This is a genomic window from Streptomyces sp. cg40, from assembly GCF_050320165.1.
GTDB lineage: Bacteria > Actinomycetota > Actinomycetes > Streptomycetales > Streptomycetaceae > Streptomyces > Streptomyces hokutonensis.
Map to the genome: position 1 here is coordinate 1 of NZ_CP190128.1, position 922,746 is coordinate 922,746.

794 protein-coding genes, 10 pseudogenes and 2 riboswitches (1 of these 806 only partly in view) are annotated in these 922,746 nt (G+C 70.7%); of the genes and pseudogenes, 422 read left to right on the forward strand and 382 right to left on the reverse strand.

Features of this window, described 5'->3' with window-relative positions:
* Positions 1-475: 475 nt before the first annotated feature.
* Together ACQHII_RS00005 and ACQHII_RS00010 are read left to right on the forward strand one after the other, a co-directional pair.
* Entirely contained in the window at positions 476-2,983 is a 2,508-nt protein-coding gene (locus tag ACQHII_RS00005) for a Helicase associated domain protein (RefSeq protein WP_427925184.1), read from the forward strand.
* A gap of 172 nt (positions 2,984-3,155) precedes the next feature.
* Positions 3,156-3,302: a hypothetical protein gene (locus ACQHII_RS00010; protein WP_427917158.1), complete on the forward strand. Its 147-nt coding sequence runs from the start codon at positions 3,156-3,158 to the stop codon at positions 3,300-3,302.
* Here ACQHII_RS00010 and ACQHII_RS00015 read toward each other — a convergent pair.
* From ACQHII_RS00015 to ACQHII_RS00025, 3 genes are all read right to left on the reverse strand, one after another.
* On the reverse strand, positions 3,295-4,257 hold the full coding sequence (locus tag ACQHII_RS00015) for a hypothetical protein (RefSeq protein ID WP_427917159.1): 963 nt from the start codon (positions 4,255-4,257) through the stop codon (positions 3,295-3,297). The two genes, ACQHII_RS00010 and ACQHII_RS00015, sit on opposite strands and share 8 nt — an antisense overlap.
* Positions 4,258-4,580: 323 nt before the next feature.
* Entirely contained in the window at positions 4,581-4,709 is a 129-nt protein-coding gene (locus ACQHII_RS00020; protein ID WP_427917160.1) for a hypothetical protein, read from the reverse strand.
* A gap of 384 nt (positions 4,710-5,093) precedes the next feature.
* Complete coding sequence (locus ACQHII_RS00025; protein WP_427917161.1) at positions 5,094-5,669, reverse strand: nucleoside 2-deoxyribosyltransferase domain-containing protein; 576 nt, start codon at positions 5,667-5,669, stop codon at positions 5,094-5,096.
* A gap of 737 nt (positions 5,670-6,406) precedes the next feature.
* Between ACQHII_RS00025 and ACQHII_RS00030 the strand changes: the two genes are divergently transcribed.
* Together ACQHII_RS00030 and ACQHII_RS00035 are read left to right on the forward strand one after the other, a co-directional pair.
* A complete protein-coding gene (locus ACQHII_RS00030) occupies positions 6,407-6,703 on the forward strand; it encodes a hypothetical protein (protein WP_427917162.1) in 297 nt (98 codons plus the stop codon).
* A gap of 10 nt (positions 6,704-6,713) precedes the next feature.
* A complete protein-coding gene (locus tag ACQHII_RS00035; RefSeq protein WP_427917163.1) occupies positions 6,714-7,430 on the forward strand; it encodes a hypothetical protein in 717 nt (238 codons plus the stop codon).
* Between the two features lie 117 nt (positions 7,431-7,547).
* Here ACQHII_RS00035 and ACQHII_RS00040 read toward each other — a convergent pair whose 3' ends face one another.
* The 4 genes from ACQHII_RS00040 to ACQHII_RS00055 all read right to left on the reverse strand — a co-directional run bounded on the left by ACQHII_RS00040 (position 7,548) and on the right by ACQHII_RS00055 (position 11,287).
* Positions 7,548-8,111 (reverse strand): transcriptional regulator, encoded by a 564-nt coding sequence (locus ACQHII_RS00040; protein ID WP_427917164.1) that lies wholly within the window; start codon positions 8,109-8,111, stop codon positions 7,548-7,550.
* Position 8,112: 1 nt separating this feature from the next.
* Entirely contained in the window at positions 8,113-9,792 is a 1,680-nt protein-coding gene (locus tag ACQHII_RS00045) for a helix-turn-helix domain-containing protein (RefSeq protein WP_427917165.1), read from the reverse strand.
* Positions 9,792-10,115 carry an XRE family transcriptional regulator gene (locus tag ACQHII_RS00050; protein WP_427925185.1) on the reverse strand — a complete coding sequence of 108 codons (324 nt, stop codon included), beginning with the start codon at positions 10,113-10,115 and terminating at the stop codon, positions 9,792-9,794. Before ACQHII_RS00050 ends, ACQHII_RS00045 begins: the two co-directional genes overlap by 1 nt.
* A 245-nt stretch (positions 10,116-10,360) precedes the next feature.
* A complete protein-coding gene (locus ACQHII_RS00055; RefSeq protein WP_427925186.1) occupies positions 10,361-11,287 on the reverse strand; it encodes an NADP-dependent oxidoreductase in 927 nt (308 codons plus the stop codon).
* Between the two features lie 116 nt (positions 11,288-11,403).
* Here ACQHII_RS00055 and ACQHII_RS00060 point away from each other — a divergent pair, with 116 nt between their 5' ends.
* Positions 11,404-11,784 (forward strand): winged helix-turn-helix transcriptional regulator, encoded by a 381-nt coding sequence (locus ACQHII_RS00060; protein ID WP_427917166.1) that lies wholly within the window; start codon positions 11,404-11,406, stop codon positions 11,782-11,784.
* A 343-nt stretch (positions 11,785-12,127) separates the two neighbouring features.
* Here the strand turns inward: ACQHII_RS00060 and ACQHII_RS00065 are convergent, their stop codons facing one another.
* Entirely contained in the window at positions 12,128-13,009 is an 882-nt protein-coding gene (locus ACQHII_RS00065; protein WP_427917167.1) for an SDR family oxidoreductase, read from the reverse strand.
* A gap of 88 nt (positions 13,010-13,097) precedes the next feature.
* Between ACQHII_RS00065 and ACQHII_RS00070 the strand changes: the two genes are divergently transcribed.
* Positions 13,098-13,676 carry a TetR/AcrR family transcriptional regulator gene (locus ACQHII_RS00070; RefSeq protein ID WP_427917168.1) on the forward strand — a complete coding sequence of 193 codons (579 nt, stop codon included), beginning with the start codon at positions 13,098-13,100 and terminating at the stop codon, positions 13,674-13,676.
* Positions 13,677-13,917: 241 nt separating this feature from the next.
* On the opposite strand, the gene ACQHII_RS00075 is transcribed toward ACQHII_RS00070, so the two are convergent.
* The 6 genes from ACQHII_RS00075 to ACQHII_RS00100 form a co-directional block, all read right to left on the reverse strand.
* Positions 13,918-15,291: a GntP family permease gene (locus ACQHII_RS00075; protein ID WP_427917169.1), complete on the reverse strand. Its 1,374-nt coding sequence runs from the start codon at positions 15,289-15,291 to the stop codon at positions 13,918-13,920.
* Between the two features lie 802 nt (positions 15,292-16,093).
* Entirely contained in the window at positions 16,094-17,104 is a 1,011-nt protein-coding gene (locus ACQHII_RS00080; protein WP_427917170.1) for a sugar kinase, read from the reverse strand.
* A gap of 52 nt (positions 17,105-17,156) precedes the next feature.
* Positions 17,157-17,927, reverse strand: coding sequence for an amino acid ABC transporter ATP-binding protein (locus tag ACQHII_RS00085; protein WP_234467597.1), 771 nt, complete (start codon positions 17,925-17,927; stop codon positions 17,157-17,159).
* The gene (locus tag ACQHII_RS00090) at positions 17,927-18,577 is read right to left on the reverse strand and encodes an amino acid ABC transporter permease (protein ID WP_427917171.1); all 651 of its coding nucleotides are present in this window, start codon (positions 18,575-18,577) and stop codon (positions 17,927-17,929) included. Before ACQHII_RS00090 ends, ACQHII_RS00085 begins: the two co-directional genes overlap by 1 nt.
* Positions 18,577-19,320 (reverse strand): amino acid ABC transporter permease, encoded by a 744-nt coding sequence (locus ACQHII_RS00095; protein ID WP_427917172.1) that lies wholly within the window; start codon positions 19,318-19,320, stop codon positions 18,577-18,579. Before ACQHII_RS00095 ends, ACQHII_RS00090 begins: the two co-directional genes overlap by 1 nt.
* A 48-nt stretch (positions 19,321-19,368) precedes the next feature.
* Positions 19,369-20,154 (reverse strand): transporter substrate-binding domain-containing protein, encoded by a 786-nt coding sequence (locus ACQHII_RS00100; protein ID WP_427917173.1) that lies wholly within the window; start codon positions 20,152-20,154, stop codon positions 19,369-19,371.
* 267 nt (positions 20,155-20,421) lie between these two features.
* Between ACQHII_RS00100 and ACQHII_RS00105 the strand changes: the two genes are divergently transcribed.
* Together ACQHII_RS00105 and ACQHII_RS00110 are read left to right on the forward strand one after the other, a co-directional pair.
* Positions 20,422-21,234 carry an IclR family transcriptional regulator gene (locus tag ACQHII_RS00105; RefSeq protein WP_427917174.1) on the forward strand — a complete coding sequence of 271 codons (813 nt, stop codon included), beginning with the start codon at positions 20,422-20,424 and terminating at the stop codon, positions 21,232-21,234.
* Positions 21,235-21,328: 94 nt separating this feature from the next.
* Positions 21,329-21,637: a hypothetical protein gene (locus ACQHII_RS00110; RefSeq protein WP_427917175.1), complete on the forward strand. Its 309-nt coding sequence runs from the start codon at positions 21,329-21,331 to the stop codon at positions 21,635-21,637.
* A 50-nt stretch (positions 21,638-21,687) separates the two neighbouring features.
* On the opposite strand, the gene ACQHII_RS00115 is transcribed toward ACQHII_RS00110, so the two are convergent.
* Entirely contained in the window at positions 21,688-22,932 is a 1,245-nt protein-coding gene (locus ACQHII_RS00115) for an ROK family transcriptional regulator (protein WP_427917176.1), read from the reverse strand.
* 273 nt (positions 22,933-23,205) lie between these two features.
* Between ACQHII_RS00115 and ACQHII_RS00120 the strand changes: the two genes are divergently transcribed.
* From ACQHII_RS00120 to ACQHII_RS00140, 5 genes are all read left to right on the forward strand, one after another.
* A complete protein-coding gene (locus ACQHII_RS00120; protein WP_427917177.1) occupies positions 23,206-24,588 on the forward strand; it encodes an extracellular solute-binding protein in 1,383 nt (460 codons plus the stop codon).
* Positions 24,585-25,514 (forward strand): carbohydrate ABC transporter permease, encoded by a 930-nt coding sequence (locus tag ACQHII_RS00125; protein WP_427917178.1) that lies wholly within the window; start codon positions 24,585-24,587, stop codon positions 25,512-25,514. The genes ACQHII_RS00120 and ACQHII_RS00125 overlap by 4 nt, the downstream gene beginning before the upstream one ends.
* A complete protein-coding gene (locus ACQHII_RS00130; protein ID WP_427917179.1) occupies positions 25,514-26,410 on the forward strand; it encodes a carbohydrate ABC transporter permease in 897 nt (298 codons plus the stop codon). Before ACQHII_RS00125 ends, ACQHII_RS00130 begins: the two co-directional genes overlap by 1 nt.
* 30 nt (positions 26,411-26,440) lie before the next feature.
* A complete protein-coding gene (locus ACQHII_RS00135; RefSeq protein WP_427917180.1) occupies positions 26,441-29,503 on the forward strand; it encodes an alpha-mannosidase in 3,063 nt (1,020 codons plus the stop codon).
* 421 nt (positions 29,504-29,924) lie between these two features.
* On the forward strand, positions 29,925-30,737 hold the full coding sequence (locus ACQHII_RS00140; RefSeq protein WP_427917181.1) for an AraC family transcriptional regulator: 813 nt from the start codon (positions 29,925-29,927) through the stop codon (positions 30,735-30,737).
* A gap of 162 nt (positions 30,738-30,899) precedes the next feature.
* On the opposite strand, the gene ACQHII_RS00145 is transcribed toward ACQHII_RS00140, so the two are convergent.
* The gene (locus tag ACQHII_RS00145) at positions 30,900-31,958 is read right to left on the reverse strand and encodes a LacI family DNA-binding transcriptional regulator (protein WP_427917182.1); all 1,059 of its coding nucleotides are present in this window, start codon (positions 31,956-31,958) and stop codon (positions 30,900-30,902) included.
* 148 nt (positions 31,959-32,106) lie between these two features.
* Here ACQHII_RS00145 and ACQHII_RS00150 point away from each other — a divergent pair, with 148 nt between their 5' ends.
* The 11 genes from ACQHII_RS00150 (at position 32,107) to ACQHII_RS00200 (ending at position 45,335) form a co-directional block, all read left to right on the forward strand.
* On the forward strand, positions 32,107-33,225 hold the full coding sequence (locus tag ACQHII_RS00150) for a substrate-binding domain-containing protein (RefSeq protein ID WP_427917183.1): 1,119 nt from the start codon (positions 32,107-32,109) through the stop codon (positions 33,223-33,225).
* A gap of 100 nt (positions 33,226-33,325) precedes the next feature.
* Positions 33,326-34,360 carry an ABC transporter permease gene (locus tag ACQHII_RS00155; RefSeq protein WP_427917184.1) on the forward strand — a complete coding sequence of 345 codons (1,035 nt, stop codon included), beginning with the start codon at positions 33,326-33,328 and terminating at the stop codon, positions 34,358-34,360.
* On the forward strand, positions 34,357-35,139 hold the full coding sequence (locus ACQHII_RS00160; RefSeq protein WP_427917185.1) for an ATP-binding cassette domain-containing protein: 783 nt from the start codon (positions 34,357-34,359) through the stop codon (positions 35,137-35,139). Before ACQHII_RS00155 ends, ACQHII_RS00160 begins: the two co-directional genes overlap by 4 nt.
* Positions 35,136-36,173 (forward strand): aldose 1-epimerase, encoded by a 1,038-nt coding sequence (locus tag ACQHII_RS00165; RefSeq protein WP_427917186.1) that lies wholly within the window; start codon positions 35,136-35,138, stop codon positions 36,171-36,173. Before ACQHII_RS00160 ends, ACQHII_RS00165 begins: the two co-directional genes overlap by 4 nt.
* Before the next feature lie 385 nt (positions 36,174-36,558).
* Positions 36,559-38,355 carry a RecQ family ATP-dependent DNA helicase gene (locus ACQHII_RS00170; RefSeq protein ID WP_427917187.1) on the forward strand — a complete coding sequence of 599 codons (1,797 nt, stop codon included), beginning with the start codon at positions 36,559-36,561 and terminating at the stop codon, positions 38,353-38,355.
* A 921-nt stretch (positions 38,356-39,276) separates the two neighbouring features.
* The gene (locus ACQHII_RS00175) at positions 39,277-39,909 is read left to right on the forward strand and encodes a GntR family transcriptional regulator (RefSeq protein WP_427917188.1); all 633 of its coding nucleotides are present in this window, start codon (positions 39,277-39,279) and stop codon (positions 39,907-39,909) included.
* A gap of 121 nt (positions 39,910-40,030) precedes the next feature.
* Positions 40,031-41,602: an aldehyde dehydrogenase (NADP(+)) gene (locus ACQHII_RS00180; RefSeq protein WP_427917189.1), complete on the forward strand. Its 1,572-nt coding sequence runs from the start codon at positions 40,031-40,033 to the stop codon at positions 41,600-41,602.
* Entirely contained in the window at positions 41,599-42,465 is an 867-nt protein-coding gene (locus ACQHII_RS00185; protein ID WP_427917190.1) for a halocarboxylic acid dehydrogenase DehI family protein, read from the forward strand. Before ACQHII_RS00180 ends, ACQHII_RS00185 begins: the two co-directional genes overlap by 4 nt.
* A gap of 31 nt (positions 42,466-42,496) precedes the next feature.
* The gene (locus ACQHII_RS00190; RefSeq protein WP_427917191.1) at positions 42,497-42,700 is read left to right on the forward strand and encodes a tautomerase family protein; all 204 of its coding nucleotides are present in this window, start codon (positions 42,497-42,499) and stop codon (positions 42,698-42,700) included.
* 62 nt (positions 42,701-42,762) lie between these two features.
* Positions 42,763-44,484: an L-lactate permease gene (locus ACQHII_RS00195; RefSeq protein ID WP_427917192.1), complete on the forward strand. Its 1,722-nt coding sequence runs from the start codon at positions 42,763-42,765 to the stop codon at positions 44,482-44,484.
* Between the two features lie 53 nt (positions 44,485-44,537).
* Positions 44,538-45,335, forward strand: a complete 798-nt coding sequence (locus tag ACQHII_RS00200) for an SDR family NAD(P)-dependent oxidoreductase (RefSeq protein ID WP_427917193.1) — start codon at positions 44,538-44,540, stop codon at positions 45,333-45,335.
* A gap of 569 nt (positions 45,336-45,904) precedes the next feature.
* On the opposite strand, the gene ACQHII_RS00205 is transcribed toward ACQHII_RS00200, so the two are convergent.
* Positions 45,905-46,618: a FadR/GntR family transcriptional regulator gene (locus ACQHII_RS00205; RefSeq protein ID WP_427917194.1), complete on the reverse strand. Its 714-nt coding sequence runs from the start codon at positions 46,616-46,618 to the stop codon at positions 45,905-45,907.
* Positions 46,619-47,022: 404 nt separating this feature from the next.
* Here ACQHII_RS00205 and ACQHII_RS00210 point away from each other — a divergent pair, with 404 nt between their 5' ends.
* The 4 genes from ACQHII_RS00210 to ACQHII_RS00225 are packed head-to-tail and all read left to right on the forward strand — an operon-like array spanning position 47,023 to position 51,464.
* Positions 47,023-48,276, forward strand: coding sequence for an aminotransferase class V-fold PLP-dependent enzyme (locus ACQHII_RS00210; protein ID WP_427917195.1), 1,254 nt, complete (start codon positions 47,023-47,025; stop codon positions 48,274-48,276).
* 37 nt (positions 48,277-48,313) lie between these two features.
* Positions 48,314-49,618 (forward strand): ABC transporter substrate-binding protein, encoded by a 1,305-nt coding sequence (locus ACQHII_RS00215; protein ID WP_427917196.1) that lies wholly within the window; start codon positions 48,314-48,316, stop codon positions 49,616-49,618.
* A 20-nt stretch (positions 49,619-49,638) separates the two neighbouring features.
* Complete coding sequence (locus ACQHII_RS00220; protein WP_427917197.1) at positions 49,639-50,631, forward strand: carbohydrate ABC transporter permease; 993 nt, start codon at positions 49,639-49,641, stop codon at positions 50,629-50,631.
* Positions 50,628-51,464 (forward strand): carbohydrate ABC transporter permease, encoded by an 837-nt coding sequence (locus ACQHII_RS00225; protein WP_427917198.1) that lies wholly within the window; start codon positions 50,628-50,630, stop codon positions 51,462-51,464. Before ACQHII_RS00220 ends, ACQHII_RS00225 begins: the two co-directional genes overlap by 4 nt.
* Before the next feature lie 499 nt (positions 51,465-51,963).
* Here the strand turns inward: ACQHII_RS00225 and ACQHII_RS00230 are convergent, their stop codons facing one another.
* Positions 51,964-53,148 carry a serine hydrolase domain-containing protein gene (locus ACQHII_RS00230; RefSeq protein ID WP_427917199.1) on the reverse strand — a complete coding sequence of 395 codons (1,185 nt, stop codon included), beginning with the start codon at positions 53,146-53,148 and terminating at the stop codon, positions 51,964-51,966.
* 375 nt (positions 53,149-53,523) lie between these two features.
* On the opposite strand from ACQHII_RS00230, the gene ACQHII_RS00235 reads away from it, so the two are divergent.
* The 3 genes from ACQHII_RS00235 (at position 53,524) to ACQHII_RS00245 (ending at position 55,165) form a co-directional block, all read left to right on the forward strand.
* Positions 53,524-54,180 carry a lysophospholipid acyltransferase family protein gene (locus tag ACQHII_RS00235; RefSeq protein ID WP_427917200.1) on the forward strand — a complete coding sequence of 219 codons (657 nt, stop codon included), beginning with the start codon at positions 53,524-53,526 and terminating at the stop codon, positions 54,178-54,180.
* 425 nt (positions 54,181-54,605) lie between these two features.
* Positions 54,606-54,995, forward strand: coding sequence for a hypothetical protein (locus ACQHII_RS00240; protein ID WP_427917201.1), 390 nt, complete (start codon positions 54,606-54,608; stop codon positions 54,993-54,995).
* Complete coding sequence (locus ACQHII_RS00245; protein WP_427917202.1) at positions 54,980-55,165, forward strand: hypothetical protein; 186 nt, start codon at positions 54,980-54,982, stop codon at positions 55,163-55,165. Before ACQHII_RS00240 ends, ACQHII_RS00245 begins: the two co-directional genes overlap by 16 nt.
* A 39-nt stretch (positions 55,166-55,204) precedes the next feature.
* Here ACQHII_RS00245 and ACQHII_RS00250 read toward each other — a convergent pair whose 3' ends face one another.
* A complete protein-coding gene (locus tag ACQHII_RS00250) occupies positions 55,205-57,298 on the reverse strand; it encodes a CASTOR/POLLUX-related putative ion channel (protein ID WP_427917203.1) in 2,094 nt (697 codons plus the stop codon).
* Between the two features lie 429 nt (positions 57,299-57,727).
* On the opposite strand from ACQHII_RS00250, the gene ACQHII_RS00255 reads away from it, so the two are divergent.
* From ACQHII_RS00255 to ACQHII_RS00290, 8 genes are read left to right on the forward strand one after another with little or no spacing between them, the layout of a single operon-like run.
* Positions 57,728-58,798 (forward strand): ABC transporter substrate-binding protein, encoded by a 1,071-nt coding sequence (locus ACQHII_RS00255; RefSeq protein WP_427917204.1) that lies wholly within the window; start codon positions 57,728-57,730, stop codon positions 58,796-58,798.
* Between the two features lie 13 nt (positions 58,799-58,811).
* Positions 58,812-60,353: a sugar ABC transporter ATP-binding protein gene (locus ACQHII_RS00260; protein ID WP_427917205.1), complete on the forward strand. Its 1,542-nt coding sequence runs from the start codon at positions 58,812-58,814 to the stop codon at positions 60,351-60,353.
* Complete coding sequence (locus ACQHII_RS00265) at positions 60,346-61,299, forward strand: ABC transporter permease (RefSeq protein ID WP_427917206.1); 954 nt, start codon at positions 60,346-60,348, stop codon at positions 61,297-61,299. Before ACQHII_RS00260 ends, ACQHII_RS00265 begins: the two co-directional genes overlap by 8 nt.
* The gene (locus ACQHII_RS00270) at positions 61,296-62,285 is read left to right on the forward strand and encodes an ABC transporter permease (protein ID WP_427917207.1); all 990 of its coding nucleotides are present in this window, start codon (positions 61,296-61,298) and stop codon (positions 62,283-62,285) included. Before ACQHII_RS00265 ends, ACQHII_RS00270 begins: the two co-directional genes overlap by 4 nt.
* A complete protein-coding gene (locus ACQHII_RS00275; RefSeq protein ID WP_427917208.1) occupies positions 62,282-63,430 on the forward strand; it encodes a M20/M25/M40 family metallo-hydrolase in 1,149 nt (382 codons plus the stop codon). The genes ACQHII_RS00270 and ACQHII_RS00275 overlap by 4 nt, the downstream gene beginning before the upstream one ends.
* The gene (locus ACQHII_RS00280; RefSeq protein ID WP_427917209.1) at positions 63,421-64,134 is read left to right on the forward strand and encodes an MBL fold metallo-hydrolase; all 714 of its coding nucleotides are present in this window, start codon (positions 63,421-63,423) and stop codon (positions 64,132-64,134) included. Before ACQHII_RS00275 ends, ACQHII_RS00280 begins: the two co-directional genes overlap by 10 nt.
* On the forward strand, positions 64,131-64,946 hold the full coding sequence (locus ACQHII_RS00285) for an IclR family transcriptional regulator (RefSeq protein ID WP_427917210.1): 816 nt from the start codon (positions 64,131-64,133) through the stop codon (positions 64,944-64,946). Before ACQHII_RS00280 ends, ACQHII_RS00285 begins: the two co-directional genes overlap by 4 nt.
* Positions 64,947-64,964: 18 nt before the next feature.
* Positions 64,965-66,188 (forward strand): hypothetical protein, encoded by a 1,224-nt coding sequence (locus ACQHII_RS00290; RefSeq protein ID WP_427917211.1) that lies wholly within the window; start codon positions 64,965-64,967, stop codon positions 66,186-66,188.
* 118 nt (positions 66,189-66,306) lie between these two features.
* Here ACQHII_RS00290 and ACQHII_RS00295 read toward each other — a convergent pair whose 3' ends face one another.
* Both ACQHII_RS00295 and ACQHII_RS00300 read right to left on the reverse strand, forming a co-directional pair.
* Positions 66,307-66,660: a hypothetical protein gene (locus tag ACQHII_RS00295; protein WP_427917212.1), complete on the reverse strand. Its 354-nt coding sequence runs from the start codon at positions 66,658-66,660 to the stop codon at positions 66,307-66,309.
* A 61-nt stretch (positions 66,661-66,721) separates the two neighbouring features.
* A complete protein-coding gene (locus ACQHII_RS00300; RefSeq protein WP_427917213.1) occupies positions 66,722-69,061 on the reverse strand; it encodes a glycosyl hydrolase family 95 catalytic domain-containing protein in 2,340 nt (779 codons plus the stop codon).
* A 266-nt stretch (positions 69,062-69,327) separates the two neighbouring features.
* On the opposite strand from ACQHII_RS00300, the gene ACQHII_RS00305 reads away from it, so the two are divergent.
* Positions 69,328-70,008, forward strand: coding sequence for a polysaccharide lyase family 7 protein (locus ACQHII_RS00305; RefSeq protein WP_427917214.1), 681 nt, complete (start codon positions 69,328-69,330; stop codon positions 70,006-70,008).
* 18 nt (positions 70,009-70,026) lie between these two features.
* On the opposite strand, the gene ACQHII_RS00310 is transcribed toward ACQHII_RS00305, so the two are convergent.
* From ACQHII_RS00310 to ACQHII_RS00355, 10 genes are all read right to left on the reverse strand, one after another.
* Positions 70,027-72,255: an NEW3 domain-containing protein gene (locus tag ACQHII_RS00310; RefSeq protein WP_427917215.1), complete on the reverse strand. Its 2,229-nt coding sequence runs from the start codon at positions 72,253-72,255 to the stop codon at positions 70,027-70,029.
* A 410-nt stretch (positions 72,256-72,665) separates the two neighbouring features.
* Positions 72,666-73,673: an N-acetylglucosamine kinase gene (locus tag ACQHII_RS00315; protein ID WP_427917216.1), complete on the reverse strand. Its 1,008-nt coding sequence runs from the start codon at positions 73,671-73,673 to the stop codon at positions 72,666-72,668.
* Positions 73,666-74,949 carry a 6-phospho-beta-glucosidase gene (locus tag ACQHII_RS00320; protein WP_427917217.1) on the reverse strand — a complete coding sequence of 428 codons (1,284 nt, stop codon included), beginning with the start codon at positions 74,947-74,949 and terminating at the stop codon, positions 73,666-73,668. Before ACQHII_RS00320 ends, ACQHII_RS00315 begins: the two co-directional genes overlap by 8 nt.
* Positions 74,950-74,989: 40 nt before the next feature.
* Entirely contained in the window at positions 74,990-75,853 is an 864-nt protein-coding gene (locus ACQHII_RS00325) for a carbohydrate ABC transporter permease (protein ID WP_427917218.1), read from the reverse strand.
* Positions 75,850-76,848: a carbohydrate ABC transporter permease gene (locus tag ACQHII_RS00330; protein WP_427917219.1), complete on the reverse strand. Its 999-nt coding sequence runs from the start codon at positions 76,846-76,848 to the stop codon at positions 75,850-75,852. Before ACQHII_RS00330 ends, ACQHII_RS00325 begins: the two co-directional genes overlap by 4 nt.
* 2 nt (positions 76,849-76,850) lie before the next feature.
* Positions 76,851-78,200, reverse strand: coding sequence for an ABC transporter substrate-binding protein (locus ACQHII_RS00335; protein ID WP_427917220.1), 1,350 nt, complete (start codon positions 78,198-78,200; stop codon positions 76,851-76,853).
* Between the two features lie 132 nt (positions 78,201-78,332).
* Positions 78,333-79,544 carry an ROK family transcriptional regulator gene (locus ACQHII_RS00340; protein ID WP_427917221.1) on the reverse strand — a complete coding sequence of 404 codons (1,212 nt, stop codon included), beginning with the start codon at positions 79,542-79,544 and terminating at the stop codon, positions 78,333-78,335.
* 182 nt (positions 79,545-79,726) lie between these two features.
* On the reverse strand, positions 79,727-81,085 hold the full coding sequence (locus ACQHII_RS00345) for a cation:proton antiporter (protein ID WP_427917222.1): 1,359 nt from the start codon (positions 81,083-81,085) through the stop codon (positions 79,727-79,729).
* A 78-nt stretch (positions 81,086-81,163) separates the two neighbouring features.
* Positions 81,164-83,092 carry an NAD(P)/FAD-dependent oxidoreductase gene (locus tag ACQHII_RS00350; RefSeq protein ID WP_427917223.1) on the reverse strand — a complete coding sequence of 643 codons (1,929 nt, stop codon included), beginning with the start codon at positions 83,090-83,092 and terminating at the stop codon, positions 81,164-81,166.
* A complete protein-coding gene (locus tag ACQHII_RS00355) occupies positions 83,089-83,952 on the reverse strand; it encodes a DUF1932 domain-containing protein (protein WP_427917224.1) in 864 nt (287 codons plus the stop codon). Before ACQHII_RS00355 ends, ACQHII_RS00350 begins: the two co-directional genes overlap by 4 nt.
* 225 nt (positions 83,953-84,177) lie before the next feature.
* Between ACQHII_RS00355 and ACQHII_RS00360 the strand changes: the two genes are divergently transcribed.
* Positions 84,178-85,134 carry a hypothetical protein gene (locus ACQHII_RS00360; RefSeq protein WP_427917225.1) on the forward strand — a complete coding sequence of 319 codons (957 nt, stop codon included), beginning with the start codon at positions 84,178-84,180 and terminating at the stop codon, positions 85,132-85,134.
* The gene (locus ACQHII_RS00365; protein ID WP_427917226.1) at positions 85,131-85,979 is read left to right on the forward strand and encodes an amidohydrolase family protein; all 849 of its coding nucleotides are present in this window, start codon (positions 85,131-85,133) and stop codon (positions 85,977-85,979) included. Before ACQHII_RS00360 ends, ACQHII_RS00365 begins: the two co-directional genes overlap by 4 nt.
* Before the next feature lie 39 nt (positions 85,980-86,018).
* On the opposite strand, the gene ACQHII_RS00370 is transcribed toward ACQHII_RS00365, so the two are convergent.
* From ACQHII_RS00370 to ACQHII_RS00385, 4 genes are all read right to left on the reverse strand, one after another.
* On the reverse strand, positions 86,019-86,834 hold the full coding sequence (locus tag ACQHII_RS00370; RefSeq protein ID WP_427917227.1) for a LuxR C-terminal-related transcriptional regulator: 816 nt from the start codon (positions 86,832-86,834) through the stop codon (positions 86,019-86,021).
* 294 nt (positions 86,835-87,128) lie between these two features.
* Positions 87,129-88,337 carry a cytochrome P450 gene (locus tag ACQHII_RS00375; protein ID WP_427917228.1) on the reverse strand — a complete coding sequence of 403 codons (1,209 nt, stop codon included), beginning with the start codon at positions 88,335-88,337 and terminating at the stop codon, positions 87,129-87,131.
* On the reverse strand, positions 88,334-91,804 hold the full coding sequence (locus ACQHII_RS00380) for an alpha/beta fold hydrolase (protein WP_427917229.1): 3,471 nt from the start codon (positions 91,802-91,804) through the stop codon (positions 88,334-88,336). Before ACQHII_RS00380 ends, ACQHII_RS00375 begins: the two co-directional genes overlap by 4 nt.
* Positions 91,801-93,693 carry a fatty acyl-AMP ligase gene (locus ACQHII_RS00385; protein ID WP_427917230.1) on the reverse strand — a complete coding sequence of 631 codons (1,893 nt, stop codon included), beginning with the start codon at positions 93,691-93,693 and terminating at the stop codon, positions 91,801-91,803. Before ACQHII_RS00385 ends, ACQHII_RS00380 begins: the two co-directional genes overlap by 4 nt.
* 501 nt (positions 93,694-94,194) lie before the next feature.
* Between ACQHII_RS00385 and ACQHII_RS00390 the strand changes: the two genes are divergently transcribed.
* The gene (locus tag ACQHII_RS00390) at positions 94,195-95,523 is read left to right on the forward strand and encodes a glycosyltransferase (protein ID WP_427917231.1); all 1,329 of its coding nucleotides are present in this window, start codon (positions 94,195-94,197) and stop codon (positions 95,521-95,523) included.
* An 868-nt stretch (positions 95,524-96,391) separates the two neighbouring features.
* On the opposite strand, the gene ACQHII_RS00395 is transcribed toward ACQHII_RS00390, so the two are convergent.
* From ACQHII_RS00395 to ACQHII_RS00410, 4 genes are all read right to left on the reverse strand, one after another.
* Positions 96,392-97,102, reverse strand: a complete 711-nt coding sequence (locus ACQHII_RS00395; RefSeq protein ID WP_427917232.1) for a zf-HC2 domain-containing protein — start codon at positions 97,100-97,102, stop codon at positions 96,392-96,394.
* Positions 97,099-97,671 (reverse strand): sigma-70 family RNA polymerase sigma factor, encoded by a 573-nt coding sequence (locus tag ACQHII_RS00400; protein ID WP_427917234.1) that lies wholly within the window; start codon positions 97,669-97,671, stop codon positions 97,099-97,101. Before ACQHII_RS00400 ends, ACQHII_RS00395 begins: the two co-directional genes overlap by 4 nt.
* A gap of 103 nt (positions 97,672-97,774) precedes the next feature.
* Positions 97,775-98,656, reverse strand: a complete 882-nt coding sequence (locus tag ACQHII_RS00405) for a DUF1996 domain-containing protein (RefSeq protein WP_427917235.1) — start codon at positions 98,654-98,656, stop codon at positions 97,775-97,777.
* A gap of 875 nt (positions 98,657-99,531) precedes the next feature.
* Positions 99,532-100,683: an ROK family protein gene (locus ACQHII_RS00410; RefSeq protein ID WP_427917236.1), complete on the reverse strand. Its 1,152-nt coding sequence runs from the start codon at positions 100,681-100,683 to the stop codon at positions 99,532-99,534.
* Positions 100,684-100,868: 185 nt separating this feature from the next.
* Here ACQHII_RS00410 and ACQHII_RS00415 point away from each other — a divergent pair, with 185 nt between their 5' ends.
* A complete protein-coding gene (locus ACQHII_RS00415; protein ID WP_427917237.1) occupies positions 100,869-103,316 on the forward strand; it encodes a glycoside hydrolase family 3 C-terminal domain-containing protein in 2,448 nt (815 codons plus the stop codon).
* Positions 103,317-103,386: 70 nt separating this feature from the next.
* A complete protein-coding gene (locus tag ACQHII_RS00420; RefSeq protein WP_427917238.1) occupies positions 103,387-105,003 on the forward strand; it encodes a carboxylesterase/lipase family protein in 1,617 nt (538 codons plus the stop codon).
* 161 nt (positions 105,004-105,164) lie between these two features.
* Here ACQHII_RS00420 and ACQHII_RS00425 read toward each other — a convergent pair whose 3' ends face one another.
* Positions 105,165-106,613 carry an amidohydrolase family protein gene (locus ACQHII_RS00425; RefSeq protein WP_427917239.1) on the reverse strand — a complete coding sequence of 483 codons (1,449 nt, stop codon included), beginning with the start codon at positions 106,611-106,613 and terminating at the stop codon, positions 105,165-105,167.
* A gap of 271 nt (positions 106,614-106,884) precedes the next feature.
* Between ACQHII_RS00425 and ACQHII_RS00430 the strand changes: the two genes are divergently transcribed.
* From ACQHII_RS00430 to ACQHII_RS00450, 5 genes are all read left to right on the forward strand, one after another.
* Positions 106,885-107,706, forward strand: a complete 822-nt coding sequence (locus tag ACQHII_RS00430; RefSeq protein ID WP_427917240.1) for an IclR family transcriptional regulator domain-containing protein — start codon at positions 106,885-106,887, stop codon at positions 107,704-107,706.
* Positions 107,707-107,786: 80 nt separating this feature from the next.
* Complete coding sequence (locus tag ACQHII_RS00435; RefSeq protein ID WP_427917241.1) at positions 107,787-108,977, forward strand: CaiB/BaiF CoA transferase family protein; 1,191 nt, start codon at positions 107,787-107,789, stop codon at positions 108,975-108,977.
* Complete coding sequence (locus ACQHII_RS00440; RefSeq protein ID WP_427917242.1) at positions 108,970-109,812, forward strand: citryl-CoA lyase; 843 nt, start codon at positions 108,970-108,972, stop codon at positions 109,810-109,812. Before ACQHII_RS00435 ends, ACQHII_RS00440 begins: the two co-directional genes overlap by 8 nt.
* A gap of 60 nt (positions 109,813-109,872) precedes the next feature.
* Positions 109,873-110,730: a dioxygenase gene (locus ACQHII_RS00445; protein ID WP_427917243.1), complete on the forward strand. Its 858-nt coding sequence runs from the start codon at positions 109,873-109,875 to the stop codon at positions 110,728-110,730.
* Positions 110,731-110,783: 53 nt separating this feature from the next.
* Positions 110,784-111,005 (forward strand): hypothetical protein, encoded by a 222-nt coding sequence (locus ACQHII_RS00450; RefSeq protein ID WP_427917244.1) that lies wholly within the window; start codon positions 110,784-110,786, stop codon positions 111,003-111,005.
* A gap of 95 nt (positions 111,006-111,100) precedes the next feature.
* On the opposite strand, the gene ACQHII_RS00455 is transcribed toward ACQHII_RS00450, so the two are convergent.
* From ACQHII_RS00455 to ACQHII_RS00475, 5 genes are all read right to left on the reverse strand, one after another.
* A complete protein-coding gene (locus ACQHII_RS00455) occupies positions 111,101-122,794 on the reverse strand; it encodes a hypothetical protein (protein WP_427917245.1) in 11,694 nt (3,897 codons plus the stop codon).
* Between the two features lies 1 nt (position 122,795).
* Positions 122,796-123,131 (reverse strand): hypothetical protein, encoded by a 336-nt coding sequence (locus tag ACQHII_RS00460; protein ID WP_019071969.1) that lies wholly within the window; start codon positions 123,129-123,131, stop codon positions 122,796-122,798.
* On the reverse strand, positions 123,128-123,619 hold the full coding sequence (locus ACQHII_RS00465) for a YbaB/EbfC family nucleoid-associated protein (protein ID WP_427917246.1): 492 nt from the start codon (positions 123,617-123,619) through the stop codon (positions 123,128-123,130). The genes ACQHII_RS00460 and ACQHII_RS00465 overlap by 4 nt, the downstream gene beginning before the upstream one ends.
* Before the next feature lie 412 nt (positions 123,620-124,031).
* Positions 124,032-124,988 carry an ornithine cyclodeaminase family protein gene (locus ACQHII_RS00470; RefSeq protein WP_427917247.1) on the reverse strand — a complete coding sequence of 319 codons (957 nt, stop codon included), beginning with the start codon at positions 124,986-124,988 and terminating at the stop codon, positions 124,032-124,034.
* Positions 124,985-125,746: an IclR family transcriptional regulator gene (locus tag ACQHII_RS00475; protein WP_427917248.1), complete on the reverse strand. Its 762-nt coding sequence runs from the start codon at positions 125,744-125,746 to the stop codon at positions 124,985-124,987. Before ACQHII_RS00475 ends, ACQHII_RS00470 begins: the two co-directional genes overlap by 4 nt.
* 130 nt (positions 125,747-125,876) lie before the next feature.
* Between ACQHII_RS00475 and ACQHII_RS00480 the strand changes: the two genes are divergently transcribed.
* The 3 genes from ACQHII_RS00480 (at position 125,877) to ACQHII_RS00490 (ending at position 129,953) form a co-directional block, all read left to right on the forward strand.
* Positions 125,877-127,190: an amidohydrolase family protein gene (locus ACQHII_RS00480; RefSeq protein ID WP_427917249.1), complete on the forward strand. Its 1,314-nt coding sequence runs from the start codon at positions 125,877-125,879 to the stop codon at positions 127,188-127,190.
* On the forward strand, positions 127,187-128,272 hold the full coding sequence (locus tag ACQHII_RS00485) for a dipeptidase (RefSeq protein ID WP_427917250.1): 1,086 nt from the start codon (positions 127,187-127,189) through the stop codon (positions 128,270-128,272). The genes ACQHII_RS00480 and ACQHII_RS00485 overlap by 4 nt, the downstream gene beginning before the upstream one ends.
* Positions 128,273-128,474: 202 nt before the next feature.
* Positions 128,475-129,953, forward strand: a complete 1,479-nt coding sequence (locus tag ACQHII_RS00490; RefSeq protein WP_427917251.1) for a hypothetical protein — start codon at positions 128,475-128,477, stop codon at positions 129,951-129,953.
* A gap of 52 nt (positions 129,954-130,005) precedes the next feature.
* Here the strand turns inward: ACQHII_RS00490 and ACQHII_RS00495 are convergent, their stop codons facing one another.
* Positions 130,006-131,535 (reverse strand): glycosyltransferase family 39 protein, encoded by a 1,530-nt coding sequence (locus ACQHII_RS00495; RefSeq protein ID WP_427917252.1) that lies wholly within the window; start codon positions 131,533-131,535, stop codon positions 130,006-130,008.
* A 128-nt stretch (positions 131,536-131,663) separates the two neighbouring features.
* Between ACQHII_RS00495 and ACQHII_RS00500 the strand changes: the two genes are divergently transcribed.
* Together ACQHII_RS00500 and ACQHII_RS00505 are read left to right on the forward strand one after the other, a co-directional pair.
* Complete coding sequence (locus ACQHII_RS00500) at positions 131,664-132,344, forward strand: response regulator transcription factor (RefSeq protein WP_427917253.1); 681 nt, start codon at positions 131,664-131,666, stop codon at positions 132,342-132,344.
* Complete coding sequence (locus tag ACQHII_RS00505; RefSeq protein ID WP_427917254.1) at positions 132,331-133,806, forward strand: sensor histidine kinase; 1,476 nt, start codon at positions 132,331-132,333, stop codon at positions 133,804-133,806. The genes ACQHII_RS00500 and ACQHII_RS00505 overlap by 14 nt, the downstream gene beginning before the upstream one ends.
* A gap of 17 nt (positions 133,807-133,823) precedes the next feature.
* Here the strand turns inward: ACQHII_RS00505 and ACQHII_RS00510 are convergent, their stop codons facing one another.
* Positions 133,824-135,059, reverse strand: a complete 1,236-nt coding sequence (locus tag ACQHII_RS00510; RefSeq protein ID WP_427917255.1) for an MFS transporter — start codon at positions 135,057-135,059, stop codon at positions 133,824-133,826.
* Between the two features lie 187 nt (positions 135,060-135,246).
* Complete coding sequence (locus tag ACQHII_RS00515; RefSeq protein WP_427917256.1) at positions 135,247-136,110, reverse strand: AraC family transcriptional regulator; 864 nt, start codon at positions 136,108-136,110, stop codon at positions 135,247-135,249.
* A 134-nt stretch (positions 136,111-136,244) separates the two neighbouring features.
* On the opposite strand from ACQHII_RS00515, the gene ACQHII_RS00520 reads away from it, so the two are divergent.
* Positions 136,245-137,360 (forward strand): serine hydrolase domain-containing protein, encoded by a 1,116-nt coding sequence (locus ACQHII_RS00520; protein ID WP_427917257.1) that lies wholly within the window; start codon positions 136,245-136,247, stop codon positions 137,358-137,360.
* A 300-nt stretch (positions 137,361-137,660) separates the two neighbouring features.
* Complete coding sequence (locus ACQHII_RS00525; RefSeq protein ID WP_427917258.1) at positions 137,661-139,283, forward strand: cellulose binding domain-containing protein; 1,623 nt, start codon at positions 137,661-137,663, stop codon at positions 139,281-139,283.
* A gap of 63 nt (positions 139,284-139,346) precedes the next feature.
* On the opposite strand, the gene ACQHII_RS00530 is transcribed toward ACQHII_RS00525, so the two are convergent.
* Both ACQHII_RS00530 and ACQHII_RS00535 read right to left on the reverse strand, forming a co-directional pair.
* Positions 139,347-140,351: a chitinase gene (locus ACQHII_RS00530; RefSeq protein ID WP_427917259.1), complete on the reverse strand. Its 1,005-nt coding sequence runs from the start codon at positions 140,349-140,351 to the stop codon at positions 139,347-139,349.
* A 477-nt stretch (positions 140,352-140,828) separates the two neighbouring features.
* A complete protein-coding gene (locus tag ACQHII_RS00535; RefSeq protein WP_427917260.1) occupies positions 140,829-141,383 on the reverse strand; it encodes a GNAT family N-acetyltransferase in 555 nt (184 codons plus the stop codon).
* Between the two features lie 173 nt (positions 141,384-141,556).
* Between ACQHII_RS00535 and ACQHII_RS00540 the strand changes: the two genes are divergently transcribed.
* Positions 141,557-141,934 (forward strand): hypothetical protein, encoded by a 378-nt coding sequence (locus ACQHII_RS00540; RefSeq protein WP_427917261.1) that lies wholly within the window; start codon positions 141,557-141,559, stop codon positions 141,932-141,934.
* 62 nt (positions 141,935-141,996) lie between these two features.
* Here ACQHII_RS00540 and ACQHII_RS00545 read toward each other — a convergent pair whose 3' ends face one another.
* The 4 genes from ACQHII_RS00545 to ACQHII_RS00560 form a co-directional block, all read right to left on the reverse strand.
* Complete coding sequence (locus ACQHII_RS00545) at positions 141,997-142,617, reverse strand: phosphatase PAP2 family protein (protein ID WP_427917262.1); 621 nt, start codon at positions 142,615-142,617, stop codon at positions 141,997-141,999.
* The gene (locus ACQHII_RS00550; protein ID WP_427925187.1) at positions 142,610-144,019 is read right to left on the reverse strand and encodes a diacylglycerol/lipid kinase family protein; all 1,410 of its coding nucleotides are present in this window, start codon (positions 144,017-144,019) and stop codon (positions 142,610-142,612) included. Before ACQHII_RS00550 ends, ACQHII_RS00545 begins: the two co-directional genes overlap by 8 nt.
* A 635-nt stretch (positions 144,020-144,654) precedes the next feature.
* A complete protein-coding gene (locus tag ACQHII_RS00555) occupies positions 144,655-144,882 on the reverse strand; it encodes a hypothetical protein (protein WP_427917263.1) in 228 nt (75 codons plus the stop codon).
* Between the two features lie 198 nt (positions 144,883-145,080).
* Positions 145,081-146,118 (reverse strand): saccharopine dehydrogenase family protein, encoded by a 1,038-nt coding sequence (locus tag ACQHII_RS00560; protein ID WP_427917264.1) that lies wholly within the window; start codon positions 146,116-146,118, stop codon positions 145,081-145,083.
* A 128-nt stretch (positions 146,119-146,246) separates the two neighbouring features.
* On the opposite strand from ACQHII_RS00560, the gene ACQHII_RS00565 reads away from it, so the two are divergent.
* From ACQHII_RS00565 to ACQHII_RS00575, 3 genes are all read left to right on the forward strand, one after another.
* Positions 146,247-147,215, forward strand: coding sequence for a helix-turn-helix domain-containing protein (locus ACQHII_RS00565; RefSeq protein ID WP_427917265.1), 969 nt, complete (start codon positions 146,247-146,249; stop codon positions 147,213-147,215).
* 231 nt (positions 147,216-147,446) lie between these two features.
* A complete protein-coding gene (locus ACQHII_RS00570) occupies positions 147,447-148,007 on the forward strand; it encodes a SigE family RNA polymerase sigma factor (protein WP_427917266.1) in 561 nt (186 codons plus the stop codon).
* 19 nt (positions 148,008-148,026) lie between these two features.
* On the forward strand, positions 148,027-148,764 hold the full coding sequence (locus ACQHII_RS00575) for a hypothetical protein (RefSeq protein WP_427917267.1): 738 nt from the start codon (positions 148,027-148,029) through the stop codon (positions 148,762-148,764).
* Between the two features lie 244 nt (positions 148,765-149,008).
* Here ACQHII_RS00575 and ACQHII_RS00580 read toward each other — a convergent pair whose 3' ends face one another.
* Together ACQHII_RS00580 and ACQHII_RS00585 are read right to left on the reverse strand one after the other, a co-directional pair.
* Positions 149,009-149,713 (reverse strand): TetR/AcrR family transcriptional regulator, encoded by a 705-nt coding sequence (locus tag ACQHII_RS00580; RefSeq protein ID WP_427917268.1) that lies wholly within the window; start codon positions 149,711-149,713, stop codon positions 149,009-149,011.
* Positions 149,714-149,837: 124 nt separating this feature from the next.
* Positions 149,838-150,977, reverse strand: a complete 1,140-nt coding sequence (locus ACQHII_RS00585) for a PucR family transcriptional regulator (RefSeq protein WP_427917269.1) — start codon at positions 150,975-150,977, stop codon at positions 149,838-149,840.
* Between the two features lie 132 nt (positions 150,978-151,109).
* On the opposite strand from ACQHII_RS00585, the gene ACQHII_RS00590 reads away from it, so the two are divergent.
* Positions 151,110-152,120: a ferredoxin reductase gene (locus tag ACQHII_RS00590; RefSeq protein WP_427925188.1), complete on the forward strand. Its 1,011-nt coding sequence runs from the start codon at positions 151,110-151,112 to the stop codon at positions 152,118-152,120.
* 7 nt (positions 152,121-152,127) lie between these two features.
* Complete coding sequence (locus tag ACQHII_RS00595) at positions 152,128-153,246, forward strand: fatty acid desaturase family protein (RefSeq protein ID WP_427917270.1); 1,119 nt, start codon at positions 152,128-152,130, stop codon at positions 153,244-153,246.
* 120 nt (positions 153,247-153,366) lie between these two features.
* On the opposite strand, the gene ACQHII_RS00600 is transcribed toward ACQHII_RS00595, so the two are convergent.
* Complete coding sequence (locus tag ACQHII_RS00600; protein ID WP_427917271.1) at positions 153,367-154,401, reverse strand: SDR family oxidoreductase; 1,035 nt, start codon at positions 154,399-154,401, stop codon at positions 153,367-153,369.
* Positions 154,402-154,474: 73 nt separating this feature from the next.
* Entirely contained in the window at positions 154,475-155,524 is a 1,050-nt protein-coding gene (locus tag ACQHII_RS00605) for an aldo/keto reductase (RefSeq protein WP_427917272.1), read from the reverse strand.
* 75 nt (positions 155,525-155,599) lie between these two features.
* Between ACQHII_RS00605 and ACQHII_RS00610 the strand changes: the two genes are divergently transcribed.
* Positions 155,600-156,136: a TetR/AcrR family transcriptional regulator gene (locus ACQHII_RS00610; RefSeq protein WP_427917273.1), complete on the forward strand. Its 537-nt coding sequence runs from the start codon at positions 155,600-155,602 to the stop codon at positions 156,134-156,136.
* On the opposite strand, the gene ACQHII_RS00615 is transcribed toward ACQHII_RS00610, so the two are convergent.
* The 4 genes from ACQHII_RS00615 to ACQHII_RS00630 all read right to left on the reverse strand — a co-directional run bounded on the left by ACQHII_RS00615 (position 156,105) and on the right by ACQHII_RS00630 (position 158,710).
* The gene (locus ACQHII_RS00615) at positions 156,105-156,695 is read right to left on the reverse strand and encodes an SDR family oxidoreductase (protein WP_427925189.1); all 591 of its coding nucleotides are present in this window, start codon (positions 156,693-156,695) and stop codon (positions 156,105-156,107) included. The two genes, ACQHII_RS00610 and ACQHII_RS00615, sit on opposite strands and share 32 nt — an antisense overlap.
* Positions 156,599-156,856, reverse strand: coding sequence for an SDR family NAD(P)-dependent oxidoreductase (locus ACQHII_RS00620; protein WP_427925190.1), 258 nt, complete (start codon positions 156,854-156,856; stop codon positions 156,599-156,601). Before ACQHII_RS00620 ends, ACQHII_RS00615 begins: the two co-directional genes overlap by 97 nt.
* Before the next feature lie 163 nt (positions 156,857-157,019).
* Positions 157,020-157,916, reverse strand: a complete 897-nt coding sequence (locus ACQHII_RS00625) for a DUF2690 domain-containing protein (RefSeq protein ID WP_427917274.1) — start codon at positions 157,914-157,916, stop codon at positions 157,020-157,022.
* On the reverse strand, positions 157,913-158,710 hold the full coding sequence (locus ACQHII_RS00630; protein WP_427917275.1) for a peptidoglycan-binding protein: 798 nt from the start codon (positions 158,708-158,710) through the stop codon (positions 157,913-157,915). The genes ACQHII_RS00625 and ACQHII_RS00630 overlap by 4 nt, the downstream gene beginning before the upstream one ends.
* 517 nt (positions 158,711-159,227) lie before the next feature.
* On the opposite strand from ACQHII_RS00630, the gene ACQHII_RS00635 reads away from it, so the two are divergent.
* The 3 genes from ACQHII_RS00635 (at position 159,228) to ACQHII_RS00645 (ending at position 163,432) form a co-directional block, all read left to right on the forward strand.
* Complete coding sequence (locus ACQHII_RS00635) at positions 159,228-160,802, forward strand: peptidoglycan-binding protein (protein ID WP_427917276.1); 1,575 nt, start codon at positions 159,228-159,230, stop codon at positions 160,800-160,802.
* A gap of 432 nt (positions 160,803-161,234) precedes the next feature.
* Complete coding sequence (locus ACQHII_RS00640; protein ID WP_427917277.1) at positions 161,235-162,020, forward strand: serine/threonine protein kinase; 786 nt, start codon at positions 161,235-161,237, stop codon at positions 162,018-162,020.
* Positions 162,017-163,432: a serine/threonine-protein kinase gene (locus ACQHII_RS00645; RefSeq protein WP_427917278.1), complete on the forward strand. Its 1,416-nt coding sequence runs from the start codon at positions 162,017-162,019 to the stop codon at positions 163,430-163,432. The genes ACQHII_RS00640 and ACQHII_RS00645 overlap by 4 nt, the downstream gene beginning before the upstream one ends.
* Positions 163,433-163,458: 26 nt before the next feature.
* Here the strand turns inward: ACQHII_RS00645 and ACQHII_RS00650 are convergent, their stop codons facing one another.
* Both ACQHII_RS00650 and ACQHII_RS00655 read right to left on the reverse strand, forming a co-directional pair.
* Positions 163,459-164,355: a M23 family metallopeptidase gene (locus ACQHII_RS00650; protein WP_427917279.1), complete on the reverse strand. Its 897-nt coding sequence runs from the start codon at positions 164,353-164,355 to the stop codon at positions 163,459-163,461.
* Between the two features lie 104 nt (positions 164,356-164,459).
* A complete protein-coding gene (locus ACQHII_RS00655; RefSeq protein WP_427917280.1) occupies positions 164,460-165,737 on the reverse strand; it encodes an SH3 domain-containing protein in 1,278 nt (425 codons plus the stop codon).
* Between the two features lie 163 nt (positions 165,738-165,900).
* On the opposite strand from ACQHII_RS00655, the gene ACQHII_RS00660 reads away from it, so the two are divergent.
* Together ACQHII_RS00660 and ACQHII_RS00665 are read left to right on the forward strand one after the other, a co-directional pair.
* Positions 165,901-166,668: a peptidoglycan DD-metalloendopeptidase family protein gene (locus ACQHII_RS00660; protein ID WP_427917281.1), complete on the forward strand. Its 768-nt coding sequence runs from the start codon at positions 165,901-165,903 to the stop codon at positions 166,666-166,668.
* An 83-nt stretch (positions 166,669-166,751) separates the two neighbouring features.
* Positions 166,752-167,198, forward strand: coding sequence for an RICIN domain-containing protein (locus ACQHII_RS00665; protein WP_427917282.1), 447 nt, complete (start codon positions 166,752-166,754; stop codon positions 167,196-167,198).
* Between the two features lie 67 nt (positions 167,199-167,265).
* Here ACQHII_RS00665 and ACQHII_RS00670 read toward each other — a convergent pair whose 3' ends face one another.
* From ACQHII_RS00670 to ACQHII_RS00690, 5 genes are all read right to left on the reverse strand, one after another.
* A complete protein-coding gene (locus ACQHII_RS00670) occupies positions 167,266-169,005 on the reverse strand; it encodes an MGH1-like glycoside hydrolase domain-containing protein (protein WP_427917283.1) in 1,740 nt (579 codons plus the stop codon).
* Between the two features lie 52 nt (positions 169,006-169,057).
* Positions 169,058-169,888, reverse strand: coding sequence for a carbohydrate ABC transporter permease (locus ACQHII_RS00675; protein WP_427917284.1), 831 nt, complete (start codon positions 169,886-169,888; stop codon positions 169,058-169,060).
* On the reverse strand, positions 169,885-170,865 hold the full coding sequence (locus tag ACQHII_RS00680) for a carbohydrate ABC transporter permease (RefSeq protein WP_427917285.1): 981 nt from the start codon (positions 170,863-170,865) through the stop codon (positions 169,885-169,887). Before ACQHII_RS00680 ends, ACQHII_RS00675 begins: the two co-directional genes overlap by 4 nt.
* A 20-nt stretch (positions 170,866-170,885) precedes the next feature.
* Entirely contained in the window at positions 170,886-172,127 is a 1,242-nt protein-coding gene (locus ACQHII_RS00685) for a sugar ABC transporter substrate-binding protein (RefSeq protein ID WP_427917286.1), read from the reverse strand.
* Positions 172,128-172,261: 134 nt separating this feature from the next.
* Entirely contained in the window at positions 172,262-173,302 is a 1,041-nt protein-coding gene (locus tag ACQHII_RS00690; protein WP_427917287.1) for a LacI family DNA-binding transcriptional regulator, read from the reverse strand.
* Positions 173,303-173,618: 316 nt separating this feature from the next.
* On the opposite strand from ACQHII_RS00690, the gene ACQHII_RS00695 reads away from it, so the two are divergent.
* Both ACQHII_RS00695 and ACQHII_RS00700 read left to right on the forward strand, forming a co-directional pair.
* Complete coding sequence (locus ACQHII_RS00695) at positions 173,619-175,442, forward strand: RICIN domain-containing protein (RefSeq protein WP_427917288.1); 1,824 nt, start codon at positions 173,619-173,621, stop codon at positions 175,440-175,442.
* Between the two features lie 368 nt (positions 175,443-175,810).
* Positions 175,811-176,338, forward strand: a complete 528-nt coding sequence (locus ACQHII_RS00700) for an STM3941 family protein (RefSeq protein WP_427917289.1) — start codon at positions 175,811-175,813, stop codon at positions 176,336-176,338.
* A gap of 129 nt (positions 176,339-176,467) precedes the next feature.
* On the opposite strand, the gene ACQHII_RS00705 is transcribed toward ACQHII_RS00700, so the two are convergent.
* The gene (locus ACQHII_RS00705; RefSeq protein WP_427925191.1) at positions 176,468-176,764 is read right to left on the reverse strand and encodes a PfkB family carbohydrate kinase; all 297 of its coding nucleotides are present in this window, start codon (positions 176,762-176,764) and stop codon (positions 176,468-176,470) included.
* 8 nt (positions 176,765-176,772) lie between these two features.
* Between ACQHII_RS00705 and ACQHII_RS00710 the strand changes: the two are divergent.
* The 5 genes and pseudogenes from ACQHII_RS00710 to ACQHII_RS00730 form a co-directional block, all read left to right on the forward strand.
* Positions 176,773-177,273, forward strand: a pseudogene (locus ACQHII_RS00710) (ABC transporter substrate-binding protein); the annotation flags it as partial.
* Between the two features lie 82 nt (positions 177,274-177,355).
* Positions 177,356-177,850: a MarR family winged helix-turn-helix transcriptional regulator gene (locus ACQHII_RS00715; protein WP_427917290.1), complete on the forward strand. Its 495-nt coding sequence runs from the start codon at positions 177,356-177,358 to the stop codon at positions 177,848-177,850.
* 155 nt (positions 177,851-178,005) lie between these two features.
* Complete coding sequence (locus tag ACQHII_RS00720) at positions 178,006-178,623, forward strand: DsbA family protein (RefSeq protein ID WP_427917291.1); 618 nt, start codon at positions 178,006-178,008, stop codon at positions 178,621-178,623.
* Between the two features lie 40 nt (positions 178,624-178,663).
* On the forward strand, positions 178,664-179,470 hold the full coding sequence (locus ACQHII_RS00725; protein WP_427917292.1) for an MBL fold metallo-hydrolase: 807 nt from the start codon (positions 178,664-178,666) through the stop codon (positions 179,468-179,470).
* A 2-nt stretch (positions 179,471-179,472) separates the two neighbouring features.
* Positions 179,473-179,901 carry a nuclear transport factor 2 family protein gene (locus tag ACQHII_RS00730; protein WP_427917293.1) on the forward strand — a complete coding sequence of 143 codons (429 nt, stop codon included), beginning with the start codon at positions 179,473-179,475 and terminating at the stop codon, positions 179,899-179,901.
* Positions 179,902-180,004: 103 nt separating this feature from the next.
* On the opposite strand, the gene ACQHII_RS00735 is transcribed toward ACQHII_RS00730, so the two are convergent.
* Entirely contained in the window at positions 180,005-182,767 is a 2,763-nt protein-coding gene (locus ACQHII_RS00735; protein WP_427917294.1) for a helix-turn-helix transcriptional regulator, read from the reverse strand.
* A 170-nt stretch (positions 182,768-182,937) separates the two neighbouring features.
* The gene (locus ACQHII_RS00740; RefSeq protein ID WP_427917295.1) at positions 182,938-183,603 is read right to left on the reverse strand and encodes a sigma-70 family RNA polymerase sigma factor; all 666 of its coding nucleotides are present in this window, start codon (positions 183,601-183,603) and stop codon (positions 182,938-182,940) included.
* An 806-nt stretch (positions 183,604-184,409) separates the two neighbouring features.
* Between ACQHII_RS00740 and ACQHII_RS00745 the strand changes: the two genes are divergently transcribed.
* Positions 184,410-186,374 carry an FtsX-like permease family protein gene (locus ACQHII_RS00745; protein ID WP_427917296.1) on the forward strand — a complete coding sequence of 655 codons (1,965 nt, stop codon included), beginning with the start codon at positions 184,410-184,412 and terminating at the stop codon, positions 186,372-186,374.
* A gap of 34 nt (positions 186,375-186,408) precedes the next feature.
* Here ACQHII_RS00745 and ACQHII_RS00750 read toward each other — a convergent pair whose 3' ends face one another.
* The 4 genes from ACQHII_RS00750 to ACQHII_RS00765 form a co-directional block, all read right to left on the reverse strand.
* A complete protein-coding gene (locus ACQHII_RS00750; protein ID WP_427917297.1) occupies positions 186,409-189,153 on the reverse strand; it encodes an ATP-binding protein in 2,745 nt (914 codons plus the stop codon).
* A gap of 257 nt (positions 189,154-189,410) precedes the next feature.
* On the reverse strand, positions 189,411-189,749 hold the full coding sequence (locus ACQHII_RS00755; protein WP_427917298.1) for a WhiB family transcriptional regulator: 339 nt from the start codon (positions 189,747-189,749) through the stop codon (positions 189,411-189,413).
* Positions 189,746-191,179, reverse strand: coding sequence for a sugar porter family MFS transporter (locus ACQHII_RS00760; protein WP_427917299.1), 1,434 nt, complete (start codon positions 191,177-191,179; stop codon positions 189,746-189,748). Before ACQHII_RS00760 ends, ACQHII_RS00755 begins: the two co-directional genes overlap by 4 nt.
* Before the next feature lie 106 nt (positions 191,180-191,285).
* The gene (locus tag ACQHII_RS00765) at positions 191,286-192,275 is read right to left on the reverse strand and encodes an ROK family glucokinase (RefSeq protein ID WP_427917300.1); all 990 of its coding nucleotides are present in this window, start codon (positions 192,273-192,275) and stop codon (positions 191,286-191,288) included.
* A gap of 312 nt (positions 192,276-192,587) precedes the next feature.
* Here ACQHII_RS00765 and ACQHII_RS00770 point away from each other — a divergent pair, with 312 nt between their 5' ends.
* Positions 192,588-192,920, forward strand: a complete 333-nt coding sequence (locus ACQHII_RS00770) for a cupin domain-containing protein (RefSeq protein ID WP_427917301.1) — start codon at positions 192,588-192,590, stop codon at positions 192,918-192,920.
* A 53-nt stretch (positions 192,921-192,973) separates the two neighbouring features.
* A complete protein-coding gene (locus ACQHII_RS00775) occupies positions 192,974-195,802 on the forward strand; it encodes an AAA family ATPase (protein WP_427917302.1) in 2,829 nt (942 codons plus the stop codon).
* On the opposite strand, the gene ACQHII_RS00780 is transcribed toward ACQHII_RS00775, so the two are convergent.
* Positions 195,799-198,492 (reverse strand): AAA family ATPase, encoded by a 2,694-nt coding sequence (locus tag ACQHII_RS00780; RefSeq protein ID WP_427917303.1) that lies wholly within the window; start codon positions 198,490-198,492, stop codon positions 195,799-195,801. The genes ACQHII_RS00775 and ACQHII_RS00780 overlap by 4 nt on opposite strands.
* A gap of 467 nt (positions 198,493-198,959) precedes the next feature.
* On the opposite strand from ACQHII_RS00780, the gene ACQHII_RS00785 reads away from it, so the two are divergent.
* From ACQHII_RS00785 to ACQHII_RS00795, 3 genes are all read left to right on the forward strand, one after another.
* On the forward strand, positions 198,960-199,328 hold the full coding sequence (locus ACQHII_RS00785; RefSeq protein ID WP_427917304.1) for an SsgA family sporulation/cell division regulator: 369 nt from the start codon (positions 198,960-198,962) through the stop codon (positions 199,326-199,328).
* 75 nt (positions 199,329-199,403) lie between these two features.
* Positions 199,404-200,759 carry an NAD(P)/FAD-dependent oxidoreductase gene (locus ACQHII_RS00790; RefSeq protein WP_427917305.1) on the forward strand — a complete coding sequence of 452 codons (1,356 nt, stop codon included), beginning with the start codon at positions 199,404-199,406 and terminating at the stop codon, positions 200,757-200,759.
* Between the two features lie 35 nt (positions 200,760-200,794).
* Complete coding sequence (locus ACQHII_RS00795; protein WP_427917306.1) at positions 200,795-201,136, forward strand: hypothetical protein; 342 nt, start codon at positions 200,795-200,797, stop codon at positions 201,134-201,136.
* 18 nt (positions 201,137-201,154) lie between these two features.
* Here the strand turns inward: ACQHII_RS00795 and ACQHII_RS00800 are convergent, their stop codons facing one another.
* Positions 201,155-201,634 (reverse strand): hypothetical protein, encoded by a 480-nt coding sequence (locus ACQHII_RS00800; protein ID WP_427917307.1) that lies wholly within the window; start codon positions 201,632-201,634, stop codon positions 201,155-201,157.
* A 187-nt stretch (positions 201,635-201,821) separates the two neighbouring features.
* Here ACQHII_RS00800 and ACQHII_RS00805 point away from each other — a divergent pair, with 187 nt between their 5' ends.
* Positions 201,822-202,757 carry a sigma-70 family RNA polymerase sigma factor gene (locus tag ACQHII_RS00805; protein ID WP_427917308.1) on the forward strand — a complete coding sequence of 312 codons (936 nt, stop codon included), beginning with the start codon at positions 201,822-201,824 and terminating at the stop codon, positions 202,755-202,757.
* 28 nt (positions 202,758-202,785) lie between these two features.
* Here the strand turns inward: ACQHII_RS00805 and ACQHII_RS00810 are convergent, their stop codons facing one another.
* Positions 202,786-203,697: an RNA polymerase subunit sigma gene (locus ACQHII_RS00810; protein WP_427917309.1), complete on the reverse strand. Its 912-nt coding sequence runs from the start codon at positions 203,695-203,697 to the stop codon at positions 202,786-202,788.
* Between the two features lie 143 nt (positions 203,698-203,840).
* Here ACQHII_RS00810 and ACQHII_RS00815 point away from each other — a divergent pair, with 143 nt between their 5' ends.
* From ACQHII_RS00815 to ACQHII_RS00825, 3 genes are read left to right on the forward strand one after another with little or no spacing between them, the layout of a single operon-like run.
* Complete coding sequence (locus tag ACQHII_RS00815) at positions 203,841-204,101, forward strand: WhiB family transcriptional regulator (protein ID WP_427925192.1); 261 nt, start codon at positions 203,841-203,843, stop codon at positions 204,099-204,101.
* Between the two features lie 14 nt (positions 204,102-204,115).
* Positions 204,116-205,714, forward strand: coding sequence for a cytochrome b (locus ACQHII_RS00820; protein WP_427917310.1), 1,599 nt, complete (start codon positions 204,116-204,118; stop codon positions 205,712-205,714).
* Between the two features lie 21 nt (positions 205,715-205,735).
* Complete coding sequence (locus tag ACQHII_RS00825; RefSeq protein WP_427917311.1) at positions 205,736-206,401, forward strand: nitroreductase; 666 nt, start codon at positions 205,736-205,738, stop codon at positions 206,399-206,401.
* Positions 206,402-206,441: 40 nt separating this feature from the next.
* On the opposite strand, the gene ACQHII_RS00830 is transcribed toward ACQHII_RS00825, so the two are convergent.
* On the reverse strand, positions 206,442-209,225 hold the full coding sequence (locus ACQHII_RS00830; RefSeq protein ID WP_427917312.1) for a helix-turn-helix transcriptional regulator: 2,784 nt from the start codon (positions 209,223-209,225) through the stop codon (positions 206,442-206,444).
* 324 nt (positions 209,226-209,549) lie between these two features.
* Here ACQHII_RS00830 and ACQHII_RS00835 point away from each other — a divergent pair, with 324 nt between their 5' ends.
* Entirely contained in the window at positions 209,550-210,224 is a 675-nt protein-coding gene (locus tag ACQHII_RS00835; protein ID WP_427917313.1) for a sigma-70 family RNA polymerase sigma factor, read from the forward strand.
* Between the two features lie 16 nt (positions 210,225-210,240).
* Here the strand turns inward: ACQHII_RS00835 and ACQHII_RS00840 are convergent, their stop codons facing one another.
* The 6 genes from ACQHII_RS00840 to ACQHII_RS00865 all read right to left on the reverse strand — a co-directional run bounded on the left by ACQHII_RS00840 (position 210,241) and on the right by ACQHII_RS00865 (position 216,227).
* Positions 210,241-210,444, reverse strand: a complete 204-nt coding sequence (locus ACQHII_RS00840; RefSeq protein WP_427917314.1) for a hypothetical protein — start codon at positions 210,442-210,444, stop codon at positions 210,241-210,243.
* Between the two features lie 98 nt (positions 210,445-210,542).
* Positions 210,543-211,289: an SDR family oxidoreductase gene (locus ACQHII_RS00845; RefSeq protein ID WP_427917315.1), complete on the reverse strand. Its 747-nt coding sequence runs from the start codon at positions 211,287-211,289 to the stop codon at positions 210,543-210,545.
* An 84-nt stretch (positions 211,290-211,373) separates the two neighbouring features.
* Entirely contained in the window at positions 211,374-211,871 is a 498-nt protein-coding gene (locus ACQHII_RS00850; RefSeq protein ID WP_427917316.1) for an Ohr family peroxiredoxin, read from the reverse strand.
* 157 nt (positions 211,872-212,028) lie between these two features.
* Positions 212,029-212,787, reverse strand: coding sequence for a class I SAM-dependent methyltransferase (locus ACQHII_RS00855; protein ID WP_427917317.1), 759 nt, complete (start codon positions 212,785-212,787; stop codon positions 212,029-212,031).
* A gap of 5 nt (positions 212,788-212,792) precedes the next feature.
* Positions 212,793-215,447: a pyruvate dehydrogenase (acetyl-transferring), homodimeric type gene (gene aceE, locus ACQHII_RS00860; protein WP_427917318.1), complete on the reverse strand. Its 2,655-nt coding sequence runs from the start codon at positions 215,445-215,447 to the stop codon at positions 212,793-212,795.
* Positions 215,448-215,486: 39 nt separating this feature from the next.
* Positions 215,487-216,227: an SDR family oxidoreductase gene (locus ACQHII_RS00865; protein WP_427917319.1), complete on the reverse strand. Its 741-nt coding sequence runs from the start codon at positions 216,225-216,227 to the stop codon at positions 215,487-215,489.
* Between the two features lie 211 nt (positions 216,228-216,438).
* Here ACQHII_RS00865 and ACQHII_RS00870 point away from each other — a divergent pair, with 211 nt between their 5' ends.
* From ACQHII_RS00870 to ACQHII_RS00905, 8 genes are all read left to right on the forward strand, one after another.
* Positions 216,439-216,882: a cupin domain-containing protein gene (locus tag ACQHII_RS00870; RefSeq protein ID WP_427917320.1), complete on the forward strand. Its 444-nt coding sequence runs from the start codon at positions 216,439-216,441 to the stop codon at positions 216,880-216,882.
* A gap of 73 nt (positions 216,883-216,955) precedes the next feature.
* Positions 216,956-217,513 (forward strand): DUF5134 domain-containing protein, encoded by a 558-nt coding sequence (locus ACQHII_RS00875; RefSeq protein ID WP_427917321.1) that lies wholly within the window; start codon positions 216,956-216,958, stop codon positions 217,511-217,513.
* 251 nt (positions 217,514-217,764) lie between these two features.
* Positions 217,765-218,664, forward strand: coding sequence for a patatin-like phospholipase family protein (locus ACQHII_RS00880; RefSeq protein ID WP_427917322.1), 900 nt, complete (start codon positions 217,765-217,767; stop codon positions 218,662-218,664).
* 26 nt (positions 218,665-218,690) lie between these two features.
* The gene (locus ACQHII_RS00885) at positions 218,691-219,887 is read left to right on the forward strand and encodes a macrolide family glycosyltransferase (RefSeq protein WP_427925193.1); all 1,197 of its coding nucleotides are present in this window, start codon (positions 218,691-218,693) and stop codon (positions 219,885-219,887) included.
* Entirely contained in the window at positions 219,887-220,375 is a 489-nt protein-coding gene (locus ACQHII_RS00890; protein WP_427917323.1) for a hypothetical protein, read from the forward strand. Before ACQHII_RS00885 ends, ACQHII_RS00890 begins: the two co-directional genes overlap by 1 nt.
* Positions 220,372-221,310, forward strand: a complete 939-nt coding sequence (locus tag ACQHII_RS00895; protein WP_427917324.1) for a hypothetical protein — start codon at positions 220,372-220,374, stop codon at positions 221,308-221,310. The genes ACQHII_RS00890 and ACQHII_RS00895 overlap by 4 nt, the downstream gene beginning before the upstream one ends.
* Before the next feature lie 833 nt (positions 221,311-222,143).
* On the forward strand, positions 222,144-224,177 hold the full coding sequence (locus ACQHII_RS00900; RefSeq protein WP_427917325.1) for a fibronectin type III domain-containing protein: 2,034 nt from the start codon (positions 222,144-222,146) through the stop codon (positions 224,175-224,177).
* Between the two features lie 265 nt (positions 224,178-224,442).
* Positions 224,443-227,466, forward strand: coding sequence for a glycosyl hydrolase (locus tag ACQHII_RS00905; protein WP_427917326.1), 3,024 nt, complete (start codon positions 224,443-224,445; stop codon positions 227,464-227,466).
* An 80-nt stretch (positions 227,467-227,546) separates the two neighbouring features.
* Here the strand turns inward: ACQHII_RS00905 and ACQHII_RS00910 are convergent, their stop codons facing one another.
* Positions 227,547-227,795: a hypothetical protein gene (locus ACQHII_RS00910; RefSeq protein WP_427917327.1), complete on the reverse strand. Its 249-nt coding sequence runs from the start codon at positions 227,793-227,795 to the stop codon at positions 227,547-227,549.
* A 198-nt stretch (positions 227,796-227,993) separates the two neighbouring features.
* Positions 227,994-230,021: a hypothetical protein gene (locus ACQHII_RS00915; RefSeq protein WP_427917328.1), complete on the reverse strand. Its 2,028-nt coding sequence runs from the start codon at positions 230,019-230,021 to the stop codon at positions 227,994-227,996.
* A gap of 345 nt (positions 230,022-230,366) precedes the next feature.
* Here ACQHII_RS00915 and ACQHII_RS00920 point away from each other — a divergent pair, with 345 nt between their 5' ends.
* The 4 genes from ACQHII_RS00920 to ACQHII_RS00935 all read left to right on the forward strand — a co-directional run bounded on the left by ACQHII_RS00920 (position 230,367) and on the right by ACQHII_RS00935 (position 232,990).
* On the forward strand, positions 230,367-231,185 hold the full coding sequence (locus ACQHII_RS00920; protein ID WP_427917329.1) for a lectin: 819 nt from the start codon (positions 230,367-230,369) through the stop codon (positions 231,183-231,185).
* Between the two features lie 136 nt (positions 231,186-231,321).
* Positions 231,322-232,395, forward strand: coding sequence for a glycoside hydrolase family 19 protein (locus tag ACQHII_RS00925; protein ID WP_427925194.1), 1,074 nt, complete (start codon positions 231,322-231,324; stop codon positions 232,393-232,395).
* Positions 232,396-232,496: 101 nt separating this feature from the next.
* A complete protein-coding gene (locus tag ACQHII_RS00930) occupies positions 232,497-232,682 on the forward strand; it encodes a hypothetical protein (RefSeq protein WP_427917330.1) in 186 nt (61 codons plus the stop codon).
* Positions 232,679-232,990: a type II toxin-antitoxin system PemK/MazF family toxin gene (locus ACQHII_RS00935; RefSeq protein WP_427917331.1), complete on the forward strand. Its 312-nt coding sequence runs from the start codon at positions 232,679-232,681 to the stop codon at positions 232,988-232,990. The genes ACQHII_RS00930 and ACQHII_RS00935 overlap by 4 nt, the downstream gene beginning before the upstream one ends.
* Positions 232,991-233,045: 55 nt before the next feature.
* On the opposite strand, the gene ACQHII_RS00940 is transcribed toward ACQHII_RS00935, so the two are convergent.
* The 3 genes from ACQHII_RS00940 to ACQHII_RS00950 all read right to left on the reverse strand — a co-directional run bounded on the left by ACQHII_RS00940 (position 233,046) and on the right by ACQHII_RS00950 (position 236,427).
* The gene (locus tag ACQHII_RS00940) at positions 233,046-233,726 is read right to left on the reverse strand and encodes a class I SAM-dependent methyltransferase (RefSeq protein ID WP_427917332.1); all 681 of its coding nucleotides are present in this window, start codon (positions 233,724-233,726) and stop codon (positions 233,046-233,048) included.
* 72 nt (positions 233,727-233,798) lie between these two features.
* Positions 233,799-235,085: a cytochrome P450 gene (locus ACQHII_RS00945; protein WP_427917333.1), complete on the reverse strand. Its 1,287-nt coding sequence runs from the start codon at positions 235,083-235,085 to the stop codon at positions 233,799-233,801.
* Between the two features lie 28 nt (positions 235,086-235,113).
* Positions 235,114-236,427: a glutamine synthetase family protein gene (locus ACQHII_RS00950; RefSeq protein ID WP_427925195.1), complete on the reverse strand. Its 1,314-nt coding sequence runs from the start codon at positions 236,425-236,427 to the stop codon at positions 235,114-235,116.
* A 365-nt stretch (positions 236,428-236,792) separates the two neighbouring features.
* Here ACQHII_RS00950 and ACQHII_RS00955 point away from each other — a divergent pair, with 365 nt between their 5' ends.
* The 10 genes from ACQHII_RS00955 (at position 236,793) to ACQHII_RS01000 (ending at position 246,870) form a co-directional block, all read left to right on the forward strand.
* The gene (locus tag ACQHII_RS00955; RefSeq protein WP_362983495.1) at positions 236,793-236,981 is read left to right on the forward strand and encodes a ferredoxin; all 189 of its coding nucleotides are present in this window, start codon (positions 236,793-236,795) and stop codon (positions 236,979-236,981) included.
* A complete protein-coding gene (locus ACQHII_RS00960) occupies positions 236,981-238,192 on the forward strand; it encodes an NAD(P)/FAD-dependent oxidoreductase (protein WP_427917334.1) in 1,212 nt (403 codons plus the stop codon). Before ACQHII_RS00955 ends, ACQHII_RS00960 begins: the two co-directional genes overlap by 1 nt.
* Positions 238,193-238,204: 12 nt before the next feature.
* Complete coding sequence (locus ACQHII_RS00965) at positions 238,205-239,017, forward strand: acetoacetate decarboxylase family protein (RefSeq protein ID WP_427917335.1); 813 nt, start codon at positions 238,205-238,207, stop codon at positions 239,015-239,017.
* A gap of 45 nt (positions 239,018-239,062) precedes the next feature.
* Positions 239,063-240,523 carry an aldehyde dehydrogenase gene (locus tag ACQHII_RS00970; RefSeq protein ID WP_427917336.1) on the forward strand — a complete coding sequence of 487 codons (1,461 nt, stop codon included), beginning with the start codon at positions 239,063-239,065 and terminating at the stop codon, positions 240,521-240,523.
* Positions 240,516-241,454 carry a 3,4-dihydroxyphenylacetate 2,3-dioxygenase gene (locus tag ACQHII_RS00975; protein ID WP_427917337.1) on the forward strand — a complete coding sequence of 313 codons (939 nt, stop codon included), beginning with the start codon at positions 240,516-240,518 and terminating at the stop codon, positions 241,452-241,454. The genes ACQHII_RS00970 and ACQHII_RS00975 overlap by 8 nt, the downstream gene beginning before the upstream one ends.
* Positions 241,455-241,463: 9 nt before the next feature.
* A complete protein-coding gene (locus ACQHII_RS00980) occupies positions 241,464-242,309 on the forward strand; it encodes a fumarylacetoacetate hydrolase family protein (RefSeq protein ID WP_427917338.1) in 846 nt (281 codons plus the stop codon).
* 28 nt (positions 242,310-242,337) lie between these two features.
* Positions 242,338-242,934, forward strand: a complete 597-nt coding sequence (locus ACQHII_RS00985; RefSeq protein ID WP_427917339.1) for a TetR/AcrR family transcriptional regulator — start codon at positions 242,338-242,340, stop codon at positions 242,932-242,934.
* Positions 242,935-243,094: 160 nt separating this feature from the next.
* Entirely contained in the window at positions 243,095-244,555 is a 1,461-nt protein-coding gene (locus ACQHII_RS00990; RefSeq protein ID WP_427917340.1) for an APC family permease, read from the forward strand.
* Positions 244,556-244,651: 96 nt separating this feature from the next.
* Positions 244,652-246,142, forward strand: a complete 1,491-nt coding sequence (locus ACQHII_RS00995; protein WP_427917341.1) for an aldehyde dehydrogenase — start codon at positions 244,652-244,654, stop codon at positions 246,140-246,142.
* Positions 246,139-246,870 carry a gamma-glutamyl-gamma-aminobutyrate hydrolase family protein gene (locus ACQHII_RS01000; RefSeq protein WP_427917342.1) on the forward strand — a complete coding sequence of 244 codons (732 nt, stop codon included), beginning with the start codon at positions 246,139-246,141 and terminating at the stop codon, positions 246,868-246,870. The genes ACQHII_RS00995 and ACQHII_RS01000 overlap by 4 nt, the downstream gene beginning before the upstream one ends.
* A gap of 7 nt (positions 246,871-246,877) precedes the next feature.
* Here the strand turns inward: ACQHII_RS01000 and ACQHII_RS01005 are convergent, their stop codons facing one another.
* Both ACQHII_RS01005 and ACQHII_RS01010 read right to left on the reverse strand, forming a co-directional pair.
* Entirely contained in the window at positions 246,878-247,450 is a 573-nt protein-coding gene (locus tag ACQHII_RS01005; protein WP_427917343.1) for a MarR family winged helix-turn-helix transcriptional regulator, read from the reverse strand.
* An 80-nt stretch (positions 247,451-247,530) separates the two neighbouring features.
* Positions 247,531-248,454, reverse strand: coding sequence for a LysR family transcriptional regulator (locus ACQHII_RS01010; RefSeq protein ID WP_427917344.1), 924 nt, complete (start codon positions 248,452-248,454; stop codon positions 247,531-247,533).
* Positions 248,455-248,589: 135 nt separating this feature from the next.
* Here ACQHII_RS01010 and ACQHII_RS01015 point away from each other — a divergent pair, with 135 nt between their 5' ends.
* Positions 248,590-249,393, forward strand: a complete 804-nt coding sequence (locus ACQHII_RS01015; protein ID WP_427917345.1) for an inositol monophosphatase family protein — start codon at positions 248,590-248,592, stop codon at positions 249,391-249,393.
* 40 nt (positions 249,394-249,433) lie between these two features.
* Positions 249,434-250,030, forward strand: coding sequence for an NADPH-dependent F420 reductase (locus ACQHII_RS01020; protein ID WP_427917346.1), 597 nt, complete (start codon positions 249,434-249,436; stop codon positions 250,028-250,030).
* Here the strand turns inward: ACQHII_RS01020 and ACQHII_RS01025 are convergent, their stop codons facing one another.
* Positions 250,031-250,528, reverse strand: coding sequence for a pyridoxamine 5'-phosphate oxidase family protein (locus ACQHII_RS01025; RefSeq protein ID WP_427917347.1), 498 nt, complete (start codon positions 250,526-250,528; stop codon positions 250,031-250,033). It abuts the gene before it with no gap.
* Positions 250,529-250,666: 138 nt separating this feature from the next.
* A complete protein-coding gene (locus ACQHII_RS01030) occupies positions 250,667-252,028 on the reverse strand; it encodes a glycine cleavage T C-terminal barrel domain-containing protein (protein WP_427917348.1) in 1,362 nt (453 codons plus the stop codon).
* A gap of 344 nt (positions 252,029-252,372) precedes the next feature.
* Between ACQHII_RS01030 and ACQHII_RS01035 the strand changes: the two genes are divergently transcribed.
* Positions 252,373-253,314, forward strand: coding sequence for a serine protein kinase RIO (locus ACQHII_RS01035; protein ID WP_427917349.1), 942 nt, complete (start codon positions 252,373-252,375; stop codon positions 253,312-253,314).
* Between the two features lie 51 nt (positions 253,315-253,365).
* Here ACQHII_RS01035 and ACQHII_RS01040 read toward each other — a convergent pair whose 3' ends face one another.
* From ACQHII_RS01040 to ACQHII_RS01065, 6 genes are all read right to left on the reverse strand, one after another.
* Positions 253,366-254,829, reverse strand: a complete 1,464-nt coding sequence (locus ACQHII_RS01040; RefSeq protein ID WP_427917350.1) for a hypothetical protein — start codon at positions 254,827-254,829, stop codon at positions 253,366-253,368.
* 157 nt (positions 254,830-254,986) lie between these two features.
* Positions 254,987-256,036 carry a hypothetical protein gene (locus tag ACQHII_RS01045; protein ID WP_427917351.1) on the reverse strand — a complete coding sequence of 350 codons (1,050 nt, stop codon included), beginning with the start codon at positions 256,034-256,036 and terminating at the stop codon, positions 254,987-254,989.
* 134 nt (positions 256,037-256,170) lie between these two features.
* On the reverse strand, positions 256,171-258,900 hold the full coding sequence (locus tag ACQHII_RS01050; RefSeq protein WP_427917352.1) for an AAA family ATPase: 2,730 nt from the start codon (positions 258,898-258,900) through the stop codon (positions 256,171-256,173).
* Between the two features lie 159 nt (positions 258,901-259,059).
* Positions 259,060-259,419 (reverse strand): ArsR/SmtB family transcription factor, encoded by a 360-nt coding sequence (locus tag ACQHII_RS01055; protein WP_427917353.1) that lies wholly within the window; start codon positions 259,417-259,419, stop codon positions 259,060-259,062.
* 207 nt (positions 259,420-259,626) lie between these two features.
* Positions 259,627-260,001, reverse strand: coding sequence for a hypothetical protein (locus ACQHII_RS01060; RefSeq protein ID WP_427917354.1), 375 nt, complete (start codon positions 259,999-260,001; stop codon positions 259,627-259,629).
* A gap of 406 nt (positions 260,002-260,407) precedes the next feature.
* Positions 260,408-261,310: a serine hydrolase gene (locus ACQHII_RS01065; RefSeq protein WP_427917355.1), complete on the reverse strand. Its 903-nt coding sequence runs from the start codon at positions 261,308-261,310 to the stop codon at positions 260,408-260,410.
* Between the two features lie 215 nt (positions 261,311-261,525).
* Here ACQHII_RS01065 and ACQHII_RS01070 point away from each other — a divergent pair, with 215 nt between their 5' ends.
* The 3 genes from ACQHII_RS01070 (at position 261,526) to ACQHII_RS01080 (ending at position 263,695) form a co-directional block, all read left to right on the forward strand.
* Positions 261,526-262,077, forward strand: a complete 552-nt coding sequence (locus ACQHII_RS01070) for a SigE family RNA polymerase sigma factor (protein WP_427917356.1) — start codon at positions 261,526-261,528, stop codon at positions 262,075-262,077.
* Positions 262,074-262,757 (forward strand): SecDF P1 head subdomain-containing protein, encoded by a 684-nt coding sequence (locus tag ACQHII_RS01075; RefSeq protein ID WP_427917357.1) that lies wholly within the window; start codon positions 262,074-262,076, stop codon positions 262,755-262,757. The genes ACQHII_RS01070 and ACQHII_RS01075 overlap by 4 nt, the downstream gene beginning before the upstream one ends.
* A gap of 122 nt (positions 262,758-262,879) precedes the next feature.
* Entirely contained in the window at positions 262,880-263,695 is an 816-nt protein-coding gene (locus tag ACQHII_RS01080) for an SAM-dependent methyltransferase (RefSeq protein WP_427917358.1), read from the forward strand.
* Positions 263,696-263,801: 106 nt separating this feature from the next.
* On the opposite strand, the gene ACQHII_RS01085 is transcribed toward ACQHII_RS01080, so the two are convergent.
* Together ACQHII_RS01085 and ACQHII_RS01090 are read right to left on the reverse strand one after the other, a co-directional pair.
* A complete protein-coding gene (locus tag ACQHII_RS01085; protein ID WP_427917359.1) occupies positions 263,802-264,668 on the reverse strand; it encodes a TetR family transcriptional regulator C-terminal domain-containing protein in 867 nt (288 codons plus the stop codon).
* Between the two features lie 55 nt (positions 264,669-264,723).
* Positions 264,724-266,118 (reverse strand): flavin monoamine oxidase family protein, encoded by a 1,395-nt coding sequence (locus ACQHII_RS01090; RefSeq protein WP_427917360.1) that lies wholly within the window; start codon positions 266,116-266,118, stop codon positions 264,724-264,726.
* Between the two features lie 158 nt (positions 266,119-266,276).
* On the opposite strand from ACQHII_RS01090, the gene ACQHII_RS01095 reads away from it, so the two are divergent.
* From ACQHII_RS01095 to ACQHII_RS01165, 15 genes and pseudogenes are all read left to right on the forward strand, one after another.
* A complete protein-coding gene (locus ACQHII_RS01095) occupies positions 266,277-267,815 on the forward strand; it encodes an APC family permease (RefSeq protein WP_427917361.1) in 1,539 nt (512 codons plus the stop codon).
* Between the two features lie 42 nt (positions 267,816-267,857).
* On the forward strand, positions 267,858-268,559 hold the full coding sequence (locus ACQHII_RS01100; protein WP_427917362.1) for an aldehyde dehydrogenase family protein: 702 nt from the start codon (positions 267,858-267,860) through the stop codon (positions 268,557-268,559).
* A gap of 64 nt (positions 268,560-268,623) precedes the next feature.
* Complete coding sequence (locus ACQHII_RS01105) at positions 268,624-270,729, forward strand: acetate--CoA ligase family protein (RefSeq protein WP_427917363.1); 2,106 nt, start codon at positions 268,624-268,626, stop codon at positions 270,727-270,729.
* The gene (locus tag ACQHII_RS01110) at positions 270,713-271,867 is read left to right on the forward strand and encodes an acyl-CoA dehydrogenase family protein (protein WP_427917364.1); all 1,155 of its coding nucleotides are present in this window, start codon (positions 270,713-270,715) and stop codon (positions 271,865-271,867) included. The genes ACQHII_RS01105 and ACQHII_RS01110 overlap by 17 nt, the downstream gene beginning before the upstream one ends.
* A gap of 28 nt (positions 271,868-271,895) precedes the next feature.
* On the forward strand, positions 271,896-272,921 hold the full coding sequence (locus ACQHII_RS01115) for an NAD(P)H-dependent flavin oxidoreductase (protein ID WP_427917365.1): 1,026 nt from the start codon (positions 271,896-271,898) through the stop codon (positions 272,919-272,921).
* Positions 272,922-272,966: 45 nt separating this feature from the next.
* Positions 272,967-273,425 (forward strand): hypothetical protein, encoded by a 459-nt coding sequence (locus ACQHII_RS01120; protein WP_427917366.1) that lies wholly within the window; start codon positions 272,967-272,969, stop codon positions 273,423-273,425.
* Between the two features lie 227 nt (positions 273,426-273,652).
* Positions 273,653-273,967: pseudogene (locus tag ACQHII_RS01125) on the forward strand (low temperature requirement protein A); the annotation flags it as partial.
* A gap of 43 nt (positions 273,968-274,010) precedes the next feature.
* The gene (locus ACQHII_RS01130; RefSeq protein WP_427917367.1) at positions 274,011-274,349 is read left to right on the forward strand and encodes a hypothetical protein; all 339 of its coding nucleotides are present in this window, start codon (positions 274,011-274,013) and stop codon (positions 274,347-274,349) included.
* Between the two features lie 191 nt (positions 274,350-274,540).
* On the forward strand, positions 274,541-274,966 hold the full coding sequence (locus tag ACQHII_RS01135) for a hypothetical protein (protein WP_427917368.1): 426 nt from the start codon (positions 274,541-274,543) through the stop codon (positions 274,964-274,966).
* A 197-nt stretch (positions 274,967-275,163) separates the two neighbouring features.
* Positions 275,164-276,399 (forward strand): PP2C family protein-serine/threonine phosphatase, encoded by a 1,236-nt coding sequence (locus ACQHII_RS01140; protein WP_427917369.1) that lies wholly within the window; start codon positions 275,164-275,166, stop codon positions 276,397-276,399.
* 271 nt (positions 276,400-276,670) lie between these two features.
* Positions 276,671-277,537: a DUF4132 domain-containing protein gene (locus ACQHII_RS01145; protein WP_427917370.1), complete on the forward strand. Its 867-nt coding sequence runs from the start codon at positions 276,671-276,673 to the stop codon at positions 277,535-277,537.
* Positions 277,534-282,426 (forward strand): DNA-binding protein, encoded by a 4,893-nt coding sequence (locus ACQHII_RS01150; protein ID WP_427917371.1) that lies wholly within the window; start codon positions 277,534-277,536, stop codon positions 282,424-282,426. Before ACQHII_RS01145 ends, ACQHII_RS01150 begins: the two co-directional genes overlap by 4 nt.
* 80 nt (positions 282,427-282,506) lie before the next feature.
* Positions 282,507-283,667: an ATP-binding protein gene (locus ACQHII_RS01155; RefSeq protein WP_427917372.1), complete on the forward strand. Its 1,161-nt coding sequence runs from the start codon at positions 282,507-282,509 to the stop codon at positions 283,665-283,667.
* Entirely contained in the window at positions 283,664-287,173 is a 3,510-nt protein-coding gene (locus ACQHII_RS01160) for a vWA domain-containing protein (RefSeq protein ID WP_427917373.1), read from the forward strand. Before ACQHII_RS01155 ends, ACQHII_RS01160 begins: the two co-directional genes overlap by 4 nt.
* Positions 287,170-289,026 (forward strand): hypothetical protein, encoded by a 1,857-nt coding sequence (locus tag ACQHII_RS01165; protein WP_427917374.1) that lies wholly within the window; start codon positions 287,170-287,172, stop codon positions 289,024-289,026. The genes ACQHII_RS01160 and ACQHII_RS01165 overlap by 4 nt, the downstream gene beginning before the upstream one ends.
* Before the next feature lie 418 nt (positions 289,027-289,444).
* On the opposite strand, the gene ACQHII_RS01170 is transcribed toward ACQHII_RS01165, so the two are convergent.
* A complete protein-coding gene (locus tag ACQHII_RS01170) occupies positions 289,445-290,230 on the reverse strand; it encodes a hypothetical protein (RefSeq protein ID WP_427917375.1) in 786 nt (261 codons plus the stop codon).
* Positions 290,231-290,434: 204 nt separating this feature from the next.
* Between ACQHII_RS01170 and ACQHII_RS01175 the strand changes: the two genes are divergently transcribed.
* Positions 290,435-291,064, forward strand: coding sequence for a GNAT family N-acetyltransferase (locus ACQHII_RS01175; RefSeq protein ID WP_427917376.1), 630 nt, complete (start codon positions 290,435-290,437; stop codon positions 291,062-291,064).
* A gap of 40 nt (positions 291,065-291,104) precedes the next feature.
* On the opposite strand, the gene ACQHII_RS01180 is transcribed toward ACQHII_RS01175, so the two are convergent.
* The 6 genes from ACQHII_RS01180 to ACQHII_RS01205 all read right to left on the reverse strand — a co-directional run bounded on the left by ACQHII_RS01180 (position 291,105) and on the right by ACQHII_RS01205 (position 303,313).
* Positions 291,105-295,193, reverse strand: a complete 4,089-nt coding sequence (locus ACQHII_RS01180; RefSeq protein ID WP_427925196.1) for a beta-galactosidase — start codon at positions 295,191-295,193, stop codon at positions 291,105-291,107.
* A gap of 311 nt (positions 295,194-295,504) precedes the next feature.
* On the reverse strand, positions 295,505-298,798 hold the full coding sequence (locus ACQHII_RS01185) for a lectin (RefSeq protein ID WP_427917377.1): 3,294 nt from the start codon (positions 298,796-298,798) through the stop codon (positions 295,505-295,507).
* A 682-nt stretch (positions 298,799-299,480) separates the two neighbouring features.
* Positions 299,481-299,657, reverse strand: a complete 177-nt coding sequence (locus tag ACQHII_RS01190) for a hypothetical protein (protein WP_427917378.1) — start codon at positions 299,655-299,657, stop codon at positions 299,481-299,483.
* Between the two features lie 142 nt (positions 299,658-299,799).
* Positions 299,800-301,050 (reverse strand): MFS transporter, encoded by a 1,251-nt coding sequence (locus ACQHII_RS01195; RefSeq protein ID WP_427917379.1) that lies wholly within the window; start codon positions 301,048-301,050, stop codon positions 299,800-299,802.
* Positions 301,051-301,061: 11 nt separating this feature from the next.
* Positions 301,062-301,955 (reverse strand): dihydrodipicolinate synthase family protein, encoded by an 894-nt coding sequence (locus tag ACQHII_RS01200; protein WP_427917380.1) that lies wholly within the window; start codon positions 301,953-301,955, stop codon positions 301,062-301,064.
* Between the two features lie 35 nt (positions 301,956-301,990).
* Positions 301,991-303,313 carry an aminotransferase class I/II-fold pyridoxal phosphate-dependent enzyme gene (locus ACQHII_RS01205; RefSeq protein ID WP_427917381.1) on the reverse strand — a complete coding sequence of 441 codons (1,323 nt, stop codon included), beginning with the start codon at positions 303,311-303,313 and terminating at the stop codon, positions 301,991-301,993.
* Between the two features lie 199 nt (positions 303,314-303,512).
* Here ACQHII_RS01205 and ACQHII_RS01210 point away from each other — a divergent pair, with 199 nt between their 5' ends.
* The 4 genes from ACQHII_RS01210 (at position 303,513) to ACQHII_RS01225 (ending at position 308,227) form a co-directional block, all read left to right on the forward strand.
* Positions 303,513-305,000 (forward strand): M4 family metallopeptidase, encoded by a 1,488-nt coding sequence (locus ACQHII_RS01210; RefSeq protein ID WP_427917382.1) that lies wholly within the window; start codon positions 303,513-303,515, stop codon positions 304,998-305,000.
* An 87-nt stretch (positions 305,001-305,087) separates the two neighbouring features.
* Entirely contained in the window at positions 305,088-305,882 is a 795-nt protein-coding gene (locus tag ACQHII_RS01215; RefSeq protein ID WP_427917383.1) for a methyltransferase domain-containing protein, read from the forward strand.
* 309 nt (positions 305,883-306,191) lie between these two features.
* Complete coding sequence (locus ACQHII_RS01220) at positions 306,192-306,629, forward strand: DUF485 domain-containing protein (RefSeq protein ID WP_427917384.1); 438 nt, start codon at positions 306,192-306,194, stop codon at positions 306,627-306,629.
* Positions 306,626-308,227 (forward strand): cation acetate symporter, encoded by a 1,602-nt coding sequence (locus ACQHII_RS01225; protein WP_427917385.1) that lies wholly within the window; start codon positions 306,626-306,628, stop codon positions 308,225-308,227. Before ACQHII_RS01220 ends, ACQHII_RS01225 begins: the two co-directional genes overlap by 4 nt.
* 52 nt (positions 308,228-308,279) lie before the next feature.
* Here ACQHII_RS01225 and ACQHII_RS01230 read toward each other — a convergent pair whose 3' ends face one another.
* Positions 308,280-309,119 (reverse strand): lysozyme, encoded by an 840-nt coding sequence (locus ACQHII_RS01230; protein WP_427917386.1) that lies wholly within the window; start codon positions 309,117-309,119, stop codon positions 308,280-308,282.
* Positions 309,120-309,262: 143 nt separating this feature from the next.
* On the opposite strand from ACQHII_RS01230, the gene ACQHII_RS01235 reads away from it, so the two are divergent.
* Complete coding sequence (locus ACQHII_RS01235) at positions 309,263-310,072, forward strand: inositol monophosphatase family protein (RefSeq protein WP_427917387.1); 810 nt, start codon at positions 309,263-309,265, stop codon at positions 310,070-310,072.
* Here ACQHII_RS01235 and ACQHII_RS01240 read toward each other — a convergent pair.
* From ACQHII_RS01240 to ACQHII_RS01255, 4 genes are all read right to left on the reverse strand, one after another.
* Entirely contained in the window at positions 310,059-311,060 is a 1,002-nt protein-coding gene (locus ACQHII_RS01240; protein ID WP_427917388.1) for an NAD(P)-dependent alcohol dehydrogenase, read from the reverse strand. The genes ACQHII_RS01235 and ACQHII_RS01240 overlap by 14 nt on opposite strands.
* A 52-nt stretch (positions 311,061-311,112) precedes the next feature.
* Positions 311,113-312,480, reverse strand: coding sequence for an MFS transporter (locus ACQHII_RS01245; protein ID WP_427925197.1), 1,368 nt, complete (start codon positions 312,478-312,480; stop codon positions 311,113-311,115).
* Between the two features lie 175 nt (positions 312,481-312,655).
* A complete protein-coding gene (locus ACQHII_RS01250) occupies positions 312,656-314,950 on the reverse strand; it encodes an FUSC family protein (RefSeq protein ID WP_427917389.1) in 2,295 nt (764 codons plus the stop codon).
* A gap of 94 nt (positions 314,951-315,044) precedes the next feature.
* Positions 315,045-315,452: an ankyrin repeat domain-containing protein gene (locus tag ACQHII_RS01255; protein WP_427917390.1), complete on the reverse strand. Its 408-nt coding sequence runs from the start codon at positions 315,450-315,452 to the stop codon at positions 315,045-315,047.
* A gap of 76 nt (positions 315,453-315,528) precedes the next feature.
* On the opposite strand from ACQHII_RS01255, the gene ACQHII_RS01260 reads away from it, so the two are divergent.
* Positions 315,529-316,494, forward strand: a complete 966-nt coding sequence (locus ACQHII_RS01260) for an NAD(P)H-dependent flavin oxidoreductase (RefSeq protein ID WP_427917391.1) — start codon at positions 315,529-315,531, stop codon at positions 316,492-316,494.
* 12 nt (positions 316,495-316,506) lie between these two features.
* Here ACQHII_RS01260 and ACQHII_RS01265 read toward each other — a convergent pair whose 3' ends face one another.
* Positions 316,507-317,178, reverse strand: coding sequence for a class I SAM-dependent methyltransferase (locus ACQHII_RS01265; protein ID WP_427917392.1), 672 nt, complete (start codon positions 317,176-317,178; stop codon positions 316,507-316,509).
* Positions 317,179-317,498: 320 nt separating this feature from the next.
* On the opposite strand from ACQHII_RS01265, the gene ACQHII_RS01270 reads away from it, so the two are divergent.
* Genes ACQHII_RS01270 through ACQHII_RS01280 form a run of 3 tightly spaced genes read left to right on the forward strand, consistent with a single transcriptional unit; the run spans position 317,499 to position 318,858 of the window.
* Positions 317,499-317,855, forward strand: a complete 357-nt coding sequence (locus ACQHII_RS01270) for a LysR family transcriptional regulator substrate-binding protein (protein ID WP_427925198.1) — start codon at positions 317,499-317,501, stop codon at positions 317,853-317,855.
* A gap of 53 nt (positions 317,856-317,908) precedes the next feature.
* Complete coding sequence (locus tag ACQHII_RS01275; RefSeq protein ID WP_427917393.1) at positions 317,909-318,196, forward strand: cupin domain-containing protein; 288 nt, start codon at positions 317,909-317,911, stop codon at positions 318,194-318,196.
* A gap of 56 nt (positions 318,197-318,252) precedes the next feature.
* Positions 318,253-318,858: a YdcF family protein gene (locus ACQHII_RS01280; RefSeq protein WP_427917394.1), complete on the forward strand. Its 606-nt coding sequence runs from the start codon at positions 318,253-318,255 to the stop codon at positions 318,856-318,858.
* A gap of 3 nt (positions 318,859-318,861) precedes the next feature.
* Here the strand turns inward: ACQHII_RS01280 and ACQHII_RS01285 are convergent, their stop codons facing one another.
* Complete coding sequence (locus ACQHII_RS01285) at positions 318,862-319,365, reverse strand: cupin domain-containing protein (RefSeq protein WP_427917395.1); 504 nt, start codon at positions 319,363-319,365, stop codon at positions 318,862-318,864.
* Between the two features lie 163 nt (positions 319,366-319,528).
* Here ACQHII_RS01285 and ACQHII_RS01290 point away from each other — a divergent pair, with 163 nt between their 5' ends.
* From ACQHII_RS01290 to metX, 13 genes are all read left to right on the forward strand, one after another.
* Positions 319,529-319,981 carry an RrF2 family transcriptional regulator gene (locus ACQHII_RS01290; RefSeq protein WP_427917396.1) on the forward strand — a complete coding sequence of 151 codons (453 nt, stop codon included), beginning with the start codon at positions 319,529-319,531 and terminating at the stop codon, positions 319,979-319,981.
* The gene (locus tag ACQHII_RS01295) at positions 319,978-320,889 is read left to right on the forward strand and encodes a DsbA family oxidoreductase (RefSeq protein ID WP_427917397.1); all 912 of its coding nucleotides are present in this window, start codon (positions 319,978-319,980) and stop codon (positions 320,887-320,889) included. The genes ACQHII_RS01290 and ACQHII_RS01295 overlap by 4 nt, the downstream gene beginning before the upstream one ends.
* A 490-nt stretch (positions 320,890-321,379) precedes the next feature.
* A complete protein-coding gene (locus ACQHII_RS01300) occupies positions 321,380-322,942 on the forward strand; it encodes an ABC transporter substrate-binding protein (RefSeq protein WP_427917398.1) in 1,563 nt (520 codons plus the stop codon).
* 45 nt (positions 322,943-322,987) lie between these two features.
* Positions 322,988-324,019 (forward strand): ABC transporter permease, encoded by a 1,032-nt coding sequence (locus tag ACQHII_RS01305; protein WP_427917399.1) that lies wholly within the window; start codon positions 322,988-322,990, stop codon positions 324,017-324,019.
* Between the two features lie 2 nt (positions 324,020-324,021).
* Positions 324,022-324,921, forward strand: a complete 900-nt coding sequence (locus ACQHII_RS01310; protein WP_427917400.1) for an ABC transporter permease — start codon at positions 324,022-324,024, stop codon at positions 324,919-324,921.
* Positions 324,921-325,835 (forward strand): ABC transporter ATP-binding protein, encoded by a 915-nt coding sequence (locus ACQHII_RS01315; protein WP_427917401.1) that lies wholly within the window; start codon positions 324,921-324,923, stop codon positions 325,833-325,835. Before ACQHII_RS01310 ends, ACQHII_RS01315 begins: the two co-directional genes overlap by 1 nt.
* On the forward strand, positions 325,832-326,668 hold the full coding sequence (locus ACQHII_RS01320) for an ABC transporter ATP-binding protein (RefSeq protein ID WP_427917402.1): 837 nt from the start codon (positions 325,832-325,834) through the stop codon (positions 326,666-326,668). Before ACQHII_RS01315 ends, ACQHII_RS01320 begins: the two co-directional genes overlap by 4 nt.
* A 52-nt stretch (positions 326,669-326,720) precedes the next feature.
* Positions 326,721-328,061: an LLM class flavin-dependent oxidoreductase gene (locus ACQHII_RS01325; protein WP_427917403.1), complete on the forward strand. Its 1,341-nt coding sequence runs from the start codon at positions 326,721-326,723 to the stop codon at positions 328,059-328,061.
* A 15-nt stretch (positions 328,062-328,076) separates the two neighbouring features.
* Positions 328,077-329,111, forward strand: coding sequence for an LLM class flavin-dependent oxidoreductase (locus ACQHII_RS01330; protein WP_427917404.1), 1,035 nt, complete (start codon positions 328,077-328,079; stop codon positions 329,109-329,111).
* A gap of 1 nt (position 329,112) precedes the next feature.
* Entirely contained in the window at positions 329,113-329,868 is a 756-nt protein-coding gene (locus tag ACQHII_RS01335; RefSeq protein ID WP_427917405.1) for an alpha/beta hydrolase, read from the forward strand.
* A gap of 56 nt (positions 329,869-329,924) precedes the next feature.
* Positions 329,925-330,482 carry an NADPH-dependent FMN reductase gene (ssuE, locus tag ACQHII_RS01340; protein WP_427917406.1) on the forward strand — a complete coding sequence of 186 codons (558 nt, stop codon included), beginning with the start codon at positions 329,925-329,927 and terminating at the stop codon, positions 330,480-330,482.
* A 297-nt stretch (positions 330,483-330,779) separates the two neighbouring features.
* Entirely contained in the window at positions 330,780-332,141 is a 1,362-nt protein-coding gene (locus ACQHII_RS01345; protein ID WP_427917407.1) for a bifunctional o-acetylhomoserine/o-acetylserine sulfhydrylase, read from the forward strand.
* Complete coding sequence (gene metX, locus ACQHII_RS01350) at positions 332,138-333,283, forward strand: homoserine O-acetyltransferase MetX (protein ID WP_427925199.1); 1,146 nt, start codon at positions 332,138-332,140, stop codon at positions 333,281-333,283. The genes ACQHII_RS01345 and metX overlap by 4 nt, the downstream gene beginning before the upstream one ends.
* Positions 333,284-333,298: 15 nt before the next feature.
* Here metX and ACQHII_RS01355 read toward each other — a convergent pair.
* A protein-coding gene (locus tag ACQHII_RS01355; protein WP_427925200.1) for an IS5 family transposase occupies positions 333,299-334,158 on the reverse strand; the annotation gives its coding sequence in 2 pieces (ribosomal slippage) (positions 333,299-333,813 and positions 333,813-334,158; 861 coding nt in all).
* Positions 334,159-334,228: 70 nt separating this feature from the next.
* A pseudogene (locus ACQHII_RS01360) lies at positions 334,229-334,423 on the reverse strand (signal peptidase II); the annotation flags it as partial.
* Between the two features lie 236 nt (positions 334,424-334,659).
* Positions 334,660-334,774, forward strand: a riboswitch (SAM riboswitch).
* Here ACQHII_RS01360 and ACQHII_RS01365 point away from each other — a divergent pair.
* From ACQHII_RS01365 to ACQHII_RS01395, 7 genes are all read left to right on the forward strand, one after another.
* Complete coding sequence (locus tag ACQHII_RS01365) at positions 334,752-334,922, forward strand: putative leader peptide (protein WP_427917408.1); 171 nt, start codon at positions 334,752-334,754, stop codon at positions 334,920-334,922. (Overlaps the previous riboswitch by 23 nt.)
* Before the next feature lie 247 nt (positions 334,923-335,169).
* Positions 335,170-336,789, forward strand: a complete 1,620-nt coding sequence (locus tag ACQHII_RS01370; RefSeq protein WP_427917409.1) for an ABC transporter substrate-binding protein — start codon at positions 335,170-335,172, stop codon at positions 336,787-336,789.
* A gap of 3 nt (positions 336,790-336,792) precedes the next feature.
* On the forward strand, positions 336,793-337,752 hold the full coding sequence (locus ACQHII_RS01375) for an ABC transporter permease (RefSeq protein WP_427917410.1): 960 nt from the start codon (positions 336,793-336,795) through the stop codon (positions 337,750-337,752).
* Entirely contained in the window at positions 337,749-338,675 is a 927-nt protein-coding gene (locus tag ACQHII_RS01380; protein ID WP_427917411.1) for an ABC transporter permease, read from the forward strand. Before ACQHII_RS01375 ends, ACQHII_RS01380 begins: the two co-directional genes overlap by 4 nt.
* Positions 338,672-340,393: a dipeptide ABC transporter ATP-binding protein gene (locus ACQHII_RS01385; protein WP_427917412.1), complete on the forward strand. Its 1,722-nt coding sequence runs from the start codon at positions 338,672-338,674 to the stop codon at positions 340,391-340,393. The genes ACQHII_RS01380 and ACQHII_RS01385 overlap by 4 nt, the downstream gene beginning before the upstream one ends.
* Positions 340,390-341,403, forward strand: coding sequence for an LLM class flavin-dependent oxidoreductase (locus ACQHII_RS01390; protein ID WP_427917413.1), 1,014 nt, complete (start codon positions 340,390-340,392; stop codon positions 341,401-341,403). The genes ACQHII_RS01385 and ACQHII_RS01390 overlap by 4 nt, the downstream gene beginning before the upstream one ends.
* Complete coding sequence (locus ACQHII_RS01395; protein ID WP_427917414.1) at positions 341,400-343,352, forward strand: alpha/beta hydrolase domain-containing protein; 1,953 nt, start codon at positions 341,400-341,402, stop codon at positions 343,350-343,352. Before ACQHII_RS01390 ends, ACQHII_RS01395 begins: the two co-directional genes overlap by 4 nt.
* 8 nt (positions 343,353-343,360) lie before the next feature.
* Here the strand turns inward: ACQHII_RS01395 and ACQHII_RS01400 are convergent, their stop codons facing one another.
* Positions 343,361-343,750 (reverse strand): FCD domain-containing protein, encoded by a 390-nt coding sequence (locus ACQHII_RS01400; RefSeq protein WP_427917415.1) that lies wholly within the window; start codon positions 343,748-343,750, stop codon positions 343,361-343,363.
* A gap of 488 nt (positions 343,751-344,238) precedes the next feature.
* Between ACQHII_RS01400 and ACQHII_RS01405 the strand changes: the two genes are divergently transcribed.
* The 5 genes from ACQHII_RS01405 to ACQHII_RS01425 all read left to right on the forward strand — a co-directional run bounded on the left by ACQHII_RS01405 (position 344,239) and on the right by ACQHII_RS01425 (position 349,231).
* The gene (locus tag ACQHII_RS01405; RefSeq protein ID WP_427917416.1) at positions 344,239-344,928 is read left to right on the forward strand and encodes a putative 2OG-Fe(II) oxygenase; all 690 of its coding nucleotides are present in this window, start codon (positions 344,239-344,241) and stop codon (positions 344,926-344,928) included.
* Between the two features lie 109 nt (positions 344,929-345,037).
* Complete coding sequence (locus tag ACQHII_RS01410) at positions 345,038-346,102, forward strand: YncE family protein (protein ID WP_427917417.1); 1,065 nt, start codon at positions 345,038-345,040, stop codon at positions 346,100-346,102.
* Between the two features lie 114 nt (positions 346,103-346,216).
* Entirely contained in the window at positions 346,217-346,849 is a 633-nt protein-coding gene (locus ACQHII_RS01415; protein WP_427917418.1) for a hypothetical protein, read from the forward strand.
* Entirely contained in the window at positions 346,846-347,955 is a 1,110-nt protein-coding gene (locus tag ACQHII_RS01420) for a DNA glycosylase AlkZ-like family protein (RefSeq protein WP_427917419.1), read from the forward strand. Before ACQHII_RS01415 ends, ACQHII_RS01420 begins: the two co-directional genes overlap by 4 nt.
* Positions 347,948-349,231, forward strand: a complete 1,284-nt coding sequence (locus ACQHII_RS01425) for an MFS transporter (protein ID WP_427917420.1) — start codon at positions 347,948-347,950, stop codon at positions 349,229-349,231. Before ACQHII_RS01420 ends, ACQHII_RS01425 begins: the two co-directional genes overlap by 8 nt.
* Positions 349,232-349,370: 139 nt before the next feature.
* Here the strand turns inward: ACQHII_RS01425 and ACQHII_RS01430 are convergent, their stop codons facing one another.
* From ACQHII_RS01430 to ACQHII_RS01440, 3 genes are all read right to left on the reverse strand, one after another.
* A complete protein-coding gene (locus tag ACQHII_RS01430) occupies positions 349,371-350,459 on the reverse strand; it encodes an LLM class flavin-dependent oxidoreductase (RefSeq protein ID WP_427925201.1) in 1,089 nt (362 codons plus the stop codon).
* A gap of 300 nt (positions 350,460-350,759) precedes the next feature.
* A complete protein-coding gene (locus ACQHII_RS01435) occupies positions 350,760-352,913 on the reverse strand; it encodes a family 2A encapsulin nanocompartment cargo protein cysteine desulfurase (protein WP_427917421.1) in 2,154 nt (717 codons plus the stop codon).
* Positions 352,914-352,915: 2 nt separating this feature from the next.
* Positions 352,916-353,854: a family 2A encapsulin nanocompartment shell protein gene (locus ACQHII_RS01440; protein WP_427917422.1), complete on the reverse strand. Its 939-nt coding sequence runs from the start codon at positions 353,852-353,854 to the stop codon at positions 352,916-352,918.
* Positions 353,855-354,028: 174 nt separating this feature from the next.
* Here ACQHII_RS01440 and ACQHII_RS01445 point away from each other — a divergent pair, with 174 nt between their 5' ends.
* A complete protein-coding gene (locus tag ACQHII_RS01445) occupies positions 354,029-354,931 on the forward strand; it encodes a LysR family transcriptional regulator (RefSeq protein WP_427917423.1) in 903 nt (300 codons plus the stop codon).
* Between the two features lie 6 nt (positions 354,932-354,937).
* On the opposite strand, the gene ACQHII_RS01450 is transcribed toward ACQHII_RS01445, so the two are convergent.
* Entirely contained in the window at positions 354,938-355,384 is a 447-nt protein-coding gene (locus ACQHII_RS01450) for a hypothetical protein (protein WP_427917424.1), read from the reverse strand.
* A gap of 169 nt (positions 355,385-355,553) precedes the next feature.
* On the opposite strand from ACQHII_RS01450, the gene ACQHII_RS01455 reads away from it, so the two are divergent.
* Both ACQHII_RS01455 and ACQHII_RS01460 read left to right on the forward strand, forming a co-directional pair.
* A complete protein-coding gene (locus ACQHII_RS01455; protein ID WP_427917425.1) occupies positions 355,554-356,072 on the forward strand; it encodes a VOC family protein in 519 nt (172 codons plus the stop codon).
* A 26-nt stretch (positions 356,073-356,098) separates the two neighbouring features.
* A complete protein-coding gene (locus ACQHII_RS01460) occupies positions 356,099-357,688 on the forward strand; it encodes an FAD-dependent oxidoreductase (RefSeq protein WP_427917426.1) in 1,590 nt (529 codons plus the stop codon).
* A gap of 54 nt (positions 357,689-357,742) precedes the next feature.
* Here ACQHII_RS01460 and ACQHII_RS01465 read toward each other — a convergent pair whose 3' ends face one another.
* Positions 357,743-358,726, reverse strand: a complete 984-nt coding sequence (locus ACQHII_RS01465; protein WP_427917427.1) for an NAD(P)/FAD-dependent oxidoreductase — start codon at positions 358,724-358,726, stop codon at positions 357,743-357,745.
* 168 nt (positions 358,727-358,894) lie between these two features.
* Between ACQHII_RS01465 and ACQHII_RS01470 the strand changes: the two genes are divergently transcribed.
* Both ACQHII_RS01470 and ACQHII_RS01475 read left to right on the forward strand, forming a co-directional pair.
* Positions 358,895-359,215, forward strand: coding sequence for a ferredoxin (locus ACQHII_RS01470; protein ID WP_427917428.1), 321 nt, complete (start codon positions 358,895-358,897; stop codon positions 359,213-359,215).
* 37 nt (positions 359,216-359,252) lie between these two features.
* Complete coding sequence (locus ACQHII_RS01475; protein ID WP_427917429.1) at positions 359,253-360,680, forward strand: aromatic ring-hydroxylating oxygenase subunit alpha; 1,428 nt, start codon at positions 359,253-359,255, stop codon at positions 360,678-360,680.
* A gap of 66 nt (positions 360,681-360,746) precedes the next feature.
* Here ACQHII_RS01475 and ACQHII_RS01480 read toward each other — a convergent pair whose 3' ends face one another.
* Positions 360,747-361,217, reverse strand: a complete 471-nt coding sequence (locus ACQHII_RS01480; protein WP_427917430.1) for a hypothetical protein — start codon at positions 361,215-361,217, stop codon at positions 360,747-360,749.
* Between the two features lie 142 nt (positions 361,218-361,359).
* Here ACQHII_RS01480 and ACQHII_RS01485 point away from each other — a divergent pair, with 142 nt between their 5' ends.
* From ACQHII_RS01485 to ACQHII_RS01500, 4 genes are all read left to right on the forward strand, one after another.
* Positions 361,360-361,827: a hypothetical protein gene (locus ACQHII_RS01485; protein WP_427917431.1), complete on the forward strand. Its 468-nt coding sequence runs from the start codon at positions 361,360-361,362 to the stop codon at positions 361,825-361,827.
* A gap of 352 nt (positions 361,828-362,179) precedes the next feature.
* On the forward strand, positions 362,180-363,454 hold the full coding sequence (locus ACQHII_RS01490; RefSeq protein WP_427917432.1) for an ABC transporter substrate-binding protein: 1,275 nt from the start codon (positions 362,180-362,182) through the stop codon (positions 363,452-363,454).
* A gap of 42 nt (positions 363,455-363,496) precedes the next feature.
* Positions 363,497-366,277 carry an ABC transporter permease subunit gene (locus ACQHII_RS01495; RefSeq protein ID WP_427917433.1) on the forward strand — a complete coding sequence of 927 codons (2,781 nt, stop codon included), beginning with the start codon at positions 363,497-363,499 and terminating at the stop codon, positions 366,275-366,277.
* Entirely contained in the window at positions 366,274-367,005 is a 732-nt protein-coding gene (locus ACQHII_RS01500) for an ABC transporter ATP-binding protein (protein ID WP_427917434.1), read from the forward strand. The genes ACQHII_RS01495 and ACQHII_RS01500 overlap by 4 nt, the downstream gene beginning before the upstream one ends.
* A gap of 20 nt (positions 367,006-367,025) precedes the next feature.
* Here the strand turns inward: ACQHII_RS01500 and ACQHII_RS01505 are convergent, their stop codons facing one another.
* A complete protein-coding gene (locus tag ACQHII_RS01505; RefSeq protein ID WP_427917435.1) occupies positions 367,026-369,857 on the reverse strand; it encodes an AAA family ATPase in 2,832 nt (943 codons plus the stop codon).
* 147 nt (positions 369,858-370,004) lie between these two features.
* On the opposite strand from ACQHII_RS01505, the gene ACQHII_RS01510 reads away from it, so the two are divergent.
* Positions 370,005-372,983, forward strand: coding sequence for an AAA family ATPase (locus ACQHII_RS01510; protein WP_427917436.1), 2,979 nt, complete (start codon positions 370,005-370,007; stop codon positions 372,981-372,983).
* A gap of 7 nt (positions 372,984-372,990) precedes the next feature.
* Here ACQHII_RS01510 and ACQHII_RS01515 read toward each other — a convergent pair whose 3' ends face one another.
* Positions 372,991-373,914, reverse strand: a complete 924-nt coding sequence (locus ACQHII_RS01515) for a hypothetical protein (protein ID WP_427917437.1) — start codon at positions 373,912-373,914, stop codon at positions 372,991-372,993.
* 360 nt (positions 373,915-374,274) lie between these two features.
* Here ACQHII_RS01515 and ACQHII_RS01520 point away from each other — a divergent pair, with 360 nt between their 5' ends.
* On the forward strand, positions 374,275-374,898 hold the full coding sequence (locus ACQHII_RS01520; RefSeq protein ID WP_427917438.1) for a response regulator transcription factor: 624 nt from the start codon (positions 374,275-374,277) through the stop codon (positions 374,896-374,898).
* A gap of 126 nt (positions 374,899-375,024) precedes the next feature.
* A complete protein-coding gene (locus tag ACQHII_RS01525; protein WP_427917439.1) occupies positions 375,025-375,639 on the forward strand; it encodes a dihydrofolate reductase family protein in 615 nt (204 codons plus the stop codon).
* 14 nt (positions 375,640-375,653) lie between these two features.
* On the opposite strand, the gene ACQHII_RS01530 is transcribed toward ACQHII_RS01525, so the two are convergent.
* The 3 genes from ACQHII_RS01530 to ACQHII_RS01540 all read right to left on the reverse strand — a co-directional run bounded on the left by ACQHII_RS01530 (position 375,654) and on the right by ACQHII_RS01540 (position 378,566).
* On the reverse strand, positions 375,654-376,499 hold the full coding sequence (locus ACQHII_RS01530) for an MOSC domain-containing protein (RefSeq protein WP_427917440.1): 846 nt from the start codon (positions 376,497-376,499) through the stop codon (positions 375,654-375,656).
* 13 nt (positions 376,500-376,512) lie between these two features.
* Positions 376,513-377,202 carry a M24 family metallopeptidase gene (locus ACQHII_RS01535; protein WP_427917441.1) on the reverse strand — a complete coding sequence of 230 codons (690 nt, stop codon included), beginning with the start codon at positions 377,200-377,202 and terminating at the stop codon, positions 376,513-376,515.
* An 86-nt stretch (positions 377,203-377,288) separates the two neighbouring features.
* The gene (locus ACQHII_RS01540) at positions 377,289-378,566 is read right to left on the reverse strand and encodes a methyltransferase domain-containing protein (RefSeq protein ID WP_427917442.1); all 1,278 of its coding nucleotides are present in this window, start codon (positions 378,564-378,566) and stop codon (positions 377,289-377,291) included.
* 323 nt (positions 378,567-378,889) lie between these two features.
* Between ACQHII_RS01540 and ACQHII_RS01545 the strand changes: the two genes are divergently transcribed.
* From ACQHII_RS01545 to ACQHII_RS01560, 4 genes are all read left to right on the forward strand, one after another.
* On the forward strand, positions 378,890-379,309 hold the full coding sequence (locus ACQHII_RS01545; protein WP_093631270.1) for a TOBE domain-containing protein: 420 nt from the start codon (positions 378,890-378,892) through the stop codon (positions 379,307-379,309).
* Between the two features lie 168 nt (positions 379,310-379,477).
* A complete protein-coding gene (locus tag ACQHII_RS01550) occupies positions 379,478-380,122 on the forward strand; it encodes a molybdopterin-dependent oxidoreductase (RefSeq protein WP_427917443.1) in 645 nt (214 codons plus the stop codon).
* A gap of 86 nt (positions 380,123-380,208) precedes the next feature.
* Positions 380,209-381,186 (forward strand): alpha/beta fold hydrolase, encoded by a 978-nt coding sequence (locus ACQHII_RS01555; protein WP_427925202.1) that lies wholly within the window; start codon positions 380,209-380,211, stop codon positions 381,184-381,186.
* A gap of 2 nt (positions 381,187-381,188) precedes the next feature.
* Positions 381,189-381,737: a YciI family protein gene (locus ACQHII_RS01560; RefSeq protein ID WP_427917444.1), complete on the forward strand. Its 549-nt coding sequence runs from the start codon at positions 381,189-381,191 to the stop codon at positions 381,735-381,737.
* A 25-nt stretch (positions 381,738-381,762) separates the two neighbouring features.
* Here the strand turns inward: ACQHII_RS01560 and ACQHII_RS01565 are convergent, their stop codons facing one another.
* Positions 381,763-382,194: a hypothetical protein gene (locus ACQHII_RS01565; protein ID WP_427917445.1), complete on the reverse strand. Its 432-nt coding sequence runs from the start codon at positions 382,192-382,194 to the stop codon at positions 381,763-381,765.
* Between the two features lie 195 nt (positions 382,195-382,389).
* Between ACQHII_RS01565 and ACQHII_RS01570 the strand changes: the two genes are divergently transcribed.
* Both ACQHII_RS01570 and ACQHII_RS01575 read left to right on the forward strand, forming a co-directional pair.
* Positions 382,390-382,761: an NUDIX domain-containing protein gene (locus ACQHII_RS01570; protein ID WP_427917446.1), complete on the forward strand. Its 372-nt coding sequence runs from the start codon at positions 382,390-382,392 to the stop codon at positions 382,759-382,761.
* 103 nt (positions 382,762-382,864) lie between these two features.
* A complete protein-coding gene (locus ACQHII_RS01575; protein ID WP_427917447.1) occupies positions 382,865-382,999 on the forward strand; it encodes a hypothetical protein in 135 nt (44 codons plus the stop codon).
* A 15-nt stretch (positions 383,000-383,014) separates the two neighbouring features.
* On the opposite strand, the gene ACQHII_RS01580 is transcribed toward ACQHII_RS01575, so the two are convergent.
* Entirely contained in the window at positions 383,015-383,446 is a 432-nt protein-coding gene (locus ACQHII_RS01580) for a MarR family winged helix-turn-helix transcriptional regulator (RefSeq protein WP_427917448.1), read from the reverse strand.
* A gap of 198 nt (positions 383,447-383,644) precedes the next feature.
* On the opposite strand from ACQHII_RS01580, the gene ACQHII_RS01585 reads away from it, so the two are divergent.
* Positions 383,645-385,051 (forward strand): DHA2 family efflux MFS transporter permease subunit, encoded by a 1,407-nt coding sequence (locus ACQHII_RS01585; protein WP_427925203.1) that lies wholly within the window; start codon positions 383,645-383,647, stop codon positions 385,049-385,051.
* A gap of 13 nt (positions 385,052-385,064) precedes the next feature.
* On the opposite strand, the gene ACQHII_RS01590 is transcribed toward ACQHII_RS01585, so the two are convergent.
* Complete coding sequence (locus ACQHII_RS01590) at positions 385,065-385,370, reverse strand: hypothetical protein (RefSeq protein ID WP_427917449.1); 306 nt, start codon at positions 385,368-385,370, stop codon at positions 385,065-385,067.
* On the opposite strand from ACQHII_RS01590, the gene ACQHII_RS01595 reads away from it, so the two are divergent.
* Positions 385,369-385,845: a response regulator transcription factor gene (locus tag ACQHII_RS01595; RefSeq protein WP_427917450.1), complete on the forward strand. Its 477-nt coding sequence runs from the start codon at positions 385,369-385,371 to the stop codon at positions 385,843-385,845. The genes ACQHII_RS01590 and ACQHII_RS01595 overlap by 2 nt on opposite strands.
* 8 nt (positions 385,846-385,853) lie before the next feature.
* Here the strand turns inward: ACQHII_RS01595 and ACQHII_RS01600 are convergent, their stop codons facing one another.
* The 3 genes from ACQHII_RS01600 to ACQHII_RS01610 all read right to left on the reverse strand — a co-directional run bounded on the left by ACQHII_RS01600 (position 385,854) and on the right by ACQHII_RS01610 (position 388,602).
* Complete coding sequence (locus tag ACQHII_RS01600; protein WP_427917451.1) at positions 385,854-387,320, reverse strand: FAD-binding protein; 1,467 nt, start codon at positions 387,318-387,320, stop codon at positions 385,854-385,856.
* A 132-nt stretch (positions 387,321-387,452) separates the two neighbouring features.
* A complete protein-coding gene (locus tag ACQHII_RS01605) occupies positions 387,453-387,647 on the reverse strand; it encodes a hypothetical protein (RefSeq protein ID WP_427917452.1) in 195 nt (64 codons plus the stop codon).
* A 55-nt stretch (positions 387,648-387,702) separates the two neighbouring features.
* Positions 387,703-388,602: a PfkB family carbohydrate kinase gene (locus ACQHII_RS01610; protein ID WP_427917453.1), complete on the reverse strand. Its 900-nt coding sequence runs from the start codon at positions 388,600-388,602 to the stop codon at positions 387,703-387,705.
* Positions 388,603-388,674: 72 nt separating this feature from the next.
* Between ACQHII_RS01610 and ACQHII_RS01615 the strand changes: the two genes are divergently transcribed.
* Entirely contained in the window at positions 388,675-389,115 is a 441-nt protein-coding gene (locus ACQHII_RS01615) for a MarR family winged helix-turn-helix transcriptional regulator (protein ID WP_427917454.1), read from the forward strand.
* Positions 389,112-390,959: an MFS transporter gene (locus ACQHII_RS01620; RefSeq protein WP_427917455.1), complete on the forward strand. Its 1,848-nt coding sequence runs from the start codon at positions 389,112-389,114 to the stop codon at positions 390,957-390,959. Before ACQHII_RS01615 ends, ACQHII_RS01620 begins: the two co-directional genes overlap by 4 nt.
* A gap of 23 nt (positions 390,960-390,982) precedes the next feature.
* Here the strand turns inward: ACQHII_RS01620 and ACQHII_RS01625 are convergent, their stop codons facing one another.
* The 3 genes from ACQHII_RS01625 to ACQHII_RS01635 all read right to left on the reverse strand — a co-directional run bounded on the left by ACQHII_RS01625 (position 390,983) and on the right by ACQHII_RS01635 (position 393,429).
* A complete protein-coding gene (locus tag ACQHII_RS01625; RefSeq protein WP_427917456.1) occupies positions 390,983-391,483 on the reverse strand; it encodes a GNAT family N-acetyltransferase in 501 nt (166 codons plus the stop codon).
* Positions 391,484-391,526: 43 nt separating this feature from the next.
* Positions 391,527-392,450 carry a DUF5829 family protein gene (locus ACQHII_RS01630; protein WP_427925204.1) on the reverse strand — a complete coding sequence of 308 codons (924 nt, stop codon included), beginning with the start codon at positions 392,448-392,450 and terminating at the stop codon, positions 391,527-391,529.
* A 373-nt stretch (positions 392,451-392,823) separates the two neighbouring features.
* Positions 392,824-393,429 carry a TetR/AcrR family transcriptional regulator gene (locus tag ACQHII_RS01635; RefSeq protein ID WP_427917457.1) on the reverse strand — a complete coding sequence of 202 codons (606 nt, stop codon included), beginning with the start codon at positions 393,427-393,429 and terminating at the stop codon, positions 392,824-392,826.
* Between the two features lie 143 nt (positions 393,430-393,572).
* Between ACQHII_RS01635 and ACQHII_RS01640 the strand changes: the two genes are divergently transcribed.
* Entirely contained in the window at positions 393,573-394,496 is a 924-nt protein-coding gene (locus ACQHII_RS01640) for an NAD(P)-dependent oxidoreductase (RefSeq protein ID WP_427917458.1), read from the forward strand.
* A gap of 43 nt (positions 394,497-394,539) precedes the next feature.
* Here the strand turns inward: ACQHII_RS01640 and ACQHII_RS01645 are convergent, their stop codons facing one another.
* The 3 genes from ACQHII_RS01645 to ACQHII_RS01655 all read right to left on the reverse strand — a co-directional run bounded on the left by ACQHII_RS01645 (position 394,540) and on the right by ACQHII_RS01655 (position 397,841).
* Positions 394,540-395,379 (reverse strand): MHYT domain-containing protein, encoded by an 840-nt coding sequence (locus ACQHII_RS01645; RefSeq protein WP_427917459.1) that lies wholly within the window; start codon positions 395,377-395,379, stop codon positions 394,540-394,542.
* 420 nt (positions 395,380-395,799) lie between these two features.
* Entirely contained in the window at positions 395,800-397,182 is a 1,383-nt protein-coding gene (locus ACQHII_RS01650; RefSeq protein WP_427917460.1) for a dihydrolipoyl dehydrogenase family protein, read from the reverse strand.
* Between the two features lie 41 nt (positions 397,183-397,223).
* A complete protein-coding gene (locus tag ACQHII_RS01655) occupies positions 397,224-397,841 on the reverse strand; it encodes a VOC family protein (protein WP_427917461.1) in 618 nt (205 codons plus the stop codon).
* Between the two features lie 288 nt (positions 397,842-398,129).
* Here ACQHII_RS01655 and ACQHII_RS01660 point away from each other — a divergent pair, with 288 nt between their 5' ends.
* The 3 genes from ACQHII_RS01660 to ACQHII_RS01670 are packed head-to-tail and all read left to right on the forward strand — an operon-like array spanning position 398,130 to position 403,282.
* Complete coding sequence (locus ACQHII_RS01660; protein ID WP_427917462.1) at positions 398,130-398,966, forward strand: hypothetical protein; 837 nt, start codon at positions 398,130-398,132, stop codon at positions 398,964-398,966.
* Positions 398,963-401,140 carry a bifunctional serine/threonine-protein kinase/ABC transporter substrate-binding protein gene (locus ACQHII_RS01665; protein WP_427917463.1) on the forward strand — a complete coding sequence of 726 codons (2,178 nt, stop codon included), beginning with the start codon at positions 398,963-398,965 and terminating at the stop codon, positions 401,138-401,140. The genes ACQHII_RS01660 and ACQHII_RS01665 overlap by 4 nt, the downstream gene beginning before the upstream one ends.
* Before the next feature lie 33 nt (positions 401,141-401,173).
* Positions 401,174-403,282, forward strand: coding sequence for a bifunctional serine/threonine-protein kinase/ABC transporter substrate-binding protein (locus tag ACQHII_RS01670; RefSeq protein ID WP_427917464.1), 2,109 nt, complete (start codon positions 401,174-401,176; stop codon positions 403,280-403,282).
* Between the two features lie 43 nt (positions 403,283-403,325).
* Here the strand turns inward: ACQHII_RS01670 and ACQHII_RS01675 are convergent, their stop codons facing one another.
* Complete coding sequence (locus ACQHII_RS01675) at positions 403,326-405,716, reverse strand: ATP-binding cassette domain-containing protein (protein WP_427917465.1); 2,391 nt, start codon at positions 405,714-405,716, stop codon at positions 403,326-403,328.
* 125 nt (positions 405,717-405,841) lie between these two features.
* The gene (locus ACQHII_RS01680; protein WP_427917466.1) at positions 405,842-407,074 is read right to left on the reverse strand and encodes an MFS transporter; all 1,233 of its coding nucleotides are present in this window, start codon (positions 407,072-407,074) and stop codon (positions 405,842-405,844) included.
* A gap of 100 nt (positions 407,075-407,174) precedes the next feature.
* Here ACQHII_RS01680 and ACQHII_RS01685 point away from each other — a divergent pair, with 100 nt between their 5' ends.
* The 13 genes from ACQHII_RS01685 to solA all read left to right on the forward strand — a co-directional run bounded on the left by ACQHII_RS01685 (position 407,175) and on the right by solA (position 421,583).
* On the forward strand, positions 407,175-407,723 hold the full coding sequence (locus ACQHII_RS01685; protein ID WP_427917467.1) for a CGNR zinc finger domain-containing protein: 549 nt from the start codon (positions 407,175-407,177) through the stop codon (positions 407,721-407,723).
* Positions 407,724-407,815: 92 nt separating this feature from the next.
* A complete protein-coding gene (locus ACQHII_RS01690) occupies positions 407,816-408,628 on the forward strand; it encodes an N-acyl homoserine lactonase family protein (RefSeq protein ID WP_427917468.1) in 813 nt (270 codons plus the stop codon).
* A gap of 152 nt (positions 408,629-408,780) precedes the next feature.
* The gene (locus ACQHII_RS01695; RefSeq protein ID WP_427917469.1) at positions 408,781-410,436 is read left to right on the forward strand and encodes an ABC transporter substrate-binding protein; all 1,656 of its coding nucleotides are present in this window, start codon (positions 408,781-408,783) and stop codon (positions 410,434-410,436) included.
* Positions 410,429-411,340: an ABC transporter permease gene (locus ACQHII_RS01700; protein WP_427917470.1), complete on the forward strand. Its 912-nt coding sequence runs from the start codon at positions 410,429-410,431 to the stop codon at positions 411,338-411,340. Before ACQHII_RS01695 ends, ACQHII_RS01700 begins: the two co-directional genes overlap by 8 nt.
* Entirely contained in the window at positions 411,337-412,407 is a 1,071-nt protein-coding gene (locus tag ACQHII_RS01705; RefSeq protein ID WP_427917471.1) for an ABC transporter permease, read from the forward strand. The genes ACQHII_RS01700 and ACQHII_RS01705 overlap by 4 nt, the downstream gene beginning before the upstream one ends.
* A 5-nt stretch (positions 412,408-412,412) precedes the next feature.
* Positions 412,413-413,102 (forward strand): alpha/beta hydrolase, encoded by a 690-nt coding sequence (locus ACQHII_RS01710; protein WP_427917472.1) that lies wholly within the window; start codon positions 412,413-412,415, stop codon positions 413,100-413,102.
* Entirely contained in the window at positions 413,099-414,112 is a 1,014-nt protein-coding gene (locus tag ACQHII_RS01715; protein ID WP_427917473.1) for an ABC transporter ATP-binding protein, read from the forward strand. Before ACQHII_RS01710 ends, ACQHII_RS01715 begins: the two co-directional genes overlap by 4 nt.
* The gene (locus tag ACQHII_RS01720; RefSeq protein ID WP_427917474.1) at positions 414,109-415,071 is read left to right on the forward strand and encodes an ABC transporter ATP-binding protein; all 963 of its coding nucleotides are present in this window, start codon (positions 414,109-414,111) and stop codon (positions 415,069-415,071) included. The genes ACQHII_RS01715 and ACQHII_RS01720 overlap by 4 nt, the downstream gene beginning before the upstream one ends.
* Positions 415,072-415,090: 19 nt before the next feature.
* Positions 415,091-415,855 carry an amidohydrolase family protein gene (locus ACQHII_RS01725; RefSeq protein WP_427917475.1) on the forward strand — a complete coding sequence of 255 codons (765 nt, stop codon included), beginning with the start codon at positions 415,091-415,093 and terminating at the stop codon, positions 415,853-415,855.
* The gene (locus ACQHII_RS01730; protein ID WP_427917476.1) at positions 415,852-416,310 is read left to right on the forward strand and encodes a cytidine deaminase; all 459 of its coding nucleotides are present in this window, start codon (positions 415,852-415,854) and stop codon (positions 416,308-416,310) included. Before ACQHII_RS01725 ends, ACQHII_RS01730 begins: the two co-directional genes overlap by 4 nt.
* A 67-nt stretch (positions 416,311-416,377) precedes the next feature.
* Positions 416,378-417,229 (forward strand): creatininase family protein, encoded by an 852-nt coding sequence (locus ACQHII_RS01735; RefSeq protein ID WP_019071635.1) that lies wholly within the window; start codon positions 416,378-416,380, stop codon positions 417,227-417,229.
* Positions 417,230-417,240: 11 nt separating this feature from the next.
* Positions 417,241-418,698 (forward strand): aldehyde dehydrogenase family protein, encoded by a 1,458-nt coding sequence (locus tag ACQHII_RS01740; RefSeq protein ID WP_427917477.1) that lies wholly within the window; start codon positions 417,241-417,243, stop codon positions 418,696-418,698.
* Entirely contained in the window at positions 418,695-421,583 is a 2,889-nt protein-coding gene (solA, locus tag ACQHII_RS01745; protein WP_427917478.1) for an N-methyl-L-tryptophan oxidase, read from the forward strand. Before ACQHII_RS01740 ends, solA begins: the two co-directional genes overlap by 4 nt.
* Before the next feature lie 20 nt (positions 421,584-421,603).
* Here the strand turns inward: solA and ACQHII_RS01750 are convergent, their stop codons facing one another.
* Positions 421,604-422,308 (reverse strand): GntR family transcriptional regulator, encoded by a 705-nt coding sequence (locus ACQHII_RS01750; protein WP_427917479.1) that lies wholly within the window; start codon positions 422,306-422,308, stop codon positions 421,604-421,606.
* Between the two features lie 137 nt (positions 422,309-422,445).
* On the opposite strand from ACQHII_RS01750, the gene ACQHII_RS01755 reads away from it, so the two are divergent.
* Genes ACQHII_RS01755 through ACQHII_RS01780 form a run of 6 tightly spaced genes read left to right on the forward strand, consistent with a single transcriptional unit; the run spans position 422,446 to position 430,364 of the window.
* The gene (locus ACQHII_RS01755; protein ID WP_427917480.1) at positions 422,446-423,099 is read left to right on the forward strand and encodes a cyclase family protein; all 654 of its coding nucleotides are present in this window, start codon (positions 422,446-422,448) and stop codon (positions 423,097-423,099) included.
* Positions 423,096-424,631, forward strand: coding sequence for a gamma-glutamyltransferase (locus tag ACQHII_RS01760; protein ID WP_427917481.1), 1,536 nt, complete (start codon positions 423,096-423,098; stop codon positions 424,629-424,631). The genes ACQHII_RS01755 and ACQHII_RS01760 overlap by 4 nt, the downstream gene beginning before the upstream one ends.
* Positions 424,628-426,574 (forward strand): primary-amine oxidase, encoded by a 1,947-nt coding sequence (locus ACQHII_RS01765; protein WP_427917482.1) that lies wholly within the window; start codon positions 424,628-424,630, stop codon positions 426,572-426,574. The genes ACQHII_RS01760 and ACQHII_RS01765 overlap by 4 nt, the downstream gene beginning before the upstream one ends.
* A gap of 34 nt (positions 426,575-426,608) precedes the next feature.
* Positions 426,609-427,961 (forward strand): Rieske 2Fe-2S domain-containing protein, encoded by a 1,353-nt coding sequence (locus ACQHII_RS01770; protein ID WP_427917483.1) that lies wholly within the window; start codon positions 426,609-426,611, stop codon positions 427,959-427,961.
* Between the two features lie 5 nt (positions 427,962-427,966).
* A complete protein-coding gene (locus tag ACQHII_RS01775) occupies positions 427,967-429,403 on the forward strand; it encodes a glutamine synthetase family protein (RefSeq protein WP_427917484.1) in 1,437 nt (478 codons plus the stop codon).
* On the forward strand, positions 429,393-430,364 hold the full coding sequence (locus ACQHII_RS01780; protein ID WP_427917485.1) for a PDR/VanB family oxidoreductase: 972 nt from the start codon (positions 429,393-429,395) through the stop codon (positions 430,362-430,364). Before ACQHII_RS01775 ends, ACQHII_RS01780 begins: the two co-directional genes overlap by 11 nt.
* Here the strand turns inward: ACQHII_RS01780 and ACQHII_RS01785 are convergent.
* A complete protein-coding gene (locus tag ACQHII_RS01785) occupies positions 430,361-430,489 on the reverse strand; it encodes a hypothetical protein (RefSeq protein ID WP_427917486.1) in 129 nt (42 codons plus the stop codon). The two genes, ACQHII_RS01780 and ACQHII_RS01785, sit on opposite strands and share 4 nt — an antisense overlap.
* Between ACQHII_RS01785 and ACQHII_RS01790 the strand changes: the two genes are divergently transcribed.
* Entirely contained in the window at positions 430,479-430,739 is a 261-nt protein-coding gene (locus ACQHII_RS01790; RefSeq protein WP_427917487.1) for a hypothetical protein, read from the forward strand. The genes ACQHII_RS01785 and ACQHII_RS01790 overlap by 11 nt on opposite strands.
* On the opposite strand, the gene ACQHII_RS01795 is transcribed toward ACQHII_RS01790, so the two are convergent.
* Positions 430,717-433,560: an AfsR/SARP family transcriptional regulator gene (locus tag ACQHII_RS01795; RefSeq protein ID WP_427917488.1), complete on the reverse strand. Its 2,844-nt coding sequence runs from the start codon at positions 433,558-433,560 to the stop codon at positions 430,717-430,719. The two genes, ACQHII_RS01790 and ACQHII_RS01795, sit on opposite strands and share 23 nt — an antisense overlap.
* A 277-nt stretch (positions 433,561-433,837) precedes the next feature.
* Between ACQHII_RS01795 and ACQHII_RS01800 the strand changes: the two genes are divergently transcribed.
* A complete protein-coding gene (locus ACQHII_RS01800; protein WP_427917489.1) occupies positions 433,838-434,509 on the forward strand; it encodes an IclR family transcriptional regulator in 672 nt (223 codons plus the stop codon).
* Positions 434,510-434,760: 251 nt separating this feature from the next.
* Complete coding sequence (pepN, locus tag ACQHII_RS01805) at positions 434,761-437,193, forward strand: aminopeptidase N (protein ID WP_427917490.1); 2,433 nt, start codon at positions 434,761-434,763, stop codon at positions 437,191-437,193.
* A 10-nt stretch (positions 437,194-437,203) separates the two neighbouring features.
* On the opposite strand, the gene ACQHII_RS01810 is transcribed toward pepN, so the two are convergent.
* Positions 437,204-438,382, reverse strand: a complete 1,179-nt coding sequence (locus ACQHII_RS01810) for a CdaR family transcriptional regulator (RefSeq protein ID WP_427917491.1) — start codon at positions 438,380-438,382, stop codon at positions 437,204-437,206.
* 200 nt (positions 438,383-438,582) lie between these two features.
* Between ACQHII_RS01810 and ACQHII_RS01815 the strand changes: the two genes are divergently transcribed.
* From ACQHII_RS01815 to ACQHII_RS01830, 4 genes are read left to right on the forward strand one after another with little or no spacing between them, the layout of a single operon-like run.
* Positions 438,583-439,515 carry a substrate-binding periplasmic protein gene (locus ACQHII_RS01815; RefSeq protein WP_427925206.1) on the forward strand — a complete coding sequence of 311 codons (933 nt, stop codon included), beginning with the start codon at positions 438,583-438,585 and terminating at the stop codon, positions 439,513-439,515.
* Between the two features lie 9 nt (positions 439,516-439,524).
* Complete coding sequence (locus tag ACQHII_RS01820) at positions 439,525-440,274, forward strand: amino acid ABC transporter permease (RefSeq protein WP_427917492.1); 750 nt, start codon at positions 439,525-439,527, stop codon at positions 440,272-440,274.
* The gene (locus tag ACQHII_RS01825; protein ID WP_427917493.1) at positions 440,271-441,065 is read left to right on the forward strand and encodes an amino acid ABC transporter ATP-binding protein; all 795 of its coding nucleotides are present in this window, start codon (positions 440,271-440,273) and stop codon (positions 441,063-441,065) included. Before ACQHII_RS01820 ends, ACQHII_RS01825 begins: the two co-directional genes overlap by 4 nt.
* On the forward strand, positions 441,062-442,357 hold the full coding sequence (locus ACQHII_RS01830) for an NAD(P)/FAD-dependent oxidoreductase (protein ID WP_427917494.1): 1,296 nt from the start codon (positions 441,062-441,064) through the stop codon (positions 442,355-442,357). Before ACQHII_RS01825 ends, ACQHII_RS01830 begins: the two co-directional genes overlap by 4 nt.
* On the opposite strand, the gene ACQHII_RS01835 is transcribed toward ACQHII_RS01830, so the two are convergent.
* Entirely contained in the window at positions 442,343-444,484 is a 2,142-nt protein-coding gene (locus tag ACQHII_RS01835; RefSeq protein ID WP_427917495.1) for an MMPL family transporter, read from the reverse strand. The genes ACQHII_RS01830 and ACQHII_RS01835 overlap by 15 nt on opposite strands.
* 201 nt (positions 444,485-444,685) lie before the next feature.
* On the opposite strand from ACQHII_RS01835, the gene ACQHII_RS01840 reads away from it, so the two are divergent.
* Together ACQHII_RS01840 and ACQHII_RS01845 are read left to right on the forward strand one after the other, a co-directional pair.
* Entirely contained in the window at positions 444,686-445,177 is a 492-nt protein-coding gene (locus ACQHII_RS01840; RefSeq protein ID WP_427917496.1) for a hypothetical protein, read from the forward strand.
* A 117-nt stretch (positions 445,178-445,294) separates the two neighbouring features.
* Entirely contained in the window at positions 445,295-446,470 is a 1,176-nt protein-coding gene (locus tag ACQHII_RS01845; protein ID WP_427917497.1) for an acyl-CoA dehydrogenase family protein, read from the forward strand.
* Between the two features lie 4 nt (positions 446,471-446,474).
* Here the strand turns inward: ACQHII_RS01845 and ACQHII_RS01850 are convergent, their stop codons facing one another.
* Positions 446,475-446,996: an adenylate kinase gene (locus tag ACQHII_RS01850; RefSeq protein ID WP_427917498.1), complete on the reverse strand. Its 522-nt coding sequence runs from the start codon at positions 446,994-446,996 to the stop codon at positions 446,475-446,477.
* 56 nt (positions 446,997-447,052) lie between these two features.
* Here ACQHII_RS01850 and ACQHII_RS01855 point away from each other — a divergent pair, with 56 nt between their 5' ends.
* A complete protein-coding gene (locus ACQHII_RS01855; protein ID WP_427917499.1) occupies positions 447,053-447,985 on the forward strand; it encodes an ADP-ribosylglycohydrolase family protein in 933 nt (310 codons plus the stop codon).
* A gap of 202 nt (positions 447,986-448,187) precedes the next feature.
* Here the strand turns inward: ACQHII_RS01855 and ACQHII_RS01860 are convergent, their stop codons facing one another.
* Entirely contained in the window at positions 448,188-449,585 is a 1,398-nt protein-coding gene (locus ACQHII_RS01860) for a condensation domain-containing protein (protein ID WP_427917500.1), read from the reverse strand.
* 172 nt (positions 449,586-449,757) lie between these two features.
* The gene (locus ACQHII_RS01865; RefSeq protein ID WP_427917501.1) at positions 449,758-450,591 is read right to left on the reverse strand and encodes a class I SAM-dependent methyltransferase; all 834 of its coding nucleotides are present in this window, start codon (positions 450,589-450,591) and stop codon (positions 449,758-449,760) included.
* Positions 450,592-450,663: 72 nt separating this feature from the next.
* On the opposite strand from ACQHII_RS01865, the gene ACQHII_RS01870 reads away from it, so the two are divergent.
* Complete coding sequence (locus tag ACQHII_RS01870; protein ID WP_427917502.1) at positions 450,664-451,266, forward strand: TetR/AcrR family transcriptional regulator; 603 nt, start codon at positions 450,664-450,666, stop codon at positions 451,264-451,266.
* Positions 451,267-451,987: 721 nt separating this feature from the next.
* Here ACQHII_RS01870 and ACQHII_RS01875 read toward each other — a convergent pair.
* Positions 451,988-452,686 carry a TetR/AcrR family transcriptional regulator gene (locus ACQHII_RS01875; RefSeq protein ID WP_427917503.1) on the reverse strand — a complete coding sequence of 233 codons (699 nt, stop codon included), beginning with the start codon at positions 452,684-452,686 and terminating at the stop codon, positions 451,988-451,990.
* Between the two features lie 291 nt (positions 452,687-452,977).
* Entirely contained in the window at positions 452,978-453,949 is a 972-nt protein-coding gene (locus tag ACQHII_RS01880) for a threonine ammonia-lyase (protein ID WP_427917504.1), read from the reverse strand.
* Between the two features lie 33 nt (positions 453,950-453,982).
* Here ACQHII_RS01880 and ACQHII_RS01885 point away from each other — a divergent pair.
* Positions 453,983-454,138, forward strand: a pseudogene (locus ACQHII_RS01885) (SDR family NAD(P)-dependent oxidoreductase); the annotation flags it as partial.
* On the opposite strand, the gene ACQHII_RS01890 reads toward ACQHII_RS01885, so the two are convergent.
* Both ACQHII_RS01890 and lpdA read right to left on the reverse strand, forming a co-directional pair.
* Positions 454,078-454,464, reverse strand: coding sequence for a hypothetical protein (locus ACQHII_RS01890; RefSeq protein WP_427925207.1), 387 nt, complete (start codon positions 454,462-454,464; stop codon positions 454,078-454,080). The pseudogene ACQHII_RS01885 and the gene ACQHII_RS01890 overlap by 61 nt on opposite strands.
* 160 nt (positions 454,465-454,624) lie before the next feature.
* The gene (gene lpdA, locus ACQHII_RS01895; RefSeq protein WP_427917505.1) at positions 454,625-456,046 is read right to left on the reverse strand and encodes a dihydrolipoyl dehydrogenase; all 1,422 of its coding nucleotides are present in this window, start codon (positions 456,044-456,046) and stop codon (positions 454,625-454,627) included.
* 285 nt (positions 456,047-456,331) lie between these two features.
* Here lpdA and ACQHII_RS01900 point away from each other — a divergent pair, with 285 nt between their 5' ends.
* The gene (locus ACQHII_RS01900) at positions 456,332-457,327 is read left to right on the forward strand and encodes a phospholipase D-like domain-containing protein (RefSeq protein ID WP_427917506.1); all 996 of its coding nucleotides are present in this window, start codon (positions 456,332-456,334) and stop codon (positions 457,325-457,327) included.
* Between the two features lie 291 nt (positions 457,328-457,618).
* On the forward strand, positions 457,619-458,158 hold the full coding sequence (locus tag ACQHII_RS01905; RefSeq protein ID WP_427917508.1) for an HdeD family acid-resistance protein: 540 nt from the start codon (positions 457,619-457,621) through the stop codon (positions 458,156-458,158).
* A gap of 10 nt (positions 458,159-458,168) precedes the next feature.
* Here the strand turns inward: ACQHII_RS01905 and ACQHII_RS01910 are convergent, their stop codons facing one another.
* The 5 genes from ACQHII_RS01910 to ACQHII_RS01930 all read right to left on the reverse strand — a co-directional run bounded on the left by ACQHII_RS01910 (position 458,169) and on the right by ACQHII_RS01930 (position 464,425).
* A complete protein-coding gene (locus tag ACQHII_RS01910; RefSeq protein ID WP_427917509.1) occupies positions 458,169-458,567 on the reverse strand; it encodes a MarR family transcriptional regulator in 399 nt (132 codons plus the stop codon).
* Between the two features lie 173 nt (positions 458,568-458,740).
* Positions 458,741-459,355: a DinB family protein gene (locus ACQHII_RS01915; RefSeq protein WP_427917510.1), complete on the reverse strand. Its 615-nt coding sequence runs from the start codon at positions 459,353-459,355 to the stop codon at positions 458,741-458,743.
* 74 nt (positions 459,356-459,429) lie between these two features.
* Positions 459,430-460,338, reverse strand: coding sequence for a GlxA family transcriptional regulator (locus tag ACQHII_RS01920; protein WP_427917511.1), 909 nt, complete (start codon positions 460,336-460,338; stop codon positions 459,430-459,432).
* Between the two features lie 10 nt (positions 460,339-460,348).
* Complete coding sequence (locus tag ACQHII_RS01925) at positions 460,349-460,948, reverse strand: isochorismatase family protein (RefSeq protein WP_427917512.1); 600 nt, start codon at positions 460,946-460,948, stop codon at positions 460,349-460,351.
* A 102-nt stretch (positions 460,949-461,050) separates the two neighbouring features.
* On the reverse strand, positions 461,051-464,425 hold the full coding sequence (locus ACQHII_RS01930) for a pyruvate carboxylase (RefSeq protein WP_427925208.1): 3,375 nt from the start codon (positions 464,423-464,425) through the stop codon (positions 461,051-461,053).
* 235 nt (positions 464,426-464,660) lie between these two features.
* Here ACQHII_RS01930 and ACQHII_RS01935 point away from each other — a divergent pair, with 235 nt between their 5' ends.
* Entirely contained in the window at positions 464,661-465,884 is a 1,224-nt protein-coding gene (locus ACQHII_RS01935) for a chitinase (protein ID WP_427917513.1), read from the forward strand.
* Between the two features lie 24 nt (positions 465,885-465,908).
* On the opposite strand, the gene ACQHII_RS01940 is transcribed toward ACQHII_RS01935, so the two are convergent.
* The 3 genes and pseudogenes from ACQHII_RS01940 to ACQHII_RS01950 form a co-directional block, all read right to left on the reverse strand.
* Positions 465,909-466,643 (reverse strand): hypothetical protein, encoded by a 735-nt coding sequence (locus ACQHII_RS01940; RefSeq protein WP_427917514.1) that lies wholly within the window; start codon positions 466,641-466,643, stop codon positions 465,909-465,911.
* A 67-nt stretch (positions 466,644-466,710) separates the two neighbouring features.
* Positions 466,711-467,898: a M20 family metallopeptidase gene (locus ACQHII_RS01945; RefSeq protein ID WP_427917515.1), complete on the reverse strand. Its 1,188-nt coding sequence runs from the start codon at positions 467,896-467,898 to the stop codon at positions 466,711-466,713.
* A 67-nt stretch (positions 467,899-467,965) separates the two neighbouring features.
* A pseudogene (locus tag ACQHII_RS01950) lies at positions 467,966-468,314 on the reverse strand (AbgT family transporter); the annotation flags it as partial.
* A 1-nt stretch (position 468,315) separates the two neighbouring features.
* Between ACQHII_RS01950 and ACQHII_RS01955 the strand changes: the two are divergent.
* Positions 468,316-468,636, forward strand: a pseudogene (locus ACQHII_RS01955) (Lrp/AsnC ligand binding domain-containing protein); the annotation flags it as partial.
* Between the two features lie 15 nt (positions 468,637-468,651).
* Here the strand turns inward: ACQHII_RS01955 and ACQHII_RS01960 are convergent.
* Both ACQHII_RS01960 and ACQHII_RS01965 read right to left on the reverse strand, forming a co-directional pair.
* A complete protein-coding gene (locus ACQHII_RS01960) occupies positions 468,652-470,226 on the reverse strand; it encodes a hypothetical protein (protein WP_427917516.1) in 1,575 nt (524 codons plus the stop codon).
* Positions 470,227-470,291: 65 nt separating this feature from the next.
* Positions 470,292-471,035, reverse strand: a complete 744-nt coding sequence (locus ACQHII_RS01965; protein WP_427925209.1) for an IclR family transcriptional regulator — start codon at positions 471,033-471,035, stop codon at positions 470,292-470,294.
* Between the two features lie 114 nt (positions 471,036-471,149).
* Between ACQHII_RS01965 and mhpD the strand changes: the two genes are divergently transcribed.
* The 4 genes from mhpD to ACQHII_RS01985 all read left to right on the forward strand — a co-directional run bounded on the left by mhpD (position 471,150) and on the right by ACQHII_RS01985 (position 475,770).
* Entirely contained in the window at positions 471,150-471,974 is an 825-nt protein-coding gene (mhpD, locus tag ACQHII_RS01970) for a 2-keto-4-pentenoate hydratase (RefSeq protein WP_427925210.1), read from the forward strand.
* Positions 471,971-472,906, forward strand: coding sequence for an acetaldehyde dehydrogenase (acetylating) (locus ACQHII_RS01975; RefSeq protein ID WP_427917517.1), 936 nt, complete (start codon positions 471,971-471,973; stop codon positions 472,904-472,906). Before mhpD ends, ACQHII_RS01975 begins: the two co-directional genes overlap by 4 nt.
* Positions 472,903-473,925 carry a 4-hydroxy-2-oxovalerate aldolase gene (dmpG, locus tag ACQHII_RS01980; RefSeq protein WP_427917518.1) on the forward strand — a complete coding sequence of 341 codons (1,023 nt, stop codon included), beginning with the start codon at positions 472,903-472,905 and terminating at the stop codon, positions 473,923-473,925. The genes ACQHII_RS01975 and dmpG overlap by 4 nt, the downstream gene beginning before the upstream one ends.
* 141 nt (positions 473,926-474,066) lie before the next feature.
* Complete coding sequence (locus ACQHII_RS01985; RefSeq protein WP_427917519.1) at positions 474,067-475,770, forward strand: carbohydrate binding domain-containing protein; 1,704 nt, start codon at positions 474,067-474,069, stop codon at positions 475,768-475,770.
* Here ACQHII_RS01985 and ACQHII_RS01990 read toward each other — a convergent pair.
* Genes ACQHII_RS01990 through ACQHII_RS02005 form a run of 4 tightly spaced genes read right to left on the reverse strand, consistent with a single transcriptional unit; the run spans position 475,767 to position 480,399 of the window.
* Complete coding sequence (locus tag ACQHII_RS01990; protein WP_427917520.1) at positions 475,767-476,891, reverse strand: lysylphosphatidylglycerol synthase transmembrane domain-containing protein; 1,125 nt, start codon at positions 476,889-476,891, stop codon at positions 475,767-475,769. The genes ACQHII_RS01985 and ACQHII_RS01990 overlap by 4 nt on opposite strands.
* A 31-nt stretch (positions 476,892-476,922) precedes the next feature.
* A complete protein-coding gene (locus ACQHII_RS01995) occupies positions 476,923-477,930 on the reverse strand; it encodes a VOC family protein (protein WP_427917521.1) in 1,008 nt (335 codons plus the stop codon).
* On the reverse strand, positions 477,927-478,799 hold the full coding sequence (locus tag ACQHII_RS02000) for an alpha/beta fold hydrolase (RefSeq protein WP_427917522.1): 873 nt from the start codon (positions 478,797-478,799) through the stop codon (positions 477,927-477,929). Before ACQHII_RS02000 ends, ACQHII_RS01995 begins: the two co-directional genes overlap by 4 nt.
* 10 nt (positions 478,800-478,809) lie before the next feature.
* Complete coding sequence (locus ACQHII_RS02005) at positions 478,810-480,399, reverse strand: bifunctional 3-(3-hydroxy-phenyl)propionate/3-hydroxycinnamic acid hydroxylase (protein ID WP_427917523.1); 1,590 nt, start codon at positions 480,397-480,399, stop codon at positions 478,810-478,812.
* A 113-nt stretch (positions 480,400-480,512) separates the two neighbouring features.
* On the opposite strand from ACQHII_RS02005, the gene ACQHII_RS02010 reads away from it, so the two are divergent.
* Positions 480,513-481,145, forward strand: a complete 633-nt coding sequence (locus tag ACQHII_RS02010; RefSeq protein WP_427917524.1) for a TetR/AcrR family transcriptional regulator — start codon at positions 480,513-480,515, stop codon at positions 481,143-481,145.
* A gap of 18 nt (positions 481,146-481,163) precedes the next feature.
* Here ACQHII_RS02010 and ACQHII_RS02015 read toward each other — a convergent pair whose 3' ends face one another.
* Both ACQHII_RS02015 and ACQHII_RS02020 read right to left on the reverse strand, forming a co-directional pair.
* Positions 481,164-482,102, reverse strand: a complete 939-nt coding sequence (locus ACQHII_RS02015; RefSeq protein ID WP_427917525.1) for an amidohydrolase family protein — start codon at positions 482,100-482,102, stop codon at positions 481,164-481,166.
* A gap of 43 nt (positions 482,103-482,145) precedes the next feature.
* Positions 482,146-483,774 (reverse strand): MFS transporter, encoded by a 1,629-nt coding sequence (locus tag ACQHII_RS02020; protein WP_427917526.1) that lies wholly within the window; start codon positions 483,772-483,774, stop codon positions 482,146-482,148.
* A gap of 108 nt (positions 483,775-483,882) precedes the next feature.
* Between ACQHII_RS02020 and ACQHII_RS02025 the strand changes: the two genes are divergently transcribed.
* Together ACQHII_RS02025 and ACQHII_RS02030 are read left to right on the forward strand one after the other, a co-directional pair.
* On the forward strand, positions 483,883-484,491 hold the full coding sequence (locus ACQHII_RS02025) for a TetR family transcriptional regulator (protein ID WP_427917527.1): 609 nt from the start codon (positions 483,883-483,885) through the stop codon (positions 484,489-484,491).
* A gap of 10 nt (positions 484,492-484,501) precedes the next feature.
* Positions 484,502-485,290 carry an LmeA family phospholipid-binding protein gene (locus ACQHII_RS02030; protein ID WP_427917528.1) on the forward strand — a complete coding sequence of 263 codons (789 nt, stop codon included), beginning with the start codon at positions 484,502-484,504 and terminating at the stop codon, positions 485,288-485,290.
* A gap of 14 nt (positions 485,291-485,304) precedes the next feature.
* Here ACQHII_RS02030 and ACQHII_RS02035 read toward each other — a convergent pair whose 3' ends face one another.
* From ACQHII_RS02035 to ACQHII_RS02050, 4 genes are all read right to left on the reverse strand, one after another.
* On the reverse strand, positions 485,305-485,952 hold the full coding sequence (locus ACQHII_RS02035) for a TetR/AcrR family transcriptional regulator (RefSeq protein WP_427917529.1): 648 nt from the start codon (positions 485,950-485,952) through the stop codon (positions 485,305-485,307).
* A 97-nt stretch (positions 485,953-486,049) separates the two neighbouring features.
* Positions 486,050-486,625, reverse strand: coding sequence for a hypothetical protein (locus ACQHII_RS02040; protein WP_427917530.1), 576 nt, complete (start codon positions 486,623-486,625; stop codon positions 486,050-486,052).
* Positions 486,626-486,766: 141 nt separating this feature from the next.
* Entirely contained in the window at positions 486,767-487,645 is an 879-nt protein-coding gene (locus tag ACQHII_RS02045; RefSeq protein ID WP_427917531.1) for a SigB/SigF/SigG family RNA polymerase sigma factor, read from the reverse strand.
* Between the two features lie 133 nt (positions 487,646-487,778).
* A complete protein-coding gene (locus ACQHII_RS02050; RefSeq protein ID WP_427917532.1) occupies positions 487,779-488,591 on the reverse strand; it encodes an SAM-dependent methyltransferase in 813 nt (270 codons plus the stop codon).
* A gap of 71 nt (positions 488,592-488,662) precedes the next feature.
* On the opposite strand from ACQHII_RS02050, the gene ACQHII_RS02055 reads away from it, so the two are divergent.
* Positions 488,663-490,081 carry a PP2C family protein-serine/threonine phosphatase gene (locus ACQHII_RS02055; protein ID WP_427917533.1) on the forward strand — a complete coding sequence of 473 codons (1,419 nt, stop codon included), beginning with the start codon at positions 488,663-488,665 and terminating at the stop codon, positions 490,079-490,081.
* 45 nt (positions 490,082-490,126) lie between these two features.
* On the opposite strand, the gene ACQHII_RS02060 is transcribed toward ACQHII_RS02055, so the two are convergent.
* Positions 490,127-490,573: an ATP-binding protein gene (locus ACQHII_RS02060; protein WP_427917534.1), complete on the reverse strand. Its 447-nt coding sequence runs from the start codon at positions 490,571-490,573 to the stop codon at positions 490,127-490,129.
* 240 nt (positions 490,574-490,813) lie between these two features.
* Between ACQHII_RS02060 and ACQHII_RS02065 the strand changes: the two genes are divergently transcribed.
* The 4 genes from ACQHII_RS02065 to ACQHII_RS02080 all read left to right on the forward strand — a co-directional run bounded on the left by ACQHII_RS02065 (position 490,814) and on the right by ACQHII_RS02080 (position 494,128).
* Entirely contained in the window at positions 490,814-491,680 is an 867-nt protein-coding gene (locus tag ACQHII_RS02065; RefSeq protein ID WP_019070167.1) for a helix-turn-helix domain-containing protein, read from the forward strand.
* Complete coding sequence (locus ACQHII_RS02070; protein WP_359604158.1) at positions 491,677-491,928, forward strand: DUF397 domain-containing protein; 252 nt, start codon at positions 491,677-491,679, stop codon at positions 491,926-491,928. Before ACQHII_RS02065 ends, ACQHII_RS02070 begins: the two co-directional genes overlap by 4 nt.
* Before the next feature lie 85 nt (positions 491,929-492,013).
* On the forward strand, positions 492,014-492,841 hold the full coding sequence (locus tag ACQHII_RS02075; RefSeq protein ID WP_427917535.1) for an SAM-dependent methyltransferase: 828 nt from the start codon (positions 492,014-492,016) through the stop codon (positions 492,839-492,841).
* A 243-nt stretch (positions 492,842-493,084) separates the two neighbouring features.
* Positions 493,085-494,128, forward strand: coding sequence for a glycoside hydrolase family 5 protein (locus tag ACQHII_RS02080; RefSeq protein WP_427917536.1), 1,044 nt, complete (start codon positions 493,085-493,087; stop codon positions 494,126-494,128).
* Between the two features lie 92 nt (positions 494,129-494,220).
* Here ACQHII_RS02080 and ACQHII_RS02085 read toward each other — a convergent pair whose 3' ends face one another.
* A complete protein-coding gene (locus ACQHII_RS02085) occupies positions 494,221-495,042 on the reverse strand; it encodes a S1 RNA-binding domain-containing protein (RefSeq protein WP_427917537.1) in 822 nt (273 codons plus the stop codon).
* Positions 495,043-495,427: 385 nt separating this feature from the next.
* Positions 495,428-496,690 (reverse strand): hypothetical protein, encoded by a 1,263-nt coding sequence (locus ACQHII_RS02090; RefSeq protein ID WP_427917538.1) that lies wholly within the window; start codon positions 496,688-496,690, stop codon positions 495,428-495,430.
* 150 nt (positions 496,691-496,840) lie between these two features.
* Here ACQHII_RS02090 and ACQHII_RS02095 point away from each other — a divergent pair, with 150 nt between their 5' ends.
* Entirely contained in the window at positions 496,841-497,209 is a 369-nt protein-coding gene (locus ACQHII_RS02095) for a response regulator (RefSeq protein ID WP_427917539.1), read from the forward strand.
* A 2-nt stretch (positions 497,210-497,211) separates the two neighbouring features.
* Here the strand turns inward: ACQHII_RS02095 and ACQHII_RS02100 are convergent, their stop codons facing one another.
* Entirely contained in the window at positions 497,212-497,946 is a 735-nt protein-coding gene (locus ACQHII_RS02100; protein WP_427917540.1) for a response regulator transcription factor, read from the reverse strand.
* Complete coding sequence (locus tag ACQHII_RS02105; protein ID WP_427917541.1) at positions 497,943-499,712, reverse strand: sensor histidine kinase; 1,770 nt, start codon at positions 499,710-499,712, stop codon at positions 497,943-497,945. The genes ACQHII_RS02100 and ACQHII_RS02105 overlap by 4 nt, the downstream gene beginning before the upstream one ends.
* Positions 499,713-499,969: 257 nt before the next feature.
* Between ACQHII_RS02105 and ACQHII_RS02110 the strand changes: the two genes are divergently transcribed.
* From ACQHII_RS02110 to ACQHII_RS02130, 5 genes are all read left to right on the forward strand, one after another.
* Positions 499,970-507,793, forward strand: a complete 7,824-nt coding sequence (locus ACQHII_RS02110; protein ID WP_427917542.1) for an SDR family NAD(P)-dependent oxidoreductase — start codon at positions 499,970-499,972, stop codon at positions 507,791-507,793.
* A 253-nt stretch (positions 507,794-508,046) separates the two neighbouring features.
* Positions 508,047-508,250 (forward strand): cold-shock protein, encoded by a 204-nt coding sequence (locus ACQHII_RS02115; protein ID WP_055516448.1) that lies wholly within the window; start codon positions 508,047-508,049, stop codon positions 508,248-508,250.
* A gap of 177 nt (positions 508,251-508,427) precedes the next feature.
* A complete protein-coding gene (locus tag ACQHII_RS02120; protein ID WP_427917543.1) occupies positions 508,428-510,008 on the forward strand; it encodes a DEAD/DEAH box helicase in 1,581 nt (526 codons plus the stop codon).
* Positions 510,009-510,070: 62 nt separating this feature from the next.
* Positions 510,071-510,385 carry an SCO5918 family protein gene (locus ACQHII_RS02125; protein WP_427917544.1) on the forward strand — a complete coding sequence of 105 codons (315 nt, stop codon included), beginning with the start codon at positions 510,071-510,073 and terminating at the stop codon, positions 510,383-510,385.
* Between the two features lie 149 nt (positions 510,386-510,534).
* A complete protein-coding gene (locus tag ACQHII_RS02130) occupies positions 510,535-511,980 on the forward strand; it encodes a glyceraldehyde-3-phosphate dehydrogenase (protein WP_427917545.1) in 1,446 nt (481 codons plus the stop codon).
* A gap of 72 nt (positions 511,981-512,052) precedes the next feature.
* On the opposite strand, the gene ACQHII_RS02135 is transcribed toward ACQHII_RS02130, so the two are convergent.
* Positions 512,053-514,152, reverse strand: a complete 2,100-nt coding sequence (locus ACQHII_RS02135; RefSeq protein WP_427917546.1) for a DUF1996 domain-containing protein — start codon at positions 514,150-514,152, stop codon at positions 512,053-512,055.
* 334 nt (positions 514,153-514,486) lie between these two features.
* Positions 514,487-514,660, forward strand: a riboswitch (cyclic di-AMP (ydaO/yuaA leader).
* An 8-nt stretch (positions 514,661-514,668) separates the two neighbouring features.
* Between ACQHII_RS02135 and ACQHII_RS02140 the strand changes: the two genes are divergently transcribed.
* Together ACQHII_RS02140 and ACQHII_RS02145 are read left to right on the forward strand one after the other, a co-directional pair.
* Entirely contained in the window at positions 514,669-516,330 is a 1,662-nt protein-coding gene (locus tag ACQHII_RS02140; RefSeq protein WP_427917547.1) for an NlpC/P60 family protein, read from the forward strand.
* A 186-nt stretch (positions 516,331-516,516) separates the two neighbouring features.
* Positions 516,517-516,981 (forward strand): hypothetical protein, encoded by a 465-nt coding sequence (locus tag ACQHII_RS02145; RefSeq protein ID WP_427917548.1) that lies wholly within the window; start codon positions 516,517-516,519, stop codon positions 516,979-516,981.
* 6 nt (positions 516,982-516,987) lie between these two features.
* Here ACQHII_RS02145 and ACQHII_RS02150 read toward each other — a convergent pair whose 3' ends face one another.
* Complete coding sequence (locus ACQHII_RS02150) at positions 516,988-517,848, reverse strand: endonuclease/exonuclease/phosphatase family protein (protein WP_427917549.1); 861 nt, start codon at positions 517,846-517,848, stop codon at positions 516,988-516,990.
* A gap of 177 nt (positions 517,849-518,025) precedes the next feature.
* On the opposite strand from ACQHII_RS02150, the gene gndA reads away from it, so the two are divergent.
* Positions 518,026-519,495: an NADP-dependent phosphogluconate dehydrogenase gene (gene gndA / locus ACQHII_RS02155; protein ID WP_427917550.1), complete on the forward strand. Its 1,470-nt coding sequence runs from the start codon at positions 518,026-518,028 to the stop codon at positions 519,493-519,495.
* Between the two features lie 55 nt (positions 519,496-519,550).
* On the opposite strand, the gene ACQHII_RS02160 is transcribed toward gndA, so the two are convergent.
* A complete protein-coding gene (locus tag ACQHII_RS02160; RefSeq protein ID WP_427925211.1) occupies positions 519,551-520,549 on the reverse strand; it encodes a LacI family DNA-binding transcriptional regulator in 999 nt (332 codons plus the stop codon).
* A gap of 294 nt (positions 520,550-520,843) precedes the next feature.
* Between ACQHII_RS02160 and ACQHII_RS02165 the strand changes: the two genes are divergently transcribed.
* The 4 genes from ACQHII_RS02165 (at position 520,844) to ACQHII_RS02180 (ending at position 526,297) form a co-directional block, all read left to right on the forward strand.
* The gene (locus ACQHII_RS02165) at positions 520,844-521,770 is read left to right on the forward strand and encodes a carbohydrate ABC transporter permease (RefSeq protein ID WP_427917551.1); all 927 of its coding nucleotides are present in this window, start codon (positions 520,844-520,846) and stop codon (positions 521,768-521,770) included.
* A 2-nt stretch (positions 521,771-521,772) separates the two neighbouring features.
* Entirely contained in the window at positions 521,773-522,723 is a 951-nt protein-coding gene (locus ACQHII_RS02170) for a carbohydrate ABC transporter permease (protein WP_399119540.1), read from the forward strand.
* Positions 522,724-522,769: 46 nt separating this feature from the next.
* Positions 522,770-524,110 (forward strand): ABC transporter substrate-binding protein, encoded by a 1,341-nt coding sequence (locus ACQHII_RS02175; protein ID WP_427917552.1) that lies wholly within the window; start codon positions 522,770-522,772, stop codon positions 524,108-524,110.
* A gap of 135 nt (positions 524,111-524,245) precedes the next feature.
* Positions 524,246-526,297, forward strand: coding sequence for a beta-galactosidase (locus ACQHII_RS02180; RefSeq protein WP_427917553.1), 2,052 nt, complete (start codon positions 524,246-524,248; stop codon positions 526,295-526,297).
* A gap of 28 nt (positions 526,298-526,325) precedes the next feature.
* On the opposite strand, the gene ACQHII_RS02185 is transcribed toward ACQHII_RS02180, so the two are convergent.
* The gene (locus tag ACQHII_RS02185; RefSeq protein WP_427917554.1) at positions 526,326-527,072 is read right to left on the reverse strand and encodes a hypothetical protein; all 747 of its coding nucleotides are present in this window, start codon (positions 527,070-527,072) and stop codon (positions 526,326-526,328) included.
* Positions 527,069-527,650, reverse strand: coding sequence for a TetR/AcrR family transcriptional regulator (locus ACQHII_RS02190; protein WP_427917555.1), 582 nt, complete (start codon positions 527,648-527,650; stop codon positions 527,069-527,071). The genes ACQHII_RS02185 and ACQHII_RS02190 overlap by 4 nt, the downstream gene beginning before the upstream one ends.
* A 118-nt stretch (positions 527,651-527,768) precedes the next feature.
* Between ACQHII_RS02190 and ACQHII_RS02195 the strand changes: the two genes are divergently transcribed.
* From ACQHII_RS02195 to ACQHII_RS02205, 3 genes are all read left to right on the forward strand, one after another.
* Positions 527,769-528,116, forward strand: coding sequence for a DUF2218 domain-containing protein (locus ACQHII_RS02195; RefSeq protein WP_427917556.1), 348 nt, complete (start codon positions 527,769-527,771; stop codon positions 528,114-528,116).
* A gap of 80 nt (positions 528,117-528,196) precedes the next feature.
* The gene (locus tag ACQHII_RS02200; RefSeq protein ID WP_427917557.1) at positions 528,197-529,366 is read left to right on the forward strand and encodes a permease; all 1,170 of its coding nucleotides are present in this window, start codon (positions 528,197-528,199) and stop codon (positions 529,364-529,366) included.
* Between the two features lie 144 nt (positions 529,367-529,510).
* Positions 529,511-530,560 (forward strand): chitinase, encoded by a 1,050-nt coding sequence (locus ACQHII_RS02205; protein WP_427917558.1) that lies wholly within the window; start codon positions 529,511-529,513, stop codon positions 530,558-530,560.
* Here ACQHII_RS02205 and ACQHII_RS02210 read toward each other — a convergent pair.
* The 4 genes from ACQHII_RS02210 to ACQHII_RS02225 form a co-directional block, all read right to left on the reverse strand.
* On the reverse strand, positions 530,547-531,509 hold the full coding sequence (locus ACQHII_RS02210; protein ID WP_427917559.1) for a GNAT family N-acetyltransferase: 963 nt from the start codon (positions 531,507-531,509) through the stop codon (positions 530,547-530,549). The two genes, ACQHII_RS02205 and ACQHII_RS02210, sit on opposite strands and share 14 nt — an antisense overlap.
* A 58-nt stretch (positions 531,510-531,567) precedes the next feature.
* Entirely contained in the window at positions 531,568-532,620 is a 1,053-nt protein-coding gene (locus tag ACQHII_RS02215; protein ID WP_427917560.1) for an LLM class flavin-dependent oxidoreductase, read from the reverse strand.
* 28 nt (positions 532,621-532,648) lie between these two features.
* Positions 532,649-533,104 carry a MarR family winged helix-turn-helix transcriptional regulator gene (locus ACQHII_RS02220; protein WP_427917561.1) on the reverse strand — a complete coding sequence of 152 codons (456 nt, stop codon included), beginning with the start codon at positions 533,102-533,104 and terminating at the stop codon, positions 532,649-532,651.
* Positions 533,105-533,175: 71 nt separating this feature from the next.
* The gene (locus ACQHII_RS02225; protein ID WP_427917562.1) at positions 533,176-534,273 is read right to left on the reverse strand and encodes a PP2C family protein-serine/threonine phosphatase; all 1,098 of its coding nucleotides are present in this window, start codon (positions 534,271-534,273) and stop codon (positions 533,176-533,178) included.
* 301 nt (positions 534,274-534,574) lie between these two features.
* On the opposite strand from ACQHII_RS02225, the gene ACQHII_RS02230 reads away from it, so the two are divergent.
* The 6 genes and pseudogenes from ACQHII_RS02230 to ACQHII_RS02255 form a co-directional block, all read left to right on the forward strand.
* Entirely contained in the window at positions 534,575-534,994 is a 420-nt protein-coding gene (locus ACQHII_RS02230) for an ATP-binding protein (protein WP_427917563.1), read from the forward strand.
* Positions 534,995-535,105: 111 nt separating this feature from the next.
* Positions 535,106-537,013 (forward strand): primary-amine oxidase, encoded by a 1,908-nt coding sequence (locus ACQHII_RS02235; protein WP_427917564.1) that lies wholly within the window; start codon positions 535,106-535,108, stop codon positions 537,011-537,013.
* Complete coding sequence (locus ACQHII_RS02240) at positions 537,006-538,421, forward strand: APC family permease (RefSeq protein ID WP_427917565.1); 1,416 nt, start codon at positions 537,006-537,008, stop codon at positions 538,419-538,421. The genes ACQHII_RS02235 and ACQHII_RS02240 overlap by 8 nt, the downstream gene beginning before the upstream one ends.
* Positions 538,414-538,863 carry a hypothetical protein gene (locus tag ACQHII_RS02245; RefSeq protein ID WP_427917566.1) on the forward strand — a complete coding sequence of 150 codons (450 nt, stop codon included), beginning with the start codon at positions 538,414-538,416 and terminating at the stop codon, positions 538,861-538,863. Before ACQHII_RS02240 ends, ACQHII_RS02245 begins: the two co-directional genes overlap by 8 nt.
* A gap of 43 nt (positions 538,864-538,906) precedes the next feature.
* Positions 538,907-539,497 (forward strand): TetR/AcrR family transcriptional regulator, encoded by a 591-nt coding sequence (locus ACQHII_RS02250; protein ID WP_427917567.1) that lies wholly within the window; start codon positions 538,907-538,909, stop codon positions 539,495-539,497.
* A 178-nt stretch (positions 539,498-539,675) separates the two neighbouring features.
* Positions 539,676-539,927 (forward strand): annotated as a pseudogene (locus ACQHII_RS02255) (DUF402 domain-containing protein); the annotation flags it as partial.
* Between the two features lie 280 nt (positions 539,928-540,207).
* Here ACQHII_RS02255 and ACQHII_RS02260 read toward each other — a convergent pair.
* Positions 540,208-541,668: an MFS transporter gene (locus ACQHII_RS02260; protein ID WP_427917568.1), complete on the reverse strand. Its 1,461-nt coding sequence runs from the start codon at positions 541,666-541,668 to the stop codon at positions 540,208-540,210.
* Positions 541,669-541,845: 177 nt separating this feature from the next.
* On the opposite strand from ACQHII_RS02260, the gene ACQHII_RS02265 reads away from it, so the two are divergent.
* Positions 541,846-542,301: a MarR family winged helix-turn-helix transcriptional regulator gene (locus tag ACQHII_RS02265; RefSeq protein ID WP_427917569.1), complete on the forward strand. Its 456-nt coding sequence runs from the start codon at positions 541,846-541,848 to the stop codon at positions 542,299-542,301.
* A 63-nt stretch (positions 542,302-542,364) separates the two neighbouring features.
* Here ACQHII_RS02265 and ACQHII_RS02270 read toward each other — a convergent pair whose 3' ends face one another.
* The 4 genes from ACQHII_RS02270 to ACQHII_RS02285 all read right to left on the reverse strand — a co-directional run bounded on the left by ACQHII_RS02270 (position 542,365) and on the right by ACQHII_RS02285 (position 548,982).
* Positions 542,365-543,291 carry a hypothetical protein gene (locus ACQHII_RS02270; protein ID WP_427917570.1) on the reverse strand — a complete coding sequence of 309 codons (927 nt, stop codon included), beginning with the start codon at positions 543,289-543,291 and terminating at the stop codon, positions 542,365-542,367.
* Between the two features lie 198 nt (positions 543,292-543,489).
* Positions 543,490-544,968: an alpha-amylase family glycosyl hydrolase gene (locus ACQHII_RS02275; RefSeq protein WP_427917571.1), complete on the reverse strand. Its 1,479-nt coding sequence runs from the start codon at positions 544,966-544,968 to the stop codon at positions 543,490-543,492.
* On the reverse strand, positions 544,965-547,685 hold the full coding sequence (locus tag ACQHII_RS02280) for an MGH1-like glycoside hydrolase domain-containing protein (RefSeq protein ID WP_427917572.1): 2,721 nt from the start codon (positions 547,683-547,685) through the stop codon (positions 544,965-544,967). The genes ACQHII_RS02275 and ACQHII_RS02280 overlap by 4 nt, the downstream gene beginning before the upstream one ends.
* Entirely contained in the window at positions 547,669-548,982 is a 1,314-nt protein-coding gene (locus ACQHII_RS02285) for an MFS transporter (protein WP_427917573.1), read from the reverse strand. Before ACQHII_RS02285 ends, ACQHII_RS02280 begins: the two co-directional genes overlap by 17 nt.
* Before the next feature lie 215 nt (positions 548,983-549,197).
* Here ACQHII_RS02285 and ACQHII_RS02290 point away from each other — a divergent pair, with 215 nt between their 5' ends.
* Both ACQHII_RS02290 and ACQHII_RS02295 read left to right on the forward strand, forming a co-directional pair.
* A complete protein-coding gene (locus ACQHII_RS02290) occupies positions 549,198-549,956 on the forward strand; it encodes an SDR family oxidoreductase (RefSeq protein WP_427917574.1) in 759 nt (252 codons plus the stop codon).
* A 188-nt stretch (positions 549,957-550,144) separates the two neighbouring features.
* The gene (locus ACQHII_RS02295; protein ID WP_427917575.1) at positions 550,145-551,509 is read left to right on the forward strand and encodes an FAD-dependent oxidoreductase; all 1,365 of its coding nucleotides are present in this window, start codon (positions 550,145-550,147) and stop codon (positions 551,507-551,509) included.
* A 58-nt stretch (positions 551,510-551,567) separates the two neighbouring features.
* Here ACQHII_RS02295 and ACQHII_RS02300 read toward each other — a convergent pair whose 3' ends face one another.
* Positions 551,568-552,125 carry a dihydrofolate reductase family protein gene (locus ACQHII_RS02300; protein ID WP_427917576.1) on the reverse strand — a complete coding sequence of 186 codons (558 nt, stop codon included), beginning with the start codon at positions 552,123-552,125 and terminating at the stop codon, positions 551,568-551,570.
* Positions 552,126-552,182: 57 nt separating this feature from the next.
* On the reverse strand, positions 552,183-553,121 hold the full coding sequence (locus ACQHII_RS02305; protein ID WP_427917577.1) for an RNA polymerase subunit sigma-70: 939 nt from the start codon (positions 553,119-553,121) through the stop codon (positions 552,183-552,185).
* 38 nt (positions 553,122-553,159) lie between these two features.
* Between ACQHII_RS02305 and ACQHII_RS02310 the strand changes: the two genes are divergently transcribed.
* Positions 553,160-554,125 carry a DUF1152 domain-containing protein gene (locus tag ACQHII_RS02310; protein WP_427917578.1) on the forward strand — a complete coding sequence of 322 codons (966 nt, stop codon included), beginning with the start codon at positions 553,160-553,162 and terminating at the stop codon, positions 554,123-554,125.
* Between the two features lie 18 nt (positions 554,126-554,143).
* Here ACQHII_RS02310 and ACQHII_RS02315 read toward each other — a convergent pair whose 3' ends face one another.
* Positions 554,144-556,222: a SpoIIE family protein phosphatase gene (locus ACQHII_RS02315; RefSeq protein ID WP_427917579.1), complete on the reverse strand. Its 2,079-nt coding sequence runs from the start codon at positions 556,220-556,222 to the stop codon at positions 554,144-554,146.
* A gap of 297 nt (positions 556,223-556,519) precedes the next feature.
* Here ACQHII_RS02315 and ACQHII_RS02320 point away from each other — a divergent pair, with 297 nt between their 5' ends.
* The 3 genes from ACQHII_RS02320 (at position 556,520) to ACQHII_RS02330 (ending at position 559,804) form a co-directional block, all read left to right on the forward strand.
* On the forward strand, positions 556,520-556,939 hold the full coding sequence (locus ACQHII_RS02320; protein ID WP_427917580.1) for a hypothetical protein: 420 nt from the start codon (positions 556,520-556,522) through the stop codon (positions 556,937-556,939).
* A 269-nt stretch (positions 556,940-557,208) separates the two neighbouring features.
* Positions 557,209-558,399: a hypothetical protein gene (locus tag ACQHII_RS02325; protein WP_427917581.1), complete on the forward strand. Its 1,191-nt coding sequence runs from the start codon at positions 557,209-557,211 to the stop codon at positions 558,397-558,399.
* Between the two features lie 133 nt (positions 558,400-558,532).
* Positions 558,533-559,804, forward strand: coding sequence for an alpha-L-fucosidase (locus ACQHII_RS02330; RefSeq protein WP_427917582.1), 1,272 nt, complete (start codon positions 558,533-558,535; stop codon positions 559,802-559,804).
* Between the two features lie 21 nt (positions 559,805-559,825).
* On the opposite strand, the gene ACQHII_RS02335 is transcribed toward ACQHII_RS02330, so the two are convergent.
* Positions 559,826-560,623, reverse strand: coding sequence for a helix-turn-helix domain-containing protein (locus tag ACQHII_RS02335; protein ID WP_427917583.1), 798 nt, complete (start codon positions 560,621-560,623; stop codon positions 559,826-559,828).
* Between the two features lie 155 nt (positions 560,624-560,778).
* Between ACQHII_RS02335 and ACQHII_RS02340 the strand changes: the two genes are divergently transcribed.
* From ACQHII_RS02340 to tgmB, 3 genes are all read left to right on the forward strand, one after another.
* Positions 560,779-561,075 carry a YkvA family protein gene (locus ACQHII_RS02340; protein WP_019070093.1) on the forward strand — a complete coding sequence of 99 codons (297 nt, stop codon included), beginning with the start codon at positions 560,779-560,781 and terminating at the stop codon, positions 561,073-561,075.
* Positions 561,076-561,239: 164 nt separating this feature from the next.
* On the forward strand, positions 561,240-561,431 hold the full coding sequence (gene tgmA / locus ACQHII_RS02345; protein ID WP_019070092.1) for a putative ATP-grasp-modified RiPP: 192 nt from the start codon (positions 561,240-561,242) through the stop codon (positions 561,429-561,431).
* 16 nt (positions 561,432-561,447) lie between these two features.
* Positions 561,448-562,434 carry an ATP-grasp ribosomal peptide maturase gene (gene tgmB / locus ACQHII_RS02350; RefSeq protein WP_427917584.1) on the forward strand — a complete coding sequence of 329 codons (987 nt, stop codon included), beginning with the start codon at positions 561,448-561,450 and terminating at the stop codon, positions 562,432-562,434.
* Between the two features lie 24 nt (positions 562,435-562,458).
* On the opposite strand, the gene ACQHII_RS02355 is transcribed toward tgmB, so the two are convergent.
* Together ACQHII_RS02355 and ACQHII_RS02360 are read right to left on the reverse strand one after the other, a co-directional pair.
* Complete coding sequence (locus ACQHII_RS02355) at positions 562,459-563,010, reverse strand: hypothetical protein (RefSeq protein WP_427917585.1); 552 nt, start codon at positions 563,008-563,010, stop codon at positions 562,459-562,461.
* Positions 563,011-563,056: 46 nt separating this feature from the next.
* On the reverse strand, positions 563,057-564,202 hold the full coding sequence (locus ACQHII_RS02360) for a serine hydrolase domain-containing protein (protein WP_427917586.1): 1,146 nt from the start codon (positions 564,200-564,202) through the stop codon (positions 563,057-563,059).
* A 199-nt stretch (positions 564,203-564,401) separates the two neighbouring features.
* Here ACQHII_RS02360 and ACQHII_RS02365 point away from each other — a divergent pair, with 199 nt between their 5' ends.
* Positions 564,402-566,438 (forward strand): SpoIIE family protein phosphatase, encoded by a 2,037-nt coding sequence (locus ACQHII_RS02365; RefSeq protein ID WP_427917587.1) that lies wholly within the window; start codon positions 564,402-564,404, stop codon positions 566,436-566,438.
* A 4-nt stretch (positions 566,439-566,442) separates the two neighbouring features.
* Here ACQHII_RS02365 and ACQHII_RS02370 read toward each other — a convergent pair whose 3' ends face one another.
* Entirely contained in the window at positions 566,443-566,910 is a 468-nt protein-coding gene (locus tag ACQHII_RS02370) for a hypothetical protein (protein WP_427917588.1), read from the reverse strand.
* A gap of 144 nt (positions 566,911-567,054) precedes the next feature.
* Here ACQHII_RS02370 and ACQHII_RS02375 point away from each other — a divergent pair, with 144 nt between their 5' ends.
* The gene (locus ACQHII_RS02375; protein WP_427917589.1) at positions 567,055-568,023 is read left to right on the forward strand and encodes a GlxA family transcriptional regulator; all 969 of its coding nucleotides are present in this window, start codon (positions 567,055-567,057) and stop codon (positions 568,021-568,023) included.
* 5 nt (positions 568,024-568,028) lie between these two features.
* On the opposite strand, the gene ACQHII_RS02380 is transcribed toward ACQHII_RS02375, so the two are convergent.
* From ACQHII_RS02380 to ACQHII_RS02390, 3 genes are all read right to left on the reverse strand, one after another.
* On the reverse strand, positions 568,029-568,259 hold the full coding sequence (locus tag ACQHII_RS02380; protein WP_427917590.1) for a DUF5133 domain-containing protein: 231 nt from the start codon (positions 568,257-568,259) through the stop codon (positions 568,029-568,031).
* Between the two features lie 74 nt (positions 568,260-568,333).
* Positions 568,334-570,106, reverse strand: a complete 1,773-nt coding sequence (locus ACQHII_RS02385; protein ID WP_427917591.1) for an ABC transporter ATP-binding protein — start codon at positions 570,104-570,106, stop codon at positions 568,334-568,336.
* Between the two features lie 89 nt (positions 570,107-570,195).
* Positions 570,196-571,053, reverse strand: a complete 858-nt coding sequence (locus ACQHII_RS02390; RefSeq protein ID WP_427917592.1) for an aldo/keto reductase — start codon at positions 571,051-571,053, stop codon at positions 570,196-570,198.
* A 285-nt stretch (positions 571,054-571,338) separates the two neighbouring features.
* Here ACQHII_RS02390 and ACQHII_RS02395 point away from each other — a divergent pair, with 285 nt between their 5' ends.
* Positions 571,339-572,226, forward strand: a complete 888-nt coding sequence (locus ACQHII_RS02395; RefSeq protein WP_427917593.1) for a Gfo/Idh/MocA family protein — start codon at positions 571,339-571,341, stop codon at positions 572,224-572,226.
* 18 nt (positions 572,227-572,244) lie between these two features.
* On the opposite strand, the gene ACQHII_RS02400 is transcribed toward ACQHII_RS02395, so the two are convergent.
* The 3 genes from ACQHII_RS02400 to ACQHII_RS02410 form a co-directional block, all read right to left on the reverse strand.
* Complete coding sequence (locus ACQHII_RS02400) at positions 572,245-572,601, reverse strand: hypothetical protein (RefSeq protein WP_427917594.1); 357 nt, start codon at positions 572,599-572,601, stop codon at positions 572,245-572,247.
* Positions 572,602-572,728: 127 nt separating this feature from the next.
* Complete coding sequence (locus ACQHII_RS02405) at positions 572,729-573,619, reverse strand: GNAT family N-acetyltransferase (protein WP_427917595.1); 891 nt, start codon at positions 573,617-573,619, stop codon at positions 572,729-572,731.
* A gap of 228 nt (positions 573,620-573,847) precedes the next feature.
* Positions 573,848-576,268, reverse strand: coding sequence for a GH92 family glycosyl hydrolase (locus ACQHII_RS02410; protein WP_427917596.1), 2,421 nt, complete (start codon positions 576,266-576,268; stop codon positions 573,848-573,850).
* Between the two features lie 348 nt (positions 576,269-576,616).
* Between ACQHII_RS02410 and ACQHII_RS02415 the strand changes: the two genes are divergently transcribed.
* Positions 576,617-577,834, forward strand: a complete 1,218-nt coding sequence (locus ACQHII_RS02415; protein WP_427917597.1) for a beta-1,3-glucanase family protein — start codon at positions 576,617-576,619, stop codon at positions 577,832-577,834.
* A 50-nt stretch (positions 577,835-577,884) separates the two neighbouring features.
* On the opposite strand, the gene ACQHII_RS02420 is transcribed toward ACQHII_RS02415, so the two are convergent.
* Entirely contained in the window at positions 577,885-579,420 is a 1,536-nt protein-coding gene (locus tag ACQHII_RS02420; RefSeq protein ID WP_427917598.1) for a DUF4331 family protein, read from the reverse strand.
* A 159-nt stretch (positions 579,421-579,579) separates the two neighbouring features.
* On the opposite strand from ACQHII_RS02420, the gene ACQHII_RS02425 reads away from it, so the two are divergent.
* Complete coding sequence (locus ACQHII_RS02425) at positions 579,580-580,683, forward strand: PP2C family protein-serine/threonine phosphatase (RefSeq protein ID WP_427917599.1); 1,104 nt, start codon at positions 579,580-579,582, stop codon at positions 580,681-580,683.
* A 19-nt stretch (positions 580,684-580,702) separates the two neighbouring features.
* Here the strand turns inward: ACQHII_RS02425 and ACQHII_RS02430 are convergent, their stop codons facing one another.
* The 3 genes from ACQHII_RS02430 to ACQHII_RS02440 form a co-directional block, all read right to left on the reverse strand.
* Positions 580,703-582,949 carry an MMPL family transporter gene (locus ACQHII_RS02430; protein ID WP_427917600.1) on the reverse strand — a complete coding sequence of 749 codons (2,247 nt, stop codon included), beginning with the start codon at positions 582,947-582,949 and terminating at the stop codon, positions 580,703-580,705.
* Positions 582,950-583,043: 94 nt separating this feature from the next.
* A complete protein-coding gene (locus ACQHII_RS02435; RefSeq protein ID WP_427917601.1) occupies positions 583,044-583,484 on the reverse strand; it encodes an Lrp/AsnC family transcriptional regulator in 441 nt (146 codons plus the stop codon).
* 34 nt (positions 583,485-583,518) lie between these two features.
* Positions 583,519-584,871 carry a transaminase gene (locus tag ACQHII_RS02440; RefSeq protein ID WP_427917602.1) on the reverse strand — a complete coding sequence of 451 codons (1,353 nt, stop codon included), beginning with the start codon at positions 584,869-584,871 and terminating at the stop codon, positions 583,519-583,521.
* A 387-nt stretch (positions 584,872-585,258) separates the two neighbouring features.
* Between ACQHII_RS02440 and ACQHII_RS02445 the strand changes: the two genes are divergently transcribed.
* The 9 genes from ACQHII_RS02445 (at position 585,259) to ACQHII_RS02485 (ending at position 593,558) form a co-directional block, all read left to right on the forward strand.
* On the forward strand, positions 585,259-586,710 hold the full coding sequence (locus tag ACQHII_RS02445; protein ID WP_427917603.1) for a sensor histidine kinase: 1,452 nt from the start codon (positions 585,259-585,261) through the stop codon (positions 586,708-586,710).
* A complete protein-coding gene (locus ACQHII_RS02450; RefSeq protein WP_427917604.1) occupies positions 586,707-587,129 on the forward strand; it encodes a roadblock/LC7 domain-containing protein in 423 nt (140 codons plus the stop codon). The genes ACQHII_RS02445 and ACQHII_RS02450 overlap by 4 nt, the downstream gene beginning before the upstream one ends.
* Complete coding sequence (locus ACQHII_RS02455) at positions 587,126-587,488, forward strand: DUF742 domain-containing protein (RefSeq protein ID WP_427917605.1); 363 nt, start codon at positions 587,126-587,128, stop codon at positions 587,486-587,488. The genes ACQHII_RS02450 and ACQHII_RS02455 overlap by 4 nt, the downstream gene beginning before the upstream one ends.
* Positions 587,460-588,068: a GTP-binding protein gene (locus tag ACQHII_RS02460; RefSeq protein WP_427917606.1), complete on the forward strand. Its 609-nt coding sequence runs from the start codon at positions 587,460-587,462 to the stop codon at positions 588,066-588,068. Before ACQHII_RS02455 ends, ACQHII_RS02460 begins: the two co-directional genes overlap by 29 nt.
* A complete protein-coding gene (locus ACQHII_RS02465; protein WP_427917607.1) occupies positions 588,065-589,282 on the forward strand; it encodes a cytochrome P450 in 1,218 nt (405 codons plus the stop codon). The genes ACQHII_RS02460 and ACQHII_RS02465 overlap by 4 nt, the downstream gene beginning before the upstream one ends.
* Positions 589,279-590,505 (forward strand): cytochrome P450 family protein, encoded by a 1,227-nt coding sequence (locus tag ACQHII_RS02470; RefSeq protein ID WP_427917608.1) that lies wholly within the window; start codon positions 589,279-589,281, stop codon positions 590,503-590,505. The genes ACQHII_RS02465 and ACQHII_RS02470 overlap by 4 nt, the downstream gene beginning before the upstream one ends.
* A 223-nt stretch (positions 590,506-590,728) precedes the next feature.
* Positions 590,729-591,349, forward strand: coding sequence for an L-threonylcarbamoyladenylate synthase (locus ACQHII_RS02475; RefSeq protein WP_427917609.1), 621 nt, complete (start codon positions 590,729-590,731; stop codon positions 591,347-591,349).
* 101 nt (positions 591,350-591,450) lie between these two features.
* Positions 591,451-592,206 (forward strand): dienelactone hydrolase family protein, encoded by a 756-nt coding sequence (locus tag ACQHII_RS02480; protein ID WP_427917610.1) that lies wholly within the window; start codon positions 591,451-591,453, stop codon positions 592,204-592,206.
* Between the two features lie 164 nt (positions 592,207-592,370).
* A complete protein-coding gene (locus tag ACQHII_RS02485) occupies positions 592,371-593,558 on the forward strand; it encodes a glycoside hydrolase family 64 protein (RefSeq protein WP_427917611.1) in 1,188 nt (395 codons plus the stop codon).
* Positions 593,559-593,632: 74 nt separating this feature from the next.
* Here the strand turns inward: ACQHII_RS02485 and ACQHII_RS02490 are convergent, their stop codons facing one another.
* Positions 593,633-596,029, reverse strand: a complete 2,397-nt coding sequence (locus ACQHII_RS02490; protein ID WP_427917612.1) for a M4 family metallopeptidase — start codon at positions 596,027-596,029, stop codon at positions 593,633-593,635.
* 284 nt (positions 596,030-596,313) lie between these two features.
* On the opposite strand from ACQHII_RS02490, the pseudogene ACQHII_RS02495 reads away from it, so the two are divergent.
* The 3 genes and pseudogenes from ACQHII_RS02495 (at position 596,314) to ACQHII_RS02505 (ending at position 598,897) form a co-directional block, all read left to right on the forward strand.
* Positions 596,314-597,554, forward strand: a pseudogene (locus tag ACQHII_RS02495) (MFS transporter).
* Between the two features lie 97 nt (positions 597,555-597,651).
* Positions 597,652-597,834, forward strand: coding sequence for an antitoxin (locus ACQHII_RS02500; protein ID WP_262062275.1), 183 nt, complete (start codon positions 597,652-597,654; stop codon positions 597,832-597,834).
* A gap of 160 nt (positions 597,835-597,994) precedes the next feature.
* Positions 597,995-598,897, forward strand: coding sequence for an MHYT domain-containing protein (locus tag ACQHII_RS02505; RefSeq protein ID WP_427917613.1), 903 nt, complete (start codon positions 597,995-597,997; stop codon positions 598,895-598,897).
* A gap of 7 nt (positions 598,898-598,904) precedes the next feature.
* Here ACQHII_RS02505 and ACQHII_RS02510 read toward each other — a convergent pair whose 3' ends face one another.
* Complete coding sequence (locus ACQHII_RS02510) at positions 598,905-601,205, reverse strand: zinc-dependent metalloprotease (RefSeq protein ID WP_427917614.1); 2,301 nt, start codon at positions 601,203-601,205, stop codon at positions 598,905-598,907.
* An 88-nt stretch (positions 601,206-601,293) separates the two neighbouring features.
* Here ACQHII_RS02510 and ACQHII_RS02515 point away from each other — a divergent pair, with 88 nt between their 5' ends.
* Positions 601,294-602,802: a metallophosphoesterase family protein gene (locus ACQHII_RS02515; RefSeq protein WP_427917615.1), complete on the forward strand. Its 1,509-nt coding sequence runs from the start codon at positions 601,294-601,296 to the stop codon at positions 602,800-602,802.
* 72 nt (positions 602,803-602,874) lie between these two features.
* The gene (locus ACQHII_RS02520; RefSeq protein ID WP_427917616.1) at positions 602,875-603,903 is read left to right on the forward strand and encodes an LLM class flavin-dependent oxidoreductase; all 1,029 of its coding nucleotides are present in this window, start codon (positions 602,875-602,877) and stop codon (positions 603,901-603,903) included.
* Positions 603,904-603,905: 2 nt separating this feature from the next.
* On the opposite strand, the gene ACQHII_RS02525 is transcribed toward ACQHII_RS02520, so the two are convergent.
* Positions 603,906-604,880, reverse strand: a complete 975-nt coding sequence (locus tag ACQHII_RS02525; protein ID WP_427917617.1) for a TauD/TfdA dioxygenase family protein — start codon at positions 604,878-604,880, stop codon at positions 603,906-603,908.
* A 159-nt stretch (positions 604,881-605,039) separates the two neighbouring features.
* On the opposite strand from ACQHII_RS02525, the gene ACQHII_RS02530 reads away from it, so the two are divergent.
* Both ACQHII_RS02530 and ACQHII_RS02535 read left to right on the forward strand, forming a co-directional pair.
* Complete coding sequence (locus ACQHII_RS02530) at positions 605,040-605,870, forward strand: aldo/keto reductase (RefSeq protein ID WP_427917618.1); 831 nt, start codon at positions 605,040-605,042, stop codon at positions 605,868-605,870.
* Positions 605,871-605,968: 98 nt separating this feature from the next.
* On the forward strand, positions 605,969-606,406 hold the full coding sequence (locus ACQHII_RS02535) for a cupin domain-containing protein (protein ID WP_427917619.1): 438 nt from the start codon (positions 605,969-605,971) through the stop codon (positions 606,404-606,406).
* A 9-nt stretch (positions 606,407-606,415) separates the two neighbouring features.
* Here ACQHII_RS02535 and ACQHII_RS02540 read toward each other — a convergent pair whose 3' ends face one another.
* The 3 genes from ACQHII_RS02540 to ACQHII_RS02550 form a co-directional block, all read right to left on the reverse strand.
* Entirely contained in the window at positions 606,416-608,743 is a 2,328-nt protein-coding gene (locus ACQHII_RS02540) for a SpoIIE family protein phosphatase (RefSeq protein WP_427917620.1), read from the reverse strand.
* A 64-nt stretch (positions 608,744-608,807) separates the two neighbouring features.
* Positions 608,808-609,275 carry a peroxiredoxin gene (locus ACQHII_RS02545; protein WP_427917621.1) on the reverse strand — a complete coding sequence of 156 codons (468 nt, stop codon included), beginning with the start codon at positions 609,273-609,275 and terminating at the stop codon, positions 608,808-608,810.
* Positions 609,272-609,655 (reverse strand): DoxX family protein, encoded by a 384-nt coding sequence (locus tag ACQHII_RS02550; protein WP_427917622.1) that lies wholly within the window; start codon positions 609,653-609,655, stop codon positions 609,272-609,274. Before ACQHII_RS02550 ends, ACQHII_RS02545 begins: the two co-directional genes overlap by 4 nt.
* A gap of 120 nt (positions 609,656-609,775) precedes the next feature.
* On the opposite strand from ACQHII_RS02550, the gene ACQHII_RS02555 reads away from it, so the two are divergent.
* From ACQHII_RS02555 to ACQHII_RS02610, 12 genes are all read left to right on the forward strand, one after another.
* A complete protein-coding gene (locus ACQHII_RS02555; RefSeq protein ID WP_427917623.1) occupies positions 609,776-610,942 on the forward strand; it encodes an acyl-CoA dehydrogenase family protein in 1,167 nt (388 codons plus the stop codon).
* A complete protein-coding gene (locus tag ACQHII_RS02560; protein WP_427917624.1) occupies positions 610,943-611,710 on the forward strand; it encodes an SDR family NAD(P)-dependent oxidoreductase in 768 nt (255 codons plus the stop codon).
* 80 nt (positions 611,711-611,790) lie between these two features.
* A complete protein-coding gene (locus ACQHII_RS02565; protein ID WP_427917625.1) occupies positions 611,791-612,645 on the forward strand; it encodes a FadR/GntR family transcriptional regulator in 855 nt (284 codons plus the stop codon).
* Between the two features lie 82 nt (positions 612,646-612,727).
* Positions 612,728-613,528, forward strand: coding sequence for an enoyl-CoA hydratase/isomerase family protein (locus ACQHII_RS02570; protein WP_427917626.1), 801 nt, complete (start codon positions 612,728-612,730; stop codon positions 613,526-613,528).
* A gap of 2 nt (positions 613,529-613,530) precedes the next feature.
* Positions 613,531-614,502: an acyl-CoA dehydrogenase family protein gene (locus ACQHII_RS02575; RefSeq protein WP_427917627.1), complete on the forward strand. Its 972-nt coding sequence runs from the start codon at positions 613,531-613,533 to the stop codon at positions 614,500-614,502.
* Positions 614,499-615,638 (forward strand): acyl-CoA dehydrogenase family protein, encoded by a 1,140-nt coding sequence (locus ACQHII_RS02580; protein ID WP_427917628.1) that lies wholly within the window; start codon positions 614,499-614,501, stop codon positions 615,636-615,638. Before ACQHII_RS02575 ends, ACQHII_RS02580 begins: the two co-directional genes overlap by 4 nt.
* A 15-nt stretch (positions 615,639-615,653) precedes the next feature.
* Positions 615,654-617,237, forward strand: coding sequence for a FadD3 family acyl-CoA ligase (locus ACQHII_RS02585; protein WP_427917629.1), 1,584 nt, complete (start codon positions 615,654-615,656; stop codon positions 617,235-617,237).
* A gap of 3 nt (positions 617,238-617,240) precedes the next feature.
* Positions 617,241-618,440, forward strand: a complete 1,200-nt coding sequence (locus ACQHII_RS02590; RefSeq protein WP_427917630.1) for a CaiB/BaiF CoA transferase family protein — start codon at positions 617,241-617,243, stop codon at positions 618,438-618,440.
* Complete coding sequence (locus ACQHII_RS02595) at positions 618,437-619,258, forward strand: enoyl-CoA hydratase/isomerase family protein (protein WP_427917631.1); 822 nt, start codon at positions 618,437-618,439, stop codon at positions 619,256-619,258. The genes ACQHII_RS02590 and ACQHII_RS02595 overlap by 4 nt, the downstream gene beginning before the upstream one ends.
* Positions 619,258-620,406, forward strand: coding sequence for a thiolase family protein (locus tag ACQHII_RS02600; RefSeq protein ID WP_427917632.1), 1,149 nt, complete (start codon positions 619,258-619,260; stop codon positions 620,404-620,406). Before ACQHII_RS02595 ends, ACQHII_RS02600 begins: the two co-directional genes overlap by 1 nt.
* Positions 620,407-620,417: 11 nt before the next feature.
* Positions 620,418-621,566: an acyl-CoA dehydrogenase family protein gene (locus ACQHII_RS02605; protein ID WP_427917633.1), complete on the forward strand. Its 1,149-nt coding sequence runs from the start codon at positions 620,418-620,420 to the stop codon at positions 621,564-621,566.
* A gap of 46 nt (positions 621,567-621,612) precedes the next feature.
* Positions 621,613-622,338, forward strand: coding sequence for an SDR family NAD(P)-dependent oxidoreductase (locus ACQHII_RS02610; protein WP_427925212.1), 726 nt, complete (start codon positions 621,613-621,615; stop codon positions 622,336-622,338).
* A gap of 1 nt (position 622,339) precedes the next feature.
* Here ACQHII_RS02610 and ACQHII_RS02615 read toward each other — a convergent pair whose 3' ends face one another.
* Both ACQHII_RS02615 and ACQHII_RS02620 read right to left on the reverse strand, forming a co-directional pair.
* Complete coding sequence (locus ACQHII_RS02615; protein WP_427917634.1) at positions 622,340-623,593, reverse strand: amidohydrolase family protein; 1,254 nt, start codon at positions 623,591-623,593, stop codon at positions 622,340-622,342.
* A complete protein-coding gene (locus tag ACQHII_RS02620; protein ID WP_427917635.1) occupies positions 623,587-624,627 on the reverse strand; it encodes a CoA transferase in 1,041 nt (346 codons plus the stop codon). The genes ACQHII_RS02615 and ACQHII_RS02620 overlap by 7 nt, the downstream gene beginning before the upstream one ends.
* Positions 624,628-624,694: 67 nt before the next feature.
* On the opposite strand from ACQHII_RS02620, the gene ACQHII_RS02625 reads away from it, so the two are divergent.
* Positions 624,695-625,663 (forward strand): enoyl-CoA hydratase/isomerase family protein, encoded by a 969-nt coding sequence (locus ACQHII_RS02625; protein ID WP_427917636.1) that lies wholly within the window; start codon positions 624,695-624,697, stop codon positions 625,661-625,663.
* 47 nt (positions 625,664-625,710) lie between these two features.
* Here the strand turns inward: ACQHII_RS02625 and ACQHII_RS02630 are convergent, their stop codons facing one another.
* From ACQHII_RS02630 to ACQHII_RS02660, 7 genes are read right to left on the reverse strand one after another with little or no spacing between them, the layout of a single operon-like run.
* Complete coding sequence (locus tag ACQHII_RS02630) at positions 625,711-626,439, reverse strand: enoyl-CoA hydratase-related protein (protein WP_427917637.1); 729 nt, start codon at positions 626,437-626,439, stop codon at positions 625,711-625,713.
* Positions 626,436-627,731, reverse strand: a complete 1,296-nt coding sequence (locus tag ACQHII_RS02635; protein WP_427917638.1) for an amidohydrolase family protein — start codon at positions 627,729-627,731, stop codon at positions 626,436-626,438. The genes ACQHII_RS02630 and ACQHII_RS02635 overlap by 4 nt, the downstream gene beginning before the upstream one ends.
* A gap of 25 nt (positions 627,732-627,756) precedes the next feature.
* Positions 627,757-628,074: a hypothetical protein gene (locus tag ACQHII_RS02640; protein WP_427917639.1), complete on the reverse strand. Its 318-nt coding sequence runs from the start codon at positions 628,072-628,074 to the stop codon at positions 627,757-627,759.
* The gene (locus ACQHII_RS02645) at positions 628,040-628,423 is read right to left on the reverse strand and encodes a hypothetical protein (protein ID WP_019070011.1); all 384 of its coding nucleotides are present in this window, start codon (positions 628,421-628,423) and stop codon (positions 628,040-628,042) included. Before ACQHII_RS02645 ends, ACQHII_RS02640 begins: the two co-directional genes overlap by 35 nt.
* Positions 628,420-629,127, reverse strand: coding sequence for an ABC transporter ATP-binding protein (locus ACQHII_RS02650; RefSeq protein WP_427917640.1), 708 nt, complete (start codon positions 629,125-629,127; stop codon positions 628,420-628,422). The genes ACQHII_RS02645 and ACQHII_RS02650 overlap by 4 nt, the downstream gene beginning before the upstream one ends.
* Entirely contained in the window at positions 629,124-629,834 is a 711-nt protein-coding gene (locus ACQHII_RS02655; RefSeq protein ID WP_427917641.1) for an ABC transporter ATP-binding protein, read from the reverse strand. The genes ACQHII_RS02650 and ACQHII_RS02655 overlap by 4 nt, the downstream gene beginning before the upstream one ends.
* Positions 629,815-631,929 carry an ABC transporter permease subunit gene (locus tag ACQHII_RS02660; RefSeq protein ID WP_427917642.1) on the reverse strand — a complete coding sequence of 705 codons (2,115 nt, stop codon included), beginning with the start codon at positions 631,927-631,929 and terminating at the stop codon, positions 629,815-629,817. The genes ACQHII_RS02655 and ACQHII_RS02660 overlap by 20 nt, the downstream gene beginning before the upstream one ends.
* Positions 631,930-632,139: 210 nt before the next feature.
* On the opposite strand from ACQHII_RS02660, the gene ACQHII_RS02665 reads away from it, so the two are divergent.
* The 4 genes from ACQHII_RS02665 to ACQHII_RS02680 all read left to right on the forward strand — a co-directional run bounded on the left by ACQHII_RS02665 (position 632,140) and on the right by ACQHII_RS02680 (position 635,330).
* Positions 632,140-632,535, forward strand: coding sequence for a nuclear transport factor 2 family protein (locus tag ACQHII_RS02665; protein WP_200711230.1), 396 nt, complete (start codon positions 632,140-632,142; stop codon positions 632,533-632,535).
* Complete coding sequence (locus ACQHII_RS02670) at positions 632,532-633,674, forward strand: acyl-CoA dehydrogenase family protein (RefSeq protein ID WP_427917643.1); 1,143 nt, start codon at positions 632,532-632,534, stop codon at positions 633,672-633,674. Before ACQHII_RS02665 ends, ACQHII_RS02670 begins: the two co-directional genes overlap by 4 nt.
* 2 nt (positions 633,675-633,676) lie before the next feature.
* Positions 633,677-634,462, forward strand: coding sequence for an acyl-CoA dehydrogenase family protein (locus ACQHII_RS02675; RefSeq protein WP_427917644.1), 786 nt, complete (start codon positions 633,677-633,679; stop codon positions 634,460-634,462).
* Positions 634,463-634,526: 64 nt separating this feature from the next.
* Complete coding sequence (locus ACQHII_RS02680; RefSeq protein WP_427917645.1) at positions 634,527-635,330, forward strand: acyl-CoA thioesterase; 804 nt, start codon at positions 634,527-634,529, stop codon at positions 635,328-635,330.
* Positions 635,331-635,339: 9 nt separating this feature from the next.
* Here ACQHII_RS02680 and ACQHII_RS02685 read toward each other — a convergent pair whose 3' ends face one another.
* The 3 genes from ACQHII_RS02685 to ACQHII_RS02695 are packed head-to-tail and all read right to left on the reverse strand — an operon-like array spanning position 635,340 to position 638,705.
* A complete protein-coding gene (locus ACQHII_RS02685; RefSeq protein ID WP_427917646.1) occupies positions 635,340-636,101 on the reverse strand; it encodes an SDR family NAD(P)-dependent oxidoreductase in 762 nt (253 codons plus the stop codon).
* Positions 636,102-636,148: 47 nt separating this feature from the next.
* A complete protein-coding gene (locus tag ACQHII_RS02690; RefSeq protein WP_427917647.1) occupies positions 636,149-637,297 on the reverse strand; it encodes a thiolase family protein in 1,149 nt (382 codons plus the stop codon).
* Positions 637,290-638,705, reverse strand: a complete 1,416-nt coding sequence (locus ACQHII_RS02695; RefSeq protein ID WP_427917648.1) for a class I adenylate-forming enzyme family protein — start codon at positions 638,703-638,705, stop codon at positions 637,290-637,292. The genes ACQHII_RS02690 and ACQHII_RS02695 overlap by 8 nt, the downstream gene beginning before the upstream one ends.
* A gap of 66 nt (positions 638,706-638,771) precedes the next feature.
* On the opposite strand from ACQHII_RS02695, the gene ACQHII_RS02700 reads away from it, so the two are divergent.
* The 3 genes from ACQHII_RS02700 to ACQHII_RS02710 all read left to right on the forward strand — a co-directional run bounded on the left by ACQHII_RS02700 (position 638,772) and on the right by ACQHII_RS02710 (position 640,600).
* A complete protein-coding gene (locus ACQHII_RS02700; protein ID WP_427917649.1) occupies positions 638,772-639,533 on the forward strand; it encodes an SDR family NAD(P)-dependent oxidoreductase in 762 nt (253 codons plus the stop codon).
* Positions 639,534-639,547: 14 nt separating this feature from the next.
* Positions 639,548-640,291: an SDR family NAD(P)-dependent oxidoreductase gene (locus ACQHII_RS02705; RefSeq protein WP_427917650.1), complete on the forward strand. Its 744-nt coding sequence runs from the start codon at positions 639,548-639,550 to the stop codon at positions 640,289-640,291.
* Between the two features lie 138 nt (positions 640,292-640,429).
* The gene (locus tag ACQHII_RS02710) at positions 640,430-640,600 is read left to right on the forward strand and encodes a hypothetical protein (protein WP_427917651.1); all 171 of its coding nucleotides are present in this window, start codon (positions 640,430-640,432) and stop codon (positions 640,598-640,600) included.
* A gap of 12 nt (positions 640,601-640,612) precedes the next feature.
* On the opposite strand, the gene ACQHII_RS02715 is transcribed toward ACQHII_RS02710, so the two are convergent.
* The 9 genes from ACQHII_RS02715 to ACQHII_RS02755 are packed head-to-tail and all read right to left on the reverse strand — an operon-like array spanning position 640,613 to position 650,095.
* On the reverse strand, positions 640,613-641,431 hold the full coding sequence (locus ACQHII_RS02715) for an SDR family oxidoreductase (RefSeq protein WP_427917652.1): 819 nt from the start codon (positions 641,429-641,431) through the stop codon (positions 640,613-640,615).
* Positions 641,428-641,883 carry a VOC family protein gene (locus ACQHII_RS02720; RefSeq protein ID WP_427917653.1) on the reverse strand — a complete coding sequence of 152 codons (456 nt, stop codon included), beginning with the start codon at positions 641,881-641,883 and terminating at the stop codon, positions 641,428-641,430. The genes ACQHII_RS02715 and ACQHII_RS02720 overlap by 4 nt, the downstream gene beginning before the upstream one ends.
* On the reverse strand, positions 641,880-642,938 hold the full coding sequence (locus tag ACQHII_RS02725; RefSeq protein ID WP_427917654.1) for a CaiB/BaiF CoA transferase family protein: 1,059 nt from the start codon (positions 642,936-642,938) through the stop codon (positions 641,880-641,882). Before ACQHII_RS02725 ends, ACQHII_RS02720 begins: the two co-directional genes overlap by 4 nt.
* On the reverse strand, positions 642,935-643,891 hold the full coding sequence (locus ACQHII_RS02730) for an LLM class F420-dependent oxidoreductase (protein ID WP_427917655.1): 957 nt from the start codon (positions 643,889-643,891) through the stop codon (positions 642,935-642,937). Before ACQHII_RS02730 ends, ACQHII_RS02725 begins: the two co-directional genes overlap by 4 nt.
* Positions 643,892-643,922: 31 nt before the next feature.
* Positions 643,923-644,321, reverse strand: a complete 399-nt coding sequence (locus tag ACQHII_RS02735) for a cobalamin B12-binding domain-containing protein (protein WP_406449734.1) — start codon at positions 644,319-644,321, stop codon at positions 643,923-643,925.
* Positions 644,321-645,922: a methylmalonyl-CoA mutase family protein gene (locus tag ACQHII_RS02740; RefSeq protein WP_427917656.1), complete on the reverse strand. Its 1,602-nt coding sequence runs from the start codon at positions 645,920-645,922 to the stop codon at positions 644,321-644,323. The genes ACQHII_RS02735 and ACQHII_RS02740 overlap by 1 nt, the downstream gene beginning before the upstream one ends.
* On the reverse strand, positions 645,919-647,346 hold the full coding sequence (locus tag ACQHII_RS02745) for a FadD3 family acyl-CoA ligase (RefSeq protein ID WP_427917657.1): 1,428 nt from the start codon (positions 647,344-647,346) through the stop codon (positions 645,919-645,921). The genes ACQHII_RS02740 and ACQHII_RS02745 overlap by 4 nt, the downstream gene beginning before the upstream one ends.
* A complete protein-coding gene (locus tag ACQHII_RS02750; protein WP_026178744.1) occupies positions 647,343-648,521 on the reverse strand; it encodes an amidohydrolase family protein in 1,179 nt (392 codons plus the stop codon). The genes ACQHII_RS02745 and ACQHII_RS02750 overlap by 4 nt, the downstream gene beginning before the upstream one ends.
* A 35-nt stretch (positions 648,522-648,556) precedes the next feature.
* A complete protein-coding gene (locus tag ACQHII_RS02755) occupies positions 648,557-650,095 on the reverse strand; it encodes an AMP-binding protein (protein WP_427917658.1) in 1,539 nt (512 codons plus the stop codon).
* Between the two features lie 64 nt (positions 650,096-650,159).
* Between ACQHII_RS02755 and ACQHII_RS02760 the strand changes: the two genes are divergently transcribed.
* Genes ACQHII_RS02760 through ACQHII_RS02770 form a run of 3 tightly spaced genes read left to right on the forward strand, consistent with a single transcriptional unit; the run spans position 650,160 to position 652,700 of the window.
* Positions 650,160-651,173 carry a 2Fe-2S iron-sulfur cluster-binding protein gene (locus ACQHII_RS02760; protein WP_427917659.1) on the forward strand — a complete coding sequence of 338 codons (1,014 nt, stop codon included), beginning with the start codon at positions 650,160-650,162 and terminating at the stop codon, positions 651,171-651,173.
* Between the two features lie 5 nt (positions 651,174-651,178).
* Entirely contained in the window at positions 651,179-651,898 is a 720-nt protein-coding gene (locus tag ACQHII_RS02765) for an enoyl-CoA hydratase/isomerase family protein (protein ID WP_427917660.1), read from the forward strand.
* Positions 651,891-652,700 (forward strand): alpha/beta hydrolase fold domain-containing protein, encoded by an 810-nt coding sequence (locus ACQHII_RS02770; protein WP_427917661.1) that lies wholly within the window; start codon positions 651,891-651,893, stop codon positions 652,698-652,700. The genes ACQHII_RS02765 and ACQHII_RS02770 overlap by 8 nt, the downstream gene beginning before the upstream one ends.
* On the opposite strand, the gene ACQHII_RS02775 is transcribed toward ACQHII_RS02770, so the two are convergent.
* The 14 genes from ACQHII_RS02775 to ACQHII_RS02840 all read right to left on the reverse strand — a co-directional run bounded on the left by ACQHII_RS02775 (position 652,654) and on the right by ACQHII_RS02840 (position 665,643).
* Positions 652,654-653,226: a TetR/AcrR family transcriptional regulator gene (locus ACQHII_RS02775; protein ID WP_427917662.1), complete on the reverse strand. Its 573-nt coding sequence runs from the start codon at positions 653,224-653,226 to the stop codon at positions 652,654-652,656. The two genes, ACQHII_RS02770 and ACQHII_RS02775, sit on opposite strands and share 47 nt — an antisense overlap.
* A 93-nt stretch (positions 653,227-653,319) precedes the next feature.
* Positions 653,320-653,631 (reverse strand): DUF1330 domain-containing protein, encoded by a 312-nt coding sequence (locus ACQHII_RS02780; protein ID WP_427917663.1) that lies wholly within the window; start codon positions 653,629-653,631, stop codon positions 653,320-653,322.
* A gap of 30 nt (positions 653,632-653,661) precedes the next feature.
* A complete protein-coding gene (locus tag ACQHII_RS02785) occupies positions 653,662-653,850 on the reverse strand; it encodes a ferredoxin (RefSeq protein WP_019069983.1) in 189 nt (62 codons plus the stop codon).
* Positions 653,847-655,142, reverse strand: coding sequence for a cytochrome P450 (locus ACQHII_RS02790; protein WP_427917664.1), 1,296 nt, complete (start codon positions 655,140-655,142; stop codon positions 653,847-653,849). The genes ACQHII_RS02785 and ACQHII_RS02790 overlap by 4 nt, the downstream gene beginning before the upstream one ends.
* A 70-nt stretch (positions 655,143-655,212) precedes the next feature.
* Positions 655,213-656,022: an NAD(P)-dependent oxidoreductase gene (locus ACQHII_RS02795; RefSeq protein ID WP_427917665.1), complete on the reverse strand. Its 810-nt coding sequence runs from the start codon at positions 656,020-656,022 to the stop codon at positions 655,213-655,215.
* A gap of 41 nt (positions 656,023-656,063) precedes the next feature.
* Positions 656,064-656,651 (reverse strand): DoxX family protein, encoded by a 588-nt coding sequence (locus ACQHII_RS02800; protein ID WP_427917666.1) that lies wholly within the window; start codon positions 656,649-656,651, stop codon positions 656,064-656,066.
* Entirely contained in the window at positions 656,648-657,565 is a 918-nt protein-coding gene (locus tag ACQHII_RS02805) for an alpha/beta hydrolase (protein ID WP_427917667.1), read from the reverse strand. The genes ACQHII_RS02800 and ACQHII_RS02805 overlap by 4 nt, the downstream gene beginning before the upstream one ends.
* The gene (locus ACQHII_RS02810) at positions 657,562-659,220 is read right to left on the reverse strand and encodes a thiolase C-terminal domain-containing protein (protein ID WP_427917668.1); all 1,659 of its coding nucleotides are present in this window, start codon (positions 659,218-659,220) and stop codon (positions 657,562-657,564) included. The genes ACQHII_RS02805 and ACQHII_RS02810 overlap by 4 nt, the downstream gene beginning before the upstream one ends.
* Positions 659,217-660,593: a cytochrome P450 gene (locus ACQHII_RS02815; RefSeq protein WP_427917669.1), complete on the reverse strand. Its 1,377-nt coding sequence runs from the start codon at positions 660,591-660,593 to the stop codon at positions 659,217-659,219. The genes ACQHII_RS02810 and ACQHII_RS02815 overlap by 4 nt, the downstream gene beginning before the upstream one ends.
* A gap of 37 nt (positions 660,594-660,630) precedes the next feature.
* On the reverse strand, positions 660,631-660,825 hold the full coding sequence (locus ACQHII_RS02820; protein ID WP_019069976.1) for a ferredoxin: 195 nt from the start codon (positions 660,823-660,825) through the stop codon (positions 660,631-660,633).
* A gap of 42 nt (positions 660,826-660,867) precedes the next feature.
* Positions 660,868-662,232: an ABC transporter substrate-binding protein gene (locus ACQHII_RS02825; protein WP_427917670.1), complete on the reverse strand. Its 1,365-nt coding sequence runs from the start codon at positions 662,230-662,232 to the stop codon at positions 660,868-660,870.
* Between the two features lie 41 nt (positions 662,233-662,273).
* A complete protein-coding gene (locus ACQHII_RS02830) occupies positions 662,274-663,479 on the reverse strand; it encodes a CaiB/BaiF CoA transferase family protein (protein ID WP_427917671.1) in 1,206 nt (401 codons plus the stop codon).
* Positions 663,476-664,915, reverse strand: coding sequence for an aldehyde dehydrogenase family protein (locus ACQHII_RS02835; protein WP_427917672.1), 1,440 nt, complete (start codon positions 664,913-664,915; stop codon positions 663,476-663,478). Before ACQHII_RS02835 ends, ACQHII_RS02830 begins: the two co-directional genes overlap by 4 nt.
* Positions 664,912-665,643, reverse strand: coding sequence for an SDR family oxidoreductase (locus tag ACQHII_RS02840; protein ID WP_427917673.1), 732 nt, complete (start codon positions 665,641-665,643; stop codon positions 664,912-664,914). Before ACQHII_RS02840 ends, ACQHII_RS02835 begins: the two co-directional genes overlap by 4 nt.
* 236 nt (positions 665,644-665,879) lie before the next feature.
* Between ACQHII_RS02840 and ACQHII_RS02845 the strand changes: the two genes are divergently transcribed.
* Genes ACQHII_RS02845 through ACQHII_RS02865 form a run of 5 tightly spaced genes read left to right on the forward strand, consistent with a single transcriptional unit; the run spans position 665,880 to position 670,008 of the window.
* Positions 665,880-666,584 (forward strand): SDR family NAD(P)-dependent oxidoreductase, encoded by a 705-nt coding sequence (locus tag ACQHII_RS02845; RefSeq protein WP_427917674.1) that lies wholly within the window; start codon positions 665,880-665,882, stop codon positions 666,582-666,584.
* A complete protein-coding gene (locus ACQHII_RS02850; RefSeq protein WP_427917675.1) occupies positions 666,581-667,195 on the forward strand; it encodes a carboxymuconolactone decarboxylase family protein in 615 nt (204 codons plus the stop codon). Before ACQHII_RS02845 ends, ACQHII_RS02850 begins: the two co-directional genes overlap by 4 nt.
* A gap of 4 nt (positions 667,196-667,199) precedes the next feature.
* Entirely contained in the window at positions 667,200-668,465 is a 1,266-nt protein-coding gene (locus ACQHII_RS02855) for an aromatic ring-hydroxylating oxygenase subunit alpha (RefSeq protein ID WP_427917676.1), read from the forward strand.
* Positions 668,452-668,772 carry a hypothetical protein gene (locus tag ACQHII_RS02860; protein ID WP_427917677.1) on the forward strand — a complete coding sequence of 107 codons (321 nt, stop codon included), beginning with the start codon at positions 668,452-668,454 and terminating at the stop codon, positions 668,770-668,772. The genes ACQHII_RS02855 and ACQHII_RS02860 overlap by 14 nt, the downstream gene beginning before the upstream one ends.
* A 6-nt stretch (positions 668,773-668,778) precedes the next feature.
* On the forward strand, positions 668,779-670,008 hold the full coding sequence (locus ACQHII_RS02865) for a metal-dependent hydrolase family protein (RefSeq protein ID WP_427917678.1): 1,230 nt from the start codon (positions 668,779-668,781) through the stop codon (positions 670,006-670,008).
* Between the two features lie 31 nt (positions 670,009-670,039).
* Here the strand turns inward: ACQHII_RS02865 and ACQHII_RS02870 are convergent, their stop codons facing one another.
* Positions 670,040-670,639, reverse strand: coding sequence for a TetR/AcrR family transcriptional regulator (locus ACQHII_RS02870; protein ID WP_427917679.1), 600 nt, complete (start codon positions 670,637-670,639; stop codon positions 670,040-670,042).
* 128 nt (positions 670,640-670,767) lie between these two features.
* On the opposite strand from ACQHII_RS02870, the gene ACQHII_RS02875 reads away from it, so the two are divergent.
* From ACQHII_RS02875 to ACQHII_RS02890, 4 genes are read left to right on the forward strand one after another with little or no spacing between them, the layout of a single operon-like run.
* Positions 670,768-671,790, forward strand: a complete 1,023-nt coding sequence (locus ACQHII_RS02875) for a zinc-binding dehydrogenase (protein ID WP_427917680.1) — start codon at positions 670,768-670,770, stop codon at positions 671,788-671,790.
* Between the two features lie 8 nt (positions 671,791-671,798).
* Positions 671,799-672,326, forward strand: a complete 528-nt coding sequence (locus ACQHII_RS02880) for a nuclear transport factor 2 family protein (protein WP_427917681.1) — start codon at positions 671,799-671,801, stop codon at positions 672,324-672,326.
* Positions 672,323-673,144: an NAD(P)-dependent oxidoreductase gene (locus ACQHII_RS02885; RefSeq protein ID WP_427917682.1), complete on the forward strand. Its 822-nt coding sequence runs from the start codon at positions 672,323-672,325 to the stop codon at positions 673,142-673,144. The genes ACQHII_RS02880 and ACQHII_RS02885 overlap by 4 nt, the downstream gene beginning before the upstream one ends.
* A gap of 24 nt (positions 673,145-673,168) precedes the next feature.
* Positions 673,169-673,969 carry an SDR family NAD(P)-dependent oxidoreductase gene (locus ACQHII_RS02890; RefSeq protein WP_427917683.1) on the forward strand — a complete coding sequence of 267 codons (801 nt, stop codon included), beginning with the start codon at positions 673,169-673,171 and terminating at the stop codon, positions 673,967-673,969.
* Between the two features lie 25 nt (positions 673,970-673,994).
* On the opposite strand, the gene ACQHII_RS02895 is transcribed toward ACQHII_RS02890, so the two are convergent.
* The 6 genes from ACQHII_RS02895 to ACQHII_RS02920 are packed head-to-tail and all read right to left on the reverse strand — an operon-like array spanning position 673,995 to position 680,088.
* The gene (locus ACQHII_RS02895; protein WP_427917684.1) at positions 673,995-674,813 is read right to left on the reverse strand and encodes an enoyl-CoA hydratase; all 819 of its coding nucleotides are present in this window, start codon (positions 674,811-674,813) and stop codon (positions 673,995-673,997) included.
* Between the two features lie 21 nt (positions 674,814-674,834).
* Positions 674,835-675,983 (reverse strand): acyl-CoA dehydrogenase family protein, encoded by a 1,149-nt coding sequence (locus tag ACQHII_RS02900; protein WP_427917685.1) that lies wholly within the window; start codon positions 675,981-675,983, stop codon positions 674,835-674,837.
* Complete coding sequence (locus ACQHII_RS02905; protein WP_427917686.1) at positions 675,980-676,831, reverse strand: acyl-CoA dehydrogenase family protein; 852 nt, start codon at positions 676,829-676,831, stop codon at positions 675,980-675,982. Before ACQHII_RS02905 ends, ACQHII_RS02900 begins: the two co-directional genes overlap by 4 nt.
* The gene (locus ACQHII_RS02910) at positions 676,821-677,792 is read right to left on the reverse strand and encodes an NADPH:quinone oxidoreductase family protein (RefSeq protein WP_427917687.1); all 972 of its coding nucleotides are present in this window, start codon (positions 677,790-677,792) and stop codon (positions 676,821-676,823) included. Before ACQHII_RS02910 ends, ACQHII_RS02905 begins: the two co-directional genes overlap by 11 nt.
* Positions 677,789-678,811, reverse strand: coding sequence for a phosphotransferase family protein (locus ACQHII_RS02915; protein WP_427917688.1), 1,023 nt, complete (start codon positions 678,809-678,811; stop codon positions 677,789-677,791). The genes ACQHII_RS02910 and ACQHII_RS02915 overlap by 4 nt, the downstream gene beginning before the upstream one ends.
* The gene (locus tag ACQHII_RS02920) at positions 678,808-680,088 is read right to left on the reverse strand and encodes an acyl-CoA dehydrogenase family protein (protein WP_427917689.1); all 1,281 of its coding nucleotides are present in this window, start codon (positions 680,086-680,088) and stop codon (positions 678,808-678,810) included. Before ACQHII_RS02920 ends, ACQHII_RS02915 begins: the two co-directional genes overlap by 4 nt.
* Before the next feature lie 145 nt (positions 680,089-680,233).
* Between ACQHII_RS02920 and ACQHII_RS02925 the strand changes: the two genes are divergently transcribed.
* Positions 680,234-680,899 (forward strand): TetR/AcrR family transcriptional regulator, encoded by a 666-nt coding sequence (locus tag ACQHII_RS02925; RefSeq protein ID WP_427917690.1) that lies wholly within the window; start codon positions 680,234-680,236, stop codon positions 680,897-680,899.
* Between the two features lie 95 nt (positions 680,900-680,994).
* A complete protein-coding gene (locus tag ACQHII_RS02930; protein WP_427917691.1) occupies positions 680,995-682,056 on the forward strand; it encodes a dihydrodipicolinate reductase in 1,062 nt (353 codons plus the stop codon).
* A gap of 34 nt (positions 682,057-682,090) precedes the next feature.
* Here the strand turns inward: ACQHII_RS02930 and ACQHII_RS02935 are convergent, their stop codons facing one another.
* The 3 genes from ACQHII_RS02935 to ACQHII_RS02945 all read right to left on the reverse strand — a co-directional run bounded on the left by ACQHII_RS02935 (position 682,091) and on the right by ACQHII_RS02945 (position 685,283).
* Positions 682,091-682,612, reverse strand: coding sequence for a MarR family winged helix-turn-helix transcriptional regulator (locus tag ACQHII_RS02935; protein ID WP_427917692.1), 522 nt, complete (start codon positions 682,610-682,612; stop codon positions 682,091-682,093).
* 384 nt (positions 682,613-682,996) lie between these two features.
* On the reverse strand, positions 682,997-683,731 hold the full coding sequence (locus ACQHII_RS02940) for a polysaccharide deacetylase family protein (protein ID WP_427917693.1): 735 nt from the start codon (positions 683,729-683,731) through the stop codon (positions 682,997-682,999).
* A 106-nt stretch (positions 683,732-683,837) separates the two neighbouring features.
* A complete protein-coding gene (locus ACQHII_RS02945) occupies positions 683,838-685,283 on the reverse strand; it encodes a glycosyltransferase (RefSeq protein ID WP_427917694.1) in 1,446 nt (481 codons plus the stop codon).
* Between the two features lie 207 nt (positions 685,284-685,490).
* On the opposite strand from ACQHII_RS02945, the gene ACQHII_RS02950 reads away from it, so the two are divergent.
* From ACQHII_RS02950 to ACQHII_RS02960, 3 genes are all read left to right on the forward strand, one after another.
* Entirely contained in the window at positions 685,491-685,916 is a 426-nt protein-coding gene (locus tag ACQHII_RS02950; protein ID WP_427917695.1) for a BlaI/MecI/CopY family transcriptional regulator, read from the forward strand.
* 4 nt (positions 685,917-685,920) lie between these two features.
* Positions 685,921-686,928, forward strand: coding sequence for a M56 family metallopeptidase (locus ACQHII_RS02955; RefSeq protein WP_427917696.1), 1,008 nt, complete (start codon positions 685,921-685,923; stop codon positions 686,926-686,928).
* A gap of 241 nt (positions 686,929-687,169) precedes the next feature.
* Entirely contained in the window at positions 687,170-688,105 is a 936-nt protein-coding gene (locus tag ACQHII_RS02960; protein WP_427917697.1) for an alpha/beta hydrolase fold domain-containing protein, read from the forward strand.
* Positions 688,106-688,173: 68 nt separating this feature from the next.
* Here the strand turns inward: ACQHII_RS02960 and ACQHII_RS02965 are convergent, their stop codons facing one another.
* The 5 genes from ACQHII_RS02965 to ACQHII_RS02985 all read right to left on the reverse strand — a co-directional run bounded on the left by ACQHII_RS02965 (position 688,174) and on the right by ACQHII_RS02985 (position 694,673).
* On the reverse strand, positions 688,174-689,253 hold the full coding sequence (locus tag ACQHII_RS02965; RefSeq protein WP_427917698.1) for an Ldh family oxidoreductase: 1,080 nt from the start codon (positions 689,251-689,253) through the stop codon (positions 688,174-688,176).
* Between the two features lie 21 nt (positions 689,254-689,274).
* Entirely contained in the window at positions 689,275-690,987 is a 1,713-nt protein-coding gene (locus ACQHII_RS02970) for a thiamine pyrophosphate-dependent enzyme (RefSeq protein WP_427917699.1), read from the reverse strand.
* A 13-nt stretch (positions 690,988-691,000) separates the two neighbouring features.
* On the reverse strand, positions 691,001-691,861 hold the full coding sequence (locus ACQHII_RS02975) for an amidohydrolase family protein (protein WP_427917700.1): 861 nt from the start codon (positions 691,859-691,861) through the stop codon (positions 691,001-691,003).
* Between the two features lie 121 nt (positions 691,862-691,982).
* Complete coding sequence (gene lhgO, locus ACQHII_RS02980) at positions 691,983-693,191, reverse strand: L-2-hydroxyglutarate oxidase (RefSeq protein WP_427917701.1); 1,209 nt, start codon at positions 693,189-693,191, stop codon at positions 691,983-691,985.
* A 33-nt stretch (positions 693,192-693,224) separates the two neighbouring features.
* Positions 693,225-694,673, reverse strand: a complete 1,449-nt coding sequence (locus tag ACQHII_RS02985; RefSeq protein WP_427917702.1) for an aldehyde dehydrogenase family protein — start codon at positions 694,671-694,673, stop codon at positions 693,225-693,227.
* Positions 694,674-694,930: 257 nt separating this feature from the next.
* On the opposite strand from ACQHII_RS02985, the gene ACQHII_RS02990 reads away from it, so the two are divergent.
* Positions 694,931-695,218, forward strand: coding sequence for a putative quinol monooxygenase (locus tag ACQHII_RS02990; RefSeq protein WP_427917703.1), 288 nt, complete (start codon positions 694,931-694,933; stop codon positions 695,216-695,218).
* Between the two features lie 46 nt (positions 695,219-695,264).
* Here ACQHII_RS02990 and ACQHII_RS02995 read toward each other — a convergent pair whose 3' ends face one another.
* The 12 genes from ACQHII_RS02995 to ACQHII_RS03050 all read right to left on the reverse strand — a co-directional run bounded on the left by ACQHII_RS02995 (position 695,265) and on the right by ACQHII_RS03050 (position 706,614).
* The gene (locus tag ACQHII_RS02995) at positions 695,265-696,293 is read right to left on the reverse strand and encodes a methionine synthase II (cobalamin-independent)-like protein (RefSeq protein ID WP_427917704.1); all 1,029 of its coding nucleotides are present in this window, start codon (positions 696,291-696,293) and stop codon (positions 695,265-695,267) included.
* Positions 696,294-696,296: 3 nt separating this feature from the next.
* The gene (locus ACQHII_RS03000; protein WP_399119359.1) at positions 696,297-696,785 is read right to left on the reverse strand and encodes a heme-binding protein; all 489 of its coding nucleotides are present in this window, start codon (positions 696,783-696,785) and stop codon (positions 696,297-696,299) included.
* Positions 696,782-697,567, reverse strand: a complete 786-nt coding sequence (locus tag ACQHII_RS03005) for an alpha/beta fold hydrolase (RefSeq protein WP_427917705.1) — start codon at positions 697,565-697,567, stop codon at positions 696,782-696,784. Before ACQHII_RS03005 ends, ACQHII_RS03000 begins: the two co-directional genes overlap by 4 nt.
* 26 nt (positions 697,568-697,593) lie before the next feature.
* Positions 697,594-697,965, reverse strand: coding sequence for a VOC family protein (locus ACQHII_RS03010; RefSeq protein ID WP_200676542.1), 372 nt, complete (start codon positions 697,963-697,965; stop codon positions 697,594-697,596).
* Positions 697,962-698,732, reverse strand: a complete 771-nt coding sequence (locus ACQHII_RS03015; protein ID WP_427917706.1) for a fumarylacetoacetate hydrolase family protein — start codon at positions 698,730-698,732, stop codon at positions 697,962-697,964. Before ACQHII_RS03015 ends, ACQHII_RS03010 begins: the two co-directional genes overlap by 4 nt.
* Before the next feature lie 6 nt (positions 698,733-698,738).
* Positions 698,739-700,187, reverse strand: a complete 1,449-nt coding sequence (locus tag ACQHII_RS03020; protein ID WP_427917707.1) for an NAD-dependent succinate-semialdehyde dehydrogenase — start codon at positions 700,185-700,187, stop codon at positions 698,739-698,741.
* 29 nt (positions 700,188-700,216) lie between these two features.
* Complete coding sequence (locus ACQHII_RS03025) at positions 700,217-701,134, reverse strand: VOC family protein (RefSeq protein ID WP_427917708.1); 918 nt, start codon at positions 701,132-701,134, stop codon at positions 700,217-700,219.
* A 314-nt stretch (positions 701,135-701,448) separates the two neighbouring features.
* On the reverse strand, positions 701,449-702,360 hold the full coding sequence (locus tag ACQHII_RS03030) for a LysR family transcriptional regulator (protein ID WP_427917709.1): 912 nt from the start codon (positions 702,358-702,360) through the stop codon (positions 701,449-701,451).
* Between the two features lie 179 nt (positions 702,361-702,539).
* Positions 702,540-703,490, reverse strand: a complete 951-nt coding sequence (locus ACQHII_RS03035; protein WP_427917710.1) for a sugar ABC transporter substrate-binding protein — start codon at positions 703,488-703,490, stop codon at positions 702,540-702,542.
* A gap of 42 nt (positions 703,491-703,532) precedes the next feature.
* On the reverse strand, positions 703,533-704,546 hold the full coding sequence (locus tag ACQHII_RS03040; protein WP_427917711.1) for an ABC transporter permease: 1,014 nt from the start codon (positions 704,544-704,546) through the stop codon (positions 703,533-703,535).
* On the reverse strand, positions 704,543-706,045 hold the full coding sequence (locus tag ACQHII_RS03045) for a sugar ABC transporter ATP-binding protein (RefSeq protein ID WP_427917712.1): 1,503 nt from the start codon (positions 706,043-706,045) through the stop codon (positions 704,543-704,545). The genes ACQHII_RS03040 and ACQHII_RS03045 overlap by 4 nt, the downstream gene beginning before the upstream one ends.
* Positions 706,042-706,614 (reverse strand): carboxymuconolactone decarboxylase family protein, encoded by a 573-nt coding sequence (locus ACQHII_RS03050; RefSeq protein WP_427925213.1) that lies wholly within the window; start codon positions 706,612-706,614, stop codon positions 706,042-706,044. Before ACQHII_RS03050 ends, ACQHII_RS03045 begins: the two co-directional genes overlap by 4 nt.
* A 233-nt stretch (positions 706,615-706,847) precedes the next feature.
* Between ACQHII_RS03050 and ACQHII_RS03055 the strand changes: the two genes are divergently transcribed.
* Positions 706,848-707,261 (forward strand): cupin domain-containing protein, encoded by a 414-nt coding sequence (locus ACQHII_RS03055; RefSeq protein WP_427917713.1) that lies wholly within the window; start codon positions 706,848-706,850, stop codon positions 707,259-707,261.
* Positions 707,262-707,464: 203 nt separating this feature from the next.
* On the opposite strand, the gene ACQHII_RS03060 is transcribed toward ACQHII_RS03055, so the two are convergent.
* The 8 genes from ACQHII_RS03060 to ACQHII_RS03095 all read right to left on the reverse strand — a co-directional run bounded on the left by ACQHII_RS03060 (position 707,465) and on the right by ACQHII_RS03095 (position 716,125).
* Complete coding sequence (locus tag ACQHII_RS03060; protein WP_427917714.1) at positions 707,465-708,802, reverse strand: MFS transporter; 1,338 nt, start codon at positions 708,800-708,802, stop codon at positions 707,465-707,467.
* A 125-nt stretch (positions 708,803-708,927) separates the two neighbouring features.
* Positions 708,928-709,878: a catechol 2,3-dioxygenase gene (locus tag ACQHII_RS03065; RefSeq protein WP_427917715.1), complete on the reverse strand. Its 951-nt coding sequence runs from the start codon at positions 709,876-709,878 to the stop codon at positions 708,928-708,930.
* Positions 709,859-710,992, reverse strand: a complete 1,134-nt coding sequence (locus ACQHII_RS03070) for a 4-oxalomesaconate tautomerase (RefSeq protein ID WP_427917716.1) — start codon at positions 710,990-710,992, stop codon at positions 709,859-709,861. Before ACQHII_RS03070 ends, ACQHII_RS03065 begins: the two co-directional genes overlap by 20 nt.
* A complete protein-coding gene (locus ACQHII_RS03075; protein ID WP_427917717.1) occupies positions 710,989-711,693 on the reverse strand; it encodes a 4-carboxy-4-hydroxy-2-oxoadipate aldolase/oxaloacetate decarboxylase in 705 nt (234 codons plus the stop codon). The genes ACQHII_RS03070 and ACQHII_RS03075 overlap by 4 nt, the downstream gene beginning before the upstream one ends.
* A gap of 2 nt (positions 711,694-711,695) precedes the next feature.
* The gene (locus tag ACQHII_RS03080) at positions 711,696-712,445 is read right to left on the reverse strand and encodes a PIG-L deacetylase family protein (RefSeq protein WP_427917718.1); all 750 of its coding nucleotides are present in this window, start codon (positions 712,443-712,445) and stop codon (positions 711,696-711,698) included.
* A gap of 61 nt (positions 712,446-712,506) precedes the next feature.
* Entirely contained in the window at positions 712,507-713,157 is a 651-nt protein-coding gene (locus ACQHII_RS03085) for a GntR family transcriptional regulator (protein ID WP_427917719.1), read from the reverse strand.
* A gap of 176 nt (positions 713,158-713,333) precedes the next feature.
* On the reverse strand, positions 713,334-715,196 hold the full coding sequence (locus ACQHII_RS03090) for a tannase/feruloyl esterase family alpha/beta hydrolase (protein ID WP_427917720.1): 1,863 nt from the start codon (positions 715,194-715,196) through the stop codon (positions 713,334-713,336).
* 74 nt (positions 715,197-715,270) lie between these two features.
* Positions 715,271-716,125 carry a LysR family transcriptional regulator gene (locus tag ACQHII_RS03095; RefSeq protein WP_427917721.1) on the reverse strand — a complete coding sequence of 285 codons (855 nt, stop codon included), beginning with the start codon at positions 716,123-716,125 and terminating at the stop codon, positions 715,271-715,273.
* A gap of 68 nt (positions 716,126-716,193) precedes the next feature.
* On the opposite strand from ACQHII_RS03095, the gene ACQHII_RS03100 reads away from it, so the two are divergent.
* Positions 716,194-717,093, forward strand: coding sequence for an EamA family transporter (locus tag ACQHII_RS03100; RefSeq protein WP_427917722.1), 900 nt, complete (start codon positions 716,194-716,196; stop codon positions 717,091-717,093).
* Positions 717,094-717,121: 28 nt separating this feature from the next.
* Here ACQHII_RS03100 and ACQHII_RS03105 read toward each other — a convergent pair whose 3' ends face one another.
* From ACQHII_RS03105 to ACQHII_RS03130, 6 genes are all read right to left on the reverse strand, one after another.
* Positions 717,122-717,961, reverse strand: a complete 840-nt coding sequence (locus ACQHII_RS03105) for an SDR family oxidoreductase (protein ID WP_427917723.1) — start codon at positions 717,959-717,961, stop codon at positions 717,122-717,124.
* Positions 717,942-719,117, reverse strand: coding sequence for an NAD(P)/FAD-dependent oxidoreductase (locus ACQHII_RS03110; RefSeq protein ID WP_427917724.1), 1,176 nt, complete (start codon positions 719,115-719,117; stop codon positions 717,942-717,944). Before ACQHII_RS03110 ends, ACQHII_RS03105 begins: the two co-directional genes overlap by 20 nt.
* Positions 719,114-719,311: a ferredoxin gene (locus ACQHII_RS03115; RefSeq protein WP_359603654.1), complete on the reverse strand. Its 198-nt coding sequence runs from the start codon at positions 719,309-719,311 to the stop codon at positions 719,114-719,116. Before ACQHII_RS03115 ends, ACQHII_RS03110 begins: the two co-directional genes overlap by 4 nt.
* A 44-nt stretch (positions 719,312-719,355) precedes the next feature.
* Positions 719,356-720,597, reverse strand: coding sequence for a cytochrome P450 (locus ACQHII_RS03120; RefSeq protein WP_427917725.1), 1,242 nt, complete (start codon positions 720,595-720,597; stop codon positions 719,356-719,358).
* Between the two features lie 357 nt (positions 720,598-720,954).
* Positions 720,955-721,677 (reverse strand): response regulator transcription factor, encoded by a 723-nt coding sequence (locus tag ACQHII_RS03125; protein ID WP_427917726.1) that lies wholly within the window; start codon positions 721,675-721,677, stop codon positions 720,955-720,957.
* A gap of 292 nt (positions 721,678-721,969) precedes the next feature.
* Positions 721,970-722,152 carry a hypothetical protein gene (locus ACQHII_RS03130; RefSeq protein WP_427917727.1) on the reverse strand — a complete coding sequence of 61 codons (183 nt, stop codon included), beginning with the start codon at positions 722,150-722,152 and terminating at the stop codon, positions 721,970-721,972.
* Positions 722,153-722,354: 202 nt separating this feature from the next.
* Here ACQHII_RS03130 and ACQHII_RS03135 point away from each other — a divergent pair, with 202 nt between their 5' ends.
* From ACQHII_RS03135 to hemC, 9 genes are all read left to right on the forward strand, one after another.
* A complete protein-coding gene (locus tag ACQHII_RS03135; protein WP_427917728.1) occupies positions 722,355-723,515 on the forward strand; it encodes a histidine kinase in 1,161 nt (386 codons plus the stop codon).
* Positions 723,516-723,537: 22 nt separating this feature from the next.
* A complete protein-coding gene (locus ACQHII_RS03140; protein WP_262062155.1) occupies positions 723,538-724,182 on the forward strand; it encodes a response regulator in 645 nt (214 codons plus the stop codon).
* A 154-nt stretch (positions 724,183-724,336) separates the two neighbouring features.
* A complete protein-coding gene (locus tag ACQHII_RS03145) occupies positions 724,337-726,541 on the forward strand; it encodes an MMPL family transporter (RefSeq protein ID WP_427917729.1) in 2,205 nt (734 codons plus the stop codon).
* Positions 726,542-726,686: 145 nt separating this feature from the next.
* Positions 726,687-727,898: a sensor histidine kinase gene (locus tag ACQHII_RS03150; protein WP_427917730.1), complete on the forward strand. Its 1,212-nt coding sequence runs from the start codon at positions 726,687-726,689 to the stop codon at positions 727,896-727,898.
* Positions 727,895-728,584: a response regulator transcription factor gene (locus ACQHII_RS03155; protein WP_427917731.1), complete on the forward strand. Its 690-nt coding sequence runs from the start codon at positions 727,895-727,897 to the stop codon at positions 728,582-728,584. The genes ACQHII_RS03150 and ACQHII_RS03155 overlap by 4 nt, the downstream gene beginning before the upstream one ends.
* A 163-nt stretch (positions 728,585-728,747) precedes the next feature.
* Entirely contained in the window at positions 728,748-729,719 is a 972-nt protein-coding gene (locus tag ACQHII_RS03160) for an ATP-dependent DNA ligase (protein ID WP_427917732.1), read from the forward strand.
* 137 nt (positions 729,720-729,856) lie between these two features.
* Positions 729,857-730,633 carry an NPP1 family protein gene (locus ACQHII_RS03165; protein WP_427917733.1) on the forward strand — a complete coding sequence of 259 codons (777 nt, stop codon included), beginning with the start codon at positions 729,857-729,859 and terminating at the stop codon, positions 730,631-730,633.
* 77 nt (positions 730,634-730,710) lie between these two features.
* Positions 730,711-732,279 (forward strand): MGH1-like glycoside hydrolase domain-containing protein, encoded by a 1,569-nt coding sequence (locus ACQHII_RS03170; RefSeq protein WP_427917734.1) that lies wholly within the window; start codon positions 730,711-730,713, stop codon positions 732,277-732,279.
* Positions 732,280-732,350: 71 nt separating this feature from the next.
* Entirely contained in the window at positions 732,351-733,286 is a 936-nt protein-coding gene (hemC, locus tag ACQHII_RS03175; RefSeq protein ID WP_427917735.1) for a hydroxymethylbilane synthase, read from the forward strand.
* Positions 733,287-733,298: 12 nt separating this feature from the next.
* On the opposite strand, the gene ACQHII_RS03180 is transcribed toward hemC, so the two are convergent.
* The 4 genes from ACQHII_RS03180 to ACQHII_RS03195 all read right to left on the reverse strand — a co-directional run bounded on the left by ACQHII_RS03180 (position 733,299) and on the right by ACQHII_RS03195 (position 736,142).
* Positions 733,299-733,814: a hypothetical protein gene (locus ACQHII_RS03180; protein WP_427917736.1), complete on the reverse strand. Its 516-nt coding sequence runs from the start codon at positions 733,812-733,814 to the stop codon at positions 733,299-733,301.
* 189 nt (positions 733,815-734,003) lie between these two features.
* Positions 734,004-734,864 carry an ABC transporter permease gene (locus ACQHII_RS03185; protein ID WP_427917737.1) on the reverse strand — a complete coding sequence of 287 codons (861 nt, stop codon included), beginning with the start codon at positions 734,862-734,864 and terminating at the stop codon, positions 734,004-734,006.
* Positions 734,824-735,690 carry an ATP-binding cassette domain-containing protein gene (locus ACQHII_RS03190; RefSeq protein WP_427917738.1) on the reverse strand — a complete coding sequence of 289 codons (867 nt, stop codon included), beginning with the start codon at positions 735,688-735,690 and terminating at the stop codon, positions 734,824-734,826. The genes ACQHII_RS03185 and ACQHII_RS03190 overlap by 41 nt, the downstream gene beginning before the upstream one ends.
* Positions 735,687-736,142 carry a MarR family winged helix-turn-helix transcriptional regulator gene (locus tag ACQHII_RS03195; RefSeq protein ID WP_427917739.1) on the reverse strand — a complete coding sequence of 152 codons (456 nt, stop codon included), beginning with the start codon at positions 736,140-736,142 and terminating at the stop codon, positions 735,687-735,689. Before ACQHII_RS03195 ends, ACQHII_RS03190 begins: the two co-directional genes overlap by 4 nt.
* A gap of 100 nt (positions 736,143-736,242) precedes the next feature.
* Here ACQHII_RS03195 and ACQHII_RS03200 point away from each other — a divergent pair, with 100 nt between their 5' ends.
* Positions 736,243-737,046 carry a VOC family protein gene (locus ACQHII_RS03200; RefSeq protein WP_427917740.1) on the forward strand — a complete coding sequence of 268 codons (804 nt, stop codon included), beginning with the start codon at positions 736,243-736,245 and terminating at the stop codon, positions 737,044-737,046.
* 3 nt (positions 737,047-737,049) lie between these two features.
* On the opposite strand, the gene glgX is transcribed toward ACQHII_RS03200, so the two are convergent.
* Together glgX and ACQHII_RS03210 are read right to left on the reverse strand one after the other, a co-directional pair.
* Complete coding sequence (gene glgX, locus ACQHII_RS03205; protein ID WP_427925214.1) at positions 737,050-739,158, reverse strand: glycogen debranching protein GlgX; 2,109 nt, start codon at positions 739,156-739,158, stop codon at positions 737,050-737,052.
* 23 nt (positions 739,159-739,181) lie between these two features.
* On the reverse strand, positions 739,182-739,685 hold the full coding sequence (locus ACQHII_RS03210; protein WP_427917741.1) for a pep a2: 504 nt from the start codon (positions 739,683-739,685) through the stop codon (positions 739,182-739,184).
* Between the two features lie 298 nt (positions 739,686-739,983).
* Between ACQHII_RS03210 and ACQHII_RS03215 the strand changes: the two genes are divergently transcribed.
* The 6 genes from ACQHII_RS03215 (at position 739,984) to ACQHII_RS03240 (ending at position 749,357) form a co-directional block, all read left to right on the forward strand.
* The gene (locus tag ACQHII_RS03215) at positions 739,984-740,301 is read left to right on the forward strand and encodes a DUF5133 domain-containing protein (protein WP_427917742.1); all 318 of its coding nucleotides are present in this window, start codon (positions 739,984-739,986) and stop codon (positions 740,299-740,301) included.
* A gap of 72 nt (positions 740,302-740,373) precedes the next feature.
* Positions 740,374-742,365, forward strand: coding sequence for an alpha-1,4-glucan--maltose-1-phosphate maltosyltransferase (locus ACQHII_RS03220; protein WP_427917743.1), 1,992 nt, complete (start codon positions 740,374-740,376; stop codon positions 742,363-742,365).
* Positions 742,362-744,080, forward strand: coding sequence for a maltose alpha-D-glucosyltransferase (gene treS / locus ACQHII_RS03225; RefSeq protein WP_427917744.1), 1,719 nt, complete (start codon positions 742,362-742,364; stop codon positions 744,078-744,080). The genes ACQHII_RS03220 and treS overlap by 4 nt, the downstream gene beginning before the upstream one ends.
* Before the next feature lie 28 nt (positions 744,081-744,108).
* A complete protein-coding gene (locus ACQHII_RS03230; RefSeq protein WP_427917745.1) occupies positions 744,109-745,470 on the forward strand; it encodes a maltokinase N-terminal cap-like domain-containing protein in 1,362 nt (453 codons plus the stop codon).
* Positions 745,471-745,475: 5 nt separating this feature from the next.
* Positions 745,476-747,671 (forward strand): 1,4-alpha-glucan branching enzyme, encoded by a 2,196-nt coding sequence (gene glgB / locus ACQHII_RS03235; protein ID WP_427917746.1) that lies wholly within the window; start codon positions 745,476-745,478, stop codon positions 747,669-747,671.
* A gap of 12 nt (positions 747,672-747,683) precedes the next feature.
* A complete protein-coding gene (locus tag ACQHII_RS03240; protein ID WP_427917747.1) occupies positions 747,684-749,357 on the forward strand; it encodes an ATP-binding cassette domain-containing protein in 1,674 nt (557 codons plus the stop codon).
* Positions 749,358-749,370: 13 nt separating this feature from the next.
* Here ACQHII_RS03240 and ACQHII_RS03245 read toward each other — a convergent pair whose 3' ends face one another.
* Positions 749,371-750,756 carry an aminotransferase class V-fold PLP-dependent enzyme gene (locus tag ACQHII_RS03245; protein WP_427917748.1) on the reverse strand — a complete coding sequence of 462 codons (1,386 nt, stop codon included), beginning with the start codon at positions 750,754-750,756 and terminating at the stop codon, positions 749,371-749,373.
* A 167-nt stretch (positions 750,757-750,923) separates the two neighbouring features.
* Here ACQHII_RS03245 and ACQHII_RS03250 point away from each other — a divergent pair, with 167 nt between their 5' ends.
* Positions 750,924-752,840: an AMP-dependent synthetase/ligase gene (locus ACQHII_RS03250; RefSeq protein WP_427917749.1), complete on the forward strand. Its 1,917-nt coding sequence runs from the start codon at positions 750,924-750,926 to the stop codon at positions 752,838-752,840.
* A 215-nt stretch (positions 752,841-753,055) separates the two neighbouring features.
* On the opposite strand, the gene ACQHII_RS03255 is transcribed toward ACQHII_RS03250, so the two are convergent.
* Positions 753,056-753,880: a methyltransferase domain-containing protein gene (locus ACQHII_RS03255; protein ID WP_427917750.1), complete on the reverse strand. Its 825-nt coding sequence runs from the start codon at positions 753,878-753,880 to the stop codon at positions 753,056-753,058.
* A gap of 251 nt (positions 753,881-754,131) precedes the next feature.
* On the opposite strand from ACQHII_RS03255, the gene ACQHII_RS03260 reads away from it, so the two are divergent.
* The 4 genes from ACQHII_RS03260 to ACQHII_RS03275 all read left to right on the forward strand — a co-directional run bounded on the left by ACQHII_RS03260 (position 754,132) and on the right by ACQHII_RS03275 (position 758,710).
* Entirely contained in the window at positions 754,132-755,508 is a 1,377-nt protein-coding gene (locus ACQHII_RS03260) for an NAD(P)/FAD-dependent oxidoreductase (protein WP_427917751.1), read from the forward strand.
* A 48-nt stretch (positions 755,509-755,556) separates the two neighbouring features.
* Entirely contained in the window at positions 755,557-757,800 is a 2,244-nt protein-coding gene (locus tag ACQHII_RS03265; RefSeq protein WP_427917752.1) for an FUSC family protein, read from the forward strand.
* A gap of 29 nt (positions 757,801-757,829) precedes the next feature.
* Positions 757,830-758,009 carry a hypothetical protein gene (locus tag ACQHII_RS03270; protein ID WP_019069241.1) on the forward strand — a complete coding sequence of 60 codons (180 nt, stop codon included), beginning with the start codon at positions 757,830-757,832 and terminating at the stop codon, positions 758,007-758,009.
* A 251-nt stretch (positions 758,010-758,260) separates the two neighbouring features.
* Complete coding sequence (locus ACQHII_RS03275) at positions 758,261-758,710, forward strand: cyclic nucleotide-binding domain-containing protein (protein ID WP_019069240.1); 450 nt, start codon at positions 758,261-758,263, stop codon at positions 758,708-758,710.
* 8 nt (positions 758,711-758,718) lie between these two features.
* Here the strand turns inward: ACQHII_RS03275 and ACQHII_RS03280 are convergent, their stop codons facing one another.
* Together ACQHII_RS03280 and ACQHII_RS03285 are read right to left on the reverse strand one after the other, a co-directional pair.
* Entirely contained in the window at positions 758,719-760,029 is a 1,311-nt protein-coding gene (locus ACQHII_RS03280; RefSeq protein WP_427917753.1) for an MFS transporter, read from the reverse strand.
* A gap of 80 nt (positions 760,030-760,109) precedes the next feature.
* Positions 760,110-760,721, reverse strand: a complete 612-nt coding sequence (locus tag ACQHII_RS03285; RefSeq protein ID WP_427917754.1) for a LysE/ArgO family amino acid transporter — start codon at positions 760,719-760,721, stop codon at positions 760,110-760,112.
* Between the two features lie 69 nt (positions 760,722-760,790).
* On the opposite strand from ACQHII_RS03285, the gene ACQHII_RS03290 reads away from it, so the two are divergent.
* A complete protein-coding gene (locus ACQHII_RS03290) occupies positions 760,791-761,687 on the forward strand; it encodes a LysR family transcriptional regulator ArgP (RefSeq protein WP_427925215.1) in 897 nt (298 codons plus the stop codon).
* Here ACQHII_RS03290 and ACQHII_RS03295 read toward each other — a convergent pair.
* A complete protein-coding gene (locus tag ACQHII_RS03295; protein ID WP_427917755.1) occupies positions 761,684-762,463 on the reverse strand; it encodes a TetR/AcrR family transcriptional regulator in 780 nt (259 codons plus the stop codon). The two genes, ACQHII_RS03290 and ACQHII_RS03295, sit on opposite strands and share 4 nt — an antisense overlap.
* A gap of 100 nt (positions 762,464-762,563) precedes the next feature.
* On the opposite strand from ACQHII_RS03295, the gene ACQHII_RS03300 reads away from it, so the two are divergent.
* On the forward strand, positions 762,564-763,784 hold the full coding sequence (locus ACQHII_RS03300; protein WP_427917756.1) for a saccharopine dehydrogenase family protein: 1,221 nt from the start codon (positions 762,564-762,566) through the stop codon (positions 763,782-763,784).
* Between the two features lie 6 nt (positions 763,785-763,790).
* Here the strand turns inward: ACQHII_RS03300 and ACQHII_RS03305 are convergent, their stop codons facing one another.
* The 4 genes from ACQHII_RS03305 to ACQHII_RS03320 all read right to left on the reverse strand — a co-directional run bounded on the left by ACQHII_RS03305 (position 763,791) and on the right by ACQHII_RS03320 (position 768,720).
* Positions 763,791-765,617 carry a HAMP domain-containing sensor histidine kinase gene (locus ACQHII_RS03305; RefSeq protein WP_427917757.1) on the reverse strand — a complete coding sequence of 609 codons (1,827 nt, stop codon included), beginning with the start codon at positions 765,615-765,617 and terminating at the stop codon, positions 763,791-763,793.
* Positions 765,614-766,309 (reverse strand): response regulator, encoded by a 696-nt coding sequence (locus ACQHII_RS03310; RefSeq protein WP_427917758.1) that lies wholly within the window; start codon positions 766,307-766,309, stop codon positions 765,614-765,616. Before ACQHII_RS03310 ends, ACQHII_RS03305 begins: the two co-directional genes overlap by 4 nt.
* 18 nt (positions 766,310-766,327) lie before the next feature.
* On the reverse strand, positions 766,328-767,077 hold the full coding sequence (locus tag ACQHII_RS03315) for a L,D-transpeptidase family protein (protein ID WP_427917759.1): 750 nt from the start codon (positions 767,075-767,077) through the stop codon (positions 766,328-766,330).
* A gap of 218 nt (positions 767,078-767,295) precedes the next feature.
* The gene (locus ACQHII_RS03320; RefSeq protein WP_427917760.1) at positions 767,296-768,720 is read right to left on the reverse strand and encodes a M1 family metallopeptidase; all 1,425 of its coding nucleotides are present in this window, start codon (positions 768,718-768,720) and stop codon (positions 767,296-767,298) included.
* Positions 768,721-768,885: 165 nt separating this feature from the next.
* Between ACQHII_RS03320 and ACQHII_RS03325 the strand changes: the two genes are divergently transcribed.
* Complete coding sequence (locus ACQHII_RS03325) at positions 768,886-769,236, forward strand: DUF488 domain-containing protein (RefSeq protein ID WP_427917761.1); 351 nt, start codon at positions 768,886-768,888, stop codon at positions 769,234-769,236.
* 30 nt (positions 769,237-769,266) lie between these two features.
* Here ACQHII_RS03325 and ACQHII_RS03330 read toward each other — a convergent pair whose 3' ends face one another.
* The gene (locus ACQHII_RS03330) at positions 769,267-770,940 is read right to left on the reverse strand and encodes an FAD-binding dehydrogenase (RefSeq protein WP_427917762.1); all 1,674 of its coding nucleotides are present in this window, start codon (positions 770,938-770,940) and stop codon (positions 769,267-769,269) included.
* A 17-nt stretch (positions 770,941-770,957) separates the two neighbouring features.
* Positions 770,958-771,584: a TetR/AcrR family transcriptional regulator gene (locus ACQHII_RS03335; protein ID WP_019069228.1), complete on the reverse strand. Its 627-nt coding sequence runs from the start codon at positions 771,582-771,584 to the stop codon at positions 770,958-770,960.
* Positions 771,585-771,698: 114 nt separating this feature from the next.
* On the opposite strand from ACQHII_RS03335, the gene ACQHII_RS03340 reads away from it, so the two are divergent.
* From ACQHII_RS03340 to ACQHII_RS03350, 3 genes are all read left to right on the forward strand, one after another.
* Positions 771,699-772,328: an alpha-ketoglutarate-dependent dioxygenase AlkB gene (locus ACQHII_RS03340; RefSeq protein ID WP_427917763.1), complete on the forward strand. Its 630-nt coding sequence runs from the start codon at positions 771,699-771,701 to the stop codon at positions 772,326-772,328.
* A 158-nt stretch (positions 772,329-772,486) separates the two neighbouring features.
* A complete protein-coding gene (locus tag ACQHII_RS03345) occupies positions 772,487-773,236 on the forward strand; it encodes an MBL fold metallo-hydrolase (protein WP_427917764.1) in 750 nt (249 codons plus the stop codon).
* 9 nt (positions 773,237-773,245) lie between these two features.
* Complete coding sequence (locus ACQHII_RS03350; protein WP_427917765.1) at positions 773,246-774,481, forward strand: DUF4032 domain-containing protein; 1,236 nt, start codon at positions 773,246-773,248, stop codon at positions 774,479-774,481.
* A 252-nt stretch (positions 774,482-774,733) separates the two neighbouring features.
* On the opposite strand, the gene ACQHII_RS03355 is transcribed toward ACQHII_RS03350, so the two are convergent.
* Positions 774,734-775,765, reverse strand: a complete 1,032-nt coding sequence (locus ACQHII_RS03355; protein ID WP_427917766.1) for a LacI family DNA-binding transcriptional regulator — start codon at positions 775,763-775,765, stop codon at positions 774,734-774,736.
* Positions 775,766-775,947: 182 nt separating this feature from the next.
* Here ACQHII_RS03355 and ACQHII_RS03360 point away from each other — a divergent pair, with 182 nt between their 5' ends.
* Positions 775,948-776,733 carry a TIM barrel protein gene (locus ACQHII_RS03360; protein WP_427917767.1) on the forward strand — a complete coding sequence of 262 codons (786 nt, stop codon included), beginning with the start codon at positions 775,948-775,950 and terminating at the stop codon, positions 776,731-776,733.
* 23 nt (positions 776,734-776,756) lie between these two features.
* Here the strand turns inward: ACQHII_RS03360 and ACQHII_RS03365 are convergent, their stop codons facing one another.
* Complete coding sequence (locus ACQHII_RS03365; protein WP_427917768.1) at positions 776,757-777,638, reverse strand: universal stress protein; 882 nt, start codon at positions 777,636-777,638, stop codon at positions 776,757-776,759.
* A gap of 61 nt (positions 777,639-777,699) precedes the next feature.
* On the opposite strand from ACQHII_RS03365, the gene ACQHII_RS03370 reads away from it, so the two are divergent.
* The 5 genes from ACQHII_RS03370 to ACQHII_RS03390 all read left to right on the forward strand — a co-directional run bounded on the left by ACQHII_RS03370 (position 777,700) and on the right by ACQHII_RS03390 (position 784,700).
* The gene (locus tag ACQHII_RS03370; protein ID WP_427917769.1) at positions 777,700-778,053 is read left to right on the forward strand and encodes a VOC family protein; all 354 of its coding nucleotides are present in this window, start codon (positions 777,700-777,702) and stop codon (positions 778,051-778,053) included.
* Between the two features lie 120 nt (positions 778,054-778,173).
* Entirely contained in the window at positions 778,174-779,850 is a 1,677-nt protein-coding gene (locus tag ACQHII_RS03375; RefSeq protein WP_427917770.1) for an FAD-dependent oxidoreductase, read from the forward strand.
* Positions 779,847-781,304, forward strand: coding sequence for an ATP-binding protein (locus tag ACQHII_RS03380; RefSeq protein ID WP_427917771.1), 1,458 nt, complete (start codon positions 779,847-779,849; stop codon positions 781,302-781,304). Before ACQHII_RS03375 ends, ACQHII_RS03380 begins: the two co-directional genes overlap by 4 nt.
* On the forward strand, positions 781,301-781,651 hold the full coding sequence (locus ACQHII_RS03385) for a UBP-type zinc finger domain-containing protein (protein WP_427917772.1): 351 nt from the start codon (positions 781,301-781,303) through the stop codon (positions 781,649-781,651). The genes ACQHII_RS03380 and ACQHII_RS03385 overlap by 4 nt, the downstream gene beginning before the upstream one ends.
* A gap of 76 nt (positions 781,652-781,727) precedes the next feature.
* The gene (locus ACQHII_RS03390) at positions 781,728-784,700 is read left to right on the forward strand and encodes a helix-turn-helix transcriptional regulator (RefSeq protein WP_427917773.1); all 2,973 of its coding nucleotides are present in this window, start codon (positions 781,728-781,730) and stop codon (positions 784,698-784,700) included.
* Positions 784,701-784,703: 3 nt separating this feature from the next.
* Here ACQHII_RS03390 and ACQHII_RS03395 read toward each other — a convergent pair whose 3' ends face one another.
* Genes ACQHII_RS03395 through ACQHII_RS03410 form a run of 4 tightly spaced genes read right to left on the reverse strand, consistent with a single transcriptional unit; the run spans position 784,704 to position 791,323 of the window.
* Positions 784,704-785,939, reverse strand: a complete 1,236-nt coding sequence (locus tag ACQHII_RS03395; protein WP_427917774.1) for an SGNH/GDSL hydrolase family protein — start codon at positions 785,937-785,939, stop codon at positions 784,704-784,706.
* Entirely contained in the window at positions 785,936-788,302 is a 2,367-nt protein-coding gene (locus ACQHII_RS03400) for a glycosyl hydrolase family 95 catalytic domain-containing protein (protein WP_427917775.1), read from the reverse strand. Before ACQHII_RS03400 ends, ACQHII_RS03395 begins: the two co-directional genes overlap by 4 nt.
* A gap of 23 nt (positions 788,303-788,325) precedes the next feature.
* Positions 788,326-790,110: an alpha-galactosidase D gene (locus ACQHII_RS03405; RefSeq protein WP_427917776.1), complete on the reverse strand. Its 1,785-nt coding sequence runs from the start codon at positions 790,108-790,110 to the stop codon at positions 788,326-788,328.
* Positions 790,111-790,150: 40 nt separating this feature from the next.
* A complete protein-coding gene (locus ACQHII_RS03410) occupies positions 790,151-791,323 on the reverse strand; it encodes an ROK family transcriptional regulator (RefSeq protein WP_427917777.1) in 1,173 nt (390 codons plus the stop codon).
* A gap of 135 nt (positions 791,324-791,458) precedes the next feature.
* Here ACQHII_RS03410 and ACQHII_RS03415 point away from each other — a divergent pair, with 135 nt between their 5' ends.
* Positions 791,459-792,199, forward strand: coding sequence for a hypothetical protein (locus ACQHII_RS03415; RefSeq protein WP_427917778.1), 741 nt, complete (start codon positions 791,459-791,461; stop codon positions 792,197-792,199).
* A 51-nt stretch (positions 792,200-792,250) separates the two neighbouring features.
* Here the strand turns inward: ACQHII_RS03415 and ACQHII_RS03420 are convergent, their stop codons facing one another.
* The gene (locus ACQHII_RS03420) at positions 792,251-794,047 is read right to left on the reverse strand and encodes a M4 family metallopeptidase (protein WP_427917779.1); all 1,797 of its coding nucleotides are present in this window, start codon (positions 794,045-794,047) and stop codon (positions 792,251-792,253) included.
* Positions 794,048-794,350: 303 nt separating this feature from the next.
* On the opposite strand from ACQHII_RS03420, the gene ACQHII_RS03425 reads away from it, so the two are divergent.
* From ACQHII_RS03425 to ACQHII_RS03475, 11 genes are all read left to right on the forward strand, one after another.
* Positions 794,351-795,610: a serine hydrolase domain-containing protein gene (locus ACQHII_RS03425; protein ID WP_427917780.1), complete on the forward strand. Its 1,260-nt coding sequence runs from the start codon at positions 794,351-794,353 to the stop codon at positions 795,608-795,610.
* Between the two features lie 146 nt (positions 795,611-795,756).
* On the forward strand, positions 795,757-797,076 hold the full coding sequence (locus tag ACQHII_RS03430; protein ID WP_427917781.1) for a CAP domain-containing protein: 1,320 nt from the start codon (positions 795,757-795,759) through the stop codon (positions 797,074-797,076).
* Positions 797,077-797,142: 66 nt separating this feature from the next.
* Positions 797,143-797,820, forward strand: coding sequence for an AIM24 family protein (locus ACQHII_RS03435; protein WP_427917782.1), 678 nt, complete (start codon positions 797,143-797,145; stop codon positions 797,818-797,820).
* Between the two features lie 172 nt (positions 797,821-797,992).
* A complete protein-coding gene (locus ACQHII_RS03440; protein ID WP_427917783.1) occupies positions 797,993-799,033 on the forward strand; it encodes a tetratricopeptide repeat protein in 1,041 nt (346 codons plus the stop codon).
* Entirely contained in the window at positions 799,030-800,058 is a 1,029-nt protein-coding gene (locus tag ACQHII_RS03445) for a polyprenyl synthetase family protein (protein WP_427917784.1), read from the forward strand. Before ACQHII_RS03440 ends, ACQHII_RS03445 begins: the two co-directional genes overlap by 4 nt.
* An 83-nt stretch (positions 800,059-800,141) precedes the next feature.
* Entirely contained in the window at positions 800,142-801,101 is a 960-nt protein-coding gene (locus tag ACQHII_RS03450) for a threonine/serine dehydratase (protein ID WP_427917785.1), read from the forward strand.
* A 181-nt stretch (positions 801,102-801,282) separates the two neighbouring features.
* Positions 801,283-802,980 carry an MFS transporter gene (locus ACQHII_RS03455; RefSeq protein ID WP_427917786.1) on the forward strand — a complete coding sequence of 566 codons (1,698 nt, stop codon included), beginning with the start codon at positions 801,283-801,285 and terminating at the stop codon, positions 802,978-802,980.
* An 18-nt stretch (positions 802,981-802,998) separates the two neighbouring features.
* The gene (locus ACQHII_RS03460) at positions 802,999-803,241 is read left to right on the forward strand and encodes a hypothetical protein (RefSeq protein ID WP_427925216.1); all 243 of its coding nucleotides are present in this window, start codon (positions 802,999-803,001) and stop codon (positions 803,239-803,241) included.
* Positions 803,242-803,528: 287 nt separating this feature from the next.
* Positions 803,529-805,181, forward strand: coding sequence for a serine/threonine-protein kinase (locus ACQHII_RS03465; RefSeq protein WP_427917787.1), 1,653 nt, complete (start codon positions 803,529-803,531; stop codon positions 805,179-805,181).
* A 106-nt stretch (positions 805,182-805,287) separates the two neighbouring features.
* Positions 805,288-806,310 carry a hypothetical protein gene (locus tag ACQHII_RS03470; protein WP_427925217.1) on the forward strand — a complete coding sequence of 341 codons (1,023 nt, stop codon included), beginning with the start codon at positions 805,288-805,290 and terminating at the stop codon, positions 806,308-806,310.
* A 111-nt stretch (positions 806,311-806,421) separates the two neighbouring features.
* Entirely contained in the window at positions 806,422-807,090 is a 669-nt protein-coding gene (locus ACQHII_RS03475; RefSeq protein ID WP_427925218.1) for a DUF2238 domain-containing protein, read from the forward strand.
* Here the strand turns inward: ACQHII_RS03475 and ACQHII_RS03480 are convergent.
* Complete coding sequence (locus tag ACQHII_RS03480) at positions 807,048-808,031, reverse strand: aldo/keto reductase (RefSeq protein WP_427917788.1); 984 nt, start codon at positions 808,029-808,031, stop codon at positions 807,048-807,050. The genes ACQHII_RS03475 and ACQHII_RS03480 overlap by 43 nt on opposite strands.
* 136 nt (positions 808,032-808,167) lie before the next feature.
* Between ACQHII_RS03480 and ACQHII_RS03485 the strand changes: the two genes are divergently transcribed.
* Together ACQHII_RS03485 and ACQHII_RS03490 are read left to right on the forward strand one after the other, a co-directional pair.
* Positions 808,168-809,889, forward strand: coding sequence for a cholesterol oxidase substrate-binding domain-containing protein (locus ACQHII_RS03485; RefSeq protein WP_427917789.1), 1,722 nt, complete (start codon positions 808,168-808,170; stop codon positions 809,887-809,889).
* A 42-nt stretch (positions 809,890-809,931) separates the two neighbouring features.
* Positions 809,932-810,855: a phytoene/squalene synthase family protein gene (locus tag ACQHII_RS03490; protein ID WP_427917790.1), complete on the forward strand. Its 924-nt coding sequence runs from the start codon at positions 809,932-809,934 to the stop codon at positions 810,853-810,855.
* Here ACQHII_RS03490 and ACQHII_RS03495 read toward each other — a convergent pair.
* The 6 genes from ACQHII_RS03495 to ACQHII_RS03520 form a co-directional block, all read right to left on the reverse strand.
* Complete coding sequence (locus ACQHII_RS03495) at positions 810,852-811,442, reverse strand: TetR family transcriptional regulator (protein WP_427917791.1); 591 nt, start codon at positions 811,440-811,442, stop codon at positions 810,852-810,854. The genes ACQHII_RS03490 and ACQHII_RS03495 overlap by 4 nt on opposite strands.
* Complete coding sequence (locus ACQHII_RS03500) at positions 811,439-812,929, reverse strand: MFS transporter (protein WP_427925219.1); 1,491 nt, start codon at positions 812,927-812,929, stop codon at positions 811,439-811,441. Before ACQHII_RS03500 ends, ACQHII_RS03495 begins: the two co-directional genes overlap by 4 nt.
* A 116-nt stretch (positions 812,930-813,045) precedes the next feature.
* On the reverse strand, positions 813,046-814,257 hold the full coding sequence (locus ACQHII_RS03505; protein ID WP_427917792.1) for an FAD-dependent monooxygenase: 1,212 nt from the start codon (positions 814,255-814,257) through the stop codon (positions 813,046-813,048).
* A 131-nt stretch (positions 814,258-814,388) separates the two neighbouring features.
* The gene (locus ACQHII_RS03510; RefSeq protein WP_427917793.1) at positions 814,389-814,757 is read right to left on the reverse strand and encodes a roadblock/LC7 domain-containing protein; all 369 of its coding nucleotides are present in this window, start codon (positions 814,755-814,757) and stop codon (positions 814,389-814,391) included.
* Between the two features lie 106 nt (positions 814,758-814,863).
* A complete protein-coding gene (locus tag ACQHII_RS03515; RefSeq protein ID WP_427917794.1) occupies positions 814,864-815,715 on the reverse strand; it encodes a hypothetical protein in 852 nt (283 codons plus the stop codon).
* A complete protein-coding gene (locus ACQHII_RS03520) occupies positions 815,712-816,062 on the reverse strand; it encodes a hypothetical protein (RefSeq protein WP_427917795.1) in 351 nt (116 codons plus the stop codon). Before ACQHII_RS03520 ends, ACQHII_RS03515 begins: the two co-directional genes overlap by 4 nt.
* A gap of 162 nt (positions 816,063-816,224) precedes the next feature.
* Here ACQHII_RS03520 and ACQHII_RS03525 point away from each other — a divergent pair, with 162 nt between their 5' ends.
* Positions 816,225-816,590, forward strand: a complete 366-nt coding sequence (locus ACQHII_RS03525; protein ID WP_427917796.1) for a hypothetical protein — start codon at positions 816,225-816,227, stop codon at positions 816,588-816,590.
* Positions 816,591-816,745: 155 nt separating this feature from the next.
* Here the strand turns inward: ACQHII_RS03525 and ACQHII_RS03530 are convergent, their stop codons facing one another.
* The gene (locus tag ACQHII_RS03530; protein ID WP_427917797.1) at positions 816,746-817,447 is read right to left on the reverse strand and encodes a ribonuclease H family protein; all 702 of its coding nucleotides are present in this window, start codon (positions 817,445-817,447) and stop codon (positions 816,746-816,748) included.
* Positions 817,448-817,731: 284 nt separating this feature from the next.
* Here ACQHII_RS03530 and ACQHII_RS03535 point away from each other — a divergent pair, with 284 nt between their 5' ends.
* On the forward strand, positions 817,732-818,340 hold the full coding sequence (locus ACQHII_RS03535) for a TetR/AcrR family transcriptional regulator (RefSeq protein WP_427917798.1): 609 nt from the start codon (positions 817,732-817,734) through the stop codon (positions 818,338-818,340).
* A 16-nt stretch (positions 818,341-818,356) separates the two neighbouring features.
* On the opposite strand, the gene ACQHII_RS03540 is transcribed toward ACQHII_RS03535, so the two are convergent.
* On the reverse strand, positions 818,357-819,151 hold the full coding sequence (locus ACQHII_RS03540; RefSeq protein ID WP_427917799.1) for a VOC family protein: 795 nt from the start codon (positions 819,149-819,151) through the stop codon (positions 818,357-818,359).
* A 293-nt stretch (positions 819,152-819,444) separates the two neighbouring features.
* Between ACQHII_RS03540 and ACQHII_RS03545 the strand changes: the two genes are divergently transcribed.
* From ACQHII_RS03545 to ACQHII_RS03555, 3 genes are read left to right on the forward strand one after another with little or no spacing between them, the layout of a single operon-like run.
* A complete protein-coding gene (locus tag ACQHII_RS03545; RefSeq protein WP_427917800.1) occupies positions 819,445-820,887 on the forward strand; it encodes a family 2B encapsulin nanocompartment shell protein in 1,443 nt (480 codons plus the stop codon).
* A gap of 16 nt (positions 820,888-820,903) precedes the next feature.
* Positions 820,904-821,944: a family 2 encapsulin nanocompartment cargo protein terpene cyclase gene (locus tag ACQHII_RS03550; protein WP_427917801.1), complete on the forward strand. Its 1,041-nt coding sequence runs from the start codon at positions 820,904-820,906 to the stop codon at positions 821,942-821,944.
* Positions 821,945-821,993: 49 nt separating this feature from the next.
* On the forward strand, positions 821,994-822,869 hold the full coding sequence (locus ACQHII_RS03555) for a geranyl diphosphate 2-C-methyltransferase (RefSeq protein WP_427917802.1): 876 nt from the start codon (positions 821,994-821,996) through the stop codon (positions 822,867-822,869).
* Positions 822,870-822,873: 4 nt separating this feature from the next.
* On the opposite strand, the gene ACQHII_RS03560 is transcribed toward ACQHII_RS03555, so the two are convergent.
* Entirely contained in the window at positions 822,874-823,266 is a 393-nt protein-coding gene (locus ACQHII_RS03560) for an STAS domain-containing protein (RefSeq protein ID WP_427917803.1), read from the reverse strand.
* Between the two features lie 232 nt (positions 823,267-823,498).
* On the opposite strand from ACQHII_RS03560, the gene ACQHII_RS03565 reads away from it, so the two are divergent.
* From ACQHII_RS03565 to ACQHII_RS03575, 3 genes are all read left to right on the forward strand, one after another.
* Positions 823,499-824,173 (forward strand): response regulator transcription factor, encoded by a 675-nt coding sequence (locus tag ACQHII_RS03565; RefSeq protein WP_427917804.1) that lies wholly within the window; start codon positions 823,499-823,501, stop codon positions 824,171-824,173.
* Positions 824,174-824,262: 89 nt separating this feature from the next.
* Positions 824,263-825,927, forward strand: a complete 1,665-nt coding sequence (locus ACQHII_RS03570) for an ATP-binding protein (protein WP_427917805.1) — start codon at positions 824,263-824,265, stop codon at positions 825,925-825,927.
* Between the two features lie 77 nt (positions 825,928-826,004).
* Positions 826,005-826,907 (forward strand): SGNH/GDSL hydrolase family protein, encoded by a 903-nt coding sequence (locus ACQHII_RS03575; RefSeq protein WP_427917806.1) that lies wholly within the window; start codon positions 826,005-826,007, stop codon positions 826,905-826,907.
* Here ACQHII_RS03575 and ACQHII_RS03580 read toward each other — a convergent pair.
* The 7 genes from ACQHII_RS03580 to ACQHII_RS03610 form a co-directional block, all read right to left on the reverse strand.
* Complete coding sequence (locus tag ACQHII_RS03580; protein ID WP_427917807.1) at positions 826,861-827,526, reverse strand: TetR/AcrR family transcriptional regulator; 666 nt, start codon at positions 827,524-827,526, stop codon at positions 826,861-826,863. The genes ACQHII_RS03575 and ACQHII_RS03580 overlap by 47 nt on opposite strands.
* The gene (locus ACQHII_RS03585; RefSeq protein ID WP_427917808.1) at positions 827,523-829,529 is read right to left on the reverse strand and encodes a CocE/NonD family hydrolase; all 2,007 of its coding nucleotides are present in this window, start codon (positions 829,527-829,529) and stop codon (positions 827,523-827,525) included. Before ACQHII_RS03585 ends, ACQHII_RS03580 begins: the two co-directional genes overlap by 4 nt.
* Positions 829,526-831,256, reverse strand: a complete 1,731-nt coding sequence (locus ACQHII_RS03590; RefSeq protein WP_427917809.1) for a dipeptide ABC transporter ATP-binding protein — start codon at positions 831,254-831,256, stop codon at positions 829,526-829,528. Before ACQHII_RS03590 ends, ACQHII_RS03585 begins: the two co-directional genes overlap by 4 nt.
* The gene (locus ACQHII_RS03595) at positions 831,256-832,134 is read right to left on the reverse strand and encodes an ABC transporter permease (RefSeq protein ID WP_427917810.1); all 879 of its coding nucleotides are present in this window, start codon (positions 832,132-832,134) and stop codon (positions 831,256-831,258) included. Before ACQHII_RS03595 ends, ACQHII_RS03590 begins: the two co-directional genes overlap by 1 nt.
* A complete protein-coding gene (locus tag ACQHII_RS03600; protein ID WP_427917811.1) occupies positions 832,131-833,087 on the reverse strand; it encodes an ABC transporter permease in 957 nt (318 codons plus the stop codon). The genes ACQHII_RS03595 and ACQHII_RS03600 overlap by 4 nt, the downstream gene beginning before the upstream one ends.
* A gap of 2 nt (positions 833,088-833,089) precedes the next feature.
* A complete protein-coding gene (locus ACQHII_RS03605) occupies positions 833,090-834,673 on the reverse strand; it encodes an ABC transporter substrate-binding protein (RefSeq protein WP_427917812.1) in 1,584 nt (527 codons plus the stop codon).
* A 186-nt stretch (positions 834,674-834,859) separates the two neighbouring features.
* Positions 834,860-835,042, reverse strand: coding sequence for a hypothetical protein (locus ACQHII_RS03610; RefSeq protein ID WP_427917813.1), 183 nt, complete (start codon positions 835,040-835,042; stop codon positions 834,860-834,862).
* Here ACQHII_RS03610 and ACQHII_RS03615 point away from each other — a divergent pair.
* Entirely contained in the window at positions 835,041-835,199 is a 159-nt protein-coding gene (locus ACQHII_RS03615; RefSeq protein ID WP_427917814.1) for a hypothetical protein, read from the forward strand. The two genes, ACQHII_RS03610 and ACQHII_RS03615, sit on opposite strands and share 2 nt — an antisense overlap.
* Before the next feature lie 179 nt (positions 835,200-835,378).
* Positions 835,379-837,913: a beta-L-arabinofuranosidase domain-containing protein gene (locus ACQHII_RS03620; RefSeq protein WP_427917815.1), complete on the forward strand. Its 2,535-nt coding sequence runs from the start codon at positions 835,379-835,381 to the stop codon at positions 837,911-837,913.
* 5 nt (positions 837,914-837,918) lie between these two features.
* Here ACQHII_RS03620 and ACQHII_RS03625 read toward each other — a convergent pair whose 3' ends face one another.
* Positions 837,919-838,401, reverse strand: a complete 483-nt coding sequence (locus ACQHII_RS03625) for a VOC family protein (protein ID WP_427917816.1) — start codon at positions 838,399-838,401, stop codon at positions 837,919-837,921.
* A 141-nt stretch (positions 838,402-838,542) separates the two neighbouring features.
* On the opposite strand from ACQHII_RS03625, the gene ACQHII_RS03630 reads away from it, so the two are divergent.
* The 3 genes from ACQHII_RS03630 to ACQHII_RS03640 all read left to right on the forward strand — a co-directional run bounded on the left by ACQHII_RS03630 (position 838,543) and on the right by ACQHII_RS03640 (position 841,132).
* Positions 838,543-839,751: an epoxide hydrolase family protein gene (locus ACQHII_RS03630; RefSeq protein ID WP_427917817.1), complete on the forward strand. Its 1,209-nt coding sequence runs from the start codon at positions 838,543-838,545 to the stop codon at positions 839,749-839,751.
* A gap of 123 nt (positions 839,752-839,874) precedes the next feature.
* A complete protein-coding gene (locus ACQHII_RS03635) occupies positions 839,875-840,528 on the forward strand; it encodes an ATP-dependent Clp protease proteolytic subunit (protein WP_427917818.1) in 654 nt (217 codons plus the stop codon).
* Between the two features lies 1 nt (position 840,529).
* Entirely contained in the window at positions 840,530-841,132 is a 603-nt protein-coding gene (locus tag ACQHII_RS03640) for a ClpP family protease (protein ID WP_427917819.1), read from the forward strand.
* A gap of 9 nt (positions 841,133-841,141) precedes the next feature.
* Here ACQHII_RS03640 and ACQHII_RS03645 read toward each other — a convergent pair whose 3' ends face one another.
* Positions 841,142-841,531, reverse strand: coding sequence for a helix-turn-helix domain-containing protein (locus ACQHII_RS03645; protein WP_427917820.1), 390 nt, complete (start codon positions 841,529-841,531; stop codon positions 841,142-841,144).
* 87 nt (positions 841,532-841,618) lie between these two features.
* Here ACQHII_RS03645 and ACQHII_RS03650 point away from each other — a divergent pair, with 87 nt between their 5' ends.
* Positions 841,619-842,392 (forward strand): class I SAM-dependent methyltransferase, encoded by a 774-nt coding sequence (locus tag ACQHII_RS03650; RefSeq protein WP_427917821.1) that lies wholly within the window; start codon positions 841,619-841,621, stop codon positions 842,390-842,392.
* 4 nt (positions 842,393-842,396) lie between these two features.
* On the opposite strand, the gene ACQHII_RS03655 is transcribed toward ACQHII_RS03650, so the two are convergent.
* Entirely contained in the window at positions 842,397-842,858 is a 462-nt protein-coding gene (locus ACQHII_RS03655; protein WP_427917822.1) for an ATP-binding protein, read from the reverse strand.
* 79 nt (positions 842,859-842,937) lie between these two features.
* Entirely contained in the window at positions 842,938-844,233 is a 1,296-nt protein-coding gene (locus ACQHII_RS03660) for a DUF6777 domain-containing protein (protein ID WP_427917823.1), read from the reverse strand.
* Between the two features lie 162 nt (positions 844,234-844,395).
* Between ACQHII_RS03660 and ACQHII_RS03665 the strand changes: the two genes are divergently transcribed.
* Positions 844,396-845,685 carry a streptophobe family protein gene (locus ACQHII_RS03665; protein ID WP_427917824.1) on the forward strand — a complete coding sequence of 430 codons (1,290 nt, stop codon included), beginning with the start codon at positions 844,396-844,398 and terminating at the stop codon, positions 845,683-845,685.
* 31 nt (positions 845,686-845,716) lie between these two features.
* Positions 845,717-846,073 (forward strand): annotated as a pseudogene (locus tag ACQHII_RS03670) (nuclear transport factor 2 family protein); the annotation flags it as partial.
* 111 nt (positions 846,074-846,184) lie between these two features.
* Here the strand turns inward: ACQHII_RS03670 and ACQHII_RS03675 are convergent.
* From ACQHII_RS03675 to ACQHII_RS03690, 4 genes are all read right to left on the reverse strand, one after another.
* The gene (locus ACQHII_RS03675) at positions 846,185-847,132 is read right to left on the reverse strand and encodes a serine/threonine-protein kinase (protein WP_427917825.1); all 948 of its coding nucleotides are present in this window, start codon (positions 847,130-847,132) and stop codon (positions 846,185-846,187) included.
* Positions 847,122-847,667: a hypothetical protein gene (locus ACQHII_RS03680; RefSeq protein ID WP_427925220.1), complete on the reverse strand. Its 546-nt coding sequence runs from the start codon at positions 847,665-847,667 to the stop codon at positions 847,122-847,124. Before ACQHII_RS03680 ends, ACQHII_RS03675 begins: the two co-directional genes overlap by 11 nt.
* Positions 847,668-847,684: 17 nt before the next feature.
* Positions 847,685-850,024, reverse strand: coding sequence for an FHA domain-containing protein (locus ACQHII_RS03685; protein ID WP_427917826.1), 2,340 nt, complete (start codon positions 850,022-850,024; stop codon positions 847,685-847,687).
* Positions 850,025-850,096: 72 nt separating this feature from the next.
* Positions 850,097-850,507, reverse strand: coding sequence for a hypothetical protein (locus tag ACQHII_RS03690; RefSeq protein WP_427917827.1), 411 nt, complete (start codon positions 850,505-850,507; stop codon positions 850,097-850,099).
* Positions 850,508-850,877: 370 nt separating this feature from the next.
* Here ACQHII_RS03690 and ACQHII_RS03695 point away from each other — a divergent pair, with 370 nt between their 5' ends.
* On the forward strand, positions 850,878-851,255 hold the full coding sequence (locus tag ACQHII_RS03695; protein ID WP_427917828.1) for a nuclear transport factor 2 family protein: 378 nt from the start codon (positions 850,878-850,880) through the stop codon (positions 851,253-851,255).
* A gap of 21 nt (positions 851,256-851,276) precedes the next feature.
* Here the strand turns inward: ACQHII_RS03695 and ACQHII_RS03700 are convergent, their stop codons facing one another.
* Positions 851,277-852,206: an AraC family transcriptional regulator gene (locus tag ACQHII_RS03700; RefSeq protein WP_427917829.1), complete on the reverse strand. Its 930-nt coding sequence runs from the start codon at positions 852,204-852,206 to the stop codon at positions 851,277-851,279.
* 104 nt (positions 852,207-852,310) lie between these two features.
* Here ACQHII_RS03700 and ACQHII_RS03705 point away from each other — a divergent pair, with 104 nt between their 5' ends.
* Positions 852,311-853,297, forward strand: coding sequence for an oxidoreductase (locus ACQHII_RS03705; protein WP_427917830.1), 987 nt, complete (start codon positions 852,311-852,313; stop codon positions 853,295-853,297).
* Here the strand turns inward: ACQHII_RS03705 and mgrA are convergent.
* Positions 853,287-854,279 (reverse strand): L-glyceraldehyde 3-phosphate reductase, encoded by a 993-nt coding sequence (gene mgrA / locus ACQHII_RS03710; protein ID WP_427917831.1) that lies wholly within the window; start codon positions 854,277-854,279, stop codon positions 853,287-853,289. The two genes, ACQHII_RS03705 and mgrA, sit on opposite strands and share 11 nt — an antisense overlap.
* Before the next feature lie 125 nt (positions 854,280-854,404).
* On the opposite strand from mgrA, the gene ACQHII_RS03715 reads away from it, so the two are divergent.
* Entirely contained in the window at positions 854,405-855,295 is an 891-nt protein-coding gene (locus ACQHII_RS03715) for a LysR family transcriptional regulator (RefSeq protein WP_427917832.1), read from the forward strand.
* Between the two features lie 27 nt (positions 855,296-855,322).
* Positions 855,323-855,838: a mycothiol transferase gene (locus ACQHII_RS03720; protein ID WP_427917833.1), complete on the forward strand. Its 516-nt coding sequence runs from the start codon at positions 855,323-855,325 to the stop codon at positions 855,836-855,838.
* Here ACQHII_RS03720 and ACQHII_RS03725 read toward each other — a convergent pair.
* The 4 genes from ACQHII_RS03725 to ACQHII_RS03740 all read right to left on the reverse strand — a co-directional run bounded on the left by ACQHII_RS03725 (position 855,820) and on the right by ACQHII_RS03740 (position 858,797).
* Positions 855,820-856,890, reverse strand: coding sequence for an adenosine deaminase (locus ACQHII_RS03725; RefSeq protein WP_427917834.1), 1,071 nt, complete (start codon positions 856,888-856,890; stop codon positions 855,820-855,822). The two genes, ACQHII_RS03720 and ACQHII_RS03725, sit on opposite strands and share 19 nt — an antisense overlap.
* Before the next feature lie 51 nt (positions 856,891-856,941).
* A complete protein-coding gene (locus ACQHII_RS03730; RefSeq protein ID WP_427917835.1) occupies positions 856,942-857,337 on the reverse strand; it encodes a VOC family protein in 396 nt (131 codons plus the stop codon).
* Positions 857,338-857,441: 104 nt separating this feature from the next.
* The gene (locus tag ACQHII_RS03735) at positions 857,442-858,374 is read right to left on the reverse strand and encodes a M48 family metalloprotease (protein WP_427917836.1); all 933 of its coding nucleotides are present in this window, start codon (positions 858,372-858,374) and stop codon (positions 857,442-857,444) included.
* A gap of 51 nt (positions 858,375-858,425) precedes the next feature.
* On the reverse strand, positions 858,426-858,797 hold the full coding sequence (locus ACQHII_RS03740; protein WP_388103117.1) for a BlaI/MecI/CopY family transcriptional regulator: 372 nt from the start codon (positions 858,795-858,797) through the stop codon (positions 858,426-858,428).
* Positions 858,798-859,022: 225 nt separating this feature from the next.
* On the opposite strand from ACQHII_RS03740, the gene ACQHII_RS03745 reads away from it, so the two are divergent.
* The gene (locus ACQHII_RS03745) at positions 859,023-859,733 is read left to right on the forward strand and encodes a dienelactone hydrolase family protein (protein WP_427917837.1); all 711 of its coding nucleotides are present in this window, start codon (positions 859,023-859,025) and stop codon (positions 859,731-859,733) included.
* Between the two features lie 113 nt (positions 859,734-859,846).
* Positions 859,847-860,305: a pyridoxamine 5'-phosphate oxidase family protein gene (locus ACQHII_RS03750; protein WP_427917838.1), complete on the forward strand. Its 459-nt coding sequence runs from the start codon at positions 859,847-859,849 to the stop codon at positions 860,303-860,305.
* Between the two features lie 16 nt (positions 860,306-860,321).
* Here the strand turns inward: ACQHII_RS03750 and ACQHII_RS03755 are convergent, their stop codons facing one another.
* The 9 genes and pseudogenes from ACQHII_RS03755 to ACQHII_RS03795 all read right to left on the reverse strand — a co-directional run bounded on the left by ACQHII_RS03755 (position 860,322) and on the right by ACQHII_RS03795 (position 868,519).
* Entirely contained in the window at positions 860,322-861,227 is a 906-nt protein-coding gene (locus ACQHII_RS03755; RefSeq protein WP_427917839.1) for an aldo/keto reductase, read from the reverse strand.
* 42 nt (positions 861,228-861,269) lie between these two features.
* A complete protein-coding gene (locus tag ACQHII_RS03760) occupies positions 861,270-862,634 on the reverse strand; it encodes an RICIN domain-containing protein (protein ID WP_427917840.1) in 1,365 nt (454 codons plus the stop codon).
* A 133-nt stretch (positions 862,635-862,767) separates the two neighbouring features.
* Positions 862,768-863,823, reverse strand: coding sequence for an NAD-dependent epimerase/dehydratase family protein (locus ACQHII_RS03765; RefSeq protein WP_427917841.1), 1,056 nt, complete (start codon positions 863,821-863,823; stop codon positions 862,768-862,770).
* A gap of 84 nt (positions 863,824-863,907) precedes the next feature.
* Positions 863,908-864,540 carry an SRPBCC family protein gene (locus tag ACQHII_RS03770; RefSeq protein ID WP_427917842.1) on the reverse strand — a complete coding sequence of 211 codons (633 nt, stop codon included), beginning with the start codon at positions 864,538-864,540 and terminating at the stop codon, positions 863,908-863,910.
* Positions 864,537-864,902: an ArsR/SmtB family transcription factor gene (locus tag ACQHII_RS03775; protein WP_427917843.1), complete on the reverse strand. Its 366-nt coding sequence runs from the start codon at positions 864,900-864,902 to the stop codon at positions 864,537-864,539. Before ACQHII_RS03775 ends, ACQHII_RS03770 begins: the two co-directional genes overlap by 4 nt.
* A gap of 60 nt (positions 864,903-864,962) precedes the next feature.
* Positions 864,963-866,288 (reverse strand): annotated as a pseudogene (locus tag ACQHII_RS03780) (aldehyde dehydrogenase family protein); the annotation flags it as partial.
* 109 nt (positions 866,289-866,397) lie between these two features.
* The gene (locus ACQHII_RS03785) at positions 866,398-867,594 is read right to left on the reverse strand and encodes an RNA polymerase sigma factor (protein ID WP_427917844.1); all 1,197 of its coding nucleotides are present in this window, start codon (positions 867,592-867,594) and stop codon (positions 866,398-866,400) included.
* Positions 867,594-867,950, reverse strand: a complete 357-nt coding sequence (locus tag ACQHII_RS03790) for a YciI family protein (protein WP_406450105.1) — start codon at positions 867,948-867,950, stop codon at positions 867,594-867,596. Before ACQHII_RS03790 ends, ACQHII_RS03785 begins: the two co-directional genes overlap by 1 nt.
* A 92-nt stretch (positions 867,951-868,042) precedes the next feature.
* Complete coding sequence (locus ACQHII_RS03795; protein ID WP_427917845.1) at positions 868,043-868,519, reverse strand: MarR family winged helix-turn-helix transcriptional regulator; 477 nt, start codon at positions 868,517-868,519, stop codon at positions 868,043-868,045.
* A gap of 111 nt (positions 868,520-868,630) precedes the next feature.
* Between ACQHII_RS03795 and ACQHII_RS03800 the strand changes: the two genes are divergently transcribed.
* From ACQHII_RS03800 to ACQHII_RS03815, 4 genes are all read left to right on the forward strand, one after another.
* Positions 868,631-869,713, forward strand: a complete 1,083-nt coding sequence (locus ACQHII_RS03800; RefSeq protein ID WP_427917846.1) for a substrate-binding domain-containing protein — start codon at positions 868,631-868,633, stop codon at positions 869,711-869,713.
* 213 nt (positions 869,714-869,926) lie between these two features.
* Positions 869,927-871,624, forward strand: a complete 1,698-nt coding sequence (locus ACQHII_RS03805; RefSeq protein WP_359612310.1) for a purine-cytosine permease family protein — start codon at positions 869,927-869,929, stop codon at positions 871,622-871,624.
* A gap of 92 nt (positions 871,625-871,716) precedes the next feature.
* Positions 871,717-872,754 (forward strand): acyl-CoA dehydrogenase family protein, encoded by a 1,038-nt coding sequence (locus ACQHII_RS03810; protein WP_427917847.1) that lies wholly within the window; start codon positions 871,717-871,719, stop codon positions 872,752-872,754.
* 79 nt (positions 872,755-872,833) lie between these two features.
* Complete coding sequence (locus ACQHII_RS03815) at positions 872,834-874,054, forward strand: GNAT family N-acetyltransferase (protein ID WP_427925221.1); 1,221 nt, start codon at positions 872,834-872,836, stop codon at positions 874,052-874,054.
* Positions 874,055-874,136: 82 nt separating this feature from the next.
* On the opposite strand, the gene ACQHII_RS03820 is transcribed toward ACQHII_RS03815, so the two are convergent.
* The 5 genes from ACQHII_RS03820 to ACQHII_RS03840 form a co-directional block, all read right to left on the reverse strand.
* On the reverse strand, positions 874,137-875,279 hold the full coding sequence (locus ACQHII_RS03820) for an LLM class flavin-dependent oxidoreductase (protein WP_427917848.1): 1,143 nt from the start codon (positions 875,277-875,279) through the stop codon (positions 874,137-874,139).
* Positions 875,280-875,317: 38 nt separating this feature from the next.
* A complete protein-coding gene (locus tag ACQHII_RS03825; RefSeq protein WP_427917849.1) occupies positions 875,318-876,514 on the reverse strand; it encodes an SfnB family sulfur acquisition oxidoreductase in 1,197 nt (398 codons plus the stop codon).
* A 5-nt stretch (positions 876,515-876,519) separates the two neighbouring features.
* Entirely contained in the window at positions 876,520-877,074 is a 555-nt protein-coding gene (ssuE, locus tag ACQHII_RS03830; protein ID WP_200709625.1) for an NADPH-dependent FMN reductase, read from the reverse strand.
* A 30-nt stretch (positions 877,075-877,104) separates the two neighbouring features.
* Positions 877,105-878,226 (reverse strand): dimethylsulfone monooxygenase SfnG, encoded by a 1,122-nt coding sequence (gene sfnG / locus ACQHII_RS03835; RefSeq protein WP_427917850.1) that lies wholly within the window; start codon positions 878,224-878,226, stop codon positions 877,105-877,107.
* A gap of 118 nt (positions 878,227-878,344) precedes the next feature.
* Positions 878,345-878,428, reverse strand: coding sequence for a putative leader peptide (locus ACQHII_RS03840; RefSeq protein WP_350966533.1), 84 nt, complete (start codon positions 878,426-878,428; stop codon positions 878,345-878,347).
* A gap of 137 nt (positions 878,429-878,565) precedes the next feature.
* Between ACQHII_RS03840 and ACQHII_RS03845 the strand changes: the two genes are divergently transcribed.
* Entirely contained in the window at positions 878,566-879,477 is a 912-nt protein-coding gene (locus ACQHII_RS03845; protein WP_427917851.1) for a LysR family transcriptional regulator, read from the forward strand.
* 11 nt (positions 879,478-879,488) lie between these two features.
* On the opposite strand, the gene ACQHII_RS03850 is transcribed toward ACQHII_RS03845, so the two are convergent.
* Positions 879,489-879,677, reverse strand: coding sequence for a hypothetical protein (locus ACQHII_RS03850; protein ID WP_427917852.1), 189 nt, complete (start codon positions 879,675-879,677; stop codon positions 879,489-879,491).
* Positions 879,678-879,857: 180 nt separating this feature from the next.
* Between ACQHII_RS03850 and ACQHII_RS03855 the strand changes: the two genes are divergently transcribed.
* Positions 879,858-881,231 carry a cryptochrome/photolyase family protein gene (locus ACQHII_RS03855; protein WP_427917853.1) on the forward strand — a complete coding sequence of 458 codons (1,374 nt, stop codon included), beginning with the start codon at positions 879,858-879,860 and terminating at the stop codon, positions 881,229-881,231.
* On the opposite strand, the gene ACQHII_RS03860 is transcribed toward ACQHII_RS03855, so the two are convergent.
* Positions 881,220-882,203, reverse strand: a complete 984-nt coding sequence (locus ACQHII_RS03860) for a MerR family transcriptional regulator (RefSeq protein ID WP_427917854.1) — start codon at positions 882,201-882,203, stop codon at positions 881,220-881,222. The genes ACQHII_RS03855 and ACQHII_RS03860 overlap by 12 nt on opposite strands.
* Positions 882,204-882,361: 158 nt before the next feature.
* Here ACQHII_RS03860 and ACQHII_RS03865 point away from each other — a divergent pair, with 158 nt between their 5' ends.
* On the forward strand, positions 882,362-882,964 hold the full coding sequence (locus ACQHII_RS03865) for a sigma-70 family RNA polymerase sigma factor (protein WP_427917855.1): 603 nt from the start codon (positions 882,362-882,364) through the stop codon (positions 882,962-882,964).
* 91 nt (positions 882,965-883,055) lie between these two features.
* Positions 883,056-883,496 (forward strand): SPW repeat protein, encoded by a 441-nt coding sequence (locus ACQHII_RS03870; protein ID WP_427917856.1) that lies wholly within the window; start codon positions 883,056-883,058, stop codon positions 883,494-883,496.
* Positions 883,497-883,528: 32 nt separating this feature from the next.
* Here ACQHII_RS03870 and ACQHII_RS03875 read toward each other — a convergent pair whose 3' ends face one another.
* Both ACQHII_RS03875 and ACQHII_RS03880 read right to left on the reverse strand, forming a co-directional pair.
* Complete coding sequence (locus ACQHII_RS03875; RefSeq protein ID WP_427917857.1) at positions 883,529-884,299, reverse strand: ArsR/SmtB family transcription factor; 771 nt, start codon at positions 884,297-884,299, stop codon at positions 883,529-883,531.
* 93 nt (positions 884,300-884,392) lie between these two features.
* The gene (locus tag ACQHII_RS03880; RefSeq protein WP_427917858.1) at positions 884,393-885,121 is read right to left on the reverse strand and encodes a phosphotransferase; all 729 of its coding nucleotides are present in this window, start codon (positions 885,119-885,121) and stop codon (positions 884,393-884,395) included.
* A 58-nt stretch (positions 885,122-885,179) separates the two neighbouring features.
* Between ACQHII_RS03880 and ACQHII_RS03885 the strand changes: the two genes are divergently transcribed.
* On the forward strand, positions 885,180-885,719 hold the full coding sequence (locus ACQHII_RS03885; protein WP_427917859.1) for a hypothetical protein: 540 nt from the start codon (positions 885,180-885,182) through the stop codon (positions 885,717-885,719).
* On the opposite strand, the gene ACQHII_RS03890 is transcribed toward ACQHII_RS03885, so the two are convergent.
* A complete protein-coding gene (locus tag ACQHII_RS03890) occupies positions 885,716-887,164 on the reverse strand; it encodes an APC family permease (RefSeq protein ID WP_427917860.1) in 1,449 nt (482 codons plus the stop codon). The two genes, ACQHII_RS03885 and ACQHII_RS03890, sit on opposite strands and share 4 nt — an antisense overlap.
* Positions 887,165-887,305: 141 nt before the next feature.
* Here ACQHII_RS03890 and ACQHII_RS03895 point away from each other — a divergent pair, with 141 nt between their 5' ends.
* Both ACQHII_RS03895 and ACQHII_RS03900 read left to right on the forward strand, forming a co-directional pair.
* Positions 887,306-888,490 (forward strand): ROK family protein, encoded by a 1,185-nt coding sequence (locus ACQHII_RS03895; protein WP_427917861.1) that lies wholly within the window; start codon positions 887,306-887,308, stop codon positions 888,488-888,490.
* A gap of 138 nt (positions 888,491-888,628) precedes the next feature.
* On the forward strand, positions 888,629-891,340 hold the full coding sequence (locus tag ACQHII_RS03900) for a glycoside hydrolase family 2 protein (protein WP_427925222.1): 2,712 nt from the start codon (positions 888,629-888,631) through the stop codon (positions 891,338-891,340).
* 51 nt (positions 891,341-891,391) lie between these two features.
* Here the strand turns inward: ACQHII_RS03900 and ACQHII_RS03905 are convergent, their stop codons facing one another.
* Entirely contained in the window at positions 891,392-892,819 is a 1,428-nt protein-coding gene (locus tag ACQHII_RS03905; protein ID WP_427917862.1) for a hydrolase, read from the reverse strand.
* Positions 892,820-893,048: 229 nt separating this feature from the next.
* Here ACQHII_RS03905 and ACQHII_RS03910 point away from each other — a divergent pair, with 229 nt between their 5' ends.
* Both ACQHII_RS03910 and ACQHII_RS03915 read left to right on the forward strand, forming a co-directional pair.
* The gene (locus tag ACQHII_RS03910) at positions 893,049-893,300 is read left to right on the forward strand and encodes a GlsB/YeaQ/YmgE family stress response membrane protein (protein ID WP_427917863.1); all 252 of its coding nucleotides are present in this window, start codon (positions 893,049-893,051) and stop codon (positions 893,298-893,300) included.
* A 101-nt stretch (positions 893,301-893,401) separates the two neighbouring features.
* Positions 893,402-894,283, forward strand: a complete 882-nt coding sequence (locus ACQHII_RS03915; RefSeq protein ID WP_427917864.1) for a GNAT family N-acetyltransferase — start codon at positions 893,402-893,404, stop codon at positions 894,281-894,283.
* A gap of 18 nt (positions 894,284-894,301) precedes the next feature.
* Here ACQHII_RS03915 and ACQHII_RS03920 read toward each other — a convergent pair whose 3' ends face one another.
* The 3 genes from ACQHII_RS03920 to ACQHII_RS03930 form a co-directional block, all read right to left on the reverse strand.
* Positions 894,302-895,252, reverse strand: coding sequence for an NAD-dependent epimerase/dehydratase family protein (locus ACQHII_RS03920; protein ID WP_427917865.1), 951 nt, complete (start codon positions 895,250-895,252; stop codon positions 894,302-894,304).
* A gap of 57 nt (positions 895,253-895,309) precedes the next feature.
* Positions 895,310-896,086 (reverse strand): GNAT family N-acetyltransferase, encoded by a 777-nt coding sequence (locus ACQHII_RS03925; protein WP_427917866.1) that lies wholly within the window; start codon positions 896,084-896,086, stop codon positions 895,310-895,312.
* Between the two features lie 83 nt (positions 896,087-896,169).
* Positions 896,170-897,069, reverse strand: coding sequence for an SDR family oxidoreductase (locus tag ACQHII_RS03930; protein WP_427917867.1), 900 nt, complete (start codon positions 897,067-897,069; stop codon positions 896,170-896,172).
* Positions 897,070-897,246: 177 nt separating this feature from the next.
* On the opposite strand from ACQHII_RS03930, the gene ACQHII_RS03935 reads away from it, so the two are divergent.
* Positions 897,247-898,176 carry a LysR family transcriptional regulator gene (locus ACQHII_RS03935; protein ID WP_427917868.1) on the forward strand — a complete coding sequence of 310 codons (930 nt, stop codon included), beginning with the start codon at positions 897,247-897,249 and terminating at the stop codon, positions 898,174-898,176.
* A 25-nt stretch (positions 898,177-898,201) separates the two neighbouring features.
* The gene (locus ACQHII_RS03940; protein WP_427917869.1) at positions 898,202-898,720 is read left to right on the forward strand and encodes a GNAT family N-acetyltransferase; all 519 of its coding nucleotides are present in this window, start codon (positions 898,202-898,204) and stop codon (positions 898,718-898,720) included.
* 81 nt (positions 898,721-898,801) lie between these two features.
* On the opposite strand, the gene ACQHII_RS03945 is transcribed toward ACQHII_RS03940, so the two are convergent.
* Positions 898,802-899,452, reverse strand: a complete 651-nt coding sequence (locus ACQHII_RS03945; protein WP_427917870.1) for a chaplin — start codon at positions 899,450-899,452, stop codon at positions 898,802-898,804.
* A 330-nt stretch (positions 899,453-899,782) separates the two neighbouring features.
* Between ACQHII_RS03945 and ACQHII_RS03950 the strand changes: the two genes are divergently transcribed.
* Positions 899,783-901,378, forward strand: coding sequence for an alpha/beta hydrolase (locus ACQHII_RS03950; RefSeq protein WP_427917871.1), 1,596 nt, complete (start codon positions 899,783-899,785; stop codon positions 901,376-901,378).
* Here the strand turns inward: ACQHII_RS03950 and asnB are convergent.
* The 3 genes from asnB to ACQHII_RS03965 form a co-directional block, all read right to left on the reverse strand.
* Positions 901,367-903,208: an asparagine synthase (glutamine-hydrolyzing) gene (asnB, locus tag ACQHII_RS03955; protein WP_427917872.1), complete on the reverse strand. Its 1,842-nt coding sequence runs from the start codon at positions 903,206-903,208 to the stop codon at positions 901,367-901,369. The two genes, ACQHII_RS03950 and asnB, sit on opposite strands and share 12 nt — an antisense overlap.
* Positions 903,209-903,496: 288 nt before the next feature.
* The gene (locus tag ACQHII_RS03960) at positions 903,497-904,759 is read right to left on the reverse strand and encodes an arginine deiminase (RefSeq protein WP_427917873.1); all 1,263 of its coding nucleotides are present in this window, start codon (positions 904,757-904,759) and stop codon (positions 903,497-903,499) included.
* Positions 904,760-904,793: 34 nt separating this feature from the next.
* A complete protein-coding gene (locus ACQHII_RS03965; protein WP_427917874.1) occupies positions 904,794-906,221 on the reverse strand; it encodes a basic amino acid/polyamine antiporter in 1,428 nt (475 codons plus the stop codon).
* Between the two features lie 87 nt (positions 906,222-906,308).
* Between ACQHII_RS03965 and ACQHII_RS03970 the strand changes: the two genes are divergently transcribed.
* Both ACQHII_RS03970 and ACQHII_RS03975 read left to right on the forward strand, forming a co-directional pair.
* Positions 906,309-907,409, forward strand: coding sequence for a chemotaxis protein (locus ACQHII_RS03970; protein ID WP_427917875.1), 1,101 nt, complete (start codon positions 906,309-906,311; stop codon positions 907,407-907,409).
* 101 nt (positions 907,410-907,510) lie between these two features.
* Entirely contained in the window at positions 907,511-908,536 is a 1,026-nt protein-coding gene (locus tag ACQHII_RS03975; protein ID WP_427917876.1) for a Gfo/Idh/MocA family protein, read from the forward strand.
* On the opposite strand, the gene ACQHII_RS03980 is transcribed toward ACQHII_RS03975, so the two are convergent.
* The 3 genes from ACQHII_RS03980 to ACQHII_RS03990 all read right to left on the reverse strand — a co-directional run bounded on the left by ACQHII_RS03980 (position 908,526) and on the right by ACQHII_RS03990 (position 912,164).
* Positions 908,526-910,550 carry a phosphocholine-specific phospholipase C gene (locus ACQHII_RS03980; protein WP_427917877.1) on the reverse strand — a complete coding sequence of 675 codons (2,025 nt, stop codon included), beginning with the start codon at positions 910,548-910,550 and terminating at the stop codon, positions 908,526-908,528. The two genes, ACQHII_RS03975 and ACQHII_RS03980, sit on opposite strands and share 11 nt — an antisense overlap.
* A gap of 139 nt (positions 910,551-910,689) precedes the next feature.
* Positions 910,690-911,103 carry an SsgA family sporulation/cell division regulator gene (locus tag ACQHII_RS03985; RefSeq protein ID WP_427917878.1) on the reverse strand — a complete coding sequence of 138 codons (414 nt, stop codon included), beginning with the start codon at positions 911,101-911,103 and terminating at the stop codon, positions 910,690-910,692.
* 110 nt (positions 911,104-911,213) lie between these two features.
* Entirely contained in the window at positions 911,214-912,164 is a 951-nt protein-coding gene (locus ACQHII_RS03990; protein ID WP_427917879.1) for a LysR family transcriptional regulator, read from the reverse strand.
* Positions 912,165-912,235: 71 nt separating this feature from the next.
* Here ACQHII_RS03990 and ACQHII_RS03995 point away from each other — a divergent pair, with 71 nt between their 5' ends.
* A complete protein-coding gene (locus tag ACQHII_RS03995; RefSeq protein WP_427917880.1) occupies positions 912,236-913,123 on the forward strand; it encodes an SDR family NAD(P)-dependent oxidoreductase in 888 nt (295 codons plus the stop codon).
* A 523-nt stretch (positions 913,124-913,646) separates the two neighbouring features.
* Here the strand turns inward: ACQHII_RS03995 and ACQHII_RS04000 are convergent.
* The gene (locus tag ACQHII_RS04000) at positions 913,647-915,926 is read right to left on the reverse strand and encodes a M4 family metallopeptidase (RefSeq protein WP_427917881.1); all 2,280 of its coding nucleotides are present in this window, start codon (positions 915,924-915,926) and stop codon (positions 913,647-913,649) included.
* Between the two features lie 538 nt (positions 915,927-916,464).
* Here ACQHII_RS04000 and ACQHII_RS04005 point away from each other — a divergent pair.
* Entirely contained in the window at positions 916,465-917,892 is a 1,428-nt protein-coding gene (locus ACQHII_RS04005) for a PP2C family protein-serine/threonine phosphatase (protein WP_427917882.1), read from the forward strand.
* Positions 917,893-917,919: 27 nt separating this feature from the next.
* On the opposite strand, the gene ACQHII_RS04010 is transcribed toward ACQHII_RS04005, so the two are convergent.
* The gene (locus ACQHII_RS04010) at positions 917,920-919,428 is read right to left on the reverse strand and encodes a DNA-binding protein NsdB (protein ID WP_406450180.1); all 1,509 of its coding nucleotides are present in this window, start codon (positions 919,426-919,428) and stop codon (positions 917,920-917,922) included.
* A gap of 242 nt (positions 919,429-919,670) precedes the next feature.
* Between ACQHII_RS04010 and ACQHII_RS04015 the strand changes: the two genes are divergently transcribed.
* Together ACQHII_RS04015 and ACQHII_RS04020 are read left to right on the forward strand one after the other, a co-directional pair.
* Positions 919,671-920,813 (forward strand): aminoglycoside phosphotransferase family protein, encoded by a 1,143-nt coding sequence (locus ACQHII_RS04015; protein WP_427917883.1) that lies wholly within the window; start codon positions 919,671-919,673, stop codon positions 920,811-920,813.
* Positions 920,814-921,092: 279 nt separating this feature from the next.
* Positions 921,093-922,746, forward strand: partial view of an N-acetylmuramoyl-L-alanine amidase gene (locus ACQHII_RS04020; RefSeq protein ID WP_427917884.1) — the 5' portion only. Its footprint extends 317 nt past the window's final position; 1,654 of the gene's 1,971 nt are visible here — the first part of the coding sequence; its start codon is at positions 921,093-921,095; the stop codon falls past the right edge of the window.

Below are 922,746 nucleotides of genomic sequence, written 5' to 3' on the forward strand. Positions count from 1 at the left end.
CCGCAGACACGACGCGGTGCCGCTACGCGGCACTCACCGTGCTCCGCACGGAAGACCGGAACTCCGTTCCGGTCACCGGCTCGCTCCGCGATCCGGCAGCGGGACCAGCCTCCGGCCGGCCCCGGGCCGTACCGGTGCGCTCCGCGCCCCGGTACGGCAAAAGTAGCTGCCTGGAGGGGCGGTGTGTATCGCGTGGAACGTGCGTCACAGCTCATGGAGCGCCGACCGCTCCCCGCGATGGAGGTGTTCACGGGGCATCACAACACGAACCATGCCGTCCCGACCGCGCGTCGCTCCTCAGGATCGACCACTTCCCGTCAACACTGAACACTGGTGTGCGTCACTCCTTGAGAGTGGATAGATTCTGGGATGATGACTCAGTAGCTCTTCAGGGTAGCGTTCGGAGTGATTCCGATTCGTTGGATTTGAAAATCATATCGATATTGGCGTGAGAAATGGAGCAGAAATGACGCGTATGATTCTTCGGCAGCACCAGATCGAGGGCGTTGATTCGGTGCTGAAGAATCTCTCAGAACAACCCGGAAAGGGTATTCATCCGGGAGGTCTGCGGACTCAGGTAATCGCCGCTACCGGCTCCGGTAAGACCCTGATCGGTGTGGAGTCGGCGAATCGGCTTTCGGCTCGCCGGGTGCTGGTATTGGTGCCGACTCTGGACCTGCTGTTGCAGATGACCGCTGCCTGGCGGAAGGGCGGCCGTCACGGCGCGATGATCGGCGTCTGCTCCCTGCGGGGCGCGGACAGCCAGGGTGTGCCGTGCACGACCGACCCCGACGAGCTCGTCGCGTGGACGGCCGGCCCCGAGACGGTGACGGTGTTCGCGACGTACGCCTCGGTCGGCATGGGCACCCTCCAGCGCGCGCACGCCGCAGGCCTCCCTGTGTGGGACCTGATCGTCGTCGACGAGGCCCACCGGGTCAGCGGGGACGCGGGCAAGCCCTGGGCCGCCGTGCACGACCAGGCGCAGATTCCTGCCGTGCGTCGGCTGTACATGACTGCCACCGCGCGGGTGTGGGAGGCGGGGGGCGACCGGCCGCGCATGGTCGCGTCGATGGACGAGGACTCGCCGGTCTTCGGCCCGGTCGCGTACAAGCTCCGGTTGTCCGAGGCGATCCGTATGGGTCTGGTGGCGCCGTATCAGGTGCTCTGCTTGGACATCCGCGACCCCGAGCTGTACGCCGCGCTGACGACCGAGGCGACCGGCTCCGACGCCGTGCGCGGGGCGCGGCTGGCGGCTGTGCAGACCGGGTTGATGCGGGCGGCGAGCCAGGAGCGGTTCCGGCGGGTGCTCAGCTTCCACAGTCGGGTCGGGGAGGCGGAGGCGATGGCGGCCTCGGTGCCGGTGACGGCTCGCCGGCTCGCCGAGGACGACCCCGGGACGTTCCCGCCTGCCGAGCAGGTGTGGGCGGAGTGGCTGTACGGCGAGCATGCGCCCGCGCACCGCCGCAGCGTGCTGGATGAATTCGCTTCCGATTTCCTTGGTGGGCCTGATTTTGGGGGCCGTGATGTGCGCGCGGAGCTGAGGGTTCTTTCCTCGGTTCGGGTTTTGGGTGAAGGTGTCGATACGGCTGAGTGCGATGCGGTTCTTTTCGCGGACGCGCGTGGCTCGATGGTGGACATCGTGCAAATGGTCGGGCGCGCTCTGCGGATGCGTCCGGGAGTCGGGAAACTGGCCACGCTGATCGTTCCTGTATTCCTCGGGGAAAACGAGGACGCGAACGAACTACTGACCTCGGATGCCTACGGGACCCTCGCGAAGATCCTCGGGGCGCTCCGGGCGCACGACTCCGAGACGATCGAGGCCCTCGCCGATCCGCGCGTCCGCAACAGCCGTGCCGCAGCGAGCGAGGACGACGACCTCGACCAGGACGACGAGCCGGAACAGGACGACGAGGACGGCCAGGAGCAGGACGCCGTGCGCGTGGGCGCGGCGGCGGCCGGGGTGCTCCGGTTCAGCGAGGAACGCGATCCCGCCGCGCTCACGCAGTTCGTACGACTGCGGGTCATCGACCCGGAAGCTGCGTACTGGCGGCGGGGCATCGAGGCGGCGACCCGGTGGCGGCGCGAGAGCGGCAACGGCGAGCTGCGGGTGCCGTACACGTACGTCACCCCGGAGGACTGGCCCGCGATCGGCGGCCATCCGCTCGGGGCGTGGATCGCGGATCAGCGCCGGTACTACGCCGCCGGGACCCTGGAGGCCTCCCGCGTCATCGAGCTGGAGGCGCTCGGGATGGTGTGGTCGGTGCAGGCGTCCGCGTGGGACGCCGGCCTCGCCGTGGCCCGCTCGTACGCCGATGTCCACGGGCACTTCCTCCCCGCGGCCTCCGTCGTCTGGGACGACTTCCCGCTCGGGGTATGGGCCAAGAACCAGCGGGCGGCGGCCAGGAAGGCGGCGGAGAACGCCGAGCTGCGCGAGGCGGGGGAAACGGGCGTCCCGGCCGCTGGAGAGCTGTCAGCGGGCCGTCTGGAGGCGCTCGCGGATGTGGATCCGGGGTGGTGTCCGGCGTGGGAGATCGGCTGGCAGCGCTGCTACCGGCTCACCCTCGCCCACGTCCAGACCGGGGGCGCGCTCCCTGCTGGACCTGGTCAGCTGATCGTGCAGGGCGAGGACTTGGGGGTGTGGATCGCCGGGCAGCGGACCGGATGGGAACGGCTGACGCCCGCGCAGCAGTACCTCCTGACCACGGTCGGAGTCGAGCACCTGGGTGAGGGCGAGTCGATCGCGGGCGCGGTCCGGTCGCAGGACGCCCGGTGGGCCGCGAACATCGCGGCGGCACAGCAGTTCCATGCCCGTGAGGGGCATCTGCGGCCGGCGCGCAAGCACGTCGAAGTCGTGGACGGCGAGCCGTACAAACTCGGGGCGTTCCTCGACAACACCCGCCGCCGGGCCGCGAAGTTGAGCCCGGAGCGGCGGGCGCAGCTGGCCGCGCTCGGCCTGGAATGGGTGCTGGAGGGCGGGCCATGATGACGAGGGGGGAAACCGTTCACGGTTTCCCCCCTCGTCATCATGGCTTCGTGGTCATGTGTGGGTGTACAGAGCCAGGACGCCGTGGCCCGCAGTGGCTACGGTCGCGAAGGTCTTTGCTCCCTTCCAGATCGCCGTCTGCCAGCTTGATCCGGCTGCTGCGAGCAGTCGCGTGCATCTCGCCAAACAGGACCACCAGGCGCTGGTCCTCGCGCTCGGTCACCAGCCGAAGGCCGCCGACCTCCAGGACGACGAACTCATCGACGTCAGACCCGTGTCGCGGACGACGAGGTCGTCCTGGCACCACCAAGTCAGCTGAACAGATCGGTGCCCGCCTCGATTGCCGCATTGACGGCGTGCTCGGCGTCTGCCGTGATGACCGTGGTGACGGCAGGCGTCAGGATGCGCATGATCGAACGCCAGATCCTTCGGCCACGGCTCGGTTCGGTTCCCTCACGTTCCAGTGCGTCAACCTCCTCAGCCAGGTCTTCGGCTTCGGTCGCATGCAGCCCCAAGGCTGGCGCCACCTGCCGGAGCTGACTGACGAGAGACGCCAAGGCATCACTGTTCACACCTTGGTTGATGGACTGAGAGTTCTGATTACCGCTCGCCAGGTTGGCATGGTCCACGCTCCCACCGACATAGATGCCGCTGAAGTGGTTCGTAACGCTGTCGCGAGGCGGCGGTTGAGAGGCAGCGGTCACGAAATCCCTCACAGTCTGGTTGGAATGAAGAAAGCGGATCCCCTTGCTGGTCGTTCGGACGGTCAATCGGCCTATCACCTTAGGGCCGTGTTCGAGTAGACCTTCCTCGGCAAGGTAGCTCACAGCTAGATCGACGACATTTTGGGGAACCCTGATCCCTGCGAACCAGCAATCGTCGGTGAAATAGAAGTCGGAAGGACTCACGTACCTTTTGGAAGCGGGCATGTAGGCCCAAGTGACCAGACTGGTGTACAGATGGTCGTGCAGCGCGACTCTGCTCTGCCCTTGCTCCAGTAGCCATTCGATGCGGCGCAAGCCAAAATCTGTCCATATGAGCTTGCCAATGTAATTGCGCTTTCGGTTCCACTCAGGAGTGAAGAGGCCGTCTCGTAGCACCGTGTTGACCATGGCTGTGGTGCTGTTTCCGTAGCGATAACCTACCGGGAGCCCAGCGTCACCCATTATGAGGTCTACCATCGAGTGCTCGATGGGGTTGGGGTATTCACCTCGGTTGTACGCGGCTCGTAAGAACCGGTCCACGTGGTTCGCAGAAACCAGTTTCGCGTTCATGACCGAAAAGCGTAGCGCCGGAGTGCAGGCTTCCGCCCGAGTATGCGGACTTGCGGGCCGTCTTGACCTATTATGTAGGCTTTTACCTCGCCTTCGGAATGCCAGTAGGAGCCACTGGTCCCTCTTGTCGTCCAGCGTCTTGTCCCTGCGGAAGCAGGAGTCGGCGGGGCAAGTCCGTCACCTTCGGCGACGACGGGCGGAACAACCGAGCCTGTGGACATTCAGAACCGATACGTAAAGCAACGCGTGGTTCCCGCCCGGCCGACGGGCACGATCTGCACCGCCTCGTTCTCCGGGCCGTCGGCGTCCTACGGCGAGGAGTCCTACAGCTCGGGGATCGTCTCGTCCAACAAGGTCGAGGCCTTCTCCGGCATGTCCTCGAACGCCTCGCTCACCAAGTACAAGGAGCACAAGGAGAAGGAACCCGAGGCGAACATCGTCAAGGAGGTCATCTACATGGTCGCCATGCCCAACCGCGTCAAGGGCGAGATCGAGGACGTCACCTCCGCGGTGAAGTCCATCGAGGCGAAGCACGCCGTCGAGACGCTCAAGTTCAACAACCTCGTCTGCGATCCGAGGTTGGCTTGTCTTGCAGGGCCCGCTGCGCCAAGAGCTCGGAGGGTGCTGGGGGTGGCCGGCAGGAGTTCCGCGGCGGCCCGGACGGTGGCCTGGAGCGTGTCGTGGACGGTCACGTCCGGGCGGGCGAGCCGCAGTTGCTCAAGAACGTCCAGCCGTCGCGGGTACGCGGGATGGGCGCCGACCGCCAGCCGGGTGCCGCGGGCGGCGTGCGCCCCGAGTTCGTACAGGGCGATGGGCTGGACTGCCTCCGCGCAGAATCAGAAGAGGATCACGTCGGCGATGCACAAGTGCTCGTACTCCCACACGGTCTGCTCCCGTGCCGCCTGCGCCTGCCCGACCGGAAAGGCGGCGCGGCGCGGGTTGAGGACGACGGCCGGGGAGCCGATCGCGTCCAGCTGCAGCACGGCGCGCCGCTGCCAGTCGGGGCATCCGGTGATGCCGCCGGCGAGGAAGAGCGAGGCGGCCTCGCCGTCGTAGTGCGCGGGGGCCTCGATGTAGCGCAGGGCGCGGGGCGGCAGCAGCGGGAAGCCGTCGACCGCGATCGCGTCCAGCAGATCGCGCACCAGGGCCTGCGCCTCGGGACTGCCGCCTGGGTAGGCGCGCAGCACCGGGGCCAGCCGCCAGGAGCCGAGTTCCGGGTGGGGGCGCAGCATCTGCTCGATGGATGTCGCGGCGAGGATCCCGCCGGCGGCCAGTCCGTCCAGGCCGCCGTCGACGCCGGCCTGCGCGAACAGGATGCGGGCGCGGTGTTCTTCGGCCGCTTCCGGCCGCCAGCGGCCGTGCAGGTAGTCGGCGGTCAGGTCGTCGGCCAGGCGCTGGAGTTCATCCGTCACGCCCGTCAGCGTACGAAAGCGGCCCCGCAGACCCGCCGCGTAGGGCAAATCGCGGTGCGCAGCGGAAGCGCGCACCGTCGGCGTTTACTGGTCCGGATACGTACGCAATACAGGTGAAGCCGATGCCCGCCCGTGGAGGCATAGGCGATCGGCTTCACGTGGGGAGGTGCGCCAACACCGTCCCTGTTTCCCTGGTGCGTGCCGGTTGGAGCCAGTAGCAATCAGGGCGCCACGGTTTGCCTGGGCCCACCGTGTGCTGACTTCGATAGTGCCTGGACTTTCTACGGCGTTCAGATCACGGGCGGTGCGAAATTGAATCAACGCAGGTCAGCACACTCATGTCCCGTCATGACGCCCTTGTACATTTATAGGACGTTTCTCCGAGTAAAGATTGCGGGGCAAGGGGAACCGCAGGACCCGCCGCATGCTAGGGCAGGGTGCAGCGCCACGATCTGCACCGACGCCTTTCGATCTTCCTGTTTGCCATACCCACACCCACTCGTCCGTGGCTGTCAGCGTGTGACTCAGGTCACAGGCGGAGCTTTGGAGCGTTGGTGAGCCAACGATTTACCGACGCTCACACATGCCCTAGAGGCTGAGACCCTGTGGGCAGCAGGTCTCCCACGCGTCGAGAGCGCCAACTCTCGCCAGGCGCACGGGAGATCGACACCGGTTGGAGCAAGTAGCACCGTCCGGCGATCTCCTGATCGCCGGACGGTACGTAAGGGGATACGCACATGGGTGGGAAGCCCACTGCCGCGGCGAGCGCCGCGGCCACCGCGCCGGCGTCGGCCGGCACCAGCACCACGACCTCTGTCGACCGGTTCGGCATGCCGCAGGCGGTCGTCATCGTCGTGTTCGTCGTCACTGCGGCCTTCCTCGCCCCTTCGGGCATGAACGTCGGCGATGTCCTGCTGCTCCTCGCGGGCGCCGGTACCACCGGCGCCACCGTCGTCGCGATGGCGGTGGTCGGCGGCAGCAGGGCCGGGCGTATCAGCCGCATGATCCGCGCCTACTTCAGCGCGGGGAACTGAGGTGACCGGCATGGGACGCCCCGAGAAGCCGGTGAACCGCACCGTTCCCGCACGCGCGAAGCTCGCGGACTTCCTGCGTGAGCGCAAGGCCCGGTCCGGCCAGACCTACGAGCAGATGGCCCTGGAGGTCAACGGCATTCCGTCGAAGGCCACGTTCGAGCGGGCCGCCTCCGGCAACTGCGTGCCCTCCTGGGAGACCGTCTCGGCCTTCATCGCCACGACCTCCACCAGCAAGGAGATGACCGTCGCGGCCCTCAGTGCCGCCATCAACCGCGGCCAGGAGCTGTGGATCCGCGCCCGCCGGGACACCCGGGCCCCGTACTACGTTCCCAGCGCCCCCGACCCGGATCTGATCTCCACACGGGCTGACCTGCTCCGGGACCTGCGCCGCCAGCATGTGTGGGCCGGCTATCCCACCCCCGGCGAGATGGAACGGATATCCGAGATCGGCGTGCTGCCCAGCAGCACCACCCGCCGCGTCATCAAGGGCGAGATGCTGCCCGTCGACCGCAGGCAGACCATCGCCTTCCTCAAGGCCTGCTACGTCGCCAGCCCGGCAGCCCTCGAACCGTGGCTCGCCGCAGCGGACCGGGCCCACGCCGACGCGGAGACCAAGCGACTCAAGGCCCTCCAGGAGATGCACGGCAAGACCAAGGAGAAGCCCACGGCCGACATCCCCCTCAAGGGGTCCGGCCCCAAGAGCACCGACGTGGGCATGGCCGCGTAGAGGGGCATCTCGACACGTCGGGGGCGGGTCGTCACGGTCGTTGCCGGACATGGAGCAGGGCCCCGCACCGTGTGCGGGGCCCTGCTGGTGTGGATCACAAGTGGTTGCCGAGCGTACTCATGCCGCGAAGCCGATGTTGGTGACGTACTCGTACTGGCCCCACTGGGAGCCGAGGTCGACAACCTGGTCGACCCACGCGTCGTCCAGCTCCTGGTCGTCGCCGGCGGCCCACGCAGCGACGATCCGGTCCCAGTGACGGACGGTCAGCGCCCGGTACTCCACCGCCCGCTGGTAGGGGCGGTCGACCTGGGACTGGTTGAGCGGGTGAATCTCCACGCGGGTACCGCGGTTGAGGCGTGCCAGGAGGTAGCTGGCGACGTTCTCGCGGCGCACGGTGCGGTACGCCTGCTCGATCGCCGCGAGGTTCTTCCGCGACGGGGTGCGGGTGCCGTTCAGCCAGGCGCGCAGGGTGCGGCCGGTGACGGTCAGTCCGGCGGTACGAGCGGCGGCCTGGGCGTGGTCGGTGCGGGTGAGGTAGTGCAGGCGGGCGAGCAGACCTCGCCGGGCGGTGATCGGGGTGGCGATGTAGCCGGCGAGGGCGTCCAGCTGGCGGGCGACGGCCTCGTGGCCCTTGATGCCGCGCGCGCCGAACTTGCCGAAGTCGATGTTCCGCTCGGGCATGTCAGGCCTCTTCCGGGGTCGCGGGGTCAGCGTGGCCGACGGCGTAGACGTCCTTGACCTTCACCTCGGTGACGCCGCGGCCTTCGGGGAAGATAGCGCGCCAGTCGCCCGCCACGTGCAGCTCGTCGGTGCCCATCGCGCGCACCACCATCAGGCCCTCGTCGTAGGCACGGTGGGCCTTCCACCACAGGTTCGCGAACGCCTGGGAGCGGATGAGGTGCATCCAGTCCGTGCGGTACAGCTCCCGGTTGTAATTCGACTCCCCCATGGTCGAAACGAATTTCGAATACATCGCCTTCACGTATTCGAGGGTGACGTCGTCGCCGTCGGCGATCGCGGTGTCGCGGGCGTCCTTGAGGGTGATGCGGAATTTCTCCAGCAGGCCTTCGGTGGCGCCCGAGGTCCACGATTCGTGGATCACGGGCGGCTCGCACAGTCCGTACGTGGGGCTGGAGATCCGCAGCAGCAGGCGCAGGGTCGGCTCCGTGATCCACAGGGGGCCGGCCTCGTCGCGGTTGCCGATCGGGTTGGGCAGCACCGTGTCGTGGTTCCAGGCGGGCGGGGTGATCAGGTGGATGCCGGCGCGGCGGCGGTCGTGGAGATCGCCGGTGGAGTGTTCGAGCTGGCCGAGCGGGAGGTGGGTCTTGAGTGCGGACAGGTAGGCGCCGTTGATGTCGAGGGCGGTCACCTCGTGCACGCCGGGCGGGAGTTCGGGGCGGGCCCACTTGGGGCGGGCCTCCCAGACCTGGTCGGCACCGCGAGCGGTCTGTTTGCGCAGCACGTCGGGCAGCCACGGGTGCGCGACGACGTCGTAGCGGCCGCCCTTGCGGGTGTGGTCCAGCAAAATCATGGCGTCCGGGATGGCCCGCTTCACCAACGCCGCGGTGGCTGCCTCGACATCGCCGGCGTGCTGGGCGAGGACTGCGGTGACGGCGGAGGCGATCAGGTCCGGGGTGTCGGCGGTCTGCATACGGCGCCCGACCGGCACGACCTTCACGCCGCGTCCGGCCTGCCGCACCGGCTGGTGCACGGTCGGCGGACGCCTTGTTCCGGTGCGACCGGCCGGCTTGGGGGCGGGTTCGGCGGCGGGAACAGGCTGAGCGGTGGGAACGGGCTGGGCGGCGGGGACGGTCCGGGCGGGGTTGCAGTCGGCGGGGTCCAGGTGCTGGGGGAATCCTTCGACCTGATGGCGGGCGGGCTGCCCGCACAGCACGCACGGCCGCGGGACCGCCAGCTCATCGACGTCGTCCAGGCCGACGAGGCCGACGAGGTCGTCGGGGTGGGCGGGGTGGGCGGGCTCGTCGGCTTCCGCCGGCTCCTGCGGGAGCTCCGTGGCGGGGTCCGTGTCCGTGGCTGCCGCGGGGTCCGGCTCGGCCTGCGCCGGCTCCTGCGGGAGTTCGGCGGCGGGCTCTGTGCCGGTGGTTGCGGTGGTTGCGGTGGGGGCCAGTCTGGTGCGGGCTCCCTCGAGGAAGTACGCGTACTTCTCCCGTACGTCGCCGCTCGGGTCGCGTCCCGACTCCCAGCCCCCCACCGTGGACACGCCCACCCCCAGAGCCTGCGCGAGCCGGGCGCGTGAGACGTTCAGTGCCTCCCGCAAAGGGCGGCGCTCTTCGACGGGCGGCAAGGGGGTTTCCTGCTTGGCGAGGGCGAGCAGGGCATCGATCGCCTCGAAGTCCGCCATCAGGCTCCCCCGTCCTGTACGGCGCCGGCGGTCCGGCGGGACCGGGACCGGGACTGGGCCGGGGTGCGGCCGGGGGTGCGGCGGCGGTGTGCGGGCAGGGATTCCATGGCCCGGGTGGGGCCGGCAAGGAGTGCGAGGACGTCGATTCCGTAGTGCGCGGCCACGATGTCGCAGTCTGCCAGGCTCCACGCGGCTGCTGCGGACTGGCGGCGGCTCACCTGCGCCTGGCTGACTCCCAGCGCGGCCGCGAGATCGACCTGCGACTCGCCCGTCGCATGCAGGAGCGCGGCGACCGCCGACCGCACCCGCTCGTCCAAGGCCATACCCACAGCAGGGATTATACAGGATACGCACTTTTGATGCGAATACCGCAACCTCGCGTGTCCGGTGCCGCCAGGCGTGACGGCGGTGCCGGTGCCGTCGAATCGGCGGGCGTGCCGTCCTGGGCGACGGCCGTGCGGACCCGTCGGGGAGTGCCTGTGCGTCATCGGCCCGATCGACCCGTGGCGGCGCTTCGGGCACGCAGGTCCCAGACCCGGCGCGAGGCCTCGCGCCGGGATCATCGGGATCAGACGGTGAGGACGAGCTTGCCCCGCAGGTGGCCGGCCTCGAGCAGCCGGTGCGCGTCGGCAACGCGCTCGAAGGGGAACGTCTGCTGCACATGGACCCGGAGCCTGCCCTGTTCGACGAGGTCGACGAGACCGCGCAGGGCGACCGGATCCGGGTCGACCGCGATGCCGCTGAAGCGCATCCCGGCCGCCTCGTAGCGGGCGATGAGCTCCGCGTCCTCCTCGGCGACCGCCGTCACCAGGTGGCCTCCCGGGCGCAGCACGCGGAGCGAGCGCTCGGCGGTGTCGCCGCCGATCGTGTCGAGCACGACGTCGATGCCGCGGACCGCCTCGGTGAAGTCGACCGCCGTGTAGTCGATCACCTCGTCGGCGCCGAACCCCTCGACGAACTCCCGCTTGCTCCCGCCGGCGGTCGCGATCACCTGCGCGCCGAGCGCCTTCGCGATCTGGATCGCGACGTGACCGACCCCGCCGCCACCGCCGTGGACCAGGACACGGTCGCCCTCACCCACACCCGCCAGGTCGACCAGGCCCTGCCATGCCGTCAGCCCGACGACCGGCAGCGCCGCCGCCTCCGCGTGCGAGAGCGACGCCGGCTTGCGCACCAGGTGCAGCGCCGGAGCGGACACCGCTTCGCCATAGGCGTGCGCGGCCCGGGGGAACAGGGGCATTCCGAACACTTCGTCACCGGGCCTGAACCGCCAGGTCGACGCCTGTTCGACGACGCCGCTGATGTCCCAGCCGAGAACGAACGGCGGCCGGCCGAGCAGCGGGAACTCCCCGGCGCGCAGGCGCGCCTCCAGCGGGTTCAGCCCGATCGCCCTGACACGGACGAGGACCTCGGTCGGGAGGGGCCGGGGCTCGGGCGCGTCCACGATCGTGAGCACCTCGGGACCGCCGAGCGTCTGCTGGGTGACGACTCGCATGACTGGCATGACTCTCCTGGCTCGGGAAACTCGGGAAGCTCGGGAAGGGGGGAAACCCCAGGCTAGGTTTCCGACAGGAACCCGCAGGTACCCCAGGTGCCGGTACCTTTGACGCCATGAGCGGTCCCGTTCCCGGTGCCGGCTTTCTCGCCGACTGTCCGGCGCGTCTGACGGTCGAACTCATCGCCGACAAGTGGACGGCGGTCGTGCTCTACGGCCTCAGCCGGGGCCCGGTCCGCCATGGCGAGCTGATCGATCTGATCGGCGGCATCTCCCGCAAGATGCTCACCCAGACACTGCGACGGCTCGAAGCGCACGGACTCGTCCGCCGCCACGCCTACGCCGAGGTGCCGCCCCGCGTCGAATACGAACTCACCCCGCTCGGCGCAACCCTGATCGGTCCGATCCACACGCTCACCGAGTGGGCCAGGGCGAACGGCGAAGCAGTGCTCGACGCGCTCGACGCCGGTCCCGAACCGGTCGCCCCAAACGGCTGAGGCCCCCGCCGGGGGAGCGCAGATCCTCGACCCGTCGTGTCGGCCTTGCTCGTGGCGGGGCCGGGAGCGGGGAAGGTGTCCAAAGGCCGCAGGGAAAGGCCGCAGGAGAAGGGCCGCAGGGAAAGGCTGCCGAAGCGGCCGTGTGCTTCCAGGAGCGGGCGGGGCTTCCTCCCGGCCGCGGCCGGTGGTCACGGCAGTGACGCCGAGGAGCATGCCGCCAAGGTCCACCGTCGCGGGTTCGCCCAGGCGGAACACGACACGATGACCGGGATCCGATGCCCCGGCGTCCGACCCGCAGGAACCCGCGCACGAGCCGGTGGACGCCGAAGGCGAGGGGCGTGCCTCAGGGCTGGATGTTCTCCAGGTCCTTCAGGAGGCCGGAGTGCGCCGGCCGCCACCCGAGGGCTTCGCGGGTGTGGGCGCTGGAGGCCGGCTGGTCCATCGCGAAGATCGGGCCGAACGGGCCGAAGTTCTCTTCCGGGACCTGTTCGACCGGCAGACCCAGTCGCCGGCCGATGACGGTCGCGATGTCCCGCACCGCGTCGCCCTCGTCGCCGACGGCGTGCCAGGACGTCCCGGCGGGAGCCGACTCGAGGACCCGGCGGAAGAGGACCGCCGCGTCGAGCGCGTGCACGGCCGGCCAGCGCTGGGTGCCCTCCCCCGGGTATCCGGCCACTCCGGTACGGCGCGCCGCCTCGACCAGCAGGCCGGCGAATCCGCCCTGCCCCTCGTTGTGGACGGTGCGCGGCATGCGGACGGCCGTGCTGCGCAGACCGCGCGAGGCGAGATCCAGCAACGCCGTGACGGAGCGGCCCCGACCGCCCACCGGCCCGTCGGTCGGCAGCGGATCGGCCTCGGTGGAGGCACGGCCCGGTACCCAGGGCGTACCCGAGACCGTGACGATCGGGCGGTCGCTTCCGATGAGTTCCCGCCCCAGCGCGGCGAGGGCGGCGCTCTCCTCGGTGATGGCCCGGGCGAGCGCGTCCGGGCTGCTGTAGTCGCGTCCGAACGCCAGGCTGATCACGCCCTCGCACTGCGCGGCGCCGGACCGCAGGACGTCGAGGTCCGCCAGGTCTCCTCGCAGCACCTCGGCGCCGGCGCTCGCAAGGGTCTGTGCGGAGCCGTCCGAGCGGGCCAGTGCGAGAACGCTGTGGCCGCCTGCGAGCAGTTCCGCGACGACGGCGGAGCCGATGGTGCCGGTGCCGCCGGTGACGAAGACATGCATGAGCTCTCCCTCAAGTGATGGGACTCTTGTCCCGTCACTGACCCTACACCGGTGACGGGACAGGAGTCCCATCACCTATCCTGGTCCCATGGCCAGATGGCAACCAGGCGCGGCCCAGCGACTCGTCGTCGCCGCCGTCGACCTGTTCACCGAGCAGGGGTACGACGCCACCACGGTGGCGCAGATCGCCGAGCGCGCCGGCGTCACCAAGAGCACCTTCTTCCGGCACTTCTCCGACAAGCGCGAGCTGCTGGTCGCCGGCCAGGAGACCCTCAGCAGGCTGCTCGCCGACGGCATCACCGAAGCCCCCGCGGACGCCAGCCCGCTTCAGGCGGTGGCAGCCGGCCTGGAGCGCGCATCGAGCGCCATGGGGCCGGCCAACCGCGAACTCGGCCCCCGCATCAAAGCCGCCGTGGCAGCCAGCACCGAACTCCAGGAACGCGACACCCTCAAGAGCGTCGGTCTCGCAGCCGCCATGACAACCGCACTCATCGCCCGCGGCGTCCCCGACCCGACCGCGCACCTCGCCGGCGAACTGGGAGTCCTCGCATTCAAACGCGGCTACGCCCAGTGGTCCGAAAGCGACCGCGACGACACGGAAGGGCTCGCGCCACACGCACTGGCAGCCCTGGAGGACCTCCGCGCGGCAACCGCCTCGCTGGGCTGACCGACGCCGCAACGGTCCACCGCCAGCAGGCCGCCCACGGCGGCAATCACGGCGGCACCCACCACAGGCGCAGGTGGCGACGCTCCCGGTCCCTGCCGGAGCGACACGTTTCACCAACCGGTGCAAGCGGCTGCCCTCACGCAGACGGCCAACCTGGACGCCCGCCCTCGGATGCACCGCCCGACCGAGCACCCCTTCCCTTTCGGCCCGGCCGCACAACCCATCGACCGGGCCGTGGTCATCACGCGAACACGGACAGCAGGAGTGCCATGCCCAGACCGAGCACGCTGACCAGTGTCTGCACCACGGTCTGTGTCTTCGTGGCCTGGGCCAGATCCATGCCGAAGGACTCCTTGACCAGCCAGAACCCGGCGTGGTTCACGTAGTTGAGCCCGAGGGAGCCCGCCCCGACGGCCACCACGAGCAGTGAGGCCTCCAGGCCTCCTCCGTGGATCAGAGGAGCGACGATGCCGGTCGCGGAGACGATGCCGACAGTGGCGGAGCCGGTGGTCGTCGACAGCAGAAGTGCGACCAGCCAGCCGAGCAGGATGACGTCGAGATGAGCTCCCTTGGCCGCGGCGGCGATCGCGTCGCCGATGCCGGAGTCCTGGAGAACCTGTTTGAACGCGCCACCGCCACCGATGATGAGCAGGATCACGGCGATGGACCTGAGGCTGTCCGTCAGGGACTCGCGGACCTCCTCGGCGGGCCGCCCGGTGCGCAGGGTGGTCAGGGCGAGGGCGAAGAGGAGTCCCGCGAGCATGGCCACGACCGGCTCGCCGGTGAACGTCAGCACGGAGCGCACCGAGTTGGTCTCGTCCAGCATCGTCTCGGCGAGGGTGCGCAGCAGCATGAGGACCACGGGGACGAGCACCGCGGTGACGGCCAGGGCGGTCGGCACGGATGAGCCCGCTTCGACGTCCGTACGCCGTTGCGCGCCGGGACCGCCGACCGCCGTGACGGCAACCGCCGATTCCTTCTCGGTACGGCGCCCGGCGCCGGTGAACTGCGCGACGAGAGCGGCGTCCGGGCGGACGTCGGGGAGACGGGGCGCGATCCAGCGGGCGTAGACGGGGCCCGCCAGGATCACGGTCGGGACGGCGCAGACGAAGCCGACGAGCATGGTCAGACCGAGGTCCGCGTGCAGACCGGTCACGGCGGTGAGCGGTCCGGGGTGCGGCGGGAGCATGCCGTGCAGCGTCGACAGGGCGGCGATGGCCGGCACGCCGAGCAGCACGTACGGAGAGCCCTTCGTGCCGCCCTGGGCCTCCAGTCTCCGCGCCACGCTGAAGATCAGCGGCAGCAGCACGATGAGCCCGACCTCGAAGAACATCGGGACGCCGATGACGAACGCGGCGACCGCGACCAGCCAGGGCAGCTTCCGGGTGCTGGAGCGGTCGACCAGAGCGCGGGCGACGGCATCGGTGGCACCCGAGTCGGACAGGAGACGCCCGAGCATGGCACCCAGAGCCAGAGTGATCCCCACGTCACCAAGGGTGCCGCCGGCGCCGTCCTCGACGGAACCCGCCAGTCGGTCGACGGGCTCACCAGCCGCGACCGACACCGGGACCGGAGCGAGCCGGTACCTCACCGACCCCAAACACCAGAAGCTCATCGACCGACAAACCACGGTCGGCCCCTGGGAACCCGACCGCTACCCGACCGCCTTCCGACCACCTCCCGCCTCCGCCGCTGTCCGAAGGAACCTGAGATGTACGCAATCGCGGGGCTCCATCTGCCTGAGCCCGCACTCGAACCACGGCTCGGCGAACTGCTGACCGCGATGCCGGGCCAGGTCCTCGAACGCGGACCCGACTCGGCCGGCGTCGCGGTCCACGGCGACCCGCACCTGTCCCCGCCGGGCCGTGCGGTCGTCTCGCTGCTGGGCGTGACGCCGACCGAGGCCTCCGAGACCCCGCCGGGGGCGACGGCCTGCTGTACCGACGCCACGACGAAGGTGCACGCCGATGCCGCCTCGCTCACTGCCACGCTTCGCCATCCTCAAGTGATCGGCTCCGGTGAGGGGTTCACGGTACTCAAGGACGCTGGAAACCCGGTGGAGTTGGCCTCTGCCTTCGGACTTGCGGAGGCGAGCGGCCGACAGGGGGTAGGACATACCCAGACGGCCACCGAGCCGGCCGTCACCCCCGAAGGCACCCACCCCCCTCTCCGCCGGCCCAGGACAGAGTCCGGTGCACAACGGTTCGTCCGCCGACCACGCCACCATCCGACGCGAACCGCGCTCCCAGGGCGTCGAGTTCGACAGCGACAACGACCTGGCAAGGGCAGCGGGCCCCTTGGCCCGTGCCCACAGAGCCAGCCGCGGGCACTGGCCCGGACGACAACCCCGGACGATGCCGTTCGGCGCCGGCTGCCGGAGCCGAGGTGCGCAGTGCCGCGTCGGCCGTGCCGGTGTGTCAGGTCATGGACAGGGTGGACCAAGCCACGTCGTCGAGTGCGAGGTGGCCGTCGAGGGTGTCCCGGGCCAGAACCGCGGGGACGTCCTCGCGGGTGCTCAGCGTCGCGGCGGCCAGGAGGTGGCCCAGGCGCAGTCCGTGCGTCGGGGTACGGCCCTCCAGGAGTGCCGAGAGACAGCCGGCGGCGAAGGCGTCACCGGCTCCGACGCGTTCGACGATGCGGGCGGCCGGGGTGGGGACGAAGGTCTCCGCACCGTCCGTGCCGTACGCCGTCGCTCCGTGCCCGGCGTCCTTCACCACCAACGCCCGGCCGGGGCCGAGCAGTTCGCGGATCTCCCGGGCCGTCCGGGTACCCCACAGGCTCTCGGCCTCGTCACGCCCGACGAACACGAGGTCGGCGCCGCGGGCCAGTTCCAGGAGCGCCGGGGCGGCGGCGTGCGGGTGCCGACGCCACAGCGCCGGGCGGTGGTTGACGTCGAAGGAGACGAACGGGCCCGCGACGGTACGCCGCGCGACGAGATGGGTGACCAGTTCCGCGCAGCTGTCCGAGAGTGCGGCGGTGATGCCCGAGAGGTGCAGTACGCGGGCTCCGCGCAGCAGCGGGTGGCCGGCCAGGCCGACGTCCATGGCGGCGGCCGCGGAGTCCCGGCGGTAGTAGTACGTACGGGTGCCTGTGGGGCCGGGGTCCTTGAAGTAGACGCCGGTCGGCCGGTCCGGGTCCGTCTGGACCGCGGAGACGTCGACGCCGCGGCCGGCGAGGTCCGCCAGGACGCGACGTCCGAAGGGGTCGTCGCCCACCCGGCTCAGCCAGGCCGCCCTGTGCCCCAGGCCGGCCAGGGCACAGGCCACGTTGGACTCCGCCCCGCCCACGCCCAGCGCCAGTGCCCGTTGATCCGCGAGAGGCCCGGCGTCGGAGGGGCCGAGGACGGCCATGGTCTCGCCGACGCACACCACGTCGGTCCCGGCCGCGGAGCCGGAGGGCGGACGGGGGAAGGAGGAAGGGGTGAGCACGGAGGTTCCTTCTGCGGGTGTTCAGGGTGCGTGTCGGTCGGCCGGAGGAATCTCAGGTGTCGAGGACACGGTGCAGGAACTGCTGGGTGCGCTGCTCGGCGGGACTGCCGAAGACCTGTTCGGGCGGGCCCTGTTCGAGGACGACACCGCCGTCCATGAACACGACGCGGTCCGCGGTGTCCTTGGCGAAGCGCATCTCGTGCGTGACGACGACCATGGTCATGCCGTCCTCGGCGAGGGAGCGCATGACACCGGTGACCTCGCCCACGAGTTCCGGGTCGAGGGCGGACGTCGGTTCGTCGAAGAACATGATCGCCGGGTCCATGGCGAGGGCCCGGGCGATGGCGACGCGCTGCTGCTGGCCGCCGGAGAGCTGCGCGGGATAGGAGTCGGCCTTGTCCGCGAGTCCGACCCGGGCCAGGGCGGCCCGGCCGCGTTCCTCGGCTTCGGCGCGGGCGAGCTTCCTGACCTTCAGCAGGGCGAGTGTGACGTTGCCCAGCGCGGTCTTGTGCGGGAAGAGGTTGAACTGCTGGAAGACCATCCCGACGTGGCCGAAGATCTCCGGGGCGCGCTTGCGGTCGTGCAGCGGGACGCCGCCCACCCAGACCTCCCCGTCGTCCGCGCGCTCCAGGTCGCACATGATGCGCAGCAGGGTGCTCTTGCCGGAGCCGCTGGCGCCGATCAGGACGACGACCTCGCCCGGCTCCACGTCGATGTCGACTCCCTTGAGCACCTCCAGTTCGCCGAAGCGCTTGTGCACGCCCGAGAGCGAGATCCGTGAGGTGGTCACCGTCTTCCGGGCGGTGGCGGGGTCGGTGATCATCATGCGGTGAGGGCCTTTCGCTCCATGTGCCGCACGAGGAGCGACAGCGGGTAGCAGATGACGAAGTAGAGGACGGCGACAGCCAGGTAGGACGTGCCCGGGGCGCCCACCCGGTCGATGACGGCCTGCCCCTGGCGGACGAGTTCCACATAGCCGATGACCACGGCGATCGAGGTGTCCTTGATGAGGGAGAGGTACTGGCCGACCAGCGGCGGAAGGACGATCGCCCGGGTCTGTGGGAGCACGACGCTGAAGAAGGTCTGGATGCGGGGCAGCCCCAGCACCCGCGCCGCCTCCCACTGGCCGCGGGGCACCGCCTCGATGCCGGCCCGGAAGATCTCCGCGATGTAGGCGCCCTGGTAGAGGGTCAGGGCGAGCAGCGCCGCGCCGAAGACGGTGATGCCCACGAGTCCCAGGTAGGCCGCTCCGAAGTAGAGGAAGAGCATCTGGATCAGAAGCGGCGTGCCGCGGAAGACCTCCAGATAGCCCCGGGCGAGCTGGGCCAGCACCGGGATGCGGCTGGTGCGTACGGCGGCGACGAGCAGTCCGAGCAGCGTTCCCGTGGCGATCGCCGCGATCGACAGCAGTACGGTGGCCCACAGGCCGGAGACGTACAGCTCACGGTTGGACCAGATGACGGACCAGTCCATCAGGCCTCCTTCCGGACGGGACGCGGGGAACGCGCGGGCAGCAGACGGCGTACGGCGTCCAGCGGGCGGGTCCGCGCGGCGGGACGCAGCGGCGGCTTGAACGCGACCCGTCCGACGAGCCCGGCGACGAGGACGACCGCGTTGGTGAGGACCAGGTAGAGCACCGCGGCGATGCCGAAGACCTGGACGGTCAGCAGGGTGCGGGAGTTGATGACCATGGCCGTGCCGGTGAGTTCGGGGACGGAGATGGCGGACAGCAGTGACGAGCCCAGGATGATCTGGACCAGTTGGTTCACCACGGCGGGGTAGACGTTGCGCAGGGCCTGGGGCAGCACCACGTGCACGAAGGTGCGCGGCGGGTTGAGGGCCAGGACCCGGGCGGCCTCGCGCTGGCCGTGCGGGACGGCCTGGATGCCGGCGCGGAAGATCTCGGTGAGGTACGCGCCGACGTTCACGCCGAGCGCGAGGACACCTGCCTGTACCGGGCTCAGCCGCAGACCGGCCGACGGCAGCGCGAAGTAGGCGACGAACATCTGGAGCAGCACGGGGGTGTTGCGGATGACCTCGACGTAGACGGCGGCGGGTGCGCGCAGTACCGCGTGGCGGGATCTGCGGGCGAGCGCACCGAGGAGGCCGAGGAGGAAGGCGAGCGCGAAGGCTTCGAGCGAGAGTTTCAGGGACAGCCAGGCCGCGTCGAGATAGGTGGCCCAGTCCCGGAGGGCGTAGGTCCAGTCAACGAACATGGGACTCCTCCACGGGGCGGCGGCAGCAGGCCGCCGCCCGGCCGGGACTCAGTAGGACGGGTTGAGCGGGAAGACGCGGTCGACGCCGAACCACTTCTTGTAGATGGTGTTGGCCTGACCGGAGGTGTTGAACTCCCGCAGCCACGTGTTGACCCACTGCAGCCAGGTGGCGTCGCCGAGCGGAACCCCGATGCCGTTGTACTCCAGCGGCACGACAGAGTCCTTGGTGACCTTGAGTGAGGAGTCCTGCTTGGCCTGGTAGTTGAGGAAGTTGGAGTCCTCGACCATGGCGTCGGCCTGGCCCTGCTTGACGGCGAGCACGGCGGCGGAGGAGGTGTCGTACTCCTGGATCTTCGCCTTGGCGTTGCCGGCCTTGACCGCGTCGCCGTTGGTGGATCCCTTGGTGACGGCGACCGTCTTGCCGGTGAGGTCCTTCAGGGTGGAGATGCCGCTGGACTTCTTCACCAGCATCACCTCGCCCGCGACGATGTAGGGGTCGCTGAAGGCGACCTGCTTGGCCCGCTCGGCGGTGGTGGTGAAGTTGCAGACCACCGCGTCGACCTTCTTGGTCTGGAGGTTGGGGATGCGGTTGGCGGACGTCGTGTCGACGATGTGCACCTTGACGCCGAGCGCGGTGGCCATGGCGGTGGCGACGTCGACGTCGAAGCCCTGCGGCTTGTTGTTCTTGTCCGTCGAGCCGAACGGCGGGAACGTCAGGCAGCTGGCGACGTTCAGGGTGCCGCGCTTGATGACGTCCTGGAGCGTCGAGGACTGGTTCGTGGCCGTGGTGCCGGCGGCCGAGGAGCAGGCGGCCAGGGATGCGACAGCGGTCACACCGATACAAATCGACATCAGAGTGCGGGTACCGTGACGAAGTCTCATCACACGCGTTCCCTTCCGGGAGGGTTCTGGGGGTGGGCCGCGGGGGCCGGAGAAGGGGATCGCCGTCGATCACCGGTCACATCGCAAGAACGTTTTGCAATGCAGAATCATGTTCCGCATTGCGTTGCGAGGAAATTAGCCCGGAGTCCGGCGGCCGTCAACGGTAGATTTCAATATGTGACATACCGTTTTGCAATGCAGTACGGTAAGGTGCGGCGCGTGACCTCTGACTCCCCCGACGCACCCGGCGCCCGCCGCAACGCCTCGACGTCCCTACGGCGCGCGCTGAGCATCCTCATGCACCTGGCCGCCGACGAGAGCCATCCGCACGGGACCTCGCTCACCGACCTGGCCACCGGCCTTCAGATGAGCAAGAGCACGGTGCTGCGGCTCGTCGGCCCGCTGCGGGACACACGGCTGGTGGACCAGGACCCGGAAACCGGTCACTACCGACTCGGGCCACAGAACGCCCTGCTCGGGCAGCTCTACCTGGAACGCCTCGACATCCGGCGCACGGCCGCGCCGCTGCTGCACCAGCTCGCCCAGGACGCGCGTGAGGCTGTGCACCTGGTCAGTTTCGATCCCCCCGAGATCGTCTACATCGACAAGGTGGAGAGCCCCCAGGCCGTGCGTATGCACTCCCGGATCGGCGGGCGTCAGCCCGCCTACTGCACGGCGACCGGAAAGGCCTTCCTCGCCCACGCCGCCGAGGACGTCGTCGACCGGACGATCGCGGCCGGACTGCCCGCCCGCACACCGGCCACCATCACCTCACCCGAACAGCTCCGGGCCGAGCTCGCCCGCATCCGTGAGCACGGGTACGCCGTCGACGACGTGGAGAACGAACTCGACATCCGCTGCGTGGCCGCGCCCGTCTTCGACCACAGCGGGGCCGTCACCACCGCCGTGAGCGTCTCCGGCCCGGCCTCCCGCGTGACGCACGACCGCCTCACGGAGATGAGCCGGCAGGTCATCGAGACGGCCCGGGCCCTCACGGACGCCCTGGGCGGAACCGCTCCGACACCCCGGTGACAGGTACGGCAGTCACCCCTTCTACGCCTCCACCCCAACCCTCGCATCTCATCGGCGAGTCGGGGCGGTCCGTACGGCCGGAGGGCCCGACTGCGTGCAGGCGCCCTCCGCCCGGACGACGGCGGGCAGCCCCCTGGTCGCCTGGGACCCGGAGGCGGGCACCGGGATCGGGGCCATGCGCAGGGAAGCCCCGGCCGACACCACCCGCCGGTTCACCGGCGGCCCGTGCCACTCCTTCGACCATGTCAACGCCTGTACGGTGCACGAGAACAGCCACGCCTTCCACGCCGCCCACCACGGGATCATCACAGCGCGCGACCTCAGCGGCTTCGTCGTCCTGGACACCGACGACATCTCCGCTGGGCCCATCGTCCGGATCGAGCTGCCGACCCGGGCGCCGTAGGACTTCCACGACGGCCTGCGCGGCCGACCTCGCCTACCGCCGCCGGTATGTCACCCCGAGGTGTCCGTCAGCATCCGCCACCCCGGCGCGTAGTTGCCGTGCAGCACCAGCGACGCGGCACCCACCGCGCCCACCGTGTCCCCGATGACGCTCTGCTCGACGGTGACCGAGCGAATCGTACGGGCGACGGAGGTGCGGTTGACGGCGGTCTCGATCTCCTCCCGCATGATCGGCTCGATGCCGCGCAGCGCCTCGCCGCCCAGGACGACCCGGCTGACGTCGAGGAGGCTGGCGGCGCCCCGCGCGGCCTCCCCGATCCGGCGCGCGGCACGGCGTACGACGTCACAGGCGTCGGGGTCGCCCCCGCGGGCGGCACGGCGCAGGGCCCTCCAGTCGTGGTGGACGGAGTCGGGCGTGCCGCTCAGGCCGAGGCGGTCGGCGGCGTCTGGGCCGTGCAGCCGCAGCAGGTCGTCGATGATCGCGGGCGGGCTGACGTACGGGCCGAGACAGTCGAGGGCGCCGCACTGGCAGACGCGGTCTCCGGGGTCCACCGCCATGTGGCCGAACTCGCCGGCGTTGCCCGAATCGCCGTGCAGCACGGTGTTGTTGAGGACGATTCCGGCGCCGATGCCGGTGCCGAAGTAGATGAACAGGAAGCTGCCCGCGCGGTCGGCGCCACCGATCCAGCGTTCGCCTATGGCCGCCGCGGTGGCGTCGTTGTCGAGGGCGACGGGCAGGCCGGTGGCCTCGGCGAACATGTCCGCGAGAGGGACCCGGCCCCAGCCCGGGAAGTTCGGCGGGGAGACGACGGCGCCGGTGGTGCCGTCGAGCGGTCCGGGGGCGGCGATGCCGAGCCCGAGCAGGCGTGAGCGGTCGACGCCGGTGCGGTCGACCAGTCGTCCGGCGGCGCGCGCGACCCGCTCCACGACGTCGGCGGGATTCCCGGGGTCGGTGAGCCGGAGCCGGCGTCCGCCGATCACCTCTCCGGCCAGGTCGACGACGACGATCACCGCGGCGTCGGGGTCGAGGTGGACGCCGACGGCACAGGCTCCGTCGGCCCGGATGGTCAGGAGGGTGCGGCGCTTGCCGCCGCTGGAGGGGGCCTGGCCGGATTCGGCCACGAGTCCGGCGTCGAGGAGCTTGCGGACGACGTTGGAGACGGTCTGGTTGGTCAGGCCGGTGAGTTCGGCCAGCTCGACCCGGCTCACCTGTCCCGTGGTCCGGATGGCGTCCAGTACGACGGCCTGGTTGTAGCCGCCGACGCGCGGCAGGTTCGTACCACTGAGCGTCGTCACCTGTCAGTCACCTGTGCCCCCTGTGTGAGCCGCTCTCCCCGGCCCGGCCGCGCGGCCTTCGGGAGGCGTTCCGGCGGGTCCGCCAGTGACGGAAGTTTACATACTCGAAGCATTGACTTCATCCATCAAATGGATTTAGCTAACGCCCACCAAATCCGGCCATGACGGCCAGACAGCGCAGGGCGGCGCCGAGCTTGGGGCGCCGTCGGTCTGGCCTCTCGTCCGGTCAAACTCCCGGTTTTCCCTCAGGTTTCGTGTTCCGGAGGAACCACTGTGCGCTCGTCGAGAATCGTCACCGCCGCGGCCCTCACCGCCGCCACCGCCCTGGCCGTCACCGGCTGCGGTTCGGGCTCTTCAGGCAGCTCGTCCAAGTCGATCAAAGTCGTCTACTGGCAGAACCTGGACAGCACGAACAAGCTCCAGGCCACCTTCCTCGCCTCGATGGTGAAGCAGTTCACCAAGGCCAACCCGGGCACCAAGGTCACCCTCGTGCCGGTGACCGCCTCCGAGAACGACTACTACACCAAGATCCAGCTCATGATGCGCTCCCCCGCGACCGCTCCCGACCTGGTCTACGAGGACACCGCGCTGATCAACTCCGACATCGCGGGCGGCTATCTCAAGCCGCTCGACGCCTACACGGCGAAGTGGAGCGACTGGTCGCAGTACGCCAAGGCCGCCAAGGGCGCGGTGACCGGCGCGTCCGACGGAAAGACCTACGCCGTGCCGGACGACACCGACACCCGCGGGATCTGGTACAACAAGCAGCTTCTGGAGAAGGCCGGGGTCTCCGTGCCCTGGCAGCCCAAGACCTGGGCCGACGTGATCGCCACCGCCAGGAAGGTGAAGGCGAAGCTGCCCGGTGTCACCCCGCTGAACCTCTACACGGGCCAGGCGGGCGGCGAGGCGTCCTCCATGCAGGGCTTCGAGATGCTGCTCTACGGCACACCGGCCGGCGACAAGTCGCTCTACGACGCCTCGCAGAAGAAGTGGGTGGTGGGCAGCCAGGGCTTCAAGGACGCGCTGGACTTCGTCCACACCGTGTACAGCCAGGGGCTGGGCCCGTCCAAGGAGCAGGCGCTCGGCGCCAACTTCGGGACCGCCGTGGGCACCGAGCTGATCCCCGAGGGCAAGCTGGCGATCGACATCGACGGCTCCTGGATGCCGAACAACTGGAGTTCCGCGGCGGCCAAGCCGTGGACCGAGTGGCAGTCGGTGATGGGCACCGCGGCCATGCCGACGCAGAACGGCCAGACACCGGGCCGTACCAGCATGTCCGGCGGGTGGGCCTGGTCGATCCCCGCGAAGGCGGGCAACGCGGATCTCGCCTGGAAGTTCCTGTCGACCACGCTCCAGACGAAGACCAACGCCGCCCAGTGGAACGCGACCAACGCGAACATCGCGGTCCGCACGGACGTCGCCTCGGATACGACCTATCTGAACTCGGTGCCGACCAACAAGTTCTTCACCGAGCTGGTCGCCGACACCCACTACCGGCCCGGGCTGCCCGCCTACAACCAGGTCTCCACGGCGATCCAGAAGGCGATGGAGTCCGTGACGACCGGTCAGTCATCCGTCGACAAGGCCGCATCGACCTTTGATAACGATGTCAAGGCGGCTGTGGGCGCCGACAAGACCGTCGAGGGCGGCTCGTGACCGCCCTCGCCCCGGCGCCCCACGGGACCGGCGCTCGCCGCCGGTCCCGTGGGGCGGCCGCCCCCGCCGTCCGCACCCTGCTGCGCGGGCTGCCGACACTGCCGGCCGTGGTACTGCTGGCCGTCTTCCTGGCCGGACCGATCGCGTACTGCGTGTACTACGCGTTCACCGACATGCAGCTCACCGGCGCCGCCGGCTCCCGCTTCATCGGCCTGGACAACTTCACCCGGGCCTTCCAGGACAGCGACTTCCTCAACGCGGTCAAGCTCACCCTGGTCTTCGTGGTCGGCTCCGCGGTCATCGGCCAGAACACACTCGGGCTGGCGCTGGCCATCCTGATGCAGAAGGCCACCAAGCCGGTACGGGCACTCGTCAGCGGCGTCGTCATCGCCGCCTGGGTGCTGCCCGAGGTGGTCGCCGGCTATCTGATGTACGCCTTCTTCTACGACCAGGGCTCGCTCAACTCGCTGCTGGACAGCCTGCACCTGCCGAGCCAGAACTGGCTGTACACGATGCCGATCCTCGCCGTGTGCCTGGCCAACGTCTGGCGCGGGACGGCCTTCTCGATGATGGTCTTCACCGCCGCCATCAACGACGTCCCGCAGGAGCTGACGGAGGCCGCCGAGATGGACGGCGCGAACCCCTGGCAGCGGCTGTGGCGGGTCGTCCTGCCGGTCATCAGGCCGTCGATCCTGACCAACCTGATGCTCATCACGCTCCAGACCCTCTCCGTCTTCGGTCTGATCTACACCATGACCCGCGGCGGACCGGGCAACAAGAGCGAGACCCTGCCGATCTTCATGTACCAGCAGGCCTTCCAGAACAGCCTGATCGGCTACGGCACCGCCATCGCCCTGGTGCTGCTCGTGGTCGGCGCCCTCTTCTCCGTCGTGTACATCCGGCTGCTGAAACTGGAGGACGACTGATGGCCGCCGTCGCCACGCCCCCCGCCACGTCCGCCGGACACACCGCCCCGAGGACCGGCACCCCGCGCCCAAGCCGCCGTTTCCGGCCGAGCCGCGTCGCGGTCAACGCCGTGCTGCTGGCGGTCTCCGTGCTGTACGTCCTGCCGCTGGCGTGGATGCTGCTCGCCTCGGTGAGCGACACCAACTCCTTCCGCCTGACCATGCCGTCGTCGCTGACGCTCGACAACTTCGACGCGGTCCTCAACGTCGACACGACCTACCGGCCGATGCTCAACAGCCTGCTGCTGTGCGGCTTCGGGACCGCGGTGACCGTCGTGGTGTCCGTGCTCGCCGCCTACCCGCTCTCGCGCTACCGCTCGCGGGTGCGGCGGCCGTTCCTCTACACGATCCTGTTCTCCACCGGCCTGCCCATCACCGCCGTGATGATCCCGGTGTACAGCATGTTCGTGCAGGTCAACCTGATCGACTCGATGCCCGCCACGGCCCTGTTCCTGGCCGCCTCGGCGCTGCCGTTCGGCATCTGGCTGATGAAGAACTTCATGGACGGCGTACCCGTCGTCCTGGAGGAGGCCGCCCGCATCGACGGCGCGAACACGATGCAGGTGCTGTGGCTGGTGGTGCTGCCGCTGATGCGCCCCGGCGTCGTCGTGGTCACCATCTTCACGTTCATCGGCATGTGGGGGAACTTCTTCGTCCCCTTCATCCTGCTGCTGTCGCCGGAGAAACTCCCGGCCTCCGTCAGCGTGTTCACCTTCCTCAGCGCCCATGACCAGACGCAGTACGGACAGCTGTCGGCGTTCTCCCTCCTCTACTCACTGCCCGTTGTCCTGCTCTACCTGCTGCTGTCCCGCAAGCTCGGCGGCGGTTTCGCCCTCGGCGGCGCACTCAAGGGCTGACTCCCCCACCCCGTACGGAGAAAGACACCCATGCACAACGACCGTGACGTCATCGAACAACGGTTGGCCCGCGTGCTGAACGAGCGGATCCGGCCCGCCGTCCATGCCCGGTCCGTCCGTCTCGACGTGCAGATCTGGAACGTGTCCGGCGAGCCGGTGCCGGTGCCCGAGGGCCTGGCCGCTCCCTACCGCCCGGCCGAGGTCGGCGACCGCTGGGGACCGGCCTGGTCGACGAGCTGGTTCAAGGTCAGCGGGACGATCCCCGCGGACTGGGCCGGCGAGACGGTCGAAGCCGTACTGGACCTCGGTTTCGCCACCCACTCCCCCGGTTTCTCCGCGGAGGGGCTGGTCTACCGCGCCGACGGCACCGCGGTGAAGGCGCTCAACCCGCGCAACACCTGGGTCCCCGTCGCCGAACGGGCGGCGGGTGGCGAGGAGTTCACGGCCTTCATCGAGGCCGCGGCCAATCCGGTCGTCATGCACACCGCGCCCCACGAGCTGACCTTCGGTCCCACCCCGGTGGGCGGGCGCGCACCCTGGCTCGACGACGGCGGCGACACTCCCGGCGAACCCCTGTACCGGCTGCGGCGTCTGGACCTCGCCGTCTTCGACCGCACCGTCCACGAGCTCGTCCAGGACCTCGACGTCCTGGGGCAGTTGATGCACGAGCTGTCCCCCGACTCCCCGCGCCGCTGGCAGCTGCTCCAGGCGATCGGCCGGGCACTGGACGTCATCGATCTCCAGGACGTCGCCGGCAGCGCGCAAGCGGCGCGGGCCCTCCTCGCCCCCGCCCTGGCGGCGCCCGCACACGCCGGGGCGCACCGCGTCTCGGCCGTCGGGCACGCGCACATCGACACCGCCTGGCTGTGGCCCCTGCGCGAGACGGTCCGCAAGGTCGCCCGAACCGTCTCCAACGTCACCCAGCTCATGGACGACCACCCGGAGTTCAAGTTCGTGATGTCCCAGGCGCAACAACTGGCCTGGCTCAAGGAGCACCGCCCCGAGGTGTACGCACGGGCCCAGGAGAAGGCGAAGACCGGACAGTTCCTGCCGACCGGCAGCCTGTGGGTCGAGCCCGACACCAACATCAGCGGCGGCGAGGCGCTGGTACGCCAGTTCGTCCACGGCAAACGGTTCTACCTGGAGGAGTTCGGGGTCGAGACCGAGGAGATGTGGCTGCCCGACACCTTCGGCTACAACGCGGCACTGCCGCAGCTGATGAAGCTGGCCGGGGTGCGCTGGTTCCTGACCCAGAAGATCTCCTGGAACACCACCAACAAGTTCCCCCACCACACCTTCTGGTGGGAGGGCATCGACGGCACCCGCATCTTCAGCCACTTCCCGCCCGTCGACAGCTACAACGGCGAGCTGTCCGGCGCCGAAGTCGCCCACACCGTACGGAACTTCCAGGACAAGGGCCCCGCCAACCAGTCGCTGATCCCGTTCGGCTACGGCGACGGAGGAGGAGGCCCCACCCGCGAGATGCTCTCCCGCGCCGCACGGCTGAGAGACCTGGAGGGCTCGGCCCGGATCGAGATCGAAGGGCCGACCGACTTCTTCGAGCGCGCCCATGCCGAGTACCAGGACAACGGCGGCGCCCCGGTCTGGTCGGGCGAGCTTTACCTGGAGTTCCACCGCGGCACCCTCACCAGCCAGCTCGCCACCAAGCAGGGCAACCGGCGCAGCGAACACCTCCTGCGCGAGGCCGAGTTGTGGGCCACGACAGCGGCCGTGACCCACGGGCAGCCCTACCCGTACGAGGCACTGGACCGGCTGTGGAAGACGGTACTGCTGCACCAGTTCCACGACATCCTGCCCGGGACGTCGATCGCCTGGGTACACCGTGAGGCGGAGGAGACCTACGCGGCCGTCGCCCGTGAACTGGAAGAACTGATCGACGTGGCGCAGCGGGCACTGGCCGGACCGGGAGAAGGGACCGTGGTCTTCAACGCGGCACCCCACGCCCGCGGCGGCGTCGCGGCCTTCGGCGCCGCTCCGCGTGCCACGTCGCCGGAAGCTCCGGTAGCCCCAGCGGCTCAAGGGGACGGATTCGTCCTCGACAACGGCGTCGTACGGGTGGTGGTGGACAGCCGAGGGCTCATCACCTCGGCGTACGACCACGCAGCCGGCCGGGAGGCCCTGGCGCCCGGTGCGGTCGCCAACCTGCTCCAGCTGCACCAGGACTTCCCCAACCAGTGGGACGCCTGGGACATCGACGTGTTCTACCGCAACACCGTCCGCGACCTCACCGAGGCGGAGTCGGTGACCCCGACCGGCGACGGCATCCGGGTGGTCCGGGCCTTCGGGGACTCGCGGATCGAACAGCACCTCTCACTGCCGGCCGGCTCCCGGCGTCTGGTGATCGACACGGTGGTGGACTGGCACGAGCGGGAGAAGCTGCTCAAGGCCGCCTTCCCCCTGGACGTTCGGGCCGCGCACTCGACCGCCGAGATCCCCTTCGGCCACGTCGAGCGGCCCACCCACACCAACACCAGTTGGGACGCCGCCAAGTTCGAGGTCTGCGCCCACCGCTTCCTCCACGTCGGCGAACCCGACTGGGGCGCCGCCCTGCTCAACGACTCCTCCTACGGACACGACGTCACCCGCGACGTCCGCCCCGACGGGGGGACGACCACCACGGTCCGACTCTCCCTTCTCCGGGCCGCCCGCTTCCCCGACCCGGACCAGGACCAGGGAACGCACCGGCTCGGCTACGCGCTCCTGATCGGCGCGGAGGTCTCCGACGCGACCCGCGAGGGCTACCACTTCAACCTCCCGGAACGCACGGTAGCGGGCGGATCGACGGTCGCCCCCCTGGTCACGGTCGACCACGAGGGCGTGGTCGTCGAGGCGGTCAAGCTCGCCGACGACCGCTCGGGCGACATCGTCGTACGCCTCTACGAGTCCCGCGGCACACGCGCCCGAGCCACCCTCACCACCGTGTTCCCGCTGGCCTCGGTGACCGCGACGGACCTGCTGGAGCGCCCTCTCGCCGATCCCGCGAGCCACCGACACACAGACGGCGGCGTGGAGGTGACGCTGCGTCCGTTCCAGATCCTGACGCTACGGCTGCGACCCACCCCGGGCGGCTGACGCCGAGCAGAAAGGTGAGGGCCCGCGTCCGGGCCCTCACCGGCTCCGGGCCTGAACGCCGCCACAGCGGCCCGCTCGCCCGCTCACGAAAGAGAATGATCAACATTTGCCGTGGCACGACGTGCCCTGATTGACACCCTGCCATCCTTGATTCGACGTCAGGGGCGCACTCAGTCGCGTGGTGTTCGCCGCGGTGGCCCGCCGGAGGGGTCGTCAACGGGGGCGCAGATGATCATGACGATGCGCAGTGAGAACCTGCCGGCTACGGACCGTTTCCAGTGGTGGTGGGAGCAATGTGCCAGGGACGTCGTCCCGACGCTGGCCCGCAGCCCGTACGCCGACGGCCTCAAGGCGACGGTGACACTGGCGGAGCTGGGCCCGGTCCAGCTGTCGGTCCTGGACCTCCCCGAGGTGCGCACCGGTGCAGACGTCTGCACCGGTGCGCCGTTCCGACCCCGAGCCGTACGGGCTCAGCGTGATCGCCGCGAACAACCTCTGGTTCTCCCAGCGCGGTCGCGACTGCCGACCGGGCCAGGGCGACCTGCTGCTCCACGACACCTCGCAGCCCTTCGACTCCCGCGCACTTCCCGGTCCCGGCCCGGGAAAGATGCTGATGCTGCAACTGCCCAAGGCCGAGCAGCCGCTGCGCCCCCAGCGCCTGAACCGCCTGCTCGCACGCTGGCTGACCGCCGACTCCGGGATGAACGCGATCCTCGCCCGCTACCTCACCAGCGTCGCCACGGCCGTGGAACAGGGAGAGGTGGGCGAGCCCGGGACACGCCAGCTGGGCACGGTGGCCCTCGATCTGGCCGCCGCCACCCTGGCCGAACACGCCGACGCCCAGGATCAGTTGGCTCCCGAGACCCGCCATCAGGCGCTGCTCGCCCGGATCGAGGCGTTCGTCGAACACAACCTGGCCGACCCCGATCTGCCCCCGCCCACCACCACATCTCGGCGGGATACCTGCACGCCTCTTCCAGATCCGCGAACTGACCGTCGCCGCCTGGATCCGCCGCCCCGCCTCGAGCGCTGCCGCGCCGACCTCGCCGATCCACAGCTGCGGCACCACCTGGCCCACTCCATCGGCACCCGCTGGGGCTTCCGCCACGCCGCCGACTTCAGCCGCGCCTTCCGTACGGTCCACGGCATGCCGCCCGGCGACTACCGGCACCAGGCAATGACGACGACTGCCGACTCGGCGGACATGCCGCACAGGACAGGCCGCCGGCCCTGACCATCGTCTTGGCGCGGCGGTACGGTCACCGGCTGACACCGACAGAACCTGCTCCTGGAAGACGCCCCCGACCAGCACCACTACACAGCTGGACCATGTCAATGAGGGCTTCGCCGATCAAAGTCACGGCGGGCGGGCGGCCGTGCCCTCGCGTGCGATGGTTCAGTCTTGGTGGGGTCCTCCGACCGTGATCTCACCGGATCCCCGTTCGATCAGCCGGGTCGGAATGGTGACCGCGCGGGTGGGTGACCGGTCGCCGTCCAGTCTGCGGAAGAGCATCTCGGCGGCCGTCCTGCCCAACTGCTCGACGTCCTGGGCGATGACGGAGATCCCCGGGCTGAGGATGTCGGCCAGGGGGAAGTCGTCGAAGCCCACCTGGGCGACGGTGTCCTGGAGGCCGAGTGCGCGCAGCGCGCGTACCGCCCCTATGGTGACGAAGTTCTGGCTGGTGAACAGCGCGGTGGGCGGGTTCGGCAGCGCCAGGAGCCGCTCGGTCGCGGCGATCGCGGATTCCTCGCTGGCCCCGGTGTGCCGGACGATCTCCTCGTCGTACTCGATGTGCGCGACTTCCAGGGCATGCCGGTAGCCGTCGAAACGCTGGGCGGCGGTGGAGATGGTCGCGCGGTCGCCGAGGTAGGCGATGCGCCGGTGGCCGGACTTCAGCAGGTGGTTGACGGCGGTGAGGGCGCCCTGCCGGTTGTCGGAGACGACGGTGTCCGCGTCGAGCATGCTGGGCTCGCGGTCGACGAAGACCATGCAGGTGCCCGAACGCTGCTCGCTGATCAGATAGCTGTGGTCGCGGCCGGCCGGCACGATCACCAGGCCGTCGACCCGCCGGTCGATGAGCGCCCGGGCCAACTCCCGTTCCCTGGCCGGGTCCTCGTCGAGGCTTCCGACCAGCACGAGCACTCCGCGCTCCCGTGCCACGTTCTCGACGGTTCGGCTCAGGGCCGCCGAGAAGGGGTTCGCCGCGTCCTCGACGAGCATCCCGATCGTGGCCGTCCGGCCGTCCCCGCGGCGCAGGCTGCTGGCGGTCAGGTTCGGCCGGTAGCCCAGTTTGTCGGCCGCGTCACGCACCCGGGCGGCGATGGCCGGATCGACGGTGGGCACCTCGTTGACCACGCGGGAGACCGTCTTGATGGCGACGCCTGCCAGTGCCGCCACCTCGCGCATGGTGGGGCGGCTGCGGGGGGACGGCGACGGCGGCTCGCCCTGAGTCATCGTTGTCTCCAACTGATTGCGCGTTACCTAGTTGTTGCCGACGCATGTTTACCAGTGTCTTGACGCGCTCGTCCATACGGGCCCACTATCCCGTCGAGTCAACGTTGTCTCAGCGTCGACCAAGGGACGGCTCGAAAGGGATCACGTCATGAACCTCTCCTCCAGCCAGGCGTCGGGCCTCCGCAGTCGGCGCACCCGGGCGGCGGCCATCGGCGTCACCGTCTGCCTCGGCGCGACCCTCGCCGCCTGCGGCTCCTCCGACTCGGGCTCCTCGTCGTCCGGCAGCGGGAAGGTGGGTGTGTCACTGATCCTGAAGACGTTGAGCAACCCGTACTTCGTGAGCATGGAGAAGGACGCCAAGACCCAGGCCGCCAAGGACAAGGTGAGCCTCACCGTGGCGGCGGGAACCTCGGACGGCGACACCCAGACCCAGATCACCGCCATCGACAACGCCGTCTCGCGCGGCGACAAGGGCATCCTGATCACCACCAACGGCGACGCGGTGAACACCGCGCTGAAGCGCGCCAAGCAGGCCGGCCTCTTCGTGATCGCCCTGGACACCGCACCGAACCCGCCGAGCGTCGCGGACATCACCTACGCCACCGACAACGAGCAGGCGGGCAAGCTCGACGGCCAGTACGCGGCGGCCGCCCTGGACGGCAAGCCCGCGGTCATCGCCATGCTCGACCTGTTCAACAACCAGGTCGTCTCGGTGGACATCGACCGCGACCACGGCTTCCTGGAGGGCATGGGCATCGACCCGGGCAGCAAGACCGAGAACGGCAAGGAGGCCAAGACCGGGAAGTACACCGGCGGCAAGGGCGGCACGTACACGATCGCCTGCCACCAGCCCACCCAGGGCGCCATCGACGGCGGACGCACCGCGATGGAGAACTGCCTGTCGGCCAACCCGGACATCAACGTGGTCTACGCGATCAACGAGCCGGCGGGCGAGGGCGCGTACAACGCGCTGAAAGCCGCGAACAAGGAGAAGAGCGTCGCGATCTACGCCATCGACGGCAGCTGCTCGGGCCTGAAGAACGTCACCAGTGGCGAGTTCGCCGCCGACGCCGTGCAGTACCCGGGCAAGATGGCGGCCCTCGGCGTCAGCTCCATCGCGAAGCTGGCCCGCGGCGGCAGCAAGCCCAGCGTCACCAACGGCAAGTCGTTCTACGACACCGGCACCGCGCTGGTCGCCGCGAAGTCCCTCGGGGGCCTGACGGTCCAGTCCCCGACGCAGGCCGCGTCCGCCTGCTGGGGCAGCTGACTTGGTCAGCCGGGTGGGCCGCCGGTGCCGTACCGGTGGCCCACCCGCACCACACCTCCTATCAAGGCCCGCACGAGGGACAGAACCGGAAGGACCCCCTGTGACCACCCACGTGGACAGTGAAGCCACACCGGCGCCGGCGGAGGACTTCCTCAACCGGCCCGCCACGCCGGCCCAGCGCATCCAGTCCGTGCTGCACCGTCAGCCGGCCCTCAGCCCGGCGATCGTCCTGGTGCTCGCCGCCATCGTGTTCTCCCTCGTCAACGACCGCTTCTACGCGTTGCAGAACCTGTCGCTCGTCGCCCAACAGGTGGCCGTCATCGGCTCGTTGGCTGTCGGCCAGACCGTCATCATCCTCACGGCCGGCATCGACCTGTCCATCGGCGCGGTCATGGTGCTGGCCTCGCTGCTGATGTCGAAGCTCGTCGCGGACAACCATCTGCCGGGCGTGCTCGCCCTGCTCGCGGGAGCCGCCGTCGCGATCGCCGCGCAGGCCGTCAACGGACTGCTGGTGACCAGGATCAAGCTGCCGCCGTTCATCGTCACGCTCGGCACCCTCAGCATCTTCACCGCGATCACGCTCATCTACGCCAAGGGCCAGACCGTCTCGCTGGACCCGGGCAACATCCTCATGTGGAGCGCGGACACGGTCTCCATCGGCCAACTGAACCTGACCACCGGCGTCCTCCTCATGATCGCCCTGTACGCGGTGGTGGGGTACGCGCTGCGCTACACCGCCTGGGGCCGCCACCTGTACGCCGTGGGCGACGACATCGAGGCCGCCCGCCTGGCCGGCATCTCCGTCAACCGGGTGCTGCTGAGCGCCTACCTCGTCGGTGGCTTCGCCATCGCGGTGGGCGCCTGGATCCTGGTCGGCAGGGTCGGCGGCGGAGACCCGAACAGCGGCCTCAACGCCAACCTGCAGTCCATCACCGCCGTCGTCATCGGCGGCACCAGTCTGTTCGGCGGACGCGGTGTGGTGCTCGGCTCGTTGATCGGCGCGCTCATCGTCCAGGTCTTCGTCAACGGTCTGGCACTGGCCGGGATCGACCCCAACTACCAAGTCCTGACAGTCGGCGTGCTGGTGATCGCGGCTGTCTCCGTCGACCAGTGGATCCGGAGTGTGAAGTCGTGACGACCACCACCGCCCCCGTTCTCGAAGCCAAGGGCCTGGTCAAGGTCTTCGGCCGGGTCGTCGGCCTGAACGACGTCGACCTCACCCTCTACCCCGGCGAGGTCCTCGCCGTCATCGGCGACAACGGCGCCGGCAAGTCCACCCTGATCAAGTGCCTCTCCGGGGCACTCGTCCCCGACCGGGGCAGCATCCTGGTCGACGGCTCCGAGGTGAACTTCAAACGCCCGCAGGACGCCCGCGAGGCCGGCATCGAGACGGTCTACCAGACTCTCGCCGTGGCACCGGCGCTGGACATCGCCAGCAATCTCTTCCTCGCCCGCGAGATCCGACGCAAAGGTGTGCTCGGCTCGGTGTTCCGCATGCTCGACACCGGCGAGATGAAGCGCCAGGCGGCCGACCACATCAAGCGGCTGGGCATCAGCACCCTGCAGAACATCAACCAGGCCGTGGAGACGCTCTCCGGCGGCCAGCGCCAGTCGGTGGCCGTCGCCCGGGCGGGCGCCTTCGGCGGCCGGGTCGTCATCCTCGACGAACCCACCGCAGCGCTGGGCGTCCGCGAGACCGGCCAGGTGCTCAAGCTCGTCCGCGACCTGCGCGACCAGGGCCTCGGCATCATCCTGATCAGCCACAACATGCCCAACGTCTTCGACGTCGCCGACCGCATCCACATCCAGCGCCTCGGCGGCTGCGCCGGGGTCATCACCCCGCAGTCGCACTCCATGGAGGACGCGGTGGCCATCATGACGGGCGCGAAGAAGCTCGTCCCGGAAGCCGGGTGACAGGCGGGGGCGGTGGCGCTACGGCCGACACGTTCCGGATCGCCGAGGGCCTCCTCGGCGACGAACCCACGGTGTCGGTCTCCGCGCCGGACGGTGCCGTGCGCGCCGTCCTCGCCCTGCGCGGGGCGACGCTGCTGAGCTGGCAGGTCGCAAGCGGAGCGGCCGGGCACCTCACGGAACTGACGGACGGCTACCGCGACGAGGCCGAACTGCGGTCGCAGGACGGCGTACGGGCGGGCCTGCTCGCCCCGTTCCCCAACCGTGTCGCCGACGGCCGCTACCACCACGGCGGCCATGACCACGACCTGTTGCCCGGCCGCCTCGGGGACCGCACGGTCTACCACGGCTTCGCGCGTGAAGCGCCGTTCCGGCTCGTCGCGGCCACGATGACGCCCGACTCGGCACGGCTGCTGCTGCGCAGCACGAGCATCAGGCCGGGCCGGTACCCCGGCTATCCGTTCGCGCTGGACCTCGACGTGGAGTACACGGTCGGCCGCCACGAGCTGGGCGTCGGGATCCGGGCGACGAACGTGGGAGAGACCACCGCCCCCTACGCGGCGGGCTGGCACCCGTACTTCACCCTCTCCCGGCCCATTCACGACCTGGTCCTGCAGATCCCCGCCCACACCCTGATCCGCACCGACGCCTCCCTCATCCCCCTGCCCGGAAAGAACGCCCTGCTGCCCCTGGACCGCTGCCCCGACATGGACTTCCGCGCGCCCAGGAAGCTCGGCGACGCCGTCATCGACGCCTGCTTCGCGGACCTGGTCCCCGGCTCCGGCGCCCGGACCGAGACCGTACTGAGCGACCCCGCGACCGGAGCCGAACTACGGGTGTGGCAGCACAGCGGGTACCTGCACGTGTTCACGGGCGACACCCTGGCCCGCGACCGGCGCGGGTCCATCGCCCTGGAGCCCGTCGAGGTACCCACGGACGCGTTCAACCGCCCGGAACTCGCCACCGCCGTGTCACTGGAGCCGGGCCGGCGGCGGGAGTTCCGTTTCGGGGTCGCGTACGTGCCCTCACTCCACTGAGCCGGGGCCAGCGGGAGGGCGCCCGCAGAGCAGCGTAGGACGAGGGCGTCCGCGCCATCCGTTCCGCGTGGTAACGCGGGGTGGTGCCCTTCGAGGAACTCGATCACCCGATGCCGCGGCGCTGGGAGCCAGGCTCCACGATCATCTCGGCCTGGCTCCGTCAGACACGGTGCCGCCTGGGCGCGGCTGACGACTGGTCACCTTGCAGTACTCCAGCGGTAGTTCATCATTCCCGCGAGCCGGGGCGCGTGCTTTCGAACCCCAGCGAGCTGACAGTGCATCAGATCCTGACAGGGGGCGACCGAATCGCGCGAGGCGATATTCCGGCGAACCGGGGTAGCCGCCAGACACCCAGCGGATGGATGCTCACGGTTCAAGGAGAACGATGCTCACACTCACGTCCCGGCGTCTGCGCGGCACCGCGCGTCGGGTCTTCGGCTGGCAGCAGTTGCGTCCGGCCCAACTGGCCGCGATGAAGGCCGTGATGAAGGGGCGTGACGTACTCGCCGTCATGCCGACCGGCGCGGGCAAGTCCGCCGTGTACCAGGTGCCCGCCGTCCTGCTCGGCGGTCCGGTCGTGGTCGTCTCGCCGCTGATCGCGCTGCAGCGGGACCAGATGCAGAGCCTGCTCGGATCCGCCGCGCTGCGCACCGCCGCCGTCAACTCCGCGCAGCGCCGAAGCGAGAACGAGACGGCATGGGCCCGCATCAGTTCCTCCTCGGCCGACGTGATCTTCCTCGCTCCTGAGCAGCTCGCCAAGCCGGATGTCACGGACCGGCTCGCCGCCGTCCGTCCCCGGCTGCTGGTGGTGGACGAAGCGCACTGCGTGTCGTCCTGGGGGCACGATTTCCGGCCGGACTACCTGCGGCTGCGGCACGCGCGGGAGCGGCTCGGCAATCCGCCGGTGCTCGCACTGACCGCGAACGCGGCGGCCCCGGTACGACGGGACATCGCCGAACGTCTCGGCATGACCGACCCGGTGGAGATCGTGGCCGGCTTCGGCCGTCCCAACATCCACCTGGACGTGTCCGCCTTCCGGGACGCAGCCGCCAAGCAGCGGTTCGTCGTGGAGCGGGCGACCGTCGAGGAGAAGCCGGGAATCCTGTACGCGGGAACGCGGAAGGCAGCGGACAGCTATGCGGAGCAGTTGATCAGCCTCGGGCTGTCCGCCGCGAGCTACCACGCGGGCCTCTCCCCCACCGAACGCCGCCAGACCCAGGACCGGTTCAGTTCCGGTGAACTCGACGTGGTCGTGGCGACCTCGGCGTTCGGGATGGGCATCGACAAGGCGAACGTACGGTTCGTGCTGCACGCGTCCGTCCCCGGCTCTCTCGACGCCTACTACCAGGAGATCGGCCGGGCCGGCCGCGACGGCGCACCGGCCAGGGCGATCCTCGCCTACCGCCCGCAGGACCTGGGTCTGCAACGCTTCTTCGCCTCCGGCGCTCCCGATGCCGACGCACTGCGCCGCGTCGCCGAGCGCCTGCGCGGCGACGGGGGCGCCGTGAGCGCAACCGGGCTCCGAGCCGACTGCGAACTCGGTGCGACGGCACTGTCCGCCGTACTGAACCTGCTGGAGGAGGCCGGCGCCGTCCGTACCGGACGGGACGGCAGCCGCTTCGCCGGCCCGCTCGGCGCCTCCGCGGAAGACGACGTCGACGCCGCTGTGCAGAGCGCACTCGCCGTCCACGCCACGCACCTCAAGCTCGAACAGTCCCGGGTCGACATGATGCGCGGCTACTCCGAGACGACCGACTGCCGACGGCGGTTCCTCCTTGGATACTTCGGCGACTCCGTCCGCGCCCCGTGCGCGGCATGCGACAACTGCACGGGGGCGGTGGTCAAGGCGGCGGGCAGGCTGAGGCGTGGGCGGTCCGGGGACGCCGGACATCCGTACAAGGCGGCCGCACGGCGACGCCCATGGCGCCGGGCCGGTGCGCGCGCGGGCGCCACCGCACGTGCCGTCCGGGCGGCGGAGACGGCCGCACGCCCCGCCGTGGACGAGCACGCCTACCTGCCGGGCGTCCGCGTGCACCATGACCAGTGGGGCCAGGGCGAGGTCATGAGCGAGGGCGACGGCAAGATCACCATCTTGTTCAAGTCGGTCGGCTATCGCACCCTGTCGCTGGCCGTGGTGACGGACAAGCAGTTGCTCATCGCACTGCCCGACGCACCGCGCTGACGCTGGACCCGCGAGTTCCGGGCGTCGGGAGCCGGCCCTGCCCCGGGCTCACTGGAACTTGTCCATCTCGGAGCTCTCCGTAGCGGATGATCTTCCATCGGGTCACCTGGCACAACGAGGAACGTCCGCGCTCCGCCCTCGGACGCCCACACGATCGCCGAACGGAACGCGACGTCCGGCGACGCAACCTCCGTACCGCCCAGGGAGTCACCGGCGGCGTGGCCTTCTTCGGCGCGCTCATCGCATACCCCTTTTCGTCCGCGCCCGGTGCCGTAGCTGCCGCAGCCGCGGTAGTGCGGGCAGTCGCACGGTTTCGCGCTCGTCGGGCACCACAACATGCTGGAGCCTCCAACTGCGGTGACGGGACAGCCACTTCACTGTCGCTCCGGGAGGCGATCGGAGAAGTCCCGGAAAGGGCTGAAGGCTCCACCCCCGCGTATCCGTGGCCTACAGCGCGGAAGACGGTCCCAGACCTTCGCGAAGGTGCCACTCGGCCGGCGTTCCCCTGCTCAACATCCTGATCAATCCATGAGTACTCAACACGAGTCGGCTTGCCTGCTGGTCTACTGCGGCGTGCCGCACCAAAGACGACACAGGACCGTCAGATCCCGTCGCGTGGCCTGGCCCGGCCGAGGTCCCGTCGGCGCATCGGGCGGCGAGGGCAGGGCGGTCCAAGAAATTCGGGAGAACAGGGGAAGCTTCGTAACCCAGCTCGCCGCAGGGCCGTCATCAGCTCTGGCCGACCGGTGTCCGCCGCGTGCGGCACCGTACGACGCGGCCTTCCCCCGACCTGGGATACTTGCGTACCGGACCCGGTGAAGTGGAGAAGTCATGGTCGAGCGACCCGGTCAAGCGCACGCCCCGGAGACCGGCACCCGATCCAGACGGCCTCGTGCCGGGAGCGGGGAGTCCCTGAGCGACGTGGCGTACGAGCACATGCGCGCGGCCATCCTTCAGGGGGTGTACCGCCCCAACCAGCGGCTCCCCGAGGACGAGGTCGCCGCGGAACTCAACGCCAGCCGCACGCCCGTGCGGAGTGCGCTGATGCGTCTGGTGGACCAGGGGCTGGTGGTGCGGGAGCGGCAGGGCTGGGTCGTCCGGGAGCACACCCCGGACGAGATCCGCGAGATCTACGAGGTCCGGTGCGCCCTGGAAGCGATGGCCACCGGACTGGCGGCCGTGCGCGGGTCCGAGGAGCAGCTCATCGCGATCGCCGCCATGTACGAGGGCCCGACCGAGGACTACGTCCGCCGGCCCCGTCGCGAACTGGGCCGGCTGAACCGGGAGTTCCACCAGGCGATCGTGCGGGCCTCCGCCAACCGGCGGCTGTTCGACGAGTGGCTGCGCAACCGGGACTTCGGCATCACCTACAACATGGCCGTCCTGTTCACCCAGGAAGAGGCCGTCCTCTGCATCGAGGGCCACAAGAAGATCATCACCGCGCTGCGGGACCGCGACCGCGAGCAGGCCGAGCAGCAGGCCCGGATCCACGTGGAGGACGTCCAGGCCGTGGCGGCCCGCCGCCTCGACGCCGCGGGCCTGCACCTGGCCTGAGCTGCGGGGACGCGGGGCACCGAGAACGGTGCCATCCCGCATTCACGCCCGGCCACGACGGTGGAAACAAGCGGGAAACACACCCTTGCTGTCTTGGATCCAAGTTTGTATCCTACGTCGTATGCAATCCACCACCACGGTGCCGTTCCCGTCGCTCGACCCCCGCACGGGCGAGGAACGGCGCCGTTTCCTCGACGCGACCCCAGACGAACTCGGCAAGGCCCTGGCCGCGGCAGCGCGGTCGTTCACGGTATGGGGCGACTTCGATCCAGCCCTGCGCGTCACCGTGCTGCGCGGCATCTCCGAGGAACTCTCGGCCCGGCGCGACCAGCTCACCGCCACGGCGGCCGCCGAGACCGGTCTGACCGGACAGCGGCTCGCCGGGGAGATCGAGCGGACCCGGCTCCAGCTCATCCAGTTCGCCGAACTGCTGGAGAACGGCGGTCACTTCGACGCCGTGATCGACCCGGCCACACCCGACCGCCCCGACGTCCGCCGGGTCGACGTGCCGCTCGGCCCGGTGGCCGTGTTCGCCGCGAGCAACTTCCCGTTCGCGTTCGGCGTGGCCGGCACGGACACCGCCGCCGCCCTGGCGGCCGGCTGCCCGGTGGTCGTCAAGGGACACCCCTCGCATCCGGAGACCTCGGAACTGATCGCCGCGGCCGTGCACACCGCGCTGGCCGCGGCGGGAGCTCCGGACGGCGTGTTCCACCTGCTCCAGGGAAGCGGGCTCGGCATCGCCCGCGCACTGGTCACGGCACCCGGGATCACGGCCGTCGCCTTCACCGGTTCGCTCACCGGCGGACGCGCCCTCTTCGACCTCGCCGCGTCCCGGCCGCGTCCGATCCCGGTCTACGCCGAGATGGGCAGCCTCAACCCCGTCTTCCTCCTGCCCGGCGCGCTCGCGGACGCCGCCGTGCGGCTGGCCGACGCCTTCGTGGAATCGCTGACGGCCTCGAACGGCCAGCTCTGCACGAAGCCAGGAGTGACCTTCGTACCCCGCGGTGAGAGCGGCGACCGGTTCGTGGCACGTGCCGTGGACCGGGCCGGGGAGTATCCGCCGGGGACGATGCTCAACCGCCCGATGTGGCGGCATCTCGTGGCGGGCGCGGCCGAGTTGGCCGACCGGCCGGGAGTCACCGTCCTGGCGGGCGGCTCAGCACCCGACGGCGAGGGCTCCTCCTTCCCGGCGAGTCTGGTGGAGACCGGGCTCGACACCTTCCTCACCGACCCGGCGCTGGCCGAGGAGCGGTTCGGACCGTTCGGGGTGCTCGTCCGGTACGACACGCCCGGTGACCTCGTGCGCGCGGTGGCCTCCCTCGACGGTCATCTCACCGCGACCGTCCACCTCGGGCCCGGCGACGAGGACGACGGCCGGCGGCTCGCGGCGGGCCTGACCGGCAAGGTGGGCCGGCTGGTGTGGAACGGCTGGCCGACCGGTGTCGCCGTGACCGACGCCATGCACCACGGCGGGCCCTACCCCGCCTCCACCAGTGCCGCGCACACCTCGGTGGGGACAGGCGGAATCGCCCGGTTCCTGCGCCCGGTCGCGTTCCAGAACAGCCCGCAGTCACAACTGCCCGCCCCGCTGCGGGACTCGAACCCGCTGGGCATCACCCGGCGGGTGGCCGGCGCCCTGACCACCGAATCCATCACCGGTACGACGACCACGGAAGGGCGGGCACACGCGTGACCGACACAGAAGCTCTCACGGCGGCGGAGCGCACGGACGCCGACCGGGGCGCCGTACTGCTGCCGACCCTGCCCGCCAAGCCGGCGCTGACGCCGGAGTCGGCCGCCGTGCTCGACGAGGTGCCCGGACGCCTCGGCGTGCCGTTCGTCAGCCCCGTCTTCCAGGCGATGGCGAACTGGCCCGACTACCTCGTACCGGCCTGGAACAGGTTCAAACCGGTCATCGCGTCGGCGGCGTTCACCGAGGCCGCCGCGACCCTGCGGGTCCCGGCAGGACTGCTCCCGGAAGCAGAGCCGTCCCTGTGGACCTCCGACGCCGACATCGACATCGATCTGATACGCCGTTACACCACGACCTTCCACCAACTGCTCCCCGAGGTCCTGCTGTTGACCTCGTGCTGGTACCGCGGTCTCACCGTCGGAGGGTCTGCCGCCTGGCCCGGGACAGCGGACCCCGGCCCCCGGGGCGTCCGGCCCGGCGCTGTCAACGTCGTCCCGGACGGCAGCACGCCCACCGCCGAACTGGCGCGGGTGTACGAGGAGATCCGGGCCGCGCACCACCACCCCCGTGTGCTCAGCTTCTACCGCGCGCTCGGGAACTGGCCCGACGTCATGACCGGCGTGTGGGACCGGCTGGGACCGCTCGCACGAGGCGCCGCGTACGCCGCCGCACGTGAGGAGATCCTGATCAGGGCCACCACGGCCGCCGCCACGCTCCCCGTACCGGTGGTCGACACCGCGGCGGCCGGCGAGGCCCGCGCCATCCTCGCTCTCTTCCGCAGTCGGCTGATCCCCGCGCTGCTCCTCGACACCGCCGTCGTGCTCGCCCTCCTCGGCGAGAGCGACGCGATCGTCTCCGGCTGAAGCGGCCGACGTCCTCCTCACCCTCCGACCCATGTCCAGGAGAACCATGCCCAACATCACCGTCGAGATCCTGGCCGGCCGGACACGCGCCCAGCGGGCCGAGTTCGCCCGTGTGGTGACCGACGCCGTGGTCGACGTCCTCGGCGCGCCCCGTCATCTCGTGCGGATCCAGTTCACCGAACTGGCCCACGACCGGCTCGCCCTGGGCGGCGAGCTCACCGAACCACCCGCGTAACGACGCCGGCGGTCTCTCAACTCCTCCCTGGGGTAACCATGTTCACATCAGCGTCGATGTCCATGTCCCTGTCCACGACCACCTCCGCGTCCGGGTACCAGCAGCACTTCGATCCCGTGCTCGGCCGACTCGGCCTCTCGGCAACCGTCGCCGCTATCCCCCTGATCGTCCTCTTCGTCCTGCTCGGTGTCCTCCGGTGGAAAGCCCACTGGGCCGGGCTGACCGCCCTCGGCACAGCGGCCGTCATCGCCGTCGCGGTCTACGGCATGCCGGTCGGCCAGACCGTCAGCGCCGCGGGCCTCGGAGCGGCGGTCAGCTTCCTCAGCGTCATCTGGATCCTGATCAACGCCCTGTGGATCTTCAGGCTGACCGAGCGCACTGGGCACTTCGCGGTCCTGCGCAGATCCTTCGCCGGGGTCAGCGACGACCAGCGCATCCAGGTCATCATCATCGCGTTCTCCTTCGGCGCGCTGCTGGAGGCACTGGCCGGTGCGGGAACTCCCGTCGCGATCAGCGCCGTCATGCTGGTCGGCCTGGGGCTGCCGCCGATGCGGGCCGCCGTGGCGGCCCTCGTGGCCAACACCGCACCCGTCGCCTTCGGCGCCCTGTCCGCACCGGTCACCACGCTGTCCCAGGTGACCGGGCGTGACTTCGACACACTCGGCTCGATCATCGGGCGGCAGACCTCGATCGTGGCCGTGATCGTCCCGCTGGTGCTGGTCTTCCTCGTGGACGGCCGCCGCGGGGTACGGGAGGCCTGGCCCGCCGCGCTGGTGGCGGGAGTGGGCTTCGGCGCCGGGCAGTTCGTCTTCTCCAACTTCATCTCCGTCGAACTCGCCGACATCGGGGCGGCCTTGTGCAGCGCGGCGGTTCTCGTCGGTTTCCTGCGCGTCTGGCAGCCGCGCCACGCGCTGACCGCCGACTCCGTCACCGCCACGGCATCCGTGCACTCGGCCGCGCCCGTACCGGTTACGACGGGCGGCTTTGGAGGTTCCGGCGGTACGGCCGACTCGGCCCGGGAGGAAGAGGCGCCGGCACCGCGCGACGACCGCCGGAACGTGATCCTGTCCTATCTCCCCTACGCCCTCGTGATCGCGGTGTTCGTCGTCGCCCAGCCCGACTCCGTGAAGGCGCGGCTCAGTTCGGCCGCCCTGCACTTCGGCTGGCCCGGTCTGCACATCACCGGCGCGACGGGCGCCCCGGTGCCCACCGTGTTCACCTTCGACTACCTGCCCGCGGCCGGCACGCTCCTGTTCGTGTCGGGCGTCTTCACCACGGTCCTGCTCCGGGTGGCCCCCGGCGAGGCGGCCCGCATCTACGGCGCCACCGTGAAGCAGCTCACCTGGACGATCGTCTGCGTCCTGTCCGTCCTCGGGCTGGCCTATGTGATGAACATGTCCGGCCAGACCGGCTCCATCGGCCGGGGCCTGGCCACCATGGGTGCGGCGTTCGCCGTCTTCTCCCCCGTCATAGGCTGGCTCGGCGTCGCCATCACCGGGTCGGACAACTCCTCCAACGCCCTGTTCGGAGCCGTCCAGATCGCCGCCGCACAGCAGACGGGCCTCTCGCTCGACCTCATGGCCGCCGCCAACTCCTCCGGAGGGGTGGTCGGCAAGATGATCTCTCCGCAGAGCCTGGCGATCGCTGCCGCGGTGGTCGGCGTCCAGGGCAAGGAGGGCGACATCTTCCGCAAGGTCATCGGCTACAGCCTCGCCCTGCTGGCCCTGATCGCGCTGATCGTCTTCCTCCAGTCCACCCCGGTCCTGAGCTGGATGCTCCCCTGACCGCATACACCCACGCACGCGAACACGAACCTCACGACACCGGAGACAGCACCATGACGAATCGGTACCGCGCCCTCTTCGACCTCACCGGGAAGTCAGCCCTGGTCATGGGGGCCGCGTCCGGCATCGGCGAAGCGACCGCCCGGACCCTGGCCGGCCTCGGCGCCCGGGTGGTCTGCGCCGACCTCGACGGCGCCGGCGCCAAGGCGACGGCCGAGAACATCGTCGCCGAGGGCGGTACGGCGCTCGGCCTCACCGCGGACCTCGGCAGCCACGAGCAGGTCACCGAGGCCGTCCGCACCACGGTGGACACCTACGGCCGGCTCGACATCGGAGTCACCACCCCCGGCATCAACATCCGCAAGAGGCTGGCCGCCTACACGGAGGACGAGTTCGACCGCATCATCGGTCTCAACCTCAAAGGCACGTTCTTCTTCCTCCAGGACGCCTCCGCCGTCATGGCCGAGCAGGGAGGCGGCAGTCTCATCGCGTGCTCGTCGATGCGAGGCCTGATGGTGGAGCCGGGCCTCGGGGTGTACGCGTCCACCAAGGCGGCGATCCTCCAGATGGTGCGCGGCCTCGCCACCGAGGTGGGACCGCGCGGCGTACGGGTCAACACCATCGCACCGGGTGTCATCGACACGCCGCTCACCCGCCCGCTGTGGGACGACGTCAAGGCGCGGGAGGCCTACAGCGCGCACACGGCCTTCGGCCGCTGGGGCAGCGCCGACGAGGTCGCCTCGACGGTGGCGTTCCTGGCCAGTGACGCGGCGTCCTACGTCACCGGCGAGAACCTGGTCGTCGACGCGGGCTGGACCATCATGGACGGCCGCTTCGACCCCGGCCGCTGACCGTTCTCCCACCGAGCGGGGCTCCCGCCGTGATGAGACTCGTAGCCGGATGGCTCCGACATCCCGTCGGAGGGCAACAACGCCCTGCGGGTCTCCTCGGCTCGTGACAACGCACTCATCTCGCGATTTCATGAAGGCCGGTGTCCGACGGGTGCGGCCCGGAGCTTCCGGTGAGCCGGGGCGCGGCAATCGCCGGCTTTCGGATGGCCGCCGGCAGAGCGCGCTCGTAGACGGCGGCGCGTACGGCGGAGACGAGGTCGTCACGGAGTTCACTGAACCGGCCGGTCAGCGCCAAGGTGCACGGGTTGTACATGAATGTGGACCAGCATGGCCACCAGGCCGCCGGCTGCGACCTCTCCGTGTCATCAGCGGCTGCATTCGGAGGACGGACAGCGGCCCGCGAGACGCACAACGGCCGTGAGAACGCTGACACCCCCGTTCCGGCCTCGCAGGTCCCTCTCTCCCCTGGCATCGGGCCATCCAGGAGCAGCCGCCTTGCTGTCCACCATGGGCCGTCCCACCCCCAAGCCCTTCCCCGCCAACGGCTGCCCGCATCGACCCGGCACGGCCTATTCCTGAGCGGCGGGCCTGCTGTCGGCGGCTGTTTCCTGCCGCAGGAAAGCCGTGAGCCACTTCTCGGTATGGGCCACGTGCGCCGAGGCCGCGCCCGCTGCAGCGACAGGGTCGCGGTTGGAGAGTGCCGTGGCGATAGCGCGGTGGTCCTCGTCGCTGGCGCGCTTGATGTGCGGGCCGTCGGGAAGCGTGAACACCTGATAGGAGCGGGAGCGGGCGCGGAACACCCCGAGCAGCGAGCCGAGCGTGGGGTTGCCGCCGACGCGGGCGATCTCCGCGTGGAAGCTCTGGTCGAGGGCGGAGACCTTGTCCGGGTCCTCGGTGGCCTCCATCGCCTCGATGTGCTCGAAGATCGACTTCAGGTTCTCGGGAGTCATGCGGGCCGCCGCCTGCGCCGCGGCGTGGGCCTCCAGGATCCGCCGGATCTCGTACATCTCCAGCAGTCCGGCGAGCGGCAGGAGGTCGACGGTGAGCGACAGGCTGCCCACGATGTCCTCCGGCCGCAGCTGCGACACGTAGGTGCCCGAGCCGTGCCGGGGCTCTATCACGCGCAGGGCGGCGAGCATCCGTACGGCCTCGCGCAACGACCCGCGGGAGACGCCCAGTTCCTCGCACAGCTCACCCTCGGGGGGAATACGCTGCCCCGCCACCAGACGGCCGGTGGAGATCATGTGCCGTAGTCCGTGGAACGCCTGGTCAACTGCGGACATTCTTCCCCTCCTGAGGATGCGGCCGCTTCACTCGGCCTCCAGCAGCCTACAGAGTCATCTGATGAGTTGAGGCATCTCCCCTCAAGTCATCCAATGACTTATTTCGGGGACGTAATCGGGCGGTCACGACGCCATCAAGCCGTACGAATCCGTACGGGCCTCGCCGCAGAGTCCCAGTCGTTGGCATTCTTGCAGGTAGAAGGCCAGGGCGTGTACGCCGTACAGCAGGACTCCGGCACCAGTCACCCCTCCGATCCGCGTGACCTTCTGATGTCGGCGGCCCCGGCCCCTTGCTCACCCAAGGGCGTCGATGCCACGATGCGCCGCAAGTCATCAGACCTATTTTGACGACCGTCCGATGTATGGGCCCGCCGTCGTGGGGCCGGGAAGATCGTGAGTCATACGTGAGCGAGTCCGCTGTCAGCACCGTCACCACCGCGCCGCGCCCCCTTCTGCTCGCCGACGGCAGACCGGCGGCCGAGGCGTGGTCGCTGGACCCGGCGCACAAGCACCTCAACCACGGGTCGTTCGGGGCGGTCCCGCTCGCCGTACAGCACGAGCAGAACCGGCTGCGCGCCGAGATGGACCGTTCGCCGGGAGTGTGGTTCCCCGGGCTTCCGGCCCGGGTCGCGGCCGCCCGGAGTTCGATCGCCGCGTTCCTGCGCGTCGCCCCGGAGGATCTCGCCCTCGTGCCGAACGCCAGCGGCGGCGCGAGCGTCGTCTACGCGAACGTGCCGGCCAGGCCGGGCGGCGAGGTCCTCGTGACGGACCACGGCTACGGCGCCGTGACGATGGGCGCGCAGCGCCTGGCCCGGCGCTGGGGCGGCACCGTCCGCACCGCGCACGTACCCCTCGGCGCGGACGAGGACGAGGCCTATGAGGCCGTGCTCGCCGGTATCACCGACGCGACGGGCCTGATCGTCCTCGACCACATCACCTCGGCGACCGCCCGCTGGATGCCAGTGGAGCGGATCGGGCGCGTGGCGCGTGAACGCGGCATCCCGCTGCTGGTGGACGGCGCGCATGTCCCCGGTCTCGCCGAGGATCCGCTCGCGGGGCTGGACTGCGACGTGTGGATCGGCAACCTCCACAAGTTCGGCTGCGCGCCCCGCGGCACGGCGGCGCTGGTCGCGCGCGGACCGCTCCGCGACGACCTCCACCCCCTGATCGACTCGTGGGGCGCTCCCGAGCCGTATCCCGCCCGCTTCGACACCCAGGGCACGGTCGACGTCACGAGCTACCTCGCCGCGCCCGCCGCCCTCGACTTCGTCGAGCACACCTGGGGCTGGGACACGGCACGCGCCTACATGAGGACGCTCGCCGACTACGCGGAACACGTCGTCGGCGACGCCTTCGCCCAACTCACCGGTGTGGACAGCGCAGTTGACGTCGGCATGCCGGTCAACGCGCTCCGCCTGGTCCGGCTGCCCGACGGCCTCGGCACCACCCATGCCGACGCCGACGCCCTGCGCGACCGCGTCGCCGCGGAACTGGGCGTCGAGGCCGCCTTCACCAGCTTCGGAGGCGTCGGTTACCTCCGGCTGTCGACGCACGTGTACAACACGGCCGCCGACTTCGAGTACTTCGCCGAGCACTGCGTACCGGTGCTCGGCGCATGGGCCCGCACCCAGCACGTCGCACACCTCGCATCGCAGTGATCCATCACAGCACGTCAGAAACTGGGAGAGCACAGTGTTGAACAGGAGAAGGGCAGCGGTCGCCCTCGGGCTCGCCACCGCGTTGTCGGTGTCGGGCTGCGCCGTGGGCGGCGGCTCGGGCGCGAGTGACGGGACCGTCACGCTGCACATGGTCGAGAGCCTCACCAACCCGTCCCGTACGGCCGTGTTGAAGACCCTCATCGGCCAGTTCGAGAAGCAGAACCCCAAGATCAAGGTCGACCTGATCTCGCCGCCCACGGACACCGCGGACCAGAAGATCCAGCAGATGCTCCAGTCCGGCAGCGGCATCGACACCATGGAGGTCCGGGACATCACGGCCGGCCCGTGGTCGACCAACGGCTGGATCTACGACATGAGCAAGGACCTCAAGGGCTGGAGCGGCTGGGACGCGCTGACGGACAACGCCGTCAAGTACTCCAAGGACGCCAAGAACCGGACGTACTACATCCCGTACGGCTTCTACGGCCTCAGCCTCTACTACCGCACCGACCTGGTCTCCAAGGCCGGCTTCGCGAGCGCGCCCACCAGCTGGGACGAGTTGCTCACGCAGGCCACCGCCATCCAGAACCCTGCCAAGCGCCAGTACGGCTATGCCTTCCGCGGCGGGACGAACGCCAACAGCAACGCCGTCGCGATCATCGAGGCGTACGTCGCCGACAAGATCGACCGTGACAACGGCTTCAAGCTCACCGACGGCAAGACGATCTTCTCCGCGCCGGAGGCGCTCACCGCCCTGGAGACGTACTTCAAGCTCTTCAAGAAGGCGTCGCCGCCGTCCTCCGTCGCCTGGGGCTACCCGGAGATGGTCGAGGGCTTCTCCAACGGTTCGACGGCCTTCCTCCTCCAGGACCCCGAAGTGATCGCCACGGTCGGGGAGTCGAAGACGATCACCAAGAAGCAGTGGACCACCGCCCCGCTGCTCACCGGCCCGAGCGGCAAGGCCGTCCAGCCGGTGGCGACCGCGGGCTGGGGCATCGCGTCCGCAAGCAAGCACAAGGCGGAGGCCGAGAAGCTGATCAAGTTCCTCTCCGAGGGCGACGCTGCCAGCACCTTCGACAAGAAGAACAGCCTGGTGCCCATCCTCAAGAGCTCCGCCGACGACACGTTCTACAAGACGGGCGCCTGGGCGAGCTACGTGAAGATGACCGAGAACCCGGACACCTACATCACGGTCACCCAGCCCCGTAACTCCTCCTGGTGGACCGAGTGGATCCAGAAGTCCGACTCCGAGATCCAGAAGGTGCTGCTGGGCAAGATGACGCCCAAGCAACTGCTGGCCGGCTGGAACACCTACTGGACCGACAAGTGGAAGAGCCAGTAGGGCTGGCAGGAAGGCCGGACGTGAATCCCCCAACCACCGACACGCAGGCCCAGCAGGTCGCGCCGCCGCCCACGGACACCCCGGGGCCGGCGGCGGCCCGGCCGGCCGCCCCGCGCTCGCGCCGGCCGGTCTTCACCGGCCGGCGGGGCCTGAGCATCGCGGCGTTCATGGCCCCGGCCGCCGTGTTCGTCGCGATCTTCGTCTACTACCCGATGATCGCGGGCGGCCAGATGGCCTTCCGCAACTGGAACCTCAACGACCTCACGGACACCTCCTGGGTCGGCCTCAAGAACTTCCGGGAGATCCTGGCCGACCCGGTCTTCTACACGGTCCTCGGCAACACCGCGGTCTGGGTGGTCGGTTCGATCGTGCCCCAGTTCGTCATCGGGTTCGCCATCGCCCTGTGGCTGCGCCGCAAGTTCCGCTTCCGCGGCCTCTACCAGGCGCTGATCTTCTTCCCGTGGGCGATCTCCGGATTCCTCATCGGCATCCTGTTCCGCTGGATGTTCAACAGCGAGTTCGGAGTCGTCAACGACCTGCTGGAGAAAGTCCACGTGATCGACACACCGATCCCGTGGCTCGCCGACCCGAAGACCGCGATGACCGCCGTCGTGATCGCCAACATCTGGTACGGCGTCACCTTCTTCACCATCATGATCCTGGCCGCCCTCCAGTCGATCCCCGACGAGATCTACGAGGCCGGCGCGATCGACGGCGCCGGCAAGGTCCGTACGCTCTTCCAGATCACCATCCCGTCCATCCGCGGGACGCTGGCGCTGACGGTCCTGCTCCGGGTCATCTGGATCTTCAACTTCCCCGACATCATCTTCGGCATGACCGGTGGCGGTCCGTCCAACGAGACGCACATCGTCACCACGTGGATGATCTCCATCACCCAGCAGGGCGACTACGGGAAGGCCTCGGCGATCGGCCTGATCGTCGTCGCCATGCTCATGGTCTTCTCGGTCTTCTACCTCACGGCCACCCGGGAGCGGAACGGAAAGGCGTCATGATCAACAAGGAGTCCGCCGCCGGACGCACCGTGCGCGTCACGTTCCTGACGGGCTGGCTGGTCGTCACCGTCTTCCCGCTCTACTGGATCACCGTCACCTCGTTCAAGAGCCCCGGCACGATCTTCAGTCCCACGATCGCGTACTGGCCCCAGCACTTCTCACTGGCCAACTACACCGGACTCTTCGAGCAGGCGCAGTTCGGCGTCTACCTCACCAACAGCCTCGTCGTCGCGACGGTCGCCGGCGGGGTGGCGACCGTCATCTCGCTCCTGTCGGCGTACGTACTGGCGCGCTTCGAGTTCCGGACCAGGTCCGCGCTCCTGATGGCGGCCCTGGTCACGCAGATGATTCCGTCGTTCATCGCGCTCGGGCCGCTGTACATGCTGATGACGACGCTGCACCTCGTCGACAACCGGATCGGGCTGATCCTCGTCTACATCGCGGTCTGCATCCCCTTCTGCACGGTGATGCTCCGCGGGTTCTTCGAGAACGTGCCGGACGCACTGGAGGAGGCCGCCATGATCGACGGCTGCTCACGGCTCGGGGCGCTCTTCCGGGTGCTGCTCCCGGTCATGCAGCCCGGCATCATCGCCGCGTTCATCTTCAACTTCGTCAACTGCTGGAACGAACTCTTCCTGTCGGTCACCCTCATGAACAGCGACTCCAACAAGACCGTCCCCACCGCGCTCAACGGCTTCATCTCCAGCTTCAACATCGACTGGGGCTCGATGTCGGCGGCCGCGGTACTCACGATCGCACCGACCATGGTGCTCTTCGCCTTCGCCAGCCGTTACATCGTCCAGGGACTCACCTCGGGCGCGGTCAAAGGATGACCGGCACTCATCCGTTGAGCCGCCGGTAGGGATTCAGGTACTTGCTGCTGCCCAGATTTCCCCACTGGACGGAGATCCGGTCACCCTTCCACGGAACGTCGTGGAAGGTCGCCCAGGAGACGGAACTCCGTCCGGGCGCCAGGGTGATGTTCGCCTGCGGCTGTGTGCTGCACAAGGTCGCGTCGGCGGCGACGTACCCGATCCGCCGCCCGTCGCGAACGAGCGGGCGACCCAGGGCGCTTCCCAGCGGGATGGACTGGGCGGCGGAGAGCAGCAGGGAGGGTGGCGCTGGTTGCGCAGCGGAGCCATCCTCCCGGCCGGCCGGAGCTCTCCCTCCGTCACCTGCCTCCGTCCGCCGAGGTGAAGGACGCTCAGGGCAGTGGTCCAGTCGGTGGCGGACGATCGCGCAAGCCTCGTCGAGTTCCACGGCGCCGACCTCGTCCAAGGTGATACCGGTCCGATCGATCGGGAGGCGCCCCCTACGGCAGCGCGCAGCGGGTCAGCCGAAAATGGCGCAGTTGACCGCGTCCATCAGAGCCGCGCCGGCCTGGTGCCCTTCCTTGGTGAGCGTGGACGTGGCAAAGAAGAAAGCGGCCGTACGACGGCCGGTGGAGTCGGTGACGTTGTAGGTCGCATAGCCCGGGACGATGCCGACGTGGTCCCAGACCGTGCCGCAGTCCGTCTTCGCCGTCTCGATGCCCAACCCGTACCCGAGTTCCTGCGGGTCCCCCGGCCCGTCCTCCGGCACAGTGGTACGCATCTCCGCCAGTTGGGCCGTGGGCAGCAGGCGGCCCGACATCAACGCGCCGTAGAAACGTGACCAGTCACCGGCGGTGGAGACGATCGCCGCATCCGCTCCGTCGGCCGTGACGTAGTCGCCGGTGACGTCCACGTGCTCGTCGTGCTGAGGTCCGGCGTAGGTCCTGAACTCTTCGGGGACGTCCGGTGGCATGTGGGCGGCGTCAGGTTCGTAGCCGTGCGCGTGCCGGTCGCGCCAGGCGGAGCCGGTGGCGTAGAAGGTGTGCCGAAGTCCCAGGGGGCCGGCGATCCGGTCGCGCACCAGCTCCGCGAGGCTCTTGCCGGTGGCTTTCTCCAACACGGCGCCGATCGCGATGTAGTTGGTGTTGCTGTACGACCACGCGCTGCCGGGCTCGAACAGTGCCGGGTGTCCGCTCACCAGCCTCAGGATTTCCGCCGATGTCCATACGTGCGGGTCCCGGCCGGTGAGGGCAGGTGCGAGGGCGGGGTCGTCGGTGTAGTCGAACAATCCGCTGGTGTGGTTGAGCAGCATGCGCAGGGTGATCGCCCTGCCGTTGCGCACTTGCCCGGGCAGCCACTTCTCGACCAAGTCGGTGAGGGCGAGCCTGTGCTCGGCGACCAGTTGCAGCACGAGGGTGGCCATCACCGTCTTGGTGTTGGACGCCTCTCGGACCTCGTCGTCCGCCCGCAGCCGATGGTCCTTATTCGTCCAGGCGGCCTGCTCGGAGATCTCGATGGGCCTGCCGTGACCGTCATCCACCCGCACGATCACCCCGGGCACTCCAGCTTCCACCAACTTCCGCGCCAACTCCCGCAGCTGAGCGCGCGTCGCCGCGGTGGCATCCTGTCGGACCACCGCGCTCCCCCGGACCGTGCTCGCACTCGACGGGGTCGCGGCGAGGGGCACGACCAGGGCCGCGGTCACCGCGATTGCTGCTGCGCGAATCCTCGTGAGTCGCGGGCGCCGTCGAGCACGCGCATTCACTCGCACTTCATGCTCCTTCGAGCTCCGGTAGGGCCGTCGGACGGAATCGGGCTACGGGGAGGGGAACACGGGGCGCTGGCAGGCGAGTTGTCGTCTGCCCCGGGGAATCCTACGGAGCAAGAAGCGAAGGTGGGGTGCAAAAGTGAGTACCGGTTGGAGGTCGACCACCCCGGTACGAGTTCCCCGGGCAGAACTGCCCCGGCCTTACACGTATGTGAGTACGCGCACTCATGCCCTGCCCCACCCACTCAGGCGACGATACGGGCCAGACCGCGCACGCCGGGCCGCACCGGCAGACCAGGGAGCCAGCAGCACGTGCTCAGCACCTTCGCCCGTACCCTCGTCCCCTTCCTCGGCCATTTGACAGTGACCACCGCAACGTCCCGCGCCGTCGCGCCCGGCAGCATCGTCGCCCCCAACCACACCGCCCTCGCCGACCCCGCACTCGTCCTGGCCGCGCTGCACCGCCTGGGCACCGAACCCGTCGTCCTCGCCACGGCAGGGCTGTGGAGGATTCCGGTCCTCGGCCGCCGCCTCACTCGCGAGGGCCACATACCGGTCCACCGGGGCAGCCACAGCGCGGCGGCAGCACTCGACCTGGCGGCTGAGGCACTCGCCGCCGGCCGAGTGGTGGTGATCTATCCCGAAGGCGGACTCCCGCGGCGCCGGGACTCCACCGATCGCGAACCCGGCGCCTTCCGCACCGGCCTGGCGCGCCTCGCACTCGCCACCGGCGCACCCGTGGTTCCCCTCGGACACGCCGGAGCCCGCCGGATCGTCTCCGGCAGCAGGCTCAAACAGCTCAGTGGCATCGCCACCGCGCCCCTGCGCCGCCCCGACCTGCACGTCCACCTCGGCGAACCCATCCAGCTGACCGGCGACATGACCGAGGCCACCGCACACGCCCGCACGGCCGTGCACGAAGCGTGGCGTCAGGCCGTCAGCCACCTGCCGTCCGTCCTCCCCGCGTGAGTCCGACTCGGTGAATGGCCATCGGCCGCCGGAACCCGAGTTCCCACGCCGTGACCCGCCAAGTGGTAGTCGGTTCCACACGTGCCGACCGCCAACTCGGCTATGTGCCAGCCGACTTCACAAGCGCTGCGTATCCGCGACAGGGGTGTCGAGACGCGGTCCAGCCTCCGCCCTCAGCCGTTGAAGCGGTACGAGCCCGCTCGCGCCCGGTAAACCCTTTGGGCCGCACAGCCAGAGGTGTCGCCGCGGAGATGTGTGCAACCTCGGGGTGCGGTATCGGCCTTGGCCTGCGTCGGCACCCGGCTCGATTCTGCCGTCCGCACAACGCCACCGTGCCGATCGAGGGACTGGTGCGGTTGAGGGGCGAGGGTACGGATCGGTCTCGTCGACGCTCGTCGGGACGCGACTGTTGACCGCTGCCGACCATGGGTGAGGCGACGGTGATGTCCGAGGTCGCCGAGCAGCATGACGAGAGATGGCTGTCAGCCGTCACGCACGGGGCGTTCCTGCTGCTGCTCGCTTCCTCCTTCGGCCGCTGCCTCGCCCAGGACCGGTCGCAGGGACATGTGCTGACGATCAGTTGCCCGTACGCCATCCTCGGTCCGGTCTACGTCGCCGGGGTGCGTTGGGTGCCCGCGCCGCAGCCCGGGGCTCGGCCGACAGGTCGGCACCTCAACTGGCCGGTCAGGGTGTCCACGGGCTGTGTGGTCCTCCTGACGTGGGCGCGCGGTGCCATGTGGTGTCCTATGCCGATCCTGTACTCCGGTGCGCACCGGCTGCCCACCCGTTTCACTGTCCCGTGGGAGCTCTGCTGACCGTCCTCGTCGCGGCGTCTCAGTTGCGGGGCGTGAAGTCACATCTGCGCCGGATCTTCCACGGCCTGGAAGTCCGGACACGCGCGGTGGCCGTCTCCAAGGCCGCCGAACTGCGGCTGCCGGAACGGCAGTCGGCCCGGGTCGGTGCTGCTGTGCCGGGCATCCGGTGAAGGTCCCGCCGGTCCGGGACGGAGTGGCAGCGCTGGTGTTCAGGGAGAGATGTCGGCGCCGGGTGTCGTCGGCGGCGAGTCCGGGTGCTGGGGGTCGGCGTGTTCTCCAGGTCCGGGGCGCATGGCGGGCAGGGTGAGTCGTACGAGGTTCGTGGGGGCGGGCTCGGTGTGGCCCGCTGTCAGGACGAGGATCTCGTCGTCGGCGTTCCACACGCGCCGTTCGGACTTGCCGGGGCACAGGTGGACGGCGGCGTGGGGGCGGGGCGCGTGCGGGACCCGGGGGCAGTAGCCGATCGCGTACTCGCCGTTCCGCATCGCCGCCGCGACGACCGTGGCGAAGGACGCCTCGCGGCCGGGCCGGACATAGTGGGAGGCCGGGCGCAGGGCGAGCGCTCCGCCGCGTACGGCGAAGATCTCCTCGAACACCGCGGCCAGTTCGGGGGTGTGGACGATCTGGGCCATGAGCAGGGCGGTGAGTTCTCCCGCGACGACGGCGTCACCGGCAGGGCCGAGCGGGGCGAGTGTCCGGCTGCGGTGCTCGCGCATCTCGGCCACCACGGGGAGCACGCGGGACGTCTCCTCCTCCCAGGAACGCAGGGTCAGCAGGGCCAACAGCGTCCGGTCGTCGGCCCGTTCGGGAGCCGTGCCTGCCTGCTGGTCGGCGCCCAGGGCGATGACACAGTCGTAGGCGGAGAGGTCGAGGCCGGTGAGGGTTTCGGGGGCGGACGGGTCGCCGGGGTGGTGGGTGAGCCGCAGGGGTGAGGCGTCCGTGCGCGGTGGGACGCGGGGTGGCGCGAGACCGGTCACCAGGTCGAGCGTTGAGCCCGGTCGAGCGGTGCGGCGCAGGGTGTCGACGATCAGCGGGGCACGGCGGTTCCAGCCCAACAGCAGGAGCCGGTAAGGGTGTTCGGGCAACGGCCGGGTACGGGCCACTGCCGTGGGGTCGACCGGTGCGCGGTGCGCGCCGAGGGGCGGGGGGCCGTCGTCGTGGGCGACGGTCACCAGCCGGTCCCCCGCCTCCAGCACGGTCCCTGGCGGAGGGGTGAGCAGCGGGCGGCCGTCGGCCCGCAGGAGCCCTACGGCACTGGACGTCTCCAGGCGCAGCGCCACCTCCCCGAACGACAGTCCCGCCGCCTGCGGGACGTCGACGATGTGGAACTCGGCTCCGGAGAAGTCGAGGAGGTCCCGCAGCACCGCCGGCATCCCGGGATGCCGGGCGCACTGCACGAGCAGCCGCGCGGTGGACCGGTCGGTCCCGAGGACCGTGCCGCGCGGGCCCACGGCGAGTCGCGCGGCAGGGACACGGCGTTCGTCGTGTACGGCGGCCACCACTCGCGGGCCGCCGTCCGTGCCGAGCACGGCGCGCAGCGCCAGCAGAATCCGTACGACCCCCAGGTCGCCGTCGGGGCCTTCGGCGGGCAGCACCACCACCGCTCGGGCCGCGCCCAGGCTGACCAGCCGCAGGGTGTCGGGGTCGGACGGCACTCCGGTGCGGCACTCCAGGCGGACGCCGTCGGTGACACCGAGGGTGGTTGTCAGCGCTCTCTCCATGACGGCCGGGTCCCGGTCCGCGAGCACGGTGATCACCTGGCGGTCGCCTGCCGCGCGGGCGCCGATCAGCTCTTCGACCACGGTGAACACCTGGTCGGACCAGCCGAGCACGACGGTGTGGCCGCGTTCCACGACCCGGGAGCGCCCTCGCCGCAGCTCCGCGAGCCGGTCGCCGAGACCCGTGGTGACGACTCCGACGACCGTCGACACGCACAGCAGGGCGATCAGGCCGAGCAGTACGGACAGCAGCATCCGCAGCGGCGCGCCGGTGGCCACACCCAGCCGCAGGGTCTCCGCGCTGGTGCGCCACACCTGGGTGAGCCGGCCGGACAGCGAGTGCGGTGCGTCGGGGTCCGTCCACACCAGCAGGGTGCTCACGGGCACGACGACCCCCAGACAGCACAGGGCGAGCCAGCCCAGCAGGGTGCCTGTGCTGCGCGCGAGTGTCCTGTCGAACAGATACCTCGTGCGGTGGCGTAACGGACTCCGCTCCTGCCGCCGTTCCACATCGACCCCCTGATCTCGGTACGCCTCCGGGATTCGAAGGGTGCCGGGCCCGGCGTCCGAGACATGCCGTTCCATCAGGAGCTTCATACTTTCGGGCAACGGCGCGGGCTGAAACCTGGTCCGGCTCGGCCACGGGTCGACGGCAGCGGGTTCGGGTCGGGGGCGGGCTCGCAGTGGGTGCGGGGGCGCGACCTCGCGGACCGGTGAAGAGTTGCGCGGCGCGTTCAAGATACTGCTCGCCGCCGTCTTCGCAACCGTCCGACCACGACTGTTGTGCAATGCGAAATTTTGTGTTGCAGCCGTAGTGCCCGGTGGCGCGCACCTTTTACCTTCCCCTCTCAACAGACCGGTCCTCACCGGGCGAACCGCCCTCCCACGACCGGAACAGCGATGTTCCGTGCGCGGACCCGGTGCCTCCCTTTCCCAACCCACCACCTGTCGACCGGTGTCACCCGGGTCCTGCCGACGGCAACCCGACACCACCGAGGGATTCGAGGAACTCCGATGAACGCACGTTCCGTACGTGGTGCTGTGGCGGTCGCCGCCTCCCTCTGCGCGCTGGGCGGGATCACCGCCTGCGACGTCCAGTCCGGTGGCGGCAGCAGCACCGCCGCCGGTGCCAGTGCCTCGGCCACCCGGGCCGAGGACCTCAAGGTCGGCTGGTCGACGATCTACCTGACCCCGTCGTGGATGCAGCAGACCCTGAAGCTGCTCCAGGGCGACGTGGACAAGCTGAAGTCGAGCGGCGAGGTGTCCTCGCTGAAGACGTTCAACGCGAACGGCGACACCTCGCAGCAGATCGCGCAGATCCGGGCCATGATCCAGCAGAAGTACGACGTGATCCTGGTGGACGCGGGCTCCTCCACCGCGCTGAACCCCGCGCTGGAGCAGGCCGTCGCCGCCGGTATCACGGTCGTGGCCTTCGACTCGCTGCCGACCAGCACCAAGGTGATCCGGGTCGGTACCGACCAGAAGGCCTGGGGCTCGATGATGGCGACCTGGCTGGCCAAGAAGCTGAACGGCAAGGGCAGCATCATCGCCATGAACGGCCCGGCGGGTGTCGCCGTCAGCGAGGACCGCTGGGCGGGTGCCGAGGCCGTGTTCAAGAAGTATCCGGGCATCAAGATCGTCAGCAATGTGCACAGCGAGTACAACCTCGCCCCGGCCGCGCAGTCCTTCGCCTCCGCCTACTCCGCCCACCCGGACATCGACGGCGTCTTCTCCCAGGGCGGCGCGCTGTCGGCCGCGGCCCTCCAGACTCTGGTCAAGCAGGACAAGAAGCTGGTCCCGATCACCGGCGAGAACTACAACGGCTTCCTGAAGCTCTGGCTGAGCAAGCAGAAAGAAGGTTTCTCCTCAATCGCCACCGCCCAGCCCAACTACCTCTCGGTGATCGCCCTGGAAGCGGCCGTCGCCAAGCGTGAGGGCGTGGCCGTCCCGCAGGACATCGACGTGCCGCTGCCCGAGATCACGGACAGCAACCTGTCCCAGTACGCCAAGCCCGACCAGCCCGACGACTCCTACCCCATCAATGCCATCGCCCAGTCGGACATCGACAAGCTCATCGGCAAGTAGGCGGAGCACGACCGTGGCGCTGCTGAGCGTGGAGAAGGTGTCCAAGTCGTTCGCGGGCAACCGGGTGCTCTCGGACGTGAGTTTCGAGGTAGGGGCCGGGGAGGTACTGGCGCTCGTGGGAGAGAACGGGGCCGGGAAGTCCACGGTCCTCTCGCTCATCACCGGGCTCCTGACCCCCGACACAGGCCGCGTCGTCCACGACGGCGCTCCGGTCGCCCGGGCGTGGTCTCCCCACCGCGCCCGGGCCGCCGGGATCGGCTCCGTGCACCAGGAACTCAGTCTCAACCCCCATCAGAACATCGCGGAGAACGTGTTCCTGGGGTCCTGGCCCAGCCGCCGCGGTCTGGTGCGGCGGCGGGACCTCGTGGCCCGCGCCGAGCCGCTGCTGGCGCGGGTCGGCCTCGACGTCGACCCGCGCACCCCGGTGGGGCGACTGTCCTTGGGCCGGCAGCAACTGGTCGAACTGGCCAAGGCCCTGGCGGGCGAGCCCCGTCTCCTGATCCTCGACGAGGCGACCTCCGCACTGGACGACGACCAGGTCGCCGCCGTCTTCCGGGTGATCGGGGAACTGCGCGCCCAAGGAGGCTCGGTGATCCTCGTCAGCCACCGCATGGCCGAACTCTTCGCCGTCAGCGACCGGTTGACGGTGCTGAAGGACGGGGCCGTGATGGCGACCCGGGACCGAGCGGACACCGATCACGACGACATCGTCCGGCTGATGGTGGGGCGGGAGCTCTCGGACCTGTTCCCACCGAAGGCCCCTGCCGCGGCCGAACCGGCACAACCCCTGCTCCGGGTGCGCGGACTCACCGTCCCCCGCTCCTGTGCCGACATCGACCTCGACCTGGTCCCCGGCCGGATCACCGGCCTCGGCGGACTCCAGGGACAGGGGCAACGGGAGGTGCTGCGGGCCCTGTTCGGACTGTCACGGCATTCCGGGACGGTCGAGTTCGAGGGGCGGCCGGTACGACTGGACTCACCACGGGACGCCATCCGGCACCGCGTCGCCTATGTGCCCGAGGACCGCAAGACCGAGGGGGTACACACCATGCGCAGTGTGCGGGACAACCTCGCGCTGCCCAGCATGCGCGACCTGGCGCCCGCCCGCCGCCTCACCACCGTCTCGCGCGGCGCCGAGGAGAGCCTCGTCGACGAACTGATCGAGCGGCTGCGCATCAAGGTGTCCTCCCCCGCGCAGGAGACGCGGCGGCTCTCCGGCGGCAACCAGCAGAAGGTCGCGCTGGCCAAGTGGCTGCCGACCGGACCGCGCGTCCTGCTGCTCGCCGAGCCGACCCGGGGCATCGACATCGGAGCCAAGCGCGAGATCTACCACCTGCTGCGCCGCCTCGCCGACGAAGGCCTCGCGGTACTCGTCACCTCCGGAGACACCATGGAACTGGTCGGACTGTGCGACGAGGTCGCCGTCCTGTACGAGGGCACGGTCGTCGACCGACTCACCGGGCCGGACCTGACCGAGGAGCGCCTGGTCAGAGCATCGGTCACGGGAACGGCGGCCACGGACACGCCGGGATCCGGGAGCGTGGTCCATGCGTGAGCGCCTCGCGGGCCTCACCCGCGGCAACACCGACCTCCTCGCCCTGACCGCCCTCCTGCTGGTGCTGCTGATCGCCTACCAGCACTACGACTCCAGCCTGCTCACCCCCGCCTCCGTCACCATCCTCTCCGCCCAGTTCCTGCCGCTGCTCCTGGCCGCGGCCGGACAGACCACCGTCATGCTGCTCGGCGGTATCGATCTGTCACTGGGCGCGGTCCTCGGTCTCGCCATGGCGGTCTTCGCCACCTACGACGCCCACAGCGCGGGGGCGGTGCTGGTCGCCGCGCTGCTGGCCGTGTGTGCGGCCGTCGCGGCGGGCGCGGTCAACGGCGCCCTGGTGGCGTACGCCGGGCTGCCACCGATCGTCGTGACGCTCGCGGCCTCCTTCCTGTGGGGCGGGATCACGCTGGTGGTGCTGCCCCAGCCCGGCGGAACGGTGCCGGGCGGGCTGGTGAACGCGTACAACAACGGCTGGAACGGAGTCGCGGTCCCGGCGGTGGCCGTCGTGGTCGTGCTCCTGCTGTGGAAGCTGCTGCGCACCACCCGCCACGGGCTCGCGCTCTACGCCGTCGGCGGCAACGAACACGGCGCCTACGCCAGTGGTCTGCACACCCGCTCGGTGAAGATCTCGGGCTACGCCCTGGCCGGCGCGTTCACCGGTCTCGCCGGAATCGGACTCGCCATCCAGACCGGCTCGGCGGACCCGACCATCGGCACGCCGTACACGCTCAACTCCATCGCCGCGTCCGTGCTCGGCGGCATCAGCTTCTTCGGCGGGGTCGGACGCATGCGGGGCACCGTACTGGGCGCGCTGGTCATCGGGCTGCTGACCAATCTGCTGCTGTTCACGGGCATCTCGCCCTTCTACCAGCTGATCCTTCAGGGCGTGATCCTCGTCGTCGCCCTCACCCTGAAGACGTATCTCACGAGGGAGGCCGCCGTATGAGCAGCCCCACCACCCCGGCGGACCGTACGAGCGGGCGCGTCGGCGCGCTGCTGCCCCTGGCCGCCCTGCGCGGCAACCGCGCGGCCTGGGCGTTCGGCGTGCTGGGCGCGACCTGGCTGGCGGCGGTCCTGTTCGCGGACGGCTTCGACACGGTCTCCAGTTTCCGCTATCTCGTGCAGACGGCCTCGTTCCTGGGCATCGTCGCGGTCGGGCAGACCCTCGTCGTCATGATGAGCGGCATCGACCTGTCGGTGTCGGGGGTCGTCGCCCTGTCCGCCGTGGTGTGCGCCAAGGTCGCCTCGGGCCCGGGCGGCAACGCCACCGGCATCGCGGTGGCCCTGCTGTTCAGCGCCCTGGTGGGGGTCGTGAACGCGGCCGGAGTGGTGTGGCTGCGGGTGCCGCCGATGGTGATGACCCTGGCCACCGGCACGATCCTGTCCGGCGCCCTGCTCGTGTACACGAACGGTTCGCCCAGTTCGGCGCGGGTACCGCTGCTGGACTCGCTCGCCAACGGCCGGCTGCTGGGCGTCCCCCGGGCGTTCGTGCTGTGGCTGGCGGTCACGGCCGCCGCGTTCTGGCTGCTCCATCGCTCCCGCACCGGCCGGTACGCCTTCGCCCTCGGTGCCGGAGAGGACGCCGCCCGGGCCTCCGGGGTCCCGGTCGTGACCACGGCCTTCACCGCGTACACGGCCTGTGCGCTGCTGGCCGGTGTGGCCGGACTGGTACTGCTCGGCTTCACCGGCACCAGTTCCCTGACCATGGGCAACCCCTACCAGCTGCTGTCCATCGCCTCGGTCGTGCTCGGCGGCACGTCCATCCTCGGCGGGCGCGGCCATCTCCTCGGCACCGTCGGCGGGGCTCTCCTGCTCACCCTGCTGACCGCCCTGCTGACGTCCTGGAACCTCTCGGAGGGCGTACGGCAGGTGGTACTGGGCATCTTGATCATCACTCTGTTGCTGGTCTACGCGAGGGAGCGCGTCGCATGATCGAAGAGGGCCCGGCCGGGGCGGAGAGCCTGTTGCGCGACCTCGTGGGGATCCCGTCCGTCAACCCCCGTGGCCAGGGAGCCGGCGACGGGGGTGAGACGGCGGTCGCGGAATACGTGCGGGAGTGGCTTGCCGCCCGTGACATCACCTCCGAGGTGCAGGAGGTGCTGCCGGGCCGGCCCAACATCGTGGCGGTCGTGCCGGGGCGCGGCGCCGGGACCGTCGTCCTCGAGACGCATCTGGACACTGTCGAGGTCGACGGGATGACGGTCGATCCCTTCGGCGGCGAGGTCAGGGAGGGCCGTCTGTACGGGCGTGGCGCCTGCGACGCGAAGGGATCGCTGGCCGCGTTCCTGCTGGCCCTCGCGGAACTCGCCGCCGGGGATGCCCCGCCGTGCTCGGTCGTGCTCGCCGGGGTGTGCGACGAGGAGCACGCCTACCGCGGTGTGCTGCACCTGCTGGACACCCTGGCCGACCGGGCGGTCTTCGGCGCGCTCGTCGGAGAACCCACCGGGCTGGTCCCGGCCGTCGCGCACAAGGGAGTCGTCCGTTACACCGCCCGGACCACGGGCCGCGCCGGGCACAGCTCGCGCCCCTCGGAGGCGGTGAACGCGATCACGCTCATGGCTCCGGTCATCGCCCGTCTCGCGGCGGCCCCGCCCTCGGTCCCACCGCACCCGCTGTTGGGGCCCGCCACCCGCTCGATCACCCGTATCCGGGGCGGCACCGGACCCAACACCATCCCCGACCGGTGTGAGGTCGACATAGACCGGCGCACGCTTCCCGGCGAGGAGCTGGACGCCGTGTGGCGGGCGGACCGGGCCGAACTCGCCGCGCTGGGTGCCGAGGTGGATCCTCCGTTCACGGTCGACCCGGCGCTGGACACCCCGGCCGGCGCTCCGGTCGTCACCGCGCTGCGCGCGGCTCTCGCGGATCACGGCCGGCCGTCCACGGTCCACGGAATGCCGTTCGGAACGGACGCCAGCAAACTGGCCCGGGCGGGGATCGCCTCCGTGGTCTTCGGTCCCGGGTCGGTGACGGACGCGCACGCCGCCGCGGAGTCGGTGGACCTCGCGGAGGTGGCGCTGGCCGCACGCATCGTCGTGGACACCGTACGGAGGATGCGAGGGACGCCGTGCGCCTGACCGATCATGTCACGCTCGTCGCCAGCGGGGCCGCGGGGTTCGATCTCTCCGACCCGCTGGACTGCCACGTCTATCTCGTACGAGGCGATCGCCACAGTGCCCTCGTCGACGCGGGAGCCGGACGCGCCCCGCTCGACATCGCACGGCCCGACGTCGTGCTCCTGACGCACGGGCACGCCGATCACGCGGGCGGGGCCGCCGCGCTCGCCCGGCGCTGGCCCGGACTGCGGATTCTGGCCGGCGCCCGGGCCGTGCCGTGGATCGCCGCCGGGGACGAGCGGGCGCTGAGCGTGGACCGCGGAAAGGCCGCCGGTGTCTACCCCGCCGACTACGTCTTCGCACCCTGCCCCGAGGTCAAGGCGGTGGCGGACGGAGAGGAGTTCGACCTGGGCGGCGGGGTGATCCTGCGTGCCGTCACGACACCCGGCCACGCCGACGGACACGTCTGCTATCACCTGCGTACTCCGGGCTACCGAGCGCTGTTCTCCGGAGACTGCGTCTTCACCCAGGGCCGTATCTCGCTGCAGAATCTGCACGACTGCCGCGTGCCCGAGTACGCGGCCAGTCTGGCCTCGCTGGCCGCGCTCGACGTCGACGCGCTCTTCCCCGGCCATCACGAGGTCTCGCTCGCCCGTGCCGGGCGCCATCTGGCCGCCGCCCGCGACACCGTCGCCCGCGGACTGCTGCCGAGGAGTACGACGTGACCGCCCCCTCCCCCTCGCCCGTCGGCCGCAATCAGTCCTCGTCGCTGCGCCGCGCGCTCACCGTCCTCGAACACATCCGCGACCACGCCGGACCCGGCCGCGGTATCTCGCTCACCCGGCTCGCCGACGAACTCGGCATCAACAAGAGCACCGTCCTCCGCCTCACCGCACCGCTGATGGAGGCGGACCTGCTGGTGCGCGACCGCGAGACGGGCTGGTTCCGCCTCGGCCACGGCACGCTCCGGCTCGGCCAGGCCTACCTCTCCTCACTGGACCTGCGGACCGTGGCGACGGAGCCGCTACGACTGCTCCAACACGCCGTCGGGGAGACCTGCCACCTCGTCGTGTACGAGCCGCCCGACGTGGTCTACATCGACAAGGTCGAGAACGAGACCAACGTGCGCATGGCCTCCCGCGTCGGCAGCCGCATCCCCGCCTACCGCACCGCCGTCGGCAAGGCCATCCTCGCCTGGCTCGGCCAGGAGGAGTTCCGGGTCGTCGTCGACGCGGGAATGCCCCCGATCACCCCGCACACCACCACCGACCCGCAGCTGCTGCGCGTTGAACTCGACCGGGTACGGCGGCGGGGCTACGCCATCGACGACCGGGAGAACGAGCCGGAGGTGCGCTGCGTCGCCGCCCCCGTCTTCGACCACACCGACGCGGCCGTCGGAGCGGTCAGCGTCTCCGGCCTCACCACCCGGATGACCCCGGCCCGGGTCCGCCAGGTCGGCCCCATGGTCGTCCGGACCGGCCTGGACATCTCCCACATCCTCGGCTCCTCCCGCGCCCTGGACACCGACAGCCACTGACCCTGGAGCAACCCCACCATGACCGTGAAAACGTCCACGGCATCGACGTACGCCTTCGTCGAGGACCTGCGCGCGGAAGGCACGACGGCCGTGCTCGACCGCGTTCTCGGTGACTACGGCTGCGACACGCTCACCGTCGCCGCCGCCTACCACCGTGCCCGGGACGTCACCCCGCACGGGCCGGCCCGCGTCACCGTGCGCCGGGACGGCACGCACTTCGTCCCGCCCGCCGATCTCTTCGAGGGGCTGCGGCTGGTGCCGCCGGTGCAGGCGGACGCCGAGCGTGAACCGCTGCGCGAGGCAAGGCGGTCGACGGCCGAGCGGGGCGCGGGGCTGCACGGCTGGACCGTGTTCCTGCACAACACCACGCTCGGACTCGCGCACCCCGACGTCACCCAGCGGAACTGTTTCGGCGACCGGGCCGCCCCCGCCGACCTGTGCCCCGCGCACCCCGACGTACGGGCGTACGCGGTGGCGCTGGCCCGTTCGGTGGCCCGGCTCGGCGTGGACGCCGTGGTCGCGGAGTCCCTGCACTACGGCACCTTCGGCCACGGCTACCACCACGAACGCAGCTTCGTCCCGCTCGGCCCGCTGGAGGACTTCCTGCTCGGGCTGTGTTTCTGTCGCCACTGCGTACGCCACGCCGAGGCCGTCGGCGTGGACGCGGGAAGGGCGCGGAGCGAGGCGGCCCGGCTCGTCGGCCGGGTGATGGACGGCACGTCGGGCGCCGACTGTTCGGGCCGACTTCCGGAACAGCTGCCCGAGTCGATCACGGCCTATGTCGTCACCCGTACCTCCACCGTCACATCGCTCGCCGCGACGGTCGCCGAGGCGGTGGCCGACGAAGGCTCCCGGCTGTTCTTCCTCGATCTCACCGGTGCGATCAAGGGATACGCCGACGGCCGCCCCACGGGCGGGCTCGCGGTGGACGAGGCCTGGCGGACCGGGGTCGACCCGGGTGCCGTGAGCGCGGTCGTGCCCGGATACTCGGTGCTCGCCTACGCGCGGTCCCCGGAGCGGATCGCGGCCGACGTCGCCGGTTACCGGGCCGCCCTCGCGGACGGCTGTTCGCTGCGCGCCGTACTGCGGCCCGGCATCCCCGACACCGATTCGGCCGAGCACCTCACGACGAAGACCAAGGCGGCAACAGGTCCCGGCGGAGCCGACGCCGTGGACTTCTACCACTACGGGCTGGTCCCGTTCCCCGTACTGGAACGCATCACGGCGGCGCTGAAGGCGTGAGGCGTCCGTCTCCTGGAGGAGATCGCGGCGAGGCCCGTGTCCGCGTGATCCGCCCCGACCGGCCGGAGCGACCGCCGCCCGGCTCCTCCTTTACGGTGACGCGGAGTTGGGCGGTTGATCACGGCGGGGCAATCGAAGGCCGGCGTAGGCACTGGTGGTGACGAACGTCGGCCACGACTCGCGGACCGGGGCCGGCGGCCGGGGCCGGCGCGCTGCGGGTGGCGACCGCCGCCGTGCGGACCCCGGTCAGCGACTCGCCGTCCACGAACGCCGACGCCCGCCCGTCGTGTTCGTCGAACAGCGCCACCAACCCCCGGTGGAAACCGCGTCCTGAGTGTCGTGGATCGGCGGACACCGTCACCGACTCCGCGCCGGGCGGACCGGCCGGGGTCGATGCCGCGATCCGCGACGGGACCGAGACCTGGTCACGGGCGATGGAGACCAGGGCCCGGCCCACCGCGCCGAGGCCCACGTCTGACCGCGACGCGGCAGCCGTCCGGCACCCGACGACACGGCGACGTCGTCCGGCTCCGCTACGGCAACCCCCAGGCCGCCCCCGGCTCACTGACGGCGACGGGCGCGATGACGAGGTCGGGACGGGAACCGGCGTGCACCAGCACCTCACGACCGCGGGGAAGGTCGATGGCCAGGGTGCCGTCGCCCAGATCGCGGGTGTGGGCGGGAGTGCCGTCGTCCAGGAGCACGGTGAGGTGCCCGGTGAGGCCGTGCCGGAGCTTGAGCGGCTCGCCGGCCAGGCTTCTGATCCTGATGAACCGGGTCACCCCTGCCTTTCGTACGGCGCTGACGAGGAAGGCGCCCTGGGTGCGGAAGTCGTGCAGGGTGGCGTCCGCCCAGGAGGACGGGACGGCCGGGAAGACGCGGATCACCCCGCCCCAGCTCTGGCAGAACATGTCGTGCAGGGACTGCGAGGCGGACAGCGGCGTCTCGATGACCGGCCCGGCCTCGGTGTAGTGCGTGTTGGCGCGGCAGGGATAGCGGGTGGTGGGATCGAAGAACTTCCGCAGGTACGTGATCGCGGTGTCCCCGTCACCGGTCATCGCGTACATCGAGGCGGCCCCGGTGTAGCTGTAGCCGCGGTGGGCACCGGTCAGCGCGTGCCAGTGGGCCACGGACTTCGTGATCAGGTCGCGGTTCTCGGGCTGGTCCCAGTTGACGAGGTACAGCGGGTACACCATCAGCAGGTGCGAGTAGTGGCGGTGGGACTGCGCGTACGGGGTGTCGGCGCCGATCATGAAGCCGTTGGCGTCGACCGGGTACGGGGTGAGCCGGGCCAGGATCTCCTGCCAGCGGGGCTTCAACTCGTCGTCGATGCCGAGCAGTTCGGCGGAGTCGAGAAGGGTCTGGCAGCCCCAGCGGATCAGGGCGAGGTCGTAGTTGGTGTCCTGGGGCGGGACGACCGGGTACTCGGGCGAGAGTGTGCTGGGCAGGTGCAGTCTGCCGTCGCTGCCCGGGGTGAGGAAGTGCCAGTAGTAGGTGATCGTGCGGCGCAGCAGCGGGTAGATCGTGTCGCGGAGCAGTGACTTGTCCATGGAGTGGCGGTAGGAGAGCCACACGTTGTGCAGGGCCCAGGTGAGGTCGCCGGTCTCGGCGCCGGTGCCCGGGCGTCCCACCTCGCGGTTGGCGAACATGTCGGAGCTGCGGCCGATCCCCGAGCTGTCCGTGCGGTAGGCGGCGGGCACGTTGGCGGTGAGCTGTTCCTGGCTCTGGCGCAGGGTGGTGGCGAGGGAGTCCAGTTCCGGGTGGTTGAAGGCATGGATCAGCCAGTATTCGAGTTGGACGTTGAGGTTCCACCAGACGGCGGGCCACGGGGTGGGCTCCAGCCAGGGGCCCGAGGTGGCCATGACGGGGCCGTCGGCGCGGCTGGCGGAGGCGACCTTGTAGAGCTGGATCCAGTGGAAGCTCTGGAGCCGCTGGTCGGGGAAGGAGACGAAGCTCTTCCGGTAGAAGGTGTGCCACCAGCGGGTGTGGCGTCGCCTGAGGGCGCTGTAGGACACGGCGCGCCGGAGGTTCCGCCGGGAGTCGGCCTCGGCCGCGCTGCCGGAGGGGAAGCTGTGGCCGACGCTCAGCAGCAGATCGTCGCCGGTACGGCGGTAGGAGGTGGCCGTCTGGCCACCGCCGGTGAGGGGTTGGAGGACCTGCTCGGTGCCGTCGGCCGCGGTCGCGGTGGTCCAGGGCGGGTTGGCGGTGTAGCCCGCGGGCGGCGACTCCTGGATCTTGCGTGGGCTGATGGCCTCCTCGGGGTGGAAGGTCCAGGTGGCGTGCTCGCCGCCGGTGGCCGTGGCGCGGACGGCGAGCACCTCGCCGTGGATGAGGGCGGCGAGGGTGAGGGTGCCGGCGGTGGTGGTGACGGTGCCGGTGAGTTCGGCGTTCCAGAGGCTGAGGCGCCAGTCGACGGCGGTGATGGTGCCGGCCGGTTCGAGGGTGAGGTGTCCGACAGGCAGGCGGGCTGTGCCCCAGCCGCTGCCGAACTCCGGGCGGTGGTCCTGGACTCGGCCGTGCTGGACGGTGAGGCGTATCTGGTTGGCGCCCGGCTCCTGGTAGATCATGCTGCCGAGCAGCCCGTCGCCGAGGAACGGCCCCTCGTACCAGAGGGTCGGCAGCCGGCTCCACAGCAGGTCCTGGCCGCGCAGAAACTCTTCCCAGGCACTGTCGGCACGCATGGTGTCGCGGAGTCTCCAGGGACTTCGGCCGGCCCGGGCCGCCGGCACGACGTCGGCCGCCCCCTCAGCTCGTATGGACTCGTCGGCATGGGCCGTCCCAGCGGGCAGGGCTGCGGCCGCAGCTCCTCCCAACGCGGTGCCGAGCAGGACTCTGCGCGGCAGCGGCGCGTGGTTCCCCGACTGCGAGGTCATCATCGTCCTCCAGAACTGACAGTCACTGATACATCGGGTCTATCGAGACCGTAGGTACGGTTCAGGTACCTGTCAATGACCGGAACCGATGACCACCCATGTGCAACTACCTTGTTTTGGCGGCAATTTGAGAAGAGGAGTAGGCATTCAGAGCCTCACCCAACCCTTGACTCATCCGATGTATTGCGATTCCCTGCGTTCGCGTTGTCACCGCGTACTCCGCGTTCGGCCCACGGCCGACCCCCACCGAAAGGACAGGAAACCCCATGAACAGGAGATCGCTCTTACGTGCCGGTGTCGGCCTGCTGGCCGGCGGTGCCTCGCTCGCCCTGCCGCCGGCCTCGCCCGCCGAAGCGGCCCCGGCCGCAGGCCCGACCGACGGCTGGACACAGACCTCGTTCGCGTACAGCTGGCAGAAGCCCTGGGACCTGGATCTCGACGACCGGCACAGTTACAGCGACGGCGTCCACCGCATGTGGGTGTACGCCACCGACGAGCCGTTCGAGGAGGGCAGTTCCACCGACCCACGCACGGAGATGCGCTGGAAGGTCGACTACACCACCGGCAACCACATGTGGGACGCGGACGTCCTCCTCCCCTCCGGCACCGACGGCGCCTCCTTCGTCCAGATCCTGCGCAGCGTCCACCCTTCGGACACCCCCGCCACCGACATCATGCTCAACGTCTACGACACGGGCGGCGGCACCGTGCGTCGATACGACGGCACGGTGCTGAAGACAGGCGCCTACGACACCTGGTTCAACGTGAAGATCGCCCACCAGGCGAGCAGCGGGACCGGAACCGTCAAGGTCTACTTCGACGACAGCCTCGTCCTGACCGTCGCCGACCGGGGCCCCGCCACCCGCTATTTCAAGAACGGCGTGTACGACCACGGTTCCGGCCGTGTCGAGGCACGCTTCCGCAACCTCCGCTACTGGACGAAGTGACGATGCGCTTACAGACCGTCAACCACTGGTCGTGAAGTCGGCGAAATCGTCTTCGCTCGGGTAGCCCGGGCTGGCAGAAGTACCGAAGAGACCGACGTCCTGGGTCCCGGCGGCGGAGGGGACGTCCGCGGTACTCAGTCGGGTCCAGTCGGTGCCGTCGGTGGAGTAGTAGCCGGTGAAGGTGGTGCCGGAGCGGACCAGCCGGATCCAGCTGGGCAGGACGGGCTTGCCGACGCCGGAGCCGTTGGGCGCGGTGCCGGCGTCGAGCCGCCCGTCGCCGTCGGTGTCCCACTGCATGAAGTAGCCCTTCTTCGCGCTCACTCCCACGGTCACGAAGCCGGGCGAGTTGCTCGCGCCGGTGATGTCGTTGCGCACCATGATTCCGGTCTTGGCACCGGAGCTCTGGTAGCGCTGCCAGGTGACGCGCACCGTTGTGACGGAGCCGTCGTGTTCCGCGCCGGGGACATAGAGCGCGCCGTATTCGCTCCTCGGTCCGTAGACGTCGGCGCCGGCCGCGCGAATGCCGAGGGTGGAGCCGATCTGTGAGAAGTTCGCGGGCTCCGGCGTAGAGGAAAAGGTGTGCAGTGGAGCCTGGACGGGCTCCGCGAGCTGAACGGACGTGTGCCCTGCGGCCGAGCCGGTGGCCCGTGCCCCGGTGCCGGGGTTCCAGCGGAAGTGGGCGACGGCGTCGAGCCTGACCGTCGGGAAGAGCTGGGTGATGGACGCCGGTGGCGTGACACGGTAGGTGGCGCGGACGGTCGCGCCGGGCGCGACGGCGGCGAAGGAGGTGGGCGAGAGCGGGGTGGCCGTCCAGCCCTTCGGGACGGGCAGGGACACGTGGACACCGGTCGCGACGACGGTGCCCCAGTTGGTGAAGTCCGCGTTGGCCGTGGCCTGTTGACCGGTTCCCAGGCTGCCGGGGGCGGTCAGGGTGAGGCCGGTCTGCGGGCGCCCCGGCGTCTTGCCCGCGGCCCAGGGACGCACTCGGAACAGCGCCGTGCCGTGCGCGGGCACCGAGGCGGCGACGGTGGCGCCGGAGGACCGGGTGACCTGGTGCGTCCACAGGTTGTCGAGGCGGTACGAGGAGGACGCGGACAGGCCGGCCGTGTCCGCGGCGACGGAGACGGTCTGCGCGACGGACCCGGTGTTGAACAGTCCCAGGATCACATCGCCGTTCGGCTCCGTTTTCGCGAAGACCTGAGCGGTCGCGCTCTTGCTCACTCGCGAGGCATTGACGGCGTCCTGGTCCACGGCGATCACGTCACGATTCGCCAGCAGCCTCAGGTCGGCCGCGTCGAGCCTGGTCAGGTCCGTGCCCAGGAGCAACGGGGAGGAGGCGAGCGACCACAGACTCAGCTGGGTCTGCCGCTCGTCGGGGGTCAGCCCGCCGTCGCCGCCGTTGCCGACCTCGATCGAGTCGTAGTCGTTGAACGCGCCGGAGCCGCCGAACGGTTGCCAGGCCGCGACCTGGTCGAACCGGGCCGATGTCCGCTGCCAACTGGTCAGCGGGGTACTGGATCCGTTGACTCCGCAATAGCACTCGATGTCGCCGCCGGTGCGCCAGCCGTTGCTGGTGGCCTGCCAGGTGGCGGCGTCGGCGATGCTGAGCGAGTTGGAGAGCTCCAGGTGCATCGGACGGCCGGTGGCGACGATCGCCTGGTGCCACGCCCGCATCTCGGGACGGTTGTCGGCGGCGACCAGGCCGCCGCCGGGGCCGACGAAGTCCATCTTGATGTAGTCGACGCCCCAGGAGGCGAACAGGTCGGCGTAACCCTGCACGTACTCCTCCGCGCCGGGCTTGCTGAAGTCGATGCGGTAGGAGTCGTTGTGGGTGTTGCCGGGCTGTGTCGGGTCCGCGATGTCCTGCATGTGGTACGCGGTGCCCTGGACCGGAAGGTTCTTCTGGTACGCCTCGATCGGGACGCCCGGCGTGAGGTAGATGCCGAACTTGAGCCCCAGGCGGTGCAGATACGCGGCGAGAGCGGGGATGCCGTCGGGAAAGCGCGTGGTGTCCCAGGCGTTTCGCCCGTAGGCGTCCAGGTGGTCGGACCACCCGGCGTCGATGTTGATGTAGCGGTAGCCGTAGCGCCACAGCTTGTCGCGCATGACCCGTGCCTGAGCCTTGACGCCGTCCTGCGTCAGGCCACTGCCTTCGCGCAGCGCGCTCCAACTGCTCCAGCCCATGGGCGGTGTGGGCGAGATGGGTGCGGCTCCGTCCGCCGGGGCCGTGGGTGCGGGTGCGGCCATCGCGGGCGACACACCTGCCGCGAGCCCGAAGAGAAGGAGTAAAGACAGCAGACATCTGATCAATCTCGCATACATCGAACGACTCCTCAGAGTGGCCAACGGCAACTGCCTTGCCTTTACCGGTCGAACGGCACATGTTCTATGCGCGATCCACCGCCACGTCAACACATTCATCCGATGAATCGGTAACAAACGCCACTGCTCCGATCTGCAGCCCCTCGTGCATAATCGGCCAGATTTCAGCTGCACCGTTGGGCGTCGGCCGCGTATCAAGGGGCTTTGGTCGGTCATCACCGTGAGGGTCGATGACGGACCGGTCCGCGGTTCGGCCCGGGGCGAGACTCCGGGCATCGGCGAAAGCCCGTGTCAGCGTTGGCGCAGGTCCGCGGCGGGGCGGCGCCCGCCCGTCGCTACGGTGGCGTCGCGAGCGACGGCGGTGGTTCGCGGTCGGCGACGGCCTCGCGGAGGCGGCGTTGCGCGGCGGCCGGGGCGCCCGCGGTCAGGAGCGCCTCCCTCAACGCGCCCGCGACCGGCGGCACATCAAGGACCCGGGGCCGGGCCAGCGGAGCTTCCGTGGCCAGGCAGCCGCTGATGTGGTCGCGCAGCAGGATCTGGTCGTTCTGCAGTGTGCCGCCGGCGAGTACCACCGGTGTCGGGGTGCGCAGGAGGCGGAGACGGCGGAGCAGAGCGGTGACCATGGCGACGATCTCGTCACCGAGGCGTTCCACGATCCCCCGGGCCACGGTGTCGCCGTCGGCAGCGGTCGCGAAGACCAGCGGTGCCAGGCCGTGCAGCGCGGTCATCGGCAGGTCGCCGCTACCGACGGCCAGCGCCACCGACTCCACGCTGCGCAGGCCGAAGTGGCCCGGCAGCTCCTGCCGCAGCCGGGTCGCCGGACCCCGTCCGTCGCCCGCGCGGACGGCGGCTCCCAGGCCGGCCCTGGCCACGGCGAGCCCGCCGCCCCAGTCCCCGGTGATGTCCCCGAGGGACAGGAAACGAGCCGAGCGGCCGCCCGGATGGATCGCTGCCGCGTTGATGCCGGCGCCGGAGACGACCGCCACGCCCCAGCCGTCGGGTGCGCCGGCCTGGAGGACGGCGAGTGTGTCGTTGCGCACGAGGGTCCGGGTGGCCACGTCCAGTCGGGTCAACTGCCCCAACGCCAGGCGTTCGTCGGTGCGCCGGTCCACGTTGGCGAGGAAGTACGCGGCGACCGAGACGGGGGTCGTGACGGGCAGGCCGGCCGCGGTCAGGGCATGCCGGCCCAGGCGGGCGAGTCGTTCGGTGGTGATCTCCATTCCCTCGGTGTGCGGACGGGTGCCCTCGCCGCGTACCCAGGACAGGAGCCGTCCTTCGGTGTCCGCGAGGACGAGGTCGGTCTTGGAGTTCCCTCCGTCGACGCCCACCACGAGGTCAGGCATCGGCGGCCTCGTTCGCGAAGTACCGGGGAAGGTGAGGGCGGTTGGCCTCCAGCAGCGCGCTCAACAGTGCGTCCGCCCGGGCCCATTCGCGGACGAGCGGGTTGGCCATCAGGGCACGCCGGGCCACCGTACGATCCCCCGTCAAGGCCGCCTCGACAGCGAGTGTCTCGTAGGCGGTGACCGCCTGTACGAGCCCGAGCATCTCGGGTGGCAGGGGCGGTACGGGGACCGGGTGGGGACCGGACGCGTCGACATGTGCCGGGACCTCGACCACCGCCTCGTCCGGCAGGCCGGCGAGGACTCCGTTGTTGCGTACGTTCACGTAGTGGTGGCCGCCGTCACCGGTGAGCAGGCTGGTGACCAGTGCCGCCGCGGCCTCGCTGTAGTGGGCGCCGCCGCGCCGCTGGAGCAGTTCGGGTTGCCGGTCGAGCCCGGGATCGGCATAGAGGGTGAGCAACTCCTTCTCGATGGCGATGACTTGGTCGGCGCGGTGTGCTCCGGCCTGCTGGGCCTTCACCTCGTCGTCCGTGCAGTAGAAGTAGTGCAGGTAGTAGGAGGGGATGGCGCCCAGGTCGCGCAACGCCCCGGCGGGGACGCGGACCTGGGCCGCGAGGTCGTCGAGCGCGTCGCCGGTGAGGAGTTCCGGCAGGCGGTCCACGCCGTCGACGGTGACCGAGCGGATCCAGGACAGGTGGTTGAGGCCGGCGTGGCCGAGCCGTACCCGGTCGGGGTCGGTGCCGAACCGGGCGGCCAGTTGCCGCTGGAACTTGATCGCCACGTTGCACAGGCCGACCGCGCGATGGCCCGCGTCCAGCAGTGCGCGGGTGACGATGCCGACGGGGTTGGTGAAGTCGACGATCCAGGCACCGGGTTCGGCGCGGCGGCGTACCTCGGCGGCGATGTCGAGGACCACCGGCACCGTGCGCAGGGCCTTGGCGAAGCCGCCGGGGCCGGTGGTCTCCTGGCCCAGCAGGCCGAACCGGTTCGGCAGGGTCTCGTCGACCAGCCGGGCCGCCTGCCCTCCCACCCTGAGCTGGACGAGTACGGCGGCGGCTCCGTCCACCGCTGCGGCGAGGTCGGTGGTGGTGGTCAGGCGGCCGGGGAAGCCGTGCCGGGCGAGGATTCGGCGGGAAAGGGCGCCGATCACGGCGAGGCGTTCGGCGTCGATGTCGTGCAGGACGAGTTCGTCGACCGGCAGCACCTGGGCGCGCCGGGCGAAGCCCTCGATCAGTTCGGGTGTGTAGGTGCTGCCACCGCCGACAACGGTGATCTTCAAGAGAGTGCTCCTTGGCCAACTGTGGTTGCGGCGACGGCTGTCAGCCCTTGACGCCGGTCAGTGCGATGCCCTCGACGAAGACCTTCTGGGCCAGGAAGAACAGCACCAGGACGGGCAGCAGGAACATCAGCGAGGCCGCCATCTGGAGCTGGTACGCGTTCTGGTGGCCGTTCTTGGCGAGCTGACTGAGGGCCACCGCGAGGGTCTGGCCGGTGTCGCTGTTGCCCGTGTAGAGCAGGGGGTTGTAGAAGTCGTTCCAGGCGTAGAGGAACGCGAAGAGACCCACGGCGGCGATCGCCGGTCTGGCCATGGGGATCAACACCCGCCACAGGATGCGCAGTTCGCCCGCGCCGTCGACCCGGGCGGCCTCGGTGAACTCGTCGGGGATGGTGAGGAAGAACTGCCGCAGCAGGAAGATGCTGAACGCGTCGCCGAAGAAGGACGGGACGATCAGCGGCTTCAGCGTGCCCACCCAGCCGATGTGCGCGTACATGACGTACAGGGGCAGGCTGGTGACCTGGGCCGGGATCATCATCGCGGCGAGGACGACGAGGAAGACGCCCTCCCGGCCGCGCCAGCGCAGCCGGGCCAGCGCGTAGGCGACGGGTACCGAGGAGATGACGACGCCGATCGTGGACAGGCCGGCGTAGAGCATGGTGTTGAGGAGGTCGCGGCCGAACGGCATGGCCTTGAAGACCTCGTGGAAGTTGCCGAACTCCCAGGGTGAGGGCCACAACGAGCCGGTGCCCGCCTGGTGTTGGGTCATGAACGCGGTGAGTACGCCGATGGTGAGCGGCAGCAGGAAGCAGAGTGCGACCGCCACGGCCGGTGCGTGTTCGGCCAGCAGGTACAACAGGCGTCGCCCGGTGCGGGGGTGGCGTTTCGTCAGGTCGAGGGTGCTCATCGGCCGCCTCCCGCGTGGTGCACGAAGCGGCGCGAGACGCGGATGAACACCACGGTCGCCGCGAAGATGACGAGGAACAGCAGCCAGGCCATGGCCGAGGCGTAGCCGGTCTTGAAGTAGGCGAAGCCCTGCCGGTACAGCTCGGTGGAGTAGAAGAGCAGCGAGTTGGCGGGGTAGCCGATGAGGTCGTTGCTGGAGGAGGTGGCATTGGCCGAACTGGAGGCGACGAACGCCTCGGTGAAGTACTGGAAGGTGTAGATCATCCCGGTGAGCAGGGCGAAGAAGATGACCGGGGAGATCGCCGGGAGGGTGACGCTGCGGAACTTCTGCACGGCGCCGGCGCCGTCGAGTTCGGCGGCCTCGTACAGCTCGCGGGGTACGTCGAGCATGGCGGCGGAGAAGATCACCATCACGTTGCCGCTGGCCCACAGCGCCATCAGGACGAGGCTGGGCTTGGACCAGGCGGGGTCCGAGAACCAGCCGGGACCGTCGACACCCACCCAGCCCAGCAGCCGGTTGAGCGGTCCGATCGGGTTGAGCAGCACGATGAACGACAGGGCCGAGGCCACCACGGGCACCATCGACGGCAGGAAGAACAGGGTGCGGTAGACGGCCCGCCCGCGCTTGACCCGGATGATCACCCAGGCGGTGAGCATGGCCCAGCCGGTGCGCAGCGGCACCATGACGACGACCATCCACAGCGTGTTGCGCACCGCCACCCAGAAGGTGTCGGACTCGGTGAACAGGGCTCGGTAGTTGCGCAGTCCGACGAACTGGACGGGCCGGTAGGAGCCGGCCTGGAAGTCGGTGAGCGAGTAGTAGAGCGTGGCCGCCACCGGGTACAGCACGAAGACGGCGAACCCGATGACGAACGGGGACAGGAAGGCGAGGACGACCCACCAGCGGGCCCGGCTCGGGCGACGCCGCCCGCCCCGGGCAGGGCGCGTGCGCGCCGAGCCCGGGGCCTCGCCGACGGGGGCGAGAACGGTCGTCATCTCTACTGCCCGCTCTCGGAGTTGAGGCTGTCGATCTTCTTCCCGACCGTGGCCAGCCCGCTCGCGGCGTCCTTCGTCTTGCCCTGCTCGTAGTCGAGCAGGAACGCGCGCCAGGTGTCCATGTCCTCGACGCCGGCCGGGGTGACCGCCTTGTAGGAGGAGTGCGCGTTCTCGAAGACGTCGACGAACGGCTTCCAGTGCGGGTCGTCGCGCTTGTCCCAGGCCTTGAGCGCGGCGAACGTGGTGGGGATGTTGTAGACCGTGTCGGCGAGGGTGTTCAGGAACGTGGTGTCGGTGGTGAGTTGCTGGAGCGCGAAGTACGCCTCCTGCTTGTGCTTCGAGCCCGCCGACAGATAGGCGACGGTGCCGAGCGTGGTGCCCGCGCCGTAGGTGCCCGACGATCCGTCGAGGACCGGCATCGGTACGACGCCGTAGTCGAAGTCCTTCTTCTCCGTGGCGATTTCACCGACGTGCCACTCGCCGTCGTACTCCATGGCCGCGGCGCCGGTCAGCAGCGGGTTGCCGGCGTCGTCGGCGTGCGGCTGGTAACGGCCCACGAACTTCTGGACGTTGGCCTTGCCGTAGTAGTCGATCAGGTCCTGGTCCCAGGCCAGGAGTTGCTGCCACTTGGGGTCGGAGGCGAAGGTCGTCCCGCCGTCCTTGCCGTAGAAATCCGTGCCGCTGTGCGCACCGACGAAGAGGTAGCGGTTGACGTCGTAGTCGGAGCGGGGCACGAAGCCGTAGGTCTTGATGGAGCCGTCCGCGTTCTTGACGGTCAACTTCTTGGCGTCGGCGGTCAGTTCGGCGAGGGTCGTGGGCGGCTTGGTGATGCCGGCCGCGGCGAACATCTTCTTGTTGTAGTAGAGCGCGAACGCGTCGGTCAGCAGAGGCAGCGCGCACTGCTTGCTCTGGTAGCGCGTGTAGACGAGGGTCGCGGCCGGGAAGGTCTTGGCGGTGTCGATCTTCGCCGAGGACAGGTACGGACTCAGGTCGGCGACGGTGCCGTTGTAGCAGAACTTCGCCACGTTGTCGGGCGTGGAGCTGATGAACACGTCCGGTGGATCGCCCGCGGCGACGGCCTTGGCGTAGGCGGCGTCGTCCTTGTTGGGCACGAACTTCACGGTCAGCCACGGGTACTTGGCGTGCAGCCGGTCGAGGGTGGCCTTGAAGGCGGCCACTTCGTTCGGGAGGTGGTTGAAGGTCCAGACCGTGACGGTGGTGGCCTTGTGCGAGGCGCCCGGCGATATCGCCGAGTCGGGCTGTGACGAGGTGGATCCGGTCGACGTACAGCCGGCCAGCAGCAGTACGCCGGCCGCCGTGACGGCCGTAGCCCCGGTGATAGGTTTGAACACTGATCGTCCTTCCTCGGAGATGGCATTTCCTGGGTGACGGATCGGTCGGTCGATCGGGCACGGCAATGCCCGGTGACGTGTGCGGCGGCGCTGTCCGGCAAGACGGCGTCGCCGCGGTGTTTCACACGGCGGTCAGGACAGAGACGACGGTGACTCTGCCTGTGGGACGGGAGTGGTGGCTGCGGCGAAGGCGGCCTCGCGGGCCAGTTCCGCCGACATGGTGGTCGCTCCGGTGAGCACGGCGTCCTGGCCGAGGCCGGATGCGACGACAGGTGGCCGGAACGTACTGAAGTCGGCCAGGTGACGGGCGACCGGTTCGAGCAGGAGGTCGCCGTTGGCGCCGATGGCGCCGCCCAGCACGATGAGTGCCGGGTCGATGAGGGGTACGACGCAGGCCACCACGTAGGCGACGCTGCGGGCGGTGTCGTCGACGATCTCCAGCGCGCCCGGGTCCCCGGTGCGGGCGAGTTCGAAGACGGTGCGCGGACTGCCGTCGCCCGGCAGCCCGAGGCGGCGGGCCCGGTCGCTGATGTAGCGGGCTCCCAGATGTTCCTGGACGAGGTCCCGGCGCTGTCCGACCGGGGCGATCATGCGGTCACTGGGCAGGTAGCCGGCCTCTCCGGCGACTCCGGTGGCGCCGCGCCGGACCCGGCCGTCGACGACCAGACCGAGGCCGAGGCCGACGCCCAGGCTGACGAGGACGAAGTCGTCGGTGTCGCTGCCGAGGCCGTGGGTGCGCTCGGCCAGCGCCGCGAGGTTCACGTCGTTCTCCAGGACCAACGGCACGGGGATCGCACGGCCGAGCGCGGCACCGAACCCCTGTCCGGAGTCGGGCAGTCCGGCGGCGTACGACAGGTGTCGCCCGTCGGGGCCGACAGCGGCCGGCAGGCCGGCCACGACCTGGGTGATGTCCGCCAGCGACCGGTCCACCTGACCGGCCAGGTCGACGCACATGTCCAGGATCTGCGCGACGAGCGCGTCCGCGCCCCGATGCCCCTGCTGTTCGGACTCGGCACGCCCGCGCACGCGGCCGGTGACGTCGGCGACCGCGGCACGGATCTTGCGGTGACCGACGTCCACACCGATCGCGAAGGCGCAGTCGGCGTTGATCCGGTACTGGGCCGGTGCCGGGCCCTTGCGGCCGGTCGCCGGGCCGACCTCGGTGATGACCCCGCGCTCCAGCAGCAGCGCGACGGCGGCGGCCACGGTGGGCCGGGACAGCGTGATCCGCCCGGCCAGGTCGGTGGTCGTGACCAGGCCCGCCTCGTCGATGGCCTCCAGCACGGCACGGCCGTTGAGCGAGCGCAGCAACCGCTGCGGGCCTGCTGGATAGCGGCGGATCACGGGGGCCTCGTCTCGACATGCGAGTCTGTAAGAAAGAAAGTTGCTTATTTATACGCGGGCGCATGACCGGAATCAACCCTTCGGCCGCACCGCGCGACGCAGACCCTGCGCGAGCCCGGGAGCCGGCGAGCATGCGAAAGGGGCCTGGCCGGTGCACCGGCCAGGCCCCTTCGTCCCGTACGTCAACTCCGCGTAGAGGCCGGTGCCGTGCCGGGCGCGGTCACCGGCTTCGCGCGGACACCCTCTGGCCCTCGGCCGCTCCCACGATGGCCCAGGGCCGACAGCAGCGGACCGGTCATCAGCGTCGTGGCGACAGCCATCAGCACCAGCACGGTGAACAACCGCTCATGGATGATGCCCGAGACCAGACCCAGGTTGAGAGCGATCAGTTCCGTCAGGCCACGTGTGTTGAGCAGGACGGCGATCGTCGCGCTCGGCCGCCGGGGCAGGCCGCCGAGGCGGGCACCGAGATAGCCGCCGCCGAGCTTGCCGGCGCAGGCGACGGCACAGAGCACCACGAGAAGCACGAAGTCGCCCGGGCGCAGCGATCCGACGTCGAGAGCGAGGCCTGTGGTGACGAAGAACAGGGGCAGCAGGAGGGACTCGACCGCGTGGAGCGCGCCACCCAGGAAAGGCACGGGAAGGCGATCCGAACCGGGTTCGGGTTCCCTGGCCGAACCCGTCCCCGACCCTGGCAGCAGGTGGGGCACGGCAGCGCCCGCGAGCAGGCCGCCGAAGACCGCGTGCAGCCCCAGAGCGGTGGTCGCCGCCGCCGCACCCGTGGCCAGGGAGAGCGCGACGGGCAGGTGGTAGGGCGCCGTGCCGGTGCCTCGCATCCAGCGGTGCAGCACAGGCCTGACGACACCGAGCAGCACCACCGCGAGCACCAGCAGCAGCACGATCCGCAGGCCCACCTCCCGCACTCCCGAGAACCCGCCGCCCGCGGTCCCGGCGCCGAGCGTGACCGCCGCCAGCGCGAACCACGCCACCACGTCCATCAAGCCCGACGAAGCCAGCGCCACCGCACCCGCGGGCGTTCCGTCGAGAGCGCGATCCCGCACGATCGCGGCAAGAACCGGCAGCGCGGTGATGGAGACCGCCACCGCGATGAACAGGACGAACGTCCCGTCACCGGCGTTCGGCTCACCGATGGAACCGAAACCGGCCCGCCCGGCCACGGCCAGCACCACCCCCAGACACACCGGCACCACCAACGCACCGACCGCGACCGCGCCCACCGCACGGCCGGCCGCCTGACGGCGGTGCGCGGTCAGCTCGTAGCCGACGGAGAACATGAAGACCGTCACGGCGACCTGCCCGAGCATGCCCAGGTACGGCAGGACGTGTGCCGGGAACAGGATCGCGGTCGGATCGCCGGGCAACCGGCCGAGCAGGCTCGGGCCGAGCGCGATTCCGGCCAGGATCTGTCCGATCACCGGGGGTTGCCGCATCGCACGTGCCGCCGCGCCGAACAACGCGCACGCGAGCGCGGCCACCGCGATCGCGGTGAGCACCGCGGCGACCGTCGAGTCAGTGAGCATCGCGGACCTGCCTCCTCTGGCTGGTGGGGCGAACGTCGTGGAAGGACCGACCGGACCGGCGCCCGGTCGGCCGGGCCGTCACGAGGGCGTCGTGGCGGTGGGCGGCAGTGCCTCGGCGGCCGCCTCCGCCCCGGGCGCACCGGCGACGGGGACCGTGACCGGTCGACGGCCCGAGAAGCGGTGGCGGACCCTGCGGATAGCCGTGTCCGCCGCGTCCAGCGCGTATCCGTACGCGAGGATGCCGATGACCCCATGGGTCCGCAGGTTGAGAACCCAGGTCAGGCGCGTGTTGACGCTCATCGGGATCCGGTGCGTCAGAGGGCGACGGGCCGAGGGGCGACGGATCGCCTCGGGGGCGATCCGGTCGAGGGGCGAGACGTCCACGACGCCCTTCGCGCCGGCCGTGAACACGCGCCACAACCGCGGCAGCGGACGCGCGATGGATATCTGGCAGTGGAAGCCGGGGACCTCGCTGCCGTGGTCGAGCCGCCATCGCGCACGTTCGGCGATCTTCCGCTGGAGGTGGGACTGGACGCGTTGCACCGTCTCCGGAGGCAGCCAGGCCCACGGCTGGGACCTGCTGTAGAACAGGCGCCTGCTCAGCCGGCGGCGCAGTCGCCGTTCGTGCGGGCCTTCGCGCTTCGTCTCGCCGTCGGTGCGTACGAGCCAGGTGGCGAAGTCCGAGCGCGCGGTTCCGGTCGACCAGAGCACGACCAGATCCATCAGGTGCGTGAGCAGGAAGTAGCGCGGGTCCTGAATGGCCGGCGTGAACTTCTCCCGCAGCATGTTGCGGATCATCAGCCAGTCCTGCCGCGCGTTGCGGTTGATCCGGTCGATGTACCCGCGCTCCAGCCTGTCCTCGTGGACGTGCGCCTCGATGACGTTCGTGAGGTGCCACAGCTGCTGGCAGGACAGGCCGATGCCCTGGCTGTAGTAGGCGTCGATGATCGAGGAGGAGTCCCCGACCATGCCGTAGCCGTGCGGGTGTACGAAGGTGTCGGTCAGGTACTGCGTGTTGCGGTACATCCGGAACTCCAGCAGCCGTTCCTCGGTCAGCACGTCGTGCAGTACCGGATAGCGGTCGATGAGACCGAAGAACTGCTCGCGGGGCGTGTCGCCGGACAGCGGGGTGCGCTGGTCGAAGATCACGCCGACGCTGATGCGGTCCTTGGAGAGGCGGATGACCCAGATCCAGTAGCCCTCGCCCCAGAGGTGGACGGTGTACTTGTCGCGCGGGGTCGATCCGCCGTTCGGATCCCTGTACTCCCAGACCGGTGCGAACTGTTCGTCGGTGATGTCGTTGAACTGGCCCCAGATCGAGGTGGTCTGGAAGCCGTCCTCGGCGATGATCTCCTTCTCGATCGCGTGGCCGAACTTGCGCGCGAGCATCCGGTTGCGTCCCGAGCAGTCCACGATCCAGTCGGCGACCACTTCTCCGGTTTCCGAGGAGCCGCGGTCGGCCCAGGAGACGGTGTTCGGGGCGTCGGCCTCGACGTGTACGTCTACGACGCGGGCGCTGTCGAGGAAGCGGATGTGCGGGTGCGCGCGGACCGTGGCGCGGATCTCGTCCTCGGCCTCGGGACGGACGATCTGCTGGTCCACCGCCAGGCAGCGGAACCAGAGTTTGTCCTCGGCGCTCTTGAAGAGGTAGTGGTCGCGGTGGTCTTCGGACTGCTGGGTGAGGGTGTGTTCGCTGAGGGGCGCGATGCTCCATTCGCTGCGCGGGGCGAAGGTCTCGGCGCCCTCCATCCCCTCGGTGAACCAGACCCCGAGCTTGACGAAGCACTCCTCGTCGAGGAACTTGTCGAGCCGGCCGATGGTGCGTGGCAGGGCCGTGGAGACCAGGAACGACTCGCCGACCTTGAAGCTGCGCTTCTGGTTGACGATGTCGTCGATCAGTACGACGTCGATGCCGCGCTGGGCCAGGGACAGGGCGGTGAACATGCCGATCAGCCCGGCCCCGACGACCACGGCTTCCGTGCGCACGGACTCGTGCGGCGCGTTCACAGCCGGCCGCCCAGCAGGTCGAGAGCACGGCGGGTGTCCCCGTCGAACGCGTCACGGACCGGCAGCCAGCGTTCCAGCACCCGCACCGCGGCATCGGCCAGGTCGCCCGGGAGCCCCTCCTCGCGCAGGGCGTCCGCGCACCGCGCGAGTTCGGGTCCCCATCGCCAGGCGCGCGCCGCGACACCGGGCAGCATTCCGTCCTCGAGTATTTCGGTCAAAGGCGAACGGGTTGTCAACGAGGCCTCCTTGATGAGCGGTTCGACGACTCCGTGGGCGTCCGCATAGGCGAATGCGATACCCGCCAACACGTAGGCGACTTTCTGATAGGTGGCGTACGACGTCTTGAGGGTCGAGGCGGCACCGAGCGGACCGCCGGTGTCCAGCGCCCGAATCCCGGTCCTCTCGAACAGCGAGACGATCCGGGCGACATCCTCGGTGTCGCCCGCGAGATGCAGCCGTACGCCCGGAGCGTCCTGAGGGCAGGGCCCGATGACGCAGCCGTCGACGACGCGAATGTCCGCCGCGCCGAGTTCTCCGGCCAGGTCGAGCAGCACGTCACGGGTCGTGCCGTTGGCGTCCAGGAACAGCCCCCGGAATCCGGCCCCGGCGACGGCGGCGGCGACCTGTGGCGCACCGTGCGGTGGGCAGATCGAGACGATCACGTCACTGTCCGCGGCGAGTTGGGCGAGGTCGTCCACGGCTTCCAGGCCGAACGCCTCGGCCCGCCCTACCGTGGCGGCGCTCCGGTCCGCCCGACACCACAGCACCCGGTGTCCCGCGTCGGCCAGCGCGCCGCCGAACCCGCCGCCCATCCGGCCGGGGTGCAGCAGGCCGACCGTCGCGGTGTGGGAATGGCTCATCCGTGAATGGCTCACCCGTGCCCTCCTCGTGGGCCGAAGTCCGTTGCAGCTACGCGTACATGGCACAGAAACAGATGCCGGGATTCTGCATCCTTGTTTCGAATCCTTCGGATACCCGGAAGCTTGCGCGGACGGGAAATTCGGCTACAGATTCCCGGGATTCCGTGCAGGGCAGGGCGCCGCCGCTAGCGTCGGATCGCGATAGCCGCCAACGAAAGGGAAGAAATGTCGAGCGACTTCGGATCCGCCGTCACGCGCGGCGCGTCAAAGGCCCGCCGGTATCTGATGGAGAACGGCCTGCCGTACAGCGACGAGATCGAACTCAAGCCCTCCGGAGCGGAGTTCGCGGACGGCGGGCACTACGGCGTCGAGATCCCGGTCGTCAACAGCTTCAAGGTGCTCGACGCGACGCTCCGCCTGTTGCAGGCGGAGGGACTGCCGGTCACCCGGTTCAACGAGACCCTCGGTGCGATGCTGCTGTCCGACTCCGAGGTCAAGGACATGCTCGGCCTGTGCCGGGAGAACGGCGCCGGCATGCTGTTCGCGCTCGGTCCGCGCCCGGAGTACGACCGCAAGGCGGCCTTCTACCGCGGCGGGTTCGGTGCCTCGCAGGGCCGGCGGATCAACAACAACGACGCGATCGCGCAGAGCGTCGAGGAGGCGTACCGGCTGACCGAGCTGGGCTGCCGCGGTCTGATCGCGTACGACCTCGGCGTCATCAGGCTGCTGTCGGACATGCGTGCCGCAGGTGAGCTGCCCGCCGACCTCATGCTCAAGGCGTCCTCGCACTGCATCGTCTCGAACCCGATGACGTCGCGGATATACGCCGAGAACGGCGCGGACAGCGTCACCACCACCCACGACCTGGGGCTCGGGGTCCTCCAGGAGATCCGCAAGGGCTCCCCGGAGCTGACCATCGATCTGCCGACGGACGTCTACGGCAGCAAGGGCGGCTTCATCCGCTTCTACGAGGTGCCCGAACTGGTGCAGATCTGCTCCCCGATGATGCTGAAGATCGGGGCGAGCGCCCAGTCCCACCCGCACGACCCGGTCAACGAGAACACCGTCCGCCAGCGCGTCCAGCGCGTGGCGCTGTGCCTGGAGTACCTGGCCAGGTCGGACATCGAGGCGAAGTACATCAGCGACCTGTCGCCCCAGCGCTGTGTACCCGCGGCGGTATGAGGATCGTCGACGCGCAGGTCCACGTCTGGGGCGCCGACACTCCGGCCCGGCCCTGGCCGGCCGGAGGTGCGGCGGCCGCCCACCGCGCCGACCCGGTCACGGTGCGCGAGACCCTGGCGGTGCTGGACGCCGCCGGGGTCCACCGCGCGGTTCTCGTGCCGCCGTCCTGGGAGGGCGACCGCAACGATCTGGCCTGGGCGGCCGCGGCGCTCCATCCCGACCGGCTGGCGGTGATGGGCCGCGTCCCGCTGACCGGTCCCGCGAACGCGGCGCCGCTGGCCCGCTGGCGGGACCGTCCGGGCAGCCTGGGCGTCCGGCTCACGCTGCACCGCGATCCGTGGCGGGCCCTGTTCAGGGGTGGCGACCTGGACTGGTTCTGGGCCGCGGCCGACGCCGCCGGGCTGCCGGTCATGGTCTACGCACCCGGTATGGGCGCGCCGCTGGCCGAGGTGGCCCGGCGCTTCCCCGACCTGCGTCTGATCGTCGACCACCTGGCGGTGCCGGTGGACGCCAGGGCCCCGGAGGCGTTCGCGCATCTCGCGGAGCTGACCGCGCTCGCGCGCCACCCGCGGGTGGCGGTCAAGGCGACGGCCCTGCCGTGCCATTCACGGTTGCCGTTCCCGTTCCAGGACCTCCACGAGCCTCTGGAGCGCGTGTTCGAGGCCTTCGGCCCGCGCCGGATGTTCTGGGGCAGCGACTGGACCCGGCTGCCGTGTTCCTACCGCGAGAACGTCGAACTGTTCACCAACGCCCTGCCGTTCCTGAGCACGGACGACCTCCGCTGGATCATGGGAGACGCGGTGCTGGCCTGGCTGGACTGGCCGGCCGAGCCGACAGCGACCTGATCCGCGGCGCGTCGACGGCCGGGGCAGGGCGGGCGCAGCTCAGAGCGGCCGTCCACGGGCCGGGGCGGTCTCCAGTCCCTCGGTGAGTCCGGCGTCTTGGGCGATGAGCGCGGCGCGCACGCGGTTCCCGCAGCCCAGCTTGGCCAGTAGCCGGCTGATGTGGGCCTTCACTCCCCCTTCGCTCAGGTGGAGCGCGCTTCCGATCTCCTGGTTCGCCATGCCCTGGGCGACGAGCGCCAGCACCTCGCGCTCGCGCAGGGTGAGCTCACCGATGAGTGCGCGCGCCCGGTCGACGCGTTCGGTGTCGATCCGGGAGACGCTGTCGAGGACGTGTCTGGCGGCCTCCGGGTGGAGGACCGCTCCTCCCGCGGCCACCACTCGCACCGCCGCGACCAGGTCCTGCGGGTTGCCGCTCTTGAGCAGGCAGCCCGCGACACCGGCCCGCAGGATACGGTCGAGCTGACCGCCGCCCGGGGTGGACGCCAGCACCACCACTGCCGTCGCGGGGGACAGCCGGCGCACGGTGCGCGTGACCCGGGCGCCGTACATGCCCGCCATGCCGCTGTCGATCAGCAGCACGCCGAGTCGGTGGCGCAGGGTCATCCCGATCACCGCGCCCTCGTCCCCCGTGTCCGCGACGACGTCGATGCCCTGGGCCCGTTCGAGCGCCGCCCGGATCCCGCCGCGTACCAGCACCTCGTGGTCGGCTATGCCCACCATGACGGTCGCTTCGGGGCGCCGCACGATGTCCCCGGACGGTGTCCCGTGCGGCGGCGCCGTCCGAGGCACGGAGGCATACCGCGTGGTGCGGACCGGGCCGCGCGGCCCCTCGGCCCGGAGTGGGGGCTGTGCCATGTCGACTCCTCACAGACGCGTCGTGCGTCGGGCAGCGCCCCCGGCGCCGCTGCCGGTCTCTGCCCGTTCGGACGGGACGTTCTTCGGTGCGCGGGGCCCGTACATCGCCATCCCCGGGGATCGCCCGCTGCCAGTACCGCTGTCGACACGAGCAGATCGGCCCGCTGGTTCGGTCGGAGGTGTGTGACGTCCCTCCCGGTGCGACTGTCACGGCGTGCGCGCACGACCGGCCCCGGCCGTGCGCGTCGAAGAATCCAGGTCGCAGGCGTCGTCGGCGCCGCACCGGGGCACGGCTCAGATCCGGATGCGCAGTTCGCGCAGACCGCGCAGACCCGTTCGCTCGCGCCACCGGGGCTCCGCGGCGAGTTCGAGGCGCGGGTGCCGGCCCAGCAGGGCGGTGAAGGCGACGGCGGCCTCCATGCGGGCCAGCGGTGCGCCGACGCAGAAGTGCGCGCCGCCGCTCAGTGCCAGATGCCGGTTGTCGGGGCGGTTGATGTCGAATCGGTCCGGGTCCGGGAAGCGGTCCGGGTCCCGGTTGGCCGCGCCCAGGCTCAGCACCAGCCGGGCGCCGCGCGGCACCGGCACCCCGTGCAGGTCCAGGTCGGTCAGCGCCCGCCGGCCGACGGCCTGCGCGGGGCCGTCGTAGCGGAGCATCTTCTCGACCGCCGAGGGCACCGGGCCGGGCCCCGAGGAGCGCAGCAGGGCGAGTTGGTCCGGGTGGCGGAGCAGTGCGAGCATGCCGTTGGCGATCATGTTGGCGGTGGTCTCGTGTCCGGCGACCACCAACAGGGCGGCGGTGGAGAGCAGTTCGTCGGAGCTGAGCCGGTCGCCCTCGGCCTCCGCCCGGATCAGCCCGCTGAGGATGTCGTCGCCCGGGGCACGCCGGCGGCCGGCGGCCAGCTCGCGGAAGTACTCCACGATCCGGCGTCGGCCGCGCAGGCCTCGTTCCACGGCCTGCGGGGTGACGACGGGGTCGACGAGGTGGGCCATGTCCTCCGACCAGTCACGGACGTCGTCGCGGTCGCCCTCGGGGACGCCGAGCAGCTCGCAGATGACCTCCAGGGGCAGCGGGTAGGCGAAGTCGGCGACGAAGTCGCCCTCCCCCGTCCCCCAGCGGTCGAGCAGCCGGTCGGCGATCCGCTCGATCCGTTGTTCCAGGTAGGCGATGGAGCGCGGTGCGAACACCTTGTTGACGAGCGCGCGCAGCCGGGTGTGGCCGGGCGGGTCCATGAGGATCATGGACGGTGTGTCGCCGCCCGCCATGCGCTCGGTGTGCTCGTTGTCCTGGGCGGGGCCCGTGCTCGCGTTGTCCGCGCCGAGGCGTGGGTCGCGCAGCAGCGCGTGCACGTCCCGGTAGCGGGTGAGGAAGTGGAAGCCCGGCGGGTTCCAGTGCACGGGATCCGCTTCGCGCAGGGCGCGGTAGAGCGGGTAGGGGTCGGCCTGGACGGCGGGATCGGTCGGGTCGTAGTGGAGGGCTGCGGCCGTAGCCCGGCCCACGCTCATCCGGCGCGTCCCAGGCTGGTCCGGGTGGCCTCGGCGACGGCGGCCAGGTGGGGACGCATGAAGAGGGTGAAGTGGTTGCCGGTGACCGGGACGACGGTCAACTCGCCCAGTTCCACGGTGTCCCAGCCGTTCGGCGCCTCGAAGTGCATCGGCACCCGGTGGTCCTCCGGGGCCAGCGGCGCGAACCCTGCCTCCGGCTTGACCAGGACCACGGAGAGGTCCGAGGGGCCCGGCTCGTACTCGGCGAAGGCGCGCAGGCCCGCCTGGTAGGTGGCCACCAGGTTGACGAGGTGCGCCTCGTACGAGTCCGGGTCGCGGGCGCCGAGCGCGCGGGCGATCCGGTCGCCCTGCTCGTCGAGGGGGCGGGTCCGGTCGATTCCACAGCCGCAGGCGTCCAGGGCGAGGCAGACCATGTGCCGCAGGGCCAGGAGTTCCTCTACGGCCCTCAGGTCGTCGTCGGCGGGGGCGCCCCGGCCGGGCAGCGGGACGTAGGTGTCGTAGAGGACGACCCGCTGGACCGGCTCGCCGCGCTCGCGCAGCCGCCGTGCCGCCTCGTAGGCGACCATCCCGCCGAAGGAGTGCCCCCCGAGGAGGTACGGGCCGTGCGGCTGGACGTGCTGGATCTCGTCGGCGAGGAGGGTCGCGAGGTCCTCCAGGTCGTCGACGGGTTCCTCCTTGCCGTCCAGGCCCGGGATCTCGAAGGCGTGGCAGGCCCGGCCGTCGCCGAGCGCGCGGGCCAGGGCGGTCAGGTAGAGCGCGGAACCGCCGAGCCCGCCGACGCAGAAGAAGGGGCGGGGGGTGTTGAGCGGGAGGAGGTGGAGGGGGGCCGGGGCGCCCGGTTCCTCGGTGTCGGGTTCCGCGAGGAAGCGGGCTGCGGCGTCGATGGTCGGTACCTCCAGGAACAGGGTGTGCGGGATGCGGTATCCGAGCCAGTCGGAGAGCTGTGCCTGTAGGGCCGCCACGGACAGCGACTCCAGGGCGTACTCCTCCAGCGGGCGGGCGGTGTCCAACTCCGCTTCGGCAAGCTGGAGTTCGGTGGCGATATGCGCGACCAGCCAGTCGCGTACGGCGGCTGTGGAGAGCCCGGTGGCGGGTTCGGCGGCGCTCACCGTGCGGTCGGGGCCGGCGTCGGTGCGGGCCGGTGCCGCGAAGTGCCGGCGGGCGAGTTCCTGGGCCTGGGCGACGACGCACTCGACGAGTTCGAAGGAGGGCAGGCTGCCCGTGTGGTAGGTGTGGTGGCGGCCCTGTAGCGCTTCCAGCCGGTCCAGCGCGCCGGACCGCAGGTCGTCGGTGCCGAAGTGCGGCATGAACGCCCAGGCGCGCCGTAGCCGCACCTCCGTCAGACGGCCGCCGAGGGCCTCGATGTCCGGGGGCAGCAGTGCGGCGACGTCGTCGGGGCGGCCGTAGGAGTAGAAGGTGCGGACGTCGCTGTCCGGGTAGCGGTGGTGGTAGGCGACGCAGTGGCCGGTGGCGGCAGAGCTGTCGTTGTGCTGCTTCAGGAAGTGGAAGGCGCAGTCGGGCAGGCCGGAGGCGGTGGCGACGGTGGTGTGGTAGGCGTGGTCGCGGATCCGGGCGGCGAGCGCGCGCTCCTCGTCGGTGGCGTCCAGGAACGGCAGCGCGCGGTCCAGGGAGACGGTGAGCACCAGGTCGTCGGCCTCGATCAACTCCCCTTCGGTGCGCACCCGTACGCCGTCCGGGTGCCGTTCGACGGACTCGACGGGCGTCCCGAGCCGAAGGTCCCGCAGTTCCTCGGCGACCCTGCGCCACAGGGTGGCGAAGCCGCCCTTGACGGTGAACGCGCCGGGGTGGCCGAGGAGTTCGGGCTTGTTGCCCAACAGCCCTGTCATCTCGGCGTACTTGACGAAGTAGAGGGCGGGTACGTCGTCGTCCAGGTAGCCGTAGCCGGCGGCGGTGAAGCCGGCGCCGAAGGAGTCGGCCATGGCGTCGAGGCCGTGCTCGGCGAGCCATGTGCGCACGGGGGCGGCGAGGGCCTTCGCCGAGTGCGCGAGACCGGGTTCGCCGATGTGCGGGAACTCGCGGGCGCGCAGCGCCCGGTAGCGGCGGAAGGTGTCCTTGCGGAAGAAGGAGGTGTCCTGCGGGGCGGTCGTGCCGTGTTCGGCGTCGAGGATCCGGTAGGGCGTCGTGGGCTCGGTGGCCACGCCCAGTTCGGTGGCCAGTTCGGCGACCCGCTCGTACTGGTTGGTGCAGATGTGGCCGCCGAGGTCGTAGGCGTGGCCGTCGATCTCCGCGGTCTCGCACTTTCCGGCCACCGTGCCGGCGGCTTCCAGGACGGTGACGCGGTGCCCGGCGCGCTCCAGTTCGCGGGCGACGGTGAGACCGCTCGGTCCGGCGCCCACCACGACGACCCTGCGGGTGGCCGCAGGGGTTTTCCGGACCGGCCTCAACAGCCTTGCCAGTGCGGGTGGTTGGGGTTCGCCGCGGCGGGCGTGGGAGGCGGCCCGGTAGATCAGCGCGCGCAGGTGGTTCAGGGAGGCGGTGCTGTGCGGGGAGCGCGCGAGGGCGATGCCCAGGTCGGGCGGGGCGAGGGCGGGGTCGAAGGCGGTCCGGTCGACGGCCTCGTCGTCGGCGGGTGCCTCCAGGCGGAGTTCGGCGAGGTCGAACCAGGGGCAGCGGTCCCCCGGCCAGGCGCGGGCCGGATCGAGGGCGGTCTCCGTGGTGCCGGGATCGCCGTCCAGGGGGTGGAGCTGTGCCTGGACGAGGTTGCGGATCCCGGTGGTGCGCAGGCGGGCGTGCAACTCCGCGCGGAGGAAGGCGGGTTCGCGGGTGTCGCCGGCCGGGCGGGGGATCTCGTCCGGGGCGTCCGGCGGCCACCAGAGGTCTCCGTGGTCGAAGTCGCCGCGTACGACGGGTTCGTGGACGGGACGGACCCGGAAGCGGATGAGCCACTGCCGGCCGTCCTCGGCGACGAGGCCCTGCGGCACCTGGGAGTAGAAGTCGTAGGTGGCGTAGGAGGCGGCGGTACGGATGTTGTTCCAGATGACGGAACGGACCTCGGGCTTCTCGGCGATGACGTCGGCGCGTTCCTCGGGGGTGCCGAAGGTGCGCCGGAAGATCTCGGCGGTCGACGCGAAGAAGGTGGGGCCGGTGTTGAAGGTGAGGTCGAGGAGTCCGGTGCCGCCGGTGTCGCGGTCCAGGAGGCGGACGGTGAGGCCGCGGACGGTCGGTTTGACGTCGTCGGTGCCGACGGAGTTGCTGTAGCGGGCCAGCACGGGGAAGCGGCGGCCGGGGCGGAGGAAGCCGTGGGCGGGCAGCAGGGGCGCGTCGAGCACGGTGAGGGCGCCCAGGGCCGTGGTCGACGTGGCGTGGAAGAAGCGGTCGCGGCGGCCTGCCGAGGCGACGGTGAGCGAAGACAGGTCGATCAGCACCCGCCGGAAGTCGTCGTCGACGTCGTACAGGCGCGGGTCGTGGGGGCCTGCCGCGAGGATCAGGCCGTTGTCGGGGTTCATGAGGGGTCCTCGGTGGGGCGGCCGGGGGTCTCCGTCCGCCCCACCGACACCAGGAGGGTGCCGGGCTCGCGGTCGATCGCGCCGCTCAACAGGTCCGCCTTGCACATCCGGCGCCGTACTTTGCCGCTGGTGGTCTTGCGGACCAGGCCGGGACGGCCCAACACGACGGCGTGGGCGTGGAGTTGGTGGTCGGCGTGGACGATTTTGCGGACGGCGGCACAGATCTCGGCGGCGAGGTCGGCGTCGATCCGCTTGCGGCCGGTCTCGGCGAACACCACCAGCCGTTCGCCGACGCCGTCGCCCTCGGTGTCCGAGGGGAAGGTCTCCTCCGGGGAGAGGGCGAAGGCGACGACACCGCCGGGGCGTACGTCCCGGTGGCATTCCCGGACGCTGTCCTCGATGTCGGAGGGGTAGACGTTGCGCCCCCGGACGATGATCAGGTCCTTGATCCGGCCGGTCATGAACAGCTGGCCCTCGTGCAGGAATCCGAGATCGCCGGTGCGCAGGTACCCGGTGGGGTCGTCGTCGCCGGTGACGGTGGCGCGGAAGGTCTCGCGGGTCGCGTCGGGCCGGCCCCAGTAGCCCGCGGCGGTGGTCGAGGACCGCACCCAGATCTCGCCGACGCGCGTGGGAGGGCAGGGGACGCGGGTCTCGGGGTCGACGATCCGGATCATGTCCCCGGGCTTGCTGGAGAACCCGCAACCGTAGTACTCCACGGTGCGCCCCGCGTCCTGCGCGTCTGTCTCGGAGAGGGCCGTGCGCGTGTCGGCCTCGACGGGCACCACGTCGCCCTCGGCGAGCGCCTGCCTGTCGAGCCGCAGGACGCCCTGGCCCCGGTTGGTGACGCTGGCCGTGTTCTCGGCCAGGCCGTAGGCGCCGTAGAAGACGTCGGGGCGGATCCGGCTCGCGGCGAAGGCGTCGAGGAAGGCGCGGATGGTGCGGGTGCGGATGGGTTCGGCGGCGGTGACGGCCATCTCCAGGGCGGAGAGGTCCCAGCCCGCGCGCATCTCGGGGGTGGTCCTGCGGACGGCCAGTTCGTAGGCGAAATTCGGCGCCGAGGTGATGGTGGCGCGGACCCGGGACATGACGTCCAGCCAGATCGAGGGGCGTTGCAGGAAGGTGAGCGGCGACAGGATGTGGGTCGCCGAGTTGCCGACGGCGGTGCTGAGGATGACGTTGATCAGCCCCATGTCGTGGTACTGGGGAAGCCAGAACACGCCTCGGGTGTCGTCGTCCAGGCGCAGGTCGGTCACGTTGGCGGCGATCTCGTGGACGATGTTGCCGTGGGTGACCATGACGCCCTTGGGTGTTCCGGTGGAGCCCGAGGTGTACTGGAGGAAGGCGGTCTCGTCCGGGTCGGCGGGCCGGTACCAGGCGTCGGGGTCGCAGGTGGAGCGGCTCCGGCGGCCGGGGCGGCGGTCGGTGCGATACCAGGGGATGCGGGGCCAGTCGTGCTCGGAACGGCCGAGGAGGCGGCCGACGGAGGCGGCCCGGCGAGTGCGGTCGAAGAGGCCGTTGGTGAGGGCGGCCCGGGCGCCGGAACTCTCGGCGACGGCCGCGAAGCCGGCCAGGTCGCGGGTGAGGCGGAAGGGGTTCGGCGGGTAGACCGGCACGGGCAGCACGCCGGCCGCCAGACAGCCCAGGAACGCCTTCACGAAGTCGAGCGAGGGCGGATAGACGAGCACCGCACGGTCTCCGGGGGCCAGCCCCCATAAGGGCAGTGCGCGGGCGATGTCGTCCACCGCCTCGGTGAGTTCTGCGGCCCGGAGGGTCTCGGCGTCCTCTCCGTGGTCGTCGACAAAGGTGAAAAGGAGCCGGTCGGGATCTTTTTCATAGAGATCCCGCAGAGCGGACAACAGTGAATTTCGCTGTGCGGCGACGAGCGTCATTGGGCCATCCTGTAGCGGGGGAACAGGGGTACACCAAAAAGCCGATCACACCGGCGAATAGTCAGCCAGGTGTTGTTGCACGCTCAAGAATTTACGGCTGGTCCAGTCCATTGTCAATGGCGAACGGAACAACCGCCTCCACCACTCTGACCTGGACTCTCGTTAGCATTTCGGACATCGACACACACCTGGCGAGAACCGGCACGCACCTTTCTGTGAGTTCCCCAAGAAAAGAGGAGACTTCCCCGGCGCACACCCGGTGGGGACCCGACCGTTTTTCAGGGCTTTTCTTTCGCCGTTAATTAATTTGACGCACGTAAACAACCCGTGACGATTCATGGACGGCGGATTACACGGGCCCCGGACGCACTGCGCGCGGTTTCGGTTCCCGGCCGCCGCTGTGGTCTGCCCCACTGCGCAGAGATCGAACCGCGCGGTGCCGCCGGCCGTGTTGTGGCCGCGCTCCCGCACAGAGGGGCATCCACGAAAGGTGACCGCGACATGAAAGCCCTGCGCATCGTCCTCATGACCCACGGCACCCGCGGCGACGTCCAGCCGCTGGTGGCACTCGGCCGGGAGTTCGCCCGGCGCGGGCACACGCCCGTACTCGCGGTCCCGGTCGGATCCGCCGACATGGTGCGGACGGCCGGCCTGCACCTGGAGGAACTGCCCGTGAACTGGAGGGAGTTCCTCTCCTCCCCGACACCGGACCGGAGTTGGGTGACCTCCGGCGACAGCACGGAGTTCCTCGCCGGACTGCGCACGGTGATGGCCGCGCACACCGCGGACATCGCCCGCACCCTGTACCGGGTGTGCGAGGGGGCCGACCTGATCGTCTCCGGTTCGCTCACCGAGGACATCGCGACGCTGATCGCCGAGGCCCGCCGGATCCCGCTGACGCTGCTGCACCTCTTTCCGGTGCGGCCCAACGACGCGGTCCCGAACCCGTTCGTGTCCAGCGAGGTGTCGACCGAGCCCGGCGCCAACCTGAAGACGCACACCGCATACGAAAGCGCCTCCTGGCAGCTGCGCCGGGACGGCGTCAACCGGCTCCGCGAAGCCTTCGGGCTCCACCCCACCGACTTCTCCACCCCGGCGCGGGCCCGGATGCTGGGCGCGCTGGAGATCCAGGGCTACAGCAAGCTGCTGGTGCCCGGAGTCGAGTGGCCCGCCCACCGCCCCTTCGCCGGGTGGCTGGAGTTGACCGGCGAGCACCGGGCGGCGGTGGCGGAACACGGGCTGGACGCCGGACTGGAGCGCTGGCTGGACGCCGGTGACGCCCCCGCCTACTTCGGTTTCGGCAGCACACTGCTGGCCGATCCGGCGGCCGTCCTCTCGGTGATCGAGCGGGTCAGCGGAGAGCTGGGGATACGCGCGGTGGTGACCGCGGGCTGGGCCGGGCTGCCCGCCGGCGCGGTCCGTGACCCGGCGCGGGTCCGGGTGGTCGACAGCGCGGACCTCACCGCGCTGCTCCCCCGCTGCCGCCTCGCCGTGCACCACGGCGGCTCCGGCACCACCGGGTCCGCGGTCCGCGCCGGGGTGCCGGCGCTCGTGACGGGCGGGATGCTCGACCAGCCCATGTGGGGCGAGTTGGTGCGGCGGCGGGGCGTGGGCCTGCGTCTGCCGTTGCACGGCCTGGACGCGGACGAACTGCGGAGCGCGCTGGAGCGGTTGGGTGAACGCCGCATGGTGGAGGCCGCGCGGAACCTGGGGAGGGCGGTGCGCGCGGAGGGCGACGGGGTGCGGCGGGCGGCGGACCTCGCTCTGGCGTTCGCGGCACGGGGGCGCGAACGGCGGGTGCCGGCGCCGAGGGTTCGATCCCAGGCGTGACGGGGGACGGCGTCCGGGGAAACGGAGGCCGTCGTTGGGCGGACCGTCCGGGCGGCCGGTCGCGCCCGCGCCGGATCCGTCGGCCGGCCAGGTCCCGCGCGCCTGTCGGGACGCGCGAGCGTGAGCCGTCATCTCCCGGGTGAACCGTGATCGGACCAGTTGGCCACAGACCCCGCCGGCCCCCGAAGGCGCACAGCAGCCGGTAGAGCGGAACGACCGCGGCGGGGTCCACCAGGACATCCGGCGCCGGACGGCGGCGATCGGCATCGATACGGACACGAGCGCGGCGTTGCCCCACCTGGCCGCCGCCGGGAAGGCGGAGCCGGGCGGACCCGGCGCGGCGCCCGTGGCGAGCAGGAACGCGTACGGCCGGCGCATGAAGACCCGAGGCGTACCGACGGCGATGCCTGGCAGGGACACCAAGCCGGAGCCGCCGAACCGGCGGAGCGTGTCGGCGGGACGCCGGGTGTGGACGAGCCCGGTGAGCAGACACCCCTTGAGCCGACAAGTGCGCTGCATACTCCAGGCCCAGGGACGTGCGGGGCTCTCCGCCCAGGTAGTGGAGTCGGCGGTCTCGACCCGGTGTCCGGTCGCGGCCAGCCGCTCGGTCTTGTCCCCCATCTCCGTATGGGACTCGGGGGCTGGGCCGGTCGTCGGCTTGTCGGCTTGTCGGCTCGTCGAGGAAGAACACCCGCGGGGTGTCGAGCGAGGTGTACGACCAGCGGCAGCGCGCAAGCCGGGGCCCGGGGCTCGGACCCGGGGGGTACGGGATTCTCGGGACAGGGCGGCGAGTGGTGCGGCCGTGCGCGGAAGGAAGCGCGCGACCGCACCGCTCGGTGAGGGGACGTGGTGCCGGGGTGACGCGGGGTCAGATCTTCAGGGAGACGTACTCCTTGCCCTGGGCGTTCTCCACCACGATCTTGGAGACGTCGTCGACAGGGACGTCGGCGGAGCCGTCCAGGTTGGCTCCCTTGTCCTGGTCGGCGACGACCCAGCTCCCGGCGATCTCCCGGTGACCGTCCTTGCTCACCACGACGAGACGGCAGTGCTCGCCGACCGGGATGCCGGCGACGGAGGCGTTGACCCGGACCCAGGAGGCAGCCGGGGTCACCCGGACCGTCATCCGGCCGCCGGCCGCGCTGGTGCCCGAGGCGACCTTGGTGCCGGCCGGGGGCAGCGTGGCGGGTGCCGAGACCGAGGACTGCGGAGGGCCGGCGACCTCACCGGCCGTGCCCATGCTCCGCCCGATGAGCACCCCGCCGCCGAGAACGGCCGCGGCGGCGACCACGGCCACCGCGGCCAGCAAGGTGCCGCGCCGACGGAACGCGCTGTCGCGTTCGTTGCGCACCTGCCGGAGCGTGCGCTGGAGGAGCAGATCACCGCCTTCCGGCGGACCGTCGAGGAACGCCTCCGGCGGCACGTCACCGAGTGCCGACCCCATCTCCCGCAATCCGTCCAGTTCTTCGCGGCACCTGTCGCACGACGCCACATGTTCGTCGACGGTCCGCGCCTCCTGCCCGTCGAGCGTGCCGAGGGCGTAGGCGCCGAGCAGAGCGCCGCCGTGTTCCTTGATGCTCATGCCGCCACCTCCTTCAACACGACGAGCTTCGCTGTCGTGGGCTTGTCCTTGTACAGGTCCCGAAGTTGCCTCAGGGCATAGTGTGATCGGGATTTGACGGTGCCGGGAGGTATTCCGAGGGACTGGGCGGCCTCGTCGACGCTGCGGCCCTGGAAGTAGATCTCATGGAGCACGTCGCGGTGGTCCGGTGACAGCCGGTCGAGGGCCTCCATCACGAGCATCGAGTCCACCACGCCGTCCGCGTGGTCCCGCTCCACCGGGGCGGTGCTCACCGACTCGGCGACCTCCGTGGGCCGGACGGCCTTGGCCCGGAACCGGTCGGTGACGATGTTGCGGGCCACGGTCAGCAGCCAGCCCCGGACCGAACCCTTGCCGTTGAGGAGCGCCTCCTGGTTCTTCCAGGCGCGGATCAGGGTCTCCTGGACCACGTCCTCCGCGGCGGCGTGGTCGTTCGTGAGCCGCTGGGCATAGGCGAGAAGAGCTCTGCCGTGCTCCTCGTACAAGGAGCGGATGAACACCTCATCGCTCGTTCTCTGCTTGTCCCGCGCGCGGGACCACAGCGCCGCCATCCGCTTTCTCCCGTCCTCTCTGGGCCGACGCGTGATACACGCGCGGCAGCCGGAGCCGGTTCGATCTCGTTCGGACTTCTTTCACGCCCCCCGCGAGGGCGGGTCAGGCCGCCCGGCAGTGCCGTCCGTCGTTCAGGCAGGCGACCAGCGCGGCCATCTGGCGATCCGTCATGACGTTGATGAACATGCCGTGATCGGTACTGGGGTCGCGCTTCTCCTCAGGGAAGGAGTCCACCGCGTACCGGACACCGGGCGGCACCAAATAGGTCAGCGTGACGCGCAGCTGCGGCACGGCGAAGGTGGCGTGCGGGCAGACGCCGTCGCCGGCCGGGAACACGGCTTGGGCACGGTGGTCCGGGCTGTCGAGGGAGAGTCCGTCCCAGCAGCTGGGGAAGTCCAGGGTGCGCGTCGGTCCGCTGCCCTCCGGGCACAGCGTGTACTTGGTGCTGAAGCGGTCCTGGTAGCCGGAACAACCCCACTGCGCATGGACGTTGGCGCTGCCCGTGTAGAGCGCGACGGCGTCGCCGGTGATCAGGCGCAGGAACCGGGGCATGGCCACGACCTTGCTCACCGGGTTGCCGCGGTACTCGATCACGACGGAGGCCGGTGTCAGGATCTGGCCCATGTTGTCGTCGAGGCCGCCGCCGACGCTGTGCGCGTCCGCGCCGGTACGGTCCAGTCGGCGCAGCACCGGCCAGTAGTACGTGGAGCGGTCACCGCCCACGCAGGTGGTGCCGGCCCCCGCCAACTCGGCGTTGCTGGACATGGCGTCGGTCGACAGGTTGCCCACGTAGTCGTGGATGTGATGGGCCGAACCCGTGACACCCGGCGAGCTCACCAGGTTGTCGGCGTTGCGGTGCCCGTTCCGGTTGCGGCCGCAGTCCTCCGTGTAGGTACCGGTGGCGGCGTCCGGTCCGGTGGCGGGCAGCACCTGCCGGGGCACGGAGGCGATGTCGACGTAGCGGTCCGCGGCGGGTGCGTCCATGGCCATCGCCGGTCGGCCGGCGACGATGGCACCGGCTACGAGGACGGCCGAGACGCCGACCGCCGCGGGCAGAAGGATACGGAGTAGACGGGCTCTCGAGCGGAAGAGTCTGATCCACACGCGAGCAGAGTGACAGAGTTGTCCAGACCAATTCAAGTTGAGGGTTGGACTATGACGGGATCTCTACCCTGCCTGCCCGGTCGGCACCCGTTGTTGAACCGAGAGTCAGTTGAGGAGCCGACCGCGGACCGCGCCTCCGCCGGTGCGGAAGGGCCCTGGACGTCGACCGTGCCGGGGATCGCCAAAATGTTCTGTACGGTCTGCGCCCCACCGCACCGCCGAACTCGCCGCTACGGCACGGGAGTCCGGCGCTGCGGTGCGCCAGCGCGCGCCTCCACGGGCCGTCTGCGACTGCCGCATCGGCTGTGCCCAGGGACCGACGCGGGACCAGCTGTACGCGGGTCCGGAACGACAACGGATGCGGCAAGACGCCTGGTCGATCGAGTGGGACGCATGGTCTGCTCACTGGTAGCGGCGTCTCGCCCCGGTGATCCCGCCCCCCAGTCCGCGAGGCATGTCGCGCGTTCGGCGCGCTCGCACCCGTCACGAAGCAGGCGACCCATACCGGCCGAACCGTTCCTGTTGACCCGTCTGCCCAGGGTCGCCTCCGCCCGCAGGAATATCCCTTTCCCCGATGCCTCCAGCTTGCCGCCAGGACCGTGCGGAGGCATCGGGCGCATGACGCCGAAGCGGCTGCACCGCCACAGGCGACCGGCGGGGATACGGGGATACGGGGATACGGGGACAACCGGAGTCCGCCAGTGGCGCCCCGGCCGTCGGAGCGGTGCACGATCCGTCGCTCCGTCCGTCACTGGTCACCCCTCGGCCCGCCGGGTTCCGCCCCGCAGGGCGATGTCCCGGGCGAGCGTCAGGCTCCCGATCAGCTCGGCGCGGGTGCCGAGGGCGGACGCGACGACCAGGACGCGGTTGTCGAAACCCGGTTGGGCGAGCCGTTCGATCGAGTCGCGGACGCCGTCGACGAACGCCTCGCCCGCCTGGCTCATCTCGCCGCCGATGACCACGGCCGCGGGGTCGAGCAGTGCGCACAGATTCGCCAGGACACGGCCGAGGGTCCGACCGGATTCGGCGAAGATCTTTCGGGCCACCGGGTGCTGGGCGATCTCCGGCAGCCGGGCCCGCAGATCGGTGTCGCCCGGGTAGAAGTGCCGGACCTGCTGGAGCACCTGGCGGACCGAGACGATGGTCTCCAGGCAGCCCCGGTTGCCGCACCGGCACCAGTCCCCGTCCGGGATCACCTGGGTGTGCCCGATCTCGCCCGCGGCTCCGAAACTGCCGCTGACCGGGATCCCGTGGACGATGAGGCCCGCTCCGATGCCGTCGGACGCCTTGACGTAGATCAGGTTGCCGCGGTGGTCGGCGCCGCCGTGCCGGTGTTCGGCGAGGGCTCCGAGGTTCGCGTCGTTGTCGAGGGAGACGGTCAGTCCCGTCCGGGAGCCCAGTTCGGCCGCGAGATCGAGTCCGGCCCAGCTGGACAGGATGGTGGGCGAGGCGATCGCCCGTTTGCTCATGTCCAGCGGCCCGGGTATGCCGACGGCGCACGCGCTCACGGGCCCGTCGACGGTGAACCTGACTTCCTCGACCGTCCGCCGGATCATGTCGGCCGTGGTGTCCAGGGCCGCGGTCGGCCGCGTGTCCACATCGATCGCCACCCGGCGTTCCGCCCGGATGGTCAGGTCGAGGGTGGCCGCGGCGACGGTGAGATGCCGGTGGCTGACGTCGACTCCGATGACCGCGCCGGCCGGGTAGCGCGGCCGAAGGCGTCGGCCGGGGCGCCCACGGCCACCCTTGTTCTCCCCCTGGTGCTCGGTCAGGAGTTCCTCGGCGAGGAGGTCGCGGACGACGGCCGCGACGACCGGACGGCTCAGGCCGAGCGCCGTCTGCAGTTCGGGGCGCGACGCGCTCCCGTGCCGCCGGACATGGGTCAGGACCGCGTCGCGTACCGACACGTGTCACCTCCTTGTGAGGGCGTCAATTTATGTCCGCCAAGTGCGGAATTCCAGAGGGTTGACGCATCGATTCTGCGGTTTTAACTTCCTTGAGCGTTCGATCTTTTACAGAGCCACCTGCTTTGACTCGAATTCTGTCCATGGGGGACATAAATCGTCGGGCACTTCAGTGGTGAGGAGTTCGCATGGAGCTCGATCGGAGATCGGTAAGACACAACGGCACCCGTTTACGCCGTACGGCGCTGATCGCGGGAGTGAGCGCTGCGCTGATCGCCGGGGGCACGGCCGCGGCTCCCGGCGCCTCGGGCGCGGGCGGCGCGGGCGTGACAATCAAGGTGTCCCCGCGCGTGGCCGCCCTCATCGCCCGGATGACGCTGGACGAGAAACTGTCCTTCGTCCACGGCGGCACCGATCCGAAGACGCTCGGCCAGGCCGGATACATCCCGGGGGTGCCCCGTCTCGGCATCCCCGAACTGCGGCTCACCGACGGCCCGGCGGGCGTCCGGGTGAACGAGCACGCCACCGCGATGCCGGCACCGGTCGCCCTCGCCTCGTCCTTCGACGACGGGCTGGCCCGGGAGTTCGGCCGGGCCGTCGGACGCGACGGCCGTGCGCTCGGCCAGGACGTCCTGCTCGCCCCCATGACGAACACCATCCGAGTGCCGTACGCAGGGCGGAACTTCGAGACCTTCAGCGAGGACCCGCTGCTCAACTCCCGCATGGTGGCCGGCGAGGTCGAGGGCGTGCAGAGCCAGGGTCTGATCGCCACCGTCAAGCACTACGCGGAGAACAACCAGGAAGACAACCGCATGGGGGTGAACGTCAACGTCGACGAGCAGACCCTGCGTCAGATCGAGTTGCCCGCCTTCGAGGCCGCCGTCAAGGCCGGCGCCGGAGCGGTGATGTGCTCGTACAACTCGGTGAACGGCAGCCACGGGTGCGGCAGCGAGGAACTGCTCGACTCGATCCTCAAGGAGCAGTGGGGCTTTTCGGGCTGGGTCATGTCGGACTGGGGCGCGACCCACGCGACGACCGACATCGTGAACGGCCTCGACCAGGAGATGCCCAACGGGGTCTACCTGGGCGGGGAACTGAAGACCGCGATAACCGACGGCACCATTCCCGTCTCGGAACTCAATGATTCGGTCGCGCGCATTCTGCAGCAGATGACGAAATTCGGTCTCCTCGACGGTGCGGCCACCCGGCGGCCCGCACGCGATACGAAAGGCGGCGCGAAAGTCGCCCAGAAGGTGGCCGAATCCGGCGCGGTCCTGCTGAAGAACACCGGCGGAGCACTTCCGCTGACCGGCAAGGACACCAGCATCGGACTCATCGGCCCGACCGCGAAGACGCCGAAGGTCACCGGAGGCGGCAGCTCCAGCGTCGTACCGGACTCCGCGGCCTCGCCGCTGGACACCATCGGCGCGCGGGCCGGACGGCACACCGCGGTGCGCTACGCGGCCGGCGTCGACACCGGCGACCCCATCCCCGCCTCGGCCCTCAGCCCCGCCCTGCCGGTCGACGCGGACGGCACGATCCCCGTCACACCGGACGCCTCCTTCAACTACAGCGGCACCCTCACCGTGCCCACCGACGGCGACTACTCCTTCGTCTTCGACCTCCCCGCCGCCTACGGCCTGCTGAGGATCGACGGAAACAACGTCATCACCGGCTTCCTCGGCTCCAGCACCGCCACGGTGCACCTCACGGCGGGCACGCACAGCCTCGCGGCCGGCGCTTTCGCGATCCAGGGCGGCCCGACGAAGGTCCGGCTGAACTGGGTCACCCCCCAGGCCGCGCAGGCCGCCCGCGAGCAGGCGGTGGCCCTGGCCCGCCAGGTGAAGACCCCCGTCGTGTTCGCCTACGACGACGGCACCGAGGGCTTCGACCGGAAGAACCTCTCCCTGCCGGCCGACCAGGACGGGCTCATCTCCGCCGTCGCCGACGCCAACCCGAACACGATCGTCGTCCTCAACACCGGGTCGTCGATCACCATGCCGTGGCTGTCCAAGGTCAAGGCGGTCCTCGACATGTACTACCCCGGGGAGAACGGCGCCGAGGCGACCACCGGGCTGCTCTACGGCGACGTGAACCCCTCGGGCAGGCTCACCCAGACGTTCCCCGCGAGCGAGTCCGTCACACCGGTGGCCGGCGACCCGCTCAGGTACCCAGGAGTGGGCAACCAGGAGAACTACTCCGAGGGCATCTACGTAGGCTACCGCTGGTACGACAAGGAGCAGGCCGCCCCGCTCTTCCCCTTCGGCTACGGGCTGTCGTACACCTCCTTCGCCTACCGCGACCTCGCGGTACGGCAGAGTCACGGCGGGTTGACCGTCTCGTTCACCCTGAAGAACACCGGCTCCCGCGATGGTGCCGAGGTCGCCCAGGTCTACGTCGGCGCGAGCCCGGGGACCACCGAGCCGCAGGCGGTGCGCTCGCTCGGCGGCTACCAGAAGGTGCGGCTGCGCGCCGGGCAGTCGACGACCGTACGCATCCGGGTCGACGCCCAGCAGCTGAAGTACTGGAACACGTCCTCCCACAGCTGGGTGCTCGGCACCGGGAAACGGGACGTGTGGGTCGGCTCCTCGTCGCGGACGCTCCCCCTGCACGGCAGCGTCGGCGTCACCCGCTGACCGCGCTTCCACCCCCCACCAGGTGTGCCGGCCGCGGTGCCGCGGCCGACATCCCACCCGAGAGGTCTCCATGACTGCCAGCAGAACGCGTACCGCCCTGGGTGGCGCGCTGATCCTGTCCATAGCCGCCGTCGGGCTGCTGTCCGCGACGCCGTCCGTGGCCGCGTCCGCGAGTGCGGCGACCGTGGTGCCCACCGACAAGGGCGCCGTGCGCGGTGCCGTCTCCCAGGGCGTCGAGCGGTTCGTCGGCATCCCCTACGCGGCGGCCCCCACCGGTTCCCTGCGCTGGACTCCGCCGCGGCCCGCGGCGCGCTGGACCGGCGTCCGGGAGGCCACCGCCTTCGGCAACCCCTGTCCCGTACTGCCCAGCGGCAACGGCCCGCGCAGCGAGACCGAGGACTGTCTCGACATCAACGTGTGGCGGCCGGCGGGAGTGCGGGCCGGCGCCCGTCTTCCCGTGCACGTGTTCATCCACGGCGGTGGCCTGACCAACGGCAGCGGCGCACAGAACGACGAGTCGAAGCTGGTACGGGAGACGGGTGTCATCGGCGTCTCGCTCAACTACCGGCTCGGCGTCTTCGGTTTCCTCGGGCTGCCCGCCCTCACCGAGGAGGGCGGCGAGTCCGGCAACTACGGCTTCATGGACCAGCAGGCCGCGCTGCGCTGGGTGCAGCGCAACATCGCGGCCTTCGGCGGCAACCCCGCCGCGGTCACCATCGACGGCGAGTCCGCGGGCGGCTGGTCCGTCTGCGGGCATCTGGTGTCGCCCGGCTCGCGCGGTCTGTTCACCCGGGCCGTGATCCAGAGCGGCTCCTGCCCCAGCGTGCCCGAGGCTCAGGCCGAGACCGCCGGAACGGCGTTCGCCCGGCAGGCGGGCTGCGACAGCACCGACCGGGCAGCCGTCCTCGACTGTCTGCGGTCGGCCTCGGCGGGCGCGCTCCTCGACGCGAGCCGGACCTTCTCGTCCGGTTTCGTGAACGGGACCCCTACGTTCCCGGTCAACGTTCGCCAGGCGGTGGACAGCGGGCACTTCACCCGGGTGCCCGTGCTCGTCGGCGCCAACCGTGACGAGGGGCGCACCTTCGCCCAGGGCTACATAGGGGCGGGCAAGGAGGCCTACCTCGCCTTCGTCCAGGGCGTCGCCGGGGACCGCGCGGACGAGATCCTCGCCCGCTACCCCTGGCCCGAGACCTCCGACGCGTACACCGCGGCGTACCTCGTCGGCGCGATCATGACCGACTCGGGGCTGATCGCTGGGATCGGCGGGTGCGGGCAGCGCTCGCTCGTCCGGACCTTCGAGCGCTACACCCCCACCTACGCGTACGAGTTCGACCATCGGACAGGGCCCGGCCTGACGCAGATCCCCGGTTACGTGTGGGGAGCCGGCCACGCCGCGGAACTCGCCTACATCTGGCCCAGCTTCGACAACGGCACCCCGATCGCCCCTCTGTTCAACGCCGCCGAGCGCCGGCTCTCCCGCGAGATGACGCAGCACTGGGGCGCCTTCACGAGGACCGGCCGACCGCATGTCGTCCGACAGGACGCTTGGCCCGCCTACCACACCGGCAAGGGGTTGACGCTGTCGCTGCGGGCCGGGGGCAGGAGTGTTCTGATCGACGACGCCCAGTACTCCGCGGAACACCAGTGCTCGCTCTGGGACACCATGGCGGTCACCCACAGCTCCTGAGGACGCGACACGGCCGGACACGGTCACGGGCCTGGTGACCGAGGAGAGGCGGAGGAGGGTGTCGGCCCGCACCGGGGCCGGGCCTGCGGGCTGCGGGCTGCGGGCTGCGTCGATCCCACGGCCGCGACCTCCGTCCCGCCGAGGCAGAACCCCGCGCCCCCTCAGCGGCCGTGCGTCGAGGTGCTGCGGTAGTCGGTGTACGTGTAGGGGTTGTCGAGGACCTTGGTCTCGGGGACGTCCGGGTTCATGCCCTTCGCCCAGGCCTCCTCCCCCATCGTCGAGCGCAGATGGTCCACGGTCTGCTCGACGGTGCGTCGCACCGCGGCCAGGTCGGTGCCGAGGAGACGGTGCTCGTGCTTGACCACCCGGCCGTCGACGATGACGGTGTGGACGTCGCCGCGCTGGGCCTGGAAGGCCACGTGGCCGTACGGATTGAGCAGCGGGAACGAGACCGGTGAGTGGTCGTTCTTCAGCAGGACGAGGTCGGCCTTCTTGCCCTCCTCGATGCTGCCCAGGTCGTGTTCGCGGCCAAGTGCCCTGGCGCCGCCGCGTGTTGCCCACTCCACCACCTGGTCGGCGCGCAGCGCGCTGTGGGTGACGGTCTCCCCCTGGGCGTGGGCCTCCAGGTGCTCGCGGGCGCGGTCGGCGCCGAGGGTCGTGCGCATGGCGGAGAACAGGTCTCCGCTCCACCACACGCTCGTGTCCATCGAGAGGGAGACGGGGATGTCGTGGGAGCGGACGGCCCAGGTCGTGGGATAGCCCTGTCCGGCGCTCTGCTCGCTCTCCGTGGACACGGAGACCGAGCCGCCCGTGGCCGCGATGCGGTGGTAGGAGTCGGCCGACAGGGTGGAGGCGTGGACGTAGACCGTCTCGGGGGTCATGAAGCCGTGCTCGTGCATGAGCCGGATGCCGTCGTCGTTGGTTGCGCCCCAGACTCCGGCGTGGGTGGTGACGGCGACGCCCAGGTCACGCGCGACCTCGAAGGCGGGCTTCTCGGGGAAGGCCGGATCGCCGGTGACGTCGAAGGCGATCTGGAAGCCGAGCATGTCGTCGCCGGTGATACGGCGGCGCACGAAGTCGCGGAACTGCGGTGCCGCGGTCCATTCCGCGGGAGCCTGCTGGATGTTGCCGTAGGCGAGGACGAACCGGCCGGGCACGGCCCGCAGCGCGTCCACCGCCGCGTCCGCGTGGTCGACGGTCTGGAGCCCGTGCGACCAGTCGACGACCGTGGTCACCCCGGCGTCCAGCGCCTCGACGGCGGCCAGGAGGTTGCCGGCGTGCACGTCCTCGGGCCGGAAGGCGGTGCCGTGTTCGAGGTAGTACCAGACGAAGTACTGGGTCAGGGTCCAGTCGGCGCCGTAGCCGCGCATCGCCGTCTGCCACATGTGCCGGTGCGTGTCGATCATGCCGGGCATCACGATGCCGTCGGACGCGTCGATCTCGGCGGTCCCCTCCGGCACGGCGAGCCGCGGGCCGACCGCGGCGATCCTGTCGCCCGTCACGAGCACGTCCGTGTCGCTCAGCACCCGCCGTGTGCGGTCCATGGGCAGGACGGTGCCGCCGCGCAGGACGACGGGTCGCCCCGCCTGGAATGGGGTGGACTGGCTCATCACTGAATCTCCCACTCGACATCGGACGACTGTCCGTATGGCGGCTCTCGGTTGCTGACCGATCGTCGTCAGGGTGCTGTCCGGTGTCAATACTCCGCGGTTTCCGAATTCCTCCCGGTAATGTCCTCTGCCGTCCGCTCTGCGGTCGGTCCCGAGCCGTCGCGTCCGAGTCGTCGCGACGGAGGCCTGTTCTGCTGCGTACAGTGCCCTCGACAGGTGTCCGTACGGCGGACACCCGGGAGCGAAGCCGACGGCGACCAGAGGAGCCACCATGCCGCGCGAAGGAACCGGACCCGATTTCATCGAGGCGCTGGCCCGGGGCCTGGAGGTCATCACCGCCTTCCGCCCCCGGCAGCCGGTGATGTCGCTGTCCGACGTGGCGAGTGCGACCGGGCTGGCCAGGCCGACCGCACGCCGGATCCTGCTCACCCTGACCGAACTGGGCTACGTGCGCCAGCAGGCCGGCGGTTTCGTGCTGACCCCGCGCGTCCTGGACCTCGGCGTCGCCTACGTCCGCTCGACGGGACTGTGGGACGTGGCCCGCCCGCACCTGGAGTGGCTGGTGGAGCGCACGAACGAGTCCTGCTCCATCGCCCAGCTCGACGGCTCGGACATCGTCTACGTCGCCCGGGTCTCCGTGCCCAAGATCGTGACCCTCGCCGTGCAGATCGGCACCCGCTTCCCCGCCCTGCCCACCTCGCTGGGCAAGGTCCTGCTGGCCGCGCTGCCGACCGACGAGGCGGCCCGGGTCATCGCCGAGCCCACCCGCTCGGGCCTGGAGTCGGTGTGGCACCCCGGCCGGGCCGAATGGGAAGCGGAGCTGCGGGAGGTGCGTGCGCGGGGCTGGGCGGTGACCGACGAGCAACTGGCCCGGGGCATCCGCTCGGTGGCCGCCCCGCTGCGGGACGGCTCGGGCCGCGTCGTCGCGAGCGTCAACGTGAACGCGCACGCCGCCGAGACCTCCATGAAGGTGCTGCTCGACGACTATCTGCCGCTCCTCCTCCAGGCCGCCGGCGAGATCAGCCTGGACTTCGCCCGGCTGGAGTCCGCGCCTCACACGGTCCGGCCGTCCGCCCGTCCGGCGCGACTGTGATGTCTTGACGCCTCCGGCGTCCGGGGCAGAGAATCACTGTCCGGACGACTGTCCGGTGTACGGACAGAAAGGCAAGGTTCATGTCGCAGAGCGCCAAGCCCACTCCGCCGGGCACCGCGGGCCCGCTCTCCGGGGTGCTGGTCGCGGACTTCTCACGGATCCTTGCCGGGCCGTACGCCACGATGCTGCTCGCCGACCTGGGGGCCGACGTCGTCAAGGTCGAAGGACCGGGCGGTGACGACACCCGCTCCTGGATGCCGCCGACGCGCGACGAGGTCTCGACCTACTACCTCGGGATCAACCGGGGGAAGCGTTCGATCGCCCTCGACCTGCGGGACGAGAAGGACGCCGCCGTCGCCCGGAACCTCGCCCGCCGCGCGGACGTCCTGATCGAGAACCTCAAGCCCGGCGGCATGGCGAAGTACGGACTGGACTACGACTCCGTCCGGCAGGACAACCCCGGGCTGATCTACACGTCGATCACCGGCTTCGGCGCCGGAGCGGGCCGGCACGTCCCCGGCTACGACCTCATGGTGCAGGCCATCTCGGGGCTGATGAGCCTGACCGGCGACCCCGACGGGCCGCCGTACCGGGCCGGGATCTCCGTGTTCGACGTGATGGCCGGCAACCACGCCACGATCGGCATCCTCGCCGCGCTGCGCCACCGCGACGCCACCGGGAACGGCCAGCTCGTCGAGGTGAACCTGCTGTCCTCGGCCCTGACCGGACTGGTCAACCACAGCTCCGCCTACGTCGCCGGCGACACCGTGCCGTACCGGATGGGCAACGCCCACCCCAGCGTCTTCCCCTACGAACCGCTGCCCACCGCCGACAACGACCTCATCGTGACGGCCGCCAACGACGGGCAGTTCCGCAAGCTGTGCGAGGTCCTCGGCATACCGGAGGTGGCCGACGACCCGCGGTTCGCGCGCAACGCCGACCGCACCGAACACCGGGACCTGCTGCGGCCGTTGCTGGCCGAGAGGCTGAAGACGCGCGGGGCCACCGAGTGGTTCGAGGCACTGGTGGAGGCCGGTGTGCCGAGCGGACCGATCAACACCATCGACGGCGGCTTCGCCATGGCCGACCGCTTCGGACTCGACCCGGTCGTCACCGTGGGCGAGGGCGACCGCGCGGTGCCCACCACACGGCACCCGATCCGCTTCTCCGCCACCCCCGCCACCTACCGCCTGCCGCCGCCCCAACTCGACGAACACGGCGCCGAGTTGCGCACCTGGCTGTCCGCACCCGAGGAGGCCGACCGTGTCTGAGCCGACACCGCGCCCCGCCTACCCCACCGCCCTCGGCGCCTCCGACCTGAGGACCATCACCCTCCTCGGGCACGACCTCGCCGAGGACATCATGGGCCAGGTCGGCTTCGGCGAACTCGCGTTCTGGCTCGCCACCCAGCGGCGGCCCACATCCGGCGAGACCCGTGTCTTCGAGGCCGTGCTCGCGGCCCTGGCCGACCACGGCTTCACCCCCACGGCCATCGTCACCCGCCTGACCTACCTCTCCGCCCCGGACTCGGTCCAGGGCGCGCTCGCCGCCGGACTCCTCGGCGGCGGCTCCCGCTTCCTCGGCGTCACCGAGGACACCGGCCGCTTCCTCCACGACGTACTGGCCTCTCTCGACGGGGACCTGCCCACCGACGAGGCCGGCTGGGACGCTCTCGCGCTGCGCACGGTCGAACAGCGGCGCGCGGACGGGGAGTTCGTCCCCGGCCTCGGTCACCACGTGCACAAGGAGGGCGACCCCCGGACGCCGAGACTGATCCACATCGCTCAGGAGGAGGGTGTCTTCGGCCCGCACCTGAGCCTGTTCGCCGCCATCGGCCGGGTACATCCGAAGGTGCTGCACCGCACGCTCCCCCTCAACGGCGCGGGGGTGTGCGGCGCCGCCCTCGCCGACCTCGGCCTCCCCCTCCAACTGCTGCGCGGCTTCGCGCTGTTGGCCCGTACGGCCGGACTGATCGGCCAACTCGCCGAAGAACTGCGCCATCCTGTCGCGCAGGACGTCTTCCTGTCCGTCGACCGCAACAACACCCCGGTACCGCCGGAGCCGTACATCCCGGACCCGCTCACGAGGAACCGGCGCGAGGACTGACCCCGCGCCCGCCGTCCCACCATCCGAATTCATCCGCACGCAGACCAAGGAGCCGCAACCGTGTTCGTCGACGAGGACAACATCACCGAGCTGGCCGTCGAGCGGTGGGCCACCGCCCACTCCCCGCGGCTGGGCGAGCTGATGACCGCGCTGGTCCGTCATCTGCACGCCTTCTCGCGTGAGGTGCGGCTCACCGAGGACGAGTGGATGGCCGCGATCGAGTGGCTGACCGCGGCCGGCGGGATCAGCGACGACAAGCGGCAGGAACTGATCCTCACCTCCGACGTGCTCGGACTGAGCACGCTGGTCGTCCAGTTGAACAACGAGTTCACGCCGGAGGCGACCCCCGCCACGGTGCTCGGTCCGTTCCACATCGACGGCTCACCGACCGCGCCCCACGGCTTCGACATGTCGGACGGCATCCCGGGCACACCGCTGTTCTTCACCGGCAGGGTGACCGACACCGAGGGCAAGCCGCTCGCGGATGCCGTGCTCGACGTGTGGCAGGCCGACGCGGACGGCGCCTACGAGGCCCAGATCCCCGAGATCGACGAGGCACGCCTGCGGGCCAAGTACCGCACCCGCGCGGACGGCACCTACTGCATCCGCACCATCGCGCCGCACGGCTACGCCATTCCCATGGACGGCCCAGTCGGCGACCTGATGCGCCAGACGGACATCAGCCACTTCCGGCCCGCACACGTCCACTTCCTCATCGACGAGCCGGGCCACCGCAAACTGATCACCCATCTGTTCCAGGCGGGCAGCGACTATCTCGACTCCGACGTCGTCTTCGGCACCAAGGACGCGCTGATCATCCCGTTCACGGAACAACCGGCCGGCACGGCACCCGACGGCGACACGCTCGAAGTCCCGTACCTGCACGCCGAGTACGACTTCGTCCTCCAACCCCACTGACCCCCGGACGCAGGACAGGAGCAGCACAACCCGCGGGACGGACCACCGGCATCGTGGCACTGACCGACCGTACCCAGAAGTCCCCGGAGCCGAGCCCCGCCGGCTGGACGAGTGTCCAGGACGTCTGTGCCTGCGACGGGTCCGAGCACGTGCCCGCCACGGACGCGCGGCGGTGGCCGATCACCAGTCCCGTCCCGGTGACAGCCGCCGCGTTCGCAGCCGCCCACGGGCTCGTCGAGCGGTACACGGTCACGGCGAGTTCAAAGCCGCCATGACCACCGGCCGCCGCCCCGGCAGGCGGCGGCCGTGTCGAGGGCGCGGCAAGACCCGAGAAGCGCGCGACGCTCCCCGCGACGGGTCAGGACGGCCCTCACGGCTCGAAGCGGCGTACCGTCCCATCGTCGGCGACCAGTGACAGGACGATTCCCAGGTCGCGGGCGGCCGTGCCCGCGGCGATCTCGGTGAGAAGGTCGTCGCCATCCGCCCAGAGGCGCAGCAACCGGTAACGCTGCGCGAGCGTCAGGGTGAGGTCGCCGAGCGGGAGCGCGCCGGTCAGTGCCGCGAAGGCGGCCTGGTCGGGTGTCGGGGTCACGCCCACCGCGGCGAGGTAGTCGAGCGACACCGTCATGTGCGCCGGGCCCGCCCAGTCTGCAGCGGCCAGGCGGGGCACGCGCGCCGCGGCGTCCGGAGCCGCCAGCCGGAACTCGGTCCAGCGGTGCAGCGCGTCGGACGGGTCCGGTCCCCCGAGAAGACCGCCGAGTCCCGGCCGTCCGAACGGGTCGGACCCCGTCGTCCTCAGAGCGTCGACCAACGCGGCCGGCAACCAGTCACCCACGCCTGTGGGTTGACGCAGTGTCAGAGGCACGGAAGCGGACCGGATTTCGGTGTCTCCGGTCTGCGGCTCGGGGGGCTTCACCGCGCCCGACTTCACCTGCTCCGGCGCGACTTGGACACCGAGACGGTCGGTGAAGAGTGCGGCGACGTTGTCCAGCCAGCCGGCCGCGACCGTAGGGTCGATGTCCGGCCGTACCGCCTTGCTCATGTAACGGCCGGACTTGTCGTTCACGGTCCACGTCCGCAGGCTCTCGCTCCAGCGGAATTCGCCCGACACCCGGCTCGCGCCGGGCCGCGTACGGCCGCCCTCCTCGAACACGGCGGCGATGCCGGTGTGCCCGAGGCCGTCGATCTCCGCGCGCAGCGCCTGCGCAGTCACCTCGGGGCGTCGGGTGCGGACGCCGGCGAGCAGCGCGTCGAACCGGTCCTGCGCCATCACCTGCGAAGGGGCCTCGCTGCCGAGCAGGACACGGCCGTCATCGGTCACCGTGTACAGCCACACCGCGTCGTGGTTGCCGGTGATCAGCAGGTCGGGGTCCACCTCTTCCAGGGGGATCCACAGCGGGTTCGCCCGTACGTCGCCCTCGTCGTCGCGCTCCTCGTCCTTCACCCGCTTCGGCAGCACGGGGTCCCCGAAACCGGCGGTGAGGTCACCGCCAGGACGGAGCTGCGGCGCCGTCGGCAGCAACGTCTCGTAGTGGTCGATGCCGTTGTAGGCGACGTACACGGTGGGCCCGTCGGCCTCCTCGGAGAGGCGGTGCAGGACGGATCCGCCGTGGCCGTCGGGCTGTACGACGACGAGGTCGATGCCCAGCGACTGGGTCAGAAGCAGGGGTACGTCGTCGTAGAAGGGCGTGTGCCACAGTTCGGGCGAGCGGATCGCGCGGTCGACCAGCCCGCGCTCCCCCAGGGTGAGGGTCTGCGCCGGGGTAGCGGGGACGGCGGTCGGCAGGTGGCTGCGGATCTCCCGCCACAGCGCGCGCGACATTGTCGTGGCGGGGCCGTGGAGGGTGCTCAGGACCAGTTGGCGCAGGTTGTCCCCGTAGACCCGGTCAGTCAGCGCGCGCCGTCGGGCGTTCGTCTCCGGCCCCTTGACGTTCTCCAGCCCCTCGGCCTGCAACTGGGCCTGGATTCCCGCCTGTTGCGCTGCGGTCAGCGGCAAGTGCCTGCGGAGGCCCAGCTGGGTGAGCAGGGGCTGCAGGCTGCGCAGGTCCGGGTACCTGTCGTGGACGATCGTGTCCAACGGGTCCCGCGCGGCGTGCTGGTGGGCCGCGGCGGACGTCCCGTACCAGCCGGCGGTGTCGTTGCGGAGCTCGGCGACCGTCATCGTGTCGACGGCCCTGCCCCGCACGGTGTGGCCGGGGTGCTGGGCGCCGATGCCGGCGATGATGGCGGTGAACAGGCAGTTGCCGTCGGGACGCACGTTCTGGACGGTCATCTGCCGGCCCTCCACCAGGACACTCCGGGCGGGCGGCGGCTGCTTGTCGCCGACGGACTTGACCAGTGCGTCCGAGTCGGGCTTGTCCTTGGACTCCTTCTCCTGGCTCTGAGTCTCCTTGCCCTTCGTGGTGTCGGCATCCTTGTCGTCCTTGCCCCCCGGCGGCTCCGCGCCCCGAACGTGCGGCGCCGGCACCGGCGTTGAGGACCGAGGACGAGCCGACAGATAGCTGTCACCGCGCCGGTAGACGGTCACCTGCCGGAGAGGGCCTGCCGTCGGGTCATCGGAACCCGGGAAGAACCGGTAACTGCCGTCCTCCCCCACGACCGTGATGTCCACCCCGAGAGAACGCGCCGTCAGGTCCGCCGCAAGGTCCGCCGTCGCGTCGTCCCAACGGCGGGCCCGCTGCACGTGCAGCCGTACGAGACTCTGCCGCTGGGCGGGGGTGAGTGCGGTGAGCAGGGCGTCGGGCAGCCGACCGCCGTTCTCCTCGACGGTGGCGGACAGGGCGGGGTCTCGCCGGAAGTGCTCGCCGAGTCTGCTGGTCAGTTCGGCCGTACGGAACACCGCGTGCGGGTCGAGCGTCACGTCCCGGGGCATGTCGACGCTCCGGGCCACACGCCCGGCCAGTCCGGCACGCCGGGTCTCCGACACCGCCGTCGGCCCGCCGCGATCCGCGACACCGAGGACCGCCGTGAAGAACCCGTTGCCGTCGCCGTCCGGTTCGTGCAGGTCGTAGACCCAGCTGTGGCCGTCGGGATCGGTGGCGGTCAGGGTGCGGTGGTCCTGGGCCGCGTCGAACCGGCGCAGCGACGGGTCCGGGGTACCGCCCGTCTCCCACGGCGGGCGGCTGAACGCGGGCCGCAGCTCGGCGTCACCCACCGCGCCGCCCCGCATCCCACCGTCCTTCTTCTCCGCGTCCTTCTTCTCGGCCTCCTTCTTCTCCGCGTCCTTGTCGCTCGCCTTCTTGTCGGTCGTCTCAGTGGTCTTCTTCTCCGTCACCGGCCCCTTCACGGTGCCCGGTGCCGCCGGCGCCCGGAAGACGACCTCGTCCGGTTCCGGAGTGGCTCCGAGCTGGGCGCGCCCCGCGGGTGTGGCCGCGAGCTGGTGCCAGCGGGTCAGCCGGTCGGCGGCTTCGCGGACGCGCGCGTACTCGTCGGCGAGCGCCTCCGCGAAGGCACGTCGCTCGCCCAACTCCGCGGTGAAGTCGTCCAGTTGGTCACGCGCCGCGTCGCGGGCCGTACGGGCCGCGGTGACCTCGGCGGCGGCCGCCCGCAGCAGAGCCTTCACGCGGTCGTGCGCGGCGTCGCGTTGCGTGTCGTGCAGTTCCGCCCAGCCGTCGTGGGCGGGCTCCGCACCCTCGTTCTCCTCTTCCAGGCGGGCGAGTTCGCCGCGTGCGGCGATCACCTGGGGCAGGGTCTCGGGGTCGCGGGCGGTGAGGGTGGTCAGCAGGTTCTCGGCGTCCGTGAGCGCGGTCTCGTGGCGCGGGCCCTCGTCGCGGCGCAGCTCCCAGTACTTCTTGTCGGCGGCCGTCCACTCCTTGTCGGCCTTGGTGACCGCGTCCCATGCCTTGGCCGCGGCCGGCGGGAATCCGTCGTCGCCGATGAGGCCCAGTTCGCGGGCGACGTCCTCGCGGACCCAGGCCAGGACGGTGGTGTCGGTCTCCCGGGCCTGCGGGGCGCGCTGCGGGTTGCCGAACGGGCTGCGCATCGCCCGTACCGGCGCGGAGTCCTTGACGTGGTGGTGGACCGCGGCAACGCTCAGCCAGGTCGTGGGGATGGCGAACAGGAACGTGCGGGTGGTGTTCGGCTTGACGTTCACCGACGCGAGGCGGTCGCCGCCCGAGGCGAGGGTGTCGGACTCGGTCGCGACGTCGCCCGGTCCCGAGGCGCCCATCTGGTTGGTGCCGGTGGCGGCGGTCGACGTGGCGGGACCGCCGCCGAGTGCCGACTCGGCCTGCCCGACGCGCCCGGCGCTCGCGCCACCGCCCTGCACATGGCGCTTGGGTGCCTCGTGCTTCATGCCGTCGGTGACGGCGAGCAGCCGGGCCTGCCGGAACTGCGGCCGGGAGTACAGCCGCAGGTCGGCGTCCGCGCCGCCGAAGAAGCCGCGTTCGGTCAGGCCGGCCACCTCGTAGCCGCCGGGCTCCAGGGTGCGGTCGTAGAAGGCGCTGAGGGCACCGTTGCCCGTGCCGTCCTCCAGGTTCTGGGCGGGCCCGCTGCCGGCGCGGGTGAGCGGGGTGTCCTGGGCGCGGGCGATCAGGTCGTCGTCGACCGCGCCGGTGAGCGGGAAGGAGGTGTCGTAGGCGGAGGCCAGGACAAGGGAGTTGGCGGTGTGGAGCTGGTCGACGCCGACGATCCGGCGGACCTTGAACCCGTCCGGCGGCATGGTGAACGGCTTCATGCTGTCGTCGGGGTGGAGCGTGTCGAGCCAGCCGCCGGGGCCGGTCGTCGCGGGCGGCGCGACGCGCCGGGAGGGGCCGGGGGCGTCGAGGGTGGGCGGGGCCAGCGGGTCGTCCCGTTCGGCGGCGGGGTCGGCGGGGTCGGGGCGCATGAGGCTGAGCGGGTAGTGCTCGACGAGTTCCCCGACATCGCCCTCGGAGCTGATGCGCAGCAGGCGCCGGCCGGAGATCCCGCGCCAGGTGCGGTGCGCGGCCCGCTTCACCCAGCCGGAGGCGCCGGTGCCGGTCTTCGGTTCGCGGGTGTCGGTGACCTCCAGGGTGAGCCGCATCCGATAGCGGGTGACGTACTCGGCGTGTGCCTGGGTCGTCGTCGCGGTGGCGATCCGCACGCTGCCCTCGGACTGGTTCTGGGCGGCGGTCTGCTGGGTGGAGCCGACCTCCGCGTACGTCGGTCCGGCCATCCGCACGGTGTCGTTTCCGGTGTGCGCGCCCTGGGCGACGGTGGTACCGACGCTGGCGCCGGAGGCGCGGCCACGGCCCTCCTGCGTGGTCTCCGCGGCGCTGCGGTGCTCCTCGAACTCCACGCTGTGCCCGAGGCCGCCGAAGCCGCTGCCGTCCGGTGCGGTCCTGTCGACGGGCGCCTTCACCGGGATCAGCTCGGCGCGCGCCCGTACCTTGCGGCTGCCGACCCACAGGTTGGCGGTGGACGAGCCCCAACGGCCCACACGGGCGGGCACGGAGGAGCTGCCGCCGGTCATCTCCTTGCCGAGGGCGCGCACGACGCGTTCCGACATCAGCCGGTGCACCGTGTCCCGGTCGCTGCCCGTCAGTCCGAGCGGCCTCAACTGCCGGTCGAAGTCGCCCAGTACGGACGCGGTGTCGAGCGCGGTGAGCGGGAAACTGCCGAACGGGTTGTCCAGGAGCCAGGGTTGGGGCGACCACCGGCGCCGCGTGTAGAGCGGTACGTCGCCCCAGCGGTCCCGGAGCAGTCCCATCCGGTAGGCGCTCTTCTCCGGGACGTGCCCGACCCAGCCGTCGTTGACGAGGACCCGCCGCCCGGACGCGCCGGCCAGCCAGCGCGGCAACCGCCGTACGCCCGTGGCGCGTTGACCGACGAGGGTGGAGGTGGCGGCGATCTCGTGGTCGACGTCGGCGGTGACGAGGACCTGCCGGCCCTGGTCCTTGCGGTTGATCTCGGCGAGCGCGGTCCGGGAGACGGCCCTGAAGCGGGACTTGTCGAGACGGTAGGGGCTGGCGACGAGGCCGGAGTTGCCGGTGGTCCCGGTGCCGGTGTCGTGCGAGTGGAGGTAGACGAGCTGGCCGCCGAAGAACAGCGTGCTGGTGCTGGTGTGGCGTCCCGAGGCCTGGGTGGCGCCGCCGATGGTCGTCTCCGCCTCGATCGGGATGGCACCCGTCACGGCGGTGAGGCTTCCGGGGCGCAGGCGGCTGCGGTGGGCGAGGACGGAGGAGCGGTCCAGGTAGGGCGCCTTGGCCCACAGCCCGGAGGCGCGCCAGCCGGTCGGGGCGGACGACTGGTCGAAGTTCGCGGTCAGGAACTGGCTCTGGAACACCCGCAGCGCCGCGTCGTGGACCGGGGCACCCTGGTGGGTCAGCATCCAGGAGTTGCCCGACGACTCCTTGAGGACGTCCTCTGCGGCCCGGCCGAGCGCGGGGTCCGCGACGACCGCGAGGGTCAGGTACGGGTGGCGCCGGTACTCCTCCCGCTCCCGGCGGCCCGCCCGCTCGAACAGGCCACGCCTGGCGAGCGCCAGATCCCGCGCGGCCTGCGCGGTACTCACGAGGGGCACGCCGTGCAGGGGGTGGTGCGGGCGTGAGGTGTCGCGGACGGGCGTGTGCTCGACGGGCACGCCGAGCAGCACCCGTCCGACGGAGGGCCGTCTGATGTCAGGCCCTGAGCCGACCGGGCCGATGAGGTTCTTCTCCCGCTCGGTGAAGACGAACGGCCGCGTGCCCAGCAGGTTGAGGAAGAGGACACCGCGCAGCAGCCCCCGGAATCGGCGGAAGCCGCCGCGCCGCGCGGTGAGGGTGACCTCGTAGCTGTACAGATGGGTGCCCTTGGTGCCGATCGACATGGCCTCGTGCGTGGCGGCGGCCCCGTAACCGCTCTCCGAATCGCTACGGCCGCCCCAGCGCACGCCCAGCGAACCGGTGCCCGCGTGCAGCGGGCCGCCCGCCTCGTCGGTCGCCGCGTCCCGCAGCGACAGCAGCCCTTCCGCGCCGACGTGCGCGCCGCGCGCGCTGTTCTGCCGCCCGCCGAGGTTCTCGCTGCCGGGTGCGCTGAACCGCAGCCGCAGATCCTTCTGCGTGCCCTCGAAACGCCGGTCGGTCAGGGCCGCGTCGATCCACACGTAACGCTGGGCACGGGTGGCGCGGCGGGAGTCGACCAGGGAGATCCGCAGCCCCGAGGTCATCATCGTCTCCAGGTTGCCCGCCATGCTGTGGAAGGCGAGGGTGTTGAGCACCTCCAGGGTGTTGGAGACCACCATCTGGAAGTGGTCGGCGCCCCGCCAGCGGGGATTGGCCGGGTCGAGTTCGGACAGCGGCGCGACGAGGTCCGGGTAGGCGCGCGCGACCTCTTCGAGGACCTGGTCGCTGAAGTGGTCGAGGAACGTGCGGTCCTCGCCGTCGACATTCCGTACGTAGGAGCCGTCGGCGAACGTGAACTCCTCGACCCTGCTCATGCCGAGGGTGGGCGGCGAGTCCTGGGTGAGGTACGGCGGCACCCTGGGCGGAGTGCCGGGCGCGGGGCTCGCCTCCCCGGCGAGCCGGCGGGCCTCGGTGCGGGTGAGCCGTTCCACCGCCCAGGTCTGGAACGTCTGGGTGCGCGGTGTCTCGCTCCAGGTCCGCGGGGGGTTCTTGCGCAGCTTGCCGGGTGTCGAACTCGCCTCGTCACGCTGGCGGTCGGGCAGCGGTGCCTTGGTGTCGGGCGGCGCCGTGACCGTGACGGTCTTCTGGACCAGGTAGAGGCCCGTGGGGTCACCCTTGGCCTGCCCGGCCGATTTCACGGCGCCGGTTCCGCCTGTGACGGAGGCGCGGTTGCTGGAGGAGCCGTAGCGGAAGTTGAGGCCGGCCAGCATCCTCAGGTCGAACTTGCCCTGGTCGATGCCGAGAAGCTGGAAGGCGGGTCCGAGGGCACCGCCGACGTCGACGCCCGAGGACCTGCCGGTGGTCCGCTCGTTGCGGACCGTCGTCTGGGAGATGTCCCGGAGTTCGGCGGCAGTGGTCTCGCTGATGAGGACGGCCTCGCCGGGCTCGACCCGGACCGAGAAGACACCGAGCGGTTCGCGTCCCGCGTCGTCCTTGAACAGCGGCGGCGAGGTGACCGTCCCGGCCGCCATGACCCGGCTCATGCGGTGGAACCCGTCGGTGGAGAAGAACGAATTGATCTGCTTGCCGGCCATGCTGTCGGTGTCGGTGCCGATCTGCTGGAGCGCCCAGTCCCGGATGTGGGCGACCGGGCCGAAGCTCTCCGTGTTCATCATGCGGTAGTTCGAACCGCGGTCGAGCCGCATCCGCGGCGGCAGCCGGTCGGCCGGGGGTTTGGGCTTGGTGAGGCTGTCGGCGATGCGCACGAACAGCCCGTCCCTGACGGCGAAGCCGAAGGCGACCTGAGCACGTGTGCCGGACGTGGACCGGATCGCCTTGCCGGTCCGGTCCACGGGGCGTCCGGCCGGATCGGTGACCTTGAACTCGTACCAGACGTCGTCGAGATGGGCGTGCGAGCCGTCGGTCGTGCGGGTCTCGTTCTGGTTCACGACGAGGTTCTGCATGTTGTACTCGACCCGCTTGGTCCAGGAGAACTGCGCGAAGACCCGCCCCCACGGCGCGAACAGCGTCTTCACCGGTCCGAGCGGCGCGGTGGGCGCGAGGGAGGTCGACGTGCTGTTGACCGCGACCCGGCCGGTGAGCGCGGTGTTGCGCTGCATCGTGTCGATCTTCACGGGGTTGGCGTAGCCGAAGGTGAACCTCTCCCACTGCCCGTACGGTCGGGCCGTGACCGTGAGAACCCGCGACTTGCCGTCCACCGTGCGGTAGTTGAACTGCTGCCCGTCGCCGAAGAAGCCGCTCGGGTTGTGGACGAGAGCGTGCCGCACGTCGTCCAGGAGCCCGTCGCCGGCGCGGTTGCCGCCGGGACGCGCGGGGCGTGGGCGGACACCGGGCGGCTGCCGGAGGTTGAGGTCGAGCTGCTCGACGACGCGGTCGGCGCCGCGCAGGACGCGGTCCCCCTGGCCGAGGGTGTAGGAGCGGCGCAGCAGGTTGCGCGGCAGCCCGCGCAGCAACTCGCCGATGCCGCCCATGTAGACGGGCAGTTTGGCGCCGTCGGTGAAGGACGCGGGGCCGCCGCCGCTGTACGGCGCCGGGGGCAGATCGAGGTCGACGCGCGGCGGCCGACGGGAGTCCAGGTCGTGCACCACCCAGGTCGGCCCGGGCGTGGCGGGCTTCTTGACCGGCGGTGCGGTGAACTTGGCCTCGGTGTCCTCGTCGATGGGTTCGAGCGGAGGGGTACGACGGTTCGGCGGGGCGCCCTTGCGGGGCGGGCGCGGCCGACGGGGCTTCTCCGGGGGTTCGTCCGAGTCACGCGGAGGCAGCGAAGTCGACTTGTCGTCAGCGGACTTGGCCAGCCCGTCGACCGGTGCCGATGTGATCGTGGTCGTCGCGTCGGTCGTCGAGCCGGTCGTGGTGGACGTCGTCGCGACGAGGGGTGTCCCGCCGCTCACGGTGACCACGGGCTGCGGAACGTCGGAGGACTCCTCGGGCTTGGGAGCACCCCCGCGCAACCGCTGCGGCAGCCCGAGGCCCTTGCGGAGACGGTCGGCGAGCGCGGTCGCCTCCGCACGCGTCCCGCCCGCGGCCAGCACGTCGGCGACCTGCCGTACGGCGCTTCGGTACGACTCGATCGCGTGCCGCGAGTCCGCGAGCACGGGGTGCAGTTCCAGGGGCAGCACGAGCGCGGTGGCGGTGTCCCACGACTGGCGTGCGGTGTCCGGAGTCGGCCCGGGCGTGCTCAGCGCGAAGTCCGAGAACGCGTCGTCCCACAAGCGTCTGCTCGCCGTGGCGGCGGCGGTGTCGAGGTGCCCGGACCACGGACCTGGTTGCAGCATCAGCGCCTTGGCCTGCTGCAAGGGGGTGAGTCCGGTCTCCAGCAGCGACAGTCTGCCGCTCCCCATGACCGCCTGGGTCTGCTGCTCGACGGTGAGGGCGGCTCCGGTGGAGGACAGGGCGGCTACGTCCACGTCGACATCGCCGGTCGGGAGCCCGCCGGCGGAGAAGTCGTCGGGCAGGTCGGCCTCGGTCAACTGCGAGGCGATCCAGTGCCGTTGCGCGTCGGAGCGGTTCACCACGGGGACGACGGCGGAGGGTGGTGCCGACGAGTCGGAGCCGAGGTCCAGGGCGGCGTCGGTGTGGGACCGCGGCACCTCGCCCAGTTCACGCAGCCGCGTCTCCGTCCGTGCGAGGTCCGCCTGCGCCTGCCGCACCCTGCCGTCCGCTTCGTGCAGCGCGGTGGCGTCGTGGCTCGCTCCCTCACCGGTCTCGACCCGCACGCGGAGCCGGTCGGCGGTGTCGACAGCGTTCTGCAACGACCGTACGGCGTCGGCATGGGCGTCGTGGGCAGCGCTGACGACCGGGGCGGGGTGGGCAACGGTGCCGGGGTCTGGGTCTGTGGCGTCCGTTGTCGGTGGAGCCACGGCCTTTCCCTTGCCACTGCCCGAGTCGTTGCTCGAACTCCCCTGGACAGGGACGCCGTTGTGGGTGACCGCAGGAGGAACGGCGGTCCCGACACCGGGCGTCACGGGAGCCGATGTCACCATGGGCGGCGGCAACTCCGTAGCATGCGGCTCGACAACAGGGTCCTGGTCCAGGGTCGGGGGCGGGTCGACCCGAGTTGCTCCGACCGGCTCCACCTCGGGGGTGTTCAAGTCGTTCGTCTGCGGCGGGGGCTCGGTGCCGTTGTCGTTTCCGTTGCCGCCGTGCGTCACGACGGGCGGCACTGAAGTGACACTGCCACCGCCGACGGTCGGAATGGCCGGCGGGATGGGTTGCACCGATGCCCCAACCACTGGCGGAACAACCGGCGTTGAAGCCTTCGTCGACGTGTTGGTGTCCGTCTCGGCGTGGATGTCGGTGTCCGCGCCCTGGCCCGTATTCGGATCCGCGTCCACAGGCGTGTTCGGACCGCTTCCCGTGCCGGACCTGGCGCCGCCACTCCTACCCGAGCCGGGGTTCTGACCACCGGTGTCGGTGCCGGTGTCGGAGACCGCTGTGGAGATCGTCGGCGGATTCCCCAGGTTCTTCAGCCAGTCTGCGCTGTTGGTGACCGCGTGCTCGGCTCCCGCCTCGAACCGCTCGCTCAGACCCGACCCGACGAACGTCTGCCAACTCGGCGTGAAGTCACCGAAGAACGCGCCCATCACGAGGGACTCGGCCAGCGTCTCCGAAGCACCGTCCGCGACGAACTCACCACTCTGGTCGAGCACCTTGGCGGAGAAGCTCTCATCGCCGTGGGGTGTCGGCGTCACGTGCGGGGTGACCGTGGGGGTCGTACTGGGGATATGGGTGCCAGGTCCCGGCGTAGGACCGGGCTTCGGCTTGTCGGTCAGGTTCAGGTCGGTGTCGTTGAGCTTCGGTGGCTTCGCCCCGCCCACGTTGATGTCGTCGAACTTCTTCCCCAGGTCACCGATGTTCTTGACGTTGTTCGTGAGGTTCTTCATCGTCTTGGTGAGGATCGGCGCGAGGAACCCCGCGACGGCGCCGAACGCGGCGCTGAGACCGATGTCGCCCCAGTCGATCGACTTCGGCCGTTGCCCCTTGGGCGCGCCCACCATCATGGCCAGCCGCACCGCGAGCGTCATGAAGGCCTCCTCGGCGGCCTCCAGGAAACTCGGCAACAGGTGTGTGCGGCGCGAGAGTTCGAGCAGGACCTCCAGGATGAACACGCGGCTGCGGGCACGTGCCACCGCCGCCTCGCTGGCGCTGGCGCCACCGGTGAAGAAGGACATCACCGCGAGGATCGCGAGCTCGATGAACAGGCGGATCAGTTCGGCGATGATGTTCCACTTCGCCTCGCGGATCTGCATGGCGATGTTGACCTGGTTCTTGGTCACCTTGTCCAGGTCGGCCTCGAACTGGTCGAGATAGGGCAGTACTTCGTTGATCGCCCCGATGAACCGGTCGGCGGTTCCCTTGGGGAGCCCCTCCCCCACGGTCAATACCGCTTGTTGCGCCCGTGACTTGAGCGCGCCGATGTGCTGGTGGAGTTGGTCGAAGGACCGGCTGGTGTCGTAGGCGTGGTCCTCGTTGGCCTCCAGGAACTTTTCCCCGATGAGGATGAAGAACAGCCAGTTGAGCTTGGGCGAGACAACGATGGCCACGTTACGGTCGGCTCCCGGTCCGCCCTTGTTGTTCGTGGATGGCGTCGATGATGCCGCCCTGGTTGCTGCGGATCGCGCGGAGGTTGTCGAGCGTGCCGTCGCCCACGGCCGAGATGCCAGCGGCGATGGCGTCGATGGTGGCGAGGACGGAGTCGCGGGTCTGCACGAACTCCTTCCTCAGCTGCTTCCCGTAGCTGTCGTCGCCGGTCCAGCTGACGTCGGCCAGAGCGGCGTGGGCCGACGCGCCGACGTCGTTGGCGTAGCTGCCGAGGTCCTTGATGACGCGGGTGCCGCCCAGGATGGCCTCGGGGCTCGATGTGTAGGACGGGCCGGTCATCGGGTGCCTCCGTCCTCTTCGTCGTCGGCGATCTCGTCGTGCAGCCGGGTGCGTGCGGCGGGCCTGACGGAGCCGCTCCGGGCAGGTGCGGGCGGGCCCACGAAACGGGCCCAGTCGATGTCGAGTCCGGCGAGTTCGGGCACCTGCGGGCCGGGGGCGTCGAGCGGCCGGAACTGACGGGCCGCCTCGCGCCGTGCCTGCTCGCGGCCCGCTTCGACCGCCTCGATGATCGCCGCGCCCAGTTCCGCGCTCGACATCGCCCGGAACTTGTCACCCAGGAACCGCAGGTCGCTCAGTTCGCCCCGGGGTCCGACGGTGACCTCGACGGAGCCGTCCTTGGAGACCGTGGCCGCGGAGAAGTCGCCCATGTCGGCTTCCGCTCGTGCCGCGTCCCGCTCGGCCGCCGCCAGTTCGGTTCTGGCCCGGGCCAAGCGTCGCTCCAGCTGTTCCGCGTAACCGTCCGGGCCGGACTCGGGCTCCTGGGTCATGCGGCCTCCATCTTCCTCGTACTCAACTCACCGGAGGTGAGCACGGCGGGGACCGACGCGAACGCCGGGCCGCCCGTACCGGCGGGGGCCCGCGTCGGGGGCACGGGCATGTACCGGCGGCAGTCACGTCGGCGCGCACCGGAGGTCCCGTCCGTACGCACCCGGGGCCCGCTTCACCCGCCCTGAGACAGGACGCGCGCGGCTCGGACCCGCAGACACCCGATCATGGCCGGGCCGGTTGACGTCCGCCCCAACGGCACATGACGCGCAATGGATGAAGACCGCATCCGGATTAACTTCCCCTGCACCAGGGCGACTTGAAGTGGCGGTGCTGCCGCGGCGAGCGACCCGGCAACAGCCCGACACTGGGAGGAGGACGGCCCTGCTGTTCCTTGGGCGGGGTCCCCGTCCCTCACAGGTCCACGCGTACTCCCCAGCCCCGTTCGAGCGCCACGTCGTAGGCCACCCGGACCGCCGCGACGTCGAGGGCGGCGTGGCCGGTGGACTTGAAGACGGTGAGGGCGTCGGTGTCACCGCCCCGGCCCGGGTGACCGCCGTCGAGGACGGACCCGAGGAGGGTCACCGGCCGGCCGGGGGCGAGGTCCTGGAGTTCATGGGCGCCCGCCGGTGGTGGCGCGGTGGCCGCGCCGGTCCACTCGACGAACAGGGCCGCGTCCCGGACGGTGTCGGGGTCCAGTTCGGGCCCCTGGGAGCCGCCGACCGACGACACGTGGACGCCGGGAGCGAGCCATTCACGTCGGACGACGGGCATGGTGGCGCCCGTACAGCAGAACACCACCTCGGCCTCGCGCACCGCCTCCTCGACACCTGCGGCGACCCGCGCGCCGGGATGCAGTGCGGCCGCCGCGCCGGCCCGTTCCGGATCGCGGCCGGCCACCGTCACTTCGGCCTCGGGCAACACGGCAGAAAGCAGAGCGAGTTGGGCACGAGCCTGGGCGCCCGTCCCCACGACCGCCACCCGGCCGAGACCGGGGCGGACGGCCAGGGCCAGCGCGCTCCGGGTGGCGACCGCCGCCGTGCGGACCTCGGTCAGCGACTCGCCGTCCACGAGCGCCAACGGCCGCCCGTCGTGTTCGTCGAACAGGGCCACCAGCCCCCGGTGGAAACTGCGTCCGGGATGCCGTGGATCGGCGGTCACGGTCACCAGCTTGGCGGCCAGCCCGAGCCCGGGGACGTAGCCGGGCATCGCGCCGAGCAGACCGGTCGGGGTCAGGGCGGCGATCCGCGGCGGGACGGAGACCTCGTCGCGCGCGATGGAGACCAGGGCCCGCCCCACCGCGTCGAGGACAGCGTCGGGCAGCAACGCGGCGGCCGTCTGCCGACGGTCCAGCACCAGCAGGCCGCTCACCGGTCGACCTGCGCCGCGCCGGCGGTCAGGGCCGTCCCCAGCTCGTCCGCCGCCGCGCGCAACTCCCGCTCCACAAGGGCCAGTTCCGGCCCGTCGAACTCGGCGTCCGGCCCCACGACCGTCAGTGCGCACACCGGGGCACCGGGGTCGGGCACCACCGCCCTGCTGATGGAGGCCACCAGCTTGTCGTTACGACCGCGCTCCACGGCGACACCGGCCCGTTCCACCTCGGTCAACTCCCGTGCCACGTGCACGGCTTCGTCGCCCAGCCCGTCCAACCACCTTGTCCTGGCGTCCGGTTCGAGCGCGGCGACCAGGGCCAGCGGCCCGGCGAACCGCCCCACCGGCAGCAGCTCGCCCCGCAAGTGGCTGATCATGGCCAGCCGTTCGGGTCTGACCACGTCGATCACCCTGGCGCCGCCCTCCTCCAGTACCTGGAGGTTGACCATCATCGAGGTCGCGGCGGACAGCCGTTCCAGCACCGGACGGGCCAGCGCGGTCAGTGAGTTGCCCGCGGCCGAGGCGGACATCCGGAGCACGGCGGCACCGGGCAGATAACGGTCACCGGCCCGCAGCACCCAGCCCCGCCGAACCAGGTCCAGCAGGATCCGATAGGCGGTGGCGCGGTGCAGGCCCACCTCGGCGGCCAGCTCGGTCAGCCGCACCGGGTGCGGTGCGCGCGAGACGGCCTCGACCAGGTCGAGCGCCTTGTCCACGGCCGACCTGGGCGGCGCCGGGGCAGGAGGTGCGTCGGGCATGGCAGCGGTTCATCCCTCTCGTCCGTGGTGCGGTCACGGAGTACAGTATCTGCGTTTTCATCGAACGAAACGGTTGTTACATAGAGCGTAACAACATGACGACCTACGACCTCTCGTCCCGAAGGTGACCATGACCGATCTGCCCCCGGGTGCCCCGACCCCCTGGGCCGCACCGCCCGCCGGAACCGTGACGGTCTACCGCGGCGCCACCCTCTTCGACGGCACCGGCGACCGGCCCCGGCCGGACACCTCGATCGTCACGGACGGCGCCCGGATCCACACCGTCGTCGGCGACGGCGACCCGTTGCCCCCGCTCGCCGCCGACGCGCCCCGCGTCGAACTCGACGGCAGATTCGTGGTCCCCGGCCTGATCGACACCCACCAGCACCTGGCCACCCCGCCCGACCGGCCCGTCGCCGAGGCGGTGCTCCGGCGCCTGGTGCACAGCGGGGTCACCACCGTCCGTGACATGGCCGACGACCTGCGGCAGATCGGCGACCTCGCCCGGGCCACCCTGGTCGGCGAGATCCCCGGCCCCGACATCCGCTACGCGGCGCTCATGGCAGGACCCTCCTTCTTCGACGACCCGCGCACCCACGAGGTCTCCCGGGGCGCGACGCCCGGCGCCGTCCCCTGGATGCAGGCCGTCACCCCCGACACCGACCTCACCATCGCCGTCGCCCTGGCCCGTGGCACCCACGCCGCCGCGATCAAGGTCTACGCCGATCTGGACGCCGCGACCGTCGCCGCGATCACCGCCGAGGCGCACCGCCAGGGCATCGCCGTCTGGGCACACGCCGCCGTCTTCCCGGCCGCACCCGGCGAGGTCGTCGCCGCGGGTGTGGACAGCGTCTCCCACGTCACCCTGCTCGCCTTCGAGAACCCCACCGAGCCGCTGAGCAGCTACAAGACCAAACCCCCGGTGGACCACGACCGTTTCGCCACGGGCGACGACCCGCAACTGGCCGCGCTCTTCGCCGAGATGCGCCGCCGCGGCACCGTCCTCGACGCGACCGCGTCCATGTGGACCAGCGACGAACTCCGGGGCGACACCGCCGAGTCCGCCGAACGGGCCCGCCGCAACACGGAGTTGGCCGCCGCGGTCACCGCCCAGGCCCACCGCGCCGGAGTCGGCGTCTGCACCGGCACGGACTTCGAGACCGGCCCCGACGACCCGTTCCCCGCCCTCTACGGCGAACTCGCCTTCCTCGTCGACCGTTGCGGCATCCCGGCCGCGGACGTCCTTCGCTCGGCGACCCTGGTCGGCGCCCGGGCCGCCGGCACCGAGGCGGACATGGGCAGCGTCGAAGCCGGAAAACTCGCGAACTTCGCCGTCCTGGACGAGGACCCGCTCCGGGACATCGCCAACCTGCGCACCATCACCCTCACCGTGAAACGCGGCCGCCGCTTCGACCGTGCCGACTTCGAGAAGGACGCCAAGTGACCACCACCGCCCACCCGATGATCGTCAACGCGCTGGGGCAGCTCGACAACCCCAACACCCCCGCCGCCCGGGCCGCCGCCACCCAGCTCAACCCCGACAGCGGTCAACTCGCCGTCGACGACCGGGCGATCGCCGAAGCCCGCGCCTCCGGCCTGACCGCCGTCAACATCACCCTCGGCTACACCATGGGCGACCTGCCGCCGTACGAGCACACGCTGGACGAGATCGCGGTCTGGGACAGGATCCTCGACGCTCACCCGGCGGACCTCCTCAAGGTGCGTACGGCCGACGACATCCGGCGCGCCCACCGTGAGCGGCGGATCGGTGTCATCTACGGCTTCCAGAACGCCGTCGCCGTCGGCGAGGACCCCGCGCTCGTCGACAGCCGCGTCGCCGGGTTCGCCCAGGCCGGCGTACGGGTCGTCCAGCTCACCTACAACCAGGCCAACCACCTCGGCGACGGCTCCATGGCCACCGCCAACCGGGGGCTGACCCCGTTCGGCCGCCAGGTCGTCGAGGCGCTCAACGACCACCACCTGATGGTCGACCTCTCCCACAGCGGGGAGAACACCTGCCTGGCCGCGGCCCGGCACTCCCGGCAGCCCGTGTCGATCAACCACACAGGCTGCCGTGCCCTGGCCGACCTCCCGCGCAACAAGACGGACGAGGAACTCCGCCTGGTCGCCGACCGGGGCGGGTTCGTCGGCATCTACTTCATGCCCTTCCTCAACCCGACCGGCCACGCCACCGCCGCCGACGTCGTCGACCACATCGTGCACGCGGTCGACGTCTGCGGCGAGGACCACGTCGGCATCGGCACCGACGGCAGCGTCACGGCCGTGGACGACCTCGACGCGTATCGCGCGACGCTCGCCGAACACGTCGCCGCCCGGCAGGCGGCCGGCGTCGGCGCGGCGGGCGAACGGGCCGACACCTACCCCTTCGTCGTGGACCTGCGCGGTGTCGATCAGTTCCGCGATCTGATCCGCCTGCTTGAGAAGCGCGGCTACCGCTCCGGACGCATCGAGAAGATCCTCGGCCGCAACTTCCTCGACTACGCCGACCGCGTCTGGACGTCCTGACCGACCGCTCGCCATCGGCGACCGTATGACATCGGCCAATTCCGGCGAGTCCACCGTGGAAGGCGGCTCGGTGGTCGCGCGGCTGCGGCGCTCTTCGCTTCCCGGAGTGTCGACGTCCGCTCGATCCTGATCGAGACGTGAACCGGACCGCCTCCTCAACCCGGCGGCAAGCGCCGTCGACACCCGCTGACATAGTGTCCGCATGCCTCAACGGATACGGACCGTCAGACGCCCGGCCGCCCTGGCGGCCGGTCTCGCCGCCCTCCTCGCCACCGCCTCGGTGCCGGCGGCGGCCGACGACTCCCACGAGGTCGCCCTTCAGCTCCAGGCCCCGTCGACCTTCCACATGTACAACGCCGACGAGGGCGCCGAGGCCACGAACGACGACTTCGTCGTGCCCGTCGCCGTCACGCCCGGCGACGGCGGCCCGGCCCGCAACGTCAAGGTCGTCGTGGACACGTCGGGGCTGGCGGGCGTCGCCCGGGCGGGGAAGGGCGGCTACGGGAACTGCACGGGCGAGGGCCCGGTGTTCACCTGCGAGTACGGCGACGTGCAGAACGGCGACGGGGAGGCCAACGCCCCCTTCACCCTCCACGGTGAGAACGGCGTCGAGCCCGGCGACAGCGGGACAGTGACGTACACCGCCACGGCCGACAACGCGGCCCCGGTAACCGGCATCACCCGCATGACCGTGGGCGGTCCCACGCTGCACTCCCCCAAGGAGGAAGAGGCGGTGAAGGGGCTGACACCGGGGAAGTCCGTGCCGCTGACCCCCAGGTTCGCCAACCACAGCAGGTTCACCGCTGAGCGGGGCGTCGCCCTGCACATCACCGTGCAGGACGGCCTGCTGGTGACCTCGCGCCCCGACAACTGCTACTTCGACACCGCGTTCACCTCGGCATGGTGCACGTTCCCCACGAAGGCCGCACCGGGCACCGCGTACCGCACCAGTTCCCCGATCGGCTACACCGCCGCTCCCGGCAGACTGACGGGCTCGCTGACCTACACCTGGTCGTCCGAGCCGGAGAAGCCCGCTGGTCTCTCCGTACGCGGCACGGGTGCCGCCTTGACCCTGACCACGACCGCCGACCGCGGCCTCACCGGCATGAGCGGCAGCGTCAGCGCCGAGACCACCGTGCAGGCCGACTACGAGCCGGTGACTGCGACCGTCCGCGGCCGGGTGGGCCGCACCGTGACGGTACGGCTCGGGCTGCGCGACCACGGACCCGGCAGGTTGACCGACGCCGAGGCGCAGGGTGGCTTCGAGGTGGTCCCGCCGGAGGGAACCACCGTCACGTCCATCCCGTTCGTCTTCGAGGACTCGGGTGGCAAGTGGGCGTGCGAGCGGCCCGAGAAGCCCGGCGGGGCATTCGTCTGCGACATCGGTACCGACCGCTTCAGCGAGGTACGGCACGAAGGGGGTACGACTGCCATCGAGTTCCGCATCCGCATCGACCGACAGGTGCCCGGCGCGCGGGGCACCATCCGGACGTACAACCCCTACGACCGCACCCCTGGGAACGACACCGCCGACATCCCGCTCGACGCGTCGCCCGCCCTGCCGTTCAGCGGCTCTGCCCTGTCTTTCCGGAACCCCGTCCTCTGGGCCGCGGGGGCCGTGGTGGTCGCGGTTCTGGTGACCCTGTTCCGGCGTCGGCGGCGCGCGTCCCAGGCGTCGTGAGGGTGCCGACAGTGCTTGATCACCGAGTCGCACCGACCGCCGCCAGTCGCGGTCACCTGATCACCCCACCGCTCGCTTCGGGGCTGTTGGACCCACGACCGGCCTCCGGAGCCTGGTCGTGTTCCCGGACGTAGACGGTGACTCGTGCTCCGCTGACCCGAGTTGTTCCGTACTCGCGGAAGTGGCGCCGCAGGGTGCTTGCCTTCGCTTCCTCCCGCGGGTCGGCCGGCTGGTGCGCACCCACCGGATTGCGGACCGCGACGATCCGGTCGAATTCCAGCATGCGTGCCGCGATGTCTCGGGCGGGAAGCTCGACACCTGCCAGCGTGTTCGACGAGACGGGGTCCTGTGCCAGGGCCAGATCCGTCAGGAAGCGGGTGTCCTCGGGGGCGGCCGCGGTCCAGGCCCGGTACTGGCCGGAGAAATAGAGCAGCCCGTCGCCGGGACGGCCTTCCTCGCGCACGGCGGCACCGACGGCGGTGGCGTCATTGCTCCGGCTCTGGGGCGTCCTCAGCGACAGGCTCGGCGGGACGAGCGCGGCCAGTACGGCGATTGCCGCGATCCACGCGGTGCGGGGAGACCGTTGCCGGCGGTGGAAGTAATCCATCCAGGCGCCCAGCAGCAGAGCGATCCCGATATTGCTGTAGAGCACATACCGGTCGACGAAAAGGGGCTTGACCAGTGAGGTGATCAGCAGCAGAAGGCCTGGAAGCACAAGTATCGGCACCGCCAGCGCGGAAAGCCGCACGGGCCCCCGCACGCCCAGGGGCGCTCGGGCACACGCCACGCCCACGACCGCCACGATCAGGAAATAGCGAAGCCGCACGGGCCCGCCGATCCAGGCCACCTGCCCCGACTGCCCGGCGCTCCTGATCGCGAGCGGCAACAGCCCGGCCACAACTCCCGTGGCGGCCGCACTCCATGCCCTCAGCACCGGTCCTGGGACACGGGAGGCGACCAGTGTCACGCCGTGTGCCACCAGGGCGAGGACCGCGAACTCGTGGAGCAGACAGGCCAGCAGCATCGTGGCGCCGTAGACCGCCCACCGCCACCGGGCGCGATGCGAGACGCCGGCCACGAGCACGTAGGTGGCCCAGGTGACGAGGGCACAGACCATGGCGTAGGAGCGGCCCTCCTGCGCGTACTTCTGCACCTGGGGAAGGAGCGGAAACACCAGCCCGGCCAGCATTCCGGCACGGGGTCCCGCCAGACGCAGCGCCAGAAGCCCGACTCCGCTCGCCGCCACGGCCATGGCCAGTACGGACGGCAGTCGCAACGTCAGCAGCCCGCCGCCGAAGAGACCGAAGATCTCGTGCATCACGGCGTAGTAGAGGGCGTGGACCAGATCGACGTGCTGGGCGGTGAGCCATATCTGCGAGAGATCGCGGTGCGCCAGCTGATAGGTGATGGACTCGTCGCCCCACATCGTGTTCTCCCTTCGGATGCCCCAGAGCCCCAGAGCGATCGTCAGTAAGAAGGGCGCGATCACGACAACGGCCTTGGCCGGGCTCGGTCTTTGCCGGCGGATGGCTACGAGGGAAACCGTCCTGGCCCCGGCGGGGGCACGTTCATCAAGGGACATCGGCGACAGGGCCTTTCAGCAGTGGCGAAGACGTTCCGCCAGCGTGCCGGGACCTCGTTGACCGGATGCTGACCCAACCTGACCGGCCGATCAGGAAGCAGGTCCGGCGCTGTGCGAGGCTGCACCGCATGCGCATCCTGGTGGTCGAAGACGAGGTGGACCTTGCCCGCACCCTGCACACCGGTCTGACCGCCGAGGGCTACAGCGTCGACCTCGCCCATGACGGCCGGCAGGGTCTGTGGATGGCCCGGAGCGGCGAATACGCCCTGGTCGTACTGGATTTGATGCTGCCCGGACTCAACGGCTACAAGGTCTGCGCCCAGTTGCGCCGGGAGGGCAACGCGACCCCCATCCTGGTGCTCACCGCCAAGGACGGGGAGTGGGACCAGGCGGAGGCCCTGGACACCGGGGCCGACGACTACCTGGCCAAACCCTTCTCCTACCTGGTGCTCGTCGCACGGCTGCGGGCCCTGGTCAGACGAGCCGCCGCGGTCGCCCCGCCCGTCCTCGCCGTGGGCGACCTCTCGTTGGACGTCGCGGGCCGGGTCTGCCGCCGGGCCGGGGCCCGGGTCGATCTCACGCCCAGGGAGTTCGCCGTGCTGGAGCTGCTGGCCCGCCGGGCGGGCCAGGCGGTCTCCAAATCGGATCTGCTCTATCACGCGTGGCCCGACGAGGCGCTGGATCCCAACCTGGTGGAGGCGCGCGTCAGCGCACTGCGCAAGAAGGTGGACGCCGCGTTCGGCAGGCAGTCCCTGCAGACCGTACGGGGCACCGGCTACCGGTTGGTGGACGACCGTGACCGCGACTGAGCCGCGGCGCCGCTGGTGGCCGCGTTCGGTACGAGCCCGCACGGCCCTGGCCGCCGCCTCGGCCGCCGCCGTCATCCTGGTCGGCATCGGTTGGTGGCTGCACCACGACGTCTACGACCAGGGCAGGAGGATCGCCGAAAAACAGGCCGAGCAACAGGTGTGGGCCCTCGTCGACCAGTTGAACGGGGGTGTGGTTCCCGCTCGCAGAGGCACCCTGCTGCCGTACGAGGTCGTCGCGACCGGCCGACGTACCGCTGTCACCTACGGCGGAGGCATGGAAGCCCTCGATCCCGGCACCCGCCATGTGCTGCCCGCCCCAACGGAGGCCAGGGCGCCCGGAAGCCTGACGATCCTCCCCCTCCGCATACCCGTGCGCGGCTCCGCCATCAGCGACAGATTCGACCTGACGGGCAAGACCTACACGGTCATGTTCTCCGATGTCAGCGCCGCCGCACTCAGCAGGGACAAGGCAGCCGCTCTGGGCGTCACCGCCGACGCCGACCTGCGGGTCTATGTCGTGGTGCTCCCGAAAACGGCCGAGGCGATCGCCAGGACCACCGACCTCCTGCTGCTGCGGGCCGGGCTCGTCGGCCTCGTCCTCATCGCCGCCGCCACCTACTTCGCCGTCCGCATCGCACTGCGGCCGGTCGAGGCCATCCGCGTCCTCACCGCCTCGGTCACCGCGAGCGACCCCCGTGAACGTGTCACCGTCCCCGCCACGGGACACGAGATCACCGCCCTGGCCACCACCATCAACGCCACCCTCCAGCGTCTCGACGACGCAGCCGCCCAGCAACGCCGCTTCGTCGCGGACGCCGCCCACGAACTGCGCAGCCCCCTCACCACACTGCTGACCAGCCTGGAGGTCGCACTCGCCTACCCGGATCGCACCGACTGGCCCGCCGCGGCCACCACCGCGGCACGGCAGACCCGCCGTCTCCAGGCCCTCGCGGAGGACCTGCTGCTCCTCGCCCGCCTCGACACCCGCACCCCCGCGGTCCGTCCCGAAACCGTCGACCTGACAGCCCTCGCTTCCCGGCTGACCGAGCAATATCCCCTCGCCGAGCGACCGTTGACGCTCACCTGCGACAGCACCGCCCCCGTACATGCACACGGAAACCCCGACGAATTCGAACGACTGCTGCGCAACCTCATCGACAACGCCGCCCGCCACGCCGTACACCGCATCCAGATCACCGTCCGGAACGAGGACGACTGGATCGTCCTCACCGTGCACGACGACGGACCGGGCGTGCCCCCCGAGGACGCCGAGCGCATCTTCGAACGCTTCGTCCGGCTCGACGACGCCCGCTCCCGCCACGACGGAGGCACCGGCCTGGGCCTCGCCATCGCCCGCGACCTGGCCCACCGCCACCGAGGCACCCTCACCCTCACCCCCCGGACCCTCGGGGCATGCTTCCAGCTACGCCTTCCCCAGGCCCCCGCTCCGGCCGAGAAATGACGCGGACGGGTTTCCCTTCAGGCGTCCCTGCTGGTCCCCGTTCGGGACGTCGTCGGCACAGGCTCCGACGAGGTCCTGGCCCGTGACGAAGTGATCAGTGCGGAGCTGCCGGTGTCACGGTCCGTGAAGCCTGCGAAGAGGGCGAGGCCGAGGCCGGCTGCGGCGAGCGTCGCTCCGACCAGGGCCGGTGAGGCCCAGCCCCAGCCTGCGGAGATGGCCAGGCCGCCGAGCCAGGCGCCGCCGGCGTTGGCGAGGTTGAAGGCGGAGTGGTTGGAGGCCGCGGCCATCGTCGGGGCGTTCTTCGCCTTGGCCATGAGCAGCATCTGCACGGGGGTGGTGACCAGGGCGCCCATCGCGCCCATGAACACGAGCGTCACCAGGGCGGGGACGGTGCTGTGCACGGTGAAGTAGAACGCCAGGAGCGTCGAGCCGAGCAGGAAGAGGCCTCCGTAGAGCGTCGGGCGCAGGGCCCGGTCGCTGAGCGGACCCGCGATCAGTGTGCCCAGCGTCATGCCGATGCCGTAGAGGGCGAGGACCCAGGTGGTGGCGGAGTCGGCGAGGCCGGTCACATGGGTCAGGATCGGCACCAGGTAGCTGTAGACGGCGAAGAAGCCGCCGAATCCCACGACGGCGGTGGCCAGGCCGAGGGCGACCTGCCGGTTGCCCATCGCCCGCAGTTCGTGCCGGATGCCGGCCTGGTTGCCGCGGGGCTGATGGGGGACGAAGGCGGCCAGTGCGGCCAGCGCGACAAGGCCGATGACGGCGACGCCGCAGTAGGCGTACCGCCAGCCGAGGTGCTGGCCGAGGGCGGTGCCGGCCGGGACGCCGACGATGTTGGCGACGGTGAGTCCGAGGAACATCCTCGACACCGCCCGCCCGGCCCGTTCGGGGGCGACCAGTCGGGAGGCCACGACGGCGCCCACGCCGAACAGCGCCCCGTGGGGCAGGCCCGCCAGGAACCGTGCGGCGAACAGCAGGCCGAAGTTCGGAGCGAGGGCGGAGGCGACGTTGCCGATCACGAACATTGCGGACAGCAGGAGCAGGAGCCGTTTGTGGGCGATGCGCGCGCCGATGCCGGTCAGGACGGGCGCCCCGACGACGACACCGAGCGCGTAGGCGGAGACGAGGTTGCCGGCGTGCGGCACGGACACGCCGACGCCGTGGGCGATCTGGGGCAGCAGCCCCATCGTGGCGAACTCGGTCGTACCGATACCGAACGCGACGAGGGCAAGGGCCAGCAGGGCGAGTGGCATGGGGCGCGAGTACCTTTCACGGGCTGCGGTGTGCGTGCGGATGCGGGGTGGGAGAGGGCAGGACCGGTGAAGCGTCCGGTTCGCCCTGTTTCTTTGGCCTGTCGCGTCGGCCGCCGTTGCCCGATGCGCCCCTGGGGGCAGGAAGAGTCTACGAGCGCCGCGCCGCTCGCCCGGCCGTGAGGTCAGGTCAGGACCGCTCGACCGGGATCCACAACTGGGAGTGGGTCTCTGCGCCGGTCTCCACCGGCCGCGTCCGCAGGAGTTCCGGACCTGGCCTGCTCGTGTACGGGTTGGAGGGGAACCACTGGGTGAACACGTCGCGCCACAGTGCCTGGAGCGCGGTCGGATAGGGCCCGTCGTTGTCGAAGACCGCCCAGGTCCCGGCCGGTACGTCGAGGGCGTCGAGTTCCTCGACGGCGGCCTCCGGGCCGGTGACCGCGCCGATCCAGTAGTCGGCCTCGACCCCCTCCTCCCGGCTGTCGGTCAGATACACCGCCGCCGACACGATGCCTTCCGGTTCCCGGTCGGCCAGCTCCTTCATCCGTACGACCGCCCGCTCGTCCAGGCTCTCCAGGTGCGCCGCGGCGGCCGAGTTGACGCCCTCGTGCACCAGCGGGACCCGCGCCTTCCTGCCGACGATCCGGAACGCCTCCTTCTCCACGATCCGGTAGCGCATCGTCGTACTCCCTTCGACGACGACACGGAAGGACATGCGCGGCTGGGCCGTGAGCGGTGCGCCCGTGCGCCGGGCCTCGCCCGGACCGATGCCGTGCACCGACCGGAACGCGCGGGCGAACGCCTCACCCGAGCCGTAGCCGTACCGCACCGCGACATCGAGCAGCGTGCGTTCCCCGGCCAGCACCTCGGCCGCCGCGAGGGTCATCCTGCGGCGCCGCACGTAGACCGGGAGCGGCATCCCGGCGAGGGCGGAGAACAACCGGCGGAAGTGGTACTCCGACACCGCGGCGATCCGGGCCGCCTCGGCCACGTCGACCTCCCGGTCGAGGCGGGCCTCCAAGTGGTCCAGCGCCTGGTTCAGCCGCTCCAGCACGTGTGTCCGTTCCTCTTCCTGCCGATACAGCCGGGCCGTCTTCAGGTCTAGGTGATTTCTTCGCGCCCTGCCCGACAGAAGCCGTACGGGAATTGTCGGGCGGGTGGTGTCGGCGTTGCCCGAGGCTGGCGCTCATGACTGATGTTAAGGGGATGTGCGAACCGCCGTTCGCCGCAGTCGAGGCGGCCCTCGCGGCCTCGCTCGGGAAGGTCGATGTGGGCGCCTCGGTCGCCGTCTACCTGGACGGCGAACCGGTGGTGGACCTGTGGGGCGGGTACGCCGACGCGGACCGCACCGTCGGCTGGGAGCGCGACACCCTCACGGGCGTGAACTCGACGACCAAGAACATGACCGCGTTGTGCGCGCTGATCCTGGCCGACCGGGGCCTGCTCGATCTGTCCGCGCCGGTCGCCGCCTACTGGCCCGAGTTCGCCGCGGCGGGCAAGGAGCGTCTGCTGGTACGCCACGCGCTGTCGCATACCGCGGGACTGCCGGAACTGTCCGGGCCGACGAGGGTCGAAGACCTCTACGACTGGCAGAGCGTGACGGCAGGGCTGGCCGCGCAGACCCCCGAGTGGGAACCGGGAACCGCCGCCGGATACCACGGGCTCACCTTCGGGTACCTGATCGGTGAGATCGTCCGTCGCGTCACCGGCCGCTCCCTGGGCGATTTCTTCGCGGAGGAAGTGGCGAAGCCGCTGGGCGCGGACTTCCACATCGGGCTCTGCGCAGACGACGACCACCGCGTCGCACCGCTCATCCCGCCGCCGTCGCAGAGCGACGAGTACACCGCCGCCGCACCGTCCGGACCGGACGGCGCACGCCGGGAGTACGACGGTGTCGCGGTCCGGGTGAGGGATGCCAACTCCGTGGCATGGCGCCGTGCGCAGATCCCGGCGGTGAACGGCTTCGGCAACGCCCGGTCCGTCGCCCTCGTCCAGTCGGTGCTGGCGAACCGGGGTGCCGTCGGTGGCGTACGGCTGCTGTCGCCGCAGGGCTGCGAGCCCGCGTGGCAGGAGGTGTTCCGCGGCGAGGACCGGGTGCTGCGGACCTCGATGGCCTGGACCGCGGGCTTCGGCAAGTTCGGCAACATGTTCGGCTGGGGCGGATGGGGCGGCTCGCTCGTCGCCAGCGACCCTGACGCACGGATGACGGTGGCCTACGTGATGAACCAGATGCTGGACCGGGAGCAGCAGGAGGACAGCCGCGGCATGGAGATGATCATGGCCGCCTACAGCGGACTGCGGTGACAATCCGCGGCAACTCGGGCCCCCGGGGCCGGGATTGGTCTAGACGAATCTTTCCCGGATCTCTTGACGCAGGCCGACGCGGACGGCCACGCTTCGTACCGCAGGCAGATGTAAGGAAAGTTTCCGATTAACTTCACGACTCGCCGTTCGACGGATTTCCCCTGCCTCGACCCGCCCTGATCACGTCGCACGGCTCCTCCCCACCCGCACCCCTCCACCGTGCGACGGGTGTGCAGGGCACCGCAATCCGCGTACCGGCGCGACGCCGTGCGCGGCCTCGCCCCACGGAGGAGCAACCGCATGAGACGTGCGTCGCTGCGCGCCGCATTGACCGCCGCCCTGATGGTCGGCGGTATGGCCACGACCGCCGCCCCGGCCGCCCACGCGGCCGACAACACCGGTCTGATCGCCTCGTTCGGCATCACCTCCACCTGGGGTGCCGGATTCGAGGGCGGCTACACCGTCACCAACAGGTCCACCCACACGGTCAGTTCATGGACCATCACCTTCACCCTGCCCGCCACCGAGGCCGTCACGAGTTCGTGGAACGGCACGGTCACCCACAGCGGGACGCAGTACACCATCACCTCCCCCTCCTGGGAGGCCCCACTCGCGCCCGGTGACTCCGCGCCCGTCGTCGGCATGGACTTCAGCTACACCGGCTCGGTCGTCCCGCCGAGCGCCTGCCTGATCAACAACGGCCCCTGCGCCGGCGTCCCCGCCGACACCGTCGCGCCCTCGGTCCCCTCCGGCCTCGCCGTCCGGGCCACCGGCCCCGGCAGCGTGACGCTGGGCTGGAACGCCTCGACCGACAACGTCGGCGTGGTCGGCTACCGGATCCACGAGGGCAGCGACATCATCGCCACCACCTCCGGCACCGGCACCACGTTCACGGTGACCGGCCTGCTCCCCGGCAGCAGCCACAGTTTCTCGGTGACCGCGCTCGACGACTCCAACAACCAGTCGGCGCACTCCGCGACGCTCACCGCGACCGCGGGCAGTGGCACAACTCCCGGCGTGGCGGCCCCCTTTGTCGACCTCGGCGCCTACCCGACGCCGAACCTCACACAGATCGCCACGAACACCGGGCTGCGGCAGTTCTCGCTCGGCTTCATCACCGCCGGGTCGACCGGCTGCAACGCGAGCTGGTTCAACTCCTTCGACCCGGGCGCGGGTTGGGACCGGGCGGACTTCGACTCGCTGCGCGCGACGGGCGGTGACGTACGGCCTTCCTTCGGTGGCGCGTCGGGCACCGAACTGGCCCTCGCCTGCACCAGCACGAGCGCGCTCCAGGCGCAGTACCAGAAGGTCGTGGACGCCTACGCCCTGGACCGCGTGGACTTCGACATCGAGGGCGCCGCGGCGGTCGACCACGCCTCGATCGACCGGCGCTCGACGGCCGTGGCCGCCGTCCAGGCCGCGCAGCGCGCCAAGGGCCGCGACCTCAAGGTCACGCTCACCCTTCCGGTCCTGCCCAGCGGTCTCACCGCCGACGGCGTCTACATCCTCGACTCCGCCAAGTCGCACAGCCTGAACGTCGACACGGTCAACCTGATGGCCATGGACTACGGCGACAGCGCCGCGCCCAGCCCGTCCGGGAAGATGGGCACGTACGCCGTCCAGGCCGCGACCTCGACCCGCGCCCAGATCGCCTCGGTGTGGCCCAACCTCACCACCGCCCAGACCTGGGCGATGGTCGGCCTCACTCCGATGCTCGGCCAGAACGACACCGCCGGCGAGGTGTTCACCGCCGCCGACGCACAGCAGGTGCTCACCTTCGCCAAACAGAACCACCTCGGCGAGCTGGGCTTCTGGGACGTCACCCGCGACGGGAACGCCTGCACCGGTGCCCTGAGCCGGTGCACGAACATCCCGCAGACCCCGTACCAGTTCTCCAAACTGTTCGCGACCTACACGGGCTGAGCCCCGGAGGTCCGCTCGGCACGCTTGTGCGCTCCGCTACCCCCGGGGATCTCCCGGGCCGGGTCAGCGGAGCGTGCGGGTGAACTGGTAGGCGCTCTGCGACGTGCCGCTGCAGGTGTCGGACAGCTGGCCGTTGGTGGCGCAGGCCTTGTCCCGGCCCAGCGACCAGAAGGACAGCTCCTGGATGCCCTTGCTCGCGGCGAAGTTGGCGAGCGTGGTGGCGTTGGCGGTGCTGAACACCTCCGCCGTGGTGTCGTTCACGCCGATCATGGGGGTGTTCCCCTCCATGGCCCACAGCTGCGCGGAACTCTTGGTCGTCCAGATCCGGCCCAGTTGGCCGTGCAGGGCGGTCGCCGCGTCGGTGGCCGCCTTCCCCATGTCCATGGCCGGGCCGTAGTCCATGGTCATGATGTTGACCAGATTGACCGTCAGGGCGTTGCTCTTGGCGTTGTTCAGCAGGTTGATCGAGTTCTGCTCCAGGCCGGTCGGGTCGACCGGGAGGGTGTACTGGACGTCGAGTCGGCGCCCCGCGGTCGCGTACTCGCTCTGCAACTGTGCCAGCGCCTTGTTGCGCCGGTCGTTGGCAGCCGTGTTGTTGAGGGTCGAGCCCTCGATGTCGAGGTCGACGCGGGTGAGGTTGAGGCTGTCGATGACCCGCTTGTACTGGGCCTTGAGGGAGGACACCGAGGTGCAGGCGACGCCCAGTTCGGTGCCGGAGGCCCCGCCAAAGGAGGCGATGACGTCGCCGCCGGCCGCCCTCGTGGAGTTGATGGCGGCGGTCCAGGAGGCGTCGGTGATGGACGTGTCGCCGTTGAAGGTCGCGTTGCAGCCGCTTCCGGCGATGACGAAAGCGAGCGTGAAGTACTTCTGACCGGTGGCATTGCGCGCGTTCGCGAGGGCGGACGGGGAGTTCCAGGTCTCGGCGTACGGTGCCGCGTACCGGGCGGGGAAGCCGGGCCCGGGGTTCGCCGCTGTCGGGGCGGCGGATGCCGAGGGGGCGACGACGGCCGCCACCGCCACACCTGCGGACACGGCAACGGCCAGTGTGTAGCTGCTCTTTCGACGCATGAGTCCTCCGAGACGCAGCGCACCCAGTGCGCCGGTGGGGGGTAGAGGAAACCACATCTGTTCATGTTCATGAACATTTCCTGTTCACGTGAACAGACTGAAGCCATTAAGGCCTAGACCAATGCGTCCGTCAACCCCCGCGGCAACAACAGGCGGTCGCTACACCCTTGTGCCGACGGCCAGTTGGAGAAGTCAGTCGGTCCCAGAAGCGGAGAGGACATACCGCAGCCCCGAGGCGATCGAAGCACTCGGGGCCGCTCTGCGCGTTGCGGGAATGGAGGGCGGTCGCCTACGCGGCGATGTGCTCTGCGGGGCTTCAGCCGGACGATCGTCCCCGCAGGAAATAGGTGAGGCCCGGGGACACTGTCCCCTCCACTCCCACGGTCCTTACAACCACACCGCCCCACGGTGCATTCCCGGGCGGCGGGACGGGACCCGGTCGGCGACGACCGGAGCCGGGGTCGGGCACACTCGCGGTTAAGTACCGGGCCTGTTCTTCGGGGCCGGCTTCCATTCCTCGGCCAAAAGCCCGAGGAGCACCTCGTCGGCGAACTCCCCCATCACCCAGGCCGCCGAACGCAGCACCCCCTCGCGGACGAAGCCGTTGCGCTCGGCGGAGCGCAGCATCGCGTGGTTGTCCGGCAGCGTCTCGATCTGCAACCGGTGCAGGCCGCGGACGACGAAGCCGTAGTGGCACAGCACCGCGACCACGTCGGTGCCATAGCCCTTGCCACGGGCGGAGGGCAGCAGCCCGAGGCCGATGTGCGCGGCCCGGTTGTGGTCGTCGATGCCCCACAGCACCGCGCTGCCGATCAGGGTGCCGGAATCCAAGTCCACCACGGAGAAAGGCGCATTCCCCAGCTCCTTGTCGTCCACCACGAACTGCGAGTCCTTGGAGCCGGGCGGGACCGGCCGCCACGGCCGACCGTTCGACCGCGCCTGGGTGACCACGTCGTCGTAGAGCTCCGCGTGCAGGATCGGGATGTCGTCCTCGTGCCGGGCCCTGAGCCCGACCTTGTCACCCTTCAGCATGCGAGATTCCTATCCGAGCGGAACGGCCTGCGGCAAACGGTTATACGACCCCGTCGACGAGCGGTTCAGGGGTCGGCGAGGTCGGAGTCGGCACGGCGCGAGCGCGACCGAACCGGGTGGAACAGCCCGCCGCGGATCATCACCGGAATGCCCTCGACGCGTATCGTCCGGACATGGACACCACTGCTTCACCGCGCGTCCTCGTCATCGGGCTTGATCCGTATCGGGTGCCCGGGCCGTGGGATCCTGAGCCGGTGGCCAGGGCGGTCGAGGCGGGGCTGGCCAAGTTCGCCGAACACGGTGTGGGCGTGCGGACCTGTCTGATCGGCCTCGATGGAAGTGACGACGTCGAAGTGGTCGTCGGGAGTGCGCTGCGAGCTCATCGGTGGGAGTGCGTCACCGTCGGCGGTGGCCTGCGGCACTCGGACGGTCAGGTCGAACTCCTTGAGCTCATCGTCAACCTGATTCGGCGCCACGCACCCGCTGCGGCCATCGCGTTCAACAGCGCCCCGGACACCACCTATGAGGCCGCTGCCCGCTGGATCGAGTGACGGCAGCGCGACTGCACACCTGTGTCGCCTCCCGGCCTGTCGCCCGAGCGTTCAACGGGCCGTCACCGAACCGAAGAGCCACAGGTCTGCCGCCCGACACTGCCGCTGCCGTCCCAGTGTGCGGCCGCCGCGAGGACGGCGGCGGCCGCACCCGTTCCGAGTACGGCGCCGGCGACGACGTCGCCCGGATAGTGCACCCCGGTGTGGACCCGCGAGTAGCCCACGGCACAGGCCAGCAGGCCGAGAGGGACCGTGACGGCCGGGAACGCGGGCCCGACCGCCGCCGCGAAGGCCACGGCCGAGGCGGTGTGGCCGGAGGGGAACGAGGCGGACGCCGGCATGGGGACGTGCCGACCGGGGAACGGCGAGTCCTCGGCGCGGTGCGGGCGTGGCCGCCGTACAAGACGCTTGCCGAGCAGGTTGGCCGTGGTGGACGCGACGCCGATCGCCGCGACGCCGAGCACCGCGGCGCGGCGGGAGCGGCCGGGGCGCAGAGCCAGGGCGGCCGCGATCAGGAGGGAGATCTTGGAGTGGTCGGCCGCCGCGGACAGTCGGCGCAGCGCCGAGTCCAGTGCGGGTGTGCTGGTGACCGTCACGGCTTCGTAGAGCGCCTGGTCGAGGCTGGCGAGATCGCGCAACAGGCCCTGCGGTACCCGCTGTTGCCGAGTCGGACGGTCAATCATCGCTCTGCTCCTGGGTCTTGTCGCGTGAGGAGGCTGCCTGGTCGTGGCTCTCGCGTGCGTGGGGTGACAGGTCGAAGGCGAGGCGCACGACGCGGTACCAGTCGACGGTCGGTGCGACGTACGGCGCTCCGGGACGTTCCCTGGGCACGCGGACCCGCAGTACGCCCGGTCGTATCGTGCACACGACGGGCGGGGGCAGGACGAGTGCCTCGCCGTCGACGGCCACCGGGATGGTCTCCTCGTCGGACTCCACGACGACGCTGCGGGACGTCAGGGTCGTGATGCCGCTGGCCCGCTCCCCCAACAGCGCCAGTTCGGCGGCCTGTACGGCGCCCCCGACCCGGACCGCGATCACGCCGAGCGCGCCCGTGTCGAGCCGTTCCCTGCGGCCACCGGTCAGGGGGTCGGCCCGTGCGTAGGGGTTGTTGCTGACCAGCACCGCCTGTGGGGACTCCAACCGCTCTTCGTCGGTCCGGGCACTGAGTTCGGCACCTGCCTCGCCCGCCAGCAGGTCCGGCAGCTGGTCGAGCGCGGTGACCGCCTTGGCGTCGCGGTAGTCGGGGTTCTGCACGATGTGCGCGTACGTACCGAACGAGGCGGTGTTGACGAACGGCCGGCCGGAGATGTCCCCGAGGTCGACGCGGAGTTCGACGCCGTCCGAGAGCGCGTCCAGGCTGCTCACCGGATCGTCCCGGTCCAGACCGAGGTCCATGGCGAAGTGGTTGCGGGTACCGGCCGTCACGACCATGAACGGCAGCCCGTGTTCGGCGGCCACTCCCGCCACCAGGGCCTGGGTGCCGTCGCCGCCGGCCACACCGAGCAGGTCCGCTCCCTCGGCGACGGCCTGCCGGGCCAGTGCCACCGGATCCGGATCCGTGTCGAGGTCGAGCAGGATCACCCGCGCGCCCAACGCCTCGGCCCGCTCCACGAGTCCGAAACGCCCGACCTTCCCGCCACCCGACTTCGGATTCATGATCAGCACGGCCCGGCGGGGCGGGCGCACCGTGCGGGTGTGCATGCCGTGCGGCTTGCGCAGCCGGCGCAGGGCACTGCGCGCGCAGCCGAGCGCGGCCGTCCACGCCGCGAGGGCGACCACCGCGACCACCCAGAGGCCGGAAACGGCGTACAGCACCAGGACACCGACGGGTGCGGCGATCGCCAGCAGGGCGCCGAGGAGCCGGGCGAGTCCGCGGTGCGCCAACGCCCACCACAGGCCCGCGCCGGCCAGTCCGAGGCCCGCCAGCCCCAGCAGCAGGATGAACCAGTGGTCGGTGCCGGCCACCACTGCCACCACCGCTCCCGCGATGCACAGCAGGGCGAGGCGGGCCAGGGCTCGCGCCGCGCCGAGACCCGTGTCGGGTCCGTGGCGATCCGTCTTGCGCGTCGTTCCGGTCTTGTTCAATGTCACTTCCCGGTCATGGCCGAGGTGGCCACTCGCCATCGCAGCGGGTGCTCCGTCCGCCCGTCACTCCGGCGATTCCTGTCGGTGTCCATGGAACGTACGCGATGCGTCCCGCCCCGTCCGCAACCGGGCGCGGCCGACGGAACGGACTCAAGCCGGGAAGCCGGTCGCGGTGGCACGGCGGTCCGCCCGTCCGGCCGCCGATACCCACGACACGGCTCCCGCTCAGCATGTCCGAAGCGCGCCCCTCGCCCCCTCGACCGCCAGGTCTTCGAAGCGCGACCTCGTGTCCCCCAGTACCACGAGTCCGGCGTTTCTCGGCCTCGTCGTCCCTGTCCGCCACCCCGTCTCCTCACGCCCATCGGTGATCGACCGAGCCTCGACGACATGCATCGCAGAGTGGATCAAGAGTACAAGGCCGGGGCGCCCCGACCTCGTCGGGCACCGGATCCGGATCCGTCCCTCCGCCCGGCCGGATCAACGCCCTCGCCGCCGTGTCCGGGGCGGAGCGTGGGCGTCCGAGGCTCGACGGCTTCACGTACGTGGCGGTACAGGGTCGCGATCCCGGTGCCGAACCAGGCGGCGAGTCGGGACGGATTCCGCCAGGGCCGACGAGATGCGGTGACCGAGTCCGCTCACGACGTCGCCGCATACGCGCCGAGGAGCTTGCCGCCGACCGCGACCAGCCGAGCCCCCGACAGGTCGACCTGGACTCCCGCGACCAGGAAAAGCACCGGGAGCAGCAGGACGTTGTCGACGAGTCCGACGCGTTGGCGCGGGTCCGCACGGAACCGGCTGGTGCCGGACAGTGGGACGGCAGCGCCGAAGAAGAACGACGCGAAGGCGAAGGTACAACCTCTCATCAACCCGAAGGCCAGAACGCTCAGCGGTAGAAGTGCCAGCCGTACACACTGACGAGCAGGTCAGGCTACGGGGACACTCGCTTCCCACGTGTGACGAACACCGGCCCCGGCCTCAGCCGGCCACTCACTCCTCGCCTCATCGTGCTGTTGGTTCAGCGGGCCGGTTGGAATGTGGCCCTCGGTGATCGAAGCGGAGAGTCACGCGCCTTGCGGGTGAAGGTCGAGTGCGATGTACGGGGCGAGTGCGTGCAGGAAGTCCGGTGCGTCGAAGATCTCGCCCGCGGAAGCGACGCCGACAGTCTTGGTGCGACCGGTCAGAACGCGTTCGAGGGCCTCGGCGACGAGAGGCGCGGTGACGGCGTAGATGTCCTGGCCGCCGGCCGTGGCCCGGCGTTCGACTCCGCCGGAGCGTACGACGGCGTCGACGAGGAAGGTCTGGTCCGAGCGCCCGCTCCGGTCGGCGGCGGCAGGGGCCGGCGTGTCGGCGGCGGCGACATCACGGACCGCCTCGACGGTCATGTAGGTGGTCACGTCGGGAATGGAAAGGTGCTGAGGAACGGTGACGACGTCCGCCATCGTGAACTCGCCGATCACCTCCCGGACTCCCGTCGGTTCCGGGAAGGTCCACCGAAGGGCGGGCGCGGCGTCGGTGCGGCGCTCCCAACGGCCGCCGCTGTAGCGCAGGCGGACGTCGCCGCGGCGCTCGCGGGAGACGGCACCGGACAGGCGGGTGCCGGCGCTGGGGTGCCAGCTGCTGAGCGCGTAGGCGATATGGGCCTCATCGGCCGCGGTCCAGTCGCCCATCGCCGCGGTGACCAGCAGGTCGCCGAGGCCGCCGAAGAACGCCATGGCCGGGACGATCACCGCTCCCGCGTCCCGGGCTCGCTCCTGGTAGTGGGCGAAGGTGTCGAGGTTGGCCTCAAGCTCGGCGGCCACGTCCAGGTACGGGATCTTCGCACGGAGCGCAGCCTCGATCACGGGACCGGTGGTCGTCGCGAAGGGGCCCGCGCAGTTGATGACCGCCACCGCGTCCGCCAGGGCCCGGTCCAGCGACTCCGCATCCTCGGCCGATGCCACCCGGGCCTCAAGGCCGTGCTGCTCGGCCAGCTCCCGCAGCGCCCGGGCGTTGCGCCCGGAGGGCACCGGGACGTATCCGCGCGCGGCCAGCTCCGCGACCACGAACCGCCCGGTGTGACCGTAAGCTCCGAACACCGCCACCTGCTGACCTGACGTCATGAGACCGCCCCCGTCCACTGGAACACCCGCCGCGATGTCGATCCGCCGCGGCCTGACAGGCACATCGTGTCCTCGTGGCAGCACCTCGCACGAGCGTCGGAAACGACATGACACGTACAGTTTCGGACATGCCCACCGTCGCGCTGGCCGTCACCGACGGCATGCTCCACTACGAACTGTCCGTGGCCATCGAGATCTTCGGCGCCGACCTGACCCACGTCGTGGACCCCTGGTACGACTTCTCCGTCTGTGGAAGCGGTCCGGTACAAGTCGACCGCTTCCGTCTGGCGCCCGACCACGGACTCGACCATCTCGCGCACGCCGACACGGTGATCGTCCCCGGCTGGGCCGACACCGACCGCGAGCCGCCCGGCGACCTGGTCCAGGCGGTGCGCACCGCCCACGAAGCCGGCGCCCGCGTGGCCTCTCTGTGCACGGGCGCCTTCGTCCTGGGCGCGGCCGGACTGCTCGACGGCAGGCGTGCCACCACCCACTGGGCCCACACCCGGGAACTGGCCCGGCGCCACCCGGCGGCCACCGTGGACCCCGACGTCCTCTACGTCGACAACGGCGACGTCCTCACCTCCGCGGGCAAGGCCGCCGCCATGGACCTGTGCCTGCACCTGGTCCGCCTCGACCACGGCTCGGCCAACGCCAACAAGATCGCCCGCCGTCTGGTCGTCCCGCCCCACCGCGACGGCGGCCAGGCCCAGTTCATCTCCACTCCCCTGCCCGAGCCCGGCAACCACCCCCTGGGCGAGCTCTTCCCCTGGGCTCTGGAACGACTGGACCAACCCCTCACCGTGGAGGACCTGGCCCGCCAGGCCCGCATGAGCTCACGCCACCTCGCCCGCCACTTCAAACACCTCACCGGCACCACACCACTGCAGTGGCTCCACACCCAGCGCATCCGCCACGCCCAGGAACTCCTGGAAACCACCAACGCCACCGTCGACACCATCGCCACGGCCACCGGCATGGGCACCGCCACCACCCTGCGTCGCCACTTCCACCGCAGCGTCGGTGTCCCGCCCGACACCTACCGCCGCACCTTCCGGCCCCAAGAGCCACTCCCAAGCCCGCATCACGGAAGCTGACACTTCACGGTCATAGGCCAGATCCGTAGCCGGACGCACGTTCGCGCCCCCGTGCAACCCGTGCGCCCTTCCGGGGGTGTTACTCACGGAAGTTCGCGCTCACCGACCGGAGCGCGGAGCACGACATCAAGGAAACGGGGAAGCCGGGGTGTGCGTATGACCAGCCCTTGTACGCCTGCCGCCTCTGGGCGAGAGGCTGCGGACAGAGCGGACCGGGAGGCGGCCGACAGGATGAGAACGGGCCGGAAGGAAGAACCGCCCGGTGCGGACGTCGACGTAGGGGACTTCGAGACGTACGCGACCGCCCGCTGGTCGTGGATGCTACGCCTCGCCTATCTGTTGACCTACGGCGACCACCACGAGGCGGAGGATCTCGTCCAGACCACGCTCGCCAAGGTGTACCTGCGCTGGGATCACATACGCACCCTCGGAGCACCCGACCGTTACGTCCGCCGCGCGCTGATCAACAACAACACCACGCGACAGCGCAGACGACGGGTCGTACAGCTCCTCACCCCGCACCTGACCGAGCCGGACACACGTGCCGACCACATCAGCGACCACGACAGCTACGACACCCGCACCGAACTCCTCGCCGCGCTCGCCACCCTCCCGCCCCGCCAACGCGCCGTCGTCGTGCTGCGCTACTGGGAGTGCCTGGGAGAGCAGGAGACCGCGGACATCCTCGGTTGCTCGGCCGGCACCGTGAAGAGCCAGGCGAGCCGCGCCCTGAAGAAACTGCGCGACTGCGCGGTCCTGTCCGACTACGCCGCGACAGCGGCACAGAGCTGAGGGGGAAAGGGCCCACCCGATGACGACCGACATGTCACCGCAGCCGCCGGTACCCGAACTGTGGCAGGCACTCGACGACGCCGCGCACGGCTGCGCCCCACCGTCGTTCCCGCTCGAACGGATCATGCGGCGCAGCCGGACCATCGCGCGACGACGCCGGTGGGCGGCGGCCACCCTCGGCGCGGCCCTGCTGGTGCCCGTGGGCATCGAGATCGCAGCCCCTTCCGAGCCGACGGCCTCGCACAGCGTCACCAGTACGGACCCCACACCCGCGCACTCCCCCACCAGGCCCGCGTCACCGAGCCCCCGAACGGAGGTGCGGATCGTAAGTCCCGGGGAGAAGGTCCAGGCAGGACTCGGCGTCTGGTACCTGCTGAAGCCCAGGGAGTTCTGCGACGCGGCACCCGGTCACGAAAAGCCCATCTGTGTGGGCTACCTCGACGTCAACCAGCCGGGGGCAGTGCCGATGACCATGAACGTGCATCCGCTCGCCCAAGGCACCGTGTACATCCTGGCCTATACCGGAAAGACCCCGGCCGCCAGAATCACCATGACGCTCAAGGGCCGGACCACCGAACTCCCCATGGTGCGGCTGGGCGGCAGGCCTGCCTATGTGAGCACCTACGCAGTCGGGCCGCCTGAGAACATCTCGCAGGAACAGAAGAACGAACAGAAGAACAGGGAACGGGCCAACCGTCCCGTCTTCCGGGCGTACGGCACCGACGGCAAGGTGTTGGCAGAGATGTCGTCATTCTGAGGAGCGCCCGTCCCGGAGAGGCTCACCCGGCGCTACCCGGGCGAGCCCCTCGGAAAAGCGAGACCATCCGGAGGTCGTCGCACGCCGGTTCGTCTTGGAGCGGATGCACCTTGTCGTCCAGGCACGGCGGATACGGCGCGCGACACCGACTGGCCGGCGCCGGTCGGCTCCACTGGCATCCGGACCCGTCGGCACACCGGCCCTGGGCGCTCCCGGGGGGCCTGACCAGCAAGATTCACCTGCCTTACGACGTGCTTGAGTCCTCAGATGTCTCCAGCGGTGTCGGCGGGGCTGTCACCCTCTTGGCGAGGAACTCGCGCATGCGGTCCTCGACTTCTTCGAACTGCCGGCCCGGGGCCGCGAAGCCACGGAAGAGGGTTTTGCAGTACTCACGAGAAAGGGAATCCGCATCCCACTCGCCGTCGAGTTTGACCCATTGGTAGGTGTGGTTGTGCATGTTGAGGAACTGGAGCGTGGCCAGCCTCGGGTCCAGCTCGCGGAACGAACCGTCCTCCATTGCGAGCACGAGAAGCCCCTGCACAACGTCCTCGAACTCCCGGCGCTGGCCCAGCAGTCGGGCCAGGTTGACACCGTCCAGGTTCCGGTAGTCGTGCTCGTAGACCCAGACGTGATCGAGCCTGGCGAGGATGTTCTCCACCAGTGTCTGCGACAACATCCGCAGCTTCAGGACCGGGTCGGCTTCCACGTCCGCGATCCGGCGGGCGGAGGCCAGCAAGGGTCGCATGACCCGGTCCTGGATCTCGACAAGAAGGTTCTCCTTCGAGCCGATGTAGTAGTACAGGGCACCTTTCGCCAATCCGACCACGGTGCCCAGCTCGACGATGCCAGTCGCCGCGTACCCCTTCCGCGCGAACAAGGCCGCAGCCTTGTCGATGATGTCCTGTCGTCTGACCTCGTAGTCCGGGCCGTGTCCTGGTGGTCTCCCCATAAGGCGTCACCCTAAGCCGTCGCGTCAGCGGCCGACCTTGCCGACATGGCGTTGAGCCTTGCCCCTGGCCACGGATGCTGCGGTAGCAGACCGCGGGCGCCGCCATGGACGCTCGACGTACGCGTCAGCTGGCCCGAAGACCGACCGCCAGCGTCAGTTCGAGGACCCGGTGTGGCGATCCGAGGTCCGGGAACAGCTCCCGCAGCTGCGACATCCGGTAGCGGACCGTCTGGGGATGGACGAACAACGCCGTCGCCACCTCGTCCCGTCTGCCCTGGTGCAGCAGCCACTCCCGCAACGTCTCCTCCAGCCGCCGGGCGGTCGCGGCGGGCAGAGTCCGCAGCGGTGCGAGGGCCCGGGCCCGCAGATCCGCGAACGCTTCCGCGTCGGCGCTCAGGACCAGTTCGGGCAGGTGGTCCTCGGTGTCGCGGATGTCGGAGGAGAGGGAGCGCGCGCGTACGGCTCGTGCGTACGAGGCGGACGCACGGGTCCATGGCCGGGCCGGGCCGGCCACGGCGGTGCGGTCGGTCAACTGCCGCAGGAGATGGGGTCGGTCGGCATCGGGGACGAGCAGTGCCCCGGTGCCGTCCGGCAGGTCGTCGAGGACGAGGGTGCTCGGGTCGAGTGTGCGGTAGGCGGGCCGGGCCTGGGCGGCGGGCAGCAGGACCGCGGTCAGGGAGACCGGGGGCTGCCACCCGGCCCGTTGGGCGGAGGCCAGCAGTACGTCCGGGCTCGCGCCGGCGAGGAGGTCGCGGGCCAGGTGTTCCAGGTGGCGCTCCTGGGCCCGGCCCCGGGCGGCCAGTTCGTCGGCGTGGCCCGCGGCGCTCGCGGCGGAGAGCTCGTCGATGTAGGCGAAGGTCAGCTCGGCGAACTTGGCGACCTCGGCGGCGGGCAGACCCGCGGGTACGGCACCGGCGGCGAGGCATCGCCAGGCCACGCGGGCGCCGACGCGGTAGGCGCTGAGCAGGGCGTCCATCGAGCGGCCGTCGCGGACTTCGCCGCGGCCCAGGTCGTAGGCCGCGTCACCGCCGTCGCCGGCCGTGGCGTTGCCGCTCGCGAGGTCCAGGTAGTGCCCCAGGGCGGTGCGGACGGCTCGGCGGATGGTGCCGCCCATGGGGCCCGAAAGGGCGTTGGCGTAGGGCGGGACCTCGTCGATGATCGCCTGGACGACCTCGTCGGCGGTGCTCGTCAGCGCGGCCCTCAGTGCTGTGACCGTCGTCTCGTCCAGGGCCAGTTCGCCGGCCCTCTGCGTTGCATGGCTCACGCTTTTGTTCCCTGTGAACAATTCTGCCGATCAGATTCACGCCCTACGGACAGGACTTTACGCCTTCAGGCGCAGCAGGCTGGAGTCATGACGAGTACAGCCCTTCGCAGCAGGGCGTGGAAACTGCTGGAGATGGTCACGACGCCGCTGCTGCCGTCGGACTACCTCGACCTGGTCAGCCCGCTGCGTGCGGGCGCCGACCTGCGGGGGCGCATCGAGGCCGTGCGTCCCGAGACGGGTGACGCCGCGACCGTGGTGATCAGACCGGGACGGGGCTGGCGCGGGCACAGAGCCGGTCAGTACGTGCGGATCGGGGTCGACGTCGACGGGGTGCGCCTGTGGCGTGCCTACTCCCTCACCTCGCCGACCGACCGCCGGGACGGCCGCGTCACGATCACCGTGAAGGCGATCCCGGACGGCAAGGTCAGCAACCACCTGGTCCGCAGGGCGAAACCGGGCACGCTGATCCACCTCGACCAGGCGACCGGCGACTTCGTGCTGCCGCGGGCCAGGCCCGCAAAGGTGCTCTATCTGACGGCCGGCAGCGGCATCACGCCCGTGATGGGCATGCTGCGCGACACCGAGTTCGACGACGTCGTCATGGTCCACTGCGCGCCACGGCCGCAGGACGTGATCTTCCGCACCGAACTGCACGACCTGGCCGCGGACAAGAAGCTGCGGCTCACCGAGGTGCACACCGACACGGACGGCAAGCTCGACGTCGCCCGTCTCGACGAACTCGTGCCCGACTGGGCCGAGCGCGAGACCTGGGCCTGCGGGCCCGCGGGTCTGCTCGACGCCGCCGAGAAGCACTGGGCCGAGCACGGCGTACAGGAACGTCTGCACACCGAACGCTTCCGCCCCGGCATCGTCGTCACCGGCGACGGCGGCGAGGTCACGTTCAGCGCCTCCGGCAGGACCGTCGACGCGGACGGCGCCACGCCGTTGCTGGATGTCGGCGAGGAGGCCGACGTGCTCATGCCCTCCGGGTGCCGCATGGGCATCTGCTTCGGCTGCGTCACCCCGCTCAAGGCGGGCGCCGTACGCGACCTGCGCACCGGCGAGATCACCGAGGCCGAACCGGGCGTCCTCATCCAGACCTGCGTGTCCGCCGCGGCGGGCCCCTGCGACATCGAACGGTAGGAACACCTTGACCGCCATCGACCCCACCGCCCACCTGACCGCGGAGCAGATCGAGGAGCTCGGCCGCGAGCTGGACGCGATCCGCGACGAGGTGATCGCCGACCGCGGCGAGAAGGACGCCGCCTACATCCGCAAGGTCATCTCGGCGCAGCGCAAGCTCGAACTGGCCAGCCGAGGCGTGCTGTTGTTCTCCTTCTTCCCTCCCGCGTGGCTGCTCGGCACCGCCGGTCTGTCCGTGGCGAAGATCATGGACAACATGGAGATCGGCCACAACATCCTGCACGGCCAGTGGGACTGGATGCGGGACCCGAAGATCCACTCGACCACCTGGGAGTGGGATCACGTCTCGCCGGCCGAGCAGTGGAAGCACTCGCACAACGAGCTGCACCACACGTACACGAACGTGATCGGCAAGGACAACGACCTCGGCTACGGCATCATGCGCGTCGACGAGGACCAGAAGTGGCACCCCTTCCACCTCGGGCAGCCGCTGTGGAACTTCCTCAACGCCTGCTTCTTCGAGTACGGCATCGCGGCGTACGACCTGGAGCTCGGCAAGAACCTGCAGAAGCGCCGCCGCAAGAACCCGGAGTTCCGCGAGCGCGCCAGGGCAGTGGGCCGCAAGATCCGCAAGCAGGTGCTCAAGGACTACGTGATCCACCCGCTGCTGTCGGGCCCGTCGTTCCTCACCACGCTCGGCGCCACCTTCACCGCGAACCTGGTCCGCAACCTCTGGACCCACTCGGTGATCATGTGCGGGCACTTCCCCGAGGGTGTGCAGGTCTTCGAGCGCCGGTCGATCAAGGGCGAGACGCGCGGCCAGTGGTACCTGCGCCAGATGATGGGCTCGGCGAACATCAGCGGCAGCAGGGCCATGCACTTCATGACCGGCAACCTCTCCCACCAGATCGAGCACCACCTGTTCCCGGACCTGCCGAGCAACCGGTACGCCGAGGTCGCGGTGAAGGTGCGTGCGCTGTTCGAGAAGTACGAGCTGGAGTACGTCACCGGACCGCTGCCCAAGCAGGTGTTCTCCGCGTGGCACAAGGTCTTCCGGCTCTCGCTGCCGAACAAGAAGACCGAGGTCAAGGCGCCGGAGCGCGAGCAGGAGCTGGTCGCCGCCTGATTCCCGGTGCGGGTTGGATCTCGTACGGCTCCTGCACTCGTCGTCGGTCGGCGGCCCCGCCCCTCCGGCCGCGATGCCGACGCCGCCATCCGACCGACGTAGGGCCGCCGCGTCGGTCGGTCACGAGCCGGTCCTGGTCCCGATGCCGTGGGCGAGCAGGCTCTCGGCGGTCTCCGCGATGGTGTCCTCGATGGGACGCGCCCGCCATCCGAGGACCTTCTCCGCCTTGGCGCTCGTGGCGTCGAGGTCCCGGCCGAGCTGGTGCCTGAGCAGTCGCAGTTCCGGGTTCACGAGGCCCAGTGCGCGGGCGAGCCACACGGGCAGTTCACGGGTAGGTGCCTTCGCCGCCCGGTCGCCCAGGCGGTCGTGCAGGATGCGTGCGATGTCGACGACACGCAGGCTGTGCCCGGCGACCGCCAGGAAGCGTTCGCCGGCGGCTGCCGGATCGGTCATCGCGCGCAGATGCAGGTCCGCGACGTCGCGCACGTCGACGAAGCCCATCCCGAAGGGAGGGCACGCGGGAACCTGTCCTTCGAGCATTCTGCGGACCAGCCGCAGGGACGGCGGGTCGTCCAGGCCGAGCAAGGGTCCGAGAACTCCCACGGGATGAACCGCCGCCAGTTCCAGTCCGGCGCCTTCGTCCTGGACGAACTGCCAGGCGGCGCGTTCGGCGAGGGTCTTGGACCGCTGGTAGGGCGGGATGTCGCTGTCGACGTCCGTCCAGTCCTCCTCGGTGAACGGGGTCGAGCGCGGTGGGTGTCCGATCCCGATGGCGCCGAAGGCGCTGGTCAGGACGACCCGGCGCACGTGGGCGTCGCGGGCCGCGCGCAGTACACGCAGGACGCCCTCGCGTGCCGGTACCACCAGGTCGTCGTCGTTAGCGGGCGTGTGGCGCAGGGTCGGCGAGGCGACGTGGAGGACGAAGTCGCAGTCGGCTACGGCAACGTCCCAGCCGTCGGGCTGTTCGAGGTCGGCACGTACGACGGTGAGCCGGTCGTCGTCGAACGGCGTGGCCGCGTGCAGCCAGGCTCGCAGTGCCGGTTCGCGCCGCAGGTCGCGGACCGTGGTGCGGACGGTGTACCCGGCGTCGAGCAGGGCCTGGACGCACCAGCTCCCGATGAATCCTGTTCCTCCGGTGACCAGTACGTGTGTCATCTGTCTCTCCTCAGTTCCGGACTCGTGCGGTGATGGGGCGCCCGTGGGTGCGAAAGGGCGCGAAGGACGAGTTTCACGCGAGGGCCATGCCGGGGACGCGCTTGCGGATGGCCTCCATCTCGGCCTCGTCCGAGACGCCCTGCCAGTCGTACCTGGGGGTGTACGGGGCCTCCAGCGCGCGCACGTCGTCATCGGTGAGGTCGACGTCGAGGGATGCCACCGCCTCGTCGATCTGCCGGATCGAGCCGGCGCCGACCAGTGGCGCCGTGACGACCGGCCGGCTTCGCAGCCAGGCGAGCGCGACCTGTGCACGGCTGACACCGTGGGCCTCCGCTACCTGTCCGACCGCGTCGACGATCGCGCGATTGGACGCCTCCTCCGTCGGCGAATAGAGCGTGTCCGCGTAGGCGCCGTCCGTCTCGGAGCGCACCGTCGAACGGGCTTCGTCCCACGCGCGGGTGAGTCGGCCACGGGCCAGCGGCGACCAGATGATCGTGCCCACGCCCTCGTCCAGGCACAGCGGGATCATCTCGCGCTCCTCCTCACGGGCGAGCAGGTTGTAGTGGTCCTGCATGGACACGAACCGCGCCCAGCCGTTCTCCTTCTGGAGGCGCAGCGCCTTGGCGAACTCCCACGCGTGCATGGACGAGGCGCCGAGGTAGCGGACCTTGCCTGCCTTCACGAGGTCACTGAGCGCTTCGAGGGTCTCCTCCCAAGGGGTGGAGTGGTCGTTGCGGTGGATCTGGTAGAGGTCGATGTAGTCGGTGCCGAGGCGGCGCAGCGAGTGGTCGACCTCGGTCATGACCGCCTTGCGCGACAGGCCGCGGCCGTTGGGTCCCAGCCGCATCGGGTGGCGCAGCTTGGTGGCGATGACCACGGCGTCACGGTCGGCGAAGTCCCGGAGCGCACGGCCGAGGATCTCCTCGCTGGAACCGTTGGAGTACATGTTCGCGGTGTCGAAGAAGTTGATCCCCGCGTCCAGCGCGTGCTTGATGAGCGGTCGCGCGTCCTGTTCGTCCTTCGACCACACGGGGTGCCCGCGGTCGGGCTCGCCGTAGGTCATCGCGCCGATCGCGATCGGGGAAACGTCGAGGCCGGTCGTGCCGAGCTTGATGTAATGCATGACGCTCCTTAAAGTATGCGGAGAGGTCTCCACATAACGTAGTGGAGAACTCTCCGCTTATCAAGGTGAGGTCTCGTGGTCCGTTCGGACGCCCGTGAGAACAGGGCACGCATCCTCGCCGTCGCACGCGAAGCGCTCGCGGAGGACGGCAGTACGTCGATGAACCAGATCTCCCAGCGCGCGGGAGTCGGCGCGGGCACGCTGTACCGCAACTTCCCCACCCGCGAGTCGCTGGTCCTGGCCGTCTACCAGGACGAGGTGGCACGCATCGTCGACGCCGTGCCCGACCTGCTGGCCCGCATGTCTCCGCTGGAAGCGCTCCACCACTGGACGCTCGACCTCGTCGAGGGCATGCGCAGAAAACACGGCCTCGGCGACGCCCTGGGCCCCGGCGCGCACCAGGCGATCAGCGAGCAGAGCTACGGCCCGGTCATCGCCGCGATCACACAGCTCCTCGACGCGGGCAAGAAGGACGGAACCATCCGCCCCGACGCCGACCCCGGCGACTTCCTCCAACTCACCGGCGCCCTGTGGCGCGCCGCGTCCACCCCCGAGGACCGGGCACCCCACATGCTCGCGCTCATCCTCGACGGACTCCGCACGCACCGATAAGAACGCGCGTGTGAGCCCGCGCGACCGCCTCCAGCACCGCCGGCCGCCGGCTGTACGAGCCCGGTCGGCGGCGCAACACCTGGGCGACGGGTCGCCGGTCCTGCACCAGGTACACCGGCCGCACAGTCGTGGCGACGCATCGGTGGCCGGTGGCGTACGCCTCCCCAACCGCCGTACAGGAATGAACTCTTCTGTCGCGGAGGCGGTCCGGCGGGAGCATGTCGCGGACGTTCGGGAGGTCCTGCGGGCCCGGTGAGACGACGTTGACGGTCACTCCGGACGGGGCGACTTCACGGGCGAACACCTTGGTGAGGGTGGCGACCCCGCCCTTGGCCGACGCGTAGTGCGCGCCGGTCGCGGTGCCCCGTTCCGGCCGGCGAGGGAGACGATGCGGCCGTCGCCGCGCTCGGCGAAGCAGGTGCCGGAGACCTGGCAGCCGGAGAAGGTGCCGTTGAGGTTGGTCTACACGACGGCATCGAAGGTCTCGGGACTGATCTCCATCAGCGGCTCGGTCTTGGAGTGCCCGGCGTTGTTCACCAGGACGTGCAACGCACCCCAGGGTGCGACGAGTTGGTCGCGGGCGCGGACGAAGGCGTCCTTGTCGCGGACGTCAGCGCCAGTCCTACGGCATAACGGCCCTCCGGGTCGAGTTCCGCCGCCGTCTTCGCCGCGGCCCCATCGTCCGGGTCGGTCAGCGCGACCTGGTAGCCCTGGTCGGATCCGGCCCGCACGGCGGCATCGCGCGGCTGCCGGCCGGGGCGCGGTGAGCCGAGGTCCACGTCAACGTCCGCCAGGGGCGTGGCCGTTGACGGGTGCGCACCGGCGGTTCCTGCACGCCGGTCGTGGCAACGGGAAGCTGTGGTCGTTCCTTCACGTACGTACGTCAGGGCGGCGACACCGAATAGCACTGGGCCGGATCGTCCGGCCCGGGGCGCGTCAAGCAGGCCTGGAGCCGTGTCGCCCTGTCGCTCGCGGCGATCAGATCCGTGTAGATGAACGGGTCGCGCTTGCCCAGGTCGGCGACGTCGACGCTCTGGGTGGGGTGGCCTGGTGTCGTCAGCGTGAGCCGGTCGCCGTCGGCAGCGTTCCACACCCTGGCCCAGGCGGCGCGGCACAGCGGGTTGTAGCGGATCTCCAAACCCACCCCGGCCGGGGTCTCGATGTGCAGGAGCGTCTGTGGCTGTACCCCACACAGCTCTTGCCCCGGGTCGCGCCCGTCGCACGAGACTCCCGAGCAGCCGACCCGGAACCCGCGAGCCGAGGAGGCCATGCCTTCAGTGCTCTCGCCGGATGACCCCCATCCGTCGGCCGCGAGAGTGATCAGCACCACGAGCAATGTCACGGCGGCGCTCACCGCTGCTCCAGTACGCCACCTTCTGCGGTGGCGCGGGGCCGGTTCCCGTGCCTCCGGGCCGGTCGTTGCGGCGTCGGGTGGGGTGATGGCCTGACCGTCAGGAGCCCCCAGATGCAGGGAACTTGCCTCCACGGATGTGGGCATCGGCGCTCGGAGAGTGGCCGGCGCGACTGCGGCACGCCGGTTCCAGGAGGATTCGGCGAGTTCCCACAGGGCACGCAGACGGGGTTCCGGCTCGTTGGCGAGCCGGCACAGCGTGCGGACGGCCGGCCAGGGCGCCAGTGAACGGCCCGTGAGGTAGCGCTGCCAGGACGACTTGCTGAACGTCGACTCGGCGGCGAGTACGGACAGGGTCAGCCTGTGACGGTCGCGGAGCGTGCGCAGTTCGTCGGCGAGGCGAACGCACTCCCGTGGTATCTCCGTCACCGTCGCAGTGCCGTCCAGGTCTGCGGTCCGACCTCGCCGTCGATGCCGAGGCGGTACGTCTTCTGTGCCTTGATGACGGCAGACTCGGTGAGCGGTCCGAAATTGCCGTCGACACCGCCCGGTGAAATCCCCGCATGCTGGAGCAGGCACTGCAGTTCGGCCACGTCTGGTCCTGACATGTCGACTTCGAGATGATCCTTGCGAGTGGTGCTGTTACCTGCGTACCACAGACCACCCCTTCGGACGTAGTCGCAGGTGTACGAGACGGGTCGGGCGACCGCCGCTGGACGAGTGGCCGTACCGGAGAGTTGAGGATGTTCCAACTCGACGGCCAGCAAAGCGATTGCCGCGCCCGCCGCGGCCGAGACTCCGATGGTGAGGAGCAGTCGGAGGCGTGACGTGAGAGGTGCGGCGCTCAGTCGGCCGAATACCGGGAACCGTCCGTCGGCACGCCCACCGCTCGCGGTGTCCTGAACGCCTGGTGCGCTGTCCTCTTCGGCGGAAACTGCCGCACCAACAGCCTGTTCGAAGCCCCAGACCCCCTGCGCCGTCTCGTGCCGTACCAGCAGCCGTGTCGGATCTGCCCCCACCGTCGCGGCCAGTGCTTCGACCGCCTCGCGCGGAGGCAACGACCGGCCGCCGAGGTACCGATTCCACGACGAGGAGCTGTAACCGGTGCGGGCGGCCAGCTCCCGCAGGTTCAGCCCACTGGCGTCCTTGAACCGGCGCAACTGCGCCACGAACTCCACGACCGTGGGGTCGAGCCCTGAAGGCAGCGCCTTCCAGCGCCCCATGTCCTGCCCCCGTTCTTCCTCCCGGCACGCTCCCCAGGTGCGGTGCGTCAGCGCGATGCTAGCGGCTCGCCTGCTTCCGCTTCCAAGCGGCACGACTGTGTTGCGGCGACCCGCTCCACTGCGGCGCGGGGCGGAATCACCGCAGGTGGAAGGAGGTACGGGATGGATTCGATCGCGCCCAGCAACTCCAACCCCCTCTCGCCGTAGGACGGATGGCGGGGTGGGGCACCGCCCAGCCCTGTTCGGCGGGCGGCCGGCCATGCCGAAACCGTCCCGCTCAACCGTCACCGTGCCGCGCATCCCAGCAGGTCAGAGCCGGTGCCGTCCCGCGATCCCACCACATGCCGACTCGCCGTGGACGCGGGCCGGACCGGGGCTCGAAGATCACCTGCAGCGCTGCTTCCGACTGGCACCGCCCAAGCGCTGGACAGTTGGCGCCGACAGGACTCGAATGCCGCGTCGCCCAGCGGCTCCCGCGTTGCTCACCGCAACCAGACGTCAAGGATTGGAACGTGTCATGAACCTGTTTGACCCCAGCCGTGTGTTGTCCCGCCGCAGACTGCTGACCCTCGCAGGCGGTGCCGCGGTGGCCACCGCGACCGGCATCGGATTCGCCCAGTCGGCGTCCGCGGCGACCGGCTACGGGATCGACTACTCCGACGCGTCGCTCACCGCCGGTTCGGTCGCCGCGGCGGGCTACGGCTTCGTGTGCCGATACCTCAGCTGGCTCCCGAACCCGAAGGTCCTCACCTTGTCGGAGGCCCAGGCCCTGACCGCCGCGGATCTGGGCATCGTCTCCAACTGGGAGTCCGACGGGTTGCAGGACTGGCAGAGCGGCGTCCCGTCCGACCCCTACTCCCAGGGGGCGGGGCATGCCACGGAGGCGCAGCGGCAGGCGCTGGCCAACGGGATGCCGTCGTCACGGCCCATCTACTTCAGCGTCGACTTCGACCTCCAGTCCTCGATGTACTCCGCGCTCAACTCCTACTTCGACGGCGTCGCTTCGGTGATCGGCCGGTCCCGGACCGGTGCGTACGGCGGCTACCACGTGATCAAGGAACTCTTCGACAACGGGAAAATAACCTGGGGCTGGCAGACGTACGCGTGGTCCAGCGGGAACTGGGACAGCCGCGCGCAGTTGCGGCAGGTCCAGAACGGCATCTCGGTCGCCGGGCACGACGCCGACCTCGACCAGGCGATGGCCGCCGACTACGGGCAGTGGGGCGGCTCGGGCGGCGGCGGTACCGGCGTCATCCTGCCGTCCTGGCCGAACATCACCGACGGTATGACGGGGCCCAGCGTGCAGGCGGCGCAGTATCTGCTGCGCTACCACGGTGCCTCGATCACCGCCGACGGCCAGTTCGGGGCGGGCACGCTCGCGGCGACCAAGAGCTTCCAGTCCGCGCACGGCCTGAGCGTGGACGGCCAGATCGGACCGCAGACCTGGTCCGCACTGATCGTCCAGGTCCAGTCCGGCTCCACCGGCGACGCCGTCCGGGCCGCGCAGGTGGAGCTGAACCGGTTCGGCTACAACCTCACCGTGGACGGCAGTTTCGGCTCCGGCACGCTCAGCGCCGCCCGGGCCTTCCAGTCCGCGCACGGCCTCGGCGTGGACGGCCAGGTCGGACCGCAGACCTGGCAGATGCTCGTGGGTACCGGGACCGGCGCCACGGGCGGTGGCACCGTCGCCCCGCCCTGGCCGAACGTCATCGACGGCGACACCGGGAACAACGTGCTGGCCGCGCAGTACCTGCTGCGCTACCACGGCGCCTCGATCACCGCCGACGGCCAGTTCGGGCCCGCCACCCTCGCCGCCGTCAAGAGCTTCCAGTCCGCGCACAGCCTGAGCGTGGACGGCCAGATCGGCCCGCAGACCTGGTCCGCACTGATCGTCCAGGTCCAGTCCGGCTCCACCGGCGACGCCGTCCGAGCCGCCCAGGTGGAACTGAACAAGTTCGGCTACGGCCTTTCCGTGGACGGCAGTTTCGGCTCCGGCACCGAGAGCGCCGCCCGGGCCTTCCAGTCCGCGCACAGCCTCGGCGTGGACGGTCAAGTGGGCCCGCAGACCTGGCAGATGCTCGTCGGCAGCTGACCGCGGAGCCTCTACGGCGGCGAGTGTGCGGGGCGGGGCGAACGCGACCATGCGTTCGCCCCGCCCTCATTCGTCTCAGCGTTTCCAAGGCCGGCATCGACATGACAGATCCCGCCAGTTGCGGGCGCCGAGCGAGCCCCTGTACCCGCGCAGCCAGTGCTGGAACCGGGCGGGGCAGGAGCGGATATCGGCCAAAGCCGGAGCCTCCGGCACTCGGCTCGAAGCGCTTTGTGTCAGAGTCCTCGCGCATGCAACCGCCGCACCACGTCAGCGGTGTTGACCAACGGGGCTCGTGTGCTCCTTCGGCCTGCGTGCGGAAGAGCGGAAGGAATCGAGGTAAAACGGGGTGTGCGCGTTGACCAGCGCTCGTGTGCCCGCCTTGTGCGGAAGAGAAACGACCCGAAAGGCACACGCTGCCGGAATCGGGGGACGATGAGCGGCGTACTGATCCATGTGCCACAGGACCCGCCGCTGACGCTGCGGCTCGGCGCGGGTGAGGTCGCCCGCTTCGGCCGGGGCTCGGACACCGTCGCCGTGGAGTTGCGGCTCGACGATCCGGCGGTGTCGCGGCTGGCCGGGGAGATCCGGGTCAGCGAGGACCACTGGCTGCTGAGCAACCTCAGCGCCACGCAGAGCTATCTGGTGGAGAACCCGGAGGGCGCGGGCGAGTATCTGCGGGTGCCGCCGCGCCGCCTCGGGGCGCCCATTCCCTTCGAGTTCGCGCGCGTGGTCCTGCCCACCCGGGACCACCCGGTGAGTTTTCAGGTCTTCGCCCCCGACCACGTCTACCTGGACCCGCAGGGGGCGGTCGGCGGCCTTCGCGGCACGCAGACCCTGACCGCGTACTCGATGGACGAGACGGCCACGTACTTCCTGGTCCTGGTCGCCCTGTGCGAACCGCGGCTGCGCGACGAGTCCGCGCTGGCCGTTCCGACCACGCCCGAGATCGTGGAACGTCTGCGGCAGCTTCCGCAGTGCGCGCGCCTCACCGCCCGTGGGGTGAGTGCTCACATCGACTACCTCGCCGAGGAGAAGCTCCGCATCGTCCTGCCGGAGTCGCGTGATGCGGGCCGGGGCGCCCGCCGCAACGGCAAGCGCGAGGCGCTGGTCGGCATCGCCCTGCGGTTCGGGGTGGTCGGCGAGTCCCATCTCGGGCTGCTGCCCTCCCGTTCGGCGGCCTCCTGCAACAGCGTCCAGGCGCAGGCGGTGGGCCGGTGAGTCGTGGGGCCGAGGCCGAGCGTGTTCCGGCCGGTTTCCGGGTCGGGGACTGGGAGGTCGGGGAACCGATCGCGGACGGGGGCTGGGGCTGGGTCTACGAGGGCCGGAACGTGCGCGGGCCGGACGAAGACCACCCGGCCGTCGTCGCGCTGAAGTTCCTGCCCACGTCCGGACTCGCCCCTCAACAGGCGCGCGGGCTGCTGGAATGCGCCCACCGCGAGCGCGAGTTGGGGCGCCGGGCACGGCATCCCCGGCTGATCCGGGTGCTCGACTCACTCGTACTGAACGAACCGGACCACCCCGAACTCGACGGCGCGATCGTGCTGGTGATGGAGCGTGCCGAGCGCAGCCTGCGCCAACTCCTCGGTGGCGAGGCTGGGTTGACCGACGGGCAGGCCGAGCGGATCCTGACGGAGATCTGCGAGGGGCTGGCCCATCTGCACGAACTGGGCTGGGTGCACGGCGATCTCAAGCCCGACAACGTTCTCCTGATGGCGGACGGTTCGGTTCGTCTGTCGGACTTCGGGCTGGCCTCGGAGCTCGACGGCACCCACGGCACGCACGCGTGGATGCCGCCGCTGGGCACTCCCGACTATCTGCCGCCCGAGCGCTGGAAGGCCCCGCTGGGCGAACGCGGTGTACAGGCGCGGCCGAGCGCCGACATCTGGGCGCTCGGCATCATGGTCCACCAGATGTTCACCGGCGGCACCTCCCCCTTCCCCGGCGCGACCCCGGCCGCGCGAGGAGCCGCCGCACAGGAGTACGCCGGCGGACGGTCGCCCCTGCGGCTGGATCCCGCCGTACCGCCGTTCTGGCGCGAGCTGGCGACCGACTGCCTCGCCCCCACCCATGAGACGCGCGCCGCCTGCACCGCGGGAGCCGTGCTGGCCCGCATCGGTACGTCCACTCATGGCGGCGCGAGCGCGGCGCGTGCCCGCCGGGACCGGCGGCGTCGGCGGGTCGTTCTCGGCGCCGCGGCGGGTACGGCCCTGTGCGCGGCGGCGGTCGCCGGCTGGGTCTACGTCGCGGACGACAGCGGTGCGAAACGGGACGGCTCGGTCCATGCCACGAACGTCTCCGACACCGCCGGACCCGCCGCCATCACGGTGTACAACGTCGAGCCCACCTGCCGGGCCCATGCCGCCGACCGTGATCAGCAGTGCAGTCTCGGTCTGGCGATCGACCCGCTGGCGCCGTACACCGTCGCCAACGTGGTGGCCACCCGGGTGTGGCACGGGGACATCCTCACGGCCCAGTGCCGGTTGCCTCAAGGGCTGCCGGTGACCGACGAGTTCGGCACCCGTTCCACCGAGTGGTACCGGGTCCGGCTGCCGGGCGGCGCGGCCGACTCCACCGCGTGGTTCCCCGCCGTGCGCACGAAGGACCGGCCCGCCCTGCCCACCTGCCGATGAGGCCGCGTGCACCCGATCCGGCCGGTTCAGGTGCAGGCGGGGATGTCCCGGCCGTCGTTGTCCTTCGCCTCGTCGTTGCCCCAACGGTCGAGGTAGTAGGCGGAGACGTACGCCCGTCCCCGGCCGCCCGGGTTCACCTCGTCGAGGTCGGTCAGCAGCCACCAGTGGTTGTAGGCCGCGCCGACCCGCACCTCGTCGCCCCACTTCCTGCACAGGACGTAGTTCGTGCCCTTGCGCAGGGTGCCCTGGGCGGTGCAGCGCGATGTGCTGTCGTGCGTGCAGTTGGCGTCGGGATAGCCGGTGGCATCGGCGAGGGTGTCCACCCAGTACTTGGTGGTCGGCTGTCCTCCCCCGCCGTCGCAGGCGTTGGTGCTGGTGACGCGGGGGAACGGGCCGTCGGGGGTGAGCCGGTACTCGGTGCCCTGGAGCACCGGGTTGACCATCTCGTCCGTCTCGCCGTCGTTGTCGCCGTTGGTGTCGTAGAGCTGCTCGTAGTGCAGATGCGCCTCCTCCGTGCCGACCAGTCCCAGCCGCCCGACCGGGTCGCCCGACGCGACCTGCTGGCCCAGGTGGACGTCGATGCGGTCCATGTGCAGGTAGACGCTGAACCAGCCGCCGCCGTGGTTGATCTCGATGCCGCCGGGTTCGAAGAACTCGGTGACCGTGCCGGCGGCGGACGCGGTGACGGTGGCGCCCAGGGTCGGGCCGTCGACGTGGTACATGTCGAGTTTCTTGTCGTCGGGGTCGTGGCCCAGATACGTCTGCAGCTGCCAGGTCTGTCCGCAGGGGAACGGCAGCCGGAAGTCGGGGCGGGCGGTGGGCGCCGCCGACGCGGCCGGTGCGCTCGCGCACAGTCCCGCCGTCATCAGCAGCGCCGTCAGTGCCGCCGCCCAGCCCGCTCTTCCCGTCGGCCTCGACTTCATGATCCTCGCCCTCTCTTCGCCTCGGTGTGCGGCAACGACGGTGCCGTACCCAGGCGTTGAGGGGACTCCGGCACGTTACGGGGTGACGGCCGGCGCGAGGTGGCTCAGGTGCCGCACTGGCGGGTCACGCCGCCGGTCGCGTCGCCCTTGAGGTAGATGCCGCTGACGTAACCGACTCCGCCCGCGTTCAGGGGCAGTTCGATCCACTTGTCGCTGGTGTAGCCCTCGTCGGTGACGACCTGGCCGGTCTTCCAGCAGTTCGCCGGGTAGCTCTGGTTCGGGTACACCGTGCTGACCACGCCGCAGGAGGTGGAGGCGCAGGAGCGGACGTTGGCCTGCATCCACGCCGTGACGCTCGTCTGCCCGCCGGTGTCGCCGGACGGCTGGAAGGTGACGTCCACCCAGTCGTTGTCGGTCATGCCCAGGCCGTCCCAGAAGGTGCCGTCGGCGACGTCGATGCCGGCCGGGTTGGCGACCCGGCGTCCGAACTCGTCGAGGCCGCCGTTGTAGCCGGACTGGTAGGCCGCCTGCGCCTCGGGCGTGCCCTGCGGCAGATCACCCCACATCTGCCGCTGCGCGGACGGGTTCCAGTAGTCGTCCTGGGTGTTCCAGGGCCCGACGTCCCACACCGGCGCCGTCTCGCAGCGTCCCGTGCGCTGGTAGCACAGCCGTACCTGGTACTCGTGGCCGCCGTTGGAGGCGAGCATGCGCCGGGACGGCAACGCGACGAAGTGATCGCGCTGCTGGATGACATGGCCGTTGGCGGTGGTCTGCCCGGCGAGGCCCTCGCGGGTGGCGAAGATCCGGTACGTCGGGGAGACCGTGGTCAGTGCGCGGGGTGCCCGGGGAGCGGGCTGGGCGAGGTCGGCGTGGACGGAGACGGCCGAGACCGCGGGGGCGGCGGTGCGGGTGCCGAGCAGGGTCAGCCGCACCTGGACGACGGAGACGGCCTGCGCCAGCCGTAGCCGACCGGCGCTGTCGGGGGCGGTCCACTGCGTCCACCGTCCGGGGTGGTCGCTGCCCCGCACCTCGGTCACCACCTGCGTTCCGGCCGGTACTTGGGCCCGTGGGCGGAGCGTGAACGCGTCGGCCTGCCGTCCGAGGCTGCGGGCCGGAGCGGTGTACACGGCGAACGCCCTCCCCGGAGCGGACGCGGTGCGAGCACGGCGATCGCCGATGGTCAGCGCTCCGTTGTCGCGGTGACCGGTGTTGTGCTGGTCGGCCGACGCGGCGGCTAGATCGACGCGCCAGTCGGTCATCGGCCGCGCGGCGGGTCGTTCGTGTCCGGGGCCGTCGGCGGCAGCGGCGGCGACCGGTGGCAGCCCGCCCAGAACCAGCAGGGCGCACAGGCCCCGTATCAGTCGTCTGGTGGTGGATCGCATGACGCATCTCTCCAACTGGTCGAGAAAACAGTGCGGTTGGCGATCCACAGCCCTATCCGCCCGCGCACCGCCGCGTCATTCCGGAACGTTCCGGATGCCGCCGGCCGAGGGGGCGCGGATAACTTCCGTGCCGTCCACCAGAAGTCACCGGAGAGGAAGCCCCGTGCGTCTGTTCCCGTACGCCGGACTCGTCACGGCCGCCGCCGTCCTGCTGCCGCTGACGGCGGCCCTGCCCGCCGCCGCGGCACCGGCCGCCCCGGCCGCGTTCGCCGCCTCGTGCCCGACCGCCGGGGTCGTCACCCAGGGGTACGGCGACAGCCACGACGGCGTCGACATCGCCAACGCCCAGGGCACGCCGATCTACGCCGTGGGCTCCGGCGAGGTCATCAACTCGGGCCCCGCCAGCGGCTACGGGCAGTGGATCCGCATCCTGCACGACGACGGCACGGTGACCGAGTACGGGCACATGTACCAGCGGGACGTCGTCGTCGGCCAGCATGTCCAGGCCGGTCAGCGCATCGCCCTGATGGGCAGCGAGGGCGAGGCGACGGGGCCGCACCTGCATCTGCGGGTCAGGATCGGCACGTCCACCACGGTGCGCGGGATCGACCCGGTGCCGTATCTGCGCGACCGCGGGGTGAACCTGCCCTGCACGCCGGGCGGTGGTGGCGGGCAGGGCACCACCGTGACCGCCTGGGCGCAGGCCAACGTCCGTTCCTGCGCGGCCACTTCGTGCGCGGCCGTCAGCACGGTGTACCCCAACGAGAGCTACCCGGCGAACTGCTGGAAGACCGGCCAGCTCGTCACGGCCGAGGGCTACAGCAACGACAAGTGGATCGAACTGCCCCTGAACGCGGGCGGTGTCGGCTACGTCAGCGCGATCTACCTCAAAGGCGACGACAAGGGCAACGTCGGCCGCCAGTGCGCCTGACCGGTCCCCGGCCCGACCGCCCGCACCAGACTCCCCGCCGCACTCGGCTGCGGGGCACCACCACCCCACCGAAGGGAACACCCATGTCCGTCTCCGTCCTGACCCGCGTCGCGGCGCTCGGCGTCTCCGCCGCCGCCATCGCGCTGCTGCCCGCCGCGACGGCCTCGGCAGCCGACGCCGTGAACACGTTCAGGAACCAGGCGACCAACCGCTGCATCGACGACACCAACGCCGGCTTCCGCACCTGGGACTGCAACGGCTCCACCCCGCAGAACTGGATCGTCCACAAGTGGGCCGACGGCACCGTGCAGTTGAAGAACGCCTTCACCAACCGCTGCATGTACGACAGCGACCAGGGTTTCAAGACCGCGTCCTGCGACTCCAGCACCAACCAGAGCTGGCTCGTGCACAAGTGGGGCGACAACACCATCGAGCTCAAGAACCAGGCGACCAACCGCTGTATCGACGACAGCAGCGCCGGTTTCCGCACCTGGTCGTGCAACTCCGGCCAGAACCAGAGCTGGTTCTGACACCTGCCGCCCCTACCCGAACCTCGCCCGGCCCCGGTGCCACCGTCGTCCATCGGTGGCACCGCGGTCAGGGTGCGGTACGCCGCCGTTCGTGGGCCTCGGCCAGCAGCAGATAGCTGCTGGCCGTCCAGGTGTAGGCCCGGTCGCGCAGGCCGGTGCCGGTCAGGGCGTCGAAGTTCTCCGCGAAGCCGTGGGTCTCGCACAGGCCGCGGAAGCGGGCGCTGATCGTGTCGGCCAGCCGCTGGTGGCCGCTCCGCCGCAGGCCGTCCTCGACGAGGACGGTCGCGGGTGCCCAGATCGGGCCGCGCCAGTAGCCGTCGGGGCGGTAGTGCGGCGACGTCGGCAGTTCGGTGGCCAGCCCGTACGGGGTCAGGTGGTTCTCGATGCGGGAGGCCAGGCTCTTGGCCACGTGCTCGGGCAGGTGCTCGCCCAGGGCGATCGGCATCAGGTCGAGGAGGCTGGAGCTGGTCCAGGTGTCACCGCCGCCGGCGCTCCGGGCGGTGAACCGCTCCCCCGTCCACAGCTCGTCGAGCATGGCCTCCTGGGTCGCCTCCGCCAGGCGGGTCCACCGGCGGGCTTCGTCAAGCAGGTCCAACTCCGTTGCCAGTGAGGCGAGTTCGTGCAGCTGGAGGGTGAGGAACGCGGCGAGGTCGGCGCTGACGACCAGGCGTGCCGGGTCGAAGGTGGTGGCGTTGTCCCATCCGCTGTCGTTGCCGTGCTGGTAGTGGGGCAGGGCGGCGCCCGGTGCCCGCCGGGCGGTGAGCCAGTAGTCGGTCCAGCGGCTCAACCTCCTGTAGGCGGCGGTGAGTTCGGTACGGCTCAGGGGTTCCGGCAGCCGTCCGCGCAGTCGGGCCAGGGCCCAGCCGTGGATGGGCGGCTTGACGAAGTTCCGTAGGACCTCGGAGTGGGTGACCGAGTCGGGCAGGGCGCCGTCGGCGTCCTGATGGTCGAACGGGAGCGAGTACTGGTCCCAGGCCGGCGCGGGCAGGCCGGGTGCCAGGGCGAGGGCGTTGAAGCAGTGGTCCCAGCTCCAGACCTTGTCCATCCAGTGCTTGGACATCAGCACCGCGGGGCGCGTCACCAGTCCCGCGGCTTCGACGGTCGCGGACCACAGGACGTAGGCGGCGAGTTCCGCGGCCGGGGTGTCGGACGAGCGCCATGGTGCGACGGCATCGGCGAAGGCGGCGAAGTCCCGTTCCGCCGCACCCACGACCTCGTCGAAGGTCGCCGAGGAAGCGTACGGCCGGCCCGCGCTGTCGAGTTCCTGGATCACCGCCTCCCACATGCCGTCGCCCTGCGCGGTGATGGTGAGCCCGCGTTCGGCCTCGCCCAGGGCCTGGTCGCCGAGGACCTGGTCCACCGCACCGGCCAGCACGGTCACCCGGTAGCGGTGTCCGGTCTCGTACGAGGTGAAGACGTGCGCTCCGTCGACCGGATCGCGGTAGAGGTACGTGCCGGTGAAGGGTGTCAGCGTCCGTGCCGCCGCGGCGATGCGCAGGCGCAGGCCCGTCCCGCGCAGGCGGACGGTGTCCGGTGCCTCGTAGGCGAGGTCGATGCGCCCGCTGTCGTGGATCCAGCTGAGCCGGCTCGGTGTCGCCGTGATGCGTGCTGCCACGCGGTCGGTCGGCGTGGACCCGGCGGCGACGAGGCGCAGGACGGCGTGCATGCCGTTGCGATGGGAGACGAGGTGGAGGTCTTCGGCGTACGTCTTCTCCGCCAGGACCGGGGAGATACCGAACCAGGATCCATGGGTGCTGAACGGGATGTCGTGGAGGGAGAAGGCCGGTCCGGTCCGGGCGACGGTCATGAAAGGACTACTCGTTTCTTCGGCGAGGGGTGTCGGAGGTGGGCCGGAAGGGTCAGTCCTTCACGGCTCCGGCGGTGACGCCCGCGGCGACGTAGCGCTGGGCGAGGACGAGGATCACCGTGGCGGGCAGGGAGGCCACGACGGCGGTGGCCATGATGGCGTTCCACTGCTGGTTGTTGTTGCCGATGTAGTGGTAGATGCCGAGGGTGATCGGCTCGTGCGCACCGCCATTGGCGAGCGTGCTCGCGAAGACGAAGTCGGACCAGGACCACAGGAAGGCGAACAGCGACACCGTGACGATCGCGTTGCGGCTCATGGGCAGGACGATCGACCAGAAGGTGCGCACGGGGCCGGCGCCGTCCGTCCGCGCGGCCTGGAGGAGTTCGCCGGGGATGCCGGACATGAACGCGGTCAAGATCAGCACGGCGAAGGGGACGGCGAGCGTGGAGTCGGCGACGATCAGGCCGGGCACGGACTGGAGCAGACCCAGGCTCAGGTAGATGGCGTAGAAGCCCATCGCCATGATGATGCCGGGGATCATCTGGGCGACCAGGAAGAGGAAGCCGAGGATTCCGCCGCCGCGCGGGCGGAGTTTGGCCAGGGCGTAGCCGGCGGGTGCGGCCAGTGCCACGGTCAGTGCGACGGTGCCCAGACCGATGACGAGGCTGGTGCCGAGGTAGGGCAACTGGTCGTCCAGGACGGCCCGGTAGCCCTGGAGGGTGCCGTGTACGGGGAAGAGGTGCGGCGGGCTCTTGCGCATGTCCTGGTCGCGGGTGAAGGACACGTTGAGCATCCAGTAGACCGGGAAGAGCATGACGGCGGTGAGGGCGAGGCCTGTTGCCGTCTTCCAGCCCGAACGGCCGCGCGGGCGGGGCGGGTTCATGCTTGTGCCTGCTTTCGCTGGACCCTCAGATAGACCAGGCCGAAGACCAGGGCCGCGACGACGAGCAGGTTGCCGACGGCCGCGCCGGGGCCGAAGGCGGGCAGCAGGTTGCCGAAGCCGAGCCGGTAGGACCAGGTCGCGAAGGTGGTGGAGGCGTCGGCCGGGCCGCCCTTGGTCATGATCCAGATGATGTCGAAGACCTTGAGTGTGTAGACCAGGCCGAGCAGGAGGGTGATGGCGGAGACCGGGCGCAGCAGCGGGAAGGTGATGTGCCAGAAGCGTTGCCAGGCGTTCGCGCCGTCGAGGGCGGCCGCCTCGTAGAGGCTGCCGGGGATGGACTGGAGGCCGCTGTGGAGGACGACGAGGTTGAACGGGACGCCGATCCAGATGTTCGCGATGATCACCGAGGTGAGTGACCACGACGGTGAGGTCAGCCAGTTCACCGGTCCGATGCCGACGGCGTGCAGGGCCGCGTTGACGATTCCGGAGTCGCTGTTGAGCATCCACGACCAGGTCGAGGCCGACACGATGAGCGGCAGCAGCCAGGGGACGAGGAACAGGGCGCGCAGGGTCGCGGAGAGCCGGAAGTGCTGGTTGAAGAAGACCGCGAGGGCCAGGCCGATGGCGTACTGGAAGAACAGGCACACGGTGGCGAAGACCACGGTGTGGGTGAGCGCCGGGCCGAAGGTCGGATCGTCCAGGACGGTGCGGTAGTTGGCGAGGCCGGTGAAGGGCGCGTCGCCCTGGACGAAGGAGCGGACGGTGTAGTCGCGCAGGCTCAGGTCGAGGTTGCGGTAGAGCGGATAGGCGTAGAAGAGGCCGAGGTAGAGGGTGACCGGGGTGACAAAGGCCCAGGCGGCCCACTGCTGCGAGCGGGGACGGCGGCGGGGTGCGGTGCGGTCCGGGGAGGGGACGGGGGCTGTCTCCTCCCGGTCGAGTACGCCTCCGCGGTTCGGCGGGTGTGTCGTGCGGTTCATCAACGACCCTTGTTATCCGGTTACTTGACGGCGTTCTGAGCCGCGGTGAGGGCGTCCTTCGGGGACTTGGAACCGCTGAGGGCCGTCTGGACCGCCTTCCACAACTGCTCGGAGATCTTGGGGTACTTGGTGCCGAGGTCGTCACTGGTGCGCCCCTTGGCCGCCTTGACGGCCTCGACCCACGGCTTCAACTCGGCGTCGGACGCCACCTGTTTGGCCTGCACCGCGCCGGTGGGGGCGACGTAGGAGAGCGTGGTGTCGGTGGCGTAGAGGTTGTCGGTGCTGGTCAGGCAGGAGACCACCTTGCGTGTGGTGGTGTAGCGGCCGGTGTCGCCCTGGACGGGGACGGTGACGAACTCGCCGCCGGTGGGGGCCGCCGCGTTGCCGCCCGAGGCGCCGGGGATCGGGAGCACGCCGTAGTCGAGCTTGGCCTTCTTGGCGTTGGCGAGCTGCCAGGTGCCGTTCTCGGCGAACGCGTAGTCGCCGGTGGCGAACTCCTGCCAGCTGGTGGTCTGGGTGTTGTTGAGCACCGAGTTGGGCGCGTAGCCCTTCTTCAGCCAGTCGTTCCACAGGGACAGCGCCGACTGGCCCTGGGCGGAGTCGAGTCGGGTGAGTTTCGCGCCCGCTCCCCAGAACCAGGGCAGGAACTGGAAGCTGCCCTCCTCGGTGCCGATCGCGGAGAAGGTGATGCCCTTCTTGCCTGCCTTCTTGGTCTTCTCCAGTGCCGCGGTCAGGGACGGCCAGTCCTTGACGGAGGCGATGTCGACGCCCGCGGCCTTGAGGACCTTCTTGTTGTAGTAGAGGGCGAGGGTGTTGGCGCCGACGGGGGTGCCGTAGGTCTTGCCGCCGGACTGGCCGGCCGCGAGGAGGTTGGGGTCGACGGTGGCGGTGTCCACCTTGTTGTCGGCGGTCGTGGTGAGCACGCCGGCCTCGGCGAGGGTCGACACCACGGGGTTGTCGACGACGAGGACGTCCGGGGAGTTGTTCTGCTGGGCGGCCAGGAGCGCCTTGTTGGCGAGGTCGCCGGTGTCGAACGCGGTCCGCTTGATCTTGACGCCGGCCTTCGTGCCGCAGCTGTCGAGCAGCTTCGCCCAGTCCGAGCCCTTGGCGAACTGCGGGTAGGGGTCCCAGATCGTGTAGGTGCCGCTGTCGTCCCCCTTGGCCGACGAACTGCCGCCGGAGGAGCAGGCGGTGGTGGCGGTGGTGAGGGCGGCGAGGGTCAGGGCGGCGGCGGTGAGCCGTCGTCCGGTGGATCCGTTCATGGCGCGTTCCTTCGAGTTTTGGGCAGGGGCATGCCAAATAAGGGCATGCCGAAGCCGCGGGTGAGGAGGCGGCCGGCCGAGTACGGCCGGTGAAGACGCGAAGCGGTGAACGTGGGGGGAGGCCGAGGGGGACGTCAGACGTGCGAGGCCGAGCCCGCGTCCGGGTGGGTGTGGGCGGGGCCGGTGCTCGTGCGCAGGGAGATGGGCGGGGTGAGCAGGTGGTGGCGCGGCGCCGCGCCGGGACGGTCCAGCCGCTCGACGAGGAGTTCGACGGCGAGGCGTCCCAGCTGTTCGGCCGGCACGTCCGCCGCGGTGAGCTGCGGGGTCACCGTCTCCGCCCACCGCCCGGCCACGACCCCGGTGACGGAGAAGTCGCGCGGTACATGACGGCCCGCCACGGCCAGCCCCCGGTAGAGGCCGCCCAGCGCGGCCTCGTTGAGGGTGACCAGCCCCGTGGTGCCCGGCTCGTCGTGCAGGATCCGCTCCAGGCACACCTGGCCGGAGGAGGCGTCGTCGCCGCAGGAGTACGTCCGCGCGGTCAGCCCGCGCTCGGCCGCGGCCTTGGTGAAGCCTTCGAGTCCCCGGTGCGCGGACTCGTAACCGGCCCGCAGCAGCCGCTCGGGCCGGTTCACGAAGGCGATCCTGCGGTGGCCGAGGTCGGCGAGGTGGTGTACGCAGGCCGCCGCGAGCGCGGTGTGGTCCAGGCCGACCCACCACTCGTCGTCGGGCCGGGCGGTGCGCCCGATGTTGACGGCGGGGAAGTTCTCGGCGGCCAGGTGGTCGACCCGGTCGTCCTGGAGCCTGATCTCCATGAGGATCGCGCCGTCCACCCGCCGCTCGGCGAGCAGCCGCTGGAAGGAGCGGTCGCTGTCCACCCCGCTGGGGGAGAGCAGTACGTCGTAGTCCAGGGCCGCGGCGGCCTCCACCACACTGCCGATGAAGTCCAGCTGCATGCCGGTGTAGTGGTTGCCGGCCGGCGGGAAGACCAGGCCGAGGGTGCTGGTCCGGCCGTTGGCCAGGGCGCGGGCGCTCGCGTTCGGGCGGTAGCCCAGTTCGTCGATGACCCGCTGGATCTTCTGCCGGGTCTCGTCGGACACCGAGCGCTTGCCGCTCAGCGCGTAGGAGACGGTGCTCCGCGAGACACCGGCCCGCTTGGCGATCTCACCGATGTTCACGGGACTCCTTCGTCGATCCGGTCGGTGCGCGAACCGACTGTCGAACCGGTTCGCGTGATGGACGGTAGGAGCGGCCCGAAGCAGCTGTCAATGCCCTGGACACATTTTCCGTACGCCGTCGAATTTCGCCGCCCGATCCACGTCACAGGTATTGCTGCCCCGTTTCCGGCGGTGCTAGCTTCCGCCGAACCGGTTCGACAAAGACGTTCGGGACGACGAACGACGGCGCGTCCATGCCCTGTCAGTACTGGCCAGACGCGAGACAGCCGATGTCGAACCGGTTCGCATCTCCCCCAACCAGCCAGGAGAGCCGCTCATGCCCCTGCGTTCACCACGCCCCCTCGCGAGAACCGCCGTCCTGCTGGCGGCCCTCGCGGCGAGCCTGCTGCCCGCCGCCACCTCGCATGCCGCCGACACCTCCGTCACCGTCGACTTCGCCACCGCCGGCGGCGCCCCCACGTACCACGCCTCAGGGATGATCTACGGGATGACCCCGGACGGCTCGCTGCCGCAGGACCACTTCTTCACCGACATCAAGTGGCACTTCATGCGGGCCGGCGGCGCCCAGCTCAACAGCGGCGGCTACGCCACCAGCCTCGCCGACTACCAGACCCGCTGGGCCTCGACGCTCGCCCAGTACAAGCGCACCGCCGCCCTCGGCGGCACCTTCGTCCTCCTCCCCCACGACCTGTGGGGCGCCGACGGCACCACCAGCCAGGGCTGGCCCGGCGACAACGGCGACTGGACCCAGTTCGACGCCTTCGTCACCCAGCTCATCGGCGACGTCAAGGCCAACAACATGACCGTCCAGTGGGACCTGTGGAACGAGCCCGACGGCAGCGGCTTCTGGGGCGCCTCGCAGACGCAGTACCTGGCGATGTGGTCCCGCTTCTACGCCAAGGTGCGCGCCGCGTTCCCCGCCCAGCTCATCGTCGGCCCCAGCATCGCCGGCCAGCCCAGCTCCTCCAACAGCTGGTGGACCACCTTCCTGACGTACGTCAAGGCGAACAACGTGGCCCCGGACATCTGGAGCTGGCACGACGAACCCGGCGACCCGGTCACGGACGTCGGCCGCGCCAACTCCACGCTCTCCGCTGCCGGGTTGACCAACACCAGGCCGTACCAGATCAACGAGTACGCCACCCTGTCCATGCAGTCCCCGGGCGGCGGCGCCTGGTTCATCGGCCGCCTGGAGCGCGCCGGCGCGGACGGGCTGCGCGGCAACTGGGCCTCGGGCACCGGCCTGCACGACGACGAGGCCAACCTCCTCACCAAGAACAGCGCCGGCCAGTACCTGCCGCTCGGCGAGTGGTTCATGTACCGCTACTACGGCTCCCAGAGCGGCAACATCGTCAACCTGATCCCCGGCACCGGCACCGACGGCCTGGCGACGAAGGACAACTCCGCCGGGAACGCGAAGGTGTTGCTCGGCAGCAGCGGCAACACGGGCACGGTCACCGTCAACCTGACGGGGCTCAACACCACGTCGGTCGTGGAGAGCGGCAAGGTCCGCGCCGTCGTCCAGCGCATCCCCTACAACAGCGGGGCCGCGGTGACCGGTCCGGAGACGGTCTCCGACACCACGCTCACGGTCAGCGGCAACGCGGCCTCGGTGAGCCTGCCCTGGACGAACGCCAAGGACGGCTACACCGTCACGCTGCTGCCGCCCTCCAACACCACCGTCTCCACGGTCGCGGTGAGCGAGAACAGCGGCCAGTGCCTGGACGACACGGGTGTGAGCACCGCCAACGGCACGCAGTACCAGCAGTACTACTGCGAGGGCGGCTACCAGCAGATGCTCGACCTCAAGCCGGTCGCCGGTACGGCCGGCACCTACACGGTCGTCAACGAGCTGAGCGGCAAGTGCCTCGACGTCTCGGGAGCGTCGACGGCCGACGGCGCCGCCGTCATCCAGTACACCTGCAACGGCGCCGCCAACCAGCAGTTCACCCTCAGTCCCGTCACCGCGCTCGGCAACAGCCACGACTACCAGCTCGTCGCCGTCCACAGCGGCAAGTGCGTCGACGTCAGCAATGTGTCGACCACCGCCGGAGCGCAGATCCACCAATGGACCTGCGACGCGGCGAGCGCGCTGAGCACGAAGAAGAACCAGATCTGGCGGCTCCAGGGCAAAGGCTGATCCCGGGCGCGATGCGCTGTGGGCGAGGACCGTCGGCGGCGCGTCGTGCGGCGCTGTCGCGCGGCGGTCCTGGAACCGCGGGTTGGTTCCGGCGGCGTTGAGGTGCTCGCCCAAGGTGCCCTTGCCGGTGGCGAGTTGACGGACGCGCTGCCGGTTCGCCGAGGCGGGCGCGGTGGGGCGGTGGGGGGCGGAACTCAGCGCGAGGCCGGGCTCCGCGCGCTGGGTCCGCTCACGCCGGCTCGTCTCTCGTCCCCCGTCCCGGTCGGGCCGATCGAAGAGCGCGACAACCGTCCACGAAGACAGTCGCTCCACGCCGGTCGACAAAATCGCTTCCGCCGGCGAGGGCGCCCGCCCTATCGTCTGGACCCGTGATCAACGACGGCGTTCCGCTGCCCCCGACCGTCTACCCGCTCGCCAAGGGGCGTGTATGGGCGATGCTGGCCGGTGCCCTGCTCTTCGTCGCTGCGGGCATGGGATTCCTGGTCGCCCACAGCTCCGTGAAGATGACTGTGGCAGGGGCGCTGGCCGTGCCCTTCTTCGGGCTCTGCGCGGTGATCATCGGTCAGCGCCTGCTGCGGAACCGACCGGAGTTGGTACTGGACGACGCGGGAATCGACCACGAGCGGCTGGGCCGCGTCGGCTGGGACGAGATAGCCGCCGTGCAGATACGCGAGCAGCGGGTACGCAACGCCTCGCAGCGGTTCATCGAGCTGGTGCTGCACGATCCGGATGCCTATCTGGCCCGAGCACCCAAACTCGTCCGCCGCACCGCGTCCATGAACGCGCGGCTCGGTTTCGGTCCGGCCCTCATGACCACGAACACCTTGCCGGTGCCGCCTGAGACGATCCTGGACGCGATGCGGCGTCATCGCCCCGGGCTGGCGGTACAGCGCTGAGCGCACCGCAGGCACCTTGCATGCGGTGCGGAGGCGAGGACGGCGCCCAAGGACCGGAAGAGGCGCTGACAAGGTAGTACGGCGACAAAAGGCATGGCGGCGGCAAGCAGAACGGCCTGCATGCCGCGATCAGTCCTTCGAATCAGCGGATGGTCGTTCCTTCGGATTGGTCGAACAGCCGAATTCGTCCCGCGTCGGAAGGCCCTCCCAGTCACCCCGGGTGGCGACGGCGAAGGCCGCGGTGGTGACGGCCCGGTACCGACGTGCGGGAACGTCCGCGCCGTGGAGGTGCCCGGACAGATACCCGGCCACGAAGGCGTCGCCCGCTCCGACCAAGTCGACCGCGCCGACCTCTCGCGACGGGCAGTCGGTCGCCCCGCCGGCGGTGAAGGCGGCCGCACCACGTGCGCCGCGCTTGACGACCATCTCGCTCACACGCCCGCAGGTACGGCTGGGACTGGGCGGCCAGGTTCGCGGACCAGGATGTGCGGTTCGGGCGGGGCAGCAACTCACCGGGGGACGCGGTCTTCGGTGGCCGGAAGACGATCGGCGTGGGCACCGCCGGATCCGCGGTCGGTTCCTCTCCCGTGACGTTCGCCATCAGCGCCGGACACCCGTTCATGGGCTGGGGTCAGCGCATGGCGATCCTCAAGCAGGCACACAACTCGACGGCCGCCAAGCTCTTCCTCAACTGGCAGCTGTCGACGGAGATGCAGAACGGATCCTTCAACGGCTGGTCCGTCCGCACGGACATCACTCCCCCGGCGGGCCTGAAACCGCTGTGGGAGTATCCCGACGCCCACGTGGACGGCTTCCCCCGCTTCATGTCGGACCGCGCCGAGGTCGAACGCTGGAAGCAGACCTTCGCCCTCTACTTCGGTGAGGTCAAGGGCGATCCGACACCCGGCCGGCTCGGCCTGCACCCCGGGGCGTAGCAGCCGGGTTCGCGGTCGCGTCGGCCCCTTCCGGACATGATCGGTACGGTGGTACCGGGACGACGAGAGGGGCGGCGCGGCCGTGGGCGAGCAGACGGAGATCACGACGGCCAAGGAGGCCGCGGACCACGAACTCATCCTGGCCTTCGGCCGACTGCAGGGCGCGGCCAACCGGCTGGAGTACATCCTCGGCCGGGCGCTGGAGGTGGAGTGCGGCGTGAGCCACCTGATGTTCGAGGTGCTGCTGATCCTCGGCCGGGCGGGCGAGCCCGGACTCCCCATGCGGGCCATCGCCCAGGAGCAGGTCCTGACCACGGGCGGCGCCACCCGGCTCGTGGACCGCATGGAGACGGCGGGATTCGTGACGCGCGCGGACTCCCCCGACGACCGGCGCGGAAAGCTGGTGCGGCTCACGCCGCTGGGCGAGGAAACGGTCGTACGCGCGTCCCACGTCCACCTGGAGAACATCAAGCGGTACCTCGTGGATCCCCTGCCCCCGGCGGACCGGAAGCGGTTCGCCGAGGACCTCCGGATTCTCAGCCACACGGCCCGGGATCTGCTGCCCCGCCTGCCCTGACCTGCGCATTTCCGGAACCGTTGGTGTAGTGGCGTGGGCGTCCGGACGCCTGTGCCCCACCTCACACCCACCTTGAAATATCTGACGAGTCAGTTACTGTTCTGTCAGATGAATCGCTCGCAACCGGCGAGCGCCACTCTCTGCCGAGGTCCTCGATGAAGCTCGTCTACGTCTTCGACGCCTACTGCGGCTGGTCGCACGGGTTCTCCGGAACACTGAGCGAGATCGCCTCCCGCCACCCCGAGCTGCCGGTCGAGGTCGTCTCCGGCGGCCTGTTCACCGGGTCACGCCGGGTACCGATCCGCGAGTTCGGCTACGTCCAAGGTGCGAACGCCAAGATCGCCGAACTGACCGGCGCCGAGTTCGGCGAGGCCTACGAGCGGCTGATCGCCGACGGCTCCTTCGTGATGGACTCCGAGGCCGCCGCCCGTGGCGTCGCCGCCCTGCGCCAGGCCGCACCGGCCCGCGCGGCGGAGCTGGCCATCGCCCTCCAGCACGCCTTCTACGTCGACGGCCGCAGCCTCTCCGACCCCGGGACGTACCGGAAGCTCGCCGAGGAGGCAGGGCTGGACGCCGACGCCGTGGTCGGCGCCTTCGAGGGATCCGAGGTACGCGTGGCGGCGGGCGCCGACTTCCACCGCGCCGCCTCTCTGGGCGTCACCGGCTTCCCCACCCTCCTGGCCGTCGACGGCACCTCCGTCACCACGCTGGCCCACGGCCACGGCATCGCCGACGAGATCGACCGGCTGCTCGCGGCCCTCCCCACCCACTGAACCCTCCCCGTCCCCACCCCCTCCCCGCAAGGAGCCGACGATGAGCACCCTCACCTTCAAGGTCCTCGACCTGGACTTCCCGGCCGGCAGCAGGAACAAGACCGCCACCCTCGTCACCGGCGAGAACGACGCGCTGCTGGTCGACGCAGCCTTCACCCGCGCCGACGGCCACCGCCTCGCCGCCGAGATCCTCGACTCCGGCAAGAACCTCACCACCGTCTTCGTCAGCCACGCCGACCCCGACTTCTACTTCGGCGCCGAAGTGATCGCCGACGCCTTCCCGGAAGCGGTGTTCGTCGCCACCCCGATCGTCATCGAGCACATCCGGCACTCCTACGAGGGCAAGTTGAAGGCGTGGGCCGCGCTCGGCCCGAACCTGCCCACCCGCCTGGTGGGCCTGACCCCGCTGACCGGTGATCTCACCCTGGAGGGCCACCGCTTCGAGCTGAAGGGCGGCCCGGACGCGCTGCCCGACCGCCACTACCTGTGGCAGGCCGAGCACCACGCCCTCCTCGGCGGCGTCCTGCTCTTCCAGCAGGAGCATGTCTGGGTCGCCGACACCCCGACCCCCGGCGACCGCGCCGCATGGATCGGCCTGCTCGACGAAATGACCGCCCTTCAGCCGGAGTTGGTCGTCCCCGGCCACCGCCTGCCCGGCACCGCCGCCGACGCCTCCGCCATCACCGCCACCCGCGACTACCTCCTCGCCTTCGAGGAGGAACTCGGCAAGGCGCCCGACGGTGCCGCGCTGGCGGAGGCGCTGGTCGGGCGTTACCCCGACAACGGCATGCTGATCGCCGCCCAGATCGGCGCCAAGGTCGCCAAGGGTGAGATGAAGTGGGGCTGACCATGGCCGAGTTCGCGACCTCCACCGCCCCCGCGGACGTCGTGCGCCGCCAGTACCTCGCCTCGGCGGCAGGTGACCTGGAGGCACTTCGGGCCACGCTCGCTCCGGACGTGGAGTGGACGGAGATGGCCGGCTTCCCGCTCGCCGGCACCTACCGCACCCCCGGCGGCGTCACGGCCAACGTCATGGAGAAACTCGGCCAGGACTGGGACGGCTGGACCGCCCACGACGACACCTACGTCGTCGACGGCGAGAACGTCGTCGTCCTCGCCCGCTACACCGCGACCAACAAGGCCACCGGCAAGGCGATCGACGTCCGCGTCGCCCACCATTTCGTGGTGCGCGGTGGGCTCATCGTCCGCTTCGAGCAGTTCGTCGACACGGCTCTCGTCCGCGAGGCCATGACTCAGCCTGTTCAGGGTGGCCACTGATCGAGTAGCGGCGCCGGTGTCCGCACCTCGAACGCGCGTGAATCACATCAAATCAGCGGTCCAGTCGCGACGGCACCGTCCCCGTCGGACGGGCTCCCGGCTGTCAAGCGCGGGCCAGCGCTGCGCGGAGCTTGTTCCGTGAGGTGACGTCGAGTTTGGTGAACACCTTGTGCAAGTGCCATTCGACCGTGCGAGGGCTGATGAACAACTCGGCGCCGATCTCCGAGTTCGACTTGCCGTCGGCGGCCAGCCGGGCGATCTGCGCCTCCTGCGCGGTCAGGACATCACGTACGTCGACCGCGCGTTGCCTCACCGACTCGCCGGTGGCCAGGAGTTCGCGACGGGCCCGCTCGGCGAAGGCTGTTGCTCCGAAGCCGCTCAACATGTCGTAGGCGATGCGCAGTTGCTCGCGTGCGTCGCTGCGCCGGTTCTCACGGCGCAGCCACTCGCCGTACACCAGGTGGGTACGGGCGAGGTGGACGGCGACCCGGCAGCGTCGGAGGTGCTCGATGGCCTCGCGGTAGAGCAGGTCGGCCTCCTCGCCGTCGCGGAGCAGCGCTCTCGAACGGGCCAGAACGCCAAGGGCCCAGTCCGTGCCGGCCGCGCAGGCTTGTTCCTCAAGCCTACGCAGGGCTGCCGCAGCCGCCTCGGGAGCGTCACTGCGAGCGCCCGCCTCGACCAGTTCGAAGAGGGTGAACCCGAAACCCGCAAGTTCCTCGTACTCCCATGCCTGTTCAGCCCTGGCCAGGGCGTCCTGATAGCGGCCCAGGCCGTTGTACAGCACCGCGATCACGTAGTGGGCCTGCCCGATCGCCCGTCCTTCGCCCCAGGCCATCGCGTCCCGGACCCGTTCGTCGATCCTCTCCGCCACCCGGGCGTCGTCGCCGCGCCAGACCTGGAGGAACGCTCCGGCGTATCCGAGAGGCGAGTTGCCGGTCACCTCCGTCATGGTGTCGGACTCGTCGATCAACGCCGAGGCGAGATCGAATTCCCCTGCGTGCACATGCTGGACGGCGCGGGAGTTGAGGGCCAGGGGAAGGAAGTTCAGCGCGCCGGTCTCGCGAGCCGTCCGGACCGCGCACGTGGCCAGTTCCTGACATGTCTCGTCGTCCCACAGGTCATTGGCGACCAGCCAGGTCAGCCAGAGCCAGCGCATGACGTCGTCGTCGCCGCGTTCGGCGGCTTGCCGGAATGCCCGCAGCGCGCGTTTCAACGGCGGCGCACCCTGGACGTAGTCCTCGGTGTACCGCGTCGCCAGACCGTCGAGGAGGCGGTCCGTCAGCCTCGGGGGCTCCGGCGCGCGTGGTGCGGCGCGGGCGGCCTCGGCCACCTCCCGCAGTCTGGCACTGCCGCTGAGGCGACCGCCGACGACCGCTGCGCCGAGTGCTTCGAGGTAGGCCTCACGGGCTTGTCCGTTGTCGACACCCTCCAACCGGCCGGCGGCGTCGAGCAGCTGCGGCAGCGCTTCTCCGCCGCGTCTGCGCGCGAAGATGATCTGGCCGCGGAGCCGGACCAACCGTGCGTGCTGATCCTCGTCCAACGGGCCCATCTCCGCGGCGGCGAGGAGTTCCAGCGCGGGATCGGGGGCCCCGGCCTCGAAGGTGGCTTGCGCCGCGGCCACCGCTCTCATTCCCCGTACGGCCGGATCGGGTGTCAGCTCTGTCGCGCGTCTCAGGAACGCGGCTTCCGCCGCGATACCGCCGCGGGCCTGGGCTCTGGCTGCAGAGCGCTCCAGTTCGCACGCGAGTGCCTCGTCGGGTTCGACCGCCGCGTGGGCGCGATGCCAGGCCCGGCGGTCCGAGTCGGATTCGGGATCGGTCGCCTCGGCCAGCGCGCGATGCACGTCCCGGCGCACCCCGGGGTCTGCCGCGCGATAGGCCGCCGAGCGGACCAGCGGATGCCGGAACCGTACCTGCGCCCCGAACTCGATCAGCCCGGCTTCCTCGGCCTCCCCCGCGGCGTCCGCCCCGATGTCGAGCTGCTCGGCCACCCGCCGCAGCAGTGGCACGTCCCCCACCGGCTCGGCTGCCGCCGCCAGCAGCAGCCGTTGTGCCGCATCCGGGAGCGAAACGATTCGCCGCAGGAAGCTCTGTTCGATCTGACTCGACAGCGGCTGGGTGTCCGGGCGCCCGAATCCGCCCGCCAGCTCTGTCGTGGTCAATCCCCGCGTGAGTTCCAGCAGAGCCAGTGGGTTGCCGCGGGTCTCGGCGACGATCCGGTCCCGGACGCGTTCGTCCAGCCGGCCGGGGACCACCGAGTCCAGGAGCGCACGCGCGTCGTCGTCGCGCAGCCCGCGGATCACGAGCTCCTTCAGCGTCACCCACGGATCGTTCCCCGGAGTGTGGGGCGACGTGCGCACCGCGAAGACCAGTGCCACGCGCTCCGCGAGCAGTCGGCGCGCGACAAAGGTCAGCGTCTGCGCCGAAACCCTGTCGAGCCACTGGGCATCGTCCACCACGCAGACCAGCGGCTGCTCCTCCGCCACCTCGGCCAGCAGACTGAGCACCGCCAGCCCGACCATGAAACGGTCCGGCGCGCTTCCCGCACGAAGACCGAACGCGATGGCCAAGGCATCACGCTGTGGGTCGGGAAGGCGATCGAGCTGCCCCATGACCGGCATGCACAGCTGGTGCAGCCCGGCGAACGCCAGCTCCATCTCGGACTCGACGCCGGTGGCCCGCAGAACCTGGCAGCCTGTCGCGCTGCCCGCCAGGTACTCCATCAACGCGGACTTGCCGACCCCGGGCTCGCCGCGCAGTACCAGCACCTGACTCCGACCCGCCCTGGCGTCGGCCACCACCTGGTCGAGCGCTCCACACTCGCCGCGCCGGCCGCGCAACACGCTGCGAGGAACGCTGCTCGACATCCACCACCTACCGCGCAGGTAAAGAGAGCCCGATCCTGATCAACTCGGATCGACCCCATCATGCACCCCTGCACACGACACGGACAATCGCCGAGCGGCCACCGCCAACGCTCGGCCCGCACCTCCCCACCTGCTGGTTGCGGCACGATGACCACAGGAGATCAGCGGGGTTACGACATGGCGCGCACTCCTCGGAGCAGGTTGACGAGATGCGCCATGTCGCCGTCTCGCGCCGCGTCGAGGAACGCTTCGAGCAGCTCGTCATGCTCCGCCGGATCCACCGGTTCGCACCGCTGCCGGGCGAGATGCCTACGCGCCCGCAGGGCCAGTTGCCGCGCGTTGCCCTCGCCGAGTCCGAGCAGGTCGGCGATTTCACGGAACGGATATTCGAACGCCTCGCGAAGTACGTATACGGCCCGTTCGACGGGCGACAGCCGTTCGATCAGGAGTCGGACCGCGCTCTCGATCGCCTCCCCGCGCTCGGCCTCGCGCACCGGATCGACGGCTTCGAGATCCCGTTCCGGATTCCATCCGCCGACACTGACCTCGCGGCGGGCACGGGCCGAGGTCGCCGTGTTGAGCGCGACCCGGGTGGTGACGGTCACCAGGAACGCGACCCGATCGCGCACCTGCGCCCGGTCCGCACCCTGCCAGCGGACCCAAACGTCCTGAACGACGTCCTCGGCGTCGACGGCGCGGCCCAGCCTCTGGTAGGCGATCCCGAACAGCAGAGAGCGGACACTCTCGAAGTCCGCCGCCGTCTCGGCCCCCGAGCGGACGAAGGTCGTTGTCGCGTTCCCGGTCGCACCCGCGCTCGACGAGTCTGGCTTCGGCACGACGTCGATGCTGGACAAGCCCATGACGATCTTCCCCGCTCCTGGTGCGCTGGACGGCCGGGGTCGGCGCATCGTGCGCCGGGGCCCGGCCCGGTTACCCAGCCACCGTCGTCCGGAGCAGGTGCCGGGCGCACCCGTGGAATCCCTGGTGTACCCCGTGGTGCGGCGCGACCCCCTGGTTCGGGGACGCATCCACGGAAACGACGCGGGAGGCAGAACCACTGTCTAATGTAGGACGATGGCAACACGTTGCCACTTCAAGTGCCACCACAACGTCTATACATGCAGTGTATAGTCCGGGCCACGTCAGGCGGCATTTTCGGCCGTCGGCTGCTCCATGCCTCGATGCACACAAGGTGAGCAGCGCCCAGCACGAGAGGTTGCCAGTGAACCCACGTCCGCAGCATGCGCCCCGGACCGCTTCCCCATCGGCCCCGGGTCGTCGACAGCGGTTCGGACACCTTCGGGCCCTCTGCTTCGGAGCGCGGCTCGCCATGACCGGTGGCCGGGACGGTTGGGCACGTACCGCCCTGATGGCCGTAGGCATCGGTCTCGGGGTCGCGCTGCTGCTCGTCGCCTCGTCCGTGCCCACCGCCAGACACCACCGTGACGAACGGATCCACAACCGGATCGACACCAATCTCGACGACAGGGTCATCACACCCTCTCGCGGAACCGTGTTGCTCAGTGACATTGACACCGTGTTCCGTGGCAGGGAAATCCGGGGAAGGATGCTGGAACCCGAGGGACCCGCGGCGCCGCTGCCTCCCGGACTCACGCGTTTCCCGCGTCCCGGGGAGATGGCCGTGTCGCCTGCGCTCCGGAAGCTGCTGGCCGCACCCGGGAGCGGCCTGCTTCGCGAGCGCCTCGACCATCCCGTCACGGGCGAAGTCACGGACCGGGGCCTGGTCGATCCCGGCGAGTACGTCTTCTACCTGGGCGGCGAGCACATGGCGGTCGGTGTGGCGGGAGCCGACCGGCTGGACCACTTCGGCAAGACCTATCCGCAGAAGCCGCTCGACCCCGCACTCACCCTGCTCAGTATCGTCGGGATGGTCGTGCTGCTCGCCCCGGTCACCGTGTTCATCGCCGCAGCCGTCCGGTTCGGCGGCGAACGCCACGACCGGCGGCTGGCCGCACTACGGCTGGTGGGCGCCGACCGCCGGACGACCGCCCGCATCGCCGCCGGCGGGACACTGGTCAGCGCACTGATCGGTGTGGCCCTGGGCGCGGTCCTGTTCATGATCGGCCGTCAGTTCATCGAGCTGATGGACATACAAGGACTCAGTGTCTTCACGGAGGACTTCACCCCACAGCCCGCTCTGGCCGCACTCACCGTGGTCGGGGTACTTCTGTTGTCTCTCGCTGTCACGGGGCTGGCGATGAACGGGGTGGCTGTCGAACCCCTCGGGGTGGTTCGCAGGTCCGGTGGCGCCACGCGACGGTTGTGGTGGCGCGTCGCCGTGCCCGTACTCGGCCTGTCTCTGCTGAAGACGTCCGTGGGGAGCGGATCCGAGATACGCAGTACCACCAGCGTCGTCCTGGTCGTTGTCGGCATGCTGGCCCTGCTCGTCGGCGTGACCGCCGTGCTGCCCTGGATCCTGGAACAACTCACCAAAGCGCTCGGTGGACTCGGTCCCGTCTCCTGGCAACTGGCCGTCCGACGAATCCAGTTGAACAGCGAAGCCGCCACCCGCTCGGTCAACGGCATCGTCGTCGCCGTGGCCGGTGCGATAGCACTGCAGACCCTCTTCACCGGCATCGCACACGGTCAGCACGGCAACAGCGGGACAGCCAGGAGCGGTTCCGCGCCGACCACCCAGGTCGGCGTCGCCAGTCTCGACGACGGCAAAGGGTATACGGAGCGGTACACGTCGGTGTTCTCCTCGACGCCCGGCGTGCAACAGGTGCTCGGCTACGCGGAGTTGTCCGTCAGCACGCTCGACGGCGATTTCCCGCAGACGGTCCGCATCGCGGAATGCGGCCAACTGAGGCTGCTTGCATCGCTGTCCACCTGCGCCGACGGGGACGCCTTCGTCGTCAGCCCGCACGGCGGCGGCAGCACCATCGACAGAATCGTGTGGAAGCGAGGCAGCGCGATGCGTATGGACGCGAACGGCCCCCGGTGGACGGTGCCTCGCATCACCGCCGCCGTCGAGGCCAAGAGCAGCAATCCACAAGGTGTCTTCCCCGAGAAGATGCTGTTTGTCACGCCCCGCGCAGCCGGTAAGTCGGCGATGGCCCACGCGGTGAGCACCATCGACATCACGTATGTAACGTCCGGCGCGGACATCCAGGACCGGCTCCGCACGACAGCCGCCCGGCTGGATCCTTCCTTCGCCGTCGATTTCCCCGCACAGGCCGAAGGCGACACGGCCCTCGACGGGATCAGGCGGGACCTCCTTGCCGGGGTGACCGCCGTCCTGCTGTTGATCGCGGCGAGCATGCTGCTCGGCGCGCTCGAACAACTCCGGGACCGTAAACGCGTTCTGGCCGTGCTCGTCACCTTCGGCACCCCGCGGCGCACTCTCGGCAGCTCGATCCTGTGGCAGACCGTGGTGCCGGTCGCGATGGGACTCCTCGTCGCAGGAGTGGTGGGAACCACCCTCGGCAACGCCCTGTTGGGACTCATCGGCAGGACACCCGTCTACGACTGGAGCGGCATGCTGGCCATCGGCGGCATCGGAGCTGTCGCCAGCGTTGCCGTGACCGCGCTGACGCTCCCCACCTTGTGGCGGTCCTCGCACCCGGCGAACCTCCGGCACGAGTGAGCGGGACATCGTCAGAAGAACTGGGCAGACGCCGTCAGCCGGTGTCGGCGACCGGCAGGTCGGCCCTCGGAGTTCCGTCGTTCAGCGCGGAGAGCGCGGCGGCGAGCTTGCCGCGGCTGGTGATGCCCAGACGAGGATAGATGCGGTAGAGATGGGCTCCGACGGTGCGGTGCGAGATGAACAGGCGCTGTCCGATCTCCCGGTTGCTCAAGCCCTGTGACGCAAGCACCGCGATCTGCATCTCCTGGGCCGACAGCTGGTCGCTGGTGTTCGTGTTCCGTCGGCTGCTCGACTCGCCGGCGGCGCGCAACTGCTCACGCGCCAGCTCGGCCCAGGGCCGCGCGCCGACCCGGTCGAACTCGTCGCGGGCGCTGCGCAGCGGGTTCCGGGCGTCGACGTTGCGCCGTTGCCGACGCAGTCGGCGGCCGTGGTGCAGGTGCAGCCGGGCCCGTGCGAAGGCCCAGCCTGCGGGGAGCGCGGACAGCGCGGCGGTGTAGCGCTCCCCCGCCGTGTCGTCCGGTGCCAGCACCGCCTCGGTGTAGGCCTGGGCCACCACCATCATCTCCGAGGGCAGTCGGGCGGCCAACTCGGGGAGTCCGGCGAGGAGTTCACGAGCCTGCCGTACCATGCCGGCGGCCACCGCGGCATCCGCCAGGTCCGGTGCGAGCAGCCAACGACTGACCGAGTGGTAGTGCGGGTCGGCCGGATCGAACGCGCGCGCCAGAGCGTCGTACGCCTCGGTCGGGCGGCCGTCGAAGAGCGCGAGCAGGCCCTCGACCTGCTGCGCCATCACCGCGGCGAACGGCATGCCGAGAAACAGCCGGTGGGCGCGGAGTTCGCCGAGCATCCGCGCCGCGGTCTCGGTCTCCCCGCGCAGCGCAGCCACCAGGCTCCCCGTCGCCTTCACGCCCAGCCAGACGATCCATTCTCCGGTCTCCTCGGCGAGGGCGAGTCCTTCGCCGGACTCCTCCCGGGCCCGATCGAGCTGACCGAGGTAGACCCGCGGCCAACTGCCGGCAAGGGAACGGGCGAGCAGCCCGAGTCTCCCCTGCGACCGCCACACACCGGCCGCCAGCGACAGGTACCGGGCGGCCCTGGTGACGTCGCCCAGGACCATCGCACCGCTGCCGAGAAGGTGCATGATCCGGCCGTCCTGGTGATCCGGCCGCAGGGCGTCGAGCCGTGCGAGCACCTCGGCGCCGTGCCGGTACGGCTCGGTGTAGGCCCGTACCGTCAGGACGACGGGGGCGTCCGGATCGGGGTTCCAGCGGTCCAGTTCGGCGGCGGCCAGTGTGCGCACCCGCGTGTCGCCGTCCTGGAAGAAGCACCGGGCGGCGGCCCGCCACAGCAGGTTCTCGGCGACCCGTACGTCTCCTGTGTCGAACGCGCCGGCCGCCGTGGTCACCATGTCCTCGATCCGGCGGTGCGGATCGTCGGGTTCGAACGCCGCCTTGTCGGACACGACCATGAGGCGGGCCCGTTCCAGTGGGCCGAGTTCGCTCGGGTCGGCCCGGTCCAGCAGCAACTGGGTGTGGACCCGGTCGTTGATCTCGCTGGCCGACTCGGCCGCCCGGACCAGGAGTCGGGTCCTGCGGCGGGGGTCCTGGACGAGTTCGGCCGCCTGGCGGAAGGCCGGGACGGCCGACGCGAGTTTGCCCCGGGCCAGCGCCGCTTCGGCGAAGTCTTCCAGCCGGGCGGCGAGTTCCTCGTCCCGGCCGAGTGTCGCGGCGGCCAGGTGGAGGAGTTGGTGCTCGGATGTGTCGGACATGGCCACGGCGATGGCTCGGTGGGTGGCCAGGCGATCGGTGACCGTGGCGCGGGTGTAGATCGCCGAACGCATCAGCGGATGCCGGAACTGGAGGGTACGGCCGAGCAGAGCGACCAGGCCCGCCTCGACCGCCTCCTGCACCGCTTCCACGGAGACCGCCGTGCCGCTCAGTCGGCTCGCCACGTCCAGCAGCCGGTTCAGTGGCGCGTTGGGCTCCGCGGCCAGCGCCAGCAGGAGGGTGCGGCATTGCGGGCTCACCGAGTCCGTACGCGCGGCGAACGCGTCCTCCAGTCGCTGGGTCAGTGGCAGATCGTCCAGTTGCGCGGCCATGTCGAGCGCCGTCTTGGGAAGTTCGACCAGGGCCAGTGGGTTGCCCTCCGCGCGCTCCAGGATGAGGGCCCGTATCGGTGTCGGGAGGTCCGGCGCTCCGGCGTCGAGCAGTTCGGCGGCGTCCGGCAGGGCGAGCGGTCGCAGAGGGAGATCCGGCTGCGCGCCGGGGTCGTAGGAGTCGGAGGTGTGGGCCCGGGAGGCGGTGATGATCAGTACGGCGAGGTCGCGGGTGCGGCGGGCCACGAATCTCAGGACGTCCCGGCTCGGTGCGTCGATCCACTGCAGATCGTCGACGAGAAGGAGGAGCGGCTGCCGGTCGGCCTCGTCGGCAAGCAGTTCGAGTACGGCGAGCGCGACCTGGAAGATGTGGGGTTCGGTCTGCGTGGCGCTGAACGCGTCGGCCAGCGCCGTCCGGTGCGGGGCGGGCAGCTTCCCGACGGCGTCGGCGACCGGTTGCAGCAGTAGTTGCAGAGCCGCGAACGGGAGCCACAGCTCGGTCTCCACACCGGCCGCGCTCAGGACCTTGAATCCGCGTTCGGCGGCTTCCACGCCGACCGTGCCCAGCAGAGCCGACTTGCCGACGCCGGCGGTGCCGTGGACCAACAGCGCGTTGCCACGACCGTCCGCCGCGTCCGCCAGCAGCCCGCGCAGTACGTGCAGTTCCTCGTCCCGGCCGATCATCGCGCAAGTACCGGATTCGGCCGGCGGAGGGGCCCGGCTGCTGGGCTGCGCATGTGCGGCTTCCTCCGTGCGGGGTCACATCGCTCGACATCCTAGCCTCGGCCCATTACACCCCGGTTGCCCGCGCGCCATCGGTAGAACGACTCGACCTTCGTCGGCACTCCGGCGTCAGGCGTGGATGGGAAGGCGTCGACGCGAGAGAACCGGCCGGGCCACCGGGCCCGTCCGGTGATGATGACGACGAGTTCAGGGGCGATTCACGTCCTCGGTTCGGCGAGGAGTTCGTCGGGTTCGCAGGACCAGGCGCGTACGGTCGGCGGTGGTCCCATGCGGATGAGCGTCTCGCGGGTGTCCTCGGTCAGTCCGCCCCAGATCCCGTACCGTTCCCGGTGGTCGAGTGCGTACCGGCGACAAGGCATCCGCACCGGGCACCGGGCGCAGATGGTCAGCGCCCGATGGACGGTCGCCAGGTCGCCCGGAGGCGGGAAGAAGGTCTCGATGTCGGCGCCCCGGCAGGACGCGGCCGGCCACCAGCCCGTCGCCGAACGGACAGGCAGGGCACGGTTGTTCAGCGGAGGGGTGCGCGGCGTTGTCATCCCATCTCCTCCAGTTTCCTTCCGTTGGTCTCGCGCACCCGGAGTGCGACGAAGACGAAGGAGAGCACCGCGAAGCCCGCGTACACGCCGTAGGTGGACGACAGGTTCCAGTCCGCCATGCGCGGGAAGCTCTCGGTGACCGCCCAGTTGGCGATCCAGTTGGCGGCGGTCGCCACCGACATCGCGGCGGCACGGATCCGCAGGGGGAACATCTCGCCGACCATCACCCAGAGCACGACACCCCAGGAGACCGCGAAGAAGAAGACGAAGGCGTGGGCGGCGATCAGCGCCACGGTGCCCTGGGTGTCCGGGATGGACAGACTGCTGCCGCTGCCCGTCCGGTACGAGAACGCCCAGGCGGCCAGGGACAGTGACACGGCCATTCCCGCCGAGCCGGTCAGCGCGAGCGGTTTGCGGCCGATCCGGTCGATCAGCAGCATCGCCACAACGGTTCCGACGATGTTGACGATCGACGTGGAGAGGCTGATCAGTAGGGAGTTGGCCTGGTCGATGCCCACCGACTGCCACAGCAACGACGAGTAGTAGAAGATGACGTTGATGCCGACCAACTGCTGGAAGACGGCCAGTCCGATGCCGGCCCACACGATCGGCAGCAGCCCGAAGCGGCCGTCGAGCAGATCGCGCACCCGCGGCTTGTGGTCCGTCTTGAGCGCCTGCTGGATCTCGGCGAGCCGGTCCTCGGCGCCCGCGTACGTGCCCTGCAGCTCGCGCAGGACGGCGAGGGCCTCGCTCTCGCGGCCCGTGGCGACAAGGAAGTGCGGCGACTCCGGGATGCGCAGGGTCAGGAACAGGTAGGCGAGCGCCGGTACGACGGCGGCCATCAGCATCCACTGCCAGGCGTGCAGGGCGCCGAGCATGTTCTCGCTCTTGCCGTCGGCGCCCTGGGCGATGCCCCAGTTGACGAGTTGGGACGCGGTGATCCCCAGCACGATGGCCGCCTGCTGGAACGAGGCCAGCCGCCCTCGATGGTCGGGCGGCGCGACCTCGGCGATGTAGGTGGGCCCGATCAGCGAGGCGAGGCCGATCGCCATGCCGCCGAGCACCCGCCAGGCGCCCAGGTCCCAGGCGGAGAAGGGCATGGACGAGCCGAGCGCGCTGATCGCGAACAGAGTCGCGGCCAGATGCATCACGCGCCGACGGCCGATGCGGTCGGCCAGCCGCCCGGCGATCGCCGCTCCGAAGGCGGAGCCGAGCAGGGCGGAGGCGACGATGGTGCCCGTCTCGCTGGAGGTGACGCCGAAGCGGTGCTGGATACCGGTGATGGCGCCGTTGATGACGGCACTGTCGTAGCCGAACAGGAAGCCGCCGATCGACGCGGCTGCCGAGATGTAGGTGACGCGCCGGAGGTTGGTCGGGCGGAGCGCGGCCCTTGAGTGGGCCGCCCCCGCGGAAGAGGCGTTCGAGGTCATGGATGGGCACTCCTTCACAGGACCGGATGCGGCGCGCGAGGGCGTGAGCAGCGGTCGTAGAGGACGCGGACAGGGACGACCACTGCGCTCGCGCGCGGGTCACCGGTCAGAGGACGGCCGCCGGGGACGAGAGCAGTTCGTGGAGGCGGGCGAGGTTGGCGGCGCCGACGATGCCGGCGTCCGCACCGACGGTGGCGGTGCGGACCTCGGCGTAGACGCGGTGCTCGCCGCCGCCCAGGGCCCGGCGGTAGGCGACCTCGGCCGGACGCCGGATCAGCTCGCCGGTGTCGCCGAGGCCGCCCCCGATGACGAGGACGGACGGGTCGAGGATGGACGCGAGGTCGGCGAGGACCTGGCCGAGCCAGCGGCCCGACCGCGCGAACACGTCGAGGCAGAAGGGGTCGCCGCCGAGGGCGGCCTTGGTCACATGCTGGCCCTGAAGGCCGGAGAGGGTGCCGTCGCCGAGGGCGAGCACCCGCGCGGCCCGGGCCGGATCGGCGGCGGCCATCTCGCGGGCGCGGCGGGTGTGGGCGGCTCCGCTGGCGTACTGCTCCATGCAGCCGCGCTGGCCGCAGGGGCACGGGAGTCCGTCGGGGACCGCCCGGTAGTGGCCGATCTCGCCGGCCATGCCGAACCGGCCGCGGAAGAGCCGACCCCTGCTGATGATGCCCCCGCCCAGGCCGGTGCCCGCCATGACCATCAGCATGTCGTCGTGGCCGGCACCGGCTCCGTGGATGAACTCGCCCCAGGCGGCGGCGTTCGCGTCGTTCTCGACGACGACCGGAAGTCCGGTGGCCTCCTGGACGATGTCCCGGATCGCCTTGTCGTGCCAGCCCAGGTTGGGGGCGAAGCGCACCGTCGAACGGTCCGCGTCCACGTAGCCGGCGGCTCCGACGCCGACCGCCCGGATGTCGTCCCAGCCGCCGCGGACCTTCTGCACCGCCTCGGCCACCGCTTCGGCGATGCGGTCGGGGTCGTGCGGGGTGGGGATGCGCACCCGGGTGACGACGTCCCCGCCGGGGTCGACCGCCCCCGCGGCGATCTTCGTGCCGCCGAGATCGACGCCGACGGTCAGCCCGACGTTCTGGTCCTTCATGCGGCACCGTCCACACCGTCGAACCGTCGGCGCGCGTGCCGACACCCGTGCCCGTCGGGCCACTCCAGGCAGGCGAAAAGGAGAAACATGATGTGGTTCCTAACGTTGTGATGTCGTGTGGAAGCGGTTTCCGCATCGCATGGACGGCTGTTCGCCGCCGGTCCGGGAACTGCTTCAGCGTCCGTGATCCGGCGGCGAGTTGCTTGAGTCATTCGACTGCGTCCCGGAGGTCGTCGTGTAACAAACACGGGCTGTGCCCGGTCATCTCTGTGCAGCACGTTGGATCGACGGAGGTGTGACACGGTGTTGGAGATGGGATCAACAGACGGGCACGGCGCGCACGGGTACCGGGAAGGGACCGGCCCCAGGACGCCGGCGGACGTCGAGGTGCGCTTCGTGCCGGAGGGCACCTCGGTGATGACCGTGCTGGGCGAGCCGGAGCGGGTGATCAAGGCCGGTGAGACGTTCTGGGAACCGGGTGGCGAGGTGATCCACTACCGGAACGGCAGCGCGACGTCGGACACGCCGGCCGAGTACGTCGTCGTCGTGCTGGGTGCCCCCGGCGAGCCGATGCTCGCGCTCGTCGACGAGGAGGAGCTGGAGAGGCGGGCGCGTCTGCGCGCACCGCGGCCTCCCGCCGACTGAACCACGGCTCAAATACGGGGAGTTCAGCACGTCAGTTCTCGAAGGGGGCCGTTGTGGCCGGTGACGGGTCGATGTCGCACAGCGCGGCCGAGGAGCTGGTGGGACGTGACCGGGAGCTGGAACTGCTCGGCTCGTACGTCGACCAGGTGGTCGGCCGCGGTGGGGTGCTGCTGCTGTCCGGGGAGCCGGGCGTCGGCAAGTCCGCGCTCCTGGACGCTGCGGCGAGGGCGGCGACGGCAGCCGGCGCGCTGGTGCTGCGCTCGGCCGGGGTCGAGTTCCTCGCCGATCTGAGCTTCTCCGGACTGAACCACGTACTCGAACCGTTGCTGCCCGAGTGCGGGGCTCTCGACCCGGCACACCGCGAGGCCCTGGCCGTCGCGCTGGGCACCGGTGACGGTGCCTCGGTCGATCGACTGGTCGTCTACGGAGCCGTACTGGCGCTGCTGCGCCGGGCGGCGAGCACCCGTCCGGTACTGCTCCTGGTCGACGACCTGCAATGGATCGACCGGGCCAGCGCGGCGGCGCTCGCGTTCGTCGCCCGGCGGCTGACCGGAAGCCGCGTGGGCTTCCTCGCCGCCTCACGGCCGGGGTTCGAGAGCTTCTTCGAGCGCGCGGGACTTCCCGAGCTCACCGTGTCGCCGCTCGACGACACGGCCGCGGTCGGTCTGGTCGGCTCCCGGTTCCCGCTGCTCGCCGGGCGGGAACTGCGGCGGATCCTCGCACAGGCCCAGGGCAATCCACTGGCCTTGCTGGAACTGCCGACCGCGCTCGACGCCTCACGGGGCAGCGCGGGGGTGGTGCTGTCCGAGGTGCTCCGGCTCAGCCGTCGGCTGCAGGACCTGTATGCCTCCCGGGTCGCGGAGATGCCCCCGCCCACGCGACGGCTGCTACTGCTGGCCGCGCTGGAGGACAGCGGCGAACTGCCGGTCCTGCGGGCCGCGCTCCCGGACGAAGACGTCCTGTCCCTGCTCGCCCCCGCCGAGCGGGCACAGTTGCTGCGGGTCGAGCACCCCGGCCCGGGGCGGCTGTCCTTCCGGCATCCGCTGATCCGCGCGACCGTCGTGTCGGGGTCGACCGGCGTTCAGCGCCTGGCCGCCCACCGCGCCCTGGCGGAAGCTCTGACCGATCAGCCCGATCGCCGCGCGTGGCACCTGGCCGAGGCCACCCCCGACCCGGACGAGCGGGTCGCGGCCCTCCTGGAACACACCGCCCGCCGGGTCCGCCGGCGCGGCGACGCCGTCGGCGCCTTCAACGCGCTGGTGCGGGCCGCGGACCTCACTCCCGGCCCCACCGACCGCAGCAGACGGCTGGCCGAGGCCGCCTTCGTGGGCGCGGACGTCGCCGGAGAGCTGCGCACGGCGGCGGAACTGCTCGTGGAGGCCCGACGCGCCGACCCCGAAATCAGGGGATCGCTGCGGGCGGCGGCCGCTGCCTCGCAGGTGCTGCTCAACCGCGACGGTGACGTCAACACCGCGCACCGGCTGCTCGTGGGCGCGATCACAACCCGTGAGGGCAGGTCCGACGGCGACGACGAAGCGCTCTTCGAAGCGCTGTGCACCCTGCGCAGGGTGTGTCTGTGCGCGGGCAGACCCGAACTATGGGCCGCGTACCACGCGGCCATGTCCCAGGTGACCGTACCGATGCCTCCCCTCCAAAAACTCCTCGGCGATGTCTACTCCGACCCGGCGCGCTCCTCCGCGACCTCCCTCGGGCTGCTGGACGCGGTGATCCACGACCTCCACCTGGCGACGGACCCGAGCAGGATCGAACGGATCGCGATGGCGGCGCTCTTCGTGGACCGGGCGTCAGGCTGCCGTGCGGCTCTGTGGTCCGTCGTCGACGACGGGCGCGAAGGCGGCGCGGTCACCTCGGCGCTCATCGCGCTCGTGGTGCTGTGCCTGGACGACTACATGTCGGGGCGGTGGGACGAGTGCGGCCGTCTCGCGGCAGAGGGGCTGGCACTGAGCGAAACCCACGGCTATCAGCTGCTGTCCCAGCACTTCCACCGGGCCCGGGGCCTGCTCGCCGCGGCGCGAGGCGACGACGGCACGGTGCGGGAACTGGCACAGCGGATCACCGATTGGGCGGTACCTCACGGCGCCCGTACCTGGGAGCACTTCGCACGGCACATGACGACACTGTCGGCCCTGGGACGCGGTGACCACGAGGAGGCCTACCTCAACGCATCGGCGATCAGCCCTTCGGGCGTGCTGGCCCCTCATGCCCCGCTCGCCCTGTGGGTTCCCATGGACCTCGTGGAAGCCGCCGTCGGCAGCGGACGCCGGGCCGAGGCGCTCGCCCATGTCACCGCGATGAGGGAGACGGGCCTGCCTGGCATCTCCGGCCGCCTGGCACTGGTCACCGCCGGTTCGGCCGCGCTCGTCGCCTCCGAGGACCGGGCCGCCGGCTTCTTCGAGGAGGCGCTCGCCGTACCCGGTGCCGAGCGCTGGCCCTTCGACCTCGCCCGCGTCCGCCTGAACTACGGGCAGCACCTGCGTCGCGCACGCGCCGTCAAGGACGCCCGCGTGCAACTCACCGCCGCACTCGAGACCTTCCGCCGTCTGGGGGCGGCTCCCTGGGCCGCACGGGCCGCCGAGGAACTGCGGGCGACCGGCCGCGGTGCCACCTTGGTCCACCAGGATCCGGAGAGCGTCCCGCTCACGGAGTCGGAACACCGGATCGCCACTCTCGCCGCGTCCGGACTGACCAACAGGCAGATCGGCGAACGGCTTTTCCTCTCTCATCGGACCGTGGCGGCCCACCTGCACCGGATCTTCCCGAAGCTCGGCATCACCTCCCGTGTCACCCTCGGCGAAGCCCTCGCCTCACTACCGCCGGGGCAGCCCGGCGCGGGGCGATCTGCCACTTCGTCTCGGTCCTAGGACCCGGCGCTCGGAGGCAGCGACGCGAGTGCGTCCCTGAGGGCCGCGCGTGAGGCGATTCCGAGTTTCGGAAACAGTTGGTAGAGGTGCGAACCCACGGTGCGGGGCGAAAGGTGGAGTCGTTCACCGATCTGCTTGTTGGTCAGGCCGGAGGCGGCGAGTGCGGCGATCTCCTGTTCCTGCGCGGTGAGCGTCACCGACCCGTGCTTGGCCCCGGTCCGGGACCGGCCGGTGGCGCGCAGTTCGCCTGCGGCCCGGTCCGCCCACGGCCGGGCGCCCAGGTGCTCGAACACCTCGGCCGCAGCGACCAGTTGGGCTCGGGCCTCCGTGACGCAGCGCATGCGCCGCAGACGCTGTCCGTAGGCCAGCCGTATCCGGGCCAGGTCGAAGGGCCGACGCTGGGCTCCGGGGACGGCCAGGGCCTGCTCGAAACGTCCGACCGCGCCGTCGTCCGGCGCGACGAGCGCGGCTGCGCCGGCCACCAGCAGTGCCAGCCGCGGGGAGATCTCCGCGACACCCGCCTCCCGCATCGCCCGCACATGTGCCTCCGCCTCGGCGGTGCGCAGGGTGTGCATCGCCGCCTCCACGAGATCCATGGAGGCCGTCAGGGCGTGCGGAGCGTGGGAGGCGATCCGGTCGACGGGACTGATCGCCGCGGCGTTACGGTAGGCGCCTTCGTAGTCGCCCGCGCCGAGTTCGGCGAGGACGCGAGCGTGGTCGGCGAAGGCCACCGCCCCCAGGGCCCCGCGCGGCACGGCCCAGTGCGTGATCCGGTCGGCCAGACTCCGGCTCTCCTCCAAGTGGCCGTGGACGGCGGCGAGCAGAGCCTGGTGGTACTCGAAGTACCAGGAGAGGAAGGAGTGTTGGCGCTCCTCGCAGATCCTCAGTGCCTCGTCGGCCAGTGTTCCGGCCTCGTCCCAACGGCCTGCGGCGAAGTCCTCCGAGCACAGGTGCATGAGCGCGTCGACGTGCCGGCGGACATGGCCGCCTTGGCGTCCTTGCCGGACCACCCGCCAGGCGACGTCCCGGTCGGACTCCCGCCTGCCGGCCGAACCGGTGCGGGACGGGTCCGCCGACGCCTCGACGCAGGCGGAGAGCAGCGGCGCAGCAGTCGGCCGCACACGGTCGAGAACGGTGTGGAAGGGTTCCCACAGGGCGTCCCGACCGCTGGACCAGCACACCAGCCGCAGCATGCGCAGTGCCTCGACGAGGGCGTCGTCCTCCGCGTCGTGTCCGTGGGTGCCGGTCCCGACGGCCTCCACCAGGAGGCGGTGAGCCATGTCGATGTCACCGTCACCACCGTTGAGCAGGAGGAGCGCCGTCGTGGCGGCGGCGAGCAAAGTTGCGGTGGGATCGGGGTCCGCGCGCCGAGCGCGGTCGAGGAGTTCCGAGGCCGCGCGCAGATCACCGATCGCGTCGGCGGCGAGGAAGGCGGCCCGGGCCAGTCGGCGTCCTCGGTCCGCGGGCCGGGGGCTCAGCTCGGCGGCCCTGGTGAGTACGGAGACCGCCCTCGCGGCGTCTCCGCGTCGGGCGGCGCGCTGTCCGGCCTCCTCAAGCAGGGCGCCGATTCGCTCGTCGGGAACGAGCGTCGCGCTGCCCAGGTGCCAGGCCCGCCGCTCGGGTGCCTCCGCGCGGAGTTCGGCGAGCGCGCGATGAGCCTGGCAGCGCTCGGTGAGGGTGCTGCTCTCGACGAGCGCGGCCCTCATCAGCGGATGGCGGAAGGCCACGCGACGGTTCGTGCCGTCGACGGTCACCAGACGGTTCCATTCCGCCGCCGCCAGGGCCGTGAGCCTCTCTGGAGCCCCAGACCCGGCCCGCAGGACACCCGGGTCGCCGCTGTCGTCGAGGGCGAGAAGCAGCAGAAGCCGACGCGCTTCGGCCGAAAGGCCGGCGACGCGCGAAGCATGGAGGTTCCGAACCCGTGGGGAGAGCGGCAGTACGTCGGGCAGATCGGCCAGCGCGTCGCGTTGCGGGCCGCTCAGCGCTGCGGGCAGTTCCACGAGCGCCAGCGGATTGCCCTGTGCCTGGTCCAGGACGCGGTCCCGCACGGATGCGGCCAGCCCCGGGAAGCGGGTTGCGAGCAGATCTACGGCGGCTTCGCGATCCAGCGGCGGCAACTCGTACTCGGTGAGTCCGCCCCGCCCGAAGAAGGTCTCGGCTCCCGACCTGGAGGCGGCGAGGAATCCGATACGGCTGCCCCACAGCCGGCGGGCGACGAAGCCCAGCACCGCCGAACTGGCCCGGTCGAGCCGCGCGAGGTCGTCCACGACCATCAACACGGGGCGTTCGGCCGCCACTTGACGCAGCAGGAAGGTCACCGCGTCGGTGACCTCACGCCCGACGGGCGCGGAATCGCCACCGTAGCCCAGCGCGCCCCGCAGGACCTCCCCGTGCGTGCCGGCCATGCACTCGAACCGGTCGTTCAGGGGCACCAGCAACTGGTGAAGGCCGGCGTAGGCGAGTTCGGTCTCGAACGGGACGCCGACGGCCGACAGGACCCTGCTGCCCGCTCCGGTCGCGGCTCTGCCGACCTCGCCCAGAAGCATGCTCTTGCCCACCCCCGGCTCCCCCGAGACCAGCAGGGCACGGCCCGCGGTCGTGCCCTGCCCGAGCAGCGCCTTGATCTCGCGGAGTTGTCGCGCGCGCCCGACCATCTCAAGGGGCCGACCGCCGTCCGCGTCCAATTGCACGGTGTCGCTCGACAGTTCGAGCAGGGCCCTGCGTGGTACCGGTGGGAAACGGTGCTGCGGCCACCGGGAGGGTGGGCGCTCAGCGGGGGCTCGGGGCAGCCGTCCGACGGGCGAACCGAGTGACATGAGTACTCCGTACATCGGGCTGTCTCTCCCACCGCGCGGCGGGAGAGCTTGGGCTCAGCGTGTACCCGGCCCACTGGGCCGAACATCAGTAACGTGACTGCGCGGCGACTCCAGGGTCATTTGACTGATGGCGCGAGCACCACCGGACCTCGCAGAATCAGGATGTCCCCTGAAACACACGAACAGACACACAAGACGTCACACCGTGTGTCTTCCCGAGTCCCCTTGATCCCACCGGTTTACCGAGCGGTGATGTGATGAGACAACCCGAAAGTTTCCCCCTGGTGGTGTGGCGGATGCTTGTCCGCCTGGTCGTCGCCGAAGGAGTGGATCGTCCTGTGATGCTCGATCTGTCTTACGACAGAGCAGATCCCTACGCGGTGTCCCTGACGTTCCACATGTGCACCGACGCGACCGTACGCTGGGTGGTCGGCCGCGAACTCCTCCTGGACGGACTGGAGAAGCTCGCCGGTGTCGGCGACATCCAGGTCTGGCCGTCCCGGCGTCCGTGGGCCCCGGGCCGGGTGCACATCGCGCTGTGCCCGTGTCCGAAGCAGGAGGCGGTCGTGGTGAGCGCCCCGGCGCGAACCGTGGAGGCCTTCCTGCGGCAGACCCTCGCGCTGGTGCCCGCCGGTACCGAGGAATGCCACCTCGACGTGGACGCGACCGTCCACCAGCTCCTGAGCGACCCCGGTGAGTCCCTTCGATAGTGACCGGCCCACGCATGTCACATCTGAGCGGCCTGCGCGGTCTATGTGGTGACGGACAACGAAGCAGAGGGAATCATGCGTGAGATTGTGATCGTCGGCGGTGGCTACGCGGGCTTCTACACCGCATGGGGCCTGGAGAAGAAGCTGCGTCGGGGCGAGGCGAAGGTCACGGTCGTGGACCCGCGCCCGTACATGACCTACCAGCCCTTCCTGCCGGAGGTCGCGGCAGGTTCGGTGGAGGCGCGGCACGCCGTCGTCTCCCTGCGGCGGCACCTGCACCGTACCCGGCTGATCGCGGGGACCGTGACCGCGATCCGGTCGGCGGACCGCACGGTGACCGTCCGCCCGGTGCGCGGCAACTCCTACGCGCTGCGCTACGACACCCTCGTGGTCACCGCCGGCGCCGTGACCCGCACCTTCCCCATCCCCGGACTGGCCCAGCAGGCCATCGGCCTCAAGCACGTCGAGGAGGCCGTGGCGGTCCGCGACCGGCTGATGACCGGCTTCGACCAGGCCGCGTCGCTGCCGCCCGGCCCCGAACGCCGCAAGCTGCTCACCGTCACGTTCGTGGGCGGCGGGTTCTCCGGCGTCGAGGGCTTCGGCGAACTCCTCTCGCTGGCGACCGCGATGCTCCGGTCCTATCCGGAACTGACCGCCCAGGACCTGTCCTTCCACCTGGTCGAGGCCCGCGGCCGCATCCTGCCCGAGGTGAGCGACAAACCCGGCGCCTGGGTGGTGCGCCACCTCGAAGGCCGGGGCGCGCACGTCCACCTCAACACCCGGCTGCTGTCCGCCGAGGACGGCCACGTCGTCCTCTCCGACGGACAGGAGTACGACTCCACGCTGATCGTCTGGACCGCGGGCAACGCCTCGAACCCGGTGGTCCACAACCACACGGACCTGCCCCTCGACGAGCGCGGCCTGCTGCAGGTGAGCGCCGATCTGCGGGTGGGCACGGACAGCGGGCCGCTGCCCGACGTGTGGGCGGCCGGCGACGACGCGGCCGTTCCCGACCTCGCCTCGCCCCTCCCGGGCGCGCGCACGGTGCCCAACGCCCAGCACGCCGTACGCCAGGGCCGGCTCCTCGCCAGGAACCTCGTGGCCGACCTGCGCGGCAAGCCCCTCCGCACCTACCGCCACAGCAGCCTCGGCGTGGTGGCGACCCTCGGCCTCGGCCGGGGAATCTTCCAGTACAGGCGCATCGTCGTCACAGGATTCTGGGCATGGTTGATGCACCGGGGCTACCACATGCTGGCGGTACCCAGCTGGGAGCGGAAGATCCGCGTCCTGGCGGTCTGGCTCACCGCCGCCGTGACGGGCCGGGACCTCGTGTCCCTCGCGTCCGTGCAACACCCCCGGGACGCCTTCGTCACGGGCGGGCACACACAGGGACAGGATGCCGGCCGTACGAAGGAAGACAGCACGGCATGACCACGCGGGGTTCTCGATTCCACCGGGGGTACGCCATGACCGCACGCGAGGAGGCCGCCCGCGGCCTGACCGACATCGAGGGCTTCCTCTACCGGGAGGCCCACATGGGAGCCACGCACCGCCGCCTGGCGGACCTCACCGCGCGCGTGGGGGGCCTCACTCCCGAGCAGCAGCGGGACATCCGGACGTGGTACACCGACGAACAGCGACACGTCGCCCGCATGGTCACCGACCACATCGCCGAACAGGTCGCCGCACTGGAGGCACGACACCAGGCCCGGATCCGGCACTGGCTGCGGGGCACACTCGCCGCCATGGCCCTGATCACCCTGGCGATGACCGCCTGCGTCGTGGTGATACTCGGCTCGTCACGCTGACCGCCGCACACCACCGCGTCACGTCCGGGAACGCCATGCGCGGTACAGGCCCCGGCCGGCGCGCTGCAGCCGCGAGGAGGCGACGAGGCGGTCGAGTGTGCTGCGGACCGCGTTGATGCTTCCGCTGTCGGCGTCACGGTCGAGTGCCGAAGCGACGTCCCGGGCCCGTACGTCGACGTCACCGACCTCGGCGAAGTACGCCATGATCTGCTCGGTCAGCCTCCCGTACTGCTTGCCCGCGTCCGTGTCCGGCGCAACGTCGTTGCCCGTCCGGGTGGCGACGGACACGGTGTGTTCGTCCGCTGGCCCGTCGGCGGCCGAGGCCGACAGCACGCCGGCCAAGGCGCCGAGGGCACGCTGAACCGAGTCGAGATGGGCCGCGACCGCGGCCAACTCCCTTTCCAGTGCCAGCTTCTGGATCCGCAGCCGGGCGAGTTCCTCCTGGAGTCCCTCGGCGGTGACCTCGATGCTGTGCGCCGTTCCACTCGCGGAGACCATGCGTCCTCTCCCTCCTCAGTCCTTGTCGACATCATATGCAGCGCTTCGAGTGTCAGACACGGCATCTCAGTGTGTCGAACAGTGGGAAATCGCAGCTCCGCGAAAAACATCGTCCGTTTCTGTCACACGTTCCTGTCGGCCGCGGTCTATGCAGCGGACGAAGCGGAGCAACGGAGGCCAGTGAACCATGTGTGTCGAACCGTCCCCCACCTCACTTGAGGACCTCGACGAGGCGGTCGCCGTCTTCGTACGCCACCGCAGGCGGCTCTTCGGCATCGCCTACCGCATGCTCGGCAGCGTGGTGGAAGCCGAGGACGTGGTCCAGGAGGTGTGGCTGCGCTGGCAGAAGACCGAGCGTTCGGTGGTGGTCAGTCCCGTGGCGTTCCTCTCCAGTGCGACGACCCGGCTGGCCATCAACGTCGCGCAGTCGGCGCGCGTACGACGGGAGACCTACGTCGGCCCGTGGCTTCCGGAACCCCTCGACACAAGCGCGGACCCCGAGGTCGGCGCGCAGCGCGCCGAGGCCGTGGAGCTGGCGCTGCTCCTGGTGCTGGAGAAACTGAACCCCGTCGAGCGCGCCGCTTATGTGCTGCGCGAGGCGTTCGACTACGCCTATGCCGAGATCGCCGAGATACTCGAACTCAGCGTCGTCAATGTACGGAAAGTCGTCAGCCGGGCTCGTCGTCACCTGTCGGACGAGCGGCGGCAGAACGTGGACGCGGCCGAGCACCGGCGTCTTCTGAACGCCTTCGTCTCAGCGGCCCGGACGGGGGACGTGGCGTCTCTGGAGGCCCTGCTCGCGCCCGATGTCGTCAGCCTCTCCGACGGCAACGGCATACGGGGCTGTGCCCGGGTGCCTGTGCGGGGCCGTGCCCGGGTCGCCAGACTCTCGGCCTACCGGCAGCTCTGGCGGGAGTCGGTGCCCGAGCTGGTCGACGCCAACGGCTCTACCGGCGTGGTCGTCCACCGGGACGGCGAGGCCCTCGTCTTCATGACCGCCGCCGCCTCGAAGGACGGCATTCACCAAGTGCTGTGGGTGTTCGCCCCGAGCAAGATCGCCGCCTTCCTCGATTCGCGCTCCCGTTCCGCGATCTTCTCCGGCGCCGTGCCGGACTGTGTGTGACGGCGGCGGTGTGACGTTCGTGTCGCTGTCACGGGCTCGCGTCCGTGCCGGCAGCACCGTCGGTGCGGGGCCGGTTCCAGGACCGGAGTTTGTCCGGGTTGAGCATGACCCAGAATTGGGCGACCCGGTCGCTCGCGACGTCGACGCTGATGACGGCGGTGACCTGTCGGCCGTAGCGGGCGACGAGGCCGGTCCGGCCGTTGACGGAGTGGGTGGCCAGGGTGGTGTGCGGGCGGCGGGCCAGAAGCGTAAGCAGGCTGTCGGCGACCGGCCCACTGCCGTGCACCGGCCCGGTCAGCGCCCGTACCTTGCCGCCGCCGTCGAAGAACGCCGTGACGTCCAGGCACAACAAGGAGGCGAGCAGTTCGCCGTCTTCCGTGACGCATGCCCGGTGTACGGCGCGGACGACGGTGTCGTGCTGGTGCGGCGTCGTGGAGCGGGTGCGCCGCGACTGCAACAACTCCCGGGCCCGTGCGGCGAGTTGGGCGAGTTCCGGTTCCGTACGGCCCACTATGTCGGCGACCGTGCCGGGGGCCATCCCGAAGGCGCGGAACACGAACGCCGCCCGCTCGGCCGTCGGCAGCGACTCCAACGCGTTCAGTACGACCCGGCCGGCTTCCTCCTCCACCTCCGACGGCCGTCCACGCCCCGTCTCCTGGCCGGGCGGTGCGAGCCGGCCCAGGCAGATCCCGCCGACGGTCCTCGCCAGCCAGGACCGGGGAACGGCGACCTGCCTACGTACCGCGCCGGACAGCCCGTACCACCGCCGATAGGCCTCGTCCACAACGCTCTCCGCCGCGCCCGGGTCGCCCAGCATCCAGTGGGCGACAGCGAGCAGATACCGACGCTCCTCCCACAACTCGGCGAGCGACACCGCATCACCCTGGTCCACGTCACACCCGCCCTCCCGCTCGCACGGCCCCGCACGCGGCAGGGGCATGGGCTCACCCCTTAAGACCGGCAACACCCGGGCCTTGTGACACCAACCGCCGTGAACGCATGTCACACATCCGGCGGCCGCACGGTCTTACAGGGCAGAACCACATTGTTTTCTCTTTCACTGCCGAACGAGGTGACCATGCCATGCACTGGCGTGAACGGGCAGCCTGCCTGCACGTAGATCCCGAACTCTTCTTCCCCATATCCGACAGCGGCCTCACCCTTCGGCAGATCGACGAGGCGAAGGCCGTGTGCGGCCGGTGTCCGGTCGCGGAGCGGTGTCTCGAATGGGCGATGCGTGTGGGGCAGACGGACGGCATCTGGGGCGGAACAACGGAAAAAGAACGCCGCACGATGCGCGGACTCGACATCTCGCGCGCACAAAACTGCCCGAGCGATCCATGAAGGGCGGCAGCAATATGAGCAACGGTGAAAGGCTCGCCGACTGGGCCGACGGACGCCTGGGCATCCGCCGCCTGGCCAGAGAGAAAGCGCGACGCGCCTTTCCGGACCACTGGTCCTTCCTGCTGGGAGAGATCTGCCTCTACAGCTTCGTGATTCTGGTCGTCACCGGCGTGTACCTGACCTTCTACTTCCATCCTTCGATGAACGAGGTGCAGTACAACGGCAGTTACGCGCCGCTGCGCGGCCGGATGATGTCGGAGGCGTTCGCCTCGACCCTGCACATCTCCTTCGACGTCCGCGGCGGTCTGCTGATCCGGCAGGCCCACCACTGGGCGGCGCTGATCTTCGTCGCCTCGCTGCTCGCCCACATGATGCGGGTGTTCTTCACGGGCGCCTTCCGCAAGCCGCGCGAGGTCAACTGGGTGTTCGGATTCCTGCTGCTGGTCCTCGCCATGTTCGCGGGACTGACGGGATACGACCTCCCGGACGACCTCTTGTCCGGGACCGGCCTCGCCGTCGTGAACGGAACGATCCTTTCCATTCCGATCGTCGGAACGTATCTGTCGATGTTCCTCTTCGGGGGCGAGTTCCCGGGCCACGACCTCGTGGCCCGCTTCAACACCATCCATGTCCTGATCATCCCCGCCCTCATGGTGGGACTCCTGACCGCCCATCTGGCCCTGGTGCTCCATCACCGGCACACCCAGTACCCGGGCCGCGGACGCACCAACAGCAATGTCGTGGGCGTGCCGGCCACAGTCCATGCTGTCAAGTCGGCCGGCTATTTCCTGCTGGTGACCGGCGCGGTCTTCGTCATCGCCGCGGTCGCGCAGATCAACCCCGTCTGGCAGTACGGCCCTTACCGCGCCGACCAGGTCTCGGCCGGGTCGCAGCCCGACTGGTACATGGGCGTGGCGGACGGGCTGCTGCGGGTGATGCCGGGCTGGGAGATCAATCTCTGGGGCCACACCCTGGCGCTCGACAACCTGATCCCGCTGACCGCGGGGGTCGGCTTCTTCCTCGCCCTGGGCGTGTATCCGTTCATCGAGTCCTGGGTGACCCGTGACAGGCGCGACCAGAACCTGCTGGACCGACCGCGCAACCGGCCCGTACGCACGGCACTCGGCGTCGCCTGGCTCAGTTTCTACGCGGTGGCCCTGATCGGCGCCGGCAACGACATCATCGCCGTCCGCCTGCATCTCGCAGTCGAATCGGTGACCTGGGCTGTCCGCATCGGCCTCTTCGTGGTGCCCGTCGCGGCCTATTCGGTAACGAAGCGATGGGCCCTCGGACTTCAGCGCGGCGACCGCGACAAAGTACTGCACGGACGCGAGACCGGCATCATCAAACGCCTGCCCAACGGAGAATTTGTCGAAGTGCACGAGCCGCTCGATCAGGAACAACTCCACCTTCTCACCCAGCACAAGCAGTACCTTCCCCTCACTCCGGGCACCACCAACGGAACGGCGAATCCGAACGCCGTGTTCCGCCTCACCCGGAGCCTGCGCACCCGGCTCAGCGAGAGCCTTTACGGCGAGGGCGCACAGATCACCAAACCGACGGCACAGGAATACAGGGGCAAGGAAAAACCGACGAAGGAACTGCACCAGTGACCCATGGGGAGATGGACGATCTTGGACGTCTACGAGGCGGTCAGCAGTCGCCGGGCGGTACGCGGATTCACCGACCGGCATGTCCCGCGGGAGCTGCTGGAGCGCGTGCTGTGCGCTGCGGCGCGGGCGCCGTCCGGATCGAATCTCCAGCCGTGGCGCCCCTACGTGGTGACCGGCGACCCGCTGGCCGAGATCAAGACGCGGGCCGGTGGGCGCCTGGCCGCAGGCGAGCCCTGGGACGAACCGGAGTACGAGCAGTACCCGCCCGCGCTCAAGTCCCCGTACCACGAGCGTCGGTCCGCCTTCGGTGAGCAGCGCTACGGCGCACTCGGCATCTCGCACGAGGACGTGGAGGCACGCCAGCGGGCCGCTTCCGCGAACTGGGACTGTTTCGGTGCGCCCGCCGCGCTGTTCTGCTACATCGACCGCGATCTGGGCCCGGCCCAGTGGTCCGACACCGGCATGTACCTGCAGACCGTCATGCTGTTGCTCCGCGCCGAAGGGTTGCACAGCTGCCCGCAGATGGCATGGGCGAAGTTCCACAGGAGCGTCGCGGAGGTCCTGTCACCCCCGGACGAGCTCATGCTGTTCTGCGGCATGTCGATCGGATACGAGGACGCCGCGGTCGACCACGCCCGTACGGGCAGGGCGCCACTGGAGGAAACGGTCGTGTTCGTCGGGCATTAGAGCTGCGGGCGAGGCCGGCCCCGTGCGGGCCGGTCAAGGCCTACGCGGACGTCGCCTCGCCTTCGAGGCGCATGGTGCGGATCTCCTTGCGGGAGGAGATGCCGAGCTTCGAGAACACCTTGCGGAGGTGCCATTCGACCGTGTGGGGGCTGATGAACAACTGGGCGCCGATCTCGGAGTTCGTCAGTCCTTCGCCGGCGAGACGAGCGATCTGCGCCTCCTGCGGAGTCAGAGCTTCGTGCGTCGCGGCGGCGCGTTTACGAACCTTCGCTCCTGTCGCCTGCAGTTCGCGTCGCGCACGTTCCGCGAAAGCCTCGGCCCCTATCTGCCGGAGCATCTCGTGGGCGACGGCCAGGTGGGCGCGGGCGTCCGCACGCCGGTTCTCACGGCGGAGCCACTCGCCGTAGAGAAGTTGGACGCGCGCCAGTTCCGTCCGGACCTCCGTGGCACCGAGCCGCTCGATCGCCTCGCGGTACAGGGCGTCGGCGGCCTCCCCGTCACTCACCAACGCACGGGTCCTGGCCGAGGTGCCCAGAGCCCAGTCGGTGCCGCTGGCCTGAGCCATGTCGTGGATTGTCCGGACCGTCTCGGCTGCGTCCCCCGGTCTTCCGAGGCGTGCCGAGGCCTCGACGAACTCGACCATCGACTGGAGATACAGGCCCAGTTCCTGTGGGTTCTCACAACCACGCTTGGCGGCCTCATACGCTTCCTCGTAGCGGCCGAGCCCGTTGTAGAGCACCGCTGCCGCCCATTGCGTGGCGGTCACCACCTTGCCCTCCCCTCGCAGGAGGAGATCCTGGGTGATCGCCTCGATCGCCTGCCGGGTCTCGGGCTCCCGGCCCTTCCAGGGTTCGACGACCAGCGCCCCGTAGTGTGCGAAGAATCTGCTGCCGGTCGCCTCGCCGATCGCGGTCGCCTCCACGACCAGGGAGTCGGCGTCGGCGAGGTGGCCTGCGAAGACCCGGTTCGACAGGCGCAGCAGCAGAGCCGACGGGAGCACGGTCAGTGCTCCCGTCCCGCGCGCCAGGTCGACCAGACCCGCCGACAGCACGGACCAGCTCTCGAAGTCCCACGTGCTGTGCGCCAAACGGCATGCGAGCGGGAGCCAGCCCAGACCCTCTTCCCCCGGGACCTCCTCGGTACGGAACGCGGCCAGCGCTTCGAGGAGCATCGGCGTGCCTACGGCATAACCCTCCGTGGTCAGCCGTGCAATGCCCTCCAGGAGCAGATCGTCGCGCCTCGGCTCGGTGGGCCTCGGCGCGCTCAGTACGGCTTTCGCCACTTCGAGGACGCCGCCCTTCGGGAGGCGGCCGGCGGTGAGAGCCGCGTAGATCGCGTCGCGGTAGGTCTCGCGGGCGAGCCCTGCGTCGAGGGGCTCAAGCCGCTTGGCCGCGTCGAGCAGCAACGGCAGACCCGCGCTGGCGCTCTTGGAGGCCGACATGATCTGAGCGCGCAGCAGCTTCGCCTGTGCTGATCCGAGCGCGTCGAGGGAGCCCAGTTCCGCCACGTCCGCCAGACCTCGCGCGGCGTCGAACGCGCCGGCCCGGTACTTGGCCTGCGCCGCCGCCAACGCCCTGGCCCCCCGGCGTGCGGGGTCCGGGGTCAACTCGGCGGCCCGGTCGAGAAAGGCCGCCGCCGCGGCGATTCCGCCACGCGCCTGTGCCCGGCCCGCCGAGCGTTCCAGTTCCGCGGCCACCGTCTCGTCGGGTCCGGCCGTCGCACACGCCAGATGCCACGCCCGACGGTCAGGATCGAGTCGGGCATCGGTCGCGTCCGCCAACGCTCTGTGCACCTCGCGACGCCCGTCGAGGCCCGCCGCGCCGTACGCCGCCGAGCGCACCAGCGGGTGCCGGAAGCGCACCCACGTGCCGAAAGTGATCAGTCCCGACGCCTCGGCGTGCTCGACAGCGGTGTCCACGGCGATCCCGAGCCGCTCGGCCGCACGCCTCAACAGCGTCACGTCGCCGACCGGTTCGGCGGCGGCGGTGAACAGCAGGCGTTGTGTCTCGGCCCGGAGGGACTGGACGCGGCGGAGGAAGCCCTGCTCGATCTGACTCGACAACGGCCGCACGTCGGGGCGCGCAAAGCCGTCGGCCAGGTCCACCGGGGCCAAACCGCGAGGCAGCTCCAGCAGGGCCAGCGGATTACCCCGCGTTTCGGCGATGATGCGGCTGCGTACCCGGTGGTCGAGTGGTCCGGTGACGACCGAGTCGAGGAGTTTCCGGGAGTCGCTCTCGGTCAGGCCCGTCACGGGCAGCTCGGGCAGGCCGGTGATCGACTCGCCGACGGTCGGCTCGCGGACGCTCGGGGTGCGGACGGCGAAGACCAGCACGACCGACTCCGCGAGCAGTCGGCGGGCGACGAACTCCAGACTCTGCGCCGACGCTCGGTCCAGCCACTGGGCGTCGTCGATGAGGCAGACCAGCGGCTGGTTCCCGCCGGCGTCCGCAAGGAGGCTCAGAGTGGCCAGGCCCACGAGGAACCGGTCGGGTGCGGTACCGCCACGCAGCCCGAACGCCGTGCAGAGGGCGTCGCGTTGAGGCTCGGGAAGGTCGTCGATGCCGCTCAGCAGGGGGGCACAGAGCTGATGCAGGCCGGCGTGGGAGAGCTCCATCTCGGACTGGACACCGGCAGCCCTGACAACGCGGCAACCGGTGGCACGCTCGACGACGTAGTTCAACAGCTCGGTCTTCCCGATGCCTGCCTCACCGCGCAGCACCAGGACCCCACTGCGCCCCGACCTGGCACCTGCCAAGAGGTCGTCGAGGAGCAGGCACTCGTTTCGCCGCCCGAGGAGTCCGGGAAACGCACCGCGACTCGTCATGGCAGCCTCCCTGATCAGGATAGACCGGCGTTCGTGGCAACGTCCCCGGATCGCGGCGCCGTGTCCGCGGGAGGCCGATGTCACCCTCGGTGGCGGCAGTGACACGGAACGACGACCTTCGCACGTCAGCGAGAGGACGGCCCCGGGCTACGAATCCACTACGGCACAACCACGCAGCCGCCTACGGCTTCCCCAGGGGCGATCGGCCGCCCCCGTGCGCGACGGTGATGTCAGCCGCCTTTCAAGCGACTGACCTACGGAGCAGAGGAGCCGGTCGTGGACACGCAAGCGCTCGAAGCAACGCGAGGTCGGGAGAGGGCGGGCATGACGGCCACCCCGGCGATGGGTGAACTGGACAACGCGACGTCGGTGTTCGTCCATGCCCGGCCAGGACTTCTCAAGATCGCCAGGCGAATCGTCGGAGATGCGGGCGAGGCCGAGGACGTCATCCAAGAGGCGTGGCTTCGGTGGCAGGGCACAGACCGCACAGTCGTCCTGAACCCCGCGGCGCTGCTCAGGACCACCACTGTCCGGCTGGCCGTCAACGTCGTCCGGTCCGCCTGGAGACGCCGTGAATCCTGCGCCGGCCCCTGGTTCCCGGAACCGGCGGACACCGAAGCGACCCCGGAAGCGGTGGCCGAGAGGCTGGAAGCCGTTGAGCAAACGGTTCTTCTGCTGATGGAGGCACTCACACCGACGCAACGGGCCGTGTACGTCCTGCGGGAGGGCTTCGCCTACCCGTACACCCGGATCTCCGGGATCCTGCGCCTGAGCGTCGCGAATGCGAGGCAGCAGGTGTCACGCGCCCAGAAACGTCTCGCTACAGAGCACAGCAGGCAACCTGTGGACTCCGTCGCGTATCGGCGCCTCGTCCAGGCCTTCCTCGCGGCGGCCCGGTCCGGCGACCTCGCGCACTTGGAAAGGGTCCTCGCCACCGACGCCGGCCGCCCGCCTGCCCGGCGTCGACCACTCGCTTCGGCTCCGAGGACGCGCCGATGACCGGCGCGATTCTTCCTTACTGGAACCGCTCACGCTCTCCGTCCTGAAGCCACGCGGGCGAAAGCCGGTGCAGAGTGGTCGAGATGGCTGTCATGCGCTCGTTGATGTGCACCAGTTCCCGCCGCAACGCGGTGACACGGGTCTGCAGTTCGGCGGACTCGGCGCTCAGCGCCATGACGGTGGCCGCGATGTCGGTGCGTTCCTCATGGATCTTTTCCATCGTGCTCCTCTTGCTGTCCCCGCGTTCTCATGGGTGGCGGCACCGGGTGGCCCTTCCCGGACGAACCTGAGGGAATGGCCACCCAGACCGGACGACGTCTACTTCTGCCGCGCGAGCCAGTCGGCGAACCGCGTCCCGGCGATGTGTGCGTCAGGACCCGGCAGGAGCGTGTCCTCCTCCAACTCGGCACCCCAGTACGTCGCCTGCGGGTCCGTGACGATCTTGCGGGGGTCGTCATGCGCCGAGAGTCCCATGCGGATGAACTCCTCCAGCTGGAACGCCTCCGGGCCAGCGACCTCGACCACACCACCCACCGGGTCCCCGACCGCCGCACGCGCCACGGCCACAGCCACGTCGTCGGAGACGATGGGCTGGATCTTCGCGTCGGGCAGATGCACGGTGTCGCCCACGGTGACCCCGTCCGCCAGCCCCTTCGCGAACTCGAAGAACTGCGTCGCGTGCACGATCGAGAACGGATTCCCGGCCGCCCTGATCAGCTCTTCCTGCGCCTGCTTCGCACGGAAGTACCCACTCCCCTGGAGACGCTCGGTGCCGACCACCGACAGCGCCACGTGATGCCCGACGCCCGCCTCGGTCTCCGCCTTCAGCAGATTCGTCGTCGAGGTGCGGAAGAAGTCCATGACCGCCTGGTCCTCGAACGACGGCGAGTTCGACACGTCGACCACCACCAACGCGCCCTTCAGGACCTCGGCCAGTCCCTCGCCCGTCAGCGTGTTGACACCGGTGCTGGGCGCCGCCACGACCACCTCGTGCCCGTGCTCGCCCAGCCCGGCGACCACCTTCGAGCCGATCAGCCCGGTTCCACCGACCACTACGACCTTCATGACGGAATTCCTTTCGGATTTGCCTGATGCCTACATGAGTAGAGACCGGACACCGCCTCGGTCTGTGACACCGCCCGACGGAACCTAGGACGCCAGCGTGATGGTGGTCGGCGTACCGTGCCAGGCCATGCGCGCGTACGGGCACAGCGCGTCGGCCCGGTGCAGGAGCGGTGCGGCGACGTCCGGGGTGACGCCCGGCCATCGGACCACCAGGTCGACGTGGAGGACGTAGCCGCCGTCCTGCGGATCGCGGCCGAAGGCCACGGTCGCCCCGACGGAGATCGCGGTGGGGTCGAGCGCGGTCTGTCGGGCGAGGAGGCTCAGCGCGCCGTGGAAGCAGGCCGCGAAGCCGGCGGCGAAGAGCTGCTCGGGGTTGGATCCCCGGCCGTCTCCGCCCAGTTCGGCGGGCAGCCGCAGATCGAGGTCGAGGATTCCGTCGTCCGAGCGCGCCCTCCCCGAGGCTCTCCCGTGGGCCGCCGTCCCGCCGGTCACGGTCACCGTCGTGGTGTACAGGGGAGCGAATTCCTCTCCGCCGAAGTCCTGCTCGGTGGACAGGTCGGGAGGTCGGATCGGCTCGGTCACCGTGTGGCCCCCGTGGTGCTGTGAGGTGCCGGACCAACTGTGCAGCAAGCCATGATGAGCGCACCTTTGCGTCGTGACGTCCCGGATACCGACGGCCGAACGACTGGATGACCGGCGAGTGCCCGCACTTGTGACACGCGAGGCGCCGGCCAGGAGGTCACCGCGCTGCGCGTCGTACAGCGAGGACGGACGGGTCCCGCCGTTCGGGCAGCGCGACGAGACCTGCTTCCTCCAGTTCCGCGATCAGCTCCGTACGGGAGGCGGGCCACATCCAGAACGTCTCGTCGTGCTGGCGCAGCACGCGCCCGTGCTCGCGCACCCAGTAGTCGAACCGTGCCCGGATCCGGTCCACGTCGGGCGACGTCATGATGCTCCCCCCGTACTCGTGCCGCCCGACCGTCCGGGTCGGCAGCGCACGGGTGGTCTCGTGCCGCGGGAGGCGGGCCGGCGGGAGCTGGACGAGCAGCACCCCCGCGGGCACGAGGGCCTCGGCGACGGCCGGCCACAGCGCACGACGCGAGGCCGGCTGCAGACAGGCGACGGTGTTGTGGCACACGGCCACGTCCGCGATCCCACGCAGCCCGGCCTCGTCGAGCGCGTACGGGTGGACGGTGACCCGCGTCGTCGACTCCGCGCCCAGGGACGCCAGGCGCGTCATCAACGGGGTGCGCATGCACCGGGCGGGCTCCACCGCGTGCACGGGAACGCGCGACTCCAGGAGACTCATCAGGGTGACTCGCCCGGTGCCCGCGCCGACGTCCAGCACACCGACCCGGGCCCTGGCCACGTCGTCACGGTAGAGAGCGCGCACCCGGGCCTCGTCCCGCTCCGCCTGTAGCAGGTCGTAGAACTCCGCGCTGACCGCGTAGGCGTCCTGGGTTTCCCGCCCCGGGTGGTCGATCGAGGGCGTGCTCATGACGGTCACCCGCGCCATCCGTACCGCTCGCGCGCTCGCACGACCGTCTCCGGGTCGATCGCGTCGGCGCGTGCCAGACCGTCCAGGGCGGCTACGACGATCGACTCGGCGTCCACCCGGAAGTAGCGCCGTACGGCGTCCCGGGTGTCCGACAGTCCGAAGCCGTCCGTGCCGAGGGACGAGTAGTCGTGGCCGACCCACTGACTGATCTGGTCGGGTACCTGCCGCATCCAGTCGCTGACGGCCAGCACCGGTCCGGGCGCGTCCGCCAGCGCCGCCGTCACGTAGGGGACGCGCTCCTCTCCCCTCAGCCGCGTCCTGTCGGCGTCCAGCGCGTCACGGCGCAGCTCCGTCCAGGACGTCACCGACCAGACATCGGCGTGGACGCCCCACTGGGACAGCAGCAATTCCTGGGCGTCGAGCGCCCAGTGGATGGCCGTGCCGGAGGCCAGCAGCTGGATCCGTGGTTCCGGTCCGGCGGGATCGGCCGGCCGGAACAGGTAGATGCCCCGGACGATGCCTTCCTCGACGCCGGGTGCGGCGGGCACCGCCGGCTGTTCCTTGGGTTCGTTGTAGACCGTGAGGTAGTAGAAGACGTCCTCGGGCCGCTCCCCGTACATGCGGCGCAGACCCTCGCGCACGATCACCGCGATCTCGTAGGCGAAGGCGGGGTCGTAGGACACGGCGGCGGGATTCGTGGACGCCAGCAGATGGGAGTGCCCGTCGGCGTGCTGCAGTCCCTCGCCCGTCATCGTGGTGCGGCCTGCCGTCGCCCCGATGACGAACCCGCGACCCAACTGGTCGGCCAGTGCCCAGAATTGGTCGCCGGTGCGCTGGAAGCCGAACATCGCGTAGAAGATGTAGAACGGGATCATGGGTTCGCCGTGGGTGGCGTAAGAGGTCGCCGCCGCGGTGAACTCCGCCATGGAACCGGCCTCGGTGATTCCCTCGTCGATCAACTGGCCGTTCTTGGCTTCGCGGTAGTAGAGGAGCTGGTCCGCGTCGACCGGTTCGTAGGTCTGGCCGTCCGGTGAGTAGATGCCGGCGCTCGGGAACAGGGACTCCATGCCGAACGTGCGGGCCTCGTCGGGGATGATCGGCACCCAGCGCCGTCCCGTCTCCTCGTCGCGCATCAGGTCCTTGACCAGGCGGACCAGAGCCATGGTGGTGGCCACCTCCTGGTGGCCGAAGCCCTTCTCCAGGTTTTCGAACGGGCGGCTCGGCGGCTGCTTCAACGGCTTCGGGACCACCCTGCGCAGCGGGGCGGGACCGCCCAGCGCCGCGCGCCGCTCGTGCAGGTACCGCACCTCTTCCGAGTTCTCGCCCGGGTGCCAGTAGGGCACCAGGTCGCCGCTCAACGCACTGTCGGGGATGGGGAGTTCGAGCAGGTCCCGCAGCTCGCGGAACTGCTCCATGGTCAGCTTCTTCATCTGGTGGTTGGCGTTGCGGGACTCGAAGGCCGAGCCGAGCGTGTGCCCCTTCACCGTCTGGGCGAGGACGACGGTCGGCGCGCCCCGGTGCTCGACGGCCGCCTGATAGGCGGCGTAGACCTTGAGCGGTTCGTGGCCGCCCCTCGAACTGCCGAACAGTTCGGTCAGCCGGCTGTCGCTCAGCCTCGCGGCGAGGCCGGAGAGCGCGTCGCCCGTGAAGAAGTGTTCGCGGATGTACGAGGCGTCCCGGGCGGCGTACGTCTGCAGTTGGGCATCGGGGATCTCGCCGAGGCGGTGGACCAGGGCTCCGGTGGTGTCCTGCCCCAGGACGGGGTCCCAGGCCTCGCCCCAGAGGGACTTGACCACGTTCCAGCCCGCTCCGCGGAACCTCGCCTCCAGCTCTTGCACGATCTTGGAGTTCGGCCGCACGGATCCGTCGAGGCGTTGGAGGTTGCAGTTGACGACGAAGGTGAGGTTGTCGAGCTGTTCCCGGGCGGCGAGCGCCAGCGCGGCCGTCGACTCCGGCTCGTCAGTCTCACCGTCCCCGAGGAACGCCCACACCCGCGAAATGGAGGTGTCCTTGATGCCCCGGGCGTGCAGATACCGGTTGAACCGGGCCTGGTGGATGGCGGCGAGCGGGCCGAGGCCCATGGAGACGGTGGGGAACTCCCACAGCCACGGCAGCCGTCGGGGATGCGGGTAGGACGGCAGTCCGTGGCCGTCCGCCTCCCGCCGGAAGCCGTCCAACTGCGCCTCGCTCAGGCGCCCTTCGAGGAAGACACGGGCGTAGATGCCCGGCGAGGCATGCCCCTGGAAGTACAACTGGTCGCCCGAGCCGCTCCCGCCGTCCTTGCCCTGGAAGAAGTGGTGGAACCCGATCTCGTACAGCCAGGCCGCCGAGGCGTAGGTTGATATGTGGCCGCCGAGCCCGAAGCGGGCGCCGCGGGTCACCATGGCCGCCGCGTTCCACCGGTTCAGGGCGGTGATCCGGGACTCCATGGCGATGTCGCCGGGAAAGGCGGGCTGCACGGACCCCGGAATCGTGTTGATGTAGTCGGAGGTCAGGAGCCCGGGCAGGGACACCCCCGTCCGGGCGGCGAACTCGTGCACGCGCCGCAGGAGGTACGCGGCTCTGTCCGGCCCCGCGTTCCGCACGACGGCGTCGAGCGACGCCTGCCATTCGGCGGTCTCCTCGGCGTCCTGGTCGGGTAGTTGGTCAAGCTCGCTCATGGCTGTTCCTTGTCGGGACGTGAGGCGTGGGGGTCGGTCTCATCGCCGTGCGAGCCACTGGGCGAAGGTCTCGTGCCCCAGGTGTGCGTCCGCGCGGGGCAGCAGCGCCCGCTGCCCGAGCATCGCCCCGAAGAAGGGGGTGTGGGCGTCGGGGACCACGTCCCACAGGTAGCCGCGCGCGGCCAGCAGCTTCGCGGTGAGGTCGTCGAGGTAGTGCTCCTCAGGGCCGGCGACCTCCATGGCACCGAACAACGGCAGCCCCACGGCGACATGGGCGATCTCGGCTGCGACGTCGTCCGCCGACACGGGTTGGATCAGTACGGGCGCGACGTGGACGGCGTCTCCGTACGTCGCCGCACGGGACATGTACTCCACCGACTCGAAGAACGGTGTGGTCCGCACGATGGAATACGGCATGGGCGAGCGCCGTACCTGCTCCTCCTGAAGCGCCTTCGCGCGGAAGTAGCCCGCCTGAAGACGCCCGGTCCCCACGATGGACAGGATCACGTGATGTTCGGCGCCCGCCTGCGCCGCCGCCTCCAGGAGGTTGCGGGTCGCCGCGCCGAAGAACTCCAGGCTCTCCAACTCCCCGCGGGAGGGCGTGTCGGTGACGTCCACCACCACGTCGGCGCCGCGCATGGCCTCGTCGAGGCCCTTTCCGGTCGTGACGTCGACGCCCTCGTGGCGCGACACGCGCACGACCTCCACACCGTGGTCCCGAAGCCTGTCGACCGTCCTGGAACCGATCAGGCCAGTGGCTCCTGCTACTACGACTCGCATTCCGGGCCCTTCCCGCCGAGGGGTCGGTGACCCCCGCTGATGGCTTCGTGAGGCGGCGTCGTCGCCGACCTTTCACACCATCTAGGACAAGACACGTACCAAGGTTGTGACATCGATACGGCGGCAGGTGTCACAGATCCGTCGGGAGCCCGGTCATCACTGGAGACGGCCATGGCAGCCATGGCCGGGTGAATCCGAGGGAGGCCGACCCATGTCGGACCAGGACACAGCGCAGGGCACCGAACCGCGGACCCCCGCCGAGGGATGGAAGACCGCGGCGAAGATGCTGCAGGACACCGCACCGCTCACCGTCCCCGAGGGCGCGTCGGCGATGACCATTTTCGTCGAGTGGGAGCCCGGGGACCCGGGAAGCCCGCCCCACCGCCACTCGGGACCGGCGTTCGGTTACGTCGTCGAGGGCGCCGTCCGTTTCGAGATGGAGGGCGAGCCCGAGCGCGTGATCGAGGCGGGCGGGACGTTCTGGGAGCCGGGCGGCGACCCGATCCACTACCAGGACGGCAACGCGCTCACCGACGCGCGCACCCGGTTCGTCGTGACGATGCTGTGCGCGCCGGGCAAGCCCATGCTCGAACTGGTCGAGAAGGAGGAACTGGCCGAGCGGGCCCATCTCCGCGCCCCACGGCCGACCGCCTGACGGTCCTCTGCCCACCCGTGCAAGGCGGTTGCGAACGGAGCCGGTTCCGCTCCGTGGGAGGACGCGGTGAGGCATGAGCGCCACTGATGTCGTGCACGTCATGCTGACCGTGCTGTTCACGGCCTCGGCCGTCTACGCACTGCGGCAGGCCGTGGCGCGGCGAAGCCCCGGGTGGCGCGACCGAGGCGACCAACTGCTGCACACCGTCATGGCGTCGGCCATGGCGGTGATGCCGTGGCACCGGCTCGGCGAAGTGCCGGCGCGGGGGCAGGTGGTGTTCTTCGCCGCCGCGGCGATGTGGTTCCCACTGACCGCGGTGCTCGGCCGCCGGGGCCCCGCGCCGGCCGGGCTCGTGCGGAGTTCGCCCTACGCGGTCGGGATGGTCGCCATGGCGTGGATGCCGTTGCGGCACGGCGGCGTCGCGGACATGCGGACCGCCGACCTGGTCACCGGCGTGCTGACGCTCTGCCTCATGGCCTACGCCCTGCGGTCGCTCACCCGGGACATGCCGAGGCTCCTCGGAACGTCGGGCGGCGGGAGCGTCTCCACCGACATCGGCGGAGCCTGCGACCGCTTCTGGCACGGATCGACCGCGATGGGCACGGCCATCGTGCTGCTCATGCACCACTGACGCGGTCCGCTTCACGGCTCGGCGACTCGGGGGGGTCTCCGTGACACGGCTCCGTCGGACACACCGGACCAACGGTGTCACACATTGTGCCGCCGTCCGGTCGTAGGGAGGAAACCAGTCCGATGCGGTGCCCATGTGAGGAAGGGCGGATCATGAGGGTTGCTCGTCGCCGGAGATCAGTCTCCTCAGCGGACTTCGCCTTCCACGGAGGCGACTCGGGCCGACCGCCCGGAACCCCAAGGACGGCGGGATTGCGGGCGCTTCCCCGGCCGGTCGCCGTGGTGGTGGGCGCCGGTGGCGTGCTCGGAGCGGCGCACATCGGTGTCGGATACGCCCTGGAACAGCGCGGATTCGTCCCGGACATGATCGTCGGAACCTCGGTGGGCGCCCTCAACGGGGCCATCGCCGCCGCACATCCCGACCGGGCCGCCCCCTGGCTGGACCACGTGTGGACCCGCTTGCGTCGCCGTGACGTGTATCCGCTCGGCCGTCTCTCCTCACGGACCAGCATCTTCACGGATCGCGGCCTTCGTCGACTGATCGCCCGGGCCGAACTGCCGTCCAGGATCGAGCAGTTGGCGGTCCCGTTCACCGCGGTGGCCATGGACCTGGTCACCGGCGCCCAGGTGCTGCTCGACCGGGGAGATCTCGAATCCGCGCTGCTGGCGAGCGCGGCGATTCCGGGGATGCTGCCCCCGGTGGACCGTGCGGGCCGAACCCTCGTCGACGGCGGAGTCATCGCCTACGTCCCGGTGCTGGCCGCCCTACAGGCAGGGGCGGCCAGCGTCGTAGTAGTGGCAGCCGGTCCGGAGAGCTCGCCGTTGCCCGCCGCCCTTCCGCGCCGACGGGCCGGCGCGATCGCAGGCAGGGCCGGGCTGCTGCTGTTGCACCATCAGATCGAACGCGACCTGCGTGAGGTGTCGCAACACGTCCCGACCGTCGTGCTCCCGACCGGCATCGAGGACTGGCCCGCACCATGGGACTTCGGCCATTCCCAACGGCTGATCGACACCGCCTGCTTCACCGCCGGGCTCTTTCTGGACGGGCTGCGCATCAGCGGGCCCGGGCTGTACCGGGTCGACGACCCTTCCACGACAACGACCGGCCCGGGCAGGGCATCGGTTTCTTCCACTACGGGGGTTGACCTGTGAGTACCATCGCGTTCCTCAGCATCGGCATGCACGGGCACATCAACCCGACGCTGCCGGTCGTCGCCGAGCTCGTCCGGCGCGGCCACTCCGTCAGCTACCACACCTCGCCCGCGTTCCGTAAGGAGATCGAGGCGACCGGCGCGACGGTGTACCTGTACCCCGGAGGCGACCAGCCCCTCCCCGATCCGCCGACACCGGTCTCGTGGATGGAGTCGCTCGCGAGGACCGCCGTACGGCTGCTGCCCGCCGTGCTCACCGACCTGCGCCGCGACCGACCCGACCTGATCGTCCACGACAGCGCCTGCCTGTGGGGCGCGGTGGCCGCCCGCGAACTCGCGGTGCCGGCCGCCTCCTCGTTCACCACGTTCGCCCTCAACCGACATGTCCCCAGCCCCACGCACGGCTCCTGGGACCTGCTGACCGCGGCGAGGGCCCAACCCCGCAGTGTCCAGAGCTACGTACGGTCCCGCTGGGCCCTGCACCGCCATTTCGACGCGCGCGGTCTGCCCCTCCTCAACCTGGCGAACATCCGCCAGCCGCTCAATCTGGTCTACACCTCACGGGCGTTCCAGCCCGCCGTCGAGGACTTCGACCAGTCCTATCGGTTCGTCGGCCCCAGCATCGGCGCCCGTCCCCTCGACCCGTCGTTCCCGGCCGATCGGCTGCGGGACCCCGTGCTGTACGTCTCGCTGGGCACGGTCTTCAACGCCGAACCGCGATTCCTGCGCTCCCTGGCCACCGCGCTCGCTCCCCTCGGCGGGTCCGTGGTCGTCTCCACCGGGCAGACCGATCCCGAGGCACTGGGTCCGTTGCCGACCAACGTGTTCGCCCGCCGCTCCGTACCGCAGCCGGAGGTGCTGGCCTGCGCGGCGCTGTTCGTCACCCATGGCGGGATGAACAGCGTCAACGAGGCCATGTACGCCGGGGTTCCGCTGCTGGTCGTCCCGCAGGGTGCCGATCAGCCGATGGTGGCCGGGCGCGTCGTCGAGCTCGGCGCGGGCCTGTCGATCCGCACCGAGGACGTCACAGAGGACTCGGTACGCGACCTCGCCCGGCAGTTGCTCGTCGACCCCCGGTTCCGGACAGCCGCAGGCACCCTGCGGGCCGCTCAGCGCGAGGCGGGCGGATATCTGCGTGCCGCCGACGAACTCGAACGGCACCTGCACGCGGCCGACCCGGTCGGCCGACTGTCCCCGTCGAGCCGGCACAGCGAGGCCGAGTGATGTCGTCGACCGTCGTTGTCCTGCTGCTGTTCGCCGGAGTGTCGGAGGCCGCCGGGCGCATCCTGCCCCTGGTCGCGGGCCGGCCCGGTATGTCGCGGAGTTTCGTCGCCGGACTGCTGCTGCCCGCAGGGATCGTCGAGGGCGTCGTGTTCGCCCTTTGGCCACTGACCGCGTGGACCCTGGCCGAGGTGGTAGTGCCCTCGCCACCGCCGGGTACCGCCCTGGTTTGGACACCTGGCCTGGCCGCACCTCTGGTGCTCGCCGCCGTCCTCGCGTTCCCGTGGCTCGGGGCCCTGCTCCACTTCGTGCTCTTCGTGGGGGTCGGAGCCGGTCTGGTCGGCCCGCTCGCCACGGCGAGTGGACTGGGCTGGTGGAGCGCGGCCGGTTGCGTCGCTGCCACAGGGACCGGGCTCGGTCTCGCCGTGGAGGCCGTTCGGCGTCTTGTCTTCAGGATCAGCGGGACTGAAGTACGGGAGTCGGTCGCATGAACGACTTCTTGCTCTGGGCCTGCGTGATCGGACCTGTTCTGCTGGCGGAAGCTCTGCTGGCCCGCTACGAGGTTCTGGCCTACGGCGCCGGCTGGCGGGCCCCTGTCGACGAGCTCCCGGAGGGCGTGCCCTATGCCCGGGGTGCGGCCCCTGACAGTCTCCCGGATGCCTACCTGGTCTACCTCGACGGCATCGGCAAACGCCGCGTCGGTGACAGCCGCGACGGCGGCCAGCTGGTCGAGGCACTGATCGCCGGAGCGCCGGAACTTCGGGTGCTGGGGCAGGTTCAGCCGTACTCACCCCTGGCCGACCCGCTTGCCGACCGGCCGGTGTGGGCGTGGCTGCGCCATCGCATCGGGCTGCTGCTGTTCCTGCACAACGTCATGCAGACCTTCGTCGCCGCCGACCACCGCTACCGCCCTCTGTACAACCGGGCCGTCGGCTCCCAGATCGCCACTCAGCTCCGGCTGGCCGGCTATCGGCCCGACAGCGGTACGACCGTGGTGCTGCTCAGCTACAGCGGCGGCGCCCAGGTCGCCACCGGCGCGGTCGACGAACTCCACACCCAACTGCGCTGCCCGCTTCTGCTGATCACACTCGGTGGGTTCCACAACGGCGCCAACGACCTCACCCATGCCGGGCACTTGTACCAACTCACCAGCGCGAACGACCGTATCGAACAGATCGGTGCCTGGATCTTCCCTCAACGCTGGCGGCTGTTCCGTCGTAGCGGATGGAACAGGGCGGTTCGCGCCGGGAAGATCACCGTGCGTCGGCTCGACCCGGCCACTCACTTCGGACCGTGCAGCTATATCAGCCCGACGGCCGAACTCCCTGACGGCCGCAGCCACCTCGACCGCACCACCGACACGGTGATCGCGGCGATCCGTGCCCACCACGGCGCGACCACTGAACGAGGCAACGCTTTGCCGTAGGGGTCACAACCGGAGCCCGCGGCACAGGTCACCTGCTGGGACCGCGTCAGAGGACGTCCAGCAGCTCCACAAGGGACACGGAGGGAAGGCACGTCCGAAGAGGCCGCGTCCCGGCAGACCGCGCGTTCCTCGTAGCCGAGTGCGAGCGCGGCGGCGACCGGGTCCGGATCGTCGTCGACGAACAGGCATGGCGCGGACGGAAGATCCTGGGCACTGCCGGCCTGATGGTGCATGCGCGGGTCCGGCTTTCCGCAGCCGAACACGGCGGAGGTCGCATGGGCCTCGATGAACTCCCGTTCCCCAGCCTCCCCGTACCCCGCGGGCAGCCCTGTCCAGGCGTCCGAGACGACCGCCGTGCGCACGCCCCGCCGTCTCGGTTCCCGCGGTGCATCGCCCGGTGGTGATCGTCCTGGTCCGGTGTCGCGGACGAGGCGGCGAAGAAACGGGCACCCGCGGCGACGGCCGCCGCGAACTGTTCCGGTGTGATCGAGGGGTGGTGGGCGAGAACGGTCTCCTGGAAGTCGATCCGGAGAGCCGTCGGCCACCGATCGGACGGATCGGCACGCCATCCGAGTCGAAGAGAACGGCGCGGAGATCCTCAGGAGACGATGGTCGTGACGAATGGACCGAAGCCCGCCGCCCAGTCGGGACCCGATCTGCCGGTCGACGCCGTCTGCAAGGACGTAGTGGCGTTCGTCTACGACCGCTCCCCCTCGGGGGGCTGACAGGGCGTCGTCCCGATCTCCCACACGGCTCGACACCAAGACCAATTGATCCGATGTCTCATCTTCACGGTCATTGACGTCTCACGTCGACACCCCTACCTTTCCAGCATGTTTTTTACCAGAGAGCATGCCCACGTCAGAAAATCCGCGAAGAAGGTCCAGTTATTCATCGGGTCTTACCGTGTCATCGCGGCCTTAGTCTGCGCACTCCTGCCGATCGGAGTCCTCACCCTCCCCGCGCACGCGGCGACCGCGGTCACCTACTTCGTGTCGCCCAGCGGCAGCGACGACAACTCGGGGACCAGCGCCGCCGCCCCCTTCCGTACCCTCACCAAGGCGCAGACCGCGGTGCGGGCCGTCGACACATCGACGTCCGGACCGATCACCGTGACCCTGGCCGGCGGGGTCTACCGGCTGACCAAGACGCTGACCTTCACCGCCGCGGACTCGGGCGGCGGTACGGCAGGCACCGTGTGGTGGAAGGCGGCGGCCGGACAGACCCCGGTCATCAGCGGCGGCACCCACATCACCGGCTGGACCAGAACCGGCACGGGGAGCGCCATCTGGTCCGCTCCGGCACCCACCGGACTCGACACCCGGCAGCTGTACGTGGACGGCGTGCGCGCCCAGCGCGCGACGGGCTCGCTGCCGGTGTCGGTGACCCAGACGGCGACCGGGTACACCACGGCGTCCGGCGACCCGATGGCCGGCTGGCGCAACCCGTCCGCGATCGAGTTCGTCTACCGGGGCGGCCTGGGGCTGTGGACCGAACCGCGCTGCCCGGTCGCGTCGGTGACGAGTACGGCGATCACCATGGCCCAGCCCTGCTGGAACAACTCCACCCAACGGGTCATGCGCACGGACGACTCCGGCCGTACCTACAACCTGGTCGGCCGCAAGTCCATCACGGAGAAGCCGACAGCGGTGGAGAACGCCTACGAACTCCTCGACAAGGCGGGCGAGTTCTACCTGGACAAGAGCGAGCACCGCTTCTACTACATTCCGCGCGCCGGGGAGGACCTGACCACCGCGGACGTCGAGGCGCCCTCACTCGACACGCTGGTGGCGTCCTCCGGCAAGGCCTCGGACGTGCCCAGCCATGTCGGCTTCCAGGGCATCCAGTTCAGCTACGCGAACTACACCACCTCCAACACCGGCACCGGCTTCTCCGAGATCCAGGCCACCTACCAGATCACCGGCGCCAACGGCTACGCCACCCAAGGACTGTGCGACTTCGTATCCGGCGGCACCTGCCCCTACGGCAACTGGACGAAGATGCCCGCCGCGGTGCGCTTCACCTACGACAGGAGCGTCCACTTCGACCACGACTACTTCGTCCACCTCGGCGCGGCCGGACTGGACCTCGGCGACGGCTCGCAGAACGCCACCGTCACCGCCTGCGTGTTCACCGACATCTCCGGCAACGGCCTCGACCTGGGCGGAGTGGACATCCCCCAGCCCAGCACCTCCGCCCAGCACACCAGCGGGATCACCGTGAAGGACAGCCACTTCTACGACATCGCCGCCGAGTACCACGGCGGAGTCGCCGTCGACGCCGGCTACATCGAGACCTCGACCATCACTCACAACCAGATCGACCATGTCCCCTACACGGCCATCTCCATCGGCTGGGGCGGCTGGCCCGACAAGGTGAGCCTGCCCGCACAGCCCAACTACTCCAACAACAACACCATCTCGAACAACCTCGTCCACGACCACATGTCGCTCCTCGGCGACGGCGGAGCCGTCTACACGAACGGGATCACCGGCACCTCGATGGCCACCGGCGAGCACGTCACCGGCAACGTCGTACACGACCAGCTCAACACCTCCGGCGGCCACGTCCTGTACACCGACAACGGCGCCACCTACGTGTCGATCCTCGGCAACGCCGTATGGAACATCAACGTCTCCCCCTGGGGCAGCAAACACGGCAACTACACCGCGGGGGACGGGACTTACGACCCGACGGACATCGAGGGGAACTACTGGCCGAGCGGTCCCTCGGACTACGACAGCAAGGGCGTCCTGATCCAGGGCAACCACAACATCACGGCAGCCGACCAGGTCCCGTCGAGCATCATCACGGCCGCCGGCATCGAGGCGCAGTACCAGTCCATCCTCTCCTGGCAGCCGGCCTGACCCCCGAGCGTCCCGGCGTGCGCCGCTCCCCACGATCAGGAGAGCGGCGCCTTTGTCGTCGTCCGGGCGTAGTTGTGGAAGATCAGTGCCCTCATCGATGCGCCCGCATGAGGGCGTCCTGTTCGACAACTCGCCTTCCCTTTCACCTCCTTGAATCGTTGTCGTTTCTCTTGACCTCAGTTCGGACGGCGAAATACGGTTCCGGCGTCTGCATCGAGTGAAACGATTCAACACCTGTTCATCCGTGACGAGTTGAGGCTGAACCATGCACGAAACCCACCCGCACCGCGACGGCGCGACGCGTCGGTCGGTCCTGGCGGCCGGTCTGACGACAGGCGTCCTCGCGGCGCTCGGTCCGACGGCGACCGCCGCGGCGTCCTCCGGGACGACTCGCTCCAGCGCAGGCGCACCCACGGCGAGCTGGTTCGCCCGACCGGCCCAGGCGGTCCGGCCCAGGTTCCGTTGGTGGTGGCCGGACGGGCTGGTGGACCCGGTGGAGATCGCGCGGGAGATCGACCGGATGGCCGGCGCGGGATTCGGCGGCGCCGAGATCGCGGCCGTGCACCACAGCATCACCGACACCTCCGTACTGGACACCGCCCGCCACGGATGGGGCAGCCCCGCCTGGCGCGAGGGTGTGACGGCCGCCCTGCGGCAGGCCGCCCGCCGCGGGCTGACCATCGACCTCACTCTCGGCCCCAGTTGGCCCGTCGCCGTACCCGGCGTGACTGCCGACGACGATGCGGCGGTGAAGGAACTCGCCTACGGCAAGGCCCTGTCGACCGGCGGCGCGCCCTACGACGGTCCCGTGCCCGCCTCCGTCCACCCGGCCGCCTCCGGTGTCACCGTGCAGAAGCTCTTCGCCGTACAGGCCGCCCGCGTCAACACCGCCTACTCCAGCGGCAAGGCGACCGGCCTGGACGCCGACAGCGTCACCGACCTCACCGACCGGGTGTCGGACGGCAATCTGAGCTGGACCCCGCCCGACGCGGCGACCTGGGTGATCCTGTCGTACTGGCAGCGGGGCTCGGACCAGCAGCCCGAGGCGGGACCGCACTCCTCACCCGCCGCCTACGTCGTCGACCACTTCAGCGCGGCGGGGACCGCGGCCGTCACCCGCTATTGGGACTCCACGATCCTGGACTCCACCCTCCGCACGCTCCTCAGAACGGCGGGCAACACCTTCTTCGAGGACTCCGTGGAACTGGAGACCAAGGGTCTGCAGTGGACGCCCGGCCTGCCCGCCGCCTTCCGCGAGCACACCGGACGCGACCTGCTGCCCTACCTGCCGGCAGTCGTCCTGGACAACGGCAACCAGATCTTCGCCTTCGAGGCCCGGCTCACCCAGGAGATCCGGCACGACTTCTGGGAGACCGTCTCAGGACTGTTCAACGAGCACCACCTCGGCGCGCTCAAGTCCTGGGCGCACGGACACGGCATGAAGCTCCGCTCCCAGCCGTACGGCCTCCAGACCGACGCCATCGCCTCGGCGGCCCTTCTCGACGTCCCCGAGGGCGAGTCGCTCGGTTTCAAGAACCTCGACGACTACCGCTGTCTGGCCGGCGGACGTGACATGGCGGGCCATCGCGTCCTGTCCTGCGAGGCAGGCGCGTACGCGGGCGGCGCCTACAACACCACCTGGGACAAGTTCCTGCGGACCATGGGCGGGGCGTACGCGGCGGGCGTGAACCAGACCGTGATCCACGGTTTCTCGTACGCCACCGCGCCGGGCGTCGGCTGGCCCGGCTTCGCCGCGTTCAGCCCGTACGGCGGAGCCCCGGGATACGGCGAGTCGTGGGGCCCGAGACAGCCGACCTGGCGCCATGTCCCCGACATCACGGGCTATCTCGGCCGCGTCCACAAGGTGCTCCAGTCGGGCACCGTCCGCGCGGACATCGCCGTCTTCAGGCAGACCGGCTATACGGCGACCGGCATCGGAGCCTCCTGGCTCACCTCGACGGGCATCCCGCTCGGCTGGACCCATCAGTTCCTGAGCGGTCCCCTGCTCGACCTGCCCGCAGCCAAGGTCTCCGACAAGCGCCTGGCACCCGACGGCCCCGCCTACAAGGCGCTCTTCCTCGAAGGCGACTTCTTCTACGGCTCCAACCCCACGCTCGCGGTCGCCGACGCCCGCAGACTCCTGGAGTTCGCGCGCGCCGGCCTGCCCACCGTGCTCCTCGGCGCCTTCGACCAGGCCCTCACCCCCGGTCTGCCCGACGCCGAGGAACAGGCCGAACTCCGGTCGTTGACAGCCCAGTTGCTGGCCTTGCCGAACGTCCGCCGCATCACCGACAAGACCCTGGTCGGCGCTGCGTTCGCGGATCTCGGCGTGACCTCCGACGCCGTCTACTCCGTGTCGTCGACCCTGCTGAACGCCCACCGGGTCACCGACGACGCCGACTTCTACTACCTCTGCAACGGCAAGCACGCCGAGACGGTCAAGCCGGCCGTCGCCCTCATCGACCATGACATCACGCTGCGCGCCACCACCCGCCTCAGGGGTTCCGACTCGGTTCCCTATCTGCTGGACCCGTGGAGCGGGCGGGTCACCCGGCTCGCCCAGTACACGCAGGACGGCGACGCGTTCACCTTCCGTGTGACGCTCCAGCCGGGCGAGAGCCTTGTCGTCGCGCTCGGCGGCCCGGGGCTCTTCGAGGACCGTTGCGGAAACCGTCCGCACGTGGTGGCCACCGACGCGGACAGTGCGCTCTTCGCGGACGGATCACTGGCCGTACGTGCCTTCACGGCCGGAACCTGCACCACCACTCTCTCGAACGGCCGCAAGGTCACCACGAAGATCCCCGAGGTCCCGGCGTCCTTCACCCTCGACCAGTGGACGCTCTCCGTCGACGACTGGCAGCCCGGGGCGACCGCGACCACCACCACGATCGTCACGCATTCCCTCGCCCTCGACGCTCTGCTGCCGTGGTCGCAGATCCCGGAACTGGCCGACGTGGGCGGCATCGGCCGATACCGGACGACATTCACCCTGCCGAACAGCTGGACCTCCGGCACGGGGGCCCTGCTGAGACTCGGCAGCGTCAGCGACACCTGCCGGGTCACCGTGAACGGGACACTGCTCGACCCCGTCAACCGGCTCAACCCTGTCGTGGACCTCGGCGGACATGTACGCCACGGCCTCAACACTGTCGAGATCGAGGTGGCGACCCCGCTGTTCAACCGCCTGCGGATCAGCAATCCCGCGGTGTTCGGCACGTCCGCCCGGCAGAGCTACGGCCTGGTCGGACCGGTCCGACTCACGCCGTACATCGAGCAGACGGTGGCCTGACCCCGACGCGGGCGCCGTCGAAAGGACGGATCCCGGCGTCCGTGGAGGCGCACGGCTGCCGGGATCCGCAGGACTGCTCCTCAACCGCTACGGCCCACCGTGGCGAGAACGTCGACCTTCGTCACGCGTGCCTCGCCCGTCACGATGGTCTGCCTGGTGCCGGCTCCGGAGCGCACCGGCGTGCCGGTGTCGGCCGCCACGGCAGGGCCGACCACGGCGACCGCGAGAAGGGTGGACACGGCGCCGGTGAGGAGCGCCGCGCGGAATCCGGCCGGACCGCTCCGTCGCGGGGGCGTGCTCGCGGTCGGCGTGGTCGGTCGGTACGACATGGGGCCTCGGCGGTACGGGCGCGGGGGCACAGAGCTGCGAACGTGGACGAGGCGGCCGTTCCGCGAGGTGACCAGTGCCACGAAAAGGCACTCATCACCCGATGTGCGAGGACGGCCATAGCTCCCGGACCCGTTTTTCAGCACCCGTGATCCGCGGGGCCCACCGGCGCCGCGGATCACGAACCGGACGCCATGCGACTACGCCAACTCCCTGACGGTGTGCGGATCTTCGTCCGCCCGGGATCCGCCCCGCTCCGCCGCGGCCCTGTCGGCCAGCGTGTTGACGGCGGTGTTGAAGCGCTCCATGGAGGTGGGACGGTCTGCGCCCAGGACGTACTCCTTGAAGTCGTGGCGGTGCGGTGCCATCGGATCGTGGCGCGGCTCGCGGACCGAGCGAAGGATCTCCGGCAGGCGGGTGCAGCCGCGGTCGAGGAGGTAGGCGCCGCCGGCGGTGGTGTAGGCGGCGCGGAAGTCGTCGTCGGGCAGGTCGTGCGCGTTGGTCAGGACGTAGGGCTTGAGGCTGGCGACGAAGTCCGCGACCACCGAGGAGACGTCGCTGATGAGTATGTCCGCCTGGTCGAAGCACTCGTACAGCGTGGGCAGTTGTCCGAGGATCACCTGGTGCCGGACCGGCCCGTGGCTCTCCCAGAAGAGCCGGTGCCACTCGCTGTGCAGGGCGTGCCATTCGGCCGTGTCGCCGCGGTCGGGGACCCGTGAGTCGCGGGTCTGCTGGGTGGGGTCGCCACTGCGCCGTCCGGCCAGCTCGTCGATCCGGGCCCGGATGTCCCGCAGTCTCGACTCGACGGCCGGTGCGGCCTGCGTCCGCGGTGCCTCGCGCCGCTCGTTGTCGTGACCCAGCAGCTCACGGACGGCGCGGTCCGCGGCAGCCGCTTCGGGAGAGCGGCGGCCTGTCAGCGGGTGCGGCTTGTAGATGATCCGTACGTCCTGCGCGAGGAGCTTCTCGACCAGGCGCACACCCATAGGGATGAGGGATGTGTGGCAGTCGTCGTCACTCCAGCCTTCCCAGGTGGGGGCGTACAGCACGACCGGCAGCGGGCCCGGCACGTGGTCGGCGTGCAGCCGTATCGACGACAGCTGCGGGCGCCCCACCTCGACGATCGCCCCGTCGCTGATGGCGTGCCGCACCCGCTGGTAGCGGTCGCGCCCGGCCCGTCCGGCCACCCAGATCTCGTCGTACACCTTGCTGACGCGGTTGCTGCTGGCGAGCTTGTCGCTGTCGCCGTGGCCGATGAAGACGTGCTTGGCCTCGGCGACGCGCAGCATGTGCACGTTCTTGCCGGCGTTGCCCGGGTACAGGACGACCCGGACGTCCGGCAGTTCCAGCTCGGCCAGGTCGTCGGCCTTGGGCACGCACAGGACCGGGATCCAGGTACGGCTGAGGTACCGGAACGAGGCCTGCTCACGCAGGATGATCAGTGGACGCCGGTCCAGTCGTTCCAGCGTCTCGATCCACATGTTGACCTGGTACATGAAGTCCCGGGACACCGCCGCGAAGCTGAAGTACAGAGCCACTTCGGGCCGGTAGCCGGCCAGTTGGCGGTTGACCTCGGCGATCACCTCGTCCTTCGCCGGCATCCGCCGGGCCCGGCGGTACGCGAGCAGCAGGGCCGATACGGCCGTCACCGCGGACCCGGCCGTCAGCGCGTAGCCGATGTACGCCGGGTACCAGGTCCCGACCGTGAGCGCGACCAGGAGTCCCGCGTGGGCGGGCAGGTCCAGGTGCAGCAGCTTGCGCAGGAAGCGCCGGTAGAGGTACGCGGGCGGGGGCTTCTCGATGCCGGCCCCGCTCATGTCGAGGTTGCGCACGGCCACCGGCAGCACGCGCCGACGGCTGATCGCGTGGTGCACCGCCGAGTACAGCATCACCAGCGTGAAGTGGGCGCCGAAGACGGCGAGTCCGGCGACCAGCACCCGGTCCGGGGCCTCCATCCGGTCGGCCAGGGCGAGCAGCATCAACGTCCTGAAGGCGAACCGCAGGGTGCGGTCGAGCTGCAGCGCCGCGAGCCGGCGGACGAACTGCGGCGCCCGGACGTGCAGGGCCTCGTCCACGACGTAACTCACGGCGGACGCAACGGCGAAGCCCCACAAGGACGGCAGCAGCGCGAAGACGGGCAGCGCGGCGAAGCCGGCGGCGAACAAGAGAACCAGCAGAAGGTCGGCCTTCGCCCGCACGCGCAGGGCAGCACACAACCAACGGACCATCATGGACAAGGGATCCCCCCACAGGACTACCCGCAACGGCGACGCCATTGCACGCCTGTTCGACGCGAGGCAGGAGTGAAGGGTTGTACGCCTGATGGCTGGCAATAATTCACTTTCGGTTAACCGAATGCCGCGAGCCGGATCCGTCACCAGGGTGCCGCCCGGAGCCATCAACTCCCGCCGCCCTCAAGCGCGTTGCGGCGTCGGCAAATGCTGTCATGCACACACCTTGACCAAATTGGTCTAGACTTTTACTTTCAAGTGGTCAATTCCCTTCGCCGCGCGCTCAGTTGAGGCCTCCGCCCTCTTCCGCGCGCGCCGAACCGCTCGAAAGGGCCCGGCCACCCCATGACAGCCCGCTCACCCCTCTCCCGCATCGCGTTACGCGGCACCCCCGTCCTCGCCCTGTCGGCCCTGCTGATCGGCTTCCTCACCGCGGCACCGGCAGCCGCGGCGACCGGGGCGGTCACCGGCCTCGCCGGCAAGTGCCTCGACGTCGCCGGAGCCGCCTCCGCCGACGGCACGCCGGTCCAGCTCTACGACTGCAATGGCACCGGCGCCCAGCAATGGACGGTCGGTACGGACAACACCGTCCGCGCGCTGGGCAAATGCCTTGACGTCACCGGCGGTTCGACCGCCGACGGCGCCAAGGTCCAGCTGTGGACCTGCACCGGCGGTGCCAACCAGCGCTGGACCGTCACCGCCGCGCACGACATCGTCAACCCGGCCGCGAACAAGTGCCTCGACGTCTCCGGCAACTCGTCCGCCAACGGAACGCGCGTCCAGATCTGGACCTGCACCGGCGGCGCCAACCAGAAGTGGAACGCACCCGCGCAGCAGTCGGGAGAGCAGTGCTGGGCCACGCACTACGGCCCGCAGCCCGCCGGTGCCCTGACGGCAAGCGGCGAGGTCTTCGACAACAACGCGGACACGGCGGCCACCTCGCTCTCGCGCCAGCCCCAACTGCCTTTCGGCACACGGGTCCAGGTCACCAATGTCGCCAACGGCCGCTCGCTGACCGTACGGATCAACGACCGCGGGACCTTCGCCCAGACCCCGCAGGAACCGAAGTGCCTCGACCTCACCGACGGCGCCTTCAGCCGCCTCGGCGGCGTCCTCGACCCCGACGCCGGACACATCGTCGTCACCCAGACGGTCCTGGGCTGACGGCCGCGGCCCGCCCGGTCGCAGGTCGATCGACCGCCCTCGTCCGCCTCAACCACAGGAGCAAAGACCCATGGTCACCCCCCACTCCGCACCAAGTCTCCGCAGACTCACGGCCCTGAGCAGACTGGCCCTGGTCATGCTGCTCGCCGCGGCCCTGTCCGCACTGTTCACCGTCTCCCCCGCCCGCGCGGCGGACGGCCGGATCACCGGTCTGGCCGGCAAGTGTGTCGACGTCGCCGGGGCGAACACCGCCAACGGGACCGCCGTACAGCTCTACGACTGCAACGGCACCGGTGCCCAGACCTGGTCCAACCCCGGTGACGGAACCCTGCGCGCCCTCGGCAAGTGTCTCGACGTGACCTCCGGCGGCACGGCGGACGGCACGACGGTCCAGCTCTACGACTGCAACGGCAGCGCCGCCCAGAAGTGGGCCGTCAGCTCCGCCAACGACATCGTCAACCCACAGGCCGACAAGTGCCTGGACGTCACCGGCAACAACTCGGCCAACGGCACCCGGCTCCAGATCTGGACCTGCTCGGGCGGCGCCAACCAGAAGTGGACCGCACCCGCGAGCGGCGGCACCACCCCGTCCGGCTTCGTCGTCAGCGAGGCCCAGTTCAACCAGATGTTCCCGAACCGGAACGGCTTCTACACGTACAGCGGTCTCACCGCCGCCCTGTCCGCCTACCCCGGCTTCGCCAACACCGGTTCCGACACGGTCAAGAAGCAGGAGGCCGCCGCCTTCCTCGCCAACGTCAGCCACGAGACCGGCGGGCTGGTCTACGTCGTCGAGCAGAACACCGCCAACTACCCGACGTACTGCGACTGGAGCCAGTCCTACGGCTGCCCGGCCGGCCAGTCCGCCTACTACGGGCGCGGCCCCATCCAGCTGTCCTGGAACTTCAACTACAAGGCCGCGGGCGACGCGTTGGGCATCGACCTTCTGGGCAACCCCTGGCTGGTGCAGAACGACTCGGCCGTCGCCTGGAAGACCGGCCTGTGGTACTGGAACACCCAGTCCGGCCCGGGCACGATGACCCCGCACAACGCCATGGTCAACGGCGCCGGTTTCGGCCAGACCATCCGTTCCATCAACGGCTCCCTGGAATGCGACGGCCGCAACCCCGCCCAGGTCCAGAGCCGCGTCGACGCCTACAACCGCTTCACCTCCATCCTCGGTGTCAGCCCCGGCAGCAACCTCTACTGCTGACGCTCGCCCCCGGGCCCGCCCGACGTGAGGGTCGGTCCATCCCTGAACCGGCTCTCACGTCAAGCTCCCGCGACGGCACTCTTGCCACTAGAATTGGTGTCATGACTGCCATCACCCTGCGCATCCCCGACGCCATGGACAAACAACTACGCGACGCCGCCGCCGGCGCCTCGTCCCTGAACGACTACATCGTGCGGGCCGTACGACGTCAGATGACGCTCGACGCCGCGCGCAAACTCGCCTCCGCCGCCCCCCTCGACCTGGCGGGCGAGGGCGACGCCCTGTGACCATCCGCAAGGGCGACGTCTGGGACGTCGACACCGGCAAAGGCACCCGCACCGTTCTTGTCGTCAGCCTCGACGGACTCGCCGACGCCTACGGCGCTGTCGTCGTCCTGGTTCTGCACGCCCCGGCCCAGCACCCCGACACGGCGATGAGCGTGCACCTGACCACCCCGGTCGACGCCTCCGTCGTCGCCGTCAATCTCCTCCAGCTCTCCACGCTCCGCTTCGAGACCGGCACACCGCACGGGAACATCGGCCCCGAACAGCAGGAACTCGTCGACAACGCCCTCCGCGCGGTCCTCGACCTGTGAACCCCGGCAGGACGGCCTCCCTCCGGCGCCGCGCCCGCCTTCGTCGGGCCGGCCGTCAGCGCAGTCGACGTGCCCGCAGCACCACGTCATCGGCGTGGTGCGCACCGGCGCCGCCGTCAGGTGCCACGCGTGGCCGCTGCTCGTCCACCTCCACCGTCCAGTCGTCGTCGAGCAGCGCGGCGACCATGGAGGGCCAGACGTAGTCGGCCGGGTCGAAGGCGGCATCGTGTTCGTGCCGGGTGTCCATCCCCGCGTGGTGCACGAGCAGCAGCACGCCTCCGGGCGCGACGGCCGCGAGCAGCGCTCGCTCGGCCGCGGCGTCGGGTGTCCGCAGCAGGGCCGGGTACTGCGCGGAGACCAGGTCGAAGGAGGCCGGGGGAAGTGCCGCTTCCGCCAGTCCGGCGTGCACCCAGCGGACGGTGACCCCGGCGTCCCGTGCGTGCCCCGCGGCCCGCTCCAGCGCCACGCCCGAGACTTCGAGCGCGGTCACGTCCCAGCCGCCGCGCGCGAGCCAGACGGCATCCGCGCCCTCGCCGCAGCCGACGTCGAGCACTCGTCCGGGCGTGAGCCCGGCGACCTCGGCCACGAGTGCGCCATTGGGCCGGCCGCTCCACAGTTGCTGTCGGTCGGCGTATCGGTTGTCCCACTCCGCCCGGACCTCGGGGTCTCCGACGTATCCGTCGGCGGGCGAAGAAGTGGTGTCGGGCGCTGACGATCCTGCGATGTTGTCGGTCACCGGCCCACGGTCACCCACCGCGTCCTGGTCACGCCACTCTTGTTGCCGTTCCGGCAAAACGCCGGCCCCGTCTCACGCGAGCGTCACCTCCACCGGCAGCCGCTTGATGCCGTTGACGAAGTTCGAGCGCACGCGCGGCACGTCACCGGCCAGGCGGATGTCCGCGAGGCGGGGGATCAGCTCCTCGAACATGATGCGGATCTCGGTGCGGGCCAGCAGGTTGCCCAGGCACAGGTGGGGGCTGCCCTTGCCGAAGGTGACGTGGTCGTTGTGCTGCCGGGCCACGTCGAGGTCGTAGGGGTCGGTGAAGACCTCCTCGTCGCGGTTGCCGGAGGCGTACCACATGACGACCTTGTCGCCCTCCCTGATGCGTTTGCCGCCGAGTTCGACGTCTCGGGTGGCGGTCCGCCGGAAGTGGTAGACGGGGGACGCCCAGCGCAGGAACTCCTCGACCGCCGTGGGGATCAGGGACGGGTCGTCCTTCAACCGGGCGAGCTGCTCGGGGTGTTGGAGCAGGGCCAGCATGGAGTGGGTGATGGTGTGCCGGGTCGTCTCGTTGCCGGCGACGACCAGGAGCAGGAAGTAGTTGTCGAAGTCCTGCGCGGAGAGCGGGACTCCGTCACGCGGGGTGGTGTTGACCAGCTTGGAGACCAGGTCCGTGCCCTCGCCGCCGCGCCGCTGGCGCGCCAACTCCCTTCCGTACTCGAAGACTTCGAGCGAGGCGGGGGAACGGAACGGCAGGTCACGGTACTTCTCGCTCTCCTCGCTGTGCAGGAGGACGTCGGCGTAGTCCGGGTCGGTGTTGCCGATGATGCGGTTGCCCCAGTCGATGAGCTGCTGGTTGTCCTCCGGCGGGACGTCGAGGAGCCGGGCGAGCACGTTGATGGGGAAGTCGGCGGAGATCTCCTTCACGAAGTCGAAGCTCCCCTTGGCCAGGGCCGCGTCCAGGGTTCTCGCGGTCAGGCCGCGCAGGAAGTCCGCGTAGCTGTTGATCACCCCCGCCCCGAACTGCCGCTGGATCAGGCTGCGCAGCGCCCGGTGGCGGACGCCGTCGAGTTCCAGGATGGAGGCGCGTTTCTTGATCTGGTCGTCGTCGACCTCTTCGAGGTTGACGAACCGGGTGGAGGTGAACGTCTCGGCGTCCCGGTCGACCCGGGCGATGTCGGCGTGCCGGGTCACCGACCAGAAGCCGGAGTTGGGGGCCTCCTCGGGCTGCCAGTGGACGGGGTCCTCGTGGCGCAGGGTGTGGAACATGCGCCAGGGGGTCACGCCGTCGGTGAAGTTGTCGAGGTTCGCGAGGTCTACGTCCGCGAGACGCAGGGGTTCGTTCGCGGCGGCGGGCAGGGTCGTCTCGGTCATCGCTGGCTCCAGGGGGTCGTACGGGCTGTCACAGGTGGTAGGCGTACTCGGTGAACTCCCAGTCGGTGACGTGCCGTTGGAAACGCTCGACCTCGTTCCGCTTGTAGGAGAGGAAGGACGTGGTGAAGTCCTTGCCGAGCACCTCGGCCAGGGCGGTGTCCGCCTCCAGCGCGTCGAGGGCCTCGGACAGGGTGCCGGGGAGTACGGCGGAGCGGGCCGGGTCGTAGCCGTAGCCCTCCAGCGGGGCGGGCGGCTCCTCGGCGGCCGTCACACCCAGCAGCGCCGCGGCGATGGTGCCGGCGATGGCGAGGTAGGGGTTGGCACTGGCGTCGCCGAGCCGCAGTTCGAGCCGGGCCCCGGAGCCGCGCTCGGGCGGGACGCGGACCATGGCGCTGCGGTTGTCGAGCCCCCAGTCGATCAGCCAGGGCGCGAGTGTGTCGGGTCCGAAGCGTTTGTAGGAGTTGACGGTGGGGTTGAGCAGCGCGGCGAGGGCGGGCGCGTGTGCCATCACTCCGGCGACGGAGTGCCGTGCGGTGGCGGAGAGACCGTAGGGCCCGGACGGGTCGTCGAAGGCGTTGCGGCCCTCGGTGTCGTCGCTCGACAGATGGAGGTGGAAGCCGGACCCTCCGGCGTCGTTGAACGGCTTCGCCATGAAGGTGGCGAGCCTGCCCTCCTTGCGGGCGAGTTCCTTGATGGCGGCCTTGAAGCGGAACGCCCGGTCGGCGGCCGACATCGCCTCCGAGTGGACGAGGTTGATCTCGAACTGTCCGCCGTCGAACTCGTGGTTCCCGCTGAGCACCCCGATGTCCAGGTCGCGGACCTGGCGCAGGGTGCGCAGGAGGTGGTTGTCGGGGTCGGCGCGCAGCCCGGCCGTGTAGACGACACCGGGGTCGGACGCGTACCGGCGCCAGCCGCCGGCGGCGTCCCGTTCGCACAGGAAGTACTCCAGCTCCGGGCCGACGACGGGCCGCAGCCCGTGCTCCGCGCAGCGGGCGAGGACGGCCTGGAGGAGGTCGCGGGGCGACTCGGGGGCGGGCGCCCCGGTCGCCGGGTCCAGGACCTCGCCGAGACAGGCGGCCACGCCGGGCTCCCACGGGAGGGGCACGAGGGTGTCCAGGTCGGGGCGTACGCAGATGTCGGGCAGTCCCGCGTCCAGACCGCCGCGGACCGGGACCACATCGCCCTGCGGACTGGTGTGGTAGACGGCCCGGCAGAAGGCGAGCCCGTGCTCCATGGCCCGGGGCAGCTCCTCCAGCAGGACGTCACGGGCGCGGTCGGTGCCGATGAGGTCGGGGTACGTCACCCGGACCACGTCGATGCCGTCGGCGGCCAGTCGCTCCATGTGGCGGCGGACTTCCGGGATGTCTTGAACGCTCACCGTTGTCTCCTCGGGCGGACGGTGGGGCACTTCCGGGTCAGGAGCCCGGAGGCGGGCGAATGAGGGGCCGGGACACAGCGGTCACGGGCGACCCCGGCAACGTTGTTTGACGCCAAACGGTAGGAGCGGTCCCCGCATCCCGCAAGAGGCGACGACAAGAAAATTATCCATCCGGATAGGTATTGACCCCACCTCGACGGCTTCCTATCTTGTTTGAAGCCAAACGAGTCAGGGGCCGGTCTTCGAGCCCCTTTGGCGGGGGCCCGGCCATCGCGCCGGGCCCCTCTTCCCCACCACCTCTCCGACGCCCTCACCTCAGGAGGCCGGCCATGAAGGTCGTCGTCGACATGAACAAGTGCCAGGACCACGGCCAGTGCGTCTTCGCGGCACCCGACGTCTTCCAGCTGGACGACGCCGGACACCTCGGCTACGTCCCCGACCCCGACGACGCCCTGCGCGACGAGGTCGAGGAAGCGGCGGACGTCTGCCCGCTCCAGGCCATCCGGATCGAGGACTGATGACCGGCGGGAACGTGGTCGTCGTCGGCGCCTCGATGGGCGGCCTGCGCGCCGCCGAACAACTGCGGACGGCCGGTTGGACCGGCTCCGTGACGGTGATCGGCGACGAACCGCACATGCCCTACAACCGCCCCCCGCTCTCCAAGGAAGTCCTCGCCGGCAAGGCCTCCTTCGACTCCCTCGCCTTCACCCCCAAGGCGAGCACCGCGGACGTCGAGTGGCGGCTCGGCCGCAGGGCCGTAGCGGCCGACCTCGCCGAACGCACCCTCACACTCGACGACACCACGACCCTCTCCTACGACGGCCTGGTCGTCGCCACCGGTATGCGCCCCCGGCGGCTGCGCTGCCCCGGCCCGCTCACCGGCCGCCACACCGTCCGCACCCTCGCCGACGCACAGGGCCTGCGCGCCGAACTCACCCGGCCCGGAGTGCGCGTGGTCGTGGTCGGCGCCGGTTTCATCGGCTGCGAGGTGGCCGCCACCGCCGTAGGGCTCGGTGTCACCGAGGTGACCGTCGTCGACCCGCTGCCGCTGCCCATGGTGGGGCCGCTCGGCGAGCTGCTCGCCGGCGCGCTGCTGCGACGGCACGAGCGGCGCGGGGTGCGCTTCGCGCTCGGCACCGGGGTCGCCGGTTTCGAGGGCGAGGACCGGGTGACGGGGGTCGTGCTCGGCGACGGAACCGTCCTGCCCGCCGACGTGGTGGTGGAGTCGGTCGGTTCGCTCGCCAACACCGAGTGGCTGGAGGGCAACGGGCTCGACCTGAGCGACGGCGTACTCACCGATGAACTGCTGCGGGTCGGGGGGCTGCCGTCCGTCGTCGCGGTCGGCGATGTCGCCCGCTTCCCCAACGCCCGCTACGACGGGGTGCCGCGCCGGGTCGAGCACTGGTCGATCCCGACGGACACCGCCAAGCACGCGGCGAGGAGTCTCGTCGCCCATCTCACCGGTGCCCAGGGCGAGTTGGCGGCCTTCGCACCGCTGCCCACATTCTGGAGCGACCAGCACGACTTCCGGTTGCAGTCCTTCGGCTCGCCCCTGCTCGGCCTCGACGACGTCCGGGTCCTGGACGGCGATCCGGACGGCGATCTCATCGCCGGCTACCACCGCGAGGACCTCCTCGTCGGCGTCGTCGCGCTCGGCGCTCCCACGACGGCCGCGCGGGCCGCCCGCTACCGCACCGCGCTCCTCCAGCAGCCCGCCCTCACCGCGTAAGGAACCAACGTCATGGCCAGCGTCCGTGGTTACTTCCACCCCAAGACCGCGACCGGATCGTCGTCGCTGATCCCCGCGCCGCCCTGGCGCTACTCCGGCGACCTGCTCACCGTCGAGTACCGCACGGATCCCGCACGCGTACGTGAACTCCTCCCCGAGCCGCTGGAGTTGGCCGACGAGGACCCGGGCGCGGTGGCACTGATCTGGGCCGACTGGCAGTCCTGCTCCCAGACGGGGGACGAACTGCTCGACCCCGTGCTCGCCCAGTACAAGGAGGCGTTCGCGGTCGTGCGCTGCTCGTTCCGGGGCCGTACGTACTCGCGGTGCGTGTACATCTGGGTCGACAAGGACTTCGCGATCGCGCGCGGACTGCACCAGGGCTACCCGAAGAAGCTCGGCTCCATCCACCAGACACGGCCGCATCCCTATGGGCCCGCTCCCCGTATCGAGGCGGGCGCCCGCTTCGGCGCTACCCTCGCGGCGGCCGACCGGCGCCTCGCCGAGACCGTGGTGACCCTGCGCGAACCCTCGGAGACGAACGGGTTCGTGAACGCCCACCCCATGGCCCATCACCGCTGGCTCCCCTCCATAGAAAAGGGCAAGGGCCTGGCCCTGGACGAGCTGATCGAGACGGGCGCGGCTGCCTTCGAGGGCGGTCAACCCTGGGTCGGGGACGCCGAGTTGGCACTGTTCGACGCGCCCACGGAGGAGCTGTCCCGGCTGGAGGTCCACGAGCCGATCGCCGCGTACTACCGGCAGGTGGGGGTCGTCTGGGACGGCGGCCGGCTGCTGGAGTCCGGCACGTCGGCGGCAACCGCCGACTAGTCCCCCGTGTCCGCCCGTCGCCCCTTTGCGTCAGGAGCCCTTCCCATGCCCGAGAAGATCATCGTCGCCGGAGTCCCCGTCGACACCCGGCACTTCATCGGCGGCCGACGCGTCGCCTCCCCCGACACCTTCGACGACGTCTCCCCCATCGACGGCCAGGTCCTCGGCCCGATCGCCCGCGGCGGCCCCGCCGAGGCCGAGGCCGCGATCGCCGCCGCCCGCGAGGCGTTCCCCGCCTGGGCCGCCACTCCCCGCGCCGAACGCGCCCGCATCCTGCACGCCGTAGCCGACGGCGTAGAGAAGCGCATCGAGGAACTGTCGGCCGTCGAGACCCACGACAACGGCGCCCTCCTCCGCTCGCACCGCCGGGGCGTCATGCCCCGCGTCGCGCACAACTTCCGCTTCTTCGCCGACTGGTTGCTCACCCTCGGCCACGACGACTTCGAGACGCGCGGCCACACCAACCACGTCAGCTGGGACCCGGCCGGCCCCTGCGTCCTGATCACGCCGTGGAACGCCCCCTTGATGCTGGCCACTTGGAAGGTCGCCCCGGCGCTGGCTGCCGGAAACACGGTCGTCCTCAAGCCCGCCGAATGGTCCCCGCTCACCGCCTCACTGCTCGCCGACATCGCCACCGAGGCGGGGCTGCCCGCCGGTGTCCTCAACGTCGTCCAGGGCTACGGCGCGGAGATCGGCGACGCGCTCACCTCGCACCCCGACGTGCGCCGGATCAGCTTCACCGGCTCGGTGCCCACGGCTACGCGCATCGCCGCGTCGGCCGCCGCCAACCTCACCCCGCTCAGCCTCGAACTCGGCGGCAAGTCACCGCTGTTGGTGTTCGCCGACGCGGACCTCGATCTCGCCGTGGACCTCGCCGTCGAGCAGTACGACAACGCCGGTCAGGTGTGCCTCGCGGCCACCCGCATCCTCGTAGAGGAGTCCGTCGCCGAGGAGTTCACGCGCCGGTTCGAGGAGAAGGCCTCGGCCCTGGTCCAGGGCGATCCGCGCGAGGAGGCCACCGACCTCGGACCCACCATCCACACCCGCCAGTTGGAGAAGATCGACGGCTTCGTGCAGCGGGCGCTCGCGGCCGGGGCCCGTGCCGTCATCGGCGGACACCGCAGGGACGGCCAGTACTACGCGCCGACCCTCCTCACCGATGTCGCCCAGGACTCGGAGATCGTGCAGGAGGAGGTCTTCGGACCGGTCCTCACCCTCCAGACCTTCGCCGACGAGGAGGAGGCCGTCCGGCTCGCCAACGACACCCGCTTCGGGCTGGCCGCCACCCTCGCCACCGGCGACCGCGAACGCGCCGACCGCGTCACCGCACGGCTGATCGCGGGCACGGTCTGGGTCAACTGCTTCTTCGTACGCGACCTCCAGGCACCGTTCGGCGGCTCACGCCTCTCCGGTGTGGGCCGCGAGGGCGGCACCTGGAGCTTCGACTTCTACTGCGACCTGAAGAACACCGTCACCGCCCCCAACGGATGGAACAACCATGGGTGAGATCGTCGGGGCCGGCCTGCTGGCCCATGTGCCCACCATCGTGCTGCCCGAGGCGGACCGGCTGGAGCTGAACGAGGGCAAGGAGATCACCCTCGTCACCGGTCTCCGCCAACTCCGCGAGGACGTCTTCGACCGCGACGACTACGACACCGTCGTCGTCCTCGACTCCCACTGGGCGACGACCGTCGAGTTCGTCGTCACCGCCCAGCAGCGCCGCGCCGGGCTCTTCACCTCCGAGGAGCTGCCGCGCGGTATGTGCCGGATGCCGTACGACTACCCCGGCGACCCCGAACTCGCCCACAACATCGCCGAGTTCGCCGACCGGCACAGCACCTGGATCACCCCGATCGAGGACGACTACCTCCCCGTCTACTACGCCACGATCAACCTCTGGAAGTTCCTCGGCGAGGGCCTGCCGGACAAGCGGTGGGTGACCATCGGCGTCTGCCAGACCGGGGACATGGAGGACCATCTGCGCCTGGGCCGCGCGCTCGCCGACGGCATCGCGGCCACCCCCGGCCGCCGGGTCCTGGTCATCGCCTCCGGCGCCCTCTCGCACACCTTCTGGCCGCTGCGCGAGATCCGCGACCACGAAGCCAGCGACCCCGTGCACATCCGTACGCCCGAGGCCCGCGAGGCCGACTACGAGCGGATCGCCTGGTTCAAGGAGGGCCGGCACGACAAGGTCCTCGACACCATGGACGAGTTCTGGAAGTACAAGCCCGAGGCGAAGTTCTTCCACTACCTGATGCTGGCCGGCGCCCTCGGCGAACAGGCCTGCACCGCGAGGGCCCGTCAGTACGGCGAGTACGAGAACTCCGTCGGCACCGGCCAGGTCCATCTCTGGTTTGACCGCCCGGCCACCGGCTGGACCGGCGACGACCTGCCCGTACCCGCCGCCTCACCCCGCACCCCGCACAGCCGCGCCTAGGAGAGCGACATGCCCGAGTACCGCCGCATTCTGCTGGACGGCGCCGCCGTCGAGGTCACCGTCGACGGGGACGAACTCGTCGCCGGGGACGGCCGCCGCGTCAAGACCGACGAGGCGCTGCACCTGCCCCCGGTCGTGCCGTCCAAGGTGATCGCCGTCCACCTCAACCACCGCAGCCGGGTCGACGAATTTCAGATCGGTCTCCCGGACACCCCGACCTACTTCCACAAACCGACCTCCTCCCTCAACTCCCACAAGGGCGCGATCGTCCGTCCCGAGGGCTGCAAGTGGCTCAACTACGAGGGCGAGGTCGCCATCGTCATCGGGAGGACCGCGCGGAACATCTCCCCCGCCGAAGCGGGCGACTACATCGCGGGCTACACCGTCGCCAACGACTACGGCCTGCACGACTTCCGCGACACCGACGCCGGCTCCATGCTGCGCGTCAAGGGCTCCGACACCCTCTGCCCGCTCGGCCCGGGCCTTGTCACCGACTGGGACTTCCACGGCAAGCGGCTGCGGACCTACGTCAACGGCGAGGTGGTGCAGGACGGTTCGACCGACGAGATGAAGTGGGACATGCACTACCTCGTCGCGGACATCGCCCGCACCATCACCCTGTACCCCGGCGACGTGCTGCTGTCCGGCACGCCCGCCAACTCCCGTCCCGTGCACCCCGGAGACGTCGTCGAGGTCGAGGTCGAGGGGCTGGGCAGGCTCACCAACCACGTCGTCACCGGACCCGCCGCCATCCGCACCGACGTCGGCGCCCAGCCCACCGAATCCGAGGAAGTGCTGTCCACCGCGCTCGGCGGCGACTGGGAGTTCCGTGGCGTTCGTGCGCCGCGCCGCTGAGGGCGACGGCGCGGGTAGGGTCGCCTGCATGACCGAGTCCGCCGACCGCCCCCGCAAGCGCGTCACCTACGGCGCGGGCCGCGAGGCCCTGCTGGACGCCGCGGTGCGCGTGGTGGCACGCGGCGGACTGCGCCGGCTCACCTACCGCGCCGTCGCGGAGGAAGCGGGGGTCACGCACGGGCTCGTGGTGCACCACTTCGGGACGCGCGACGCGCTGATCGAGGCGGCGCTCACCCACGCCATCCGCTCCTCCCTCAGCAGCAGCGACCTCGAACCCGGCACCGGGAAGCCCGAGGACTTCTCGCTCGGCCTGACCGAGATGGTGGCCTCGGGGCCGGACCTCCAGGCCTTCCAGTACGAGCTGCTCCTGGAGTCCCGGCGCAGGCCGGAGCTGCTGTCGCATCTCCGGGCGCTCTACGACGAGTACTTCGCCGCCACCCGGCGCGAGCTGACCCAGATGCTGCCCGGACCGGTCGACGAAGGGCTGTCCCGGATGGTGTTCGCCACCCTGGAGGGCCTGGTCCTGCACCAGCTCGTCTTCGGCGAGCGCGAGGTCATCGAGGACGCCCTCGACGAGCTGCGGAACGTCCTGCGGCTGCTCGCGCGGGAGCGCGACGGGAGCTGACCTCCCGCCCCTTCTCCACCGCTGATCACGGCCTCGTAAGAAATCCGCGTCGGCCACGGAATCTCCGTGCCACCCCCTTGCCAAACGGATAGTTCCGCCCCACCATGAGGCAACTCGTTTGGCCTGAAACGACCATCCCCTTAACTGGCAGGTGATCCGAGTGGACAGTCAGGCGGTCGCATCCCAGCGGTCCGTGCGGGACGAACCCACGGCAGGCACGCTCAAACCCAACGCGCTCGGCGTGCTGGGCATCCTCTTCCTCGTTCTGTCCGCCCAGGCGCCGCTCACCGGCATCGCCGGAGCGGTCCCGATCTCCGTCGGCATCGGCAACGGTCCCGGCACCGCAGGCGCCTACGTCCTGGTCGGCGTCGTGACCCTGCTCTTCTCGGTCGGCTTCGTCACCATGGGCCGGCACGTCGTCGACGCGGGCGCCTTCTACACCTACATCGGCACCGGGCTCGGCCGCACCACCGGGGCCGGCAGCGCGGGCGTGGCGCTCTTCGCGTACTGCGCCATCCAGGCCGCCATGTACGGGCTGTACGGCTCCATCGTCAGCGGCCTGGTCGACGCCCACACGGGACTGAACCTCCCGTGGTGGGTGTGGTCGCTGGCGACCATGGCCGTCGTACAGATCCTGGGCGCCACCGGCATCGACATGGGCGCCAAGCTGCTGGCCGTGTTCGTCCTGGCGGAGTTCAGCATCCTGCTGGCCTTCAGCCTCGTCACCCTCTTCAAGGGCGGCGGTCCGGAGGGCCTCGGCTTCACCGAGACCTTCGCACCGAGCGCCGTCACCCAGGGCGCGCCCGGCGTGGCCGTGATGTTCGCCGTCGCGTCCATGTTCGGCTTCGAGGCCACCGCGATCTACGGCGAGGAGGCGCGCGAGCCGAAGAAGACCGTCCCCCGCGCCACCTACCTGGCGGTCGTCGTGGTCGTCGGCTTCTTCGCTCTGACGTCCTGGATGCTGGTCGCCGCGTACGGACCCTCCAAGGCGGTCGCGGCGGCGGGCAAGGCGCTGGCGAGCGGGGACTCCACGGCATTCGTCTTCGCCCCGATCGCCGCGCAGTTCGGCGGCTGGGTCAACGACGTCCTGCCGGTCCTGCTGGCCACCTCCCTCTTCGCCGGCCTGCTCACCTTCCACAACTCCGCGAACCGCTATCTCTTCTCGCTCGGCCGCGACGGGCTGCTGCCCCGCCGCCTGTGCACCCTCAACAGCCGCCACGCGCCCTGGACCGCCGGCTGTGTGCAGACCCTCGTCGCGGTGGCCCTGGTGGTGCCGTTCGCGCTCGCGGGCAAGGACCCGGTGCTCACGCTCTTCTCCTGGTTCAGCGGGGTCGCCGTCCTGGCGATGATGCTCCTGTACCTGCTGACCTCGGTGTCCGTGGTGGTCTTCTTCCGCCGCGAACGCCTGGAGGTGCGGCTGTGGAACACGCTGATCGCCCCGATCCTCGCGACGATCGCGGTGGCCGGTGCCGTCTGGCTCATCCTCGCCAACTTCACCACCCTCATCGGCGGCGACAGCACCACGGCCCTCTGGCTCGCCCTGTCGGTCCCGGTGGTCATGGCACTGAGCATCGTGACCGCACGGCTGAGCCGCCGTGGGCCCTCGACCGCCGACAGCTGACCGGCTCCCCTCCCCCGGTGCGCGTCCGACGACACGGGCGCGCACCGGGGAGACGCACCCCGCCCTCCCCCACCTGCTGACGAAGTGGAGTTCCCCATGCCGGCCGTCACCCACGACGAATGGCTCCGCCGCGCCAAGGACTTCCAGGTCCACGGCGCCCACCACATCGACGGTCGCGACGAACCCGGAGCCGGCGGCACCTTCCGGGTCGTCTCCCCCCGCGACGGCCAGGTGGTCGCCGAGGTCGCCGACGGCGGTGCCGCCGAGGTGGACGCGGCCGTGGCCGCCGCCCGGCGCGCCTTCGACACGGGGCCCTGGCCGCGTCTGGCCCCCGCCGAACGCGGCCGGGTCCTGCTCCGGCTCGCCGAACTCCTCGAAGAACAACGGGAGTCGCTTGCCCTCACGGTGAGCCTGGAGATGGGCAAGCCGGTCACGGACGCCCATGACATCGAGCTGCGCGCGGCGATCAACACCTTCCGCTGGTACGGGCAGTTGGCCGACAAGCTGACCGACGAGTCCCCGCACACCGCGCCGGACGCGCTCGCCCTCGTCACCCGCGAACCCGCCGGTGTCGTGGGAGCCGTCGTCCCGTGGAACTTCCCGCTGACGCTGGCGAGTTGGAAGGTGGCCCCGGCACTCGCGGCCGGCTGCACGGTCGTGCTGAAGCCGTCCGAGAATTCGCCGTTGTCCGCTCTGCTGCTGGGCCGGCTAGGCACCGAGGCCGGGTTGCCGCCTGGCGTGCTGAACGTGATCACCGGTGACGGTCCAACTGCCGGTCGGGCGCTGGGAGTTCACCCCGACGTCGACGTGCTCGCCTTCACCGGCTCCACCGCCGTCGGCCGGCACTTCCTGCACTACTCCGCCGACTCCAATCTCAAGCGGGTCTGGCTGGAGCTGGGCGGGAAGTCGCCCAACATCGTCCTCCCGGACGCCCCCGACTTGGAGAAGGCGGCCGCCACTGCCGCCTGGGGCATCTTCTTCAACCAGGGCGAGATGTGCACCGCCCCGTCCCGCCTGCTCGTGCACTCCTCCGTCGCCGAGCGGGTCACTGACGCCGTCGTCGCACGGGCCCGGGAGCTGCGGGTGGGCGACCCCCTGGACCCCGCGACCGAGATGGGCGCGCTGGTCGGCGAGGGGCATCTGGAGCGCGTACTCGGGCATGTGCGGCGCGGTGTCGACGAGGGCGCCCGGCTGCGTACGGGAGGCGCGCGCACTCGTACGGACTCCGGCGGCAGCTTCGTCGAACCGACCGTGTTCGACCGGGTCGAGGCCAGCGCGGGGCTGGCCCGCGAGGAGATCTTCGGCCCCGTCCTGTCCGTCATCTCCTTCAACACCCTTGAGGAAGCCGTGAAGTTGGCCAACGCCACCGAGTACGGCCTGGCCGCCGGGCTGTGGACCTCGGATCTGAGCACTGCCCACCGGGTCTCCCGCGCCCTCAAGGCGGGCACGGTGTGGGTGAACTGCTACGAGGAGGGCGACCTGACCGTGCCCTTCGGCGGGATGAAGCAGTCGGGCAACGGCCGCGACAAGTCCGCGCACGCCCTGGAGAAGTACACCGAGCTCAAGACGACCTGGATACAGCTGTGACCGTCCCGCCGCGCCCGCTGATCGCCCTGCCCGCCCGCTTCTCCGCCAGCACCTCGGCGCTGCGGTACGCGGCCGAGGTCACCGCCCGGGCGCTCGTCGAGGCGGTGTGGCGGGCGGGCGGCGAACCCGCGACCATCCACCCGTACGCCCCCGACGGCACCGCCGACCCGGCGGAGGTCGCGACCCGCCTCGCCCGGTTCGACGGGGTGCTGCTGCCCGGCGGCGGCGACCTCGCGCCGTACCGCTACGGAGCGGGCGCGGCCCACGAGAGCGTGTACGACGTCGACGCTCAGCAGGACGGCTTCGACCTCGAAGTGGCCCGGCAGGCACTGGAGTCGGGCCTGCCCCTGCTCGCCGTCTGCCGCGGGCTCCAGGTCGTCAACGTGGCGCTCGGCGGCACCCTGGAGCAGGACATGGGCGGGCCGGACCGTGAACACCGGCATGTCGTGCACCCCGTGGCGGTGGAGCCGGGGTCGCTCCTCGCGCGGGCAATGGCGGCGGAGAAGGTGGACGCCTCCTGCTACCACCACCAGCGCGTCGACCGGACGGGCAGCGGACTGCGGGTGACCGCGAGGGCCGCCGACGGCACCGTGGAAGGGCTCGAACTCCCCGGCGCCCGGGGCTGGTTCACGGCCGTGCAGTGGCACCCCGAGGACACCGCGCACGAACAGGCGGCGCAGCAGGGCCTGTTCGACGCCCTCGTACAGGCTGCTCGGCGGACCCGCTGAGGCGCACTCAGGTCCTGGGGCGGCGCCCGCTGCGGCGAGGTGCCGGCTCGGCGCCGTCCAGCAGGGACTGCCGGCGCTCCTCACCGTGGTCCTCCACCTGGAGCACGACGCGGCGCAGCATGTCCGCGAGGCTGCGGCACTCGTCGTCGGTGAGCTGCCCGGTGACGAAGGCCTCCTCCTCGTTGAACTCGGGGAACAGCCGCCGCATCAGCTGCTCGCCCTCGTCCGTGAGACTGAGCAGGACCAGCCGCCCGTCCGTCGGATGACCGGCCCGCCTGAGCAGGCCGCGCGACTCCAGCGTGCGGGCCACGCCCGTCAGCGTTCCCTTGGAGATCCCCGCCTCCTCGGCGACGTGCCGGGTCTCCGACTCGTCCCAGACCCAGACGACCCACAGGACGACGAAGGCGGTCCAGGTCAGGTCGGAGCCCCGCAGCACGGAGTTCTCCAGATGCTGGCGCACCGCCGCCGCGGCCCGGTGGATGTTGGCGACCGCCGCCATCTGTTCCCGTCGTATCGGGAAGCCACCGAGCCTCTGTGCGGCGAGTTTCTCGGCTTCGGTGATGGATCGATGGCCGGGCACGGGCGCTCCCTCTCTCGCTGACACTGGTCGTTCGGGATCAAATTGTACGGAGCTCTGCCCCGCGACGACGACGTCAGGTGTCACGGCGCCGTCCGGTCCTGCCCGTTCGTCGCGCCGGTCAGCGCGGTCCGGGCCAGGTCTCGCAGCCAGATGTGCGCGGGGTCGGTGTCGTAGCGCTGATGCCACGACAGGTACACCGGGGCCGGCGGAAGGTCGAGCGGGAGGGGGAGCAGGATCAGGCCGAGATCCGCGGCAGCCGGACGCGCCGTGGCCTCAGGGGCGGTGACGACGAGATCGGAGCCCCGCACGAACTCAAAAGCGGCTCGCTCCGTGGGCGCGGTCGCCACCACGTGTCGGGTGAGGCCGAGTCCCGCGAGAGCGTCGTCGAGGATGTTCCCGAGCCTTCCGCGCCGCGAGACGCTGACGTGCTCCGCCGCGGCGTACCGCTCGGCGGTCACCGCCTCCACGCCGGTGAGCGGGTGCCCTTGCCGTACGACGACGGTCTGCCGGGTCTCGGCCACCCGCTCGGCGCGGATCTCGGGCACGGTCGAGTCGTCGGCGTTCGCGGCGAGGTCGACTTCGCCGCGCCTCAACTCCGGTGTGTCGATGCTCGATTCCGCGATGAAGCGCAGCCGCACCCCGGGGGCCTGCTCGCGCACGGCAGCCAGCAGCGCGGGCCCGCCGAGGGCGACCAGTGCGTCGTGCCAGCGGAGCGTGAAGGTGCGTTCGAGGGTCGCGAGGTCGAGCTCCCGGCTCGGCGCCAGCACGCCCCGCACCTGCTGGAGCAGGTCGTGCACCTGTTCCCGTACGGCGATGGCGTACGGCGTGGGGGTCATCGTGCGCCCGGTGCGCACCAGGATCTGATCACCCGTCGTACGCCGGATCCGGCCGAGGCTGCGGCTCATCGCGGGGGCCGTGACATGCAGGCGGTCGGCGGCGCCGGCCACGCTGCCCTCCTCCAGGAGGGCGTCGAGCGCGGCGAGCAGGTTCAGATCCAATTGCATGGGAGTCATCCTAGCCGTGCTTCACATGCACTTGCTGTTAATGATGGCCTCTCCTACCTTCGAGTCACGGGCACCGACGAAACCGGTTCTCGCCCGGTCGACCCACATCTCCGCCCCTCGGACGGGAGCACCGCCATGCCCGAATCCATGCCGAACACCGACGCCGATCTGCTCGCACGGACCGCGCTCGCCGTACGCGCGGCCGGAGCGGCTCTGCGCGAGCGCTTCGGTGACGTGGTCCCCTACAAGACCTTCGACGAGCTGACGCACGCGCTCGCCGCCAACGACGAAGCGGTCCTCGACATCCTGCGTCCCCGCCTCACCGCCCTGCGCCCGGACGCCCGTTGGGTGGAGGAGGAGTTGGAGGGCGGTGCCCTTCCGGACGGCGAATGGTGGGTGGTGGACCCCGCCGAAGGGAACGTCAACCATCTGCACGGCCTGTCGGACTGGGCGGTGACCGCGACCTTCGTACGCGACAACCAGCCGGTGCTCACCGTCGTCCATCTGCCGCTGACCGGCGAGACGTACACCGCGCTCGCGGGCGCCGGCGCCCACCTCGACGGCCGGCCGCTGCATGTGTCCGCGACCCCGGACCTAGCTCTGGGCATCGTGGCCACGAGCCAGGCCCGGCCGGACGAGGACGAGAAGGTCGTACGGCGGGTCGGCGCCTCGATCACCGCGATGCTCCTCGACGCGCTCGTGGTGCGGACATCCGTGCCCGCCACCCTGCATCTGCTGAACGTGGCCGCCGGCCGCATCGACGCCTTCTGGCAGTTCGCCGGAGCCCGCGCCGACATGCTTCCCGGGGCCCTGCTCGTCACCGAGGCGGGCGGACTGGTGTCCGACGTCGAGGGCCACCCCTGGACTCCGGCGAGCGAGAGCTTCCTGGCCGCGGCACCCGGCGTGCACACCGACGCGGTCACCACGCTCGGCCGCTGATCACTGACCCACCCTGAATCACCGAGAGGAACAGTTCAGCATGAGTGACATCACGATTCTTGGCGGCGGCCGGGTCGGCGGCGGTCTGGCCACCGCCCTCACCCGGGCCGGACACAAAGTGACCGTGGCGACCCGCGCGCCGGGCGCCGCCGCCGACGCCGTACGGACGGCGAGCATCGTCATCAACGCCACACCGGGCGCCGGTTCGCTGGAACGACTCACCGCGCTGCGCACGGAGTTGCGGGGCAAGATCCTCGTGGACCTCGCCAACGCCACCGTCGACGGACCCGACGGACTGCCCGCCGACCTGCTCTACCCCGGCTCGAGTCTCGCGGAGCGACTCCAGGAGGCGCTGCCCGGGACGCACGTCGTCAAGACGCTCAACACGATGCTCCACTCGGTGATGACCGCGCCCGCCGCACTCGCCCAGACGCCCACCGTGTTCCTCTCCGGCACGGACCCGGAGGCCAAACAGGTCGTCCGCGGGCTTCTCCTGGACCTCGGCTGGCACCAGGAGTGGATCACTGACCTCGGCGGGATCGAGACCGCCCGGGCTGTCGAGGCGGCGATCCTGTTCGTACCGCATGTGATCCGGTCAGGCGGCTTCGCGCCCTTCGCGATCTCGATCGCCCGCTGATCAGGCTCGCGCACGCTCCGCCCGCCGCTTGACCAACTCCTCGACCGCGCTCGGCAGGGTTGTCTCGAAGTCGATCAGCTTCACCCAGGTCGGCGTCACCACGATCCGGACCATGCCGTCGTAGAGCGAGCGGACCTCGGCCTCCCACTCGACCCGCTGCTCGGGTGTCATCTCGTACGAGCCGTTGATCCGGAGGTACTCCTCCGGGATGCCGTCCACGACATCCAGCTCGGCCCGGCCGCGGAGCAGCAGGATCTTGGGCGGATGCACCTCGGTGTCGATCGTGAGCGCGACCGCCGGGTTCTCCCGCAGTGCCGGGAGCTTGGGGGCGTTCTTGGTCGTACACATGACGATCTCCGAACCGTTCCAGGTGAACGCGATCGGGACGTTCCTGGGCGTGCCGTCCTTCGCCACGTACGCCAGCCGGACCACGTCACGTGCCAGCAGCTCCCGGCTGATCGGCCGGTCCAGAATCTCGGTGATCTCGTTCGCTCGCATGACCGTCCTCCAGGGAAGTCGTCGCCATCTGCCCCGGGGACGGAGCGGGCAAGGCGATCTCGACATCCGCCGGTGCGCTCGTGGAGGCACCGTGCGCTGACGCCGCTGCCAACCGGCGGAGGAGTCGCGAGGGGACCGTCAGTGCCCGGTGACGTCGGTGCGCCGGTTGTCCGGTTTGAAGGGCAGCGCCGAGACTGTCGCCCGGATCTCCCGCTGCGAGGTGCCCGGGCGGCCCCACAGGACGACGACCTCGGTGCCCGGGGTCGCGTACGCGGGATCGAGCACGCAGAGGGAGATCATCGCCCGCAGGGTCGGACTCACCGTCCTGCCCGTGGCCACGCCCACCGGATCGCCCGACACCAGGACCTGGTCGAAGTGGGGACCGCGGCCGCGCGGGAGCTCCATCTGGTCGGGCAGCTCCGCCGTGCCGAGGAGCGACGTGAGGATGGCGGCGACATCCTGTTCGTTCCACCGCAGACCGACCAACTGGCGGCCGGGCACACCGCTTTCGGCGTCCCTGACGAGTGCGTCCCGGCCGATGAAGTCACGGTCGGGGACGCCCCTGCGGAATCCCCAGCCGAGCTCGGCCGGTTTGCGGAAGTAGTCGGTCACCCCGCCCGACGGGACGAAGCTGCCGGTCGGCGCGCCCTTGCGGAACTGCCTCGGCGCACCCGGCGTGAGGATCGACGCCGGCAGGTAGTCCAGCCCGTTGGTCGCGATCCCGGCCTCGATGTGCTGCACGGGCTGCGCCCGGAAGCCGAGTTGACGCATGCCGACGGCCTGCCCGCTCGCCACGACCGCCGCCCAGATCTCGTTGGCGCGTTCGGTGGGCCCGTGCAGCTCGTACCCGAGTTCGCCCGAGATCCCGGTGCGCAGGACCCGTACCGGGACCCCGTCGACCGTCGACATCCGGCTGCGGCTGAAGCCGATGTCACGGAGATCGTCCCCCGTCAGCTTCTCCAGCACGGCCAGGGACGCCGGGCCCTGGACCCCGAAGATGAACACGTCGGGGCTCAGGTCGGTGGCGGCGGCGTCCCAACTGCCCTGGCTCAGCTGCCACAAGAGCCAGTCGCAGCTTCCCGCGGTGTAGACGAACTCCTCGGGCCCGAGCCGGCACAGTACGCCCTCGGAGGCGATCCAGCCGTTCTCGTCGAGCTGCACATGGTGCTTGATCTGCCCGGTCTCGAAACGGGACAGGTCCCGCATCCCCAGCCTGCTCAGGAACGCGAGCGCCTGCGGGCCGTGCACCTTCACCTTGTGCAGCGAAGTCCAGTCGCCGACGTAGCACGAGCCGACGTGGGCGGTGCTCTCCTCGACCCAGTCCGTGTACTCCTCGGGGAGCAGGAGCTGTGCGAAACGGCCGTAGGTGCCCCGTGCGTTGCCCTCGTCCTGGGCGGCGGCGGCCGGGCTGAACATCGCCGGGCGTTCGGTGATGAACGGTGCGTCGTTCAGCCGGAGGACCGCTTCGTAGGTGCTGCGCTGTTGTGAGACAGGGTCCATTTCACTCTCCGTCGAGTGGTCGTCGTGCAGGGTGCCGTCCGGAGCGTCACCATGGCGCTAGATCGATTAAGTGGGACGTTAACAGGAGGTTCGGGGCGAAGCGAGAGTCATGACGTGCCGTTGACCGGTCGGGCGGCGCAAGCAATGCGGAACCTCTGCGCAGTGCCGCACGACCAGACATCGCCCTGCTTTATTCGGTTGCCGCTCCCCGTGTCCGCCCTTCACCATGGGCGGGCGACCGGGAGCTGCCCGGTGCTCCACGAGAGGAGGCACGACCGTGATCACGACTGTCCTCGGCATGCCCGCAGCCCACCTCTCACTCACTTCATGGAGCACCCCCAGCGATGTCTCACGACGATCTCCCGCAGCACTCCCAACTCCCGTCGTTCCCTGACGACTTCAGCACCGACGCGCACCGCTCCGTCCCGCCGCCGGACGGCCTGGGCGACGTCGACGACCGGTTCGTCTTCGACTTCCATGCCTACGACGACGACCTCGCGGACGGCCGGCGCTGGTCGACCTGGCTCAGCGTCGAACCCCTCTCCCGCGGCCCCGAGCCGCTCCCGGACTGGGTGGTGACCTCCCAGGGCGCGATCGACACCGAACTCGGCGTCCTCAAGACCGGCAAGGAGGCCGACGTCCACCTCGTGGAGCGCGCCGATCCGCTCGACCCCGACGCCGGCGTGGTGATGGCGGCCAAGCGGTACCGCTCTCCCGAACACCGGTCCTTCCACCGCGCCGCGTCCTACACCGAGGGCCGCTCGATGAAACGCTCGCGCGACGAGCGGGCCGTCAAACGCAAGAGCACCTTCGGCCGCCAGGTCGCCGCCGGAGAGTGGGCGGTGTCCGAATGGGCCGCCCTGGTGCGGTTCTGGAACCTCGGGCTGCCGGTCCCCTACCCGGTGCAGATCGACGGCACCGAGATCCTGATGGAATGGATCACCGTCGCCGACGAGGACGGCACCGTCTCGACGGCGCCCCGGCTCGCCCAGACCCGTCCCTCACCCGAGCTGCTGGCGGCGTACTTCGAGCAGCTCACCGACGCGCTCGCGACCATGGTGCAGAACGGTCTCGTGCACGGTGACCTGTCGGCGTACAACATCCTGGCGGCGGGCGAGCGGCTGGTGATCATCGATCTGCCGCAGATCGTCGATCTGGTCGGCAACCTCAACGGGATGACCTTCCTCCAGCGCGACTGCGCCAACATCTGCGGCTGGTTCCGCGCACGGGGTCTCGACGTCGACGAGCACGAGCTGTTCGCGGAGCTGATGGCCCACGCCTTCTGAGCGAACCGGACGGCCGGCCCGGCAGCCGCCGAAACCGACGGCTGCCGGGGATCAGGGAGCGATCCCCACGCCGTCGATCCGGCTCCACGCCCGCTCCTGCTTAGCGGTCATGGCCGGCCAGGCGAGCCCGCCCGGCCGGGGCCGGATCCGCGAGGCGTAGGGAGCGGGGCGGAAGGTCGGGTCGTAGAAGCACCCGCTGCCGTACTTCTCGTCGAAGGCCGCGCACGACGCCGCGACCGAGCGCGGGGTCGGCTTGCGGCCGTGGCGGACCCAAGTGTCCAGCGCGGCGATCGAGTCGGCGTACTCGGAGTCGCTCAGCGCGCTGTGCTCGGTCTCCGTCGTGAAGGTCTGGACGAGGTCGCCGCTCCGGCCCGCGCCCTGAAACGTGGCGCGGTAGGCCGCCTCGTGCTCGACGAAGGCGGTGGGGTCGTCGATCGCGTGGAGGGTGAGGACGGGGATGGAGACCCTGCCGGTCAGGTCGCTGTCGTAGGAGAGGTCGCGGCGCGCGGTGGGGTCGGCGGAGAACCGTTCGACGCCGGCGTTGAGCGCCTTGTCGTCGTGCGAACCCGAGTACCGCACACCCTGGTTGCCGAAGGGGTTACGGCCGCCGAGCCGGGTCGACACGATGTCCCGGAACGTGAAGGTCGCGAACCGCAGATGTGATTCGAGCGAGCGTTCCGGGATGCGGGTGACGGCGAGGATGTCGTCGAGGTTGCGCTGCTGGAGCGCGGTCCGCTCCGCGGGGGCGGAGGCGAAGCCGGTGCACTCCTGGAGGCGGGCGCGGAGCCCGGCGCTCGTCATGGTGGAGTCGGCGCGCAGCCCCATCCAGAGCGGGTACTTCGGCTCTGTCGGGCGGGGGTGGTTGTGGCAGTAGTACTGGTAGACCACTCGCAGGTCGACGCGGTAGTCGTAGCCGCGCGAACCGCCGCCGAGGACGCCGCTCGTGAGCAGCGCGCCGTCGTACGCGCCGGGCTGTCCGCCGTAGGTCTCCGCGACCTTGGCGGCGACGTCGCCGCCCCAGGACTGGCCGTGCACATAGGTCCGCTTCGGCTTGCCGAACGCCGCGACGAACAGTCTGCGCACGTTCTCGGTGTCGGCGGCGGCCATCCGGGTCCCGTACCCGCCGCGGCGGTAGGACGAGCCGGCCCAGGCGTAGCCCTCCTCGACCATCACCGCCCAACGGCCCAGATCGTCGGTGCTGCGTGCCGGGTCCGAGGAGTCGCCGAGATCGGGGCCGCCGTGCGCGTGCACGACGAGGGATCCGTTCCACCGCGTCGGGACGGCCATCGCGTAGTACGCCCCGTTGGCGTCCTGCCCGGTGTAACAGGCGGCCTTTCCCAGCAGGTTGGCCGGGCAGGCGGCCACCGCGGGCCGCACGGTCTCCGTCCGGGGTACGGGGGCGTTGCCGAGCGTGCCGAGGAGTGCCGCGGCGAGACCGGCGGCCAGTGCCGCCCGGCGGTGGCGAGGGGCCCAGAGGCGTCTGCGTACTGGTACGGGTGCGTCAAAGGTCGTCACGGGAGCGGCTCCTGTGGGTTCGCTGTGCGAATGTGCCCTGCGAACCGTGATGCTAGGAACCACCCCACTCGCGGACCACCCGTTGATCATTGCGTTCATAGTGTTCGCCCGCCCCGCCCGGGACGTTCCGGACGGGGCGGTCGCCGCGGTGCGCCGCTCAGTCGAACATGCGCCAGGTGTACGTCACTCGGTAGTGCCCGCCGAAGCCGCGGTACTCGGCGGATGCCGCCGGCGTCTCGGGCTTGCCGTCCCAGCGGCCGGTCAGTGCCGGGATGACGGTGCTGAGGGTCACGGGCGCGAACACGTCGTCCTCGACGATGCCCTTGAGCTGGTCGAAGGCCCAGCCGACGGCCGCACCGACCGCCATGCCGATGAGGATGCCGAGTACTCCGCCCGAAGCTCCGATCGCCCCGCCGACCGCCGCCGCGAGGTAGGCGGCGACCTTCGTCCTGACCATGTCCAGCAGCCGGTCGACGTAGGTGGCGAGCCCGCCGAAGTCGACCTCCGCGAGCACCAGCGTGACGAAGTACGACTTCGGGTAACTGGTGCCTCCCTCGTCGAGGTTGAACCAGTGGAACTGCTTCGGCGGCGCATACGTCTTGACGTCTCCGTCGTCGAAGCTGCGCACGTCGAACGGGCTGATCTTCAGGGCGTCGCCGCTCTCGTCCACGCTGGTGCCCGCGAGGGAGATCTCGTCGGAGCCCAGTTCAGACGTCTCGGCCAGGCACTTCACGCTGTGGATGCGCAGTTCCAGCTTGTGCAGTGCGGACGGTACGGCCGCGGCCCCCGCGCGGGCCTGCTGTTCCTCGGGGAGGAGGAACGGCGGCTTCTTCAGTTCGTCGGCCGGGAACTTCAGCCGCTCCGGGAAGGGCATCCGGCGGATCTGCGCGTCGACCGAGGCCGGTGAGCGCAGGTCGACCCGGGCCAGGTCGCCGAGGCGCCGGGTCCGGCCCGCCACGTCCTTGAGGTCGGCGACGACCGCGTCCGCCGCCCGCTTCTTCTTGTCGTCGGGCAGCCGGTCGAAACGCTGGGCCAGCAGGTGTTCCGCGGCGCCCTTGTCCTCGGGCATCGGGTACCTGGCGGGCTCGGCGTGGTGCGCGGCGACCTTCTCTGCGGCCAGCCTCAGCTCCTGCACGACCCGTTCGGCCACCGCCTTCACCTTGGCGTTCGGTATGTCGGTCACTGTCTGACTGATGTTGTCGGCCATGACGGTCGATCCCCCGGTCGGTTGCGTGTGGTTGGGATTCCTCCGCCGCGGGCCCTGGGTCCACGAGTGCGAAGTTCCACCGACGCTACGGCCGGCGCCGGCCCGGCACCCCGGGTGCGGCACCCGGGGTATCCCTAGGAACGGGACTCGGGCACGCCGGCCAGCCGGGCCGCGAGCCGGGTGCGGGAGTCCACGCCCAGCTTCGGGAAGATCCGGCCCAGGTGGTACTCGACGGTCTTGACGCTGATGACGAGTTCGCGCGCCACCTGCCGGTTGGTCAGCCCGGACGCCACCAGGCGGGCGACGGCACGCTCCTGCGGGGTGAGCGCCGTCAGGTCCGACGGCCGCTCGCGGCGCGCGGCGGGGCGCAGCCCGCACGCGGCCAACTCCCGGTCGCAGCGCTCCAGATCGGGCTTCGCCTCCAGGGGTACGAGGAGGTCGCGGGCGCTCTGCAACTGCTCGCCCGCCAGGGTGCGCTTCCCCGTGCGCCGCAGGAAACCACCGTAGGCGAGGTGCAGCAGGGCGCGGTCGAAAGGGGCCTCGACCTGGGCGGAGTGCTTGAGGCCCAGCAAGAAGGCGCGTTCGGCGGCTTCGGTGTCGCCACGCGCGGCCTCCAGCGTGCCGCGGGCACGGGCTGCGACGAGCAGCGCCTCGTGATGGCCGCGCCGGGCGGCGAGCACTTCGTACGGGGCGAGGATCCCCGCGGCGCGTTTCTCCTCTCCGAGGGCGGACCACGCGTCGGAGAGGAGGTCGGCCCATGGCACGGTTCCGGGCTCTTCGAGTGAGCCGCGCGGGGCGAGCGCGAGCAGCGGGTCGAGGGCCACGACGACACCCTCCGGATCCCCCTGTGCGCGGGCCAGATAGCCCTCGGCGAGCGCCGCCGCCAGCGCCGGGCTCACATGGCTGCCTCCGGCGTAGGCGCGAACCACGGACGCGTGTGCCTGCGCCTTGGCGAACTCGCCGCGTGCCGCGCACAGTTGGGCGGCCAGTGTCCTGCTGTGCAGGGCGATGTGCGGCTGATCGGTGTCGGCGGCGAGCGACAGGGCGAACTCGGTGTGGACGAGTGCGTCGTCCCAGCGCCCCACGCGGTACTCGGCGGAGGCGAGCCCGGTCGCGGCGACCACCCGGAACGAGGCGGCCCGCCCGCGACAGGCGCCGAACACTCCGCTCAAGTCCCTTACGGCGCCGCTGAGATCGCCGACGAACGGGCGCAGGTTCCCACGGCCCAGAAGGTTCTCCAGCTGTGCGGGGGACGCGAGGACCGGGTCGGGCAGCGGGCCGAGCCGCGCGAGGGTGTCCGCGGCCCGTCCGCTCATCGCGAGCCCGATCAGGCGCAGGTAGCGGATCATGTCGGTGGCGGTGTCGTCCGGCGCGAGGCGCAGGGCCAGATCCGCCCATTCGGCCATCTCGGCTCCGTGCGACATGCTGCCGTGCAGGGCGGCGAACTGCCCCGCGATCCGCGCCCCCAGCAGGGGCTCGGCCTCCGGGTCGCAGCGGTGCCAGGCATCCGTGAGCAGCGCCTCGGCGCGCCCCACGTCGAACAGGCTGAGCCGTCCCAGCAGGTAGCTGCGCCATCCGCCGGGCGCGAACTGCCGTATCCGCTCGGCGACTTCGCCCACGTCCGGTACGTCCCCCGCGAGCAGCCGGCACTCGACGGCTTCGAGCGAGCACCGCTCCCGGACCTCGGCGTCCGCGCTCAGCCGGGCGGCTGCCTCGAGCTGCCCCGCCGCGCCGGCCCAGGCGCCTTCGGCGGCGAACTTCCGCCCCAGCGAGGCCAGTTCGGCGGCCAGCTCCTCGTCGGGGCCGACCGCCGCGAGCGCCCGGTGCCGTAGCCGCTGCGCCTCGTCCGTCACGACGGCGGCGGCCCGCAGATGCAGCGCGGCCCGGCGCGCGGGGCCGAGCCAGTGGTACACGGCGGCGTGCACGAGGGGGTGCGGGAACCGGATGCCCGGATCACCGGGTGACTCGGTCAACAGGCCTGCGCGCACTGCCTCTTCGAGGGCGGCGAGAGCGTCACCGCCGGCGGCTCCTCGCGGGTTCTCGTGGGCCACCGTCCATGCTTCGGCGAGTCCGCAGTGCGCGCCGAGCACCGCCGCCGCGCAGACCAGGGCCTCGGTAGGCGCGCCGATCGCGTCGAGCCGGGCCAGCACCAGTGCGGTGAACGACTTGGGTACGGGCGGCGCGACATCGGTCCGCGCCAGCGCCTCCAGCAGCCCCGGCCCCTCCTGTTCCAGCAGGGCCCTGACGTGGAGGGGGTTGCCCCCGGTGTGCGCGTACAACCGGTCGGCCGCCGCGACCGTCAGCCCGGCTGTGCCCAACTCGCTTCCCAGCCGCCGCAGTTCGGTGGGCGCGAGCCCGTGCAGCCGGACCCGCACGACATCGTCCGCGGTGAAGCACCGCCGCAGTCCACCCGGCAGCCGTGCGTCGTCGACGTCCCGCACGACCATCAGCACCAGCACCCGGTCGGCCCTCAACCGCCGTACGGCGAAGGTGAGTGCCTGGAGCGACGCGTGGTCGGCCCACTGGGCGTCGTCCACCACCACGACGACCGGTTCCCCGGGCTCGGGATCCCTCTCCTGCGCCTCGTCCCATGCCTCCAGCAGTTCCGCCCCCGCCGCCGAGGCGTCCGTCCGGCGGGCCCGGGGTCCCAGCAACTGCGCGAGCACGCCGAAGGCAAGCTCGGACTCGGCCTCCTCTCCCGCGGCCCGCAGCACACGCCCGGAACCGCTGAGGAAGTGACGTACGAGGGCGGTCTTGCCGATACCCGCCGGGCCCTCGACGAGAACGCGCACGGGGACTCCGGCCCGCGCCCGCTCCAGGGCGCCGGCCAGCAGCGCGAGGCTCTCCGCGCGCCCGACGAACACGCCCTCCGGCCCCGACCGAACGGTGGGCCCCGAACGGTCCACTTCGGCTCACCCCCTCGGCCGCCCCTGCGAGCATCGTCCTCAGGAAGGCGCGAGCAGTCCAGGTGTCGAACTCCAGAGGCCCAACAGCCGTGCCGTATGCGCGAGTTCGGCCCTACGTCACCGAGGTGCGGGCAGTGAGTGCGGAGCGGCGTCCGCCTGCTGGAGTTCGGCGAGGATCTGGTTCTGGCCGGTGAGGAGTTCGGTGAGGATACGGCGGGCGGCGCGCAGGAGGTCGGCGACGTCCGTGCCGGCGAGTTCGTAGCGGACGGTGGAGCCCTCGCGTGTGGAGACGACGATCCCGGAGCGGCGCAGGACGGCCAACTGCTGCGACAGACTGGAGGGTTCGATCTCGATGTCGGCGAGCAGGTCGCGTACGGACACCGGACCGTGCTGGAGGAGTTCCAGGACCCTGATGCGCACGGGGTGGCCGAGCATGCGGAAGAAGTCCGCCTTGACCTGGTAGAGGGGGACCTGCATGGATGCTCGCTCCTTGCCGGGTTGTTCGGACCGCAGCCGCCGGGATGTGGCGGTACCCGAGAGTGCCGCCACATCGCAGGCCGCCCTCCGAAGCCGATCCTTCACGCCTCGGTCCCCGCGCAACCGCACATTGCGACCATGCAGATATCGCGAGTTGAAGAAGTCTTCACATCATGGGCAGACGTGGTTCCCGCGCGTCAGGGCGGGCTAGATCTCGATCGCCCCCTCGACGCGTTTGAGTTGGTGGCGGGCCATGGCCAGGTTCGAGCGGGCCTTGTCGAGCACGAGGTACAGGAACAGGCCGTTGCCGTCACGCCCGTTGACCAGGCGGATCAGGTGGTACTGGCTGTCCAGCGTGATCAGGATGTCCTCGATCTGCCCCTTGAGGCCCAGCTGCTCCATGGTGCGCACCTTGGCCCGGATCACATCCGTGTTCCCGGCCGCGGCGACCGTCAGGTCAAGACTCTTGCTGCCGCCCAGCGTGCCCAGCGCCATACCGCTGGTGTAGTCGACGACCGCGGCCCCCATCGCCCCCTCGATGCCGGCCATCATCTCCTTCAGCGACACTTCGACACTCGCCACGATGCCTCCCCTTGCGTTCCGTTGACTGCGGCGGGCCGGTACTCCCGACCCGCCTCGACGTCCGGACCGTAGGCATCCGGCCCTCCCCTGCGGAGCATCTCTTCGAGACTGACTCCGGACGATCGGACAGCGACCCGACGGGATCTCTTGTTGGGCCGGAACTGCCGTGCCTGATACGAAAGTTGACGCATCCGAGGCGCGGGCGGAACTGCAAGATCCCCCCTACATCCACCGCCTCGGGTCGATCGGAGTGAACGGTGCAGACGGCGCTCCACCACCGTCATGATGTGCGTTCGACTCCGAGACCTTGGTCGCCAGCACGATCCGGTCGCGCCTGGTGGCGATGGCCCGCCTCGTGTCGGCCTCGGGAGGAAGCACAGGACGACCAGCGCTACGCGGTGCGCCGTCAGCCGGCCGCCTGTGCCGAGGAAACCGCCGTGCGGGCCGCGCGTTCGACCGCCGCTATGCCGCCCGCCATCGAGGTGTTTCCGTCGGAGAGGACGGCGACGAGGTAGTGGTGTGTTCCCGAGGTGACCTCTCCGACGCTGTTGATGTCCCACAGGCCGGTGGTGGTGCGCTGGAGCCAGCCGTTCTTGAGCGCCCACCCGGCGTCGGAGGCCGCCGAGACACCCCATGACTGTCCGGTGGCGACGCGGGTCATCAGCGTACGGATGTAGGTCCGGGACGCCTCGGTCAGTGCGGAGCCGCTCGCGGACGAGGTCCCGCCGTCGGCGAAGACAGCGTGCAGGAGGCGGATCTGGTCGGTCGCCGTGGTCTGCGTGAGTCCCCACCTGCCGGCGGCTCCGCCCACGGTGGAGGAGAGACCGAGGCGCTTGTTCGCCGCCTCCAGGCCGGGCGCCTGGCCGATCCGGCGCCAGAGCGCGCTCGCCGCGTCGTTGTCGCTGTGCTCGATCATCGCGGTGGCCCAGGTGAGTTCCTGCTGGGTGAGACCGCGTCCGGCGTCCTGGGCCTGGAGGAGCAGTGTGGCGAGGATGTCGACCTTGATGATGCTGGCCGTGTCGTAGGGGACGTCCTTGCCGCGCACCTGCGGCGCCAGGGCGGGGTGGTCGAGGTCCAGCACCGCGGTCGTCAGCCGTGCCTTGCCCGTCGTGGCCGTCCGCGTGCTGCCTGCGGTGGAACTCCCCGGCGTCCCGGCGTCGGCCGCCGCGGCGGGACCGGCCACGGCGACCGCGAGAAGGGTGGACACGGCGCCGGTGAGGAGCGCCGCGCGGAGTCCGGCCGGCCTGCTCCGTCGCGGGGGCGTGCTCGCGGGCGGCGTGGTCGGTCGGGGATTCGGTCGGTACGACATGGGGCCTCGGCGGTTCGGGGGCGGGGGCACAGAGCTGCGAACGTAGACGAGGCGGCCGTTCCGCGACGTGACCAGTGCCACGAAAAAGCCCTATAGGGACGATTTGTGAAGATAGCCACAACGCGCGGACCGTCGTGGCCGAGAAAAAGTCCGACCGGCGAGGCAGTGGAACTCCCTTCCGTCCACGTCTTTACGGGGGAACAAGGGAGGGCACTTTGAACGCCGACGATGAGCGCGAGTTCCGCGAGTTCGTGGCAGCGCGGTCGAGATCGCTGCTGCACACGGCCTACCTGCTGACCGGGGACTGGGAGCAGGGCCGCGACCTGGTCCAGACGGCACTCGCGTCCACCGCCCGGCGCTGGTCGCGACTGCGCGACCGACAGCAGCCGGAGACCTATGTGCGCCGGGCGATCTACCACGCCCAGATCGACCGCTTCCGACTGCTCAGCTGGGGCAGGGAGACCGTCACCGACACGCTGCCCGAGCCGCCCGCGCAGGCCGCCGACTGGGCCGACACCGTGGTCCAGCGGCAGGACATCATGGCCGCGCTGCGACGTCTGCCCAAGCGCCAGCGCGCGGTGGTCGTGCTGCGCTACTTCGAGGACCTGCCGGACCCCGAGATCGCCGAGATCCTGGGCATCTCCCAAGGCACGGTCCGCAGCCAGACCCACAAGGCCCTGACCTCGCTGCGCGCCGCCTTCGCCGAGGCGGGACCGGCGGCTGCTCCCTCCCCCTCCCCTGCCTCCGGAAGGAGCACCGTCGCGTGAACGAGTCGACCGAACACCCCCTGCGCCACGCCCTGCACGCCCAGGTCCAGGAAGGCGGGGGCGACGCCGCCGGTCCTTACCTGGTCGCCCTGGCCGACGACGCGTTGCGGGTCGCCCGGCGGCGGCAGCGGCTGACCCGCGCCGGGGCCGGAGTCATCGCCGTCGCCGCGATCGCCACCGCCGGGATCGCCGTCGCGGACGGCGCGACCTGGGGCGCGCACTCGGTGCGGCCCGCCGTAGGAGGCGTCGGGAACACCGAACAGGCGGCCAGGCTCTCCCTCCTGCCGGTCACGTCCGTCACGGAGCACGCCTGTGCCGCCGGCAGCGACGGCTACACCTTGCGCCGGCCCTCGACCGGCCCGGCGTCCTGCGTCCAGGTCGACCGGACACGCGGCATGACCGACGTCCGGGCCGTCTCCGCGAAGGCCCGCCGCAGCGCCGGCGAGTGGGAGGTCGAGCTGACCCTGAGTTCCGCGGACCGGACCCGCCTCGCCGACCTCACCGGCACCCTCGCCACGGCCCCGGCCCCGCGCAACGAGCTGGCCGTCGTCATCGACGGCAAGATCCAGGACACGCCATACGTAGCCGCCCCTCTCACCGAAGGCCGCTTCGCCGTCGTCGGCGGGCTCACCAGCGCATCCGCCCACAGCCTGGCCCTCCGCCTGGGAGCCCACGAGTGAGGATGCACGCGGACCAGTACTCGATCGCTCCGGAGAGACGAACTGGCTTACGCGGCCGGGCCGTTGGGACATAGGTTGAGCGGCGGACACCGCACACCTCGGCCGAAGGACGAACGCCACCCATGCCAGACCACGCAACGACGCCCGGACCGGCCGCACAGCAGAAGATCGACACATCGGTGCCGCACTCGGCCCGGATCTGGAACTACTGGCTGGGCGGCAAGGACAACTACCCCGTCGACGAGGAGGCCGGGGACGCGTACACCGCCGTGTTCCCCGGCATCGTCACCATCGCCCGCAGCAGCCGCGCCTTCCTGCGCCGCAACATCACGTACCTGGTCTCCGAGGCGGGCATCCGGCAGTTCCTGGACGTCGGCACCGGTCTGCCGACCGCCGACAACACCCATCAGGTCGCCCAGCGGATCGCCCCCGAGGCCCGGATCGTCTACGTCGACAACGACCCGATGGTCCTCGCGCACGCCCACGCCCTGCTCTACTCCACGCCGGAGGGGGAGACCGCGTACGTGGACGCCAATGTGACGGACCCGGACCGCATCCTGGCGGAAGCCGCCAAGACGCTGGACCTCAGCAAGCCGACCGCTCTCATCCTCAGCAACATCCTGGGCCACGTCGCCACCCACGACCAGGCGCTCTCCATCGTCACCCGGCTGATGGACGCGCTGCCGTCCGGCAGTCACCTCTCCATCAACGACGGTTCGCGGGGCATCGACCCAATCTTCGAGCAGGCTCAGGACGCCTACAACGAGAGCGGCGCCGTCCCCTACAACCTGCGCACCGTCGACGAGATCACGGCGTACTTCGACGGCCTGGAGTTGGTGGACCCGGGGGTGGTCTCGGTTCCGCTCTGGCGCCCGGAGTCCACCTCCCCCGTTCCGGAACAGATCGGCGAGCACGGCGGCCTCGCCCGGAAGCCGTGACACCCCGAGCCTGACCTTGGAGCTCGTGGAGATCAATGTCCGTGGGGGCGCCGGTACCCGGTTCGTGCCGGGCCGGCGCCTCAGGCGGGCGGCGAAGGCCGATCGGTCAGGTCAGGTCGAGGTGCGGTTCGAAGGCCCGCAGCAGGAGTGAGCGCATGCGGTCCGGACGCATCTCGGTCGAGCCGGCGAGGATCTGCATCGCTAGGCCGTCGACCATCGCGGTGAACCGGTCGGCGAGGGCCTCGACGTCCGCCTCCGGTGCCAGGCCCTCGGACCGGCACTCGTGCAGCAGGTCCGCCACGACCCGGTACCAGCCGGAGTAGATCCGCCGCTGTGCGGGCCGCAACCCGGGTTCGAGCATCGCCTGGTTCCAGAACTGGATCCACACCGACCATTCGTCGATGTCGTCGGCGGTGAGCGGGAGTTGGACCTCGATCAGGCGGCGCAGCTTGTCACGGGCGGAGGTCGCCCGGCCGAACTCCTCGTCGAGGCGGGTGCGGAACCGCTGCGCGTAGTACTCCAGCGCCGCGTGCAGCGTGGCTTCCTTGCTGGGGAAGTGGTAGTGCACGGTCGCCGTGCTGGTCCCGCAGTAGCGGGCGATGTCCGAGACCCGCACGTTGTGGTAGCCGCGGCGGGCGATGAGGACGGTCGCGGCCTCCAGGATCTGGTCCCGGCGCTCCTGCGCCGTCACCGGCTGCGCCCGGTCCCGTCCGGTGTCGGGCGGGAGCACGGGCTCCGGGCCGGTTCCCTCGACGAGATACGCGGTGGAGACCCCGCAGGCCTTCGCGATGGCGGCGATCTCCTCGTCGCGCAGCCGCCGGGTCCCGCGCAGCGCCTTGGACAGGGCGGTCGGGTCCATGCCGACGCGGTGGGCGAGTTCGCGCTGGGAGACGGCGGCCGCGCGGATCGCCGTACGGACGCGTTCCGGCAGATCGGCGGTGGTCGTGGCCGGCCGCTCTTCGATGCTGGTCATAACCCGGTCAGTATGTCAGGCAAGGGTATTCACCCCGGATTTCGGGCAAGGCCGTTCACCCCGGGTGTCCGACGGCCGCCAGGGCGCTGATCACCTCGGCCGCGGCACGCTCGCCCGACGAGATCGCGCCGTCGATGTAGCCGTTCCACACCGAGGCGGTCTCGGTCCCCGCCCAGTGCACGAGCCCGGACGGCTCCCGCCAGCCGTCCATGCCGTGCCGGGTCCAGCCGCCCGGGGTCACGAAGCACTCGTAGCCGCCGATGGTCCAGCCGGTCCGGGGCCAGATCCTCTCGACGTAGTCGACGGGCTGTCCGGCCTCGGGTCCGGCCACCGCGGACAGCGCGGCCAGCACCTCGTGGCGTCGCTCGGTGTCGGTCCCGGCGGACCAGCGGTCGAGGCGGTCGCCGTAGACGAAGGCGACGAGCACGCCGCGGGAGGCGTCCTCCGGGGAGTTGTCGAAGACGACGCCGACCGGGCTGTCGCCGTAGAGCGTCGCGATGCCGGAGCGGCCGGCCGCGCGCCAGAAGGGTTCCTCGTAGACGGCGTGCACCTTGGCGACCCGTCCCATGGGCGAGTGGCGCACCCAGCCGCGCCGGCCGACGGGGAGCACCGGGTCGAACGCGATCCGTTCGACCGCCGCCGGCGGTACGGCGACCACGGCTCGTCGCGCGCGGACGACGGTGTGGCCGGTGCACGCCTCCACTCCGTGCGCGGTCTGGCGGAGGGACAGCACCGGTTCGCCGAGCCGGACCCGTCCGCCGAGCGACTTCGCGAGCGCGTGGGCCACCACGTCCGCCCCGTCGGAGAAGCGGGCGTCCTGGGCGCAGCCCCGGGTCTCCATCAGCTGCTCGTAGCCGCCGCCCGAGGCCAGGTAGAACAGCACGTGGAAGAAGGAGATCTCGCGCGGTTCGGCGCACCACACGCCCTGGATCGCGAGCGCCAGCCGCGCCAGGGCGTCCTCGTCGGCGGTCTGCGCGCGGAAGAAGTCCTCGGCCGACAGGGCGTCGAACTCCGCGAACCGCGGGGTGGACCAGGGCAGTTCGAGGTCGACGGTGCGGGCGAGATCGTCGAGCAGGGCGGTGACGCGTTCGTACTCCTCGATGCCCGGTCCGCTGTCCGGTGCGCCGCCCGCGTAGTCGACGCGGGTGCCGTCGGCGCGGATCTCGACGTGCCGCCCGGTCTCCCACGTCGGGAACGTCCGGCAGCCGAACCGGTCCGCGAGCGCGTGGAACCGCCGCTGGCTCGGCCCGATCCACTGCCCCCCGTGGTCGATGCGCACGCCTGACGGGCTCACCTGGCTGAACACACGGCCGCCCACACGGTCGGCGGCCTCCAGTACGACGACGTCGATCCCGGCGCCGGCCAGCCGCCACGCGGTGCTCAGCCCCGCGTATCCGGCGCCCACGACCACGACCTCGGTGTCGACGGCAGAAGTTTCGAGTGGTGTCACGCCGGCCACCGTGCCGCAACACTGACTAGCCAGTCAAGATGCCCCACAAAATTGCGATCGAAGTCTTGACAGCACCTTCCGCCGCAGCCAGTCTGACTCGCCAATCAGTCATTGCGTTTTCTTGTCGGTACCCGTAGACCAATAGATCGGGAGTGGCAATGACCTCCGATGCGCAACTCCAAGTGCGAGCGGCCCAGACGGACAAGGGCCTGCGCTCCGGCGCGCTCTCCATGGCCACCAGCCTCATCCTCGCCGTGGCCTCCGCCGCGCCCGCCTACAGCCTCACCGCCACGCTGGCCTTCGTCGTCGGCTACGTCGGCTTCCAGGCCCCGGCCGTCGTGGTGCTCGCGTTCATCCCGATCCTGTTCGTCTCCTTCGGCTACGCCGCGCTCAACCGCCGCGATCCGGACTGCGGCACGATCTTCACCTGGGCCACGCGCTCCCTGAACCCGAGCCTCGGCTTCCTCGGCGGCTGGGCGATCATCGCGTCCTTCGTCCTGGTGATCGGCAGCCTCGCGCAGGTCGCCGGACAGTACGTGTTCCTGCTGGCGGGCGCGGAGAACATCGGTTCGGATCCGGCGAACTGGCGGGTGCTGCTCGCCGGGCTCGGCTGGCTCGCGCTGATGACCCTCGTCTGCTACCGCGGTATCGAGATCGCGGCGGCGGTCCAACGCGCCCTGCTCTTCCTGGAGTTCGGCATGCTGGTGGCCCTGTCCGTGGTCGCGCTCGTCAAGGTGTACGCCGGCAACGCGCCGCCCGGCACCCGGCGGCCGAGTCTGTCCTGGCTCAACCCCTTCGAGGGGGCGTCCCTGAGCGCGTTCGTCAGCGCGCTGGTGCTGATGCTGTTCATCTACTGGGGCTGGGAGACGGCGCTCACCGTCAACGAGGAGACCACCGACCGCCACCGCATTCCCGGCCGCGCCGCGACCTGGTCCACGGTGCTGCTGGTGTTGCTCTACCTCCTCGCCACGTTCGCCGCGATCTCCTTCGCCGGCATCGGCGACTCCGGGATCGGCCTGAACAACCCGGACAACTCGGGGGACGTCCTGTACGGCTTCGGCACCGCGGTGTTCGGGTCGAGCGGATTCGGCTCGGTGCTGTGGCACCTGCTGATCCTCATGGTCCTCACCTCGGCCGCCGCCTCGACGGAGACGACCGTACTGACCCTGAGCCGCACGATGCTGTCGATGGGCGACCAAGGCGCGCTCCCCCGCGCACTGGCCCGGGTGCACCCGCGCTTCCGCATCCCGCACGTCGGCACGATCGCGGTCGGGGTCATCGGCGCGGTGGTGTACGTGGCCCTGAACTTCCTAGGCCACGGTCTCGTCCTCGGCGACGCGGTGTCCGCCTGCGGGGTGCTGATCGCGTTCTACTACGGCCTCACCGGCCTCACCTCCGCCTGGGTGCACCGCGCCGGACCGCGCGCCAGGGCGGCGGACCTCTGGCTGACCGTCGTCCTCCCCTCGATCGGCGGGATCGTCCTGCTCGCTGCGGGAGCCTGGAGCCTTGTCCAGGCATGGGACCCCATCAACAGCGGTACGAGCTGGACCCTCCCCTTCTCCTCGGGATCACGCGTCGGCGGCACGTTCGTGATCGGCATCGGGACGGTCCTGCTGGGACTGCTCGCCCTCCTGCTCTGCCGACGCCTGTATCCCGCGTTCTTCGCCCGCCGGTCGACTCCCGCGACCCAGGCCTGAGTTCGAACTCTCCGACCTACGACCCCTTGAGGTTGATTGCCCATGACCCTGCATGGCGCGGGGCAGCCCGCGTATCAGGTCGTCGATCCCACGACCGGTGAACCGGTCCGCTCCTTCCCCTACGCCACCGACACCGAGGTCGTCGAGATCCTGGACGCCGCACAGTCGGCGTACCTCGACTGGCGGGGGCGCACCGTCGCCGCCCGCGCGACTCTCGTCCGCCGCGCGGGCGCCGCTCTCCTACGGCGCTGCCGCGAACTGGCCGCGACCATGCGGCTGGAGACGGGCAAGCCGCTCTCCGAAGGAACCGACGAGATCGAGTACTGCGCGTCGGTCTTCGACCCCTACGCCGACCAGGGCCCCGCTCTGCTCGCCGACTCGGCCCGGTACTTCCCCGCCGTCCTCGTGGACGTCACCGAGAACATGCGGGCCTGGCACGAGGAACTCTTCGGGCCGGTCGCCGTCGTCCACCGCGTCAAGGACGACCAGCACGCGGTCGACCTGGCCAACTCCACCCCGTACGGGCTCGGCGCCGCCGTGTTCAGCGCCGATCCCGAACAGGCGCGCCGCGTCGCGGAGCGGCTGGAGACCGGCATGGCGAACATCAACACCCCGTCCATGGACGGACCCGAACTGCCCTTCGGCGGCGTCAGGCGTTCCGACTTCGGCCGCGAACTGGGCCCGGGAGTCAGCGAGTTCATGAACAAGCGGCTCGTCTGTACGGCGGTGCGGCCCCATGTCTGATCAGCTCGGGATCACAGTTCACCGCTCTGGCCCGCCGTCGGCCCCTGCGACCGGGAGACCTTCCGTGTCCTTTCCGCAGGCATTCGTCGACCCCTCGTCCGTCGCCGTCGTCGGGGCGACCGAGGACCGCGCCAAATGGGGCTACTGGCTCGCCACCGGCGCCCTCGCGGGTGCTGATCGGCGGAAGGTGTGGCTGGTCAACCGCCGTGCCTCGCACGTGCTGGGGCAGCCCTGCCGTCCGACAGTGGGCGACCTTCCGGGGACACCCAATCTCGTCGTCGTGTGTGTGCCGCCGGAGCACGTCCTCCCCGTCGTCCGGGACGCCCTGGCCAAGGGCTGCCGCGCATTCCTCGCCATCACCACGGGACTCGGCGCCGACGAGGCCGAACTCGCCGCGCTGCTGCGGGAGTCGGGCGCGCGGATGATCGGGCCGAACAGCCTCGGGCTGTTCAACGCAGCCACCCAACTCCGGCTCGCCTGGGGGACGTTCACGCCCGGGAGTCTGGCGATCGTCTCGCAGAGCGGCCAGTTGGGCTCCGAGATCGCCGGGCTCGGCGCGCGGGCCGGACTGGGCGTGTCGCGCTTCTACTCGGTCGGCAACCAGCTCGACGTAGGGGCCGTCGAGGTACTCGAATCGCTCGTCACCGACGAACACACCACCACGGTGGCGCTCTATCTGGAGAGCTTCGCGGACGGAGCACGCATCGTCGCCGCCCTTGCGGCCCTCCGCCGCGCCGGCAAGCACGTGCTGGTGCTCACCACCGGTGCCAGCGAGGGCAGCCGTCGGCTGGCGCGGTCCCACACCGGTTCGATGACCTCGGCGCTCGACGTCGTCGACGCGGCGTGCCGCGCCGCCGGAGCCCTCCGGGTGGCGTCACCGCGCGAACTGGTCGACCTTGCAAGGGTGTTGGACGCGACCGCACCGCCGTGCGGACGCCGGGTCGCGATCATCAGCGACAGCGGCGGACAGGGCGGGATCGCCGCCGACCTCGCCGCCCACCGGGGTCTCCACGCGCCGGTCTTCACCGACCGGCTACAGACCGGCCTGCGTGCCCTGCTCCCCGCCGCGGCGGCGGTGTCCAATCCGGTCGACCTCGCGGGCGCGGGGGAAGCGGATCTCCAGGTCTACGCCCGGGTCGTCGAGTTGGTGGCCGCCTCCGGCGAGGTCGACTCGATCGTCCTGTCGGGGTATCTGGGCTGCTACGGCGAGGACTCACCGAGCCTCCTGGACGCCGAGTCCGCCGTGATCGACCGCCTCGGCAGCCGTACGGACACTGCACACGTGCCTCTGGTCGTGCACAGCATGAGCGCCGCATCGCACGCGGTCACTCGGCTGCGTGAGCACCGCGTCCCGGTCTTCGACACCGTCGACGCGGCCCTGGGCGCGCTGGGCCACGTGACCCGGCTGGGCGGACAACCCCGGCCCACGGCGACGACCGTACGAACCGAAACGGCGGTCCCCGCGCCGGGCTACTGGGCGGCCCGTACGTTCCTCACCGCACTCGGCATCGCGATGCCCGAAGCGAGGCGGGTCACCGACGCGGCCGGGTTCGCGGAGGCCTGCGCGTCCCTGCGACCGCCACTGGTGCTCAAGGCCGGCTGGATCGAGCACAAGAGTGAACACCAGGCCGTCAGAACCGGGTTGGGAGCGGACACCGCCGCCGCTGCGTTCCGCGAGATGTACGAGCGGCTCGGACCGGGCGAGTACGTCGTCGAGGAGCAGGACACGCGGCCGGGCGTCGTCGAGATGCTGATCGGCGCCCGCCGGGACCGTGACTTCGGTCCGACCGTGGCCGTGGGCCACGGCGGAGTCCACGCCGAACTCTGGCGTGACGTGTCCCTGGAGCTGGCACCGGTCGACCGGCGAACGGCGGCCGGGATGCTCGACCGGCTGCGTTCACGCCGACTGCTGGACGGCTGGCGGGGACGGCCGGCGGTCGATCTCGACGCCCTGATCGACGCGATCGTCGCCGTGTCCGAGGCGATCGCGGGCACCCCCGGTCTGGCGGACATCGAGGTCAACCCGATCCGGGTCGGACCCGAGGGCGCACTCGCCGTGGACGCGCTCGTCGTCTCCCATGCCGCAGAAGCCGTACCAGAGACAACCGGGGCGAACTGCCACCGGGAAACCACCGAGGAGCAGGAGATATCGCGTGAGCACGTCCACTGAGCCCTGGCCGCTGACCGATGAGCAGCGGGCGATCGTAGAACTGTGCCGGGAGTTCGCCGCGAACGAGATCCGGCCGCGCGGGCGCGAGGTCGACGAGCGGGACATCGAGTCGCCGCTGGACATCTTCCGGGCCGCGGCCAAGGTCGGCATCACCGACTTCATGCTGCCCGAGGAGTACGGCGGCGGCGGATTCACCGATGTCGTGACCCAGTGCCTGGTCCAGGAGCAGATGTGCTGGGGCGACCCGGGCATCGGCAACTTCGTCTGCTCCAACGGTTTCTTCGCCGATCCGCTGCTCGCGCTCGGCACCGAGGAGCAGAGGATGGAGTGGCTGCGTCCGCTCGCCGGTCCGAACCCGCTCTACACGGCGCTGGCGACGACCGAACCGGAGGCGGGTTCCGACGCCGCGTCCATCGTCACCACCGCCGTCCGGGTCGAGGGCGGATACTCGATCAGCGGGCAGAAGGCGTGGATCTCCAACGCGGGGCTGGCCGACCAGTACGTGGTGTTCGCGAAGACCGACCCCGGTCGAGGTTCCTCCGGGGTCACCGCCTTCCTGCTGCGCAAGGGTGCCGAGGGGATGAGGTTCGGCGAGCCCATGCGCAAGATGGGGCAGCGCGCGATCGTCTGCCGGGAGATCTTCTTCGACGAGGTGTTCGTGCCCGAGTCCGACCGGCTCGGGGACGAGGGGCAGGGTTTCCGCGGGCTGATGAGGACGTTCGACATCTCGCGGATCGTGCTGGCCGCGGCGGCGACCGGAGCGGCCCGCGCGGCCTACGAGTACGCGCTCGACTACGCCCGCGAGCGCAAGCAGTTCGGGAAGCCGATCGTCGAGCACCAGGCCGTGGCGTTCCGGCTGGCCGACATGGCCACCCGCATCGAGTCCGCGTGGCTGCTCACCCTGCACGCGGCCCGGCAGCTGGACGCCGGGGCGGACGCCACGAAGGTCGCGGCCATGGCCAAGCTCCAGGCCTCGGAGACCGCGATGGCGGTGACCTGGGGTGCCGTACAGACCCTCGGCGGCTGGGGTTACTCGCGCGAGTTCCCGGTCGAACAGTGGATGCGCGACGCCAAGTTGGAGGAGATCGAGGAGGGCACCTCGGACATCATGCGGCTGATCATCTCGCGGCGCCTCTGACGTTCACGCCCCCGGCTACAGGAGTGACATGACCTTCCAGAACGAGTTCACGGAGATGTTCGGGGTCGAACATCCCATCGTGTGCGGCGGGATGCTCGCGGTGGGGACCGCGGAGCTGATCTCGGCCGTCGCGAACGCCGGCGCGCTGGGGTTCCTCAGCGCGCTCACCCAGCCCACCCCGGAGGCGCTCGCCAAGGAGATAGCCCGCTGCCGTGAACTGACCGACAGGCCGTTCGGCGTCAACCTCACCATCCTGCCCACCATCGAGCCGGTGCCGTACGACGACTACCGGGCCGTCATCGTCGACTCGGGCGTGAAGATCGTGGAGACGGCGGGCAGCAACCCCGGGCCGCACCTGCCGGCGTTCAGGGCGGCCGGGGTGAAGGTCGTGCACAAGGCCGTCGCCGTCCGGCACGCGCTCAAGGCCGAGGCGCTGGGCGTCGACGCCGTCAGCATCGACGGGTTCGAGTGTGCCGGGCACCCGGGGCAGGACGACGTCCCCGGGCTCGTCCTGATCCCGGCCGCCGCCCGCAGGCTGCGCATCCCGATCATCGCGTCGGGCGGCTTCGCCACGGGTTCCGGTCTCGTCGCGGCGCTGGCGCTCGGGGCGTGCGCGATCAACATGGGGACCCGGTTCGAGGCGACCGAGGAGGCGCCGATCCACCCGAACGTGAAGGCGCGGATCGTCGCGAACGACGAGCGCGGCACCCAGATCGTGTTCCGGGAGTTCGGCAACACCGCCCGGGTGGCGCGCAATGCGGTCTCGCAGGACATCGCGCGCCTCGGCGCGCTCCCCGGGGCCGCCTTCTCCGACGTCGCCGACCTCGCCTCCGGGAGGCGTGGCAGGCAGCGGGTGCTGCGTGAGGGCGATGTCGAGGGCGGAATGTGGTGGGCCGGTCAGGCGCAGGCCCTCATCGACAGCGTGGAGAGCTGCGAGACGGTGGTCCGCACGATCGTGGCTGACGCGGAGGACATCATCCGCGACCGGCTACGGGGGCAACTCGTATCGTCGGCCCGGACGGCTCCGGCGGGAACAGGTGGCATACCGTACTGACGCCCCTCCCCGCCCAGATCCGATCCGCTTCGGAGGCCCCGCCCCATGGCCCGCCTGTACGTCCGCTCCGGCATCGCCCCCGATGCTCCGGACGCGGCCTTCCCCATCCTGGTCGTCGATCCGAACGGCACCCCGGGCGAGCGAGCGCTGGCCCGGCTCGGCGGGCACTGTTACGAGGGCGACGGGGCCTTCTACCTGGTCCGGACGGACGGCTGGGCCGAGCGGTCGCTCGACGCCGGACGGCTCGTGGTCGCCATCGCTGTCCACCCCGTGCCGCTCCGGCAGACGGGCGCGGACCTCGCTGACTTCCCCGAACGGTCGGCGATCGACCCCGACGCCGTACTGGTCCTGGAAGCCCGGACGACAGCCGATCCCGCACTCTGCGCGCGCCTGAGCGAGCCGACGGCCCTGTTCACCGCGGGACCCGACGTCACGCTCGACGATCTCCTCGCGGACGACGAGGAGTGGCCGGTCATCCTCGCTCCCCCACCCTCCGAGGCCTGACCGCCGCCGCGACAGGGCGTGGTGATGCGGTGAGCGATGGCGACACGACCGCACCGGCACCGCTACCGACCTCCGAGGAGAACCGGCACGCCAGTTGGCTGTAGCTGCTCTTCGACCTGGTCGCCGTGGCGGGTGTGGCACAGATCGCGCACCTGCTGCACGGTGTCCCGGACGTGTCCGATCTCGGCCTGTACGCGCTGCTGTTCCTGGCCTTCTGGACGGCTTGAATCGTCTTCACCCTCTACGCCAACGTGGCCTACGAGCACACCCACGTCCGTACGGTGCTGGCCGCGATGTTCGGCATGGCCGTCATGGCCGCGGCGGTACCGGGGGTGCACGAGGGCGACGACCAGCACGCGCGCGTGTTCGCCCTCGCCTACGTCCTGATCTGGGGGCTGGCGAGCCGGGCCTGGCAGCACCGTCGCCAGATCCTCGTCGACTGGCCGGCCGCCCAGATGTCGCTCGACGTGATCCCGTGGATCGTCTCCCTCTGGGCGCACGACCCCACACGCTACTGGCTCTGGGCCCTCGGTATCGCCCTCGATCTGTACGTCTTCCGACGCGGAGTGGGACAGGAAGCTGTACGTGCTCGCCGTCGCGGCGTTCTTCCTGCTGGCCAAGCTGTGGGCGTTGTCCTTCGAGCACGGCTATGCGGGCGTGCTGCCCTCCCGTGCGGGACTGCCCCTGCACTGTTTCGTGTCCGGTTGCCTCGCCGCGCTGGGAGCCGCGGCCGGGCAGCTGGACACGCTCCCGGACGCCACCCGGTGGCTGCTGTGCTCGTCGTCGGCCGGGTACTTCCTGCTCAGCGGGCTCGCCTGGCTCGGCAAGGCCCACCGGAACGGCAGTGGCTGCTGTCGTTGGCGCTCCCCTGCTGCGTACTGCCCCTGCTGCTGGCGGCGCTCGGCACCCATGTGCGCACGGTGACCGTGGTCTGGCTGCTCGTCCTGATCACCCTGTGGCCGATTCTCTACGAGCGGCTGGTGACGAGGTCGTCGAAGGAGGCCGTGGGGACCGGGACTTGAGCCATGGGGCGAGGTTGTACCGGTGGCGCGGACTCGGGCAGGCTGACTTCCCCGTCGCCAGGAGGAGCGGGACGACCAGAAGGAGTCTCCGGCATGATCGACTGGGTGCCTCTCCGTACCGGAGCACGGCCCGTCCCCTCGCCCATGGCCACGCCACTGGTCTGGGCGGCGGCATCCGGTGGCGCGTTGGTGCTGGTGGCACTGCTCAACGCGCTGATAGGTCCCGATCGGCCCTCGCCGGCGCTGGTCGCGCTGTCCCTGCTCTCCGTGGTGCTCGGGCTCTGCGCCCGTTTCACGGCGGCTCCCGGCACCGCGGTGCTGTGCTGGCTCTTCCTCAACGGCTTCGCCATACCGCCCGCCGGCACGCTCAGCTGGGCCGGACACCGCGACACCATCTGGCTCGCCTGCCTCCTCACCGCCGCCCTGCTGGGCACGGCTCTGGCCCGCCTCCGCCACGCCCGGGCCGCCTACCGCCGGGTCACCGCAGGCGTCACCGACGCGACGGACACCGGATCATGAACGGAGTGGCCGCTCGTCGGGCAATACCATCGCCCGGCCGCCCACGCCTGCCCGCGCGAGCAGGCCACTCTGTCGGGTGACGGCCGGGGGCATCATCGCTGCTTGCCGGACCGAAAAGTGCCGTTTCCGGGCTTCATGGCCAGATCCCTCTTATCGTGGAGCGACACAGTGACCATCGGCGTCGAAGCGGGCAGGCCATGCAGGATCCGGATCCGGAGATCGACTACGCGGCGGTCTTCCGCGACCTGCCCGGCATGGTGGCACTGCTCACCCCGGAGCTCGTCTACCTCGACGCCAACGAGGACTTCCAGCGCCTGTCGGGACGCAAGCGCGAGGAACTGGTCGGCCGCTACATCTTCGACGTCTTCCCCGAGAACCCCAAGGACCCGGCGGCGGCCGGCATGCGCGAGACCCGGGAGTCGATGCTCCGCGCGGTGACCACCGGGGAGCGCGACACCATGGCCCTGCTCCGCTACGACATCGAGGACCCGCCGCTGTCCGGCCGCTGGGTGGAGCACTTCTGGAGCCCGGTCAACGCTCCCGTCCGCGGCCCGGACGGCGAAGTGATGCTGATCGTGCACCGGGTCGAGGAGGTCACCGAGTTCGTCCGCGGCTTCGACGGCCGGTCCGACGACAGCCGGGCCCGGGCACTGGAGGCCGAGCTGTACACCCGGGCACGTGAGCTGCAGCAGGTCAACGAGCGGCTGCGCACGGCCCACGCCCATGAGCGCGAGGTGGCCCTCACCCTGCAGGCGGCGATGCTGCCCCCGCCACGACCCGTCGGCCACCACCGGGCGGCCGTCCGCTACCGGCCCGCTGTGGGCGCGCTGAACGTCTGCGGCGACTGGTACGACCTGGTCGACCTGCCCGACGGCGGGATGGCGGTCGCCGTCGGTGACGTCGTCGGACACGGCCTGGCGGCGGCCTGCGCCATGGGCCAGCTGCGCAGCGCCCTGAGCGCGGCCTGCCGGGTCGCCGACGGGCCGGGTTCCGCCCTCGAGGCCCTCGGTCTGTACTCCCGTTTCGTCGAGGGCGCCGAGTCGGCCACCGCGGTCACGACGTTCATCGACTGGGACGACCACACCATCACCTACAGCTGCGCGGGCCATCCGCCGCCGGCCCTGCTCGATCCCGACGGCACGGTGACCTTCCTCGACCAGGCCACCGACCCGCCGCTGGGTGCCATGCCCGAGCATGTCGGCCGGGTGCAGACGAGCGTGCCCTTCGCCGAGGGCGCCACCCTGGTGCTGTACACCGACGGGCTGATCGAGCGTCGCACGGAGGACATCGACCGGGGCCTGGCCCGGCTCGCCGACTCCCTCGCCCACCACCGGCACGCGGAACCCGAGTCCCTGGCCGACGCCCTGCTCGCCGACCTGCTCCCGGCCGAGGGCAACACGGACGACACGGCCCTGATCGTGCTGCGTCTGTGACGGTCCGTCCGTTCCATACAAGGGGCCGTGCTTTGGCCTGAACTCGTGGCCCGGTGAACCGCCCGCGGGGCCTGTGCGCGTACGCGGAACGGGCATGGCCGGGCGCCTCGTTGACCGGTTTCGCCAATGGCTTTTCGTAGCCCGTCCACAGCTTCCCCGGCCGATTGTCAGTGATCGCCGCTAACGTTCCGCTTGTCGTCGCACAGATGTCGGGACGCCCGGCTGAACTGTGCTTTCTTCGGGCTGTGTTGATGCGGAAGGCGGGGGCATCGTGGGTTGGCTGTCGGCGGGTGACGGGTATGAAGTCGCCCTGGTGGAGGGGCGGGTGGCGGCGCGTGCCACCGGGGGCCGGTCGGCGGGACGGCAGTTGAAGTCCCTGCCGCGCGCGCTCAAGGACCACCCGGAGGTGGACCGGCTGCGGCGGTTCGCCGAATGGCTGGATCGGCACGCCGCGGGGTGCGTCGCGCAGGTCGACTCCTGGATGGTGTCGTCGCTGCCCGTCCCGACCTGCCTGCTGGTCCGGGTGTGGCCGGACGAGGCCTGGCAGTCGGCCCTGCGCGACCTCGCCGTGGTCGGCGACGACCCGGACGAGGTCGGCTTCCTCCGGGGCACCACCGAGGACGGCGAGCTGCGGGTGGTGAACCTCGACGGCGAGACGGTACGGCTGTCCCCGCGCACGGTGACCCTGCCGCACCCGGTGCTGCTGCCGGACCTCGACGACATCCGGGAGTTCGCGGCCGAGTTGGGCATCGTCCAGCGCGTCGAGCAGATCCACCGGGCGACCTGGCAGCGCCCCGACGACTTCGCCCCCAAGGCCACGGAGATACGGGAGTTCGCCGGCGGCTCCTTCCGCTCGCGCTTCGCCCTCGCCGCGCGCGCCACTTCGCTGGGCTACCGCGTGTCCGGCGGCTACTCCACGGCCCGGGTGCGTGACGGCGGGCGCACCGTCGAGGCCTCCGTGTGGATCGGGGAGCCGTACTGGGAGGACACGGTGGAGACGGGGAGCCTCAGCTGGCAGGACCAGGACGGCCGTGCCCTGCCGTTGCGGGAGGTGGGACCGGTGGCCTGGTCCGAGGGGATGCGGATGGCGGCGGCGCTGTACGCCGGGCGTGACATCGAGGAAGGCAAGAGCGCATGAGCGGGGGGACGCAGGTGTCGTACGAGGACATGCTCGCGGCCGGGGCGGTGCTGCCGCCGGACGCGGCGGGCGCAGGTGAGCGGGCGGTGCCGCTGACGGCGCGCACCTATACGCACCCGGGTCTCGACGACCGGGTGGTGGTGCGGCTGGTCGCCGGTGAGCTGGGCGCGGCGGAGGACCTGGCCGCCGGTTTCCTCGGCCTGGAGCAGGCCGCCGAACCGGCCGTCGTGGGGCTGGGGTTGCGTCAGTCGCTGGGCTTCCCGGAGTGGGTGCTGGTGCACCACCCCGAGGACGGACACCACGCGCTCGGTGTCGTCCCGGACCTGGAGCGGGCGGCCCGGCAGGCGAAGTCCCGGCCCAAGGCCGCCCTGGACGCCTATGTGGAACTCGGCACGCGGCTGGCGGCCTCCGTCCCGCACTTCCTGCCGACCTTCTACGAGCAGGCGGGCCGGATGTTCCTGGCCGAGGAGAACGCCACCTACGCGGCCCAGTTGTTCACCCGGGCCCGCAAGGCCGAGGCGGAGCACGGGCTGGTCATCGAGGAGGACCGGCTCGACGCGGTGTTCCTGGAGTTCGCCCTGGCGGGCGCGCTGCCGGTGAAGGTGCTGTCCGCCTACGGCAAGGAGCTGTCCGCGCGGGTGCCCGCCGAGGAGGCGCTGCGGCGTTTTACCCGGCTGTGTCTGCGCCGTACGGCGGGCGGTCTGCCGCCGTCCGCTCAGATGGCGGGCGACCTGCGCAAGCTGGCGCGCGCCGCGGGGCAGGACGCCGACCTCGCCGAGCAGGACTACTTGTCCGAGCTGCTCGGTCTGCCGGCCACGCTGCGTGCCGCGGCCGGCTGGTGGAAGGGTCACCGTGCCGCGCTGGTGGCGCTGGCCGCGCGGGAGCGGCAGGTGCGCGGCACCCTGCTGGACATGATTCCCGCGGGATACGACCACGAGATGCCCGCGCTGTGGCTCCAGGTGCTGGCGGACTCCGGTGCCACGGCGGGGTTGTGGGACGCCGCGCTGCCCGAGGAGGAGCGTCCCCGGGACGGCACGGCGGGCTGGCTGGAGCGTTTCCTGACGTTCCGTGAGCGGGCCCGGTCCTGGCGCGCCTCGACCCGGATGCCGGAGCTGTACCCGCTCGTGGAGCGGACGGCGGACCGGCTGCGGGCCGAACTCGCCGCGTCCGGCGGTGCGTTGAAGGTCACCCACGACATCGACCTGATCGACCTGCTGCTGTCCCTGGACGTACCGGTGGCGGCTCCGGAGCGGGACCTCGCCCTGCCGCTGGAGCAGTGGGCGCAGGGCGACGGGCACCGGGACCTGCTGCTCCTGGGCGCCGACGCGCGGTTCCACGGCGCCTTCCTGAAGGGCGCGGACCGCTTCGGCGACAACGACTCTGGACTGCGGGCGATCCGGCTGCTGGCGCAGTCGCCCGGCTGCCGTCCGCTGCTGGCCCAGTGGGTGCGTACGGTCGTCGAGCGGTTCACGGCGGTCGGTCTGCCTCAGCTGCCCGACGCCCTGGCCCGGCTGAAGTGGCTGCCCGCCGAGGCGCTGGTGCTGGCCGAGGCGGACGTCCGCGCGGCGGTCGCCACCGACCTCGCCCCCGTACTGGCGCGCACCCTGCGGGCCGGTCTCTTCGACGAACTCGGCTGGCCCGCCTGGGAGGAGGCGGCGGCCGCTCTCGTGCCGAAGGACCGGGTGGAGGACCTGATCGTCGCCGACGCCTGGCCCCACCTCGTGGTGGCCGGCGAGGCCCAGGCCCGCGTCATCGGCGCCGAGGGCACCCTGCTCACCCACGATCTGCGCATCCCCGCGAACGACCGGTACGGAGACCCCGGTTTCCACCATGTCGACGGCGAACTCCTCGTCTACTGGAACAGCCGCAACGACGGCCTGCGCGGCTACTGGCACCCCCGTGCCGACCGAGTGGAGAAGCTGGAAGGCCCGCGCGGTACCCGCGGCATCGAAATGGACTGGTACAAGGGCAACTTCCCCATCTCCCTGCCGCTGCCCGGCGGCGGCCGGACCACCGGTCGCGGTGTGCTGCACGCCGGCGACACCACGGTGCCCGAGGAGCGACCGCTGCTCTTCGACGGTTCCAGCTACTGGGTCTGGCAAGCGGATTCGGAGGACCCGGAGGCGCGCGGCTGGTACGAGTACGACCCGGCCGCCGACGAGCGCGGACGCATGAGCAGGCCCGCCTTCCTCGCCGACGCGCTGCGTGACGCCCCCACGGGCAGCGCCTTCGCCGGCGGCAGGCTGCGCCCCTCCCCCACGGTCGGCGCCGCCCCCGCCTCGGCGCCCGTCGACGGCCTTGTGGGCCTGCGCAGGCTCGAACTCCCCGACGGCTCCACGCGTGTCGAGGATCTCGCCGGGCACACCCTCACGCTGCCCTCCGAGGCGGGTCGGCCGTACACGCTGGTGATGTTCCCGGGCGCGGAGCGGCCCACCGCGGTCGTGCACAACGGCTGGCAGCTCGACCTGGTCGACGCGGACGGTGTCGTCACCGCCTGGGCGAAGACCGACCGTACGGCGGGCGTCTTCGGCGCGGGCACTCTGCTGCTGCCGCCGATGCAGTACTGGGAGTGCCTGACCCCGCGCGACCCGGCGGGCTCCACGGGACTGCGTCACATCGACCGGGACACCACCGCAGCGCTGCTGTCGGCCGCCGGCGACAAGGACCCGGAGGTGCTGTCCGGCGCGATCCGCACGCTGCTGCATGTCACCCATCCCGCCCTGCTCGCGGGCATCGCCGGGGTCGTGCGGTACGCGGCGGCCCAGCAGGCGGTCCTGGACGCGGCGGCGACCCGGCTCACCCTGGCCCTGGAAGGCGGGGTCCAGGACGAGGGTCCGGCCGGTCCGACGGACAGCGCGCTGCGCGACGCGATGAGCGGTCTCGGCGCGTCCACCGGCTACTGGTGGAACCGCGAGGACCAGGCCGACACGGTCTTCCGTGCCCTGCGGGTGCTGACCCGTGCCGTCGGCGCCATCGACGGCGTAGCGGAACCGTCTGACGGCCGGCTCCACCTCGACGGGCCCGAACTGCCCGTCGGGCAGCCGGATCTGCGCAGCCTGGTCGGGCGGGCGACGGCTCTCGCCTACCGGGCCGCGGCCGGCACCACCACCGACGAGCACCGCGAGGTGCTGCGACAACTGCTCGCCGTATTCGACGGGTTGGGGCTGGGAGGGCCCGACCGCTGGCGCAAGGTGACCCTGCACCTGGACGCGCACCGGCTGCGGCTGGCCTCGGGCGACCGCCGGGAGGGTTCCTGGAACGGCCTCCTGCCGTTGGCGGACGGCGCGTTCGTCGCGGTGACCGGCCACGGTGGGCTGGACGACGACGGCTGCGGCTTCACCGGCCTCTTCCACGATCCGGCTGGACGGTTCGCCGCACCGGAGCCCTACAAGCTCCTGGCCTGCGACCCGGTCACCGAGGACGAACGCGCGGGCCGGCTCGGTGCGTTCCTCACCGCGCTCGCCGAGCGCGGTCCGGCACCGTGGTTCCCGGACGCGGCCGAGGAGTTCGCCCGGCTGACCGGTGTCACCGAGACGATGGCCCGGCTCGTCGTCGCCGGGCTGCCGGGAGTCGACGCCTACGAGCGGACCTTCCTCACCGCCGAGGCGCGCACCGTCATCGGGGTGAAGGTCGCCCCGGCGGCGGTCGCCAAGGACGAACTGCGTGCCCTCGACAGTGCCGTCCGCGCCGCGGTGGTGGCCGCGCTGCTGCCCGCCGACCCGGTGCGGCTGTGGACCGAGGGCCCGGACGTGGCGGCGGGCGCCGCGGTGTGGAACAGCAGGCTCGGCAAGCGTCCCGCCATCCCGGAGAACCTGCTGAGCGACTGCATCCGCGCCTTCAAGCACGCGCCGTGGCCGGTACGGGAGGCGCTGCCCGCCCTGCTGGACCCGGCCCGGGCCCCGCAGCTCAGCCGGGATCTGCGCTGGGAGGTCGTCGGTGACCGGGTGCGGCCCGTCGGCGACGACACGGCCGGGTTCACGGTGCAGACCCTGGTCGGCTCGGTCGGTCTGGCCGCGTGGCTCGCCCACCGGCTGCCCGCGGGCGACCCGATCCGGGCCGCGCTGCCGCCCGCGCTCACCGCCGTGCGCCAACGCCTCGCCGCCTCCGGGCTCATGCTCGACCTCGGCCAGTACATCAACCTCCCCGCGTTCCGGAAGACGGCGGGCACCCCCACCGAGACCGGTACGGGCTTCGAGCGCTACGGCGCCGTCGTCCTCGCCACGCACGACGACCAGCCGGCCCCGGGCATCCGGGTCGACCTCCTGGACGAGGCCGGCCAGGATCCCTATCTGCCCGCGACCCGCGTCAACGACCAGCCGTATCCGGCCGAGGTGGCCCTGCGTCTGGTCCGCGACCCCCGTTTCGCGGCCCTCCTCGCCGATCCCGGCGAGCCGATCGCGGGCGAGTGCGACAAGGAGGGCACCTGGTGGCCGCAGGACCCGGGCCGCTCCGTGCCCGACCTGGTCGTCGAGGTGGCCAAGGAGTACGGCCTCGGCGAGGACGCGGCCACGCTGTATCTGATGCTGCTCGCCATGCCCGATCCGACGGACCGCACGACGGCCCGGTGGACGGGCTGGAAGCCGGCCCGGCTCAAGGCGGCCCGCGCCGAACTCGCCGCCACCGAACTCGTGGTCGAGGCCACCAGGACCAGGGCCGGCCGCTCGCTCTTCCTGCCCGGCGGCTGGGCCGAACAGCCGTCCCCGCGCGTTCCTCTGGAGCGCTGGAAGCTGCCCCTGTTCGACCTCGTCGACGGTGATCAGGCGCGCCTCGGCGTGATCGTGCCGACCGAACCGGCCGCGGACCTCTACCGCAGGGCCTGGCAGCGCGTCCGGGAGGGCGACGCTCCCCGGTTCGAGGAGCTGAAGGTGCGACGGGGCCGCCGCCGCTGACACACGCCGTACCGGGGGGCGCCGGACAGCACCGGCGCCCCCTCATCAACGACCGACAGACCTACCCAGCAAGGAAGTTCATGACCCCGACCGACACGGCGACGACCCTGCCCGCCCGGCAGACGCTGCCCGCCGAAGAGCGCCACGCCACCGAACTCGCCTTCCTCGCCGCCCACGACGAGGGGCCCCGCCCGCCCGGCTGGCGGCTGACGCCCCGCTCCGTCATCACCTTCGTGTGCGGCAGCGCCGGCGAACCGCTCAAGCTCGCCAAGCCCCACGAGACGCTGCCCCGCGAACTCGTCATAGCCCCCAAGTTCGTCGGCGAACGCGCCCTGGTGGAGCGGTGCGTGGTCACGCTCGCCGGAGAACGCGGACTGCTGCTCGTCGGTGAGCCCGGTACGGCCAAGTCGATGCTCTCGGAACTGCTGTCGGCTGCCGTCTGCGGCACCAGCGCGCTCACCGTGCAGGGCACCGCGGGCACCACCGAGGACGCCCTGCGCTACGGCTGGAACTACGCCCTCCTCCTCGCCCAGGGCCCCACTCCCCAGGCACTGGTGGACTCGCCCGTGCTCGGCGCGATGCGCTCCGGACGGGTGGCGCGCGTCGAGGAGATCACCCGCTGTCTGCCCGAGGTCCAGGACGCGCTGGTGTCGATCCTCTCCGACCGCCGGATGAGTGTGCCCGAGCTGTCCGGCACCGACGAGGCGCAGGTCGCCGCCGCCCCCGGCTTCACCGTCATCGCCACCGCCAACCTCCGCGACCGCGGCGTCTCGGAGATGTCCGCCGCGCTCAAGCGCCGCTTCAACTTCGAGACGGTGCACCCGATCTCGGACGTCGACGCCGAGACCGCGCTCGTCAAGCGACAGGCCGTCGCGGCCGTCGAGCGGGCAGGCGCGGCCTTCGACGTGGACGACGCGGTGCTCGACGTCCTGGTGACCGTCTTCCGTGATCTGCGGGCCGGGCGTTCGGCCGAGGGCTGGGACGTGGAGCGTCCCGGCACGGTGATGTCCACCGCGGAGGCGGTGCAGGTCGCCGTCTCCCTCGGGGTGGCCACCGCCTATCTGCCCACCGGGGACCCCCTCGACCTGGTGCCCGGCCATCTCCTGGGCGTGGTCCGCAAGGACGATCCCTCCGACCATGCACGCCTGTTGGGCTACTGGGACGGCCCGGTGCGCCGCCGCGCCGAGGACGGCTCCGCGACCTGGCGCCGCCTCTGGGACCTGCGGGAGAACCTTCGGTGACGATCGCTCAGGACCCCAGGGCCGCGCTCGACACCCTGGCCGACTCCGTGGCGCCGTACCTGCTGGGCGTACGGCACCACAGCCCGGCGCTCGCCGCCGCCGTGCCCGCGCTGCTGGACGCGGCCGGCGCCGAAGTGGTCTGCGTGGAACTGCCGGTGGACTTCCAGCCGTGGCTGACCCATCTCGGCGCGCCCGGCACGCTCGCGCCGGTCGCGCTCGCGGGTGCCGGCGCGGACGGACGGCTCGGCTTCTATCCGTTCGCCGACTTCTCGCCCGAACTCGCCGCGGTCCGCTGGGCGCGGGACCGGGGCGTGGAGGTCGTCTGCTGCGACCTGCCGATGGCCGACGCTCGCTGGCACGCGGAGGCGCCCGAGCGCCCCGAGGCACCCGACCGTCCTGCGCCCGTGTCTTTCGCGCAGGCGCTCACCGCGGCCGGGACCGGCCGTGACGGGGACGACCTGTGGGACCGCAGCGTGGAGGTCCTCGCCCCCGGCTGCACACCGGAGTCGCTGCGCCGGGCCGCCCTGGGCGTGGGCTGGGCGCTGCGCCAGGACGCCGAGTCGTCCGGCGGTGTACCCGCGGTGGACCTGGCACGCGAGGCGCACATGCGGGAGACGATCGCCCTCGCGGCGGCCGGCGGGCGCCGCGTCGCGGCGGTGATCGGCTCCTTCCACGCGTCGGCACTGACCGACGGAGCAGGGGTGGAGGGGACGGCCTCGGTGTTCCCCGGGGAGCCCTCGCCCGTCGTCACCTCCCTGGTCCCGTACGCCTTCGATCTGCTGGACTCGCGGTCCGGTTATCCGGCCGGGATCCGCGACCCGCGCTGGCAGCAGGCGGTGTTCGGCGCGGCGGGCGATCCCGAGCTGCTGTACGACGCAGCCGCGCGGGCGATCACGGGAGTGTGCCGTGAGTTGCGCGCGGCCGGGCACACGGCGGGGACCGGCGAGGCCCGCGAGACGCTGCGCGTGGCCTGCGATCTCGCGCGGGTGCGCGGACTTCCGGCGCCGGGCCGGGGCGAGGTGCTGGAGGCCCTGACGTCCGTGATGGGACAGGGCGAGCCGCTCGGCCGGGGCCGTGCTCTCGCGCGGGCCCTGGAAGTGGTCCTCGTGGGCACCGATCGCGGCCGGGTCGCGCCGGGCACCCCGCGTTCCGGGCTCGGTCCTTCCGTCGAGGCCGAGCTCACCGCTCTGCGACTGCCCGGACCGGACGAGCCCGCTTCGCGTGAACTGCGCCTGGACCCGCTCCGTTCGGCCCTCGACAACCGGCGCGAGGTCCTCCTCCGGCGGCTCGACGTGTGCGGGGTCGGATACGGCGAACCCGTCGAGGTCGCCGGTACGGGCGACGCCTCCGCGCTCACCACGCGGTGGCGGCTGGCCTGGGTGCCGTCCGTGCCCGTCCGGCTCGACCTGGCCGGGGTGCGGGGCGTGACCGCCGCACTGGCGGCGGAGGGGACGCTGCGGGAGACCTTCCGCAGGGAGTCGGCGGACGGCGGCCCCACAAGTGCCCTCGTCCTGACGGGACTTCGGGACGCCGCCCGCTGCGATCTGCCCGCCCTGGTCGCCCAGCGGCTGGCCGAGGCCGCCGAGGTGCTGCCCGCCTCCGCGACGCTGCCCGAACTCCTCGCCGGGCTCGACCTGTTGGAGGCGCTGCGCCGCGCCCATCTGCCTGGCACCACACCAGAGACCCGTCAGGCGGCGGGCGTTCTCGCCGCCGATCTGCTGGAGTCGGCGGTGCGGTCCCTACCGGGACTGGCGGGCAGCGACGACCCGGAGGAGGCCGCCGCGCTCGTCGCATTGGCCACCCGCGCCGCCGACCACCGCCTGGGACTGCGGATGGACGAGGCCCTCGGCGGTCTCGCGCACACCGGTTCGCCCCTCGTCCAGGGAGCCGCTCTCGCCTGCCGGGTGCTGCTCGACCTGGACGACGCCGATGCTCTCGGTGCACGGGCCGCCGGCTGGATCGACGCGGCCACCGGTCCCGACGGGCGGCACGCGCTGGCCCGCAGACTCGCCGGACTGCTGACCGGGGCCGCACCGCTGCTCCAGTCGGCGCCCACCGCGCTCGACCCCCTGCTCGACCGGGTCGACACGCTGACCGACCTGGCGTTCCTCGACCGACTGCCCGCCCTGCGCGGTGGGTTCGACACGCTGTCCCCGGCGGCCCGCGACCGTCTGCTGAACACGGTCACGGAGCGGCTGGGTGACCGCCTCGACCTGACGCTGTCCGCCTCCCCGCGCCTGCTGGCCCTGTGGGCGGCGGCGGACGAGGCCGGCCGTACGGCGGTGGAGGCCCTGCGGGCGGGACCCCCGATGCCCCTGCCCACCGAGGCTCCGGAGCCCGAGACCGCCATCCCACGTCCCGTGCCGGACCCGTCGCTCCATGACGAACTCCATCTCACGCCGACGGACCGGTGGCGGCTGCTCCTCGGCAGGGAGAGCGACAAGTTGCCCGCGGGCGCCCGCCGTTACGCGCACGCACTCGACGAGCTGTACGGCAGGGGCCGCGGCGAGGGCTCCTCGGACCTGGGCCGGGACAACGGCCCCGGCGGGCAGGACGCCTCCTTCCCGACCGCGCGCGAGTGGGCGGAGGAACTCCAGGCGCTGTTCGGCGCGGAGGTGCGCGAGGAGGTCCTCGCCCGCGCAGCCGATCAGGGTCGTAGCGACGTATTGGCCGAGCTCGACCCGAAGTCCGTGCGTCCCTCGGTGGATCTGCTGACGTCCGTGCTGTCGTTGGCTGGCGGGATGCCCGAGCAGCAGCTGGCGCGCCTGCGCCCGCTGGTGCGCAGGCTGGTCGACGAATTGGCCAAGGAGCTGGCCACCCGGATGCGGCCCGCCCTGAGCGGACTGGCCACCCCTCGCCCAACTCGCCGTCCGGGCGGCCGGATCGACCTGCCGCGCACCCTGCGCGCGAACCTGGTCCACGCCCGCAAGAGGGCCGACGGCAGCACTCTGGTCGTGCCGGAGCGGCCGGTGTTCAGCACCCGTTCGCGCAAGGAAGCGGACTGGCGGCTGATCCTGGTGGTCGACGTGTCCGGGTCGATGGAGGCCTCCGTGATCTGGGCGGCGCTGACCGCCGCCGTACTGGGCGGAGTGCCCACGCTCAGCACGCACTTCCTGGCGTTCTCGACCGACGTGATCGACCTGACGGACAAGGTCGAGGACCCGCTGTCCCTGCTGCTGGAGGTACGGGTGGGCGGCGGCACTCACATCGCGGCCGGTCTGGCCTACGCCCGCTCCTTGGTGACCGTGCCCAGCCGGACCCTCGTGGTGGTGGTGAGCGACTTCGAGGAGGGTTATCCACTGGGCGGACTCCTGGGCGAGGTACGGGCGCTCGCGAGTTCCGGGGTGCATCTGATGGGCTGCGCCGCTCTGGACGACGCCGGCACCCCGCGCTACTCCGTGCCCGTGGCGCAACAACTCGTCGCGGCCGGGATGCCCGTCGCCGCCCTCAGTCCTCTCGCCCTCGCCCGCTGGGTGGGCGAACGCCTCCGCGGAGAGTCCCGATGAACCCCGAACTGCCCCCGGTGGCGCCCGAGGTGGCCGCTGCCGTCGTCGAGGCCCTGACCTCCCGACTGCGCAAGAAGCTGGACGCCGCGATCGAGACCTACGTGGCCGCGCCCGTCACCGTCGAGGGTGCTGTGCGGCGGGTGCGGTGCGGTGAGGACGCGGAGGTCGTGCTTACTCCGGGTCCTTCCGGGGCGGTCACGGACGCCGGGGAGGCCGTGTGCAGTTGTCTGCTGGCCCCGAGGTGTCTGCACCTCGCCGCCGTGCTCGGCGCGTGTCCGGTGGCGGACGCCGAGACGGCCGTAGCGCAGGAGGTCGGCACTTCCACGGAGGTCGAGCCGCCGGCGCAGGACACCGTCGCGCCGCCGCAGCAAACGGGCCCCACGGACGCTCAGTTGACCGCCGCCCGCTCACTGTGGGCAGCCGCGGCTGCCGTTCTGGCCGCCGGGATACCCGCTGCCGGCGCGGTGGCGCAGGCGGAGGTGCTGCGCGCCTCGCACACCGCGCGGCTCGCCGGGCTGCACCGCGCGGAGGCGGCGGCGCTGCGGGTGGTCCGCGGCCTGCGGGGCGCGCGGTCCCATCATGACGGTCACCGGCTGGCCGACCTGGTCGCCGATCTGCGTGAACTGCTGCTGACCACAGGCCTGTTGGCGGCAGCGGATCCGGCCCCGGCGCTGGTCGGAACCGCCCGACGCAGCTACCGGCCGGAAGGCGCGCTGCGCGTGCACGGGGTGTGCCGGGAGCCGGTAATCTCCGCCACCGGTTACGGCGGGGTGGTCACCCATGTCATCTCCGACGACGGGCGCTGGTTCACCGTCGCGGACGTGAAACCCGGGGGTCCCGCCCGTGCGCGCGGAGCCGCCACGGCCACGGTCGCTCTCGGTTCGGGCAGCGTCGACCATGCCGGGCTCTCCCGTGGCGGGCTGCTGATCTCGGGGGCTACGCTGTCCTCGGACGGCCGCCTCGGCGCGGGCAAGGGGGTTCGGGCGACGCCGGTCGCGGGCCGGTCCTGGATCTCGGGACCGTTGGCCGCGCTGTTCGCCCGGCCCCTCTCCGAGGCCGTCGCCGCCCGGCTCGGAAATGCTCCGGTGAGCGATCCGGAGGGCGTCGAGCGGACGGCCGGCGAGCTGATCGGCTGTGATCTGGTCGTCGTCGGAGTGGTCGAACAGCACTTGCTGGCCCAGGAGTTGACCTCCGGCCGACCGGACCCGGACGGCCTCCTGATCCGCCTCCTCCCGGCCAGCGGCCACCCCGACCTCGCCCACACCGCGAACCTTCGCCGCCTGGCGTCCCGCCCCGGGCTACGACTGCGTGTCGTCGGCCGCCTCGACCCCGATCGCGCGGCCACGCTCCGTCCGCTCGCCGTCGGCCCGACGCCGGAAGCGGAGGGGACCACGGCGACGACCCTGCGGCTGCCCGCGGAGTGGCAGGGCCATGCCGATCTGGGCTACGACCGCATCGAAGGCAGCCATCTGCCGCCCGCCGACGCCCTCCTGGAGACGGCCGGGCTCCCCCGCATCCCGTCCGACCCGGTGACGGAGGCGCCGTTGTGGCGGCTGCGGCGGCTGGTCGAGGTCGCCGTGTCCGGTGGGCGCAGGGCCGCCGCCGAGCCCGCGCGCGACGGCGACCGGGCCGGGGCCGTCGTGGCGCTGCGGCGGGCCGGGTTCCGGACGGCCGCGGACCTGTCGCAGGCGCTCGCCGCGGAGGCGGACCGGCGTGGGCGCGATGTGTTCGGCCGCACCGAGGAAGCAGACCCGGACGGGTACGCGCGCGCCTGGCTCGCCGCGGCCGTCTACCTGGCCGGGACCGAACGGGCGCTGGTCCGCGCCACATGGGAGGCGCCGGACGCGACCTGACCGCCTGGCCGGTTCCCGGGCGGATTCAGTCTCCCTCTCCGGGTGCGTGGGTCACACTCAAATCCCGCTTGTGCGGGGGCAGTTCCTGTTGGACTCCGCGACTTTCCCGAGGACGACCATGCGCCGGTGCCCGACAGCCCCAGCTCGGCCTGGATGCTCGGTGCGGCGATGGACACGATCGTCTGGTCGACGAACGTCATCGCGACCAGTGTCAGCCGTCGGAACGAGGACGAGGATCCGGTTCCGGTTCCGGTTCCGGTTCCGGGCATCGGGAAGTCGTTTCGGGTGGCTCCGCTCCCCTCGCTGACGCCCAAAACTCATCTGCGGGCGCGGTTTCCGCGTCCGTCGGCCGGGCCGGCGTCCACCCCGGATGGACGCCGGCCCCACCGCCCCGACAGGTGGGGACGGGCGCGGCTCGTCACCTGACGTCGACGAAGTCCCCTGTCGCCGTGGCCGGGCCGGTGGTGGGGGTACCGGCGAAGACGAAGCGGAAGTAGCCGTCGGCCTTCGCCTTGGTGGTGGTCTTCAGCTTGCCGCCGACTCCGCTGGTGACGGTCTTCAACGTGGTGTAGACGGAGCTGCCCTTCTTGCGGAACTGCAGCTGGACCGGCCGGTCCTGGTAGCCGGTGTAGGTGCCGGTGTCCCAGTTGGCGCGGGTCAGCCTGCCGGTGACGGTGATCGTCCTGCCCTTCTTCACCGGCTCGGGTGAGGCGTTGACCGTCACCTCGGCGTACCGCTTGAAGTTCGCCGTGCCGGCCTCGTCGATCTCCGTCCATTCGTCCGTGGTGTCCTGCGCCCCGGCGAGCACCTTCCAGGCTCCGGCGAGACCGTTGTGGTCGAAGTCCCGGGCGGCGTCCACACCGAGGCTCACCTTGCACGTGGAGGTGGTCGGGTCCGCCGGCGACACCACGCATGCCCCCGCGGGCAGTGGGAAGACGCCGTCGGCGTCGTCCGTGTTGGGACCGTGCCACGGATAGGCCCAGGACGCGGCGACACCCTGGGGGTCGTGCGCCGTCCACGTGATCGTGACGGTCTTTCTGGTGGTCAGACCGAGCACGATGTCCTTGCCTCCGTTGACCACGACGTTCGAGAACGTGGTGTCGTCGGCAGCGGTCCGGTCCGCCGCCTGGGCGGTGGCCGGAAGCATCGACGCGGAAAGAGTGGCTGTCAGGAAAGTGACGGCGACGGCCGGGCGCATACGCATGAGTCCCCCCTTGGGACGCTGGGTCCGCCGCTCCCCCAAGCGTCGGACCTGATGGTGTGTCATCGGGGGCTAGACCCATGAGTGCCGGTCCGGGTTGCCCCGTTCCCTCTGGCAAGCCGCCCTCACTCCTGATGTAATAGGTGAAACGCACGTCCGTTACTTACATCGGGAGGGGCTTTGTCTTTCAGGAACACGGCTGAAGCCGTGGGAGCGTGGGTCGAGGGTTGGGCCCTTTCGCGTGGCGCTGCCGAACCGGCACCCAGCCCCTGGGGTTTCACCATCGACGCCGGTCTGCCCCAGCACGTCATGCGCCACGTCCTGACCACAGCCGACGAGCCGACCGTCCGCAAGATCACCGAGGGCGCCACCGCCCCGAACGTCTGGCTGAAGGCGTTCATACCGCCGGAGACGCTCACCCCCTGGCTGGCCCCGGGCTGGTCCCTGGCAGCCGGTCCCGGCTTCCTGATGTCCGCCCCGCTGCGCGCCTCCCGCACCGAGGTCCCCGACGGCTACCGGCTGCGCACCTGGAGCCGCGCGGGCGTGACCCGCGCCCTGGTGCGCACTGCGGACGGCGCCTTCGCCGCGCGCGGTCAGATAGCCGTGACCGGTTCCACCGCCGTCGTCGACCAGGTGGAGACCGGCCCGGACCACCGGCGCCGCGGCCTGGGGCGCCTGGTGATGGCCACGCTCGCCGAGGTCGCGGCCGGACAGGGGGCGACGGTCGGCGTGCTGGGCGCGACGCCGGACGGCCGGGCCCTGTACGAGCGAATCGGGTGGCGCGTCCTGGCCCCGCTGACCAGCGCTGTGCGGGGCCCGGACCCGCTGGAGGCATGAGCGCGAGCAGCAGCGACGCCCCCGCTGCGCCGCCTCTCGGTCATTCACACGTCAGCGTGGGCGTCCCCCAGTCGCCGTGGTCGTTGCCGTTGCCGTCGCCCCCGTCACCGACCTTGAGGTCGAGCACCTGGGCGCCGCTGACGTCGACGTCGATCGGCACAGCGGCCTGTTTGCCGCGGATGGTCGGCGTGGTGACCAGGGTCCTGCCGTCGGCGATCACGGAGAACGTCACCGTGCCCGCGCCGTTCGTCTCGTCGTCGACGCCGACGTACGCCGTCAACCGCGAGCACTGTCCGGCGAGATACAGCTCGACGTCGCTCACCGAGTTGGTGCCCAGCCCCTTGGCGTAGCCGACGCCCGCGATGGTGATCGGACGGCCGTCACCGGCCGCCTGCTCGCCGACGCTGGTGTCGCGTTCCACCGGGCCCCACCCGTTGGTGGACGACAGGAACGGCAGACCGCTCACGTCGCTCTGTCCGGCGGGCGGAGCCGGCGGGATACCTCGGACGATGCGCTCGTCGCCGCCGACGGCCTGCCGTCCGTTCTGCCGGTAGTGCACCGTGGCGGTGAGCGCCGAGGCGGACGGCAGCGTTCCGGACGGGGGCCGGACCTGCCAGGTGAAAATGGCCGACGCGCCGGGCCGCAGGCGCTCGACCGAGGCGGGGCCGGTGGCACTCACGCTCCAGCCGTCCGGCGCCGAGAGCGACGCCGTCAGTCCGGAGGCGGGCCGTCCGCCCTTCGGCACCCGGACCGTCGTACGGGCGGTGAAGGCCTGTCCCGGCTGGGCGGTGTCCGGCACGTCGAGGGTGACGTCCGCTCCAGGGCGCTTCGGCATGGCGTAGGTCCGGGCGTCGTAGCGCGGGCTGTCGTTCTGTGCGACGCGCAGCGAGGAGGCGTAGCTGCCGTAGTCGGTCAGTGAGACCTGGCCGAGGCCGCCGGTGGTGCCGTCGAGGTTCCACACGGCGATGGCGATGCTGTTGTGGCCGTTCGGGTTCAGGATCCCGTTCGGGACCGGGAAGGTGTGCTGCGGGCCGAGGTAGTTGACGTAGTTGCCGACCTGCCAGCCGTTCACGAAGATCGTGGCGCGGTACTTGCGTGCCGGGTCGTCGGTGAATGTCAGCCCGAGTGACGTGTCCTGACCGTGCGGAAGGTCGAGCTTGGCGTCGGTGCGGTACCAGGAGACGCCGGGCGTCGTGTCGGTGGTCGGCAGGGTCACGCGGTTCCAGTCGGCGTCCGGGTAGCCCGGCAGCGACCAGCCGGCCCGCTCGCCGTACAGGCCGCCCGTCGACAGCGCACCGCGGACCGTGTCCTGGAGGTCCTCGCCGCCCCGTACGCCCTGGAGGCGCCAGGTGACGGACGTCAGCGGCGCGCCGACGAGGGAGGCGCTGGTCAGGCCGCGCGCGGCTTTGTTGCCGTTGGTGGAGTTGTAGTCCTCCTCGTGTCCCATGTTGACGGTGAGGACTGAAATGACGTTGTCCCCTTGGGACTTCACCGCGTCGGCCGGGAAGGCGAAGTCACCGCTGCCGGTGGTGGAACTGCCCAGGAAGGTCCCGTTGAGCCAGACGGAGAACGCCTGCGCGCCTCCTCCCGAGTCCGAGACCAGGTGGATGCCGGTCTCCTTGCCGGTGGCGCGGAAGCGGCCCCGGTACCACGTGTTGCCGGTGTGGAAGCCGTAGTCGTCGGCGTAGAGCACCGGCAGCGAGTTGACGCCGGAGACGCTGTTGGTCGTCGCCTTGTCGGCCACCTGCCAGCTGGTGTCGTCGAAACCGGGGGCCGCTTCGGGGGACTCCTCGGCGTGCTTCCAGTTCGTCAGCGTCGGCAGTTGTACCGGGGCGGCCACCGGGATCTTCCCGGTGAGGCTCCCCGTGTCGGTGGCGTGGGTGCCCAACGCCCTTCCGTTCCAGGTGACTTGGGAGGCGGAGGTGAACACCTCGATGTTCTTGTCGTCGGCGTTGTCGCCGGTGAGCGCCACGGTGCGGCCGCCGTGCAGGCTGGTCGCAGTCCGCAGCAGGTGGGTGCCGCGCACGAGCACCGGGCCGCTCGCCGTGTCCTGGCGCCAGAAGGTCTCCGCGGTGGCCTTGTCGCCGACGAGCAGAAGGAGCGGGCGCTTGCCGCCGCCGCTGATGCTGATGCGGATCAGACCCTTGTGCGTGTAGTTCAGGCGGAGGTCGCCGGTGGCCGGGTCCCAACTGGTCGCGACCGTGCCGCCGTTGGCGGTCACGTTGGGCTCGGTGGCGTAGCGCAGGACCGTCTCGCCGTCGCTGTCCTGGTCGCCGTAGAGCACGGCGACGTCCCGGTCCCCGATGGTCGTGCTGGTCATGATCTCGGAGGTCGAGTACTGCAACTGGGCTTCGCCGAGGCGGTAGTTGGCCACGATCACGTGGGAGTCGCGTCCGTCGAGGGTGATCGCGGTGCCGGGCTGCTGCGGCACGACCGGGTAGGTCGGCTCCGCCGCGGAGTCGCTCGTCGGTACGTCGATGGCGTCCACGGCCACGTAGTTGTCCGTGGATCCCGAGCCGTGGTTCCCGGCGACGACGATCTTCAGCGTGTGCGCGCCGGGCGCGAGGCCGGCCTTCTGGAAGAGCACGGCCTGGCTCTCGCTGCCGGAGTCGTCGACCGTGGCCACCTTGGTGCCGTCGAGGTAGACGTCGGCGTTGCCGTGGTTGTTGGTCTTCGAGCCGATCCAGCGGATCGCGGTGCCGTCGAAGGGGACGGTGAGCGAGTCGCCGGCCGTTTTCGAGAACGACTCGGTGTGTTTGTAATCGCCGCCGGTGTAGCTCGTGTTGGCCACATGGGACCACGAACCGGCGTACTGGAGCGCGGAGTCGGGGTCGTCCCAGGTATAGGTGGTGTCGGCGGACGGGACGGCGTTGAAGTCCAGGGAGATGTGGGTCTTGTCGACCGCGGTCGAGGTGGAGTTGCCGTGCCGCAGGACGTGGAACTGCGTCTTGGTGTCGGGGTTCATCCGGGCGGTGTCCACCACCGCGGAGTCGTCCGGCGGTGTGGTCCTGATCGCCTCGGTCTTGGTCAGCGGGGCGACCGACTGCGTGAAGTACCCGATGAGCTTGTCCTCGTAGTACTTCGGGTCGAGCTGACGGGTCTCGCGGATCGCGGCCCCGTAGTCGTACGACGTGTAGTTCTGCGGCATGCCGAGCCAGCCCCAGTTGGTGCCGCCGTAGGTCATGTAGAAGCTCTGCGCGGTCGCGCCGACGGCGATGTTCTGCTTGTAGAAGACGTTGGCGAACTGGTCGTTGATGAGCTGCGCGCACTTGTCGTAGCCGGGGCCGCCCCAGGGGTCGAAAGCACCGCCCTGGAACTCCGGTGAGTACAGCGGTTTTCCGGCCGGGTGGTCGTAGCTGATGTCGGGGACGCCGTTCCACTTCGCGGGGTTGGAGCAGTTGAAGCCCTGCGGGTAGGAGTCCGGGCCATCCACGTCCAGGGCACCGGTACCGGAGTTGAAGGTGCCGTTGTTGTTGCCGGTCAGCGGGACCGTGATGCCGTCCGCGCGGGCCTTGTCCTCCAGGTGCTGCATGTAGGAGCGGCCTGCGGCCGAGCCGTTGTAGTACTCGTTCTCGACCTGATAGGCGATCACCGACCCGGTGCCGTTGGTCAGTTGGTGGCGCGCGATGATCCGGTCGATCTGCGTCAGCCACTCGTCCGCGTACTTGAGGAACTGCGGGTCGTCGCTGCGGTTGTTGCCGGCCTTGGTGCTCAGCCAGCCGGGCAGTCCGCCGCCGTCGACCTCCGCGTTGATGTACGGCGCCGGGCGGGCGATGACGTAGAGCCCTGCCTCCTGGGCCATGTCGAGGAGCTTGTCGACGTCCCGCACCCCGGTGAAGTCGTAGACCCCCGGCTTGGGCGAGTGGTAGCCCCAATCGAAGTACAGGGAGGTGGAGTTGAAGCCCGCGGCCTTCATCTTCTGGAAGATGTCTCGCCACAGGTCCTGGCTCGGGAGCCGGAAGTAGTGGAACTCGCCGGACCACAGGTAGGTGCGCTGCCCGTCGACGAGGAACGAGTAGCCGTCGAGCGTCACGGTGTGCGCCTGCGGACTGACGGCGGATGATTCCGGACTGACGGCGGGCGTCTGCTCGCCGATGTCCTGCGCAGCAGCTGTGGCCGGTGCGGTCATGCCCGCCGCGAGGGCGATGGTCGCGGCCGTCGCGAGGACCGCCCTCCACCACCGGCGTCGACCGGGTCTCACACCTTCCGAACCGTTCCGACTACCCCGCACGGCGGCCTCCAGACCGACTGGGCGAACAGCATCAAACAGACTCAGGCAAAGCCGAACAGTAAAGGTGCACAGGGCTCACCACAATGGGTCGGGAGAAGACAGTTGAGGGGCCGGTTCCCGGGTTCGCGTCCGGAAACCGGCCCGACATCGTCAGGACCGCCAGTACCTCAACTGCCGCACTGGCACCTCACTGTTGCCCCACAGGGGCCTCACTGGCCGAAGCCGTACGCGAACAGGTGGTCGGCGCCCGACGAGCCCGTCACCGGCAGCGTGATCGACGCGACCTGCTTGGACGCGTCCAGCGGGACCTTCGTGGCGAAGACATAGGCCTTGACGTTGTCCCGGCCTCCGCTCCCGGTGTTGCGGTAGGCGGTCGTGACGGCCGTCGTGTCCCCCGCGAGGGGCTTGCTGCCGCCGCCGTTGAGCGTCCAGTCCGAGAAGCCGATCGTGGCCTGCGAGGTGGTGCCGTCGGTGTACGTGACGGTCACCGTCCCCGAGACCCCGCTGCCGTCGGTCGGCGCGTTGGTCGCCGTACCCAGCAGACCGAGCGAGGCGCCGGACGCGCCGGACGGCATCGGGATGGTCTGGCCTGCCATCTCCAGGTTGTCCAGCTGCCCGGACGTCACCGTCGGCCAGGTGTACGAGATGCCGTCGGCCGTGACGGTGGAGCCGCTGGTGACACCGGCCGCCGCCAGCGCGTTCTGCGAGAACGCCCAGCCACCGTTGTCGAATCCGCCCGAGAAGGAGGTGCCGTCGGGGTAGATGCCCTCGTTGGTGGCGTACGGCCACAGCGCGCCGGGCTTGGCGACGGCCACGCGGAGGGTCGCCCCGCTCAGTGCCGTACCGGTGCTGTGGTCGGTGAGCGCGAAGGTGACCGGGTAGGTTCCCTCGTTCGCGCCCGCCGTGACCTTGACCTTCGCCTCGGCGCTGCCCGTCGCGGGGACCGTCAGCGAACCGGACGAGGTGTCGAGCGTGACGCCGGAGGGCGCCGTCGCCTTCCAGTCGACCGTGACGGCCGTGCTGCCGAGGTTGGTCAGGTCGAGCGTGCCGTCACCGGACGCGCCCGGCTGGAGGACCAGGCCGTCGCTGGAGGGACCGGTCGCGGCCAGCACCCGGCCGCCGCCGGTGGTGTCCGAGGGCGGAGCCGCCGAAGGAGCGGACGCCCAGGCCTTGTTGGGCGCGGTGCCGAGCGTGAAGTCGAGCGTGCCCGCGCCCTGGAACTGCTGGTAGCTCAGCCAGGAGCTGTTCCACGCCTTGCCCTTGACGGCGAGCGACTGCACGTACGGCGCGTCGGGCGCGGCCTGCGGTGCGTTGATCCCGACGGTCCTGCCGTTGCCGAGGGTCACCTTGGCGACCGGGAAGGCCGGGCTGCCGAGGGCCAGGGTGTCCGTGCCCGGGGTCTCCGGGTACATGCCGAGCTCGGACCAGACGTACCAGGAGCTCATCGCACCGAGGTCGTCGTTGCCGAACGAGCCGACCGGCGCGTTGAAGTACAGGTTCTGCTGGGCGTCGCGCACGGCCGCCTGGGTCTTCCAGGGCTGGCCCGTGTAGTCGTACTCCCAGGGGATCTCCACGCTGGGTTCGTTGCTCAGGTCGGCGTCGGTGTTGCCGGGCCGGGTGATGTTGTCGAGCAGGCTGTCCAGGTAGGTCGAGTACGCCGTGTCGCCGCCGCGTGCCTGGATGAGCTGCTTCAGGTTGAAGGGGACCATCGGCGTGTACTGGGCGGAGGTGCCCTCCACGAAGCCGTTGGAGGTGCCCGGGGTGAAGCCGCCCGCGAACTGGCCGTCCTTGTTCTTGGCCTGCATGTAGCCGGTCTGCGGGTTGAAGACGTTCATCCAGTCCTGGGCACGGGTGGCGAACTTCTCGTAGACGGATGTGTTGCCGAGCGACTTCGCGAAGGCGGCGACGGCGTAGTCGGCGGAGTCGTATTCGAGTTGGGTGGAGACGGGGCCGTAGAAGTTGCAGCAGTTGTAGTCGTTCTCGTCGAGCGGGAGATAGCCCTTCGCGTCCCGTACGGGCTCTCCGGGGCGGTCGTTGTTCGGGACCGTGGCCTCGTGCTGGAGGGCCGAAAGGGCTTTGGCGGTATCGAAGTTGGTGGCGCCGAAGGCGTACGCGTCGGCGATGATGCCGGCGGCCGGGTCGCCGACCATGACATAGCTCTCGCCGTTGTTCGAGGCCCACTTGGGCAACAGACCTGTCTGGTCATAGCCGTTGAGCATCGAGGTGACGACGTCACCCGCGACCTTCGGCTCGACCAGCGCCATCAGCTGGGTCTGGGAGCGATAGGTGTCCCAGCCGGAGTAGTTGGCGTACTGGGCCTTCTGTCCCTTGGCCAGCGTGTGGATCTGGTTGTCCATGCCCATGTACTGGCCGTTGTCGTCGGAGAAGACGTTCGGGTGCAGCAGGGCGTGGTAGAGCGCGGTGTAGAACTGCGTCTGCTGGTCCGAACTGCCGCCGCCGATCTGCAACTTGGTCAGTACCGCGTTCCAGGCGTCGTGATTGGCCTTCTCCACGGCGGCGAGATCCCACTTCTTGATCTCGGTGGAGAGGTTGTTCGCCGCTCCGGCGTCGCTCGTGTACGAGATGCCGACCTTGGCGTTCACCGTGGGGTTCGAGGTGGTGTCGAAGGTCAGGTACATGCCGTTCGCACCGGTGGTGGGCGGCTGGGCGGCAGCGGAAGTCCGCGATGCGGCGCTCGCTGCTGGGGACGGCGTACCGGAGTGCTTGTTCGCGCTCGTGTGGATCGTCGGGGCGGGCTTCGCCGGGACGGTGAAGTGCTTCTCCTTCAGCGGCGCCGACTTCGTCTTCTGCGGGGCCGGTTGGACCTTGCCGGCCTTCAGCGATGTGGCGTCGGGGGTGATGGTGCCGCCGACCCAGGTACCGCTCGCGGCGAACGGCCGGTCGAACTTGATGTCGAAGTGCAGCGTGTATCTGTTCGCGGCGCCGCAGAAGTGACCGCTGTCGATCGCGCCGCTGATCTCCTGGCTGTTGACGACCTGGACGCGGGTCCCGTCGATCTGGGTGGCACCGCCGCTGAGCTTGAACAGCAGGTTCGCCTGCTGCCCCGCGGGGAAGGTGAAGCGGCCGAGGCCCGCGCGGGTGGTGTCGCTCAGCTCGGTCCTGACGCCGTTCGCGTCGGTGACCTTGTAGTGGCCGAGTCCCGCCTGCTCGTCGGTATGGCTGAAGCCGGCGGACGTGGTGCCGAGGTCGCCCGACAGCGCGCCGGTCACCGGCAGGATCGGCAGGTCACCCGCGACGGGGCAGCCCGGGCCGGAGATGTGGGTGAGGCTGAAGCCGGAGATCTTCTTGTCGTTGTACTCGTAGCCGCCGCCGTCGGGCCGGTCGGGCGTCGTGTCGGGGCCCCACTGGACCATCCCGGCCGGCATGTCGGGACCGGGGAAGGTGTCCACCGCACCGGAGGTGCCGATGAGCGGGTTGACGAGGGACGCGGGGTCCGTCACCAGGGCCGGCGTCGCGCCGCTCGCGGCATAGGCGTTGCCCACTGTCGGCAGTGGCAGAAGAGCCAGGCCCAGGACGCAGAACAGGGCCGGATATCGGCGGGATCTCTTGCGGTCACGTGGCGCGGCTGAATGTCGGGGTCTCACCATCGGTTGCCTCCGCAGCAATTCGTGCCTGGCAGAACAGGTGCCGACGCACCGAGATCCCGGAACGCCGACGACAGGCAACAGTTCCGGTCGCCCCCGACGGCCTGACAACGTTGCCATGCACGAGTGTCGAGTGAAACGTGTGCGCTGATGGCGTGTCAACGAGGCCAACGGGACTTTCTGAACGCGAAGTTCATCCAGAGGCGCGTGGGGCGACGACCACCCCGGGTGACATCAGAGTTCCGGAGCAGCCCGACCCGTCTTGCACTCGTGCGCAAACTCCGCCGCAAACACATCGAGTCGGCGGCGTACCTCTCGAAGCAGTTGCACAACCGGCGGGCGCGGCAATGGTTCCGGCAAGAATCCCCCAGCGCCGGGTCATCCCAACGCCACGAGACGCCCATTCACGTCGAGCCGACAGCCACACCGGGTCGCAATCGCCCCGCTCTTCCGCCACCGCGTTTCGTGAACTGCCCTGCGGAGTCGCAGCGGTTGGCCGTCCTGAGCTGACGCCCGCGTTGAAAACGAGGTCAGGAGTACTTCTCTCGTTTCCGACAACTTCTCGGCCGCCGCCCCAAGGCTAGGCTTCACCGTCATCGACGTAGTCGCTGTCCTCCTCGCCCTCGTCGCGCTTGGCACTCGCAAGGGCCCACACGACGAAGGCGAGCAGTACGGCGCCGAGGATCGCTGTCGCGAGGTGAACTTGGATGATGCCGATGATCAATAACGCGGCGGCGAGTGCCACTATCAGGACCATGACACACACGCCGACCTCCGGAAATGGCGTCGGTCGCAGCTGGGCCCGATGCGCCTTTTCTCCTGGGCAGTGCTTCTTTCCCCGCAACCGACAGGATCCGCCCTGGTGAGGACACGAGGATAGGACGACTCCCTCGGTGCGGTCACAAATGCTTCTCGTCGGCTTTCCCGAAACGCGCCTCGGCGGTCGCAGCGGCGACGGAGACGGAGACGGCCAGGAGGCCGACGACGAGTGGCAGTCTGACGGACAGGCCGGTCAGTGATCCGGCCAGTGCCGTGCCGGCGGAGCCGGACGTGATCTTCAGGGCCGCGATCCAGATGAAGACCTGGCCGCGCGCTCCACTCGGCGCGTACTCCGTGCGGGCCGCGAGGGTGGAGGCGAAGAAGAAGGTGTTGAGGATCCCGGTGAGGGCGTAGGCCGCGACGGACAGCGCGAAGGCGGGGCTCGCGGTGACGGCGAGGAGACCCGCGACGACACCCAAGGCGAGGCGGCGCATCAGCCGGTCCGGGTCGCCGGTGAGCGGGCGGACCATCACCGCTATCGACCCGGCGAGATTGCCGAGGCCGTACGCGGCGGTCAGCACGGCCGCGGTGGCGGGCTCGGTGCCGAGGATCTTCGTCAGATGGACCGCGGTGATCGGCAGCGCGGCGACGCTCAGGGCGACGACCATCGTGAGGTAGACGGTGCGCCGGAGCCGGCCCGTGCGGGCTATCAGCGCGAGGGTCGCTCCCGGCTTGAGGATCGCCGACCCGTCGCCGCCGTGCGACGGCGCGCTGAACGGAAGGAGCAGGATGCCGCCCGCCGCCGTGGCCGCCCCGGCCGCGAGTGCGAGCGCCGCCGCGGTGGGCGAGACCCAGCCGGACAGGGCGGCCACCAGCGACGGCCCTACGGTGCCGCCGATGCCGTAGGTGGCCACGTCCCAGCCCTGGGCCCGGCGCTGCGTGCGCAGTCGGGGTCCGACGATGGCGGGCAGCCGGCTGCTGATGCCTCCGGTCAGGAGCGGCCCGCAGGCGCCGGCCGTGGCGAGCAGCAACGCGGCCAGTACGACGGGTGTGTGACCGTACGTCAGCACACCTGCGGTCAGCGCGACGGCGTACAGCAGACAGGCCGCCGCGATGACCTTGCGGCCGTCCCGGGCGAGGTCCAGCGACCGGGCGACGAAGGGGCCGAGCAGATGCGGGGCGGTGATGCAGGCGCCGAGCACTCCGGCGAGCGTCCCGGAGCCGCCGGACGAGGTGACGAGCAGGACGACGGCGACCACGGCTCCGCCGTCCGCGGTGCGGGCGAGAGCCGCGGCGACGACATAGCGCGCCAGGCCGCCGGCAGCCCCTCCGGACGGAGGCGAGCCCTCCCGCGACCTCGGTGAACTGCCCGCCGTGCGTTGCGAGTTCACGCCGTTCGTGTTCAGGAGGTGAGCCCGAGGGTGTCCAGCGCGGCGGCGACCTCCTGGCGGGTGGATTCGTCCAGCCCCCGCAGCGGAAGCGGCAGGTTCGGCTCGCCCGTCAGGCCGAGGTGGGAGGCGGCGGCGGAGATGACGCGCAGGCTGCCGTGGCGGCGGAACAGGGCCCACAGCGGCTCGAGTTGAGCGGAGAGGTCCTCCGCCGGGCCCGCGTGGCCGGACTGGGCGGCGCGGGTGACGGCGAGCGCGATCAGCGGAAAGGTGCCGCCGATGACCGAGTACCAGGCGTCGCACCCGGCGTTCAGACCGCGCGCGGCCGTCCAGTCCCCGCTCACCCCGATGGTGACGGTGTCGGGAATCAGCGCGCGCAGCGCGGCGACCCGGAGTTCGGCCTGGCGCGGGTCGTCGGGCACACCGGGGATCTTGATCGAGCCGATGTTGGGCAACTGCGCGATACGGCCGTGCAGTTCGTCGGTGAAGTGCACATGGGTGGTGCCGGGGTTGTCGTAGACGCACAGTGGCACGGAGAGGTCGCGTGTCACGTCCTCGTACAGGCCGAACACCTCGTCCTCGGTGAGCGCCTGGTACGTCATCGGGGCGAGCAGCACTCCGGAGGCGCCCGCCTGCTGAGCGTCCTCGGCCAACTGCCTTACGTGCGCGGTGCGCAGCGCGCCGATGCCGACGATGACGGGCACCCCGTCGGCGGCCTCGACCGCGATCTTCGCGGCGTGGGCGCGCTGTTCGCGGGTGAGGTAGGCGTAGCCGCCGGTGGAGCCGAGCGCGCCGATGGAGTCCACACCGGCGGCGGCGAGCCGTGCGACGAGCGCGGCGTACGCCTTTTCGTCGATGCCCTGCTCGTCGGTGGGCGTGAGGGGGAAGGCGCTCAGGCCGCGGAACATGATGACTCCTTGCTTGGGTGGGACGTCCGTGATGGTCAGTTGACCGCTGCCGAGCGCAATTCCTTTACGACCGCGGCGAGTTCGGCGGCGAAGGCCTCGGCCTGCGGCTCGGTGACGGTGGAGGAGGTGACGCGGATCGCGCCCTGGTGGGCGGCGGGGTCCGGCGCGAAGAGGTAACCGGGGCGTACCGCCCACCCGCGCTGGGCGAGGGCCGCGACCGCGGCCCGTGCGTCGACGTCGAGCTGGACCCATACGTTCAGCCCGTCGGGCCGGTGCGGGACCTCGATGCCCTGCGCGTGCAGCCGCTCGACGAGCAGACCACTGCGCTGTGCGTACAACTCGCGGGCCCGTTCGTGGAGTTCGTGGACGCGGGGATCGAGGAGGAGTTCACGCGTGACGTGCTGGAGCAGGCGGCTGACCCAGGTGGTGCCGGCGCTCAGCCGCGCTTCCAGGCGCGCGGCGGTCTCGGCGTCGGCGGCGACGAGGGCGAGGCGCAGATCCGGTCCGAGGAACTTGGACACGGACCGCACCAGCGCCCAGCGTGAACTGCTCGGTGGTGTGATCCGGTGGTACGGCCGCGCGGAGACCGCCGAGAAGTGGTCGTCCTCGATCACGAGGACCTGGGGGTGCTCCGCGAGGATCGCGCGCAGGTCGGCCGCCCGTTCCTCGGTGAGGCTCGCGCCGGTCGGGTTGTGGGCCCGGGGTGTGCACACGACCGCGCGGGCGCCGGCTTCCAGGGCGGCGCGCAGGGCGTCGGGGCGCATCCCGGCGCCGTCGACGCCGACGGGTGCGGTGCGGTAGCCGTTGAGGCGCAGGGTGCCGATACTCGCCAGGAAGCAGGGGTCCTCGATCGCGACCAGGTCGCCCCGGGTGAGGTGGGCGTTCAGGAGCCGCTCGGTGGCATCCACCGCTCCGTGCGTGACCAGCGTGCGGAACGGATGGTCGATGTCCTCGGCGAAGTCGGCGCCGGCCCATGCCTCCAGTCCGGCGTCGACGGCGGGCGCGCCGTACAGCGGCGGGCTGTAGTCGCCGCGCCGGGTGGCGGCCAGGATGTCGGGCAGCAGCCGCGGGTCGGGGTTGCCGCCGGCCAGGTCGACGCAGTCGGCGTCGACACCGACGCCTTCGCGCGCGAGGTGCGGCACGGCCGCGACGACCGTGCCGCCACGGCCCCGGGTCTCGGCCACTCCCGCCTCGACAAGGCGCCGGTACGCGAGGGCGACCGTGTTCCGGTTGACGCCCAGCTCGGCGGCGAGGGTCCGCACCGGGGGCAGACTCGTGCGCGGCGCCAGCTCGCCCGAAGCGACCTGGTCCCGCACGCTCCCCGCGATCTCGGCCGCGGTGACGCCCCTGATACCCACGTGATCAGCTCCACCCGAGGAGAAGGATTCGTCCGATCAGAAGGATTCGTCCTATGCCAATGTTTGTCCTAGGCCAAACATACGGCACGGACGACCACTGATGCCAACGCCCTCGTCGAGCTGGTGGAAACCCTGGACGCAGCCGGGGCCCGCTGGTTCCCTGACCGTGTGCGTCAATGCCCGGGGGAAGCGGGGAAGCATGGACAGCACGCTGATAGCGGCACTCATCGGCGCGGCGGGCGGCGGTGTCGCCACGGCCGCCGGTGGACTGCTGCGCACCCACAGCAACGCCCGTACGGCGGCCAGGCTGATCTACGCCGAACTGACCAGGAACAGCACGGCAGTTGCGTACTACCGCAGATACGGGCACTGGGCGGCGCCCGCGCCGAGCCGCACCGCCTGGGACGACCACGGGCCGCTGCTCGCGCGCAAACGCGACAGCGGGATCTTCGAAGCCGTGCTGCGTGGCTACGAGGCGCTGGAGGCAATGCCGTTCATCACCGGGGACACCGTCTCCGAGGAGGCTCGCGAGGATCTGGCCCGGGACGCCGTGCGGCGGCTGGTGCGCGCGATCACGGAGATCGGCGAGGTGGCCCGGATCTCCAAGGGCCAGATCCGGGCCTGGACGCAGCGTCTGGAGCTGGTCGAGCGCAGCGCCGGTCCGCTGGAGCCCGCGCTGCTGCGTTCCGGCGTGGTCCCGCCGCTCATCATGGAACGGATGACGGATCAGGCCCCGCCGCAGCTCTTCCTCTTCCGACGTGCCGAGGTGTACGTCGAGGAGGGACGCGTCGTACGGAATCCGGACATGGCGTCGGCCTACGACGTGAAGCATGTCGTCTTCGACGCACGGTGGGGCACGGATCTCGACAGCCTCTCCACGGTGGCCCGTTCCACCGGTCACGGCCCGGTCGGCGACCCGGCCGTCGACGAGGCGTACGAGGGGCTGGTGGCCACGTCGAAGTTCCTGAGCGAGGTCTTCGGCCGGCAGTACGTCACGACGCCCGGCGAGGGGCCGATCGCTGCGGTCGTCCACTACGACCGGAAGTACAACAACGCGTTCTGGAACGGTGAGGTCGTGGTCTTCGGGGACGGCGACGACCGGATCTTCACCCGGTTCAGCAAGCGCCTCGACATCATCGGCGTCGAGGTCTGGAAGGGAATCGGCGAACTGAGGCTGATCCCCAACAGCGGCCAGCCCGGGGCACTCCACAACTCGATCTGCGATGTCTTCGGAGTGCTGCTCAAGCAGTACAGCCTCGATCAGACCGCGGATCAGGCGGACTGGTTGCTGGGTGCCGGGCTGCTGGCTCCCGGCGTCCACGGCCGCGCGCTGCGTTCCCTGAAGGATCCCGGCAGCGCCTACGACGACGCCGTCCTCGGCACCGACCAGCAGCCCCGGACGATGGACGGCTACCAGCACACGGAGCACGACAACGGAGGCGTACACCTCAACTCGGGCATCCCCAACCACGCGTTCTACCTTGTGGCCGAGCGGCTCGGCGGCAAGGCCTGGGAGCGCGCCGGACAGATCTGGTGGGCGGCCCTCACCAGCGCCGAACTCGACGAGCACGTGCAGTTCGCCGACTTCGCCCGTCTGACGGCCACTTCGGCGCTCCGCCTCTACGGCGAGGGCGAGGAGCAGCGCGCGGTTCTCGACGCGTGGTCCGCTGTCGGAGTCCTGCCGTAGGCGCGACGGGTGCGGGAGTTTCTGCCGGTAGCGATCCGCGTGCTGCCGAGCTGTCCTGATCGGCCCGCGCTTGCCAGGGTGAGGGGCATGACTGCGGGTGTGGGTTTCAGTGGTGAGGTCGCCGAGTTCTACGCGAAGTACCGTCGTGGCTATCCGCCTCCGGTCATCGAGGCTCTGCGGGCGGCCTTCGCGCTCACCGCCGACGACATCGTGCTCGACCTCGGATGCGGCACCGGCCAGCTCTCCCTTCCCCTTGCTTCCCAGGTCCGTTCCGTCATCGGGATGGACCCGGAGCCGGACATGTTGCGGCTCGCCGCGGAAACGGCCGCGGGGCTGGACGTGGGCAATGTGACCTGGGTGCTGGGCGCCGACAGCGACGTCCCCGCGCTGGGGGCACTGCTGGGGCGGGGCTCCCTGGCGATGACGGTGATCGGGCAGGCGCTGCACTGGATGCGGCACGAGGAGCTCTTCCGTACCCTGGCGCCCCTGTTCCGTGCGGGCGGAGGCATCGCCGTGGTGGCCAACGGCACACCGTTGTGGCAGCAGGACTCCGTCTGGTCGCACGCGCTGCGGGCCTGTCTGGAGGATCACTTCGGCAGGAGGCTGGAGGCAACATGCGGCACCGCCGCGCACGACCGGCAGCGCTACGCGGAAGCGCTCCGTGCCGCCGGGTTCACGGACGTCCGGGAAACGGTGATCGACTACAGCGACGAACTGAGCGCCGACGCCATCATCGGCGGCGTCTACTCCGCGATCCCCGCGGACAGACTGCCCGGGCCGCAGGACCGGCCGGCGTTCGCCGAGCGGATCCACCGGTCGCTCCCGCCCGGCCCGTATCTCGAGAGCGTCCAGGTGTCCGTGCTCGTGGGCCGGGCGGCGTGAGCTGACGGCACGTCATCCCGGCGGCGGGATCGCGCGGTCGATGAGTCAACTCCCGGGTGCCGAAGGTCTCTTCACCGTTCGACCGGCTCGCCGCGCCCGAGGCTCACACGACACTCCCGTGACGTTCAATCACACCCCTCACACCCACAACATCCGAGGTCAGCGCGGTGCAGTGGTTCTCACCAGGGAGTTCGTCGGAAGTGCTGCGCGGGCTCCGGCGCCCGCATAGCGTGCGGTGACCAGGACCGCTCCCCCGCGTTCTCGCGGTCGGCACCTGTTGGGGCCCACGACCCACTAGGAGATCTTGGAATGTCCGCCGACAGCTCCGAGTTACACCCGCTGCGACACCGGCCCGCACATCACGCCTCCCCCAACCCGCCCTCTCCTCCACCCATCCCGCGCGGCAACAGCAACTGGCGTTCCGTAAGGGCCCGTTCATGGACCGGACCCCACCGCGATCTACGACTCCTGCGCCGGGCCTGCCGCCGGCAGCGACGTGCCGCCGCGTTCGTCGCGCTCGGCTACTTCGTCGTCTTCCTCACCCTCACCGTCGAGTTCCCCTCCGTCATGACCGCTCCCGTCCTCGACGGCCTGCCCGCCGGCCTCTGCCTGGCCCTGGTCCAACTCCCCGTCACCTGGCTGGCGGTGCTCTTCTACGAGTACACCGCGCGACGCCACGTCGACCCCCTCGCCCGCCGCGTGCGCCGCCAGACGCCGCACCCCCACGACGAGCAGGTCGGGCCGTGACCGACTTCAAGGGCGCCGCACAGTCCTGGTCCCTCGTGGCATTCTTCAGCGTCGTCACCCTCACCCTGCTGCTGTGCGTGGTCACCGGCCCCGACCGCGACGACCTCGACGAGTTCTACACCGGCTACCGGTTCCTCTCCCCGCTGCGCAACGGCCTGGCCATCGCCGGCGACTACATCTCGGCGGCCACCGTCCTGACCGTCGGCGGCATCATCGCGCTCTGCGGCTACGACGGTGTCGTCCTGGCCCTGAGCACCCTGCTCTCCCTGCTGCTCCTGATGTTCCTGCTGGCCGAACCGCTGCACCACACCGGCAGGTTCACCATGGGCGACGTACTCGCCCGCCGGATGCCCGGCCGCGCGGTGCGCATCACCGCGTGCGCCGTCACCCTCGCCGCGCTGGTGCCCATGATGGTCGTGCAACTCGCGGGCGTGGGGCAGCTGTTGGCGTACGTCCTCGGCTTCTCCGACAGCACCATGCGCACCGGCTGTGTCGTCGGGGCCGGAGGGCTGATGATCACGTACGCGGCTCTCGGCGGCATGCGGGGCACCGCGCTCATCCAGATCCTGAAGACCGTGATCCTCCTCGGCTCGGGCCTGGTCGTCGCCGCGCTCATCCTGCACACCTTCCACTGGAGCCCGCCGACCCTGTTCCGGACCGCCGCGCGGAACAGCGGGGCCGGCCACGACTACCTGCGCTACGGGCTCCAGTTCGCCGGCGGAAAGCACCCAGCCCTCGACATGGTCAGCACGCAGTGCGCGATCGTGCTCGGCGGTGCGTCCCTGCCCCACGTCACGATGCGGATGTACACGGCCGGCAGCACCCGGCAGGTGCGCCGTGCGATGTCGTGGGCCGTGTCGGCGGTCGCGCTATTCATCGCCGTCATGACCGTCGTCGCGGTCGGCGCCACCGCCCTCATCGGCGCGAAGTCCATCAGCGCCGCGGACCCGCGCGGTTCCACCGCCTATCTCCTCGGGGCGCGCGCCGCGTTCGGCACCGACCTCTCCCGTCCGGAGAGCCTGCTGTTCACCACCGTCACCACGGCCATCTTCCTGACCCTGCTGGCCTCCGTGGCCAGCATGACCCTCGCCTGCGCCAACGCCCTCGCCCACGACATCGCCGCCCGCCCCGACACACCGCCGCTGCGCGAAATGGCGCTGGCCCGCCTGTCCGCCCTGGCCGTGGGCATCCCCGTGATCGGTCTGGCCGTACTCGCCCAGCACCGCAGTCTCCAGCCCCTGGCCATCCTCTCCTTCTGCCTGGGCGCCTCGGCGATCGCCCCGGCGCTCCTCTACAGCCTCTTCTGGCGCCGCTACACCCGCTCCGGTCTGCTGGCCACCCTCATCGGCGGCACCGTCAGCGTCCTCGTCCTCCTCCCCGGCACCAACCTCGTCTCCGGCACCCCCCTGTCGGCCTTCCCCGACGCCGACTTCAACTGGTTCCCCTTCACCACGACCGCGCTGGTCTCCGTCCCGGCCGGGTTCCTCAGTGGCCTCGTCGCCACCGTCCTGTCCCGCAGAAGGTCCGGCGCCCGCAACCGCTACGAAGCCATCGAGCCGGTCCTGCTGGCCGGACCGGCGTACCCCAAGAACGGATGACAACCCGCCGCCGGAGTCGGGACCGGGGGCCGCAGCCCCCGGCACCCGCCTGTCAGCCGGCGGCGAACTGGCGCAGCGCGTCCTGGGCACCGTTGAACCGGTCGTGGTCACCGACCGTCTGCCCGGACGAGGTGTACTGCCACATGGTGTACGCCGACCAGCCCGCCGGAAGCGCCCCCACGGACGAGGCGTACCGGGCCACCCACAGGGGGTTCGTGGCACCGAATCCCCGGTAGCCGCCGGTGCAGCTGCTCCACCAGCTGGTGGACGTGTAGATCACGGCATTACGACCGGTACGGGCCTTGTAGCGGTTCAGGAAATCACCGATCCAGGTGACCATGCCGCTCGCCGACTTGCCGTAGCAGGAGTCCCCGTAGGGATTCCACTCGATGTCGAGTGCCCCCGGGAGCGTCCGGCCGTCGCCCGACCAGCCCCCGCCGTGGTCCACGAAGTAGTCGGCCTGCGCGGTCCCACTGCCCCCGTCCGGTGTGGCGAAGTGGTAGGCCCCACGGACCATGCCGACGTCGTACGCGCCCTCGTACTGGTCCTCGAAGTACGGGTTCCGGTAGGAGGTACCTTCCGTGGCCTTCGTATAGGCCCACCTGGTACCGGCGCTCCAGAGGCCGGTCCACGCCACATCGCGCTGATAGCTGGAGACGTCCACGCCCTCGGTCTGCCCGGCCCGCTCTTCGGGGGAAACCCCGCCGGTCCTGCCGCTCGCCCCGTCATGGGCCAGGACGCCGATGCCCATGTAGGCGCTGCCCCGCACGGGTCCGGGTTCGGCCGCGGTCGGCGCGGGGGCCATACCGGTCAGGGAGAGGAGAAGGCCGGACACCGACACGGCCACGCACAGACGGGAAAGCCCGTCCCAGGTTGATATTCGTCGTCGCATACCGCCTATACCAACCGTAACCGCCGCGTATCGCACGTCATGTACGGCCAACCACGCCGACGTGGAGGTAGGACGACGTGATCTCCTGGTTCGAGGCCGACCGGGGCGGGTTCGCCCGCACACGACTGGAGTGGTGAAGAGCAGTGACGAACGAGCATGACCTGGACAACGCGCTGCGCGTGGCCGTGGAGCTGGCCAAGTGGACCTCGGAGACGATCCGCAACGGTAACGCCGGAGCATCGGGCCCGGTCCGGCAGAAGGCGGGCCCGGCCGACATCGTCACGGACACGGACGAGGCGGTGGAGCGGCACGTACGGTCGGTGCTGCGGCGGGAGTTCCCCGACTGGGGGATCGAGGGCGAGGAGTACGGCGTCGAGGAGGGCGCGTCGGACGCCCCGCACTGGGTGATCGACCCGGTGGACGGAACCACCAACTACGCCCACGGGCTGGGCTGGTGCTCCTTCTCGCTGGGTCTCGCGCGGCCGGACGGCTCCCCTCTGCTGGGCCTGGTCGCGGACCCGTGGCGGGGCGAGGTGTTCACGGCCGTACGAGGCAGGGGCGCGCACCTGAACGGCGTCCCGATCCACGCGGCGGACCACACGACACTGACCGGCCATGTGTTCATGACGGAGTGGGCGGCGCACGCGCACTGGCCCGGCCTCGACGCGTTGATGGCCCAACTGGCCGACCGGCACTGCACGGTACGCGTGATGGGCTCGACCGCACTGTCGCTCGTGCAGGTCGCGGCGGGCCGGGCGGCCGCCGCCGCGATCGGCGAGTTCCACCCGGTGGACGGACTTCCGGCGCTGCTGATCGCGACGGAGGCAGGGGCGGTCGCGGTACCGCAACTCCCGTCCTACGACACGCCGTTGCTGCTGACCGCGCCCGGAGTCGCGGCGGAGGCACGGGAGTTGTGGCAGTCGACGGTCAGTCCCCCGGTCACGCGACCGTGACGACGACCTTGCCCCGCGGGTGGCCGTTCTCCAAGTGGCGTACGGCGTCGGCGGCTTCGGCCAGCGGAAAGGCGCGGTCGACCACGGGTGTGAGGTCGCCCTTGTCGATGATCGCGTCGAGAGTCAGGAGGTCCGCGCGGCGTACGACCGCGAGCATGCCCTGGAGTTTCCGGCCCCCGAGCAGCGAGCGCAGCCCCATCTCCAGGCGGATGCCCGCGTCGGCGAACCATTGGCTCCCGCCTTCGCCGCCGACGCGGACCAGGGTGCCCTGCGGAGTGAGGACGCCGCGCAGGAGCGAGACGCTGCGGTTGCCCGCGGCGTCGAGGACGACGTCGTACCGGCGCGGGCGGTCGGTGATCTCCTCGCGGGTGTAGTCGATGACGTCGACGGCGCCCAGGGAGCGGACGAAGTCCGCCGCGTCCGGACCGCAGACGGCGGTGGCCTCGGCGCCGTGCGCGGTGGCGAGTTGGACGGCGAAACTGCCCACTCCGCCCGAGGCGCCGATGACCAGGACCTGTTGGCCCGGGCGCATGCCGGCCTTGGTGTGCAGCGCCTGGAGGGCGGTGACACCGGAGCAGGGGACGGCGGCGGCCTGTTCGAAGGTGAGGCTGTCGGGTTTGCGCGCGATCTTGCCGGTCTTGGCGAGGGCGAACTCGGCGAAGGAGCCCCGGCATTCGCCGTGGACGGCGTCTCCGGGTTCGAGGTCGGTGACGCCGGTGCCGACCGCTTCGACCACCCCCGCGACGTCCCAGCCCGGGACGGGGTTCTTCGGCCTGCGCAGCCCGAAGACGAGCCGCGCGGGATAGGGCAGGCCGGTCATCAGGTGCCACACGTCGGGCCCGGCGCCGGCGGCCCGTACGCGGATCAGTACCTCGTCGGGGCCGGGCACCGGGCGGTCGATGTCCCGCAACTCCAGTACGTCCGCGGGACCGTAGACGTCCTGCACGATGGCTTTCAAGGTGGTCGCCTCCCGTTCGGGTCGGGGCACCCACCCAGCATCCCGCGAGCCGGCGCGCAGGCCCAGCAGCCGGCCGCCGGATCTAGCTCTCTTCAACTGGTTCGACAGGGCAGGCGGTGACGGCCGGTTCGGACTCGGGTCGCCGCTCCGGGCCTGCCGTCCGGGTGCGGGCCGCCAGCCGGACCGTGCCCGTCACCGGCACCACTAACAACGCGAACGCCCATACGAACGGGGCGAGTTGGCTGTCCGTGGCCGCCGACGCCGCGCTGAACAGGGCCGAGGCCAGGGCCAGGACGATCGTCTGCCCGAGGTTCTGCGCGGTCTGCATCGCGCTGCTCGCGTAGCCCTGCCCGCCGGCCGGGGCGTGGTTGAGGGACAGCAGGGTCAGCGACGGCGTCGCGAGCCCCATGCCGACGGCGGCCAGCACCATCGAGGTCACCGCCGTGGCCGCGGGCACTGCGGGCAGGACGCACACCACGGCCGACCCGACCGCGGCCGCCATCACCCCGGCCCCGACGGCGACGAGCCGGTGCCGGGGCACCCGGTCCTGCAGCCGCCCCTGCAGCCAGGACGCCCCGGCCCAGGCGAGCGCGGCCCCGGTGAACGCGAGCCCGGTCACCACGCCCGGCACCCGTCGCGCCGTACTCAGCATCAGCGGTACGAACGCCTCCAGGGTGAAGTAGGCGCCGGACGTGAGCGCCCGCAGCAGCACCGTCGCGGGCAGTCCGCGCCCGGCCCGCCAGGTACGCGGCGGCAGCAGCCTCGGCGCGAACACCACGAGCAGCGCCAGTCCGGAGACCGTGCACACCACGTGCCGTACGTCCCAGGCGGAGACGCCGTACTGAGTGAGCGCCGCCGCCACGCTCACCGCCAGCGCGACGGACAGGGCCGGCCGTCGCACCGGTTCCGCTGCCTGCGCGGCTTCTGCTCCGCCCTCCGGCCCCCGCCCGCGCAGCAGCAGAACCGCCGTCACCGCCGGAATCAGGGTGAGGACCGCGAGGCCGAAGAACACCGCGCGCCAGGACCACCACGCGGCCACGAGCCCGGCGAGCGGCGGACCGGCCAGTGACGGCACGATCCAGCAGGCGCTCATCAGGGCCAGGGCACGGGCGCGCAGGTGATCCGGGTAGGCCTGCCCGATGGCCACGTTGATCGACACGGCCACCAGTCCGGCCGCGACACCGTCCGCGAATCGTCCCAGGGCGAGCTGCCAGATGGTCGTACTCGTCGCGGACACGAGCAGGGTGACGACGGTCAGGGCCACCCCGCCCATCAGCGGCCGACGCGGCCCGGCGCGGTCCGCCCAGCTCCCGCCCAGTACCCCGCCGAGCAGGCTCGCGGCGACGAACGCCCCCGCCACCAGCGGATACAGCACCACCCCGTCGAGATCCCTGGCGGCCACCGGCAGCAACGGCAGCACCGCCAGCGCGGCGAACCCGCTGAGGAACATCACCGCCGCGAAACTCGCGGTCGCGGCCAGATGGGTGCGGGAGAACAGCCCGGGCGGAGCCGGAGGAGCAGGCGCGACGGGGGCGGGACGGCGACGTCGGGTCACGGACAGAAAGGTATGCACCAACTCGGGGCCTGGCCAACGTATTTGATCCCCGCGCTCCCGGTGCCGGGTCTCAGGCCGAGGCGCTCGGCTTCGCCGCCGCCGTCAGGACGTACTGGAGGCGGCGGGCCGCGTTGAGGTGGTCCGCCGTCCAGATGATGCGGACGGCGGTGGCCGTGGCGCGTCCGTCGTCGTCGCGCAGGTCGCGGCGCAGGGAGTCGACGAGGCGCGCTTCTTCTTCGGTGTTGCGTGCCAACGGGTCCGGTACGGCGGTGTGTCGGCCGAGTCCAGCGGCCAGGTCGCGGTACCAGTCGGAGAGCCGGACGACGGTGTCGAGGAGGATCAGCCGGGCCTCGGAGCGGTCGGGCTGGATCTGCTCGTCGCCGCCGTTGCGCTGCCACAGTTCCAGCACCGCGTCCGCGGCGAGGCGCAGTCCTACGATCCCGGTGACCAGGGTGGTCATGTCGGAGAGCCGTACCGGCTTGGCACCGCGTTCGGCGAGGTAGCTGCGGAAGGCGTCGTCGAGCCGGCGGGCCGCTGCGGCCGCCTGCCGGCTCGCCTCCAGCGGTGCGTCGGTCGGCAGGCAGCCGATGCTGCAGCGGCTGGCCGCGTACTCCACCGCGTCCGCGAGATAGCGGGCACTGGCGTCGTACGCGGCGGACAGCGCCCGGTCCACGGCGGCCCCGGCACCTCGCGGCCAGAAGAACAGGCCCACCAGCACACTCACCGCGCAGCCCAGGGCGATGTCCTGGATCCGCAGCAGCACGATGTGCCAGTCGGGGTCCTGGCCGATGTTGAACAGGATGACCAGGGCGACGGTGAAGGCCGCCTGTCCGGCCGCGAAGGAGATCGCGGCGGGGGCGATACCGGCGAAGAGCACGGCGACGGGCAGCAGGAACCAGAGCAGGGTTCCGTGGTGGCCGATGAGCTGGAGCAGCCCGACGCCCACGAGCGAGCCGACCAGGGTGCCGCCGAGGGCGCGCAGCGCGTTCTGCCCGGTGTTGAGCGCGTTGGAGCGCAGCACCGACAGGGTGCCGAGCAGGACCCAGAAGGAGTGCTGGACGCCTGTCGCGTTCGCCAGCGTCACCGCGATGCCGAGACCGAGCGCGCCCCGGAGGCTGTTGTGCAGCCAGACCGAGCGCGGCTCCAGGTGGGCGGCGGCGCGCTCGACGGCCGAGCCCAGCGGCTGGGCCAGGGCGCCGGGTTCGCCGCCGAGCAGCCGCTCCGGCCAGCTGCGCCGCTCGGCAGCCGCGGCGAGATCCACGTTGCCGGCGATCTGGAGCGTGGCGAAGCCCAACTCCTGGGCGCGGAACGACAGATCGAGGGTCTCGATGAAGGCGCGGACCTCCGACTCCGTGCGCGGCTTCGGCTGTTCCACGGGCAGCCGGTGGGTGGCGCCGTCCTCCATGCCGTCCATGGCCGCGCGCAGGTTCACCAGGGCGGCGCGCAGGGCGTCGGGCGCTGAGCGCGGGGCGTCGAGGAGTACGGCCGCCTCGTCCAGGGCCGTGGCCGCCGCCCGCCGTACCGTGCGGGCGTCGGCGTCGCAGACCCGGCGTTCGTCCGAGGCGGGACCGCTGTCCTCGACGATGGCGCTGAGCCAGGTGAGTTCGTCGACCAGGCGAACCAGTGCGCGGGAGCCGGCGGACAGCCCTGTGGGCCGGTAGGGAGTGGCGTCGAAGGCGGTGCGCAGGTCCGCCGCTGCGGCGGTGGCCCGGTCGGCGGCGACCTCGCACTGGCGGGCGGTCGGTGCCTGCGGCCCGCCGTCCAGCCAGGAGGCGTCGGTGCGCAGCTGGGCCGCCGCCGCGCGGCAGACCCGGGCGGCGGGCGCGCTGAGCGGGTCCTTGGTGGGCCGGGGCCACAGCAGGGAGATCGCGAGCATGGCCGCGACCGCGGCGAGGCCCGCTCCCGCGAGCCGGTCGGGCAGCTGCGACAGCGGGGCCGGTGAGGTCACGGGGAGGATGAAGGCCAGCAGCAGCGCGGTCGTGGCGCCCGTGAGGACGGAGCTGACCACGCCCGAGAAGAGCACCAGGAAGCCCACTACGACCATGGTGGCGACCGCCAGCCAGTGGGTCCGCGCCACCAGCGTGCCGAGGCAGATGAGCGCCGCCCAGCCCAGCGCGAGCCCCACGTGCGCCCGCAGGCGCTGCACCATCGGGCCGGTGAACTCGACCAGCAGGAGCATCGAGAAGGATCCGAACGCCGCGTAGGTCGCCATCGTCGAGGATTTCAGCAGTTGGCCGCAGAGGGCGAACAACGCGGGCATCACCAGTGCGGTGCGGGCGGCCCTGCGGGTCGCCGCGAGCCCCGGATCATGGTCCCGCAGCCACGCCGGAATCCGCCCGGGCAGGCCGCGCCAAGGTCTCTCCATAAGCCGGCGCACCTCCAGCCCGCGCAGCACCCATGTGCCCCGCCTCACCCGAGTATCCGCCATGACCGCCGATCACCCACCCCGCCGCCGTCACTCACACCTCGGTGAGGAGGGCGGCCGTCTCGGGATGAGGACCGTGGTTCGCCCACTCCAGCGGGGTCCGGCCGGTGCCGTGATCCTCCCGTACGTTCGGATCGGCGCCGTGCGCCAGCAGTTCGCGGACCGTGTCGGTGTGCCCCCAGCAGGCCGCCGCGCACAACGGCAGGCCTTCCGCGCCGATGCCGCTGCTCTCGGTATCGGGGAGGGCGCCGGCCGACAGGAGCAGGCGGACGATCGCGGCTTCCCCGTTCACGGAGGCGGCGTAGAGCGGCGTGGTGCCCTCGCCGTCGGCTCGCCCCGGGTCGGCACCGGCCCGCAGAACCGCCTTCACCAGACCGACATCGCCCACCACGATCGCCCCGAAAAGCCGCCGGGAGAGCTTCTTCTGCTGCCGCTGCCTCATGGGCCGAGACTAGGGGCCGGGTACATGTCCGAGCCGCCCATTTCCCGGCGAGGGCCGTCGGGTGATGATGTGGGCCATGGCTTTGACGACGGCGTTCACGAAGCTCTTCGGAGTGCGGCACCCCATCGCCCTGGCGCCGATGGGCGGATCGGCCGGTGGCGCGCTGACCGCGGCCGTCTCCAGCGGGGGCGGGCTCGGGCTGCTGGGCAGTGGCGACGGCGAACGCAAGTGGCTGGCACGGGAGTTGGCCATCGTCGCCGCGAACACCACGAACCCGTGGGGTATCGGCTTCCTCACCTGGCAGATGGATGTGGCGGCGCTGGAGCACGCCCTGGAGTACCAACCCCGGGCGGTGATGCTGTCGTTCGGGGATCCGAGCCCGTTCACCGAGCGAATTCGCCGTACGGGTACGCCACTTGTCATTCAGGTCACCGATCTGGAGGAAGCGCGGCGGGCGGTGGACCTGGGCGCCGACGTGATCGTGGCGCAGGGTTCCGAGAGCGGCGGACACGGCGCCCGGCACGGTCGCGCCACGCTGCCGTTCGTGCCGGTCGTCGTGGATCTGGCCGCTCCGGTACCCGTCCTCGCCGCCGGTGGCATCGCCGACGGCCGCGGGCTCGCCGCCGCGCTCGCCCTGGGAGCCGCCGGGGCAGTCGTCGGCACCCGCTTCCAGGCGACCACCGAAGCCCTGGTCGCCCCCTCGACCAGCGCGGCCATCGTCCAGGGCCACGGCGCGGACACCGAGCGCAACAGGATCCTCGACATCGCCCGGGGCTCCAGCTGGCCGTCGAAGTACACCGCCCGCACACTCGGCCACCCGTTCCTCGACCAGTGGCGCGACCGGGAGGCGGAACTCGCCACCGACCCCCACGCCCGGCACGCCTACCAAGTCGCCCTGTCCCAGGGCGAGATACCGGCCCTGCCCGTCTGGGCCGGCGAAGCCGTGGACCTCGTCAACGACCTGCCGTCGGCCTGCGACCTCGTCAACTCCCTTGCCACACAGGCCGAGGAGGCACTGGCCCGAGCCGGAAAGGAGACCTGATCCCACCTGACGTCACGTCAGGGCGGCCTTGCGGGCGAGGATCTGGATGCCCCTCGACTCGTGGCCGTTCATCGTGGATACCGTCACGGTCCGCGTGCCGATGCCCTCGAAGTCGGCGAGCAGTGCGGTGAGCCACTCACGGGAGTGATGGCGGCACACCGCGCCGTCGCCGGTCCGGAACACCCCGTAACCGACGTCGTCGTGGCCGCCGTTGAGGGTGGCGTAGTCGTCGTAGCGGCTGCGGTTGCGCTCGTCGTCCTGCAACAGGAGGTCGCTGACGTACAGGATTCCGCCGGGCTTGAGGACGCGGTGCAGCTCGGCGATCAGTCGGCGTTGGGCGTCGTCGCCCGGGACGCAGGTCAGTACGGCGAAGAGCAGGACCGCGTCGAAGTCGGCGTCCGGCGAGGGCATGGACGGGGGTGCGTCCAGGGTGGTGAACTGCATGGCGGGGTGCTGGTGTTGGGCCCGTTCGATCATCGCGGGTGAGATGTCGGCGCCGGTCAGATCGCGAAAGCCCTGCTGTCGGAGGTCTCCCATCGTGCGGCCGTAACCGCATCCGTAGTCGAGGATCGCGGCCTCCCTGCTGATCCCCGCCAGCCAGGGCAGATGGAGGGGATGCGTGAAAGTCTTCGTGGCCGCGGCGGCATCCCAGTAGGGGATCTGGGTGTCGAGGGGGTCGGACACGGTGGATTCCTTTCTCCGGAACGGCAGAGAGAGGCCATGGTGCCAACCGAACGGGGAGCGCAGGGGTGCCCGCCGACATGGCCCAGGCGGCGGCACGCCGACGACATCCGCCGCACCGTCCCGGACCGGGCCGGCCAGGCCCTCGACCGCAAGGGCAGGACGCCTCCTGGACGTGGGGCCGTGCCTCGGGCGGTGTGTCGGCTGAGGCAGTTGTCCGACGGCTGCCCGTGCGGGTGACTTCGATGCCGGCGGCGGGTGCCGGGCCGCGCGCCTGACCGAGCACGAGGAGGCCGAGCACGAGGAGGCCGAACACCGTGGCGATGGCGGGCTCGATGCTCATCAGGGTGCCGAAGGCGGAGGTGGTCATCCGCATCCTGGCCTCCATGGCGGGGTTCACGCCCCGCATCACCCACCAGGCCGACAGCCTCGACCTGGTCCAGGACATGATCACCATCGGGCTCGGGGTGGGGCTGCTGCCGATCGACACCCCCACCTCTCCCGGGGTCCGCCTGCTGCCACTCACCGGCCCCGAGGTAACTCTGCGCGCCTTCGCGGTGGCACACCACGGCCGTCTGGCCCGGCGCCCACTCGCCCTGGTCACCGACCTCCTCGCCCGGCGACCCGCGGCCACCACCGGGCACCCGCCTCGCCCCGGCACCACAGAGACCGGCGATTAACCTGCCGTCCGGGGACGCCGGCCGCCTGCCGGACGACAGCGAGGAGAGCGACCATGGCCACCACGACCGCCCGCGCGAGCGTGCAGCACGAGGACGAACGGGTCCGCGTCACCCGCTGGGACTTCGAACCCGGGCAGAGCACCGGCCGCCACGTGCACGAGTACGACTACGTCGTCGTGCCCGTCACCGACGGGCGCACCGATGTGATCACCCCGGACGGCACGGTCACCCCCTCACAGCTCAGGGCGGGCGAGTCCTACGCCCGCCCGGCCGGCGCAGAACATGAAGTCGTCAACGCCGGCACCACCCCGCTGGCCTTCGTCGAAATCGAGCTGAAGTAGGGAGTCACCACCGCCTCCTTCCACGACGAACAGCAGCGCGAGGCTAGAGTCGCCGGATGCGACGAGGGACGGGTGTGGCGGCGGCCGGGGTTGCGGTCCTGGTCTGGAGCGAGTGGCTGAACCGGCGCTGGTCCCGAACTCTCGTGGGAGAAAACGACGGTGCAACCGAGGCCGTGGTCGTGCTGGGATACCGGAACCCCCAAGCGACGGCGAACCTCATCAACCGTTGGCGGGTCCGCGCCGGAATTCGCTCCATCACCGATGACGGCAGGCACGACACTCGCCTGATCTTCAGCGGCGGTACGACGACCAGCGGCGGTGTCTCCGAGGCGCAACTGATGGCCGACTACGCGCGATCGGTGCTCGGATTCGACGGCACCATGCTCCTCGAAGAGGAGAGCACGACGACGTGGGAGAACATCACCAATGTGATCCCGCTGCTCGAGGATGCCAACCGCATCAAGATCGTCTCGCAGCCGGCTCACGCCCTCAAGGCCCGCGAGTACCTGTGGCGGCAGCGCCCCGATCTCGCGAAGAGGCTCGTGCGCGCGGACGACTACCGCCCCGGCGAGTGGCTGATCGTCAAACCGCTGCTGGCGCTGTACGGGCTCTGGAGGCTCCGTGGTCTGAGGGCCGAGGAACGCAGGACCGCATCTGACTGACCGTCAACTCCCGGCGCCCAGTACGTACAGCCCCGGAAGATTGACCACGATCGCCTCCTGGGTGCTGCGGGCGATGACGACCACGGCCTCTTCCGCGGGGTCGGGGTTCTCCTCACGGTGCGGGACGAACGGGGGGACGAAGATGTAGTCGCCGGGGGACGTGCGCAGGCGGATCTCCTCCGGCCGCGGTCCCGCGTCGTCGAGGAAGACGAACTCAGGGTGTCCGCTGACCACGTAGATCGCGGTCTCGGACTCGCCGTGGTGGTGGTCGGAGGAGGCCGTGGACGGGGCGACATGCGTCTGGCCCATCCACAGTTTCTCGGAGCCGACCGTCTTCCCGCTGACCGCGGCGAACCTGCGCATGCCGCCGCTCTGCGCCGTGTCGCCGTCGAGGGCGTCGGCGCGGATGTGGTGCAGACGGGTACGCAGGGGGGTTGCGGGCTGCCCTGCGGCATCGTGGAGATGGGGGTGGAAACCTTTGCCGGGGGTGGTCAACGGCTCGCTCATGGTCGGTGACGCTAGAGCCGCCCCGAAAAGGATGTCAAGAGGTGTCCATTGTCCTTCACCTGCGGCAATGTTCCCGCAATGTACGTGGGAGCGGATCGGCGATCCCGTGCGGGGAACCTGTGGAACTCCTCGTGCCGGGGTCCGCGTCGGGCATTATGTGCGCATGCATATCTCCGCGAAGGCGGACTACGCCACGCGGGCCCTGTTGGAGCTCGCCCGCGAACCTGCCCGTCCGCTCACGTGCGAGGCGATCGCCTCCTCGCAGCAGATCCCGTTCCGGTTCCTGAAGTCCGTGGTGGGTGAGTTGCGCAGAGCCGGTCTGGTCCGCAGCCAGCGCGGCTGCGAGGGCGGCTACTGGCTCGGCCGGCCCGCCGACGAGATCACGCTCCTGGACGTCTCCCGGGCCGTGGATGGTGAGTTGATCACCCTGCGCGGCGAACCACTGGCCGGGCTCGACTACCCGGGGCCCGCCTCCGGCCTGCCCGGAGTGTGGCGCCGTATCGAGGACGAAGCCGCCGCACTGCTGGGCGGCACGACCCTCGCCACCCTGCTGCCCGCCACCACCGACGAACAACACGCGGCGGACGAGCAGTTGAGCCGCCGGGGAGCCGCATGACGATCCCCGACGGCCAACTCCCGGTCGAAGTCGTCGAGTTCACGGATCCCCTGTGTCCCTGGGCCTGGGGATCCGAGCCCGTCTTCCGCCGGCTCCGGGCCTCCTTCGCGGGGCAGGTCCGCTGGCGTCGCGCGTACTGCATCCTCTTCGACCACGACGACGACCCGGCGCCCGACCCCGCGACGGAGACCGCCTGGTACGCGCGCTACGTCGAGGACATCGGCGCCCACACCCACGCCCCGCGAGCCCGTCGGCTGAGTCGGGTGGCCGCGAGTTCCTGGCCGGCCTCCCTGGTCGCCAAGGCGGCCGAAGCGCAGGGCGCCGAGGTGGCCGATCGGGTGCTGCGGCGACTGCGGGAGAGCGTGTTCGTGCTCGGGGAGCCCGCGGACACGGCCGAGTCCGCGATCTCCGCGGTGTCGGGCGTGCCCGGCCTCGATGCCGACCGGCTCGCGGCCGACGCGGCGTCGGAGGACGTGCTGGAGCGAGTACGCGCCGACCACGCCGAGGCGCGTCGTCCGGTCGACGAGGTCCTGTCGGTGCACGGCTGCGAGTCGCCGCATCCCGGCGCCGCCAAGGAGACCCCGGACGGTCGACACCGTTACGCGCTACCGACGTTGCTGGTGCGCGGCGCCACCGGCCACCGCGTCGTGCCCGGTTGGCGGCCGTACCAGGAGTACGTCTCGGCGGTCGTCGAACTCGGCCCCGGACTGGCGCCCGCTCCCACGGCACTGCCCGCGAAGGAGGCACTCGCGCGGTACCGGACGCTGACCGGGCCGGAGCTCGCGTCGCTGACCGACGGCCGCCCGTGGGCCCCCGGTGACGCCGTCCGCGTCCAGACCGGGAACGGGCCGCTGTGGCTGCACCCGGACGAGGCCGCGGTGCACCCCGCACTGACTCCCAGCGCCTGACAGGCCTCTGATCAGCGGTCAGAGACCGTCCCGCCCAATGAGACACCAATTGGTGTCCATTGACAGTCTCCGGCGACCGGCCCCAGGATGTGCAGCATGCTCACGACGCACCCCGGTGTGGTGTGCCGCTACGTGGACCTGCGGCGCACCTGTAGCGCTCTCTGTCGCTGACCCGCCGCCCCCGGCCCACAGGCGCCTGACCCCGTTCCCGTAGGTACCGGCGCCCCACCGCCTCGCCGACCGGCGCCCGTCGTCTCGCGCCGCGCCGTTCTCTCGCGCTTCGTCGCCTCTCTCCCTGCCTCCGTGTCCCGGCCTTCCCCGTGATCCGCCGACGCCTCATGCCTGGGCGCGGCATGCCCCCGTGCGTCCCGAAGCCGCACCGGCATGTCCGCCGTCCCGGTCCGTGGGGTGTCCGGTCCCCCGGTGTGCCGCCCCCGCTTCCTTTCCGCTGCCCCGGCGCGGCCGGGAGCCCTCGAAGAAAGAAACGAAGATGTCCGGACGACTCACGCCCCGCAGCCGGCGGGCGGCCTTCCGACCCGGCAGACTGCGTGCCGCCGCCCTGGGTACCGCCCTCGCCACCGTCCTCGTCCCCGGGCTCAGCGCCTGCGGCGGCGACGCCTCGACGGCCGGCGGCAACGCCACGCTGAAGTGGGCCTCCTCCTACTTCCCCGCCCACTGGGACCCGGTGGTCAGCGGCAGCGGCGCCCAGTTCCGCGAACTCGCCCTGGTCTACGCCTCGTTGACCCGCACGGACGCGACCGGCAAGGCCGTGCCCGACCTGGCCAAGAGCTGGGAGTACAACGCCAAGGGCGACCAGATCACCTTCCATCTGCGCTCCGGCCTCAAGTTCAGCGACGGTACGCCGGTCGACGCGACCGCCGTGAAGGACGCCATCGTCCGGGCCCAGAAGCAGAAGAACTCCGCGCTCTTCGGCGACCTCACCTCGATCAAGTCGGTGGACGCCGACGGACTGGACGCGGTGCTCCACCTCAGCCAGGTCGACTACCAGATTCCCCAACTCCTGGGCGAGCGCGTGCTCCAGATCGCCAGCCCCAAGGCGGCGAAGTCGCCCACCAAGCTGGACCAGAGCCCCGTAGGCGCGGGCCCGTTCATCGTCACGCAGCTCGTCCCGGGCACCAAGGTGCTGCTGAAGAAGAACCCGGACTACTGGGACGCCAAGAACATCCACATCGACAACGTCGAGCTGACCTCGGCGCCCGACGCGGCGACGGTCGTCTCCGGACTCCAGACCGGCGTCTACAACTTCGCCGACATCGCGCCCAGCCAGGCCGAGGCCGCGAAGAAGGCGGGCCTCGACGTCTTCGTCCAGCCCGGCTTCAACGCCAACAACATCAGCCTGAACGTCAACAAGGCCCCGTTCAACAACGACAAGGTCGTCGACGCGGTCCGCTACGCGATCAACCGCCAGGAGTTCGTGGACAAGCTGACCTTCGGCTACGGCTCGGTGACCAACCAGCCCTTCCCCAAGGGCTATGTGGCCTACGACCCGCAGTCCGCGAACGACTACGCCTACGACCCGGCCAAGTCCAAGCAGCTGCTCTCCGAGGCCGGCTACAAGGCGGGCCAGATCAAGCTGAACCTCGTCATCCCGGCCGAGGATCCCCAAGCGGAGATCGTCCAGGCGCAGTTGGCGAAGGTCGGCATCACCGTCAGCATCAAGGTCGACAAGAACTGGGCCACCCCGTTCTTCGCCAAGAACCTGACGTTCTCGCTCTACGGCACGACCGGGCGCGACTCGGCCGCGCAGACCCTGACCGCGCACTTCGGTCCGAACGGCCCGCTCAACCTCAGTACGCCGTACGAGCCTTCGGGCTTCGAGGCGGCCATCGCCAAGGTCCGGCAGACCCCGCTGGACTCGCCCGACTACGCGAAGGTCCTCCAGGCGGCGACCCGGGCGGGCCTCCAGAGCAAGGCACTGGTCTTCACCTACTCCTCGCCCAACCTCATCGCGAAGAGCAAGTCCATCTCCGCCCTGCCCAAGAACCCGGCACACATCGACTGGACCGGCGTGACCATCTCCGGCTCCAACTGACACTCCGTCATATCCCGTACAGCCACTACAGAGAGGGGGCAAACCATGACGACGACGGAGGCTCCGGCCGCACCACCCGACGTCCGTCACCGGGGCGCCACGACCGGAGCGCGGCACACGCTGGGCCGCGTCCTGGTCACCCTCGCCCGGTCGATCGCGATCTTCGTGCCCGTGTTCCTGGTCGCGACGTTCGTGACGTTCGCGCTGCGGTCACTGAGCGGGCTCAGCCCTGCGCGGATCCAGCTGGGCGAGGAGGCGACTCCCGAAGCGGTAGCCAGAGTCGAAGCACAGTGGGGCCTCAACCGGCCCTTCCTCGTCCAGTACGCGGACTGGCTGGGCGGCGTCCTGCACGGACAGCTCGGCACCAGCTGGACCAACGGCGCCGACATCTCCACCCTGATCGGCCTCGGCCTGGGCGTGAGCCTGTCGGTGGCGTTCTTCGCGCTGCTCATCGGCGTGGCCGTCGGCTTCGCCCTCGGCACGGTCGCCGCGCTGCGCCGCACCACCTGGGTCGACCGCGCGATCACGGGCTTCGTCACCGTCATCTCGGTGATGCCGGCCTTCGTCGTGGGCATCGTGCTGGTCGCGGTGTTCGCGGTGGGACTGCACGTCTTCCCGTCCGCCGGCTACGTCCCGGCGGCGCAGGGCGTGGGCCCCTGGCTCGCCCATATCACCCTGCCCGCCGTCGCGTTGAGCTTCGACGTCATCGCGGACGTCGCCCGTCAACTCCGTACGAGCCTCATCGCGGCCTATCGCGAGAACTACGTGACGGGCGCCGTCGTACGGGGGCTCAGTCCACGGCGGATCTTCTTCGGGCATGTGCTGCGCAACGGGCTCGGCCCCGCGCTCGCCACGCTCGGGCTCAAGTTCCCGACGCTGGTCGGTGCCTCCGTCGTCACCGAGTGGATCTTCGGACTCCAGGGCTTCGGCCGGTTCGCCAACGACTCCGCCCAGGCCGGTGATGTACCGGCCGTACAAGGGGTGTTGGTGGTGTCGATCGTCCTGGTCGTCGTCTTCAACCTGATCGTCAACCTCGTGCTGGCGCGTGTGACGCCGGCCTCGCAGCGGGGGGTGTGACCATGGTGCGCCGCGTGCTCTCCCTGACGTCCGGCCGGATCGCCCTGGTGATCCTGACCGTGATCGCCCTGCTCGCCGCCCTCGGGCCGTTCATCGCGCCCGACAACCCCCTCGCCACCAGTTCCGACACCCTCGCCGACGCGTCCGGCGCGCACTGGCTCGGCACGGACTACCTCGGCCGCGATGTGCTGAGCCGACTGCTCGACGGCTCCCGGGTCAGCGTGCTCGGCTCGCTCGAAGTCGCGCTCACCGCACTGGGAGTCGGGGCGATCCCCGGCATCCTGTCCGTCTACTTCGGCCGGCTCTTCGAGTGGCTCACCCTCCGCCTGACCGACACGCTGGTCGCACTGCCCTTCCTGCTGTTCGCCGTCGCCGTGGTCGCCCTGCTCGGCAACGGCATCACGCAGGCGATGCTGGTCACGGGCGTACTGGTCTCCCCGCTGTTCTACCGGGTCGCCCGCGCCGCGACCCTGTCCGTGGCCCGCTCGCCCTATGTGGAAGCGGCGCTCGTCTCCGGCGCCTCCATCGGCTGGGTCGTGCGCCGGCACGTCTGGGTCAAGGTACTCCCGCCGATCGCGGTGGCCCTCGCGCAGACCATCGGAGTCGGCTTCGTCATCGTCTCGACGCTGACCTTCCTGGGCATCGGCGTCCAGCCGCCCGCACCCACCTGGGGCGGACTGCTCGCCTCGGACCTCGGCTATCTCACCCAGAAGCCGTGGGCACCGCTCACCCCCGCCCTGCTGATCATGGTCACCGTCTGGGCCTGCAACCTGCTCGCCGACGCGATCCGCGACGTCTCCGGCGAGGCGGGCCGCGCGCTCGTCAACAACCGCAAGGCGCACACCAATCGCCGCGCCGGCGCGTCCGCCGATCCCGCTCACGTGCACGCCGGAGGTGCGTGATGGCTACCGTCTCCACGAAGGTCCTGGCCCAACCCGCGGCATCCGATACGGCGGGCCCCGTCCACCCGACGGTCGGTCCCGCCGACCCCGTTCTGTCCGTACGCGACATACGCATCAGCGACCAGGCCGCAGGCCAGGAGATCGTCCACGGCGTCAACTTCACGCTCGCGCCCGGCACTTCCGTCGGCATCGTGGGCGAGTCCGGCAGCGGCAAGACCCTCACCTGCCGGGCGTCGCTCGGCATCCTGCCCGCCCACTTCGAGGTCACCGGCGGCTCGATCGAGATCGACGGCCAGGACATCTCCGGGCTCTCCTCCGCACAGTGGACGGCCCTGCGGGGCGCCACGATCAGCGCGGTCTTCCAGGACCCGGCGTCCTATCTCAACCCCTCGATCCGCGTCGGCGCGCAGATCACCGAGGTCCTCCGCGTCAAGAAGGGACTGAAGCGGCGCGAAGCCCGCCGCCAGGCGATCGACCTCCTCCACGCCGTGCATCTGCGCGACCCGGAGCTGGTCTACAGCCAGTACACCTACGAGCTGTCCGGCGGCATGCTCCAACGGGTCCTGATCGCCGCCGCGATCGCCGCCGGCCCGCGCATCCTCATCGCCGACGAGGCCACCACCGCGCTCGACGTCACCGTCCAGGCCGAGATCCTCGACCTGCTGGCCGACCTGCGCGAACGCACCGGGCTGGCGCTGGTCCTGGTCTCCCACGACCTGGCCGTCGTCGCCCAGCTGTGCGACGAGGTCCTCGTCATGCGACAGGGCGAGGTGGTCGAACAGGGCCCGACGCACGAGGTGTTGCACAAGCCGCGGCACGAGTACACACGACTGCTGATCGCCGAGCACGAACAGTACGGCCTGGACAAGTTCCTCGCCCCGGAAGCCACAGAGGTCGCGGAGGACAACGCATGAGCGGGGAACTCGCCGATCCCGTCCTCGAGGTCACCGGCCTCGACGTCCACTACGGCCTGCGCCGACGCCGCCGCCAGGCCCTGAACCAGGTCTCCTTGAGCATCGCCCCGGGAGAGACGGTCGGGATCATCGGCGAGACCGGCTCCGGCAAGTCGACGCTCGCGCGGGCCGTGCTCGGCCTGGTGCGCGCCTCGGCGGGGTCGATCGTGATCGACGGCGAGGAGGTGAGCGCGTACGGCCACCGCCAGTGGCGCGCGCTGCGCCGCCGGGGTGTGATCCAGTACGTCTTCCAGGATCCGCTCCGCAGCCTCGACCCGGACGTGACGGTCGAAGCGTCCCTGGCCGAACCGCTGTTGATCCAGGGCGTCTCCCGGCAGGAGGCGGCGTCACGGGTGCGCGCGTTCCTCGACCGCGTCCGGCTCTCCGAGGATCTGCTCGACCGGCTGCCCGGCGAGTTGTCCGGCGGTCAGCGTCAACGGGTCGCCGTGGCAAGGGCGTTGGTGACCGAACCGCGACTGGTCATCCTCGACGAGCCGGTCAGCGCCCTCGACTCCGCCAACCGCGTACAGATCCTCCAGATCCTCAAGGAACTCCGCGCCGACGGCGTCGCCCTCGTCTTCATCTCCCACGACCTCGGGTCCGTCGCCGGGGTCGCGGATCGCATCGCGGTGCTGTACCAGGGCGAGTTGGTCGAGGTCGGCGCCGCCGCCGACGTCATCAACCAGCCGCAGCACGTCTACACCCGCCTGCTCGTCCGCTCCGCGCCGACCCTGCACAGCGCGGCGGCCGACCGCGCCGAACGCGAGGCCCTGCGCGCCCTGCTGCACGCCTGACACCCTCAGGTCTGACGTCTCCTCAACTTCCCTTCACAGAACAGGAACAGCCATGTCCCGCACGCTCCACCTCGCCCTCCACCCCTACGGCGTCGGCGGTCCCGGCCAGCACGGTCTGTGGAAGGACCCGCGCGTCGCGAAGAACGCCAGCATCGACATCAACTACTACATCCGGCTGGCGCAGGCGGCCGAACACGCCCTGTTCGACGCCCTGTTCATCGTCGACAGCCAGTTCATCAACTCGACCTACCCCGCGCACTACCTCAACCGCCTCGAACCGCTGACCCTGTTGTCGGCGGTGGCCACCCACACCAAGCACCTCGGCCTGGTGGGCACGGCGAGTTCGACGTACAACTCACCCTTCAACCTCGCCCGCCGCTTCGCCTCGCTCGACCACATCAGCGGCGGTCGGGCCGGCTGGAACGTCGTCACCAGCTTCGACACCGGCACCGCGCGGAACTTCGGCCTCGACGAGCACCTCGACTACGCCACCCGCTACGGCCGCGCCCTGGAGTTCGTGCAGGTGGCCCGGGGGCTGTGGGACTCCTACGAGGACGACGCGTTCCCGGCGAACGTCGAGCGGGGTGTCTTCCTCGACCCGACCAAGCTGCACGAACTCGACCACACGGGAGAGCACTTCAAGATCGCGGGCCCACTCAACCTCTCCCGCTCCCCGCAAGGCCAGCCGGTGATCTTCCAGGCGGGTGTGTCCGAGGAGGGCCGCGATCTCGCCGCGCAGGTGGCCGAGGGCATCTTCGCGCCCGGGGGCACCCTGGAGTCGTCACGCGACTACTACGCCGACGTCAAGCAGCGCGCGGCCGCCTACGGCCGCGACCCCGAGCACGTCAAGATCCTCATCCACGGCGGCCCGGTCGTCGCCGCCACCGACGAGGCGGCCCGCCGCCGCGAGCGGGAGATCTTTGAGGAGGACGACGACTTCAGCCGCAACCTGGCGCTGCTGGGCCGCTCCTTCGGGGCGTACGACTTCAGCGTGCACGACCTGGACGCACCCTTCCCGGATGTCGCCCACCTCGCCGAGAAGGGCGGGCGCACGGGTGCCGCGCAGCTCATCGAGCGGGCCAGGACCGAGAACCTGACCCTGCGTCAAGTAGCGGAGTCGGTCAACCAGTTCCGGCAGTCGCCGTTCGTCGGAGACCCGCAGACGGTGGCCGACACCATCCAGCAGTGGTTCGAGGCCCGCGCCTTCGACGGCATCAACCTCGCCTTCCGGACCGAGGAGGAGCTGAACCACTTCGTCGACGGCGTCGTCCCGATCCTCCAGAAGCGCGGCCTGTTCCGCACCGAGTACACGTCCGACACCCTGCGCGGCAACCTCGGTCTGCCGATCCCCGCCAACCGTCACTCCCGCGAGCGCCGGCTCGTGAACGACTGAGCGGGCCGGTACCTCATGACGAACGAGAGACCACGCTTCCGGCTCGGTTTCCTCACCCACGTCCAGAGCCGCGACGACGACATCGCCCGCACCTACCGCAACGCGCAGGAACTCTTCGTCGTGGCCGACGAGTTGGGCTTCGACGTCGGCTGGGTCGCCCAGCACCACGTCTCCCTCGGGGGCGGCGGACTGTCCTCGCCGTGGACCTTCCTCGCCCACGCGGCGGGCCGTACGACCCGCATCCGGCTCGGCACGGCCGTCACCGTCCTGCCCCTGGAGGACTCGGTCCGGCTCGCCGAGGACATCGCCACCGTAGACACGCTCAGCGGAGGCCGCGTGGAGTTCGGCGCGGGCAGTGGATCGAGCGAGGTGGAGTACGCGGCGTTCGGCAAGGACACGGCCCGCAGACGCGAACTGACCAGCGAGAACCTCGACATCGTGCGCCGGGCTCTCGACGGTCGCGAGGTGGGCACGGCCGGCTTCCGCATCCAACCCCGACCCGGCGACTTCAACGACCGTGTCTGGCAAGGGGTGTTCAGCGCGCAGGGTGCCGAGTACGCGGCACGGAACGGCTCGAACCTCCTCCTCAACCGGGCCGCCTACGGCTTCGACGCTCCCACGGACGAGGTGCAACGCCCTTGGGCGGAAACCTACTTGGCCGCCTGGGACCGGCCGCACCGCCCACGCATCGGCCTCTCGCGCTTCGTCTTCCCGGCCAAGGACCGGCGCACCGCGCTCGCGGCGATCGGCGACGACGTCCACCGGGCCGCGCTGCGCATGGCGGAGCACGGCGCGTTCCCCAAGGGCCTTGACCAGGAAGAGGCGTTGCGCCGCTTCCACTCCTTCTACGGCCACCCGGAGGAGATCGTCGAGGCGCTCGGGCAGGAGCAGGTGCTGCCCGTCGCGACGGACCTGATCACCCAGTTCAACCCCGCCGTCCCCGACCACGACGCGGCCGTCCGCGCCCTCGAACTGATCGCGACCGAAGTGGCACCCGCGTTGGGCTGGAAGCCCGCGCCGGCGGCCGAACCCGCATCCGCAGGAGTGTGAAGTGACCCAGTACAGCGACTACTTCGGCCCCGAGGGCCTCCTCGTCCGGGGCACGATCCTGATCGTCCCCGGCCGTGGCGAGACCCGGGCCACCTACACCCGCTTCGGCAGGCGGCTCGCCGCCGACGCCTACCGGGTCCGCGTGGTCGACGCCCCCGACCTGGACACCGAGGACCTGACCGGCCTCGCCGCCCGCCTCTCCGAGGCCGCCGAGGACACGACCGCGGAGGAGGATGTCGTACGACCCCTCGTCCTCGTTGGAGCCGACGCGGGCGCCGCCGCCGTAGCCGCGCTGCTCGGCCGGGAATCCGGCATTCGACCCGACGCGGTGGTTCTCGCGGGCCTCCCCGGCCGAGCCCCCGGCACCACCGCCACCGCCGGCACCTGGGACGAGGAGCTCGACGTCCGCACCTCCTGCCCCGCCCACCGGGGCACCCTCACCCAGGACCCCGAGGTGCGGCGCGGCTCGCTCGACGAAGCGATCCCGGAGGCGGTGCTCGCCGCCGCCTACGACAGCGAGGCCGCCGTACCGGCGCTGCTTCTGGTCGGCGACGCCGATACCCTCGCGGACCACGAGGCGCTCGCGCACACCGCCAAGTCCCTTGCCCGGGCCAGGTTTTCGGTCGTGCACGGCGCTCACCACGACGTCCTCAACGACCTCCAGCACCGTTCGGTGGCCGCCGAGGTGGTCACCTTCCTGGAGACCCTGCGCAACGAACTCCGGCCGCTGGTCACGGTGCGGTCGAGCGCCTGGTGAGCGTCCGCCCGTCCACCCGGTACACCGCCTGAACCCCGACCTCGGAAGGTCCCGTCATGGCCTCGATCCTGTCCGTCTCCGGCAGCCCCTCTCCCACCTCCCGCACCACCCGGCTCCTGCGCCACCTGGACGACCGGCTCCGCCGCCAGGGTCATGACGTGACTTCGCTGGAGGTGCGCACCCTGCCCGCGCAGGCGCTGCTGGGCGCCGACTTCGGCCATCCGGCGATCGTCGCCGCGACAGCCCTGTTCGAGCAGGCGGACGGAGTGGTGATCGGCACGCCGGTCTACAAGGCCGCCTACTCGGGCCTGTTGAAGTCGCTGCTCGACCTGCTCCCGCAGTACGCGCTGGCCGGCAAGACGGTGCTGCCGCTGGCCACCGGTGGCAGTACGGCCCATGTGCTGGCGATCGACTACGCGTTGCGTCCGGTGCTGAGTTCCATGGGGCCCTCGCACATCGTGCCGGGCTGGTTCACGCTCGACAAGGACATCACGGTCGGCGAGGACGGCACCCTGACCGTGGCGCCCGCCACCGCCTCGGCGCTGGAGCAGGTCACGGATCTCTTCTCCAGCGCGCTGGGTGGCCGTACGGCGGTGCTCGCGTCCGCGGGGTGAACGGTGCCGGGGGCAGGCGTGGTTGTGGCAGTCGTGTTTCAACTGCCCACGTCACGCTGGTTCTCCGGCACCGGCTGTGGTTCTCTCACTGCATGACCGTGCTCGTGACCCGCCGCCACGTCGACTACGTGCGTGTCACCAGCACGGGGTGTCCCGCCCTGAGCTGACGCTCCGCTCCGGCATCCGATTCCCCTCTTCACGAGCGCGCCGCGCCGGTGTTCGCCGTGCCTTCTTTCAGGACAGCGGCCCCGCGGTCGTCTCGCCCCACGCACCCGCACGCCCGCACAAGGGAGAACCATGAGCCAGCCCATCGATTCCGTCACCGGGGGTCACACGCCCGAGGACGAGCCCGCAGGTCCGGACACCTCGGCCTGGTCGTTCGAGACCAAGCAGATCCACGCCGGCGCCGTACCGGACCCGACGACCGGGGCGCGGGCGACGCCGATCTACCAGACCAGCTCGTTCGTCTTCCGCGACACCCAGCACGCGGCCGACCTCTTCGCGCTCGCGGAGCCGGGCAACATCTACACCCGCATCCACAACCCCACCCAGGACGTCTTCGAGCAGCGCGTGGCCGCGCTGGAGGGCGGTGTCGCCGCGGTGGCCCTGGCCTCCGGGCAGGCCGCGGAGACCCTGGCGATCCTGACGCTGGCGTCCGCGGGCGACCACCTGGTGTCCAGCACGTCCCTGTACGGCGGGACGTACAACCTGTTCCGCCACACGCTGCCCAAGTTCGGCATCGAGGTGTCCTTCGTCGACGACCCGGACGACCTGGACGCCTGGCGCGCGGCGATCCGGCCGAACACGAAGGCCCTGTTCGCCGAGACGCTCGGCAACCCGCGCGGCAACGTCCTCGATGTGCGAGGGGTGGCGGACGTCGCGCACGAGGCGGGCGTCCCGCTGATCGTGGACAACACCGTGCCGACCCCGTATCTGCTGCGGCCGATCGAGCACGGCGCCGACATCGTCGTCCACTCGGCGACGAAGTTCCTCGGCGGGCACGGCACCACCATCGGCGGTGTCGTGGTCGACGGCGGCACCTTCGACTTCGGCGCGCACGCCGGGCGGTTCCCCGACTTCAGTGAGCCGGACCCCAGCTACCACGGCCTGCGGTACTGGCCGGCGCTCGGTCCGGGCGCCTTCGCCATCAAGCTGCGCGTGCAGCTGCTGCGCGACCTCGGCCCGGCGATCTCGCCGCACTCCTCGTTCCTGCTCCTCCAGGGCGTGGAGACGCTGAGCCTGCGCATCGAGCGCCACTCGTCCAACGCCCAGGCCCTCGCGGAGTGGCTGGAGCAGCGTGACGAGGTGGCGGCCGTCCACTACCCGGGACTTGAGTCCAACAGGTGGTACCAGGCGGGGCAGCGCTACCTTCCGCGCGGCGCCGGGGCGGTGCTCGCCTTCGAACTGCGGGACGGGGTCGAGGCCGGGAAGCGGTTCGTGGACGCGGTCGAGCTGTTCAGTCATCTCGCCAACATCGGGGACGTACGCAGTCTCATCATCCACCCCGCGTCGACGACCCACAGTCAGCTGGACGAGGCCCAGTTGGCGGCGACCGGCACCTCGCCGGGTCTGGTGCGCCTGTCCGTCGGCATCGAGAACCTCGCCGATCTGAAGGCCGACCTGGAGGCCGGGTTCCGCGCGGCCAAGGGCGCGTCCTGAACACCGTACCGACTCCGTCCGCGGTCCCCCTTCCGCCGGCCTCCGGGGCCTGGCGGGAGGGGGACCCGCCCGGGCGCCGTCAGTGGCACACCCGGGAGAAACCTCTCGCGCTGGAGGCGGGCGGTGAACTGCCCGGTGTGCGGCTGGCGTTCGAGACCTGGGGGCACCTCGCACCGGATCGCTCGAACGCCGTACTCGTACTCCACGCACTCACCGGCGACAGCCATGTCGCCGGCCCCGCCGGGCCCGGTCACCCCACCCCCGGCTGGTGGGACGCGCTGATCGGACCGGGACGGGCCCTGGACACGGACCGCTGGTTCGTCGTCGCGCCGAACGTGCTCGGCGGCTGCCAGGGCAGCACGGGCCCGTCGTCGCTCCGCCCGGACGGGCGACGGTGGGGCGGGAGCTTCCCGTTCCTGACGCAGCGCGACCAGGTGGCCGTGGAGGCGGGCCTGGCGGACGAACTGGGCATCCAGCGTTGGGCGTTGGTGCTCGGCGGATCCATGGGCGGGATGCGGGCGCTGGAGTGGGCCGTCACGTATCCGGAGCGTACGGACGCACTCCTGCTGCTGGCCACCACCGCCTCGGCGAGCGCGGAGCAGATCGCGTGGACCGACATCCAGCTCCACGCGATCCGTTCGGACCCGCACTGGCAGGGCGGTGACTACCACGACACCGACCCGGGTCCGCACGTCGGGCTCGGCCTGGCCCGCCGTCTGGCCCATGTCACCTACCGCAGCGAGCAGGAGCTGGCGGTCCGCTTCGGCCGTGCGCCCCAGGACGCGGAGGATCCGTGGAACGGCGGCCGGTACCAGGTCGAGTCGTATCTCGACCATCACGCGGCCAAGTTGGTGCGGCGATTCGACGCGGGCAGCTATGTCACGCTGGCGGAGACGATGAACAGTCACGACATCGGCCGCGACCGCGGTGACACGCGAGCGGCCCTGCGCCGGGTGACCGCGCGCACACTTGTCGCCGGAGTCGACTCCGACCGGCTCTACCCACCGTCCCAGCAGGCGGAGTTGGCGAACGGCATCCCCGGCGCGGACCGTCTCCGCGTGATCGATTCTCCCTACGGCCACGACGGATTCCTGATCGAGACGGAGCAAGTAGCCGCGCTGGTACGCGAACTCGTCGGCTAGGGCGTTTCTTGTGGATCAGCGTGCGGACCAGATGAAGATGCCCGCGATGTGCAGTGCGGCAAGGTAGACGGTGGCGGTCTTGTCGTATCGAGTGGCAAGGCCGCGCCACTGCTTGAGCTTGTTGATGCACCGCTCGACAGTGTTGCGCTGCCGGTAGGCGGTCTTGTCGAAGGCGGGTGGCCTGCCGCCGGACCGGCCCCGCCGCCTGCGCTTGGCGATCTGGTCGGCAGGCTGCGGGATGACGGCCCGGATGCCGCGGCGGCGCAGGTGGGTGCGGATGGCCCGGGAGGAATACGCCTTGTCCGCCAGGACTGTCTCCGGGGTGGTCCGGGGCCGTCCGACCGGCCGGGCCACCCTCAAGCGGGCCATGACCTCAGTGAATGCGGGTGCATCACCCGCCTGTCCCGGTGTGAGGCAGAAGGCCAGGGGGCGGCAACGTCCGTCGGCAACCAGATGGATCTTGGTGGTCAGTCCGCCGCGGGAGCGACCGAGGGCATGGTCGTGCGGCTCGCCGGCCGGGGCCCCTTTTGACGGGCCCCGGCGGCGTGCTGGTGGGCGCGGACGATGGTGGAATCGACGGCGACGACCCAGTCGAGGTCGCCTTCGGAGTCGGCCTGGGCCAGCAGCGCGGCGAAGACCTTCTCCCAGGTGCCGTCGGCCGCCCACTTCCGTAGCCGGTTGTGGACGCCCTTCCAGGAGCCGAACTCCTCGGGCAGGTCCATCCACGGGCAGCCGGTGCGGTACTTGAAGGCGATCGCGTCGATCACCTGCCGATGATCCCGCCACCGCCCACCCCGCCTCGGTGCCCGATCGGGTAACAGCGGCTCGATCCGGGCCCACTGGGCGTCAGTCAACGACACACCCAGACCAACGATCAGATGATCCGAAGGAAACGCCCTAGCGGCGCGGCGCCGCCGGCACGATCGGGTTCGGCGGCGACGACCGTCAGCCCGGGACGACGATCCCGCCCTTCCGGCGGTCCCGCAGGCCGGATCCGTCCGGGGAGAAGCCCAGGGAGGAGAGCAGGATCATGAGGGCTCCACCGGGCGCCCGGAAGATCCGGTCCGTCAGCTTGCCGAGCGCACCTCCGAGCAGCAGACCCGGGGCGAGAGCCCACGGGAGGCTGTGGAGCTTGCGTGAGCCCGGGCGCCGGCTTCGGTTCCCGCTGTCTCACGCGGCGCCGCCGAGCCGGGCGATGAACGCCTCGCGGCCGAGGGAGGGCAGGCGGGCGGAGATCACACCCGGAAAACAGCCACGGAGTCCGGTCGGCCGGGCGGAGCGCGATCCGCAGCCGGGCGATTCCGGGCCGGGCAGCAGCCTAGCCGTCTCCACCCCGGCATTGACGCACGGCGACACCGCTCCATACGATCAACAGTGGCATTGAGTGTCAGCGTCCGATCCTGGCCGAACGACCGGCAGCCCCCCGACGCAGTGGGGCGCCCAGGGCGAACGCCCGGCAGGGAAGCTGATGGCTCTGCGAAAGCGCGATCCCGTGACCGGGGTCCCGGACATGGAGGACGGCGTGCCCAACAGCTACGACCCGAGTGCCTCCTGTCACGACGCCGTCGTCTTCTCCCGGCTCTCGCGCCGGCGCCACATCGACCTGCAGCGCTTCACCAGCTGTCTGTGTCAGAGCTGACCTTGTCCGGCCTTCCGGGCCGACGTCTGTCCGCCCTTCGAAGCTGACATCTCCGGTCGCCCGTCTCGCACGGGCCGCTTCCCCCCTTCTCCCACGGGTCGACGTATGCACGGGTGTGTCCCGCGCCGGTCGACGCGTTTTCCACGCTTCAGGAGTCCCGCCCCCGCCGGGGTCGGCACCGTCCGCGTCCAGCCACGGTCCGCGCAGGTCCGTGTGCACGCGGTGATACGAGTAGGAGCACCTCTCCGTGACAGCACATCCGGTCTCCCGAACCACTCGACGAGCGGCTACGGCCGCGCTTCTGACCACCAGTTTCCTGCTGACCGCCTGCGGATCGGGGGGCGGTGGCTCCGACGCCGGCGGCGGACGGGCCAGGTCCGGTGGCACCCTGACCTTCGCGGTGGGCTCCGACGCCGGTTGCGTGGACCCGCAGCAGGTGGCCAGCAACGACACCATCTACTCGGTACGGCAGATCGTGGACTCCCTCACCGACCAGGACCCCGCGACCGGCAAGATCGTGCCATGGCTGGCGAAGACCTGGGACATCAGCTCCGACGCGACGACGTTCACCTTCCATCTCAGATCGGGTGTCACCTTCAGCGACGGTTCCAAGCTGACGGCGCAGGTCGTCAAGGACAACTTCGACGCGGTGCCGAAGCTCGGCGCGCTGGGCACTCTCGCCGAGGGCTATCTGAGCGGCGTCAAGAGCACCACCGTGGTCGACCCGCTCACCGTCAGGGTGACCTTCCAGCAGCCCAACGCCCAGTTCCTGCAAGCCACTTCGACCCACTCGCTGGGCATCGAGTCGTCGGCGAGCGCGAGGAAGAGCCCGCAGGAGAAGTGCAGCCAGGGAGTGGTCGGCTCCGGGCCCTTCGTGCTCAAGCAGTATGTGCAGAACCAGTCGATCACGCTCGCCAAGCGCACCGGGTACACCTGGGGTTCCTCGCTGTGGCACAAGAGCGGGGAGGCCTATCTCGACAAGGTGGTCTTCAAGGTCGTACCCGAGGCCGGAGTTCGCGCCGGCAGTCTCCAGTCGGGGCAGGTGGACGCGATCAGCAGCGTCGGCAAGGCCAACGAGGCGGCCCTCAAGGGCGGTCAGGTCACCCTTCAGCGCCGGGCCAATCCCGGTGTGGTGTTCGGCCTGGCGTTCAACAACTCGCGGCCGGTGCTGAAGGACGCGCGGGTGCGTCAGGCCATCGGGTTCGCCATCGACCGCAAGCAGATCGCCGACACGGTGTTCCCGACCGGGACCCGGCCCGCGACCAGCGTCCTGGCGCACACCACACCCGACTACGCCGACCTGTCCTCGGACCTGACGACCGACGCGGCCAGGGCGAAGTCCCTTCTGGACGCGGCCGGTTGGAGGACCGGTAGCGACGGCATCCGGACGAAGGACGGCAGGAAGCTGACCCTGACCGTCGACTGGGGCCCCAACTCAGCAACCAACCAGCCCGCGTTGGAGCTGATCCAGCAGCAACTGAAGGCCGTCGGCGTCGGCCTGACGCTCAAGGAGATCCAGATCACCCAGTTCGCCCCGACACTTCAGTCCGGCGACTACGACGCGGCATGGAGCAATGTGACCCGCGCCGACCCGGACATCCTGCGCAGCTCCTTCTCCACCGGGCTGGCCAACTTCTACCGCCTTCCCGTGACCCCGCTGGACACCTCGCTGACCGGACAGGCGGCGACCACGGACACCGCGAAGCGCGGCCAACTGGTCAAGCAGGCTCAGGAGTTGATCGTCCAGAACGCCTACTACGCACCGGTGGTGGAGCTCCAGACCCAGATCGGCGTGGCGAAGAAGGTGCACGACCTGAACTTCGACGCCTCCAGCCGGATCCAGCTGCACGACACCTGGATCGGCTGACGCATGCGCCGCTACGCGATCAAACGGCTCGCGCAGGCGGTCGGGGTGCTGTGGGCCGCCTACACGGTGTCCTTCCTGGTCCTCGACTTCCTGCCGGGCGATCCGGTCACGGCGATGGCCAGCGCCGGAATGGACTCCGGGACGGTCGACCCGGCCCAACTCGCCGCGCTGCGGCACGAGTACGGCTTCGACAAGCCGATTCTGGTGCAGTACGCCGACTACCTGGGCCGGGCGGTGCGCGGGGACTTCGGCAACTCGGTCTCCACCGGACGGCCGGTGTCCTCGACGCTGGCCGACGCCCTGCCGCAAACCCTTCAGCTGACCGGTGCCGCGCTGCTCCTGGCCGTGCTCCTCGGCGGTGGACTGGCGGTCGTGGCGACCGACACCTCCCGCCGATGGTTGCGTCAACTGCTGCTGTCGCTGCCGCCGTTGGGGGTGTCGGTGCCGACGTTCTGGGTGGGGCTGCTGCTCGTCGAGTCGTTCTCCTTCCGGTTGCACTGGTTCCCCGCGTTCGGCGACGACGGGCTGCGGGGGCTGATCCTGCCAGCCCTGACGCTGGCGGTGCCGACCGGCGCGCAGGTGGCCCAGGTGCTGGCCAAGAGCCTGCTCACCGCGCTGGACCAGGCCTATGTGGAGACCGCGCGCGCCAAGGGCGCCGGGCGGTGGCGGGTCCACCTGCGGCACGCCCTGCGCAACGCGTCCCTGCCCGCGCTGACCGTTGTCGGGCTGCTGGTGGGGCAGTTGATCGCCGGTTCCGTGGTCGTCGAGACGGTGTTCTCGCGTGACGGCCTCGGCCGGGTGACGGCCGCCGCGGTCACGGCCCAGGACATCCCGCTCGTGCAGGGCGTGGTGGTGTTCGGCGCGCTGATCTTCGTCTTGACGAACCTGTTCGTCGATCTCGTCTATCCGCTGCTCGACCCGCGGATCGTGGTGGCCTCGGGCCGGCAGGCGGTGGCCGCATGAGTCAGGGTCTTGTCGACGACACCGCCGCGGAGGCCGCGCTCGGTCTCGCGCGGCCGGTCGAACCGGGGGTCGGCCCCGGGCCGGGACACCGTGTCGACGCATGGCGCGTGCTGCGGTTCCTGGTGCGCCGTCCCGGTCTCCTGCTGTCGGTCCTCGTCGTGGTCCTGGTGGTACTGGCCTCGTTCTGGCCGGGCCTGTTCACCTCCCGGGACCCGCTGACGGGGGTGCCGTCGCAGAACTTCCGGGGCCCGAGCGGCGCACACTGGTTCGGCACGGACGAACTCGGCCGCGATGTGTTCTCCCGGGTGGTCCACGGCGCCCAACTCTCTCTGAAGGCAACGCTCATCGCGGTCGCCGTCGCCTTCGTGGTCGGCAGTCTGATCGGACTGGTCGCCGGCTTCGTGGGCCGCTGGATCGACGACGTGCTGATGCGCTTCGTCGACGTACTCCTCTCCATCCCGGCGCTGTTCCTCTCCCTGGCCCTGGTCACCGCGCTCGGCTACGGCACAGTGAAGGTGGCGGTCGCGGTCGGCATCGCCAGTGTGGCGAGCTTCGCGCGGGTGACACGGGCCGAGGTGCTGCGGGTCCGCCAGGCGGTCTTCGTCGAGGCCTCGCGGTCGTGCGGGGCCCGCTGGTACTCGGTGCTGGGCCGGCACGTACTGCCCAACGCGGCGGGCCCGGTGATCGTCCTGGCCACCCTCGACTTCGGCTCCTCGATCCTCGCGGTGTCGGCCCTGAGCTTCCTCGGCTACGGCGCCCCGCCACCGGCACCGGAGTGGGGCACGCTCATCTCGGACGGCCGCAACTACCTCGCCAACGCCTGGTGGTTGACCGCGTTGCCCGGGCTGGCGATCGCGGCGACCGTGCTGGCCACCAACCGCATCGCACGCGCGCTGGACGGCGAATGGTCCCGCCAGTCATGACCGACCACCTGCCCGACACACCTGGAACGGACGAGGACTTGAGCACGACACCGAGCACCGACCCGGACCCCGGCGAGGGCGCCGCGCTGGAGATACGCGGCCTGTCCGTGTCGTACCGCACCCGCGGCGGCACGGTAACGGCCGTTCGGGACGTCGATCTCGACGTGCGGCCGGGCGAAGTGACCGCGGTGGTCGGCGAGTCCGGTTCCGGCAAGAGCACCACCGCGCATGCGATCACCCGGCTCCTGGCCGCCAACGCCACGATCGACGCGGGCACGATCCGCTTCGGCCGGCACGACCTCACCGCGCTGAGCGAGGCGGAGCTGCGCACCGTGCGCGGCGCGCAGATCGGCCTGGTGCCCCAGGACCCGTCGGTCTCCCTCAACCCGGTCAAACGCATCGGCGAGCAGGTCGCCGAGGTACTGCGCATCCACGGTCTCGCGACCCGCCGCTCCGCGCCGTCCGAGGCGGTCGACATCCTGCGCCGGGCCGGGCTGCCGGACGCGGCCACCCGAGCCCGGCAGTACCCGTACGAACTCTCCGGCGGCATGCGGCAGCGTGCCCTGATCGCCATCGCCATCGCCGCCCGGCCGAGGCTGATCGTCGCCGACGAGCCGACCAGCGCGCTCGACGTCACCGTGCAACGCGTCATCCTCGACCATCTCCAGGGCCTCACCGAGGAGTTGGGCACCGCGATCCTCCTGGTGACCCACGATCTCGGCGTGGCCGCCGACCGGGCGCAACGCCTCGTCGTCATGTCCCAGGGGCGGGTCGTAGAGGCCGGGGCAACGCGTGAAGTCCTGCGGAACCCCCAACACGATTACACCCGGCGGCTGTTGGCCAGCGCGCCGAGCCTGACGACCGCCGTCCCCCGCACCGAGGTCTCCGTACCCCCGGCCACCAGCACGACACCGCTGGTCGAACTCCGCAACGCCGTCAAGGAGTTCACGCTGCCCCGCGCGAACGGCGAGTCCCGGACGCTGCGCGCGGTCGACGACGTGAGCCTCACCCTCCACCGCGGCCGAACCCTGGCCCTGGTGGGCGAATCCGGCTCGGGCAAGTCCACCACCGCCCGCCTGGTGCTCCGCCTCGCCGACGCGAGCGCCGGACAGATCCTGTTCGACGGCGCCGACGTCACCACCGCCCGGGGCGCACAGGCCAGGCAACTGCGCCGACGCGCCCAGCTCGTCTACCAGAACCCGTACGCCTCGCTCGATCCCCGCTTCTCCATCGGCGAGGTGATCACCGAACCGCTGCGCGCCTTCAAGGTGGGCGACCGCACGTCCCGCCTCGACCGGGCACGGGAACTCCTCGACCGGGTCGCCCTGCCCGCCGCCACTCTGGACCGCCGCCCGGCGGAACTCTCCGGCGGGCAGCGGCAGCGCGTCGCCATCGCGCGGGCCCTCGCCCTCTCCCCCGACCTGGTGGTGTGCGACGAGCCGGTGTCCGCGCTCGACGTCTCCGTCCAGGCCCAAGTCCTCGACCTGCTGGCCGAGTTGCAGGCCGACACCGGGGTTGCGTACCTGTTCATCTCGCACGACCTGGCCGTCGTACGGCAGATAGCGCACGGGGTCGCCGTCATGCGGGCGGGCCGTGTCGTCGAGACGGGCGCGCCGGAGGACCTGTTCACGCACCCCCGCCACGAGTACACCCGCGAGCTGCTCGCGGCGATCCCCGGCCGCCGCGACGACCACGACCTGAGGACGCAGACCGCATGACCATCACCTCCCTCGCCTTCCTCACCCCGGGCAACTTCGCCGACGACGACCCGTACACCGGTCTGGAGGAGACCCTCCAACTCTTCGAGTACGGCGAGCGGTTGGGCTACGACGGCGCCTGGATCCGGCAGCGGCACCTCGAACACGGCGTCGGTTCGGCCGCCGTGTTCCTCGCCGCGGCCGGACAGCGCACCGAGCGTGTCGAGTTGGGGACCGCGGTCATCCCGATCGGCTACGAGAGCCCGTTCCGGCTCGCCGAGGACCTGGCGCTGGCCGACGTACTGTCCCGTGGCCGGCTCCAGGTCGGCTTCAGCACCGGCATGCCGCACGCCGAACTCCTCGGCGACCTGGTGTACGACGGCGACTGGCGCGCCTTCGACCTGTCGTACGGCAGGGTCGCCCGCGTCGTCGACAACCTGCGCGGCGACTATCTCGGCGGCCCGGACACGGTGATCGAGTCACCGGGCAACACCCAGCGACCGCGGCTGCAACCGCACAACCCCGGTCTGGTGGACCGGATCTGGTACGGCGGCGGGAGTCTGCGCTCGGCCCGCTGGGCCGGTGAGAGCGGCCTCAACCTGCTGTCCGGGAACATCGTCACCGGCGAGCGCACCGACGACTTCACCACGGCCCAGTCGAGCCTGCTCGCCGAGTACCGGCGCGTCCAGCCCACCGCCCGGGTCGCCGTGGGCCGTGTCGTCGTGCCGTTCGACAGCGCAGACCGGGCCACCCGCGCCCGCTACCGCACGTATGCCAGCAGCCGTCACGCCCGCACGCTCGCCCCGCAGGGCCCGAGGCGGATGCTGTTCGCGCCCGACGTGGTCGGCACGGCGGAGCAGATCCTGGAGCAACTGGCCGCGGATCCGGTGGTGTCGGCAGTCTCGGAGCTACGTCTTGAACTGCCGTACGAGTTCCGGCGGGAGGAGTATGAACAGATCCTGCACGACGTGCTCCAGCTGGTCGCACCCGAACTCGGCTGGCGCCCCGCACAGTTGGAGGCCGCGCGATGAGTGCCGTACGACTGGACGTCCATACCCGGGAGCCGTTTGCCGACGGTCATCGCTTCGCAGAGGGCGGGACGTACGAAGTGCTCACCGCCACGGCCCACTACACCGTGGACCCCGAGGCGCCCGCCCTCCGCTCGATCACCGACCTGGACCTGGCACCGCGCGACAGCGACGGCGCGGTGCGGTTCAGCGGGGACGTCGAGATCCTGCGGCCGGTCGACGGCGGACGCCGACGGCTGTTCTTCGACTGGGGCAACCGGGGCAACAAGCGAGCCGTCCAGTACTTCTGCGACGCCCCGCACACGAACCGGCCCCGGACCCTCACCGACGCGGGCAACGGCTATCTGCTGCGGCGCGGCTACACGGTCGTCTTCGGTGCCTGGCAGGGCGATCTGCTGCCCGGCGACGGACGGCTGCTCCTCGATCTGCCCGTGGCGACGCGCAGCACGGAACCCGTACGCGGCCTGACGACAGCCGAGTTCATCGTCGAGGAGATCACCGCCTCCCTGCCGCTGTCGCGCTGGACGAGCACGAGATCCTCCCCCGTCAGCGCGGCGGGCGAACACACCGCGCGGCTCACCCGGCGGCGATACCCGCACAGTTCACCGGAGAAAGTACCCAGGACGGCCTGGCGATTCGCCCGACTGCAGGGCGGGGGACGTGACTTGAGGTCGCAGGCCGTCGCTGTCGTGCCGAGCCGGAGTGACCTGTACGTCGACGGCGGACTGCGGCCGGGCTGGATCTACGAGCTGACGTACGAGGCCGAGGCACCACTCGTCCTGGGCCTCGGCCTAGTCGCGGTGCGCGACCTGGTCAGCCACCTTCGCCACGACCCGGCACAACCGGTTGGCGAGATCAACTACGCGTACGGCTGGGGCCGTTCGCAGACCGGCCGGGCCATCCGCGAGTTCATCCACCGGGGCTTCAACGAGGACACCGAGGGCCGCCAGGTGTTCGACGGACTGCTGCCGCACGTCTCCGGCGCGGGCCGGCTGGACACCGGACGGTTCGCCAACCTGACGGTGCCGGGCGGCCAGCAGTACGAGGACCACCTCAACGCGGCCGACGCGTTCCCCTTCGCGTACGCCGAGACGGTGGACCATCTGACCGGCGCCCGCGACGCGCTCATGAAGCGCGCGAGCGACCCGAAGGTGCTGCACACGCAGACGTCGACGGAGTACTGGCAGCGCCGGGGATCCCTGGTCCACACCACAACCGACGGGCGGGACCTGGGATTTCCGCCGAACGTGCGGGGTTACCTGTGGTCGTCGAGCCAGCATGTGGCGAGCCCGACGCCGCAGCCCCCGGGGAAAGGCATCTGCAACCACGTCGAGAACGTCGTCGCCACGTCCGCGCTGTTCCGGGGCGTCCTCGACGCGCTCGACGCCTGGGTGAGCGAGGGCACGGAGCCGCCCCCGAGCGCGGTGCCCACCGTCGCCGACGGAAGTCTGGTGACGGCGGAAGAGTGGTCACGGCAGTTCCCGGCGCTGCCCTCGGTACTGCGGCCGTACGGTCCCAACGAGCTGTACGCCGTGGACCGTTCGGCCGTGCCGCCGGTCGCCGACCGCTCGCGCAGGTACACGGTGCTGGTCCCGGCCGTCGACGCCGACGGCAACGAGACGGCGGGCGTACGGCCACCGATGGTGTCCGTCCCGCTCGGCACCTACACCGGCTGGAACACACGCGCCCCCGGTCAAGGGCACGGCGCGCTGCACGAGTTCAGCGGCTCCACGTTCCCGTTCGCCGCCACCGAGGACGAACGGCTGATCACCGGCGATCCCCGCCCGAGCGTCGAGAAGCGCTACGGCGACGCGGCCGGGTACACCGCCCGGATCGGGGCGGCGGCCGAGGAGCTCGCGGCGCGGGGACTTCTGCCCGACGAGGACGTGGAACGCGCGGTGAGTGCCGCCGCGGACTGGTCGGCGCCCCGCCATGACGTCGACCTGCCCTGACCTCTGCGTCAGGACAATTCCCGAACGACGACGTGGCCGTGGTGGGCGAGCATGGTCACGCGGGCCGCCTCGGCGTACTGGGCCCGGACGGCCTCGGTGACGGCGCGGTGTTCGGCGAACGCGGCGGTGGAGGCGTCGGCCACTTCGGGAGTGCGCCAGAGTGCGCTCGTCCTCACCTGGGCATCGAGGGCCCGTAGGAGAGCGACGGCGGTTCCGTTGTGGGCGGCTTGGCGGACCGCGTCGTGCCAGTCGTCCGGGCTCCGGCGGATGTGCGCGGATTCATTCAGGGACTGGCCGTGGTCGAGGTGGGCGTCCAGGTGGACCGGGCTGCGGTGGAGCGCCGCCGACTCGGCGGCCGTGGCGTCCAACACCGCCTGGATCTCGAAGAGTTCGAGCACCTCCGCGTCCGTACGCCGACGCGGCGTGAACCGCGCCGGGTGGACATCCGCAGCCCATCCCGCTCCAGGGGCACCAGCGCCTCGCGCACCGGGGTGCCGCGATGGTCCACCGGGCCCCCGGTCCCCCGGTCCCCCGGTCCCCCACCGATCGGTACGGGATGCCGCCTACCCGGCAAACGATTCCGGTCACAGCAGTGGAGCCAGTGCGAGGCCGCGCCCAATCAGCCGCTTACGAGATGTCCTCAAGTCAGATCACTCTCCTCGACCGTTATCCGGCTTCACCGGCCGATCTCGGCATCAGGAATCGGTGGCTGGTTCACGTTCCTCAACCGGAGACTCGTTGACAGGTACACCACTGGATGCCTAGCCTGAGCCAGATGCAGGGCCGGAAAATCCATTCCCGGCGATTTCCCTCGCATGACTGTGCGTGAAACTCTGTGTGTTCTAGTCGTGTGCGCGGCAAGCGATCCACCGTATGGGGAGCGTAGTTGACCACAGCGGCCAGCGACAAATTAGAAACACCCGTCAATAATTCTTCGGCCAGGCTGCTCAGCCTTTTCGCCACGCCTGTCGCCAAAATCCCGTGCCCTTTCGCAGAAGACATAAACGGGAATTTATCCGCGTCGGTGCTGCACCGGATGACGACGGAGGTCAAGGACCTGTCGTTCAAGTCCGAGACGGTGGGCAACCTGACCGACTGGGCCGACCCCGAGGTGGACCGGCTGACCGCATGGGTGCTGGGTATGGCCCGCACGTTCGTGGAGACCGTCCGGCGCGAGCCGCTGCATCTGGCCGTCGGGGCCGACTCTTCGGCAGATGTCCAGGTCGGGGCATTGCGAAGCTGGGCGAGCGTCTATCGCAGTGGCGACAATCATGCGGCCCACTTCCATCCGAACACGGCAATCTCGGCCATCTACTACGTCACGTCGGCCGGCTCGTGCGACTTGGAATTGACCGATCCGCGTACAAACGTGGACGTCTTCGATCCAGGTATCACCTTCGCCAACGAAGGTCAGATCGTGCGTGTCGGCTGCCGCCCGGGCGACCTCCTGCTCCTGCCGGGCTGGATGAAGCACTCGGTACCGCAGTACGACGACACGGATGTCCGGATTTCGATTGCGTGGAATCTCGCCTATACCTTCAGCTCCGACGTCGCTTTGCGACCTGCGGGCGGCTGAAGTACGGAAAAAACACCACCCGCCCCTGAAGGACAAAGGTGCGGGTTGCACCGCCTCGCCCAAAAAGAACGTCAGCTCTGTGCATCCAACTCGATGTGAGGAGTAAAACGTGGCAATCGAACTCTACTCGACCGACACCGATTCGGGTCAGATTTCCGTCATCCGAAAGGAGGCGGACGGCTACACATCCGTGACCGCGATTCCGGTCGGAAACGCACCTCGCGGCAGCGTCAAGTTCACCCGGGACGGGCGCGGCTTCGTCTCGAACACGTCCACGAACTCGGTCTCCGAGATCGACGCCCTGACGCACCGGGAAGTAGCTCGGATCACGGTCGGTTCCGGCCCGCGAGGCATCGGCATCCTCCCGGGCGACCGCTACATGCTGGTCTCCAACTCGGGCTCCAACACGGTCTCCGTGGTCGACCTCGAATCACGCGACGAACTGACCCAGGTCGCCGTCGGCCGCGACCCCCGGCACATGGCGATCGTCGGCGAGTCCGCGTACGTCTGCATCTGGGGGTCGGGCTACATATCCAAGATAGACATCTCCGGGCTCAGGAGCGGAGACGTCAGCAACGTACGCGAGATCGCCCGTATCCGCGTCCAGGAGAACTCGCACCCGTACAGTCTCAACGTCGACCGGACCGGCCGGTACGCGCTGGTCGCCTGCAACTCCGTCGACTACGTGCCGGTGATCGACCTCACCACCGACAAGGTCGTGCAGCGAGTCCCCGTCACCAGCCAGGGCGGTCGCGCGGTCGCGTTCTCGCCCGACAACCGGCACGCGCTCGTCACCCTGGAGCGGGAGTCGGTGATCGCGGTCATCGACATGGAGACCTTCGAGGTCACCCGCTACCTCCCGACCGGACCCTCGCCCCGGGGGATCGCCGTCGACGAGAAGGACTTCACGATCTACTCGTCGGCGTTCTCCCGCGGCGCGGTGATGCACGCGGGACAGCCCGGAAGCATGCCGCACGCCATCACGGTGGTCCGGATGGACAACGTCGACCTGAGCACGGACGACGAAACCGGAGGCCAGCCGGTCTTCGAGGACATCCCGGTCGGCTTCGGGCCGTGCAGCGTGTCGCTGTTCGACACCGACCACGTGAGTCTTGACAACGTTGACATCAACGCCCAACACATCGCGAGCAGTTCGGTGGGTTCGGCCGGCTGACCCCGGTGGATCGATAGGCTCGGTCGGCCACACCGGGCACGCACGGTTACGGCGTACGTCGTCGGCGAACCCCTCGTCGGCGACGTACCCATCGAAGAGGTGAAGACGCTCAGCATGAAGTTCGAACGCATCCACCCGTGGGCTCTGGTGCCCCAGCAGCGCACGGTCGACATCGAGGCGGCGAAGGAACGCGAACGCCTCTACCGCGAGAACTTCCGGCACCTGCGCGCCGCCCGCCAGCCCGAGTTCTGCGCGCCGTGGAATCTGGGCCAACGGGTCGGATGGCGGGTCTTCAGTCCGGTCGACGTCACACTCACCGCGCTGCCGCAGATCGAGATCTCCGCGGAGGACACCGAAGCCTCGGCCGGGTCTGTCGGCAAGCAGGAGGTCTGGTTACGCGGCGGCACCGCGTTGGCCATGGACCGGCCGCCCTGGCTGCACCTGTACGAGTTCCGCGACGGCGACGGCTGGGGCAACATGTTCGTCCCCAACGGCCAGGGCAGCATCGAGTGGCGGCAGGGCTGGATGCCGGACGACTTTCAGCCACTGTCCGTCATGGTCTTCCCCAGTGAGGAACTACCGGAACTGGGCGTTCTCGTCGGTGTCCTCACCCCGGCCTCCCTGGAACGCATGCAGTCGACCGGCTTCAGCATCGCGATCAGCCCCCGCACCGACGTCGACATCCGCAGGGGTCAGGAGATCGCCAGGATCGTCCTCGTGGGTCCCGAGTCACTGAGGGCGTCATGACCGCTGAACTGACTCTTCCCGAGGCGCGGCGCATCGCCGTCGCCGCACAGGGGTTGCACACGGTGAACACCCTCGACGCGACACCGCGCGCGGTGCTCGACCGGCTCGGGTGCGTCCAGATCGACTCGATGTCCGCGGTACGACGCTCCCATGAACTCGTCCTGCTCAGCCGCGGTGTGCCGATGGACGAGACACAACGCCTCGGTACGACCACCGGCGCCGGAGCCTCGTTCGAGGGAATGGCCCACGCGCTGTCACTTGTCCCGATCGACATGTGGCCGGCCTTCGGCTTCCGGCGCCGCCGCGTCCTGGAGCGGGGATGGATCGGGCCGTCCGTGGACATGGAGGCGGTCAAACACGCCCGGACGCTGCTGGAGGCCGAGGGCCGGGTACGGCTCCGGGACCTCGGCGGTGCGACGGGCACCGGTTGGACGCGCGACTCGGCATACCGGTGGGCCCTGGAATGGCTGGCCGCGACCGGCGGAGCCGTCTGCGCCGAGCGGGACCGCTGGGAGCGTGTCTACTGCCTGCCCGAACTCGCCATCCCCGAGCCGCTGCGCCAGGCCGAACTGTCCGATGCCGAATGCGTTCGAGAGCTGTGTCGCCGCTCGATCGACGCGCTGGGCGTGGCGACCACAAAGGACGTCGCGGACTACTTCCGGCTGCGGACGGCCGATGCCCAAGCCGGTCTCGACTCCCTCGGGCTCGACCGGCGCACGGTGTCGGGCTGGCGTCAGCCCGTCTGGCTGTCGCCGGACACCGACCCGGCGGTCAAGATCGACGAGGAGGCCGTGACCCCTCTGTCGCCGTTCGACTCGCTGGTCTGGACGCGGGAGCGGCTGCTGCGTCTGTTCGGCAAGGACTACAAGCTGGAGGCGTACAAACCGGCCGAGAAGCGGACCTTCGGCTACTTCGGCCTGCCAGTTCTGCGTGGCTACGACATCGTCGGACGCGTTGCGCTGCGCCGCCGCAAGCAGACATTGGTCGTCGAGAACGCCGAGTTGGACACCGGCGTACCCACTTCGACCACCGAAGAGGCCGTGAGCACTGTCAGGCACTGGACCGAATGCGACTCCGTCGCATATGAGGGGGATGAACGTGGCTGAGCAACCGGCGCCGCCCACCTTTCGAGCGCTGCTGGCAGACAAGCGCGTCGCTTCGGCCATCGCCGCGGTGACCATCGGCCGGCTCGCCGCCGGCATGGTCCCGTTCGGCATGATCGCCCTCTTCACCAGCAAGCACGAACTGGGCTGGGCGGGAGCGGCATTCGCCGCCTTCCTGATCGGGGCAGCCGTCTTCGGCCCGTACAAAGGCGCGTTGATCGACCGGTTCGGTGCCCACCGTCTGTTGCTGCCCATGGCACTCGCCTTCGCGGTGACGGCGTCCGCAGCAGCTGTGACGGCCCAGAGCGGGCCGGTAGTGCTCTACCCGGTCGCGCTGGTACTGACCGCCGCTTCCGCCGCGCTGGCTCCGCCGAACAGTGCGGTCCTTCGCACGGTCTGGACGGAGATGGCCCGAAGCGACGCCGAGAACACGAGGCTGCACTCCCTCGACTCGGTTGTGGAGGAGGCGACTTTCGTCGTCGCGCCTCTGCTGACCTCCGGCATCTGGCTGGTCGTCGGTGCCCATTGGGCGGTCATCACGGGCGGCCTTTGCGCCCTGGTGGGAACGGTGTGGTTCAGCCGCGTGATCCACCTGCTGGGCGCAGACCGTGTAGTGCACGGGAGCCCGCCCGCCAATCCCGGGCCCGACGCCGGCAAGCGGAGCACGGTCGGCATTCTGCTCTCCCGCAACGGCATGGCGGTGCTCGCCCCGATGACCGCCCTCGGCCTGGCCATGGGCGCACTGAGCGTGGGCTACCCGGCATGGGCACTCGAACACTCCCACGCTCAACTGGCCGGCGTACTGATGGCGCTCGACTCGGTGGGCGGGATCGTGGCCGGTCTCATCTACGGACGTCTGCCCGACCGGCGGGCCCAGTTGTGGCGACGCTACTTCGGGGCCACGGTCATCCTCGCGGCGGGCGTCGCCATCGTGGCCGTGAGCACCAACCTCCCCGTCGTCATGCTGGGCAGTCTGCTCGTCGGCGCCTCACTCACGCCGATGTACATCATCGCCTTCGTCCTGGTCGGAGCGGCCTTCCCGAAAGATCGGCACACCACGGTCAACGCCAGTATCGGCTCCGCCTACAACCTCGGCTCCGGGCTCTCCGCCCTCGCGGTCGGCGCGGCACTGGCCGAGTGGCAACTGACCGGGACGCTCCTGCTGGCGGCGGCGCTGGCACTGCTCCTCGGTGCGACGGCGCTCCTGGGCCGGACCGTGCCGTCGCCGCCCGCTCCCACCGCAGTCGTACCTCCGTCGGCCGAGGCGGAGGTACTTTGACCCGGGCGCTCGTGGCCAGGACGTTCGCCGATCGCCTCTGACAGGATCCAACTGGGCGATCTGCACAGGCACTTCAGCCGTGGCGGCGACACGTGCCCGACCCCCAACACGGCCGGCCGCCGCCACGGAGCACCGCGCTCTACGCCGCCTTCCGCTCCTCGCCGTGTCCGTGCCGCCCGAGCACATAGCCGGCCTGAAGACGCGTCCTGGCCCCCAGCCCATCCATGAGGTCGGCGATGCGTCGCTGGCAGGTGCGCAGGGAGATGTCCAGGCGTCGGGCGATCACCTTGTCCTCCAGGCCGTTGAGCAGCATCCGCAGAATGGCGTCGTCGATCAGGGCCGAGGTGGAGCGCGCGCTGTCGTGGTCGTAACCGCCATCGAAGGGCCGTGCCTCGTCCCACGCTCCGGTGAGGGTGTGGCGCAGCGCCGCCACCACGGACTGCTCGCGGACGACACTGAGCCCCGGGCCCTCCTCGGCGGGGACGACGGCGACCTCGGCGTCGGCGACCAGCAACCAGGCCGGAGGGGAGACGGCCGTACGCACCTTGCCTCCGTCGGCGATCACCGTCTCGACCCGCTCGCGGACCCGTACATCGAACCGCGCCGACTCCGGCAGCAGCACCCTGAGGAGGTCGGAACGTGTTCCCGCGCTGCGCAGCCAGGCGCCGCGGTCCAGGTCCGCGGGTTCTTCCCAAGGGTCCTGGGTGGGGAGGGAGAAGAGGATCTCCCGCGTCGCCTCGACCGTGATCGTGGTGAGGATCCCCCGGGCGGCTCTCGGGTCCTCGACGCGTTGCACGTGCGGATGCTGCGGCTCGCCCGAGAAATGCCGGTGTCGACGGCCGACCTCGTCGCTCAACTTCCTCAGTCGGTCGATGCGTTCGGCGAGCGCGGCGAGCGGCTCGCCCCAGAAGAGCTGCACGTCCGCCTCGGCCGCCGACACTCGCTCGGCGGCCTCGGACGCGCCGCCGAAGTACAGCGTCGGATGCGCTCTGCCGGCCGTCGTCCAGGGGCGGGGCGCCGCCGTGGACCCGCTCACCTGGAAGTGCTCACCGGCGAACGTCACGTCCTCCTCGGTCCACAGCCGTCGTACGAGATGCAGGAACTCCTGGGTGCGCGCGTACCGTTGAGCCGGATCGCTGTGGGTGTCGCCGAAGGCGGCCAGGTTGTCGGAGCCCCAGCCGTCCGTCGTGTCGTCGCCGCGGTGGCCCGGCTCGACGGTGTTGGGGATGTACCAGAGGAATTCCCGGAGTCATCGTGGGTCCGATCGCAGCTTGACCGAGGGCGGTGCGAGGGGTGTCCGGGCGGGAGCGGGAAACGCGGCGTGGATCCGTGATCAGGGGAAGAAGGGGATCAACACAGTGCGCTGGACACGCTAGCAAGGTCGGCGGTGCGCTCTCTGGTGAGCAGCAGGACCTCGGTCATGTGATCGAGTCTCCGAGGCGTCGAGCCGGTTGTCAACGCACGCATACCGGTACGGCGGAGACCTCGGTGAGGTCTCCGCCGTACCGGTCGAGGACGCGCAGGCGAACTAGCGGCGCCCGCCGCGACGGTCCGCGAGCCGTTGAACCGCCGTGATCAGTGTGTCCACCTCGGCATGCGTGTTGTAGAAGGCGAACGACGGCCGGACGGTGGCCTCCAGGCCGTAGCGGCGCAGGATCGGCTGTGCGCAGTGGTGACCCGAACGGACCGCGATTCCTTCCTCGTTGAGGGCGGTGCCCACCTCGGCCGGTTCGTAGCCTTCCAGGACGAACGACACGATGCTCGCCTTGTTCGGAGCCGTGCCGACCAACCGCAGCCCGGGTACGCACCGCAGGCCTTCGGTGGCGTGCTCGACCAGGGTGTGCTCGTAGGCGGCGATGTTCGGCAGGCCGATGCGCTCGACGTAGTCGATGGCCGCGGCCAGCCCCACCGCGTCGGCGATGTTGCCCGTACCGGCCTCGAAACGGCCCGGCGGCGGCTGGAAGCTGGACTTCTCGAAGGTGACGTCGGTGATCATGTTGCCGCCGCCCTCCCACGGAGGCATGTCCTCCAGGACCTCCCGTTTGCCGTAGAGCACGCCGATCCCGGTCGGTCCGAACAGCTTGTGCCCGGAGAAGACCAGGAAGTCCGCGTCCAACTCCCTTACGTCGATGGGCAGATGCGGGACCGACTGCGCCGCGTCGACCAGGACGCGTGCCCCGGCCCGGTGCCCGATCTCGATGATCTGCTCGACCGGTACGACGGTGCCGAGCGCGTTGGACATCTGGGTGACCGCGACGAGCTTGGTGCGGTCGGACAGAAGCGCGGTGTACTGGTCGAGCAGCAGCTGACCGCTGTCGTCGACCGGGATCACCTTGATCACCGCGCCGGTCTGCTCCGCGAGCATCTGCCAGGGCACGATGTTGGCGTGGTGCTCCAGGTGGGAGAGCACGATCTCGTCGCCTTCGCGGATGTGTGCCGGACCCCATGCCTTGGCGACCAGGTTGATCGCCTCGGTGGTGCCCCGGACGAACACGATCTCCTCGGCGGAACCGGCCCCGATGAACCGGGCGACGGTCTTCCGGGCGCCCTCGTAGGCGTCCGTGGCCCGGGCGGCCAGTTCGTGCGCCGCGCGGTGGATGTTGGAGTTCTCCCGCGAGTAGAACTCCACGAGCCGGTCGATCACCGCCTGCGGCTTCTGCGTGGTGGCGGCGTTGTCGAGCCAGATCAGCGGACGGCCGTTCACCAGCTCGGACAGGATCGGGAAGTCCCGGCGCACCGCCTGCACGTCGAAGGCCGGGTGCTGGTCCAGCGGCAGTCCCGGCGGCGCGCCGGACACCTCGGGTTCCTGGGCGAAGTAGTACGGCGCCGTCGTCGCCGTCGGTGCCATCATCTCGGGCAGCGGCGGCAGCCCGAGGGGCCCGAAGCCGGGCAGCTCCGGTGCCTGGGCGGGGAACCCGGCGGCCTCCGTGAGGAAGTAGTACGGCCCGGGGTCCGGGAGGTGGGCCGGTGCGGCCGGCGAGGGAACGGGCGGCGGCCCCGGTGCCACCGGCGGGGCAGGTGCCTCCGGGGCGGCGGCGCCGGGCGCGCCCACCGCGTAGGGGCTCGCCATGAACGTGGCGGGGGCGCTGGTCGGTGGCGGCCCGGACGGCGGGCTCATTCCGGCGGTCGGTGCCGGGGGCGGCGGATCCATGGACGGGATGCCGGTGGGCATCGGAGGGGCCGGGTTCGCGCCGGGCGTGCCGGTCGGCACCGGCGCGGAGGGGGCGGTGGCCGGCTGCTCGGTGAACGCCGCGGGAGCGGATTCCGCAGCAGGCAGGCCAGTTGGCACCGCAGGTGCGAAATCCGCCGTCGGCGGACCGGCGGGCTGGGCAGGGAAGGGGCCCGGGGCCGGCGGACCGGCGGGCACAGCCTGGGCGGCCTGCGCGGTCGACGGCCCCGCTGGCGCCGTAGTCGCCGTACTCGCCGTACTCGCCGTACTCGCCGTACTCGCCGTACTCGCCGTACTCGCCGTAGGAGCGGAGTCGGCGCGCGGCAGGTCAGTCGGCGTCGGCCACTCCGGCCGGCCGTCGAAGGCCGGAGGCGGCGCCGCCGTGTCCGACTCCGTGGCCGCCGGCTGCCCGGGGAGTGCTCTGAAGAACTCCCCGGCCATCCGGCTCAGCGTCTCCTCGTCCGGCAGCCACGCCGGGGCGGCTTCGTTACCGGTGGTTGGGGGCGTGGTCATGGCTACCGGTAACTCGGGGCGTAGTCATGGAACTTGTCGACCTCGACGTCGTCGAGGACGGCGAGCGCGTCGTCGGTGAGGACCGCGAGCGAGCAGTACAGGGAGATCAGGTAGGAAGCGATGGCGCTGCGGTCGATCTGCATGAAGCGCACCGACAGGCCCATGCCCTGCTCGCCGGAGAGCCCGGGCTGGAACAGTCCGACCACGCCCTGGCGCGACTCGCCCGTGCGCAGCAGGATGAACTTGGTCTTGCCGTTCTCCAGCGGGACCTTGTCCGACGGGATGATCGGCAGGCCGCGCCAGGTCAGGAACTGCGAGCCGAACATGCTGACCGTGGCCGGCGGTACGCCTCGCCGGGTGCACTCCCTGCCGAACGCGGCGATCCCCTCGGGGTGGGTGAGGAAGAAGGCGGGCTGCTTCCAGACCTTCGTGATGAGGGCGTCGAGGTCGTCCGGGGTCGGCGGGCCCGCCATCGTGGAGATGCGCTGGGTGTCCGCCACGCTGGCCAGCATCCCGTACTCCGGGCTGTTGATCAGCTCGCCCTCCTGGTGTTCCTTCACCGCCTCGATGGTCAGCCGCAGTTGCTGCGCGGTCTGGTTGTGCGGGCTTGAGTACAGGTCGGAGATGCGGGTGTGCAGGTCAAGGACGGTCTGGACGGCCTTGAGCCGGTACTCGCGGGGTTCGCGTTCGTAGTCGACGAAGGTGTCCGGCAGCGGCGACTCGTCGTAGTTGTCGCACTCGATGCGCACCGACTCGGGGTGGACGACCTTGTTCACCCGGTAGATGCCGGCCTCGACCGGGACCCAGGACATCAGATGGACCAGCCAGCGAGGCGTGATGGAGGCCATCTGGGGAACGGTCTTGGTGGCGTTCGCGAGGGTCCGCGCCGCGCTGTCGCTCACCGACATCGATCGCGACGGTGGATTCACAGCCGTGGTCATGCGCCATCTCCTTTCGGCGCCCGGGATCCGGGCAGGCGTGAGGGGTGAGATCGCCGACGGGACAGGTACGGCCGAGATCTCTCGCACCCACTATCGATTCACCGTCGCAGTGAGCCCGGTAATGGTCCAATGCGTGTTTTCGAGGCTGTCATCGACGCGGTCTATGATTCGCAAATGATCGACTTGAGTCGGTTGCGCGTCCTGGTCGCCGTCGCCCGTGAGGGTTCCATCACGGCGGCCGCCGAGTCACTGCACTACGCCCAGCCGTCGGTGAGTCATCAACTCGCCAAGCTGGAGGCCGAGGTCGGGGTCCCGCTCTTGCAGCGGATGGGGCGCGGTATCCGCCTCACGGAGGCCGGTCGGCTGCTGGTGGACCGGGCCGAGTCGATCCTCGCGCAGGTCGAGTCCGTGCACGCCGAACTGGACGAGCTGGCCGGACTGCGCACCGGCCGGGTCCGGCTGGCCGCCTTTCCCTCGGCGCTGGCCACCCTGGTGCCGCTCGCCGCCGCCCGCGTGTCCGCCGAGCATCCCGCGATCGAACTGACCCTGCGGGAGGCCGAACCGCCCGACGCGCTCAACGCATTGCGCAACAACGACGTCGACGTGGCACTGATCTTCGAGCACGGCGATCCGCCGCAGCGCGACCGCCGCGACACCACCATGACGCCACTGCTGGACGAGCCGTTGTACGTGGTCACCCCGGCGAACCGGTACTGGGACGGCCCCCGGGCGGAGCTGGCCACCTATGCCGACGCGCGTTGGATCGCCGGGTGCGAGCGCTGCCGCGAGCATCTCGTCGCGGCCTGCGGGCGGGCCGGTTTCGAGCCGGTGGTCGAGTTCGAGACCGACGACTACGTGGCCGTACAGGCGCTCGTCGCGGCCGGACTCGGCGTGAGCCTGCTGCCGGGCCTCACCCTCCTCGCCAACCGGCACCCCGGTGTCAGCCTCCACCGCGTCCCCGGCATGCGCCGCCAGGTCGTGGCCGCCGTCCACGGAAAGCCGCCCGCGTCCCAGCCCGCCCAGGTACTCCTCGGCGCACTCGCCGCGACCGTCACCGAGCCGGAATGGCCCACCTGACCGAGCCTAGTCCTCCCCGGGACCAGCGGTGATCCAGTCGGTCAACTGCCGTACGTACTCCCGGTATCCGGACCGCGCGGCATCCACGATCGCGGGGACCTTCTCGGGTTCGGTGTCGAGACACAGCTGTACGAGGACGTGGTGCGGGCCGTCCGCAGGTGCGAGCGCGGCGGCAAGGTCCGCGTCGATCAATCCGGCCTTCCCGGCCGCGTCGAACGAGCCTGTCGGTGTCCCCGGTAGCGCGGTCCGGTTGACGGCCGCGGCCAGGTCGTACAAGAGCGCCAGAATCCGTTCGATCACGAGCCCGGCTCCCGGATCGGCGGCCAGGCGTGCGCTGTCCAGCGCGCCGAGCGAGTCGAGCTGGCCGACCGACTTGCGCATGGTGATGAGCCGGTGCTCGATCGACGCCCGGTCCACGGGCAGTTGGGCCGCCCCCGCGCTGGATGTGGTCATCGCCGCATCGTGCCACGCGGGGTTCGCGCCGTAGTCGCCGATTCCGGCTGGTGGGACATCCGGTGGACGACCGCAGGTGGCGGGTGGACATTCGATGCCCGTGGTCAACCGGGCCAGCCAGAGCAGGGGGTGCCGAGTGCGGTCATTGAGTGACCTCTTCCGTAATTTCATGCAGCTCGGATATGTGACGGACGACGTCGACGCTGCGGCCTCGTTCCTGGAGTCGAGGCTGGGGACCGTGCAGTGCGTCAAGCACTTCAAGTCGTCGCTGGGCGGCGGCCTGCCGCCGGCCGGTGCCGACGCCCCGCGTGCCCCCTTCGTGGTGGTGGACGGTGCGCCCGCCGACGAGTGGGTCATCGACGTGGCGCTGGTCAACGCCGGGCCGACCAACCTTGAGATCATCCGTCCCGTCGGCGGCGCGGTCGACCTCTACCGCGGTGCCGTCCGGCCCGGGGAACCCGCCACGCTGCATCATCTGGGCTTCCGCGTAGACGACTTCGACGAGGCCTCCGCGATCGTCGCCGCGAGCGGCAGGACCTGGAAGCAGTACGGGGACAGCGGTGCCATCCGCTTCGGGTATCTCGACATGACGGCCGAACTGGGCCACTTCGTCGAGGTCATGGAGCTGGACGAGGAAGCCGCCCAGGGATTCGCGCACCTTGAGGCCAAGTCCAACGCGCCCCGGTGACAAGGGCATTCGGGAGAGGAAACGTCATGAGCGACGAAGGCACAGCCGATTCCTACGACGTAATCGTCGTCGGATCGGGCGCGGGACTCGTCGGCGCGTACGCGGCGGCCTCCCGTGGGCTCCGTACGCTGGTCATCGAGAAGACGGAGTACGTCGGCGGCACCACGGCCTATTCGGGTGCCGGTATCTGGCTGCCCGGCAACGCTGCCGAGCAGCGCGCCGGTGTCGAGGACGGTCCCGATGTCGCACGCCCGTATCTCGACGCGATCGTCGGCGAGGACTCGCCGGCCTCTCTGCGGGAGGCCTTCCTGCGGGCGGGGCCCGTCCTGATCGAGGAGTTGGAGCGGAATCCGCGGTTCGGCCAGTTCGTCTGGCAGGGCGTGCCGGACTACTTCGCCGGACGGCCCGGGAGCCTGCCCCAGGGGCGCACCATCTTCCCTCCGGACCTGGACCGGTCCGAACTCGGCGAGCTGGAACCCCTGGTGCGCAGGCCGTTGTGGACGGAACGCTGGGGTGTCGAGGTCGGCCCGAGGATGATCGGCGGCCAGGCCCTGATCGGCCGGGCGCTGCTCGCGTTCATGGAGACCGGCAACGGCACCGTGCGCACGAACACCGGGCTGACGCGCCTGCTCGTCGAGGACGGCACGGTCGTCGGCGTCGAGGCCCTGAGCGAGGGCGAGTTGGTGGAATTCCGCGCCCGGCGGGGCGTGCTCCTCGCCGCCGGTGGCTACGAACGGAACGGCGAGCTGCGTGAGCGGTTCCAGCCCGGGGTCGGCGACGAGTGGACCCAGGGCTGCCCGGGCAACACCGGCGACGCCCTCCTCGCGGGAATCGACATCGGAGCGGCGACCGGCCTGCTCGACGAGTCGTGGTTCGCACCGGGCCTCGTCGTGCCCGACACGCGCCCGGTGTTCTACACGTCGGTCTGGAGCGGCATTTGGGTCAACGCGGCCGGACAGCGCTACATGAACGAGCGGCTCCCCTACGACCGCGCCGGTCACGAGATGCTCAAGGCGCACAGGTCGTCGGGCGTGTCGCACCTGCCGACGCACTGGGTGTTCGACCAGCGCCAGCTCGACAACAGGAAGGCGTTCGCCGGGCTGCCGGTGGCGCCGCAGGTGCCGGGCTGGTTCGACGTCGAGAAGTTCCTCGCCGCCGGTGTGCTGAAGCGGGCCGACTCGCTGGAGGAGCTGGCGGAGCTGATCGGTGTGCCTCCGGGTGCGCTCGCCGAGAGCGTCGAGCGGTTCAACGGCTATGCGCGGGGCGGCAAGGACGAGGAGTTCGGCCGCGGTGAGGATCCCTGGGACCTGATGATCACGCAGATGGCGGGGGCTCACACCGACGGGCCCAACCCCTGTCTCGGCGTGATCGACAAGCCGCCGTACTACGCGGCCTCGATCGTACTGTCCGACCTGGGGACCAAGGGCGGTCTGAAGACGGACGACCACGCTCGCGTGCTGCGGCCCGACGGGTCGGTGATCACCGGTCTGTACGCGTCGGGGAACACGATGGCGCCGATGTCCGGGCGGATCTACCCGGGCGCGGGCGGTCCCGTGGGTTCGTCGATGGCGTTCTCCTACATCGCCGCGGTCGACATGGCCGGCGAAAGCCAATAGGCGCGAACAACTCCCTCTCGAAGTGGGCCTCTTCGAGAGGGAGTTGAGGCGTGTTCAGGCGGACTCGGTGGAGTGTCCGGGAAACAGCGACAGCGCGGGGTCCAGGGCCACAGCCGCATTGTTGACCGCCGTCGCGACCTCCCCGAAGCCGACCGACATCAGGCGGACCTTGCCGGGGTACGCGGTGACGTCGCCGGCCGCGTAGATCCGCTCGACCGTGGTGCGCATCCTGGTGTCGACGACGATGGTCCGCCGCTCCAGCTGGACGCCCCAGTCGGCGAGTGGCCCGAGGTTGCTGATGAAGCCGAGCGCGGCCACGACCGCGTCCACCTTCAGCACCCGGGGCAAGGTCTCCCCGTCGACCTTCACGTGCGCCTGGCGCAGCCGGTCGTCGCCGGCCAGGGTCTCCACCTGGGCGTTGGTGACGATGCCGACCCCGCACTCGTGCAGTTCGCGGACGCTCGCCGCGTGGGCCCGGAACGTGCCGCGGCGGTGTACGAGGGTCACCGAGCGGGCGATGGGGTGCAGGGCGAGGGCCCAGTCGACGGCGCTGTCCCCGCCGCCGACGACGAGGACGTCCCGGTCGGTGTGTTCGGCCGGGTCGGGCACGAAGTAGGTCAGTCCGCGGCCGAGGAACTCCTCGCCGGCCGGGAGGGTGCGCGGGGTGAACGTGCCGATCCCGGCGGTGAGTACGACCGCTCCGGCGTCGACCGTGACGCCGTCGGAGAGGGTGACCTGCGGGCGTCCCTCGGGCGAGTGGGCGAGGCCGACCGCCTGGCGGCCCAGGAGATACGTCGGGTCGAAGGCGTCGGCCTGGTCCTTGAGGGCCGTGACGACGTCGCGGCCCCGGGTGCCGGGGACGGCGGCGATGTCGCGGATCTCCTTCTCCGGGTAGAGCGCGGTGATCTGACCGCCGCACTGCGGCAGCGCGTCGACCAGGACGGTCCGCAGCCCGCGGAAGCCCGCGCAGTAGGCGCCGTAGAGACCGATCGGGCCGGCTCCGACGATGAGGATGTCTGTGGTCACGGTCTCGGCCACGGGCCGGCCTCCTGGGGTGATGGGGAGTGTGGGCAGCGGACGGCGGTGGTCGGCCGGCCGAGTGTATGGCGGCTCCGATCAGGGCCGTCGGCTCCGGTCCCGCCTGATGGGACGGTCGGTGGACGGTCCGGGACACCACGTGGAGAGTCGCTGTCACGGGCCACCGCGATGACGGACGGCTTTCTGCGGACGAGGAGGGCGAGGCTCGTGAGCGATGAAGTGCGGGTGTGGATCGATCAGAAACTGTGCACGGGTGACGGCCTGTGCACCCAATACGCCCCCGAAGTCTTCGAGTTCGGCGACGACGGATTGGCCTACGTCAAGAACGGCGAGGACGGGGAACTGCTGACGCCCGAGGGCGCGCAGGCCGATGTGGCGAACCGGCTGCGCCTGGATGTGATCGACGCAGCCGACGAGTGCCCGGGCAATTGCATCCATGTGGTGCGCAGCGCCGACGGGATCGAGGTCGCCGGTCCCGACGCCGGCTGAGACGACTCTGCGTGAGCAGTGGAAGGAGTGATGTTCGGTGTCTGCCGTGGTTGAGCCCCAAGTGGACCGTCGTGTCCCGTGGTTCGAGGGTGATGTGCCGGCCGAGAAGGTCCCGGAGAAGTACCGGCTGTCGCGCGCGTTCGTGCCCAAGGGCCGTTATCTGGACCCCGAGTTCCTCAAGCTGGAACTGGACAAGGTGTTCACGAAGGCCTGGTTGATGGCCTGCCGGCTGGAGGAGCTGCCGGGTGTCGGTTGTTTCGTCGAGTACGAGATCGGTGGTCATTCGATCCTGATCGTGCGGGAGGGCAAGGACTCGATCCGGGCCTATTTCAACGCGTGCCGGCATCGCGGTACGCGGCTGGCGCGGGGGCGGGGCCGGGTCGGTTCGCTCATCTGCCCCTTCCACGGCTGGCGTTGGAACCTGGACGGTTCGATCAGGCTGGTGCTGGACCGTGAGGAGTTCGTGCCGCGCTCGGACGACGACCTCGGTCTGGTGCAGGTGCGGGCGGAGCAGTGGGGCGGGTTCGTGTTCATCAACATGGACCCGGACGCGAAACCGCTGCTCGAATACCTGGACCCGATCCCGAGGATCTTCGCGCCGTTCCAGTTCGAGCACATGCGGTACCGGTGGCACAAGTCCGTGCCGCTGCCGTGCAATTGGAAGACCGCGCTGGACGGATTCCTTGAGGCGTACCACGTGGCGGGGACGCATCCGCAGCTGTACCGCTTCGACAAGTCGAACACCAACATCGCCTCGATGAAGGAACTCGAGAACCGGATGTGGGCGCCGACGACCGTGTACGAGCGGCACGCGCACTATTCGAGTGTCGGCCCGAAGAAGAAGGAGGCCGGCAAGGACCCGGCCAACCGGGGCACGGGGGGCGTGACCGACGAACGGCTGAGCGTCGCGCTGAGCGTGCAGTACATCGCCGACGACATGCGCGGCCTGGAGAACGAGCGGAGCTGGCGGGCCGCCGAGGCGCTGAAGACGGCGGAGGTGCCGGAGGGGATGACCGCCGGCCAGTACTACATGCAGCTGTACAAGGAGTTGTCGCTCGCCGAGGGTTACGACTGGCCGGACATCACGCCCCAGCAGTGGGCGGAGGCCGGTACGGCGTGGAACGTGTTCCCCAACACGATCCTGCTGCCCAACCAGGGGTCGGTGTTCGGCTACCGGGCGCGGCCCGACGGGTTCGACCCGGACCGCTGCATCTTCGAGATCTTCAGCCTGGACCAGGTCCCGGTCGCCGACTACGACAAGAAGCGGGACTTCCAGCCACAGTTCTTCGAAGACTTCCGCGAGGCCGACCTCGGCGAGATCTTCACCCAGGACCTGATGAACGCCAAGGAGGTGACCGTGGGCATGCACTCCCCCAGCTTCGACGGCCACCGGCTGAGCGAGGAGCAGGAGATGACGATCTACAACCACCACCGGGTCGCCGACCGGTTCCTCTGGACGGACTGACCCGTCGATTGACGGACTGACCCGTCGATCGGTGGTCCCGGCCCCCAGGGGCCGGGACCGGCCCGTTCAGCGCGAGACCCAGCCGACGTCGTGCCAGTACGTCTCCAGCTCCTTCAGCGGCTTCGGCCAGGTCTCGATGTACGTGACGCCCTCGGCCCCCGCCGTCATCGTGTACGGCGTGCCGGCCCGGCTGAGGAAGACCTCCCCAGGTCCCACCCGCACGGTCTGCGGCTCGCCCGCCTCGTAGTGCTCGATGTGGTACTCGCCCGCGAAGACGAAGAGCATCTCGTCCACGTTGTGGTGGTGCCGGGGCACCGTGAAGTGCGGGCGCACGCGCAGCGGGTTGCGGTTGAAGCGCGGGATGTCGATCGGCTTCGTGGACACCCACATCGCGCCGTCGAACGTCGCCGCGAAGTCCACGGGCGCGTCCCGCAGCAGACCGCCTTCGTTCCAGAAGTACTGCGGATGCCCTTGCTGGTCCAGGCCCATGGGAACCCAGTCCTCGTCCGCCACCAGATCACCGAATGTAAGAGTCACGCGGCGACCGTATGCGCGGCCGGCCGACGTGTCGTCGACAGGTTCCGCTCATCGGGACCCCTCGGCCGGGCGTTCACAGCACCGGTCCCGGCCAACGGGATTCACGTATGACACGCCTCACCCCGCTGCCGAGTATCGGTTCATGGGAATCGAGAGTTTCAACCTGCTGGCGGACGAGGGCTGGATCGAGTTGCCGGTCGACCAGTCCGCCCCCACGTATCTGTGGCACGGAGGCGGTCTCCTGGCCGACGCGCCGGTCGACATGGAGCAGACCTTCAAGGGCAACATGTGGTGGTCGACCAAGGTGGACCCGTCGTTCAACATCAACGGGCTGCGCTGCGCCCCGGACTTCGCGGTGCCCCGGCACCACCACAACCTCGACGAGTTGATCATCGTCTTCGGCGGGCAGTTCCACGTCGCCTGGGGCGAGGACGGGGAAGAGGGCAGCCGGACGGTCGGGCCCGGCGAGTTCTGGATCAGCAAGGCCGGAACTCCCTATCTGATGACGGCCGGGCCCGAGGGCGTCACCTACGCCGAGACCTGGCCGGAGCCGATGGCGAACCTGGAGACGTACTGGCACGACGCGGGCTGGGTCCACCGCGACCACTGACCACCTCCCTCGGCATTTCGTCTCCTCATTCCATGCCCGAAGCCGACCGAAAGGTGAACAGCCACAACAAGTCAGGCACGACCCATTCCGGCCGACTTGAATTACGTATACTCTTCTTGCTCACGGGCCGGTTCTGCGGTGAGCCGCGTGGGAGCAGGTCCGCCTCGTCGCCGGTCGTGACCTCCACGTCACGCCGGCCGACATGGTCTGCCGCGGCACTCGGCCCTCGTGCCGTTCGACATCCGCTCGCGGCTCTCTCTTCACTTTCTCGGACGGCGACGGCGCCGCGCGCTGCCACCGTCCGCTGATCGCTGCGAGTGCCGGGCACTCGCCGACACGTTGGGAAGCGGACATGATCGAGTCGGTCGGACGGGCCCTCTCCACACCCCGGTCGCGCGTGTCACTCGCGCTGGTGTCGACCACGGTGCTGCTCGCCGGATGCGGTGGCGGCGCCAGTGGTGCCACCACGGCGGACAGCACGAAGATCCCGGCCGCGCTGGCGAGCGCGTTCCCGGGCCACAAGGCCACCGGCGCTCCGGTGCGGATCGGGCTGATCACCAACGAGGGCGGCTCGACGATCAGCCAGCCCGAGACCCGGGAAGCCGCCGAGGCGGCCATGAAGTACGCCAACGCCAACCTCGGCGGGATCGCGGGCCGACCCGTCGCGCTCACGGTCTGCAAGACGAAGGAGGAGCCCGCGACGGCGCGGGACTGCGCGAACCAGATGGTCGAGCAGAAGGTCGACGCGGTGGTCCTGACCAGCAGCGGTCTGGGCGACTCCATGGTCCCGATCGTGACCAAGGCGGGCATCCCGTGGGCGACCGCCATCGCCGCCAGCAACTCCGAGGGCACCACCGCCAACGCCTTCTCCTGGACCGGCGGTTTCCCGACCACCATGACGTCGATGGCCGCGTACGCGAAGGAGAAGGGCTACAAGAACGTGGCCGCGTTCGTGATCGACGCGCCGGCCGCGGTCAGCGGGATCGAGGCCATCGGGAAACCGGTGTTCGCGAAGGCCGGCGTCGGACTGCGGATCGTGACGGTGGCCGCGGGCACTCCGGACGCGTCGCCGCAGGTGAGCGCCGCCCTGCGGAACAAGCCCGACGCCGTCGCCGTCGTGGCGGACCCGACCGTGTGCACCTCCGTGCTCCAGGCCATGGGCACGCTCGGCGCCGGCATCGCCCGGATGACCGTCCAGTCGTGCGTGTCCCCCGAGGTCGTGCAGGCGGTGGGCGCGGGCATGGACGGCGTGCAGGTCTTCAGCAGTTTCGACGTCGCCAGTGACGACCCGGAGGCCCAGCTCTTCCGGCAGGTGATGAAGGAGTACAGCCCCGACACCCCGACCCAGGGGTACGCGGCGATCGGCTACCAGGGCGTCCTCGGCCTGGTCCGCGCCCTGCACGGACTGAGCGGCACGGTCTCGGCGAAGACGATCACGGCGGCCCTGCACGCGGCGAAGGACGTCGTACTCCCGGCCGGGCACGGCATCACGTTCAGCTGCGACTCCAAAGCGGTACCGGGTCTGCCCGCGGCCTGCTCGGCGAAGGAGGTCACCGGCACGGTGTCGTCCGACGGCAAGTTGGGGCAGCTGCGGGTCGTCGATCCCAGTGCGTTGTTCGCGCGGTAGTCGAAGCAGCGGTCGGAACAACCGGGAGGGACGGTCTCGCCGATGAGCCAGTACGTCGTGTTTCTGTTGCTGGGGCTGGGCAGTGGGGCGGTGTTCGGCGCACTCGCGCTGGCACTGGTGCTCACCTACCGAGGCTCCGGTGTGGTCAACTTCGCCACCGGGGCGATCGCGTTGTACAGCGCGTACACCTACGCGTTCCTGCGCCAGGGCGAGTTGCTGGTGCCGCTGCCGGGGGTGCCGAAGAAGGTCGGGCTCGGCGGACCGCTCGGTCTCTTCCCGGCGGTGGTCATCTCCCTTGTGCTGGCCGCCCTGTTGGGGGTGGTGCTGTACGGGCTGGTCTTCCGGCCCTTGCGGACCGCGCCGCCGGTGGCGAAGGCCGTCGCCTCGATCGGGGTGATGCTGGTGATCCAGGCCGTGCTGGCCGCGGGCGTCGGCACGGGCGCGGTGTCGGTCAAGGCGATCCTGCCCAACGACCCGGTGTCCTGGGGCGGTTCGCTGATCCCCGGCGACCGGCTGTGGTTCGCGGCCGCCATCGTCGTACTCACCGTCGTGCTCGCGCTGGTGTTCCGCCTGACGCGGTTCGGGCTCGCGGCCCGCGCGGCGGCCGAGTCGGAGAAGGGCGCGCTGGTCAGCGGGTTGTCGCCGGAGCGGATCGCGGTCGCGAACTGGGCGCTCAGCTCGGCCATCGCCGGTCTGTCCGGCATCCTGATCGCGCCGATCGTGCCGCTGGTCCCGGTGTCCTACACGCTGTTCATCGTGCCGGCCCTCGCGGCGGCGCTGGTCGGCAACTTCACCGCGCTGATCCCGGCCGTGGGCGCCGGGCTGGTCATCGGGATGCTCCAGTCCGAGGTGCAGTTCCTCCAGGGCAAGTGGTCGTGGCTCCCCCAGACCGGTCTGGCCCAACTGGTGCCGCTGGCCGTCATCCTGGCCTACCTGGTGGTGCGCGGACGCCCGCTGCCCACCCGCGGCTCGCTGATCCAGCAGGCGCTCGGCCGGGCACCACGCCCGGACCGCGTGCTGGTCCCTGCCGTCGCGAGTACGGCCCTGGGTGTCGTCGTGCTCCTGGCCACCCACGGCAGCATTCGCGCCGCCGTGATCACCTCGCTGACCCTGGCGGTGATCTCGCTGTCGCTGGTGGTCGTCACCGGATTCGCCGGGCAGATCTCGCTGGCCCAGCTGACCCTGGCCGGAGTCGGCGCGTTCAGCCTGAGCAAGCTGAGCGCGGGATGGGGTATACCCTTTCCGCTCGCCCCGCTGCTGGCGGCCCTGGCGGCGATGGTGATCGGGGTCGTGATCGGGCTCCCCGCGCTGCGGATCCGCGGTCTGCCCGCGGCCGTGGTCACGGTCGCGCTGGCGGTGGCACTGGAGGCCTTCTGGTTCCGCAACCCCGACCTCAACGGCGGCCTGGGCGGCTCCAAGGTCCCCTCTCCGCACCTGTTCGGCCTCGACCTGGGCATCGGCTCCGGCGAGGACTATCCGCGCCTGCCCTTCGCGCTGCTGTGCCTGGTGGTGCTGCTTCTGGTGGGCCTCGGCGTGGCGTGGCTGCGGCGCAGCAGGCTCGGCGCCGCGATGCTGGCCGTGCGCGCCAACGAACGCTCGGCCGCGGCGGCGGGCATCGACGTCGCCCGCACGAAGATCGTCGCCTTCGCCATCGGCGCGTTCGTCGCCGGGCTCGGCGGCGCCCTCCTCGGCTGTCAACAGACCGTCGCGGACGCCGAGATGTTCACCGCGATCGGCGGCCTGGGCCTGTTCGCCACCGCGTACCTGGCGGGCGTCACCGCCCTGTCCGGCGGCATCGTGGCCGGCGTGATGGGGGCCGGCGGACTGCTGCCCGTCCTCCTGGACCGGGCCCTGTCCCTCGGCGAGTGGTACGACGTGATCATGGGCGTCGGACTCGTCCTCACCGTGATCACCAACCCCGAGGGGGTCGTCGGCCCGGCACACGAACTCGCGGCGCGGATCCGACGCGCGCGTCATCCGGCTGCCGTCGACGACACGGATACCGATGGCCTCACCGAGGCGGCACCTGCCGCCCGCCCACCGGTTCCCGAACCGGGCGAGGTGGTCCTCTCGGTCCGTGATGTCGGCGTGCGCTACGGCGGTGTCGTGGCCGTCGACTCCGTCTCCTTCGAGGTGCGCTCGGGCGAGATCGTCGGCGTGATCGGGCCGAACGGTGCCGGGAAGACCACCCTGCTCGACGCGATCAGCGGCTACCACCGCAGCACGGGAGCAGTCGAGTTCGACGGCCGGGAGATCTCGTCCCTGAAGCCGCACCAGCGGGGCCGGGCAGGGCTCGGCCGCACCTTCCAGGGAATCGAGCTGTACGAGGATCTCAGCGTCGAGGAGAACGTGCTGGTCGGGGAAGCCGCGGCACGGCACGGTGGCGACCATGTCGGTTCCGTGCAGGGGCCGGAGCTGCGGAACCGGCTGTTCGATACGCTGCACCTGAGCCGGTTCCGGGACCAGCCGGCCCGTGAACTCTCCCAGGGCAGGCGGCAGTTGGTGTCCATCGCACGCGCCCTGGCGGGCCGCCCCCGGATGCTGCTCCTTGACGAGCCCGCGGCAGGTCTGGACAGTTCCGAGAGCCGCTGGCTGGGCGACCGGCTGCGGGCCGTGCGGGCCGACGGTGTGACCGTGCTGCTGATCGACCACGACATGGGACTGGTGCTCGACGTGTGCGACCGGATCGTCGTGCTGGACATCGGAAAGGTGATCGCGGACGGAACTCCCGCCGAGATCACGGCGGATCCACGCGTCGCCACCGCCTACCTGGGCGCGGCGCAGAGCGATACGGACGAGATGCGCGGGGAGGTCGTCCAGTGACCGGGCCGGAACTGCTGACGTGCGAGGGCGTGGACGCGGGCTATACGAAGGGTCGGCCGGTGGTCCGCGGCTTCGGCCTGAGGCTGCTGCCCGGTGAGGTCGTGGCCCTGCTCGGGCCCAACGGGGCGGGAAAGACAACCCTGTTGACCACGCTCGCCGGTCTGCTGCCGCGCCTTGGCGGGACGGTGGCCCTCGACGGCACGGAGATCCGGGGCGGCCGGGCGCGCGAGGCAGCCCGGCGGGGGCTGGTTCTCGTGCCCGACGACCGGTCCCTGTTCACGCAGTTGACCGTGCGCGACAATCTGACGCTCGCCCGGCGGCGGCAGGGCAGCACCGTGGACCAGGTGCTCGACTTCTTTCCGGCACTGGGGAAACGGCTGAAGGTCGCGGCCGGCCAACTCTCCGGCGGGGAACAGCAGATGCTGGCCCTGGGCCGGGCCATGATCCAGGATCCGCGCGTACTCCTCGTCGACGAGCTGAGCATGGGGCTGGCCCCGGTGATCGTCGAGGAACTGCTGCCGGTGGTACGGCGGATCGCCGAGGACACCGGCGCGGCCGTCGTGCTGGTCGAGCAGCATGTCCGGCTGGCCCTCGACGTGGCGGACCGGGCGGTGGTCCTGGTGCACGGCGAGACCGTCCTCAGCGACTCCGCCGAGCGGATCGCCGCCGACCCCGGTCTGCTGGAGCGCGCGTATCTCGGCGAACGGGCACCGGATCGGGTCCCCTGAGTGGATCGGGCCGTACTCGCCTACGCGTCGAGGGTGAGCCCACGGGCGCGGTGGTCGGTGAGTACGGCCGTGACCACTTCGGTGCGGGAGCGCAGACCGGTGCGGGCGAACAGCCGGGACAGCCGGTTGGCGACCGCGTCCTCCGTCAGCCGTAGCACGGTGGAGATATGACGGTTCGTCAGACCCTCGGCAATCAGCGTCGCGAGCAACTGCTCGCTCTCTACGGTGGCTTGTCTGCGGCCGGGGACGGTGATCCCGGCCGTGCGCATGGCGACCCGGGTGTGGAAGCGCTCCAGCGCGGCACCGCACTGCCCGAAGAGGTCGTACGCCACGCGCAGCAGGGTGGGCGGGCCTGTGCCCGCGTCGGATGCGGCGACCAGGGTCACCGCCGTCTCGAAGGGCTGGCCGCGCGAGCGGGCCAGCTCCACGGCCTCCCTCAGGTCGCCGTCCTGCCGTCGGAGTCGTGCCGAGGCCAGCAGGTACGTCAAGCGGGCCCTTCCAGTGCCCATCTGTACGGAGACGCGTTCCAGCCGGTCGAGACAGGCCGCCGCCTCCGCCGTGCGGCCCTCCCGTGCGAGCAACTCCGTCAGGGAGGACCAGAGTTCGTCGGTGCCGGCGACCTGGTCGTGCGCGTCCGCCGCGGCGAGACCGCGCCGTAGCGACCGCTCGGCGCCGGCCGGATCGCCGAGGGTCCGCAGTACTTCGGCCTCGGCGGCGTCCAGTGAGTGTTCCGGCGGACCCTCGCCCGGCACGCGCACGCTGTCGATCACTCGGCGGGCGCTGGTGACCCGGCCCCGGGCGAGCAGGATCGCCGCGGTGCGCGCGGGGATCAGGTACTTGTCCACCGCGGGCGTGTGGAACTGTTTGTTCGCCAGCATCCAGCGGGACGGGTCCAGCGCATCGTCCCACTCGCCCCTGAGGTGGTGCCACAGGAACCGACCGGAGCGGGGCAGCAGTTCGGGGGTCAGGCCCTGAGCGGCGAGAAGGGTCTCGGCGGCTTGCAGGTCCCCGCCGTTGAGGAGCTCGTCGAACTTGGTGACGGTCAGCGTGTAGGCGTGGTCGGGGCCGATGTGCGGGGCCTCCGGGATGGCCAGTGAGCGTCGGAAGCGTTCCGGTCGGCCCAGCGCGAGTTCCGCCGCGTCGCGGAAGCAGGTGGGGTTGGCGCGGGCTCGGACGTCGGTGTCCCATGCGGGTTCGGTCTGCGCCAGGAGGTCCAGCGCTTCGTGCCATCTCGCCAGCAGGCAGAGGGCCAGCGCACGGCCGGTCGCGGCGGCCGCGACGGGCAGCCGCAGTTCGTCCCACCAGCGAGGGGTGGCCAGCCTGGACAGCGCCGCCCAGTCCAGGTCGTTCGCCGTCGCCGCCGTCAACAGGGTGGCGATCTCCTGGAGTTCGAGCGGATCGACGATGTCGGGACGGTTACGCAGGATCGACTCGGCGATGGTGCGTGCGGTCGCGAAGTCTCCGGCGAAGTAGGCGGCGACGGCGTACCGCTGAAGGGCGGGGACGCGGTCGGCGGGTCGCTCGACGAGGTGGCCGGCCGCGCGGCACCACCGGAGCATCCCCCTGCCCTCGGCGTCGGAGTGGAGGCGCTCGGCCGCCGCCGTCAACTCCCTGGCCGCGCGGTCGCGTTCGACGAGGGTGCCCGCCTCCGCGATGCGGTCCGCGCGGTAGGCCATCGCGTCGACGTCGCCGAGCAGGGCTGTCGTCGGCTGCCGCAACCCCGATGAGGTGTCCGCCTCGTCGGCATCGGCCCAGAGTGTCTCCACCGCGGTGGCGGACAGGCGGCTGCGTTCCAGCGGGCCGAGTCGCTCGCGTACGGCATGTGCCACCAGCGGAACGGCGAACGTCCAACCTCCTTGCGCTTTTGCAGAGTTGGGCCCGGGCAGACCCTCGACGACCTCCGCGTCGACCAACTCGCGGACAGCTGCGCGCACTTCGTCGGCGGACAGTCCGGCCGAGGCCGCGATCAGTTCCACGGCCCGCGCGCCGAGCGGCCACAGGATGCTCAGCGCCCCGGCCACCGTGCGGCACGGTTCGCCCAGCGCGGCCAGCGCCCTCAAGTGCCGGTCGCCGTCCGGCAGTACCGGTGTCGGCGTCCGCACCCCGACGAAGGCATGGCCGTCCGTCACTCCGATCGCCCCTTGCCGGGTCCACGCGGTGAGCAGCGCGTCGACCGCCCCCGGCAGCCCGTGCGTCAGGTCGCGTACCCGTCGGGCCAGACCGGTGTCGGGGGTCGCCGCCAACCGTCGCGCCACCATGGCGGTCGTCTCGTCCGGGGCGAGACGGGGCAGCACCATCGTGCGGACGCCCCTGCGGGGACGGGCTGCTTCGCCGCGCCCCACAGCCGAGGCCACCAGCCGCACACCGGACGGGACTTCCGCGAAGTCGATTCCACCGAGCAGGGCCAGCGAGTCGGCGTCGGCATGCTGGATGTCGTCGATCACCACCACGGACGCGGTCCGCGCCAGGGCCGTGCGCAGCAGTGCGGCCATCGCAGCCCCGTCGCCCCGCCCGGCCGCCCGCACCGCTCCCGCGTTCCGGCGCTCCTCCAACGCCATGACCAGCCGCAGCGCCAGCAGGAACGGGCGGGCGTCGTCGCCCGGAACGCAACCCACGGCACGCACGAACACCCCCTCCGCACGGAGTCGTTCGGTGACGGCGTGCAGGAACACCGTGCGTCCGACGCCTCGTCGACCCCGGACCAGCACCAGGCGCGGACCGTCCGAGTCCCCCAGCCAGCCGTGGACATCTGCCAACTCCCTCTCACGTCCGACGAGGTGGCCAGACGACAGGCCCGCACCAGCAGCCGTGCCGCCGTGCGCTGACCAGGGGTCATCGGACGGAAGAATCATGGTCCACTACGTTCTCTTCGACGACTTGTGCCAGGCGGACAGCGACGATTCCGGTCGGCCATGTGTTCGGAAAATGGTCCCGCGGCCACATTATGATCACATCCATGGGGACGTTTCCGTCGGACGCCGGACCCGGAGGGGGTGGACGTGCGGGCATGGGAGCCTGTCATCGGCAGAGACGGCGAACTCCGGGACGTGACGCGGACGTTGCTGTCCACCGGCGCTGCGGCTCGCACCCTCCTGGTCGTCGGAGGACCCGGAACGGGCAAGACCTCTCTGGTGGAACAGGCCCGGCGGGCGGCGGCCGAGGAAGGTGCCAACGTCCTGCGGCTGCGCTGTCACGAAGGTGCGAGCCCGCCCGGTGCCGCCGCCCTGGCCGACGGTGTGCACTCGGTGCTGGCCAAGTTCCACGACCGTCGCAGCCCGGTCCGGGTCGGTGCCGTTCGCCGGATCCGGCTCCAATCCACTGGCCAGGACGGAGAGTTGGCGCTGCTGTCCGTGCTCGGCGAGATCCTCTCGGACGCGGCGGCCCATCTCCCCTACGCGGTGGTGGTCGACGATGTCGATCGGATGCCACCGCAGACGGCGTCCGCCCTGGGCCTGCTGCTGCGCGTCTTCCGTCCGGTCGGGGTGCCTATGGTGATGGCCGGCAGACCGGTCCGTCCCTCGGGCGACGGCGCCTCACCGCTCGCGGCGGCGGCCGACCGGCTGCTGGAACTGCCGCCGCTGCGGCCCGCCGACGTCGAGGCCCTTGTCGTACGGCGGCTCGGCCGTCCCGTCGAACCGGCCCTGGTGACAGCGGTGTTGGGCGCGCTCGGCCCGATGGCGGGCACCCCTGAGGCCGTACTGTCGGTGCTCGACGCGATGGCCGAGCACGGCGACCTACTGGAACTCGACGGCCATGTCTGCCTGACCCAGCCTCGGCGGGCACTGCGGCTCACCACCGATGTGACGAAGCTGAGCCGTCTGTGCTGGCCGGACGCCCCGCCGGACCTCGTCGCCCTGGACGCCGCTGCGGCGGTGGCCCGCAACCTCGAACACGCCGAAGTTCGCCTCGACGATCTGCTCCGGCTGAAGCCCGGCGGACCGCGCCGGGCGGGTCTGGTCGACCGCTCACTCACCCCGCTGGTCAAGGACGGGACGCTGACCGTGGACGGAGACGGCCGGATGGCCTTCGCCGTTCCCGCGCTCGCGGCGGCACTGCGCGCACTGCCCACCCACCACGACGTGTCGTCGCTGCACGCCCTGGTCACCAGGTCGTTGACCGACCGGCTGGGCCCGGAGACGGCGGGCAGTTGCTACCCACGCCTCGCCGAGCACGTCGCGGCGGCCGGGACCGAGCTGGACGACACCCTCGCGGTGGACGTGCTGCTCGCGGCAGCCCGTACGGACGCGAGGTCGGACTGGCCCCGATCGGTCCGTGCCTACGCCTCGGCGCTGCGCCGCCTGACGCCGCACGACCACCGGACGCCCGGCGTCCTGCGCGAGTCAGCCGAACTGAGCCTGCGCCACGCCGACCACCCGGGTGCACTGGCCCTGGGCGAACCGCTCCTCGCCCATCTGGCCGCGTCACCGGCCGGGCAGGACCGCGACTGTCCCGACTTCGTCGCCCAAGTCTGGGCGATGGCGGCGCTGCACGAGCACCGGTTGCCGGACGACATCGCGGGCACCGGGTCCCCGGCCCACGATGTCGGGGATCAGGTGCCCGCCGTAGCCCGATTCGCCGAGCTGGTCGGTCCGTTCGCGCTCGGAGCGGCGGGCGGGACCCCTCGTCCGTCGACCGCAGGACATCGTACGGACACCGGACCGCCGCCGTCCCGACCGAAAGGCGGAACCCGCCAACCGCAGCCCCCCGACCCCCGTGCGGACGCCGGGCCGACAAGCAAAGCTCACCAGCCTCCGGCTCCCGCCCGCCGTCCGGGCTCCGGACCGCTGCCCTCCGCACCGGAGCTACGGTTGCTGGCCGCCGCAGCTGGCAGCCGTGCCGAACTGTCGGCCGCGCTGCGCGCCCTGCCTCCCGAGGCGAGCAGCGCACCGGACCTGGACCGGCTGCGGACCGCGGCCGTGCACGCGGACCTGGCCGGTGCACTGGCCGCCGTGCTCGGGGACCGCTACACGGGGGCCGGGAACAGTACGGCCGCCTGGTACCACGCCATGGTTCGCGACTACCTCGAAGGCGACTGGGACCAGGCTCTCGTGGCGGCCCGCCGGATCGAGGCGCGCAGCCGGACGCACGGCACGACGGCGGGCGCGGCGCAGTCCGCCCGGGCGCTCGCGGCGGAAATCCTCTGTACGCGTGGGGAGTTGGGGAGGGCCCGGACCTGGCTGGAGCTGGTTCCGGACAGCGTGCCGCACCCGCTCGTCGCCTGGGCCCGGCTCGGTCTGCGGTACTGGTCGGGGTCGGGGCAGGCGGAGGAGGCGTTGGAGGGGGCGCTGAGGGACGTACGGCGGGCTCGTGGGTGTGGTCTGCATGCGGGGACCGAGAAGGTGCTGCTTCGGTACGTCTCCCTCGCCCTGGTGGCGGACCTGCCGGGGGCCATGCGGGAGGGGCTGGCCGAACTGGAGGCGCTGCACGAGGTGGTGGGCTCCGTCATGACGCACGAGGCGGTGTTGTTCGGGCGCGGTCTGGTGCACCGTGACACGGAGAGCGCGCTGACCGCTCTGCGGTCGGTGCGCGAGCGGGGCGACGCGTACCAGAACCTGCTCTGCTGTCTCTCCCTGATGGAGATCGGCGACGAGTCCGAACCGTGGCAGGCGGAGGCCTCGCGGATCGCGCGGTCGCTGGGGATCGGGCGGGCGACCCGTTCGACACTCGGTCACATGACGCGCCGGCGGACCTTCGGGCTGCCGAGGACACGTCCGGTCAGGGACACGTTCGGCGAGGAGGACGTCGAACTGACCACGATGGTCAGCAACGGGGCGACCAACCGCCAGATCGCGGCGCGGCTCGCGTGGAGCGAGAAGACCGTGGAGCGGCGGCTGACCCGGCTGTTCCAGCGGACCGGGTGCCGCTCCCGGGTGGAGCTGGCCGCGGCCTGGCTGGACGGCAGCCTCGCCCGCCGGGCCGGGAGTCCGCTGCTGCCGGGCCCCGGCCCCGACGGGGTGACGCCGCCGGGCCGGCTGTGACGGCCGGTCAGCCGAGGCGGGCGATGTGGGTGTCGATGGGGACACCGAGCCGGCCGGTGTCCAAAGCGCCGTCGGACCTCACCCGCAGGTTCCACTCCAGGGCGGGGATGTAGCCGAGCACCAGGAGCGTGTCCGTGCCGCGCAGCGGGGTCTCGCCCCATCTCTCGTTGCGGTACTGGGCCGCGGTCACCACGAAGAGCCGGCGGGCGTGTGTCGGGGCGTTCACCCCGGCCCGGTCTCTGCCCATGTGCAGCGTGTGCCGGGCGGACGGTCCCGACACCTGGTTCTCTCCTACGGCCAGTGCCTCGCCCCGGCCACTCGCGGTGTGCAGCCGGGCCGAGCGCGCGCCCAGCCCTTCGGTCACCGTGGGAGTGGCCGCCGAGCCCACCAGGACGACCGTGGCGAGGGTTCCGACCGGCCCCGAGACCACCTCGGAGATGAGGGCCTGTGCGAGGCGCAGGACATCGTTGTCGTCCCCCGTCAGGGCGATCGGCCCGCTGAGCCGGGAGAGGTCGACCAGCACCCTTTCGCCCCTGTACAGACCGAGGGTGACGGTCAGGGAGTACGGATGGGTGAGTGCGTCGCCCGCGTTGCCGGTCCGCCGCAGGTTCTTCGTCTCCACCGACCACTCCTTCCCGGAGACGTCCGAGATCCATGGCGCCGGCGCCTGGGTGTCCTCCTCGGCGAGCCGTACCGTCAGCCGCTGCCCCGAGTGGACGACGGTCTGCAGATCCGGCAGCGGGCGCCCGCCTTGCGCCCGGCCCACGGCCACGGCCCGCAGGCCGAGCGCCACGGTCTCCAGCGCCTTGCGGTGGGCGCCCGACAGCCCCGAACGGGCCCGCTCCGAGGGCGAGTTGCGGCTACGGCGGATCAGCGCGGCCGCGACCAGGAGCAGGCCGAGCAGCACGCAGAGGGCAATGGACGCGAGCATGCGGCCACCTTTGTTGCTAGAAGTTGTCGGATTCGGTCACCGGCTCCGTGGAGACGCGGCCCGTCAGGGCGGAACCCCGGCGGTTCCCCGAACCGGGCCCCGGTGTTCACCGCACGGCATCGTCGCGCGCCCGCCGTTTCCGGTGAAAGGCGAAACGGCCAACCTTGCCGGTCCGTACAGGGAGTTGAATGGATCTTCCGCCCAGGACCGTTGCGCCGCTCCGGCCGAGGTCAGGGCCCTTCGTCAACTCGCGCCAGATTTCCCTCGGTTGACCTGCGAGGGGGCGGTGGCCCGGATCCGCGGTCGGTGCCGGTGGCAGCATCGTCCTTCCGTACGACCGCAGTTGGGAGTTGGGGGCACATGCCTCAGCACGTACTCGGCAAGACCCTGCGCGTGGCGATTCACGCGCCCGCTCCCCTCGTCCGCGCCGGACTGGCCGGCTTCGTCGCCATGGAGCCGCTGCTGCGCGAGGTGCCGCCGGACCGGATCCGGGAGGCCGACGCGATCGTGGTCGCCGTGGCCGTGGCGGACGCCGCCGTCCTGGACCTGCTGCACGGCCTGTGCGCCGAGCCTGGCGCGCGTTTCGTGGTGGTGGTGACCAAGCAGTGGCGGGCCGATGTGTCGGCGGCGCGGCGCCGCGGTGTCCGCGCGGTCGTGTGGTGGGACTTCTGCAGCCCGGACGTCTTCGTCCGTACGGTGCGCGCCGTGGCCGGGGAGCCCGTCGTCCGGCGAAGTCCCGTACGTCAGCAGCGTGATGCGGCGCCGAAGGAACGAGCCGTCGCCGGCGACCGGGCCGCGCTGACCCCGCGCGAGGTGGCCGTGCTGCGTCTGATCGCCGAGGGCAGGCAGTGCGACGAGATAGCGACGGAGCTCTCCTACTCCGAGCGCACGGTGCGGTACATCCTCTACGGCGCGATGAAGCGGCTGCGGACGCGCACCCGGGCCCACGCCGTGTCGTACGCGATCCGGGCCGGACTGATCTGAGGAGCCGCCGTGCCCGGCCCGTCACCTCTGCCCGTCGCGTCCGGCGGGCGCTGTGTGTCGAATGCGGCGGTCCCCGATCGACGTGAGGGTGGAAGCACCACCTCCACGACTCAGGAGCACCCCATCGTGACCGTGACCGCGGATTTCGCCGTCTCCCTCGACGGATACATCGCCGGCACCGGTGTCACCCTCGACAACCCCGGAGGCGACGGCGCCGAGCCGCTCTTCGCGTGGATCCACAACCTGGCGAGCTGGCGGGAGCGTCAGGGCATGACCGGTGGGGAGGAGAACCGCGACTCGGAGCTGATGCGCGAGTGGTTCGACGCCACCGGGGCGGTGGTCATGGGCCGGACGATGTACGACACCGGTGAGGAGTTCTGGGGCGACAACCCGCCGTTCCGGACACCGGTGTTCGTGCTCACGCACCGCCCCCGGCCGACCCTCGTCAAGGAGGGCGGCACCACCTTCACCTTCGTCACGGACGGCATCCACAGCGCCCTCGCCCGGGCGAAGGCCGCCGCCGGTGACCGGAACGTCGACATCGCCGGTGGCGCTAGCACGGTCCGGCAGTACCTCGCGTCGGGGCTCGTCGACGAACTCCAGCTCCATGTGGTGCCCGCGCTGCTCGGCGACGGGCTACGGCTCTTCGACGGAACGGGCGCGGGACGGCGGCGCGTCGAGCAGGTCAGGGTGGTCGAGACTCCTCTCGCCACGCACCTGAAGTACCGCTTCACGCACTGACCGTTCCGGGGCGGTCAGGCCGCGTTCTGCAACGAGATCGGGTCGCCCACCCGGACAGTGCCCGCCTCCAGGACGTCCAGGTACACGCCGAGGCACGAGAGCCGGCCCAGGTCGAAGACGGGGACACGGTGTTCCCGGGCGACCGCGCGCATGATGCCGGGGTCCGGCGGCAGTTCGTCGTGGCCGAGGGTGGGGACCACGCAGCGGGGTGTCGGCACCAGGACCCGGAACAGGGCCTCCCCCACCCGCAGGCACGACCCCACCCAGGCGTCCTCCGGGAAACCGGGGCTCCCGGGCGTGTCCACGACCAGGTTCGGCCGGAAGCGGCGGGCGTCGAAGTCCCCCGCGGGGTGGACGGCACGCATCCGGTCCAGGGCCGCGGTGGTGACGAGATGGACCCGGCCGAAGTCGAAGAACGTCCCTGGGGCGACACCGCCCGTCGTGATGCTCTCCCCGGTGACGTCGACCGTCGCCGACTCCCGTACGGAGTCCGGGACCCCGCCCTCGTACTCGGGCACCGCGCGCTCCAGCCTGCTGTCCTCCGGTACGACGGCCGACAGGAAGACCTGGCGGCCCAGGAGTTTGGACAACTCCCCGTCCAGGTCCGGGTCTTCGACCGGGAGGGCGGTGCCGTCCGGCAGCACGACCCGCACCGCGCCGGAGCCGTCGAGGCGACTGCGGCAGCGCAGCAACTCGCCCCACTTGCGCGGGTGTTTGGCGCTGCCGACCGCGCCCGTCCCGTCGAGGACGGCGTAGACCCGGTCCCCCGAGAGCCCGCGCTCCGTGACCGCCGCGACGGTCACGGCCTCGCCCACCATCGACTTCACCGGATAGCGGTACAGCGCGGCGACAGTCCCCATGAAGCAATCCCCGTCAGAGAGTGAGCAGTTCCTCGTAGAAGCCGCCGAACTGCCTTTCCCGGTCGATGAGATGGATCTCCAGGATCCAGTGACAGGCACGGCCGGCCTTGTCGGTGCGGCGCATGGGGGTGACGTTCTCCGGAGTGACATACGACTCGACGTGCGCGCCCTCGATCGTCTCGTGCGGGAACTCGCCGACCAGGTGTCCGGCGTGCCAGCCGCCCAGTTCCCAGCCCGCCTTCTCGGCGAGGCGGACGACCTCGGCGTACAGGCCCTCGCCGGTGATGTCGGGGCTGTTCTGGAAGAAGCTCCGGCCGGCCGCGAACACGGTGGGCAGGTCGTCGCGCAGCCGGTGCTTGACCGGGTCGTCGCCGAGGACGAAGGTGCGGCCGAAGTCGGCCTCGTACTCCTCGAAGATCGGCCCGAAGTCGGCGAACACGATGTCGTCGGCGCCGATCACCCGGTCCGGCGGGTTCTCCTTGTACGGCTTGAGCGTGTTCGGTCCCGAGCGCACGATCCGCTTGTGCCAGTGCCGGGTGGTGCCGAACATCTCGTTCGCGAGGTCGCGGATCCGGTCGCTGACCGCGCGTTCCCCCTCGCCGGGCGCCACCAGCCCGCGCTCCTCGATCTCCGCGAAGAGCAGTGCGGCCTTGGCCTGGGCATCGAGCAGTCGTGCGGCCCGCGTGGGTTCGTCGTCAGCCATGGGCCGAACCTAGCCAGCCCGATCATCGTCGGCAACGGGATTCCGCATGCCGGGCGCGCCGCACGCCGTGGCGCGGGACGGCGCGTTCATCCGGCGACGCGGGTGGCGCGGGCCAGGAAGTGGTGCGGGGCGTCCTCGTAGCGGGACAGCTCCCAGCCCGCCGTGCGCAGGGCGGGGCGCAGTCGGTGCTCCGCGAGGGGGTCTTCCGGGTCGAGGGGGCGCCCGTGGCGGGCGGCGCGTTCGGCGCGGCCGGAGGGGTGGAACAGGAGCAGGGGGCCGTCGGGCGCGGTGACGCGGGCCCATTCGCGCAGGGCGGTCGCGGGGTCGGGTACGTGGTTGATGAGGCCCGCGCTGAAGACGGCGTCCAGGGCGGCGGTCGGCAGCGGCAGCCGACAGGCGTCGGCCAGCAGCAGGTGCCCGTCCTTGTCGCGGCCCTCGCGGAGGGCGGCGGTAAGCATCGCGGGCGTGAGGTCGATGCCGAGGACGAGGCCCGCGTCGCCGACGTGTGCGCGCAGCGCGGGCAGCGCCCGGCCGGTGCCGCAGCCGAGGTCCAGAACGCGGGCGCCGGGACGGAGTTCCATCCGGTCGACGGCCGCCGCGTACCGCGGGCCGTCGTCCGCGAACCGTTCCTCCCAGGTGGCCGCCCGCCGGGTGAAGAAGGCGCGGGTCGCGGTCTGCTCGGCGCGCGCCGCGACGAAGGCGGCGAAGCGCTTGAACACGCCGTCGCGGTGCCGGGCCAGTACGGCCAGTTCGGCGGGCGCGGACTCGACCAGGCCTGGGGCGGTGGCAGCCTCCTCCGGGAAGGCGTCGGCGAAGGCGCGGACCGCCGTCTCGTCCACCTCCAGGTGGAACTGCGTTCCCCACGCCGAGCCGCCGATCCGGAACGCCTGCACCGGGTAGCGGTCGCAGGAAGCCAGCAGGGTGGCCCCGGCCGGCAGGTCCATCGTGTCGCCGTGCCAGTGCAGCACCCGCGGCCGCTCGGGAACGCCCGCGAAGAGGACGTCCGTGTGCGCGGCCTCCGTCATCCGTACGTCGGCCCAGCCGATCTGCGCCCCGTCGCCGGGCCGTCCGGCACCACCCGCCGCGACGGCCAGCAGCTGCGCGCCGAGACACACGCCCAGTACGGGGATCTCGGCGTCCAACGCGGCGCGCAGCAGGGCCAGTTCGGCGCTACGGCCGGGGAAGTCCTCGTAGGCGGCCATCGCCCCGCCCATCACCACCAGGCCCACCAGGTCGTCGGCCGTGTCCGGCACCGGGTCGCCCGCCCAGGTGCGGCAGACCCGGGTCGGCAGCCCGGCCGCTGCCAACGCGGTGCCGATGGCGTAGGGGCCTTCGTGCGGTGCGTGCTCCACGATCTGGATCACGGGCGACCACCTCCCGCACGACCGTACCCGGCCGCCGGCCGAAACCAAACGCGGATACGAGACGAAGAGCCCGTCCCGCCTCGCAATTGCCAGGACATTCCGCTCATTGCCCACTCATGGGCGAACAGCCTCGCCGCGACCGCGGAATTCCGGCGATCACGCTCCCCTTTCGCGGGTTCCTCCGATTTGCCAGGGCGCAGGAAACTCCCAGGTGGCGGATGCGACGGGGTCCCTCACGGGCGCGTCCTGAGCGGCTAGCTTGTGGACGCACGGCCGGTGATAAATCCGGCAATCCAGAACTTTTCTCTGTGAGGCGTTCCGTCATGACCTTGAGCATCCGCAACCAGATTCCCGGCACCGTCACGGCCGTCACGCCCGGCGCGGTGATGGCGACCGTGAAGGTGCGCCTCGACGGCGGCCAGGACCTCACGGCGGCGATCACGCTGGAGGCCGTGAAGGACCTGGGGCTCGCCGAGGGCACGGCCGTACGCGCCATGATGAAGTCCACCGAGGTCGCGCTCGCCACCGGCCGGGTGGAGGGGCTGTCCATCCGCAACCAGTTGCCCGGCACGGTCAGCGACGTCGCCACCGGCGGGGCGATGGCGGTCGTCAAGATCACGGTCGACGGGGGCGAGCTGACCGCGGCGATCACCAAGGACGCGGTCGGCGACCTCGGTCTGGCGGCCGGTTCACCGGTCGTCGCGCTGATCAAGTCGACCGAGGTGTCCCTGGCGACCGTCTGACCTGCTCGAGGCTCGCCGGTGAGGCCCGGATCCCCGGCCCGTACCGCGTGGAGCGGCGCCGCGTGCAGGCGCACCCGGACCCGGCCTCGGTCGCACCGGCCGGGAGCGCCTACGCTGCTCGGGAGAGGTAGCCGTAACCAGGTCACCGGTGAGGAAGGGACGTCCCGCGTGGCAAGCGACCGACAGGGCACGGCCGAGACCGCCGCCGACGCGGACCGCCGTATCCCGCCCGGCCAGCGCCATGTGCACGGCTGGCCGGTCTCGCACTACGGGCCCGTCCCATGCTTCCGCCCCGACCGCTGGAACCTGCGGGTCCACGGCGCCACCGCCGACGGCGCCGAGCGCAGCTGGACCTTCGACGAACTGGCGCCCCTGCCGCATGTCACGGTCGTCGCCGACCTGCACTGCGCGTCCGGCCCGACCTCCACCGACCACGAGTGGTACGGCATCCCGGCCACCGCGCTCCTGGAGCTGGTCCCGCCCGCGCCGGAGGTCACGCACGTCATGGCCTGGGCGGAGTACGGCTATTCCGCCAACCTCCGCCTGGCCGACTTCACGGCAGCGCAGACCCTGCTGGCCACCCATCACGACGGCGAGCCCCTCACCGCCGAACACGGCTTCCCGCTGCGCCTGGTCGTGCCGCACCTGTACGGCTACAAGAGCCCCAAGTGGCTGCGCGCCGTCGAGTACCTCACCGAGGACCGGCGCGGTTTCTGGGAGGAACGCGGCTACCACAACATCGCCGACCCCTGGAAGGAGCAGCGCTACTCCTACCAGGAGCAAGACGAGGACGGTGCGGAGCGCGGCGCCTGAGTGGCCGAGATCGTCCTCCGGCCCAGGGCCCGTACTGCCCGGCGATGTTGACGGCACGTAGGCTCGCCCCCATGGTTGCGCAGCGCATGGTCGACGTGAACGGGATACGGCTGGAGCTCGCCGAGCAGGGCGAAGGCCCGCTGGTGGTGCTCCTGCACGGCTTCCCCGAATCGTGGCACTCCTGGCACCGCCAGATCGGCCCGCTGGCCGACGCGGGCTTCCGGGTGATCGCCCCCAACCAACGGGGCTACGGCCGCAGCGACCACCCCGAGGCCGTCGACGCGTACACGATCTTCCAGCTGGTCGGCGATGTCGTCGGTCTGATCCAGGAGTCGGGCGAGCGGCAGGCGTACGTGGTCGGGCACGACTGGGGTGCGGTGGTCGCCTGGCACACCGCGCTGCTGCGGCCGGACCTGGTGCTCGGGGTGGCCGGTCTGAGCGTCCCGCCGCCCTTCCGGGGTCCCTACCCGCCGCTGGCCGTGACGCAGCAGCGGTTCGGGGGCCGGTTCTACTGGAACTACTTCGACCGTCCCGGGGTCGCCGACGCCGAGTTCGGCGCGGACACCCGGACCACACTCCGCAAGTTCCTCTATTCCGCCTCCGCCGCCGCCTCCCCCTCCGGCGAGATCATGCAGCCGCTGGTCCCGTCCGGGCAGGGCTGGCTCGCGTCCATGGAGGATCCCGAGGTGCTGCCGGACTGGCTCACCGAGGAGGACCTGGACGCGCTCACCGAGAGCTTCGCCGGGGGCTTCACCGGCCCGCTGAACTGGTACCGCAACCTCGACCGCAACTGGGCGCTGACCGCGCCCTGGCAGAACGCCGTCGTCACCCCGCCCGCCTTGTACGTGTACGGCGACCGCGACCTCGTTCCCGCGTTCCCCGGTGCCGCCGAACTCATCGCCCAGCTGCCCGACTTCATGCCCAACCTGGTGCGCAAGCCCGTCGAACTGGCCGACTGCGGGCACTGGACCCAGCAGGAACGTCCGGACGAGGTGAACGCGGCGCTCGTCGACTTCCTGAAGACCTGCGATCAGACCGCCGCCGGGAAACAGGGGGTTCTCTGATCATGGAGTTCCTCTGCCACCATCGCGACCGGTCCGGCTCTCTCGCACTGCGCGCCGAACTGACGGAGCGGCACTGGTCCTACATGGACGGGTACGCGCAGGAGATGATCGCCCGGGGTCCGACCCTCTCGGACGACGGCGCCCCCACGGGCAGCGTGCACATCCTCGACCTGCCCTCTCCGGCCGCAGCCCGCGCGTTCGCCTTCGACGAGCCGAACTACCAGGCCGGTGTCTACCGGGACGTGCTGCTCCGCCGCTGGCGGAACACGCTGGGGCGCACCATGTGGGACTTCCCCGGCGGCCGGACCGGCGGCGACCGCTACCTGGTGATCGGCCTCGGCACCGGCCCGGCGGCGGACCTCACGGTGCCGTCCGACCGGGACGAACTGATCGCGTACGGACCGCTGTTGTCCGACGACGGCACGCTCTGGCTGGGCACGGCGGCGCTGCTCCGGGCACCGGACCCGAAGGCGGCGCGCGCCGTGCTGTCCCAGGAGCGGTACGCGGACATCGAGGTGCACAACTGGCAGTTCGGCGGACGGCCGTCCTGAACCGCCACCCTCGTCGTCGCTTACGTCACTGCCCCGTGCCGGTCTGGTCGGGCCGTGGCGGCGCCGGGGAGTGGAAGGTGGTGCCCGGGAAGTCGCGGCCCTGGAGGACCGGGGAGTAGTAACTCCCGCCGCTGATCACGTTGTTGACCGAGCCGTCGCCGGTACGGACGAGCTTGGCCTGCTCGTGCCAGACGGCGAGGGCGGCGGCGAAGTCGGGGTCGAGGGCGGCACGTACGGCCAGGGCCGTGCTGAGCGCGTGGGCCCGGGTTCCGTCGCCCGGAGACTGTTGCAGGCGCACGAGTTCCTCCTCGCCCGGACCCGGCCCGCCCGAGCCGTCGTCGCCGCGGTGGAACGGGCGCCGTACGAGAGTCGTGAGGCCCGCCCACACCTGTCGTCCCACCTCGCCGCCCGCACCGCCGGCCAGCGAGGCGAGCAGTCCTACCGACACCGGGTCCATCCGGCCCCCTCCTTGACAGGACGTCACCACTCCCGTGCCAGTGGAGAACGCCCGGCGAGGTGTCCCGGTTCCCGCCGGTCCAGAAGTCGCGCCGGACGCGGGCGTATCGCGTGAACCGGCGCGTCCCGGGTAGGAAACGGGGTCGGACGCGGCCGACCGGTCGCTCCTTGTGCGTACGAAGGGAACGGTGCGGAGATGGCGTTGGAGCAGACCGCCGAAGAGCTGGTGGACGCGGTCGTCGTGAACGACGGGCGGCTGCTGCTGGTGAATGTGCAGGGCGGTTGGGGCCTGCCGTCCGGTGCCCCCGAGGAGGCCGAGACGGCGCAGGCCGCCGCCGCGCGCGTGGTCTACGAACTCACGGGCTATCTCGTGGACGGGTCGAGCCTCCTGGAGCCTGAGCCTGCGGACGGACCACCCGCCGTCGTATGTCATCTGCTGAGCCAGGATCCGTCCGGGGAGGCCCGGCTCACCGCCGGGCAGCTCCGCTGGGCGCCCTTCGCCGAAGCCATCGAGGGTGGGCTGCCCGCGCCGGTACGCACCTACTTGGAGGGGCACACGCCCGTGTAGGAGGCGCGGCGGCCAAGCAGCCGGCGTCAGCCTGCAGGAGCGGCTCCTCGCGGGATTCAAGGAGTCCACGGCGCGCAGCGGGCGGCCGAGGCGGACGCGTTGCGTGACCTCGAACGCCGGGAGCAGGGGCACGCAGCGTGATCCCCAAGTCGACGACTACGGCTCCCTCCGCCTCAAGGCTGCGGCGCTGCTGCCGACCCTGACGAAGCTGCCCTGCCGCGACTGGACCACCGACTGACCTCCAGGACCGGCCTCAGGACGTCGCCTTCCGGATGCGTGCGAGCAGGGCCCGCAGCTGTGCGCGGTCCTCCGAGTCCAGTTCGGCCGTCGCCTCCGCGAGCGCGAGGCCGTCGACCTCCTCGGCCTCGCGATGGCACTCCCGTCCCTTGTCGGTCAGGCGGAGAAGGAACGCGCGCCGGTCCTGCGGATGCCGTACGCGCTCCACCAGCCCGTCGCGCTCCAGACTGTCGACGATGCTGGTCGTGGTGCGGGCCGCGACGCCGGTCATCTCGCTCAAGTCCCGCATGCGCAGCGGCTGTTGGGCATGGGCGAGCATCCGCAGGGCGCGCAGCCGGGCGACCGAGGCGCCGTTGGCACGCAGCCGGATCTCCACGAACTGCCGCAGCTGGTGAGTCGTCTCGTAGAGCTCGTCGACCAGGATGTCGCTGCTGCCGTGCACTGCCATGACGTTCCCCGTTCCCCGTTTTCGCGGTGGGAACCGATTCTACGTTCCTCGACCGCAACCTATGAGCAACCACATAGTGAGTATGCTCAGCATGTGCTGCTGTTCCGACGCCGTCCCGTCCCCTCCGTTTCCCCCGTCCCCCTCGCCTCCCGAATACGCCTCCGTCCGCGCCCGGGCCAACGCCTGGTCGTGCCCGTCATGTGTGTCTGCGTGACGTTCATCGCGATCGTCGACGGAGCGATCACGACCGTTGCGCTCCCCTCCATCGCCCGCACGTTCCACCTGACCACGGCCGCCCTGGACGGTGTGGTCGTCGTCTACCCGGTCTGTCTGGCCATGGCCATCCCCGCCTCCGCCTGGCTGGTCGAGCGCTTCGGCGCCAAGCGCGTGCTGCTCACCGCGCTCGGCGCATTCCTCGGCTCGTCGCTGCTGTGCGGCGCGGCGGCGGACCTCCCTCAACTCGTCGCCTTCCGCGCGGTGCAGGGCCTCTCCGCCGGTCTGCTCTTCCCTGCCGCGTCCTCGCTGCTCTACAGCACCTTCAACTCCTGGGAGCAGGTGCGGATTTCGCGGTACATGATCGTCCCGCAGCAGATGGCCCCGGCCGTCGCACCGATCCTCGGCGGCCTGCTGGTGGACCATCTGTCCTGGCGCTGGGTGTTCTACGTCAACCTGCCGCTGGGCGTGCCCGCCGTGGTGTTCGGGGCGGTCTTCCTGGCCGAGCACCGGGGTCACCGGCCGGGCCGTTTCGACCTCACCGGGCTGCTGCTGAGCGCGGCGGCCCTGGGTTCCGTGATGTTCGGGGTCTGCGAGGGCCCCAACCGCGGCTGGTCCTCCCCCGCCGTCGTCACCGCTCTCACGCTCGGCGCGGTCCTGCTCACCGCGGCCGTCCTCTTCGAACTCCGCACCGCCGAACCGCTGTTGAGGCTGCGGCTCTTCGCGGACCGGCTCTTCCGGGACACCAACCTGATCAATCTGGTGGGCCTGGTGCCGATCCTCGGCGCCATGTACCTCGGCCCGCTCTTCCTCCAGCAGGGGCAGGGCCGTTCGGCGCTGGAGTCCGGCACCAGCACGTTCCCCGAGGCCTTCGGTGTCCTGCTGACCGTCCAGATCGCCGGGGTCCTGTACTCCAGGGTCGGCCCCCGGATCATCATCGGCGGCGGCCTGGCCATGGTGAGCGGCGTCCTGCTGCTCTTCGCCACCTGCGGCCAGGACACCGGCCTGTGGACGTTCCGCACGTACATGTTCCTGCTCGGCGTCGGCATGGGCGGCGTCTTCATGCCGACCACGGTGGCCTCGCTCGCGACCGTCTCCCGCAAGGACCTGGCCCAGGCCTCGACACTCAACACCGTCGTACGGCAGACCGGGGGCGCCTTCGCCCCGGCGGCGGTGACCACGGCCCTGGTCCTGAACACGCCCACGGCAGCCGCGGCGGATCCGCCCATCACCGCCTACCAGCACGCCTATCTCGCCCTGGCCGCCCTCGCCGCGGCGACCTCCCTCTTCGCCTTCACCCTCCCCGACGGCCCGGCCCGCGCCGCCGCCCGCAGAACCACGGCTTCGGGCGGGACGGCTTCACCTCAGCGCCGACACGAGGAGGCACACTGACCACCCCACGCCCTCAAGGGCTCACCGGCGAAACCGACCAGGATTCGCGGGAGTTGAGCCCGGCGGTCGTACACCCGGCCAACTGCCTGTAGCCCTGGGAGACGGCCGTCGCCTGCTCCCCGGACACCGGGCCGCCGACCTCCTCCGCGAGCGCGATGATCCTCTCCGGGCCCAATTCGCGTTTGGCCAGGACCAGTTGGTTCAGGGGTTCGCGGCGCAGGTCCTCGTGGCGGGCCAACGCCCGTACCGGATCGTCGTGGTGGGCGAGGGACCAGGCCAGGACCCGGGCGTTGACGATCGACTGGGAGCCGCCGTTCATGCCCATGGGATACATGGGGTGGGCGGCGTCTCCGACCAGCGGCCTGTTCGAGGAGGTCCTCGCGGTACCCGGCACCGACCGCTGGCCCTTCGAACCGGCCCGGGTCCGCCTCGCCTACGGCGAACGCCTCCACCGGGTGAAGTCCACGACGGAGGCGCGCACCCAACTGGCCGACGCGATCGAGACGTTCGAACGGCTCGGCGCCCGCCCCCGGGCGGCCCGGGCGGGCAGCGAGCTGCGGGCGACCGGCCTGTCCGTAGGATCCTCCGGTGTCACCGGCCCGTCGTCACTGACACCGCAACAACGGGAGATCGCCCTCCTCGCGGCGGCCGGCCTCACCAACAAACAGATCGCCGAACGCCTCTTCCTCTCCCCGCGCACCGTCGCCGCCCACCTGCGCCAGCTGTTCCCGAAGCTGGGAGTGGCCTCGCGCGCAGCACTGCGCGACGCGCCGGCGGACCTGCCGCCGGAGTAGAGCGGCGATCAGAAGACGCCCTGCCCGGGCACCAGAATCCCCTTCGGGTCGTACGTCTTCCTGGCCGCGGCGAACCGGGCCCACACCGGGCCGAAGTGCCGTCTCCAGTCGGCGTGTTGGAAGGGGATCGAGCCGACCGGGTACTGCGTACCGCCGACCGCGGCAACCGTGTCGTAGGCGGACCGGTTGGCGCGCAGCAGTCGCTGCACCGTGGCCGTGTCCTCGGGCGGTGTGGTGCGCAGAACGGCGAAGAGGTACGGCGCCGGGTCGTCGGGCATCCTCAGCAGCGGAGTGTGGAGGCGGTCGCGCAGCAGCGGGTAGAGGAGTACGACGCCCGGTCCCAGGTCGGCCGGGGTGAGCGCGTCGAGGAGGGTGGCGGCGAGGTCGGCGGTGCTGCGGCCGGGCAGCAGGAGGTTGAGCCAGGGGTGGGCGTAGGCCCAGAGGCCCGCTTGCTTCAGGGCGGCGACGGAGGGGGCCAGCCGGTCGAGGAAGTCGTAGTAGCCGAGGTCGGTGATCTGGACACCGGACGCGGTGTGGCGCAGCCCGCGCAGGAGCGTGGCGTCGTCCGGGGTGTCCCCCACGGGCGGCCCGTAGGCGACGGCCTCGATGGTGAACTGGTCGAAGGCTCCGGCGGTGTCCGCGCTCACCTGGCCCTCGACGTAGGCGAACCGTCCCTCGGTGGCGAGGAGACGCTGGTCGTCGAGGAAGGTCCGCAGGTCGGCGTAGGGCAGGAGGTAGTGCCGTACGGTCTCCGGGGCGCGGACCAGGCGCAGGGTGGCGGCGACGATCACGGCGCACTGTCCGAGTCCGGCGAGCACGGCGTGGAACAGGTCGGGGTGCCGGGTGGGGGAACAACGGAGCAACTCCCCCGCGCCGGTGACGACTTCGAGTTCCAGGACGTTGTCGACCTGCGCGCCGTGCCGGTGGGTCTGGCCGCCCAGGCCGCCGACGGACAGGGTGCCGCCGACGGAGAGTTCGAGGTAGTCGGTGAAGACGGGCGGGGTCAGGCCGTGGGCGAGGGTGGCCTTGGCGACGTCGCTCCACTTCGCGCCCGCCCCGACCGTGACGCGTGAACTGCCCATCTGTACGGGCCCGATGGAGGCGAGCGGCCCGGTCTCGATGATGAGCCCGCCCTCGACCTGCGCCTGCCCGTTCGTGCCGTGCCCCTGTCCGCGCGGCGCCACACGCAGACCGTGCTGATTGCAGAACCGCACCATCGCGACGACGTCCCGCACGGAGCCGGGCCGCAGGACCGCGGCCGGTGTGCGGTGCACGATGTGCCCGAAGTCGTCGGCGTCGGCGGCGAGCGAGGCGTCGTCGGTGAGCAGCGTCCCGTCCAGGCGCGGGACGCCGCTGAGCGGTCCGCCGGAGTCGGTCACCGCCCAGCTCCGGGTGAAGGGGTCGAAGCCGATGACCGCGGCCGAGGCGACGGCCAGGCCGCGCAGAGCGGTGCGTCGGGTCGGGGTGCGAGGCATGTGGTCCTCCTGAGACCGTCCGGGTGAAACGATCAACGACGGCTCAGTCTAGGCATGTTGGGGTTCGGAACAGGGTTCCGTCGCGGCGCGTTCCCCGACCGGTTCGGCACGTGCCGCGGCGGCCCGTCCCTGCTAGTCGTCGCCCTGGCTCCTCCGATTCAGGCCCCGCCGGCGCTTCCTGTCGGAACTGCGCAGCAGTTCGCCGACGGTGAGGGTCACGGTCGCCACGACGCGCGCCCAACGGGGCCCACCGCGCTCGGCCCACACCACACAGACGCACCCGCCGATGACGAGCACGAGGACGCCGAGCAGCAGCACAATGATCATGTTTCCCACCCCTGGTTCGTACGGCCGGGTGACCCGTCCGTTCCTGGTGATCTTCTCAGGTTCGGGCGTGCCCGCCCAGGTCCCCCCGTCCCATCCACTCGCGCGTACCGAACGAGCCGCTTGCCCTCGAGGCCACGGCGGCCGCCGCGCGCAGCGCCTCGGCGAAGCCCCCCGAGGTCAGGCGGTCCTGGGGCGCGAGGTGATGGGCGAGGGCCCCGTGCAGAACATCGCCCGCGCCCAACGTGTCCGCGACGTGCACCTCGGGCACCTCGATCGCGCCCCCGCTCTCAGGGCCCGCCCACAGGATGGGGGCCGCTCCTCCACTGACCGCCGACCAGGCGACCCCGTGCCCCCGAAGGAAACGCAGTGTGTCCGTGCCAGGTGGATGGAAGTCGGCAGAGCAGACGGCCACGTCGATGAAGTGGAGCAGGTCCTCGGTGCCGGGCTTCCAACTGCCGCCGTCGAAAAGGGTCTTGCGGCCAAGGGCACGTGCGGCCCGGGCCACGGCCACGGCCAGTTCCATGTGGTGGCCGTCGAACTCGACGATGTCGCAGGCCGCGATCAGCGTGTCGAGGTCGTCGGGTGGAGTGAGCCGGTGGCGTGTCGCGTTGGTGGAGGCCACGGCGCGTTCGCCGGTGGACGCGGTCACCAGGACGGACGAGACGGCGGGCGGCTGCCTCGATGCGGCGGCCAGGTCGGTGACCGTCACGCCCAGTGCGTGCAGGTCCGCGGTCGCGCCGACTCCCAACGGGTGGTGGCCGATCGCCGTCAGCAGCGTGGCCGTGCCGCCGAGGTGGGCGAATGTCACCGCCGCGTTCGCCGCCGGGCCGCCCGCGGCGACCACCTGGTCGCGGGCGGTGAGTTTCTCGTTGGCGCCCGGCGTATGGTCCACGAGCTGGATGACATCCAGGGTGCAGAGGCCGACGAACAGCCCTGCGGGACACTCTTTCACCATCGGTGACCTCCTCGCGCCATTTACTAACAATTGGTTGAGCAGTCCAGGCTGATAAATCTAGTGTTAGTAACCATGAAGGTGGACAGTCCGAACGACACTGCCCGGCTCGCGTCCGATCTACGACTCGCGGTCGGACGGGTGACCCGCCGCCTGCGTCAGGCGCACGCCGTCGGGGACGTGTCGCTCTCCGGAGTCTCCGTGCTGGCCCGGCTCGCGCGTGACGGGTCGGAGTCGCCGACGTCCCTCGCCGAGCTGGAGCGGGTACGCCCGCAGGCGATGGCGAGCACGCTCGCACTGCTCGAACAGCGCGGGCTCGTCCGCCGCAGCCCCGATACCGCGGACCGGCGACGGAGCATCCTGGCGATCACGGACGAGGGTCGCGCCATGCTGGCCGAGCGCCGCTCGGAGTCGGTGCAGCGCCTCGCCGTCGTCCTCGACGGGTTCACCGACGCGGAGCGCGCGGCACTGGCGTCCGCCCTCCCCCTCCTCGACCGACTTGCGGAGCGACTGTGAGTGCCGGCGCGCACATACCCGGCGGCGGACAAGGCACCGGACCGCGACAAGGGCGGCCGTCCCTGCTGAGTGCCGTGCGCTCGGGGCGTCGTAAGGACACTCCCCCGGGGCCGAACTACAAGTGGGTCGCGCTGTCGAACACCACGCTCGGGGTGCTGATCGCCACGATGGACGCCTCCATCGTGATCATCTCGCTGCCCGCGATCTTCCGGGGCATCGGCCTCGACCCGCTCGCGCCGGGCAACATCGGCTACCTGCTCTGGATGATCCTGGGCTATCTGCTGGTGTCGGCGGTGCTCGTCGTCGTGCTCGGCCGGCTCGGTGACATGTTCGGCCGGGTGAAGATCTACAACATCGGCTTCCTGATCTTCGCGTGTGCGTCCGTCGCGCTGTCCCTGGACCCGTTCCGGGCGGGGGCGGGGGCGATGTGGCTGATCCTCTGGCGGATCGTGCAGGCCTTCGGCGGTTCGATGCTCACCGCCAACTCGGCCGCCATCCTCACCGACGCGTTCCCCGCCCGGCAGCGCGGCATGGCCCTCGGCGTCAACCAGATCACCGCCCTCGCCGGCCAGTTCCTCGGCCTGCTCGCCGGCGGGCTGCTGGCCGTCGTCGACTGGCGCGCGGTGTTCTGGGTGAGCGTGCCGATCAGCATCACCGGCACGATCTGGTCGTACCTGAGCCTGCGCGAGACCTCGGCGGGCCGCCCCGGCCGCATCGACTGGCTCGGCAACCTCACCTTCGCGGCGGGCGCCGGAATCCTCCTCGCGGGCATCACCTACGGCATCCAGCCCTACGGCGGCAGCGCCACCGGCTGGGGGAACCCGTGGGTGCTCAGCGGCCTGATCGGCGGCCTCGTACTGCTGCTGGTCTTCTGCTACATCGAGACGCACATCGCCGAACCGATGTTCAATCTCGCCCTGTTCAAGGTGCGCGCCTTCGCGGCGGGCAACCTGGCCGCGCTGCTGACGGCGATCGCGCGCGGCGGACTGCAGTTCATGCTGATCATCTGGCTCCAGGGCATCTGGCTGCCGTTGCACGGCTACGACTACGAGGACACCCCGCTGTGGGCCGGCATCTTCATGCTGCCGCTCACGATCGGCTTCCTCATCGCCGGGCCCGTGTCCGGATATCTGTCGGACCGGTTCGGCGCCCGGATGTTCTCGACGGTCGGACTGGTCGTCGTAGCCCTGTCCTTCGTCGGTCTGCTGGCGCTGCCCATCGACTTCGACTACGGGATGTTCGCGGCGCTGCTGCTGCTCAACGGGCTGGGGCAGGGCATGTTCTCCGCGCCGAACACGTCCTCCATCATGGGCAGCGTGCCGAGCGAGTACCGAGGTGTCGCCTCGGGCATGCGCTCCACCTTCCAGAACTCGGGCACCGCCCTGTCCATCGGCGTGTTCTTCTCCCTGATGGTCTCCGGGCTCGCCTCCTCGCTGCCGGGGACGCTGAGCAAGGGGCTCCAGGCGCACGGCGTACCGGCCGGCGCCGCCGACCAGGCCGCGTCACTGCCACCGGTGAGCACGCTGTTCGCCACGTTCCTCGGCAACAACCCCATCCAGCACCTGCTCGCGTCGAACGGCGTCCTCGACCAGCTCTCGGCGGCCCAGCGTGCCGTCCTGACCGGCCACTCCTTCTTCCCCCGCCTGGTCTCCGGACCGTTCCACCACGGCCTGACCATCGTCTTCGGCGTGGCGGCGGGCATGGCCCTGGTCTCCGCGATCGCCTCGGCCCTGCGTGGCGGCCACAAGTCCGAGCCCGGTCCCGAACCGGCACCGGCCGATCTGCCGCCCGCCCCCGCCGAGACACCCGAGACCACACAGACGGGGCCGAACGGGCCGTCATAGAAAGCGAGTTGTGGGACTCCCACTCACACGGCGCGCTGCATGCACACCAGTTGATCGCGGTCGTCCCAGGATTCCGTGACAGTGAACCCGAACCGTTCGTACAGCGCGATGGCGCCGGTCCGCCATTTCCACACCGACAGCCGCACGGTGCCCGCGTCGCTCTCCGCGGCGTGCGCGAGCGCGGCACGGAGCAGGGCCGACGCGATGCCCCGGCCCCGGAATGCCGGGTCCGTCCAGAGCCTCTTGATCTCCGACCGTCCGTCGACGGGGGCCGTCACCACCAGACAGCCCACCGGGGTGCTCTCGCTCAGCGCCAGCAGCACCACGTCGTCGGCGAACGCGGTCCGCGGGTCCGAGATCTCCGCGCGGTAGCGGTCCGGCAGACCGTCCGCATCGGCTACGGCACGGCCCTTCTCGGCCTCCGTGCGCAGGTGGTAGGCCGTCAGCAGCGCGGCCGTGCCGTCCTCGGCACAGAGATCTCCGGCCGGCCGACGCACGACGGAGATCTGGTCCTGAGCAGTCATGACGTCAGCATCACACGGCACGGGCCGGACTCCGTCCGGGCCCCTACGGAGTGCCGTTGTGGGCGAACGTCCACACGGCCCGGCTGCCCGGGCCCACGGTCAGGGTCGAATTGCCGATCCGCTCCGCGTGCCGGTCCTTCACGGGCCTGTTGAGTGCGAAGTCGACCTGCTGCATGCCCGCGTTCTCGCGCGGTACGACGTCGAGGCGGATCGTGGTGCCGCCGCCCTTCGCGACGACGCCACCGCCCTCCACGGTCCGGACGGTGAATCCGCCGGCCCGCAGCAGTGGCACGGTGTCGGCGAGGTCGCCCTCAGTGACCGCGATGCGCACGGAGGTGACGTCACGCATCAGATGGGTGCGGTAGTCGTCGGAGAGGTAGCGTTCCCGGCCCACGTCGCCGGGGTAGCTCGGCGGTTCGGTGTTGCCGCGGGGGTCGGCGAAGTACTCCGGCCGGTACTCCATGGCCCACGCGCCGAAGGCGTCGTACTCGGTGGTGGTGAGGATGGCGTCGAACCACGGCACGGGGACACCGTCACCGAAGTCCCGGGTCTGGAGGAACTCGATCGGGTCGGCGACCCCTTCGTCCTTCAGCCGCGCGGTCACCGTCGCCAGGTCGCCCGCCCGCTCGGTCGACAGGCCCAGCCCGGCGGAGCCGAGCGTGCCGTCCTGGCCGGCGACGTCACCGACTCCGAACAGTTCCAAGTAGGTTTCGCGGCCCATCAGGTAGCGGCCGGTCCAGGTCTGTCCGCCGGTGCCGGTCGTGGTGCGGACCTGGAAGTTGGCGAACTCCCGCAGGTAGTCGGAGTGTTCGATGGCGTCGGCGGTCTCCCGGTCGAAGACGCCGTAGGAGTGGTTGTAGAACAGGAGCTGCCGGTCATGCGAGGACGACCGGCCGTCTTCGGCCTGTGCCGTTCCCACACCACCTCCGATCGCTCCGGCCAGGGCCATGGCGAGCACGATGATCAACCGAAATGTCCGACGCATCAGCATGCGCGCGATCGTAGGACGGCGAGGGGACGGCTGCCGTGCTGTGTGAACGAGGTCGAAATACTTGACACACGGGCTGCACGGCAGCTTCCTCCCTCGGAGATCAACTCCCCCTCGGGGCGTGGCAGATGTACACCCTCGGCGCCCCTCCCTCATCGGGCACGGGATCCCCGGCCGTGGCGCGTACACCCTCCCGTACGGTGGCGCCGGTACGCGGATCCACGACGCGGTAGGGAAGCGGGACGTTCACCGCGTGCGTCACTGAATCGCAACAGTGACGGTGCCATACGTCCGAAGTGTCGGACAGGACGGCCTATTACTGGTGGTACGCACGATGCCCCCGGGCCTCCGCTCAGCCGTCCTCGCGCACCGCCGCGTCGAGGAGAGGGCCGAGTTCCCGGGCCGCCGTCGTCAGGGCACGGACGTCCCGCTCGGCCCGTGCGACGAGGATCGCGCCCTCCAGGGCACTGATCATGAGGGTGGCCAGCCCGCCGGCCCGCTCCTGCGGCACACCCATCCCGGTGAGGGCGCCGGCGACCGAACCGCTCCAGTCGGCGAAGGCGGCGGAAGCGGCCTCGCGCGTGGCCGCGCTGGTCTCCGCGCAGTCCACCGTGGCGGCGGCCACCGGACAGCCGCCCGCGAAGCCGACGGCCGCGTACTCGTCGGTCCACTGGCGGACCATCTCGGCGAACAGCCCGCTCGGCGTCGGCTCGGACAACGCGGCCAGGAATCGGTCGACGCGCTTGCCCGCGTACCGGCCGGCCCAGCCGACGGCCTCGTTGACCAACTGCTCCTTGCCGCCGGGGAAGTAGTGCTGGAGCGAGCCGCGCGGCGCGTGCGCGTGGACGGCGACCTCGCGCATCCCGGTGGCGGCGACCCCGTCGCGCCGGACGAGCTGCGCCGCACTGAAGACCATCCGCTCGCGCGCCCCGTACCGGGACGCCCCTGCCGCCGCCATCCCCGACCTCCGTCGCCGTCGCACGGGCTCTCCGCGCTCCACTCTATGACCGCCGTCATAGCGTGAACTATTATGACCGCCGTCATGAACAACGGCGATGGTGACGGTCCGGCCTCGCCGGGGGACGGAAACGGCGGTGCATCGTGGCCTACGTGGGTTTCGTCGGGCTCGGGGTCATGGGGCAGCCCATGGCGCTCAACCTCGCCCGCGCCGGAACACCTCTCGTGGTGTGGAACCGGACGCCCGGCCGGGCCGAACCCCTGCATGCCGCCGGGGCCGAGGTCGCGGCGGGCCCGGCCGAGGTCTTCGCCCGGGCCGACGACGTCGTGTTCCTGATGCTGGCCGACGAGACGGCCGTCGACGCGGTACTCGGCCGCGGCACCCCGGACTTCGCCGCGCGGGTCGCCGGACACACCGTCGTCCACATGGGCACGACCTCGGCCGAGTACTCGGCCGGCCTCCAGGACGACATCCGCGGCGCGGGCGGGAGATACGTCGAGGCCCCGGTCTCCGGTTCCCGGGTCCCGGCGGAGCAGGGCGAGTTGGTGGGCATGCTCGCCGGGGACGCCGATGCCGTGTCAGCCGTACGACCGCTGCTCGCGCCGGTGTGCCGGGAGACGTTCGGCTGCGGTGCGGTGCCGGGCGCCCTGCTCATGAAGTTCTCGGTGAACCTGTTCCTGATCACCCTGGTCACCGGGCTCGCCGAGGCGTTCCACTTCGCCGACCGGAACGGGCTCGACCAGCGGCTGCTGCGGGAGGTGCTGGACGCGGGACCGCTGGCCAGTTCCGTCTCCCGGACGAAGGCGCCCAAGCTGGTGGGCCGGGACTTCGGTGTACAGGCGGCGGCCGCGGACGTGCTGAAGAACAACCGGCTGATCGCGGAGGCCGCCCGCGAGGCCGGACTGGCCTCCCCGCTCCTCGACGTCTGCCACGCCCTCTACGACGAGACCGTCGCGCAGGGGCACGGCGGCGAGGACATGGTGGCCGTGGTGCGCGCGCTGGAGGCCAGGACCGAGGGCGCGGCACCGTCCGGAGACCGCAGCGCCCCGACGGAGAGCGGCAGCTGAGCGGGGCCGGACGGCCGTCCGCGCTACGGGTGCCGGGGTCGGGTCACCAGGAGGTGTGCGTCTGCGACTGCTGCGCCTGCTGCTGTGCCGGGAACACGGAGTCGCCGCCGAACAGCGGCGCGGGGGCGGGCGCCGGCGCTCCCGTCTCGTCGTCGCCGAGCATCATGTCGGGGTCGAACATGACGATGACGGCGGCGATCAGCAGGACGACGAGCGGGCCGGCGAGCATGACCAGGAGGAACGCGACCAGGTCGGCCGAGGACTGCGCGGACGCGGCCTGGTGGGTGAGGTGCACGGAGACCGCGGCCATGCCGGTGTAGTGCATGCCGGTCACGGCCACACCCATGACCAGGCTCGCGCCGAGGCTCGCCCACAGCGCGTGGATGGAGACCGCCGCCCACAGCGCCGCGGTGGCCGCCCCCACGGCGATCACCACGGACAGCACGACGGTCACCGGGACGTAGTGAAGGGTGCCGTTCGTCTGGATCGCGGCCATCCCGAGGTAGTGCATGGCCGCCACGCCGAGTCCGGTGACCGTGCCCGCGACGGCGAGGTTCAGCGGTGAGCCGCCCCGGTAGCCGACCAGGAACACACCTATGGCGACCACCACGATCGCCACGAGGAGGCTCAGCAGCGTCTTCGTCGTGTCGTAGTTGACCAGCGCGCCCTGGACGCTGAAGCCGATCATGGCGATGAAGTGCATGGTCCATATGCCGCAGCCGATGGACACCGCGCCCATGGCCAGCCACCGGGCTCTGTGCTGCGGGCGGCGCAGCGAACGGGTCGTGCAGCGCAGCCCGAGGGCCGCGCCCAGGCAGGCCATCAGGTAGGCGGCGACAGGTGTCACTGCGCCGTAATAGAAGTCGGAGACGGTGGCGGTCATGCAGGGTTCCCTTCACGTACGTGACGGCGGGCGGCACCGCAGCAGCGGTGGCCGGCACGGTGACGTGCGCACGTGTCCGCCGGACCGGCCACGGAAACCGCCGGGCCTCGCCGGGCGCGGACCTCCGGTCGGGAGGCCGCGGGGACACAGGGTGCGCCACGGCAGGGGCGCGCGCGGATCGACCACTCCCGCCCCTGCCGCACGTTCGTACCGGCTCGGCCGGGCGGACAAGCACGAACGTGCGGAAATCCTGCGAACGGAGACAGGACACGGGGAACCGAACGGTCGAGTTCAAGCCACCAGGCCGAGTTGTGCATGATTCAATCACGGCGTACACACATTTCCTGCACAACCTGGATAGCTGTTAGCCGAATCGATACATCGTCACCACTGCCCATAAAGCCCACCAACGTGGCGAGTTCACCCTCCGGCGGAGTGCGTCGCCTTCCCGTCCGCGGCCCGGATCCGATCGTGCAGATCCTTGAGCGCGGTGACGTAGATCTCCGAGAACGTGGGGAACGGCTGGATCGTGTCGCGCAGCACGTCCAGCGGGATCCGGGCGCGCACGGCGAGGGTGGCCTGTTGCAGCCACTCCCCCGCCTCCGGGCCGAGGGCGTGGGCGCCGGTGAGCACCCGGCCGTCGCTGAGCAGGGTGAGAAACCCGTTGGCGTCGGCGTAGGCACGGGTGTAGGCCGCCGTCTTGGCCACCCCGGAGATCGGGACCGTGGCGCTGAACCGTGCCTCGTTCGCGCCGACCGACGCCGCCTGCGGGTCGGTGTACACCACGCGGGGCACGGCCGTGTAGTCGGCCTCGCGGGGTTCACCGAGGATGTTGGCCGCGACGATCTCGCCCTGGTACTTGCCGACATGGGTGAGCATCCAGAGCCCGGTGGCGTCGCCGACGACCCACAGCCGCTCGGCGGCGCGCAGCCGTGAGTCGACCGGAATGCCGTGCTCGTCGGCCTTCACGCCCACCGTGTCCAGGCCGATGTCGTCGACGCGCGGGCGGCGCCCGGTGGCCACGAGGAGGCGGTCGCCGCGCAGTTCCCGTCCGTCGTCGAGCGTCAGGACGTAGTCCTCGCCCTCGCGCCGGGCGGCGACCGTCCGCGGTCCGAGCACCAGCTCGACCCCGTCGCGGCGCAGCACCTCGCCGAGCGCCTCGCCCACCGGCCGGGGCTCGCGGGGCAGGACGTACGAGCCGTGGGCCGTCATGACCACCTCGCCTCCGAGTCGGCGTACGGCCTGGGCCATCTCGACGCCGACCGGTCCCGCGCCGAGCACGATCAGCCGGTGCGGGACCGCCTTCATGCCCGTCACCTCGCGGTTGGTCCACACGCCCGTCAGCCCGGCCAGGCCCGGGACCGGCGGCATGATCGGTGCCGCCCCCGTGGCCACGACGACGTGCTCGGCGGTGTGGCGGGCCCCGGCCACCACCACGACACCCGGTCCCGCCAGGCGGCCGGTGCCCCGCAGCAGATCGATGCCGTTGTCGGCCAGCCAGCGTTCCTGGCCGGCGTCGGAGTAGTCCGACACCATGAAGTCCCGCCAGGCCAGGGCCTGTTCGACGTCGACCTCGGCGCTCGCCGCGGCCTCGCGGGCGCCGTGCACGGCCTCGCCCGGGCGGAGCAGGGTCTTCGACGGGATACAGGCCCAGTACGAGCACTCGCCGCCGACCAGTTCGCGCTCCACGAGGGCGACCCGGAGTCCGCCGTCCGCCAGGGCGCCGGCACAGTGCTCACCGGGTGATCCCCCGCCGATCACGATGACGTCGTAGTCGTAGTCATGATCGCGGTCGTGGCTCATCGGTTCGTCCTCCTCGGCCGGGGGCCGCCCTCGCTCGGGTGTCAGGTCGGCAGCTCGGTACCGGCCTGCTCACTCACCATGTACCGCGCGTACCAGTCGGGCCAGTCCGGGTCCTCCGCGCCGGTGCGTGCCTCGTGTTCGCCGTGTGCCGCGGCGGCGCGGCGCAGGGCGCTCGCCAAGTCCCCGGCGGAGGCGAACGTCGTGGCCGCGGGGTCCAGCCGGCCCGGGAGCCGGGTGGTGATCTCCTGGAGGATCCAGCCGTTGCCGTCCGGGTCACTGAACGACACGAAGGAGCCGTAGCTGCTGCGCTTCGGGTCCGGTCCGGGCACCCGGGCGTCGGTGCCGGCGTGGTGGAAGACGCCGCCCTCGTCGTGGAAGACGTCGCTCGGGTCGGCGCCGACCCGCTTGAGTTCGTCGTGGGCGGCGTCGATGTCGTCCACGATCAGGTGCAGGCCCTGGGCCGAGCCCGGTGCCTGCGCCGTGACCGAGGTACCGAAGATCACCGAGGCGGGCGAGCCCGGCGGGGTCACCTGCACGACCCGGAAGTCCTCGCCGGTGGCGACGTCGGCGTCGAGCCGCCAGCCGAGCGCCGTGTAGAAGTCCTTGGCCCGGTCCACGTCCCCGACCGGCACCACGAGGACTTCGAGCTTCATGTCCATGAGCTGCGCCTCCGTTCTCGGACGAACTGCCGACTCCTCCAGAATCGCCGCTACGGACCCGATCCGCGCCGGGGAGTCGGGCCCCTCCGCGCATTCGGAGACGATCGGCGTCCGGAACGGGACGGTCGAACGCCTCCGGGAACCGCGCGCGCCTGCTGCAACCGGAGCGCCGGGCGTCGTCGTCAGAACCCCTAACTACGCATGTTTCTCAGGGCAGTTGGCAACCAAGAACGTTGATGTGCGCCACACTCGTCCCACGGGTGCGGGCATCAGGGGCGGGAGTGATGCATGGCCGGGTGGAGACCAGTCTTAGCGGCGACCGCGGGGGCGTTGCTGCTGGCGGGATGCAGCGGCGGGGCGAGCGGCGGGCCGAAAGCGGAGGGGACGCCGAAGGAGGGGGCCGGTACCTCTCCCTCGGCCTCGGCATCGTCCGTCAACGAGCCGTACACGCTCGCCGAGGACCGGGCGCCGAAGACGCGGGCCGAGGCGGTCGCGTTCGTTCGTGAACTCACCGTCCGCCCGGACTACTTCGGCACCGGATACCGCGAACGCGATCCCTTCGAGAGCGACCCGGCCGAGTGGGCCGTGCTCGGCGAGGACTGCCTGTGGCGGCGCGAGGCGCTGCCCGGGACCGTGCTGGCCAGTCTCACGCGGATGTACGAGCTGCCGGCGAAGGGCGGCAAGGGGCCGGTGTACGTGTCGCTGACCGTCACCGTGCACCAGGACGTCGTGTCGGCGCGGCGCGACATGGCCGGGTCGCTGGAGGAGGCGCTGCGCTGCCCCGGGCAGCAACTGAACGCCACCGACCGGGTGCTCGACCTGTTCTCCCGGGCCGACGCGTTCGCCGACGCGCGGTCCGTGATCTCCGACGACGACCTGACGGAGAGCGGGAACTGGGCCGCCGACGGCGGCAAGGCGCATCCCTTCGACTGGTACAAGTTCCGGATGGGGCCGGTCACCGTGGCCGCGACCACGCGGCACGGCTCGGGCCGGACCGAGGCCGAGGACTCCGCCGTCACCACCGACATGGGCAAGGGAATGACCTTCGTCGCGGCGAGCATCGACAGCAAGGGCAGGGCCGGCGAGACCGCCGAACCCACCGGGACGACGGGGGCGGGGCAGTGAGCGAGCCGCTGCGGTCCTCCGACCCGTCCCGCATCGCGGGGTTCCGGCTGCTGCGGCGGCTCGGCGCGGGCGGTATGGGCGTCGTGTATCTCGGGCGCACCGACACCGGGGCGCTCGCCGCGGTCAAGGTGATCCGGGGCGAGGGTGCCGGGGACGACGACTTCCGGGCCCGGTTCGCGCGGGAGGTGGAGCTGGCGCGGCGGGTGGACAGCCCGTGGGTGGTTCCCGTCCTGGACGCAGACGCCGAGGCGCGCGAGCCGTGGCTGGCCACCGTGTTCGTGCCCGGGCCCTCCGTCGCCGAGGCGGTCGCCGCGCACGGCCCGCTGCCGTCGCGGGCGGTACGTGTCCTGGGCGGGCTGCTGGCCGGAGCGCTGGACGCCGTGCACACGGCAGGGCTCGTCCACCGGGACGTCAAGCCGGGCAATGTCCTGCTCGCCCTCGACGGGCCGCGCCTGATCGACTTCGGCATCGCGCGCGCCGCCGACGACACGGCGCTGACCGCGTCCGGGCTCGTGGTCGGCACCCCGGGGTTCCTCGCCCCGGAACAGGCGGACGGGCAACCCGCCACGTCCGCGAGCGACGTCTTCACCCTGGGCTGCGTGCTGGCGTACGCCTCGACCGGTGCTCCGCCCTTCGGCACCGGGACGCCGGACGCCCTGATGTACCGCACGGTCCACGGCGAGCCCGAACTCTCCGGTGTGGAGGGCGAGTTGCGGACCCTCGTGGAACGCTGCCTGGTCAAGGACCCCGACGCGCGGCCGACGGCCGACGACATACGGGGTCTGCTCGCCGACGACGCTCCGGACGCCTCCGGCGGCTGGCTCCCCGACCCCGTCGCCCGGATGGTCGCGGCACGGGCCGCCGAGAGCCTCGCCTTCCCGGACGTCGAGCCCACGGTCCTCGACGATCCGGCCGTCCCCGTCCGGCACCCGGGCCGGCGCCGTCTGCTGCTGGCCGGCGGTGCGCTGCTGCTCGCGGGCGGCGGGACCGGAGCGGCGGTGTGGGCGTCGGGGGACGACGAGAAACCGGCCGCGAGCCCAGCACGTCCCGTGTACGTCCTCGGCGTGCACACCACCGGCGGAGCGGCCGAGGCCGCCGTCAGCCGGGCCTCGGAGCACGCCGCCCGCCTCGCCGTCGCCCAGCACAACGCCACGCCGAAGCGCTCCTACGACCTGAAGGTGAAGGTCCTCGCCGACAAGGGCGACGCGGACACCGCGCGGGCGGTGGCACGCGAGTTCACCGCCGACCGGAACGTCGTCGCCGTACTGGGACCGGTCGCCGAGATTCCCATGCGGGCGGCGCCGGCCGTGTACGGTGCGGCCGGCCTGACCCACGTCTCCAGCAGCACGGGCCAGCAGGACTACTTCGTGACCTCGCCGAAGACCTCGTTCCAGAGCGCCCCCGCCCACGGCGCGCTCGGCGGCTGGATCGCACTGCACGCCTACATCACCCGGCAGGTGGTGCCGGCCGGCGTCGTGATCGACCGGGCCGGGGGCTCGCCCATGCAGGACGAGGGCACCCAGCTGGTCAGCAACTGGCGCAACGTCCTCAAGAGCGAGGTCGTGCCCCGCGTGGTCGCCGAGGACACGGACGACGGCCCGAAGACGGTGCGTGACGTGCTCGCGGCCGGTGTCAAAGCCTTCGTGTATCTGGGCGCCCTGGACGCCACCGTCCGCACGGCCCGGGAGCTGGCCACCGCCGGTTTCACCGGACCGCGCTGGATGCAGCACCAGCTCTACGGCTCCGACTTCCCGCGCCTCGCGGGCGCGGCGGGCGAGGGCTGGTACGTGGTGACGGACGCCGTGGACCCCTCCGCGCTGAAGACGAAGCGGGCCGAGGACTTCACCGCGGCCTGGCGGAAGCGCTACGGCAGCACACCGGAGCCGTACGCGACCGAGGCGTACGACAGTGTGAGGATGCTGCTCGCCGAGTTCGCGCACACGGTCCCGGCCGGGGCGCGCAGGCGGCCGGTGCGGGCCGATCTCGCCGTGCGGCTGGCGAAGGTGAAGTACCAGGGCATCGCCCGCACCTACGCCTTCGGTGACTTCCACCAGTACGACAACAGCTCGACGGGCTGGGCGGACGAGACCTTCGTCCACGAGGTCCGCGGCGGGCGGTTCCGGCAGCTGGGATCGCTCGGCGATCTGAACCGCGCGGCGCAGAGCCAGGGCTGAGGAACGGACGACGGGGAAACGGAGGCGGCTGTCGTGGAACGGCTCCTGCCCGCCGATCCGTCCCTGATCGGCGGGCACCGGCTCGCCGGACGGCTCGGTGCGGGTGGCATGGGCGTCGTCTATCTGGCGCGCTCGCCGCACGGCGCGTGGTGCGCGCTGAAGGTGATCCGCGCCGAGTACGCCGACGACCCCGGCTTCCGCGCCCGTTTCCGCCGTGAGGCCGAGCTCGCGTCGCGCCTGACAGGCCGGTGGACCGTGCCGGTCGTCGCGGCCGACGCCGAGGCCCGCTCCCCGTGGCTCGCCACCGCATACGTGCCCGGCCCGTCCCTCGCCGAGGCGGTGGCGCTGCGCGGACCCTGGCCCGAGGCCCAGTTGCGCGGGCTCGGTGCCGTGCTGGCCGAGGCGCTGGACGGGGTGCACGCGGCCGGGCTGGTCCACCGGGACGTGAAGCCCGCGAACGTGCTGCTGGCCGCGGACGGGCCGCGGCTGATCGACTTCGGGATCGCGCGGGCCGTCGGCGCGACCGCGCTCACCACGGACGGTTCCGTCGTCGGCTCCCCCGGCTACCTCTCCCCCGAGCAGGCCCGTGGGCTCACCGTCGGCCCGCCCAGCGACGTCTTCTCCCTCGGCTGCGTCCTCGCCCATACGGCCACCGGCCGCCCGCCGTTCGGCACCGGCGGCGCGGCGGCCGTGCTGTACCGGACCGTCGGCGAGGAACCGGACCTGGACGGCGTACCGGATAGCCTCGCCGAAACCGTACGGCGTTGTCTGGCGAAGGAACCGGAGCGCCGCCCCAGCGCCTCCGAACTCCGCGACGTCCTCGGCGAGTTCACCGTGGCGGAGTGGCTGCCCGAAGGGCTGCCGGCCCTGGTCGCGGCCCGTGCCGCACGCGTCCTCGACCTGCCCGTTCCCGACCCGACGATGCTCGCCGGGCCCGCCCCGGTGGACGCGCCGCCCTCGCCCACCCGGCGGCGGCTGCTGGTCGCGGGGGCCGCGCTCGGTGTCACCGCGGTGGCCGGGGCGGGCGCGTGGTGGGAGTGGGGCCGGTCCGCCGGGTCGGCGAACACCGGTTCCGTACGGCGCTCGCGCCATGTCCTCGCCCTGCTCGGCAGCCCGGACGACCCCTTCTTCACCGACCACGGGCGCGGCGCCCTCCTCGCCGTCGAGCAGCACAACCGGGACGCCGAGCGAACCGTGGACCTCGTCCTGCGCACCGCCGACGACACCGGCACCGCGAAGGGCACCGCCGCGGCGGCCGCCCGGCTGGCCGCCGACCCGGACGTGTCCGTGGTGATCGCCGCGGGCCCGAACGCGACGGTGCCCGCCGCCCTGGACCCCTGTGCGAAGGCCCGGCTGACCCTGCTGGTCACCCGCGCCGACACCGACGCCCTCGACACCGCCAACGTCACCAGCACGCTCGTGCTGCGCGCCACCCGGACCGTCGGCCCGTTCGCGGCACTGATCTATCTGAACCGGGTCGCCAAAGCCGCCCGCACGGTGATCGTGCACGACCTGGCCACGGAGGCGGAGAGCCTCGCCACGGTCCGCATCACCACCGTCTACGGCAAGCTCGACGGCGAGACGTCGGTGGAGGAGGTCGCCCCGGACGAGGACTTCACCGCTGCCGCCCGCCGTATCGCGGCCCGCCCCCACGACGCCGTCTTCTTCGGCGGGGTGCGCCCCGACCGCGCCGCCGCCTGCGCCCGCGCGCTGCGGGACGCGGGCCACCAAGGTGCCCGGGTCGCGGGCGAGCACGTCCTCGGCGCCCCCTTCCTCGCTGTCGGCGCGGACTGGCGGATCGGCACGAGCTACACCGACGCCGACTCCGACCCCCGTACCAAGGCGTTCGCCGCCGCGTTCCGCACCCGGCACGGACACGCGCCGGGACCTTGGGCGGCCGAGGCGTACGACGCCGTCCGGTTCGCCGCCCACGGCCTCGCCTCCGTCGGCGACGACGGCCGCACCGCCCTGCGCTCGGAGCTCCTGCGCCGCCCCTGGCAGGGCATCACCCGCCTCATGAGCTTCGACGCCTCCACGCAGTATTTCGTGACGGGCGACGACGGCGGAGGGTTTCTGTACCGGGTGTCCGGCGGAGCCGCCCGCTTCGTGGCGCGCTCCGCCGACATCGGCAAGAAGACGTGAGCCTCACACAACTCCCTTTGATTGCAAGGTAGCTATGTGCCGGTCACCCGCCGACGTACGCCGCCAGATGCTCGCCCGTGAGCGTCGACCGCGCGTCGACCAGGTCGGCGGGCGTCCCCTCGAAGACGATCTTTCCGCCGTCGTGTCCGGCGCCGGGGCCGAGGTCGATGATCCAGTCGGCGTGGGCCATGACGGCCTGGTGGTGTTCCACGACGATGACGGACTTGCCGGAGTCGACCAACCGGTCCAGCAGGCCGAGGAGTTGCTCGACGTCGGCGAGGTGGAGGCCGGCGGTGGGCTCGTCGAGGACGTAGACGCCGCCCTTCTCGGACATGTGGGTGGCCAGCTTGAGGCGCTGGCGTTCGCCGCCGGAGAGGGTGGTGAGGGGCTGGCCGAGGCTGAGGTAGCCGAGGCCGACGTCGGCGAGGCGGGTAAGGATCTTGTGCGCGGCCGGAGTTGCCGCCTCACCGGCGCCGAAGAACTCCTCGGCCTCGGTCACCGACATCGCGAGCACCTCACTGATGTCACGCCCGCCGAAGTGGTATTCGAGGACCGACGCGTCGAACCGCTTCCCCTCGCACTCCTCGCACGTCGTGGCCACGCCCGCCATCATCGCCAGGTCGGTGTAGATGACGCCTGCGCCGTTGCACGTGGGGCAGGCGCCCTCGGAGTTGGCGCTGAAGAGGGCCGGCTTCACGCCGTTGGCCTTGGCGAAGGCCTTGCGGATCGGTTCGAGGAGTCCGGTGTACGTCGCCGGGTTGCTGCGGCGTGAGCCGCGGATGGCGCCCTGGTCGACCGACACGACGTTCTCGCCGACCGGGATCGACCCGTGCACCAGCGAGCTCTTGCCGGAGCCCGCGACTCCGGTGATGACGGCGAGGACGCCGAGCGGGATGTCGACGTCGACGTCCTGGAGGTTGTTGGCCCTGGCGCCGCGGATCTCCAGCGTGCCGGTGGGCTTGCGGGTCGACTCCTTCAACTTGGCCCGGTCGTCGAAGTGCCGGCCGGTGATGGTGCCGCCGGTGCGCAGCCCCTCGACGGTGCCCTCGAAGCAGACGGTGCCACCCGCCGTACCGGCCCCCGGGCCGAGGTCGACGACGTGGTCGGCGATCGCGATGGTCTCCGGCTTGTGCTCGACGACGAGCACGGTGTTGCCCTTGTCGCGCAGGCGCAGCAGCAGGTCGTTCATGCGCTGGATGTCGTGCGGGTGCAGGCCGATGGTCGGCTCGTCGAAGACGTACGTCACGTCGGTGAGGGAGGAGCCGAGGTGGCGGATCATCTTCACGCGCTGTGCCTCGCCGCCCGACAGCGTGCCCGCCGGCCGGTTCAGCGAGAGATAGCCGAGCCCGATCTCGACGAACGAGTCGAGAGCCTGCCGCAACGCGGTGAGCAGCGGCGCGACCGACGGCTCGTCGAGGCCGCGCACCCACTCGGCCAGGTCGCTGATCTGCATCGCGCAGGCGTCCGCGATGCTGACGCCGTTGATCTTCGAGGAGCGGGCGCCCTCGTTGAGGCGGGTGCCGTCGCAGTCGGGGCAGGTGGTGAAGGTGACGGCCCGGTCCACGAACTCGCGGATGTGCGGCTGCATGCCCTCCCGGTCCTTGGCGAGCATCGACTTCTGGATGCGCGGGATCAGACCTTCGTAGGTCATGTTGATGCCCGCGATCTTCATCCGGGTCGGCTCGCGGTGGAGGAAGTCCTGGAGTTCCTTCTTGGTGAACTTGCTGATGGGCTTGTCGGGGTCGAAGAAGCCCGACTCGATGTAGAGGCGCGAGTTCCAGCCGCCGCCCGTGTAGCCGGGCACCGTGATGGCGCCTTCCGCAAGGGACTTGGAGTCGTCGTAGAGCTGGGTGAGGTCGAGGTCGGTGACCGAGCCGCGGCCCTCGCAGCGCGGGCACATGCCGCCGGTGATGCTGAAGCTGCGGCGCTCCTTGACCTTCTGTCCGCCGCGTTCCATGGTGACCGCGCCGGCGCCGCTGATCGAGGCGACGTTGAAGGAGAACGCCTTGGGCGAGCCGAGGTACGGCTTTCCGAGGCGGCTGAAGAGGATGCGCAGCATGGCGTTGGCGTCGGTGGCGGTGCCGACGGTGGAGCGGGGGTCGGCGCCCAGCCGCTGCTGGTCGACGATGATGGCGGTGGTCAGCCCGTCGAGGACGTCGACCTCGGGGCGGGCCAGCGTCGGCATGAAGCCCTGCACGAAGGCGCTGTACGTCTCGTTGATCAGCCGCTGCGACTCCGCGGCGATGGTGTCGAACACGAGTGAGCTCTTGCCCGAGCCGGAGACACCGGTGAACACCGTCAGCCGGCGCTTCGGGATCTCGATGCTGACGTCCTTGAGGTTGTTCTCGCGCGCCCCGTGCACACGGATCAGGTCGTGGCTGTCGGCGGCGTGCAGCCCCGGCGACTGCGTATCCGTCTTCGTGGCCTTGCTCATCGTGCGTTCCCTCCGTTTGCGCCAGGTCGCCGAAAGTCGCTCGGCGGTCATCGCCTGGCTCGATCCAACCAGGCTTCGAGCGGTACGTCCGCTTCCGGTGCACGGTGCCGCACCTGGCAGTCACGCTAGGGGGAAGGCGTGGCCTCGCGCTTCTCGGATCCTGACCGGTCCGGCCCGCTCGCGCCGAGCCGCGCCCGGCGTACGTGGAGCAGGTGCCGGCCGAGCGCGACCACGGCCAGGGTGGCCACCAGGCCGGTCACACCCCGCCAGCCGAACCGGTCGTACGTCCGCACCCCGAGCCAGGAACCCGCGCTGCCGCCGAGGAACGCGCAGGTCATGTACGCGGTGTTGATACGGGCGCGGGCCTCGGGCCGGAGCGCGAAGATGCGGGCCTGGTTGGCGACCTGGCCGGACTGGACGGCGACGTCGAGCAGCAGCATGCCCGCGGCCAGGGTCAGCAGGCCGGCCGTGCCGCCCCCGGCGGCCGGTAGGAGCAGCGCCGCCGAGGCGATCGTGCCGAGCATGGCGAGGAGGCTGACCCTGTCGGGGCCTCGGCGGTCGGCCAGCCGCCCGGCCAGCGGCGTACTGAACATGCTGGCCGCGCCGACCAGTCCCAGGATGCCCACCGCCTGGGCGCCCATGCCGTACGTCGGTCCGGTGACGAGCAGGGTCAGCGTGGTCCAGGCGGCGCTGAAGCCACCGAAGACCATGGCCTGGTAGAGGGAGGAGCGGCGGAGGTCGGGTTCGGTGCGCAGCAGCCGGAGCGGGGCGGCTATCAGGGCCGGGTAGCGGTGCCGGGTGGAGGACGTGGTCGGCGGGACGACCCGGGAGAGGACCGCTGCCAGCACCAGGAAGACGACCGCAGCCACGAGGTACGGCGCCCGCCAGCCGAACCGTTCGCCGAGGGTGCCGCTGAAGGTACGGGCCAGGAGGATGCCGCCGATCAGGCCGCTGAGGAGGGTGCCGGTGACGGCTCCGCGGCGTTCAGCGGGTACGAGTCCGGCGGCCATCGGGATGATGATCTGGGGCACGACGGTCGTCACGCCGGTGACCGCGCTCGCGGCGACGAGCAGCGGGAGCGAGGGCGCGGCGCTCGCGCCGAGCAGTCCGGCGGCGGTGAGCACGAGCAGGGTGACGATCAGGGGGCGGTGCGGGAGCCGGTCACCGAGCGGGACGAGGAGGAAGATCCCGGCCGCGTACCCGAATTGGGCCGCCGTGACAACGAGGGCGGCCGAGGCGGCGGAGACGCCCAGGTCGGCAGCGACGAGCGAGCTGATCGCCTGCGCGAAGTAGATGGTCGAGGCGCCCACACCGCAAGCGAGGGACAGGACGAGGATCACCCAGCGGGGCACGGACACACCTCACGCGAGAACCGGTTTGACTGGTTCAGGTGACGGTAGCAGGAGAGCCGCTCTCCTGGCACCACTTAAACCGGTTCCATGGGAGTAGGGTGGGCTCGTGTCATCGACTCCGCGCTTCCGCCAGGGCGCCGGGCGCCTCTGCCTGGACTTCATCCGCACCCTGCGCCACCGTGGCTCGCCCGACGCGGTGGAGGAACTCCCCGACGCCGGGGCCCTGTCGGCATGGGTGCGGCAGTGCGGCCCCTGCGCGACCGGAGGGGGTGGCGACGCGGCCCGGGCACGCGACCTGCGCGAGGCGGTCTACGTCCTGATCACCGCGGCCCAGGCCGGCCGGCTGCCCGACGCGCGCTCGATCGCCCTCGTCAACCAGGCCGCCGCACACCCCGTCCCGGTACCGCGCCTGACCGGCGCGGGGCGGCTCGACTGGCGGGCCGAGGACCCCGTCCGGGCCACTCTCGCCCTCGTCGCCCGTGACGCCCTGGATCTCGCGACCTCCCCGTCACTCACCCGCGTCCGCGACTGCGCGGGTCCGGCCTGCGGCGCCCTGTTCCTCGACGACTCACGCCCCGGGAACCGCCGTTGGTGCTCCATGGGCACGTGCGGAAACCGTGCCAAGAAGGAGACCCTGCGCGGCCGGACGGCCTGACCGGCGCGGTGGAGAGGATTTGTTCACCTCTCCGCAACCGCCTTTGGGATCCACCTACTTAAAGTGTGGATCCCTCCCGGAACGGATCACCCATGAACCTCATGACACGACACGGCGTACGCAGGATCGTGCCCCTGCTGCTCGGCTGGGAGGAACTCCCCAAGTCCGTCTCCGTGCTCGGCGCCCCGTACGAGGAACGGCTGCGTGAACCTGTACCGGCGGTACTCCTGGAGTGCGACGGCGGCTGGCTGCTGCTCGACACCGGCTTCAACACCGCGCTGATCCGGGACCCGGCCCTGCGCCGCCGCTTCTACGGCTCCCCCAACTACCGGCCGATCCTGCCAGGTCCGGGCGAGCCGCTGGAGGAGGCCCTCGACGCGGCCGGCATCGCGATGGACGCGATCCACGCGGTGGCCGTCAGCCATCTGCACGCCGATCACGCGGGCGGACTCAAGCACTTCGCGGGCCGGGTGCCGGTGCACGTACAGCGCGAGGAGCTGGCCTACGGCCTGTCCGGGCAGCCGGAGGTCGAGCGCCACTCCATCTTCCGCGTCGACTTCGACGACCCGCGCATCGACTGGCGACAGGCCGAGGGGGACACCGAGATCGCCCCTGGCGTGACCGCCGTACTGACCGCCGGGCACACCCCCGGACATCAGAGCTTCGTCGTCGACCTCGCGGACGGCGGCGGTTTCGTGTTCGCCTTCGACGCGGCGGACCTCACCGAGAACATCGAGCACGAGCGGCCGATCGGGGCCTCGATCGGTGTCGACCCGGAGAGCACGGTGGAGCCCATCCGCCGGCTCAAGCGCATCGCCGCCGAACGCGGCTACGAACTCGTTCCCGGTCACGACCCCGCGGTCTGGCCCGAGTTGATCCGCCGCCGGGGCGCGCCGGGCGCGTAACCGGCACTGGCCGGATCACGCCCACAGCCCGGTTCACACGCCTTTAACACCCGGGACACGAGAGGGACTCTGTGGCCCCTGAACATGTTATTGGATCCAATCTTGACACTTTGAGATCCATTATCCGAGGATCGGTGCCCAAGGAGGCCCACATGCCGGACCAGTCAGCTGGATCGTCCTCACCCGGCTCCACCCCGTCGACGGCGTCGCGCCGCACCATGCTCCGGGGCGCGGGACTCCTCGGAGTGGGCGTCGGCTTCGGGCTCCCCGCCCTGCTCAGCGCCTGCGGCGCGGCGGCCGACGACGCGAAGGGGAGCAGCAAGGGCGGCACGCTGACCCTCGCCATCGACGCGACGAGCGCGGTCAACGACCCGTCGTTCTACACCTCGTTGGGCGACTGGATGGCCGTCGACTGCATCTGCCGGGGCCTGACCTTCATCTCCTTCGAGACCAACGAGCCCACCCCCGACCTGGCCAAGAGCTGGACGATCTCCGACGACCAGCTCACCTACACCTTCGCGCTGCGCGAGGGCGTCAAGTTCCACGACGGCACCACGCTCACCTCGGCCGACGTACTGGCCAGCCTGGGGCGGCAGTTCGACGAGAAGGACAAGACGCTCCCCAAGGGCGCCACCCGCCCGCTGTCCGACCTCGGCGCGAACGTCGCCTCGCTGACCGCCCCGGACGACCTGACCGTCAAGATGGTCCTGAAGAAGCCGGACCGGACCACCCTCGGCCAGCTGTCCGACATCGGCGGCCGCATTATCTCCAAGGCCGCACTGAAGAAGTACGGCGCGGACATCGGCAAGCACCTCGTCGGCACCGGCCCGTTCGCCTTCTCCGCCGCCACCTCCGGTCAGTCCATCACCCTCACGGCCTTCGACGACTTCCGCCTCGGCAGACCCCCCGTCGACCGGCTGGTGCTGCGCCAGGTCCAGGACCCGTCGACGATCGTCAGTTCGCTGCTCAGCGGCGACATCTCGGCCACCCAGTTCACCCCGTACTCGGCCGCCGCGCAGCTGCGCAAGGACGACTCGGTGACGGTCTACAAGACGCCGTACAACGCCAACGCGATCCTGATGATCGACGCCCGCCGGGTCCCCGAGCTCAAGGTCCGCCAGGCCATCAACCTCGCCATCGACCGCAAGGCCATCCTCGACCAGGCCTTCTACGGCGTCGGCGCGCTCCCCGGGGGCTACGCCATCCCGCCCGCGCAGAGCGGCTACGACACCAGCCTCGCCGACCTCAGCACGCAGGACACGGCGAAGGCCAAGAAGCTCGTCGCCGAGGCCGGTGCGGGTGGCCGGCGGATCCGGCTCATGGCGGCCAGCGACTCCTGGCACCCGAAGGCCGCGCAGATCGTCGCCCAGAACCTCACCGACGTCGGCTTCAAGGTGGTCACCACCTCCGTCGACCCGGCCACCTATTTCACCCGGCTCCTCGACGGCAAGGACGACTACCACGACCTGATGATCTGGGAGCGCAACACCTACGTCCCGGACGCCAACGACATGGTCGGCGCCATGGCCAGCCCCACCGGTCTCTACGGCGCGACCATCACCGGCATGGACACGCTCAAGGACACCGCCTCGCTCGCCGCGGACCTGGAGACGGCCAAGAACCTCCCCCTCGGCGCGCAGCGCACGGCCGCCTACACGAAGATCCAGCGCCGCTGGGCCGAGGACTACATGGTCCTGTCGATGCTGGCCTGCTTCGCCAACCTGGTGGTCAGCGGCTCGCACGTGAAGCACATGAACACGGCGGCGCTCGCCAACCACCGGTGTTACATGGAGAAGGCCAGTGTCTGACACCACGACGGCTCCACCACCCGTGGCGACCGTACGGCCCCCTTCGTCGCCCTTCACCGGGCGGAGCGTCCTCGCCGTATGGCGTCGGCGTCGGTTGGCACGGTCCTGGCCGGCCGTGCTGTCGTGGCTGGTGCTGATCGTCCTGGTGCTGGTGGCCGTCGTGGGGCCGCTGCTGGTCCAGGCGGACCCGCTGCGTCAGACCTCCTCGGCGCTGCTGCCCATGGGCTCGTCCGGGCATCTGTTCGGCACGGACGACCTGGGCCGTGACGAGTTGGCCCGACTGGTGCACGGCGCACGGCCGTTGCTGCTGGTGGCGTTCGCGGCGACCACGCTGGCAGCGGTCGTGGGAACCGGCATCGGACTCGTCGCCGGATACGCGGGCGGTGTCGTCGAGCAGATCCTGATGCGGATCGTCGACCTCGCCCTCGCCTTCCCCTCCATCCTGCTCGTCATCCTCCTCGTGGCGGCCGCGGGACCGGGCACGCTGAGTCTGGTCTTCGGCATCGGGGTGTCCCTCGCGCCCGGTCTGGCCCGGCTGGCCCGTGCCCTGACCGCGCGCGAGGCGGCCCATGACTACGTCGTCGCCGCCAAGCTGGGCGGCACCCGCACCTCGCGCATCCTCGCCCGCGAACTCCTCCCCAACATCGCCGGACCGATGCTCGCCCAGGTCGTCATGACGCTGTCGATCGCGGCGGGCTTCGCCGCCGGCCTCTCCTACCTCGGCCTCGGCATCCAACCGCCGCAGCCCGACTGGGGCTACATGGTCCAGGCGGGACAGGAGTTCCTCTACACGGCACCCCGACTGGTCGTGCTGCCCGCGACGTTCACGCTGCTGTTCGTCGTCGCCTGCAACTTCGTGGGCGACGACCTGCGCGACGCGCTCGATGTGAAGGGGCCCGCGTGACGACCGCACTGCTCCCCCTCCGCAGGCCCAAGTGGGCAGCGGGACCAACCCTGTTGGTCCTACGACGCCTCGCGGTCATCCCCGTCGTGCTGTTCGCGCTGGCCAGCCTGGTGTTCCTGGCGATGCGACTGCTGCCCGGCTCACCGGCGACCTCGCTCGCGGCCGGCGGCAACAACCTCTCCGCCACCGAACTCGCCGCCAACGAGGAGCGCGTCAACAAGGCCCTCGGCCTCGACCGCCCCCTCATAGCCCAATACGGCACCTTCCTCAACGACTTGGTGCACCTGCGGCTCGGCACCTCGTTCTACGGCTCCAACAGCGTCCTGGGTCTGCTGGGCGACGCGCTGCCCGCCACCATCGAGCTGACGCTCGCGGCGATGACGATCGCGGTGCTGCTCGGTGTCGTCACCGGGGTCATCGCGGCGCTACGCAAAGGGAGTTGGGTCGACCACGCGACCCGGGCCGTCGCCACGGTGAGCTTCTCGCTGCCGTGGTTCGCGCTCGGGGTGCTCGGCATCGTCGTGTTCGGCGTGTGGCTGCGCTGGCTCCCGGTCCTCGGCCGGCTGCCCAGCTCGCTGGACTACAACCCGACCACCAACTTCGTTCTCCTGGACGCGATTCTGCAGAACCGCCCCGAGCTGGTGTGGCCCTGGATCCAGCATCTGATCCTGCCCGCCGTCACGTTGGCGCTGTCGATGGCCGGGTTCATCACCCGCATCGTGCGCGCCTCGGTGCTGGAGGTCCTCGACGACGACTTCGTCAGGACCGCGCGGATGAAGGGCCTGAGCGAGGGCGTGGTGATCCGCCACCACGTGCTGCGCAACTCGTGGCTGCCCATCGTGACCGTCCTGGGGCTCCAGTTCGGGTCGCTGCTGGGTGGTTCGGTGATCACCGAGACGGTCTTCTCGTATGCCGGTGTCGGCCGCCTGCTCGTGCAGGGCGTCCTGCAACGGGACTACCCGGTCGTGCAGGGCGCCGCGCTCGCCATCGCGCTCCTCTTCACCCTGGTCAACCACGCGGTGGACGTGCTCTACACGGTCCTCGATCCGCGGCTACGGAAAGGATGACCCGCATGGACATCGTGCTCGTCCACGGTGCCGGCGGACGGCCGACGACCTGGTCGGCCGTCCAGCCCCTGCTGGCCGCCCGCGGTCACCGGCTGTTCGTCGTCACCAACCCGATGACCTCGTTGGAGGACGACATCGCCAACACGGCGGCCGTGCTGGCGGAGACGACGGGCCCGGTGCTGCTCGCCGGGCACTCCTACGGCGGCGCGGTCATCAGCAACGTCGGGCGCGATCCGAGGGTCAAGGGGCTTGTGTACATAGCCGCGTTCGGGCCGGACGAGGGCGAGACGGTCAACGGGATCGTCGAACGGTACGAGGAGGCCGAGATCTCCAAGTACATGCGGCGCGGCCCGAACGGCGAGTGGAAGTCCGAGACGAGCGAGGCGTTCTGGGCGGAGATCGGTCCCGATCTCTCCCCCGAGCAGCGGGCCGTGGTGGAGGCCGAGGGACGCAAGGCGGAGAACCTCATCTTCACCCAGCCGACCGGCACACCGGCCTGGCGGACCCTGCCCAGTTGGTACCTGGTCGCCGACGACGACCGCACCCTGCGCCCGGAGATCCAGAACGACATGGCGGCCCGGATGAAGGCGACCGTCGAGCACGTTCCGGGCAGCCACTACACGACCCTGGTGTGGCCCGAGCGCGTGGCCGGCCTCATCCACACGGCGGCCGTGGCCGTGGGCGAGGGTTCATGACGTCCGCGCCCGTGCTCGAAGTACGCGACCTGCGTGTCCAGTTCGACGTGCCGGCGGGTCGGCTGCCCGCGGTGGACGGCGTCGACCTGACCCTCCGGCAGGGCGAAGTCCTGGCGCTGGTGGGCGAGTCGGGGTCGGGGAAGTCCGCCCTGTCGATGAGCCTGGTCGGGCTGAACCGCGGTCCGCGCACCCATATCAGCGGCGAGGCGGTCTTCAAGGGCCGTGACCTCGTCGCCGCGTCGGAACGGGAGTTGCGCGGGGTGCGCGGCAAGGACATCGCGGTCGTCTTCCAGGACGCGCTGGCCGCGCTCAACCCGCTGCACCGGGCAGGCGCCCAGGTCTCCGAGATGATCCGCGCGCACCGGGACGTGACGCGGAGTCAGGCGACGGACCGGGCGGTGGAGTTGCTCGGCGAGGTCGGCATCGCGGGCCCGGACCGCACCGCACGCGCCTACCCCCACCAGCTCTCCGGGGGCATGCGCCAACGCGTGATGATCGCGATGGGCCTGGCCAACGATCCGGCGGTACTCATCGCCGACGAACCCACCACCGCCCTCGACGTCACGATCCAGGCCCAGGTGCTGGCCGTCCTCAAACGCGTCCAGCGCGACCACGGGACCTCCGTCCTGCTGATCACCCATGACCTGGGCGTCGTGGCCGAGGTCGCGGACCGGGTGGCGGTGATGTACGCGGGCCGGATCGTGGAGCAGGGACTGCGCGAGGAGGTGCTGTTCCATCCTCAACACCCCTACACGATGGGCTTGTTGGGCTCCGTCCCGCCGATCGACGGTCCTGTCGTACGACGGCTGCCGACCATCGCGGGCAGTCCGCTGACCGGAGTGGATCGGCCGGCCGGCTGCGCGTTCGCGCCGCGCTGCCCCTTCGTCCACGACGCGTGTGCCGAGCGGCCGGTGCTGCGGCAGCGGCACGGCGACGACGGGCATCTCGACGCGTGTCTGCTGCCCTCCCCCGCCCGTGCCACGGCCCGTACCCAGGGAGGCCTCGCATGACCGCCGCGCTGATCCAGGCCCGCGAGCTGCGGGTCGAGTACCCGGGCCGGGCGGGCGGCCGGGTCAGAGCGCTGCGGGACGTCGACCTCGACATCCTCCAGGGCGAGACCCTCGGCCTGGTCGGCGAGTCGGGCTGCGGCAAGTCGACGCTCGGGCGGGCCCTGTTGCGGGTGATCGAGCCCGCCTCGGGCCGCATCGAGTTCGACGGCACCGACCTCACCCGGCTGCGCGGGCGCCAACTGCGCCGTACCCGGGCCGAGTTGCAGATGGTCTTCCAGGATCCCTTCGGTTCGCTGAATCCGCGCCGGAGGATCGCCGACATCGTCGCCGAACCCTTGTTGCGGGCACGCGGCGCCACCCGTGCGGAGGCCACGAAGACGGTGGCCGAGCTGCTCGACCTGGTCGGGCTGGGCGCGGAGGCCGGCGGGCGCAGGCCGCACGAGTTCTCCGGTGGTCAGCGCCAACGCATCGGCATCGCACGGGCGTTGGCCTCGTCACCGCAGTTCGTGGTGGCCGACGAGGCGGTCTCGGCGCTGGACGTGTCGATCCAGGCGCAGGTGCTGAACCTGCTTTCCGATCTGGTCCGCGACCGGGGCCTGACGATGCTGTTCATCTCGCACGACCTGGGCGTCGTCCGGCACATCGCCGACCGGATCGCGGTCATGTACCTCGGCCAGATCATCGAGATCGCCTCCCGCGACGCCTTCTTCGCCGCCCCCGCGCACCCCTACAGCCGCGCGCTGCTGTCGTCCGTGCCGGTGCTGCGTCCCGGTGAGAAGCGTGAACAGGAGGTGCTGGAGGGCGAGTTGCCCGATCCGGCGAATCCGCCCGAGGGCTGTCTGTTCCGCACCCGGTGTCCGATCGCCACGGAGCAGTGCCGGATCAGTGCGCCCGAGCTGCGCGAGATCGCGCCGGGCCGCAGTGTGCGCTGCCATCTCCCCCTGGTCCCCACCGAGTAGCGAGTAAGGACGAACCGCCTTGATCATCGACGCGTACAACACCACCCAGGACGTCCGCGGCCGTTCCGACTACCTCACCGGCGCCCGCAAGGGCCAGGCCCCGCCGCCGTACACACCCTTCGAGCCGCGCCGCATCCTCGACCGGATGGACGCGGCCGGGGTGGACATGGCCATGGTGTGCTCGCTCGCGCAGCGCATCGAGAACGACTTCATCGCCTCGTTGGTGGCCGCGTACCCGGACCGGTTCTTCGGCTTCGGGCAGGTGATGCCGCAGGCCGACGACGCGCTGGACGAGATCGACCGGATGGCCGACGCGGGTCTGGTCGGGCTGAAGCTGCATCCTAGTCTGCACGGCTATCACGTCGCCGACCACGGCCTGCTGGACCCGGTCTTCGAGGCGTGCGAGCGACGCGGACTGCTGGTGCTGATCAACGCTCTCGACGACGCCTTCTGCGCGCCGCTCGCGATCGAGGAGATCGCGCGGGACCACCCCCAAGTGCCCACGATCATCGCTCACATGGGGGCGGTGTGGAACGTGCCGGAGGCGATCATCGTGGCCGAGCGGCAGCCGCATGTGTACCTGGAGACTTCGGCGACCTTGATGAGCGATGTGAAGCGCGCCTACGCGCGGCTCGGGCCGGAGAAGATCCTGATGGGCAGCGAGTGGCCCGGCTCCGACTTCGACCTGGAGCGCATGAAGATCGCCAAGGCGGTCGAGGACGAGAAGGACCGGGCGCTGGTCGAAGGCGGCAACATGGCCCGGCTCCTGGGGCTGACGGTATGAGCGCCACGAACGTGCGGCCCGTCGCCGTACCGCCGTCGATGAGCGAGGACGATGTCGAACTCCTCGCCACCGCACAGCACTTGCTGGCCCGGGTGTGGCGGTCGGGCCGTCACGAGGTCGCGACCGCGCTGCGCACGGCGGACGGCCGGGTGCACACCGGGGTCCATGTGGAGGGTTCCTGCCGGCGGAGCTCGATCTGTGCCGAGGGAGTGGCCATGGGCACCGCCCGGGGCGCGCTTCCCGGCGGTGCGGAGTTGAGCGTCACGTCGGTGGTGTCGGTGCAGATCAAACCGGCGGGCTGGTTCCGGATCATCGCTCCGTGCGGGGTGTGCCGCGAGCTGATCAGCGACTACTGCCCGGACGCGACCGTGTGGGTCACCACGGTCGAGGGGGACGAGCCCGTCCCGCTGCGCGCCCTGGATCTGCTGCCCGAGAAGAGCCGACGCCGATGGTGAACGCCGTCGATCCCGAGAAGAGTCCACGCCGATGACGAACGCCGTCGGCCCCGAGGAGAGGAGAGCCATGTCGTCCGTCTTCGTCACCGGTCCGTCCGGTCGGACCGTCCCCACCGGGCTCGACGTCCCCGAACTCGCCGCGCAGTTGGGCGGATCCGGGACGCCAGTGCTGTGGGAGGAGCTGACCTGGCCGGAGGCCGAGTCCACGGCCGCGGTCCAGGACGCCGTCATCATCCCCGTGGGCGCCACCGAACAGCACGGCCCCCATCTCCCCCTCGCCGTGGACACCCGAATCTGCGAGGCGGTCGCCCTCGGTGTCTCCGCGCTGACCGGCGTGCCCGTCGTACCGCCGCTGAGCTTCGGCGTGTCGGCGTCCCACGGCGACTTCGCGGGGACGGTGGCACTGCGGCCCGAGACGATGATCGCCGTCGTCGAGGACGTCATCGACTCGCTCTACGCCTCTGGAGTACGGCAGTTCGTGCTGCTCAACGGGCACATCTGGAACAACGGCGCGCTGGATGTGTCGGCCGAGAAGCTGAGGGTCCGTCACCGGGACGCGCGGGTGCGGGCGTTGGGGTACGTGACGATGTACCCGGGGCCCGAGGTGGACGGACACGTCACCTACGGGCGGGCGTTGATGCACGCCAACTTCTTCGAGACGTCCGTGATGCTGCATCTTGCGCCGGAGTTGGTGCGGATGGAGCGGGCCACCTCCCATGTCGACGTCGACTCGTTCTGGGACTACCGCATGGACCAGGTCAGCGAGACCGGGGTGTGGGGCCGGGACGTGGCCGACGCGAACCCCAAGCACGGCGAGGCGGAGTTCGACCGCTGCGTCCTGACCACAGCCCGGGCGGTGTCCACGGCGGTCCGTGAACCGTGGCCCGACCCCACTCACCGTCCCGGACGCCAGGCGTGAAGGAGAACACCGTGGACCCCAGCATCGTGATCCCCCGGCTGCCGGACTGCGAGCCCATGCTCATCGGCGGCGAGTGGACCACCGGCACCGCGACGGAGCGGATATCGGTGCTTGATCCCGCGACGCGCGAACAGCTCACCACGGTCGCCCAGGCGGGCCCGGCCGAGGTGTCGGCGGCGGTCGAGGCCGCCAACGCGGCGCACCGGGACCGGCGTTGGCGCGGGCTGCCGCCCCGGCGGCGCCGTGACGTCCTGCTGCGCCTCGCCGACCTGGTGGAACGCGACGCCGAGCAACTGGCGGTGCTGGACACCCTGGACAACGGCAAGGCGATCGAACGCGCCCGCGGCGATGTGGAGTTGGGGCTCCAGGCCATCCGTCACTTCGCGGGCACACCGACCCGGCTGGAGGGCACCGTGCACGCGGCAGGCCCCGACCGGCATGTGTACAGCGTCCGTGAACCGGTGGGCGTGGTGGCGGCCGTACTGCCGTGGAACTTCCCCTTCATGATCGCGGCCTGGAAGCTCGCCCCGGCCCTGGCCGCCGGTTGCACGGTCGTCGTCAAGCCGGCCGAGCAGACCCCGCTCACCGCGCTGCGGCTGGCGGCGCTCTGCCTGGAGGCGGGAGTGCCCGAGGGCGTGGTCAACGTGCTGACCGGTGACGGCCGTACGGGTGCGGAACTGGTCGCCCATCCCGGCGTGGCCAAGGTGTCCTTCACCGGGTCGACGGAGGTCGGGCGGCACATCATGGCCGCGGCGGCGCCGTCGTTGAAGCGGCTCACGCTCGAACTGGGCGGCAAGTCCCCCAACATCGTCTTCGCGGACGCCGATCTCGACGCTGCCGTACCGAACGCCGTGCGCGCGGTGTTCGGGCACTCCGGGCAGATGTGCACGGCGGGCAGCAGGCTGCTGGTGGAGCGCGGAATCGTGAAGGAGTTCCTGGACCGGCTGGTGCCGGCCGTGGAGGCACTGCGGATCGGCCCGGGCCTGACGGGCGGCATCAACATCGGTCCGCTGGTCTCGCAGGAGCAGTACGACCGCGTCACCGGCTATGTCGCACTGGGCCGCGCCGAGGGCGCCGAGGTGGCCGTGGGCGGTGAACAGTTGCCCGGGCCGGGGTGGTTCGTACCGCCGACGGTGTTCACCGAGGTGACCCCCGGCATGCGGATCGCCCGGGAGGAGATCTTCGGCCCGGTCGCCACGATCCTGCCCTTCGACACCGAGGAGGAGGCGATCGCGCTGGCCAACGACAGCGAGTACGGGCTCGCCGCCGGGGTGTGGACCGGCAGCCTGGCCCGCGCCCATCGCACCGCCGCCGCACTGGAGGCGGGGACCGTGTGGGTCAACACGTACAACGAGTTCGACCCCGCCGTGGCCTTCGGCGGGATGAAGCAGTCCGGCCTCGGCAGGGACCTCGGCGACTCCGCCGTCGACGGGTTCACCGAGCTCAAGAGCGTGACGATCGCCCTGTGAGCGCGCCCGTGACGGCCGGTACGGCCGCTTCGCCCCCGAGTCCCCCGCCCCCACGCACCCTGAACGTCGCGGCCGAACGCGCCCGTACGCCGGGCTCGTTCACCGGTCACCACTTCAACGCGGCCGGTGCGGCCCTGCTCGCCAACGGCACCGTCGAGGCGGTCATCGACCACCTCCGCGCGGAGAGTCTGTCCGGCGGCTACGAGGCCGCGAAGCACGCCGCTCCCGCCCTGGAGGCCGTCTACGCGCGTACGGCAGAACTCCTCGGCGCCCGGTTGGAGGAGGTCGCCCTCGTCGAGAGCGCGACGGCCGGCTGGCAGCGGGCCGTTTCGGCGCTCCGACTGCGCCCCGGCGACCGGGTGTTGGCGGCCCGCTCCAGTTATGTCAGCAGCGCGCTGCACCTGCTGTCGGCCGAACGCGACCACGGTGTCCAGGTCGAGCTGCTGCCCAACGGCCCCGACGGGGCAGTGGACTTGGAAGCCCTGGAGGCGGCGCTGCGGGCCGGGCCCGCGGCGCTGGTGACGGCCGCCCATGTGCCGACCTCCTCGGGACTGGTCGAACCCGTCGCCGCGATCGGCGCGTTGGCCAGTGCCCACGGTGTGCCGTTCCTCCTGGACGCGACCCAGTCGCTCGGCCAGTTGCCGGTGGACATGGGTGCCATCGGCTGCGACCTGCTCATCGGCACCGGCCGCAAGTTCCTGCGCGGCCCGCGCGGCACCGGGCTGCTCGCGGTCCGGCGCCCGCTCCTGGACCGGCTCGCCCCCGAGGCACCCGATGTCCGGGGCGCCGTATGGACCGCCGAGCGCACCTGGGAACTGGTGCCGGACGCCAAGCGCTTCGAACTCTGGGAAGCCGCGCACGCCCTGCGTCTCGGCCTCGGCGCCGCGCTGACCGACCTCGCCTCACTCGGCGTGGACACCGTCGCCCGACACCTGGCCGCCCTCGCCGCCTCGCTGCGGGAACGCCTCTCCGCGCTGCCGGGCGTCCACATCACCGACCCGCCGGCCGCGGGCGGCGCCATCGTCACCTTCGTGGTCGACGGACTGGACGCCTCGGACGTCCAACGCCAACTCGCCTACCGCCGCGTCCACTTGATCGCCGTACCGGCGGGACACGGCCGCTGGGACATGGACCACCGGGGCCTGACCAAGGTGGTCCGGGCGTCCGTCCACGTCTACAACGACGAGGACGATCTGGACGCCCTGGTGGAGGCGGTACGCGAGATCGTCTGCTTGCAGGGGCGCGGTACGGGGTCCCGTGCGGGGCGGCCGGAGCGGGGGGTGGGATACGCGGGGCGGGGCAACGCGCGGACTGAGACAGGGGACGCACCGCGGGGAAGCGCGGGGCTGGAGACGGGAGAGGCACCGCGGGATATCGCGGGGCCGGAGACAGGAAAGGCACCGCGGGATATCGCGAAGCCCGAGTCGAGAGAGGCACCGCGGGAAATCGGGGAACCGGAGGCCGATGCCGCGCCGCCCGGCCCGCCGGCCTCGACACTTCGGGCCACACCCCCGGGGCCGGGCCCGCAGGGTCCGGCAGCGGACGTCGACACGTCAGTGCCCACACCGTCGCCGGACCGAGCGCCGGGCAACGGCCCGACGACGGCTGCGCCCGCAGCCACACGAGTCACGGGCCACAGTGCCGGCACCAGCACCGCACTAGCCACCACATCCCCCGCCACACCCGCCACACCCGCACTCACGAATGCGCCGGACCGGATACCGGGCAACAGCGGCGCAGCGCCCGCACCATCGCCTGCGCCCCGGGCCGCACCCAGCCCCCACCACACCCACGACGCGATCGTCGTCGGCCTCGGCGTCCACGGCAGTGCCGCCCTACGCCACCTGGCCGCACGCGGACTCGATGTTCTCGGGCTCGAACAGTACGGCCTGGGGCACGACTTGGGCTCCTCGCACGGGGAGACCCGGATGATCCGCCGCGCCTACCCGCACCCCGACTGGGACGCCCTGGTCGACACCGCCTACCAAGCGTGGACGGAGCTGGAGGGCGCCTCGAAGGCCCAACTGCTCGACATCACCGGCGGGTTGTACGCGGCACCACTGGACCGCCCGGATCCGTTGCGCGGCCCGGGCTGCCGACAGATCGACGGCGAGGAGGCGGCTCGGATCTTTCCCGGACTGCGGCTGCCGGTCGGATTCTCGGCGGTGCACGATCCACGCGCCGGAATCATCGACGCGCAGGAGACGCTCCGCGCCCAACTGACCCTGGCCGAACGGTCCGGAGCGCACATCCACGACCACGCCCGCGTCCTCGGCTGGGAACCGGACGGCGACAAGGTGGTGGTCCGTACCGGCAGGGCCGTTCTGCGCGCCCGGCGCCTGGTCCTGTGCACCGGTCCTTGGACGGCAATCCAAGTCCCGTCCCTGGCACCGCATCTGACGGTCACTCGGATCGTGAACGCCTACTTGGCCGCCGACCCGATGGGCCCGCTCGGCCCCTCCGGCCTGGGCAGCTTCTCCGTCGATCTGCCGCAGGGCCTGCTGTACGGCTTTCCGGCGACCGACGGCCGCGGACTCAAGGCGGGGCTGGACAGCGGCCCGACCTGGGACCCGCGGGCCCCTCGCCCCCGCGCCACCGCCGAGGAACTCGCCCTGCTCGCCGAGGCGGTGGCACAGGTACTGCCCGGTGCCGGGCCGGTGACGGAGAGCCTGACGTGCCTCTACACCATGACCGCCGACCGCCGCTTCGTGGTCGGCGAACTGCCTGGCGTGCCACAGGTGTTGCTGGGCTCGGCGTGTTCGGGGCACGGGTTCAAGTTCGGACCGGCGATCGGCGAGGCGCTGGCCGACCTGGTGTGCGGGATCGCCCGCCCGGACCTGGACTTCCTGTCGCCGGCCCGGCTCTTCCCCGGCGGAACCTCGTGAGGCGGCGCCGTCGGGTCCGCTCAGCCGTGGAACACCGTCTGGGACCGGCGCTCGTACCAGGCCGTCAGATGCTCCCCGGAACTGATGACGTGCTCGCGCATCAGCGCATCCGCCCGGTCGGCGTCGTGCGCGGCCAACGCCTCGATCACGGCGTCGTGTTCACGGATGTTCAGCTGCCGGTGGCGTTCGTCGCCGGCGAGGGCGAGCGAGGAGACGTTGCGCGGGAAGCTCTCGTTGATCCGGTCGATCATCCGGGTCAGCCAGGGGTTGTCGGCCGCTTCGCAGATGACCGTGTGGAAGCAGTCGTTCGCCGCCGTCGTCGCGCTGCTGCCGCCCCCCGTCCCCTCACCGGCGGCACGGGCCACCGCCTCGCGCAGGACGGCGTTGTGCTCGCGCAGCGCGGCGAGCCCGCGCTCCGTGATGCGGGAGGCGGCGCGCCGGGCGGCCATGCCCTCCAGCTCGGCGCGCACCTCGTACGCCTGCCGCACCTCCCAGGGCGCGGGCACCCGGACCACCGCACCGCGGTTCGGCTGCATCTCGATCAGTCCGCCGTTCTGGAGCTGGCGCAGCGCCTCGCGCACCGGTGTGCGGCTGACCCCGAACTCGGTGGCCAGCGCCGCCTGGCGCAGCGGTTTGCCGATCGCCAGCTCGCCGTTCATGATCCGCGCGCGGATACGGGCCGCGATGTCGTCGACGAGGGGCTCGTCGTCAGTCTGGGGGGTCATGGGAGTCGGTCAAACCCTTCTCGGGGGCGGTCGGGGGGTGCGCGGTGGTGGAGCAGTTTCCCACGCGGCCCGGGGCGTCCACAGCCACACATTTTTGGATCCACTTCCATGATATCCGCATCCAATAGGAGGGCCGCATGAATCTGGACTTCGCCGAGGCGATCGACGTGTCCGTCCCCATCCACCCCGGCATGCTGCACTGGGGCCGGCGGCCCGAGGTGGAGATCGTCGAGTCCCGCACCGCGGGCGATCCCTCCAATGTGAGCCGCTGGCGCATCGGCGCCCACACCGGCACCCACATCGACGCCCCGGCCCACTTCATCGACGGCGGCAAGACCGTCGACCGGCTCGACCTGTCCGCCCTCAACGGCACCGCCCGTGTCCTCGATCTGACCCACGTCGAGGAGCAGATCACCGCCGCCGACCTCGACGCGGCGGGCCTCGGCACCGAGGAACGCGTGCTGCTGCGCACCAGCAACTCGGAAGGCGTCCTGCGCAGCCCGTGGAAGGCCCGGCAGTGGGTCGGCCTGGCCCCGGACGGAGCGGAACGGCTCATCGAGGCCGGCGTACGCACCGCGGGCATCGACTACCTGAGCATCGAGGCGGTCGCCTACACCACCCACTGGGAGACCCACCAACTCCTTTGCGCGGCCGAGGTGTTGATCCTGGAAGTGGTGGATCTGCTGCACACACCGGCGGGGGTCTACGACATGATCTCCCTCCCCCTGCCTCTCCAGGGCGCCGAGGCTGCTCCGTCCCGAACCGTGCTGTTCCCGAGGGACGAGGCGTGACAACCGAGCTGATCCTCGCCGCGCCGCACCCGGCGGCACTGACGGCCGCCCGGCGTGCGGCCGAACGCGGCGGCAACGCCGTGGACGCGGCGCTGGCGGCAGCCGCCGCGCTCACCGTCGTCTACCCCCACCAGTGTTCCCTGGGCGGCGACTTGATCGCCCTCGTCCACGCGCCCGGCGGCTCGGTGCGCGCGGTGATCTCGGTGGGAGCCGCCGCACAAGCCGTGGACGTCGACGCGTTGCGCGCGGCCGACGAGCGGATGCCCGCGCAGGGCCCGCATACGGTGACGGTGCCCGGCGTGGTGGCGGGCTGGGCCGCGCTCGCCGAGACCTATGGCGCACCCGGCGCCCTGTCCGCCGCGCTGCGGGATGCCGCCGAACTCGCCGAGGACGGGGCCACCGTCTCGGCGGGTCTGGCGCGCGCCATCCGCGAGCGGGCCCCGCAGATCGCGGCGGACCCCGGGCTCACCGCACTGCTGACCGGCCCCGAGGACGCGCCGCTCGACGAGGGCGACCCGCTCCCCCAACCCCGGCTGGCCGCCGTACTGCGCACGCTCGCCGATGACCCGTCGTCCTTCTACCGGGGCGCGGTCGCCGAGGCACTGGCCAAGGGACTGCACCGGGCGGGGAGTTCCCTCACCGCAGATGATCTCGCGGCCCATCAGGCGGCAGCCGTAGAGCCGTTGACGCTGGACCTGTCCGGTACGCGGTGGTGGACCGCGCCGCCGCCCAGCCAGGGCGCGAGCCTGCTCGCCGTACTGGACACCGCCGCTTCGGTGGCGAAGCTGCCCGAACCGGAGCGCACCGGTGTGCTGGCCGCCCGGTGCCAAGACGCCTCCGCCGCACGGGACTTGCTGCTGGGTGATCCGCTTGGCCCCTCGCCCGTCGACCTGGACGGGCTGCTGCGCCCGGCTCCGCTCGCCGGTGCGCAACCGCCCGAGCCGCCCTTCCGGCCCGCCGGGGACACCGTCGCGATCACCGCCGTGGACGCGTCCGGACTGGCGGTCTCACTCATCCAAAGCGTGTACCAGACCTTCGGTTCCGGCATCTGCGACCCGGAGACGGGCATCGTGCTGCACAACCGCGGCTCGGCGTTCAGCCTGCTCCCCGGCCGTCCGGCGCTCATCGGACCCGGCCTGCGTCCCCCGCACACCCTCTGCCCGGTGCTCGGCCGGTCGGCCGACCTGCTGCTCGCGGCGGGCTGTCAGGGCGGCCGGGCGCAGCCGCAGATCCTCGCCCAGACCGTCCCCGATCTGATGGACCCCTCCGCCGATCCGGCCGACGTACTGGACCGCCCGCGCTGGGTGATCGGCGCCCGCGACATCGGTCACGAGACACCGACCCTGCTGGCCGAACCCGGGTCCGTTCCAGCGGGCGCCTTCCCGTCGGCGGTTCCGGTCGTCGTGGCGCCGGGCCGTACCGATCTGGCCGGTCACACCCAGGCCGTACGGCTGTCCGCGGGCGGTCGGCTGGACGGCGCCTCCGATCCGCGCGCCGACGGTGGCACCACTTTGGAAGGAAGTTCCCTGTGAGCACGCTCGCCCCCGAACCCGTACCGTCCGACGCACCGCATCCGCTGGACCCGCTCACCGTCACCGAACTCGCCACCGCCGTAGGGGTGTTGAGGGGGGACACCCGGGTCCCCGACGACGCGCGGTTCTGGGGTGTGGCGCTGGACGAGGACCACGCCCGCCGTGCCGCGCCCGGAGACACCCGGCGGGCCCGCGCGGTGGTGTTCTCGCCCTCCGCCCGGCACGCCTTCGAGGTCGACCTCGAACTCGGCGACAAGCCGCAGACCACCGCCTGGCGGGAGTTGGACGTCCGCAGTCCTGGCTGCTCCTCGGAGGAGGCGCGGCAGGCCGCTGCCGCCTGCCGTGCCGACCCGCGCTTCCGGGAGGCGCTCGCGCTGCGCGGTATCCACGACGTGTCGCTGGTGATGGTGGACCCGGAGTCGATCGGCGGCTTCGAACCGCCCGAGTACGCGGGCCGCCGGCTGACCTGGGGCAGCGTCTGGCACCGCACCGACGAGGACGACAACGGTTACGCGCGCCCGGTGCAGGGGGTCGTGCCGATCATCGACATGGAGACGATGGAGGTCCTGCACATCGAGGACCATGGGGTGGTGCCGTTGTCGGAGGAGTCCGGCGTGTTCTCGGCCGGGACGGTGGCCGAGCGGCCGGGGCTGAAGGCGCTGGAGGTCGTCCAGCCGGACGGGCCGAGTTTCACCGTCACGGGGCAGCGGATCGACTGGCAGGGGTGGTCGGTGCGCGTCGGCTTCAGCCATCGCGAGGGGCTGGTGCTGCACGATCTCGCCTTCGCCGCTGCCGGGAAGGGGCCTCGGCAGGTGATCCGGCGTGCGGCCGTCAACGAGATGTACGTACCGTACTTCGACACCGCGTCCACCCAGTACCGCAAGAACTTCTTCGACTGGGGCGAGTACGGCGCGGGCCCGCTCACCAACTCCCTTGCCCTGGGCTGCGACTGCCTCGGTGTCATCCAGTACTTCGACGCGGCCGTGCTCGGCGGCGACGGCGTGCCCCGGCTCATCCCCAACGCCGTATGTGTGCACGAGGAGGACGACGGCATCCTCTGGAAGCACCACGACGGCCGCACGGGCCGTACGGAGGTGCGCCGTTCGCGCCGACTGATCATCTCGGCGTTCGCGACCGTCGCCAACTACGACTACGGCTTCTACTGGTCGCTGTACCAGGACGGTTCGGTGATGCTGGAGATCAAGATGACCGGCATCCTCTCCGCCACCGGCGTGGAGGAGGACGAGGCGACGCCGTACGCGCGCCGGGTCGCGCCGAACGTCGCGGTCACCAACCACCAGCACTTCTTCAGCGTCCGCCTGGACATGGCGGTGGACGGCGGTCCCAACCGGCTCGTCGAGGTCACCGCCGAGCACGAGCCCGACCCGGTCCTCGACCCGTACGGCAACGCGGCCCGGACCGTACTGCGGCCGATCCTCAGCGAGTCGGAGGGCGCCCGGCGCACCGACCCGTCGCGCGCGCTGCACTGGCGGGTGGAGAGCACCGAGACCCGCAACCGGATGGGCGAACCGACCGCGTACCGCGTGCACTTGGAGAACACGGCGGTGCTGCCGGTGCGCGAGGACAGCGTGTGCGCCCGCCGAGCACCGTTCGTGGGACGGCAGTTGTGGGCGACGGCCTACGACGCTCAGCGGCGGTTCGTCGGCGGCGAGTACCCGAATCAGGCAGAGCCCGGCGCGGACGGGGTCCACAAGTGGCAAGAGGAGAACCGGTCGTTGGACGGCACGGACCTCGTGCTGTGGGCCACGGTCGGCTCGCACCACTTCCCGCGCCCCGAGGAGTGGCCGGTGATGCCGGTGGCGAAGGCACGGCTGCGCCTGGAGCCCGACGGCTTCTTCGACCGCAACCCGGCCCTGGACGTGCCCGCCCCCGTCTCCTGCCACACGCCGAGCCCCTCGGCCCCGGACCACTGCTGCGGCTGACCGCGCCCCCTCCCCCTCATCAGAAAGGCGTCCCATGCGCGAGGAAGAGAACACCCGGCTCACCCGGACCGGGCCCGGCACCCCGGCCGGTGAGTGGATGCGCCGCTACTGGCAGCCCATCGCCCTCAGCGAGGAACTCGACGGCGTACGGCCGCTGGTGGCGCCCAAGGTGATGGGCCAGGACCTCGTCCTGTTCCGCGACGAGGACGGCGAACTCGGTCTCGTCGACCGGGGCTGCCCGCACCGCGGCGCCGACCTGGCGCTCGGCCGGCTGGAGGACGGCGGGCTGCGCTGCTGCTTCCACGGCTGGCTGTTCGCCCGTGACGGCTCATGCCTCGACACACCGGCCGAGCCCGTCGACAGTCCGCTCAAGTCCCGGGTCCGGCTGAGCAGTTACCCGGTCCGCGAGATCAACGGGATCGTCTGGGGCTACCTCGGCCCCGGCGAACCGCCCCCACTCCCCGCCCTGGACTGCTTCCAGGCTCCCGCCGACCACGCCTTCGCCTGGAAAGGGCTGCTGGAGTGCAACTGGCTCCAGGCCCTGGAGGTCGGCATCGACCCCGCCCACGCCTCCTACCTCCACCGCTTCTTCCAGGACGAGGACCCCGCCGACAGCTACGGCAAACAGTTCCGCGCCGCCTCCCAGGGCACCGACCTCCCGATGACGAAGATCCTGCGCGAGTACGGCCGCCCCGACATCGACGCCGTCCGCACCCCGTACGGCATCCGCATCACCGCCCGGCGCACACTCGACGGAACGGACACGCGGGGTCTGCCGATGGACGGCAGCCGTACCCATGTCCGCATCACCCACCAGGTGTTCCCGCACGCCTTCCACATCCCGCTGGACGCGGAGACGGCGATCACCCAGTGGCATGTGCCGATCGACGACAACTCCAGTTACTGGTACGCCCTGTTCACCAGTGTCGGCGGCCCGGTGGACCAGGCGGAGATGCGCCGGCAGCGGGTCGGCGCGGTCACTCTGCCCGACTACCGGCCGCGCTTCGGCCGTGCGAACGGCTACGGCTACGACCCGGTCGAGCAGCGGACGACGACGTACACCGGGCTCGGCTTCGACATCAACGTGCACGACCAGTGGGCGGTGGAGGGGCAGGGGGCCGTGCAGGACCGTACCCGCGAGCATCTGGGCCGCTCCGACAAGGCCATCGTGATGTACCGCCGGATGCTCGGCGAGGCCATCGGCGCGGTCGAGCGCGGGGAGGATCCGCCGCTGGTGCTGCCCGCCGAGGAGGCCGGACGGCTGCACGGCCCGGTCGCCCTGGACGGGATCGGCCCGACCGAGGGCTGGCAGGAGCACTGGGCCGCCGTCACCGACAAGCAGCGCGCCGACAGCAGTTGGGCGCAGCCGCTGGGAACGGACGGCTGAGCCGCGTGGGATTCATCGAACGCCACGGCCTGTGGAACCCCGAACAGGCCGCCGCCGCACGGGAGATACTCGGCCGCGCCGAGAGCGGCGGGATGAACGTGGTGCGGCTGGTCTTCGCCGATCAGCACGGACTGCTGCGCGGCAAGACCGTCACCGTGGGCGAACTGCCCAATGTGCTGCGCGACGGCACCGGCATCGCCTCGTCCCTGCTCGCCAAGGACACCTCCGGGCGGACCGTCTTCCCCCTCTTCACCAAGGAGACGCCGCTCGGGCTGCCCGAACTGCGGGGCGCCGCCGACATGGTGATGGTGCCCGACCCGTCGACCTTCCGGATGCTGCCGTGGTCGCCGGGCACGGGCTGGCTGCTGTGCGACCTGCGCTTCACCTCCGGCACTCCGGTCCCGCTGTGCACGCGCGGGCTGCTGCGCTCGGTCCTCGACCAGGCCGACGGGCTGACCTACCGCACCGGCCTGGAGGTGGAGTTCCACCTCTTCCGGCTCGACGATCCGCGCCTGGGCCCCGGCGATCAGGGCCAGCCCGGAGCCGCGCCCGAGGTCGGGATGCTGAACCACGGCTACCAGTACCTCAGCGAGCTTCGCTACGACGAACTCGACCCGATCCTCGACGTCCTGCGCGCGAACATCGAGGGCCTGGGGCTGCCGTTGCGCAGCCTTGAGGTCGAATTCGGCCCCAGCCAGGTCGAGTTGACTCTCCAGCCCGCCGACGGCCTGGGCACGGCCGACGCGATGGTCCTGCTGCGCAGCGCCGTCAAACAGGTCGCCGCCCGCCACGGCCACCACGCCACCTTCATGTGCCGCCCTCATCTGCCCGGCGTGTTCTCCAGCGGCTGGCATCTGCACCAGAGCATGGTGCGGGACGGCGTGGGTGTCTTCGCGCCGGAAGGCGATGAACTCGCCGCGTCCGGGCCTCCGTTGTCGCCGTACGGGACCGCCTTTCTCGGTGGGCTGCTGCGGCACGCGCGGGCCACCAGCGCGTTCTCGACCCCGACTCTCAATGGTTTCAAGCGCTTTCGCTCACTGTCGCTGGCGCCGGACCGTGCGGTGTGGGGGCGGGACAATCGCGGGGCGATGGTGCGGGTGCTGGGTGACGGGCCCTCGTCCACCCGGCTGGAGAACCGGATCGGCGAGCCGGCCGCCAATCCCTACCTCTATCTCGCCTCCCAACTCGCCGCCGGGCTGGAGGGCGTGGCGGGCGGACTGGAACCGGGACCGGCCGCCGACGAGCCGTACGCGGCGCGCGCCGAAGCGCTTCCCCGCTCGCTGGGCGAGGCCCTGGACGCCCTGGAGTCCGACCGGATGCTCGCCGACCGGCTCGGCAAGGACTTCGTGGCGTACTACACGAGCATCAAGCGCGCCGAGATCGACCGCTTCGGCCAAGAGGTGACCGACTGGGAACAGCGGGAGTACTTCCGTGTCTTCTGACCTCGACTCCCCTCGCACGACGACCCGACGTCTCCTGGTCCGGCAGATCCGCTGGGTCGCCCATGACGTGGTGGAACTGCGCCTGACCCGGGCCGCCGGCGGCGCCCTGCCTGCGTGGGAGCCGGGAGCGCACGTGGAGTTGGCCCTGCCTTCGGGGCTGCGGCGCGCCTACTCGCTGTGCGGGGACATGACGGACGCGGAGGCGTGGACGGTCGCCGTGCATCGCGCGCCCGAGGGGCGAGGCGGTTCACAGGAGATCCATGAAACTGCCTTGGTGGGGAGGGAGTTGGAGGTGCGCGGGCCGGTCAACCGTTTTCCGCTGGTGCCCGCGGAGGGATACCTGCTGCTGGCCGGCGGCATCGGTGTCACCCCACTGCTGCCGATGGCCCGCGAACTCACTGCCCGTGGCCTTCCCTGGCGACTGGTCCTCGGTGCCCGGGACCGGTCCCGGCTCGTGTACGCCGAGGAGTTGGTGGCGCTGGGCGGAGAACGGGTGCTGCTCGTACCTCAGGACGAGGCGGGACTGCCGGACCTGGCCGCCGAACTCGCCGCCGTCCCGCCCGCGTACGCCGTCTACGCCTGTGGCCCGCAGCCGATGCTCGACGCGGTGACGGCGCTGTGCCGGACACCGGAGTCCGCGCGGGTGCTTCACCTGGAGCGCTTCACCACTGCCGACCAACTCGGTTCATCTGCCGGGGAGTTCGAGGTGGTGTTGAGCCGTTCGGGGCTGCGGCTGACCGTGCCCGCCGACCGTTCCGTGCTGGACGTCGTACGGGAGAAGCTCCCGGACATCCCCTACTCCTGCGAGGAGGGCTACTGCGGAAGTTGCGAGACGGCGGTCCTGGCCGGACTCCCGGACCACCGCGACACGGTGATCGAGCCGTCCGAACGTCCCAGCGCCACCACGATGATGATCTGCGTGAGCCGCTGCGACTCCCCGGAGTTGGAGCTGGACCTCTAACTGCCGCCCTTCGCAAGGCGGTTGAGGAGAGCACGGGGTCGGTACGGGATGACCTCGTCCAGGGAGATGGCGGTGCTGGTGCGGTCGACTCCGTCGATGGCGAGGATCGCCTTGGTGACGCGCATGATCGGTGGGCCGACGCCGGCGGGCGGTTCGCCACCGGCCACGACGGGGTTGATCCAGCAGCTGTTCAACGCGGGCAGTTTCGTGGGTCCCACGGTCGCCGCGTGGCTGGCCACCCCCACCGGCGGCTGGCACTCCACCTGGTGGATCACCTGCGCCTGCGCGGCCCTCGGTGCCGTCCCCAGCCTCCGCCTGCGCAGTGTGGCCGCAGTCGAATCCGCACCGCCCGCTACGGCAAAGGCCTTTCGCTGACGCGGTCGTGGAGATCGGTGCGGAGGGAATCGTCGTCGGGCAGGCCGAGTTCGTCGGTGAGGGCCAGGGCTCGGGTCCAGACCTCGTGGGCGGCGGCGGGCTGGCCGGCGCTGTGGTGGGTGTCGCCGAGGCAGAGCAGACAGGCGGCCTCGCTGCGGCGTTCGCCGGTGGCGCGGAACAGGGCCGCCGCCTCCCGGTAGCGGTCGACGGCCTGTTGGTGGCGGCCGAGTCCGTGGTGGATGTAGCCGAGGCTGTCGGAGATGTGGGCCTGTCCGTCCACGTCGCCGGTCTCACGGGCGAGTTCGAGTGCCTGCTCGCAGTGCTTCAACGCGCTGTGGTGTGCGCCGAGTTGAGCCTCCATCCAGCCTATGTGGTTGAGCGCCGCGGCCTGGCCCGCCGGGTCGTCCGCCACCTGGTAGTGCTCCAGGCTCCGGTGGGCGTGTTCCAGCGCCAGTTCGGGGTCGCCCTGGGTTCCCGACATCCGCGAGAGATGCTGATGGGTACGGGCCTGCCCCGCGTCGTTGCCCAGCTCCGCGAAGAGTTCCAACGCCTGTAAGTAATGTGCCCGCGCCTGTTCCGGGTTCTTGAGCCGGTCCAGGGCCAGGCCCAGCCCGCGGTGGGCGCCCGCTCTTCCGACCAGGTCGCCGTCCCGTTCGGCCGCCGCGAGCGCGCTGTGGCCGGCGGTCAGCAGCGCCTCCCAGTGGCCGTGCCGGTCCAGGAAGGTGGTCAGCACGGTGACCAGTCGCCACACATGGCCGTCGAAGCCGGGCGGCGGCTGCCGCACGATCTCCAGCAGGACCGGGTGTTCGGCGACGAGCCAGGCCAGCGCTCTGCCGTAGTCCTCGGGCACCATCGGGTTCGCGCCCGCTCTGGGCGCCGCGGAGGCGACCGGGTTGGGCTGCGGGGTCACCAGGACGTCGGCCGCCCGTGCGGAGTGCAGGTAGTGGTCCATCATCCGGTGCAGGGCCGCCCGTCGTTCCCACTCGTCGTCGTACGCGGCCACCAACTCCCCTGCGTAGACGCGTAACAGGTCGTGGAACGCGTACCGTCCCGGAGCCTGCTCGACCAGCAGGTGCCCGCCGGTCAGTTCGGCGAGCAGTCCGCGGACGCGTTCCGGTGGGGCGCCGGCCAGGGCTGCTGCCGCGTGCCGCGAGAGGTCCGGGCCCGGGTGGAGTGCCAGCAGCCGGAACAGCCGGGCGGCGGCCGGGCTGAGCGCGCTGTAGGACCACGAGAACACGGCCCGTACCTGGCTGGCTTCCTCGCCGCCGTCGAGCGCGTCCAGCCGGCCGCCCGCCTCGCGGAGTTCCTCGGCGAGCGTGCCGAGCGGCCGTCGGGGCTGGGCGGCGGCGCGGGCCGACACGACCGCCAGGGCCAGCGGCAGTCCCGCGCACCAGGTGACGACGTCGGCGACGGCCTCCGGCTCGGCGGCCACCCGGCTCGTGCCCAGCCGTTCCGCGAGGACGTCCCGTGCCGCGTCCGGGGTCAGCGGGTCGACCGCGAGCAGGTGGGCGCCCTCGGTCGCGGCCAGCCCGGTCAGCCGGTTGCGGCTGGTCACCAGCGCCATGCAGCCGACCGCCCCCGGCAGCAGCGGGCGTACCTGTTCCTCGTCGCGGGCGTTGTCGAGCAGGACCAGTATCCGACGCCCCGTCAGCAGACTGCGGTACAGGCCGACTTGGGCCTCCAGTCCCGGCGGCACCCGGTCGGGCCGTACGCCCAGTGCGTCCAGGAACGCGCGGACCGCCTCGGTCGGGGGCATCACCGCGCTCTGGGGATCGAAGCCGCGCAGGTTGACGTACAACTGCCCGTCGGGGAAGGCACTTTCGGCCCGGCGGGCCCAGTGCACCGCGAGGGCGGTCTTGCCCACGCCCGCCATGCCCGAGACCGCCGAGATCACCACGGAGGCGAACTCGCCCTGTGCCGAGGCGAGGATCTCCTCCAGTCTGGTCAGTTCCTCGTCGCGGCCGGTGAATCCCCGTACGGCCATGGGGAGTTGGGCGGGGCGTTCGGTCGGCCGGGCCGCCTCGGCGGGTCTGGGGCGCTTGGCGGGGCCGGAGCGGTGGCCGCGCAGGATCGTCTGGTGCAGCTGGCGCAGTGCCGGTCCGGTGTCGGTGCCCAGTTCCTCCGCGAGGCGTTTGCGGAGGGCCGCGTAGCAGTCGAGGGCCTCCGCGCTGCGGCCGGTCTCGTGCAGGGCCCGCATCAGGGCCTCGGCGAGGGGTTCGGCGAGCGGGTACTCGCCGAGCAGGCCGGTCAGCGGGCCGATGACGGTCGCGGGATCGCTGTGGCCCAGTTCCGCGCGGGCCCAGCCGACGGCGGCGTCCTGGTGCTGGCGCCGCCAGGCCTCCCGCATCCGGGCCGCCCACTGCCCGCGCAGACCGGACAGCGGCTCCCCGCGCCACAGGTCCAGCGCCTCGCGCAGCAGCCGGGCCCGCTCGGTGTCGGCCGGGCCCGCGGTGCGTGCCTGGTCCACCAACTGCCGGAAGCGGTACACGTCCACCTGGTCCGGGCGGGCCTCCAGGAGGTAGCCGCCGGAGCGGCGCACCACGGACAACGGTTCCCGCGCGGTCTCCGCGGCCTGTTCGCACACCCGCCGGATCCGGGCGACATGGGCGTGCACGGCGCCGCGCGCCCCGTCCGGCGCGCGCGTGCCCCAGACCCGCTCCATGACCACGTCCGCCGCGACGGGCCGGCCGACGTCCACGGCCAACGCGGCCATCACGGTGCGGCGTTGGGGCGGGCCCACCTCCACCGCGCGCCCCGCCGCCGACAGTTCCACGGGTCCCAGCAACTGCACGTCCACCATGGTGTGCGCCACCCCCTGCACAAAGCCTCCTCCTTTCCTTCACGGACTTGTATGCGGCGCGACAAGCCTTCGACAAGGTTTCCAGTCACACACCGGTGCGAATCTGCTGGGGAACGGACGGGGCACCGACCGTGTCCCGTAGACCCAGAACGGCAGGGCCGTCGCCTGGCGGCTGCGCAACAGGCAAACGGGGGCGAGAAGTGTGATCACAGGGGAAGTGATGGCACCTGCGACACGGGTGCCGGTACGGCCGCCTGAGGCCTTACCGGCCGCCACGGGAAGTGCCGGCGGAAGGAGTGTGCTGGAGGGCGCGTTCGCGTTGCTGGAGGCGGTGGAGCAGGCCGTGGAGGCGGGCCCGACCAGGCTGGCATCCGACTGCGGGCTGCCCAAGACGACCGCGTACCGGCTGCTGGAGCAGCTGGCGGACCTGGGCGCGGTCGAGCGGTGCGGGGGGAGTTACCGGGTGGGCCGGCGGATGTTCCGCCTCGGGCGGGCCTGGCAGCCGCATCCCCGGCTGCGCGCCGCGGCCAGGGAACCGATGCGCCGGCTGGCGCAGCTCACGGGCACGACGGTGGGGATCGCCGTGCTGTGGAAGGGCGAGACGCTGATGGTCGAGTGGTGTCCCGACGACATCGAACAGCTCGATCCGCTGCAGACCCGGATGACCTGGCCGTGGTTCACCGCGGCGGGCAAGGTCCTGGTGGCCACGGCCGTCCCGGCACCGCTGCTGGGGCCGCTGCCCGCGTCCTGGGCGCGGGACGCCGCCGCGATTCGGGAGCGGGGTGTCGCGTTCGACCGGGAGGAAGTGGTGAGCGGGGTGTGCTGTGCGGCGGTTCCGCTGTTCGGCTCGGCGGCCACACCCCTCGCCGCGCTCTGTGTGCTCACCGACCCGGCCCACCACCTGGAGCGGCTCGCCGAGACCGCGCACCGCACGGCCCGGGTGATCGGCACGGGCCTGCGGGGGCGGTGAGACGGCGGGGCCGGCGGCGGAGTTCGGCGCTCGTGCGGGGATGAGCACCGGACACGCCGACGGCCCCGTCCTCGACTACGCCGGGCGCCCGGGCGGGAGCGAGCACCCGGCGTACCGGTCCGCGCGTGCGGGGCGTGGCGGGGTCGCCGTCGTACAACCGCTCGCCGACGCGGCCATGGGTGCCGAAAACTCCGCGCCGCCCGGCGATCTCCGACATAGGCTGACGGCCGCTGTCTGCCGAGGGAGGACACATGGGGATCCGAAGCCTGACCCGCGCCGAAGCCGAGCACCGGGCCGCGCTGATCGCGGTCGAGCGGTACGACGTGGACGTCGATCTGACCGCGCTGCCCGACGGGCCGGAGGTCCGCTCCGTCTCCACCGTGGCGTTCACCTGCCGTGAGCCGGGCGCGGCGACCTTCGTCGACTGCGCGGCCCGGGTGCTGAGCGCCACGCTGAACGGCGTCGAGGTCGGTCCCGGCGAGGACGGGCGGATCCAGCTCCCCGGTCTCGCCGCGCACAACGTGCTGCGCGTGGAGAGCGTGCAGGCCGACACCACCGCCGGCGAGGGTGTGCACCGGGCGACGGACCCCGGTGACGGCGAGGTGTACGTGTGGATGAGCTTCGAACCGGACGAGGCCCGCTTCGTGTGGGCCTGCTTCGACCAGCCCGACCTCAAGGCGCCGCACGCCTTCACCGTCACGGCCCCGGCCGCGTGGACGGTCACCAGCAACTCCGGTGACGCGGACGTGGAGGAGCTCGGCGCGGCCCGCCGGTGGGCGTTCCCGGACACCCCGCCCCTGTCGACGTACAACACGGTCGTCAACGCGGGTCCCTTCCACGAGGTCCGCCGCGAGGTGGACGGCCACAGCCTGGGTCTGTACGCCCGCCGTTCACTCGCCGCGGTCCTGGAGCGGGACGCCGACGAGATGTTCACCCTCACCCGCCAGGGCCTCGCCTTCTACGCCGAAGCCTTCGCGATGCCGTTCCCGCAGCGCAGGTACGACCAGGTGTTCGTGCCGGAGTTCGGCGGGGCGATGGAGAACTACGGCTGTGTGACGTGGTCGGACGTGTTCCTGCGGCGGGCCGCGCCGACTCCGGCCGAACACGGGCTGCTGGCACGGGTGTTGCTGCACGAGATGGCGCACATGTGGTTCGGCAACATCGTCACCATGCGCTGGTGGGACGACCTCTGGCTGAACGAGGCGTTCGCGGAGTTCGCCTGCCACTGGGCGGCCGAGCAGGCCACCCGGCACACCGACGCGTGGGCCAGCCATCTGATGATCGGCAAGATCAGCGCGTATCTGTCCGACCAGGGCCCCGCCTCGCACCCGATCCACCAGCCCATCCACGATGTCGCCGAGGCCGCGTCGATCTTCGACAACATCACGTACCCCAAGGGCGCTTCCGTACTCCAGCAGCTCAAGACGTATGTCGGCGAAGACCGCTTCAGGGCCGGCATGGCCGCCTACTTCGCCCGCCACGCGTGGGGCAACACCACGCTCCAGGACCTGATCGACTCGCTGTCGGAGGCCAGTGGCCGCGACCTGGACACCTGGCGCACGGCCTGGCTGGCGACCGCGGGCACCGACCGCTTCACACTGGAGCGCGACAGCGACACCCTCACGCTGGTGGCCGACGGCACCCCGCGTCCGCAGGTGCTGGCGGTGGGCGCGTACGGGGAGAACGGCGACGCGCTCGAACGCCGGGCGCTGGTGCGCGTCGAGGTGACGCAGACCCGTACCCCGGTGACCGGACTCCCGCCAGCCGACGTGCTGTTGATCAACGACGACGACCTGACCTTCGCCACGACCCGCCCGGACCCCGCCACCAGGGACGCGCTGTTCCGTACGGCGGCCCGGTTGCCCACGGCGATCTCCCGGGGCGTGGCCGCGGCCACCGTGTGGGACATGCTGACCACCGGCGAGGCCACGGCTGCGGAAGCCGGGCGGAGCCTCACCGCGCTGCTGGCGGCCGAGACGTCCGACGCGGTGATCGAGCCGTATCTGAGCCTCGCCGCGAACATCGCGGAACTGTGGGCACCGGCCGCCGAGCGGACCGCGCTCTCTGCCGCGGTGGCGGCGGCCTGTCTCCGGCTCGCCGACGACCCCGGCCGCCGTCAGGTCGCGCTGCGCGGGCTGGCCCGGACCGCGACGACCGGCGACGATCTCGACCGGCTGCGCGAACTGGCCGGTGCCGACGTGGACCTGCACTGGCGTGCGCTGGTCCGCGACGCGGAGTTGGGCGGGGACGTCGCCCCGGAGACCGAGCGGCTGCTCGCCCGGGATCCGGACCCCGACGCCTGGACCCGTGCCCTGACCGTCCGGGCCGCGCTGCCCGACGCGGCCACGAAGGCGGAGGTCTGGCAGCAGCTGGTCGTGGACCGTACCGTGCCCATCAACTCGGTGGGCACGGTCGCGGCGGCCTTCTGGCGCCCGGACCAGGACGAGCTGCTGGCTCCGTACGCCGAGCGCTATCTGGAGGCGATCCCGAAACTGCACCAGGGGGGAATGCTCCACGCGATGGGCTACACGCGCCACCTCTTCCCGCTGCACGCCATCGACCCGGCGTACATCGAGCGGGCCCGGCAGGCGTCCCTGGAGGCGGTGCCGGTGGTCCGCACCACGCTCCTGGAGCGCTCGGACGAGGTGGGCCGCATGCTCCGCGCGCGGGCCGGGGGCGCGTGACGGAACGCGTTCAGTGCCCCAACCGGTCGGCCAGACAGGCGAGATAGAGCGCCATGGCCGTCCGGTACTCCCGCAGCGGGCGGCCGGTGATCTGCTCGATCTTGTTCATCCGGTAGACGACGGTGTTGCGGTGGATGTGCAGGGCCTCGGCGGTGCGGACGAGGTTGAAGCCGCTCTCGCACCAGGTGGTGACCGTGTCGCGGAGGGCCGGCCAGTCCGGCTGGGCGCGCAGTTCGGCGGCGGTGAGTTCCAGCAGGCGGTGGCGCGCGGACTGGCTCACCGCCGTCACCACCTGGTGGACGCGCAGATCGGTGATCGGGTGGACTCGGTCGGTGTCCGCGAACCGGGCGCCGAGGCGCAGCGCGTCGCACGCGTCCTGGTAGGAGTCGTGCAGACCGCCGACGGAGTCGGCCGCCTCGCCGATGCCGGCGCGGGCCGCGAGGCCGTCCTGGGCGGCGACGAGGTCGGTGACGCGTCGGCAGTCGGCGACGAGGGAGGCGGTGGAGCGTCCTGCGGGCAGGCGGTGCAGGACGCCGATCCAGCCGGGCGCGGTGGAGGCCACGATGTCCTGCGGGTCGGCGAAGAACTCCCCCACTGTGCGCAGGAGTTCGGAGCGGACCAGGGCCATGTCCCGGCTCTGGGTGCCGCCCTGCCGACGGGGCGCGGGGTGCGGCACGGTCACCTCGAAGGCCACGGCGACCCGTCGTAGGCGCAGGTCGTAGCCGAGTTCGGCGGCGCGGAACACGAGGAAGTCGCCCTCGACGACCCGGGGGTCGTAGGACGCGATGTCGGCGAGGAGTTTCTCGGCGGCCCGTTCGGCGAGGAGCCGGGAGCGGAGCATCACGGACTCGCGCAGCAGGATCTCCGTCTGGCGTTTGACGAGCAGCCCGAAGCGCCGGACCTGGGCGGGGGTGCCGGTGATGCCGACTGTGCCCACGGCCTGTCCGCCCGTGATCAGCGGGAGGGTGACTCCCGGGCGTACGCCGCGCAGTTGCTGGGCCTGGGAGGCGCTGTGGGTGGCCGGTTCCTTTGTGCGGACGACGTCCACGGAGGCTTCGTGGAAGCTGCCGACGCGGCTGCTGTCGCCGCTGCCGATGACGATCCCCTCGGCGTCCGTGATCAGCACGTTGAAGCCGATGACGGCGGAGGTGTCTCCGGCGATCTCCTGGGCGAGTGACGGGCTGAGCACGGGGTTTCCTCCCGTCGCGGACGTGTCGGATTGGACGCACCGTACAGGCGACCGCATGAATTCGGCCACAACTTCGTACGAAGTGGACGATGACTCACGGCGGGTTGATGCCTAGCGTTTGGGCCCAATCACTTCCCGCCGAGGGCACAGCGCGGTGAACGGCGGGTCCCTTTCAGTGCCGATACGGAAGGCCCGTGCCGATGATCCGTGTGCGCTCGCTCGTCGTGGCGTTGTCCGCGACGTTGGTGCTGTCCACCGTCGCCGCCTGTGGTTCGGGCGGCGACGACGCCCCGAAGAACGTCTCCGCGAAGACCGCCGCCCTGGGCACGCTCACCCCCGGCGTCCTCAAGGTGGCCGTCCAGCCCTACGCGCCCTACACCACCGTGCAGGGCGGGAAGATCGTCGGGCTGGACGGCGACATCATCACCTACGTCGCCAAGAAACTGGGGCTCGAAGTCAAGCCCCAGGTAACGGACTTCGCGGGCATGCTCGCCGGGGTCCAGTCCCGCCGCGTCGACATCACCGTCGGCGGTGTCGCCTGGTCCGCCGACCGGCAGAAGCAGGGCCTGTTCACCGATCCGCCGTACTACTCGCCCCCGGCGATGGCGGTGCGCAGCGGCAAGACCTACAAGACGCTCGCCGACCTCAAGGGCCTGAACCTCGGCACGGTCGACGGCTATGTCTGGGTCAAGTCGATCCAGGCCGTGCCCGGCGCGAAGCTGCACGCCTACCCCGACGCCAACGGCGTGTTCGACGACCTCGGCGCCGGCCGCATCGACGTCGGCTTCCTGGACCCGCTGATCATCATCGCGGCGCAGAAACAGCGCCCGGACCTGAAGATCTCCACCGAGTACCTGACCCCGCCGACCGCCGCCGAGGTGAAGGCGAAGCCCGCCCTCCAGTACTTCCAGCCGTACCAGACGGGCTTCTATCTCCCCAAGAAGGCGACGAAGTTGGAGCAGGCGATCTCCGCGCAGATCGACGCGATGTACAAGAACGGCGAGTTGGCGAAGCTCGTCACCAAGTACGGCGGCGATCCCGAGCAGTTCCTCAAGCCCGCCGCCGATGTCGCGACCTCCCGGCGCGGGGTGGACCGGCCGAGCGACTGGACACCGCCGTCCATCGGGAAGTGAGGCGCTGACATGTCGGGTCTCTTCCAAGTCCCCTGGTCCGACTACCGTTCCGACCTGATCGACGCGCTGTGGCGGACGATCTCGTACACGGTCGTCAGCTTCATCGGTGCGGTGCTGCTGGGTCTGGTCGTGGCGCTGCTCAGGCTCAGCAGGGCATGGCCCGCGCGGGCCCTTGCCGCCGTCTACACCGAGCTCTTCAAGAACATCCCGCTCCTCGCCATCATCTTCCTGACCTACTTCGGTCTGGCCTCGGCGGGCATCCGGCTGGACGTGTTCACCGCCGGCTGTCTGAGTCTCGTCGTCTTCTACGCCGCCTATCTCTCCGAGATCTTCCGGTCCGCGATCAGCGGGGTGCACGACGGACAGACCGAGGCCGGTGAGGCGCTGGGCATCGGGAAGGTCGGGATCTTCGTCCACATCGTGCTGCCGCAGGCGGTCCGGCAGGCGCTGGCCGGCACCAACACCATGCTCGTCGACCTGCTGAAGTCCACCTCGCTGCTGGTCACCGTCTCCGCCGCCGAGCTGATGTCGGAGGGCAGGCTCATCACCTCGGCCACCTTCCGGGCCCTGGAGGTGTATCTCGTCATCTCCGCCATCTACTTCGCCCTGTGCTACCCGCTCTCCCAGATCCTCCTGCTGCTGGAGCGCAAGGTCCGCGCGGGCGTCCCCCTCTCCCCGTGGCGGCGGCGCAGGGTCCGTACGGCCCGGGCGCTGCTCGCCGCCGACCTCGGCACGAACCTCAAGGAGCCGGCCGTATGACCGAGCCCGTCACCACGGCGAAGACCGGCCCAACCACCCACGCCGACACGGTCGTTCGGATCGAGGGACTCAGCAAGTCCTTCGACGGACGGCTCGTGCTGGACGACGTGAGTCTTGAGGTCGACCGCGGCCGGATCGTCAGCGTCATCGGACAGAGCGGCGGCGGCAAGACGACATTGATGCGCTGTGTGAACCTGCTGGAGCGGCCGGACCGGGGCACGGTGGAAGTCGCCGGCGATGTCGTACACCGCGACGGCCGCATGGTCTGCCGCGACCTGCCCGGGCTGCGCCGTACGGTCGGCATGGTCTTCCAGCGGTTCAACCTCTTCCCGCATCTCACGGCCGTGGAGAACGTCGTGGTCGCCCAACGCAAGGCCGGTGTGCCGGAGTCGGAGGCCCTGGAGCGGGCCGTCGCCCTGCTGCGCCGGGTCGGGGTGGCCCACCGGGGTCTCGCCCTGCCCGACCGGCTCTCCGGCGGTGAGCAGCAACGCGTCGCCATCGCACGGGCGTTGGCGCTCCGGCCCGAGGTGCTGCTCTTCGACGAACCCACCTCCTCCCTGGACCCGGAGGCGACCCGCGAGGTGCTGAGCGTGATGCGCGAACTGGCCGCCGACGGCATGACGATGCTGCTGGTCACCCATGAACTCCCCTTCGCCCGCGAGGTGTCGGACCGTGTCGTGTTCGTCGACGGCGGCCGGATCGTCGAGGAGGGCCGGCCGGAGCAGGTCATCGACCACCCCGAACAGGCCCGCACCCGCGCCTTCCTCGCCGCCTACGGGTCGGCGTCATGACGGGGCACGGTGGTCCGGTCGTCGTGGTCGGCGGCGGTGTGGTGGGCCTGTGCACGGCCTACTACCTGGCCGAGGCGGGCCTGGAGGTGGAGGTCGTCGAGCGGCGCGCGCTGGGTTCGGGGGCGTCCCGCGGCAACGCGGGATGGATCTGCCTGAGCCATTCGACACCGGTCCCGGCGCCCGGCGTGGTGCGCTACGCGCTCCGCTCCCTGGGCCGCCCGGACTCGCCCCTGTATCTACGGCCGCTGCCCGATCCGGCGTTCGTACGATGGCTGTGGCGGTTCTGGCGCAGCAGCACCCCGGCCGCGTTCCGGCACGGCTACACGGCGATCGCCGAGCTGAACCGCTCCACGTTCGACCTCTTCGACGGCTTGCGCGCGGCCGGGGTCGAGACGGGACTGACCCGGCCCGGCATGGTGCACGCGTTCCTCTCCCCCGCCGAGGCCCGTCACCATCTCGCCGTCCAGCGGCAGATGGCGCACGACCGCTATCCGCTGCCGGACGACGTGGTCACGGGCGACGAGGCCCGCCTCCTCGACCCCGCGCTCTCCTCCCGGGTCCGGGCCGCGTATCTCGTGGAGGGCGAGGGCGTGGTCGATCCGGAGGCGTTCGCCCGCGCCCTGGGCGAGGCGCTCGCCGCGTCCGGGGTGAAGGTCCACGAGAACACGGAGGCCACGAGGTTCCGGACGGAGGGGAGCCGGGTCACCGCGCTGCGCACCACGACCGGTGACATTCCCTGCTCGGCCGCCGTCATCGCGGCCGGGACGCGCTCCTCGGACCTGCTCGGCTCGCTGGGCCATCCCCTGCCGTTGCAGGCGGGGAAGGGCTACAGCTTCTCGGTCGACCTGGATCAGGCGCCCCGGCACACGCTGTACTTCGGCGAGCGCAGGGCCGTCGCCTCGCCGATCGGGGCCACCACCCGCATCGGCGGGACGATGGAGCTGAGCGGCAACAACAACCGTCTCGACTGGCGCCGCATCGTCGCGGTCGCCCTCGCCAGCAGGCACTATCTGGGCCGCTGGTTCGACGACCCCGACGATCTCGTGAGCCTCATCCGCGATCCGTGGGTGGGCGGGCGGCCCTTCCTGCCGGACGGGCTGCCGGTCGTCGACCGGGTTCCGGGGCACGACAACGCGTTCGCGGCGACCGGGCACGGCATGCTCGGCGTCACCCTGGGCCCGGTGACCGGCCGTACCCTCGCCGACTACGTCCGCACCGGTCGCCGCCCCGACGTCCTCATGCCGTTCCGCTTCGACAGGGCGCCGTGGAGCGGGGGTTCAGCCGGTAGGTGACTTCTCCTCGGTCCGTTCCGGGTGCGGGTACGACGGCTGTACCCGCAGCGGCCGGGCCGCCCAGGCGGGCAGGTGCCAGTTCCAGCCGCCGAACAGGGAGACCAGGGACGGCACGAGCAGCATCCGCACGATGGTCGCGTCCAGCAGGATGCCGATGCCGAGGCCGGTCGCCAGGGTCTTGAGGTCGGTGCCCGGTCCGGAGGCGAGTGCGGCGAAGGCGAGGAAGAGGATGAGTGCGGCGCTGGTGACGAGGCGGCCGGTGCGGCCGATGCCCTCGACCACCGCCTCGTCGGTGGAGAGACCGGCGTCGTACTCCTCCCGGATGCGGGTGAGGATGAACACCTCGTAGTCCATGGACAGCCCGAACAGGAACGCGAAGATCATGATCGGGATCCAGAACGTGACGGCCCCGGTGGCGGCGATGCCGAAGATCGCGTTGGAGCCGTGGCCGTCCTGCCAGAAGAGGACCATCAGGCCGAGGGTCGCCGCCAGTGAGATCAGGTTGAGCAGCACCGCCTTCAGCGGCAGCAGCAGGGAGCGGAAGGCGCGCACGAGCAGGACGTACGTCAGCAGCGCGATGATCGTGAGCATCAGCGGGAAGTTGCCGTAGACGGCGTGCAGGAAGTCGATCTGGGCCGCGCCGACTCCGGCGACGCCGACGGCACCGGGCAGGTGCTCGGTGGCGGTCTTCACCCGTTTGACGACGTCGATGCTCTTCGAGTTGACCGTCTCGGTGTCGGGGATGACGACGACGATGCTCTGTCCGCCCCGGTTGCCGGCGGGCCCGGTCGGTACGAGGACGCTGGTCACGCCGTCGACCTTGGCGAGTGCGGCGGCTACGGGTTTGGCCTGGTCGGTGCTGACCAGTACCTCCATCGGGGTGAGCGCGCCGGTCGGAACGCCCCCGCGTTCCAGGGTCTGGAGCGTGTCGTAGGCCTGGCCGTTCTTGGCGAGGGACTCCGAGGAGGCGAGGCCGATCTTGATGCCGAGGAAGACGCCGACAAGGGCCGCGAGGGCGGCCAGTGCCGCGCCGGCCGCGATCCAGCGGCGCCGGACGACGGCGGTGGTCCAGCGGATCCAGAAGCGGCTCGCCCTGTTCTCGTGCCGGATCTTGGGCCAGTCGACCTTGGGCCCGATGCCGCCGAGGATCGCGGGGGTCAGGGTGAGCGTCGTCAGCACGCTCGCGAGCGGGATGAGCGCACCGCCGTAGCCCATGCTGCGCAGGAACGGGACGGGCAGGACGACCAGGGAGAGCAGTCCGATGGCGACCGTGACGCCGCTGAACACGATCGCGTGCCCGGCGTGCTGCATCGCGACGACGACCGCGTCGTGGTTGTCCCGGCCGCGGTCGCGCTCCTCGCGCCAGCGGGTGACGAAGAGCAGCGAGTAGTCGATCGCGACGCCCAGGCCGATGAGGGCGACCAGGAACTGCACGATGAAGGACACGTCGGTGGCGTAGGTGAGCGGCAGCAGCATCACGAAGGTCGCGAGGATCGACACCGCGGCCACCAGCAGCGGCAGCAGGGCCAGGAAGGACGCGAACACGAAGGCGAGGACGGCGAGTGCGCCGACGGCGCCGAGCAGGGTCTCGCCGAGCACTCCGGGGCCGCCCCCGTCGTCGCCGCCGGAGGCGAGCGGGTCCTCGCCCGTCACGCCGACCTTCGCGCCCGCAGGCGCGGCCTTCGCGGCGGCCGCCTTGATCGGGTCGGTCAGCAGCGTCTGGCTGGGTGACGGGTTGAACCGGTAGAAGACCAGGGCGTAGGCGGTGCGGTCGTCCTTCGTCCGGAAGGCCTTGTCACCGGTGTTCGCCTCGTCGATGACCCGCAGTCCCGGTGCGGCCGTGCCGGCGGCGGTGAACACGCGCCCGACGTCCGTCTCGTGGCCGGTGACGGTCTGTCCGGCCGGGAGGGTGACTGCCACGAGGTACGGATTGGTGTCGCCGCCGCTGCCGAAGGCCTTCTCGATCTTGTACGCGGTCACGGTGCCGGGTTGGCCGGGCAGAGAGAAGTCGATCGTGAGGCGGTCCGTGGTCCGGCCGGCCAGCGCGATGCCGGCGATGAGCACCAGACCCCAGAACGCCACGACCGCCTTGCGGTGTCGCAGTACGAATTCGGCCCACCGTCGCATGCCGGACCTTCCCCGGGTCGTAGGTTGCGCGAGTCTAGCCCGCCGCCCCGTTCATCCGCTATCGGGATAATCCATCCGGTTTGAAGGGATCCGGAAGCACGGAATCCGTGTTTGCGCACCTCGGGAAGAGAGCGCGACCCAGGGCTGTTTCAGCCTTAGGTACCGGATCATGACCGGACTCCTGAGAACGGAGCAGTCAAGGTGAACGACGCGACAAAGGCCGACATACGGCAGGTGACAGACACCCCGACTCCGACGCCCGACACACTGGAGCGGGTACGGCGGCATCGGCGGCACACCCTGGAGCTGCTCACCGTCTGTGCCGTCGGTCTGGTCCCCTGGACGGTTCTGCTGGCGGTGACACTCCCGTCCGCCTACGAGGTGCATCAGTGGCGGGTGACCTGGGTCGGCTTCGACGTCCTGCTCGTCCTGGCGATGGCGGCCACCGCGCTGCTCGGCTGGCGGCGGCACCGGGCGGTCATCGTGGCGGCGGTCTTCTCGGCGGCGTTGTTGATCTGCGACGCGTGGTTCGACGTGTCGCTGGCCTTCGGCACCTCGGACATCTGGTCGGCCGCGGCGCTCGCCGTCTTCGCCGAACTGCCGCTGGCCGGCTATCTGATCCACCGGGTGATGGGGATGATCTCGCTCGCGCAGTGGCCGTCACCGAAAGCGGACACCCGGATCGCCGAATAGCCGTCCCGCGTTCCCCGACCGCGCCGAGGTCTCCTCAACTCTCCTTACTGGGCAGGGGCGTTGACACCGTGTGCGATCCGCGTCACGGTGAGGACCCGTAGCGCTCGGAGGTCGCCCATGGCTCCGCTCCCGTCCGATGCCGGTCTCGTCGCACGTGTACGGGAGTTACAACCCCTGCTCCGCGAACGCGCGTTGCGCACCGAGCAGGAGCGGCGGGTGTCGGCGGAGGTCGTGTCCGCGCTGACGGACGCCGGGGTGTACCGGATGAACGTCCCCCGCCGGTACGGGGGTTACCAGAGCCGCCTGAGCACACAGGTCGAGGTGCTGGCCGAGATCGCCGCCGGATGCGGCTCCACCGGGTTCATGGCGCTGATCCAGGCCGGGTGCTCCTATATCGCCGCGCTCTTCCCGGACGAGGCGCAGGACGAGATCTTCACCGGCCCCGATGTGCGGGTCGGCGGCACACTCATCCCCGACGCCGTAGCGGTGGCGGCGGACGGCGGCTATGTCGTCAACGGCACCTCGGGCTTCGCCACCGGCTGCCAGAACGCCGACTGGCATCTGCTGACGGCTCGGGTCGAGTCCGTGGGCGGTCCGCCCGAGGTGCTGTGGACCGCCGTACCGATGTCGGAGCTGGAGATCCTCGACGACTGGTACGTGTCGGGCCTCGCGGGCAGCGGCAGCAACAGCGTCGTCGCCCGGGACGTGTTCGTACCCGCGCACCGCATCCTGCCCGTGGGGCAGTTGCTCGGGGGCGGCTTCCCCTCCAAGGCCAACGCCGACGACCCCTTCTACCGGATGCCGGTCCTGATGCTGTTCTGCGCCTGGACGGCCCCGAACGCGCTGGGCCTGGCCCGGGCCGCCCTCGCGGAGTTCACCGAGCGCATCCACCGGCGGGGCATCACCTACACCTTCCACGAGCGGCAGTACGAGGCGGGCGTCACCCATCTCCAGATCGCCGAGGCCGCGTTGAAGATCTCCTGCGCCGAACTGCTGACCGCCGAGTTCGTCGCCCGCATCGAGTCGGCGGCCGACAACGACGAGCCGTACACACAGGCGGAGCGCGCCAGGATCCGTGCGCAGAGCGGCTATTCGACCCGGCTGTGCAAGGAGGCCGTGGATCTGATCGCGTCCGCGTCGGGCGCGTCCTCGCTGCACCGGGACGTCCCCGTCCAGCGCGCGGTACGCGATCTGCACGCGCTGAGCCTGCACTCGTTCGTCAACCCGAGCACCAACCTGGAGCTGTACGGCCGGGTCCTCTCCGGTCTCGACGCGGGCACGCCCTTCCTCTGACGGCTCAGCCCAGGGACGCCAACCAGGCGGCGGTCTCCCGGGGTTGGGCGAACCGGAGCGCGGTGAGCGGAGCGAAGCGCGGGTCGTTCGTACGGCGCTCGATCTCGGCGCGTCTGACCGCGTGCTGGGACCAGGCCCACCAGGCCGGGTGCTCGCGGCTCAACCACCCCGACCAGGTCTCCCTGTTGCCGCCGAAGATGCGCTCGCGGGTGACCGTCCGGCGGAGGGAGCGGCGCAGGACGCGCGGCATGATCACGCGTCTCCCGTAGTCCAGCCAAAGCACCATGTCGGCCAACTCCCAAAGCAGATCACGGACTTCGGGATAGCCGATCGAGTCGATGATCCAGCGGGGTTCGGCGGTGAGCCGCAGCACGTCGTCGGTCAGGTTCTCGTTGACGGCCCAGTCGGGTCCGGTGAAGTACACGGCGTCCATCTCGTGGTACGGCAGCTTCAGCCGCTCGCTCACTCCGCGGGCCAGCGTCGACTTGCCCGCCCCTGTCGCCCCGACCACCAAGATCCGCTCCATCTCCGCACCTTAACTACGATGTGCGATGCCCGCCGATCATTGACAGGAGCCCCGTCATGAGCAGTCCGCAGCACGCCCACGCCTCCCTGGACGGCCTGGTGACGGGCGACGCCTTCGGGGACAGCTGGTTCACGCGCTCCGACGAGCCCGCCGAGGAGCTGTGGGCCGCGCGCGAACTGCGGCCCGCGCCGTGGCTGTGGACGGACGACTCGGCGATGGCGTTCGTCCTGTTCGCGCATCTGGTGACCCACGGCGAGGTCCAACCGGACGCGCTGGCAAGGGAGTTCGCCGCCGAGTACGAGCGGGAGCCCGGACGCAAGTACGGCCCGTCGATGCACGGCGTGCTGCGCCGCGTCGGGGAGGGCGAGGACTGGCGGGCGGTCACCACCGGGCAGTTCGGCGGACAGGGGTCCTACGGCAACGGTGCCGCGATGCGGGTCGCGCCGCTGGGGGCCTGGTTCCGGGACGACGTCGCCACCGCCGCCGAGCAGGCCCGGCTCTCCGCGCTGACCACCCACGCCCACCCGGAGGCCGTCGCGGGGGCGGTGGCCGTGGCGGTCGCCGCGGCGCTGGCCGCCGCCGGCGCGGATCAACAGGCCCTCCCGCGCGCCGAATTCCTGCGGGAGGTCGCCTCCCACGTCCCGGACGGCGACGTCCGCTCCCGTCTGCTGGTCGCCGCGGGATTCTCCGAACGGACGTCGGTACGGCACGCGGCATCCGTCCTGGGCTCCGGGACACTGATCTCGGCTCCGGACACCGTGCCGTTCTCCCTCTGGTCGGCGGCGGGGCACCTGGACGACCTGCCGGAGGCGTTGTGGCAGACCGTCGCCGGATGGGGCGACCGGGACACGACCTGCGCGATCGTGGGCGGAGTCGTCGCGGCCCGCACCGGCACCGGGGGCATCCCGGCCGCCTGGCGGGAGGCCCTGGAGGCGATTCCGGCCCGGAGCGGCTGGGAAGTCACACCGGCGCTGACCGCACAGGACTGAACAGGGCAATGACCGGTCGCGGCCGACAGAGGGCAGTCCTCTACGCGGCCGAGATCCCGGTCGAACACCCGCGTCACCGAGTTGCCACGTCCGGTCGGTCAACGGTGCTGCAACACCTGCTTGTTCGGACCCGGGGCGCGCAACACCGGTCGGTGCACGCGCCCCGGGCCGGGTCCGGCCTCAACAGCCGTACAGGACGGGCCTAGAGAGGCACGGGCAACGCCCGCCGGGCCACCGAGACGAGACGCTGCCCCACCAACTCCATGCACAGCCGCATGTTCTTGTCGGCGATGTCGTTGTCCGGGATACGGCAGGCGAACTGCAGCCCTTCATGGACCCGGGTCACCCACGCGCACACCTGATCGCCGTACGACACCCGGATCAGTCCGTACGCCTTCAGCTCTTCCCAGCGGTCCGAGCCCGGCAGGGCGCGCGAGTCGACGTAGGAGACGATCGAGTACAGGTCCGGGGACGTGGGCCGGAAGTCGGCGCCCAGCAGGCGCAGTACGCGGGCGATGGGCATGCGGGCGAGTGCGCGGTTCTCGCGGAGGGTGGCGCGGACCATCCGCAGGGCGTCGTCGAAGTCCCGCGCGTGCTCGATGGGGATCTCGATGGGCGCGCCGCCCACGTACCAGCCGACGGAGTCGGCCCAGCGGGACTTGGCCCGGGTGTGGAAGGGCACGACGGTCCGGTACACGTCGAGGCCGCTGATCTCACGGGCGGCGAGGGCGACGGCCGCCAGGACGCCGACGAGGCTTCCGCCGTACGGCCGGCAGTAGGCCTCGAAGGCAGCCGCCTCCGTGTCGTCGGTCAGCATCTCCTGGAGGAACTTCTGTGTGGGCAGCGGCCCTTGGGGGTCGAGGCCGAGATCGACGGGGAAGTTCGGCAGTTTGCCGTCGCAGCGGGCGATGAACTCGCGCCAGCGGGAGACGACGGTGTGCGTGTCGTCGATCTGATCGGCGTCCGTGCGTTCGCCCGCGCAGAAGTCGATGTAGCTGGCGACGGGCGCCACTTCCACCGTCTTCCCGGCGAGCCCGGCCGCGTACAGCTCGTGCACCTCCCCCGCGATGCGATGGAGCGAGTACGCGTCGACGTTGCTGTGGTCGAACGCCAGGTACACGCTCGTGCAGTCCTGGCGTACGACCGCCGCGAAGAGGAAGTTCGGCCAGGTGAGCGCGTCCGCCGTGACATCGAAACGGTCCTGCAGATACCGGGTCAGCGTCCCCGCGTCCGCGAACTCGCCGATGTCCTCGCGGTGCAGGGCCACCGCGTCGGCGTCCAGGGTGAAGCGGCGCATCTCGTCGCCGGACCACCGAAAGCCGCTGCGCAGCGTCTCGTGCCGGAGCATCCAGTCCCGCAACGCGCCCTGGAGCACGTCGAGTTCGATCCTCCCCGGCATGTCGAAGGCGGTGCCGAGCCAGGTGGGCACGAACAGCCCGTCCTCGCGCACCGAACGCGCCGTACGGATATGGGACTCCTGCACATACGCCGGTGGCCGCACGTCGTCGGGAAGGGCCCGCGCCGCTCCTACGGCCGCGGGGTGCAGCGTCCACTCGACGAGTCGTCCGGGACGGATCTCGCACCGCTGAAGGTCACTCATGCGCACAGGGCTCTCCGTTCGCCTGCCCACGGGAGGCCGCCGGGCACCACTGTCGATCCACGCCTCCATGCCGCTCGGGCACCGCTCACTGCATGCGGAGATCAACGAGCGGGCCGTTCGGAAAGCAACGCTCTGGAACCCGCCGTTCCGAAAGGGAGTGGATCAAAGGGGATCAGAGAGGGGTGGTCGCGCGTACGGCGATGACCGCCAGGGTGGTGTAGGCCATCGTGAAACCGCCTCCCAGGTCGTCGATGGCTCGGCCCACCTCGCCCAGAATCTCGGCCAGTTGACCGGGGTCGAGGCGGGTGAGGCCGCCGGTCGTGGGGAGCAGATCCAGCCACTGGTCGCGCGTGTAGGACCGCTCCCGGTCGAATCGCAGCAGCTCCGGGTCGCCGAACCCTCCGGTCTCGCGGATCTTGTCCGCGACTTTCCCGTACGCCGCCTGATACATCTCCAGCGGGCGGCGGGCCGACCCATCGCCGAACGGCGAGTCGGGCACCACTCGCCGGTAGGCGGCCTCGAAGGGCTCGGCCACCTCGGCAGGCGGCTCGTACACGTGCCCGAAGATCGCCAATCGGCCGTCGGGGCGCAGCACTTGGGCCGCTTTGACGGCACCGGCAAGGGGATCCACCCAGTGCCAGGACTGGGCGGCGGTCACCGCGTCGAACGTGCGGCCGCCCGGTTCCCAGTCCTCGAAGGTGGCCACCTCGACCGGCAGGCCGCGGTCCCGCGCGAAGTCGGCCATCCGTGCGTCGGGTTCGACACCGAGCACGGTGCAGCCGGCGGCCTGGAACTGACGGGCCGCGATGCCGGTGCCGCAGCCGACGTCGAGCACGTCCGGCGCACTCGCCCCCGGGTGCCCGGTGACGATACGTGCCACCAGGTCGTCGGGGTAGCCGGGGCGGGCCTGGTCGTAGCGTTGCGCGTCCGCGCCGAAGGACTCGGCCATCTGTCGGGCCTGGTGCAGCGGCGTGGGCTCGGGCTGCTCTCGCGGTAAAGTGGGCATGCGTTCACCTTAGTGGGCAAGCGCCCACAAGCCAATGGGTGGCAGCGGACCGACGCACGAGAGGAACCACAAGTGCCGACCGGGGTGCACCTTCGTGATGCGCGGCAGCAGTTGTTCGACGCCGCCGAGCGCGTACTGCTGCGGGACGGACCGAACGGGCTGACCAGCCGGGCCGTCACCGATGAGGCGGGGTGCGCCAAAGGCGTTCTCCACCGGCACTTCACCGACTTCGACGCGTTCCTCGCCGAGCTCGTCCTCGACCGGGCCGCGCAGCTGGAGACACAGGCGCAGGCGCTGCGCGACTCCGCCGGGACCGGCACCGTCGCCCACAACCTCACCGACGCGCTGACCACCCTGTTCGGGCCGGTGCCGGTGGCGATCATCCCGCTCATCACCTTCCGGGACGAGTTGCGGGCGCGGCTGCGACAGGCCCGGGCCGGAGGCGGTATCGCCATCCTCGGCGAGATGACGAAGGCGGTCTCGGCCTACCTGACCGACGAGCGGGCCAGGGGCCGCATCGCGGCCGACGCAGACATCGACTCGCTCACCCTCTCCCTGGTCGGAGGCGGGCACCTCCTGTTCGCCGACCGGGCTTCGGACCCGCCGACCACGTCAGCGGTCGGCAAGCTGGTGACCACAGTGCTCGCCGATGTCGTACAGCGGCGGCCACGCTGAACTCGCCCTGCGGTGCCACGTGTTGGCGGGGTGGTCCGGCCAACGGGTGTGTCGGCGGAAGCCGGCCTCGGTGAAGGCGCGGCCGTCTCCGCTCGGCGTGACGCAGTGTCTGTCGCGATGCGAGCACCGGTGCTCCGCGGAAGTACTGGCGGCAGCCGGACGCGCGGAACCACAGGTCGAAGGCGTGACCTTCGATGTGCCACAGCGACAGGTCCTCCCGGCCGTCGTCCGGCACCAGCCGGTGCAGGCCGTCGAGCTCCGGGTCCGGGGCCGTGCCCTTGAAGTCGAGGTCCCCTTCGAGGTCCCGGGCGGCGGCGGCCGACTGCACGGACAGGGCGTGGACGGTGGCGTCGTGCCAGCCCATCTCCGGGAGGCCGGCGTCGCTCCAGACGCTCTTGGAAAGGCCCGATTCCTGGTACCCGCCGTGATCCATGCCGACATCCGACCAGTCGGCCTGCCAGCCACGGCACGAGTCGGGTCGGGTCGGGTCGGGTGGCGCTGCCCGCGTTGGCGAATTCGGTGTGGGGCGCCGGCTCCGGTCGCCGGCACGTCCGCCTGGTTCGGTGCGAAGGCGACCCTCTGATGTCGTACGGCCCGGTTTCGTGTGCCGCGGATGTGGTGGACGTGGCCGCCGCTCGTCCGGCCGCTTCGCGCACGGGAGGGGCGGCCCGGCACCCCTCGGACGCCCGGCGCGGCAGGGCCTCACGGTCGGGAGCCGGAGTCAGTCCGTGGCCGAGCTCGGGAGCGGCTCGGGGACGGCGGACTCTCTCTTGGCGAGGTGCTCCGCCATGCGTTCCTCGATGTCGTCGAACCGGCGTCCGGGGCGGCCCAGGCCGCGGAAGAGGGTGGTGCAGTAGGCCCTCGACAGATACTGCGCGTCCCACGCGCCGTCGACCTTCGCCCACTGGTAGGTGTGGTTGTGCAGGTTGAGGAACTGCAGTGTGACCAGTCCGGGATCGAGGGTGTGGAACGAACCGTCGTCCATCCCCGCGACGAGCAGATCCTGGACGATCTCCTCGAACTCACGGCGCTGGTCCAGCAGTCGGGCCCGGTTGGCTCCCCGCAGGTTCCGGAAGTCGTGCTCGTAGACCCAGACGTGGTCGAGCCGCGCGAGGGTGTTCTCCAGCAGCGTCTGGGAGAGCATGCGCAGCCGCAGCACCGGGTCGACGTCCTCCAGGTCGGCGATCCGGTGGGCGGAGGCCAGCAGGGGGCGCATCGCCCGGTCCTGGATCTCGACGAGGAGATTCTCCTCGGAGCCCATGTAGCAGTAGAGCGCGCCCCTGCCCAGACCGGCGACGTCACCCACCTCGGCGATGCCGGTGGCGGCGTAGCCCTTCTTCGCGAACAAGGCGGCCGCCTTGTCGATGATCTCCTGACGCCTGGTCTCGACGTCCGGCCCGCGCCCTGGCGATCTTGGCATAGCTCCACATTTTTTTAGGGCTCTCGGAGATCAGCGCGGGGGCGGGGATCTTGAAGGCGTGGCCCGACACGCCGCCGTCGCCGACTCCGTTGTCCCATAAGGGATTGCGCGCAGTGGATCTTACGAGAGTCTGACGCGGCCCCCAGAGGCCTTCGTCCGCCGCCCTACAGCGGCAAGTCTGGTCCCACACACCGGTGGACACCGCCGCGATGAAGGGAAAGCGGCCATCGCGACGGGACATCCCGGGTACGTGACGAGCGTGCCCGGGACGCCGTGCATGCACGAGGGTCCCTACAGCGGGACCGCACCGATCCAGCGGCGATACGCGTCCGCGTCGACATTGCCGCCGCACACGATGGTGACCACATGCCGTCCGGCGAAACGGTCACGGTCTTCAAGGATCGCCGCGACCCCCAGCGCGGCCGACGGTTCGACGACGAGACCGGCGTGGTCGAAGAGCATCCGCATACCGGTGACGATCGACTCCTCGCGGACCAGGACGGCGTCGTCGGCGACCAGGAGGAGGTCGTCCAGGACGGCCGGGATGGGAAACCGGCCCGCGACACCGTCGGCGATGGTGTCCGCCGAGTCGGTGGTGACGACCCGCCGCGCGCGCCACGAGAGCGTCAACGCCGGTGCGCCCAGCGGCTGGACGCAGATCACCTCGACCTCGGGCGCCAGGGACTTCAGCACATGCCCCACTCCGGTGGCCAGCGCCCCGCCGCCCAGGGCGATCAGCACGGTGTCGAACGGCCGCGCCGAGTCCACCAGTTCAAGGCCGATGGTCGCCGCGCCCTCGCAGGTCTCGATGTCCAGGCTGTCCTCGACCAGCCGGATGCCCTCGGACCGTGCGACGGCCGCCGCCCGCTCGCGGGCCAACTCGTGGTCGCCGTCCACCAGTTCCAGCTCGGCACCCAACGCACGGATGCGGTCGAGCTTGGCCGCGGTCGCGAAACGGGAGGCCACCACGCCGACATCGAGCCCCCGGCCCCGACCGGACCATGCGAGGGCCTGGCCGAGGTTGCCCGCGCTGGCGCACACGACGGCCCGCGCGCCGCTGTCGGCGAGCTTGCTCGCGACGAGCTCGGTGCCGCGCGCCTTGAAGCTGCGGACCGGGTTCGCCGTTTCCAGCTTGATGCTGACCGCGCACCCGAGGCCGGGCTCCAGCGCCTCGCAGCGGTAGAGCGGGGTGTCGAGGAACATCGGGTCGATCACCCGGCGGGCCGCCCTGATCCGGGCAGTGTCGAGGCGTGTCTGCCGCACGACACGGCAGCGTAGCGCCGCCGCTGGCGAAAGGTGTACGCCATCGCGGACAGGCTGGATGGACAGGCCGCCGTCGTCACCGGCGCCGCGAGCGGTATCGGCGCTGCTGCGGCACGCGTCCTGGTGGGTCAGGGCGCCCGTGTGGCCCTGGGCGACATCAACGACGCGGCCCTGGACAAGCTGGTCGTGCAGCTGGGCGACAGCGCGGTCGGGCGGCTGCACGCCACCACCGCCATGTCGGCTGTCCGCCGGGCCGCCTCGACGGTCGCGACCAAGCGTTTCGCATCCGGGTCGGGAGCATGCGCGGTGCTCGCGCTCAAATCCACGACGAGCGACATCTGCGTGAACCACGCCGGATCCACGCGGCGGACGCTTCCCTTGTGCAGGACGACGGCATCGGCACCGTTCGTCGCCAACTGCCCGACCGACCCGTTCAGTCCAGTGCTTGGCCGACTGACCGGACCCGGGAAGCACGCTCGTCGAGCGCCCCCTCTGCCGTTGACTACGGCTGCCACCCGGGGGAGGTTCAGTGCCTGTTCCCATCGATCGAGACCCGGCCGGTCCGACGAAACGGTGGCCGCCCGTTGCTCCCTCGAACGATGGTGCGCGCACGACAAAGCCGGTCACGGTGACGGCTGCCGTGACCGGCTCGGAGGTCGGTGAGTTGAGGGAAGGTCACATGTTGATCATGTGTCCGGCCAGACCGTGCACCGCTTCCTTCACCGCCTCGCCCAGGGTCGGGTGGGCGTGCACGTTGCGGGCGACCTCGTGGACGGTGAGGTCCCACTGCTGGGCCAGGGTCAGTTCGGGGAGGAGTTCGGTGACGTCGGGGCCGATGAGGTGGCCGCCGAGGAGTTCGCCGTACTTCGTGTCGCTGATCAGCTTCACGAAGCCGGTGGTGTCGCCGAGGCCGTGCGACTTGCCGTTCGCGGTGAACGGGAACTTCGCCACCTTGATGTCGTGGCCCAACTCCCGTGCCTGCGCCTCGGTGTAGCCGAAGCTGGCGATCTGCGGCTGGCAGTAGGTGGCACGCGGGATCATCGCGTAGTCCAGCTCCATGGTCTCCGCGTCCGCGAGGGTCTCGGCGGCGATCACACCCATCGCCTCGGCGGCGTGCGCGAGCATCAGCTTCGCGGTGACGTCCCCGATGGCGTACAGGTGCGGGACGGAGGTACGGCACCGGCCGTCGACGTCGATCGCGCCGCGCTCGGTGAGCCGTACGCCCGTGTTCTCCAGGCCGTAGCCGGTGACGTTCGGTGCGAAGCCGATGGCCTGGAGGACCTTGTCGGCCTCCAGGACCTGCTGGGTGCCGTCCTTGCCGGTGACCGTGACGCGGACCTGCGGGCCGGACTCGTCGATCGACTCGACGCGGGTGGAGGTGAGGACGTCGATGCCCAACTTGCGGTACTGCTTGGCGAGTTCGGCGGAGACCTCGGCGTCCTCCAGGGGCGCGACCCGGTCCAGGAACTCGACGATCGTGACCTTCACGCCGTAGTTGTGCAGCACGTAGGCGAACTCGATGCCGATGGCGCCGGCGCCCGCGATGACGATGGACCGCGGGAGGTCGTCGGCGAGGATCTGCTCCTCGTACGTCACGACGCGCGCGCTGCGCTTGGTGCCGGGCAGCAGTCTCGGGGTGGCGCCGGTGGCGATGATGCAGTGCTCGAAGGCGATGGTGCGGGTTTCGCCGTCGTATCCGGCCACCTGGAGTGTGTGCGCGTCGAGGAAGGTGCCGCGGCCGTCGATCTCGGTGATCTTGTTCTTCTTCATCAGGTAGTGGACGCCCTTGACCCGGCCGTCCGCGACCCGGCGGCTGCGGCGGAACGCCTCCCCGTAGTCGAAGGAGACCTCCCCCTCGACCTTGATGCCGAAGGTCTTCGCCTCGCGGGTGAAGATGTGCGCCAACTCGGCGTTGCGCAGCAGCGCCTTGGTCGGGATGCAGCCCACGTTGAGGCAGACGCCGCCCCAGTACCGCTCCTCCACCACCGCGACCCGCTTGCCGAGCTGCGCGGCGCGGACGGCGGCGACATAACCGCCGGGGCCCGCGCCGAGTACGACGACGTCGAAGCGATCGTCCTGCGTGTTCTGCTGGCTCATCGAAAGATCCTTTACCACGGGAAGGGCATGGTCGAGCGTGCGTCCTCTGTAGATCCTCTAACAGTGTCCAGGATGCCCGGTCACCGGCGGACTACGAAGTTTTTGCGAACTCGCGGGGACTCCATGAACCGGCTCCCACCTGCACGAAGTCCCCTTTGTCCGCTCCCGCTCGGCGTCGGTAATCGCGAGTTCACCGGGGTTCCCTTCCACAGCGTTCTACGCGCGTGGTGTCATGCCCACGCTCACCACCCCCCACGTGGGCATCAACTCGACTAGGAGTCACGCATGTTGAGGACGTTCCTCGGCCGCGCGGGTGTCGCGCTGGCAGCCGGCGCCACCCTCTTCGTCACGGCCGTCCCCGCCAACGCCGCGACGTACACCGCCTTCGCCTTCTCGCAGTCCGGCACCACCCAGCCGACGATCTACGACTTCATCAACTCGGCCACCACTTCGCTCGACATGACCATGTACGAGCTGGAGGACACCACCGCCGTCAACGACCTGATAGCGCTGGAGAAGAAGGGCGTCACCGTGCGGGTGGTCCTCGACACCGCGCACCAGTCCGCCAACAGCTCGGCGTACACGGCACTGACGAACGCGGGCGTCGGCGTGGTGTGGTCGCCGTCCAGCTTCGTCTACACCCACCAGAAGACGATCACCGTGGACGCGACCAAGTCCCTGATCCTGACCGGCAATCTGACCTCGCAGTACTACACGACCGGCCGCGACTACGGCGTCTTCACCGACGACACCCGGGACGTCGCCGCGATCGAGAAGGTGTTCAACGCCGACTACGCCGGCACCTCGATCACCCCGACCGACGGCGACCACCTGCTCTGGTCCCCCACCGACTCCCGCAGCCGGCTGCTCACCGTGATCAACGCGGCGACCAAGACGCTCGACGTCGAGGAACTGGAGTTCAGCGACAGCACGGTGGTCAACGCGATCGTGGCCAGGGCGAAGGCGGGCGTGACCGTGCGGGTGGTGCTGGAGACCCCGTCGAGCTACGTCAGCGAGGTGTCCGCGATCAAGGCGGCCGGCGGCACGGTCGTCGGGTACTCGGACCCGAACGGCTTCTACATCCACGCCAAGGCGATGGTCGCCGACTACGGCCTCTCCACCCAGGAGGTGGAGGCGGGCTCGATGAACATCAGCAGCAACTCCCTCTCCAACAACCGGGAGTTGGGCATCATCCTCACCGGCACGGGAGTGGCCCAGTCCGTCGCCACCACCATCGAGACCACCTTCAAGAGCGACTACGCCGGCGGTACGGCCGCCTAGTCCTCCGCACCGGTCGACTCCGAGGTCGGGGGCCTCGGAGTCTGCCGGACGGCGCGCCGCGCCGAGCCGCAGGAGTCGAACCAGCGCCTCCGGCCTTCCCACCGTGACTCGGGCGGCGCTTCGGTCAGTTGGCTGTACTCCTTGATGCCACGGTGACTGGGGGGTAGGGGTAGGGAAGCAGCGGATGCAGTCGTACGACAGATCGCGGCAGGGGGGACGCGACCCTGGCCTTCGTGGCGGACCATGGCCCCGGGCGCGGACCGGGGCGACATTCGTACAGGGAAGGTGACCATGTTCAGTTCACCCAACGTGCTTCTCTCGCGCGGTCTGCTGGCCGTCGTCCTCGGTGTGGTCTCCGTCGCCTGGCCCGGCATCACGATCGGCGCGGTCGTCGTCCTCTTCGCCGTCTACGCGTTCATGATCGCGGCGACGGACGCGGCCCGTGCCTTCGCCAGTGACCGCGTGGGACCCGTCCTGGGCTGGTTGCTGCTCGCCCTGCTCTCGCTGGCCGGCGGGGTGGTCGCCCTCGCCTGGCCCGGCATCACGGCTCTCGCGCTCACGATCTGGATCGCCGCGTGGGCGTTGACGACCGGCGCCATGGAGATCGGTCTGGCCTTCCGGCGCGGCGAGACGGCGGGGGAACGCACGTTGTTCCTGCTGACCGGTGCGGTGGCGATCGTGTTCGCGTTCTCTCTGTTCGTCCACCCGGACATCGGCGCGGTCTCCCTCGCCACGGTCTTCGGCCTGTTCAGCCTCGTCTACGGCGTCTCGGCGCTCTTCACCTCGTTCGAGGAGCGGCGCCACCGTACCGGCGTGACACGGCAGGCATGAGCCGCGGCGCTCAGTCGAACTTCTCGACCACCGTCTCGAACTGCCGCACCATGGCCGACAGCGACCGGCCGTCCAGCTGGTCCATGACCCGCTTGCGGGCGCTGGCGAGGTGGACCGGATACGCGGCCTCAAGCCGTTTCATCCCGTCGGGGGCAAGCGTCGCCACGTTCCCCCGGGCGTCTCCTTCGTAGCGCTGTTTGACGACCTGCCCCCGGCTCCGCAACGCGTCCACGACACGGGTGATGCGGCTCGCCGAGAGGGCGGTGGCCGCGGCCAGGTCCGCCATGCGCAGCTCCTGGTTCTCGGCCTCGGACAGGCTCGTCAGGACGACGTACTCGGTGAGCGTCAGACCCGTGGCCCGCAGCAGATCGTCGTCCAGCGAGCGCGGCAGCGCGACAATGACACGCATCAGCGCGCGCCAGAGGCTTCCTGCGCGGTGAGGGGATCGTCGGCGGTCATCCTCGCAGACTGGCGTGCTCGAGCAAGGAACCTCACCAGCCGCCCGCTCCACCAGAGGAAGTCCGAGGCGCTCGGGTTCGGAACCGAGGAGATCGTGCCCTGGCGCACGGGAGCGGTCGAGGGTCAGCCGCGCTCTCGGTACAGGTCGCGCAGCATGGCGATCTCGGCTCCGTGGTGCAGTAGTTCCTGGTTGACCCACCACACGATGTCGATGAACGGCTCCTCCGCGTCGCTGCCGTGCGGATAGGTGCAGTACCCGACGGTGTCGAGCGCGGTGTCGTCGACGCCCAGCAGTGCCTTGCGCCAGGCATCCGCACCGGCGTCGAAGGCGGTTGCCGCACCTGCCGCGTCGCCGCTGACCCGGTAGTCGTCGCGGGTCAGCGTGTGGCTGCCGGCCGTGTGGTCGGCGCGCAGGGTCAGCAGTTCGGTGAGGTGGCTCAGGCGCCAGGCGAGGGTGGTGAAGGGCGGCGGCCAGGGGTGCGGGTAGGCGGCCGAGTCACGGCCCCAATCCCCCTGTCCTTCAAGGACGGTTGCCCTCGGTCCCGGACCGTCCGCGCGCCGCCGCACCGACCAGCAGCCGGGCACCGGCTCCCAGAGGTACTCCTCGTCGGTCATGGGCCCGACCCGGGTGTCCGTGCCGTCGCCGCTGTCCATGACGGGCCCTGCCATGCGGGCGGTGAGGCGTTCGCGGGCGAAATCGAACTGGTCGAGCAGCGGAGCCAGACGGGGTGGGATCACTGGGCGCTCCTGTGGCGGGTCGGTCTGTCCTCGACCCGGCAACGTAACAGCGCACCTGCCTGACCGCCCTCCAATTACTGGCCGCGGGCGCGCAGTCGGCGCAGCATGCGCGGGTCCTCGAAGCCGACCGAGCGGGCGGCGGCGTCGATCGTGGTGCCGTGGCTGATCAGGTGCTCGGCGCGTTCGAGGCGGAGGGTCTGCTGGTAGCGCAGCGGGGTGAGTCCGGTGGCCCGGGTGAAGAGGCGGGTGAGGGTGCGTTCGCTGACTCCGACGGCCGAGGCGAGGGCGGGCAGGGGCAGCGCCTCGTCGAAGCGGGTGTCGATGAGGTCCTGGGCGCGGTGCACGGTGTCGTCCAGGTGGGAGCGGTGCCGGAGCATCGCGCTGGACTGCGGTTCGTGGCCGTTGCGGCGGGCGTAGACGACCATGTCCCGGGCGATCTGCGCGGCCACGGCGGGGCCGTGCCGGCTGGCGACGATGTGCAGGGCGAGGTCGATGCCGCTGGCGATGCCAGCCGAGGTGATGACCCGGTCGTCGGTGGTGAAAAGGACGTCCCGGACGACGGTCGCCCTCGGGTGGCGCAGGGCGAGTTCGTCCTGGACGTCGTGGTGGGTGGTGCAGTGGCGGCCGTCGAGGAGTCCGGCCCGGCCGAGCGCGTCGGCTCCGGCGCAGACGCTAGCCACCGTGCCACCGCGGTCGTGGTGGTTCCGTAGAGCCCGCAAGGTCGCGGGGCCGATGGCGGGCCCCTGGGCGAGCCGGAGCGAACGCCAGCCGGGTACCACGATCAGGTCCTCGGGGCCGAGGTCGGGCCAGTCGAGCCCGGCCGTCAGCGGCAGCCCCTGGGCGCTGGTGACCTGGGGCTGCTCGGCGACGTAGGAGAGCGTGTAGGGGTGCCCGAAGTCGGCCGCCGTGGAGAAGACCTGCGCGGGGCCGGCCAGGTCCAGCAGATGGACTCCGGGTACCAGGAAGAAGACGACGTGGCTCACGATCCGGTCATCATGCCTGATGTGCCGCGGCGGCTTCCAGTTCGGCGACCGTCGCGATGGTGGCGAAGCGGCCGGCGAGGGCGTACTCGGTGCGCCTGATGATCTCGTCGGCGGGGAGGGTGCGGGGGTCGGCCAGGAGTTCGGCGACGGTCTGGTCCGCGGGGGCGTCGCGGTGCGGGATGGGGTTGGTGGCGGTCGCGTCGGTGACGAAGGTGACCTGGTAGCCGAAGTCGCTCGCGACCCGGGTGGTGGTCTCGACGCACTGCTCGGTGCGGATACCGCAGATGGTGAGCTCGCGGACGCCGTGCTCGGTGAGGAGCTGCTGCAGGTTGGTGGTGGTGAAGGCGTTGTGCGAGGTCTTGTGGATGAGCGGCTCGCCCTCCGCGCGCTCCAGTCCCTCGATGAGGCGGACGTGGCCGAGTGCCGGGTCGAAGACGTCGCCGCTGCCGGGCTCGGAGTGCAGTACCCACACGACCAGGTCGTCGGCCCGGCGGGCGAGCCGCACCAGGCGGTCGGCCTGCTCGGCGATCTTCGGGTCGGAGATGGTCTCCCACAGCGGGCGGGCGCGGAAGGATTCCTGGACATCGATGACGATCAGTGCTCGGGTCATGTCCCAAGACTGCGCCGTGCGAGTGGGGCGGCGACAGGCCGCATCGGGTCCGGGACCGGACCGATCCGGTCACCGGTGACGCAATCTGTCGCCGCCGTCCGCCTACCTCAGCTCGACGAGCAGATCGCCGCCCTCCACCTGCTGGATGCGGTTGATGGCGAGACGGGAGACCCGGCCGGACTTGGGCGCGGTGATCGCCGCCTCCATCTTCATGGCCTCGATCGTGGCGACGGTGACACCGGCCTCCACCTCGTCGCCCTCCTCGACCGCGAGGGTGACCACGCCCGCGAACGGGGCTGCCACATGGCCGGAGTTGGCGCGGTCGGCCTTCTCGGTCACGGGGATGTCGGAGGCCGCGGCGGAGTCACGGACCTGGATCGGACGGAGCTGGCCGTTGAGCGCGGACATCACGGTGCGCATCCCGCGTTCGTCGGCCTCGCCCACGGCCTCCAGCTCGATGAGGAGCCGGACACCCGGTTCCAGGTCGACCGTGTACTCCTTGCCGGGCCGGATGCCGTAGAAGAAGTCCTTGCTGTCGAGGACGCTGGTGTCGCCGTAGGTCTGGCGGTGCGTCTCGAACTCCCGCGTGGGCCCGGGGAACAGCAGGCGGTTGAGGGTGGCGCGGCGGTCCTTGTCGAGGGCGGTGCGGTCCTCCGGGGAGAGTTCCTGTACGGGCTTGGGGGCGGCGCGGCCCTGGAGCGCCTTGGTACGGAACGGCTCGGGCCAGCCCCCGGGCGGGGTGCCCAACTCGCCGCGCAGGAAGCCGATCACGGAGTCGGGGATGTCGTAGCGGTCCGGGGACGCCTCGAAATCGGCGGGGCTGACTCCGGCGCCGACCAGGTGCAGGGCGAGGTCGCCGACGACCTTCGACGACGGGGTGACCTTCACCAGGTGGCCGAGGATGCGGTCGGCGGCGGCGTACATCGCCTCGATGTCCTCGAAACGGTCGCCGAGACCGAGCGCGATGGCCTGGGTGCGCAGGTTGGAGAGCTGACCGCCGGGGATCTCGTGGTGGTAGACGCGCCCGGTCGGTGAGGCGAGGCCCGCCTCGAAGGGGGCGTAGATCCTGCGGACGCTCTCCCAGTACGGCTCCAGATCGCCGATGGCCTGGAGATCGAGGCCTGTTGGGCGGTCGGAGTAGTCGGTGGCGGCGACGATCGCGGAGAGCGACGGCTGCGAGGTGGTGCCCGCCATGGAGGCCACCGCGCCGTCGACGGCGTCCGCGCCGGCCTGGATCGCGGCGAGGTAGGTGGCGAGCTGGCCGCCCGCGGTGTCGTGGGTGTGCAGGTGCACCGGGAGGCCGAACTCACGGCGCAGCGCGGAGACGAGGGTCGCGGCGGCGGGTGCGCGCAGCAGCCCCGCCATGTCCTTCACGGCGAGGACGTGGGCACCCGCCTCGACGATCTGTTCCGCGAGGCGGAGGTAGTAGTCGAGCGTGTACAGGCGCTCGCCCGGGTCGGACAGGTCCGAGGTGTAGCAGAGGGCGACCTCGGCGATCGACGTTCCGGTGGCGCGTACGGCGTCGATGGCCGGGCGCATCTGGCCCACGTCGTTCAACGCGTCGAAGATGCGGAAGATGTCGATGCCGGTGGCGGCGGCCTCCTGCACGAAGGCGTCGGTGACCTGGGTCGGATACGGCGTGTAGCCCACGGTGTTGCGGCCACGCAGCAGCATCTGGAGGCAGATGTTGGGGACGGCCTCGCGCAGTGCGGCCAGCCGGTCCCAGGGGTCCTCGGCGAGGAAGCGGAGCGCCACGTCGTAGGTGGCGCCGCCCCAGCACTCCAGGGAGAGGAGTTGGGGCACGGTGTGAGCGACGACCGGGGCGACCGCGAGGAGGTCCTTGGTGCGGACGCGGGTGGCGAGGAGCGACTGGTGGGCGTCGCGGAAGGTGGTGTCGGTGACGCCGATCGTGGGTGATTCGCGCAGGTGGCGGGCGAAGCCCTCGGGTCCGAGTTCGGCGAGCAACTGCCGTGATCCGGCCGGGGGTTCACCGATCGGGACCGGCGGCAGCTTGGTGGTGGGGTCGATCAGGTCCGGGCGCTCGCCGTGCGGCTTGTTGACCGTGACGTCGGCGAGGTAGGTGAGCAACTTGGTTCCGCGGTCGGCGGACTGACGGGCCGTCAGCAGCTGCGGGCGCTGCTCGATGAAGGATGTGGTGATACGTCCGGCCTGGAAGTCGGGGTCGTCCAACACCGCTTGCAGGAACGGGATGTTGGTGGCCACACCGCGGATGCGGAACTCGGCGACAGCGCGTCGCGCGCGGTTGACGGCGGTGGTGAAGTCCCGGCCCCGGCAGGTGAGTTTGACCAGCATGGAGTCGAAGTGCGCGCTGATCTCCGTACCGGCGTGGGTGGTTCCGCCGTCGAGCCGGATGCCGGAGCCGCCGGGCGAGCGGTAGGCGCTGATGCGGCCGGTGTCGGGGCGGAAGCCGTTGGCGGGGTCCTCGGTGGTGATACGGCACTGGAGGGCGGCGCCGTGCAGGGTGACCGTCTCCTGGGAGAGGCCGAGGTCGGCGAGGGTCTCCCCGGAGGCGATCCGCAACTGCGCCTGGACGAGGTCGACATCGGTGACCTCCTCGGTCACCGTGTGCTCGACCTGGATGCGCGGGTTCATCTCGATGAAGACGTGCTTGCCGTGCGGGTCGAGAAGGAACTCGACGGTGCCCGCGTTGCGGTAGCCGATCTCGCGGGCGAAGCGGACGGCGTCGGCGCAGATGCGGTCGCGCAGTTCGGGGTCGAGGTTGGGCGCGGGGGCCAGCTCGACGACCTTCTGATGCCGTCGCTGGAGCGAACAGTCGCGCTCGTAGAGGTGGATGACGTTGCCCTCGCCGTCGGCGAGGATCTGCACCTCGATGTGCCGGGGGTCGACGACGGCCTTCTCCAGGAACACCGTGGCGTCGCCGAACGCGGACATGGCCTCGCGGGCGGCGGCCTCGATGGACTCGCGCAGGGTGGCGGGGTCCTCGACGCGGCGCATGCCGCGCCCGCCGCCACCGGCGACGGCCTTCACGAAGACCGGGAAGCCGATCTCCTCGGCGGCGCGCACCAGTTCGTCGACGTCCGTGGAGGGCGCCGAGGAGCCGAGGACCGGTACGCCGGCCGCGCGGGCGGCGGCGACGGCGGTGGCCTTGTTGCCGGTCAGCTCCAGGATGCGGGCGCTGGGGCCGACGAAGGTGATGCCCGCCTCCTCGCAGGCGCGGGCGAGTTCGGGGTTCTCGGAGAGGAACCCGTAGCCCGGGTAGACCGCGTCCGCGCCCGCGCGCTGTGCCGCGCGGACGATCTCGTCGACCGAGAGATAGGCGCGGACCGGATGCCCGGGCTGACCGATCTCGTAGGCCTCGTCGGCCTTGAGCCGGTGCAGCGAATTGCGGTCCTCGTGGGGGAAGACGGCGACCGTTCGCGCGCCCAGCTCATAGCCGGCGCGGAACGCCCTGATCGCGATCTCTCCACGGTTGGCGACCAGCACCTTGCGGAACATTCCGGATCCCTTCAGCCTGCCGGTGACGTGCACCATGGTGTCGGCGTCACCCCTATAACGCCATGTGAGCCGGGACACTAGTCGCAAACGTGTCGCGGGACGCGCTTCAGCGGGCCGATGGTAAAGAAATCGTATGGTCTAGTCCAAAGTGCGATTTGGTCCAGTCCAATCCATTGACGTGGCCGCGACACGGCCAGAAGCTGGGCGCCTCCCCCACTCCCACCGGAGGCACAACGTGACACGTCTTCGCGCATGTCTCGGCGCGGCAGCCGCCGTGACGCTCGCCGCCGCGGGCACGACCGCTCTCATCGCGACCAACGCCCAGGGCGCGACCGACGCGGCCACCGCGCTGAGCAACCGCTGGTACGCCGCGGCCCCCTACCTGATGCCGACGGACAACAACCCGCCCGACGCCGGCACCATCATGGACGCCACCGGCCTCAAGGCCTTCCAGCTCGCCTTCGTCCTCGCCCCCAACGGCGGTGGCTGCACCCCCACTTGGGGAGGCACGTCACCGGTCTCCTCGGACACCGCCGTCCAGTCGGTCATCAACACCATCCGCGCCAAGGGCGGCGACGTCTCCGTCTCCATCGGCGGCTACGGCGGCACCAAGCTCGGCCAGGCCTGCGCCGACCCGGCCTCGACGGCCGCGGCCTACCAGCAGGTGATCACCAAGTACGGCCTGCACGCGATCGACTTCGACCTGGAGGAGCCGGAGTACGAGAACACGGCAGCCATCCACAACGAGATCGGCGCGGCCAAGATCCTGCAGCAGAACAACGCCGGCCTGTACGTCTCGGTCACCACGGCCGGTACGGCGGACGGCACCGGCTGGTTCGGCAAGCAGATGTTGCTGGAGGCGAAGTCGCAGGGGTTCACGCCGAACAACTTCTCCATCATGCCGTTCGACGGCGGCTTCAACGGCGCGGCCTCGCAGACCAGCGCACTCACCAACTTCAACTCCATCCTCCAGTCCACGTTCGGCTGGGACTCGGCGACCGCGTACGCCCACGAGGGCTTCTCGGGCATGAACGGCCGCAGCGACACCGGCGAGTACTTCACCCAGGCCGACTTCCAGACGGTCCTGAACTACGCCACCAGCCACAACATGGACCGCTTCACGTTCTGGTCCCTCAACCGCGACCGTCAGTGCAGCCCGGTCGACAACGGCGGTACCACGTCCGGGACTTGCTCCAGCGTCGCGCAGAACGCGTGGGACTTCGCCAAGTACTCGGTCCAGTTCGCGGGCGTGACCCCGCCGACCACGACACCGACGCCCACCCCGACTCCCACGCCGACCCCCGGCACGTGCAAGACGGCGTGGAGTTCGACCGCCGTCTACACACAGGGCAACGAGGTGTCGTACGGCAGCCACAACTGGGTCGCCAAGTGGTGGACCCAGAACGAGGTGCCCGGCGCCTCCCAGTGGGGCCCGTGGCAGGACGAGGGCGCCTGCTGATCCGGCGGGACCAGAAGTCCACCGCTATCGCAGGATGTTGACCGCCCGCGCCACCACCAGCACCACGGTCACCAGGGAGACCGAGGACTGGCCCAGCATCAGCATCTTCGCCCAGCGCGAGAGGGGCATCACGTCGGTCGGGCTGAAGGCGGTGGAGTTGGTGAACGACAGGTAGAAGTAGTCGAGGAACGCCGGTTCCCAGTCCGCCGGCGCGGTCTCCGGGCTCTGCATCTGAACGAAGAGGAAGTCGGCGTACCGGCGGTGGCCCATGGCCCGCTCCAGCGGACCACCCCGGTCCCACTCCCAGTACCAGAGGGCGAACACGATGACGTTCGTCAGCCAGATACCGCCACCGGTGAGCAGCAGCGGCCCGGCGTCCATTCCCTCGGTGCCTCTCACCAGGCCCGCCACCAGCCGGACCGCCGCCCACCCGTTGGCCAGGGTGATCACGCCCGTGAGGGCCAGACTCGGCCAGCGCAGCCACCGCGTACCGGGCTCGATCCGCCGGGGGTTGGCGATGAACAGCCCGACCATGAGGACGAGTTCCAGGGTGGGCAGCAGCCAGTACGGCTGGAAGGCGAGCCGGTGCGGCAGCATCAGCTGCACGGCGACCGCCACCAGGATCACCGCCGACACGGCCCACCGCGTCTCCCCGCGCGTGACCTGCCGCCACGCGGGCACCACATCGCGACCGCTGTCCTCCAGCAGCCGCTCGATCCTGGCCAGGCGGCTCTCGGGGTCGTCTCTGTCGTCCGTCATGACACCGATTGTCCCCGGCCGGGGGTCGGTTCCATGACGCGCCCCACCCTTCATGGGCCGATCGCGGTCATCCCCGCAGCGGCTCCGTCAGCCGCCCCAACAAACCCGCGACCAGCGCCGTCTGCCCCGGCACGGTGTCCGGATAGATGAACTCCCCCTGCGCATGCGCCCCGTCGCCGACCGCCCCCATGCCGCACAGCACCGGCAACCCGAGCGCGGCGACGAAGTTGGCGTCGCTCGCGCCGCCCACGGCCGTGTCACGCAGAGGGGCGCGGCCCTGCCCGCGGGCCACCTCACGGGCGAGGTCGAGCAGCGGGGCGGAGGCCGCGTTGAGGGTCATCGGCGGGCGGTTCCAGGCGTGGTCGATCGCGATGCGGACGCGCGGGTCGCTGACCGTGATGGCGTCCAACTCGGCGTCCACCCGGTCCTGTTCGGCCGCGCTGCTCACCCGGATGTCGACGCCCGCCGTCGCCTGCCCGGCGACGACGTTGATGGCCGAACCGCCCTTGATGAGCCCGGTGTTGATGGTGGTGCCCCGCTCCGGGGCGGCCACGGCCGCGGCGGCCACCACGAACTCGGACAGCGCGGTGATCGCGCTCGCCCCGTCCTGCGGTGCGAGCCCCGCGTGGGACTCGACGCCGGTGGCCGTGACCTGGAAGATCCCGGTGCCCTTGCGGGCGGTCTTCACGGCGCCGTGGGCACTCGGTTCCAGGACGAGCGTCGCATCGACCCTCCGCGCGAGCTCCTCGATCACCGGCCGCGAGGACAACGACCCGATCTCCTCGTCGCCGTTGAAGAGGAAGGTGACGGTGGGCAGGGCTGCTCCGCTCTCCCTGGCCAGCTTCAGGGCCCAAATGCCTTGCGCCAGACCGGTCTTCATGTCGAAGATGCCCGGCCCGCTCAGCCGTGACCGCCCGTCCTCGGACGCCCCGGGCTGCTCCCATCCGGCGAGGGTTCCGGTCGGCCACACGGTGTCGTAGTGCCCGACGAGCGCCACATGGCCGGCGCCCGTCCCCGCATAGGTCAGGGTGAGGGTGTCGCCGCACTCGCCGCCCGGCTGCCGCTGTTCCTGGTCGGGGCGGCCGAGGCGTTCGACGGTCAGCTCGCGGAGCAGGTCCAGGCCGGTCGCGAGGGCGGAAAGGTCGTAGCTGCCGGTCTCGTGGCGGACAAGGGTCAGGATGTCGTCGACGATCCGCGACGAGGCGTCCTGGGCGCGGGTGGTGAGGGTGGAGGCGAGTGCGGGTGGCACGTTCATGCTCTGCCTTCTTCTACGACGGTGGGGGTGCGGTCAGTTGATGCCGAGCGGGATGCCCAGCAGGTACGACGCGGTAGACGGCCTGGGTGGTCTCGGGCTCGATGCCGATGCCGATGCCGATGAGCATCAGCATGGGCACGAGGACGGGCGCGGCCGGCGCCCGGAGCGCGGAGCCGCTGGTGACGACGAGGTTCATGAAGGTGATCAACACGGCGATGCCGACGAGCGCGGTCCAGCCGTGGAGGTGCAGGTCGCGCAACGCCTCGGCCCCCCTGACGGCAAGGATGTCGCCGGTGTTCGTCCACTTGAATCGAGCGGGTGCCGTCGGCCATCGCGCCGATGCCGTCCCGGGCGGCGGTGAACGTGCCGGTCATCCGGCCGTAGACGGTGCCGAGCACGGTGAAGAACACGCCCACGTCGGAGTGGCTCGGCTTCCAGACCCTGTTCATCCTGCGCCTGCGGGTGGCGCCGGGTGCGCCCCCCGAGGTCATGCACCGCATCGACCGGCTCCCGCAGACCCGGCTCGCCGCGCATGTCGCCGGCGACATGTCGGTCCTCGCCGCCGGCCTGGTGACCGACCGCTCCGCCCTGGCGCGCTTCGTCGACGCCGAGCTGGCCACGATCCCCGGCCTGCTCGGCGTCAGCGTCGCCGTGATGCTCGCCGAGCCGCGCCGGTACTGGATGGACCGCGACCTGACCACCGGCCTCGGCACCTTCCACGCACCGGCGCTGCTGTGAGCGAGCCCTCGCGCGTCAGCCGGTGCCGAAGGCCCCGGTGGCGTAGGCGCACTCCGTGTAGATGTAGCCCGACCTGAGCTTGGCCGTGTCCGAGGCCGGGCTCGCGGTCGAACTGTCCGGCCGGTGCACGAAGTACGTGGTGCCGGTCGGCAGACTGATCGTCTTCTGCGGGTAGTTCTTGCCGCCGCTGCACGGCTTGAAGCCGGACAGCAGGGTGGTGGACAGGGAGTACGTGGTGCAGCTGCCGCAGGCCTTGAGCGTGAAGCTGCCGGTGACAGGCCCGGTGTACAGGACGGTGATGTCGTCGGGGCTGTCGTTCTTGACCGTGACGGAGATGCTGCCGCCGGACGCCAGCGTCGGCAGCTTCTTGCCCGCGGCGGGGACCGTCTGGGCCACCTCGGCGGCGATGGCGATCTTCTTGGCGCGGGCCCGGTTCTTGTCGTGCGTGTTGTTCTTCACGAAGTCGTTCATCGTGGACAGCGCAGAGTCGAAGTCGCCGGACTTGTACTGCGAGACACCGCACTGGTAGGCCCCGGCGCCGGCCTGGCCGTCGGCCCGCGTGGCGTCGGCGCTCAGCTCGTCGGCGACGCCCGCCTGATCGCCCTGCAAGGTCCCGATCTGGGAGGAGAGACTCTTCAACTGCTCGACGGCCGCGCACGGTTGGCTGCCGCTCACGCCCTGCGCCGCCTTGGTGACGGCCGACTTGACGGCCGGTTCGACCTGGCCCGCCTGGGACGACTGCGGGAACGTGGCCAGCAGATCCCCGAAGTTCGTCGGCCAGTCGGCGCTCTGCGTGGCCAGCGAGGCGGAGGCGCATTCGTAGAGGGAGGTGGCGAGCCGGTCGTCCGGCCAGGCGGTCAGCGTGCCCAGCTGCTTCTTGCCGATAGTGTCGGGGACGGTCCGCAGATACTTCAACTGGGGTATCGCGTCACAGTAGTTCTTCTGCGGGTAGGCCCCGGCGACCGTCGTGTAGAACGTCTTGAGCCGGTCGGGGACCTTGCCGGCCGCCCGCGAACCGGAGTGCGCGGTGGTGAGGTTGTCGTACACCGCCAGCGCCTGACGGTAGTGGGGCTCGGCCGCGGAGAACGACAACTTGCCACTGTCCGCCACGAGTTGGTCGGCCTTCTCCAGCCGGTCGAGGAACATCTGCTGAGTCGCCTCGTCACGGGCGTTGTCGTACAGCACCACTCCCCCGGCGGGTACGGCGAGCAGCACCAGGCCCAGCACGATGGCGAGCGGTGCGGCCGCGGGCCAGGCCAGCCGGGTGCGCAGCCCGACCAACGCGCCGTGGACGGCGGCGAACACGAGGAACACGACGTACAGCACGACGAGCGGGCCGGAGACACCGTCCGGGTCGGCGGGCAGGGCCACCAGCAGCAGGACGACGGTCGCGACCCAGCACACGGCCATCAGCAGCCAGCGGCGCGTCAGCGCGTAACCGAGGCCCAGGCCACTGAGGTTGAGGAGGCCGACCGCGACGGATCTGAGTCGGTCCGGCGGAGCGGGTGGAGGAGAGGTGGGCATGGGTGGGACGGCGAAGCCCGGATACCCCTGATTTCCCTGGTAACCGCCGTACTGGTCCCCGGACATGATTCTCCCCCCGCTCAACAACGCCCCCGTTACCGTGACTTGTCAGTGTACGGTCGGGTTCGCCGCTAGGACAGTGGAGACCGCGGCACACCTCCGCCCCTCAGCACCCGGGACAGTCCGAGCGCCGCAGTCCGTACCGCCGGGGCGAGTTGGGCGGGCCGGAAGCGGGTGCGCGGTACGGCGACCGAGAGGGCGGCGACCGCGGTGTCGCCGGCGAACACCGGGGCCGCGATGCAGCTCACGCCCGAGGCCGCCTCCTGCTCCTCGTAGGCGAGGCCGGAGACCTGGATCTTCTCCAGGGCCGTACGCAGCCGGGCCGGGTCGGTGATCGAGTACGGGGTGAGACTCGGCAGCGGACGGGACAGCACCTCCTCCGTCAACTCGGCGCCGGAGAAGGCCAGTAGCGCCTTGCCGACGGCCGTACAGGTCAGGGGCAGACTGCCGCCGATCCGGGAGGGCAGCCGCAGGGCCTCGTGACCGTGGATGCGCTCCAGGTAGACCACCTCCATGCCCTCGCGGACGCCGAGGTGGATGGCCTCTCGGGTGGCCTCGAACAGGTCCTGGAGGAAGGGCAGGGCCGTCTCGCGCAGATCACGTCGGTGCGGCACGAGCGAGCCCAGCTCGAACAGCTTCGCGCCGAGCAGATAGCGGGGGCCCGAGCGCTCCAGCCAGCCCAGCCCGACAAGGTCGGCCGCCAGCCGGTGGACGGTGGGCTTGGGCAGTCCGGTGTGCTCCGAAAGTTCCGACAGGCGGTACGGTCCGCCGCTCGGACTGAAGCAGTCGAGGATGAGCGCGGCCTTTTCCAGCATGCTGCCGCCCGCGTTGTTCCGTGTCACGGAACAAAGTTTGTCCCTTGGAGGGGATGCTGTCTATACCGAGGGGTGTACCCGCACTGCTCTCCCAGGAGGTACCCCGTGTCCACCCTGCCCGACGGCTCCCGCCCGGACACCGCGTCCCCGGCCGTGGTCAAGGCGGCCGACCTGCTGGCGGAGGCCACCCGTACCGGGGTCGCCTGTCCGCCGGTACGTGACCTGCTCGACGGCGGCGACCTGGAGGCCGCCTACGCCGTGCAGCAGCTGAACGTCCGCCGCGGTCTGGCCGCCGGCCGCCGTGTCGTCGGCCGCAAGATCGGTCTGACCTCGCCCGCCGTCCAGCGCCAACTCGGCGTGGACCGGCCCGACTTCGGGGCGCTGTTCGCCGACATGGCGGTGCCGGACGGCGGCGAGGTGCCGCTGGGCCGGCTGCTCCAGCCGAAGGTGGAGGCGGAGGTCGCGCTGGTCCTCGGCCGGGACCTGCCGGAACGCGAGTGCACGATCGTCGACGTGCTGCGCGCGGTCGACTTCGCGCTGCCCGCGCTGGAGATCGTCGACAGCCGGGTGCGGAACTGGGACATCTCCCTGGTCGACACGGTCGCCGACAACGCCTCCTGTGGTCTGTACGTCCTGGGCGGCAGGCCCGTACCGCTGACCGCCGTGGACCTGCGCGCGGTCACGATGGCCATGAGCCGGAACGGCGAGACCGTCTCCGAGGGCACCGGCGGCGACTGTCTCGGCAGCCCCCTCACCGCGGCGGTCTGGCTGGCCTCGGCCCTCGCCGAGCGCGGCGACCCGCTGCGCGCGGGCGACCTCGTACTGACCGGCGCCCTCGGCCCGATGACCCCGGCCGCCCCGGGCAACTCCTTCGAGGCGCACATCTCGGACCTGGGCCCGGTACGGGTCCGCTTCGCGACGGAAAGGAACGTCAAGTGACGAACAAGGTCGCCATCATCGGCTCCGGCAACATAGGCACCGACCTCCTCATCAAGGTCCTGCGCCTCTCGGACACCCTGGAGATCGCCGCACTGGCCGGCATCGACCCGGAATCCGACGGCCTGGCCCGCGCCCGCCGCCTCAAGGTCGCCACGACTCACGAGGGCGTCGAAGGACTCGTCAAGCTTGACGAGTTCGCCGACGTCGACCTCGTCTTCGACGCGACCTCGGCCGGCGCCCACCGCCACCACGAAGAGGTCCTACGGCCCCTGGACCGCACCCTCGTCGACCTCACCCCGGCCGCCATCGGCCCGTACGTCGTCCCGCCGGTCAACGGCGAGGCCCACCTCGACGCCCCGAACGTCAACATGGTCACCTGCGGCGGCCAGGCCACGATCCCGATCGTCGCCGCCGTGGGCGCGGTCTCGCCGGTCCACTACGGCGAGATCGTCGCGTCCATCGCCTCGCGCTCGGCCGGCCCCGGCACCCGCGCGAACATCGACGAGTTCACCGAGACCACCTCCCAGGCCATCGAGGCGGTCGGCGGCGCCGCGCGCGGCAAGGCGATCATCGTCCTCAACCCGGCCGAACCCCCGCTGATCATGCGGGACACCGTGCACTGCCTGGTCTCCGACTGCGCGACCGAGGCGGTCACCGTGTCCGTCGAGGAGATGGTCGGCCGCGTCCAGGCATACGTGCCCGGCTACCGCCTCAAGCAGCAGGTCCAGTACGACAAGGTGGCGGCCGACGACCCGCTGCGCACCCTCGCCCCGGGCGCGGGCGAACTGCTGAAGGTGTCGGTGTTCCTGGAGGTCGAGGGCGCCGCCCACTACCTCCCCGCCTACGCCGGAAACCTCGACATCATGACCTCGGCCGCCCTGCGCACCGCGGAACGCATGGCCGCCCGCACCACCAAGGAGACAGCCAAGTGACCCCGTCCCTCTACGTCCAGGACGTCACCCTGCGGGACGGCATGCACGCCGTACGCCACCGCTACACCGTCGACCAGGCCCGTGCCATCGCCTCCGCCCTGGACGCGGCCGGGGTGGCCGCCATCGAGATCGCCCACGGCGACGGACTGTCGGGCTCCAGCATCAACTACGGCGTCGGCGCGCACACCGACTGGGAGTGGATCGAGGCCGTCACCGACGCCGTACGGCAGTCGATCCCGACGACCCTTCTCCTGCCCGGCATCGGAACCGTCCACGACCTCAAGCAGGCGCACACACTGGGCATCCGCTCGGTACGGGTCGCCACGCACTGCACCGAGGCCGACATCTCCGCCCAGCACATCGCCGCCGCGCGGGAGTTGGGCATGGACGTGGCCGGGTTCCTGATGATGTCCCACATGGCGGAGCCCACCGAACTCGCCCGCCAGGCAAAGCTGATGGAGTCCTACGGCGCCCACTGCGTGTATGTCACGGACTCCGGCGGCCGGTTGACGATGGACGGCGTGCGGGACCGCTTCCGCGCGTACCGCGAAGTCCTCGCCCCGGAGACCGAGTTGGGCATCCACGCCCACCACAATCTCGCCCTGGGCGTGGCCAACACGGTCGTCGCGGTCGAGGGCGGTGCGATCCGCGTCGACGCCTCCCTCGCGGGCCAGGGCGCGGGCGCGGGCAACTGTCCGCTGGAGGCGTTCGTAGCGGTCGCCGACCTGATGGGCTGGAAGCACGGCTGCGACCTGTTCCCATTGATGGACGCGGCCGACGATCTCGTACGACCGTTGCAGGACCGCGAGGTGCGGGTGGACCGCGAGACCCTCAGCCTCGGGTACGCGGGCGTGTACTCCAGCTTCCTGCGCCACGCCGAGACGGCCGCCGCCCGCTACGGGCTCGACACGCGCAGCATCCTGGTCGAGGCGGGGCGGCGGGCGATGGTCGGCGGCCAGGAGGACATGATCACGGACATCGCGCTGGACCTGGTCGCCCGGGCGGCGAAGACGGTCTGAGCCGGGCGGAGGAGAGGGGAGTCCGTTGGTCTAGTCCTCTTGACGGAGGACTTGAGGAGTTGTTTGGTATATACCAAAGCCCTTCGCGCTCCACCCCCACAACTCCCCCGCCTCATAGGCACCCCCGAAAGGGGATCTGTCATGCGCCTGGCAAGACTCGCTGCCTCCGTGTGCACCCTCGCGCTCTCGGTCACCGGCGTCACCGTCGCCCTGGCCCCCGCGAGCAGCGCCGCGGGAAGCAGCGTCTACTCCGTGGCCCCCTACGTCGACATGTCGAACAGTCAGGAAGGACTGCTCGACACCGCCATCACCGGACACCAACTCAAGGCGTACACAGCGGCCTTCGTCCTCGGCGTCGGCTGCAACCAGATCTGGGGCGACACCCTCCCCATCGGCAACGACTCCTTCACCGACCCCCTGATCGCCAAGGCGAAGTCCGAGGGCGCGTCGGTCATCATCTCCTCCGGCGGCGCGAGCGGCGAGCCGCTGGCCTGGACGTGCTCGACGCAGAGCAGCATCGACGCCGGATACCAGGCCATCATCAACGACTACGGCGTCACCCAGCTCGACTTCGACATCGAGGGCGCCGCCATCGCGGACACCGCCGCGGTGGCCCGCCAGATGCAGGCGATGAAGGACCTCAAGGCGGCCAACCCGAACCTGAAGTTCTCCATGACACTGCCGGTACTGACGAGCGGGCTGACCGGCGACGGCGTCAACATCGTCAAGGCCGCCAAGACCGCGGGCATCAAGATCGACGTCCTCAACATCATGGCGATGGACTACTACGCGGGCACCGGCACCGAGATGGGGCAGGCCGCGGTCTCCGCCGCGAAGGCCACGCTGGCGCAGATGCAGTCCGTCGACACCAGCTACGCCTACGCCAACCTCGGCATCACCCCGATGATCGGCAAGAACGACGACGGCTCCACCTTCACCCTGGCGGACGCCCAGACGGTGGAGACCTTCGCCGCGCAGAACAGTGTCGGCCGGCTGGCGTTCTGGGCCATCACCCGGGACCAGGCGTGCGGCGGCAACGCCAACTCCCTGCCCACGTGCAGTCAGATCAGCCAGAACAGCCTCGCGTTCACCGACGCGTTCGTGCCCTACACGGGCACGGGCGGCGGCGGAGGCACCACCAGCGACTTCTCGCTGTCCCTGTCGCCGGGCTCGGCCTCGGTCGCCCAGGGCGGTTCGGCGACCTCGGCCGTCTCCACCGCCGTCACCTCCGGCAGCGCCGAGTCCGTCAGTCTCTCCGCCTCCGGCGCTCCCTCCGGTGTCAGCGTCTCGTTCAGCCCCAACTCCGTTACATCCGGGGGAAGTTCGACGCTGACGGCGACGGTCGGCTCGTCCGTGGCCGCGGGCAGCTACCCGATCACCGTCACCGGCACCGCCGCGACCGGCAGCCACAGCGCCACCTACACGCTCACCGTCACCAGCAGCAGTGGTGGTGGAGGCGGCGGGGGCTCGCTGACCAACGCGGGCTTCGAGACCGGCAGTCTGAGCCCGTGGACCTGCACGGGCGGCAGCGCGGTGGTCTCCAGTCCCGTACACAGCGGAAGCCACAGCCTCCAAGTCACCCCGAGCTCCAGCGCCACGGGCGAATGCGACCAGACCGTCACCCTGTCCCCCAACAAGAGCTACACGCTCACCGCCTGGGTCCAGGGCCCGTACGCCTACCTCGGTGTGAGCGGCGGCGCCTCCGCGAGCACCTGGTCCAGCAGCACGAGCTGGAACCAGCTGTCGGTCCCGTTCACCACCGGCAGCAGCGGAACGGTCACCGTGTTCGTCCACGGCTGGTACGGCCAGTCCAACGTTGCCGCGGACGACTTCACGCTCGGCTAGCGACCCGCCGGCGTACCGGCACCGGTGCCCAGGGGACCCCTGTCCTCCTGGGCACCGTCGGCGTCCACGGGGACGACCGGCTCACGGCGGTTGTGGCGGCGGATGACCAGCCACGTTATCCAGCCGACGCCGATGATGAACCCGAAGCTGATGATGCGGTAGAGCACGACGGTGGCGATGGCGGTGCTGGTCGCCACGCCACCCGTGACCAGGCCGAGGACGAGCGCGCTGTCGATGATGCCGAGTCCGCCCGGGATGATCGTGAGGGTGCCGGCGGCCATGCCCGCGCAGAAGGCGAGCAGCAGTTGGGCGTTGCTGATCTCCGTGTCGCTTATGGCGTGGAAGCAGAGCCACAGACAGCCCGCGTCGAGCAGCCAGTTGAGGACGGCGAAGACGGCGGCGGCGACCGCGTGCCGGGGTTGCAGCCGGGCGGTGCGGAGTTGCTCGACGAAGCCGCGGATCCGGTCGAGGCCCTGGGTCTCGGGGAGGTGCCGCAGCTTGTTGACCTTGGCGAGCGCGGCCCGGGTGGCCGGTTCGACCTTCTCCGGGTGGCGGGTGATGCGCCGGATGCCGACGGTGAGCAGCAGGACGGCAAGGCCGAGGGTGACGAGGCTGTGCCACTGGAGGCTGCCGTCGGAGGCGATCGCGGAGATCGCGGTGACGACTGCCAGGGCCGCCGCGGAGAGGATGCCGGAGAGCGCGATGCACCAGGAGGCGATGGCGGGGGTGGCTCCGAAGCGGCGCATCTGCTGGTAGTTGAAGTGGGTGGAGAAGGCGGGTCCGCCGGGCAGCGTGACGCTGAGCGAGTGGGCGGCGTAGGCGAGGGCGACGTGCTTCTGGATCGGCACGATCACCCCGGCCGAGCGCAGCAGCCGGCGCTGCATGCGCGCGTAGCAGCCCATGGCGGCGACCTCGGCGACGAGCGCGACGGCGAACCAGTTCAGCCGGGGTGCGCGCAGCTGTGACAGCGCGGCGGCGAGCGACGGCCAGCCCAGCACCAGTTCGGTGGTGAACAGCGCGAGCAGGACCGTGATCACCACCGGGCGCAGCCAGCGCCGGGTGTGACGCGGCGCCGTGTCGGCCGGTTCGGGGGTGATGGCGGTGGTGTCCGGAGCGTGCACAGGCAGGACCGTCGATTTCGTGAAGTGAGCTTCAACCGTCGGCGACCCCGGCGCCGCTCAAGGCGGGGACGGTGTTCTCCGAGCGGACGAGGGAGCGGGCGCCGAGGCGGAACTGCGCCAGTTTATCCACGATGGTCCGGCCGGCCGGTGTGTGCCCCCAGATGCTGATGCCCTGGTGGGTGCTGGGCTCCCAGGTCGTCTCGTCGACGACGACGGGGTTCCAGCCGACCTCCCACTCGAAGCCGGAGGGGGTGCGGGCGTAGTAGGAGAGTTCCTTGTCGTTGGTGTGCTGTCCGATGGACAGGGCCATGTCGAAGCCGAGTTCGCGCACCCGCTGGTAGCTGCGGGCGAGGTCGTCGAGGCCGGCGGCCTGGATGTTGAGGTGCTGGACGCGGGTGCGGACCGGGTCGACCGGCAGTCCGCGCACGGCCGCGACGGCGACGGAGTGGTGACGTTCGTTGACCCGCAGGAACCGGATCCTCAGCTTGGCGCCGCTGATGGTCTCGTCGATCCAGTCCGTCAGCCGGGCGTCGAAGACCGTGTTGAAGTAGCCGTGCAGCCGGGCCGGCCGGGTGGACGTGATCGCCACGTGGCCCATGCCCGCGTCGCCGGTGACGAACCCGGAGGCGAGCATGCGCAGCGGCTCGGCGGACTTCACGGGTGTGGTGTAGATCTCCTGCGTGATGCCCTTGGGGCCGGGAAACCGCGACAGCCGTTCGACTCCGCGCAGGGCTGCCTCCTCGGCGGTGCCCATGAGGACCGGCACGCCGTGGGCGCGCACGCGGGCCTCGATCTCTTCGAACGCCGCGTGGCCGTCGACGTGCCAGCCCGTCGCCACGACGTCCTCGGCAGGTCCGCGCCGCACCAGGAAACGGCACTCCTGCTCGTCGAGACGGAACCGCATCAGGCCGGAGTCGAGTGCGTCGTGGTGCATACCGATGGCGTCGACGCCGAAGCGGTGCCAGTCGGCGAGGCGTTCGGTCTCGATGACGATGTAGCCGAGGTGGACGGCGCCGAAGACGGACCGGAGGGCGCTCATCGCCGGCCCGCCAGGAAGTCGGCGCACACCCGGTTGAACAGTTCGGCGCGCTCCCACTGGACCCAGTGCCCGGTGTTGGCCACCTGGTAGAGGTCGCAGTTGGGCATGCGGGCCGCCAACACGGGCCCGCCGGAAGGCCTGTTGACCTTGTCCGCGGCACCCCACAGCACCAGCGTGGGCACGGGAAGACGGGACAGGCGGCTGTCGCGGGTGAAGTCCGTCCTCCAGAGGGTGCGCAGGGCGTCCCGGCCGGACGGCCTCCGCAGCGGCGGAGCGGCGATCACCTCGGGGTCGATGCTCGCCCGGTAGCGCTCGTCGATGACGGCATCGGGCACCTCTGCGGCGTTGAAGACGAGGTGGGTGCGGATGAACTTCTCCAGCTTCAGCCGCGAAGGACCGTCCCCTGAGTAGTAGTCGAGCAGGCTGTTGAGGCCGGACGTGGGCAGGGCTCGGGTGGTGCCGATACCGCCGGGCCCCATCAGCACCATGCGGTCGACCCGCTCGGGGGTGTCCAGTGCCAGCCGCAGCGCACAGGCACCCCCGTAGGAGTTGCCGACCAAGTGAGCCTTTTCCAGGCCCAGTTGATCCATCGCGCCGCGGATGCCGTCGGCCAGACATCCGAAAGGGTCGGACCTGTCGACGCCCTTGGTGCTGCGGCCGTAGCCGGGCAGGTCGGGGACGACAACCCGGTACTCCTTGCTCAACTCGGCTATGTTCCGGGTGTAGTTGGAGACTCCGGAGGCGCCGGGCCCGCCGCCGTGCAGCAGCAGTACCGCCGGCCCCTCCCCCGTCTCCGCGACGAAGATCTTCCTGCCCGCAGCGTCGAGCAGCGACTCCCGCATCGACGGTGGTGCGGTGTATGGGGTCATGGTGGTTTCCTCACTGTGTGATCGAAGCGGTGGTGCGCGGTGCCGGTGCGAATCCGGCCGGGGGCGGCGGGAGTTGGGCACCCGCGGGAGCCGCCGTGTAGACATAGCCGTCCGGGCGGAGGGCGAGGACGGCCGCCCGTTTGCCGGCCAGCCAGGCCAGCAGCACCGCATCGCTGTCCACGAGCGTGCCCTCGGCGGGGCGGGATCCGGCGGGTGTGACGGTGAGTGAAGGAACGCCCAGGCGATCCCAGGCGGGTTGCGGCGCGGGCGGTCCGGCGTGCAGGAGCAGCCAACGGCCGCCGAGTGCGTCGTCCAGCCGTACGCGCTCCCCGTCGGGCCCGGTCACCCAGGGCTGGGGAATCTGGTGGCCGGTGGCCCTGGTCCGCGGGCGGGCCTGCAGGCCCTCGGCGTAGTGGGCGACCGGTATCCAGTGCGCGTCCTGGAGCCGGTCGCTGAAGCCTTGTACTCGGTTGAGCGGGCGCAGGACCGCGTCGCGCAACCCGGCGATCGCGGGCCGCCGTTCGGTGATGATCCGGCCGACGAACACCGCGCGCCTGGTGACCTCCTTGACGTGCGGCCTGCGTTCGGCCTCGTAGGAGTCGAGGGCGGACTCGGGCAGTTCGCCGCGCAGCACGGCGGCCAGCTTCCAGCACAGGTTGGCCGCGTCCCGTACGCCCGCCGCCATGCCCTGGCCGATCCACGGCGGCATGGCGTGGGCGGCATCGCCGGCGAGGAAGACCCGGCCGACCCGGAAGCGGGCTGCGAAGCGCACATGGTGGCTGTAGACGGTGGCCCGCAGGACCTTGACGCTGTCCCGGCCGATCCCGTACCGGGAGACCAGGTCGTAGACGGCGTCGTCGGTGGTCAGCCGCCGTTCGTCGTCGCCCGGGAGGATCGGGAACTCCCACCGGTGGTGGCCCAGCGGAGTCGGGCAGTCCACGGCGGGCCGCGCCGGATCGCACCGGAAGCGCAGCCGGTCGTGGCCGGGCCAGGGCTTGAGCATCTCGGTGTCGACGACGACCCATCGGTCCTCGTACGTCCGTCCCTCGTACCCCACGTTCAGTTGCGCCCGGGTCGGGCTGGAGCCGCCGTCGGCGGCGATGACGTAGGAGGCGCGCAGCCGTCGTACGGAGTCGTCGGTGGCGTCCAGGACCGTCAACTCGACATCTTCCGGCCCCTGTTGGATGCGCAGGCACTCGTGGCGCAGCAGGATGCGCACGCCCGGGTAGCGGTCGGCGCCCTCGCGCAGAACCTGCTCCAGGGCCGGCTGGTAGATGAACATCTGCGGCGGGTGGCCATGGCCGCGCGGGGTCGGGTGGGCGGTGAGGAAGGGGCGGCCACGGGCGTCGACGAAGTCGACGGGGCGTTCGGGCAGCATGTCGAGCTTCAGCCGTTCCGCGAGGCCCACGCGCTGCCAGATCCGCACCACCTCCTCGTCGGTGGAGATGGCCCGGGCCCGCGTGAAGATCTCGGCGTCCCGTTCCACCACCACGACCCTGAGGCCGAGTGCGCCGAGCAGGTTGGCGGCGGTCACCCCCGTGGGTCCGTAGCCGATGACCGCCACGTCGTACGCACCGTCCTCGGTTCCGGTTCCGCTCATCCGGGCACCTCACTTCCTCTTACCGTAGTGGTCACTACAATTGGAATGGTCACTACGGTAAGATCGGGAGTCCGGTACGGTCAAGGGCCGGTACGACGGAAAGGGCACATGCGATGACCAGGCCGCAGGCGCCGCGCAAGAAGCGCGCGAACGGAGTGGAGTCGCGGCAGCGCATCCTCGACGCCACCGTGGAGATCGCGGGTGAACGCGGGTACGAGGGCACGTCGATCGCGGCGGTGAGCGCCAAGTGCGGACTGCCCGCCAGTTCGATCTACTGGCACTTCAAGGACAAGGACGACCTGATCGCCGCGGTCATCGAGCGCAGTTTCGAGACCTGGCTGGCGGCGGTCGACCTGCCGGGGGAAGAGACCGGCACGCCGCTGGAGCGGGTGACGGCACTGGCCGCGAGAGTCGCCAGGTCGCTGATGGACGCACCGGACTTCCTGCGGCTCGGGCTCATGCTCGCCCTGGAGCGGCGCCCGACCGAACCGCGCGGCCGGACCGTGTTCCTCCAGGTCCGTGATGTCGCCCGGCGGCGAGTGGTCGAGATGATCGAGAGCCTGCTGCCGGAACTGGACGAGGAGTCCGTGCGGACCCTCGCCGTCTACACCGTCGCCGGGGTCGACGGCCTGTTCGTCCAGCGCGAGGTCGAGGGGGACGCCGTCGATCTGGTGGCCCTGTTCGAACTGCACGCGGGGTCGGTGTTCGAGGTGGCCGCACGGATGGCGGCGAAGGCCGGGTCGTAGACCCGGCCCATCGGATCGCTACCGGGCGAGACGCGGGAAGAGCACCTCCCCGCCGCCCCGGTTGATCGCGTCGAGCTGTCCGGCCTCGAACCCGTCGTAGCCGTCGAGGAGCGAGTCGAGGAGGCCGCCGCTCTCCTCGGGCGCGAAGGGGAAGTCGCTGCCGTAGAGGATGTGGCCGGGCGCCGCGAACGCCAGCAGGGAGGGCAGGGCCGCCGGGGTGGACGACAGCGCGGTGTCGAAGTAGAAGCGCTGGAGGTCGGCCAGGATGCCCAGTGGCGTGGTACCGGGGTTGAACTGGGCACCGCCGGTGAACCGCCAGGCGGCGTACGGCAGGAAGCCGCCCGCGTGGGAGAGGATCACCTTCATCCGGGTGTGCCGGCCCATCACGCCGTTGAGGGTCATGTGCACGGCGGTGCGGGTGGTGTCGAAGGGGAAGTCCAGCAGCGGGCTGGGCATTCCCTCCAGCATGGGCAGCGGCGGCGCCGTGGGGTGGACGAAGACCACGGCGGCGCGGGCGTCCAACTCGGCCCAGAGCGGCTCGAACTCCTTGTCGCCGAGGTAGCGGCCGTCGACGTTGGACATCAACACCACGCCGTCCGCGTGCAGTTCGTCCAGCGCGTACGCCGTCTCCGCGAGCGCGCCGTCCACGTCCGGGAGCGGAAGGCTCGCGAAGAAGCCGAAGCGGTCGGGGTGATCGCTGGCCAGCTCCGCGCTGAACTCGTTGACGCGGCGGGTGATCTCGCGGGCCTCGGAGTCGTCGCCGAAGTGGGTGCCCGGGGAGCTGACCGAGAGGATCCCGGTGGCGATGGACCGCCGGTCCATCATCGTGATCGCGCTCTCCGCGTCCCAGGCCGGTGTGGGCCAGCCGCCTGCGGTGAGCTCGTGACGGTCCATCAACTCACGGTAGGCGGGCGGGATGAGGTGCTGGTGGACATCGATGCGGTACGGGGCCGGCATGTTCTCTCGCTTCCTCGTCTGTGGCGGGTGACCGTGAAGAGGCTCAGGCCGCGCGGGAGTTGGGGACCGACTCCGCGCGCTCCGCGCCGCGGTCGGCCTCCGTCGCCTTCGGCTCCGGCTCGCCGGCCGCGCGGCGGCCGGGCAGGACCGCGAGGACGATCAGCGTGCCGGCGGCCATGATGATCCCGCCGACCAGGCTGGTCTGCGCGACACCGTGGGCGAAGGCCTCGTGCACGGCGTCGACCAGGGCCTGTGCCTGCTGCGGTCCGGCGGACGGCGTCTTCGCGATCTCCTGGGCGACCGCCAGGCCGCCGCCGACCGAGTCCTTGGCGGTGTCGAGGGCGGCGGCGGGGAGATGGCCGCCGACCAGGTCGGTCAGCCTGTCCTTGTAGACGGTGCCCAGCAGCGAGCCGAGGATGGCGATGCCGAGCGAGCCGCCCAGTTCCAGCGCGGTGTCGTTGGCGCCGCCGCCGACACCGAGCTCGTTCTCCGGGAAGGAGCCCATGATCGTGTCCGTGGCCGGCGAGACGCTCAGTCCGACCGCGAGGCCGAGCAGCATCAGCGTGGGCAGGAAGTCGCCGTAGGTGGAGGTCTTGTCGACCCGGGTGAGCAGGAGGACGGCCAGGGTGCCGAGCACCATGCCGGTCACCACCATCGGCTTCATGCCGAGCTTCGGGGTCAGCCGTCCCGTGACGGCCGCGCCGAGGAACACGGCTCCGGCCAGCGGCAGCAGTCGTACGCCGGTCTCCAGCGCGTCGTAGCCGAGGACGAACTGCAGGAACTGCGTGGCGTAGTAGATCGAGCCGAAGGTGCCGAAGAAGAAGAACAGCACCGCCGTCATCGAGCCGCTGAAGGGGCGGTGGGCGAACTTGCGGACGTCGAGCATGGGGCGCGGGTGGCGCAGCTCCCAGGCCACAAAGGCGGGCAGTCCTGCGGCGGCGACGACGGCCGCGGTGACGGGTCCCGCGCCCCAGCCGAAGTGCGGGCCCTCGATGATGGCGTAGACGAGGCTGCCGACCGAGACGATGGAGAGCAGACCGCCCACGTAGTCGATGCGGAACGCCGTGTCCGCCTTGGACGGCGGGACGAGGACCAGGGCGCCGGCCACCGCGAGGACGGCGATGGGGACGTTGATCAGGAACGTGGATCCCCAGGCGTGGCTCTCCAGCAGCCAGCCCGCGACCAGCGGGCCGACCGCGATGGCGAGGCCCGAGGTGGCGGTCCAGGCCGTGATGGCCCGCGCCCGCTCGTGCTTCGGGAAGATCGCGACCAGCAGGGACAGCGTGGCCGGCATGACCACGGCCGCGCCCACTCCCATGATCGCGCGGGCGGCGATGACGAGCCCGGTCTCGTGGACGAGGCTGCCCATGACCGATCCGCCGGCGAAGATCAGCAGGCCGGTGACGAGGGCGCCGCGGCGGCTGTACTTGTCGCCGATCGAGCCCAGGACGAGCATCAGCGCGGCGTACGGGACGGTGTAGCCGTCGATGACCCATTGCAGATCGCTGCTGCTCAGGCCGAGGTCGGTGGTCATGGCGGGCGCGGCCACGATCAGCGAGGTGTTCGCCATGACCACGATCAGCAGGCTCAGGCACAGCACGATCAGGGCCGACCAGCGGCGCGCGTAGGGCCCGGCCGTCCGGTCGACGGGGGTGGTGACGAAGACAGGCATCGGGGACTCCTGGGGACGCATTAATTGCTCACTGATGTGCAGGCTATTTTATTGCCCATCGATGTGCAACTATGCCGGAACGAGCCAGCCCCGCCAGGAGGTGTCGACGTGATCAGCCGCAGCAGCGCCAGGGCGCACGCCACCCGCGCGCACATCCTGGAAGCGGCCCTGCGGGAACTGGGCCGCGACCCCGAATGCAGCCTCGGCGACATCGCCGGAGCCGCGGGGGTGGCCCGGCGCACCATCTACGGGCACTTCACCGGGCGGGCCGCGCTCGTCCAGGGCCTCGCCTCGGACGCCGGGGAGGCGATACGACGGGTGAGCGCCGCCACCCGGGCGCCGACGCCGGACGCCGTGACCGCGCTGGCCCGCTTCATCCTGGCCCTGTGGCCGGTCGGCGACCGCTTTCGCACGCTCCTCGGCCTCGCCCGCCACGACCTCGGCCCCGACGCGATCGACGCGCTCCTGCGCCCGGCCCGCGAGACCGTCAGCGGGATCCTCGCCCAGGGCCAGCGACAGGGCTTCTTCCACACCGCCGTCCCGCCGGGACCGCTCAACCGGGCCCTGGAGGCACAGATGCTGGCGCTGCTGGAATGCGTCAACTCCGGCCTCTGGCAAGACGACGGCACGGCGGCCGCCACCGCCGCCCTCATCGCCGCGGGCGTCGGACGCGACAGCGCCGCCGCCGCGGTTCACCATCTGCGACCGTCCGGCTGAAGGAGACCTCATGGACCAACACCCGTATGAATACGCCGACTTCACGTACGGCGCGTACGAACCCGAGGACCCGCGCCCGCCGCGCGGGAACCGGCGTCCGGCAGTCATCGCGGTCGGCGCGCTGGTCGCGCTGCTCGTCGTTCCCGTCGCCGTCGACCGCTTCGCGACGGCACGGGTCGAGTCCCGTACGGCCAGGGCGTTCCAGGAAGGCATGCACACGCCCTCGGTGCCGGAAGTCCATGTCCGGGGCTTCCCCGTGCTGACCCAGCTGGCCGCCGGCACCCTGCGGCACGTGGACATCACCGCGCACGACATACCGGCGAGCGACACCACCGGCCCGCTTCCGGTGAGCCGACTCTCGCTCAGCCTCGCCGGGTTGAGGAAATCCGACGACGACAAGCAGGCACTGGCCCGCTCGGCGGAGGCGACCGCCCTGCTGTCCTACCCGGACGTGTCCGACGCCCTCGGGCTGGAGATCTCCCAGGGCTCGGGCCCCGACCAGGTACGCGCGAAGGTCCTGCTCGCTCCCGGCGCCGACGTCACCGTGGCGGCGACCGTGTCGGTGCTGTCCGGCAACCGCATCGCCTTCAAGGACTTCCAGGTCACCGGGGGCCTCCTGCCCGAAGTGGGCCGAGCGGCGCTCACCGCGGTCTTCGAGCGGCCGATACAGCTGCGGAACATCCCCGAGAGGCTGCGACTGCGGTCCGTCACCGCGACAGAGAGCGGGCTCAGCGCCCGGCTGTCGGGCGAGTCGGTCACCTTCCGGGCCGAGGACGGCGCGCAGAGCGGTTCGGCGTGAGGGTGCTTGAAGGCTCAGCCGTCCGTGGCGGTGCGAGCCGTGCCCGTGATCTCGTCCACCACGTCACGCGCCTGCTTCTCCGGGACGCCGGTCGCGATCAGCGTGGCGACGGCCGCGTGGGTGCCGTCGTCCTCCAGTTCGCCGGTGTTCAGCTCTTCGAGCAGCGCGATCGTCAGGGCCTCGAGTCCGGCGCTCAGTACGGCGGGAGGGAGCTGCGTGTGGAAGACGCCGTCGCGCTGTCCGCGCTCCAGGATGGCGGTGGCGGCGCGGCGGGCCGGTGCCAGGACCTCGGCCACCCGCTCGGCGCCCAGGTCACGGCGGGCCAGGGCCAGCAGCAGCCGGTAGCGGTCGCCCACGGTCCACATCGACAGGACGAAGCGTGCGAACGCGCGGTCGGCCGACTCCGGCTCCGCCGGTTCCGGGGCGGCGGACAGCGCGGCCCTCAACGCCTCCGACGCCTCCTCGGCCAGCGCCTCCAGCAGCGCATCCCGGCCGGGGAAGTGCCCGAACAGGGTGCGCCGGACCACGCCGGCGGCGCGGGCGAGTTCCTCCAGGGTGGTGTCCGGATTCCGGCCGAGTTCCCGGCGGGCCGTGGCCAGGATGCGTTCCCGGTTGGAGCGCGCGTTGCTTCGCTGGGGGACTCGGGCCGGGGGCTTGGTCACGGACAACCTCGGTGAAGTGCGGGAACGGCGGAGCGGGAACCGGTGGTACGTCCAGTCTGGCACGGTCCAACGGCCGTCCGGCGTCCCGACCGTCCGCTCAGTAGGGCCTGAGGTAACGGTCGAGCCGGGAACGCGCCCTGTTCACGCTGAGTCCCAGTGCCTTGCCGAGCGCCTCGCCCGACACGTCGTCGGCCCGCACCCCGTAGGCGGCCTCCCTGCCGACCCGGACCGCCATGCGCTCCAGCATGGCCACCGCCTTCACCGCGGCCACCGGGGCCGTCTCGGCGAGCGCGTCGAGCCGTTCCTCCAACTGCTCCAGCAGATCGGAGAGTTCCTCCGGCAGCGGGACCGTACGGCGTTCGACGGCGTTGATGTGCTCCCACCAGTCCTCGTACGCGTCGGACGTGTCCAGGTCGTCCAGGTCGCGGTCCTCCACCTGGTCCCAGTCGATGGGATGGCTCTCGCCACGCCAGCCGCACGCGCAGGAGGCCCGCCAGGCCGCCGCCTTGGGGCGGCCCAGCCAGCCGTTGTACGCCCACCACTCGCGCGTCTGGAATCCGTTGATGCCGCTGCCCACGTCCAGATATACGGGTTTGGGCTCACTGCCGTCCGCGAGGGTCGCCCCCACGATGCCCTCGTGGGACTCCCCGAACTCCTCACTCCGCCACGCCACAACTCCCCCTTCCGGCAACCCTGTCACCGCCGGACCAGCACCCAGGGTGCCGGTCCGGTCACAGTACGAGAGTCCCGCGGAACGGACGTCCGGGGTGGGCGATTTCACCCAACAGACCGGATTGTTGGGCAGGATGGCCGGTCAGACGACCGCGGGATCGAGCAGCCCCGCGCGCAGACGCCGGAGCATACGGCTGATGAGGCGGGACACGTGCATCTGGGAGACGCCGAGTTCCTCGCCGATCTCGGCCTGGGTGCGCTCCTCGACGTAGCGCATGTGGATGATCTTCCGCTCCCGCTCGTCGAGTTGGGCGATGAGCGGGGCCAGGGAGCTGAGGTCGTCGACCAGTTCGAGACCGGGGTCGTCCTCGCCGATGACGTCGGCGAGGACGGTCTCGCCCTCGGTGCCGGCGTCGGAGCTGAGCGCGGCGTCGAGCGAGGAGGAGGTGTAGCCGTTGGACGCCTTGCGGGCCTCGATGACCTCTTCCTCGGTCAGGCACATCAGCTCGGACAGTTCCCGGGTGGTGGGGGTGCGGCCGAGACGGGAGCGGAGTTCCTCGGTCGCCTTGGCGAGCTCGACGCGGGCCTCCTGGAGCCGGCGCGGCACGTGGACGGCCCAACTGGTGTCGCGGAAGAAGCGCTTGATCTCGCCGACGATGTAGGGGACGGCGAACGAGGTGAACTCGACCTGGCGGGTGAGTTCGAAGCGGTCGATCGCCTTGATGAGTCCGATCGTGCCGACCTGGACGATGTCCTCCATCTCGTTGTTGCTGCGGCTGCGGAAGCGCGCCGCCGCGTAGCGCACGAGGGAGAGGTTCATCTCGATCAGGGTGTTGCGCACGTACTGGAACTCGTGGGTGCCCTCCTCCAGCGAGGTCAACCGGTCGAAGAACTGGCGCGACAGCTCACGCGCGTCCTTCGGGCTCACCTTCGACGGCTCCGCGATCAACGGGAGCGACTCCTCGGTCGCAACCCGCCGCCCTGCCGTGGCCGCTGCCTTCGCTGCCGTCACGGCTCCCATAACGCCCACCCCATTCGCTCGAACGAACTTCCGTCAAAAGCCCCCTGCCCCGGTTCGCACGTCTCATTCCCCCTCGTTCGGTCAAATCCGGGGCGGGCGCCTGGTTTTCGGTGCGGGAGCGCGACCGGGCCGCTCACACGCCCTTGCGGCCGACGCCCGCGTAGACCCAGTACTCGGACGGGTTCTCCGGGATCTCGTCCGCCGGGTCCGGGCGCCACAGGGGGACGTAGGTCAGACCGGGTTCGACGAGGTCGAAGCCGTCGAACAGGCCGAGGATCTCGTCGTGGGAACGGGCCGTGACGGGCGAGGTGGCCTTGGAACGGTACAGCTTGCCGACGGCCGCGGCGGTGTCCGGGCGGTCCTGGTTCGTCGCGTGGCTCAACGCCAGCCAGCTGCCGTCGGGCAGCGCGTCGCGGAACGCGGCGACGATGCCGGCCGGGTCCTCCGCGGGCGTGATGAAGTGCAGGATCGTGATCATCAGGACAGCGACCGGCTGCTCGAAGTCGATCAACTTCCTTACCTGCGGGGCGGCCAGGACCTCGGCCGGACGCCGGATGTCGCCGTCGACGATGTCCGCGTCCGGGTTGTCGGCGAGGAGGGAGGCGCTGTGCGCGACGGCCACCTGGTCGTTGTCGACGTAGACCACGCGGGCGCCGGGGCTGGCCGCCTGCGCGACCTCGTGGACGTTGCCCTGGGTGGGGATGCCCGAGCCGAGGTCGATGAACTGCCGTACTCCGGAGGCGACCAGGAAGCGCACGGCGCGGCCGAGGAAGTCGCGGTTGGCCCGGGCCAGGGTCCGGACCTGGGGGTCGATCGCGGTGAACGCCGCCAACGCCTCGCGGTCGATGGCGAAATTGTGTTCACCGCCCAGCATCGCGTCGTACATTCGGGCGACGCTCGCCTTGTCGGGATCGATCCCCTGCGGCAGACCTCCACTACCCGGCACTGCAACTCCTCTTCGCCCGAAGATCCTTGACGAGTCATCATATGATTGCCGTCGTACGCACGGCAGACCGCATGCCCCACGCCACGCGGCCGGTCCCCACCCCGAAAGGCACGACTCTGCGGAACGAACCGCGCAGTCACTTCGGTGACGCACTTCCTGCCGGGCCCCCACGCCGCAGGCAGGTCTTCGCCCCCGCGGCGGACGTGATCGGCTCGGAGCTCGATCTGCGGCTGACCGGCACCCACGTCGTGCACGCGCTGACGCCCGGGTTCTGCGACGCGGCCTCGGTGTATCTGCTGGAGCGGTGGGTGCTGGAGGAGAACGCGACGCCCTCCGTGGATCCGGCCCAGATCGAGGCGCGCCGGCTGGCGGTGCGGGTGGGTACGGAGGCGCAGGAGACCTGGGACGGTGTGCTGCCGGTCGGTGAGGTGATCGTCTTCCCGCGCGAGACCCCGTACGCGCGGGCCCTCGCGACCGGGCACACCCAGGTGCTCGACGGCGTGGACGCGCACACCTCGCAGCGGCTGCTGGCCTCCGCGGGCGGGGACGCGCAGCGCATAGACGATCTGCTGAAGGCGGCGTCCTTCCTCGTGGTGCCGCTCCAACTGCGCGGCGCCGTCGTCGGTTTCATCGCCTGCACCCGCGGGCCTGAGCGGGACCCGTTCCTGCCGGGCGAGGCCGTGGCCGTGGAGTCGCTCGGGGCCCGGGCCTGTGTGGCCCTGGACAACGCGCGCCGCTACGAGCGCGAGCGCCGGACCGCGCTGGCCATCCGCAACAGCCTGCTCCCGGACCCGGCCCGGCAGTTCCCCGGCTGCCGTATCGCCCACGGCTATCTCCCCGCCGGCCAGGGCAACATCATCGGCGGTGACTGGTTCGACGTACTCCCCCGCCCCGGCGGCCGGGTCGGCCTGGTCGTCGGCGACGCGATGGGCCACGGCCCCGACTCCGCTGTCGCCATGATCCAACTGCGCACGGCCGTACGCACGTTGGCCAGGCTCGACATGGAGCCGGCCGAACTCATGCGCCGCCTCGACGAGTTGGCCTACGACACCCCGGGCGCGTCCTTCGCCACCTGCATCTACGCCGAGTGGGACGCGGCCTCGCACACCTGCACCCTGGTCGGCGCCGGGCACCCTCCCCCACTGCTGCGCGGATCCGAGGGACCGACCGCACCCGTGATCCTCGCCAGCGCGGGACTGCCGCTGGGACTGGGCACCGGCAACTACGAGCCCACGGTACTGACCGTCTCCGAGCCGTCCCTGCTCCTGCTCTACAGCGACGGGCTGGTGGAGTCCCGGCACGCCGACATCGACCAGGAGATCGCCCGGCTGGCCGCGGCCCTCGACAGTGCCGCCGCCGAACCCGCGCCGTCCGGCGGCCCGGACGCGTTCCCCGGGCTGTGCGAGCGGCTGCTCCGCTCCCCCGGCGCGGTGCCCGGAGCCGACGACCGCACGCTGCTGCTGGCCGAGTTGACGCCCGCGACCACCTGAACAGGCCGCGGGCGTCCTCGCCCCCCGCATCGTCCTTCGTCTGGATCAGCGCCCGGTCGCCAGCATGGCCCACACGGCCTTGCCGCCGGTGAGCGCCGAGCGATCGACCCCCCAGGTGTCCGCGAGCGCCTGCACGATGAACAGGCCGCGCCCGCTCTCGTCGTCGACAGACGGTTCGCAGCGGGAGAGCCCGCCGCCGGTGTAGTCGTGGTCGTGCACCTCGATGCGCAGCGAGCGGTCGTCGACGATCCCGACCCCGCACAGGAGGCGCGCGCTGGGGGTGTGGCACACGCCGTTGGTGGCCAACTCCGAGACAAGGAGCACCGCGTCGTCGCGCACGCTCTCGGGCAGGCCCCACTTCGTCAGTTGAGCGCCCATGACGTGGCGTGCGACCCGGACGCCGGAGCGGTGCGCGGGGAGTTCCAGCCAGTGCGCCAAGTCGGGGCTGGCGACGTCTAAGAGCTGCGGGGAGGGAGTCGTGTGGGGGGACACGGTGGTTCGCCTTCCATCGGGGGCGGGCGCAGGCGGGAGACGCGGGTCAGCGGCAACAGGCGTGCCGGAGTTGGGGTGTTCCGGCAGGAGGCCTAGATCACTGACACAAGTAACTATGCCCATAGGTCAGTTCAAGCTGCAACCGGCTCCCTGATAATTACAGAACGGCGATTTCTGTCTGGCGGCATCAGCAAGTCGCTGTCAGACTGACACCGGTGACAGTCCCTCAGGAGGTTGGGCGTGAGCGAAGCTCGTTCGGGCGCCGGTGCACCCACGGTCCTGCGCATGATCCTCGGCCGCCGGCTGCAGGACCGGCGGCAGGACGCGGGCGTGTCCCTGGACGACGCCGCCAGGGCCCTGCGGGTGACGTCCCTGACCATCCGCCGCCTGGAGAAGGCCGAGGTCGGCCTCAAACCGCTCTACGTCGAGAAGCTGCTGGAGACCTACGGCGCCGACCGGCAGGAGATCGAGGAGTTCGTCGCCCTCGCCGAGCGCGCCAACCGGCCCGGCTGGTGGCACGACTTCCGGGATGTGCTGCCCGGCTGGTTCACCGCCTATGTGAGCCTGGAGACCGGCGCCAAGACCCTGCGCACCTATGAACCGCACTACGTCACGGGACTGCTCCAGACGTACGACTACGCGCGTGCCGTACTGAGCGGCGGCTTCCCGAACGACAACGACGAAGACCTTGAACGGCGGGTGCAGTTACGTCTGCGCCGCCAGAGTCTGCTGGAGAGGCCGGACTCGCCCACGCTGTGGGCGGTGCTGGAAGAAGCCGTGCTCCACCGGGTGGTGGGCGGTCCCGCGGTCATGCGGGACCAGATAGACCGGCTCCTCGAGGTCTCGGAACTGGACCACGTCAGTGTCGACATCGTCCCGTTCTCGGCGGGTGCCCACGTGGGGGCGTGCGCACCCTTCACCTATTTCCGGTTCGAGGAACCGGAGCTGCCCGACATCGTCTACAGCGAGATCCTCTCCGCCTCCATGTATCTGGACCAGCGATCCGACGTCGCGGCCCATCTGGAGGCGCACAACAGGATGTCGCTGCTGACCTCGTCCGCGGACAGCAAGGCGCTCTTGAACCGCATGCGCAAGGAGTACTCATGACCACCACCGACAACACGGTCTACAACGGGATGCCCGCGTCGAACCTCGGCGAGCAGGGCTGGGAATGCCCTTGGAGCGGTCCCAACGGCGGTCAGTGCGTGGAGACCAAGCAACTCGCCGACGGCCGTATCGCGTTGCGCCAGTCGACCGACCCCGCCGGACCCGCGCTGATCTACACGCCGCAGGAGATGGCCGCGTTCGTCGCCGGGGTCAAGCGCGGCCTGGCCGACCATCTGATGGCCGGCTGAACCAGAACCACGGGCGTGAGGAACTGGAGCCGGCCCGGCTGCGACCTGCCCGAGACGCCGATGCACACCACTTGAGAGGGACAGCATGACCAACCCCCACGCCGCGCGGGACATCGACACCAGCAGGCCGCACTCCGCCCGCATGTACGACTACTACCTGGGCGGCAAGGACCACTTCGAGATCGACAAGCAGGCGGCCGAGACGGTCGCGGCGGCCTACCCGGCCATCTTCGTCTGCGCCCGCGAGAACCGCGCGTTCATGCACCGGGCCACCCGTGTCCTGGCCCGCGAGCACGGCATCCGGCAGTGGCTCGACATCGGCACCGGCATCCCCACCGAACCGAACCTGCACCAGGTCGCCCAGTCCGTGGTCCCCGAGGCCCGGGTGGTCTACGCCGACAATGACCCGCTGGTCCTCAAGTACGCCGAGCGGCTGATGCGCAGCACCCGGCAGGGCCGCACCACCTATGTGCAGGCGGACGTCAACGACCCCGAAACGCTCCTCAACGCACCGGAGTTGGCCGAGGTACTGGACCTCGGCCAGCCGGTCGCGCTCTCCCTCAACGCGCTCCTGCACTTCGTCACCGACGCCCAGGACCCGTACGGGCTCGTCGAGCGCCTGCTGTCGGTCCTCCCCTCGGGCAGCGCCCTGGCGATAAGCCACTGCACGCCCGACTTCGACCCCGCGACCTGGGAGAAGGTGACGTCGATCTACACCAACGCCGGGACACCGGTGCAGTTCCGCTCCCAGAAGGACGTCTCCCGCTTCTTCACCGGGCTCGACCTGCTCGAACCCGGCGTGGCGGTCGGCCACCGCTGGCGCCCCGACGCCGCCGACGAGGACACCGTCACGGCGGAGCAGCCCACGGACGCCGAGGTCAGCCTGTGGACCGGGGTGGGCATCAAGCCGTAGCCGCGTCGCGGGACGCGGGCGGCGTTACGTGCGGGAAACCTTGACGATGGCGGTGCCGGATGCCACGATTCCGGCGCCGCCATGTTTGCGTAAACATCCGCCTCTACTCCCTCACGCCGAGCCCACCGGGCCCGGAGACGGCGAGCCGACACACCCGTCCCGCCCGGTAGCTGTTCCGACGGCCGCTCAGCCGCGCGCAGGCCCCGCCCTGCGTCGAGCCGCCATTCCTGAAAGGGCAAGTCGATGCGCACCAACCCCGCCAGAACCCGTCTGCGGGCCACCTTCGTGGCCGTCGCGATCGCCGCGGTCACCGGCACCACGCTGGCCGGCGGCCCCGCCTCCGCCGCGCCGAGCACGAACACGTCCCAGTTCAAGGGCGTCAACTGGGCCGACCCGCGCGACAATTACGCCGACGACCCGGTCGTCCTGTCCGGCCTGTCGCTGTCCGACACCTACACGCAGACGTACGCCAAGGCGACCCGAGTCATCGCGGCCTTCCGCGCCAACCTCGGCGCCAACACGGTGCGGCTGCCCATCAACCCGTACACGGTGAACGGCAGTTACTGGAAGTCGTACCGCGGAGTCATCGACGCGGCCACGGCACAGGGCTTCAAGGTCATCGTGTCGTACTGGGAGGGCACGGGCGCCAACAAGGACGGCTTCATCGACGACCCCGCCACGTACTGGCCCATGTGGGACACCGTGGTGAAGGCCTACCAGCACAACCAGCGCGTCTACTTCGAGCCGATGAACGAGCCCCACGGCTACACCGACGCCGAGTGGGCCGACCTCGCCGCCAAGTGGCTCGACACCTACTCCCACGTGCCGCGCAACCGGGTGTTCGTGAGCGGCGCCGGCTACAACGACCACGTCACCACGGTCTGCGCCGACCCGCGCCTCAAGGGCACGTACCTCTCCCTGCACCACTACGGCTTCTGGAAGGACTACGCCACCTACGACCAGTGGGTGAGCGACCTCAAGGTACGCCTCGGCGACTGCGCCAACCGCACCGTGGCCGACGAGTTCGGCGCCCCCATGACCACGGGCCTGAACTACAACGTGCCTACCCCTGACGACAATTCGGTCAACTTCATCCAGGCCGACACCGACACCTTCCGCAAGCTCGGCATGGGCTCCGTCTACTGGCCCGGTCTGCGCACCGACGACACGTACTCGATCCAGAAGCTCATCGGTGACGCGGCCCGCCCCTGGCTGGAGACGACCAACCAGTCCGGCGCGGACCGCCTCGCCTGGGCGTGGGGCCGGGGGCGGCCGGTCAAGTCCTGAGGCGGCTGCCTGATCCGTCTCCGCGCGAGGGCGATGCGGGGGCGGATCCCGGCACCTGGCTCATGGCGAACAGCGCGGGCGGGTGCGGGAGTTCACGGCCGGTGCGCCGGGGAAAGCGCCAACCTGCGTCGTTCCAGGTCGACTTCGGTGACGACGACCATGAGCTCGCCGCCCACTCCAAGGATGCCCTCCGCCGTCTCCACAGGCGGCTCTGCGAGTTCTCGCAGCTGGACCAGCCCCTCGATGCCGTCGGCGACCCGCACGAAGACGCCGAACGGCACCACCTTGGTGACCTGTCCGTGCAGTGCCCGACCCACCGTGACCCCTTCGGCGAACACCGCGAAGGGGTCCGGCCGCATAGCCCGCAACGACAGCCGCGCCTCTCCGTTCCAGTCGTCGAACTGGAGGAACTCGCACGAGACACGCTGCCCGACCCGAACGACGTCCGAAGCGGCGTCGATGCGACGCCAGGACAGTTCGGGGATCGTGATGAACCCGACGCCGGGGAAGACGGGGTGCTCGGGGCCGTCGTCCAGCGCCACGAACACGCCGAACCGCTCGATCGCGGCGACCGTCCCGGAGAGCACCTCGCCGGGTTGACGTGAGGTCAGGAACGCCCAGAGTTCCGGGTTCTCGGTAGCGGTCATCGCCAGCCGCACCCGCCCCTCGTCGAGATCGACGGCCACCACTTCAGCGGTGATCCGCCGGCCGACCTCCACGGCCTCGGCCGTCTTCCGGCGCCAAGAGACGTCCGCCGGCCAGACGACCCCGAGCGGGCGCGCGGAGAACCCGTCCAGGGTGACCACCACCCCCTGGGACCGCGTGACCTCCTCGACGGTCCCGCCGCAGATGTCCCCCACGTGGATCCCCGCCAGGAATTCCCTGGCCGCCTGATCGTCCCCCGCTGCCCCCATGCCGTGCAGCCTCTCACGGTGAGTCCGTTGCCCACATCGGGATCAAGCCCTCCCCACAGGGAGTCTGCCGGCTCGCCCCTGTGGTTCCGGGACCGGCTGCGGACAATAGCCGTCTACGGTCTGATCCCGCAGGACATCCGCGTGATCTCCGTCGACCTCTCCCAGAAGAACACGCATGACGTCCTGACCGCCGCCGACAGCCGTTACGCCGAGCACATCGCCCTCCGGGCACCGGTTCCGAGCTCCCCGGCAGCGGGGATCAGGACTCGGTCGCCCACGATCCGGCGGGCCGACGCGGTTAGTCACGGCACGATGGCCTGTCCGGCGGACAGGCCCTCGTTCAACTCCCGGACGGCGACGCCGAGTTCTCCGAGCCTGCTGGTCGTCAGCTCGTCGGTACGGCGTCCGAGACCGTCGGCGACGGAGTCCCGGACCCGCTCCCGGTGTCGGCGCACTCCGGGAGCGAGAGTCCGTCAGGACCTCCGGTGATCGCCGTGGCCGTGACCCAGCCGGTGCCCCCGGCGCTGAGGGCCAACTCGACCCACAGGTCACTGGTGTAGCCGTGGGCCTGCACCGTCTCGCCGTGGGTCATGCACAGTGCCGGGTAGTGGCCGCCCGCCTCGATGTGACTGGTCCGTTCTCCGACCGTGCCCGGGCTCGTACGGACGGGCGCGTACGCGGCCCCTTCCACCGGCGTGGTCCCCGGCACCGAGGGCTCGTCCGTCGGCTGTCCGGTGGTCTCGCCGCTGCCGCTCGGCGAGAGCGACGGCGAGGCCGAGGGCGTGGGCGCCGTCGCCGCGACATACACCGTTGCCGGCGTACGGCGGCTCGCCGTCACCCGGTCCCCCGGCCCCGGCGCTCCCTCGTCGACGCGAGGCAGCTGCACCGCGTCGGCCGGGCCGTCGACCGGAATCACGACCCGTGACACCGTGCCCTCCGCCACCCCGTCCTTGGGCTCCGCCGCGTACTGGACCTGAAGGCAGTCGGCCGCCAACTCCGTGACGGTGTCGGTGACATCGGCCCCCGCGGACACCTCGGGCAGGGTGATCCCGACGGCGTCGGTTCCCGCACAGGAGGACGCCGTACTGGTCGGCACCGGCGAATGCTGCTGCTCCGGAGCGTCGGCGATCTGCAACTGGGTCACCCGCCCGGGCTGGGTATGCGTGGCGTCGACGACTATCGTGCCGCTCTTCGCCAGCGCCAGGGGCTGCCCGTTCAGCGCGGGCCGGACATGACGGCCCTTGGCCTCGATCCGGTACAGCGAGTAGACCGTGTTCGAGCTCCCGGCGGCCTCGGCGTACCCGAGATCCGGCGCGTACGCGGGGTGGACCGCCCCCGTGGTCCGGTCCACGGCCGCGTTCGCGCCGGATGTCGTGCTCCCCTCCAGATGGCGGATGGCCGCCACGAGATACGGCTTGGGGTTGCCCAGCTCCCGCTGGAACCCCGACACCGACACCTCACCCAGCGGTGTCACGATCGACGCGTCGGCGGAGACGCTGATGTTGCCCGACGCGTCGATCGTGAACGTCACCGGCAGGAACGCGGGTTTGACGGAGACCGTCGTACCCTCTGTCGGGTCCTTGCACCCCGTTGCCAGCAGCGCCGCGAGCAGTGCCGGCGCGAGCAGCCTCCCCCGATGACCCCACATACGTTCCCCCCGATGACCCCGCAATGGGCTGTCCCACCAGTGTGAGATCACGGCGGGCCGGGGTCTTCGGGGCAACCACCTGTCTCCTGACCGGTGTTCTCGGTGCTGGCCCTGATGCCGTCGCCCGTGCGGGTCCGCCACCATGGGGGCATGGGCCGCAGCGTGCTGATCGTGGACGACGATCCCGTCTACCGAGCCGCCGTACGCGCCCTGTTGGAGGTCGACGGCGAGTACACCGTGTCGGAGGCCGCCTCGGCGTCGGCGGCCGTCACGGCGATCGCCGGGGGAAACCGTCCCGACCTCGTGCTCCTGGATCTCGGTCTCCCGGGCGAGGATGTGTTCGCCGCCACGCGGGAGTTGAGCACACTGGCGTCAGGGGTGGTGGTCGTCCTCTGTTCGGTGCGTGAGGCCGACGAGTTCGGCGGGCGGATCGCCCACTGCCCGGCGGCCGGTTTCCTGACGAAGGCACGGCTCTCGGCCGCCGCGCTGTCCCACTTCGTCACGGCGGACGACGACTGAGGTCAGAGGGTTCGATCGGACTGCAGATACGTGAGGACGGCGAGCACACGCCGGTGGTACTCGCCCTCGCTCTCGTCGGGGAGGCCAAGTCGCTTGAAAACACTGCCGACATGGGTCTCGACCGTCTTCACGGTGACCACGAGGTGACTCGCGATGGCAGGGTTGGTCAGCCCCTGCGCCATGAGTTTCAGCACCTCCAGTTCCCGTGCGCTGAGTCTGGCCAACCGGCCTTGCTGGTGGGGGCCGTTGAACAGCAGCCGTAGTACCTCCTGGTCGAACTCGCACTCTCCTGCGGCGATTCGGCGCACGGTGTCGAGGAAGTGTTCGTCGGCGACCCGCTCCTTGAGGAGATAGCCCACACCTCTGACACCCGAACCCGTCAGTTCGGAGAGATGGGTTACCTGAATGCTCTGGGACAGCAGGAGAATCCCCACTCCGGGGTGGGACTGCCGGATGTCGACCGCGGCCCGCAGGCCCTCCAGGCGCTTCGTCGGCGGCATCCTGATGTCGATCACCGCGAGGTCGGGGTCGGTGCGGGCGACCGCCGCTCGAAGGGCGTCCGCGTCGCCGACCTGGGCGGTGATCCGGTGTCCACGGCTCTCCAGCAGTGCGGCCAGCGCGGACCGGAACAGCCGTTCGTCATCGGCGAGCACGATACGCAGCGGGTCGGTCCGCCCTGCGGCCGCCGGTCCCTCCCCGTGTGGTGTCCACTCCGGTGTCCGTCCCGAATCCCTCATCCTTCTCCGTCCTCCCCCTCGGAACACCAGGCCCGTCCGGTCGTCAACGTGGCTGCTACGACGGTCCCTTGGCCCGGCGGGCTGCTGACGGTCATCTCGCCGTCGAACACCGCCACCCGGTCCCGCAGCCCGAGCAGCCCGGTGCCCCCTTCCGGGTCGGCGCCGCCGATGCCGTCGTCGGTGACCGCGAGCCGCAGTACGCCGTCCTCGTGTCGTACGTCGATGTCGATGGTCGTCGCGTGGGCGTGTTTCAGTGCGTTGGTGACCGCCTCCGCCGCGATGAAGTACGCGGTGGCCGCGAGGGGCCGCGGCAGTTCGGGGACCTCGGTCGCGCTGACCCGGACCGGGCAGGGGGAGCGAGCGGCGATCATCTCCAGGGCCGCCACGAGCCCCGTCTCGCTGAGGACCGCCGGATGGATTCCGTGGGCGAGGTCGCGCAGCTGGTCCATGCCCTCGCCCATCAACTCGGCGATGCGGTCCAGGAGTTCGGCCAGCTCGGCCGACGCTGCCGGCTCGGGCACCCGCTGGGCGGCCAGTCGTTGACGTGCCAGCCGCAGCGTCACCAGCGCGGTGACGAACCTGGACTGCGCGCCGTCGTGCAGATCGTGCTCGATCCGTCGGCGCTGCTCGTCGCCCGCTTCGACGATGCGGGCGCGGGACGCCCGTACCTCGACGAGCTGTGCCCGCACCTCGGCGGCGAGCCGCTGGTTGTCCAGTTCGAGCGCCACCGCCGAGACGACCGCCTCCAGTACGTATCTGTCCTCCCGCAGCGCCGGGTCGTGGAGCAGGACGCCGACCCGCCGCCCGTTCCGTTCCAGCGGACTGACCTGCTGCCCGGGCGCCGCGCTGAGCGTACGGCCCTGGCTGTCGACGTAGCCGACGGCGTCCGAGGCGGGGAACCCCACTTGCACGGAGGTGTCTCCAAGTGCTTTCGCGAGCGCGTCCCGGAGTTGCTCCTTGGAGGCGAGCGGCATCCGGCGGAGCAGGTCGGCCACGGCGGTGCGGCCCAGCCGGACGCGCCACACGCCGGCCAGGAACGCCAACGGCAGGAGCAGCACGGACACATGCGCGAGGTTGATGAGGGGGGTGTGGGTCCAGGAGGGCCCGGTCCCGAGCATCCCGTCCAGCGCGGAGGCGAGACCGCCGACCAGGCCGACGACGTAGAGCGGGGCGAGGACGCGGCGGGCGGGGCGGGTGGCGGTCGTCCAGTGGGCCAGCAGGGCGGCGACCACGGCTCCGCTCATGACGAACTGGACCACGTCGGTCGCCTGCCGCAACCAGTCCACCGGGTGCACCAGCAGCAGGTTCCGCACGACCGAGGTGGAGAACGGCACGCTGAGCGGCATCAGCACGAAGGCCGTCAGATATCCGGCACCGGCCAGCACGCGATCGGTGCGGGATCTCAACAGGCCGTCCGGATACATCAGTAGCAGCGGGATGAGGAAACCGCTGGAGGCCGAACGGACAAGCAGGCCCACGGTGTGCACGACCGGGTCCAGGCTGATCTGGAGATCCTCCGCGAACCAGCCGATCCCCACCAGCAGCATCATCAGCCCGACGCGATTGCCGGGTCGTCGCAGCCGGGCCAGCAGTCCGGCCACCAGGTACAGCCCGCCGACGGCTCCCGAGAACGGGATCGTGGTCGTGGTGGTGTACCGGCCAGGAGCGGTCACGATCAGGACGTACGTCCCGAACCCCGCGCCGAACACGGCCAGCGCGACCGCCTCTCGCCGGGCCGACAGTCGCACGCCCAGGGCACCGGACAAGTACGCCGCCCCCTCCCCCACCGACGCGACTACTCAGCGTAGGGCCGCGACAACCCCTTGCGTGGCGGAATCCGCGCAATACGGGTCACTCGCCGGTCTGGTCGTCGGGGCCGACTGAAGGATCCGTTCGATCCCCGTCGCTGGCCGCGGAGCAGTGGTCGCAGATCGCCATGCCGAAGATCCTGCCCGATACCGGGTTCCGGAGGGCGCCTGTCGTACGGTTGCCACTCGGGGTTGGTGAGCATTTAGGGGTGGAAATGGCCGTTTCCGACGACGAGTTGACGCGCACGCTGCCCGGCATTCTGCGGGAGCACTCGGATCGGATCGGCGACAGGACCGCCTATCTGGACGACCGACGTGCCGTCACCTACCGGGAGTTGGAGCGGCGCACGGCCCGGCTGGCGGGTCATCTGGTACGGCTCGGGGTGGGGCGTGGGGACCGGGTCGCGATCCATCTGGGCAACCGGGTGGAGCTGGTCGAGGCCTGGCTCGGCGTGTTGCGTGCCGGGGCGATCGGCGTGCTGCTCAACTCCGCCGCGTCGGCGGAGGAGTTGGCGTACTTCCTCGACGACAGCGGCGCCGTCGCGATCGTGACGGAGCAGCCGGTCGCCCAACCGGCCTCCGTACGACAGGTGATCGTCGTCGGACGGGACGAACTCGCCGACGGCACCCTCGACTTCGAGGACCTCGCCGGAACGGAGTCGGCTACGGCAGCCCGTGACGACCTCGGGTTCGACGAGCCGGCCTGGATCCACTACACCTCGGGCACCACCGGCCAGAGCAAGGGCGTGGTCTCCACGCAGCGTTCCGCGCTGTGGTCGGTGACGAAGGCCTACGTACCGGCCTACGGGCTGGAGCAACAGGACCTATTGCTGTGGCCGTTGCCCATGTTCCACGCCTTGGGCCACTCCGTGTGCCTGCTGGGTGTCGTCTCGGTCGGTGCGACCGCACGCGTGCTCGGGCCGGGCGCGAACGTCGCCGAGGCGCTCGCCGCCGAGCCGTTCACCGTCCTGGGAGGGGTGCCCGCCACCTACCGTCTCCTGCTGGAGTCACTGCGCGAGACGGCACGTCCGGTACCCGCGTCGCTGAGGGTGTGTGTCAGCGGCGGGGCGCCCTGTTCACCGGAGTTGCGGGCCGAGGTCGAACAGACCCTGGGCGCTCCTCTGCTCGACGGGTACGGCTCCACCGAGACCTGCGGCAAGATCGCGCTCGAACGGCTGGACAGCCCCCGCGACGACCCCTCGCGCGGATTTCCACTGCTGGTGCTGGACGTCCGCATCACCGACCCGTCCACCGGTGCCGAGGCGGGCGACGAGGACGAGGGCGAGATCTGGGTGCGCGGTCCCGGGCTGATGGCCGGCTATCACAACCGGCCGGACGCGACCGCGGCGGCGTTCACCGACGGCTGGTACCGCACCGGGGACCTCGGGCGCCGCGATGCGAACGGCCATCTCCATGTCACCGGCAGGGTCAAGGAACTCATCATCCGGGGCGGTGTGAACATCAACCCGTCCGAGGTGGAACGGGTGTTGCTGGCCCGCCCCGACATCGTCGACGCCGCGGTCGTCGGCCGGCGCCACGATGTGCTGGGCGAGGTGCCGGTGGCCTTCGTCGTGCCCGGCCCGGACGGCGTCGACACGGAGCGGGCACTCGCCGCCTGCCGGGAGCGGCTGTCCGGGTTCAAGGTGCCCGACGAGATCTATCCGACCGCGTCCCTTCCCCGTACCGCGTCCGGGAAGATCGCCCGCGCGGTGCTCGTCGAGGAGTTGCCTGAGCGCCTGACCGCGGAACGTACGGCCGCCTCGGCAGCTCTGCGCGAGCGGCTGTCCGCCGCGTCGGACGCCGTGCTCGACCTGGTTCTCGACGTGACGGCACGCACCCTCGACGTCCCCGTACCCGAGCTTGACCCCGAAGTACCTTTCAGCGCCCAGGGGTTGACCTCGCTCGGCGCCGTCCTGCTGCGCGACCGGCTGGGCACGGCGACCGGTCTCGCGCTGCCCGCGACGCTGGTGTTCGACCATCCCACGCCCGCCGCCGTGGCGGACCTGGTGCGCGCCGCGCTGCACGGCGAGAGCCACCCGATGCCCACGCGCGCTTCCGCGGGCGACCCCGGTGAGCCCATCGCCGTGGTCGCCATGGCCTGCCGCTATCCGGGCGGGGTGGCGTCACCGGAGGACCTGTGGCGGCTGGTCGCCGACGGCACGGACGCGACCTCCGACTTCCCCGCCGACCGCGGCTGGAACGTGGCCGACCTGTACGACCCGGACCCCGACCGCCTGGGCAAGTCGGTCACCCGCCGGGGCGGATTCCTGCACGACGCCGCCGACTTCGACGCGGCCTTCTTCGCCATGTCACCCCGCGAGGCCCTGGCCACCGACCCCCAGCAACGGTTGCTCCTGGAGACGAGCTGGGAGCTGATCGAGCGGGCGGGGCTGGACCCCGCCGGTCTGCGCGACAGCGACACCGGTGTCTTCGTGGGCGTCATGCACGCCACCTACGCGAGCCGACTGCACCACGGCGGACACGAGTTGGAGGCGCATCTCGCCCTCGGCTCGGCCGGCAGCGTGGCCTCCGGCCGTATCGCCTACACGCTGGGGTTGCACGGCCCCGCCGTGACCGTGGACACGGCCTGCTCGTCGTCGCTGGTCGCGATGCATTCGGCGGTACGGTCCCTGCGCTCCGGGGAGTGCTCTCTCGCACTGGCCGGCGGGGTCACGGTCATGTCGTCGCCCGGCCCGTTCGTCGCGTTCAGCAGACTGCGCGGGCTGGCTCCGGACGGCCGCTGCAAGCCCTTCTCGGCGGCGGCCGACGGTACCGCGTGGGGCGAGGGCGTGGGCCTGGTCCTGCTGGAACGGCTCTCGGACGCACGCCGCAACGGCCACCCCGTACTGGCCGTGCTGCGCGGCTCGGCCGTCAACTCCGACGGCGCGTCCAACGGCCTCACCGCCCCCAACGGCCCCGCGCAGCAACGGGTGATCCACGCGGCACTGGCCGACGCGGGGCTGTCCCCCGCCGACATCGACACCGTGGAGGCACACGGCACGGGCACCGCGCTCGGCGACCCGATCGAAGCACACGCGCTCCTCGCCACCTACGGCCGGGACCGTCCCGCCCAACGCCCGCTGTGGCTGGGCTCGTTGAAGTCCAACCTCGGACACACTCAGGCGGCGGCCGGGGTCGGCGGTGTCATCAAGACGGTGCTGGCGATGCACCACGACCGACTCCCCCGCACTCTGCACGCCGACGAACCGTCTCCGCACGTGGACTGGTCGTCGGGCACGGTACGGCTGCTGACCCAGGACGAGGAGTGGCGGCCCGAGCCCGGACGGCCGAGGCGGGCGGCGGTCTCGGCGTTCGGCATCGGCGGCACCAACGCGCACGTGATCCTGGAGGAGGCGGAAGCAGAGGCGGCACCGCCCCTGCGCAACACGCTGACACCCCCATTGCTCCTCTCAGCCGCGACCCCGTCCGCCCTCCGGGCACAGGCAGCACGCACCGCGGCCTTCCTCCGCGAGCATCCCGAACTCCCCCTGCTGGACGTGGCGTTCACCCACGCCACCAGCCGAGCCGGACTCCCCCACCGAGCGGCCGTCACCACCGGCGACCGGGCAGCGACCCTGACCGCCCTCGACGCCCTGACGGAGTCCGCTCCCCCGCACACCACCGCCCGCCTGGCCCTGTTGTTCACCGGCCAGGGCGCGCAACGCACGGGCATGGGACAGCAGTTGCACGACGCCTTCCCGGTGTTCGCGACCACCTTCGACGCCCTGTGCGCACGCTTCGACGCGCACCTGGAGCATCCGCTGCGCTCGGTGCTCTGGGACGCGGAGAAGAGCGTCCTGCTGGACCGTACGGACTTCGCCCAGGCCGCCCTGTTCAGCTATGAGGTGTCCGTCTTCCGGCTGGTGACTTCCTGGGGTGTACGGCCGGACTTCCTCGCCGGGCACTCGGTCGGCGAGCTGGCGGCGGCGCACTGCGCGGGCGTGCTGTCCGAGGCGGACGCCGTCGAACTGGTCGCGGCCCGAGGGAGGTTGATGCGGGAACTGCCGGAGGGCGGCGCGATGGTGGCGCTCGACGCCACCGAGGCGGAGGTGACGGCCGAGCTGACCGAGGGGGTCGTGATCGCTGCCGTGAACGGCCCGCGCGCGGTCGTCGTCTCCGGCACGGAGGAGCCGGTCCTCGCGCTCGCGGAACGCTTCGCCGTACGGGGCCGCCGTACCGTCCGGCTACGGGTCAGCCACGCCTTCCACTCCCCGCTGATGGAGCCGATGCTCGCCGAATTCGGCAGTATCGCGGGCGAGTTGGCGTACAGCGACCCCACCGTCCCGGTGTTGTCGGGCCTGACCGGGCTTCCGGCCACAGGTAAAGAGCTGCGATCGGCCGCCTACTGGGTACGGCACGCCCGTGAGGCCGTGCGGTTCGGGGACGCCGTCGACTGGCTGGCGCACGACGGGCGGGTGACCGCGTGCGCCGAGATCGGCCCGGACGCCCATCTCACCGCCCAGGCCGCCGGGACCGACAGGGAACTCCTCTTCGCCGCGACGGCCCGGCGGGGCAGCGCCGAGTCGCGCACGCTGTACGACGCACTCGGCCAACTCCACGTGCACGGCGCGCGGTTGGACTGGCATCAGGTCTACGCGGGCAGCGGCGCCCGGCGGGTCGACGACTTGCCGACCTATCCCTTCCAGCGGCAGCGCTACTGGCTGCCCGACGCCGGGAGTGACGCGTCCGCCGGTTCCGGCCACCCGCTGGTGACGCAGGTGGTCTCCGTGCCCGGCACGGAACGGTTGCTGTGCGGCGGCCGGTTGTCCGGTGCGGCCCAGCCGTGGTTGCGGGACCACGTCGTGGGCGAACACACCCTCGTACCGGGCGCGGCCTTCGCCGACCTCGTGCTGCACGCGGGCGACCTGTGCGGGCTGGCCGTACTGGAGGAACTCGCCCTGCTGAACCCGCTGTTCCTGCCCGACGACGACGAAGAGGGCATCCAGGTCCAGGTGGTGCTGGGTGAGCCGGACGACTCCGGGCGCCGCGCGGCGGACGTGTACGCGCGGTCCGAGGCGTCCGGGGCGCTCGGCGCCTGGACGCAGCACGCGACCGGCCGGCTCGGCCCGATCATGCCGGGTGTCCCGGCCGACCCGCTCACCGTGTGGCCGCCGACGGGTGCCACACGGGTGGATCTTTCCGAGGCCTACGACCGGGTGGCCGCGGCCGGGCTGGCGTACGGTCCGGCGTTCCAAGGGGTCACCGCGTTGTGGCGGCGGGACGAGGAACTCTTCGCCGAGGTAGGCCCGTTGCCCGTCGCGGACGCCCGGCGCCATGTCCTCCACCCTGCCCTGCTGGACGCCGCCCTGCACCCGGGTCTGCTCGCCGAACCGCCCACCGGTCCGGCCCGACTGCCGTTCGCCTGGCGAGGCCTGACCGTGCACGCGACGGGCGCGACGGCACTGCGCGTCCGTATGACGAGGCCCGGCCCGGACACGATCGCCCTCGATCTCGCGACCCCCACCGGCGCACCCGTGGCCCGCCTGGAGTCGATGACGACCCGACCGGCACCGGAGATCGGTCCTGCCCCGGCCGGGGAGCTGTACCGGCTGCGGTGGACGAACGTACCGACTGCCGGTGAGGTCACCGCCGTGGCGGTGTCGGAGACGGACGACCTGGGTCTGGCCGCGTTCCTCACCTCCGCCGACGACGAGGCGACCTGGTCCGAGGAGACACCGGAGACGACCGTCGCCTCCTTGGCCGCCCCCGGCGACCAGGACACGGACCCGGTCACCGAGGCGCACCAACTCACGGCACGAGCAATGCAGTTGCTGCAAACACACCTCGCCGGTTCTGGACACCTGACCGTGGTCACGCGCGGCGCCTCCGCACCGTCGCCCGACCTGCCCGCCGCCACGCTCTGGGGCCTGCTCCGAACCGCCCAGGCCGAGTACCCCGGGCGCCTCACCCTCGTGGACGTGGACGGCCACCCCGAGTCGCTACGGCAACTGCCCGCCGCGCTCGCCACGGGCGAACCCCAAATCGCCCTGCGCGACGGCGCGTTGAGCGTGCCCCGGCTGGCAGCCGCGCCCCCTTCCGAGGTCGAGGGCTCACTCACCGGGGGCACGGTCCTGATCACCGGCGGCACGGGGTCCCTGGGGGCGATGCTGGCCCGTCACCTGGTCGACCGGCACGGGGTGCGACGGCTCGTGCTCCTCAGTCGGCGCGGCGAACAGGCTCCGGGCGCACGGAAGTTGCGCGCGGATCTGGAACAGGCGGGCGCGCAGGCGGATCTGGTGGCCTGCGACATCACCGAGCGCGAGCAACTCGCCGCCGTACTGAAGGCGTTCGGGCCCGACCTGACCGCCGTAGTGCACGCGGCTGGGGTGCTGGACGACGGTGTGCTGGCGTCGATGACGCCCGAGCGGCTGGCGGCGGTGCTGCGGCCGAAGGTCGATGCGGCCTGGCAGTTGCACGAGTCGACGAAGGATCTGCCGCTGGCCCGGTTCGTGCTGTTCTCGTCGGCGGCCGGGCTGCTGGGCAACCCGGGGCAGGCCAACTACGCGGCGGCGAACTCCTTCCTGGACGCGCTCGCGCGCCATCGCTCCGAACTGGGCCTGCGCGCACTGTCGTTGGTCTGGGGTGCGTGGGCGGACGAGGAGGGCATGGCGGCGCGCAGCGGGCGAGTGCACGGCGGCCCGGTGCGCGCGGTCTCTCCGGAGCAGGCGTTCGCGCTCTTCGACGCTGCGCTGTGCAGCACTGAACCCGTGCTGGCACCACTGCCGTTGGACCGCTCGCCCAAGGCGATCGTCCCGCCACCGCTTCGCGGGCTGTTGCGCACGGGCCGGCCCGCAGCCACCACAGCGAGCGCGGGCGGTGGCGGTGGGGTGTCGGACGACGACGCCGGATCCTGGCGGAACCGACTCGCGGCCCTGGCCCCGGCCGAGCGGTTGCCCACCCTGCGGACGTTCGTCCGTACCGAGGTCGCCGCCGTGCTCGGACACACGGAAGTCGACGCCGTGGACCGGGACTTCGCGGAACTGGGCCTCGACTCCCTGATGCGGGTCATGCTCTGCAACCGGCTGAGCCTGCTGACCGGGACATCGTTGGCGGTCACCGTGGCCTACGACTGGCCGGACACCGACCAGCTCGCCGAGCACCTGTACGGCGAACTGCGCGGCACCCTGCCCGACGAGCCCGCCGCCGCGAGCCTCCCGGCACAGGCACCGGCACAGGCATCGACACCGGCGCGGTCCGGTGGGCGCGGACGCGGAGCCGGGCAGTCGCTGCCGGCCCTGTACCGACAGGTGTGCGAGACGGGAGACGTCGTATCGGCCATGCATCTGCTGGTGACCGCGTCGATCGGCGCGACCGTCTTCGGCCCCGAGGAGGCCGCCCGGCACGCGCTGCCGCCGTTGCGGCTGGCCTCGGGCACCCGGGGGCCGGCCCTGGTCTGCGTTCCCGGCTTCGCCTCCAACCTGGGCCGCCCTTGGTACGCCGGACTCGCGGCCTGCTTCGAGGGTGAGCGGGACGTGTTCGAGGTGCGGCACTCCGGGATCGATCACGGGGACGCGGTGCCACGGGATCTGGAGACGCTGATCGCGTCGCACGCCGTGACCGTGCGGCACCAGGTCGGGAATCGCCCCTATGTAGTGGTCGGCCATTCCATGGGCGGTTCGGCCGCGCACGCGCTCACCGCGCACCTCGCGGGTCTCGGCGCTCCCCCGGCCGGACTCGTGCTGATCGACTCGTACCACATCACCCCGGACCGGGAGGCCGAGCCGTGGCTGCTGTCCCTGCCCGCCCGGATTCCGCTGGCGGCCGGCGAGAGATTCGACACCCTGGTGGACGATCTGACGCTGCTGTCTCTGGGCGCCTACACGCGGATGTTCCGCGGCTGGCAGCCCGAACTCACGCGGGTGCCAAGCCTGTTGGTCCGGGCCTCCGCGCCGCTGGCGGACATGCCGGCGGAGTGGCGAACGTCCTGGCCCTGCGTGCGGGACACGGCCGATGCCCCGGGCACTCACCTCAGCGTGCTCGAAGAGGACGCGCCGACCACGGCCAAGGCCCTCCGCGACTGGATCGACGGCCTCGCATAGCCCGACGGCGGGTCGAATATCTATGTTCGCGGCAGCAGAAACGGAATTCACGGCCGCACACTCACGATCGCGCCGTGCTACTATTGATCTCAGTTGCAGTTGTGGTTGCCAAACCCTTCAGATGCCCGCACCGCCCTCCGAGGCGGTGGAGCATTTTTTTGTGTGTCCGGTTTTTCTTCCGGCGGGGTGATCATCACGGCGACACGGAGCCCGCGCAGTGCGGACTCCGCTGACCGCCCCGAAGGAGAACAAAATGGCCAGTGGCACCGTGAAGTGGTTCAACTCGGAAAAGGGTTTCGGCTTCATCGAGCAGGACGGCGGCGGCGCTGACGTCTTCGCCCACTACTCGAACATCGCCGCCCAGGGCTTCCGCGAGCTGCAGGAGGGTCAGAAGGTGACCTTCGACATCGCGCAGGGCCAGAAGGGCCCGACGGCCGAGAACATCGTCCCTGCGTAACACCGACGTTAACTTCGCAGCTGGGGCCCGCACCTTGGGGTGCGGGCCCCAGCTCGCTGCATTTTCCATGCTTCGGCGTAATTCCGTCGAAGCCACCGGCTCGTTCTTGCGATTCTCTGCGCCGTTCATTCACCGCGGGAATTCCTTGATACGTGCCATATCAAGGAAGGTTCCACATTGAACCGCGCACGTACAAATGATCGCTTCGCGCGAAAGCGCAATGGAAATCCGGAATCCGGAAAGAGCGGCGGCTACCGCTCGGCGGCTCCGGCCGGCAATCGCTCCGGTGCTCCGCGCCGCTCCAAGGGCGGCGGCGGCCGACCGGCCGCGCTCCAGGGCGAGTTCGCGCTGCCGAAGACGGTGACCCCCGGCCTGCCGGCCGTGGAGTCGTTCGCCGAACTCGACATGCCCGCCAAGCTGTTGGCCGCGCTCAGCCACGAGGGCGTCACCGTCCCGTTCCCGATCCAGGCGACGACCCTCCCCAACTCCCTTGCCGGGCGCGACGTTCTCGGCCGCGGCCGTACCGGCTCCGGCAAGACCCTCGCCTTCGGCCTCGCGATGCTGGCCCGTACGGCGGGCCGCCGGGCCGAGCCGCGGCAGCCGCTCGCGCTCGTCCTCGTCCCGACCCGCGAGCTGGCCCAGCAGGTCACCGACGCGCTCACCCCGTACGCCCGTGCCGTCAGCGTGCGGATGACGACCGTCGTCGGCGGTATGTCCATCGGCCGCCAGGCCGGGGCGCTGCGCGGCGGCGCGGAGGTCGTGGTCGCGACGCCGGGACGCCTCAAGGACCTGATCGACCGCGGCGACTGCCGCCTCGACAACGTCACCATCACCGTCCTCGACGAGGCCGACCAGATGGCCGACATGGGCTTCATGCCCCAGGTCACCGGCCTGCTGGACCAGGTGCAGACGGGCGGCCAGCGGATGCTGTTCTCGGCCACCCTGGACCGCAACGTGGACCTTCTGGTCCGCCGTTACCTGACCGACCCCGTCGTCCACTCCGTCGACCCCTCCGCGGGCGCGGTCACGACGATGGAGCACCACGTCCTGCACGTCCACGGCACGGACAAGCAGCGGGCGACCACCGAGATCGCGGCGCGCGACGGCCGGGTCATCATGTTCCTGGACACCAAGCACGCCGTGGACAAGCTGGTCAAGCACCTGCTGAACAACGGCGTCCGCGCGGCCGGGCTGCACGGCGGCAAGTCTCAGCCGCAGCGCACCCGCACCCTCGCGCAGTTCAAGGACGGGCATGTGACGGCGCTGGTGGCGACCAACGTCGCGGCGCGCGGCATCCACGTCGACAACCTCGACCTGGTCGTCAACGTCGACCCGCCCACCGACCCCAAGGACTATCTCCACCGCGGCGGCCGTACGGCCCGTGCGGGCGAGTCCGGCAGTGTCGTCACGCTGGTCACCCCCGACCAGCGCCGTGACTTCACCCGCCTGATGACCATGGCCGGTGTCACCCCCGAGGTCACCTCGGTGCGGTCGGGCGAGGAGGAGCTGACCCGGATCACCGGCGCCCAGGCCCCCTCCGGCGTCCCGGTCGTCATCGCGGCCCCGGTGGTGGAGCAGCGCGAGCGCACCCGCCGCAACACCTCGTCCTCGTCGTCGCGCGGCCGTCGTGGCCGTCCCGCCGGCGAGGGCAGGACCGGCGGCGGCACGGCCCGCCGCAGCGGCGGCAACGGCGGCAGTGGCGGTGCCGGTGGCGGCAGCAGGGGACAGCGGCGCTCGTCCTTCGGGCCCGCGGCCTAGGCATCAACTCGGTCTCTTCGGCGGCCTGTTCGGACGGTTTCCCCTTCTCTTTGTGAGGCAACATGCGTTGTGTCATCGCCCGGTATCCCTTCGATCTCACCAAGCAGGGAGTGCTGGAGACGATGAAGGGCATCAAGCCCGAGCTGGTCACGGGTGAGTCCGTGACCATCGGGCGGCGCCGCTACCCCGTGAAGCAGGTGGGTCAGGTCATCACCCGGCAGGACCCGCGCGACTTCACCAGCGGCGAGGTCGTCCGGGCGATGACCCGGCTCGGCTTCACCTGCCACGCCCTGCCCGAGGCGGCGCCGGTGCACGCGCTCACGCCGTTCGAGAACGCGTCGGCGCTGCTGGGCAGCGGCGCGCCCCAGGACGCGTAGGAGCGACACCAGCCACAAACCGTGAGGGCCCTGCCGACGCGCGTCGGCAGGGCCCTCACGGCGTTCGGCGGCCCAGGAGGACCCCCTCGGAACGAGCAGATGAACAGCGGGTTAGCATATGAGCGCCGCCTAGCTCGAAAGAGAAACCTGTGCCTGTCAACGAGGACTCGTTCACCAACTGGAAGCACCGCGAGGAAATCGCGGAGTCGATGATCCCGATGATCGGGAAGCTGCACCGCGAGCGGGACGTCACCGTCCTGCTGCACAGCCGCTCCCTGGTCAACAAGTCGGTGGTCAGCATCCTCAAGACCCACCGGTTCGCCCGCCAGATCGACGGCGAGGAACTCTCCGTCACCGAGACCCTGCCGTATCTGCGGGCGCTCACCACACTCGACCTGGGACCCTCCCAGATCGACATCGGCATGCTCGCCGCGACCCACCGCACCGACGAACGCGGGCTGACCGCCGAAGAGTTCACCGCCGAGGCCGTCGCCGGTGCCACCGGCGCCGAAAAGGTCGCGTTCCGCGAGGGCCGCGACGTCGTGCTCTACGGCTTCGGCCGCATCGGCCGCCTGGTCGCCCGTCTGCTCATCGAGAAGGCCGGCTCGGGCAACGGCCTGCGGCTGCGCGCCATCGTCGTACGCCAGGGCGGGGACCAGGACATCGTGAAGCGCGCCTCGCTGCTGCGCCGCGACTCGATCCACGGCCAGTTCCAGGGCACGATCACCGTCGACGAGGCGAGCAGCACGATCATCGCCAACGGCAACGAGATCAAGGTGATCTACGCGAGCGACCCCTCCGAGGTCGACTACACGGCGTACGGCATCAAGGACGCCATCCTCATCGACAACACGGGCAAGTGGCGTGACCGGGAAGGGCTTTCGCAGCATCTGCGGCCCGGGATCGACAAGGTCGTACTGACCGCGCCCGGCAAGGGCGACGTCCCGAACATCGTGCACGGCGTCAACCACGACACGATCAAGCCGGACGAGCAGATCCTGTCCTGCGCGTCCTGCACCACCAACGCGATCGTGCCGCCGCTGAAGGCGATGGCCGACGAGTACGGTGTGCTGCGCGGCCATGTGGAGACGGTCCACTCGTTCACCAACGACCAGAACCTGCTGGACAATTACCACAAGGCCGACCGTCGCGGCCGTTCGGCACCGCTGAACATGGTGATCACCGAGACCGGTGCCGCCTCCGCCGTCGCCAAGGCGCTGCCCAACCTCAAGGCGCCGATCACCGGCAGCTCGATCCGGGTCCCGGTGCCGGACGTGTCGATCGCGATCCTCAGCCTGCGGCTCGGCCGCGAGACCACCCGCGCCGAGGTCCTGGACTACCTCCGCGACGTCTCGCTGACGTCCCCGCTGAAACGGCAGATCGACTTCACCACCGCCCCCGACGCGGTGTCGAGCGACTTCATGGGCTCCCGCCACGCCTCGATCATCGACGCGGGCGCCACCAAGGTCGACGGTGACAACGCGATCCTCTACCTCTGGTACGACAACGAGTTCGGCTACTCCTGCCAGGTCGTCCGGGTCGTCCAGCACGTCACCGGGGTCGAGTACCCGACCTACCCGGCACCGGCCGCCTGACCGACCGCACACGACGGCCCGGCCACCCCATCGGGGTGGCCGGGCCGTTGTCGACAGCAGTCGTGCGGGGTGTCAGCGAGTACTGCGCTTGCCCCGGTAGAGCACGACGAATCCGGCGACGAGCAGCAGCGCCCCGGCCGCCGCCGGCCACAGGTTCGCCCCGGTCTCCGCCAGACCGCCCTGAGCCTGCGGCTGGTTCGGGCCCACGGCGGCGTAACTCTCGCCGCCCGAGGACGAGTCGGGCGGTGTCGCCACGGGACTGCCGACCTGACCGCCGGCGTTGTCGTTCGAACTCCCCTGTGTCTCCGTCGACTTGGACCCCTCGGTCTTCGTGTCGGCCTTGGGGACGGACACGGCGGTCGTCAGGTCTCCGGGGTCGGTGGTCTGGGTGTCCGGGGCGCTGGTCTCGGGCGCGGCGGTGGGCTGGTCGTCATTGCCGCCGGTCCCTCCGTTGCCGCCGTTGCCCGCGTTGCCGCCGCCGTTGCCGCCGCTCCCGTCGTTGCCGCCGTTTCCGGCCGGCTCGTCGGACGCGGTCTCGGTGGGCGTCGCCGTGGCGGACTCAGTGGCCGTAGGGGACTCCTGCGGCTCACCCGAACCGCCGCCCGTGCCGGATCCGTCACCCGAACCCGTGCCACCGGCCGTACCCGAGCCGTTGTCGCCACCGGAACCGCCGCCGGAGCCCGAACCGCCGCCCGATCCCGGGTCGTTGTCGGTGCCGGCGCCGCACTTCTCGCCGCTGTTGATGCAGGTGACCATGTCGTTCATCAGGCTCTCGGAGAAGACGTTGATGAAGTCGCCGTGGTCGGTGACGGGCTTGTGCTGCTGCTCCGGGAACGAGTCCACCGCGAACAGCGGGCTCGTCTTGCCGCCGTCCTGGAGGCTGGGCGCGTTGACGGCGTAGACGATCCGCTGCACCAGTTGCGGGATGGCCTGGAAGCCCGCCGGGCAGGCGCCGTCGGCGGCCTCGAAGGCCACGTGGGTGCGGTGGTTGGCGCTGTCGATGTTGCGGCCGTCCCAGCAGCTCTGGAACTTGAAGGTGCGCACGACGTCGCTGCCCGCCGGGCACAGCGGGTACTTGTCCTTGAGCTGCCGGTCCTCGAACCCGGTGCAGCTCCAGGAGGCGTTGGCGTTGGCCGGGCCGTTGACGAAGGCCTTGGCGTCCCCGGTGATGATGCGCAGGAGGCGCGGCATCGCGACGACCTTGCTCTGCGGGTTGCCCTCGAAGGTCAGGGTGACCTGCTTGGCCGTGACGATCTCACCGGAGTTGCCCTCGGTGCCGCCGCCGGGCTTGTCGGCGTCCCGTTCCTGCTTGCCGTTCTGCAGGCGCAGCACGGGCCAGTAGTAGGTGGACTTGTCGCCCGGGTTCTCGCAGCTCGTGTCGGCGTTCGCGAGGTCCTGGTCGCTGGCGAAGGCGTTGTTGGACTGGTTGCCGATGTAGTCGTGGAAGTGGTGGGCGCCGTTGGAGACTCCGGGCGCGACGATCACGTTGTCGGAGTTGAACAGACCGTTCTCGTTCACCCCGCAGGCGGTGACGAACGTGCCTCGGGAGGCATTGGCCTGCTCCTGCGGAGCGTTCACATTCGGCTGTACAGAGGTGATGTCCGCGTAGTCCGAGGCGACCGGCCCGTTGGTGGACTGCTGCTGGCCCTGCTGCCCCTGGTCTCCGGTGCTGGCGCTGGCACTGGCACTGGCGCTCTGGTCGCCGCCGTTACCGCCCTGGTCACCCTGGTCGCCGGTCTCGTTCGTGGGCGCGATCAGGGTGCAGCCGGCGAGCGCGTCGAGTCCCTCCGGGCGGTCCCCGACGCGTGCGATGGCGTCGTCGATCCGCCCGATGGACGCGGCCCGCTTCTCCTTCAACGGATTCATGATCTCGTTGTCGGCGAAGGAGGCGTCCTGACGGATGGACTCCCTGGAGTCCTGAAGCTTCTGGTAGGCCTCGGTTATCTGCTGGTCCAGATTCGCGAGTTCCTTGTCGACGTCGGCCTTCGCCTCGTCGGGCACCGTCGTCAACTGGGTGCCGATGTCCGGGCAGTCGATCGTCGCGCCGCGCGATGCCGCGTCCGGAGAACCCTGTTGGGCGGAGTCGCCGCCCCAACCACCTTCGGACGCCGACGCGTAGACGTTCGCCGCCATCAGTCCTCCGCCGCCCAGCATCAGGGCGACTGCTGCCATCGTCGCGCGTCGTGCGCCTGTGGGGCGTCTGCGCGTGTTGCGTGCCAAGGAAGTTGCTCCTACACGTATCGGTCGGCCCGGCTCGTCCCGGCATGGAAATCCCCCGACCCAATACGGAGCCCGGTCCCGGTGTGTTCAACCGTCCCAGAAATTCATAGCGACCTCTTATGGATCACCCGCCCCCGCGGGCTCCTGGCCCCTCGACACACCAGGGCGAGGTAAAGGTCACAAATACGTATCGGACATATCGCGCTTCAACCTTCACACGGGGCACACACGTTGGCTAAGTTGACGTTCAGGCCGTACGACCTACTCCGGCGATCGGCGCCGGGCCGCACGGCTTGCGCCGAGTCCGGCGTGCCGCCCGCGGCAGCCGGAGCCGGGGACCCAACCGAACTTGGGGTGAATCGGTCCAACTGCCCCTCAGGGCAAGGACCGTAGGGCAAACCTTCCGTGATCGACGCCCGAACCCGACAGCTAACCCGGTAGGCGCGAAGCGGAAGGAGCACGTCTGCCATGCCGGCAGAACGACGCACGCGCACCGGAGGCAGTGGCCCCACCGTGGACGACCGACCCAGCCGCGACGAAGTCCAGCGGCGGATCAACTCTCTTTACGACCGGGCCGAGACGGACTCCGGAACCTACAACGCCACACGTGCGATGTCCGGGAAACCGCGTACACGTGTCGAGTCGCGCCCCGGCGCGTCACGTTCTTCCGACCCCGCCGTCGAAGCCGTCACCCGGCAGCTGTTCGACCGCGCCCGCACCCAACTGGGCCCGACCGTACCGGCGATGCTGCCGCCCGGCAGGACCCCGGCCCGCCCGGCCGAGTCCCGCCCCGAGCGGTCCGAACGGCGTCCCGAGCCCCAGAGCACCGGCCGCGCGCTCGACGCACAGCCCGGCCGTGCCGTGGCCGAACTGACCGCGGGGACCACCGCCGCACCGGAGTCCATCGCCACGCAACTCACGGTCCCCATGGCGGAGTTGACCGCGGCACCCGTCGCGGCGCTGCCTCCCGCCGCACAGCAGACACAGCAGACACAGCAGTCTCCTGTGATGCCGCAGACGTCGCAGACACAAATGCCTCAGATGTCGCAGCTCGCCCAGATCGCGCAGATGGCTCAGGCCCAGATGGCGCAGATGCCCACGGCAACCGTCCTCGACCTGCCGCCGGTACCGCCCGCTCCGGCCGTCGAGATGCCGGCCGCGCGCGTCATGGCGCCACAGCAGTTCGCCACCGCCCCGGCACCAGCACCGGCCTTCGACCCGCTCACCGCGAGCCTGGACCTGCTCCCGGCCATCGGCGCGCCGCGCACCGAGACCGCGCCGGCGGGCGCCACCTGGCCGCCCCCGGAGACGGCCTGGTCCGCCCCGGAGACCACGTGGTCCACCGGACAGATGCCCATGGTGACCGAGCAACAGACCTGGGCGACAGGGCAGATGCCCGCAGTGATTCAGCAACAGCCCTGGGCCACCGGCCAGTTCCCCGCAGTGACCGAGCAGCAGCCGTGGGCCACAGGGCAGATGTCCGCGGTGACCGAGCAACAGGCTTGGTCCACCGGGCAGATACCTCTGATCCCCCAGCAGCCCTCGCCCCAGCCCGACTGGCAGCCCGCACCGGAACCGTCCTGGCGCCCGCCGCAGCAGGAGTGGCAGCCGGCCGCCCCCGCCCCCGAGGTCTCCTTCGCCGCGGCCCCCGTACTCGCACCCCCCGCCCCTCCGGCCATGGCCCCGGAAGTCACACTCCCCCCGGCCCCGGTCATGAGCCCGACGCCCGCCGCCGTCATGCCCACCCCCACCGCACCGGACGCCGGCACCCAGAGCAAGACCGACACCGCGCTCGCCTTCGCGCGCGCACAGATCGGCAGGCCCTGCCTGTGGGGCGCGGCGGGACCGGACGCGTACGACTGCTCCAGCCTCACCCAGGCCGCCTGGAAGGCAGCGGGGGTCATGCTCCCGCGCACCGCCCAGGAACAGTCGGGCGCGGGCGCGCTCGTCCCTCTCACGGACATCCGCGCCGGCGACCTGATCTTCTTCTACGACAGCATCGACCACGTCGGCCTCTACACCGGCAACGGACTGATGATCCACGCGCCGAGCCCGGGCACGCCGATACGCGAGGAGTCGATCTTCTACGCCGGTTCCGCCGCCATCCGTGGCGCCGTGCGACCGGCCTGAGCCACTACGTCACACGCGGCCCGCTACTCCCGGCGGGCCGCGTCGTTGGTCCCTACGAGTGGTGGAACCCAGGCCGCGGTCGTAGCGTCGAACGAGACGACGGACGACGACCGTGTCCCGCCGGGCGGGCCCACCGCCGGTGCGGGTGCGGAGCGACGGGTACGAACGGGCGGCCGGGAGCGGAACATGTACAAACACACCATGGTCGGACTCGTCACGGTCTGTGCCGCCGCCCTGCTGGCGCCGGCCGTGGGCACCTCCTCCGCGGCCCCGGCGACGGTGCAGGCGGCCCCGGTCGCCCAGCGGCAGCCCGCGGTCCCCGTGCTGGTCGACTGCCTCTGGCATCCCGAGGTGCGCCCCGCCGACTTCATGCTCGCCTGCGGCGACGGCAACAGCCGCCTGGCGTCGCTGCGTTGGACCAACTGGGACGCCAACTCCGCGACGGCGACGGGCGTCAACTGGGTGAACGACTGCAAACCCTATTGCGCGGCGGGCAAGTTCCACTCGTATCCGGTGGTCGTCCGGCTCGACAACGCGCAGACGTGGAAGCGGCATCCGGGGGTACGGCAGTACGGCCGGATCAGTCTGACGTACACCGCCGGCAGGCCGGACGAGTTCGCGCACGTCGTGACCTATCCCCTGTGGAACTGAACCGGCTCACAGCGACAGTTCCACCACCAGCGGCCGGTGGTCCGAGATCGCCGTCCTCGGCGCGCGTGCCGTCCCCACGGCGTCGGCGTCGAGCCCCGTCGCCAGGATGTGGTCGAGCTGGACGCGGGGCCGGTGCGAGGGGTAGGTCGCTTGCCCGGCCGGACCCCGCCAGCTGTGCCGCGCGGTCGTGTTGAGGGCGACCCGGGGCAGCGCGCCGATCAGGTTGAAGTCGCCCAGCAGCAGCTGGGGTCGGGGCAGATCGGCGATCCAGCGGCGGACGGTGAGCAGCTGGCGGATGTTCCAGCCCGGTACGAACGACAGATGGAGGGCCACCGCGGTGAACGGGCCGCGCGGTCCTTCCAGTACGGCGGCCAGGGCGGCCCTGGGCTGATCGCGGGCCAGCACCGGAGCCGTCCGCCCGGCCACCTTCAGCGGCACGGCCAGCGGCCCCGGAGACAGCCGTAGGGCCCGCCACTCGCGGACCGGCAGCCGGGAGAGCAACGCGACGCCCTGTGACGGGACTTCGGGCTCCAGTGCCTCGGTTCCGTGGACGCGCGGCGCGGGTTCGGCCGGGTCGTTGACCCAGCCCCGGCCCGGCACGAGACGGCTGTGCAGCGCCGTCGCGTAGCGCCAGTCCAGGGCGCCCAGCGCGGTGGCGGCGACCGCCGCCTGGTCGAGGCGGCCGGAGCGTTCCTGGAAGCGGTCGACCTCCTGGAGGGCCAGCACGTCGACGTCCAGGGACGCGACGGCTTCGGCGAGGGGTGCCGAGGGGTCCTCGGGTCGGGCGGCGGCCGGGTGCCCGTCCGCCCGGATCAGCTGGCCGTGCAGCACGTTGAACGTCGCACACGTCACCCGTATGTCACCCATGGCCGCTCCCTCCCAGGGGAGCGATCTTCGCATCCGGCGGGACACACCGTGCGGCGGTCGACAAGATCGCTCCCAATCACGCGGAATTTCGAGTCAATCCGCGATCGCGCACGTACCAGCGGGCATGGGCGCCCAGCGCCGACCCGCCACGTCACCGACTCGGAGAACAGGCACCCCATGAACGCATCCGCACCGCACAGCCCCGCCGCCGACGCCACCGCGCAGATCGGCGTCACCGGCCTGGGTGTGATGGGCCGCAATCTGGCCCGCAACTTCGCCCGCAACGGCTACACGGTCGCCGTCCACAACCGGTCGCCGCACCGGACCCACGAGTTGATGAAGGAGTACGGCGACGAGGGTGCCTTCGTCCCGGCCGAGACGGCACAGGAGTTCGTGGCCGCCCTCGAACGCCCCCGCCGCCTGATGATCATGGTGCAGGCCGGTCCGGCCACCGACGCCGTGATCGACGAGTTCGCCGCGCTGATGGAGCCCGGCGACATGATCATCGACGGCGGCAACGCGCACTTCGCCGACACCCGCCGCCGCGAGGCCGCCCTGCGCGAACAGGGCCTGCACTTCGTCGGCGCCGGGGTCTCCGGCGGCGAGGAGGGCGCGCTGAACGGGCCGTCGATCATGCCCGGCGGCTCGGCGGAGTCGTACGCCGTGCTCGGCCCGATGTTCGAGTCCGTCAGCGCGAAGGTCGACGGGGAGCCCTGCTCCACGCACATCGGGACCGACGGCGCCGGGCACTTCGTGAAGATGGTGCACAACGGCATCGAGTACGCCGACATGCAGCTCATCGCGGAGGCCTACGACCTGCTGCGCCAGGTCGGTGGCTACACCCCCGCCGAGATCGCGGACGTCTTCCGCCGCTGGAACGAGGGACGGCTCGGCTCCTACCTCATCGAGATCACGGCCGAGGTGCTCGCGCACACGGACGCCGAGACCGGCGGGGCGTTCGTCGACATCGTCAAGGACGCGGCGGGCCAGAAGGGCACCGGGCGCTGGACCGTGCAGACCGCGCTGGAGCTGGGTTCGCCGGTCACCGCGATCGCCCAGGCCACCTTCGCCCGCGCCTCCTCCAGCCAGGCGGACCTGCGCGCGGCCTACCGCGGCCTGCCCGGCGGCACCACTCCCCCGCTCAGCCGCACCGAGGCCGAGCGCTTCACCGCCCAGGTCGAGCAGGCGCTGTACGCCTCGAAGGTGATCGCCTACGACCAGGGCTGGAAGATGATCCAGGACGCGGCCACCGAGTACGACTGGTCGATCGACCTCGCCGCGGTCGCCGGGATCTGGCGCGGCGGCTGCATCATCCGCGCCTCCTTCCTCGACCGGATCCGCGCCGCCTACACGGCCGACGCGGGTCTGGTCAGCCTGCTCGGCGAGGAGACCTTCGCGCGGGAGATCGGCGACGCGCAGGTCCCGTGGCGCGAGGTCGTGGCCTCCGCGGCCCGCCGGGGTATCCCCGTCCCGGCGTTCTCCGCCGCGCTGTCGCACTACGACACGCTGCGCGCCGAGCGCCTGCCGGCCGCCCTGCTCCAGGGGCAGCGGGACTTCTTCGGCGCCCACACCTACGGGCGTACCGACCGCTCCGGCACCTTCCACACCCACTGGTCCCGGCCCGGCCGCCCGGAGACGACCGCCTGACCAACTCCCGTGTCCGGCCCGCCTGTTGAGGCGGGCCGGAAAGACCATGCGCCCGCTACTCGTCCACGGCGAGGGCGGGCGCCGCCGTGCTGGCGCGCACCACGAGTTCGGTCGGCACGAGGGTGGTGCCGTGCTGGTCGCCGCGCTCCCGCATGCGCCGTAGAACACCTTGCACACACAGGCGGCCGACCTCGGCGAAGTCCTGGTGGACGGTGGTCAGGGGCGGCAGGAAGGAACCGGCCTCGGGGATGTCGTCGAAGCCGATCACGCTGACGTCCTCGGGGATGCGCCGGCCGCGCTCGTGCAGGGCCCGCAGCAGGCCCAGGGCCATCTGGTCGTTGGCCGCGAACACGGCTGTGCAGTCGGCCTGTTGGGCGAGTTCCAGACCCACGCGGTAGCCCGACTCCGCGGACCAGTCGCCGCGCAGCACAGGCGGCACGGGCCGTCCCGCGTCGGTGAGTTCGGCACTCCAGGCGGCGGCCCGGCGCTGCGCGGCGAAGGACTCCTCGGGCCCGGCGAGGTGCCAGACGGTGCGATGGCCGAGGTCGAGGAGATGGCGTACGGCGGCGCGCGCCCCGCCGTTCTGGTCGGTGTCGACGACGCTGTAGCGGTCGCCCGCGTCGGAGTCGGCGACGACGACCTGGACGTGGGGCGGCAGCGAGATGGTCGCCGCGTCGAGGAGGTGGACCTCCATGATCGCGATGACGGCGTCGACGGCGAGTTCGCCGAGGCGGGAGAAGGCTCCGCGCACCTCGTCCTGGGTGGGGACGGCGACCGGCAGCAGCGTGACGGCGTAGCCCTCGTGCGCGGCGGAGGTGGCAATCGCCTCCAGGGTGCGCATGTTGCCCGTGGTGGAGAGGTTGAAGGTGATCACGCCGATGGTGCGGAACTCACCCCGCTTGAGCGCGCGGGCCGCGCTGTTGGGCCGGTAGCCCAGTTCCTTCATGGCGGCGAGGACCTGCTGCCGGGTCTCCTCGTTCACGCCCGCGTAACCGTTGGACACCCGCGAGACGGTCTGCGAGGAGACGCCGGCCAGGCGTGCGACATCGGCCATGGACGCGCTCGGGGCGCGCTGCACGACCCGTTTCCCGCCGCGTCTGCGGGGCTCCTCGGTGCCGGCCGAGGCACTGTGCGCTGTGTCCACCCGTCTCCTTCCCCTATCGATCCGATTGCCTGGGGCACGTTTCACCAAACGACCCTTGACCACCGACATTGGGGCAGTGTAGACATGCCGCCATCAGATGTTTACGTAAACATAACAGGCCGGGACCCTCTCGGACCTGGGTGTTTACGCAACCATCGCGACGGCGTATGACGCCGGTCCCGAGATGGACGAGCGAGGAACTACATGACGACGCTTCAGCCCCCTGCGGCCGCGAATCGGCCCCCGGTCCGGCCATCGGCCAAACGGGACCGCCGTTCCTGGACAGGGTGGGGTTTCATCGGCCCCTTCGCGGTGGTCTTCGCCTTCGTCTTCCTGGCTCCGATCGTGTACTCGGTCTATCTCAGCCTGTACCGCAACCAGCTCATCGGCGGAAACCACTTCGTCGGCCTGGACAACTACACGCAGGCCTTCCAGGACGACCAGTTCTGGTCCTCCCTGGAGCGGGTCTCGCTGTTCCTGGTGATCCAGGTGCCGATCATGCTCGGCATCGCCCTGTTCGTGGCCCTCGCCCTGGACAGCGGCCGGCTCTTCGGCCGGGACTTCTTCCGCATCACGATCTTCCTGCCGTACGCCGTGCCCGCCGTGGTCGCCACCTTGATGTGGGGCTTCATGTACGGCACCCAGTTCGGTCTGGTGGGCGACATCAACAGCGCCTTCGGCATCACACTGCCCGACCCGCTCTCCACGCACCTGGTGCTGGCGTCGATCGGCAACATCGTGACCTGGGAGTTCGTCGGCTACAACATGCTGATCTTCTACTCCGCGCTGCGGGTCATCCCGACCTCGCTGTACGAGGCCGCGGAGATCGACGGTGCCGGGCAGTTCCGCGTCATCACCGCCATCAAGCTCCCCGCGATCCGCGGCGCCCTGGTCATCGCGACGATCTTCTCGATCATCGGCAGCTTCCAGCTCTTCAACGAGCCGAGCATCCTGCGACCGCTGGCCCGCAACGCGATCACGACGGACTACACCCCGAACTTCTACACGTACTCGCTGTCCTTCAACGGCCAGCAGCACAACTACTCCGCGGCGGTCGCGATCATCATGGGGCTGATCACCATGGTCATCGCCTATGTCGTGCAGCTTCGCGGCATGCGCAAGGGAGCCTGACCATGAGCACCCCCGTCACCACCGCCCCCGGGTCGGCGCCCGCACCGTCCGGCGGCGGCTCCCGGAGCGCGCCCCGGCTGCGCACCCCCCGCAAGAAGCACACGCCCGGACGCCCGAAGCGCAGTGTGCTGCTGACCGTGCTCACCGGTCTGATCCTGGTCTACACCGTGGTGCCCCTGATCTGGCTGGTCATCAGCGCCACCAAGACCCAGTCGGGGCTGGCCGACTCCAACGGCCTGTGGTTCGCCCACCGCTTCGCCCTCTGGTCGAACATCCACGACACGTTCACGTACCACGACGGCATCTTCGGCCGGTGGCTGCTGAACACCCTGCTCTACGTCGTGCTCGGCGCCGGCGGCGCCACCTTCCTGGCGATCCTCGGCGGCTACGCGCTGGCGAAGTTCAACTTCCCCGGGAAGCGCGCGATCTTCGCCGTGGTCATCGGGGCCGTCGCCGTCCCTGGCACGGCCCTCGCGGTGCCCACCTTCCTGATGTTCAGCAAGATCGGGCTGACGGACACCCCGTGGGCGGTGATCATCCCCTCGCTGATCTCGCCGTTCGGCCTCTATCTGATGTGGGTCTTCGCGACCGAGGCCATCCCCGTCGAACTCCTCGAAGCCGCCCGTATGGACGGAGCCGGCGAGATCCGCACCTTCTTCCAGGTCTCGCTGCCACTGCTCGCCCCCGGTGTCGTCACGGTGCTGCTGTTCACCACGGTCGCGACCTGGAACAACTACTTCCTGCCGCTGATCATGCTCAGGGATCCCAACTGGTATCCCCTGACCCTGGGTCTGAGCGCCTGGAGCTCCCAGGCCCAGACCATCGGCGGCGACGTCATCTTCAACCTGGTGATCACTGGTTCGCTGCTCACCATCGTGCCGCTGATCGCGGCGTTCCTGCTGCTGCAGAAGTACTGGCAGTCCGGCCTCGCCGCCGGAAGCGTCAAGGAATAACCCAACCCTCAAGTAGTCCCGACCACGAAGAAGTGGAAGCACCTCCATGCGCAGAACCACCGGCCGCCTGCTGCGCGGCCTCGCCCTCCTCTCCGTCCTCTCCCTGGGGGCGACGGCGTGCGGCAGTTCGGACGACGACAGCTCCAGCTCGAAGGCCGTCTCGGCCTCGGACATCCAGGCGGCCCTGAAGAAGGGCGGCACGGTCAACGTCTGGGCCTGGGAGCCCACGCTGAAGACGGTCGCGGCCGACTTCGAGAAGAAGTACCCCAAGGTCAAGGTCAACCTGGTCAGCGACAAGTCCGGTGACAAGTACTACACCGCGCTGTCGAACGCGATCGCGGCCGGGAAGGGCGTCCCGGACGTCTCCCAGGTCGAGTACTTCGCAGTCAGCCAGTACTCCCTGACCAAGGGGCTCACCGACCTCGCGCCGTACGGCGCCGACAAGCTGGCCTCCAAGTACACGGCCGGTCCGTGGAACGCGGTGAGCGACGGCTCCAAGGTCTACGGCCTGCCGATGGACTCGGGACCGATGGCGATGTTCTACAACAAGAAGGTCTTCGACAAGTACAAGATCGCCGTCCCGACCACCTGGGACGAGTACGTCGACGCGGCCCGCAAGCTGCACAAGGCCGACCCGAAGGCGTACATCGCCAACGACGCCGGTGACGCGGGCTTCACCACCAGCATGCTGTGGCAGGCCGGTTCGCGCCCCTACAAGGTCGACGGCACCAAGGTGACGGTCAACTTCGAGGACGCGGGCGCCAAGAAGTACACGGAGACCTGGCAGAAGCTCCTCGACGAGAAGCTCGTCTCGCCCATCAACGGCTGGACCGACGACTGGTACAAGGGTCTCGGTGACGGCACCATCGCCACCCTGACCACCGGTGCCTGGATGCCCGCCAACTTCGTCAGCGGTGTGGCCGGTGCCTCCGGCGACTGGCGCGCGGCCCCGATGCCGCAGTGGACCGCGGGCGCCAAGGCCAGCGCGGAGAACGGCGGTTCGTCCCTCGCCCTGCCCGCGCTGGGCAAGAACAAGGAACTCGCCTACGCGTTCGTCGAGTACGCCAACGCCGGCGCCGGTGTCCAGACCCGTGTCGACCAGGGCGCCTTCCCGGCGACCAAGGCGGAACTCCAGTCCTCCGCGTTCCTGAACAAGGAGTTCCCGTACTTCGGCGGCCAGAAGGCCAACGAGATCTTCGCGCAGTCCGCGTCCGAGGTCGCGTCCGACTGGTCGTACCTGCCCTTCCAGCAGTACGCCAACTCGATCTTCAACGACACCGTCGGCAAGGCCTACATCTCGGGCACCACGCTGGCCCAGGGTCTGAAGAGCTGGCAGGACGCCTCCGTCAAGTACGGCAACGAGCAGGGCTTCACGGTCAACAAGTGACCCGCTCGAAGTAGCCGGTCCACAGCGACCGGCACCTCCTCGGGAGCCGCCGCCGAGCAGCACTCGCCCGGCGGCGGCCCGCCCGGAATCCACCCCGCATCGCGTTCCGCCTGTGCAGTAACCGGAAGGACCCCCATGATCTCCACCCTCCTGTCCCAGTTGCGGCACGGGCCGGACGGTGACGCCGGCCCCCGTCTCGCCTACGGTGCCGACTACAACCCGGAGCAGTGGCCTCGCGAGGTGTGGGACGAGGACATCCGGCTGATGCGCGAGGCCGGCGTCAACATCGTCTCGTTGGGGATCTTCTCCTGGGCCCGCATCCAACCGGCCCGGGACGACTGGGACTTCGGCTGGCTCGACGAGATCATGGACCTGCTGCACGCGGGCGGCATCGGCGTCGACCTGGCCACCGCGACCGCGTCCCCGCCGCCGTGGCTGAGCACGGAGCACCCGGAGATCCTCCCGGTGACCGCCGCCGGCGAGACCCTCTGGCCGGGCGGCCGCCAGCACTGGCGTCCCACCTCGCCGGTCTTCCGCGAGCACGCGCTGCGCCTGGTACGGAAGTTGGCCGAGCGGTACGCGGACCACCCCGCGCTCGTGGCCTGGCACGTCTCGAACGAGCTGGGCTGCCACAACGTCTACGACTACTCCGACGACGCGGCCCGCGCCTTCCGCGACTGGCTGCGCGCCCGCTACTCGACCGTCGAGAGCCTCAACCAGGCCTGGGGCACGGCGTTCTGGTCGCAGCGGTACAGCGACTGGGAGCAGATACTGCCGCCCCGGCTGGCCGCCTCCTTCCCGAACCCCACGCAGCAACTGGACTTCAAGCGCTTCTCCTCCGAAGCGCTCAAGGACCATCTGCGCGCGGAGCGCGACCTGTTGCGCGAGATCACGCCGGGCGTGCCGGTCACCACCAACTTCATGGTGATGGGCAACACCAAGGGCATGAACTACGCCGACTGGGCCGCCGAGATCGACTTCGTCTCCAACGACCACTACGTCACGCCTGGTTCGCAGGACCGCGACGAGCTGTCCTTCTCCGCGAATCTCGTGAGCGGCATCTCGGCCGGCCGCCCGTGGTTCCTGATGGAGCACTCCACCAGCGCCGTCAACTGGCAGCCCGTGAACGTGGCCAAGCGCCCCGGCGACCTGGCCCGCGACTCGCTGCTGCACGTCGCGCACGGCGCCGACGCCGTCTGCTACTTCCAGTGGCGCCAGTCGGCGGCCGGCGCCGAGAAGTACCACTCCGCGATGGTGCCGCACGCCGGTGCCGACAGCGACCTCTTCCGCGCGGTCGCCGAACTCGGCCGCACCCTGCGGACGTTGGCGCCCATCGCGGGCACGGACCGCGAGAGTGCCCGGGTCGGCATCGTCTTCGACTGGGAGTCCTGGTGGGCGAGCGAGCAGGACTCGCACCCCACCGACCGGCTCGACTACCGCCAGGAAGCGCTGGACTGGTACTCCGCCCTCCTCGACCTCGGCGTACGGGCCGACATCGTCACGGCGCAGACCGCCCTGGACCGCTACGACGTGGTGATCACACCCGTACTCCACATGATCCCGGCGTCCCTCTCCAAGGAACTCACGCGCTACGTCGAGCAGGGCGGCCACCTGGTCTCCACCTACTTCTCCGGTGTCGTCGACGAGAACGACCACATCTGGCTCGGCGGCTACCCGGGCGCCCTGCGCGACCTGCTGGGCATCCGCATCGAGGAGTTCGGCCCGCTGCTGGACGGCGACACGGTCGAGCTGAACCTCGACGGTGCCGTCACGGGCTCCCTGTGGACCGACCGGATCACGGTGACCGACCCGGAGGTGGAGGTCCTGGCCCACTACCGCAGCGGCACGTACACGGGCCGCCCCGCGGTCACCCGCCGTACGGTGGGCGGTGGTTCGGCCGCCTACGTCTCCACCCGACTGGGCCGCGCCGGGCTCACCGGCCTGCTCCCCCGGCTGCTCGCGCCCGCCGGCGTCGACAGCGAACTCCCGTCCCGGGCAAGGGGCGACGTCGAACTGACCGTCCGCCGCAACGCCGACAGCCGCTACCTGTTCCTGGTCAACCGCACGGACGGGACAGTGCCGTTGACGGGGCTGTCCGGGGAACTCCTGGTCGGCACGGCGGGCGAGGACGGTTTCCCGGTCCTCTCCCCCAGGGACGTCGCGGTGGTACGCCAGCCCGCGAACTGACGACGGGGCGGGTGAGTGCGGGCAGCGGTCACCCGCGTGGCACGGCCCGTGCCGCGTCGGCGACCTGACGGACCTGATCGACCGTCAGGCGCCGTACGTCCCACATCAGTTCGGCCGCGTCGACGGCCGCCGGGTTCGGGACCGGCGGGCCGTCGGGGACGTCGACACCGGTGAGGACCGACAGAGTGCCGACGGGAACGCCCAGGACGGTCGCGAAGTCGGTCAGCAGGTCGGGCGTGAGTTCCTTACGGCCGTTTCCCACGCCTCCGTACGTGGACGCGGCCCAGTACCGGCCCGTCAGGCTCAGAAAGGTGTGGGCGATCCCGGTCCAGGTCAGGTTGCGGTTGCCGACCATGCCCATGAGCACGCCACCTGGACCGCGCTCGAACCGTTCGTACACCCGCGGTGTCCGAACCGGCTCCGTGCGGCTCTCCTGGGGCAGGGATCGGGCAAGTCGACTCAACCGGCGTCTGTGATCCGCGGGCAGGCCGACAGCGTCCTTCACGAGGCCCGCGACCAACCCTCCCGCCCATGCGGCCAGTGGAGCGAGTTCGTCCGGTACCGGCACGTCCGCGATCACGAACAAGTCGGCGGCATGCAGGTTCAACACCGGCGCGAGTCTCCCAAGCGCCGAAGGGCTCGGCGCCATTCCCTCGTACACCGCGCGGAGTTCGGATTCCGGGATCTCCGCCGAGCTCGCCAGACCGGCGATGTCCAGCTGCCGGTGACTCGCCAACCGGGCCAGCAGCACGTCGAAGTCCGGAAGCCCGGTCATTCGGCGGCCGTCGGGCGCAGTCCCCCGAGGGTGACCGAGACGAGTCGTCGTGCCGCCGCCTTGGACGGCAGGACTCCCGCCGCGGCGAGGGCGTGGAGGCAGTAGGTCGCCAGTTCGTCCGGGGAGACGTCGTCTCGGATGTCGCCGGCCCGCACGCCCTCCGCCAGGAGTTCGCTCAGGAAGCGGTGGAGGTGCTGCTCGGCGCCGGCGACGTGGTCGTCCCGGTGCAGCAGCGCGCCGAGTTCGGGGCCGTGACCGTGGCGCCGCTGCTGGATGAGCGCGAACGCCTCCAGTACCGCCCGCAGGCGCTCGCCCGCGCTGCCGGGGCCGTCCCGGAGTTCGGCCAGTTCGCGCAGATGCCCGGTGATCTGCTGCTCGTGCCACGCCGTCATGATCGACTCGACGTCCGGGAAGTACTTGTAGAGCGTGGCCCGGCCGATCCCGCTCGCCTCCGCGATCTTCGACATCGTCACCGAACGCAGCCCGCGTTCGGTCACCAGCACCGCCGTGGTCTCCAGCACCGCGTCGCGTACGGCGCGGCGGTGCTCCTCGATGGTCTCGTTCCAGATCTTCGGCACTACCCAAGCATACGTCGCGCCACTGTCGAGACATCATGCATTGACAGCGACAGAGTGTCTCGATAAAGCTGTCGAGGAAGCACAAGCCGAGCAACCGGACGACCGAACCGAGGCACTCATGCACACCGCCGAAGCACACATAGCCACCGAACGCCCCAGCCGGTACCTCGTGCAACTCTGCAAACACTTCGACAACAAGGGCCGCCACCTGGTCCACCGCCCACGGGCACACGCGCTCCCGGACGTTCCCGCCGACCAGATCCATGCCGAATGGACGGACAGCGACGGGCTGATCCGCCTGCCATGGGGGCAGTGCACCCTCCGGGCCACCCCCGGCCTGTTGCGCGTGCGCGTCGAGGCCGAGGACCGGGAGAACCTGGGACGACTTCAGGATCTCGTCACCACGCACATCGGCCGGTTCAGCAGGCGCGACCCGTTGCGGGTGGAATGGCAGCCGTCGCCGTAGCCGAAGCCGCCGCCTTCCGTGCGCCGGATACCCCCTAGGGGTATAGTCCCTCCAGACGCACACCGGAGAGGGGCGGGTTCATGGGAGCGATCGGGCACGCGTTGTCCATTGCCGGTTCGATGACTTGGGAGGTCACCTGGGCGCTGATCCTCGGCTTCACGCTCTCCGCCGTCGTACAGGCGGTGGTGCGCCGGTCGACGGTCGTACGGCTGCTCGGTGACGACCGGCCGCGCACGCTGGCGCTGTCCGCCGGGCTCGGCGCGGCCTCGTCGTCCTGTTCCTACGCCGCTGTCGCGCTCGCGCGCTCCCTGTTCCGCAAGGGCGCGAACTTCACCGCGGCCATGGCCTTCGAGATCGCCTCCACCAATCTGGTCGTCGAACTCGGCGTGATCCTGGCCCTGTTGATGGGCTGGCAGTTCACCGCGGCCGAGTTCGTGGGCGGACCGATCATGATCGTCGTACTCGCCGTGCTGTTCCGGCTCTTCCTGCGTCAGCGTCTGCTGCACCAGGCACAGGAGCAGGCGGAGCGCGGGCTCGCCGGTTCCATGGAGGGGCATGCGGCGATGGACATGTCGATCGGGGGTGAGGGGAGTTTCGTCCGCCGGCTGTTCTCGCGGGACGGGTTCACGTCCGTCGCGCACATCTTCGTGATGGAGTGGGCCGCGATCCTGCGCGACCTGGTGGCCGGACTGCTGATCGCGGGCGCTATCGCCGCCTGGGTGCCGGACAGCTTCTGGCACACGTTCTTCCTCGCCGACCACCCCCTCGCCGCGAAGCTGGTCGGTCCGCTCGTCGGCCCGTTGGTGGCCATCGCCACCTTCGTCTGCTCGATCGGCAACGTGCCCCTCGCGGTGGTCCTGTGGAAGGGCGGCATCAGCTTCGGCGGGGTGATCGCCTTCATCTACGCCGACCTGCTGATCCTGCCGATCCTGAACATCTACCGGAAGTACTACGGCGCCCGGATGGCCGGCTTCCTGCTGGTCACGTTCTTCACCGCGATGGCCGTCGCCGGCTACATCGTCGAATTCGCCTTCGGCGGGCTGGGGTTGATCCCCGACCAGGCCGACGCCACGATCCCCGACGACGGCATCACCTGGAACTACACGACCTGGCTCAACATCGCCTTCCTGCTGCTGGCCGCGAGCCTGGTCGTACGGTTCCTGCGCAGCGGCGGACCGGCGATGCTGCGGATGATGGGCGGTTCACCGGACCAGGGCGAGCAGCACCAACAGCACGAACACCACCACTGACCCCGGAACGCCTCACGACGAATTCCGGCACCGTACTGGTCAGTTCACTGTAAAGAACCTTGACAGACGATTGGTCTAGTCCAAATATGGTCGCTGTTCGCCCCGGTCCGGGGCGACTTCTCTCCTTTCAGCATGGGAGCGTCAATGAGACGACCTGGGCCTCTTCGCGCGTCACTGTCCTGTACGGCCGTAACGGCCCTGTCCGCGGGGCTCGTCGCTCTCGGCGGGGGTGCGGCGAGCGCCGATCATCGCGCGCAGCCCATGCCGGACCATGTCGCGGCGCCGTACTTCGAGGCGTGGACCGGTGAGAGTCCGGCCGCGCTCGCCGCGGCCTCGGGCAACAAGTACCTCACCATGGCCTTCCTCCAGACCGAGGCGGCCGGTTCGTGCACGGCGTACTGGAACGGCCTGCCCGCCCAGCCGATCGCCAAGTCCACGTTCGGCAAGGACATCGCCACGATCCAGGCGCGCGGCGGCAACGTCATCCCGTCCTTCGGCGGCTACAGCGCGGACACCACCAACACCGAACTGGCCGACAGCTGCACCGATGTCGACGCCATCGCCAAGGTCTACGAGAGCCTGGTCACGACCTACGGCGTGAGCCGTATCGACCTCGACGTCGAGGCCGACTCCATCAACAACACCGCGGGCATCGACCGCCGCAACAAGGCGATCGCCAAGGTGCAGCGCTGGGCCGAACGCACCGGCCGCAGCGTGGAGTTCTCCTACACGCTGCCGACGACCACGACCGGTCTCGCGCCCAACGGCGTGGCCCTGCTCCAGAACGCGGTCGACAACGGTGCGCGCGTCGACGTCGTCAACATCATGACCTTCGACTACTACGACGGCGCCACGCACGACATGGCCGAGGACACCAAGACCGCCGCCACCGGCCTGCACGCCCAACTCGCCGCGCTGTACCCGAAGACGAACCCGGCGAGGCTGTGGAAGAGGATCGGCGTCACCGAGATGCCCGGCATCGACGACTTCGGCCCCGCCGAGACCTTCACCACGGACAACGCCGTCACTGTGAAGAAGTGGGCTGAAGCCCGGGGCATCAACACGCTCTCCTTCTGGGCGCTCCAGCTCGACAACGGCAACTGCGTGGGCACCGGCGGCGCCAACAACTGCTCCGGAATCACTCAGGACACCTGGTACTTCAGCCACACCTTCAAGTCGTTCACCCGCCGCTGACGGAGACGATCAGCTCCCAGGTGTCGACCCCGAAGTCGAGGGTCATGCCGTGCCGTTCGTACAGGGCGAGCGCGTTGCTCGTGTTGTCGGTGTCCACGCCCAGGCCGACGCGGTCGCGGCCCAGCGCCGCGTAGTGGCCGAAGCCGTACCGCAGGAGGTGGCTGCCCAGGCCCCGGCCGCGGGCCTGGCGCAGGACGGCGAGGTTGCCGATCCAGGCCATGGAGGCGCGGTCGTTGTGGGTGCGCAGCATCGCGGCGTCGCCGAGGCCGTCGACGTGGGCGATCCAGATCAGTGACCAGTCGACGCGCTCGGCGTCGATGTCGTCCAGCCACTGCGGGTACGTGCGGTACTGGAAGTCGAAGTGCTCGGTCATGGCCTCCTGGAGGAGGGCGTGGGCGATGCGCCGGTCGGCTTCCTCCAGGCACGGGCGCAGGGTGACACCGGGCGGGGAGGTGGGCAACGGGTCGGCCGACGGCGACAGTTGACGGGCCATCACGTTGTAGCGGCGGACCGGCTGCCAGCCCCGGGCGCGCAGTGCGGGCAGGTCCATGGTGGGGTTCAGGGTGAGGTGCAGATGCACCACGGCGCGGGACGCTCCGTTGACGGCGGCGCGTTCCGCGGCCCTGGCCTCCATCAGGGCGAACAGGTGCAGGGCGCACGGCAGTTGGCCGGGCAAGATGTAGTGGTCGATGTCGATCCGCTCGCCGCCCGAGTCGTCCCACAGCAGGCCGTAGCCGATCAGGCGGGCGCCCTCGAAGAGCAGCCAGGAGTCGTGTTCCAGGTCCACTTCGGGGTGTTTCAAGTCCGCCTGGATCCGGGTCAGTTCGGTGTCCGGACGGCCGATCTCCAGTAGGTCGACCTCATTGAGCAGGGCGCAGACCGCCACCGCGTCGTCGGGTGTCGCCGGGCGGACGCGCAAACCGGGAGGCAGGAGTGTGGGGGCGGTCATGGACCCACTGTCGGGTGACGGCCCCCGGCCCGCAACGGAGTTTCCGCGCCCGGCGCCTTCAGTCAGCCATCAACTCCCGCACCAGGGGCGCCACCTTCGTGCCGTAGAGCTCGATGTTGGTCATGAGGGTGTCGTGGGGCATTCCGGTGATGCCGTACTTCAGGTTGAAGCGCGTGGCGTCGAGGGTCTTGAGGGTGTCGGCGATCTTGCGGGCCACGGTCTCGGGTGATCCGACGTGGAGGGCGCCGCCGGGGCCGACGTCGCGCATGAGGCTCTCGCGGGTCGGGGTGCGGAAGCCGCGTTCTCGCGCCACGCTGCGGATCAGTTCCTGGAAGGCCGGTACGAACTCCTCCACGGCCTGTTCGTCGGTGGCCGCGACATGGCCGGGCGCGTGCACGCCGATGGGCCGCGCGGGGTGGCCGAACTCCGCCAGCGCCCGACGGTACAGCTCGGAGAACGGGGCGAAGCGGGCTGTGTCCCCGCCGATGATCGCCAGCATCAGGGAGAACCCGTACCGGGCGGTGCGGATCACCGACTGGGGGCTGCCGCCGACGCCGATCCAGGTGGGGATCGAGCCGGTCTCGCTGTGCGGGTGGACGGAGATGCCGTCGAGGGCGGCGCGGGTATTGCCGGACCAGGTGACGGGCTTCTCCTTGAGCAGTTCGGCGAAGAGGGCGACCTTCTCCTCGAAGAGTTCCTCGTAGTCGTTCAGGTCGTAGCCGAAGAGCGGGAAGGACTCGGTGCTGGAGCCTCTGCCGAGGATGACTTCGGCGCGGCCGGCGGAGACGGCGTCGAGGGTGGCGTAGCGCTGGTAGACGCGGACCGGGTCGTCGGAGCTGATCACGGTGACGGCCGAGGTGAGGTGGATGTCCGAGGTGCGCGCGGCGATGGCCGCGAGGACGACGTCCGCCGCCGACAGGGGCATCGCCTCAGTGTGGTGCTCGCCGATGCCGAAGTGGTCGATGCCGACCTGGTCGGCGAGGACTCCCTCCTCGACGAGGCGGCGGATGGCCTGGCCGTGGGTCAGCGGCTTGCCGTCCGGGCCGTTCGTGACGTCGCCGAAGGTGTCAAGACCGAGCGTGACGCCGTCGGTACTGGTCGGGTCGGTCATGTCGTACTCCTTGGGTCCGCTCGGTGGGTCAGGTGGCGATACGGCGCATCACGCCGAGGAGCCGGGTCAGGTCGTCGGCGTCGACGTGGTCGAGGACATGGCGCCGGACGCTGGCGAGGTGGGCGGGCCATGCCTCCTGGAGGCGGGCGAGGCCCTGGTCGGTGAGGACGGCGTTCCAGCCGCGGGCGTCCTCCGCGCAGCGTTCCCGTCCGACCAGGCCCTGGGTCTCCAGGCGGGCGACGATGCGGGTCATGCCGCTCAGCGAGAGGTTGCAGACGGACGCCAGCTCGCTCATGCGCATCCGGCGGTCAGCGGCCTCGGAGAGGTGCATGAGGGTCGTGTACTCGGACAGCGGCAGGCGCTGCTCGCGCACCATGTCGGCGTCGACCGCGCGGGGCAGCACGAGCATCACCCGCGCGAGTTCGCGCACCAGCGCCTCTTCGTTCGGGTTCATGGGGCGCAGTGGCTGCTCGGGCGTGATCATGCCACCAGTTTACTTGATTGACGCAGCAATGACTTTGCGGCAAGAGCAAGGTCTCGGTGAAGCACACTTGCTCACCCGAGGGGCGAGGTCTCCTCCGTCGTATCCCCGTGCCCGTGATAGCGCAGCAGGAGCATCGCGGCGTCGTCGTGGAGCGGGCCGGCCGTGTGCCGGACCAGGTCCTCGCGCAGCGAGTCGAGGGCACTCTGCGCGTCGGGCTCCTTCAGGAGGTGCGCCCGCTCGCCGAGCGGATAGAAGGTGCCGTCCTCGTCGCGGGCCTCGGTGACGCCGTCGGTGTACAGCAGCAGCTGCTCGCCGGGCGCGAAGCGTACGGGGAACGGTTTCGGGGGCTCCCCGCCCTGGGCGCCGCCGAGGCCGAGCGGCGGGGCGTAGGCGGGCGGTGCCGGGAAGTCGGCGGTGCCGTTGCGCCGTACGACCATCGGGGGCGGGTGGCCGTAGTTGAGGAAGAGGACCTCGTGGTCCGTGCCGATCTCGGCGAGGACGGCGGTCACGAACTTCTCGTCGGACAGGACGCGGGAGACGCTGCGCTCCAGGCGCTCGCCGAGTCCGACCAGGTCGGGTTCGTCGTGCGCGGCCTCGCGGAACGCGCCGAGGACCACGGCGGCCGTCTCGACGGCGGCCAGGCCCTTGCCCTGCACATCGCCGACGATGACGCGCACGCCGTGCGGGGAGGCGACCACCTCGTAGAGGTCACCGCCGATCCGGGCCTCCGCGACGGCCGAGGTGTACGACACCGCCGCCTGGAGCGGGCCCGCGGTCAGCGGCACCGGGCGCAGCAGGACGCGTTGCGCGACCTCCGCGATGGACCGCACGCTGGCCAGTTCGGCCTCGCGGCGTCCGCGCATCACGGCGGCGGCGATGCCCGCACCGGTCACGCCCACCACCGACACCATCGCCAGGAAGCCCCTGCGTTCCTGGAACAGGCCGTCGTAGAGGCCGAGTCCGACGCACAGGGCGAGGGCCGCCGCACCGAACCACGCGGTGCGTCTCCAGCCGCCGACCAGTCCGGCGAAGGCCGGTCCGAGGGAGGCCAGGGGCAGGAAGCCGAGCCCGGGGCCGGTGACAAGGTCCCCGACGGCGACGACGGCCATCACCGCGGCGGGCAGCCAGGTCAGCACCGAGAGGCTGCGCTGCGGCTTCACTGCGGCCATGGTCCACTCCAACGGCGTCGCGGCATCCGGAGCCGCCCTCGCCTTCCGCGCAGGGGTCCCTCCCCCACCTTGGACATCGCAAGGCTGCCAGGCAACCCCTCGGAAGTGCCCGGCCCTTTACCCAATTGATTCCGAGAACTGACATTTCGTGATCGGCGACAACCAATCGGAACAGGCCGGTTGGCGATCACGGACTCCGGGCAAGTGAAGGGTGAAGGACCCGCCGCGCAAGAGATGCAGCGGCCCCGGTGCGGTGACACCGCGGGGATACCGGGTGTCCTAGGAGGGGAAGTGATTCGCCATGCGTACGCATCGGCGTACCCATAGGCGTTCCGTACGCGTGGAGTACCTGCTGCCGGACGAGGCCGCGGCGGCGGGGCAGGCGCGAAAGCTGACGTCGGAGTTCCTCGCCCGCTCCCGCAGCCGGATGGCGCGGGTGGACGAGGAGCAGATCGACGACGCGACGCTGATCGTGTCCGAACTGGTCGCCAACGCGACCGAGCACGGCCGCGGCGAGTGCCGGCTGCGTCTCCAACTGTCCGACGAGCGCGTCACGGTCGAGGTCTACGACGGCAACCCGACCCCGCCCCATGTGCGGCCGCTGACGGCCGAGGCCGAGAGCGGGCGCGGCCTCGCCATGGTCCGCTGCCTGGCCCACCGCCTCGACGTCACCCCGCTCACCGGGGGCGGCAAGCGGGTGCGGGCGATCCTGGCCATCTGACCGGCTCCCGGGACTTAACAGCAAGGCAACGCGGGCGTACCGCCGAGCGAAACGTGGCCGCGCGATTTTTTGCTCTACAGATGTAGAGAAAAAAATCCCCCGGAGGCCCGTATGGCTGCCGCTCCACATCCCCTCGATCCGCTCACCCCTGAAGAGATCACCGCCGCCCGCGCCGTTCTCGTGACGGCGGGGCTGGTCACGGAGACCACCCGCTTCGCCTACCTCGGGCTCCTCGACCCGCCCAAGTCCGCCCCGGAGCAAGGGGATCGCCGGCTGCGGGTCCTGCTGCTCGACGTCTCCGGCGGACCCTCCCGCGACGCGACGGTGTCCCTGACCGGGGCGCGGGTCGTGTCGCACCGGTCGATCGACGCCGCGACGGAGGGCCAACTCCCGGTCCTGGACGAGGAGTTCGCGCTCGTCGAGGAGATCCTCGCCAAGGACCAGAGCTGGCTGGCAGCGCTGGACGCCCGTGGCCTGGACGTGGACTCGGTGCGCGTCGCACCGCTCTCCGCAGGGGTCTACGACGCCGAGTACCCGCAGGAGCGGGGCCGCCGCATCCTGCGCGGGCTGGCCTTCGTACAGGAACACGCCAAGGACCACGCGTGGGCACATCCCGTGGACGGGCTCGTCGCCTACGTGGACGTCCTGAACCGGAGCGTGGACCAGGTCATCGACCACGGGCCGGTACCGGTGCCCGCGGAGTCGGGGAACTTCGACGACCCTGCCGTCACCGGTCCACCGCGCACCACCCTCAAGCCCATCGAGATCACCCAGCCGCAGGGCCCCAGCTTCACCCTCGACGGCAATGCGCTGACATGGGAGAACTGGTCCCTGCGCATCGGCTTCGACGCCCGCGAGGGGCTGATACTCCATCAACTCGCCTTCGCCGGGCGCCCGGTGATCCATCGCGCGTCGATCGCCGAGATGGTCGTGCCGTACGCCGACCCCTCCCCCGTACGGTCCTGGCAGAACTACTTCGACACGGGCGAGTACCTCATCGGGCGCTACGCCAACGCGCTCCAGCTCGGCTGCGACTGCCTCGGCGACATCACCTACCTCGACGCGGTGATCGCCGACGAGACCGGCACACCGCAGACCCTCACCAACGCCGTCTGTCTGCACGAGGAGGACTACGGCATCCTCTGGAAGCACAGCGACCTCTGGGCGGGCTCCGTCGAGACCCGGCGCCAACGGCGCATGGTGCTCTCCTTCTTCACCACGGTCGGGAACTACGACTACGGCTTCTACTGGTACCTGTACCTCGACGGCACCATCGAGTTCGAGGCCAAGGCCACCGGCGTCGTCTTCACCTCCGCCCACCCCGGCGGCGACTACCCCTACGCCACCGAACTCGCCCCCGGCCTCGGCGCCCCGTACCACCAACACCTGTTCGGCGCACGGCTGGACATGGCCGTGGACGGTCCCGTCAACCGCGTCGAGGAGATCGAGACGGTCCGGGTGCCGATGGGGCCCGACAACCTGCGCGGCAACGCCTTCGCCCTCAAGCGCACCCCGCTGACACGGGAGAGCGAGGCCCAGCGGATGGCCGACGCGGGCGTGGACCGCGTGTGGCACATCTCCAACCCCGGGTCCCTGAACCGGCTCGGCAGGCCGGTCGCCTACGCCCTGCACCCGGAGGGCAAGCCGGCCTTGCTCGCCGATCCCGAGTCCTCCGTCGCGGCCCGCGCCGCCTTCGCCACGAAGCACCTCTGGGTCACCGCCTACGACCCGGCCGAGCGCTACCCGGCGGGCGACTTCGTCAACCAGCATCCCGGTGGCGCGGGGCTGCCCGCTTACGCCGCCGCCGACCGGGACCTCGACGGGCAGGACCTCGTCGTCTGGCACACCTTCGGGCTGACCCACGCCCCGCGCCCCGAGGACTGGCCGATCATGCCGGTCGACACCACGGGCTTCACGCTCAAGCCGGTCGGCTTCTTCGACCGCAACCCCACCCTCGACGTGCCGCCGAGCACCTCCGGCCACTGCGGGACAACAGGCACAGGAGGCTGTCATGTCTGAACAGACCATCAGCGGCAGTACAGTTGACGCACAGTCAAAACTCCGTGGCTCCATCGGAGTCGGCGGGATCGTCTTCATGGTCGTCGCGGCCGCCGCCCCGCTCACCGCCATCGGCGGCGCCCTGCCGGTGATGCTGGCCATCGGCAACGGCCCCGGCGTACCGGCCGCCTACCTCCTGGTCGCCGTCGTCCTGCTGCTGTTCAGCGTCGGCTACGCGGCGATGAGCCGCCATGTCGTCGACACCGGCGCCTTCTACTCCTACGTCACCGCCGGGCTCGGCCGGATCACCGGCACCGGGGCGGCAGGGCTGGCGCTGCTCACGTACAGCACGATCCAGGCCGGGATCTACGGCCTGTCCGGCGTCACCCTCCAGGGGCTGGTCGTCAAGTACGGCGGCCCCGATCTGCCGTGGTGGCTGTGGGCCGGTGTGCTGTGGGGACTGGTCGCGGTGCTGGGCTTCCGCAACATCGAGGTCGGCACGAAGGTGCTGTCGGTACTGCTGGTCCTGGAGGTCGGCATCGTCACGGTGATGACGGTGGCGATCCTCGCCCAAGGAGGCGCGCACGGCATCGACTTCGACTCCTTCACGCCGGGTGCCTTCAGCTCGGGCTCGGCGGGCATCGGGGTGATGTTCGCGGTCGCGTCCTTCGTCGGCTTCGAGGCGACCGCCATCTACAGCGAGGAGGCGCGGGACCCCAAGCGCAGTGTGCCCAGGGCGACCTACCTCGCGGTGATCGCCATCGGCGGTTTCTACGCGCTGTCCAGCTGGGCGGTCGTTCTCGCGGTCGGCACGGACCAGGTACAGGGCGCGGCGGCGAAGAACACGAGCGGGCTGGTGTTCGCCGTGGCCGGGCAGTACGTCGGCTCGGCCGCCTCCGACACGATGGAAATCCTGCTGCTGACCAGCCTGTTCGCGGCGCTGCTCGCCTTCCACAACGCGATCTCCCGCTATCTGTTCTCCCTCGGCCGCCAGGGCGACGCCCCCGCGATCCTGGGCCGCAGTCACGCCAAGCACGGTTCGCCGCACGCCGGTTCACTGGTGCAGAGCGTGTCGGCCGCCGTGATCGTGGGGGCGTTCGTCCTAGCCGGGTCCGATCCGGTGCTGGAGCTGTTCACCTGGATGAGCGGGCTGGCCACGCTCGGCGTGCTGGTGCTGATGATCCTCGTCGGGGTCGCGATCATCGCCTTCTTCGCCCGCACGGGGACGGACACCCGCCTGTGGCACACCCGGCTCGCGCCGGCCCTCGGTGCCCTGGGCCTGTGCTGGATCACGTACATGGTGCTGGCCAACTTCACCACCCTGATCGGTGGTTCGGCCTCGCTCGCGCGGCTCTTCGAGGGGATCGTCGTCCTGTTCTTCGCGGCCGGGGCGGTCTCCGCCGCCGTCCGGCGCCGCCGCGATGCATGACGCTCTACCGGCCGCGGTCGCGCTGACGGGCTCCGGTCTGTGCCTCGCGGGGCATGTGCCGGGGCCCGTACGGCGCTGGGGTCCGCACGCTGTGGTGCTCGCCGTGACGCTGCTGATGGTGGTGGAGAGTCCGGGACCGTATCTGCTGCTCTTCGGCGCGGGCGTGACGGCGGGCATGTGCCTCTTCACCCGCGGGCCGGTCACCGCCGACCTCACGGTGATGGCCGTGGTCACGGCGGCCATGGCCGGGCTCGCGCAGGGGCGGCACGACCACCATGCCGAAGGCCATGGGCTGTTCGCGCTGGCGGTGGTGCTATGGCTGCTGGCCCGGGCGGGGGCCGTCATGCACCGGGCGCTGCGTCCCGGTGTACCGTGCGCGGGTCCGCTAAGCCGTGCGGGCGGCGCGATGATGGCTCTCGGCATGGCCGCCATGCTGGGCTGACCGGGTCGGACCTGCGTCGGAGCGGCTGGATTAAGGTCGGGGCATGCCCAAAATCGTCGATCATGACGCGCGGCGCCGCGAGATCATCGAAGCCGTATGGGCCCTGATCGCAAGACGCGGGCTCGACGCCGTCACCATGCGGGACCTCGCCGCCGAGGCCGGCTACGCCAACGGTGCGCTGACCGGCTACTTCCGCAACAAGGACGAGATCCTGCTCGCCGCCTTCCAGCACGCCTTCGAGAGCACCAACGTCCGCGCCCGCGAGTCCATCGCCGACACGACCGGCCTGCCGGCGCTGCGCCTGCTCTGCCTGGAGATCATGCCGCTCGACGACGTACGCCTCATGGAGGCCAGGGTCGTCATCGCCTTCTGGGACCGCGCCGTCCACGACGAGCGCATGGCCGGGGTCCACGAGAACGCCATGGCGGCCTGGCGCGAGCAGATGTGCGGCTACCTTCAACAGGCCCGCCGGCAGGGCGACATCGGCACGGGGTCACCCGACGACGAGGTCGTCGACACCCTCCTCGCCGCCCTCATGGGCTTCCAGATCAACGCGGTCCTGCTGCCCCACGCCACCACACCCCGGCGTCAAGAGGCGGTTCTCGACGGCCTGTTGGGCTCGTTGCGGCCGTAGAGGAGCGGGGGTACTACGAGTATCTACGGGACAGCCTCGATGTCGGCCGCTGTCATGCGGAACTCGACGGGGCCGTACGCCACTGGAGTTCCGTGCGGTGGCACGCGGGCAGACATGACTCGTGGACGGATTCCAGCCGGACGAGACAGCCGTACGACGTGACGTGTTCCGTCGGAAGGTGTGGAGTGCCCATGCGTTCCGGGTCGTCGACGACACACCGGAGGCACTCGTCCTCGGCTGCGGGCCGGGCGCGGAGCTGGCGGTCCCTACGAGCTGGATCGAGTGGCTGCGCACGGGCGACCGTCGCCTGACGCACTGGTACGTCAACTTCCAGCGTCCGATGCACCGCACGCGCATCGGCTTCGACGCCTTCGACCTCTTCCTGGATCTGGTGGTCGCGCCCGATCTGTCCCGGTGGGAGTGGAAGGACGAGGACGAGTACGCCCACGGCCGGCGGTTGGGGGTGGTGAGCGAGGTCGAGCACTGGGCGGTGGGGACGGCACGCAAAGAGGCCCTGGCGATGATCCGAGCTGACCGTGGGCCAGGGCCGCCACCGGTCGACGATCGTTGCGGTCGGCGTTCAGGTGCCGTACCCCATGTCCATCCGCTCTGGAGTCGTTCCCGAGCAGCACACTGCCCGGCGCCGAAAACCGGTTCTCCGGTCCTACGGCACCGGGCAGCGATTCCCCCGTGCGTTCACCACGTTCAGGTCAGGACTCGACCCCGGCCCCTTCACGCGCCGCGACCGTCGCGGGTTGCTTCTCGTTCTCCTGCGCGGCCTGGCGTACGGCCGGGATGGCCGCCGCGACCAGGGCCGCGAGGAGGGCGACACCGCCGCCGATGAGGAGGCCGGTGCGGAAGCCGCTCTCGGAGGTGAAGGTGTAGCCGCCCGCCGTGTTGGTCATCTGGGCGAGGACGACGCCGATCACCGCGGCGCCGATCGAGGTGCCGAGGGAGCGCATGAGGGTGTTGAAGCCGTTGGCGGCGGCGGTCTCGGAGAGGGGGACCGAGCTCATGATGAGGGCGGGCATCGCACCGTAGGCGAGGCCGACGCCGCTGTTGATGACGATGCAGACGACCATCAGGCCCCAGGCGGAGCTCATCAGGCCCATCGACAGGGCGTAGCCGGCGGTGATGACGAGGACGCCGCTGATGAGCGTGAACTTTGGGCCGCGGGCGTTGGTGAGCTTTCCGCCGAGCGGGGAGACGATCATCATCATGATGCCGCCGGGGGCCATCCAGAGGCCGGAGGCGAGCATCGACTGACCCAGGCCGTAGCCGGTGGCCTCGGGGAACTGCAGCAGCTGCGGCACGACCAGCATGCTGGAGTACATGCCGACGCCCACGAACACCGAGGCGATGTTGGTGATCAGGACCCGGGGGCGGGCCGTGGTGCGCAGGTCGATCAGCGGGTCGCCGGTGCGCAGCTCCCAGACACCCCAGGCCAGGAAGGCCACGATCGCGACGGCGAACAGGCCGAGGACGGTGGCCGAACCCCAGCCCCAGTCGGCGCCCTTGGAGATCCCGAGGAGGAGGCAGACGAGGCCGACGGCCAGGCCGAGGGCGCCGGGGGCGTCGAAACGCTGACCCTTCGCGGCGGCCGGTACGTCCGGGATCAGGAACCAGATCAGCGCGGCGACGACCGCGGCGAGGGCGGCCGAACCCCAGAACAGGGCACGCCAGTTGGCGTACTGCGCGATGGCCGCGGCGATCGGCAGGCCGAGGCCGCCGCCGATGCCCATGGAGGCGCTGACGAGCGCGATGGAGGGGCTGAGCCGCTCCTGCGGTACGACGTCGCGCAGCAGGGCGATGCCCAGCGGGACCATGCCCATGCCCATGCCCTGAAGCCCGCGTCCGACGATCATCGGGACGACGGAGGAGGAGAGCGCGCAGACCACCGAGCCCACGATCAGCGGGACGGAGCAGGCGAGCAGCATGCGGCGCTTGCCCAGCAGGTCGCCGAGGCGGCCGACGACCGGCACACAGACCGCGGCCACCAGCAGGGTGGCGGTGATCACCCACGCGGCGTTCGAGGACGAGGTGTGCAGCATCTCCGGGAGGTCGGCGATGAGCGGGGTGACCAGCGTCTGCATGATCGCGGCCGTGGTGCCGGCGAAGGCCAGCGTGGCGATCACGCCGCCTGCGCGGGCTGTGGGCTGGGGGGCGTCCATGACGGGACTCCTCGGCGTATCTGTTCGGTCGGGACGTGAAGGAATGTGCATCGTACACATCGTATGTATCAAGCATGTGATGGGGATGATGCATACGGTCGTGCGAGGATGGGCCCGGCCGCCCCGGACCGCATGAATCGGCGGCGGCATCGGCAGGAAGCAGGAGGCAGCGGACCGATGGACAGGCGTACGGGCGAGATCGAGTACGAGCAGATGCTCCTCAGCCGGCACGGGCTTCTCTCGCACAAGGGCGGGCGCCGCAAGGACGGCGTGCTGGACCGCAGCGCCTACATCCTGCTGAGCCGGATCCGCGTCCAAGGCCCCATGTCGATCGGCGAGTTGAGCGACGCCTTCGGCCTCGACACCTCCACCCTCAACAGGCAGACGGCGGCGGCCATGCGCTCCGGTCTGGTGGAGCGGATCCCCGATCCGCAGGGCGGCATGGCCCGCAAGTTCCGCATCACGGACCTGGGCGCGCGAATGCTCGACGAGGAGCGCGAGGGTCTCGTGCAGTCCCTGGACCAGATCATGGACGACTGGTCGGAGGCGGACATCGCCGCCTTCGCGGCCTTTCTACGACGCTTCAACACCGACATCGAGCGGCTCGGCGGGCGCCCCTGGCCACGGCCATGAGTGAGCCCCGCCCCGTGGCAACTCACGGGGCGGGGCGGTCGGTTCACACCGGGTGTACCCGGATCAGGAGGAGCGGCGCGAACGGCTCGCCGCGTAGACCACGCCGCCGCCCAGGGCGATGACGAGGGCCGCGCCACCCGCGAGGAGGCCGACCGGCGCGTTGGAACCGGTCTCTGCGAGCGGCTGCTTGCCGCCGTCGGGCGTCGTCTTCGGCGTGGGCGAGGGCGTCGGCTTCAGCGGCGGGACGTGCGCGGAGGTGGGCGGCGTCGTCGACGGCTTGGGGCTGGGCGGCGGGGTCGTCTCGTCGGCGGGAGGCGTGCTGCCGGCCGGGGTCGACGGCGTCGCGGGCGGGGCCGAGGCCGGCTGGGTCGGCGTCGGGGTGGGCGAGTCCGGGGTGCTGGGCGTGCACTCCTTGTCGCCGCCGTTCCAGGCCGCGATGAGGTGGTACGGGGTCACGATGTTGTCGGGCTCGTACGGGAGCGGGCCGTGACCCTCGCCCGTACCGCCGTCGTAGGTGACGTCGTCGCCGTACAGGTCTATCTGGCCGTAGCAGTCGGGCGACTTGACGTTGAGCTTCTGCCAGGTCTGCCCCGCGCCGTCCGCGCCGGCGACGTCCTTGGCGGTGAGGTAGACCGTGGCCTTGTCGACCATGGTCTGGTGGCCGGAGGTGTACCAGGTGGGGCCTTCGGCGGTGTACTCGGCGAGCGAGACGGGGTACTTGCAGCCCTCGCCGACGCTCTGGCCGGGGGCGAGCCGGACCTCGACGGTGCCGGGGACGGTGTTCCACTGGTGGAAGCCGCCCTGTGAGGTCCAGTCGGCGCCGACAACGCTTCCACCGGCTCCGACGATGCGGTACTGCACGGTGGCGGACTGGCACGCGTCGTTCTCGGTGGCGCTCGCCGTACCGGCCGCGAGCACGGGCGCGGCGGCGGCGATGAACGCGGTGGCCGCCAGGGCGGACAGGGATGGGAGGTGGTGCGAACGTGACAAGGTGAGCCTCGACGAAGATAAAAGGTGTGGGAGGTGGCAGAGCGCGGGCAGCGGGCGCACGAAAGGAGACGATCCAGGGCGTGCGCGACCGGACCGCCCGCACATGCTTCGCTCAGCGAAGCCACAGCGAAGCAAGCTGAATTCTTGTCACCTTTCACAACTCCCGTCAATCCTTCACCAGTTGGCCACAGGTCAAGATCAGGGCATCACCGCGAGCAGATGCCAGTGCAGGCCCTCCAGCTCGACGTACAGGCCGAGGTCGAGGAGTTCGTCGCCGTCCCGGTCGTAGGTCGATTCGGAAAGCAGTTCGGTGAGTTGGCGGTGTCCGCCGCGCAGGTCGCTCCACGGGAGGCGGACCCGGCCCTGGGCCGGCTGCTCGGACAGGTTGACGACGACGAGATGGCGACTGGAATCGGTCGTCCAGGACCAGGCGATCAGGTTCTCGTGGGACGGGTTGTCGGGCCAGCCGGTGCAGTCGAGCAACTGCCACTCCCCTCCCGTGCGCATGCCGGAGGACCCCACAGCGGAGAGCAACTGGTGGTAGAAGGCCAGGAGTTCCTTGTCGACGGGCTCTTCCGGCCGGCGGGCGAGGAAGACCGGCGGGCGGATCCGGCGCCCCTCGAACTGCCCCTCGTGCCAGAGGGTCGCGCCGGGCAGCGTGGCGATCGTGACCGCCACCGCCCGTTCCCGCTCGGGTGACATCGTCGCGGCGGCCCGGGGTTCGTCGTGGTTCTCCAGGAAGCGGACCAGGCCGCGCTGGTAGCCCAGGTCGGCCCGCAGATGGCCGCGCACCGAGTCCGCGCCCTCGTGGAGCAGCCGGTCGTAGAGCCGTTTGTCGTAGCAGTGGTCGAACCCCTGCTGCTGGAGGGCCCATTCGAGGTCCCAGTACGCCTCCGCGACGAAGAGGAGGTCGGGGTGGCGCTCGCGGACCTTCGGGACGACGTACGGCCAGAAGTCCTCGGCCGGCGCCGTGCCCGCGCGCTCGCCCCAGGTCTTCGCGAAGACGTCGGTCATGAAGAGCATGGCCATGTCGCAGCGCACGCCGTCCGCCTGGTCGCCGATGGAGGCCAGGGTGTCGACGGCCGCCGTGCGCAACTCCTCGCTGAAGGCGTTGAGTTGTACGACGTCGGGCCAGGGTGCGAAGTAGGGGTCGCGGCCACGGGCGAACACCTTGCCGCCGGTTTCCAGGAAGGCGCCCGGGTCGCGGGCGAGGTCGTCCGGGGTGCCTTGGACCAGGCACCCGGGGCGTTCGGTGAGCCAGGGGTGGTCGGGGGCGATGTGGTTGGGGACGTAGTCGAGGATCAACCGGACGCCACGCGCGGCCAGTTGGGCGCGGGCCTCCGCCAGTCCCTCCGGGCCGCCCAGGGTCGCGTCGACGACGTAGTTCCGGACGCAGTACGGCGATCCGGCCACGTCCGCGGGGCGGAGGTCGGGCAGCGCCGCCCGGAAGGAGGCCTGCAACGACTCGTCACGCAGGGCGATCTCCAGTCCGGCGGGGCTGCGTTCCCACACGCCCATCAGCCAGACGGCGTCGACACCGGGGAGGGCCACCTCGTCCCAGGCGGGCGAGGGCACCTCGCCGAGGGTGACGGGGCGGCCGTAGCGGGTGCTCAACTCCCCCAGCCAGATGAGGGTGTTGATCTCGTAGATCACCGGGTGGTCGGGCCAGGCGGTCATGACAGCGGCTCCTCTCGGTCGCCGGTGGGGCGCAGGCTCTCGCGGCCCCGGGCCGACCACTCGCCGTCGCCCAGGGTGTGGAAGAGGGTGGCGGTGACGGCGGACAGACCGGTCCAGCCGGTCTGGTGGGAGGCGCCGAGGCCGGCGCCGTTGTCGCCGTGGAAGTACTCGTAGAAGAGGATCAGGTCCTTCCAGTGCGGGTCCTTGGCGAACTTGGCCTGGGCGCCGTGCACCGGCCGATGTCCGTCCTCGTCGCTGAGGAAGGTGGCGGTGAGCCGGTCGGCGATCTCGCGGGCGACCTCGTAGAGGGTGAGGTGGCGGCCCGAGCCGGTCGGGCACTCCACGGTGAAGTCGGCGCCGTGGAAGGCGTGCAGGTTCAACAGGGCCCGGATCAACAGCAAGTTGACTGGGAACCACACCGGGCCGCGCCAGTTGGAGTTGCCGCCGAACATCCCGGAGTCCGACTCGGCCGGCAGATAGCCGACGCCGTACGACTCCCCGTGCACGTCGAAGGTGTACGGGTGCTCGGCGTGGTACCGGGAGAGGGAGCGGATGCCGTGCGGGCCGAGGAACTCGTCCTCGTCGAGCATCCGGGACAGGACGCGCCGGAGTCGGTCCTCGCCGAACAGGGCGAAGAGGTAACGGCCGTCGGCGTTCGGGCCCATCGCCTCGTGCGAGGAGATGGTGGCTTCGACGGCTGGATGGCGTTCGATGAACTCCAGTGCTCCCGCGACGAGTTCGGGGAAGCGCTGGTCCGCCCAGCCGCCGACCAGGCTGGTGGCCGCGAGCGGAATCAGGCCGACGAGCGAGCGCACCTTGAGCCTGGTCGCCGTACCGTCGGGCAGCCGCAGCACGTCGTAGAAGAAGCCGTCCTCCTCGTCCCAGAGGCTGGCGTTGTCGGCGCCGATGCGGTTCATGGCGACGGCGATCCACGCGAAGTGCTCGAAGAGGGACTGCGCCTGCTCGACGTAGACGGGGTTGTCGACGGCCAACTCTATGGCGATCTCAAGAAGGTTCTGGCAGTAGAGCGCCATCCACGCGGTGCCGTCCGCCTGGTCGAGGTGGCCGCCGGTGGGGAGCGGGGCGCTGCGGTCGAAGACGCCGATGTTGTCGAGGCCGAGGAAGCCGCCCTGGAAGACATTGTTGCCGTCGGTGTCCTTGCGGTTGAGCCACCAGGTGAAGTTCTTCATCAGCTTCTGGAAGGCGTTCTCCAGGAAGGCGCGGTCGCCCTTGCCGGTGCGGTGCTTCTCCAGCTCGTAGAGGAACAGGGTGGCCCAGGCGTGCACGGGCGGGTTGACGTCCCCGAAGTTCCATTCGTAGGCCGGGATCTGGCCGTTGGGGTGGAGGTAGAGGCGGCGCAGCAGCAGGTCCAACTGGCCCTTGGCGAAGGCGAGATCGACCATCGACAGGGCGACGGTGTGGAAGGCGAGGTCCCAGGCCGCGAACCACGGGTACTCCCAGGTGTCCGGCATCGACATGATCTCGTCGTTGACCATGTGGTACCAGTTGCTGTTCCGCACCCGGGGGTCGGAGGCGAGCGGGTCGACGCCGTGCTCGGACAGCCAGCGCTCGACGTCGAGGTAGTAGTACTGCTTGCTCCACAGCATCCCGGCCAACGCCTGCCGGACCATGCGCCGTTCGTCGGTGCCCGCGTCGGCCGGGGTGCAGGCGTCGTAGAACTCGTCGGCCTCGGACCGGCGTCGGGTCATGACGGTGTCGAAGTCGCCGGTCCAGTCGGGGAGTTCGGCGGCGGTGAGGCGCAGGCGGACGGTCGCGCTCTGTCCGCCGGGGATGGTGAGCACGTGGTGGACGGCGGCCTTGGTGCCGGTCCGGTCGGGGTTGACGGCTCCGGTCTCGCCCTGGACGACGTAGCGGTCGATGCCGTCCTTGACGTACGGGGAGGCGTTCGAACTGCCGAAGATCTTCTCGTTGTTGGTGTCGTTCTCGGTGAACAGGGTCTGCGCTTCGGCGTCGCAGTACAGCCAGCGCGGTCCCAACTCGGCGTGGTCCGCCCTGACTTGGCCGCCGTTTTCCTGCCGGAGGGACGGGACGGCGGTGCCTCCCGCCCAAGACCAGGTGTGCCGGAACCACAGGGTCGGGAGCAGGTGCAACGGGGCTTCGTCGGGGCCCCGGTTGTGCGCGGTGATCTCGATCAGCAGGTCCTCGGGGCCCGCCTTGGCGTACTCCACGAACACGTCGAAGTAGCGGTCCTCGTCGAAGATGCCGGTGTCGAGGAGTTCGTACTCGAAGTCGCCGCGTCCGCGCGCCCTGTTGGTGGCCTTGAGGTCCTCGTAGGGGTACTCGGCCTGCGGGTATTTGTAGAGGTACTTCATGTACGAGTGCGTGGGCGTGCTGTCGAGGTAGAAGTAGTACTCCTTGACGTCCTCGCCGTGGTTTCCCTCGGAGTTGGTGAGGCCGAACATCCGCTCCTTGAGGATCGGGTCGCGGCCGTTCCACAGGGCGAGCGCGAAGCACAGCCGCTGTTTGTCGTCGCTGATGCCCGCGATGCCGTCCTCTCCCCAGCGGTAGGCGCGGGAGCGGGCCTGGTCGTGGGTGAAGTAGGACCAGGCGTCACCGCTGTGGCTGTAGTCCTCCCGTACGGTCCCCCACTGGCGCTCGCTCAAATAGGGGCCCCAACGGCGCCACGGAACCCCGGATTCGTCGGCCTCGGCCAGCCGCCGCCGTTCGGCATCCGGCGCGTCACCGTTCGTCGCCATCACGTGTCCTCCTCGTGGCCCGGCACATTCCCTCAGATTCAGGCGTCTTTGACTCGACCGCAACGGCTTGCCCTGATGGCCATCCGGTGGTCGCGTCCCGTTCGATCACCGGGTCGGGGCGGGAGGCGCGACGCGAGTCCCCGAGAACCACCGTCACGGCGAGGAGCAGCGCCGCTCCCGCCGCCGTCGGGGCCACCAGAAAGGCTCCGGCGGCGCCGTGACGGTCGGCCAGGTAGCCGGCCAGCGCCTGCCCGGTCGCGGTGCCCAGCGGGCCGCCCGCGCACAGGATCGTCAGGGCGACGGTCGCCCGGTCGGCGGGCGCGAGGCGTTCGGTGAGCGCGTACAGGGTGATCATGTACGGCGCCACGGTGACACCGGCGACGGCCACAGCCGCGGGAACGGCGTGCAGTCCGTACCCGGCGACGAGGCTGAGGGTTCCCAGCAGCAGGGTCGCCGTGAAGGTCACGTACCGGTGGAGCAGCGTGAAGCGGGCGGGGAGCCAGGCGCAGGCGGCACCGGCCAGGGCGCTGCCGATGCCGAAGAGGGCGTAGAGAAGGCCCGCGCCGCCGGGGTGCCCGCTGTCGTCGGCGTAGGCGGTGACGCCGGTCTGTACGGCGCCGAAGACGGTGCCCATCGCGGCCATGGCGAGGAACATCATCGCAAGTGGCAGGCGGGGCAAGGGAGTTCGCGGAGTGCCCGGTGTCGGTCGGTCGGCGACTCCGCCGGGGGCGAGGGAGAGAGCGAAGGGCAGGGTGGTCAGGAGGAGCAGGGCGATGGCCGCCAGGGTCGGTGCCGCGGGGCCGAGGGAGGTGAGCAGGCCGACGATCGCCGGGCCCGCGACGAAGCTGAGCTCGTCGGCGGTCGCCTCGTAGGAGAGTGCGGTGGGGACGAGGTCGGGCCGCTCGCGCGCGTGGAGCAGGCGGGACCAGTGGACGCGGACCAGGGAGCCGACCGGCGGCTGGGTGAGGCCGGCGAGGGCAGCCGCGGCAATCATGCCCGGGCCGCCGAAGTGGCTCGCGACGACGAGGGCGGCGAGGGCACCGGCGTTGGCGAGCGCGCTCACCGCCCCGACGCGACGGTGGCCGTGCCGGTCGGCCAGCGCTCCGGCGACCGGGGCGCCGAGCGCGTTGGCGATGCCCTGAGCAGCGGCGGCGAGACCGGCGAAGGCGTAACTGCCGGAGGCGGCCCGGACCAGGATGAGCGTCGCGAGCGACGAGGTCGCGTAGGGAAGGCGGGCGAGGAACCCGAGCGGGAAGAATGCCGCGCCGGGCACGCGGAGAAGGGATCGGTACGCCATCGGCGTCTCCCGTGAGCACGTCGGAGGGACGCGCTACCCAGCCACCGACGCGTTGACGATCCCGCTTCCGCCGCGCAGCCTAGCGAGCCGACCGCCCTGCCACCAGAGCTACTTCGCCGCCCATGGCTCTTACGCCTCAAGGTACGAATATGGCGTTCTCATTTGACGAGAGGTAGCCTCTCACCCGATCGTCACGTCTCGCCGGGGAGGCCGTCATGGCAGGCACGATGCAGGGCAAGGTCGCGGTGATCAGCGGAGGTTCGACCGGCGTGGGGAGGGCCGTCGGGGCGCAACTCGCCGAGAACGGGGCGCAGGTGGTGCTGCTCGCCCGGCGCGCCGACCGGCTGGAGACGGCCGCGCGGGAGATGGCCGGGTCGGTGCACACGATCCCGACCGACGTCAGCAGCGGCGACAGCGTCCGGGCGGCGTTCGCCCGGATCGAGGAGCGGTTCGGGCGGGTGGACATCCTGGTGAACAGTGCCGGGGTCGCCCGCATCCGCGCCATCGAGGAGACTGCCGACGAGGACATCCACGCCTGCGTCGGCACCAACCTCCTGGGCCCGATCCACACGATCCGCTCGGCCGTGCCCCTGCTGCGGGCCGCCGGGGGCGGCGACATCCTGAACATCTCCTCCGAGATCACCCTCGACCACATGCCGTTGATGGCCATGTACGCGGCGAGCAAGCACGGCCTGAACGGCTTCACCGCCGCGATGCACAAGGAACTGCGCGGCGACGGGATCCGGGTCGCCCTGGTGATCCTGGGCTCGATCTCGGACAGCGCGTTCATCGAGAACTTCCCCGGCGAGGACCGGCAGCGCGCCGCGCCGGTATGGGAGGCGGACGGCTATCTGACCAGGGTGGGCGCCATGAAGCCGCTCCCCTCGGCGACCGTCGCCCGCGTGATGGTCCAACTGCTGGTCACCCCGCCCGAGGTCGTGCAGGACGTGGTGCACATCCGCCCGGCCGGTTGAGACCCCCCGATCGTGACCATGGTCCGCGGACCGGAACCACGGCCCTCGGTTCCCGACCATGCGGCAGCCTTGGACTCCCCATAAGTCCGCCTTATGAGGTCATAGATCGGACCCGCGTACCGACTTAGGCATGCCTTAGCTTAGGCTTCCCGTCGAGTCGCCTGTCATCGTTCGAAGGGAACCTGATCATGCCGCGCCCCCTGCGGGTAGCCATCGTCGGAGCCGGTCCCGCCGGGATCTACGCCGCCGACGCCCTGCTCAAGTCCGAGGTGGCCGCCGAACCCGGTGTGTCCATCGACCTCTTCGAGCGGATGCCCGCGCCCTTCGGCCTGATCCGGTACGGCGTCGCCCCCGACCACCCGCGCATCAAGGGCATCATCACCGCCCTGCACCAGGTCCTGGACAAGCCGCAGATCCGCCTCTTCGGCAACGTCGACTACCCGACCGACATCAGCCTCGACGACCTGCGCTCCTTCTACGACGCCGTGGTCTTCTCCACCGGCGCGACCGCCGACCGCGAGATGTCCATACCGGGCATCGAGCTGGACGGCTCCTACGGCGCCGCCGACTTCGTCTCCTGGTACGACGGCCACCCGGACGTCCCGCGCACCTGGCCGCTGGAGGCCGAGAAGGTCGCCGTCCTCGGTGTCGGCAACGTGGCCCTCGACGTGGCCCGCGTCCTCGCCAAGACCGGCGACGAACTGCTGCCCACCGAGATCCCGCCGAACGTCCACGAGGGCCTCAAGGCCAACAAGGCGCTCGAAGTCCACGTCTTCGGCCGCCGCGGCCCGGCGCAGGCGAAGTTCTCCCCGATGGAGCTGCGCGAGCTGGACCACTCCCCCAACATCGAGGTCATCGTCGACCCCGAGGACATCGACTACGACGAGGGCTCGATCACCACCCGTCGTGGCAACAAGCAGGCCGACATGGTCGCCAAGACCCTGGAGAACTGGGCGATCCGCGATGTCGGCGACCGCCCGCACAAGCTGTTCCTGCACTTCTTCGAGTCGCCGTCGGAGATCCTCGGCGAGGACGGCAAGGTCGTCGGCCTGCGCACCGAGCGCACCGCCCTCGACGGCACCGGCAACGTCAAGGGCACCGGCGAGTTCAAGGACTGGGACGTCACTGCGGTCTACCGCGCGGTCGGCTACCTCTCCGACAAGCTGCCCAAGCTCCCCTGGGACATCGAGTCGGGCACGGTCCCGGACGAGGGCGGCCGGGTCATCCAGGAGACCGGCGAGCACCTCCAGTCGACGTACGTGACCGGCTGGATCCGGCGCGGTCCGGTCGGTCTGATCGGCCACACCAAGGGCGATGCCAACGAGACGGTCGCGAACCTGCTCGACGACCACGCAGGCGGCCGTCTGCACACGCCTGTTTCGCCCGACCCGGAGGCCGTGGACGCGTTCCTCGCCGAGCGAAACGTCCGCTTCACCACCTGGGACGGCTGGTACAAGCTCGACGCCGCCGAGAAGGCGCTGGGCGAGCCGCAGGGCCGTGAGCGCGTGAAGATCGTCGAGCGCGAGGACATGCTCCGGGCGAGCGGCGCGTAAGTCTCGACAAGGTGAGGTCAGAAGGGCCCGGCGGCCGTACCGCCGGGCCCTTCGCACTTCAGCGCACGGCCCTCCCGTACCGGGCGAACACGGTGTGCCCCGGCTTCTCCACCTCCAGGCACTCCAGGTTCGCGGGGGGACCGTCCGCGGCGAAGAGCCGCTCACCGGTACCGACGACGGTGGGGAAGGTGATGAGCCGGTACTCGTCGACCAGGTCCTGCGCCATCAGCGTGTGGACGATGCTCAGGCTGCCCATGACGACCACCTCCCGCTCCTCTCGCTTCACGGCGTCGACGAGATCGCCGTCGAGGACGGTCGAGTTCGCCCACGCCGAGGCATCGGTCAGGGTGCGGGAGGCGACCAGTTTCGACGCGGAGTTCATGCGGGCGGCGAACGGGTCGTCACGGCCCGGCCACAGCCGCGCGAACGCCTCCCACGTGCCGCGGCCGAGCAGCAGCACCCCGTCGCCCAGGGTGTCGGCCAGCCGGAACCTGTCGCCCTCGATCTCCTCGCGGCCGTAGCGGAAGAGCCAGCCGCCGTAGGGGGTGCCGTCGGACCCGTCGGGGTCGGAGACGACTCCGTCCAGGGTGGTGAACTGAATGACGGTGACGCTCATGATCCATTGTCCTTTCGGTCGATGCTCACCGGTACGTACCGGCGGCAGCGGCCGAACTCATCGCGGCGGGAGCGGTTGATCCGAGGAAATCCGCCGGGGCAGGTCGAAGGACGCCAGCACCTGCGGTTCGGTGAACACGACGTTGCGGGTGACCCGGCCGCCGCCGACCGTGAACACCTGGACACTGTGCAGCCGGCGGCCTCCGTCGGGGTCCGACGCGTACGCGGCGAGCGCGGGCTGCGAGTTGGCCGTGATCTGTGTCAACGCCCAGTCCGTACCGCGGAGTTCGAACACCCTGCGCATGAACGCGCCGTAGTGCCCGGTGCCCAGGAACCAGAGCGGGACAGGCGGCATCTCCAGGACGACCCCGTCGGCCAGGAGCCGTACGAGGGCGGGGACGTCGGCCGCCTCGAAGGCCCGCAGGTAGCGGTCGATCACCTCGCGCGCCTCACGGTCGTCCGGTTCGGCGACCGTCTGGCCGTCGCCGATGTCCGTGAGGGCGGCGCGGGCCCGCTGGAGTGTGCTGTTGACGGCCGGGACGGTGGTGTCGAGCTGGTCGGCGACCTCGGCGGCGCTGAACTGGAGCACCTCGCGGAGCACGAGCACGGCCCGCTGCCGCGCCGGGAGCCGTTGCAGGGCCACGACCAGGGCGAGCCGCATGTCGGTCCGCGCCTCCATGTCGTAGCGCGCGTCGGGGAAGGGCTGGAGCCAGGGGATGTCGGTGGCCGGGGTGAGGGGGGTCCAGGGGTCCTCGCCCGCTGCGCCGAGGCCGGACGGGAGGGGGCGGCGGGCGCGGCCTTCGAGGGCGGTGAGGCAGACGTTGGTGGCGATGCGGTACAGCCAGGTCCGGACGGACGCGCGGCTCGGGTCGTAGCGGTCACGGGCCTTCCACGCGCGCAGCATCGTGTCCTGCACCAGGTCCTCGGCCTCGTGGAACGAGCCCAGCATGCGGTAGCAGTACGCCACCAACTCGCCCCGGTACGGCTCGAAGTCCACGCGTCCATCATGGCGTACGGGGCTGTTAACGTCCTCCGGTGTTCTCCCTCCTCGAACCCCCGTTCTTCTCCCGGCTGCGCGACGCGCGCCGGATCCTCGTCGCCGGGGCCGGCGGCGGCTTCGACGTCTACGCCGGGCTGCCCCTCGCGCTCGCGCTGCGCTCGGCCGGCAAGGAGGTGCACCTCGCCAACCTGTCCTTCGCCGATCTGTACGGCCTCGACCAGGACGTGTGGGTGCAACCGGACCTCGCGGCAGTGGGCCCCGACACGGAGGCGCGGGGTGACTACTTCCCCGAGCGGTCGCTCGCCCGGTGGCTCCGGCTGCACGACATGCCGTCCACGGTGTACGCGTTTCCCCTGACCGGCGTGCAGCCGCTGCGGGCCGCGTACCGCGCGCTGATCGACCACCTGGGCGGTGTCGACGCCGTCGTGCTCGTCGACGGCGGGACCGACATCCTGATGCGCGGCGACGAACACGGGCTCGGCACACCGGAGGAGGACATGGTCAGCCTCGCCGCGGTGGACGGCCTCGACGAGGTGCCGGTGCGGCTGGTGGCGTGTCTGGGCTTCGGCATCGACGCGTACCACGGGGTCAACCACGCGCTGGTGCTGGAGAATCTGGCCGCGCTGGAGCGCGAGGGTGCCTACCTCGGCGCGTTCTCCCTCCCGCGCGAGAGCCGGGAGGGGCGGCTGTACCTCGACGCGGTGGCCCACGCCCAGGAGTGCACGCCGGACCACCCGAGCATCGTCAACGGTTCCGTCGCCGCCGCCGTGCGCGGGGACTTCGGCGACGTCCGCTTCACCGAACGCACGCGCGGCAGCGAGCTGTTCATCAATCCGCTGATGTCGCTGTACTTCTGCGTGGACGCTCCGGGGCTCGCCCGCCGCAACCTCTACCTCGACCGGCTGGCGCCGACCGCGCTGATCCGGCAGGTCAGTTCGCGCATCGAGGAGTTCCGCGACGAACTGCCCCGGCAGCGCCCACCGCGCGCCTACCCCCACTGACCGCCCGCCCCGGTGTGGTCAACTCGCAGGTGTCAGCGCCTGTTCGGCCCAGATGGTCTTGCCGGTCGCGGTGTGCCGGGTGCCCCAGTCGGCGGTGAGCTGGGCGACCAGGAGGAGGCCCCGGCCGCCCTCGTCGTAGATGCGGGCCCGGCGAAGGTGGGGCGAGGTGGAGTTGCCGTCGGAGACCTCGCAGATGAGCGTACGGTCGAGGATCAGGCGGAGTTGGATCGGTTCGGCGCCGTAGCGGATCGCGTTCGTGACGAGTTCGCTGACGACGAGTTCGGTGACGAAGGCCTCCTCCGTCAGTCCCCAGGCGTCGAGTTGGGCGGTGGCGAGCCGTCGGGCCTCGGAGACGCCCTCGAAGTCGGCGGCCAGGTCCCAGACTTGGACGTGGTCGGCGTCAAGTGCCCTGGTGCGGGCGAGCACCAGGGCCACGTCGTCGGTCGGGTACTTGGGCAGCAGCGCGGACAGCACCTGGTCGCAGCGGTCCTCCAGGGTGGACCGCGATCCGGCAAGGGCCTCGCGCAGCCGGGAGATGCCGAGGTCCGGGTCCCGGTCGGCGGCCTCCACCAGACCGTCCGTGTACAGGGCGACCAGGGTGCCTTCGGGCAGTTCGAGTTCGGTGGTCTCGAAGGGCAGGCCGCCCACGCCCAGGACCGGGCCGACGCCGATGTCGACCACCTGCGTGGTGCCGTCCGGCAGGACGAGGACGGGCGGCGGGTGACCGGCGCTCGCGGCGCTCAGCATCCGCGACACCGGGTCGTAGACGGCGTACAGACAGGTCGCCCCGGTGCCGCCGACGCCGGCGCGCCCGCCGTTCTCGTCGTCACCGCCGAGCCGCAGGACCAGGTCGTCGAGGTGGGCCAGGAGTTCGTCGGGCGGGAGGTCGACGTCGGCGAGCGTCTGGACGGCGGTGCGCAGCCGGCCCATGGTGGCGGAGGCCTGGATGCCGTGGCCGACCACGTCACCGACCACCAGGCCCACCCGCGCGCCGGAGAGCGGGATGATGTCGAACCAGTCGCCGCCGACACCGGCCCGCGAGTCGGTGGGCAGATAGCGGCAGGCCACGTCGACCGCGGACTGCGGGGACGTGCCGCGCGGCAGCAGGCTTTCCTGGAGGGTGAGCGCGGTGGAGCGCTCCCGGGTGTAGCGGCGGGCGTTGTCGACGCAGAGGGCGGCCCGGCCGGCGATCTCCCGCGCCAGGGCGACGTCGTCCTGGGTGAAGGCGTCGGGCCGGGTGCGCAGCAGGACGGCGACGCCCAGCGTGGTGCCGCGCGCGATCAGCGGCACCGCCAGCAGTGAGGTGACGACGGATCCCCGCATCTTCGCGGCCCGCGCCGGGACGCCCGCGATCCACCGGTCGAAGTCCGGGTCGCCGCTCCCGCTGAGCACCGGGCGGCCGGTGTGCAGGGCGCGGGCGGGCGGCGAGTAGGGCGGGTAGGCGTCGCTGGCGCCCAGGCCGATCACGGCCTCCGGGGTCCCCTTCTCGGTGGACAGATGCGCGGCCCGGCGGAGCACGACGTCCGCGTCCGGGCCGCCGTCCTCGGGCTCCTCGCCGTGCATCACCGCCTCCAGCAGGTCCACGCTCGCGAAGTCGGCGAAGCGCGGGACGACCAGTTCGGCGAGTTCCCGCGCGGTGCGGTCGAGGTCGAGGGTCGTGCCGACGGAGACGGCGGCCTCGTCGAGCACCGCGAGCCGCTGCCGCGCCCAGTGCTGCTCGCTGCTGTCGAATCCGGCCATGCCCACGGCGCGGACCTCGCCCCGGTCGTCCCGGACCGGCCACAGCTCCAGGTTCCAGGCGTGCTCGCGGATTCCGGACGGGGCGCGGGTGTAGCTCTCGTAGTGCGCGGGTTTGCCCGTGGCCGCCACGTCGCGCAGTGCCTGGAGGGTGCCCAGCTGGTCGACGTCCGCCGGCAGGCCGTAGGGGAAGGCGTGGCCGCGCAGGGCCTCCTCGCCGAGCCCCATGACCTCGCAGGCCACGGCGTTGAGCCGCAGATACCGCTGCGCGGCGTCGAACACCGACATCGAGAACGACGCCTGCCTGAACGCGCGCTCGATCAGCGCGCGCTCGTCGTCGTCCCCGCGGGCGGGATCCATGGGATCAGTGTGCTCCCGCACCCGGAGGCCAACAACCGGGCGCCGGGACCGCGCGCACGACGGCCGGCGGGATCGAACGAATACTTGGGGTCCGCAAATGCTGTGAAGTGCCCCACGGCGGGTAGTTCTTAACTCAGCGCCTCTTCCGCGTGAACACCTCCACTCAAAGGAACTGTGGTCTTGGCTCTCGCGTACCCTGACGCCCCGTCAGCCCGTCGACCCGGGCGTACCTGGACTATTCGCATCACAGGTCACCGCGACCGCACCGCCTCGGTCAGCTGCTCCTCCGGGTGCGGCATGCCCGCCCGGTCGCGTGACATCCCGGCCCTGCGCCGCTTCGCCGAAGCCCACGCGGCGGCCCATGTCAGAGCGGCGACCGTACGCCCCGACGCGGCCTGCGGCTGCCGTCGCCAGCGGTGCGCGGCGCACGAGGGGACCCGGGTCGACTGCTCGGGCTCGGTGCTGCTCGTGCTCCGGCACGATCCGGCGGTCGGCCAGGTGTGGGCCCTGTCCGAGGTCTGCGCGGCCTGTGCCTCACTGATGACGCACACCCGGGTCGTCGGCAAGCCCGCGCCGCGCACCCGGCCGCCCCGCCAGGAGACGGTCGTACCCCTCCAGGCACCGCCCCCGGCGAGCTCGCGTTCGGTACCGGCCGGATTCAGCGCGCCGCCGGCCGAGGCAGGTGTGCCGTCCCGGCCGGACCGCCGGCGGCGGTGAGCGGGTGCGGTGCGGGGCACACGGAAGGGACCCACCCCGAGCGGATGGTGGGCGGGTCCCGTCCGCGCCACCATTCTGCGGACCGGGCCATGTCAAAGGCACGTGTGAAACCCCGCCGCCCGGAGCGGACCGATCACACCCCGCGCGTATGCTCACGCGGGATCGCAGGAATTCCGGGCATACGAGACTCCACGACCCCCGCTTGACCCACCAAGATCTCCAACGCCCATACTGGTGGGTCAGCCCCGCTCCCGCCCGCAGATTGGCCTATGTCGAACTCCTCCACAGCTCCGCCCACGATCCCCCACACGGTGTGGTTGGCTCGCGGCCGCCACGTCGGGTCCGAGGACGCGGCCGATGTCGTACGGCGACAGTTGCAGCGCCTCAAGGACCGCGAGGTCATCGACGACCACATGGAACCGGACGAGGATCAGGGCCATGATCCCGGGGAACTGGTCTTCGAGGCCCGCTGGCGGGTCGAGGGGACGGTGACCGTGCGGGCGCGGCTGACGTTTCCGGCGCTTCCGGCGCCGGGCTCGCCCGCCGCCCCCGTTTCGCCCGACGGACGGGAGTGGATCCTGGTCGCGGAGGCCGAGCGGCCGTGGAACCCCCACTGGCCCTCCCCCGCGACCGTCTTCTGGCCCGAGGACGCGGACTCCGGCTGGGACCACGCGCCGGTCCCCGGTCTGCGCTTCCGGCAGGTCAACCCGCTGCCGTCGGACGAGAAGGATCTACGACGGCTGTTCCGGAGCTGCGCGCAGGACGGCTGGAGCGTGCACGTCGTCGTGCACGAGGCGATGACCCCGGACGCGCGCGGCCGGCTCCCCCTGGCCCCGCTGCTGCCGGCGAGCCTGCGGCACTGCGTGGTGGAGCACCGGGCCACCCCCGACCAACTACGCTCCGTGAACTGGGCGTTGCTGCGCGAGTTCGACTTCCAGGTGCCGCGCGGCGGTGCCGTGGTGCTGCCCACCAACCCGGCCGCTCCCGGCTACGACGTGCGCGACTTCTCCGTGCGCAGCGTCTTCCTCGACGGCTCCGAGCCCGCCGATCTCGTGGACGTGCTCTGCCGTTACGCCGCCTCCGCGCGCCCCCTGCCGGAGGGCGGCGCCGAGGCCGTCACCGCGCTGCGCGAGCAGTGGAGCCTGATGACCCTGGAGGAGGAACTCGCCCGGGAGCGCAGGCTCGTGGCCATGTACGCCGAGGCTCTCGAAGCGATGACGAAGTCCCGCGACCTCTACCGGGAGTCCGCCGACCGCGCCAACGAGGCACTGGCCGCACTGCGCGAGTCCGGCGGCGCTGTCGTGCCGGGCGAGCCTCCCCGGTCGGCGGAGTCCCCGCTCCAACGAACCTTCGGCCGGTTGCGGGACGCGACGAAGGCACTGCGCCCCGTGACACCGTCGGCCGACGGGACCCGCGTCGAGCCGTCGCGGGACGACGGCCGGCCTACCGAGGAGCGGTAGGCGGTCGACTTCCGGCCGCAAGGACCCGCCGTCACACGAGCGGTCCGCGCCGCGCGACGGCGGAGGTGAAAATGGACCACCAGTGGTGATCACCGCCCACGCGCCCCGCCTCCTTGCGGCCTAGCTTGGCGGTATGCCGATGCAACCCTGGTTCCGCGATGCCAAGTTGGGCATCTTCGTCCACTACGGGATCTACGCCGTCGACGGTGTGCCGGAGTCCTGGTCGTTCTACACGGGCCAGGTGCCGCACGAGCAATACATGCGCCAGCTGGACGGGTTCACCGCCGCGCGCTACGAACCACGGGACTGGGCGCGGCTGTTCGCGCGGGCGGGTGCCCGGTACGCGGTGCTGACCGCCCGGCACCACGACGGTGTGGCCCTGTGGGACTCGGCCCACGGCGACCTGGACGTGGTCCGCCGCACCCCGGCCGGCCGCGATCTGATCGGGCCCTATGCCGACGCGCTGCGCGAGGAGGACCTCAAGGTCGGGCTCTACTACTCGCACTCCGACTGGAACCACCCCGACTACGCCAGCACGGTGCACCCGAACCCGCCGGACGAGGAGATCCGCGCCAACCCGTACGCCTCCGCCCGGCCCGGCGAGGAGGATCCGGCCGCCTGGGCGCGCTACCTCGCCTACCGCGACGGCCAGGTCGGCGAGTTGGTGGCCCGCTTCCGGCCCGACCTGCTGTGGTTCGACGGCGAGTGGGAGCGGGCCGAGGAGCAGTGGGGCATGCGGGAGTTGGCGGAGCTGATCCTCGCCGGGAACCCCGACACCGTCCTCAACGCCCGCATGCTGAGCCACGGCGACTACGCGACCCCCGAGCAGGGGGTACCGCTGCAAGCCCCGGACGGGCCTTGGGAGTTGTGCCTGACGGTCAACGACTCGTGGGGTTTCCAGCACGGGGACCACCATCACAAGTCGGTGCGGCAGCTGGTGCGTTACTTCACGGAGACCATCGGCATGGGCGGCAATCTGCTGCTCGACGTGGGGCCGCGGGAGGACGGGACGATCCCGCCCGAGCAGGTGGAGCGCCTCGAGGGCCTCGGCGCCTGGATCGCCCGGCACTCCGACGCGGTGTACGGCACGGTGGCCGGCCTGCCCGCCGGGCACCACTACGGACCGAGCACCCTGTCCGCCGACCGCCGCACGCTGTACCTGGTGTGCTTCGACCCGCCGCGCGAGTCGGTGTCGGTGCGCGGCCTCCGTACACCCGTGAAGCGGGTCACGGTGCTCGGTACAGGCGCCGCACTCGGCCACGACGTGATCGGCGGACTCGGCGAGGTGCCGGGCGTGACCTGGATCGACGCCCCGCGGGCCGCCGATGTGGACGACCAGGCGACGGTCCTGGCGGTGGAGCTGGACGGGGAGTTGGAGCTGTACCGGGGTGCGGGGCGGGACTGACCGGCGCAATACGGGCCGACTTCACCCGGTCCCGGCGCGAACCGCCCTCGGCGAAGCGCCCAACTCCCGTCGGCACGCCTTGTTGAAGGCCTGGAGGTCGCCGATGCCGACGGCCGCCGCGATCGCCGGGACGGACAGCGTGGACTCCCGCAGCAGGTGCCGTGCGTGTTCCAGGCGGCGGTGTCGGATGTAGGCGACGACCGTGCTGCCGAGTTCGGCGCGGAACAGGCGGATGAGGTGGTTGTGCGAGACCCCGGCCGCGCGCGCCACCTCGGGCACCGTCAGCGGGGCCGCCAGGTGCGCCTCGATGTGTGCGACGGCGAGGGCGAGCGCGGGGTGGGGTCCGGCGGTGTCACCGGCAGCCGGGGTCGCGAGGTCGGCCACCCGCCACAGCACGGTCCACAACTCGGCGGCGGCCCGGGCGGAGTTGCGCGGTGCCGCCGCGACGGCCCGCAGCATCAGGTCGGTGAGCACAGGCGTCTGCGTGCCGGCGTCCTGCATCACGGGAACGGTCAACCGCTCACCGGCGGACGCGAGTTCCAGGTGGGCGAAGAGATGCTCGGACCGGCCCCGGTAGTGGAAGCGCACCAGCGCACCGGGCGGCACCAGGCTCACACGGCCGGGCCTGATCCGGTACGGCACCCCGTCGACCGTCAACTCCGCCTCGTACCGGTAGAGATGGAGCTGCCAGAGGTCGGGCAGCCGGAACACGTCACGCGGACTCGCCGTGCCGTGCACACCGACACCGAGGCCCGCGACGCGCGGCGGGGCGTCGAGGCAGATCCGCACGTGGGTTCCCGTCCCGCTGGTCGCGCTCACGGTGAAAACGTACCAGTTCCCGACTTGGGGTCGACAGCTGTCAAGACTCTTCCGGGCGTTCGGGTGTGATGTTCCCCTCTTCGGCAATACCGGGGCCCCAACCGGGCATCCGGATAGGGCACATGCCGTGCGGCCGGACCGGAAAAGGGGAGCCCGTGGATTCGACCACAACCGTGATCGTCGTCGCCGTGGTGCTCGCGGTGGCGCTGCTCGCCGTGGCCGTCGGAGTGCTGGTGCGGCTCGTCCGCATGCGGCGCGGACTGCGGCGCGCAGGGCTTCCGACCGGCCCCAAATGGGTTTTCTGGGGTGCCGTCCTCTACTTCGTACTGCCGACCGACCTGATGCCCGATCCCGTGTACTTGGACGACATCGCCGTACTTCTCCTCGCCCTGCGCTCGATGCGCAAGTCCCTCGGCGAGCAGGAGGAGGGGCGGCCGGGCGACCTCGGCTGAGCCCGGCGAGCGTCTTACCTTCCTTACTATGACTACGCAGAGTAAGGAAACCATTCACTCGTTCGATTCGTATAAGTCTCTGGAAGCAGACGGAAGTCAGCGGGCCAAGCGACCTCGCGGGGTGGCCACCGCTTGCACGAGGCAGTACCGACGAGGGAGAGACGATGCAACCGTTCGCGCTCAACTACGCTCGCCCGGCAGCACAGTTGGAGCTCACCACTCCGTACAGCTACGACTCCGGACTGCAGTTGAACGTGCTCGCCGACGGACGGGTCGCCGCCCATGATCTCGCTCTGCTGAGAGAACTGGGGACCACGACGTCCACCGCGGGATCGAAGACTCACTTCGACGACTGAACACGGAACGACGAAAATGACCGTGTTGGTCCTTACCTGCGAAGAGGACGTCACCGCGGACCTGGTGATGGTGCATCTGCACGCGGCCGGCGTCCCCGTGGTCCGGATCGATCCCGCCGACCTCACCGGCGGGGTCGCGCTCTCCGGCGAGTACGTCCACGGAGCCTTCCGCGGCCATCTCGCGGCCGGCGGGCGGCTGGTGAGCGTGAGCGGACTGCGTTCCATCTGGGTGCGCAGACCGGGCGCCCCGGCGACCCGCGCACCCCAGCCCTCCGCGTGGCTCACCGAGGAGGCCTCACAGGCGCTCTACGGCATGCTGCGCGGCTCCGGCGCGCGCTGGATGAACCACCCCGACGCGGCGCGCCGCGCCCGGCACAAGCCCTGGCAGCTGCGGCTGGCCCAGCGCAGCGGGCTGCCTGTGCCCGCCACGCTGATCACCACGTTCCCGCAGGCCGCCCGCGAGTTCTCGCGGCGCTTCCCGGACCTCGTGGTCAAGCCGGTCTCCGGCGCCCATCCGCAGGATCCGCCCCGGGCGGTGCCGACCAGCCGGGTCGCGCCGGACACCGACTTCGCCGCCGTGGCCCTCGGCCCCACACTGCTGCAACGCCGGGTCGCCAAGCGCGCCGACATCCGGCTCACCGTGGTGGGCGACCGGATGCTGGCCGCCCGGATGGCGACCGCCCCGGACGCGGACCCCGCCGAGGTCGACGTCCGTTTCGCCGCACCCGCGCAGCCCTGGCGTCCCACCGAGGTCCCGCCGCGCATCGCCGAGGCCGTGCTGACGTATCTGCGCGAGGCCGAACTGGCCTACGGCGCCTTCGACTTCGCCGAGGACGCGGACGGGACCTGGTGGTTCCTGGAGTGCAACCAGTCGGGCCAGTTCGGCTTCGTCGAGGCGGACACCGGCCAGCCGATCGCCCGCACCATCGCGGAGTGGCTGGCCCTGCCCGCCGACCCGGAGCGGGAGGGTCTGGTCAACGGGTCGGACAGCACCGTCGCTTGACGTAGCGGAAACGGTTCGCCGCGGTCACAGTGCGCAGTCGTCCTGCCAGTCGCACGCGCCACAGACGACCAGCCGCAGCGCCCGGTCGTGGTGATGGTCGACCGTGACGTACGGGCGCAGCCGTTCGCTGCTCCCGCCGCACCGCGGGCAGCTCGCGAACAGCCCCAGAGGGCCGAAGTCGCTGATGGCCAGGGTGCTTTCGGTGGGGGTGCCCCGAACGGGGAGCGGCGGCACGAGGGCCGGGAAACCCAGGCGCACGATCATCGCCGCCGCCTCGTCCGACACCCGGCCCCCGCCCTGGGCCAGCCGTACGTGGCGCAGTCCGGCGAGGGCGGACGGCAGCGGTGTGTCGTCGAGTCGGACGGGCACGTGTGCGCCGAGCGGCGCGGGTTCCGTCCGCGTTCGGTCCCACGCCGCCGACCACAGCAGGACGACGACGGTCTCCGGGTCGGGGGGACCGTCCGAGGCTGTCGGCCACACGGCGGGCACGACGTCGGCCCCGACGCGTCCCAGCGCGTCCGCGAGCGCGAACGCCGCCCGCTCGTCCTGCCGTTGATAGGTGAGTCGCGTGTGCACGCACTCATGGTGCGGCATGCCGGGGACGTCCGGCACGCCTGTGGTGTTACGACCCGTATGTCCCCAGGAGGGCGCACACGGCGTCCTCCTCGACCGCGCGCACTTTGCTCAGCAGGGCGGCGTTCCCGGCCTGGTTCACCTGAGTTGTCAATGAGAAAGTGAGCGCGCGCCGGCCGTCGGGCGTCGCCGCCATCAACTGTGTGTAACCAAGGGTGTTCCCGGTATGTCCCAGAACGACCCCGCAACGGGTCTCGTAGCGGAAGATGGCCAAGCCCGCGCTGTTGCGGCCCGGTCCCGCCGGTTCGGACGCGCCGGGGATCCAGTGCCGCTGTTCCCGCAGCGCCGCCTTCGAGGTGAGGGCTCCGGAGGCGTAGCCGCCGATGAACGAGGCCAGGTCGCGGGGCGAGGAGGTGATGCCGCCGGACGCCCACACCCCCGACATGCCGATCGCCTCGCTGACGTCCTCGGGTCCCGACGGCCCGCCGACCGCGTAGCCGTGCATGTACGGGTCCGGCATCCGGTACCCCTGCGGCAGGCTCGTGTCGCGCAGGCCCAGCGGCCGGTACACGTCGCGCCGGAGCAGGTCCTCGTAGCGCGCGCCGGTCGCGGCCTCCGCCATGAGCGCCACGGCGATGTTGTCGGAGTTGGAGTACTGGTACTGCGAGCCGGGTGCGAACCGCAGCGGCTCTCCCGCCACGAAGTCGAGCAGGTGCCGCGAGTCGAAGTGGTGGTGCGGGTCGGCCTGGATGAGGCTGCGGAACTCCGGACTCTGGCTGAAGTCCGGGAGCCCACTGGTGTGCTGGAGCAGCTGACGCAGCGTCACTGCCCGCCAGGCCTTGGGCAGTTGGGGCAGTCGCTTGCCGATCGTGTCGTCGAGGGAGAGCCGGTGCTGTCGTACGAGACTCAGGGCCACCGCCCCGCTGAACGCCTTGCTGGTGCTCGCGGTCCGGGTGTGGTCGTCCGCTTCGAGCGGGCGGCCGGTGGTGATGTCGGCGGTGCCGGCCCGCAGGACGCGCTGCCGGTCGCCGTCGCGCAGCACGACGATCACTCCGGGCGGGCCGTCCGGGGCGGCGACCAGTTCGTCGAGGCCGCGCTGGAGGGAGTGGTCGTCGGCCGCGGCGGGCGACGCGGGGACGAGGGCGCCGACACAGCCGGCGACCAGGAGGGAGACGAGACGGAGCGGCAGGGGCATCGGGTGTCCTGGGGGCAGTGGGGGCAGGGCACGACCAGAATCCGGGGACGCCCCGGCGCCCGCACGGGCACGTGCTCCATACGGCCGCGTCCGGTCCCCCTCCGCACGGTGTTGCCGGGTGCGCCGGGCTGTGCCGTAATCGGATGAGCCGCGGTTCGGATCCTGACGGTGCCGTGCCCCGTCGGAAGGAGCGGCCGGAATGGACGCTTACGGTGCCGGGGACGGTGTCACGGCCGCCTCGGGAGGACTGCTGGACCTGTTGCAGGTCGCGGCGGTGGTCCTGGACGCCGGCGGGTACATCGCGCTCTGGAGTCCCGAGGCGGAGCAGTTGCTCGGCTACTCCGCCGAGGAGGCACTGACGCAGCGCGCCGACCGGCTGCTGGTGTCGCCCGACGACCGGGTCCGGGCGCGTGAACTGTTCGCCCAGGTGGGCTCGGGTGCCCGCTGGGCGGGGGTCTTCCCGCTGCTGCACCGGGACGGCACGGAGCGGCCCGTGGAGTTCCGCACCATGCGGCTGCGCGACAGCCACGGCCAGGCGCATCTGCTGGGTCTCGCGGCGGACGCGTCGACGGTACGGGGCGTGGAGCGGGACCTTGCGCTGTCCCACAGCCTGGTGCGGCAGACGCCGGTGGGCATCGCGGTGTTCGACACCGATCTGCGGTGGGTGACGGTGAACCCGGCCCTGGAGCGCATCAACGGCGTACCGGAGGCGGAGGTCGTCGGGCGCCGGGTCGGCGAGGTGCTGCCGGGCCTGGACGTGGCGGCCATCGAGTCACGGATGCGGCATGTGCTGATCACCGGCAAGCCACTGCTCGACCAGCAGACCGTGGGCCGTACGGCGGCCGATGCCGTGGAGCGGGCCTACTCGGAGTCGTACCACCGCATCGAGGACGCGCAGGGCCGGGTGCTCGGTCTCGCGATGGCCGTCCTGGACGTCACCGAGCGGGAGCAGGCCGCGGCCGAGGTCGCGCAGGCGCGCCAGCACCTGTCCGTGGTGGCGGAGGCCGGGGTGCGGATCGGGACGACGCTGGACCTCCAGCAGACCGCGCGGGAGCTGGCCGACGTGGCGGTGCCGCATGTGGCCGACCTGGCCGCCGTCGACGTACTGGAGTCGGTCGTGGCGCACGGCGGGATCACTCCGGTGGCCGGTGACGCGCAGGTCGAGTTCCGGGCGCTGGCCGTCGCGGCCGGCTACCTCACCGACGCGATCCACGCGGCGGACCCGGTCGGCGAACTGGCCACCTACGGCCCGCACCGCATCATCACCCAGTGCGTGCGCGAGGCCGGGCCGATCCTGGTGGAGCGGGTGGACCGGCCGATGATGCGACGCATCGCCAGGGACGGACGCGCCGCCCAGACCCTGCGCGCGGCGGGCGTCCACTCCTATCTCGCCGTCCCGCTGATGGCCCGCGGCGAGGTGCTCGGCACACTGAGCCTCTACCGCACCGTCAACGAGCGCCCCTTCGACGAACAGGACCGCGTCCTCGCCTCGGAACTCGCCGCGCGGGCCGCGATCTGCATCGACAACGCCCGCCTCTACGGCCGTGAGCGCACCACCGCGCTGACCCTTCAGCGCAGCCTGCTGCCGCCGGCCCCGGCCCGGCAGGAGGGGCTCGACATCGCCGCCCGCTATCTGCCGGCGCTGAGCGAGGTCGGGGGCGACTGGTACGACGTGCTGCCGCTGGGGCCCGGCCGGACCGGACTCGTGGTCGGCGATGTGATGGGCAAGGGTGTCCAAGCCGCCGCCATCATGGGGCAGTTGAGCTCCGCGACCCGCGCGCTGGCCCGACTCGACCTACCGCCCGCCGAGTTGCTGCACCACCTCGACGACCTCACCGGCTCCCTCGACACCATCGCGACCTGCGCGTACGGCGTGGTCGACCTCGGCCGGGGCACCTGCGCCCTGTCCAGCGCCGGGCATCTGCCGCCCGTCCTGATCCGCCCGGACGGAAGCGCGGAACTCCTCGACATCCCCGGCGGAGTCCCGCTCGGGGTCGGCGGGGTGGACTTCGGGACCACCGAAGTGCCGTTCACCACAGGCGCGTTGCTCGCCCTGTACTCCGACGGGCTGGTGGAGAACCGGGGCGAGTCGATCGACGTGGGGCTGCACACGCTGACGCGGTTGTTGCAGAGTTCCCGGCGCCCGCTGGAGCAGACGAGCGACATGCTCCTCAACGCCCTGCGCCCGGAGCCCGACGACGATGTCGCGCTCCTCCTGGTCCGCGCCACGGGCTGACCGGTCAGGCGCCCGTGGTCGAACCGGGGCGAATGATCATGAGGACGGTGACGGTGGCCCACAGCAGGTTGAAGATGCCGGTGAACATGGCGAGTTGAACGGTCCCGGCACGCTCCACGGGCCTTCCTGCGCCGAGTTCCTCCAGGAGTTCGTCCTGACGTGGCAGGACGAAGGCGATCAGGAGGCCGGCCGCCACCGCGGTGAGGGTGATGGAGGCGATGAGCCAGCCGCTGCCCAGGACGCCCATCGCGGCGGCGGTGGCGAAGCCGAAGAGGGGCACGGCGAGGCCGACCGCGCCGTAGAGACGGCAGATGCGGTGCAGCAGTCGTACGGTCGTCACCCCTGCGTCGGGGCCGTCCGTAGCGGTGAGGGCGCGGCGGGCCGCCGACGGGAACATGCTGGCGGCGACGGTCACGGGGCCGACCGCGACGATGGCGGCGAGCACGTGCAGGGCGAGAAGGATCTTGGTCACCGGCCCAGGCTAGGGAGGTCCCGTCCTGGCGCACAGGGGCTGGAACGACAGCTTCCAACGGATTCCCGCCAACGCGTGTGGTCAGGCTTCGGAGGCACAGGGGCGTGTCACCGGGCTGGCGGGAATCTGTCTATCGTGGTGTTCATGCACACCGTCGCGATCCTCGTTCTCGATCATGTGGTGCCGTTCGACATGGCCACCCCGATGGAGGTGTTCGGCCGTACCCGGCTGCCCGACGGCCGGAACGCGTACCGGATCCGGGTGTGCGGCGAGACGCCGGAGGTGCGGACGGACGGGTTCGCGCTACGGGTCGACCACGGCCTTGAGGCACTGGCGGACGCCGACACCGTCATCGTCCCCGGCTGCTCCGAGCAGGCCGGGCCGCCGTCCCCACGAGTGCTGGCGGCGCTGCGGGAAGCAGCGGCGGCGGGTACCCGGATCGTGTCGATCTGCGCCGGTGCCTTCGTGCTCGCCGAGGCCGGACTGCTGGACGGGCTGCGCGCCACCACCCACTGGATCGCCGCGGATCTGCTGGCCCGCGAGTATCCGCTGGTCGAGGTGGAGCCGGACGTGCTGTACGTCGACAACGGGCAGATCCTCACCTCGGCCGGGGCCGCCGCCGGGCTCGACCTGTGTCTGCACCTCATCCGCCGGGACTTCGGCTCGGCCGTCGCCGCCGACGCGGCCCGCCTCTCCGTCATGCCGCTCGAACGCGAGGGCGGACAGGCCCAGTTCATCGTGCACCGGCACCCACCGGTCCCCCAGGGTTCGACCCTCGAACCGCTCCTCCAGTGGATCGAGGACAACCTCGCCCACGAGGTCACGTTGGGGACGCTGGCCGCGCGATCGGGCATGAGCGAGCGGACGTTCAGCCGCCGCTTCCGCGAACAGACGGGCAGCACACCGCTCCAGTGGCTGCTGCGCGCCCGGGTTCGACGCGCCCAGTACCTGCTGGAGAACAGCGACCATCCGATCGAACGCGTCGCCCAGCAGGCCGGGTTCGGCTCCCCCACCGCGTTCCGCGAACGCTTCCGCAAGGTGGTCGGCACGAGCCCGCAGGCATACCGCTCGGCGTTCCACGGCAGGACGGCGCGCGAAGTGGCGGTCTCCTGAAGGCGCTACGCGAGGGCGCGGTCGTCGGCGGCCTCGCCACGCGCCGCCGCCAGCAGGGCGTCCGCCTCGACGATGGCCTCGCGGATGCCCGTGGTGCCCGTCATCACGCACAGGGTGTAACTGACGTCGTTCAACTCGGCGGCCGTCTGCGGGCGTTGCCCCTCCGCGTGGGCGATGCGGAGCACCGCGTACCGGGTGAGCAGTTTCCTGACGGCCTTCGGGTCCGGCACGAGCACGGAGCGCCCCTCTCTCGTTGTGCGCTCCGTGTGCCCCGCCCAAGCCGGATCAAGCACCCTCCCACGAGATCCGGTCAGGCGACCTGCCCACTGTGCAGCGCCGTGTACGCCCCACCCCTGCGCAGGAGTTCGTCGTGCGCGCCGACCTCCAGGATCGCTCCGTCGCCCATCACCACGATGCGGTCGGCGCTCCGGACCGTGGACAGCCGGTGCGCGACGACGAAGGTCGTACGGCCGTGGAGCAGTCGGGCGAGGGCCTGTTGGACGAGCGCCTCCGAGCGGGTGTCCAGGGCCGAGGTGGCCTCGTCCAGGACGAGGACCTTGGGGTCGCGGATCAACGCCCGTGCGATAGCGAGGCGTTGGCGCTGGCCGCCGGACAGCCTGGCCCCGCGCTCGCCCACCAGGGTGTCCAGTCCCTGCGGCAGCTTGTCCACGAACTCAAGGGCGTTGGCGTCCCGCAGCGCCGCGCGCACCGACTCCTCGTCGGCGTCGTCCATGCCGTAGGCCACGTTGTCGCGGATGGTGCCGTCGAAGAGGATCGACTCCTGGGGGACGACCGAGACGAAGCGGCGGTAGGTGCGCAGGTCGAGGGTGTTCATGTCGGTGCCGTCGAGGAGGAGTTGGCCGGCGGTGGGGCGGATGAAGCCGATGACGAGGTTGAGGACCGTGGACTTGCCGGCGCCGGACGCGCCGACGAGGGCGACGGTCTCGCCGGGTGCGACGGCGAGGGTGAAGTCGCGGACGGCGGGGCGGAGTTGGCCGCCGTCGTAGGTGTGGCCGACGCTCCGGAAGGTGACGGCTCCGCGTACCGCCGTGACCACCTCCTTGCCCTCGTTGTCCTCCAGCTCGGGCGCCTGGAGCACCTCGCCGACGGAACGGACCGATTCCAGACCCTTGGTGATGACCGGGGCCAGGCCCATGAGGGTCGTCGTGGAGTTGGTGAGGGTCGTCAGGAAGGCGCTGAGCATGACGACGTCGCCGGCGGTGACGCCCCAGACGCCGTAGTACGACACCAGGGCCGCGCCGGCGAGGACCAGGACGCCGACGACGTTCAGGACGACCCAGGCCAGCGAGCCGAAGCGGCCGTTGAGGAGGTCGAGGCGGTTTCCGGTGGTGAGGAGGCGGCGCAGGGTGCCGTCCATGCGGCGCAGGGCCTTGCCCTCCAGGCCGTGGGCGCGGGTGACCGGGATGAGGCGGGTCATCTCCGTGACGCGCGAGGACAGGGTCTCGACCTCGTGGCGGAAGTGCTCGTTGTGGGTGCGCAGGCGGGCCCGCAGCCGGGACACGAGCAGCGCGGCGACCGGCACGACGACCACGAAGACGGGCACGAACTCCGGTGTGCGGAAGGCGATGATGACCAGTCCGCCGGTGAGCACGGTGATCGCGCCGAGCCCGGTCTCGGCGGTCTGCTGCACCATCTGCTCGACCGTCTCGACGTCCCGCACGACCTTGGCCTGGAGCACCCCCGCGCTGACCCGGGAGTGGTAGCCGATGGAGAGCTGCTGCATCCGCGTGCACAGGGCCGAGCGCAGGTCGGTGCCCATGCGGCGGACGCTGCCGTAGAGGAGGCGGACGTAGAGGACGTGCAGGGGGTAGTTGATCAGCAGGATGAACAGGATGACGCCGGTGCTGATCCAGAGCCTGCTGACCGGCTGGTGCTGGACGACCGTGTCGATGATGGACGCGGTGATCAGCGGGAGCAGCCAGATGGGGCTGTGCTTGACCGTGAACACCGCGACGGCCAGGGCGAGGCGTCTGCGGTCCTCGCGGAACAGGTAGGCGAGGGTGCGGATCGGGTGTTCGTCGCGGTAGCGGTGGTCGAGCGGCTTGTCCGTGGACGACGCCATCGGTGGTGGTCCTCCCCCTGTGACCGGTTGACGGGCAAGCGCTTTCTTCCCCTGCCCGCCCCAACTACACCTCCGGCGTCACCGCCGTCTCAGGCGGCGTCCAACTCCGCGAACTCCTCGGCGGAGAGCGTCAGTTCGGGCGCGGCGGCCGAGTCGCGGATCGTCTCGGGGCGGCTGGAGCCCGGGATCGGTACGACGACCGGGGACTTGGCGAGCATCCAGGCCAGGCACACCCGCTGCGGGCTGACCCCGTGCTGCTCGGCGATCTTGGCGAACGGCGCGTAGGCGGAGCCGAGTTCACCGGCGCGGCTGATGCCGCCGAGGGGGCTCCAGGGCAGGAACGCGATACCGAGCTCGTCGCACAGCTCCAGCTCCGGCTCGCTGGAACGGAAGGCCGGGGAGAACTGGTTCTGCACGGAGACCAGCCGCCCGCCGAGGATCTCGTTGGCGAGCCGGATCTGCTCCGGGTTCGCGTTGGAGATCCCGGCGAGGCGGATCTTGCCCGCGTCGAGCAGGTCCCGGATCGCGCCGACGGAGTCCGCGTACGGGACCCTGGGGTCCGGGCGGTGGAACTGGTAGAGCCCGATGGCCTCCACGCCCAGTCGGCGCAGGGAGGCCTCGCAGGCCTCCTTCAGGTACTCGGGGCTGCCGTTCAGGGTCCAGCTGCCGTCCCCGGGACGGAGATGGCCGCCCTTCGTCGCGACCAGGACGTCCGCACCGCGGTCGTGCGAGGCGAGGGCCTTGGCGATCAGGGTCTCGTTGTGTCCGACCTCGTCGGCGTGCAGATGGTAGGCGTCCGCGGTGTCGATCAGAGTCACGCCCGCGTCGAGGGCGGCGTGGATGGTGGCGAGGGAGCGGGCCTCGTCCGGCCGCCCCTCGATCGACATGGGCATACCGCCCAGGCCGACAGCACTGACCTCGACGTCACCGATACGGCGGGTGTCCATTGCTCGTGCTCCTCTTCCGGTCTTCCGGCTGTCGCGCAGAACCGTGCCGTCCCGGCCCGCCGGACGACCGGTCGGGTCGCGGCGGGCAGGGCACGTCCTCCAGCCTCTCCGGCCCGGGTCCGCAGGTCCAATAGAAGAAATCGAACGCATCCAGCAGCGGGACTGCTCAATCGGTGACTCGCGGGAAGGGCTTGCGCACCTGCCCTGTTCATGTGGCACGCTCACCGGCGACCGGTTCGTCCGGCGGATTCGAACCGTGGATCCGCCCCGTGGAGAGGCACCGCCATGCGCATCGGACTGCTCGGCACCGGCCCTTGGGCACAGATGGCACACGCCCCCGCCCTCGCCGGGCACGCGGAGTGGGACTTCGCGGGCGTGTGGGGCCGCCGCCCGGACGCGGCCAAGACACTGGCCGACCAGTACGGCGTCCCGGCCTACGACGACGTCGACGCGCTCCTCGCGGACGTGGACGCCGTCGCCGTGGCCCTTCCGCCTTCCGTTCAGGCCGAGTTGGCGGTGCGGGCCGCGCGGGCGGGCCGTCATCTGCTGCTGGACAAGCCCCTCGCCCCGACGGTGGAGCAGGGGCGGGCCGTGGTCGACGCGGTGCGGGAGGCCGGGGTCGCGTCGGTCGTGTTCTTCACCACCCGCTTCCTGCCGGAGACCGAGGCGTGGATCACCGAACAGGCCGACGCCGAGGGCTGGTTCACCGCTCGGGCCCAGTGGCTGGGCTCGGTGTTCACCAGCGACAGCCCGTTCGCGGCCTCGCCCTGGCGGCAGGAGAAGGGCGCGCTGTGGGACGTCGGCCCGCACGCCCTGTCCGTGCTGCTCCCGGTGCTCGGTGACGTCCGCCGGGTGGCGGCGGCCGTACGGGGTCCCGGGGACACGGCCGTGCTGGTCCTCGACCATGTGGACGGTGCGTCCAGCACGCTCACCCTGAGCCTCACCGCGCCGCCCGCGGCGGCGGGCGTCGAGGTCGAACTCCGGGGCGCGGCCGGGGTGACCAGCCTTCCGGACAGCTCGGGCACCGCGGTGTCCGCCCTGGTCCGGGCCGCCGACGCGCTGGCCGAGGCCGTCCGCACGGGCCGGCCGCACCCGTGCGACGCGGCTTTCGGGCAGCGGGTCACCGAGATCCTGGCGCGGGCCGAGGCGATGGTGACCGGCGAAACCGACTGATCACTCGCCGCCGGGCGCCTACGCCTTCCCGTCCTCGTCGTCCTCGTCGTCGAACGGCTCGTCGCTCCACCGGAACCAGGCCCGCTCCCCCTCGATGTGCAGGAGGAACTCGGGCACCGGCCCGTCCGGCGAGGTGAGCGTGACCTGTCTACGGACCTCGTCGTAGGCCTCCTCCCACCGCGTCCAGTCGTCGTCCGCCTGCGCGAGAGCGAGTTCCCGCGCGAACAGCTCCCGTACGGCGTCGAAAGCCGGACCCGCGGTGAACTTGCCCGACAGCCAGGGAAAATCGGCGTCGTCGATCAGGATCTCCCCGACCAGTTCCCCGGCCGTCTCCTCGCCCCCACGCACCTGCCAGACCTCGCCGACGAACCCCATGCCCGCCTCCATCCCGCCGTAGAGCCATGTGCCGTAGATCGACCTGCCGCCAGCATGGCACCCGGCACTGACAGTCGGCCCGGAACCTGGTGGCGGGCCGGGCCGACCGCTCTACGAACCGGTGCGGCTACTCGACGAACTCGAAGTTGGCGCGCTCGCGGATGACCGGATAGCCGACCTGGGCGAAGTGCGCGGCCATCGGGAAGTTGCCCTGGTCCGTGGCCGCCGCGATGAACTCGGCGCCGCGCTCGGCGAGATAGTGGGTGCACTCGGCCAGCAGGTCGCGGGCGTAGCCGTGACCGCGCTGTTCCGGTACGACCCCGATGAAGCCGACGCAGGGGCCCGACGGATTGCGGGCCGGGATGTGGATGCCCACGAGGTCGCCCTCGGGGGTGCGGGCGACCTGCCACCACTCGCGCGGGGACGGGCACCAGCGGAAGAAGTCGATCTCCTCCTGTGCGGCCTTTTCGACTCCCCCTTGGCCGATGGCCCGTTGGGCGTGGGCGTCGAGGGTGACGGAGTGGATGCGGCGCAGTGCGTCGAAGAACACGGCGTCGTCGGGTTCGGGGGCGAAGTCGAGGCGTCCGGGGCGTTCGGGCAGGCCGCACTCCGGGGTCCAGCGGTAGATGAAGCGCTCGACGAGGAGGTCGTAGCCCGCCGCGCGCAGGGCGGTGAAGCGGGCTTCGGCGGCGGCGCGGGTCTCGGGGCTGTCGCGCCAGCCGGCGGGGATGTTCAGTTCCACGTCGACCCGCCAGGGCACGCTGCGCAGGAGTTCGGCCCCCGCCTCCTCCTCTCCCTCGATCAGGTCGAAGCAGTCGACGGCGAGGGGCTCGGTGTCGCCCGGACCACCCCACCAGGCGGCGCGCGCGACGACCGTGCCGTCGCGCAGGGCCACCCGCTGCCAGTCGGGCCGCCAGACCGTCAGCCGGTGCGCGGCTCGGGCGCCGAGCGGGTCGGGAAGTGCGTCGAAAAGGTGCGCGTCGTTCTCGTCGAGCGCGCGAATGACCAGATCGGTCATGGACTGAATCCTCCGGGATGCGTACTGCGTGAAGCGCTCCCCGTCAGGTCAGTCGAGGCACACCGGGTCAACGGGGAGGGAGCGCTGGGATGTTGTGAACCTCATGGCACTCGCCTCCTTCCGCTGGTCTCAAGGCGTGCATGCGCACGCTAGGTCATCGATCTCCCGGCCGTCCAACCCTTTTCCGGTCCGGCCCGGCGGAGCGGGACTCCGCCGGGCCGGCGCGCATCACTTCGGGAGTTGTCCCGGGTCGGTCGCCCAGCTCGTGTCGGGCTCGGTGGCCAGGCCGAAGTCCAGCCTGCCGCCCTTGAGGGTCAGGGCGGCGCCGGTCCACGAGCGGGTGAGGTCGCGGCCGTTGAGCCGTACGGCGTCGACGTAGATGTGGGTGTCGTCGGCGTCGGGCGCGGTGATGACGATGTCCGTGCGGCCCGGCCGGTCGAGGACCGCCTTCGGGAAGAGCGGTGCGCCGAGCAGCAGGTCGGCGCTGCCCGGGGTGCGCGGATAGATGCCGAGGGCGGAGAGGACGTACCAGGCGGACATGGTGCCGAGGTCGTCGTTGCCGGGCAGGCCCTTGGGGCCGGTGCCGTAGGCGGTGTCGAGGATCTGGCGGACGGTCGCCTGGGTCTTCCAGGGCCGGCCGAGGGAGTTGTAGAGCCAGGGGGCGTGGATGTCGGGCTCGTTGGTCGGGTCGTAGCGCAGCGCGTCGCCGCCCCGGACCGACCAGGCGCCGTCGGCCGTGTGGAAGAAGGCGTCGAGCCGGGTGGCGGCCGTCTCGCGCCCTCCCATCGCCTCGGCGAGGCCCGCCACGTCCTGGGGGACCATCCACACGTAGGCGGCGGCCGAGCCCTGGGCGAAGCCGAGGTCGCTCGCCGGGTTGAACGGGGTCACCCAGGAGCCGTCGAGCTTGCGGGCCTGGATGTAGCCGGTGACGGGGTTGAAGACGTTGCGCCAGTAGGCGCCTCGCGCCTCGAAGTCCTTCGCCTCCTCCGTCCGGCCCAGCAGTTTCGCCCACTGGGCGAGGGCGGAGTCGGCGACCGCGTCCTCCAGGGTCTCGGCGGCGCCGCCCCAGCAGTGGCACACGTCCTGGGCGGCGTAGTGGGAGGTCATGTACTGGGCCAGGTTGGGGCGTTGGCCCACGCACTGGCCGGGGCAGCCGGCGTCCGAGAGTTCGTCCGCGTTGGGCACGGTGGCCTGCTGGACGAGGGAGTCGAAGGCGCCCTTGTAGTCGAAGTTCCGGACGCCCATGGCGTAGAACGTGGCCAGGGTCGCGGCGGACGGGTCGCCCGTCATGACGTGGGTGGCGCCGCTGATGTGCACCCAGCGGTCCCAGACTCCGCCGTTCTGCTGGGCGAAGTTGTAGAGCGATTGGGCGAAGTCGCCCGCGACGGTGGGCTCCAGGAGCGCGAGCAGCTGGATCTGGGCGCGGTACTGGTCCCAGCCGGAGAAGTTGCTGTACTGCGCCCGCTGGCCGCGTGCCAGCCGGTGGACGGCCTGGTCCATGCCCCAGTAGCGGCCGTCCGTGTCGCTGATCAGGTTGGGCTGCATGAGGGCGTGATAGAGCGCCGTGTAGAAGGTCTGACGGCGGGCCGGGGTGCCGCCGTCGACGCGTACGGTGCTCAACACGCGGTCCCACGCGCGGGCGCCCGCCTTGGCCACGTCGGCCACGCGCGCGTGCGGGGCGATTTCCTGGCGGAGGTTGGTCTCGGCCCCGGCAAGGCTGACGTACGAGATACCGAGCCGCATGTGGACATCGTTGTCAGCCGCCGTGTCGAAGCCGACCCAGCCGCCGGAGCCGCGTCCCGCGCGGTCGGCGCCCGTGGCGTATCCCTCCCCTCCGGAGGCGGTCGTCGAGCCGGGTGACACGGTGCTGTCGTGCCAGGTGCCGACCGAGGAGAAGGCGCGGTCGAAGGAGGCGCTGAAGTAGAGCCGATAGTAGCTCTTGCGGTTGTTGACACCGCCGTTGGCGCGGCGCCCGCAGAAGGCGCCGGTGAGGACCCAGCCGGTGATCTTGCGGTGGGCGGTGTCGATGTCGACGTGCGCGTCCGCGCTGCCGTTGAGGGAGTTGGAGACGCGGAAGAGGAGGCTCGCCGGGCGGTCGGCGGGGAAGGTGAAGTCGGCGACTCCGGCGCGCTTGCTGACGGCCAGGTCGGCGGTGGCGCCGGAGGCGAGGCCGAGGGTGTAGCGGCCCGGGGTGGCCTTCTCGTCGGCGTGCGAGAAGTTCGACGCGTAGACGGCGTCCTTGGTGTCCGCCGACGGTGACGAGGCGATGTCGCCGACGAACGGCAAGATCGGTACGTCGCCCGCCGCGCCGGGGTTGCAGCCGGCGCCGTTGACGTGGGTGAGGCTGAGGCCGCGGATGCGGGTGGCGCCGTACTCGTAGCCGTTGGCTGCGCCCGTGCCGGTCTGGTCGCCGGTGGTGCTGGTCGGGGACCAGGCGATCATGCCGCCCGGGAGGGTGGCGCCGGGGTAGGTGTTGCCGCCGTTGGAGGATCCGATCAACGGGTCGACGAGCGAGGACAGTTCGCCGGAGATACCGGTCGCCGCGGCGGGGGCGGGGAACGGCGCGGCTGCGGCGAGCGCGGTCGTGACCACCGCGGCCGCGACACCGAGGCCGAACCGCCTTGCCGTGCCCAGTAGTTGATGACGCATGCGTCAAGTCGCCTTTCGGGGAAGGGACATGGGACCGAAGAGACAGGGGGCGTCGCGAGGCTAGGAGGCCTCGCGATGGGAGGGAAGAGGAACCCGGGTACGGGTGATGAAGCGCTGGTGAACGCTCCACCGTCCGCTTAAGTGATCCTTAAGCACGGATTAAGCCACCCATCCTTCCTTGTTTCCGCAGGTCAGCGCAGTGACGACTTCTCTCCGACCCATTGGCCGAGGCAGTGGTCCTGCGTAACATCGGGCCTCGGCGGCGGTGTCGACGCGACGCTGTGAGAGCGCTCTCAAAGCGTCGGCACCGTCCGTTCCGCACGGCCCGACCCGCACGGAGGCCCCCACATGACTCCCCCGACTTCCCGTCATCGGCGCACGCTCGGCCGCCGCCAGCTGCTCTTCGCCCTCGGCGGGGCGGCGGTGGCCGCTCCCGCGGTCGCGGCCCTCGCACCGCACGCCCTCGCGGACACCAAGTCCATGGCGACGAACGCCGATCGGGCTCAGGCGGGCGGGCTCCCGTTGACACTGGTCAACAACAGCGGTTCGTTCGACAACGCGAGCGTGCACGTCTACATCGTCGGCAACGCGGACGGCACACAGGTGCGGGTCACCCCCGACGGGACGCTCGCGCCGATAGCCCTCGCGGACAACGGCGCCGACGGTTTCACCGACTATGCGATCAGTCTCAACTCGGGTGCGGAGACGACGATTTCACTCCCGTACCTCTCGGGCCGCATCTACGTCTCCCTCGGCGCGAAGCTCAGGTTCAGAGCAGTGGCGGACGGTAACGGCAACCCGGCGCTCCAGTACCCGGCCGGCTGGGTCGCCTCCGACCCCAACTACCAAGTCCTCCACGACTGCGCCGAGTTCACGCACAACGCGTCGGGGATGTTCTGCAACACGACGATGGTCGACATGTTCAGCGTGCCGTTGAGCATCCGGCTGACCGGCGCCCAGGACCAGACGACGGGCACGCTGCGCGACGGCGGCCGGGCCTCGGTGTTCGCCGCGGTACGGCAGGTCGAGGCGTTCGCTCCGCTGGTCGTGGACGACACGCGGGTCGTCGCGCCGGGGCACGGACTGGACGCCGGCCTGTTCGCGGCGGACTACTTCGCGCCGTACATCGACGAGGTCTGGAGCACCTACACCGGCAAGGACCTCACCGTCACCACGAACGCGGGCGCCTTCACCGGCCGGGTGCGCGCCGACCGGTTCGCCTTCACCGGCCCCGCCCCGGTCTCCTTCGCGAAGCCGTCGACCCGGGACGTGCTGTTCTGCGACGGCAATCTGGCCGCCCCGAACGACGGCACCACCGGCCCGGTCGCGGCCGTGCTCGGCGCGGGCTTCAACCGCACCACTCTCCTGTCGGACTCCGCCCAACCGACCACCGACGCCTCGGAGTTCTACCGCACCGACCTCACGAACCACTACGCGAAGGCGGTGCACGCGGCCACCGCCGACGGCCGGGCCTACGGCTTCGCCTTCGACGACGTGGCGGACTTCGCGTCGTACGTCCAGGACACGGCGCCGACGGGGATACGGCTGACGCTCACGCCGTTCTGAAGCCGGAGAGGGCGGGAGCGCGGCCCCCGCCCTCTCCTGTTCCGTACCGCTCAGTTCGGACGTTGCATGCGCCGACGCCACCACGCCAGACCCGCGCCGATCAGCAGGATGCCCGCCGCGCCCGAGCCCACCGACGCGGCGATCAGGCCGGTGTTGCTCGTGCCGCCGGCCGAGCCGGTCGGCTGCAGGGCGTTGCCCACCTGGTCGCGGACGCTGCTGCCACCGGCCGTGCCCTTCGCGAGCGGGCCTCGCGAACCGGCGACGGGCTCGGCCAGGTAGGGGAAGGAGTCGCCGAACTTCTGGTCGTTGGCGTCGACCGCGTCCCCCAAGTCGTTCTTGGCGCCGACCAGTTCGCCCTCGACGACCTGGAGCGAGATGTCCACGACGTCGTCGGTGAGGCGACGCCCGTTCGGGAAGCCCGCGTTGTCGCCGTCGAGGACACCGAGCCGCTTCGGGTCGGCGGTCGGCTTGATCGAGGTGTTCAGGCGCAGCATCTCGGCCGGTCGTACGCCCGGCGGCTGGTTGAGGCCCTTGACGCCCTTGAGGAAGACGTCGACGAGATCGTGGCGCGGTTCCGCGGGTGCCTTGATCTTGTAGATGGCCTCCATGAGTTTCGGCAGTTCCGGGTTGGTCACGTTCTTCAGGAACTGGGCGTCGTTCCAGGGCGAGGACGCGTTGAACCTGTCCTTGTCCTTCAGCGGGTTGACGACCTCGTTGACCAGCGGGTTGCCCAGCCGCGAGACCTGCTCGTAGTCGCCGTGGGCGTTCTTCCGCTGGGTGGTCGACCAGATGCCCACGACCGGCTGCTGCTTCGACTCGGTGATCATGTCGGTGGGCAGTTGCAGGGCTATCGAGTTGACGTTGTAGCCCTTGAGGGTGTCGTTGCCGACCTCGGAGAGATTTCCGCCGTAGAGGAGGTCGAAGACGCGCAGGTCCAGGAAGAACGGGTCGTCCGCCTGCCCGGCGAACGTCCGCCCTCCGTGCGCGAGTTGACGGACGGCCTGCTGGCGCAGCTTGGCGTAGTCGGGCATCGATGCCTTGCCGACGTTCGACGGGGCCACCGGTACGTCGTCGGCGAGCTTCGTCTTCGACACGAGACTCTGGTTGTGCAGCTTGAGCAGGTCGATGTCGTAGGTCTGGGTGACGTTCAGGTCCGAGTCGTCGAGGCTGGTGACCGGGCCGGTGTTGTACAGGAACGTCTTCTTGTTCTTCGTGTGTGTCTTGAAGGTGTAGCGCAGCAGCAACTCACCTTGCGCGTCACCGTTGTTGTCGATGTGGATGTCGTACTGGGCGTCGTCCGCGAACGTGTAGAAGTTCGGGCCGCCCGCCGGGTCCTCGAACGGGATCCAGTTCGCGATGATCGTCGTCGTCGCCGGATCGTCCGGACTGACGAAGGCGTACACGTCCGTGTTGTCGTACTTGGGTTGCCCCGAGATCAGCGGGGCCTCCCGGTGACTGGAGGCGGAAGCCGCCCCCGGTTCCAGCGTGGTCATGCCGGCGGCTGCGAGTCCCCCGGCGGCCAGCGCACCTGCTACGAGGGTCGCGAGGCTCCTGCGCCGCGCACCGCTCCTGGCGATAGGTGTCATACCGTCCGTCCTCCGTGCCAACTTCCCTGACGCTCGGAGATTCGGAACGGCCACCCCTTCCGGATTGGTGAATATTGAGTGATCTGACCGATCTTTCAGTTGATCTATCGATTTGGCGCTCGGCGTGCGGGGCCGGTCCCGCCGTAGGAGCGTGGTGGTGTGGGAAAGGTGCGGGGTCTGGTGGCGCGCCGGAACCGGGAGCCGGCCCGGCGCGGCTGGCTGCGGGGCGCGCCGGCTCCCCTGTGGGTGCGGGTGCTGCCGGCCGTGCTGGTCGTCGGGGTGGGCGTGGCGACGCTGGTGAGTCCGAACCGGCTGGACATCGGCTTCGTGCTGGGCGCCATCCCGCCGCTGGCCGGTCTGTCGTACGGCCCGGTCGCGACCGTGCTCTACGGCGGCCTCAGCGTCGCACTGCTGACCGTCCCGGCCTTCCAGCTCAACGATCCGGGCAGTACGGACCTGTTGACCATCTGCTTCGTCGCGTTGCTGAGTGTGTTCATCTCGTTCGTACGGAGCCGCCGCGACGCCCAGCTCGACCTGGAGCGCACGGTCGCCGAGGCCGCGCAGCGGGCGGTGGCGCCGCCGTTGCCGGAGCGGGTGGGGCCGGTGCGGTGTGCGGGGCTGTACCGGGCGGCGCAGCGCGGGACGCTGGTCGGGGGTGACTTCTTCGACGTGCGGGACGGGCCGTTCGGGGTGCGGGCGGTGATGGGGGACGTACAGGGGCACGGGCTGTCGGCCGTGGCGACGGTGGCTTCGCTGCTCGGCGCGTTCCGGGAGGCAGTCCTCGACCGGCCGGAGCTGGAGTCGGTCGCCGCGCGGCTCGACCGCAGGCTCGTGGTGGACTCGGCGCGGTCGCCGCACGCGGAGCTGTTCGCCACGGCCGTACTGCTGGAGTTCTCGGCGGACGCCCGGGCGGTACGGATCGTGGCCTGCGGGCATCCGGCTCCGGTACTGCTCCGCGAGGGGCGGGTCACGGAGATCGACATCGTGCCGTGGACGCCGCTGGGGCTCGGTCTGGCCGACTCGGGTCCGCTCGGTGCCGTCAGCGTGCCGCTGCTGCCCGGGGACCGCCTGTTCCTGGCGTCCGACGGGGTGTGGGAGGCCCGGGACGCCTCCGGTGCCTTCTATCCGTTCACGGGGCGGCTGGCGGCACTCGCCGACGGGTGCTCTGCGGACCTGGCGGAGCGGGTGTGGGCCGATGTGCTGGGGTACTCGGAGGAGATCCGGGACGACGTCACCATGCTCGTCCTGACGCCCGACGACTGACGTTCACGAGGACTGACGCTCACGCCCCCTCGTGCTCACCCTCCGCGTCGATGTGCGGCAGGATCCGGTCCAGGAACCGGGGCGTCCACCATGCGTGCCGGCCCAGCAGGGTCATGACCGCGGGCACCATCAGCAGCCGTACGACCGTCGCGTCGATCAGCACGCTGACGGCCAGGCCGAGCCCGAGCATCTTGACCACGATGTTGTCGCTGAGGACGAAGGCCGCGAAGACGCTGACCATGATCAGCGCGGCGCACGTGATGACGCGCGCGGTGATCTCCAGGGCGTGGGCGACGGAGGCCTCTGCGTCGCCGGTGCGCAGCCAGGCCTCGTGGACGCGGGAGAGCAGGAAGATCTCGTAGTCCATGCTCAGGCCGAAGATGATCGCGAACATCATCATCGGGACGTAGCTCTCGATGGGGACCTTGCCGGAGACGCCCAGCGCGGGACCGCCCCAGCCCCACTGGAAGACGGCGACGACGACGCCGTAGGAGGCGGCGATCGAGAGCACGTTGAGGACGGCGGCCTTTAGGGCGACGAGGAGGCCGCGGAAGACGGCGAGGATGATCAGGAAGGCCAGGGCGACGACCACGCCGATGATCAGGGGCAGCCGGCTCGACACGATGTCGCGGAAGTCGACCTGGGCGGCCGTCGTGCCGGTGACGTAACCCTTCGCGGACGTGCCGTGGACCGCGTCCGGGAGGGTGTCGTGGACGAGCCGGTTGGTGAGGTCGGTGGTGCTCGCGCTCTGCGGGGACTGCTTGGAGTAGACGGTGCCGACCAGGACGTCCCCGTCCTTGGTGGTCGTCAGCGGGGTGACCTTGGCGGCGCCCTGCACCCCGTCGAGGGTCTTCTGCGCCTGGGTGGTGAGGGCCGAGCGCTGCGACGAGGGGACGCCCGTCTGGTCGATGACGACGGTCAGCGGCCCGTTGGATCCGGGGCCGAAGGCGTCGGTCATCAGGTCGTAGGCGCGCCGGTCGGTGAACGAGGTCGGGTCGGCGCCGTCGCCGATGTGCCCGAGCTGGATCGAGAAGACCGGAATGGCGAGGACGACCACGGTCGCGATGCCCGCCGCGAGGAAGGCCCACGGCCGGTGTTCCACGCGCTGGGCATAGCGGTGCCAGGTGCCCGTGGGTTCGGTGCCGGGCTCGGCGTCGGTCTCCGCGACCGGGTGGCGCACCCGGTAGCGGTCGATCCGTTTGCCGACGAGCCCGAGCAGGGCGGGTACGAGGGTGAGCGCGCCGATCACCGCCGAGACGACCGTCACGGCGGCGGCGAGTCCGAGTTTGCCGATGAAGGGCACGCCCGACACGAAGAGTCCGGCGAGGGCGATGATCACCGTGCAGCCGGAGACGAGCACGGCTCGGCCGCTGGTGGCGGTGGCCTGTCCTGCGGCACGCACGGGATCGCTGCCGTTCATGAGGTTCTGCCGGTGACGGGTGATCAGGAACAGGGCGTAGTCGATGCCGACGCCGATGCCGATCATCGTCGCGAGGGTCGGTGACACCGTCGCGAAGGTGAACGCCGCCGCCAGCAGTCCCAGGCAGGCGAGCCCGCCCATCACGCTGATCAGCGCGGTCACCAGGGGCATCGCGGCGGCGATCACACTGCCGAAGCCGATCAGCAGGACGACGATCGCCACGGCGAACCCGATGAGCTCGCTGACCTTGTCGTCGGCAGCGGGCCGGGCGAGTTCGCCGAGCGGTCCGCCGTACTCGACCTGGGCGCCGGCGGCGCGCAGCGGCTTCACGGAGTTGTCCACGCCGTGGAGGTAGCCGTCACCGAGGGTGGACGGCTGGACGTCGAAACGGATGGTGATGTAGCCGGTCTTCGCGTCGGACGACAGGGGTCCCACGTTCGGACCGGTGGACGTCGGTGGCTGCGTTCCGGGCTGTGGCAGCGGGTTCTGGACCGACAGGACGTGCGGGAGCTTCTGCAGGTCACCGACCGTCTGGGACATCTGCGAGCTCAGCGAGGTGAGCTGTTTGTCCTTGTCGTGGAGGACGATCTGGCTGCCGTAGCCCCCGACCGCGGGGTCGTGTTCCTTCAGGACCTGCTGACCGTGGTGGGACTGTACGCCGTTGAGCGAGAAGTCGTCCGAATAGTCGCCCCCGAAGGACCTGTTGAGGACCTGGAGCGCGGCCAGCGCGACGAGCCACGCGACGATGACGATCACGAAGTGCCGGGCACACCACTCCCCCAGCCGCCGCAGCACCCCCTTGGCTGTCGCCCCGCTGCCCCCTGCACTGGAATCCGTGGACGTCATGACCTCGGCCTTTTCCGCCAGGGGACATTTCCGACATCCCCATTAGACGCCCGCGGGATCACTACGGCATCTCGGACCCACGTTCAGAGGGCGGTCATCCCACGTCCCACAGGAACCGGTGGGTGTGGATCCCGAAGTACGGGAACGACTGCACGCTCCTGACCCCTTCGATCGGCCGCACGACGTCGTTGACGAAGTCGAGCAGGTCGCGCGGTCCCGGGGTGACCACTTCCGCGAACAGGTCGAAGCCGCCGGAGGTGAGCACGGAGTACACCACCTCTTCGCGCAGGGCGAGTTCGTCCGCGACCGTACGCGGGTCGCCGTCCACCTCGATGCCGAGCATGGCCATGGCCTGGCCGCCCATGGCCATCGGGTCGGTCACCCCGACGACCTGAACGGCCTTGGAATCCAGGAGGCGTTGGAGCCGCTGCCGGGCGGCCGACGCCGACAGACCGACCTTCGGTCCGAGGTCGGCGTAGGCGATACGTCCGTCGGTCTGCAACTCGCGCAGGATGGCCCGGTCGATGTCGTCCACGTGCTCGGTCTCCCTTGTTCTCCAACTCCCTGTGTCAGGCGGCCAGTTCGGCGAGCGCGTCGGCGAAGACCCGGGTGTGGGTGTCGACGTCCTGCTCGGTGGTGTCGGGGCACATCAGCGCCATGCTGTGGAACGGGGTGAGCAGGATGCCCCGGTTGGCGAGGTAGAGGTGCAGGAAGTCCTCCAGCTCCGGGTCGCCCGCCGCCTCGGACTCGGTGCCGTTGCGCGGAGCCGGGTTGGCGAAACGGTACTCGCTGCGGGCGCCGAGACGGCTCACCGTCCAGGGCAGCGCGTGCGCGTCGACGCCCTCCTGCACACCGGCGGCGAAGCGCTCGGACAGTTTCGCCATGTGGGCGAACGCCTCGTCGGTCAGGACGTGTTCGAGCGTGGCGCGCATCGCGGCGACGGAGAGCGCGTTGCCCGCGAGGGTGCCGCCGACCCCGCCCATGTCGACCAGGTCCAAGTCTGCGCGGCCGAGGAGCCGGTCGGCGAGTTCCACGGAGAGGCCGTAGGCACCGGCCGGGATGCCGCCGCCGATCGCCTTGCCGATGGTGAGCAGGTCGGGTTCGAGGCCCCAGGCGGCGGTGCAGCCGCCCGGTCCGGCGGAAAAGGTGTGGGTCTCGTCGATGATGAGCAACGTGCCGTGTTTCCTGGTCAGTTCGCGTACGGCGGCCAGGTAGCCGGGCTCGGGCAGCACGATGCCGATGTTGGTGAGCGCGGGTTCCATCAGGACTGCGGCGACGTCGCCGTGCGCCAACTCCCGTTCCAGCCGGGCGGGATCGTTGAACTCGGCGACGCGGCTGGTGAGCGTGACGTCGCAGGGGGCGCCGACATTGCCGGGGCGGGCGGTCCCCTGGCCGTCCGGTCCGACGACGATGAGCGACTCGTCGACGCTGCCGTGGTAGCTGTAGCTGTTCACCAGGATCTTGGGGCGGTCGGTGACGGCCCGGGCGAGCCGGATAGCCCAGCGGTTGGCGTCGGTCGCGGTCAGCGAGAAGCTCCAGCGGGCCAGTCCGAAGCGGCGGGCGAGCTCCGCGCCGACCCACTCGGCGTCCTCCGTGGGCAGCATCGCCGTGGCACCGCCCTGTTCGGCGAACCGGCGCCGCACCGCCTCCGCGACCACGGCGGGCGAGTGGCCGGCCATGGCTCCGGTGTCGCCGAGGCTGAAGTCGATGTACTCGTGGCCGTCGATGTCGGTGACACGGGCGCCGCGAGCGGTGTCGAGGTAGCGCGGGAAGGCTCCGGCGGTCTTGTTCATCCAGGTCATCGGCACCCGCCCGAAGAGATGCTCGGCACGGGCGTAGGCGGCCTTCGAGCGCGGATTGAGCCGCTCGGCCTCGGCGCTCTCCCGGGCGAGCAGGTCCTGGAGGCGAGTGCGGCGGTCCATGGGCTACCCCGGTGGTGTCGGCGACGGAATGTCCGGACGATACGACCGAAAGTACCGTGACAGCAAGAGATGGCTGCGGAATCCATTGCCGTGACAATCGATTCATGCGCGTAGTCCATCGCGCGGCCCGGCCGGCTCAGTGGGCCCGCGACACACCTCAAAACACTCCGCCCGCACGCCGGGCACACCGACCACGGCAACTCAACTCCCTTTGCTCACACGCCATTTCAGACACTTGACGCAGATGTGAACAGAGAGCTGTCAGTTTCGAAGGGAACTCCTGTTACACCGTGCGAGAGCGGTCGATGACGGTGTGTACTGTGCTCCGGGCACCCCGCCTCAGGGGCTCGAAATCAGCCCTGCCCGACTTCTCTTGGACTCGATTCGATGACCGAATTACCGGACCTGGTGACCGGTGCGCTCGCCGCCGGCACGCTGTCCGCGCTGGCGCTCGGCGCCGGTCTGCTGCGGTCGCGGCGTCAACGCGCCCTGCAGCGCGCGGAGATCGCGGAGCTGCGGGACCGACTGGCCGGCGTCCAGACGGCGTTCGTGAGCGAGGTCGAGCATCTCGCCGTGCAGCGGATCCCGGCCGTCGCCCGGCAGTTGACGCATCCGCGGGTGGCCGTCCCGGGACCGGCGCAGCCGCAGTTCATCGGTTCGCCCCTCGGGATCGCCCTCGAGAACGTGCTCACCACCCTGCGTTCGGAGCTCACCGCGCAGCGCACCCGTATCGACGCCGCCGCGCAAGCCGGGATGCGCGGGGCCACCCGGGAGATCCAGGCCGCGCTGTACCGCTTGCAGGACGCTCTGCGCGCGCTCCAACAGCGCTACGACGACCCGGAGTTGACGCAGACCCTGTTCACGCTGGACCACGAGAACGAGCAGTCGCTGCGCCGGGCGCAGGTCACCGCGGTCGTGTGCGGGGCCTGGGTCGGCCTCGCCCGTGAGGACTCGCACCTCGTGGAGGCGGTGACCGGCGGGCAGGCCCGGCTCGCGGGGTATCACCGGGTGCGGGTGCACAACCACCTCGAAGCCGGTACCGCGCTGGTCTCGCACGCCGTCGAACCGGTCGCGATCATCGTCGCCGAGCTCGTCGACAACGCACTGCGGCACTCCGCGCCGGACACCGAGGTCGTGGTCAACCTGGAGCACGTCCACCACGGCGTCTGCGTCACCGTCGACGACGCGGGCGTGGGCATGACCCCCGACGAACGCGAGCACGCCCGGCGGACGGTGGCCGGTACCGACCCGGTCCTGCTCACCGACCTGGGCGACCCGCCGCGCATGGGGTTCGCCGCGATCGGCCGCCTCACCCGGCAGTTCGACCTCGGCGTCGACGTCTCCTCGCCCTCCCCGTACGGCGGTGTCCGCGCGGTGCTGCGGATCGACAGCCACCTCCTCAGCCGGATCGACCCCGAGCGGCAGCCGCCCGCGGCGGGCGCCCCGCGCTCCACCCGCCCGGCCCCCGCTCCCACCCGCGCGCCCGCATCCTCCCCGGCCCACGCCTACGGCTCCGAGCGGGACGAACGGGCCGCGGCCGAGGTGCCCGGACACCAGGCCCTGCCCGACGCCGGCGGGCTGCCGCGCCGGCGCCGCCGCACCCCGGCCGCCGCCGCGAACGCACAGACAGCCCCGGCCGCCCCGGCACAGTCCGAGTGGCGCCCGGAGCAGGCCGCCGCCGCGCTCGGCGCGCTCCAGTCCGGCACGGCCGCAGCGCGCGCCGCGAGGGAGGGCGCCGGTACCGCCGTAACGGAGGAGTCCGCGGGACCGCGACCGGCGGTGCGCGACCTCGATCAGAAGAACAACGGGAACGACTACGAAGGGGGAGCGGCTAGATGAACAGCCGCGATGGGGGCGACACGGCCTGGGTGCTCGATCCGATCCTGGAGGTGCCGCATGTGGTGGCCGCGGTGCTGCTGACCCGGGACGGGCTGGTGCGGGGGTACACCGACGCGCTGTCCCAGGCCTCGGGCGAGCGGGTGGCCGCGATCACCAGCACGGTGCAGGCGGCGTGCCGTACGGCCGCGGCGGCGTTCGCCGACCGGGAGGACGCCGAGATCCGGCAGCTGGTGATCGAGTCGGACCACGGGTACGTGCTCATCGTCCCCACGGATCACGGGACTTGTGTGGCGGCCTACGGGGACACCGAGGTGCGGCTCGACCTGCTCGCGCACCGGGTGCACTCACAGGTGGCACGGCTGGGCGAGAAGGCGATGGCCGCCGCTCCGCGGGGAGTTGACGGCGGCGCGTCGGCATGACGGGCCGCCGCGGCGGCCGTCCCCTGGTCCCCGCGTATCTGTCGACCGGCGGGGTGGCCCGGCCGAGCCGTCCGCAACTGGAGCGGCTGACGGTGCTCTCCGGCAGCGGCGAGCCCGTTCCGGCCGGACTGCCCGCGGCCCAACTCGCCCTGCTGGACGCCCTGTTCGCCGGTTCGCTGACGGTACTGGAGGCGGCGGCCCTGCTGGAGCTGCCGGTCTCCGCCGTCCGGGTCCTGGCCGCCGGTCTCCTCGACCGGGGCCTGGTGCTCGCCCGCGCCCCGATACCGCCCGCCGAACGCTTCGACCCCGACCTGCTGAAGAGAGTGGCCGATGGCCTACGCGCCCTCAAGCACGACTAGTGGCATCCATCTGCCGGACACCGCACAGGAGTTGGTCAAGATCCTGATCGCGGGTCCGTTCGGGGTGGGCAAGACGACTCTGATCGACTCGGTGTCGGAGATCCGGCCGCTGCACACCGAGGAGCGGCTCACCGAGGCCTCCGTCCATGTGGACGATCTCGACGGGGTGCGGGAGAAGTCGACGACGACCGTCGCCATCGACTTCGGGAGGCTCAGCCTGCCGGGCGGGATCGTGCTGTATCTCTTCGGGACGCCCGGGCAGGAGCGGTTCCGGGCGCTGTGGGAGGACATCGCCCACGGCGCGCTGGGGGCGCTGGTCCTGGTCGACAGCCGCCGCGTCGACGCCTCCTTCGACATGCTCGGTCTGGTCGAGGAGAGCGGGCTGCCGTACGCCGTCGCCCTCAACACCTTCCCGGACGCGCCCCGGCACCACACCGACGAACAGCTGCGCGCCGCCCTGGACCTGGCGCCGGACACCCCGCTGGTGACCTGTGACGCCCGGGACGCGGACTCCTCGATCGACGCGCTGCTCGCCCTGGTCCAGCACCTGATCGACCGCGACCCCCCGGAGCACCGGTGACCACTTCGTCCCCCGTCCGACCCGTCCGGCTGTGGGAGGACGGCTTCGCGCTGGATCCCTACGGCTACTACGCCGCCCTGCGCGCCCAGGGCCCGGTCGGGTGGGCCGAACTCGCCCCGGGCGTACCGGCGTACGTCGTCACCGAGCGGCGGGCGGCGCTGGAGCTGCTGCGCGACACCGAGACGTTCTCGCACGATCCCCGTCCTTGGGAGTCGACGGTCGCCGAGGACTCGCCGGTCCTCGGGATGATGCGCTGGCGGCCCAACTCCCTGTTCGCGGACGGCGCGGCGCACGTCCGCTACCGTGCCTCGCTGATCGACGCCTTCGACCGGATCGAGCCGCACGACCTGCGGGACCGGGTGCACCGGGCGGTCCATGTCCTGGTGAGCCGGATCGGGCCGCGCGGACAGGCCGATCTGGTGGGTGAGTTCGCCCGGCCGCTGATGGCGCTGGTCTTCAACAGCCTGTTCGGACTGCCCGACAGCCAGAGCGAGCGGCTGGACCGGGCGCTGGGCATGATGATGGAGGGCGGTGCCCAAGCGGCCGAGGGGGAGGCCGAGTTCGGCGGCTACGTCCTCGAACTCATCGCCGCCAAGGCCGAGTCGCGCGGTGACGATCTGCCGAGCTGGCTCCTGGACCATCCCGCCGGGCTGAGTCCGGAGGAGGTCGCCTGGCAGGTGTTCCTCACCCTGGGCGCGGGACACGAGCCGACCGCGAACCTGGTGTCCAACGCGCTGTCCCGCATCCTCGGCACCTCGGTCTACTACTCCACGCTGACCAGTGGCGCCCGCCCGGTGATGGACGCCGTGGTGGAGGTCCTGCACCACGAGACCCCGCTCGCCAACTACGGGATCCACTACGCCCGTTCGCCCGTCACCTTCCACGGCGCGTGGATCAGGCCGGCGACGCCGGTCGTCGTCTCGTACGGCGCGCTCGCGCACTTCGCCGAGCAGGAGGTCGTCAGCGGCCGGCATCCCAAGGACGCCTCGCACCTGTCGTGGTCGGCGGGTCCGCACGCCTGCCCGGTCAAACGGCACACGCTGCTCATCGCGACGGAGGCGATCGAGCGGCTCACCCTGTGGCTGCCCGACCTCGAACCCGTCGTGCCGCGCGCGGAGTTGACCTGGCGTCCCGGCCCCTTCCACCGCTCGCTCACGTCGCTGCCCGTGCGGTTCAGCCCCTGCTCCCCCGACCAGCCAGGAGACCCTTCGTGACCGTGTCCGACCGCATCGTCCTCGACCCATTCGGTGCCGACATGGCCGCCGAGAGCGCCAAGCTGCGCGCCCTCGGCCCGATCGTGCCCGTCGAACTGCCCGGCGGCATCCCCGCCTGGGCGCCCACCGGTTACGACGTCCTGAAGGAACTGATCCTCGACCCGCAGGTCAGCAGGGATCCCCGGCTGCACTGGCGGCTGTGGCCCGAGATGGGCGAACACCCTTCCTGGGGCTGGGTGTTGGGCTGGATCGGCGTCGTCAACATGCTCTCCACGTACGGCGCCGACCACGCCCGGCTGCGCAAACTGGTCGCGCCGAGCTTCACGCACCGGCGCACCGAGGCGATGCGGGCCCGGGTGGAGACGATCACGACGGAGCTCCTCGACGCGGTCGCGGCCGACGAGGCCGAGGTGGTCGACATCAGAGCCGCGCTCGCGCAGCCGCTGCCGATGCGGATCATCTGCGAACTCTTCGGTGTGCCCGACGAGTTGGTGGCCGACACCGGGCGGCTGATAGCGGCCATCATGGACACCTCCGACCCGACCCCGGAGCACGCGGCGTTCGTCCAGCAGCAGATCGGCACGGTGCTCCCCGCGCTGATCGCCCACCGCAGCGAGCACCCCGGCGACGACCTCACCACCGAGCTGATCCGGGTGAGGGACGAGGACGGCGACCGCCTCAGCGACGAGGAACTGCTGTACACGCTGCTGCTGGTGATCGGCGCGGGCTTCGAGACGACGGTCAACCTCATCGGCAACGCGATCGTCGCCCTGCTCAAGCGCCCCGAGCAGCTCGCGGACGTACGCTCCGGAAAGATCACCTGGGACGCGGTCGTGGACGAGACCCTGCGCGTCCACCCCTCCATCGCCTCGCTGCCGCTCCGCTTCGCGGTCAGCGACCTCACCGTCGGCGGGATCACCGTCCCGGCCGGGGACGCCATCATCACCACGTACGCGGCGGCCGGGCTCGACCCCGCGCACTACGGCCCCGACGCGGACACCTTCGACGCGGCCCGCGGCGCCGACGACCACCTGTCCTTCGGCATCGGCGTGCACCGCTGCATCGGCGCGCCGCTGGCCCGGGTGGAGGCCCTGACCGCGCTGCCCGCGTTCTTCGACCGCTTCCCGGACGCCCGCCTCGCCGTGGACGCGGACACCCTGCGCCAGGTGCCGTCCTTCATCGCCTTCGGCTGGCAGGAGATCCCGGTACGGCTGCGCGGCTGAGCACCGCCGACCAGTCCGTACGGCCGCTCCCGCACCCGGCGCCGGAACGGCTCCGCCGCGGCCTCGGAGGAGGAGCCGCCGGCGGAGCCGTCCTGCCCGGGTTCGGGGGAGAGCCCCGAGCGCACTTGTCGGTTTCCCCGGATTCGCCGGGGTACGCCCGTGCGATTCGGGCGGCGTGAGGGCCCGCGCGGCGACCCGTGGCCGTACGGCATAAGCTCGGCGGGTGGCCAAGTACTTCGACGTGCATCCGGACAACCCGCAGCCCCGCACCATCTCGCAGGTCGCGGACAGTGTGCGCTCGGGTGCGCTGATCGCGTATCCGACCGACTCCTGCTACGCGCTGGGCTGCCAGCTCGGGAACCGTGACGGCATGGAGCGGATCCGTACGATCCGGCAGCTGAACGACCGGCACCACTTCACGCTGGTGTGCCAGAACTTCGCCCAGCTGGGCCAGTTCGTGCACATCGACAACGACGTGTTCCGGGCCATCAAGGCGTCCACGCCCGGCAGTTACACCTTCATCCTCCCGGCGACGAGGGAGGTGCCGCGCCAGTTGCTGAACGCGAAGAAGAAGACCGTGGGCGTGCGCATCCCCGACCATGTCGTCACCCAAGCGCTGCTGGCCGAGCTGGGCGAGCCGCTGCTGTCCAGCACCCTGCTGCTGCCCGACGAGGAGGAGCCGATGACCCAGGGCTGGGAGATCAAGGACCGGCTCGACCACGTGGTGGACGCGGTGGTCGACTCCGGGGACTGCGGCACGGAACCGACGACGGTCATCGACTTCTCCAGCGGTGAGGCCGAGATCGTCCGCAAGGGCGCGGGGGACGTCTCCCGCTTCGAGTGACCCCGGCGGCGGGTCCGCGGGCAGGCGTGCCACGATGATCGCAACACGCCGCGCCGGACCGGCAGGTGGCCCGGCGCCGATCCGCTGGAGGCACCCCCGCCATGACCGCCGTACAGGGCACAGCCGTGGACATCCCCACCGAGGACGGCATCGCCGACGCCTATCTGGTGCATCCCGGTGACGAGCGCCCCCGTCCGGCCGTGCTGCTCTACCAGGACGCGTTCGGACTGCGTCCCCACCTCAAGGCGATGGCCGACCGGCTGGCCGAGGCCGGCTACACGGTCCTGGTGCCGAACGTGTTCTACCGGCAGGGTCGCGCGCCGGTGGTCGAGCTGCCCGAGTTCATCGATCCCGAGGCACGGCCGGAGATCTTCCAGAAGGTCGGCCCGCTGATCATGGGGCTGACGCCCGATCTGATCGAGCGGGACTCCGGTGCCTATCTGCGCCGGCTGGCCGAGTCCCCCGTGGTCGCCGACGGGCCGGTCGCGATCACCGGGTACTGCATGGGCGCCCGTCTCGCGCTCTACACCGCCGGCGCCCACCCGGACCGGGTGGCGGCGGTGGGCGGCTTCCACGGCGGGCGGCTGGCCACCGACGACGCGAACAGCCCGCACCTGGCGGCCGAACACATCACCGCCGAGGTGTACTTCGGCCACGCGGACCAGGACCCCTCGCTGCCCGAGGACCAGATCAAGCGGTTCGACGACGCGCTCACCGCGGCGGGCGTCCGGCACCGCTGCGAGGTCTACCCGGGCGCGCGGCACGGCTACACGCAGGCCGACACCTCCTCGTACGACGCGGCGGCCGACGAGCGTCACTGGGTCGCACTGCTCGACCTGCTGGAGCGCACCTTCTGATCGAGGACCGCGTTTCCTGATCCAACCCGGGTGCCCACGGCGCGAGTTGCCGTGGGCACCTTTCGTTCGACTCATTGACACACACGCGGCTCGGCGCGACATTGAGAGCGCTCTCACGCAGGTACGGACCAATTTCTCGTACACCCCCCACACGGAGGTGAGTAGTGCTCGGCAGAATTCTGCGCCGACTGGGCGCCGCGACCGCGGTGGCCACGATGCTCGCGCTGGCCACACCGCTGACGGCGGACGCGGCGGTGCCCGCCACGATCCCGCTGAAGATCACCAACAACTCGGGCCGCGGCGACGCGGTCTACGTCTACGACCTGGGCACCAACCTGGCCACCGGCCAACAGGGTTGGGCCGACGCGGCCGGCACGTTCCACGCCTGGCCGGTCGGCGGCAACCCGCCCACCCCGGCACCGGACGCGTCGATCGCGGGCCCGGCGGCCGGACAGTCCACGACCATCCGGATTCCCAAGTTCTCGGGCCGCATCTACTTCTCGTACGGTCAGAAGCTCGTGTTCAAGCTGACCACCGGCGGCCTCGTGCAGCCGGCGGTGCAGAACCCGACCGACCCGAACCGCAACATCCTCTTCAACTGGTCCGAGTACACGCTGAACGACTCCGGGCTGTGGATCAACAGCACCCAGGTGGACATGTTCTCCGCGCCGTACGCGGTCGGGGTGCAGCGGTCCGACGGGAGCACGGCCAGCACCGGACACCTCAAGTCGGGTGGCTACACCGGGTTCTTCAACGCGCTGCGCGGACAGCCGGGCGGCTGGGCCAACCTGATCCAGACCCGGTCCGACGGAACGGTCCTGCGAGCGCTCTCACCGACCTACGGCATCGAGACGGGCGCCCTGCCCAGCACGGTGATGGACGACTACGTCAACCGCGTCTGGTCGAAGTACTCGACGTCGACCCTGACCGTGACACCGTTCGCCGACCAGCCGAACACCAAGTACTACGGCCGGGTGTCGGGCAACGTCATGAACTTCACCAACAGCTCCGGCGCGGTCGTCACCACCTTCCAGAAGCCGGACGCGGCCAGCATCTTCGGCTGCTACAAGTACCTCGACGCCCCCAACGACCTGGTGCGCGGGCCGATTTCACGCACCCTGTGCGCGGGCTTCAACCGCTCCACGCTCCTGGTCAACCCCAACCAGCCGGACACCACCACGGCGAACTTCTACGTGGACACGGTGACCAACCAGTACGCGCGCAAGATCCATGCGCAGATGGTGGACGGCAAGGCGTACGCGTTCGCGTTCGACGACGTCGGCGCCCAGGAGTCCCTGGTGAACGACGGAAACCCGCAGCAGGCCTATCTCACGCTGGACCCGCTGAGCTGAGCTGCTCAACAGACCGGAACACCCCGCACGCCTGGGGGCGCGTGCGGGGTGCCGGACGGAGCAGGTGGAACGGATCAGCTGGTCGTGACGGCGGTGTCGTCGATCACGAAGCTGGTCTGGAGCGAGGAGTCCTCGACCCCGCTGAACTTCAGGGCGACCGTGGTGCCCGCGAAGGCCGACAGGCTGAAGGACTTCGCCACGTAGCCGCTGGCCGCGTTGAGGTTGGAGTAGGTGGCCAGGGTGGTCGAACCGGCGGTGACCGTCAGCTTGTCGTAAGCCGTGCTGGTGGTGGTCTCGGCCGTGTCGATGTGGATGTAGAAGGTGAACGTCGTCCCCGTGCAGCCGCTCGGGATCGTCACCGACTGGGACAGCGTGTCGGTGTGGGTCGAGCCGTAGCCGTCGAGCCAGGCCTTGTACGAACCGGTGCGGGCCGCCTGGCTGCTGGAGTTGGTGATGACCCCGCTGGTCGCGGTCCAGGTGGTGTTGCCCGACTCGAAGCCCGCGTTGCCCAGCAGCTGGGTCGAGGTGCAACTGCCGCCCCCGCCGCTGGAACTGACGGTCCAGGTGAAGGACGCGGTGCCGGTCGCCCCGGTGCTGTCGGTGACGGTCACGGTGGTGCTGTAGGTGCCCGCTGTCGTCGGGGTGCCGGTGATGGCGCCCGTGGAGCTGATCGACAGGCCGGTCGGCAGTCCGGTCGCGGCGTACGTCAGGGTGCCGCTGTTGGTGGAGCTGGCCGCGATCTGCAGGCTCACCGCCGTACCGACGGTCGAGGACTGGCTGCCCGGGTTGGTCACCGTGACACCGCTGGACGGCACGGTGATGTGGCTGCCGACGTTGATGCCGGCGAAGGCGTTGCCGACTCCCGCGTACTGCACGGAACTTGTGCCGTACAGCGCCGCTGCCGCGTTCAGCGCGGCGGTGCGGGCGGCGGCGTAGTTCGTGCTGGACGTCATGTACGTCGTCAGCGCCTTGTACCAGATCTGCAGGGCCGCGGCCCGGCCGATACCGGCGACGGCCACGCCGTCGGAGGTGGTGCTGGTGTAGGTCGTACCGTTGATGACCTTGGTGCCGCTGCCCTCGGAGAGCAGGTAGAACATGTGGTTCGCCGGGCCCGAGGAGTAGTGGACGTCGAGGTTGCCGACGCCGGAGTACCAACTGTCCGCGCTGCCGCCGTCCTTGCTCGGCTTGTCCATGTAACGCAGCGGCGTGCCGTCGCCGTTGATGTCGATCTTCTCGCCGATGAGGTAGTCGCCGACATCGGTGGAGTTGTTGGCGTAGAACTCGACGCCCGTGCCGAAGATGTCGGAGGTCGCCTCGTTCAACCCGCCCGACTCACCGGTGTAGTTGAGCCCGGCCGTGTTGGACGTGACACCGTGGCTCATCTCGTGACCGGCCACGTCCAGCGAGGTCAGCGCGTGCGTGGAGCCCGAGCCGTCGCCGTACGTCATGCAGAAGCAGCTGTCGTCCCAGAAGGCGTTGACGTACGCCGTGCTGTAGTGGACGCGCGAGTAGGCTGCGACGCCGTCGTTCTTGATGCCGCTGCGGCCGAACGTGTTCTTGTAGAAGTCCCAGGTCGTCTGGGCGCCGTAGGCCGCGTCGGCGCCCGCGGTCTGGGTGTTCGAGCCGGAGCTGGTGCCCCAGACGTCGTCGGCGTCCGTCATCAGGGTGCCGGTGCCGGACGTGGCGTTGTTGAGGCTGTACGTCTTGTGGCCGCCGCGCGTGGTGTCGTACAGCTGGTACGTCGAACCCGACAGCGTGGTGCTCAGCGAGACCGTGCCGCTGTACTGGGTGTTTCCGGTGCCGGTCTCGATGCCCTGGAAGCGGGAGAGCTCCTTGCCGGTGGTGGCGTCGGTGATGACGTGCAGCCGGCTCGGCGTGCCGTCGTCCTGGAAGCCGCCGATCACCGTCTCCCAGGCGAGCTTCGGGCTGCCGTCGCCGGCCCAGATGACCTTCCGGGCGCTGTCGGTGCTCGGCGCCTTGGCGTCCAGGGCCTTGGCGGTGGTGAGGGCCTTGGTCTCGGCGGCCGACTTGGCGACGGACGCGGTGGTGGAGGGGACGGTGAGGGTGTGCTTGTTGTTGAAGGTCGCGCTCACCGTGCCGGTCGCCTGCGCGGCGGGCGGGGTGTGCACGACGAGGTCGCCGCCGAGGACGGGCAGACCGGCATAGGTGCGCTCGTAGCGGGTGTGCACCGTGCCGTCGTTGTCCTTGACGACGTCCTTGACGACCAGCTTCTCCTTGGCGCCGAGGCCGAGGGTGCGGGCGGTCTTCGTGCTGTTCGCGTTGGCGGTCTTCACCAGGGCGGTGCGCTGTGCCGGGGTGAGCTTCGCCTCCAGGCTGCCGGTGCGCAGCGGGCTGGGGTGGGGGGACGCGGGCTTCGCGCTCGCCGGAACCGACTGGATGCCGACGGCGAGGAGCGCGGCGGTGGAGATCAGGGCTCCAACCGCGGTCCGCTTGCGGGGGATGCGTCTCACTCGTACTCCTCCTGCGACGGCCGCGGACGCGGCCGGTGACAGACCGGACAGCCGGGTCTGCTGTCCGGGAGAGCTGAGCTGTGCGGGGCCGACCGAACTTTGACCGATCCATGGAGGATCCGTGGGGTAACTGCGTGGAGGATGACAGCGTTGACCCGTCCATGTCACGCAACGCCGGGGCACTCAAGGGTTTTCCCTCTGTCCCCGCGCCCAACCGACGTCGCGGACCGGCCACTTGCGGTTCGCGAAGGTGACGGAGGGGGCTCGCCGGGTACGGTCCGATCATGCCCCGACTGGTGGACGTTCCCGGGTACGCGCGCTTCTGGACGGCCTCCGCCGTCTCGGCGTTCGGCTCGCAGGTGACGGGGCTCGCCCTGCAGATCCTCACGGCCGTCACGCTGAGCGCGTCCGCCACCGAGGTGGGCCTGGTCAACGCGGCCCGCTGGGCGCCCTATCTGCTCTTCGGCCTGATCGCCGGAGTCCTGGTGGACCGTTGCCGGCGCAAGCCGCTGCTGGTGGCCATGGATCTCGGCCGGGCCGCGCTGCTCGGCGCGATTCCGCTGCTGTACGCGGTGGACCGGCTCGACATCGCCACCCTGTGCGCGTGCGTCTTCGCCTTCGGGGTGCTCTGTCTGTTCTTCGACGCGGCCAACCAGTCCTACGTGCCGCAACTGGTCCCCAGAGAACTCCTCAACGCGGGGTACGCGTGGGACAGGCCGACGCGGTGGCCGGGTCGACCGGGCCGCTGATCGCCGGCGTGCTGATCAAGCTCCTGGGCGCACCGCTCGCCGTGCTCGTGGACGCGGCGAGCTATCTGGCCTCCGGTCTGTTGCTCACCTCTGTGCGGGCCCATGATCCCGTGCCCGACCGGGGCGCGCGGCGCGGTCTCGGCAGCGAGCTGCGGGAGGGGGTGGCCTGGGTCTACCGTCACCGGACCCTGGCCTCCATCGCGCTGACCTCGCATCTGATGCTGCTCTTCAACACCGTGGTCGGTACGGTCTTCGTCGTCTTCGCGCTGCGTGACCTGAGGATCGGGGACTTCGGGCTGGGCGTGACCTATGCCTGCGCGGGACTCGGCGGAGTGCTCGGCGGCGCGTTCTCGGGGCGGGTGGCGAAACGATTCGACGTCGGCGCCACCCTGATCGCGGGCCGTCTCCTCGCCGCGGTCGGCTGGCTGCCGCTGGTCCTGGCCCGCCGCGGACCGTGGGCCCTGGTCTCCGTATCCGCGGCCTTCTTCGTGGTGTCCGCGGCGATCTCCCTCGAGAGCCCGGTGGAGATGAGCTACCGCCAGGCGGTCACGCCCGACCGGCTGCGGGGCCGGATGAACGCCACGATCCGCTCGTTCAACTGGGGAATGGTGGCGATCGGGGCGCCGCTGGGCGGGCTCCTCGCCGACCACGTCGGCTACCGCTTCGCCCTGTCCGTGGGGCTGACCGGAGCCGTCCTCCAGGCACTCGCGCTCGCCGTGTCCCGCACCCGCGAGGCCCGTGCCACCGACGGACACGAACCGCTCGTGCCCGCCTGAGGCCGGGTGGCGACCGGCCCTGCCAGGCACCGAAATGCGGCTTCGGTGAACGCGGGGGATGCTGGGAGGGCCAACGCACGTCCGGAGGAGGACAGCCATGTCGTTCATGGAAAAGGTCAAGGGAATGCTCGGCCAGAACCCCGACAAGGCCAAGCAGGCCGTGGACAAGGCGGGAGACATGGTCGACGAGCGCACGGGCGGCAAGCACGCCAAGCAGGTCGACATGGCTCAGGACAAGGCCAAGGACTTCATCGACCGCGAGAAGCCGCAGCAGCCCTGACCGCCTGACCGCATCTGTCCGCGTATCGCCCTCGATGCGCCTCAAGTGGTCTCTGAAAGTTGAGACTTGGTCAAGTACAGATGCGAAAGCCGTGCGCGACCCGGCCCCGATTCGTAATACTCCCCTCACAAGAAGCCAGGACTCTGGGGGGAGTTGGCTCATGCAAGGCACGATCGACGGGTTCCGCTACGGTGCGGTTACTCCGGTGGCGGCCTATCTGATGGCCTGCCTGGGAGGTGCTCTGGGACTGCGCTGCGTGGTGCGGTCCCTGCACAACAAACATTCCTGGAAGGCGGGTTGGCTCGCGCTCGGCGCGACCTCCATCGGCACCGGCATCTGGACGATGCACTTCATCGCGATGATCGGCTTCCAGGTCGAGGAGACCCGCATCGGCTACGACGTCGGCCTCACGGTGCTGAGTCTGGCCGTGGCGATCGTCATGGTCGGCGTCGGGGTGTTCGCCGTGGGATATCGCGGCGCCACCACCGGCACGCTCTCGGCGGCGGGCGTCATCACCGGCCTCGGGGTCGCCGCGATGCACTATCTGGGCATGGCCGCCCTCAAGTTGAACGGCACCATCGAGTACCGGACCAGCACGGTCGCGCTCTCCATCGCGATCGCGATCGTCGCCGCGACGGCGGCCCTGTGGGCGGCCGTCTCCATCCGCGGCTTCCTCGCGAGCCTGGGCGCCAGCCTGGTGATGGGCGTGGCCGTGTCCGGGATGCACTACACGGCCATGGCCGCCGTGAGCGTCCATCTGCACAGCACCGGCGGGGCGTGGACGGGCGACTCCGCCACGTCGCTGCTGCTTCCCATGCTGCTGGGCCCGGTCATCTTCCTGCTGCTGGCCGGGGTCGTCGTGATGTTCGACCCGCTGCTGGTGATGGGCGAGGGCAACTGGGACCGTTCTTTCTCCCGGCACCCCGTCGCCCCGAAAACCGCTGACGCAGGGCAACCGGATTCGGCCCTCACCGCACAGGACGCCGCGACACCCTGGGCCATGGTCACCAACAACGGTCGCCACGGCCCGAGTTCGGCCACAGGCCGCCGCAGACCTCGCTAGCGGCGCCTCAGTTGGGTGCGCCCGGCGGCACCCGGGGCTGCGGGTCGAGCCGCACCGAGCCGGGGTCGGCGAGGAGGGCGCGGATGAACTCCCCCGCCTCGCGAGCCTGTTCGTCGGCCTGACAGCGCAGCTCCGTCGCGAGCCGCCGCAGGGCACCGCGCAACGACATCCGCACCGGAGTGTGCAGCGCGGTGTCGTCGAGCAGACTCAGCAGGTGGTTGAGGAGGGTCCAGTCCGCCGCATGCTGCCCGGCGGCGCCGCCGGGCAGATCCCCGGGTACGGGGTCGCTCCGTCGCCAGGTCGCGGCGACGAGCGCGTCGACGATGTCTACGACACCGGGCACGGCGGGATCGGCCGCGTGCTGCCAGGCCACCCGGTTGAGCCGGGCCGGGTCCAGCAACTGCTGGGTCACCAGGGCGGTCGCGGCCCGTACGGCTTCGAAGGGGTCGAAGATCCGTCCGGCGCCCGTGTCGAGGTACTGCTCCGTCCGGCCGTAGCGGATCGCGGGCGGGGTGAGGGCGTCCAACACCGTGTGCGGCAGGGCGAGTTGCTCGGCGCGCAGCAGCTCGGCGAGCCGGGTCAGTGCCGTGTGCTGAGTGGCCGCGTCGACAGCTTCCGTGCCCCGGCCGGCCTCGCCCGCGAGCCCGTACACGTAGCGCACCCCGCCCACCAGCCGGGCCACGGCCGCCACCTCGTGCCGGTGCAGCAGGTGCAACAGCGCGGCGCGTTCCTCCAGTTCGCCGGTCTGCCGGTCGGGCGGCAGCACCCCGGTGGTGAATCCGTCCAGGGCGATACGGCGGACCCGCAGCATCGTCTCCAGCGCCCGCAGGGCGTCCGCCCCGCTGACCCAGGGCACGGCGTCGGCGTGCGCGGCGTGCGGGCCCTGGGCGTCCTCGTCGGAGACGTAGGTGAGACCGGCCTCGGCGGCTTCGCGGCGCAGTGCGGCGAGCGCGGCGTCCTCGTCCCTCTCGCCTCCACCTTCGCCGAACCGTCCGTAGGCGTGCGCGACCAAGTAGTGGTCCCACGGCCCGAGTTCGGTGCCGTACGCGGCGGAGAGGTCGAGTTCGCCGTCCTCGGTGACGCGGATGCGGGCGTGCGGATAGTCCATGACGGACGGCTCGGGGTGCGCCGTACCCGCGAAGTTGTGCATGAAGCCGAGCGCGTGGCCGATCTCGTGCGCGGCCAGCTGGCGCAGCCGGGCGAGCACCAACTCCTCGACGGCGGCGAGCCGTTCGGCCTCGTCCGGACGGCCGTAGGGGGCGAGGAGGGCTTCGCCGAGCGCGCGGACCTGCTCGGCGCGCTGGGAGCCGAGCCGTACCCGGGCGTGCAGGATCTCGCCGGTGCGCGGGTCGGTGAGCCCCTGTCCGAGGGACCAGCCGCGGCCGGCCCGGTGCACCCAGACCACGCCGTTGACGTCGGGGTCGTAGGGGTCGAAGTCGGCGCCGCCGGGCTCGACCCGGTAGGCGTCCGGAAGGCCGATCCGGGCGAAGGCCAGCTGCCACCAGTTGCCGCCCTCGACAACGGCCGAGCGGAAGGGTTCGGGGACGGCCGGATCCACCTGGAAGACGATCGGGTGGCCGCCGGGTTCCGCGCGGAAGCGGGGCTGGAACCTGACCTGGGTGCCCGCCCGGCCGACGAGGCCGTGGTCGGCGTAGCCGATGCCGTAGCCACCCGAGGCGGGGTGGTAGCGGCGGACGGGCAGCGGGGTCGCGGGCAGCCGCATCAGATTGAGCTGCTGGACGACGGTGAGCGCGCGCGGGTCGGCGGCCACGGCCTGGACCGCCCGGCCCCGGCCCGGGCCCCGGAAGGTGAGGAGTGCGGGGAGCCGGACGGCACGCGGGCCGGTGCGGCTGTCGGCGACGAGCGGGAGGCTCGCGGACTGGTCGATCGTGTAGTCGCCCTGCTCGTGCGCGTGCAGATGCTCGGCGACCCGGTCGTGGTCGGCGGTGACCAGGCCGGTCGCGTCGACGACCACCGCCCCGTCCTCCTCCCGCAGCACGGGACCGCTCCACACCACGGACAGCGCGAACGACTCGTCCCCGGCCCGTACGGCGGCCTCGTCGCCGGAGGTGAGGAAGTGCTTGTTGCGTACGGCGAACAGGACCCGGTCGCCGATCCGGCGGAACTCGGCGAGCCGCGCCTTGCCCGCCCTGCCCCGGTCCAGCCACAGGTCGCTGGAGCCGAGGCCCTGGGAGAGGGAGACGGTGAGGAGGAAGGGTTCGTCGAAGTGACGGATGCCCAACAGCAGCCGGTCCGAACGGAGTTCGGGGTCGGGGAGCAGATCGATGAAGTCGGCTTCGCCGGGCATGCGGGGGCCTTTCGGTCGTACGTCGTCGAGTTGATGTTGCCAGGCCCCTGCCGCCCGTCCGGACATGGCTCGTTGTTACGGTGCACCGGTGTCTGAATCCTCACGCGATACCCCCGAAGGCGCCGGTTGGGGCAGCGCGGAACGCGGCGCGTACCGGCAGCTCATGCCGACCCACGTCCAGAAGGTCTCGTGGCTGAATCCGAAGACCCTGTGGGCCGCGCGCAACGGTGTGCTGGCCTCCTGGTTCGGGGATCCGACCGGCGAGACCCGCGGCCGCTGGGTCGCGCAGCGCACGGCCGCCGGCGCCCCCGCCGACAAGGTGATCCGGCGTGACGACGCGGACACCTTCTCCTTCATGGTGATCGGTGACACGGGCGAGGGCGACGATCCCCAATACGCCGTCGTACCCGGGTTTCTGAAGGTCGGTCAGGGAACGGACTTCGCGGTCGTCACCAGCGACGTCATCTATCCCGTCGGCACCGCGGACGACTACGGCACGAAGTTCTTCCGTCCGTACCAGGACTATCCGGCACCCATCTACGCGATACCCGGCAACCACGACTGGTACGAGGGCCTTGGCGGGTTCATGCGCGTCTTCTGCGACGACGCGCCCGCGCTGCCCGCACCGGAGTCGAAGCCGCGACCGCTGACCCGGACCTGGTGGCGCTCACTGCTGTGGCACCACCCGCGCCCGAACGACGGCCAACACCTCGACAAGGAACGGGAGTTGCGGTCCTCGCCGACCCAACGGGCCGTCCAGCCCGGCCCGTACTGGGCGATCGACGCGGGACCGGTGCGGATCATCGGCATCGACACGGGCCTGCTGGGCACGATCGACGCCGAACAGGGCGCCTGGCTGCGCGAGGTGGCAAAGGGGCCGACACCGAAGATCCTCGTCACGGGCTCGCCGCTGTACGTGGACGGCAAGTACGACCCCTGTGCCATCGACGGCGGCGGCACGGTCGACGACATCGTCCGCGATCCGGACCACCACTTCGTGGCGGCGATCGGCGGCGACATCCACAACTACCAGCGCTATCCGGTGCGGTTGGACGACGGGCGCACCCTCCAGTACGTGGTCTCGGGCGGCGGCGGCGCGTTCATGCACGCGACCCACACCGTCCCGCGCGTCGACATCGCGGGCGTCACCGAGCGGGACTTTCGCTGCTATCCCCTGCGTGGCGACTCCCTCGCCTTCTACAGCAGGCTGTACGGGCGCCGGCTGCACCTGCGCCGCTTCTTCACCCTGACCGAGGCCGAGGCGTCGGCCGTGATCTGCGAGCGCCTCGGCATTCCGCCGACCCGTACCCCGGGCCCGCCGGTCCGCATCACCCGGCGGATCCGGCTGGTCGCGAGCCTCCTGGGCGCGGGCGGCCGTCCCGACCACACCTCACGCTTCCGGCTCCCGGTGCGCAAGATCTACACGCAGCTGTTCTCGCCCGGCTCGGTGACGTACAGCCCGCCGTTCTTCAAGTGCTTTCTGCGGCTGGACGTCACCCCGGAGGCGGTCCGGCTGCGCTGCTTCGCGGCCACCGGCAACCGCGCCCAGGAGATCGACCCGCCGGTCGAGGACGAGATCGTCATCCCGCTGCGCTGATCACACGCCCGCAATGTTCACCTGCCACAATCGGGACAGATCAGCACTGACGTACGACCGCCGGAGGAGCCCGTGCCGCCCACCTCACGCCCGTTGCGGAAGCTGGGCTTCCTCACGATCGGCCTCTTCGACGAGGCCGATCCGCGCCGGGGCCACGAGTCGACGCTGGAGATCATCGAACTCGGCGAGCGGCTCGGCTTCGACAGCGCCTGGCTGCGCCACCGCCATCTCCAGTACGGCATCTCCTCCCCCGTAGCGATCATGGCGGCGGCCTCGCAGCGCACCAGCCGCATCGAACTCGGCACCGCGGTGATCCCGCTCGGCTGGGAGAACCCGCTGCGGCTGGCGGAGGACCTGGCGACCGTCGACATCCTGTCCGGGGGCCGTATCAACCCGGGCGTCAGCGTCGGCCCGCCGATGCACTACGACCAGGTCAGGGAAGCGCTGTACCCCGACACGGCCGATGTCGAGGACTTCAGCTACGAGCGGGTGCGGCGGCTGCTGGACTTCGTGCGCGGCAAGCCTGCCACCGACTTCAGCGGGGTCGAAGGCTTCGAGGTGTTCTCCGACCGGGTGCAACCGCACTCTCCCGGTCTGGGCCGTCGCCTCTGGTACGGCGGCGGCAGCGCGAGTTCGGCGAAGTGGGCCGGCGAGCACGGCATGAACTTCCTGACGAGCAGCGTCGTCAAGGCCGAAGGGCCGGACGGGTCAAGGGACTTCGCGGAGATCCAGCTCTCCCACATCCGTACGTTCCGCGCCCACCACCCGGACGGGGAGGCCGCCCGCGTCTCCCAGGGACTGGTCGTGATCCCCACCGACTCCGCGTCGCCCGAACAGCGCGCGAGGTACGAGGAGTTCGCCCGCAGGCGCACTCCCCGTACGACGTCACCGCAGGGCCCGGCCCGGCTGATGTTCGCGCCGGACATCGTCGGCACCTCGGAGGAGATCGCCGAACTCCTGGGCGCGCACGCCGCGTTCAGGGAGATCGACGAGGTGGCGTTCGCGCTGCCGTTCACCTTCGAGCACGAGGACTACGTGCAGATCCTCACCGACATGGCGACGAAGCTGGGACCGGCGCTCGGCTGGAAGCCCGCCGCCTGACCTCACCAGCGGCCCGGCTCCGTACCGACGATCGGCTCCGACGGCTTGCCGTCGACGCCCACCGGTATGTCGCCGGTGAGCATCACCCGGTGCATGGTCCGGGGGAAGCCGAGGTGGGCGTTGTCGCTGGGGGCGAGGTGGATGGTGGCCCGGTTGTCCCAGAAGGCCACGCTGCCCGGCTCCCAGCGGAAGCGGACGGTGTACTCGGGCCGGGTCGCCTGCGCGAGCAGCAGTTCCAGGATCGCGGCGCTCTCCGCGCGGGAGATGTCGGTGATCTGCTCCAGGTAGTAGCCGTTGACGAACAGCACCCGCTCGCCGGTCTCGGGATGCACCCGGACCAGCGGGTGCTCCGAGGCGACCTGGTGGTCCAGGAGATGACGGACGTATGCGTCGTCGCCGGGTCGCGGCTGGTAGCCGACGCCGAGCCGGTGCTCGGCCCGCAGCCCGTCCACGAACTCCCGTACCGGCTGCGACAGTCCGGCGTAGGCGGCGGCCAGGTTGGACCAGGTGGTGTCGCCGCCGTACGGCGGGACGGTCTCCGCGCGCAGGATCGTCGCGGCCGGCGGGTCGATGCGGGCGCCGTGGTCGCAGTGCCAGCCGCGCAGCAGGGTGTGCCGTCGGCGCTCCAGCCACTCGTCGTGCTCCATGCCGAACCGGCCGCCCAACTCCAGCCGGTCGGCGGTGGTTTCGACCTCGGGGAAGTCCGCCGGTGAGGCGCTGCCGCGCCGGCCGAGCACGACCGGTTCGCCGAACCTCCGCGCGAATGCCACGTGCCCGGCGTGATCGAGCCGTTGGTCCCGGAAGAACACGACCTTCCAGCGCAGCACCGCGGCCCGGATCGCGGCCACCACGGCGTCGTCGAGTTCACCGGCCAGATCGACACCGGTGATCTCGGCCCCGATGTGCCCGGCGGCCGGCTTCACCTCCAGACCGTCCGCCCGCACCGCGTCGTCCGTCGTACCGCTGTCCTTCGTCATGCGCGCTCCGTCGTCGTACCTGCTCGGTCGGTCGTGCCCACCGGGTCGTACCCAGGTCGTACCGGGTTCAAGAAGATCGTGACAGCGATCACCGCACGAGGCGACAGGGCTCCCGGGCGCCCATACTGGCTGTACCGCACAGTCAAGGGAAGGTCGACCGTGATCAGCATCCCGACGCACACGCTCAACGACGGAACGCAGCTCCCCGCCATCGGCCTGGGCACCTGGCCGATGGACGACGCGACGGCCGAGGAGGCCGTCGACGGCGCGTTGCGCATGGGCTACCGCCTGGTGGACACGGCGACGAACTACCGCAACGAGACCGGCGTCGGCCGGGGCATCGCCCGCAGCGGTGTGCCGCGCGAGGAGATCGTCGTGACGACGAAGCTCCCGGGCCGCCACCACGGCTACGACGAGACCCTCGCGTCCTTCGAGGAGTCCCGGGCGCGGCTGGGCGTGGAGTACGTGGACCTGTATCTGATCCACTGGCCGCTGCCCCGCGTCGGCAAGTTCGTCGATTCCTGGAAGGCGATGATCAAGCTCCGCGAGGAGGGTCTAGTCCGGTCGATCGGCGTCTCCAACTTCACGCCCGGGCACATCGAGCGGCTGGAGAAGGAGACCGGCGTGCTGCCCTCGGTCAACCAGATCGAGCTGCATCCGCTGTTCCCGCAGGACGAACTGCGTGCCTTCGGTGCCGAGAAGGGCGTCCTCACCGAGAGCTGGAGCCCTCTCGGACGCGGTTCCGCGCTGCTCGACGACCCGACCGTCGTCACGGTCGCGGAGGCCTTCGGGGTCACGCCGGGCCAGGTGGTGCTGCGCTGGCACACCCAGCTCGGGGCGGTCCCGATCCCCAAGTCGGCCGACCCGGACCGGCAGCGCGCCAACCTCGACATCTTCGGCTTCGAACTCGGCCCGGCACAGCTGGCCGCCCTCTCCGACCACGCCCCGCAGAGGCTGGGCGGGGACCCGGAAACACACGAGGAATTCTGAGGATCCGAGGGTGGAAGTCGCGTGTTCCCACCCCCAACTCGCCTTCCCTGCCTCTATGTTCACGGCGGAGGCTCACGATCTCACCGGAAGGCCCTCGCATGCGCAACGCGTTCCGTACCGCCGTGACCGGAGCGGTGGCCACCGCCGCCCTGCTGGCCGGCGGCACCGTCGCCCGGGCGACCCCCGCCGGGCCCGGCGTCACCGCCAGGCTGATCAGCCAGACCACGATCGGCGACACCGACTACACGGTGCGCGAGATCACCATTCCGCCCGGCCAGGCCACCGGCTGGCACTACCACGACGGCCCCCTGTACGGAATCGTCAAGGAGGGCACGCTCAGCCACTTCGACTCCAGTTGCGCTTCCGACGGCGTCTACCGCAAGGGCAGCACCATCCAGGAGCCGGCCGGGGCGGGCAACGTGCACATCGGCCGCAACCTGGGGAAGACCCCGCTCGTCCTGGACGTGCTGTACGTCCTGCCGCACGGATCGCCGTTCTCGGAGGACGCGCCGAACCCCGGCTGCCCCTTCGAGTAGGCCCTCGCGTCAGTCCGGCGGCAGCGGCTGCTCCGCCCAGATCGTCTTGCCGCTGCCGGTCTGCCTGCTGCCCCACCGCTGGGTGAGCTGGGCGACGAGGAGAAGTCCGCGTCCGCCCTCGTCGTAGGCGTGGGCGCGGCGCAGATGCGGTGAGGTCGAACTCCCGTCGGAGACCTCGCAGATGAGGGCGCGGTCGCGGATCAGGCGGAGCTGGATGGGCGGTTGGCCGTAGCGGATGGCGTTGGTGACCAGTTCACTGACGACGAGTTCGGTGACGAAGGCCTCCTCCTCCAGCCCCCACGCGGCGAGTTGCTCGGTGGCGGACTGCCGGGCCCCGGCCACGCGCGCGGGGTCCGGGTCGATGTCCCAGGTGGCGACCCGGTCGCCGCCCAGCGCGCGGGTGCGCGCCAGCAACAGGGCCACGTCGTCGCTCGGTTCCTCCGGCATCACGGCCTTCAGCACCGAGTCGCACAGTGCGTCCAGGGAGTCGGCGGACGCGGTGAGCGCGTGGCACAGTTCGGCGGTGGCGTGGTCGACGTCGCGGTCCCGGTCCTCGATCAGACCGTCCGTGTAGAGGGCGACGACGGCACCCTCGGGAAGCTCCAACTCGACGGCCTCGAAGGGGAGTCCGCCGACCCCGAGCGGTGGCCCCGCGGTCATGGTGACGAGGCTCGCGGTCCCGTCGGGCAGCACGAGGGCCGGCGGCGGATGCCCGGCGGCGGCCATGGTGAGGCGGCGCGAGACGGGGTCGTAGACGGCGTAGAGGCAGGTCGCGCCGAGTTCCGCGACCTCGTCGCCCGCGTCGTCGGCCGCGAGGTGGGTCACCAAGTCGTCGAGGTGGGTGAGGAGTTCGTCGGGCGGCAGGTCCACGTCGGCGAGCGTGCGCACCGCCGTGCAGAGGCGGCCCATGGTCGCCGAGGACGCGATGCCGTGTCCGACGACGTCGCCGACGACGAGGGCGACCCGGCTGCCGGACAGCGGGATCACGTCGAACCAGTCGCCGCCGATGCCCGCGAGCGAACCGGAGGGCCGGTAGCGGTGCGCCACCTCGACCACGGCCTGTCCGGGCAGGCCTCTGGGCAGCAGGGTGTGCTGCAACGCCAGCGCGGTGCTGCGTTCGCGGGCGAAGCGGCGGGCGTTGTCGATGCAGACGGCGGCCCGGCTGGCCAGCTCCTCGGCGAGTACGGCGTCGTCCTCCGCGTAGTCGTCCGGGTGCGCCATACGGACGCCCACCGCGACGCCGAGGGTGGTGCCCCGCGCCCGCAGCGGCACCGCGATCATCGAGTGGACGCCCTTGCGGTACGAAGCCGCGGCGGGGCTGCGCGCGTTGCGCTCCGCCACCCAGCGGACGAAGTCGGGTTCGCCCGCCTGGCTGAGGAAGGCCCGACCCGACCGCAGCGCACGCGCGGGCGGCGAGTACGGCGGGTAGACGTCCGCCTCGGACAGGTGCAGCGCCGCCTCGGGCGTGCCCTCGGTGGCGGAGCCGTGGGCGACCCGGCGCAGGACGACCTCGCCCTCCAGCTCGGTCGGCGGTTCGTCCGCGCCGAGCACCCAGTCCAGCAGGTCGACGCTGGCGAAGTCGGCGTAGCGGGGCACCAGCAGCTCCACCAGTTCCTCGGCGGTGCGCACCACGTCGAGGGTGGTGCCGATGCAGGTCGCCGCCTCGTTGAGCAGGGCCAGCCGCTGCCGGGAGAGGTACTGCTCGGTGCTGTCGAAGGCCGCGAGGGCGACCGCCGTCAGCTCGCCCGAGGGATCTCTGAGCGGCCACATCTCGATGCTCCAGGCGTGCTCACGGTTCAGGGCGGGGGCGCCCGCCCAGCTGTCGTAGCGGACCGGTCTGCCCGTCTCGACTACCTGGCGCAGGTTGCGGAGGAAGCCCCGGCTGTGTTCGGCGTCCTCGACGCTCTCCGGGAAGAACCGGCCGATGAGGACGTCCTCCGGTACTCCCATCACGCGGCAGGCGACGTCGTTGACGCGGAGATAGCGCTGCCCGGTGTCGAAGACGGACAGGGACATCGACGCCTGTTCGAAGGCCTGCTCGGCGAGGGTGGGGCCGGGGTCGGCGGTGAGGACGTATCCGTCCGGTGCACCGTCCGCGCCGAGCACCGCGCAGGCCCGCACGGCGAGCCGGAGCGGGGAGCCGTCCCGGTGACGTAGGACCACCGGGCCGGCCAGTGCGGCCACGGACGTGGCGGCGGGGGGTTCGGCGAGCAGTGCCGCCACCGACCGGCCCACGGCCTCCTCGGCCGGGTATCCCGTCAGTGCCCGGGCACCCTCGCTCCACCCCGTCACGATGCCCCGGGCATCGATGACCGCAGCGGCGGACGCCTGTTCCATATCGTCCAGGATGGTCCCAGTACCGTGCCGCATCAACCGCGCTACGGCATTTGCAGCGCCGGTGTCACTTCCGGTGGGCGCGCAGTGCGGCGAGGGCGCGGTCGGCGTGGGTGTTCATCCGGAGTTCGCTGGCGACGACCTCCAGGATGGTGCGGTCCTCGCCGATGACGAAGGTGGACCGCTTGGTGGGCGCCAGTGAGAACCCGCGCTTCACGCCGAACCGCTCCCGGATCGTCCCGTCGACGTCCGAGAGGAGGGGCATGCCGAGGGTGTTCTTCCCGGCGAACTCCTTCTGCTTGTCGACCGTGTCGCCGCTGATGCCGACGGGCCGGGCGCCGACGGCCGCGAACTCGGCGGCCAGATCACGGAAGTGGCAGGCCTCGGCGGTGCAGCCGGCGGACAGCGCGGCAGGGTAGAAGAAGAGCACCACGGGCCCCTCGGCGAGCAGTTCCGTGAGGCTGCGCTCCGCGCCGGTCTCGTCCGGCAGCGTGAAGTCCTCGACCTTGTCACCGACGTTCAGGCGATCACTCACGATTGTCCCTCCCCATTGTTTTTGGCGACACTACGGGCCCACAGCACGAGGGGTATCTGCAGGGGCAGCCGTCCGAGGGCCGCCGCCTTCTGCGGGGCCGGGCGGTCCCGCCAGTCGATCGCCATCTGCACATTGGCGGGGAACACGCCCACGAAGAACGCCGCCGCGGCGAGCGCGGCCGTGCGCCGGGTGCGCGGCACGGCGAGCCCGGCGGCCAGCGCCAGTTCGACGGCACCGCTCGCGTACGTCCAGGTCCGGGGTGATCCCGGCAGGGCGCGCGGGATCGTCGCGTCGAACTGTTTCGGCGAGGCGAAGTGGGCGACCCCCGCGGTCGCCAGCAGTCCGGCGAGCAGCAGCGACGAGCGTTCGGACCGTGGCACGGTTCCTCCTCAGATGGCCTGCCGCGCGATATTACTCGACGGTAGGCCCTTATCGGCCCCTTACCACTTCGGTCTGACCTTTGATATGTTTCGCAGCCGGAACCGGAGAAGGGTCCGTGCATGGACTTCGAACTGACCGAGGACCAGGAAACGATCCGCAAGTCCGTCGCCGGACTGCTGCGCGACTTCGACGACCAGTACTGGATGGCGAAGGACCAGGCGCACGAGTTCCCGACGGAGTTCTACGAGACCGTCGCGGGCGGCGGCTGGCTCGGGATCACGATCCCCGAGGAGTACGGCGGCCACGGCCTCGGCATCACCGAGGCCAGCCTGCTGCTGGAGGAGGTGGCACGGTCGGGCGGCGGCATGAACGCGGCCAGCGCCATCCATCTGTCGATCTTCGGCATGCATCCGGTAGTGGTGCACGGCTCCGAGGAGCTGAAACGCCGCACACTCCCGCGTATCGCGAGCGGCGACCTGCACGTCTGTTTCGGCGTCACCGAACCGGGCGCCGGACTCGACACCGCGAGCATCACGACGTACGCGCGACGGAACGGCGACCACTACGTGGTGAACGGCCGCAAGGTGTGGATCTCCAAGGCGATGGAATCGGAGAAGATCCTTCTCCTGACCCGCACCAGCAAGGCCGACGAGGTCGCCAAGAAGACCGACGGGATGACCCTGTTCCTGACGGACATCGACCGCGACCGCATCGACATCCGCCCCATCCCCAAGATGGGGCGCAACGCCGTCACCTCGAACGAACTCTTCATCGACGACCTGCGCATCCCCGTCGAGGATCGCGTCGGCGAGGAGGGCCAGGGCTTCCGCTACCTCCTCGACGGCCTCAACCCGGAGCGCATGCTGATCGCCGCCGAGGCCCTCGGCATCGGCCGGGCCTCGCTCGACAAGGCCGTCCAGTACGGCAAGGAGCGCATCGTCTTCGGCCGCCCGATCGGCATGAACCAGGCCGTCCAGTTCCCCCTCGCGGACTCCCTCGCCCGCCTCGACGCCGCCGAACTCGTGCTGCGCAAGGCGACCTGGCTCTACGACAACGGGAAGCCCTGCGGGCGGGAGGCGAACACCGCCAAGTACCTGTGCGCGGACGCCGGGTTCACGGCCGCCGACCGGGCCCTCCAGACCCACGGCGGCATGGGCTACTCCGAGGAGTACGGCGTGGCCCGCTACTTCCGCGAGGCCCGCCTCATGCGGATCGCGCCGATCAGTCAGGAAATGATCCTGAACTACCTGGGATCGCACACGCTGGGACTCCCGAGGAGCTACTGAATGACCGACAGCACAGGGCTGTTCGACCTCACGGGCCGGTCGGCGCTGGTCACCGGCGCCGGGGGCGGCATCGGTTCCGCCGTCGCCGAGGCACTGGCGCGCGCGGGTGCCGCGGTGCTGGTGACCGACGTCGACGAGTCGGCCGCGGCGGCCGTCGCCGGGAAGATCAACGCGGCAGGGCTCACGGCGGACAGCGCCGCCCTGGACGTACGGGACCGGTCAGCCGCCGATACGGCCGTGGCACGCGCGGCGGCGCTCGCCGACGGGACGCTGCACATCCTCGTGAACAACGCCGGGGTCATCGCCCCGGCCATGTTCGACAAGCTGGAGGAGGACGCGTTCCGACGGGTCCTCGACATCCATGTGATGGGGACCTTCCACTGCGCGCAGGCCGCGCTGCCGTTCCTGCCGGAGGACGGGAAGGGACGGATCATCAACGTCACCTCGTCGGCGGGCCTGGTCGGCACGCTCGGGCAGGTCAACTACTCGGCGGCGAAGGCCGCGATCATCGGGCTGACCAAGTCCCTGGCCCGTGAACTGGCGCGCCGGCGTGTCCTGGTGAACGCGCTCGCCCCGCTGGCGGCCACGTCCATGACGGAGACCATCCGGACCAACGAGAAGTTCGCGGCCCAGATGCTCGCCCGCATTCCGCTGGGCAGATGGGCGGAGCCGGCGGAGATCGCGGGCAGTTTCGTGTTCCTCGCCTCGGACGCGGCCTCCTTCATCACCGGTCAGGTGCTGCCGGTGGACGGCGGCATGGTGATGTGACGGGCTGCTCGGTGGTGCGGCAGCGCGGTGCTCTCGTAGGTGGCGCGGTGATGTGACAGGGGACGCGCGTGCTGTGTTAAATGGTTCAGCCAAAGAGGCCGAAGAGCGCGGCCTGCAACGAGAGGCCCGAACCTGTGCAGAGCGCCGAGCACCCTTCCCGCACCTCCCGTGGGCGCGCCGCGACCGGTGAGCCCCGACCGCGTTTCGACACGCTGACCGTCCCCAAGGCCTCGGACGTGCTGGCGGCGGAGGTGCGCGAGCGGATCCTCTCCGGGGAGTTCACGGAGGGCATGGCACTGCCGCCGGAACGGCAACTGGTCGAGCAGACGGGACTGAGCCGGGCCACGGTGCGCGAGGCGCTGCGCGTCCTGGAGGTCGAACGGTTGCTGGAGATCAGGCCGGGGCGCGGGGGCGGTGCCTTCGTGCACAGGCCTGGGCGTGAATCGCTCGCGAACACCGTGCGGTTGGTGATCCGGGGTCAGCGGATCCGGCTTGAGGACCTGCACGAGACGCGGGAGGCGATCGAGCCGGCGTGCGCGGCGCTGGCGGCCAGGCGTCGCAGGGACGCCGACCTCGCGGAGCTGGACGACGCGCACGCGGAGCTCGTCGCGGCCGGGGACGACATCCAGCGGTTCCTGCGCGCGAACATCCACTGGCACAACGCCGTGGCGAGGGCCGGTGAGAACGAGCTTCTCATCGGGTTCATGAGCGCGCTCTCGCAGTCGATCCACGCGGCCACCGACATCGAGCAGTTCATGGACGCGGACATCCGCAAGCTCACCGCCCGTGCGCACGCCCGGATCACCGAGGCCATCCGGGACGGCGACAGCGAGGCGGCGATGCGCCGGATGACCCGCCATGTGTGCGGCTTCGCCCGGGCCGCCGCCGAGGTGGACAGCAGGGACGGTGTGGAGCTGACCGATTCGGAGAACTGACCCACGCGATAACGAGAATGTGATTCTCTTCTTCGTGCAACACCATTGACAGTTTCGGTCTGACCTTTAATACCATCGCGGTATGAGCAAGGTGAGTCCCGTGCTGACCGTGGCCGCCGACGGAGACGTCCGCATCGTCACCCTGAACCGCCCCGACCGGTTGAACGGCGTGTCCGAGGAGCTGCACCGACGGCTGTCGGAGGTGTGGCGCGAACTCGCGGACGACACCAAGGCCCGGGCCGTCGTCCTCACGGGCGCGGGACGGGCGTTCAGCGCCGGCGGCGACTTCGACCATCTCCTGCGGCACCACACCGACCCGGAGCTGCGGGAGCGGTCCATCCGGATCGACCGCACCATCCAGACCGAGATGATCCGCTTCCCGCTGCCGGTGATCGCCGCCGTCAACGGCCCCGCGGTGGGCCTGGGTTGCAGCCTCGCGCTGGCCTGTGATCTCGTACTGATCGCCGAGGACGCCTACTTCGCGGACCCGCATGTGTCGGTCGGCCTGGTGGCGGGCGACGGCGGAGTGACCCTGTGGCCGCTGCTCACCAGCCTGCTGCGGGTCAAGGAGTACCTCTTCACCGGGGACCGCATCCCCGCCGCCAAGGCGGTCGAGTTCGGCCTCGCCAACCGCACGGTCCCGCCCGACGACCTCATGCCTGAGGCCCTCGCCCTGGCCCACCGGCTCGCGGCCCAGCCCGCCGAGGCCCTCCGCGCCACCAAGCTGGCCCTCGCCGCCGTCGTCGAGCAGGTCTCGCGCGGCGGCATGGAGGCGGCCCTGATGGCCGAGCGGGCCACGATGACCAACCCCGACCACATTCGCATCATCACCGACCTCGCGGCCCGCGCCGAGCGGCGCGCGAACCCCCCTGAGGAGCGCTGAGCGTGGAGCGCGAGGAGTTCGTCCTCGTCCGCGACATGGTGCGCTCACTCGCACCCCGGTACGGCGTGACCTCGCCGGACGAAGTGAAGCCGGCGACCCGAGCCGCAGCCCAACAGGCCCTGGACGACATGGGTTTGAGAGACCTACGGCGCACCTCTCCCCCGGCGGCGACCGCGCAGGAGTGCGCACTGCTCGCGGAGGAACACGGCCGCCACCCGCTCACCACGTCTCTGCTCGGCACGGTCCTGCTCGCTCCGGAACTGCTCCGACTGCTCGGCGACGACACCTCACGGGGAACCCCCACCGTCGCGCTCACCCGCGAACTCCACTTCCCCGCCACGGAGTTGACGGATCTCGTCGCCTGGGACAGCGACGGAGCCGACAGCGCGCTCTGCGTCACCACCGACGGGACGGTCACCCGGGTCGAGTTGGGCCCGGCGGCACCGAGCACGGACCTGCTGCGCGCGATCCGTGCAGTCCCGGGCGACACTCCCGTGGAGACCGTCGGCCGTCTCACGGCACCGGACCGACTCCGCTGGCAGGCCTACGCACTCGTCGTCGTGACCGCCGAACTCGTCGGCGCGGCGGGCTCGTTCGTGGAGCAGGCCGTCGAATACGCCCGCGTCCGGCGCCAGTACGGTCGGGCGATCGGCTCCTTCCAGGCCGTACAGCATCTCCTCGCGGACGCGACGGTCCTGGTGGAAGCGGGTGCGAGTGTCACGCGCTACGCGGCCTGGTGTCTGGACAACGAACCGCCGGAGCGGGCCCTGACGGCCGCGCGCGTCGCCAAGGCGGAGGTCAACTCCTCGGCGCTGGAGGCGGTGTACGCCGGGATGCAGGTCTTCGGCGGCATCGCCCAGACGTGGGAGCACATCGCGCACCTGTACCTGCGCAAGGTGCGGCTGGGCGCGACGCTGCTCGCCACGACGGACGACCTGCTCCCCTCGCTGGCCGCACCGGAGGTGCCGCGATGACCGACACCCCGCTGGACTTCGGCGACCCTGCCGACCTGGACCGGCTGCGCACCGAGTTCCGCGCCTGGCTGGCCCGACACCCGCTTCCCGAACGGGAGTCGGGCGAACCGGTGCCGGTCTTCCTCCATCGCTGGCACCGGCTGCTGCACTCTGGTGGCTGGGTCGGGCTCGACGTCCCGGAGCGCTACGGCGGCCGGGGTCTGACCGCGCTGCACCAGGTGGCGATCAGTGACGAACTCGGCGCCTGCCGGGCCCCGGGCGTCCCCCGCATCGGCTATCTCGCCCACGCCCTGCTGGAGTTCGGCTCGGAGGAACAGCGACTGCGGTTCCTGCCAAGGATGTTGGCCGGTGACGAGGTGTGGTGCCAGGGTTTCAGCGAACCGGGAGCCGGCTCCGACCTGGCGGGCATGACCACCTTCGCCGAACGGCACGACGGCCACTACATCGTGCGCGGCCAGAAGCTGTGGACCAGCTACGCCCAGTACTCCGGCCTCTGCCTGCTGCTGGCCCGCACCGACCGCTCGGCACCGGCCCACAAGTCGATCTCGGCGTTCGTCCTGCCCCTGGACCGCCCCGGTGTGACGGTCCGCCCGCTGCGCGCGGCCAACGGCGACGACGAATTCTGCGAGCTGTTCCTCGACGACGTCCGGATCGAGGAGTCCGAGCGCGTCGGCGCCGAGGGCGTCGGCTGGGCGCTGGCGATGACGACGGTGTCGTACGAGCGCAACGCCCTCGACACCGGGCACATCTCGAAGTACGGGCTGCTCGTCGAGCGGCTCCGGCGTCATGCGTCCGCACACGAAGGCACGCTGCCCGACGGGCTGCTGTCACGGATCGGCCGGTGTGTCGTGGACTACGAGGTGCTGGTGGCGCACGCCCGCCGCCGTACCGCCGAACGCCTCGCCGGGCAGGTCGCCGGCCCGGAGTCCTCCGTGGACAAGCTGCTGATGACGAGGACCGAACAGCGGCTCTACGACACGGCACTTGAGGTGTTCCCGGGCGAACTGGCCGGGGAGGGCGGCGAGTTGTTCGGCGACTACCTCTACTCCCGTGCGGCCTCCGTCTACGGCGGCACCTCCCAGATCCAGCGGAACATCATCGCCAAGCGGATCCTGCATCTCCCCTCGAACGGCTAGCCCTGGAGCCAACTGATGCGCTACGACGACGAATTCCTGAGCATCCCCCACGTCATCAGGCTGGCCGCCGAACGCTTCGGGGACGCCACGGCACTCATCGACCAAGACCGCCGCTGGACGTTCCGGGAGCTGAAGGACCGGATGGTCGACGCGGTCCGCGCCACCATCGCGCTCGGCATCAAGCCCGGGGACCGGGTCGGGCTGTGCGCCCCCAACTCGGCGGAGTGGATCCTCGCCGCGCTGGGCATCCACGGCGCCGGGGGCGTGCTGGTACCGCTCAACACGCGGTTCAAGGCGCAGGAGATCTCGTACATCCTGCGGAAGTCGGAGGCGGCCGCCGTGTTCGCCTCGCCCTTCCTCGGCAACGACTACGTCGGCGAACTGCGGAAGGCCGACCCGGGACTGCCGGCGCTCCAGAAGACGGTGTCCGTTCTCGGTCCGCAGGGGACGGCCGACCGGTCGTGGAACGACTTTCTCGGCGCGGCAGATGCCGTTTCCGCGTCCGCCGCCCATGAGTCGATCGACCGGTTGACGCCGGACGACGTGTCCGACGTGATGTTCACGTCCGGCACGACGGGCCACCCCAAGGGCGTGATGCTCACGCACGGCCAGTCCCTGCGTGCCTACGGGTGGATGGCCGAGGAGTACACGTTCCGGGCGTCCGACACCTTCCTGGTGATCCCGCCGTTCTTCCACTGCTTCGGCTACAAGGCGGGGTGGCTGGCCTCCCTGATGCACGGGGTGACCGTCATTCCGATGGCCGTCTTCGACGCCGGGCGGGCACTGGACCTCATCGCCCGTGAGCGGGTGAGCATCCTCCTCGGCCCGCCGACGATCTTCCACGACCTGGTCAACCATCCGGACCGGGCCGAGCACGACCTGTCGTCCCTGCGAGTCTCCATGACGGGCGGTACCACGATTCCGGAATCACTGATCCGAGCGATGAAAACGGAGTTGTCGTTCGACATCGTGATGAGCGCCTACGGCCTCACCGAGTCCACGGCGCTGGTAACCACGACCCGGGTCGGTGACTCGGAGGAGACGGTCGCCCGCACCACAGGCAGCGCCATTCCGGGTGTCCAGGTCCGGATCGTCGCCGACGACGGTCTGGACGTCCCGATCGGGCTCGACGGCGAGATCCTCGTGCGCGGCTTCAACGTCACCCGCGGCTACTGGGACGACCCCGACGCGACCGCCTCGACGATCGACGCCGAGGGCTGGCTGCACACCGGGGACATCGGACGGCTCGACGACGACGGCAATCTCGCCATCGTCGACCGCAAGAAGGAGATGTTCATCGTCGGCGGTTTCAACGCCTATCCGGCGGAGATAGAGAAGCTGCTTCTGGGCTGCGAGAGCGTTCAGCAGGTCGCCGTGATCGGCGTTCCCGACGAACGGCTCGGCGAGGTCGGCTGCGCCTTCGTGGTCGCGGACCCGGAGCACCCGACGACCGGGCCCGAGGTCATCGCCTGGGCCCGCGAGAACATGGCGAACTTCAAGGTGCCCCGGCACGTCCGCTTCGTCGACCAACTCCCGCGCAACGCGAGCCAGAAGGTACTGAAGGACGAACTCCGTGCCAGTTTCACGGCCGTGGGCTGAGAGATGACGACAACGACCGGGCCGCTGGCCGGAATCACCGTGGTCTCGTTGGAGCAGGCGATCTCCGCTCCCATGTGCACCCGCACGCTCGGCGACTTCGGCGCCCGAGTGATCAAGGTGGAGAACCCCCAGGGCGGCGACTTCGCCCGCCACTACGACGACGTCGTCAAGGGACTCGGGGCGCACTTCGTCTGGGTCAACCGGGGCAAGGAGTCGGTGGCCCTGGACCTCAAATCACCTGGTGGCATGGCCGTGTTGCACCGGCTGCTGGAGCGCGCGGACGTCCTCGTCTCCAACCTCACACCCGGCACCACGGCCAAACTCGGCATCTCGCCCGGCGACTTGACGACCCGTCACCCCGAACTGATCGCCGTCGAGATCGACGGCTACGGCCCCGGTGGCCCGCTCTCCCACAAGCGGGCCTACGACCTGCTCGTGCAGGCCGAGTCGGGCGCCTGCTCGGTGACCGGACAGCCGGGAGCCCCGGCCAAACCCGGCCCGCCGATGGCCGACGTGTCGAGCGGCCTGTACGCGGCGCTGTCGGTCGTCGCGCTGCTGTGCGGCAGGGAGCGCGGGGTGGGGCCCGCGGCCTCGTCCGTCGCGGTGAGTCTGTTCGACACGATGACGGAGCTGATGGGCTATCCGCTCACCTACACCCAGCACTCCGGGGTCGAGCAGCAGCCGCTCGGTCTGAGTTCGCCCGCCGTGGCGCCGTACGGCGCCCATCGCACCGCCGACGGCCACACCGTGATCCTCGGGACGACGAACGACCGTGAATGGCAGCGCCTGGCAAGGGAGTTGCTCGACCGTCCGGACCTCGCGGACGACCCCCGCTTCCGCGGCAACGCGGGACGCGTGGAACACCGTGCCCTGCTGGAGCCGGAGATCAGCGCCTGGTGCGCACGGCACGACCTCGCGTACGTGCAGGATCGCGCGGACGCGGCCGGCATCGGCAACTCCCGCTACAACACGACCAGCGACGTCATCGCCCACCCCCATCTCCAGGCGCGCAACCGGTGGCGGGAGATCGACACGCCGTCCGGTCCGGTGCAGGCGCTGCTGCCGCCGCCGGTCATCGCCGGGTACGACCCGCCGATGGGCGCGATTCCGGCGCTCGGCCAGCACACCGACGCCGTACTCGCCGAACTCGGCCTCACGGGCGAGGAGATCGCCGTTCTCCGGGCAGAGGGAGCGGTGCGATGAGCGGGCCGCCGGTGCTTCTGACGAGCGACGCCGACGGTGTTCGTACGCTGACGTTGAACCGACCGGAGCGCAAGAACGCGATCGACGCCGAACTGTGGGACGCCCTGCGAACCGCGCTCTCCGCTGCGGGCAGCGACCGTACGGTACGTGCGCTGGTCCTCACCGGTGCGGGCGGTGCCTTCTGCTCCGGGGCCGACATCCGCAAAGGCGTCAGCGACGAGCACCCCCTCTACCGGATGCGGACTCTGACCGAAGTCACCCTGCTGCTGCACGAGTTGCCGATCCCCACGATCGCCAAGGTGCAGGGCGTGGCGGTCGGCGCGGGCTGGAACCTCGCCCTGGGCTGCGACTTCGTCGTGGCCACTCCGGAGAGCACGTTCTCGCAGATCTTCGCCCGCCGCGCCCTGTCCATGGACTGCGGTGGCTCCTGGCTGCTGCCGAAGCTGGTGGGTTTGCAGCAGGCGAAACGGCTCGTGCTGCTGGCCGAGACGATCGACGCCGAGGAGGCCCACGCGCTGAACCTGGTGACCTGGGTCGTGGACGCCGACAAGATCGACGCCTTCGTGGACGACCTGACCGCCCGGCTGGTCGCCGGAGCCCCGGTGGCTCTCGCGCAGAACAAGGCGCTCCTCGACGAGAACGCCGATCGCACCCTGCGCGAGGCCCTTGCCGCCGAGGCGCGGGCGCAGGCCATGAACTTCGCCACGGCGGACGTCCCGGAGGCGTACGCCGCCTTCGTGGAGAAGCGCCCGCCTCGCTACGCGGGGCGCTGGGCGGTGCCGGGAACGGCCGCGCCCAGAGCGACAAAGGAGACGTAATGCGTGAGGCAGTGGTGGTGGAGGCGGTCCGCACCGCCGTCGGCAAACGGAACGGCGGTCTGGCCGGTGTGCACGCGGCCGACCTCTCCGCCGTCGTCCTCCAAGCCCTCGTCGACCGTACGGGCCTGGATCCCGAGGTCGTGGACGACGTGGTGTGGGGGTGCGTGGGCCAGCTGGGCGACCAGTCGAGCAACATCGGCCGCTACGCGGTGCTGGCCGCGGGCTGGCCCGAGACCATCCCGGGGACCACGGTGAACCGGGCCTGCGGATCGAGCCAGCAGGCTCTGGACTTCGCCGCACAGGCGGTCATGTCCGGGCAGCAGGACGTCGTGGTGGCGGGCGGCGTCGAGGTGATGAGCCGGGTGCCGCTCGGGGCCTCGCGGGCCGGCGGGATGCCGTACGGTCCCCAAGTCTTCGCCCGTTACGAGGACTTCTCCTTCAACCAGGGTGTCTCGGCCGAGCTGATCGCGCGGAAGTGGGGACTGGGCCGGGGTGTCCTGGACGAGTTCGCCGCGCTGTCCCACGAGCGGGCGGCGGCCGCACAGGACGGCGGGGCGTTCGACGCGCAGATCGTGCCGGTGCCCGACGACACGGGCGGCACGGTGACCGTGGACGAAGGCATCCGGCGAGGGACCAGCAGCGCCACGCTCGCGAAGCTGAAACCGTCCTTCCAGGACGACGGGGTGATCCACGCGGGCAACTCCTCGCAGATCTCCGACGGTGCGGCGGCCCTGCTGGTGACCACCCCGGAGAAGGCCCGTGAGCTGGGGCTGACGCCGATCGCGCGCTACCGGGCGGGCGTGGTCACCGGTTCCGATCCGGTCCTGATGCTGACCGGGCCGATCCCCGCGACCGAGAAGGTGCTCCGCAAGGCCGGAGTGGCACTCTCCGAGGTGGGCGTCTTCGAGGTCAACGAGGCCTTCGCGCCCATCCCGCTCGCCTGGCTGGCCGAGACCGGAGCGGACCCGGCCCTCCTCAACCCGCTCGGGGGCGCCATCGCGCTCGGGCATCCGCTCGGCGCGTCGGGTGCGGTCCTGATGACGCGCATGCTCCACCACATGCGGGACCACGGGATCCGCTACGGCCTCCAGACCATGTGCGAGGGCGGCGGCACCGCCAACGCCACCGTCGTCGAACTCGCTTCCTGACAGGGGATGTTGTGCGCCGACACGTCTTCACCGACGACCACGAGGCATTCCGCCGGCTCGCCCGGGACTTCATCGCCAAGGAGGTCGTCCCGCACTACTCCGAGTGGGAGGAGACCGGCCGGCTCCCCCGCACGCTCTTCGAACAGCTCGGCGCGCTGGGCCTGTTGGGCACGGCGGTCCCCGAGTCGTACGGCGGAGCGGGCCTCGACGACTACCGCTACAACGTCGTCCTCCAGGAGGAAGCGGCCCGCGCCCTGGTGACGTTGGGCACCGTCCGTACCCAACTCGACGTCGTCCTGCCGTACTTCCTCACCTATGCCGACCGCGATCAACGCGAGCGCTGGTTCCCCGGTCTGGCCTCCGGGAAGCTCCTGACGGCCATCGCGATGACCGAGCCGGGCACGGGCTCCGATCTCGCCGGGATCCGTACGACCGCCGTGCGCGACGGGGACTCGTACGTCCTCAACGGCGCGAAGACCTTCATCACCGGCGGCCTCCTCGCCGACCTGGTGATCGTCGTGGCCCGTACGGCGACCGACCCGGACAACCGCCGCGCCGGGCTCACCCTGCTGGTCGTCGAGGACGGCATGCCCGGTTTCGCGCGGGGCCGGGTGCTGCACAAGCTGGGCATCAAGGTGCAGGACACGGTGGAACTGGCCTTCGACGACGTCCGGGTGCCGGTCGCCAACCGGCTCGGTGAGGAGGGTGCCGCGTTCGGCTATCTCGGCCGCAACCTGCCGCAGGAGCGGATGACGGTCGCGGTGGGTTCCGTCGCGCAGGCACGGGCGGCCGTGGACACGACGATCGCCTACGTCAAGGAACGCAAGGCGTTCGGGAAACCGGTCGCCTCCTTCCAGAACACCAAGTTCGAACTCGCCGCCGTGGCAGCCGAGATCGAGGCCGCGCAGGCCATGCTCGACCGTGCGGTACTCGAACTCGTCGCCGGTGAACTGAGCGGCCCCGACGCCGCCAAGGTCAAACTCTTCTGCACCGAGATGCAGGCCCGCGCGGTCGACCGCTGTCTGCAACTGTTCGGCGGCTACGGCTACATGCTGGAATACCCCATCGCCCGGCTCTACGCGGACGCGCGCATCACCCGCATCTACGCCGGAACCAGCGAGGTCATGAAGGTCATCATCGCCAAGTCCCTCGGATTGTGAGGCGGTCACGGTGCCGGACTTCTCCAGCAGACCAGGTGTCGCGTTCGTGGCGGGCGGCTCGGGCGGTATCGGCGCGGCGATCGTACGGCTCCTCGCCGAGCGGGGCAGCGACATCGTCCTCACCTACCGGGCCAACCAGGAGGCGGCGGACGCCATCGCCGCCGAGGTGACGAAGCTGGGCCGTCAAGTACGGGCGATGCGGCTGGACTTGACCGACGAGGACGCCACGGCCGAGGCCGTTTCGGAGGCGAGCGGCGGCATCCACACGCTCGTGTACGCCGCGGGCCCGCATGTACCGATGAGACACCTGAGCCGGGTCTCGCCGGGCGAGTACCGCGCCCAACTCGAAGGCGACGCCGTTGCGTTCTTCAACCTCGTCCACCCCGCGCTGCCGTTGCTGCGCGAGAGCCGGGGGAACGTCGTCGCCGTGACGACCGTCGCCACCCGCCGCTTCCCGGTACGGGACGGGCTGTCCTCGGGCGCGAAGGGCGCGGTCGAAGCGGTGGCCCGGGCGCTGGCCGCCGAGGAGGGGCGCTACGGCGTCCGCGTGAACTGTGTGGCGCCCGGCATGCTCAACGACGGTATCGCCGGCCGTCTGATCAGCTCGGGCGAACTGGACGAGGGCGCCCTCGCGGTCACCCGGCGCAACATCCCGATGCGCCGTTTCGGCGACGCCACGGACATCGCGGAGGCGGTCGCGTTCCTCGCCTCGGACCGGGCCGGGTTCATCACCGGGCAGGCGCTGGGAGTCGACGGCGGGTACAGCGTGTAGGTCACGGGGGCGTGATGGACCGGCCCGCCACGTAGGCGGCGCGGACCAGTTCGCCGGACAGAGCCTGAAGGGCCTCGCGCAGCGGCACATGGAGCAGGCACAGGTCGGCGACCGCGCCGACCGCCAACCGCCGCGGCCGTGCGGGGTGTTGAGGTTCGCCGGTGAACAGCCGTAGCGCCGCCTCGGGTGGGAGCCGCTCGCCGTCGTCCCGTTCGGTGGCAGCCCGCATGACCGCCCAGGGGTCCGGGGTGCCGTAGGGCGCGTCGGTGCCGGCGGCGAGGGAGATGCCGGCCTCGGTCAGGGAGCGGCAGCGGTAGAGGTGAGGGCGGTCGTCGGGGTCAACGTCGGTCGCGTACGCGGCGCCCCGTTCGACGGGGAAGTGCGGCTGGGTCACCACCGTCACCCCGAGCCGTCGCAGCCACGGGATCGTCTCGGCCGGGATCACCGAGCCGTGCTCGATCCGGTCGCCGTCGGCGGGGCCCACCTCGTCGAGGGCAAGCAGTGTCACCAGCAACTGCACCCGGGTCACGCAGTGCACGGCGACCGGTCTGGGTCTGATCTCCCCTATGGTGCGCGCGAGTTGGGCGGGGGTGGGGAGCGTCGGATCGTCGAGCATCAGCTTCACGGGTTCGTCGACGCCCATCACCAGGAGCCGTTGCGGGAGGACCGACAGCATCTGGGTGAGTCCGCCGGCCGGGTGCGGGTCTGCGTTGGTGAAACCCGTGACGCCGAGTGCCGCCGCCCGCCTCCCCACACCCTCCAGATCCAGCCGTACGGGCGGCACGAACCCGCGGAGCCGCTCGTCCTCGCGCCAGAACCGACCGTCGCCCTCCAGCCCCGCCGCCCGGAGCGCGGCACTGTTCCACACCCAGAGTGCGCCCGTGCGATGTTGCACCCGCACCGGCCGATCGGCGACGAGCGCGTCCAGCGTCCACCGGTCCAACTCCCCCGCCACGCCCTCGTGGTAGCCCACGGCCCGCACCCACTCCCCCGGCGGCCCACTCGCCAAGGCCGCCGCGAACGCCGTACGGTCTCGCACGTCCCCCGGCCCGACACGCACGGAGGCGGCTTCGGCGGCCAACGCCGCGAGGTGGACGTGGTGGTCGTGCAGCCCCGGCAGCAGCACACCGCCATGTCCGTCCACATGGCCCCGCCCCGGTAGCCCCGGTCCGATCTCGGCGATCCGCCCGCCTCCGTCGATCCGTACGTCCACCGCCGCCGGGTGGCCCGCCACTTCCACGTTTCTGATCAGCACGGCGGACGGACCCGTGCAGGCGCGTCGGCGAGGGTCGCGGCGCAGGCCGCCATGGAGACGCAGAGGAGTTCTCCGCCTCCCTCTGCGAGCGAGCTGGTCACGGCCTGAGCGGCGAAGACGCCGGTGACGGGGTCGGCGAGCGCGTCACCGAGAAAGACGGGGTCGCCGTTCGGGTCGAGGCCGGTCAGTCCGCCCGCGACGGCAGCGTCGTCTCCGAAAGCGATACGGTCGCTTTCGCGTCCGTATCCGGTGATGGAGACCCAGACCCGGCCGGGGCGGGCGGCGAGGAACTCCTCGGCGCGCAGGCCGAGTCGGCGCAACGCACGGGGTCGCGAGGCCTCGATGACGATGTCGGCCTCGGCGACGAGTTCGTCCAGCGCGCCGGGGGCGAAGTCCACGACCAGGCTGTCCTGTCCGTCGTGCAGCCAGCGGTAGAAGGCCGGTGTCCCCAGGCGCGCGCCGTCCGGTCGCGTCACGCTCTCCACCTTGACGACCCGCGCGCCCGCCAGCCCCAGGAGCCGGGCGCACAGCGGCCCCGCCCAGAGCGCGGAGAAGTCCACGATCCGCAGACCGGCCATCGCGCGTACACGCCGCTCTCCCCACCGCTCGGCGCGGATCGCGGGCCGTGCGTCCTGGGTGACCGATCCGGGTACCGCGGCGGCGATGCCCAGCAGCTGCGCGGCCTCCGCCGCTTCGGCAGCCGTGACCCGTTGTACGGCCTTGTACAAGTCTCCGGGCTCGGCGGACGGTGAACCGAGCAGTGCCAGCAGCGCGGGTACGGCGGCGAGGTCGTCGGGGCGGGCCAGGTTCACGGCGGTCCAGCCGTCGGCGGCTCGGAGGAGGTGGCAGGAGCCGTTGGCCGAGGTCCTTCCCGGGCGTTCCAGGCCGGCCAGTCGGGCCCGGAGGAACAGCGCGCTCGGGAGATCCACCGGCACGCCCGTCAGATCGGTGAACGAGCGGGCGACGTCGGAGAGGGGGGCCACGTACGGCTCGACAGTGTCCATCCAGGCGCGGAGAGCGTGATTCTCTTTCATTCGAACCCCCTTCTCTCCACAGGTGATCTCAAATTACACTCCGGTCCACGCCTGGAGGGAGATCACCGTGGAGTCGCCCTTCGTGATCGTCGATCTCGACCGCACCCCTGCGTGGGGACCAGACGCCCGCGACCGCGTCGTGATCGGTGTGGCCCCAGCTCCCGAGGACTCGGTCGACGGGTACGACGTACTGCTCACCGCTGTCCCCGATCCGCCCCGCCCGTGGGTGTGGTGTGCGGATCCGCATGGCACGGCTCGGGAGCTGGGGCACATCGTCGAGAGCCGGCCCGCCGCGGCCGTCGCGCTGGTGCAGGTACTGCGGATGGGCGGCGGGCTCCCGGTCCCGGACAGACTGGTTCTCGAATCCCTCGCCTACTCCACGCTTCAGGGCGGAGCCGCCTTCCGGTCCTGGCTGGCCGCCTCGCGCCGGCGTACGCATCGCCCGGCCGAGACTCCCGTACGGCTCGGTCGCGACGGGTCCCGGCTGTCCATCACGCTGGACCGGCCCTGGGTGCGCAACGCGTTCGACGCGGCGACGCGGGACGCGCTGTGCGAGGCGCTGGAGGTGGCCGTGGCCGACCCGTCGATCGCCCGCGTCGACCTGTGCGGCAACGGTCCCGCGTTCTGCAGCGGGGGTGACCTCTCCGAGTTCGGTACGTCCAGTGATCCGGCGCGGGCCCATCTGGTGCGGGTCCGTCGCAGCCCGGCCGCACTCCTGAACCGGTGTGCTCCGCGCGTGACCGCGCATCTGCACGGCGCCTGTGTCGGCGCGGGGATCGAGCTCGCCGCCTTCGCGGGGCGGGTGATCGCCGCGCCGGACACGGTGATCCGGTTGCCCGAGATCGGGATGGGGTTGATTCCGGGTGCGGGTGGCACGGCGAGCATCCCGGTCCGAGTCGGCCGGGAGCGCGCCGCCTATCTCGCCCTGTCCGGCGCCGAGTTGAGCGCCGTGGACGCACTGAGCTGGGGACTGGTCGACGAGATCGGCGAAACCGACGACGTGACCGCCGATGCTCAGGAGACGGTTCGCTCCTGAGCATCACTCCGGTGTCTCCAACAGTCGCCGAAGACACCGGAGTTGGGTTACTTCCCGGTCCACACAGGGCTGCGGCGTTCGGCGAAGGCCCGTGCCCCCTCCGCCGCGTCGGCGCTCCTGAACACCGCCTCGACCTCTGCGGGTTCGGCCCAACGGCGTTCCCGCATCAGCTTCTTCGTCATCGCGACGCCGAGAGGGCCGTTCTCGGCGATGCGTTCCGCCAGGGCCAGCGCGGTCTCCCGCACCTTCTCGGCCGGTACGGCGCGGTTGACCAGGCCGAACTGCTTGGCGTCCGCCGCCGTGACGAGGTCGCCGGTCAGCCCCATCTCCAGGGCGACGGCCAGCGGCACCCGGTCGGCGAGGGTCGTACCGCCGCCGGCCGCGAACAGGCCCCGCTTGACCTCGGCGATGCCCAGCTTGGCGTCCTCCGCGGCGACCACCAGGTCGCAGGCCAGGGCGAGTTCGAAGCCGCCGGCGAGTGCCGAGCCGTTGAGGGCGGCGATCACCGGGGTGGCGATGCCCTCGCGGAAGAACCACACCAGGCCGTCGAACTTGCCGCCGCCCTTCGCGAACGCCTTGAGGTCCATGCCGGAGCAGAAGACCGTTCCGGCGCCGGTGAGGACGATCGCACGGACCGCCGGGTCGGCGTCCCCCTCCCGCAGCACGTCCGAGAGGTCGTCGATCAGCTCCGGGCTCATGGCGTTGCGGACCTCGGGACGGTTCAGGGTCGCCACCAGGACGGCGCCGACCCGTTCCGTCAGGACCAGGTCGCTCATCGGGCCGCCGCCACGGCCGCCCGGGCCTTGGAGCGGAACGCCTCCAACTTCTCGGCGGGCTCGATGAGTTGGTGGCTGCGCGAGCGGGTGGTGACGTCGTGGCCCTCGGCCGCCCTGCGCAGGGCGCCCACGGTGGCCTGCTCGCGCGGGATGTGCGCGAAGGGGTCGAAGGAGTACCAGCGCATCGCGTTCTCGAAGGTGATCTTCCGGGCGTCGTCGTCGGAGACGTCGCAGCTCGCCATCACGTCGTGCAACTGCTCGGGGGCGTCCGGCCACAGGGAGTCGCTGTGCGGGTAGTCGCCCTCCCAGCAGATGTTGTCGATACCGATGTCGTGGCGCAGCCGTACACCCAGTTTGTCGGTGATGAAGCAGGTCAGGAAGTGCTCGCGGAAGACCTCGGAGGGGAGCTTTCCGCCGAAGTCCTGGAGGGTCCAGGTGGAGTGCATCTCGAAGGTGCGGTCGAGGCGCTCCAGGAAGTACGGGATCCAGCCCGTTCCGCCTTCAGAGAGGGCGATCTTCAGATTCGGGAACTCCTTGATCGGCGGCGACCACAGGAGGTCGGCCGCGGCCGAGACGATGTTCATCGGCTGGAGCGTGATCATCACGTCGGGCGGCGAGTCGGCGGCCGGGACGGCGAGCCTGCCGGAGGAGCCGATGTGGACGGACATCACGGTGTCCGTGTCGGAGAGCGCGCGCCACAGCGGGTTCCAGTACGGGTCGTGGAAGCTCGGGTAGCCGAGGACGGCGGGGTTCTCGGTGAAGGTGAGCGAGTGCACGCCCTTTTCCGCGACCCGGCGCACCTCGGCCGCGCACAGCTCCGCGTCCCAGATCGCGGGCAGCGCCATCGGGATGAAGCGGCCCGGGTAGGCGGCGCACCACTCGTCGATGTGCCAGTCGTTGTAGGCCCGGACGAGCGCGAGGGAGAAGTCGGCGTCCTCGGTGGCGAAGAGCCTGGCCGAGAAGCCGGGGAAGGAGGGGAAGTTCATCTGGGCGAGGATGCCGCCCGCGTTCATGTCCTTGATCCGTTCGTGCACGTCGTAACAGCCGGGGCGGATCTCGTCGAGGCCCTGCGGTTCGACGCCGTACTCCTCCTTGGGCCGGCCTGCCACGGCGTTGAGCGCCGAGTTGGTGATGGTGACGCCGCGGAACTGCCATACGTCGGTTCCGTCGTCCCGGTGCACCAGTTGGGGCGCGTCTTTCTTGTAGCGCTCGGGGAGGTGGTTCACGAACATGTCGGGCGGTTCGATGATGTGGTCGTCGACGCTGATGAGGATGAGGTCGTCGCGGTCCATGACGGCTCCTTCGGGGGTGGGTCGGTCAGTCGGAGGCGGGCAGCGGCTTGGCCGCCTTCAGGGTCATGGGGGCGCCGTCACAGGTGAGTTCGCCCGCGCCGGAGGCGGTGCAGAGCAGTTCGAGCGTCCCGGTGGCGTCGACGTACCGCTTGCCGATGAGGGTGGTGGTGCCGGCCGGTCCGGGCTTCGCCGGGGGCGCTTCGGCCGCGGGGACCAACGGGCTGCCGCCGCAGGCCAGTTGGGGCTGTACGTCGGCGGGGGCGCGGATGACGACCACGCGGGTGCCGCAGACGGTGCTGGCGAGTTGGTCACCGGGGCGCGGCGTCGGTGCCGGTGGGGTCATGGCGGAGTTCCCTTTCGAGCAGGCGGTCGGCGAGGAGTTCCACGTCGTAGGACTGACGGGCCATCCAGTACCGCAGGAAGCCGGTGAGCGAGTACCGCAGGAAGAGCGCGGAACCGACGACGCTTCCGGCGACCGCGGCGAGGCCGAGGGTGAGGGCGTCGTTCTGCACCAGCGGGTCGCTGGTGTTGTGCGAGATGAAGTAGGCGCTCACGCCGAGGACGACGCCGATCGTCATCAGGGCGGCGCCGGCGCGCAGCCAGAGAGCGGCCCTTCCTGCGGCCGGGTCCGGGATTTTCAGGACGGTGAGTTCGCGGACGAAGCGGTCCGCTCGCGTCTCGGTGGACGTCATGTGGAACTCCCCAGGTAGAGAGCGGACAGTTCGGCGCGCAGGCCGCCGTCGGGGTGGCCCTGCCGTTCGACCCGGCCGCGTACGAGAACGGCGGCATGGTCGCAGATGTCGAGAACCGCGGCGGCGAACTGCTCGACCACCAGGACTGCCACGCCCTGCCGGGCGATTTCGCCGACCTGTTCGTAGAGCCGGCCGACGACCAACGGGGCGAGCCCCATGGAGAGTTCGTCGAGCAGCAGGACGGCGGGGTCGGTGGCGAGGCCGCGGGCGAGGGCGAGCATCTGCTGTTCGCCGCCGGAGAGGGTGCCCGCTGGCTGTCCGGCGCGCTGGGCCAGGACGGGGAAGCGGGTGAACGCGATCTCCTCGATCTCCTCGCGGCTGCGGCCGGTGAAGGTCATCATGAGGAGGTTGTCGCGGACGGACAGGTTCGGGAACACGCCTCGTCCTTCGGGGATGAGGCAGACTCCGGCGCGGGCCAGGTCGCGGGGGTCGGCGCCGGTCATGTCCCGTCCGCCGAGCAGGAGTTGGCCCGACTCGACGGGGTGGACCCCGGCGGCGACGCGCAGGGTGGTGGTCTTTCCGGCGCCGTTGGGACCGAGCAGTGCCACCACCTGTCCGGCGGCGACGTCGAGGTCGACGCCGTGCAGGACGGTGATGCGTTCGTGGGCGGCGCGGATGCCGCGCAGTTCGAGAAGTGCGCTCACGCGTCCCCCAGATAGGCGGCGAGTACCGTTTCGTCGCTGCGGATCACCTCGGGCGGGCCGACGGCGATGATCTTGCCGAGGTCGAGGACGTACACCTCGTCGCAGACCGCCATCACGAGGCTCATGTCGTGCTCGACGAGGACGACGGCGGTGCCGTCCTCGGTGAGGGCGCGCAGGAGTTCGGCGAAGCGTTCGGTCTCCTCCGCGTCCTGTCCGGCGGCGGGTTCGTCGAGGAGAAGCACCTTCGGGCGGATCGCGAGCGCTCTGCCGACCTCGACCAGGCGGCCGACTCCGGTGGGGAGGGCGTCGGGTGAGGTGTCGGCGACGTCGGTGAGATCGAGGCGGCGCAGGATCTCGGTGACGACCTGCTCGGCCCGGCGGCGTTCGGGGCCGAGTTCGGCGGCGACGAGGAGGTTGTCGCGCACGCTCAACCGGCCGAAGAGTTCCAGGCGTTGGAAGGTGCGGGCGAGTCCGTGCCGGGCGCGTGCGGAGGGCCGGGCCCTGGTGACATCCCGGCCGTCCAGCCGGACCTGCCCCGAGGAGGGCCTGCGCAGTCCGGACGCGACGTCGAACAGAGTACTTTTCCCTGCCCCGTTGGGCCCGATGAGCCCGGTGACCCGGCCCGCCTCGGCGGTCAGCGCGACTCCGTCCAGAGCGCGGTTCCCGCCGAAGGAGACGGTCACTCCGCTAACCTGCAGCGACGCCACGGGCCAGCACCTCCTCGTCCTCGGGGCGCCACTCGCGCCGTAGGCCCCACCACTCGACGGGGATCTCCGGCTCGGCCGGAGCGGCCTGCCGGGCGTCCGCCCAGGTGCGGAGCGCCAAGGCGAGGAGGATCGAACCGCCGTAGTACGTCCAGTCGTTGATCACGTCGCCGAAGCGCAGCGCCCAGGCCAGGGCGAGGACGCAGAGCAGGGCGGGCAGGGCGATGCGGTCGCGGGCGAGGGGCTCCCACTGGCGGCGGAAGCGGGAGACGATGCCGTCGGGGTTGTGGCCGAGTCCGACGCCGGCGAGGCCGGGGAGCAGGGCGACCAGGTTCGCGGTGCCGGGGGCGATCGCGATCAGGGCGTTCGTCGGGCCGACGAAGGCGGTGCCGGCGAAGAGTCCGTTGCCGACCGCGCCGAGTCCGCCGACCACGGCGACGAGGAAGATCGGCAGTCCCGCGATGAGGCTGAACTGGTCGGCGGTGACGGTGCGTTGCTGCATTCCGTAGAGCGCTCCGCCGAGTCCGGCGATGCCGGAGGCGAGGGCGAACACGGCGACCTTGGCGACCAGCAGGTTTCCGCCGAGGGTGGCGTACGCGGCCTCGCTGTCGCGCAGGGCGATCAGCCGCCGCCCGAAGCGGCTGCGGCGCAGGGCGGCCACACCGATGGAGGCGAGGGCGAGGCAGACGGCGGCGAACACCATCGACTCCCGCCCGCTGTCCAGCCGTAGACCGAAGAGGTGGGGTCCCGAGATGTCCACCGAGCCCTGGTCGAACAGGGCGATGCGCAGGCCGAGGACGTGGAAGGCCGGGATGGTGAAGATCCAGCGGTCGAGGATCACGGCGAACGCGGCTGTGCCCAGGGCGAGATAGACGCCGGAGAGCCGTAGTGCGGGGAGTGCGACCAGCGCTCCGGCCGCCGCCGAGACCAGGATCGCGGCGCCGAGCGCCCACAGTTGGCCGTGGGCGCCGAGGTGTCCCCAGACGACCGCGCCGATGCCGGCCATGCTCAGCTGGCACAGGGAGACCTGTCCGGCGTACCCGGCGAGCGGGACGTACGAGAGTGCCACTACGCCCAGCGAGAAGATCGCTCCGTAGGTGATGAGGTCGGCCTCTCCGAGGAGGGAGGCCAGGATCGCGCCGAAGGCGATGACCACCGCGGCGAACACGAGTGTGCCGCGCGCGCTCGGTACCGGTACGCGGGCGAGGCGTCGTTCGCGGCCGCGCAGGCGTCGGTGCGGGAAGACCAGCAGGGCGAGGAAGAGCAGGAGCGCGGGGGCGGCGAGCCGTAGTCCGGGGAGGTATTCGTTCTGCGGGAGGTAGCCGGTCAGGTAGCTCTCCATGCAGCCGACGACGACGGCGCCGAGGAAGGTGAGCGGCAGGCTGCGCAGTCGGCCGAAGACGGCCGCGGTGTAGGCGCTGACGATCAGCAGCGAGAGCTGGGCCGCGTCGAGGGTCACGGTCGGGGCGATCAAGATGCCGCCGATCGCGGCCAGTTGAGTGCCCAGGATCCACGAGACCCGGCCTGCCCGGACCGGGTCGGCGCCGGTGAGACCGACGAGTGCCCGGTCGTCGACGGCCGCGCGCATCTCGGCTCCGGCGCGGGTGCGGTAGAGCAGGACGCGCAGGCCGATGGCGACGGCGACGGCCACCGCCATGGTGATCGCCTGGTGCCAGGTGATGACGGCCGGCCCGAGGTGGAACGGCTTGCGGCCGGCGAAGAACATCGGCAGCGGGCGGGCCACGTTCGGGTCCCAGATCCAGCGCGCCGCCGCGATGAGTCCGCTGAGCAGCGCGACCGTCATGACGAGCCGTTCGGCTTCGCCGAGGGCCTGGACGGGCCGTAGTACGAACCGCTCGACGAGCAGCCCGAAGCCCGGGGCGAGCACGAGCAGCACCACGACCAGGGCGACCGGAACGGGCCAGCCCCAGCCGACGGTCAGCTGCCAGTACATGAACGCGGACAGCATGCCGGCCGCGCCGTGCGCGAAGTTGAACACGCCGGTGGTGGTGTAGGTGAGCACGAGCCCACTGCCGATGACGGCATAGATCGCGGCCGTGCTCAGGCCGACGATCCCGAAGGTGAGGAACTGGTCCATCGCGTCGGATCTCCCCTCTCCATCGCTGGAAACTAGCTTCTCATCTACGGAGAATCAACCATTCAGACAGAGACTGTTGACGTCGCCTCACGCATCGTGGAAATCTGCCACTCATCTGAGAGAATGCCATTCTCGCTCATGGTGAAGGGTGGAAAGTCCTTGTCCTCCTTGCCTGTTCCGGCTCCTCCCCCTGGTCCGACCGACGACCTGATGGAGATCCAGCAGCTCCTCGCCCGCTACGCGGTGTGCATCACGCGCGGCGATCTGGACGGGGTGCTGGCGGTCTTCACGCCCGACGGCACGTACAGCGCCTTCGGCGACTCCTACGGCCTCGACGAGTTCCCGGCGCTGGTGGCCGCCGCCCCGAAGGGGCTGTTCCTCACGGGTACGCCGGCCGTCGACCTGTCCGGCGACACGGCCACCGGCACCCAGCCGCTGTGCTTCGTCGACCACGCCACGCACGACATGCGGATCGGCTACTACAACGACACCTACGTCCGCACGGACGAGGGGTGGCGGCTGCGCACCCGCGCGATGACGTTCATCCGCCGCAGCGGAGCACACGACTCGGGCCGCCCGCACGCCTATCAGCGTCCGGGAACATGAACGCCGCCTTCCCGTCCGGTTCCGTGAACGCCGCCTCCGCGCCCGGGTACGTGAACGCCGCCGACTTCCGCGCGGACCTGCGCGGCTGGCTGGACGAGCACGACCTGTCCCCCGGCCCCGACCGCTCCCTGGACGCCCAGGTCGCACAACTCGCCCGGGTCCGCCGGGCGTTGTACGACGCGGACTGGATGCGGTACGGCTGGCCCGCCGAGGTGAGGGGGCTCGGCGGGCCCGCGGTGCTCAGGGCGGTGCTCGGCGAGGAGGTCGCCACAAGGGAGCTGGCCGAGCCGGGCATCTACTCGATGATCGAGGTCCTCGCCCCGACGATGATCTCGTACGCCCCGCCCGCGCTCGCCGCCGAGATGGTCCCGCGGCTGCTCAGCGGCCATGAGCAGTGGTGTCAGGGCTTCTCCGAGCCGGGCTCCGGCAGCGACCTGGCCTCCCTCACGACGCGGGCTGTTCCACGCGACGACCACTGGGTGATCAGCGGCCAGAAGGTGTGGACGAGCCTGGCCCAATTCGCCGCCCGCTGCGTCCTGTTGACCCGCACGGCACCCGGCCACAACGGGATCACCGCGTTCTTCGTCGACATGGACACCCCCGGCATCACCGTCCGGCCGCTGCGCACGATGCACGGCGTGGACGAGTTCGCCGAGGTGTTCTTCGACGACGTGATCGTGCCCACCGACCGGATGCTCGGCCGCCCCGGCGACGGCTGGCGCCTGGCGATGGACCTGCTCCCGCACGAGCGCTCCACCTGCTTCTGGCACCGGATCGCCCATCTCTTCACGCGACTTGACCGCCTCCTGGCCGAGACGAACATCCCGGACGACGCCGAACTCGGCGCTGCCTACCTGGCGTTGCACACGGTCCGCTGCCGCTCCCACGCCACACAGCGGCGCTTGGCCGAGGGCGAACGTCTGGGCCCGGAGACGTCGGTCGACAAGGTGCTGCTCGCCACCGCCGAGCAACGCCTCCTCGAGACCGTGCGCGATCTCCTGCCCGGCGTACTGGAGTTGACGGACACACCGTGGCGCTCTGAGTACCTGTACTCCAAGGCGGCGACCATCTACGGCGGTACGGCCGAGATCCAGCGGAACATCATCGCGCGCCGACTGCTCGACCTGGGGAAGGAGTAGCCGTGGACGCGGCCGAACGGGACCTGCTCGCCGAGACGCTCCGCAAGACGATGACGGCGGCCTCGGGACAGGCGTTGGACACCGCCCTGGCCGACCTCGGCTGGGCCGAACTCCTCGCCGAGCAGCCGGACATCGCCGTCCCGCTCGCCTTCCGCCTGCTCGGCGAGACGGGCGCCCACGCACCCCTCCTCAACGACGTCCTGCTCGGCGCGGCGGGCCGTCCGCCCGGCGGCACGCTGCCGCTGCCGTACACCGGCGGCACATGGATCGTCTGGGAACGCGACGACAGCGCGGCCGGGGCGGCCCTGGACAGCGAACTGCCCCTGCGTCCCGTGCCCACCGGCGCTACCGTCCCGCTCTCCGCCGGCCGGGTGGCACTCGGTTGGTGGCTGCTCGGGACGGGTCGCGCCATGCTCGCGCTGGCCCGCCAACACGCGGTGGACCGCCTGCAATTCGGCCGCCCGCTCGCCTCCTTCCAGGCCGTACGACATCGGCTCGCCGAGACGCTCGTAGCGCTGGACGGCGCCGAGGCCACACTGGTGGCCGCCACCGACGATCTCGGCGCACTGCTCGCCAAGGCCGCGGCCGGGCAGGCAGCGCTGACGGCGGCGCGGCACTGCCAGCAGGTCCTGGGCGGGATCGGTTTCACCGCCGAGCACGATCTGCACCGGCATGTGAGGCGGGCCGTGGTCCTGGACGGACTGCTGGGCAGCGCACGCGAGTTGACGCGCGAGGCCGGGGCTCTGCTGCGGACCGGCGGGTCCGCGCCGCGGCTAGTCCACCTGTGATCGACGGCTCGTCCGCCGGTGATCGACAGTTCGTCCGCCTGTGACCGACCGAGGAGTGACATCAGTGACCGATCTCTGGAGCGACCTGCTCTCCTGCCTGGACCTCGACGCCAGCCCCGGTGACGTCTTCGACGGACGCAACCAGGCCCTCGGCTACTACCGCGTCTTCGGCGGGCAGTTGCTGGCCCAGAGCGTCCGAGCCGCCCAACTGGCCTGCCCGGACAAGGCCGTCAAGAGCCTGCGTCTCCAGTTCGCACGGGCAGGACGACCACAGGAGCCGGTGCGGTACGAGGTGACGCGTCATCATGAGGGGACCTCGTTCGCGTCGTTGACCGTCGTGGGACGGCAGACGCAGGGAGTCGCGACCGTCGCGAGCGTGTCGCTGCATTCCTTCGAGGAGGGTCCCGAGCAGCAGATCGCGTTCTCGATGCCCCCGGTGCCGGAAGCGGAGCACGACGTGGACCTCGCTCTGATTCCCTGGGACACCCGGGCCACCGTCGAGGTGGACACGCCCAAGTCGGAGCCTCCCGAGTACGACCTGTGGATGCGCACACCGACCGTCGAACCGGAACTCGCCCCTGCGTTGACGGCGTACGCGAGCGACCTCAGCCTGATCGGTACGGGTCTGCGTCCGCTGGAGGGAGTCACCCAGCACGATTCGGGAACCGCGTTCACGTCCGCCGTGACCGCGCACTCACTGTGGTTCCATCGTCCGTTCACGACGGACGAGTGGCTTCTCCTGCGCCACCAGAGTCCACTGCTCGCCCACGGCCGCTGCTACGGCCGGGGCGATGTGCTCACCGCGCAGGGGTCGTTGGTCGCCTCGTTCGCGCAGGAGGCCCTGCTGCGCTTCCGTACGGTCGAGTAGGGCCCCCGCTCAGCGCATCACGGTGCCGCCGTCGACATTGATGACCTGGCCGTTGATCCAGGCTCCCGCGTCGGACATCAGGTGGGCGACCATCGCGGCGATGTCGTCGGCCCGGCCGTGCCGGGTGCTGCGGGTGCGGGCGAGCAGCGCCTCCAGCAGGTCCGGATCGGCACCCTGCTGGATGGCCGGGGTCAGGATCAGGCCGGGGGCGACCGCGTTGGCCCGGATGCCCTCCCTGCCCCAGCGGGAGGCGACATGGCGGGCGAGGGCGTTGATGCCCGCCTTGGTCGCCGAGTAGGCGGGGCGCGCTGCCTCGCCGGTGAAGGCCGCGATGGACGAGGTGTAGACGAGCGCGCCGCCGCCCCGCGCGAGGAGTTCGGGAACGGCGTAGCGCGTCACGAGCATGTGGCCCCGCAGATTGACGGCGAAGGTCCGGTCCCAGACCGCGAGGTCCATGTCGACGACGTCGGTGTCCTTGGAGACCGCGCCCATGTCGCCCGCGTTGACGTGCACGGCGTCCAGGCCGCCGTACGTCCGCACGGTGGTCGCCACCAGTTCGCCGACCGAGGCCTCGTCCGCGATGTCGAAACCCACCCCGATCGCCTCGCCACCGGCGTCGCCGATGGCCGAGGCGGTCCGCCGGGCGCCCTCGGCATCGAGGTCGGCGACGACGACCCTGGCGCCCTCGTCCGCGAGCCGCCGGGCCGACGCGGCACCCAGCCCGGTGGCCGCGCCGGCGACGAGAACGACCTTCTCCTTCAAGCCCTCCACTGCGTTCCCCTCGTCTCGTCGCCCCCCGCCACCTGAACGCTCGGGCATTACGGCGCCGGCACCTCGATGACCGTGGCCGAGCCCATGCCGCCGCCCGCGCACATCGCGGCGACGCCGATACCACCGCCCCGGCGGCGCAGTTCGTGCACCAGCGTGACCAGCATCCGGGCGCCGGTCGCGGCGACCGGATGGCCGAGGGAGCAGCCGCTGCCGTTGACATTCACGCGGTCGGGGTCGAGACCGAGCAGTTTCACCGCGGCGACGGGCACGGCGGCGAAGGCCTCGTTGATCTCGAAGAGGTCGACGTCGGAGGTCGAAAGTCCCGCGCGGGCAAGGGCTTTGGGGATGACCTTCACGGGGGTGAGGCCGGTCTCGGCGGGGTCGGCGCCGACCGATGCCCAGGAGCGGACGACGGCGAGTGCGGGCAGGCCGAGCCGGTCGCTGGCCACCACCAGCGCGGCGGCACCGTCGTTGGCACCGCCCGCGTTGCCCGCCGTGATCGAGAAGCCGTCTATCTCCGGGTGGAGCGGCTTGAGCGAGGCCAGTTTCTCCAAGCTCGTTGTGCGGCGCGGGTGTTCGTCGACGGAGAACAGTCCGTGCGGTGTGTCGATGGGCACCAGCTCGGCCGCGAAACGGCCTTCGTCGATGGCGCGAATCGCGTTCTGGTGCGAGCGCAGCGCCCAGGCGTCCATGTCTGCGCGGGTAAGACCGGCCCGTACGGCGGTGTTCCAGCCGACCGTGATCGACATGTCCAGGTTGGGCGCGTCGGGGCGGTCGGGATGCGTGGGCGGGCTCCACGGCTCGACCCACTCCCCGTCCACACGGAAGCGCTGTTTCGGTGAGGTGGAGGCCGAGTTGACGCCGCCGGCGATGACGAGTTCGTCCATGCCCGCGCGGATGCTGCCCGCCGCGCTCTGCACTGCCGCGAGACCGGCGGCGCAGTGGCGGTTGTGGGCGAGGCCGGGTACGGAGGTCAGGCCCACGGTGAGTGCCGCGTGCCGGGCCACGACCCCGCCGCCGTACAGGCCCTCGCCGAGGATGACGTCGTCGACGGTGTCCGGGTCGAGCCCGTCCGTGGCGGCAGCGGCGGCGACGATGTGGTGGGCCAGGTCGAACGCGGTGGTGTCGCGCAGGGTGCCCTTGACGGCGGTGCCGACGGGGGTGCGCAGGGCGGACACGAGGACTGCTTCAGGCATGGGTGGTCTCCAACTCGGCCAGCAGGGTGCGGCGCAGCAGCTTTCCGGTCTCGGTCTTGGGGAGTTCGGCGCGGAAGACGATCGTGTCCGGGGTCTTGGAGGAGCGCAGCCGGTCCCTGACCCACTGGCGGACCTCAGCCGGATCGCCCTCGCCGACCACGACGGCCACGATCCGCTGCCCCCACTCGGGATCGGGCACACCGATCACCGCGGCCTCCACGATCCCCGGGTGGGCGACGAGCACGTCCTCTATCTCGGCGGGAGCGATGTTCTCGCCGCCGCGAATGATGGTGTCGTCGGCGCGGCCCTCGATGAACAGGTAGCCGTCGGCGTCGAGGCGCCCCCGGTCCCGGGTGGGGAACCAACCGTCCGCGTCGAGCGCGCTGCGTCCGCCGTATTCTCCGGAGATCTGGTCGCCGCGCACGAAGACGAGCCCGGTCTCCCCGGCTGCGGCCCGCTTTCCGTCGTCGTCGCGGATCTCGATCTCGACCCCGGGCAACGGCCGCCCCACGGAGCCGAGTCGGTCCCGTACGGCAGGGTCGGCCGATGCCAACGCCTCGCGGTGGTCGTCGGGACCCAGCACCGCGACCGAGGAGGCGGTCTCCGTCAGGCCGTACGCGTTCACGAACCCCGTGCCGGGGAAGATCTCCAACGCCCGCTCCACCACGGGCAGCGGGGTCCTGGCACCGCCATAGGCGAGGCTTCGGAGTGCGGGTGTACCGGCGTCGTCGGCCGGGACCTCGGCGACGATGCGGGCCAGCATGGTGGGCACGACGAGTGCGTGCGTAACCCGCTCGCGGCGCGCGGTCTCCAGCCACTCCCCCGCCTCGAAGGCGGAGAGGTACACGAGGCGGCGGCCCGAGTAGAGGTTCGTCAGCAGGTTCATCAACCCGGCCACGTGGTACGGCGGGACGGCCACGAGTGACGCGTCGCCCTCCTCCGCGGAGGCGAACTCCTGGGTGTTGAGCACGTAGGCCAGCAGGTGCCGGTGGCGCAGCAGGGCCGCCTTGGGTTCGGCGGTCGTGCCGCTGGTGTAGAGGACCACCGCGACGGAGTCCTGGTCCGGGGCCAACTCCGGTACGGCGGTGTCCTCTTGGGCGGTCAGCAGGGCGTCGAGGTCGGCGGGGCGCAGTACGAGGGCGCCGGGGTGGCGGGCCAGGAGGCGGTTCAACTGGTGTTCGCCGAGGCGGTAGTTGAGGGGGATGAACGGGATGCCCGCCAGGGCGGCTCCGAACAGGGCCACCGGGTAGGCGAGGTGACTGGGGCTCAGATAGAGCACGGCCGGGTGGCCCTGGAAGCGGTGCGCGGCGGCGCGGGCGCGGGCGAGCAGGTCCGAGGCGGTCAGGGAGCGGCCGTTCGCCGTGACCACCGGTCGGTCGCCGCCCGAGGCCACCATCTCGAGAATCATGGTTATATTCATGAGAATGCTATTCTCGTCTCACTAGAGCGCTGTTCGCAAGAGAGGAAATCCTTGATGCAGATCAGTGGGAGCTCCGCGGTCGTCGTCGGCGGGGCGGGCGGCCTGGGCGAGGCCACCGTCCGTCGGCTGCACGCGGCGGGAGCGAAGGTCGTCGTGGCCGATCTGGCCGACGAGAAGGGCAAGGCCCTGGAGCAGGAGTTGGGCGTGCGCTATGTACGCACCGACGCCACCTCCGAGGACGACGTCCAGGCGGCGCTGGCCGAGGCGGAGTCGGCGGGACCGCTCAGGATCTCGGTGGACGCGCACGGCGGCCCGGCGAGCGGTGGCCGGCTGGTCGGCAAGGACGGTTCTCCGCTGGACCTCGCGGGCTTCCGCACGACGATCGACGTGTATCTCACCGGCGTGTTCAACGTGATGCGCCTGGCAGCCGCCGCGATGGCCCGTCAGGAGCCGCTGGACGGCGGCCGGGGTGTCATCGTCAGCACGGCGTCGATCGCCGCGTACGAGGGCCAGATCGGCCAACTCCCCTACGCCGCCGCCAAAGGCGGGGTCGTCAGCATGACCCTCGTCGCCGCCCGCGACCTCTCCCCGCTCGGCATCCGGGTCGTCACGATCGCCCCGGGCACCTTCAACACGCCGGCCTACGGCAAGGCGGGTCCCCAACTGGAGGCCTACTGGGGGCCGCAGGTGCCGTACCCGAAGCGCATGGGCCAGTCACCGGAGTACGCGTCGCTGGTTCAGCACATCGTCGAGAACGACTATCTCAACGGCGAGGTCGTCCGTCTCGACGGCGCCCTCCGGTTCCCGCCGAAGTAGGGGAAGTGCCCGACGTGAGCGGCTCGTTGAAGGGCAAGGTCGCGTTCGTCGCGGGCGCCAGCCGTGGCATCGGCCGTACGGTCGCGCTGGCGCTCGCCGAGGCGGGCGCGTCGGTCGCGGTCGCCGCGCGCTCCGAGCGGGAGGGCCGGCTGCCCGGCACGATCCACTCGGTCGCGGACCGGATCACGGCGGCGGGCGGGCGGGCACTGCCGGTGCCCTGTGACGTGAGCGACGAGGCGTCGGTCGACGCGGCCGTCGCCGCCACGGTCGCGGAGTTCGGCGGGATCGACGTTCTCGTCGCCAATGCCGGGGTGCTGTGGCTCGGCCCGGTCGAGTCGACGCCGCTCAAGCGCTGGCAGCTGTGTCTGGACGTCAATCTGACCGGCGTATTCCTGGTGACGAAGGCGGTGATTCCGCACGTACGGGCGCGTGGCGGTGGGTCGTTGGTCGCCGTGACGACCGGTGGGGTGGGCATGACGGACCGGGGCGCCAACGCGTACTGGGTGTCCAAGGCGGCCGTCGAGCGCCTCTATCTGGGGCTCGCCGCCGACCTGCGGAAGGACAACATCGCCGTCAACTGCCTTGCTCCGTCGCGGGTGGTGCTGACGGAGGGATGGCAGGCCGGTGGCGGGGGCCAGGAGATCCCGCCGGAGATGGTGGAGCCTCCGGAGGCGATGGCGAGGGCCGCGGTTCTCCTCGCGGGTCAGGACGCGACCGGCCTCACGGGTACCGTCCAGCGCTCGGAATCCCTTGCCTGAAACGGCAGTTGGGCCGGAGTACGCGCGGCGGCGGTGAGCACGACTGATCGGCGCCATCGGGGGCACACGGAACGACGAGCCGCCGGGATCTCCGGTGGCTCGTCGTCCATTCGTAGGGGTTCTCAGATGCTTGCCTTTGTGGCTGCCGCGCTCTTCGTCATCGCCTTCCTCATCCGGGTCACCGAGACATCGACCCAGCTGGCCTTCACCCCGACGAGCCTCATGCTCCTCGGACTGGCCTTCCTCGCCGCGCACTCGGCCGGCCTGGGGACGGGCTGGTCCGCACGCCGCACCGGACGTCGGCGCTGACGCGGTGGGGCGTCACCGGACCGCCGCGCACACCCCGCCGTCGACGAGAAGGTCGATCCCCGAAACGAACGCGGCCTCGTCGGACAGCAGGAACGCCACCGCCGCCGCGACATCCTCGGCCCGCCCCGTCCGGCCGAGCGGCGTCCGTTCCACCAGCGCGGCCATCGCGGGCTGGGCCGCTGCCTCCTGCCGCCCCTGAGGGGTGTCGATGACACCCGGCGACACGGAACACGCGCGGGCACCGTACGGCCCCAGCCGCACCGCCTCCCGTCGCACGAACCGGTGCACCCCGTGCTTGGCCCACGCGTAGGCGAGCCCTGAGTCCTCGACGGCGGGCCCGAGCGCGTCCCGGAGCCGGTCGAGGAAGTCGTCCCGCAGCGGGTCGTCGAGGATCGCCGCCACGGCGGGATCGGCCTCCAGATTGCCGAGCAGCGGGGCCATCGAGGCGAAGCACACCAGTGCCGTCCCCTCGGTGGCGAGCGGGCGGAGGGCCTCCACGAGGCGGGCGGTGCCGACGAGGTCGACCTCGAAGATGCGCCGCCAGTCGGCCATGGTGGGCGAGATCCCGGCGGCGTGGGAGACGGCCCTGAGGGTGCCCAATTCGGCTGCGAGGGAGGCGAGTCGGGCGAGTCCGGCCGGGTCGGTGATGTCGAGGACGAAGGGCTCGATCCTCACCTCCGCGCCCGCGGCCGACAGCTCCTTCGCCGCGGCGGTGACGGCCGGTTCGTCGCGGTCGACCAGCAGCAGGGCGTCCACCAGGCCGGTGAGGCGCCGTGCGCAGGCCAGTCCCATGCCGCGCCCGGCGCCGGTCGCGATGCCCACGGTCGTCATGCGGTCCCTCCTCCGTGGCTCCAGTACTTCTCCAGGCCCGGCCGCGCCACCCGGTCCACGAGTTCCACGAGCAGACCGCTGGGCCCGCGCAGGAAGGCGAAGGGCGCGCCCCCGGAGCCGGTCCGGCGCGCCTCGGTCACGAAGCCCTGCGCGGTGAGTTCGGCCGCGTCGGCAGCGACGTCGTCGGACCAGTAGCCGACGTGGTGCACTCCCCCGCCGGCCACCGGTTCCCACAGGGTGCCCGGTATCCGTCGGATGACCTCCAGCCGAGGGAGAGTCCGGGAGTAGGCGCAGCTGATGTCCAGAACGGCGTCTCCGGTCGGCAGGGCCAGCGGCACCGCTCCCCCGATCTCGGCGCACCACTCGTACCCGAACGCGCCCGAGAACTCGGCCAGGGTCGCTTCGAAGTCCTCGACGACAAGCCCGAGATGGAACTGGTCCTCGGCCCTCATGACTCCACCACCGCCCCGGAGACGTCATGCTCACCGAGGCGGGGCGGCGGCCCGTAGTCGGGCTCGTATCCGGCGACCCGGACGGGGCTGCGGACCAGTCGGAAGTCCCCGGCCGTCACCACGGCCTCCGGGGTGGCGGCCAGCGCCTGCGGCAGCGTGCGTACGGCGGCGGCCGGCACCCCGAGCGGGCGCAGTCGCGCCTCCCAGGACGCGGCCGTGTCGCAGGCCAGGGCGTTCGTGACGGCGGCGAGTACTTCCTCCCGGCGCTCCGCCCGTTCCGCCATGGTGGGGAATCCCTGGAGTCCGGCCTCGGCGGCGAAGGACTTCCAGAAGCCGTCGTGGGTGATGAAGAGCGCCAAGTAGCCCTCGGCCGTGGGGAAGAGCTGGGCCGGTACGTAGAAGGAGTGCGCGCCGAGCGGCAGTCGGCGCGGTTCGACGCCCTCGTTGAGGTAGGCGGAGGCACGGTAGTTGAGCTGAGACAGCATCACATCCCGCAGGGAAACCTCCACTTGGCCCCCGCGTCCGGAGACGACGTGGGCGAGGAGTCCCAACGCGGCCGTCAGGCCCGATGAGTTGTCGGCGGAGGAGTAGCCGGGCAGGGTCGGGGGACCGTCCGGGTCGCCGGTGAGAGCGGCGACGCCGGTGGCCGCCTGGACCACGTAGTCGAAGGCCGGTTCGTCGCCCGCCGCCAGCCCGTATCCGGTGAGCGCGACGCACACGATCCGCTCGTTCCACCTCCGCAGCACGTCGTACGTCAGCCCCAGCCGGTGGATCGCCGACGGTTTCAGGTTGACGAGCAACGCGTGGGCGTCGGCGACGAGTTCACCGAGTCCGGCCTGTCCCTCGGCGGTCGTGAGGTCGAGGCGGACGCTGCGCTTGCCGCGGTTGAGGCTGGCGAAGTAGGCGTCGCTCACCTGGCGCGAGATGTCCCCGCCCGGCGGCTCGATCTTGGTGACCTCGGCGCCGAGGTCGGCGAGCATCATCGTGGCGTAGGGGCCGGCCAGCATGTGGCCGACCTCCAGGACGCGGATGCCGTCCAGCGGTCCGGCGGTCATCGCAGGTCCGCGGCGAGGGCGGCGAGCATGTCGCGGGTGCGGTACTTGGAGGCGACCAGCTCGTCGCGGTTGTCGCCGATGGGCAGCAGCCGCACGGACAGATCGGTCACCCCGGCGTCCGCGAACCGCTGGAAGCGGGCGGCGATGGCACTCTCGTCGCCGGCCGCGCACAGGTCACCGACGTCGCGGGCGTCGCCGTAGTCCAGCAGGCGCTGGTAGTTGGGCGAGATCTCGGCCTCGCCGAGGATGCGGTTGGCGCGCTCGCGGGCCTCGTCGACACGGTCGGGCGCGCAGAGGCAGACGGGGATGCCCGCGACGATCCGCGGTGCCGGGCGCCCGGCGCTCTCGGCGGCCTTGGTGATGCGGGGCACGACGTGTTCGGCGACCGCGCGTTCGTCGGCCATCCACAGTACGGTTCCGTCGGCCCGTTCCCCGGCGATGCGCAGCATGACCGGGCCGAGGGCCGCGAGCAGGACCGGCAGGCGGGAGACCGGGGCGAGGGTGAGCGGGTTGTGGACGGTGAAGGTGTCGTTCTCGACGTCGACCATGTCCGCTCCGCCGAACGCGGCGTCCAGGACGTCCAGGTAGTCACGGGTGAGCGCGGCCGGTTTCTCGTACGGCAGCCCGAGCATGTCCTGGATGATCCAGTGGTGGGACGGCCCGAGGCCGAGAGCGAGCCGTCCTCCTGCCGCCGCCTGGGCCGAAATCGCCTGCCTGGCAAGGGCGATGGGGTGCTGGGCCTGCAACGGCACGACGGCGGTGCCCAGTTCGATCCGCTCGGTGCGCGCACCCATGAGCGCGATGGCGGTGAGGGCGTCGAAGTCGGTCGGGATCTGCGGCACCCACACGGTGTCGAAGCCCGCCTTCTCCGCCCATGTCACGTCGTCGATCATGCGCGTGACCTTGCGGACCGAGTCCCCGCGCTCGGGCCCGATCATCACTCCGATGCGCACGCTGCCTCCAGGTTTTCGGGTTGCCGCCGGATCATGGCGAGGTGACGGATGTCAGGGCGCGCATCTCGGTGACGAGGGCATCGAGCGGTGTCCCCGTGGGGAACACCGCGGCGGCTCCGGCCGTGAGGAGTTTCGGTACGTCGGCGGGCGGGATGGTGCCGCCCACCACGACGGCGATGTCCTCGGCGCCCGTGGCGCGCAGGGCCTCGATCACCCGGGTGGTGAGAGCGAGATGCGCACCGGAGAGAATGCTGAGTCCGACGACGGCGACGTCCTCCTGGACGGCGACGGCCACGATGTCGTCGACGCGCTGCCGGATCCCGGTGAAGATCACCTCGAAGCCCGCGTCGCGCAGGGTCCGCGCGACGATCTTGGCTCCGCGGTCGTGTCCGTCGAGCCCCGGTTTGGCCACCAGTACACGGGAGTTCATCAGAACACCACCGGCTGCTGGAACTCGCCCCAGACCGCCTTGAGCGCGGCCACCATCTCGCCGACCGTGCAGTAGGCATTGGCGCAGTCGATCAGGATGGGCATGAGGTTGTCGGTACCTTCCGCGGCACGGGCCAGTTCGGCGAGGCGCTGTCGTACGAGGGCCGCGTCGCGGGTGGCCTTGACGTCGGCGAGGCGTTTCAGCTGCCGGTCGCGGCCCTCCGCGTCGAGTTCGTAGGTGGCGAGGTCGGGCGGTGGCTCGTCGGAGACGAAGCGGTTGACGCCCACGACGGGCCGGGTGCCGGCCTCTACCTCGCGGTGCAACTGGTAGGCCTCGTCGGCGATGAGGGTCTGGAGATAGCCGTCCTCGATGGCCCGGACCATGCCGCCGTAGCGCTCCAGGTCCTCCATGATCTCGACGATGCGCTCCTCGGTGGCGTCGGTGAGCGCCTCCACGAAGTACGAGCCGCCGAGCGGGTCCGCGACCCTGGCGACGCCCGTCTCGTGGGCGAGGATCTGCTGGGTGCGCAGCGCGAGTGTCGCCGACTCCTCGCTGGGCAGGGCGAAGGGCTCGTCCCAGGCGGCCGTGAACATCGACTGGACGCCGCCGAGGACCGAGGCGAGTGCCTCGTAGGCGACCCGGACGGTGTTGTTCTGTGCCTGGGGTGCGTAGAGGGAGGCTCCTCCGGCGACACAACCGAAGCGGAACATGGCCGCCTTGTCGCTGTCCGCGCCGTACCGCTCGCGCACGATGGTCGCCCAACGCCTGCGTCCGGCACGGTACTTGGCGATCTCCTCGAAGAAGTCGCCGTGCGTGTAGAAGAAGAAGGAGACCTGCGGGGCGAACTGATCGATCGTCATACGGCCCCGGGCGAGCACCGTGTCGCAGTAGGTGACCCCGTCGGCGAGCGTGAACGCCATCTCCTGCACGGCGTTGGCACCGGCGTCGCGGAAGTGCGAGCCGGCGACCGAGATGGCGTTGAAGCGCGGCACTTCGTCGGCGCAGAACTCGATGGTGTCGGCGATGAGCCGGAGGGACGGTTCGGCCGGCCAGATCCAAGTGCCCCTGGACGCGTACTCCTTGAGGATGTCGTTCTGGATCGTCCCGGTGAGTTTCGCCCGGGGCACGCCCGCCCGTTCGGCGGCGGCGACGTAGAAGGCGAGCAGGATCGCCGCGGTGCCGTTGATGGTGAAGCTGGTGCTGATCTTGTCCAACGGGATGCCCTCGAAGAGGACTTCGGCGTCGGCGAGCGTGTCGACGGCGACGCCGACACGGCCCACCTCCTCGCCGACTTCGGGGTCGTCGGAGTCGTAGCCGCACTGGGTGGGCAGGTCGAGCGCCACCGAGAGTCCGGTGCCGCCCTGCTTGAGGAGGTAGTGGTAGCGGCGGTTGGAGGACTCGGCGGTGCCGAAACCGGAGTACTGGCGCAGTGTCCACAGCCGGCCCCGGTATCCGGTGGCGTAATTGCCGCGCGTGAAGGGGAAGTTGCCCGGCGCGGGCGGCTCTGCCTTGACGTCGTCGGGGCCGTAGACCGGTTTGAGGGGCAGGCCGGAAGCGGTCCGGACGGGTTCGTCGCCCTGGGGCGGTGTGGGAGGCGTCATCGCAGAAGGTCCTTCATCACCTTTCCGGTGGCGTTCAGCGGCAGTTCGGTCAGGAACTCCACGGACCGGGGCACCTTGAACCCGGCCATCCGGAGCCGGCTCCACTCGATCAACTCGTCGGCGGTCAGCGGCTGTCGGAGGACGACGAAGGCCTTGCCGACCTGTCCCATCCGTTCGTCGGGTACGCCGATCACGGCGGCCTGGGCGACCGCCGGGTGTTCCATCAGGAAGCCCTCGATCTCGGCCGGGTAGGCGTTGAAACCGCCGACGATGAACATGTCCTTCTTGCGGCCGACGATCCTCAGATAGCCGCGCTCGTCGAGCGTGCCGAGGTCCCCGGTGTGCAACCAGCCGTCCTCGTCGATGGCTTCGGCGGTCGCCTCGGGGTCGTTGAAATAGCCGCGCATCACGCTGTAGCCGCGGACCAACACCTCCCCGTCGTCGGCGATGTCGACCTCGACGCCCTCGCAGGGGGTGCCGACGGTGGTGGCGATGTCCTCGAAGGAGTCGCCGGGGCGGGTGGCGGTGGCCGTGCCCGCCTCGGTCAGGCCGTAGCCCGTCATGATCGAGGTGAAGGGCAGTTCGGTCATCACCTGGCGGATCAGTTCGACGGGGATGTCGGCGGCCCCGGTCACCGCAACTCGCAGAGAGGACAGGTCCCTTGAGCCGCGGTCGGTGAGCAACGAGTGGTAGAGGGTGGGCGGACCGGGCAGGACCGTCACCTTCTCGCGCTCGACCAGGTCGAGGACCTTCTCCACGTCGAAGACGGGCACGGGCAGGATGGTCATGCCGCGGATCAGCGAGGCGACCATGCCCGCCTTGAAGCCGAAGATGTGGAAGAACGGGTTGACGATCAGATACCGGTCGCCCTCCCTGACCCCGGCCAGGTCGCACCACTCCGCGTACAGGCGGAGCGTCTGGGCGTGGGTCATCAGGACGCCCTTGGGCCGGCCGGTGGTGCCCGAGGTGAAGACGATGTCGCTGACCTGGTCGCCGGTCACCTTCCGCTCGAAGGGTGAACCGCTCGCCAGGAAGCCTGACTTGAGGTCGACGACCGGCACACCGGGCGGTGCCTTGAAGTCCAGGCCGAGGAAGCCCTCCTGGACGAGAACGGCCTTCGCACCGCTGCGGACGATGATGTCGTGGGCCTCGTCCGCCTTGAAGCGGGTGTTGACGGGCACGACCACACCGCCCGCGGTCATCAGACCGAAGGCGGCGACGATCCACTCGGCGGAGTTGGGCGCCCAGATCGCGACCCGGTCGCCCTGCTCCACCCCGGCCGACGCGAACGCCCCCGCAGCCACGCGCACCCGCTCGACCAGCTCGGTGAACGTGAGGCGGAGCGGGCCGTCCACCACGGCTTCGGCGTCACCGAAGCGGTCGGCCGCGCTCAGCACCATCTGCGGGATGCTCTCCCAGGTCATACGCCGATCAGGCGGGCGAGGTTGCCGCCCATGATCTTGGCCTGGTCGGCCTGCTTCATGCCCTGGATGGCGTCGATGTAGGAGACCGGGTCGGCCAGTCCCTCGGGGTGGGGGTAGTCGGACCCGAACAGGACGCGCTCGACGCCGACGACCTCGGAGAGGGCGGCCATGTCCTCCTCCCAGAACGGGCTGATGTGGATACGGTTCCTGACCTCTTCGACCGGGTCGCCCAGGAACCCCTTGGGCTGCTTCTTGTAGGTGCTGGCCAGCTGGTCGAGCAGGGGCAGCAGCCACGAGGAGCCGTTCTCGATGACCGAGACCTTGAGTTCCGGGAAGCGGAACAGGGCTCCGTGGCAGACCCAGGACGCGACCGCGTCGGTGACCGGGCGCCACTCGGACATCATCCGGAAGACCTGCGCCTGGAAGGGCGTCATCTCCTGGCTCTTGCCCTCCCAGTCGCTGGAGTAGCGCGAGTAGCCGCTGTCGGAGGAGTGCATGGCCACCAGCACGCCCGCCTCCTCGACGCGCTTCCAGAAGGGGTCGAACTCCGGCAGCGCGAAGGAACGCGAGCCGCCGTAGCCGGGGACCGGTGCGGGCCGGACGAGGATCGCCCGCGCGCCGCGCTCAAGACACCACTCCAGTTCGGCGATCGCCTTGTCCAGGATCGGCAGGCTGATCACCGGGGTGGTGAAGATGCGGTTCTTGTAGTTGAACTGCCAGGTCTCGTGCAGCCATTGGTTGAGGGCGTGCACGACGACATGGATCAGCTCCGGGTCGTCCCGCATCCGCTCCTCGACCAGGCTGGCCAGGGTCGGGAACATCAGGGTCTGCTGGATGCCCAGGTCGTCCATGAGGGCCAGGCGCGGCGCGGGTTCGCGGAACGCGGGGATCGACCGCATCGGCTCGCCGAACAGCTCCCGGTGGGACTTGCCCTCCGGGTTGCCCTCGCGGAAGTAGTCCTCCCAGGCGCCGGGCCGGGCGACGACCTCGAACGTGGGGTTGGGGATGTAGTCACTGATCTGACCGCGGATGGCGATCTTCGTACGCCCCTTGACCTGCACGTACTGGATGGCGCTCGCGTACTGCTTGGGCAGGTACCGGGTGAGCGCGTCCTCGGTCTCGTACAGGTGGTTGTCCGCGTCGAACAGCGGATACGGCGGCACACGCGATGGCATGAGATCCTCCTTCGCAGATTGCGAGAATCCTATTCTCACTCTTGATGGGCGGCAATATCCTTGCGGAGAACGAACTTCTGGACCTTGCCGCTGGCGGTGCGCGGGAAGTCCTCGACGACATGGAGCTCCTCCGGCCACTTCTGGCGGGCCAGGCCCGTCGCGGCGAAGTGGGCGCGGAGATCGTCGAGGGTGGGTTCGGGGTGGCCGGTCCGCAGTCGTACGACGGCTGCCGCGTGCTCGCCGAGGCGGGCGTCGGGGGCGGCCACGACCGCGGCCTCGGCGACGGCCGGCAGGGTGAGGAGGACCTCCTCCACCTCCAGCGCGCCGATGTTCTCGCCGCCGCGGATGATGATGTCCGCCTTGCGGTCGGTGATGGTCAGGTAGCCGTCCTCGTCGAGGCGGCCGATGTCGCCGGTGCGGTACCAGCCGTCCGCGTCGAAGGCGCGCTCGGTGAGGGCGTCGTCGGTGTAGCCGAGGCACAGGTCGGGGCCCCGGCTGAGGATTTCGCCGTCCTCGGCAAGGCGGATCTCCACTCCGGTCAGCGTGTCGCCGTCGGTGTAGAGCCGCTTGTCCTCGGGCGCGGTGTGGCTGGAGGCCGTGATCGAGGGGTGCTCGGTGCTGCCGTAGGCCCGGAAGACGGTGATGCCGAGGTCCGCGAGCCGTCTGGTCACGGCGTTGGGGATGCCCGCGCCGCCCAGGCCCGCGTACTTCATGTGCGCCAGGTGGGCGGGGGTGAAGTCGGGGTGGTCGAGCAGGCTGGTCATGTAGTAGGCGGCGCCGCCTCCGACGGTGAGTCCGTCGCGGGCCATCAACTCCAGTGCCTGGCCCGGGTCCCAGGTGTCGGCGAGGTTGACCGGGCTGCCGTCGAGGACGGGGATCAGGAAGGCGTTGACCATGCCGATGAAGTGGCCGACGGGTGCGGAGGTGAGTTGGTCGCCGCGGTCGGGCGGGTAGCGGCCGGCCAGTTGGCGGGTCTCGAAGCCCAGGGTGTGGTGGCTGTGCACAACTCCCTTGGGGTCGCGGGTCGTTCCGGAGGTGAAGGCGATCAGCGCGGGGCCGGACGGGTCCGTCGGCACGACGCCGGGCAGCGGTTCGTCGGCGAGCAGGTCGTCGAAGTCCCGCCCGACGACGCCGACCACGGGGATCTTCGCGCTCAGGTCGGGGTCGTAGGAGAGATGTCCGAAGCGGTCGGCGGTGACGAAGACCTTGGGTCGGACCGTGTCCAGGATGTAGCCGACTTCCTTGCGTCCGTAGAAGTGCACGATCGGCACCACGACCGCGCCGAGGAACGCGGACGCCCAGAAGACCGCCGCCGCCTCCATCCAGTTGGGCAGTTGGAGTGCCACCACGTCGCCGGGGGCGACGCCCCGTTCGCGCAGTCCGGCGGCCAGTCGGCGGGCCGTCAGTTCGACCTCGGCGAAGGTGCCTTCCCAGGGCCGTACCGCCGAGTGCACACGGAACGCGGCGCCCGGGGCGGCCTCCAGTCCCCGCGCCAGCAGGTCACCGATCGTCTCCCCGGTCCACCACCCCTCCGCCTCGTAGCGCCTGACCAATTCAGCGGGGACAGTTCGCACGACAGGAACTTCCTCTCGTCATTGAGAATTGCACTCTCTCAGAGCGAGAAGGTAAATTCCATACATGGGACGAGACCACGGGTTCCACCCGGTCCGGATCACCCGGATCATCCAGGAGACGCCCGACACCCGGACGTACGTACTCGACGCGCCCTTCCCGTACCGGGCGGGCCAGTTCGTGACGATCAAGGCCTGCGGCACGCTGCGCAGTTACTCCATGTCCAGTTCGCCGGAGACGGACGCCGAGTTGATGACGACGGTGAAGCGGGTTCCGGGCGGTCTGGTGTCCAACTGGATGCACGACCATCTGGCCCCCGGCGACGTCCTCGAAACCACGCTGCCCGCAGGGGTGTTCTGCCTGCGGGAGGGCGAACAGGCGGGCTCTGCCCACGAGTTCGCCGCTCCGGTGGTGGCGTTCTGCGGGGGCAGCGGGATCACCCCGGTGCTCTCGCTGGCCAAGTCCGCGCTGGCCGGCACCGGGCGCCCGGTGCGGGTGCTCTCGGCCAACCGGGACGCGACTGCCGTCATCTTCGCCTCCGCACTGGGCGAGTTGGAGCGGCGGTACCCCGGACGGTTCGAGATCCGGCACCACCTCGACGACTGGGAGGGTTTCGTCACGGCGGACCAGGTACGGGAGTTCGCGGGCGGCGACACGGAGGCGGATTTCTACCTCTGCGGACCCGCGCCCTTCATGGAGCTGGTGGAGAACGCGCTCCTCGCCCACGGGGTCGCCCCGGAGCGGATCTTCGTCGAGCGGTTCGCGCAGACCGCCGATCCACCGCCCGAGGACGCCCCTGAGCAGGAGGGGACCCTGACGCTCGTGCTCTCCGGCAGGCGGCACACGCTCGCGCAGCGTTCCGGCGAGACGTTTCTGGAGAGCGCGCGTCGGGCAGGTCTGGCCCCGCCGTTCTCCTGCGAGGCGGGCAACTGCGCCACCTGTATCGCCCAAGTCACCGAAGGCGAGGCCAAGATGCGGGTCAACAACGCGCTCGACGAGGACGAGATCGCCGAGGGCTGGGTCCTGACCTGTCAGGGCGAGCCGACCGCGCCGCACGTCACTGTCGTATACGAGGACTGAGGCCCATGGACGTAGATCTCGAACTCGACGAGGGCCTGGCGGTCATCACCATCGACCGTCCGCAGGCCCGCAACGCCATCGCCCCGACCACGATGGACGAACTCGACAAGGTCCTCGATGCGGCCGCGGGTGCCAAGGCCCTGGTCGTCACGGGCGCGGGCGACAAGGCGTTCGTCTCCGGCGGGGATCTGAAGCAGTTGGCTGCGATCCGTACCGAGGAGGACGCAATGGCCATGGCCCTGCGGATGCGAGGGATCTGCGACCGCATCGCGAGCTTCCCGGGACCGGTGATCGCCGCATTGAACGGGCACGCGTTCGGCGGCGGAGCGGAGGTCGCGGTGGCCGCCGACATCCGGGTCGCCGCCGACGACATCAGGATCGGCTTCAACCAGGTGGCGCTGGCCATCATGCCGGCGTGGGGCGGTGCCGAGCGTCTTGCCCAACTCGTGGGCAAGGGGCGGGCGTTGATGCTCGCCGGGGCCGGGACCGTACTCGGCGCGGCCGAGGCACAGCGCGTCGGGCTGCTCGATCTGGTGCTGCCTCGCGCCGAGTTCGCCGAGGGCTGGCGGACCCTGGCCAGGTCACTGGCGACCAGTCCGGCGCGGGAGATCAAGCGCGTGATGAGCGGAGCCGTCCCGGAGGAGGAGGCGGCCCGCGCCTTCGCCCGCCTCTGGGTGTCCGACGAGCACTGGCAGGCAGCGGAGAGGGTGATGTCCCGTGGGTGACACACGAGTTGGGGCGACCGGAGCGAGCGCGGACCTGGCCGACGTACGAGCGCGTTCGGCTCGGGTAGGGGCCGACGACGGGCGGGTGCGGGTCGAGTCGAGCCCGGTCGGGCCGATCGTCCGGCCGCCGGACGCGAGCGATCTGGTCATCCTGTATCTGCACGGGGACCGGCAGTTGTCGGGTTCGCCCGAGTCGGCGGTCGACCTCGCCGAGCGACTCGCCCTGCGCACGGGGGCAGTTGTGGTGTGCCCGCGCTACCGATCGTCGTTCCCGGGGGCACTGGACGACGTGCACGCCGTGTACAGCTCGTGCCAGGCCCGCGGCCCGGTGGCGCTGGCCGGTGAACGGCTCGGGGCCGGGCTCGCGGCCTCGCTGCTGGTGCGGCTGCGGGACATGGGAGCGCAGGAGCCGGACTGCGCGGTGCTGAGTTCGGCGCTGCTCGATCTGACGCTGGACGCGCCGAGTCTGCTGTTCAACGCGGCGGCCGATCCGGGCTTCGACATCGACGAACTCCGGCTGCACGCGGCCCGGTTCGCGGCCGGCGCCGACCGCACCAACCCGCTGCTGAGTCCGCTGCACGCCAACCTGCACGGACTGCCGCCGATCCAGTTGCTGGTGGCGGGGACCGATCCGCTGCTGGACGACTCGCTGTCGTTCGCCGCCCGCGCGGCCCGCTCCGGCGTCACGGTGGATCTTCGGGTGCGGCCGGACGCGGTGAGTCTGCATCCCGAGAGCGTGACGGCCATGGCCGATTTCATACAGGCGTGGGCCCGAGCAGCACACCCATCACCTCGCGGATGATCTCGGGGTAGTCGGTCCGCTCCTCGTCGAGCATCCACTGCTGCTGGACCCCGTCGAGCATCGCCACCACGGCGGTGGCGGCTGCTCGCGGGGTCAGACCGCTGGGTACGCGGTCGCCGTAGAGCGCGGTGAGGTGCTTGACGGTGTGCTCCTGGATCGACCGGTAGTAGTCGTGGCAGAACCGCAGTGCCTCGTCGCTGCCGGTGACGCCCTCGGCCACGAGAACGCTGTGGATCTGGGCGAGACCGGGGTTCTTGTGGTCGTAGGTGATGACCTCGGCGAGCAGCCCCGGGAGATCCTCGCCGGGGTCGGCCTGGAGAGCGGCCAGGTGTTCGCGGGCGAGGTCCTCGCGGAGCTGGACGAGGGCGAGGAGCAGCCGTTTCTTGCTGGGGAAGTAGTGCAGGACGCCCTGTCTGGTCAGGCCGGCGCGCTCCGCCACGGCGTCGATGGACGCCTTCTTGTAGCCGCGCTCGGCGAAGACCGCCAGCGCGGCGACAAGGATCTCCTCGTATCGGGCCGTCGTCATTGGGGACCCCTTTCACCCCGGCAACACGGATGTGACACTACGGTTGCCGTGGCGACAGTGCGACCCTTCCGGCCATCGCCGATCCGTTGCCCGTCACTGGCCCCGGGGCGGCATCTCGAAGCCGGAGACGATCACGGCGTTAGTGTCGGCCGCGGCGTGCCGCAGCGGCTTCGCGCGCCCGTACGCCTCCGACTCGTACCAGGCTCTCGCGGCTTCCACCGAATCGAATTCGAGGACGACGGTCCGGTCGCCGTGCCACTCGCCCTCAAGGAGGTGCGGCTGTCCGTCGGCCGCGAGGACGGCCGCGCCACTCTGGGCGATCGACGGTCCGGCGGCACGGCTGTAGGCGTCCATCCCGGCCGGGTCCTTGACGGACTCGGTCAGGATGACGTACCCCTTGGGCATGCGTACTCCTCAACTCAGCGAGCGGGCGGGCTAGTTCACCGTGATGGCGCGTTCGGGGCAGCTGCCCGCCGCCTCGCGGACCTGAGCCTCGTACGCGGTGGGGACCTCGGGGGTCAGCACCTCGGCGTAGCCGTCGTCGGTGAGGTCGAAGACCTCGGGGCAGATCGACCAGCAGATGCCGTGGCCCCGGCAGCGGTCCGTGTCGATGACTGCTTTCATCGGGCGGGCTCCTCGGCGAGCGTGAACTCCAGGTTCAGATGGGTGAGTCCGCGCAGGATGTACGTCGGCAGGTAGCGGTAGTTCCGCGCGTCGGCGGGGCCGTGCACGCTCTCCGAGATCCTGATGTCGGTCGTACGGTCGAGGATGCGCTCGATGCCCACGCGGGCCTCGGCGCGGGCCAGCGGGGCGCCGGGGCAGGTGTGGGGACCGCGGCCGAAGGCGAGGTGGTGGCGGGCGTTGGCGCGGGCCGGGTCGAAGGTCTCGGGGTCCTCGAAGTGGCGCGGGTCGCGGTTCGCGGCGCCGTTGAGGATCATGAGGGTGGAGCCGGCCGGGATGTCGACACCGCCCACCGTGGACGCCACGCGCGACAGCCGGAAGTCGCCCTTGATCGGGCTCTCCGTGCGCAGCGTCTCCTCGATGAAGTTCGGGATGCGGTCGCGCTCGGTGCGCAGCAGGTGCTGAAGATCGGGGTCTTCGGCGATCAGCTTCAGGGCGTTGCTCAGCAGCCGGACGGTGGTCTCCTGGCCGGCCGCGAACAGGTTGGTGGCGACGCGGGCCACGTCGGCGACGTCCGGGGTCGAGCCGTCGGAGAACTTCGCGAGGGCGAGGCCGGTGATCACATCCTCGCGCGGCTCGCGACGGCGCTCCTCGACGTAGGCCGAGAACTGCGCATAGAGGTACTCCAGCGGCGAGTACGCCAGCTCGCCGTCCGTGCTTCCGACACCGCCCCGCGGCTGGTGTTCCAGGCCCTCCACGAACGTGTTGCGGTCCTCGTCGGGCACGCCGAGCAGGTCGGCGATGACCCTCAGGGTGAAGGGGCCGGCGAACCCGCTGATGAAGTCGCCCTCGCCGGCGGCGAGATACGCGTCGAGCTGGGCGTCCGCGAGGTGCCACATCGACGCCTCGTTCTCCTTGAGGCGGCGCGGGGTGATCATCCGCATCAGCAGACCGCGGTGGTCCGTGTGCATGGGTGGGTCGAGGGTCGGCAACTGGTCGCTCATCGGGAGCTGGTCGCGGTACTGCTCGATCAGCGCGCTGACGTCGACATCGCCGTCCAGCGGGACCGGGAACCCGGGGAAGGGGCCGGTCACCGAGAGGCAGGACGAGTACGTGTCGGTGTCGTTGAGGACCTGGATCGCCTCGTCGTACCCCGTCACCATCGTCACGTCGTGGTGGCTCTCGCGCAGCACGGGGCACTTCCCGCGCAGGGCCGCCAAATAGGGGTAGGGGTCCGCGACGACCTCGTCGTCCTGGAAGAAGTCGATCGCCTCGAAGTCCTTCACGGTGTGCACGGTTCCCTTCCGTCACCAGTCTGACGACGAGCGACGATATCAATCTTCTCCACTGGCGAGAAGCTCGTTTTCACTTTCGTGGAGCGGGAGTTGGGGCCGCCCTCAGGCGCCCTTGGCCCATGCGGGAGAGGGCAGCGTCGGCCGCCGCGAGTGCGGTGCCCGCCGTGGCGTCCGCCGACTCGGCGAGGCCGGCCAGGAGTCTCACGTCCTTGCGGAGCAGCGGTCCCGCGCGTTCCGCGAGGGGGTCGAGGGTGCCGCCCGCGGACTTCACGCGGTCGAGGGCGAAGCTCGCTCCGCTGCCGTGGAGCACGGCTTCGGCGAGAGCGCCGCGGTCGATGCCGAACTCCGGTGCCAGCGCCAGCGTATCGGCCGCGGTCGCCAAGTTGGCAGTGAACAGTAGGTTGTTGAGGAGTTTGGCGATCTGTCCCGAGCCGAGCGGGCCCATGTGCAGCACGGGGTCGCCGAAGGTCTCGAACACCTTGCGGCAGTAGGCGACGGTGCCGGACTCGCCGCCCGTCATGACCAGCAGGCGGCCCTCGGCGGCGGCTCGTCCGCCGCCGCTGACCGGTGCGTCGACCACGGACACGCCGTGCACCTGGGCCCGTTCGGCCAGCCGTCGGCAGGTGTCGGGGTGGACCGTGCTGTGGACGGCGATGACTCCGCCCCGGCGCAGGCCGGTCAGTACGCCCTGTTCGCCGCTGACGACCTGTTCGACATCGGCGTCGTCGACGACACAGACGCACACCAGGTCGCTGGCCGCGGCCAGTTCGACGGGGGACGCGGCCCGCCGGGCGGCGGTGTCCGCGAACGCGGCGAGGGTGGCCGGGCGGCGCGCCCAGAGCGTGGTGTCGAAGCCCGCCTCGACGATCCGACGTGCCATGGGAGCACCCTGACTGCCCAGCCCGATGAATCCGACGCGCATCAGCGGGCCTCCTGGTCGACTTGCTCGGGGGTGTTGTCGGCCGCCACCGTTTCCGCGGCGGGCTCCGGCTCGGGTTCCGGCGTGGGCTCGGCCTTTGGCTCCGGTCGCCAGAACGTGCCCAGCAGTCCCCCGGTCGCCACCACGGCCGCGCCGAGCGCGATCGCGCCGCCGGTCCAGCCGGTCAGGTCGATGCCCGCCGCGTGGTCGAGGGACCAGTGGCCGGGACCCAGTACCGCGAGGGCCAGGGCGACGACGGCGAGGGTGAGGACGTACTCGTAGCCGTCCTTGAAGACGAAGAACCCGTTGGGCCGGTGGGCGAGCAGTCCCGCGACCAGCATTACGGAGATCACGGCGGCGCAGGCCGGCGGCGTGAGGAGGCCGAGGACGAGCAGGATGCCCGCGCCGACCTCGGTGAGCACGCTCATCCAGGCCTGCAACACGCCCTGTCGCAGCCCGAGTCCGGTGAACCAGCGGGCGGTGCCCTCGATCCTGCCGCCGCCGCGCCAGTGATTCAGCCCGTGCATGATCATGACGAGTCCGACGACCACTCGTACGAGCAGCAGTACGGCGTTGTCGGCGTCGCTCATCCGGCCCTCCTCGGCAGACGGTCGATCCCGTCGTTCTCCCGGCCGAGAACACACTCCTCGACGAACGAGAGGATCTTCAGGTGGTAACCGGTCGCGGTGCGCCCGATGCTCAAGTTGTGGCCGCTGTCGGCCTGTTCGTCGGTGACGACCCGCGGGGAGGCGGTGAACAGGCTCGCGATGTCGGCCATGGCCTCGGGCCCCGAGCTCCACACGCGTTCGTGGTCGCCGAGCGTGTAGTGCACGGGAATCCTCACGCGGGCCGCGACTTCGGCGAACTCCAGCGGCCAGCGGCGGGCCACGGTCGCTTCGTACGGCGGGCCCGGCGACTGGATGTGCGCGGCACCGACGACCTCGGCCGGATACAGGTACGAGGGCTCCCACAGCAGGTCGCGCAGTCCGGGGCCCGACCGCCTCGGCTCGGCCGGGTCGCGCCGCCTGAAGTCCAGGATCTCGACGGCGGCGGGCGCGTGATGGCGTCCGGTACCGGCGATCTCCAGACCGAGCAGGTCGCTGCGCCGTTCGTCACCGGCCATGCGCACACCCAGGGCGCAGCCGATCGAGTGGGCCCACAGGAACAGGCCCGCTCCGCGCGGACGCGAGGCGAGCAGCCGGTCCACCACTCCGTAGGCGAGGTCGACGCGTCGCGCCGGGGAAGCCATGCTCTCGCCGTACGGAGCCGAACTCCCGTACCCGGGACGGTCGATGGCCACGGTGGTGAAGCCGAGTGCCGCCGCCGTGCGCAGGAGGGACAGCCTGGGCTGGTCCGGGTAATCGAAGTAACGGGAGGTCACCGCTCCCCCGTGCAGCGCGACGAGGACCGCGCGTGGTTCGCGGGCCTCGCACAGCAGCGCGGACATGGGGATGCCGTCGACGTCGACGACGCGCGAAACGACCTCCGTGGTACGTGGGTTCATCCGTCCGCCCGGAGCAGGAGCACGCCGCTCGGGGCGAGGCCTCCGGTGCTGACCGCCGCGATCCGGGCACCCGGCACCTGCCGTACCCCGGCCGCGCCGCGCAGTTGGACGACCGCCTCCTCGATCAGTCCCATGCCGTGGGTACGGCCGTGGGAAAGCTGTCCGCCGTGGGTGTTGAGAGGCAGTACGCCGTCCCGGGCGATGTTCTTGCCGCCCTCCAGGAAGTCCTTGGCCTCGCCGATGCCGCAGAATCCCAGGCCCTCCAGCCAGGAGAGGCAGTTGAAGGTGAAGCCGTCGTAGAGCTCGGCCACGTCGACGTCCTGCGGGCGCAGGGTGGTGCGTGACCACAAGTGGGCGGACTGGCCGAGGACTTGGGGTTCATGGGTGAGCGTGCTCTGGTCCCATTCGAGCCGTTCCAGGAGCTGGGTGCCGACGGCCTCGACGAAGACGGGCGGCTGGGCCAGGTCCCGGGCGGTGTCCACGGACGACACGATCACGGCGACCGCGCCGTCGCAGGGCACGTCGCAGTCGTAGAGGCCGAAGGGTGTGGTGATGGGGCGGGCGCTCAGATAGGCGTCCATGGTGAGCGGCTCGCGGTAGATCGCGGTGGGGTTGAGTGCCGCGTTGGCCCGCTGGTTGAGGGCGATCCAGCCGAGGGTCTCGCGGGTGGTGCCGTAGCGGTGGAAGTGGCGTTGGGCGTTCTGGGCGAGGGTGTGCGCCGCCGAGACGCCCCCGAACGGCTTGATCCAGCCGTCCATGCGGCGCGGTGTGTCCTGGGCGATGCGTCCGCGCCGCACGAGTTCGCCGTACGACGCCTCCCAGACCGTGCGGAAGCACAGCACGTGCCGGGCGAGGCCGCCCGCGACGGCGAGCATCGCCGAGACGAGTGAGCCGCCGGGGCCGAAGGTCTCCCCGCCGCCGTTGTACCAGGTGGGTTCCAGGCCGAGGGCCGACTCCAGGGCGGTGATTCCGCCCTCGCTGAAGCCGCCGTGCGGGGTGGGGCCGGGGTAGGTCGCCAGGCCGTCGATGTCGGCGGCGGTGAGCCCCGCGTCGGCGATGGCGCGCTCGCAGGCCTGGACCGTCAGCGACACCGGCGGGACCAGCAGGCGCCGTCCCAGCTCGGACGCGCCGACGCCGGTGATGGCGACCTTGTCCTCGAACTTCTCCGTGGTCACCATCGGCCGTACGCGACGGGCCAGTTGACGTGTCTCCTCCTCGCCGAGCGGCAGGGTGCGCTCGGCCGGCTGGTCCGGTGCCGGGCGGAACAGGGGCAGCCAGGCGTCCTCGACCTGTTCGAAGACGACCTCCATCCGCATGCCCAGCTCCAGCTCGTCCGGGGTGCATTGGACGGCGTTGGTGGTGAGGCGGACGCGGGGGTCCTCCTCCAGGGCGACCTGGGCCACGACGTAGGGCGCGGGAAGGCCGGGCAGGGCGAAGCGGTGGTTGACGGTGAAGCCGATCAGCGTCGCACGGCCGGAGACGGCCCGGACGCCCATGTCGTGACCGTGGCAGTACCGGCAGACCGGCTGTGGCGGGTGGATGAGGGCCTGGCAGGACCCGCACTCCGTCAGCCGCAGCCAGCCGTCCGCGCCGGAGGTCCAGAAGAACTCGTTCTCCTCGGTGATGACCGGGCCGGGGCGCTGAGTGTCCGTCATGTAGTGATCCGTGCCTTCGACTTGCGGACGGTGACCGGTTCGGCGAGCCGCTGTTCGTCGCAGACCTTCTGGAGTTCGGCGAGGGTCTCGTCGAGTCCGGCGCCGAGCCGCTCGCCCGGAGTGAAGGTGGCCGGGAGGTGGCGCATGCCCTGGATGACGCCGATGGTCTCGTAGTGCACGGCGCCCTCGGGGTCGCACGCGTAGTCGGGCATCCGGTCGAGCACGGCCGTCACCATCCGCTTGAACACGGTACGGGCCACGTTGGAGCCGATGCAGCGGTGGATGCCGAGGCCGAAGCTGCTGTGCCGGTTGCCCTTTCGTTCCATGTCGATGCGGTCCGGGTCGGGGAAGACCGACGGGTCGCGGTTGGCCATCGCCCAGGAGAGCCAGAGGCGTTCGCCCTCCTTGAACTCGGTGCCGGCGATCTCGCAGTCGGCCGTGATGGTGCGGCCGTCTCCAGGGGCCGGGGTGTAGAAGCGCAGGAACTCCTCGGTCGCGGAGTCCAGCAGGGTCTTGCGCTCACGGCTCAACCGGGACCGTTCGTCCGGGTGTTGGGAGAGCCATTCGAGGGAGTGGGCGGTGAGCGCGGTCGTGGTGTCGAAGCCGCCGCCGATCAACAGGGCGCAGACGCCGAGGAGTTCACCGTCGTCGGGGTTGCGGCCGTTGATGTCGGCGCGGACCAGCGCGTCCACCAGTCCCGGGCGGGGGTTCTTGCGGATCTCCGCGAGCTGGGCCATGAGGTCCATGCCCATCTTGCGGCTGAGGTCCAACACCCGTTGCATGTCCGGCGAGTTGGGCGGGGTGTAGACGGAGGCGTGGGCCGGTTCGTTGTAGATCGTCCAGTGCTCCAGCGGGATGCCCATCATCGCCAGGGTGAGTACGGCGGGGACGATGTTGGCCAGGTCGTCGACGAAGTCGATGTGCCCGGACTCGATCTTCTCGTCGATGCTCGCGCGGACGACCTCGTCGACGAACGGGATCCAGCGCTGGATCGCCGCCGGCGACAGATACGGGTTGAGGGTCTGCCGGTAGTGCCGCTGGTCCGGCGGGTCCATCTCCAGGAAGCCGCCCTGGGCCTCGCGGGCGCGGGGCGGCGGGGGGATGGAGATGCCCTTGTAGCCGCGCCGCTCCCCTTTTACGTCGTGGTCGTTGGAGAGGAACTCGGCGGACCGCGCGAGTTCGAACACCTCACGGTTGCCACTGGCGACCCAGTGGCCGCCGTGGGCCTCCGTCCAGGCGATCGGGCACTGTCCGTGCAGTTCGTGGGTGATGTCCTCGAACCGGTCGCGGTAGTCGGGGGTGTGCCGGTCGAAGTGCACCAGGTGGTGCTTGCGGCCACCGTCGTCGTCGACGGCCGCTTCTTCCGTGGTCATGCGGAGTCCTCTCCTGCTCGGTGGTTGAGGCGGGGGGTCAGGAGATGAGGGAGATCGCCCGCTCGGGACAGGACAGGACCGCCTCGCGGACGTCCGCCTCCTGATCGGCGGGGACTTCTTCCGCTACGACCGAGGAGTGCCCGTCGATCTCGCTGAGTTCGAAGGTGTCCGGAGCGCGCATCGCGCAGAGCGTGTGGCCCTGACAGCGCTCCGGGTCGACTCGTACCTTCACGGTCCTTCCTTCCTGCCGTGGTGAACGGGGGGCGTGGCGTGGCTACTTGAGGTCGGACAGCGACTTGCCGACGTCCGCCAGGGTCGGCGGCTTGCCGTAGTTGCCCTTGAACTTGTAGGCGGGCGCGTCGCAGCGGTAGACGCTCTCGGTGGGCTTGAAGTCGGCCGGCACCCAGCCGCTGGTGGTGGCCTTCTCGACGTTGAAGCACTTCAGGGGCTCGTCGGGCGAGGAGAGGTTGACCGAGGCGTGGAGCCCGCCGCCGGTCCAGTCGGTCTGCTTCTTGGCGTTCTCAAGGACACAACTGCGGGTCAGCTCGGCGCAGTCGCGGGCCGAGGTGGCGAACAGCAGCCAGCTGGAGAAGGCCTGCATGGCGGGCAGGGTGAGCTGCGCGTCGGGCGCGTACTTCTTGAACAGGGCGACCATCTCCTTCGTCGCCGGGTTGTCGTCGGCCTTCTCCAACGGGTATCCGTTGATGGAGGCGAAGTTGGTCTGTGTACCGAGCGCGGGACCGGCCAGCTTGAGGAAGGCGGGACCGTAGGCGTTGCTGTTGGCGTCGATCCAGTCGAGCTTGTAGTCGATGTTGGTGAGCGCCTGCTCCAGCTTCGCCAGCTGGGTGAAGTCCCCCAGGAAGACGAGTCCCTTGACCTTCTTCGTCTTGATGGACTGGGCGTACGGCGTCCAGTCGGAGACCCCCTGCGCGGGGTAGAGGTCGGAGTAGGTGACCTTGCCGCCCATCGCGGTGAGGACTTCCTTGTCCTGGCCCGCGAGGAGCTTGGTGATGGGCACGTCTCCGGTGATGATGCCGACGCTGCTCGCGGACGACGGGTACGCCTCCTTCAACAGCCAGGAGAAGTAGCCGGCGTAGGGCGAATAGCCCGTCGAGGCGCCCATGGCCATGACCTGGAGGTCCGCGCCGATCTCGGAGGTGACCTGGGCCGGGAACTCGGGGAGCAGGCATTTCAGGCGGGTCTTGACGCCCAGGCCGTCGAGGGCGGCGCCGCCGCCCACCTCGAAGAAGTCGGTCCGGCAGGCCTCGATCATCTGCTGGTTGACCTGCATGAGCGCGGAGTCGTGTGTCACGGGCGTGATCTTGCGGCCGTTGATGCCGCCGGCCGCGTTGCACCAGGAGGTGAAGACCTTGGCCGCGTTCACGAACTCCGGGTTCTTGGTGAACCCGACGTCGCTGAAGACGCCGACCTTTATCTCGGAGCTGGTGACGCCCTGGCTGGTGACGGACTTGGCCGTGCCCTTGCCGCAGACGGACTTCAGGGTGCCGAAGTCCGCGGTCGCCGTGTCGGCGGCTCCGGTGGTCGAAGGGCTGCTGGTGTCCGCGGACTTGGTGCGGCCGGAGCATCCGGCCGCGGCCGCGAGGGCCAGGACGAGCGCGGGGATGAGCAAGCGTCTCATCGGTTCTCCTCGTTGAGAATGTGAGTCCCGCTGTCGGGTGATCAGGTGACCGCGCCCGCCGCCTTGAGCGCGATGATGCGGTCCCAGTCCAGGCCCAGTTCGAGGAGGATCTCCTCGGTCTGGGCGGCGAACTCGGGTGCGGGCCCGAGGCTGGGGGCTTGCACGTCGAACTGCACGGGGCTGCTGACCAGTTCGAGTTCTCCTGCCCGGAGCAGGTACTCGTTGGCTCTGATCTGCGGGTCGTCGCCCACTTGCAGGGAGTCCTGCACCGGGGCCCACGGCCCGGCCAGGGTGGCGAAGCGCCTGCTCCACTCCGCGAGGGTGCGGGTGGCGAGGACCTCGCGCAGGATCTTGACGGCCTCCGCCGTGTTGGCCACGAGGTGCTCGGCCGTGTCGAAGCGCGGGTCCTCGGCGAGTTCGGGCCGGTCGATGTGCCGGCACACATCGGCCCAGAACTTCCCGGGCTGCATCATGACGAACGCCAGATGATGGCCGTCGGAGGTCTCGTACAGCCCGGACAGGGGGTTGGCGACGGAGCCGTGGGTGCCGACGGGCGGCGGGATCCAGGGCTTGCCGAGGTGCAGGGAGAGCGCGGTGGCGTGGCCCATCGCCCACAGTCCGCTGCCGAGCAGGGAGACGTCCACGACCGAGGGTTCGCCGGTGCGCTCGCGCTTCAGGAGCGCCGCCGCGATGCCGCCGGCGAGATTGGTGCCCGAGATCGTGTCGCCGTAGGCGGGTGACGGCGGGTTGATGATGCCGTCCGTGCCCTCGGGGGTGATGCTCGCGGCCGTGCCGGCGCGGGCCCAGAACGCCGTCATGTCGTAGCCACCCTTCCCCGCTTCCGGTCCGCGCGGCCCGAAGGCACTGCCCCGGGCGTAGACGATGCGGGGGTTGACGGTACGGATGTCGTCGACGTCGATGCCGAACCTGTCCCGGTGGCCGGGAAGGAAGCTGGTCAGGAACACATCGGCGTGCCGGGCCAGTTCGTACAGCACCTCCTTGCCCTCGGGCCGGGAGATGTCGAGCCCGAGGCTGCGCTTGCCCCGGTTGGCGTGCTCGACGTTGGGGTTGGGGTCGCCCTCGACGCGCATCGTGCCGGTCTGCCGCAGACCGCGCTGCGGGTCGCCGGTGACGGCGTGCTCGACCTTGATGACGTCCGCCCCCCAGTCGGCGAGGACGGCTCCCGCCGAGGGCACGAAGCCATACATGGCGACTTCGAGGACGCGGATTCCGTCGAGGGGCATCATGACCGGACCACGACCGCGAAGGACTTGTACTCCAGGAACTCCTCCAGGCCGGGCACTCCGCTCTCCCGGCCGATGCCCGACTGCTTGTAGCCGCCGAACGGCACGTCCGCCGCGAAGTAGTTGCCGCCGTTGATGCTGAAGGTCCCGGTGCGGATCCGGCGGGCGAGGGCGATGGCCCGCTCGTCGTCGGCGCTCTGGATCCCGCCGGAGAGGCCGAAGACGGAGTTGTTGGCGATGCGGACGGCGTCGTCATCGTCGTCGTACGGAATCACCACGAGGACCGGGCCGAAGACCTCGTCCTGGGCGATCTCGCTGTCCGGGTCGACGTTGCTGAGGAGGGTCGGCTTGTAGAAGAAGCCGGGATCGACCTTCTCGCCACCGGTGACGAGATTGGCGCCTGCCGCGACGGCCCGCTGCACCATGCCGTCGACCTTCTCGCGCTGGCGCTCGCTGATGAGCGGGCCCGCGAAGGTCTTCGGGTCGGCGGGGTCGCCGAGCGGGATACGGGCGAGGCCCGCGGCCACCTTCGCGACGAGCTCGTCATGGTGTTCCCGGGGTACGAGCAGCCGGGAGGTGAGCGCGCAACCCTGCCCGGAATGGGAGCAGATGGTGCCGGCCGCGAACATCGCGGCGGTGGCGAAGTCGGCGTCGTCCAGGACGATCATGGCGGACTTGCCGCCGAGTTCCAGGAAGACCTTCTTCACCGTACGGCTGGCCGCCTCCATGATCCTTCGGCCGGTCGCTGTGGAGCCGGTGAAGGTGATCATGTCGACGTCGGGGTGCGTGGTGAGCGTCTCGCCGACCTCGGCGCTGGAGGAGGAGAGGACGTTGACCACACCGGGCGGGAAGTCCGTGTGCTCGGCGATGAGTTGACCGAGGAAGAGCGTGGTCAGCGGGGTGTCCGGGGCGCCCTTGAGGACGACCGTGCAGCCCGCCGCGAGCGCGGGGGCGAGCTTGGCGAGGGCCAGTTGGTTCGGGTAGTTGTACGCGATGATCGCGGTGACGACCCCGGCGGCCTCCTTCTCCACCCAACGGCGGTGGCGCTGGCCGCGGATCTCGACCTCGCCCAGCTCCTCCGTCAGCGGGTACTTGCGCAGCAGGTCCGCGTAGAACCGCACCAGCTTGACGGGGTCGTCGAGTTGGGGGCCGTAGGTGAGCATGCGGGGCGCGCCGACCTCGGCGATCGTCAGTTCGCGCAGTTCCTCGACATGGTCGAGGAGTGCCTGGTGCAGCTGGTCGAGACAGCGGATGCGCAGCTGTACGTCGGTGGACCAGGCGGTGGTGTCGAAGGCCGTGCGAGCCGCCGCTACGGCGGCTTCGGCCTGGGCGGTGGTGGCCTCGGGGGCATGGCCGTAGACCTCGCCGGTGGCGGGGTTGAGGGAGGGGAACGTCCGCTCCGCGTCGACGAGTTGGCCGTTGATGAGCAGGCGGGTCACAGCCGCACCACCTGTCCGCCGTCCACGCTGATGGTCTGTCCGGTCAGCCAGCCGGCGTCGTCGGAGAGCAGGAACAGCACGGTGGGCGTGAGGTCGCCGGGGGTGCCCATCCGCTTGATGGCCAGGGCCTGGGTCATCCGCTGCTGGAACTCGACCGGTACGACGGTGGCCGTGGCCTCGGTGTCCGTGGGGCCGGGGGCGATGCCGTTGACGCGGATGCCCCGGCCGCCGAGTTCGGCGGCCAGCGACGCGGTGAGGTGGTTGATGCCGATCTTGGCCAGGCCGTAGTAGCCGCTGGCCATGTAGGCGGCGGCGGAGGACTGGTTGACGATCGCGGCGCCCTCGCTCAGGTGCGGGACGACGGCCCTGGTGACGTACAGGGCGCCCATCAGGTTCACCTGGATGAAGCGGTTGAGGTAGTCGAGGTCGACGGTGGTGAGGCCCTCGCGCCGCATGCTGTGGTAGATCGCCGCGTTGTTGATCAGGTAGTCGATGCGGCCGAACTCGGCGACGGTGGCGGCGGCCAGCGCGTCGGCCGAGGCGGGGTCTCCGACGTCGACCTTGACGAAGAGCGCGGAGTCCAGCTCCTTGGCGACCCGCTGCCCCTGCTCCTCGTTGATGTCCGCGACCACGACCCGCGCTCCCTCGGCGGCCAGCGCCCGGGCGTAGTCCTCGCCGATTCCCTGTCCCGCTCCGGTGACGATCGCCACCTTGTCCTGGAACCGCATCCTGTTCTCCTCGCATGGATGGGCGGCTTGCTCCAATGAAGCGGAAACTACATTCTCCTTATACGCGAATCAACCATCCGGAAGCGAGAATGTCATCCTGACCGATGGCTGACAGGTGCACCTAGTGCGGCGAACAGCCCCGGCCTGCGCGGGACTTCCGGAAGCACCGGAGACGAGAATACGCTTCTCAGATCTGGAAGGGAGATTTTCATGATCGAGACGAAGGGGGTTCCGGCATGAGGACAGCCCTCGTCACAGGCGGCGGCTCCGGCATCGGACTGGCCATCGCACAGCGCCTGGAGGCCGACGGTCTCCAGGTCGCCACCCTCGACCTCAATCCGTCCGACAGGGGCTTCTCCCGAAAGGCCGACGTCTGTGACCGGGCCCAGGTGGACGAGGCCCTGACCGAGATCCGCGAGCAACTCGGCCCGGTGACGGTGCTGGTCAACGCGGCGGGAATGGAGGGCTACAAGCGCTTCGCCAACCTCACCTTCGAGGCCTGGCAGCGGGTGATCGACGTCAACCTCAACGGCGTCTTCCACTGCGTCCAGGCAGTCCTGCCCGACATGGTGCAGGCCGGCTGGGGCCGGATCGTCAACATCTCCTCGTCCAGCGCGCACTCCGGCCAGCCGTTCATGACGCACTACGTGGCCGCCAAGTCCGCCGTCAACGGACTGACCAAGGCGCTCGCCCTGGAGCTGGGCCCGCAGGGCATCACCGTGAACGCGGTGCCCCCCGGCTTCATCGACACGCCCATGCTGCGCCGCTCCGAGGAGCGCCAACTCCTCGGCGGGACGGTCGAGGACCACATCCAGCGCACTCCGGTACGGCGGGTCGGGCGCCCCGAGGACATCGCGGCGGCCTGCGCCTTCCTCGCCTCGGAGGAGGCCGGCTACATCACCGGCCAGATCCTGGGCGTGAACGGCGGGCGGAACACATGAGTGCGAACGCACAGGGCGGGACCGGCACCGAGCACGGCGAGCCCGCCGGCGACTCCGGCGTCCGCATCCCACCGGTGCCGTACGACGAGTGGGACCACGACCTGTTCTCGGTCATCAACCCCGACAAGAAGCTGCCGGAGGCCAACGTCCTCGGGATCTTCCAGCGCCATCCGGCCCTGGCCCGGGCGTTCCTGACGTTCAACATGCACCTCAACACCACGACCCTGCCGGTGCGCGTCCGCGAGCTGGCCGTGATGCGCGTGGCCTGGCGGCGGGGCAGCAGGTACGAGTGGGCGAGTCACGTCCTGATCGGCCGGAAGTACGGGGTGACCGAGGCGGAGATCGAGGAAGTCCGCACCGGCGCCGACACCTTGCTCAACCGGGCGGTGGACGAACTGGACACCGACTCGGGCCTGTCGGACGCGACCTACGCGGCGCTCGGCGTCGACCTGGACGAACACCAGCTCATGGACCTGGTCTTCACCATCGGCGCGTACACGATGCTCACGATGGCCCTCAACACCTTCGGCGTGGAACTCGATCCTGTGATCTCGGAAGAGAACTTCAGTTTCCCAAAACGAGAATGGTATTCTCACAAGCGAGAGGGGTGATCCCATGCCACACTTCGCCAAGCCGGCGGCCGGGAGCTGGACCGAGAACTACCCCGAGCTGGGTACGAGCCCGGTGAACTACGAGGACTCCATCGACCCCGCGTACTACGAGGCCGAGAAGGAGGCGATCTTCAAGAAGACCTGGCTGAACGTCGGCCGGGTCGAGCAGGTCCCCAAGGTCGGCAGCTACTTCACGAAGGAGCTGGCCGTCGCCGACACCTCACTGGTGATCGTGCGGGGCAAGGACAAGGAGATCCGCGCCTTCCACAACGTCTGCCGCCACCGCGGCAACAAGCTCGTGTGGAACGACTACCCGGGCGAGGAGGTCAAGGGCACCTGCCGCCAGTTCACCTGCAAGTACCACGCCTGGCGCTACGGCCTCGACGGCGAACTGACCTTCGTCCAGCAGGAGAAGGAGTTCTTCGACCTGGACAAGGCGGACTACGGCCTCAAGCTGGTCCGCTGCGAGGTCTGGGAGGGGTTCGTCTTCGTCAACCTGGACCCCAACGCCCAGCCGCTCAAGGAGTATCTGGGCGAGTTCGCCAAGGGCCTTGAGGGCTACCCCTTCCACGAGATGACCGAGGTCTTCACCTACAAGGCGGAGATCGGCAGCAACTGGAAGCTGTTCATCGACGCGTTCGCGGAGTTCTACCACGCCCCCGTCCTGCACATGAAGCAGGCCGTCAAGGACGAGGCCGACAAGCTCTTCAACGTCGGGTACGAGGCGCTGCACTACGAGATCCACCCCCCGCACTCGATGATCTCCTCCTGGGGAGGCATGTCCCCGCCCAAGGACCTGACCATCGTCAAGCCCATCGAACGCGTGCTGCGCAGCGGCCTGTTCGGGCCGTGGGAGGCACCCGACATCGAGGGCCTCGACCCGCTTCCCCCCGGCCTCAACCCGGGCGGACACCGCGCGTGGGGCAACGACTCCTTCGAGTTCTTCCCCAACATGACCCTGCTGATCTGGAAGCCCGGCTGGTACCTGACCTACCACTACTGGCCGACGGCCGTGGACAAGCACCTCTTCGAGGCCAACCTGTACTTCGTGCCCGCCAAGACGGCGCGCGAGCGGCTGAAGCAGGAGCTGGCGGCGGTGACGTTCAAGGAGTACGCGCTCCAGGACGGCAACACGCTGGAGGCCACCCAGACGATGCTCAAGAGCCGGGTCGTCACCGAATTCCCGCTCTGCGACCAGGAGTTGCTGCTCCGCCACCTGCACAAGACGGTCGCCGACTACGTCAAGGAGCACACCGATGCTGCCCAGTGAGTTCGCGGTGCTCGAACCGTTCAGCGAGTGGGTCCTGGAGTCCGAGCGCGAGCGCTACACCAAGCGCCTGGCCAGCTCCATGGAGGAGATGCAGGCCTTCTACGACGCCGCGTTCCCGCTCCTGGAACAGGCCTCCGACCATCTCGACAAGTTCCCGCTCTCCGAACTCCCGGAGCCGGAGCGCAACTTGCTGCTCCTGATGTTCTCCCTGGTGAACGTGTCGTTCCCGGTCGAGGTCTGGAAGCAGGCCCGGGTACCGGACAGCGGGGCGGCCTATATGGACCTCGTCGTCGAGCCGAAGGTGTGACCGGTCGTGCTCACGCTCAGAGCGGCGCGTGTACTGCACGTGGAGACGGGCGAGTTGGAGTCGCCGGGCCTGGTGACGGTCGACGGCGACCGCATCGGGCGGGGCGGCGGCGACAGTGACTCCAGCGGCGAGAACGAGGTCCTCGATCTCGGTGACGTGACCCTCCTGCCCGGTCTCATGGACATGGAGGTCAACCTTCTGATGGGCGGCCGGGGAGAGACGCTCGCGTTCTCCCCGGTCCAGGACGATCCCCCGCTGCGCATGCTCCGCGCGGTGGGCAACGCCCGGCGGACCCTGCGCGCGGGCTTCACCACGGTCCGCAACCTGGGGCTGTTCGTGAAGACGGGCGGCTATCTGCTGGACGTCGCGCTGGCGAAGGCCATCGACGCCGGCTGGATCGACGGCCCGCGCATCGTGCCGGCCGGGCACGCCATCACACCGACCGGCGGCCATCTGGACCCCACGATGTTCGCCGCGTACGCCCCCGGAATCATGCCCCTCTCCCTGGAGGAGGGCATCGCCAACGGTGTCGACGAGGTACGCAAGGCCGTCCGCTACCAGATCAAGCACGGGGCCCGGCTCATCAAGGTCTGCGCGTCCGGGGGCGTGATGTCGCACACCGGCACCCCCGGTGCGCAGCACTACTCCGACGAGGAGCTGCGCGCCATCGTCGACGAGGCCCACCGGCGCGGACTGAAGGTGGCGGCCCACACCCATGGGGCCGACGCCGTCCGCTCGGCGGTGGAGGCGGGCATCGACTGCATCGAGCACGGCTTCCTGCTCGACGACGACACCATCGCGCTGATGGCGGAGAGGGGCACGTTCCTGGTGCCGACCACCGCTCTCATCGACGGGATGGACATGTCCCATTCGGCGCCCGAACTGGTGGAGAAGGCCGCCGAGATCTTCCCACGGGCGAAGACCGTGGTGTCCAGGGCCGGGAAGGCCGGTGTCCGGATGGCGCTGGGCACGGACGCGCCGGCGATTCCGCACGGCCGGGGTGCCCAGGAGCTGATCGCCCTGGTCGACCGCGGGATGACTCCCCTGGAGGCGCTCCAGGCGGCGACCGTCAACGCGGCGGAGCTGATCGACGCCGACGACCGGGGCCGTATCGCGGAAGGCCTGCTCGCCGACCTGATCGCGGTACCGGGCAATCCGCTGGAGGACGTCTCCGTGATGGCGGACGTCCGGTTCGTGATGAAGGGCGGGAAGGTGTTCCGCGACGAACGCCGCTGACACCAACACCCGGGCGAGCCGCGCGAGTTGCTCAGATCAGCGGCGGCCCGTCGAGCGGCCGCAGCATCCTCAGAACCATCTCCACCGTGCGCTCGACGGGGCGCTCGCGGGCCGTGACCGTGGACAGGAGGGTGCGGGTCAGTACGGCGCCGAGGAGCATGTCGAACACGTCGTCCGGGTCCACGGCGGGGTCGACGGTCCCGGTCGGCGCGGCGCGCAGGATGTCCTGGAACTGCGGCCGCGCCGACACGCGCAGCAGCATCTCCGGCGGCCGGGGGCGGTTCGACGTCTGGGAGTGCGCGAACAGTCCGGCCGCCGCGGCACGGGCGGCGGGCGCGCCGAAGGCCGCCAAATAGGCACGGATGAACCGGCGTAGGTCACGGCGGAGGTCCCCCGTCGGCTGGACGCTCAACGGGCTGAGTCCGGGGAACGTGGCCTCCTCGATCAGCTCGATCCGGGACGGCCAGCGGCGGTAGATGGCGGAGGCGTGCACACCCGAGTGCTCGGCCACCGCCTGGATCGTCGTCGCCTCGAAGCCGCGCTGGACGAGCAGTTCGCGCGTCGCCGCGAGCGCCCGTTCATTGATGCTCGTGTCACGTGGACGGCCCGGGGCGCGGCGCGGTTCTGCCATGCCCGTGATTGTAGTGACCGGGCCATGTCCGGCCAATTATAGGAGACGGTCTTCTGTAATTCCCGCTGTGTGGCTACAGTCCGAAGGAGACGGGCTTCGGAGAACTTCGTGGATCGGAGGAGAGCCTGATGCGTGCTGCCGTGCTGCGTGGCGGGGCGGTCGTGGCGCGGGTCGTCGGCGATCCGGTGCCCGGACCGGGTCAGCTTCTCGTCCGCTCGCTGGCGTGTGGGATCTGCGCGTCGGATCTGCACTTCATGGATCATCCGGAGGCCGGCGCCGACGACGACAGCGGGATGTCGACGTACGACCAGGACGTCGACATCGTGATGGGGCACGAGTACTGCGCCGAGGTCGTGGACTACGGCCCCGGCACCGAGCGGCGGATCCTGGTCGGGACGCGCGTGAGTTCGCTGCCCGTGCTGAACACGCCCGCAGGGCGCAGGATCATCGGCCAGAACCCCGAATCACCCGGTGGGTTCGGCGAGTTGTTCCTGCTGACCGAGGCCATCACCCGGGTCGTCGTGTCGGATCTGCCGAGCGAGGTCGTGTGTGTCGCCGACGCGATCTCGGTGGGCTGGTCGACCGCGTCCCGCGCTCAACTCACGGCGCGGGAAGCGCCGTTGGTCATCGGCTGCGGTGCCATCGCCCTGTCGGCGATCGGTCGGCTCAAGAGTCTCGGCGTCGGCCCGATCGTGGCGGCCGACCTGGTCGCGTCGCGTCGTGCGACCGCGCTGGCGATGGGCGCCGACGTGGTCGTCGACCCGGCCCAGGTCTCGCCGTACGAGGCCTGGCGCAACGCGGCGGGTCCACAGGCGAGTTGTGTCGTGTTCGAGTGCGTCGGCGTCCCGGGCGTTCTCGACTCGATCATCAAGGGGTGTGAGCGCGGCACCCGGATCTTCTCCGTCGGCGGTCCGCCCGAGGGCGACCATCTGCACACCCTGACCGCCAAGCGGAAGGGGCTCAACATCCAGTTCGGGGGCGGTCCGTCGATGGACCACTGGGACGAGGCGTTCCGGGCCGTCTGTTCCGGCAGCCTCGGCGTCGGGCCGATGCTCGGCCACACCGTCGGGCTCGACGGGGTTCCGGCGGCGCTCGACGCGGCACGGGACGCCGACGGTCCGGCCCGCATCATCGTCGTACCAGGGAGTTGAACACGCTCATGAGCGAGAGCGACGAACTTGCCCAACTGCACGCCACCGTCGAGGCGTTGGCGGCGAAAGTGCGGGCCCTGGAGGACCAGGTCGAGATCACTCAGCTCGTCGCGCAGTACGGGCCGGCGGTCGACAGCGGTTCGGGAGAGGCCGCCGCGGCGCTCTGGACCGAGGACGGTGTCTTCGACGCGATCCCGCATCTGCGGATGGAGGGCCGCAAGGGCATCGTCGGCATGGTGCACGGCCCGGGCCACCAGAGCGTGATCCACAACGGGTGCGGCCATGTACTGACCGCGCCGCACGTCGTCGTGGACGGCGACCACGCGACCGGCCGCAGCCATGCGCTGCATCTGCGGTGGGACGCCGACGCCGGACGGTTCTGGGTGTTCCAGGTCTCCGCCAACACCTGGCGCTGGGTGCGCACTTCGGAGGGGTGGCGGATCGCGGAACGGGTCAACGCCAACCTGGACGGCACCGACGGGCCGCGTGCGATGTTGGCTCCGTCCTCCAATTCCACGGCGTTGGAGGAGAGTTGAGGATCGGGTTCATCGGGTGGGGGCGGATGGGGCGTCCGATCGTCGAACGGCTGACGGCCGCCGGACATGACGTCACAGTCCTTGTACGCCGTCCGGAGGCCCGTGCGGCTGCCGAGGAAAGCGGGCTTGAGCCGGCCGACTCGGTCCGGGCGACGGTCCGCGACGCCGACGCGGTATTGGTCACCGTGCTGAAGGACGAGCAGGTACGAGCCGTCTGCCTCGGCGCGGACGGCGCCCTCTCTGCCATGAAGCCGGGATCGACGCTCGTGCAGCACACCACCTCCGACCCGGCCACCGCGCAGTTGCTCGCCGAGGCGGGCGCGGAACGCGGCGTCGGGGTGCTCGACGCCGCCCTCTCGGGAGGCCCGCACGACATCGCGGCGGGCCGGCTCACCCTGTGGGTCGGTGGGGACGAGACTCAACTGGACGTGATGCGACCGGTGTTGGAGGCATACGCCTCGCCGGTCATGTTTGTCGGACCGGTCGGCAACGGTCAGCGGGTCAAGCTCGTCAACAATGCCCTTTTCGTAGCCCAAGTCGGGCTCGCGGTCGACGCCGTCCGCGTGGCGGGTTCACTGGGCATCGACGAGAAGGCGATTCTCGCGGCGTTGCAGCACGGCAGCGGTGCCAGTCGCGCGCTGGGTGTCGTCGCCAGTGGGGGCTCGGTCGATTCGGTCGCGGAGCGGTTGGCGGACCTGATGAGCAAGGACGTCCGCGTGGTGCGCGAGGTGGCGCACAGCGCGGGAGCGGACCTGGGGATCATCGGGACGGTGCTGTCGTCCGACGCGGTCGAGAAGAAGGTTCTCCGGTCGTCCTAGATGAACTTGTCGAGGAGTAACGAAGTGACTGAATCGCTCGCCGCCAAGTACGGGCCGTGGGGTGTCGTCGCCGGCGGATCGGACGGGGTGGGTGCCGCGTTCGCCCACCGGATGGCCGCCGAGGGGATGAACGTAGTACTGGTGGCCAGGCGGCTGCCCGTGCTGGAGGAGTCCGCCGACGAGATCCGGGCCCGGTACGGCGTCGAGGTCCGCGCCGTCGCGCTCGACCTCAGCTCCCCCACCGCCCTGGCGGAGTTGGAGCAGGCGACCGCCGGTCTGGAGGTCGGTCTGTTCGTGTACAACGCGGGCAGCGACGACCGCAGCGTCCCGTTCCTCGACAAGGACCTCGACGTCCACCTCGGACTGGTGCGGCGCAACTGCACGGCCGTACTCGAAGCGGCGTACCGTTTCGGCGCCCCGATGGTGGCGCGCAAGCGGGGCGCCGTGGTCCTGGTGACCTCGGGCGCGGCCTGGGCCGGTGGCGCCACGCTCGCCGCCTACGGCGCGTCGAAGGCGTTCGACCTGATCCTCGCGGAGAGCCTGTGGGCGGAGTGGCGGGACAGCGGGGTGGATGTCCTGGGGCTGGTGCTCGGCAGGACCGACACCCCGTCCCTGCGGCGGACCCAGGAAGCCCAAGGGGGCTCGTACAGAGGCGACTTGGCCGATCCGGGCGACGTGGCCGACGAGGCGCTCACGCATCTCTCCGACGGTCCGACCTGGATCTGCGGCAGTCCGGCCCCGACCGGCGGTTCACCGTTCGGGGCGCTGAGCCGCCGTGACGCGGTCCTCGCGATGAGCCGGGGCGCGACCGCGCATCGGGAGTAATGCGCGGTCGGGCGGCCATCACCGCCTACTGCTCCTTCAGTCGTTCCTTCATGCCGTCGAGCTTCGTGAGGATGGGATATCCGGAGACGCTCAACGCGTTTCCGTGTCCCGTCTCGTGGATGTCGAACACGGACTGGACGGCCGCGTAGAAGCCCTGGACGTCGAGGCTCTGGTTGACGGCGCGCTTGGCCTGGCGGAGGCCGAAGGACGGCATTTGGGCGATCTGGCGGGCCAACTCCATTGCCTCGGTGTCCAGTTGGTCGAGGGGGACGACCTTGTTCACCATGCCGACCTTCTCCGCCTCCTCGGCGGCGACGGCCCGTCCGGTGAAGAGGATCTCCTTCGCCTTGCGCGGGCCCAACTCCCAGGTGTGGCCGTGGTATTCGACTCCCCCGATGCCCATGTGCACGACGGGGTCGGAGAATTCGGCGTTCTCGGCGGCCACGATGAGGTCGCAGGGCCAGCAGAGCATCAGTCCGCCGGCGATGCACTTGCCCTGGACCGCGGCGATCGACGGCTTGGGAACGTTGCGCCAGCGCAGCGTGTATTCCAGATACCGGCGGGACTCGGCGGCGTAGATCCACTCCAGGGTGATCTCGGTCGGGGCCGGCCAGCGGTCCTTGAGGTCGTGGCCGGAGGAGAAGTGCTTGCCGTTGCCCCGCAGGAGGATCACCTTGACCTCCTCGTCGGCGGCGGCCCGGCGCCAGGCGGCGTCGAGCGCGTCGAGGAGCACCGCATTCTGGGCGTTGGCGACCTCGGGCCGGTTCAGGGTGATGACCGCGACCTTGTCCTCGACCTCGTAAAGAATCACGTCCGTGCTGACAGCGTCCGCTGTGTCTGTCATGGGTCCCGTCTTCCGTCGGCTCTATCGGGGCAGGCCGAGGATGCGCTCGGCGATGATGTTGCGCTGGATCTCGGAGGTGCCGCCGGCGATGGTCCCGCCGAAGCTGCGCGCGTACCGCTCGAACCAACTGGCGGTGAACGCCTCGATGTTCATGTGGATGTACGGCCCGGTCTGTACCGGATGGAGCAGCGCCTCGGTCCCGTGGTGTTCGAGGGCGTGCAGTTCGGCGTTCTGCGCGGCCTCGGAGCCAAGCAGCTTGAGCACCGAGATCTCCACCGGGTTCCGGTCGGCGCCGAGGAGCCGGTAGCCGAGCAACCGCAGTGCCTGGACGTCCATTTGGAGCGTCGCGTACCACTCCTCGTCGCAGGGCGAGTCCTGGATCAGGCCGTCCATGCGCTCGGCGTAGTGCACCCAGAGCAGGGTCCGTTCGTGCCCGAGTGAGCCGTTGGCCACCCGCCAGCCCTCGTTGAGGGGGCCGACGAGGTTCTCCTTGGGGACGCGGACGTCGGTGAAGAACACCTCGTTGAAGTCGAGGTCGTCGGGTGCGGCGATCGATCCGAACGGCCGCCGGACCAGACCTTCGGAGTCGGTGGGGATCAGCAGGACACTGATCCCCTTGTGCTTGGGGGCGTCGGGGTCGGTGCGGACGAAGGTGAGCAGGACGTCGGCGTCGTGTGCGCCGGAGGTCCACACCTTCTGCCCGTTGACGACGAAGTGGTCGCCGTCGAGGACCGCGCGGGTCCGTAGACCCGCCAGGTCGGAGCCTGCTCCGGGCTCGCTCATGCCGAGCGAGGCGGTGATCTCGGCCCGTAGCAGCGGTATGGCCCAGTCGCGTTTCTGCTGCTCCGTCCCGAAGGTGAGCAGGGAGGCCGCGATGATGTTGAGGCCCTGCGGGTTGAAGCTGTGGTAGATCCGCCGCCGGGACAACTCCTCCAGATGCGCGACGACTTGGGGCAGGGTGGCGTTGCGTCCGCCGTACTCGGGCGGCTGGGCGGGCAGCAGCCAGCCCTCGTCGAAGAGGGTGCGCTGCCAGCGCCGGGCCCAATCCGGTATGTCCGCGCTGGACTTGGAGCGGACGGTGGCCTCTTCGGGGGTGGGCAGATGGGTGTCGAGGAAGGCGCTGAAATCGGCGCGGAACTTCTCGACCTCGGGGTCGGGGGCCAGCCTCATACCAGCAGCGCCTTCCTGTGCTCGGACGCCGTGCCGAGGAGCAGGTCCCCGGCCTTGGCCCGCTTGAGATGGATCTGCAGTTCGTTCTCCCACGTGTAGCCCATGGCGCCGAAGAGCTGGAACCCGTTGCGGAAACAGACCCGTTGGCAGTCTCCGGCGGCGGCTTTTGCCATCGCGGCGGCCCGGCCGCGGCGGGGGTCGTCCTCGGCGATGGTGAGCGCGGAGAAGTAGGCGAGCACCTTCGCTCGTTCGATGGCGACGTACATGTCGGCGGCCTTGTGCTTGACGGCCTGGAACGAGCCGATGGGCACGCCGAACTGGTGCCGCTCCTTCACATGCGCGACGACCAGGTCGAGGATGCGCCGGCAACTGCCGACGGTGCTGACCGCGAGGCCCATGAGGGCCAGATCAGGTACGCCGGCGACCAGGTCCGGGGCGTCCACCCGGGCGATGTGCAGGGTCGGGTCGAACACGGAGAGCCGCTCGGCCGCCAGCTCCTTTCCGTCCCGTACGACCACGCCCTCGGAGGTGAGCAGCGCGATCTCGTCCGCGCGGTCGGCGTCCAGGACGAAGCGGCCCTCGCCGTCGAGGACACCGGTGCCCGAGCCGCGCGGCAACCGTCCGGCCAGCGGCGCGAACCAGGTGGCGGTGGCGAGGAAGGGGGTGGGGTCGGCGGCGTAGCCCAACTCCTCCAGGACGATGGCGAGTTCCACCGGAGGGGCTTCGAGCCAGCCCAACTCCAGGTAGGTGTCCCAGAGTTGGTCCTCTGGCAGCGATCGCGACCTGGTGACCGTTTCGCGGACCACTCGCTGGAGCAGCCGCTGCTCGTCGTCGAACTCAAACTCCATGCGCGACCTCCAGAAGGACCTTGCCGATGGCGCGGCGCCCGAGGCTGAGGGCGTCGGCGACTTCGGCGAGCGGATACACGGCGTGGACGCGGGGCTTGATCCTCCCGGCGGCGAACAGTCCGTGGAGTTCGGTGCGGGCGGCGACCAGGTCGTCCCGCTGGTGTCGCGCCCAGCCGCCGAGGTCGAAGCCGTGGACGCCGACGCCCTTGAGCATCGGGAGGTTGAGCGGGATGCGCGGGATCTCCCCGCTCGCGAACCCCACGCTCACGAACCGCCCGCCCCAGCGCATCGCCCGCAACGCCTCCTCCGCGTACGGCCCGCCGACCGGGTCGATCACGACATCGGCGCCGCCCGCGTCCCGCAGGCTCCGCTTCAGATCGTCGTACGGCAGGGTGACGTGCGCGCCCTGCTCGGCGCACACCGCGCGCTTCTCCTCCGTCGAGGCGACGGCGACGACCTCCGCGCCCAGCAGCGCGGCGAGTTCGACGGTGGCGAGGCCGACCCCGCCGGCCGCGCCGAGGACGGCCACCCGCTCGCCGTGCTGTACGTCGGCGACGAGGCGGAGGGCGTCGAAGGCGGTGGCGTGGCTGACCCCGAAGGCCGCCGCGCGCTCGGTGGGGATGCCCTCCGGGATACGGCTCAGGCCGGCGGGGCGGGCGGTGACGCGTTCGGCGAACGCTCCGACGAACATCGAGCCGAAGACCCGCTCGCCCTTCCCGAATCCGTGCGCGGAGGCGGCGACCACACCGGCGAACTCGCTGCCCGGGGTGAAGGGCGGCTCGGCCTTCACCTGGTAGGCGCCGTCGATCACGAGGACGTCGGCGAAGTTGACGGCGGCGTAGTGGACGTCGACCGGGATGCCGCCGTCCGGTCCTGCCAACTCCCTTTCGGGGAAGGGTGGTTCAGGAATGTCCTCGACGACGACCGGGCCGCCGACGGCGTTGCAGCGGGCGGCTCTCATAGCCGGGTCGTGGCGGCGAGCTCGGCCGCCTGGGCGGCCATCTGCAGGACGACGTCGCCGTAGTGGGCCATCTTGGGGTTGCCGCCCTCGCCCTTCACGTGCCGGGCATAACCGCCCTCCAGGACGACGGCCATCTTGAACCGGGCGAGGATGACGTAGTAGTCGATCTCACTCACGTCCCGCCCGCTGACCTTGGCGTAGTGCTCCAGCAGGTCGGCGCGGTCGGGCATGCCGGTGTAGTCGACGTATCCCTTCTGGGTGCGGTCCTCGTCGGCGTCCGGCCAGCCCATGATGACCCAGCCGAGGTCGAGCAACGGGTCGCCCACGGTGGCCATTTCGAAGTCGACCAGGGCCGCGAGTTCGGCGGGGGCACCGTGCCGGAACATGACGTTGGCGAACTGGTAGTCGCCGTGGATGATGCCCGGTGTCCAGTGGGCGGGGCGGTGTTCCCGCAGCCAGGCGGCGGCCTTCTCCAGGCCGGGTATCTCGCGGAACTTGAACTTGGCGAGGTGGGCCAGCCAGCGGTCGACCTGCCGGTCGTGGAAGCCGTCGGGGCGGCCGAAGCCCTCAAGTCCCTGGGCCCGCCAGTCCACGTTGCCCAACTTGGCGATGCCCTCGACGAGTTGGTACGCGAGACCGGGCCGCAGCGACAGGTCGCTGAGGAACGGCTCGGGCCAGCCGCCGGAGTTCATCGGGGACCAGCCGTCGACGTGCGCCATGAGGTAGAAGCAGGAGCCGAGCACGCTCGTGTCGTCGCACACGGCGATGGCCTCGGGGTGCGGGACGTCCGTGCCGTTGAGCGCCTTGAGGACGCGGTATTCGCGGAGCATGGTCTCGTTGCGCCCCGGCGGAACCTTCTCCGGCGGCTTGCGCAGCACCATGCTCCGCTCGCCGCGCCGGATGCCGTAGATGTCGTTGGAGGTCCCTCCGGAGATGTACGACGTCTCGACGGGTTCGCCGGGGGCGATGCCCTGGTCGTCCAGCCAGCGGGCGAGGGATTCCGTGTTGGCGAGCGTCACAGCAGGTCCTCCAACTGCTTCCGGGCCCATTCACGGCGGGTGGGCAGGTGCTGGGTGGGCCACAGCCCGGGGGCGGCTTCGTAGCCGCGCAGGACGTCACGGGCGACGGTGATCTTGTGGACCTCGGTGGGGCCGTCGACGACGGCCATGACGGCGGCGCCGTTCCACATCTCCGAGAACGGCATCTCGTTCGAGACACCGAGGGCGCCGTGCAGATGCATCGAGCGGTACACGATGTCGTGCAGCACCTTCGGGGTGAGGAACTTGATGGCGGCGATGTCCTTACGGACCCGTTTGTAGTCCTGGTACTGGTCGATCTGCCAGGCGGTGTAGAGCACGAACAGCCGGAACTGGGCGAGTTGGGCGTAGGAGTCGGCGAGGTCGGCGCGGACGAGTTGCTTGTCCGCGAGCCGCTCGCCCTGGGTCTCGCGGGACAGGGCGCGCTCGGCCATCATGTCGAGGGCCTTCTGGCTCTGGCCGACGACCCGCATCGCGTGGTGGACGCGGCCACCGCCGAGCCGGGTCTGGGCGATCGCGAAGGCCTGGCCCTCGCCGCCGAGCAGCGCGTCGGCGGGGACGCGGACGCCGTCGTAGGCGATGAGTGCGTGCATGCCCTCGTCGGTGGCCTCGCCCATGATGCCGAGGTGGCGCTCGATGCGGACGCCCGGGGTGTCGCTGGGAACGAGGAACATCGACATGCCCTTGTAGGGGCTGACGTCGGGGTTCGTCACGGCCATGACGATGACGAACTTCGAGGTGCGGGCGTTGGAGGAGAAGAACTTGCGGCCGGTGATGACCCAGTCGTCGCCGTCGCGCTCCGCGCGGGTGGTGAACATCGTGGGGTCGGCGCCGGCCTGGGGTTCGGTCATGGAGAAGCAGGAGAAGCACTCGCCCTCAAGCAGTGGCTGGAGGTAGCGCTCCTTCTGTTCGTCGGTGCCGTAGCGGGCGATGATCTCGGCGTTCCCGGTGTCGGGGGCGGCGGTGCCGAAGATGACGGGGGCCCAACTCGACTGGCCCAGGATCTCGTTGATGAGCGCCAGCTTGACCTGGCCGAAGCCGCGCCCGCCGAGTTCGGGGCCCAAATGCGGTGCCCACAGGCCCTCGTCGCGGACCTGTTGCTTCAACGTCCTGACGACGGGGCCGAGTTCGTCGTCGAGTGGGTGGTAGGCCCGGTCCGGATACAGCAGGTCCAGGGGTTCCACGCGCTCGGCGCGGAACCGCCTGATCCACTCCAGCTTCTCCTCGAACTCCGGCTCGGTGGAAAAGTCCCATGCCATGTCAGACGAACCTCCTGCCAACCCGCACGAATGTCGGTGAGAATATCATTCTCATCTCAAGCAAGTAAGAGTCTCGGAACTTGCAGTGCGCTCTTCGGTAGGGGAAGCCGGAGTGTTACCGCTGAAGTGGAGTATCGTTCTTCATGTGACAGCTGTCCCCGAAGAACAACCAGCCTGGCGCCAGCGCGCCGTTGAGCGTTCCACCCGTGCCGCCAAGCTCCGCGCCGAACAACGTGTGCAGCGCTTCCTGGACGCGGCGCAGGAACTGATCGCGGAGAAGCGGACGACGGACTTCACCGTCCAGGAGGTCGTGGACCGCTCCAAACAGTCACTGCGCAGCTTCTACCAGCACTTCGACGGCAAACACGAGCTGCTGCTCGCCCTGTTCGAGGACGCGTTGTCCAAGTCGGCCGCCGAGATCCGTGAGACCGCCGGCTCCCAGTCGGATCCGCTCCAGGCACTGCGCCTGGCGGTGGAGATGCTGTTCGAGCAGTCCCTCTCCAACCCCGGTGTGGAGCGCCCGCTGTTCAGCGACTTCGCGCTGCAACTCCTCGTGAAGCACCCCTCGCAGGTGGCGACAGCTCATCTCCCCCTGCTCACGGTGTTCACCGAGTTGGTGGAACAGGCCGAGGAGGCCGGCGCCATCCCCGCCGGGAAACCCCGCCGGCAGGCCTCGATCCTGATGCAGACGGTCATGTTCGTCGCGCAGGGCAACGGCGTTCCGGCGGGCAGCCATGCCGCGGCGGTCAGCGCCGAGGAGGTCTGGCAGTTCTGCCTCGGCGGCCTCTCGGGCGTCCCTGTACGCAATTGACGGCTCCTCAGGCGCGACCGACGGTTTCGCCTGCGTGATTGACGCTCTCCGAAGCTGAGAGTACGGTTCTCGCCCACCGCAACGGGAGGTGGGCGATGACCGAGCCGCTACGGCATGGAGTACAGCGCTACCGGGTCGTGCAGTGGGCCACGGGGAACATCGGTGCCCGCACGATGCGTGCCGTATTGGAGCATCCGAAGCTGACCCTGGCCGGCGTGTATGTCCACACGCCGGCCAAATCGGGCCTGGACGCAGGTGAGTTGAGCGGCGGGGAGTCCGGCCCGACCGGGATCCTCGCCACGCACGACATCGAAGAGATCCTGGCGCTCGACGCGGACTGTGTCCTCTACACCCCGCGCGCCTGCGACTTCGACGAGGTGTGCACGCTGCTCTCGTCAGGCGTGAACGTCGTGTCGACGCGCGGCGAGTTCCATCACGCGCCCAGCCTCGACCCGGTCGTGCGGAAGCGGATCGAGGACGCGTGCGCGGAGGGCGGAACCTCCGTCCACAGCACGGGCAGCAGCCCGGGGTTCATCACGGAGGCCCTGCCGATCGTCCTCACCTCGATCCAGCGGCGGCTCGACGCGCTGACGATCGACGAGTTCGCGGATCTGTCCCAACGGGACTCCCCCGGGCTGCTGTTCGAGGTGATGGGCTTCGGGCAGCCCCCTGCCGAATTCGGCGAACAGCGACTGACCGGGCTGCGCGACAGCTTCGGCCCGTCGTTGCGACTGCTGGCCGAGGCGCTGGGGACACCGCTCGATTCGGTGGAGGCGACCGGCGAGGTCGCACTCGCCCGGCGCTCGACCACGATCGCGGCGGGCACCCTGCCGGAAGAGACGGTGGCCGCACAGCGGATCACGGTCTCCGGTCTGCGCGAAGGCCGCCCCCTGCTGCGGTTCCGCGCCAACTGGTACTGCACCACCGACCTCGACCCCGCCTGGGACCTGCGCTCCACGGGCTGGCACGTATCGGTCGAAGGGGACGCGCCGCTCGACATCGACCTGCGCTTCCCCGTACCCCTCGACCGGATGGCCGCGATGTCCCCCTCCTACACCGCGAACCGCGCGGTCAACGCCGTCCCTTTCGTCTGCGCGGCGGCCCCCGGAATCCGCACCACGGCCGACCTGCCGCAGATCGTCGCCGACCTCGGCTGAGGCCGGCGCGACAGGCGCCCGGTGTTCGAGATGCTCACGCCGTGGTCGCCGGCGCGGCGGCCTCCGGCACGCTCTCCTCGTCGACCGCGTAGTTCAGGAAGTCGTCGACCATGCGGTGGAACAGCGTTGCCAGTTGCTGGAGTTCGTCCGTCGACCAGTCGGAGAGGGCCATCTGCATCCCGCGCGCACCGGCGTCTCGGACGCTCGCGACGGCCTTCTCCCCGGCCTCGGTCAGCTCGATCCGCTGGGCGCGGCGGTCGTCGGGATCGGGCACGCGGGTGACGTAACCGGACTTCTGCAGCTGCTGCACCGTACGGGTCACATGCGAGGCCTCGACCCCGAGGCGGTTCGCCAGCTCCCCGGGGCGCAGCGGCTCGGAGTCCGCGACCTGCCGCAGCAGCGCCACCGCCGCACGGTCCAGCGGCACACCGGCGAGGGCCATGAGCCGGTCGTGCTGGCGGGCGCGCGTACTCAGATAGGTGATCCGAGTGAGGGCTCGCTCGATCTCGGTCACCTCCGGAGAGGCGGGGGCGGTGGGGACCGGTGGTGTGGACATGAGACCCACTTTACCATATTGTTGCGTAACTCAAGTAAGTTACGGCGTGCGTTTACCCCGTCTACGGCGCAGAGAGTACGTCACTCGCAGACCGCCACCGACACCGACGTCACCGGCGCTTCCAGCTGGCGAAGAATCGCCCGAAGAAGTCCGTAGTCGGACAGGGTGTCGGCGCCCGCGCGGTCCGCATCTCCGAACCGTGCCAGGCGCCACGGGAGTTGGGCCCGGTCGCCATCAGCGGGACGTGCTCCCAGTAGTACGTGAACACCGGGCTCGGCGCCGTCGAAGCCGGGGTGTCCGCGAGGCGCACGCCCGTCCAGGAGTCGGCCCATTACTTGCGAACGTAAATTCCGCCGACCGGGAACGCCAACAATATTGTCAACTTCAGAGCTGATCCACAGCATGCTCCCGCAACGGGCCCACGGACAGGCCGCGCATCGCGCATGTGTCGAGGATGCGGGGCACCGCGCCGAGGGTGGCGCGCCAGGAGCCGGGGGCCGAGGTGCAGTCGGAGTCGTGCAGCAGGATCGTGCCGCCGCCGCGCAGGTCCGCGGTGACCGTGCGGTGGACCGACTCCGGTGTGGCGCGCGCCCGCCAGTCCTCGCCCCAGGCCGTCCACAGCACCGGCGTGAGGTCCAGGCGGCGGGCCGCGAGGTGGGCGGCGGTCGACATCACGCCGTAGGGCGGGCGGAAGAGCCGCGGTGCCCGGCCGGTGAGGTCGCCGACCGTGTCGCGGGCGCGGGCCAGGTCGTCGAGGGTGGCGCGCGGGCCGCGCAGCAAGAGGGGGCGGTGGAGCCAGCCGTGGACGGCGATCTCGTGTCCGGCGGCGGCGATTTCGCGGACCAGGCCTGGGGCGCGTACGGCCTGGTTGCCGAGGAGGAAGAAGGTGGCGCGGACCCGGCGCTCGTCGAGCAGGCGCAGGAAGAGGGGGGTGGAGAGCGGGTCCGGTCCGTCGTCGAAGGTGAGCGCCACGTGGTCGGGCCGGCCGCGGCCGGAGAGGCGGGGCATGACGCGGTTGCGGAGCGGGCCGTAGGTGGACAGGACGGGAGCTGCGTACGCGGCGGCTGCCAGCAGGGGCACCGCGGGGAGCGCGGTGCCCAGGAGGCGGGCGGCCGTCATGCGGGGCGTCCCGTTGCGCGGCCCGCGGCTGACGCACTGCGCGCGGTGGCGGGGCCGACGTCGGGCGGCGCGAGACGAGCGGTCGCAGGAAGAAGGCGTACGACTGTCACGAGCGGTCTCCCTTCGCATGGGCCTCGTGAGCCGTGTGGAGTTCGTGGTGTCCGTCGCCCGGGTCATCGAAGTCGAGACTCTTGCCTATGGCGTGGATGAGGCCCGGGCCGCCGTCGGTCGTGGCGACCGCCGTGCCGACCGCGCCCGCCCAGACCGCGCAGGCCAGGGCCGTGGTGGTCGCGAGCCGCAGGGCGGTCGGACGGACCGGGCGGGCCCGGCGGACGGCGATCGGGGTGGCGGGGCCGACGCCTGCCCGGCAGACCCGTACGGTCTCGGCGGCGGGGCCCATCTCCTGCTCGTGGTGTGCGGCGTCCGCGAACAGTGCGAGCCCGGCCTCGCGTTGCAGCAGCCCGCGCGGGCCGTCGATCAACTCGGCCAGTACGTGCTTGAGTTGGGCCGGGTCCTGGATCCACGCGGCGACGCCCGCCTGGTCCAGGGCGGACGCGTTGGTCAGGCCGTGGCCCGGTATGCAGCCGTAGCTGGCGACGGGCAGGCCCGCGGCGAAGGCCTCCAGGGAGGTCAGTCCGCCGGCGTTCTGGACCAGGACGTCGGCGGCGTGCATCAGGCCGGGCATGTCGTCGACCCAGCCGTGGACGTGCTCGATGCCGTCCGCCCGGAGCTGCTCGGCCAGTTCCTCGTTGCGGCCGCAGACCACGACCGGTACGGCCGCGCCGCAGTCGCGCAGTTCGCGGGCGACCTGCCGTACCGGGCCCACACCCCAGGAACCGGCGACCAGCAGGGCGAGCGGCGCGTTCGCGGGCAGGCCGAAGCGGGTGCGGGCCGCGGCGCGTTCCGTCGCGCTCACGGGGTGGAAGCGCGGGTCGGCGACCGGGCCGCAGACCCGGACGTCGCGGGCGCCGGCGGCCCTGGCCTGGGCGGCGGGCACGGCGTGCAGCGCGAGGTGGACGTCGACGCCGTCGGCCACCCACAGCGGGTGGACGGAGAAGTCGGTGAGGTAGGTGAGGACGGGCACGGTGAGCCGGCCGGCGAGCCGGAGGCTGCCCAGGACCCGGCTCGCGCCCGGGTAGGTCGAAACGACGGCGCCGGTGTCGGCGGGCAGGGCGCGCAGCAGCCTCCCCTCGGCGGAGCGCAGCAGGGCGCGGGCGACGGGGCCGCCGCCTCCGGCGCGTTCGGTGCTGCTGTAGATCCGCTGGTAGAGCCACGGTGTCCGGACGAGCATGCGGTGGTAGCCGTCCCGGACGAGCCGGCCGAGCCGGGCGGGCAGCACGTCCAGCAGGTCGAGCCGGTCGACCGCGAGTCCGGCCGCGACCAGGCGCCGTTCCAGCTCGGCGGCGGCGCCGTCGTGACCGGCTCCGACGCTCGCCGAGACAATCACGATCCGCTCGGCCGCCGACGCGGGGCGGGGCGGGGTCGCCTGCCGGGGGCGCAGGGCGGCGACCGCGAGGGCGCGCAGATGCACCGTACTTCCGAGGTGGGGCATGGGCTTTTTCCTCCGCAGGTGGAGTGGAGCGGCGAAACTCTACAACATGTAGTAGGTAAGGTCGTACAACATGTAGTAGATCGCGATCGCAAAGCTCCGCCCGATCTCGCGACCGGCCGCTTCGAGCCCTTGACGCACTTCCTACAGGCCGTAGTAGGTCGGCGGGTAGGCTGGGACGCCGAGCGGTGGAAGGCGGTGGGGTGAACAGTGCACGATCGAAAGAGCGAGAAACCCGGCGCGACGTCCGGCAGGCGGGCGCGCGGCGAACTGGAGAGCGGTGTTCTCGCCGCGCTCTACGGCGCCCCCCAGCCGCTGACCGCACGCCAGGTCCGGAACGAACTGCCGGGGGACCTGGCCTACACCACCGTGCTGACGATCCTGTCGCGCCTGTACGACAAGGGGATGCTCGTCCGGCACCGCGCGGGCCGCGGGTACGCGTACGCGCCCGCCCGGGACGAGGCGACGCACACGGCGGAGCGGATGCGTTCCCTGCTGGAGCACGGCGCCGACCGCGAGGCGGTGCTCACCCGCTTCGTCTCCGAACTCTCCGAGCAGGACGAGCAGTTGCTGCAGCGACTGCTCTCCGGGCACGACGGGCCGCAACACTCCGGCCGCGCCGACGAAGGACCGTGAGCCGGTGCTGATCAGTGTCTACGTCCCCCTTCTGATCACCATGGTGATCGCGGTGTTCGCGCCTCGCGCCGCCCCTCTGCTGGCCCCGCGCACGGCCGCCTGGTCGCTCGCCTCCGCCGCCCTGCTGGCGTCGCTCGGCTGGCTCGGCTCCCTGGGACTGCTCGCGTTCGCGGGCCTTGTGCAGATCCCCGAGGTCGCCCAGGAGGGGCAGTGGTCGGTCGACGCCGTACGCGCCTCCGACCCCGTCTACCTGACGGTCGCCGGGATCGCCGCGCTCGGCCTCCTCGCGTCCGTCGCAGGGCTCGCCGTGGCCGGCACACGTCAGCTGCGGCAGCTGCGCTGGGCCCACCGCGAGTGCCAACAGCTGCCCGGCGACACGGAGTTGGCCGTCCTGGACATGGCGACACCGGAGGCCTTCGCGCTGCCGGGGAAGCCGGGGCGGATCGTGGTGTCGCGCGGCATGCTCCGCTGCCTGGGCGACCGCGAGCGCGAGGCACTGCTCGCGCACGAGCGGGCCCATCTGCGCGCCCGGCACCATCTCTTCCAGACCCTCTGGCGCCTCTCCGCCGCCGTGAACCCGCTGCTACGGCCACTGTCCGCGGCCGGCGGCTTCGTGCTGGAGCGCTGGGCCGACGAGGAGGCCGCGCTGCGGGTCGGCGATCGCTCTGTCGTCGCCCGTGCCGTGGGACGGGCGGCACTCGCCACCTCCGCGAACCGTTCCCGCCCGGCGCTGGCCGCGACCGGCGGGGCGGTGCCGCAGCGGGTGCGGGCGCTGCTGGCGCCTCCTCCCCCGCGCCGGGCGCTGCCGTTCGTCGCGGGCGCGGCGCTGCTCGTGGTGTGCTGCGGGAGTCTGGCCGACGCGGCGACCGACAGCGAGCAGATGATCGAGACCGCGCAGCGCGCGGCCTGTGTGACGGCTCGGGCGGCGGCCACTGCGGCGGCTGCGGCGGTCCCGCCGCACGGGCCGTGCTGTGCACACGAGCACCTCGACGGGCCCATGCGCCACCACTGACCGTCAGGCGCCCCCATCCCGGGGACGGGTCCGCGAAAGTGTGACGCATACACGAGCAAGTGACACACTTTTTCCACACACCCACCCCACCCCCACCCGCCCCTCAACAGCGCCGATCGCTGCGTCCGCCTGGAATGCACCCGTGTTATCGTCGCCCTAGCCATCGCCAGGAATCCTGTCGATCGATCCCGGGCGATCGGGCCGCACTCCCCCGTCGCGCGCACTCCATGAATGGAGCGGTATGTCTGTTCTGGCCCGGCCGACGGTGGCCGCCTTCGCCGCCAGGTCCCTCCAGCGCCTCTCCCTGATGGCCGACCGCCGCCCGAGCGGGCGCGGCTCCGCCGCCTCCTCGCACCAGCGGTTCCCGCAATTCCCGCGCACCACAAGGGAGTTGACCATCCCGACCTCGGTCGCCCCGGCGCGGGCCACGGTGTATCTGCCGGCGGGCGAGGGCCCGCCTCGGCCGGTGCACGTGAACTTCCACGGCGGTGGCTACGTCGTGCCGCTGACCGAACTCGACGACCCGCTGTGCCGTTTCCTCGCTGCGGAGGCGGGTGTCGTAGTGGTCAACGTCGACTACGTCGTGGCGCCGCAGCACCCGTTCCCCGCGCCGCCCCGGCAGGCCTTCGAGGTGGTCCGGTGGATCGCGGAGCACGGCGCCGAACAGGGCTGGGACGGGGACCGGCTCACCGTGGGCGGGCAGAGCGCCGGAGGCGGACTCGCGGCGGCGGTGGCCCGGCAGGCACTGGAGGAGGGCGGCCCCTCGATCGCGCTCCAGGTGCTGCACTATCCGCCGCTGGACCTCGCGACCAGCGCGAAGGACAAGCGGGCCGCCATCGCCAAGCCCATGCTGCGGCCCTGGATGGCAGAGGTCTTCGACACGTCGTACGTCCCGGATCCGAAGGTGCGCTCCGACCGGCTGGTGTCGCCCGCGCATCCCTCGGACACCGCGGACCTCAAGGGCATCGCACCGGCGCTGGTCGTCACGGCGGAGTACGACCTGCTCAAGGCCGAAGGGGTGCGCTACGCCGACCGGTTGCGCACGGCGGGCGCCCTGGTGGAGCACGTCGACGTCGCCGGAGCCGACCACGGCTACGACGGCACGGACGACGAACGGGCCCTGGAGACCTACACCCTGATCGCCCGTCAGGTACGGCAGGCCGTGGGTACCGGCTGAACTCCCCTCAAGAACAAAGCACTTCGCCGACCGTCCCCCTCTAGGACGGTCGGCGAAGTGCCGCTGGGTCACGCCGACGGCACCGGCTCCGGCGGGGTGAGACCGAACTTCCCCGCCGCCTCGGTGAGTTCACGCCACACCTTGGGCGCGACGGGGATGCCCTTCGCGCCGCGCCCCTCGGCGACCGCCGCACTGCGCTCGCCGGGGTAGAAGACCCCCTCGGCGCCGTCCGCGGGCGGCAGTTGCTTGAGAGTGGCCAGCGTCGCGTCGACCGCCTCGTTGAAGGCGGCCGGGTCACCGAAGGCCGCCGGGTCCAGGGCGATGAGCAGCGCGTTCTGCCGGTGCTTGCGGCCCTGCGGGTCGTCCGAGTGGAAGGCCGCGAAGATCGGCGCGCCGACCAGCACGCTGGTGAGCAGTTCGAAGGCGAGGGACATGCCGGATCCCTTGGCGCCGCCCAACGGCAGGGGCATGACGGCGAGTTCGGGATCGGTGGTGGGGGTGCCGTCGGCGGTGGCCGCCGCGCCCTCGGGCAGCGGGGTGCCGCTCGCCTTCGCCTGGCGGATCTTGCCCAGGGCGATGGTGGCCGTCGCCATGTCGAGCAGCAGCGGGGCGTGCGCCTTCGCCGGTACGGCGATGGCGAGCGGGCTGGTCGCCACGGCGGCGCCCTTGACACCGGTGTAGCCCATGTTGGGCATGCCGGCGACGTAGCCGATACCGACGAGACCCTGCTCGGCGATCCTCGACACGTAGTAGCCGATGGCGCCGGTGTGCACGGTGCGACGAACCCCGACAGCGGCGACTCCGCCGACTCGGGCCCGGGTCACCGCCTCGTCGGCGGCGGCGCTGAGGGCGACCGGGCCGGGGGCACGGTCGGCGTCCAGGACGGCGGCGGCCGGGGCGGTGGACTCGACCTTGATGTCGGCGTCGGCGTTGGCCACACCCTTGGCTAGCAGCTCCAGGTAGGCGGGGACGCGGGCGATGCCGTGCGAGTCGACGCCGCGCAGCGCAGCCCACACGAACACGTCGGCGGTGGTGCGCGCCTGCTCGGCGCTCAGGCCGCCCTTCTCAAGTAGCGCGGCGGAGAAGGTCCGCAGGTCGTCTGCGGCGACAAGTACCTTGCCCGGCTTGGGCGTTGCGGTGTCGGACATGGTGGCGGGTGCCTTCCTGGTTCAGCGGGTGACGAGGACGTCGACGACGGCGGTGGTGCCCTCCGCCACGGCCTTGAGCGCACGCTCCAGCGCGGGCGCGAGGGCCTCGGGCGTGTCGACCGTCTCGGTGTGCATCCCGAAGGGCTCGGCGAACGCGGCGAGCCGGGGCAGCCGGTGCAGATCGGTGCCGAGCCACTCACCGGTGTCGGCGGCGGCGCCCTCGGGATAGAACCTGCGGTGGTTGAGGTTCATCGACTTGTAGACGCGGTTGTTGAACACCACGATCAGCACAGGGAGTTCGTAGGCGTTCGAGGCGTCGTACGACTGGATGACCGGGTTGTAGGTGAACGCGCCGTCGCCGATGGTGAGGACCACCGGGCGTTCCTTCGCGGCGAGTTTGACGCCGAGTGCGACCGCGATGCCCTGGCCGAGGCCGCCCTGGACGTAGAAGTACGAGTCGGGGTCGGCGGTCTGGACATGGCGCTTGACGACGCGGCTGTGGGTGATGGTCTCGTCGACGACGATCCCGTCGTGGCCGTCGAGGAGCTTGCGCAGCGTGGCGGCGACGAGCACCGGGTCGATGCCCTCGGTGGCCTGGGCGGCCTTCGCCTCGGCCGCGGCGATCGCGGCCTGCTCGTCGGCGTGCCGCTGCTCCTGCGCGGCGCGGCGCGCGGTGACCGCCTCCGGGTCCAGATCCTTCGCCCGCTTGGCCAGCTGGCGCAGGGTGTTGGCGACGTTACCTTCCAAGTACGTGTCGGCGAACAGGACTTGGTAGACGACGTGCGGGCGCTGCGGTACTTCGTCGATGACGACGACGGTCGCCTTGGAGGGGCGGCGCGAGGGCGGGTAGAAGGGGGCGCGACAGTTGACCAGAAGGATCAGGTCCGCCGTGTCCATCCACGGGCCGATGTCGCTGCCGGCGTGCAGCGGGTGGGTGCGCGGGAAGTTGCCGCACACCGCCGAGTCGGGCTCGACGACGGGGATGTTCCACGCCTCGGCGAAGGCGACGAGCGCTTCGAAGCCGCCCGCCTCGCGCCCCGCCGTCTCCGTGACGATGACGGGATTCGAGGCCTCGCGGATCAACTGGGCGACCGGGTCGACCTCTTCGGGCGAGCTGTGCGTGGAACCCGGCGCCACGATCGGCTTGGCCTCGCGGCCGTCCCACTCCTCAAGCAGGATCTCCAGCGGGACGTTGAGGTACGCCGGTCCCGCCGGGGCACGCCAGGCGAGTTCCGCCGCCCGCGTCACCATCGTAGGAAGGGTGTGGACGCTCGCGGCCTCGTTGGACCACTTGGTGAAGGGCTGGGCGATCTGGTGCGGGCCGCCGACGATGGACAGGTTGCGGTACCACTGGCCGCCCGGGTCCTGGCCGGGGCCGTCGCCGTACGTGGTGGACTCCGAGGAGCTGACCACCATCGGGACGCCCGCGAGCAGCGCCCCGTGCACGGCCATCGAGCCCTGGAGGAGGCCGGGGGCCGCGTGCAGGAGCACGCCCTGCGGTCGGCGCCTGACGAGTCCGTAGCCGGTGGCCATGCCGACGGCGACGGTCTCGTGGGTCAGGTCCAGGTACTGCGGGCAGGGCAGTCCGTCGCGGTGGCGCCGGGCCAGGGACTCCCAGACGGGAGCCCATTCGGAACCCGACGAGCAGAAGATGTAGTCGGCGCCGACGGCGTTGAAGGCGGTAACGAGAGCATCGCCGCCGTCGGCGCCCGGAGTGTTGGTGGTGTCGGTCATCTCTCGTGCTTCCTCAGCCCTCGATCGGCCAGTTCAGGACCTCGGAGATTCCGCGGCCCATGATCCATTCAAGCTCCTCGGGCGTGAAGTCCCAGTGCTTGGTGAACTGCTCGATCGTGTCGGTGTAGGTGATGCCGTGCCCGAGCAGCCGCGTGATGTCGGTGCCGTAGAAGCAGCGCTGCGGGCCCATCTTGTCGACCATCTCGCGCACGTACTTCTGGATGTTGTTGTTCGGGAAGGGCTGCGTGGAGTAGCCGGGGAGCGCCGAGACCTTCACGTAGATGTTCGGGTGGGCGGCGAGGTCGGCGGTCTCCGAGACCCAGTAGCCGATCGCGTCGTCGACGCAGCGGGCCATGATGCCCATGTGGTCGATGATGATCTTCAGCTCGGGGTGCTTGGCGGCGATCTCGCCCAACTCCCGCTTCCAGATGGGCGCATGGACCATCGTCGGGATGCGCAGCTCCTCGGCGATCGGCCAGTACCAGTCGTTGGTGCCGTCGATCATCCAGTTGCGGTCCTGCGGCCGGTGGAAGGTGAGGCGGGTGCCCTTCACATGCGGGTTCTGCGCGAAGTCCGCCAGCATCGCCTTGCCCTCTTCGGGCTTGTTCTGCGGGATGCGCGCCATGATGCCGAAGCGGTCGGGGTGCGCCTCGCAGGCCTCCAGGGCGTAGTCGATACGGTCGCCCTCCCAGGACGGCGGCAGGATCAGGGCCCGGTTGACGCCGGCCTCGTCCATCAGCTCCAGGGCCTCCTCGTAGGAGAAGGGGTCCTCGCGGTGTCCGTTGAGGCGGATGCGCTCCCGCGCTCCCGGGACCCAGGGGCGGTCCGGGCTCTCTTCCTTCCAGATGTGGATCTGCGTGTCGACAACGAACATGTCCGGAACTCTTTCTCTCGAAGGTCTTTACGGAAGGAACGCTAGGCGGGCGAAGAGGCCTTGCCGAGCGCTGGGAGTGCAAGCAGTAGTTGCGCGAAACACCGCTGTACGCAGGGCATTCTCAGTTTGCGGACGAGGCGCTGAACACGGCCTCGACGATGTGCTCGGCGATCGCCATGGAGGCGGTGGCGGCCGGCGAGGGCGCGTTGCGCACCGCCGTGATCCGGCCGACCCGATGGATGCGGAAGTCGTCCACGAGCGTGCCGTCGGGATCCAGTGCCTGGGCCCGGACACCTGCCCCGCCGCGTACGACGTCGGAGACGCCGACACCGGGGACGTAGAGCTTGGCGTCCTTCATGAAGGCCGACGCGGACAGCGAGCCGCGGTACTCCTTGATGCCGGTCCGCCAGTGCTGGGCGGCCATCCGCCAGGAGCCGGGGTAGGCGGCGAGGCCGGCCAGGTCCTTCAGGGAGACGCGGCCGAGCCTGTAGCCCTCCCTGGCCAGGGCGAGGACGGCGTTCGGTCCGACCTCGACGCTGCCGTCGACCCGCGGGGTGAAGTGCACGCCGAGGAAGGGGTAACGGGGGTCCGGCACCGGGTAGACGAGCCCGCGCACCAAGTGGGTGCGGTCCGGCTTGAGGAGCATGTACTCGCCCCGGAACGGGATAATCTTCGGCGCCTTCTTGTCCTGCGCGAGCTTTGCCACGGCATCCGAATGCAGCCCGGCGCAGAGGATCAGCCGGTCGACCCGGACGCGCTCCGGCCCGGACGCGACCTCGATACCGCCCGGCACATTGGTGATGGCGGTGACCGGGAAGCCGAGCCTCACCTCGCCGCCGGAGGCCTCGATGTCCTTGGCGAACTCGCGGGCGACGGCCGGGTAGTCGGTGATCGCGGTGCGAGGGGAGTGCAGGGCCGCGATCCCGCCCACGTGCGGTTCCAGCTCCTTGATCTCCGCCTGGGAGATCTTGCGCAGCTCCGGCACGTGGTTGTTGCGGGCCCGCTCGTACAGGTTCTCCATCCGGCCCAGTTCGTCCGGCCGTACGGCGACGACGAGCTTGCCGATCTCGTCGTACGGCAGCCCGCGGTCCTGGCAGTACTCGCGCAGGATCGATACGCCCCGGACGCACAGGTCGGCCTTGAGGCTGCCCGGCGCGTAGTAGATGCCGGCGTGCACGACACCGGAGTTGTGGCCGGTCTGGTGGACGGCGACCTCGGGTTCCTTCTCCATGACCACGACCCGGGCGCCGGGGCGGCGCAGGGCGATCTCACGGGCGGTGGCCAGGCCCACGATGCCCGCGCCGACGATGCCGATCGTCTCGTCAGCCATCGGCATCCTCCTCTCTCTGTGCTGCTCGCCCGCTCATGCGCCGATGTGGACGGCGACGGTCTTGACCCGGGTGGAGAAGCGCAGGACCTCGTCGCCCTGCTCCTTGTAGCCCGTGCCGGAGTCGTGGAAGCCGCCGAAGGGCAGGTGCACGTCCCAGCCGGGGGTGGTCGCGTTGACCGCGATCTGCCCGCACTCGGCGTCGTCGGCGAAGCGGTACGCGGAGGCGAGGTCGCGGGTGAACACCGCTGCGGCCAGGCCGAATTGGGAGTCGTTGACCGCGTCGACGGCCTGCGCGAAGTCGTCCACGGCGCGGACCGCGAGGACCGGTCCGAAGACCTCCTCGCGCCAGATCGCCGTCTCGGCGGTGACATCGGCGAGGACCGTCGGCTGGACGAAGCAGCCGTGCGCGTGGTCGCCCTCGGTGTCCGCCGCGCCGCCGGTGAGGACGGTGGCGCCCTGCTCGACGGCGCCCTTGAGGTGGGCGAGGACGCTGTCGCGCTGCTTCGGGCTGGACAGCGGGCACAGGGTGGTCGCCGGGTCACTGCCGGGACCGACCTTCAGCGCCTCGACCTCGGCGACCAGCAGCCGGGTGAACTCGTCGTACACCGGCCGCTCGACGATGACGCGGCTGGTGGCGGTGCAGCGCTGTCCCGCCTGGCCGAACGAGGCCGCTACGACGGTCTTCGCGGCGAACGGCAGGTCGGCGTCCGCCAGGACCACCGAGGCGTTCTTGCCGCCGAGTTCGCCCTGGAAGCGGACGTTGCGGTCGGCGAGGCGGCGGCGGATTCGGTTGCCGACCTCGTTCGAGCCGGTGAAGGTGATGCCGACGATGCGCGGATCGTCGAGGAGCGCCTCCTCGATCTCGGCCGTACGGCCCGTCACCACGTTGAGGACACCGGCGGGCAGGCCGGCGTCGTGCAGGGCGCGGGCGAAGTGCAGGCCCGACAACGGTGTCTCGGTGGCCGGCTTGAACACGGCCGCGTTGCCGGTGGCGAGCAGCGGGGCGAGCTTGCGGGCCGGGGTGATCAGCGGGTCGTTCCAGGGGCTGATCACGAGGATCACGCCGATCGGTTCGCGCTGGGTGTGCACGCGGGTGTCGGGGCGGGCGTCGTGCAGGAGGGTGCCGTAGCCCTGGCGGGCCAGGCCCGCGTAGTAGTCGAGGAAGTCGGCGGCCTTGAGGGTCTCGCCGCGGGCCTCGGCGCCGGTCTTGCCGTTCTCTGCGGTGACGTCGGCGGCGATCTCGTCGACCCGCTCACGGATCAGCTTCGCGGCCTCGGTGAAGATGCGGGCCCGCTCGAAGGGGCTGGTGCGCTTCCATACGGCGAAGCCGCGCTCGGCGTGGTCGTAGGCGCGGGTGACGTCCTTGGCGGCGAGGGCGGGGATGCGCGCGAGGGGGGTGCGGACGTCGGCGGGGTCGTGCACCTCGATCCACTCGCCGGTCGTCACCCACTCTCCACCGGAGAGGGTTTCCAGGCTTCGCATGAAGATCACTTCCTTCGTCCGCCGCGGTGCGGGTCCGCGGTCTGCACAGTCAGCGGCCACAACGGGCCGAATGCGACAACACACCATGTGGGGGCCATGCCACCAGCCCCGCACAGGCAGGCATTGCTTGCGCCGCGCGCAGCTCGGCCGAGGGTTGATCCGTGCTGGAATCGGCAGGCCGGACGGCATGTGCCACGCCGTCGGGAGCCGAGGATCCACCGCGGATCGAACGAGGATTCGATGAGGAGAGACACGACATGGCCTACGCAGTCATCGCCCGCTACTTCTGCGAGCCCGCCGACGAGGCCACGGTGCGGGCCGCGTTGCTGAAGGTGCGCGAGCAGACCCGTGCCGAGCCGGCGAACCTGGCGTACGAGGTGCACGCCGAGGCGGAGGTGCCGGGGAGTTTCGTGCTGTACGAGCAGTACGCCGACCGGGCCGGTTTCGAGGCGCACAAGGCGGCCGACCACTTCGACGAGCTGATCGTGCGGACCATCTGGCCGCTGCTGACCGATCGCAAGGTGACGTTCGCCGAGGTGCTCTGAGCGGGCCCTGCTGGGAAGCGCGGTGTCGCGCTTCCCGGCTCACGCATCAGAACTCGTTGCCCCAGACGTACCGGGCGATCGTCTCCACCAGTTCGATCTTCCGGCGCTGTTCCTCGGCGGTCAGCAGCGGCCGGCTCGCCACGTCGGCGAAGCCGCGGGACGGCGCTACGGCCCCGTCCTCCAGGTCCTTGAACTCGCCGGCCGCGTCGAGCCTCGCCATCACCGTGTCGATGTCCTCCAGCGCGGGCGCGGTCGCGTCGACGACGCCCAGGCAGAAGTCACGGTCCTCCGGCAGGGCCTTGACCAGGGCGAGTTCGGCCGGGGTGCCCTGGTCGAAGGGCAGGATCCAGCGGTCGGCGCCGATCCAGCCGTAGAGCCGCTCGGCGCGGGACAGGTCGAGCGCGGTCGGGGCGACCGGGCCGGGTGCCACCGCGATGCGTACGCCCTCGGGGCGCTCGTCGAGGCGTACCGCCAAGGCGTCCACGGCGAGGGCGTCCTCGAAGGAGAGCGCGCCGGGGGCGGCCGGGTCGGTGGCCAACTGGCCGAGCAGCAGCGGGTTGTCGAGCTGGATCAGGCGTACGCCCTTGGCGACCAGTGCCTCGATCTCCGCGAGGACGATCTCGGCCAGCGCCTCCCCCAGCTCCCGTGCGGAGGAAGGGCCGTGACCGGGCTCGAAGGTGGTGGCGGCGAGATACGCGGGTGAGGGCAGCGAGGCCTTCGGGGCGATCACCGTCAGTTCGGTGAGGTGGGCCGCCCAGTCCGCGAGCAGCGGGCCGTTGGCTTTCGGCAGGGACTCCGCGACCCAGCGGACCAGGCCGTCGGCGTCGGTCTCGTCCGTGCGGCGGAAACCTGATACTCCGTCAAGGACCGCGCTGCGGAAGTCCTCTCGCGGGTAGTGGCCGTCGGTGACGACGGTGGAGCGCAGCTTGCGCTGGAGGACGACGGCCTCCTTGACCGCCTGGAGTTCCGCCTCCTTCAGCGCCTCGGGGTCGCCTGCGGCGCGGGCCGCGGTCAGCTCGGCCGGGCGGACCAGGCTGCCGTGGTGGTCGATGCGGTAGTTGAACGTATCCGCCATGGGTCAGGCGTCCTTTCCGGACGAGGGCGAGGACGGGGCGGGCTTGCCCGCGACTCCCCAGGCGGCGAACTCCAGTTCGTAGCCGAGCGAGGCGAGCACCTCCTCGGCGATCTGCTGGTCCTCGTCCGCGGTGCCGCCCGCGATACCGAGGCCGCCGATGATCTCGCCGTCCTTCTTGATGGTGAGACTGCCCTCGGTGGCCATGATCGGCATGGCGGCGCCCGGGAGTTGGGAAAGCTGGGAGAAGAAGACCGGCTGGCTCTCCTGCCACTTCTTCAGCATCTTGCCGGGCCGCTGCATGATGGCCGCCGTGTACGCCTTGGCGCGGGCGATGTCCGGGGTGAGCGGGCGGGCGCCGTCGGGCCGGCGGATGGCGATGGGGAAGCCGCCCGCGTCCACGACGGCCACGCTCACCGCCTTCCCGATCGACTGGGCGCGCTTGTGGGCGGCGTCGATGATCTCCTCGGCGGCGTCCAGGGTGAGGCTGCTCATGCTGCTTCCTTCGGTGCGGTGAGGGTGCGGCGCAGGTGGGCGACGGCGGCGTTGTACTCGGCGGGCGTCTCCCAGTACATGGAGTGCGGGGCGTCCGGGACGATCTCCAGGTGCGAGCCGGCCAGCAGTTCGTGGGCTCGGGTCACGGTCTTCACGCTGAGCACCGCGTCCTTCTCGCCCGCGAGGAAGGCGACCTTGACGCCCGAGGCCCGAATGTCCTCCAGGGAGGGGCCGTTGGTGTCGAGGTTGCGCAGGTCCTGCATCCTGGCCACGTTGAACGTGCCCATCTGCTGGAACAGGAAGGTGAGGTCGGCCCGCTCCTCCTGGAACCGCTTCGTCAACAGGCGGTCGATGACCGGGAGTTTGACGGCCTCGGCGCGGTCGGCGGCGGCGAGTTCCTTCAGCTCGGGGTGGCTGATGCCGCCGAGGGAGTGGCCGAGCACGACGGAGCCGACCCGCTCGGGCCGCAGCAGTCCGGCGCGCAGGGCGGCGACCGAGCCGATGGACTGGCCGACGAGCATCGCGTCGGTCAGGTCCTCCTGGTCGAGGACGGCGACGACGTCACCGGGGAAGTCCTGGCCGTCGAACTCGGGCATGGACGAGTCGGACTTGCCGAAGCCTCGCAGGTCCACGGTGACGACCGTGAACTCCTCGCGCAGCGCGGCCACTTGCTGCCACCAGGCGGCGTGGTGGCCGCCGCTGCCGTGCACGAACAGGATCGCCGGACCGCTGCCGTGGCGCTCGTAGTAGATGGAGGTGCCGTCGGAGTCGGCGATGGGCATGGGGGTGAACTCCTGTACGCGCGGGGTCAGTTGGGGCGGCGGCCGTGGAAGACGAGCTCGATCATGGTGTGGTCGGGGTCGTGGATGTAGCAGAACTTCGACTGGTTCTCGGGCCGTTCGATGGGCCGGGTGTGCCGGATGCCCAGGTCCCCCAGGTGGGCGAGGAAGTCGTCCCAGTCGTCGACCTCGACGGCGAAGTGATAGGGCGCCATGCGCTCCATCTCCTCGACGGGGGTGAAGTGGAGGTCGAAGTTGCCCCGGGTCATCAGCACCACGCGGGTGTTGGACTTGGGCATGATCCGCTTCATCCCGAAGACCTTCGTGTACCACTCGGCGGTCCGGTCGGGGTCGGTGGTGGGGAAGTTGACGTGGTGGATGTAGCGGGGTGCGCTGCTCATGACGGATTCCCTTCACTGTGTACGGGGTTGGACAGGACACCGATGCCGCTGATCTCGATGTCCACGGTGTCCCCGGGTTCGAGTTGGCAGGTGGACTCGGCACCCATCCACAGCACGTCCCCCGGGTGCATGGTGATGTGCTTGGTGAGCTCGACGATGTGGTCGAACGGGTCGAAGACCATGTCGCCGGTGGCGAACGAGCCGCGGACCTCCCCGTTCACACGGAGAGTCGTGGTCTGCGCGAGCGCGTCGACATCGGTCTCTATCCAGGGCCCCATCGGCTTGAACGTGTCGCTGTTCTTGCTGCGCCAGAACGAGCGGTCCTGGTGCTGCCAGGTGCGGGCGCTGACGTCGTTGCCGATGGTCCAGCCGAAGACCGACTTGCGGGCCTCTTCATACGTGGCGTGCCGGAGCGCGCGGCCGATGACGGCAACGAGTTCGGGCTCGGCCTCGAACCGGCCCTCGACCCCGTCCGGCTTGACGATGGGCGAACGGTGGCCGGTGAGCGCGTTGTTGGCGCGGTAGCCGACCTCGGGTCGGTCCGGGGTCTCGGCGCCGGCGTGCGCGATGTGGCGTGGGTAGTTCATGCCGACCGCGTAGAACACGGGCGGGACGACGACCGGCAGCCACTGGGCGTCGGCGACCGGCACCGTGCCGATGACGGACGGATCGCCTTCCAGCGGGGACTCGGACAGCAGCTCGATGTCCTCCTCCCCCACGCGGCCCCAGACCGCCCGGCCGCCGACCGCAACTCGCGTGTACCTCATGGCGGTTCAGCCCGCCAGCAGGTGGGAGACGCGCTTGGTGATCAGGTACGCGTCGAGGGCCTCGGGGCCGCCCTCCCTGCCGTAGCCGCTCTCCTTGACGCCGCCGGAGGGTGCCTCGGCGACGGAGCCGCCGCAGTGGTTGATGGAGAGGATGCCGGCCTCCAGCGCGTCCGAGAGCTTCTCGGCGGTGGCGGCGGACTCGGTGAACCCGTAGGCGGCGAGGCCGTACGGCAGGGCGTTGGCGAGGGCCAGCGTCTCGTCCAGGTCGGTGAACGGCACGATCGGCGCGAGCGGGCCGAAGGGCTCCTCGTGCATCAGCCGCGCGTCCGCCGGTACCTCGGTGAGGACGGTCGGGGCGTAGAAGTAGCCGTCGCGTGCGAGGCGTTGGCCGCCGGTGAGTACCTTGGCGCCGCGCTCCACGGCGTCGGCGACCAGACTCTCCATGGCCTGCAACCGGCGCTCGTTGGCGAGCGGGCCCATGGTGGTGTCGGCGTCGAGGCCGTCTCCCACGGTGACTTCCTGGGCGGCCTTCACGAACTCGGCGGTGAACGCGTCGACGATGCTCTCGTGGACGAAGAAGCGGCTCGGCGAGGTGCACACCTGGCCGGCGTTGAAGAACTTCGCCTGGGCAGCCTTGCGGGCGGACTTCACCGGGTCGGCGTCGGCACACACGATGACCGGGGCGTGGCCGCCGAGCTCCATCAGCGTGGGCTTCATGACCTCGCCCGCCTGGGCCGCGAGGAGCTTGCCGACCGGGACCGAGCCGGTGAAGGCGACCAGACGGATCTGCGGCGAGGGGATCAAGTGGGCGGAGACCTCGGCCGGTTCGCCGAAGACGAGGTTGATGACACCGGCCGGGAGTCCGGCGTCGGCGTAGCAGGCGACCAGGGCGGCGGCCGTGCCCGGCGTCTCCTCGGACGCCTTGATGACCATCGAGCAGCCCGCGGAGAGGGCGGAGGAGAGCTTGCGGTTGGGGCCGCCGACGGGGAAGTTCCAGGGCACGAACGCGGCGACGGGGCCCACGGGCTCGCGGCGGACGGTGAGGACGGTGCCCGGTGCGGACGGGATGATCCGGCCGTAGGCGCGGCGGGCGTCCTCGATGTGCCAGCGCAGGGTGTCGGCGGTGCGCAGGGCCTCGGTGGTGCCCTCGCGGAGCGGCTTGCCCTGCTCCTGGGCCATGATCCGGCCGATCTCGGGGGCGCGTTCGGTGATGAGGTCGGCGGCGGCGTGCAGGATCGCGGAGCGCTTGGCGATCGGGGTGTTGCGCCAGGTGCGGAAGCCCTCGGTGGCCGCGTCGAGGGCGCGGTCGAGGTCGGCGGTGGTGGCGAGGGGGACTTCGCCGATCACCTTCTCGGTGGCCGGGTTCACGATCGGGGCGGTCCGTCCGGTGCCGCCCTGGCACCACTCGCCCGCGATGTACATGCGGACGGCGGGGTAGCCGTGGTCGGAGGTCATGAGTGGGTGCCCTCTCAGGCTGGGGGGAGTCAGTTGGCGGGGGCGTCCTGGTCGCGGTTGGAGCGCAGTGCCCAGATGTGGTGGGGCGGGGTGGTCTCGTGGACGCGGGTCTCGTAGGTGTCGTCGACGCGGTCCATGTCGGCCGCGTACTCGACACGGCCTCCGCAGGGGGCGTGGACGAACCGGAAGACGTTCGAGCCGACCGTGTGGCGGCCGAGCTTGCGGGCCTCCCGCCAGCCGCGCTCGATCATGTAGTTGCCGCCCTCGATGACGTCGTCGAAGCCGGGGACCTCGTAGGCGATGTGGTTGACGCCGGCGCGGTCGGGGCGGTGGCACAGCAGCATGGTGTGCTGGTCGTCGTCGCCCGGGGCCTGCATGAAGACGCCCATCGGTTCGACGATGTCCGTGGGCCGGAAGCCGAGCCGCTCGGTGTAGAACGCGACGGCCTCCTCGCGGCCCTCCTTGACGATGTTCAGCGCGACATGGCACATGCGCAGCGGGAAGGCCCGGGTGAGGGGTTCCAGCGCGGTGTTCCAGCGGTCGACGCTGCCCGTCGCGTTGGCGGGGCGGGGGGTGACGTCCGTGTGCTTGGGGCGGGCCAGGGTGAGTCCGACGCCGAAGCCGCTCTCGTCCACGGTGTGGAAGACCCCGTCGGCGCTCTCGTGGACCTTGCGGTCCCGGCCGGCGGCGGCGACCAGCCGGGCCAGTTCCTCGGGGGTGTCGACGCCCCAGACGACCTCGCGGATCGTCGGCCCGGCCTCCACCGGCGGCGGCAGCAGCGGGCCGGGCACGGTGTCCAGGTGCAGGGTCTGCCCGGCGAGGGTCTCGAAGACCGCGTGCTCCTCGGTGCGCTCCAGCAGGAACAGCCCGAAGTCGCCGAAGAAACGGACACATTCGTCTACGTCGTCGATGCCGTAGGTGACCGATTCGATTCTCTGGATTCCCATGGATGCCTCGTTTCGCGGGTCGCCCGGCGAGCCTAGATTTCAGGGTGTGAAGGCCTCAATGGTCCGAGCTCGACTCAATTCGCAATCGTTTCTTGCAGTTAGGGCCTGTCCGGCGGATCAGGTCACAGAAAATCTGCGGTGCCTGATTAACGCCGGCGAGCGGGGTGTGGTGCGTGCAGCTGCAAGGCGGAGGAGGGAGGCGACGCGGTGGGGGCACCTCCCGGCCGAAGGCTGGGGGACGTCGGCGACCGACGACAACGCCGCAGATGTGCGTGCCACACCCCGCGTCTGCGGCCTGATCCGCCGGACAGGCCCTAAGCGCGGATGGCCGGAATGGGGTTCTGTGAGAACCACTCGGCGAGGAAGTCCAGGAAGACGCTGACCTTGCGCGGGGTGGCCTGGCCGGGGCCGTAGATCGCGAAGAGCGGGCGGTCGGGTACGGCGAGCTCGGGCAGCAGGACCTTGAGGGCGCCGGAGAGGAGGTCGTCGTAGGCGGGGCGCTGCGGGAGCAGGGCGATGCCGCGGCCGTGGACGGCGGCCTTCTGGAGCGCGAGGTAGGAGTTGGAGGAGAACGCCACGTTGCGGATCTTGTGCAGGGTGCTGGTGTGTCCGTGGCCGATGCGCCAGACCGGGTCGTTGACGTGGACGAGGCACTCGTGGTGGGCGAGGCCGTTGGGCTCGGTGAGCGGGCCGCAGCGCTCCAGGTACGTCTCGGAGGCGCAGAGCACGAAGGGCAGCGAGGCGATCTTCTTCAGGCGGACGCTGGAGTCCCGGAGGTCACGGGTGTGGAACGCCACGTCGAAGCCGCTGTCCAGGAAGTCGTACGTGCGGTCCGACATGCCGCCCAGTTCGAAGCGGACGTGGATCTTGGGGTGGGCGGCGGAGAACGCGGCGATCGCGTCTCCGAGGTCCAGGCTGCCTATCCACTTGGGGCAGATGATGCTCAGGGTGCCCTCGGCGCGGTCGTGGAGGTGCGAGATGACGGCGTCCTCGGCCTCGATCTCGTCGAGGATGCGGGAGGCGAACTCGGCGTACCGGAGCCCCGGTTCGGTGAGGCTCACCGAGCGGGCGGTGCGGTTGACGAGGCGGACGCCCACCTGTCGCTCCAGTTCGGCGACGTGACGCGAGACGAGCGAGCCCGACGAGCCGAGTTTCTTGGCGGCGCCGCTGAAGCTGCCGGTCTGGGCGACGGTGACGAAGCTGTGCATGAGGAGCAGTCGGTCCATGATTCCTCCGGAGGCCCACGTGTGCCAGGGGTGGGCCCCGGCGGCGGTGCCGGTCGTGCGTAGGGGTCCGACGGGATCCGGAATGTCCTCATAGCGGCTCTATCAGGACATTCCAGCGACGTGCCGGACGGGCGGCTCTGGACAGTGCGGGGACAGGCATCGCTGCCCGCGCGGCTGTACTACTTGGGGCAGTACTGGGGTGCCTTGTTCAGGTTGTCCTTGGTGACCAACAAAAGAGGAATGTTGGCAATCTTGTCAACCTTCTTCTTGGCCAGGAGGCCGACGGCGTTCTTGACCGCGGTCTGTCCGATCGACATGGCCGAGTTCGCGACGGTGGCGGAGAACCGTCCGTCCTTGACGGCGGCCAGGCCCTCGTCGGTGCCGTTGGCGGTCACGATCTTCACGTCCTTCTTGCCGGCCGCGTCGAACGCCTTTCGGGCGGCCAGCGCCATGTCCTCCGAGGCGACGAACGCGTACTGCAGGTCGGGGTGTGCCTGGATCATGTTCTCGGCCACGTCCTGCGCCTTCACCGGATTGAACATACCCGGCTGGTTCGCGACCACCTTCGCGGTGCTCGGCAGCGCCTTCGTGAAGCCGCCCACCATCAGGTCGGAGGCCGCGCCGGGCGCCCCCGCGATCACGCCGACCTGGACGTTCTTGCCGCCCGCGTCCTGCGCGATCCAGCCGGCGTCCAGGGCGCCGAGCTTGCCGAGGTCGACGACGGCCGCGCCGAGGATGTCGTTCACGTCGCTGGTGGCCACGGACGTCAGGTAGATCGGTATGTTCGCGGCCTTCGCCTTGGCGATGTCGCTCTTGAGCGCGTCGACGTTGACGGTCTGCACGATCAGCGCACTCACGCTGCGCGAGGTCATGTCCTCGATGTTGGACAGCTCGGTGGTGGAATTCTGGTGCGAGTTGGCGGTGTAGACCTTGGCGTTCTCCGTCTTCGCCGTCTGCTCGACCGCTTTCTGGAGACAGCTGTGGAACTCGGTGTCTCCGCCGTTGACGAATCCGAGGGTGACCTCGCCGGAACTCCCACTGTCGTCACTGCTGCCGCAGCCGCTCAGTACGAGGGTGCCGCCGGCGAACGCGGCGAGCACGGCTCTGTGGGAACGGACCGAAATTCTCATGGTGAACCGCCTTGTGTATATGGATGCGGTGAGTGGGGCCGGTCAATGACGTGCGGAACGTGCCTTGTGCATCTCGTTGGCGATGGCCGCGACGAGCAGCACTCCGCCGACGGAGACCGACTGGTAGTTGCTGGAGACCTGGAGCAGGTTCAGCGCGTTGGCGACGACGCCGAGGAGGATCACTCCGAGCGCGGTGCCCACGACGGTGCCGTAGCCGCCGGCCAGGGCGGTGCCGCCGATGACGACCGCGGCGACCGCCTGGAGCTGGAGGGAGAGTCCTCCGGTGCCGGGGCTGCTGCCGCTGAGCCGGGAGAGCAGCATCAGGCCTGCCAGTCCGGACAGGGCGCCACTGAGGGCGTAGAGGGAGAGTTTGCGGGCGGTGACGTTGATACCGCTGAGGCGGGCGACGTGCTCGTTGCCGCCGATCGCGAAGGCGTCGCGGCCGAACACGGTGAACCGCATGACCAGGGCGGTCGCCACCAGCACGAGGATCGCCACGACCAGCAGGTACGGCACCCCGAGGATCTTGTTGTTGCCGAGGGCGAACATCCTGGTGCCGATGGAGACGCTGACGCTGTCGAGCACGAGCAGGGCGACGCCGTCCAGGAGAGTCGCCGTCGCCAGGGTCGCGACGAACGGGGCGACGTTCGTGAACGTCACCACCACCCCGTTGACCAGCCCGATCAGCGTGGCCAGCAGCAGGCAGGCGACGACGGCGAACGCCGTGGAGTGGCCGTGTGCCAGCAGCTGCGCCCCGACCGCGGTCGTCACGGCGACGTTGCTGCCCATGGAGAAGTCCATGCCACCCGCGGTCATCAGCAGCGTGAGTCCCGCCGCGATCACGGCGACGACGCTGACCTGGCGCAGGATGTTGATGATGTTCGTGTCGGTGGCGAACGAATCGGTCCGCATCGAGGTCGCCACGATCACGACGATCAGTACGGCGATGAGCCCGGTGTGCGGGGCACCGCGCAGCGCGGACAGCGAGAGTTTGGGGCGCGCCTTCCCGCGCGGCTCGTCGACGCCCGGGGCGTCGGCAAGTGTCTTGACGCTCACTGCGGTTGACCTCCGAGGGCGGTGGCGACGAGTTCGTCGTGGGTGATGGCGTCGATGTCGTGCTCGGCTACGGTCCGGCCGGCGCTGACGACGACGACCCGGTCGGCGAGGCGCATGACCTCCTCGGCGGAGGAGGAGGCGAGCAGTACGGCGACTCCGCGCGAGGCGAGGTCGTCGAGGAGGGCGTGGATGTCGGCCATGGCGGCGATGTCGACCCCGTTGGTGGGGTCCTCCAGGAAGCAGGCGACCGGCTCGGTCTGGAGCCACTTGGCGAGCAGCACCTTCTGCTGGTTGCCGCCGGACAGCGCGCCCACCGGCGGGTTGCCGGCGAGGGCGACCACGCCGTAGCTGCGGCGCAACGGGGCCGCGCGGCGGGCGAGTTGGGAACGCCGGTGGGTGCGGCGGCGGGCGAAGCGGTCGCCGGCCAGCATCAGGTTCTCGTCCAGGGAGAGTTCGGGGACGAGACCAAGGGCGCGGCGGTCGCCGGTGACACAGCGCAGGCCGCTGGCGAGCGAGGCGTGAACTCGGCCGAACGGGACCGGAGTTCCGTCGACGGCGAGGTCGCCGGTGTCGGGACGGCGGCGCCCGGAGAGCAGGTCGAAGAGGCGTGACTGCGCGTCCCCGGCCGGGCCGAGCACGGCGACGATCTCGCCCCTGTGCACGTCGACGGTGAAGTCCCGCACGGCCCGGCCGTCGGTGAGACCGCGCACGGTGAGCCCGATCTCGTCCTTGGGAGCAGGGCGTTGAGACCTCTGCGACACGACATCCCTGCCGACCATGCTCCGTACGAGTGCGGCGGCGTCGAACTCGGCGGCGGGCGCGCTGCGTACGACCGCTCCGTCCCGCAGTACCGTCACGCGGTCGGCGACGGCCAGCACCTCGTCGATGTAGTGCGAGATGTAGACGACCGCCACGCCCTCGTCACGCAGCGTGCGCACCAACTCCCGTATCTGGTGCGCTGCTTCGGCGCTCAGACAGGCGGTCGGTTCGTCGAGGATCAGGATGCGTCCGCCGCGGCGGACCTCCCGGGCCACCTCGACCATGGTCTGTTCGGCGACGGTGAGCGAGCCCGCGGTCCGGGTCACGTCGATGTCGATGCCGAGGGCCTCAAGTGCCGTGCGGGCCCCGGAGTCGACGGCCTTCCAGCGCACGGCACCGGCCCGGGTGGGCAGGTCGCCCAGCATGACGTTCTCGGCGACGGTGAGCCCCATCGCCAGTTCGCGGCGCTGCGGCACCGAGGCGATGCCGAGCCTCCGCGCCTTGCGGACCGTAAGTCCGTGCTGAGCCTGCCCGTTGACCTCGACGGTGCCGCCGTCGGGCTGGTGGATCCCCGAAAGGACCTGTACCAGCGTCGACTTGCCGGCTCCGTTCATGCCCATCAGCGCGTGGACCTCGCCCGGGTACAGATCGAGGTCCACGCCCTTCAGCGCGGCCGCCCCGCCGAAGCTCTTGGTGACGCCCCGGACGCGAAGTACCGCGTCTCCCCCCGGGGTTGTCACGGGCGTGGCTCGGTGCCGTCGGAGCCGTCCGGGGCGATGCGGCCGTAGCCGCGGATGTCCGGGAAGGGGGGTTCCTTGTCGGCCTGGAGGTCCACCTGGAAGGTGTTGAGGCACATGCCGAGCATGGTGAAGTTGCCGAGCGCGCCGATCGTGTCGACCAGGCCCTTGGAGCCGAAGTGCTCCAGTGCGGCGGCGAAGGTGGCGTCGGTGACGAAGTGGTCGTCGAGGATCTCGCGGCAGAACTGGTAGAAGACCTGGTCCACTTCGTTGTCGAAGACGGCCTCGCGCTTCTCGGCGATCGCCTTGACGGCGGCCTCCGGGATGCCGGCCTCGATCGCCTGGTGCACATGGGCGTTCCAGGAGTACTGCGCGTCCCAGTTGCGGGCGGCCATCAGCAGGGTGAGTTCGCTGAGGTGCTTGGGGAGGCTGGAGTCGAAGCGGGCGAACGCGCCGAGGGATTCGGCCCGTTCGCACATCTCCGGGCTGTGCAGCCAGACCCGGAAAGGGCCTCGGACGGCACCGCGCCGGCCGGCGATGCGGGCGGCCAGTTCCTGCTGGCGCGGGTCCATTTCCTCTTCGGTGAGAACGGGGAGCCTCATGGGCCGATACCTGCCTTTTCTTTCCGGCGCGTTACGTGCACGGTTCGTGCAGCCGTGCGATGCGTGCCGACGCTACAGCCGGGTCCGGAAAGCTCACCCCTCTGGAAATGCAAGGTAAAGCTGCACGCCAGAGGGCACCCATTCCCCCGCGCGAGGCCTAACGTCGTTCGACGCAGAAGTGTGTAAGTGGAAAGGAACTCCGGATGACCACGATCATCAAGGTCGCGTCCGTGCCCCTGCTCGACCGGGGCGGTGCCGTCGTCACGACGCCTCTCGTCACGACGCCGTCGGCGGGCGGGGAGAACCTCATCACCAGTGGGATGAGCGTCTATCCGGTCGGCTCCGGGGCGCCGTTGCACTCGCACAACTGCGACGAGCACGTGACGATCCTGGAGGGCGAGGCGGAGGTCGTGGTCGACGGCGAGGTGACGAAGCTGGAGCAGTACGACACCACGTACGTCCCCTCACCGATCCCGCACCTGTTCCGGAACGTGGGCGACACCCCGCTGCGCATCCTGTGGGTGTACTCGTCGGGGTACGTCACCCGGACGTTCACGGAGACGGGCAGGACGGTGGAACACCTGTCGGCGGAGGACCAGATGGGCTCGGACGACTAGCTCGGGTCACAACGGCGCCGGCTGCACCCTGCCGGTGAATCGGCCGCCCACCTGATCGACGAGCCGACGGGCACGGGCGAACAGCCCCAGTCGACGGGCCGCCCGAGCTCACCGACACCCTGTACGTCACACAGACCGGACGCCGGCCCCCGCATTCCCTGCGGTGGCCGGCGTCCGGTCCTGTTCGGGTGCGTTCTTCCGGGTCAGTGCGAACCGACCAGCTCCTGCGGGGCGTCGGCCTGTGCGGCCTGCTTCGAGCTGCGCAGGGCGGCGATCCCGATGAACACCATCGAGGACAGACCGGCGATGGCGAAGGACGTGAAGCCCCAGTCGCCGTTGCCGGAGGCGAGCAGCTGGCCGCCGAGCCAGGGGCCGAAGACGGCGCCGAAGCGGCCCATGCCGGAGGTCCAGCCGACGGCGGTGGCGCGGTTGTCGGGGGTGGAGCGGATGGAGACCGTCGCGTAGATCATCGTCTGGGCGCTGTTGAGGAAGACGCCGGTGAGGAAGACGACCAGCATCGTGACGGCCTGGTTCATGTGGACACCGAGCAGGAAGACACCCACGGCGGTCAGCGCGAACCAGATCGACGAGATGCGCGGGGCGCCGAAGCGGTCGGCTGCGCGGCCCGCCGCGAGCATGCCCACGATGCCGCCGAGGTTGAAGACGACGACGAAGGTGAGGGCGTCGGCGAGCGCGTAGCCCTCGGCGCGCATCAGGGTGGGCAGCCAGGTGGCGACGCCGTAGACGAGGAGCAGGCCGCCGAAGGAGGCGAACCAGTACAGCAGGGTCTGGATCCACTGGCCGCCGCTGAAGAGGTTGCGCAGGGCGTCCCAGCGGTCGGCCGCGGTCTTCTTGCCGGTGGCGGCGGGGAGTTCGACCTCGAAGCGCTCGGCGAGGGCGGTGGCCTCGTCGGTGCGGCCCTTGGCGACCAGGAAGCTCAGCGACTCGGGCAGGAACTTCAGCAGCACCGGGACGAAGAGCAGCGGGAGGACGCAGACCCAGAAGGCGGCGCGCCAGCCGACCGGGTCCACCAGCCACTTGGCCACGTAGGCGGAGAGGATGCCGCCGGCGTGGTGGGCGGTCATCAGCATGCCGATGGTGAGGGCGGTCCGGCCGCGCGGGGCGTAGTCGGAGACCATGCTGATCGCGGTGGGCAGCAGCCCGCCGAGGCCGACGCCGGCGAGGGTGCGGCCGAGGCCGAAGACCTCGACGCTGCCGGAGATGGCGCAGATCCCGGAGGCCAGCGAGAACAGCGTCACGCAGGCGATCATCAGCTGCTTGCGGCCGATCCGGTCCGCGACCGTGCCCGCGGTGAGGGCGCCCACCAGCATGCCGAAGGTGGCGTAGCTGCCGAGGTCGCCGGCCTGGTCCGGGGTGAGACCGAAGGTCTTCGTCTCCAGCAGGTGCGGGAGCACCGAGCCGTAGATGAACATGTCGAGGCCGTCGAAGAGGACGGCCAGCCAGCACAGGCCGATGACCAGGAGGGCCAGCCGGCTCATACGGGCGGACAGAGCGGGGGACGGGGAGGGGGAGGAAGACATCGTTGGTTACCTCTCGTGCTTGGTGCGCCAGACGCTAAGGAGTCACCCCCCGGATAGTCAACGTTTTTGTCAACAATCTCATCGACAATCGCGTGGAGGTGACTCCGACGGCTCTCGCGCGTCGCTCAGGCGACCGGCGGAGTCCCGTGCGTGTGGAAGGACTGGATGGTCTTCAGGCCCCAGGCCTGCCCCTTCTTCCGCTCCTCCTCGGTCCAGGTGATCAGCGGCCAGTCGGGCGCCAGGACGAGTCGGGTGAGCGGGTTGCACAACTCGATGCGGTTGCCGCCGGGTTCGTAGACGTAGAGGAAGAACGTCTGCTGGATGGCGTGCTTGTGCGGCCCCGTCTCGATGAACACGCCTGTGTCGATGGCGAGATCGGCCGCGCGCAGGATGTCCTCGCGGGTGTCGGTCGCGAAGGCGATGTGGTGCAGCCGCCCGGTCGAACCGGTCCAGTCCTCGGTGTACACGACGTCGTACGACTTGTTCGTGTACGTCAGCCAACGCGCCGCGATCCGGCCGCTGTTGAGCCGGATCTGCTCCGTCGGCCGTGCGCCCAGCACCTGTTGCTGGAACTCGGCGCTGGACAGCACGTCCGCGGCAAGGAAGTTGATGTGGTCCAGCCGCCGAACTCCCACCCCCCGGTTGGGCTTTGCCTGCGGCTGGTTCTTCAACGCCGGTTTCAGCTCGTCGGGGGCCCGGTAGTGCTCGCTCTCCCAGTAGAGGGCGTGCTCGTGGCCGTCCGGGTCGGTGGTGACGTAGAGCTTCCCTAGGCCCGGTTCGTCCTCGACCCACCTGCCGGTGCCGCCCGCGTCCTCGATCGCCTTGATACGGCGCTGGAGGGCTTCCTCGCTGGAGGTGCGCAGGGCGAGGCGGCCGAGGCCGGGCTGTTCCCGGGCGGTGAGGACCAGGCTGTGGTGCTCGTAGTCGTCGTAGGTCCGGAGGTAGACGGTGTCGCCGTCCCGGCCGTTGACGGTGAGGCCCAGGTAGTCGGTGAAGAAGGCGACACTGGCGTCCAGGTCCGGGGTGAAGAGCTGGGCGTGGCCGATATGGGCGATGTCACCGAGCGGCGGAGCCATCGTTGCCTCCAAGGGGTCGTACGGGTGCGGGTGTGGGGGTGGTGTCGGCGGGCCGGGGGAAGACGGTGCCGTCGAAGATCTTGCGGGCGGTGCGCACCACGGCGGTTCTGCGGACCACGGGAGCGGTCTCGCCCGATGCGGGGGCCACGCTAGTTTCGATGTCTAGGAATCCGCTGGGATGCTCGATGCGAATTCGGTCACTTTGTCCGGCGACGTCCGCGATGCCCTCCCCCACCGCGCCGGGCAGGAGCAGTCCCGCAGCCACGCTCGCGGCGCCGAGGACGCCGATCGAGGTGTGGCAGCGCACGGGGATGAAGGTGCGGGTCGTCACCGCTCCGCCGTCCCGGGGCGGAGCCAGCAGGCTGAGCTTGGGCACCGTCGTGTTCTCGACGTCCCCGAGGCCCATCAACTTGCCCGCCTCCAGGCGGATCTCCCGGAGGCGGTCGGCGAGCGCGAGGTTCTCCTCCAGGTCCCTGGGACTCTCGTAGCCGGTGACGTCCAGCGCGGTGGCCGGGATCAGGACGACCGGCATGCCGTTGTCGACGCACGTCACCTCGGTGCCGGCGACGACGTCCCGGATGCGGCCCGTCGGCAGCAACGGGCTCGTGCCCTGCGGGAATTCGATCACCACGGGAGCCGCGGTGCCGGGCACGCCCGAGATCTCGGCGGTGCCCGTGTAGTCGACCCGGCCGCCCGGTGTGGGGAAGCTCGCGATCGCGAGTTCCCCGGTGTTGAGCATGCGGATGCGGACGGACGTGTCGCCGTCACCGGGGGCCACGAGCCCCCGCTCCACGGCGAACGGCCCTATTCCGGCGAGGATGTTGCCGCAGTTCTGCCGGTCGGTGACCTCGGGGCGGTCGACGGCGACCTGGAGGAACAGGTAGTCGACGTCGGCCTCGGGGTCGGCCGAGACGGAGACGACGCCGACCTTGCTGGTGAGCGGGTGGGCGCCGCCCAGGCCGTCGATCTGGCGCGGGTCGGGGCTGCCCATGACGCGCAGCAGCAGGTCGTCGCGTTCGGCGGGGTCGGCGGGGAGGTCCTCGGCCAGGAAGTAGGCGCCCTTGGAGGTGCCGCCGCGCATCAGCATGCAGCGCACCTCCTCGGGCCCGGTCACGACCCGGCTCCGGTGTACTCCTCGTAGGACCGGTACTCGACGCCGAGTTGCTTGAGGGTGTCGCGCAACCCGTAGCGGTCCAGGCCTAGTTGGCCTTCGAGGAAGGCGGCACGGGTGGCCGCCTCCTTCGCCTCGCGGGCCTCCGACCTCTCGGCGGTCCCGCGGGCCTTCTCGCGCGGGACGACCACCACGCCGTCGTCGTCGGCGACGATCACGTCACCGGGGCGGACGACCTGGCCGTCGATGGCGATCGGCACGTTGACCGAGCCGCCGGTGGCCTTGACGGTGCCCTGGGAGGAGACGGCGCGGGACCAGGCGGCGAAGCCCATGTCGCGCAGTTCCTGGGTGTCGCGGATGCCGGTGTTGAGGACGACTCCGCGTACCCCGCGCTGCTGGAGCGCGGTGGCGAACAGCTCGCCGAACAGGCCGTCCGTGCAGGGGGAAGTGGTGGTGACGACGAGGATGTCGCCCTCGCCGCACTGCTCCACGGCCGCGTGGATCATGAGGTTGTCGCCGGGCCAGCTCAGCACGGTGACGGCGGTGCCGGCGACCCGAACTCCCTGCTGAACGGGGCGAATTGACGGTCCGAGCAGGCCCGTGCGGCCCATGGCCTCGCTGACGGTGGCCACGCCGAAGGCGGCCAGCGCCTCGACGTCCTTCGCTTCCGCCTTCGGGGGGTTGGTGACAATGACGCCGCCCATGGTTATGCCAGCTCCTTCGCGATCTGCGGGTACGGACGCATGTACGCCTCGGCCATCGCCTTGTGGGCGAGGCCCAGGTTCGGGCCCGCGTTGCGCTTGAGCTGGACACCGCGGCGGACGGCGAGGTCGGTGTAGTAGTCCCACAGGTGCTGCTGGGCGCCGAGGCACTCCATCGCCTTGCGCTTGGTGTCCCACACCTCGGTGATGTCGAGGAGGACCTCGGGCTTGAAGCCGCTCATCTCGGGCTGGTGCGGCTCGAAGTAGAAGACCGGCGGGGCGCCGATGATCTCGCCCTCGCCGGGATAGCCGATGGCCTGCGCCAGGACGCGGGCCTCCAGCGCCATCCGGTTGGCGGCCGGGTGGTCGCCGTTGTACGGGTCCTCGGTGGGGTGGGTGAGGACGACGTCCGGCTGTGTCTCGCGGTAGACGGCGACGAGTTGGTCGGTCAACTCGGCGGTGGCGACCAGGGGGTAGTCGCCGGCGTCGAAGAAACGGACCTCGGCGCCGAGGGTGGCCGCGGCGCGCTCGGCCTCGTCCCGGCGGATCGCCTTGATCTCGTCCAGCTTCTTGCCCTCGCGCCAGGCCTTGGCGGACTCGCCGCGCTCGCCGAAGGTCAGACAGGCGATGGTGACCTTCTCGCCACGGGCGGCGGCCAGGGCGATGGCTCCGCCCGCCCGCCACACGAAGTCCCCGGCGTGCGCCGTGACGACGAGTGTCGATCGTGGGGATGCGGGCGCGTTGCCGTGCGTCATTGCGTCAATCTCCTTGGTGGACAGGTGTGCGCCCGCCCCAGGCGTGCCGAGCCGCCGCGCCTCAGTCGCGCAACGCCTCGATCACACTGGTGAGATGGGCGCGGACGGCCGCCTCGGCCGCCTGCGGGTCCCTGGCCGTGATCGCCTCGATCATGGCCAGATGCTCGTTCAGGGACTGCTGCGGACGCCCCGGCCGCAGCGCCAACTGGAAGCGGTGACGCACCAGTTGGGCGTTGAGCCGCTCCAGCAGGGCCAGGGCCGTCTGCTGGCCGGAGAACTCCCGGACCTTGTCGTGCAGTTCGTGGTTGAGCTCGGAGTACGTCACCGGCTCGCCGTCGGCCACGGCCTTGGTCATGGCCCGGCCCAGCTCCGCCAGTTCGGTCAGCTGGTCGTCGCTGGCCGCGACGGCCGCCTTGGCCGCGCACAGTCCCTCCAGGACCATGCGGCACTCCGTGATGGCGACCGCTTCGTCCACGGTCACCACCCGCACCCGGGAGCCCCGGTTGCGGATCCGCTCGACCAGTCCTTCGGCCGCCAGATCGATCAACGCCGCGCGGATGCTGGCCCGCGTCACATCGAGTTGCTCGGCGAGCTCGTTCTCCACCAGCCGCTGTGCCGGTGCCATGTCGCCGTGCAGGATCGCCTGCCGCAGCTGCGTGAGCGCATGCTGCTTGGCCTGCTCCCCGGTGCTCGGACGGGCTTCTTTCGGCATCGTTGCCCTCCCTGAGTGAGTGCCTGTCGAACCTAAATCTAGCCAAACAAGATTGTCAACAATTTTGTCCGCCGTATTGCAGGCATGCTTCCGCCCATACTTACCCCAGACATGCCTCCGCCCGCCCATGGACCTGCCATGGACGGGCGGTGAAACGGGCGGTGAACCCGCTTCTTCTACGGCTTGTGACGGGTGCAGCTCATCGACCTGCCGTCCTTCGTGTCGCACCACTCCTGGTAGCCGGAGGTGAAGGATCCGGCCCACTTGTAGTGGTCGTCGGGGAGCTTGTCGGGCGTGTAGGCGCGGTAGTTGGCCGCGTCCTTCTTGTCGCCGGAGCCGTCGTAGGCGACCAGCTGCGGGTACGGGTAGACGGGCCGGGTGTACTCGACGGTGGGCGCGCTGCTGCTCGCGGAGGCCTTCGTGTCGCCGCCGCCGAGCTGACCGCCCGCCGGTCCCCCGGGCTGGCTGCCGCCGCTGGTCTTCGACGCGATGACGGCGCCCGGCACCTTCCCGGTCTCCCGCCAGTCGATCAGCTTGCTCAGCAGGTCGAAGCTGTCGGGTCCGTCACCGCCGCCGCAGTGGTTGACGCCGGGGAACAGGTAGAGGCGGTAGAAGTCGTCGACCTTGTCCTGCCCCATGGTGTCGATCATGGCCTGGCGGTAGGCACGGGTGCCCGTGGGCGGGATGTTCGGGTCGGTCAGCCCGTGCCATTGGATGACCTTGCCGCCGGCCTCGTGGAACTTGGTGAGGTCGGGGTCGGTGGCGTCGTAGATCCCGGAGACCTCGCGCTGGTAGGCCTTGAAGGTGTCGACGGTGAACAGCGAGCCGTCGAGCTTCAGTGCCGGGTCGGCCTCCCACTTGCCGACCCAGCGCAGGAACCCGAGGCCGATCCCGTACAGCTGCACCGAGCTCTGTCCCTGCCCGGCCTTCGGAACGAACAGCCCCTCCCAGGCGGTCTCGGAGCCGTAGGGCTGACCACCGGTGTACAAGTGAGTGCCGTCCGGGGCGGTCACGCCCGCGTAGGCCTTCCGTACGACGTCGATCTGCTCGGTGGTGAGACAGCTCGAATCGTCCTTGTTGTCCGGGCACTTGAGGCTCGCGGGATCGAAGGTGCAGGTCGCCGGGTCCTGGATGAGGTCGTTGTTGAGCTTGGGGTCGGCGCACTTGGCGATGACCGCCTTGTGCAGCATGGCGAGCTTCGAGGCGGGCAGGATCGTCGAGCCGTCCGCGCGGAAGTCGATGGTCGAGAGGTAGGCCTCCTGCATCGCGTTGAGCGCGGTCTGGTTGAAGGCCGGGGCGCCGACCAGGGCGGCACTGAAGTCGCCGGGGTAGCGCTGCACCTCCATCAGCGTCTCGCGCCCGCCGTCCGAGCAGCCGTCGTAGTAGGAGTACGTCGGCCCGGCGCCGTAGAACGCCTTGGTGATCGCCTTGGCGGCGGTGGCGAAGGCGTGCTCGGAGCGGTAGCCGAAGTCCACCTTGAGCTGTGGGTTCGTCGCCCAGACCTCGGCGGAGCCGCCGCCCGTGCCGGAGGTGGAGACATGGCCCTGGTTGTCCTGGCCGAGGGCGAAGGAGCCGTCCGTGACGGGCACGCAGCCGGTGGAGGCGGCGGGCTGGGCGCTGACGCCGACCATGCCGCAGTAGCCGCCGCAGCCTTCCTGGAGGTAGCGCTGCCGGTACGTCTTGGTCGGCAGCCGCAGCTCGAACTGGATCTGCGGGGCGATGGTGCCCTTGACGTCGCAGTACTCGTACGCGTTCGTGCCGCCCTTGGCCACGACGGTCGCGGAGGCGACGGAGGTCGCCGCGTCGTCGAGGGCGCCGAAGTCCTTCTGGAGCAGGTCGGCGCAGGCGATCGTCGGCTTGGTGACCGGCAGGTCCTTGCCCACGTCGCCGACGGCGGTGACCTTTGTGACGCTCGCGTCGGCGTCCGCCGAGAACGTGTCGGGCAGCAGCGCGAGGCCCGTGACGAGGGCCGCGACGACGACTGCCACCAGAAGGACGATCCTCGTCCGCTTCGACGAGCGGGCATGACCAGGGCTCATGGGCCCAGCGTCGAGCGGGTGCCTGCCGGCGGCCACCGACGTGGGCCAAAAGGGTGAGCCGACTCAGGACCGGCTCAGGTCTCGCGGTAGAGCGCGGTGAGCAGTTCCAGCACGGCCTGCGTGGCGGGGTGCGGGTCGTCCTTCCACCAGGCGAGGCGGACCGCGATGGGCTCGCCGTCGCGGACCGGGCGGTAGACGACGCCGGGCCGCGGGTACTGGTTGGCGGTCGATTCCGCGGTCATGCCCACGCTGCGGCCGGTGGCGATCACGGTGAGCCAGTCGTCAACGTCGTGGACGTCCTCGGTGACCGGGCGGGAGTCGGGCGGCCACAGGTCGGCGGTGGTGGTGCCGGTACGGCGATCGACGAGGAGGGTGCGGCCGGCGAGGTCGGCCAGCCGGACCGAGCGGCGGCGCGCGAGGGGGTCGTCGGAGGCCATGGCGCACAGCCGTCGCTCCAGCCCGACGATGGCCGACTCGAACCGCCGGTCCTCCAGCGCTCTGCGGACCACCGCCAGGTCGCAGGTGCCTTCGCCGAGTCCCGAGGTGGCCGAGTTGACGCGGACCAGGTGCAGGTCGGTCTCCGGGTGGGCCCGGGTCCAGCGGCGCTGGAAGGGGAGCGTGTGCCGGCCGAGCGCCGACCAGGCGTAGCCGATGCGCAGATGGGCGTGGCCCGAGGTGGCGTCCAGGACCAGGTCGTCGACCTCGGCGAGGACCCGCCGGGCGTGCGCGACCACCCCCAGTCCGGTGCTCGTCGGGGTCACCGACCGGGAGGTGCGTCTCAACAGCCTTGTGCCCAAGGCCTGTTCGAGGGAGGCGAGGGTGCGGGAGACGGCGGCCTGGGAGACGCCGAGCGCGATGGCTGCGTCGGTGAAGGTGCCTTCGTCGACGATCGCGACGAGACACCGCAGCTGTCTCAGCTCCAGATCCATGACTCCAGCGTATAGATCGCCGGACCATTGCATTTTGCGCAAGTGCGGGTGAGGCCCACGATCGGAGCATGCCTGGAGCCTCCGCAACGACAACTCCCTCGACCGGTACGTCACATGGCACCCCGCGGCCGTCTTCCCGGGTGGGCCTCGCCGGAGTGGCCACCATGGCCGGCAGCGGGCTGTCCAACCAGACCGGTGCCGCGCTCGGCTCCCTCGCCTTCCCCGTCATCGGGCCGGTGGGGGTCGTCGCGGTGCGCCAGTACGTGGCCGCGGCCGTGCTGATCGCCGTGGGCAGGCCGCGACTGCGTGACTTCACCTGGCGACAGTGGTGGCCGGTCCTGCTGCTGGCGGTGGTGTTCGGGACGATGAACCTGTCCCTGTACACCGCGATCGACCGGGTCGGCCTCGGTCTGGCGGTGACGCTGGAGTTCCTGGGTCCGCTGTCCATAGCGCTGGCCGCGACCCGGCGCCGCGTGGACGTCTGCCACGCGCTGATCGCGGCGGCGGGCGTGGTGACGCTCATGCGGCCCCGCCCCTCGGCCGACTACCTGGGCATGGGCCTCGGTCTGCTCGCCGCCGCGTGCTGGGCCTCGTACATCCTGCTCAACCGGACCGTGGGCAGCCGTATCCCCGGGGCGCAGGGTTCGGCGGCCGCGGCCGGGGTGTCCGCGCTGATGTTCCTGCCGGTCGGGATCGTCGTCGCGGTCCGGCATCCGCCGACGCTCGAGGCGGCCGGGTGCGCGGTGGCGGCCGGGGTGCTCTCGTCGGCGGTTCCGTATCTGGCTGATCTGTTCACGCTGCGCCGGGTGCCGGCTCCGGCCTTCGGGCTGTTCATGAGCGTCAACCCGGTGCTCGCCGCCGTGGTCGGGTGGATCGGCCTCGGTCAGCGGCTGGGCTGGGCGGAGTGGGCGGGCATCGGTGCCGTCGTGACGGCGAACGCGCTGAGTATTCTCACGTCACGCGACTGAACAGACCCCGAGACCCGCCCTTCCGCCGTCAGTGGCGCATGTGCCTGCGCACCCACGCGGCCTGCCCGCCGTCGACGAGCAGATCGGTGCCGGTGATGAAGTGGGCCTGCGGTCCGGTGAGGAAGGCGACCGCGTCGGCGATCTCGCCGGGGGTGCCGGTGCGTCCGGCTCCGCAGTCGCCCAGCATCTTCAACATGTGCCCACCGTGCGGCGATTCGGCCTCCGCCTTCGACATCGCGGTGGAGATCACGCCGGGGCTGACGGTGTTGACGCGGGCGCCGCGCAGGTTCCAGGCGAGCGCGGCGGCCTCCACCCGGACGTGGTTGGCGCGTTTGGCGACCATGTAGGCGCGCAGCGAGTCGTCGCCGACGGCCGTGACGACGGGCAGGGAGAGCAATTCCTCCGCCGGGGCGGTGGCCAGGGCGGCCTCTTCCTCGGGGCTGAGCGAGGCGTAGTGCCCGGCCATGCTGGACACGGCGACCAGCGCGGTGCCACGCCCGGCCACCGTCTCGAAGGCGTCGATCACATGGACCGTGCCCAGCAGGTCGACCTCCAGGATCGTGCGCGCCGACGCGATCGAGGCGGAGACCCCGGCCGTGTGCGCCACGGCTACGACCCTGCCCTCGCCGGCCGCCGTCTGCGCGAGCTTCTCGACGGCCGTGCGGTCGGAGATGTCGGTGAGGACGCCGTGTGCGGCGTAGCCCTCGGCGCGCAACGTGGCGACGGTGCGGTCGAGTTGGCCGCGCGAGGCGTCGGCGAGGAACAGGGTGCGTCCGCTGCCGAGGCGGCGGGCGATCGCCGTCCCCATGCCGCCGGCGCCGGTCACCACGACGACGTCGCGGGGTTCCTCAGACGGTCGTCGCGCCATGGACGGCCTCCCGCCAGTTCACTCCGGCGGCGACGGCCGGCCGCCAGCCGCGGATCGCCTTCGGGGGCATGCCGACCGCGAGGACGCCGGTGAGCCGGTCGCCGGTGCGGTAGGCGGCCACGAACCGCCGTTCCCCCACGTCCCCCTCCACGACGGCGACTTCGTCGTGTCCGCGCAGATAGCCGTGGGCCTGGATCTTCATGTCGTACTGGTCGGACCAGAAGTACGGCACGGGCGCGAACGGTCTGCGCGTGTCGGCGCCGAGGAGGTTGCGGGCGGCGGCCATGCCCTGCTCGGCCGCGTTGGTGCGGTGCTCGATCCGCATCGACGTCCGGAACAGTGGGTTGTACCAGCGGGCGACGTCACCGGCCGCGTAGACGTTCCGGGCGGCCTCGCAGTACTCGTCGCACACCACGCCGTCGCCCACCGAGAGGCCGCTGTCCGCGAGCCACGCGGTGTTGGGCAGCGAGCCGATCGCGACGAGCACTTCGTCGGCCTCGACCTCCTCGCCGTCCCCGAGCCGTACGCCCTCGTCGGTCACCTCGGTGACGGAGACCCCGGTGCGCAGGTTCACGCCGTGGTCCACGTGGGCCCGGGCCAGCACCTGGCCGACCTGCTCACCGACCGCGTGCGCCAGCGGCACGGGCGCCGGTTCCAGCAAGGTCACTTGAGCGCCCAGGCCCCAGGCCACGGCGGCTGCCTCGGCGCCGAGGAATCCGGCGCCGACCACCACCAACCGCCGCCCCGGGCCGAGCCGTTCGCGCAGTGTGAGGGCGTCGTCGAGCGTGCGCAGGACATGCGCGCCCTCGCCGGGCAGCCGCCGGGGGCGCACCCCGGTGGCGATGATCAGCCCGTCGTACGGCACCTGCGCGCCGTCCGAGAGCGACACCTCCTGCGCGGTGAGGTCGAGCGCGGTCGCCGCGACGCCGAGGCGCAGGTCGAGGTCGTGTCCGGCGAGGTCGGCCGGGGTGCGCAGGGCGATCCGGTCCGGTTCCCACTCGGCGGAGAGGACCTGCTTGGACAACGGCGGTCTGTCGTACGGCAGATGGGGTTCCTCGCCGACGAGGGTGAGGGTGCCGTCGTAGCCCTCGCGGCGGAGCGTCTCGGCCGCCGCGAGTCCGGCGGCCGAGGCTCCGACGACGACGATCCGCCTCACTGCTCCACCAGTCGGATGGCCGCGGCCGGGCAGACCGCCACGGCTTCCCGTACGTCGTCGACGAGTTCGGCGCCGGGGTGCTCCTCCAGAAGGATGGCCACACCGTCGTCGTCCCGCTGGTCGAAGACGTCAGGGGCGGCCACTACGCACTGCCCGGAGGCGACGCATTTCGGTTCGTCGAGTTCGACCTTCATGGCTGTGTCCCTTGCTCTCTTGTGGGTTGAGGTGGAGGTGGTGGTCACCAGGCGACGGGCAAGCAGGCCACGCCGTACGTCGTGCCGGTGCGGTCGAAGGCCAACTGCTCGACGGGGGCGGCCAGTCGGAGGGTCGGGACACGGCGGTAGAGGGTGCCGTAGACGACCTGGAGTTCGAGGCGCGCGAGGTTCTGGCCGAGGCACTGGTGGGGGCCGTAGCCGAAGGCCTGGTGCTGGCGGGCGGAGCGGGTGATGTCGAGGCGGTCGGCCTCGGGGAACGCCTCGGGGTCCCAGTTCGCCGCGTGCAGGTCGAAGATCATGCCCTCGCCGGCCCGGATGGTGACGCCGCCGATCTCGATGTCCGCCTTGGCGACGCGGCGGACGCCGGTCTGCACGATGGTGAGGTGGCGCAGCAGCTCGTCCACCGCTCCGGCGATGACCTTCGGGTCGTCCGTGTCGCGCAACAGGGCCAGTTGGTCCGGGTGTTGGAGCAGGGCGAGGGTGCCGAGACTGATCATCGTGGCGGTGGTCTCGTGCCCGGCGATGAGCATGGCGACGCCCATGTGGACGGCCTCGGCACGGGTCATCTCACCGTTCCTGACCCGTTCCGCCATCTCGGAGAGCACACCCTCGCCCGGGTTCTCCAGCTTCAGCCCGATGAGCTTGTCGAGGTAGGCGGCCAGCGCCCCGCTCGCCTCCCGTGCCTCCTGGGGCGAGGCGCCGCTGTCGAGCGCGATGCTGCTGCTCCGCTGGAAGAAGTCGTGGTCCCCGTACGGCACTCCGAGCAGCTCGGCGATGACCAGTGACGGGACGGGCAGGGCGAGCGCGGTGAGCAGGTCGGCCGGGTTGGGACCGGTGAGCAGGTCGTCGATCAGCTCGTCGACGATCTTCTGGACGGGCGCCCGCATGGCCTCGATGCGCTTGACGAGGAAGGGCGCGTTGACCGTCCGGCGCAGCCGGGTGTGCTCGGGGGCGTCGGTATTGGTGATCAGGCGCGGGGTGTGCGGGGCGATCTCGGCGCGGTGCGCGTTGACGTGGGGGAAGCCGGGTTCCAGGTCGTCGTCGCTGACGCGCGGGTCGGTGAGCAGGGCGCGCTGGTCGGCGTGGCGGGTGATCAGCCAGGGCGTGGCGCCGTTCCAGATCCGGACCCTGCTGATCGGTTTCCCGTCGCGCAGCCCGTGCACGGCCGGCGGCGGGGCGAGCGGGCAGCGCGCGTCCCGCCGCATCGGATATCCGGGGACCGCGGCTGCCGTGTCGGGCGCGGTGCCGGTCAGGGTGTCGGCCATGTCTCTCCTCGGTGGTGGGGGGCTCCGCGTGGGGCGGGCGCCGGGGTGGTGCTGACGAGGCCTCGATGAGCACATGCAAACAGATCGGACTGACCGCTTCCGGTCAGCACCCTGACAACAACCTGACGTGACCAAGATCACCCGTCGGCTCTGTTGCCATGCCCCGGACAGGGGCGCCGGATGGAGTGAACTCAGGTGAAAAGACTGCGAGTTGACGGGTCGGGGCGTTACGACACGACTCGCGAACGTAACGCGGAAAGGGCTGCACCACGTCACCGTGACACCACCCGGCACCCCGCTTCACCGGGGGTCCGTATTTGCTCCACGAATCCTGTGCAACTGCCCGACGGGGCGCGCTCACCGCTCACCAGCCGCCCGCCCGAGCCAGTAGCCGAAGCCCCGCCGCGTATGGATCAGCGCCGCACCTTCCTGGTCCACCTTGCGCCGGAGGCGGGAGACCAGCTGCTCCATCGCGTTGCCGCCGCGGAAGTCGCCCCAGACGTACCGGCTGATCTGTTCCTTGGACAGCACCTTGTGCGCGTTGACGAGGAGGTGGCGCAGCAGTCGGTACTCCGCCGGCGTGAGATCGAGTGTGCGCCGGCCGCGTCGCGCCTGGCAGGTGGTGTCGTCCAGGACCAGGTCGGCGTAGTGCAGCGCGCCGTCCCGGCCGCCGCCGCTGGTGCGCAGTAACACCTGGATACGGGCGAGCACTTCGGCGACACGGAAGGGCTTGGTGACGTAGTCCCGCTCCCCCGCGCCCAGTTCGGGCAGCAGTCTGTCGAGGGCGTCCCAGGCGGTGAGCAGCAGGACGGGCGGGCGGTGTGCGACGAGCCGGCCGCCCTGTTCGAGGGCGTCCATCTCCGGCAACTCCGCGTCGATGACGACCAGTTCGAACCGCTGCTCGGCCAGCCGCGAGACCACCTCGGTGCCGCTGCCGGCCGTCCTGATCCGGTAGCCGGCCAACTCCAGTGTCGTGGAGAGGAGTTCGGCGTTGTCCGGCTCGTCCACGGCGACGAGCAGGTGTTGCCCGCCACCGCGGGCGAGTGATCGCGTCTCACTGATGCTGCCGTACGTGGACATGCGCCCAGCCTACCGTCATGCTTGCCTGACTCAAGCAACATCCATTCGATTGCTTGACTCAAGTAAGTCACATATGCTTGCCTAACTCAAGGAAGCCCGGCCTTGAGGACGGGCAGCGGAAAGCAGGAGCACAACTGAGCCCTCGCTCACCAGAGCCGGGCCGCCTTGAGCGGAAGGCGGCCCCCGCGCCGAACCCGTGGGGACGGGGGTCGGCGCTGTCCCGGACCCGGTCGCCGGCCACTCCCCCAGATCGGCGCCGGGTCCGTGGACACATTGCTTCGCGTGATGGGTGTCAGACCGGTTTCCGTCGGGTCCGGAACAGGCTGATGCCCGCCCCGAGCGAGACCGCCCCCATGGCGACACCGGTCAGCACGGCCTGCGGACCGTCGGCCACGAAGGGCGCGGCGATGGCGACAGCCAGGTTGAACAGGAACAGGAACCACAGCACGGGTCTCGACGCGAGCAGCGGCTTCATGAATGGTTTCCTCCGGATCGAGCAGACTTGGACCTTGGTTGACGTGGTGCTTCAACGATTTCGTCGTCCGCCCGACGACACGAGGGAGCGATCTCCCGAACCCCTGGTGGAACGGTCCCCCGAACTCGTGGTGGAGTGGGCTGCACCACTGCCCGGCGGTCCGCTCCCGCGCCCGCCACGCCCTGCGCCTAACCTGATCTCCATGCGGGCAACCCTGCGGCAGGCGGGCCGGGCGACACTCCAGCTGGTCGTCTCCGCCGCGATGGCCTTCGGGTCGTACATCTTCATCACCGTGCTCCTGATCACCGCGATCCTGACGGTCACGGTGGTCGGCGCCTTCATGCTGCCCGAGACCGTGCTGCTGATACGGCGGATCGCCGGGGCCAAGCGGCAGCAGGCGGGCGCCTGGACGGGGCGGAAGATCCCCGAGGCGTACCAGCCGCTGAACGGCACGGTCCGGGAGCGGCTGCGCACGGCGGTGCGCGATCCGAGCACACTCACCGACTTCCGCTGGATGGTCGCCTACTACGCCTACGGCGCGCTGCCCGTGCTGATGCTGCCGTTGTGGCCGCTGGGTCTGGTCGTCGACGGGGTGTGGTGCGGGCTGCTGCGCCGCGAGGCCGTCGTCCTGCCGTTGATCAGCCGGCTCGCGGACCTGGACGCCGAGTGGTCGACCGCCCTGCTGAAGCCCTCGCCGAAGGCCCAACTTGCCGTACGGGTCGAGGAGTTGGTACAGACCCGGGCGGGCGCGATCGCCGCGCACGGGGCCGAACTGCGCCGGATCGAGCGGGACCTGCACGACGGGACGCAGGCCCGGCTGGTGTCGCTGTCGATGCGCATCGGTCTCGCCAAGCGGGCCTACGATCAGGACCCGGCGGCGGCCCGCCGGATGCTCGACGAGGCGCAGACGCTGGCCGAGGAGGCGCTGACGGATCTGCGGCACGTCGTCCGCGCGATCCATCCGCCGATCCTCACCGACCGCGGCCTGGTAGGCGCGGTGCGCGCGCTCGCCGCCAGCAGCGCGCTCGGGGTGAGTGTGACCGTGGACGGGCTGACCGACGGCCACGACGGGCCGCGCGCCCCGGCGGCGGTGGAGGCGGCGGCGTACTTCGTGATCGCCGAGTCGCTGACCAACGCGGCCAAGTACAGCGGCGCCGACCGCGCCGAGGTCCATCTCGCCCGCGCCCGTACCGGACTGCGTGTCCAGGTGCGCGACGAGGGCAGGGGCGGAGCCGACGAGGCGGGCGGATCGGGGCTGTTGGGCATGCAGCGCCGGGTGGCCGCGCTCGACGGCAGTGTGACTGTGACCAGCCCCATCGGGGGACCTACCGTGATCGAAGTGGAGCTGCCGTGCGTCTGGTGAGCGTAGTTGAGGCGGGACTGTCATGAGGGTCGTGATCGCCGAGGACAACGCCCTGCTCAGGGAGGGCCTGGTCCTCCTGCTGACGTCGGCCGGACACGAGGTGGTGGCCGTCGCGGGCAGCGGGCCCGAGGTGCTGCCCGCGCTGCTCGAACACCGGCCGGACGTGGCCGTGCTGGACGTGCGGATGCCGCCCGGCTTCCGCGACGAGGGGCTGCGGGCCGCCCTGGAGGCACGGGAGAAGATCCCGGGCCTGCCGGTGCTGGTGCTCTCGCAGTACGTCGAGGAGTCGTACGCCGCCGAGCTGTTGGGCGTCGGGGCGAGCGGGGTCGGCTATCTCCTCAAGGACCGGATCGGGCGTGTGGACGAGTTCCTCGACGCGCTGGACCGGGTGGCGGCCGGCGGTACGGCGCTGGACCCCGAGGTGGTGACCGAGCTGCTGACGAGGCGCCGTAATTCACCGCTGGACTCGCTGACCCCGCGCGAGCGCGAGGTGCTGAAGCTGATGGCGGAGGGCCACGACAACACGACGATCGCCAAGACCCTGGTCGTCACCGAACGCGCGGTCAGCAAGCACATCGGCAACGTGTTCCTGAAGTTGAGCCTGCCGCCGAGCGACAGCGGGCACCGCCGGGTGCTGGCGGTGCTGGCCTATCTGCAGAACGTGTGACACGCGCCGCCGGTCGTACCCGGGTATGACCCGGCCGGCGGCGCGTACTGCGTTCTCAGTAGCCGCGAGTGTCGGCAGCCGCACGACGACGGGACGGGGGTCCGGCCGCGAGTCTGGGACGGTCCCCGAGAGCAGATGTGGAGCACTCCGTCCCGTGGCTACTTTTCTCCATCGACTGGGCCGACTCGCCTTCCGGCGGCGCTGGTTGGTCACCCTGTTCTGGGTGGCCGTGCTGGCCGCCGTCGGTTTCGCCGCCGTCAGGGCTCCCGAGGCCCCCGACGAGGGGTCGTCCATGCCGGGGATCGAGTCCCAGAAGGCGTTCGACCTGCTGGGGCAGCGCTTCCCGGGTTCGGCCGCGGACGGCGCGAACGCGCGGATCGTGTTCGTGGCCCCGCACGGCGGGAAGATCACCGCGACCGCGAACCGGGCGGTCGTCGAGAAGCTGGTGACCGAGGCGGCCGACGGCTCCCAAGTCGCGAGCGCCGTCGACCCGTTCACCGCGAAGGCGGTGAGCAAGGACGCGACGACCGCGTACGCGACCGTCACCTTCAAGGTGAAGGCGCACGACCTCACCGACACCGCGAAGTCCCATCTCCAGAAGGCGATCGACACGGCCCGCGCCTCCGGCCTGACCGTCGAGGTCGGCGGCACCGCGCTCGCGACCCAGCCGTCGGCGGGCGGCAGCGCCGAGGCGATCGGCATCGCGATCGCGGCCCTGGTGCTCCTGATCACCTTCGGTTCACTGGCGGCGGCCGGACTGCCGCTGCTGACCGCGGTCGTCGGCGTGGGGATCGCCATGTCCTCGATCCTGGCCCTGTCCAAGGCCCTCAACCTGTCGTCCACGACAGGCACGTTGGCCACCATGCTGGGCCTCGCGGTCGGCATCGACTACGCCATGTTCGTCGTCTCCCGCTACCGCGAGGAACGCTCCAAGGGCCACGCGCCCCAGGAGGCGGCGGGACTCGCGGCCGGCACGGCGGGTTCGGCGGTCGTGTTCGCCGGTCTGACCGTTGTCATCGCTCTGGCCGGTCTGTCGGTGGTCGGCATCCCGACGCTCACCAAGATGGGGCTGGCCGCCGCCGGTGCGGTCGTTGTCTCCGTCCTCATCGCGCTGACGCTCGTCCCGGCGCTGCTCGGCTTCTGGCCGAACGCCGTGCTGTCCCGTTCCGCGCGCAGGAAGGGGCGGTTCGAGGGGAACGGCGAGAACAACGGCGGCAGCCGCTGGGCCCGCTTCGTGCTGCGCCGTCCCGTCACCGTGCTGCTGCTCGGCGTGGTGGGCCTCGGCGCGCTGGCGCTCCCGGTGGCGGACCTCCAACTGGGCATGCCCGGCGACGAGGTGAAGTCCACGGCCACCACCGAACGCCGGGCCTACGACGACCTGGCGAAGGGCTTCGGGCCCGGTTTCAACGGGCCGTTGACCGTCGTGGTCGACGCGAAGTCGGCCGACGGCACGAAGGCCGCCGTGTCGACGATCTCGAAGCGGATCGCGGCGACCGAGGGCGTGGTCTCCGTCTCCCCGGCCCGCTTCAACCCGGCGGGCGACACCGCCGTCTTCTCGGCCGTCCCGTCCACCGGTCCCAGCGACGAGAGGACCAAGGACCTCGTCCACACCATCCGCGCCGAACGCCCGGCGCTCGAGTCCGCGACCGGCACGTCGTTCCTGGTCACGGGCACGACGGCCGTCAACATCGACGTGGCGCAGAAGGTGCAGGACGCGCTGATCCCCTATCTCGCGGTGGTGGTCGGCCTGGCCGTCGTCCTCCTGCTGCTGGTCTTCCGCTCGGTCCTCGTCCCCCTGAAGGCGGCTCTCGGCTTCCTCCTGTCGGTGCTCGCCTCGCTCGGTTCGGTCGTCGCGGTCTTCCAATGGGGCCACGGCGCAAGCCTGTTGGGCGTGGAACAGACCGGCCCGATCATGAGCATGATGCCGATCTTCCTGGTGGGCATCGTCTTCGGACTGGCCATGGACTACGAGGTGTTCCTGGTCGCCCGTATGCGGGAGGCCTACGTCCACGGGGACCGGCCGGCGCAGGCGATCGCGACCGGGTTCCGCTACAGCGCCCGGGTGGTCGTGGCCGCCGCGCTGATCATGATGGCGGTGTTCTCGGGCTTCATCGGGGCCGGCGAGTCGATGATCAAGATGATCGGTTTCGGGCTCGCGGCGGCCGTGCTGCTCGACGCCTTCGTCGTCCGGATGGCGATCGTGCCCGCCGTACTGGCGCTGCTGGGCCGGGCCGCCTGGTGGCTGCCGGGGTGGCTGGACCGGCTGCTGCCGAACATCGACGTCGAGGGCGAGGCGCTCACCCGCAGGGAGCCCGCGGCCCCCGCGGTGCCCGAACCGGTTCCGATCACCCGTGCCTGACTCCGCCCCTCCCCCGACGGGCCGCCCGCAGAACGTGATGCGGGCGGCCCCGCGGCCTGTCCCCGAACCCCACCGGCGGGGCCCGACCCCAGGTCAGGACCGGGTATCACCGACCATGGAACCAGGAGACCGACCGGAGACACCGATGCACGACAACTGGCAGCGTTACGCGGACGAGCACATCCGCACCGTCGACACCATGTCGGCGGTGCTGCTGTTCGCCATGTTCCTCTTCGGCAGCGAGCTGAGCGTGCCGCGCGGTCCCGGGCCCGACGCGGTGGCCCCCACGATCGCGCTCGCCACGGTCTCCTGCGCGGCCCTGTTCTGGCAGCGGACCCGCCCGCGTGCGGTCGTCGCCGTCACGGCGGTCGCCGCCGCCGGGGCCGCCGCGCTGGGCTGCCTGCTCACCCCGCTGATGCTGGGGCCGCTGATGCTGGCCCTCTACCGGCTGGCCGTCCTCACCCGCCGCAGGACGGCCCGCCGCTACTTCCTCGCGTCGGTCGTGCTGGTGGTGACCACGGCGACACTGGTGGACCCGGTGCATCACCCCTGGCCGTTCAAGACGGTCGGCCCGGCCGCCTGGCTGCTGCTGCCGGTCGTCGCCGGGAACGCGCTCCGGCTGCGGGACGCCTACCTGGAGGCGGTACAGGCACGCGCCGAGTACGCCGAGCGCAGTCGGGAGGAGGAGGCCCGGCACCGGGTGGCCGAGGAACGGATGCGCATCGCACGGGAGTTGCACGACGTCGTCGCCCACCATCTGGCCCTGGCCCACGCCCAGGCCGGCACCGCCGCCCACCTGGCGCGCACCCACCCCGACCATGTGCAGAAGATCCTGACCGAGCTCGCCGGTACGACGTCCTCCGCGCTGCGCGAGATGAAGGGCACGGTCGGTCTGCTGCGCCGGGCCGACGATCCCGGCGCGCCGCTGGCCCCGAGCCCGGGGCTGGCCCAACTCGCCGAGCTGACCGGCGCGTTCGCCACCGCCGGACTCACGGTCACCGTCACCACGGAGGGCGAACGGCGCCCGCTGTCGGCCGGGGTGGACCTGACGGCGTACCGGATCGTGCAGGAGGCGCTCACCAACGTCAGCAAGCACGCCACGACCGGGTCGGCGCAGGTACGCCTGCGTTACTCCCACGACCGGCTGATCGTCACCGTGTCCGACGACGGCCCGGGTGCGGCGACCGTCCCCGCGCCACCCCCGGGCCAGGGCTTCGGGCTGATCGGGATGCGGGAGCGCGCCCGGTCGGTCGGCGGTGCCCTGCGGGCCGGGCACCGGGCCGGGGGCGGCTTCGAGGTCACCACCGAACTGCCGCTGTATCCCAGCGTTCCGGAACCGGAAGAAAGAACCCCATGACCATCCGTGTACTGCTCGCCGACGACCAGGCCCTGCTGCGGGCCACCTTCCGGATCCTGATCGACACCTGCGAGGGCATGGAGGTGGTCGGCGAGGCGGCCGACGGCGCCGAGGCCATCGCGCTGGCCGCCGAACACCGCCCCGACCTCGTCCTGATGGACATCCGCATGCCCGGCACCGACGGCCTGACCGCCACCTCCGCCATCTGTTCCGACCCGGCGCTGTCCGGCACACGCGTCCTCATCCTCACCACCTTCGAGGTCGACGAGTACGTGGCCCAGGCGCTGCGGGCGGGCGCAAGCGGTTTCCTCGGCAAGGACGTCACCGCCGAGGCGCTGCTCGCGGGCATCCGCACGGTCGCGTCCGGCGAGTCCCTGCTCTCCCCGCTCGCCACCCGCACCCTGATCAGCCGTTTCCTGGCCACCCCCGCACCGAGCGCCCGCCTGGCGACCTCCGACCGGCTCGACGTCCTCACCGCCCGGGAACGCGAGATCATGGCCATGGCCGCCGAGGGCCACTCCAACGACGAGATCGCCGAGCAGCTCTACGTCAGCCCGCTGACCGTCCGCACCCATGTGCACCGCGCCATGACCAAGCTGGACGCCCGCGATCGGGCCCAACTCGTCGTGATGGCCTACCAGTCGGGGCTGGTGCAGGCACCGCCACCGTCCGGCTCCGCGCTCTGACCCAGGCCGCGTCCGCCGAGTCCCTCCCCCAGAGGGGGTACCCCCAGCCCGGCGACGTCCGGCACGCTCCCCAAGGGACTTCGCGGACACGGCCTGGCGCCCGTTCAGGCGAACCCCCCGCCGAACAGGCGTGCCGCCCCCGCTCACCGTCGACACCTGAGGCGTGCCCCTCCCCCGCATCGCACCCATGCTCGCCACCCCCGGCACCCTCCCACCCGCCGAGCAGGACGCTCGCTGGGCCTACGAGACCAAGCAGGACGGCCAGCGCGTGCTGGTGTACCTCCCCGGCGACGGCAGCGTCCTGCTGCGCGCCCGCTCCGGTGCGGACATCACCGGCGCCTATCCCGAACTCCTGCTCCTGGGAAGCGAGTTGGGCAGCACGCGGGCGATCCTGGACGGTGAGGTGCTGGCCCTGGACGAACAGGGGCGCGCCGACTTCCAGTTGCTGCAGAACCGGATGGGGCTGGCCGACTCGCCCGCGCTGGCGGCGCACCGAGCCGCGAACACCCCTGTGCATCTGGTGCTGTTCGACGTCCCGCACCTCAACAGGCCGCTCCTCGCCCTCCCTTACACCGACCGTCGCGCCGAGCTGGAGCGACTGGGCCTGCACGGCCCGAACTGGTCAACTCCCGCCGCACTCACCGGACATGGCACCGAGGCGCTGCGGGCCACCCGTGAACACGGGCTGGAGGGGCTGGTCTGCAAGCGGCTGGACTCGGTGTACGAGCCGGGGGTGCGGTCCCGGGCCTGGATCAAGATCCGCAATCTGCGCAGCGAGGACGTGCTGGTCGGCGGGTGGGTGGCGGGCAAGGGGCAGCTGTCGGGGTTGCCGGGCGCGGTGCTGGTGGGGCAGCGCGCGGGCGGGCGGCTGCGGTACGTCGGCAATGTGGGTACGGGCTGGAGCGAGGCCGAACGTGCCGAACTCGCCGCGCTGTTGCGGGCTGCCGGGACCGACGCCTGCCCCTTCGATCCGGTACCGGCGGTGGCCGGGGCGCGCTGGGTGGTGCCCCGGCTGGTCGGCGAGGTCCGCTACAGCACCCGTACCCGGGCCGGGATGCTGCGGCAGCCGTCCTGGCTGCGGCTGCGCCCCGACCTCGCTCCGGAGGAGTCGGCCGCCGACCTGCCGGAGAACTGAGGAACTTGCGTAGCTCAAGTATTGGGCGCCGTGTCACCGTCGCGACACCTCACCCCCTTGGCGCGTACATGAAAAATAGGGACTCTGAAAGCCCTTTCCCCCCACAGCCGTCGGGCTGCGCCCGAGAGGAGGACGCGTTGTCGTCCCAGAAGTCCCGAACCCGCCGCAGAAGGTGGCTCGCCGGTCTCGGCGGTGCCGCCGTGCTCGTCGTCGCCTTCCCCTCCGCCGCCTTCGCCGCCCCGCCCGCGGCGCTGCCCGCGAACGCCGAGACGGCGGAGAAGACGTATCTGCCCGCCTTCGACTACGACACGGACGGCTGCTACCCGACGCCCGCGATCGGCCCCGACGGCACCATCAACGGCGGTCTCAACCCCACGGGTTCGCTCAGCGGCGACTGCCACGACGCCTCGGACCTCGACAACACCAACAGCTACTCGCGCTACAAGTGCAACAACGGCTGGTGCGCCTACATGTACGGCCTGTACTTCGAGAAGGACCAGGCCGTCGCGAACTCCAGCATCGGCGGGCACCGCAACGACTGGGAACACGTCGTGGTGTGGGTGCAGAACGGCACCATCCAGTACGTGTCGACGTCCAACCACGGCTCGTTCACCGTGCACGCGGCCTCCGACGTCCGCTTCGACGGCACGCACGCCAAGATCGTCTACCACAAGGACGGCATCGGCACGCACGACTTCCGGCTGGCCGACGCCAATGACGAGCCGCCGGAGAACGACAAGCACACCTGGCAGTACCCGCCGCTCGTCGGCTGGAACGGCTACCCGGCAGGCCTGCGCGACAAGTTGAGCGCCTACGACTTCGGCAGCGCGAACTTCGGGCTCAAGGACGCCAACTTCGTGGCCCACCTCACCTCGGCGAAGCCGTCCGGAATCACGTTCGACCCCGCCGCCTGACGGTACCGTCCGCAGGGCACCATCGTTCTCAGGGCTCCCGGGACCATCTCGACCCCGGGAGCCCGAGAGGACGGAACGTGGCAGCTGAACGCAGGGTCTCGCGGCGGGCTCTCCTGATCGCGCTGGGCATCGCCGGGGCGACGGCCATCCCGGCGGGTGCACAGGGCCCGGACCCCGGGAACGGATACACCATGCCCACCCTCGCCTTCGACGACCCGGCCACCCAGCGCCGGCTCGGCGACCTGTACTCGTCGGCGCTCAGATCCGTGTCCGGCGCCAACACCATCGGCGCGGACCGCTCCGTGTACGACAAGGCGGGCCTGCTCAGCTATCCGCCCGGCACGGTCGTCCGCGCGGGCGGCGGCTATCCCGCGCCCCAGCGCTGGACGCGGGACGCGGCCGTCAACGCGTGGAGCGGGGTCAGCCTGCTCGCGCCCGAGGTCGCCCGCAACACCCTGTGGTCCGTGGTCGACCGGACACGGGACGGGCTCGTCGTCCAGCAGGACAACCAGTGGTGGGACCAGATCGTGTGGGTCCTGGCCGCCCACCACCACTACCTGGTCACCGGCGACCGCGACTTCCTCACCCGGGCCCACGACACGTCCGCGCGCACCCTCGCGGCCCGCCGCACCCAGCACCTCAACCCGACGTTCGGCCTCTTCGAGGGCCCGGGCTTCATGAACGACGGCATCTCCGGCTACCCGAGCCCGCCCGCCTCGAAGTCCGTCCACTCGTCCTTCGTCCTGGACCACCCGCACGCCAAGAACCTGATGTGCCTGTCGACCAACTGCCTCTACTACGGCGCCCACATCGCCCTCGCCGCCATGTCCGAGGCCCTCGGCCGCCCCGTACAGGCCGCGTCGCTGCGCTCGGACGCGGAGCGGCTGCGTACGGCGATCGACCGGCACCTGTGGCGCGCGGACGCCGGCACCTACGGCTACCTCGTCCACGGCGAGGGCCCCCTCGCCGGGCATCTCGACACCTCGCAGGAGGGCGCGGGACTGGCCCTCGCCGTCCTCCTCGGCGTCGCCGACACCGAACGCGCCGGCCGGATCCTCGACGCCACGCACTGGCAGCCGTACGGCATCGTCAACGTCTGGCCGCACTTCCCGCGCTTCGACGACCGGCGTCCGGGGCGGCACAACGTGATGGTCTGGCCGATGGTCCACGGGCTGTACGGCCAGGCCGCGGCCGACGCGGGCCACACCGGACCGTTCGCCCTCGCCGTCGACACCCTCGCCGGTCTGGTCGCCACGAGCGGCGGTTTCTACGAGCTGTACAACTCGGTGACCGGTGCCGTGGACGGCGGCTGGCAGGGCGGTGCCAGTGGCCACGCGAACCACTTCGTGTCGCAGCCCGACCAGACCTGGTCGGCGACCGCGTACCTGCGGCTGATCCACGACGGGCTGTTCGGACTGACGTTCACCGACGAGGCGCTACGGCTGCGCCCGTGTCTGCCCCCGACCTGGGGCGCGGTGAGTCTGCGCGGGCTGCGGTACCGGGGCACGACCCTCGACGTGACGCTGAGCGGCGGCGGGAGCAGGGTGCGGTCGTGCACGGTCGACGGGCGGCCGGGGGAAGCCGTCGTACCCGCCGACGGGACCGGCCACCACGCCCTGCATGTGGTCCTCACCGACACGGTGTGACGCGTACGTCACAGTCGCCAGGTGTCCGGGTCCGGTCCACGGCGGGGTGCCGGACGGTCTATCGTGTCCGCATGTCCGTGCCCGAACTGATCCGAATCGTCTCCCGCGACTCGCCCATGGCGCTGGCCCAGGTGGAGCGTGTCCGCGCCGAGTTGGCCGTCCTTCATCCGCAGGTCCGCACCGAGGTCGTGCCGGTGAAGACGACCGGCGACAAGTGGATGGGCGACCTGTCCGCCGTCGAGGGCAAGGGGGCGTTCACCAAGGAGGTGGACGCCGCGCTGCTCGCGGGTGAGGCGGATCTCGCGGTGCACTGCATGAAGGACGTGCCCGCCGACCGGCCGCTGCCCGCCGGTACGACCTTCGCCGCGTTCCTGAAGCGGGACGACATCCGCGACGCCCTGATCCACCCGGGCGGGCTGACCCTCGACGAGCTGCCCGCCGGTACCCGCATCGGCACCTCCTCGGTCCGCCGGGTCGCGCAACTCGCCGCCACCCACCCGGAGTTGCAGTGCGTGCCGTTCCGCGGCAACGTCAACCGGCGGCTGGAGAAGCTCGCGGCGGGCGAGGCGGACGCGCTGCTGGTCGCGATGTCGGGCCTGGAGCGCATCGACCGGATGGACGCGGCCACCGAGGTGCTGTCCGCCGAGGCGATGATGCCGCCGATCGGCGCGGGCATCCTCGCCCTGCAGTGCCGTGAGGGCGACACCGACGTCATCGACGCGATCAGCGGGCTTGGTCACCCCGAGACGCATCGTGAGGCGACGGCGGAGCGCATGTTCCTGCACGTCCTCCAGGGCCACTGCAACAGCCCGATCGCCGGGTACGCCCAGGTCGACCGGAGCGGTGAACTGTCGCTGCGCGCCTGTGTGTTCACCCCGGACGGCAAGACCCGGCTCAACGCCCACGAGTGGGCGGGCCGGCTCGACCCGGCGACGCTCGGCACCTCGGTGGCGGTGGCGCTGCTGCGGCAGGGCGCCCGCGAGATCATCGACGGCATCCCGCACTGACACCTGAAGGGTTCAGGGGGTGCCGGGTTCCGCCTGGTCGCGGAGGAAGTTGCTCACCTGGTGCGCGAGGCCGTCCCGCCCGGCACAGGCCGCGACGGCCTCCTCGCACAGCCCGATGCCGCCCGCCCACAGGCGTCGTTCGGTCCACTCCTCCTCGACCCGCAGCTGCACCTGTACGTCGACCTGGGTCAGGGACGCCTCCGGGCCGGCGGCGTACAGGACGGCGGTGGCGCGGCGCAGCGGGTAGACGTCGAAGCCCTCGATGAACTGCGAGCTGCGCCAGTCGATGAAGGCGCTCTCGCCGTCCGGGCCGACCCGGATGTCGATCTGGCCGTCCTCCAGGTGGATGCCGAGGTGCCGGGCGCCGCGGTTCTCGACGGTGACACGGAGAGTGAAGTACGTCAGCCCTTCGGCGGCGTCGTCGCGTCCGCGCGGCGGCTCGGCTGCCGCCAGGCTGTGGACGCGGACACGCAGACCGGCATGTTCGTCGTACTCGTGCCAGTCCCCGACCACGTTCGGCTCGTACACAATGCACCCTCTCGACCTCAGAGAGCTGCTTCCTATCTGTGTGCTCAGCGCACTGTCAAATGAGCAGAATGCGCTGTGGCCAGCGTTTTCGCCCGCTTGATCACTGATCAAGCCGTGCGCAGGAACAATCCGGTTTCCGGCCACCGAACCGCGGTCGGGGGCGTGCCGCACATCACGTCCCCGGCAAGATCAGCGGGCCAGCCGTCCGAGGAGCGAGGAGGCGGCGGCGATGCCCAGCGCGGCGGCCACCAGGAGGACGGCGAAGTCGGTGCCCACATGCGACGGGGTGCCCAGCAGCAGCCCGCGCAGGGCGTCCACTTCGTAGCTGAGCGGGTTGCCCTTGCTCACCGCCTGCAGCCAGCCGGGCATGATCGCCACCGGGTAGAGGGCGTTGGAGCCGAAGAACAGCGGCATGGTGATCGCCTGTCCGAAACCCATCAGCCGGTCCCTGCTGAGCACGATGCCGGCGATGGTCATCGAGAGGCAGGAGAAGAAGGCCGAGCCGAGGATCACGATCGCCCCGACGCCGATCAGCTTCAGCGGGTTCCAGGTCAGCGCGACTCCGAGGATCGCGGCGATGACGACCACGACGACGGCCTGGATCAGCGACTTCACCCCGGCAGCGAAGGCCTTGCCGGTGATCAGCGCCGAGCGCGGGGTGGGGGTGACGAGGAGCTTGTTGAGGATGCCGGCGTCGCGTTCCCAGATGATCTGGATGCCGTAGAAGATGGCGATGAACATCGCGGACTGGGCGATGATGCCCGGGGCGAGGTAGTCGATGTAGGGGATGCCGCCGGTGGGGATCGCCTTGATGCGGGTGAAGGTCTGGCCGAAGATCAGCAGCCAGAGCGCCGGTTGGACGGCCCGGGTGTACAACTCGGTGCGGTCGTGGCGGAGTTTCTGGAGTTCGACCGCGCACATCGCGATGACACGGGCGGGCAACAGGCGCCAGCCGGACCGGGGTTGGGGCGGGGTGAGCAGCAGGTTCAGGTCGTACTCGGGGGCGGGGTCAGCCGACGCGGTTCGCGGTGCGGCGGGTGCTTCGGACATCGCGGAAACCTCCTGACTGGTCTTCGAGACCGCTGCCGGCGATGTCCCGGAAGACGTCCTCGAGGGTGGGCAGTGGATCGGTGGCGGGCGCTCCGCCTGCGCGACGGCGTTCGCCGAGGCCCTCGCGGAGCTGGACCGGGGTGCCCAGGGCGCGGATGCGGCCGCGGTGCATCAGGCCGACGCGGTCGCAGTACTGGTCGGCCTCGTCCATGTAGTGGGTGGTGACCAGGACGGTCATGCCGGTGGCCTCGCGCACGGCGTTGATGTGCTCCCACACGCTGGTGCGGGCGATCGGGTCGAGGCCGATGGTGGGCTCGTCGAGGATGAGCAGACGGGGCGCGCTGACCAGCGCCTGCGCGAGTTCGAGCCGGCGGACCATGCCGCCGGAGTAGGTGTTGGCCAGCCGGTCGGCGGCGTCGGTGAGGTCGACGGCCCGCAGCGCCTGGGCGACGCGGGCGGCGCGTTCTCTGCGTGGGACGTCGAAGACGCGGGCGAAGAGGGCGACGTTCTCGCGGCCGGTGAGCCCGCTGTCGGCGGACAGCTGCTGCGGGACGTAGCCGAGCATGCGGCGCACCGACATCTGTTCCTTGGCCGTGTCGTGGCCGAAGACATGGACCATGCCCGCCGGGACCGGGAGCAGGGTGGTGATACAGCGGATGGCCGTGGTCTTCCCGGCGCCGTTGGGGCCGAGCAGTCCGAAGACCTCGCCCTCCCCCACGGACAGGTCGAGCCCGTCCACCGCGGTGGTCTCGCCGAAGGAATAGGCGAGCCGGGTGCAACTGACGGCTGCGGACCGCTCGGTGGCGGTGTCGATGGACTGCATCATGAGTCCTCGGCCTCCTCGTGCAGATTGACGGCCAGTTGGTGCAGGGCCGGGATGGCCGCGCGCAGCGCGTCCCGGTCCGCCTGGTCGAGACGGTCCACCTGCGCCCGTACGAGGGCCGCGCGCCGTGCGTGCCAGTCGCCGAGGCGGGTCCTGGCCGTCTCGGTGAGCTGGAGGCGGGCGGCGCGCCGGTCGGCTGGGTCCGTCTCACGAATCAGGAAGCCGTCCCGGGCGAGCTGGTTGACGAGCGTCGACACCGAGTTGCTCGCGAGGAACAGCTCCTTGGCCGCCTCCGAGATGCCGATGCCCGGCCGGACCTCGACCAGGCGCAGCAGCTCCACCTCGGCACCGCGCAGTCGCGGCATGGTCATCTCGCTGCGCAGTCGCCTGCGGATCAGCCGCTGGACCCCGACGAGCGCGTCGGCCAGCTCTTCCGGGAAGTTCTCCGTCTCCACATCCGGAGATTACCTCTTTAGCAGAGGTAACTAACCCAAAAGGATGGTCAAGACACCCGCTCGGGAGGCAGCAGGACCGATTCCGGTTGGACACTGAGGTATGGACCACGACAGGAATCCGTCCCTCGCCGAGCCTGACGCCGTCTCCACCCGCACGGTGTTCGGCGCCCCCTGCTGGGTGAGTCTCACCAGCCGTGACGTGGAGACCACCGAGGCGTTCTACGAGGCCGTGTTCGGCTGGAAGTGGCGCTCGGCCCGGCTCGGCGACCACTTCAGGATCGCCACGGCGAACGACATTCCGGTGGCCGGCCTGGGCGCGGTGGCCTCCATGTGGCAGATCGCGGTGGCCTGGACCCCGTACTTCGCCGTGCCCGACGCGGATGTGGCCGCGGCCCGGGTCCGCGAGCGCGGCGCCACGGTCGCCGTGGGCCCGCTCTCCTTCCCGCCCGGCCGCGCGGCCCTCCTCGCCGACCGGGACGGCGCGACCTTCGGCATCTGGGAGGGCGACCTCATGGGCGGCTGGGAGACCTGGCGCCGCTCCGCCCCCGCCTTCGTCCGCCTGCACACCCGCGACGCCTTCGACGCGGCGATCTTCTACGGCGAGATCCTCGACTGGGCGTCGGCGGACCCGGCGAGCTGCGAGGTCCGGTACGAGGGCGGCGAGGTCGTCCTGCGCAGCGGCGGCAACGTCGTGGCACGCATCGAGTCCGGCGCGCTGGAGGCGGCCCCCGACCCGACCGTCCGCCCGCACTGGCAGGTCCACTTCGCGGTCTCGGACATCCGCTCGTGCGCCCGGGTCGTGGCCTCGCACGGCGGAAGCGTCCTGCGGGAGAACGAGGACGAGGCCGTACTCCGCGACCCGGACGGCGCCCAGTTCACGGTGACCTCGCGGACGACCCCCTGACGCTCAGCGCCGGGCGGGCCGCGACAGCAGCACGAGGCTCCGGGCCTCGACCACCATCTCCGTGTCGGCCTTGTGTTCCGTCTCGTCCGGGGCGCCCTGCGGCTCGGCGGTGTCGATCAGGGTCGTCCAGCGCTCGCCGTAGGTGAGGTCCGGGAGACGGAAGTCGACGGGCTCCCAGTAGCTGTTCAGCAGGAGCAGGAAGGAGTCGTCGACCACGGGCCCGCCGTGCGGGTCGCGTTCGGCGATGGCGTCGCCGTTGAGGAAGACACCGACCGAGTGCGCGTCGGAGCGCTGCCAGTCCCGGTCGGTCATCTCGCGGGCGTCGGGCAGCAGCCACACCAGGTCGGGCAGCGGCTGTCCGGGGTGCACGGCGGTCTCGCCGCGGAAGAACCGGCGCCGACGCAGCACGGGATGGGCGGCGCGCAGTCCGATGACGTACCGCGTGAACGCGGCGAGTTCGCACTGCTCGTCGGTCAACTCCCAGTCGATCCAGGAGACTTCGTTGTCCTGACAGTAGGTGTTGTTGTTGCCGCGCTGGGTTCGGCCCAGTTCGTCGCCGTGGCCGAGCATCGGGATGCCCTGCGAAAGGATCAGCGTGGCAAGGAAGTTGCGCTGCTGGCGGGCGCGCAGCTCCAGCACGGCGGGGTTGTCCGTGTCCCCCTCCGCGCCGCAGTTCCAGGACCGGTTGCCGCTCTCGCCGTCCCGATTCCCTTCCCCGTTGACCTCGTTGTGCTTGTCGTTGTAGGACACCAGGTCGCGCAGGGTGAACCCGTCGTGCGCGGTGACGAAGTTGACGCTGGCGCGCGGCCGTCGCCGGCTGTGCTGATAGAGATCGGATGAGCCGGTGAGCCGGGACGCGAACTCGCCGAGCGTGTGCTCGCCGCCGCGCCAGAAGTCCCGTACGGCGTCCCGGTACTTGCCGTTCCACTCCGACCACAGCGGCGGGAAGTTGCCGACCTGGTAGCCGCCCTCCCCCAGGTCCCACGGCTCGGCGATGAGCTTGACGCGGCTGATCACCGGGTCCTGCTGGATCAGGTCGAAGAACGCGGAGAGCCGGTCCACCTCGTGGAACTGCCGGGCCAGGGTGGCCGCGAGGTCGAAGCGGAAGCCGTCGACGTGCATCTCGGTGACCCAGTACCGCAGCGAGTCCATGATCAGCTGAAGGACGTACGGGTGCCGCATCAGCAGACTGTTCCCGGTGCCCGTCGTGTCGTAGTAGTGGCCCCAATCGCCGTCCACCAAGCGGTAGTAGGAGGCGTTGTCGATGCCCCGGAAGGAGAGGGTGGGGCCCTTCTCGTTGCCCTCGGCGGTGTGGTTGTAGACGACGTCGAGGATCACTTCGAGCCCGGCGGCGTGCAGCGCCTTCACCGTCGACTTGAACTCGGTCACCTGTCCCCCGCGTTCGCGGTGCGCCGCGTACGCGTTGTGGGGCGCGAAGAAGCCGATCGTGTTGTAGCCCCAGTAGTTGGACAGTCCGCGGTCCTGGAGCACGCCGTCCTGCACGAACTGGTGCACCGGCATCAGCTCGACGGCGGTCACCCCCAGCGAGACGAGATGGTCGACGACGGCCGGGTGCGCGAGTCCCGCGTAGGTGCCCCGGAGTTCCTCCGGGACCTCCGCGTGGGCGCGGGTCAGCCCCTTCACATGGGCCTCGTAGATCACGGTGTCGGCGTACGGGCGGCGGGGCGGGCGGTCGTCGCCCCAGTCGAAGGCGGGGTCGACGACCACGCCGAGCATGCCGTGCCCAGCGCTGTCTCCGGAGGCGGGTCCGGCCGAACGCTCGTACAGCGAGGGGTCGTTGTCGATCTGGCCGTCCACCGCCCGGGCGTACGGGTCGAGGAGCAGCTTCGCGGGATTGCAGCGGTGTCCGGCGGCCGGAGCCCACGGGCCGTGCACCCGGTAGCCGTAGCGCTGCCCGGGACCGATGTCCGGCAGGTAGCAGTGCCACACGAAGCCGTCGGCCTCGGTCAGCCGGATGTTCCGGTGGCTGTCGTCGTCCTCGACGAGAACGAGGTCGACGCGCTCGGCGACCTCGCTGAACAGGGCGAAGTTGGTGCCCTTCCCGTCGAAGGAGGCCCCCAATGGACAGGGGTGCCCGCTCCACACGGACACCCCTTTCCGGCGCGGGCTCGCGCTCACCGGGCGTCCTCCAGGACGCCGTGCCCCGGGCGGGCCGGCAGCGCGACCGGTAGCGTGCGGGGAAGCTGGAGCATCTCCCGCAGGCGCGGCGCGGGGGTCCTCGGGACGCGCGGGACGCGTTCGCCGCTGGGGGCGCGCTGCGAGAACCAGATGACCTTGCTTCCGGTGTCGGTGGCGCAGCAGCCCCAGCCGTCGCTCATCGCGGCGATCCGGGCGAGGCAGGCGCGCAGGTCCTGGTCCGGGCGCAGCTCGCGGTCGTTGTCGCCGATGGCGGTGATCAGGTGCTGGCCGTTCCACCAGAGCTCGATCGACGTGTCCTTGTCCGTGGCGTGCTCGTCGATGGCGCGCAGCAGCAGCTCGGCGCCGCGGCGGACGGGGTCCACGAGAACCTCCAGGTCCCAGAGGCGGAGATGGGCGGCCAGAATGCGCCCGACCTGCCCGACCCGTTCCGGACTGACTTCCACGTCGAGGTGGTAGTAGCAGGGCACTGCGGTCTTCATCTTCGTTGGCTCCCTACCGGCGAAGCTCGCGCTTCCCCTCGCCCTGCGGGGCCGGGGCCCCGAACACGAAGCGTGAGCACTGATCGCTTCTGAGTCAGCTCCAGAGTGCGAGCGCTAGGCCATTCGTGCAACACGAGCGACCGATGGGGTAGTTGAAGATCCAACAAGACGCTTGGTCATCACCTGTGCACCATGAGTGAAAGCCTCGACTGCCGTGCCGGAGCCATGCCGCTCCGCGCACGGCCGCCACCCGACGGTCGGGAAACGCGGTCCGCCGAGGCGAAAGGTGAACAGCGCCATGCTGCTACCCGCCAAAGCCGAAGTGGCCCGCCAACTGCGGCGCTACCGGGTGTGGGAACGCGTGATGCTCGCGTCGCCGGGCGACCGGACAGCGCGGGCCACCTTCGAGGACTCGGGCTACACCCTGTGCGTGCTGATGGGGAAGCGCTGCGCGCGCGAGGCCTCGGAAGCCGCCGAACGCTATCTGAGCAGCAGCAGCGTGGGCTCGTACCTCCAGGAGCAGAACGGACGCCCCCGTACGACGGCCGTCGTGCACCGCGGGCCACCCGTCACCGCCGCCGTCACCGTCGACCGGCGTTCCCCGGCCGGAAGGTAGTCCCCCTTCCGGCGCAGCTTGGCCCCCCACCGGGTGAACAGCCCGGCCACGAGCACGGCGGAGGTGAGACCCATGAACGCGACCCCGGCACCGATCGGCCGCATTCCGGTACGCGACGTACGCCCGGCCGTGGACAGCGGCGCGCGCCCGGCGAAGGCGGTCGTCGGCGAGACGTTCGAGGTCACCGCCACCGTGTTCCGCGAGGGCCACGACACCATCGGCGCGAACGTCGTCCTCTACGACCCCGAAGGCCGCCCCGGCCCTTGGACCCCGATGCGCGAACTCGCCCCCGGCAGCGACCGCTGGGGCGCCGAGGTCACCCCGGGCACTACGGGCCGTTGGTCCTACGTCGTGGAGGCCTGGGGCGATCCCCTGTCCACCTGGCGCCGGGCCGCCCGCATCAAGATCCCGGCCGGCATCGACGTCGGTCTGATGCTGGAGGAGGGCGCGGAACTGCACGCACGCGCCGCCACCGGGGTGCCCGAGGGACCGGCGCGGGCTGCGGTGCTCGCCGCTGCGGAGACGCTCCGCGACGACTCACTGCCGGTGGGGACACGGTTCGTCGCCGCGTTGACGCCGGAGGTGGAGGGGGCGCTGGAGCGGTATCCGCTGCGGGAGTTGGTGACGGCTTCGGAGCCTCGTGTGCTGTTGGTGGAGCGGGAGCGGGCGCTGTACGGCTCCTGGTACGAGTTCTTCCCCCGCTCCGAGGGCACGGCGGCCGAGCCCCACGGCACGTTCCGTACGGCGGCGAAGCGGCTCGCGGGCATCGCGGCGATGGGCTTCGACGTGGTGTACCTCCCGCCGATCCACCCCATCGGGACGACCTTCCGCAAGGGCCCGAACAACACGCTGTCCGCCGGTCCCGAGGACGTCGGCGTGCCCTGGGCAATCGGCTCCCCCGAGGGCGGCCACGACGCGATCCACCCCCGCCTCGGGACACTGGAGGACTTCGACGCGTTCGTCGCACGGGCGACCGAGCTGGGCCTGGAGATCGCGCTGGACTTCGCCCTCCAGTGCTCGCCGGACCACCCCTGGGTGGACAAGCACCCGGAGTGGTTCCACCACCGCCCCGACGGGACGATCGCGTACGCGGAGAACCCGCCGAAGAAGTACCAGGACATCTACCCCATCGCCTTCGACCGCGACCTCGACGGCCTGGTCGCCGAAACCCTGCGGGTGCTGCGGCACTGGATGGACCACGGGGTGCGGATCTTCCGCGTCGACAACCCGCACACCAAGCCGGTCATGTTCTGGGAGCGGGTCATCGCCGACGTCAACGCCACCGACCCGGACGTGATCTTCCTGGCCGAGGCGTTCACCCGCCCCGCGATGATGGCCACCCTCGCCCAGGTCGGCTTCCAGCAGTCGTACACCTACTTCACCTGGCGCAACACCAAACAGGAACTCACCGACTACCTCAGCGAGTTGTCGGGCGAGGCGGCCGCCTACATGCGGCCCAACTTCTTCGTCAACACCCCCGACATCCTCCACGAGTTCCTCCAGCACGGCGGCCGACCCGCCTTCGAACTCCGCGCGGTGCTCGCGGCGACGCTCGCGCCGACCTGGGGTGTCTACAGCGGTTACGAACTCTGCGAGAACTCCGCTCTCCGGCCGGGCAGCGAGGAGTATCTCGACTCGGAGAAGTACCAACTCCGGCCGCGCGACTGGGCGTCGGCCGAGCGGGAAGGCCGTAGCATCGCTCCCCTCATCGCGTCGCTCAACGCGATCCGCCGTCGCCACCCGTCGCTGCGCCGGCTCAGGAATCTCCGCTTTCACCGGACGGACAACGACGCGGTGATCGCGTACAGCAAGACCGCGGGCGCGGACACGGTTCTGGTGGTCGTCAACCTCGATCCGCACCACACCCAGGAGGCCACGGTCTCGTTGGACATGCCGCAACTCGGCCTGGAATCACACGAATCCATGTCGGTGCACGACGAACTGACGGGTGAGTCCTATCAGTGGGGCAGGACCAACTATGTGCGTCTGGAACCCGGCCGGGCTCCGGCGCACGTGTTCCACGTCCGGCGGTCCACACAGAGCGGAGGGTCAAGAGCTTCATGACTGTCAACGAACCGGTCCACGACACCTTCGAGGACACTCCCGCCAAGGACCGGGACCCCGAGTGGTTCAAACGCGCCGTCTTCTACGAGGTCCTGGTCCGCTCCTTCCAGGACAGCAACGGCGACGGCATCGGTGACCTCAAGGGCATCACCGCCAAACTCGACTACCTCCAGTGGCTCGGCATCGACTGCCTCTGGCTCCCACCCTTCTTCAAATCCCCCCTGCGCGACGGCGGTTACGACGTCTCCGACTACACCGCCGTCCTCCCCGAATTCGGCGACCTCGCGGACTTCGTCGAGTTCGTGGACTCCGCACACCAGCGGGGCATGCGGGTCATCATCGACTTCGTCATGAACCACACCAGCGACCAGCACCCGTGGTTCCAGGAATCCCGCCGCGACCCCGAAGGCCCCTACGGCGACTACTACATGTGGGCCGACGACGACAAGCAGTACCCCGACGCCCGCATCATCTTCGTCGACACCGAAGCCTCCAACTGGACCTTCGACCCCGTCCGCAAGCAGTACTTCTGGCACCGCTTCTTCTCCCACCAACCGGACCTCAACTACGAGAACCCGGCCGTCCAGGAGGAGATCCTGGCCGCCCTCCGCTTCTGGCTCGACCTCGGCATCGACGGCTTCCGCCTCGACGCCGTCCCCTACCTCTTCGCGGCCGAGGGCACCAACTGCGAGAACCTGCCCGCCAGTCACGACTTCCTGAAGCGCGTCCGCCGCGAGATCGACGCGATGTATCCGGACACCGTGCTGCTGGCGGAGGCGAACCAGTGGCCCGAGGACGTCGTCGACTACTTCGGCGACTTCCAGAGCGGCGGCGACGAATGCCACATGGCGTTCCACTTCCCGGTGATGCCGAGGATCTTCATGGCGGTTCGCCGGGAGTCCCGCTACCCGGTGTCGGAGATCCTCGCCAAGACCCCGGCGATCCCGTCGAGTTGTCAGTGGGGCATCTTCCTGCGCAACCACGACGAGCTGACCCTGGAGATGGTCACCGACGAAGAACGCGACTACATGTGGGCCGAGTACGCCAAGGACCCGCGGATGCGCGCCAACATCGGTATCCGCAGGCGTCTGGCGACTCTGCTGGACAACGACCGCAACCAGATCGAACTGTTCACGGCCCTGCTGCTCTCCCTCCCCGGCTCGCCGATCCTCTACTACGGCGACGAGATCGGCATGGGCGACAACATCTGGCTCGGCGACCGCGACGCCGTCCGCACCCCCATGCAGTGGACGCCCGACCGCAACGCGGGCTTCTCCTCCTGCGACCCGGGGCGCCTCTTCCTGCCGACGATCATGGATCCCGTGTACGGCTATCAAGTCACCAACGTCGAAGCGTCGATGTCGTCGCCCTCCTCGCTGCTGCACTGGACCCGCCGCATGATCGAGATCCGCAAGCAGAACCCGGCGTTCGGCCTCGGCTCCTACACGGAACTCCAGTCGACGAACCCGGCGGTGATCGCCTTCCTGCGCGAGTACGAGGACGACCTCGTTCTCTGTGTGCACAACTTCTCGCGGTTCGCGCAGCCGACCATGCTGGATCTGCGGGAGTTCGACGGCCGGCATCCCGTGGAGCTGATCGGTGGGGTGCGGTTCCCCGCGATCGGTGAGCTGCCGTATCTGCTGACGCTCGCGGGACACGGCTTCTACTGGTTCCGGCTCTCACGAGCCGCACCCCGCAACGGCCGACGACTTTGAGGATGTGCCCGCGAAAGGACGCGTCACCATGCCAAAGACCGCACCCCTCCGACCGGGCGGCCCCGCCCTCGACCGGCCGCCAGCCACGCTCGCCGGGCTGCTGCGCGAATGGCTGCCCGGGCAGCGCTGGTTCGCGGGCAAGGACCGGCCGGTGGCCGACCTCGACGTGCTCTCCACGACCGAGTTGTTCCCGGGCTGTCTCCATCTGCTGGTACACGCGTCCCACGCGGCGGTTCCCACGCCGGGCGGCACTCCCCCGCCCGGCGACTGCTACCAACTCCTGCTCGGCGTAAGGGAACACGTCTCGCCGCGACTCGCCCGGGCCTTCATCGGCCGGGTGCACGAAGGCCCGTTGGCCGGGCTCGCGGTGTACGACGCCTTGCAGGACCCCCGGTCGGCCGAGCTACTGCTGGAGCGGTTGCGACACCCCGGTGCGGCGGGCCCCCTGCGCTTCGAGTCGGACCCGTCGGTGTCGGTGCCCGCCGGACTCGCGCCCCGGCTGCTGGACGCCGAGCAGTCCAACTCCTCGCTGGTGTACGGCGACCGGTTCATCCTGAAGGTGTTCCGGCGCATCCAGCCCGGCGTCAACCCGGACCTGGAACTGCCGGGGGCGCTGGCGGCGCGGGGCTGCACCCGGGTCCCTTCGCCGGCGGCGTGGTTCGGGACGGCGGAGCCATGGGCCGCCACCCTCGGCGTGCTCCAGCCGTTCCTGCCGGACGCCTCGGACGGCTGGGCGCTGGCGCTGCGGGCGCTCGCCGCCGGTGACGAATTCACCACCGAGGCCCATGAGTTGGGGGAGGCCACGGCCGACGTCCATCTCGCGCTGGCCGCGGCCTTTCCGTCCGACGCCGGTGGCGACAACGACCGTACGGCCGCCGCGATGACCGGGCGTCTGGAGGCCGCCGCACACTCCGTTGCCGCACTGCGGCCCTTCGTGCCGGGGCTGCGGACCGCGTTCGGCGCGCTGGTCGGCCGTGATGCCGGGCCGCCCGAGCAGCGGATCCACGGCGATCTGCATCTCGGGCAGGTGCTGCGGGCCGGCCGCGACTGGTTCGTCATCGACTTCGAGGGCGAGCCGTCCAAGCCGCTGGCCGAGCGGCGCAGCGCGCAGTCCCCGGTGCGGGACATCGCCGGGATGCTGCGCTCCTTCGACTACGCGGCCCGCCAGCGCCGTCCCTGGCGCCCCGAGTGGGCGCGCCGCTGCCGCGAGGCCTATTGTGCGGGCTACGCGGCCCGGGCCGGCTGGGACCCCCGCACCAAGCACGCCCTGCTGCGCGCCTACGAGACGGATCGCGCGGTCTACGAAGTGCTGTACGAGGCCAGACACCGCCCGGACTGGCTTCCCGTACCCATGGCGGCGATCGAGCGACTCGCCGTCCGAGGAGGCTGAACTCCGTGGCCCTGCGCGACACTTCACCTTCGGAGGCGGGCGGACCCGCCGTGTCCCTTCCCCTGGACCCGGCCGACCGCGAGCGCCTGCTGTCGGGCGCCCACCACGACCCGCACGCGCTGCTCGGCGCGCGCCCGGTCGCCGGCGGGATCGCCTTCCGGGCGCTACGGCCGTACGCCCGGACCGTGAGTGTCGTGGTCGACGGCATGCGCAACCCGCTCGCCTCGGAAGGGGGCGGTCTCTTCTCCGGTGTGGTGCCGCTCGACGCGATCCCGGCGTACACACTGCTGGTGTCGTACGCGGAGGGCGACGAGCACGAGGTGGAGGACCCGTACCGTTTCCTTCCCGCGCTCGGGGATCTCGATCTGCACCTGATCCGGGAGGGGCGCCACGAGGAGTTGTGGAAGGCGCTCGGTGCGGAGCCGATGACGCACGAGGGAGTCACCGGCACCCGCTTCTCCGTGTGGGCGCCGAACGCCCAAGGGGTGCGTGTCGCCGGGGACTTCAGCTCCTGGGACGGGACTGCCTTCCCGATGCGGTCGCTGGGTTCGTCGGGTGTGTGGGAGCTGTTCCTGCCGGGGGTGGGCGAGGGCGCGCGCTACAAGTTCGAGATCACCTCACGGCACGGCGACCGCTTCCTCAAGGCGGACCCGATGGCCCGCCGTACAGAAGTACCGCCCGCCACGGCCTCCATCGTGACGGCCTCGCACTACGAGTGGGACGACGCGGAGTGGCTGGCCCGGCGGACGGAAACCCCGGTGCACGAAGCGCCGTTGTCGGTGTACGAGGTGCATCTCGCGTCCTGGCGGCCCGGCCTGACGTATCGTCAGCTGGCCGTCGAACTCCCCGAGTACGTCAACGACATGGGCTTCACCCACGTGGAGTTCATGCCGGTGACGGAGCATCCCTTCGGCGGTTCCTGGGGCTACCAGGTCACCGGCTTCTACGCCCCGACCGCGCGCCTCGGCACCCCCGACGACTTCAAGTTCCTGGTCGACGCCCTCCATCAGGCCGGTATCGGCGTGATCATGGACTGGGTCCCGGCGCACTTCCCCAAGGACGACTGGGCGTTGGCCCGGTTCGACGGGGAGCCGCTGTACGAGCCCGGGGACGCGCGGCGGGCCGAGCATCCGGACTGGGGGACGTACGAGTTCGACCTCGGGCGGACCGAGGTGCGCAACTTCCTGGTGGCGAACGCCGTGTACTGGTGTCAGGAGTTCCACATCGACGGCCTGCGCGTGGACGCGGTCGCCTCGATGCTCTACCTCGACTACTCACGCGACTCGGGTCAGTGGACGCCGAACGTCCATGGCGGGCGCGACGACCTGGACGCCGTCGCCTTCCTCCAGGAGATGAACGCGACCGTGTACCGCAGGGTGCCCGGAGTCGTGACGATCGCCGAGGAGTCCACCGCCTGGGACGGCGTGACCCGCCCCACCGACACCGGTGGACTCGGCTTCGGCCTGAAGTGGAACATGGGCTGGATGCACGACTCGCTCGGCTATATGGCGCACGAGCCGGTCCATCGCAAGTTCCATCACCACGAGATGACCTTCTCGATGGTGTACGCGTACAGCGAGAACTACGTGCTGCCCATCTCGCACGACGAAGTCGTCCACGGGAAGCGGTCGTTGGTGTCGAAGATGCCGGGCAACTGGTGGCAGCAGCGCGCCGACCACCGGGCGTATCTGGGCTTCATGTGGGCCCATCCCGGCAAGCAACTCCTCTTCATGGGGCAGGAGTTCGCGCAAGGTTCCGAGTGGTCCGAAGCACATGGCCCCGACTGGTGGCTGCTCGACGCGGAATACGACGCCGCGCCCGATCACCGGGGCGTTCAGAACCTCGTCCGCGACCTCAACACCGTCTACCGCCGTACGCCCGCTCTCTGGCAGCTCGACACCGAACCCTCCGGTTTCCGCTGGGTGTTGGGCGACGCGGCCGAGGACAACGTCTTCGCGTTCCTGCGGTTCGACGCCGAGGGCGCGCCGCTGCTCGCCGTCAGCAACTTCTCCCCCGTCGTACGCCACGACTACCGGCTCGGTGTCCCCGACTCCATCCCGGCCTGGCGCGAGGCGCTCAACACCGACTCCGCCGCGTACGGCGGCAGCGATGTCACCAACCCCGACGCGGTCAAACCGGAGGACGGCCATATCCGGCTCACCCTCCCGCCCCTGGCGACGGTGTGGCTGACACCGGGGTGACATGCTGCTTCCATGCCGACGCCGACACACCCTGACATCACCCAAATAACCGGCCTCCACCTGGAGTTGCGGGACGTCACGCAGGACGTGCGGGGCGGCGGGCGGGTGTTGGACGAGGTGTCGTTCGAGGTCGGGGCGGGGCGGCTCACGGTGATCGCGGGCAGCAGCGGCGCGGGCAAGACGGTGCTGCTGGGGACCCTCGCGGGACTCCAGAGCCCGACCACGGGGGCCGTACTGCACGACGGTGCCCGACCGGGGCCGCCCGGGCCGGAGTTCGGGTACGTGCCGCAGGAGGACGTGATCCACCGCGAGCTGCCGTTGCGGCGCACGCTGGAGTACGCGGGGCGGCTGCGGATGCCGGGCGGGACGGTTCCGGCGCGGGTGACGGAGGTGCTCGACACCCTCGGGCTGTCCGGGCGTGCCGACACTCCGGTGCGGGCGCTGAGCGGCGGGGAGCGCAAACGGGCGTGTATCGCGGCCGAGTTGCTGACCCGGCCGCGGGTGCTCTTCCTCGACGAGCCCACCTCCGGGCTCGATCCGGTCACCGGGGCAGCGCTGCTGGCCACCCTGCGGAGTCTGGCCGAGGCCGGCACCACCGTCGTGCTCACCACCCATGTCCTCGCCGATCTGCCGCGCTGCGACCAGGTCGTGTTCCTGTCGCCGGGCGGTTCCGTCGCGTTCGTGGGGCCGCCGGACGCGCTGCTCGGGGCGTTCGGCGCGGAGACGGCGGAGGACGTGTACGCGGCGGTCGCGGAAGGGAAGCGCGTCGAACGGTCGGCCCCGGCGGCGCTTCCCGACCGCCGCCCGGCACCGACCGGGCACCGTCCGCCGCGCGTCGGCGCCGTACGCCAGTGGGCGCTGCTGACCCGTCGTACGACGGCCCTGCTGGTGCACAACCGGCTCTCGGTGGCCGTGTTCGCGGGGTCGCCGGTGATGATCGTGGCGATGTTCGCGGTGCTGTTCCGGGCGGGTGCCTTTGATCCTGCGGCGCCCGATCCGGGGTCCACGGCGATGATCATGTTCTGGATCGCGTTCGGGGCGTTCTTCTTCGGGCTGACGTACGGACTGCTCCAGATCTGCCCCGAGTTGGCGGTGCTGCGCCGGGAGTGGCTGGCCGGGGTGCGGATCGGGCCGTACGTGGCCTCGAAGTTGACCACCGTGCTGCCTGTACTGGCTGCGGCGGACGCGCTGTTGCTGGCGGTGCTGCGCGCGCTGGACCGGCTGCCGGCGGCCGGCTGGGACACGTACGGCTCGCTGTTCCTGACCAGTGTGCTGGCCTCGGCCGCCGCGCTGGCCCTCGGGCTGCTCACCTCGGCCGCGGTCACGGAGCCGGCCCAGGCGACCCTGATGCTGCCGCTGCTCTGCTTCCCCCAGGTGCTGTTCTCGGGCGCCTTCGTGCCGGTGCCCCGGATGGCGCCGGCCGGTCAGGCGATCAGCTGGGCGATGACCAACCGGTGGGCGTTCGAGGCACTGGGCAGTGCGATCGGCCTCAACGGCCTGTGGCGGGACGGCAGTTCAGCGGCGGGGCCGCCGCTGCTGCGGTCGTACGGGGACTCGTTCGCGCATCCGGCCGGGCGCGGCTGGCTGATCCTGGCGGGGTTCGCGGCGCTGTTCCTGGCGGCGACCTGGGCGGTGCTGGTGCGCAGGTGCCGTCAGGGGGCGCAGGCGGCCCGTGCCGGGCGGTGAACAGCTTCGCCGGTCAGCAGCCTGCCCGGTCGGCCAGGCCGGCCGCCGTCGGTACGCGGTCGCGGTAGGTGTCCGCGACGAAGTCCAGAAACGTTTCGACGTCCCTGGGCTGCGAGGAGACACCCACCGAGACCCGTACGGCGCCCGCGGACGGCAGGCCCAGCAGGTCGAGGTACTCCTCCAGTGAGCGCATCGGAGTGCGGGCCGCCGAGCGCAGGCTGCGCAGGGGGAGGGCGAAGGCGGCCTCTCCGGCGCCCGGGTTGCAGAAGCAGCCGAAGCGGAGCGATATGCGGCGCTCGGCGCTGTCCTGGGCGACGATCCGTTCGTCGATCACCCGGCCGTCCGCGCCGAGGAGGTTGAGGGCGACGGTGCCGCCGCGTGCGGGGCCGCTGTCGGTGGGGCCGTAGACCCGGGCCATCGGGGAGCCGTCGGTGTGGCGTAACTCCGTGATTCCCGTGAGGAGTTGGCCGGTGAGCCGGGCGACGTGGTCGTGCACGCGGTCCATGCCGATGGCGTCGATCCACTCCAGGCCGGCCGTGATGTCCGGTATGGAGAGGAAGTTGACGGTGCCGTCCTCGAAGGCGGCCTCGCCGTCCGCGAGGACGTGCCACTGCGCCTGGGCGCTCGCGGCGTAGATGGTGCCGCCGGAGAACCAGGGCCTGCGCAGCCGGGCGAGGGACTCGCGGCGGACGATCAGGCTGCCTATGCCCGTGGGGTAGCCGAACACCTTGTACCAGCTGACCACGGTGAAGTCCGGGTGGTGGCGGGACAGGTCGAGGGGGTTGGCAGGCACGAACGCGGCGGCGTCGAGCAGGACGTCGTAGCCGTGGCCCTGAGCGGTGGCGATCCAGTCCAGGGAGTGCCGTACGCCGGTGAAGTTGCTCTGTGCGGGATAGGCGAGGAGTCCGCGGTGGCGGGTGCGGGCCGTGAGCGCGGTGTGCAGCCGGTCCTCGTCCACCGCCAACTCCGGTCCGTGGACCGGGACGTACTCGGTCCTGGCGCCGGCGGCGCGGGCGTACTCCCTGAGGCCGTTCACCGAGTTGTGGTTGTCGAGGAGCATCACGAGCCGGCTGCCGCGGGCGAACGGGTAGGACTCGCCGACCAGGCGCAGCGCGGCCGTCGCGTTGGCGGTGAACACCACGGTGTACTCGGCCGGATCGGCCGAGAAGTGCCGCAGCACCGCCGCGCGGGCCTCGGCCAGCAGGTCGCCGGAGGCGCGGGAGGCGGGGCTCTCCGAGTGCGGGTTGCCGTAGACGCCCCCGGTGATCCGCGCGGCGCTGGCCCTGACCAGTGAGCTGGGGGCGAGTCCCGCGCCCGTGTAGTCGAGATAGGTGTGCCCCTCGGCGTCCAGATAGCCGAAGTCGCGTGCTCTCAACTCGTCGAGATCCAGCGTGCTCACGTCCTCGTACACCCCGCTTTGTCAGGTCGACCCCACTCAACCACCAAACTCCGCAGGGCCACTTCCCTGTTCCCCTCACCAATCGCTCACACCTGGGCTACATTCGAGCACCGTCGATAACAGTAATGATCGGCAGAGTCACGCCCCGTACAACCCAGGAGCAGCGCATGCGCGACTTCGCCGTCGCTCCACCCCCCACCTCCGCCCTGTCCACCCTGACCGGCGGCCTCGCCGACAGCATCTTCGAGACTGCGGCCGTCAATCCCACCCTTCCGCTGGTCGCGCGCCGGCCCGACCCCTCCTCCCCCGTGTGGGAGGACGTGACGGCGGTCGAGCTGCGGGACGAAGTCGTCGACGTGGCCAAGGGGTTGATCGCCTCCGGGATCTCGCCGGGCAGCCGGGTCGCGATCATGGCCCGCACCCGTTACGAGTGGACGGTGCTCAGCCACGCCCTGTGGGCCGTCGGCGCCGAGGTGGTGCCGGTCCATCCGACGTCCTCGCGCGAGCAGGTCGAGTGGATCCTGCGGGACGCCAACTGCGTGGCCGTGGTGGTGGAGGACGAGCAGGGCATCATGACGGTCGGCACGGTGTGTGCCGCGCTGCCGCTGCTGCGGCACGTCTGGCAGCTGGACTCCGGGGCGCTGGCCCAACTCGTGGAGCGGGGCACCTACATCCCGCAGACCACGGTGGACTCGCTGCGCCGGATCGTGATGCCGGACTCGACCGCGGTCGTCGCCTACACCTCGGGCACCTCGGGCCGCCCCATGGGCTGCGCGCTGAGCCATCGCAGCCTGGCCAGCCCCTGCGACACGCTGCTCGCGGGCTGGCCGAACACGGCGGCACACGCCGGGGAACAGCCGGCCGTGCTGGCCTTCCTGCCCTTCTCCCACGTGTACGGCCTGATGATCCAGGGCCTGTGCATGCGCGGCGGCTGGCTGATGGCCCACGAGCCGGAGATGACCGAGGCGGCGCTGGTGTCGGGGCTGCGCTCTTTCCGGCCCACCTATCTCTACGCCGTCCCGTCGGTCTTCGAGAAGATCTACAAGAACATGTTGCGGACGGCCCAACAGCTGGGCCGCGGCGCGCTGTTCGAGCGGGCCGCGGCGACCGCGCGGGAGTTCGCGACGGCCGAGGAGCGGCTGAGACTCGGCCGGGGCTCGGGCCCCGGACTCGATCTGCGGCTGCAACACGCCGTGTACGAACGGACGGTGTACCGCAAGCTGCGCGCCGGCCTCGGCGGCCGGGTGGTCGGCGGCACGTCGGGCGGCTCTCCCCTGAACCGTGAACTGTCCCTGTTCTACGCGGGCATCGGCATCATGGTGCACGACGGCTACGGGCTCACGGAGACCGCCGGCGGGATCACCATGCAGCCCGCGGGCCGGGAGAAGATCGGCACCGTGGGGCAGGCGCTGCCCGGCACCGAGATCCGGGTCGCGGAGGACGGCGAGATCCTGGTGCACGGCCCGTCGATGTTCCAGGGCTACATCAACGACGAGCGGGCGACCCGGTCGGCGCTGCACGCGGGCTGGCTGGCGACCGGGGACATCGGGCGGCTGGACACCGAGGGGTATCTGACGATCACCGGCCGCAAGAAGGACATCATCATCACCAGCAGTGGCAAGAGCGTGGCGCCGGCCGCCCTGGAGAACCGGCTGCGCATGCATCCCCTGATCCATCAGGCGGTGGTCGTCGGCGACGACCGTCCCTGTGTGGGGGCGCTGCTGACCCTGGACCCGGAGTTCGTGGCGCACTGGCAGGCCGGTCTCGCGATGCAGAGCGACGCGCGGGGCCGGGAGGCGCGTGAGGAGAACGCGCTGCGGGAGGAGATCACCCGGGCCGTGGCAGCCGCCAACAGCCCGGTGGGGCGCGCCGAGTCGATCCGGGTGTTCCGGGTGCTCCCGCAGCCGTTCGACGTCGCGGGCGGGCTGCTGACGCCGTCGATGAAGCTGCGCAGGGACGCGATCGTACGCAAATACGCCTTCGAGATCGACGCGATGTACCAGGCACGCGCGCGTGCCCCGCGCCTGCCGACGGTGGACGAGCAGGTCACGGGGTGGGAGGACGCGGACAACGTGTTCCGATGAGGTGACCGGGACAGGTTGGCCACTCCGGGCGGTGGGCCGTGACCGTGGCGTCGCGGCTGCCAGGCGGACAAGGGCGGCGACACGCTGGACGCATCGGCGTTCGACGACAAGGCGCCGGAACCCCCGCGCCTTTGGGATCCGCGCCGCACCCCGCGTCCGCGACAGGACCTGCCGGACGGCGCCCAGGTCACCGGCCCCGGCTCACCGGCCGCTGGTCACTCCGGGCGGTGGGCGACGACCGCGAACATCGTCACGGACATGTGCAGCGCGCCCTGTTCGGCGGCCTCGGTGAGGTCGGCGTAGGCGCGGTCTCGCTGGGCCTCGGTGAGCGCGCCGCGGCGGACGGCGGACTCGCCGAGCATGCGGATCAGGGGCCAGACGACCGAGCGGTGGTCCTGGAGCAGCGCCTGCGAGCCGCGGTCGTCGACGACGAATCCGGCCGCGCTGAGCTGGCCGACGAGGCGGCGTCCCGCGTAGGGGTTGGCCGCGCCGGTGAGAGCGCCCGAGGTGAGCGCGGCCATGATCTCCGGGTCGCCGGGGTGCAGGATCGTGGTCGCCCAGTCGGTGTCGAGGAGGGCCACGCGTCCGCCGGGGCGCAGCACGCGGGCCATCTCGGCGACGGCCTTGTCCGGTTCGGCGAGGTGCTGGAGGACCCGTTCGCACCAGACGACGTCCACGGAGTCGTCCGGCACGGGCAGGGACAGCGCGTCGCCGTCCGTGAAGCGGGCCGCGTTGCCGGCCTCGGCGGCGCGTTCCTGGGCGACCGTGCGCAGCCCGGGGTTGGGCTCGACCCCGAGCGCCGACCCGGTGTCCCCCACCGCCGCGGCGAGTTCACGGGTCGTCGAGCCGGTGCCGGACCCGATGTCGAGGGCGCGCTCGCCGGTACGCGGGGCGAGTGCCTCGTGCGCCCAGGCCCGCAGTCGTCGTACGCCGGGATTGGTCTCCTGCATGTCGAGCGCGGCGACCAGCCGCGGCACGCCGCCGGGGTCGATGTTCTGGGTGCGGAAGCCGGACCCGGGCTCGGGCTGAGTGTGCGACATGGCGTGCACTCTACGGTCCGCAGCGGTCGCCCAAGAGCGGGTCGGGGCCGGTTCACGTACGCCATTTGTTCACGCGCCCGGGGCGTACGCCGGGCGTCGGCGGGGCATGCTGGTGCCCACGCGTTCGTCTGCCTGCCGCGCTCAGCTGGCGGAACGGCTCCCGGCACGGTGGGATCGATGTGGGTGTGCGAAGCAGCGATCCAGGGGCAGGCGGACGACGTCGAGGCAGACCGCCTGGAGCCGCAGAAGGGATGAACACCGTGACACGACCGAGGATCCTGGTGGTTGGCGCAGGCTTCGCAGGAGTGGAGTGCGTTCGCCGTCTGGAACGGAAACTGAACACCGACGAGGCGGACGTCGCGCTGGTGACGCCGTTCTCCTACCAGCTCTACCTTCCCCTGCTGCCGCAGGTCGCCTCCGGCGTCCTGACCCCGCAGTCGATCGCCGTCTCGCTGCGCCGCAGCAGCAAGTACCGCACCCGGATCATCCCGGGCGGCGCCATCGGTGTGGACATCAAGGCCAAGGTCTGTGTGATCCGCACGATCAACGACGAGATCGTCAACGAGCCCTACGACTACATCGTGCTCTCCCCCGGCAGCATCACCCGCACCTTCGACATCCCCGGGCTGACGGATCACGCCTTCGGGATGAAGACCCTCGCCGAGGCCGCCTACATCCGCGACCACGTGATCACGCAGCTGGATCTCGCGGACGCGAGCGACGACCCGGCGGAGAAGGCCTCGCGGCTCCAGTTCGTGGTGGTCGGCGGCGGATACGCCGGTACCGAGACGGCCGCCTGTCTCCAGAAGCTGACGCACGCCGCGGTCAAGCGCTATCCCCGGATCGACCCCGGGCTGATCAAGTGGCACCTCATCGACATCGCGCCGAAGCTGATGCCCGAGCTCGGCGACAAGCTCGGCAAGAGCGCGCAGGAGATCCTGACCAGGCGCGGTATCGACATCTCCCTGGGTGTCTCCATCGCCAAGGCCGGGCCCGAGGAGGTCACCTTCACGGACGGGCGCGTGGTGCCGACCCGGACGCTGATCTGGACGGCCGGTGTGGTCGCCAGCCCGCTGATCGCCACGCTGGGTGCGGAAACGATTCGGGGGCGGCTCGCGGTCACCGCCGACATGAACCTCCCCGGGCACGACGGGGTGTTCGCGCTCGGCGACTCCGGCGCGGTCCCGGACGAGGCCAAGGGCGGGGACGGCGCGATCTGCCCGCCGACCGCGCAGCACGCCATGCGGCAGGGCAAGGTGGTCGCCGACAACGTGATCGCGACCCTGCGCAACCAGCCGCTGAAGCCGTACGTCCACAAGGACCTCGGGCTGGTCGTGGACCTCGGCGGCAGGGACGCGGTGTCCAAGCCGCTCGGCATCGAACTGCGAGGCCTGCCCGCCCAGTTCGCCGCCCGCGGCTATCACTGGGCGGCGCTGCGCACCAACGTCGCCAAGGTCCGCGTCGCGACGAACTGGACGCTCAACGCGCTGGCCGGCGACGACTTCGTGCGCACCGGCTTCCAGGCCCGCAAACCGGCCACCCTGAAGGACTTCGAGTACACCGACTCGTATCTCTCGCCCGAGCAGGTGCGGGACCAGGTCGAAGGGTCCGGGACCAAGGAGCCGTAGCATCGGTGGTACGGATCTTGAGATGAACCCCTGGGAGAGTACGGCGGCGTGAGGGCAGCGGGACGGGCGGCGTGGGCACGGCTGTGGGATCGCGTCGCGGCGTCCGATCCCGGACTGCTGCGGTTGACGGCCGGGCTGCGGACGGTGGCCTCGATCGCGCTCACGCTTGCCGTGCTCTCCCTGCTGCACGCCTCGGTGCCGCATCTGGTGGCCGGGGCGATGTCGGCGATGGTCTCCACGTTCGCGATCCGCGAGAAGCAGCGCGCGGGGCAGGCGGTGACGCTCGCGCTCGGCCTGCCGGTGGCGCTGGCCTCGGTGTCGCTGAGCGCGCTGCTGAACTCGCGGGTGGTCGCCGGTGACGTCTTCTTCGTCCTGCTGATCTTCGGCGCGGTCTACAGCCGCCGCTTCGGCGACCGGGGCACCGCGCTGGGCCTGATCGGCTTCCAGATCTACTTCCTGTCCCTGTTCATCGGCGCGACCGTCTCCGTACTGCCCCGGCTGTACGGCGTGATCGGAGTGGCCTTCGTGTGCAGCGCGCTGGTGCGGTTCGCGCTGGTGCCGGAGACACCGACGGGGACGCTGGACCGGCTGCGGCGGGCGTTCCGGGCGCGGTTCGCCCAACTGGTCACCGCGCAGCTCGGGTTGCTCGACGCCGGTCCCGACGACATGGAGAAGGCCCTCGACGACGTACGGGAGGGCACCGCGCGGCTGCACGAGACGGCGCTGCTGATCCAGGGCCGGCTGGAGGACGGGACATCGGACGAGGCGGTGGCGCGGCTGGTGCAGCGGCGTATCGCCGACGCGGAGATCGCGGCCGAGCGGCTGGGGCTTCTGCTGCTGACCGCGCGCAGCGCCGAGCGGGGGCACACCCTGACCCTGCATCTGCCGGGCGCGCCCGTCCCGTCGGCCGACCGGCTGCCGGTGCGGGACGGGACGACCGACACCCTGCGCCACGAGCTGGAGGCGCTGCGCCTGCTGGTGCTGCGGCCCGTGGGCGCGGATTCGGGCACCGGGCTGGCCCATGTCCGCAACCGGCTGCTGGGGTATCGCGAGGAGGAGAACCTGCCGCCCGCCCCGGACGCCGTGCAGGACGTGTTCCGGGGCATCGGCGAGGCCGCGCGGGCGGTGCTGGGGCTGCGGATCGCCGTGGACGGTCCGCAGGACGAGTCCGAGGACACACCCGCGACGACCCGCTCGCGCGAGGAGCTGGACGCGGAGGACGCCGCCATCGCGGGCAGCGAGGAGGCCGAGGACGCGGAGCGCACGGGATTGCGGCGGCCGACGACACGCGCTGCCGTACAGGTCGCCGTGGGGTCGTCGCTGGCGATCGTCGGCGGCGAGTTCCTGTCCAGTCAGCGCTGGTACTGGGCGGTGCTGACCTGCTGGATCGTGTTCCTCAACACCTCGTCCACCGGCGAGATCCTGGTCAAGGGCTACCGGCGGCTGCTCGGCACGGTCCTTGGTGTGGTGGCCGGCATCGGGCTCGCGGGGCTGGTCGGGCACCACACGTGGACGGCGTTCGCGCTGGTGCTGCTGTTCATCTTCGCGATGTTCTACACGGCACCGCTGTCCTACACCCTGATGTCCTTCTTCGTCACCGCGATGCTGGGCCTGCTCTACACGCTGCTGCACACCTACAGCGCGTCGGTGCTGGTGCTGCGGATCGAGGAGACGGCGCTCGGCGCGGCCTGCGGGGTGGTCGCGGCGGCGCTGGTGCTGCCGGTGCACACGGACCGCCGTACGAACGAACTGCTCGGGACCGTGCTGGCGCGGCTCACGGATGTCACCGAGGCCGCCGTCGACCAGCTCAGCGGTGGCGCCCCGGCCGAACTCCTCGACAAGGCAAGGGACCTGGACCAGGCGCTGGCCGATCTGAGCGCCTCGACACAGCCGCTGACGCACCCGATCACGCCGTTGCGGGCGCGCCGGGACACCGCGCGGTTCGTCGTCGCGCTCCTGGAGACCTGCGCCTATCACGCGCGGTATCTGGCGGCGACCGCCGAGCTGCTGCCGACGCATCCGTCGATCGCGGCGGATCCGCGACTGCGGGAGGCGGGGCACCGGATCGTGCACAACATCGGGGTCATCGGCGCGCATGTCGCCGACGGGGACGCGGTCGGCGTGATCGAGACCGGGCCGAGCATCGCGTCCCTGCTGCGGCCCGGCACGCCCGGGACTCCGCGCTACGGCCGGGTGACCGACCGCGTGCTGCGGCATCTGCAACGCCTGGACGAGGCCGTGGTCGGTCTGGCCCGCCCGCTCGGTGTGCCGATTCCGGCGCCGGCGAAGTGAACTCCGCGCGCCGGGGGTAGACGTCTGGCATGACTGATGTCGTGGACTCGGGTGAATTGTTGCGGCGCATCCAGCGGGCCCGGGCCTTCGCCGCCCAGGAGGCGCACGCGTGGTCGGAGCAGGGCGACCCCGTACGGGAGGTGGCCTACGAGGCCGTTCTGCGGGTCCTGGACGAGATCGTGGCGCCCGGAAGGCACGCCGCGAAGTGAAACCGGTCACGCGACCGGTTCAGCTGGGTACGAAATGCCCGCTGATGGTTTACGGTTCATTCATACGTGGTCACGGAGTCGACCGTACCGTCCTCCGCCGCCACCGCTTAACGGCCCTGGCTGGTCTCCCCCGTCCAGCCAGGGCTTTTTCATGCCCCGATTCCGGCCCCCGAGGTGCCCGGGACGTCGACAGCGGCTGAAATGGGCGTAGGGAGAATTCCGGAACCGCTGTCGGCGAGGAGCCCCGAGCCATGACCAAAGCGATAAAACTGCTGACCGCCCTGCCCCAGGCCCAGCGCGAACGGCTGATGGAGCTCGCGCAGGAGGTGTCGTTCGCCGAGGATTCCAGGATCTTCGAGGCGGGCGGCACGGCCGACCGTTTCTGGGTGATCCGCTCCGGCGCGGTCTCGCTCGACCAGCGGGTGACACCCCAGCAGCGGGTGACCGTGGGCAGTCTCGGGGCCGGCGACCTGCTCGGCTGGTCCTGGCTTTTCCCGCCGTACCAGTGGGACTTCGGCGCGGAGGCGTTCAGTGCCGTGCGGGCCTACGAGTTCGACGCGGCGGCCGTTCTCGCGCTGTGCGTGGAGGATCCGCTGCTCGGACTCTCCCTGGTACGGATCGTCGCGGAGATCCTCGCGCACCGGCTGGAGCTGACCCGGGGCAAGCTGATGGAGCACTACACGCTCCACGGGCATGCCTGAACGCGGCCTCAGATGCGGTAGCGGCGCAGCGCCGGGACCGCGAAGGCCAGGCTCAGCATGATGACCACGACCAGGATGCCGCCGCCCGCGACCGCCGTGCGGGGGCCGAAGGCCGAGCCCGCCGTGCCGTGCAGGACGTCGGCCAGACGCGGTCCACCCGCGACGACGACGGTGAAGACACCCTGCGTGCGGCCGCGCATCTCGTCGGTGGCGGCGGACAGCAGGATCGCCCCGCGGAACACCATGGACACCATGTCGGCGACCCCGGCGGCGGCCAGGAAGACGACACCGATCCACAGGTTGCTGCTCAGCCCGAACCCGGTGATGGCCGCGCCCCAGGCGACGACCGCGCCGATCACCATCCAGCCGTGCCGCCGCGCCCGCGAGAAGGTGCCGGAGAACAGTCCGCCGACCACCGCCCCGATCGGGATCGCAGCGAACAGCATGCCGAGCGCGAGGCCCTCGCCGTAGGGCGCGTAGGTCTGGGCGGCGAGCTGCGGGAACAGGGCGCGGGGCATGCCGAAGACCATCGCGATGATGTCGGCGAGGAAGGACAGCAGCAGCACCTTGTGCAGCGAGATGTAGCGGAAGCCGGCGGCGACCTCGCGCCAGCCCGCGCGGCGCGGTGTCGCCGACTCCAGGGGCGGCAGCGCGGGCAGCCGGACGACCGCCCAGAGCGTCACGCACAGGGCAAGCGCGTCGATGAGATACAGCTCGGGCAGACCGATGACCGGGATGAGGGCACCGGCGAGGAGCGGTCCGACGACCTGGCCGGTCTGCATCACGGTCGAGCCGAGGGCGTTGGCGGCGGCCAGCTGCTCCGCGGGGACCAGGCGGGCGATGGAGGCGTTGCGGGCGGGCGCGTTGAGGCCCCAGAAGGCCTGCTGCATCGCGAGCAGCAGCATCAGCGCGGCCACCGATTCGAGCCCGGTGACGGCCTGGAGCCAGAACAGCACCGAGGTCACCGCTATGCCGCTGTTGGTGATCAGGAGCAGTTTGCGGCGGTCCATGCTGTCGGCGAGCGAGCCGCCCCACAGCGCGAACACGATGAGCGGCAGCAGGCCCGCCATGCTGGCCGCGCCGACCCAGGCGGAGGAGCCGGTGATGTCGTAGATCTGCTTGGGTACGGCGACGGCGGTGAGCTGGCTGCCGACGGCCGTGACGATGGTCGAGGACCACAGCCGGCGGTAGGCGGGGATGCGCAGTGGGCGGGTGTCCATCGCCCAGCGGCGCCAGCCGCGCCGGGGTCCGGTCGCCGGTTCCGTGTCCTTCGCGGCCTCGGGTTCGGTGCCGCTGTCGGTGCTCTCGCTGGTGTCCACTGGCTTCCTGGTTGCTCGCTACATCTAATCGACCAGGGTTCACTATCGCAGCACCGGCTGTGGTCGCCGAATCCGTGATCTCACGTTCCGCCGACGAGAGTTGCGCCGAGGCCGATCATCGTCGCGGCGACCAGGCCGTCCAGGACCCGCCAGGCCGAGGGCTTGGCGAGGAAGCGGCTGAGCAGACGGGCGCCGAACCCGAGCGCGGTGAACCAGCACACGCTCGCGCACACGGCCCCGAGCCCGAAGGTCCAGCGCAGCGGGCCGCGGTCGGCGGCGATCGAGCCGAGCAGGAACACGGTGTCGAGATAGACGTGCGGGTTGAGCCAGGTCATCGCGAGACAGGTGAGGACGGCCCGGCGGCGCGAGCCGGTCGCCTCGCCCTCCGCGTGGAGAGCGGCGGGGCGGAACATCCGGCGGGCGGCGAGAACGCCGTAGACGAGCAGGAACGCGCCGCCGATCAGGCCGACCGCCCTGAGCGCGCCCGGCCAGGCGACCACGACCGCGCCGACACCGCCGACACCGAGCGCGATGAGGAGGGCGTCGGACAGGGCGCAGATGCCGACCACGGCGAGGACCGCCTCTCGGCGGATGCCCTGGCGCAGGACGAAGGCGTTCTGGGCGCCGATGGCGACGATGAGCGAGAGGCCGGTGCCGAAGCCGGCGGCCGCCGCGGAGAGAGCGTTGGTCACGCCTTCGACGCTAGAGAGACCGGCATCAGGAGTACAGCTAAAGATTCTTACGTAACATTAGCGCTCGTGATGGTTTCGGAGCTGCCCCTCGATCAGGTGCGGACGCTGCTCGCGGTCGTCGACGAGGGCACGTTCGACGCGGCGGCCACCGCCCTGCATGTGACGCCCTCGGCGGTCAGCCAGCGGGTGAAGGCCCTGGAGCAGCGCACCGGCCGGGTCCTGCTGCTGCGCACCAAACCGGTGCGGACGACCGAGTCCGGTGATGTGGTCGTGCGCTTCGCCCGCCAACTCGCCCGCCTGGAGCGGGACGCGCGCGCCGAGCTGGGGATGAGTGGGGTCGGTGAACCGACCCGGGTGTCGATCGCGGTCAACGCGGACTCCCTGGCCACCTGGTTCCTGGGCGCACTCACCCGCGTTTCGCGCGATGTGCCGGTCTGCTTCGAACTCCGCCGCGAGGACGAGGACCATACGGCGGCTCTGCTGCGCGAGGGGCTGGTGATGGCGGCGGTGACCTCGTCGCCGGACGCCGTGCCGGGTTGTTCGGTGCGGGCACTGGGGCGGATGCGCTATCTCCCGGTGGCGAGCCCGGAGTTCAGGGACACATGGCTCGCGGGTGCGTTGCGGGACACTCTGCCCGAGGCACCGGTGGTGACCTTCGACCGGCTGGACGACTTCCAGGACACCTTCGTACGGCGGCTGCGGCGCGGGGAGGGCGGGGCGAGTGCGGTACGGCATCTTGTGCCGACCTCTGAGGGGTTCGTCGCGTCCGTCGCCGCGGGGCTGGGGTGGGGCATGGTGCCCGAGATGCAAGCCGAATCGCTGCTGCGTGCGGGCGAGTTGGTGAACCTCGCGCCCGCGCGGGCGGTCGATGTACCGCTGTACTGGCAGCAGTGGAAGCTGGATTCGCCGGCGTTGGCCGCGGTGGCCGATGCGGTGGCCGCCAGGGCGGCGGGGGCTCTGCGTTAGGTGGGGTCGTCGGTCGTCTGCTGCGCCGTCGTGGCTGGTCGCGCAGTTCCCCGCGCCCCTTTGGGGCGCACCTGTCGAACCGGTGACAATTGGGCTGCCGCGCTGTCCAACAGCATCTCCAAGGCCGTCGGGTAGGCGCTCTGGACCATGTGGGTCGCCAGGAGCGGGGCCGCCTCCGCGATGCGCGGGTGGGTGGTGCGGGGCAGGCGCGCGTAGGTCGAGAGCCACATGTCCTCGTCCGCCCGAAGGGACTCGCTCGGCAGGGCCAGGGACGCCGCGTCCAGGGCGGCGAAGGCCAGGGTCTGGTCGATGAACGCGTGGTAGATCCGGACGGTGTCCGGGAGCGGGAGGCCGGCCGTGCGCAGGACGTCGAGTACGGCCTCGTCGGCGGCCAGTTCGTTGGCGCGGCCGGTGACGCGGCTCGCCGTGAGCTGGGCGGCCTGTGGGTGGGCGACGTACGCGGCGTGGATGCGCAGGCCGATCGCGCGCAGGTCGGCCCGCCACTCCCCCGTCGGCTCCCAGCCGCGCAGCGCCTGCCCGACCAGGGCGTCGCCGATCGCCAGGGTCAGCTCGTCCATGCCCCGGAAGTAGCGGTAGAGGGTGCTGGGGTCGGCGTCGAGAGCGAGTCCGAGGCGGCGGGCGGTCAGGCCCGCGCTGCCGTGTTCGCGGAGCATGCGCAGGGCCGTGTCGACGATCAGCTGCTCGGACAGGACGGTGCCGCTCTTCGTGGGACGGCGCCGTCGCCGCTTCTCCTCCGGCACCACCTGTTTCGGCATCGCGGCCTCCTCGTACACCCTTATGCCAACGCCATTGACCTTATCCGGAGGACCGGCGTTGTATCACCGGTGAGATATCGGCACTGAAGGAGTTCTTGCCATGCGTGTACTGCTCGTGGGAGCCGGTGGTGTGGGTGGTGCGATCACCCGGATCGCGGCCCGGCGTCCGTTCTTCGACGCGATGGTGGTCGCCGACTACGACCTGTCCCGGGCGGAGGCGGCGGTCGCCGCGCTCGGGGACGGGGGCGCCCGGTTCCGCGCCGAGCGGCTGGACGCCAACGACGAGAAGGCCGTCGTCGCTGCGCTGCGCGCGCACGAGTGCGACGTGCTGCTCAACGCGACCGACCCGCGCTTCGTCCTCCCCCTCTTCCGCGCGGCTCGGGCCGCCGGGGCGAACTACCTCGACATGGCGATGTCGTTGTCGCGGCCGCATCCGGACCGGCCGTACGAGGAGTGCGGGGTCAAGCTCGGCGACGCGCAGTTCGAGGACGCGGCCGAGTGGGAGAAGGCGGGCGCGCTGGCCCTCGTCGGAATGGGCGTGGAGCCGGGGCTCTCGGACGTTTTCGCGCGGTACGCCGCCGACGAACTCTTCGACGAGATCGAGGAGATCGGCATCCGCGACGGCGCCAACCTCACCGTCGACGGCTACGACTTCGCACCCTCCTTCTCCATCTGGACCACGATCGAGGAGTGCCTGAACCCGCCGGTCGTCTACGAGGCCGACCGCGGCTGGTTCACCACGGAACCGTTCAGCGAGCCCGAGGTGTTCGACTTCCCCGAGGGCATCGGCCCGGTCGAGTGCGTGAACGTGGAGCACGAGGAGGTGCTGCTCGTCCCGCGCTGGGTCGACGCGAAGCGGGTCACCTTCAAGTACGGGCTCGGCAACGAGTTCATCGAGACCCTGAAGACCCTGCACCTGCTGGGCCTCGACCGCACCGAGCCGGTCACCGTGCCGAGTGCGGCGGGCCCCGTCGCCGTGTCGCCGCGCGATGTCGTCGCCGCCTGTCTGCCCGACCCCGCGACCCTGGGCGACCGTATGCACGGCAAGACCTGCGCGGGTACGTGGGTGCGCGGCACGAAGGACGGGGCGCCGCGCGAGGTGTACCTCTACCACGTGGTCGACAACCAGTGGTCGATGGCGGAGTACGGCTCCCAGGCCGTGGTGTGGCAGACCGCGATCAACCCGGTGATCGCCCTGGAGCTGCTGGCCACGGGCGCGTGGACCGGCTCGGGTGTGCTGGGCCCGGAGGCGTTCCCGGCCGGCCCGTTCCTGGACCTGCTGACCGAGTACGGGTCGCCGTGGGGCCTGCGCGAGCAGTGACCCTGCTCAACTCCCTTCGGGCGAGGGCGAGTCGGGAAGCTTCAGGGTGAACGTGGAGCCGGTGCCGGGTGTGCTCGCCGCCTCGACCGTGCCGTCGTGGGCGGCGGCGAGGTCGCGGACGATGGACAGGCCGAGGCCGCTGCCTCCGGTGCGGCGGCTGCGGGACTGGTCGGCGCGCCAGAACCGTTCGAAGACGTGCGGGAGGTCCTCGGGCGCGATGCCGGTACCGGTGTCGGTGACGGTCAGGACGGCCCGGTCGCCCTCACGCCACGCGGTCAGGGTCACCGTGCCGTCGACGGGTGTGTGGCGCAGCGCGTTGGACACGAGGTTGCCGAGCACCTGGCGCATGCGGACGGGGTCCGCGTCCAGCCAGAGGGTGCGGTCCGCCTTGGTGAGCAGGACGACCCCGGCCGTGTCGGCGGTGACCCGGTACGCGGCGGCGACCTGGTCGAAGAGGTCCTCGACGCGCACGGGTTCGCGGTGCAGCCGCAGGGTCCCGGCGTCGGCGGCGGCGAGGTCCTGGAGGTCGTCGATGACGCGCTGGAGGACCATCGCCTCCTCGTGCAGGGAGCCGAGGAGCGCCGGGTCGGGTTCGACGAAGCCGTCCCGGGTGACCTCCAGCCAGCCCCGGATGTTGGTGAGCGGGCTGCGCAGTTCATGGGCGATGTCGCTGACCATGGCCTTGCGCTGGACCTCCATGCGTTCGCGGCGATCGGCGAGGTCGTTGAAGGCCTCGGCCAGGATGCCGGTCTCGTCCCGGGTCTTCACCGGCACCCGGACGTGCAGTTCCGGCGGCTGCTGGGCCGCCTCGGTCAGCACGCGCAGGGGCCGTACCAGGCGGGTGGCGACCACGGCCGTCACCAGGACGGTGAGTGCCAGCACGGCCGCCGCCGCGCCGACGACCTTCGTCTTGTTCGCCGGGGAGACGTCGAAGCGGGGTGCGGTGGTGTCGCCGCCGCCCAGGAACAGTTCGGCCACCGGCGCGACGTATGGCTCGAGTTGGGCGCGGCGGGCGGTGTCGGTGCAGGCCTCCGCCTTCTGGGTGTAGGCCGCGTCGCCCAACTTGGTGTACGCGCCCGTGACGTAGCGGGAGCCGAGGTTCTTGTCGAAGACGTCGACGCCGAAGTACGGGATCGCAAGGTTCAGGCCTTCCTTCTGGTAGCAGGGACGGGCGCGCGCGATCAGGTCCTTCAGCGCCTTGCTCTCGGTGACGGTCGGGGTGTTGAGCTTCCCGTCGGCGCACTGCTCGGGCACATGGTTGTTGGCGTCGTCGCCGTTCCCGTCGGTGAGGACGGGACGGCCGCTCGGTGTCATCGTGATGGTCGTGTCGATCCGGGCCCGGGCGTAGCACGCCTGCCGTTCCTTGGCCAGCGCCTCCAGTTGGGCCCGCTCCTTGACGGGCAGCCGATAGGGCCCCACGACCCGGGGGTCGATGCCGCTGAGCTGAGCGCCGGGTTGCGTGTACGTGTCGGTGTGCAGCGGGTCGACGTTCGCGGCGGGACGGGGCGGCAGTGAGGTGCCGTGCGGCGCGGAGTCGGCGACGAGGGTGCGGTCGGAGGTGGTGAGGGCGATGCGGCGGCCCATCTTCTTCGACAGGGCGACGAGCGTGGGCCGTACGCCCTTCCATTCGGGGTGGGTCGCCGCGTAGCCGCTGAGCTGGGCGAGGATGCGCATGTCGTCGGCGAGGTCCTGGCCCTGTTCCTCGCGGATGGCCCGGGTGGTGGTCTCCACCGCGAGCCAGGCGGTCGCCCCGACCGAGCAGAGGGCGATCAGCACGGTGGCGACGAGCAGCCGGACCAACAGCCGCTTGCGCAGCGGTATCCGGGGCCTCACGCGCGACCGCCGCGCAGCTTGTAGCCGACGCCGAACACGGTCAGCAGCCGGGCCGGTTTGCGTGGGTCGGGCTCTATCTTCCGGCGCAGGTTCATGATGTGGACGTCGACGGCCCGTTCCGTGGACGCCCGGTCCAGGCCCCTGGTGTACTGCAACAACTGCCGTCGGGAGAAGACCCGTTCGGGCTCGGCGGCCATCGCGAGCAGGATCTCGAACTCGGCCGGCGTGCAGTCCACCGGTGCCCCGTCGCAGCGCACCTCGTGCCGCGCGGGATCGACGGAGAGGCCCGCCGCCCGTACGACGGTGTCCTCCTGTCTGCTCTCGGCGGTACGGCCGCTGCGCCGCAGGACCGTGCGGATGCGGGCCATCAGTTCGCGCGGGCTGTAGGGCTTGGTCATGTAGTCGTCGGCGCCGAGTTCCAGGCCGAGCAGGACGTCGTCCTCGGTGGAGCGGGCGGTCAGCATCAGGACGGGGATGTCGTCCTCGCGCAGCGCCCGGCACACGCCGAAGCCGTCGATCACGGGCAGCATGAGGTCGAGCACCACGAGGTCGGGTCGCAGTGTCCGGGCCTCGGCGATGGCGGCGCCCCCGTCGTGGACCACGGTCGCGGTGTGGCCTTCGGTCAGCAGGGAGCGTCGTATCAGCTCGGCCTGCATCTCGTCGTCCTCGGCGACCAGCACATGTGCGCACATTGGGCGGATCCTAGGCGGTCAGTGCGAGAGGGACGCGGCGTCGCCCATGACGACGACGGGGTGGCGGGCGGGGTCGAGAGTGCGCAGCAGTTCCTTCATGTGGTCCTCGGCGATGCTGACGCAGCCGTGGGTGGGGCCGCCGTGGTCGACGTGGATCCAGATGCCGCCGCCCCGCGAGGCGCCGAGGGGGCGGGTCCAGTCGAGGGGGGAAGTGCCGGGCTGCCGGTTGTAGTCGATGGCGATCACGTAGTCGAAGGACCCGGCGAGCGACTCGCCCTCGAAGCCGGTGCCGGGCGAGACGAAGCCCGACCCCTGGTCGTACGACAGCTTGGTGCCGGGGTCCTTGAGGAGTCCGCCCGCGTCCGTGAGCGAGTAGACACCGATCGGTGAGCGCAGGTCGCCGGCCATGTGGTGGTTCGACCAGCCTCTGAGCGCGTTGTGCGCGGCCCAGCTCGCGGTCCGCTGCCAGCCGTCGTCGGTGCGCTCGTACAGGGCGAGCGTGGAGACGGAGGAGTTCGCGCCCCGGCCGGTCACCAGGACGACCTGCTCGGTGCCGGCCGGTATTCGGGCGAGCGTCTTGGGCCCCACGCCCGGGAGTTGGCGGGGTGCGGCCTCGGCGGATATCGCGGAGGAGGGCGAGTCCGGAGGCGTGGAGGGAGCGGGAGGAGCGGCGGACACGTGGTCCGTCGCCGCCACCGCACCGCCGCCGCATCCCGTGAGCAACAGGGACACGGCGACGAGTGCGACCGGGGACATACGAGTGATCATGGGTCGACGATGACCGACACATGTGAGGAACTCGTCAGCTCCCAGGCCGTGTCCGCAAAGTCCCGTCGTCCGCCCGGAGGGCGGGCCCTGCGGCGTCCGGTGCGTGCTCTCGGCGTGCCGGGCGGAAGCCCTCGTACTGGGTGTACGTGGGCTTTCGCCCGGTGCGGCGAGAGTGCGTGCCGGGCGTCGCGGGGCGGGCGGGACTTTGCGGACGCGGCCTAGGGCTTGGCCGGCTTGCCCTTCGTGTAGAGCCAGGTGTGGAACAGAACGTCCAGTTTCTTCCCGGACTTCTGCTCCGCGAGGCCGATGAACTGTGCGGTGGTGCCGTGCCCGTAGCGGTGTCCGCCGGCCCAGGCGCGCAGGATCGCGAAGAAGGTCTTGTCGCCGACGGCAAGGCGCAGTTCGTGCAGTGCCATGGCCCCGCGGGCGTAGACCGGCGTGCCGAAGATGTTGGCGCCGCTGCCCGGGTCGCCGGGCGGGAACGCCCACAGGTCGTCGGTCGCCGCGCGGGCGTACAGCGCGTCGAAGGTCTGCTGGGCGGTCTTTCCGCCGTGCTGCTCGCTGTAGAGCCACTCCGCGTAGGTGGCGAAGCCCTCGTTGAGCCAGATGTCCTTCCAGCTGGTGAGGGAGACGGAGTCCCCGAACCACTGGTGGGCGTTCTCGTGCACGAGGGTGCTGAGGTCCGGCGCCGAGTCGTAGATCGGCCGCCCCTGGGTCTCCAGGGCGTAGCCGACGTCCGGGGCGTGGTCGACGATCGACCCGGCCGAGCGGAACGGGTACGGGCCGAACAGCTTGCTCTCCCACTCCAGGACGGAGGGCAGCTTCTTGAGCACGGGCGCGGCGGCGGTGGCCTCGCGGGGATCGACGGCGTTGTACACCTTGACCCCGTCCTTGGTGGTGTACTGCTCGACCTTGAACTTCCCGACCGTCGCGGTGGCGAGGTAGGCGGCCATCGGCTCGGGCGCGTGCCAGCGGAACGTGGTCTTCCCGTGCGCCGTCTTCTGGCCCAGGAGAACGCCGTTGGCGACCGCGGTGCGTCCCTGCGGGACGGTGATCGTGAAGTCGTACGACGACTTGTCCTTGGGGTGGCTGTTCGCCGGGAACCAGGTCATCGCGCCCTGCGGTTCGCCCGCCACGAAGGCGCCGTCGTCGGTGGCGATCCAGCCGTCCGCCGAGCCGTCCGGGTCGGTGACCTGCTTGGGGACGCCGTGGTAGGTGACGGCGATCTGGAACTCCTGGCCCTTGCGCAGTGCCTTGTGCGGGGTGACGACGAGTTCCTGTCCGTCGCGGCGGAAGCCGGCCTTGACGTGGTCGACGGTCAGGCCGGTGATCGTCAGGCCCTTGAAGTCGAGGTCGAAGCGGGTGAGTTTCTCGGTGGCGCGGGCGGTGAGGACCGCCTTGCCGTCGAGCCGGCGGCTCGCCGGGTCGTAGCTGAGCGTCAGGCCGTAGTGGGCGACGTGGTAGCCGCCGTTGCCGGAGAGCGGGAAGTACGGGTCGCCCACGCCGGACGAGCCGATCGTGGTGGCTCCGGCCGGCGCTGCGGCGGCGAGCAGGGCCGCGACGGCGACGGGGACGGTGGCCACGACGGCGCTGCGGCGGAGGACGGCGGTGCGTCTTGTGGACGGCTGCCGGAGGTGCGTCACATGCGCTCCTACAGAGTGAGGGGTGATCATTCGTCTCAGAGACTAGGCGGCCCGCCCCCTCGGAATCCCTCATGTGCGGGTCAAGTTACGCCGCGTCGCCCCCGCGCCGGGTGTGTCCCCGGACGTAGGCTCGCGGGCATCACCACCGCCCGAGGGAGCCCGCCCGTGACCGTACGCGTGCGCCGTGTCTACGATCCGCCCGAGCCGGAGGACGGCGTCCGCGTCCTGGTCGACCGGCTGTGGCCGCGCGGCCTGTCCAAGGACGCGGCCCGCGTCGACGAGTGGCCCAAGTCCCTGACCCCGTCGAACGAACTGCGCCGCTGGTACCACGCGGGCGAGGGGTCGTACGAGGAGTTCAGCGGTCGCTACGAGGCGGAACTCACCGATCCCGAAGCGGCCGAACTCCTGCACACCTTGCGGAACTTGGTCCGCATGGGGCCGGTGACGTTGCTGACGGCGGTGAAGTTGCCGCAGGAGAGTCACGCGGCGGTGCTGGCCCGCCTCCTCGACAGCTGATCGGCTGAGGAGACGGGCCGTGGCCTCCGGTCAGGCGGTCTGCTTCGCCGCCGCGCGGCCCGCGGCGCGGCCGGAGAAGAGGCAGCCGCCGAGGAAGGTGCCTTCGAGGGCGTTGTAGCCGTGCACGCCACCGCCGCCGAAGCCGGCCACCTCGCCCGCCGCGTACAGTCCGCCGATCGGCTTGCCGTCGGCGGCCAGGGCGCGTGAGTCCAGGTCGGTCTGGATGCCGCCGAGGGTCTTGCGGGTCAGGACGTGCAGCTTGACGCCGATGAGGGGGCCGGCGGCCGGGTCGAGGATGCGGTGCGGGGTGGCCACGCGGCCCAGGCGGTCGCCGATGTAGCGGCGGGCGTTGCGGATGCCCTGGATCTGGGAGTCCTTGCTGTACGGGTTGGCGATCTGGAGGTCGCGGGCCTCGATCTGGCGGCGCAGCACGGCCGCGTCGAGAAGCGGTTTGTCGGTCAACTGGTTCATTTTCTCGACCAGTTGCTCCAGGTTGCCGGCGGTCACGAAGTCCGCGCCCTTGCGCAGGAAGGCGTCCACCGGGCCGGGCGCGCCCTTGCCGAGCAGGCGGTCGCGAAGGACGGCCTTCTTGTCCTTGGCGGTGATGTCGGGGTTCTGCTCGGAGCCAGAGAGCGCGAACTCCTTCTCGATGATCTTCTGGGTGAGGATGAACCAGGAGTGGTCGTGGTCCGCCAGGTCCGCTGTCGTCCGCAGGTACTTGAGGGTGTTGAGGGTGTCGTAGCCCGGCAGGCACGGGTCGGGCAGGCGGCGGCCGAGGGCGTCGAACCACAGGGAGGACGGGCCGGGCAGGATGCGGATGCCGTGGCCGGGCCAGACCGGGTTCCAGTTCTGCAGGCCCTCGGTGTAGTGCCACATGCGGTCGCGGTTGACCAGTCGTACGCCCGCCTCGGCGCTGATGTCGAGCATCCGGCCGTCGACGTAGGCGGGGACGCCGGTGACCATCTCGGCGGGCGGGGTGCCGAGACGCTCGGGCCAGTAGCGGCGGACGATGTCGTGGTTGGCGCCGATGCCGCCGGTGGTGACGACGACGGCCTGCGCGGTGAGTTCGAACTCGCCGATGGCCTCGCGGCTGGAGGAGACTCCGCGCGGCGAGTCGTCCTCGGCGAGGACCGTGCCGCGTACGCCGCGTGCCTCGCCCTCCGTGACGACCAACTCGTCCACCTGGTGGCGGTGGTAGAAGGTGAGGAGGCCGTCGCGGGCGGCCTGCTTCGCGTAGTTCACGAAGGGTTCGACGACTCCGGTGCCGGTGCCCCAGGTGACGTGGAAGCGCGGGACGGAGTTGCCGTGTCCGTGGGCGCGCAGGTCGCCGCGTTCGGCCCAGCCGACGGTGGGCAGCAGCTTGATGCCGTGGCCGTCGAGCCAGGTGCGCTTCTCGCCGGCCGCGAACTCGACGTAGGCGCGCGCCCAGCGCACCGCCCAGGAGTCCTCGTCGTCGACGCGGTCGAAACCGGCGCTGCCCTGCCAGTCGCTCCAGGCCAGGTCGAAGGAGTCCTTGATGCCGAGGCGGCGCTGTTCCGGGGAGTCGACGAGGAACAGCCCGCCGAAGGACCAGAACGCCTGCCCGCCGAGGTTGGCGGCGTTCTCCTGGTCGACGAGCGCGACCCGGCGTCCCTGGCTGGTCAGTTCATGGGCCGCGACCAGACCGGCCAGACCGGCTCCGACGACGATGACGTCCGCATCCATGGCGACCGTTGCCTTTCTCATTCGGGGGCGCGGCTGCCGTCGGTCAGCAGCGCGGTGAGGAGTTGCTTGAGCCAGACGCGGGCGTGCTCCACGTCCTTGTCCAGGAGGAGTTGGGTGGTGACGCCGTCGTACGCTGCGACGACGGCGTACGCCGCCGCGTCCAAGTCGCCCAGTACGGCGGGGAGTTCGGCGAGGCCTCGGGCGCGGGCGAGGCGGTGCGCGATGGCCCCGCGCAGCCGGGCCCGGTGTCCCAGCAGAGTCTGTGCCACGGCGGGGTCGCGGGCCGCGTGCACCAGGAAGTCGGTCTTCACCAGGAGCCAGTCCAGGTCGAGGAGCAGCACGTCGGTAACGCGGTCCACGGCGGCGGGGACGTCGAGGTCGGGGCCGTCGAGGGCGAGCGCGCCGGCCACCTGCTCGGCGATCAGGTCGGCGCGCTCCTGGTAGAGCGCGAAGAACAGCCCGTCCAGGCTGTCGAAGTTCGAGTAGAAGGCTCCCCTGCTGTAGCCGGCGGCCTCGCAGACCTCCTCGATGGAGACCCGGCCGAAGCCTTTCGCGGCGAACACGGCGAACGCGGCGTCCAGCAGATTGGCGCGCGTGCGCACCCGGCGCCTGGTCACCCGCTTGGCCGTCGCCTCCGCCACCATGCCCGGACCTCCGCGTCCCGATGTTCGATACGCGAATGTATCCGATACACCGATGTATCGAAAGAGCCGCGTTCGCATGGGAACAGATATTCGAATAAGGGGTACGCTGGTCCCATGACCGCGCACCACCTCCAGGGCTCCCTCTTCGACCAGACCGACCGGCTCCGCCTCGGCCCCCTCCACGGGATCCGCCGTACCACGCTGGGTCTCGGCGCCTGGATCGACGTGCTGCCCGGGTGGCTGAGCGGCGCCGACGCCCTGTTCGAGGAGCTGGCCGCCGGGGTGCCCTGGCGCGCCGAGCGGCGTCAGATGTACGACCAGGTCGTGGCCGTACCCCGGCTGCTGGCCTTCTACGGTGCGGACGACGCGCTGCCGCATCCGGTGCTGGCCGAGGCCCGGGACGCGCTCTCGGCGTACTACACAAGGGAGTTGGGTGAGCCCTTCACCACGTCCGGGCTGTGCTACTACCGCGACGGCCGGGACAGTGTCGCCTGGCACGGCGACCGGATCGGGCGGGGTGCCCGGGTGGACACGATGGTGGCGATCCTCTCCGTGGGCGCGCCCCGCGACCTGCTGCTGCGTCCGCTGCGCGGCGGCGCGTCGGTGCGGCACGCGCTGGGGCACGGCGATCTGATCGTGATGGGCGGCTCCTGCCAGCGGACCTGGGAACACTGCGTCCCCAAGACCACCCGAGCCGCGGGACCGCGCATCAGTGTGCAGTTCCGCCCGGACGGCGTGCGCTGAGGCGGAGAGGCGGCCGCTTCGGACGCGCGCGGGGGTCGCCTCCGGCGGACGGTGCCGGAGGCGGCTTCCCCCGCGCGCGCCAGGACTCCACGCGTCTGGTTGGCTGGATCCCGAACGATTGGCCGGATCCGAACAGCACCACCAGGCAAGGAACGATCATGCGGGCAGAAGTACGCCAAGTCGCCGACGCCGTCTACCTCGTGCACGGCAGCAACACCAACTGGGTGATCCTCACCGACGGCGACACGGCCACACTGGTGGACACCGGCTATCCCGGGGACCGCGGGCTCGTGCTCGACTCCCTTGAGCAGGTGGGGAGTTCGGCCAAGGCAGTCACGGCGGTGCTCCTCACCCACGCCCACAACGACCACCTCGGCTCGGCGGAGTACCTGCACAGCGCCCACGGCACGCCCGTCTACGCGCACGAGGCCGAAGTGCCGCACGCCCGCCGGGAGTTCCTCCAGCAGGTGACCCTGGGCGACGTGCTGAAGAACGCCTGGCGTCCCGGTGTCCTGCCGTGGGCGGTGCACACGATCCGCGCCGGAGGCATGGAGCAGCATCCGGTCGCCGCGGCCGAGGCGTTCCCGGCCGGGGACGGTCCGCTCGACCTGCCCGGCCGGCCCGTCCCCGTGCACACCCCCGGCCACACGGACGGGCACTGCGTGTTCCACCTCCCGGACAGCGGGATCGTGATCTCCGGGGACGCCCTGGTCAGCGGCCATCCGACCTCACGGGCCAAGGGGCCGCAGCTGCTGCCCGGCATGTTCCACCACGAGCGCGAGCGTGCCGTCGCCTCGCTGGACGTCCTCGAAGCGCTCGACGCCGACACCCTGCTGCCCGGCCACGGCCCCGTGCACACCGGTCCGATCCGTGAGGCGACACAGCGCGCCCGCGAACTCGCGTTCTAGGGTCACCTCATGGCACTGCAGATCAACGCAACCAACCCCGAGCATCCGGTGCTCCTGCTGGAGCTGCCCTGGGACGTTCCGCTGGAGGAGTGGCCCGACGAATACCTGGTGCCGCTGCCGCGCGGCATCTCCCGGCACGTCGTGCGCTACGCCCGCGCCGGCAGCGAGGTCATAGCCGTCAAGGAGCTGGCGGAGCGGCCCGCGCTGCGCGAGTACGAGCTGCTGCGCGACCTGGACCGGCTCGGCATCCCCGCCGTCGACCCACTCGCCGTGGTCACCGGGCGTGCCGACACGGCCGGCGAGCCGCTGGAACCGGTGCTGATCACCCGGCACCTGGGCGGCTCGATGCCGTACCGCTCGATGTTCGAGACGACGCTCCGGCCGGCCACCATGCACCGGCTGATGGACGCGCTGGCCGTGCTGCTGGTGCGGCTGCACCTGGCCGGGTTCGCCTGGGGCGACTGCTCGCTGTCCAACACGCTGTTCCGGCGGGACGCGGGCGCCTACGCCGCGTATCTCGTGGACGCCGAGACCGGCGACCTGCACGCGCGCCTGAGCGACGGGCAGCGGGAGTACGACCTCGATCTCGCCCGCGTGAACATCAGCGGGGAACTGCTCGACCTGGAGGCGTCCGGGGCGCTGCACCCGTCCGTCGACCCGATCGAGTTCGGCATGGAGATCTGCGCCCGCTACCAGGGGCTGTGGGAGGAGCTGACCCGCGTCTCGGTGTATCCGGCGGGCAAGTACCACTTCATCGAGCGCCGGATCCGGCGGCTCAACGAACTCGGCTTCGACGTGGCCGAGATGCAGATCGAGCACTCCTCGAACGGCGACACGGTCACCTTCGTGCCGAAGGTCGTCGACGCGGGCCACCACCAGCGCCAACTGCTGCGCCTGACCGGCCTGGACGCCGAGGAGAACCAGGCGCGGCGGCTGCTCAACGACCTGGAGTCCTGGATGGCCACCCAGGACGACTACGCCCCGGGCGACCCCCTCGCCGCCCGGCCCGAGGTGCTCGCGCACCGGTGGGTGCGGGACGTGTTCCGGCCCACCGTGCGGGCCGTGCCGCTGGAGCTGCGCGGTTCGATGGACTCGGCCGAGATCTACCACGAGCTGCTCGAACACCGCTGGTACCTGGCCGAGCGGGCGCAGCACGACATCGATCTGGACACGGTGGTCGAGGACTACATCACCAACATCCTGCCGAAGGTCCGCGAGAACCTGGAGCCCGCCTCGGCGGAGTAGGGCCTGTCCGGCGGATCAGGTCGCAGGAAATCCGCGGTGCCTGATTGGCGCCGGTGAGCGGGGGTTGGTGCGTGCGGCTGCAGGGCGGAGGAGGGCGGCGACGCGGTCGGGGCACCTCCGGGCCGAAGGCTGGGGGACGTCGGCAACCGACGACAACGCCGCTGGGGCCCCACGCCTTTAAGGCAGTGGAGGAGTGCGTGCCAACCCCCTGCGTCTGAGGCGGCATGATCCGCCGGACAGGCCCTGGCGGGATCAGCCCGTGCCGGGCGCCGCCGTCGTCCCCCGGACCACGAGTCGCGGCGCGACGACCTGCTCGCCGTCCGGTACGGCCTCGCCGTCGAGGCGGGCGATGGCGCGGCCGACAGCGAGTTCCGCGAGGCGGGGGACGTCCTGGGCGACGGTGGTGAGGTCGATGTGGGCGAGCCGGGACAGGCTGGTGTCGTCGAAGCCGACCACGGAGATCTCGCCGGGGACGGCGACACCGGCCCTCAGGAAGGTGTCGAGGACGCCCGTGGCACAGCGGTCGTTGAAGGCGAGGACCGCGCTGGGCCGGGGTTTCTCCGCGAGCAGGGTTCGGGCGGCCCGGGCGCCGTCGTCCTCGGTGAGCCCGCCGGGCAGGACGTGGATGTGTTCGTCGAGGCCGTGGCGGTGCATCGCGGTGCGGTAGCCGCGGCGGCGGTCGGCTGCGCCCGGTGCCCGGCCGCCGTCGATGTGGGCGACGGCGCGGTGGCCGAGTGCCACCAGATGCTCGACGGCCTGGCGGGCGCCCTCCTCGTCGGCGGTGCGGACGACGTCCACAGCCGGCGGGGCGGGCCGCAGCCGCCGGGCCACCGACACGACCGGGACCTGGGTCGCGAGGTGCGCGAGGCGGGCGACCGGGACCTCGGGGCCCAGCAGCACCAGCGCCTCGCAGCGGTCGGCGAGCAGCGCCTCCACGGCCTGCCGCTCACCGCGCGTGGGCGCCACCGCGCTGAGGGCCACCTGATAACCGGCGGGCTCGGCGGCTGCGTAGATGCCCTCCACCAGGTCGGTGTGGAAGGGGTGGCGCAGTCCGAACTGCACGCCGAGCAGGCGTGAGCGGTTGCTGCGCAGCACCCTGGCCCGGGTGTCGGGCCGGTAGCCGATCTCCTCGGCGGCCTTGAGCACCCGCTCGCGGGAGGCGGCGCTCGCACCGTAGGCCCCGCGCATCACGATCGAGACCAGCGCGACGGAGACTCCCGCCCGGGCCGCGACATGGGCCAGGGTGGGCCGCCTGCCGTCGGGGACCTCGGGGGTGGCCGGCACGGATGTCCTTACGGTCGGAGGGGTACGGTCGCGGATCGTCACCTGCCGGGATCCTAGCTGTTCGAGAGGGTTCTGTAACGTTCTAGAAGCATCCCAAGCGAAGCCTTGACACACGCATCCGGCAGTGGCGTACTACCGCCATCTAGAACGTTCTAGATGCGCAGCTGGAAGGGCGAGCGATCATGTACACGTTGGCGGTCTGTGCCGAGATGGTCTTCCGGGACCTGCCGATCCACGAGCGGGCGCGGCGCATCCACGAAGCCGGTTTCCAGGTCGAGATCTGGGACTGGACCCGGCACGACCTGGACGCGCTCACCCGCACCCCGGCCGAGTTCTCGTCGATGACGGGCTACGTCCGGGGCAGTCTCACCGACGAGGCGGGCGCCGCCGAACTCCTGCGCACCGCCGAGGAGTCGGTCAAGGCCGCCGATCAACTCGGCTGCCCGCGCCTGAACCTGCACGGCACGGGCCTCAACTCCGAGGGCCTGCCGGTGGTTCCGGTGCGCGGTGAACCCACGGGACCGATGTGGATCGCCGCCCACCGCACCCTGACCCGCCTCGCCGAACTGGGCGAGAGCGCCGGGGTCACCTTCACACTGGAGAACCTCAACTCCGCGGTCGACCACCCGGGCGTCCCGTTCGCGACGGCCGCCGACACCCTGGCCCTGGTCAAGGCGGTGAACCGCCCCGGCCTGCGGATGAACCTGGACCTCTACCACGCGCAGATCGGCGAGGGAAACCTCATCGAACTCGTCCGCAAGGCACACGGGTTGGGCCTGATCGGCGAGATCCAGGTGGCGGACGTACCCGGCCGCCAGGAGCCCGGCACCGGCGAGATCAACTACCCGGCCATCGCCCGCGCCCTCGCCGACATCGGCTACGACGGCACGGTCGCGATGGAGGCCTGGGCCTCGGACGACGACAGCGAACGCGCCCTGGACCGCTTCCGCAAGGCGTTCACGGTCTGACCCGGAAGACTCCTGACGGAGCGTCAGAAACCTTCTGTCGACGGCACCACCGCCACCGGGCACCCCGCGTGGTGCAGCACCCCGTGCGCGACCGAACCGATCCGCGCGCCCACCGCCGTACGGTGGGCGCGCCGTCCGACGACCATCAGCTGTGCCCGCCCCGCCACCGAGAGCAGCACCTGCCCCGCGCTGCCCATCTCGATGTGCTCGACGACGGGGACATCGGGGAAGCGCTCCCGCCACGGCTCCAGCGCCTCGGCGAGGGCCTTCTGCTCGTACGGCTCCAGCCCGCCGGCCTCGTCGAGGAGCTTCATGGAGCCCGGGCTGTAGGCGAACACGGGCGGCAGGGTCCACGCCCGCACGGCCCGCACGGTGGCCCCACGCGCCGCCGCCGTCCCGAAGGCGAAGCCGAGCGCGGCGGCACTGTCCTCGGGGTCCCCCTGCTGCCCCACGACGATCTCGCGCCCGCCGGCCTCCCCCGACGCCTCGTCCCCGGCGCGCACCAGCACCACGGGCCGTACGGCGTCGGCGATCACCTGCTGCCCGACGGACCCGAGCAGGAAGCCCACGACGGCCCCGTGCCCGCGCGAACCGAGGACCAGAAGCTCGGACTCGGCAGCCGCGGCGGTCAGGGTGGCGACGGGATCGCCCTCCAGGACATCGGTGGTCACGTCCAGGTCCGGGTGACGTTCGGCGAGTGCCCGGGCGGCCTCGTCCGCCGCGTCCCGCACCCAGCGGTCCTGGGTCTCCCGGTCCCCGGTGTCGAGGGCGTGGTGCTCCTCGTACCGCCACACATGCGTCACGCGCAGCGCCAGCCCCCGCCGTACGGCCTCCCGGCCCGCCCAGGCGAGCGCGGCGAGACTCTCCGCCGATCCGTCGACCCCTGCCGTGATCGGGCGTGTCATTCCGTGGCCTCCCTGTGGTGCGGTCACCTGCGTCGGGCCCAGTCTTCACTACCCTGCGCGCATGACCTTGGAGTGGGAGCAAGTGGTCGTGGACGCGGCCGATCCCGTCGCGCTGGGACGCTGGTGGGCCGAGGCGCTCGGCTGGGCGGTGGTGGGCGAGGCCCCGGACGAGTTCGAGATCCGCCCGGAGCCGGAACGCCTCCCCGGGCTGCTGTTCGTGCCGGTGCCCGAGCGCAAGACGGTGAAGAACCGGCTGCACCTGGACTTCCGTCCCGCCGACCAGGAGGCCGAGGTGAGCCGGCTGCTGGCCCTGGGCGCGCGGACCGTGGACATCGGGCAGGGCGAGCAGTCGTGGGTGGTGCTGGCGGATCCGGAGGGAAACGAGTTCTGCGTGTTGCGCCCCCGGAGCCGCTGAGCCGCCCGTCTCGGGCGTAGCGGAGCGCACCGGGGCGATCGAACATACGATGATGGGGAGCCGGCGCGGTGACAACGGCGCCGCCGTGCCGTGAAGCCGACCACTCGGGGTGGGAGACGTATGGCACAGGCCGCCGAATCCGCGCGGACCGTCATCATGACCGTGGACGACGATCCGGGAGTTTCCCGTGCGGTCGCCCGTGACCTGCGGCGGCGCTACGGCGAGTCGTACCGGATCGTGCGGGCGGAGTCGGGCGAGTCCGCGCTCGACGCGCTGCGCGAGCTGAAGCTGCGCGGGGATCTCGTCGCGGTGATCCTGGCCGACTACCGCATGCCGCAGATGAACGGCATCGAGTTCCTGGAGCAGGCCCTCGATGTGTACCCCGGTGCGCGACGGGTGCTGCTGACCGCGTACGCGGACACGGACGCGGCGATCGACGCGATCAACGTCGTGGACCTCGACCACTATCTGCTGAAGCCCTGGGACCCGCCCGAGGAGAAGCTCTACCCGGTCCTCGACGACCTCCTGGAGGCGTGGCGGAACAGCGACTACCGGCCCGTGCCCGCCACGAAGGTGGTCGGGCACCGCTGGTCGGCGCGTTCCTCGGACGTGCGGGAGTTCCTGGCTCGCAACCAGGTGCCGTACCGCTGGTACTCGGCGGACAGTCCGGAGGGGCTGCGGCTGCTGTCGGCCGCCGGGGAGGACGGGCAGCGGCTGCCGCTCGTCGTCACCGCCGACGGGTCGGTGCTGGTCGAGCCGGAGGCACCCGAGCTGGCCGCCGAGGTGGGGCTCGCGACCACACCGACGGCCGACTTCTACGACCTCGTGGTCATCGGCGGCGGTCCGGCCGGGCTCGGCGCGGCCGTGTACGGGGCCTCGGAGGGGCTGCGGACGGTTCTTGTGGAGCGGTCCGCCACCGGTGGGCAGGCCGGGCAGAGTTCGCGGATCGAGAACTACCTCGGCTTCCCGGACGGTGTGTCCGGGGCTCAACTCACCGACCGGGCAAGGCGGCAGGCCACCAAGTTCGGCGCCGAGATCCTCACCGCGCGCGAGGTCACGGGGCTGGAGGCCAACGGGTCGGCCCGGGTGGTGCACTTCGCGGACGGTTCGGCCGTAGCCGCGCACGCCGTGATCCTGGCGACCGGGGTGTCGTACCGGCAGCTGGAGGCGCCCGGCACGCCCGATCTGACGGGGTGCGGGGTCTACTACGGCTCGGCGCTGACCGAGGCCGCCTCCTGCCAGGGGCACGACGTGTACATCGTCGGCGGCGCCAACTCGGCGGGCCAGGCGGCGATGTACCTGGCCCGGGGCGCCAAGTCGGTGACGCTGCTGGTGCGCGGGTCCTCGCTGGCCGCGTCGATGTCGTACTACCTGATCCAGCAGATCAACGAGGCGGAGAACATCTGCGTGCGCACCGGCACCGTCGTCGACGCGGCGCACGGCAGCGACCATCTGGAGCAGCTCACCCTGCGCGACACGGAGAGCGGGGCGACCGAACTCGTCGACGCGCAGTGGATGTTCGTGTTCATCGGCGCGGCCCCGCTGACCGACTGGCTGGACGGCGCGGTGCTGCGCGACGAGCGCGGGTTCATCCTGGCCGGGCCCGACCTCAGCGCGGACGGGAAGCCGCCCGCGGGCTGGGAGTTGGACCGGGCGCCGTACCACCTGGAGACCAACATTCCCGGCGTGTTCGTGGCGGGCGACGCGCGCGCCGAGTCCGCGAAACGCGTCGCGTCCGCCGTCGGAGAGGGAGCCATGGCCGTGATGCTCGTCCACCGCTACCTGGAGCAGTCATGAGCGGAAAGGTGCTGCCCTGCAGCCCGCAGGAGATCGGCACGCTGTTCCTGTTCGAGAAGCTGACGCCGGAGCAGCTCGGCCGGCTGTGCTGCGACGGTCAGGTGGAGCAGTTCGAGGCCGGGCCCGTCTACACCGAGGGTGATCCCGCCACCTGCTTCTACGTCATGATCGAGGGCACCGTGGTGCTCTCGCGCCGGGTCGGCGAGGACGATGTGGAGGTCGCGCGGACCTCGCAGCGCGGCGTCTACACGGGCGCGATGCAGGCCTACATCGGGGACCGGGTGCAGCAGGTGTACCTCAACTCGATGCGGGTGACCGAGACGACGCGGTTCTTCGTGCTGCCCGCCGAGACCTTCGCGGCCATCATGAGCGAGTGGTTCCCGATGGCGGTCCATCTGCTGGAGGGACTCTTCTTCGGCCAGAAGAGCAGCCAGTTGGCGATCAGCCAGCGCGAACGGCTGCTGGCGCTGGGCTCGTTGTCGGCCGGGCTCACGCACGAGCTCAACAACCCCGCCGCCGCTGCCGTCCGGGCCACCTCGACGCTGCGGGAGCGGGTGGCGAAGATGCGGCACAAGCTGCGCGTCATCTCCTCCGGCCCGTACTCGCGCGAGGACCTCGCCAACCTCATCGACATCCAGGAACGCACGGCCGAACGGGTCGCCAAGGCACAGACGTTGAGCCCGCTGGAGGCCTCGGACCGTGAGGACCAGCTCACGGACTGGCTCGACGACCACGGCGTCACGGAGTCCTGGCAGATCGCGCCGACGTTCGTACAGGCCGGTCTCGACGTCGAGTGGCTGGACCAGGTCGCGGCGGCCGTGGACGAGGAGATCCTGCCGGGCGCGATCGGCTGGCTCAACTACACGGTCGAGACAGAGCTGTTGATGACGGAGATCGAGGACTCCACGACCCGCATCTCCAACCTCGTGGGCGCCGCCAAGCAGTACTCGCAGCTGGACCGCGCGCCCTACCAGGTCGCCGATGTCCACGAACTCCTCGACAGCACACTGCTGATGCTCGGCGGGAAGGTCGGCGACCGCATCAAGGTCGTGAAGGAGTACGACCGTTCGCTCCCGAAGATCCCGGCCTATCCGGCGGAGCTCAACCAGGTGTGGACGAACCTGATCGACAACGCGGTCTCCGCCATGAACAGCACGGGCGGGGAAGGCACGTTGACCGTGCGGACGGCGCTGGTGCGCGACCAGCTGATGGTGGAGTTCCGTGACACGGGGCCCGGTGTGCCGCAGGAGATCCGGAGCCGTATCTTCGATCCGTTCTTCACCACCAAGCCGGTGGGCGAGGGCACGGGCCTCGGTCTCGACATCTCCTGGCGGATCGTCGTGAACAAGCACCACGGCACGCTTCAGGTGGAGTCGGTACCGGGCGACACCCGCTTCCAGGTCCTGCTCCCCCTCACCGCCGCCGACAACGAGACGCCCGAGGAGTCCGCATGAACGACATCACCGGAATCGACACCGGCGTGCCGCCGAGCGGCGCGGGCTGCGTGGAGTGCGACGCGGCCCAGGGCTGGTGGTTCCACCTCCGGCGGTGCGCGCAGTGCGGTCACGTCGGGTGTTGCGACGACTCCCCCGCCAAGCACGCCACGGCCCACTACCAGTCCACGGGCCACCCGTTCATCCAGAGCTACGAGCCGGGCGAGGAGTGGTTCTGGAACTTCAGCACCTCCGAGCTGTACGACTCCGGCCCCGAGCTCACCGCCCCGGTGAGCCACCCCAAGGACCAGCCGGTGCCGGGTCCGGCGGGACGCGTGCCGGCGAACTGGGCCGAGACCCTGCGCTGAACCGGACCGCCGGGCGGGAGCCGCCTCCCGCCCGGTGGCCAGGTGCGTTGTCAGTGACGCGTGCCAGGATGGGGACGTGTCGCAATCCGTAGCAGCAGCGCCGCTCATCGGCCGGGACGAGGAGGTCGCCCGCCTCGCCGGTGTACTGGAGCGTGCCCGCGCGGGCACGGCCGGGGCGGTGCTGATCGCCGGGGACGCGGGCGTCGGCAAGACGCGGGTCCTGGACGAGCTGGCCGGGCGGGCCGCCGAGGCCGGGATGACCGTCCTCACCGGGCACTGCGTGGACCTCGGTGACGTGGGTCTGCCCTATCTGCCGTTCACCGAGATCCTCGGAGCGCTCGCCGGTGACGACCGTTTCGCCGCCGCCCTGGCCGCGCATCCGGCGGTCGACCGGCTGCTCGGCGCCGGTACGGACGCGGCCCGGGACGCGGGCGGCAGGCTGCGCCTCTTCGAGGGCATCGCCGGACTCCTCGCCGACCTCTCCGACATCGCTCCCCTGCTGCTGGTCCTGGAGGACCTGCACTGGGCCGACCAGTCCTCCCGCGACCTGCTCCGCTTCCTGCTCAGCCGGGGCATCCTCCAGCGCCCGGCGGGCGGCGCGCCCACCCACCGCCTCGCGGTCTTCGCGTCGTACCGCGCGGACGACCTCCACCGCCGCCATCCGCTACGGCCCCTGCTCGCCGAGTTGGTGCGGCTGCCCGCCGTGGAGCGCCTGGAGCTGCGGCCCATGGGGGACGCGGAGGTCGCCCGGCTGGTGCGCGCGCTGCGCACGGGCCCGGTGCCGGACGGCACGGTCCGCCGGATCGTCGAGCGCGCCGAGGGAAACGCCTTCTACGCCGAGGAGTTGCTCGCGGCCACCGACATGGAGGCGGGCGGGGTGCCGAGCGGTCTCGCCGACGTCCTGCTGATCCGCTTCGAGCAACTCTCCGACACCGCCCAGCAGGTGCTGCGCACGGCCGCCGTCGCCGGGCGCCGCGTCGAGTACGACCTGTTGCGGGACGCGGTCCAACTCCCGGAGGACGAGCTGGAGTCGGCGCTGCGGGAGGCCGTCGAGCGGCAGCTCCTGGTCCCCGGGCACGGCGACACGTATTCGTTCCGGCACGCCCTCGCCCGCGAGGCGGTGTACGCGGATCTGCTCCCCGGCGAGCGCTCCCGGCTGCACGGCTCGTTCGCCCGCCTCCTCGCCGGGCGCGGCCACCCCGCCGAGAGCGCGGCCGAGCGCGCCCACCACTACCGCGAGAGCCACGACCTGGCCGAGGCCCTGGCCGCCTCCCTGGAGGCCGCCGACCACGCCCAGCGGGTGGGCGCGCCCGCCGAGGAGCTACGGCATCTCGAAACCGCCCTCGACCTGTGGCGGTCGGTCGACCCGGCGGCCCGGCCGTCCGGCGAGGGCGTCGACAGCGTGACCCTCACCCTGCGCGCCTCGGCCGCGGCGGCACACGCCGGGGACGCGCACCGCGCGGTCTCCCTCACCCGGTCCGCGCTCGCCGGGATCGGCCAGGACACGGACGCCGAGCTGGCCGCCCGGGTCCGCTACACGCTGGCCGGCAACCTCATGGACGTCGACAGCCTCACCGCCGCGTTCGCCTACAGCAGCGAGGCCCTCGCGATGATCCCCGCCGAACCGCCCTCGCGGACCTGGGTGTGGGCGGCGGCCACCCATGTACTGACGGCGCGTCAGGTCGGTGAGGACGAGATCGCGCTGCGGGTCGCCCGGCAGGCCCTGCGCATCGCCGAGGAACTCCAACTGGTCGACGCCCGGGCCGATCTGCTGATCTCGCTGGCCACGCTCGAGAAAGGCGGCCGGCGCACGAAGGAGGGCCGCGAGCGGCTCGCCCAGGCCCGCGAGCTGGCCCGGCAGGCCGGGCACGCGCCCGTGGAGATGCGCGCGCTGTTCCACCTGGCCATCGGCAACTTCGAGTCCGGGCACCTGGAGGAGTCCCTGCCCTGGCTCACCGAGGGCCTGGACCGGGCCCGTCGGGCCGGGCTGCTGTCCTCGCCGTACCCGATGGAGATGCGCTACCTCCAACTCCTGGTGCTGTACACACTCGGTCGCTGGGACGAGTGCGAGAAGGCCGCGACGAACGACGCGAAGGTGTTGCCGCGCATGGGCGGCTTCACCATGGGACCCGCACTGTATGTGGCCCTGGCGCGCGGCGACTTGAAGGCCGCCGACCGAGCGCGTGCCCTGCTGGAGGGGCCGTTCGACTGGATGGCCTCCATGGTGGCGGGCATCGCGCTGACCGACGCCGGCGGCCTGCGGGACGATCCGGAGGCGGCCGTGGAGGCGATGCGCACGGCGGTCGCGGCGCTCACCGACGACTCCGGCCGGCGTCCCGACCTCACGGTCCGGCTCGCCGCCCTCGCCCTGGCCCCGGTCGCCGACCGGGCCGCCGCACTGCGGCTGACGGGCGACGAGGCGGCGGTGCGCCGCTGGACGGAGACCGCGACAGAACTCGTGGAACTCGCACGGGCCGTGGCGAAGGAGGGCGACGGCCACCGCCCGCAGGGGCCGGAGGGAATGGCCTGGCTCGCCCGCGCAGAGGCGGAGTGGACGCGGGCGACCACGGGGCCGGACGCGGCGGCCTGGGAGAAGGCGGTGACCGCGTTCGACTACGGCGATGTCTATGAACGGGCGCGCTGCCGATTCCGGTTCGCCGAAGCCCTGTTGGCGGCCGACCGACGCGAGGAGGCCGCCGCCCAGGCCCGTGCGGCCCGGGAGACGGCCACCCGGCTCGGTGCCGCGCCCCTGCTCGCGCGGCTCGACGCGCTCGTCCGCCGCGGCCGCCTCGGCGACCCGGCGGCGGACGGCGGGGACGCCGGGGAGCGCCCCTCGCCGCTGACGGCCCGCGAGCACGACGTGCTGCGGCTGCTCGCGCTCGGCCGCAGCAACCGCCAGATCGGCGAGGAGCTGTTCATCACCGGCAAGACGGCGAGCGTCCATGTCTCCAACATCCTCGCGAAGCTGAGCGCCGCGAGCCGTACGGAGGCGGTGGCGATCGCCTACCGGCAGGGACTGATCACCCCGGAGGCGACGGCGTCCGGCTGAGGTTCACCGGCCGCAGTCGAGACCGGCGAGGTCGACCGCGTCGGCCATGGCCTGCATCCCCTTGTCGTTGGGGTGCAGATGGTCGCCGCTGTCGAAGAAGGGCAGCATCCTTTCCTGGTCGTAGGGGCTGCGCAGGATGTGGTCGAAGTCGGTGACGGCGTCGAACTCCCCGCTGTCCTTGATGAATTGGTTCACCTCCTGGCGCACCGCCTCACCCGCCCGATCCCATTCGGACCAGCCCTCGTACGGTCCGACCGTGGCGCCTACGACACATTTCCCGGCCGTGTGCGCCCGGGAGATGATCTCGCGGTAGCCGGCGATCAGGTCCTGGGCGGTGACACCGCTGTGGGCCTTGATGTCGTTGACGCCTTCGAACAGGAACACCGTGCGGACACCGGGCTGCGACAGGACGTCCCGCTGAAGCCGGATGAGAGCGCTCTGTCCGGCGCCGTCCGCGAGGACCTTGTTGCCGGAGATCCCTTCGTTCGCCACTCCCTTGACAGCCGTGTCCGCACGCTGGAGGCGTCGGGCCAGATAGTCGGGCCAGCGCCGGTTCTGGTCCGTGGTGCTCGCCCAGCCGTCCGTGATGGAGTCGCCGAGGGCGACCACGGCGCTGGTGTCCGCGGCGGTCCGTACGGTGACGGCGTCGAGGTAGTACCAGGAGCCGATGGCGTCGGTCCAGGCGGTGGCGCTCTCCTCGGCCGTGTGGTCGCCCTGGGTCGCGTACGACGTCTGCATGGCGAGTCCGTGACCGGTGGCCGGGCCCGCCGCGTCCGGGCTGTGGATGCTGACCACCAGGTTGGTGGCGGCGGGCAGTGTGCCGGTCAGCGGGTCGCTGTAGGCGGTCGCCCCGGCGGGGACGGTGACCGACCGTCCGCCGCCGAAGGTGAGCCGTCGGTTGGAACGGGGCACCAGCGCGGCGCCCTCCTTCTGGACGCCCGCGTACACGCTGTCGAAGGTCACCGGCCGGTCGCCGAAGGCGTTGGAGAGCCGGATCCGAAGCTCGCCGCCCGCGACACTGGTGTGCACGACCATGCGGTAACTTCGGCCGGCCACTCCGTCGCCCATGCGGTCGGCGCTCGCTCCCCAGGTGACGACGGTGTGCGAGCCGCCGCCCGGGGCCGACACCGGGGTGGGGACAGTGGGCTCCGGCCGTGCCTGTGCGGGCACGGTCTGGAGGGCCACGGCCATCAGCAGGAGAGCCAGCCCACGGCTTGACCGTGCCCGTCGGGCCGTCACCGGGCGAAGTCCCGCAGCGTGACCGACTCACCCGGTGTCAGCCGCACCGTCCGGGTGGTGGTGCCGAAGGCCACGGTCGTGGTCCGGCCGTTGACGCTGCGGATCTTCACCTCGGTCGGCTTCCCGTCCTTCCAGTGGAGGTCCACGACGAAGCCGCCGCGGGCGCCGACACCGGTGACGGACCCGGACGCGGCCCATGCGTCGGGGAGCGCCGGGAGGAGTTCCAGATGTCCGGGGCGGGAGTAGAGGAGCATCTCGATCATGGCGGCGGGGGTGCCGAAGTTGGCCTCGATCTGGAAGATGCCGTTGCCCACGTCGACCTGGTAGATGTCGAAGAGGTTGGAGGCGGTGCCGTTGCTGCCGTTGGTCGACGGGCGGAGGTTGTTGACGACCAACTGGTACGCCTTGTCGGCGTTCTTGAGCCGCGACCAGCACAGGCTGCGCCAGGCGTTGGCCCAGCCGAAGCTCTCCATGCCGCGAGCCGTGAGCAGGGCGGTGGCGCCCTCGACGATGTCCTTCGGGGTGGAGCCGTCGGGGCGGATGCGGTCGCCGGGGAAGAGTCCGATGAGCGGGGACAGGTGCCGGTGGGTGGTCTCGCCGAGGTTGTCCGGGGACATCCACTCCTCCAGCCAGCCCGTCTTGGGGCTGACCACCGGGAGGTACAGCTTCTTGCGGAGCCCCGCGATCGTGCCCGCGTATGCGGTGTCCTTCTTCAACTCGGCCGCCGCGACGCAGTAGTTGCCGAACAGCGCCCACACCAGTTCCTGGGCGTAGGTGATTCCCTTCGCGTCGAGCGGGCCCTGTTCGGGCGACCAGTCGCTGTCGGCTATGAGCACCTCCTTCGAGCTGCCGGGCAGTGTCGTGGTGAGCAGTCGCGCCTCCCAGAACTCGACGGCGCCCTTGAGGAGCGGGTAGATCTTCGCGAGGTGGGCGCGTGAGCCCGTGAACTCGTAGTGCTCCCAGAGGGTGTTGCTCAGCCAGGCGTTCCCCGCCGGGTGCCACCACCAGCCTCCACCGCCGTAGGGGTTGGTGGAGATGGCGACGGTCCAACCGGCGTTCTTCCCGCTGGAGTTGCGGTAGCGGTTGCGGGGGTCGTTGAAGAGCCTGCGGGTGACGTCTGTCCAGTCGGGGAGCTGGGCGACGCAGTACTCGGTGAACGCGTCGAAGCACTGGGAGAGTCCGGCGCGGTCGGCCATCCAGTAGTTCATCTGGATGTTGATGTCGGTGTGGTAATCGCCCATCCAGTCCGGATCGTTGCCGTCGAGCCAGTTCCCCTGGAGGCCCATCGGCAGACTCCCCCGGGAGCCGGCGATCATCAGATAGCGGCCGAACTGGAGGTAGGAGGCTTCGAGTTCGGGGTCGGGCACGCCGTCCCGGGCGCGGGCCTGGATGCGCTCCCAGGTGTCCAGGGCGCGCTGGTCTGCGGACGAGGTGCCGAGCGAGATGCCCAGCTGCCCGAACAAGGCGCCGTGGTCGGCTACATGCGTGTGCAGCAGGGTGGCCGCCGTGTGCTTGGCCGCTGCGGCGACCTTGGTGCGTGCCAGCCTCTGCGGGTCGAGGGACGGATCGCGGTAGTGGGCCGCCGAGTTGGGCGCGTAGTTGGTGCCGCCGCTCAGCACGACGGTGACGTCCTTGCAGCCGGAGAAGGCGACGCGCGAGCCGTTCACCGTGACGCTGCCGCCGCTGCCGTACGCGGTGACGGCGGCGCCGTAGCGCAGTCCGTTGGCGAGGGTGCCGCCGAACGAGCGAGCGTCCGTGGCCGGTTCGCCGTGCGTACCCGCGAGGTCGACGGTGCCGGTGTAGCGTCCGCCGCCGTTCTGGGTGAAGTGCAGGACGATCACGTCGTCGGGGCGGCTGGCGAACAGCTGTCGCTGGTAGGTCACTCCGGAGCGGACGTACGAGGTGGTCGCCACGCCCTGTTCCAGGTCGAGGGTGCGGCGGTAGCCGCTGACCGCGCCCAGGTCGTGGTCGGGGATGTCGACGGTGAGCCGGGCCAGCAGGGTGAGGGAGCCGAAGTCGGCGCGGCCGTAGGGGAATTGGCCGTCCGAGTCGAGGGTGTCGTTGAGGCCGCCGGTCCACATGGTGGCGTCGGTGACGAGGAGGACCTCGTGGCCGGGGTCGTTGCTCGCCAGGGCGCCGAGGCGGCCGTTGCCGACGGGGAGGCCCTGCTCGATCATCGAGTTGTCGTCTGCGGGGGCCTGCCACCACAGGGTGTTGCGTGAAGTGCCGCCGCTGTAGGTGGAGTTGACGGGCCGCTCGGGGGCGGCCGAGGCGGTGAAGGCGGGCAGGCCGGCGAGGGCGCCGGTGGCCGCGGCGAGGGCGAGCAGATTGCGTCTGGGCAGGTCGGGCAGTGCACTGGACATGATGGGTCTCCGCAAAGGTCGGCTCAGGAGGCGGACTTGGGCACGTCGATCCGGTCGATGTCCGGTGCGTAGCTCGAACCGCTGTCGAAGGTGATGGTGTTGGCGCCCGCCTTCAATGTGACCGGCACGCTGACCGATCCGACGGTCCCCCAGTCGCCGGTGGACGGGAACTTGTGGCTGGTGGCGCCGTTGCCGTTCGCGGAGATCGCGACCGAGCGGGAGTCGCCGCTGACGTAGGCGATCTTCACCTGGTAGGTGCCGGCCTTGGCGGCGACGACGTTGTTGATGGTGAGCTTGCCGCCGAGGTAGAGGTTGCCGACCTTGTGGGCGCCCGAACAGGCCGAGCAGTCCGCGATGTCGGCGTTGCCGCTGAGGGTGTTGGTGGTGGCCTCGGCCTCGTACGCGGTCGAGGTGACGGCGCTGCCGTGCGGGGTGACGGTGAAGAGGCGGGAGCCGTGGGCGGGCAGGGCCTCGGTCACCTTGTTCGTGAAGGAGCCGAGGTCCTCGTGGTTCCAGAGGTCACGCACGTCGGCCTTGCCGGTGAAGCCGAGGGTCGTCCAGTTCGCGGAGACGGCGGCGGGGGCACTGGCGAGGTTGAACAGGGCGACGGTGTAAGTGCCGTTGGGGTTCTTGGCGGCCCAGACCTGCTGGGCGTCGGACGGGGTGACGGGTCGGGCGGGCGGCGCGTCGCTCTGGTCCACGGCGATGACCTCACGGTTGGTGAGGAGGGAGAGGCCGTAGTCGTCGAGCCGGGTGAGGTCGTCGCCGGTGAACAGGGGGGACTTGGCGACGGCCCAGAGGGTGGCGTAGCTCTGGCGTTCCGCCTTGGTCAGGCCGTCCATCGCGCCGTTGCCGACGTCGAGGGAGTCGAGGTCGTTCCAGCCGCCGGGGCCCGCCCTGTCGGTCCAGGCGGGGGCGTCGTCCCAGCGGTCGTCGACCGAGTTCTCCCAGCTGACAAGGGTGTTGCAGTAGCACTCGACGTCGGTGTCGATGCGCCAGCCGTTGGAGTACTTCTTCCAGTCGGCGGCGTGCCCGTAGTCGAGGGACCAGGAGAGTTCGAGGTGGATCGGGCGTCCGGTGGCGGTGATGGCCTTGTTCCAGGCGGCCACGTCGGCAACGTTGTCGTATTGGTCACCGCTCTTGCCCGAACCGGGGCCGACACCGTCCAGCTTGAGGAAGTCGTAGCCCCAGCCGGCGATCAACTGGGCCTGGGAGTCGATGTACTTCTGGGCGCAGGGCCGCGAGAAGTCGATCTTGTATGCGCTGTCCCAGCCGTTGGTGGTGCGCAGGTCGCTGTAGACGATGTCGGCGGTGGTGCAGCCGTCGGCGTTCCAGACGGGCGTCTTTCCGTCGCCGTAGGCCCCCTTCTCCAGGCCTGCGGGCAGGTAGATGCCGGCCTTGAGGCCCTTGGAGTGGATGCGGTCGGCGACGGCCTTCATGCCGCCGGGGAAGCGGACCGGGTCGGCCTTCTGGCGGCCGTACTCGTCGAATCCGGACTTCCAGGTCTTGTCCATCCACCAGCCGGCGTCGATGTTGACGTGGTCGTAGCCGTACTTCTTCAGCTTGGTGGCCAGCGCGTCCGTCTGCTTGTCGACGTTCGCCTCGGTGAGGTAGCTGTAGTCGCCGTCCGGGTTGAGGCCGGGGTACTTGGACGACTGCATGCTCCAACTCGACCAGCCCATATAGGGCTTGGCCGCGACAGCGGGTGCGGTGTCCGCGTGCGCGGTGGGGAGGTGGGTGGCGAAGCCTGCGGTGAGGGCCAGGACCACCATGGCTCTCAGGGCACGAACGGGCGTGAGGGAGTACATCGTTGGGCTCCTCGTGCGGGTCGGAGGGGGATCGTGCGGGCTAGTCGGCGGCTCGGATGAAGGACTGGATCGCGGTGGCGGCGGCGCCGCGAGCCCACTCGTCGAAGGGCAGCGGGCGGGTGCGTACGTCGCAGCGGGCGGCGGAGCCGAAGGCGGCCTCGGCGAAGGAGTCGCGGATCTGCTCGGCGAACAGGTCGTAGGCGGCGAGGCCTTCGCCGGAGATGATCACGCGTTCGGGGCCGAGGAGATTGGCCACGGTCGCGATGCCCCGGCCGATCGCCTCCCCGGCCCGCGCGTAGACCTCGCGGGCTCCGGCATCGCCCCGGTGGGCGAGGGCCACGGCTTCCGAAGTGTCGGCGACCTGAACGCCCGTCACCTCGCGGACCCGGGCGACGATCGCGGCGTCCCCGGCGATCGCCTCGACACAGCCGCGGTTGCCGCAGTGGCAGCGGGGCCCGGCGGGATCCACGACGACATGGCCGATCTCGCCCGCCACGCCGTGGGCGCCGGCGACGACCCGGCCGTGCACGACCAGTCCGCAGCCGATGCCCGCGCCGACGGTCACCACCGCGAAGTCCGTGAGTCCCGCGCCGGCGCCGAACCACTGCTCGGCGACGGTCAGCGCGCGCACGTCGTTGTCGACCGTGACCGGCAACCCCGTTGTCATGGCGGCCAGTTCGGCGAGGGGTACGTCCCGCCACTCCAGGAACGGCGAGTAACGGACGACCCCTTCGCCGCGGTCCACGTCGCCGGAGACCGCGAGGCCGAGGCCGACCACCTGGATGCCCAACTCGTCGGCCTCGGTGCGGAGTTCCTGGGCCAGGTCCGCGATCCACGCCAGCACCGCCCTGGGGTCGCGGTCGGTCAGCGGCACATGGCGGGCGACCCGGATGCGGCAGCACAGGTCGGTGAGGACGCCGATGACCTCGTCGCCGGTCACCTTGACCCCGATGAACAGCGCGCGACCGCCGTCGACCCGGACGAGGTTCGCGGGCCGCCCCAACGCGGGCGGCGCGTCCTCGTCCGCGCCCTCCGTCAGATACCCCGCCCCGATCAGCGGCCGGACCGCCTTGGTCACGGCCGCAGCCGACAACCCGGCCCGGCGGGCCACCTCGAGCCGGGTGAGGGGGCCGTGCGACAGCACAGTCGTGAAGACCTGTGAGGCGGCCGGCGTGTGGGCCGGGAACGACTCCGTGTGGGGGATCGAGCGCATGGCCGGAACCTAGATGCCTTCTTTTCCGTCGTCAATGAAAGAAGCAGGATTCGTCCGGACCAGGTTGACGGAAGGTCTGACACAGCCGCCCTCGGCCGGAGTCGCGTTGTCAGTGCCGGGCGGCACAATCGCCGTATGACGACGATCGATTGGTCCGAGCTGACCCACGCCTACGGCAGCGCCGAGGACATCCCCGGCCTGTTCGCGCGCCTCGGCGGCTCCGAGGACGACGCGGTGTGGCAGGAGTTGTGGGGTTCCCTGTGTCACCAGGGGTCGGTGTACGAGGCGAGCTGGGCGGCGATGCCCGTGCTCGTCGACATCGCGCTGGAGCGGGCGCCGGGCGGGCCGGTACAGGCAGTCACCATGGCCGGGCTGATCACCACGGACCCGGACGAGGACTGCCACCAACGCTATGCGAGCGAGATAGGCCAACTCCTCGACGTCGCACGCCGGTTGCGCGCCGACCCGACGCAGGACGCGCACACCTTCGTCTATCTGCAGATGGCCGTGCTCGCCTTCGAGGGCGGCAGTGTGTGGGCCGAGGCTTTGGAGGGTGTGAACAGCGAGGAGTACGACCTCGAATGCCCCGAGTGCGAGGAGGGTCTGTACGTCGCGTTCGGTTCGTACGGCATCTTCACCTCGGCCGGCGACTACGTGACCGGCCCGGGCAAGGAGAACACCGAGGGGCGGACGGAGTTGATACCGGCCGTGCCCGACGCGCTCGACGGCATCGGTGCGCGACTGCACGGCGAGGCGGTCGAGTTCGGGCAGACGGAGGTCGCGACGGCCTTGACCTATGTGTTCGGGAAGGCGAGCTGCCCGTCCTGCGAGGCCGTGTTCACGGTGTCCGAGGAGATCGAGAAGCAGTGGATCTGAGGCGGCCGGACCTCCGGGTGCCCCGCTCGTGGCGGGACACCCGGAGGGTCGTCAGCGCCTGGCCGCGGGGGTGTTGGCGACCGTGACGTTCACGGCGGCCCAGGCCTTGTCGACGGTCTGGTACGCCGTGCTGTTCGCGCCGTAGAGGTCCGCCGCCGCCTTCAGCGTGGCGAGGCGCGCGTCGTGGAAGTCGGTGGTGGACACCATGTAGCGGGTGAGCGCGCGGTAGAAGATCGCGGTGGCCTTGGCGCGTCCGATGCCGGTGACCGTGGACCCGTCGTAGGTGGGCGAGTCGTAGGTGAAGCCGCCGATCGTCTTGCGTCCGCTGCCCTCGGCGAGCAGGTAGTACGCGTGCGAGGAGACACCCGAGCCTGCGTGCACCTCGGCGTCGTAGGTCTGCGGCGACCAGTAGTCGACGGTGCCTTCGAGCTTGTCGAGGGAGGGGTGGTCGAGGCGGCGCAGGAACTTCTGGGCGAGGCCCAGTTTCTCGCCGATGAGGTAGTTCGGCGGGTTCTTCGCGTTGTTGGCGCTGAACTCGACGTTGGAGCCGAAGATGTCCGCGAGGGACTCGTTCAGCGAGCCCGCCTCGCCGTACTGGTTGCCGTCCGCGTCGACGCGGGTCGGTTCCAGCTCGGCGGTGGCGTCCACGACGCCGTGGGTCAACTCGTGCCCCGTGACGTCGAGGACGACGAGCGGCTTCTTGAACATGTCGCCGTCACCGTCGCCGTAGAGCATGCAGTCGCAGGTCGAGTCCCAGAAGGCGTTGGCGACCTTCTTGCCGAAGTGGACCATGCCGCGGGCGGCCTTGCCGTCGTTGGCTATGCCCTTGCGGCCGAAGGTCTTCTTGTAGAAGTCGAGGGTCTTGGTGATGCCGTACTGGGCGTCGACGGCGGCGCTGTCGCGCCGGGAGACGGTGCCGTTGCCCCACTTGTCGGTGGTGCTGGTGAACGCCTTGCCGCGGGCGAAGCTCTCCAGTTCCTGCCCCTTGGCGTCGCGGGTCTCGGTGCCCCAACGGGTCGGGTCCTTGAGGAGGTAACTGGTGCGTGCCGTCTGGGTGGTGGTCAGCGGCACCTTGCCGACGAAGAGCGAGGTGCCGGTGCCCGTGGCGGTGACCGGGTAGTGGGCCGCACGGCTCGCGCCGGCCGCGGTGAGCGCAGTCGCCTGTACGGCAGTGCCGGTGACGGGGTTCAGGGTCTCGCCGCGCTCGCGCAGGGTGTCGAGCAGTTCGGGTGAGAGGAACTCGTCGCTGTCGGGGGTGTTGCTGCGGACCTTGCCGGTGACGGCGTCGACGACGACGGTGCGGGTGCCGGTGGCCTCGGCGGTGTCGCTGTCGCTGACGGGGACCTGGTAGGCGAGGGCGGCCCGGCCGTCGCGGGCGTCGACCACGAGACGGGCGGTGCCCGCGTCGCCCTTGGCGACGGCGGCGGCCTTCGTCTCGGCCTGTGCCGCGGTCAGTTCGGGGCGCGTGGTGGCGGGTTCGACGCTGTGGTCGGCGGCCCTGGTGACTCCGGTGTAGGCCAGTTGGCGGGAGAGGTGGACGACCAGGTCGCCGCCGAGGACCGGCATGCCCCGGTGTGTGCGGATGAACCGGACGTGGCGTGCGCCCTCGGGGTCGATCATCACGTCCTTGGCCCGGAGTCCGTCGCCGGGGACGACTCCGGTCGCCGCCGCGTGCGCGAAGGCGGCGGCACGCGCGGCGGTGACGACGGACGCGGCGGTGGTGCCGGTGGCCGTCACCGCGTGGTCCGTCCCCGTGGCCGGTCCCGCGAAGGCCGTTCCGGCCAGCCCCGTGGCGGCCGTCGTCACGGCGACGGCGACGGCCAGGCCGCGTATGTGGGGTCCACGCATGGGTGAGGGCTCCTCGCTTCGAGACGGCCGGGATCGCCAACCGCCTTGAGACCGGGCGCGGTTGACGGCGCCCAGGGGGCTGGTCGGGCCCCGAGGCGAAACCCTTACGGATCAGTCATGTGCATGTAAAGCCGAAATGAACGGTTTTCCGAGCTTTCATGGCAATACTTTGCAAATCCGCGTCGCCCAGTGATCAGTGAGTGACCAACTGTGCGTCAGCTGTGGAGATGTGACGGGCCGCGAGAAGGTTGCCTCGCGCGACTGTGACCGATCTCGCACACAAGAGAAACGGGAGAGAACCGGATGGTCTCAAGAACGGTGCGCAGGGCCACGGCGTCGGCGGCGGCACTGCTGACGCTCACGGTGGTACCGGCACATGCCGCGACCCACGGGTCAGGCACCGCGAGAACCGGAAGCACGGCAGCGCTTCCGGCCCCCGACCTGGCGGGCCTGCGTGCCGTGCTGCGCACCCTGACGACACAGGGCGCGCCCGGGGCGATCGCCCGGATCGACGACCGCGGAACCGTCCGCACGGCCGCCGCGGGCATCGGCGACCGCACGACACGCCGGGCCATCGACAACGCCGACCGCTTCCGCATCGGCAGCGTCACCAAGTCGTTCTCCGCCGTCGTCCTGCTCCAACTCGTCGACGCGCACAAGCTCGACCTCGACGCCTCGGTGGACCGCTACCTGCCCGGCCTCCTCCCCGACAGGCGGATCACCGTGCGCCACCTGCTGAGCCACCGCAGCGGCCTGTACGACTACACGAACGCGATGTTCGCGAACTCGGTCTCCGGCTTCGAGGCCGTACGCGACAAGGTCTTCACCTACCGGCAGCTGGTGCGGCTGTCACTGAAGCACCCGCGCACCAACGCGCCGGGCGCCGCCTACTCGTACTCGAACACCAACTTCGTGGTCGCCGGGATGCTCATCGAGAAGCTGACCGGCCACTCCGTGGGGACCGCGTACCGTGACCGCATCATCAAGCCGCTCAAGCTGCGCGACACCCTCTACGTCCACCCGAGCACGAAGATCCCGGGCCGCCACGCCCGCGGCTACCTCACCCAGGACCGCGCGGGCGCGAAGCCGCTCGACGCGACCGACCAGACCGCGTCCTGGGCGCAGAGCGCGGGCGCTCTCATCTCCACCACCCACGACCTGAACACCTTCTTCTCCGCCCTGCTCTCCGGCAGGCTCACCTCCGCCGCCGCGCTCGCGCAGATGGAGCGGTGGACTCCGGTCAACAGCACGACGCGCTACGGCCTCGGGCTGCGCCGCCGCGATCTGTCCTGCGGCGTCTCCGTGTACGGCCACACGGGCGCGGTCCAGGGTTTCTACACCTACTCCTTCACCTCGAAGGACGGCCGTCGCAGTCTCACCGCGCTGGCCAACACCTCCAACAACGGCACGGTGCTGAACACGATGGCGGGCACCCTGGAGTCCGCGTTCTGCGGCAAGCGCACCAGGACACTCCAGGGTTCGCCGCTCACCGGCCGGGGCTCCTACGTCACCGAACGACGCGTGGCCCACGAGGACATCGCGCCGGAGATCGCACGGGGCTGAGCGCGCTCCGCGGTGGGTGCCGGGCGGCCTCGCGCACCGGCACCCAACGCGCCCCGCGGGAACCCTCCCGCCGTGACGGGACGTTGAGTGGAGGACGAACTCCCCCACCGGGCACTCCCCCGGACACGAACAGCGAGGGCGGTGCCATGAACGAGCTGGTGCCGGGCGGCAATCTACCCCTCCCGGGCGGTGCCATGACCTTGCGGGTGCCCGGCCCGTTCGACGTGTCGGCGTTGATCACGGACGAGAGCGGCAAGGTCGGCGGTGACGCGGACTTCGTGTTCTACAACCAGCCGACCGTGACCGGAGCCCGCCTCCAGGGCGACACCCTGACCGTCGACCCGGCCCGGCTCCGCGCCGGCGCCGCCCGGGTCACCGTCGTCGTCAGCCCCGCCGACCCCGGCACACCGCTGGGCCGACTGCCCGCACCCACCCTGCATGTCGCGGACGCGGGCAGCCGTCCGCTCGCCCGTTTCACCCCGGCCCGCCCCCAGCGCGAGACCGTCCTGCTCCTCGCCGAGCTCTACCGACGCGGCACGGGCTGGAAGCTGCGCGCACTGGGGCAGGGGTACGACGACGGACTGGCGGGCATCGCACGGGACTTCGGCGTGGAGATCGTCGAGGACACACCTCCCGGTCCCACCCCTGTCGGCGCCGCACGCGGTGCGGGCTCCCCCAACTCTCCGGCGCCCGACCCGACCGGCTACCTCGCCCTGGTCAACTCGGCCCGCGCCAAGGCCGGTTCACCACCCGTCGCGCTCGATTCCCGTCTCGTGTCGGCCGCGCAGGCCCACGTCTCCGACATGGCCGCCGCGGGTCACCTCAGCACCGAGAGCCGCGACGGCACCTCCGTGTACCAGCGGGTGATCCACGCCGGATACGCCTATCTCACCGTCGGCGAACACCTCGTCTCCGGTCCGCGCACCCCCGCGGAGTTCGTCGACTACTGCCTCCGCACCGAACAGGCCCGCCGCACGCTGCTCGAACGGGACGTCACGCACGCGGGTCTCGCCCAGGCAGTCGCCCGCTCCGGCGACGTCTACTGGACGGCGTTGTGGGCGAAGCCGCTCACCGCGGGCGACCTGGCCCAAACGGCGCGCGGCGTCGTCGAGTTGACCAACAGGGAGCGGACGCGGGCCGGGCTGTCCCCGCTCTCCGTGGATCCGCTGCTCGCCGCCGCCGCGCAGGCGCACAGCACGGACATGGTGGCCCGGGCCTTCTATTCGCACACCTCCCCCGACGGCTCCCAGCCCTGGGACCGGGCCGCCGCCGCGGGCTCGCGCAGGCGCACGATCGGCGAGAACATCGCGTGTGGCCAGCGCTCCCCCGCCGAGGTCGTGGAGGGCTGGATGAACAGCCCCGGACACCGCGCCAACATCCTGAAGCCGGACTTCACCCACATAGGCATCGGCTTCGCGGGCGGCGGACAGATGGGGACGTACTGGACGCAACTCTTCGGCGCCTGACCGCCTTGCCGGCCAACCCCCTCCACGATCTTGGCGGAATGAGATCTTCCGGGTCAGGATGCCCGCATGAAGGGTGATCTGTTTTCCAGTGAGCACATGGTGCAGCCGGCCACCGCGCCGGGCATGACCGTAGAGAACGCCAAGTGCATCAAGTACGCGGTCAACGGCGAGATGCTCGCCCGCCAGGGGGCGATGATCGCCTACCGCGGCAATCTCCAGTTCGAGCGCAAGGGCCAGGGCGTGGGCGGCATGCTCAAGCGCGCGGTCACGGGTGAGGGTCTGCCGCTGATGGCGGTGCGCGGGCAGGGCGAGGCGTGGTTCGCGCACGAGGCGCAGAACTGCTTCGTGGTCGAGATCGACCCCGGTGACGAGTTCACCGTCAACGGCCGCAACGTCCTATGTTTCGACGCCTCGCTGTCGTACGCGATCAAGACGGTGAAGGGGTCCGGCATCGCGGGCGGCGGCCTGTTCAACAGCGTCTTCACCGGGCAGGGCAAGCTGGGTCTGGTCTGCGAGGGCAATCCGCTGGTCATACCCGTTTCGCCGCAGTACCCGGTGTACGTCGACACGGACGCCGTGGTCGGCTGGTCGGCCAACCTCCAGACCTCGCTGCACCGTTCGCAGTCCATCGGGTCGATGCTGCGCGGCGGTTCCGGTGAGGCCGTCCAGCTCATGCTCCAGGGCGAGGGCTTCGTCGTCGTACGGCCCAGCGAGGTGACTCCACAGAAGGCACAGCAGCACTGACCCGGCGAGTGATCTACGCCGCACAGGCAACCTCGCCGACCGCATCGACGTCTTGATCCGCAACAGCAGATGACGCCCTGGCCCCCACGGCCAGGGCTGATTTTCGACGCTCTATACACACCATGTATACACACAGTGTCTACATGGTGTGTATACAGACCGAGAGGCATCGATGTACGGCAAGGCATTCGCTCCGGAGTACCAGGGCGCCCTCACCACCCTGTCCGTGAACTCCTCGCTGGTCGACGTACTGGCGGCCGGCACCGAGCAGTTGGCCGCGGCCGAGCGGTCGGGGCAGCGAGGCGAGGCGGCCCGCTCGGGGCTCGCGGTCGCCGAGGCGCACCGGCGGCTCGGGCAGGTGCGGGAGGCGGACCGGGCGTGGAAGGCGAGTTATCGCGCGGCCCGCGGAGCCGGGGACACGGCCGCGATGGCCTGGGCCCTGTGGAGCGGCGGCACCCTGGCCCGGCAGCGCGGCGCCTTCCCGCTGGCCCGGCGGCTGCTCGGGCTCGCGGCCGAACTCGGCGAACGCGGCGGCGACATCGTCGTACGGGGATACTCACTCGCGGGCCTCGCCGAGACCGGCCGCATCCAGGGCGACTACGAGGCCGTGGCGCGACTGCACGAACAGTTGCTGGCCGAGGCCCGCAAACGCGGCGAGGCCCGGCACACGGTGTGGGCGCTGGAGGGCATCGCACAGATCCATCGCAACAGGGGTTCCTACGACACGGCGTACGCGATGTTCGAGGAGGCGGCCGCGATTGCGGCGGGCGCCGACGACCGGCGTGGTCACGCCTGGGCGCTGCGCGGTCTCGCCGACATCGTCTCGGTGCGTGACCAGGATCCCGAGCGGGCACTCGGCCTGCTGTCCGAGGCCGAGGAGAGCTGTCGTGCGATGAATCTGTCCAGCGCGCTCGCGTACAACCACAAGATGCGCGGCAACGTCCTGTACCGCGCCGGGCGTTACGCCGAGGCGCGGGACCTCTACGAGCAGGCGCTCGCCGAGTTCCGCGCGATGAGCGAGCCGCGCGGCGAGGCGCTCTCACGGCTGGGCCTGACCAAGTCCCTGGCCCGCCTGGGCCGCGACAGCGCCGAGACGGCGGCCGAACTGACGGATCTGGCAAGGGTGTTGGAGCGCATAGGGCTGCGCCACGCGCGCGAGATGGTGGCACGGGCGCAGGACGAGCTGGGCCTCGCGGTGGAGGTCGTACGGTGACGGCGCTCCCCTCGGTCGTAGCGGCACCGGCCGCACCCCAAGTCCTCTCCCGCTGCCGGGAGTTGGTGCACCCCGCGCTGAAGGAGGCGGTCGGACGGCTGCATCCGTGGCTGGGCGAGATGGCGGCCTATTCGTTCGGCTGGTGCGAGGTGGGCGGTACGCCCGGCGCCGCGCCGGGCGGCAAGGGTGTACGACAGGCCCTCGCCGTACTCGGCGCGGAAGCCACCGGTGCGCCCGGGCGGGCCGGGATCGCCGCCGCCGTGGCGGTGGAACTGGTGCACACCTTCTCCCTGCTGCACGACGACGTCATGGACGGCGACGAGACCAGGCGCCGCCGCCGCACGCTGTGGAAGGCATACGGCACGGGACCGGCCGTTCTCGCGGGCGACGCCCTGTTCGCGCTGGCCGTGGAGACGCTCGCCACGGCCCCGAACGGCGCGGGCGGGTTGCGCCTGCTGTCAACGGCGCTCGGCGACCTGGTGCGCGGCCAGGCGGACGACCTGCTGTTCGCGGCGCGTCCCTGGACGGGTCCACAGCGGGTGCGTCCCGACGAGTACCGGGCGATGGCCGAGGGCAAGACCGGTGCGCTGCTGGGTTGTTCGGCCGCGCTCGGTGCCGTACTCGGCGGAGCGCCCCCAGCGACGGTCGCCGCGCTGGACCGGGCGGGACGGCATCTGGGCGTCGCCTTCCAGCTGGTCGACGACGTCCTGGGGATCTGGGGCGACCCGGCGGTGACCGGTAAACCCGTACACGGTGATCTCCGGGAGCGCAAGAAGACCTTCCCGGTGCTGACCGCGCTCTCCGCCCCTGACGCTCGGCACCTCGCCGCACTGCTGGAATCGGGTGCCGAACCCGCCGCCACCGCTCATCTCGTCGAGGAGGCCGGCGGCCGCACCGCGACGCTGGCGGAGGCCCGTCGGCACATCGCCGCCGCGGAGGCGGCTCTCGCCGGTGTTCCGATGGCGGCCGAGCCGGCGGACGAGCTGCGGTCCCTGCTGGAGTTCCTGGTGCGCCGCGATCTCTGAAACGTGTTGACCTGCGGGTCCTTTCCGAGTCAGGGTCGGAGGCGGCACGGACCACCTTGCCCCGTGCCGGGAGGATGACTGCCTTGATCGGCATCTCGGACATCGAAGCCGCCGCCGAGCGGATCGCCGGACACGTCGTACGCACCCCGACCGTGGAGAGTCCCGGGCTCTCGGAGCTGCTCGGTGTCCCGGTCACGACGAAGCTGGAGCTGTTGCAGCGCACGGGTTCCTTCAAGGCGCGCGGTGCCACGGCGAAGCTGTTGTCGCTGAGCGAGGCCGAGTTGGCGGCCGGGGTGGTGGCGGTCAGCGGCGGCAACCACGGCATCGCGCTCGCGGTCATGGCGGCTGCGCTGGACGTGAAGGCCACGGTGGTGATGCCGCGTACGGCGCCGGCGCGGTCCGTGGCGCTGGTGGAGGCGGCGGGCGCTTCGCTGCGGCTGACCGAGGACATGCCGAGCGCGTTCGCGCTGGTGAGCCGGTTGCGGGACGAGGGGCTGACCCTGGTCCATCCGTTCGACGACCCGGTGGTGATCGCCGGACAGGGCACAGTGGGACTGGAGTTCGCGGACGACGCCGGTGAGCTCACCGACGTCCTGGTCAGCATCGGCGGTGGTGGACTGATCGCCGGGGTCGCCGCCGCCCTGCACGCCCGGCGGCCCGGGATCCGGGTCTGGGGTGTGGAGACCGAGGGTGCCGAGGCGATGTCCGCGGCGCTCGCGGCCGGCGGCCCGGTGCCGGTCGCGCCGTCCTCGATCGTGACCACGCTCAGCGCGCCGACCGTGTCGCAGCTGACGTACGACCATGTGTCCGCCCTGGTCACCGAGGTGCTGACCGTCTCCGACCAGGACGCCGTACGGGGCTGTCTCGACCTCGCCGAGCACGGCAAGGTGTGGACCGAGCCGGCCGCGGGCTGTCTGCTGCCCGCTGCCCGGCAGGTCCTGGAGCGGGTCGGCGACGGCGCGCGGCTGGGCCTCGTGGTGTGCGGGGGCAACGCGACGGCCGGGGAGATCGCGGACTGGTCGGAGCGCTTCGGACTGCGCTGACCTGCCGCTGACGGCACAGGTGACACCGCCTTCCCGCACGGGGATCCCGTTCCCGACCCCGCGTGGGAAGGCTTGTCGCACATCTAGTCATACCGACTAGTCGGTACTACGCTCCGCCGAACGGAAGGGCCCCCAGCCTCCCGCCGCTCACTCCGTCCCCAGCAGCTCCAAAGGGAGTCGTATGTCTTCCGCTTCCGCACCCTTTGACACGAGTAACCCAGGTACCGACGCACCCGGCGTCGGCACTCGTGGCGCGCTCGCCCGGCTGTACCGCCGCGATCTGCCGGCGTATCCGGCCACCGGGCGACGCATGTCGTATCTGGCGATCGTGGTGGTCACGACCGTCGTGCTCTACTACATGCTCTACATCCAGTACGCGGTGGCGACGTCGATCATCACGCACTTCGACATGACCTACCGCTACTTCGTGTGGGTCTCGGTCATCGGCAATGCCTTCGGGGCCTTCGCCTCCCTCGTGGCCGGCCTCGCGGACCGCTGGGGACGGGCGAACCTCGTGGTCTACGGACTGCTGATCGCCGCGCTCCTGGTCTTCTTCGGACTGCCCAACGCGGCCGACAAGACGGCGTACCTGGTGCTGTTCGCCGTCGTCAGCGTCATCGAGGGCATCGTGCTGGTCGCGACCCCGGCGCTGATACGGGACTTCTCACCGCAGCTCGGCCGCGCCACCGCGATGGGCTACTGGACGATGGGCCCGGTCATCGGCAGCCTGGTCGTCACCTCGGTGACCAGCAGCACCCTCGACTCCGCCTCCTGGCAGGACGAGCTGCGCTACTCCGGGGCGGCCGGGCTGATCGTGTTCGTCGTCGCCCTGTTCGCCCTGCGCGAGCTGTCGCCCGGGCTGCGCGACCAGATCATGGTGAGCCTGCGGGACCGGGCCCTGGTCGAGGCCCGCGCCAAGGGACTGGACACCGAGGCGGTACGGCGCGGCGAGTGGCGGCAGATGCTGCGCCTGGACATCCTCGGCTCCGCCTTCGCGATCGCCGTCTTCCTGCTCCTCTACTACGCCGCCGTCGGCAACTTCGTCGTCTACTTCTCCACCACCTTCGGCTACAGCGAGCAGCGCACCAACGGCCTGGCCAACTGGTACTGGGCCGCGAACGCCCTCGCGCTGATCGTGGCGGGCCTGCTCTCGGACCGGCTGCTGGTGCGCAAGCCCTTCATGATCGTCGGCGGGATCGGTGCCGTCGTGGCGACCGCGTTCTTCGCCTCCCTGGCCACCCACGCGACAACCGACTACTACACCTTCGCCTGGCTGTTCGTCGCGATCGGCGTGTTCAGCGGAATCGCCTACGCCCCCTGGATGGCGAGCTTCACCGAGACCGTGGAGAAGCGCAATCCGGCCGCGACCGCCGCGGGTCTCGCGGTCTGGGGCTGGACGGTACGGATCGTGGTCGCCGTGTCGGCGGCGTTCATCCCGGTGCTCGTCACCTCGGTCACCCCGCTCGTCGAACACGGCGCCCAGGTCGCGGCGGCACAGCAGCAGGCCGCCCCGGCGCTGGCCGTCATCGACGCGCACCCCCAACTCTTCGCCGAACTGGGCAAGTACACGCCGACCACCACACCCCCCGCCCTGGCCGCCCAGGCGGTCAAGGAGGTCGGCCCCGCCGACCTGGCCGTCGTTCAGAAGGCCCAGCCGCAGCTCAAGGTGCTCAAGGAGTACGGCCCGAAGGTGCAGAAGGCCGCGAAGGACGGTCCCGGCGAGTGGCGCACCTGGTGGTGGATCTGCGTGGGCGGCCAACTCCTCTTCCTGCCCTTCGTGTTCGTGATGGCCGGCCGCTGGAGCCCGAAGAAGGCCCGCGAGGATGCGCAGGCCCACCAGGACGCCGTCGACCGCGAACTGGCGGCGCTCGAAGCCTGACCGGAACACCGACCGTCGCTGCGGCGCGAGCGTGACGGCTCCGCCGCAGCGGAGCTCGGCGACCGGGAGGCGGCCGAGGCGGCCGGCATGACGATCGTCCTCGTCGGAGCACTGTGGACGCACGGCCATCCGGCGACGGCCGTGCGCGACGCCTACGCCAACGACCCGGGTCTCGTATTCCTCCGCACGCCGTTCGCCGCGACCCTTGAGCATGCCGTCACGGTCTACCTGATCGGCCTGCTGACCGCTTCCGACCGCTGATCTGAACTTCCGGGAACAGCGAGGTAGCCGCGGGAAGTCCCCCGGCACATGACTCTTCCCCGGCGAGGCAAGAGGTCCTGGTCAGGGCGCCAACGGCGGGAAAATCACTCGTTACCGGTGGTTACCACCAGGTCGGGGCAGGCGTATTCCCATCGGCATTTCGGCGCCCGCCCGCCGCCGCGATTGAATAAAAGGCAAGAACCACCGGGGAATTGGGTTTCCTTTGAACCAGGCCATCACAACCGCCGTACTTCTGTGAAAGGTGAGACCCAGGGGTTCAGCGAGGGATGGCCATGGTCGAGACGCACGTCTCCGTACACGAGTCAGTCGCCGGCAGATACCGACCCATGGAGGTCGCGCATCGGGAGACGAACCGGCTCACCTGGTACGGCGAGGACATGGCCGCCGAACGCCCCTGCCTCCTCACCCAGGTGACACTGCCCGCCGCACTGGACGAGGAGAGCGCGCGCCGGACCACCGCCGCCATCATGCGCACCTCCGAGATCATGGTGCTGCTCGCCCCCACCCGGGTCGCGCAGGTCATGGACGCCGTCGAGGACGCCGGCACCCTGTGGACCGTCACCGACTGGATCGACGGCACACCGCTCGGCCAACTCCTCGCCCAGCAGGGCACGTTCCACTATGTACGGGCGGCCCGCATCGGCCTCGAACTGCTCGACATCCTGGAGGCCGCGCACAACGAGGGCATCACCCACGGCGAACTCAGCCCGGGTCAGGTCTTCGTGCGGGACCGGGGCACCGTCGTCCTCACCGGCTTCGGACTCGCCGGCGCCACCCTCGTCCCCCGGCTCACCGCACCCTCGTACGCCTCCCCCGAACAGGCCCGCGACGAGCGCATCGGACCGGCCGCCGACCTGTGGGCGCTGGGCGCGATCCTCTACACGCTGGTCGAGGGACACCCGCCGTTCCGCGACCGGGGCCGACCCGAGGCGACCCTCAAGGGCGTGGACCGGCTCCCGATGCGCGGCCCGTCGCGCGCCGGACCGCTGGCGCAGGTCATCCAGGGGCTGCTGCGCAAGAACTCCCGCGAGCGGATGACCCGCCCGGTGGTCCGCGAGGCCCTGACCCGCATCCTGCACGACGACCCGGACGCGGACCGCGAGCCCGTCCCGCTGCCCCGGCTGAGGCGGGCCTACGACACGTTCCGCGGCGCGGGCACCACCTGGAGCGGGCGCGGCATGGCCGTCGGGACCGCCCTGGCCGTCGGCACCGTCACGGTCGCCGTCCTCGCCGCGACCCACCAACTCCCGGGCACCGAGACCTCTTCGGCCACCTCGCCCTCCTCACCCCTCCCGTCCGCTTCCGCCGCGGCCACCACCCCCGGCGAGAACGTCGACGGACACAACTACAGCCCCTCCGCCTCACCTTCACCGACTTCTCCCGTCTCCCCCGCCGCCTCCGCCTCGCCCTCGGCCAGCGCGTCCCCGTCCCCCTCCTCCACCGCCTCCGCACTGCCCGCCGGTTTCCGGGTGTTCAAGGCGCCGGAGGGCTTCTCCGTCGCGCTCCCCAAGGGCTGGAAGGTGGTGGACACCCAGACCGAGGGCGACGTCGCCTATCGCGTCACCTTCGGCGCCTCGGGCGACCCGCGCACGCTGGCCGTGACCTACAGCACGCAGGCGGGCCCAGACCCGGTCGCCATCTGGCGCGACGACGTGCTGCCGGGGCTGAAGCAGACCGAGGGCTTCCAACAGATCGGCGACATCCAGGCCACGACGTACCAGGGCGACAAGGCGGCCGACCTGGAGTGGTTCTCCGGCACCGGCGACGACAGGGTGCGCACGCTCGGGCGCGGTTTCCTGATCGGCGGCGGGCGCAGTTTCTCGCTACGGTGGACGACGCCCGCCGACGAGTGGAACGACGCGGCCAACCGTCAGGCACTCCAGACCTTCTTCAAGACCTTCAAGCGGTCGGCGAACTGACGGCGACGCGAGGGCCGGGCACTCAAACCAGTGGCAATGGGTGGATATAGGCTGCCTGTTCGCACCATGCCTCATCTCAAGCCCAGGAGAGTCCGCCTTGACCGTAGTGATCGACCAGGCCGAGACGTCCTTCACCGCCCTCGACGACGCCGGCCTCGTCGCCCGGGACGCCCAGGAGTTCGGAGCCTACGCCCGCACCGGCGGCTGGGCCTTCGGCCTGAAGGTGGCGCGCAGCGTACGGCCCGGCGGGCAGAGCGCGGACGAGACGCCGAAGGTGTCCGCGAAGGAGTTCGCCGAACTCGCCGACTGCTCCCCCGAGCGCGTCATGCGCTACTACAAGGCCTGGGACCGGGCCGCGGACGACGGTCTCGTCCCGCAGTTCGAGGAGCTTGCCCCCGGCCAGGAGGTCGAACTCCCGGACGCCGACGTGTGGTTGAACTACTACGTCTCCCGTTCCTCCGCCGGCTCCGAGCGCGGCACCGCCATCTCCGAGGCCGCCGAGGCGGAGGGCATCCGCCCCACCAAGGCCCTGGAGGTCGCGGAGAACCCCACCGCGCTGCGGGCCGCGATCCTCGCCGACCCGTCCACCGCGCGGGCGGCCCGCCAGGCGCTGCTCGACCGGGTGCGCGAAGACCCCGAGCTCCAGGCCGAGCTGGCCCGCGACGTGGTCCGCACCGACGACCTGAAGAAGGCCGTCGCGACGGAGAGCCGCTCGGCGGACCGGATCGGCTACGTCCGCCAGATCGCCGAGTCGGGCCAGATCAAGACCCCCGCCGGACAGACCGTCGACGCGCCCCTCGACGTACGCCAGGAGGCCGAGCGCCACCTGTCGCTGCTCGACGAGCTGGAGGAGGGCGAGGACACCGGCGAGTGGGCCACCGAGGCCTACGACACCATGAAGAACCTGGTCGTCGAGACGGTGGAGGCCGACCCCGAACTCCGCGTCCAGGAGCGGCGGACGAAGTTCTACAGCAGCCTCCAGAAGGCCACGAAGGTGTTCGAGGAGCTGACCTTCGACGACGCCCAGGACTTCTACGAGGACGACATGGTCAAGCGTCTGGAGGAGCTCCAGCAGGCCATCGACAGCTGCCTCACCGCGCTGCGCAAGAGCACCACTCCGGCTGAGTAGCCGTACTCATGTAGCGGCTTCGCCCTTCGGACACGATGGGGCTCCCCACAACAAGGGAGCCCCATCGTGTCCGTTCTCGCTTCCGTACCGCGGCGCCGGCTGCCCGCCGCCATGGTCGCGCTGGTGATCGTCGGCATGGCCCTCTCCGCCTGGCATCCGCACGACCGCACGACCTGGTTCCTGGAAACCGTCTGGGTCCTCGTCGGACTCCCGGTGATCGTCCTGACCCGGCGCCGCTTCCCTCTGACGGGCCTGCTCTGCTGTCTGCTCGCCGCGCACGCGCTGGTCCTCGCCGTGGGCGGCCACTACACCTACGCGCAGGTGCCGGTCGGCGACTGGGTCCGTGACACGTTCGGACTCAGCCGCAATCCCTACGACCGTTTCGGCCACCTCATGCAGGGCTTCGTACCGGCGGTCCTGGTACGGGAGTTGCTCACCCGCACCTCACCCCTGCGCGGCAGCCGCTGGCTGGCGCCGCTCACCGTGTGCGCGTGCCTCGCCTTCAGCGCGCTCTTCGAGCTGTTCGAGTGGGCGGCGGCCGTGATCGGCGGCCACAGCGCGGACGCCTTCCTGGCGACCCAGGGGGACGTGTGGGACACGCAGTGGGACATGTTCTGCGCGCTGATCGGCGCCACGCTCTCGGTACTGCTGCTCAGCCGGATCCACGACCGTCAGCTGGCGCGGCTCGAACAGGCGCGGGCCCCCTTTGAAGAGGGCCCTTCGAACGGGACCCTGGCCTACCAGCGGCCCTCCACCTGGTCCTTGATCCGGCCGTCGTAAAGGTCCCGGATCGCGGTGAGCGTGGCCTCGGAGAGGACGGGCAGTCCGGCCGCCGTCGCGTTGGCGCGGGCCTGTTCGGGTGAGCGGGCGCCGGGGATGACCGTGGTGACACCGGGCTGGTCGATGATCCAGCGCAGGGCGAGCTGGGCAGGGGTGTAGCCCTCGGGGGCCAGCGCGGAGAACTCGGCGGCGGCCTCGACGCCCGTCGTGTAGTCGACGCCGGAGAAGGTCTCGCCCTGGTCGAAGGCCTCGCCGTGGCGGTTGTAGGTGCGGTGGTCGTTCTCCGGGAAGACCGTGTCCTTGGTGTACTTGCCGGACAGCAGGCCGGAGGCGAGGGGCACGCGCGCGATGATGCCGACGCCCGCCTCCTGCGCTGCCGGGAGCACCTGGAGCAGGGGCTTCATGCGGAACGCGTTGAGGATGATCTGCACGCTCGTCACGTTCGGCCGGGCGATCGCGGTGAGGGCCTCCGCGCAGGTCTCGACGCTGACGCCGTACCGCGCGATGCGCTCCTCCGCGACCAGTGTGTCGAGGGCGTCGAACACCTCGTCCGAGGAGTAGACGGGCGTGGGCGGGCAGTGCAGCTGCACGAGGTCGATGCGGTCGACACCGAGGTTGCGGCGCGAACGGTCGTTCCACGCGCGGAAGTTGTCGAGGACGTAGTTCTCGGGGATCTGGTCGACGCGGCGGCCCATCTTCGTCGCGACCAGCACGTGCAGATCGGGCCGGCCGGCGAGGAAGGTGGCGATGGTCTGCTCGCTGCGTCCGTCGCCGTACACGTCGGCCGTGTCGAAGAAGGTCACCCCCGACTCCGCCGCCGCCTCCAGCACGGCGAGGGCCTCCTTGTCGTCGACGTCTCCCCAGTCGGCGCCCAGCTGCCAGGTGCCGAGCCCGACGACGGATGCCTGCTGCCGCGACCTGCCGATTACACGTTCGTCCATGTCATCAGTCTGTCATCCGGGACCGACATCCGCGGAACGGGCTCCTCCGGGCCGCGGCCTGTGAATCCTTCACTCACACGAGTGAACCGACTCGACAGGCTGCCTACTCGTGTCAACTCCCGCCTAGCGTGTGCGCGTGACCGATCATGCGGCGAACAACCTCCAGCCAGGGAACGGCAGTTCCGCTCCCTGGACCCGTCGTGGCTTCCTTCTCTCGGCGGCGGCCCTGGCCACCGTGCCCGTCCTCCTGACGGCCGATCCGGCAATCGCCGCGGCCGAGCTGCCCGACTTCCCGGCCGAGGTCGACCTCTACCGCTCGGCGTACCGCAACTGGGTCGGCGAGATCACCGCCGACGGGCTGTGGGCCTGCGCGCCGACCGGCGCCGACCAGGTGCTGTCGGTCGTCAACTGGGCCTGGCAGCACGGATGGAGGGTCCGCGCCCGCGGCTCCTCGCACGGCTGGTCACCGCTGACGATCGAGTCCGGTACGGCGTCCGACGCGCCGGTGCTGCTGGTCGACACCGCGCCGCACCTGACCGGCCTGACCCTGGACTCCGCCTCGGCCGTCCGGGCCGGCACCGGCGTCACCCTGGAGGCGCTGCTCACCTACCTGGAGGGGCACGGCCTCGGTCTCACCGCAGCGCCCGCGCCCGGCGATCTGACGCTCGGCGGCGCCCTGGCCATCGACGCGCACGGCACGGCCGTACCGGCCGACGGCGAGGAGCGGACGGCCGGGCACACGTTCGGGTCGCTCAGCAATCTGGTGCTGTCGCTGACGGCGGTGGTGTGGGACTCGGAGACCGGCGCGTACGTCCTGCGGACCTACACCCGCGACGAGGCGGACTGCGCGGCGCTGCTCACGCATCTGGGGCGTTCACTGGTCACCGAGGTCGTGCTGCGGGTGGGGGCGAACGCCAATCTGCGGTGCCTGAGCCGTACGGACATCCCGGCCACCGAACTGTTCGCGGCGCCCGGGTCCGACGGGCGGACCTTCGCGAGCTTCCTGGACGAGGCCGGGCGGGCCGAGGCGATCTGGTTCGCGTTCACCGAGTTCCCCTGGCTGAAGGTGTGGAGCGTCGCGCCGACCAGGCCGTTGACCTCGCGGCGCGTCTCGTCGCCGTACAACTATCCGTTCTCCGACAACGTGCCGACGCTGGTCGCGGATCTCGTCGGGCGGATCCTGTCCGACGGCGCGTGGTATCTGGCGCCGGTGCTCGGCAACGCCCAACTCGATGTGGCCGCAGTGGGGTTGACGGCGACGCTGTCGGCCGACATCTGGGGGCCGTCGAAGAACACGCTGCTCTACGTCAAGCCGACGACACTGCGGGAGACCGCCAACGGGTACGCGGTGCTCACCGCGCGCGCCCAAGTGCAGCGTGTGGTGCACGAGTTCACCGAGTTCTACCGGGAGCGGCTAGCGGCGTACGCCGCGCTCGGCCGGTTCCCGGTCAACGGCACCGTGGAGATCCGGGTGACCGGCCTCGACCACCCCGCCGATGCCGAACTCACCGGCGCCCGCGCCCCGTTGCTGTCCGCGCTGCGGCCGAGCACCGAGCATCCCGAGTGGGACACCGCCGTCTGGCTGGACGTCCTGACGCTGCCCGGCACGCCGTACGCGGAGGAGTTCCTGCGGGAGTTGGAGCAGTTCCTGTTCAGCTCGTTCGACGGCACCCGGGTCGAGTGGTCCAAGGGCTGGGCGTACACCGAGCAGGCCGCGTGGAGTGACGAGGAGGTGCTGGGGACGGCGGTCCCGGGTTCGTTCGGGGAGTCGGTGTGGGGGCAGGCCGCCGGGACCTTCGACCGCCTCGACCCGCACGGGGTGTTCGGGAACGCCTTCCTGGACCGGCTGTTCGGCTAGCACTCAGTAGGCTGTGTCCGTGATCTTGACACAGGGAGAGCTGTGACCGGCTGGCCGGCCGCGCTGACGAAGGCGGGCATCACCGACCCGCGACTGCGGCGCGCCTACGACGCCCAGCGCGGGATCGTCCGCAGGTACGCGCTGCACGAGTACGTGGCGGTACGGCTGTTGCTGCCGGCGGAGCTGCATCCGGCGGTGATCGCCGCGGTGGCCTACATGCACACGACCGACGAACTGATCGACACGGGTGACGTGGACGCGCGTGCGGCGGCTCTCGCCGCCTGGGACGCCGAGACCACGGCGGCCTTGGAGAGCGGTGAACCGCCTGCACAGGACGGCCTGTTGGCGCTCTGGGACACCGTTCGCCGTCACCCGGACATGGCGACCCGGGTACGCGCCTTCCTCGACGGCGCTCCCGTCGAAACGAGTTGGACCGGCTTCGAGACGGAGGCCGACTTCCAGACGTACGTGGACAGTTACTCGCTGCCCGCCCTGATGCTGACCGCGTCCCTGCTCGCACCGGCCGACCCCGAGACGTACGAGTCGTACGTCCAGGGATGTCGGGATCTGATCGAGGGCTGGCAGCGCAGTGACTTCCTCGCCGACCTCCGCGAGGACGCCGAGAACGACCGCATCGGCATTCCACGGGACGAACTCGCCCTGCACGGGCTGAAGTTCGAGGATCTGCGGAGCGGGTCGGAAGCGTGCGTGCCCGCGCTGGACCAGGTGGTCCGGGCGCAGGCCGGCCTGGCCGGGACCACGCTCGCGGGCTGCCGTGCGCTGCCCGCGCTCGTCGCGCCGGAACACCGGCCGTTCCTCGACGCCCTGCTCGCCGTCCAGGAACTGCGGCTCGGCGCGGTGCGACGCGCAGGGGGCAGGGTCCTGCTGCGCGACACGGGGCCGTCGGTGTTCGCCACGTTGCGGGTTCTGGCCCGGCAGTACCGCAGGGCCCGCCGGTACGCCTAGGGCTCCAAGTGGGCCTGCACTGTGGGCCCGTAGCGGTCCACGATGACGTCCGTCGCGGTCTCGCGCAGCCGGGTGCCGCGTGCGATGCCGTACATCACGCCGAGGCCGAGGAGGGTGGAGACGGCCAGTTCGGCGCGGAGGGCGGCGTCGGGGCCGGAGAGTCGCCCGGCGAGGCGGTCGACCACCTGGGCGCGGAAGTTGACGCGCAGGATGTCGCCGTGGTCGCCCTGGAGGGGTGCGAACGCGATGCGCAGCAGCGGGTCGGCGCCCCGCTCGCGCTGGCTGACCAGGACATGCCGGACCATGTGGCGGCCGAGTTCGTCGAGCGGGGCGTCCAGCAGGGCCTCCGCGTCCGTCTCGAAGGACATCACGCGGGCGAAGAGGGCGTCCTTGTTGCCGAAGTACTTGAGGATCAACGGGGCGCTGACACCGGCGCGTTCGGCCACGGCCTTGAGGGTGATGTCGGCGTGCGCGTTGCGGGCGAGGAGGTAGCGGGCCGCCCGGAGGATGGCCGCCCTGGTCGCCTCGGCGTCCCGGCGGGCGGGCGGGGACGGGGACGCGGCGGGTGGGGTGCTCACGGCCCTCATGCTCCCTCCAGCGCCTCGTCCCGCGCGCCCCGGGTACGGCCGTCCGTGCCCCGCGCCTTGTCGGGCGTGGCGTCGCCGGGGATGGTGAGCGCCGTCGCGCAGGCGATCAGGGCGACAACGGCGGCGATGCCGAACGCCATCAGGTACCCGTGCAGCGTGGGCAGCGGGCGTCCGCCGATGAGGCTGGTGTGGTGCACCAGTACGGCGGCCACCACCGCGCTGGAGACGGCCTGGCCGATGGTGCGCATCAGGACGTTGACGCCGTTGGCGGACGCGGTCTGGCCGGCCGGGACGGCGCGCAGGATGAGCGTGGGCAGTGCCGAGTAGGCGAAGGTGGTGCCGGTGGCCACGACGGTCGCCCCGAGGATGATCGTCCACAGGTCGCGGCTGTCGGCGATGCGCACCACATAGCCGAGCGCGATGATCGCGGCCCCGATGGCGAGCGTGATCCGCGGTCCGCGGGCCGCCGAGATCCGGGCCGAGACGGGTGAGAGCAGCAGCATGATCACGCCACCGGGCAGCAGGCACACGCCGGTCTCGACGATCGACAGTCCGAGCCCGTACCCGGTGGCCCTGGGCGCCTGCACCAGCTGCGCGGTGACCAGGGAGTTGGCGTAGAACGCGAAGCCGGTCAGCAGGGCCGCCACATGAGACAGGCCCACCCGGGGACGCGACACCAACCGCAGGTCCACCAGCGGGAGTTCGGTGCGCAGCTGCTGCCACCACCACAGGGCGAGTACGACGACCGCGCCGAGGAACAGCGCCAGGATCCGCGGGCTGCCCCAGCCCCACTGGCCGCCCTGGGACACGCCGAGGAGCAGGCACACCAGGCCGGTGGCGAGTCCGAGCGCGCCGAGCACGTCGAAGCGGCCGGGCTCCCGGACGGGCGACTCGCGCACCGCCCACCAGACCGCCGAGACGCCGATCGCGCCGAGGGTGGCGGTCGCCCAGAACATGACGTGCCAGTTGGAGTACTGGACGATCAGCGCGGCGAGGGGCAGTCCGAGCGCGGCGCCGATGCCGACCGTGGAACTCATCAACGCCACCGCGCTGCCCCTGCGTTCCGGGGGCAGTTCGTCCCGCAGGATGCTGATCGACAGGGGTACGACGGCGGAGGCGGCGCCCTGGAGAGCGCGGGCCGTGATGAGCACGCGGATGTCGGAGGACAGGGCGCACATGACGGAGCCGACGGTCATCAGGCTCAGGGCGCCCGTCAGGACCCGCCGCTTGCCGTACATGTCGCCGGCCCGGCCGAGTACGGGGGTGAGGACGGCGCCGGAGAGCAGGGTCGCGGTGACCATCCAGGAGACGGCGCCCGCGGAGGAGTGGGTCAGCCTGGGCAGGGACGGCAGCAGGGGGACGACAACGGTCTGCATGACCGCCATCAGGATCCCGCCGAAGGCCAGCACCGGGACGGTGAGCCGGTCCCGCAAGGGGGTCTGCCCGGTGGTGCCGGACGGGTCGGGTATCGGTACGGGCTGGCCCATGGGCACTCCAGCGGACACGTAAAAAAGGTGAATGGCTATTCACCCTATCCGGTGAATAGCCATTCACCCAATGCGCTCGGGAGGCCGGGCGTCCCTGCTTGCGGGAGGCGAGCGCCCTACCTGCGGGAGGCGAGCGCCCTGGCGTGGACGGTGCGCGCCAGCCTCGGGCCGAGCCAGCGCTTGAACCGGCGCAGCGCCTCCAGCCGTCCGGCCGCCTTGTCGAGGCCGTAGTAGACCTGTGGCGGGACGTACGGCAGCAGCGGCGAGTGGCGCTGGCCGAGCAGGGCGAACATGCGGTGCGGGGGCAGGTGGATGTACCGCTGGAGGTTCTCGTACCACTGGGCGCTGTAGCGGGCCGCGCTCTGGATCGACAACAGGGCGGATTTACGGCGCTGTTCGTAGGCGGCGAGGGCCTGCGGCAGTTCGGTGTGGTCGCGCAGGGCGTCGGCGAGCGCGATGGCGTCCTCCAGGGCGAGGGTGGTGCCGGCGCCGATGGAGTAGTGGGTGGTGTGGGCGGCGTCGCCGAGCAGGACGAGGTTGTCGCGGTGCCAGGTGCGGTTGGTGAGGGTGCGGAAGTTGAGCCACTGGGCGCTGCCGTCCGAGGAGGCGCGGCCGATCAGGGAGTGGCCGTCGAGGAGGTCGGCGAAGAGCTTCTCCAGGAGGGCGAGTCCGTCGGCCTCGGCGGCGGTGTCGAGGCCGAGGCCGGTCCAGGTCTCGGGGGCGCACTCGATGACGCAGGTGCTGCCCTCGGGGCCGAACGCGTAGCCGTAGCACCAGATCCAGCCGTGGTCGGTCTCCACGAAGGCGAAGGTGAAGGAGCCGAAGACCTTGCTGGTGCCGAGCCAGATGTACTGGTTGCGGCCGGGCTTGAGTTCGGCTCCGAAGTGGTCGGCGTGGCGGCTGCGCAGCGCGCTGTTGACGCCGTCGGCGGCCACGATCAGATCCGCGTCGGGGAGGTCCTCGGCGGTGACCTCGCGGTCGAACTCCAGCCGTACGCCCAGGGATCTGGCCCGTTCGGCGAGGATCTTGAGGAGGCGGTGGCGGCCGATGCCGTGGCCCTCGTCGCCGGGCTGGGTGGTCGTCAGATCCCGGACGCGGGCGACGCCGTCGCTCCAGCGCACCGAGTGTTCGTCGACGGCCTGCGCGGACTCCGGGTCGTACTCGCGGAGTTGGTCGAGCAGCCCGCGCCAGTACGTGACGCCCCAGCCGTAGGTCGAGCCCTCGGGGTTGCGCTCGTAGACGGTGATGTCGTGGGACGGGTCCTGCCGCTTCAGCAGGATCGAGAGATACAGGCCGGCGGGCCCGCCTCCGACACAGGCGACCTTCACGCGCACACCCCTGGGTTTTACTCAAAGTGGTCAAGTGGATCCGCAGAGTAGCAGGATGGGGCGGCACGGAATTCGCGTCACCCCGCACAGGACCGATGAGAGAACCGGGACGGCTCAGGCGTCCTCGCCGATCAGACGTCCTTGTCGAGGTGACGGCGGAGTTCCGCCGTGAGCGCCGGGATCTCGCGGCGGAAGGCCGCTTCGTCGAGGCCGTCGTCCGCGACCACGGCGAGCAGCGCGCGGTCTCCGACGGCCGTCACGATGATGTGGCCCGTGCTGCCCCGCGCGGCGATCTCACGGAGGTGGCCCGCGCCGCCGTGGTCGGCGAGGCGGTGGCCGAGCGCGAGGCCCGCCGCCGCGAGGGCGGCCATGGACTCGGGGTGCGTCTTGTTCGCGTCACTGGCCACGACTAGCCCGTCACTGGTGGCCAGGGTGGATTCGGTGACTCCCATTACGTTGTCCCGCAGGGCGATGAGGAGGTCGGTCACGGGGTCGCTCATGGCGTCTTCTTCCTGTTGCGTGCAGGCGGTGGGACAACGAGGCGGGAGGGGCCCGGTAGCGGTTTCGGCCGGTATCGGCGCGAACGGGCGGAGCGGGGCGGGTCGTTCAGTCGTGGGGCCGGGGCTCGGGTGCGGAGTTCCGACCCGGACGGCGGCGCGGGAGCGGTGCGGGGTCGGGTGCGGTGGACGGCCCGGCGAGTGGCGCTGGGTGCGCGCCGCGGGCCGCCGTGCTGGGCCTGCCGTCCGCCGAGGGCGAGTGCGGTTGGACGAGTCCGCGGTCCAGCAGATGCCGGAGGTCCATCATCACGGCGAAGAGGCCTCGGCCGAGGGCGAAGGCGATGTCCCTCGCCGTGCCGCGGCCGTTCGCGTGGGTCAGGACCTCCTGGTGCCGGGCGGGCAGCCTGGCGGCGGCCCCGGGGAGACCCGCGGCGGCCGCCGGCCGGACGCGGGTGCGGGCGAGAGCGGCGACCGAACCGGGCTCCCCCGCAAGGAGGTTGATCCGGCGGGACACCTCGTCGAGGAGTCGCTCGGGGGTGATTCCGGGGTTGCGGTGGAGCGTCGGTACGGGATCGGCCACCTGCCAGGTGTCGGGTACGGCGAGGGACAGCGCGAAGGCGGCGTCGAACAGGGCGCCCAGGCTGATGACTTCGAGTTCGCCGGCGCCGACGAGCCCGCGCGCCACGAGTTCGTCGGCGAGGTGTTCGTGGGTGGTGTCGGAGGCCCGGACCTCTGCCCACGCCTCCTCGCTGATCCGGCCCGAGCGGAGCAGCAGGCCCTCGATGCCTGGTGCGCCGGGCGTCTCCATGGCCACCACCAGCCCGTCGCGGACGTGGATGGAGCCGCCCGGGGTGCCGGTGACGAGCACGGTGCAGGAGCGGGCCCGGTCCCGGAGGGCCGACAACAGGGCGGGAACGTTGCGGGAGTCGACGAGCGGTTCCTCGGTGCCGGGCTGTGTCATGCCAGCAACTCGTCGGCGTGCCGGTGCAGTTCGCGCAGCGCCCAGGTGAGGTTGGTGCGCTCGCGGTCGACCGTCGCGCACAGCAGCAAGGGGTCGCCGCGCCGTGCGAGTTGGAGGGTCACGAGATGGCGGGTGGAGGTGGTCACGACGACACTCTCCAACTCCCCCGACGCACCGGCCCGGATGAGGCGGGTGCGGGCGATCTCCGCTATTTCGCAGGAATCCTGACTGCCGCTCACATCACCCGACTCCGCATAGGAGAGGCCGGTGACGGCGTCGAGCAGCATGGCTCCGCTGATACCGGGCGCGGTCAGAGCACGGCCCAGTGCGGTGTCGAGCGATGACAAAGGCCCCCCCTTCAGTCACTCTGCCGAGCAGACTACTTTATTTGCCAACTATCGCAACACCGACCAAAGATGGTGTTGTCTGTTACCCGCACGGTTCGCATTGAGACCGTTTTCATGGCAGGACCCACCGTCTTGCCGGCTCGTGAGGAAACGAGGCACCACGTGAACATTGAGGCGACACTCAAGGAAGCGATGACTATCGACGGGGCCCTGGGGGTGTCCCTGGTCGACTACGAAAGCGGCATGACGCTGGGGGCGTTGGGCGGCGGTCCGCATCTGGACCTGGAGGTCGCGGGGGCGGGCAACACCGAGGTCGTGCGGGCGAAGCAGCGCACGCTGAAGTCCATCAACCTGGATGACCGGATCGAGGACATCCTGATCACCCTCGGTAGCCAGTATCACCTGATCCGACCGCTGGCGAGCGTGCACGGCTCGCTCTTCCTGTATCTCGCACTGGACCGGGAGCGCAGCAATCTGGCGCTGGCGCGGCACAACCTGAAGCGTCTTGAGGCGAGTTTGGAGATATGAGGGCGTCGCGGCATATGACAATCGAGTAGTCGCGATCCCGGGCCGGTCTCGGCGCGGCCATATCCGCCGAGACCGGCCGGACTATTAAGTCCGACCTTTGCGGGGACGAATTCCCGTGCGGCGCCCGGCCGTTAAAGCGGAGGGACCGTAATTGTCTAGTCCACTTTCTCGGTACGGCACTCCGGATGGCCCCAGCCCTGGGCGTTCTTGCTGATCGGCTCACCGGCCGCATAGGCGCGCCCGCACAGACAGCGGCCGGGGAACTTGGCCTTGATTGTGCGGGAGGGCGAACTCGCGCTCTTGCGGGGCGACTTGGCACCGCCAGCGGGCCGCGCGGACTTCTTCGGGGTGTCGGGCGAGGGGGGCGGCTCCGGGGAGCCGAGGTCACTGCCCGCGGGTTCCTGCACGACGGCGGCCTGGCTGGCGGCTCGGTCGGCGAAGTCGTTCAGCGGGTCGCCGTCGACCTGGTGGGCGGGGACGTAGCGGAACTCGACCGAGCGGCCGTCGAGCAGTTCGTCGATGCGGACGACCAGTTCCTGGTTGGCGACCGGCTTGCCGCCGGACGTCTTCCAGCCGTTGCGCTTCCAGCCGGGCAGCCAGGTGGTGACCGCCTTCATGGCGTACTGCGAGTCCATCCGGATCTCCAGCGGTACGTCCGGTGCGGTCGCCGTCAACAGGCGCTCCAGCGCGGTGAGTTCGGCGACGTTGTTGGTGGCCCTGCCGAGCGGTCCGGCCTCCCAGCGGGCCGGGCTCCGCTCGTCGTCCGACACGACCCACGCCCAGGCAGCGGGTCCCGGATTTCCCTTCGAAGCCCCGTCGCACGCGGCCACCACACGTTCACGCATGCGCCCGATCATGCCATGACCGCACCCCACGCCCGGCGCCGGTGCCGTCGGCCGCCCCGCGCCCCGGCCGCGTGCCCCGTCCGAGGATCCGGCCACCCGGCCCTACGCTGCGCGCAAGACGTCGCGACACGAACAGCGGGCCCGGCTGCGCCACCTGTTGCGGCTGCCACCGCGCCCCCACGGGGAACAGCCGCGCGAGCGGGTGGTCGGCCCGCTCGAACTCTTCTACGACCTCGTCGTGGTTTCGCCGCACTATTTGACATGTGTACAAAATCACCCGTCATGGCAGATACAACGTGAACCCGAGGAGGGCGGGAGCGCTGAACGAGCGGATCGATCCACGCGTCACCCGCACGACGCGGGCCTTCGAGGAGGCCGTCGTGGAACTCGCCGCGCGGCGGTCCGTCTCCCGGATCTCCGTCGCGGAACTGGCCGAGCGCCCGGGCGGCACCCGCGCCACGTTCTACAACCGCTACAGCTCCCCGCTGGACCTGCTCATCCAGGTGCTCCAGGCCGATCTGGACCGCGGCCACCGCCGGGGGGCCGAGGCCCGCGCGCAGGGCGGGCACTCGGCCGCCGAACTGCTCCGGCCGACCACCGCCGAGGTCGCCGACCACGTCGAGCGGTATCTGCCGGTCTATCGGCACGCTCTCGCGGACCCGGCGGACAGCGGTGTGTACGACGCGCTCGTGCGCCACTCCGGCGACTACACGCTGTCCTTCATGGCCGACGGCGACCACCCGGGGCTGCCCGAGGCCAATCGCCGGGTCGTCGCGCAGTTCCTGGCCCACGGCTTCGCGGGCGCCATCAGGACATGGCTGGAGGACCCGGCGGTCACCAAGGACGACCTTGTCGACACGGCCGTGGCCTGCGCCCCCGCCTGGTGGACGGCCGACGCCGGCTGACCGACGGTCCGCCCGGTCAGACGTCCGTCATCTGCGGCATCTCTCCCTGGGTGGTGGTCATGTCGATCACCGAGAACGACGCGCCCTGCGGGTCGCTGAGGGCCGCGAACCGTCCGAAGGGGCTGTCCATGGGCCCGAAGCGGAGGACGCCGCCGAGCTTGGTGGCCTTGGCGACGGCGTCGTCGCAGTTGTCCACGCCGAAGTACACGTTGACGTACGACGGGATCTCCGGCGGGAACTCGTCGCCCATCTTCATCCGGCCCAGAACCGGGTTCCCTCCGAGGTTGTAGACGCGGAAGTCGACGTTGTCGTCGTCCATCTGCTGTGCCGTGTACGGGAAGACCGCCGGGAAGAATCCGTCCGCCTTCGCGGGCTCACGGGTGAAGACCTCTGCCCAGGCGTACGCGCCGGCCACTCCCGACGCCTCGAAGCCCTCGTGGGTGCCGCCCTGCCAGACGCCGAACACGGCGCCGCTGGGCTCACGGGCCAGGCACATCGTGCCGAACTCGCCGACCTGCATCGGCTCCATCAGCACCTCGCCGCCGTTCTCCCGGATCTTCGCCGCGGTGGCCGCCGCGTCCGGCGAGGCGAGGTAGAGGCACCACTGCGACTGCCCCTCCTGGCCGGGCATCGGCGGTACGACGGCGGCCACGGCCTTTCCGTCGACGTAGGCCTGCGTGTAGTTGCCGTACTCCGACGACGCCTCGCCGAAGGTCCAGCCGAGGACGTCGCCATAGAAACTCTTGGCTCCCTCGACGTCGCCGAACATCGCGTCGGCCCAACAGGGGGTTCCTTCAGGTTGTACGGCCATGGCTGCGGCCCTCTCCGATAGGTCGGGTTGGCTGGATCTCGTTGTCCGAATTCTCACGCTAGTCACCAGGCGTGCGGGGCGCGCGTCGAACGCCGGAATCGCCCGGCACCGCGCCCGCGCGCCCCGCACGCCGGGGTACGGGCACGAACCCCTGGCGTCCCCGACCCGATCGGCGGGTTTACGACGTCCGGGACGTGAAGCCGCCCCTTTCGCGCGGTTACCGGTGCTGGGCAGGACTGTTTGGCTTGTAAACCGACGACGCGCTCACCCCTGTTCACCTCCCGGGAGGGAATGTGTCCACTCCGGAAAGCGTCAACGGACCGGCCACCGACGACTCCGCCCCCGAGCCGCCCGGCAACGGACAGCTCACCAGCCTCAGCACGGTCGCGGCCCGGCAGCTCGCCACGACCACCAAGTCCGAACCGCAGATGCAGGCCATCACCTCGCGCTGGCTGCTGAAGATGCTGCCCTGGGTGGACGTGAAGGGCGGTGCCTACCGGGTCAACCGGCGGCTCCAGCTCAGCGTCGGCCGCGGCCGGGTGCGGTTCGAGCAGAACGGCGCCGACGACATCAAGGTCATCCCCGAGACGCTCACCGAACTGCCCGTACTGCGCGGGTACTCCGACACGGAGGTCCTGAAGGAGATCGCCGGCCGGTTCCGGGTCCGTGAAGTACGGGCGGGTGAGGTCCTGTTCGAGGCCGGCCAGCCCGTCACCGAGAACTACCTGGTCGCCCACGGCCGCTTCACCCGCTACACCTCCGGCCAGTACGACGAGGAGGAGATCCTCGGAGTCGTCACCGACGGCGACCAGATGGGCGACGAGGCGCTCGGGCAGTCCGACCCGCTGTGGCTGAGTTCCGTGCGCGCGGAGACCGCGGGGGTACTGCTCGTCCTGCCCTGGGACGTCGTGTCCGAACTCATCGACCGCGTACCGTCGTTGGCCTCCCATCTGGCGGCCTACGCCGAACGGCAGCGGCTGCCGATGAACCGCAGGGGCGAGGCCGAGGTGCCGGTGCAGGCCGGCCATGTGGGCGAGCCGACACTGCCCGGCGGCTACGTCGACTACGAACTCGCGCCGCGCGAGTACGAGTTGTCCCTCACCCAGACCGTGCTGCGGGTGCACACCAGGGTCGCCGACCTCTACAACGACCCGATGGACCAGACCGAGCAGCAACTGCGGCTCACCATCGAGGAGATCCGCGAGCGGCAGGAGTGGGAGCTGGTCAACAACCGGGACTTCGGGCTGCTGCACAGCGTCGACTACACCCAGCGCATCAGCACCTTCACCGGCCCGCCGACCCCGGACGACCTCGACGAACTGCTCGCCATGCGACGCAAGACCAAGCTCTTCCTCGCCCATCCGAAGGCGATCGCGGCCTTCTTCCGGCAGTGCAACAGGCGCGGTCTGGTGCCGGGCACCGCGAACATCGACGGGCACGAGATCCCCGCCTGGCGCGGGGTGCCGTTCTTCCCGTGCGGCAAGATCCCGGTCTCCCCGCAGCACACCAGCAGCATCATCGCGCTGCGCACCGGTGAGGCCGACCAGGGTGTCGTCGGCCTGTTCCAGACCGGTATCCCCGAGGAGTACCAGCCCGGTCTGAACGTCCGTTTCATGGGCATCGACTCGGCCGCGATCATCCGCTACCTCGTCACCGCGTACTACTCGATGGCCATCCTGGTCCCCGACGCGGCGGGAATCCTGGAGAACGTACAGATCGGCCGGACCGCCGAGTGACGGCCTGGAGAAGCTCATGACCACTTCCCTCCCGCTGCCCGGCCCGCCGAACCTGGCGGGCACTCTGCGGGCCCGACGCACCGGTGCGATCCCTGGTCTCACCTACCGGCCCGCAGCACCCGCCGACCCGGAGAAGGCCGCGGAGCTCGACCGCAGACTGGAAACCTGGGCACGCGGCCTGGACCTGTTCCCGGCCGCTTGGAACGGGGACTTCGCCGGGTTCCAGTTCGGCCGGGCCGTGGTGCTCCAGCATCCCGGGGCGGCCGACCTGGAACGGCTGACCGCCGCGGGCAAGCTCCTGCTCGCCGAGAACATCGTCGACAACTGCTACTGCGAGGAGGACGAGGGCAAGGGCGGCTCGCACCGCGGCCTCGGCGGCCGGCTGATCATGGCCCAGTCGGCCCTGGACCCGTACCACGGCACGCCCGAGCTGGAGGCGGAGTGGCGCCAGGGCGTGCAGACCGACGGCCCGCTGCGCTCGTACCACTTCGCGATCCAGGACTACGCCCTCCTCGCCACCCCCAGCCAGACCGACCGGATCGTGCACGACCTCGCGCGGCTGCACCTCGGCTATCTCGCCGAGGCCGCGTGGGCCGAGATCCGGTACAAGCCGCGGGTCTGGGAGTACCTGGTGATGCGGCAGTTCAACAACTTCCGGCCCTGTCTGTCGATCGTGGACGCGGTCGACGGCTACGAACTGCCCGAACAGGTCTACGCCCGGCCCGAGATCCAGCGGGTCACGGCCCTGGCCTGCAACGCCACCACCATCGTCAACGACCTCTACTCCTTCACCAGGGAGCTGGCCGGCGATCCGGACCACCTCAACCTCCCGCAGGTCGTCGCCGCCAACGAGCGGGGCGGGCTGAAGGCCGCCTATCTGAAGTCCGTCGAGATCCACAACCGGATCATGGACGCCTTCGACGAGGAGTCCGCCGCGCTGTCCGCCGCCTCGCCCCTCGTCGCGCGCTACGCCGAGGGCCTGGCCGCCTGGGTGTCCGGCAACCACGAGTGGCACGCGACCAACACCCACCGCTACCACCTGCCCAACTACTGGTAACAGTCCGGTCCCTGACGTCTCGTCAGACGCACCACGCTAGGAGTCACCGTTGACCACCACCGACGCCGGCACCACAGCACCACCGGTGCCGACCCAGTCCACGTACCAGAACCGTGTCGCGGACTACTGGAACGCCGAAGAGAACCCGGTCAACCTAGCCCTCGGACAGATCGACGACCTGTACCACCACCACTACGGAATCGGCGGGGCCGACGAATCCGTACTGGAGGACCCCGACCCCGTCCGGCGCCGCGAACGGCTCACCGCCGAACTGCACCGCCTGGAGCACGCCCAGGCCGAACTGCTCGCCTCCCACCTCGGCCAACTCACCGCCGACGACCGGGTGTTCGACGCGGGCTGCGGACGCGGCGGGGGCAGTGTGGTGGCGCATCTGCGCTACGGCTGCCGGGCCGACGGGGTCACGATCTCCGCCAAGCAGGCCGAGTTCGCAGGCGCGCAGGCCCGTGCGCGGGGCATCGACGGCAAGGTGCGCTACCACCACCGCAACATGCTCGACACCGGCTTCCCCACAGGGGAGTTCGCGGCGTCCTGGAACAACGAGTCCACGATGTACGTCGAGTTGGACCTGCTGTTCGCCGAGCACGCCCGGCTGCTGCGCCGCGGCGGACGCTATGTGGTGATCACCGGCTGCTACAACGACACCTACGGCCGGGCCTCGCGCGAGGTGTCCCTCATCAACGCCCACTACATCTGCGACATCCACCCCAGGTCGGAGTACTTCCGGGCGATGGCCCGCAACCGGCTGGTGCCCGTCCACGTCCAGGACCTCACCCAGGACACGATCCCCTACTGGGCGCTGCGCAGTCAGGCCGACCATCTGGTCACCGGCATCGAGGAGACCTTCCTGACCGCCTACCGCAACGGCAGCTTCCAGTACCTGCTGATCGCGGCCGACCGGGTCTGAGGTCTCAGCGGCCGGCGATCCTGGAGGCCGCCTCCGGGAGACCGGGCGCCGGATCGAGGACGTCCAGCGTGCCGTGCGCCCGCAACAGGCGCACGGTGCGCGGGGCGCACACCACGGCGAAGCCCGCCTCGTGCTCACGCACCCGGCGGCGGAATCGCAGCACCAGGTTGAGTCCGGTGGAGTCGATGAAGGTCGTGCGGCGCAGATCGACGACATAGGCGGGCGCGCGCAGGGCGACCACCGAGTCCAGCCACTCGCGCAGCGGGGTCGCGGTCGCCAGATCGATGTCGCCGTGCAGGTCGACGACGAGCAGGCCGTCCCTGGCGCCCAGCAGGGCGTGGCCGCCGGGCGCGGGCCAGGCCGCCTCGGTCACCGGCTCCAGGCTGTTCTCGTGCAAGGTGTTCCGTCCCCGTTCCGTGCCTGTCGCGCGCGGGCGCGCGATCCGGCGCGGGTCCCTGCGGCGGCTTCGACATCCCCGCACCGCACGAGCCCGCGCCGGAACTCCCCCCGAGCGGCTCCCCCTTGAACCGTGGGTGCCTACTGTTCTACCTTCGCCACATGGTCGGGGCATCAACGCCCGCTCGTCAGCGACACAACGAGCGGGCCGAGGTCGGGCCGGGTGATGCGGAATGCGTCCGCACCTGGCACTGATCGAGGACGAACCCGATTTCGCACTGATGTGCCGTTCCTATCTGGAGCACGAGGGATTCACCGTCACCTGGGCCATGGACGCCCGCGCCGGAAAGTCCGTCCTCCACGAGAGCCGCGTCGATCTCGCCGTCCTCGACCTGGGCCTCCCGGACGGCAGCGGCCTGGAACTCCTGCGGGCGCTCCGCTCCACCAGCCGGCTCCCGGTCATCGTGGTCACCGGCCGGGGCGCGGAGGCCGACCGGGTGGCGGGCCTGGAGATCGGCGCCGACGACTACCTCGTCAAGCCGTTCTCCCAACGGGAGTTGGTGGCCCGCATCCGGGCGGTACTGCGCAGGTCGCAGCCACCGGAGACCCCGGCGGTGATCCAGGTCGGCTCGCTGCGGATCGACACGGCCGCCCGCCAGGCGTCCGCCGACGGGGTCCTCCTCACGCTGCGCCCCAAGGAGTACGCCCTGCTGGAGATGCTCGGCGAGGCGCCCGGCCGGGTGTTCTCCACCGAGCAGGTCCTCGACCGGATCTGGGGCGCGTCCTGGCAGCAGCCCGCGACCGTGATCGAGCACGTGTACCGCCTGCGCGGCAAACTCGCGGCACTCCCGGTGCCCGCGCCCCGGATCACCACGGTCCGCGGCTACGGCTACCGCCTCGACCCCTGAGACCACCCAGACAACCGAGACATCCGAGACATCCGAGACGACCAAGACGACCGAGACGACCGAGACGACCGAGACCTCTGAGAGCCGCCATGCCGCCCCTCCCCACCCCCGACTTCCGGCTGCTCTTCGACTCCTCGCTCTCCCCGCTGCTGGTGCTCGGCCCCGACTTCACCATCGTCGAAGTCAACCGCGCGTACCTCGCGGCCACCCGTACGGAACGCACGATCGTCGGCCGGCGCATCTTCGACGTCTTCCCCGACAACCCGGACGACCCCTCCGCCGACGGCGTCGCCAATCTGCGCCGCTCACTGGAGTCGGTGGTGGCCACGGGCCGCAAGGACACGATGGCGTTGCAGCGCTACGACATCCCGACCGGCGAGGCCGGCGGCTTCGCCGAGCGGTACTGGAGTCCCGTCAACTCCCCCGTCCTGGACGCCGAAGGACAGGTCACGCACATCATCCACCGGGTCGAGGACGTCACGGACTTCGTGCATCTGCGCCGGGTCGGCCGGGAGCAGGAGCGGGCCGCCGCCGAGGCGCAGATGCGGGCCGAGGGCATGGAGATCGACCTGTTCGTACGGGCCCGGGAGATCCGCGAGGTCAACGAGCAGCTGAGCCGCGCCAACGCCGAACTGGACGCGGCGGGAAGGCAGTTGAGGGAGGAGCAGCGGGCCAAGGACAGGTTCATCGCCACGCTCTCGCACGAACTGCGCAACCCGCTCGCCGCCGCCTGCGCGGCCGTGGAACTGCTCTCACTGGACCTGCCGGACGACGGCCGTCCCGCACTGTCGGTCCTGGAGCGGCAGTTGGGCACGCTGGTGCGGATGAGCAACGATCTCCTGGACGGGACAAGGGCGTTGACCGGCCGCCTTGAGCTGGTGTCCGAGCGGATCGATGTGCGGTCCGTGGTCGAGGGCGCCTGCGCCGACATCCGGAGCCTGTTCGGACACGAGGAGCGCATCCTTCAACTGGCCCTGCCGGACACACCCGTTGTGGTCGACGGGGACCGGCTGCGGCTGGCCCAGGTGCTGACGAACCTGTTGTCCAACGCGCTCAAGTACTCGCCGCCCGGCGGCCGTACGGAGGTCCGGCTCACGGTCGAGGACGAGCAGGCCAGGCTGACCGTGCGGGACGACGGCATAGGCTTCGAACCCGCCCAGGCCGAGGACCTGTTCGGGGTGTTCGTGCGGGCGGCGCCGGCGGGCCCGAACACACCCGAGGGGCTCGGACTGGGACTCGCGGTCGCCCGGACGGTGGTCGAACTGCACGGCGGCCGGATCGGCGCGCACAGCGAGGGCCCCGGCAAGGGAGCGACGTTCACGGTCCTGCTGCCGCAGGCCGACGAGGCGGCTCCGGAGCCGGTACGACCGTCCGCGCCACCCCGCGCGCGGCGCCAACTGGCCATCCTGATCGTGGAGGACAACGCCGACCTGGCCGCGACCTACCGCACCCTGCTGGAGCGCCAGGGCCACCACGTCACCGCCGTGCACACCGGTGCCGACGCGCTCACCGCGACCGAGTCCGACGTCTTCGACGTGGTGCTGTGCGACCTGGGCCTGCCCGACATCGACGGCTACACGGTGGCCCGTACGGTACGCGCCCGGCCGCACGGGGAGCGGCCACGCCTGATCGCGGTCTCCGGCTTCAGCCGGGGCACCGACCGCTCGCTGTCCCGGACGGCCGGCTTCGACGCCCACCTCGCCAAGCCGCTCCCGCTGACCGATCTGCTCGACCTGCTGGAGCGTCTGGAGTAGCGAAGCGTCTTCCGCCTTCACCGTGGCTGTGCTTGCCTGGGGAGCCGTTTTCCGGTGCCCGGGGCGGGAGTCGCCGTATGCGGAAGCCGTGGATCGTGGGAGTACTGCTGGCCGGAGCGCTGCTCGGCGCCTGCACGGACCCGGCGTCCGGGCCCGAGGCCGCCCCGCCGACCCCTTCCGTGCCGACCACCACCCATCGACAGGTCCCTGTCGCCCCGGTGAAGTCGGCGCCCGGTGTGCTGTATCTCGGGGACTCCCTCGCGATGGAGAGCCAGCGGGTGCTCGGGGAGGAACTCCGCGGCACGCTCGACGCGACATACAGGAGTGCCCCGTACTCGGGGACCACGCTGTGCGACTACCTGGAGGGCACCGGGGCGCGCTCGCTGGTGCCGGACGGCGACAAGGCGGCGGCGCTGGTGCGCGCGCTGCACCCGGACTTCGTGGTCCTTCAGTTCTGGGGCAACGCGTGGGGCTACACACCCTGCATGGACGGCATCACCTACGCCGCCGACCGGCAGACGTATCTACGGCGGTACGCCTCCGACATCAGGAGGCTCACCGCGCAGATCGCGACCGCCGGAGGTGCCCAACGGCCTACCGTCGTCTGGGTGTTGCAGGGGCCGGACCCGATCACCCCCGAGCGCGTCCGGGCGGTGAACGCGCTCTACGGGACCTCGGCCAGGGCCACGGGCGACATCGTCGCCGACGCCGGCCGGACCGTGAGCGCGGCCGGCGCCCGCTACACCTGGACGCAGTACCTCCCGTGCACCGCCTACGAACGCGCCCACCCCGACTACTGCACGCAGCCCGGCAACGGCCGTACGGCCCTCCATCGGGACGACGACTACCTGCACTTCTGCCTGGCACCGACGACCTCGACGCCCCGGCCGTGTCCGGTCCGCTCCCCCGGCATCCTGCGCATGGCCAGGGAGATCACGCGGGTGATCGGCGCCCGAGCTCCGTCTCGATCAGGCGGTTGAGGTGGCGGCGGGCGTCCTCGGTGGTCAACGGGGGTGCCTGGCGCAGCCGTTGCAGGGCGAGACCGTCGGCGAGTGCGGCGAAGCGGACCGTGAACCCGTCGAGGTCGTCGGAGTGGAACTCGCCGTCGGCGACGCCCCGTTCGGCCAGGGCGCGGATCTGCTGGTGCCAGCTCTCGTAGCGCCGGGCCTGCCCACTGCTGAAGGCCTCGTCCGTGCCCTGTTCGCCCGCGTTCCAGTAGTCGAACCACATCCGCCAGTGCCGGTCGGTGTCCTCGGTGAACAGTGCGTCGACCAGCAGCCGCAGCGCCTCCGCCCCGCTGGTCGCCTGCTCGGCGGCCTCGTGCAACTCGGCGTAGTAGCGCTCGATGTGCAGCACCATCGCCTCGGACAGGATCTCCTGCACACTGCCGAAGTGGTACGTGACGGTACCGACGGAGACCCCGGCGGCGGCCGCCACGTCCCGCACGCCGACCGAGGCGTAGCCGCGTTCCGCTATCAGCGGGACGGCCGCCTCGACGATGAGCCGGCGGCGCACCTCGGTGGGCTGCCGGGTGCGGTCGGCGGCGGCGACGGCACGGCGCGGTGCCTTGGCGGCCTGCGAGGGCTTGGCGGCCGTCATCCCGACGTCCTCGGGGTGGTGCGGTGCCATGCGCGCTTGGCCACTGTCTCTCCGTTCGCCCGTGCTTCGACGCGACTGTCCATGACGAAGTCCGCGGCCGTGGCGCGCAGCTCCGTCCGCGCCATGATCTCAGCGTCGTAGTCGTCGCCGCGCCGCAACCGGATCCGCCACTCCGAGACGGCGTGGGCGGACAGCGGGTCGTCGCTCCGGATGCGGTACGTCTCCCGCGCGCTCTCCTCGTAGCGCAGCCCGTCCGGATACGTCCGCGAGCCCCCGTAGTTGGGGTCGACCTCCAGCGTCCACTCCCCCTTGGCCACATCGTGCGTGACCAGCCGCTCGGGCGTCGGCTCGGCGGGCCGGTCGTAGGCCACGTCGAGCGGGACCGCCTGCTCGGGTTCCTCGAAGCGGATCGGCGGCTCCGATCCCCGTTCCCGCACGGGCAGTTGTACGACGCTCTCGGCCGGCACGATTCGCAGCTCGCCGCGCTCGCCGTGCGGCCACACCCACGGCCAGTAGGTGTCGGAGACGGCGACCCGGATCCGGTGGCCGGGTGGGATCGCGTAGCCGATGCCGGTCAGCTCGAACTCGACGTCCTCGTACGTCCCCGGTGTCCACTCGACGGCCCGGTCCCGGCCGTGCCTGCTCAGCAGGTTGAGCGCGCCACGGGTGACGAGCGTGGACGAGCCGTCCGGTGCGACGTCGCACAGCCGGGCGACGACATGGGCGCGCGGGGTGGCGCTGTCGAGGCGGAGCCGGACGCGCGGCCGGCCGAGGATCTCGACGCGCTCGGTGAGCGGCTCGGAGTCGAAGCAGACCGAACGGCCGTCCTCCTCGCGCTGGTCCGGCGGCAGGTCGCTCGCGTTCCCGAACGGGAAGAAGCGCCCGGCGTCGAGGCCGGTGTGCTGCGGCGAGCGCACGAGGACGGGCCCAGTGCTCGTACCGAGGGGCCGCGTGTCCCAACTGACCGTCGGGCTGGGCCACTTGGCGTCCCCCACCCAACGGCCCGGCAGTACGTCGTACGACGTCGCCGGCGGAACCGGGTCGGTGATCCAGGCCCGGAGCAGGGGCTCCCCCATCACTCCCGTGTCGATGTCCTTGAGGTGCTGGTCCCACCAGCGCAGGGTCTCCTGGAGGAAGCCGATCGCGGGCCCCGGCGGCAGTCCCCGGTCGGGGTACTGGTGCGACCAGGGGCCGACGATCCCCCGGACGCGGTCGCCGGGCAGGTGCTCGACGAGCCGCAGCACGGTGTCCCGGTACGGGTCGTTCCAGCCGCCGACCGCCAGGACGGCCGCGTCGATGGCGGTGTAGTCCTCGCAGACGCTGCCGTGCTTCCAGTAGTCGTCGCGCTGTTGGTGGTCGAGCCAGGTGTGCAGGAAGGGTTCGAGGGCGTCGAGGCGTTCGCGCCACATCGGTAGCCAGCGGTCCGCACCCACGCTCGCCGGGTCCGGCGGGCGGGCGGCGAAAGCGAGCATGGTGCCGGCCCACGCGAGCATGTCGATCCCGAGGACGGCGCCGCCCGTGTAGTGGACGTCGTTGTCGTAGCGGTCGTCGGTGGAGCAGACGGTGACGATCGCCTTGAGCGGTTCGGGAGCGAGGGCGGCGATCTGGAGGGAGTTGAAGCCGCCCCAGGAGATGCCGAACATGCCGACCCTGCCAGTGCACCAGGGCTGCGCGGCAAGCCAGTTGACGATGTCGACACCGTCGGCGAGTTCCTGGGCGTCGTACTCGTCGCCGGGCAGCCCCTCGCTGTCGCCGTGTCCACGGATGTCGACGCGGACGGAGGCGTAGCCGTGGCCCGCGTACCAGGGGTGGCGCTGGGCGTCGCGGGGCGCGGTCCAGTCGCTCTTGCGGTACGGGAGGTATTCGAGCAGCGCGGGCACGGGGTCCGACTCGGCGTCATCGGGCCGCCAGATGCGGGCGTGCAGCCGGGTCCTTCCGTCCCGGGTGGGAATCCAGACGTCCTCACGGACGACCCGGCGCTCGAACTGTTCGCGGTACTTCACAGAATTCCTTCTGCCACAGGTGCGTTGAGGGGTCGCCAGCGTCGGACGCGGTGGCCGGCGTCGCCGTGGTCGGTCCAGATGTCGTCGCCGTCCGCCGCGTCGGCCCAGTCGGCGGTGTCATCGACGTAGGGCCGGGCGTCGGGGTCGGGTTCGAGGGCGGCGGCCATGAGCTGGCGGGTGTAGGGGTGTTGGGGGTCGGCGAAGACGGTCTCGGTCGGGCCCTCCTCGACGACGACTCCGTGGCGCAGTACGACGACCCGGTCCGCGATGCCCCGTACGACGGCCAGGTCGTGGCTGATGAACAGGCAGGCGAGGTCGCGTTCGCGGCGGAGGTCGTCGAGGAGACGGAGTACGTCCGCCTGGACCGACACGTCCAGGGCCGTGGTGATCTCGTCGGCGATGAGGACGTCCGGTTCGCCCGCCAACGCCCTTGCGATGCCGATGCGTTGACGCTGACCGCCGGAGAGCTGCGCGGGGAGGCGGTCGGCGAGGGCCGGGTCGAGCCGTACGTCGGCGATGAGCTGGCGGGCCCGCTCGGCCGCCTCCGCACGGTCGGTCGCCGTGCCGAAGAACCGCAGGGGGTGGCGGACCGCGTCGCCCACGGAGCGGCGGGGGTTGAGCGAGGTGTCCGCGTTCTGGAAGACGAGCTGCACCCGGCGGCGCAGGGACAGCGGTCGTTGCTGCGCCGGGCGGGCCAGGTCGCCGTCCTCGTGGCGCATGGTGCCGCCGGACGGGCTGCGCAGTCCGGCCAGAGTCCAGGCGAGGGTGGACTTGCCGCTGCCCGACTCCCCTACGAGGGCGAGGACTTCGCCGCGCCGGACGTCGAAGGAGACGCCGTGCACGGCACGGGTGCTGCCGTAGTCGATGGTGACGTCCTGCGCGGAGACGGCCACCGGAGCGTCGGCGGGCACCTCGGCCTTGGGACGGACCTCCCGCTCCCCCGTCTCGCCGACGACCGCGAGACCGGTGTCGTCGAGGCGCGGAACGCTCGCCAGCAGGCGGCGGGTGTACGGGTCCTGGGGCTGGGCGAAGAGCTGCCTGGTGGACGCCGACTCCACCACCCGGCCGGAGCGCAGGACGGTCACCTCGTCGGCCATGTGCGCGACGACCCCGAGGTCGTGGCTCACCAGCACGGCGGCCAGGCCGAGTTCGTCGCTCAGGGCGGCGATCAGGTCGAGGACGCTGCGCTGGGTGACGACGTCCAGGCCGGTCGTCGGTTCGTCGAGGACCAGGACCTTGGGGCGGGCCGCGATGGCCATGGCGATGGCGACGCGCTGCTGCTGGCCGCCGGAGAGTTCGTGCGGATAGCGCCGGGCAAGGTCGGCGGGGTGCGGCAGCCGGACCTGTTCGAGGAGTTCCACGACGGGGACCTCGCCGCCGGCCTCCGCGATCTGGCGTCCGATGCGCATGGAGGGCGTGAGGGCGTGGCCGGCGTTCTGGCCGACCATCGCGACCGTGCCGCCGCGCAGGCGTCGCAACTCCCTTGCGGGCAGGGCGAATACGTCCGCGCCGGACACCTCCACGGACCCGCCGGTGATCCGGGAGCCGTGGCGCAGATGCCCGAGGAGGGTCGCGGCGACGGTCGACTTGCCGCTGCCGGATTCCCCGACGAGTGCGTGCGTCTGCCCCTCGGCCACCTCAAGCGACACCTCGTGCACGACGGGCACGTCCCGGCCGCCCGAACGGTAGGCCACGGACAGGGAGTTGACGGAAACGATCGTGGTCATCAGGAGCCCTCCCTGATCCGGTCGACGCCCCACGCCTTGGACAGGCCGTCGGCCGCGAGGTTGAGTCCGACCACGAGGGTGGCCAGGGCGATGATGGGCGCGATGCTCGCCATCGGGACGACGGTGATGGCGGTGCGGTTCTCGGCAACCATGAGGCCCCAGTCGGGAGTTGGCGGGTCGGCGCCGAAGCCGAGGAAGGACAGCGAGGAGATCAGCAGGACGACCCAGGAGGCCCGCATCGCGAACTCCACGCACACCACGTCCGTGATGTTCGGCAGGATCTCCCGGCGCAGGATCGACCAGGTGCTCTCGCCTCGGGCGCGGGCCGCGGTCACGTAGTCGGCGGGGACGACCGCGAGGGCGGCGCCGCGCACGACCCGGACGACCTGCGGGACGTAGGTGATCGCGACGGCGAGGACGATGACCGCCGGGCCGGTGCCGAGCGCGGTCACCACGACGAGCAGGGCGAGGATCGACGGTACGGAGAGGACCGCGTCCAGGATCCGGCCCAGTACGTCGTCGAACCAGCCGCCGCGCAGGGCCGCCGCGCAGCCGATGACCGTGCCGAGGGCGACGGTGAGGAGGGTGGCGGCGACGGAGACGCCGAGGGCGTACCGGCCGCCGTAGAGAACGCGGGCGAGGACGTCGCGGCCGTACTGGTCGGTGCCGGCCCAGTGGCTCCAACTGGAGCCGAGCAGAGCGTGGTTGGCGTCGTTCGCGATCGGGTCGTAGGAGGTGAGGAGCGGGGCCAGCAGGGCGATCAGGACGTGTACGGCGACGATCGCGAGGCCGACGAGTGCCGTGCGGGAGGTGCTCAGGGTGCGCCAGGCGCGGGTGCCGCGTGCGGTCGGGGTCGGGGCGGTGGCGAGCGTGGTCATCGGGTCCTCCCTCGGGTGCGGAGCCTGGGGTTGAGGGCCATGGTGGCCAGGTCGGCGGCGAGGTTGCAGACGACGTAGACGACCGCGCTGATCAGGGCGATGGCCTGGATGGTGGGCAGGTCGCGGTTCTGCACGGAGGAGAGCATCAGCTTTCCGATGCCCGGGTAGTTGAAGACGTTCTCGACCACCGCGACCCCGCCGACCAGCCAGGCCACGTTGAGCGCGATGACGTGCAGGGTCGGCAGCAGGGCGCTCGGCAGGGCGTGCCGGGTGACGACCCGCCAGGTGGAGAGGCCCTTGAGGCGGGCGGTGGTGACGTACTCGGTGGCCATCACGTCGATGACCGAGGTGCGGGCCATGCGGACGATGTAGGCGGCCATCACCACGGCGAGCGCGAGGGCGGGAAGCCATACGGCGGGCAGGAGTTGGCCGACCGTGGCGTCCGGGCCGTAGAGGACGACCGCGGGGAACCACGGGAGGGCGACCGAGAAGCACAGGACCAGGACGGTCGCGACGACGAACTCGGGGACGCTCATGCCGACGAGGCTGACCGTGGAGATGAGGTGGTCGGGCCAGCGGTCGCGGTACAGGCCCGCGAGGATGCCGAGGACGATCGAGCCGGTGACCGCGAAGAGGACCGTGACAAGGGCGATCAGAGCGGAGTTGCCGAGGTACATGGACACTTCGCCGCCAACTGCCTTGCCGGAGACGAGAGATGTGCCGAAGTCTCCGTGCAGGGCGCCGCCCACCCAGTCGACGTACCGTTCCCAGGCGGGCTTGTCGAGTTTCAGTTTCTCCCGCAGGGCGGCCACCGCGTCCGGGGTCGCGTCCTTGCCGAGGATCTGGGTGGCGACGTCGCCGGGCAGGGCCTGGACGGCGAGGAAGACGAGGACGGAGGAGAGGAAGAGGGTGCCAACTGCGGCCGCTATGCGGCGGGTTATGAAGGAGAGCATGGTCAGGCTCCCTTCAGGCCGATGCCCAGGTAGTCGAACTCGAAGCCGTGCTCGGCGTATCCGCGTACCTTGCGGGAGATGCCGACGAGCCGGTCGGCGAACATCGGGGTCATGGCCCCGCCCTTCTCGATCACCAACGTCTGTGCCTCGCCGTACAGTTCGCGCCGCTTGGTGTCGTCGAGCTCGGCGCGGGCCCGGTCGAGGACCGCGTCGAAGCCCTTGTCGGACCAGGCGGTCTCGTTGTACGAGGAGCCGCTGCGGAAGATCTGGGTGAAGAGCTGGTCGACGGGGCGGCCCGTGAACCAGTAGGTGGCCATCAGCGGCTTCTTCATCCAGATCTGTGTGTAGTAGGAGTCCGCGGAGGCCGTCTTGACCTTGATGCGGATGCCGGCCCGCTTGGCGGAGTCCTGGTAGGCGAGCGCCATCGGCGTGAACAGCGGGTCGTAGGAGGAGGTGTAGAGGTCCATCGCCAGGCCCTCGTGACCCGCCTGCTTGAGCAGGTACTTCGCCTGCTCCGGGTCGTGCTCGGGGTGCGCGGAGATGTGGGCCGGGTCGCTGGGCGGCACCGGGTTGTCCCAGCCCGCCGTGCCCGCGCCCTGGAGGGCGACCTTCACGACGTGCTCGGGGTCGTAGGCGAGCTTCATCGCCTGGCGGACGCGGACGTCGGTGAAGGGCTTCTCCGTGGTGAGCATCGGGAGGACGTACCACTGGGCGTTCTTCACGCGGGCGATGGTGGCGCGGTCGGAGGCGGCGACCACGCGGGCGGTCGCGAAGTCGAGGTTGGTCTGGGAGAGGAGGTCGACCTGCCCTGCCAGCAAGGCGTTTGAGCGGGCCGACATGTCGGCGACCGAGTAGAAGTCGATCGTGTCGAGGACGGGGCGGCCCGCCCAGTGGTCCGTGTACGCGGTGACGCGGCCGGGGCCCGCCGGGGCGAACGACTCCAGCCTGAAGGGGCCGGTGCCGATGCCGGTGCGGCCGATGGACTTCGCGCTGCCGTCGGGGATGACGTAGCAGTTGTAGTGCGTCAGCAGGCTGGGGAACTCGGCGTTCGGGCTCTTGAGCGGGACGACGAGGGTGTGGGCGTCGGGCGTGCCCAGCTTCGCCGGGTCGATGAGCGGGGCGAGGACCGCGGCCTGCGGGGAGGCTGTCGCCTTGTCGAGGATGTGGCGGAGTGTGTAGGCGGCGTCGGCGGAGGTGAAGGCGCGGCCGTTGTGGAAGGTGACGCCCTTGCGGAGGCGGAAGGTCCAGGTGCTCGCCTTGGCGTCCGGCTCCCAGGATTCGGCGAGGTCGGGGGCCAGCTCGCCGTTCGTGCCGATGCGCACGAGCCGGTTGTAGAGAGCGCCCAGATATTCGTACGCGGAGAGTGAGCTGGCGGGGTCGAGGGTCTCGGCGTCGGAGGCGGGCGGCCGGGCGATGCGCAGCGTGCCGCCGCCGTCGGGGGCGCCCTTCGCGGCGGCGGCCGGCAGGACGGGGGCGGCCTCCGCCCCGGCACAGCCGGTCAGCAGCCAGGACCCGCCGAGTGCCGCCGCCGAGGCAAGGCCCGCGGTGAGCACCGACCGGCGGCCCGGGTGGTGGATGTCGGACATGTACCGACCGTCCTTGTCGCTATTCGTTCAGCTATTCGTTCAGCGGAACGATTGAGTGAAGTGCGTGAACGATAACGAGGGGATGGTTTCCCGCCAACCCTTTGGGCGCGGAAATTAACGTCCGAAACGCACTGGTTACCGGGAGGCGTCGCGCAGGGGTCGCCGGGACGGGCCCAGGGCGGTCGCTCAGCCGGTGGTCTCGCGGGCCCAGGGCAGCAGGGCCCGTTCCGCGAGGACGAGGGTGTGGCCGAGGCCCTGGTCTCCGCCCGCGAACTCGCCGACGACCGCGCCCACGACGGCGAGGGCGACGGAAATCAGTCCGGCCGGCGTCGGCACGGCCACCGGAAACCAGGCGAGCAGGGCCGCCATGAACACCTTCGGGGCCGAAGCCGAGGCGGACCACGAGGAGCGGGTCCTCGACATCACGCTCCCCCGGCCGCGCACCCGTGCCAGGGCCGAGCAGGCGGAACAACTGGCCCGGCGGGCAGCCGAGTTGCACGCGCTGCTGCTGGACAGCGACACCTGATCCCCAGCCCCATCGTCAACTGCCGTCTCTCCACGCCCTGTTGACATCACACGGCGGGCGCCTAGCGTGTCCAGCGCACAGCATGTCGCACGACCTTCGGGATTTCGAACCGGAGTGGAGCGGTGGAGGGACACCGCCGCCCCGACTCCCAACTCCTCGACATGCGAAGGACATTGGTGATGACCCCACCCCTGGGCAGACGTCAGTTGCTCGCGGCCGCAGGTGCCACCTCGGCCGCCTTCACCCTCACCGGCACGGACGGCACGGCGCAGGCCGCCACACCCCCCGACGCCACCGAACACACCGCGGTCCGCCCCTTCCCGCTCACCGCCGCGACCCTGCTGGACAGCCCGTTCCGGGACAACCAGCGCCGCAACTCGGCCTATCTGCGCTTCGTCGACCTCGACCGTCTGCTGCACACCTTCCGCGTCAACGTCCGCCTGCCCAGCACCGCCCAGCCCTGCGGCGGCTGGGAGGGGCCCGACGTGGAACTGCGCGGCCACTCCACCGGCCATCTGCTCTCAGGGCTCGCGCTCGCGTACGCCAACACCGGTGACACGGCCCTGCGCGACAAGGGCCGGACCCTCGTCGCCGAGCTGGCGAAGTGTCAGGCGGCCTCGCCCGCGGCCGGTTTCCGCACCGGGTATCTGTCCGCGTTCCCGGAGAGCTTCTTCGACCGGCTGGAGGCCGGGACCGGGGTGTGGGCGCCGTACTACACGATCCACAAGATCATGGCGGGGCTGGTCGAGCAGTACCGGCTGACCGGGAACGAGCAGGCCCTCGACGTGGTGCTCCGGCAGGCGCGCTGGGTCGACGCGCGGACAGCGGGACTGTCGTACGAGCGGATGCAGCGGGTGCTGGAGACCGAGTTCGGCGGGATGAACGACGTGCTCGCCGATCTGCACGCCCTCACCGGCAACACCGCCTGGCTCGATGTCGCCGAACGCTTCACGCACGCCCGGGTGTTCGACCCGCTGGCCCTGGGCGAGGACCGGCTCGCCGGGCTGCACGCCAACACGCAGATCCCGAAGATGGTCGGCGCGCTGCGGCTGTGGGAGGAGGGGCTGCCCGAGCGGTACCGCACGATCGCCGCGAACTTCTGGGAGATCGTCACCGGCCACCACTCGTACGTCATCGGCGGCAACAGCAACGGCGAGGCGTTCCACGAACCGGACGTCGTGGCCGGGCAGTTGTCGGACAACACCTGCGAGAACTGCAACAGCTACAACATGCTGAAGCTGACCCGGCTGCTGCACCTCCACACCCCCGGCCGCGTCGAGCTGCTCGACTTCTACGAACGGGCCCTGTTCAACCAGCTGTTGGGCGAGCAGGACCCGGACTCCGAGCACGGCTTCAACATCTACTACACCGGTCTGGCGCCGGGTTCGGTCAAGCGCCAGCCGTCGTTCATGGGCCCGGATCCGGACGTGTACTCCACGGACTACGACAACTTCTCCTGCGACCACGGCACCGGCATGGAGACCCAGGCCAAGTTCGCCGACACGATCTACACGCACGACGAACACGCCCTGCTGGTCAACCTGTTCATCCCCTCGCAGGTGGTCTGGCGCGACCGGGGCATCACCTGGCGGCAGACCACCGGCTTCCCCGACCGCTCCACGACCACCCTGACGGTCATCGCCGGCCGAGCCTCACACCGGCTGCGCGTCCGCGTCCCGTCCTGGGCCTCCGGCGCCCGCGCCGCCCTCAACGGCCGTGCGCTGCCCGACCGTCCGAAGCCGGGCACCTGGCTCACTCTGGAGCGGACCTGGCGCGCGGGTGACCGGGTCGAGGTCTCCCTGCCGATGCGTACGGTCGTGGAACCGACCCCCGACGACCCCGATGTGCAGGCCGTCCTGCACGGTCCCGTGGTGCTGGCCGGAGCGTTCGGGGACCGGGCCGACCCCTGGCTGTCACGCCTGGACGTCGGCTCCGTACGGCAGTTGTCCTCGGACCCCCTGCGCTTCACCGCCCGCGCGGACGACACGGACGTGACCCTGCTGCCGATCGCTCGCGTCCACCACCAGCACTACTCGGTGTACTGGCTGACCGGCGAACCTCCGCCCCCTCCGCCCGAGTTCGCCGCCTGGCACCGCTTCGACGAGACCTCGGGCACGGCGGCGTCCGACGCGACGGGCAACGGCCGTACGGCCCAACTCGTCGGCGGAGCGGCATGGTTGGCGGACGGCCTGCTCGGCGGCGCGGTCACCCTCGACGGTGTGGACGGTCATGTCGCCCTCGCCGAGGACCTGTTGGCGGGTGCGTCGGCGTACTCGCTCGCCACGTGGGTGCGGCTGGACGGTCGACCCGGCACCTGGAGCCGGATCTTCGACTTAGGGACCGGCGTCACCGCCAACATGTTCCTGACCCCGCTGAGCGGTGACGGCACCCTGAGGTACGCGATCACCGCGGGCGGGGCGGGCGCCGAGCAGCGCATCGACGCCGAGCCGCTGCCGACCGACCGCTGGGTGCATGTGGCGGTGGCCTACGGCGACGGGACCGCCGTCCTGTACGTGGACGGCGCGGAAGCCGGCCGGAACGCGGCCGTCACCGTTGAGCCGCGCCGCTTCGGCAACCATGTCCGGGCCGGATACATCGGGAGGTCGCAGTACGCCGACCCGTACCTGAAGGGCGCGGTCGACGACTTCCGGGTCTACGGCAGGGCGCTGAGCGCCGCCGAGGTGGCGACGCTGGCGCGACCGACGCAGCCGTAGCCGGGTCACTCCCCCGCGAAGGCCTCCTCCAGCGCGGCGAGGTCGAACTTGCCCATCGCCATGAAGGACTCCGTCGCCCGGGCTACCTTCGCGGGGTCCGGGTCGGTGATCATCTCGATCAGCCGGTTGGGGACGACCTGCCAGGACAGGCCGAACTTGTCCTTGAGCCAGCCGCAGGGGCCGGGCTCGCCGCCGCCTTCGAGCAGCTTGGCCCAGTAATAGTCGATGTCCTCCTGGTTCTCGCAGGGGATCTGGAAGGAGACCGCCTCGGTGAACTTGAACATCGGGCCGCCGTTGAGCGCGACGAACTTCTGCCCGAAGGCCGTGAACTCGACGGTGAGCACCGAGCCCGCCGGCTGCGGGGCACCCTCGCCGTAGTGGCTGACGCGGCCGATGCTGGAGTTCTTGAAGATCGACACGTACAGGTGGGCGGCTTCCTCGGCCTGGCCGTCGAACCAGAGACACGTGGTGAATCCGTCGGTGGTCATGCGTTCCTCCATGGGCTTCTGGGCTTCTGGGGCGTCGAACACGGTCATCCGTATCGACCGATCGTCACCCGGAAACTCATCGGTCGGGCGGCCGGATAATCCAGGTGGCCCATCCGCCGTCCGCAACTAGGCTCGCTCTCCATGACGTATCCGCAGGCAGACAGCGTCCACCCGTACCGCATCGACATCCCACAGGCTGACCTCGACGATCTGCACGCCCGGCTCGACCGCGTCCGCCGGCCCGACGAGCTGCCCGGCACGGGCTGGGCGTACGGCGTGCCGGCGGACTATCTGCGCGAGCTGGTGCGGTACTGGCGGCACGAGTACGACTGGCGGGCGGCGGAGGCCGAGCTGAACGCGTGGCCGCAGTTCACGACCACCATCGACGGCTCGAACGTCCACTTCGCGCACATCCGCTCCCCGGAACCGGACGCCACCCCGCTGATCATCACCCACGGCTGGCCGGGCTCGATCGTCGAGTTCGTCGACATCGTGGGCCCGTTGACCGATCCGGCGGCCCACGGCGGCGACCCGGCCGACGCCTTCCACGTGGTCGTACCGAGCATCCCGGGCTTCGGTCTGTCGGGGCCCCCGGCCGACACCGGCTGGGAGGCGGGCCGCATCGCCGACGCCTGGGCCGAGCTGATGCGCCGCCTCGGCTACGAGCGGTTCGGCGCACAGGGCGGCGACTGGGGCGCGGCGATCTCCCGCGAGCTGGGCCGCGCCCACCCCGACCGGGTCATCGGCGTCCACCTCAACCTGCTGCCGGGCGCACAGGCCCTCACCGAACCCACCCCCGAGGAGCTGGCCGCGCTCGGCCCCGAGGAGAGGGCGGACGCCCTGGAGTCCTGGCGCCGCTGGACCGCGTGGTCGCGCGAGGGCACGGGGTATGCCGTCCTCCACTCCACCCGCCCGCAGACCCTGGCGTACGCCCTCACGGACTCGCCGGTCGGTCAACTCGCCTGGATCGTCGAGAAGTTCAGGGAGTGGACCGACTCGGATGAGTTGCCCGAGGAGGCCGTGGACCGGGACCGGCTGCTCACCGACGTGATGCTGTACTGGTTGACGGGGACCGCCGGTTCGGCCGCACGGATCTACTACGAGCGGGCCCACGCCACCGGCGCTCGGGCCGCCGCGCCGACCCTCCCGTCGACCACTCCCACCGCGCTCGCCCTGTTCCCCGCCGAGACCCAGATCCCGCTGCGCCACAAGGCCGAACGCACCGAGAACATCGTCCGCTGGACCAAGCTGGAGCGGGGCGGCCACTTCGCCGCCATGGAGGAACCGGACCTGCTGGCCGGGGACGTACGGGCGTTCTTCCGGCAACTGCGTGAGAAGGCCGGGGAGTGAGCGGAGGGTGGGACCGGCCGGCGGCTCTGCCCACGGCGAATCTGCTACCAGCCTAGAAGCCCGCAGTCCGGGCGCTTGCCGGTCAACAGTGGAGACACCACAGAGCCTCGACAAGGAGTGCCGATGTCTTCACTCACGGCCGGCTTCGCGCCGGCCCTCATGCCGCGCGCCGAGGAGGGCGACACCCCGCCCTCCCGCTTCGACGACCATCTGGCCGCGCAGCTCCTCGCGCAGCGGATCGTCCTCCTCGGCACCCAGGTCGACGAGGTCTCCGCGAACCGGGTCTGCGCCCAGCTCCTGATCCTGTCCGCCGAGGACCCGCGCACGGACATCAGCCTGTACGTCAACAGCCCCGGCGGCTCGGTGACGGCGGGCCTCGCGATCTACGACACGATGCAGCTGATCCCGAACGACGTCTCGACGCTGGCGATGGGCTTCGCGGCGAGCATGGGCCAGTTCCTGCTGACCGTCGGCACACCCGGCAAGCGCTACGCCCTCCCCCACGCGCGGGTCATGATGCACCAGCCGTCGGCGGGCATCGGCGGCACCACCGCCGACATCGAGATCCAGGCGGAGAACCTGGAACACACGAAGCGGACCATCGAACGCCTCACCGCAGAGCACACCGGGCAGAGCGAGGAGACCATCTCCCGCGACGGCGACCGCGACCGCTGGTTCACGGCCGAACAGGCCAAGGAGTACGGCATGGTGGACCGGGTCGTCGCCTCCCTGGCCGACGTCCGCCCGGCCGCCGCCAAGCGACGGATGGGGCTCTGACATGGGGACGTACACGATTCCGAACGTCGTCGAGCGGACCCCGCAGGGCGAGCGCTCCTACGACGTGTTCAGCAGGCTGCTGTCCGAGCGGATCATCTTCCTCGGCACCGAGATCGACGACGGGGTCGCCAACGTCGTCATCGCGCAACTCCTCCATCTGGAGTCGTCGTCCCCGGAGAGCGAGATCGCGATCTACATCAACTCCCCCGGCGGCTCGTTCACTTCACTCATGGCGATCTACGACACCATGACCTACGTCCAGGCCCCGATCTCGACGTTCTGCGTCGGCCAGGCGGCCTCCACGGCTGCCGTACTCCTCGCGGGCGGCGACCCGGGACGGCGGTTCGTACTGGAGCACGCGCGGGTGCTGCTCGGCCAGCCGGCGACCGGCGGGCAGCGCGGCATGGTCTCCGATCTCGCGCTCCAGGCGAAGGAGATGGTGCGGATCCGCGCCCAGGTCGAGGAGGTGCTGTCGCGGCACACGCACCACGACATCGCGACGCTGCGCGCCGACATGGACCGCGACAAGGTGTTCACCGCGCCGGAGGCCGTGGCGTACGGTCTCGCCGACGAGGTGGTCAGCCGACGCCTCGTCGCGGTCTGACCGACACCGTCAGGCGGCGACCAGGCACAGCCCGTTGTACGGCGAACTCACCCTGCCCTGGCGCCTGTTGCGGTGCTGGGTGAACTCGTTCCGGGTCAGCGACAGCAGGTCGCCGAGGTCGAGACCGAGGGCGTGGGCGGCGGCCGCGAGGACCTCCGAGGAGGCCTCCTTGCGGCCCCGCTCCACCTCCGAGAGGTACGGCATGGAGATCCGGGCGGCGTCGGCCACATCCTTCAACGTGCGTTCCTGGGCGAGGCGTTCACGTCGCAGGACATCACCGACCAGGTCGCGCCACAGGGGTTCCTTGGGCGCGGGAACCGTGGGCTCCGGAAGGTGGGGGGCCGGCTCGTGCGGGCGCAGGGGGATCACGCGGGCTTGGTTCGGCGCTTCGTTGCTCACCCCCTCAGACTAAAAGGGTTGGACGCGAGGGCAAGGGATCAGCATTCTGCCCTGGGTGGAATCACCGATCCGAAGGGTGCGGGAACAGTGCTGCGCGACACGTTCGACGGTGCGGCCGAGCGGTACGACCGGGCCCGGCCCCGGTATCCGCGCCCTCTCGTGGCGGAACTGGCCCGGGTCGCGGACCTCGGCCCGGACAGCCGGGTGCTGGAGATCGCCCCCGGGACCGGTCAACTCACCGTCCCGCTGGCGGAGTTCGGCTGCCGGCTGACCGCCGTGGAGCTGGGGCCGTCCCTGGCGGCGGTGGCCCGGCGCAACCTGAGCGCGTTCCCCCGGGTCGACGTGCAGGTGGCGGACTTCGAGCGGTGGGAACTGCCGGACGATCCCTTCGACCTGGTGGTGATCGCGACGGCGTTCCACTGGTTCGACGCCCGGGACTTCGTCGCGAAGGCGGCTTCAGCCCTGCGTCCCGGCGGGCGGCTCGCGGTCGTCACCACGCACCATGTGGCGGGCGGCACCCAGGAGTTCTTCGACCGGATGCAGCGCTGCTACGAACGCTGGGACCCCACCACCCAGCCCGGCTTCCGGAGTCCCACCGAGGGCGAATCGGCCACGGACACCGGGGAGTTCGAGCGCTCCGAGCACTTCGCGGACGTCACGGTGTGGCGCGGCGCGCAGGAGATCACGTACACGACCGACGAGTACCTCGACGTCGTGCTCACCTACTCGGGCCATCTCGCCATGGACGAACCCTCGCGCCAGGGCCTCCTGGCCTGCCTCCGGGCACTGCTGGAGACACGGCACGGCGGCCGGGTCACCAAGCGGTACTTCCACGAACTGATCACGGCCACCCGGGTCTGAGGGCCTAGTGGTCCTCGCCGCTCAGGCGCACCAGCGCACGCACGCGCTTGCCGACCGGTACCCGCTCGACGGTCACCCTGGCGGCCAGGGCGTGCACGATCTCCAGACCGTGACGGCCGATCCGCTCGGGGTCGCGGGCGAAGAGCCGGGGCAGGGCGACACTGCTGTCGCAGACGGACACCGTCACCGCCGTGTCCGTGCCCTCCAGTTCCAGGATGTACGGGCCGTTGCTGTGCCGGTCCGCGTTGGTGACCAACTCGCTCACCACCAACAGGAGTTCGCCTTCGGACCGGTCGTCGATCGTGGCGCACCACTCGGTTCTGAGCTGCGAGAGGAACTGGTGCGTGAAGTGCCGGGCATCGGAGATGCAGCCCGGTTCCCCGGTGTAGTGCGCCGCCCGCCTCAGCGGTTCCACGGGCACGTCGAAACGAGTCGGTATCACTACCCCGTCCCGGTGGTCGATCATGCGTGTCTCTCTCGAAGGCGGGCGCCGGCTGTTGCTGTCGCACCAGTGCTCGTACCCAGCCACACGCCGGGCAGTCCCCCTAGGAGAGTGACGGTGAACTCGTCCCCGGGGAAACCGGCGCGCTGAAGCTCGACAGCGAAGCCGACGCGGAGTTCGACGCGGACGTCGTCGTAGCACTGGAGGCAATCGATTCGGGCGCGGAGGACGAGGCCGACGAAGCCGCCGACGACTCGGGCGAGGGCGGCTCCGAGGACGGCGATTCCGAGCTCGGGGACGACGAGGACGGGCCGGACGGAGACGACGAGGACGAGGACGGGGAGCTCGACGTCGGCGGGCAAGGGCTCGTGGACGTACCGGGCATGCTCGGCGTTCCCGGTGTGCCGGGGGTCGTCGAGGCGCACGCCGACGGGGAGTTGGAGGACGGCGAGGTCGGCGGGGACACGGTCACCGAGGGGCTGGCCGGGTTCAGCGGCGGCGGGGTGCGGTGGTCGTGCCGGCCCGTGTCGCCGTGGTGGCGGCCGAACCAGTGCCCGTTGTGGGGGTCGTAGATCACGAAGATGTTGATGACCTGGGGTGCGGGCGTGACCACGACGACGTTCTGCGGCCGGTACGACGACCAGGTGTCGCCGGTCGGCCTCGGGGTGGTCTGCTGGGCGACGGGCGGGGAGAGCGGGTTGCCGCAGGCGCAGCGGACGCGGGGCACGCCGTGGCTGTCGACGAGGACGGCGGTGCCGGCCTGGAGGACGGCCTGGTAGCTGGTGGCGACGCCGTCGCGGTAGCCGTGGTTGGTGACACGGGTGTCCATGCGCAGTTGCACCGGCGTGAGGGAGCGCAGATAGGCCGGGACTCCGGCGGGCTGGACACCGACGACGGACGCGAACGCCTTGTTCTTCGCCGGGTTCGCCTGGAGGGCCTTGATCTGCTTCTCCACGTCGCAGCTGGCGACGTTCTGGGTGCCGCCGTAGAGGCCTGGGGCGCCGCCGTCGACGCCGCGCACGGCGTTCGCCGGTTCCGAGGCGGTGGGCGATGCGGAGGCGGGCGGGGCGGAACTCTCGCTCGCGGTGGACTCCGTGAACGGGTCGGGGCCGGTCTTGGCCGCTGCCTGCAGAAAGACCTCGCCCTTGCTCGCGGTCTTGGTCGAGCCTCCGTCCGAGCGGGTGAAGACGAGGCCCAGCACCACGGCGGCCACCACGACCGCGGTGAGGATCGCGACGCGTGGCACCGACTTCCACCAGGGGCGGTGCGGCTCCGGCGCACCCGCACCACCACTGCCCGAGGGCTGCGAGGGCGGGCCCGAGGGCGGCTGGGAGGGTCCCGACAGCGGGCCGGAGGGCGGTCCGGTGGGGCGGCCTGAAGACGGAGGTTCGACGCTCACGAGTTCTTCTTCCCGACGCGGTCATCAGCGGCATTCATCACGATTCATGCCGCTTTATGCGCAACGAACCCATTGTGTGCTCCGGTCCCCGTCCGCCCGCAAGCCGACGCGGACGGCCCTCCCGGCGGGCGCGCTCCCCCGGCGCTGCTTAGCGTGGCAGGCGTGACCCCCGAAACCCCCTCCGACCAGGCAGTAGCCCACCACGGCTGGGTCCAGGCCCTGAGCACGGTACTGGCCGGGCTGCTCACCATGGGCGTGGTCGCCGCACTGGGCCTGTGGGCGGCGGGCGCGACGGATCTCCCGGACGGCGCGTTCCCCCGGGTCGTCACGGCGACCGTGGTGACGGCCGTCGGCGGCACGGTGAAGCTCTCCGGAAACGCGGGCGCACTGGCCGACACAAAGGCGGGCCTGACGGTCATCCCCCTCTCGGTGACCCTGGCCGGCGCCCTGACGACCGCCGCCGCGTTCCTACGGCCCCTGCGGCACCGCGCGGTCGCCTCGGCCGCGGAACTTGCGGGCTGGGCCGCCCGGATCGCCGTGCTGTGGCTGCTCGGTCTGATCGGACTGGCCCTCGGCGCACGCCAGAAGTTCTCGATCTCGCTCGGCAGCGGGACGCTCGGCGACATCGGCGACCTGATCGGCGCCTCGCCCGAGGTCGGCTTCGAGGCGGACGTACCGCAGACGGTGCTGTTCGGCCTGCTGTGGCTGGCCGGGGTCCTGGTGCTGGCCCTCCTGGTGTCGCCGGGCGCACCGCTCCCGGCCGCGCTGCTGCGCTTCCACGCGTCCGTCCGCCCGGCCGCGTACGCCGTGGTGGCCCTGCTCCTGGCCTACGTCGCGCTCGGCGTCGTCGTCGCCCTGCTCACCGCGGCGACTCGCGGGAACGTCACCCAGACCTTCGCCCTGACCCTGCTCGGCATGCCGAACCTCGTCTGGCTCACCCTCACGATCGGTCTGGGCGCCACCTGGAACGGCCGGGTCGACGGCCCCTTCGGCCTGCCCATGCCCCACCTGCTGGACGAGGTCCTGCGCACCCCGGACATCTCCACCCTGAACCTGCGCTCCATCGCCGCCTTCGACGGCAGGGTGTGGTGGCTCCTGGTGGTGAACGCGGTCCTCCTCCTGTCCGCCGCGTTCCTGATGGCCGCCCGCTCCCCGGCCCGCACCCGCGCCTGGCAGCACGCCGTCCACCTGGCGGTCGCCTTCGCCCTCGCGGTCCTGATGATCTGCCTCGTCGGCCGCGTCTCCGCCCACTACGGCCTCTCCCTCCTGGGCATCGGCGACGTGGGCGGCGGCCTGTCCGGAGACCTGTTCCTGAAGCCCGAGTTGTGGTCGGCGGTCGGGCTGGCGGCGCTGTGGGGGCTCGTCGCGGGCTTCCTGGGCGCACTCCTGGCGAAGCCGGTCCGCCGCCACGGCGAGATCGAAATCCCCGAGCAGTCGAAGCGCCCGGCATGAGAGTGTGCGCCCAGCCGAGGAAAGGGCGGACATGACGCTGACTCTCGAAGACCGCCTCGCCATAACGGAGTTGATCGCACTGCACGGCCACTTGGTCGACGAGGGTGAACTGGACCGTCTGTACGCGGTGTTCACTCCGGACGTCGAGTACGACCTGACCGACTTCGGCCAGGGCACGGTCACCGGCCTCACCGAACTGGTGGGCGCGTCCTTGGCGTTGGGAGCCGGGAACCCCGTCGCGCACCACGTCACGAATGTGGTGGTCGAGGAGCCGACGGAGGGCCGAGTCCGCGCCCGCTCGAAGGGACTGGGCGTCCGGACGGACGGCTCGTGCGGTTCTGTGACGTACGAGGACACAGTGGTGCGCACGGGGGTCGGCTGGCGGATCTCGCATCGCAAGGTGTCGGCACGGCGAGTGCCCCTGAGGGGACGCGCAGCGTCCCCTCAGGGGCGCGGGGAACTGCGCACCCAGCCACAGCGAACCCGCAGACGACATAAGTCAGTTACGCCCCCTGAACACCGGCTCGGCCCACGCCGGCGGCGCAGCAACCCCCACCTCGGTCGCGACATGCCCCCAAATCCCACCCCGCAACTCCGTCACGAACGCCAGACACGACTCGTACCGGTCGTCCGGACTCTTCGCCAACGCCTTCGCGAAGACCGCGTCGACATGCCCCGGCAGATCGGGCCGGGACTCGGTGACCGCCGGAGGCATGTCGTACTGGTGCGCCCACAGCAGCGCCATGTCGTCGTCCCGCCGGAACGGCGGACGCCCCGCGAGGGTCTCGTAGGCGACGCACGCGAGCCCGTACACATCGCAGCGTCCGTCGACCGGCCGGCCCGAGATCTGCTCCGGAGCCACGTAGTCGAGCGTGCCGACGAACTGCCCGACCGTCGTGAAACCGGTCAACGACAACGACTTCTTCGTCAGGCCGAAGTCGGTCAGATACACGTGCTCGGGATGGTCGTCGTCCGTGCCGCGCGCCACGAGGATGTTGCCGGGCTTCACGTCCCGGTGGACGAGCCCGTGTTCGTGGGCGGCGTCGAGCGCGGACGCGACCTGGCCGACGATGCGCGTGGCCGCCGACAGTCCCAACGGGCCCGCCCGGTCCAGGAGATGGCGCAGGTCGCTGCCGGAGACGTAGCGCATGGCGATGTAGAGGACGCCGTCCGTCTCGCCCGCCTCGAAGACCGGCACGATGTGCGGGTGGTCGATCGCTGCGGCGACCCGGGACTCGTGGGTGAAGCGTTTGCGGAAGGTGTCGTTGCGGGCGAGTTCGGGAGCGAGCAGTTTGAGGGCGACCGTGCGGTCCAGGCGCAGGTCGTGGGCGCGGTAGACGACCGCCATGCCACCGCGGCCGATCTCGTCCTCGATGCGGTATCCGGCGATCTGCTGGCCGATCAGCTCGGAGGGGCGCCCGGAGAAGAGGCTCGCGTCACGGGCCATCGGGGCTCACGACCTGGGTGGGGGCGTGGCCGGGGTCGGCCGGTTCGGCGCGCGGTCCGTCGTCGGTGGCGTAGGTGCTGAGCCGGGTGCCGTCGCCGTAGACCCAGCGTTCGTGGTCGGTGTCGTAGAGCCAGACGGAGGCACCGTCGACGACGACGCCGATGCGCAGGCCCTTGGTGCGGGCCTCGAAGGACGCGCCGTCGAGGCCGCCGCCCGCGAGTTCCTCCACGGCGGCGCGGTAATGGGCGAGGGCCTGTTCGGCACGGGCGAGGAGCGGGCGCGGGTCGGCGGTGCGGGCCTGGGGGGCGCCGGCGGCGGGCGGGTCCTGGGAGACGGAGATGAGGTGGCGGCCGTCGACCCAGGCGGACCAGCCGTTGGAGCACAGGGTGTGGGCCCAGTCGCCGCGCCGTTCGATGAGCTGTACGGGGAGCAGCGCGTCGAGCGGGACCGTGGGGCGGGCGGGGTCCGGGGCCTCCCAGGCAGGCATCCCGTGTTCGGGGACGACATGCGTGGGCCGGAAGCCGGGGGACGGGATCGTCATCGCGGCGGCCCCTACTTCCGCATCACGGCGGGTTCGTGCCGGCGCAGCAGCCGGGACACCAGGAAGCCGAAGAGCAGCGACAGCACGACCAGCATGCCCATGTTGAGCAGCCAGGCCCCGGCCGAGTGCCGGAACAGCGGGTCGCCGGTCAGTTCGCCGGGCACGATGCGGGCCAGTCCGATGGTGCCGGCCATGCCGCCAAGTGCCCAGCGCGAGGGCACGAGCCAGGAGAGCTGTTCCAGGCCGGGCACGCCGTGCAGTTTCAACAGGGCGCCGCAGAACACCACTTGGACGATGGCCAGCAGCACGAGCAGCGGCATGGTCACCTCCTCCTTGCGCACCAGCGCGGAGACCAGCAGGCCGAGCATCATCGCCGTGAACGCCAACAGGGCGACGGCCACCGTGATTTCGATCAGGGGCGGCATCAACACCCCTTTTCCACGGGGTGCGTTGAGGTCCACACCGAACAGGCCGACCAGGGTGAGCACCACGGCCTGTGCCACGGTGATCGCGCCCAGTACGACGACCTTGGAGAGCAGGTACGCCGATCTGGACAGGCCGACGGCTCTCTCTCGCCGGTAGATCGCGCGTTCCTTGACGAGTTCGCGCACGGCGTTGGCCGCGCCAGTGAGTACCCCGCCGACGCAGAGGATGAGCAGCGCGTTCATCGCGGTCTCCCGCGTCAGGGTGCTCCCGGCGAGCGCGCGGGCCATCGCGCCCATCACGAACGGCAGCGCGATCATGATGGCGAGGAAGGTCCGGTCGGCGGCGAGGGCGGCGGCGTAACGCCGTATCAGCGTGCCGAGTTGGGCGCTGCGGCTGCGGGGCCGGGGCGGTGGCGCCACGGCGACCGGGCCGGAGCCGAGCAGATGGGGCTGTGCGGTGGAGTTGCGGATGTACTGGCGTTGGAAGGGGGACTCCCTGAACTCCCCCGCCCAGTCCCGGTCCTGGTCGCGCTCGAAGGACTCGAAGGCCTCCGGCCAGTGCTCGAAGCCGAAGAAGGCGAGGGCGTCGCCGGGCGGGCCGTAGTAGGCGACCCTGCCGCCGGGCGCGAGCACCAGGAGGCGGTCGCAGACGTCGAGGCTGAGGACGCTGTGGGTGACGACGATGACGGTGCGGCCGTCGTCGGCGAGGCCGCGCAGCATGTGCATCACCGAGCGGTCCATGCCGGGGTCGAGTCCTGAGGTCGGTTCGTCGAGGAAGAGCAGCGACGGCTTGGTCAGCAGCTCCAGGGCCACGCTGACCCGCTTGCGCTGGCCGCCGGAGAGGCTGTGCACGGGCTGCTCGGCCCGCTGCTGGAGGCCCAGTTCGCGGACGACCTCCTCGACCCGGGCCTGCCGTTCGGTCTTCGCCGTGTCCTGCGGGAAGCGCAGTTCGGCCGCGTAGGACAGGGCGCTGTGCACGGTCAGCTGGGCGTGCAGGATGTCGTCCTGCGGGACCAGGCCGATGCGCTGGCGCAGTTCGGCGTAGTCGCGGTAGAGGTCGCGGCCGTCGTAGAGGACGGTGCCGCGGTCGGCGGGGCGCTGGCCGGTGAGCGCGTTGAGCAGGGTGGACTTGCCGGCGCCGCTGGGTCCGACGACGGCGAGCAGGCACTTCTCACCGACCGGGAACGACACCTGGTCGAGGAGGACCTTGCGGCCGTGGTCGACGGCGACCGTGAGGTCCTGGACGTCGAGGGAGACCTCTCCGGTATCGACGTACTCCTGCAACTGGTCGCCGACGAGACAGAACGCGGAGTGCCCGATACCGACGATGTCGCCCGGGCCCATGGGGGCGCGGGTGACGGGCTGGCCGTTGAGGTAGGTGCCGTTGTGGCTGCCGAGGTCGACGATCTCGTACGTCCCGTCCGGCATGGCACGCAGTTCGGCGTGGCGGCGGGAGACGATCAGGTCGTCGACGACGAGGTCGTTGTCGGCGGCCCGGCCGATGCGGACCGTGCGCGCCGGCAGCGGCCGTACCGTGGTCGGCTGCCGGAAGGTGCCGGTGAAGGCGGGCATGGACACGGCCGACGGGCGTTCCGGGGCCGGGGCCGGGCGGTCGGCCAGGGTGACGCACGGGCCGTCGGCCGCGCTGCCGAAGCGGATCACGCTGCCGGGGCCGACGCCCCACTGCTGAACGCGGCGGCCGTCGGCGTAGGTGCCGTTCGTGCTGTGTTCGTCCTCCAGCGTCCAGTGGTCGGCGTCGGGCCGCAGTACCGCGTGGTGCCAGGAGACCCGGGCGTCGTCGATGACGATGTCGCTCAGCGGGTCGCGGCCCACGTGGTAGTCGCGGCTGGGGGTCATGACCGTGGAGCCCGACTCCGTCTCCAGGAGGAGTTCGGGCGCGGTCGGCGCCATCGGCCGCTCTGACATGCACCGAATTCTACCGATTGGCCCACCTGTGCGCCCGGCCAGCGGTCAGGGGCGTGCGACGGGCGACACGTGTCAGGCCACAGGGACGACGAGCGCGGGAACGGTCCGCTGCATACGGAGGGCGTCCACCGATTCGGCGAGCAGCTCGTACTCGGTGCTCTCGTCGCTGATGGCGATCTGCACCAGCCGGCCGGCCGCCAACTCGTAGGCGACCTGCTCCTGATGGCCGACGTCGCGGGCCCAGGTGCGTAACGCCTTGGGCACGTCGGGGGCCGTGTCGGCGACCGGTACCAGCGCACCCCTGGGGAAGCGCGGGTTCTCCGGCTGCGGGTCGAGCCGGTCGGCCATCCACACCGCGCGGTCCCGTAACCACCACAGGGCCAGCGCCAGTGTCGGAGCGCGGTAGGTGCCCAGGGGTACACCGACGCGCTGTCCGCCGCAGGTACCGTACGCGGTGACATGGCACAGGAATTCGTCGTGCACGATCACTCCCCCGTCGCGTGTCTCGATTGCCGGTCGGGCCTCGCTTTCCATGCGGCTCTGGCTGGCGGCTCGGGTGGCTCAGGTGGTGCGCACGATGGCGGATTCGCATCGTGAAGTGGTGCCCTAGCAGACGAGTATGTTCACTCCTGAAACACTGTCACCACGACTTTTTAGCCAGTCTCTTGGCATATTCACAGCCTCTTCTGGCCGAAAAGCTTCGGGATCCCTTTTGTCATGATCCCCGACCGTCATTACCCGAGGGGTAATCGACCCTCCGCGCGGGCCCCGGCATGGTGGAACCACCGGATCGGCACTCACCGAGATCCGGGCCCTGACCAGTACGAACGACCTCGACGGAGGCTGATTCACCATGTCCGAGAACACCGACCGCTACGAGAACGCCGTCGCCCGCTACTTCGAGGCCTGGAACGCGGGCGAGCCGGAGGCGCTCGCGAAGGCGGTGGCCGCAGCCTGGTCCGTCGAGGGTACTTATACCGACCCATTGGCGACAGTCACCGGCCACACGGAGATCGCTGGACTGATCGCCGGGGCGCACGCGCAGTTCCCGGGGTTCGCCTTCCGCCCCCTCGGGACGGTCGACGGGCACCACGACACCGCCCGGTTCTCCTGGGAGCTGGTGAGCGGGGCCGACGGATCGGCGCCCGTCGCCGGTTTCGACGTGATCACGCTGGACGCGGACGGCCGTATCCGCTCGGTGCTCGGTTTCCTCGACCGGGTGCCCGCCTGACCGTACGGCTCGGAGAGCGGCTCAACTCCTAGCCAGAGCCTCTTCGCGATACCGCCTCGGCGCCACCCCGACCGCCCGCTTGAAGGCGTTGCTGAAGGCGCTCTCGGAGGTGTAGCCGACGGACCGGGCGAGGGCGCCGACCGGGGCGGTGTCCTGGCGAAGGGCCCGGGCGGCGAGGTTCATGCGCCAGTTCAGCAGATACGTCAGGGGCGGCACACCGGCCGCCTCCTTGAACCGTACGGCGAACGTGGTGCGGGACATCGCGGCCGCCCGGGCCAGCTCCTCCAGCTGCCAGGGGTGGGCCGGGTCGCCGTGCATCAGGCGCAGGGCGGGGGCGAGCCGCTCGTCGGCGAGGGCGCGCAGCCAGCCGGGCGGCAGCCCGTCCGACTCGGCCAGGCAGACCCGCAGCACCTGGACGAACATCAGCTGGGCGAGCTGCGCCGAGACGAACTCGACGCCGGCCCTGCGGGTCCGCATCTCGGCCGCCAACTGCCCGATGAGCCACCGCAGTACACCCGCCTCCGGCGAGTCGGCCCGCACGTGGACCAGCTCCGGCAGCGCCCGGCGCAGCAGGTCGCCACGGTCGCGGCTCAGGTCGATGTGCCCGGACACACAGGCGACGTCCACCGCCTCGCCCTGCCCGAGGCGGCCCATCCGCGTCTCCGGGTCCATGACGACGTCGTCGGAGTCGGTCGGCTCGACTCCCGGTCGGCTGCACAGCGTGTACGGCTGTCCGCCGTCGGAGATCACGACGTCCCCCTCGGCGAGCCGCAAGGGTTCGCCGCCGTCGTCCCGGACCAGCAGGCAGCCGCCCCGGAGCACGGCGTTCACCTTCAGCCGGTCGCGTCCGCGCAGCTGGATCGCCCAGTCGCCGCCGGCCGTGAACCCGCCGGAGAACACGCTGCGGGCATCGGCGACGGCGAGGGCGTCGGAGAGGGGATCCACGGTCATGCTCGAACTATCACGCAAGTAATGCGGATTCTCAAGTATTCATCGTACGGATCCGGCTGCCTACGGTGATCTCACCAGCTCAGGCTGACAAGGAGAGAGCAGAGATGACCACCACCGCACAGCAGCCCCTGAACTCCGGCTTCGGCGCCGCGTCCACCGCCGAGGAGGTGATCAAGGGCATCGACCTCACCGGCAAGGTCGCGATCGTCACGGGCGGCTACTCCGGCATCGGCCTGGAGACGGCCCGGGTGCTGCGCGCCGCGGGCGCCGGGATCGTCGTACCGGCGAGGGATGTGGAGCGGGCGCGGACGGCCCTGGAGGCCGTGCCGGGGGCCGAGGTCGAGTACCTGGACCTGCTGGACCCGGCGTCCATCGACACCTTCGCGGAGAAGTTCCTCGCCTCCGGGCGCCCGCTGCACCTCCTGGTGAACAACGCCGGGATCATGGCGACCCCGCTGGCCCGGGACGCGCGCGGCTACGAGGCGCAGTTCGCCGTCAACCACCTGGGGCACTTCCAGCTGACCACCCGGCTGTGGCCGGCGCTGGTCGCGGCGAAGGGCGCGCGGGTCGTCGTCCTCTCCTCGCGGGGCATCCGCTTCGCCGGTGTCGACTTCGACGACCTGCACTTCGAGCACCGGGCCTACGAGCCGTTCGCGGCCTATGGCCAGTCGAAGACGGCCAACGCCCTGTTCGCCGTGGAGTTGGACCGGCACGGGCGGGCGCAGGGCATCCGAAGCTTCGCGGTGCACCCGGGCCTGATCATCGACACCGGACTCGTCAAGCACCTCGACACGTCGATACTTCAGGCCGCGGGGGCGCTCGACGGCGCGGGCAGGCCCGTCCGTGACCCCGAGCGCCAGATGAAGACCGTGCAGCAGGGCGCGGCCACCGGCGTCTGGTGCGCGACGAGCCCGCAACTCGCCGGCCTCGGCGGGGTGTACTGCGAGAACGTCGATATCAGCCCTCTGGTGACGGCCGAGAACGAGGCCGCCTGGTACGCCGGCGAGAACACCCCGGGTGTGCTGCCCCGCGCCGTCGACCCAGAGGCGGCGGCCCGCCTCTGGGAGGTCAGCGAGCGGCTTACGGCCTGACGATCGCGTCGATGCGGGCCAGCTCCTCGGTGTCGAAGTCCAGGTTGCGGGTGGCCGCGACGCTGTCCTCGATCTGCTGCGCGCTGCTCGCACCGACCAGGGCCGAGGTGACCCGGCCGCCGCGCAGCACCCAGGCCAGGGCCAGCTGGGCGAGGGTCTGACCGCGGCCCTTGGCGATGTCGTCGAGGGCACGCAACTGACCGACCAGGTCCTCGGTGACCGCGTCCGAGTTCAGGAACGGGCTGTCGCTCGCCGCCCGGGAACCCTCCGGGATGCCGTCGAGGTAGCGGGAGCTGAGCAGCCCCTGCTCCAGCGGTGAGAAGACGATGGAGCCGACCTGGAGCTCGTCGAGGGCGTCGAGCAGACCCTCGTCCTCGGGGCGCCGGTCGAGCATCGAGTAGCGCGGCTGGTGGATGAGGAGCGGGGTGCCCAGCTCACCAAGGATGCGGGCGGCCTCCCGGGTCTGCTCCGCCGAGTAGTTGGAGATGCCGACGTAGAGCGCCTTGCCCTGCTGGACCGCCGAGTGCAGGGCGCCCATCGTCTCCTCCAGGGGAGTCTCCGGGTCGGGGCGGTGCGAGTAGAAGATGTCGACGTAGTCCAGGCCCATGCGTGTGAGGCTCTGGTCGAGCGAGGACAGCAGGTACTTGCGCGAACCCCACTCGCCGTAGGGCCCGGGCCACATCAGATAGCCGGCTTTGGTGGAGATCACCAGTTCGTCGCGGTACGAACCGAAGTCCGCCTTCAGCGCCTCGCCGAGGGCGGACTCGGCGGCGCCGGGCGGCGGGCCGTAGTTGTTGGCGAGGTCGAAGTGGGTGACGCCGAGGTCGAAGGCGCGGCGCAGGATCGCGCGCTGGGTGTCGACCGGGCGGTCGGGCCCGAAGTTGTGCCACAGGCCGAGCGAGATCGCGGGGAGCTTCAGACCGCTGCGGCCGGTGCGCCGATAGGGCAGGTCCGCGTAGCGGTCGGGGTGTGCGGTGTACAACGCGACTCCAGAGGGGTTGGCACACGGGATACCGGTTCCAGGGAACCGTCGCCCACTCTGTCCGACCTGCGGGCAGTGGTCCAACAGAAGAATCCGATGGAATTCAGCGGTTACGCTTCTCAATCATGGAGCTGCGTCATCTTCAGCATTTCATCGCCGTCGCCGAGGACCACCACTTCACCCGCGCGGCCGAGCGGCTGATGGTGTCCCAGTCCGGGCTGTCGGCGTCGATCCGCGCCCTGGAGCGGGAGTTGCAGACCCCGCTGTTCGTGCGCACCACGCGCAGGGTCACGCTCACGGAGGCAGGCCGGGCCCTGCTCGGCGAGGCGGAGCGCATCCTCGCGCAGGTGCGGTCGGCGCACGAGGCGGTGGCCGCGGTACAGGGCGTGCTGCGCGGCACGCTCTCCCTGGGCACCGAGCAGTGCATCGCCGGGGTGCATGTGGCCGGGCTGCTCGCCGCGTTCCGGCGCCGCCATCCCGACGTGGAGATCCGGCTGCGCCAGGCGGGTTCCGGGGCGCTCGCGGAGGAGGTCGCGGCCGGACGCCTCGACCTGGCCTTCGCCTACCGCACCCAGGCGGACTCCGACCAGCTGCGCTCGGTGTCGATCACCAGCGAGCCGATGACCGTGCTGTGCCATCCCAGCCACCGGCTCGCCCGGCTCGGTGCGGCGGTGGCTCCGGACGACCTCGGCGGCGAGGTCTTCGTCGACTTCCACCCGGACTGGGCCTCGCGCCGCACCACCGACGCCGTCTTCGCCGCGGCGGGCGTACGGCGGACCGTGGCGCTGGAGGTCAACGACGTGCACAGTCTCCTCGATCTGATCGACGAGAACCTCGGGATCGCGGTGGTCCCCCAGCACTTCCGTCACAAGCGCGAGCCCCTCACCGCCCTCCCCCTCAAGGGAACGGGCGAGGAGGTCTACGAAACGGTGGCCCTGCTCCCGCCCCCGCAGGCCACCAGCCCGGCGGCCCGCGCCCTGATGACCCTGCTGGAAACCGGGACTCCGGCCGCATGAGGGACGGCGATGCGCGATGGTGGTCGTATGCATGCCAACGACATCCTCATTGACGCGTACGGCCGTATCCAGGAAGAAGTCCATGCCGCCCTCGACGGCCTGACCCCGGACCAGCTGCACGCGCGCGTGGGCGCCGACGCCAACTCCATCGCCTGGCTGATCTGGCATCTCACCCGAGTCCAGGACGACCATGTCGCCGACGCCGGCGGCCTCGACCAGGTGTGGCTCACCCAGGGCTGGGAGAAGCGCTTCGGCCTCGACCTGCCGCCCCGGGACATCGGCTACGGCCACACCTCCACGCAGGTCGGCAAGGTGCGCGTCGAGTCGGCCGGGCAGCTGAGCGGTTACTACGACGCCGTGCACGAGCAGACCCTGGAGTATCTGCGCGGGCTGGCCCCGGAGGACTACGAGCGGATCGTGGACGAGCGCTGGGACCCGCCGGTCAGCCTGGGCGTACGGCTGGTCAGCGTCCTGTCCGACGACCTGGAGCACGTCGGACAGGCGCAGTACGTGCGGGGGCTGCTTCAGAGCGCGGAGGCATAGCCCGGCAGGACGACGTCCTCGATGAGGGCCTTGCGCTCGTCGTAGGGGATGAACGCGCTCTTGAGGGCGTTCACCGTGACCGTGCGCAGGTCCTCGGCCGTCCAGCCCGCCTCCTCGACCAGGAGGGACATCTCGCGGGTCATCGTCGTACCGGACACCAGTCGGTTGTCGGTGTTCAGGGTGACGCGGAAGCCGAGGTCCTTCAGGGCGGTGATGGGGTGCTCGGCGATCGAAGTGGCCGCGCCCGTCTGGAGGTTGGAGGTCGGGCACATCTCCAGGGCGATCCGGCGGTCCCGCACCCAGCCCGCGAGGCGGCCGAGCTTGCCGTCGACGATGTCCTCGGTGATGCGGACGCCGTGGCCGATGCGCTGGGCGCCGCACACCTGGAGGGCCTGGTGGATGCTGGGCAGGCCGTGTGCCTCACCCGCGTGGATCGTGAAGGGGACGCTCTCGCGACGCAGGTGCTCGAAGGCGGCGAGGTGGTCGGCGGGCGGGAAGCCGTCCTCGGCGCCTGCGATGTCGAAGCCGACGACACCCGCGTCCCGGAAGGCCACCGCTAGGTCGGCGGCCTCGCCGACCCGGTCGAACATCCGCATCCCGCACAGCAGCGTCCGCACCTGGACCGGCGTTCCGGCCGCCGCGGCCTTGGCCATACCGGCCGCGAGCCCCTCCTGGACGGTCTCGACGACCTCGCTCATCGTGAGCTCGCCGTTGGTGTTCAGCTCGGGGGCATAGCGCACCTCGCCGTAGACCACACCGTCGGCGGCGAGGTCCAGGACGTACTCCTCGGCGGCGCGCAGCAGGCCCTCGCGGTTCTGCAGCACGGCGAGGGTGTGCTCGAAGGTGGCGATGTAGCGCACCAGGTCACCGGAGTTGGCGGCGTCGAAGTACCACGCGGCGAGCTCGTCCGGGTCGGTGGTGGGCAGGGTGTGCCCGACCGTCTCCGCGAGCTCCACCACGGTGGCGGGGCGCAGGCCGCCGTCGAGGTGGTCGTGCAGCACGGCCTTGGGGAGCCGGCGGAGGGTGGCGGAGTCTATGCGCGTAGATGACATGTGCGGTCGTTCCTCGGTCGTTCGGTGAGCGGGGGCGGGCGGTACGGAGGTTCAGGCGGCGGGCCGGAGCAGGTCCCAGCGGTTGCCGTACAGGTCCTGGAAGACGGCGACCGAACCGTACGGCTCGTGGCGCGGCTCCTCCAGGAAGGTCACGCCCGCGGCGAGCATCCGGGCGTGGTCGCGGGCGAAGTCGTCGGTGTGCAGGAAGAAGCCGACGCGCCCGCCGGTCTGGTCACCCACCCGGGCACCCTGGCCCTCGCCCTTGGCGCGGGCGAGCAGCAGACCGGCGGCGGAGCCGTCCGCGCCGGGCGGGGTCACGACGACCCAGCGGGAGCCGTCGGGGCGGGGCGTGTCCTCGACGAGGCGGAAGCCCAGGGCTTCGGTGTAGAAGCGGATCGCCTCGTCGTAGTCGTCGACGACGAGGGTGACCAGGGCGATACGACTCATCGGGGGCTCTCCGTGCGGTTCCGTTCGACGGGATGTTGACGGGTGAGGTTATACGTAAAACGTAGCGTGCGCCAGTCAACCACCGGATCCCCCCGGCCCTCCCCTCACCCGGCCTCCTCGCCCTGCGCCACCTCCACCCGATGGTGGACGTCGATCATCGAGGTGGCCGAGGCGGCGAAGGAGAGCGCCGCGCAGGCGATCAGCAGGGCGGCGAGTCCGCAGGCGGCGGTGCGGTGGACGACGCGCGGTGCGGCGAGGAGGGCCTTGACGCGCTGCGGGACCGGGCCGGTGGTGGCGCCGGGGACGAAGTCCGGGCGCCGGGAGCGGGCCGACTGTCCGGCGAGGGCCGCGCGGGCGATGGCGCGGGCGATCAGGCGCCGGTCGCCCACGACGGTGGCGGCGGCCTCGTCGGCCGCGCGTTCGGCCGCGAGCCGGATCGTGTCGCGGACCGGGCCTAGCGCGGGGTGGCAGCGGGCGGCGAGTTCGGCGGCCACGAGGAAGTAGTGGTGGCCGCCCGCGTTGTGCGCCCGCTCGTGCGCGAACAGCGCCTCGCGCTCGGCGGCGTCGAGGCTGCGCAGCATCCCCGTGGTGACGACGATGCGGTGCGGCCGCCCGGGCAGGGCGTAGGCGTCCGGGTGCGGGGAGTCGAGCACGCAGAGGTCACCGGCGACGGGCCCGCTCCCGGCATGCGTACGGGCGACACGGAAGGCGCGGGACTGGTGCAGCGCCCACCGGGTCAGCGTCCAGGCGCACACGGCCAGGGCACCGGCGGACAGCACGGCCGCCGGCGGGACGAGACCGCCGTAGGAGGTGCGCAGGGGGTGGATCAGTTCGCCGAGCGACGCGAACAGCGGGAGTCGGAGCAGGCCGGTCAGGACGAACGCGCCGAGGGCGGCGAGGGTACAGCCGGCCGCGGTCACCGCGGTGCCGGTGAGGAGCCACAGCGCGGTGACCGGCGGGAGCCGCTCCAGGGCGCGCCGGGCCATCGGCCGCAGCGCGAACGGCAGCACGAGCGGGAGGAGCAGGAGGGCGATCATCGGTCACCGGATTTCATCGCATCCAGCATTCCACGCCCCACGGCGACCGCACTACTGCTCACCGGATTCGAGGAGGTCGCGCAGAACGCGTTCGTCGTCGGGGCTGAGCTGCGCGACGAAACGGGCGAGTACGGTCTCCCGGTCGCCGTCCCGGTCGAGCTCGGTGTGCATACGGCGGGCGGTGAGGCCCTGCGCGTCCTGGACCGGGAAGTAGGCGTAGCCGCGGCCCTGGCGCCTGCGGTCGACGACACCCTTGTCGTGCAGCCGGGTCAGGATCGTTGTCACCGTGGTGCGGGCCAGGCCCGTGCCGAGGCTCAGCTGGACCTCTCCGGGGGTCTGCGGGGCGCCGGCGGCCCAGAGGGCGGCCATGACGGTGGCCTCCAGCTCACCCGCCGGTCGGCGTTCGTCCTTCGCGTCGGCCATGGGAACGATCCTCACCCCGTCCTCGTCCGCCGTCCGGCAGACCGTCTACAGAATTGTAGTCGGCAAGGTGCCGTGTCGTCATCGCAACCGTGTTCCCCTTCACACGTGCCTCTTGCGGAAGGGGCCGGAGCGACCTCCGGGTCCGGGCGTGACAGGCTGGTGATCGTGTCGAGGCCGCCCCGGCACACTCCTCCATCGAGCACCGCCGTACAGGAGTTGAGCGTCATGTCCTCCGAGCTGCCGAAGTCGACCGGAGCACCGGCCCACCAGAACGTCACCTTTCCCAGTGCCGGAGGCACCGCCCACGGCTATCTGGCGCTGCCGCCGTCCGGGAGCGGGCCGGGTGTGATCGTCATCCAGGAGTGGTGGGGCCTGACCGACCACATCGCCAACGTGGCCGACCGGCTCGCGCAGGAGGGCTTCGTCGCGTTCGCCCCCGACCTGTACGGCGGGAACGTGGCGCACGACAGCGACGAGGCCCTGAGGATGATGACGGCCCTCCCCGTCGCCCGCGGTGTCGAACTGCTCTCCGGCGCGGTCGGCCACCTGCTGTCCCTGCCCGAGGTCACCTCGGACACGGTCGGCGCGGTCGGCTTCTGCATGGGCGGCGGCTTCGTCCTGTACCTGGCCGCGGCCGACCCGAGGGTGAGCGCGGCGGTGCCGTTCTACGGCGTGATCCAGGGCGAGTTCCCCGACTTCTCCGGGCTGAAGGCCCATATCCTCGGCCACTACGGCGAGTTGGACCAGAGCATCCCCACGAAGAGCCTCGACGCCCTGCGCGAGACCGTCGAGCGGCAGTCCGGCATCACCGCGGACCTGCGCCTCTACCCGGCGAACCACGCCTTCTTCAACGACGGCCGCCCGGTCTACGACGCCGACTCCGCGGCCCGCGCCTGGGCGAGCACGGTGCCCTTCCTGCACGCCCGACTGGGCTGACCCCAGGGCGACTCCGCACACGCCTCACCGCAGTGACGCCACAGCGCCTCGGTCCGAGGTCCTACGACCCCGGCCCGAGGCGCCGCGCGGACGCCGCCGGTAGCGTCCCGGGCATGAAGATCACCGTGCCGCCCCGCGGCCCCGAGGAACGCAGACGTGACGTACTGGCGCGGCTGGAACGGGAGTTGGACATCTGGGTGGCCTCGGCCGACACCGACGGGCTGCCCTGCCTGGTCCCGCTGTGGTTCGTCTGGGACGGGCAGTCCGTCTGGCTGTGCACCCGGCCCACGAACCCCACGGGCCGCAATCTGAGCGACGGTCGGCGGACCCGGCTGGCCTTCGCGGACACCCGGGACGTCGTGCTCGTCGACGGCGAGGCCACGGCCTTCACCGCCGAGGACGTCCCGGCCGCCGCTGCCGACGCCTTCGATGCGAAGTACGGCTGGGATCCCCGCCAGGACCGTGCGCCCTACTCCTTCTTCCGGGTACGGCCGCTCGCCGTCCAGGCCTGGCACGAGGTGCACGAGCTGCCCGAGCGCCGGCTGATGCGGGACGGCGTCTGGCTGGTGTGAGCGGGCCCGCTCCGGCTCAACCGGCGTTCCGGTGCAGGTCGTTGAGCGCGGCCAGTTCGTCGTCGGTCAGGCGGATCGCGCCGACCGCCACGTTCTCGGCGAGGTGGTCGGGGTTGCCCGTGCCGGGGATGGCGAGGACGTGCGGGCCCTGGGCCAGGGTCCAGGCCAGGCGGATCTGGGCGGGACTGGTGTCGTGGGCCTCCGCGACGGCCAGGACCGCGTCGTCGTGGGCGGTGGTCGCGCTTCTCGCCCCGCCCGCGCCCGCGATGGCGAAGAACGGCACGAACGCGATGCCCTGTTCACCGCAGATCCGCAGCATGTCGTCGGTCCCGGCCTGGGACGAGTCGAGCGCGAACCGGTTCTGCACGCTCACCACCGGGGCGATCTCCCGCGCCTCGGCGAGGTGCCGGGGCTCGACGTCGGAGAGCGCGAGGTGCCGGACCAGGCCCTCTTCCTGGAGTTCGGCGAGGGCGCCGAAGTGCTCGGCGATCGAGTCCTGCCCCATCCGGCGCAGATAGACCACGTCCAGCTGGTCGCGCCCGAGCTGGCGCAGGTTCTCCTCGACGTGACCGCGCAGATCGTCGGGGCGGGCCGCGCTGCCCCACTCCCCCGAGTAGGTGCGGAAGGGGCCGACCTTCGTGGCGATCACGAGGTCGTCGGGGTAGGGGGCGAGCGCGGTGTTGATGAGTTCGTTGGCCGACCGCAGCGTCGAGAAGTAGAAGGCGGCCGTGTCGATGTGGTTCACACCGAGCTCAACTGCCTTGCGCAGCACGGCGATGGAGCGGTCGCGGTCACTGGGCGTGCCGAGGTTGAAGGCGGCGCTGCCCGTCAGCCGCATCGCGCCGAAGCCGATGCGGTTGACGGGCAGGTCGCCGAGTTCCCAGGTGCCCGCGGCTGCGGCGGTGATCTTCGCGGAGGTCATCAGCGGAGTTTCGCACATACGCGCGGCGCGGCCACCCGCACTTTACGGATACGTGTAGGTGTTCAGGCTGTCGACGGCCGAGGCGGGGTTGCCGAGGTCGTAGCGGTCCACGGCGAGGAAGTTGGGCTTCTTGCGGGCGGCCGGCTGGCAGAACCGCTGGGCCCGGTCGAGGACCTTGGTGTTGTCCGTCTGCGCCGTCCCGGCGATGGCCGCGTCACGGAAGTGGTTCATGACGAACAGCGGCCGGAACCCCGAATACGTCTGCGTGAGCGGGACGTTGAGGTCACTGCCGTACCAGCGGCTGTAGCAGGACCAGTCGGAGGTGCCGGCGCCGGAGCCCATGGACCAGTAGTTCTCGACGGTCCACTCGCGCTGGTACATCACGCCGAAGCTGTCCCGGGTCAGTCCGGCGGACTGGTCGGAGGCACGGCTGTGGTCGGTGAAGATCAGCAGGCGGTGGTTGGCGGCGATCAGGTCGGCCATCTTCGGCCAGCCGTTCTGCTGCACACCGGTCTGGTCGGGGCGGTACAGCACGTCGTACAGGCCGTTGACGCGGGCGAGTTCGCTGCGCAGAACGGTCGGGTCGACGTAGTCCTCCAGGAAGACGGTGACGAACTGGTCGGTGTGCGCCTTGAGGAAGTCCACGATGCGCTGGAGGTCGACGTTGAGGGCGACCGGGCTGCTGACCAGGGTGCAGCTGTCGTGGCAGAGGATCGCGCCGTCGGGGGTCTGGTGGATGTCCAGCATGAACCCCCGTACGCCGTCGGAGAGTTGCTGGTTGATGCCGCGGGCCTGATTGGGGAAGAAGTTCACGAAGGGCGGGGCGAAGCCGCCGTCGACCCCGTTGGCGTAGGCGTTGTGCGCGGTGAGGAACGTGACCTGGTCCAGAGTGCGTTGGTCCTGGGCGGGGATCGGCCTGGTGGGTGAGCCGATCGGGGTCAGGTACCAGGAGGCGAGGCCGCCGGAGGAACCGATCGCGAGCTGGGCCGGGTAGTTGGCGCCTGAGGGCTTGGCGGCCACGGTCAAGTAGCTTGCCGTGCCCGGGACTTGGAGCGTGTACTGGTCGCCGCCGGTCGCGTTGATCTGCCAGGCGGCGTCGGCGCTCGTGCAGGCGACGGTCTTCGCCTGGGCGCCCGAGCGGCCGAGACAGCTGCCCGCCGTGTCGGTGCTCTCCAGGACGTACGAGGATCCGCTCGCCCTGAGGTTCCACTGCTGGTGGTCCTCGTTGCCCTTGGGGTTGTGCTGCTCCACAGCTCCCCCCTTGTCGGCCGCGTTGAGCCCGGTGGTGGCGCTCTGGACGTAGTAGGTGCCGGGGGCCGGGACCGCGTCGGCGGCGCCGGCCGGTGGAGAGACGAGCGTCGCGGCCAGCGCTGCGGTGACGGCCAGCAGGGCGTGGGGGGTTCGCATGGGTGCCCTTCGGTTGAGTGTGGTCAGGCTCATGACACCGGAAAGGTGATCGGGCCACACCCAAGCGCCTCTGGTCTGAACCAGTCAAGAGGGAGGAACGGTCCGCGGAATGAACGGCGAAGGACCGGGACGGTCAGCGTGCTTTCCTCAACTCCCGCCAGGCCACGTAGTGATCGAGCAGAGTCTCCTCCAACGGCCTGTAGTGGATGCCCAGTTCCTCTACTCCGCGCCGGTTGTCGACCGCGAACCTGATCCCGAGGTGCTTGCGGATGTAGTCCTGGGTGAGCCCGAAGGCGGGACCCAGGATGCGCACCGGCCAGTGCGGGAGGCCGTGTCCGGGCAGCCGGTGGTTGCGCGGGAAGTGCTGCCGCAGGGCGCGTGACATGTCGAGGAAGGACGCCATCCGGCTCGCGGCGACGATGTAGCGGCCGTGCGCGTCGGGGCGTTCGGCCGCGGCGATGTGCGCGCTCGCGACGTCCCGCACGTCGGCGACGGTGAAGCTGAAGTCGGGTGCCCCGTAGAAGAAGTAGCCCTTGAACAGCTCGTCGAAGAGGAAGAGGCTGCCGGAGTCCGAGGCCGGGGTCAGTGAAGGCCCCAGGATCAGGCCGGGGTTGAGGGAGACCATGCGCCAGCGGTCCTGTGCGTGTGCCGCGTCCCAGGCGGCGCGCTCGGCGACCGTCTTGGCGTAGTGGTACGGGTTGTTCTCGACCGTGCTGGTGGTGTTGACGTAGTCCTCGGAGAGGATCTCGTCCTTCATCTCCCGTACGTCGGCGTAGTCCCCGAAGATCGCGCCGACCGTCGAAGTGAACACCAACTTCTCGACGGTGGGCGTGCGTTCGATGCCTGCGAGGACGTTCCGGGTACCGGTGAGCGCGGGTTCGACGACGTCGCGCCGACCGTCCTTGATCTTCTCCGGCATGAGGAACGGCGAGGCCACGTGGAACACGACCCGGCAGCCGTCCATCGCCGCGTCGAAGGAGCCCTCGGCGAGCAGATCGGCCTCGAACAGCTCCAGCGCGTCCGGGAATCGGTCCTGCATCTCCCGCAGCGGCGCGACCTTCGCCTCGTTGCCGAGGGACCGCACGGTGGTGTGCACCCGGTAGCCGCGCTCCAGCAGTAGCCGCACCAGATGGCTGCCGACGAATCCGCTGCCGCCGGTCACCAACACCGTCCCGCCGCCGACACTCATCCCTGGCTCCGATCACCCGTGGCATCCAGCGCGCACGCTACAACGGTGATCGGTCCCGGGTCAGCGGTTCGGCCGGTACGACTCTCAACTCCCGGTTCCCGTATAGGCGGCCGTGGTCCGGTCGGCGGACGCGCGGGCCACCGCCTCGTCCTCGCCGCTCGCGACATTGGCCGCGTACCAGGCCTCGCTGCTCAACGTGACGAAGCGGCGCCCCTCCTCGGACGCCAGCCAGGCCATGGCGTCCTCGGGCTTCACGGGACTGGCGCCCGACAGGTTGCCGTCGAGCCCCAGGAGGATGGAGTCCCAGCCCACGCCCACCGCACCGGGTCCGAACTCGGCCCACTTGGTGTCGTCGACGTGGGCGATGTGCTCCAACTCGAAGCGCGTCCCGTCGCCCTCGGGCGTCAACCGCAGCTCGATCCAGCTGACTTCACCACCGAACTCCCAGGTCGCGAAGAAGCTGTTGGGCGGGTCGCAGCGCTCGACGGTGCCGCCCGCGTTGCCGTGCAACTGGTACTTGCCGCCCAGCCGCAGTTCACCGGTGACCGGCAGGAACCAGCGCGGGATGCGCTCGGGGTTGGTGCAGGCGTCCCAGACATCGGCGACCGGTGAGTCGTAGGACTGGGCGATGGTGATCACGCGGGCCTCGCCCGCCCGGAAGTCGCGGCGGCCGACCCTGCGGCTCACGGAGTTGATCTGGTGGGTCACGTCGATCATGAGGTGCTCCTCGGGGTGTCCTCGCCGCTCTCGCGGAGCCGGCGTTCACGCTTGCCCCGGGCCAACTCGGTTGCCAGGGCGTCCAGATGCGGGGTCCAGTAGCGGCGGAACCGGTCGAGCCAGGCGTCGATGTCCCGCAGCGGCTCGGAGTTCACCGCGTACAGACGGCGGGTGCCGTCCGGGCGTACCGTCGCGAATCCGTTCTCCCGCAGCACCTTCAGATGCTGGGAGACCGCGGGCTGCGATATCCCGAACTCCCGCCGGACGACATCGCTGACCGTCCCGGCGGGCTGCTCGCCCTCGGCGAGCAGCTCCAGGATGCGGCGGCGCACGGGGTCTCCGAGCACATCGAAAGCGTGCATGAGCACCAAAGTATCACCGGTCGCTTATATAAGCGACCGGTGATAGATGAGGGTGGCGGGTCAGGCCAGCGGCTTCTCCAGCAGGGCCTTGCGGTGGCTGAACGTCTCGATGGAGTAGCGGCCGTGGTAGTTGCCCATGCCGCTCTCGCCCACGCCGCCGAACGGCAGGTCGGAGACGGTGAGATGGGCGAGCGGGAGGCCGTAGCCGACGGCGCCGGAGGAGGTCTCGGCGGCGATCCGGGTGCGGGTGTCGTCGGAGTCGGTGAACACGTACAGGGCGAGGGGCTTGTCGCGGTCGTTGATGAAGTCGATGGCCGCGTCGATCCCGGGGACGGTGACGATCGGCAGGATCGGGCCGAAGATCTCCTCCGCCATGACGGGCGCCTTGGGATCGACATCGGCGAGAACCGTCGGCGCGATGTACTTGTCGTCGCGGTCGCTGCGCCCGCCGACGACGACCCGGCCGGAGTCGAGCAGTCCGGCGAGCCGGTCGAAGTGACGCTCGTTGACGATACGGCCGTACTCGCCGGAGGTCTGCGGGTCGGCGCCGTAGACCTTCTCGACTGCGGTCACCAGCAGGGGTTCCAGCGCGGCGGCGGTCTCCGGGTCGGTCAGGACGTAGTCGGGGGCGACGCAGGTCTGGCCGGCGTTGAGGAACTTGCCACGCGCCAACCGGTCGGCGACGACGGCGAGATCGGCGTCGCGGTCGACGAACGCCGGTGATTTGCCGCCGAGTTCGAGGGCGACGGGGGTCAAGTGCTCGGCGGCGGCACGCAGGACGATGCGGCCGACGGCGCCGTTGCCGGTGTAGAAGATGTGGTCGAAGTGCTCGGCGAGCAGGGCCGTGGTCTCCGGGATACCGCCCTCGACGACTGCGACCGCGTCGGTGTCGAGGTAGGCGGGCAGCAGGCGGGCGATGGCGGCGGAGGTGGCCGGGGCCAGCTCGCTGGGCTTCACGACCACCGCGTTGCCCGAGGCCAGCGCGCCGACGACCGGGGTCAGCAGGAGCTGGACCGGGTAGTTCCAGGGGGCGATCACGAGGACGACGCCGAGCGGGTCGTACTGCGTCCAGGCGGTCGCGTCCGTGCCGAGGTGGGCCGGTACGGGGGCCGACTCGGGGCGCAGCCACTCTTCGAGGTGGTCCAGGGTGTGGTCGATCTCGCGGATCGTGAAGCCGATCTCGGTGCGCTGGGACTCGGCGGCGCTCTTGCCGAGGTCGGCGTGCAGGGCGGCGGCGAGGTCGTCGCCGTGCTCCGTGAGCAGGTCGCGCAGGCGGTGGAGCTGCGCGGTGCGCCACTCGACGGGCTTGGTGCGGCCGGTGCGGAAGGTGGCGCGCAGCCGGGCCACGATGTCGGCGGGCTGCTCGGGACTGGGCTGGTTCACGGTGCCTCGCTGGTGGTGCGTGGGAGCTCTCTACGGACAGGTGTATATAGCAACCATTCATACACCGGGAAAAATTCCGGTGGGAACATGGTCACCTCCCACGTGACGGCTGTCACATCCGTACGAGCTCCCGGCAACGGCGTTCCAGGTAACCGCGCTCCGCCGCACTCTCCGTGCGGGCGAGGGCCGCTTCGTACGCCACCACCGCCTCCGTGTGCCGGCCCAGGCGGCGCAGCAGATCGGCGCGCACCGCGTGCAGCACGTGGTAGCCGTCGAGGTCCAGCGCGTCCACGAGGTCGAGGGCCTTGCGCGCGCCGTCCACCTCGGCGACGGCGACGGCCCGGTTGAGGGCGACGACCGGGCTCGGCGCGAGCGCCATCAGCTGGTCGTAGAGCTGGAGGATCTGTCCCCAGTCGGTCGCGTCCGCCGTCGACGCGTCGCTGTGCACGGCGTTGATCGCGGCCTGGATCTGGTAGGGCCCGGGGTTGTTCAGCCGCAGGCACCGCCGGACGAGTGACTGGCCGTCCGCGATCAGCTCGCGGTCCCACCGGTCGCGGTCCTGCTCGGGCAGCGGCACCAGCTCGCCGTTCACCCCCGACCGGGCGGACCGGCGCGACTCGATGAGCAGCATCAGCGCGAGCAGGCCGGTGACCTCGGGCTCGTCCGGCATCAGCTCGGACAGGAGGCAGCCGAGGCGCAGGGCTTCGGCGCACAGTTCGGGCGAGTCGGTGTAGCCCTCGTTGAAGATCAGGTAGACGACGGCCAGCACGCCCTTGAGCCGGTCGGGGAGGTCGGCGTCGCGGGGTACCCGGTAAGGGATCTTCGCGTCGCGGATCTTGGCCTTGGCACGGACCAGACGCTGGGCCATCGTCGGTTCCGGCACCAGGAAGGCGCGGGCGATCCGGGCTGTGGTGAGCCCGCCGAGCAGCCGCAGGGTGAGCGCGACCTGCGTCTGAGTGGCGAGCGCGGGATGGCAGCAGGTGAAGATCAGACGGAGCCGGTCGTCGCGCACGGGACCCTCCTCGGCGGGCGCGTCGGACGCGTACAGCAGGGCGGCCTCGCTGTGCCGGGCCTCCCGGGAGGACTCCCGGCGCAGCCGGTCGATCGCGCGGTTGCGGGCGGTCGTGATGATCCACCCGGCCGGACTCGGCGGCACACCGGTCTCCGGCCATTTCTGTACGGCCGTGGTGAAGGCGTCCTGGACCGCTTCCTCGGCGAGGTCGATGTCGCCGAGGAAGCGGACCAGGACCGAGACCGCACGCCCGTACTCGGTACGGAAGACCGCCTCGATGTCGGCGTCGAACGCCATCAGTCCTCGGACGTGTTCATGAAGGGGCGCACCTCCACGGGCAGGGTGGTGGCCCAGGTCGCCCGCCTGCCCCACTCCAGGGCAGCGTCCAGGTCGGCCGCCTTGATCAGGCAGAGCCCGCCCAGATACTCCTTGCCCTCGGCGTACGGGCCGTCGGTGATCAGCACGTCGCCGTCCTTGGGGCGCAGCACGGTGGCCGTCTCCGGGCCGTGCAGTCCGCCGGCGAAGACCCAGGCACCGGCGGCCTGGAGTTCGTCGTGGAAGACATCCAGCTTGCGGCGGATCTCCGCCATCTCCTCGGGCGAGGGCATCTGTCCGTCGGTCGGTGTGATCACACTGAGCAGGTAGTGCTGCATGGCGTCCTCCATGGCGCAGGGGGTTCTCGGAGTCCCTCGGGGGATCTCTCACCTCCTACACGAACGCCGTGTTCCCGGATCGACAGCGCGCCTCAGGAAACCGGCAGGATTTTCTCCACGGGTTCGTCCCTGGTCGCTTCCGCGGGCTCGTGGTCCAGAGCCGCGGTGAGCCTGGCCAGCAGTCGTACGAGGTCGCCCTGGTCCTCGATCGCGTCGAGGAGGCGCGTCTGGTCGGTGAGGAGGCGGTGCGCGGCACGCTCGTGGAGGGTGCGGCCCCGGGCGGTGAGGTGGAGCAGGACGCGGCGCCGGTCGGCACTGTCGGGGCGGCGGTAGACGAGGTTGCCGGCGACCATCCTGTCCACCAGCTTGGTCAGGCTCGGCGCGGGCATCAGGGCCTGGTCGGCGATCTCGGTCATCGGATGTCCCCTGCCGTCGGCGATGATCGACAGGACGCGCCACTGCTCGACCGAGCAGTCCTCCTCGGCCAGTACGGCGGCCATGCGCAGGCCCAGTCGCCGCTCGGCGTGACTCAGCAGGTGGGCGAGGCCCGGCGACGGTACGGACGACATTGCCGCTGTCCTTCCGGTAGGTCTACTGTGCGGTTCAGATTACGAGCCTCTGCGAGGGCGCCGGGGCCGGGCCCGGTCTCCGTGCCCTCATGCCCTCACGGAGGTGGTCTGGTGCGTTCCCTGCCGCCCGGGCGGATCAGCGGCCCGGTCAGGACTCTGGTCGTGGCGCTGGTCGTGCCACTGCGAGGCCCGGCGGGCGTCTTCGGCCCGTCCTGCGAACTGGCCGCGCAGCTCGCCGTGGAGGAACTCAACGCCACGGGCGGGGTGTTGGGCCGCGAGGTCCGGCTGATCGTGGTGGACGGCGGCGCCCCGGCGGAGCAGGTGGCCGCCGAGGTCGAGGTGTTGGTGTCGATGCGCGCGGTCGACGCGGTGATCGGCTGGCACACCTCGGCGGTCCGCAAGGCGCTGGTGCCGCGCATCGCGGGCCGGGTGCCGTACGTCTACACCGCGCAGTACGAGGGCGGCGAGCGCACACCCGGGGTGTTCCTGACCGGCGAGACCGACGCGGCCCAACTCCTGCCCGCCATGCGCCTGTTGGCGGAGGAGACGGGTGCGCGGCGCTGGTGCACGGTGGGCAACGACTACGTGTGGCCGCGAGTCACCGCACGCGCCGCGCGCCGCTACGCCCGGGAGTGCGGCGGCCGGGTGCGCGACGAGGTCTTCGTCCCGCTGGGCACCTACGAGTTCGGTGCGGTCCTGCGCCGGGTCGAGCGGTGCGAGGCGGACGCCGTACTGATGCTGCTGGTCGGCGACGACGCGGCGCGCTTCAACAGGGCGTTCGCCGCCCACGGGTTGCACCAGCGCTGTCTGCGGCTGAGCACGCACATGGACGAGAACATCCTGCTGGCCACCGGCGCGGAGGCCACCGAGGGACTGTGGGCGGCGGCCGGTTACTTCGAGACCCTCGCCACCGCCGAAAGCCTTGATTTCAGCGGGCGTTACGCGGCCCGCTTCGGCGTGGAGGCACCCGTCGTGGGCAGCCTCGGCGAGTCGTGCTTCGAAGGCGTACGGCTGCTGGCCGCACTCGCCGAGCGGGCGCGGTCGCTCGACGTGGGTGCCATGTGCGCGCTCGGCGGCACGGTTTCGTACGAGGGCCCGAGAGGCGTACTGCGCCTGCACGGCAATCACCTCCGCCAACGGCTGTATCTGGCGCGGGCGGACGCCTTCGACTTCGACATCGTCGCCCAACTCTGACCTCCCCCACCTGCCAGGACCGAGGCTACCTTCCCGCAGAAATAGTTTCCACAGGAAGTATCAATTAAATCTACGCGCGTCGCCAAAAGAATTTTGAAAGGTCTCTCATTTAAAGCGTCCGAAACGGCCGGGAAACAATTCGGCGTGACTCTTCCGTCCAACTCCCCCGGGCCGTCCGGGAGATGACCCACACCCGCGGAAGAGGGAAGTGTCGTGACGGAGATCGTCGACAAAGAGGCGCCGGCAACGGCCGCCGGACGGACCTACAACGACTGGGCGCAGAACGACACGCTGGAGGACTACTCGCTGCGCTACGCGCCGAAGTCCTTCCGGCGCTGGACGCCGTACGTGGTGGCCACCACCGCGCTCGGCGGCATCGCGTACCTCGCCGACTTCGCCATCGGCGGCTCGATCGCGATCTCGAACGGCTTCTCCAGCGCCATGGTGGCGATCCTGGCGGCGGCGGTGACGATCTTCCTCACCGGCATCCCGATCTCGTACTACTCGGCCAAGTACTCGATCGACATGGACCTGTTGACCCGGGGCGCCGGCTTCGGCTACCTCGGCTCGACCCTCACGTCGGTCATCTACGCCAGCTTCACCTTCATCTTCTTCGCCCTCGAAGGCTCGATCATGGCCCAGGCGCTCGACCTGGGCCTCCACATCCCCCTGGCCGTCGGCTACTTGATCTGCTCGCTGATCATCCTGCCGCTGGTGATCTACGGCATGACCGCGCTCTCCAAGATGCAGGTGTGGACGCAGCCGGTGTGGCTGGTGCTGATGGTCGCGCCGTTCGTGTCCATCGCCATTCAGGAACCGGGCAAGTTCTCGCAGTTCACCCACTTCGCGGGCAACTCCCCCACCGGGTCCAGCATCAGCATGCTCGGGGTCGGCGCGGGTGCCGGTGTGGCGCTGTCGCTGATCGCGCAGATCGGTGAGCAGGTCGACTATCTGCGCTTCATGCCCGACAAGACCCCGCAGAACGCCAAGAAGTGGTGGGGCGCGGTGCTCTCCGCCGGTCCCGGCTGGGTGATCCTCGGCGCGGCCAAGCAGATGGGCGGCGCGTTCCTCGCCTTCTACATCGCCGGCAGCGTGGGCCTGGCCAAGGCCAACGAGCCCATCCAGCAGTACGTGCACGGCTTCAAGACCTTCGCCGCCCCGGTCGCCCTGGGCCTGGCCACGTTCTTCGTGATCCTGTCCCAGATCAAGATCAACTCGACGAACGCGTACTCCGGTTCGCTGTCCTGGTCGAACTTCTTCTCCCGTCTGACACACCGTCACCCGGGCCGCGTGGTCTACATCTTCCTCAACGTCGGCATCGCCCTGGCCCTGATGGAGGGCGGCGTCTTCGGCTTCCTCAACACGGTCCTCGGCTTCTACTCCAACGTGGCAATCGCCTGGATCGGCGCGGTCGTCGCCGACCTGGTCATCAACAAGCCGCTCAAACTCAGCCCGTCCTACATCGAGTTCAAGCGCGCCCACCTCTACAACTTCAACCCGGTCGGCTTCGGCTCGATGCTCATCGCCTCGGCCGTCTCCATCGCCGCGTACTTCGAGGCCTTCGGCGACTACGGCAAGGCGTACTCCCCCTTCATCGCCCTGTTCCTGGCGATGGTCCTCTCGCCCCTGTTCGCCTACCTCACCAAGGGCAAGTACTACATCGCCCGCCTCGACGACCTGGAGGAGCCGCTGCTCGGCCCCGACGGGCTGCCCTCGGCCGTGGAACTGACCTGCACGGTGTGCAAGACCGACTTCGAGCGCCCCGACGTGGCCAACTGCCCCTTCCACTCGGGCGCGATCTGCTCCCTGTGCTGCTCCCTGGAGAAGGACTGCCACGACTCCTGCAAGAGCGGCCCCGGCGCCACCGGCCCGGTCGACCTCGCGATGCCCGCCGTGCGCTCGGCGGACTGACCCACCGCGTCCCCGCCGCTCCGGCCCGCGTCCTGCGACACGGGCCGGAGCGGCGCGCGTCGCCGACCCGGACGATCGGGAGAATCACCCGCATGACCTCCCACGTTCTCGTCACCCGCGCCCGACGACTGGCGGCCGACCTCCTCGCCCCGCACGCCGAACAGGTCGACCAGGAGGGCGTCCCGGCGACCCATATCGAGGCGATCAAACAGTCCGGCCTGCTCGGCGTGAGCGCCCCCGTGGCCTACGGCGGCTCGGCGGCACCCGGAGCCGTGGCGAGGGAGACGGCGGAGATCCTGGCCGGGGCGTGCTGCTCCACGTGGTTCGTGCAGACGCAGCACCACACACCCGTCATGACCTTGGCGAAGAGCGAACTGCCGGTGCGGGAGCGACTGCTGGGCCCGCTCTCCCGAGGCGAGCTGATGTCCGGGGTGGCGTACGCGCATCTGCGGGCGTATCTGCGTATCGCGGTGCGGGTGTCGCGGGAGCGTGGCGGCTGGCGGTTCGACGGGACGGTGCCCTGGTACACGGGCTGGGGTCTGAACGACGTGATGCTGCTCGCGGGGGTGACCGACGCGGACGAGGCACTGTTCGCGTTCACCGAGGCGCGGGAACAGCCCGGCCTGCGCCCCTCGACTCCGATGCGGCTGGCGGCACTTACCGCGTCCCGGACCGTGTCGCTGGAGCTGGACGGCCTGTGGCTCCCCGAGGAGGCGGTGGCCCTGCGCGCGCCGTACGCGGAGTGGGCGAAGACGGACCGCCCGAAGCCGACGAACGCGTCACCGGCGGTGTTCGGAGTCGCGGCGGCGGCGCTCGCCCTGCTCGACGACGACACCGCCGGCCCGCTCCGCACCCGCCTCGACGAGGTACGCGAGCAGGCCTACTCCCTGGCCGAACACCCCGTAGCGCACGAGTACTTGGCCGAGCGGCTGGCCCTCAGGACACAGGCGTACGAGGTGCTGATGACGGCCACGACGGCGGCCGTGGTGGCCGGAGGCGGCAGATCCCTCTCCTTGACGAGCAGGGCCCAACGCCTCGCGCGCGAGGCCCTGTTCCTCCTGGTCCAGGGCCAGACGGCGGAGTCGAGAGCGGCCCACTTGAAAACGCTGGCCGACGCGAAATTCGCTTGACCCGGTCACGGAGCGGCGCTGCACTGTGGCGGGGCATCACGGGACGTGGTGCCGGTACCTCCGGGAGGCAGCGACAGTGGTGGAGATCCGTCCCACGACCGACGAGGACCTCGACGCTTTCGTCGACACGCTCCATGCCGCGTTCGGGAACTTCCGGGAGACCCCGACCGAAGGCGGCGGTCTCTGGTGGTCGGCGCTCGAAATGGACCGCTGTCTGCTCGCCACGACGGCGGACGGACGGCCCGTCGGCACGGCCGGCACACACTCCTTCGAGCTCACCCTGCCCGGCGAGAACGTCGTCCCGGTCGGCGGGGTGACCGCCGTCGGCGTCCTGCCCTCGCACCGGCGCCAAGGTGTGCTCAGCGCGATGATGCGCCACCAGCTCACCGAGCTGAGGGCCCGCGGCGAGTCCCTCTCCGTACTGCTGGCCTCCGAGGCCCTGATCTACCGCAGGTTCGGCTACGGACCGGCCACCTACACCCAGCGGCTGACGGTGCCGCGCCACCGGGCCGCCCTCACTCTTCCCCGGGCGGGCGACACGGCCGACGGCTCGGCACCGGGCTCGGTCGAGTTGCTGCCCCGCGCCAAGTGCGGCGAGATCCTGGAAGAGGTCTACGACCGCTACCGCCGCGCACAGCCCGGCGCACTGTCCCGGCCGCACCGCTGGTGGGCCGTGGGCGCGGGGCAGCCCCCGATCTCTCCGAAGCCGCGCTACGTCGCCGTCCACCGGGACGCCGACGGGGTCCCGGACGGCTACGCCAGCTATGCGCTCGGCGACTCCCGAACCCTGACCGTGGACGAGACCATCGCCGCCGACGACGCCGTCTTCACGGCCCTGGCCCGGTTCGTGCTCGGCCACGACCTGGTCGGTCAGATCGTGTTCAAGCACTTCCCGCCGGGTCATCCGCTGCGCTGGCAGCTCGCGGACTTCCGCGCCGGAGAGGTGAGCGGCGACACCGACTGGCTCTGGGTGCGGCTGCTGGACGTCCCGCGTGCGCTGACCGAGCGCGGCTGGTCGACGGACGGGGAACTCGTCCTGGCCGTCGACGACCCGTTCCTCGACGAGCACTGCCGCTATCTGCTGACCGTCCGGGACGGCAAGGCCGAATGCGTCCTCACGGGCCGCGAGCCCGATCTGTCCATGGACATCAGCGACCTGGGCTCGGTCTACCTCGGCGGCACCGCCCCGAGCACGCTCGTGCGGGCCGGACACATCCGGGCCCACCGCCCGGACGCGCCCGCCCTCGCCGACGCGCTCTTCCGGGCCGATCGCTCCCCGCACTGCCTGCACTGGTTCTGACCTCGGCCGACAGCAAGGGGGCGCGAAGCCGGGCCGTCGTGCGGCTCGGCGGCCACCTGGCTCCCGCTTCGACGCACCCGGCTCACCCCGCGAACGGCACCTGTGCCTCAGCAGGCCGCTGCCCGCCGGCCGGGTGCCGCCAGACGCCCTCCGCCGCCAGCCTCGGCAGCACCCCTTCCCCGAACCAGTACGCCTCCTCCAGATGCGGATACCCGGACAGCACGAACTCCTCGATCCCCAGGGCCGCGTACTCCTTGATCCGCTCGGCGACCTCCTCGTGGCTGCCGACCAACGCCGTTCCGGCCCCACCCCGGACCAGCCCGATCCCGGCCCACAGATTGGGGTGGATCTCCAGCCCGTCCCGGCTGCCCCCGTGCAGGGCGAGCATCCGCTGCTGCCCCTCGGACTCGCTCCGGGCCAGCCCTGCCTGTACGGACTTCACGGTCTCGGAGTCGAACCCGTCGAGCAGGCGGTTCGCCTCGGCCCAGGCCTCCGCCGAGGTGTCACGCGTGATCACGTGCAACCGGATGCCGAACCGCAGCGTCCGGCCCTCCTTCGCCGCCAGCCCCCTGATCCACGCGATCTTCTCGGCGACCTGGGCGGGCGGCTCGCCCCAAGTGAGGTACACGTCCACGTACTTGGCCGCGATCTCCCCCGCGATCGGCGACGATCCCCCGAAGTACACCTCGGGCACCGGCTCCGGGAGCCGCGCCAGCTTCGCGTCCTCGACCCGCAGGTGCTCGCCGGCCAGGTCGACGGCCTTGCCGTCCCACAACTCCCTTACGATCTCCAGGAATTCGCCGGTACGGCGGTAACGGTCGTCCTTGTCCAGGAAATCGCCGTAGGCCCGCTGCTCGTGGCTCTCGCCGCCGGTGACGACGTTGAGCAACAGCCGTCCGCCGGTCTGCCGTTGGAACGTGGACGCCATCTGCGCGGCGAGTGTCGGTGAGACGAAGCCGGGCCGGAAGGCAACCAGGAACTTCAGGCGTTCGGTGTGCTGGCTGACCATGGCGGTGGTCAGCCACGCGTCCTCGCACCAGGCGCCGGTGGGCGTGAGGGCGCCCACGAATCCCAGGTCCTCGGCCGCGCGGGCGATCTGGCTCAGATAGGCGACCGTCGGCGGCCGGTCCCGTCCGGAGGCGGTGGCGGGTGTGCCGTGACCGCCGCCGACGACATGGCGGCTGTCCCCGTTGGTGGGGAGGAACCAGTGGAAGGTGAGGGACACGTGGGGTTCTCCGATCCGGACTGTCCTGAGGGTGGGGGCTAGAGGAGGCCGTGGCGGGGTGGCCGGGTGCCGTTGAGCACGTACCTGCCGATGTGCTGGATCTTCCAGCGCGCCGGGTCGTGCAGCGTGTGGGTGCGGGCATCGCGCCAATGGCGGTGCAGATTCAGTGAGTTGAGGGCCGAACGGGTGCCCGACACCTCGAACAGGGCGCCCGCCACCTCCACCGCCGTCTGCGCCGCGTGCACCTTGGCCGCCGCCACCGCGATGGAGGCCTCCGCCGCCGAGTCGTCGGTGAGGTTGGCGCGGGCCGCGTCCACGGCCCGGGCCGCCTGGATCAGCAGGGCCTCGGACGCCTTTGCCTGGATGGCGAGTTCGCCGAACCGCTGGATCAGCAGGGGGTCCTCGGCGGCCGTCTCCAGCCCGCTCTCGAACCACGGGCGGCTCTTCGTCCGGACGAACTCGGCCGCTTCCGCCAGTGCGCCGCCGGCGATTCCGGTGTCGATGGCCGCGTGCAGCAACTGGGCGACGGCGCCGTGGAGTTGGGGGCCCTCGAAGGTGAGGTGGTGGGGCAGGACCCAGTCCGCCGGGACGGAGACCGCCTCCAGGCGGACCGTGCCGCTGGCCGTCGTGCGCTGTCCCATTCCGTCCCAGTCGTCGACGACCGTGACACCCTCGGCGTCACCCGGGACGTAGGCGACGTGCAGGTTGTCGTCCTCGGTACGGGCGAGGACGGGGATCCAGTCGGCGAAGAGGGCGCCGGTGGAGTAGTGCTTGACGCCGGTCAGCTCGTACGAGCCGTCGGGCCGGCGTACCAGCCGGGTGCGGATGTCCTGGACGTGTTTGGTGCCGGCCTCCGACTGGGCGTTGCCGAAGCGGCGGCCCGCAAGGAGTTCGGTGAAGAAGAACTTCCGCTGGTCCGGGGTGCCCTGACGGCGGATCACATTGACGTAGGCGAAGTGGCTCTGCGGGATCTGGGCGAGGCTGCCGTCGGCGGAGCCGAGCAGGCGGAAGATCTCGGCGAGGGTCCCGTAGCTCAAGTCGGCGCCGCCGTACTCCGCGGGCACGGTGACGGCGAGCAGCCCGGAGTCGGAGAGCCGGTCCAACTCGGCGCGCGGGAGCCTGCGTTCGCTGTCGCGGGCGGAGGCTCCGGCACGGAACTCGTCGGCGAGCGCGGCGGCGAGGGCGAGGGCCTCGGCGTCGTCGACGATCACATGGGCGTTCGCGCGGGCGGTCATCGTGGTCAGCTCGCCGCGGCCAGGAGCGGGGTGCGGCCGAGGGCCGCCGAGAATTGGTCCACCACCTGGGTGAGGGCCTCGGTGGTGGCCGGGGCGACGGTGAGCGAGCCGTCCTCGTGGGCGGTGATGTCCTTGTCGAGGGTGAACCAGCCCTGGACTATATGGGCGGCACCCATGGAGTTCAGCACCGGGCGGAGCGCGTAGTCGATGGCCAGCACATGTGCGGTGGACCCACCGGTGGCGAGCGGCAGCACGGTCTTGCCGGTGAGGGCGTACTGCGGGAGCAGGTCGAGCAGCGCCTTGAGGACTCCGGAGTAGGAGGCCTTGTAGACGGGGGTGCCGACGACCACTCCGTCGGCGCGGGCGAACAGTTCGGTCGCCTCGACGATCGCCGGGTGGCGGAAGTCCGCGCCGAGCAGGGCCTCGGCGGGGATGGTGCGCACGTCGAGCGGGATCACCTCGTGCCCCTGGGCGATCAGCCGCTTGTCGAGGTGGCGCAGGAGCCGGTTGGTGCGGGAGGAGACGGAGGGGCTGCCGGAGACGGACAGGACGGTGGCCATGGGTCCTCTTTCTGGTCTGCTGCGGGGCGGTCAGGCGTGCGCGGAGACGGACTCGGCCTCGGCGTCGGGGAGTTGGGCCTCCAGTTCGCGGACCAGGGGCAGTACCCGCTTGCCGAAGTACTCGACCTCCTCGTGGTAGTGCAGGAAGCCCAGCAGGAGAAGGTCGACGCCCAGCTTCCGGTAGGCGACGATCCGTTCGGCGATCTGCTCCGGCGTGCCGATGAGCCCCGTACGGAAGCCGTCGTTGTACTGCACCAGGTCCTCGAACGTGGAGTCCTGCCACATGCCCCTGCCGTCGGCCGAGGACTGTCCGGCCTGTTTCACCGCGGCCCCGAAGCCTTCCACCGCCTCGCGGTCGGCCTTGGCGACGATCTCGCGGAGCGTGTCGCGGGCCTCGGCCTCGGTGTCGCGGGCGATGAGGAAACCGTTGAGGCCGAACTTCGGTGCGGTGCGGCCGACTTGGGCCGCCGAGTGGCGTACGTCGGCGATCTGCTCGGTGACGCCGTCGAAGTCCTTGCCGTTGGAGAAGTACCAGTCGGAGACGCGGCCGGCCATCGCGCGGGCGGCGCTGGAGTTGCCGCCCTGGAAGATCTCCGGGTGCGGTCGTTCGGGGGTGTTGAGGGGCTTGGGCTTGAGGGAGAAGTCGCGCAACCGGTAGAAGTCCCCGGCGAGTTCGGTGTGGTCCTCGGTCCAGATCTGGCGCAGGGCCTGGATGAACTCCTCGGAGCGGCGGTAGCGCTCGTCGTGCTCCAGCCAGGGTTCGCCGAGCGCGGTGAACTCGCCCTTGAACCAGCCGGAGACGACGTTGACAGCGAAGCGGCCGTTCGACAAGTGGTCGGCGGTGGCGCCGAGTTTGGCGAGGACGCCCGGGTGCCACAGGCCGGGGTGGACGGCGGCGATGACCTTCAGGCGCTGGGTGGCGAGGAGGAGGGCGAGGCTGAAGCTGGTCGACTCGTGCTGGAACTCGGCGCCGTAGCTGGCCATGTAGCGGACCTGGCTGAGCGCGTACTCGAAGCCGTTGTTCTCGGCGAGGACGGCGAGTTCGCGGTTGTACTCGTAGCCCCAGTCGGTGCGTTGCTCGATCTTGCTGGTGACGAGTCCCCCGCTGACATTGGGGACCCAGTAGGCGAATTTCACGGGTTCTGCGGGCATGGCGAACTCCTGTTGCGGAATGTGATTCCGGGTACGCCGAATCCGGCCGGAGCGATATCCGGCGAATGTCGGGCGGCGGCGGAAAAGAGAGCGGCGGATCGGGAAGGAGAAGAGGGGATCAGGCCGCGGTGCAACAGGAGGCGCTGGAGACGCGCGCGAGGTCGACGTGGCGTCGCCGCGTGAGGTCCAGTCGCATCTTCATGGTCTCGATCGTGGCAGCCACCCGCGAGGAGCGTCAAGGAAAACCCGACCGGTCTCGTATCGCGGACCATTGAATTTCACGAAGGTGTGACAGGTAAACCCTTGAACGGCCCGCCGAATCGGCCGCATTCTGCGGGCATGCGGACCGAACAGCTGGAATACATCGCGGCCGTGACCCGGCTCGGCTCGCTGCGCCGGGCCGCCGACGAACTGCGCCTGTCGCAGCCCGCGTTGAGCGAGACCGTGAGGAATCTCGAACGCGAACTCGGGGTCGACCTCCTGGAGCGCAAAAGGACCGGCGCGACGATGAGCGCGGCGGGCCGGGAGCTGCTGCCGAAGATCGTCGACGTACTGGACGCGGTGGACCGGCTGCGGGCGGCGGCCGGCGAGCGGCACCGGATCAGTCGCATGGTGCGGGTGGGCACGGTGAACGCGGCGACCGTGCCGCTGCTGCTGCCCGTCGTACGCGACTTCCGCGCCTCGCATCCGCTCACCCAGGTAGAGGTGGTCGGCGCGCAGCAGACGGACATCCATCGGGCGCTGGCGGAGGGCGGTTTCGACCTCGGGCTGGTCAACCATCTCGACGGTGACGACATGCCGGCCGAGTTCGAGTCCACCGAGCTGCTGTCCGGGCTGCCGGTGGTGTGCGTACGTCCCGACAGCCCGCTGGCGGCCCGGCCGACCGTCACTGTGGACGACCTCTTCACCGAGCCGCTGATCGGTATGCGCTCCGGCTATGTGATGCACCGCTATGTGCACCGGCTGCTCCATGGGCGGGGGCCGGCTTTCGCCTATTCGACCGATGGCGCCGAGATGGGCAAGCTCATGGTCGCGGAGGGGCTGGGGGTGACGGTCCTGCCCGACTTCAGCGTGGTCGAGGACCCGCTGGAGCGGCTCGGCGCGATCACCTACCGGCCGATCGCCGGGGACACCGCCCGGGTGCTGCTGATGCTGCGCCGCCGCCGCGCCGAATCCGTGCCACAGGCGGCCGGGGATCTGTACGAGGCGTTCGTGCGTCGGGCGCGCGAGCTGGGTGGAACACAGGCCTGAGTCACCTGAGGTCAGTCCTCGTCCCCGGTCGGCACCACCACGAGGAACGCGTCGGACTTCAGGTCCATGACGACCCTGGCGGGCTGACCCTCGGCGCGGCGCCGGGCCGCGAACTCCTCGGCGGGCCATGATCCGCGCGGGGCTCCCGCCGGAAACCGCTCCAACACCTTCGCGCCCATGTCCGCAGCCACCTCCGGCATCGACCTTCGGCTCCCCCGGGGAACCGTCGTATCCATGCGCCTGCCCCCGATCGGCATGGACATGCACGCCACCGCGGCACGAAGGGGACGTACGTCCGTCGGGTGACAACCGCATCCGTCGGAACGGTCCGGCCGGAAGCACCCCACGGCCGCCTTTCCCCGTCTCCCGGAGTGCGCACCATGAACGTCTCGGTCGTCCTGTTCACCTCGGACCTGCGTCTGCACGACCATCCCGCGCTGCGGGCCGCCGAAGGGGCCCGCCAGGTGGTGCCCCTGTTCGTGCGCGACCGGGCTGTGGCGGACGCCGGGTTCGCCGCGCCCAACCGGCTGGCGTTCCTCGCCGACTGCCTGAACGATCTCGACGCCGGACTGCGCGAGCGGGGCGGCCGACTGGTGGTCCGCTCCGGTGACGTCGTCGGCGAGGTGTGCAAGGTGGCCGCCGAGACCGACGCGGACGAGGTGCACATGGCGGCCGACGTGAGCGGCTACGCGCAGCGGCGCGAGCAGCGGCTGCGGCGGGCGCTGGAGGCGGAGGGGCGGCGGCTGCACGTCCACGACACCGTGACGACGGCCGTCGCTCCCGGTGCGGTGACCCCCGCCTCCTCGGACCACTTCGCGGTCTTCACGCCGTACTTCCGGCAGTGGTCCGGGGTCCAGCTGCGCGCTCCGCTCGCCGCGCCGCGCACCGTGCGGGTCCCGGAGGGTGTCGGTTCCGAGGAATTGCCGTCCCGCGCCGATCTCGCGGGTCTTTCGCCGGGCCTCGCGACCGGCGGGGAGACGGCGGGCCGCAGGGAGTCGAGCCGTTGGCTGCGCACCGGGATCGCCGCGTACGAGGACATCCACGACGACCTCGCCGGGGACGCGACCTCCCGCCTCTCCCCGCACCTGCACTTCGGCACCCTCTCCCCCGTCGAACTCGTCCACCGGGCACGGCGGTCGGCCGGACCGGGCGCCGAGGCGTTCGTACGACAGCTCGCCTGGCGGGACTTCCACCGCCAGGTCCTGGCGGCCAGACCCGCGTCAGCTAGCGCCGACTACCGTACGAAGCACGACCGTTGGCGGTCCGGGACCACGGCGCGTGCGGACATCGCGGCCTGGAAGGAGGGCCGTACCGGCTATCCGCTGATCGACGCGGCGATGCGCCAACTGCGCCACGAGGGCTGGATGCACAACCGGGGACGGCTGCTGACGGCGAGCTTCCTCACCAAGACGCTCTACGTCGACTGGCGGATCGGCGCCCGGCACTTCCTGGACCTGCTGGTCGACGGCGATGTGGCGAACAATCAGCTCAACTGGCAGTGGATGGCGGGCACCGGCACCGACTCACGTCCCAACCGCGTGCTCAATCCGGTGACTCAGGCCAAGCGGCACGATCCGGACGGCGAGTACGTCCGCCGCTGGGTGCCCGAACTCGCCGAGCTGGAGGGGCCGTTGGTGCACGAGCCGTGGAAACTCAAGGGACTTGAGCGGGTGGCGCTCGGCGACTACCCGGATCCGATCGTCGAACTCGCCGACGGGCTGGCGCGGTTCAGGCAAGGGCGGTCAGGTGAGTGAGGTCCCGTACGCGGCCGACAGAAGGTCCACGGCGTCGGTGAGTGTCGTCGGCCGTACGGCGCCCCGCGCCGAGGTGCCGGACCAGCCGGGCCCGGCCAGCACCACCGAGGGCTGTCGCCGTGCCCCCTTCACTCCCCAGCGGAGGTCGGCGAGGTGCCGGGCCAGTGGCGGGCTCGCCGTGGAGCGTGCCTGCGCCCACAGGACGACGGCCGCGGGTCCCAGTCTCCGCACCGCCGCGGTGAGCGCCTCGGCGGGTACGGCGGCGCCGAACATCCTTGTGGGCAGGGCGAGTTCGCCGAGTGCGGCGTTGAGCGCCTCGATCGGCAGGGTGTGCTGTTCGCCGGGTACGCAGGCCAGGACGACGGGCGGGGCGTCCGGCTGCCGTCCGGAAGCCGGGGGGCAGCGGCGGAGGGCGGTGGAGACCTGCCAGGACAGCAGGTGCTCCACCTCGACGTAACGGTCCCCGGACGAGGCCCACTTGCGTCCCACCGCGTGCAGGGTCGGCACCATCACCTCCTGCCAGGCGACGACCACGCCGTACCGGTCGACGGCGTCGGCGAGTTGGCGTTCGACGGCCGGTGAGTCGAGCCGGACGGCGGCGCGGGCGAGGCCCCGGCACTCCTGGCGCACATCGCCGAGGGGCAGGGTGCCGGCCGCCCGCGAGCGGCCGGGGGTCCGAGCGGGGCGCTCCGCGTGCGCACCGGCCGCCTGCCTGGCCGCGTGCGCCGCCTCGGCCGGGGGCACGCCCGACGCGGTCAGGCGGCACATCTCCTCCAGGAGTGCCACGTCATGGGGGGTCCAGCGCCGGTGCCGCCCCTCGGCGCGGACGGCGGGCCCGATGCCGTAGCGCTGCTCCCAGGACCTCAGTGTGGTGGGCGCCACGCCCAGTCGGCGGGCCAACGCGCCTGTGGTCAGGGGGAGTTCGGCGGTGGACCGGTGCGGTGCGTCCCGGTCGGCGGGCAACTCGCTCATCCCGTGACTATACGACGCAGAATCGACGCGAGTTGTTGGGCTTGATCCCCGGCTCCCAGGATGGACGAACCGGGGCATGTCCCGGCAGGCATCCCCCACCGCCTCGGCGCCGAGTGCCCGGCCCGGGCGGTCGCCGTCCGACGTGAGGAGCTGTCGTCATGGGCCCGCAGCACAGCACCGTCCGCCCGAGCCCGGTGGCGGACTCGCGGACCGACGAGGAACTGGCCAGGGGGCTGGTGGCGGGCGACGAGGACTGTCTGGCCACCATGTATCGCCGCTGGTCGCCCCTGGTCCACACGCTGGCCCGGCGCTCGCTGGGGGACGGCACGGAGGCCGAGGACGTGACCCAGCAGGTGTTTCTCGGGGTGTGGCGCGGGCGGCTGGGTTTCTGTCCCGAGCGCGGCACGATCGGCGGCTGGATCGTCGGCATCACCAGGCGCAGGATCGCCGACGCGCTGTCCGCCAGGACCCGCCGACTGCACCTGGTGGCCGCCGCCGGGGCCGCCCTGCCCCTCGCCGATCCCGCCGCCGACCGGCCCGAGGCAGCTCTCGACCGCGTCCTCGTCCTGCGGGAACTGGCCCGCCTGCCCGCGCCCCAGCAGCGCGTGCTGCGGCTGACGTACTACGAGGACCTCACCCAGACCCAGATCGCGCGGCGCACCGGCTGGCCGCTGGGCACGGTGAAGAGCCATGCCCGGCGCGGGCTCCACCAGCTGCGCCGCAGTCTTCGGCACGACGAGCAGGCTGACCACTACACATAAAGGGCGAATAAGGAGCAGAATGGAGTGAAGCGGCTCTTACCGCACACCGCACCAGACGCGGTCAGGCCAGCCAAGTCAAAGGAGACGAGTCATGGCCAACGTCTCGCACACCAGAGGTGACATAGCGAGCCACCCTGATGTCTCCGAAATGCAGGCGCGATACGCCCGCATGCTCGGTGGACGCGATGTGGCGCTCGTGGACGGACCGGTGTTCCTGCTCGGTCTGTACTGCGCCGTGTCCCCGTGGATACTCCACTACACGACGAGCCAGCCGGCGCTCGTGCCGCACAACCTGATCGTCGGCATCGCGATCGGCCTGCTGGCCCTCGGGTTCACCAGGGCGCCGGAGCGCATGTACGGCCTCAGCTGGGCGATGAGCGCCCTGGGTGTCTGGATGATCGTCTCGCCGTGGATCGTCGGCAGCAGCCCCGACAAGGGCGTCATCCTGAACAACGTCATCATCGGCGGACTGGCCGTGCTCCTGGGCATCGTGTGTGCCGCCACGGCGGCGCGGAGCACTCCCAAGCCGTAGACGCACAGCCCGGAGAGGAAGCCACGCCCCCTTCAGCGGTCGCCCGGCACCAGCCACGGCGACTGCGGGAGGGGGCTGCCGGTCTCCAGGACCGACTTCAGGTTGGACAGCACGGCCGGCCAGCCGCCGGAGACGTCGGACAGCTCGCCCTCGTCGGCGAGGTCCTCGTGGGTGACGGTGAGGCGCACGATGTCCTCGTGCCGCCGGATGTCGTAGGTGACGCGGGAGTACGCGTCTGCCTCACCCTCGTTCTCCGGCGAGGTCCACGTGGTCACCAGCCGGTTCGGGCGGTCGCTCTCGACGACGGTCCCGACGACGTCGGCGATGCCGGAACCGTCGGTGCGCACGTGCTCCCAGCGCGAACCCTCCCGCCAGTCGGACACATTGCTGTGCCCCCAGTAGGCGGCGGTCAGGTCGGCGTCGGTGAGGGCGTCCCAGACCTTCTCGGGAGTGCTCGCGATGTAGGTGACGTAGACGAATGTCGGCTTGTCGGTCATGGCTTCCTCGGCTCGTCGCTTCAGGTCTCCGAGCGCGCGCAGCCGCGGGCGCTCGAACTTGTCGATCCAGCGCTGCTGTATCTCGTGCAGCGGGACCGGATTGAGGTAGTGCAGCTTCTCCCGCCCGCGCCGCACCGTGCTGACCAGGTTGGCGGCCTCCAGGACGGCCAGATGCTGGGTCACCGACTGGCGGGTCATCTCGATCCGCCCGCACAGCTCACCGAGCGTCTGCCCGTTGTGCTCGTGCAGCCGGTCCAGCAGCCGCCGCCGGGTCTCGTCGGCCAGCGCCTTGAAGACCGCGTCCATCCCTGGGTCATGTTCGGATCGCACACTCAACGTTATGCAGGCAATTGCCTGCACGTCAAGGCGGGAGTTACGACGGCTCGGGACGTGTTCGTCTCAGTCCAGGAAAGCGCCCAGCTCACGGCGGTGCGCGGTCACCCAGTCGCGGGCGGCCCTGATCTCGTCCACGACACCGCTCGCCAGCAGTTCTGCCATGCCCCGTTCACCGCGCTCGGCACCGGCCGCGATGCCCCGCGCGCACCGGTCCTGCCACCACAGGACGGTGTCGAGGAGCCGACCGGTGTCATCGAGGCCGTACGCCTCGCAGATCAGCGCGATCCGGCGGGCGGTCGCCCGTACGTCGGTGACGGCCGGGCCGAGGTCCAGGTACTGCCAGCACACGTGGGCGACGTCGTGGACCCGCTCTCCGGGGGCGGCGAGATCCCAGTCGACGAAGGCCAGCGGGCGCCATGCGGTGTCGTAGACGGTGTTCTTGGGGGCGAGGTCGTTGTGGCAGACGACGTCCTGATCGCCGGCCAGCGCTGTGCCGTGGGTCAAGTCGTGGAAGGCGCGGACGAGTTGGGCGACACGGGCCAGTGTGTCGTCGCTACGGGCGGCCGACCGTTCCTCAGAGCTGACGGCCGCCCGGCCCTCGATGTACCGGAGCGTCTCCCGCCCCCGCTCGTCCGCGCCGAGGAAACGCGGCGCGCCCGCCCACTCCCGCCGCTCGAACAGCGCGAGCAACTCGGTGACGTACGGCGACCGTTCGGAGGGAGTACGGCGTACGGTCGCCCCGACTCGTACGACCTCGTTGACCGCGCCTCCGCCGAGCACCGACTCCTCCACGTGGCCGCCTTCCCGAAATCGTTTCGACCGCACGAGTATCGCTTGGGACGCTGCTCGTATGGATCACGCGGAGGTACTGCTCATCGGGGGACGCGCCGGGGTCGGGAAGACGACCGTGGGCCGGGAAGTGTCGGCGCGGCTGCGCGCGGCGGGGGTCGCCCATGCCGTGGTCGACGGGGATTTCATGGGGCAGGTGCATCCGGCGCCGGACGGCGATCCGCACCGGACCGCGATCGGCGAGGCCGACTTGGCCGCCGTCTGGGGGAATTACGCCGTACTGGGATATCAACGGCTCATCTACACGAACACGGTGTGCGTGCTCGACGAGGCGGCGGGGCAGTTCCGGCGCGCGATGGGCGCGGACGTGCGGATCGTACGGGTGCTGCTCACCGCCTCCGACGCCACCGCCTCGGAGCGGCTCAACGGGCGGGAGATCGGCAGCGAGTTGGAGCGGGAGGTGGCCAACAGCGCTCGTAAGTCACGCCTGTTGGACGAGCGGGCGCCCGTGGACACCGTGCGGGTGGTGACCGACGGGCGCTCCGTCGTGGGCGTCGCGGGTGAGGTGTTGGCCGCGACGGGGTGGGTCAACGGCCGTTAGGGAGCGGCGGGTTCGGGCACCGTCTCCGTGAGGTACTCCTCCGTGATCTCCTTCGGGCCGAACGGCCACACCTTCTCGAAGCGGGCCCAGAGGACGAACGCGAGGCAGCCCAGGGCGAGCCAGGCGAGGGACCACTCGATGGGGTGGCGGCCAGGGGAGTTCTTGTCGGCGTAGCCGTAGATCACGCACCAGCCGACGAAGGCGATGATGCTGGGCACCGGGTAGAGCCACATGCGGTAGGGACGGCGGAGGGTCGGCTGGCGTTTGCGCAGGACCGTCAGGGCGATGATCTGGGCCAGCGCCTGGACGATGACCATGACCGTGGTGAGGAGCTGGATCAGGGTCGCGAGGTCGGTGTGGCGGCCGATGAGGAAGCCGATCGCCGTGATCACGCCCATGGTGGCCAGGCCCAGCATCGGGAAGCGGTGCTTGGGGTGGAGCTTGGCGTAGGGGCGGAAGAAGACGCGTTCGCGGGCCGCGTCGTAGGGCACCCGGGAGCCGCCGAGCAGGCCGGTGAAGACCGAGGCGAAGGCGGTGATCAGGATCAGGACGGTGACCGTGTCGGCGGCGCCCTTGCCCCAGGTCTTCTCCAGGACCGCCGAGGCTACCGAGGTGGAGGCGATGTCGTTCGCGTGGGTCATCCGGTGCCAGTCGATGACACCGAGGGTGCCGATCTGGAGCATGAGGTAGATCGCCATGATGCCGACGATCGAGAACAGGATGGAGCGCGGCAGGGTGCGGCCGGGGTCCTTGATCTCGGCGCCCATGTAGGCCGTGGTGTTGTAGCCGAGGTAGTCGTAGATGCCGATGGTGAGGCCGCCCGCGAAGCCGAGCCAGAAGTGGTTGCTGCCCAGGTCGAAGGCGTGTGCCGGGTAGGTGAAGGCGAGGTGGCCGCTGAAGTGGGTGGCGGCGGCCAGGATCACCAGGAACACCGAGGCGATCATCACCGTCCACATCACGGCGGTGATGCGGGCGATGTTCTCGATGCCGCGCCACAGGAGGAGGATCACCAGGGCGATCACACCGAGGCCGATGAGGTCGCCGGACGTCTTGCCCAGGTCCGGTGCCAGATAGCCGAGGTACTGCACGAAGCCGACCACGCCGGTCGACATGATCAGCGGGATGAAGAGCATCGCCGTCCACACGAACAGGAACGGCATCAGCCGGCCCGTGCGGTACTGGAAGGCCTGGCGCAGATAGACGTAGCTGCCGCCGGAGCCGGGCATCGCGGCGCCCAGCTCGGCCCAGACGAGCCCGTCGGCGAGCGCGAGGATCGCGCCCGCGACGAAGCCGATGACCGCCTGCGGGCCGCCGAACGCGGCGACCATCAGCGGGATGGTCACGAACGGGCCGATGCCGCACATCTGGCTCATGTTGATGGCGGTGGCCTGGAAGAGGCCGACGCGGCGGACGAAGCCGCCTTCTGGGGGCGGACTACCGGACATGGGGGCTCCTGAGGGGGTGCGTGACTCGGGGGAAGCGGGGTGCGGCGTGCGGGCCGGTATCCGGTGGCTGACTGGGCGATAAAGTTAAGGAGCCTTACTAGACTCGTCAAGAGGGTGTCCCCGATGAGTGAGAATGGTGCGATGCCCGCCAGCGACGCCGTAGAGCAGCAGGAACAGCCCTGGAGCCGGCAGCGGCTGCGGAGCGTCAACGAGCGGCTGCTGCTCGACCGGCTGCGCACCGCCGGTGCCGCCTCGCGCGCCCAACTCGCCCGCGAGACAGGGCTGTCGAAGCCGACCGTCTCCAGCGCGCTGGCCGCGCTCGCGGAGGCGGGGCTGGTCCACGAGGTCGGCACCCGGGCACCCGAGCGCGGCCGGACCGCAGTGCTCTACGCCCCCGACCCGGCCGCCGGTTACGCGCTCGGGATAGACGTCGGGCGCAGTTGGCTGCGGGTCGCGGTGGCCAATCTGGACGGCGAGGTGGTGGCCCGCGCGGACGTCCGCAACCGGGCCCGCAGCTCGGGCGCCATGGCCGAGCTGGTGGTGGCCACCGCGCACCAGGTCGTCGCGAACTCCGAGGTCGCACCGGCCGCGGTGGTGCACGCCGTCGTGGGCACGCCGGGTGTGTACGACGAACAACGGCGGCGGGTGCGGTACGCGATGCATCTGCCGGGCTGGGGCCGCGCCGGGCTGTTCGACCGGATGCGCGAGGACCTGGGCGTCCCGCTGGAGGTGCACAACGACGCCAATCTCGCGGCGCTCGGCGAGTACACGTACGGCGTCGGCGCGGGCAGCCGGCTGTTCGCGTACATCATGATCGGCACCGGGCTCGGCATGGGCGTGGTCAGCGAGGGGCGGCTGTTCACGGGGGCGCACGGCGGGGCCGGGGAGATCGGGTTCCTGCCGTGGCCGGGGCAGCAGAAGCCGGAAACGCTGGAGGACGCCGTGTCGGGGGTGGCCGTCGTCGAGGCGGCCCGGATGTTCGGCATGAGCGGGCAGCAGCTCACCGCGAAGGCGGTGTTCGACGCGGCCCGGCAGGGAAATCCCGCCGCGGTCAAGGCGGTTGAGCTGGAGGGCGAGCGGATCGCGCACACGGTGGCAGCCGCCGCGGCCGTGCTCGACCCGGACCTGGTCGTCCTGGGCGGCGGGGTCGGGCACAGCGTGGATCTGCTGCTCCGCCCGGTGCGGGAGAACCTGCGCGCCCTCACCCCGCTGCGGCCGAAGATCGTGCCGAGCGCGCTGGGCGAGGACGCGGTGCTGCTGGGCGCGGTGGCCACCGCGCTGGGCACGGCACGGGACCTCGTCTTCGAGCGCCGTTCGGCGTCCTGAAACACCTTCATCCACCAGCGCTGCCCGGCGTCCTGAACAACTCGCCCACGGGCAACGGTGATTGACACGCCCCATCGTCCGGCCTACCTTCTGTCGCAGTTAGTAAAGCTTCCTAACTTGACGAGGCTGGAGACCCCCGTGTTCCACCGCCCCGCCGTCCCCCCACTGCTCAGAAGCCGTCTCACCACGGCAGCCGTGGTCCTCGGCCTGCTCGGTACCCTCACCACCAGTGCGTGGGCGGGAGCCCGGGAGCCGTCGCCCACCCGGTCCCCGGCGACCGCCGTAGGCTCGACCGCCGGGGCCGTCACCCCGCTGGCCGGCTACGCGATCCAGTCGTCCGCCAAGGTCACCGACTCCCCCGCGGCCGTCTCCTCCCCCGGCTACCGGGCGACCGGCTGGTACCCGGCCGGCGCACGCTCCACGGTCCTCGCGGCCCTGATCGCCGACGGCGTGTACGCCGACCCGTTCCACTCGACCAACCAGCGGAAGATCCCGAAGGCCGACTTCCAGGTCCCGTGGTGGTACCGCAGCGACTTCACGGTCACGGACCGCACCCGGCGCACCTACCTCGACTTCAGCGGGGTGATCTCGGCGGCCGACGTCTACGTCAACGGCAAGCGGATCGCCGAGGCCGCCGACGTCAACGGCGCCTACACACACCACGAGTTGGACGTCACCCCGCTCGTGCGCTCCGGCACGAACACGGTCGCCTTCCGCATCCGGCCGAACGACCCGAACAAGAACCTCACCATGGGCTGGATCGACTGGCTCCAGCCGCCGCCCGACCAGAACATGGGCATCGTCCGTGACGTCCTCGTCCGCCGCGGCGGCCCGGTCGCCCTGCGCGACGCACATGTGGTGACCAAACTGGCCGTCCCGTCACTCGCCACCGCCGACCTGACGGTCAAGGCGAAGGCGCGCAACGACACGGCCGCGCCCGTCACCACGCAGGTCGGCGGAAGCATCGACGGCAGGACCTTCGCCACGACCGTCTCCCTCGCCGCACACCAGACGAAGACCGTCACCTTCGCCGTCCACCTGGACTCCCCGAAGGTGTGGTGGCCGGCGGGCATGGGCGGCCAGCCGCTCTACGGCCTCGACCTCACCGCCTCCGTGAACGGCACCCCCTCCGACACCGCGCACCAGACCTTCGGCATCCGCGACGTCCAGGCCCCGCTGAACTCGGACGGCGCCCGCCAGTACCGGATCAACGGCCGCAAGTTGCTGATCAAGGGCGGCGGTTGGTCGCCCGACGAGTTCCTGCGCTGGGACCGGACCTATGTCGAGGACCGCCTGAAGTACGCCCTCGACCTGGGCCTGAACACCATCCGCCTCGAAGGACACATCGAGCCGGACGAGTTCTTCGACCTGGCGGACCGCTACGGCATCCTCACTCTCCCCGGCTGGGAGTGCTGCGACAAGTGGGAGGGCCAGGTCAACGGCGACGAGACCGGTGAGAAGTGGACCGCCGCCGACTACCCGGTCGCCAAGGCGTCGATGGCCGCGGAGGCCGCCCGGCTGCGCGACCACCCGAGCGTGATCTCCTTCCTGATCGGCAGCGACTTCGCGCCCGACGCGACAATCGAGAAGACCTACCTCGACACGCTGAAGGCGGCCGACTGGAGGAACCCGGTGGTCGCCGCCGCCTCCGACAACTCCTCGCCGATCAGCGGCAGTTCGGGCATGAAGATGACCGGCCCGTACGACTGGATCCCGCCGGACTACTGGTACGCCAAGCGCGAGGGCGGCGCCACCGGCTTCAACTCCGAGACCAGCGCGGGCCCCGACATCCCGACCCTCGACACCCTGCGCCGCATGATGACCCCGGCCGAACTGGCCACCCTCTGGAAGGACCCGACCGCCAAGCAGTACCACCGCTCCCCGTCCCCGGTCTTCAACACCCTCAAGCTCTACGACAACGCCCTCACCGGCCGCTACGGCCCGCCGACGAGCCTCACCGACTACGTCCGCAAGGCCCAGTTGGCCCAGTACGAGAACGTGCGCGCCCAGTTCGAGGCGTACGAGCGCAACGCCACCGACGCCTCGAAGCCGGCGACCGGAGTCGTCTACTGGATGTTCAACAGCGGATGGACCTCCCTGCACTGGCAGTTGATGGACCGTTATCTCGACCAGGGCGGCGCCTACTTCGGCGCGAAGAAGGCGAACGAACCGCTGCACATCCAGTACTCCTACGACAACCGCTCGGTCGTGGTGGTGAACAACCGGAACGCGTCCGCCTCGCAACTCACGGCGCGGGCAACGCTGTTCAACACGGACGGCACGCAGAAGTACGACAAGAAGGTGGCCGGGGTGACGGTCTCCGGCGGCGGCGCACACAGCACCGCGCTCACCCTGCCCCCGTCGGTGGCCGGGCTGTCGACGACGTACCTGGTGCGGCTGACGCTGAGCGACGCGTCCGGCAAGGAGGTGAGCCGGAACGTGTACTGGCTGTCCGGCAAGCCCGACACGCTCGACTGGGCGCACACCGACTGGTACTACACACCGACGACGAGCTACGCCGATCTCAAGGGGCTCAACTCGATGGCGCAGGTGCCGGTCTCGGCGACGGCGTCGACCTCGGCGGGCACGGACGGCACCTCGACCACGACGGTCACGGTGCGCAACTCCGGGAAGGGGAAGACACCTTCGCTCCTCACCGACGTCCATCTCGTGGACTCGGCCGGCAAACCGGTGCTGCCGGTGACGTGGTCCGACAACGAAGTGAGCCTGTGGCCCGGGGAGTCGAGGACGCTGACGGTGACCTACCGGACGTCCGAACTGCACGGCTCGGCGCCCCGGGTGCGGGTCTCCGGCTGGAACACACCGGAACGGACCGTCCCGGCGGCGTGAACACCTGAGAACCCGTGGGGCCCGGCCGCCGCCGGGCCCCACCGGTCGTCGTCAGCTCACATTGAGCGCGGTGTCGTCGATGACGAACGACGTCTGGAGGGTGGACCCTTCGACGCCGCTGAACTTGATGGTGGCGGTGGTGCCGGCCAGGGAGGAGACGTCGAAGGACTTCAGGACGTATCCGGAGGCCGCGTTCAGGTTCGAGTACGTGGCCAGGGTGGTGGATCCGGCGGTGACCGTCAGTTTGTCGTAGGCGGTGCTGGTGGTGGTCTCCGCCGTGTCGATGTGCAGATAGAAGCTGAGGGTGGCGGAGCAGCCGGACGGGATGGTCACCGACTGGGACAGGGTGTCGGTGTGGGCCGATCCGTAGCCGTCGAGCCAGGCCTTGTAGGACCCGGTGCGGGCGGCCTCGCTGCTGGAGTTGGTGATGACGCCGCTGCTGGCGGTCCAGGTGGTGTTGCCCGACTCGAAGCCCGGGTTGCCGACCAGCTGGGCCGCGGTGCAGGTCCCACCGCCGCCTCCGCCACCGCCGCCGGTGCTGCCGTCGCCGGCCAGCCATGCGGTGGCGTTGAGGGCGAGGGCCGCGTTGGTGGCGCCGGTGTCGTTCCAGCCGTCGTAGAGCGTGTTGCCGGACTGTCCGGTGCCGTCGTCGATCGGCGAGCTGTCGCCCCAGAACGCGACGCGACCGCTGCCGAAGGTGCTGGTCGCGAAGAACGCGCCCGTGTTGCCGGAGTAACCGCTGCGGTACACAAGGCCCTTGACGTTCGCGTTGTCGGCGGGCTTCAGCGTGGCCGTCGTGCCGTCGGCGATCAGGCTCTTGGTGACCGTGCCGAAGGCGCCGTTCAGGACCGCGTTGCTGCTGTCGCTGATCGCGGCGGGGTAGCCGGAGCTGATGTCGAGGGAGTCGATGGAGAACCCGAACGGGTCCGTCGAATCAACGCTGTTGTTGGTCATCAGGTCGTTGAGGATCTCGACCGCGTCGTAGCCGTCGCTGTTGCGGTCGGCGCCGGTGTGGTCGGAGATCATGAACAGGCCGCCGCCGTTCTGGACGAACGTCATGATCGCGGTCTTCTCGGCGGTCGTGAACAGCGTGTTGGGCTCGGGGAGGACCAGCGTGTCGAAGTTCGACAGGTCGGTCGTCGAGGAACCGCCGTACGTGAGCGCGCTGGTGGCGGTCTTGAGGCTGTAGTCGCCGGTCTTCTGGAGGGCGACGCCCCACGAGGAGAGCGCCCCGGTCCAGTCGGTCTCGGACGACGGGGAGGAGTCCTGGGCCAGCGGGTCGGGCTTGCTGGTGGAGATGATCCAGTCCGCGTTGCCCGCCTCCTCGGCGTGACCGTCGTCGAACAGGACGCGGTGCGTGGTGGCCGCGTGCGCGGGCGTGGCCGTGGTGGTGACCTGGAGGGCTGCCCCCGTGACGAAAAGTCCCAGGCCGGCGAGGGCGGTGGTGAGTCTGCGGCGGGATCTTCTGGATCCAAGCATCCGGCGAACCTCCGTGAGGGGATGGGAAAGGTGCGGTGCGGGCGCCTGATCTGCGCGCGTAGAACGGTAGTTGGGGACTTCTACACGCGTTGAACGATTGAAAGGTACATGGCATGAAGGGGTCGTGAACAGAAAGTCGTGGCAATAACAGCCCACAGAAATCGACGGAGTGGGTCGGCCCGCAGCGGGCACAAGGTGAGAGCGAGGACAACGACAAAGAGGGGCGGAGATGGAGATCTCGGGCATCATCAGTGCCATCATCATTGGCGTGCTGGGACGGCTCGTCGTTCCGGGACGTCAGCACATCGGCGTCGTGCTGACGATCGTGGTCGGCATCGTGGCCGCGCTGCTCGGCGCGGCGATCGCGTCCGGCCTGGGGGTCGCCGACACGAAGGGCATCGACTGGATCGAGTGGCTCATCCAGATCGGCCTGGCGGCCGTCGGCATCGCCGCGCTGGACCGGACGAGGGTGCGCCGCTGAGCGGCGGACGGGAAATGCGTTGCGGGTGAGACCCGGCGGCGGCAGGCTACTTCGAGCCCGCCGCCCGGTCCCGCGCTTCGCACATCCCTCCCGGAGAACCCTTGTCACCACGCGTCACCCCGCTCGTCGATCCGCAGTCCGGCCCGTCGAGCCGCCGCCTTGTCTGGCTCGCCCAGGACGGCGACGGCATACCCGTAGGGTCGGCTTCGCTGCGCCTGTTCCTCAAGGAGGGGCAGGCGCATCTCGGTGAACTGGAGCTCTCGGTCCACGCCGCCGAACGCCGACAGGGCATCGGCACCCGGCTGTTGGAGGCCGCGACAGCCGCCGCCCGCGCGGAGGGCCGACGCTCACTCCTCGCCCAGGCCCAACAGGGTTCACCCGCCGACGAGTTCCTTCCCGCCCGCGGCTTCCGTCCGGTACTGACCCTCACCTACGCCCGGCTCTCGCTGGCCGACGTCGATCTCACGGCGATCGACGCGCGCGCCCAACGCCCGCATCCCGGCTACGAGTTGACGGAGTGGACCGGCACGGTTCCGGCCCGACTCGCCCGCTCCTACGCCGAGTCGCGCAGCGCGATGGACGACATGCCGATGCAGGACACCGACTACGGCACCGTCGTATGGGATGTGGAACGACTGGTCGCGGCGGCCGAGGCGGTCGCGCGCCGCGGGGAACTGCTGCACACCGTCGCCGCCGTGGACACCACCGACGGACGCCTCGTCGGTTTCTCCGAACTGGTCGTGCCGGGCGACGGGCGCGGCGACGCGCAGCACTACGGTACGGCCGTGCTGCCCGCCCACCGTGGCCGGGGTCTCGCCCACTCGATGAAGGCCGCCTCGATCCGGCGGGCGCGCCAACTCCACCCACTGCTGGCCGGGTTGCTCACGGACACGGCGGCCAGCAACGCGCCCATGCGGGCGGTGAACGACGCGCTCGGCTATGTGCCGACGCATCGGGCGGTGGAGTACCAGCTCGACCTGTAGAGGCACTGCCCTCACTGATCAGCGCGCGGCGCGCAGCGCGGCGAGGCCGTCCTGACTGGACGGGTACACGGGCGTCCAGCCCAGTTCCTGCTCGGCCTTCGCGCTGGAGACGCGCTGGCTGCTCGTCATCATCGTGTGCGCGTAGCCCATCGGGCGGACCGTCCACAGCGGCAGCGCGAGCGGCTTCGGCAGCCCGAACTCCCGTGCCACGCACAGGACATGGGCACGGAAACCGAGCGGGGTGCGGTCGGTGATGTTGTACGCCTGCCCCGGGCGCCCGTGTTCGACGGCGGCGGCCACCGCGCGGGCCGCGTCGGTGAGTTCCACCCAGGGCAGGACCCGGCCGTGGTCGTCGGGAGCAGGCAGTTGCCGCTTGCGCAGCATGGGGAGGATGGCGTCGGTGCCACCGGGGCCGTAGAAGAGGCCGAAGCGCAGGGCGATGCCCTCCAAGTCCGGTGCCGCGAAGGCGAGTTGTTCCTTGGTGCGCATGCCCTCGATGTGCCTCTCCAGCTCCGGTGTGGTGCCGCGCGGGCCGAAGGGGTCGTCCTCGGTGAGCGGGCGGGGGCCGAAGTCCCCGTAGCCGTAGCCGAAGACCATCGACTCGGCGATGAACCGGCGGGCGCCGGTGGCCCGGGCGGCCTCGACGAGGTGGGCGGTGCCTTCGGTGCGGAGGGCGTTGGTGGCGTGCATGTCGCGGTGGCGCAGGGGCGCCTTGCGCAGGGCGGTCGCGGCGTGGACGACCGTGTCGAAGTGGTGGCCGTCGACCGCGCGGAGGAGTCCGTCGCGGTCCATGAGGTCGGCGCTGATGCCGTTGCCGGCTCCCCGGCCGAGACCGGTGACCCGGTGGCCGGCGTCGGTGAGGGCCTTGGTGATGTGGCGGCCGAGCACGCCGCTCGCACCGGCGAGGAGAATGCTCTGCCCGCTCCGGTCGCTCCGCTCGCTCTGATTGTTGCTCGGATTCGTCGTCATGCCGATGCGACGGATCGGGTCGGCACGGATGTGACATCCCGCCGCTGAGCTGCGGTTCTACGGTTCGTACAGGTACGGCGTGGTCGTGGTGAGCGGGGTGAGGCCGAGGCGTTCGAGGATGGGGCGGCTCTGGTCGGAGGCGTCGACCTGGACGTAGCGGTAGCCGCGGTCTGCCGCGATGCGGGTGCGGTGGGCGACCAGGGCGCGGTAGATGCCGCGGCCCCGCCAGCTCTCCACCGTGCCGCCGCCCCACAGGCCGGCGAACGGGGTGCCGGGCACGAGCTCCATCCGTGCCGCGCTCACCGGTTCGTCCCCGGCCAGGGCGACGACGGCGACGACCGTGTCCGGGTCGGCGGCGAGCTGGGCGAGGAGGCTGGAGCGCAGCCGGGAGCTGTCGGTGCCGAAGGCCTGCTCGTGGACGTCCGCCACGAAGTCGATGCCCGCGCGGTCGGTGGCGGGCAACAGGCGGATGCCGTCCGGCAGTTCGGCGTCGAGGGCGAGCGCCGCGATCTCGCCGATCATCAGGGTCTCCTGCGGTTCGGGGGTGAACCCGGCCGCCGTCAGCCGCTGTCCGAGATCCGTCGGCAGATCGTGGCCGTAGAGCTTCCACTCGAAGTCGCGGCCGAGGCCGGTGTAATACGCGATCTGTTCGGCGATCACCGCGTCGGCGTCGGTCTCGTCGAGGTCCGTCCACAGGATGCCGTTCCAGCCGTCGGGGTCGGCGACCTGGCGCACCACTGACCCGGTCCGCTCCACCCGGGCACCGGGCCCGTCGGGTCGGGCGCGTTCGCGCAGGTCGCGGTCGTGCAGGGCGAGCACTTCGGCATGATCCATGCGTCCACTTCAGCAGCCGAGGGCGGAACCGGCAACGGAATTACGTGAACGGGAATGGCGCCGCTGCCGGGAGCCCTTCCCTTCTACTCCGTGTCGAAGTAGTGGCCCGCCTCGAGATCGGCCAGCAGGCCCGCCTCGACCGGCTGCCATCCCGTCTGCTTCTGCGTGAGGGTGCTCGAGGCCGGGCAGTCCAGTGACGCGACGAGGCCCAGGAAGCCGAAGTGCACGACCGCTTCCTCGGGCGTCACGCTGCCGGTGGGGACGTCGAGACGGGCGGCGATGATCTCCACGATCTCCCGGAGCGGCAGCCCCTCGTCGCCGACCGCGTGGTACTGCGCGCCCGCCGGTGCCGACTCCAGAGCCCAGCGGTACAGCCGGGCCGCGTCGAGGCGGTGCACGGCGGGCCACCGGTTGGTGCCGTCGCCGACGTACGCCGACAGGCCCTTCTGGCGGGCGACGGCGATCAGCCCCGCGACGAATCCCTTGTCGCCCCTGCCGTGCACGGACCGGGGCAACCGGACGACCGAGGACCGTACCCCGCGCTCCGCGAGCTCGACCGCAGCGATCTCGGACGGCTGACGAATCGCCGCGAAGGACTCCGGGTCGACCCGGTCCTCCTCCGTCGCCACCCGCCCCCGGTCGAGCCCGGGGGTGCCCGAGGTCACCACGAAGGGCTTGTCGGTGCCCGCGAGAACCTCGCCGATCGCCTCGATCGCGCGCAGGTCGGTGGCGCAGTTGGCGGCGAAGTCGGTGAAGTCGTGGATGAACGCCAGATGGCACACCCCGTCCGCCGCCTCGGCGCCGCGGCGCAGGCTGTCGAGGTCGTCCAGCGAGCCCCTGTGCACGGCGGCGCCCGCGGCCTTCAGTGCCTCGGCGGACGCGTCCGAGCGGGCCAGACCGGTGACCGTGTGCCCTGCGTCGAGCAGTTCACCGACCACGGCGGAGCCGATGAATCCGGTCGCGCCGGTGACGAATACACGCATGCTGCGTTCCTTCGATGGGTGGGTGTCGAACTGGGTCGTGCTGTGCTTCCATCGTGGGCAGCAGATGGATCCCGGGTCCAAAGCCTGTTTCGCATGAGGCAATACAGATCAGGCATCACAGCAGATCAGACGCTACTTCCGCGAGATACCCAGCGCGTCGCGCAGTACGCTTGAGGCATGACGGATCTGTCTCCCGCGCCCGATCTCGAACTGCGTCTCGTGCGGTACTTCATCGCCGTCGCCGAGCAGCGTCACTTCGGGCGCGCCGCCGAGGCCCTGCACATCACCCAGCCCTCCCTGAGCCGTCAAGTCCGGCGGTTGGAGGAGCAGTTGGGCGCCCGGCTGCTGGACCGCACTCCGCAGGGGACGCGGCTCACGGAGGCCGGGGAGGTCTTTCTGCCGCGCGCGAAGGGGCTGTTGCGCGCCACCGCCCAGGCCGCCGCCGAGACCCGCGCCGCCGCGGAGCCCAGCCGTCTCACCGTCGGGTACATGGCCAACCTGTTCGTGACCCCGGCGGTGCGCGAGGTCCGGCGCCGGCATCCGGACGCCGATGTGCACGTCGTACATCTGGCCTACGACGATGTACGCGCGGCCCTCTTCGAGCGGCGGGTGGACGCGGTGGTGGCCCGACTGCCCTTCTCCACGGACGAGTTGGAGGTCACGATCCTCTACGACGAGCCGCGCGTGCTGCTCGTGCCGCTGGACCACCGGCTGGCCGGCAAGGAGTCCGTGACGGTGGACGACATCGCCGACGAGCCCGTGCCGCAGGTCCCCGGGGCGGATCCGGCGTGGGCCGCCTTCTGGCGTATCGATCCCCGGCCCGACGGCCGGCCGGCGCCCGGCGGACCGGTCGTCCGGGCCCTGGAGGACAAGTTCGAGTTCGTCGCCGACGGACGGGCCGTGGCCATCGTGGCCGGTGTCCGCCCCGGGCAGACCGTCCGCCCCGACATCGTCGCGATCCCCCTGCACGGCGTCGAGCCGAGTCATGTCGCCCTGGCGACCCGGACCGGCGAGCACAACCGACTGCTGTCCGCGTTCCGAAAGGCGGCCCACGCGCTCCTGAAGGCTCCGGCCGATTCCGAAGAACACCCCGACGGCGCGCCCTAGTTGAGGCTCTCTACGCTTGTCCCGCATGACCTCGGACAACATCGCACTGCGACCGGTGGACGAAGCCGGCCTGGCCGTCATGGAGCGCTTCCTCAGCGACCCGGAGTTCGCGTCGGAGTTCCAGTGGTACGGCTGGAGCGATGCCCGGCGCTGGCGGCGGCAGTGGTCGGAGGATCGTCTGCTCAGCGCCGACCGGTCCTATCTGATGGTGGTCCGAGGCGACGAGCGGGTGGGGTTCGTCGCCTGGCGGAAGGTCACCCCGACGCCGACCTGCCACTACTGGAACATGGGCATCACCCTGCTGCCCGAGGCACGCGGACAGGGTGTCGGGACCGAGGCGCAACGGCAGTTGGTGCGCTATCTGTTCGCGCACACCCTGGTGATGCGCGTCGAGGCGGACACGGAGTCGGAGAACATCGCCGAGCAACGTGCCCTGGAGAAGGCCGGGTTCACCCGGGAGGGCGTCCTGCGCAGCGTCGCGTTCCGGGACGGGCGGTGGCGGGACGGGGTGCGGTACAGCATCCTGCGCGGTGAACTCACCTGATGCAACAGGGCAGTTCGAACGGCGGAGGCCCCACCGGCCGCCTGCCCGGTGGGGCCTTCCGTCCTGGCGCGGCGCTCGGGGTCAGCGGCCCGCCCTGGTCCGGGAACGCCGGTACAGCGCGGCGCCGCCCAGGATGAGTGCCGCGCTCGCGGCGGCGGCCGGGACCAGGTCGTCCGTGCCGGTGTGGGCCAGCGAGGCCACGGCGGCGGGCGGGGCGGGGTGTCCCTGGACCTCCGTGCCGGGTTCCGGGTGCGGCTTCGGCGGCGCCGGAGTCGGTGCCGGTGGCTCGGGTGTCGGCCGCGTCGGGCGGTGGGGGTGGTCACCGGAGGTGTTCACGGACTCGTTGCCCACGACGGGATTGGCGACACCCACGACATTCACGGAATTGCCGGTGACATTCACCGGGAGATGGATCGGGAGCTGCACTCCGTTTCCGGTCAGCACACCAGGTGAATGCTTTTCGCCGCCGTGTGCCGAGGCTCCTCCGCGTGGCCCGGCAGGGCCCTTGGCGCCGCCGCCCTCATTGACGCAGCTGTTGCCCGCGGCGGGATTGAGCAGCCCCACCACGTTCACGGTGTTCCCGCACACGTTCACCGGCACATGCACCGGGAGCTGAATCGTGTTGCCGGAGACCACCCCCGGCGAACCGGCCGCCGAGCCGTCCGCGGCGGAGTCGGCGAACGCCGGCAGCGCGGCGGCCATCGCGCCGGACGCTGCCGCGAAGACGATCATCCCGTTTCGGGTAACCCGTTTCATAGGCTCCCTGCCTTCCAGACTTGGTCGCGGGCGGTCACCCGCACCGAATAAAACGTGGGCGCACCATCCGAGTTATGGCTTATCGGCCTTTCACTCCATCGAGCGTCACGGTTATCGAACTACTCGTAACAACACCTCTCAACCCCGAGGGAAATCGGAAAACCATTAGTCGGACAACCCCTTATGCCTATTGAAGGGGCGCAGAATACGGCAGCGATCGCCGTTCCGCTCGCCGGGAGGCGGGCCCCGTGAGGCCCGCTTATCGTGATCGAGGGCGCTGGTCACAGCGCGTCCTTGGAGGCATTGATGCTGGCCAGGCTGTCATCGCGGCCCGTGTTCCGGCGCTGCGCGTTCACCGGGGTCCTCACGCTGGCACTGCTCGGCGCGGGGCTGCCCACGCTGGCCACCGCCGACGTCGGGCCGCGGCCCGACCTGTCCCGGTTCTACCGGCAGAAGGTGAAGTGGGCCGCGTGCAAGAACGCGGACGCGCCCAAGGATCTGCAGTGCGGGAAGGTCACCGTCCCGCTCGACTACGCGAAGCCCCGCGGGGCGACGCTCGATCTCGCGCTGGCCCGCTATCGGGCTACCGGGAAGTCGAGGGGTTCGGTGCTGCTGAACTTCGGTGGTCCCGGCGGTGCGGGCGTCAGTGAACTCGCCTCGGACGGCAAGGAGTTCATGGATCTGACGAACGGCTACGACGTCGTCACCTTCGATCCGCGCGGCGTCGGCCAGTCCTCCCCCGTGAGTTGTGGCGCGGGCGCCGACCAGGGCTCGGCCGCGGCGGACGAGGAACCGGCGGACATCGACAGCGGCGATCCGAAGGTCGTCCTCAAGCAGCTGCGGAAGGCGGCGGCCGTCTGCGCCAAGTACTCCGGCCCGGTCCTGCCCCACATAGGCACGGTCAACGCCTCCCGGGACCTGGACGTGATGCGCCAGGCCCTCGGCGACAAGAAGCTCAACTACCTTGGTTTCTCATACGGAACGCGGCTCGGCGCGGTGTACGCGGCCCAATTCCCCAAGAAGGTCGGCCGGTTGGTGCTCGACGGCGTCGACACCCTCACCGAGCCGCTGTCCGAGCAGGGCAGGGCGGGCGCCGAGGGGCAGCAGACCGCGCTGGAGGACTTCCTCAACTGGTGTGTGCAGGACATCGCCTGTCCGTTCGGCACGGACGCGCGGTCGGCGCCGGACCGGGTCGTAGGACTCGTCGACTCGCTCGACCAGGACCCCGTGCAGACGGACTTCGGGGACACCTTCTCCGGCCAGGATCTGGTGGGCGCCATCAGTCAGGCGCTGTACAGCAAGCAGTTGTGGCCGTCCCTGGAGCGCGCCATCGCCTCACTGGTGGAGGATGGTGACACACGCGCCGTGATGGCGTTCTCGTCCGGCGGTGCCGCCCTGCCCCGACTGGGCGGAGGCGGTGGCCTCGTGGATGCGCAGAACGTGCCGCTCGACAACCTCCCGGCCGCGCTGATGGCCATCAACTGCGCCGACGACCCCGACCGCCCCACCGCCGAGCGGATCACCAAGGACCTGGCCGGACTGCGCGCCGAGTACCAGGCCGCGTCACCGGTCTTCGGCCGCTACCGGCTCACCGAGGTCCTGATGTGCTACGGCCGCCCCAAGGGCACCGACTACATCCGCGACGACGTCAAGAACGTGGACACGTCGAAGATGCTGCTCATCGGCACCCGGGGCGACCCGGCGACGCCGTACCGCTGGACCGTGGAGACGGCACACAGGCTCGGCTCCTCGGCTGTGGTGCTCGACAACAAGGGTGAGGGCCACACCGGTTACGCGTCTTCCAAGTGTGTGCACACCAAGGTCAACGAGTTCCTGCTGTACGGCTCGCTGCCGCCGAGCGGGAGTTCCTGCCAGCCGGACACCTCTCCCTCAGGCGAGTGAGATCTCGGGCTTGTAGAGGTCGAGCCAGAGGGCCAGGTCGAGGGCGCGTTCCAGACCGCGCCGGCCCGCCTGGGTGCTGATGGGGGCGTCGCGGTGGGCGACCTGGCGGAGCCTGTCGCGGTCCACGAGGTCGAAGACCGGGTGAGAAGGGCGGGCGAGCAGGTCCTTGGCGTGGTCCTGGAGCGCGACCGCGTACTTCGGATCCTGCGTGGACGGGTACGGGCTCTTGACCCGGTCGTACACGGACTTCGGGAGGACGTCCGCGGTGGCCTCCCTGAGCAGGGTCTTCTCCCGGCCGTCGTACGACTTGAGGGACCAGGGCGTGTTGTAGACGTACTCGACGAGCCGGTGGTCGCAGAACGGCACCCGGACCTCCAGGCCGACGGCCATGCTCGCGCGGTCCTTGCGGTCGAGCAGGATGCGCACGAAGCGGGTGAGGTGGAGATGGCAGATGCGCCGCATGCCGTACTCGAAGTCGCTCTCGCCGTCGAGGCGTTGGACGCCGGCGACGGCGGTGCGGTAGCCGTCGGCGATGTATGACTCCGTGTCCAGCGCCTCGGTCAGATCGGTGCGCAGGACGCCGGCGTCGTCCCCGAAGTCCCGGCCGAAGCGGACCAGCCAGGGGAAGGTGGCGGCGCGCCGGGCCTCCTCGTCGAAGAACTGCTGGTAGCCGCCGAACACCTCGTCGGCGGACTCGCCGGACAGGGCGACGGTGGACTGGTCGCGGATGGCGCGGAACAACAGGTACAGCGAGGCGTCCATGTCGCCGAAGCCCATGGGGAGATCGCGGGCCCGGATCGTCTTCGCCCGTACGTCGAGATCGGCGAGGGCCTGCGCGTCGAGCACGATGTCCTGGTGGTCGGTGCCCGAGGCGCGGGCCACGTCGTGGACGTACGGCGTGTCGGGGGTGCCGCGGAGCTGGTCGGCGACGAAGTTCTCGCTCTGGCCGACGAAGTCGACGGCGAAACTGCGTACCTTCTCGCCGTGCTCGCCGAGTTGGCGGGCGGCGATGGCGGTCATGGCGGAGGAGTCGAGGCCGCCGGAGAGCAGGGTGCAGCGGGGCACGTCGGCGATGAGCTGGCGGCGCACGATGTCGTCGAGGAGGGTGCGGACGGCGGCGACGGTGGTGTCGCGGTCGTCGGTGTGCGGGCGGGTCTCCAACTGCCAGTAGGTACGGCGGCGCAGGCCCGTGCGGTCGACGGTGACGACGGTGCCGGGCTCGACCTCGAACATGCCGTCCCAGATGGCGTGTTGGGGTGTCTTGATCATGGTGAAGAGCTCCCGCAGTCCGTCCAGGGTGACCCGGGCGCGGGCGAGCGGGTTGGCGAGGATCGCCTTGGGTTCGGAGCCGAAGAGGACGCCGTCGGACGTGGGGTGGTAGTAGAAGGGCTTGATGCCCATGCGGTCCCGGATCATGACGAGTCGGTCGCGGCGGCCGTCCCAGATCGCGAAGGCGTACATGCCGTTGAGGCGTTCGGCGACGGCGTCGCCCCATTCGAGATAGCCGCGCAGGACGACCTCGGTGTCCGAGTCGGTGGTGAACCTGTGGCCCCGGTCGGCGAGTTGGCGGCGCAGTTCGGTGAAGTTGTAGGTCTCCCCCGAGTAGACAAGGGCGACCGTGCCGTCCGCCGTGTCGGCGGTCATCGGCTGGTGCCCGCCGGGCAGGTCGATGATCGCGAGCCGGCGGTGTCCGAGGGCGGCGGGGCCCTGCGCCCAGATGCCGCGGTCGTCCGGGCCGCGGCAGGCCATCGTCTCGGTCATTGCATCCAATGTCGCGGCCTCGGTACGCAGTTCACGGTCGAAGGAGACCCAGCCGGTGATGCCGCACATGCGTTACCTCCTGCGTCCGGTCGGCTGGAGAATCCTGGATCACCTGGGTGTTTCCGGATGTGGGGGTACCCCCGCCGAACCAGTTGTATCTAGCACCTACATGTCGAGCGTGGGTCACGGCAGCGAGGTCGGTCAACATGCCCGTAACCTGAACGGCCGCGCCACCCCACCGCTTTCAGCCGTGCTTTGCGTCCGCGAGATCCGCCGCCCGGCGTCCCACCGGGCGGTGCTCGTCAGGAACCGGCCACGGGCAAAGAGTTCATCAACATCCCCGGCCCACCCGGCAGTTCAGAAGTCCACCGGGTCCCGCACGATCGGGCAGGTCATGCAGTGACCGCCACCCCGGCCGCGCCCCAGTTCGGCGCCGACGATCGTGATGACCTCGACGCCGGCCTTGCGCAGCAGGGTGTTGGTCTGGGTGTTGCGGTCGTAGGTGAAGACCACGCCCGGCTCCAGCGCGACCGCGTTGTTGCCGCTGTCCCACTGCTGGCGCTCGGAGGCGTAGATGTCGCCGCCCGTCTCGACGACCCGCAGTTCGGGCAGACCGAGTGCCTTGGCGACGACGTCGGTGAACGGGGTCGGGCCCTCGTCGACGATGTCGATGCCGGGGCCCTTGTCGCCGGGGCGCAGGGAGAAGGTGTGGACGGCGTCCATGATCGCCGGGTACAGGGTCACCAGATCGCGGTCGGCGAAGGTGAAGACGGTGTCGAGGTGCATCGCGGACCGCAGCTTCGGCATGCCGGCCACGACGACGTGTTCGGCGGCGCCCAGGTCGAAGAGTGCTTTGGCGACCTGGGTGATGGCCTGGCGTGAGGTGCGCTCGCTCATGCCCATGAGGACCACGCCGTTGCCGACGGGCATGATGTCGCCGCCCTCGAACGTGGCCTGCCCCCAGTCGAGTTCGGGGTCGCCCCACCAGACGAGGGAGCCCGCGAAGTCCGGGTGGAAGGTGTAGATCGCCTTCATCAGCAGGGTCTCGTCGTGCCGGGCGGGCCAGTAGAGCGGGTTCAGGGTGAGGCCGCCGTACAGCCAGCAGGTCGTGTCGCGGGTGTAGAGGGTGTTGGGCAGCGGTGGCATCAGGTATTCGCGGACACCGGTGGACTCGCGGGCGAGGGCGACGTAGTCGGTGCGGTAGTCGTCCGGGAGGTCGGTGGTGGCGAGGCCGCCGATCAAGTACTTGGCCAGTTCGGCCGGTTCGAGGCTCTCCAGGTAGGCACGGGTCGCGTCGATGAGGCCCAGGCCGACCTCGTTGGCGACGATCTTCCGGTCCAGGAGCCAGTCCTTGGCGGCGGGGATCGTCATGGTCTGGGCGAGCAGTTCATGCAACTCGACGACGTCGACGCCGCGTTCACGGAGCTTGTTGACGAAGTCGGCGTGGTCGCGCTGGGCGTTCTCGACCCACATCACGTCGTCGAAGAGCAGGTCGTCGGAGTTGGTCGGGGTGAGCCTTCGATGGGCCAGGCCCGGGGCGCAGACCAGCACCTTGCGCAGTCGGCCGACCTCGGAGTGGACGCCGTACTCATGTCGGTCCACGGTGTCTGGGTTGGTCACGGTGCACACACCTTTCCGGAGGTCGAAGGCGAGGTCAGAGGCTGATCCAGCCCGCTGCCAGGGCGACGATGCCGACGAGGGCACCCGCGACCGAGACGGCGAGGATCACCAGTTCGCGGGCCGAGAAGGGCGAACGTCCCTGTTCCCTGCGGGCCTTGACGAACAGGAAGGTGGCGGGCGCGTAGATGATGAACGAGACCAGGAGGTACTTGAAGCCGGCCGCGTAGATGAGGAACCCGGTGTAGACGGTGGCGAGCCCGGCGACCACCAACTCACTCCGCCCGCCCCGGGTTTCGGCGACCGCGATCTTCACGGCGAAGCCCGCCGCCAGCAGGAACGGGATCAGGGTCAGCGAACTGGTCAGGTCCAGCGCGAAGTTGAAGGCGTCGTCGGAGAAGTAGGTGACGACCAGGACGACTTGACTGAGCAGTGTGGTCATCACCAGCGCGGGCACCGGCACGTCGGCCGCCGTGGACTTCTTCAGGAAGCTCGGCATGTCGTCGTCCTTGGCGGCGACGAACAGCACCTCGGCGGCCATCAACGTCCAGGCGAGATAGGCGCCCAGCACGGAGACGATCAGCCCGACGCTGACGAAGACCTTGCCCCAGGTACCCACCGCGTGTTCCAGCACACCCGCCATGGAGGGCTGCCGCAGTTCGGCGATCTCACCCATCGGCATCAGGCCGTACGACACGATCGTGACCGACGCGAAGACGGCGAAGACGCTGAGGAAACCCAGGACGGTGGCGCGGCCGACGTCCTCGCGGCGGCGGGCGTGCCGGGAGTAGACGCTCGCGCCCTCGACGCCCAGGAACACGAAGACGGTGGCCAGCATGGTGCCCTTGACCTGCTGGAACAGGGAGCCCGCGTAGTCGGCGCCGCCGAAGTTCTCGGCGAAGACATGGGGTTTGAGGTAGAAGAGCGCGAGGACGACGAAGACGAGGATCGGCACGACCTTGGCGACCGTGACGATCCGGTTGATCGCCGCCGCCTCCTTCACACCGCGGCTGATCAGCAGGAAGAAGAGCCACAGTCCGGCCGAGGAGAGGACCACCGCGAGGACGGTGTCGCCCTCGCCGAGCGAGGGGGCGATCGTGCCGATCGTCGACATGATCAGCACCCAGTACGTCACGTTGCCGACGCAGGCGCTGGCCCAGTAGCCGAACGCGGCGAAGAAGCCGAGGTATTCGCCGAACCCTGCCTTCGCGTAGGCGTAGACACCGGCGTCGAGGTCGGGTCTGCGGACGGCGAGGGTCTGGAAGACGAAGGCCAGCATCAGCATTCCGGTGCCGGCGACGGCCCAGGCTATGAGGGCGCCGGCCACGCCCGTCTCCTGCGCGAATCTGCGCGGGAGCGAGAACACCCCGGCCCCGACCATGGAGCCGACCACCATGGTGGTCAGCGTCGGCAGGCTCAGCTTGGCGGCCGTGGTCCGGGTTTCGGTGGTGGCGGCTTGCGTCACCCGTGGGACGTTAGCAACCATTTGCCCCAATTGCCTGGCGGGCTTCCCCCATATGCCCCATCCGTCAATCGGCCCTATCGTGCTGTTATGGAGCACGCACTGAGTCCCGCCACTCTCACCGAACTGCGGCGCCCGCGCCCCTACCCCGCGGTCTCCGTGCTCACGCCGACACATCGTCGCGAGCCCGACAACGCCCAGGATCCGGTCCGGCTGCGCAATGTGCTGGCCGAGGCCAAGAAGCAGCTGGAGGCCGATCCCGCGGTCCCCCGGGACCGGCGCATCGACGTCGCCCGGCAGCTGGACCAGGCGCTCGCCGAGATCGATCTCGCGCACGCCGAGGACGGTCTGGTGATCTTCGCCGCGCCGGGCGAGCACCAGGTGTGGTCCCTCGCCAGGTCTGTGCCCGAACGTGTGGTGCTCTCCGACACGTTCCTCACCCGCAATCTGGTCTCCGCGCAGGCCTCCGAGCGCCCGTTCTGGGTGCTGTCCCTCGCCGCCGACCGCGTCACGCTGTGGAACGGCGGTGTCGACCGGGTCACCGAGGACCACACCGGTGGCTTCCCGCTCACCCGCGACCACCGGGACAACTTCGACGCCGAACGCCAGGAGCGGATCGGCGACATCCCGAGCACCTTCCGCGACGAGGACACCCGGCACTTCCTGCGCGAGGCCGACACCGCGATGGGCCGCATCCTGCGCGAGCACGGGCGCCCGCTCTACATCACCGGCGAGCAGGCGGCCCTCTCCGCATTCGACGAGGTCGGCAGCGCCACCAACGGGGCGGTCCACATCCCCCACGGCGGTCTCGCCCACGGCACACCCGACGCGGTGTGGCAGGCCGTACGGCCGCTGGTCGACGCGGAGGCGCGGAAGAACACCGTCACCGTGACCCGGGAGCTCGAATCGGCGCGCGGGCGCAAGGAGTTCGCGGCCGGCGTCGACGAGGTCTGGCAGAACGCCCGCGAGGGCCGGGTACGACTGCTGGCCGTCGAGGAGAACTACCGCGTCACGGTCCGCGACGACCACGGCGACCACCTGGTCCCGGCCGAGAGCGGCGACCTCGACGCCCGCGAGGACATCGTGGACGAGATCGTCGAGCAGTGCCTGGAGACCGGCGCCGAGGTCCGCTTCGTCCCCGACGGCACGTTGAACGACGCGGACGGCATCGCGGGCGTGCTGCGCTACTGAGGCCGTCTCGTCGTCCCTGCGACTGTCCGTTCGTCCCTGAGGTCGCCTCTCCCCTGCGGCGTACGCTACGGCGTGATCGTCGACGTAGAGGGAGAGCACACGTGGGTGACCTGCTGGGCGTGGCCGTGCTGGGTGCGGGACACATGGGAGCCGACCACATACGACGCCTCGACCAGGTGGTGAGCGGAGCCAGGGTCGCTGCGGTGGCCGACCCGGACACCGAGCGTGCCAAGGAGGCGGCGGCCGGTCTGGACGCGGTCACGGTGCACGAGGACGCCGTGGCCGCGCTGGACGCCCCCGGGGTCGAGGCGGTGCTCATCGCCTCGCCGGGCCCCGCGCACGAGGAGGCGCTGCTCGCGGCCTTCGCCCGCGGGCTGCCGATGCTGTGCGAGAAGCCCATGGTGCCCGACTCCACCGGGGCGCTCCGGGTGGTGGAGGCGGAGGCACGACTCGGGCGGCGGCTGGCGCAGATCGGGTTCATGCGGCGCTACGACACCGAGTACCGGCGCCTCAAGTCCCTGCTGGACGGCGGGCAGTTGGGACGCCCGCTGATGCTGCACTGCACCCACCGCAATGTGTCCTCGCCGCCGTACTTCACCTCGGCGATGCTCATCGACAGCTCCGTCTCGCACGAGATCGACGCGGCCCGCTGGCTGCTCGGGCAGGAACTCACGGCGGTGACCGTGCTCAGCCCGCGCTCGTCGGCGAACGCCCCGGAGGGTCTGATCGACCCGCAGCTCGTGCTCTTCGAGAGCGAGGGCGGTGCCCTGGTCGACGTCGAGGTCTTCGTCAACTCCGGGTTCGGCTACCAGGTGCGCTGCGAGGCCGTGTGCGAGGCGGGCAGTGCCCGGATCGGCGAGGACCATACGATGGTCGTCACCACGCACGGCAGCGCGCACGAGGAAGTCCCCCTGGACTACCTCGTGCGCTTCGCGGACGCCTACGACCGTGAGGTGCAGTCGTGGGTGGACGCCACCAGGCAGGGCCGCGTCACCGGCCCGAGCGTCTGGGACGGCTACGCGTCCTCCGTGGTCGCCGAGGCCGGGGTCCGGGCGCTGGAGAACGGCGGCCGGGTGGCCGTGGAGCTCGCCCCGCGCCCGGAGCTGTACGGCGACGTCAGCCGCTGATGCTGGCCGCGCCCGACTCCAGGTGACCGGTGAACCGGCGCGACCAGGTCGCGTCGGAGTCGACGGTGACCGTGAAGTCGTACCAACCACCCTGGTACGCGACGGCGTTGAAGAAGTCCTCCGTCGACGCGCCCGCGGCGACCGTGTAGGTCCACGGTCCGTCGCTGCGGTAGTGGTTGGAGGTGATGGTGAACTTCACGGCCGCGGAGCCCGAGTTGACCATCTTGAAGTAGATCGCGAGCTTGCCGGTGCCCGACTCGACGGCGTAACGGGTGCTCACCTCGCCGGACTTGCCCGCCTTCGTGGCATCGCCCTGGAAGCGGCGCAGGAAGCGGTTGGGGCCGACCATGGAGAGGTCGTACTTGCCGCTGCCGTAGCCCGTACCGATGTTGAAGAAGTCGGAGGCGGTGCCGCCCGGGTCGACCGTGTACTGCCAGGGCGTGGTGTCGCGGTAGGCGTTGGGGTGGATGGAGAGATGGGCGGCGCTCTTGGCGGCGCCGCCCTGGTTGGCCATGGCGAACCAGGCGAGGATCTTGCCGCTCGACCCGAACTCCAGGTGATCCAGGTACCCGTTGGGCTGGTAGGGCAGCGCGCGGGCGGGCCGGGTGCCGGTCTCCTGCGTCGGGAGGGCGTTGTTCGTCGGCACCGGGTTGGGCAGCGGGCCGCAGGTGGAGAGCCCGATGACGCTCGTCGCGGGCAGGGACACCGCACCGTAGACCGGGTTGGCGAAGTCGAAGACGCCGGTCAGGTCGCCGCTGACCTTGCGGCGCCAGGTGCTGATGTTGGGGCAGGCGGCGGGTTTGCCGAGGGACGTGGTCCAGGTCTCCAGGAAGCGCAGGACCGAGGTGTGCTCGAAGACCTCGGAGGAGACCCAACCGCCGCGTGTCCAGGGCGAGACGACGATCATCGGGACGCGGAAGCCGAAGCCGTACGGGACCCCGTTGAGAAACTCGCCGTCGGTGCCGGCGGGCGGGGCGGGTGGCGGGACGTGGTCGAAGTAGCCGTCGTTCTCGTCGTAGTTGAGGAACAGGACGGTCGAGTCGAAGACGTCCGGGTCGGCGGCGAGGGCCTGGTAGACGAGGCCGATGAAGTGCGCGCCGTCGCCGGGCGGGGCGTAGGGGTGCTCGGAGAAGGCCTGGTTGGGGACGACCCAGGAGACCTGCGGGAGGGTGCCCGCGAGGACGTCGGCCTTGATGGCGGCGGCGATGTCGTCGGGGGTCGAGCCGGTGGCGGCCGGGACGGAGGACATGCCGCGGTCGTAAAGGGCGCTGCCCGCCTTGGAGTTGGCGAAGTTCTTGAAGTAGGCACAGGCGTTGTCGCCGTAGTTGTCCTGCGCGTTCTGGTAGACCTTCCAGGTCACTCCGGCGGTCTGGAGCGCCTCGGCGTAGTTCTGCCAGGTCAGGCCGGACTCGTCACCGCCGTCGTAGCTGGAGGAGTCGACCTTGCCGCTCCACAGGTAGGTGCGGTTGGGGCCGGTCGCGCTGAGAGTGGAGCAGAAGTAGGCGTCGCAGATCGTGTAGTTGTCGGCGAGCGCGTAGTGGAAGGGGATGTCGGCGCGGTCGAGGTAGCCGAGCGAGCGGACGTTCCCCACACCGGACACCCAGTTGTCGAGGCGCCCCTTGTTCCACGCGGAGTGCTGTGAGGACCAGGAGTGCGGCAGGTCGCCGTTGCACTGGGCGAGGGTCTCGCCGTCCTTGCCGCCCGCGGCCGGGGTGGCGCTCAGCTTCCACGGGTACTGACGGCCGGCGCCATTGGGCTGGTCGAAGACCGGGTAGCCGCCGCTGAGGGTGATGCCGCTGCGGTCGTCGAAGCCGCGGACGCCCTTCAGGCGCCCGAAGTAGTGGTCGAAGCTGCGGTTCTCCTGCATGAGGATCACCACGTGCTTCACGTCCGAGATCGTGCCGGTCGCGGCCTGCTGGGCCGCGATCGCGGGTCGTACGCCGGTGCCCGTCACCATGCCCGCCGCCACGGTGGCACCGAGCCCCACGAAGCCTCTTCGGCTGATCGGTGTCATGCGCTCCGCCCTCGTCACAGGCGTGCCCGAGCGGCACACCGCGCGCAAGGGTGCACGGGGTGATCGCCAAGGTCCATACCCGGACGGTGAGATGGAGGTGAACAAAAGTCAAAACCGCTGCTCTGGCGCCGAATTGCCCTCAGACACTCCCGAACAGGGCGCTCAGCCCCCGTTCGACGACCGCGTCCATGTCCTCCTGCCCGGTGGCCACCACGTCGTACGTCCGCAGCAGGAAGCGGCGCAGCGCCGGCGTCTGGAAGTGGAGCAGGGCGAGCCCGAACGGCGAGTGGAACTCCAGCACCGTACGGGCCTGACCGCACGGCCACAGATGCACGTCCCCGCTCCCGGCAGGCCGCCGCAGCCCCTCCTCCAGCAGCGCCCGGGCGAAGGTCCAGGTGACCGTGTCACCGTCGAGGGACACCTCGGGCGGGAAGTCGAGGTGCACCGCCAGCGGGTCCGAGGCGAGGTAGCGAAGCGTGGCCGACACGGGAATCTCGGTGTCGTCCGCCGTGATCAGCCGGGCTCGGGTGGGCTGTTCGAGGGTGATGTCCATGGGCGGTCTCCGCTACGGGTGAGAGGTCGGCCGGATTGCCGTGTGCCTGTACGACCTCGCAGGTGCCGTTTGCATTACGCGGAACCTCGAACGAGTTGGTGTGACGTGCATCACATCGCCGGAATGCCGACCTTTCCGGAGCCCGTGTCCCCGCCGTCGAGTGCGGCCGCACGCAGGGCAGCCGCCACCCGATCGACCGCCTCGCCGGGCGTCCCCGGAAGCCGCGCCAGCAGCAGCCGTCGCTGCTCCTGGGGTCCGCCGCGCACCGGCAGGACGCGTACGCCGGGCGGGACGGCCGGGGCGAGGGAGGCAGACACCGTCGTCAACCCGCAGCCCGCCGCGACGAGTTGGAGTTTGGCGAGCCAGTCGCGGGCGGTGTGGGCGATCTCGGGGCGTTCGTCGAGGCCGGGCCATACGCCCATGAGGCGGTCCTCGCCGGAGGAGGAACCGGCGATCCAGCGCTGGCCGCGCAGGTCGGCCACGTCGACGAAGTCCGCGCGGGCCAGCGGGTGGGCGACGGGGACCGCGAGGTACAGCGGGCGCTCGGCGAGGGTGCGCAGGACCAGCGGGGGCGATTCGGTGTCCGGCGGCCGGAAGGGGGGCGCGGACGCCAGCAGGGCCAGGTCGAGGCTGCCGGCACGCAGGGCGCGTACCAGTGCCGGAGTGCCGCCCTCCCGGCTGACGACGTTCAGGTCCGGGTCGCTGCGGCGCAGGGCGAGCAGGACGCGGAGCAGCAGGGCCGCTCCGGCGCTGGGCAGCCAGCCCAGACGGACGGTCGCGGCCTCGGTGGGCAGCCCGGAGAGTTCGCGGGCGGTGGTGTCGATCTCGTCGAGCACGACCGTCGCCCTGCGCATGACGATGCGGCCGGCCGGGGTCAGCCGTACGCCGTCGCGGCGCCGTTCCAGCAGTTCCGCGCCCGCGGCGCGTTCGATCGCGGCGATCTGCCGGGACACCGCCGACTGGGTGTAGCCCAGCGACGCGGCGGCGGCCGTGAAGGTCCCCTGTTCGGCGACCGCGCGGAGGACGCGGAGGGCGGTGAGTGACACATCCGTGAAGTCCATGACGATTACGCATACTAGCGGTGCGCAACTTTCGTTGGACGCATGGATGTGACCGTTCCTACCGTGACGGCATGAACGCTCCACGCATCGCCCTCGTCACGGGCGCCAACCAGGGACTCGGCCGCGCCCTCGTCGAGGGGCTTGCGGCCCGCATGGGCCCCGACGACACCGTTCTGCTGACCGGTCGCGACGAGCGGCGGGTCGCCGACGCGGCCCGCGAGGTGGCGGGCCTGCCCGGCACGCGCAGCCGGGTGGAGGGCCGGGTCCTCGACGTCACCGACACGGACGCCATCGCCCACCTCGCCGACGAGCTGCGGCAGCGCCACGGCGGGGTCGACATCGTGATCTCCAACGCCGTGGCCCGCATGCTCCCCGGGGAGTCGCAGTCCGAGCGCGCCGACGAGTTCATCGACGTCTCCAACACCGCCACGCACGCGATGCTGCGCTCCTTCGGACCGGTCCTGCGGCCGGGCGGCCGGTTCCTCGTCGTCGCCAGCAGCCTCGGCACCCTCGGTCATCTCGACCCCGCGTTGCACGACCTCTTCGACGGCGCGAGCCTGGACCAGGTCGAGTACGCCGTCGAGTCCTGGCGCAGCGCCGTCCACCAGCGGACCACGGCCGAGGCGGGCTGGCCGCTCTGGCTGAACGTGCCCTCGAAGGTGGCCCAGGTCGCCGCCGTCCGCGCGGTCGCCGCGGAGCGCCGTGCGGACGACCTCGCGTCGGACACCCTGGTCGCGTCCGTGTGCCCCGGCATGGTGGACACGGCCACCTCCCGCCCCTGGTTCGAGGACTTCAGCCAGGCCAAGGCGCCGGCCCAGGCCGCTGAGGCCGTGCTCGACCTCGTCTTCGCCGAGCACGTCGATCCCGCGCTCTACGGCGAGTTGGTGCGCTTCGGCGCGGCACTGGACTGGCACTCCGGCAAACCGCTGGTCGAGCAGGACCTCAAGCTCACCCCCTGACCACGGCCCAGCCACAGATCCACGGCACAACCAGCACCGCACGGCAGGGAGCAGGTGCGCGCGCGGGGCGGCTCGACCTGACGAACCTCGATTCCGTCGCGGCCTTCGCCGCCGCCTGGGAGGGACCGCTGCACGTCCTGGTCGACAACGCCGGTGTGATGGCCTGCCCCGAGCAGTACACCGACCAGGGCCGCGCGTGGCAGTTCGCCACCAACCACCTGGGGCACTTCGCCCTCGCCACCGGTCACCAGTATCAGCGGTCGCTACTTCGTCGACTGCAACGAGGCCGACGTCGTCGACCGCCGCTCGGGCACACTGCACGGCGTGGCCTGTTACGCCGTCGACCACGACAACGCGCGGCGGCTGTGGCCCCTGTCGGAGGAGCTGCTCGCGAAGGGTGCGTGAACTGCCACGCGCCGACCGCCCCGCCGGACACACACGGACCAGAGACGGCTCCGGCCGCGCCCACCTGGTGCGGACGCGGCCGGGACGGTCAAGAACGGTCAGTCACCTGGGCTGCCGGTCACGGAGTCAGCTGCCACTGCTCGATGTAGCCGACGTCGATCGCCGCGTGGTCCTGCACCCGCAACTTCCAGGTGCCGTTGACCGGTTGGGCGGAGGCGTCGACGGTGAAGGTCTGGTCGACGTTGTCGGCGGAGCCGCCGGCGCGGTTCAGCAGGGAGTAGACCGTGCCGTTCGGGCCGACGAGGTCGACGGTGAGGTCGCCGCGGTAGGTGTGGACGATCTTGACGTAGACCTGGGTGGTGGCGGAGGCGTTGCCGTCGCGGCCGGTGACCGTGATCGGGGACTCCACGGCGGCGGCGTTGTCGGGGATGTCCACCCGGGTGCTGCTGGCGTAGATGTTCGCGACCCGCCAGGTGAAGGAGGTGGTGGCGGTCGCGCCCGTGTCGTCGGTGACGGTCACCGTGACGTCGCTGCTCCCGAGGGTGGTCGGGATGCCGGAGATCAGGCCGGTGCTGTCGATGGAGAGTCCGTCCGGCAGGCCCGTGGCCGAATAGGTCAGCCCCGCACCGGAGTTGGTGGTGTAGGCGCTGGTCTGGAGGGACACGGACTGTCCGACTCCGCTGATCTGGGCGGAGATCGGGGCCACGTTGACGCCGAGTGCGATCCGGCTGCCGACGTTGATCGCCGCCCACGCGTCGGCCACGGCGAGGTACGTCGGGCTGTACGCGCCGAAGAGGTCCGCCGCCGCCTGGAGGGTCGCGGTGCGGGCACCGGCGTAGTTGGTGGACGAGGTCATGTACGTGGCGAGCGCCCGATACCAGACCTTCTGGGCGTTGTCGATGCCGATGCCCGCGACGGGCACGCCGTCGTAGGTGGGGCTGTCGTAGGAGACGCCGTTGACGGTCTTCGCGCCGCTGCCCTCGGACAGCAGGTAGAAGAGGTGGTTCGCCGGGCCCGAGGAGTAGTGGACGTCGACGCTGCCGAGCGTCGAACTCCAGTAGTCGCGGGACGAACCGTCCTTGGAGGGCTTGTCCATGTAACGCAGCGGTGTGCCGTTGCCGTTGATGTCGATCTTCTCGCCGACGAGGTAGTCGGGGACGTCGGCGGGGAGGTTCTCGTGGAACTCCACCGCGGCGGCGAAGATGTCCGAGGTGGCCTCGTTGAGGCCGCCCGACTCACCGGAGTAGGTGAGGCCGGCGGTCGCGGCCGTCACGCCGTGGCTCATCTCGTGCGCGGCCACGTCCAGCGCGGTCAGCGGGTGGGTGTTGCCCGAGCCGTCGCCGTAGGTCATGCAGAAGCAGGTGTCGGACCAGAAGGCGTTGACGTAGTTGTTGCCGTAGTGGGCCCGGCTGTAGGCGGCCACGCCGTCGTTGCGTATGCCGTTGCGGCCGAAGACGTCCTTGTAGTAGTCCCAGGTCGCCGCGGCTCCGAACGCGACGTCCACGCCCGCGGTCTGACGGTTGCTCGCGGTGCCGTCGCCCCAGACATCGTTGTCATCCGTAAAGAGAGTGCCGGTGCCCGAGGTGCCCTGGTTCAGGTCGTAGGTCTTGTGTCCGGCGCGGTCGCCGTCGACGAGCTGGTACGTCGAGGTCGCCGGGTCGAGCGTGGTGCTGAGCGGGACCGATCCGTTGAACTGGCCGGTGCCGGTGCCGGTTTCGATGCCCTGGTACTGGAAGACGGGCTTGCCGGAGTCGGCGTCGGTGATGACGTGGAGTTCGCTGGGGGTGCCGTCGTCCTGGAAGCCGCCGACCACCGCCTCCCAGGCGAGGACGGGCTTGGCTCCGGCGGCCCAGACGACCAGCCGCGGGGCGCCGTCGAGCTTGGCGTCCTCGCCGCCCTTCTTGGCCGCGGCCACCAGCGCCTTGGCCCTGACCGTCGCCGACGACACGTTCGGGGTGATGTCCGCCAGGTTCAGGTCGGCCTTCGCGGCCTTCGTCACCGAGAGGCGGCCGCTCCTGGCATGGACGACCAGGTCGCCGCCGAGGACGGGCAGTCCGGCGTACGTCCGCTCGTAGCGGGTGTGGGTGGTGCCGTCGGCGTCCTGTGTGACGTCCTTGACGACGAGCTTCTCCTTGGCACCGAGGCCGAGGGTCTTGGCCGTGCTCCTGACGGCCGCACCCGCGCTCTTGAGGAGGGCGGCGTGCTTCGCCGGCGTCAGCGTGGCGGGGGCGGCTCCGGACCGGGGGGTGGCCAGGATCTTCGCCGGGGAGTGGCCGCCGCCGGGAACGGCGGAGGCGGCGCCGGTCTGCATTCCGGCGGCCAGCAGGGTGCCGACTGCGGTCAGCACCAGAGCGGCGGTGTATCTGGGGTGGTGCGGATAACGGTCATGCCGGGTCAAGGCGTTCTCCTTATGTGGGGTGGTCGGACTCGGTGGAGTCCTGGAGAGCGGGTCGGGCCGGGGTACGGCCGTCCGGCGGCGCGCGGGTACGAGGAGGAATGGTGAGGGAGAAGTGAACACTCGGTGAGCGTGGTGCACAGCAGAGTGGCATCACGTCCACAGAATTGTCATGGCTATAACAAAGCAACGGCTCAAAATGACTGTTGCGCACTGCGGATCACTCGCCCGAGCAACACTTTTCGGCCTCCCGCCGGTCGACCGTGCCATGCGGGAACACAAGACCGTCGAACAGGTGGTTGAATGTCGACTCCCGCGGGTGATCCATACCCCAACTCGCGTACGGCGTATACGACTTGCCCCACCGAGGCAGCTACGCCACCGACACGGCACCATCCGTCCGTGAAGACGCTGGCATATGCCAGAAGCACCACCGGATCGGGTGTTGCCAAATCCCTTACAGGGCGTCGCGGGCTGTGCGACAGTCGTAACCGGTCCCTCCATCCGCCTTGGTCGAACCGTCCCCGCATCGGAGTGCGTCATGCCGTCCCATCTCTCTGCGGACCGCCCAGCCGCCCAGCCGCCCGCGCGCGGCTCGGTCGACGCGCTGATATCGCAGGCGCGGCGGCTCATGGGCGACGTGGACGCCGTACGGCGGGACGCGCAGCGGGACGGTTCGGATCCCCGGGAGCGGTGGCAGCGGGCGCTGTGCGATCTGGCGCTGCATCAACTCAACGACGTCGACGAGCACTTGGCCCAGCTGCGGGACGGCCCGCCACCCGTGCCCGCGGCCGTCGAGGCACCGCCCGCACCGACTGCCGTACCGGAAGCGCCCCGACCCGACTCGCTGCTCAGCCGGGTCGGCAGCGCCGAGTGGGATCTGCTGACGGACGCGGTGAGTTGGTCCGGGGAGCTGTACCAGATCCTCGGCCGCGACCCGGCCGCTCCCCCGCTCACCCTCGACGAACTGCCGTCCCTGGTCCTGGACGAGGACCGGCCCGGCCTGACGGCGATGGTCACGGACTGCCTGGTCGACGCCAAGCCCATCGACGGCGAGTTCCGCGTCGTACGGCCCGACGGCGCCGTACGGACCGTGCACATGATGGGCGAGCCCGTGCTCGACGCCGACGGTGGCACCGCCTCGATGTGGGCCGTGCTGCGGGACGTCAGCGAACTGCGCCGCAGCCAGCGGACGGTGAGCGAGACCCGTGACTCGCTGCAGCGCCACCGGCAGCGCGCGCAGACCGAGCGCCGGCTCGCGGTCGAGCTGCAGGAGGCCGTGCTGCCGCCGTGGCGCGGCACCCTGCGGCTCCCGCACCAGGGACCGGAGACACTCGACCTGGCCGCCCGCTATCTTCCCTCCGCGACGAACGCGCTGATCGGCGGCGACTGGTACGACGCGCTCCAACTCTCCGACGGATCCACCCTGTTGAGCGTCGGCGACCTCACCGGACACGGTGTCGCCGTCACCTCGGGCATGGCGATGCTGCTCGGCGCCCTGCGCGGCATGGCGATGGCGGGCACCGAGCCGGGCCAGCTGATGTCCTGGCTCAACCAGTTACTGGACGCCACCGTGCAACCGGCCCTGGGCAGCGCGGTGTGCTGCCGGTACCGGCCCGAGACCCGCACGCTGACCTGGGCGCAGGCAGGACACCCCGCCCCGCTGCTGTTCCGCGACGGGACGGGGCGCATGCTGAGCGCACCGGACGGCGTCCTGCTCGGCGCCACCTCGGGAGCGTCCTACGGACAGGCCGAGGAGACCCTCGAAGCGGGCGACGTACTCCTGCTGCACACCGACGGACTGGTGACCGGGCACGACAGGCCGGAAGCGGTGGACCGGCTCCTCGACCTGGCCCCGCGGTTCGGCGAGGCGCGCACCGCACAGGACTGCGTACGCATGGTCGTCGAGGAGTTCGGCGACACCGCGCGCGAGGACGACGCCTGCGTGCTGGTCGCCAGGACCACCTAGGCCGTACGACGCCCGGGCACAACCTCCTTACGCCTGGGCGCTGTTGGCGTTCCTGGTCCGCGCGCTCCTGGACTGCGGCCTCGGCAGGGCGAGTTTGATCTCCTCCCGGAGTTCGTGGATCCGCGGGTAGTTGGAGTACTGGGCGGTGAGCCGGTACATCTCGCGCAGCCGGTCCCAGGTGCGGTGGGAGGAGTTCGATCCCATCGACGCCAGGGCCAACCGCGCGTACCTGTCGGCCTGTTCGGGGTCGTCCGCGATGAAGCAGGCCGAAGCCATCGACAGGAAGTCGAAGATCTTCGACCGCTGCCGTCCGTCGACCCGCAGCGCCAGCGCCTTCTCCGCGAAGTACTGGGCGTGCACGGCCGCTCCCGGCTCGTGCTCGGCCAGGGTGCGGTAGGCCAGGGCCTGCATGCCGTAGAGGTCCTCCTCCTTGAACGTCTGCATCCAGCTCGGGGACGGTACGTCGCCGCGGTCGGAGACGAAGAGGTCCTCCGCCTGGCCGAGGGTGCGGCGCATGGCCTGGCCCTTGCCCATCGACGCCTGTGCCCAGGCCTCGACGGTGTAGAGCATGGCCCGGGTGCGGGGCAACACCTCGTCGCCGGAACCGGTCTTGGCGAGTTTCATGAGATCGAGCGCGTCGTCGGGCCGGCCGAGGTGCACCATCTGGCGAGCCGCCCGGGAGAGCGCCTCCCCGGCGCGGGGCCGGTCGCCGCCCTCACGGGCCGCGTGGGCGGCGATGACGAAGTACTTCTGGGCCGTGGGCTCCAGGCCGACGTCGTGCGACATCCAGCCCGCGAGTACGGCGAGATTGGCGGCGACGCCCCACAGGCGCCGCTGCAGATCGGCGGGGTGCCGGTAGGCGAGCATGCCGCCCACCTCGTTGAGCTGTCCCACCACGGCCTTGCGCTGCAGCCCGCCGCCGCGGGCCGCGTCCCAGGCCCGGAACACCTGGACGGACTCCTCCAGTTCCTCGATCTCCTGCGACCCGATGGGGGCGGCCTCATAGCGGTCGAACCCAGCGGGGTCGGCGTGCAGGGGATCGTCGAACCGGGGAGCGTCGGCGGAGAGAGTCGGATCGGAGTGCAGCCATGCGTACATGGCGCTGCTGAGTGCGGAGCCTGCGGCGAGCGCGGCGCCCGCGCCCACCAAGCCGCGTCGGTTGAGCATGAGGTCCATTCCCGTGAATTCGGTGAGGACCGCAGCAGTCCGTTCGGGCGCCCACGGCACACCGTCGGGATGTTCCACACTCCCGTCGTCTGGCCGTTTCCCCGTACGCCCGTGCCGGACCAGACCGAGGTCCTCGATGGTCACGACACGGCCGAGACGCTCGGTGAACAGGGCCGCCAGCACCCTCGGCACCGGATCGCGCGGGATCTCTCCCGTGTCGATCCAACGCCGTACCCGCGAGGTGTCGGTCGAGAGCTGGGGGTGGCCCATGGCCGCCGCCTGCCGGTTGACCAGCCGCGCGAGTTCGCCCTTGGACCAGCCGGCCAGGCCGAACAGGTCCGAGAGACGGGAGTTGGGTTGTCCGTTCACGTCAAGCCCCCAGGTTCTCGGCTGACTTGAACATAGCCCGGTGCGCTGTGCCGGGCGACTATTCGCCATGGTTCGCCAGGGTGCGCCAGATGGTGTGCCACTGCGCATCTGGTGTCAGGTAGGAACGCGCCACCCCGACCCGGTCACCGAGGGACACTCCCCAGGGTGCACCTGCGGAACCGGGCCGGGAGCGCGCTTGCTTGGACAGGCACTGCAGGCACACGAAGGGATCTGTCTCTCCCATGTACACAGCATCGTCCTCCGTGTCCGCCCCGCCCCGGTCGCTGCACCCCCGCCCGGGCGCCGGCGGCCCCTACCTCGACCCGGCGCGCCCGGCGGCCGGCCCCGTCCTCGGTGCGGGCAGGCCGCGGCGCGTTCCCGGGATCGGCACCCAACCGCTCAGCGGGAGACTCGACTTGTCCGGCCCTCAGGGCGCCCAGCTGCGTACGGCGATCGCGTCGGTGCACCGGATCTGTCCGGAGTTCGCTCCGGTGCAGGTGCTACGCCGCAACGGGCGCTCCGTGCTCCTGGTCGGAACGACCGGACGCAGCACGGCCGTAGCGAAGTGTTTACTGGACCACTCCCCCGCGTGGGCCGAGCGGATCCGGCACGAGATAGCGGCGTACCGCTCGTTCGTCCGGCACCGCCCGCCGGTGCGGGTGCCGCGGCTGATCGCGGCGGACCCCGACAACTGCACGCTCGTCATCGAGCGGATGCCGGGCCGGGTGGCGGCGCTGCACCGGCACCCGGCGGAGGCCCCGCCGCGGGCGGACATCAGGGCGGCGCTCGGCGCGATCTGCCGGCTCAACGCCTGGCGGCCCCCGGCGGGCACCTTCGACGCACCGCTGGACTACGCGTCCCGGATCTCGCGCTTCCACGAGCTGGGGCTGCTCACCGACCGGGACATGGGAGACCTGCAGAAGCTGCTGCACGGCATCGCGCACTCGGCGGGCCGGCAGGGCATGGGCCAGTTCTGCCACGGCGACGCCCTGCTGTCCAACATCCTCCTCTCACCGGCCGGTCCAGTGCTGGTGGACTGGGAGCACGCGGGCTGGTACCTGCCGGGCTACGACCTCGCCACGCTGTGGGCGGTCCTCGGGGACGCGCCCGTGGCCCGGCGACAGATCAGTCAGATCGCGCAGTCGGCGGGACCGGCCTCGCGTGACGCCTTCCTGGTGAACCTGATGCTGGTGCTGACCCGGGAGATCCGCACCTACGAGATGGCCGTGCAGCGTTCGATGCACGACACGACCCCGGCGGCACCGGGAGCTGCCCACCCGGGTGCTGCGCCGTCCGGCGAGGAACAACGGCTGCTGCTGAGGCGGCTGCACGACGACTGCCAGTTGGCCCGACGGGCCGTGCGTGCGGCGGTCGGCACTCGCTGACGGGGACGAAGGTCCGCGGTACGCCCTGCAGCGGCGCACCGCGGACCTTCGTGTGTGTCTCAGCCACATGTGCGTCCCTCATATATGCCCCCTGATTGGAGTAGTCCACTGACGCCCCGCAGGCCCGCAAGCCGCCGCCACGAAACTCCTCGCATCCCCTGTTGACAGGGGAAATCACCTGCCTCTGGGCATGATTGACGGATCGTCGGCCAGCCGGTACCACTGACGCACGCCCGGCCCCGCACGGTTCGTCACACCACACCGTCCCAGGAGGCTGCATTGCGAGGATCCTCGACCGACCCCACCCGCGCTCCCGGGCACAGACGCACGCGGAGAACCGCCGGCGCGCTCGCCACCGCCTCCCTGCTGCTGCCCCTGCTGGGCGCGGCCCCCGCCCCGGACGCCACCGGCTCCGCCGCCTCCACCCTCCAGCGGGCGTTCGCCTCGGCGTCCGCCGAGTACCACGTGCCACAGGCCGTGCTGCTGGCCGTCTCCTACCTCCAGTCCCGCTGGGACGCCCACGGCGGAGCACCGAGCGTGACCGGCGGCTACGGCCCCATGCATCTCACGGACGCGCGCACCGCGCTGGCCACGACGGAGCACCTGAGCGAAGGCGCCGAGGACCCGCGCGGCGACAGCGCCCGAGCGGCCCTGCACCCCACCGCGCAGCTCCCGGCCAACTCCCAACTCCCCGCGCGACTGGGGACGTTGACGAAGGCGGCCGAGCTGACCGGGCTTCCGGCCGCCGACCTCCGCAGCGACGAGGTCGCGAACGTGGCGGGCGGCGCCGCGCTGCTGGCCGACGCGCAGAAGGGCCTGGGCGAGCCGCTGAGCGCGGATCCGGCCGAGTGGTACGGCGCGGTCGCGCGCTTCTCCGGCGCGGACGACACCGCGACGGCCGCCGCCTATGCCAACGATGTCTACGACGTCATCCACACCGGCGAGCAGCGCACCACGGACGCCGGGCAGCGGGTCACCCTCGCCTCACAGCCCGAACTCGCCCCCGACACCGCACAGTTGACGGAAACCGGACTGCGCACCGTCTCCGCCGACGGCACCGAGTGCCCGAAGAAGGTGTCCTGCGAGTGGGTCCCGGCGCCGTACGCCCAGTTCGGGGACAACGACTACGGCAACCACGACCTGGGCGACCGGCCCGCGTCGCAGAGCATCAAGTACATCGTCATCCATGACACCGAGGGCCAGTGGGAGGGTGTCCTGAACCTGGTCCAGGACCCCACCTATGTGTCGTGGAACTACACGATCCGCTCCAGTGACGGTCTGATCGCCCAGCATGTGAAGGCCAAGGACGTGGCCTGGCACGCGGGCAACTGGTACATCAACGCCAAGTCGATCGGCATCGAGCACGAGGGCTTCCTCGCCGCGCCGGACGCCTGGTACACGGAGGCGATGTACCGCTCGTCGGCCCGCCTGGTGAAGTACCTGACGAAGAAGTACGGCATCCCGCTGGACCGGCAGCACATCCTCGGCCACGGCAACGTGCCCGGGCCGACCACCTCCACCGTCCCCGGGATGCACACGGACCCGGGCCCGTACTGGGACTGGGCGCACTACTTCGCCCTGCTGGGCCACCCCTTCGAAGGGACCGGCAAGAAGAGCGGCGGCCTGGTGACGATCCGCCCCGACTACACCAGCAACCAGCCGGTGTACACGGGCTGCGTCACCGCGGGCCAGCCGTGCGCGGTGCACGGTTCGAGCGAGGTCCGCCTGTACTCGGGCCCCGGCGAGACCTACCCCTTGATCAAGGACATCGGCCTCGGCACGACCCCGACCACGGGCGTCAACGACCTCTCCTCGCGGGTGTCCACCGGCCAGCAGTACGCCGTGGCGGACCGTTCAGGCGACTGGACCGCGATCTGGTACCTGGGTCAGGAGGCCTGGTTCGAGAACCCGAAGAAGCACCCGACGGCGGTCG

Coding starts and splice junctions, on each gene's coding strand:
- ACQHII_RS01945 (WP_427917515.1), bottom strand. CDS start 467,898: ATGAACGTGCCACCCGCACTCGCCTCCACCCTCACCACCCGCGCCCAG.
- ACQHII_RS01150 (WP_427917371.1), top strand. CDS start 277,534: ATGAGCGGGGGGACGCAGGTGTCGTACGAGGACATGCTCGCGGCCGGG.
- ACQHII_RS03340 (WP_427917763.1), top strand. CDS start 771,699: ATGACCGCGCACCACCTCCAGGGCTCCCTCTTCGACCAGACCGACCGG.
- ACQHII_RS00875 (WP_427917321.1), top strand. CDS start 216,956: ATGAGCGCCACTGATGTCGTGCACGTCATGCTGACCGTGCTGTTCACG.
- ACQHII_RS02815 (WP_427917669.1), bottom strand. CDS start 660,593: ATGACCACGGAAGAAGCGGCCGTCGACGACGACGGTGGCCGCAAGCAC.
- ACQHII_RS02670 (WP_427917643.1), top strand. CDS start 632,532: ATGAACGCCGCCTTCCCGTCCGGTTCCGTGAACGCCGCCTCCGCGCCC.
- ACQHII_RS00675 (WP_427917284.1), bottom strand. CDS start 169,888: ATGAACCCGCCCCGCCCGCGCGGCCGTTCGGGCTGGAAGACGGCAACA.
- ACQHII_RS00015 (WP_427917159.1), bottom strand. CDS start 4,257: ATGAACGCGAAACTGGTTTCTGCGAACCACGTGGACCGGTTCTTACGA.
- ACQHII_RS02905 (WP_427917686.1), bottom strand. CDS start 676,831: ATGGAGTTTGAGTTCGACGACGAGCAGCGGCTGCTCCAGCGAGTGGTC.
- ACQHII_RS03920 (WP_427917865.1), bottom strand. CDS start 895,252: ATGACGACGAATCCGAGCAACAATCAGAGCGAGCGGAGCGACCGGAGC.
- ACQHII_RS00190 (WP_427917191.1), top strand. CDS start 42,497: ATGTCCAGGAGAACCATGCCCAACATCACCGTCGAGATCCTGGCCGGC.
- ACQHII_RS02170 (WP_399119540.1), top strand. CDS start 521,773: ATGAGCACCCCCGTCACCACCGCCCCCGGGTCGGCGCCCGCACCGTCC.
- ACQHII_RS03595 (WP_427917810.1), bottom strand. CDS start 832,134: ATGACCACGCTCGCCACCGCCCCGACCCCGACCGCACGCGGCACCCGC.
- ACQHII_RS01305 (WP_427917399.1), top strand. CDS start 322,988: ATGACGACGACGGAGGCTCCGGCCGCACCACCCGACGTCCGTCACCGG.
- ACQHII_RS01135 (WP_427917368.1), top strand. CDS start 274,541: ATGATCGACTGGGTGCCTCTCCGTACCGGAGCACGGCCCGTCCCCTCG.
- ACQHII_RS00980 (WP_427917338.1), top strand. CDS start 241,464: ATGCCCGAGTACCGCCGCATTCTGCTGGACGGCGCCGCCGTCGAGGTC.
- ACQHII_RS03720 (WP_427917833.1), top strand. CDS start 855,323: ATGCATGCCAACGACATCCTCATTGACGCGTACGGCCGTATCCAGGAA.
- ACQHII_RS02225 (WP_427917562.1), bottom strand. CDS start 534,273: ATGGCCGCAGTGAAGCCGCAGCGCAGCCTCTCGGTGCTGACCTGGCTG.
- ACQHII_RS02295 (WP_427917575.1), top strand. CDS start 550,145: ATGCCGCGCCCCCTGCGGGTAGCCATCGTCGGAGCCGGTCCCGCCGGG.
- ACQHII_RS01055 (WP_427917353.1), bottom strand. CDS start 259,419: ATGCAGGTCCCCCTCTACCAGGTCAAGGCGGACTTCTTCCGCATGCTC.
- ACQHII_RS02795 (WP_427917665.1), bottom strand. CDS start 656,022: ATGGCACGTCGGATCGTCGAGGCGGGCTTCGACACCACGCTCTGGGCG.
- ACQHII_RS00815 (WP_427925192.1), top strand. CDS start 203,841: ATGCACTGGCGTGAACGGGCAGCCTGCCTGCACGTAGATCCCGAACTC.
- ACQHII_RS00670 (WP_427917283.1), bottom strand. CDS start 169,005: ATGACCGTCGCCCGGACCGGACCGGCCTTCTCCCTCCACGACATCCCG.
- ACQHII_RS02100 (WP_427917540.1), bottom strand. CDS start 497,946: ATGAGGGATTCGGGACGGACACCGGAGTGGACACCACACGGGGAGGGA.
- ACQHII_RS04015 (WP_427917883.1), top strand. CDS start 919,671: ATGTACACAGCATCGTCCTCCGTGTCCGCCCCGCCCCGGTCGCTGCAC.
- ACQHII_RS03630 (WP_427917817.1), top strand. CDS start 838,543: ATGACGTATCCGCAGGCAGACAGCGTCCACCCGTACCGCATCGACATC.
- ACQHII_RS01530 (WP_427917440.1), bottom strand. CDS start 376,499: ATGGGGACTGTCGCCGCGCTGTACCGCTATCCGGTGAAGTCGATGGTG.
- ACQHII_RS00490 (WP_427917251.1), top strand. CDS start 128,475: ATGCCTCAACGGATACGGACCGTCAGACGCCCGGCCGCCCTGGCGGCC.
- ACQHII_RS00535 (WP_427917260.1), bottom strand. CDS start 141,383: ATGCTGAAGGGTGACAAGGTCGGGCTCAGGGCCCGGCACGAGGACGAC.
- ssuE (WP_427917406.1), top strand. CDS start 329,925: ATGGCCTCGATCCTGTCCGTCTCCGGCAGCCCCTCTCCCACCTCCCGC.
- ACQHII_RS02115 (WP_055516448.1), top strand. CDS start 508,047: ATGGCCAGTGGCACCGTGAAGTGGTTCAACTCGGAAAAGGGTTTCGGC.
- ACQHII_RS02235 (WP_427917564.1), top strand. CDS start 535,106: ATGGCTGCCGCTCCACATCCCCTCGATCCGCTCACCCCTGAAGAGATC.
- ACQHII_RS03275 (WP_019069240.1), top strand. CDS start 758,261: ATGACCAAAGCGATAAAACTGCTGACCGCCCTGCCCCAGGCCCAGCGC.
- ACQHII_RS00840 (WP_427917314.1), bottom strand. CDS start 210,444: ATGGAAAAGATCCATGAGGAACGCACCGACATCGCGGCCACCGTCATG.
- ACQHII_RS03870 (WP_427917856.1), top strand. CDS start 883,056: ATGGCCAACGTCTCGCACACCAGAGGTGACATAGCGAGCCACCCTGAT.
- ACQHII_RS02640 (WP_427917639.1), bottom strand. CDS start 628,074: ATGACCCCACCGGCACCGACGCCGCGCCCCGGTGACCAACTCGCCAGC.
- ACQHII_RS03360 (WP_427917767.1), top strand. CDS start 775,948: ATGTACACGTTGGCGGTCTGTGCCGAGATGGTCTTCCGGGACCTGCCG.
- ACQHII_RS03000 (WP_399119359.1), bottom strand. CDS start 696,785: ATGAGCAGCCTCACCCTGGACGCCGCCGAGGAGATCATCGACGCCGCC.
- ACQHII_RS01440 (WP_427917422.1), bottom strand. CDS start 353,854: ATGACCACGGCTGTGAATCCACCGTCGCGATCGATGTCGGTGAGCGAC.
- ACQHII_RS00725 (WP_427917292.1), top strand. CDS start 178,664: ATGAGCACCCTCACCTTCAAGGTCCTCGACCTGGACTTCCCGGCCGGC.
- ACQHII_RS03405 (WP_427917776.1), bottom strand. CDS start 790,110: ATGTACTCCCTCACGCCCGTTCGTGCCCTGAGAGCCATGGTGGTCCTG.
- ACQHII_RS03625 (WP_427917816.1), bottom strand. CDS start 838,401: ATGACCACCGACGGATTCACCACGTGTCTCTGGTTCGACGGCCAGGCC.
- ACQHII_RS01260 (WP_427917391.1), top strand. CDS start 315,529: ATGGCTTTGACGACGGCGTTCACGAAGCTCTTCGGAGTGCGGCACCCC.
- ACQHII_RS01315 (WP_427917401.1), top strand. CDS start 324,921: ATGGCTACCGTCTCCACGAAGGTCCTGGCCCAACCCGCGGCATCCGAT.
- ACQHII_RS01660 (WP_427917462.1), top strand. CDS start 398,130: ATGGCCGGGTGGAGACCAGTCTTAGCGGCGACCGCGGGGGCGTTGCTG.
- ACQHII_RS03765 (WP_427917841.1), bottom strand. CDS start 863,823: ATGAGTGTCGGCGGCGGGACGGTGTTGGTGACCGGCGGCAGCGGATTC.
- ACQHII_RS02150 (WP_427917549.1), bottom strand. CDS start 517,848: ATGGGTGACATACGGGTGACGTGTGCGACGTTCAACGTGCTGCACGGC.
- ACQHII_RS03895 (WP_427917861.1), top strand. CDS start 887,306: ATGCCCGCCAGCGACGCCGTAGAGCAGCAGGAACAGCCCTGGAGCCGG.
- asnB (WP_427917872.1), bottom strand. CDS start 903,208: ATGTGCGGCATCACCGGCTGGGTCTCCTTCGACCGTGAACTGCGTACC.
- ACQHII_RS03005 (WP_427917705.1), bottom strand. CDS start 697,567: ATGCCCATCGCCGACTCCGACGGCACCTCCATCTACTACGAGCGCCAC.
- ACQHII_RS00655 (WP_427917280.1), bottom strand. CDS start 165,737: ATGCGATCCACCACCAGACGACTGATACGGGGCCTGTGCGCCCTGCTG.
- ACQHII_RS00730 (WP_427917293.1), top strand. CDS start 179,473: ATGGCCGAGTTCGCGACCTCCACCGCCCCCGCGGACGTCGTGCGCCGC.
- ACQHII_RS03090 (WP_427917720.1), bottom strand. CDS start 715,196: ATGAGCCCTGGTCATGCCCGCTCGTCGAAGCGGACGAGGATCGTCCTT.
- ACQHII_RS02220 (WP_427917561.1), bottom strand. CDS start 533,104: ATGATCACGCCCGAGCAGCCACTGCGCCCCATGAACCCGAACGAAGAG.
- ACQHII_RS03540 (WP_427917799.1), bottom strand. CDS start 819,151: ATGGCCGTACAACCTGAAGGAACCCCCTGTTGGGCCGACGCGATGTTC.
- ACQHII_RS02665 (WP_200711230.1), top strand. CDS start 632,140: ATGGAGATCCAGCAGCTCCTCGCCCGCTACGCGGTGTGCATCACGCGC.
- ACQHII_RS02395 (WP_427917593.1), top strand. CDS start 571,339: ATGCGCATCGGACTGCTCGGCACCGGCCCTTGGGCACAGATGGCACAC.
- ACQHII_RS01910 (WP_427917509.1), bottom strand. CDS start 458,567: ATGCGTGTCATTGTCGCGCTGCCGCGCTCGCTGGACGACGATCTGCTG.
- ACQHII_RS01905 (WP_427917508.1), top strand. CDS start 457,619: ATGTTCAGTTCACCCAACGTGCTTCTCTCGCGCGGTCTGCTGGCCGTC.
- ACQHII_RS02945 (WP_427917694.1), bottom strand. CDS start 685,283: ATGCCCCACCTCGGAAGTACGGTGCATCTGCGCGCCCTCGCGGTCGCC.
- ACQHII_RS00370 (WP_427917227.1), bottom strand. CDS start 86,834: ATGGCACAGCCCCCACTCCGGGCCGAGGGGCCGCGCGGCCCGGTCCGC.
- ACQHII_RS01100 (WP_427917362.1), top strand. CDS start 267,858: ATGACCCTGCATGGCGCGGGGCAGCCCGCGTATCAGGTCGTCGATCCC.
- ACQHII_RS03150 (WP_427917730.1), top strand. CDS start 726,687: ATGCACGACAACTGGCAGCGTTACGCGGACGAGCACATCCGCACCGTC.
- ACQHII_RS03190 (WP_427917738.1), bottom strand. CDS start 735,690: ATGATGCAGTCCATCGACACCGCCACCGAGCGGTCCGCAGCCGTCAGT.
- ACQHII_RS01255 (WP_427917390.1), bottom strand. CDS start 315,452: ATGAGGCAGCGGCAGCAGAAGAAGCTCTCCCGGCGGCTTTTCGGGGCG.
- ACQHII_RS01470 (WP_427917428.1), top strand. CDS start 358,895: ATGACGGACGGCTTTCTGCGGACGAGGAGGGCGAGGCTCGTGAGCGAT.
- ACQHII_RS03105 (WP_427917723.1), bottom strand. CDS start 717,961: ATGGCGCGACGACCGTCTGAGGAACCCCGCGACGTCGTCGTGGTGACC.
- ACQHII_RS00685 (WP_427917286.1), bottom strand. CDS start 172,127: ATGAACGGATCCACCGGACGACGGCTCACCGCCGCCGCCCTGACCCTC.
- ACQHII_RS02405 (WP_427917595.1), bottom strand. CDS start 573,619: ATGACCGATCTGGTCATTCGCGCGCTCGACGAGAACGACGCGCACCTT.
- ACQHII_RS02045 (WP_427917531.1), bottom strand. CDS start 487,645: ATGGGAGCCGTGACGGCAGCGAAGGCAGCGGCCACGGCAGGGCGGCGG.
- ACQHII_RS01485 (WP_427917431.1), top strand. CDS start 361,360: ATGGGAATCGAGAGTTTCAACCTGCTGGCGGACGAGGGCTGGATCGAG.
- ACQHII_RS03705 (WP_427917830.1), top strand. CDS start 852,311: ATGACCACCACCGCACAGCAGCCCCTGAACTCCGGCTTCGGCGCCGCG.
- ACQHII_RS00385 (WP_427917230.1), bottom strand. CDS start 93,693: ATGACGCTCGTCGCCGCACAGCGAAATTCACTGTTGTCCGCTCTGCGG.
- ACQHII_RS01285 (WP_427917395.1), bottom strand. CDS start 319,365: ATGAGCGAGCCGTTGACCACCCCCGGCAAAGGTTTCCACCCCCATCTC.
- ACQHII_RS02285 (WP_427917573.1), bottom strand. CDS start 548,982: ATGGCGTACCGATCCCTTCTCCGCGTGCCCGGCGCGGCATTCTTCCCG.
- ACQHII_RS02325 (WP_427917581.1), top strand. CDS start 557,209: ATGTCGAACTCCTCCACAGCTCCGCCCACGATCCCCCACACGGTGTGG.
- ACQHII_RS01610 (WP_427917453.1), bottom strand. CDS start 388,602: ATGGTGAAAGAGTGTCCCGCAGGGCTGTTCGTCGGCCTCTGCACCCTG.
- ACQHII_RS02500 (WP_262062275.1), top strand. CDS start 597,652: ATGTCGTTCATGGAAAAGGTCAAGGGAATGCTCGGCCAGAACCCCGAC.
- ACQHII_RS02460 (WP_427917606.1), top strand. CDS start 587,460: ATGGCCTACGCGCCCTCAAGCACGACTAGTGGCATCCATCTGCCGGAC.
- ACQHII_RS03115 (WP_359603654.1), bottom strand. CDS start 719,311: ATGAAGGTCGAACTCGACGAACCGAAATGCGTCGCCTCCGGGCAGTGC.
- ACQHII_RS03155 (WP_427917731.1), top strand. CDS start 727,895: ATGACCATCCGTGTACTGCTCGCCGACGACCAGGCCCTGCTGCGGGCC.
- ACQHII_RS01030 (WP_427917348.1), bottom strand. CDS start 252,028: ATGGACCCTGTCTCACAACAGCGCAGCACCTACGAAGCGGTCCTCCGG.
- ACQHII_RS01245 (WP_427925197.1), bottom strand. CDS start 312,480: ATGTTCCTCAGCGGGTTCGCCGCGCTGGCGGTGCTGCCGTTGCTGCCG.
- ACQHII_RS02975 (WP_427917700.1), bottom strand. CDS start 691,861: ATGTTCGTTGTCGACACGCAGATCCACATCTGGAAGGAAGAGAGCCCG.
- ACQHII_RS01960 (WP_427917516.1), bottom strand. CDS start 470,226: ATGTCCGGGGACCAGTACGGCGGTTACCAGGGAAATCAGGGGTATCCG.
- ACQHII_RS03565 (WP_427917804.1), top strand. CDS start 823,499: ATGCGTCCGCACCTGGCACTGATCGAGGACGAACCCGATTTCGCACTG.
- ACQHII_RS02840 (WP_427917673.1), bottom strand. CDS start 665,643: ATGCGGTTCCAGGACAAGGTGGCGATCGTCACCGGAGCGGGACAGGGA.
- ACQHII_RS01600 (WP_427917451.1), bottom strand. CDS start 387,320: ATGCCTCGCACCCCGACCCGACGCACCGCTCTGCGCGGCCTGGCCGTC.
- ACQHII_RS03030 (WP_427917709.1), bottom strand. CDS start 702,360: ATGGACCGACTGCTCCTCATGCACAGCTTCGTCACCGTCGCCCAGACC.
- ACQHII_RS00065 (WP_427917167.1), bottom strand. CDS start 13,009: ATGCATGTCTTCGTCACCGGCGGCACCGGCACCATCGGCTCCGCCGTC.
- ACQHII_RS01395 (WP_427917414.1), top strand. CDS start 341,400: ATGAGTGCCGTACGACTGGACGTCCATACCCGGGAGCCGTTTGCCGAC.
- ACQHII_RS03575 (WP_427917806.1), top strand. CDS start 826,005: ATGCGGAAGCCGTGGATCGTGGGAGTACTGCTGGCCGGAGCGCTGCTC.
- ACQHII_RS00135 (WP_427917180.1), top strand. CDS start 26,441: ATGCACAACGACCGTGACGTCATCGAACAACGGTTGGCCCGCGTGCTG.
- ACQHII_RS02445 (WP_427917603.1), top strand. CDS start 585,259: ATGACCGAATTACCGGACCTGGTGACCGGTGCGCTCGCCGCCGGCACG.
- ACQHII_RS03085 (WP_427917719.1), bottom strand. CDS start 713,157: ATGCCGAAAGAAGCCCGTCCGAGCACCGGGGAGCAGGCCAAGCAGCAT.
- ACQHII_RS02810 (WP_427917668.1), bottom strand. CDS start 659,220: ATGACGGACACTCAGCGCCCCGGCCCGGTCATCACCGAGGAGAACGAG.
- ACQHII_RS02765 (WP_427917660.1), top strand. CDS start 651,179: ATGGACGTAGATCTCGAACTCGACGAGGGCCTGGCGGTCATCACCATC.
- ACQHII_RS01325 (WP_427917403.1), top strand. CDS start 326,721: ATGTCCCGCACGCTCCACCTCGCCCTCCACCCCTACGGCGTCGGCGGT.
- ACQHII_RS02750 (WP_026178744.1), bottom strand. CDS start 648,521: ATGCCATCGCGTGTGCCGCCGTATCCGCTGTTCGACGCGGACAACCAC.
- ACQHII_RS02300 (WP_427917576.1), bottom strand. CDS start 552,125: ATGAGCGTCACCGTCATTCAGTTCACCACCCTGGACGGAGTCGTCTCC.
- ACQHII_RS00830 (WP_427917312.1), bottom strand. CDS start 209,225: ATGACGAGTCGCGGTGCGTTTCCCGGACTCCTCGGGCGGCGAAACGAG.
- ACQHII_RS02440 (WP_427917602.1), bottom strand. CDS start 584,871: ATGGACCGCCGCACTCGCCTCCAGGACCTGCTCGCCCGGGAGAGCGCC.
- ACQHII_RS02700 (WP_427917649.1), top strand. CDS start 638,772: ATGCAGATCAGTGGGAGCTCCGCGGTCGTCGTCGGCGGGGCGGGCGGC.
- ACQHII_RS00695 (WP_427917288.1), top strand. CDS start 173,619: ATGCCCCTGCGTTCACCACGCCCCCTCGCGAGAACCGCCGTCCTGCTG.
- ACQHII_RS02110 (WP_427917542.1), top strand. CDS start 499,970: ATGGCCGTTTCCGACGACGAGTTGACGCGCACGCTGCCCGGCATTCTG.
- ACQHII_RS01625 (WP_427917456.1), bottom strand. CDS start 391,483: ATGACTGCTCAGGACCAGATCTCCGTCGTGCGTCGGCCGGCCGGAGAT.
- ACQHII_RS00070 (WP_427917168.1), top strand. CDS start 13,098: ATGGCCAGATGGCAACCAGGCGCGGCCCAGCGACTCGTCGTCGCCGCC.
- ACQHII_RS03605 (WP_427917812.1), bottom strand. CDS start 834,673: ATGTCCGACATCCACCACCCGGGCCGCCGGTCGGTGCTCACCGCGGGC.
- ACQHII_RS03370 (WP_427917769.1), top strand. CDS start 777,700: ATGACCTTGGAGTGGGAGCAAGTGGTCGTGGACGCGGCCGATCCCGTC.
- ACQHII_RS03785 (WP_427917844.1), bottom strand. CDS start 867,594: ATGGCGTTCGACGCCGACATCGAGGCGGTCTTCCGTACCGAGTACGGG.
- ACQHII_RS01785 (WP_427917486.1), bottom strand. CDS start 430,489: ATGCGCGTCACCAAGGCGATCCTCGCCATCGACGGAGTCGACCGCACC.
- ACQHII_RS02715 (WP_427917652.1), bottom strand. CDS start 641,431: ATGACGACCGTGGGCATCGCGACCGGCGCCGGGCGCGGCATGGGACTG.
- ACQHII_RS00325 (WP_427917218.1), bottom strand. CDS start 75,853: ATGAGCACCCTCGACCTGACGAAACGCCACCCCCGCACCGGGCGACGC.
- ACQHII_RS03980 (WP_427917877.1), bottom strand. CDS start 910,550: ATGACACCGATCAGCCGAAGAGGCTTCGTGGGGCTCGGTGCCACCGTG.
- ACQHII_RS02075 (WP_427917535.1), top strand. CDS start 492,014: ATGACCAACCCCCACGCCGCGCGGGACATCGACACCAGCAGGCCGCAC.
- ACQHII_RS00820 (WP_427917310.1), top strand. CDS start 204,116: ATGAGCAACGGTGAAAGGCTCGCCGACTGGGCCGACGGACGCCTGGGC.
- ACQHII_RS03425 (WP_427917780.1), top strand. CDS start 794,351: ATGGTCTCAAGAACGGTGCGCAGGGCCACGGCGTCGGCGGCGGCACTG.
- ACQHII_RS00905 (WP_427917326.1), top strand. CDS start 224,443: ATGCACGAAACCCACCCGCACCGCGACGGCGCGACGCGTCGGTCGGTC.
- ACQHII_RS03530 (WP_427917797.1), bottom strand. CDS start 817,447: ATGATCGGGCGCATGCGTGAACGTGTGGTGGCCGCGTGCGACGGGGCT.
- ACQHII_RS01415 (WP_427917418.1), top strand. CDS start 346,217: ATGAAGTTCGAACGCATCCACCCGTGGGCTCTGGTGCCCCAGCAGCGC.
- ACQHII_RS02570 (WP_427917626.1), top strand. CDS start 612,728: ATGAGCAAGGTGAGTCCCGTGCTGACCGTGGCCGCCGACGGAGACGTC.
- ACQHII_RS03240 (WP_427917747.1), top strand. CDS start 747,684: ATGCCGACGCCGACACACCCTGACATCACCCAAATAACCGGCCTCCAC.
- ACQHII_RS00945 (WP_427917333.1), bottom strand. CDS start 235,085: ATGACCGAGACGACCCTGCCCGCCGCCGCGAACGAACCCCTGCGTCTC.
- ACQHII_RS02480 (WP_427917610.1), top strand. CDS start 591,451: ATGACCGCCGTACAGGGCACAGCCGTGGACATCCCCACCGAGGACGGC.
- ACQHII_RS02805 (WP_427917667.1), bottom strand. CDS start 657,565: ATGAACCCACGTACCACGGAGGTCGTTTCGCGCGTCGTCGACGTCGAC.
- ACQHII_RS01295 (WP_427917397.1), top strand. CDS start 319,978: ATGACGATCCCCGACGGCCAACTCCCGGTCGAAGTCGTCGAGTTCACG.
- ACQHII_RS02215 (WP_427917560.1), bottom strand. CDS start 532,620: ATGACCGACCCGACCAGTACCGACGGCGTCACGCTCGGTCTTGACACC.
- ACQHII_RS01230 (WP_427917386.1), bottom strand. CDS start 309,119: ATGCGACGACGAATATCAACCTGGGACGGGCTTTCCCGTCTGTGCGTG.
- ACQHII_RS02140 (WP_427917547.1), top strand. CDS start 514,669: ATGCCGGCAGAACGACGCACGCGCACCGGAGGCAGTGGCCCCACCGTG.
- ACQHII_RS00805 (WP_427917308.1), top strand. CDS start 201,822: ATGTGTGTCGAACCGTCCCCCACCTCACTTGAGGACCTCGACGAGGCG.
- ACQHII_RS01850 (WP_427917498.1), bottom strand. CDS start 446,996: ATGGAGCGGATCTTGGTGGTCGGGGCGACAGGGGCGGGCAAGTCGACG.
- ACQHII_RS02205 (WP_427917558.1), top strand. CDS start 529,511: ATGAGACGACCTGGGCCTCTTCGCGCGTCACTGTCCTGTACGGCCGTA.
- ACQHII_RS01650 (WP_427917460.1), bottom strand. CDS start 397,182: ATGAGCCACGACCGCGATCATGACTACGACTACGACGTCATCGTGATC.
- ACQHII_RS03750 (WP_427917838.1), top strand. CDS start 859,847: ATGAAGATCACCGTGCCGCCCCGCGGCCCCGAGGAACGCAGACGTGAC.
- ACQHII_RS03675 (WP_427917825.1), bottom strand. CDS start 847,132: ATGGCCCGTGACGCGAGCCTCTTCTCCGGGCGCCCCTCCGAGCTGATC.
- ACQHII_RS03985 (WP_427917878.1), bottom strand. CDS start 911,103: ATGGACATCACCCTCGAACAGCCCACCCGAGCCCGGCTGATCACGGCG.
- ACQHII_RS02645 (WP_019070011.1), bottom strand. CDS start 628,423: ATGACGTCCACCGAGACGCGAGCGGACCGCTTCGTCCGCGAACTCACC.
- ACQHII_RS02720 (WP_427917653.1), bottom strand. CDS start 641,883: ATGAGGGCCGAGGACCAGTTCCATCTCGGGCTTGTCGTCGAGGACTTC.
- ACQHII_RS01390 (WP_427917413.1), top strand. CDS start 340,390: ATGACCATCACCTCCCTCGCCTTCCTCACCCCGGGCAACTTCGCCGAC.
- ACQHII_RS00770 (WP_427917301.1), top strand. CDS start 192,588: ATGGGATCAACAGACGGGCACGGCGCGCACGGGTACCGGGAAGGGACC.
- ACQHII_RS00635 (WP_427917276.1), top strand. CDS start 159,228: ATGAACCTGTTTGACCCCAGCCGTGTGTTGTCCCGCCGCAGACTGCTG.
- ACQHII_RS00005 (WP_427925184.1), top strand. CDS start 476: ATGATTCTTCGGCAGCACCAGATCGAGGGCGTTGATTCGGTGCTGAAG.
- ACQHII_RS00095 (WP_427917172.1), bottom strand. CDS start 19,320: ATGTTCGTTGACTGGACCTACGCCCTCCGGGACTGGGCCACCTATCTC.
- ACQHII_RS01875 (WP_427917503.1), bottom strand. CDS start 452,686: ATGCCAAGATCGCCAGGGCGCGGGCCGGACGTCGAGACCAGGCGTCAG.
- ACQHII_RS00970 (WP_427917336.1), top strand. CDS start 239,063: ATGCCCGAGAAGATCATCGTCGCCGGAGTCCCCGTCGACACCCGGCAC.
- ACQHII_RS03230 (WP_427917745.1), top strand. CDS start 744,109: ATGCCAAAGACCGCACCCCTCCGACCGGGCGGCCCCGCCCTCGACCGG.
- ACQHII_RS01210 (WP_427917382.1), top strand. CDS start 303,513: ATGGACAGCACGCTGATAGCGGCACTCATCGGCGCGGCGGGCGGCGGT.
- ACQHII_RS03940 (WP_427917869.1), top strand. CDS start 898,202: ATGACCTCGGACAACATCGCACTGCGACCGGTGGACGAAGCCGGCCTG.
- ACQHII_RS00310 (WP_427917215.1), bottom strand. CDS start 72,255: ATGGCCGCACCCGCACCCACGGCCCCGGCGGACGGAGCCGCACCCATC.
- ACQHII_RS02695 (WP_427917648.1), bottom strand. CDS start 638,705: ATGATTCTCGAGATGGTGGCCTCGGGCGGCGACCGACCGGTGGTCACG.
- ACQHII_RS02785 (WP_019069983.1), bottom strand. CDS start 653,850: ATGAAAGCAGTCATCGACACGGACCGCTGCCGGGGCCACGGCATCTGC.
- ACQHII_RS00355 (WP_427917224.1), bottom strand. CDS start 83,952: ATGAGCCATTCCCACACCGCGACGGTCGGCCTGCTGCACCCCGGCCGG.
- ACQHII_RS03610 (WP_427917813.1), bottom strand. CDS start 835,042: ATGGCGGCCCTGCTCGCCTGGTTTCCGGTGGCCGTGCCGACGCCGGCC.
- ACQHII_RS02240 (WP_427917565.1), top strand. CDS start 537,006: ATGTCTGAACAGACCATCAGCGGCAGTACAGTTGACGCACAGTCAAAA.
- ACQHII_RS00705 (WP_427925191.1), bottom strand. CDS start 176,764: ATGGTCGTCAAGCGCGGCGCACGTGGTGCGGCCGCCTTCACCGCCGGC.
- ACQHII_RS02180 (WP_427917553.1), top strand. CDS start 524,246: ATGATCTCCACCCTCCTGTCCCAGTTGCGGCACGGGCCGGACGGTGAC.
- ACQHII_RS02860 (WP_427917677.1), top strand. CDS start 668,452: ATGCTGCCCAGTGAGTTCGCGGTGCTCGAACCGTTCAGCGAGTGGGTC.
- ACQHII_RS02875 (WP_427917680.1), top strand. CDS start 670,768: ATGCGTGCTGCCGTGCTGCGTGGCGGGGCGGTCGTGGCGCGGGTCGTC.
- ACQHII_RS03350 (WP_427917765.1), top strand. CDS start 773,246: ATGGCACTGCAGATCAACGCAACCAACCCCGAGCATCCGGTGCTCCTG.
- ACQHII_RS02090 (WP_427917538.1), bottom strand. CDS start 496,690: ATGTGGGGTCATCGGGGGAGGCTGCTCGCGCCGGCACTGCTCGCGGCG.
- ACQHII_RS02265 (WP_427917569.1), top strand. CDS start 541,846: ATGGACAGGCGTACGGGCGAGATCGAGTACGAGCAGATGCTCCTCAGC.
- ACQHII_RS03335 (WP_019069228.1), bottom strand. CDS start 771,584: ATGGTGGCGGAGGCGACGGCCAAGCGGGTGACCAGGCGCCGGGTGCGC.
- ACQHII_RS03615 (WP_427917814.1), top strand. CDS start 835,041: ATGAACACCTTCGGGGCCGAAGCCGAGGCGGACCACGAGGAGCGGGTC.
- ACQHII_RS03950 (WP_427917871.1), top strand. CDS start 899,783: ATGCTGGCCAGGCTGTCATCGCGGCCCGTGTTCCGGCGCTGCGCGTTC.
- ACQHII_RS01520 (WP_427917438.1), top strand. CDS start 374,275: ATGCCTCAGCACGTACTCGGCAAGACCCTGCGCGTGGCGATTCACGCG.
- ACQHII_RS01590 (WP_427917449.1), bottom strand. CDS start 385,370: ATGAACGGCGGCTCCCAGTCGATCGTCAACGCCCGGGTCCTGGCCTGG.
- ACQHII_RS00395 (WP_427917232.1), bottom strand. CDS start 97,102: ATGAGCATCAAGGAACACGGCGGCGCTCTGCTCGGCGCCTACGCCCTC.
- ACQHII_RS02200 (WP_427917557.1), top strand. CDS start 528,197: ATGGGAGCGATCGGGCACGCGTTGTCCATTGCCGGTTCGATGACTTGG.
- ACQHII_RS02910 (WP_427917687.1), bottom strand. CDS start 677,792: ATGAGAGCCGCCCGCTGCAACGCCGTCGGCGGCCCGGTCGTCGTCGAG.
- ACQHII_RS03120 (WP_427917725.1), bottom strand. CDS start 720,597: ATGGCCGACACCCTGACCGGCACCGCGCCCGACACGGCAGCCGCGGTC.
- ACQHII_RS03480 (WP_427917788.1), bottom strand. CDS start 808,031: ATGGACGAACGTGTAATCGGCAGGTCGCGGCAGCAGGCATCCGTCGTC.
- ACQHII_RS01460 (WP_427917426.1), top strand. CDS start 356,099: ATGAGCGACGAAGGCACAGCCGATTCCTACGACGTAATCGTCGTCGGA.
- ACQHII_RS02855 (WP_427917676.1), top strand. CDS start 667,200: ATGCCACACTTCGCCAAGCCGGCGGCCGGGAGCTGGACCGAGAACTAC.
- ACQHII_RS01115 (WP_427917365.1), top strand. CDS start 271,896: ATGACCTTCCAGAACGAGTTCACGGAGATGTTCGGGGTCGAACATCCC.
- ACQHII_RS03990 (WP_427917879.1), bottom strand. CDS start 912,164: ATGGACTTCACGGATGTGTCACTCACCGCCCTCCGCGTCCTCCGCGCG.
- ACQHII_RS02375 (WP_427917589.1), top strand. CDS start 567,055: ATGCACACCGTCGCGATCCTCGTTCTCGATCATGTGGTGCCGTTCGAC.
- ACQHII_RS01820 (WP_427917492.1), top strand. CDS start 439,525: ATGTCGGGTCTCTTCCAAGTCCCCTGGTCCGACTACCGTTCCGACCTG.
- ACQHII_RS02845 (WP_427917674.1), top strand. CDS start 665,880: ATGAGGACAGCCCTCGTCACAGGCGGCGGCTCCGGCATCGGACTGGCC.
- ACQHII_RS02760 (WP_427917659.1), top strand. CDS start 650,160: ATGGGACGAGACCACGGGTTCCACCCGGTCCGGATCACCCGGATCATC.
- ACQHII_RS01025 (WP_427917347.1), bottom strand. CDS start 250,528: ATGCGAGCGAACGAGATCACCGAGATTCTGGACCGGCCGATCAGCCGG.
- ACQHII_RS02940 (WP_427917693.1), bottom strand. CDS start 683,731: ATGACGGCCGCCCGCCTCCTGGGCACCGCGCTCCCCGCGGTGCCCCTG.
- ACQHII_RS02900 (WP_427917685.1), bottom strand. CDS start 675,983: ATGAGGCTGGCCCCCGACCCCGAGGTCGAGAAGTTCCGCGCCGATTTC.
- ACQHII_RS01755 (WP_427917480.1), top strand. CDS start 422,446: ATGAATCTGGACTTCGCCGAGGCGATCGACGTGTCCGTCCCCATCCAC.
- ACQHII_RS02420 (WP_427917598.1), bottom strand. CDS start 579,420: ATGACACCTATCGCCAGGAGCGGTGCGCGGCGCAGGAGCCTCGCGACC.
- ACQHII_RS02970 (WP_427917699.1), bottom strand. CDS start 690,987: ATGACCGACACCACCAACACTCCGGGCGCCGACGGCGGCGATGCTCTC.
- ACQHII_RS03420 (WP_427917779.1), bottom strand. CDS start 794,047: ATGCGTGGACCCCACATACGCGGCCTGGCCGTCGCCGTCGCCGTGACG.
- ACQHII_RS00150 (WP_427917183.1), top strand. CDS start 32,107: ATGAACCTCTCCTCCAGCCAGGCGTCGGGCCTCCGCAGTCGGCGCACC.
- treS (WP_427917744.1), top strand. CDS start 742,362: ATGACTGTCAACGAACCGGTCCACGACACCTTCGAGGACACTCCCGCC.
- ACQHII_RS02735 (WP_406449734.1), bottom strand. CDS start 644,321: ATGAACTCCCGTGTACTGGTGGCCAAACCGGGGCTCGACGGACACGAC.
- ACQHII_RS00890 (WP_427917323.1), top strand. CDS start 219,887: ATGTCGTCGACCGTCGTTGTCCTGCTGCTGTTCGCCGGAGTGTCGGAG.
- ACQHII_RS02250 (WP_427917567.1), top strand. CDS start 538,907: ATGCCCAAAATCGTCGATCATGACGCGCGGCGCCGCGAGATCATCGAA.
- ACQHII_RS03270 (WP_019069241.1), top strand. CDS start 757,830: ATGACTGATGTCGTGGACTCGGGTGAATTGTTGCGGCGCATCCAGCGG.
- ACQHII_RS03740 (WP_388103117.1), bottom strand. CDS start 858,797: ATGGCCGACGCGAAGGACGAACGCCGACCGGCGGGTGAGCTGGAGGCC.
- ACQHII_RS01450 (WP_427917424.1), bottom strand. CDS start 355,384: ATGACCACATCCAGCGCGGGGGCGGCCCAACTGCCCGTGGACCGGGCG.
- ACQHII_RS00345 (WP_427917222.1), bottom strand. CDS start 81,085: ATGCTCACTGACTCGACGGTCGCCGCGGTGCTCACCGCGATCGCGGTG.
- ACQHII_RS02125 (WP_427917544.1), top strand. CDS start 510,071: ATGCGTTGTGTCATCGCCCGGTATCCCTTCGATCTCACCAAGCAGGGA.
- ACQHII_RS03060 (WP_427917714.1), bottom strand. CDS start 708,802: ATGTCTTCCTCCCCCTCCCCGTCCCCCGCTCTGTCCGCCCGTATGAGC.
- ACQHII_RS00090 (WP_427917171.1), bottom strand. CDS start 18,577: ATGGACTGGTCCGTCATCTGGTCCAACCGTGAGCTGTACGTCTCCGGC.
- ACQHII_RS03510 (WP_427917793.1), bottom strand. CDS start 814,757: ATGAGCGACCCCGTGACCGACCTCCTCATCGCCCTGCGGGACAACGTA.
- ACQHII_RS03440 (WP_427917783.1), top strand. CDS start 797,993: ATGTACGGCAAGGCATTCGCTCCGGAGTACCAGGGCGCCCTCACCACC.
- ACQHII_RS03890 (WP_427917860.1), bottom strand. CDS start 887,164: ATGTCCGGTAGTCCGCCCCCAGAAGGCGGCTTCGTCCGCCGCGTCGGC.
- ACQHII_RS00950 (WP_427925195.1), bottom strand. CDS start 236,427: ATGGAGCGACTGGCCGCCGACGGCATCGACGTGGTCCGGGTGACGTAC.
- ACQHII_RS00870 (WP_427917320.1), top strand. CDS start 216,439: ATGTCGGACCAGGACACAGCGCAGGGCACCGAACCGCGGACCCCCGCC.
- ACQHII_RS00570 (WP_427917266.1), top strand. CDS start 147,447: ATGAGAACGGGCCGGAAGGAAGAACCGCCCGGTGCGGACGTCGACGTA.
- ACQHII_RS01200 (WP_427917380.1), bottom strand. CDS start 301,955: ATGTTCCGCGGCCTGAGCGCCTTCCCCCTCACGCCCACCGACGAGCAG.
- ACQHII_RS00765 (WP_427917300.1), bottom strand. CDS start 192,275: ATGAAGGACCAGAACGTCGGGCTGACCGTCGGCGTCGATCTCGGCGGC.
- ACQHII_RS00965 (WP_427917335.1), top strand. CDS start 238,205: ATGGCCAGCGTCCGTGGTTACTTCCACCCCAAGACCGCGACCGGATCG.
- ACQHII_RS01830 (WP_427917494.1), top strand. CDS start 441,062: ATGACGGGGCACGGTGGTCCGGTCGTCGTGGTCGGCGGCGGTGTGGTG.
- ACQHII_RS00365 (WP_427917226.1), top strand. CDS start 85,131: ATGAGGATCGTCGACGCGCAGGTCCACGTCTGGGGCGCCGACACTCCG.
- ACQHII_RS01215 (WP_427917383.1), top strand. CDS start 305,088: ATGACTGCGGGTGTGGGTTTCAGTGGTGAGGTCGCCGAGTTCTACGCG.
- ACQHII_RS02930 (WP_427917691.1), top strand. CDS start 680,995: ATGACCGAGCCGCTACGGCATGGAGTACAGCGCTACCGGGTCGTGCAG.
- ACQHII_RS00465 (WP_427917246.1), bottom strand. CDS start 123,619: ATGACCCAGGAGCCCGAGTCCGGCCCGGACGGTTACGCGGAACAGCTG.
- ACQHII_RS00885 (WP_427925193.1), top strand. CDS start 218,691: ATGCACGGGCACATCAACCCGACGCTGCCGGTCGTCGCCGAGCTCGTC.
- ACQHII_RS02935 (WP_427917692.1), bottom strand. CDS start 682,612: ATGTCCACACCACCGGTCCCCACCGCCCCCGCCTCTCCGGAGGTGACC.
- ACQHII_RS00390 (WP_427917231.1), top strand. CDS start 94,195: ATGAAAGCCCTGCGCATCGTCCTCATGACCCACGGCACCCGCGGCGAC.
- ACQHII_RS02400 (WP_427917594.1), bottom strand. CDS start 572,601: ATGGGGTTCGTCGGCGAGGTCTGGCAGGTGCGTGGGGGCGAGGAGACG.
- ACQHII_RS03500 (WP_427925219.1), bottom strand. CDS start 812,929: ATGGGCCAGCCCGTACCGATACCCGACCCGTCCGGCACCACCGGGCAG.
- ACQHII_RS00590 (WP_427925188.1), top strand. CDS start 151,110: ATGGTCACGACGCCGCTGCTGCCGTCGGACTACCTCGACCTGGTCAGC.
- ACQHII_RS00240 (WP_427917201.1), top strand. CDS start 54,606: ATGGGTGAGGCGACGGTGATGTCCGAGGTCGCCGAGCAGCATGACGAG.
- ACQHII_RS00360 (WP_427917225.1), top strand. CDS start 84,178: ATGTCGAGCGACTTCGGATCCGCCGTCACGCGCGGCGCGTCAAAGGCC.
- ACQHII_RS03930 (WP_427917867.1), bottom strand. CDS start 897,069: ATGCGTGTATTCGTCACCGGCGCGACCGGATTCATCGGCTCCGCCGTG.
- ACQHII_RS00225 (WP_427917198.1), top strand. CDS start 50,628: ATGATCAACAAGGAGTCCGCCGCCGGACGCACCGTGCGCGTCACGTTC.
- ACQHII_RS00865 (WP_427917319.1), bottom strand. CDS start 216,227: ATGCGAGTCGTAGTAGCAGGAGCCACTGGCCTGATCGGTTCCAGGACG.
- ACQHII_RS00495 (WP_427917252.1), bottom strand. CDS start 131,535: ATGTCCCTTGATGAACGTGCCCCCGCCGGGGCCAGGACGGTTTCCCTC.
- ACQHII_RS00580 (WP_427917268.1), bottom strand. CDS start 149,713: ATGGGGAGACCACCAGGACACGGCCCGGACTACGAGGTCAGACGACAG.
- ACQHII_RS01375 (WP_427917410.1), top strand. CDS start 336,793: ATGCGCCGCTACGCGATCAAACGGCTCGCGCAGGCGGTCGGGGTGCTG.
- ACQHII_RS03855 (WP_427917853.1), top strand. CDS start 879,858: ATGAACGTCTCGGTCGTCCTGTTCACCTCGGACCTGCGTCTGCACGAC.
- ACQHII_RS03365 (WP_427917768.1), bottom strand. CDS start 777,638: ATGACACGCCCGATCACGGCAGGGGTCGACGGATCGGCGGAGAGTCTC.
- ACQHII_RS02690 (WP_427917647.1), bottom strand. CDS start 637,297: ATGCCTGAAGCAGTCCTCGTGTCCGCCCTGCGCACCCCCGTCGGCACC.
- ACQHII_RS03400 (WP_427917775.1), bottom strand. CDS start 788,302: ATGTCCAGTGCACTGCCCGACCTGCCCAGACGCAATCTGCTCGCCCTC.
- ACQHII_RS03970 (WP_427917875.1), top strand. CDS start 906,309: ATGGAGCACGCACTGAGTCCCGCCACTCTCACCGAACTGCGGCGCCCG.
- ACQHII_RS03655 (WP_427917822.1), bottom strand. CDS start 842,858: ATGATCGACCACCGGGACGGGGTAGTGATACCGACTCGTTTCGACGTG.
- ACQHII_RS02725 (WP_427917654.1), bottom strand. CDS start 642,938: ATGACCGCCGGACCGCTGGACGGCATCCGCGTCCTGGAGGTCGGCCAC.
- lpdA (WP_427917505.1), bottom strand. CDS start 456,046: ATGAGCCAGCAGAACACGCAGGACGATCGCTTCGACGTCGTCGTACTC.
- ACQHII_RS01505 (WP_427917435.1), bottom strand. CDS start 369,857: ATGATTCTTCCGTCCGATGACCCCTGGTCAGCGCACGGCGGCACGGCT.
- ACQHII_RS00500 (WP_427917253.1), top strand. CDS start 131,664: ATGCGCATCCTGGTGGTCGAAGACGAGGTGGACCTTGCCCGCACCCTG.
- ACQHII_RS00255 (WP_427917204.1), top strand. CDS start 57,728: ATGAACGCACGTTCCGTACGTGGTGCTGTGGCGGTCGCCGCCTCCCTC.
- ACQHII_RS01065 (WP_427917355.1), bottom strand. CDS start 261,310: ATGTCGTACCGACCGAATCCCCGACCGACCACGCCGCCCGCGAGCACG.
- ACQHII_RS01750 (WP_427917479.1), bottom strand. CDS start 422,308: ATGACCCCCCAGACTGACGACGAGCCCCTCGTCGACGACATCGCGGCC.
- ACQHII_RS02070 (WP_359604158.1), top strand. CDS start 491,677: ATGACCACCACCGACAACACGGTCTACAACGGGATGCCCGCGTCGAAC.
- ACQHII_RS01190 (WP_427917378.1), bottom strand. CDS start 299,657: ATGGTCCTGATAGTGGCACTCGCCGCCGCGTTATTGATCATCGGCATC.
- ACQHII_RS03385 (WP_427917772.1), top strand. CDS start 781,301: ATGAACGACATCACCGGAATCGACACCGGCGTGCCGCCGAGCGGCGCG.
- ACQHII_RS03620 (WP_427917815.1), top strand. CDS start 835,379: ATGACCCCACCCCTGGGCAGACGTCAGTTGCTCGCGGCCGCAGGTGCC.
- ACQHII_RS03430 (WP_427917781.1), top strand. CDS start 795,757: ATGAACGAGCTGGTGCCGGGCGGCAATCTACCCCTCCCGGGCGGTGCC.
- ACQHII_RS03025 (WP_427917708.1), bottom strand. CDS start 701,134: ATGGGAATCCAGAGAATCGAATCGGTCACCTACGGCATCGACGACGTA.
- ACQHII_RS03415 (WP_427917778.1), top strand. CDS start 791,459: ATGACGACGATCGATTGGTCCGAGCTGACCCACGCCTACGGCAGCGCC.
- ACQHII_RS01860 (WP_427917500.1), bottom strand. CDS start 449,585: ATGAGTGACCTTCAGCGGTGCGAGATCCGTCCCGGACGACTCGTCGAG.
- ACQHII_RS01280 (WP_427917394.1), top strand. CDS start 318,253: ATGCGACGAGGGACGGGTGTGGCGGCGGCCGGGGTTGCGGTCCTGGTC.
- ACQHII_RS01495 (WP_427917433.1), top strand. CDS start 363,497: ATGAGCCAGTACGTCGTGTTTCTGTTGCTGGGGCTGGGCAGTGGGGCG.
- ACQHII_RS03770 (WP_427917842.1), bottom strand. CDS start 864,540: ATGATCGACGTGACCCACCAGATCAACTCCGTGAGCCGCAGGGTCGGC.
- ACQHII_RS03435 (WP_427917782.1), top strand. CDS start 797,143: ATGAAGGGTGATCTGTTTTCCAGTGAGCACATGGTGCAGCCGGCCACC.
- ACQHII_RS03135 (WP_427917728.1), top strand. CDS start 722,355: ATGCGGGCAACCCTGCGGCAGGCGGGCCGGGCGACACTCCAGCTGGTC.
- ACQHII_RS02635 (WP_427917638.1), bottom strand. CDS start 627,731: ATGGACCGCGACGACCTCATCCTCATCAGCGTCGACGACCACATCATC.
- ACQHII_RS01555 (WP_427925202.1), top strand. CDS start 380,209: ATGGTCGACGTGAACGGGATACGGCTGGAGCTCGCCGAGCAGGGCGAA.
- ACQHII_RS01095 (WP_427917361.1), top strand. CDS start 266,277: ATGACCTCCGATGCGCAACTCCAAGTGCGAGCGGCCCAGACGGACAAG.
- ACQHII_RS00265 (WP_427917206.1), top strand. CDS start 60,346: ATGCGTGAGCGCCTCGCGGGCCTCACCCGCGGCAACACCGACCTCCTC.
- ACQHII_RS03640 (WP_427917819.1), top strand. CDS start 840,530: ATGGGGACGTACACGATTCCGAACGTCGTCGAGCGGACCCCGCAGGGC.
- ACQHII_RS00040 (WP_427917164.1), bottom strand. CDS start 8,111: ATGCCCGAGCGGAACATCGACTTCGGCAAGTTCGGCGCGCGCGGCATC.
- ACQHII_RS03790 (WP_406450105.1), bottom strand. CDS start 867,950: ATGCAGCACTACCTGCTCAGTGTGATCACACCGACCGACGGACAGATG.
- ACQHII_RS02560 (WP_427917624.1), top strand. CDS start 610,943: ATGACCGACAGCACAGGGCTGTTCGACCTCACGGGCCGGTCGGCGCTG.
- ACQHII_RS01385 (WP_427917412.1), top strand. CDS start 338,672: ATGACCGACCACCTGCCCGACACACCTGGAACGGACGAGGACTTGAGC.
- ACQHII_RS00540 (WP_427917261.1), top strand. CDS start 141,557: ATGGACACCACTGCTTCACCGCGCGTCCTCGTCATCGGGCTTGATCCG.
- ACQHII_RS00650 (WP_427917279.1), bottom strand. CDS start 164,355: ATGAAGTCGAGGCCGACGGGAAGAGCGGGCTGGGCGGCGGCACTGACG.
- ACQHII_RS00060 (WP_427917166.1), top strand. CDS start 11,404: ATGAGCGGTCCCGTTCCCGGTGCCGGCTTTCTCGCCGACTGTCCGGCG.
- ACQHII_RS02895 (WP_427917684.1), bottom strand. CDS start 674,813: ATGACAGACACAGCGGACGCTGTCAGCACGGACGTGATTCTTTACGAG.
- ACQHII_RS01290 (WP_427917396.1), top strand. CDS start 319,529: ATGCATATCTCCGCGAAGGCGGACTACGCCACGCGGGCCCTGTTGGAG.
- ACQHII_RS00985 (WP_427917339.1), top strand. CDS start 242,338: ATGACCGAGTCCGCCGACCGCCCCCGCAAGCGCGTCACCTACGGCGCG.
- ACQHII_RS02430 (WP_427917600.1), bottom strand. CDS start 582,949: ATGACGTCCACGGATTCCAGTGCAGGGGGCAGCGGGGCGACAGCCAAG.
- ACQHII_RS03755 (WP_427917839.1), bottom strand. CDS start 861,227: ATGACCTCCGCGAAGATCACCGCCGCAGCCGCGGGCACCTGGGAACTC.
- tgmA (WP_019070092.1), top strand. CDS start 561,240: ATGCAACCGTTCGCGCTCAACTACGCTCGCCCGGCAGCACAGTTGGAG.
- ACQHII_RS02740 (WP_427917656.1), bottom strand. CDS start 645,922: ATGACGCCTCCCACACCGCCCCAGGGCGACGAACCCGTCCGGACCGCT.
- ACQHII_RS02290 (WP_427917574.1), top strand. CDS start 549,198: ATGGCAGGCACGATGCAGGGCAAGGTCGCGGTGATCAGCGGAGGTTCG.
- ACQHII_RS01365 (WP_427917408.1), top strand. CDS start 334,752: ATGGCTCTGCGAAAGCGCGATCCCGTGACCGGGGTCCCGGACATGGAG.
- ACQHII_RS01690 (WP_427917468.1), top strand. CDS start 407,816: ATGAACCTCATGACACGACACGGCGTACGCAGGATCGTGCCCCTGCTG.
- ACQHII_RS03100 (WP_427917722.1), top strand. CDS start 716,194: ATGCCTGGAGCCTCCGCAACGACAACTCCCTCGACCGGTACGTCACAT.
- ACQHII_RS00975 (WP_427917337.1), top strand. CDS start 240,516: ATGGGTGAGATCGTCGGGGCCGGCCTGCTGGCCCATGTGCCCACCATC.
- ACQHII_RS03825 (WP_427917849.1), bottom strand. CDS start 876,514: ATGACCGCCCGCGCGAACGCCCATGTGATCGTCGACGACGCCGAGGCC.
- ACQHII_RS02535 (WP_427917619.1), top strand. CDS start 605,969: ATGCGCAACGCGTTCCGTACCGCCGTGACCGGAGCGGTGGCCACCGCC.
- ACQHII_RS03220 (WP_427917743.1), top strand. CDS start 740,374: ATGAACGCGACCCCGGCACCGATCGGCCGCATTCCGGTACGCGACGTA.
- ACQHII_RS03580 (WP_427917807.1), bottom strand. CDS start 827,526: ATGACGGCCGCCAAGCCCTCGCAGGCCGCCAAGGCACCGCGCCGTGCC.
- ACQHII_RS00555 (WP_427917263.1), bottom strand. CDS start 144,882: ATGAGAGGTTGTACCTTCGCCTTCGCGTCGTTCTTCTTCGGCGCTGCC.
- ACQHII_RS03055 (WP_427917713.1), top strand. CDS start 706,848: ATGACCACGATCATCAAGGTCGCGTCCGTGCCCCTGCTCGACCGGGGC.
- ACQHII_RS03310 (WP_427917758.1), bottom strand. CDS start 766,309: ATGTGCGCACATGTGCTGGTCGCCGAGGACGACGAGATGCAGGCCGAG.
- ACQHII_RS02850 (WP_427917675.1), top strand. CDS start 666,581: ATGAGTGCGAACGCACAGGGCGGGACCGGCACCGAGCACGGCGAGCCC.
- ACQHII_RS00855 (WP_427917317.1), bottom strand. CDS start 212,787: ATGAGCACGCCCTCGATCGACCACCCGGGGCGGGAAACCCAGGACGCC.
- ACQHII_RS02390 (WP_427917592.1), bottom strand. CDS start 571,053: ATGGACACCCGCCGTATCGGTGACGTCGAGGTCAGTGCTGTCGGCCTG.
- ACQHII_RS03010 (WP_200676542.1), bottom strand. CDS start 697,965: ATGAGCAGCGCACCCCGCTACATCCACCACGTCAACTTCCCCACCACC.
- ACQHII_RS02160 (WP_427925211.1), bottom strand. CDS start 520,549: ATGGCCGATGTCGCACGCCTGGCCGGCGTCTCCTCGCAGACCGTCTCG.
- ACQHII_RS01010 (WP_427917344.1), bottom strand. CDS start 248,454: ATGCAATTGGATCTGAACCTGCTCGCCGCGCTCGACGCCCTCCTGGAG.
- sfnG (WP_427917850.1), bottom strand. CDS start 878,226: ATGCCCGCAGAACCCGTGAAATTCGCCTACTGGGTCCCCAATGTCAGC.
- ACQHII_RS02920 (WP_427917689.1), bottom strand. CDS start 680,088: ATGGCATGGGACTTTTCCACCGAGCCGGAGTTCGAGGAGAAGCTGGAG.
- ACQHII_RS03840 (WP_350966533.1), bottom strand. CDS start 878,428: ATGAAGATGCGACTGGACCTCACGCGGCGACGCCACGTCGACCTCGCG.
- ACQHII_RS01085 (WP_427917359.1), bottom strand. CDS start 264,668: ATGACCAGCATCGAAGAGCGGCCGGCCACGACCACCGCCGATCTGCCG.
- ACQHII_RS00525 (WP_427917258.1), top strand. CDS start 137,661: ATGAGACGTGCGTCGCTGCGCGCCGCATTGACCGCCGCCCTGATGGTC.
- ACQHII_RS01300 (WP_427917398.1), top strand. CDS start 321,380: ATGTCCGGACGACTCACGCCCCGCAGCCGGCGGGCGGCCTTCCGACCC.
- ACQHII_RS03410 (WP_427917777.1), bottom strand. CDS start 791,323: ATGCGCTCGATCCCCCACACGGAGTCGTTCCCGGCCCACACGCCGGCC.
- ACQHII_RS00030 (WP_427917162.1), top strand. CDS start 6,407: ATGGGTGGGAAGCCCACTGCCGCGGCGAGCGCCGCGGCCACCGCGCCG.
- ACQHII_RS00785 (WP_427917304.1), top strand. CDS start 198,960: ATGCTCGATCTGTCTTACGACAGAGCAGATCCCTACGCGGTGTCCCTG.
- ACQHII_RS02590 (WP_427917630.1), top strand. CDS start 617,241: ATGACGACAACGACCGGGCCGCTGGCCGGAATCACCGTGGTCTCGTTG.
- ACQHII_RS02360 (WP_427917586.1), bottom strand. CDS start 564,202: ATGCCCCTGCCGCTCCGTCTCGTCTCCCTCCTGGTCGCCGGCTGTGTC.
- ACQHII_RS02580 (WP_427917628.1), top strand. CDS start 614,499: ATGACCGACACCCCGCTGGACTTCGGCGACCCTGCCGACCTGGACCGG.
- ACQHII_RS00960 (WP_427917334.1), top strand. CDS start 236,981: ATGACCGGCGGGAACGTGGTCGTCGTCGGCGCCTCGATGGGCGGCCTG.
- ACQHII_RS02010 (WP_427917524.1), top strand. CDS start 480,513: ATGACCAGGCCGCAGGCGCCGCGCAAGAAGCGCGCGAACGGAGTGGAG.
- ACQHII_RS01330 (WP_427917404.1), top strand. CDS start 328,077: ATGACGAACGAGAGACCACGCTTCCGGCTCGGTTTCCTCACCCACGTC.
- ACQHII_RS01835 (WP_427917495.1), bottom strand. CDS start 444,484: ATGCGACGGTGGGCCGAATTCGTACTGCGACACCGCAAGGCGGTCGTG.
- ACQHII_RS01770 (WP_427917483.1), top strand. CDS start 426,609: ATGCGCGAGGAAGAGAACACCCGGCTCACCCGGACCGGGCCCGGCACC.
- ACQHII_RS03995 (WP_427917880.1), top strand. CDS start 912,236: ATGAACGCTCCACGCATCGCCCTCGTCACGGGCGCCAACCAGGGACTC.
- ACQHII_RS03935 (WP_427917868.1), top strand. CDS start 897,247: ATGACGGATCTGTCTCCCGCGCCCGATCTCGAACTGCGTCTCGTGCGG.
- ACQHII_RS00130 (WP_427917179.1), top strand. CDS start 25,514: ATGGCCGCCGTCGCCACGCCCCCCGCCACGTCCGCCGGACACACCGCC.
- ACQHII_RS01865 (WP_427917501.1), bottom strand. CDS start 450,591: ATGCCCACTTTACCGCGAGAGCAGCCCGAGCCCACGCCGCTGCACCAG.
- ACQHII_RS03250 (WP_427917749.1), top strand. CDS start 750,924: ATGCGCGACTTCGCCGTCGCTCCACCCCCCACCTCCGCCCTGTCCACC.
- ACQHII_RS03685 (WP_427917826.1), bottom strand. CDS start 850,024: ATGTCAGAGCGGCCGATGGCGCCGACCGCGCCCGAACTCCTCCTGGAG.
- ACQHII_RS00085 (WP_234467597.1), bottom strand. CDS start 17,927: ATGATCACCGACCCCGCCACCGCCCGGAAGACGGTGACCACCTCACGG.
- ACQHII_RS01310 (WP_427917400.1), top strand. CDS start 324,022: ATGGTGCGCCGCGTGCTCTCCCTGACGTCCGGCCGGATCGCCCTGGTG.
- ACQHII_RS00170 (WP_427917187.1), top strand. CDS start 36,559: ATGCTCACACTCACGTCCCGGCGTCTGCGCGGCACCGCGCGTCGGGTC.
- ACQHII_RS00920 (WP_427917329.1), top strand. CDS start 230,367: ATGACAGCCCGCTCACCCCTCTCCCGCATCGCGTTACGCGGCACCCCC.
- ACQHII_RS01490 (WP_427917432.1), top strand. CDS start 362,180: ATGATCGAGTCGGTCGGACGGGCCCTCTCCACACCCCGGTCGCGCGTG.
- ACQHII_RS03080 (WP_427917718.1), bottom strand. CDS start 712,445: ATGACGCACGGCAACGCGCCCGCATCCCCACGATCGACACTCGTCGTC.
- ACQHII_RS02585 (WP_427917629.1), top strand. CDS start 615,654: ATGCGCTACGACGACGAATTCCTGAGCATCCCCCACGTCATCAGGCTG.
- ACQHII_RS03215 (WP_427917742.1), top strand. CDS start 739,984: ATGCTGCTACCCGCCAAAGCCGAAGTGGCCCGCCAACTGCGGCGCTAC.
- ACQHII_RS00405 (WP_427917235.1), bottom strand. CDS start 98,656: ATGGACGCACCCGCCGCGGACCGCTACGTCGACATCGCCTCCGTGCCC.
- ACQHII_RS00955 (WP_362983495.1), top strand. CDS start 236,793: ATGAAGGTCGTCGTCGACATGAACAAGTGCCAGGACCACGGCCAGTGC.
- ACQHII_RS03200 (WP_427917740.1), top strand. CDS start 736,243: ATGGACCACGACAGGAATCCGTCCCTCGCCGAGCCTGACGCCGTCTCC.
- ACQHII_RS03875 (WP_427917857.1), bottom strand. CDS start 884,299: ATGGACGCGGTCTTCAAGGCGCTGGCCGACGAGACCCGGCGGCGGCTG.
- ACQHII_RS01220 (WP_427917384.1), top strand. CDS start 306,192: ATGTCCGCCGACAGCTCCGAGTTACACCCGCTGCGACACCGGCCCGCA.
- ACQHII_RS03465 (WP_427917787.1), top strand. CDS start 803,529: ATGGCCATGGTCGAGACGCACGTCTCCGTACACGAGTCAGTCGCCGGC.
- ACQHII_RS00145 (WP_427917182.1), bottom strand. CDS start 31,958: ATGACTCAGGGCGAGCCGCCGTCGCCGTCCCCCCGCAGCCGCCCCACC.
- ACQHII_RS01250 (WP_427917389.1), bottom strand. CDS start 314,950: ATGGAGAGACCTTGGCGCGGCCTGCCCGGGCGGATTCCGGCGTGGCTG.
- ACQHII_RS02015 (WP_427917525.1), bottom strand. CDS start 482,102: ATGCCGGCCCCGTACCGCATCGATGTCCACCAGCACCTCATCCCGCCC.
- ACQHII_RS02280 (WP_427917572.1), bottom strand. CDS start 547,685: ATGGCGACGAACGGTGACGCGCCGGATGCCGAACGGCGGCGGCTGGCC.
- ACQHII_RS00755 (WP_427917298.1), bottom strand. CDS start 189,749: ATGACAACGCCGCGCACCCCTCCGCTGAACAACCGTGCCCTGCCTGTC.
- ACQHII_RS00435 (WP_427917241.1), top strand. CDS start 107,787: ATGTCGCAGAGCGCCAAGCCCACTCCGCCGGGCACCGCGGGCCCGCTC.
- ACQHII_RS00630 (WP_427917275.1), bottom strand. CDS start 158,710: ATGGGGCGCTGGAAGGCGCTGCCTTCAGGGCTCGACCCCACGGTCGTG.
- ACQHII_RS03315 (WP_427917759.1), bottom strand. CDS start 767,077: ATGATCACTCGTATGTCCCCGGTCGCACTCGTCGCCGTGTCCCTGTTG.
- ACQHII_RS00510 (WP_427917255.1), bottom strand. CDS start 135,059: ATGCCACTCGCCCTGCTGGCCCTTGCCCTCGTCGCGTTCGGTATCGGT.
- ACQHII_RS01855 (WP_427917499.1), top strand. CDS start 447,053: ATGAGCAGTCCGCAGCACGCCCACGCCTCCCTGGACGGCCTGGTGACG.
- ACQHII_RS01615 (WP_427917454.1), top strand. CDS start 388,675: ATGAAGGTGGACAGTCCGAACGACACTGCCCGGCTCGCGTCCGATCTA.
- ACQHII_RS02230 (WP_427917563.1), top strand. CDS start 534,575: ATGCGTACGCATCGGCGTACCCATAGGCGTTCCGTACGCGTGGAGTAC.
- ACQHII_RS01605 (WP_427917452.1), bottom strand. CDS start 387,647: ATGATCATTGTGCTGCTGCTCGGCGTCCTCGTGCTCGTCATCGGCGGG.
- ACQHII_RS02385 (WP_427917591.1), bottom strand. CDS start 570,106: ATGGCGTCGTCCACGGACAAGCCGCTCGACCACCGCTACCGCGACGAA.
- ACQHII_RS01695 (WP_427917469.1), top strand. CDS start 408,781: ATGCCGGACCAGTCAGCTGGATCGTCCTCACCCGGCTCCACCCCGTCG.
- ACQHII_RS03380 (WP_427917771.1), top strand. CDS start 779,847: ATGAGCGGAAAGGTGCTGCCCTGCAGCCCGCAGGAGATCGGCACGCTG.
- ACQHII_RS03635 (WP_427917818.1), top strand. CDS start 839,875: ATGTCTTCACTCACGGCCGGCTTCGCGCCGGCCCTCATGCCGCGCGCC.
- ACQHII_RS03730 (WP_427917835.1), bottom strand. CDS start 857,337: ATGAGTCGTATCGCCCTGGTCACCCTCGTCGTCGACGACTACGACGAG.
- ACQHII_RS02135 (WP_427917546.1), bottom strand. CDS start 514,152: ATGGCAGCAGTCGCCCTGATGCTGGGCGGCGGAGGACTGATGGCGGCG.
- ACQHII_RS00475 (WP_427917248.1), bottom strand. CDS start 125,746: ATGCCCGACGCACCTCCTGCCCCGGCGCCGCCCAGGTCGGCCGTGGAC.
- ACQHII_RS00380 (WP_427917229.1), bottom strand. CDS start 91,804: ATGAACCCCGACAACGGCCTGATCCTCGCGGCAGGCCCCCACGACCCG.
- ACQHII_RS00400 (WP_427917234.1), bottom strand. CDS start 97,671: ATGGCGGCGCTGTGGTCCCGCGCGCGGGACAAGCAGAGAACGAGCGAT.
- ACQHII_RS00530 (WP_427917259.1), bottom strand. CDS start 140,351: ATGCGTCGAAAGAGCAGCTACACACTGGCCGTTGCCGTGTCCGCAGGT.
- ACQHII_RS01735 (WP_019071635.1), top strand. CDS start 416,378: ATGTCGTCCGTCTTCGTCACCGGTCCGTCCGGTCGGACCGTCCCCACC.
- ACQHII_RS03260 (WP_427917751.1), top strand. CDS start 754,132: ATGAACACCGTGACACGACCGAGGATCCTGGTGGTTGGCGCAGGCTTC.
- ACQHII_RS01720 (WP_427917474.1), top strand. CDS start 414,109: ATGACCGCCGCGCTGATCCAGGCCCGCGAGCTGCGGGTCGAGTACCCG.
- ACQHII_RS00575 (WP_427917267.1), top strand. CDS start 148,027: ATGACGACCGACATGTCACCGCAGCCGCCGGTACCCGAACTGTGGCAG.
- ACQHII_RS02540 (WP_427917620.1), bottom strand. CDS start 608,743: ATGGAACAGGCGTCCGCCGCTGCGGTCATCGATGCCCGGGGCATCGTG.
- ACQHII_RS03345 (WP_427917764.1), top strand. CDS start 772,487: ATGCGGGCAGAAGTACGCCAAGTCGCCGACGCCGTCTACCTCGTGCAC.
- ACQHII_RS01730 (WP_427917476.1), top strand. CDS start 415,852: ATGAGCGCCACGAACGTGCGGCCCGTCGCCGTACCGCCGTCGATGAGC.
- ACQHII_RS03185 (WP_427917737.1), bottom strand. CDS start 734,864: ATGTCCGAAGCACCCGCCGCACCGCGAACCGCGTCGGCTGACCCCGCC.
- ACQHII_RS03845 (WP_427917851.1), top strand. CDS start 878,566: ATGCGGACCGAACAGCTGGAATACATCGCGGCCGTGACCCGGCTCGGC.
- ACQHII_RS01320 (WP_427917402.1), top strand. CDS start 325,832: ATGAGCGGGGAACTCGCCGATCCCGTCCTCGAGGTCACCGGCCTCGAC.
- ACQHII_RS00035 (WP_427917163.1), top strand. CDS start 6,714: ATGGGACGCCCCGAGAAGCCGGTGAACCGCACCGTTCCCGCACGCGCG.
- ACQHII_RS00200 (WP_427917193.1), top strand. CDS start 44,538: ATGACGAATCGGTACCGCGCCCTCTTCGACCTCACCGGGAAGTCAGCC.
- ACQHII_RS01155 (WP_427917372.1), top strand. CDS start 282,507: ATGACCCCGACCGACACGGCGACGACCCTGCCCGCCCGGCAGACGCTG.
- ACQHII_RS02775 (WP_427917662.1), bottom strand. CDS start 653,226: ATGACGACGGCCCGATACGAGGAGATCCTTGTCGCCGCGCTGGCGGTC.
- ACQHII_RS01635 (WP_427917457.1), bottom strand. CDS start 393,429: ATGGCGGCGGCAGGGGCGTCCCGGTACGGGGCGCGCGAGCGGATGGTC.
- ACQHII_RS01715 (WP_427917473.1), top strand. CDS start 413,099: ATGACGTCCGCGCCCGTGCTCGAAGTACGCGACCTGCGTGTCCAGTTC.
- ACQHII_RS02175 (WP_427917552.1), top strand. CDS start 522,770: ATGCGCAGAACCACCGGCCGCCTGCTGCGCGGCCTCGCCCTCCTCTCC.
- ACQHII_RS03570 (WP_427917805.1), top strand. CDS start 824,263: ATGCCGCCCCTCCCCACCCCCGACTTCCGGCTGCTCTTCGACTCCTCG.
- ACQHII_RS00910 (WP_427917327.1), bottom strand. CDS start 227,795: ATGTCGTACCGACCGACCACGCCGACCGCGAGCACGCCCCCGCGACGG.
- ACQHII_RS02985 (WP_427917702.1), bottom strand. CDS start 694,673: ATGCGAAGCCTGGAAACCCTCTCCGGTGGAGAGTGGGTGACGACCGGC.
- ACQHII_RS00900 (WP_427917325.1), top strand. CDS start 222,144: ATGTTTTTTACCAGAGAGCATGCCCACGTCAGAAAATCCGCGAAGAAG.
- ACQHII_RS03810 (WP_427917847.1), top strand. CDS start 871,717: ATGACCTCCCACGTTCTCGTCACCCGCGCCCGACGACTGGCGGCCGAC.
- ACQHII_RS01180 (WP_427925196.1), bottom strand. CDS start 295,193: ATGACCGCACCGGCCACAGCTGCTGCGCAGGACATCGGCGAGCAGACG.
- ACQHII_RS03455 (WP_427917786.1), top strand. CDS start 801,283: ATGTCTTCCGCTTCCGCACCCTTTGACACGAGTAACCCAGGTACCGAC.
- ACQHII_RS01140 (WP_427917369.1), top strand. CDS start 275,164: ATGCAGGATCCGGATCCGGAGATCGACTACGCGGCGGTCTTCCGCGAC.
- ACQHII_RS00275 (WP_427917208.1), top strand. CDS start 62,282: ATGATCGAAGAGGGCCCGGCCGGGGCGGAGAGCCTGTTGCGCGACCTC.
- ACQHII_RS02525 (WP_427917617.1), bottom strand. CDS start 604,880: ATGACGAAGGACAGCGGTACGACGGACGACGCGGTGCGGGCGGACGGT.
- ACQHII_RS02000 (WP_427917522.1), bottom strand. CDS start 478,799: ATGACCCCATACACCGCACCACCGTCGATGCGGGAGTCGCTGCTCGAC.
- ACQHII_RS02260 (WP_427917568.1), bottom strand. CDS start 541,668: ATGGACGCCCCCCAGCCCACAGCCCGCGCAGGCGGCGTGATCGCCACG.
- ACQHII_RS00760 (WP_427917299.1), bottom strand. CDS start 191,179: ATGACCTCGAACGCCTCTTCCGCGGGGGCGGCCCACTCAAGGGCCGCG.
- ACQHII_RS01380 (WP_427917411.1), top strand. CDS start 337,749: ATGAGTCAGGGTCTTGTCGACGACACCGCCGCGGAGGCCGCGCTCGGT.
- ACQHII_RS01420 (WP_427917419.1), top strand. CDS start 346,846: ATGACCGCTGAACTGACTCTTCCCGAGGCGCGGCGCATCGCCGTCGCC.
- ACQHII_RS03255 (WP_427917750.1), bottom strand. CDS start 753,880: ATGTCGCACACTCAGCCCGAGCCCGGGTCCGGCTTCCGCACCCAGAAC.
- ACQHII_RS00180 (WP_427917189.1), top strand. CDS start 40,031: ATGCAATCCACCACCACGGTGCCGTTCCCGTCGCTCGACCCCCGCACG.
- ACQHII_RS01270 (WP_427925198.1), top strand. CDS start 317,499: ATGGCGGGCTCGATGCTCATCAGGGTGCCGAAGGCGGAGGTGGTCATC.
- ACQHII_RS02195 (WP_427917556.1), top strand. CDS start 527,769: ATGCACACCGCCGAAGCACACATAGCCACCGAACGCCCCAGCCGGTAC.
- ACQHII_RS00415 (WP_427917237.1), top strand. CDS start 100,869: ATGGAGCTCGATCGGAGATCGGTAAGACACAACGGCACCCGTTTACGC.
- ACQHII_RS03910 (WP_427917863.1), top strand. CDS start 893,049: ATGGAGATCTCGGGCATCATCAGTGCCATCATCATTGGCGTGCTGGGA.
- ACQHII_RS02620 (WP_427917635.1), bottom strand. CDS start 624,627: ATGAAAGAGAATCACGCTCTCCGCGCCTGGATGGACACTGTCGAGCCG.
- ACQHII_RS02055 (WP_427917533.1), top strand. CDS start 488,663: ATGCCCCACGCCACGCGGCCGGTCCCCACCCCGAAAGGCACGACTCTG.
- ACQHII_RS00835 (WP_427917313.1), top strand. CDS start 209,550: ATGACGGCCACCCCGGCGATGGGTGAACTGGACAACGCGACGTCGGTG.
- lhgO (WP_427917701.1), bottom strand. CDS start 693,191: ATGGCTGACGAGACGATCGGCATCGTCGGCGCGGGCATCGTGGGCCTG.
- ACQHII_RS01595 (WP_427917450.1), top strand. CDS start 385,369: ATGCCCATGGGATACATGGGGTGGGCGGCGTCTCCGACCAGCGGCCTG.
- ACQHII_RS01940 (WP_427917514.1), bottom strand. CDS start 466,643: ATGACGGACGACAGAGACGACCCCGAGAGCCGCCTGGCCAGGATCGAG.
- ACQHII_RS02080 (WP_427917536.1), top strand. CDS start 493,085: ATGCGCACCAACCCCGCCAGAACCCGTCTGCGGGCCACCTTCGTGGCC.
- ssuE (WP_200709625.1), bottom strand. CDS start 877,074: ATGGCCACCGTCCTGTCCGTCTCCGGCAGCCCCTCCGTCTCCTCCCGC.
- ACQHII_RS01645 (WP_427917459.1), bottom strand. CDS start 395,379: ATGACCGCCACCGTCTCCGACTTCTATTACGGCGCAGTGACACCTGTC.
- ACQHII_RS01675 (WP_427917465.1), bottom strand. CDS start 405,716: ATGAGCAAGGCCACGAAGACGGATACGCAGTCGCCGGGGCTGCACGCC.
- ACQHII_RS01580 (WP_427917448.1), bottom strand. CDS start 383,446: ATGGCAGTGCACGGCAGCAGCGACATCCTGGTCGACGAGCTCTACGAG.
- tgmB (WP_427917584.1), top strand. CDS start 561,448: ATGACCGTGTTGGTCCTTACCTGCGAAGAGGACGTCACCGCGGACCTG.
- ACQHII_RS01565 (WP_427917445.1), bottom strand. CDS start 382,194: ATGGACCCGGTGTCGGTAGGACTGCTCGCCTCGCTGGCCGGCGGTGCG.
- ACQHII_RS00290 (WP_427917211.1), top strand. CDS start 64,965: ATGACCGTGAAAACGTCCACGGCATCGACGTACGCCTTCGTCGAGGAC.
- ACQHII_RS03850 (WP_427917852.1), bottom strand. CDS start 879,677: ATGCCGGAGGTGGCTGCGGACATGGGCGCGAAGGTGTTGGAGCGGTTT.
- ACQHII_RS03715 (WP_427917832.1), top strand. CDS start 854,405: ATGGAGCTGCGTCATCTTCAGCATTTCATCGCCGTCGCCGAGGACCAC.
- ACQHII_RS03300 (WP_427917756.1), top strand. CDS start 762,564: ATGCGTGTACTGCTCGTGGGAGCCGGTGGTGTGGGTGGTGCGATCACC.
- ACQHII_RS00640 (WP_427917277.1), top strand. CDS start 161,235: ATGAGCGGCGTACTGATCCATGTGCCACAGGACCCGCCGCTGACGCTG.
- ACQHII_RS03795 (WP_427917845.1), bottom strand. CDS start 868,519: ATGTCGTCCGTACCGTCGCCGGGCCTCGCCCACCTGCTGAGTCACGCC.
- ACQHII_RS03865 (WP_427917855.1), top strand. CDS start 882,362: ATGGGCCCGCAGCACAGCACCGTCCGCCCGAGCCCGGTGGCGGACTCG.
- ACQHII_RS00270 (WP_427917207.1), top strand. CDS start 61,296: ATGAGCAGCCCCACCACCCCGGCGGACCGTACGAGCGGGCGCGTCGGC.
- ACQHII_RS00845 (WP_427917315.1), bottom strand. CDS start 211,289: ATGAAGGTCGTAGTGGTCGGTGGAACCGGGCTGATCGGCTCGAAGGTG.
- ACQHII_RS03600 (WP_427917811.1), bottom strand. CDS start 833,087: ATGCTCTCCTTCATAACCCGCCGCATAGCGGCCGCAGTTGGCACCCTC.
- ACQHII_RS02210 (WP_427917559.1), bottom strand. CDS start 531,509: ATGACCGCCCCCACACTCCTGCCTCCCGGTTTGCGCGTCCGCCCGGCG.
- ACQHII_RS00520 (WP_427917257.1), top strand. CDS start 136,245: ATGACTGATGTTAAGGGGATGTGCGAACCGCCGTTCGCCGCAGTCGAG.
- ACQHII_RS01815 (WP_427925206.1), top strand. CDS start 438,583: ATGATCCGTGTGCGCTCGCTCGTCGTGGCGTTGTCCGCGACGTTGGTG.
- ACQHII_RS03140 (WP_262062155.1), top strand. CDS start 723,538: ATGAGGGTCGTGATCGCCGAGGACAACGCCCTGCTCAGGGAGGGCCTG.
- ACQHII_RS00050 (WP_427925185.1), bottom strand. CDS start 10,115: ATGGCCTTGGACGAGCGGGTGCGGTCGGCGGTCGCCGCGCTCCTGCAT.
- ACQHII_RS02555 (WP_427917623.1), top strand. CDS start 609,776: ATGGACTTCGAACTGACCGAGGACCAGGAAACGATCCGCAAGTCCGTC.
- ACQHII_RS02165 (WP_427917551.1), top strand. CDS start 520,844: ATGACGACGCTTCAGCCCCCTGCGGCCGCGAATCGGCCCCCGGTCCGG.
- ACQHII_RS01080 (WP_427917358.1), top strand. CDS start 262,880: ATGCCAGACCACGCAACGACGCCCGGACCGGCCGCACAGCAGAAGATC.
- ACQHII_RS02825 (WP_427917670.1), bottom strand. CDS start 662,232: ATGAGACGCTTGCTCATCCCCGCGCTCGTCCTGGCCCTCGCGGCCGCG.
- ACQHII_RS01925 (WP_427917512.1), bottom strand. CDS start 460,948: ATGACCCGAGCACTGATCGTCATCGATGTCCAGGAATCCTTCCGCGCC.
- ACQHII_RS00055 (WP_427925186.1), bottom strand. CDS start 11,287: ATGCGAGTCGTCACCCAGCAGACGCTCGGCGGTCCCGAGGTGCTCACG.
- ACQHII_RS03725 (WP_427917834.1), bottom strand. CDS start 856,890: ATGTCATCTACGCGCATAGACTCCGCCACCCTCCGCCGGCTCCCCAAG.
- ACQHII_RS02315 (WP_427917579.1), bottom strand. CDS start 556,222: ATGGATCCCGCCCGCGGGGACGACGACGAGCGCGCGCTGATCGAGCGC.
- ACQHII_RS03475 (WP_427925218.1), top strand. CDS start 806,422: ATGGTCGCGCTGGTGATCGTCGGCATGGCCCTCTCCGCCTGGCATCCG.
- ACQHII_RS03065 (WP_427917715.1), bottom strand. CDS start 709,878: ATGGCTCCGCCGCTCGGTGACATCGCCCATATCGGCCACGCCCAGCTC.
- ACQHII_RS03590 (WP_427917809.1), bottom strand. CDS start 831,256: ATGACCACGATCGTTTCCGTCAACTCCCTGTCCGTGGCCTACCGTTCG.
- ACQHII_RS03745 (WP_427917837.1), top strand. CDS start 859,023: ATGTCCTCCGAGCTGCCGAAGTCGACCGGAGCACCGGCCCACCAGAAC.
- ACQHII_RS02510 (WP_427917614.1), bottom strand. CDS start 601,205: ATGCCCGGCGAAGCCGACTTCATCGATCTGCTCCCCGACCCCGAACTC.
- ACQHII_RS03050 (WP_427925213.1), bottom strand. CDS start 706,614: ATGGACCCGCGCCAGCAGGAACTGGCCGCCCGCATCGCCGGCCGGCGC.
- ACQHII_RS01035 (WP_427917349.1), top strand. CDS start 252,373: ATGTCTCACGACGATCTCCCGCAGCACTCCCAACTCCCGTCGTTCCCT.
- ACQHII_RS01560 (WP_427917444.1), top strand. CDS start 381,189: ATGGAGTTCCTCTGCCACCATCGCGACCGGTCCGGCTCTCTCGCACTG.
- ACQHII_RS03760 (WP_427917840.1), bottom strand. CDS start 862,634: ATGCGAACCCCCCACGCCCTGCTGGCCGTCACCGCAGCGCTGGCCGCG.
- ACQHII_RS00750 (WP_427917297.1), bottom strand. CDS start 189,153: ATGATCGGCCGGGACGAGGAACTGCACGTACTGCGCGGGCTGCTGGCG.
- ACQHII_RS02995 (WP_427917704.1), bottom strand. CDS start 696,293: ATGGCGGATACGTTCAACTACCGCATCGACCACCACGGCAGCCTGGTC.
- ACQHII_RS03550 (WP_427917801.1), top strand. CDS start 820,904: ATGACCACTTCCCTCCCGCTGCCCGGCCCGCCGAACCTGGCGGGCACT.
- ACQHII_RS02320 (WP_427917580.1), top strand. CDS start 556,520: ATGCCCGCCCGGTCGCGTGACATCCCGGCCCTGCGCCGCTTCGCCGAA.
- ACQHII_RS03095 (WP_427917721.1), bottom strand. CDS start 716,125: ATGGATCTGGAGCTGAGACAGCTGCGGTGTCTCGTCGCGATCGTCGAC.
- ACQHII_RS00795 (WP_427917306.1), top strand. CDS start 200,795: ATGACCGCACGCGAGGAGGCCGCCCGCGGCCTGACCGACATCGAGGGC.
- ACQHII_RS03860 (WP_427917854.1), bottom strand. CDS start 882,203: ATGAGCGAGTTGCCCGCCGACCGGGACGCACCGCACCGGTCCACCGCC.
- ACQHII_RS01545 (WP_093631270.1), top strand. CDS start 378,890: ATGACCTTGAGCATCCGCAACCAGATTCCCGGCACCGTCACGGCCGTC.
- ACQHII_RS03125 (WP_427917726.1), bottom strand. CDS start 721,677: ATGTCCACGTACGGCAGCATCAGTGAGACGCGATCACTCGCCCGCGGT.
- ACQHII_RS02965 (WP_427917698.1), bottom strand. CDS start 689,253: ATGTCCGACACCGCAACGCCCAAGCCGGGCAAGGTACTTGTCGCCGCA.
- ACQHII_RS00250 (WP_427917203.1), bottom strand. CDS start 57,298: ATGGAACGGCATGTCTCGGACGCCGGGCCCGGCACCCTTCGAATCCCG.
- ACQHII_RS02410 (WP_427917596.1), bottom strand. CDS start 576,268: ATGCGTCATCAACTACTGGGCACGGCAAGGCGGTTCGGCCTCGGTGTC.
- ACQHII_RS00915 (WP_427917328.1), bottom strand. CDS start 230,021: ATGATGGTCCGTTGGTTGTGTGCTGCCCTGCGCGTGCGGGCGAAGGCC.
- ACQHII_RS03035 (WP_427917710.1), bottom strand. CDS start 703,490: ATGAGAATTTCGGTCCGTTCCCACAGAGCCGTGCTCGCCGCGTTCGCC.
- ACQHII_RS02275 (WP_427917571.1), bottom strand. CDS start 544,968: ATGACCGCCTGGCCCGACCACCCGGTGATCTACGAGATCAACACCCTC.
- ACQHII_RS00995 (WP_427917341.1), top strand. CDS start 244,652: ATGCCGGCCGTCACCCACGACGAATGGCTCCGCCGCGCCAAGGACTTC.
- ACQHII_RS00810 (WP_427917309.1), bottom strand. CDS start 203,697: ATGCCCCTGCCGCGTGCGGGGCCGTGCGAGCGGGAGGGCGGGTGTGAC.
- ACQHII_RS02455 (WP_427917605.1), top strand. CDS start 587,126: ATGACGGGCCGCCGCGGCGGCCGTCCCCTGGTCCCCGCGTATCTGTCG.
- ACQHII_RS01165 (WP_427917374.1), top strand. CDS start 287,170: ATGAACCCCGAACTGCCCCCGGTGGCGCCCGAGGTGGCCGCTGCCGTC.
- ACQHII_RS00300 (WP_427917213.1), bottom strand. CDS start 69,061: ATGACCTCGCAGTCGGGGAACCACGCGCCGCTGCCGCGCAGAGTCCTG.
- ACQHII_RS00460 (WP_019071969.1), bottom strand. CDS start 123,131: ATGACCGGCCCGTCCTACACATCGAGCCCCGAGGCCATCCTGGGCGGC.
- ACQHII_RS03945 (WP_427917870.1), bottom strand. CDS start 899,452: ATGATCGTCTTCGCGGCAGCGTCCGGCGCGATGGCCGCCGCGCTGCCG.
- ACQHII_RS00545 (WP_427917262.1), bottom strand. CDS start 142,617: ATGATTGACCGTCCGACTCGGCAACAGCGGGTACCGCAGGGCCTGTTG.
- ACQHII_RS02005 (WP_427917523.1), bottom strand. CDS start 480,399: ATGAGCGGAACCGGAACCGAGGACGGTGCGTACGACGTGGCGGTCATC.
- ACQHII_RS02780 (WP_427917663.1), bottom strand. CDS start 653,631: ATGCCCAAGGGGTACGTCATCCTGACCGAGTCCGTCAAGGACCCGGCC.
- ACQHII_RS02415 (WP_427917597.1), top strand. CDS start 576,617: ATGACTCCCCCGACTTCCCGTCATCGGCGCACGCTCGGCCGCCGCCAG.
- ACQHII_RS00895 (WP_427917324.1), top strand. CDS start 220,372: ATGAACGACTTCTTGCTCTGGGCCTGCGTGATCGGACCTGTTCTGCTG.
- ACQHII_RS02745 (WP_427917657.1), bottom strand. CDS start 647,346: ATGACCTGGGAGAGCATCCCGCAGATGGTGCTGAGCGCGGCCGACCGC.
- ACQHII_RS02800 (WP_427917666.1), bottom strand. CDS start 656,651: ATGAGCGACGCCGACAACGCCGTACTGCTGCTCGTACGAGTGGTCGTC.
- ACQHII_RS03905 (WP_427917862.1), bottom strand. CDS start 892,819: ATGCTTGGATCCAGAAGATCCCGCCGCAGACTCACCACCGCCCTCGCC.
- ACQHII_RS02630 (WP_427917637.1), bottom strand. CDS start 626,439: ATGAGCGACCTGGTCCTGACGGAACGGGTCGGCGCCGTCCTGGTGGCG.
- ACQHII_RS01930 (WP_427925208.1), bottom strand. CDS start 464,425: ATGTTCCGCAAGGTGCTGGTCGCCAACCGTGGAGAGATCGCGATCAGG.
- ACQHII_RS02990 (WP_427917703.1), top strand. CDS start 694,931: ATGGCCTACGCAGTCATCGCCCGCTACTTCTGCGAGCCCGCCGACGAG.
- ACQHII_RS03495 (WP_427917791.1), bottom strand. CDS start 811,442: ATGAGGGCCGTGAGCACCCCACCCGCCGCGTCCCCGTCCCCGCCCGCC.
- ACQHII_RS02020 (WP_427917526.1), bottom strand. CDS start 483,774: ATGCCTGTCTTCGTCACCACCCCCGTCGACCGGACGGCCGGGCCCTAC.
- ACQHII_RS01345 (WP_427917407.1), top strand. CDS start 330,780: ATGAGCCAGCCCATCGATTCCGTCACCGGGGGTCACACGCCCGAGGAC.
- ACQHII_RS00790 (WP_427917305.1), top strand. CDS start 199,404: ATGCGTGAGATTGTGATCGTCGGCGGTGGCTACGCGGGCTTCTACACC.
- pepN (WP_427917490.1), top strand. CDS start 434,761: ATGGGGATCCGAAGCCTGACCCGCGCCGAAGCCGAGCACCGGGCCGCG.
- ACQHII_RS00930 (WP_427917330.1), top strand. CDS start 232,497: ATGACTGCCATCACCCTGCGCATCCCCGACGCCATGGACAAACAACTA.
- ACQHII_RS00075 (WP_427917169.1), bottom strand. CDS start 15,291: ATGAGCTTCTGGTGTTTGGGGTCGGTGAGGTACCGGCTCGCTCCGGTC.
- ACQHII_RS02565 (WP_427917625.1), top strand. CDS start 611,791: ATGGTTCAGCCAAAGAGGCCGAAGAGCGCGGCCTGCAACGAGAGGCCC.
- ACQHII_RS01045 (WP_427917351.1), bottom strand. CDS start 256,036: ATGGCCGACAACATCAGTCAGACAGTGACCGACATACCGAACGCCAAG.
- ACQHII_RS00680 (WP_427917285.1), bottom strand. CDS start 170,865: ATGAACCGCACGACACACCCGCCGAACCGCGGAGGCGTACTCGACCGG.
- ACQHII_RS01965 (WP_427925209.1), bottom strand. CDS start 471,035: ATGCTGGAAAAGGCCGCGCTCATCCTCGACTGCTTCAGTCCGAGCGGC.
- ACQHII_RS00735 (WP_427917294.1), bottom strand. CDS start 182,767: ATGTCGAGCAGCGTTCCTCGCAGCGTGTTGCGCGGCCGGCGCGGCGAG.
- ACQHII_RS01845 (WP_427917497.1), top strand. CDS start 445,295: ATGGCTCCGCTCCCGTCCGATGCCGGTCTCGTCGCACGTGTACGGGAG.
- ACQHII_RS01535 (WP_427917441.1), bottom strand. CDS start 377,202: ATGGCTGACGACGAACCCACGCGGGCCGCACGACTGCTCGATGCCCAG.
- ACQHII_RS00330 (WP_427917219.1), bottom strand. CDS start 76,848: ATGACGACCGTTCTCGCCCCCGTCGGCGAGGCCCCGGGCTCGGCGCGC.
- ACQHII_RS03885 (WP_427917859.1), top strand. CDS start 885,180: ATGGATCACGCGGAGGTACTGCTCATCGGGGGACGCGCCGGGGTCGGG.
- ACQHII_RS02595 (WP_427917631.1), top strand. CDS start 618,437: ATGAGCGGGCCGCCGGTGCTTCTGACGAGCGACGCCGACGGTGTTCGT.
- ACQHII_RS01985 (WP_427917519.1), top strand. CDS start 474,067: ATGCGCCTGGCAAGACTCGCTGCCTCCGTGTGCACCCTCGCGCTCTCG.
- ACQHII_RS03330 (WP_427917762.1), bottom strand. CDS start 770,940: ATGGATGCGGACGTCATCGTCGTCGGAGCCGGTCTGGCCGGTCTGGTC.
- ACQHII_RS03775 (WP_427917843.1), bottom strand. CDS start 864,902: ATGCACGCTTTCGATGTGCTCGGAGACCCCGTGCGCCGCCGCATCCTG.
- ACQHII_RS02960 (WP_427917697.1), top strand. CDS start 687,170: ATGTCTGTTCTGGCCCGGCCGACGGTGGCCGCCTTCGCCGCCAGGTCC.
- ACQHII_RS02330 (WP_427917582.1), top strand. CDS start 558,533: ATGCCGATGCAACCCTGGTTCCGCGATGCCAAGTTGGGCATCTTCGTC.
- ACQHII_RS01275 (WP_427917393.1), top strand. CDS start 317,909: ATGGCCACCACGACCGCCCGCGCGAGCGTGCAGCACGAGGACGAACGG.
- ACQHII_RS01515 (WP_427917437.1), bottom strand. CDS start 373,914: ATGCTCGCGTCCATTGCCCTCTGCGTGCTGCTCGGCCTGCTCCTGGTC.
- ACQHII_RS03020 (WP_427917707.1), bottom strand. CDS start 700,187: ATGACCTCCGACCACGGCTACCCCGCCGTCCGCATGTACATCGCGGGC.
- ACQHII_RS03700 (WP_427917829.1), bottom strand. CDS start 852,206: ATGACCGTGGATCCCCTCTCCGACGCCCTCGCCGTCGCCGATGCCCGC.
- ACQHII_RS00375 (WP_427917228.1), bottom strand. CDS start 88,337: ATGAGCGTGGGCCGGGCTACGGCCGCAGCCCTCCACTACGACCCGACC.
- ACQHII_RS00925 (WP_427925194.1), top strand. CDS start 231,322: ATGCTGCTCGCCGCGGCCCTGTCCGCACTGTTCACCGTCTCCCCCGCC.
- ACQHII_RS00045 (WP_427917165.1), bottom strand. CDS start 9,792: ATGGCGGACTTCGAGGCGATCGATGCCCTGCTCGCCCTCGCCAAGCAG.
- ACQHII_RS03130 (WP_427917727.1), bottom strand. CDS start 722,152: ATGAAGCCGCTGCTCGCGTCGAGACCCGTGCTGTGGTTCCTGTTCCTG.
- ACQHII_RS00565 (WP_427917265.1), top strand. CDS start 146,247: ATGCCCACCGTCGCGCTGGCCGTCACCGACGGCATGCTCCACTACGAA.
- ACQHII_RS01570 (WP_427917446.1), top strand. CDS start 382,390: ATGGCGTTGGAGCAGACCGCCGAAGAGCTGGTGGACGCGGTCGTCGTG.
- ACQHII_RS02450 (WP_427917604.1), top strand. CDS start 586,707: ATGAACAGCCGCGATGGGGGCGACACGGCCTGGGTGCTCGATCCGATC.
- ACQHII_RS02880 (WP_427917681.1), top strand. CDS start 671,799: ATGAGCGAGAGCGACGAACTTGCCCAACTGCACGCCACCGTCGAGGCG.
- ACQHII_RS00425 (WP_427917239.1), bottom strand. CDS start 106,613: ATGAGCCAGTCCACCCCATTCCAGGCGGGGCGACCCGTCGTCCTGCGC.
- ACQHII_RS01120 (WP_427917366.1), top strand. CDS start 272,967: ATGGCCCGCCTGTACGTCCGCTCCGGCATCGCCCCCGATGCTCCGGAC.
- ACQHII_RS04005 (WP_427917882.1), top strand. CDS start 916,465: ATGCCGTCCCATCTCTCTGCGGACCGCCCAGCCGCCCAGCCGCCCGCG.
- ACQHII_RS03925 (WP_427917866.1), bottom strand. CDS start 896,086: ATGGATCATGCCGAAGTGCTCGCCCTGCACGACCGCGACCTGCGCGAA.
- ACQHII_RS00305 (WP_427917214.1), top strand. CDS start 69,328: ATGAACAGGAGATCGCTCTTACGTGCCGGTGTCGGCCTGCTGGCCGGC.
- ACQHII_RS00430 (WP_427917240.1), top strand. CDS start 106,885: ATGCCGCGCGAAGGAACCGGACCCGATTTCATCGAGGCGCTGGCCCGG.
- ACQHII_RS00800 (WP_427917307.1), bottom strand. CDS start 201,634: ATGGTCTCCGCGAGTGGAACGGCGCACAGCATCGAGGTCACCGCCGAG.
- ACQHII_RS02030 (WP_427917528.1), top strand. CDS start 484,502: ATGGACCAACACCCGTATGAATACGCCGACTTCACGTACGGCGCGTAC.
- ACQHII_RS01170 (WP_427917375.1), bottom strand. CDS start 290,230: ATGCGTATGCGCCCGGCCGTCGCCGTCACTTTCCTGACAGCCACTCTT.
- hemC (WP_427917735.1), top strand. CDS start 732,351: ATGTCCGTGCCCGAACTGATCCGAATCGTCTCCCGCGACTCGCCCATG.
- ACQHII_RS03375 (WP_427917770.1), top strand. CDS start 778,174: ATGGCACAGGCCGCCGAATCCGCGCGGACCGTCATCATGACCGTGGAC.
- aceE (WP_427917318.1), bottom strand. CDS start 215,447: ATGAGCGAGCTTGACCAACTACCCGACCAGGACGCCGAGGAGACCGCC.
- ACQHII_RS03515 (WP_427917794.1), bottom strand. CDS start 815,715: ATGACACAGCCCGGCACCGAGGAACCGCTCGTCGACTCCCGCAACGTT.
- ACQHII_RS03735 (WP_427917836.1), bottom strand. CDS start 858,374: ATGATCGCCCTCCTGCTCCTCCCGCTCGTGCTGCCGTTCGCGCTGCGG.
- ACQHII_RS03015 (WP_427917706.1), bottom strand. CDS start 698,732: ATGAGGTACACGCGAGTTGCGGTCGGCGGCCGGGCGGTCTGGGGCCGC.
- ACQHII_RS00420 (WP_427917238.1), top strand. CDS start 103,387: ATGACTGCCAGCAGAACGCGTACCGCCCTGGGTGGCGCGCTGATCCTG.
- ACQHII_RS03695 (WP_427917828.1), top strand. CDS start 850,878: ATGTCCGAGAACACCGACCGCTACGAGAACGCCGTCGCCCGCTACTTC.
- ACQHII_RS00195 (WP_427917192.1), top strand. CDS start 42,763: ATGTCCCTGTCCACGACCACCTCCGCGTCCGGGTACCAGCAGCACTTC.
- gndA (WP_427917550.1), top strand. CDS start 518,026: ATGAACGCATCCGCACCGCACAGCCCCGCCGCCGACGCCACCGCGCAG.
- ACQHII_RS00205 (WP_427917194.1), bottom strand. CDS start 46,618: ATGTCCGCAGTTGACCAGGCGTTCCACGGACTACGGCACATGATCTCC.
- ACQHII_RS03210 (WP_427917741.1), bottom strand. CDS start 739,685: ATGAAGACCGCAGTGCCCTGCTACTACCACCTCGACGTGGAAGTCAGT.
- ACQHII_RS00665 (WP_427917282.1), top strand. CDS start 166,752: ATGTCCGTCTCCGTCCTGACCCGCGTCGCGGCGCTCGGCGTCTCCGCC.
- ACQHII_RS02600 (WP_427917632.1), top strand. CDS start 619,258: ATGCGTGAGGCAGTGGTGGTGGAGGCGGTCCGCACCGCCGTCGGCAAA.
- ACQHII_RS01995 (WP_427917521.1), bottom strand. CDS start 477,930: ATGAGCGCCCTCCGGTCCGTCTTCGGCGCCGTCCACCTCGGCTACATC.
- ACQHII_RS01435 (WP_427917421.1), bottom strand. CDS start 352,913: ATGACCACGCCCCCAACCACCGGTAACGAAGCCGCCCCGGCGTGGCTG.
- ACQHII_RS03290 (WP_427925215.1), top strand. CDS start 760,791: ATGGTTTCGGAGCTGCCCCTCGATCAGGTGCGGACGCTGCTCGCGGTC.
- ACQHII_RS02870 (WP_427917679.1), bottom strand. CDS start 670,639: ATGGCAGAACCGCGCCGCGCCCCGGGCCGTCCACGTGACACGAGCATC.
- ACQHII_RS02185 (WP_427917554.1), bottom strand. CDS start 527,072: ATGACCGGGCTTCCGGACTTCGACGTGCTGCTGGCCCGGTTGGCGAGT.
- ACQHII_RS00560 (WP_427917264.1), bottom strand. CDS start 146,118: ATGACGTCAGGTCAGCAGGTGGCGGTGTTCGGAGCTTACGGTCACACC.
- ACQHII_RS00600 (WP_427917271.1), bottom strand. CDS start 154,401: ATGACACACGTACTGGTCACCGGAGGAACAGGATTCATCGGGAGCTGG.
- ACQHII_RS00605 (WP_427917272.1), bottom strand. CDS start 155,524: ATGCATTACATCAAGCTCGGCACGACCGGCCTCGACGTTTCCCCGATC.
- ACQHII_RS01455 (WP_427917425.1), top strand. CDS start 355,554: ATGCAGCTCGGATATGTGACGGACGACGTCGACGCTGCGGCCTCGTTC.
- ACQHII_RS02085 (WP_427917537.1), bottom strand. CDS start 495,042: ATGGGGGCAGCGGGGGACGATCAGGCGGCCAGGGAATTCCTGGCGGGG.
- ACQHII_RS00315 (WP_427917216.1), bottom strand. CDS start 73,673: ATGCCTGACCTCGTGGTGGGCGTCGACGGAGGGAACTCCAAGACCGAC.
- ACQHII_RS02095 (WP_427917539.1), top strand. CDS start 496,841: ATGGGCCGCAGCGTGCTGATCGTGGACGACGATCCCGTCTACCGAGCC.
- ACQHII_RS01710 (WP_427917472.1), top strand. CDS start 412,413: ATGGACATCGTGCTCGTCCACGGTGCCGGCGGACGGCCGACGACCTGG.
- ACQHII_RS01585 (WP_427925203.1), top strand. CDS start 383,645: ATGTGTGTCTGCGTGACGTTCATCGCGATCGTCGACGGAGCGATCACG.
- ACQHII_RS02245 (WP_427917566.1), top strand. CDS start 538,414: ATGCATGACGCTCTACCGGCCGCGGTCGCGCTGACGGGCTCCGGTCTG.
- ACQHII_RS01825 (WP_427917493.1), top strand. CDS start 440,271: ATGACCGAGCCCGTCACCACGGCGAAGACCGGCCCAACCACCCACGCC.
- ACQHII_RS01020 (WP_427917346.1), top strand. CDS start 249,434: ATGAGTGACATCACGATTCTTGGCGGCGGCCGGGTCGGCGGCGGTCTG.
- ACQHII_RS02660 (WP_427917642.1), bottom strand. CDS start 631,929: ATGGACCAGTTCCTCACCTTCGGGATCGTCGGCCTGAGCACGGCCGCG.
- ACQHII_RS02830 (WP_427917671.1), bottom strand. CDS start 663,479: ATGATGCCCCTCGACGGAATCCGCGTCCTCGAAGTCGCCATGTATGGC.
- ACQHII_RS01655 (WP_427917461.1), bottom strand. CDS start 397,841: ATGGACATGAAGCTCGAAGTCCTCGTGGTGCCGGTCGGGGACGTGGAC.
- ACQHII_RS00720 (WP_427917291.1), top strand. CDS start 178,006: ATGAAGCTCGTCTACGTCTTCGACGCCTACTGCGGCTGGTCGCACGGG.
- ACQHII_RS01445 (WP_427917423.1), top strand. CDS start 354,029: ATGATCGACTTGAGTCGGTTGCGCGTCCTGGTCGCCGTCGCCCGTGAG.
- ACQHII_RS03295 (WP_427917755.1), bottom strand. CDS start 762,463: ATGCCGAAACAGGTGGTGCCGGAGGAGAAGCGGCGACGGCGCCGTCCC.
- ACQHII_RS00480 (WP_427917249.1), top strand. CDS start 125,877: ATGACCGATCTGCCCCCGGGTGCCCCGACCCCCTGGGCCGCACCGCCC.
- ACQHII_RS01900 (WP_427917506.1), top strand. CDS start 456,332: ATGTTGAGGACGTTCCTCGGCCGCGCGGGTGTCGCGCTGGCAGCCGGC.
- ACQHII_RS03075 (WP_427917717.1), bottom strand. CDS start 711,693: ATGGGCGGCGTCATTGTCACCAACCCCCCGAAGGCGGAAGCGAAGGAC.
- ACQHII_RS02505 (WP_427917613.1), top strand. CDS start 597,995: ATGCAAGGCACGATCGACGGGTTCCGCTACGGTGCGGTTACTCCGGTG.
- ACQHII_RS01015 (WP_427917345.1), top strand. CDS start 248,590: ATGCCCGAATCCATGCCGAACACCGACGCCGATCTGCTCGCACGGACC.
- ACQHII_RS02145 (WP_427917548.1), top strand. CDS start 516,517: ATGTACAAACACACCATGGTCGGACTCGTCACGGTCTGTGCCGCCGCC.
- ACQHII_RS02365 (WP_427917587.1), top strand. CDS start 564,402: ATGGACGCTTACGGTGCCGGGGACGGTGTCACGGCCGCCTCGGGAGGA.
- ACQHII_RS00020 (WP_427917160.1), bottom strand. CDS start 4,709: ATGACCTCCTTGACGATGTTCGCCTCGGGTTCCTTCTCCTTGTGCTCC.